General features: G+C 65.7%; 782 protein-coding genes, 15 tRNA genes, 1 other RNA gene, 4 pseudogenes and 2 riboswitches (2 of these 804 only partly in view). Of the genes and pseudogenes, 336 read left to right on the top strand and 466 right to left on the bottom strand.

Translation table 11 applies throughout. The features are described 5' to 3' along the window. Positions 1-1,924, bottom strand: partial view of an alanine--tRNA ligase gene (gene alaS / locus BLU04_RS11500; protein ID WP_093286060.1) — the 5' portion only. The gene continues 842 nt to the left of window position 1, outside the view; 1,924 of the gene's 2,766 nt are visible here — the first part of the coding sequence; its start codon is at positions 1,922-1,924; its stop codon lies beyond the left edge, outside the window. 114 nt (positions 1,925-2,038) lie between these two features. On the opposite strand from alaS, the gene BLU04_RS11495 reads away from it, so the two are divergent. After that, complete coding sequence (locus tag BLU04_RS11495) at positions 2,039-2,701, top strand: hypothetical protein (RefSeq protein WP_093286057.1); 663 nt, start codon at positions 2,039-2,041, stop codon at positions 2,699-2,701. Beyond that, positions 2,698-3,552, top strand: a complete 855-nt coding sequence (locus BLU04_RS11490; protein WP_093286055.1) for a hypothetical protein — start codon at positions 2,698-2,700, stop codon at positions 3,550-3,552. The genes BLU04_RS11495 and BLU04_RS11490 overlap by 4 nt, the downstream gene beginning before the upstream one ends. Before the next feature lie 326 nt (positions 3,553-3,878). Here the strand turns inward: BLU04_RS11490 and BLU04_RS16565 are convergent, their stop codons facing one another. Continuing rightward, on the bottom strand, positions 3,879-4,040 hold the full coding sequence (locus BLU04_RS16565) for a hypothetical protein (protein WP_157895310.1): 162 nt from the start codon (positions 4,038-4,040) through the stop codon (positions 3,879-3,881). Positions 4,041-4,343: 303 nt separating this feature from the next. Here BLU04_RS16565 and acnA point away from each other — a divergent pair, with 303 nt between their 5' ends. The 4 genes from acnA to BLU04_RS11470 all read left to right on the top strand — a co-directional run bounded on the left by acnA (position 4,344) and on the right by BLU04_RS11470 (position 9,769). Then, entirely contained in the window at positions 4,344-7,064 is a 2,721-nt protein-coding gene (gene acnA, locus BLU04_RS11485) for an aconitate hydratase AcnA (protein WP_093286052.1), read from the top strand. A 61-nt stretch (positions 7,065-7,125) separates the two neighbouring features. Then, complete coding sequence (locus BLU04_RS11480; protein WP_093286050.1) at positions 7,126-7,530, top strand: hypothetical protein; 405 nt, start codon at positions 7,126-7,128, stop codon at positions 7,528-7,530. A gap of 34 nt (positions 7,531-7,564) precedes the next feature. Further along, on the top strand, positions 7,565-7,927 hold the full coding sequence (locus BLU04_RS11475; RefSeq protein ID WP_093286047.1) for a DMT family protein: 363 nt from the start codon (positions 7,565-7,567) through the stop codon (positions 7,925-7,927). A gap of 534 nt (positions 7,928-8,461) precedes the next feature. Next, the gene (locus BLU04_RS11470; protein WP_157895309.1) at positions 8,462-9,769 is read left to right on the top strand and encodes a site-specific integrase; all 1,308 of its coding nucleotides are present in this window, start codon (positions 8,462-8,464) and stop codon (positions 9,767-9,769) included. Positions 9,770-10,186: 417 nt separating this feature from the next. Here BLU04_RS11470 and BLU04_RS11465 read toward each other — a convergent pair whose 3' ends face one another. Further along, the gene (locus BLU04_RS11465) at positions 10,187-10,393 is read right to left on the bottom strand and encodes a hypothetical protein (protein ID WP_093286043.1); all 207 of its coding nucleotides are present in this window, start codon (positions 10,391-10,393) and stop codon (positions 10,187-10,189) included. 74 nt (positions 10,394-10,467) lie between these two features. On the opposite strand from BLU04_RS11465, the gene BLU04_RS11460 reads away from it, so the two are divergent. After that, positions 10,468-10,947: a hypothetical protein gene (locus BLU04_RS11460; RefSeq protein ID WP_093286041.1), complete on the top strand. Its 480-nt coding sequence runs from the start codon at positions 10,468-10,470 to the stop codon at positions 10,945-10,947. 106 nt (positions 10,948-11,053) lie between these two features. Here BLU04_RS11460 and BLU04_RS16560 read toward each other — a convergent pair whose 3' ends face one another. Beyond that, on the bottom strand, positions 11,054-11,401 hold the full coding sequence (locus BLU04_RS16560) for a hypothetical protein (RefSeq protein WP_157895308.1): 348 nt from the start codon (positions 11,399-11,401) through the stop codon (positions 11,054-11,056). A gap of 516 nt (positions 11,402-11,917) precedes the next feature. Between BLU04_RS16560 and BLU04_RS16555 the strand changes: the two genes are divergently transcribed. The 5 genes from BLU04_RS16555 (at position 11,918) to BLU04_RS11430 (ending at position 17,480) form a co-directional block, all read left to right on the top strand. After that, positions 11,918-12,148, top strand: a complete 231-nt coding sequence (locus BLU04_RS16555; RefSeq protein WP_157895307.1) for a hypothetical protein — start codon at positions 11,918-11,920, stop codon at positions 12,146-12,148. Beyond that, positions 12,148-13,818: a hypothetical protein gene (locus tag BLU04_RS11450; protein WP_093286035.1), complete on the top strand. Its 1,671-nt coding sequence runs from the start codon at positions 12,148-12,150 to the stop codon at positions 13,816-13,818. Before BLU04_RS16555 ends, BLU04_RS11450 begins: the two co-directional genes overlap by 1 nt. 193 nt (positions 13,819-14,011) lie before the next feature. Continuing rightward, a complete protein-coding gene (locus BLU04_RS11440) occupies positions 14,012-14,974 on the top strand; it encodes a hypothetical protein (RefSeq protein ID WP_093286030.1) in 963 nt (320 codons plus the stop codon). Positions 14,975-15,304: 330 nt separating this feature from the next. Further along, on the top strand, positions 15,305-17,008 hold the full coding sequence (locus tag BLU04_RS11435; RefSeq protein WP_157895306.1) for a hypothetical protein: 1,704 nt from the start codon (positions 15,305-15,307) through the stop codon (positions 17,006-17,008). 193 nt (positions 17,009-17,201) lie between these two features. Then, positions 17,202-17,480: a hypothetical protein gene (locus tag BLU04_RS11430; RefSeq protein WP_157895305.1), complete on the top strand. Its 279-nt coding sequence runs from the start codon at positions 17,202-17,204 to the stop codon at positions 17,478-17,480. 132 nt (positions 17,481-17,612) lie between these two features. On the opposite strand, the gene BLU04_RS11425 is transcribed toward BLU04_RS11430, so the two are convergent. Further along, complete coding sequence (locus BLU04_RS11425; RefSeq protein ID WP_093286023.1) at positions 17,613-18,131, bottom strand: hypothetical protein; 519 nt, start codon at positions 18,129-18,131, stop codon at positions 17,613-17,615. A gap of 95 nt (positions 18,132-18,226) precedes the next feature. On the opposite strand from BLU04_RS11425, the gene BLU04_RS11420 reads away from it, so the two are divergent. After that, positions 18,227-18,454, top strand: a complete 228-nt coding sequence (locus BLU04_RS11420; protein WP_093286020.1) for a helix-turn-helix transcriptional regulator — start codon at positions 18,227-18,229, stop codon at positions 18,452-18,454. A gap of 69 nt (positions 18,455-18,523) precedes the next feature. On the opposite strand, the gene BLU04_RS11415 is transcribed toward BLU04_RS11420, so the two are convergent. Further along, on the bottom strand, positions 18,524-19,135 hold the full coding sequence (locus BLU04_RS11415; protein ID WP_157895304.1) for a hypothetical protein: 612 nt from the start codon (positions 19,133-19,135) through the stop codon (positions 18,524-18,526). A 218-nt stretch (positions 19,136-19,353) separates the two neighbouring features. After that, positions 19,354-19,611, bottom strand: a complete 258-nt coding sequence (locus tag BLU04_RS16550; protein WP_157895303.1) for a hypothetical protein — start codon at positions 19,609-19,611, stop codon at positions 19,354-19,356. A gap of 264 nt (positions 19,612-19,875) precedes the next feature. Here BLU04_RS16550 and BLU04_RS11410 point away from each other — a divergent pair. Continuing rightward, a tRNA-Thr gene (locus BLU04_RS11410) sits at positions 19,876-19,950 on the top strand. A gap of 14 nt (positions 19,951-19,964) precedes the next feature. Continuing rightward, a tRNA-Ala gene (locus BLU04_RS11405) sits at positions 19,965-20,040 on the top strand. A gap of 103 nt (positions 20,041-20,143) precedes the next feature. On the opposite strand, the gene BLU04_RS11400 is transcribed toward BLU04_RS11405, so the two are convergent. Beyond that, positions 20,144-21,496, bottom strand: coding sequence for an ATP-binding protein (locus tag BLU04_RS11400; RefSeq protein ID WP_093286015.1), 1,353 nt, complete (start codon positions 21,494-21,496; stop codon positions 20,144-20,146). Between the two features lie 85 nt (positions 21,497-21,581). Here BLU04_RS11400 and purH point away from each other — a divergent pair, with 85 nt between their 5' ends. The 3 genes from purH to BLU04_RS11380 all read left to right on the top strand — a co-directional run bounded on the left by purH (position 21,582) and on the right by BLU04_RS11380 (position 25,144). After that, on the top strand, positions 21,582-23,126 hold the full coding sequence (gene purH, locus BLU04_RS11395) for a bifunctional phosphoribosylaminoimidazolecarboxamide formyltransferase/IMP cyclohydrolase (RefSeq protein ID WP_093286012.1): 1,545 nt from the start codon (positions 21,582-21,584) through the stop codon (positions 23,124-23,126). Between the two features lie 146 nt (positions 23,127-23,272). Further along, positions 23,273-24,235, top strand: a complete 963-nt coding sequence (locus tag BLU04_RS11390) for a hypothetical protein (RefSeq protein WP_093286010.1) — start codon at positions 23,273-23,275, stop codon at positions 24,233-24,235. A 177-nt stretch (positions 24,236-24,412) separates the two neighbouring features. After that, complete coding sequence (locus BLU04_RS11380) at positions 24,413-25,144, top strand: tetratricopeptide repeat protein (RefSeq protein WP_093286005.1); 732 nt, start codon at positions 24,413-24,415, stop codon at positions 25,142-25,144. A 24-nt stretch (positions 25,145-25,168) separates the two neighbouring features. Here the strand turns inward: BLU04_RS11380 and BLU04_RS11375 are convergent, their stop codons facing one another. Next, positions 25,169-26,887 (bottom strand): GAF domain-containing protein, encoded by a 1,719-nt coding sequence (locus BLU04_RS11375; protein WP_093286002.1) that lies wholly within the window; start codon positions 26,885-26,887, stop codon positions 25,169-25,171. Between the two features lie 26 nt (positions 26,888-26,913). Beyond that, complete coding sequence (locus BLU04_RS11370) at positions 26,914-27,801, bottom strand: diacylglycerol kinase family protein (RefSeq protein ID WP_093286000.1); 888 nt, start codon at positions 27,799-27,801, stop codon at positions 26,914-26,916. Between the two features lie 117 nt (positions 27,802-27,918). On the opposite strand from BLU04_RS11370, the gene BLU04_RS11365 reads away from it, so the two are divergent. The 6 genes from BLU04_RS11365 to BLU04_RS11345 all read left to right on the top strand — a co-directional run bounded on the left by BLU04_RS11365 (position 27,919) and on the right by BLU04_RS11345 (position 31,987). Continuing rightward, positions 27,919-29,373: an AsmA-like C-terminal region-containing protein gene (locus BLU04_RS11365; RefSeq protein ID WP_093285998.1), complete on the top strand. Its 1,455-nt coding sequence runs from the start codon at positions 27,919-27,921 to the stop codon at positions 29,371-29,373. After that, a complete protein-coding gene (gene rsmD, locus BLU04_RS11360) occupies positions 29,370-29,969 on the top strand; it encodes a 16S rRNA (guanine(966)-N(2))-methyltransferase RsmD (protein ID WP_093285995.1) in 600 nt (199 codons plus the stop codon). The genes BLU04_RS11365 and rsmD overlap by 4 nt, the downstream gene beginning before the upstream one ends. Positions 29,970-30,035: 66 nt before the next feature. After that, positions 30,036-30,206, top strand: a complete 171-nt coding sequence (locus BLU04_RS16545; protein ID WP_157895302.1) for a hypothetical protein — start codon at positions 30,036-30,038, stop codon at positions 30,204-30,206. A 219-nt stretch (positions 30,207-30,425) separates the two neighbouring features. Further along, positions 30,426-31,241, top strand: a complete 816-nt coding sequence (locus tag BLU04_RS11355) for an RNA polymerase sigma factor RpoD/SigA (protein ID WP_231964861.1) — start codon at positions 30,426-30,428, stop codon at positions 31,239-31,241. Next, a complete protein-coding gene (locus BLU04_RS11350; protein WP_093285989.1) occupies positions 31,238-31,777 on the top strand; it encodes an adenine phosphoribosyltransferase in 540 nt (179 codons plus the stop codon). The genes BLU04_RS11355 and BLU04_RS11350 overlap by 4 nt, the downstream gene beginning before the upstream one ends. 136 nt (positions 31,778-31,913) lie before the next feature. Beyond that, positions 31,914-31,987 (top strand) — tRNA-Asp (locus BLU04_RS11345). Positions 31,988-32,094: 107 nt separating this feature from the next. Here BLU04_RS11345 and BLU04_RS11340 read toward each other — a convergent pair. From BLU04_RS11340 to BLU04_RS16835, 6 genes are all read right to left on the bottom strand, one after another. Then, on the bottom strand, positions 32,095-33,846 hold the full coding sequence (locus BLU04_RS11340) for a PQQ-dependent sugar dehydrogenase (protein WP_157895301.1): 1,752 nt from the start codon (positions 33,844-33,846) through the stop codon (positions 32,095-32,097). A 143-nt stretch (positions 33,847-33,989) separates the two neighbouring features. Next, on the bottom strand, positions 33,990-34,298 hold the full coding sequence (locus BLU04_RS11335) for a hypothetical protein (RefSeq protein WP_157895300.1): 309 nt from the start codon (positions 34,296-34,298) through the stop codon (positions 33,990-33,992). A 161-nt stretch (positions 34,299-34,459) separates the two neighbouring features. Next, a complete protein-coding gene (locus BLU04_RS11330; RefSeq protein WP_093285985.1) occupies positions 34,460-35,620 on the bottom strand; it encodes an L-dopachrome tautomerase-related protein in 1,161 nt (386 codons plus the stop codon). 44 nt (positions 35,621-35,664) lie between these two features. Next, on the bottom strand, positions 35,665-37,725 hold the full coding sequence (locus BLU04_RS11325) for a LamG-like jellyroll fold domain-containing protein (RefSeq protein WP_093285983.1): 2,061 nt from the start codon (positions 37,723-37,725) through the stop codon (positions 35,665-35,667). 92 nt (positions 37,726-37,817) lie between these two features. Then, positions 37,818-38,024, bottom strand: coding sequence for a hypothetical protein (locus BLU04_RS16840; RefSeq protein WP_231964860.1), 207 nt, complete (start codon positions 38,022-38,024; stop codon positions 37,818-37,820). 102 nt (positions 38,025-38,126) lie between these two features. Then, complete coding sequence (locus BLU04_RS16835) at positions 38,127-38,288, bottom strand: hypothetical protein (protein WP_197672942.1); 162 nt, start codon at positions 38,286-38,288, stop codon at positions 38,127-38,129. 195 nt (positions 38,289-38,483) lie between these two features. Between BLU04_RS16835 and BLU04_RS11315 the strand changes: the two genes are divergently transcribed. Both BLU04_RS11315 and BLU04_RS11310 read left to right on the top strand, forming a co-directional pair. Next, the gene (locus BLU04_RS11315) at positions 38,484-41,990 is read left to right on the top strand and encodes an MBG domain-containing protein (protein WP_093285980.1); all 3,507 of its coding nucleotides are present in this window, start codon (positions 38,484-38,486) and stop codon (positions 41,988-41,990) included. A gap of 42 nt (positions 41,991-42,032) precedes the next feature. Beyond that, positions 42,033-43,808 carry a ShlB/FhaC/HecB family hemolysin secretion/activation protein gene (locus tag BLU04_RS11310; RefSeq protein WP_093285978.1) on the top strand — a complete coding sequence of 592 codons (1,776 nt, stop codon included), beginning with the start codon at positions 42,033-42,035 and terminating at the stop codon, positions 43,806-43,808. 3 nt (positions 43,809-43,811) lie between these two features. Here BLU04_RS11310 and BLU04_RS11305 read toward each other — a convergent pair whose 3' ends face one another. From BLU04_RS11305 to BLU04_RS11275, 8 genes are all read right to left on the bottom strand, one after another. Next, positions 43,812-44,456 (bottom strand): flavin reductase family protein, encoded by a 645-nt coding sequence (locus tag BLU04_RS11305; RefSeq protein ID WP_093285975.1) that lies wholly within the window; start codon positions 44,454-44,456, stop codon positions 43,812-43,814. A 42-nt stretch (positions 44,457-44,498) separates the two neighbouring features. Next, on the bottom strand, positions 44,499-45,197 hold the full coding sequence (locus BLU04_RS11300) for an ROK family protein (RefSeq protein WP_093285973.1): 699 nt from the start codon (positions 45,195-45,197) through the stop codon (positions 44,499-44,501). 55 nt (positions 45,198-45,252) lie between these two features. Then, entirely contained in the window at positions 45,253-47,592 is a 2,340-nt protein-coding gene (locus tag BLU04_RS11295) for a glycoside hydrolase (protein WP_157895299.1), read from the bottom strand. Positions 47,593-47,717: 125 nt separating this feature from the next. Further along, a complete protein-coding gene (locus tag BLU04_RS17105; protein WP_162274679.1) occupies positions 47,718-47,840 on the bottom strand; it encodes an oxalate:formate antiporter in 123 nt (40 codons plus the stop codon). Positions 47,841-47,857: 17 nt separating this feature from the next. Next, positions 47,858-49,273 (bottom strand): OFA family MFS transporter, encoded by a 1,416-nt coding sequence (locus BLU04_RS11290; protein ID WP_162274678.1) that lies wholly within the window; start codon positions 49,271-49,273, stop codon positions 47,858-47,860. A 102-nt stretch (positions 49,274-49,375) separates the two neighbouring features. Then, positions 49,376-51,826, bottom strand: a complete 2,451-nt coding sequence (locus tag BLU04_RS11285; RefSeq protein ID WP_093285967.1) for an FdhF/YdeP family oxidoreductase — start codon at positions 51,824-51,826, stop codon at positions 49,376-49,378. After that, entirely contained in the window at positions 51,823-52,818 is a 996-nt protein-coding gene (locus tag BLU04_RS11280; RefSeq protein WP_197672941.1) for a formate dehydrogenase accessory sulfurtransferase FdhD, read from the bottom strand. The genes BLU04_RS11285 and BLU04_RS11280 overlap by 4 nt, the downstream gene beginning before the upstream one ends. Before the next feature lie 77 nt (positions 52,819-52,895). Next, a tRNA-Gln gene (locus BLU04_RS11275) sits at positions 52,896-52,966 on the bottom strand. Between the two features lie 164 nt (positions 52,967-53,130). Between BLU04_RS11275 and BLU04_RS11270 the strand changes: the two genes are divergently transcribed. After that, a tRNA-Glu gene (locus tag BLU04_RS11270) sits at positions 53,131-53,203 on the top strand. Positions 53,204-53,306: 103 nt separating this feature from the next. Here BLU04_RS11270 and BLU04_RS11265 read toward each other — a convergent pair. Together BLU04_RS11265 and BLU04_RS11260 are read right to left on the bottom strand one after the other, a co-directional pair. Next, entirely contained in the window at positions 53,307-54,575 is a 1,269-nt protein-coding gene (locus BLU04_RS11265) for a Gfo/Idh/MocA family oxidoreductase (RefSeq protein ID WP_093285962.1), read from the bottom strand. Further along, on the bottom strand, positions 54,572-54,856 hold the full coding sequence (locus BLU04_RS11260) for a hypothetical protein (protein WP_093285959.1): 285 nt from the start codon (positions 54,854-54,856) through the stop codon (positions 54,572-54,574). Before BLU04_RS11260 ends, BLU04_RS11265 begins: the two co-directional genes overlap by 4 nt. A 243-nt stretch (positions 54,857-55,099) precedes the next feature. Between BLU04_RS11260 and BLU04_RS11255 the strand changes: the two genes are divergently transcribed. The 6 genes from BLU04_RS11255 (at position 55,100) to BLU04_RS11230 (ending at position 61,650) form a co-directional block, all read left to right on the top strand. Then, positions 55,100-55,321, top strand: coding sequence for a hypothetical protein (locus BLU04_RS11255; protein ID WP_157895298.1), 222 nt, complete (start codon positions 55,100-55,102; stop codon positions 55,319-55,321). A 191-nt stretch (positions 55,322-55,512) separates the two neighbouring features. Then, positions 55,513-55,812: a YciI family protein gene (locus BLU04_RS11250; protein WP_093285954.1), complete on the top strand. Its 300-nt coding sequence runs from the start codon at positions 55,513-55,515 to the stop codon at positions 55,810-55,812. A gap of 4 nt (positions 55,813-55,816) precedes the next feature. Next, entirely contained in the window at positions 55,817-57,781 is a 1,965-nt protein-coding gene (locus BLU04_RS11245) for an ABC-F family ATP-binding cassette domain-containing protein (protein WP_093285951.1), read from the top strand. 248 nt (positions 57,782-58,029) lie between these two features. Beyond that, positions 58,030-58,746 carry an LPS export ABC transporter ATP-binding protein gene (gene lptB / locus BLU04_RS11240; protein ID WP_304440563.1) on the top strand — a complete coding sequence of 239 codons (717 nt, stop codon included), beginning with the start codon at positions 58,030-58,032 and terminating at the stop codon, positions 58,744-58,746. Between the two features lie 14 nt (positions 58,747-58,760). After that, positions 58,761-59,648 (top strand): 50S ribosomal protein L11 methyltransferase, encoded by an 888-nt coding sequence (locus BLU04_RS11235; RefSeq protein WP_093285947.1) that lies wholly within the window; start codon positions 58,761-58,763, stop codon positions 59,646-59,648. A gap of 10 nt (positions 59,649-59,658) precedes the next feature. Continuing rightward, positions 59,659-61,650, top strand: coding sequence for an ATP-dependent helicase (locus BLU04_RS11230; protein ID WP_093285944.1), 1,992 nt, complete (start codon positions 59,659-59,661; stop codon positions 61,648-61,650). 199 nt (positions 61,651-61,849) lie between these two features. On the opposite strand, the gene BLU04_RS11225 is transcribed toward BLU04_RS11230, so the two are convergent. Beyond that, positions 61,850-62,398: a ribonuclease H-like domain-containing protein gene (locus tag BLU04_RS11225; protein WP_093285941.1), complete on the bottom strand. Its 549-nt coding sequence runs from the start codon at positions 62,396-62,398 to the stop codon at positions 61,850-61,852. A gap of 88 nt (positions 62,399-62,486) precedes the next feature. On the opposite strand from BLU04_RS11225, the gene BLU04_RS11220 reads away from it, so the two are divergent. The 3 genes from BLU04_RS11220 to BLU04_RS11210 are packed head-to-tail and all read left to right on the top strand — an operon-like array spanning position 62,487 to position 66,377. Further along, complete coding sequence (locus BLU04_RS11220; protein WP_093285939.1) at positions 62,487-63,287, top strand: DUF5069 domain-containing protein; 801 nt, start codon at positions 62,487-62,489, stop codon at positions 63,285-63,287. A 44-nt stretch (positions 63,288-63,331) separates the two neighbouring features. Next, positions 63,332-63,979 carry a nitroreductase family protein gene (locus tag BLU04_RS11215; protein WP_093285936.1) on the top strand — a complete coding sequence of 216 codons (648 nt, stop codon included), beginning with the start codon at positions 63,332-63,334 and terminating at the stop codon, positions 63,977-63,979. A 10-nt stretch (positions 63,980-63,989) separates the two neighbouring features. Further along, the gene (locus BLU04_RS11210) at positions 63,990-66,377 is read left to right on the top strand and encodes a ComEC/Rec2 family competence protein (RefSeq protein ID WP_093285933.1); all 2,388 of its coding nucleotides are present in this window, start codon (positions 63,990-63,992) and stop codon (positions 66,375-66,377) included. Positions 66,378-66,908: 531 nt separating this feature from the next. On the opposite strand, the gene smpB is transcribed toward BLU04_RS11210, so the two are convergent. Both smpB and BLU04_RS11200 read right to left on the bottom strand, forming a co-directional pair. Next, positions 66,909-67,361 (bottom strand): SsrA-binding protein SmpB, encoded by a 453-nt coding sequence (smpB, locus tag BLU04_RS11205; RefSeq protein ID WP_093285931.1) that lies wholly within the window; start codon positions 67,359-67,361, stop codon positions 66,909-66,911. Positions 67,362-67,436: 75 nt separating this feature from the next. Then, the gene (locus BLU04_RS11200) at positions 67,437-67,691 is read right to left on the bottom strand and encodes a DNA-directed RNA polymerase subunit omega (RefSeq protein WP_093285928.1); all 255 of its coding nucleotides are present in this window, start codon (positions 67,689-67,691) and stop codon (positions 67,437-67,439) included. A 165-nt stretch (positions 67,692-67,856) separates the two neighbouring features. On the opposite strand from BLU04_RS11200, the gene BLU04_RS11195 reads away from it, so the two are divergent. Together BLU04_RS11195 and BLU04_RS11190 are read left to right on the top strand one after the other, a co-directional pair. Continuing rightward, positions 67,857-70,331 (top strand): glycogen/starch/alpha-glucan phosphorylase, encoded by a 2,475-nt coding sequence (locus BLU04_RS11195; protein WP_093285926.1) that lies wholly within the window; start codon positions 67,857-67,859, stop codon positions 70,329-70,331. 12 nt (positions 70,332-70,343) lie between these two features. Then, positions 70,344-70,739 carry a hypothetical protein gene (locus tag BLU04_RS11190; RefSeq protein ID WP_157895297.1) on the top strand — a complete coding sequence of 132 codons (396 nt, stop codon included), beginning with the start codon at positions 70,344-70,346 and terminating at the stop codon, positions 70,737-70,739. Between the two features lie 40 nt (positions 70,740-70,779). Here the strand turns inward: BLU04_RS11190 and BLU04_RS11185 are convergent, their stop codons facing one another. Beyond that, positions 70,780-71,907: a ribonuclease D gene (locus BLU04_RS11185; protein ID WP_093285920.1), complete on the bottom strand. Its 1,128-nt coding sequence runs from the start codon at positions 71,905-71,907 to the stop codon at positions 70,780-70,782. 57 nt (positions 71,908-71,964) lie between these two features. On the opposite strand from BLU04_RS11185, the gene moeB reads away from it, so the two are divergent. From moeB to BLU04_RS11170, 3 genes are read left to right on the top strand one after another with little or no spacing between them, the layout of a single operon-like run. Beyond that, a complete protein-coding gene (gene moeB, locus BLU04_RS11180) occupies positions 71,965-73,155 on the top strand; it encodes a molybdopterin-synthase adenylyltransferase MoeB (protein ID WP_093285917.1) in 1,191 nt (396 codons plus the stop codon). 1 nt (position 73,156) lies between these two features. Further along, a complete protein-coding gene (gene clpS / locus BLU04_RS11175) occupies positions 73,157-73,450 on the top strand; it encodes an ATP-dependent Clp protease adapter ClpS (protein WP_093285914.1) in 294 nt (97 codons plus the stop codon). Then, positions 73,447-73,989 carry a hypothetical protein gene (locus BLU04_RS11170; protein ID WP_093285912.1) on the top strand — a complete coding sequence of 181 codons (543 nt, stop codon included), beginning with the start codon at positions 73,447-73,449 and terminating at the stop codon, positions 73,987-73,989. The genes clpS and BLU04_RS11170 overlap by 4 nt, the downstream gene beginning before the upstream one ends. A 49-nt stretch (positions 73,990-74,038) precedes the next feature. On the opposite strand, the gene BLU04_RS11165 is transcribed toward BLU04_RS11170, so the two are convergent. Next, complete coding sequence (locus tag BLU04_RS11165; RefSeq protein ID WP_093285909.1) at positions 74,039-74,470, bottom strand: response regulator; 432 nt, start codon at positions 74,468-74,470, stop codon at positions 74,039-74,041. A 256-nt stretch (positions 74,471-74,726) separates the two neighbouring features. Here BLU04_RS11165 and BLU04_RS11160 point away from each other — a divergent pair, with 256 nt between their 5' ends. Together BLU04_RS11160 and BLU04_RS11155 are read left to right on the top strand one after the other, a co-directional pair. Beyond that, a complete protein-coding gene (locus BLU04_RS11160) occupies positions 74,727-75,254 on the top strand; it encodes a peptidylprolyl isomerase (protein WP_093285906.1) in 528 nt (175 codons plus the stop codon). Positions 75,255-75,832: 578 nt separating this feature from the next. Next, positions 75,833-77,419 carry a PhoH family protein gene (locus BLU04_RS11155; RefSeq protein WP_173862570.1) on the top strand — a complete coding sequence of 529 codons (1,587 nt, stop codon included), beginning with the start codon at positions 75,833-75,835 and terminating at the stop codon, positions 77,417-77,419. Between the two features lie 69 nt (positions 77,420-77,488). Here BLU04_RS11155 and BLU04_RS16540 read toward each other — a convergent pair whose 3' ends face one another. From BLU04_RS16540 to BLU04_RS11080, 16 genes are all read right to left on the bottom strand, one after another. After that, positions 77,489-77,653 carry a hypothetical protein gene (locus BLU04_RS16540; RefSeq protein ID WP_157895296.1) on the bottom strand — a complete coding sequence of 55 codons (165 nt, stop codon included), beginning with the start codon at positions 77,651-77,653 and terminating at the stop codon, positions 77,489-77,491. A gap of 115 nt (positions 77,654-77,768) precedes the next feature. Next, positions 77,769-78,110, bottom strand: coding sequence for a histidine triad nucleotide-binding protein (locus BLU04_RS11150; protein ID WP_093285905.1), 342 nt, complete (start codon positions 78,108-78,110; stop codon positions 77,769-77,771). 25 nt (positions 78,111-78,135) lie between these two features. Beyond that, positions 78,136-78,498 (bottom strand): glyoxalase superfamily protein, encoded by a 363-nt coding sequence (locus BLU04_RS11145; RefSeq protein ID WP_093285902.1) that lies wholly within the window; start codon positions 78,496-78,498, stop codon positions 78,136-78,138. A gap of 35 nt (positions 78,499-78,533) precedes the next feature. Beyond that, the gene (locus BLU04_RS11140) at positions 78,534-79,085 is read right to left on the bottom strand and encodes a hypothetical protein (protein ID WP_093285898.1); all 552 of its coding nucleotides are present in this window, start codon (positions 79,083-79,085) and stop codon (positions 78,534-78,536) included. An 18-nt stretch (positions 79,086-79,103) separates the two neighbouring features. Further along, complete coding sequence (gene nrdR / locus BLU04_RS11135; protein WP_093285895.1) at positions 79,104-79,553, bottom strand: transcriptional regulator NrdR; 450 nt, start codon at positions 79,551-79,553, stop codon at positions 79,104-79,106. Positions 79,554-79,732: 179 nt separating this feature from the next. Beyond that, positions 79,733-80,875: a 5-(carboxyamino)imidazole ribonucleotide synthase gene (locus tag BLU04_RS11130; RefSeq protein ID WP_093285892.1), complete on the bottom strand. Its 1,143-nt coding sequence runs from the start codon at positions 80,873-80,875 to the stop codon at positions 79,733-79,735. Between the two features lie 11 nt (positions 80,876-80,886). Next, complete coding sequence (gene purE, locus BLU04_RS11125) at positions 80,887-81,429, bottom strand: 5-(carboxyamino)imidazole ribonucleotide mutase (RefSeq protein ID WP_093285890.1); 543 nt, start codon at positions 81,427-81,429, stop codon at positions 80,887-80,889. 13 nt (positions 81,430-81,442) lie between these two features. Further along, positions 81,443-81,991 carry a flavoprotein gene (locus BLU04_RS11120; protein ID WP_093285887.1) on the bottom strand — a complete coding sequence of 183 codons (549 nt, stop codon included), beginning with the start codon at positions 81,989-81,991 and terminating at the stop codon, positions 81,443-81,445. Positions 81,992-81,993: 2 nt separating this feature from the next. Next, a complete protein-coding gene (gene gmk, locus BLU04_RS11115) occupies positions 81,994-82,647 on the bottom strand; it encodes a guanylate kinase (RefSeq protein WP_093285884.1) in 654 nt (217 codons plus the stop codon). Then, entirely contained in the window at positions 82,644-83,546 is a 903-nt protein-coding gene (locus BLU04_RS11110) for a YicC/YloC family endoribonuclease (RefSeq protein ID WP_093285882.1), read from the bottom strand. Before BLU04_RS11110 ends, gmk begins: the two co-directional genes overlap by 4 nt. Then, complete coding sequence (gene trpB, locus BLU04_RS11105; RefSeq protein WP_093285879.1) at positions 83,543-84,808, bottom strand: tryptophan synthase subunit beta; 1,266 nt, start codon at positions 84,806-84,808, stop codon at positions 83,543-83,545. The genes BLU04_RS11110 and trpB overlap by 4 nt, the downstream gene beginning before the upstream one ends. Beyond that, a complete protein-coding gene (locus BLU04_RS11100) occupies positions 84,781-85,443 on the bottom strand; it encodes a phosphoribosylanthranilate isomerase (RefSeq protein WP_093288625.1) in 663 nt (220 codons plus the stop codon). Before BLU04_RS11100 ends, trpB begins: the two co-directional genes overlap by 28 nt. Positions 85,444-85,473: 30 nt before the next feature. After that, positions 85,474-86,028: a hypothetical protein gene (locus tag BLU04_RS11095; protein WP_093285877.1), complete on the bottom strand. Its 555-nt coding sequence runs from the start codon at positions 86,026-86,028 to the stop codon at positions 85,474-85,476. Beyond that, a complete protein-coding gene (locus BLU04_RS11090) occupies positions 86,025-86,675 on the bottom strand; it encodes a polyphenol oxidase family protein (RefSeq protein WP_093285874.1) in 651 nt (216 codons plus the stop codon). Before BLU04_RS11090 ends, BLU04_RS11095 begins: the two co-directional genes overlap by 4 nt. 19 nt (positions 86,676-86,694) lie before the next feature. Next, positions 86,695-87,174: a MarR family transcriptional regulator gene (locus BLU04_RS11085; protein ID WP_093285871.1), complete on the bottom strand. Its 480-nt coding sequence runs from the start codon at positions 87,172-87,174 to the stop codon at positions 86,695-86,697. Positions 87,175-87,288: 114 nt separating this feature from the next. Beyond that, a complete protein-coding gene (locus tag BLU04_RS11080; protein WP_093285869.1) occupies positions 87,289-88,152 on the bottom strand; it encodes a PDZ domain-containing protein in 864 nt (287 codons plus the stop codon). A gap of 195 nt (positions 88,153-88,347) precedes the next feature. On the opposite strand from BLU04_RS11080, the gene BLU04_RS11075 reads away from it, so the two are divergent. The 4 genes from BLU04_RS11075 (at position 88,348) to BLU04_RS11060 (ending at position 94,206) form a co-directional block, all read left to right on the top strand. Beyond that, entirely contained in the window at positions 88,348-89,367 is a 1,020-nt protein-coding gene (locus BLU04_RS11075) for a DUF4931 domain-containing protein (protein ID WP_093288623.1), read from the top strand. Positions 89,368-89,397: 30 nt separating this feature from the next. Further along, complete coding sequence (locus tag BLU04_RS11070) at positions 89,398-91,572, top strand: glycoside hydrolase family 57 protein (protein WP_093285867.1); 2,175 nt, start codon at positions 89,398-89,400, stop codon at positions 91,570-91,572. 45 nt (positions 91,573-91,617) lie between these two features. Next, positions 91,618-93,726: an alpha-amylase/4-alpha-glucanotransferase domain-containing protein gene (locus BLU04_RS11065; RefSeq protein WP_162274677.1), complete on the top strand. Its 2,109-nt coding sequence runs from the start codon at positions 91,618-91,620 to the stop codon at positions 93,724-93,726. A gap of 81 nt (positions 93,727-93,807) precedes the next feature. After that, on the top strand, positions 93,808-94,206 hold the full coding sequence (locus BLU04_RS11060; protein WP_093285862.1) for a hypothetical protein: 399 nt from the start codon (positions 93,808-93,810) through the stop codon (positions 94,204-94,206). A 129-nt stretch (positions 94,207-94,335) separates the two neighbouring features. On the opposite strand, the gene BLU04_RS11055 is transcribed toward BLU04_RS11060, so the two are convergent. From BLU04_RS11055 to folK, 7 genes are read right to left on the bottom strand one after another with little or no spacing between them, the layout of a single operon-like run. Then, a complete protein-coding gene (locus tag BLU04_RS11055) occupies positions 94,336-94,998 on the bottom strand; it encodes a phosphoribosylanthranilate isomerase (protein ID WP_093285859.1) in 663 nt (220 codons plus the stop codon). A gap of 39 nt (positions 94,999-95,037) precedes the next feature. Beyond that, positions 95,038-95,877, bottom strand: coding sequence for an acyl-ACP--UDP-N-acetylglucosamine O-acyltransferase (gene lpxA, locus BLU04_RS11050; protein WP_093285856.1), 840 nt, complete (start codon positions 95,875-95,877; stop codon positions 95,038-95,040). Positions 95,878-95,930: 53 nt separating this feature from the next. Next, positions 95,931-96,626, bottom strand: coding sequence for a DNA repair protein RadC (radC, locus tag BLU04_RS11045; protein ID WP_093285854.1), 696 nt, complete (start codon positions 96,624-96,626; stop codon positions 95,931-95,933). 16 nt (positions 96,627-96,642) lie between these two features. Further along, positions 96,643-97,926 (bottom strand): GTPase HflX, encoded by a 1,284-nt coding sequence (gene hflX, locus BLU04_RS11040; RefSeq protein WP_231964859.1) that lies wholly within the window; start codon positions 97,924-97,926, stop codon positions 96,643-96,645. Next, positions 97,920-98,849 (bottom strand): tRNA (adenosine(37)-N6)-dimethylallyltransferase MiaA, encoded by a 930-nt coding sequence (gene miaA, locus BLU04_RS11035; RefSeq protein ID WP_093285851.1) that lies wholly within the window; start codon positions 98,847-98,849, stop codon positions 97,920-97,922. Before miaA ends, hflX begins: the two co-directional genes overlap by 7 nt. Then, positions 98,846-99,655, bottom strand: coding sequence for a 3-methyl-2-oxobutanoate hydroxymethyltransferase (panB, locus tag BLU04_RS11030; RefSeq protein WP_093285848.1), 810 nt, complete (start codon positions 99,653-99,655; stop codon positions 98,846-98,848). The genes miaA and panB overlap by 4 nt, the downstream gene beginning before the upstream one ends. Before the next feature lie 26 nt (positions 99,656-99,681). After that, positions 99,682-100,152, bottom strand: a complete 471-nt coding sequence (gene folK, locus BLU04_RS11025; protein ID WP_093288616.1) for a 2-amino-4-hydroxy-6-hydroxymethyldihydropteridine diphosphokinase — start codon at positions 100,150-100,152, stop codon at positions 99,682-99,684. Positions 100,153-100,273: 121 nt separating this feature from the next. Between folK and BLU04_RS11020 the strand changes: the two genes are divergently transcribed. Beyond that, complete coding sequence (locus BLU04_RS11020; protein ID WP_093285846.1) at positions 100,274-101,149, top strand: hypothetical protein; 876 nt, start codon at positions 100,274-100,276, stop codon at positions 101,147-101,149. 66 nt (positions 101,150-101,215) lie between these two features. On the opposite strand, the gene bamE is transcribed toward BLU04_RS11020, so the two are convergent. Further along, positions 101,216-101,497: an outer membrane protein assembly factor BamE gene (bamE, locus tag BLU04_RS11015; RefSeq protein ID WP_093285843.1), complete on the bottom strand. Its 282-nt coding sequence runs from the start codon at positions 101,495-101,497 to the stop codon at positions 101,216-101,218. 51 nt (positions 101,498-101,548) lie between these two features. Here bamE and BLU04_RS11010 point away from each other — a divergent pair, with 51 nt between their 5' ends. The 10 genes and pseudogenes from BLU04_RS11010 (at position 101,549) to BLU04_RS10970 (ending at position 111,616) form a co-directional block, all read left to right on the top strand. Continuing rightward, positions 101,549-102,001 (top strand): hypothetical protein, encoded by a 453-nt coding sequence (locus tag BLU04_RS11010; protein ID WP_093285841.1) that lies wholly within the window; start codon positions 101,549-101,551, stop codon positions 101,999-102,001. A gap of 72 nt (positions 102,002-102,073) precedes the next feature. Continuing rightward, positions 102,074-103,180 (top strand): histidinol-phosphate transaminase, encoded by a 1,107-nt coding sequence (hisC, locus tag BLU04_RS11005; RefSeq protein WP_093285838.1) that lies wholly within the window; start codon positions 102,074-102,076, stop codon positions 103,178-103,180. Then, positions 103,177-104,052 carry a prephenate dehydrogenase/arogenate dehydrogenase family protein gene (locus BLU04_RS11000; RefSeq protein ID WP_093285835.1) on the top strand — a complete coding sequence of 292 codons (876 nt, stop codon included), beginning with the start codon at positions 103,177-103,179 and terminating at the stop codon, positions 104,050-104,052. The genes hisC and BLU04_RS11000 overlap by 4 nt, the downstream gene beginning before the upstream one ends. Positions 104,053-104,089: 37 nt before the next feature. Further along, positions 104,090-105,367 (top strand): annotated as a pseudogene (gene aroA / locus BLU04_RS17240) (3-phosphoshikimate 1-carboxyvinyltransferase); the annotation flags it as partial. Continuing rightward, positions 105,356-106,144 carry a (d)CMP kinase gene (gene cmk, locus BLU04_RS17235; RefSeq protein WP_343124805.1) on the top strand — a complete coding sequence of 263 codons (789 nt, stop codon included), beginning with the start codon at positions 105,356-105,358 and terminating at the stop codon, positions 106,142-106,144. The pseudogene aroA and the gene cmk, both read left to right, overlap by 12 nt. 31 nt (positions 106,145-106,175) lie before the next feature. Beyond that, complete coding sequence (locus tag BLU04_RS10990) at positions 106,176-106,802, top strand: lysophospholipid acyltransferase family protein (protein ID WP_093285830.1); 627 nt, start codon at positions 106,176-106,178, stop codon at positions 106,800-106,802. 13 nt (positions 106,803-106,815) lie between these two features. Next, positions 106,816-107,253: a hypothetical protein gene (locus BLU04_RS10985; RefSeq protein ID WP_093285828.1), complete on the top strand. Its 438-nt coding sequence runs from the start codon at positions 106,816-106,818 to the stop codon at positions 107,251-107,253. A gap of 190 nt (positions 107,254-107,443) precedes the next feature. Next, the gene (gene rpsA / locus BLU04_RS10980) at positions 107,444-109,114 is read left to right on the top strand and encodes a 30S ribosomal protein S1 (RefSeq protein ID WP_093285825.1); all 1,671 of its coding nucleotides are present in this window, start codon (positions 107,444-107,446) and stop codon (positions 109,112-109,114) included. A gap of 103 nt (positions 109,115-109,217) precedes the next feature. After that, a complete protein-coding gene (tyrS, locus tag BLU04_RS10975; protein WP_093285822.1) occupies positions 109,218-110,417 on the top strand; it encodes a tyrosine--tRNA ligase in 1,200 nt (399 codons plus the stop codon). Positions 110,418-110,473: 56 nt separating this feature from the next. Further along, on the top strand, positions 110,474-111,616 hold the full coding sequence (locus tag BLU04_RS10970; RefSeq protein ID WP_093285820.1) for a Gfo/Idh/MocA family oxidoreductase: 1,143 nt from the start codon (positions 110,474-110,476) through the stop codon (positions 111,614-111,616). A 9-nt stretch (positions 111,617-111,625) separates the two neighbouring features. On the opposite strand, the gene BLU04_RS10965 is transcribed toward BLU04_RS10970, so the two are convergent. The 12 genes from BLU04_RS10965 to BLU04_RS10910 all read right to left on the bottom strand — a co-directional run bounded on the left by BLU04_RS10965 (position 111,626) and on the right by BLU04_RS10910 (position 127,349). Further along, positions 111,626-113,827, bottom strand: coding sequence for an ATP-binding protein (locus tag BLU04_RS10965; protein WP_162274676.1), 2,202 nt, complete (start codon positions 113,825-113,827; stop codon positions 111,626-111,628). 23 nt (positions 113,828-113,850) lie between these two features. Then, complete coding sequence (locus tag BLU04_RS10960; protein WP_157895295.1) at positions 113,851-114,501, bottom strand: hypothetical protein; 651 nt, start codon at positions 114,499-114,501, stop codon at positions 113,851-113,853. A 128-nt stretch (positions 114,502-114,629) separates the two neighbouring features. After that, entirely contained in the window at positions 114,630-115,916 is a 1,287-nt protein-coding gene (locus tag BLU04_RS10955; RefSeq protein ID WP_093285812.1) for a methyl-accepting chemotaxis protein, read from the bottom strand. A 196-nt stretch (positions 115,917-116,112) separates the two neighbouring features. After that, positions 116,113-116,598, bottom strand: coding sequence for a redoxin domain-containing protein (locus BLU04_RS10950; RefSeq protein ID WP_093285809.1), 486 nt, complete (start codon positions 116,596-116,598; stop codon positions 116,113-116,115). A gap of 27 nt (positions 116,599-116,625) precedes the next feature. Then, positions 116,626-118,761, bottom strand: coding sequence for a polyribonucleotide nucleotidyltransferase (locus tag BLU04_RS10945; RefSeq protein WP_093285807.1), 2,136 nt, complete (start codon positions 118,759-118,761; stop codon positions 116,626-116,628). Between the two features lie 281 nt (positions 118,762-119,042). Continuing rightward, complete coding sequence (rpsO, locus tag BLU04_RS10940) at positions 119,043-119,306, bottom strand: 30S ribosomal protein S15 (RefSeq protein WP_093285804.1); 264 nt, start codon at positions 119,304-119,306, stop codon at positions 119,043-119,045. A 114-nt stretch (positions 119,307-119,420) separates the two neighbouring features. After that, positions 119,421-120,521 carry a LacI family DNA-binding transcriptional regulator gene (locus BLU04_RS10935; protein ID WP_157895294.1) on the bottom strand — a complete coding sequence of 367 codons (1,101 nt, stop codon included), beginning with the start codon at positions 120,519-120,521 and terminating at the stop codon, positions 119,421-119,423. A 182-nt stretch (positions 120,522-120,703) separates the two neighbouring features. After that, complete coding sequence (locus tag BLU04_RS10930) at positions 120,704-122,110, bottom strand: sugar transferase (RefSeq protein ID WP_093285799.1); 1,407 nt, start codon at positions 122,108-122,110, stop codon at positions 120,704-120,706. Positions 122,111-122,182: 72 nt separating this feature from the next. Next, positions 122,183-123,151 (bottom strand): GDP-L-fucose synthase, encoded by a 969-nt coding sequence (locus BLU04_RS10925; RefSeq protein WP_093285796.1) that lies wholly within the window; start codon positions 123,149-123,151, stop codon positions 122,183-122,185. Positions 123,152-123,164: 13 nt separating this feature from the next. Beyond that, positions 123,165-124,778, bottom strand: a complete 1,614-nt coding sequence (locus BLU04_RS10920; RefSeq protein WP_093285793.1) for an NAD(P)/FAD-dependent oxidoreductase — start codon at positions 124,776-124,778, stop codon at positions 123,165-123,167. A 50-nt stretch (positions 124,779-124,828) separates the two neighbouring features. Beyond that, the gene (locus tag BLU04_RS10915) at positions 124,829-126,532 is read right to left on the bottom strand and encodes a methyl-accepting chemotaxis protein (protein WP_093285791.1); all 1,704 of its coding nucleotides are present in this window, start codon (positions 126,530-126,532) and stop codon (positions 124,829-124,831) included. 55 nt (positions 126,533-126,587) lie between these two features. After that, positions 126,588-127,349: a substrate-binding domain-containing protein gene (locus BLU04_RS10910; RefSeq protein WP_093285788.1), complete on the bottom strand. Its 762-nt coding sequence runs from the start codon at positions 127,347-127,349 to the stop codon at positions 126,588-126,590. Positions 127,350-127,557: 208 nt separating this feature from the next. Between BLU04_RS10910 and BLU04_RS10905 the strand changes: the two genes are divergently transcribed. Together BLU04_RS10905 and BLU04_RS10900 are read left to right on the top strand one after the other, a co-directional pair. After that, entirely contained in the window at positions 127,558-127,887 is a 330-nt protein-coding gene (locus tag BLU04_RS10905) for a tetratricopeptide repeat protein (protein WP_093285785.1), read from the top strand. Between the two features lie 9 nt (positions 127,888-127,896). Then, positions 127,897-128,307, top strand: coding sequence for a hypothetical protein (locus BLU04_RS10900; RefSeq protein ID WP_093285783.1), 411 nt, complete (start codon positions 127,897-127,899; stop codon positions 128,305-128,307). Positions 128,308-128,314: 7 nt separating this feature from the next. On the opposite strand, the gene BLU04_RS10895 is transcribed toward BLU04_RS10900, so the two are convergent. Next, the gene (locus BLU04_RS10895; protein WP_093288614.1) at positions 128,315-129,127 is read right to left on the bottom strand and encodes a thymidylate synthase; all 813 of its coding nucleotides are present in this window, start codon (positions 129,125-129,127) and stop codon (positions 128,315-128,317) included. Positions 129,128-129,566: 439 nt separating this feature from the next. On the opposite strand from BLU04_RS10895, the gene mutS reads away from it, so the two are divergent. Both mutS and BLU04_RS10885 read left to right on the top strand, forming a co-directional pair. Next, the gene (gene mutS, locus BLU04_RS10890; RefSeq protein WP_093285780.1) at positions 129,567-132,092 is read left to right on the top strand and encodes a DNA mismatch repair protein MutS; all 2,526 of its coding nucleotides are present in this window, start codon (positions 129,567-129,569) and stop codon (positions 132,090-132,092) included. Next, a complete protein-coding gene (locus BLU04_RS10885) occupies positions 132,089-132,631 on the top strand; it encodes a gamma carbonic anhydrase family protein (RefSeq protein WP_093285778.1) in 543 nt (180 codons plus the stop codon). The genes mutS and BLU04_RS10885 overlap by 4 nt, the downstream gene beginning before the upstream one ends. Positions 132,632-132,913: 282 nt before the next feature. Here BLU04_RS10885 and BLU04_RS10880 read toward each other — a convergent pair whose 3' ends face one another. Beyond that, positions 132,914-134,641 (bottom strand): M3 family oligoendopeptidase, encoded by a 1,728-nt coding sequence (locus BLU04_RS10880; RefSeq protein ID WP_093285775.1) that lies wholly within the window; start codon positions 134,639-134,641, stop codon positions 132,914-132,916. Positions 134,642-134,784: 143 nt separating this feature from the next. On the opposite strand from BLU04_RS10880, the gene BLU04_RS10875 reads away from it, so the two are divergent. Further along, entirely contained in the window at positions 134,785-135,927 is a 1,143-nt protein-coding gene (locus tag BLU04_RS10875; protein WP_157895293.1) for an acyltransferase, read from the top strand. A 1-nt stretch (position 135,928) separates the two neighbouring features. Here BLU04_RS10875 and BLU04_RS10870 read toward each other — a convergent pair whose 3' ends face one another. Genes BLU04_RS10870 through BLU04_RS10855 form a run of 4 tightly spaced genes read right to left on the bottom strand, consistent with a single transcriptional unit; the run spans position 135,929 to position 141,300 of the window. Next, on the bottom strand, positions 135,929-138,349 hold the full coding sequence (locus tag BLU04_RS10870; RefSeq protein WP_231964857.1) for a glycosyltransferase: 2,421 nt from the start codon (positions 138,347-138,349) through the stop codon (positions 135,929-135,931). Then, positions 138,321-139,073: a polysaccharide deacetylase family protein gene (locus BLU04_RS10865; protein ID WP_093285767.1), complete on the bottom strand. Its 753-nt coding sequence runs from the start codon at positions 139,071-139,073 to the stop codon at positions 138,321-138,323. Before BLU04_RS10865 ends, BLU04_RS10870 begins: the two co-directional genes overlap by 29 nt. Next, positions 139,070-139,834 (bottom strand): hypothetical protein, encoded by a 765-nt coding sequence (locus BLU04_RS10860; protein WP_093285764.1) that lies wholly within the window; start codon positions 139,832-139,834, stop codon positions 139,070-139,072. Before BLU04_RS10860 ends, BLU04_RS10865 begins: the two co-directional genes overlap by 4 nt. A gap of 5 nt (positions 139,835-139,839) precedes the next feature. Beyond that, the gene (locus BLU04_RS10855; protein WP_173862568.1) at positions 139,840-141,300 is read right to left on the bottom strand and encodes an amino acid permease; all 1,461 of its coding nucleotides are present in this window, start codon (positions 141,298-141,300) and stop codon (positions 139,840-139,842) included. A gap of 153 nt (positions 141,301-141,453) precedes the next feature. Here BLU04_RS10855 and BLU04_RS10850 point away from each other — a divergent pair. Beyond that, a tRNA-Thr gene (locus BLU04_RS10850) sits at positions 141,454-141,525 on the top strand. 81 nt (positions 141,526-141,606) lie between these two features. On the opposite strand, the gene BLU04_RS10845 is transcribed toward BLU04_RS10850, so the two are convergent. Together BLU04_RS10845 and BLU04_RS10840 are read right to left on the bottom strand one after the other, a co-directional pair. Beyond that, positions 141,607-143,052, bottom strand: a complete 1,446-nt coding sequence (locus BLU04_RS10845; protein ID WP_093285762.1) for a sigma-54 dependent transcriptional regulator — start codon at positions 143,050-143,052, stop codon at positions 141,607-141,609. Positions 143,053-143,213: 161 nt separating this feature from the next. Continuing rightward, on the bottom strand, positions 143,214-144,236 hold the full coding sequence (locus tag BLU04_RS10840) for an ATP-binding protein (protein WP_157895292.1): 1,023 nt from the start codon (positions 144,234-144,236) through the stop codon (positions 143,214-143,216). Positions 144,237-144,509: 273 nt separating this feature from the next. Between BLU04_RS10840 and BLU04_RS10835 the strand changes: the two genes are divergently transcribed. From BLU04_RS10835 to BLU04_RS10825, 4 genes are all read left to right on the top strand, one after another. Continuing rightward, positions 144,510-145,247, top strand: coding sequence for a glycosyltransferase (locus tag BLU04_RS10835; protein ID WP_093285756.1), 738 nt, complete (start codon positions 144,510-144,512; stop codon positions 145,245-145,247). A 219-nt stretch (positions 145,248-145,466) separates the two neighbouring features. Continuing rightward, positions 145,467-146,906 carry a tyrosine-type recombinase/integrase gene (locus BLU04_RS10830; protein ID WP_093285754.1) on the top strand — a complete coding sequence of 480 codons (1,440 nt, stop codon included), beginning with the start codon at positions 145,467-145,469 and terminating at the stop codon, positions 146,904-146,906. A gap of 299 nt (positions 146,907-147,205) precedes the next feature. Next, the gene (locus BLU04_RS16535) at positions 147,206-147,571 is read left to right on the top strand and encodes a hypothetical protein (protein WP_157895291.1); all 366 of its coding nucleotides are present in this window, start codon (positions 147,206-147,208) and stop codon (positions 147,569-147,571) included. Next, positions 147,568-149,727, top strand: a complete 2,160-nt coding sequence (locus BLU04_RS10825) for a DUF3987 domain-containing protein (protein ID WP_093285751.1) — start codon at positions 147,568-147,570, stop codon at positions 149,725-149,727. The genes BLU04_RS16535 and BLU04_RS10825 overlap by 4 nt, the downstream gene beginning before the upstream one ends. 570 nt (positions 149,728-150,297) lie before the next feature. Here BLU04_RS10825 and BLU04_RS10820 read toward each other — a convergent pair. From BLU04_RS10820 to BLU04_RS16525, 6 genes are all read right to left on the bottom strand, one after another. Further along, positions 150,298-152,487: a hypothetical protein gene (locus BLU04_RS10820; RefSeq protein WP_093285749.1), complete on the bottom strand. Its 2,190-nt coding sequence runs from the start codon at positions 152,485-152,487 to the stop codon at positions 150,298-150,300. Between the two features lie 52 nt (positions 152,488-152,539). After that, a complete protein-coding gene (locus BLU04_RS10815) occupies positions 152,540-152,848 on the bottom strand; it encodes a hypothetical protein (RefSeq protein ID WP_093285746.1) in 309 nt (102 codons plus the stop codon). 119 nt (positions 152,849-152,967) lie between these two features. Continuing rightward, positions 152,968-153,834, bottom strand: a complete 867-nt coding sequence (locus BLU04_RS10810; protein WP_093285744.1) for a trypsin-like peptidase domain-containing protein — start codon at positions 153,832-153,834, stop codon at positions 152,968-152,970. A gap of 14 nt (positions 153,835-153,848) precedes the next feature. Beyond that, a complete protein-coding gene (locus tag BLU04_RS16530; RefSeq protein WP_157895290.1) occupies positions 153,849-154,013 on the bottom strand; it encodes a ribbon-helix-helix protein, CopG family in 165 nt (54 codons plus the stop codon). A 4-nt stretch (positions 154,014-154,017) separates the two neighbouring features. Beyond that, positions 154,018-154,323: a hypothetical protein gene (locus tag BLU04_RS10805; protein WP_093285741.1), complete on the bottom strand. Its 306-nt coding sequence runs from the start codon at positions 154,321-154,323 to the stop codon at positions 154,018-154,020. Positions 154,324-154,361: 38 nt separating this feature from the next. Continuing rightward, positions 154,362-154,535 (bottom strand): hypothetical protein, encoded by a 174-nt coding sequence (locus tag BLU04_RS16525; protein ID WP_157895289.1) that lies wholly within the window; start codon positions 154,533-154,535, stop codon positions 154,362-154,364. 200 nt (positions 154,536-154,735) lie between these two features. Between BLU04_RS16525 and BLU04_RS10800 the strand changes: the two genes are divergently transcribed. Both BLU04_RS10800 and BLU04_RS10795 read left to right on the top strand, forming a co-directional pair. Next, positions 154,736-155,623, top strand: a complete 888-nt coding sequence (locus BLU04_RS10800; protein WP_157895288.1) for a hypothetical protein — start codon at positions 154,736-154,738, stop codon at positions 155,621-155,623. Continuing rightward, complete coding sequence (locus BLU04_RS10795) at positions 155,620-156,522, top strand: DUF72 domain-containing protein (RefSeq protein WP_093285735.1); 903 nt, start codon at positions 155,620-155,622, stop codon at positions 156,520-156,522. The genes BLU04_RS10800 and BLU04_RS10795 overlap by 4 nt, the downstream gene beginning before the upstream one ends. 73 nt (positions 156,523-156,595) lie before the next feature. Here the strand turns inward: BLU04_RS10795 and BLU04_RS10790 are convergent, their stop codons facing one another. From BLU04_RS10790 to BLU04_RS10770, 5 genes are all read right to left on the bottom strand, one after another. Then, entirely contained in the window at positions 156,596-157,096 is a 501-nt protein-coding gene (locus BLU04_RS10790; protein ID WP_093285733.1) for a hypothetical protein, read from the bottom strand. A gap of 61 nt (positions 157,097-157,157) precedes the next feature. Further along, a complete protein-coding gene (locus tag BLU04_RS10785) occupies positions 157,158-157,616 on the bottom strand; it encodes a phospholipase D family protein (RefSeq protein ID WP_197672940.1) in 459 nt (152 codons plus the stop codon). A gap of 70 nt (positions 157,617-157,686) precedes the next feature. After that, entirely contained in the window at positions 157,687-158,082 is a 396-nt protein-coding gene (locus tag BLU04_RS10780) for a hypothetical protein (RefSeq protein ID WP_093285728.1), read from the bottom strand. A gap of 24 nt (positions 158,083-158,106) precedes the next feature. Continuing rightward, positions 158,107-159,348 carry a Y-family DNA polymerase gene (locus BLU04_RS10775; protein WP_093285725.1) on the bottom strand — a complete coding sequence of 414 codons (1,242 nt, stop codon included), beginning with the start codon at positions 159,346-159,348 and terminating at the stop codon, positions 158,107-158,109. Beyond that, complete coding sequence (locus BLU04_RS10770) at positions 159,323-159,691, bottom strand: S24 family peptidase (RefSeq protein WP_093285722.1); 369 nt, start codon at positions 159,689-159,691, stop codon at positions 159,323-159,325. The genes BLU04_RS10775 and BLU04_RS10770 overlap by 26 nt, the downstream gene beginning before the upstream one ends. 81 nt (positions 159,692-159,772) lie before the next feature. On the opposite strand from BLU04_RS10770, the gene BLU04_RS10765 reads away from it, so the two are divergent. Next, positions 159,773-160,261: a hypothetical protein gene (locus BLU04_RS10765; RefSeq protein WP_157895287.1), complete on the top strand. Its 489-nt coding sequence runs from the start codon at positions 159,773-159,775 to the stop codon at positions 160,259-160,261. An 89-nt stretch (positions 160,262-160,350) separates the two neighbouring features. Here the strand turns inward: BLU04_RS10765 and BLU04_RS16520 are convergent, their stop codons facing one another. The 4 genes from BLU04_RS16520 to BLU04_RS10750 are packed head-to-tail and all read right to left on the bottom strand — an operon-like array spanning position 160,351 to position 161,819. After that, positions 160,351-160,575, bottom strand: coding sequence for a hypothetical protein (locus tag BLU04_RS16520; protein ID WP_157895286.1), 225 nt, complete (start codon positions 160,573-160,575; stop codon positions 160,351-160,353). Then, entirely contained in the window at positions 160,572-160,988 is a 417-nt protein-coding gene (locus BLU04_RS10760; protein WP_093285717.1) for a hypothetical protein, read from the bottom strand. The genes BLU04_RS16520 and BLU04_RS10760 overlap by 4 nt, the downstream gene beginning before the upstream one ends. Positions 160,989-160,993: 5 nt before the next feature. Continuing rightward, a complete protein-coding gene (locus tag BLU04_RS10755) occupies positions 160,994-161,173 on the bottom strand; it encodes a hypothetical protein (RefSeq protein WP_093285716.1) in 180 nt (59 codons plus the stop codon). Between the two features lie 10 nt (positions 161,174-161,183). Next, on the bottom strand, positions 161,184-161,819 hold the full coding sequence (locus BLU04_RS10750) for a hypothetical protein (protein WP_093285713.1): 636 nt from the start codon (positions 161,817-161,819) through the stop codon (positions 161,184-161,186). Positions 161,820-162,191: 372 nt separating this feature from the next. On the opposite strand from BLU04_RS10750, the gene BLU04_RS10745 reads away from it, so the two are divergent. The 4 genes from BLU04_RS10745 to BLU04_RS10730 all read left to right on the top strand — a co-directional run bounded on the left by BLU04_RS10745 (position 162,192) and on the right by BLU04_RS10730 (position 164,365). Then, entirely contained in the window at positions 162,192-162,920 is a 729-nt protein-coding gene (locus BLU04_RS10745) for a hypothetical protein (protein WP_093285710.1), read from the top strand. 62 nt (positions 162,921-162,982) lie between these two features. Next, positions 162,983-163,780, top strand: a complete 798-nt coding sequence (locus tag BLU04_RS10740) for a hypothetical protein (RefSeq protein ID WP_093285707.1) — start codon at positions 162,983-162,985, stop codon at positions 163,778-163,780. A gap of 12 nt (positions 163,781-163,792) precedes the next feature. After that, the gene (locus BLU04_RS10735; protein WP_093285705.1) at positions 163,793-164,044 is read left to right on the top strand and encodes a hypothetical protein; all 252 of its coding nucleotides are present in this window, start codon (positions 163,793-163,795) and stop codon (positions 164,042-164,044) included. Positions 164,045-164,047: 3 nt separating this feature from the next. Then, positions 164,048-164,365: a DUF6804 family protein gene (locus tag BLU04_RS10730; protein WP_093285703.1), complete on the top strand. Its 318-nt coding sequence runs from the start codon at positions 164,048-164,050 to the stop codon at positions 164,363-164,365. A gap of 12 nt (positions 164,366-164,377) precedes the next feature. Here BLU04_RS10730 and BLU04_RS10725 read toward each other — a convergent pair whose 3' ends face one another. After that, a complete protein-coding gene (locus BLU04_RS10725) occupies positions 164,378-164,671 on the bottom strand; it encodes a helix-turn-helix transcriptional regulator (RefSeq protein ID WP_197672939.1) in 294 nt (97 codons plus the stop codon). Positions 164,672-164,769: 98 nt separating this feature from the next. On the opposite strand from BLU04_RS10725, the gene BLU04_RS10720 reads away from it, so the two are divergent. Then, positions 164,770-165,258 (top strand): hypothetical protein, encoded by a 489-nt coding sequence (locus BLU04_RS10720; RefSeq protein WP_093285698.1) that lies wholly within the window; start codon positions 164,770-164,772, stop codon positions 165,256-165,258. After that, on the top strand, positions 165,251-165,640 hold the full coding sequence (locus tag BLU04_RS10715; protein ID WP_093285695.1) for a DUF4339 domain-containing protein: 390 nt from the start codon (positions 165,251-165,253) through the stop codon (positions 165,638-165,640). Before BLU04_RS10720 ends, BLU04_RS10715 begins: the two co-directional genes overlap by 8 nt. A gap of 57 nt (positions 165,641-165,697) precedes the next feature. Here BLU04_RS10715 and BLU04_RS10710 read toward each other — a convergent pair whose 3' ends face one another. From BLU04_RS10710 to BLU04_RS10625, 18 genes are all read right to left on the bottom strand, one after another. Beyond that, positions 165,698-166,021, bottom strand: a complete 324-nt coding sequence (locus BLU04_RS10710) for a hypothetical protein (RefSeq protein ID WP_093285693.1) — start codon at positions 166,019-166,021, stop codon at positions 165,698-165,700. An 84-nt stretch (positions 166,022-166,105) separates the two neighbouring features. Then, positions 166,106-166,375: a topoisomerase C-terminal repeat-containing protein gene (locus tag BLU04_RS10705; protein WP_093285690.1), complete on the bottom strand. Its 270-nt coding sequence runs from the start codon at positions 166,373-166,375 to the stop codon at positions 166,106-166,108. Further along, positions 166,372-166,689, bottom strand: a complete 318-nt coding sequence (locus BLU04_RS10700) for a hypothetical protein (protein ID WP_197672938.1) — start codon at positions 166,687-166,689, stop codon at positions 166,372-166,374. Before BLU04_RS10700 ends, BLU04_RS10705 begins: the two co-directional genes overlap by 4 nt. A gap of 287 nt (positions 166,690-166,976) precedes the next feature. Beyond that, a complete protein-coding gene (locus BLU04_RS10695; RefSeq protein ID WP_093285688.1) occupies positions 166,977-170,738 on the bottom strand; it encodes a filamentous hemagglutinin N-terminal domain-containing protein in 3,762 nt (1,253 codons plus the stop codon). 27 nt (positions 170,739-170,765) lie between these two features. After that, complete coding sequence (locus BLU04_RS10690) at positions 170,766-171,236, bottom strand: hypothetical protein (protein WP_093285685.1); 471 nt, start codon at positions 171,234-171,236, stop codon at positions 170,766-170,768. A gap of 62 nt (positions 171,237-171,298) precedes the next feature. Beyond that, positions 171,299-171,700 (bottom strand): hypothetical protein, encoded by a 402-nt coding sequence (locus BLU04_RS10685; RefSeq protein WP_093285682.1) that lies wholly within the window; start codon positions 171,698-171,700, stop codon positions 171,299-171,301. Between the two features lie 29 nt (positions 171,701-171,729). After that, an RNA gene (locus tag BLU04_RS10680) (hammerhead ribozyme type II) lies at positions 171,730-171,806 on the bottom strand. A gap of 292 nt (positions 171,807-172,098) precedes the next feature. Then, the gene (locus BLU04_RS10675; protein WP_093285680.1) at positions 172,099-172,335 is read right to left on the bottom strand and encodes a hypothetical protein; all 237 of its coding nucleotides are present in this window, start codon (positions 172,333-172,335) and stop codon (positions 172,099-172,101) included. A gap of 65 nt (positions 172,336-172,400) precedes the next feature. Continuing rightward, entirely contained in the window at positions 172,401-173,588 is a 1,188-nt protein-coding gene (locus BLU04_RS10670; RefSeq protein WP_093285677.1) for a hypothetical protein, read from the bottom strand. Between the two features lie 6 nt (positions 173,589-173,594). After that, positions 173,595-173,792: a hypothetical protein gene (locus BLU04_RS10665; protein WP_093285675.1), complete on the bottom strand. Its 198-nt coding sequence runs from the start codon at positions 173,790-173,792 to the stop codon at positions 173,595-173,597. 54 nt (positions 173,793-173,846) lie between these two features. Then, a complete protein-coding gene (locus BLU04_RS10660) occupies positions 173,847-174,821 on the bottom strand; it encodes a hypothetical protein (protein ID WP_093285672.1) in 975 nt (324 codons plus the stop codon). A gap of 31 nt (positions 174,822-174,852) precedes the next feature. Then, a complete protein-coding gene (locus BLU04_RS10655) occupies positions 174,853-175,779 on the bottom strand; it encodes a hypothetical protein (protein ID WP_093285670.1) in 927 nt (308 codons plus the stop codon). 51 nt (positions 175,780-175,830) lie between these two features. Further along, positions 175,831-177,693, bottom strand: a complete 1,863-nt coding sequence (locus BLU04_RS10650) for a hypothetical protein (RefSeq protein WP_093285667.1) — start codon at positions 177,691-177,693, stop codon at positions 175,831-175,833. Positions 177,694-177,750: 57 nt separating this feature from the next. After that, positions 177,751-178,320 (bottom strand): hypothetical protein, encoded by a 570-nt coding sequence (locus BLU04_RS10645; protein WP_157895285.1) that lies wholly within the window; start codon positions 178,318-178,320, stop codon positions 177,751-177,753. Positions 178,321-178,433: 113 nt separating this feature from the next. Then, on the bottom strand, positions 178,434-179,342 hold the full coding sequence (locus tag BLU04_RS10640) for a hypothetical protein (protein ID WP_093285662.1): 909 nt from the start codon (positions 179,340-179,342) through the stop codon (positions 178,434-178,436). Positions 179,343-179,378: 36 nt separating this feature from the next. Continuing rightward, complete coding sequence (locus tag BLU04_RS10635) at positions 179,379-179,651, bottom strand: hypothetical protein (protein WP_093285659.1); 273 nt, start codon at positions 179,649-179,651, stop codon at positions 179,379-179,381. 257 nt (positions 179,652-179,908) lie between these two features. Beyond that, the gene (locus tag BLU04_RS10630) at positions 179,909-180,277 is read right to left on the bottom strand and encodes a hypothetical protein (RefSeq protein ID WP_093285657.1); all 369 of its coding nucleotides are present in this window, start codon (positions 180,275-180,277) and stop codon (positions 179,909-179,911) included. Between the two features lie 15 nt (positions 180,278-180,292). Continuing rightward, positions 180,293-180,769, bottom strand: a complete 477-nt coding sequence (locus BLU04_RS10625) for a hypothetical protein (protein WP_093285654.1) — start codon at positions 180,767-180,769, stop codon at positions 180,293-180,295. 430 nt (positions 180,770-181,199) lie between these two features. Here BLU04_RS10625 and BLU04_RS10620 point away from each other — a divergent pair, with 430 nt between their 5' ends. From BLU04_RS10620 to BLU04_RS10595, 6 genes are all read left to right on the top strand, one after another. Then, positions 181,200-181,499 carry a hypothetical protein gene (locus BLU04_RS10620; RefSeq protein WP_093285652.1) on the top strand — a complete coding sequence of 100 codons (300 nt, stop codon included), beginning with the start codon at positions 181,200-181,202 and terminating at the stop codon, positions 181,497-181,499. A gap of 101 nt (positions 181,500-181,600) precedes the next feature. After that, positions 181,601-184,876, top strand: a complete 3,276-nt coding sequence (gene mobF / locus BLU04_RS10615) for a MobF family relaxase (protein ID WP_093285649.1) — start codon at positions 181,601-181,603, stop codon at positions 184,874-184,876. Between the two features lie 38 nt (positions 184,877-184,914). Beyond that, positions 184,915-185,400 (top strand): hypothetical protein, encoded by a 486-nt coding sequence (locus BLU04_RS10610; RefSeq protein ID WP_093285647.1) that lies wholly within the window; start codon positions 184,915-184,917, stop codon positions 185,398-185,400. A 366-nt stretch (positions 185,401-185,766) separates the two neighbouring features. Next, positions 185,767-186,297 (top strand): hypothetical protein, encoded by a 531-nt coding sequence (locus BLU04_RS10605; RefSeq protein ID WP_093285644.1) that lies wholly within the window; start codon positions 185,767-185,769, stop codon positions 186,295-186,297. Positions 186,298-186,356: 59 nt separating this feature from the next. Beyond that, positions 186,357-187,733, top strand: a complete 1,377-nt coding sequence (locus tag BLU04_RS10600; RefSeq protein WP_093285642.1) for a hypothetical protein — start codon at positions 186,357-186,359, stop codon at positions 187,731-187,733. A 634-nt stretch (positions 187,734-188,367) separates the two neighbouring features. After that, complete coding sequence (locus tag BLU04_RS10595; protein ID WP_093285639.1) at positions 188,368-188,655, top strand: hypothetical protein; 288 nt, start codon at positions 188,368-188,370, stop codon at positions 188,653-188,655. A 214-nt stretch (positions 188,656-188,869) separates the two neighbouring features. On the opposite strand, the gene BLU04_RS10590 is transcribed toward BLU04_RS10595, so the two are convergent. Further along, positions 188,870-188,941: transfer RNA gene (locus tag BLU04_RS10590), tRNA-Lys, on the bottom strand. Between the two features lie 158 nt (positions 188,942-189,099). Here BLU04_RS10590 and modA point away from each other — a divergent pair. Further along, positions 189,100-189,870, top strand: coding sequence for a molybdate ABC transporter substrate-binding protein (gene modA, locus BLU04_RS10585; RefSeq protein ID WP_093285636.1), 771 nt, complete (start codon positions 189,100-189,102; stop codon positions 189,868-189,870). A 15-nt stretch (positions 189,871-189,885) separates the two neighbouring features. Here modA and BLU04_RS10580 read toward each other — a convergent pair whose 3' ends face one another. After that, the gene (locus tag BLU04_RS10580; RefSeq protein WP_093285634.1) at positions 189,886-190,830 is read right to left on the bottom strand and encodes a transglutaminase family protein; all 945 of its coding nucleotides are present in this window, start codon (positions 190,828-190,830) and stop codon (positions 189,886-189,888) included. After that, positions 190,827-192,731, bottom strand: coding sequence for an alpha-amylase family glycosyl hydrolase (locus BLU04_RS10575; RefSeq protein ID WP_093285631.1), 1,905 nt, complete (start codon positions 192,729-192,731; stop codon positions 190,827-190,829). The genes BLU04_RS10580 and BLU04_RS10575 overlap by 4 nt, the downstream gene beginning before the upstream one ends. A gap of 296 nt (positions 192,732-193,027) precedes the next feature. Between BLU04_RS10575 and BLU04_RS10570 the strand changes: the two genes are divergently transcribed. From BLU04_RS10570 to BLU04_RS10545, 6 genes are all read left to right on the top strand, one after another. Continuing rightward, positions 193,028-193,468, top strand: coding sequence for a hypothetical protein (locus tag BLU04_RS10570; protein WP_093285629.1), 441 nt, complete (start codon positions 193,028-193,030; stop codon positions 193,466-193,468). 109 nt (positions 193,469-193,577) lie between these two features. Beyond that, the gene (locus BLU04_RS10565; RefSeq protein WP_093285626.1) at positions 193,578-195,464 is read left to right on the top strand and encodes an ATP-binding protein; all 1,887 of its coding nucleotides are present in this window, start codon (positions 193,578-193,580) and stop codon (positions 195,462-195,464) included. Positions 195,465-195,555: 91 nt separating this feature from the next. Next, complete coding sequence (locus tag BLU04_RS10560; protein ID WP_093285624.1) at positions 195,556-197,361, top strand: sensor histidine kinase; 1,806 nt, start codon at positions 195,556-195,558, stop codon at positions 197,359-197,361. A 39-nt stretch (positions 197,362-197,400) separates the two neighbouring features. Further along, positions 197,401-197,886, top strand: coding sequence for a response regulator (locus BLU04_RS10555; protein ID WP_093285622.1), 486 nt, complete (start codon positions 197,401-197,403; stop codon positions 197,884-197,886). Positions 197,887-197,891: 5 nt separating this feature from the next. After that, positions 197,892-198,338 carry a response regulator gene (locus tag BLU04_RS10550; RefSeq protein WP_093285620.1) on the top strand — a complete coding sequence of 149 codons (447 nt, stop codon included), beginning with the start codon at positions 197,892-197,894 and terminating at the stop codon, positions 198,336-198,338. Positions 198,339-198,455: 117 nt separating this feature from the next. Further along, positions 198,456-199,556, top strand: coding sequence for a DUF748 domain-containing protein (locus BLU04_RS10545; RefSeq protein WP_093285617.1), 1,101 nt, complete (start codon positions 198,456-198,458; stop codon positions 199,554-199,556). Positions 199,557-199,867: 311 nt separating this feature from the next. On the opposite strand, the gene BLU04_RS10540 is transcribed toward BLU04_RS10545, so the two are convergent. The 6 genes from BLU04_RS10540 to BLU04_RS10515 all read right to left on the bottom strand — a co-directional run bounded on the left by BLU04_RS10540 (position 199,868) and on the right by BLU04_RS10515 (position 203,706). Continuing rightward, on the bottom strand, positions 199,868-200,083 hold the full coding sequence (locus BLU04_RS10540; RefSeq protein ID WP_093285615.1) for a DUF3185 family protein: 216 nt from the start codon (positions 200,081-200,083) through the stop codon (positions 199,868-199,870). A 43-nt stretch (positions 200,084-200,126) separates the two neighbouring features. Next, positions 200,127-200,339 (bottom strand): hypothetical protein, encoded by a 213-nt coding sequence (locus BLU04_RS10535; RefSeq protein ID WP_093285612.1) that lies wholly within the window; start codon positions 200,337-200,339, stop codon positions 200,127-200,129. A gap of 41 nt (positions 200,340-200,380) precedes the next feature. Then, entirely contained in the window at positions 200,381-200,647 is a 267-nt protein-coding gene (locus BLU04_RS10530) for a hypothetical protein (RefSeq protein WP_093285609.1), read from the bottom strand. Continuing rightward, entirely contained in the window at positions 200,644-201,321 is a 678-nt protein-coding gene (locus BLU04_RS10525) for a hypothetical protein (protein WP_093285607.1), read from the bottom strand. The genes BLU04_RS10530 and BLU04_RS10525 overlap by 4 nt, the downstream gene beginning before the upstream one ends. A gap of 227 nt (positions 201,322-201,548) precedes the next feature. Further along, positions 201,549-202,058: a ferritin-like domain-containing protein gene (locus BLU04_RS10520; RefSeq protein WP_093285604.1), complete on the bottom strand. Its 510-nt coding sequence runs from the start codon at positions 202,056-202,058 to the stop codon at positions 201,549-201,551. A 286-nt stretch (positions 202,059-202,344) separates the two neighbouring features. Then, complete coding sequence (locus BLU04_RS10515) at positions 202,345-203,706, bottom strand: sigma-54 dependent transcriptional regulator (protein WP_093285602.1); 1,362 nt, start codon at positions 203,704-203,706, stop codon at positions 202,345-202,347. A gap of 365 nt (positions 203,707-204,071) precedes the next feature. On the opposite strand from BLU04_RS10515, the gene BLU04_RS16515 reads away from it, so the two are divergent. Together BLU04_RS16515 and BLU04_RS10510 are read left to right on the top strand one after the other, a co-directional pair. Continuing rightward, complete coding sequence (locus BLU04_RS16515) at positions 204,072-204,218, top strand: lmo0937 family membrane protein (RefSeq protein WP_157895284.1); 147 nt, start codon at positions 204,072-204,074, stop codon at positions 204,216-204,218. A 21-nt stretch (positions 204,219-204,239) separates the two neighbouring features. Further along, positions 204,240-204,887, top strand: coding sequence for a hypothetical protein (locus BLU04_RS10510; RefSeq protein ID WP_093285599.1), 648 nt, complete (start codon positions 204,240-204,242; stop codon positions 204,885-204,887). Between the two features lie 101 nt (positions 204,888-204,988). Here the strand turns inward: BLU04_RS10510 and BLU04_RS10505 are convergent, their stop codons facing one another. The 3 genes from BLU04_RS10505 to BLU04_RS10495 all read right to left on the bottom strand — a co-directional run bounded on the left by BLU04_RS10505 (position 204,989) and on the right by BLU04_RS10495 (position 206,457). Beyond that, entirely contained in the window at positions 204,989-205,177 is a 189-nt protein-coding gene (locus tag BLU04_RS10505; protein ID WP_093285597.1) for a hypothetical protein, read from the bottom strand. Between the two features lie 26 nt (positions 205,178-205,203). Further along, positions 205,204-205,404: a CsbD family protein gene (locus BLU04_RS10500; RefSeq protein ID WP_093285594.1), complete on the bottom strand. Its 201-nt coding sequence runs from the start codon at positions 205,402-205,404 to the stop codon at positions 205,204-205,206. A gap of 324 nt (positions 205,405-205,728) precedes the next feature. Then, positions 205,729-206,457 carry a LytTR family DNA-binding domain-containing protein gene (locus BLU04_RS10495; RefSeq protein WP_093285592.1) on the bottom strand — a complete coding sequence of 243 codons (729 nt, stop codon included), beginning with the start codon at positions 206,455-206,457 and terminating at the stop codon, positions 205,729-205,731. A 244-nt stretch (positions 206,458-206,701) separates the two neighbouring features. Between BLU04_RS10495 and BLU04_RS10490 the strand changes: the two genes are divergently transcribed. The 3 genes from BLU04_RS10490 to BLU04_RS10480 all read left to right on the top strand — a co-directional run bounded on the left by BLU04_RS10490 (position 206,702) and on the right by BLU04_RS10480 (position 211,774). Next, a complete protein-coding gene (locus BLU04_RS10490; protein ID WP_093285590.1) occupies positions 206,702-209,833 on the top strand; it encodes an ATP-binding protein in 3,132 nt (1,043 codons plus the stop codon). Beyond that, on the top strand, positions 209,830-211,011 hold the full coding sequence (locus tag BLU04_RS10485; protein ID WP_093285588.1) for a hybrid sensor histidine kinase/response regulator: 1,182 nt from the start codon (positions 209,830-209,832) through the stop codon (positions 211,009-211,011). The genes BLU04_RS10490 and BLU04_RS10485 overlap by 4 nt, the downstream gene beginning before the upstream one ends. 67 nt (positions 211,012-211,078) lie before the next feature. Further along, positions 211,079-211,774, top strand: coding sequence for an exosortase C-terminal domain/associated protein EpsI (locus tag BLU04_RS10480; protein ID WP_093285585.1), 696 nt, complete (start codon positions 211,079-211,081; stop codon positions 211,772-211,774). 18 nt (positions 211,775-211,792) lie between these two features. Here the strand turns inward: BLU04_RS10480 and BLU04_RS10475 are convergent, their stop codons facing one another. Genes BLU04_RS10475 through BLU04_RS10445 form a run of 7 tightly spaced genes read right to left on the bottom strand, consistent with a single transcriptional unit; the run spans position 211,793 to position 224,927 of the window. Continuing rightward, positions 211,793-212,602, bottom strand: coding sequence for a DUF4159 domain-containing protein (locus tag BLU04_RS10475; protein ID WP_093285583.1), 810 nt, complete (start codon positions 212,600-212,602; stop codon positions 211,793-211,795). Positions 212,603-212,653: 51 nt separating this feature from the next. Beyond that, on the bottom strand, positions 212,654-215,077 hold the full coding sequence (locus tag BLU04_RS10470) for a hypothetical protein (protein ID WP_093285581.1): 2,424 nt from the start codon (positions 215,075-215,077) through the stop codon (positions 212,654-212,656). Then, positions 215,074-218,127 carry a hypothetical protein gene (locus BLU04_RS10465; RefSeq protein WP_093285578.1) on the bottom strand — a complete coding sequence of 1,018 codons (3,054 nt, stop codon included), beginning with the start codon at positions 218,125-218,127 and terminating at the stop codon, positions 215,074-215,076. The genes BLU04_RS10470 and BLU04_RS10465 overlap by 4 nt, the downstream gene beginning before the upstream one ends. Next, positions 218,124-220,214, bottom strand: a complete 2,091-nt coding sequence (locus BLU04_RS10460) for a BatA domain-containing protein (RefSeq protein ID WP_093285577.1) — start codon at positions 220,212-220,214, stop codon at positions 218,124-218,126. Before BLU04_RS10460 ends, BLU04_RS10465 begins: the two co-directional genes overlap by 4 nt. Next, entirely contained in the window at positions 220,211-221,161 is a 951-nt protein-coding gene (locus tag BLU04_RS10455; protein ID WP_093285574.1) for a DUF58 domain-containing protein, read from the bottom strand. The genes BLU04_RS10460 and BLU04_RS10455 overlap by 4 nt, the downstream gene beginning before the upstream one ends. 32 nt (positions 221,162-221,193) lie before the next feature. Further along, positions 221,194-222,252: a MoxR family ATPase gene (locus BLU04_RS10450; RefSeq protein ID WP_093285572.1), complete on the bottom strand. Its 1,059-nt coding sequence runs from the start codon at positions 222,250-222,252 to the stop codon at positions 221,194-221,196. Between the two features lie 23 nt (positions 222,253-222,275). Further along, entirely contained in the window at positions 222,276-224,927 is a 2,652-nt protein-coding gene (locus BLU04_RS10445; RefSeq protein WP_093285569.1) for a DUF3857 domain-containing protein, read from the bottom strand. A 222-nt stretch (positions 224,928-225,149) separates the two neighbouring features. Between BLU04_RS10445 and BLU04_RS10440 the strand changes: the two genes are divergently transcribed. Beyond that, positions 225,150-226,205 (top strand): paraquat-inducible protein A, encoded by a 1,056-nt coding sequence (locus BLU04_RS10440; RefSeq protein ID WP_093285567.1) that lies wholly within the window; start codon positions 225,150-225,152, stop codon positions 226,203-226,205. Positions 226,206-226,224: 19 nt separating this feature from the next. Here BLU04_RS10440 and BLU04_RS10435 read toward each other — a convergent pair whose 3' ends face one another. Genes BLU04_RS10435 through BLU04_RS10425 form a run of 3 tightly spaced genes read right to left on the bottom strand, consistent with a single transcriptional unit; the run spans position 226,225 to position 229,690 of the window. Beyond that, entirely contained in the window at positions 226,225-227,205 is a 981-nt protein-coding gene (locus BLU04_RS10435) for a tyrosine recombinase XerC (RefSeq protein WP_197672937.1), read from the bottom strand. Next, on the bottom strand, positions 227,202-228,212 hold the full coding sequence (locus BLU04_RS10430) for an exosortase/archaeosortase family protein (RefSeq protein WP_093285564.1): 1,011 nt from the start codon (positions 228,210-228,212) through the stop codon (positions 227,202-227,204). The genes BLU04_RS10435 and BLU04_RS10430 overlap by 4 nt, the downstream gene beginning before the upstream one ends. Then, positions 228,209-229,690 (bottom strand): hypothetical protein, encoded by a 1,482-nt coding sequence (locus BLU04_RS10425; protein WP_093285561.1) that lies wholly within the window; start codon positions 229,688-229,690, stop codon positions 228,209-228,211. The genes BLU04_RS10430 and BLU04_RS10425 overlap by 4 nt, the downstream gene beginning before the upstream one ends. 336 nt (positions 229,691-230,026) lie before the next feature. On the opposite strand from BLU04_RS10425, the gene wzx reads away from it, so the two are divergent. Continuing rightward, complete coding sequence (gene wzx / locus BLU04_RS10420) at positions 230,027-231,529, top strand: O-unit flippase-like protein (protein WP_157895283.1); 1,503 nt, start codon at positions 230,027-230,029, stop codon at positions 231,527-231,529. A 42-nt stretch (positions 231,530-231,571) separates the two neighbouring features. Here wzx and BLU04_RS10415 read toward each other — a convergent pair whose 3' ends face one another. Genes BLU04_RS10415 through BLU04_RS10385 form a run of 8 tightly spaced genes read right to left on the bottom strand, consistent with a single transcriptional unit; the run spans position 231,572 to position 240,865 of the window. Next, positions 231,572-232,873, bottom strand: coding sequence for a glycosyltransferase family 9 protein (locus BLU04_RS10415; protein WP_093285556.1), 1,302 nt, complete (start codon positions 232,871-232,873; stop codon positions 231,572-231,574). Positions 232,874-232,914: 41 nt separating this feature from the next. Continuing rightward, positions 232,915-233,829, bottom strand: a complete 915-nt coding sequence (locus BLU04_RS16510) for a glycosyltransferase family 9 protein (RefSeq protein ID WP_157895282.1) — start codon at positions 233,827-233,829, stop codon at positions 232,915-232,917. 59 nt (positions 233,830-233,888) lie between these two features. Then, positions 233,889-235,001: a glycosyltransferase family 9 protein gene (locus BLU04_RS10410; RefSeq protein ID WP_093285554.1), complete on the bottom strand. Its 1,113-nt coding sequence runs from the start codon at positions 234,999-235,001 to the stop codon at positions 233,889-233,891. Next, positions 234,998-236,116, bottom strand: coding sequence for a DUF1972 domain-containing protein (locus tag BLU04_RS10405; RefSeq protein ID WP_157895281.1), 1,119 nt, complete (start codon positions 236,114-236,116; stop codon positions 234,998-235,000). Before BLU04_RS10405 ends, BLU04_RS10410 begins: the two co-directional genes overlap by 4 nt. A 10-nt stretch (positions 236,117-236,126) precedes the next feature. Then, positions 236,127-237,161 (bottom strand): NAD-dependent epimerase/dehydratase family protein, encoded by a 1,035-nt coding sequence (locus BLU04_RS10400; RefSeq protein ID WP_093285549.1) that lies wholly within the window; start codon positions 237,159-237,161, stop codon positions 236,127-236,129. A 45-nt stretch (positions 237,162-237,206) separates the two neighbouring features. Next, a complete protein-coding gene (locus BLU04_RS10395) occupies positions 237,207-238,247 on the bottom strand; it encodes a glycosyltransferase family 9 protein (protein WP_157895280.1) in 1,041 nt (346 codons plus the stop codon). A gap of 8 nt (positions 238,248-238,255) precedes the next feature. Further along, positions 238,256-239,749, bottom strand: coding sequence for a hypothetical protein (locus tag BLU04_RS10390; RefSeq protein WP_093285545.1), 1,494 nt, complete (start codon positions 239,747-239,749; stop codon positions 238,256-238,258). Between the two features lie 60 nt (positions 239,750-239,809). Continuing rightward, the gene (locus BLU04_RS10385) at positions 239,810-240,865 is read right to left on the bottom strand and encodes a glycosyltransferase family 1 protein (protein WP_162274675.1); all 1,056 of its coding nucleotides are present in this window, start codon (positions 240,863-240,865) and stop codon (positions 239,810-239,812) included. A gap of 104 nt (positions 240,866-240,969) precedes the next feature. On the opposite strand from BLU04_RS10385, the gene BLU04_RS10380 reads away from it, so the two are divergent. Genes BLU04_RS10380 through BLU04_RS10370 form a run of 3 tightly spaced genes read left to right on the top strand, consistent with a single transcriptional unit; the run spans position 240,970 to position 242,351 of the window. Further along, on the top strand, positions 240,970-241,392 hold the full coding sequence (locus BLU04_RS10380) for an Rrf2 family transcriptional regulator (RefSeq protein ID WP_093285539.1): 423 nt from the start codon (positions 240,970-240,972) through the stop codon (positions 241,390-241,392). Between the two features lie 44 nt (positions 241,393-241,436). Beyond that, entirely contained in the window at positions 241,437-241,895 is a 459-nt protein-coding gene (locus BLU04_RS10375) for a DUF5069 domain-containing protein (RefSeq protein ID WP_093285537.1), read from the top strand. 33 nt (positions 241,896-241,928) lie between these two features. Beyond that, a complete protein-coding gene (locus BLU04_RS10370) occupies positions 241,929-242,351 on the top strand; it encodes an organic hydroperoxide resistance protein (protein ID WP_093285534.1) in 423 nt (140 codons plus the stop codon). A gap of 87 nt (positions 242,352-242,438) precedes the next feature. Here BLU04_RS10370 and BLU04_RS10365 read toward each other — a convergent pair whose 3' ends face one another. The 6 genes from BLU04_RS10365 to BLU04_RS10340 form a co-directional block, all read right to left on the bottom strand. Beyond that, a complete protein-coding gene (locus BLU04_RS10365) occupies positions 242,439-243,179 on the bottom strand; it encodes a putative 4-mercaptohistidine N1-methyltransferase (RefSeq protein WP_093285532.1) in 741 nt (246 codons plus the stop codon). After that, entirely contained in the window at positions 243,180-244,325 is a 1,146-nt protein-coding gene (locus tag BLU04_RS10360; RefSeq protein WP_093285529.1) for a hypothetical protein, read from the bottom strand. It abuts the gene before it with no gap. Positions 244,326-244,373: 48 nt separating this feature from the next. Continuing rightward, positions 244,374-245,639, bottom strand: coding sequence for a GAF domain-containing sensor histidine kinase (locus tag BLU04_RS10355; RefSeq protein WP_093285527.1), 1,266 nt, complete (start codon positions 245,637-245,639; stop codon positions 244,374-244,376). 70 nt (positions 245,640-245,709) lie between these two features. Next, positions 245,710-248,892 carry a cellulase family glycosylhydrolase gene (locus BLU04_RS10350; RefSeq protein WP_093285524.1) on the bottom strand — a complete coding sequence of 1,061 codons (3,183 nt, stop codon included), beginning with the start codon at positions 248,890-248,892 and terminating at the stop codon, positions 245,710-245,712. Positions 248,893-248,907: 15 nt separating this feature from the next. Beyond that, positions 248,908-249,996, bottom strand: coding sequence for a substrate-binding domain-containing protein (locus BLU04_RS10345; RefSeq protein ID WP_093285522.1), 1,089 nt, complete (start codon positions 249,994-249,996; stop codon positions 248,908-248,910). A 186-nt stretch (positions 249,997-250,182) separates the two neighbouring features. Next, entirely contained in the window at positions 250,183-251,004 is an 822-nt protein-coding gene (locus BLU04_RS10340) for an alpha/beta hydrolase (RefSeq protein WP_093285519.1), read from the bottom strand. A 262-nt stretch (positions 251,005-251,266) separates the two neighbouring features. On the opposite strand from BLU04_RS10340, the gene BLU04_RS10335 reads away from it, so the two are divergent. The 10 genes from BLU04_RS10335 (at position 251,267) to BLU04_RS10290 (ending at position 263,531) form a co-directional block, all read left to right on the top strand. Beyond that, positions 251,267-252,430 carry a sulfotransferase gene (locus BLU04_RS10335; RefSeq protein ID WP_093285516.1) on the top strand — a complete coding sequence of 388 codons (1,164 nt, stop codon included), beginning with the start codon at positions 251,267-251,269 and terminating at the stop codon, positions 252,428-252,430. A 44-nt stretch (positions 252,431-252,474) separates the two neighbouring features. Then, a complete protein-coding gene (locus tag BLU04_RS10330; protein WP_093285514.1) occupies positions 252,475-253,350 on the top strand; it encodes an ABC transporter ATP-binding protein in 876 nt (291 codons plus the stop codon). Next, positions 253,347-254,129 carry an ABC transporter permease gene (locus BLU04_RS10325; protein ID WP_093285511.1) on the top strand — a complete coding sequence of 261 codons (783 nt, stop codon included), beginning with the start codon at positions 253,347-253,349 and terminating at the stop codon, positions 254,127-254,129. Before BLU04_RS10330 ends, BLU04_RS10325 begins: the two co-directional genes overlap by 4 nt. Positions 254,130-254,186: 57 nt before the next feature. Next, positions 254,187-255,119, top strand: coding sequence for an NrtA/SsuA/CpmA family ABC transporter substrate-binding protein (locus BLU04_RS10320; RefSeq protein WP_093285509.1), 933 nt, complete (start codon positions 254,187-254,189; stop codon positions 255,117-255,119). Positions 255,120-255,135: 16 nt separating this feature from the next. Beyond that, positions 255,136-257,496 carry a hypothetical protein gene (locus BLU04_RS10315; protein WP_093285506.1) on the top strand — a complete coding sequence of 787 codons (2,361 nt, stop codon included), beginning with the start codon at positions 255,136-255,138 and terminating at the stop codon, positions 257,494-257,496. A gap of 7 nt (positions 257,497-257,503) precedes the next feature. Next, the gene (locus BLU04_RS10310; protein WP_093285504.1) at positions 257,504-258,031 is read left to right on the top strand and encodes a rhodanese-like domain-containing protein; all 528 of its coding nucleotides are present in this window, start codon (positions 257,504-257,506) and stop codon (positions 258,029-258,031) included. Between the two features lie 197 nt (positions 258,032-258,228). Beyond that, positions 258,229-259,662 carry a family 2B encapsulin nanocompartment shell protein gene (locus BLU04_RS10305; RefSeq protein ID WP_093285501.1) on the top strand — a complete coding sequence of 478 codons (1,434 nt, stop codon included), beginning with the start codon at positions 258,229-258,231 and terminating at the stop codon, positions 259,660-259,662. Between the two features lie 9 nt (positions 259,663-259,671). After that, the gene (locus BLU04_RS10300) at positions 259,672-261,345 is read left to right on the top strand and encodes a family 2A encapsulin nanocompartment cargo protein cysteine desulfurase (protein WP_173862567.1); all 1,674 of its coding nucleotides are present in this window, start codon (positions 259,672-259,674) and stop codon (positions 261,343-261,345) included. A 58-nt stretch (positions 261,346-261,403) separates the two neighbouring features. Beyond that, on the top strand, positions 261,404-262,327 hold the full coding sequence (epsC, locus tag BLU04_RS10295; protein ID WP_093285499.1) for a serine O-acetyltransferase EpsC: 924 nt from the start codon (positions 261,404-261,406) through the stop codon (positions 262,325-262,327). A 37-nt stretch (positions 262,328-262,364) separates the two neighbouring features. After that, a complete protein-coding gene (locus BLU04_RS10290) occupies positions 262,365-263,531 on the top strand; it encodes a pyridoxal phosphate-dependent aminotransferase (RefSeq protein WP_093285496.1) in 1,167 nt (388 codons plus the stop codon). 48 nt (positions 263,532-263,579) lie between these two features. On the opposite strand, the gene BLU04_RS10285 is transcribed toward BLU04_RS10290, so the two are convergent. Further along, positions 263,580-264,863 (bottom strand): tagaturonate epimerase family protein, encoded by a 1,284-nt coding sequence (locus tag BLU04_RS10285; RefSeq protein ID WP_173862566.1) that lies wholly within the window; start codon positions 264,861-264,863, stop codon positions 263,580-263,582. A gap of 101 nt (positions 264,864-264,964) precedes the next feature. Between BLU04_RS10285 and BLU04_RS10280 the strand changes: the two genes are divergently transcribed. Then, entirely contained in the window at positions 264,965-266,113 is a 1,149-nt protein-coding gene (locus BLU04_RS10280) for a substrate-binding domain-containing protein (RefSeq protein WP_093285493.1), read from the top strand. A gap of 263 nt (positions 266,114-266,376) precedes the next feature. Here BLU04_RS10280 and BLU04_RS10275 read toward each other — a convergent pair whose 3' ends face one another. Continuing rightward, positions 266,377-266,697: a hypothetical protein gene (locus BLU04_RS10275; RefSeq protein ID WP_157895279.1), complete on the bottom strand. Its 321-nt coding sequence runs from the start codon at positions 266,695-266,697 to the stop codon at positions 266,377-266,379. 235 nt (positions 266,698-266,932) lie between these two features. Here BLU04_RS10275 and BLU04_RS10270 point away from each other — a divergent pair, with 235 nt between their 5' ends. After that, on the top strand, positions 266,933-267,085 hold the full coding sequence (locus BLU04_RS10270) for a hypothetical protein (protein WP_157895278.1): 153 nt from the start codon (positions 266,933-266,935) through the stop codon (positions 267,083-267,085). Beyond that, complete coding sequence (locus tag BLU04_RS10265; RefSeq protein ID WP_093285485.1) at positions 267,082-268,050, top strand: CorA family divalent cation transporter; 969 nt, start codon at positions 267,082-267,084, stop codon at positions 268,048-268,050. Before BLU04_RS10270 ends, BLU04_RS10265 begins: the two co-directional genes overlap by 4 nt. Before the next feature lie 30 nt (positions 268,051-268,080). On the opposite strand, the gene BLU04_RS10260 is transcribed toward BLU04_RS10265, so the two are convergent. The 3 genes from BLU04_RS10260 to BLU04_RS10250 all read right to left on the bottom strand — a co-directional run bounded on the left by BLU04_RS10260 (position 268,081) and on the right by BLU04_RS10250 (position 269,919). Continuing rightward, positions 268,081-268,878: a DUF72 domain-containing protein gene (locus BLU04_RS10260; RefSeq protein ID WP_093285483.1), complete on the bottom strand. Its 798-nt coding sequence runs from the start codon at positions 268,876-268,878 to the stop codon at positions 268,081-268,083. A gap of 12 nt (positions 268,879-268,890) precedes the next feature. Then, on the bottom strand, positions 268,891-269,181 hold the full coding sequence (locus BLU04_RS10255; RefSeq protein WP_343124797.1) for a hypothetical protein: 291 nt from the start codon (positions 269,179-269,181) through the stop codon (positions 268,891-268,893). A gap of 141 nt (positions 269,182-269,322) precedes the next feature. Further along, entirely contained in the window at positions 269,323-269,919 is a 597-nt protein-coding gene (locus BLU04_RS10250) for a hypothetical protein (RefSeq protein WP_093285480.1), read from the bottom strand. Between the two features lie 72 nt (positions 269,920-269,991). Here BLU04_RS10250 and ligD (BLU04_RS10245) point away from each other — a divergent pair, with 72 nt between their 5' ends. Beyond that, the gene (ligD, locus tag BLU04_RS10245) at positions 269,992-270,963 is read left to right on the top strand and encodes a non-homologous end-joining DNA ligase (RefSeq protein ID WP_093285478.1); all 972 of its coding nucleotides are present in this window, start codon (positions 269,992-269,994) and stop codon (positions 270,961-270,963) included. Positions 270,964-270,979: 16 nt separating this feature from the next. Here the strand turns inward: ligD (BLU04_RS10245) and BLU04_RS10240 are convergent, their stop codons facing one another. Next, entirely contained in the window at positions 270,980-271,858 is an 879-nt protein-coding gene (locus tag BLU04_RS10240) for a Ku protein (RefSeq protein WP_093285475.1), read from the bottom strand. A 68-nt stretch (positions 271,859-271,926) separates the two neighbouring features. Here BLU04_RS10240 and ligD (BLU04_RS16830) point away from each other — a divergent pair, with 68 nt between their 5' ends. Together ligD (BLU04_RS16830) and BLU04_RS16740 are read left to right on the top strand one after the other, a co-directional pair. Next, positions 271,927-273,621 (top strand): non-homologous end-joining DNA ligase, encoded by a 1,695-nt coding sequence (gene ligD, locus BLU04_RS16830; protein ID WP_093285473.1) that lies wholly within the window; start codon positions 271,927-271,929, stop codon positions 273,619-273,621. 80 nt (positions 273,622-273,701) lie between these two features. Continuing rightward, positions 273,702-274,139, top strand: coding sequence for a hypothetical protein (locus tag BLU04_RS16740; RefSeq protein WP_162274674.1), 438 nt, complete (start codon positions 273,702-273,704; stop codon positions 274,137-274,139). Between the two features lie 2 nt (positions 274,140-274,141). Here the strand turns inward: BLU04_RS16740 and BLU04_RS10225 are convergent, their stop codons facing one another. From BLU04_RS10225 to BLU04_RS10200, 6 genes are read right to left on the bottom strand one after another with little or no spacing between them, the layout of a single operon-like run. Then, positions 274,142-275,224, bottom strand: a complete 1,083-nt coding sequence (locus tag BLU04_RS10225) for a DNA topoisomerase IB (RefSeq protein ID WP_093285468.1) — start codon at positions 275,222-275,224, stop codon at positions 274,142-274,144. An 11-nt stretch (positions 275,225-275,235) separates the two neighbouring features. After that, positions 275,236-275,895, bottom strand: a complete 660-nt coding sequence (locus tag BLU04_RS10220; RefSeq protein WP_093285465.1) for a nucleotidyltransferase family protein — start codon at positions 275,893-275,895, stop codon at positions 275,236-275,238. Continuing rightward, positions 275,892-277,001, bottom strand: a complete 1,110-nt coding sequence (locus BLU04_RS10215) for an XdhC/CoxI family protein (RefSeq protein WP_093285462.1) — start codon at positions 276,999-277,001, stop codon at positions 275,892-275,894. The genes BLU04_RS10220 and BLU04_RS10215 overlap by 4 nt, the downstream gene beginning before the upstream one ends. Then, entirely contained in the window at positions 276,998-279,328 is a 2,331-nt protein-coding gene (locus BLU04_RS10210; protein ID WP_093285460.1) for a xanthine dehydrogenase family protein molybdopterin-binding subunit, read from the bottom strand. The genes BLU04_RS10215 and BLU04_RS10210 overlap by 4 nt, the downstream gene beginning before the upstream one ends. After that, complete coding sequence (locus tag BLU04_RS10205; protein ID WP_162274673.1) at positions 279,325-280,290, bottom strand: xanthine dehydrogenase family protein subunit M; 966 nt, start codon at positions 280,288-280,290, stop codon at positions 279,325-279,327. Before BLU04_RS10205 ends, BLU04_RS10210 begins: the two co-directional genes overlap by 4 nt. Beyond that, a complete protein-coding gene (locus BLU04_RS10200; RefSeq protein ID WP_093285457.1) occupies positions 280,287-280,913 on the bottom strand; it encodes a (2Fe-2S)-binding protein in 627 nt (208 codons plus the stop codon). Before BLU04_RS10200 ends, BLU04_RS10205 begins: the two co-directional genes overlap by 4 nt. Before the next feature lie 262 nt (positions 280,914-281,175). On the opposite strand from BLU04_RS10200, the gene BLU04_RS10195 reads away from it, so the two are divergent. From BLU04_RS10195 to BLU04_RS10165, 8 genes and pseudogenes are all read left to right on the top strand, one after another. Beyond that, on the top strand, positions 281,176-281,631 hold the full coding sequence (locus BLU04_RS10195; protein WP_093285455.1) for a DUF2231 domain-containing protein: 456 nt from the start codon (positions 281,176-281,178) through the stop codon (positions 281,629-281,631). 14 nt (positions 281,632-281,645) lie between these two features. After that, the gene (locus BLU04_RS10190; protein ID WP_197672936.1) at positions 281,646-283,853 is read left to right on the top strand and encodes a glycoside hydrolase family 3 N-terminal domain-containing protein; all 2,208 of its coding nucleotides are present in this window, start codon (positions 281,646-281,648) and stop codon (positions 283,851-283,853) included. Continuing rightward, a complete protein-coding gene (locus BLU04_RS16825; protein ID WP_197672935.1) occupies positions 283,829-284,038 on the top strand; it encodes a fibronectin type III-like domain-contianing protein in 210 nt (69 codons plus the stop codon). The genes BLU04_RS10190 and BLU04_RS16825 overlap by 25 nt, the downstream gene beginning before the upstream one ends. 7 nt (positions 284,039-284,045) lie before the next feature. After that, the gene (locus tag BLU04_RS10185; protein ID WP_093285452.1) at positions 284,046-285,638 is read left to right on the top strand and encodes a glucan biosynthesis protein G; all 1,593 of its coding nucleotides are present in this window, start codon (positions 284,046-284,048) and stop codon (positions 285,636-285,638) included. Then, entirely contained in the window at positions 285,638-286,195 is a 558-nt protein-coding gene (locus tag BLU04_RS10180; protein ID WP_093285450.1) for a hypothetical protein, read from the top strand. The genes BLU04_RS10185 and BLU04_RS10180 overlap by 1 nt, the downstream gene beginning before the upstream one ends. Continuing rightward, positions 286,192-288,309: a glucans biosynthesis glucosyltransferase MdoH gene (gene mdoH, locus BLU04_RS10175; protein WP_093285447.1), complete on the top strand. Its 2,118-nt coding sequence runs from the start codon at positions 286,192-286,194 to the stop codon at positions 288,307-288,309. Before BLU04_RS10180 ends, mdoH begins: the two co-directional genes overlap by 4 nt. A 230-nt stretch (positions 288,310-288,539) precedes the next feature. Continuing rightward, positions 288,540-288,940 (top strand): annotated as a pseudogene (locus BLU04_RS10170) (VOC family protein). A 2-nt stretch (positions 288,941-288,942) separates the two neighbouring features. Next, the gene (locus BLU04_RS10165) at positions 288,943-290,196 is read left to right on the top strand and encodes a hypothetical protein (protein ID WP_093285445.1); all 1,254 of its coding nucleotides are present in this window, start codon (positions 288,943-288,945) and stop codon (positions 290,194-290,196) included. Positions 290,197-290,510: 314 nt separating this feature from the next. Here BLU04_RS10165 and BLU04_RS10160 read toward each other — a convergent pair whose 3' ends face one another. From BLU04_RS10160 to BLU04_RS10095, 14 genes are all read right to left on the bottom strand, one after another. Beyond that, a complete protein-coding gene (locus BLU04_RS10160) occupies positions 290,511-293,126 on the bottom strand; it encodes a sugar-binding protein (protein ID WP_197672933.1) in 2,616 nt (871 codons plus the stop codon). 87 nt (positions 293,127-293,213) lie between these two features. After that, entirely contained in the window at positions 293,214-295,430 is a 2,217-nt protein-coding gene (locus tag BLU04_RS10155; protein WP_093285442.1) for a PEP-CTERM sorting domain-containing protein, read from the bottom strand. A 106-nt stretch (positions 295,431-295,536) separates the two neighbouring features. Then, the gene (locus BLU04_RS10150; protein ID WP_093285440.1) at positions 295,537-297,738 is read right to left on the bottom strand and encodes a PEP-CTERM sorting domain-containing protein; all 2,202 of its coding nucleotides are present in this window, start codon (positions 297,736-297,738) and stop codon (positions 295,537-295,539) included. An 85-nt stretch (positions 297,739-297,823) separates the two neighbouring features. Then, entirely contained in the window at positions 297,824-299,518 is a 1,695-nt protein-coding gene (locus BLU04_RS10145) for a cellulase family glycosylhydrolase (protein WP_157895276.1), read from the bottom strand. 76 nt (positions 299,519-299,594) lie between these two features. Continuing rightward, positions 299,595-300,752, bottom strand: coding sequence for a GntR family transcriptional regulator (locus BLU04_RS10140; protein ID WP_093285435.1), 1,158 nt, complete (start codon positions 300,750-300,752; stop codon positions 299,595-299,597). 91 nt (positions 300,753-300,843) lie between these two features. After that, a complete protein-coding gene (locus tag BLU04_RS10135; RefSeq protein WP_093285432.1) occupies positions 300,844-302,736 on the bottom strand; it encodes a heparinase II/III family protein in 1,893 nt (630 codons plus the stop codon). 113 nt (positions 302,737-302,849) lie between these two features. Continuing rightward, entirely contained in the window at positions 302,850-304,397 is a 1,548-nt protein-coding gene (locus tag BLU04_RS10130; protein ID WP_093285430.1) for a cellulase family glycosylhydrolase, read from the bottom strand. Between the two features lie 130 nt (positions 304,398-304,527). After that, positions 304,528-306,285, bottom strand: coding sequence for a beta-galactosidase family protein (locus tag BLU04_RS10125; RefSeq protein ID WP_093285427.1), 1,758 nt, complete (start codon positions 306,283-306,285; stop codon positions 304,528-304,530). A 4-nt stretch (positions 306,286-306,289) separates the two neighbouring features. Further along, positions 306,290-307,525: a hypothetical protein gene (locus tag BLU04_RS10120; RefSeq protein WP_157895275.1), complete on the bottom strand. Its 1,236-nt coding sequence runs from the start codon at positions 307,523-307,525 to the stop codon at positions 306,290-306,292. Positions 307,526-307,533: 8 nt separating this feature from the next. Further along, entirely contained in the window at positions 307,534-308,193 is a 660-nt protein-coding gene (locus BLU04_RS10115; RefSeq protein ID WP_093285422.1) for a prepilin-type N-terminal cleavage/methylation domain-containing protein, read from the bottom strand. Continuing rightward, positions 308,186-311,578 (bottom strand): hypothetical protein, encoded by a 3,393-nt coding sequence (locus BLU04_RS10110; protein ID WP_157895274.1) that lies wholly within the window; start codon positions 311,576-311,578, stop codon positions 308,186-308,188. The genes BLU04_RS10115 and BLU04_RS10110 overlap by 8 nt, the downstream gene beginning before the upstream one ends. Positions 311,579-311,773: 195 nt before the next feature. Next, on the bottom strand, positions 311,774-312,571 hold the full coding sequence (locus BLU04_RS10105) for a prepilin-type N-terminal cleavage/methylation domain-containing protein (RefSeq protein WP_093285417.1): 798 nt from the start codon (positions 312,569-312,571) through the stop codon (positions 311,774-311,776). Between the two features lies 1 nt (position 312,572). Next, positions 312,573-313,043: a hypothetical protein gene (locus BLU04_RS10100; RefSeq protein WP_093285415.1), complete on the bottom strand. Its 471-nt coding sequence runs from the start codon at positions 313,041-313,043 to the stop codon at positions 312,573-312,575. A gap of 185 nt (positions 313,044-313,228) precedes the next feature. Further along, a complete protein-coding gene (locus BLU04_RS10095; RefSeq protein ID WP_093285412.1) occupies positions 313,229-314,428 on the bottom strand; it encodes a GntR family transcriptional regulator in 1,200 nt (399 codons plus the stop codon). A 178-nt stretch (positions 314,429-314,606) separates the two neighbouring features. On the opposite strand from BLU04_RS10095, the gene BLU04_RS10090 reads away from it, so the two are divergent. Together BLU04_RS10090 and BLU04_RS10085 are read left to right on the top strand one after the other, a co-directional pair. Beyond that, positions 314,607-316,577, top strand: a complete 1,971-nt coding sequence (locus tag BLU04_RS10090) for a sodium:proline symporter (protein WP_093285410.1) — start codon at positions 314,607-314,609, stop codon at positions 316,575-316,577. 1 nt (position 316,578) lies between these two features. Next, positions 316,579-317,583 carry a hydroxyacid dehydrogenase gene (locus tag BLU04_RS10085; protein WP_093285407.1) on the top strand — a complete coding sequence of 335 codons (1,005 nt, stop codon included), beginning with the start codon at positions 316,579-316,581 and terminating at the stop codon, positions 317,581-317,583. Positions 317,584-317,604: 21 nt separating this feature from the next. Here BLU04_RS10085 and BLU04_RS10080 read toward each other — a convergent pair whose 3' ends face one another. After that, positions 317,605-319,515: a heparinase II/III family protein gene (locus tag BLU04_RS10080; RefSeq protein WP_093285405.1), complete on the bottom strand. Its 1,911-nt coding sequence runs from the start codon at positions 319,513-319,515 to the stop codon at positions 317,605-317,607. 423 nt (positions 319,516-319,938) lie between these two features. Beyond that, a complete protein-coding gene (locus BLU04_RS10075) occupies positions 319,939-320,886 on the bottom strand; it encodes a restriction endonuclease (protein ID WP_093285402.1) in 948 nt (315 codons plus the stop codon). 585 nt (positions 320,887-321,471) lie between these two features. On the opposite strand from BLU04_RS10075, the gene BLU04_RS16500 reads away from it, so the two are divergent. Together BLU04_RS16500 and BLU04_RS10070 are read left to right on the top strand one after the other, a co-directional pair. After that, complete coding sequence (locus BLU04_RS16500) at positions 321,472-321,690, top strand: hypothetical protein (protein WP_157895272.1); 219 nt, start codon at positions 321,472-321,474, stop codon at positions 321,688-321,690. Between the two features lie 391 nt (positions 321,691-322,081). Then, the gene (locus BLU04_RS10070; protein WP_093285399.1) at positions 322,082-322,984 is read left to right on the top strand and encodes a hypothetical protein; all 903 of its coding nucleotides are present in this window, start codon (positions 322,082-322,084) and stop codon (positions 322,982-322,984) included. A 943-nt stretch (positions 322,985-323,927) separates the two neighbouring features. On the opposite strand, the gene BLU04_RS10065 is transcribed toward BLU04_RS10070, so the two are convergent. The 3 genes from BLU04_RS10065 to BLU04_RS16490 all read right to left on the bottom strand — a co-directional run bounded on the left by BLU04_RS10065 (position 323,928) and on the right by BLU04_RS16490 (position 325,628). After that, a tRNA-Met gene (locus BLU04_RS10065) sits at positions 323,928-324,004 on the bottom strand. 117 nt (positions 324,005-324,121) lie between these two features. Then, positions 324,122-324,451, bottom strand: coding sequence for a thioredoxin (gene trxA / locus BLU04_RS10060; protein ID WP_093285397.1), 330 nt, complete (start codon positions 324,449-324,451; stop codon positions 324,122-324,124). 25 nt (positions 324,452-324,476) lie between these two features. Next, on the bottom strand, positions 324,477-325,628 hold the full coding sequence (locus tag BLU04_RS16490) for a hypothetical protein (RefSeq protein WP_157895269.1): 1,152 nt from the start codon (positions 325,626-325,628) through the stop codon (positions 324,477-324,479). 101 nt (positions 325,629-325,729) lie between these two features. Between BLU04_RS16490 and BLU04_RS10050 the strand changes: the two genes are divergently transcribed. Next, positions 325,730-327,001: a sodium:proton antiporter gene (locus tag BLU04_RS10050; protein WP_173862565.1), complete on the top strand. Its 1,272-nt coding sequence runs from the start codon at positions 325,730-325,732 to the stop codon at positions 326,999-327,001. Positions 327,002-327,094: 93 nt separating this feature from the next. Here BLU04_RS10050 and BLU04_RS10045 read toward each other — a convergent pair whose 3' ends face one another. Then, on the bottom strand, positions 327,095-328,624 hold the full coding sequence (locus BLU04_RS10045; protein ID WP_157895268.1) for a putative porin: 1,530 nt from the start codon (positions 328,622-328,624) through the stop codon (positions 327,095-327,097). Between the two features lie 470 nt (positions 328,625-329,094). Between BLU04_RS10045 and BLU04_RS10040 the strand changes: the two genes are divergently transcribed. Beyond that, a tRNA-Ile gene (locus BLU04_RS10040) sits at positions 329,095-329,167 on the top strand. A gap of 25 nt (positions 329,168-329,192) precedes the next feature. Here BLU04_RS10040 and BLU04_RS10035 read toward each other — a convergent pair. From BLU04_RS10035 to BLU04_RS10025, 3 genes are all read right to left on the bottom strand, one after another. Continuing rightward, positions 329,193-329,999 (bottom strand): hypothetical protein, encoded by an 807-nt coding sequence (locus tag BLU04_RS10035; protein ID WP_093285387.1) that lies wholly within the window; start codon positions 329,997-329,999, stop codon positions 329,193-329,195. A 157-nt stretch (positions 330,000-330,156) separates the two neighbouring features. Next, positions 330,157-331,749, bottom strand: coding sequence for an L-aspartate oxidase (nadB, locus tag BLU04_RS10030; RefSeq protein ID WP_093285385.1), 1,593 nt, complete (start codon positions 331,747-331,749; stop codon positions 330,157-330,159). Between the two features lie 16 nt (positions 331,750-331,765). Next, the gene (locus BLU04_RS10025; protein ID WP_093285382.1) at positions 331,766-332,089 is read right to left on the bottom strand and encodes a YkgJ family cysteine cluster protein; all 324 of its coding nucleotides are present in this window, start codon (positions 332,087-332,089) and stop codon (positions 331,766-331,768) included. A gap of 77 nt (positions 332,090-332,166) precedes the next feature. On the opposite strand from BLU04_RS10025, the gene BLU04_RS10020 reads away from it, so the two are divergent. After that, positions 332,167-332,886, top strand: coding sequence for a YggS family pyridoxal phosphate-dependent enzyme (locus BLU04_RS10020; protein WP_093285380.1), 720 nt, complete (start codon positions 332,167-332,169; stop codon positions 332,884-332,886). Then, a complete protein-coding gene (locus tag BLU04_RS10015; protein ID WP_093285377.1) occupies positions 332,867-333,781 on the top strand; it encodes a hypothetical protein in 915 nt (304 codons plus the stop codon). The genes BLU04_RS10020 and BLU04_RS10015 overlap by 20 nt, the downstream gene beginning before the upstream one ends. Positions 333,782-333,826: 45 nt before the next feature. On the opposite strand, the gene BLU04_RS10010 is transcribed toward BLU04_RS10015, so the two are convergent. From BLU04_RS10010 to BLU04_RS09990, 5 genes are all read right to left on the bottom strand, one after another. Continuing rightward, positions 333,827-334,954, bottom strand: a complete 1,128-nt coding sequence (locus tag BLU04_RS10010) for a citrate/2-methylcitrate synthase (protein ID WP_093285374.1) — start codon at positions 334,952-334,954, stop codon at positions 333,827-333,829. A gap of 27 nt (positions 334,955-334,981) precedes the next feature. Beyond that, positions 334,982-335,860, bottom strand: a complete 879-nt coding sequence (gene sucD / locus BLU04_RS10005; RefSeq protein ID WP_093285372.1) for a succinate--CoA ligase subunit alpha — start codon at positions 335,858-335,860, stop codon at positions 334,982-334,984. Between the two features lie 43 nt (positions 335,861-335,903). Then, on the bottom strand, positions 335,904-337,091 hold the full coding sequence (gene sucC / locus BLU04_RS10000) for an ADP-forming succinate--CoA ligase subunit beta (RefSeq protein ID WP_093285369.1): 1,188 nt from the start codon (positions 337,089-337,091) through the stop codon (positions 335,904-335,906). 89 nt (positions 337,092-337,180) lie between these two features. Then, a complete protein-coding gene (locus BLU04_RS09995) occupies positions 337,181-338,392 on the bottom strand; it encodes a mechanosensitive ion channel domain-containing protein (protein ID WP_093285366.1) in 1,212 nt (403 codons plus the stop codon). Positions 338,393-338,411: 19 nt separating this feature from the next. After that, positions 338,412-339,692: a hypothetical protein gene (locus tag BLU04_RS09990; RefSeq protein WP_093285363.1), complete on the bottom strand. Its 1,281-nt coding sequence runs from the start codon at positions 339,690-339,692 to the stop codon at positions 338,412-338,414. Between the two features lie 128 nt (positions 339,693-339,820). Between BLU04_RS09990 and BLU04_RS09985 the strand changes: the two genes are divergently transcribed. After that, the gene (locus tag BLU04_RS09985; protein ID WP_093285360.1) at positions 339,821-340,954 is read left to right on the top strand and encodes a glycoside hydrolase family 3 N-terminal domain-containing protein; all 1,134 of its coding nucleotides are present in this window, start codon (positions 339,821-339,823) and stop codon (positions 340,952-340,954) included. A gap of 22 nt (positions 340,955-340,976) precedes the next feature. Continuing rightward, on the top strand, positions 340,977-342,293 hold the full coding sequence (locus BLU04_RS09980) for a hypothetical protein (RefSeq protein ID WP_093285357.1): 1,317 nt from the start codon (positions 340,977-340,979) through the stop codon (positions 342,291-342,293). Here BLU04_RS09980 and BLU04_RS09975 read toward each other — a convergent pair. Next, on the bottom strand, positions 342,256-343,632 hold the full coding sequence (locus tag BLU04_RS09975) for a DUF1501 domain-containing protein (protein WP_093285354.1): 1,377 nt from the start codon (positions 343,630-343,632) through the stop codon (positions 342,256-342,258). The two genes, BLU04_RS09980 and BLU04_RS09975, sit on opposite strands and share 38 nt — an antisense overlap. A 39-nt stretch (positions 343,633-343,671) precedes the next feature. Continuing rightward, complete coding sequence (locus BLU04_RS09970; RefSeq protein WP_157895266.1) at positions 343,672-345,120, bottom strand: DUF1800 domain-containing protein; 1,449 nt, start codon at positions 345,118-345,120, stop codon at positions 343,672-343,674. Positions 345,121-345,245: 125 nt separating this feature from the next. Here BLU04_RS09970 and BLU04_RS09965 point away from each other — a divergent pair, with 125 nt between their 5' ends. From BLU04_RS09965 to BLU04_RS17000, 4 genes and pseudogenes are all read left to right on the top strand, one after another. Continuing rightward, positions 345,246-346,367 carry an AI-2E family transporter gene (locus tag BLU04_RS09965; protein ID WP_157895265.1) on the top strand — a complete coding sequence of 374 codons (1,122 nt, stop codon included), beginning with the start codon at positions 345,246-345,248 and terminating at the stop codon, positions 346,365-346,367. A gap of 40 nt (positions 346,368-346,407) precedes the next feature. Then, positions 346,408-347,550 (top strand): hypothetical protein, encoded by a 1,143-nt coding sequence (locus BLU04_RS09960; RefSeq protein WP_093285347.1) that lies wholly within the window; start codon positions 346,408-346,410, stop codon positions 347,548-347,550. 17 nt (positions 347,551-347,567) lie between these two features. Beyond that, positions 347,568-348,311, top strand: a complete 744-nt coding sequence (locus tag BLU04_RS09955) for a polysaccharide deacetylase family protein (protein ID WP_157895264.1) — start codon at positions 347,568-347,570, stop codon at positions 348,309-348,311. 13 nt (positions 348,312-348,324) lie between these two features. Beyond that, a pseudogene (locus BLU04_RS17000) lies at positions 348,325-349,029 on the top strand (pseudouridine synthase); the annotation flags it as partial. Positions 349,030-349,267: 238 nt separating this feature from the next. Here BLU04_RS17000 and BLU04_RS09945 read toward each other — a convergent pair. Beyond that, complete coding sequence (locus BLU04_RS09945; RefSeq protein WP_231964855.1) at positions 349,268-350,335, bottom strand: tRNA-dihydrouridine synthase family protein; 1,068 nt, start codon at positions 350,333-350,335, stop codon at positions 349,268-349,270. Between the two features lie 59 nt (positions 350,336-350,394). On the opposite strand from BLU04_RS09945, the gene BLU04_RS09940 reads away from it, so the two are divergent. Continuing rightward, positions 350,395-350,925 carry a YkgJ family cysteine cluster protein gene (locus BLU04_RS09940; RefSeq protein ID WP_093285339.1) on the top strand — a complete coding sequence of 177 codons (531 nt, stop codon included), beginning with the start codon at positions 350,395-350,397 and terminating at the stop codon, positions 350,923-350,925. Between the two features lie 254 nt (positions 350,926-351,179). Here BLU04_RS09940 and BLU04_RS09935 read toward each other — a convergent pair whose 3' ends face one another. The 8 genes from BLU04_RS09935 to BLU04_RS09900 form a co-directional block, all read right to left on the bottom strand. Continuing rightward, the gene (locus BLU04_RS09935) at positions 351,180-352,166 is read right to left on the bottom strand and encodes an aldo/keto reductase (protein WP_093285337.1); all 987 of its coding nucleotides are present in this window, start codon (positions 352,164-352,166) and stop codon (positions 351,180-351,182) included. 41 nt (positions 352,167-352,207) lie between these two features. Beyond that, complete coding sequence (locus BLU04_RS09930; protein ID WP_093285334.1) at positions 352,208-353,407, bottom strand: NAD(P)/FAD-dependent oxidoreductase; 1,200 nt, start codon at positions 353,405-353,407, stop codon at positions 352,208-352,210. Positions 353,408-353,475: 68 nt separating this feature from the next. Then, the gene (locus BLU04_RS09925) at positions 353,476-353,856 is read right to left on the bottom strand and encodes an RNA-binding protein (protein ID WP_093285331.1); all 381 of its coding nucleotides are present in this window, start codon (positions 353,854-353,856) and stop codon (positions 353,476-353,478) included. Between the two features lie 214 nt (positions 353,857-354,070). After that, positions 354,071-356,299: a PAS domain-containing sensor histidine kinase gene (locus BLU04_RS09920; RefSeq protein WP_093285328.1), complete on the bottom strand. Its 2,229-nt coding sequence runs from the start codon at positions 356,297-356,299 to the stop codon at positions 354,071-354,073. A 266-nt stretch (positions 356,300-356,565) separates the two neighbouring features. Continuing rightward, positions 356,566-357,378: an MBL fold metallo-hydrolase gene (locus tag BLU04_RS09915; RefSeq protein WP_093285325.1), complete on the bottom strand. Its 813-nt coding sequence runs from the start codon at positions 357,376-357,378 to the stop codon at positions 356,566-356,568. A 100-nt stretch (positions 357,379-357,478) separates the two neighbouring features. After that, positions 357,479-358,717 carry an NADP-dependent isocitrate dehydrogenase gene (gene icd, locus BLU04_RS09910; protein ID WP_093288593.1) on the bottom strand — a complete coding sequence of 413 codons (1,239 nt, stop codon included), beginning with the start codon at positions 358,715-358,717 and terminating at the stop codon, positions 357,479-357,481. Positions 358,718-359,062: 345 nt separating this feature from the next. Continuing rightward, on the bottom strand, positions 359,063-360,010 hold the full coding sequence (locus BLU04_RS09905; RefSeq protein WP_093285322.1) for a ferritin family protein: 948 nt from the start codon (positions 360,008-360,010) through the stop codon (positions 359,063-359,065). Positions 360,011-360,041: 31 nt separating this feature from the next. Further along, entirely contained in the window at positions 360,042-362,249 is a 2,208-nt protein-coding gene (locus tag BLU04_RS09900) for a TonB-dependent receptor (RefSeq protein ID WP_093285320.1), read from the bottom strand. Between the two features lie 131 nt (positions 362,250-362,380). Between BLU04_RS09900 and BLU04_RS16485 the strand changes: the two genes are divergently transcribed. The 3 genes from BLU04_RS16485 (at position 362,381) to BLU04_RS09885 (ending at position 368,077) form a co-directional block, all read left to right on the top strand. Then, positions 362,381-363,274 carry a helix-turn-helix domain-containing protein gene (locus BLU04_RS16485; RefSeq protein ID WP_157895263.1) on the top strand — a complete coding sequence of 298 codons (894 nt, stop codon included), beginning with the start codon at positions 362,381-362,383 and terminating at the stop codon, positions 363,272-363,274. Positions 363,275-363,371: 97 nt separating this feature from the next. Further along, positions 363,372-366,119, top strand: a complete 2,748-nt coding sequence (galA, locus tag BLU04_RS16735) for a beta-galactosidase GalA (protein ID WP_162274672.1) — start codon at positions 363,372-363,374, stop codon at positions 366,117-366,119. Between the two features lie 101 nt (positions 366,120-366,220). Next, positions 366,221-368,077 carry a tetratricopeptide repeat protein gene (locus BLU04_RS09885; protein ID WP_093285314.1) on the top strand — a complete coding sequence of 619 codons (1,857 nt, stop codon included), beginning with the start codon at positions 366,221-366,223 and terminating at the stop codon, positions 368,075-368,077. Positions 368,078-368,114: 37 nt separating this feature from the next. Here BLU04_RS09885 and lipA read toward each other — a convergent pair whose 3' ends face one another. Both lipA and BLU04_RS09875 read right to left on the bottom strand, forming a co-directional pair. Further along, positions 368,115-369,035: a lipoyl synthase gene (gene lipA, locus BLU04_RS09880; RefSeq protein WP_093285311.1), complete on the bottom strand. Its 921-nt coding sequence runs from the start codon at positions 369,033-369,035 to the stop codon at positions 368,115-368,117. Between the two features lie 139 nt (positions 369,036-369,174). Further along, on the bottom strand, positions 369,175-369,456 hold the full coding sequence (locus tag BLU04_RS09875; protein WP_093285308.1) for a hypothetical protein: 282 nt from the start codon (positions 369,454-369,456) through the stop codon (positions 369,175-369,177). Positions 369,457-369,783: 327 nt separating this feature from the next. On the opposite strand from BLU04_RS09875, the gene BLU04_RS09870 reads away from it, so the two are divergent. Continuing rightward, entirely contained in the window at positions 369,784-370,170 is a 387-nt protein-coding gene (locus BLU04_RS09870) for an Hsp20/alpha crystallin family protein (protein WP_093285305.1), read from the top strand. 89 nt (positions 370,171-370,259) lie between these two features. On the opposite strand, the gene BLU04_RS09865 is transcribed toward BLU04_RS09870, so the two are convergent. Beyond that, positions 370,260-372,194 (bottom strand): ShlB/FhaC/HecB family hemolysin secretion/activation protein, encoded by a 1,935-nt coding sequence (locus tag BLU04_RS09865; protein ID WP_157895260.1) that lies wholly within the window; start codon positions 372,192-372,194, stop codon positions 370,260-370,262. A gap of 236 nt (positions 372,195-372,430) precedes the next feature. On the opposite strand from BLU04_RS09865, the gene BLU04_RS09860 reads away from it, so the two are divergent. Continuing rightward, positions 372,431-374,656, top strand: a complete 2,226-nt coding sequence (locus BLU04_RS09860) for an adenylate/guanylate cyclase domain-containing protein (RefSeq protein ID WP_093285299.1) — start codon at positions 372,431-372,433, stop codon at positions 374,654-374,656. 72 nt (positions 374,657-374,728) lie between these two features. Here the strand turns inward: BLU04_RS09860 and BLU04_RS09855 are convergent, their stop codons facing one another. Then, positions 374,729-375,358: a FecR family protein gene (locus tag BLU04_RS09855; protein ID WP_157895259.1), complete on the bottom strand. Its 630-nt coding sequence runs from the start codon at positions 375,356-375,358 to the stop codon at positions 374,729-374,731. 113 nt (positions 375,359-375,471) lie between these two features. Here BLU04_RS09855 and BLU04_RS09850 point away from each other — a divergent pair, with 113 nt between their 5' ends. Next, a complete protein-coding gene (locus BLU04_RS09850; protein WP_093285293.1) occupies positions 375,472-375,813 on the top strand; it encodes a YbjQ family protein in 342 nt (113 codons plus the stop codon). Between the two features lie 87 nt (positions 375,814-375,900). Here BLU04_RS09850 and BLU04_RS09845 read toward each other — a convergent pair whose 3' ends face one another. Beyond that, positions 375,901-376,215 carry a hypothetical protein gene (locus BLU04_RS09845; RefSeq protein ID WP_157895258.1) on the bottom strand — a complete coding sequence of 105 codons (315 nt, stop codon included), beginning with the start codon at positions 376,213-376,215 and terminating at the stop codon, positions 375,901-375,903. Positions 376,216-376,413: 198 nt separating this feature from the next. Here BLU04_RS09845 and BLU04_RS09840 point away from each other — a divergent pair, with 198 nt between their 5' ends. Continuing rightward, the gene (locus BLU04_RS09840) at positions 376,414-377,499 is read left to right on the top strand and encodes a CmpA/NrtA family ABC transporter substrate-binding protein (RefSeq protein WP_157895257.1); all 1,086 of its coding nucleotides are present in this window, start codon (positions 376,414-376,416) and stop codon (positions 377,497-377,499) included. Between the two features lie 6 nt (positions 377,500-377,505). On the opposite strand, the gene BLU04_RS09835 is transcribed toward BLU04_RS09840, so the two are convergent. Beyond that, entirely contained in the window at positions 377,506-378,327 is an 822-nt protein-coding gene (locus tag BLU04_RS09835; protein WP_093285284.1) for a DUF4410 domain-containing protein, read from the bottom strand. Between the two features lie 142 nt (positions 378,328-378,469). On the opposite strand from BLU04_RS09835, the gene BLU04_RS09830 reads away from it, so the two are divergent. Then, positions 378,470-380,599, top strand: coding sequence for a glycoside hydrolase N-terminal domain-containing protein (locus BLU04_RS09830; RefSeq protein ID WP_162274671.1), 2,130 nt, complete (start codon positions 378,470-378,472; stop codon positions 380,597-380,599). 18 nt (positions 380,600-380,617) lie between these two features. On the opposite strand, the gene BLU04_RS09825 is transcribed toward BLU04_RS09830, so the two are convergent. Beyond that, positions 380,618-381,460, bottom strand: a complete 843-nt coding sequence (locus BLU04_RS09825; RefSeq protein ID WP_093285279.1) for a chlorite dismutase family protein — start codon at positions 381,458-381,460, stop codon at positions 380,618-380,620. A gap of 148 nt (positions 381,461-381,608) precedes the next feature. Between BLU04_RS09825 and BLU04_RS09820 the strand changes: the two genes are divergently transcribed. After that, a complete protein-coding gene (locus BLU04_RS09820; protein WP_093285276.1) occupies positions 381,609-383,342 on the top strand; it encodes a 4-alpha-glucanotransferase in 1,734 nt (577 codons plus the stop codon). A 7-nt stretch (positions 383,343-383,349) separates the two neighbouring features. Here the strand turns inward: BLU04_RS09820 and BLU04_RS09815 are convergent, their stop codons facing one another. Further along, positions 383,350-384,255, bottom strand: a complete 906-nt coding sequence (locus tag BLU04_RS09815) for a hypothetical protein (RefSeq protein ID WP_162274670.1) — start codon at positions 384,253-384,255, stop codon at positions 383,350-383,352. A gap of 42 nt (positions 384,256-384,297) precedes the next feature. Here BLU04_RS09815 and BLU04_RS09810 point away from each other — a divergent pair, with 42 nt between their 5' ends. The 4 genes from BLU04_RS09810 to BLU04_RS09795 are packed head-to-tail and all read left to right on the top strand — an operon-like array spanning position 384,298 to position 390,218. Next, positions 384,298-385,299: a DNA glycosylase gene (locus BLU04_RS09810; protein WP_162274669.1), complete on the top strand. Its 1,002-nt coding sequence runs from the start codon at positions 384,298-384,300 to the stop codon at positions 385,297-385,299. Between the two features lie 21 nt (positions 385,300-385,320). Then, positions 385,321-388,371, top strand: coding sequence for a DUF2723 domain-containing protein (locus tag BLU04_RS09805; protein ID WP_093285269.1), 3,051 nt, complete (start codon positions 385,321-385,323; stop codon positions 388,369-388,371). A 13-nt stretch (positions 388,372-388,384) separates the two neighbouring features. Then, positions 388,385-389,476, top strand: a complete 1,092-nt coding sequence (locus BLU04_RS09800) for an alpha-hydroxy acid oxidase (protein WP_093285267.1) — start codon at positions 388,385-388,387, stop codon at positions 389,474-389,476. Between the two features lie 43 nt (positions 389,477-389,519). Beyond that, positions 389,520-390,218: an epoxyqueuosine reductase QueH gene (locus BLU04_RS09795; RefSeq protein ID WP_093285264.1), complete on the top strand. Its 699-nt coding sequence runs from the start codon at positions 389,520-389,522 to the stop codon at positions 390,216-390,218. Between the two features lie 9 nt (positions 390,219-390,227). Here BLU04_RS09795 and BLU04_RS09790 read toward each other — a convergent pair whose 3' ends face one another. Continuing rightward, a complete protein-coding gene (locus tag BLU04_RS09790) occupies positions 390,228-390,917 on the bottom strand; it encodes a hypothetical protein (RefSeq protein ID WP_093285262.1) in 690 nt (229 codons plus the stop codon). 100 nt (positions 390,918-391,017) lie between these two features. Between BLU04_RS09790 and BLU04_RS09785 the strand changes: the two genes are divergently transcribed. From BLU04_RS09785 to BLU04_RS09765, 5 genes are read left to right on the top strand one after another with little or no spacing between them, the layout of a single operon-like run. Continuing rightward, complete coding sequence (locus tag BLU04_RS09785; RefSeq protein ID WP_093285259.1) at positions 391,018-392,094, top strand: alanine--glyoxylate aminotransferase family protein; 1,077 nt, start codon at positions 391,018-391,020, stop codon at positions 392,092-392,094. 12 nt (positions 392,095-392,106) lie between these two features. After that, positions 392,107-392,748 (top strand): hypothetical protein, encoded by a 642-nt coding sequence (locus tag BLU04_RS09780; RefSeq protein WP_093285257.1) that lies wholly within the window; start codon positions 392,107-392,109, stop codon positions 392,746-392,748. A 24-nt stretch (positions 392,749-392,772) separates the two neighbouring features. Beyond that, a complete protein-coding gene (locus tag BLU04_RS09775) occupies positions 392,773-393,888 on the top strand; it encodes a glycosyltransferase family 9 protein (protein WP_093285254.1) in 1,116 nt (371 codons plus the stop codon). An 8-nt stretch (positions 393,889-393,896) separates the two neighbouring features. Then, entirely contained in the window at positions 393,897-394,862 is a 966-nt protein-coding gene (locus tag BLU04_RS16820) for a glycosyltransferase (protein ID WP_093285252.1), read from the top strand. Then, complete coding sequence (locus BLU04_RS09765) at positions 394,859-395,665, top strand: hypothetical protein (protein ID WP_093285249.1); 807 nt, start codon at positions 394,859-394,861, stop codon at positions 395,663-395,665. Before BLU04_RS16820 ends, BLU04_RS09765 begins: the two co-directional genes overlap by 4 nt. Positions 395,666-395,667: 2 nt before the next feature. On the opposite strand, the gene BLU04_RS09760 is transcribed toward BLU04_RS09765, so the two are convergent. Then, entirely contained in the window at positions 395,668-396,333 is a 666-nt protein-coding gene (locus BLU04_RS09760) for a hypothetical protein (protein ID WP_157895255.1), read from the bottom strand. Positions 396,334-396,569: 236 nt separating this feature from the next. Between BLU04_RS09760 and BLU04_RS09755 the strand changes: the two genes are divergently transcribed. The 3 genes from BLU04_RS09755 to BLU04_RS09745 are packed head-to-tail and all read left to right on the top strand — an operon-like array spanning position 396,570 to position 399,369. Continuing rightward, positions 396,570-397,595, top strand: coding sequence for a hypothetical protein (locus BLU04_RS09755; RefSeq protein ID WP_093285244.1), 1,026 nt, complete (start codon positions 396,570-396,572; stop codon positions 397,593-397,595). A gap of 38 nt (positions 397,596-397,633) precedes the next feature. After that, on the top strand, positions 397,634-398,428 hold the full coding sequence (locus BLU04_RS09750) for a glycosyltransferase family 2 protein (protein WP_093285242.1): 795 nt from the start codon (positions 397,634-397,636) through the stop codon (positions 398,426-398,428). Then, positions 398,425-399,369 carry a glycosyltransferase family 10 gene (locus tag BLU04_RS09745; RefSeq protein ID WP_093285240.1) on the top strand — a complete coding sequence of 315 codons (945 nt, stop codon included), beginning with the start codon at positions 398,425-398,427 and terminating at the stop codon, positions 399,367-399,369. The genes BLU04_RS09750 and BLU04_RS09745 overlap by 4 nt, the downstream gene beginning before the upstream one ends. Here BLU04_RS09745 and BLU04_RS09740 read toward each other — a convergent pair. The 9 genes from BLU04_RS09740 to BLU04_RS09700 all read right to left on the bottom strand — a co-directional run bounded on the left by BLU04_RS09740 (position 399,366) and on the right by BLU04_RS09700 (position 413,724). Then, complete coding sequence (locus tag BLU04_RS09740; RefSeq protein WP_093285237.1) at positions 399,366-401,186, bottom strand: ABC transporter ATP-binding protein; 1,821 nt, start codon at positions 401,184-401,186, stop codon at positions 399,366-399,368. The genes BLU04_RS09745 and BLU04_RS09740 overlap by 4 nt on opposite strands. Positions 401,187-401,275: 89 nt before the next feature. Then, the gene (locus BLU04_RS09735; RefSeq protein ID WP_093285235.1) at positions 401,276-404,476 is read right to left on the bottom strand and encodes a hypothetical protein; all 3,201 of its coding nucleotides are present in this window, start codon (positions 404,474-404,476) and stop codon (positions 401,276-401,278) included. Positions 404,477-404,497: 21 nt separating this feature from the next. Continuing rightward, positions 404,498-407,080 (bottom strand): hypothetical protein, encoded by a 2,583-nt coding sequence (locus tag BLU04_RS09730; protein ID WP_157895254.1) that lies wholly within the window; start codon positions 407,078-407,080, stop codon positions 404,498-404,500. 75 nt (positions 407,081-407,155) lie between these two features. Further along, the gene (locus tag BLU04_RS09725; protein ID WP_093285229.1) at positions 407,156-408,175 is read right to left on the bottom strand and encodes an Amuc_1099 family pilus-like system protein; all 1,020 of its coding nucleotides are present in this window, start codon (positions 408,173-408,175) and stop codon (positions 407,156-407,158) included. Between the two features lie 33 nt (positions 408,176-408,208). Next, complete coding sequence (locus BLU04_RS09720) at positions 408,209-409,132, bottom strand: Amuc_1100 family pilus-like protein (protein WP_093285227.1); 924 nt, start codon at positions 409,130-409,132, stop codon at positions 408,209-408,211. A 9-nt stretch (positions 409,133-409,141) separates the two neighbouring features. Further along, a complete protein-coding gene (pilM, locus tag BLU04_RS09715; RefSeq protein ID WP_093285224.1) occupies positions 409,142-410,857 on the bottom strand; it encodes a type IV pilus assembly protein PilM in 1,716 nt (571 codons plus the stop codon). 24 nt (positions 410,858-410,881) lie between these two features. After that, complete coding sequence (locus BLU04_RS09710) at positions 410,882-411,526, bottom strand: hypothetical protein (RefSeq protein ID WP_157895253.1); 645 nt, start codon at positions 411,524-411,526, stop codon at positions 410,882-410,884. A gap of 158 nt (positions 411,527-411,684) precedes the next feature. After that, positions 411,685-412,764 carry an agmatine deiminase family protein gene (locus BLU04_RS09705; protein WP_231964853.1) on the bottom strand — a complete coding sequence of 360 codons (1,080 nt, stop codon included), beginning with the start codon at positions 412,762-412,764 and terminating at the stop codon, positions 411,685-411,687. A gap of 48 nt (positions 412,765-412,812) precedes the next feature. Continuing rightward, positions 412,813-413,724 carry a carbon-nitrogen hydrolase gene (locus BLU04_RS09700; RefSeq protein ID WP_093285219.1) on the bottom strand — a complete coding sequence of 304 codons (912 nt, stop codon included), beginning with the start codon at positions 413,722-413,724 and terminating at the stop codon, positions 412,813-412,815. Positions 413,725-413,840: 116 nt separating this feature from the next. On the opposite strand from BLU04_RS09700, the gene BLU04_RS09695 reads away from it, so the two are divergent. Further along, positions 413,841-413,912 (top strand) — tRNA-Val (locus BLU04_RS09695). 52 nt (positions 413,913-413,964) lie between these two features. On the opposite strand, the gene lpxD (BLU04_RS09690) is transcribed toward BLU04_RS09695, so the two are convergent. The 9 genes from lpxD (BLU04_RS09690) to BLU04_RS09650 all read right to left on the bottom strand — a co-directional run bounded on the left by lpxD (BLU04_RS09690) (position 413,965) and on the right by BLU04_RS09650 (position 422,898). Continuing rightward, positions 413,965-415,014 carry a UDP-3-O-(3-hydroxymyristoyl)glucosamine N-acyltransferase gene (gene lpxD / locus BLU04_RS09690; RefSeq protein WP_093285216.1) on the bottom strand — a complete coding sequence of 350 codons (1,050 nt, stop codon included), beginning with the start codon at positions 415,012-415,014 and terminating at the stop codon, positions 413,965-413,967. Positions 415,015-415,059: 45 nt separating this feature from the next. Next, positions 415,060-415,719: an OmpH family outer membrane protein gene (locus BLU04_RS09685; RefSeq protein WP_157895252.1), complete on the bottom strand. Its 660-nt coding sequence runs from the start codon at positions 415,717-415,719 to the stop codon at positions 415,060-415,062. A 58-nt stretch (positions 415,720-415,777) separates the two neighbouring features. Next, entirely contained in the window at positions 415,778-418,216 is a 2,439-nt protein-coding gene (gene bamA / locus BLU04_RS09680) for an outer membrane protein assembly factor BamA (RefSeq protein WP_197672931.1), read from the bottom strand. A gap of 280 nt (positions 418,217-418,496) precedes the next feature. Beyond that, positions 418,497-419,024, bottom strand: a complete 528-nt coding sequence (gene rplI, locus BLU04_RS09675; RefSeq protein ID WP_197672930.1) for a 50S ribosomal protein L9 — start codon at positions 419,022-419,024, stop codon at positions 418,497-418,499. Between the two features lie 144 nt (positions 419,025-419,168). Next, positions 419,169-419,675 (bottom strand): single-stranded DNA-binding protein, encoded by a 507-nt coding sequence (gene ssb / locus BLU04_RS09670; protein ID WP_093285208.1) that lies wholly within the window; start codon positions 419,673-419,675, stop codon positions 419,169-419,171. A gap of 50 nt (positions 419,676-419,725) precedes the next feature. After that, entirely contained in the window at positions 419,726-420,043 is a 318-nt protein-coding gene (locus tag BLU04_RS09665) for a 30S ribosomal protein S6 (protein WP_093285205.1), read from the bottom strand. Positions 420,044-420,106: 63 nt separating this feature from the next. Continuing rightward, complete coding sequence (pth, locus tag BLU04_RS09660; RefSeq protein WP_093285202.1) at positions 420,107-420,676, bottom strand: aminoacyl-tRNA hydrolase; 570 nt, start codon at positions 420,674-420,676, stop codon at positions 420,107-420,109. Between the two features lie 86 nt (positions 420,677-420,762). Further along, positions 420,763-421,461, bottom strand: coding sequence for a 50S ribosomal protein L25 (locus tag BLU04_RS09655; protein WP_093285199.1), 699 nt, complete (start codon positions 421,459-421,461; stop codon positions 420,763-420,765). Positions 421,462-421,527: 66 nt separating this feature from the next. Continuing rightward, entirely contained in the window at positions 421,528-422,898 is a 1,371-nt protein-coding gene (locus BLU04_RS09650) for a dipeptidase (protein WP_093285196.1), read from the bottom strand. A 164-nt stretch (positions 422,899-423,062) separates the two neighbouring features. Between BLU04_RS09650 and BLU04_RS09645 the strand changes: the two genes are divergently transcribed. After that, on the top strand, positions 423,063-423,512 hold the full coding sequence (locus BLU04_RS09645; protein ID WP_093285194.1) for a hypothetical protein: 450 nt from the start codon (positions 423,063-423,065) through the stop codon (positions 423,510-423,512). 95 nt (positions 423,513-423,607) lie between these two features. Here the strand turns inward: BLU04_RS09645 and BLU04_RS09640 are convergent, their stop codons facing one another. Continuing rightward, positions 423,608-425,143 (bottom strand): tannase/feruloyl esterase family alpha/beta hydrolase, encoded by a 1,536-nt coding sequence (locus BLU04_RS09640; RefSeq protein WP_157895251.1) that lies wholly within the window; start codon positions 425,141-425,143, stop codon positions 423,608-423,610. A gap of 244 nt (positions 425,144-425,387) precedes the next feature. Here BLU04_RS09640 and BLU04_RS09635 point away from each other — a divergent pair, with 244 nt between their 5' ends. Further along, entirely contained in the window at positions 425,388-426,827 is a 1,440-nt protein-coding gene (locus BLU04_RS09635; protein WP_093285188.1) for a UTP--glucose-1-phosphate uridylyltransferase, read from the top strand. Positions 426,828-427,190: 363 nt separating this feature from the next. Here the strand turns inward: BLU04_RS09635 and BLU04_RS09630 are convergent, their stop codons facing one another. Further along, entirely contained in the window at positions 427,191-427,898 is a 708-nt protein-coding gene (locus tag BLU04_RS09630) for an FKBP-type peptidyl-prolyl cis-trans isomerase (RefSeq protein WP_093285185.1), read from the bottom strand. A gap of 121 nt (positions 427,899-428,019) precedes the next feature. On the opposite strand from BLU04_RS09630, the gene BLU04_RS09625 reads away from it, so the two are divergent. Then, positions 428,020-429,159, top strand: a complete 1,140-nt coding sequence (locus tag BLU04_RS09625) for a glycosyltransferase family 9 protein (protein WP_162274668.1) — start codon at positions 428,020-428,022, stop codon at positions 429,157-429,159. Here BLU04_RS09625 and BLU04_RS09620 read toward each other — a convergent pair. After that, positions 429,119-429,835 (bottom strand): DUF502 domain-containing protein, encoded by a 717-nt coding sequence (locus BLU04_RS09620; protein ID WP_093285180.1) that lies wholly within the window; start codon positions 429,833-429,835, stop codon positions 429,119-429,121. The genes BLU04_RS09625 and BLU04_RS09620 overlap by 41 nt on opposite strands. Before the next feature lie 99 nt (positions 429,836-429,934). Here BLU04_RS09620 and BLU04_RS09615 point away from each other — a divergent pair, with 99 nt between their 5' ends. Then, entirely contained in the window at positions 429,935-430,495 is a 561-nt protein-coding gene (locus tag BLU04_RS09615) for an 8-oxo-dGTP diphosphatase (protein ID WP_093285177.1), read from the top strand. Positions 430,496-430,512: 17 nt separating this feature from the next. Further along, positions 430,513-431,514 (top strand): potassium channel family protein, encoded by a 1,002-nt coding sequence (locus BLU04_RS09610; RefSeq protein ID WP_162274667.1) that lies wholly within the window; start codon positions 430,513-430,515, stop codon positions 431,512-431,514. A 72-nt stretch (positions 431,515-431,586) separates the two neighbouring features. Here BLU04_RS09610 and BLU04_RS09605 read toward each other — a convergent pair whose 3' ends face one another. The 4 genes from BLU04_RS09605 to BLU04_RS09590 form a co-directional block, all read right to left on the bottom strand. Beyond that, positions 431,587-431,928 carry a glutaredoxin gene (locus BLU04_RS09605; protein WP_093285172.1) on the bottom strand — a complete coding sequence of 114 codons (342 nt, stop codon included), beginning with the start codon at positions 431,926-431,928 and terminating at the stop codon, positions 431,587-431,589. A 119-nt stretch (positions 431,929-432,047) separates the two neighbouring features. Next, complete coding sequence (locus tag BLU04_RS09600) at positions 432,048-432,776, bottom strand: hypothetical protein (RefSeq protein WP_093285170.1); 729 nt, start codon at positions 432,774-432,776, stop codon at positions 432,048-432,050. A gap of 4 nt (positions 432,777-432,780) precedes the next feature. Then, positions 432,781-433,662, bottom strand: a complete 882-nt coding sequence (locus BLU04_RS09595) for a deoxyribonuclease IV (protein WP_093285167.1) — start codon at positions 433,660-433,662, stop codon at positions 432,781-432,783. Between the two features lie 7 nt (positions 433,663-433,669). Then, positions 433,670-436,291, bottom strand: a complete 2,622-nt coding sequence (locus tag BLU04_RS09590) for an AsmA-like C-terminal region-containing protein (protein ID WP_093285165.1) — start codon at positions 436,289-436,291, stop codon at positions 433,670-433,672. A gap of 34 nt (positions 436,292-436,325) precedes the next feature. Here BLU04_RS09590 and BLU04_RS09585 point away from each other — a divergent pair, with 34 nt between their 5' ends. From BLU04_RS09585 to BLU04_RS09570, 4 genes are all read left to right on the top strand, one after another. Then, complete coding sequence (locus BLU04_RS09585) at positions 436,326-437,696, top strand: glycine--tRNA ligase (protein ID WP_093285162.1); 1,371 nt, start codon at positions 436,326-436,328, stop codon at positions 437,694-437,696. A gap of 10 nt (positions 437,697-437,706) precedes the next feature. Further along, positions 437,707-438,246 (top strand): NADPH-dependent FMN reductase, encoded by a 540-nt coding sequence (locus BLU04_RS09580; RefSeq protein ID WP_093285159.1) that lies wholly within the window; start codon positions 437,707-437,709, stop codon positions 438,244-438,246. After that, positions 438,243-438,785, top strand: coding sequence for an NUDIX domain-containing protein (locus BLU04_RS09575; protein WP_093285157.1), 543 nt, complete (start codon positions 438,243-438,245; stop codon positions 438,783-438,785). Before BLU04_RS09580 ends, BLU04_RS09575 begins: the two co-directional genes overlap by 4 nt. Positions 438,786-439,112: 327 nt before the next feature. Continuing rightward, positions 439,113-439,307: a hypothetical protein gene (locus BLU04_RS09570; protein ID WP_093285155.1), complete on the top strand. Its 195-nt coding sequence runs from the start codon at positions 439,113-439,115 to the stop codon at positions 439,305-439,307. Between the two features lie 5 nt (positions 439,308-439,312). Here BLU04_RS09570 and cutA read toward each other — a convergent pair whose 3' ends face one another. The 4 genes from cutA to BLU04_RS09550 are packed head-to-tail and all read right to left on the bottom strand — an operon-like array spanning position 439,313 to position 442,794. Further along, positions 439,313-439,630 (bottom strand): divalent-cation tolerance protein CutA, encoded by a 318-nt coding sequence (cutA, locus tag BLU04_RS09565; RefSeq protein ID WP_093285153.1) that lies wholly within the window; start codon positions 439,628-439,630, stop codon positions 439,313-439,315. A 25-nt stretch (positions 439,631-439,655) separates the two neighbouring features. Then, a complete protein-coding gene (mnmA, locus tag BLU04_RS09560; protein WP_231964852.1) occupies positions 439,656-440,828 on the bottom strand; it encodes a tRNA 2-thiouridine(34) synthase MnmA in 1,173 nt (390 codons plus the stop codon). Further along, positions 440,825-441,829: a uracil-DNA glycosylase gene (locus tag BLU04_RS09555; RefSeq protein ID WP_231964851.1), complete on the bottom strand. Its 1,005-nt coding sequence runs from the start codon at positions 441,827-441,829 to the stop codon at positions 440,825-440,827. Before BLU04_RS09555 ends, mnmA begins: the two co-directional genes overlap by 4 nt. Positions 441,830-441,843: 14 nt before the next feature. Beyond that, positions 441,844-442,794 (bottom strand): RluA family pseudouridine synthase, encoded by a 951-nt coding sequence (locus tag BLU04_RS09550; protein WP_093285150.1) that lies wholly within the window; start codon positions 442,792-442,794, stop codon positions 441,844-441,846. Between the two features lie 114 nt (positions 442,795-442,908). On the opposite strand from BLU04_RS09550, the gene BLU04_RS09545 reads away from it, so the two are divergent. Continuing rightward, a complete protein-coding gene (locus BLU04_RS09545) occupies positions 442,909-443,817 on the top strand; it encodes a serine/threonine-protein kinase (RefSeq protein WP_157895249.1) in 909 nt (302 codons plus the stop codon). Positions 443,818-443,921: 104 nt separating this feature from the next. On the opposite strand, the gene BLU04_RS09540 is transcribed toward BLU04_RS09545, so the two are convergent. After that, entirely contained in the window at positions 443,922-444,155 is a 234-nt protein-coding gene (locus BLU04_RS09540; protein WP_093285146.1) for a ferredoxin, read from the bottom strand. Between the two features lie 111 nt (positions 444,156-444,266). Between BLU04_RS09540 and BLU04_RS09535 the strand changes: the two genes are divergently transcribed. Then, a complete protein-coding gene (locus BLU04_RS09535; RefSeq protein ID WP_093285144.1) occupies positions 444,267-445,391 on the top strand; it encodes a hypothetical protein in 1,125 nt (374 codons plus the stop codon). Between the two features lie 15 nt (positions 445,392-445,406). Further along, on the top strand, positions 445,407-446,039 hold the full coding sequence (gene bioD / locus BLU04_RS09530; protein ID WP_093285141.1) for a dethiobiotin synthase: 633 nt from the start codon (positions 445,407-445,409) through the stop codon (positions 446,037-446,039). 3 nt (positions 446,040-446,042) lie between these two features. Here the strand turns inward: bioD and tsaD are convergent, their stop codons facing one another. The 3 genes from tsaD to BLU04_RS09515 are packed head-to-tail and all read right to left on the bottom strand — an operon-like array spanning position 446,043 to position 449,614. Beyond that, complete coding sequence (gene tsaD, locus BLU04_RS09525; RefSeq protein WP_093285139.1) at positions 446,043-447,077, bottom strand: tRNA (adenosine(37)-N6)-threonylcarbamoyltransferase complex transferase subunit TsaD; 1,035 nt, start codon at positions 447,075-447,077, stop codon at positions 446,043-446,045. Positions 447,078-447,082: 5 nt separating this feature from the next. After that, positions 447,083-448,636, bottom strand: coding sequence for a S41 family peptidase (locus BLU04_RS09520; RefSeq protein WP_093285136.1), 1,554 nt, complete (start codon positions 448,634-448,636; stop codon positions 447,083-447,085). Between the two features lie 21 nt (positions 448,637-448,657). Then, positions 448,658-449,614: a UDP-glucuronic acid decarboxylase family protein gene (locus BLU04_RS09515; protein ID WP_093285134.1), complete on the bottom strand. Its 957-nt coding sequence runs from the start codon at positions 449,612-449,614 to the stop codon at positions 448,658-448,660. A gap of 189 nt (positions 449,615-449,803) precedes the next feature. Here BLU04_RS09515 and BLU04_RS09510 point away from each other — a divergent pair. Together BLU04_RS09510 and BLU04_RS09505 are read left to right on the top strand one after the other, a co-directional pair. Further along, a tRNA-His gene (locus BLU04_RS09510) sits at positions 449,804-449,878 on the top strand. 39 nt (positions 449,879-449,917) lie between these two features. Next, complete coding sequence (locus tag BLU04_RS09505) at positions 449,918-450,883, top strand: NAD(P)/FAD-dependent oxidoreductase (RefSeq protein ID WP_157895248.1); 966 nt, start codon at positions 449,918-449,920, stop codon at positions 450,881-450,883. A 55-nt stretch (positions 450,884-450,938) separates the two neighbouring features. Here the strand turns inward: BLU04_RS09505 and BLU04_RS16455 are convergent, their stop codons facing one another. From BLU04_RS16455 to lysA, 5 genes are all read right to left on the bottom strand, one after another. After that, positions 450,939-451,106, bottom strand: a complete 168-nt coding sequence (locus BLU04_RS16455; RefSeq protein ID WP_157895247.1) for a hypothetical protein — start codon at positions 451,104-451,106, stop codon at positions 450,939-450,941. A 125-nt stretch (positions 451,107-451,231) separates the two neighbouring features. Further along, positions 451,232-451,966: a 4-hydroxy-tetrahydrodipicolinate reductase gene (gene dapB, locus BLU04_RS09500; RefSeq protein WP_093285128.1), complete on the bottom strand. Its 735-nt coding sequence runs from the start codon at positions 451,964-451,966 to the stop codon at positions 451,232-451,234. 30 nt (positions 451,967-451,996) lie between these two features. Beyond that, a complete protein-coding gene (gene dapA, locus BLU04_RS09495; RefSeq protein WP_093285126.1) occupies positions 451,997-452,899 on the bottom strand; it encodes a 4-hydroxy-tetrahydrodipicolinate synthase in 903 nt (300 codons plus the stop codon). Next, positions 452,890-453,717, bottom strand: a complete 828-nt coding sequence (gene dapF / locus BLU04_RS09490) for a diaminopimelate epimerase (RefSeq protein ID WP_093288578.1) — start codon at positions 453,715-453,717, stop codon at positions 452,890-452,892. The genes dapA and dapF overlap by 10 nt, the downstream gene beginning before the upstream one ends. 42 nt (positions 453,718-453,759) lie before the next feature. Continuing rightward, the gene (gene lysA, locus BLU04_RS09485) at positions 453,760-455,037 is read right to left on the bottom strand and encodes a diaminopimelate decarboxylase (protein ID WP_093285123.1); all 1,278 of its coding nucleotides are present in this window, start codon (positions 455,035-455,037) and stop codon (positions 453,760-453,762) included. 116 nt (positions 455,038-455,153) lie between these two features. On the opposite strand from lysA, the gene BLU04_RS09480 reads away from it, so the two are divergent. Then, positions 455,154-456,437 (top strand): N-acetylmuramoyl-L-alanine amidase, encoded by a 1,284-nt coding sequence (locus BLU04_RS09480; protein ID WP_093285121.1) that lies wholly within the window; start codon positions 455,154-455,156, stop codon positions 456,435-456,437. A gap of 15 nt (positions 456,438-456,452) precedes the next feature. Here BLU04_RS09480 and BLU04_RS09475 read toward each other — a convergent pair whose 3' ends face one another. The 5 genes from BLU04_RS09475 to BLU04_RS09455 all read right to left on the bottom strand — a co-directional run bounded on the left by BLU04_RS09475 (position 456,453) and on the right by BLU04_RS09455 (position 462,811). Next, complete coding sequence (locus BLU04_RS09475) at positions 456,453-457,859, bottom strand: hypothetical protein (RefSeq protein ID WP_093285118.1); 1,407 nt, start codon at positions 457,857-457,859, stop codon at positions 456,453-456,455. A 63-nt stretch (positions 457,860-457,922) separates the two neighbouring features. Beyond that, complete coding sequence (locus BLU04_RS09470) at positions 457,923-460,160, bottom strand: ATP-binding protein (protein WP_093285115.1); 2,238 nt, start codon at positions 460,158-460,160, stop codon at positions 457,923-457,925. 45 nt (positions 460,161-460,205) lie between these two features. Further along, positions 460,206-461,105, bottom strand: coding sequence for an HDOD domain-containing protein (locus BLU04_RS09465; RefSeq protein ID WP_093285113.1), 900 nt, complete (start codon positions 461,103-461,105; stop codon positions 460,206-460,208). A gap of 34 nt (positions 461,106-461,139) precedes the next feature. Continuing rightward, positions 461,140-461,466, bottom strand: coding sequence for a hypothetical protein (locus BLU04_RS09460; RefSeq protein WP_093285110.1), 327 nt, complete (start codon positions 461,464-461,466; stop codon positions 461,140-461,142). 115 nt (positions 461,467-461,581) lie between these two features. Further along, on the bottom strand, positions 461,582-462,811 hold the full coding sequence (locus BLU04_RS09455) for a molybdopterin molybdotransferase MoeA (RefSeq protein WP_093285108.1): 1,230 nt from the start codon (positions 462,809-462,811) through the stop codon (positions 461,582-461,584). A gap of 47 nt (positions 462,812-462,858) precedes the next feature. Next, a riboswitch (SAM riboswitch) is annotated at positions 462,859-463,016 on the top strand. Between the two features lie 151 nt (positions 463,017-463,167). Between BLU04_RS09455 and thrC the strand changes: the two genes are divergently transcribed. The 3 genes from thrC to BLU04_RS09440 are packed head-to-tail and all read left to right on the top strand — an operon-like array spanning position 463,168 to position 465,005. After that, positions 463,168-464,424, top strand: a complete 1,257-nt coding sequence (gene thrC, locus BLU04_RS09450) for a threonine synthase (protein WP_093285105.1) — start codon at positions 463,168-463,170, stop codon at positions 464,422-464,424. Between the two features lie 39 nt (positions 464,425-464,463). Next, positions 464,464-464,739, top strand: a complete 276-nt coding sequence (locus BLU04_RS09445; protein WP_093285103.1) for a ubiquitin-like small modifier protein 1 — start codon at positions 464,464-464,466, stop codon at positions 464,737-464,739. Between the two features lie 17 nt (positions 464,740-464,756). Continuing rightward, positions 464,757-465,005, top strand: a complete 249-nt coding sequence (locus BLU04_RS09440) for an NIL domain-containing protein (protein WP_093285100.1) — start codon at positions 464,757-464,759, stop codon at positions 465,003-465,005. Positions 465,006-465,772: 767 nt separating this feature from the next. On the opposite strand, the gene cysC is transcribed toward BLU04_RS09440, so the two are convergent. Together cysC and cysD are read right to left on the bottom strand one after the other, a co-directional pair. Next, positions 465,773-467,680 carry an adenylyl-sulfate kinase gene (gene cysC / locus BLU04_RS17100; protein ID WP_093285098.1) on the bottom strand — a complete coding sequence of 636 codons (1,908 nt, stop codon included), beginning with the start codon at positions 467,678-467,680 and terminating at the stop codon, positions 465,773-465,775. Positions 467,681-467,740: 60 nt separating this feature from the next. After that, positions 467,741-468,544 carry a sulfate adenylyltransferase subunit CysD gene (gene cysD, locus BLU04_RS09430; RefSeq protein WP_093285095.1) on the bottom strand — a complete coding sequence of 268 codons (804 nt, stop codon included), beginning with the start codon at positions 468,542-468,544 and terminating at the stop codon, positions 467,741-467,743. 90 nt (positions 468,545-468,634) lie between these two features. Here cysD and BLU04_RS09425 point away from each other — a divergent pair, with 90 nt between their 5' ends. From BLU04_RS09425 to BLU04_RS09415, 3 genes are read left to right on the top strand one after another with little or no spacing between them, the layout of a single operon-like run. After that, entirely contained in the window at positions 468,635-469,396 is a 762-nt protein-coding gene (locus tag BLU04_RS09425; protein ID WP_255360049.1) for a phosphoadenylyl-sulfate reductase, read from the top strand. Between the two features lie 16 nt (positions 469,397-469,412). Beyond that, positions 469,413-470,861 carry a menaquinone biosynthesis decarboxylase gene (locus tag BLU04_RS09420; protein ID WP_231964850.1) on the top strand — a complete coding sequence of 483 codons (1,449 nt, stop codon included), beginning with the start codon at positions 469,413-469,415 and terminating at the stop codon, positions 470,859-470,861. A 6-nt stretch (positions 470,862-470,867) separates the two neighbouring features. Continuing rightward, positions 470,868-471,053, top strand: a complete 186-nt coding sequence (locus BLU04_RS09415; protein ID WP_093285087.1) for a hypothetical protein — start codon at positions 470,868-470,870, stop codon at positions 471,051-471,053. A gap of 36 nt (positions 471,054-471,089) precedes the next feature. Here the strand turns inward: BLU04_RS09415 and BLU04_RS09410 are convergent, their stop codons facing one another. The 6 genes from BLU04_RS09410 to BLU04_RS09385 all read right to left on the bottom strand — a co-directional run bounded on the left by BLU04_RS09410 (position 471,090) and on the right by BLU04_RS09385 (position 478,118). Continuing rightward, positions 471,090-471,425 (bottom strand): hypothetical protein, encoded by a 336-nt coding sequence (locus BLU04_RS09410; RefSeq protein ID WP_093285084.1) that lies wholly within the window; start codon positions 471,423-471,425, stop codon positions 471,090-471,092. A 50-nt stretch (positions 471,426-471,475) separates the two neighbouring features. Then, a complete protein-coding gene (locus tag BLU04_RS09405) occupies positions 471,476-472,219 on the bottom strand; it encodes a M23 family metallopeptidase (protein WP_093285082.1) in 744 nt (247 codons plus the stop codon). Then, positions 472,216-474,318, bottom strand: a complete 2,103-nt coding sequence (locus BLU04_RS09400) for a thioredoxin family protein (protein WP_093285079.1) — start codon at positions 474,316-474,318, stop codon at positions 472,216-472,218. The genes BLU04_RS09405 and BLU04_RS09400 overlap by 4 nt, the downstream gene beginning before the upstream one ends. Positions 474,319-474,406: 88 nt before the next feature. Beyond that, positions 474,407-475,570: a pyridoxal phosphate-dependent aminotransferase gene (locus BLU04_RS09395; protein WP_093285077.1), complete on the bottom strand. Its 1,164-nt coding sequence runs from the start codon at positions 475,568-475,570 to the stop codon at positions 474,407-474,409. A 44-nt stretch (positions 475,571-475,614) separates the two neighbouring features. Further along, positions 475,615-476,790: a nucleoside-diphosphate kinase gene (locus BLU04_RS09390; RefSeq protein ID WP_093285074.1), complete on the bottom strand. Its 1,176-nt coding sequence runs from the start codon at positions 476,788-476,790 to the stop codon at positions 475,615-475,617. A 122-nt stretch (positions 476,791-476,912) separates the two neighbouring features. Then, complete coding sequence (locus BLU04_RS09385; protein ID WP_093285071.1) at positions 476,913-478,118, bottom strand: glycosyltransferase; 1,206 nt, start codon at positions 478,116-478,118, stop codon at positions 476,913-476,915. Between the two features lie 85 nt (positions 478,119-478,203). Here BLU04_RS09385 and BLU04_RS09380 point away from each other — a divergent pair, with 85 nt between their 5' ends. Then, on the top strand, positions 478,204-479,643 hold the full coding sequence (locus tag BLU04_RS09380; protein WP_093285069.1) for a glycosyltransferase family 39 protein: 1,440 nt from the start codon (positions 478,204-478,206) through the stop codon (positions 479,641-479,643). Between the two features lie 8 nt (positions 479,644-479,651). Here BLU04_RS09380 and BLU04_RS09375 read toward each other — a convergent pair whose 3' ends face one another. The 4 genes from BLU04_RS09375 to coaE all read right to left on the bottom strand — a co-directional run bounded on the left by BLU04_RS09375 (position 479,652) and on the right by coaE (position 483,934). Continuing rightward, on the bottom strand, positions 479,652-480,404 hold the full coding sequence (locus BLU04_RS09375; protein WP_093285066.1) for a sulfite exporter TauE/SafE family protein: 753 nt from the start codon (positions 480,402-480,404) through the stop codon (positions 479,652-479,654). Between the two features lie 48 nt (positions 480,405-480,452). Next, positions 480,453-481,430: a UDP-glucose 4-epimerase GalE gene (gene galE / locus BLU04_RS09370; RefSeq protein WP_093285063.1), complete on the bottom strand. Its 978-nt coding sequence runs from the start codon at positions 481,428-481,430 to the stop codon at positions 480,453-480,455. Between the two features lie 119 nt (positions 481,431-481,549). Then, on the bottom strand, positions 481,550-483,151 hold the full coding sequence (gene rho / locus BLU04_RS09365) for a transcription termination factor Rho (protein WP_343124796.1): 1,602 nt from the start codon (positions 483,149-483,151) through the stop codon (positions 481,550-481,552). Positions 483,152-483,328: 177 nt separating this feature from the next. Then, positions 483,329-483,934: a dephospho-CoA kinase gene (gene coaE, locus BLU04_RS09360; RefSeq protein WP_157895246.1), complete on the bottom strand. Its 606-nt coding sequence runs from the start codon at positions 483,932-483,934 to the stop codon at positions 483,329-483,331. A gap of 91 nt (positions 483,935-484,025) precedes the next feature. Between coaE and hpnC the strand changes: the two genes are divergently transcribed. Both hpnC and hpnE read left to right on the top strand, forming a co-directional pair. After that, entirely contained in the window at positions 484,026-484,937 is a 912-nt protein-coding gene (hpnC, locus tag BLU04_RS09355) for a squalene synthase HpnC (protein WP_093285058.1), read from the top strand. Between the two features lie 2 nt (positions 484,938-484,939). Next, entirely contained in the window at positions 484,940-487,174 is a 2,235-nt protein-coding gene (gene hpnE, locus BLU04_RS09350) for a hydroxysqualene dehydroxylase HpnE (protein WP_093285055.1), read from the top strand. Between the two features lie 28 nt (positions 487,175-487,202). Here hpnE and BLU04_RS09345 read toward each other — a convergent pair whose 3' ends face one another. Genes BLU04_RS09345 through BLU04_RS09295 form a run of 11 tightly spaced genes read right to left on the bottom strand, consistent with a single transcriptional unit; the run spans position 487,203 to position 496,732 of the window. Beyond that, positions 487,203-487,685, bottom strand: coding sequence for an LptA/OstA family protein (locus BLU04_RS09345; protein WP_093285053.1), 483 nt, complete (start codon positions 487,683-487,685; stop codon positions 487,203-487,205). Beyond that, on the bottom strand, positions 487,682-488,179 hold the full coding sequence (locus BLU04_RS09340) for a hypothetical protein (RefSeq protein ID WP_093285050.1): 498 nt from the start codon (positions 488,177-488,179) through the stop codon (positions 487,682-487,684). The genes BLU04_RS09345 and BLU04_RS09340 overlap by 4 nt, the downstream gene beginning before the upstream one ends. 22 nt (positions 488,180-488,201) lie before the next feature. Further along, a complete protein-coding gene (kdsA, locus tag BLU04_RS09335; RefSeq protein ID WP_093285048.1) occupies positions 488,202-488,999 on the bottom strand; it encodes a 3-deoxy-8-phosphooctulonate synthase in 798 nt (265 codons plus the stop codon). Between the two features lie 10 nt (positions 489,000-489,009). Next, positions 489,010-490,617, bottom strand: coding sequence for a CTP synthase (locus tag BLU04_RS09330; protein WP_093285045.1), 1,608 nt, complete (start codon positions 490,615-490,617; stop codon positions 489,010-489,012). A 39-nt stretch (positions 490,618-490,656) separates the two neighbouring features. Continuing rightward, positions 490,657-491,412 (bottom strand): 3-deoxy-manno-octulosonate cytidylyltransferase, encoded by a 756-nt coding sequence (gene kdsB / locus BLU04_RS09325; RefSeq protein WP_093285042.1) that lies wholly within the window; start codon positions 491,410-491,412, stop codon positions 490,657-490,659. A gap of 17 nt (positions 491,413-491,429) precedes the next feature. Next, a complete protein-coding gene (locus BLU04_RS09320; protein ID WP_093285040.1) occupies positions 491,430-491,990 on the bottom strand; it encodes an HAD-IIIA family hydrolase in 561 nt (186 codons plus the stop codon). After that, positions 491,987-493,003, bottom strand: coding sequence for a PfkB family carbohydrate kinase (locus tag BLU04_RS09315; RefSeq protein WP_093285037.1), 1,017 nt, complete (start codon positions 493,001-493,003; stop codon positions 491,987-491,989). The genes BLU04_RS09320 and BLU04_RS09315 overlap by 4 nt, the downstream gene beginning before the upstream one ends. Before the next feature lie 6 nt (positions 493,004-493,009). Next, positions 493,010-493,858 (bottom strand): prephenate dehydratase domain-containing protein, encoded by an 849-nt coding sequence (locus tag BLU04_RS09310; protein WP_093285035.1) that lies wholly within the window; start codon positions 493,856-493,858, stop codon positions 493,010-493,012. Between the two features lie 54 nt (positions 493,859-493,912). Next, positions 493,913-494,755 (bottom strand): M14 family metallocarboxypeptidase, encoded by an 843-nt coding sequence (locus BLU04_RS09305; RefSeq protein WP_093285032.1) that lies wholly within the window; start codon positions 494,753-494,755, stop codon positions 493,913-493,915. After that, positions 494,722-495,543, bottom strand: coding sequence for a nucleoside triphosphate pyrophosphohydrolase (mazG, locus tag BLU04_RS09300; RefSeq protein WP_093285030.1), 822 nt, complete (start codon positions 495,541-495,543; stop codon positions 494,722-494,724). The genes BLU04_RS09305 and mazG overlap by 34 nt, the downstream gene beginning before the upstream one ends. A 19-nt stretch (positions 495,544-495,562) precedes the next feature. After that, the gene (locus BLU04_RS09295) at positions 495,563-496,732 is read right to left on the bottom strand and encodes a DUF362 domain-containing protein (protein ID WP_162274666.1); all 1,170 of its coding nucleotides are present in this window, start codon (positions 496,730-496,732) and stop codon (positions 495,563-495,565) included. A gap of 115 nt (positions 496,733-496,847) precedes the next feature. Between BLU04_RS09295 and dnaG the strand changes: the two genes are divergently transcribed. The 3 genes from dnaG (at position 496,848) to BLU04_RS09280 (ending at position 502,477) form a co-directional block, all read left to right on the top strand. Then, entirely contained in the window at positions 496,848-498,758 is a 1,911-nt protein-coding gene (dnaG, locus tag BLU04_RS09290; protein WP_157895244.1) for a DNA primase, read from the top strand. Positions 498,759-498,956: 198 nt separating this feature from the next. Further along, positions 498,957-500,948, top strand: a complete 1,992-nt coding sequence (gene rpoD / locus BLU04_RS17175) for an RNA polymerase sigma factor RpoD (RefSeq protein ID WP_093285025.1) — start codon at positions 498,957-498,959, stop codon at positions 500,946-500,948. Positions 500,949-501,181: 233 nt separating this feature from the next. Beyond that, positions 501,182-502,477: an ankyrin repeat domain-containing protein gene (locus BLU04_RS09280; RefSeq protein ID WP_093285022.1), complete on the top strand. Its 1,296-nt coding sequence runs from the start codon at positions 501,182-501,184 to the stop codon at positions 502,475-502,477. 34 nt (positions 502,478-502,511) lie between these two features. On the opposite strand, the gene BLU04_RS09275 is transcribed toward BLU04_RS09280, so the two are convergent. Then, entirely contained in the window at positions 502,512-504,557 is a 2,046-nt protein-coding gene (locus BLU04_RS09275) for a carbohydrate binding domain-containing protein (RefSeq protein ID WP_093285019.1), read from the bottom strand. Between the two features lie 260 nt (positions 504,558-504,817). Between BLU04_RS09275 and BLU04_RS09270 the strand changes: the two genes are divergently transcribed. Continuing rightward, the gene (locus BLU04_RS09270; protein ID WP_157895243.1) at positions 504,818-506,167 is read left to right on the top strand and encodes an acetylxylan esterase; all 1,350 of its coding nucleotides are present in this window, start codon (positions 504,818-504,820) and stop codon (positions 506,165-506,167) included. A gap of 3 nt (positions 506,168-506,170) precedes the next feature. Here the strand turns inward: BLU04_RS09270 and BLU04_RS17170 are convergent, their stop codons facing one another. The 6 genes from BLU04_RS17170 to hemL all read right to left on the bottom strand — a co-directional run bounded on the left by BLU04_RS17170 (position 506,171) and on the right by hemL (position 515,066). Next, complete coding sequence (locus BLU04_RS17170; RefSeq protein WP_093285014.1) at positions 506,171-507,559, bottom strand: methyl-accepting chemotaxis protein; 1,389 nt, start codon at positions 507,557-507,559, stop codon at positions 506,171-506,173. Positions 507,560-507,826: 267 nt separating this feature from the next. Further along, positions 507,827-508,927, bottom strand: a complete 1,101-nt coding sequence (locus BLU04_RS09260) for a hypothetical protein (protein WP_093285011.1) — start codon at positions 508,925-508,927, stop codon at positions 507,827-507,829. A gap of 66 nt (positions 508,928-508,993) precedes the next feature. Beyond that, the gene (locus tag BLU04_RS09255; protein ID WP_093285009.1) at positions 508,994-509,680 is read right to left on the bottom strand and encodes a UDP-N-acetylglucosamine diphosphorylase; all 687 of its coding nucleotides are present in this window, start codon (positions 509,678-509,680) and stop codon (positions 508,994-508,996) included. Between the two features lie 37 nt (positions 509,681-509,717). Beyond that, entirely contained in the window at positions 509,718-511,904 is a 2,187-nt protein-coding gene (locus BLU04_RS09250) for a hypothetical protein (protein WP_093285006.1), read from the bottom strand. A gap of 21 nt (positions 511,905-511,925) precedes the next feature. Further along, positions 511,926-513,755, bottom strand: a complete 1,830-nt coding sequence (locus BLU04_RS09245) for a hypothetical protein (protein WP_093285003.1) — start codon at positions 513,753-513,755, stop codon at positions 511,926-511,928. Positions 513,756-513,761: 6 nt separating this feature from the next. Next, on the bottom strand, positions 513,762-515,066 hold the full coding sequence (hemL, locus tag BLU04_RS09240; protein ID WP_093285001.1) for a glutamate-1-semialdehyde 2,1-aminomutase: 1,305 nt from the start codon (positions 515,064-515,066) through the stop codon (positions 513,762-513,764). Positions 515,067-515,211: 145 nt separating this feature from the next. Here hemL and polX point away from each other — a divergent pair, with 145 nt between their 5' ends. Beyond that, positions 515,212-516,966: a DNA polymerase/3'-5' exonuclease PolX gene (gene polX / locus BLU04_RS09235; protein ID WP_093284999.1), complete on the top strand. Its 1,755-nt coding sequence runs from the start codon at positions 515,212-515,214 to the stop codon at positions 516,964-516,966. On the opposite strand, the gene BLU04_RS09230 is transcribed toward polX, so the two are convergent. From BLU04_RS09230 to BLU04_RS09205, 6 genes are all read right to left on the bottom strand, one after another. Next, positions 516,963-518,090 (bottom strand): universal stress protein, encoded by a 1,128-nt coding sequence (locus tag BLU04_RS09230; RefSeq protein ID WP_093284996.1) that lies wholly within the window; start codon positions 518,088-518,090, stop codon positions 516,963-516,965. The genes polX and BLU04_RS09230 overlap by 4 nt on opposite strands. A 9-nt stretch (positions 518,091-518,099) precedes the next feature. Continuing rightward, positions 518,100-518,693, bottom strand: coding sequence for a K(+)-transporting ATPase subunit C (gene kdpC / locus BLU04_RS09225; protein ID WP_093284994.1), 594 nt, complete (start codon positions 518,691-518,693; stop codon positions 518,100-518,102). Between the two features lie 6 nt (positions 518,694-518,699). Further along, positions 518,700-520,745 carry a potassium-transporting ATPase subunit KdpB gene (kdpB, locus tag BLU04_RS09220; RefSeq protein ID WP_093284991.1) on the bottom strand — a complete coding sequence of 682 codons (2,046 nt, stop codon included), beginning with the start codon at positions 520,743-520,745 and terminating at the stop codon, positions 518,700-518,702. 16 nt (positions 520,746-520,761) lie between these two features. Next, positions 520,762-522,561 (bottom strand): potassium-transporting ATPase subunit KdpA, encoded by a 1,800-nt coding sequence (kdpA, locus tag BLU04_RS09215; protein ID WP_093284989.1) that lies wholly within the window; start codon positions 522,559-522,561, stop codon positions 520,762-520,764. Between the two features lie 10 nt (positions 522,562-522,571). After that, positions 522,572-522,682 (bottom strand): potassium-transporting ATPase subunit F, encoded by a 111-nt coding sequence (locus BLU04_RS16450; RefSeq protein WP_157895242.1) that lies wholly within the window; start codon positions 522,680-522,682, stop codon positions 522,572-522,574. Between the two features lie 339 nt (positions 522,683-523,021). Beyond that, positions 523,022-523,187, bottom strand: a riboswitch (cyclic di-AMP (ydaO/yuaA leader). Between the two features lie 48 nt (positions 523,188-523,235). Further along, a complete protein-coding gene (locus BLU04_RS09205) occupies positions 523,236-524,018 on the bottom strand; it encodes an MBL fold metallo-hydrolase (RefSeq protein ID WP_093284984.1) in 783 nt (260 codons plus the stop codon). Positions 524,019-524,133: 115 nt separating this feature from the next. Here BLU04_RS09205 and rpoN point away from each other — a divergent pair, with 115 nt between their 5' ends. Genes rpoN through BLU04_RS09190 form a run of 3 tightly spaced genes read left to right on the top strand, consistent with a single transcriptional unit; the run spans position 524,134 to position 527,070 of the window. Continuing rightward, the gene (gene rpoN, locus BLU04_RS09200) at positions 524,134-525,573 is read left to right on the top strand and encodes an RNA polymerase factor sigma-54 (protein WP_093284981.1); all 1,440 of its coding nucleotides are present in this window, start codon (positions 524,134-524,136) and stop codon (positions 525,571-525,573) included. Further along, on the top strand, positions 525,570-526,229 hold the full coding sequence (locus BLU04_RS09195) for a sulfite oxidase-like oxidoreductase (RefSeq protein WP_093284978.1): 660 nt from the start codon (positions 525,570-525,572) through the stop codon (positions 526,227-526,229). Before rpoN ends, BLU04_RS09195 begins: the two co-directional genes overlap by 4 nt. Positions 526,230-526,284: 55 nt before the next feature. Next, a complete protein-coding gene (locus tag BLU04_RS09190) occupies positions 526,285-527,070 on the top strand; it encodes a tetratricopeptide repeat protein (protein ID WP_093284976.1) in 786 nt (261 codons plus the stop codon). A 69-nt stretch (positions 527,071-527,139) separates the two neighbouring features. Here BLU04_RS09190 and BLU04_RS09185 read toward each other — a convergent pair whose 3' ends face one another. Further along, positions 527,140-527,817: a C4-type zinc ribbon domain-containing protein gene (locus tag BLU04_RS09185; protein ID WP_157895241.1), complete on the bottom strand. Its 678-nt coding sequence runs from the start codon at positions 527,815-527,817 to the stop codon at positions 527,140-527,142. A 151-nt stretch (positions 527,818-527,968) separates the two neighbouring features. Between BLU04_RS09185 and BLU04_RS09180 the strand changes: the two genes are divergently transcribed. The 5 genes from BLU04_RS09180 to BLU04_RS16440 are packed head-to-tail and all read left to right on the top strand — an operon-like array spanning position 527,969 to position 537,736. Then, entirely contained in the window at positions 527,969-528,346 is a 378-nt protein-coding gene (locus BLU04_RS09180) for a GntR family transcriptional regulator (protein WP_093284971.1), read from the top strand. After that, on the top strand, positions 528,343-529,254 hold the full coding sequence (locus BLU04_RS09175) for an ABC transporter ATP-binding protein (RefSeq protein WP_093284968.1): 912 nt from the start codon (positions 528,343-528,345) through the stop codon (positions 529,252-529,254). Before BLU04_RS09180 ends, BLU04_RS09175 begins: the two co-directional genes overlap by 4 nt. A 24-nt stretch (positions 529,255-529,278) precedes the next feature. Then, on the top strand, positions 529,279-533,775 hold the full coding sequence (locus tag BLU04_RS09170; protein ID WP_093284966.1) for a hypothetical protein: 4,497 nt from the start codon (positions 529,279-529,281) through the stop codon (positions 533,773-533,775). Further along, positions 533,772-537,011, top strand: a complete 3,240-nt coding sequence (locus BLU04_RS16445; protein WP_157895240.1) for a hypothetical protein — start codon at positions 533,772-533,774, stop codon at positions 537,009-537,011. The genes BLU04_RS09170 and BLU04_RS16445 overlap by 4 nt, the downstream gene beginning before the upstream one ends. A gap of 32 nt (positions 537,012-537,043) precedes the next feature. Then, a complete protein-coding gene (locus BLU04_RS16440; RefSeq protein WP_157895239.1) occupies positions 537,044-537,736 on the top strand; it encodes a GDSL-type esterase/lipase family protein in 693 nt (230 codons plus the stop codon). A 318-nt stretch (positions 537,737-538,054) separates the two neighbouring features. Here the strand turns inward: BLU04_RS16440 and pyrE are convergent, their stop codons facing one another. From pyrE to BLU04_RS09140, 5 genes are all read right to left on the bottom strand, one after another. After that, complete coding sequence (gene pyrE / locus BLU04_RS09160) at positions 538,055-538,660, bottom strand: orotate phosphoribosyltransferase (protein ID WP_093284960.1); 606 nt, start codon at positions 538,658-538,660, stop codon at positions 538,055-538,057. Positions 538,661-538,664: 4 nt separating this feature from the next. Beyond that, entirely contained in the window at positions 538,665-539,045 is a 381-nt protein-coding gene (locus BLU04_RS09155) for a Rid family detoxifying hydrolase (RefSeq protein ID WP_093284958.1), read from the bottom strand. A gap of 39 nt (positions 539,046-539,084) precedes the next feature. Further along, positions 539,085-539,600 (bottom strand): hypothetical protein, encoded by a 516-nt coding sequence (locus BLU04_RS09150; RefSeq protein ID WP_093284955.1) that lies wholly within the window; start codon positions 539,598-539,600, stop codon positions 539,085-539,087. A 19-nt stretch (positions 539,601-539,619) separates the two neighbouring features. After that, on the bottom strand, positions 539,620-540,618 hold the full coding sequence (locus tag BLU04_RS09145; RefSeq protein WP_093284951.1) for a hypothetical protein: 999 nt from the start codon (positions 540,616-540,618) through the stop codon (positions 539,620-539,622). Between the two features lie 88 nt (positions 540,619-540,706). Next, complete coding sequence (locus BLU04_RS09140) at positions 540,707-541,210, bottom strand: hypothetical protein (RefSeq protein WP_093284948.1); 504 nt, start codon at positions 541,208-541,210, stop codon at positions 540,707-540,709. 85 nt (positions 541,211-541,295) lie between these two features. Here BLU04_RS09140 and BLU04_RS09135 point away from each other — a divergent pair, with 85 nt between their 5' ends. Further along, positions 541,296-541,877 (top strand): BsuPI-related putative proteinase inhibitor, encoded by a 582-nt coding sequence (locus tag BLU04_RS09135; RefSeq protein WP_157895238.1) that lies wholly within the window; start codon positions 541,296-541,298, stop codon positions 541,875-541,877. Positions 541,878-541,905: 28 nt separating this feature from the next. Here BLU04_RS09135 and BLU04_RS09130 read toward each other — a convergent pair whose 3' ends face one another. The 8 genes from BLU04_RS09130 to BLU04_RS09095 all read right to left on the bottom strand — a co-directional run bounded on the left by BLU04_RS09130 (position 541,906) and on the right by BLU04_RS09095 (position 553,250). After that, on the bottom strand, positions 541,906-542,595 hold the full coding sequence (locus BLU04_RS09130) for a hypothetical protein (RefSeq protein ID WP_157895237.1): 690 nt from the start codon (positions 542,593-542,595) through the stop codon (positions 541,906-541,908). A 71-nt stretch (positions 542,596-542,666) separates the two neighbouring features. Beyond that, a complete protein-coding gene (locus tag BLU04_RS09125; protein WP_093284940.1) occupies positions 542,667-543,437 on the bottom strand; it encodes an inositol monophosphatase family protein in 771 nt (256 codons plus the stop codon). Positions 543,438-543,462: 25 nt separating this feature from the next. Then, entirely contained in the window at positions 543,463-543,936 is a 474-nt protein-coding gene (locus BLU04_RS09120; RefSeq protein ID WP_093284938.1) for a hypothetical protein, read from the bottom strand. Between the two features lie 44 nt (positions 543,937-543,980). Next, positions 543,981-544,358: a response regulator gene (locus BLU04_RS09115; RefSeq protein WP_093284935.1), complete on the bottom strand. Its 378-nt coding sequence runs from the start codon at positions 544,356-544,358 to the stop codon at positions 543,981-543,983. A 68-nt stretch (positions 544,359-544,426) separates the two neighbouring features. Beyond that, positions 544,427-545,590, bottom strand: a complete 1,164-nt coding sequence (locus tag BLU04_RS09110; protein ID WP_093284933.1) for a sulfite reductase subunit alpha — start codon at positions 545,588-545,590, stop codon at positions 544,427-544,429. A 133-nt stretch (positions 545,591-545,723) separates the two neighbouring features. Continuing rightward, positions 545,724-546,617 (bottom strand): transglutaminase family protein, encoded by an 894-nt coding sequence (locus BLU04_RS09105; RefSeq protein ID WP_093284930.1) that lies wholly within the window; start codon positions 546,615-546,617, stop codon positions 545,724-545,726. Positions 546,618-546,647: 30 nt separating this feature from the next. Next, complete coding sequence (locus BLU04_RS09100) at positions 546,648-549,311, bottom strand: circularly permuted type 2 ATP-grasp protein (protein WP_093284928.1); 2,664 nt, start codon at positions 549,309-549,311, stop codon at positions 546,648-546,650. Positions 549,312-549,815: 504 nt separating this feature from the next. Next, complete coding sequence (locus tag BLU04_RS09095; protein ID WP_093284925.1) at positions 549,816-553,250, bottom strand: transglutaminase family protein; 3,435 nt, start codon at positions 553,248-553,250, stop codon at positions 549,816-549,818. 82 nt (positions 553,251-553,332) lie between these two features. On the opposite strand from BLU04_RS09095, the gene BLU04_RS09090 reads away from it, so the two are divergent. The 3 genes from BLU04_RS09090 (at position 553,333) to BLU04_RS09080 (ending at position 556,046) form a co-directional block, all read left to right on the top strand. After that, a tRNA-Leu gene (locus tag BLU04_RS09090) sits at positions 553,333-553,417 on the top strand. 145 nt (positions 553,418-553,562) lie between these two features. Beyond that, positions 553,563-553,805, top strand: coding sequence for a hypothetical protein (locus BLU04_RS09085; protein ID WP_157895236.1), 243 nt, complete (start codon positions 553,563-553,565; stop codon positions 553,803-553,805). A gap of 147 nt (positions 553,806-553,952) precedes the next feature. Then, the gene (locus tag BLU04_RS09080) at positions 553,953-556,046 is read left to right on the top strand and encodes a hybrid sensor histidine kinase/response regulator (protein ID WP_162274665.1); all 2,094 of its coding nucleotides are present in this window, start codon (positions 553,953-553,955) and stop codon (positions 556,044-556,046) included. A gap of 18 nt (positions 556,047-556,064) precedes the next feature. Here the strand turns inward: BLU04_RS09080 and BLU04_RS09075 are convergent, their stop codons facing one another. The 3 genes from BLU04_RS09075 to BLU04_RS09070 are packed head-to-tail and all read right to left on the bottom strand — an operon-like array spanning position 556,065 to position 559,036. Next, positions 556,065-557,543, bottom strand: coding sequence for a hypothetical protein (locus BLU04_RS09075; protein ID WP_093284917.1), 1,479 nt, complete (start codon positions 557,541-557,543; stop codon positions 556,065-556,067). A 31-nt stretch (positions 557,544-557,574) separates the two neighbouring features. Beyond that, entirely contained in the window at positions 557,575-557,712 is a 138-nt protein-coding gene (locus tag BLU04_RS16435) for a hypothetical protein (RefSeq protein ID WP_157895235.1), read from the bottom strand. Positions 557,713-557,731: 19 nt separating this feature from the next. After that, the gene (locus BLU04_RS09070; RefSeq protein ID WP_157895234.1) at positions 557,732-559,036 is read right to left on the bottom strand and encodes an MFS transporter; all 1,305 of its coding nucleotides are present in this window, start codon (positions 559,034-559,036) and stop codon (positions 557,732-557,734) included. Positions 559,037-559,256: 220 nt separating this feature from the next. Between BLU04_RS09070 and msrB the strand changes: the two are divergent. The 4 genes and pseudogenes from msrB to BLU04_RS09050 all read left to right on the top strand — a co-directional run. Continuing rightward, a pseudogene (msrB, locus tag BLU04_RS09065) lies at positions 559,257-559,691 on the top strand (peptide-methionine (R)-S-oxide reductase MsrB); the annotation flags it as partial. Between the two features lie 10 nt (positions 559,692-559,701). Continuing rightward, the gene (gene msrA, locus BLU04_RS09060) at positions 559,702-560,241 is read left to right on the top strand and encodes a peptide-methionine (S)-S-oxide reductase MsrA (protein ID WP_093284911.1); all 540 of its coding nucleotides are present in this window, start codon (positions 559,702-559,704) and stop codon (positions 560,239-560,241) included. A gap of 82 nt (positions 560,242-560,323) precedes the next feature. After that, positions 560,324-560,860, top strand: coding sequence for a cyclic nucleotide-binding domain-containing protein (locus BLU04_RS09055; protein ID WP_157895233.1), 537 nt, complete (start codon positions 560,324-560,326; stop codon positions 560,858-560,860). A 51-nt stretch (positions 560,861-560,911) separates the two neighbouring features. Next, complete coding sequence (locus BLU04_RS09050) at positions 560,912-561,655, top strand: L,D-transpeptidase family protein (protein WP_093284905.1); 744 nt, start codon at positions 560,912-560,914, stop codon at positions 561,653-561,655. A gap of 260 nt (positions 561,656-561,915) precedes the next feature. Here the strand turns inward: BLU04_RS09050 and BLU04_RS09045 are convergent, their stop codons facing one another. Both BLU04_RS09045 and BLU04_RS09040 read right to left on the bottom strand, forming a co-directional pair. After that, complete coding sequence (locus BLU04_RS09045; RefSeq protein ID WP_093284903.1) at positions 561,916-562,455, bottom strand: hypothetical protein; 540 nt, start codon at positions 562,453-562,455, stop codon at positions 561,916-561,918. Between the two features lie 16 nt (positions 562,456-562,471). Next, positions 562,472-563,848: an FAD-linked oxidase C-terminal domain-containing protein gene (locus BLU04_RS09040; protein WP_093284900.1), complete on the bottom strand. Its 1,377-nt coding sequence runs from the start codon at positions 563,846-563,848 to the stop codon at positions 562,472-562,474. A 75-nt stretch (positions 563,849-563,923) separates the two neighbouring features. Between BLU04_RS09040 and BLU04_RS09035 the strand changes: the two genes are divergently transcribed. The 3 genes from BLU04_RS09035 to BLU04_RS09025 are packed head-to-tail and all read left to right on the top strand — an operon-like array spanning position 563,924 to position 566,517. Further along, complete coding sequence (locus BLU04_RS09035; RefSeq protein WP_157895232.1) at positions 563,924-564,418, top strand: peroxiredoxin; 495 nt, start codon at positions 563,924-563,926, stop codon at positions 564,416-564,418. A gap of 36 nt (positions 564,419-564,454) precedes the next feature. Next, positions 564,455-565,993, top strand: coding sequence for a lipase maturation factor family protein (locus BLU04_RS09030; protein ID WP_093284895.1), 1,539 nt, complete (start codon positions 564,455-564,457; stop codon positions 565,991-565,993). After that, positions 565,990-566,517, top strand: coding sequence for a phosphoribosyltransferase family protein (locus BLU04_RS09025; protein WP_093284892.1), 528 nt, complete (start codon positions 565,990-565,992; stop codon positions 566,515-566,517). The genes BLU04_RS09030 and BLU04_RS09025 overlap by 4 nt, the downstream gene beginning before the upstream one ends. Before the next feature lie 13 nt (positions 566,518-566,530). Here the strand turns inward: BLU04_RS09025 and lnt are convergent, their stop codons facing one another. After that, entirely contained in the window at positions 566,531-568,168 is a 1,638-nt protein-coding gene (lnt, locus tag BLU04_RS09020; RefSeq protein WP_157895231.1) for an apolipoprotein N-acyltransferase, read from the bottom strand. An 81-nt stretch (positions 568,169-568,249) separates the two neighbouring features. On the opposite strand from lnt, the gene BLU04_RS16430 reads away from it, so the two are divergent. Then, the gene (locus tag BLU04_RS16430; protein WP_157895230.1) at positions 568,250-569,107 is read left to right on the top strand and encodes an NAD-dependent epimerase/dehydratase family protein; all 858 of its coding nucleotides are present in this window, start codon (positions 568,250-568,252) and stop codon (positions 569,105-569,107) included. A 12-nt stretch (positions 569,108-569,119) separates the two neighbouring features. After that, positions 569,120-570,016, top strand: coding sequence for a tetrahydrofolate dehydrogenase/cyclohydrolase catalytic domain-containing protein (locus tag BLU04_RS09010; protein ID WP_093284885.1), 897 nt, complete (start codon positions 569,120-569,122; stop codon positions 570,014-570,016). Between the two features lie 261 nt (positions 570,017-570,277). Here the strand turns inward: BLU04_RS09010 and BLU04_RS09005 are convergent, their stop codons facing one another. The 5 genes from BLU04_RS09005 to BLU04_RS08985 all read right to left on the bottom strand — a co-directional run bounded on the left by BLU04_RS09005 (position 570,278) and on the right by BLU04_RS08985 (position 575,982). Continuing rightward, on the bottom strand, positions 570,278-570,592 hold the full coding sequence (locus BLU04_RS09005) for a hypothetical protein (RefSeq protein ID WP_093284882.1): 315 nt from the start codon (positions 570,590-570,592) through the stop codon (positions 570,278-570,280). A 177-nt stretch (positions 570,593-570,769) separates the two neighbouring features. Continuing rightward, on the bottom strand, positions 570,770-572,728 hold the full coding sequence (locus BLU04_RS09000) for a DUF4340 domain-containing protein (protein ID WP_093284880.1): 1,959 nt from the start codon (positions 572,726-572,728) through the stop codon (positions 570,770-570,772). Positions 572,729-572,758: 30 nt separating this feature from the next. Then, complete coding sequence (locus tag BLU04_RS08995) at positions 572,759-574,231, bottom strand: GldG family protein (protein ID WP_093284877.1); 1,473 nt, start codon at positions 574,229-574,231, stop codon at positions 572,759-572,761. A 28-nt stretch (positions 574,232-574,259) separates the two neighbouring features. Beyond that, positions 574,260-575,018: an ABC transporter permease gene (locus BLU04_RS08990; RefSeq protein WP_093284874.1), complete on the bottom strand. Its 759-nt coding sequence runs from the start codon at positions 575,016-575,018 to the stop codon at positions 574,260-574,262. A gap of 28 nt (positions 575,019-575,046) precedes the next feature. Beyond that, on the bottom strand, positions 575,047-575,982 hold the full coding sequence (locus BLU04_RS08985) for an ATP-binding cassette domain-containing protein (protein ID WP_093284871.1): 936 nt from the start codon (positions 575,980-575,982) through the stop codon (positions 575,047-575,049). Between the two features lie 131 nt (positions 575,983-576,113). Between BLU04_RS08985 and BLU04_RS08980 the strand changes: the two genes are divergently transcribed. After that, positions 576,114-576,896: a ParA family protein gene (locus tag BLU04_RS08980; protein WP_093284869.1), complete on the top strand. Its 783-nt coding sequence runs from the start codon at positions 576,114-576,116 to the stop codon at positions 576,894-576,896. Here the strand turns inward: BLU04_RS08980 and BLU04_RS08975 are convergent. Genes BLU04_RS08975 through BLU04_RS08965 form a run of 3 tightly spaced genes read right to left on the bottom strand, consistent with a single transcriptional unit; the run spans position 576,871 to position 580,757 of the window. Further along, positions 576,871-579,198: a transglycosylase domain-containing protein gene (locus tag BLU04_RS08975; RefSeq protein WP_093284866.1), complete on the bottom strand. Its 2,328-nt coding sequence runs from the start codon at positions 579,196-579,198 to the stop codon at positions 576,871-576,873. The genes BLU04_RS08980 and BLU04_RS08975 overlap by 26 nt on opposite strands. 28 nt (positions 579,199-579,226) lie before the next feature. Continuing rightward, on the bottom strand, positions 579,227-579,646 hold the full coding sequence (locus tag BLU04_RS08970) for a hypothetical protein (RefSeq protein ID WP_093284864.1): 420 nt from the start codon (positions 579,644-579,646) through the stop codon (positions 579,227-579,229). Positions 579,647-579,698: 52 nt separating this feature from the next. Then, entirely contained in the window at positions 579,699-580,757 is a 1,059-nt protein-coding gene (locus tag BLU04_RS08965; RefSeq protein WP_093284861.1) for an A/G-specific adenine glycosylase, read from the bottom strand. A gap of 4 nt (positions 580,758-580,761) precedes the next feature. On the opposite strand from BLU04_RS08965, the gene rnhC reads away from it, so the two are divergent. Both rnhC and recG read left to right on the top strand, forming a co-directional pair. After that, a complete protein-coding gene (gene rnhC / locus BLU04_RS08960; RefSeq protein WP_231964849.1) occupies positions 580,762-581,748 on the top strand; it encodes a ribonuclease HIII in 987 nt (328 codons plus the stop codon). Between the two features lie 624 nt (positions 581,749-582,372). After that, positions 582,373-584,484, top strand: a complete 2,112-nt coding sequence (gene recG / locus BLU04_RS08955) for an ATP-dependent DNA helicase RecG (RefSeq protein WP_157895229.1) — start codon at positions 582,373-582,375, stop codon at positions 584,482-584,484. A 384-nt stretch (positions 584,485-584,868) separates the two neighbouring features. Here recG and BLU04_RS08950 read toward each other — a convergent pair whose 3' ends face one another. The 3 genes from BLU04_RS08950 to BLU04_RS08940 form a co-directional block, all read right to left on the bottom strand. Continuing rightward, positions 584,869-585,063, bottom strand: a complete 195-nt coding sequence (locus BLU04_RS08950) for a hypothetical protein (protein ID WP_093284856.1) — start codon at positions 585,061-585,063, stop codon at positions 584,869-584,871. A gap of 32 nt (positions 585,064-585,095) precedes the next feature. Beyond that, positions 585,096-585,809, bottom strand: coding sequence for a hypothetical protein (locus BLU04_RS08945; protein WP_093284853.1), 714 nt, complete (start codon positions 585,807-585,809; stop codon positions 585,096-585,098). 106 nt (positions 585,810-585,915) lie between these two features. Then, entirely contained in the window at positions 585,916-586,362 is a 447-nt protein-coding gene (locus BLU04_RS08940; protein ID WP_157895228.1) for an NYN domain-containing protein, read from the bottom strand. A gap of 284 nt (positions 586,363-586,646) precedes the next feature. Here BLU04_RS08940 and BLU04_RS17165 point away from each other — a divergent pair, with 284 nt between their 5' ends. Next, positions 586,647-588,509 carry a tetratricopeptide repeat protein gene (locus tag BLU04_RS17165; RefSeq protein ID WP_157895227.1) on the top strand — a complete coding sequence of 621 codons (1,863 nt, stop codon included), beginning with the start codon at positions 586,647-586,649 and terminating at the stop codon, positions 588,507-588,509. A gap of 108 nt (positions 588,510-588,617) precedes the next feature. Then, positions 588,618-590,882, top strand: coding sequence for an SGNH/GDSL hydrolase family protein (locus BLU04_RS08930; protein ID WP_093284847.1), 2,265 nt, complete (start codon positions 588,618-588,620; stop codon positions 590,880-590,882). Between the two features lie 4 nt (positions 590,883-590,886). On the opposite strand, the gene BLU04_RS08925 is transcribed toward BLU04_RS08930, so the two are convergent. The 7 genes from BLU04_RS08925 to pyrH all read right to left on the bottom strand — a co-directional run bounded on the left by BLU04_RS08925 (position 590,887) and on the right by pyrH (position 596,674). Further along, the gene (locus BLU04_RS08925; RefSeq protein WP_093284844.1) at positions 590,887-591,387 is read right to left on the bottom strand and encodes a cob(I)yrinic acid a,c-diamide adenosyltransferase; all 501 of its coding nucleotides are present in this window, start codon (positions 591,385-591,387) and stop codon (positions 590,887-590,889) included. Between the two features lie 18 nt (positions 591,388-591,405). Continuing rightward, positions 591,406-592,260, bottom strand: coding sequence for a CDP-diacylglycerol--serine O-phosphatidyltransferase (pssA, locus tag BLU04_RS08920; protein ID WP_093284842.1), 855 nt, complete (start codon positions 592,258-592,260; stop codon positions 591,406-591,408). 17 nt (positions 592,261-592,277) lie between these two features. Then, on the bottom strand, positions 592,278-592,955 hold the full coding sequence (locus tag BLU04_RS08915; protein WP_093284840.1) for a phosphatidylserine decarboxylase: 678 nt from the start codon (positions 592,953-592,955) through the stop codon (positions 592,278-592,280). A 335-nt stretch (positions 592,956-593,290) separates the two neighbouring features. Continuing rightward, positions 593,291-594,172, bottom strand: coding sequence for a homoserine kinase (gene thrB, locus BLU04_RS08910; protein WP_093284838.1), 882 nt, complete (start codon positions 594,170-594,172; stop codon positions 593,291-593,293). 12 nt (positions 594,173-594,184) lie between these two features. Further along, positions 594,185-594,946 (bottom strand): rhomboid family intramembrane serine protease, encoded by a 762-nt coding sequence (locus BLU04_RS08905; RefSeq protein WP_093284836.1) that lies wholly within the window; start codon positions 594,944-594,946, stop codon positions 594,185-594,187. 13 nt (positions 594,947-594,959) lie between these two features. Next, complete coding sequence (locus BLU04_RS08900; protein ID WP_093284834.1) at positions 594,960-595,898, bottom strand: nicotinate-nucleotide diphosphorylase; 939 nt, start codon at positions 595,896-595,898, stop codon at positions 594,960-594,962. A gap of 35 nt (positions 595,899-595,933) precedes the next feature. Beyond that, positions 595,934-596,674 carry a UMP kinase gene (gene pyrH / locus BLU04_RS08895; protein WP_093284831.1) on the bottom strand — a complete coding sequence of 247 codons (741 nt, stop codon included), beginning with the start codon at positions 596,672-596,674 and terminating at the stop codon, positions 595,934-595,936. A 158-nt stretch (positions 596,675-596,832) separates the two neighbouring features. Here pyrH and BLU04_RS08890 point away from each other — a divergent pair, with 158 nt between their 5' ends. The 5 genes from BLU04_RS08890 to BLU04_RS08870 all read left to right on the top strand — a co-directional run bounded on the left by BLU04_RS08890 (position 596,833) and on the right by BLU04_RS08870 (position 603,124). Continuing rightward, on the top strand, positions 596,833-597,147 hold the full coding sequence (locus tag BLU04_RS08890) for an HU family DNA-binding protein (RefSeq protein WP_093284829.1): 315 nt from the start codon (positions 596,833-596,835) through the stop codon (positions 597,145-597,147). Between the two features lie 83 nt (positions 597,148-597,230). Further along, a complete protein-coding gene (gene hisS / locus BLU04_RS08885; protein WP_093284826.1) occupies positions 597,231-598,502 on the top strand; it encodes a histidine--tRNA ligase in 1,272 nt (423 codons plus the stop codon). Between the two features lie 16 nt (positions 598,503-598,518). Next, complete coding sequence (aspS, locus tag BLU04_RS08880) at positions 598,519-600,309, top strand: aspartate--tRNA ligase (protein WP_093284824.1); 1,791 nt, start codon at positions 598,519-598,521, stop codon at positions 600,307-600,309. A gap of 505 nt (positions 600,310-600,814) precedes the next feature. Next, positions 600,815-602,221 carry a pyruvate kinase gene (gene pyk / locus BLU04_RS08875; RefSeq protein ID WP_093284821.1) on the top strand — a complete coding sequence of 469 codons (1,407 nt, stop codon included), beginning with the start codon at positions 600,815-600,817 and terminating at the stop codon, positions 602,219-602,221. A 54-nt stretch (positions 602,222-602,275) separates the two neighbouring features. After that, positions 602,276-603,124 (top strand): SDR family NAD(P)-dependent oxidoreductase, encoded by an 849-nt coding sequence (locus BLU04_RS08870; protein ID WP_093284818.1) that lies wholly within the window; start codon positions 602,276-602,278, stop codon positions 603,122-603,124. Positions 603,125-603,205: 81 nt separating this feature from the next. On the opposite strand, the gene BLU04_RS08865 is transcribed toward BLU04_RS08870, so the two are convergent. The 3 genes from BLU04_RS08865 to BLU04_RS08855 all read right to left on the bottom strand — a co-directional run bounded on the left by BLU04_RS08865 (position 603,206) and on the right by BLU04_RS08855 (position 613,501). After that, on the bottom strand, positions 603,206-609,610 hold the full coding sequence (locus tag BLU04_RS08865; protein ID WP_157895226.1) for a filamentous hemagglutinin N-terminal domain-containing protein: 6,405 nt from the start codon (positions 609,608-609,610) through the stop codon (positions 603,206-603,208). A 236-nt stretch (positions 609,611-609,846) separates the two neighbouring features. Next, positions 609,847-611,004, bottom strand: coding sequence for a LysM peptidoglycan-binding domain-containing protein (locus tag BLU04_RS08860; protein WP_093284813.1), 1,158 nt, complete (start codon positions 611,002-611,004; stop codon positions 609,847-609,849). Positions 611,005-611,137: 133 nt separating this feature from the next. Continuing rightward, positions 611,138-613,501 (bottom strand): O-antigen ligase family protein, encoded by a 2,364-nt coding sequence (locus tag BLU04_RS08855; protein WP_093284810.1) that lies wholly within the window; start codon positions 613,499-613,501, stop codon positions 611,138-611,140. 123 nt (positions 613,502-613,624) lie between these two features. On the opposite strand from BLU04_RS08855, the gene BLU04_RS08850 reads away from it, so the two are divergent. After that, on the top strand, positions 613,625-615,058 hold the full coding sequence (locus tag BLU04_RS08850; RefSeq protein WP_157895225.1) for an exopolysaccharide biosynthesis polyprenyl glycosylphosphotransferase: 1,434 nt from the start codon (positions 613,625-613,627) through the stop codon (positions 615,056-615,058). Positions 615,059-615,082: 24 nt separating this feature from the next. Here the strand turns inward: BLU04_RS08850 and BLU04_RS08845 are convergent, their stop codons facing one another. Continuing rightward, entirely contained in the window at positions 615,083-616,462 is a 1,380-nt protein-coding gene (locus BLU04_RS08845) for a carbohydrate porin (RefSeq protein ID WP_093284805.1), read from the bottom strand. Positions 616,463-616,592: 130 nt separating this feature from the next. Here BLU04_RS08845 and BLU04_RS08840 point away from each other — a divergent pair, with 130 nt between their 5' ends. From BLU04_RS08840 to BLU04_RS08815, 6 genes are all read left to right on the top strand, one after another. Then, complete coding sequence (locus BLU04_RS08840; RefSeq protein WP_093284802.1) at positions 616,593-617,840, top strand: LL-diaminopimelate aminotransferase; 1,248 nt, start codon at positions 616,593-616,595, stop codon at positions 617,838-617,840. A 14-nt stretch (positions 617,841-617,854) separates the two neighbouring features. Further along, entirely contained in the window at positions 617,855-619,900 is a 2,046-nt protein-coding gene (locus tag BLU04_RS08835; RefSeq protein ID WP_093284800.1) for a helicase C-terminal domain-containing protein, read from the top strand. Positions 619,901-620,197: 297 nt separating this feature from the next. Next, complete coding sequence (locus BLU04_RS08830) at positions 620,198-620,638, top strand: MarR family transcriptional regulator (protein WP_093284797.1); 441 nt, start codon at positions 620,198-620,200, stop codon at positions 620,636-620,638. After that, positions 620,635-621,222, top strand: a complete 588-nt coding sequence (locus tag BLU04_RS08825) for a hydrolase (RefSeq protein ID WP_093284796.1) — start codon at positions 620,635-620,637, stop codon at positions 621,220-621,222. The genes BLU04_RS08830 and BLU04_RS08825 overlap by 4 nt, the downstream gene beginning before the upstream one ends. After that, positions 621,219-622,310 (top strand): AbrB family transcriptional regulator, encoded by a 1,092-nt coding sequence (locus tag BLU04_RS08820; RefSeq protein ID WP_093284793.1) that lies wholly within the window; start codon positions 621,219-621,221, stop codon positions 622,308-622,310. The genes BLU04_RS08825 and BLU04_RS08820 overlap by 4 nt, the downstream gene beginning before the upstream one ends. Further along, positions 622,307-622,621 (top strand): hypothetical protein, encoded by a 315-nt coding sequence (locus tag BLU04_RS08815; protein WP_093284790.1) that lies wholly within the window; start codon positions 622,307-622,309, stop codon positions 622,619-622,621. The genes BLU04_RS08820 and BLU04_RS08815 overlap by 4 nt, the downstream gene beginning before the upstream one ends. Positions 622,622-622,625: 4 nt before the next feature. Here BLU04_RS08815 and BLU04_RS08810 read toward each other — a convergent pair whose 3' ends face one another. The 4 genes from BLU04_RS08810 to BLU04_RS08795 form a co-directional block, all read right to left on the bottom strand. After that, a complete protein-coding gene (locus BLU04_RS08810; RefSeq protein WP_093284788.1) occupies positions 622,626-623,246 on the bottom strand; it encodes a response regulator in 621 nt (206 codons plus the stop codon). Then, on the bottom strand, positions 623,243-625,981 hold the full coding sequence (locus tag BLU04_RS08805) for an ATP-binding protein (protein WP_093284785.1): 2,739 nt from the start codon (positions 625,979-625,981) through the stop codon (positions 623,243-623,245). Before BLU04_RS08805 ends, BLU04_RS08810 begins: the two co-directional genes overlap by 4 nt. A gap of 154 nt (positions 625,982-626,135) precedes the next feature. Then, the gene (locus BLU04_RS08800) at positions 626,136-626,843 is read right to left on the bottom strand and encodes a hypothetical protein (RefSeq protein ID WP_093284783.1); all 708 of its coding nucleotides are present in this window, start codon (positions 626,841-626,843) and stop codon (positions 626,136-626,138) included. Between the two features lie 147 nt (positions 626,844-626,990). Beyond that, positions 626,991-627,623 (bottom strand): hypothetical protein, encoded by a 633-nt coding sequence (locus tag BLU04_RS08795; RefSeq protein ID WP_093284781.1) that lies wholly within the window; start codon positions 627,621-627,623, stop codon positions 626,991-626,993. 205 nt (positions 627,624-627,828) lie between these two features. Between BLU04_RS08795 and BLU04_RS08790 the strand changes: the two genes are divergently transcribed. Genes BLU04_RS08790 through hrpB form a run of 5 tightly spaced genes read left to right on the top strand, consistent with a single transcriptional unit; the run spans position 627,829 to position 633,442 of the window. Continuing rightward, a complete protein-coding gene (locus BLU04_RS08790) occupies positions 627,829-628,671 on the top strand; it encodes an MqnA/MqnD/SBP family protein (protein WP_093284778.1) in 843 nt (280 codons plus the stop codon). Between the two features lie 54 nt (positions 628,672-628,725). After that, complete coding sequence (locus tag BLU04_RS08785; RefSeq protein ID WP_093284776.1) at positions 628,726-629,541, top strand: thiazole synthase; 816 nt, start codon at positions 628,726-628,728, stop codon at positions 629,539-629,541. A gap of 4 nt (positions 629,542-629,545) precedes the next feature. Beyond that, a complete protein-coding gene (thiH, locus tag BLU04_RS08780; protein ID WP_093284773.1) occupies positions 629,546-630,664 on the top strand; it encodes a 2-iminoacetate synthase ThiH in 1,119 nt (372 codons plus the stop codon). 2 nt (positions 630,665-630,666) lie between these two features. Next, positions 630,667-630,873, top strand: a complete 207-nt coding sequence (gene thiS / locus BLU04_RS08775; RefSeq protein ID WP_093284770.1) for a sulfur carrier protein ThiS — start codon at positions 630,667-630,669, stop codon at positions 630,871-630,873. Positions 630,874-630,880: 7 nt separating this feature from the next. Continuing rightward, on the top strand, positions 630,881-633,442 hold the full coding sequence (gene hrpB, locus BLU04_RS08770; RefSeq protein ID WP_093284768.1) for an ATP-dependent helicase HrpB: 2,562 nt from the start codon (positions 630,881-630,883) through the stop codon (positions 633,440-633,442). Here the strand turns inward: hrpB and BLU04_RS08765 are convergent. Beyond that, positions 633,396-635,282, bottom strand: a complete 1,887-nt coding sequence (locus BLU04_RS08765; RefSeq protein ID WP_093284766.1) for a hypothetical protein — start codon at positions 635,280-635,282, stop codon at positions 633,396-633,398. The genes hrpB and BLU04_RS08765 overlap by 47 nt on opposite strands. An 82-nt stretch (positions 635,283-635,364) precedes the next feature. Then, a complete protein-coding gene (locus tag BLU04_RS08760; protein ID WP_093284764.1) occupies positions 635,365-636,231 on the bottom strand; it encodes a LysR substrate-binding domain-containing protein in 867 nt (288 codons plus the stop codon). A gap of 119 nt (positions 636,232-636,350) precedes the next feature. Here BLU04_RS08760 and BLU04_RS08755 point away from each other — a divergent pair, with 119 nt between their 5' ends. The 3 genes from BLU04_RS08755 to BLU04_RS08745 all read left to right on the top strand — a co-directional run bounded on the left by BLU04_RS08755 (position 636,351) and on the right by BLU04_RS08745 (position 638,500). Next, positions 636,351-636,890: a peroxiredoxin gene (locus BLU04_RS08755; protein WP_093288563.1), complete on the top strand. Its 540-nt coding sequence runs from the start codon at positions 636,351-636,353 to the stop codon at positions 636,888-636,890. 81 nt (positions 636,891-636,971) lie between these two features. Next, positions 636,972-637,895 (top strand): thioredoxin-disulfide reductase, encoded by a 924-nt coding sequence (trxB, locus tag BLU04_RS08750; protein ID WP_093284761.1) that lies wholly within the window; start codon positions 636,972-636,974, stop codon positions 637,893-637,895. Between the two features lie 50 nt (positions 637,896-637,945). Next, positions 637,946-638,500 (top strand): hypothetical protein, encoded by a 555-nt coding sequence (locus tag BLU04_RS08745; RefSeq protein WP_093284759.1) that lies wholly within the window; start codon positions 637,946-637,948, stop codon positions 638,498-638,500. On the opposite strand, the gene rdgB is transcribed toward BLU04_RS08745, so the two are convergent. Then, positions 638,497-639,141 (bottom strand): RdgB/HAM1 family non-canonical purine NTP pyrophosphatase, encoded by a 645-nt coding sequence (rdgB, locus tag BLU04_RS08740; protein ID WP_093284756.1) that lies wholly within the window; start codon positions 639,139-639,141, stop codon positions 638,497-638,499. The two genes, BLU04_RS08745 and rdgB, sit on opposite strands and share 4 nt — an antisense overlap. A gap of 28 nt (positions 639,142-639,169) precedes the next feature. Here rdgB and leuS point away from each other — a divergent pair, with 28 nt between their 5' ends. From leuS to BLU04_RS08720, 4 genes are all read left to right on the top strand, one after another. Next, the gene (gene leuS / locus BLU04_RS08735) at positions 639,170-641,800 is read left to right on the top strand and encodes a leucine--tRNA ligase (protein WP_343124794.1); all 2,631 of its coding nucleotides are present in this window, start codon (positions 639,170-639,172) and stop codon (positions 641,798-641,800) included. Between the two features lie 210 nt (positions 641,801-642,010). Continuing rightward, complete coding sequence (locus tag BLU04_RS08730; protein ID WP_093284753.1) at positions 642,011-642,544, top strand: Minf_1886 family protein; 534 nt, start codon at positions 642,011-642,013, stop codon at positions 642,542-642,544. 590 nt (positions 642,545-643,134) lie between these two features. Further along, a complete protein-coding gene (locus tag BLU04_RS08725) occupies positions 643,135-645,741 on the top strand; it encodes a pitrilysin family protein (RefSeq protein WP_093284750.1) in 2,607 nt (868 codons plus the stop codon). A 25-nt stretch (positions 645,742-645,766) separates the two neighbouring features. Continuing rightward, a complete protein-coding gene (locus tag BLU04_RS08720; RefSeq protein WP_093284748.1) occupies positions 645,767-646,291 on the top strand; it encodes a DUF1844 domain-containing protein in 525 nt (174 codons plus the stop codon). A 113-nt stretch (positions 646,292-646,404) separates the two neighbouring features. Here the strand turns inward: BLU04_RS08720 and BLU04_RS08715 are convergent, their stop codons facing one another. Genes BLU04_RS08715 through BLU04_RS16415 form a run of 10 tightly spaced genes read right to left on the bottom strand, consistent with a single transcriptional unit; the run spans position 646,405 to position 655,411 of the window. Further along, positions 646,405-648,741, bottom strand: a complete 2,337-nt coding sequence (locus BLU04_RS08715; RefSeq protein WP_093284745.1) for a secretin N-terminal domain-containing protein — start codon at positions 648,739-648,741, stop codon at positions 646,405-646,407. After that, positions 648,738-649,382: a hypothetical protein gene (locus tag BLU04_RS16815; protein WP_093284743.1), complete on the bottom strand. Its 645-nt coding sequence runs from the start codon at positions 649,380-649,382 to the stop codon at positions 648,738-648,740. Before BLU04_RS16815 ends, BLU04_RS08715 begins: the two co-directional genes overlap by 4 nt. 8 nt (positions 649,383-649,390) lie before the next feature. Beyond that, entirely contained in the window at positions 649,391-649,945 is a 555-nt protein-coding gene (gene pilO, locus BLU04_RS08705) for a type 4a pilus biogenesis protein PilO (RefSeq protein WP_093284741.1), read from the bottom strand. Then, positions 649,926-651,236, bottom strand: coding sequence for a hypothetical protein (locus BLU04_RS08700; protein WP_093284738.1), 1,311 nt, complete (start codon positions 651,234-651,236; stop codon positions 649,926-649,928). The genes pilO and BLU04_RS08700 overlap by 20 nt, the downstream gene beginning before the upstream one ends. Further along, positions 651,221-652,207 carry a type II secretion system protein GspK gene (locus BLU04_RS08695; RefSeq protein WP_093284736.1) on the bottom strand — a complete coding sequence of 329 codons (987 nt, stop codon included), beginning with the start codon at positions 652,205-652,207 and terminating at the stop codon, positions 651,221-651,223. The genes BLU04_RS08700 and BLU04_RS08695 overlap by 16 nt, the downstream gene beginning before the upstream one ends. Continuing rightward, complete coding sequence (locus tag BLU04_RS08690; protein WP_093284733.1) at positions 652,204-653,010, bottom strand: prepilin-type N-terminal cleavage/methylation domain-containing protein; 807 nt, start codon at positions 653,008-653,010, stop codon at positions 652,204-652,206. Before BLU04_RS08690 ends, BLU04_RS08695 begins: the two co-directional genes overlap by 4 nt. Positions 653,011-653,025: 15 nt before the next feature. Further along, positions 653,026-653,430, bottom strand: a complete 405-nt coding sequence (locus tag BLU04_RS08685; RefSeq protein WP_093284731.1) for a hypothetical protein — start codon at positions 653,428-653,430, stop codon at positions 653,026-653,028. Next, a complete protein-coding gene (locus BLU04_RS08680; RefSeq protein WP_093284729.1) occupies positions 653,417-653,953 on the bottom strand; it encodes a prepilin-type N-terminal cleavage/methylation domain-containing protein in 537 nt (178 codons plus the stop codon). Before BLU04_RS08680 ends, BLU04_RS08685 begins: the two co-directional genes overlap by 14 nt. Further along, on the bottom strand, positions 653,925-654,368 hold the full coding sequence (gspG, locus tag BLU04_RS16420) for a type II secretion system major pseudopilin GspG (protein WP_157895224.1): 444 nt from the start codon (positions 654,366-654,368) through the stop codon (positions 653,925-653,927). The genes BLU04_RS08680 and gspG overlap by 29 nt, the downstream gene beginning before the upstream one ends. Before the next feature lie 35 nt (positions 654,369-654,403). After that, positions 654,404-655,411: a hypothetical protein gene (locus tag BLU04_RS16415; RefSeq protein WP_157895223.1), complete on the bottom strand. Its 1,008-nt coding sequence runs from the start codon at positions 655,409-655,411 to the stop codon at positions 654,404-654,406. A gap of 117 nt (positions 655,412-655,528) precedes the next feature. Between BLU04_RS16415 and BLU04_RS08670 the strand changes: the two genes are divergently transcribed. Together BLU04_RS08670 and BLU04_RS08665 are read left to right on the top strand one after the other, a co-directional pair. Beyond that, positions 655,529-657,301 carry a GspE/PulE family protein gene (locus BLU04_RS08670; RefSeq protein ID WP_231964848.1) on the top strand — a complete coding sequence of 591 codons (1,773 nt, stop codon included), beginning with the start codon at positions 655,529-655,531 and terminating at the stop codon, positions 657,299-657,301. 21 nt (positions 657,302-657,322) lie between these two features. Next, positions 657,323-658,585: a type II secretion system F family protein gene (locus BLU04_RS08665; protein ID WP_093284727.1), complete on the top strand. Its 1,263-nt coding sequence runs from the start codon at positions 657,323-657,325 to the stop codon at positions 658,583-658,585. 3 nt (positions 658,586-658,588) lie between these two features. Here BLU04_RS08665 and BLU04_RS08660 read toward each other — a convergent pair whose 3' ends face one another. The 6 genes from BLU04_RS08660 to BLU04_RS08635 all read right to left on the bottom strand — a co-directional run bounded on the left by BLU04_RS08660 (position 658,589) and on the right by BLU04_RS08635 (position 664,584). After that, positions 658,589-659,656, bottom strand: a complete 1,068-nt coding sequence (locus BLU04_RS08660; RefSeq protein WP_093284725.1) for a substrate-binding domain-containing protein — start codon at positions 659,654-659,656, stop codon at positions 658,589-658,591. A 4-nt stretch (positions 659,657-659,660) separates the two neighbouring features. Continuing rightward, entirely contained in the window at positions 659,661-660,056 is a 396-nt protein-coding gene (locus BLU04_RS08655; protein WP_093284723.1) for a hypothetical protein, read from the bottom strand. Positions 660,057-660,127: 71 nt separating this feature from the next. Continuing rightward, on the bottom strand, positions 660,128-661,126 hold the full coding sequence (locus BLU04_RS08650; protein ID WP_093284721.1) for an ABC transporter permease: 999 nt from the start codon (positions 661,124-661,126) through the stop codon (positions 660,128-660,130). Continuing rightward, positions 661,123-662,037 (bottom strand): ABC transporter ATP-binding protein, encoded by a 915-nt coding sequence (locus BLU04_RS08645; RefSeq protein WP_093284719.1) that lies wholly within the window; start codon positions 662,035-662,037, stop codon positions 661,123-661,125. Before BLU04_RS08645 ends, BLU04_RS08650 begins: the two co-directional genes overlap by 4 nt. Positions 662,038-662,089: 52 nt before the next feature. Next, complete coding sequence (locus tag BLU04_RS08640) at positions 662,090-662,665, bottom strand: hypothetical protein (RefSeq protein ID WP_157895222.1); 576 nt, start codon at positions 662,663-662,665, stop codon at positions 662,090-662,092. A 14-nt stretch (positions 662,666-662,679) separates the two neighbouring features. Then, entirely contained in the window at positions 662,680-664,584 is a 1,905-nt protein-coding gene (locus tag BLU04_RS08635; RefSeq protein ID WP_093284715.1) for a hypothetical protein, read from the bottom strand. 265 nt (positions 664,585-664,849) lie between these two features. Between BLU04_RS08635 and BLU04_RS08630 the strand changes: the two genes are divergently transcribed. The 8 genes from BLU04_RS08630 (at position 664,850) to BLU04_RS08595 (ending at position 671,227) form a co-directional block, all read left to right on the top strand. Continuing rightward, positions 664,850-666,271, top strand: a complete 1,422-nt coding sequence (locus BLU04_RS08630; RefSeq protein WP_093284713.1) for a hypothetical protein — start codon at positions 664,850-664,852, stop codon at positions 666,269-666,271. Positions 666,272-666,321: 50 nt separating this feature from the next. Further along, entirely contained in the window at positions 666,322-667,308 is a 987-nt protein-coding gene (locus tag BLU04_RS08625) for a type I phosphomannose isomerase catalytic subunit (protein WP_093284711.1), read from the top strand. A gap of 432 nt (positions 667,309-667,740) precedes the next feature. Then, on the top strand, positions 667,741-667,938 hold the full coding sequence (locus BLU04_RS08620) for a YezD family protein (RefSeq protein WP_093284709.1): 198 nt from the start codon (positions 667,741-667,743) through the stop codon (positions 667,936-667,938). Between the two features lie 15 nt (positions 667,939-667,953). Next, entirely contained in the window at positions 667,954-668,769 is an 816-nt protein-coding gene (locus tag BLU04_RS08615) for a hypothetical protein (protein WP_093284707.1), read from the top strand. 97 nt (positions 668,770-668,866) lie between these two features. Beyond that, positions 668,867-669,829 (top strand): cysteine synthase A, encoded by a 963-nt coding sequence (gene cysK, locus BLU04_RS08610; RefSeq protein WP_093284705.1) that lies wholly within the window; start codon positions 668,867-668,869, stop codon positions 669,827-669,829. Between the two features lie 88 nt (positions 669,830-669,917). Next, positions 669,918-670,379: an Rrf2 family transcriptional regulator gene (locus BLU04_RS08605; protein ID WP_093284703.1), complete on the top strand. Its 462-nt coding sequence runs from the start codon at positions 669,918-669,920 to the stop codon at positions 670,377-670,379. Between the two features lie 8 nt (positions 670,380-670,387). Further along, positions 670,388-670,693, top strand: coding sequence for a hypothetical protein (locus tag BLU04_RS08600; RefSeq protein WP_093284701.1), 306 nt, complete (start codon positions 670,388-670,390; stop codon positions 670,691-670,693). Positions 670,694-670,774: 81 nt separating this feature from the next. Next, positions 670,775-671,227 carry a hypothetical protein gene (locus BLU04_RS08595; RefSeq protein WP_093284699.1) on the top strand — a complete coding sequence of 151 codons (453 nt, stop codon included), beginning with the start codon at positions 670,775-670,777 and terminating at the stop codon, positions 671,225-671,227. A 3-nt stretch (positions 671,228-671,230) separates the two neighbouring features. Here BLU04_RS08595 and BLU04_RS08590 read toward each other — a convergent pair whose 3' ends face one another. The 5 genes from BLU04_RS08590 to BLU04_RS08570 all read right to left on the bottom strand — a co-directional run bounded on the left by BLU04_RS08590 (position 671,231) and on the right by BLU04_RS08570 (position 678,900). Then, positions 671,231-673,198 (bottom strand): methyl-accepting chemotaxis protein, encoded by a 1,968-nt coding sequence (locus tag BLU04_RS08590; RefSeq protein ID WP_093284697.1) that lies wholly within the window; start codon positions 673,196-673,198, stop codon positions 671,231-671,233. Between the two features lie 63 nt (positions 673,199-673,261). After that, entirely contained in the window at positions 673,262-674,755 is a 1,494-nt protein-coding gene (locus BLU04_RS08585; RefSeq protein WP_093284695.1) for an efflux transporter outer membrane subunit, read from the bottom strand. Beyond that, a complete protein-coding gene (locus tag BLU04_RS08580) occupies positions 674,756-675,625 on the bottom strand; it encodes an HlyD family secretion protein (protein ID WP_093284693.1) in 870 nt (289 codons plus the stop codon). Between the two features lie 100 nt (positions 675,626-675,725). Beyond that, positions 675,726-677,504 carry a ClcB-like voltage-gated chloride channel protein gene (locus tag BLU04_RS08575; RefSeq protein ID WP_157895221.1) on the bottom strand — a complete coding sequence of 593 codons (1,779 nt, stop codon included), beginning with the start codon at positions 677,502-677,504 and terminating at the stop codon, positions 675,726-675,728. A 31-nt stretch (positions 677,505-677,535) separates the two neighbouring features. Continuing rightward, positions 677,536-678,900 (bottom strand): Nramp family divalent metal transporter, encoded by a 1,365-nt coding sequence (locus BLU04_RS08570; RefSeq protein WP_093284690.1) that lies wholly within the window; start codon positions 678,898-678,900, stop codon positions 677,536-677,538. A 143-nt stretch (positions 678,901-679,043) separates the two neighbouring features. Between BLU04_RS08570 and BLU04_RS08565 the strand changes: the two genes are divergently transcribed. From BLU04_RS08565 to BLU04_RS08550, 4 genes are all read left to right on the top strand, one after another. Then, positions 679,044-679,538 (top strand): iron dependent repressor, metal binding and dimerization domain protein, encoded by a 495-nt coding sequence (locus tag BLU04_RS08565; RefSeq protein WP_093284688.1) that lies wholly within the window; start codon positions 679,044-679,046, stop codon positions 679,536-679,538. A gap of 388 nt (positions 679,539-679,926) precedes the next feature. Beyond that, positions 679,927-680,727 carry a tetratricopeptide repeat protein gene (locus BLU04_RS08560; RefSeq protein WP_093284686.1) on the top strand — a complete coding sequence of 267 codons (801 nt, stop codon included), beginning with the start codon at positions 679,927-679,929 and terminating at the stop codon, positions 680,725-680,727. Positions 680,728-680,761: 34 nt separating this feature from the next. Next, a complete protein-coding gene (locus tag BLU04_RS08555; protein ID WP_093284684.1) occupies positions 680,762-682,114 on the top strand; it encodes a glycosyltransferase N-terminal domain-containing protein in 1,353 nt (450 codons plus the stop codon). A 55-nt stretch (positions 682,115-682,169) separates the two neighbouring features. Then, positions 682,170-682,802, top strand: coding sequence for a tetratricopeptide repeat protein (locus tag BLU04_RS08550; RefSeq protein WP_093284682.1), 633 nt, complete (start codon positions 682,170-682,172; stop codon positions 682,800-682,802). A 21-nt stretch (positions 682,803-682,823) separates the two neighbouring features. Here the strand turns inward: BLU04_RS08550 and BLU04_RS08545 are convergent, their stop codons facing one another. Continuing rightward, a complete protein-coding gene (locus BLU04_RS08545; protein WP_093284680.1) occupies positions 682,824-683,768 on the bottom strand; it encodes an acetylxylan esterase in 945 nt (314 codons plus the stop codon). A gap of 105 nt (positions 683,769-683,873) precedes the next feature. Between BLU04_RS08545 and BLU04_RS08540 the strand changes: the two genes are divergently transcribed. Next, the gene (locus BLU04_RS08540; RefSeq protein ID WP_093284679.1) at positions 683,874-684,644 is read left to right on the top strand and encodes a sugar phosphate isomerase/epimerase; all 771 of its coding nucleotides are present in this window, start codon (positions 683,874-683,876) and stop codon (positions 684,642-684,644) included. A 398-nt stretch (positions 684,645-685,042) separates the two neighbouring features. On the opposite strand, the gene BLU04_RS08535 is transcribed toward BLU04_RS08540, so the two are convergent. After that, positions 685,043-686,203 (bottom strand): hypothetical protein, encoded by a 1,161-nt coding sequence (locus tag BLU04_RS08535; RefSeq protein ID WP_093284677.1) that lies wholly within the window; start codon positions 686,201-686,203, stop codon positions 685,043-685,045. Between the two features lie 153 nt (positions 686,204-686,356). Here BLU04_RS08535 and BLU04_RS08530 point away from each other — a divergent pair, with 153 nt between their 5' ends. Continuing rightward, positions 686,357-689,140: a sugar-binding protein gene (locus tag BLU04_RS08530; protein WP_157895220.1), complete on the top strand. Its 2,784-nt coding sequence runs from the start codon at positions 686,357-686,359 to the stop codon at positions 689,138-689,140. Positions 689,141-689,153: 13 nt separating this feature from the next. Here BLU04_RS08530 and vccD (BLU04_RS08525) read toward each other — a convergent pair whose 3' ends face one another. The 5 genes from vccD (BLU04_RS08525) to BLU04_RS08505 all read right to left on the bottom strand — a co-directional run bounded on the left by vccD (BLU04_RS08525) (position 689,154) and on the right by BLU04_RS08505 (position 696,873). Further along, positions 689,154-689,792 carry a Verru_Chthon cassette protein D gene (vccD, locus tag BLU04_RS08525; RefSeq protein ID WP_093284674.1) on the bottom strand — a complete coding sequence of 213 codons (639 nt, stop codon included), beginning with the start codon at positions 689,790-689,792 and terminating at the stop codon, positions 689,154-689,156. Further along, positions 689,789-693,571 carry a Verru_Chthon cassette protein A gene (gene vccA / locus BLU04_RS08520; RefSeq protein ID WP_093284672.1) on the bottom strand — a complete coding sequence of 1,261 codons (3,783 nt, stop codon included), beginning with the start codon at positions 693,569-693,571 and terminating at the stop codon, positions 689,789-689,791. The genes vccD (BLU04_RS08525) and vccA (BLU04_RS08520) overlap by 4 nt, the downstream gene beginning before the upstream one ends. A 4-nt stretch (positions 693,572-693,575) precedes the next feature. Continuing rightward, positions 693,576-694,508: a prepilin-type N-terminal cleavage/methylation domain-containing protein gene (locus BLU04_RS08515; RefSeq protein ID WP_093284671.1), complete on the bottom strand. Its 933-nt coding sequence runs from the start codon at positions 694,506-694,508 to the stop codon at positions 693,576-693,578. A gap of 32 nt (positions 694,509-694,540) precedes the next feature. After that, positions 694,541-694,987, bottom strand: coding sequence for a Verru_Chthon cassette protein B (vccB, locus tag BLU04_RS08510; protein WP_157895219.1), 447 nt, complete (start codon positions 694,985-694,987; stop codon positions 694,541-694,543). Between the two features lie 104 nt (positions 694,988-695,091). Beyond that, positions 695,092-696,873, bottom strand: coding sequence for an autotransporter-associated beta strand repeat-containing protein (locus BLU04_RS08505; protein WP_093284665.1), 1,782 nt, complete (start codon positions 696,871-696,873; stop codon positions 695,092-695,094). A gap of 105 nt (positions 696,874-696,978) precedes the next feature. Here BLU04_RS08505 and BLU04_RS08500 point away from each other — a divergent pair, with 105 nt between their 5' ends. Together BLU04_RS08500 and BLU04_RS08495 are read left to right on the top strand one after the other, a co-directional pair. Continuing rightward, entirely contained in the window at positions 696,979-698,019 is a 1,041-nt protein-coding gene (locus BLU04_RS08500; RefSeq protein ID WP_157895218.1) for a LacI family DNA-binding transcriptional regulator, read from the top strand. A 55-nt stretch (positions 698,020-698,074) separates the two neighbouring features. Further along, positions 698,075-699,490 carry a glycosyl hydrolase family 28 protein gene (locus BLU04_RS08495; protein ID WP_093284661.1) on the top strand — a complete coding sequence of 472 codons (1,416 nt, stop codon included), beginning with the start codon at positions 698,075-698,077 and terminating at the stop codon, positions 699,488-699,490. Here BLU04_RS08495 and BLU04_RS08490 read toward each other — a convergent pair. Then, positions 699,487-700,464 carry an SGNH/GDSL hydrolase family protein gene (locus tag BLU04_RS08490; RefSeq protein ID WP_157895217.1) on the bottom strand — a complete coding sequence of 326 codons (978 nt, stop codon included), beginning with the start codon at positions 700,462-700,464 and terminating at the stop codon, positions 699,487-699,489. The two genes, BLU04_RS08495 and BLU04_RS08490, sit on opposite strands and share 4 nt — an antisense overlap. A 161-nt stretch (positions 700,465-700,625) precedes the next feature. On the opposite strand from BLU04_RS08490, the gene BLU04_RS08485 reads away from it, so the two are divergent. From BLU04_RS08485 to BLU04_RS08470, 4 genes are read left to right on the top strand one after another with little or no spacing between them, the layout of a single operon-like run. Beyond that, a complete protein-coding gene (locus BLU04_RS08485; RefSeq protein WP_093284656.1) occupies positions 700,626-701,789 on the top strand; it encodes a glycosyl hydrolase in 1,164 nt (387 codons plus the stop codon). Between the two features lie 3 nt (positions 701,790-701,792). Then, positions 701,793-702,620 carry a polysaccharide deacetylase family protein gene (locus BLU04_RS08480; RefSeq protein WP_093284654.1) on the top strand — a complete coding sequence of 276 codons (828 nt, stop codon included), beginning with the start codon at positions 701,793-701,795 and terminating at the stop codon, positions 702,618-702,620. Position 702,621: 1 nt separating this feature from the next. Next, positions 702,622-704,907: a glycoside hydrolase family 3 N-terminal domain-containing protein gene (locus BLU04_RS08475; protein ID WP_093284652.1), complete on the top strand. Its 2,286-nt coding sequence runs from the start codon at positions 702,622-702,624 to the stop codon at positions 704,905-704,907. 1 nt (position 704,908) lies between these two features. Further along, entirely contained in the window at positions 704,909-706,873 is a 1,965-nt protein-coding gene (locus BLU04_RS08470) for a sodium:proline symporter (protein WP_093284649.1), read from the top strand. Between the two features lie 253 nt (positions 706,874-707,126). Here BLU04_RS08470 and BLU04_RS08465 read toward each other — a convergent pair whose 3' ends face one another. Beyond that, complete coding sequence (locus BLU04_RS08465; RefSeq protein ID WP_093284646.1) at positions 707,127-709,313, bottom strand: alpha-galactosidase; 2,187 nt, start codon at positions 709,311-709,313, stop codon at positions 707,127-707,129. Positions 709,314-709,541: 228 nt separating this feature from the next. Between BLU04_RS08465 and BLU04_RS08460 the strand changes: the two genes are divergently transcribed. Continuing rightward, complete coding sequence (locus BLU04_RS08460; RefSeq protein WP_162274664.1) at positions 709,542-711,632, top strand: TonB-dependent receptor plug domain-containing protein; 2,091 nt, start codon at positions 709,542-709,544, stop codon at positions 711,630-711,632. Positions 711,633-711,654: 22 nt separating this feature from the next. Here BLU04_RS08460 and BLU04_RS08455 read toward each other — a convergent pair whose 3' ends face one another. Genes BLU04_RS08455 through BLU04_RS08440 form a run of 4 tightly spaced genes read right to left on the bottom strand, consistent with a single transcriptional unit; the run spans position 711,655 to position 720,529 of the window. Next, positions 711,655-712,845, bottom strand: coding sequence for an alpha/beta hydrolase (locus BLU04_RS08455; RefSeq protein WP_093284642.1), 1,191 nt, complete (start codon positions 712,843-712,845; stop codon positions 711,655-711,657). A gap of 28 nt (positions 712,846-712,873) precedes the next feature. Further along, positions 712,874-713,311 carry a response regulator gene (locus BLU04_RS08450; protein WP_093284640.1) on the bottom strand — a complete coding sequence of 146 codons (438 nt, stop codon included), beginning with the start codon at positions 713,309-713,311 and terminating at the stop codon, positions 712,874-712,876. A gap of 42 nt (positions 713,312-713,353) precedes the next feature. Further along, positions 713,354-714,721, bottom strand: coding sequence for an ATP-binding protein (locus tag BLU04_RS08445; protein ID WP_093284638.1), 1,368 nt, complete (start codon positions 714,719-714,721; stop codon positions 713,354-713,356). A 6-nt stretch (positions 714,722-714,727) separates the two neighbouring features. Next, positions 714,728-720,529, bottom strand: coding sequence for a HAMP domain-containing protein (locus BLU04_RS08440; RefSeq protein WP_093284635.1), 5,802 nt, complete (start codon positions 720,527-720,529; stop codon positions 714,728-714,730). Between the two features lie 409 nt (positions 720,530-720,938). Here BLU04_RS08440 and BLU04_RS08435 point away from each other — a divergent pair, with 409 nt between their 5' ends. From BLU04_RS08435 to BLU04_RS08420, 4 genes are all read left to right on the top strand, one after another. Next, positions 720,939-721,532: a DUF4142 domain-containing protein gene (locus tag BLU04_RS08435; RefSeq protein ID WP_093284633.1), complete on the top strand. Its 594-nt coding sequence runs from the start codon at positions 720,939-720,941 to the stop codon at positions 721,530-721,532. Positions 721,533-721,678: 146 nt separating this feature from the next. Then, entirely contained in the window at positions 721,679-722,158 is a 480-nt protein-coding gene (locus tag BLU04_RS08430) for a DUF1003 domain-containing protein (RefSeq protein WP_343124804.1), read from the top strand. A gap of 60 nt (positions 722,159-722,218) precedes the next feature. Then, positions 722,219-723,919 carry a sodium:solute symporter family protein gene (locus BLU04_RS08425; protein WP_093284629.1) on the top strand — a complete coding sequence of 567 codons (1,701 nt, stop codon included), beginning with the start codon at positions 722,219-722,221 and terminating at the stop codon, positions 723,917-723,919. 13 nt (positions 723,920-723,932) lie between these two features. Further along, positions 723,933-724,130, top strand: coding sequence for a hypothetical protein (locus tag BLU04_RS08420; protein WP_093284626.1), 198 nt, complete (start codon positions 723,933-723,935; stop codon positions 724,128-724,130). Between the two features lie 275 nt (positions 724,131-724,405). Here BLU04_RS08420 and lpxD (BLU04_RS08415) read toward each other — a convergent pair whose 3' ends face one another. The 3 genes from lpxD (BLU04_RS08415) to BLU04_RS08405 form a co-directional block, all read right to left on the bottom strand. Further along, positions 724,406-725,449, bottom strand: a complete 1,044-nt coding sequence (lpxD, locus tag BLU04_RS08415) for a UDP-3-O-(3-hydroxymyristoyl)glucosamine N-acyltransferase (RefSeq protein WP_093284621.1) — start codon at positions 725,447-725,449, stop codon at positions 724,406-724,408. Between the two features lie 25 nt (positions 725,450-725,474). Further along, entirely contained in the window at positions 725,475-726,515 is a 1,041-nt protein-coding gene (locus BLU04_RS08410) for a fatty acid desaturase (RefSeq protein ID WP_197672924.1), read from the bottom strand. 84 nt (positions 726,516-726,599) lie between these two features. Continuing rightward, positions 726,600-728,993 (bottom strand): alpha-L-rhamnosidase, encoded by a 2,394-nt coding sequence (locus BLU04_RS08405; protein WP_157895216.1) that lies wholly within the window; start codon positions 728,991-728,993, stop codon positions 726,600-726,602. A gap of 109 nt (positions 728,994-729,102) precedes the next feature. On the opposite strand from BLU04_RS08405, the gene BLU04_RS08400 reads away from it, so the two are divergent. Together BLU04_RS08400 and BLU04_RS08395 are read left to right on the top strand one after the other, a co-directional pair. Next, entirely contained in the window at positions 729,103-731,037 is a 1,935-nt protein-coding gene (locus BLU04_RS08400; RefSeq protein WP_093284619.1) for a substrate-binding domain-containing protein, read from the top strand. Between the two features lie 141 nt (positions 731,038-731,178). Further along, the gene (locus tag BLU04_RS08395) at positions 731,179-732,582 is read left to right on the top strand and encodes a glycosyl hydrolase family 28 protein (RefSeq protein ID WP_093284617.1); all 1,404 of its coding nucleotides are present in this window, start codon (positions 731,179-731,181) and stop codon (positions 732,580-732,582) included. A gap of 140 nt (positions 732,583-732,722) precedes the next feature. Here BLU04_RS08395 and BLU04_RS08390 read toward each other — a convergent pair whose 3' ends face one another. The 11 genes from BLU04_RS08390 to BLU04_RS08340 all read right to left on the bottom strand — a co-directional run bounded on the left by BLU04_RS08390 (position 732,723) and on the right by BLU04_RS08340 (position 749,260). Continuing rightward, a complete protein-coding gene (locus BLU04_RS08390; RefSeq protein ID WP_157895215.1) occupies positions 732,723-733,748 on the bottom strand; it encodes a zinc-binding alcohol dehydrogenase in 1,026 nt (341 codons plus the stop codon). Positions 733,749-733,767: 19 nt separating this feature from the next. Beyond that, the gene (locus BLU04_RS08385; RefSeq protein WP_093284613.1) at positions 733,768-735,717 is read right to left on the bottom strand and encodes a sialate O-acetylesterase; all 1,950 of its coding nucleotides are present in this window, start codon (positions 735,715-735,717) and stop codon (positions 733,768-733,770) included. Between the two features lie 24 nt (positions 735,718-735,741). Next, positions 735,742-738,483, bottom strand: coding sequence for a hypothetical protein (locus BLU04_RS08380; RefSeq protein WP_157895214.1), 2,742 nt, complete (start codon positions 738,481-738,483; stop codon positions 735,742-735,744). A 188-nt stretch (positions 738,484-738,671) separates the two neighbouring features. Then, positions 738,672-740,030 (bottom strand): MFS transporter, encoded by a 1,359-nt coding sequence (locus BLU04_RS08375; RefSeq protein WP_093284608.1) that lies wholly within the window; start codon positions 740,028-740,030, stop codon positions 738,672-738,674. Between the two features lie 10 nt (positions 740,031-740,040). Beyond that, a complete protein-coding gene (locus BLU04_RS08370; RefSeq protein ID WP_093284605.1) occupies positions 740,041-741,021 on the bottom strand; it encodes a hypothetical protein in 981 nt (326 codons plus the stop codon). 3 nt (positions 741,022-741,024) lie between these two features. Further along, on the bottom strand, positions 741,025-741,828 hold the full coding sequence (locus BLU04_RS08365) for a GDSL-type esterase/lipase family protein (RefSeq protein WP_093284603.1): 804 nt from the start codon (positions 741,826-741,828) through the stop codon (positions 741,025-741,027). Between the two features lie 55 nt (positions 741,829-741,883). Beyond that, a complete protein-coding gene (locus tag BLU04_RS08360; protein WP_093284600.1) occupies positions 741,884-742,531 on the bottom strand; it encodes a hypothetical protein in 648 nt (215 codons plus the stop codon). A gap of 53 nt (positions 742,532-742,584) precedes the next feature. Next, a complete protein-coding gene (locus BLU04_RS08355) occupies positions 742,585-745,857 on the bottom strand; it encodes a hypothetical protein (RefSeq protein ID WP_093284597.1) in 3,273 nt (1,090 codons plus the stop codon). Next, positions 745,835-746,665, bottom strand: coding sequence for a prepilin-type N-terminal cleavage/methylation domain-containing protein (locus BLU04_RS08350; protein ID WP_093284595.1), 831 nt, complete (start codon positions 746,663-746,665; stop codon positions 745,835-745,837). The genes BLU04_RS08355 and BLU04_RS08350 overlap by 23 nt, the downstream gene beginning before the upstream one ends. Next, positions 746,649-747,125, bottom strand: coding sequence for a hypothetical protein (locus tag BLU04_RS08345; protein ID WP_093284592.1), 477 nt, complete (start codon positions 747,123-747,125; stop codon positions 746,649-746,651). Before BLU04_RS08345 ends, BLU04_RS08350 begins: the two co-directional genes overlap by 17 nt. Positions 747,126-747,211: 86 nt before the next feature. Next, positions 747,212-749,260 carry an exo-alpha-sialidase gene (locus tag BLU04_RS08340; protein ID WP_157895213.1) on the bottom strand — a complete coding sequence of 683 codons (2,049 nt, stop codon included), beginning with the start codon at positions 749,258-749,260 and terminating at the stop codon, positions 747,212-747,214. A 402-nt stretch (positions 749,261-749,662) separates the two neighbouring features. Here BLU04_RS08340 and BLU04_RS08335 point away from each other — a divergent pair, with 402 nt between their 5' ends. Together BLU04_RS08335 and BLU04_RS08330 are read left to right on the top strand one after the other, a co-directional pair. Further along, a complete protein-coding gene (locus BLU04_RS08335) occupies positions 749,663-750,757 on the top strand; it encodes a Gfo/Idh/MocA family oxidoreductase (RefSeq protein WP_093284587.1) in 1,095 nt (364 codons plus the stop codon). Between the two features lie 29 nt (positions 750,758-750,786). Beyond that, complete coding sequence (locus BLU04_RS08330; RefSeq protein ID WP_093284584.1) at positions 750,787-752,583, top strand: 4-alpha-glucanotransferase; 1,797 nt, start codon at positions 750,787-750,789, stop codon at positions 752,581-752,583. A 46-nt stretch (positions 752,584-752,629) separates the two neighbouring features. Here the strand turns inward: BLU04_RS08330 and glgX are convergent, their stop codons facing one another. Beyond that, positions 752,630-754,744: a glycogen debranching protein GlgX gene (gene glgX / locus BLU04_RS08325; protein ID WP_093284581.1), complete on the bottom strand. Its 2,115-nt coding sequence runs from the start codon at positions 754,742-754,744 to the stop codon at positions 752,630-752,632. Positions 754,745-755,006: 262 nt separating this feature from the next. On the opposite strand from glgX, the gene BLU04_RS08320 reads away from it, so the two are divergent. The 6 genes from BLU04_RS08320 (at position 755,007) to BLU04_RS08295 (ending at position 762,057) form a co-directional block, all read left to right on the top strand. Then, positions 755,007-755,546, top strand: a complete 540-nt coding sequence (locus BLU04_RS08320; protein WP_093284579.1) for a ferritin-like domain-containing protein — start codon at positions 755,007-755,009, stop codon at positions 755,544-755,546. Between the two features lie 96 nt (positions 755,547-755,642). Then, entirely contained in the window at positions 755,643-757,169 is a 1,527-nt protein-coding gene (locus BLU04_RS08315) for an FAD-dependent oxidoreductase (RefSeq protein WP_093284576.1), read from the top strand. Positions 757,170-757,191: 22 nt separating this feature from the next. Continuing rightward, complete coding sequence (locus BLU04_RS08310) at positions 757,192-758,580, top strand: mechanosensitive ion channel domain-containing protein (protein ID WP_093284574.1); 1,389 nt, start codon at positions 757,192-757,194, stop codon at positions 758,578-758,580. Continuing rightward, positions 758,577-759,530, top strand: a complete 954-nt coding sequence (locus tag BLU04_RS08305) for a YihY/virulence factor BrkB family protein (RefSeq protein ID WP_157895212.1) — start codon at positions 758,577-758,579, stop codon at positions 759,528-759,530. The genes BLU04_RS08310 and BLU04_RS08305 overlap by 4 nt, the downstream gene beginning before the upstream one ends. A 72-nt stretch (positions 759,531-759,602) precedes the next feature. Continuing rightward, positions 759,603-760,181: an SGNH/GDSL hydrolase family protein gene (locus BLU04_RS08300; RefSeq protein ID WP_093284567.1), complete on the top strand. Its 579-nt coding sequence runs from the start codon at positions 759,603-759,605 to the stop codon at positions 760,179-760,181. Positions 760,182-760,197: 16 nt separating this feature from the next. After that, complete coding sequence (locus BLU04_RS08295) at positions 760,198-762,057, top strand: FAD-dependent oxidoreductase (RefSeq protein WP_093284565.1); 1,860 nt, start codon at positions 760,198-760,200, stop codon at positions 762,055-762,057. A gap of 243 nt (positions 762,058-762,300) precedes the next feature. Here the strand turns inward: BLU04_RS08295 and BLU04_RS08290 are convergent, their stop codons facing one another. The 3 genes from BLU04_RS08290 to BLU04_RS08280 are packed head-to-tail and all read right to left on the bottom strand — an operon-like array spanning position 762,301 to position 765,210. Next, positions 762,301-763,635, bottom strand: a complete 1,335-nt coding sequence (locus BLU04_RS08290) for a class I adenylate-forming enzyme family protein (protein ID WP_162274663.1) — start codon at positions 763,633-763,635, stop codon at positions 762,301-762,303. Then, positions 763,632-764,453, bottom strand: coding sequence for a glycosyltransferase family 2 protein (locus BLU04_RS08285; protein ID WP_093284560.1), 822 nt, complete (start codon positions 764,451-764,453; stop codon positions 763,632-763,634). Before BLU04_RS08285 ends, BLU04_RS08290 begins: the two co-directional genes overlap by 4 nt. Beyond that, complete coding sequence (locus BLU04_RS08280) at positions 764,425-765,210, bottom strand: lysophospholipid acyltransferase family protein (RefSeq protein ID WP_093284557.1); 786 nt, start codon at positions 765,208-765,210, stop codon at positions 764,425-764,427. Before BLU04_RS08280 ends, BLU04_RS08285 begins: the two co-directional genes overlap by 29 nt. Before the next feature lie 172 nt (positions 765,211-765,382). On the opposite strand from BLU04_RS08280, the gene BLU04_RS08275 reads away from it, so the two are divergent. Then, a complete protein-coding gene (locus tag BLU04_RS08275; protein ID WP_093284554.1) occupies positions 765,383-766,192 on the top strand; it encodes a polysaccharide deacetylase family protein in 810 nt (269 codons plus the stop codon). 3 nt (positions 766,193-766,195) lie between these two features. Here the strand turns inward: BLU04_RS08275 and BLU04_RS08270 are convergent, their stop codons facing one another. Genes BLU04_RS08270 through BLU04_RS08260 form a run of 3 tightly spaced genes read right to left on the bottom strand, consistent with a single transcriptional unit; the run spans position 766,196 to position 769,215 of the window. Continuing rightward, the gene (locus tag BLU04_RS08270; RefSeq protein WP_093284552.1) at positions 766,196-766,900 is read right to left on the bottom strand and encodes a hypothetical protein; all 705 of its coding nucleotides are present in this window, start codon (positions 766,898-766,900) and stop codon (positions 766,196-766,198) included. Further along, positions 766,897-768,171 carry a cation:proton antiporter gene (locus BLU04_RS08265; RefSeq protein ID WP_093284549.1) on the bottom strand — a complete coding sequence of 425 codons (1,275 nt, stop codon included), beginning with the start codon at positions 768,169-768,171 and terminating at the stop codon, positions 766,897-766,899. The genes BLU04_RS08270 and BLU04_RS08265 overlap by 4 nt, the downstream gene beginning before the upstream one ends. 27 nt (positions 768,172-768,198) lie before the next feature. Then, positions 768,199-769,215: a radical SAM protein gene (locus BLU04_RS08260; protein ID WP_093284546.1), complete on the bottom strand. Its 1,017-nt coding sequence runs from the start codon at positions 769,213-769,215 to the stop codon at positions 768,199-768,201. 160 nt (positions 769,216-769,375) lie between these two features. Here BLU04_RS08260 and BLU04_RS08255 point away from each other — a divergent pair, with 160 nt between their 5' ends. From BLU04_RS08255 to BLU04_RS08230, 6 genes are all read left to right on the top strand, one after another. Beyond that, positions 769,376-770,578: a beta-ketoacyl-[acyl-carrier-protein] synthase family protein gene (locus BLU04_RS08255; RefSeq protein ID WP_162274662.1), complete on the top strand. Its 1,203-nt coding sequence runs from the start codon at positions 769,376-769,378 to the stop codon at positions 770,576-770,578. 26 nt (positions 770,579-770,604) lie between these two features. Next, positions 770,605-771,600 carry a hypothetical protein gene (locus BLU04_RS08250; protein ID WP_093284541.1) on the top strand — a complete coding sequence of 332 codons (996 nt, stop codon included), beginning with the start codon at positions 770,605-770,607 and terminating at the stop codon, positions 771,598-771,600. A gap of 68 nt (positions 771,601-771,668) precedes the next feature. Continuing rightward, the gene (locus BLU04_RS08245; RefSeq protein ID WP_093284538.1) at positions 771,669-771,935 is read left to right on the top strand and encodes an acyl carrier protein; all 267 of its coding nucleotides are present in this window, start codon (positions 771,669-771,671) and stop codon (positions 771,933-771,935) included. Next, positions 771,932-773,254 (top strand): NAD(P)/FAD-dependent oxidoreductase, encoded by a 1,323-nt coding sequence (locus tag BLU04_RS08240; RefSeq protein WP_162274661.1) that lies wholly within the window; start codon positions 771,932-771,934, stop codon positions 773,252-773,254. The genes BLU04_RS08245 and BLU04_RS08240 overlap by 4 nt, the downstream gene beginning before the upstream one ends. Further along, complete coding sequence (locus BLU04_RS08235; RefSeq protein ID WP_093284532.1) at positions 773,251-774,162, top strand: lysophospholipid acyltransferase family protein; 912 nt, start codon at positions 773,251-773,253, stop codon at positions 774,160-774,162. Before BLU04_RS08240 ends, BLU04_RS08235 begins: the two co-directional genes overlap by 4 nt. Then, positions 774,159-774,578 carry a FabA/FabZ family ACP-dehydratase gene (locus BLU04_RS08230; RefSeq protein ID WP_093284530.1) on the top strand — a complete coding sequence of 140 codons (420 nt, stop codon included), beginning with the start codon at positions 774,159-774,161 and terminating at the stop codon, positions 774,576-774,578. The genes BLU04_RS08235 and BLU04_RS08230 overlap by 4 nt, the downstream gene beginning before the upstream one ends. A gap of 46 nt (positions 774,579-774,624) precedes the next feature. Here the strand turns inward: BLU04_RS08230 and BLU04_RS08225 are convergent, their stop codons facing one another. Together BLU04_RS08225 and BLU04_RS08220 are read right to left on the bottom strand one after the other, a co-directional pair. Beyond that, complete coding sequence (locus BLU04_RS08225) at positions 774,625-774,960, bottom strand: hypothetical protein (RefSeq protein WP_093284527.1); 336 nt, start codon at positions 774,958-774,960, stop codon at positions 774,625-774,627. Continuing rightward, complete coding sequence (locus BLU04_RS08220) at positions 774,957-775,955, bottom strand: J domain-containing protein (protein WP_093284525.1); 999 nt, start codon at positions 775,953-775,955, stop codon at positions 774,957-774,959. Before BLU04_RS08220 ends, BLU04_RS08225 begins: the two co-directional genes overlap by 4 nt. 292 nt (positions 775,956-776,247) lie before the next feature. Here BLU04_RS08220 and BLU04_RS08215 point away from each other — a divergent pair, with 292 nt between their 5' ends. From BLU04_RS08215 to BLU04_RS08200, 5 genes are read left to right on the top strand one after another with little or no spacing between them, the layout of a single operon-like run. Continuing rightward, positions 776,248-776,403 carry a DUF3309 family protein gene (locus tag BLU04_RS08215; RefSeq protein ID WP_093284522.1) on the top strand — a complete coding sequence of 52 codons (156 nt, stop codon included), beginning with the start codon at positions 776,248-776,250 and terminating at the stop codon, positions 776,401-776,403. 56 nt (positions 776,404-776,459) lie between these two features. Then, positions 776,460-776,939 (top strand): DUF5069 domain-containing protein, encoded by a 480-nt coding sequence (locus BLU04_RS08210; protein WP_093284519.1) that lies wholly within the window; start codon positions 776,460-776,462, stop codon positions 776,937-776,939. Then, entirely contained in the window at positions 776,936-777,079 is a 144-nt protein-coding gene (locus BLU04_RS16410; RefSeq protein ID WP_157895211.1) for a hypothetical protein, read from the top strand. The genes BLU04_RS08210 and BLU04_RS16410 overlap by 4 nt, the downstream gene beginning before the upstream one ends. Then, a complete protein-coding gene (locus BLU04_RS08205; RefSeq protein ID WP_093284517.1) occupies positions 777,076-777,999 on the top strand; it encodes a transglutaminase family protein in 924 nt (307 codons plus the stop codon). The genes BLU04_RS16410 and BLU04_RS08205 overlap by 4 nt, the downstream gene beginning before the upstream one ends. 7 nt (positions 778,000-778,006) lie before the next feature. Next, positions 778,007-778,882, top strand: a complete 876-nt coding sequence (locus BLU04_RS08200; protein ID WP_157895210.1) for a transglutaminase family protein — start codon at positions 778,007-778,009, stop codon at positions 778,880-778,882. A 524-nt stretch (positions 778,883-779,406) separates the two neighbouring features. Here the strand turns inward: BLU04_RS08200 and BLU04_RS16405 are convergent. Then, complete coding sequence (locus BLU04_RS16405; RefSeq protein ID WP_157895209.1) at positions 779,407-780,633, bottom strand: hypothetical protein; 1,227 nt, start codon at positions 780,631-780,633, stop codon at positions 779,407-779,409. Positions 780,634-780,690: 57 nt separating this feature from the next. Continuing rightward, positions 780,691-780,897 (bottom strand): DUF2188 domain-containing protein, encoded by a 207-nt coding sequence (locus tag BLU04_RS08190; protein ID WP_093284509.1) that lies wholly within the window; start codon positions 780,895-780,897, stop codon positions 780,691-780,693. Positions 780,898-781,049: 152 nt separating this feature from the next. On the opposite strand from BLU04_RS08190, the gene BLU04_RS16400 reads away from it, so the two are divergent. Continuing rightward, complete coding sequence (locus BLU04_RS16400) at positions 781,050-781,400, top strand: hypothetical protein (RefSeq protein ID WP_157895208.1); 351 nt, start codon at positions 781,050-781,052, stop codon at positions 781,398-781,400. A gap of 240 nt (positions 781,401-781,640) precedes the next feature. Here the strand turns inward: BLU04_RS16400 and BLU04_RS08180 are convergent. Next, positions 781,641-781,727 (bottom strand) — tRNA-Ser (locus BLU04_RS08180). A 143-nt stretch (positions 781,728-781,870) separates the two neighbouring features. Here BLU04_RS08180 and BLU04_RS08175 point away from each other — a divergent pair. From BLU04_RS08175 to ispD, 7 genes are all read left to right on the top strand, one after another. Further along, a complete protein-coding gene (locus BLU04_RS08175; RefSeq protein ID WP_093284504.1) occupies positions 781,871-782,275 on the top strand; it encodes a DCC1-like thiol-disulfide oxidoreductase family protein in 405 nt (134 codons plus the stop codon). 31 nt (positions 782,276-782,306) lie between these two features. Beyond that, on the top strand, positions 782,307-782,702 hold the full coding sequence (locus BLU04_RS08170; protein ID WP_093284502.1) for a dUTPase: 396 nt from the start codon (positions 782,307-782,309) through the stop codon (positions 782,700-782,702). An 85-nt stretch (positions 782,703-782,787) separates the two neighbouring features. Continuing rightward, positions 782,788-783,432 (top strand): response regulator, encoded by a 645-nt coding sequence (locus BLU04_RS08165; protein ID WP_093284500.1) that lies wholly within the window; start codon positions 782,788-782,790, stop codon positions 783,430-783,432. Between the two features lie 71 nt (positions 783,433-783,503). Beyond that, a complete protein-coding gene (locus BLU04_RS08160) occupies positions 783,504-784,289 on the top strand; it encodes an ABC transporter permease (protein ID WP_231964847.1) in 786 nt (261 codons plus the stop codon). 7 nt (positions 784,290-784,296) lie between these two features. Beyond that, entirely contained in the window at positions 784,297-785,037 is a 741-nt protein-coding gene (locus BLU04_RS08155; RefSeq protein ID WP_093284497.1) for an ATP-binding cassette domain-containing protein, read from the top strand. 125 nt (positions 785,038-785,162) lie between these two features. Then, on the top strand, positions 785,163-785,921 hold the full coding sequence (locus BLU04_RS08150) for an MlaD family protein (protein ID WP_093284495.1): 759 nt from the start codon (positions 785,163-785,165) through the stop codon (positions 785,919-785,921). Then, positions 785,918-787,156, top strand: a complete 1,239-nt coding sequence (gene ispD / locus BLU04_RS08145; RefSeq protein ID WP_093284493.1) for a 2-C-methyl-D-erythritol 4-phosphate cytidylyltransferase — start codon at positions 785,918-785,920, stop codon at positions 787,154-787,156. Before BLU04_RS08150 ends, ispD begins: the two co-directional genes overlap by 4 nt. Positions 787,157-787,162: 6 nt before the next feature. Here ispD and BLU04_RS08140 read toward each other — a convergent pair whose 3' ends face one another. The 6 genes from BLU04_RS08140 to BLU04_RS08115 form a co-directional block, all read right to left on the bottom strand. Continuing rightward, entirely contained in the window at positions 787,163-789,115 is a 1,953-nt protein-coding gene (locus tag BLU04_RS08140; RefSeq protein WP_093284491.1) for a hypothetical protein, read from the bottom strand. Between the two features lie 15 nt (positions 789,116-789,130). Next, positions 789,131-790,597, bottom strand: a complete 1,467-nt coding sequence (locus BLU04_RS08135) for a hypothetical protein (protein WP_093284488.1) — start codon at positions 790,595-790,597, stop codon at positions 789,131-789,133. Between the two features lie 100 nt (positions 790,598-790,697). Next, positions 790,698-791,705 (bottom strand): glycosyltransferase family 9 protein, encoded by a 1,008-nt coding sequence (locus tag BLU04_RS08130; protein WP_093284486.1) that lies wholly within the window; start codon positions 791,703-791,705, stop codon positions 790,698-790,700. Positions 791,706-791,805: 100 nt separating this feature from the next. After that, on the bottom strand, positions 791,806-794,016 hold the full coding sequence (locus BLU04_RS17160) for a serine hydroxymethyltransferase (protein WP_093284483.1): 2,211 nt from the start codon (positions 794,014-794,016) through the stop codon (positions 791,806-791,808). 15 nt (positions 794,017-794,031) lie between these two features. Continuing rightward, complete coding sequence (locus BLU04_RS08120) at positions 794,032-794,652, bottom strand: hypothetical protein (RefSeq protein ID WP_093284480.1); 621 nt, start codon at positions 794,650-794,652, stop codon at positions 794,032-794,034. 59 nt (positions 794,653-794,711) lie between these two features. Then, positions 794,712-796,076: a DUF2851 family protein gene (locus BLU04_RS08115; RefSeq protein ID WP_093284477.1), complete on the bottom strand. Its 1,365-nt coding sequence runs from the start codon at positions 796,074-796,076 to the stop codon at positions 794,712-794,714. Between BLU04_RS08115 and BLU04_RS08110 the strand changes: the two genes are divergently transcribed. Both BLU04_RS08110 and BLU04_RS08105 read left to right on the top strand, forming a co-directional pair. Beyond that, the gene (locus tag BLU04_RS08110; protein ID WP_162274660.1) at positions 796,063-797,178 is read left to right on the top strand and encodes a trypsin-like peptidase domain-containing protein; all 1,116 of its coding nucleotides are present in this window, start codon (positions 796,063-796,065) and stop codon (positions 797,176-797,178) included. The two genes, BLU04_RS08115 and BLU04_RS08110, sit on opposite strands and share 14 nt — an antisense overlap. A gap of 24 nt (positions 797,179-797,202) precedes the next feature. Continuing rightward, on the top strand, positions 797,203-797,565 hold the full coding sequence (locus BLU04_RS08105; RefSeq protein ID WP_093284471.1) for a hypothetical protein: 363 nt from the start codon (positions 797,203-797,205) through the stop codon (positions 797,563-797,565). Positions 797,566-797,842: 277 nt separating this feature from the next. Here the strand turns inward: BLU04_RS08105 and BLU04_RS08100 are convergent, their stop codons facing one another. The 17 genes from BLU04_RS08100 to lexA form a co-directional block, all read right to left on the bottom strand. Then, entirely contained in the window at positions 797,843-798,433 is a 591-nt protein-coding gene (locus BLU04_RS08100; protein WP_093284469.1) for a response regulator, read from the bottom strand. Further along, the gene (locus BLU04_RS08095) at positions 798,430-799,188 is read right to left on the bottom strand and encodes a response regulator (protein ID WP_093284467.1); all 759 of its coding nucleotides are present in this window, start codon (positions 799,186-799,188) and stop codon (positions 798,430-798,432) included. Before BLU04_RS08095 ends, BLU04_RS08100 begins: the two co-directional genes overlap by 4 nt. A 39-nt stretch (positions 799,189-799,227) precedes the next feature. After that, positions 799,228-799,662, bottom strand: coding sequence for a response regulator (locus tag BLU04_RS08090; RefSeq protein ID WP_093284465.1), 435 nt, complete (start codon positions 799,660-799,662; stop codon positions 799,228-799,230). A gap of 36 nt (positions 799,663-799,698) precedes the next feature. Beyond that, a complete protein-coding gene (locus tag BLU04_RS08085) occupies positions 799,699-800,475 on the bottom strand; it encodes a M15 family metallopeptidase (RefSeq protein WP_093284463.1) in 777 nt (258 codons plus the stop codon). Positions 800,476-800,490: 15 nt separating this feature from the next. Continuing rightward, positions 800,491-800,949 (bottom strand): PTS sugar transporter subunit IIA, encoded by a 459-nt coding sequence (locus tag BLU04_RS08080; RefSeq protein WP_093284460.1) that lies wholly within the window; start codon positions 800,947-800,949, stop codon positions 800,491-800,493. Positions 800,950-801,062: 113 nt separating this feature from the next. Further along, a complete protein-coding gene (locus tag BLU04_RS08075) occupies positions 801,063-801,965 on the bottom strand; it encodes an NAD(+)/NADH kinase (protein WP_093284458.1) in 903 nt (300 codons plus the stop codon). Positions 801,966-801,981: 16 nt separating this feature from the next. Continuing rightward, positions 801,982-802,734, bottom strand: coding sequence for a TlyA family RNA methyltransferase (locus BLU04_RS08070; protein WP_093284455.1), 753 nt, complete (start codon positions 802,732-802,734; stop codon positions 801,982-801,984). A gap of 37 nt (positions 802,735-802,771) precedes the next feature. Next, positions 802,772-803,449 (bottom strand): phosphate signaling complex protein PhoU, encoded by a 678-nt coding sequence (phoU, locus tag BLU04_RS08065; RefSeq protein ID WP_093284453.1) that lies wholly within the window; start codon positions 803,447-803,449, stop codon positions 802,772-802,774. A gap of 46 nt (positions 803,450-803,495) precedes the next feature. After that, positions 803,496-804,314: a phosphate ABC transporter ATP-binding protein PstB gene (pstB, locus tag BLU04_RS08060; protein ID WP_093288544.1), complete on the bottom strand. Its 819-nt coding sequence runs from the start codon at positions 804,312-804,314 to the stop codon at positions 803,496-803,498. A gap of 311 nt (positions 804,315-804,625) precedes the next feature. Next, positions 804,626-805,672, bottom strand: a complete 1,047-nt coding sequence (gene pstA, locus BLU04_RS08055) for a phosphate ABC transporter permease PstA (protein ID WP_093284450.1) — start codon at positions 805,670-805,672, stop codon at positions 804,626-804,628. Between the two features lie 12 nt (positions 805,673-805,684). Further along, positions 805,685-807,295, bottom strand: a complete 1,611-nt coding sequence (pstC, locus tag BLU04_RS08050) for a phosphate ABC transporter permease subunit PstC (RefSeq protein ID WP_093284448.1) — start codon at positions 807,293-807,295, stop codon at positions 805,685-805,687. A gap of 156 nt (positions 807,296-807,451) precedes the next feature. Beyond that, complete coding sequence (locus BLU04_RS08045) at positions 807,452-808,264, bottom strand: phosphate ABC transporter substrate-binding protein (protein ID WP_093284444.1); 813 nt, start codon at positions 808,262-808,264, stop codon at positions 807,452-807,454. Between the two features lie 138 nt (positions 808,265-808,402). Then, on the bottom strand, positions 808,403-809,929 hold the full coding sequence (locus BLU04_RS08040) for a putative porin (RefSeq protein ID WP_093284441.1): 1,527 nt from the start codon (positions 809,927-809,929) through the stop codon (positions 808,403-808,405). 170 nt (positions 809,930-810,099) lie between these two features. Continuing rightward, positions 810,100-810,558, bottom strand: a complete 459-nt coding sequence (locus BLU04_RS08035) for a cupin domain-containing protein (protein WP_093284438.1) — start codon at positions 810,556-810,558, stop codon at positions 810,100-810,102. 93 nt (positions 810,559-810,651) lie between these two features. Then, on the bottom strand, positions 810,652-813,246 hold the full coding sequence (locus BLU04_RS08030; RefSeq protein ID WP_093284436.1) for an ATP-dependent Clp protease ATP-binding subunit: 2,595 nt from the start codon (positions 813,244-813,246) through the stop codon (positions 810,652-810,654). Continuing rightward, positions 813,243-814,388: a protein arginine kinase gene (locus BLU04_RS08025; protein ID WP_231964846.1), complete on the bottom strand. Its 1,146-nt coding sequence runs from the start codon at positions 814,386-814,388 to the stop codon at positions 813,243-813,245. The genes BLU04_RS08030 and BLU04_RS08025 overlap by 4 nt, the downstream gene beginning before the upstream one ends. A gap of 399 nt (positions 814,389-814,787) precedes the next feature. Further along, positions 814,788-815,471, bottom strand: a complete 684-nt coding sequence (gene lexA, locus BLU04_RS08020) for a transcriptional repressor LexA (protein WP_093284431.1) — start codon at positions 815,469-815,471, stop codon at positions 814,788-814,790. A 69-nt stretch (positions 815,472-815,540) separates the two neighbouring features. On the opposite strand from lexA, the gene BLU04_RS08015 reads away from it, so the two are divergent. After that, positions 815,541-816,947: an MBOAT family O-acyltransferase gene (locus BLU04_RS08015; protein WP_157895206.1), complete on the top strand. Its 1,407-nt coding sequence runs from the start codon at positions 815,541-815,543 to the stop codon at positions 816,945-816,947. Between the two features lie 4 nt (positions 816,948-816,951). Continuing rightward, positions 816,952-817,986: a hypothetical protein gene (locus BLU04_RS08010; protein WP_093284426.1), complete on the top strand. Its 1,035-nt coding sequence runs from the start codon at positions 816,952-816,954 to the stop codon at positions 817,984-817,986. Here the strand turns inward: BLU04_RS08010 and BLU04_RS08005 are convergent. The 7 genes from BLU04_RS08005 to BLU04_RS07975 all read right to left on the bottom strand — a co-directional run bounded on the left by BLU04_RS08005 (position 817,970) and on the right by BLU04_RS07975 (position 826,047). After that, positions 817,970-818,290, bottom strand: coding sequence for a multidrug efflux SMR transporter (locus BLU04_RS08005; RefSeq protein ID WP_093288541.1), 321 nt, complete (start codon positions 818,288-818,290; stop codon positions 817,970-817,972). The two genes, BLU04_RS08010 and BLU04_RS08005, sit on opposite strands and share 17 nt — an antisense overlap. 50 nt (positions 818,291-818,340) lie before the next feature. Next, the gene (locus BLU04_RS08000; protein WP_093284423.1) at positions 818,341-819,777 is read right to left on the bottom strand and encodes a methyl-accepting chemotaxis protein; all 1,437 of its coding nucleotides are present in this window, start codon (positions 819,775-819,777) and stop codon (positions 818,341-818,343) included. A 28-nt stretch (positions 819,778-819,805) separates the two neighbouring features. Then, positions 819,806-821,824: a cation acetate symporter gene (locus BLU04_RS07995; RefSeq protein WP_093284421.1), complete on the bottom strand. Its 2,019-nt coding sequence runs from the start codon at positions 821,822-821,824 to the stop codon at positions 819,806-819,808. Positions 821,825-821,888: 64 nt separating this feature from the next. Then, a complete protein-coding gene (locus tag BLU04_RS07990; protein WP_093284418.1) occupies positions 821,889-822,164 on the bottom strand; it encodes a DUF485 domain-containing protein in 276 nt (91 codons plus the stop codon). Between the two features lie 240 nt (positions 822,165-822,404). Beyond that, positions 822,405-823,292 carry a glutamate--tRNA ligase family protein gene (locus tag BLU04_RS07985; protein WP_093284415.1) on the bottom strand — a complete coding sequence of 296 codons (888 nt, stop codon included), beginning with the start codon at positions 823,290-823,292 and terminating at the stop codon, positions 822,405-822,407. Further along, positions 823,282-824,595, bottom strand: a complete 1,314-nt coding sequence (locus tag BLU04_RS07980) for a SpoIIE family protein phosphatase (protein WP_093284412.1) — start codon at positions 824,593-824,595, stop codon at positions 823,282-823,284. Before BLU04_RS07980 ends, BLU04_RS07985 begins: the two co-directional genes overlap by 11 nt. A gap of 30 nt (positions 824,596-824,625) precedes the next feature. Then, complete coding sequence (locus BLU04_RS07975; RefSeq protein WP_093284410.1) at positions 824,626-826,047, bottom strand: SpoIIE family protein phosphatase; 1,422 nt, start codon at positions 826,045-826,047, stop codon at positions 824,626-824,628. A gap of 351 nt (positions 826,048-826,398) precedes the next feature. On the opposite strand from BLU04_RS07975, the gene BLU04_RS07970 reads away from it, so the two are divergent. Next, positions 826,399-827,013, top strand: coding sequence for a superoxide dismutase (locus BLU04_RS07970; protein ID WP_093284407.1), 615 nt, complete (start codon positions 826,399-826,401; stop codon positions 827,011-827,013). A 359-nt stretch (positions 827,014-827,372) separates the two neighbouring features. Here BLU04_RS07970 and rpmG read toward each other — a convergent pair whose 3' ends face one another. From rpmG to BLU04_RS07950, 4 genes are all read right to left on the bottom strand, one after another. Then, positions 827,373-827,540 (bottom strand): 50S ribosomal protein L33, encoded by a 168-nt coding sequence (rpmG, locus tag BLU04_RS07965; RefSeq protein WP_093284405.1) that lies wholly within the window; start codon positions 827,538-827,540, stop codon positions 827,373-827,375. Between the two features lie 66 nt (positions 827,541-827,606). Next, the gene (locus BLU04_RS07960; RefSeq protein ID WP_157895205.1) at positions 827,607-828,353 is read right to left on the bottom strand and encodes a hypothetical protein; all 747 of its coding nucleotides are present in this window, start codon (positions 828,351-828,353) and stop codon (positions 827,607-827,609) included. Positions 828,354-828,424: 71 nt separating this feature from the next. Continuing rightward, on the bottom strand, positions 828,425-829,639 hold the full coding sequence (locus BLU04_RS07955) for an acetylornithine transaminase (RefSeq protein WP_093284400.1): 1,215 nt from the start codon (positions 829,637-829,639) through the stop codon (positions 828,425-828,427). Between the two features lie 46 nt (positions 829,640-829,685). After that, entirely contained in the window at positions 829,686-830,918 is a 1,233-nt protein-coding gene (locus BLU04_RS07950; protein ID WP_157895204.1) for an ABC transporter substrate-binding protein, read from the bottom strand. A 221-nt stretch (positions 830,919-831,139) separates the two neighbouring features. Here BLU04_RS07950 and BLU04_RS07945 point away from each other — a divergent pair, with 221 nt between their 5' ends. Genes BLU04_RS07945 through BLU04_RS07930 form a run of 4 tightly spaced genes read left to right on the top strand, consistent with a single transcriptional unit; the run spans position 831,140 to position 835,058 of the window. Further along, positions 831,140-832,573: an NfeD family protein gene (locus BLU04_RS07945; RefSeq protein WP_093284394.1), complete on the top strand. Its 1,434-nt coding sequence runs from the start codon at positions 831,140-831,142 to the stop codon at positions 832,571-832,573. Positions 832,574-832,620: 47 nt separating this feature from the next. Further along, on the top strand, positions 832,621-833,661 hold the full coding sequence (gene floA / locus BLU04_RS07940; RefSeq protein WP_304440556.1) for a flotillin-like protein FloA: 1,041 nt from the start codon (positions 832,621-832,623) through the stop codon (positions 833,659-833,661). Positions 833,662-833,673: 12 nt separating this feature from the next. Then, positions 833,674-834,192, top strand: coding sequence for a hypothetical protein (locus BLU04_RS07935; protein ID WP_093284391.1), 519 nt, complete (start codon positions 833,674-833,676; stop codon positions 834,190-834,192). A 29-nt stretch (positions 834,193-834,221) separates the two neighbouring features. Next, positions 834,222-835,058, top strand: a complete 837-nt coding sequence (locus tag BLU04_RS07930; RefSeq protein WP_093284388.1) for a DUF2092 domain-containing protein — start codon at positions 834,222-834,224, stop codon at positions 835,056-835,058. A gap of 72 nt (positions 835,059-835,130) precedes the next feature. On the opposite strand, the gene BLU04_RS07925 is transcribed toward BLU04_RS07930, so the two are convergent. The 5 genes from BLU04_RS07925 to groES all read right to left on the bottom strand — a co-directional run bounded on the left by BLU04_RS07925 (position 835,131) and on the right by groES (position 840,274). Then, complete coding sequence (locus BLU04_RS07925) at positions 835,131-836,564, bottom strand: DEAD/DEAH box helicase (RefSeq protein ID WP_093284386.1); 1,434 nt, start codon at positions 836,562-836,564, stop codon at positions 835,131-835,133. Between the two features lie 210 nt (positions 836,565-836,774). After that, positions 836,775-837,893, bottom strand: a complete 1,119-nt coding sequence (locus BLU04_RS07920; protein WP_093284383.1) for a serine hydrolase domain-containing protein — start codon at positions 837,891-837,893, stop codon at positions 836,775-836,777. A 92-nt stretch (positions 837,894-837,985) separates the two neighbouring features. Then, positions 837,986-838,213, bottom strand: a complete 228-nt coding sequence (locus BLU04_RS16395; RefSeq protein ID WP_157895203.1) for a hypothetical protein — start codon at positions 838,211-838,213, stop codon at positions 837,986-837,988. 99 nt (positions 838,214-838,312) lie between these two features. Further along, a complete protein-coding gene (gene groL, locus BLU04_RS07915; RefSeq protein ID WP_093284381.1) occupies positions 838,313-839,938 on the bottom strand; it encodes a chaperonin GroEL in 1,626 nt (541 codons plus the stop codon). Between the two features lie 39 nt (positions 839,939-839,977). Continuing rightward, the gene (gene groES, locus BLU04_RS07910) at positions 839,978-840,274 is read right to left on the bottom strand and encodes a co-chaperone GroES (RefSeq protein ID WP_093284378.1); all 297 of its coding nucleotides are present in this window, start codon (positions 840,272-840,274) and stop codon (positions 839,978-839,980) included. A 295-nt stretch (positions 840,275-840,569) separates the two neighbouring features. Here groES and BLU04_RS07905 point away from each other — a divergent pair, with 295 nt between their 5' ends. Then, positions 840,570-841,640, top strand: a complete 1,071-nt coding sequence (locus BLU04_RS07905) for a M48 family metallopeptidase (RefSeq protein WP_093284376.1) — start codon at positions 840,570-840,572, stop codon at positions 841,638-841,640. Positions 841,641-841,706: 66 nt separating this feature from the next. On the opposite strand, the gene lpdA is transcribed toward BLU04_RS07905, so the two are convergent. Genes lpdA through BLU04_RS07885 form a run of 4 tightly spaced genes read right to left on the bottom strand, consistent with a single transcriptional unit; the run spans position 841,707 to position 847,639 of the window. Beyond that, positions 841,707-843,101 (bottom strand): dihydrolipoyl dehydrogenase, encoded by a 1,395-nt coding sequence (gene lpdA / locus BLU04_RS07900; protein ID WP_093284372.1) that lies wholly within the window; start codon positions 843,099-843,101, stop codon positions 841,707-841,709. Positions 843,102-843,116: 15 nt separating this feature from the next. Then, a complete protein-coding gene (locus BLU04_RS07895; protein ID WP_093284369.1) occupies positions 843,117-843,506 on the bottom strand; it encodes a hypothetical protein in 390 nt (129 codons plus the stop codon). Positions 843,507-843,534: 28 nt separating this feature from the next. Continuing rightward, the gene (gene odhB / locus BLU04_RS07890; protein ID WP_093284367.1) at positions 843,535-844,746 is read right to left on the bottom strand and encodes a 2-oxoglutarate dehydrogenase complex dihydrolipoyllysine-residue succinyltransferase; all 1,212 of its coding nucleotides are present in this window, start codon (positions 844,744-844,746) and stop codon (positions 843,535-843,537) included. A 46-nt stretch (positions 844,747-844,792) separates the two neighbouring features. Beyond that, complete coding sequence (locus BLU04_RS07885; protein WP_093284364.1) at positions 844,793-847,639, bottom strand: 2-oxoglutarate dehydrogenase E1 component; 2,847 nt, start codon at positions 847,637-847,639, stop codon at positions 844,793-844,795. A gap of 134 nt (positions 847,640-847,773) precedes the next feature. Here BLU04_RS07885 and BLU04_RS07880 point away from each other — a divergent pair, with 134 nt between their 5' ends. From BLU04_RS07880 to BLU04_RS07830, 11 genes are all read left to right on the top strand, one after another. Beyond that, entirely contained in the window at positions 847,774-847,983 is a 210-nt protein-coding gene (locus BLU04_RS07880; RefSeq protein ID WP_093284361.1) for a hypothetical protein, read from the top strand. A 9-nt stretch (positions 847,984-847,992) separates the two neighbouring features. Continuing rightward, positions 847,993-848,469 (top strand): hypothetical protein, encoded by a 477-nt coding sequence (locus tag BLU04_RS07875; protein ID WP_093284359.1) that lies wholly within the window; start codon positions 847,993-847,995, stop codon positions 848,467-848,469. A 288-nt stretch (positions 848,470-848,757) separates the two neighbouring features. Then, complete coding sequence (gene alkB, locus BLU04_RS07870; RefSeq protein ID WP_093288535.1) at positions 848,758-849,408, top strand: DNA oxidative demethylase AlkB; 651 nt, start codon at positions 848,758-848,760, stop codon at positions 849,406-849,408. 28 nt (positions 849,409-849,436) lie between these two features. Next, entirely contained in the window at positions 849,437-850,516 is a 1,080-nt protein-coding gene (locus tag BLU04_RS07865) for a nitronate monooxygenase (RefSeq protein WP_093284356.1), read from the top strand. Between the two features lie 297 nt (positions 850,517-850,813). Continuing rightward, entirely contained in the window at positions 850,814-852,466 is a 1,653-nt protein-coding gene (pgi, locus tag BLU04_RS07860) for a glucose-6-phosphate isomerase (RefSeq protein WP_093284353.1), read from the top strand. Between the two features lie 214 nt (positions 852,467-852,680). Continuing rightward, positions 852,681-854,522 (top strand): TolC family protein, encoded by a 1,842-nt coding sequence (locus BLU04_RS07855; RefSeq protein ID WP_162274659.1) that lies wholly within the window; start codon positions 852,681-852,683, stop codon positions 854,520-854,522. A 389-nt stretch (positions 854,523-854,911) separates the two neighbouring features. Beyond that, positions 854,912-855,619, top strand: coding sequence for a DUF4410 domain-containing protein (locus tag BLU04_RS07850; protein ID WP_093284348.1), 708 nt, complete (start codon positions 854,912-854,914; stop codon positions 855,617-855,619). Positions 855,620-855,683: 64 nt separating this feature from the next. Beyond that, positions 855,684-856,916: an aspartate kinase gene (locus BLU04_RS07845; protein ID WP_093284346.1), complete on the top strand. Its 1,233-nt coding sequence runs from the start codon at positions 855,684-855,686 to the stop codon at positions 856,914-856,916. A gap of 14 nt (positions 856,917-856,930) precedes the next feature. Further along, positions 856,931-857,755 (top strand): FkbM family methyltransferase, encoded by an 825-nt coding sequence (locus BLU04_RS07840; protein WP_093284343.1) that lies wholly within the window; start codon positions 856,931-856,933, stop codon positions 857,753-857,755. Between the two features lie 61 nt (positions 857,756-857,816). Then, positions 857,817-858,278 carry a hypothetical protein gene (locus BLU04_RS07835; protein ID WP_093284341.1) on the top strand — a complete coding sequence of 154 codons (462 nt, stop codon included), beginning with the start codon at positions 857,817-857,819 and terminating at the stop codon, positions 858,276-858,278. Continuing rightward, on the top strand, positions 858,275-858,682 hold the full coding sequence (locus tag BLU04_RS07830; RefSeq protein ID WP_093284338.1) for a hypothetical protein: 408 nt from the start codon (positions 858,275-858,277) through the stop codon (positions 858,680-858,682). The genes BLU04_RS07835 and BLU04_RS07830 overlap by 4 nt, the downstream gene beginning before the upstream one ends. Here BLU04_RS07830 and BLU04_RS07825 read toward each other — a convergent pair. Together BLU04_RS07825 and BLU04_RS07820 are read right to left on the bottom strand one after the other, a co-directional pair. Continuing rightward, positions 858,679-859,569: an HlyD family secretion protein gene (locus BLU04_RS07825; RefSeq protein WP_093284336.1), complete on the bottom strand. Its 891-nt coding sequence runs from the start codon at positions 859,567-859,569 to the stop codon at positions 858,679-858,681. The two genes, BLU04_RS07830 and BLU04_RS07825, sit on opposite strands and share 4 nt — an antisense overlap. A 12-nt stretch (positions 859,570-859,581) precedes the next feature. Beyond that, complete coding sequence (locus BLU04_RS07820) at positions 859,582-860,151, bottom strand: TetR/AcrR family transcriptional regulator (protein WP_093284333.1); 570 nt, start codon at positions 860,149-860,151, stop codon at positions 859,582-859,584. A gap of 83 nt (positions 860,152-860,234) precedes the next feature. On the opposite strand from BLU04_RS07820, the gene BLU04_RS07815 reads away from it, so the two are divergent. Both BLU04_RS07815 and BLU04_RS07810 read left to right on the top strand, forming a co-directional pair. After that, on the top strand, positions 860,235-861,800 hold the full coding sequence (locus tag BLU04_RS07815; RefSeq protein ID WP_197672922.1) for a DHA2 family efflux MFS transporter permease subunit: 1,566 nt from the start codon (positions 860,235-860,237) through the stop codon (positions 861,798-861,800). A 200-nt stretch (positions 861,801-862,000) separates the two neighbouring features. After that, complete coding sequence (locus BLU04_RS07810) at positions 862,001-862,303, top strand: RNA-binding protein (protein WP_197672921.1); 303 nt, start codon at positions 862,001-862,003, stop codon at positions 862,301-862,303. A gap of 442 nt (positions 862,304-862,745) precedes the next feature. Here BLU04_RS07810 and BLU04_RS07805 read toward each other — a convergent pair whose 3' ends face one another. Genes BLU04_RS07805 through BLU04_RS07795 form a run of 3 tightly spaced genes read right to left on the bottom strand, consistent with a single transcriptional unit; the run spans position 862,746 to position 864,154 of the window. Further along, on the bottom strand, positions 862,746-863,288 hold the full coding sequence (locus BLU04_RS07805; protein ID WP_093284328.1) for a hypothetical protein: 543 nt from the start codon (positions 863,286-863,288) through the stop codon (positions 862,746-862,748). Between the two features lie 22 nt (positions 863,289-863,310). Continuing rightward, positions 863,311-863,547, bottom strand: a complete 237-nt coding sequence (locus BLU04_RS07800; protein ID WP_093284325.1) for a hypothetical protein — start codon at positions 863,545-863,547, stop codon at positions 863,311-863,313. Between the two features lie 19 nt (positions 863,548-863,566). Continuing rightward, positions 863,567-864,154, bottom strand: coding sequence for a sigma-70 family RNA polymerase sigma factor (locus tag BLU04_RS07795; protein WP_157895202.1), 588 nt, complete (start codon positions 864,152-864,154; stop codon positions 863,567-863,569). A gap of 215 nt (positions 864,155-864,369) precedes the next feature. Between BLU04_RS07795 and BLU04_RS07790 the strand changes: the two genes are divergently transcribed. Beyond that, positions 864,370-865,467: a hypothetical protein gene (locus BLU04_RS07790; protein WP_093284319.1), complete on the top strand. Its 1,098-nt coding sequence runs from the start codon at positions 864,370-864,372 to the stop codon at positions 865,465-865,467. A 133-nt stretch (positions 865,468-865,600) separates the two neighbouring features. Here the strand turns inward: BLU04_RS07790 and argF are convergent, their stop codons facing one another. The 6 genes from argF to rplM form a co-directional block, all read right to left on the bottom strand. After that, the gene (gene argF, locus BLU04_RS07785; RefSeq protein WP_093284316.1) at positions 865,601-866,488 is read right to left on the bottom strand and encodes an ornithine carbamoyltransferase; all 888 of its coding nucleotides are present in this window, start codon (positions 866,486-866,488) and stop codon (positions 865,601-865,603) included. Between the two features lie 72 nt (positions 866,489-866,560). After that, positions 866,561-867,430 (bottom strand): acetylglutamate kinase, encoded by an 870-nt coding sequence (argB, locus tag BLU04_RS07780; RefSeq protein WP_093284313.1) that lies wholly within the window; start codon positions 867,428-867,430, stop codon positions 866,561-866,563. Between the two features lie 20 nt (positions 867,431-867,450). Next, entirely contained in the window at positions 867,451-868,752 is a 1,302-nt protein-coding gene (gene argJ, locus BLU04_RS07775; protein WP_093284310.1) for a bifunctional glutamate N-acetyltransferase/amino-acid acetyltransferase ArgJ, read from the bottom strand. 71 nt (positions 868,753-868,823) lie between these two features. Then, positions 868,824-869,855 carry an N-acetyl-gamma-glutamyl-phosphate reductase gene (gene argC / locus BLU04_RS07770; protein WP_093284308.1) on the bottom strand — a complete coding sequence of 344 codons (1,032 nt, stop codon included), beginning with the start codon at positions 869,853-869,855 and terminating at the stop codon, positions 868,824-868,826. Positions 869,856-870,037: 182 nt separating this feature from the next. Next, positions 870,038-870,433 carry a 30S ribosomal protein S9 gene (rpsI, locus tag BLU04_RS07765; RefSeq protein ID WP_093284305.1) on the bottom strand — a complete coding sequence of 132 codons (396 nt, stop codon included), beginning with the start codon at positions 870,431-870,433 and terminating at the stop codon, positions 870,038-870,040. A 19-nt stretch (positions 870,434-870,452) separates the two neighbouring features. Beyond that, complete coding sequence (gene rplM, locus BLU04_RS07760) at positions 870,453-870,893, bottom strand: 50S ribosomal protein L13 (protein ID WP_093284303.1); 441 nt, start codon at positions 870,891-870,893, stop codon at positions 870,453-870,455. A 249-nt stretch (positions 870,894-871,142) separates the two neighbouring features. Here rplM and ilvB point away from each other — a divergent pair, with 249 nt between their 5' ends. Further along, the gene (gene ilvB, locus BLU04_RS07755; RefSeq protein WP_093288532.1) at positions 871,143-872,906 is read left to right on the top strand and encodes a biosynthetic-type acetolactate synthase large subunit; all 1,764 of its coding nucleotides are present in this window, start codon (positions 871,143-871,145) and stop codon (positions 872,904-872,906) included. A 419-nt stretch (positions 872,907-873,325) separates the two neighbouring features. Here ilvB and BLU04_RS07745 read toward each other — a convergent pair whose 3' ends face one another. From BLU04_RS07745 to BLU04_RS07735, 3 genes are read right to left on the bottom strand one after another with little or no spacing between them, the layout of a single operon-like run. After that, a complete protein-coding gene (locus BLU04_RS07745) occupies positions 873,326-875,014 on the bottom strand; it encodes a hypothetical protein (protein WP_157895201.1) in 1,689 nt (562 codons plus the stop codon). Beyond that, on the bottom strand, positions 875,011-876,804 hold the full coding sequence (locus BLU04_RS07740) for a hypothetical protein (protein WP_093284295.1): 1,794 nt from the start codon (positions 876,802-876,804) through the stop codon (positions 875,011-875,013). The genes BLU04_RS07745 and BLU04_RS07740 overlap by 4 nt, the downstream gene beginning before the upstream one ends. 51 nt (positions 876,805-876,855) lie before the next feature. Continuing rightward, positions 876,856-877,194, bottom strand: coding sequence for a P-II family nitrogen regulator (locus BLU04_RS07735; protein WP_093284292.1), 339 nt, complete (start codon positions 877,192-877,194; stop codon positions 876,856-876,858). A 154-nt stretch (positions 877,195-877,348) separates the two neighbouring features. Here BLU04_RS07735 and BLU04_RS07730 point away from each other — a divergent pair. Further along, positions 877,349-877,433: transfer RNA gene (locus tag BLU04_RS07730), tRNA-Leu, on the top strand. A gap of 186 nt (positions 877,434-877,619) precedes the next feature. Here BLU04_RS07730 and BLU04_RS07725 read toward each other — a convergent pair. Continuing rightward, entirely contained in the window at positions 877,620-879,041 is a 1,422-nt protein-coding gene (locus tag BLU04_RS07725; RefSeq protein WP_093284288.1) for a methyl-accepting chemotaxis protein, read from the bottom strand. 819 nt (positions 879,042-879,860) lie between these two features. Then, positions 879,861-880,796 (bottom strand): NAD-dependent epimerase/dehydratase, encoded by a 936-nt coding sequence (locus BLU04_RS07720; protein ID WP_093284285.1) that lies wholly within the window; start codon positions 880,794-880,796, stop codon positions 879,861-879,863. Between the two features lie 180 nt (positions 880,797-880,976). Between BLU04_RS07720 and BLU04_RS07715 the strand changes: the two genes are divergently transcribed. The 4 genes from BLU04_RS07715 (at position 880,977) to dps (ending at position 885,418) form a co-directional block, all read left to right on the top strand. Next, positions 880,977-882,047, top strand: a complete 1,071-nt coding sequence (locus tag BLU04_RS07715) for an alpha/beta hydrolase (protein ID WP_093284282.1) — start codon at positions 880,977-880,979, stop codon at positions 882,045-882,047. 28 nt (positions 882,048-882,075) lie between these two features. Beyond that, on the top strand, positions 882,076-883,527 hold the full coding sequence (locus BLU04_RS07710; RefSeq protein WP_093284279.1) for a deoxyribodipyrimidine photo-lyase: 1,452 nt from the start codon (positions 882,076-882,078) through the stop codon (positions 883,525-883,527). A 13-nt stretch (positions 883,528-883,540) separates the two neighbouring features. Next, positions 883,541-884,533, top strand: a complete 993-nt coding sequence (locus tag BLU04_RS07705) for a D-glycerate dehydrogenase (RefSeq protein ID WP_093284276.1) — start codon at positions 883,541-883,543, stop codon at positions 884,531-884,533. 390 nt (positions 884,534-884,923) lie between these two features. Further along, positions 884,924-885,418, top strand: coding sequence for a DNA starvation/stationary phase protection protein Dps (dps, locus tag BLU04_RS07700; protein ID WP_093284273.1), 495 nt, complete (start codon positions 884,924-884,926; stop codon positions 885,416-885,418). A gap of 84 nt (positions 885,419-885,502) precedes the next feature. Here the strand turns inward: dps and BLU04_RS07695 are convergent, their stop codons facing one another. The 9 genes from BLU04_RS07695 to BLU04_RS07660 form a co-directional block, all read right to left on the bottom strand. Further along, positions 885,503-885,928, bottom strand: coding sequence for a response regulator (locus BLU04_RS07695; RefSeq protein ID WP_093284271.1), 426 nt, complete (start codon positions 885,926-885,928; stop codon positions 885,503-885,505). Beyond that, a complete protein-coding gene (locus BLU04_RS07690) occupies positions 885,925-887,445 on the bottom strand; it encodes an ATP-binding protein (RefSeq protein WP_093284268.1) in 1,521 nt (506 codons plus the stop codon). The genes BLU04_RS07695 and BLU04_RS07690 overlap by 4 nt, the downstream gene beginning before the upstream one ends. Beyond that, positions 887,442-889,610 carry an ATP-binding protein gene (locus tag BLU04_RS07685; RefSeq protein WP_093284265.1) on the bottom strand — a complete coding sequence of 723 codons (2,169 nt, stop codon included), beginning with the start codon at positions 889,608-889,610 and terminating at the stop codon, positions 887,442-887,444. The genes BLU04_RS07690 and BLU04_RS07685 overlap by 4 nt, the downstream gene beginning before the upstream one ends. Positions 889,611-889,640: 30 nt before the next feature. After that, complete coding sequence (locus BLU04_RS07680) at positions 889,641-890,678, bottom strand: ATP-binding protein (protein ID WP_093284263.1); 1,038 nt, start codon at positions 890,676-890,678, stop codon at positions 889,641-889,643. Between the two features lie 10 nt (positions 890,679-890,688). Beyond that, positions 890,689-891,093, bottom strand: coding sequence for an anti-sigma regulatory factor (locus BLU04_RS07675; RefSeq protein ID WP_093284260.1), 405 nt, complete (start codon positions 891,091-891,093; stop codon positions 890,689-890,691). After that, on the bottom strand, positions 891,080-891,469 hold the full coding sequence (locus tag BLU04_RS07670) for an STAS domain-containing protein (protein ID WP_093284258.1): 390 nt from the start codon (positions 891,467-891,469) through the stop codon (positions 891,080-891,082). Before BLU04_RS07670 ends, BLU04_RS07675 begins: the two co-directional genes overlap by 14 nt. A gap of 1 nt (position 891,470) precedes the next feature. Beyond that, positions 891,471-892,334: an STAS domain-containing protein gene (locus tag BLU04_RS07665; RefSeq protein ID WP_093284255.1), complete on the bottom strand. Its 864-nt coding sequence runs from the start codon at positions 892,332-892,334 to the stop codon at positions 891,471-891,473. 410 nt (positions 892,335-892,744) lie between these two features. Next, positions 892,745-893,248, bottom strand: a complete 504-nt coding sequence (locus tag BLU04_RS16390) for a hypothetical protein (RefSeq protein ID WP_157895200.1) — start codon at positions 893,246-893,248, stop codon at positions 892,745-892,747. A 243-nt stretch (positions 893,249-893,491) separates the two neighbouring features. Next, a tRNA-Leu gene (locus BLU04_RS07660) sits at positions 893,492-893,572 on the bottom strand. Positions 893,573-893,875: 303 nt separating this feature from the next. Between BLU04_RS07660 and BLU04_RS07655 the strand changes: the two genes are divergently transcribed. Continuing rightward, on the top strand, positions 893,876-894,097 hold the full coding sequence (locus BLU04_RS07655; protein ID WP_231964911.1) for an SWIB/MDM2 domain-containing protein: 222 nt from the start codon (positions 893,876-893,878) through the stop codon (positions 894,095-894,097). 15 nt (positions 894,098-894,112) lie between these two features. On the opposite strand, the gene BLU04_RS07650 is transcribed toward BLU04_RS07655, so the two are convergent. The 3 genes from BLU04_RS07650 to BLU04_RS07640 all read right to left on the bottom strand — a co-directional run bounded on the left by BLU04_RS07650 (position 894,113) and on the right by BLU04_RS07640 (position 901,154). Continuing rightward, on the bottom strand, positions 894,113-895,843 hold the full coding sequence (locus BLU04_RS07650) for a ShlB/FhaC/HecB family hemolysin secretion/activation protein (RefSeq protein ID WP_093284250.1): 1,731 nt from the start codon (positions 895,841-895,843) through the stop codon (positions 894,113-894,115). Between the two features lie 12 nt (positions 895,844-895,855). Further along, positions 895,856-899,995 carry an MBG domain-containing protein gene (locus tag BLU04_RS07645; RefSeq protein ID WP_162274658.1) on the bottom strand — a complete coding sequence of 1,380 codons (4,140 nt, stop codon included), beginning with the start codon at positions 899,993-899,995 and terminating at the stop codon, positions 895,856-895,858. Between the two features lie 229 nt (positions 899,996-900,224). Next, positions 900,225-901,154, bottom strand: coding sequence for a LuxR family transcriptional regulator (locus tag BLU04_RS07640; protein ID WP_157895199.1), 930 nt, complete (start codon positions 901,152-901,154; stop codon positions 900,225-900,227). A gap of 493 nt (positions 901,155-901,647) precedes the next feature. Here BLU04_RS07640 and BLU04_RS07635 point away from each other — a divergent pair, with 493 nt between their 5' ends. The 7 genes from BLU04_RS07635 to BLU04_RS07605 are packed head-to-tail and all read left to right on the top strand — an operon-like array spanning position 901,648 to position 911,750. After that, a complete protein-coding gene (locus BLU04_RS07635) occupies positions 901,648-902,571 on the top strand; it encodes a LamG-like jellyroll fold domain-containing protein (RefSeq protein ID WP_157895198.1) in 924 nt (307 codons plus the stop codon). Beyond that, a complete protein-coding gene (vccB, locus tag BLU04_RS07630; RefSeq protein WP_093284239.1) occupies positions 902,568-903,017 on the top strand; it encodes a Verru_Chthon cassette protein B in 450 nt (149 codons plus the stop codon). Before BLU04_RS07635 ends, vccB (BLU04_RS07630) begins: the two co-directional genes overlap by 4 nt. A 25-nt stretch (positions 903,018-903,042) precedes the next feature. Then, the gene (gene vccC, locus BLU04_RS07625) at positions 903,043-904,020 is read left to right on the top strand and encodes a Verru_Chthon cassette protein C (protein WP_093284237.1); all 978 of its coding nucleotides are present in this window, start codon (positions 903,043-903,045) and stop codon (positions 904,018-904,020) included. A 35-nt stretch (positions 904,021-904,055) separates the two neighbouring features. Next, positions 904,056-907,637: a Verru_Chthon cassette protein A gene (gene vccA, locus BLU04_RS07620; RefSeq protein WP_157895197.1), complete on the top strand. Its 3,582-nt coding sequence runs from the start codon at positions 904,056-904,058 to the stop codon at positions 907,635-907,637. Beyond that, a complete protein-coding gene (gene vccD, locus BLU04_RS07615) occupies positions 907,634-908,254 on the top strand; it encodes a Verru_Chthon cassette protein D (RefSeq protein WP_093284232.1) in 621 nt (206 codons plus the stop codon). Before vccA (BLU04_RS07620) ends, vccD (BLU04_RS07615) begins: the two co-directional genes overlap by 4 nt. A gap of 22 nt (positions 908,255-908,276) precedes the next feature. Further along, the gene (locus tag BLU04_RS07610) at positions 908,277-911,102 is read left to right on the top strand and encodes a sugar-binding protein (protein ID WP_093284229.1); all 2,826 of its coding nucleotides are present in this window, start codon (positions 908,277-908,279) and stop codon (positions 911,100-911,102) included. 30 nt (positions 911,103-911,132) lie between these two features. Next, positions 911,133-911,750: a hypothetical protein gene (locus BLU04_RS07605; RefSeq protein WP_157895196.1), complete on the top strand. Its 618-nt coding sequence runs from the start codon at positions 911,133-911,135 to the stop codon at positions 911,748-911,750. Between the two features lie 28 nt (positions 911,751-911,778). Here BLU04_RS07605 and BLU04_RS07600 read toward each other — a convergent pair whose 3' ends face one another. Further along, a complete protein-coding gene (locus BLU04_RS07600) occupies positions 911,779-912,609 on the bottom strand; it encodes a Nif3-like dinuclear metal center hexameric protein (protein ID WP_157895195.1) in 831 nt (276 codons plus the stop codon). Positions 912,610-912,762: 153 nt separating this feature from the next. On the opposite strand from BLU04_RS07600, the gene BLU04_RS07595 reads away from it, so the two are divergent. Next, positions 912,763-913,095: the beginning of an AraC family transcriptional regulator gene (locus BLU04_RS07595; RefSeq protein ID WP_093284222.1), read on the top strand. Its footprint extends 474 nt past the window's final position; only the first 333 of its 807 coding nucleotides appear in the window; it begins with the start codon at positions 912,763-912,765; its stop codon lies beyond the right edge, outside the window.

Here is a 913,095-nt window from a genome sequence, read left to right as displayed (position 1 = left end):
CGACGATCTTGCGCTGGATCTCCATGAGCTGCTCGTCGGTGACGGGCTGCGGATGGGAGAAGTCGAAGCGGAAGCGGTCGGGCGTGACGAGGGAGCCCTTCTGCGCAACGCCGTCGCCCAGGACCTCGCGGAGGGCCCAGTGGAGGAGGTGGGTCGCCGAGTGGTGGGCGCTGATCCGGTAGCGGCGGACGGGATCGACCCGAAGGCCGACCGACGTCCCCACCTCAAGGCCCTCGACAGGCTGCGCCGCATCGCCGAGGGCGAGTTTGTGGAGGAAGATCCCCTCCCCGATCTTCGTCGTCCCCTCGACGGCGACGGGACGGTCCCCGAGATAGAGCTCGCCCGCGTCGCCGACCTGGCCGCCCATCTCGGCGTAGAACGGGGACTGGTCGACGACGACGGCGGCACCGTCGACGTGGAGGACCTTCGCCACCGTCTCGAGCGTGTCGTAGCCGAGGAAGGCGGTCGGGGGGAGGTCGAGGCCCGCCGCCTCGACCGAGATGATTTCCCGCTTCTGCGCCGCCTGGGAGCGGGACCGCTGCTCCGCCATCAGCGCCTCGAAGCCCGCCTCGTCGAGACCGAGGCCCCGTTCCCGGGCCATGAGCTGGGTAAGGTCGAGGGGGAAGCCGTAGGTGTCGTAGAGCTTGAAGGCGTCGGCGCCGGAGATCGCCTTTTCGGGCGAGTTCGCCGCCGTCGAGACGATCTCGTCGAAGAGGAGGAGGCCGCGGTCGAGGGTCTTGGAGAAGCTCTCCTCCTCGGCGCGGATCGTCCGGGCGATCGCCTCCTGCTCCCGATCGACGGAGGAGAAGACGCCGCCCATCGTCTGCGCCACGACGGGGACGAGCTCATGGAGGAACGGCTTGTGGAAGCCGAGGACCCGCCCGTAGCGGACGGCCCGGCGGAGGATGCGGCGGAGGACGTAGCCGCGCCCCTCGTTGCTCGGCGCGATGCCGTCGCCGATGGCGAAGGTCAGCGTGCGGAGGTGGTCGGCGATGACGCGGAAGGCGACGTCGATCTTCTCCGCCTCGGTGTCGCCCGTCGACCCGGCGGCGGGCAGGGTCGAGCCGTAACGCTTGCCCGACCGCTTCTCGATCTCGGAGAAGTAGGGGCGGAAGACGTCGGTCTCGTAGTTCGAGATCTTCTTCGGGTCGAACGTCTTGAAGCCGTTCGTGCACTGGATCACCGAGGCGATCCGCTCGAAGCCCATGCCGGTGTCGACGTGCTTCGCCGGGAGCGGGATGAAGGTGCCGTCGGGATTCGCGTTGTATTGGATGAAGACGAGGTTCCAGATCTCGATGCAGCGGGAGTCGCCCTTGTTCACGAGGGAGCCGGCGGTGTTCCCCGCCGGGGTGAGGTCGACGTGGATCTCGGAGCAGGGACCGCAGGGGCCGGTCTCGCCCATCATCCAGAAATTGTCCTTCTTGTTCCCGTAGACGATGTGGACCAGGGGATCGAGGCCGTGCTGGGAGAAGATCGCGCTCCAGAGGTCGTAGGAGAGCTTGTCGAACTCGGCCGGATCGCCGTCCTGCGGCTTGTAGACCGTGGCGTAGATCCGGTTCGCCGGGAGGTGCCAGCGGCCGACGAGGAGCTCCCACGCCCAGGCGATCGCCTCGGCCTTGAAGTATTCGCCGAACGACCAGTTCCCGAGCATCTCGAAGAACGTGTGATGGTACGTGTCGAGGCCGACGTCCTCGAGATCGTTGTGCTTCCCGCCCGCGCGGATGCACTTCTGCGTGTCGGCGGCCCGGGGCGGCGTGTAGGGACAGTTCGCCTTCCCGAGGAAGATCGGGACGAACTGGTTCATCCCCGCGTTCGTGAACAGCAGGTTCGGCGAATCGGGAAGGAGGCTGGAGGAGGCAACGATGGAGTGTTCCTTTTCCCGGAAGAATTCGAGGAAACTATCGCGAAGCTGGGCGGACGTCATGGGAGGGAAAACCGTAGAGGCTGGCGTCGAATTAGACAAGTTCGGCGTTCAGCCCCGAAAACCAAATTAAAGTCTGGCGTTCGACGCGCCTCGCGGGAAGAATCGGCCCCCGTCATGGAACAACGGTCACCCGACGATACCCCAGAGCCGAGAGCGGCCTTCCCGAGTTCCGAAAGCCCCCTCTCCATCGGCACCGTCTTCCCGAAGGCCCTGGAGCGGTTCCAGCAGAACCTCGTCCCCCTCTGCCTCGCCGTCATCGTCTTCATGATCGCCGGCCTCGTCGCCTCGCTGCTGAACCTCATTCCCGTCCTCGGCTTCTTCCTCTTCCAGTTCATCCAGGCCTTCCTCCTCCTCGGCCTCTGGAAGGTCGTCCTGGCCGCCATCGACGGGGAGGCCGTCTCCGTCGGCCAGCTGCTCAGCCAAAGCCGGTTCTGGTTCAAGGGCGGCCTCGCCAACCTCGCCTTCATCTTCACCGCCGGGGCGTTCAGCCTCCTTCTCTTCATCCCCGGCCTCCTGATCGTCGCCCTCTTCGGCCTCTGGTTCCCCCTCGTCGTCGACCGCGGCCTGCCTCCCTTCGCCGCCCTCGGGGAATCGTATGCCCTCGTGAAGCCCCGGCTCCTCACCTGGTTCCTCCTCGTCCTCATCGTCTGCGGGCTCTGCTTCCTCGGCATTCTCTGCCTCCTCGTCGGCGTCATCCCGGCGAGCGCCCTCGGCATGGTCCTCCTCGGGACCGCCTATCGCCAAGTCTCACCCCGGACCGGAGCCCCCCTCTCATGACCGCCACGAAGAGCAATCCCTTCTTCAAATTCTTCGCGGCCGCCTGCGTCATCTGGCTCCTCGTCATCGGGGTCGTGGTCGCCCTGTTCTTCGGCCTCGGCGGGCGTCCCCGGGACTTCTTCCTTCCGTTCCTCGATAGACAGGGCGGCACCCCCGCCGCCTCCCTCTCGGACCGGCTCTCCTCCATCGCCTACCAGCCGCTCGCCAATGCCCTCTCCAAGATGGACCCCAACCTCGTCCTGGAGCCCATTCCCGGCAAGCCCGGCACCTTCAAGCTGACCGACAAGGCGAGCGGCCAAAGCACCGTCCTCGACCTCGCCGCCCTCCGCCAGCTCGCCCAAGGCGGCGGCGATTCGGCCTCCCTTGCCAAGCTCCTCCAACCGCAGGGGACGACCGATTCAACGACCGCATCGACGCCGACGCCCGCGACACCCGCCGCCGATCCGGCAACGGTCCCTGCCGTCCCCACCGCGCCTCCGGCTGAAGCGCCCGCCGACTCCGCCGCTCCCGCCGCCACGCCGATTCCCCTCCTCCCCGATTGGTTCCCGAAGCCGGAGGGGAGCAAGCTCGCCATGCACGTCCCCACGGGCGAAGGCGGCACGACGGGAGGCTCCTTCCTCCTCACCACGTCCCAGGCGACGAACGACGTGGCGAAGTTCTATGAGGATAAATTGAAGGCGGTCGGGAGCTACGCCGTCGAACGGAGAGACCTTCCTTCCGACGGGGGGACCCCCGCCGGGAGCACGATCAGCGCGACCCAGGCCGATGCGCCGAACCGCGTCATCCAGATGACGATTACCCGCGATGGCGAGACGACGCAGATCGCGGGGATTTATAGCAGCGGGCCTTGAGGGAAGCGGGAAGAGAGCGGTGAAGCTCCTTCACGCGCGGATTACATCCACCTGGACAGGGACATGTACCCCGTCCCGAAGGGCACTCCCAACCACTTCGCGAACCCTCTCGATCCTCACCTCCCGTCGGGCGCAATCGATACGCTCCGTCGCGTGGGGCTCAGTCCTCCGCCGGGGAGACTCTCAACCGGGAGAGCTCCTCGGAGGCAGGGCGGGCGGCGCCGCAGGGGAGACATGGCTGCCGGGGATTCAGGTGGAACCCCGGCGGCCAGATCGTCTCCGCCCGGCGGGCGGCGGGATCTTGGAGAGTTTTTGGGAAGAGGGGGCTAGGCCCCGGCCTCGCTCAACCAATCGGTTTCGCGGAGGAACTGGCGGACTTTGCGCCGCTCGTAGCGGTGCTGCTGGGGCTTTTCACTGCGTCCCTCCACACCGCGGAGGGGGTTCTTCGACTTGGGACTCGACTCACTGAGCAGGACTGATGTTTTCATGCTTGGAACGATCTCCTTTCAATTTCGATAGAAGCCTGAACCGTGCCAACGGAACCAAAAAAAATCGCCCGAGATTTCAACCCCGATTCGGGACTGGAAAAAAGGACGAGGTGAGCGGCAGCGGCCTGTCGGCCGCCTTTGGAACCGTCGTGTGGAACACGGCTCATAACCGAATGCGCACCGTACGCCGAATCGTAACAAAAGGCAATCGAAAGCAATCGGGGATTGCCAAAAAAACCGTTCTCTCAGTAAACTGCAACCTTACCGCATTTTCACCGCCCAACCGCTTAAAAACAATACGACATGAGCTCCCTCCACAACCTGTTCGAGACCCTCAAGACCCTTCCCCTTCCCTCCGGCGGCACGGGCCATTACTACTCCCTCCCGGCGCTCGAAAAGGCCGGCGTCGCTCCTGTCAGCAAGCTCCCCGTCAGCATCCGCATCGTCCTCGAATCGGTCCTCCGCAACTTCGACGGGAAGCGCGTCAGCGAGAATGACGTCCGCGTCCTCTCGAACTGGAACGCGAAGTCCCCCGTGCTGGAGGAAATCCCCTTCGTCGTCGCCCGCGTCGTCCTCCAGGACTTCACCGGCGTCCCCCTCCTCGTCGACCTCGCCGCGATGCGCACCGCCGTCGCGAAGCTGAAGCGCGAGCCGAAGCTCATCGAGCCCCTCGTCCCCGTCGACCTCGTCGTCGACCACTCCGTCCAGGTCGACTACGCCGGGACTGCCACCTCCTTCACCCAGAACCTCCAGATCGAGTTCATCCGCAACCGCGAACGCTACGAGTTCCTGAAGTGGGGCCAGCAGGCCTTCGAGACCTTCAAGGTCGTCCCCCCCGGCATCGGCATCGTCCACCAGGTGAACCTTGAATACCTCGCCAAGGGCGTCTTCACCGGCAAGGGCCCGGGCAACGAGACCCTCCTCTATCCCGACACCCTCGTCGGCACCGATTCCCACACCACGATGATCAACGGCATCGGCATCGTCGGCTGGGGCGTCGGCGGCATCGAGGCCGAGGCGGGCATGCTCGGCCAGCCCGTCTACTTCCTCACCCCCGAGGTCGTCGGCGTCCACATGACCGGCGCGCTCCGCGAAGGCGTCACCGCGACCGACCTCGCCCTCCACGTCACCGAGATGCTCCGCAAGTTCAAGGTCGTCGGGAAGTTCGTCGAGTTCTACGGCCCCGGTGCCGTCTCCCTCCCCCTCACCGACCGCGCCACCATCGCCAACATGGCCCCCGAATACGGCGCGACGATGGGCTACTTCCCCATCGACGCCGAGTCGGTCAACTACCTCCGCGCCACCGGCCGCACCGACGAGCAGGTGAAGCTCTTCGAGGACTACTACAAGGCCCAGGGCCTCTTCGGCATCCCGACGAAGGCCGACGGCATCGTCTACACCTCCGACCTGGAGCTGAACCTCGCCGACGTCTCCCCGAGCGTCGCCGGGCCGAAGCGCCCGCAGGACCGCATCTCCCTCCCGAAGCTGAAGGAGACCTTCACCACCTCCTTCTCGAAGCCCGTCCCCGAAAACGGCTTCGGCAAGAAGGCCGAGGACCTCGCCTTCCGCGCCGACGTCAACTTCAACGGCAAGGACGCGAAGGTCGGCAACGGCAGCGTCCTCATCGCCGCCATCACCAGCTGCACGAACACCAGCAACCCCTCCGTCATGATCGCGGCGGGCCTCCTGGCGAAGAAAGCCGTCGAGAAGGGCCTCACCGTCAATCCCGCGGTGAAGACCTCCCTCGCCCCCGGCTCCCGCATCGTCACCGACTACTTCAACAAGGCGGGCCTCACCCCCTACCTCGACCAGCTCGGCTTCCAGACCGTCGGTTACGGCTGCACCACCTGCATCGGCAACTCCGGCCCGCTCGACCCCGCCATCGAGGATTCGATCGTGAAGAACGACCTCGTCGCCGCCTCGGTCCTCTCCGGGAACCGGAACTTCGAGGCCCGCGTCCACCAGAACATCCGCGCGAACTTCCTCATGTCGCCCCCCCTCGTCGTCGCCTTCGCGCTGGCGGGCCGCGTCGACATCAACATGGACACCGATCCGATCGGGACCGGCAAGGACGGCCAGCCCGTCTTCCTGAAGGACCTCTGGCCGACCCTCGGCGAGATCCGGGACCTCATGCAGAGCTCGATCCATCCCGAGTCGTTCCGCTCCCTCTACAAGGACTTCGCCTCGCAGAACCCCGCCTGGAACGAGATCCCCGGCAGCATCGGCGAGACCTACGCCTGGAACGAGAAGAGCACCTACATCCAGGAGCCCCCCTTCTTCACCGACTTCGGCCTCGAAGCCGGGACGATCACCGACATCATCGGCGCCCGCCCTCTCGGCATCTTCGGCGACTCGGTGACCACCGACCACATCTCCCCCGCCGGCAACATCAAGAAGAGCTCCCCCGCCGGGAAATACCTCCTCGACAACGGCGTCGCCCAGGAAGACTTCAACAGCTACGGCGCCCGCCGCGGCAACGACCGCGTCATGACCCGCGGCACCTTCGCCAACGTCCGGATCAAGAACCTCATGGTCCCCGGCACCGAAGGCGGCGTCACGAAGCACCAGCCCGACGGCGAGACCCTCGCCATCTACGACGCCTCGATCAAATACCAGGCCGCCGGCACCCCCCTCGTCATCATCGCGGGGCAGGAATACGGCACCGGCAGCTCCCGCGACTGGGCGGCGAAGGGAACCCGCCTCCTCGGCGTCAAGGCCGTCATCACCGAGAGCTTCGAGCGCATCCACCGCTCGAACCTCGTCGGCATGGGCGTCCTTCCCCTCAACTTCGAGGAAGGGACCAACGCGAAGACCCTCGGCCTCGACGGCACCGAGGTCTACTCCATCAAGGGCCTCAGCAACGACGTGAAGCCCCGCCAGAAGCTCACCCTCGAGATCACCCGCGCCAGCGGCAAGGTCGACGTCGTCCCCGTCATCTGCCGGATCGACACCGCCATCGAGGTCGATTACTTCCAGCACGGCGGCATCCTCCCCTACGTCCTCCGCCAGATCATCAAGCGGTAATTCGCTGCCATCGCCCTGGCGCGGAGTGGACAAACCCTCCGCGCCAGTCGATCCTATCCCCATGAACGTTCCCCTCCTTCGGATTCTTCCCCTGACTCTGCTGGGACTCCTGGGCGTCGCCCTCCCCCTCACCGTCCACGCCGCCGGGACCAGCGTCGCCTTCCTCGAGGACGCCGAGCCCTTCTTCAAGAACGACCCCGCCCTCCTCGACTACGTCAAGCGGACCCTCGATTACGAGCCGATCGGCTGGTCGAAAGACCCGAGCCGTTCCTTCAACAACCCCGTCGGGGAGCGCGTCCTCCCCTACGGCTTCCGCGCCAAGCCGAAAGGCGTCCCCGGCAACTACACCGTCCTCCTCCTCATCGAGCAGAACAGCACCGGCGACGGCATCATCCTGACCATCAGCCCGCTCCGTCCCCACAAGGACGCGCCTCCGGCCCCGGCGCCCGCTCCCGCCCAGCCTTGATTCCCACCCCCTCCGACCGGGTCACACGCCAGTCATGCCCAGCCCCCTCTTCCTCAAGGTCACCCTCCTGCTGACCCTCTCGAACATCGTCATGTGCTTCGCGTGGTACGGCCACCTGAAGTACCTCCACGGCTGGCGGCTCCTCCCCGTCATCCTCATCTCCTGGGGCATCGCCCTCCTCGAATACAGCCTCGCCGTCCCCGCGAACCGCTACGGCTCCGCCGCCTACTCCGGCTTCCAGCTGAAGATCCTCCAGGAAGTCATCACCCTCACCGTCTTCATCGGCTTCGCCAAAGTCGTCCTCGGCGAGACCCCCCGCTGGAACCACCTCGCCAGCTTCCTCTGCCTCATCGCCGCCGCTTGGTTCGCCTTCGGGATCAAGGAGAGCGTCAAGTAAGCGGCGGGCGCGTTTCCACACATCCCCAGTCCTCGCCTCGCCTCAGGCTCTTGCCGGAGGCCTACTCTGAGCCACAAACGAGGTTTAAGTTTAATATTGTCTTACGCCAGAATTTGTTTCACAATTTGTACGCTTTGCAGACACGTAAACAGAAAAAGGACTTCGTCCTCCGGGCCCGCGTCACCCGGCAAATGAAAGACGCTTGGAACCATCTCGTCATTGAGAGCGGTGAGAGTGAAGCCTTCCACCTCCGCGAGGCCGTCCGGGAGTACCTGGAAAAGGTCACGAAAAAATAGCCCTCTTTCAGGGGGGCTTTTTCCCACATTTTCCGGGATTTCTGCTTGCCTCGCGCGGCATCCCGCGTACACTGTCCACCCCTTCCCCGTTTCGGAGAAGGGCAAGGTAACGCCACTTTAGCTCAGGGGTAGAGCAACGCTTTCGTAAGCCGGGGCTCCAAGAGAATATCACTCTTATAATCAACAGGTTAGGTTTTACTAACTTGTACTGTTGCCAAGTTGTTGCCATGATTTAGGGATGGCAAAAGGCAAAGTGGCGAGGGTGACGGTTCGCGGAGAACTTCGGTGGTGCCTCGATCTCGGCAAGATTCAAGACCCGGACGGCGTGTTTCGCCGTCAGCGGTTATTTTTCCCAACGAGGCCCCTTGCCGAGGCCGAACGGGATTCCCGCAAGGAACTCGCCCAAAAAGACGCGGAGGCGTCGAAGGAACTCCCTCAGTCTGTTGTTAAAGATGCCCTCGCCGCATGGCGACTCCTTGGCCCTTATGGGAGGACTCTAACCGAAGCCGCCACCTTCTTACTGGCGAACGCAAGGGTCAAGCACCCCGGCACTACCGTTCTTCAAGCGGTCGAGATCTACCTAGACCGCTTCCCCGAGGTTCAGAGGAAAACGACGTACTATATGACAATTCGGGCGCGGCTCCTGCGTCTGTCGGATCAGACGAAGATCGAACACGTCCGCGCCCTTGCCTCCTATAAGGCAAAGAAGGCCAAGGGCGAGAAGCCCGCTCCGATACCTCCCCTCCCCGTTCCTTTCGCCGAGGAGTTCGGCACATTCCCTCTTGCCGAGGCTGTCTTGAAACGGGACGCCGTTAAGACGTGGCTGGAGAAGAACTACAAGCACCCCCTAACCCGCAATCTCGTCAAGGACCAGTTGAGGACTGCCTTCCGCTGGTGGCAGAAGGAGGGGTACGTGTCGAAAGAGACGGAGAACGTCTTTGCCGTTCTGGAAAGAGCCGAGGTTCCCAAAAAGTCGGTGGGAGTCTTCAAGCCGGAAGCCCTCCGCAAGCTAATCGAAACGGCAGCTTACGGGGTCGAGAACGAGGGGACGGGCGAGGTGAAAAGCTGGCCGGAACTCGTCCCATGGCTGTGCATCGGTGCCTTCTCCGGGGTGCGGCGGGAGGAGTTGGAACAACTCACCGCCGACCAAGTGCGGATGCCGGAACTCATCCATGTTCCTGTTGAGATTGCGAAGATGGGCGAGGGCCGGGACATCCCAATCAATGACACCCTCAAGGCGTGGCTGCTCGCCTTTCCCCTTCTCCCCGGCCAGAGGCTTTGGCCGACCAATGGACGGAAGAAGCTCGACGCACTGCGCCTCGCGGCTGGGGTCGAGTGGGTAGACAACGGGCTCCGCCATTCTTTCGGGAGCTACCGGTACGCCAGCGTCAAAAACAAGGAGCAAGTGGCGCAGGAGATGCGCCATGAGGACGTAGCAACGTTTGAGAAATTCTATTGCAACCGGGGGATAACCGAAGCCGCCGCGAAAGAATATTGGGCCATCCTGCCGCCCAAGATGGCTCCCATTTTGGCCCTTACCGCATAATTTTTTACCCTCCGCAACTCGTTAAGCGGACAAGGACTTGCGAGCTTTTAGGCCCTAGCACAACAAGAAACAAGCAAAAAGGCATTGCCTTTTTTGCCAAAATCAATCAGATTACGCACATCACCGGCGCTCCGGCAGCCCATAAGGGCAGGAGTCCAACCGGTGGGGCACAGTCTCCCCCCGTCCAACGGATTTGTGGGTTGCCGCGAAAGCGGTGGAGGTGACCGAGGGTGAAACCCTCGGCAATGTGGCTGCGGTCGCCCTGTAAAGGGAGCGAGAGCGGCGAGCCCTAGACCCTGTCAACACAGGGCTAGTCGACTCGCTGCTATGGCCCCACCGATTCACGAGACGGATTGCTCCCGCCTCTCAAAAGCGCATCTTGCGCCCCCTCCCCCTTCAGGGACGGAATACAACCGCCTAAACGTCGCGCACTCCGGGCTCCGTCGCCTCTACTGCCGCGAGACGATTGTTAACTACTGCTTCGACCACAAATCGAAACGGTTCGACGAAGGCACGCACCACAAATGGTTGGTCGCCGCCGTCGGCGGCGGAAAAGGAAGCACAGCCCTCTACAGCGAAGAGGCCGTCAACCGCTTTATCGACAGGCTCGAGCGAGAGGGTCATCTGCTTCCGGGTCTTCCGGCGGACGAACGTTTCAAGTCCAAAGCCCGCGCCCTGCGCCAGAGCGAAAGGGCTTCATGATCGCTGCTCTTCTAGATCAGTATCGTCCGGGAATCGTCGCGCCGGTGTCCCGCGTCTTCGCGGATTCCCGGCTCGCTGAGGCCGTCGTCGCGGACCTCGCCGCCGACCTCGAGGCAGCCCTCGAAGCAGCCGTGGAGGAGTACCGCAAAGACGAAGCCAAGGCGGCTAAGAAAGCGGCGGAACGCTTCATCGCCCGCCTCGAGGAACCGCAGGGAGTGAGGACAATCCTACGAGCCGCCGAACACGTCGCCGACGCGAAACGGACGCGCAAACCGCGTGTGGCGTCACCATCGACGGCGGCGACTAATTCCCCCCTCATCGCCGAGGTCGCCGTCGCCCAAGAGCCGGAGGTCGTTGCCGCGCCCGTCGTCGAGGCCGCGCCGGTCCTTTTGGCCGAGGTCGCCGAGGTCGTCGCCCCGGTCGTCACGGAACAACCTAAGAAGAGCGGGTGGCTCGGTCTTGGAGCCAGCCGATGAGAAAGTTCAAATGCGAGGGCTTCCGCGCCCACATCGACGCGGAGGACTATTCGGATGCGGCCTCAACCTTCGCCGCACTAGCTGTCGCTCGACACGGTCGGAACAGCTACCACCTCGGCGTACGGTCGTGCGCTTGGGGGTGGCTTATTTCGGTCGTTATCCCCATTCGTGGTTCACGAGACTCACGGCTACGGGAGGTCTTTTTGAATATCGAAGAGGTGCTGCCTCGGAGGGCAAAGTAATGGCCTTCTTTCGGAACCAAGACCCCGGCGTCCGGCTCGACGACGGGGTCGTCGAACCATCCGGCGCGGACATCGAAAAAGTGCGTCTCGCGGCTCTCCGCGATGGCGAGAAAATCACCGGGGATGAGGCTCGCCGTCGCCTCCTTGATCGTCTCGCGGGGAACCCTCCGGTCGGCGCGGTCGTCGTCCCGGACGCGGCCTTGCACCCACATGGCGCTCCTGCCGCCGGGGAGGCCGAGCTAGGCCATGCCGACGCCCACAAGGCGGAGGCAGAGGGGGATGGGGGGACATCGTCCCCCTCTGAGGGGTCAAGGGGAGAGGCGAAGCCGTCCCCTGCCAGCGGAGGCGAAGCCGACGAGCGCCAGACCACAGCACCAGAGGTGCGGGGGGCTGAGCGCGTAGCTGGCTCAAATAATAACGCGGACTTAACCCCTGCGCCGATAATTCCGGACATCACCCCCGCCCATATCAAATACGCGGACATCCCCCCCGCGTCGGAAAATAAGGATCAGGCCCCCGCAAATAACAATGCGCCGGACTCCCCCGCGCCGGAAAAGCGGAAGCGGGGTCGTCCTCCGCTTACGGCGGAGGCGAAAGCAGCGCGGGCTGGCGTGCTTGCCGCCGCCCGTAAGGCCCGTGATAAGGGCCGCCAGCGGCACGCGCCGGAGGCAGAACGCTCGACTGTCGCGGTGACATTCCGTGTTCCTCGGGCTCTCGCCAAAGACATCATGAAGCTGCCGCCGCGCCAGCGGGCGGCAGTCGTTGCAGCGTGGTATTTCTGCGACATCGTCGGCCTCGACGCTGTCGCGCTGGTCGCGGCGGTTGGGGAAATTCGCCGCGTTGGGAACCTCCTGAATCAAAGCCTTGCCGCGCTGCACTCCGGGGCTGTAGCCCCGGAGTTGGTCGAGCGCGTCGAGGCACTTGTCGACTCGATCAACGCGACGAGGGGGAATAAATAATGACGACCCTCCCCCCGCTCCCGAAAATGATCGTGCGATGCTGGAAGGGCGGCGATGCCGCCCGGAACATCGCCTACATCCTTGGAAAAAAAGGGACCAAATGCGAGGCACGCGGCGACCTCAAGGGATATGGTCAGGTGACCCCGACGCCGGACGAGAATGTCCGTGCGTTCGCCGCTTTTCGGCCCGACATCAAGGGCCGGGAAGTTCGGCATGATGGGTTGTCCCTCGAACGCTGGGACGCTTATTCCCGCCGTCTCGATGCTTGGCGAGAAGCCGAGGCAACCGCCGTTGGCCCCGACCTCGACCTGTCCGACCTCGACCCCTTCACCCGCTCGGTCGTCGAACGGGTGGAGGGGATGACGACACAGGAAGAGTACAAGGCTTTGGCCGCCGACATCCTCGCGGAAAACGATCCGCTGTTAGCGGATCAGCTTGCGCCAAACTCTCCGTGGGTTGCCGGAACGCACCTTAATACGGAGGCCCATCACAGCCACCACGCCACGTCGAATTACGACCCGGAAACGGGCAAGTGCCTCGACATCCGCCCCGAGAAACTGAAGGGCCTTCAGCGTATGAAGTGGGCCGTGGGGGTCGAACCGGGGAAGGGTGATCCTGACCGAAACGACCTAACAATCGGAAAAGAGAAAGCCCCGAAATCGAAGGGGGCTGACATCAACGACGATGGAGCCACTGTCACGCAGACGCCAATGCCGGGACCAATCAGCCCGAACAGCGGCACCCATGCGGAGAAGGTCGCCGCCGTTCGGTCGGCGGCACTCTCTCGCCACGACGACGCCCTCGTCCGGCTCGCCGAGAAGATCGACGCCGAGGGCATCGATGCCCTCAAGGCGTCGGGTCGCCTGACGATCAAGGCGACGACGAAAGCCGGAGGCTTTCGTCTCAACCCGACCCTCACTGTTGACGGCGAGCGATTCCGTTTCGACCGGCTCCGGGCGAGCGGAATCCCCTCGCTCTCGACGCCGGAGGTCTTCATGACGCCGACCGCCGGGAAGCGCCGGAGTGGGAGCGGCGGCGACGGCGGCGCATCCGAATTACGCGGCGGCGCTGATCCCCTCATTGACGACGCCAAGCCCAAAATCCATGTCTTCGGCGTGCAGGGAGACCTGCCCCGCCGACACGATCCCGAGGCGCACCGGCTCGCAGAAAAAGCGCGTAAGGATGCCGACGCCCTGGCCGAAAAGGCCAAGGCGGAGAAGGCGAAGACCGACAAGGCGACGTCCACCTCGAAGGGGCCGATGCCGATGCCAACGCTGCCTCATGGAGAGGCCGCCGCGAAAGCACGCGCTCGCAAGGTCGCCGAAGAAGATGCCGCCGCCCGCAAGGCCAAGGCTGCGTTCAAGAAGGCGCAAAAACTCAAAGCGAAGTACCAGCTGGCGAAGATGCTCCTAGATGGCAACTCCGCGAACAGCGCCATTGAAACGGTTGCTAAAACCGTTTCAAAGCAGATTGCGATGAGCGCCGCGTTGTCCATCGGGTGCCGCTTCATCCCCGGCCTCGGGTGGGCCAAGACGGCGTTCGACCTTGCGTCATGGTTGAAGGGTTCGGACTTCGACGCGGGAGCCGCGACGGAGGTTGGCGACGATGGCAAACCGAAGGTGAAAAAGACGCCGAAGATCGATCTCGGCAACAAGGAGAAGGATCTATGAATAAGGATCAAGAATGGGACGCCCTCACGCCCGATCAGGCCGCCCAAGCCTACCCCCACCTCGAGGAGGAGATGGTGGTTTGCTTTGGCCTCGTCATGACGAGGGCGGAGGCCGAGGACGCCATTCGGCTTCGTCGGTTCGCTCAGGGGCTAGGACGCGGGATTCAAGCCCGAAGAGCAAAGAAAGGGACACTATGAGCTTAATCCCGATCATCGCTGCAACGCGGGAACTGACACTCCGGCGGAAGGAGGAGATCCATACCATTCAGTGGAATCGTGTCTGCGCCTTCGACAGCCTGCCTTATGTGCCGGAGGGTTACATTCCACATGCCCCGACGCTGCCTCCCTCTCGAGGAAACATCTTCCTCATAACGGTCAAAACGAAAGAGAAGAAGATAAAGGGAGTGATAGAGACAAGCACTAAGCCAACAGTCCGGGCTGTCAACGTCGCCCGGGCTGCCGAGGTCATCCTCCGGGCTGCGCTCTTGTCGTATGATCCTCCATCTAGGGGATGGTCGATCTACATCGAGGAAAGCGACGATCTCGTCTCCATCACCGACGAGGAGGTCTACCGGATTTGCGAAGAGGCAGCTTCCTTCTGGAGCGCTCAATGCACGGACGCCCCGGTGCCGATCCAGCCGCACAAGCTCGCAGCTGAGTTCATGAAAGTCATGGCCGCGAAGTCCTGGCCGAAGAAAAAGAACGATGTAGAGGGGGCGGCATGGCTCCCAGCTCGACTAGGGCATTGGCGGGAGTTGGAGGTCGCAAGATGGACTCATTCTCCTGTGGGTGCCTTTGTCCCGTCAAAAGCCTTGGTCAACCTCTGGCGCGAGGATCACCCCAACGACCTCCGCCCGGAGAAGGCTTTGGAACCCCTCATCTCGACCGCGATGGAATCGGCGTTCTCCGGGGTAAGAGACGTTCGCAAGGTCCGCACACGCTGGAATGGGGAGCAGTTGGTCGGCTGGACGGGCGTCCGGCTCCGGCGGCAAGGACGGGAATCGAGCCATCAGGCCGTGGGTTGGGCAGACGACGGAGAAGCAGACGACGAGATCCCGGGGCACATCGATGCGGTGGCGGTCGCCATCGCCGAGCCGGAAATGCACAGCTGTGCACACCCTGTGCAGACCCCCTCTGCACAGATCGAAGTTCGATAAACACAGGGCCGGAGGCGCTATTGCAGACCTCCGGCCAAAAACTAAAGAAAGAAAATTATGATGCTAAATTTTGACGATTACTGCGCTCGCATGAAGAGGCTGGGGACGTACAGGGACGAGGAAGACGCCGCTGAATTTTACATATCCGATTTTAATCGGGAGGCAGGCGAAGCCGCGTATTTTTTAAAGTACAAAGAATACAAACGCCAACAGGAAGAGGACAAGATTCAGGCTCGTGAGGCTTGGTTGAAACGGGAGGACGAGCGGAAGGCCAAAGAGTTGAAGGCTGCGCAAGAGTACAACAGTCCGAATGCGGTCTACCTTCGATTTTTGAGATCCGGCAAACGCGCCACCCAGTCGCTCTGGCTCATCGGCCTCCTCGTCTTCGGCTTCAGCGCCGGGACCGCCTCGGCGTCATGGAACGGTGACGGCTCCGGCGTCATCTCCGCCTCCGATGGCACCGACGAGGGCGTGGCACCGGACTCGCAGATCTTCCCCCAAGCCTTCTCGTCCCTCACGCCGTCGTTCAGCGCGATCCAGTCGTGGGCGACCCCCGGCGACATCACCTCGACGCAGGTTTCATCCTCGGTCTTCGTGTTGATCGCCAGCGCCCTCCATGACTTTTCGACCGGCGCAACCGGGACCATCGGCGGACGGTGCCGCACCTCGGTTTGGGTCTTGCTCGCCGCCGTCGCCTTGGCGTCGGGCGGCGTCACCGGCTCGAGGATCGCGTCCCATAAGGCTCCGCCGCAGGAGTGGATCTCTTGGACCGCGATGGTTGCGGGTGCCGTGATCCTCCTCTTTAGTAGCGGCCTCTGGCCGAGGGTCTTCCTCTCCTCCGTGGACAGCCTGACGGGGTACACGTCGGCCCCCTCTGGGGCGGGGTCGTCGGGTTCGACGACGCAAAGCGACACGCTCGATTTCTATTGCCAGACGAGGTCGGCCACCTTGGAGGCGACCGCCGAGGGAGGCGTTCGGACGAGCGCCGCCGTCGTCGGGGCGCTGCTCAAGATGGAGGGCACAGACGTTGACTCCGCCGCTCTCTTGGCTCGTTATCAGGGCGTCTTTGATCGGGCGTTTTCGCAAGTCTCCGTGGCGGCGTCCTCCTCTTCATCGTCCTCGTTCTCCCCCTCGGAATCGACTTCGACGCCGCAGGAAACAGCAAAAGCCGTCGCCACGGCGGCGCGGGCTGCGGCGTCCGATCCGAGTGCGATGCAGCAAGCCGCTGCAACGATCTACGGTCGGCTGTATGACTACGGTTTCAGCTCTGTCAGAGAGCAGGTTCGGAGCGACATCGATATGAAATCGGCGACGGGGAGCCTTGCACCGATGATCTACACCAGCGGGTACTTAGCTCCCGACGGCCCCGGCCAAAACATGGTCCTCGAGGTCTCACAGGCAATGCGCTGGCTGCCTCAGCCGTCGATGGGCAAAGAGAATAATCTCCTGCAAATCGCTCTAAACGGGACCCTTGGATATATCGTTGTGGGGGTCTGGATGATCCCACTTAGCTGTGCCTCCGGAGCAATCTGGTTGGCGTCGGCTGGCCTCTTCGGGTCGCCCGTCACGATCATCAAGGGCATCGTCGTCGTCGTCCTGAGTCAGACGGTGGCCGCTGTGCTGGCGGTCTATTTAGCGACCGCCGCGTTGAATAGTCTGACGGCAACGGCATCCACCGGAAGCACCTCGGTCTTCTCCCTCACGTCGTGGATTGCGGGGGTCGATCAATCGCTTTACATCTGGATTTTGGCGTTGACCTCGATTCCGACGGTCGCCGCCGTCCTCGTCACTGGCGGCCTCGCCCTCGGCGATTGGTATGCGGGAAAAGCCTCCGGGGCGGGCGGCACCTCGGGGCCGTCCACGGCGGGAAGCTGGCTGACTGGAGGTCACTCCGGCGGCGGCGGCTCCACGCCGTCGAGCGGGGCCGGAGAGCATGGCCGTCGCCATTCCGACGGCTCCACCACGGGGCAGACGACGCCCTCGGCGGGGTTCAATCCGCCCCCTCGGAATCCGGCCCGCCGCCAGACCGACTAACCCAATTTCCCATCCCACACGGTGCCGTCTGGCGCTGTGGCGCGGAGGGGCTGCGTGAGAAAAAAAGAAAGGAACAACTATGAAACTAACCGATAGTCAGATTCGGAAAAATTGTAAACGTGAGATCGTATACCTATCCCTCGCAGCCATAGGGATGGTCGCATGGGGCACCCTCTCCCACCATTGGGCGGTCATGGCCTTTGGGCCTTGGTTCGCGGCGGTCTTCATCGTGATCCAACAGCCTCTTTGGCAGCGGCTCCTGACGCCTCCCGAGGCGACCGGCGGGGACAATGGAGGCGACGGAGGCACCCCGCCGACGGCCCCGTCACCGGCCCCGTCGCACGGGGCGGCGATGGAGGTGCGGGCGGCGATCCTAGCCGACCATGCCTCGGCATCGAAGCCGAAGCGGAAGACCATCTGCGGGAAGCGAGTTTCGCTCTGGCCGACCTCGCTTGAGGTCGGGCGGAACTAAATCCGCTGACACACGCCCCCGGCCGAGTGGCCGGGGGTTTTTGTTTGGGTGATCGCGGGAGCCAGAGCCCGCGAAGCCCCGGTAAGCCACCCCCCGGTAGGGGAAAGAGGGTGGCGTTAGGGGCGGTCACACCTAGTGAACGGGATTACCGTTCGCATCGTAGTAGTTGGGAGGGGGTTGCACAATAGGGAGTCCGGCATTGCCGCCGTTTCCGCCGCTCGGTGGAGCAGCCGCACGGCCAAGGCCGAGGAATTTCAACAAGAAGCCGAAGCTGACACACACACCGATGATCAGGCCAAGGATAGCGGGCAGGATAAGCAAAATGGCGAGCGCGGATTTGGCAGAAAACATCCAGTCATTCGTTTTTTTTAACGCCCACCACAGCATCGTCAACGGCATCGCCGCCACAGCGATAATTGATATGACGGGTATAGTCCAAGCTGAGTCGGGAAGACGAGCAAGGCCAGAAAGGAAGGCTAAACCGAAGAAAGTGACGACAGTCACCAGATGCAATAGCACAGCCTTCACGAGGGTGATTGGCACCCACCCGTACTTCTCCCGTCCCACCTCCCGAAGATCCTTCACCAAGACCCATTCGACGTAGGTAAGGAAAATGAAGCCGCCAATGAACAAGCCGTTTAAAAGTTCCATGCGGCACTTGGACTACCTCCCGGCAGGTACCACGTCGAGTCAAAACAGAAGCACCTGCATCTGTTCTGAAATAAGGAAATGCTCAACCTGAACAGGTGTCCACGCCCGCCGAGCGACGCCAGCAAGCAACCAAATTTGGAAGGAACCTGAAAAGGCTCCGGGCCGGTGCGGGCCTGACGCAGGAGGGCCTAGCCGAACGAGCGGACATGTCCGCTGTCTACGTCCGGCAAGTGGAACTCGGGATGCGGTTGCCCTCGGTCGCCATCGCCAAGGCTTTGCGGAAGGGGCTGGGCGTGAGTTGGGACGACTTGATGTCGTTCTAGTTGGACGCCCTGGTCGGCCAAGCTCCCGGCGGCACCCTAAGTCAGCCAATCCTTTAGGAAACGCGATAGCTACTTGGCAGGGGCGTGAGGTGTTGCCGCAGGGGGAGGAACGATGGGCGGCACCGGCGTCGACTCATTAACATTCACCGTGACAGAGGACGGCAATGCGACCTCCTTGCATTGACAATCGACCTTTTTGTCTACGGCAGCGGCATGAGGGGACATCGAGGTAAATGCTCTGTATGCCGAACCTGTTCCCAAAGCGAAGAGCGCCCAAGCGACAAGCGTTAGGGTGACAACTGCGATGGTCCGATTTCTCCCATCTCTATTAAGGCGGACCTCATCGTCCATGCGTTGAGAAATATAGATTTTTCTGGTCCGGCCCTCCAATGACTCTTCGTAGTTCTCCCCCTTGGCCTTCGCCTCCTTGATCGCATTTTCGCCTTTGGCCATCTCCTCCTTTGCCCAGTCGGCATGAGCCATGGCGTAAGTGTACTTGCCCTGTGCCCAATACGTTCCCCCTAGGCCAACAACAGCTAAGAATGCAGCAGATACGTACAGGGTAAGGGCCGTTCCAAGATCAGGAAGGGGAACGCCATCGAGAGACTTGCTGCCACAAAAGGCCAGAAGCGCGACAGCCCCACCTCCGCTGAGGAGGAACATCAGCTTTAAGGTTTCCACCCCGGCTTGCAGGGTGTGCTTGAAAGACTCCACCCGCATTGGGCTAGGGGGGAAAGGCTGGTTAGGAGAGGTAGACACGCCTTTTTGTAGCCCGCTTCGCGTGCGAAGACCAGCCGCTTTGCCATTTGGAATGATCGCCGCCACCAGCGGCGGCGAAGGCCCCGGTAAGCCACTCCCCGTTAGGGAAGGAGAGTGGCGTGAGGGACGGTCAACCCTGACTACCGTAGATGGGCGGTATAAGAAGGCTTCAAAAATTGATTTAAGCCATCATAAACAGCTTTAGCCTGATCGCTTTCATAAATGTATGGTTTTTCCCATGATGCGATCTTGATCCATATCATGTCCTTCCGTCCAATCGATGAATCGGCGGGGATGAAGGTAATGCTATTGATTGCGTCCACACGAATCATCAAGGGACCATTGCCCTCGTCACGAATTAACTCAATGAACTCCGTTTTGGGAAAATTATCACTCATTGCCCTTTTGTAGCCTATCCCGACCACAATACCAGTGGCATTCCTATTTCCGTTAGGTTTGCCTCGCGGAGTTCATCTCAAACCGCATTTTTGAATTGCATGCCCCCTGCCCCTTGAATACGCTCTTCGTCCCACCTTAAAAAAGTGGGGGTTAGACTTGTGAAGGTGATCGAAACGACGAGTTGGTTTGTTGCCAAGTTGTTGCCAAGAAAAACCTAAAACAAGTTCAAACAAGAAGGTGCAAGAACGTTGGTAATCAACGATGCCGCTTTAGCTCAGGGGTAGAGCAACGCTTTCGTAAAGCGTGGGTCGTCGGTTCAAATCCGACAAGTGGCTCCACCTTATTTTGCTTTGGGGATATAGCTCAGTTGGTAGAGCGTCTCGTTCGCAATGAGAAGGTCAGGGGTTCGAACCCCCTTATCTCCACCAAGCAAAAATCAAGGGAGGATTCTCCTCCCCTTCCCTCTTTTCGTCCCAGTCCGCCCTCCAGGCATGGTCGTGCCTTGAAAGGGAGCTAATCCCGGGAGGGGAATTAAGCCGTCGGCGGCTGCAGGGGCGAGATCGGAGAGACGGGGCTCAACGGGGAAATCGGCGAAACGGGAGAGAGCGGCGCAAGCGGGGCGACCGCTGAGACCGCCGCGATCGGGGCCACCGGGGCGGCGACCGGCTCGCCGTAGGTCTTCACCAACGGCGTCTCGGACGGAACGGCGAGGGCCTTCCCTTCCGGGATCGGCTGGACGGGAACCTGGATGTAGAAGGTCGTCCCGACGTTCGTCTCGGTCTCGAAGAAGATCTTCCCCTTGTGGGCTTCGACCACGTTCTTCACGATCGCCATGCCGAGGCCGGTGCCGTTCTTCTTGCCATGGGTCACGAACGGCTCGAAGAGACGGGCGCGGATCTGCTCCGGGATGCCGGGGCCGTTGTCGGCGATCCGGATCTGGGCCATGCCGTCGAATTCGCCCGTCACCACCTGGATCACCACCCCGGGCTTCCCCTTGAGAGCGTCGAGGGCGTTGTTCACGATGTTCTGGACCGTCCGCATCAGCTTGTGGCGGTCGGCCTCGATGAAGACCGAGGCGGAGTGGAAGGTGATCGGGATCTGTTTGTCGCGGAAGAGGTCCTTGTTGAGGAACTGGAATTCCTCGATCAGCTCGTGGAGGTCGACGACGTCCATCGTCAGCTTCGAGGTGCCGCGGGAGAACTCGAGGAGTTCCTCGGCCATCACCGCGACGCGGTTGATCTGGAGGCCGATCATCCGGCAGATGTCCTTCGTCGCGTCGTCGCCGTGCATCTCGAGCAGGAGCTCCGAGCCGAGCTGGACCGACTGGAAGGGGCCGCGGATGTCGTGGATGATCGTGTTCGCCATCTCGCCGATGAGGGACATCTTTTCCTTGCGGACGATGTCGTTCATGTACTTTGAGTTCGACTGGCGGAGGCGGTCGAAGATCGGCTGGATGAAGTTGACGACCGTCTGCCCGGAGGCGACGGCGAGGGTGTTCATCAGGAGCTCGCCGGGGATGCGGGCCAGACGGACGCCACCCGCGCCGCTCGCCTGCGCCCCGGCGCTGCGCGGGGCCTGGTCGAAGACGCCCATCTCACCGAAGGCCGCATCGGGCGACATCGTGGCCAGGGTCCGCATGGAGCCGTCGGCACCGGCCTTCACGATGTTGATTTCGCCGTCGAGGACGAGGTAGACGCCGTCGGGCGCGTCACCCTCGCTGAAAAGGAGCTGGCTCGGAGCGAGGTCGATGATGTCCGCTTCTTTACGGAGAAGGTCGATGGCCTCCTGCGGGAATCCCTTGAAAAAACGATGTTCGCCGATCTCCATGAAGCTCCGACGGTAGAGGAACCCGAGGGAGAATGTCCAGAGTAGGTTAAGCGGCATCCCAAGAATGGCCGCCCTGGGTTTTTTGAGCCGCCCGCGTCGGGTTAGGGGTTGAAATCTCCTCCGTTTTCCTCAAAGTCATCCGATGCCTCGCGCCCTCATTTCCGTTTCCGACAAAGTCGGCCTCGTCGATCTCGCCAAAGTCCTCAGCCAGGCCGGTGTCGAACTCATCTCGACCGGCGGCACCGCCAAGGCCCTGCGCGAGGCCGGGCTCGACGTGAAGGACATCTCCGAGATCACCGGCTTCCCGGAGATGATGGACGGCCGCGTGAAGACCCTCCACCCGAAGGTCCACGGCGGGCTCCTCTACGTGCGCGGCAATGCGGAGCACGAGAAGCAGGCCGCCGACGCCGGGATCGGGGCGATCGACTACGTCATCGTCAACCTCTACCCCTTCGAGGCGACCATCCGCCGCCCCGGCGTCGAGCTCCACGAGGCGATCGAGAACATCGACATCGGCGGCCCCTCCATGCTCCGCAGCGCGGCGAAGAACTACGCCAGCGTCACCGTCGTCGTCGATCCGTCCGATTACTCCCGCGTCGCTGCCCAGGTCACCGCCGAAGGGAAGACCACCCCCCTCCTCCGGGCCGAGCTCGCCGCGAAGGTCTTCACCCACACCAGCCATTACGACGGCCTCATCGCCTCCTACCTCGGCAGCCACCTCCCCGTCGGCGTCGAGCCGACCGACGAACGCTTCACCATCCCCCTGCGCAAGGCCCAGTCCCTCCGCTACGGCGAGAACCCCCACCAGAAGGCTGCCCTCTACGGCCGCTTCTTCGATTCCTTCGAGCAGCTCCACGGCAAGGAACTTTCCTATAACAACCTCCTCGACATCGACGCCTCGGCGAAGCTGATCGCCGAGTTCAACGGTTCCGCCCCCACCGTCGCCATCCTGAAGCACACGAACCCGTGCGGCGTCGGCAGCGCCGCCTCCCTCGCCGAGGCCTGGGACCGCGCCTACGCCACCGACAAGCAGGCCCCCTTCGGCGGCATCATCGTCGTCAACCGCCCGCTCGACCTCCCCGTCGCCGAGGCGATCTCCGAAATCTTCAGCGAGGTCATCGTCGCCCCCTCCTTCGAGCCCGCCGCGCTCGATCTCCTCAAGAAGAAGAAGAACCTCCGCCTCATCGTCAACCGCTGGCTCCCCCATCCCGCCCTCGCCGGGACCGACATCCGCTCCATCGTCGGCGGCTCCTTCCTCCTCCAGGAAGCCGACGACCGGCCCCAGCCCGAGGCCGACTTCAAGGTCGTCACGAAGCGGCAGCCGACCGCCGAGGAACTCGACGCCCTCCGATTCGGCTGGCACGTCGTCCGCCACGTGAAGTCGAACGCCATCGTCTACTCCGGCGCGGGCCGGACCCTCGGCATCGGGGCCGGGCAGATGTCCCGGGTCGATTCGTCGAAGATCGCCGTCTGGAAGGCGGGCGAGGCCGGGCTCTCCCTGAAGGGAAGCATCGTCGCCTCCGACGCCTTCTTCCCCTTCCCCGACGGCCTCATCGCCGCCGCCGAAGCCGGGGCCACCGCCGCCATCCAGCCCGGCGGCAGCGTCCGGGACGCCGAGGTCATCGCCGCCGCCGATGAGCGGGGCCTGGCGATGATTTTCACCGGCCGCCGCCACTTCCGGCATTAATCGAGCTTCCCTCCATCCACCGATGAAAAAGCCTTCCCCCACCTCGCCGGGAGGAAGGCAATTTTTCATTGGTGAAAATATTCCCAGGGAGTTTGACTTTTTACTTAGTTATAAGTTATAAACCCGACCAGACCTATCCGTCTCTTATGGCCAAACGCATCCTCATCGTCCTGCTGGCTCTCTTCACCTTCTTCGGCAGCTTTGAGGTTGGCCATGCGGCGACGCTGACGCCCCAGGATCAATTCCTGAAAATCTACTTCCTCCTCCAGGACGCCGACCGGATGGAGCAGAAGGGCCAATACGCGAGCTCCCGGAGCCGCTACACCGAGGTTGCCGACCAGCTTTCCGACCTGAAGAAGAATTATCCCGACTGGGAGCCGAGCATCGTCAACTTCCGCATCAAATTCGCCCGGGACAAGATCGCCCAGCTCGCCGACAAGGCCGATAGCAATCCCTCCCCCACCCTCACCCCGACGCCGAAACCGGCGGCCAATCCCCCGGTCACGGTCACGGCGGATGTGCCGCCCGCTCCCGTCGCCCCCGCTCCGGTCACTTCGGGAGGAGCCATCTCCTCGGAGACCACGGCCCTCAAGCAGCGGATCAGCTCCCTCGAAGGGGAGCTGGCCGACACGAAGAAGCAGCTCAACGACGCCCTCACCCAGGCGACCCAGCTCCGCCAGCGCCTCGACGCCGCCGAGCGCGAACTCTCCAACGTGAAGTCGTCCAACCTCGAAGAGCGGATGGCGACGATCCTCGAGGAAAACAAGTCGCTCAAGACGAAGCTCGCCGACGCCGAGGAACGGGTCAAAACCCTCCAGAGCGGCGGCGACAGCAGCAACTCCGTCCCCCTCCTCAAGGACCAGCTGAAGAAGGTCCAGGACCAGCTCTCCTACCTCCAGGCGGAGAACCAGGCCTTCCGCACCACGACGAACGACCTCAAGGCCCAGCTCGAGACCGCCCAGCAGAAGCTCACCCTCGCCGACCAGCAGGCCGGGCAGCTCGCCAACAACGACTCCAGCCGCAAGGAAAACGAGATCCTGCGCGGCATCGTCACCCGCCAACTCCAGGAACAGGCCCGCCGCGACGCCGCGAAGCGCCTCGCCGACTAGGAGATCGGCAACCTCAAGATCAAGTCGGAGATCCTCCGCCAGCAGCTCGACATCCTCGCCTCCCCCATCATCGCCCTCAACCCCGAGGAACGGGCCCTCCTCCGCATCAACACCGCCGCCGTCGTCCCCTCCCAGACCGCGGCCCCCGCTGCCGATGCCGATCCGGCGACCCCCGCGATGGGGCAGAACTTCGAGGCCCGCAAGGACCTCCCGAACACCTCGGCCGCCCCTGCCGCCCCGGCGGCCTCCTCCGCGCCCGCCGATTCCGGCACGGCGGCGGCCGCCGCCGCCGACGTCGCCGCGAAGGCCCGCGTCCCCGACGACATGCGGCCCATCGCCCAGCAGGCCTCGGACGCCTTCTCCCGCGGCCAGTTCGACGCCGCCGCCGAGGCCTACTCGAAGATCGTCCAGAAGTATCCCGACAGCCTCTACGCCTGGTCGAACCTCGGCGTCGTCCGCTTCCAGCAGCAGCGGTATCCCGAGGCCGAGCGCGCCCTCAAGGAGGCGATCCGCCTCAACCCGAACGACGCCTTCTCCCACTCGATCCTCGGCATCGTCTTCTACCAGCAGAACCGCTTCGACGAGGCGATCGACATGCTCACGAAGGCGACCACCCTCGATCCCAACGACGCCCGCACCCGGAACTACCTCGGCATTGCCTGCTCTCAGAAGGGCTGGCAGGAAGCGGCCGAGAAACAGCTCCGCAAGGCCGTCGAGATCGACCCGACCCTCGGCGACGCCCACTTCAACCTCGCCGTCATCTACGCCACGCAGAAGCCCCCCTCGCGGGAACTCGCGCGGAAGCACTACCAGAAGGCGCTCGATCTCGGCATCCCGAAGGATCCGCAGCTGGAGAAGTTCTTCTCCGACACGGCGGTCCCGGGCGATACGGCCCCGGCGGCGAAGTAACCGCCGCCTTCCTTCCCCCCAGCCCTACCCCACCGGCAACAGCAGCCGGAACCGCGTCCCGCGCTTCGGCTTCGACTCGACCTCGATCCGACCGCTGTGGTTCTCCATGATGCGGGCGACGATGGCGAGGCCGATGCCGGTGCCGTGCTGCTTCGTCGTGAGGAACGGCGCGAAGAGGTTGTCGATCTGCGTCGCCGTCATGCCGACGCCGTTGTCCCGCACGGTCAGGACGAAATAGGAAGCTCCCTCGACCTCGTCGATCGAGGTCCCGATCGAGAGCGCCCCGCCCTCCGGCATCGCGCCGACGGCGTTGAGGACCAGGTTCAGGATGGCCTGCTCGATCTGCGCCCGGTCGACCTTCGCCGGGGGGAGCGCCTCGTCGGCGTCCCGCCGGATCTCGATCCCCTGCCGGTGGAGCTTGTGGCGGACGAGGAGGATGATGTCGTCGATCATCTGGGCGAGGTCGACGGGCTCCTTGATCGGCTCGGCGGAGCGGACCAGGGAGAGGATCTGGTCGACGATCCGGTTCATGTGCCTCATCTTCTCCTCGATGATCCGGGCGTCCTCCGCCGCCGCCCCGTTCATCGGCGTCGAGGTGACGAGGCTGTGGAAGAGCATCTGCATCACCGTCAGCGGATTGCGGATCTCGTGCGCGACCTCGGCGGCCAGGAGGCCGAGGGCCGAAAGCCGCTCGCTCTGCCGGAGGCTTTCCTCGGTGTCGACGACGCGGGTCAGGAGGCGCGTCCGCCCGATCGCCACGGCGGAGAGGTCGGCCAGGGTCTGGAGGAGCTTGATTTCCTGGTTGGAAAACCGGTGGAGCTCGTCGGTGTAGACATTGAGGACGCCGATCACCTCGGCGGCGAAGATCAGCGGCACGGAGAGCATCGAGACCAGCCCTTCCTCCCGCGCCATCGCCACCTCGTGATAGCGGGGATCAGTCTCGACGTTGAAGACCACGCACGGCTTCTTCCGCTTCACCACGGCCCCGACGAGCGATTCGTCGACCCGCAGCGGGGGCCGGTTCTGGTAACGGACGCCCGCGCCGAAGGTCGCCTTCAGCCCCAGCTCCTTCTTGTCCTGGCTCAGGAGCATGAGGGAGCAGACCCGGGTCTTCATCAGCCCGGCCCCGTTCGCGACGATGCCGGAGAGGGTCTCCTCGAGCCCCGTCATCGAGACGATGGAGCGCCCCATCTGGACGAGGGCGTTCAGCTGCTGATCCTTCACCCGGAGGGCGGTCAATTCCCAGCCGTATTTCAGCCACTCGGCGGCCTCGGCGGCGAGGGCGAGCATCGCGCGCTCATGCTCCTCGGTGAAGTGGCCGAGGTGGACGCTGTCGAGGTTGAGCACCCCCAGGACCTGCCCCTGGTATTCGACCGGCACGGCGAGTTCCGACATCACCTTCGGCAGGACGGCGACATATTTCCGTTCCTGACGGACGTCGGGGATCCGCATCGCCTTCCCCGTCGTGGCGACCCATCCGGTGACGCCCTCGCCGAGGTGGAGCTTCGTCTTGCGGATGCGGAGCGGCATGCCCCGGCTCGCCTCGATGTCGAGGAGGCCGGTGTTCGGGTTGATGAGGATGAAGGAGCCGCACGTCGCCCCGCTCTTCTCGATCGCGATCCCGAGGAAGTGGCTGATCGCCCGCTTCGGATCGAGGAAGAGGCCGAGGTTCAGCCCGGAGGCCGGAGAGAGAACGGGAATGATCGAGGGGGACGGGACCGAAGGCCGGGGCTTTGTCTTCATCGAGAGGGATTCAGCCTTTCGTCCCTTCAGGGGGCCAGCACCCGCAGGGCGCGGGGCGAGACGGTGAACTCGCACGGGAGGAAGCCGAGGAGCTCCCCGTCGACCTCGACGGGGACCCGCTCCTCCGACTCGACGCGGATAGAGCGGCTCTTGAAATACCGGACATCGCGGAAGGTGGTGTGCTTCCCCGTGAGGATGCCCTGGAGGTACCAGACGAGGGCCAGCGGATTCATCTGCTCGAAGATGCAGATGTCGAGGAGGCCGTCGTCGAGCTTCGCCTCCTTGAAGATCGAGAAGGGACCGCCGTAGAAGCGCCCGTTGCCGATCAGGACGAAGGAGCCCTTGTAGGTCTTCCCTTCCTCAGTGCGGACGACGATCTTCGGCGGCTTCTCGGTGACGATCTGCGCCCCCGTCAGGACGTAGCTGAGCGGGCCGAGGCGCTTCTTCGACTTCCACTCCGTCCGCGCCACGATCTGCGCGTCGAAACCGACCCCGGCCAACTGGACGAACCGGTGGTCGTTGGCCCGGGCCAGGTCGATCAGCCGGGTCTTCCCGTTCGTGATGACCTCCCACGCCTTCTCCAGCTGGGAAGGGATGCCGAGCTCCATCGAAAAGACGTTCACCGTCCCGATCGGCAGGATACCGAGGGTCACGTCGGCGGGCTTCCCCTTCCCCTCGTTCTCGGCGAAGCCGGTCAGCCCGTTCACCACCTCATTGATCGTCCCATCTCCCCCGGCGGCGACGATCGTCGTATAGCCCTGCTCGACGGCCCGCTCGGCCTTCGCCTCGGCATCGCCGGGACCTTCGGTGTACTTGATCGTCACCCCTTCGGCCAGGGCCTCGATCTGGCTCTTCAGGCGCTTCGCCCGCTCGCTCCGGGCCGCCGGATTGAGGATGATGCAGGTCCGATTCATGAAAGGAGGGGGGATTGCCCCGTGATGCCGCCCGGACGGAAAAAGCGTTGCGATGGGATCGACATGGGGAGTTCCATTTGGATTGCGGACAGGGGGCGTCTTATGCCTTACTCGGAAATGGTTGCCGGATTATTCAAATACGCCCTGCGAATTGCCTTAGGCATCCTCGCAGTCGTAGCAATCCTGACGCTTTCCCTCAATTTTTATCTTGGCCTTTCCGGCACCCAGGCCCGCCTCCGCACCCTGGCCACCGGGGCCCTCGGCACCCCCGTCCTGTGGAAGGGGATGGAACACATCAACATCCTGCGCGGCACCACCATCCTCGATTTCCGCATCCCCGGCGAGGGCGGCCTCGCCCCCGAGGTCCGGGACCCGGGCCCCACTCCCAGCCAGCCCCCGATCCACCCCCCCCTGCTGGAGGCCCCCCGTGTCGAGGTCGCCTACTCCCCCCTCGACCTCCTCGACGGCCGCGTCGTCCTGCCGAAGCTCTCCTTCGACCACCCCGTCCTCGCCCTCCCCGAAGACGCCGAAGGCCGCCTCATCCTCCCCCTCCACACCCCGCGCCAGGCCACCCCCGCCCCCGCCTCTTCCGGGACCGAAAAGGAAAACACCCCGGAACCGGCCGCCGCCCCCCAGCCGTGGCCCCTCACCCTCTCCTCCCTCTCCATCACCGGAGGCCGCCTCCGCATCCTCGACCGCGAGGGCCGGGACGCCGTCCTCCTCGACGGCATCGAGCACGGAGGCCGGATCTCCCGCGGCGGCAACGGCGACCAGGAGCCCCGCCAGGACTCCCTGAACGCCTTCGGCCAGTTCTCCGCCACCGCCCTCCGCTTCGGGAAATTCACCTCGGCCAACCTCCAGGGCGGCTACACCTTCTCCCAGGCCACCATCAGCCTCACGAAGCTTCTCGGCACAGCCTACCACGGCCAATGGACCGGCAAGCTGGTGCTGAAGACCGACGCCCCCGGCCTCCCCTGCGATTTCGAGTTCCAAAGCACCGGCATCGAACTCAGCGAAATCCTGAAATCGGCAGGCCGCCCCGACCTCCTCTCCGGCTCCCTCTCCCTCACCCTCTCCGGGCGCGGGCCCTCGCGGGAACTCTCCCAGGTCGCCGCCTCCGCCGGCTTCACCATCCGGGACGGCCAGCTCATCCGCGTCGGCTTCGTCGAGGACCTCGCCACCGCCCTCAACCTCAAAGACCTCTCCCAGCCCGACTTCACCGACTGCCACGGCACCCTCACCCTTTCCGAGGGCCGCCTCCTCCTCTCCGACTTCTCCCTCGCCGCCGCCGCCTGGACCCTCACCGGGGCCGGGGCCGCCGGCCTCGACGGCACCCTCGCCCTCGACTGCCGCCTCCACTTCCACCCCGAAACCGTCGCCCGGCTCCCCGCCGCCGTCGCCGCGAAGCTCACCAAGGAAGAGAACGGCGACGCCTTCGTTCCCTTCACCCTCCGGGGCCGCCTCGACAATCCCGAGAGCGACCTCCTCACCCGCCTCGGCCTTCCCAAGGCCAAACCTGCCGCAGCCGCACCTGCCACGGCGGGCAGCCCGATCCCCACCCCGACGCCATGAACCTCCGCATCGTCGCCGGCAGCGCCGGGGGCCGCCGCCTCAAAGTACCGAAAGGCCGGGGCGTCGAGATCCGCCCCACCCAGGACCGGATCAAGCAGGCCATCTTCTCCGCCCTCGGCAACCGCGTCCCCGAGGCCCGCGTCCTCGACCTCTTCGCCGGGACCGGCGCCCTCGGCCTCGAAGCCCTCAGCCGCGGCGCCACCCGCGCCCTCTTCGTCGAGCAGAACCGCACCGCCTGCCAGTGCATCACCGAAAACATCGCCCTCTGCGGCTTCACCGTCGGCGTCGGTGCCGAAGACCAGGGCCGCGTCCTCTCCCAGGACGCCCTCGACTTCCTCCGCCGCACCCCGCCCACCCCCTACGACCTCGTCTTCGCCGATCCCCCCTACGACAAGACCAAGAGCGACACCGGCCTCCATCCCCTCTTCGCCGCCATCACCCCCTGGCTCGGCACCGACGGCATCCTCGTCTGGGAATACTTCAGCGGCCAATCGCTCGACCACCTGCCGCCTGGCCTCCGCATCCTCCTCCAGCGCCGCTACGGCGAGACCGGCATCTGCTTCCTGACCCCCGGCACCCCCTCCGCCTCCGAGTAAATATCCTTATATTACATTTATTGTAATATAATCTTTCCCATTCATCCTTGGGGAAACTTCCCCCCGATGACCTCCCGGAACAGCAAGAAAAAGACCGCCCCGTCCGACTCCGATCCCATCGATCCCTACCGCCTCGTCGCCCTCGTCGAGGAATACCGCAAAGCCTCCCCTGGAGAGCTTCTCATGAAGTGGCCCACGCCTCGAAAATCATTCCACAGCTGCCATCACGCCGAATAAAAGAGGCTCAATCGCCTAATCCCCTGAAATCCCCTTAAAATGAAAATATTGCCTCTACATTAAGCACCCTTTTCTATTGTCTCCCACGAAGTTTTCTGCAAACTCCGGGGTGAACTCGAGTTCATCCGAAAAATGCGGAAAAAATCGAGCCTTTCTCTTATCTGACACCCCGGCTTCGATTTTTGACGCGCCATGTTTAAGGACGATAGCGAATCTGGAATGCGGATTTACCTCCGCCAAATCAGCCAGATCCCCCTCCTCACCCGAGAAGACGAAGTCCGCCTGGCCGCCAAGATCAAAAAAGGCAACCAGGCCGCGCGGCAGCAGATGATCCAGGCCAACCTCCGCCTCGTCGTCAAGATCGCCCACGACTACGCCAACTACGGCCTCCCCCTCCTCGACCTCGTCTCCGAGGGCAACATCGGCCTCATGAAGGCCGTCGACCGCTTCGACCCCGCCAAGGGCGGCAAGCTCAGCACCTACGCCGCCTGGTGGATCAAGCAATCGATCAAGCGCGCCCTCGCCAACCAGAGCAAGACCATCCGCCTTCCCGTCCACCTCGTCGACAAGATCGCCCGCCTCCGCCGCGTCGCCATGCGCCTCTCGGAAGAATTCGGCCGCGATCCCACCGACGAGGAACTGGCCGAGGAAATGGAGCTGCCCGTCGCGAAGATCACCCACCTCCGCACCGCCTCCATCCGCCCCGCCTCCCTCGACGCCACCGTCAGCCAGGACGAGGACAGCGCCACCCTCGGCGAAATCGTCAAGGACGAGGCTGCCCTCAGCCCCTACGACCTCCTCCAGGGCAGCAACCTCCGCGAAGTCGTCCGCGAGCAGCTCCCCCTCCTCGACGAGCGCGAGCGGAAAATCCTCTCCCTCCGCTTCGGCCTCGACGGCAAAAAGGAACTGACCCTCGAGGAAATCGGGAAGAAATTCAAAGTCACCCGCGAGCGGATCCGGCAGCTCCAGAACGGCGGCCTGCGGAAAATATTGAAGGCCATCGAAACCAAGGACAAGGGAAGGAAAATAGAATGAACCTCTCGTTCCGCAGCGGCATCGGTCGGCTCAAGGAAAACATCCGCACCGTTCCCGACTTCCCCACTCCCGGCGTCACCTTCCGCGACATCAGCCCCATCCTCGCCGACGGCCAGCTCCTCCGCCTCGCCATCACCCTCTTCACCGACCGCTACCAGCGGAAAAGCATCGACAAGATCGTCGCCGTCGACGCCCGCGGCTTCATCCTCGGCGGCGCCATCGCCAACGTCCTCGGCATCGGCATGATCCCCATCCGCAAGAAAGGCAAGCTCCCCCCGCCCTACCTCGAAGCCTCCTACGACCTCGAATACGGCTCCGCCACCCTCACCCTTCTCGACGGTGCCGTCCAGCCCGGCGAACGCGTCGTCATCTTCGACGACGTCCTCGCCACCGGCGGGACCGCCGCCGCCGCCGCGAAGCTCGTCACCGAAGCCGGCGGCAACCTCATCGAGCTGGCCTTCCTCGTCGAGCTCTCCGCCCTCCACGGACGCGAGAAACTCAAGGGCCACACCATCCACAGCGCCATCATTTATTGATCGCGCCCGCTCCCTCAGGAGCGGTGCAAAAAAAACGCGGCGACGGCAGAAATCTTCTTGCCTCCGCACGCCATTTCCATATCGTCTGAACCTCCCGCGAGGCTCTGGAATCAACCCCCGAGCAGCGCGCGGCTAAGGAGCCATAGCTCAATTGGTTAGAGCGCCGCCCTGTCACGGCGGAGGTTGCGGGTTCGAGCCCCGTTGGCTCCGGTCTTTCTCGCCAGAGAAGATCGGAGCTTTTTTCTTTTCCTCATTCGAAAGCATCGCACGGCACTGTCGTGGCCGCGTTCTAAATCGGGCCCATTTTGCAGCGTCGATCAATGAGCGCCGTAGGAAACGCGCCACAGCGTGCCGTTTCCGTCCTCGGTCACGAGGAGTGCTCCGTCCCGGGCGACGGCCACCCCCACCGGACGCCCCCAGACGCTTTTCTCGTCGACGACGAAGCCGGTGAGGAAGTCATCGTACTCCCCCGTGGGAACCCCGTGGTTCAGGCGGACGCGGACGACCTTGTAACCGGTGCGCGAACTCCGGTTCCACGAGCCGTGGAGGGCCGCGAAGGCGTCTCCGCGATATGCGGCGGGGAAGGCGGCGCTCCCCTCCGTCTCCCTGCCCGCCGCCGGATAGAAGGTCATCTGCAAGGAAGCCGAGTGGGCCTGCACCAGCACGTCGGGAACGAGGACCCGGCCCGCGAGGTCGGGTCGCCGGCCTGCGTGGCGGGGGTCCTCGTGATTGCCGAGGTAATACCAGGGCCAGCCATAGAAGCCGCCTTCCTTCACCCGGGTGATGTAATCGGGAACCAGGTCGTCGCCCAGGGAATCGCGCTCGTTGACGGAGGCCCACAGGTCGCCCGTCTCCGGGTTCACGGCGATACCGACGGCGTTGCGGATGCCGGTGGCGAAGGCGCGCAGGGGGGCGCGTCCCTCGGGATCGGTCACCACGATGTCGGCGCGATTCGTCTCGCCGTCCCAGGACGCGCCGAGGCCGTGATCGGCCTCCCAGGCGCGGATCGCGTCGGCATCCTTCAGGGTCATCGATTCGGCGACGTTCGACCCGGAACCGATCGAGATGAACAGCCGCTTCCCGTCCCGGGAAAAGGCGAGATCCCGCGTGGTATGGCCGCCATTGCTCTGCGTCAGCAGCGGCACGATGATCTGGGGAGGGCCGCCCGCCTGGAGGTCCCCGTTATGGTAGGCATAGCGGACGACCTCGTTGTTGTTCGCCACGTAGAGCCACTGCGGGTCGGGACCGGGCGGATAGAAGGCGATGCCGAAGGGCCGGTCGAGGCCGGTCGCGAAGATCTGGTTTTCCGAGGGGGCATCGGCGCCGTCGGCAGCCCGCAACACGCGGAGACGCCCGGCGCCTGTCTCCGCGATGAAGATGTCCCCGTTCGGAGCGACGCGCACGATGCGGGGATTGGAGAAGCCCGAGGCGAACTGCCGGACCGTGAAGCCCGGCGGCACGGCGGGGACGGTGCCGGGAGGCGGCGTCACCACCTTCGGACCGTTCCCGGAGGAGACCGTGCTGTAGGGCGCGGGGAGATCGGCGACAGTGAGGTGGTGGGCGACGCCGGGGGCGGCATGGTGCCAGTCGTTGGGATCGCTGACAGGAGGCGCAGAGGCGGCCGGGACGGGTTTGGGCGGAGAGGAAGGAGCCGGCGGGGCCTTCAACGTGGCGAGGTAGGCGATGAGATTGCGGCGGTCGTCCGCGTTCGGAACGGAAACCGGCATGGTGGTGCCGGGAACCACCGTGGCCGGGGCGGCGAGGAAGCGATCGAGGGTGGAGAGGTCCCAACTGATGTCGGACGCCGTGAGGGCCTTCGAGTACGCGAAGCCGGAAAGGGAGCCGGCGCGCCTCCCGATCACGCCGACGAGCCCGGGGCCCAGCCGCACGACCTGCGCATCCCCGACACTGAGAGTGTCCGCGTGGCAAATCGCGCAACTCTGCTGAAAGAGCGTCTTCCCCAGGCCTGCGTCGGCGATGGGCAACGCCGCCTCTGCCGCCGCCGCCAGCTCTGCTCCGAAGCCGAGGAGAAGAAGGCCGGGAAGCCATACGCGGGCAAGGGAATGCATTGCGAAGAAAACTGTCCCAGGAGACAGCAAGGGTCAAGATCGCCCCTCTTTCCACCGACGCGAAAAGCGGCAAACCAGGCAGGCGCATGGCCCCGCTTGGGAAGCCATGCGCCTGCGGTTGGGAAGGCGGTGTTTCTAAGCGGCTAGTGCGCGCCGGGGGCGACGGAACCCTTGGCCGAGGAGGAGGCCGACTGCGAGTTCGCCGCCGAGCTCGACGTCGGCGAGGTCAGCGGGTTGGTCTCGCCGGGAGCGACGCTCCCCTTCACCGAACTTGCGCCCGAGGGGGAATTGGTCGTGTTGGTCGAGGTGTTGTAGGTGTCGGAGACCGGCGCGGGGCTGACCGACATCGGCTTGGGAGGAGGAGGATTATCGTTCCGCTGGCACCCTCCCGTGGCGAGGGAAAGAGCGAGGAGACCGACGACGGGGAGGACCCCCAGATATTGCTTTTTCATACCCTTGGAGGTGCAGAACCCGTGCCCCATCCCGGCCTCTTTTCGTAATCCCCTTGCTCTCAATGAAATACTGACACCGCAGAAAAATCGCCCGGTCTCCCCTCCCCCTGCAAAGCGCAAGGAAGAGGCCAAAATTGCAAGACCGGGAGTGCTCTCCCTCCTCACGAATGATCGTTCGGCGCAGGGCCGACGCCGATCTTCATCTTGTAGATCCAGACCGGGTACCGGATCTCGCTCTTCCCGTTGTTCAGCCCCTTGCCCAGGTTCATCTGGGTCGCGGGAATCCAGAGGAAGCCGTCGTGGTCGATCCAGAGCGCGTCGGCCCAGATCAGCCGGGGATCGGCGACCAGCGTGGTGACGGTCTTGTCCCGCGCGATCTTCAGGATGCGGCGGTGGTTCGGGTCGGTGAGGTAGATGCTCCCCTCGGCGTCGATGGCCGTCCCGCCCGCGGTCGGCGTATCGAGCCAGGGCTCGACGTAGGTGCCGATCGTCGCCGGATCGAGGGTCGAGTCGTCGAGCCATCCGGCCGCGATGCGGGACATCGGGCCGGAGGCGGGCTGGTAATAGACCTCGTGGCCGTCGGGGGCGACCTCGATCTGGTCGGCATGGATCCAGACCGGCTTCCCCTTCTCGTCCCGCAGGACCTTGCCGTCGGCCATCACGGGCCGATGGTCGGTCGTCGAGACATCGCCGTCGAGCAACCGCCGGACGACGCCCGTCCGCATGTTGAGGACGAGGAGCGCCGGTTCCCCGGCATCGGTGAGGTAGACGTTCTCTCCGTTGAAGCGGAAATCGTCGATGAAGCTCTTCGGCTTCACCCCGGCCTGGAGAGGGTAGATCTGCTCGACGGCGTTCTTCACAAGATCGAAGCGGATCAACCGCGCCCCGCCCGGTACCGCCGCCTTGCCGATGCCGGGAGCCCCGGCGTCGACGACCCAGAGTTTCCCGTCGGGCCCGATGCGGAGGGCGTTGACGTGGACGAAGGCCGCTTTGGGAGCTTGGGCTTGGTCCTGCCCAGCGATCCAGCCGTTCCAGGCCGCATCGGGATAAGGGACCGCCTTGCCGTCGGCATTGATCTCGCCCAGCTGGATCCCCGGCCCATCGCCGGGAAAGGCGACGAAGACGCGCCCGCCGCCCGTCAACGTCACGCCGTTCCAAATCCGGTCCGATTGATAAGCCGGGATCAACCGCCCGTCGACCGGCTGAGGCGGGAGCGCGGGAGCACCCGAGAGGGAGGCGCTCCCCGCTGCCAGGGCGAAGGCCAATCCGAGACCGAAACCCAATGCCGGTAAACGCCACCGCGCCGCGAAAATAGGTACCATGAGGTACCATCCTTCAGCCCGGGACGCTGTCAACCGATTCTTAGTTACCAGCTTCTTTTGGCAGAAAAGGCATAGGCAAAACTGTCTGCAGGCAGGGAATTCAATGCACCGTTCGATTTATTAATGACATCCCAAACACTTGGCCCCGAGCCTACGGTAAGTCCCAGCGCTACGGCATTGTACCATTTGGACTGGGTGTTGTATTGCGTCGCCGTTTCTGTGAAGAAATCACAAACCACATCTCCCACGCTATATCCCTGAATCGAAGTAAGGCATTTTACCTTGAAAATAGGAATGAGCTGAGAAACACCGATATGATGCGTTTTAGACATGGCTGTTCCCGGCCCAGGGAGAGGGGTGATGTAACCACTGTCATATTGTCCTTGGAAGGCATAGCTGACCACGGCAGAAACGGCACTCGTCCCTGTCGTGGCCTCTCCGACATAAAGACGATTGACCTGGGTGAACGTTGGGTTGGTTCCCGGGCTGATGGACGCCCCCAAAATGCTTTTCATCGTCATAGTCGTCAAATCGAACCAATCCGACGCATAGCCACTGGCGGTAATAAGCGATAACGAGGTCGGCACTGAATAAGTTATTCCATTCGGATGTTGGCAATAAGGCAGGAACTCAAACCCTTGCCCATTTCCAGAGAGAAACTTATTGGTTCCCCCAAAATTAACGGCTCCAAAATTAGCTACCATAACAGCACCGATTTTGCTCGTCGAAACAATGGTCAATCCGGCATCGGCAACCCCATTGATATAGGTGAAATACTTTCCTGCGATGGGATCATAGGTCAGTTCGACGAAATACCACGTACTAACCGAAAGAGCCGTTGTGCCGGTAATATTGGCAATATCCCATGAAGAACCATTGGAACTAAGTCCAACGACAAGTTTTCCTGAAGTATTGATGAAAATATTGGCACCATAACCCGAAACATTGTTTAGACCAAAAAGGCCATTATCTGCAGCAAAGGAAGTCGATTTGATCCATCCGCGTAATGACCACCCTCCATTTCCAAGTGATATGAACCCCGTTCCAGCCATTCTAGAAGAAGAGCCATTGAAAGATCCGAAATAGGTTCCCGAAATAGCAGGTGAAACATTGGAAAAAGTAACACTCGTATTTGTCCAGGAATTACCAAAATCATCTGTGCTGATATTATTTAAAGAAAGAGACGCCTGCGCAGACTGATTGTAAGCATAATCATACTGAGGAGGCGCAAGGGTCACATAGGGGGAAATCGCACCAACACCAGTGCGGGTGATCGCCAAATAGGAAAAGACATTGGCCGTAAGAGACCCCCAGTAGGTCGATTGATCGGAGACAATCTGCTCCACATAATCAACACTTCCGAAAGAACCGAACCCGGCGGCAAAAGCTAACGTTAAGGGAGTGGACCCCGCAGTGGTATTAACCCCCGGCTGCAATCCAGACCCGGTGGTGATAAAGTTCGCCTGACCGGAGGCATTTGCGACGCCCGAAAGCACTGTTTGCCTCACAGGAACCTGAACCAATGCTCCTCCAGCCCGGCCCGCCCAAGAAGCATTGGCGCTGACACCATTCGTCTGCAACACCTGCCCCGCAGATCCCGGAGTGAGAATACCCCAACCAGTAGTATCCCGCTGCAGAATGCTACCTTGCGAGGACCCAAAGGCCAGATCCATAGCATCGGAGAGAACCCCTTCGATATCCGAACCCAAAATAGATCGGGCGATTGCCGAACCGCTTCCGCTTGAGGGCGCCGCAATGAAAGTGCCAGCGCTCATGATTGGCGCTGCAATAGCCAGCGTTCCGTTGCCGGTGACTGGCGAACCCGAAACCGTACCAAGAACGGGTGCAACGGAAAGACCCACACTCGTCACAGCGGTGGCCCATGTGTCATCTCCCCTTAAGAAAGTTGTCGAAGAAGGCGAACCGCTCGCATCCAAAGCCACAATACTCACGGAACCAGGAGTGATATTACTCCCGGGAAGATTGATCAGCCCAGACCCATCGCCTGTGAAGACATGCCCATCGATATCTAAATCGACAGGCAGTTGGCTCGCATCATTAAATTGAAGAAGTTCGCCCGCGCCATTGGTCGTGATTGATCCCATTCCAATCGTTCTAACGTGCTCCAAATTGAAACACAACAGAATAGGAGCATTTTCATTTTAGTTAGAGCAAAACAAAATATTAAATTTGAAGCTTACTTTTTCTTCCATTCCTCATAGCTGATACGGGGGATGGTCAAGAAGACGTCGCGGGTCTTCACGTAGGCGCCGCGCCCGTTCATCCGGCCGATGGCGTGGAGCTTCTCGGAGAGAACGTAGGGACCGGCGGAATCGACGAACTCGTCCCGGACGTAGAAGGAGACGACTTCCCCGAGGATGATCCGGGAGCGGCCCATCTCCATCGTCGTAATCTCGCGGCATTCGAGGGCGGCCGGGGCCTCGGCGATGCGGGACCCTCACCACCGCCGAGGGAGCCGTCGTGAGGCCGGCGACCTCGAGCTCGTTCACGCCGCGAGGGAACTCGACGCGCAGAGGTTCATCGCCTCGGCAAGGGTCTCGTCGACGACATTGATCACGAACTCCCGCGTCTCGCGGATGTTCTGCGCCATGTCCTTCCCGATCACGCCCGGGCCGGGACGGTTCCCGACGCCGATGGCGACGATCATCCGACACCCCTTTTTCCTGTCAAACGACGATCGTCCCGGGAAGGACCTTAGCTCTTATTGGCAATAGGCTTATACCCTTAGATTTTATTTATTGCATTAGGTAAATCATCGATAAATTACTGAGTAATATTTGGTTAGCCTGTTCCCCCATTTCCGTTGTCTCTTTCCGCTAAACGTCCTATTCATCGTTATTGCATGAAGATTCACTCTTCGCGGACTAGGAGTTTCCAGGTCGGATTCCTCCTCACTCTTTTCACCGGCAGCACCTGGGCCAATCCCTCGGGAGGGACCGTCGCCCAGGGAGCCGCCTCGATCGCCTCCTCCGGGAACACCGTCACCGTGACCCAATCGACCGACCGGGCGGTCGTCAATTGGAACAGCTTCTCGGTCGGCGCGGGCGAGGTCACGAAGTTCATCCAGCCTTCCTCCACCAGCGCCATCCTGAACCGGGTGACGGGCGGGAGCCTCTCGCAGATCTCCGGCTCGATCCAGGCCAACGGCCAGGTCTTCCTCCTGAACCCGAACGGCATCGTCTTCAACGCCGGCAGCACGGTCAACACGGCGGGCTTCCTCGCCAGCACGCTGAACGTCTCCGACAGCGACTTCCTGGCGGGCGGGAATCTCCGCTTCTCCGGCAACAGCACCGGCAAAATCACCAACCTCGGCAACATCAGCGTCAACGGCGGGGACATCTACCTCATCGCGAAGGAAGTCGAGAACAAGGGGACCCTCGCCGCCCCCGGCGGCACCATCGGCCTCGCGGGAGCGACCGACGTCCTCCTGGCGGCGAGCGGCAACGACAAGGTCCTCATCCAGCCCGCCTCGGGCCAGGGCACCGTCACCAACACGGGGACGATCGAGGCGGCCGTCGCCACCCTGAAGGCCGTCGGCGGGAACGAATATGCCCTCGCCATCAACAACGGCGGCATCATCCGCGCCACCGGCTCCGCCACGGTCGACGGCCGGGTCCTCCTCTTCGCCGAGGGCGGGACGACGAAGAACACCGGGACGATCACCGCCCAGAACCAGGACGGCAAGGGCGGCCACATCGAGACCAGCGGCGAGAGCGTCGAACTCCTCGGCACCATCCAGACCGCCCCGGGCGGCGAATGGCTGATCGACCCGACCAACCTCACGATCGACGCCACCGCGGCGGCGACCATCGTCACCGCCCTCAACACCGGGACCAACGTCACCGAGCAGACCACGGCCACCACCACCTCCGGGTCGGGGACCACCGCCAGCGGCTCCGGCGACATCACCGTGGCCTCGGCGATCACCTGGACCGGCACCGGCAGCCTGATCCTCGACGCCTACAACAGCATCTACGTCAACGCGAACATCACCGCCTCCAGCGCCTCGGCGGGCCTGACCCTCAGCTACGGCAGCAACGGCCTGACGACCGCCGGGTATACCCTCGGCGGGGCATCCTCCATCACCCTCCCCGCCAGCACCACGGCGCTGAAGATCGGCAAGTCGGGGAGCCTCCGCACCTACACCGTCGTGACCACCGCCGCGAACCTCATCAGCGCGGTGAACACCACCCCCGGCGGCAATTACGCCCTGGGCGCGAGCGTCTCGGCCCCCACCGCCGCCTACACCGCCGATCCGATCGCCTCCCTCACCGGCTACCTCGACGGCCTCGGCCACACGATCAGCGGCCTGACCCTCACCGACGCGACCGACACGAACATCGGCTTCATCGGCGCGAACAGCGGCACCCTCTCGAACTTCGGCCTCACCTCGGAAACGGTGACCTCGACGAAGAGCGCCAGCCTCGTCGGCGGCCTCGTCGGGAAGAACACCGGGACGATCACCGCCAGCTACATCACCGGCACGGTCATCGGGAACACCGCGACGAACGTCGGCGGCCTCGTCGGATCGAATGCCGGGGGAACCATCAGCCTCTCCTTCGCCTCGGCCTCCGTCTCCGGAACCTCGGCCGCCACCGTCGGCGGCCTCGCCGGGACGAACAGCGCCGCGATCTCGAACTCCTACGCCGTCGGCAGCGAAGCCGGGGGCGTCACGACCACCATCGGCCCGATCGCCGGAACCAACACCGGCACCCTCGCCAACAGCTACGCCTACGAGTCGGTCTCCGGCACCACCACCGGCACGATCGTCAACGCCAGCGCCGCCTCCACCTCCTCCGGCCTCACCCTCGCGCAGATGGAGCTCTCCTCCAGCTTCGGCACCGGCTGGACCTTCACCCCCCTCACCGGCACCTGGGGCCTCAACGGCTATACCAGCGCGGGCCAGGTGAACGGCGGCCTCCCCTACCTCCAATGGCAGTCCCCCCTCACCCAGGCCGCCGTCATCGCCAGCGCCCAAAGCGTGACCTACGGGTCGGCCCCCAACCTCTCCACCAGCTACACCTCGGCGGGCGGCACGCTGACGACCTACATCACCGGCAGCGTCGCCCTCGCCCTGAGCGGGAGCAACGTCAACGCCGGGACGACGAACTTCATCGTCCCCACCGCGACGGTCAAGGCCGGTTCCACCGTCGAGTTCCAGAGCGCCTTGGAGACCATCACGACGGCCCCCCTGACGATCACCGCCAGCAATGCCTCGAAGACCTACGGGAGCGAGCAGACCCTCTCCGCCTTCAGCGTCACCGGATTGAAGTACAGCGACGCCGTGAACTCGGTGACCCTCGGCAGCCTCGGCACAGCCAAGACGGCCAACGTCGCCGCCTACACCCTCTCCGCCTCGGGGGCGACCGGCGTCGGCCTCTCCAACTACACCATCACCTACGTGGCGGGAACCGACACCGTGAACACGGCCTCCCTCACGATCAAGGCCTCCGACCTCACCAAGACCTACGGCACCGCCCAGACTCTGACGCAATACGCCGTCACCGGCCTGAAGAACAGCGACGCCGTGAACTCGGTGACGCTGTCGAGCTCCGGCACGGCGGCGGCGGCGAATGTCGGCAGCTACGCCATCACCGCCTCCGGGGCGGTCGGATCGGGCCTGACCAACTACACGATCACCTACCTGGCGGGCATCGACCTGATCAACCCCGCCATCCTGACCTACACCGCGAACCGGAGCACCCGCGCCTACGGCACCGCCAACCCCGCCTTCGGCGGCACCGTCACCGGCTTCGTCCTCGGGCAGACCCAGGCCACGGCGACGACCGGGACGCTGGCCTTCACCTCGACGGCGACGAAGACGACCGACAGCCTCACCGCCGCGATCAAGGGCGGCGGCCTTACGGCGAACAACGGGAACTACACCTTCACCCAGGCCTCGGGCAACGCCTCCGCGCTGACGATCACCGGAGCCCCCCTCTCCAACGGCCAGACCGTCCAGGTCCGGACCACCGCCGCCACGACGGGGGCGACCGCCAGTTCGACCGCGGCCACGGTCCAGAACCCCGCCACCGCCGCCAACGGAACCGCCACCGCGGCCAAGACGGCAAAGGCCCTCGCCAAGAAGGACGACGCGGCCGACTTCGGCGATACCTCGCCCTTCTCCTCCGACGGCGACACCGTGACCGTCGGCAAACAGGACGATTCGGCCGCCACCGCCAAAAAAGGGAGCAAGACCGCCGCCGTGATCCACGCCCCGGGCCTCCCCTCGACGATCTCCTACGCCCAGCCGCCCGCCGGGCAGACCTCCGGCAACTGGTATTCGTATCTCCCGAACCTGATCTACGGCACCTCCAGCAGCGAGGTCGCCGCCCGGGCGGGCCATTGATCGGGGACTCCCTTCCTCTTCCATTTTACTTCCCAGAAAATCATGACGCTTATCTTAAAAAAAAGCCCGAAAGGGGCCCAGACGGGTCTTTGGATCTTGGCCCTCGCCTTCCTCGGCGGCCTTTCCCCTCTCCGCGCGCAGGATTATTCGAGCATCCAGCCGAAGCTCCCCCCGATGGCGACGCTCCCCGCCTTCATGATGGAGAAGCCGCTCCCCGAGGAGAACGACAACACGAAGCTCCTCGTCGAAAAGCTCCAGGCCGTCGTCTTCGTCGACGCGGCGGGAAAGGTCGCCGCCCAGCCCGAGGCCCGGGGCGGCGTCGTCACGAACGGCATCCCGCTGCTCCAGCGGGACGATTTCGACGCCGTCGTCGCCCCCTACCTCGGGAAGCGGCTCTCGCTCGCCAGTCTCAGCGCCCTCGTGCGGGACGTCGTCGTCTGGTGCCGGGCGCAGGACCGGCCCGTCGTCGACGTCGTCGTCCCCCAGCAGGACATCACGAACGGCGTCCTCCAGCTCGTCTTCATCGAGGGCCGGGTCGGCAAGGTCGAGGCCGAGGGGACCCGCTGGTTCTCCAAGGACCTCCTCGTCTCCGGCGTCCGCCTCCGCCCCGGCGAGCCGATCAGCACGAACCGCCTCGCCTCCGACGTGAACTGGGTGAACCAGAATCCCTTCCACCAAAGCACCGCCGTCTTCAGCCCCGGCAGCGACGTCGGCACCACCGACATCACCCTCCGGACCGAGGACCGCTTCCCCTTCCGCTTCTACACCGGCTACGAGAACACCGGCAACGCCATCACGGGCGAGGACCGCTACGAGGCGGGCTTCAACTGGGGCAACGCCTTCCTCCAGAACCAGCTCCTCTCCTACCAATACACGATGAGCGGCGACGGGACCGCCTTCGTCGGCCACTCGGGCTCCTGGGTCATCCCGCTGCCGTGGCACCACACCCTCACCTTCTTCGGTGCCCTCTCCACCAGCCACGCCGTCAGTGGCCCCCTCGACATCCGGGGCGCGGGCGACCAGGTCGGCGCCCGCTACGAAATCCCCCTTCCCGAGGTGGCCGGGGTCTACCGCCACAGCGTCACGCTCGGCTACGATTGGAAGCAGTCCCAGAACTCGCTCGAATTCAGCTCGATCCCGGCGTCGAACTCGACGGTCGACGTCGGCCAGGAAGTCCTCTCCTACAGCGGGACGATCACCGATCCGCTGGGGACGACGACGGTGAATCCCCAGCTCTACTGGAGCGGCAACAGCGTCTGGGGCCACCAGAACCACGAGGCCTACAACGCGGTCCGTTCCGGGGCCTCGCCCGATTACACCTACCTCCGCCTCGCTCTCTCGCGGCAGACGAACCTCCCCTGGAATTTCTCCCTCGCCCACGACCTCCAATGGCAGGTGAGTGACGGCCCCCTCCTGCCGAGCGAGCAACTCCAGTTCGGCGGGGCGCAATCGATCCGGGGCTACAGCGAATACGATCTCTCCGGCACCGACGAGGGCTGGACGTTGCGGAACGAGCTGCGTCTCCCCCCCGTCTCCCTCACCGACCTCCTCGGCGCGAACGTCGTCCCCAAGCAGGCTCGGGACCAGCTCCAGATCCTCGGCTTCTTCGACATCGGCGAGGCCCGCTCCCACCGCGACACGCTCACCGACAACGCGGGGCGGGCCAAGAACGCCATCCCGATGGCGAGCGTCGGCCCCGGCATCCGCTACAACCTCGGGAACTACCTCTCCTTCCACGCCGATTACGGCATCCAGCTGCGGGACACGGGCGATCCCCATTCCAGCCGCTGGTCGCTCGGCATGACCCTCGCCTATTGAGCGTTACTGGCCGTTCTTTTTCTTCCAGTCGTCGTAGCTCAGGCGGGGGATGGTGAAGAAGGCGTCGCGGGTCTTCACGTAGGCGCCGCGCCCGTTCATCCGGCCGATGGCGTGGAGCTTCTCGGAGAGGACGTAGGGACCGGCGGGATCGACGAACTCGTCCCGGACGTAGAAGGAGACGACTTCCCCGAGGATGATCCGGGAGCGTCCCATCTCCATCGTCGTGATCTCGCGGCATTCGAGGGCGGCCGGGGCCTCGGCGATGCGGGGGACCCTCACCACCGCCGAGGGAGCCGTCGTGAGGCCGGCGACCTCGAGCTCGTTCACGCCGCGAGGGAACTCGACGCCGCAGAGGTTCATCGCCTCGGCGAGGGTCTCGTCGACGACGTTGATCACGAACTCCCGCGTCGCGCGGATGTTCTGCGCCGTGTCCTTCCCGATCACGCCCGGGCCGGGCCGGTTCCCGACGCCGATGGCGACGATGGGGGGCTCGGTCCCCACGTAGTTGTAGGCGCTGAACGGAGCCGCGTTGATCTTCCCCTCCAGGTCGAAGCTGGTGATCCAAGCGATGGGCCGGGGCGCGACCAGGCCGATCAACATGTTGTAGGCGAGATGGGGCGTCGAGGGGTCGGCGGGATCGAAGTTCATAAAGACGGAGGGGGATCGATTATTTAACTTCCGCGGGCCTATTCATCGACGGGTTCCCGAGAGCGAGATCCCCTTTTTCTCCCAGAGCCGGAAGCCGCCCTGGAAGGCATTCTCGTTGTCGCCCAGCCACGCGCCGGGAGGGAGGGTCTTCAGCAGCCGGGCGTTGCCGCCGCCGAGGACGACGTAATCGGCGGCCAGCGCCGCCTTGAGCTGGGTGACGACCTCGGCCACCGCCTTGCGCCACTTCTTCTTCCCCAGCCGTTCCAGGCCCGCGAGGCCGACGTATTCCTCGTAGGTCTTTCCCTTCTTGAAGGGGAGATGAGCCAGCTCCATCGGCTCGAGGACGCCGTCGCCGATCATCGCCGAGCCGAGGCCGGTGCCGAGGCCGAGGAAAAGCATCCGCTTCCCCTTCCCCTCGTAGCTGCCGAGGGCCTGCATCGCGGCATCGTTGACGATTTTCACCTTCGCGGTTCCGAAGGCCTTCTTGAAATCGAAGCGGACCCAGCCGGAGCCAAGGTTGTGGGGCTCGCTGACGATCCGCCCGTGGAGGACCGCGCCGGGATAACCGATGGTGACAGCGTCAATCTTCCACCCCGCGACCGCCTTGCGAACCGCCGCGACCATCCGGCGGGCCGTCATCCCGGGGCCCGAATCGATCTTGATCTCCTCCCGGTGGCTCGGGAGCCCCGTCGCCTTCACCTTCACATGCGTTCCGCCGACGTCGATTACGAGGATTTTCACTTGGGCTAGGATACAGGAAAAAACGAATCCCGCAAAGGTGCCGGAAAGGTTAGGGCTAATTCGCCTGATCGACCCGGAAGCCGAGGGGAGCCAGGAGGGTCCCACCCGGCGTCCGGTAGGGCTGGGAACCGAAGTTCACGGTGACGACGGTGCCGTTGGCGAAGGTTGTCTGCTGGACGTTGCGGTCGAGGGTGAGGAAGCGGTGGTTCGTCATCTCGCTGTAGCCGACGGCGCGGACCGCCGGGGCGACGTTCCGATAGCTCTGGGCAAAGCGTTCCTTGTTCTTGTCCCAGCCAGCGCGGTCGAACATGAACATGGGAGGGGTGCCGTAGAGGACGTTGAAGAGGTCGCGCTTGTCCCAGAGGGCCGGGAGCTTGTTGCTGTAATCGCCCCAATACCATTGGGCGACGACGCACTCGTGGTAGACCAGCTCCCAGAGCGGGAGGCGGTAGGCGTGGCCGACCTGGAACTTCGAGAGGTTCTCCGGCACCTCGTCCCAGACGCGCTGCATCTCCCGGCCCGCGTCGGGGACGCGATAGGGCCCGAGGCTGAGCATCCCCTCGAAGTAATCGACGAAGGGAACCGCGGCGTCGTGCCCCGTCTCGCTCCCGGTGACGAGGTGGCAATCGGCCGAGATGAACTTCAGGAGGGCCATCCGGGCCTCGCGGCATTGGGAGCGGGTCATCGGATGGAGGGGATTGTAGTCCTCGCGCCACGGGGAGGCGGTGGTGGTGTCGATGAAGCGGCAGCGGTAGGGATGGGTGGCGAGGTCGGCGAGGACCCGTTCCCGGGCATATTTCAGCGCCTGGCCATCGCTGAGGACGCCGCAGGGATAAAGCCCCCCGTCCTTCGTCTCGACGTCCCAGCCGTGGACCCAATCGCCGCCCGCGTTGCGGACCAGGTCGTCGGGCCATGCCGCCGTCGGCCAATCGGAATGGACGTAGCGGAGGCGGGGAAACTGGGCCGGGTCCATCACGTCCTGGTAGATATCGTAGCGGCTGGTGAGGACGCCGAGGTCGTTGAGGGCCTTGAGGGTTTCGGGCGACTGGGCGCTGCTCCAGAGGATGCGGTCGATGCCCGCCGCCTTCAGCTCCCGGACGAAGGGGACGGCGTTCTTGTCCCAGCACCAGACGTTGACTGCCCCGATCAGCCGGTCGACCTCGGGATTTTCCTTCCGCTTTTGCTCGAGGGTCCTGAACAGGCCGGTCTCCTTCGCGTAGGCCCGATAACGCTTCGCCATCGCCACATGGCCGCCCTGGTCGAAGAAGATGTAACGGAGACGGCGGGGGTAGCCGAACTGCCGCTTCTGCGGCTCCCATTGGGGGGCGATGTCGAGTTTTCCGTCATGGCGGTCGATCCGGATCGCGGCGTCGTCGGGCGTTTCGAGGATCGCCATCTGGCCGTGTTCCCCGTCGGTGACGCCCCAGAAGGCCATGCAGATCCCGTGGCCGCCGTAGGCGACGAGGTCCATCGGCTGGATGTCGGGGTCCTCGACCGGGTAGGAAATCCCCTCATTCATCGGGACGACGAGGTATTGCCCCGGCTTCGTGAGGAAGGGACCGGGATAATGGAGGGTGCCGGGCAACTCCCCCTGGGCGGCGAGGTCGAGGGTGAACTCGGGCCGGGCCGGGTCGAGACGGAGGGTCGCCTCGATCTTCATCCCCGTGGCGGCGTTGAGGAGGGTGAAGCGGAGCGCGAGATCGTCGGGAGCCTTTCCTGCCTCCGCGTTCAGCAGGACGACGTCGGGGGAGACCGGATTCTGGCGGAAGGTCTCCCCGGTCCGGCGGTCGACGACGGTGAAGGCTCCCGCCCCCGTATCGAGGGTCACGTCGAGGGCCGGGTTCGAGAGAGTGATCTTCGGGGGCATGTCCTTGTTTCTCAGTTCGCCGAGGCCGGGGAGCTTCACGAGGGAGAGATCATCGACCCACAGCCGTCCCACGCCGGAACCGATGAGCCGGAGCTGGACCTCGACGACGCCGGGCGGGACGAGGAAGCGGGAACGGAGCCGCCGCCACTCGCCCGCCTTGCCCTCGGCCCGATCGAACGGGAAGGCGCCGAGGTTCCATTGCTCGACCGTGCCGAAGTCGTTCCGGCTCGCCACGCAAAGCGTCAGGTGGCTGGCGTCGGAGTCGGCCTCGGAGCTTTTTGCCCAGGCCGAGATCTCGACCAGGTCGCCGGGCGCGACGGCGAGGCGGTCTTTCGCCTCGAGGCTCCAGTCCTTCGCTCCCCGATGCTCGATCCGGAGCGAGGTCGCCCCGCCGTGAAACTCCCGGCCGTCGAGGGCCACCGTCCCGGCGTCGGCTTCCCGGGTCCAGAGGGCGCTCCAACCCTGCAGCCCGGTCTCGAAGCCGGGATTGGAAAGGATCTCCCCGAAGCCCGGGACAGCCATTCCCATGGCTAGCGAGCAAAGAAGGAGGCCGCACAGGCGGCGGGATGCGGGGGAGGCCAGGGCCACCCCCACAACCAAGCAGCCCGGCGGCCCTTTTCAAGCCATTCCCGAGATTGCCTTCAATCTTCGGCTCAATGGAACAGCGCCAGCGATTTCTGGATCGTCTGGTAGACGCCCCACGCCAGCGGGATGCCGACGAAGAGCCAGGAGAGGGCGATGGCGGCGGCGGGGACGGAATGAGGGGTATCGTTCATGCTTTGCCTTTCTTGCTTTATTTTTTCGACCCCTCTTCGGAGAGGTAGTTTTTGGAATCGACCGGGCGGACCAGCCCGTTGCAGATCGCCCCGACGACCAGGAGACCGGCCATCAGGTACATCGTCGGAGCGTAACGCTCGACCCCCGTCGCCCCGGCGGCGATCTGGGATTCGCGGATCTTGTTCACGAGGAGCGGCCCGAGGACCCCGGCGACCGACCACGCCGTGAGGAGCCGCCCATGGATCGCCCCGACCTGGACCGATCCGAAGAGATCCTTAAGATAGGCCGGCACCGTCGCGAAGCCGCCGCCGTACATCGTCAGGATCAGGACGCAGAGGAGGACGAAGAACCCGACGCTTCCCGCCCGGCCCGCGACGGGGATCAGGCAGTAGAGCACCGGCCCGAGGAGGAGGTAGATGAAGTAGACCGGCTTCCGCCCGATGTAATCGGAGATCGACGACCAGAAGAACCGCCCGCCCATGTTGAAGAGGCTCAGCAGGCCGACGAACCCGGCGGCGACGGCGGCGAGCGGGGCCTTGGCGGCGGCGATCGACGCGGTGTCGGCCGGATCGATCCCCGCCGTCGCCCTCGGGACCAGGAGCATCTCCTGGATCATCGGGGAGGCCTGTTCCAGGATGCCGATGCCCGCCGTGACGTTGAAGCAGAGGACGACCCAGAGGCACCAGAACTGGGGAGTCCTCCACGCCCGGTCGACCGAGACGTTGTGCTTCGTGATCAGCCCCTTCGACTCGGCAGGCGGCACATATCCGGCGGGCGCCCAGCCCGGGGCCGGGACGCGGACCGTGAAGACGCCGAAGAGCATGAAGAGGAAATAGACGATCCCCATCACGACCATCGCGGGGGCGACGCCGTGGGTGGGCGAGGCGGAGAAGTGCTTCATCAACAGGACCGCAAGCGGACCGCCGATCATCGCCCCGCCGCCGAAGCCCATGATCGCCATCCCCGTCGCCATGCCGGGCCGGTCGGGGAACCACTTCACCAGCGTCGAGACCGGCGAGATGTAGCCGAGGCCGAGGCCGATCCCGCCGAGGACGCCGTAGCCGAGATAGATCAGGCTCAGCGAATGGATCCGCACCCCGACCGAGGCGACGAGGAAGCCGCCGCCGAAGCAGCACGCGGCGGCGAACATCGCCTTGCGCGGGCCGTTCTTCTCCATCCACTTCCCGAAGACCGCCGCCGAGAGGCCGAGGAAGACGATGGCGATGGAGAAGACCCAGGCGATCTGGGTCTGCGTCCAGTCGCCCGCGCCCGGCTTCCCGCCGGTGCCGAGGAGGGAGGCCAGCGGGAGCTTGAAGACGCTGAATCCGTAGACCTCCCCGATGCAGAGGTGGATGGCGAGGGCGGCGGGCGGCACCAACCATCGGTTGTAGCCGGGACCGGCGACGGAATGGGATCGATCGAGGAATGACATAGTGGATTTTCCTTTCTGATGTTGCTCTGCCCCGTCGCCACCCGATCCCCCCCGCCCCGCACGAACGTGCGGGACACCTCCCGATGCGGAATGCTTCTTCGGCTATCTGCCTCCGACTTCGCCCGCCACGGAGGCGACGAAGGCGGAGGAGGCCGCTTCCGCATCGGAAGAAGGCCGGATGGTGACGGGAACAAATTTGGACGTGGGCGTGTTGCTCGTCTTCACGACGCTCTCGATCGGGACGAGGACGTTCGCCTCCGGGAAGTAGGCGGCGGCGGAACGGCGCGGGATCGAGTAGGGGGCGACCATCCAGTGCGTCGCCGTCCGCTCGACCCCCTTGAAGTGGCTGGTGAGGTCGACCATCTGGCCCGCCTGGAGGCCCATCTCCCGGACGTCGTCGGGGTTGAGGAAGACGACGCGCCGCCCGGCGTAGATCCCCCGGTAACGGTCGTCGAGGCCGTAGATCGTCGTGTTGAACTGGTCGTGGCTCCGCATCGTCATGAGGGCGAACTGGCCTTCGGGAAGGCTGTTGTCCGGGAGGCCGTGGGTGCAAAAGACCGCCTTCCCCGAGGGGGTCTCGAACTTCCCTCCCCGCGCCGCGTTCGGCAGGTAGAAGGGCCCGGCGGCGATCTGCGCGTTGTAGGGCTCGAAGCCGGGGACCGCCCGCTCGATCGCCGAGCGGATCGTCCCGTAATCGGCCTGGAACGCGTCCCAGTCGATCCGGTTTTCCCGTCCACGGAGCGAGCCCTTCAGCGTCGCCTTGGCGAGGCCGCAGACGATCGCCACCTCGCTCTTGAGATTCGCCGAGGCCGGGGCGAGCGTCCCGCGCGAGGAACTGATCACCCCCATCGAATCCTCGACGGTCACGAACTGCGGCTTCCCCTCGGGATCGTCCGAACCGGGCGAGGGTTGGAGATCGACCTCGGTCCGCCCGAGGCACGGCAGGATCAGGGCGACCTCGCCGGTGACGAGGTGGGCGCGGTTCAGCTTCGTCGAGACATGGGCCGTGAGGCGGCAGTTGCGGAGGGCCCGGGCCGTGAACTCGGTGTCGGGCGTCGCCGAGAGGAAGTTGCCGCCGAGGCCGAAGAAGACCTTGAGCCGCCCGTCGTGCATCGCCTTGATCGTCTCGACGGCGTCGAAGCCGTGATGCCGGGGCGCGTGAAAACCGGCCGGGCCGAATTCCTTGTCGAGCCGCGCCAGGAACGATTCGGGCATCTGCTCCCAGATGCCGACGGTGCGGTCCCCCTGGACGTTGCTGTGGCCGCGCACGGGACAGACGCCGGCGCCGGGCCGTCCGATGTGGCCGCCCATGAGGAGGACGTTGACCATTTCCTGGATCGCCGCGACCCCCTCGGGCTGCTGGGTGATCCCCATCGCCCAGCAGATGATCATCCGTTTCGCGTTGAGGGCGATCCGGCCCGCCTCCTCGATCTGGAGGCGGGTCAACCCGCTGACGCGGCAGATCTCGTCCCACGGCGTCGCCTCGACCGCCTTCCGGTAAGCCTCGAAACCGTCGGTCTTCTGCGCGATGAAATCGGCGGCGAGGACCGAGCCCGGTTTTCGGCCCTCCTCGTCGAGGAGGAACTTCGCGATGCCCCGGAAGACGGCGAGGTCGCCGCTGAGCCGGACGGGAAGCCAGAGGTCGGAGATCTGCGCCCCCTTCCCGAGGAGCGTCGTCGCCGCCAGGATCGGATGGCCCATGTCCTTGAAATGCTGGGGATTCTTGAAGCGGAAATTGCCGACCTCGGGAAGCGGGTTGACCGAGACGATCTTCGTCCCCTTTTCATGGGCCGTCGCCAGCGAGGTCAGCATCCGGGGATGGTTCGTCCCGGGATTCTGGCCGACGAGGAAGATGGCGTCGGTGTGGTTGAAGTCGTCGAGCGTCACCGTCCCCTTCCCGACCCCGATCGATTCCCGGAGGCCGAAGCCGCTCGACTCGTGGCACATGTTCGAGCAGTCGGGGAGGTTGTTCGTCCCGTAGCTGCGGACGAAGAGCTGGTAGAGGAACGCCGCCTCGTTGCTCGCCCGGCCCGAGGTGTAGAACGTCGCCTCGTCGGGCGAGGCGAGGGAGCGGAGCTCCTCCCCGATCAGGCCGAAGGCGTCGTCCCAGGAGACCGGCGCGTAATGGGTCGCCCCCTTGCGGAGGACCATCGGCTCCGTCAACCGTCCCTGCGCGTTGAGCCAATGGTCGGTCTGCGCTGCCAGGTCGGCGACCGAGTGGGTCGCGAAAAATTCCGCCGTGATCCGCTTCTTCGTCCCCTCGTCGGCGACGGCCTTCGCCCCGTTCTCGCAGAACTCGGCGAAGGAGCGTTCCCCGTCGGGCGTCGGCCAGGCGCAGCTTTGGCAATCGAAGCCGTCCTTCTGGTTCAGCTTCAGGAGCTGCCCGATCCCCCGGATCGGCCCCATCTCCCCGACCGCGAAACGCATCGTCTGCCAGACGCCGGGGATCCCCGCCGCGACCTCGCAGCGGTCGTCCTGGCGCACCTTCTCGGCGTCGTCGGCGGTCAGGGCCGAGGGATGGGAGCGGGAAAGATCGGAAGGTTTCGAGGTCATGGCACGGAAAGGGTAGCGGGTTCGGTGAAACGGGAAAGACCCCCGGCCTCGGGAACGACGGCGATCCGTTCCCCTCCGGAGTAAATATTGAAGCCCTCGGCGCGGGTGAAGCCGACGAGGGTGAGGCCGAAGTGGCGGGCCGTCTCCGCCGCGAGGCTGGAGGGAGCACCGACCGAGACGAGCATCGGAATCCGGGCCGCGACCGCCTTCTGCACCAGCTCGAAGCTCGCCCGCCCGCTGACGACGAGGATCGCCCGGCCCGCGGGCCAGCCGCCCGGGGTCAGGAGGCGGTTGCCGACAACCTTGTCGACCGCGTTGTGCCGCCCCACGTCCTCCCGGACCACGAGAAGCGGGAGTTCCCCGATCGAGTCGAAGAGCCCCGCCGCATGGAGCCCCCCCGTCCGCTCGAAGACCGCCTGGGCCGCCCGGAGCCTCCGGGGCAGGTCGGCGACGAGGGCCGCCGGTATCGGCGCCGAAAAGGGAGCCAGGAGGGGAACGCACACCGTTCCCTCACCAGAGGAAACTCCGGCATCGGGGGAATCGACCTCGACGAGGCTTTCGTCGACGCCCCGCAGCGAGGCCTTGCCGCAGACGCCGCAGGCCGAGGTCGCATAGGAGAGACGCCCCGCGCGATCGAGGCGGTCAATAAGAGCTGGAGCAGGAGCAGGTGCGCCCTCCGCCACGGAGAGGCGAAGGCGGATCTGGCGTCCGGGATGGGGCGTCCGCCCGTCGATTTCGGCGATCTCCCCCGGAGAGCGGAGAATCCCCTCCCCGGCCAGGAATCCGGCGGCCAGCTCGGCATCGTCCCCCGGCGTCCGCATGGTGATCGTGATCGTCCGCCAGACCCCGCCCGCCTCGACCTGGATTTCGAGGGGTTCCTCGACGGCGAGGACGTCGTTCCGGGAAAGGGAAACCGGCGCGGAGGAGCCATCCTGGATCGCCGGGAGCTTGATCTTCTCCACTCGCCACGAGAGATAGCCATTCTCAGTCACGCACCCCAAGCATACACCCGTATCGGCCGGTTGCCAACGGAGAGAGTTCCTTAGGTAGAAGACCGGAGGGAGGGAAGTTGCCTGACATGGATTCGAACCATGACTAAGAGATCCAAAATCTCCTGTGCTACCTTTACACCATCAGGCAATGGGAAGGGGACATTAGTAATGTTGTCCCGTCCTTGGCAAGGCGGCTCTGAGCGGGAAGCCGATTTCTTTTCCATCGGCCGGAACATCAAAGTGGCGGCCTCCAAAGTTAGAACTTGCGCGAAAAGGGCCCTTTGGTCATATTCCACCCTCCCCGATTCGGATGGCCCCATCATCTAATTGGTTAGGATACCGCCCTCTCAAGGCGGGTGCACGGGTTCGAATCCCGTTGGGGCTACCCGGCTTTTCCCTCTCCCCGTTACGGGGCTCTCCCTTTCCTGCTTCGGACCGTGTCGTCCTACGAGGGTCCCGCTATTCGATCCCCTTCCGCGAGGAACCCCTCAAATCGGGGCGGGCCCCCGCGTCGCGGGAGGGAAGGCCAGGGCGGCGGTCCGTCCCATGCGGGCCGACTGGTAGAGCGCCTCCATGATGCGGTGATCCTGGAGACCTTCCTCGCCGGGCGTATAGGGCTTCACGTCGCGGACGATGCAGCTCGCGAAGTGATCGAGCTCGAGGGCGAAGGGATTCTGGAATTCGAGGGTCGGCTCGGTCGTGATTTCCTTCGTCCCGTCCTTCCCGTGGACGATCAGCCGGGGGCCCCGGTAGGCGAAGGCGTTCTCAAGCTCGGCCCAGCCCTGCGTCCCGTAGACGCGGAGCGATTGGGACCGGTGGAGGCTGTAGCTCGACGAGCAGTTGACCAAGGCCCCGCCGGGGAAGCGGAGGGTGAAGGCCATCGTGTCCTCGACCTCGCTGAAGCGGGGATCGTTCGGCGGGTTCCAGACGCGGGCCGAGACCTCGAACGGTTCCTCGCCCAGGACGGCCCGGGCCGAGTTGACGCAATAGAGCCCCAGATCGGGCAGGGAGCCGCCGCCGGAGAGCGCCTTCTTCAGCCGCCACTGGAGCGGATTGCCGATCGACTGGACGTTGCAGGCCTCGATCAGGCCGACCTGCCCGAGGAGGTTCTGGCGGACGAGGTCGATCAGGGCGCGATTGAAAACCTCGTATTGGCAGCGGTAGGCGACCATGAGCTTCCGGCTCGCCTGGGCGCAGGCGTCGATCATCTGCTGGGCCTCGATGGCGCTCGTCGCCATCGGCTTCTCGCAAAGGACGTGCTTTCCCGCCTTCGCCGCGAGGAAGGTGTATTGGGCGTGGAGGGAGTTCGGAACCGCAAGATAGACTGCGTCGATGTCGGGGTTCTGGGCGATCCGCTCCCACTCGTCGTATCCATAGACGCTATCCTGTTTCACTCCGTATTGACCGGCGACGGCCGAGGCCTTCTCGGGCGAGCCGCTGACCAGACCGGCGATCCGCGCCCGCTTCGAGAGGGAGAAAGCGGGAAGGAGCTGGTCGTGGGCCAGGCCACCGAGGCCGACGATCGCGAAGCCGATCCGCTTCTCGGCCGGCCACGCCGCCGGGGACGGGACGTCGGCCACATCGGCCGACGCCTTCGCCGCCACGGGAACCGGCGGCGGACCGACCGGAGTGAGGGGAACCGGGCCGATGTCGCTCGGGCCCGGGGGCGTCGCCGCCCCCAGCCTGCCCGAGAAGGCCAGCCCGGCCAAGCCTACCGCGCCCGTGAACAGGAACTGACGGCGCGGGATCGGAGTCATGATTCGTCGGACGGCTTGGAGGAACCGCGCGCGATCATGCCGACCAGGAACCCGGCCCCGGCGGCGGCGGCGGCGGTGACCAGCGGCTTTTCCTTGGCGAAGGTGACCGCCTTGTTAAGGACCTTCTTCCCGACCCGCTTCGCTGCGGCGCCCGCGATGACCTTCGTGAGGACCTTTTTGGCGGGACCGCTGGAGAGGACCGAGGTGGCGCGGCTCGCACGGGGCGCGGGCTTGGCGGCAGAGGAGGAGGACGTACGTTTTGTCGGAGTTGCCTTTTTCATACACACGAGGTGCATGGGGCATGCCAAAGGTTTTCACGGGGGTTAAGTGCCTCCCATTCAGCATCCACGCCCGAAACCTCTTTAAGAGCGGCATTGCATTATGCCTGCCGAAACCGAGTAATGCATGGCATTCAAGGAACGGCTGCGATCTCTTTTCTCCCCCCCGGAACGCTATCCGCTTGAATGGGAAAGGCCCACGTCGGGAGGCCTTCCCCCGGGCATGCGAGTTGCACCTCCGAAATCATGAAGATGAAACTCTTGGGCCTCGCCCTCCTCACCGTTTCCGTCTCCCTCGGCGGGTGCAACCGGAACAACGACAGCAGCGTCACGCCGCCCCCTCCTCCCTCCCCCGCCGTGAACTCTGAGACCAACCCGCCCCCGGTCCCCACGCCGCCCCGCCCCTCCGACGCCTCGACCCCCGCCGCCCCTGACACCAGCGCCTCCTCCGGCACGGCGAACCCCTAAAGCCCCCACCTCGGCGTCATTCCGCCCGGACGGCCTTGATTCGCCTCACGCGATCAGGGCCGTCCGGGCTTCTTTTTGCCGCCGGAAAGAGAGAGCCGCTTGCGGCTTGCCACACCTGGAGGGGTTAACCTAAGGTAACCCTTCACTGTGTTCCGTTTCCCGACGGCGCACTCAAATTTGACCCCGTCCCCATGAAGCATTTCCTTGTCGAACTCAGCTACTCCGCCACCCCAGAAACCATCGCCGCCCACCGGCCCGCCCATCGCGCCTACCTCCAGACCGGCTTCGACAAGGGAATCCTCCTCTATTCCGGCCCCCAGGTCGCCGCCGCCGGGGGCATCCTCCTCGCCCGCGCCGAGACCCTGGAGGAGCTCCAGGCCTTCTGCGCCGGGGACCCCTTCGCCGTCGAGGGCATCTCGACCCAGCGTTTCGTCGAATTCAACCCCGTCCTCCGCCAGGATTTCATGACCGGCTGGATCGAAGGAAAGTAGTCCCATGCTCACCCTTTCCGGCGTCTCGAAGTCCTACGGCTCCCGCACCCTCTTCGAGGACGTCTCCCTCCAGATCAACGTCGGCGAGCGGATCGCCATCGTCGGCCCGAACGGCGCGGGCAAGTCGACCCTCTTCTCCCTGATCCTCGGCCTGAACGAGCCCGACGACGGGACGATCGTCCGCGAGAAGGGGACCACCCTCGGCTTCCTCCCGCAGGAGACCGCCCCCGTCGGCGAGGAGACGATCCTCCAGCTCGCCACCGCGATCACCCCCGAGATCGGCCGCCTCCAGAAGGTGATCCTCGAATGGGAGACCGAAGGCAAGGGAAGCGAGGACGCCTACCACGACGCCCTCGGCCTCTTCTCCGAACTCGGCGGCCACGCCCTCGAGCCGAAGGCGAAGCGGATCCTCTCCGGCCTCGCCTTCCGCGATGCCGACTTCGACAAGCCCGCCCGGACGATGAGCGGAGGCTGGGTCATGCGCGCCCACCTGGCCCGCCTCCTCGTCATGGAGCCCGACCTCCTGATGCTCGACGAACCGACCAACCACCTCGACCTCGAGTCGGTCGGCTGGTTCCGCAACTACCTCATGGGCTATCCCGGGGCGATCCTGATGATCTCCCACGACCGAGACTTCCTCAACCAGCTCACCGAGGCCGTCGTCGCCGTCGCCCACGGGCGGCTGAAGCGGTACCGCGGCAACTATGACGACTACGTCGTCCAGAAGGCCGCCGACGAGGAACGCCAGCTCGCGGCCTACAAGAACCAGCAGAAGGAAATCGAGCGCCTCCAGGACTTCGCCGACCGCTTCCGCGCCAAGGCCAGCAAGGCCTCCCAGGCCCAGTCGAAGCTGAAGCAGATCGAGCGGATGGAGAAAATCGAGGCCCCCCTCGGCACCGAGAAGACCATCGGCTTCCGCTTCCCCCAGCCGAAGCCGAGCGGCCAGCGCGTCATCACCCTGAAGAACGTCGACCACGCCTACGGCGACCACGTCGTCTACAAGGACCTCAACTTCGAGGTCGAGAAGGAGGAGCGGATCGTCCTCGTCGGGCCGAACGGCGCGGGCAAGTCGACGATGCTGAAGCTCCTCTCCGGCGCCCTCCCCGTCCAGGCGGGCCTCCGCGAGCTGGGCCACAACACGAAGGTCGGCTACTTCTCCCAGAACCGCGTCGAGATGCTGAACTCGAAGCGGACCGTGATGGAGGAGATCCTCACCTGCGAGAAGCCGGTCTCCGAGCAGGTCGCCCGGACCGTCCTCGGCTCCTTCCTCTTCCGGGGGGACGACGCCTTCAAGCGGATCAGCGTCCTCAGCGGCGGCGAGAAGAGCCGCCTCGCCCTGGTGAAGCTCCTCCTCGACCCGCCGAACCTCCTCCTCATGGACGAGCCGACGACCCACCTCGACATGGGGAGCATCGACGCGATGATCGAGGCGCTGAAGCAGTTCTCCGGCACCCTCATCTTCATCAGCCACGACGTCTACTTCATCCGCGCCCTCGCCAAGAGCGTCGTCCACATCCACGGCGGCAAGCCGGTCCGCTACGCGGGCGACTACCAATACTACCTCGACAAGAGCGGCGCCGTCTCCGAGAAGGCCGCCCTCGTCGCCGGCGGCATCGGCGAGAACGCCCGTCCCGAGGCCCCCGCCGAGGCGAAGAAGCAGGACGGCCCCTCCGTCTTCAAGACCAAGGAACAGAAGCGCGCCGAGGCCGAGGCCCGGCAGGCCCGCTCCAAGGTCAAGAAGGAGGTCGAAGCCCGCCTCGTCGCCGTGGAGAAGGAGATCGCCTACCTCGAAGCCCAGCAGGCCGAGCTCACCGCCCTCATGGCCGACACCGCCAACTACGACGCCAACGGCGGCGGGGCCGAGATCAGCCGGAAGCTCTCCGAGACCGGCGCGACGCTCAACCAGAAGATCAGCGAGTGGGACAAGGTCACCGCCGAGATGGCCGAACTGACCGGCCACGCGGCGTAACCGGGCCGGGCTTGCCTTTTTCCGGCCCCGCCCCAACTTAGAAGCCCATGTCCTCGGAACCCGAACAGACCCCTCCCGTTCCCAAAACACCGCCTCCCGGCGCCGTCGCGCCCCAGGCGGAACCCGAGGCCCAGGTTCCGGCCGAGACTCCGCTCGAAACGCCCGCCCCGGCGATTGAAGCGGTGAATGAGCCGACGCCCGTCGCGGCTGCCAGAACCGGTGTCGAGACCGTCCACGACGCCGAGGAACTGATCCGGGGCGAATCGCTCGTGAAGGCCTACGACGGGCGGACCGTCGTCAACGGCGTCACGATCTCGGTGAGGAAGGGCGAAGTCGTCGGCCTCCTCGGCAAGAACGGCGCGGGGAAGACCACCACCTTCTACATGATCGTCGGCATCGTCCCGCCGACCGAGGGGCGCGTCTTCCTCAACGGCGAGGACGTCACGAAGATGCCGATGTACCGCCGCGCCCGCCGGGGCCTCGGCTACCTCCCGCAGGAGGAATCGATCTTCCGCAAGATGACCGTCGAGGAGAACCTCATGGCGATCCTCGAATTCCTCCCCCTCGACGAGAGCGAGCGCGAGGAACGGTGCCAGGAACTCCTCCTCGACTTCGGCCTCGAAGGGCTCCGCAACAACCTCGCCCTCACCCTCTCCGGCGGCGAGAAACGCCGCCTCGCCATCGCCCGGGCCCTCGTCACCGAGCCCTCGATCCTCCTCCTCGACGAACCCTTCAGCGGCGTCGATCCCCTCGCCGTCTTCGACCTCCAGCAGATCATCCTCTCCCTCCGCGAGCGCGGCATCGGCATCCTGATCACCGACCACAACGTCCGGGAAACCCTCTCCGTCGTCGACCGCGCCTACCTCATCTACGAGGGCAAGGTCGAGAGCCACGGCACCAGCGACTTCCTCATCAACGACCCCGTGACGCGCGACCTCTACCTCGGGCCGCGCTTCAGCATGTAAGGGAGGCGCCAGGCATGAGCAGCACCCCCCCTCCCCCCCTGCCGTCGGCCCACTGGGTCTGGACCCGGCCCGTCTCGCCGAAATGGATCGACGCCTGGCTCGAGCGCCTCGCCTTCGTCGGGGCCGACCGCCTCACCGTCGTCGAGAAGCCCGGCGGCCGCCTCGCCCGCCTCGAGGCGTGGCCGAAGACCGAGGCCGAGGGGAAGAAACTCGTCCGCCACTTCGGCGGCCGCCTGCGGAAGCTTCCCGTCGCCGCCTGGCTCGCCAAGGCGACCGAGACGAAGCCGATGAAATTCGGCAAGAACCTCGTCATCCTCCCCGAGGAAACCGACGCGAAGCCGCCCAAGGCACCCCAAGACCCGTCGGGCCCCGCCCTCCTCCGCATCCCCGCCGGGCTCGCCTTCGGCACCGGCCAGCACGCCACCACGGGGATGATCCTCCGGGAACTCGCCGCCCGCCCCCGCGACTCGTGGCAGGGCCTCCGCGTCCTCGACGCCGGGACCGGCAGCGGCATCCTCGCCCTCGCCATGCGCGTCCTCGGCGCCGTCCAGGTCGACGCCTTCGATTACGATCCCCAGGCGATCAAGACCGCCAAGGCCAACGAGCGCCGCAACTTCGCCAAGGCCGCCATCGCCTGGGCCGAGGTCGACGTCCAGCGGTGGAAACCCCCCGTCCGCTACGACGTCATCTGCGCCAACCTCTTCAGCGACCTCCTCATCACCCAGGCCCCCGTCTTCGCCCGGGCCCTGAAGCCGCAGGGGCTCCTCCTCCTGAGCGGCATCCTCAAGGACCAGGTCGCCGACGTGGAGAAGGCCTTCGCCAAGGCCGGGTTCCGCCTCGATCAAAAGAAGGCGAAGGGGAAGTGGAACATGCTCCGCTGGACCCGGGCGAAGGCGAAATAAGGGGAACCCCATGGCGCACGAATACACGCTCCACACCCCGCCCTCCCACCGCCCCGCCTCCCACCAGATCGACTACGCGAAGGAGCTGAACGCGGAGCAGTACGCCGCCGTCACCGCCACCCCCGGCCCCCTCCTCATCATCGCGGGCGCGGGCTCCGGCAAGACCCGGACCCTCACCTACCGCGTCGCCTACCTCATCGAGAACGGCGTCGAGCCGGAGAACATCCTCCTCGCCACCTTCACGAACAAGGCAGCGAAGGAAATGCTCCACCGCGTCGGCGACCTCCTCCCGCACGACATCAGCCGGATGTGGGGCGGCACCTTCCACCACATCGCGAACCGCCTCCTCCGCCGCCACGCGAACCTCCTCGGCTTCGGCCTCGACTTCACGATCATGGATCGGGACGACTCGAAGGAACTCCTCAACGCCTGCTACGGCGACGCCGGGATCGACCCGAAGGACAAGGAATTCCCCAAGGGCGACGTCGTCCTCGAGGCCTTCGGGATGGCCGCCAACACCCGGAAAAGCCTCGCCGCCTCGCTGGAGGCCCACCAGCCCTGGCTCGTCGAGCGTTACGACGCCCTCGCCTCCCTCCAGCGCCTCTTCAAGGAGCGAAAGGAAGCGGCGAACGTCATGGACTACGACGACCTCCTCGTCCTCTGCCTCCACCTCTTCCAGCTCCGCCCCGAGCTGCGGGAACGCTACCAGCAGCACTTCCACCACCTCCTCGTCGACGAGTATCAGGACACGAACAAGCTCCAGGCCGACCTCATCGACCTCCTCGCCGACGGGCACAAGCAGGTCATGGCCGTCGGCGACGACGCCCAGAGTATCTACGCCTGGCGCGGGGCCAACTTCCAGAACATCTTCTCCTTCCCCGAGCGTTATCCCGGGACCCGGACCATCTGCATCGAGACCAACTACCGGAGCACCCCGGCGATCCTCAACCTCGCCAACGCCGCCATCGCCGGGAACGTCAACCAGTTCAAGAAAAACCTCCGTTCCTCCCGCCCCGAGGAAGGAGTGAAGCCCGCCCTCGTCTGCCTCGGCGACGCCAACCAGCAGTCCCAGTTCATCTGCCAGCGGATCGTCGAGCTCCACGAGGAGGGGATCGAGCTGCGGGAGATCGCCGTCCTCTACCGCGCCCACTTCCACGCGATGGAACTCCAGATGGAGCTCACCCGCCGGAACATCCCCTTCCAGATCACCAGCGGCATCCGCTTCTTCGAGCAGGCCCACGTGAAGGACGTCTGCGCCTACATCAAGCTGGCGCTCAACCCGAAGGACGAGATCTCCTTCAAGCGGATCGCCCGGATGCTCCCCGGCCTCGGCGACAAGACCGCCGAGAAGCTCTGGTACAAGTTCGCCTCCGGCACCCCCCTCGCCGCCATCGCCCCTCCCGCCAAGGCCGTCGAAGCCTGGAAGCAATGGGCCGCCACCCACGAGCAGCTCCTCGCCCCCGAGCTGGAGAATCGGACCTCCGACATGATCAAGCTCGTCATCGAGGCGGTCTACGAGGACTACATGAAGGTCCAGTTCCCGAACTTCGAGGCCCGCCTCGAGGACCTCAGCCAGCTCCGCGCCTTCTCCGAGCAGTTCGAGAGCACGAGCGAATTCCTCGCCCAGCTCACCCTCCTCACCAACGTCGACGACGAGGCGAGCAAGAACCGCCGCCGGGACGACTTCAACGGCGACGCCATCCGACTCAGCACCGTCCACCAGGCCAAGGGCCTCGAATGGAAGGCCGTCTTCGTCATGATGCTCTGCGACGGCCTCTTCCCCTCCTCCCGCGCCTGCGAGAGCCCCGAGGGCGAGGAAGAAGAACGCCGCCTCTTCTACGTCGCCGTCACGCGGGCGAAGGATGAATTGTATCTCAGCTACCCCGTCGTCCGCGCCAGCGCCGGATACCGGGACGCCTGGCAGAGCCCCTCGCGCTTCCTCCTCGAACTCCCCCGCGAGCTGGTCAACGAGTGGAAGATCACCCGGCAGTCGGGGTTTTAGCCGCTTCGGCTCCGCCAGCACTGGGACGCGTAGTTCCTCCCAATCGGACAAGGGATCTAGCGGACGCGCTCTACCGAAAGACTTGGATGGCCGGGAGGCAAGCCCCTTTTGCGTCTTAAAACACGTGTGGGTTACATCCAGCTGTACAGGGTCATCTACCCGGTCCCGAAGGAGCATCCACCGCCCGCTTCGCAACCCCCTACTCGATCTTCCACCCGCCGACCGCAATCGCCTCGCGCCGCTTCGTCCGGTCGTTCATGTAATAGACTTGGCCGCGGCTTGCGCCGAATTCGTGGACCAGCTTCGTCGCCTTCACGTCGTAGCAGCAGTATTCGGCGATCTCCATCATCCGGCCTTCCTTCCACCACTTCAGGGCGTCGGTGCCGTGGCCGGTCTTGCCGACCCCGAGGGTCTCCGAGGCGATGGCGTCGAGGCCGAGGCGGCGGCCGAGCGATTTCTCCACGTCGACCATGAGGTCGAGGGCGGCGACGGTACCGAGGTCGAAGAGGGTGTAGGCCTCCAGTACCTGGAAGTCGAAATTGAGGATGTTGAACCCGACGACGCAGTCGGCCCGGCGGAGTTCCTTGATCAGCTCCTCGGCCTCCTCCTCGGGATAGATGCGGTAGGCCTCGGCGGCGGTGCTGTAGGTCACGCCGACCGACATCTTCATCTCGCGCTTGTTCTGCCAGCCTCCGACTTCGGCGGCGCTTCTCTGGGTTTCGAGGTCGAAGTAAACGATGTTTTTCATCGGGAAAGAACCTGTCTACCCCTTCTCCCTCTCCCCGTCTAGCCCGTTGACCTTTCCGGGCCTGGAAGGCATAATTTCCCGTTCACCCATGTCCACGAACCACAGCCCCCGTTTTCTCCAGCTTGTCGAAACCGCCCTTGCCCGCGTCCCCGAGATCGGGGTCGAGGAAGCCGCCTTTCTCTCCAAAAAAGGCGACGCCCACCTCGTCGACGTCCGCGAGGAGAGCGAATGGAACGCCCTCCACGCCTCCGGCGCGATCCACCTGAGCAAGGGGACGATCGAGCGCGACATCGAGAAGCGCCTCCCCGACACCGACACCGCCATCCTCCTCTACTGCGGCGGCGGCTACCGTTCCGCCCTCGCCGGGGAAAGCCTGATGCGGATGGGGTACAAGAACGTCCGCTCCGTTGCGGGCGGCTGGCGGGCCTGGACGGAGGCCAATCTTCCCACCACGCGCCAGCCCGAGGTCCTGCCCCGCAGCCCCTACGAGAAGCTCGGAGGCATCGTCCACCTCCCCCGCCTCATCGACAAGGCCCGCTACTATCCCGCCGGGAAGCTCCCCGGCTACAACTACCTCACCACCGGCTTCGACAAGTTCCTCCTCGACTTCCTCTGCCTCGAAGGGAAAGCCTTCGAGAAGATCGCCCAGGACGCCGGGAGCGACGAGGAAGTCCTCAGCCGCCTCCGCCAGCACGTCGGCCCCGCGTGGCCCGGCAGCCACGCCGTCGCCGAGTTCAACGAGCGCCTCTCCCGCCGCAAGCCCGACACGGCCGACAAGCAGGCGAAGTTCGACCAGACCCGCGCCAGCCTCCCCGCCACGCGCCGCCGCGTCGAAACCCACTTCGACCTGATCGACCTCGAGGAAGGCCGCTTCAAGGAACAGCTCTAAAGGAACAGCCTTAAAACGAACCTCCAAACCCAACCCTCCCCGCCATGAGCCTTCCCCTCCCGCTACCGCTCTCCGACGCCATCCACCAGCGCCGTTCCGTGAAGAGCTTCAAGCCCGACGCGATCCCCGCCGAGATCCTCGAGCAGGTCATTACCCTCACCCTCGCCGCGCCGAGCAGCTTCAACCTCCAGCCCTGGCGCATCGTCGTCGTCGACGATCCGGCCCAGAAGGAAGCCCTCGCCGAGGTCTGCTGGAAGCAGAAGCAGATCACCCAGGCCCCCGCCGTCTTCGTCTTCGCCGTCGATCTCAAGGGCTGGGAGAAGACCCTTCCCGCCACCTTCGACGAGGCCCGCCGCCTCGGCGCGTGGCCCGAGAAGGTCATCGAGTTCTTCGGCGGCGCGATCCCCGGCTTCCAGCACGGCCTGGAGGCCAACGGCCTCATCCGGGAATACACCATCAAGGACGCCCTCATCGCCGCCACCCACACCGCCCTCGCGGCGGAGAGCCTCGGCCTCGGCTCCTGCTTCATGAACGGCTGGACCGAGGATGGCGTGAAGAAAGTGATCGGCGCGGAGGGCAACCCCGACATCGCCATCGCCCTCGTCCTCCCCGTCGGCTATCCCGCCGAGGTCCCGAAGTTCAGCGGCCGCCTCCCCGCCTCCCAGACGGTCTTCAAAAACCGGTTGAGCTAAGAGCACGGCTATGGGGGACGGCGCCCATACCCAGGATCACGATCCCCACGCCTCCGTCCCCCGCTCCCCGCTCTTCCTCCCCGCCCTCGCCTTCGCCGTCGGCTCCGTCGTCGGCGGGGCCTTTCCCCTCTCCCTCCCCGCGCTCGGCCTCATCCTCGGCTGCGGGTCGGCGGGATGGCTCCTCCTGGGAACGGGCCGCATCGGCTGGCCCGCCTCGTGGCTCCGGCGGTTCTCCACCGCCCTCTTCCTCCTCCTCTGCCTCGCCGGGGCAATGTTCCACGCCCGCCTCCCCCTCGCTTGTCCTCCCCCGGACGATCTTCGCGTCCTCCCGAAAGGGAAGTTCCTCAACCCCCAATGGGAGGGCCGGATCGCCGCCGCGCCCGACTTCACCCCCTCCCCGCGCAAATCGGATGCCGCCCTCTCCTTGGGCCGCTCCCACTTCCCCTTCGCCGTCACCCGCTGGCGGGAGTCGCCCTACGCCGCGTGGCGACCGGCCTCCGGCCTCGTCGACGTCACCCTGGAGGGGACGCCGAACCGCTGGAACTCCGGCGAGACCGTCCGCCTCTCCGGCCCCCTCGAACCACCCGCCCCGCCCTCCGGCCCCGGCGTGTTCGACAGCCGCTCCTACCTCGCCGCACAGGAGATCCACTTCCGCCTGCGACTCCCCGATTCGAGCGCCCTCTTTGTCCGCGAATCAAAGGGGCTCGAAAGCGCCGCGTTGGGAGAGAAAACGCGGGCCTGGAGCGTCGCCCAATTGCAAAAGGGGATCGAGGACGACCCCGCCGTCGGCGCGATCCTCTCCGGCATGATGCTCGGCCAGAAGGAGACCGTCTCCCCCTGGGTCCTCTCGGAATTCCGCACCACCGGCACCTACCACCTCTTCGCCGTCAGCGGCGGGAACCTCGTCCTCCTCGCCGGGCTCCTCATCGGCGTCCTCCGCTTCGGGGGCCTCATCTCGTGGCGTTGGGGCTGGATGGCGATACCCCTCCTCTACCTCTACGTCGTCACCACCGGGAACCAGGCCAGCATCATCCGCGCCTTCCTCGCCGCCGTCGCCCTCTTCGTCGCGTGGCGGATCGGGCGGCCCGTCTCGCCGCTCAACTTCTGGTCCCTCACCCTCCTCGGCCTCCTCGCCCTCCGCCCTGCCGCCGCCCTCGACCTCGGGTTCCAGCTCTCCTTCGCCATCGTCCTCGCCCTCATCCTCTTCGCCGCCCCGCTCGACCGCCTCCTGCGGCGGCCCTTCGCCCTCGATCCCTTCATCCCCCTCCGCTACGCCACCCCCTGGCAGCAGGGGCGCGAACACGTCAACCGAACCGTCTGCGCCCTCCTCGCCGCCTCCCTCGTCGCCTGGCTCGGCGTCGCCGGACTCGAGCTCTTCGACTTCCACCAACTCTGCCTCGTCTCCGTCCCCGCCAATTTCATCGCCGTCCCCCTCGGCGGCCTCATCTTCACCGTCGGCTTCCTCACCCTCCTCCTCGCCCCGATCTCCTCGTGGCTCGGCATCCTGCTGAACAACGCCAATTGGCTCTTCGTCAAAGCCCTCCTCGCCTGGGTCAGCTTCATGGCCCACCTCCCCCACGCCTCCCACTACGTCGCCCCGTTGGGATCGGAACCTCAAACCCGGATCATCCTCACCCGCTCCGGCTACGGCACCGCCGCCCTGATCCAAAGCGGCGGCAAGACCTACCTCCTCAACCCCGGGAACGAAAAAGGGTACTTCTCCGGCCTCGATCCCGTCCGGAAATATTACGGCATCAACCGCCTCGACGGCCTCTTCCTCACCCAATGGACGGCCCCGCAGGGCGCGGTCCTCCCCCGCCTTCCTGAGCTCTTCGCCAACGCCCCGGCCGTCTACGCGCCGCCGCTTCCCCCCACACGGCGGAAAGCCCCCGAATGGATCGCTGTGCTCCGGGATTACCGGCCCTCTTCCCTCCTGACGTACGGAGACACTCTCGACCTCGGCGGCGGACTGAAAGTCACCGCCTTGTCTCCCATGGAAGATTCTCCGGGACGAACCGCCTCCGATCTCGGCCTCGTCCTCCTCTTCGATCACGACGGCAGTCGTCTCCTCTACGCCGGAGGCATCGGCATCGGGATGGAGCGCGACCTGCTGGCCAAAGCGGGCGAGCATCAGGACTCATTCAAAGCGTCCGTCCTCGTCCAGAGCCGGAAAGAAAAAGACTTCACCCTCGACCCCGAATGGCTCGCGGCGATCGCGCCAAACGACGTGATCCTCATTTCGGCGACGGGAAGAGAAGCCACCGCCCTCGAAGTCGCCCCGCCGCTTCGCTCATGGAACCGGACCGATGCCAACACCGGCAGCGGGACCGTGATCGTTACGCTTCCGGGAAGAGGACGCCCCGCCGAAGTGCGGGAGTGGAAAGCCCCGGAACGCTAGGGAATGAAGGCAAGGGTTCGCGAAGGGGCGGTGGGTGCTCCTTCGGGACCGGGCAGATGACCCTGTACAGCTGGAGGCGATCCGCACGGGTTTTGAGACGCAAGAGGGGCTTCGCCCCTCCTGGACCTCCCCGTCAGATAGGCCTGAACTGTTCGGAGCGGCACCGCATTAGGCTATCCGCTGCGGGTAGAAAGGGTCCGCTAGATCCCTTATCCGCTTGAGAGGAACTACGCTTCCAAAGGCTAGGAGAACCGGGGGACCACCTCCATGGAAGAGGTGTCTTCAGGAGGTGAAGCCGAGGAGATGGGACTGCTCCTTGGATGCTCCTTCCCAGGCCTCGGCCCTCATCGAGGTTAGATCCAGCGGAGTAGAGTGGGCTTATGGAAGATAGGCCTCTTGGGTTACGCCCCATCTACACCACGGCCCATCAGACAGGAGGGTCCGGAGGGGCGTGCCCCTCCGTTCGTTCAAACGCGCGGATCGCCTCCACCTGTACAGGGAGATGTACCCCGTCCCGAAGGGCTGCCGCCCCTACTTCCGATACTGCTTCATCGCGCGGTCGACCTCGCGCTTCGATTCGGCCTTCTTGATGTCCTGCCGCTTGTCGCGCGCGTCCTTGCCCGTGCCGACGCCGAGCAGGAGCTTCAGCTTGCCGTTCTTCCAGTAGAGCTTCAGCGGAACGAGGGAATGGCCCTTGATCGTCGTCGCCTCGTTCAGCTTCCGCAGTTCGGTCTTGTGGAGCAGGAGCTTCCGCACCGCCTTCGCCTCGTGATTCGTCACGGAGGCCTTCGCGTAGGGCTGGATGTCGAACTGGTAAAGGAACGCCTCCCCCTTCTCGATCCGGGCAAAGGCCGCGTCGAGATTGCCGTGGCCGAGGCGGATCGACTTCACCTCGGTCCCATGGAGCACCATCCCCGCCTCGTACGTGTCGAGGACGCGGTAATGGTGGTGGGCCTTGCGGTTTGTGATGACGTCGTCACCCATGGGGATAAGGAATAGCGGGAAGACTAAAAAAGGGCGACCCTTTAGGAGTCGCCCTTTTTAAAAAGCAAAATCGGATTAGGCGGCGGCGGCAGCGGCGGCGGCCTCGTCCGATTCGGCCTGGGCGACCTTCGGGTCGATCAGCTCGAAAGTCAGCTTGTGGTCGGCGATCTCGCGGAGGGCGACTTCCATCAACGTCCAGCGGGGATGGACCTCGACGAGCGGGCGGGCACCCTGCCCGAGCTGGCGGACGCGCCGGGAAATGACGTTAACGAGGACCTCGGGGGTTCCAACGATGTTAAGGGCTTCCTGGACAAAGGCGGCGTTGCTCATAAATTTTGGGGAAGAGTCAGATTGCCGCCCATCCCCTTCTGATGCAAGCGGTTTTTTCTTCCTTCCGCCGCCTCGGGTCCGTCAGTTGTTTGACGTTAAAAATTTTCACCTAGAAAGATCATTTTTGAAAGCCTTGCGGCTCGTATCCTGCTACCAAACCTGACCATGAGCGACACCCCTTCCCCGATCTTCGTCTCCGGCATCGACACCTCCGTCGAGGCCGTCAAACAACAGATCCTTCACCACCTGAAGTTCACCCAGGCGCGCGATACCCAGACCGCCACCCGTCGCGATTGGTGGATGGCGACCTCGAAGGCGCTCCAGGACCGGGTCGTCGAGCGGATGATCGCCACCATGGCCGCCCACCACAAGGCCAACGCCCGCCGCATCCACTATCTCTCCCTCGAATTCCTCATGGGCCGCCTGTACAGCAACAACATGTACAATACCGGCGTCGAGAAGGAAGTCGCCCAAGCCCTGACCGAGCTCGGCCAGGACCCCGCCCTCGTCCGCAGCGAGGAATACGACATGGGCCTCGGCAACGGCGGCCTCGGCCGCCTCGCCGCCTGCTTCCTCGACTCGATGGCGACCCTCGACCTCCCCGCCATCGGCTACGGCATCCATTACGAGTTCGGCCTCTTCCGCCAGGAATTCGTCAACGGCTACCAGGTCGAGCATCCCGACAACTGGATCAAGTTCGGCGCCCCGTGGGAAATCGTCCGTCCCGACCACACCCAGACCATCCGCCTCTACGGCGAGGTCGAGCGGGTCTTCGACGACCTCGGCAACTACGCCTCCCGCTGGGTGAAGGGCCGTGAAATCCTCGCCATCCCCTACGACATCCCGATCAGCGGCTACGGCACGAACACCGTCAACTTCCTCCGCCTCTGGGAATCGAAGTCGACCGAGGACTTCGACCTCAACGCCTTCAACGACGGCGGCTACGTCGAGGCCGTCCGGCAGAAGAACCTCGGCGAGACCATCTCGAAGGTCCTCTACCCGAACGACAAGACCGAGAGCGGCAAGGAGCTGCGCCTCGTCCAGCAATACTTCTTCGTCTCCGCCTCCCTGCGCGACATCATCCGCCGCTTCCTCGGCCAGGGGAACGACTGGTCGATCTTCGCCGACAAGGTCGCCGTCCAGCTCAACGACACCCATCCCACCGTCGCCATCCCCGAGCTCCAGCGCATCCTCCACGACGAAATGGGCATGAGCTGGGACGCCGCCTGGGCGATCGTCACGAAGACCTTCGGCTACACGAACCACACCCTCCTCCCCGAGGCGCTCGAAAAGTGGAGCCTCGGCCTCTTCTCGAAGGTCCTCCCCCGCCACACCGAGATCATCTTCGAGATCAACAAGCGCCACCTCGACGACGTCGAGAAGAAGTGGCCCGGCGACGACGCCAAGAAACGCGACCTCTCCATCATCGAGGAAGGCTCCCACAAGATGGTCCGCATGGCCCACCTCGCCGTCGTCGGCAGCCATTCCGTGAACGGCGTCGCCGCCCTCCACACCGAGCTGCTGAAGAAGGACCTCTTCCCCGAGTTCGACGAGCTCTTCCCCGGCCGCTTCAACAACAAGACCAACGGCATCACCCCCCGCCGCTGGCTCCTCGCCTGCAACCCCGGCCTCGCCGAGCTGATCAACGAGAAGATCGGCCATGGCTGGGCGAAGCACCTCGAGCAGCTCCGCGGCCTCGAGAAATGGGCCGACGATCCCGACTTCCAGAAGCGGTTCATGGAGATCAAGAAGGCGAACAAGGTCCACCTCGCCGGCATCATCAAGCGGGATTGCGGCATCGACGTCGATCCCAACGCCCTCTTCGACGTCCAGATCAAGCGCCTCCACGAGTACAAGCGCCAGCACCTGAACCTCCTCCACATCCTCGCCCTCTACCGTCGCCTCCTGAAGAACCCCGACTACCCCATGCAGCCGAGGGTCTTCATCTTCGGCGCGAAGGCCGCCCCCGGCTACGACCTCGCCAAGACCATCATCAAGGCGATCAACGCCGTCGGCCAGACGATCAACAACGACGCCCGCATCAAGGGCAAGCTGAAGGTCGCCTTCCTCCCGAACTACCGCGTCTCCCTCGCCCAGCGCATCGTCCCCGCCGCCGACCTCTCGGAGCAGATCTCGACCGCGGGCAAGGAGGCCTCCGGCACCGGCAACATGAAGCTCGCCCTCAACGGCGCCCTCACCATCGGCACCCTCGACGGGGCCAACGTCGAGATCGGCGAAGAGGTCGGGGCCGACAACATCTTCATCTTCGGCCTCACCGTCGACGAGGTGAAGGCCCTCCTCCGGAAAGGCTACAATCCGTGGGACTACTACAACAACGACGAGGAACTGAAGTCCATCGTCGATTGGCTCGGCTCGAACTACTTCACCCCGAACGATCCCCACGGCATCCTCAGCTCGATCCGCTACAGCCTCCTCGAAGGGGGCGATCCCTACCTCTGCCTCGCCGACTTCGCCGCCTACTCCGAGTGCCAGAAGAAGGTCGACGCCGCCTATGCCGACAAGAAGCGGTGGGCGAAGATGGCGATCCTGAACACCGCCCGCGTCGACAAGTTCTCCAGCGACCGGACCATCGCCGAATACGCGAAGGAAATCTGGAAGGTGACCCCCGTCTCCGTCTAGAGCCGCTCGTCGATGGACGATCCCACGCTCGCCCCGCCGCCTCGCCCCCCTCTTGCGGCGAGGCTGGCGGGGTGGATTACGGGCGTGACGGTCTATTCGGCGACCATGGCGGGATGGCTCGCCGGGCTGACCTACCTGAAGGAGGCGACCCGGCTCGATCTCTATCCGAAGCCGCTTTTCGACTTCATCATCTCCTGGTATTTCCCGCTCCTCGGCGCGGGGGTCTATCCCGGCGTGGCAGTCAGCCTTGGCGCCCTTTATCTGGGAGTAACGAAACGCGTCGGGCCGGGAACCGCGCTCGGCATTCCCCTGCTCCTGGGCGCGCTCTGGGGCGGGGTCGGATGGCTCCTCATCGCCGACAACATCCGCAACGTCCTCAGCGGCGAACCGTTCCACTGGCCCCATTGAGGGAGGGCGCGAAGCGACTCCGAATCCTCCGCGACCGCTTTTACCCCAGCAACGGTCGCACAATCTCCGCCTGCCATTGGCACCAGCGGTTCTCGGCCAGGAGCCGGTCGATCCCCTCGGGACCTTCCTCGGCGATCTGGAAGAGGATCGTCTTCGAGGCAATCAGCGAGGGATCGAGGCCGATCTTCGCCGCCACTTCGTCGCGGCCCTTCTTGATCGCGTCGACGCGCCGCTCGAAGTCGGGATTGCGGCGGAGGCGCGGCTCCCGGGGCGGCATGGGGAAGGGAGGATATTCGCGGCCCTTGTCGAGGGCATCGTAGAGCCGGATGAGGCGCGCACCCCGGCAGTTCGAGGGAAGGAAGTGATTCGGGACGTGGTCCTGGTCCCGATGGGTATCGACCCAGACGGTGATCTCGAGCATCCGGTCGTTGGAGAGGACCTTGAACGTCGGGAGGTCGCGCTCGCGGGCCTCGGCGTCGCGCCAATGCCAGATTTCGCGCAGGATCGGAAGGGCGGAGAGAGGGAGCTTGTTGGAACCGTTGATCCGCCAGATCTCGTCGGGATCGATCTCCTTCATCACACGGCTCGCCCGGAGGACGCGGGCCGAGGCTTCCTTGTGCCAATCGAGGCGGCCCAGGCGGATCAGCTCCGCCGTGAGGTGCTCCCGGATGCCGTCGAGGTAGGTGACGTCCTGGGCGGCATAATCGAGCATCGCCGGGGTGAGCGGGCGGGCCGACCAGTCTTCCTTCTGGCTCGCCTTGTTCAGCTTCACGCCGAAGTACTTCTCGACGAGGGCGGCATAGCCGATGCCGGGGAGGCCGCAGAGCTGGGCGCCGAGCATCGTGTCGAAGACCTCGGGCGGCTCGGGCGCGCCGATGCGGCGCATGAGACGGAGGTCGAAGTCGGCCCCCTGGAGGATCCACGGGGACGAGGCGGCGACGGCCCAGAAGGGCGCCAGCTCCTCGGCGGTGGCGAGGGAGAAGGGATCGATCAGCGCCGTCGGGTTCGGCTCCGTATGGCCGCCCTGGCGGACGGAGACGAGGCAGACGCTTTCCTTGTAGTGGTGGAGGCTGTCGGCCTCGGTGTCGATCGCCAGCCACGGCCCGTGGCGGAGGGTGGCGGTATAGGCTTCGAGGGAGGGCAGGGAGTCGACCCAAAGAGAGGACATGAAATTTTTCGTTATTCCGGTTGTCGCAACACGGAGTGGCGTTAATGTAATCCCGGTATGAGTTTCTTGTCAGCGATTAATGAGCGTTTCGGGAATATTTCTTTCTCGAATGAGGAGATCAAGCGGTACGGACGCCACCTCATCATGCCCGAATTCACGCTCGCCGGGCAGCAGAAGCTGAAGGCGGCCCGGATCCTGACGATCGGGACCGGCGGCCTCGGCTCCCCCCTCCTCGCCTACCTCACGGCGGCGGGTGTTGGCAAGATCGGCCTCGTCGACTACGACACGGTCGATTACTCCAACCTCCACCGCCAGATCATCCACAAGACCCGCAACGTCGGGAAGCCGAAGATCGCCTCGGCGATCGAGACGATGAAGGAGATCAACCCCTTCGTCCAGGTCGAGGCCTTCGAGACCTCCTTCCGCTCCGACAACGCGATGGAGATCGCGAAGGATTACGACATCGTCATCGACGGGACCGACAACTTCCCGACCCGCTACCTCGTGAACGACCTCTGCGTCCTCACCGGGAAGCCGAACGTCTACGGCAGCATCTTCCGCTTCGAGGGCCAGGCGACGGTCTTCTGGGGCGAGAAGGGGCCGTGCTACCGCTGCCTCTTCCCCGAGCCGCCCGAACCGGGCAGCGTCCCGAGCTGCGCCGAGGGCGGCGTCCTCGGCGTCCTGCCCGGCATCATCGGCGTCATCCAGGCCATCGAGGCCGTGAAGCTCATCACCGGCATCGGCGAACCCCTCATCGGCCGCCTCCTCCTCTTCGACGCGCTGAAGATGAAGTTCCGCGAGATGAAGCCGCGCAAGGATCCGGCGTGCCCCGTCTGCGGGCCGAACCGGACGATCCACGAACTGATCGACTACGAGGTCTTCTGCGGCACCGCCGCCGTCGAGGGCGGCGCGGCGATCAACCCGAACGGCATCTCCGAGATCACCGTGAAGGAGCTGAAGAGCTACCAGGAAATGAAGCGGGACTTCGACCTCATCGACGTCCGCGAGCCCCAGGAATGGGAGATCGCGAAGATCCCCGGGGCGAAGCTGATCCCCCTCGGCGAGCTTCCGAGGCGGCTCCACGAGCTCGACAGCTCTCGCGAGATCGTCCTCCATTGCAAGGTCGGCGCCCGGAGCATGAAGGCGGCGAAGCTCCTCCACGATTCCGGCTTCCGCAAGCTGAAGAACGTGGCCGGGGGCATCGATGCCTGGAGCCATGAAATCGATCCTTCCGTCCCCGTGTATTGACATGGCCGCCCCCTCCCCGGACACCGGGCAGGAGGTGGAGACGCTGATCGACTCGGCCTTCGAGAAGTGCTGGGGCGTCGTCGTCTGGAACGATCCGATCAACACGATGAGCTACGTCACCTACGTCTTCGAGAAGGTGCTGAAGATGGTCCGCGACGTGGCGGAGAAGCACATGATGGAAGTCCACACGAAGGGGAAGAGCCTCGTCGCCACCGAGACGCGGGAGCACGCGGAGCTCTTCGTCCACCAGCTCCAGTCCTTCGGCCTGAACGCCACGATGGAGCGCGTCGGGTGAAGATCGCCCTGAATCGCGACGGGACCGCAAAGGGAACCCTGACGCTGACCTTCGAGAAGGCCGAGCGGCAGGTGATGGAGGCGGTCTTCTCCGCCTCAAAGGACCTCTACGCCGTCGACATCGAGGAACTCCCCGAGGTGCTGCAGCGGCACTGGCGCGGGCGGCTCTTCTCGGGCCGTCCCGCCTCGATCCCCGGAGCCGACGCCGCCTCCGACGACCTCGCCGAGGCCCGCCTCGGCTGGCGTTCCGAGCGGCTCGTGATGCTGGAGAAATGGCTCGCCCCCGGCGCTCCCTTCGGCGAAGGCGGCAACGGCGTCCTGACGCTCCCCCCCGACGAGATCGACCTTTTCTTTTCGATCATCAACGACCGCCGCCTCTCCCTCGCCGCCCTCTACCTGGTCACCGAGGACCTGATGGAAGCCGACATCGAGGCGATCCAGCCCCAGGAATTGCAGCAGGCCGTGTGGGAGATCCATCTCCTCGCCTTCGTCATGGAGAACTGCCTCCAATGCATCCAGGAGTGGAAGGAAGAGCTGTAGGGATCGACAAAGGCGTTTACGGCTCCTTGCGCCGCTCGCGCGGCCCCCTCTACACCGCCGGCAATTCTTCGCCGAGCATCCTCGAGATGCAGGAGAGCAGCTTGTCCCGGGTAAACGGTTTACCCATGTAACACTTGTTCTCGTCGGTATTCCTGTTCAGCGCCTCTTCCTCGTCGGGACCGACGAGGCCGGTGATGAAGATGACCGGCGTCCGTTCCGTCGAGCGGTTCGCCCGGATGCGGGAGAACACCTCGCTGCCGTCGAGGTCGGGAAGGGTGATGTCGAGCAGCACCAGCACCGGCTTCAGCGTCGCCAGCCAGCCGATCGCCGTCTGCCCGTCGGGAGCCAGGTAGGGCGTGAAACCCGCCTTCGTGAGGTGCCGGACCAGCAATTGACCCACCCCCGGATTGTCTTCGACGACGAGAATCGGGCGGGCCGGTTTCGGATCGATTTCGGAAGCGGGGGAGGAGGAATGATTCATGCGCGCGCGGGATGGGAAGTGAAGGAAAACGTCGATATTTCTTGAGAGGCCCCGGATCTTCCTCTCCCCTCCCCGTCGCCTCCCCCCATCGCAGGAATCACCAACCGGACTTCTTTCCTACCGTGCTAAAAAAGTGCAACCACATCAAGCAGGATTAATCTTTCGCCAAAATAAATTTCTGTTTCATCCCGCTTGCCAATTCGGCCCCGGAAAGGCACCTTTTCGGACCACCCGAAATTTTCAAAAACCACCCATCATGAGCACCCCTACTCCGTCCGAAGCGCAGGCCGCCGTCATCAAAACCACCGCCGGGGAAATGGTCGTCGAATTCTGGTCCGACGTCGCCCCGAAGACCGTCGAGAACTTCCAGAAACTCGCCGGGGAAGGCTTCTACGACGGCACCGCCTTCCACCGCATCGTGAAGGGCTTCATGATCCAGGGCGGCGACCCCCTCAGCAAGAAGGACGATCCCGCCGTCGGCACCGGCGGCCCCGGCTACAAGATCAAGGCCGAGTTCAACGAGCGTCCCCACGTCCGCGGCGTCCTCTCGATGGCCCGCTCCCAGCACCCCGACTCCGCCGGCAGCCAGTTCTTCATCTGCCTCGCCGACGCGAAGTTCCTCGACCGCCAGTACACGGCCTTCGGCAAGGTCATCAAGGGCGACGACGTCCTCGGCGCCATCGGCGACACCCCCACGAAGACCGGCAACGGCGGCGAGAAGAGCAAGCCGACCACCCGCGTCGGCGTCGAATCGATCACCCTCGTTCCCCGCTCCTCTGTCTAAGTAGCCCAAAGATTCCAAAAGGTTTTCCCTTTTCAAACCCGCCCCGTTCACAGGGGCGGGTTTTTTTAGAACCTGCTTCACGACTGGGCGGGGCCGCGCTGAGAGGCATTTTTCTCTCCGCCTAGGCGCGAGCGGTGCGGTGTGTGGATCACACATAAGCCGCGAGCAACAACGGGGGAGAGAAAAATCCCTCCAGCCCGAAGGGTTGCTCCGCTTTTGGCCGCCTGGCTTTGTTGCCGATCCTCGACAGACCATACAGGTATGCCTTCGGATCGGCGTCGCGCCATTCAGCCAAAAGCGGAGCAACGCGGCCCTGCCCAGTCGTGAAGTAGGTTCTTAAGTATTCCCTTGCGCGATGTGAATAAGTTGTTAATAACTTGGTTTCATCAAGACCGTCCGCCACGTTCTCCTCTCTGAGGTTCGGGTTCAGGTTCGGCTTAGAGAGCGCTCCATCAGGAGCGGCCTAAGCCTCGAATCCCAGGCGACGCCACCCCCCGGTTCACCACCGCTACCGATGTAGCGGCCCTGCGATTACGGCGGCACTTCCCTTTGCAGCAGCAAAAAAACTCTTCCTAACTATGCAAATCCAATCCGAGTTCTTGTCCAAGAAGGAAACTGAAGCCGCCGCCAACGCCAAAAACGCTCCCGCCAGCAATGGAGGAGCCGACCGCATCCAGGTCGACATGACCAGCCTGAGAGTGAAGAACTACATCCTCGACACCAACGTCCTCCTTCACGACCCGAACTCCCTCTACCACTTCGCCGACAACGAAGTCTGGATCCCCGTCGAAGTCCTCGCCGAACTCGACAAGTTCAAGAACGAGCAGACCGAGCGCGGCGCCAACGCCCGCGCCGTCCACCGCCACCTCACGAAGATCTTCGCCTGCGATTCCGAGGCCGCCATCCACGGCACCCCCCTTCCCGGCGGCGGCACGATCCGCCTGGCCGTGAACGACCTCCTCGTCCGCACCTCGAAGCCCCATCCGGCGATGCAGCGCTTCCTGAAGATCTTCCCCGACCTCGACAAGATCGACCACCGCATCCTCGCCTCCTGCCTCTACGCCTACGACAAGGCCCCCCGCCCGACGGTCCTCGTGACGAAGGACCTGAACATGCAGCTGAAGGCCCTCGTCCTCGGCATCCCGGCGGAGGACTACCTCACCGACAAGGTCGAGGCGAAGGACGTCGAGAGCTACGACCTGCCCCGCATCGAGGTCGGCGCGAACGAGCTCCAGCGTTTCGCGACGAACTGGACCCTCTCCCTCGGCAATCCCCGCACCTCCTCCCTCTGCCTGAACGAGTACGTCCTCCTCGCCGTGAACGAGAACAAGACGATGCCCGCCCGCTACTACGGGGACGGCACCTTCCAGCGTCTCAACGTCCCGGAGCGGATCCACATCCCGCGCGGCATCGACATCCGGCCGATGAACCTCGGCCAGCAGTGCCTCGTCGACGCCCTCCTCGACCCGAACATCTCCCTCGTCACCTGCTACGGCCAGGCCGGCACCGGCAAGACCTTGATGTCGATCGCCGCAGGCCTCAGCAAGGTCTACGAGGAAGCCTACGACGGCATCACCATCAGCCGCCCCGTCGTCCCGATGGGCGAGTCCGTCGGCTTCCTCCCCGGCTCCCTCGAGGAAAAGATGCGCCCCTGGCTCCAGTGCATCTACGACGCCCTCGAAGTCCTCCTCCCCGCCAACGCGCCGAAGTCGGCCCCCTTCGCCGGGAAGAAGCAGGCGAAGAAGAGCAAGAGCGCCGCGCAGGAAGCCGAGCAGCGGAAGGCCGCCATCGCGAAGGCCAACGGAAACGGCATGGCCGGGCCGGCGCTGAAGCCCTACGAGCGCCTCGTCGAGCAGGGCCTCCTCGAAATCGAGGCCCTCTGCTACATCCGCGGCCGCTCGATCCCTCGCCGCTTCTTCGTCCTCGACGAAGCGCAGCAGCTCACGCCGCTCGAGGCGAAGACGATCGTCACCCGCATGTCGAAGGGCTCGAAGCTCGTCATGGTCGGCGACCCCGCCCAGATCGACAACCCCTACGTCGACAGCCGCTCCAACGGCCTCGTCTACACCCGCACCCGGCTGAAGGGGGAACCGATCACGGCCCACGTCGCGCTGAACAAGGGCGAGCGGAGCGCCCTCGCCGAGATCGGCGCGCAGCGGATGTAAGCGGCAACCCAGCGCCCAACAAAAAACCCCGCCGAGTTGGCGGGGTTTTTTGTTGTCGGAAAAGGAAGGCTAGCGGATCGAGAAGAAGCTGAGCGACTTGCCCGCTTCAATCCCGGTCGAACGGCTGGGCAGGAGGTCCTTCGCCTTGGGCGTCGTCGCCGTGGCAGGCATCCATTTGGGGGCGACGAAAAGGAAGCCGATTACCCAGAGGATCAAGAAAGTCTTTGTTTTCATTATCAACCGCTGTCGTTAACAACGGTATGCTAATGAATGGAAAAAAGCAACAGGATTGTTTTTGTTTCTTAATTTAAAATCTAAGCAAAGTACTGTAGCCGATTTAGAGCCGAGGCTAACCGGGAGGCCACGCGAGAGGACGCCCCCCCAGCAGATGGAGATGCATGTGGGGGACCGTTTCCCCGCCATCGCCCCCATTGTTCATCACCAGCCGGAAGCCGGTCTCGGCGAAACCATTTTCCTTGGCCACCTTGGCGGCCGTGAGGAGAAGGTGACCGATCAAGGCCTCGTCCTCCTCCCCCGCCTCGGCGATCCGGGCGATCGCCTTTTTCGGGATCACGAGGATGTGGTGGGGCGCCTGGGGGCTGATGTCCCGGAAGGCGAGGACGCGGTCGTCCTCATAGATGATGTTCGCGGGAATCTCCCGGGCGATGATTTTTTCAAACAGGGTCGGCATAAGGAAAAGGGGTGAAGGATCGTTCTCAGGCGCAGGCATCCGGATCGACGCGGCCGAAGCAGAGCCGGTTCCCGTCGGGGTCGAGGACGCCGAAGTCGCGCATCTTGTACGGACGGTCGCCGGGCTCCATGTCGATCCGGGCGCCCTTCTTGCGGATCTCCGCGCAATAGTCGTCGACCTCGTCGCAGAAGATGAAGGCCGAGCCGCCGCCGACGGGGCGGTTCCCGACGTGGTGGGCGCAGAGATGGAGCGCCGCCTCCCCGTGCCGCACCCCGGCGTACTCGCCGAAGCGGAAATCCTCGGTGAAGCCGAGGACGTCGACGTAATACCTCAGGGCGGCATCGAGGTCGTTCACCTGCATCACGGGGGCGACGGAATAGGTCTTCATGATCGTTCCACCTTACCCCGCCTCGGCGCGGCGGGTCAAACGATGGCGAAGTCGAACGACCGCCGGGGATCGGAGGTCATGTACGTGCGGATGTAGGTGACGATCTGCTCGCTCAACGCGTCGCACGTCGTCCGCCATCGGGGGGCCTGGTCGAGGATCTTCACGCAGGGCCGAAGGTCGCCGCAGATGAGGCCGCGGACCTCCATGTCGACGACGTCGTCGAGCTTCTCCCGCAGGCGGAGATAGAAGAGGAGCTCGTAGGGGGCCGAGTCGGCGATCTCGGCGAGGGAGATCGCGAGGCGGGGGGCGATGAGGGCCGTCTTCCCGGCGATGTCGCCGAAGCCGACCTTCTCGACCGACTGGGCCAGCATCAGGTTCACCTGGGACGGGGTGATCGTGGCGGCGCAATACTCCTCCTCCAGGTAGGAGACGATGGCCCGGGCGATGTGGGCGGAGAGATCCCAGCGATCGTGCCCGGCGGCGCGGGAACCGCTGCTGAGGGACTCGGCGAGCCAATCCTCGGAGAGCGGGAGGAGACGATCCCCCTTCCACAGAACGTAAGGGAGACGCTGGGGAAGGGCGATCATGAGAGAGTCGGTCCTTCGTTAGAGGTCGAGCGATTCGACCGTGCTGACGAATTCCTTGATGTCCCGGAATTTCCGGTAGACGGAGGCGAAGCGGACGTAGGCCACTTCGTCGATTTCCCGAAGCTGGTGCATGATCCCCTCCCCGATGGCGGTGGTGGGAATCTCGTCGTTGTACTTGCGGCGGAGGTCCTCGACGATCGTGTCGACGGCCTTCTCGATGGTCTCGCGGTTCACGGGCCGCTTCTCGCACGCCTTTTCGAGGCCGCTCATCAGCTTGCGCCGGTCAAAGGGCTCGTAGCGGCCATCGCGCTTCTGGACGCGGAGATCCTCGCCCTCGACCTCTTCATAAGTCGTAAAACGGTAGCTGCAATCGATGCACTCCCGGCGACGGCGCACGGCCGCCCCGTCCTTTAGGGGGCGCGAATCGACCACCCGGTCTTGTTGGGAGCTACATTTGGGACACTTCATACCTTCGCGAAGAGGGTATCCACAACGGGTTGGGGTGTCAATGGGAAGACTAGGGTCTATTTATACATTCCGTTGGGGCTTGCCGGAAGGGCTTCGCCTCTTCCCCTAGGCGCAAGTGAGCAAATGTAGGAGCACACATAAGGAACGAGCCCCAACGGAATGTCTAAATAGACCCTAAACTAACGACCGAGTATCTTTTGCGCGGCGGCGTCGATCTCGAGGGCTTTCTCGATGGTCGGCGCGAGGACGCAGTAATGGCCCATTTTCCGGCCCGGACGGGCTTCGGCCTTGCCGTAGAGATGGAGGCGGAGGCCGGGGAGCGCCAGGAGGCGGTCCCACGCCGGTTCCTTGCCGTCCTTCCAGACATCGCCGAGGAGGTTCCGCATGATGACGGGGGAAAGGAGATCGGTCTCGCCGAGGGGGAGGCCGCAGACGGCGCGGAGCTGCTGCTCGAACTGCCCGGTGAGGCAGGCGTCGAAGGAGTAGTGGCCCGAGTTGTGGGGGCGCGGGGCCATCTCGTTGACCAGCACCTCCCCTTCCCGCGTCAGGAAGAACTCGACGGCGAGGAGGCCGACGAGGTCGAGCTGCTGCGCGATGGCAAGGGCGACGCGCTGGGCCTCGATCACGGCGGCGACGGGGAGCGGCGCGGGGACGACGCAGAGGTCGAGGATGTGGTGGCGGTGATCGTTGCGGGAGACGGGGAAGGTCTTCGCCTTGCCGTCGAGGCCCCGGGCGACGAGGACGGAGAGCTCGGCCTCACAGGTGATCCACCCCTCGACGATGCCCGCGCCGGTCCCGTGGGCCTTCCAGAGGGCGGCCAGGTCGCTCCCCTCCCGGATCGCCTGCTGGCCCTTGCCGTCGTAGCCGAAATCGACCGTCTTCAGCACCGACGGACGCCCGATCTTCCCGACCGCGGCGACGAAGGCGGCCTCGCTCTCGACGATGGCGTGGGGGACGACGGGGAAACCGTGCTGGACGAGGAATTCCTTCTCCCGGCGTCGGCTCTGGGCGGTGTGGAGGATGTGGCGGCCGGGCCGCAGGGGGACGATCTGCTCGAGCGGTTCGAGGACCGAGACGGGGATGTTCTCGAATTCGTAGGTGAGGACGTCGACTCCCCTCGCGAACTCGGCCAGCGCGGCGGCGTCCTCGTAGGGACGGTTCACCTCGAGGTCGGCGACCTGCCCGGCGGGGGCCGAGGGCGTCGGCTCGTAGATGTGGACGCCGTAGCCGAGCTTCCGGGCGCTGAGCGCGAGCATCCGGCCCAGCTGGCCGCCGCCGAGGATGCCGATGGTCTTGCCGGGGAGGATGGGGGCCGCAGTCATCGCCGAGGGAGCTAGAGCGTCTGATTCAGGACGAGGTCGGTCTGCTTCACGCGGAAGGCCTGCCACTTCCGGGCGAGGTCCTCGTCGTGGAGGGCGAGGATCGAGACGGCGAGGAGCGCGGCGTTCTTCGCGCCGGGAACGCCGACGGCGAGGGAGCCGACGGGGACGCCGTAGGGCATCTGGGCGATGGAGAGGAGGGAGTCGAGGCCCTTCAGCGCCTTGCTCTCGACGGGGACGCCGAGGACGGGAAGGCTGGTGAAGGCCGCCGCCATGCCGGGCAGGTGGGCCGCGCCGCCCGCGCCCGCGATGATGAGGTGGAGGCCGCGGGCCGTCGCCGACCCGGCGTACTGCATGAGCTTGTCGGGGGTGCGATGGGCCGAGACGATCTCGGTCTCGAAAGGAACGCCGAACTCCTCGAGGATCTTCGCCGTCTCGCTCATGGTCGTCCAATCGGAGGTGCTCCCCATGATGATGCCGACGACGGGAATTTGATTCTTGGGGGAGCCCTTTTTCTTGGGAGCCGCCTTTGCCTTGGAGAGGGTTTTCTTTGCCATAAAATAAAGGAAGTTAGAGGAGCGCCATCGCCGCCTTGAAGATCTCGTTCACCGGCCAGAGCCGCCCGATCCCCTCGTAGCCGCAGGCGAGGAGCCCCTTGTCGGGCCCGATCCAGCGGACGCCGCGCTGCGTCAGGGTCTTCACGTTCGCCGCGACGGCGGGATGCCGCCACATCTTGCCGTTCATTGCCGGGGCGAAGAGGATGGGGGTCTTCTCCGGCAGCGCGAGGAGGGCCGAGGAAAGGAGGTCCGGGGAGAGGCCCTGGGCCAGCAGGCCGATGTGATGGGCCGTGGCGGGCGCGACGAGGGCGAGGTCGGCATCGTCGGCCAAGCCGATGTGGGTGGGACGGAAGCCGCCCTCCTCCAGGCCGTCCTCGACGTAGGCGGGGCGCTTCGTGAGGCAGGAAAAGGCGAGCGGCGTGATGAAGCGGGAGCCTTCCTTCGTCAGGATGACGTCGACCTCGACCCCCTCCTTCGTCAGGAGGCTGGCGAGGTCGACGGCGCGGTAGGCCGAGATCGAGCCCGTCACGCCGAGGAGGATGCGCTTGGCCTTGCCCTTCATCTTCAGCTCTCGTCGAGGGTCAACCGGCGGCTGAGGTAACGCTCGGCCCGCATGATGGCGCGGAACTTCGTGAGGTCCTCCTCCATCGAGCCGCTGAGGATCGTGTACTTGAACTCCGACCACCGCTGCATTTCCTCCCGCCCGTTGGCGAGGCGGCGGATGATGCTCTCCTCGGTCTCGGTGCCGCGCTTGCGGAGGCGGCGTTCGAGTTCCTCGAAGGTCGGCGGCATGATGAAGACATCGACGAGGGAGGCGGCGATCTGGGGATCGGGATTCTTGCGGATGCTCTCGGCCCCCTGGGCGTCGATGTCGAGGAGGACGTCGGTGCCGGAGGCGATGGCGTCGAGGACGGTCTGCTTCAGCGTCCCGTAGTAGTTCCCGTGGACGTGGGCGTGCTCGATGAACCCCCCGGCGGCGACCTTCTCCTCGAAGTGCTCGCGGCTCAGGAAGTGGTAGTCCTCCCCGTCGATCTCGCCCGGGCGGGGGGCGCGGGTGGTGCAGGAGACCGAGTAGATGAAGTCCTTCGACTGGCGGAGGCTGTTGCAGAGCGTGCTCTTGCCGGTCCCCGAGGCCGCCGAGACGACGAAGAGGATGCCGTGGCGGCGGAAGGTCTTTTCGACTTCCCGGGGCGATTCGTTGGGGCTTGTTCCGCTCATTCGAAATTCTGGATTTGTTCCCTCACTTTTTCAAGAGCGCTCTTCAGGGCGACGACCTGATGGGCGATTTCGACGTCGTTCGCCTTCGATCCGATCGTGTTGATCTCCCGATTCAGTTCCTGGGCGAGGAAGTCGAGGGACCGTCCCGCCGCCTCGGCACCTTCAAGGAAGGCCCGGAACTGGGCGAAATGGCTCGAAAGGCGGGTCAGCTCCTCGGTGATGTCGCACCGGTCGGCATGGAGGACGACTTCCTTCGCCAGGCGCTCGTCGTTGTCGGCGAGGGTCAGCCCGAGGGCGGCGATCCGGACGCGGAGGGCGGCGGCGTAGGCGGTGACGACGTGGGGAGCCCGTTTCGCGATCTTTTTCACGATCGCCTCCATCTCCCGGATCCGCTTCAGGAGATCGGCGGCGAGGTGGTCCCCCTCGGCGAGGCGCATCCGGTCGAACGCCGCGAGGGCCCCCTTCGTCGTCTTTTCAAGGACGGCGAGCCACGCCTTCTGCGCCGTCTCGTCGGGCAGCGCCTCGGTCTCGGCGTCGAGGAAGATGCCGGGGCCGCGCATCACGAGATCGAGCGGCACCTCGGCCTTCAGCCCCATCTTCTTCCGCAGGGCGTCGAGTTCCTTGTGCCAGAGGAGGGCCGCCGCCTTGTCGAGGACCGGGGCCGCTCCCTTCTTCTTCCCGTCGGCCGAGGCGAAGCTGACCGAGAGGGTGACGCGGCCCCGGGCGATGGCCCCGGAGACCGCCTCCCGCAGCGGGGCCTCGGCGAAGGCGAGGAAGCGGGGGAGCGAGCAGACGACCTCGATCTGCTTCCGGTTGACCGACTGGAGTTCGACGACGATCCGGCGGCCGTCCGGGGCGGGGCCGCCGACGGCGCGGCCGTGTCCCGTCATGCTCTTCATGACCGGGCCGTCTTGACGCTTTTGGCTTCGCCGCTGATGCCGAGGTGCTTCGCCGCCTGCTGCACGTCCTTGTCGCCGCGCCCGGAGAGGTTGACGATGAGGATCTTCCCGTCGCCGAGGGCTCCGGCGATCTTCCGCGCGTGGGCGACGGCGTGGCTCGATTCGAGGGCGGGGATGATCCCCTCGGTCTCGGCGAGGAACTTGAAGGCCTCGAGGGCCTCCGCATCGGTCGCGAAGCCGTAGTCGACCCGGCCCGCGTCCCGGAGGAAGGCGTGCTCCGGCCCGACGGCGGCGTAGTCGAGACCGGCGGAGACCGAGTGGGTGAGATCGATCTGGCCGTCCTCGTTCTGGAGGACGTAGGTCCGGGTTCCCTGGAGGACGCCGAGGACGCCGCCCTGGAAACGGGCCGCGTGCCGTCCGGGCAAGATCCCGTCGCCCCCCGCCTCGACGCCGACGAGGCGGACTTCCCGGTCTTCGAGGAAGGGATGGAAGATCCCGATCGCGTTGCTCCCGCCGCCGACGCAGGCGACGATCACGTCGGGCAGGCGGCCTTCCTTGTCGAGGATCTGGCGGCGGGCCTCCTCGCCGATCACCCGCTGGAAGTCGCGGACGATCATCGGATAGGGATGGGAGCCGAGGGCCGAGCCGAGGATGTAGAAGGTGGTGTTGACGTTCGTCACCCAGTCCCGCATCGCCTCGCTGACCGCCTCCTTCAGCGTCTTCTGGCCCGCCGTGACGGGGACGACCGTCGCGCCGAGGGCCCGCATGCGGATGACGTTGAGGGCCTGCCGCTCCATGTCGACCTCCCCCATGTAGACGACGCACTCGAGGCCGAAGCGGGCGCAGACCGTCGCCGTGGCGACGCCGTGCTGGCCCGCGCCGGTCTCGGCAATGATCCGCTTCTTCCCCATGCGGATCGCAAGGAGGACCTGGCCGAGGGCGTTGTTGATCTTGTGCGCCCCGGTGTGGAGGAGGTCCTCCCGCTTGAGGTAGATGCGCGGCCCCTTGCCGCCGTTCTCCCGGGCGACTTCCTCGGTGAACCGCTCGGCGAAGTAGAGCGGCGAGGGCCGCCCGACATAATCCTTCAGGAGGCCGTCGAGCTCGCGCTGGAAAGAGGGGTCCCGCTTGATCTCCTCATAGGCCCGCGCGAGGTCCTGCAGCGGGGTCATCAGGGTTTCGGGGACGAACATCCCGCCGTACGCGCCGAAGTGGCCGGAGGCATTGGGAACGGAGGTCAGGCTGGGAGAGAGGCTGTCAGACATCGGGAAATAAAGCGTTCAATCTTGATCGGGTCCTTGATTCCGGGCGCGGATTCGACCCCGCTCGAAACATCGACGGCATAGGGTCGCACACGGGTAACGGCCTCGCCAACATTATCTGCCGTCAGTCCGCCGGAGAGGATGATCGGGACGTTCGAGACGTTTTCCATCCGGAACCCCTCGACGAGATTCCAGTCGAAGGTCTTTCCCGAGCCGCCGTGTTCGACGCACGGCGTATCGAGGAGGAAGGCCCCGGCCCCCGCCGTGGCATAGGCGGCCAGCCCCCTCGCCCCGCCCTCGAAGGGAAGATGGAGGGCCTTCACGAACCGATAGGGATGGGAACCCGCCTCCCGGATCTCGGCCATCAGCGCGGGGCTCTCCGCGCCGTGGAGCTGCCATTGGCTGAAGGGGGCGATCCCGGCGATCCGGCGCACCTCCTCCGCCGAGGGATTGACGACGACGGCGACCCGCTCCACGTAGGGCGGCACCGTCGCCAGGATCTCCGCCGCCCGCTCCGGCGAGACGTAGCGGGGGCTCTTCGGATAGAGGATGAAGCCGAGCGCATGGGCCCCCGAGGCGACCGCCGCGGCGGCGTCCTCCTCCCGCGTGATGCCGCAGATTTTGATCCGGATGCCCATCCGTCTAAGGTGACTCACCGCCCCGCGCCGTCAATTTTTAAAATCGCCGGGCGTGAGGCGGACGACGCCGTTGTAGAGCGCGTCCTCGCTCTGCTCGAAGGCGTTGTAGAGCGCGACGTACTGCTCGGTCCTCCGGGCGTCGGCCCAGGGACCGGCACCGGCACCGTCGGACTTCGCCGAGGCGAGGCCCTCGACGAAACGGCGGAAGGCCGCGACCGCATTGCTCCGCGTCTCCCAAAGCTGGTCGAAGGAGGCGATCGTCCCGGGCCGCCCCTGGACCGCGACCCACGCGTGGAACCGCTCCCACCCGATCGCGTCGGCCCCGTCGAAGGAGAGATAGGTGTCGAGGGCCGCCTTGGTGAGCCTCGCCTCGTCGACGTTCGTCGGCGGGGCGACGAGGGTGAGGGCCGGGTCCCGCCGCCCCTCCCCGGCGCGATCGAGGTTGCCGACCTGCCGGGCGAGGATCGAGGGCGTGTCGTTCCCGCCGGAGCTGATCCCCCCCTGCCGCAGGTAGAGGACCGAGAGGCCGATGACGAAGAAGGCGACGATCCCGAAGCCGATGCGAAGGATGGCGCGGAGGCTCATGGCGTCTCCCGGGAGGGGGTGATCATGGCCGCGGCCCACATCCGTCCCGTCTGCCCCTTCTCCGCCCGGTAGGAGTAATAGATCCCCAGCTCGGCGGCGGTGTTCCGCGCCGAGTCGTGGTAGGAGCCGACGCCGCCCCGCGCGGCCTGCCGGGCGATCTCCGAGGCGAAATCGACCTCGTAGTGGGGAGGCCGGATGCACGGCCCGAGGAAGACGAAGAGATCGGAGGGATCGGAGCCGAAGGCCTCGGCCATCGCCCGCAGGGTCTCGCCGACGATGTTCTTCTCGGTCCCCTTCTTGCCGGAATGGGCGACGGCGACCGCCCTCAGCCGCGTGTCGTAAAACCAGACCGGCCCGCAATCGGCGGCACGGACGGCGAGGACGACGCCCGGCTCCGAGGTCATCAGAGCGTCGACGGCGGGGACGACCTTCCCGATCTCCCCCGCCCCGACGCGGGCGACGAGGTTGCCGTGGGGCTGTTCCGCCTCGACGACGCCCCTCTCCTTCCAGCCGAGGGTCGCGATGGAGGGACGGAGAAGGGAGGGAAGCTCCCCGTCGGCGTGGCCGGGGGAACGGAGGGAGAAGGCGTGCTTCAACCCGAGCCGGGAGAGGGCCGTCAACTCAGGGTAGGTTTGCCAAGACAGCATAGCGCCTCCGGCAAAGCACCTACTTCTGGTTGACGCGCGAACAGTGGGCGAGGATGGTGCGGTAGATCCGCACCCAGGTCTTCATGTCGTCCTCGGTGAAGTCCTCGGAGAGGCCGAGGACCTTCGTGACGATGTTCGACTTGATCTTCTCGACGAGCTCGCGGCCCTTGTCGGTGATCTTCACGAGAACCTGGCGGCGGTCGGTCGGGTTGCCGAAACGCTCGACCAATCCGGCGGCGACGAGGCGGTCGACGAGGCCGGTGGTGGCGGGGGAAGTGTGTTCCATCAACTCGGCCAGGCGGGACATCGTGATGCCCGAGCTCTGGCTGAGGAAGCTGAGAAGCGTGTACTGCGGGATCGAGATGTTTCCCTGGCTCACCTGCGTCGAAAGGTCGACGAGGGAAATGCGCTGCAACTGCGTGATGCATTCGGCGAGTTCTTTCGCCAAGTCGACCACGGTCGCGGAGTAGGAAGCGGAGGGAGGTTGATTACTGGTCATGAACAATTAGCATAATAGCATTGTCCTGACAGATAATCAACAAATTCCTGTGTTCATTTACATCCTATAGAAAGCCGATCAACCCTCTCTCCATACGATACTTACAAAAAACAATCACTGGTCGATCAGACTTCCTGTCAGGGAAGGAGGCGGACGGAGAGAGAACTCGACCGGAGCGGGAGCGTCACCCCGTTGAATACGAAAACGATAGGGTTTCTGCTCTCCGATCTTCAACTCGGAGCTTCTCTGGTATTCGGTGAAGAACGTCGCGAGAGTCGCCGTCTCCCCGCTCAACGCCTTGCCGTTGAAGGCGACGATCCGGTCCCCGGCCCGCAGTCCGGCGAGTTGCGAACTCGATCCCTTCACCACCGCGAGGATCGTCACGAAGCCCTCCTTCTCCGCCAGCAGCAATCCCTCTGGCATCGCGAGGCGCTCGTCGGAATAGTCCTTCGCCCCCGGGGCCATGTAGACGACGCGGAGATCGATGAGGTTGATCAGGTCGAGCGAGGCGCGGAAGGAGGCGATATTCGGCCAGACGATCGTATGGGCCGATTTCAGCGCCGCCTCGACCTCGGGCGATCCGTAGATCGCCTTGGCATCCTTGGGGAGGCCGGAGCTGCGGGTGTAGGCCTGCTCCCGCTGCTCGTCGCTCCCCATGATGCGGACCGGGGCCTCGGTCGGCACCGGCTTCACATAGAAGATGCGAACGATCGAGCCCGCGGGAACCGTCCGCGTCGACGAGAGGGCGAAGGAGTAGAGCGTCTTCACCCCCTCCTCGGTATCGGCCCACGGCAGCGCCTCGGTGAAGGGGGGGATCGTCTCGATGTTGATGCTCCGCGCCTGCACGTCGCGCTTCGGCGGGGGCGAATCGGATTGCGGGGCGGCCGGGGATTCCTGCCCCGCCGCCCGATCGGCGAGACCGACGATCGAAAAGAGGAGAAGGACGATCGCGCCGCGCTGACAAAAAGAAGAAGCCACGCTTCCTTTCTAGGGCGCACATCGGCACGCCGCAAAACTTTTCACGCTCCGCCGCATTTTGGGATAGCCGGGCGTTCTTTTTTGGACAAACCTGAAGCCCGGCGGGCGTCGATTTCCGATGGGAACGGCAACCCGATGCAGGAACGCGGGAACCTGGGAAGCAACCTCAAATATCCCTTTTGGAAAACAGACGACATGCCGGAATTAAGACGGGATCCACTGGTCGGGCGCTGGGTAGTTTTTTCGCCTGAACGGAAACAGCGTCCTCAGGACTTCCACCTCCAGAACGGCGCGCTGCCCGAACTCGGGGCCTTCACCTGGGGCAACGAGCACCTCACCCCGCCCGAAGTCTACGCCACCCGTCCCGAAGGCGCCGCCCACGGCCCCAACGGCCCCGGCTGGCAGGTCCGCGTCGTCCCGAACCGCTTCCCCGCCCTCCGCATCGAGGGGGACCTGATGCCCGAAGGCGACGGCATCTACGACCGGATGAACGGCATCGGGGCCCACGAGGTGATCATCGAGACCGCCGATGCCGCCCTCGCCCTGGAGGACCAGCCGGTCGAGGCGATCTCGGGGATCCTCAAGGCCTACCGGAGCCGCATCGTCGATCTCAGCCGGGACAGCCGCTTCCGCTCGATCCTCATCTTCAAGAACGTCGGCCCGATGGCGGGGGCCTCGCTCCGGCACGCCCACTCGCAGCTGATCGCCCTCCCCGTCGTCCCCCGCATGCTGCAGGACCGCCTCACCGCGGCGCGCGCCCACTACGCCTCGAAGGAGCGGAACCTCTTCGACGACCTCATCCGCGCCGAGCGGAAGGAAGGGAAGCGGGTCGTCCACGAGAACAACGGCTTCGTCGCGTTCTGCCCCTACGCCAGCCGGTTCCCCTTCGAGCTCTGCCTCCTCCCCCGCCGCCAGAACCCCCACTTCCACCACAGCACCGACAGCGAGCTCGACCTCGCCGCCGAATCGCTGAAGCAGATCCTCCAGCGCCTCGCCAAGGGCGTCGGGAAGCCTGATTACAACCTCATCCTCCACACCGCCCCCTTCGTCCGGGAGGCCTCCGAGGAAGCCCGGCTGGAGCTCGACTTCCGCTGGCACATCGAGGTCCTCCCCCGCCTCACCGGCATCGCCGGGTTCGAGTTCGGCACCGGCTTCTTCATCAACAGCACGCTGCCCGAGGAGGCCGCCCAGTTCCTCCGCGCGGTGAAGATCTAGTCCCCCCCTTTCAACAGGAGCCCCAAGACCATGAACGTCGTCATCCTCTGGCACATGCACCAGCCGTATTACGTGAATCCGGTGACGAAGACGGCGATGATGCCGTGGGTCCGCCTCCATTCGGTGAAGGGGTACCTCGACATGGTCGACCTCCTCGACAGCGCCCCCGGCGTGAAGGTGAACTTCAACTTCACCCCGGTCCTCGTGAAGCAGATCGAGGAGTTCGTCGAGGGAAGCGTCACCGACCTCTGGGAAGACTGGAGCCGGAAACCGGCCGCCGAGCTCAACGACGAGGAAAAGCGCCGCATCCTGGAGAACTTCTTCAAGATCAATTGGGAAAACCTCATCCATCCCTTCCCCCGCTACGCGGAGCTCCTCGCCCTCCGCGGGGCGAACTGGAACAGCCACACCCTCGACACCGCCCTCCGCGCCTACTCGACCGCCGATTACCGCGACCTCCAGACCTGGTACAACCTCGCCTGGTGCGGCTTCTCCGCCGAGAAGCGGTTCCCCCTCCTCGCCGCATTGAAGAAGCAGGGCCGCCACTTCACCGAGGAGCAGAAGAACGCCGTCCTCGACATCCACCGGGAGATCCTCGCCCTCATCCTCCCCCTCTACCGCGATGCCGCCGCGAAGGGCCGCGCCGAGATCACGACGACGCCGTTCTTCCACCCCATCATGCCGCTGGTCTACGACACGAACCTGGCCCGGCGCTGCATGCCCCACTCCCCCCTTCCCAACCAGTTCTCCGCGCCGGAGGACGTCGCCGCCCACCTCCGCCTCGCGCAGGAGCAGCACACCCGGGCCTTCGGCGCGCCCGCCCGCGGTCTCTGGCCCTCCGAGGGCTCGATCGCGCCCGAGCTGATCCCCCTCTTCCAGCAGGCCGGGATCGAATACTTCTGCACCGACGAGGGGAACCTCTTCCGCAGCCTGGAGCAGGACCCCCATTGGCGCGGCCACCGGGTCGACCACCTGGAGCTTTTCCAGGGCTGGTCGGTCGTCCACGACGGGGCCCGCTGCAACGCCCTCTTCCGCGAGCGGCCCCTCTCCGACTTCGTCGGCTTCAACGCGGCGAAGGGAAGCGCCGACCAGTCGTCCAACTACCTCCTCCATCACCTGGAGCATCTTGCCACCGTCCGCACCGCCCCCCACCACGCCGTCCTCATCGCCCTCGACGGGGAGAACGCCTGGGAATCGTTCCGCGACGGCGGCGAGGCCTTCCTGAGCCTCTTCTACCAGAAGCTCGAGAAAAGCCCCGCGCTCCGGACCGTCCGCCTCGGCGAGTACTTCGACGCCCACAAGCCCCAGGTCGAGATCAGCCGCCTCCACACCGGCTCGTGGATCGGGAGCGACTTCGACATCTGGATCGGCGACCCCGAGGAGAACAAGGGCTGGGAATGGATCGGCAAGACCCGCGCCTTCCTCGTCCAGACCCTCGCGAAATCGGGCGCCTCCTTCACGAAGGAACAGGTCGAGGCCGCGTGGTGGGCCATCTATGCCGCCGAGGGGAGCGACTGGTTCTGGTGGTACGGCCCCGACTTCACCACCGATTGCGACTTCCTCTTCGACGACCTCTTCCGCACCCACCTCCAGAACGTCTACCGCATCCTCGGCTTCGAGCCCCCGGCCTACCTCGAGGTGCCGATCTGCCTCCCGACGGCCGAGATCACCTACACCCGCCCCCGCCTCGCGATCCGTCCGGCGGTGACGGGCCGCCTGGAGACCTTCTTCGACTGGATCGGCTCCGGCCACCTCGACCTCAGCCGCCAGCAGACCGCCATGTTCCAGGCCGACCGCATCGGCCAGGCCCTCTACTACGGCTTCGACGAGAAGACCTTCACCCTCCGCCTCGATCTCCTCGCCCCGCCCCACGGCATCGAGATCCACTTCCTCCAGCCGACCGACATCCGCATCACCCTCTCCCGCCTCAGCAACGAGTGGGTCTCCACCTCCTCCCGCAGCGACGACCACATCACCTTCAATCCCCTCTCCCTTCCCACGGGGAAGACGATCGCCGCCGCGTGGGACGACTTCTTCGTCGCCTCGATCCCGACTTCGATCCTCGACTGGAAGCCCGGCACCACCGTCTCCTTCTTCGTCCACATCCTCGAAGGGGAGATGATCCGCGAACGCTATCCCGAACGGGGCCTGATCGAGTTCCCCGCCCCCGGCCCCGACTTCGCCGCCAGCCAGTGGTTCGTCTGATCGACGCACTCCCGGCTACCCTTTCCCCCTTCCATGCCTACCGCCGTGAAAAAAGTGACCCTCGCCTGGGCCGTCCATTTCCACCAGCCTCCAGGGAACTTCCGCGAGGTGCTCGAAACCTACGCCTCCCGCACCTGCACCCCCTTCCTCGCCATGCTGGCGCGGCACCCGCAGATCCGGCTCTCCCTCCACTTCTCCGGCGTCCTCCTGAAATACCTGAAGGAACACCGGCCCGACCTCATCGCCACCCTCGGCGAGCTCGTCCGCCGGAACCAGGTGGAACTCCTCGGCGGCGGCTTCTACGAGCCGATCTGGAGCCTCATCCCCCCCGCCGACGCCGTCGCCCAGCTCCGCAAGATGAGCGACTGGGTCCAGGACGAATTCGCCTGCATCCCCAAGGGGGCCTGGCTCCCCGAGTCGGTCTGGGAACCGCGCTTCGTCGAGATCCTCCATCAGGCCGGATATGAATACGCCCTCCTCGAGGACACCCTCTTCGAGGCCGTCGGCTGGAAGCGGGCCCAGCTCTTCCGGGGCTTCTCCGTCCCCCACCTGAACAACCGCACCGTCCTCTTCCCCTACCACCGCATCTGGTCCCGCCAGATCCCGACCGAGGGCGTCCGCGAGATCAAGGCCGCCTTCAACCAGCTCAGCAACCGCCCCGACGAGCAGATCGTCACCCTCGCCCAATCGGGCGACCTCTACGCCGCCGAGAGCATCCACAGCGGCGGCCACGGCCACGCCGCCCCGCGCCACCTCCCCGTCTACGGCAGCGAGGGGACGATCGGCGCGTTCGAGGAATGGCTCCTCTACCTCGAAAGCGAGCGCCACTGGATCGAGATGGCCCACTTCGGCGAGGTCGCCCGCCGCCGCTGGCCCGTCGCCGCCCCCGCCAGCGGGGCCGCCGAGGGCCTCGAGGCCTGCGTCCTGAACACCGTCGCCCGGCGGGAGTACGACGCCGCCCGCGCCGAGCTCCAGAAACGCTTCGACGGGGACCGCTTCGTCAATTACTTCCGCGGCGGGAACTGGGCGGGCTTCCTCGGCAAGTACGCCGAGGCCCGCCTCATGCTCCACCGCCTCCTCTGGCTCCGGGGCGAGGTCGACAAGCTCCCCCCCGGCCAGGTCAAGGCCCGCGCCACCGCCCTGGAAGCCCTCCTCTGCGCCGAGGAACACACCACCTTCTGGCACGCCCGCACCGGCGGCGTCTACGCGAACTACCTCCGGGACGCCGTCTACCAACGCCTCCTGGAGGCCGAGAAGGCCCTCCACAGCCAGGACCGCAAGGAGACACCGAAGGAAAACCAGGTCGACTACGACGGCGACGGCCACGACGAGGTCCTCCTGCGGAGCCGGGACGCCTCGGCCCTCGTCATCCCCCAATACGGCGGGAGCCTCTGCGAGTACGCCTTCCTCCCGACGGCCTACAACCTCGCCAACACCTTCCGGCGCCGGGTCGAGGTCTACCACGACACCACCCGCATCGAGACCCAGATCGAGGACTGGTACGAGCGCCGCCTCTTCCAGGACCACTTCGTCCCGACGAACACTGCCCCCTCCGCGTTCAAGAACAACACCTTCGTCGAGCACGGCGACTTCGTGAACCAGCCCTACGAGATCGTCCAGACCGAGAACGACCGCAACGCCAGCATGGTCGTCCTCGAGCGGCAGGGCGGCCTCTACTTCGGCCGGGAACGGCGGGCCCTTACTTGCCGGAAGGTCTTCAAGATGGAGAACCCGGGCCGACTCACCGTCGATTACACCCTGACGAACAAGGGCGACCTGCCGACCGATCTCTTCTTCGTCAGCGAGGTCAACTACACCTGCCTCTCCGGCGACTCCCCGGAGCGCCTCATCCAGGTCGGGAACCAGCCCTTCATCTGCGGGGCCGACTTCGCCATCCCGAAACCCGAGGGCTGGACCATCTCCGATACCAGCCGGAAGCTCCTCTGGAAGTGGACCGTCACCCCCGGGGCCGATCTCTGGCATCACCCCATCCACACCGCCCGCTCCCCCCTCCCCCACGCCCCGGGCGAAGGACTCCCCCGGACCGAGTGGGATTACCAGGGTTCCGCCTTCCAGATCGTCTGGCCCCTCCGGCTGAAGCAGAAAGAGGAAGCCTCCTTCCGCATCGTCTGCGAATTCCTTCCGGTCCCCTAGTCAAACGGGGAAAAGGGCGTAAATTACGGGGTTGATGACCTTGGTGAATATTGCTCTAATCCGGAACCCCAACTTTTTTTCATGAAGAAAACCACGCTGATCGCCCTCGCCCTCGCGGCACCCTCCCTCTTCCTCGCCGCCTGCGGCGACAAGACCAACGTCCAATACCAGGATCAAGGCACGACGCCGACGACCTCCGGCCAGCCCCAGCCCGGCAACGCCGCGGCCGACGCCAGCGCCCCCGCCGACAGCTCCTCCGCCAATTACAAGCCGTGGACCCCGAACAGCTCCGCCCCCGCCCCCACCGCGGCGGCGAGCGCCTCGGCCGCCAAGTATCCCGCCGGCATCCCCGTCCCGAACAAGAAGGGCTACGTCCGCAGCCCCTACGCCGAGCACGCCGGCCTCGTCGACGTCCAGGGCTTCCCCTCGGGCACGCAGGTCAAGTGCCCCTACACCGGCAAGATCTTCATCGTTCCCTAGAGAACTTCAGAGGGGGACTGCCCCCCTCCGACTCCCCCCAAGCGCGGGGGCACGTCCGGGCAATCGGACGTACAAAAAAAGAGGCGGATTACTCCGCCTCTTTTTTTGTGCCTGGATGCTTCCGGGCTCTTAGACCATCGCGTGGACGCCTCGCACGGCCTCGACGAAGGAATGGATCTTCGCGTGATCCTTGAACCCGCTTGCGTTCTTCAACCCCGTGTTCACGTCGACCCCGTAGGGCCGGACGGCGGCGATCCCGTCGGCGACGTTCTCCGGGGTCAATCCCCCGGCGAGGATGATCGGAATCGGATAGCGGGCCTTGATCCGGCTGCTGATCTCCCAATCGTGGACGAGGCCGGTACCGCCGATCTGGTTCGTCTCCGCATTGAGGCTGTCGAGGACGAAGGCATCGACGAAGGCAACGTACGGCAGGCCGTATTCGACACAGGCCTCGTCGACGACGTGGAACGACTTGATGATCTTCAGCCGGGGCCGCCACTCGCGGAGGCGGATGATCTCGGCCGGGGTGATCTCCCCGTGGAGCTGGACGGTGTCGGCCCCGGTCATCTCCAGCGTGTCGAGGACCTCGTCGGCCGTCAGGAGGTGGGTGACGAGGACCGTGTTCACCAGCGGCGGGAGCTTCGCGATGATCGACCCCGCCGCCTCGGCCGTCAGGAAATCGGGACTCGCATGGCGCTGCCCGACGAGGAAGCCGATCGAGTCGGCCCCCCAGCGAATCGCCGAGAACGCATCCTCCACACGGGTGATCCCGCAAATTTTGATCCGAGTCATTCGTCTCTCCGCGTCCCTGCTTCGATGAACAGGGGGAACCTAATCCCCATCCCCGTCGCCATGCCCGCCGGCCCCGCCGCCGCCATTGGTCCCGCTGGCCTTGCGCGCCCGGCAGATACCCCGCTGCGAATTCTGGATGAAGGTGACGAGCTTCTCGATCTCGCCGCCGTGGAGTTCCTTCTGGATCGCCTCTAGCGCCTGGCTGATGTTCATCCCGCTCCGGTAAAGGAACTTGTACGCGCGGGTCAGGTTCAGCCGCACGTCCTGCCCGAGGCCCGCCCGGCGCATCCCGATCCGGTTCAGGCCGGAGACCTCGTTCACCTCGCACCCCATGAAGTAGGGGGGCAGATCCTTCCCGAGGGCGCTCCGGCCCCGGATGATCGCCAGTTCCCCGATGCGGACGAACTGGTGGACGACGGCGCCGCCGCCGAGGAACGCCTTGTCCTCGACCTCGACGTAGCCGCCGAGGAGGACGTTGTTCACGATGATGACCTGGCTGCCGATGTGGCAATTATGGGCGACGTGGGCGCCGACCATGAGGAAATTCCCGTCGCCGAGGCGGGTCTCGGTCCCATCCTTCGTGCCGCGATGGATCGTGACGTATTCCCGGATGATGTTCTTGTCCCCGATGACGACGCGGCTCGGCTCGTTCTTGAAGGCCGTGTCCTGCGGCTCCGCGCCGATGATCGCGCCGTAGCCGATCTGGTTCCCCTTCCCGAGGACCGCCCCGCCCGTGATGACGGCATGGGCGCGGATCTCGCAATCGTCGCCGACGACGCAGCTGTCGTCGATCTGGGCGCCGGGGCCGACCCGGACGTTGTTCCCCAGCTGGGCATGGGGGGAGATGCTGGCGGTGGGATGGATGAGGGGGGAAGGCATGGCGGTCGGAAAAGCTTCACTCAATCCATACAGCCCCGAAGGAAATTAGGGAATTATAAAAGCCCCTGTTCCTGAAAACTGAAATAGAGCGTTTCGCCCCCCGGACCGGCCCCGCCGAGGATGACATGGTCGAGCAGGGGGATGCCGATCACCTGGGCCGCCTCGAAGAACTGCCTGGTAACCTGTCGGTCGGCCACCGAAGGCTTCGGATCGCCCGAGGGATGGTTGTGCACCAGGATCACCGCCGCCGCATTCCGGGCGATGGCGGCGCGGAACCCCTCGCGGGGATGCAGCAGCGACTCGTCGAGGAGTCCCTTGGAGACCTCCTCGACGGCGAGGATGCGGTGCTTCTTGTCGAGGAGGACGACGCGGATGCTCTCGTGGCCGAGGAGCCGCATCTCGTCCCCCAGCAGGGCGACGATGTCGGAGGAAGTCGCCACCGGGCGGGCCTCCACCTGGGACCGGCTGAACCGAGCCCCGAGACCGAAGGCGGCGACGAGCTGGAGCGCCTTCGCGGGGCCGACCCCCTTCACCTTCGCCAACTCGGCGACCCCGGCGCGAGCCAGGGCCTCCAGGCTCCCGAACCGCTCGATCAATTCCTCGGCCACCCGCAAGGCCGAGGCCCCTTCCCGCCCCGTCCGCAGCAGGATCGCGATCAGCTCCGCGCTCTTCAGCGCCGACGGCCCGTGCGCCTGAAGCCGCTCCCGGGGGCGATCCTCCCCCGGCATGTCGTGAATCGTGCCGCTCATAGGCTCGCGGTGGGGTTCAACCTTTCGTCAGGTAAGGCTCGATCCGCCGCTGGAGGCCCGGAGGAATCCGCGCCGTGACGGCGATCTCGTCCCCCTCGTAGGAGATCTCCTCGACGCTCCCCTCGCGGTGGAGTTCGGCGACGAGGCTCGTCTCGTTGTGCGGGACGAGAAGATGGACCCGCTGCCGCCGCGCGGCGAGGCGGTCGGAGATCGCCCGGAGGAGGCCGTCGATCCCCTCCCCGGTTTCGGCCGAGATCGCGACGCTCGAGGCGTGGAAGTCGAGGACGCGGGCGACCGTCTCCGGGGCGACCCTGTCGGTCTTGTTGAAGACGACCAGGGCCGGTTTCTCGTGCGCCCCGATCTGGCTGAGGACCTCCTGGACGGCGACGATCTGGTTGTCGTACTGCGGGTGGCTGAGGTCGACGATGTGGAGGAGGAGGTCGGCCTCGCAGACCTCCTCCAGGGTCGCCTTGAAGGCCTCGACGAGGTCGTGGGGGAGCTTCTTGATGAAGCCGACGGTGTCGGTGAAGAGCGCCCGCTGCTTCTCGGGAAGGTCGACGACGCGGGTCGTCGGGTCGAGCGTCGCGAAGAGCTTGTCCTCGGCCAGGACCTCGGCCCGGGTCAGGTGGTTGAAGAGGGTCGACTTCCCCGCGTTCGTGTAGCCGACGAGGGAGACGACCGGCCAGTTGTGCCGGGAGCGCCCCTGCCGCTGCGTCGCCCGGTGCTGGCGGACGGCCTCGAGGTCGCGGGAGATCTTGGCGATCTTCTCCTGCACGCGGCGGCGGTCGACCTCGAGCTGCGTCTCGCCCGGCCCCCGGGTCCCGATCCCGCCCGTCTGGCGGGAAAGGTGGGTCCACATGCGGGTGAGGCGCGGGAGGAGGTAGTTGAGCTGGGCCAGCTCGATCTGGAGCTTGCCCTCCTTCGTCTTCGCGCGGAAGGCGAAGATATCGAGGATGATCTGGGTCCGGTCGATGATCTTCCGTTTGACGACGTTGGAGAGATTGCGGCTCTGCGCGGGGGAGAGCTCGTCGTCGAAGATCACCGAGTGGATCTCCTCCTCCTCGCACGTCGCGGCGACCTCCTCGGCCTTCCCCTTGCCGATGTAATAGGGGGCCGTCGGGCGGGGGAGACGCTGGATGACGGAGCGGACCACGTCGCCGCCCGCCGTCCCCACGAGGGAGGCGAGCTCGTCGAGGGAATCGACCTGGTCGGCGTGGCTGTCCCCGTCCCGCTCGAGGGCGACGAGCATGCTCCGCTCCTTGCCCGCTTCCTGGGCCTTCTTGACCTTCGGGACTAGCATGAGGGAACCTGCAGGGCGGCGCGCACGCGCCAGGCCGTCTCGTCACTACTCTTGAAAGGGGGGATCATCAACGTCTCCACATTGGATTCCCGGCGGAACCATGTCAATTGGCGCTTCGCGTATTGCCGCGTCGCGTCGACGATCTCCTGCCGGACGGCGGGAAGCGCCACGGGCGATCCGCCCCGCTCCAGCCAGCCGGCGAGGAGGGAGTACCCGATGGCGGCGCAATCGGCCAGCGAGCCGGGCCCGCCCTCGTCCAGGAGCCGCCGCACCTCGTCGATCCATCCCTCTGCGACCATCTTCTCCACGCGCAGGGCGATCCGCTCCCGCAATTCGTCCCGCTCCCGCCGGAGCAGGAAGGCGCGGAACGTCCCGGGAGGCAGGAGGGGGGAAGTCGGCTTCTTTTTCTGCCATTCGCGCAGGGGCACCCCCGTCGCCACCAGCACCTCGAGCGCCCGCTGGACGCGGCGGGGATTCTGCCAATCGAAGGACGCCTCCTTCTCCTGCCCCGGATCGAGGGAACGGAGCCGCGCCGTCAGCTCGGCCAGGCGAAGGGCCGCCAGTTCGGCCCGCAGGGCCAGGGGCGCCGGAGGAGCCTCGCTCAACCCCTGCGTCAACGCGCGGAAATAGAGCCCCGTCCCGCCGACGACGTAGAGGGGGCGGCCCCTGCTCTTCTCGATGAACGCCGCCGCCGCCTCGACATACCGGGCGACGTCGGCCTGATCCCGCCAGGAAAAGAGGTCGAGGCCGCCGTGGGGGATCCGGGCCTGCTCGGCGGCGGTCGGCTTCCCGGTCCCGATGTCGAGGCCCCGGTAGACCTGCATCGAATCGAGGGAGAGGATCGCCCCCTTGTCCTCGGCGGCCAGCCGCAGGGCCACCTCGCTCTTGCCGACGCCGGTCGGCCCCAGCAGGAAAACAATCATCCGGTCGGCTCCGACCAATCGGGAGCCCCCGTCCGGCGGACGAAGCGCCGCGCCGATTCCCGCAGCACCGGGCCGAGCTCGGCCTCGGGATCGGGCCGGACGAACTTCGGGCGGAACCACGGGAAGAGGCCGAGGTAATCGTGGACGACGAGGATCTGCCCGTCGCACTGATCGCCGGAACCGATGCCGATCGTCGGCACCGGGATCGCCCGCGTGATCCGTTCCGCCACCGCAGGGACGACCAGTTCCAGCACAATCGCCGAGGCCCCGGCCACCGCCAACGCCTTCGCGTCGTCCTCGATCCGGGCCGCCTCGTCGTCGGTCTTCCCCTTCACGTGATAGCCCCCCTCCTCCTTCACCGACTGGGGGAGCATCCCGAGGTGGCCGACGAAGGGAATCCCCGCCTTGAGGATCGCCTCGATCTGGGGAAGGAAGGCCCGCCCGCCCTCCAGCTTCACCGCGTGGGCTCCCGCCGCCTGGAGGGCCTTCGCCGCCGTCACCGCATGCTCGGCCGTCTCGTAGCTCTTGTAGGGCAGGTCGGCGACCACCGTCGCGCGGCCCCGCACCGCCGCGCCGCGCGCCACGGCCCGCGTATGGTGGACCATGTCGGCCAGGGTCACCCGCGTCGTGTCCTCGTAGCCGAGGACGACCATGCCGAGGGAATCGCCGACGAGGAGGAGCCGCACGCCACCCTCGTCGAGGAGCCGCGCCGTCGGATAATCGTAGCAGGTCAGCGAGGCGATCTTCTCGCCCTTCTGCTTCGCCTCGAGGAGCCACGCCGTCTTGTTCACGCTCTTGTCGCTCATAAAGAAGAATAGGAAAAAACCAGTCTTTAATCTTTCAGGTCGCCCAGGATCTCCCCCACCGTCCGGGTCTCTCCGGGAAAGATAAGGCCGGGAACGATCGCCGCAAGCGGTTCCATCACGAAACGGCGTCCCTTCATGCGGGGATGGGGGATGACCAGCCCCGCCTCGTCGATCGTCCGGTCGCCGAAATAGAGGATATCGAGGTCGATCGCGCGGGGGGCGTTCCGTTCCTTCTCCCCTCCCTCCCTCCCTCGCCCCTCGCTCCGTTCGTGCTCATGGAGGCGGGCCAGAAGTTCCCCCGGCGACCCGGCGAAGTCGATCTCCGCCGCCGCATTGAGGAACCCCCCGGAGCCGGGAGGGCAATCGACCGGGGCCGTCTCGTAGACGGGGGAGCAGAGGCAATGCCCCGGCGAGAGGCGGGCCAGAAAGGCGAACGCCCGGGCGACGGCGGCGGCGCGATCCCCCAGGTTCGATCCAATGGCAATTCCGGCTTTCAAGGAAACGACGATGGAGGAGCCCGAAGAGGGGATCAAGAACAAGAATTTTTAATTGATGGAGAACGACTTATAAAACACCATGAAACGTTCGAGGTCATTTAGAGTCTATATTATGTAAGATATGAAACACCCTGCGCCCTCCGCGGCGTTAGTTGACTCGCGCCGCATCCCTCTCCTCACCCTCGTCGCCCTCGTCGGCGGCGGCATCCTTCTCTTCGCGCCCTTGTCGAAGGCCCACGCCGGGCTCTTCACCGACGAGACCGCAAAGGCCAAGGAAGAGATGGCCCCCGTCGCCGATTCGACCCTCACCCGGGCCTCGGCGAACCTCGACCAGATCGAGGCCGACATCACCGCCGCCGAGAAGAACCTCCGCCAGGGCGTCGCCGCCCAAAGCTCGGCCGACGTCGACATCGCCTCCTACACCTCGGCCCAAACCGGGCTCCAGAAGCGCCTCGACGACGTCTCCGCCGACCTCGCCGCCATCGACAAGAAGCAGTCCTACCTCCAGGGCAGCCACAAGCTCGACGAAAAGACCGATCTCCTCACCCAGGCCCAGCGGGAGAAAGTCGGACTCCTCCAGGGCCGACGCCAGTCCGATCTCTCCCGCCTCGGCAGCATGGAGGCGATGATCAAGATGGCCTCGACCCACAAGGACGAGCTGGCCAAGGCCGAGCGCCGCAGCGCCACCCACGCCCAGGCCCTCGCCGACGCCCAGGCGAGCCAGGCCGCCGCGACCGCCTCCGGCGCCCATACGAACCAGGCCGCCGACTACTCCTCGGCGACCGTCGCCGTCGCCGAGCCCCAGCCGGCGCCGCAGCCCGCCCCGCCGACGACCGTCATCGTCCAGGACAGCTACTCCCCGCCGGTTTACTACTACAACGGGTATAACCCCTATTATCCCCCGCCTTATTACTATTACGGGCGGCCCGGCTACTACTACGGCCCCAGCGTCGGCCTCGACTTCCGGTTCGGCGGCGGCGGCCACCATCATCATTGATCGTCCGCGTCCCGACGAAAAAGGGGAGGGCTTCGGCCCTCCCCTTTTTTCGCGTCGGGAGAACCGTTATTTGAACGACCCTTCCTTCACCATCACCCCGTCGTTCAGGAACGAGATCTTCACCTCGGCCCCGCCCGCCTTGTAATAATAAGTCGTCGCCCGGATGCCGAGCGTCTCGCTCGTCTCGATGCTCGCGGGCTTCCCCAGGAGGGCCTCCACCTCGGAGGCGCTCATTCCCGTCTTTACCTTCGTCAGGTTCTCATTCGTCAGCTTCGACGAGCAGGCGGTCAGGGAGAGCGCCACGACCAACGCGAAACCGAAAAGGGGGAGGAGGACCGTTTTTTTCATTCCTTCCATTCTTTCATACCGGGAGGAAAAGTGCAAAGATCCCAGTCCTCCATGGAAAAGCACATCCTCTTCATCTGCACCGGCAACTACTACCGCAGCCGCTTCTCCGAAGCCGTCTTCAACTTCCTCGCCTCCCGGAAGAACCTCCCCTGGCGGGCCTTTTCCCGAGGCCTCATGATCCACCTCGTCAGCGGCCCCCTCTCCTCCCACACCGTGAAAGCCCTCACCGTCCGGGGCATCAGCCCCCTCTTCACCGCCCCCGACCGCCAGGCCCTCACCCGCGCCGACCTGGAGCGGGCCGCCCTCGTCATCGCCCTGAAACGGGACGAGCACCTCGCCATGATGACGGAGCAATTCCCCGACTGGGCCGACAAGATCACCTACTGGGACATCCACGACCTCGACTTCGCCACCCCCGAGGAGGCCCTCCCCCTCATCGAGCGGAAAATCTTCGCCCTCATCGACGAGGCCGCCGCCGGGAAACTGGCCCCGTCCGAGTCCTGAACCCGGCCCAGCCGCCTCAATTCCGCATCGACAATTCGGCCCTCCCGCCCCACATTCCCCCTTCCCCCTCCTATGCTTTCCGCCACCGATCTCGCCAACCCCGAAGTCGCCAACCTCGTCCCCTACGAACCGGGCAAGCCGATCGACGACGTCGCCCGGGAACTCGGCCTCGAGCCGGGCTCCATCATCAAGCTCGCCTCGAACGAGAACCCCATCGGGCCCTCGCCCAAGGCGCTGGAGGCGATCCGCAACACCCTCCCCTCCCTCCACTTCTACCCCGACGGCGCGGGCTACCACCTCCGCAACGGCATCGCGGGCGTCTTCGGCCTCGAGCTGAAGAACGTCGTCCTCGGCAACGGCTCCAACGAGATCATCGAGCTCGCCTACCACTCCTTCACCCGCCCCGGCCAGCACGAGATCGTCACCTCGGAGAACGCCTTCGCCGTCTACGAGCTGATGGCGCAGCTCTTCGGCGTCGGCTGCACGAAGGTGAAGGAGAAGGACGGCTTCCACCAGGACCTCGACGCGATCCTCGCGGCGATCACCCCGAAGACCCGCCTCGTCTTCGTCGCCTCGCCGAACAACCCGACCGGCACCCGCATCCCGAACGACGCCCTCGACCGCTTCCTCGACGCCCTCCCCGACCACGTCGTCGCCGTCATCGACGAGGCCTACTACGAATTTTTGGATAACCCGCCCGACACCCTCCGCGCCGTCCGCGAGGGGAAGAAGGTCATCCTCATGCGGACCTTCTCGAAGATCCAGGGCCTCGCCGGCCTCCGCATCGGCTACGCCCTGACGACGACCGAGATCTCCGGCCTCCTCGAGCGGAGCCGCCAGCCCTTCAACACGAACATGCTCGCCCAGGCCGCCGCCCTCGCCGCCCTCCAGGACACCGAGCACCAGAAGAAGACGAAGGAGATGACCGACGCGGGCCGCCTCCGCCTCCAGGAAGCCTTCACCCGGATGGGCCGGAAGTTCGTCCCCTCCGAGGCCAACTTCGTCCTCGTCGAGGTCGGCGACGCCGCCAGCGTCTTCAAGAAGCTCCAGGCCAAGGGGATCATCGTCCGCTCGATGGTCAGCTACCGCCTCCCCGCCTGGATCCGCGTCAGCATCGGCACCCCCGCCCAGCTCGACCTCTTCCTCGCCGAACTCCCCGGAGCCCTCCCCACGGCATGAGCGAAACGGGGACATCTCCGTTTCACGTAGGCACCATCGCCATCATCGGCCCCGGACTGATTGGAGGTGCGATCGCTTGGGCATGCGTTCATAAGAAGCTTTGTGACTACCTCACTATTTGTGACGTGAACGAGGACGCATGGCCCATCCTTAAAAAGGCATTCGAGGGAAAAACGTCTCCCACCTTAAATTATCAAGTAGATCTCGATCATGCCGTGATGAATGCCGATCTGGTATTCCTTTGCGTCCCCATCGATCAGATGCTCAATGTAGCCACTACAATCTCGGGCAGCCTTAAGGCAGAGGCCGTTGTTACCGATGTGGGCAGCGTCAAAGGTCCTGTGGTTTCCGCCCTTACCCCTCTCCTCAAAGAACGATGGATCGGAGGCCATCCCATGGCTGGCCGGGAAAAAGGCGGTTTCGATCCCGTCGCCTCCCCTACTCTTTTTGAAGGCAAGACTATCCTTCTGACTCCCACGACAGAAACCACCCCAGAGACCATCTCTCGCGTTACCTCCTTTTGGAAATCCGTAGGAGGCATTGTAGAGAATCTCAACGCCGAAGAGCACGACCGCCGAACCGCCCAGATCAGCCATCTTCCCCATCTAGCCGCCGCCGCCCTCGCCGCCATCGTCGATGACGAGAGCCTCCACGCCGCCGGCCCCGGCTTCCGCGACACCACCCGGATCGCCGCCGGTCCCGCCGCCATGTGGCGGGAAATCCTCCTTGCCAACCGCACCGAGGTCGGCGGTATCCTCGACACCCTGATTGTCGAACTCCAGAAGGCGCGCCAAGCCCTCCAGAACGGCGACGCCGACACCCTCCAAGCCCTTTTAGAAAAAGCCAACGACACCCGCCGCAAACTCGAGTAGCCTCCCTCCCTTTTCCTAGCCCCCTTTCCCAGCCGCCATGAACCACCTCCGCATCATCCCCTCCCCGAAAATCGACGGGGAAATCACCGTCCCCGGCGACAAGAGCATCTCCCACCGCTCCGTCATCTTCGCCTCCCTCGCCTCCGGCCCGACCCGCGTCACCGGCTTCCTCCCCGGCGAGGATTGCATGTGCACCCTCCGCGCCCTCCAGGCCATGGGGGCCCAGATCGAGATCCTCGAGGACGGCACCACCCTCCTCATCGAGGGCGTCCAGGGGAAGTTCAAGGCCCCGTGGGAACCCCTCGACTGCGGCAACTCCGGCACCGGCATGCGCCTCCTCGCCGGCCTCCTCGCCGGGCAGCCCTTCCCCACCCGCCTCTTCGGCGACGCCTCCCTCTCCCGCCGCCCGATGAAGCGGATCATCGACCCCCTCACCCTCATGGGTGCGAAGCTCTCCGCCACCGGCGAGAAGGGCACGCCCCCCCTCGCCATCGAGGGAGCCGCGCTGAAGGGGATCGACTACAAGTCCCCCGTCGCCAGCGCCCAGGTGAAGTCGTGCATCCTCATCGCGGGCCTCCTCGCCCAGGGCGTCACCCGCGTCACCGATCCGATCCAGAGCCGCGACCACACGGAGCGCCTCCTCGCCCACTTCTACGCCCCCGCCCAGATCGACGGCCTCACCGTCACCGTCCGCGGCGGGACGAAGCTCCACGGGAACGACCTCCAGGTCCCGGGCGACTTCTCCTCCGCCGCCTTCTGGCTCGTCGCCGCGGCGGCCACCCCCGGCTCCCGCCTCACGATCCGCAACGTCGGCCTCAATCCCACCCGCACCGGCCTCCTCAACGTCCTCATGCGGATGGGCGCCCAGATCCGCGAGCACGTCGAGGCCCCCAGCGCCGAGCCCTTCGGCACGCTCGAAGTCATCGGGACGAAGCTCCACGGCGTCGAGATCGGCGGCGACGAGATCCCCAACATCATCGACGAGATCCCGATCATCTCCGTCGCGGCCGCCCTCGCCGAGGGCCAGACCGTGATCCGGGACGCCCATGAGCTCCGCGTCAAGGAAAGCGACCGGATCAAGGCGATGGCGACGAACCTCCGCCTCTTCGGCGTCCCCGTCGTCGAGCAGCCCGACGGCATGATCATCGACGGCAGCCACCCCATCAAGCACGCCCGGGTTGAGAGCTTCGGCGATCACCGCATCGCCATGGCCTGCGCCGTCCTCGCCCTCTCCGCCGACCATCCCAGCCGGATCGACGACACCGACTGCATCGCCACCTCCTACCCCGGCTTCGAGCGCCACCTGGAGTTCCTCACCCAGAAGTACGCCCAGAGCCTCCCGGAACGGACCTGGCACGCCCTGAAGAAGAAGATCAACCCGCCGAAGCCCCCCGCCCGGCCCGAGGAAGGGACGATCCTCAACCACGTCATCGCCATCGACGGGCCTGCCGCCTCCGGCAAGAGCACCGTCTCCCGCGAGCTGGCGAAGCGCCTCGGCTTCGCCCACGTCGGCACCGGCACCCTCTACCGCGCCCTGACCTGGAAGCTCCTCGACGAGAAGGTCGACTTCTCCAAGCCCGCCCTCGTCGCGGAACGGCTGAAGACGATGAAGATCGAGTGCGGCATCGAGGCCGACACCCTCGTCATGCGCCTCGATCACATCGACCCCCTCCCCCACGTCCGGGACGGGGAAATCAACGAGTACGTCTCCGCCGTCGCCGCCATCCCGGCGGTCCGCCAGTCCCTCCTCGAAAAGCAGCGGGAACTCCTCAACCACGGCCCCCTCGTCGTCGAGGGGCGGGACATCGGCACCGTCGTCTTCCCCCACACCCCCTTCAAGTTCTTCATCGACGCCGACCCCGAGGTCCGCGCCGCCCGCCGGGCGAAGGACGGGGAGAAGGACAGCGTCGCCTCCCGCGACGCCCAGGACGCCGCCCGCAAGGCCGCCCCGATGATGAAGGCGAAGGACGCCATCCGCATCGACACCAGCACCCTCAGCATCGACGAAGTCGTCGAGACTGTCCTCGGCTTCCTCGAGGGGAAGGGCCTCTTCGAGAACGCCGACGCGCACGCGGTGAAGGAAGCGAAATAACCGGCCCACTCCCGTCCGCCCCGCCCCTCCCATGCGCCTCTGGTACGCCTTCGCCCGCGGTCTCGCCCATCTCCTCATGGGCGCGACCTGCGGCATCACCTACGAAGGGCGGGAGAACCTGAAGGGGTACGAGAAGGGAGGCCTCCTCATCGTCTCGAACCACCTCAGCTTCCTCGATCCGCCGATGGTCGCCTGCGGCATGACGCGGGAAATCCACTTCCTCGCCCGGAAGACCCTCTTCAAGAAAAACGGCTTCGGCTGGCTCATCTCGAGCCTGAACTCGATCCCCGTCGACCAGGACAAGCCCGACATGAACGGCCTCCGCATCATCATCAAGCGGCTGAAGGAAGGCTGCGCCGTCATCCTCTTCCCCGAGGGCGCCCGCGCCCTCGACGGGCGGCTCCAGCCCGGCGCGCCCGGCGCGGGCCTCGTCGCCGCCAAGGCGGGCGTCCCCATCCTCCCCGTCCGCCTCTTCGGCTCCTACGAGGCCCTCCCCCGCGGCACCGCCGAGCGCCCCTCGAAGTTCCGCCGCCATCCCCTCCGCGTCGTCATCGGGAAGCCCTACCTTCCCGACTTCGCCGCCGCCGCCGAAAAGGGCAAGACCGGCTACGAGGATCTCTCCCGGGAAATGATGGGCAAGATCGCCGAACTCTCCTGACCCCCTACCCCGAGTGAAAGCCTTCCCCCTCCTTTCCCTCGCCCTCCTCGTCACCCTCCTCGCCGGGTGCGCCGGCGCTCCGCCCCCCGCCCCTTCCTACGAGAATCCCGGTCCCGGCTGGGTCCGGAACGACCAGGACGAGACCGTCCTCTTCCTCATCACCGACGACTCGATGGCGAAGCTCATCGACATCGTCAACCCGACCGGCTTCAACAAGACCGCCGGCGGGCAGAAGGCCATCAAGGTCACCTGCCGCCTCGGGAACCTCACCCTCCAGCCCCTCGCCATCCAGATCCGGGCCCTCTTCAAGAAGAACGACGGCTCCACCATCGATTCCTCCGCCTGGCAGAACGCCCTCCTGCCGCCCGCCCCGGCCTATGTCCCCTTCGAGGCGAGCAATGAAAGCGGCCTCGCCACGAAAGTGGTGATCGAGCTGCGGCGGAAGCCCTGAACAGGACCGACTTTATTTGGAATCCCCCAAATAAATTCTTGCCGCACAGCCCTTTCCGCATAGGCTGATCCTCCCGGTCGAGAAGGCCCGGCGCTTGGGCGATCGTTTTTTATCCTCCCCGATCACCTCGTCAGGCTCTTCTCCCGAAAGACCGGGACAAACAAATAGCTACATAGGGAGGTTTCACATTATGTTGGAACAATTGGTCAAAGCGTTGCCCATCTACACTGAGGGCAGCATCGTCAAAGGGCGCATCATCGAGAAGCGCAGCAAGGAAATCCTCGTCGACATCGGCTACAAGTCCGAAGGCGTCATCGCCCTGAACGAGTTCGAGGACGGAGACACGCTCGCCGTCGGCGACGAAGTCGAAGTCTTCCTCGAAGACCTCGAGAACGAGGACGGCGTCATCGTCCTCTCGAAGGAAAAGGCCGCCCAGAAGCAGAACTGGGACAAGATCGTCAAGACCTTCAATGAAGGCGGCGTCATCGACGGCAAGGTCAAGGCCGTCGTCAAGGGAGGTCTCATGCTCACCGTCGGCGTCGAGGCGTTCCTCCCCTCCTCGCAGATCGACGTGGCCCCCCCGAAGAATCTCCGCGAATACGAAGGCAAGACCCTCACCTGCAAGATCGTCAAGATCAACGAAGAGCGGAAGAACGTCGTTCTTTCCCGCCGTGAGATCGTCGAGGCCGAACGCGCCGAGAAGCGTTCCAAGTTCCTCTCGAGCGTCGAGAAGGGCAGCCTCGTCAAGGGCACCGTGAAGAACATCACCGAATTCGGTGCCTTCATCGACCTCGACGGCATCGACGGCCTCCTCCACATCACCGACATGAGCTGGAGCCGCCTGAACCATCCCTCGGAACTCCTCCGCATCGGCCAGGAAATCGAAGTCGTCGTCATCGACGTCGACCGCGAGAAGGAGCGTGTCTCCCTCGGCCTCAAGCAGAAGAGCGACAACCCCTGGGACAAGATCGCCGACAAGTATCCCGTCCAGACCAAGGTCAAGGGCAAGGTCACGAACCTCGCGCCCTACGGCGCGTTCGTCGAACTGGAACCCGGCATCGAAGGCCTCGTCCACGTTTCCGAGCTCTCCTGGACGAAGCGCGTCGCGCGTCCCGCCGACGTCCTCGCCTTGGGCCAGGAAATCGAGGCAATCATCCTCGACGTCAACAAGGACGAACAGAAGATCTCCCTCTCCGTCCGCGCCCTCGACGCGAATCCGTGGGACGAGGTCTCCCTCAAGTATCCCGTCAACATGACCGTCAAGGGCAAGGTCCGGAGCTTCACCGCTTACGGCGCCTTCATCGAGCTCGACGAGGGCATCGACGGCTTCATCCACGTCAACGACCTCTGCTGGACCCGGAAGATCAATCATCCCTCCGAACTTCTCAAGAAGGGCGAGGAGATCGAGGCCCGCGTCATCGAGATCGACAAGACCAACCAGCGCATCTCGCTCGGGCTCAAGCAGCTCGCCGACGATCCGTGGAAGGCCATCGAGGAGCGTTACAAGGTCGGTGAGACCGTCAGCGGCAAGGTCACCAAGGTCGCCAGCTTCGGCGCCTTCGTCCAGCTCGCCGACGACATCGACGGCCTCGTCCACATCTCGCAGATCAGCAACGAGCGCGTCGCGAAGGTCAAGGACGTCCTCAAGATCGGGCAGGACGTCACCGCCCGCATCATCCGCATCGACAAGGCGGAGCGCCGTATCGGCCTCTCCCTCAAGGCGATGGACTACAACGAGGAGCAGTTCGAGAAGGAGCGCGAGCGCCTCGACACGATCCGCCCCGGCGAAGACCTCGGCTCGTTGGCCGACGCCTTCGACACCGCGGCCCAGGAAGACTACCGCCCCGGCGACAAGAAGTAATTCTTCTCTCCAAAGCATCGTCCTCAAAGAAAGGGCGACCGGGAAACCGGTCGCCCTTTTCTTTTGCGTCGCTCCCCCTTCTTTCTTTATCCTCCCCCCTTCCATGAGCAGCCCCGCCGAAACCCTCGCCCGCCTCCTCCGGGGCGTCGAAGAAATCCACTCCCGCGCCGAACTGGAGAAGAAGCTTTCCCTCGGGCGGCCCCTCCGCGTGAAGTTCGGCGTCGATCCGACCTCCCCCGACATCCACCTCGGCCACACCGTCCCCCTCCTCACCCTCCGCGCCTTCCAGGACGAGGGCCACATCGCCGTCCTCATCATCGGCGACTTCACCGCCGGCATCGGCGACCCCACCGGCCGCGACACCACCCGGCCCGAACTCTCCCCCGCCGACATCGCCGCCAACGCGAAGACCTACCAGGACCAGGCGTTCAAGATCCTCGATCCCCAAAAGACCGAGGTCGTCTTCAACGGCGATTGGTTCGGCAAGATGAGCGCCGTCGACCTTATCCAGCTCCAACGGCGCGGCAACGCCACCCAGATGCTCCAGCGGCGGGACTTCCAGGAACGGCGCGAGGCGGGCAAGCCGATCGCCATGCATGAGTTGACCTACCCCCTCCTCCAGGGCTGGGACTCGGTCGTCCTCAAGGCCGACATCGAGCTCGGCGGCAGCGAGCAGCTCTTCAACCTCCTCGTCGGCCGCCATCTCCAGGAACAGATGGGCCAGCCCCCCCAGGTCGTCCTCACCCTGCCCCTCCTCGAGGGCCTCGACGGGACGAACAAGATGAGCAAGTCACTCGGCAACACCATCGCCGTCAACGATCCCCCCTCGGAGATGTTCGGCAAGGCGATGCGGATCAGCGACGAGCTCATGGCCCGCTGGTACCCCACCCTCTTCGCCGAGCGCCTCGATACCGCGCTCCATCCGATGGAGGCGAAGAAACAGCTCGCCGCCCGGATCGTCACCCGCTTTCACGGCGAGGCCGCCGCGAAGGAAGCCCGCGAAGGCTTCGAGCAGGTCTTCTCCAAGAAGGAGTTTCCGAAAGTAGCTATGACAATTGTCAACGAGACCTCGCTCGCTCTCATTAAACTACTTGTCGCAATTGAAGCAGCACCTAGCGGCTCTCAAGCCCGCACTTTGATTCAACAAGGGGGCGTAGCTATCGATGGTCAAAAAATAATTGATCCCAATCACGTCGTCGATTGCGAAGGATTCTATCTCAAAGTGGGAAAACGCGGTTTTTATTACGTGACCTGCTTGCCTGATACTCCCCAAAAAAATCCTCCCTCCTCGCTATTCAACTAAGAGACGCATAGTTCTCGTCGCATCCGAGAACATTCTATGGCTAAGTTTGAAATAGCATGAGCAGCACCCCCCGTCGGATTCCCATCGGCATCATCGGCTGCGGCCACGGCACCGGAGCTTTCTTCAGCAGCCTCCGCCGCTTTCCCACGATTCAGGCCGTCGCCTGCGCCGACTCCGATTTTTTCCGGGCGGAGAATCGCGCCCAGCAGTACAGCCAGGGCCAGGCGACGATGAAGGCCTGCTCGATCGACGAGCTGCTGGCAGACAAGGGGATCTCCCTCGTCGTGAACCTCGCCCCCGCCCGCTCCCGCGCCGGGATCAGCCTCCGCATCCTCGAGGCCAAGAAGCATCTCTTCTCCGACTCCCCCCTCTCCCTCGACCTCGCCGAGGCCGCCCACCTCCTCGAGGAGGCCGAGCGCCGGAACCTCCGGATCGGCTCCGCGCCCGATCTCTTCCTCGGTGCCCCCCTCCAGACGGCGCTGGCCCTCATCAACGAGGGGAGTCTCGGCATCCCCCTCTCCGCCCACGCCCATCTCTCCCTCCCGGCGCCGGAGACGTGGCATCCCGATCCCGAGTCGTTCTACCTCGCCGGGAACGGCGGCGGGCCGCTCTTCGACGCCGTCCCCCCGCTCCTCTCGGCCCTCGTGACGCTCCTCGGCCCCGTCGCCGCCGTCATTGGCTCGACCCGGACGCCGCTGACCGAACGGACCGTGACGAGCGAGAAAAAGCAGGGCGTCCGCATCCCGGTCGAGGTCCCGACCCATGTCACCGCCCTCCTCGACTTCGCCACCGGCGCGGGCGGCACCCTCACGGCCTCGTACGATGTCCTCCACCATCGCCAACCGGCGTTGGAAATCCACGGCACCGAGGGAAGCCTCTCCCTCGCCACGTTTGAGCAGGGACCCGTCTCCCTCCGCAGCAAGGACGATCCCCTCTGGCGCGAGATTCCTCCGGCCTATGCCGAACCGGCCCAGAGCCCGGGCGGCATCGGCAAGGGAATCGGCCTCGGCGACATGGCGGCGGCCCTCCTCATGGACAAGCCCCACCGGGCCTCGGCACCGCTCGCACTCCATCTCCTCGACGCGCTCCTGACTCTCGCCCGTTCTTCGGAGGAAGGGATTCGCCTCGCCGTCGGGACATCGTGCTCCCGGCCCGCGCCGCTCCCCGCCGGCATCGCGCCCGGGGAATTGGTCGTCTAGAAGCAAACTCTAGCGACCCAGAAGCTTCCCGACCGTCTCGCCGAGATCGGACATCGAATAGGGCTTCGGCAGGAAGGAGATGCCGGGCTTGGCGAGATCGAGGTCGTCGAGCGCCTCCTGGGTGTACCCGGAGGTGAAGAGGACCGGGAGTCCCGGAATCCGTTCCCGCATCATTTCCGAAAGGACCCCGCCGCCCATCTTCGGCATCACGACGTCGGTGACCAGCAGGGCGGGACGTTCCTGGGTCTTCTCGATGATCTGGAGCGCCTCGACGCCGTTCTCCGCCTCGATGACGCGGTAGCCGAGGGAGGTCAGCGCGCGGCTGCCGAGCTGCCGGACCATCGGCTCGTCCTCGACGAAGAGCAACACCTCGCCCCCGCCCTGGGAGACGGTCTTCACCGGGGCCTCGACGGGACTGAGCAATTCGCGGGTCCGGGGCAGGTAGACCCGGAAAGTCGTCCCGATACCGACCTCGCTGTAGACCGAGATCTGGCCGCCGCTCTGCCGGACGATGCCGTGGCAGGTGGCCAGGCCGAGGCCGGTCCCCTGCCCCTCCCCCTTCGTGGTGAAGAAGGGCTCGAAGATCCGCGCCTTCACCTCGGGCGTCATCCCGATGCCGCTGTCGCTGATCGAGATCATGACGTACTCGCCGGGGACCAGTTCCGACTGGGGCCCGAGGTAGGCCTTGTCGAGCTGCACGTTCGAGGTCTCGATCGTGAGGCGTCCTCCCGACGGCATCGCGTCCCGCGCGTTCACCGTGAGATTCATGATCACCTGCTGGATCTGGCCGGGATCGGCCTTCGTCAGGCCGAGGCGGGGGTCGAGCTTCGTCCGGATCTCGATGTTCTCGCCGACGAGGCGGCGGAGCATCTTGTCGAGGTCGGAGACGACCTCGTTCAGCGCGAAGACGCGGGGCTGCAGGGTCTGCTTCCGGCTGAAGGCGAGGAGCTGCCGGGTGAGGTCGGCGGCCCGTTCCGCGGCCTTGCGGATCTCGGCGGCATGGGAGGGGGTCTCGTGCGATCCCGGCTCGTCGACGATCATCTCGGTGTAGCCGAGGATCGCGGTCAGGATATTGTTGAAGTCGTGGGCGACGCCGCCCGCGAGCTGACCGATGGCCTGGACCTTCTGGGATTGGAAATAACGCTCCTCGAGGTGGCGGCGTTCGGTGATGTCCTCGACCGAGCCCTCGAAGTGGAGAAGCTTCCCCTCCTCGTTCCGGTAGGCGCGGACGCTCTCCCGGACGTGGACCAGGGAACCGTCGGCCCGCCGCCACGCCGTGTCCCGGCTCCGGATTTCCCCACGGGCGACGACCTCGTCGAAGAAGGCCTGCCGGTCGTCGCTCTCCCCGGTCTTCCGGAAGTTGACGGCATGGGCCTTCAGCTCCTCCCGCGAGGCGTAGCCGAGGATCTGGACCATGAGGCGGTTCGCCAGCAGGAGGGTTCCCTGCGGGTCGGCGTGATAGAGGCCGATGGGGGCGTCCTTGAAGAGGGTGCGGAAGCGTTCCTCGCTCTTCTGGAGGTCGGTGGTCCGCTCGGTGATGATCCGTTCCATCTCCCCGTTGACGTTCTCCAGCACGACCCGGCGGCGGGCGCCGTCCCACAGGTCCTGCCGTCCGCCCCGGATCGAGATGGCCAGGAAGGCGACCTCGAAGAGGACCCAGAAGCCGTGCTCGAGCGTCCGCCAGGGCGAGGCGGTGAAGACGCCGTAGACCGATTCCGGCCAGAACAGGCCGCGCAACAGGTGATCGAGGCAGGTCACCGCCGTGGCGGTGAGGAGGACCGGAGTTTTCCGATAGAAGGCGAGGAGGGCGAGGGAGCCGAAGATATGGAAATGGGTCTCAATCCGTCCGCCGGTGAGGTGGATGAAGAGGGAGGAGGTCAACATCTGGGCGACCGCCATGATGTGGGGGACCAGGCGGCGATCGATGGCCGTCCCTTCCCCCTTCGTCGCGCTCCGCAATCCGAGCCAGGCCGGATAGAGCGTGATCAATCCGCCGATGAAGACCGCCGCCCAGACGTGGGGATGGACCTGATAGCCGCGCCCTTCCCAGGCGAGGGGCGAGATGATCAGGGCGATCGCGATGGCAGCCACCCATTGCCCGAGGAGGAGGAAGGCGAAGAAGCGGTTGGTCCGCTCCTGGACACGATCCATGAACGAGCCGAAGACGGCCTCGACGGCCCGCTCGTCGACCGGCCCGCCTCCCAGCGTCATAACTTTTTCAGAAAGGCCCGCCGTCATAACTTTTTCTCCGTCTTCCCGGAATCATTTCCCATGCCCGCCTGCAATCCGCTCCCGACCAGGGCGCAGCCAAAGACCGGCGTGCGGAGAGCCGCCGCCGGGCGGCCCTGGACGAGCGCGATCACCGATTCGCGGCCATCGTTCGGACCCCGATGTCCCCGCGCCTCGGTGATCCCCCCGGAGAAGAGGAGCTTTCCCCGGCCGTCGAAAAGGAGCGCCACGCCCGAGACCGCCGCGCCAAGCCGGGCGGCCATCTTCCCATCGGGATCGTCGACGACGGTGACTCCCGGAATCCGGCGGGCCTCCCGTTCCAGATGGGAATCGACCCATCCGGCTTGGGATTCCCCGGCAGGGACGGTGAAGAGGACCGAGACGTGGAGTTCGTTCCGGCAGGCAGTCATGATCTCGATCAATTCGTCGAGGGTGGCTCCGGTGCAGGGGCAGCGGGGGTGGGCGACGAGGATCAGGTTTTTCCGGGAAGGATCGAGGGACAGCGCCGGGGAAAGACCCTGGGGGAAGGAGGCGACCGCCGCCCCGGAACCGGCCTTTCCTTCATAGCCTGAAAGAAAACGGAAGCCGAGGACGATGGCCGTCAGCCACGCCAGCAAAAGGAGCCAAAAAGAGAGTCGTCCCGCCCGTTTTCCCATCGGGAATAAACGAGCATCCCGAAGGAGGAAATGCAAATAGTTAAACTACTTATGCAGAACGCGAAACGTCCCCTTTTGTATCCGAAAAATTCCTCATGGCGCGCCGGACCCGATTTCGCAAGGACCGGTCAGAATTTGCCCAGATCGATTCTCGGCCTTTCGACCAGGCCGAGGAGAACGGCCTCTTCGGCCGAATAATCGGACGGACGTTCCATTTCGGCCTGGAGGGATGACTGATCTATCTCGGGAAGCCGTTCCCTCTCCGTCGAAGCGGAAGCGGGGATCTCAGCCGTCAGCTCCAGTTTCAGCCGGGCGGCGGTATGTTGAAAGGGCTCGGCCAGCCCGGCCAAGGGATGAGCCCCCCCATTACCCGCCCCGCTCGGCAGTTCCTGGACAATGACCCCGTACCAACCGAGACCGGCATAGGTCTCGTAACCGACGGTCTTGAAGAAGCCGACGACGCGGCCCTGCGCATCGGTGTAGGAGCCGGAGGTCTTCCCCTCGGCACTCAGGGAGAATTGCTCGGTCAGGACGCCCCGGCCCCCGGTCGAGGCGATCACCCGGCCTTTCGCGTCGAGGATGAGGCAGCGGGTCCGGTCCTTCTCCTCGTCGGCGATCCGGACGTTGTCGATGACGGTCTGCGATTGCTTCGCCCAATCGAAGAAGACGCCGAGGACGCCGATCACCTTCCCGTGGCTGGTACCGCCCTCGCGGATCGCCGCCGCGTAGGTGGCGACGGAGGAATGGAAGACCGGATTCATCTCGATGTCGGAGACGGCGTATTCGTCGCCGTTTTTCGTCTTCAGGGCATCGCGGAACCAGGACGTCTCCGAGACGTCGCGGCCCAGGGAGCCGGGATAACGGCTGCCCCGGCCGGTGGCGACAACCTTCCCGGAGAGATCGACGACCCAGATGTCGAGGTAGACGGTGTAGGCGCCGAGAATGACGGCGAGCCGCTGCGAGGCGTGCTCGGCGAGGCCGTGGTTTTGCCCGTGTCCCGCCCCGCCGGAGGAGAGGGCATCGACGACGGCGGCGTCGGTCGCCCACCAGCGGACGTCGCAGGAGCGTTCGTAAAGATTGCGGTCGACGATGTCGATGGTGTTCGAGGCGAGGTCGACGAGGCGCGTTCCCCGGATCGCCCGGATCAGCGTCTGGCCATGGGCGTCGAGCTCGCCGACGCGGGCGCTCAGCTCCGTTTCCAACGTCGTCGCGATCTCGGTGACCTGCTCGGAAATCTTGCCGACCTCCTCGGCGACGACGGCGAATCCCCTTCCCTTTTCCCCGATCCGGGCCGCCTCGATCATCGCGTTGATGGCGATGATGCGTGTCCGGCGGGTGACGTCGTGGATGCTCTTCAATCCCGTCCCGGTGAGACGGGAGATTTCCTTCGTGAAGGCGACGACTTTCTCAGGCATAGCAGCAATCCTCAATTGGCTAAGTTTAATGCTGTATTTCGACACCCCGAAATACGCTTAGATATATATAATTACATAAGATACTTCTGTCAACGACATTTATTACCAACGTTTTACAATAACAACAAAAAGGCGTCCTCCTTGCGGAGGACGCCTTTCTTTGGGAGGGACCGGAGTTTTACCGGAGCCGAGGAGCCTACTGAAGCTTCGCGAGCGCCGCCTTCACGGCCGCGAAGTTCGGGAGATCCTTGGGGGTCGGCGTCTGCTCGGAGTAGGCGACGACGCCGTCCTTGCCGATGACGAAGGCGGCACGGGCCGCCGTATCGCCGATGCCGAGGCCGCCGAGGTTTTCGAGGTAGACGTCGTAGGCCTTCGCAGTCCCCTTGTTGAGGTCGCTCAGGAGCGGGATCGTGATCCCGGCCTTCTGCGCCCAGGCTTCGAGGGCGAAGGGGCTGTCGACGCTAATCCCGTAGACCTCGGCCCCGAGGCTGGCGTACTCGCCGAGGCCGCCGGAGACGGAGCAGAGCTCGTCGGTGCAGACGCCGGTGAAGGCGAGCGGCACGAAGAGGAGCACGGTGTTCTTCTTCCCGAAGTTCTCGCTGAGGCGGACTTCCTTCAATCCTTCCGCCGTCTTCGTCTTGAGGGCGAAGTCGGGGGCTTTCGTTCCAATGGCCAGGGGCATGTCGTTGGTTCCTTGGGTTGGCGGCGGTTAGTTCTTCGCGGCGACTTCGCCGCGCTCGCGCATCGCGGCCTTGCGGCTCAGCTTGACGCGGCCGCGGTCGTCGGTGCCGAGGCACTTCACCCAGACCTCTTCGCCCATCTTCACGACGTCCTCGGTGCGGCGCACCGGGGTGTCGGAGAGTTCGGAGATGTGGACGAGGCCTTCGCGGCCCGGCATGACCTCGACGAAGCAGCCGAACTCCTTCACGCCGGTGACGCGGCCGCGGTAGAGCTTCCCGGCCTCGATCTCGCCGGTGAGGTCGTTGATCATCTGGCGGGCGACTTCCATCCCTTCGCCGTTGTTGCAGTAGATCATGATGGTGCCGTCGTCCTCGATGTTGATCTCGGCGCCGCTCTCGGCCTGGATGCCCTTGATGTTCTTGCCGCCGGGCCCGATGATGAGGCCGATCTTGTCGGGGTTGATCTTGATCGTCTCGATGCGGGGGGCGTACTTGGAGAGGGTCTTCGGCTGGGCGAGGACGGTGTCCATGAAGTTCAGGATGATCGTCCGGGTGCCCTTGGCGCGCGCGACGGCTTCCTTCAGGATCGAAAGGTCGACGCCGGGGAGCTTGAGGTCGAGCTGGAAGCCAGTGACGCCCGCGTGGGTGCCGCAGAGCTTGAAGTCCATGTCGCCGAAGTGATCCTCGCTGCCGATGATGTCGTCGAGGAGGAGGTACTTCGCGAGGCGGTCACCCTCGAACTCGGTGACGAGGCCGACGGAGATGCCGGCGACGGGGGCCTTCAGGGGGACGCCCGCGTCGAGGAGGGAGAGGACACCGCCGCAGACGGAGGCCATCGAGGTCGAGCCGTTGGACGACATGACCTCGGAGCTGACGCGGATGGCGTAGGGGAACTCCGACTCCGACGGGATGACGGGGAGGATGGAACGCTCCGCGAGGGCGCCGTGGCCGATCTCGCGCCGGTTCTGGCCGCCGAAACGGCCCGTCTCGCCGACACTGAAGGGCGGGAAGTTGTAGTGGAGGATGAACCGCTTGCTGGTCTCGCCGCCGGTGTATCCGTCGAGTTCCTGCGCCTCGCTGACCGAGGCCAGCGTGGCGAGGCAGAGGGCCTGGGTCTCGCCGCGGGCGAAGAGGGCCGTGCCGTGGGAGCGGGGGAGGACGCCGGTCTCGCCGGAGAGGGCGCGGATCTCGGTGGCGGTGCGGCCGTCGGCGCGCTTGCCGTTGACGAGGACGCTCTTGCGGAACGCCTTCTTCTGGAGGTAGTCGAACGCCTGGTTGATCTCGAAGTCGGTGGCGGCGGGGAACTGCTCGAGGATCTTCGCCTTCACCTCGCTGCGGATGGCCTCGACGGCCTTCTGGCGGTCGACCTTTTTTGGGGTGTAGATGGCGGCCTCGATGCGGTCGCCGGCGACGTTGTAGGCGACTTCCTGGATCGCCTCGGGAACGCTGAAGAGGGGCATGACGCGCTTGGCGCGGCCCGCGGTCGCCTTCGCGGCGAGTTCCTTCTGGAGGGTAATGACGGCCTGGATTTCCTTCTGGGCGTATTCGAGGGCGTCGTTGAACTCGGCCTCGGGGAGTTCGAGGGCGCTGCCTTCGATCATGAGGGCCTGGGTCTGGGTGCCGACGTAGACGAGGTCGAGGTCGCTCCGCTCACGCTGGGCGTGGGTCGGGTTGATGAGAAGCTTCCCGTCGACGCGGCCGACACGGACGGCCCCGATGGGACCGGCGAAGGGGATGTCGGAGACGAGGAGGGCGGCGGAGGCGCCGTTGATGCTCAGGATGTCGGGATCGTTCTCGCCGTCGGCGGAGAGAAGGGTGGTGATGATCTGGGTGTCGTAGAGGTAGCCCTTGGGGAAGAGGGGGCGGAGGGGACGATCGGTCATCCGGCAGGTGAGGATTTCCTTCTCGGAGGGGCGGCCTTCGCGGCGGAAGTAGCCGCCGGGGAAGCGGCCGACGGCGGCGGCCTTCTCGCGGTATTCGACGGTCAGGGGGAAGAAGTCCTGGCCGGGCTTGATGTTCGTCGAGGAGACGGCGGTGACGAGGACGATGGTTTCGCCGTAGGTGACGGTGACCGCGCCGTCGGCGAGGTTGGCGATTTTGCCGGTTTCGATGGTGATGGGCAGAGCCCCGTACTGCGTCGAGAGACGCGTGATGGATTCGGACATGATGTTTCCTTTTTTCTTTTTTTAAAATGGAGGCGGACGGACGGACTGCGGGAACTCGATCGACGGCGGCTCCGGGCGAACGGAAGGCCGGGCTCGGCGGGGAAAACCGGAGGGGAAAGGCCGGGACGGAGCCCCGGCGCTCCTGGAACCTTTAAAAATTCAAGGAGCCCTTCCCGCAATCGACGGGAGGGACGCCAGGCCCCAAAAAACATCAGGCCGGAAAACCGCTTTGATTCGGTTGTTCCGGCTGTGATGCTCGACCCGTCGGGTTTCCTCCTGCGTTACTTACGCAGGTTGAGCTTGGCGATGATGTTCTTGTAGCGGTCGTTCGCGGTGCGGCTCAGGTAATCGAGAAGCTTGCGGCGGCGGTTGACCATGCGGAGAAGACCACGGCGGGAGTGGTGGTCCTTCTTGAAGGACTGCAGGTGAACGGACAATTCATTGATGCGGTGAGTGAGCAATGCAACCTGAACGTCGGCGGACCCGGTGTCGGCGTCATTCAGCTTAAACTCTTTGACCACAGCGGTCTTGGCGATCTCTTCCATACTTTTTCTTTATTAGGTGAGGGGTCAAACTAGGAGAATCATCCCACCCTGGCAAGTTTTTTTCGTCGCCCTTCGCACGGGGGAAAAGAGGGGCCGAAAAACACCCTTTCTCCCTCACCCGACCGCGATACCGGGGGGGACGACCGAGGCCCGCTCCAATAGGAGGGAGGGCATGACGACGCGGACGGGCTGTTGCGGGGCCTTCAGCTCCAGGAGGAGGAGTTCCCCGGCCATCCGCCCCATCTCGAGGGCGAAGATATCGACCGTCGTGAGCGGGATCGGGGAGAGGGCGTTGATCAGGCTGTTTTCAAAACCGGCCACGCTGACGTCGCCGGGGACCTGGATGCCGAGCTTTTCGAGCTCGGAGATGAGCTCGAAGGCCTCCCGGTCACACGCGCAGACGACGGCGGTGGGCGCGTTCGACCGCCGCTGGAGCCCGAGGTAGGCCTCGGCCGCGAGGCGGGCCGAGTCGGGCGAGTGGCGGTTTTCCTGGATCAGTTCCTCGTAGGTCTCGAGCTGCGCGTCCTCCATGGCATTGCGGTAGCCGATGATCCGGTGGCGGTAGCCCTCGTGGCTGCGGGAGGCCGTCGTGTAATAGGCGATCCGCCGATGACCCATCGCCTGGAGGCGGGCGACCAGGTTTTTCATGCCGAAGAGATTGTCGCTGCAGACACAAGCGAAATCGCGCTGCTCGATCGTCGTGTTGCCGCAGAGGATGGCGGGGATTCCCGTCGCCTTGAGGGCGGCCCGGAACTGCTCGTCCGAGCGGCCGATGATGACGAAACCCGTCACGCCCGCGCGGATCAGCTCCTCCAAGGCGATGATCTTCGATTCCGCGCTGACCAGCTCATGGGCGAAGACGAGGTCGAGGCCCGCCCCGCCGAAGATCTGCCCGAGGCCGATGAGGTAGTCCTGGTAGACCTCGAAATAGCGCATGAAGATGTTCCGTTCCGTGAGGACGCCGATCCGGGTCCGCACGCCCTCGGCGACGTTGGCGGGATAGATCCGCCGGTAATGGCCGTCGGCATCGAGGGCGATGGCCTCCTCCTTGACCAGGACGACGAGGGCATCCTCGATCAGCCGCTTCGGCAGGCGCATCTGGGCGACCATCTTCTGGACCGAGGGGAGGACCGACCCGAAAAAGCCGCAGTTCAAAAGAATCCGAAAGAGCTCGGAAAGGCGCTGGGGCTGATCGACGGCAGCGGGATGACTCATGGGTTTCATTGAAAATCCGATCGTTCAATTCAGGCTGAGGACGGCCTCTTTGATGCCTCTTTCACCCCCTCCCCTTCATTGTCGGACAAGCATCAGCGGGTGGCAAGATAATTGCGCTAAAGATCATACTCGCAAACTTTCGATCCGACCGCAGGCCCGGGGAGAGCCAAAAAAAGGGGGAATCAGCGCGCGCCTTTTCCGAAGAAGACGACGGGAACGGTCCGCGCCAGGATGCGGAAATCGTTCCAGAGGGACCACGTGTCGATATACTCCAGGTCGAGGCGGACCCAGTCGGAAAAATCGGAGATGCTGTTGCGGCCCGAGATCTGCCAGAGGCAGGTGAGGCCGGGCTTCATGCTGAGGCGGCGGCGCTGGGCGAAGTCGACGAAGCGTTCCGTCTCGGTGACCGGCAGCGGGCGGGGGCCGACGAGGCTCATCTCCCCGCTGACGACGTTCCAGAGCTGGGGCAGCTCGTCGAGGCTCGTCCGGCGGAGCCAGCGGCCCAGGGGGGTGACGCGGGGATCGTTCTCCATCTTGAAGACGGGGCCCGACATCTCGTTGAAGGCGCGCAGCTCGTCCTTCTTCTGCTCCGCCGTCGTCACCATCGTGCGGAACTTGTACATGCGGAAGGGCTTCCCGTGGCGTCCGCTCCGCATCTGGGAGAAGAAGACGGGCGCCCCCTCCCCGCAGCGGATCGCCAACCCGATGGCCAGAAGGAGGGGCGAGGAGAGCACCAGGAGGAGGAACGCGCCGACGCGGTCGATGGCCGCCTTGCAGAGCAGCGGCCAGAAGGCCTCCGGGGCGGTGCGGAAGACGAGGAGGGGGCGGCCGAGGAACTGGTCGAACTTCGGCAGGGCGAGGGTGGTGGCGATGAAGTCGGCGGCGACCCAGGCCTCGATCCCCTCGTTCTCGCAGGCGCGGATCGCCTGGCTCGTTTTCTCGTGGAGGTCGGGATCGATCTCGAAAACGACGATGGCGATGCTCTCGTCGTGGAGGAGGGTGAGGAACCGCTCCGCCGAATCGACGCGGAGATCGACCTCGGCCCGGACCACCATCCGGCGGTCGACCACGGCGTCCATGCTCCAGCGCCACCGCTTCCGCTGCTCGAGGGAGCCGCAGAGCATGACGTGCTGGACGTTCTGCGCGACCTCGCCCCGGCGGTGGAGCCAGCGGCGGAACAGCTTTTCCCGCAGCGCGATGACGGCGATCCCCGTCGGGATGAAGCAGAGCAGGACGCCGCGGCTGACCTCGGCGTTCGGGATGCGGAGGAAGACGATGACGGCGAGGATCAGGAGCCAGAGATAGAAGACGCCGCGGCAGATGCGGCCGAGGACGGTCCAGCGCCGGTAGGAGGAATCGAGCCGGTAGAATCCCTGGAATTCGAGGAGGAGCGGCCCCATCGGCAGGATGATGCCGAAGAGCCAGATGTAATCGCCGAGGGAGCCGATCTCCTCCGCCACCAGGGGGAGAGGAAAGAGCGGGATGACCTCGATGCGGAGCAGATAGGCGAGGCAGAGCGCGCCTCCCAGGAGGAAGGCATCGACGATCTGCAAAACCTGGTAGGTGAACTGCTCGCGCCGATGTAGCATCGCGTTCTTTTTTCTTTTTGTTTCGGGCGGCGGAAATCGATCGACCGACCCATCGACCGCCGCCGGAAACGGCTAGACCGAGGCCGCGGCCGCGGCCACGGCCCCTTCCCGTTCGTGCCGGTGTTCCTTCCACCAGGCGACGACGGCCTTGAGGCCGTCGGGCAGGGAGGTCTTGGCGTTCCAGCCGAGGGCGCGGATCTTGGCGACGTTGACGAGCTTCCGGGGCGTCCCGTTCAGCTTCGAGGTGTCCCAGAGGGTTTCCCCCTCGTAGCCGACGATCCCGGCGATCATCGCCGCCAGCTCGCGGATGGAGAGATCCTCGCCGCAACCGATGTTGACGATCTCGGGGTCTTCGTAATTCTGAAGAAGGAAGAGGCAGGCCTCGGCGAGGTCGTCGGAGAAAAGGAATTCGCGCCGGGGCGTCCCGTCCCCCCAGAGGGTGACCGAGGGGGCTCCCGATTCCCGCGCTTCGGAGAAGCGGCGGATCATCGCGGGGAGGACGTGGGAGTTGGCGAGGTCGAAGTTGTCGCCGATGCCGTAGAGGTTCGTCGGCATCGCGGAGATGAAGCGGGCGCCGTACTGCTTCGCGTAGGCCTGGCAGAGCTTGATCCCGGCGATCTTCGCGACGGCGTAGGCCTCGTTCGACGGTTCGAGCGGGCCGGTGAGGAGGGCGTCCTCGGTGAGGGGCTGCGGGGCGAGCTTCGGGTAGATGCAGGTGCTGCCGAGGAAGAGGAGCTTCGTCACGCCGTGCTCGAAGGCCCCCCGGATCAGGTTGTTCTGGATTTCGAGGTTATGGAGGAGGAAGTCGACGGGGTAGGTCGAGTTGGCTCCGATCCCGCCGACCTTCGCGGCGGCGACGACGACGTATTCGGGCCGCGCATCGCGGTAGAAGGCGTTGACGGCGTCGGTATCGCGGAGGTCGAGCTCGGCGCGGGAACGGAGGAGCAGGTTCCGGTACCCGGCCTTGGCGAAAACCCGGGCGCAGGCGGCCCCGACGAGGCCCCGATGGCCGGCGATAAAGATGCGCGAATCGAAATTCATGGAAGCATACCCATTACAGCACGCTCTTCCCTTTGGCAATCTTGGCCCAATCGCCCAGCACGACGCCCGCCGTGTTGTAGCCGCTGGCGGCGAAGACGCCGCCGCCGGGATGGGTGCTGGCCCCGGTCAGATAGAGGCCGGGAAGCGGGGTGCGGTAGGCAGAGAGCTCCGGCAGGGGGCGGAAGAAGAACATCTGGTCGAGGCTCATCTCGACGTGCATGACGTTGGCCCGGAGCATGCCGTGGAGGCGCTCGATCTCGGGCGGGGTCTGGATGAGGCGGTCGGTCCACTTCCCCCGCATGTTCGGGGCGTGGCGGCAGAGGGTCGCGTAGATCTTGTCGGCCTCGCGCTCGGCGATGGCTTCCCACTTTTCGCCGTTCCGCAACTCGTAGGGATGGTATTGGGCCCAGGTGTAGAGGAGATGTTTCCCGGCCGGGGCGAGGGTCGGATCGAGGGCCGAGAAGGTCATCGCGACGACGGAGGGATCGCGCGGCGGCTCCCCGGCGAGGAAATCGCGGTGGGAGGCGGCGAGATTTTCGAGCGAGGGGCAAAGGAGCTGCATCGCCGAGTGATAGGGACGGACGCCGCCGCTCCCCTCCCCCTCGTATTGGGGCAACTCCTCGACGGCATGGCGGACGATCATCCCGAAGCCGTTCCCGACCCGGATATGGCCGACGCGGCGGCGGAGTTCCGCAGGGCATTCCTCCTTCAGCAGGTCGAGGAAGAGGGTCTGGACGTGGCAGGCCCCGACGACGGCCTTCGCGACGAGGGACTCCCCCTCCCCCTTCCCCTTCCCATAGGTGACGCGCCAGCCCGTCCCCTCCCGCCGCAGGGCGGTGACCGGGGCCTCGGTGAGGATCGTCCCGCCGTCCGACCGAAGCCGGGAGGCGAGGGCCTGGGTGAGCATCCCGCTTCCGCCCTTCGCCCGCTTCGCCCCGCTGCGGTGGATCATCGCGTTCCAGCCGAGCATGTCGCCGCTGGCGAGCTCCGAGGGGGGCGGCCCCGACTGGGCCGAGAGCCAGCCGAGGGCGGTCCGGACGCGGGGGTCCTCGAACCACTCCTCCAACACCTGCCCGTAGGGGGCCATCAGCTGCCGGGAAAGATCGAGGGACGACCAGAGCTTGCGCGAGCGGGGGCGGAAGAGGTTCCGTTTGAAGATCGTCCCGAAGATCTTGCCGGGCGTCGGCGGCTTCAGGAAGGTCTCGAAGATGCCCTCGTTGAGCTCGCCCCAGACCTCGCAGAACCGGCGGTAGCTCTCCGCGTCCTTTTCCGAAAAGACGGCCATGCTCCGGCAGGTCGCCTCGATGTCCCGATGGAAGGAGATGCCGCGCCCGTCGCCCGTCGGGTAGTAGGCCCACGGGTCCATCTCGAGGTATTCGAGGCCGTGGCGCTCCAGGTCGAGGTCCTTCACCACCGGGGTGAGGTGGATCATGATGTGGACCGAGGAACCGGTATCGACCTTGTAACCGGGCAGGAGATCGTCCTCGGTGCGGACGCCGCCACCGACGGTCCGGCTCCGCTCGAGGACGGCGACCTTCAGGCCCGCCTTCGCCAGATAGCAGGCGCAGGTCAGGCCGTTATGCCCTCCGCCGATGACGGCAATGTCGTAAGCGGGGGAGGCGGGCATCCCCTACTTAATCCGACGCGGGGAAAAATCTCAAGCCATGCTCCGCACGCTCAATCGGTCCCCTCGCCGCTCCACTTCCCGGCGGGAAGGGCCGAGACCGGCTTCGCCGTCGTCCGGGCGACCGCGCGAGCGACAGTGAGCGAAGCAGGGCGTTCCTCGGCCCGGCTCATGGCCTGGGCCAGGGAGGAGGAATGGGCTGCGGGATGGGAAGCCGAAGCGGAGGAGGAAGCCGATTGGGCGAGGAGCCGCGCCAGTTCCTCGGTCACCCGGGAGAGGGCGAGGGCCTGGTTCTTCATCCCCTCGCCGGCCTCGGAAACCCGCTGCGCCTCGGTGGCGCTGCTCTGGATCTGCTGGTCGAGCTGGGTGACGGCCTCGTTCACCTGGTGGATGCCCTGGCTCTGCTCCGACGAGGCGGAGGCGATGCCGCCGAGGACCTCGTCGACCTTGCGGATGTCCTGGACGACGTCGGAGAGCTGCCGCTCCACCTTCGTCGCCTGCTCGACGATCTCGACCAGGATCCGGTTCGTCGAGTCGCAGGCCTGGGTGCCCTTGCGGGTCTTGTCGAGGGAGCCCTCGATCTGGACGGTCACCTCTTTCGCCGCATCGGCGCAGCTCTGCGCCAGACGGCGGACCTCGTCGGCGACGACGGCGAAGCCCGCTCCGGCGTCGCCCGCCCGGGCGGCCTCGACGGCGGCGTTCAGCGCGAGGATGTTCGTCTGGAAGGCGATCTGGTCGATGGTCGAAAGGATCTTGGAGATGCCGTTGCTCGACTGCTCGATCTCGTCCATCGCCGTGCTGAGCGACTTCGAGGCGAGCTGGACCTCTCCCATCTTGTGCTCCATGTCCCGCATCAGCTCCATACCGGTGTCGGCCTTGCGCCGGGTCTCGGCGGCGAGGGTCTTCGCCTGCCCGGCATCGTCGGAATTCCGGCGGATCATGCTGTCGATCTCCTCCATCGAGGCGCTCGTCTCCTCGATCGCGGCGGCCTGGCTCGAGGCGATGTCGGACATGCGGCGGCTGGCGTTGAGGAGCTCCTCGGCCCCTTCCTCGGTCTCGGAGACCGCCCCGACGATCTGCTGCGTGATGCCGCGCAGCGGAGCGAGGACGCGGGTCCGGACGATCCACAGGGAAAGCGTGAAGACGACGACGATCAGGACCGTCGCCGTGACGAGGACCGAATCGGTGAGGGTCGATGCGCGGTCGAGGATCACGCCGGGTTGGCGGGAGGTCGATTCGAGGGAGGCCGCGACGAGCCGCCGCAACTCGGAGCCGATCGTCTCCCCGGCGGGAACGACCTTGTCGTGGTAGGCAGCCCCGGCGGCCTGCTGCATGAAATTGAGCCCCGCCTTGAAGGCCTCCTCGGCCCCGTCGCGGAAGCCCTTGTTGGCCTCGCCGAGGACGCGGAGGCTGTCGGGAGGGACGCCGAGACCGGCCAGCGCCTGGAGGTGCTTGTCGGCCTCGTCGGAGAGGGCCATGAAGTTCGTCCGCTCCTCGCCGATCGTCTTGAGGTTCACCTCTCCCGTCGCCAAGCCGACGATGCCGACCTGCTTCACCAGGACATCGTTGAGCGCGTAGAACTCTTTCAGCGTCGTCAGGCTGATGGCCTGCATCTTTCGGGCTTCCTGGCTCAGCGGTATCAGCTGCAAGACGGTCAGCGCCGAAACCAGCAGCAGACCGGCGATGCCGACGCCGACGACCAGGAAAATCCATTTTCCGATGGGCCACTTTGACTCACGTTGGGATGCAGTGCTCATAGGGAGAGGGTGAAGTTGAAATGGCGGAGGGGAGCGGGAACCTCGGTCCGAACGCTTATTTGAAGGCGGCCACGATGGCAGCAACCGCCTTGCCGACCTCGGGGGAGGCGGTCTTTTTTGTCACCACGAGGAGGGGGAACGCCAGGGGCTTGTCGATCGGGATGATGCGCGTCCCGGCCGCCATGGGGAGGTCGGTCGACTGGAAGGAGATCGCTCCCGGAACCTGGGCGACGACGAGGGGGATGTTCCGCAGGTCGGGGATTTCCTTGGCCGAGGCGGCATAGGTGGAGCCCTTGATCAGGGTGCTCTGGAAGAAGATGCGGAAGCCATTGGAGGGGGGCGGGAGAATGACCGAGACGGCCTGATCGGCACCGCCGACATCCTTCCAGTTCGCGATCTTGCCGGTGAGGAGGTCGGCCGCCTGCTGCGTCGTGATCGCCTTGGCCGGATTCGCGGCGTCGGTGATGAAGACGAGGCTCGTCGGCTTCAGGGGGGCGACATTGAGGGTAGCGGTATCGACCTTGCCCGGGGCCTTCCCGTTGACGTCGGCGACGACCGCTTCCCACGCGCCGCCGATCAGGGCGACATCGGCGCGGCCTTCGACGAGGTCGACGACTCCCTTGCCGGTGGTGTTCGGAATCACATCGAAGGTCGTGCCGGAGGCGGCCTCGAGTTCGGCCTTCTTCGCCGTGACCTTGGCGCAGAGGGTGACCGAACCGGCGAGCTTCACCGGGGCCGTCTGGGCGTGGAGCCCGCCGAGGGCGAGGCAGGAGAGGACGGTGGCCGTGACGAGGGATTTGAGGGGATGATGCTTCATGCGTCTTGGGTCGCCAGACGGGCTGGCGTTTTCTTGGCGTGAGTGGTTGCGATTTCCCCCCCGGGATCGTGAATTAGTTCTATTCGTTTTCGCGAAAACCCGAAAGCGTATTAATACTCACAGATCGATCATTTTGGTCTCTAAACAAACGGGCGTTGGAAAACGGGACTGGAAAAGGAGGCCTGCCGGGGATAAACAGGATGGCATCGTGTCGATTTCCAAATACCAAGCTCTGATCGAGGCCCAGCCCGACAATGAGCTCCTCCAATTCAGCCTGGGGAAGGCGCTCTTCGACGCGGAGCGTTTCGCCGAGGCCGAGGTCCATCTCCGGCTGGCGCTCGAAAAGAAGCCCGACTGGATGGTCGCCGCCATGCTCCTGGCCCAGTGCGCCATCCGCCGGGACGACATGGCCCTCGCCCGCCAATATTACGAATACGCCCTCCCCCTCGCGATCTCCCAGCGCCACGAGGGGCCGGAGGCCGAGATCCGGCAGTCGCTCTCGGTCCTGACGGGGGAAGCGGACGGTTCCTCGAATTAATCCCGCCGCATGAATCCCCTCCTGTTCGGCCTCGTCGCCCTCGTCATCCTCAGCGTCTCGCTGACCTTCCGGGAACGGAAGCTCCTCCTCTCCCTCACCCCGGAGGAACAGGGCAAGATCGTCTCGAACATCAAGCGGCGGAGCTTCGGCGATTTCGCCCCCTTCCTGATCCTTTTCTTCGCGCTGATCGTCTACGAGAAGCTCTTCCCGACGGAGAAGCTCTGGGGCGTCCTGACCTTCGCGGCGTGGTTCGTGATCTGGACGGTCATCCGCGCGCGCGGCGCGGCGCGGGACATGGAATCGGTCGGCATCCCGAAGAGCTATCAGGCGATCCGGGTCCAGGCCTCGGTGATCCGGGCGGGCAGCGTCGCCCTCTTCATCACGTGGGGGCTGCTGAAGTCGAACGGCGTGATCCGCTGAGCGCGACTCAGACCGCGACGGGCGCCTTGATCGTCGGATGGGGATCGTAGCCTTCGAGGGTGAAGTCCTCGAAGCGGAAGTCCTCGATCTCCCTCACGTCGGGATTGAGGCGCATTCTCGGCAGCGGGCGCGGCTCGCGGAGGAGCTGTTCCTTCGCCTGGTCGATGTGGTTCGAGTAGAGGTGGTAGTCACCGAGCGTGTGGATGAACTCCCCGGCCTCCAGCCCGCAGACCTGCGCCACCATCATGTTCAGGAGCGCGTAGGAGGCGATGTTGAAGGGGACGCCGAGGAAGAAGTCGGCGCTCCGCTGGTAGAGCTGGCAGTGGAGCTTCCCGCCGAGGACGGAGAACTGGAAGAAGGCGTGGCAGGGAGGAAGGGCCATCCCGTCGACCTCGCCCGGGTTCCACGCGCTGACGATGAGGCGGCGGCTGTTCGGGTTCCGGCGGATCTGGTCGACGACGTTCCGGATCTGATCGACGGTCCGGCCGTCGGCGGTCTGCCAGCTCCGCCACTGGGCACCGTAGACGCGGCCGAGATTGCCGTCGGCGTCGGCCCACTCGTCCCAGATGCGGACGCCGTTCTCCTTCAGGTAACGGATGTTCGTCTCCCCCTTGAGGAACCAGAGGAGCTCGTGGATGACCGACTTCGTGTGGACCTTCTTTGTCGTGACAAGGGGGAAGCCCTCGGAGAGGTCGAAGCGCATCTGGCCGCCGAAGAGCGTGTAGGCTCCGGTCCCCGTCCGGTCCTGGCGGTAGTTCCGGGGATCCCGGTAGATGCCCTGGCGGAGGAGCTGGTAGAGGTGGTCGTGGTAGGACGCCATCGCGTCGTTCGGGCCACCCGTGGCGGGGAAGAAGAAATCGAGCTGGCCGGCTCCGCTTTTGTCCTTGTCGGAAACCTGCGCGCGGTGCGTCGCCACGCGGGTGCGCGGGGCCAGGACATGCTTGTCCCCCGGTTTCGAGATCGGCCCGAGGTCGAGTTCCGTGAGCGGATCGTAGTCGAGCCCGGGAATGGGGCCGAGGTCGAGATCGAGATCGTTCACCGCTTTCTTTTTCACAACGTCAGAAGGTAGGGCGGACCCCATCAATATCAATTCAAATCACTCCACATCAATGTCTTGCGAGCAAAAGCACTCAATAACATCCGAGCAACCCGCCAAGAACCTGTGAATAAGTTACCCCTCTCCATTCCCCGGGGCAACTCTCCCCTTTCCCGCACGATCTTGGTTTGATCTTTACCCCCACGGAACACAACATCCCGGGATGTCCTCCGCCGAGACACCGATGATGCAGCAGTACCGGGCGCTGAAGAGCCAGATCCCGAAGGACGCCCTTCTTTTCTTCCGTCTCGGCGATTTCTACGAGCTCTTCTTCGACGACGCGAAGATCGGTTCGGAGATCCTCGACCTCACCCTCACCCAGCGGAACGGGATGCCGATGTGCGGCCTCCCCTTCCACGCCGCCGAGGCCTATATCGCCCGGATCATCAAGGCGGGCCGCCGCATCGCCATCTGCGACCAGGTGGAGGCCCCGAAGCCGGGCCAGCTCGTCCGCCGCGAGGTGACGCAGATCATCAGCCCCGGCAGCGTCCTCGACGGGAACGTCCTCGCGGCGAAGCGGAACAATTACTGCGCCGCCCTCGTCCGGGGCCTCGGCGGGAAGAAGCACGGCCTCGCCTGCCTCGATCTCAGCACGGGGGAATTCCAGGCCGGGGAGGCGGGCGGCGTCGACGACGTCCTCGACTGGCTCCTCCGCCTCGATCCCTCGGAGATCGTCATTCCTTCAGGCCAGGGCCAGGACGACGATTGGGCCGAGCTGAGGAAGGAATCGAACCGCCTCTTCGTCTCTCACGAGGGCTGGGCCTTCGAGGGGGAGACGGCGAAGGCGGCCCTCCTGGAACACCTGAAGACCCATTCCCTCGACGGCTTCGGCCTCGGTTGCGCCCCCCTCGGCGCGGCGGCGGCGGGCGGGCTGATCCATTACCTCGCCGTCGAACTGCGGCGGAACCTCGGCCACGTCCGCCGCATCACCGCCTTTCAGCGGGCCGAATACCTCGGCCTCGATCCCGTCACCCAGCGGAACCTCGACCTCGTCGAAACCTCGCGCGAGGCCTCGGGCGACGCCACCCTGCTCGGCGCGATCGACCGCACCGTCACCTCGGGCGGCGGGCGGCTCCTGCGGCGCTGGCTCCTCCATCCCCTCCGGGACCGGGACGCCCTCCGGCAACGCCTGGGGGCCGTCGGCTGGTGGAAGGAAGGCGAACCGGCCCGGGAACAGCTGCGCGGCCACCTCCGCGACATCCGCGACCTGGAGCGCCTGATCGGCCGCCTCAGCCAGGGCGGCGGCAACGCCCGCGACCTCGCCGCGCTGAAGCTTTCCCTCTCGAAGCTCCCCGCCGTCCGCGCCGCGCTGGCCGGGATCGACCTCCCCCGCGTCGCCGCCCTGCGCGACGAAATCGTCCCGCAGGACGACCTCGTCGCCCTCCTCGGCGACGCCCTCGTCGAGGAACCGCCGATCCCGATCAAGGAAGGCGGGATGATCCGTCCCGGGTACCGCGCCGACCTCGACGAACTCCTCGCCGCCGGGACCGAGGGGAAGGAATGGCTCGCCCGGCTCCAGCAGCGGGAAATCGAGCGGACCGGGATCAAGACCCTCAAGATCCGCTTCAACCAGGTCTTCGGCTACTACCTCGAGGTCAGCCACTCCCAGGCCGCCAACGTCCCCGCCGACTATCACCGGAAGCAGACGACGGCCAACGCGGAGCGTTTCATCACGCCCGAGCTGAAGGAGATGGAGGGGAAGATCCTCGGCGCCGAGGAACGGTCCCGGCAGCTCGAATACGAGATCTTCCTCTCCCTCCGGCAGGAGGCGGTCGCCCGCCTCGACGCCATCCAGCAGACGGCCCGCGCCCTGAGCGAGCTCGACATCCTCGCCGGTTGGGGGGCCCTGGCCCAGGAACGGGACTACGTCCGTCCCGAGCTGACCGACGAGGTCGAGATCGAGATCGAAGAGGGCCGCCATCCGGTCCTCGAGCAGCGGATGCTCGGCGAACGATTCATCCCGAACGACGCCACGCTGAACACCGCCGCCCAGCGCCTCACGATCCTCACCGGGCCGAACATGGCGGGCAAGAGCACCTACATCCGGCAGGTCGCCCTCATCGCCCTCATGGCCCACCTCGGCACCTACGTCCCGGCGGCGCGGGCCCGGATCGGCGCGCTCGACCGGATCTTCACCCGCGTCGGCGCGAACGACGACCTCTCCCGAGGACAGAGCACCTTCATGGTCGAGATGAACGAGACGGCGAACATCCTCCACCACGCCACCGACCGGAGCCTCGTCATCCTCGACGAGATCGGCCGGGGGACGAGCACCTTCGACGGCCTGAGCATCGCCTGGGCCGTCGCGGAGCACCTCCACGACCAGGCGAGGGCCCTCACCCTCTTCGCCACCCATTACCACGAGCTGACCGAGCTCGCCCTCAGCCGTCCCTCGATCCAGAACGCCTGCGTCGCCGTCCGGGAGTGGAACGACGAGGTGATCTTCCTCCGCAAGATCATCCCCGGCGGGGCCGACAAGAGCTACGGCATCCAGGTCGCCCGCCTCGCCGGGCTCCCCCCCTCCGTCGTCGAGCGGGCGAAGGAAGTCCTCCGCATCCTGGAGGAGGAGCAGCTCGACGAGAGCGGCAAGCCCCGCCTCAGCCAGCCGCCGAAGAACGGGAAGAATCCGTCGAAGAAGATCGTGAAGGAATGGTCCCAGTTCGACCTCTTCAAGCAGGAGGCCTCGTGACGCTCCCCGAACGGCTCGCCGCCTTCCTGGGACGCGATCCGCAGATCGATCCCACGGCCTACGTCGCCCCGGGGGCCACGGTGATCGGCGACGTCCTCCTCGGCCCCCGGACCAGCGTCTGGCCCGGCGCGGTCCTGCGCGGCGACATCAACTCGATCGTCATCGGCGAAGGATCCAACATCCAGGACGGAGCGATCGTCCATCTCTCTGACGACTTCGGCGTGGTGATCGGGAAGGACGTCACCGTCGGCCATGCCGCCGTCGTCCACGCCTGCACTGTCGGCGATTCGTGCCTCATCGGGATGCACAGCACGATCCTCGACGGCGCGGTGATCGGAAAGGAATCGATCGTCGGCGCAAACGCCCTCGTCCCCCAGGGAATGCGGGTCCCCGAGGGCTCGATGGTCCTCGGCGTCCCGGCGAAGGTCGTCCGTCCCCTCACCCCGGAAGAGCGGGCGAACACGAGCGCCTTCGCGAAGAAATACGTCGAGGTGGCGAAGGCCCATCGCGCGAAGTTCGCCGACAGCGACGTCGATTAGTCCCCCTATTTCCCTTTCAAGCCGTTTAACCCGTTGGCGGCACTCCCAAGAAGACCAGCACTCGGAGTCGCATCAGTCCTGCCTGGCTCGCCTCTGAATTGGGACTTATAAGCAGGATCCGGAACGGGATTCCCATAGCTGTCATAAACAACGCGGCCCTGAGCATCCTTCAAATAAGATGCGCTACTCCGAGGCTGGGCGGCACACCCGCCTAGCAGCCATGCGTAAATCCCTACCACCAAGAAGCCCATCCAAAGAGCTTTCATCGCTCCAGACCGAACCTCACCCCAGCTTCGCCATCTCTTCCCGCACCAGCGCGATGAGGGGCGCGATGGTCTTGTCGGTGAAGTCGAAGGCGATGCCCGCGCCCTCGAAGAGCTGCGGCAGGGGCTTCGAGCCGCCGAGGGAGAGGCCGCTGAGGTAGGCGTCGATGGCGGCCTTCCGGTCCTTGTGGGCGGCGCTCCAGACCTGGAGCGCGCCGAGCTGGGCGATGCCGTATTCGACGTAGTAGAAGGGAAGCTCGAAGATGTGGAGCTGCCGGTGCCAGAGGTAGGCGCGGGCCTCGCTCAGGTCGCCGAGGCCGGTCCAGTCCTCGATCCCGCCGAAGCGGTCCATCAGCGCGATCCATGCGGCCTTCCTCTCGGGGCGGCTGTGGCCGGGATGGGTGTACAGCCAGTGCTGGAAGCCGTCGACGATGGCCATCCAGGGGAAGAACTTCACGATCCCCTCGAGGTGGTCCCGGCGGGCCCGCTTCGATTCTTCCTCGTTATAGAATTTGCCCATGTAGGGGGCGCCGAGGAGCTCCATGCTCATCGAGGCGACCTCACAGAACTCGATGGGGATGCCATTCCGGTACCAGTTCATCGGCTGCTCCCGCGCCGCGAGGGTGTGGAAGGCGTGGCCCGCCTCGTGGAGGAGGGTCTCGACGTCGCGCTGCATGCCGACGGCGTTCATGAAGATGAAGGGGACGCGGGCTTCGGGGAGGTTCGCCTGGTAGCCGCCGGGGGCCTTCCCCTTCCGATTCTCGAGGTCGACGAGGCCGCCCTGGCGGAGGACGTCGAAGAAGCCCTTCAGCCGGGGATCGAGTTCGCCGAAGATCGCGTCGGTCTTCTCGAAGAGCTCGTCGCCGGTGGCGAAGGGCTTCAGCGGGGGGCGCGCCTCGGGATCGACGGCGAGGTCCCACGGGCGGAGGGTGTCGACGCCGAGTTTCGCCTTCCGTTCCGCCTGCATCTCGCGGACGAGGGGGACGATCTGCTTCTCGATGGCGTCGTGGAAGCGGAGGCAATCGTCGGGGGTGTAGTCGAACCGCTCCCGCGAGGCGAAGAAGTAGGCCCGCGCGTCGGCGAACCCGGCCTCCTTCGCGATCTCCTCCCGGAGGACGAGGAGCTGGTCGAAGATCTCCTCCAGCTTCTCGCTGTCGGCGAGGCGGCGGGCGGCGACGGCCTCCCAGGCGGCCTGGCGGCGGGCGCGGTCGGTCTCCTCCTGGATGCGGCCCATGCGGGGAAGGGTCTGCTCGGCCCCGTCGAAGGTGACGGTCATCGCGCCGGAGATTTTCTGGTAGCTCTGGCAGAGCTTCGCGGTCGCGGTCTCGCGGGGGATGTTCTGTTCCCGGTAAAGACGGACGGCGGTCGCGACGCTCCGGCGGAAGACGGCGTAGTAGTCGGGCAACATCTCGAAGGCGGGCTTCGCGACGAGGGTTTGCCAGAGGGCGAACTGGCGGGGCTTCAGCGCGGGGTCGAGTTCCTCGACGAAATGGAGGTAGGCCTTCTCCCGCTCGGGATCGTCGGTCTGGCAGGTCATCGCGATGTACCGCTCGGAGCGGGCCTGGTCGATGGCGCTGTCGACCTCGCCGTAGGAGGCAAGCCACGTCTCGAGCTCCGCCGCCGTCGCCGCCGCCTCGAGGTCGGCCTGAAGGCGACCGTAAAGGCCTTCGAGGGTCTTGAGATCGGTCAGGTCGATCCCGGCCGGGAGATAGGTGCGGGGGGAATAGGGAGCGGTGGAGAACTGCATCGGTCCATTAAAGCCGATTGCCCGGCGGGGGCAAGAAGGGAGCCGGTCTTTGGAGAGAGCGCAATATAACTTGTCATGGCTCCGGGACGAGATTAGACAGGCAAGACATGGCTCATCCCGATCGAGGCGCTCTCCCTGATGCCATGAGCCAGCCTCCTTCATCGTCTGGAGAAAGACCTCAGGGCTCTCCGTCCGGGAATAAACTGCTGGGACTCGAGTTGATTCGCTTTCTTTCGGCAATGGCTGTCGTCGTCTTCCATTACCGGCATTTCGCCTATATCGGGAACGATCCGATCGGTTGGGTGCGGGAGAACCAGCCCTTTTATCCCCTACTGAAGTCCCTCTACGACTTCGGGAATTATGGAGTCCCGATTTTCTGGTGCATCAGCGGTTATATTTTCTTCTGGAAATATGGCCATGCGATTCGGGAAAAAAACATTTCCGCAGGGCGATTTTTCATCCTTCGCTTTTCACGTCTTTATCCGCTTCATCTGGCAACCCTCCTCCTGGTCTGCCTGCTTCAGTGGTGCTACCTCACACGACACCACCTCTTCTTCGTCTACCGGGACACCGACACTCTCCATTTCCTCCTCCAGCTCTTCATGGCCAGCGATTGGATCAATCAGAGCCACCTCAGCTTCAATGGCCCGGTTTGGTCCATCTCGTTGGAAGTGTTGATTTATATGGTGTTCTTCTGCGTGACTTTCCGTTTCGGCGCCTCGTTCCGGGTGAGCCTGATCGTGCTCGGGATATTCGGGGTGCTGACGGCGATGCACGGACGGACCCCGCTATTCGATTGCGTCCTTTATTTCTATCTCGGAGGGACGATGACTCTGCTTGGCAGGCTTGCCTCGCCCGATTCAAAATCGAAGGATCTGCTACTGAAAGTTTTGCTGGCGGGTTTCCTGATCGCGACACCCATCATGGAAAAGCTGCTGCACTGGAACCCTCACCCGGGCACTCCCATCGAACCCCTGCTTTCCTATCTTTACATCCCCGCGCTGGTGCTCTTCTTCGCAAGGGATATTTCCATTCCCGACTCCCTGCGGAAATACGTGGAGAGCGCCGGAAACATGACCTATTCGAGTTATCTCCTCCATTTCCCGATTCAACTGGGGCTTGTCCTGATTTTCACCCGATCGGGGCAAGGCGTTCCACTCTACCACAACGCCTTCTTCCTGCTTTATATGGGAATCACTTGCGTCGCCGCATTCCTGGCGTACCGCTATTTCGAGGCCCCCGCCCAAGCCTCGATTCGTAAAAATGGGCTGAGGAAAAGGGCCTGAATTATTCGTTCCAGAATTTCTGGAACGCCCGGTCCCAGCTCCGTTCCTCGTGGATCTCGCTGGAGAGGGCCTGGCGGGAGGCCTCGGTGGGGAGGGCGGCGAGGAAGCCGGAGACGGTGTCGGCCCATTGCTTCAGGTTCCGCGCGGGGACGACGGCGCCGCGCGCAGGGGCGGTGATCAATTCCCTCGGTCCGCCGACGTCGGAGACGACGACGGGGAGGCCGCAGGCCATCGCCTCGATGACGACGTTGCCGAAGGTGTCGGTGGTGCTGGGGAAAAGGAAGAGGTCGGCGGAGGCGTAGGCGGCGGCGAGTTCCTCCCCGGTCAGGACTCCGGTGAAGATCGCGCCGGGAAGGGCCGCCGCCATCTCGTCCCGGAAGGGGCCGTCCCCGACGAGGGCGACGGTGAAGGAGGCACCCCGCTTCTCCAGCTCGCGGGCGACGTCGACGAGGAAGCCGAGTTCCTTTTCCTTCGAGACGCGGCCGACGTAGAGGAGGACGGGCGCGCCCGGCTTCGCGCCCCGGGCGGTCCAGAAATCGGGACGGCGGAACTTCGTGGCGAAGAGGGAGGTGTCGAGACCGCGCGGGAAGATCTCGAGCCGGGAGGCGGGGATGCCGCGGTCGATCCAGCACTGACGGTAGAACTCGGAGTTCGCGTAGATGCGGTGGAACTGGCCGTAGAACCACTGCATGTAGCGCCACGTGACGGTCTCCATAAAGGCGTCGTCGCTCAGGAAGCGGGCGTACTGGGGGAAGTCGGTGTGGTAGATCGAGGTGAGGCGGAGGCCGAGGAGCTTCCCCGCCGCGAGGGCGCAGAGGCCGACGGGGCCGGGGGTGCTGATGACGAGCTCGGTGAAGCCTTCCCGCTCGATGTAGTCGAGGATCTCGAGGAAGGGGGGGAAGCTCATCTTCTGGAGCTTGTACTCGGGGATCTCGAACTCGCCGACGGGGGCGAAGTTCTTCACGGGGATGTCGGTGACGAAGACCTCGGACCGGGAGGTGACGACGGTGAGGTCGGCCCCGGCGCGGAGGCCCGCCGCCGTCATGGAACAGATCGTCCGGGCGACGCCGTTGACGTCCTCGAGGGTGTCGGTGAACCAGGCCCGCTTCTCGTTGCGGAGGAAGGAGGGGACCTCGGGGAGGAATTCCCGGGCGGTCTCGCGGAGGAAGGGCCGCGCGGGGGCCTGCTGCCGGTAGGCGACGACGTAGGGAAGGACGGCCCCGGCGACGGGGACGATCCCGGTGAGGGACTGGAAGGCGTCGAGGAGGCTTCCCCGCTCGACCCGCCGCATGAATTCGAGGAAGAGGCGGTAGGAGAGCTGGTTCGTGAGGTAGGAGGCCATCGCGAAGGAGCGGCGCTCCGGCCCGGCCTCGGTGCGGATGATGGTGTCGAGATCGGTCTTCACCTTCGGATCGGTGAAGAAGGCGGCGAACTCCCGCGAGAGGGTCGTCTCGCCCGGCTTGAAGAAGTCGAAGACCTGGCCGGTCCGGACCGCCTCGACGACGAAGCCCATCTGCTCGCCGAAGGAAAAGTCGGTCGGGTTCTTGCCGGTGACGAACCGTTGCGCCACGGTGCTGAGGAGATTGGCGGCGAGCGGGGCGGTCTTCTTCATCCGGTCCTGCGCGTAGGAGAAGACGGTGTTGTAGAAGCTGCTGGAAAGATGGAGCGGCGTCCCGGCCTCCCCCTGCGGCGTGGCGAGGCCGGAGTGGAGGGCGGCGAAGAAGCCGTCGACGGTGTCGGCTGTGTTGGAATCAACCGCCGCCTCGGTCCACGTCCGCCCGGCGTAGAGGCCGCCGTGGTCGTCGGAGCCGCCGGTGAGGATCTTCCGGTGGAAATCGGCATCGACCGGGGCGAGGTGATGGCGGTCGGCCAGCTGGGCCAGCTTCTCCGGGGTGAGGGAGGCGACGATCTGGCCGAGGACCTGCTGGGCCAGCGGCTCGCGGTTGCCGTTCCGCCCCTCGAAGACGCGGAAGAGGAGGAGGAGCTTCTCGACGTGGGCGGGGGTCAGCTTCCCGTTGATGTCGGAGAGCGGATGGGCGACGCCGTGGGGGAGCTTCTGGACGCGGAGCCATCCGGCGAGGTCGTAGATGTTCTCCCGCAGGGTGGCGATCTCCCGGTGCTGGGCCTCGGTCAGGTTCCAGACGAGGAGGTGGATCTTGCAGCCGTCGGGGAAGTAGGTCGTGACCTCCTCGCTGAGGAAGACGTCGTCATGGCGGGCGGCGAGCTCCAGGGCGCCGTCGATCCGGTTGTGGTCGGTGATCGTCTTCCACCGCATCCCGGCCTGGTGGAGGCGGGCGTAGAGGGCCTCCGGCTGGCTGTAGCTCTGGGGCATCCCGAGCTGCCGCAGGATCCACTCCGAGGGGCGGTCGGAAAAGCGGGAGTGGAGATGGAGGTCAACCCGGCAGAGAGGCATAATCCGCATAGGTTACCGGCTCGAAGCCGCGATCCAATGCCGTTTTCACGACCCGCTCGATTTGTTTCCGGATTGTGACGTGGAGGAGATCGTCGGGATGGAGGCTGATCCGCAGGAGGGAATTCCCCTGGGAGCGGGAGAAAAGGTGCCGGTTCCAGAGGACCGAGACCGTCCGCCGCCACGCGGCCCGGGTGCTCCAGCAGAGGGACTGGGAAGGGACGCTTTCGCCCCGCTGGAGGGAGAGGAACTCCCGGAGCGTCGTCGTGTGGCGGAACCCGGCGGCCCGGAGGACGGGGACGACCTCGGGGCCCATGAGCCAGGCCGGGGCGATGAAGCCGACCGGGACGGGGAAACCGGCCTCGGCAAAGAGGGCGCTCCCGGCGGCAAGCCGCGCCACCGTCTCCGGGCCGGTGAGGTCGAGGAACTCGGCCTCCCGGTTCGTGTAGAGGCGGGTCCAGAAGAGAGAGCCGAGGGCGTCCTTCCGGCCTTGGCGGTCGTGGAAAAAGCCGTGGAGGACAACTTCGTCCCCCTCCCCCGCCCAGGCGCGGACGGTCGCGGCGAAGTCGGGCTCGTCGGCCTTCGGGCCGTGATGGAATTGGGGGACGACGAGGAGGCTCCGGCGGGAGACGCCCCACGCGGCCAGCGCCTCCCGCTGGGCGGCGATCGCCTTCCGGCTGCCGGGGTGGAGGTCGTGGAGGGAGACGACGAGGTGCTTTCCCGCAGTGGCACTCATGCCTTCGATGTTGGCTGGCTCTGGTGCTTGCCCTTGCCCTTACCCAGATCGCTTCCGTAGAGACTCCCGTTCGCCTTCAGGTCCTTGATGATCGTGAAGAGGAAGATGCCGCCGTCGTGGAGGTGCCGGTATTTCGTCACTTCCTTCTGGTCGATGACCTCGAAGCCGTACCGCTCGAAGGTCCGCACGGCCCGCCGCGCCTCGTAGGAGATGACCTGGGCGTAGACGCCCTTTTCCCCCTGCTCGACGAGGTACTTCAGGAAGGCGTCGATGATCGCCCGCGTCCCGGCGACGCTGCGGACCGGGGGGAGGAGGTTGATGTGGAAATGGGGGAGATCCTGCGGGGTCACCGGGTTCTCTTTCCCGGCCCGCGTCATGAGCCACCGGACGTACTGGCGCGTCTCGGCCCCGTAGGGGCGGGTGAAGTAGCGCCAGGCCCCGACGAGGAAGAGGCGGGCGTTGTCCCGGAACCGGAACCGCTTGTATTGCCCCACCCGGCGGGAACCGTTCAGGTATCCCTGGACCACGCCGCCGCTCTCGATGACGAGGGTCGATTCGGGCTCGATGTCGGTGTAATAGCGGGTGAGGTAATCGGCGAAGAGCTCGCGGTCCTCGAAGAGCGGGTCGATCGGCTTCCCGAGGAAACCGGTCTCGGCGCAGATCCGCCGGATCACGGGCCGGTCCTCGGGCCGGTAGAAGCGGACCGTGAGGACGGGCGGCTCGGCCTTGGGCTCGAGCGGGGCCGCGGGGGAGGATTCCATCCTCCCTAGATAGCGTCTTCGCTTCCTTTTTCCAGCCTGCTGTTTTTCCGCGAGAAAAGGAAGTAGACCACGAGGCCGACGGCCATCCAGACGAAGAGCCGGACCCAGGTGTCGTTCGGCAGGTAATACATCGAGAGGCCGCAGAAGAAGACGCCGAGGAGGGGGACCAGCGGAACCCACGGGGTCCGGAACGACCGGGGCAACCCGGGCTGGGTGCGGCGGAGGACCATCACGCTGACGCAGACGATGAGGAAGGCGAGGAGCGTCCCGATCGAGGTCAGCTCCCCGAGGATGCCGATGGGGAAGAGGGCCGCGATCACCGCCGTGACGCCGCCGACGAGGAGGGTGGTGACCCAGGGGGTGCCGCGCACGGCGTGGATCTTCGAGAACGATTTCGGCAGGAGGCCGTCCTCGGACATCGAGTAGAAGAGGCGGCTCTGGCCGAGGAGGAGGCCGAAGATGACCGAGGTGAGCCCGGCGATCGCCCCGAGCTGGATCAAGGGGGCGAGCCACTTCAGGGATGTCCCGACGTGCTCGATGGCGTAGGCGACCGGCGCGGGGCCCGCCATCCCGGGGTCCTTGTAGGACATGAGCCCCGTCAGCACGACGGCGACGGAGATGTAGAGGACGGTGCAGATCAGGAGGCCGCCGAGGATGCCGATCGGCATGTCCCGCTGCGGGTTCTTCGCCTCCTGGGCCGCCGTCGAGACAGCCTCGAAGCCGAGGTAGGCGAAGAAGATGACCCCCGCACCGGCGAAGATGCCGCTGAAGCCGAACTCGCCCGAGATGCCGTCGCTCGGCGGGATGAAGGGATGCCAATTTTCCGGCTTCACGTGGGGGAGGCCGAAGCCGATGAAGAGGAGGATCACCGAGACCTTGATGATGACGATGACGAGGTTGAGCCGGGCCGATTCGCGGATGCCGGAGTAGATGACCCAGGTGGCGAAGGCGGTGATGAGGACCGCCGGAAGGTTGAAGTAGGCCCCGCTGTGGATCCATTCCCCGTGCTTGTAGACCCAGGGGGAGGAAACCAGCTTCGTGGGAAGGTCGATCCCGCAATAGTGGAGGAAGCGGGTCATGTAGCCCGACCAACCGACGGCGACCGTCGCCGCGCCGAAGAGGTATTCGAGGATCAGGTCCCAGCCGATGATCCAGGCGAAGAATTCCCCGCACGTCGCATAGGCGTAGGTGTAGGCGCTCCCGGCCACGGGGATCATCGAGGCGTATTCGGCATAGCAGAGCCCGGCGAAGAGCGAGGCGAGCCCGGCGACGATGAGGGAGAGGACGAGCGCCGGGCCGGCGTGCTCCGCCGCCACGTGCCCCGTCAGGACGAAGACGCCGGTCCCGATCGCCGTGCCGACGCTGAGGCCGACCAGCTGGGGCGCGGTCAACACCCGGCGCAGCCCCCCGACGCGTTCGGCCTGTTTCTGCAAGGAGGCGAACGACTTCTTTCTTAAAAGATCCATGGAGATAGTGGGTTGGGTCCGGAGAGATTTCCCTCCGGGAACGCGTTTGGGAAGCACTTTCCGAGCCCGGAACCGATAAAAGCACGGGGGAACGACGTTCCGGGCTTTTCAGCCGGGACACGCTGCGCCATACTCCCGCACTCCGTTCCCCACGCCGCTTTAGCTCAGTGGTAGAGCAACTGTTTTGTAAACAGTCGGTCGTCGGTTCGATCCCGACAAGCGGCTCCCTTCTCTTTTAGACCCAGATCTAAAACGCAACCTGAACGCCGCGCCGAAAGAGTGGTTTTGGAGGCGGGAGAAACTCCCCTACTCTTCCTTCTCGGAAGCCTCGCGGAGGCCGAGTTCGGTGAGCTTCGTCCGGAGCGTGAGGCGGGAGATGCCGAGCCAGCGGGCGGCGAGGGATTGGTTTCCCTTCGTCAGCCGGATCGCCTGGGAGAGGAGCTCCCGCTCCGCCGCGCGGATCGCCACGGCGTAGGCGTCGGGCTCCTTTGCCGTCGAGGCCCCTTCCAGAACCTCGGCGATGAAATCGCGGAACGGACGGTCGGCCGCCCCCTTGCCCCCGCCGGTCTTGCCCTCGCGGGAGAGCATCTCCTTCACCGTTTCCAGGGAGATCGCGTAGCCGCGCGAGGCGAGGATCGCCTGGCGGAGGAACGACTGGAGCTGCCGGACGTTCCCGGGCCAGGGGAGCGAGGCGAGGTAATCGACCGTCTCCGGGGTGATCCCGGGACGCTGGGCGCCGAGATCCTTCGCGTGATGGGAGATGAAGTAGCCGATCAGTTCGGGCACGTCGCCCTGCCGCTCCCGCAGGGGCGGGAGGGAAATGGTGGCGTCGTTCAGCCGGTAATAGAGATCCTCGCGGAACTGCTTTTCCTGGATCGCCTCCTCCAGGTTCCGGTTCGTCGCCGCGATGACGCGGACGTCGACCGAGATCGCCTCGTTGCTGCCGAGGCGCTGGATCACGCGCTCCTGGAGGGCGCGGAGGAGCTTCGCCTGGGTGCCGGGGCTGAGTTCGCCGATCTCGTCGAGGAAGAGGGTGCCAGTGTGGGCCTGCTCGAAGCGGCCGATCCGCCGCGCCTGCGCCCCGGTGAAGGCCCCCTTCTCGCTGCCGAAGAGCTCGCTCTCCAGGAGGGTCTCCGGGATCGCCGCGCAATTGACGACGACGAAGGGTTTTCCCTTCCGGTTGCTGTAATGGTAGACGGCCTGGGCGACGAGTTCCTTGCCGGTCCCCGTCTCCCCGCGAATCAGGACCGTCACCGGCTTCGCGGCGATCCGGCCGATCTCCTTGAAAATCTTCTGCATCGCCGGGCAGGAGCCGACCATGTGGAGTCCCTCCCCTTCCTTTCCGGCCTCGGCGGGGGTGCCGACCCGGACCGATTGGGTCTGGATGCGGGAGTTGACGATGGCCTTCTCCACCGTCTCCATCAGCTCGTCGAGCTGGACCGGTTTCAGGAGGTAATCGTAGGCCCCCCGCTTCATCGCCTCGATGGCCGTCTCGGCCGAACCGTGGCCGGTCATCAGGATGACGGGGACGAAGGGGTTGCTGGCGCGGAGCTTCTCCAGGAGGTCGAGGCCGTCGAGGCCCGGCATCATGAAATCGCTGATGATCGCGTCATAGTTCCCCTCCTTCGCCATCTGGTAGCCGGTGTCCCCTCGGTCGGCGATGCTGACCTGATGGCCGCACGAGCTCAATGCGGAGCGGTAGAGCGCCCCCATCGCGCGATCATCTTCGATGACTAAAACGTGGCCTGACATGGTGGCTGGAACATCCTTTCCTCCCCCCCGGGAGACGCCCCGTCCGATGATCTCGGTCCGGGCCGCCTATTCTTCGATGACGAAGATTGTAATTCATCCCCTCCCTCCCTGCCACTGCTAAAGAACCCGACTATTACCTAGAACGTTCTAGGCGAGAGCGGTTACTTCTTCCCCTGCTTCCGGGGGAGGCCGATCCGCAGGTGCATGATCCCCATCTCCTCGGGCACGGTCAGGGGGAGCGTCGCCCGGCTTTCGTCGGGGATCTCGATGCGGATCGTCACCCCCTCGTCGACGCCGCCGTCGACGCGGAAGGAGGCTCCCGCCTCGCGGACCAGCCGCCGGACCGTGAGGAGGCCCTTGCCCTTGCCGTGGGAATCCCAACCGGCCGTCAACCGCACCGCCATCGACGCCTCCATTCCCTGGCCGTAGTCCCGGATGAAGAGAACGGAACGCTCCACCCCGCGGATGAAAAAGAGATCGATCCGGGTCCCCTTCGTCGTGAAGCGGCAGGCATTGCCGACCAGCTCCTCGATCACGGCCCGGAGGACCTCCATGCTGAAGGGAAGGAACCCGTTATCGATGAAACATTCGAGGTCGGAGCTCCGGCCGAACCGGAAGACGATCTCCCGGGCGAGCTCGTAAATCTGATTGGAATGGACCCGGCCTTTGCCCAGCCCTTCGCCCCCCTCGTCGTCCCAGCTCAGGGAGGCGGCGTTCGGCATCGGATCGGCCGTTTCCCAGTCGTTCAGGACCTCGGCGACCTTTTCCTCGGCCCGTTCCTCGGCGGCGCGCCATTCGTCCACCTGGGAGAGATACTTCCGGGCCAGAGCGATCAGGTCGCTGCCCGAGATATCGTCGGCGACAATCGCATCGGGGTCGCGGCCGTCGAGCGCGTCGGGGAGTTCCTCGCCGCCGCCGAGGAGGATGAAGGCCCACGCGCCGCCGCTTTCCCATTCCTCATCGAGGAGGCGGAGCAGTTCCTCGCCGCGCACCCCGGCCACCCGGTCGGCGCAGAAAATCACCTCGGGCCGAAGGAGACGGGCCAGGGAGAGACCTTCCCGGGAGTCAGCCGCTTCCTCGACGCGGAAGCCCGCCCATTCCAGAACATCCCGGCGTTCCTGCCGGACGGAGGCTTCCGCATCGATGATCAGAATCAAACCGGACTGCTTGGTGTTCGCTTTCACACAAGGAGAGTCGCTTAAGCCGTGCCAAGGTAGCGGAGGAAACCACAACCTGATCCAATAAAGCAACTTACGAAGTTAACCAGATTAACCCCACTCCATCAAAGACCCCACCTATTGGCCAATCCTTATTCAAAGGCTGATCAAAAAGTAACCATCTTGCCCCAGGGGAGAGAGAAAAACGGTCGCGCCCCATTTTCCGCGCCCCAGCCAAAGAGAGCGGCCTCCCAGTTGCCCCTTGCCAGAATCGAAAAAAACCGACTTAATCAGCCCTCCATGTCTCAGGCCGTCGCCCCCGCTCTCTCCGTCGTCATCCCGGCCTATGAGGAAGCCGAGAACCTCCGCGGCATGCTCCCGGCCCTCCACCAGACCCTGGGAGGATTGGGGATCTCCTACGAGATCGTCATCATCGACGCCCACGAAAAGCGGGACGACACCGCCGAAGTCTGCACCGCCAACGGGGCGCGGCATTATTACGGGGAAGGAAAGTCCTCCTACGGCGGGGCCATCCAGCAGGGCATCCGCCTCTCGCTGGGCGAGCGCGTCGTCATCATGGACGCCGACGGCTCCCACAATCCCTCCTTCATCGCCACCCTCTGGGCCGACCGGGACCGGGCCGACCTCCTGATCGCCTCCCGCTACGTTCCCGGCGGCCATACCGACAACCCGAAGATCCTCATCTGGATGAGCCTCTTCGTGAACATCGTCTTCCGGATCGTCCTCGGCCTCCGGGTGGCCGACGTCTCCAACAGCTTCCGCCTCTATCGCGGCGCCGACCTCCGCGCCCTCCGGCTCGAGTGCGTCCACTTCGACATCGTCGAGGAAATCCTGGTCAAGCTCTCCATCTACCATCCCGCCTATCGGATCAAGGAGATCCCCTTCTTCTTCGAGCAGCGTAACGCGGGCAAGACCAAGCGCGACCTCGTCGCCTTCGCCATCAGCTACGTCACCACGCTCCGCCAACTCTGGAAGCTGAAGCACGCCGCCTCCCGGGACCTCAAGGCGACGAAGTAAAACGGGACAGGCCTCGCGTCCGCGCAAGGCCCGTCAAAGAATCGGAACGCGGGGTGCCGTTCCGGCGATCATCCCGAAGAAATCCCACTCTAACTCTCTGAACGAGAGGAGCTTAAAAAGTGCCGCGAGTAGGACTTGAACCTACAACCAATTGATTAAGAGTCATACCTTTTACTCTGGTGTTGCAGTAGGACGTAGAATTAGCGTAAAATTACACTAATGCGCGCCCTGACCAAAAAGAAGACCCTTCGTGAGGTGTTTCTCGACGGTGATCCGTCCAACGTCGAGATCCCCAAGGGTCTTCCCCCGGGCGTCGGGCTGGGCAAGAACGAGGGAGGCAATGGCAGCGTCACGTGGCGCGTTCGTTTGGGCGAACGCTTCCTCGGAATCATCGGTAGCCGGGATGAGGCGCCGGTCCCTACGATGGAGGCGGAAGTCGTCCCCCTCCCCGGCGGCATCCTGAACTACCTCGTAGCTGCGCGGCCGGACGTTCAGATTCCCTTTTTACCAACGACCTCGCCGAACCGGGGCAACCCCGCCAATGCCCTGCCCAAGAACAAGAAGAAGAGCCGGGCGATCCTGAAGGACTTCAAACACAAGGAGGAGGCTCGTCGCTGGGCATGGGAGCAGTATTCGAAGCGGGACCAGATCACCGCGACGCGCCTCGAACCGGCCCAGCTCAACGAAGCCGCCCTCGCCTTCGGCAGGATCAAGCAGTTCCCGGGTCTTACACTCACTCAGGCGGTGGAGGACGGCATCAAGCTGGGCCGTCCCTCCAAGGGGGTGATTGGTTGGGAGGCCGCCCTCGCCCTATTCTTGGATGACCCTCGCCCAGCCCCCCTCCTCCCCAACTCGAGGAAGGACTACTCCGGGACCATCCGGAACTTCTTCACCGACCATCCGCGCGCCAAAGTCCACGAGATCCAGAAGGACGATGTTTCCGACTGGATCGACGAGGACGCTTGGACCCGGGGAAGCCAAGCTCACCATCTTCGCAACCTGAAAGCGTTCTTCGCTTGGGCAAAGCGCGACGGTTATGTCGGCGTCGACCCCGCCATCGACATTCCCCGCATCGACTACGATGCCGATTGCGCGATCCTCACCCCCGAAGAGGCAGCCGACCTCCTCACCAAGAGCGACGGACCCATCCGAACGGCGACCGCGTTGGGTCTCTTCGCCGGGCTCCGCTCCAGCGAGATCCAACAGCTCGACTGGGCGGCCGTCGGCGACAAGGAGATTCAGGTCTCAGCGCGGATCGCGAAGACCCGGAAGAACCGGATGATCGCGATTCACGCGACCCTGAAGGCTTGGCTCGATCTCGTCCCGGAAGAAGAGCGCGTTGGGCTCGTGGCGCCGACGCCCTGGCGGTCTCACTTTGAGAAGGCACGCGAGGCCGCGGGCTTCTTCACCCCAGAACAAGCGAAGGAAGCTAAGGAGAAGGACGGCACAGTGCTCAAGGTCTGGCCCCGCAATCCCATCCGGCACTCCTTCGGCACGTACTTTCTCGCAGCTACGTCCGATGAGGCGCGGACGGCGGCGATGATGGGCAATAGTCCCGACGTCATTTTGAAGCACTATCGGACAGTCGTTAAGGAGCCGGTCTGGCAGGCGTACTGGGCTATCCTTCCTGGCAAAAAGGAGAGATCGGCGGCCAAATAGGGATTGTGTCGCGACCTGTCGAGACCGTTATTGACAAGGTATTTCGTTTCGGGTAGAGTCCGCCCATCAACTGGCTTGTACTTGCCGTGTTTGCCGGGGGCTACGTCCCTCTGCTTGCTCTCGATCCACGAGGACTGAGAGCCCTACGAAACTGGGAACGTCCGTTGTAGATCTAGGTCTTAGGCAGTAGTCCCCCTCGGCGACGAGGTGTTAAATCGCAGGAATTTGCCCCTGCGACGGGCCGCGCCGGCGCTTGAACCGCCGAGACCTTCCAATCGCTAACCACGAAAGGAAGGCCCATGCCTTCGCGCAATTCAGAAGTCGACATCGAGAAGATCGTCGAAGAGGTAGTTAATCGTATCGGCGCCGAGGTCGTCCGACACCTCACCCGTCGGATGGTTCCCCGCGCCGAAGTTGTCGGTAAGATTGGGAAAGAAAAAGACCTCCGCCGCTGCGAAGAGGCAGGATGGATCACGAGAGCGTCCGGACAGGGTCCCCGGGCGAAGGCGCTCTACAGGTCGCGGGACGTCGAAGCTCTTCTAGATCGCTATGACCAAGGTCTGCGCCCCCCACCCCTCCGCTGCGAAGTCGAATACGAGCGACCGGCACCGAGAAGGCGCCGTCGCCGCGCCGATGAAAATGTCGCCCAGCAGGAGGCTGCGTGAGCGATCTCCCCGCCAAAGTGGCAGGCCCGGCCGGGGCTGCCACGTCCATCCCACTCGACCTGTGGCAGGAGGCCAAGCTCTCCCTTACAGAGGAGATCTGCGAGACGTTCGGACCGATCCTCGGGGTCGCGCCTGATACGCTCTGGCAGTTCCCTCATCTCGGCGCGCACGAGGGCAACCTCGCGCTGCCGATCGAGAAGGAAGGTAAGGTCGTGGCGCTCCACGTCCTGACCAAGGAGGGCAAGGCGTACACCTACCCGAAAACGAAGCTGACTCCCCTAGTGGTGGGGCACCTCCCGATCACTGAGGTCATCCACGTCTTCTCGTCGGCTCGCCACTACCTGCAGGTCATGGCCAAGGTTGAGGGAGTCCTTGGGTTTCCCGCCACCGTCGAGTTCCCGGCAACGGTCATCGTCGATCGTGGCGGTGTCCGGCGATCGAAGGACGCAATGCCAGACGAAGTCTCCGAGAGCGTGGACATCTTCGACATGATCCAGCCGGCGCAGCACAAAGCCGTCGTTTGGAAATCGGAAGAGCATGGCGAGTGGGCGGATGCCATCATCAAAAGGCTGGTCCAGAACGACATCTGGGTCGTCGGGTTCGTCAACGGCGGCGACCATGGGGAAGCACTCCGGAACGCACAGCAGGTTCGGACCGCACCGCTGATCGACCCGGACTACGACGCCACCTTTCCCTCTGGTGCCCTGCCGCTCCTCCTGCGGCGGATGGTCCGGGACTACGAGCGCGTCCACGTCTGCCCGCCGATCATGCCGCTCCTCGTGGCATTGAGCTGCGTCAGCGGCTCGACGTTCGCGCGGGTTCGGCTGAAGCGCGGCAAGGGTTACACTCACTCGAACATCTACTCGCTCATTATTGTACCCTCGGCAGGTGGCAAAAGCGTCGTAGGCGGGGAGATCGGCGAACCGATTCGGCGGTTCAACAGCTCCCTCATCGCGAAGCACGCTGAGCAGGTGAAGAAGGACAAGAAGGCGATGCCTGCCCTCGAGCAGGACAAGGAGATCGTGAAGCTCATGCGGCGGAAGGCGAAGATGGATGCCGGTTCCGTCGCCGCCCCAACTCCCTGCCTCGATGAGGCTCTCGCGGATGTCGAAGAAAAGATCCAGGAGATCAAGCACCGCGAGAAGTGGAAGCCGAACTTCGTCGTCACCGACTTCACCAGCGCCGGCCTCGAAAAGAAGCTGTCGGGTGCCGTGGGCGAGTCGCTCTTCGGCTTCCACACGGACGGCCGAAAAATCGTGCTCATCACGTTCAAAGGTCTGTTCTCGAAGACCTCCACCCCTGACGACTCGCTCCTCATTCAAGGTTGGAGTGGCGACCACCTCGACTCGATTCGGGCGGGGCGTGACGAGGAGAACGTCAACGAGCCGCGGCTCTCGGTTTGTTGGCTGACCCAGAGTGACCAGACTGGGAAGATCGTAAACGAGGAGTCGGTGAAGGGCGGCCTCTTGCCACGCTTCCAGTTCTGCCTCATGGATCAGGGGATCAAGCAGATGGGCCTCGAGCTCGATCCCATGATTCAGGCGAACTGGAGCGGCTTCTCGACGGATCTCCTGCGTTTCTGCCACCGGTTGGCGGAGAGGGGCGAGTACCTTGACCTCATCGGCAGCGAGGAGGTTATGGAGGTCTTCCGCACCTTCAGCACACGGATCGAGGCGGAGATCGAGAGCGAGACCAACCTCGCCGGGGCGAGCAACTTCGCGCGCCGCTGGCCGGAGAAGGCGATGCGGATTGCTCTCCTGCTCCACCTGCTGCATCAGGATTCGGGCATCATGGCGGCCTTTGCCAAGGCGGCAAAAGAGGCAGGCCCGACCGTGAGGATCTCGTGCTCGATCCCGGCCAGCATGAAGACGATGTCGGTGGAAACGGCGAAGGCGGCTGTCGAGCTGACGCTCTGGCTGGCACGGCAGGAACTGTTCCTCCTGGCCCCCTACCTCGCGGGCGAGGCGAAGGTGCGGGAGGACAAGGTCATGGAGGAACTGCAGAAGCGGGGGAGCATGACGGTGCGGGAGCTGTCGAAGTACACCCATATCGAAGGCCACGACCTGCGGGCGTCGCTGGCAGAGCTGGTCGCACGGAGACGGATCGTCAGCCGGAAGCAGGGAAAGGCCCTGCGCTACGCCACGGTGGGCCGGTAACGGTTCCTGGCAAACGAAAGCCCTCCCGGCGACGGGAGGGCTTTTTCATTCCAGCAGCCGCCGCAAGTGCCGCAAACAGGGTGCGGCACTTGGCTCAGAGTAGACATCGGGCGCTGCGGCACTTTGCGGCGCTTTAACGCATGGTCCCAACGCCCATCGCCTCTGGGGCGATCTACCTTTCGTCGTGCCGCTTACAACGCGAGGCGAAGCCTCGATGAGGCGCGAAGTGCCGCAAATGCCCTATAACACCCTCGGCTCCAAGAAATGGCTACGTCATCCCCAAAGGCCATTGGGCCAAGAGGCCCTGAACGGCTTCGCCTTCTGCTTGCTTCCCTTTTTGGCGATGGCTCTGGAAATCCTCAATTCTGCGGCACTTAGAATTGAATATATATTATAACCTCTTCTTTTATAGGTATATATAGACATTCGACACCATGCAGCGATGCGCCGCAAAGTGCCGCAACCGGTCGGATTTACTCTGACGGATGTGCCGCAAATCGCTGCGTCACTTTGCGGCACTTCACGATGACCAAAACGCCGTTCTGCCTCGGACCGTCAGGGCCGAGGTGATTAGGCTGCGGCCGCGGGATTAGGTGCTGGAGTATGGCCGGAGCGCTCCTGATTCAGCATCTTCCGGATCTTCCGATCTCGAAGGTAAACAGGAAGGCGTCCGGTCTCCTTGAGAGACTCGTCAACAGCCTTGATCACTTCCGCGGGAATGAAGCCAAGGGCAGATACCTCAATCGCCGTGGGTAGTGTGAAGGTCGTCGCTTTATTTCCGTCCCGTTGAGCTAAGGATAGGTGCCGCAGGAGGAAGTCAGGCGCCATGGTCGCCGGCCCTTTACGGCCCGCGTCCGTGAAGGTCTGATTATCGACGTTGTTCGTGGTGAAATCGCGGGTCATCCACCACCACGCCTCACCCTTCCCCGGCCGAACAATCGCATCCTTCCGAAGTATGTCGATTAAATGGATGGAGAGGGAATCGTTCGTTACCAGCGTCTCGATGTGCCTTACGTCGATGCTTTCTTTCACCTTCCGCTTATCAAAAAGGATTTTTCCAAGGTCCTCTACCTTGGAATGGTCGAGTTGCCGACGTTGGTCGGCAAAGTCGTCGAACTCAATCCCGAGAACGCTTTTAAGGAACTCCTTTAAGTCTTCGACAGGAGTGTCTTTGTCGCAAAAGCGCTCTAGGAATTTCTCGAAGCCCTCCGTCGCTCCAGCTTCAATGTACGCCTTCGCCAACTCGGAATGATCGTAAGGTGTTTTAAACCGGGCGTAGGACTGATGGATCGCATTCGCGGTATGAATCGTGGAAATCAGTTCGTTTATGGTTTCCTTGCTGGCGAACAGCTTTACTCCTACCTGTTTAGCCGCGTTAAGGAGTTGGGTCATTCGGCCAACCGTTGCATCTTCGAGCAGCCTCTCGCACATGCAAGGAACAATGATACTGGCATCGACGATCAACATCATCCCTCGGATGACGCTATTGAGGGCCTCCTGGACATCCGGCGCCTGCCGAAGCGCAAAGTAGAGGAAGTAGCTGTCCCGAACGTGCCGAAAATAATTTGTGACCTCTCCTTCGTCGCTTCTGAGCAGCCGCTCTGCGGCGAAAGGCACAATGTCCAAGACCTTCTCGGGCTCTACTGCTCGGAGTGACTTGAGAAGGTGGCCCTCATTGAGGCAGATTTTCGTGGTCAGCTCCACCAGCGAGACAATGGGATTCGCCAACGTCGGACCGGGTATCAATGCCCGCGCTGCCGCCTCGCTTTTCCGATACAGCATGGCTTCGGCCACGATTCGGGCATCATGGGCAAATGCCTCTTCATCGAGGTCGTACTCGATCTCCTTCTCCAGCACAACGTGCCGAACGCAATCCAGCGCGAAATCATCGACCCGCCTTTGCATCAGCACCAAGGCTCGAAAACTAGCCTCGTTCGCGATTCGTCCCGCGACCTCGGGAGCGAAGCCGTCCACCAGCACGCCGTTTACCTTTTCGTGATGTTTGACCTCGGATTTTGAAAAACGCCCAAGACAGCCATCGATTCGCGCCCGCAAACGCTGGGACTCTTCAGTTGTGATGAACGACCCGACCGTTCGATATATCTCCTCACGCGGGATCGGGGCGTCGGGTGTTCCATTCCGGATCGCGTATTTCACCATCGCCTCAAGGCAGACGAGATTGACGTTCTTGCCTGGACTCTTGTTTCCGACGGTAACTTCGAGGTAAGCCAGCGCCGTCCTCTTGTCTACTTCGGAAAGTAACCCTTCGTGGACGAGCGTGCTGATGCCAGCGGCCGTTCCCACCATCTTGGCAATTAACGCATGGCAGGCTCCACGCGTAATGTCGTTGCTATTGGCGTATTGGACAAACCAAGCGAGGTCCCGAATGTAAAGGGCGACCTCCTTCTTCTCTCGGAGTTCCGTCGTAAGAGTATCTGCCTTCGCCGTGATGACATGCGGACTCCCGTAAATCAGAATCTTTACGGTGCGACCGTCCTCTTCGAGGGCTTTGACGGTGCTGTTGATTTTGCCGACGAAAGCAGGCGTAACCGAGTGTTGAATGAAAACGCACGGCTGGCCCTCGGGAAAATAGACCACCCCATCCCGTGCGCCGTCTCCAATCCCACCAATCGGCACCAGCTTAGAAAACTCCGCCGAGAGTAGCTGATTGGCAAACTCCTCGAAGATGAATCCGTCTTCCCCGGAAAGCGTCCGCAGTGCCAACTTTAGAGTATCTAGAGGAACAGCGGGGATCGACATGAGGCTAGAATAGGTAAATCGCCTCGATGGTCGATTCCATTGTGGCACGACGTCAGGCAACGCCCGCCAGCGCGACGGTCAGGGCAGTAGGACGAACGAGTAGGACCTGTGGCTCCTGACTGCGGTCGAGGAAGGTGACTAGATTTTGTTCTCGGTAAAAGGTAGCAACCCGATCGCGCGAAAGCTTCACTTCGCCGAGAACCTCAATGTCCCGCAGCCTATCGACCTCATAGCCCTCGAGGACAATAGTCCTGGAGCCGGTCTGCATCCCTCCTTCCACCTCTGCCAACGGAAGGACGAGATCAACGGGCTTTGAATCAGCGGCGCACCGCTTGTTCCACTCTTCGTCCGATAGGGACATGGGACTTTCTTCCATGGTTTCCCAGCCTATCACGCTTTCCCCGTCTGACTAGGGTTTGGCCCAATTGTCCCGGCCGGGGCACAGCTCGATCACTTGCCTAGCCTCGTGCGATCGAGGAACTAGAGATTATTTTCATCGGCGATCTGCCGAATCACGTAGGTTTTTATCACCCGGCCTATCCCAAGGTACTCAGCAGGGTCGATCTCGGGACGAGCCTTTTTCTTTTTTCCCTTCTTCTTCACGTTCGCGTCCGGTTTGAACACGAACCGCCCGACGTAGATCCCGAGCAGACGATGCTCCCGGGCCTGCCCCTTCACCTGTTTGTGCACGACGACCGGAGCGCCTGACAGGCCGGGGCGCGTAACGGCGTCGACGAGGAAGAGCGGCTCCTCGTTGAAATTCAAGGTTGGCTCGGAGGCGATGTGCGCCATCTTCCAGATGGGAAGGACCTTCTGTCGATGATAGTGGGCCAGACCCTGCGGGAAGCCGATGATGTAGCAGAGCCCTGAAATTGCAGTCGGCACCGCGTTCACTCGCAGATTATCGCTCAGCAGCAGTTCGTCGTAGCAGGTCGCTCGCTCCGGAAATTCGACCGGAAGCAACGTCACATCCACAGTCGGCCCTTCGCTATGCTGATAGAATCGAGGGGAGTTGTTGTACTGGCAGTTCTCTCCCGTGTAGAGCTTTTCCACCACTGTCCCGAAGGCGCCGTCCATGACAACCAAGTTAGGACCACCGCCCTTGGAGTGCTTGTATTTGCCGGTGTCCGGTTCTTTTCCGGTGAGATTGTGGAGGGCGGTTAAAAGGTAGGCTTTTTCCCCGATCTTAACGAAACAGCCCGAGCCTATGGCTAGGATAACGCATTCACGTTCCGTTTCAAAAACCATCCGCAAGCGGACCGCTGCCAACGACAGTACGTCGACGAATTCTTGGGCGTCGCTCTCGGGTTCGAATGGACGGAGTCCCGTCTGCTCAAGAAAGTTCATTGCCGACGATTTTCTTACTTTGAGACCTTCGCCAAGTACTCCCTCACGGCTTCGCGGAGGTGATAGGCTTCGCTCTCCCCGCTCTCGATGACGAGGTGGTTCCACGCGTCCTTCATCTGCCGGGTGACGCGGGCTCGGAGGACGGATTCCTTGTTCTGCTTCTGTGCTGCTTTGGGCATAAGGTCAGGTTTTCTTGTTCTTTGCTTCGACAATCGCTTTCTGAACCATCCCCGGTGAGGAGGCAAGAGATCCGATCCCCCATCCGCCGTACTTGCTGACGACGGCCTGGACATTGGGGTTCGGGTTCTCCCAGTCCGCGAGGACGGCGTTCCAGCCCTCAGTGAAGTCGGCATCGAGCTTGGGTGCCGTCGTCATTCCCCAATTACAGGCATCGGTGATGGCTTGCTGCTCGGTTGGCGTGAGTTTGGCGGGAGCCCGTTTGCGGAGTTCGAGGAACTCGGCAACGGACATCATCGCGAAGAAAGGCATGGGTTAAATTAGGCTCCGTCCAATCGAGCATCAAGCGCCTAGGGGACTACTATCACCTTGCCTTTCGGATGGTAATAATTCTCCTCTGCCTCCTTCACCGGTTCCTCACCTTTCTCCATGTCCTTTTTCGCTCGAAGTGCGATAGGGATTCCGATAGAAAGGACGGCGATTGTTCCGAAAGCAATCAGGGTCGAGATGATGATATTTTTCATAGTCCACCCGGCTCTTTGCGGTGACCAAGCACCCCGGTCAAGATCTCCCGGCGTGCGGAAAGTGTTTACTTTGGTAAATGAGACCTCTGGACGGGCACGGTATGCTGCTGGGGATGGCTGGGCCTCTCTACCTCCTCCTCTCTGTTTCTCGCCGCTGGCACGTAAAAGCTGATGGGCTCCTCGATCATCGCGAGCATCCCATGAAGATCGCCCTAGGGGCTCTCGATCTCGCGGAGCTGGCCGCTGTCGTCCACTTCTTCGTCTGGGATCCCGAGAGCAACCGATACTATGCCGAAACCGGCTATCGTGGCCATCTGCCCAACATCCGGGCGTTTCTTAAAAGAGCTTTCTCTCCTAAAGGCTATTTTCCTAACCCCGCCGAACGGGGGTTCTTCATTCCCCGAAGCACCCTCGCCGTCTTTCCAGAGATTGCGGATTACTTTCAGTTGTGGTCGATCCCGCTCCAAAGCCCGGCCGGGGTTTTCCGGGGCGCAACCTCGGCACTCCAGAGGTGGGAAAAGCGATTCATGTGGTCGCTCGATCAGGATCTCCCCTTTCTTGACGCCGTCCCCCTCGTCTCCCCTTTGACTGGCGATTTGTGCCCCCCTAAGAAGGCTCCCATGACGCCCCCTATTCCCACTCCGGCCATCGACCAGCTGATCAAGAAGCTCAAAGCCGAAAAGTTTGATTTCACTCACTCCCTGCCTCCTCCCCTAGTGGAGGTCTCTATCACGACACAGCAGATTGCTGCCCTTGTCTCCTTGGTGAAGCAAGCCAGAGCATTGCATGGAGCGATAGGGGGAACATCTACGTCCTTCCTCCCTAAAGGAACTATTGACGCTCCTCCCAAGGATGCACCCCTTCCGACCTGCTCTCCGGTCTGCTTTTATTATGAAGTGACATTGGAGGGTAAGACCGTTCATCAATTGGTGGCTATTGTCTCTTGGAACGAAGCTCACACGCCCGGCCAGCGTGGTGCTGGACCGACACACGCCAATGGCAGGGAAGGAAAGGATTTGGTTGAGGATTATGGGTACCCCACCAGTCCCTCTCCCCAGCCCAAACCTAAGAGTAATTACGAAAAATGATGATCCGCGTTGGCTGCTCCTCATGGCTCGACCCTGAGTTCATCAAGCATTGGTATCCGAAGGAGGTGCGCGCTGAGGAGCGCCTCCGGTGGTATTCAGAGAATTTCGACTATGTCGAAGTGAACTCCAGCTTCTATGCGGTGCCTGAGCGAAGGAATGTGGCGAAGTGGGTGGAGCAGACCCCGGACGACTTCCTTTTCGACGCCAAGCTCCACAAGGCGCTCTCCCGGCATAACGCCCTGGTGGAGACGTTGCCCCCCTCGATCCGGCCCAAGGGCCACGGATTGAAGTCTCCGGTCCGTATCGACCGTGAGCTGGAGCGGGATCTCGTCCTCTGGACGAAAGAGCAGTTCGCCCCTGTCATCGAGGCAGGCAAGTTCGGGGCCTTTCTCCTTCAGCTTGCCCCCTCCTTCGTCCCCAACCGGCATCGGCTGACGGAGCTGGAGGGTTTGCTCGAGGACCTGTCTCCTCTGCCGCTCGCGGTGGAGCTGCGGAACAAGGGCTGGCTAGAGGGCGAAACCGCCCAGCACACCATCGACTTCCTCTCCGATTACCGAGCTACGCTCGTAGGGGTCGACACCCCGGACATTGAGGACGCCATCGCCATGCCCGCTCTCGACTACGTCACGAACCCCGATCTCGCCTACCTCCGTCTCCACGGCCGGAACGCCACTGGCTTCGTTCAGGGGAGGACCGTCGCCGAGCGGTTCAGCTGGCAATACGGTGAGGACGAGCTGCGGGGCATCGTCCAACGGGTCGAGAAGCTGAAGGGGAATGCGAGGCAGGTCCGTGTCGCGGCGAACAACAACGACAAGGACTATGCCCCGAAGGCCGCCAAGGAACTGCGGCGGATGCTCGGACTCCCGGAGCGCAAGCCCCGTCCCACAAGATTATTTTAACCCGTCTCTTCGTCTTCGCCCTCTACGACGACCAAGTGCCAAAAGGGAATCCCTGGATAGCTCCCGATACCGGCTAGCCCTTTCGGCGTGCGTCGTCCTGCTCAATCTGAGCCATAATTTTCTCAAACCAATATTCCGATAGACTAATCACGCCGTTTGGTCGGACAGGCCGAGAATACAGATAGTAGTCACAGCCCAGCGCGTTTTCACTGCGATTGGCAACCCCGCAACCAGTGCAAATAACGGTAAGTCCGTGCTTAAAGACCTGTATCGTCGGTTGCCCCTCGGCTTCGTAAATTGTCTCACCACCGCTCGAAATCTTCCCTTCGTAGAGATAATCATGAAGGTACTGAGGGCTGTGCCTCTCCAAGGAACTTAAAAACAAATCGAGGACGCTCAGTTCTTTATGGCAACCCTGACAAAATAGGTGATTTTTGAACCTCCACCCATGGAGCGTTTCGCTTCCCTGGAGAATATTTTGAATAATCCTAGCTTCGTGCGGCTTCACTGGATTCGTAAGCATATTTGCTTTGGAGATGAACGCCGCGGCTTGCTCTTTCGTCAGCCTTTTCATTTTTGTGCCTTCTGTTGAGTTTGTGATTCGGCCCCGTTTGTGCCCGGTTTAAACCTCAAGATCAAGGTTGGTAGGCCCGAGAAAGAGCCAATCTCTTCTCGAAGTTTTCGTTGTACTGTTTGGCAAGCGTAGGTCGTCGATGAATGACGAGGAGGTTCTCGACGTTACTGCTCTCCGCCGATTTCGTGAAATTGAAGCTGCCGGTAATGATTGTCTTCGAGTCGATTACCATGACCTTGCTATGGGCGATGTGGGGGAGGTAGTCGATCCAGACCGGAATCCCGGCGTTGGCGAGGAACTTCGCCGAGCTGTATTTCGCCGTTTCGTTGCTCTTGTCCAGAATGGCCCTTACTGCCACTCCCCGCTGTTTCGCCGCGAGGATCGCCTTGGCGATCGGAGCGGACGAAAAGCCGTAGGCTTGGATCGTCACGGTCTCCTTCGCCGCCCCCAACTCGCGAACGACGGCCTCCATCGCCCCGCCGTTCGGCGAGAAGAAGACGCTGATGGAGGCGGCCTTCAATCCCTGAAACGGGAGGAGAATAGCGACGAAGAGAAACAGGAATCGCCAACCAATCATCATCTGGATTAGTTCAAGGCCACTGAGGGGGAACCTTTCCAACAAACACGCCCCCGGAGACAAACGGCTCGACACTCATGGGCGACCGATCGGAAACATTCTCTTCAGGCTCTCCCTTCAAGTGAATAGGATTCTGCTTACGAAGGCCGAGGAACGGGGGGCGCCACACGTTGTTGTCCCATTCGAGATCCCGGTCGGCGATCTTCGACAGCTCCACCGGCACGGCGTCCTTATTGACGATCATGACGTTTTGAACATCGGGAGAGTAGCCGGTATTAAGCTCAATGCTCGAGAGCTTCGCAATAACGACGGAGAGGAGGACCGTGTTCAAAACGAGCGTCCCGATCCCGATCCAATTATTCAGGGAGATCCCATTCAAGGCTCCTTTCACTTTTTCGATATTCATCATGCTGTCCTCCTTACTTGGTTTTGGCTAAACCGACAAAAGGTCTTTCCAGTCCGTTGTAAACGACTGGCTCCGGCGTCCACGCTTCATCGTCCACCCTTTCCGTCCGGCGTCCCCGAAGTGGACCCGGCGCCCGTTCCGGTTGAGCTGGTCCATCACGGCCATGAGCGTCTTTTGCTTTTCGCTCTTCTCGATGGGCACGCCGAAGAGGTCGCGCTGGATCAGGGAGGCGGGAGAGATCGAGGTGAGGTAAACCCCGGCCTTTCGATACTCGAAGCCTTCCCGGTAGATCGCATCGAGGAGCGGCATGGCGCGGCGGATCAGAGTGGCGGTGTCGTCGGTCGGCTCGTCGAGCTCGCCTTCGGCGGCGTTGGAATACTTCGGCTTGTCGCCGTGGCGGGCCGTCAGGATATGGACCTGCACCCGGCCGGCGACGGACGCCTGGCTCCTGAGCTTCTCGGCTGCGGTCGACAGGTAGTCGCGGACCGCTTGCCGGAGTTCGTCGATGTCGGTAACGGAGCGAGAGAAGGAACGGGAAGAGACGATGCCCTTCTTGTCTTGGGCCACTTCCTCAAGCGAAAGGCAGGAGACGCCCCGGAGCTCGTAGACGATACGCAGCAGGACCACGCCGAACTCGGCGCGAATCCAGCTCTGGTTCGCCTCGTGAAGCTGCCACGCCGTCTTGATGCCTCCGGCATTCAGCCGTTCCCCCCAACGGCCGCCGACGCCCCAGACGTCTTCCACGTCGAAGCGAGAGAGGAACTCTTCGGTGGGTGCGGCCTGAAAGTGGGTCCCACCGGTCCCGGCGTTCTTTTTGGCAAAGCGGTTGGAGAGCTTGGCTAGGACCTTTGTTGTGGCAATTCCCACACATACGGGAATGCCAGTCCACTGCTTCACGGTCGCCCGGATCTCGGTAGCGTGATCGCGGAGGCGGTCCGGGGCCAAGGTGAGGCGAAGAAACGCCTCGTCGATGGAGTAGACCTCGATCTCCCCCGAGAACAAGGCAAGGGTGCCCATGACCCGGCGCGACATGTCGCTGTAGAGCTCGTAGTTGCTGGAAAAGACCTCAACGCCGTTCTTCTCAAGGCGCTCCCTCTCCTTGAAGAACGGGGCGCCCATCTCGACGCCGAGGGCCTTCGCCTCGTTGGAACGGGCAATCACGCATCCGTCGTTGTTGCTGAGGACAACGACAGCCTTCCCGTTGAGCTTTGGGGAGAAGACCCGCTCACAGGAAGCGTAGAAATTATTGCAGTCGATGAGGGCGAACATACGCGTTGGTCAGTTCCTTGAGCGTGTAGGTGACGAGGCCCCACACCTCGATCTCACCGCTCGACGGCATTTCGCGGAGACGGATCTCTCCGTCCTCGACGGCGAGGATCACCTGCCCCGGCGACGGCGTGCGGGAGCGGTCGATGACGAGGAGATCGCCCAGTTCGATCCCGCGGCTGGGGAGAGCGTGCGTATGGGCGCGAACGAAGAAGGTGGCAAGCGGGTTCCGCGTGACGAGCTGCTGAATATTAAGCGGCTCTTCCCTGTAATCATCAGCCGGGGACGGGAACCCCGCAGGGATCTGGGCGACGAGGAACGGGAGTTCAAGGAGCCCAGGTATCATTATTCGCTTGTATAATAACACCAAGGAACTCGTCAAGTTCTATCCGAATTGCCTGAGTAGAATCGGCGGGCTACAAAGCTAATGAAAATGCGTCATCCCCAAGGTTTCATCGACTGGCTCCCTCAAAAGAATAAAGCTCCAAAAAAGGTAACTTTCTACCTACCGAGTAAGGAAGGTGCCGGAGCCGAAACGATGCCTCCGGAGCGACGTCAGTCGCTCATCGACGGGGTCATGCGATACCTCTTACTCGAACTCAAGGGCGCTACTCACGTACAGGGAACTGGATACTTCGTCGATGAAGCAACGATGCACGTTCACAAAGAAGATGTGACGCTCTGCTATTCCTTCTGCCAAGACCTCTCGACGGATCGCCTCAAGGAAATCAACGAAATGGCAAACGGTCTCGCTATCGAATTCAATCAGCTCTCGATAGCGGTCGAAGTTGATAACGTGATGTATCTGTTCCAGCCGACGCAGGTTTACCGCGACGTCTATGCCGCCCAGAAGAAGAAGGGCCGACATATCGGCTGGTTGAAACACTTCTCGGCTGGCGCACTCAAAGAAGCATAACACCCGCTGTCTAAGCGGCTGGTAGAGCGGCCCTGCCAGGGTAAAGCGGTCATCGCGCCGCCCGAACGGGCGGCGCGATCCGACACGTCTCACTTCTCGCTGAAGAAGGCGGAGGAGTAGATGACGATCCACCCTCCCCCGCCCTTGTCGAGAGCCTTGAAGACGAGTTGCCCCTGGTGGGTCGCCTTGACGGTCCCGGCATCCCGGTCCTCCGTCACCAGGACGCCCGCGGCGCGGGCCTCGGCCATTTTCGTTTCAACGTCCAACCGCTTCCCCAAACGGGCGAACGTGTAGGGATTGGGTGCCACGCTCATCGGGCACTCCCATTGAAAAAGCCCTGGGCGACGAGGTTCCGGTCCCACTGGACAGCAAAGCGCCGCCACTCCGCGATCAGCTGCGGACGCATCATCTGCCGCCCCTCCTCCTCGAAATACCCCTGCGTCTCCAGCCCGAGATAATCGTTCCTGAAATAGCAGGGATGGAGCTTGGAGAGCTTCCCCTCCCGGTCGAACTCGGCGGCGAAGACGATCTCCGGGTCCCGCATCGCGTCACCGTTTTGCGTCCCATAGTGAGCCACCGACAGCAAAAGCTCCGTAGGGTGGTAATAACTATTGAAACCGATGTTCTCGACAACGAGCGGATTAAAGCCGTCGACGACAAGGCGCATGGAAACTTCCATTAGGCGAACGTCGCCGCGGCGATTAACGAAGCGAATCAGATTTTTCATGGGGGCTAGGAGTTGGTTTTGGAAAGGCGGGTTATGAGGCGTTTTGCTCCGGCAAGGGTCTTGGGCTCGTAGGGCAGGAACTTGAAACGGGGACTTTGGATCTCGATGACCTCGCTTCCCCCGCCCTTTCGGGCAGGGTGGCTGAGGTGGATGAAGAAGCCGCGATAGACGAGGGTTTGGAACATGGGGCGCTCCTTACTTCTGGTCCCGGCCGCCGCGGACGTTTTCAAGCTCGACGGCAATGTCCTGAAAGACGCAGTCCAGCGCGATAGACTGACCGGTGCAGCACCGGCCCCAGACGCTGAGCCCGTAAAGCTCGCCGACGACTTCGCCCTTCTCCGCCAGCCGCTGCTTCAACCAACGAGAGACAACCCAATGCTCGTAGACCTCGTTTTCGACGAGTTCGAGGCGGAGCTCGTCACACACCTTTTCGGCGTCGTCCGGATTCTCTCGGCAATGGTCGACGACGTAGCGCCGCGCCTCGAGGCGGCGGATGTCATCAGCGTCCCGGCCCTTGTCCTCGTCGCGGGCCTCGGCAATGCGTTCGGCACCGAGGATCGCGGTATCAACGAAGAAGCCGGATGCCTCGCGGTTGAGGAGTTCCAGCGCGTCTTCCCAGTCTTCCAGCTCCCCCGCTTCCTCGACCGTCGCAACATAATCCGGTTGCGGCATGGAGAGCGAGAGGGCCTCGTCGTAGTGTTCCCCTTCGGGCAGCTTGGCAAGGTCGGCAATGAGGCTGGAGACGTTCCCGTGAACGTCGGAGGCGACGAGGTCCCGGGCAAGGCGTTGTTTTTCGATCTGGCAATATTCAGCGTTCGGCGTGTCGGTCATGTTTTCTTTCCGAAGTGCGGCCCGCTCTTTTCTTCAATTCGGCCCCTCCCGGGGCTCAGCTCTTCAGCGAGCATTGAAGTTGGCGGGCACGCCCTTCGTCAGAAGGAGGGCGTGCTCGAACAACCCCTCCCTTTACGGCGCAAGCCGTCTGGATAGAAGGCGAAGCGAGGGCTTCCCTCGATTCGCGGGGGCGACCGGGGCTGTAGCGTGGAGGGAGTGGGAGTCAAGGTGGAGGCCGCGCAGCGGCACTACCTTGACGCCCGCGACTGAACGCTAGGGGGGCGGGGGTTCTTCGCGCCGCGATCAGGTGGACGGCGCAATCCTCTGGACGGCGATGGCCTTCGTCAGTTAAAGACCACAAAGGAGCACTCTATGGATACCGACAGCGTAATTATTTCCTGCATCGCCGGTGCGGTTGGACTGTTTTTCTTCATTTGCTACGCGCTTCGGTACCTTTTCCCGGGCGAAGCCGCCTTTATCGCACGAACGAGCTTCAGCTGGTGGTGGAAGATGCGGAACGATCCCGGCATTAGGTGGATCGTCTACACCGGAGATCAATGGGAGTACGATCGCCGCGCGCGAGCTAAAGCTGCGAGAGCCCTGACGCGCTACGAGAGGAAGCTAACCGACCGCCTGACCTTGATGAAGGCCCAGATCGAGACCGCGACCGATTACCAGAAGGAGTTTTTCGAGCCTCGGATTATTTCAACCGAGCGCCACCTCCAAATCACTAAAACCGCTCTCAGCGATATGAACCGAAATTACGATGAGAAGCTGACGTCCGAGTATGTGGAACAACGGAACCTTCAGCAGATCGAGACGCTGAAGCGGCAGCTCCAGTTCGAGAAGACCAGAGCTGACGAGTTGCAAGAAGCAAAGCGGGACAGGGAAAAAGCCGAATCGGAGCGGACGACGAAGAAGTGGTCCGTCCTCTTCGCGGCAATCAAGGCCCATGATGAGGCAGGACACCAGAGTCCCCTCCCTTGCCCTATCTGCACGCCCGGTCAATTGAGCTATGCCTACGGCGAAAATCGCGAAGGCAAACGGATGATTAAATACTTCGGCTGCACCTCTCACTGCGGCGAAGCGCGGTTTAGTTAATCCTTTCCGTAGTACGCTCAAAGTCCTTGTCGTTTTAATTGGTGGGGCTACTTCTTGCCGTAATGAAGAAAACCGGTGCCCTCATTATTGTTCTGCTTTTGATCGCCGCCGTCTGGGCCGGGAAGACGTTCTTCATGATTGCCACGAGCGAACAGGTTAGCCGATCGTCCGCCATCGAGCTTCGATTGGAACGGCTTTATCGTGGGGCGGCTCTCATCGCCGAGGTTCCGGCCAAGAGCAGCAATCCCCAAGATCTCCAGACTCAGGCGACAGAGGCCGTTCAATACCTCGAGAGCTGTAAAGCCGCCGTCGCCCGAGCAGGTAAGGATCTGGTGGACAGCGAAAAGTGCCCCGACGTCCACATGGAGAGGAATATCCTGCTCCTCGAATACCAATACGCCGCGTTGATGGGGAAATATGACGCCTCGATCTCTTTCTGGGAAAGCCTTGCCAACAATCCGGGCTTGGCCGACGGCCAGCGGGGTACCATCGCAAAACAGATCTCGACGAACGAAACAGAACTGCACGATCTTTGGCTCTCGATTCTCAAAACCAACCTCGGCATCTATAGTCTGCTTCTCGACACCGAGCGGATGACGAAGGCGAAGAACGACTTCTCCTCCATCCAACTCACAAAAGCCGACGTCGACAAGTTGAAGACGTGCCTTGTCCAGAGCTTCGGTCCTTCAGTTAAAACCACGGAGCTCACAAATGGTCAAAACGACGCTGCTCTCAGCATGGGCAAGATGGCGTATTCCTTCGTCAATCAAGGATGGCCGACCGTCGATACCAGTCCCGACCATGCGCGCCTGATCCAGTGGTGGGCGCGGTTCCAAGCCAAGTTCGACAAGAAAACCTAAAACCAAATTACCATGCGCTCTCTCCTCAGCCTCTCCGTCGCCGACCTTCGCCTCGCTATCCGGTTGAAGCGGGAACATGAGCGAATCTCCGCGCAGATCGCCAAGATCAACCGCCGCCTCGAGGCCCTCGGCACCGACGTCGGCGACAGGCTCACTTCCCCCGGCAAGGCGCGGAAACCTCGCAAGAAGCTCTCTCCTGAAGTGAAGGCGAAGATGGCTGCGGCGCAGAAAGCGCGTTGGGCAGCCAAGAAAGCAAAGGCTTAGGCCATGCGCCCGACTCCCACGCAGGTCCTGCCCCAGATCGTCGTCATCGTTTTGCTGGTGTTGGCCCTGTTCGGCCACTTCCATTACGGCTTCTACATGTTCCTACGGCTGGTGGTGTTTGGGGTCTTCGTTTTTCTGGCGTTGAAAGCGTCGAAGCTGGAAAAGCAGAACTGGGTGTGGATCTGCGGGATCACGGCTATCGTCTACAACCCCTTCATGCCTCTGCACCTGAACCGAGGGTTGTGGTCGATCATTAACCTCGCCACCATCGCCGTCGCGTTCGGCTCGATGAGCCTAATTCGGCAAGTGCCGAAGGAATAGATGCTCGGGGGCCTATGAGCCCATCATCTGGTCCCACGAGAGATTCAGGGCGCAACGGATGCTGTCGACGACCGCAATGGTCGGAACGTAGTGGCCACCCTCGAGACGTTTAACATAATCGGTGGAGATGTCGGCCAGCTCCGCAAGCGTCTCCTGTGTAAGACCCGCTTCGGCCCGGACCTTCTTCAGGCGACGACCGAACTCAGCCCCGTAGTCGGGGGCTTTTGGACGCCGGACCACCTTGCGTTTGGCGGGACGACGTTTTTGCTCGGATTTAGACACGAAGCAGATTTTGGAGAAATCCACCCACGACAACAGGGAGCATACTCCACCTAATTCACTTGCGTCGCCGTGCTCTTTTCTGTACCAGAAAGAGCTATGTCTCAATTAAACCGGGGGGTTGGATGTTTTATTTAATCCTTGCCGCCCTCGCCGCGGGCCTCGGCTGGTGGGCCAAATCCAAGTACGATCGCCTTGCAGAGATTAACCTCGTCTGCGAGGCGGCCTATGGGCATAGGCCTGCAACGATCTGGCGCGTCGCCAAGATCGTCCTCTCGTTCGTCATTATGCCGGTCGGAATCGCCATCTTTCTCTTTGGCTTTGCCTGCGGGTTTTATGCCCTATTGGTGGTTCCCGGAGGGGCACTTATCACATGGTTATCGTGGCGGATGGTCAAAGCGGTGATCCGCGACGTTATCGCTGAATGCAGCCCTGAGCTCGGAGCCATCATCCTCCCTCTCATGTTTTGGTTGGGGGTCCTTTCCGTCGCGGCGGTCCTGATCGTTCTCTATCGCGCTGCGAAGCAGGACGAAGAAAAGAAGCGTCGGTCGGATGAAATTTCCAACCTCCAAAGGTCGATTAACCGCGTAGAAAACGAGCTGAACTATGGTTGATTTTTTGATGGGCACGATGCCCTTCGGTGCTGTTTTCGTCGGCATCCTCTTCTTCCTTCACTTGCGTAAGGTGACGAAGGTCGCTGTACCCGGCGAGTGTAAGGGTGTCCGCTACCTGGAAGCCTATGATCGTCTGAAAAAAGAAGAGCAGTTGCGCCCTGCTCGCCACGCGATGGCGGTCGCGGAAGGCCGTGACCCGGAAAACGAGCCGCCTCCCCTTCCCCAAAGCGCCAACTGGTTTTACGAGGCCGACGGGAAGAAGGTCGGCCCAGTCGACCTTTCGCAGATCGAGGCCCTCGCCAACTCAGGGAAGCTCCCGAGGACGGCGCTCGTCTGGACGAAGGGGATGGCCGGGTGGCAGCCCCTGGCTTCGCTACGCTAGCCGACAACAATTTGGGGGGACTGGAGGGAGGGGGCCGTCCCCCTCCCTCTTTTCATTTCAGGCGTTCGCCAGATCGAGCGGCTTACCGTCCTTGAACAGCGGGAGGTCGAACTTCATCGCAAGGCTCTTGGCGATCTCTAGTGCCTTTTTCTCCGCCCTTCCGTATCCCCACTTGCCGGCCGGGTAGTCAAAGGTGACATCTGACGACCGGGAGAAGGTTCCGAGATAGCCTTTGTGGTTCGTTTTACGGTGGTAGCGTTCGGGGTCGATGGCGGCGACGCGGATCTCGCCGCGGGTGCGCGCCCACTCCCATCCGCCCTTCGCGAGGGAGATGTGCTGAATTTCGATGGCTTTGGTTCCGACCGGCAGTTTCGTTTTCATAATGCTTAAAGATCTTGGTTCAGGTGTTTCGCCCCTTCCTGCGGCGGCCACGCCAAAAGGAAGGGGTGAAACGCAGCCGGCGCTCTAGCCCCGTTCGTCGAAGACGAACTCGACGGTCTTCGTCTCGGGATTGAAGCGGCAAGGGGCGGAGAACGGCTTACCGGCGCGGCTGATGAAGCCTTCCAGCTCGACCGGTCTTTCCGAGGCGAGGATGGTTCTATAGTCCTCTTCGGTCATGGCGCGGCCAGCCTTCTCCTTCCAGAAGCGGACGCCCGGGTGGCTCGGGAAGGTGAAGTAGTCGGGCTTGGCCGAATCGAACGGCTCCGGAGTGGGTGAGTCCTCAAACTGAATCATGGGTTGTTCCTTTCTGTTTTGGTGGGGTCGTTGAAGTCGTACTTGATGACCCCCTTCTGGATGAGGAGGAAGCGGTTCCACGGCCGCTGTGCCGCCGCCATTTTGAACTTGTCGAGGGCGCCGTCGTAGATATAGCCGCCCTTCACCTCGTGAAACTCGGTGCGGCCGTCCGGCATCGTCACCTCGAAGTCCGGGGTGTAGGTGGTGTTGTAGGCGAGGCGCAGCTTGGTGCTCTCGAATCCGTAGGCGAGGATCTCGCCCTTGTTCTTCCTCGCCTCAAGGATTCGCTCATAGGCGCGCTCCTCCTTCGTCATTTTCCTGTCGGTGCCCGCACCCCCTCCCCCGCCTCTCGGGACCTTTTGGATGGGCGTAGCGGAGGCGGGAGCGGTTGGCGCGGGTGTGGGAGCAACCGCCCCAAGACGGCGCGCCAGCTCAGGATTACGGGACATCAACGCGCTGTTGCCGAGGAGGCCGGCTGCCGAGAAGCCTTTCACGTCAGGAGCAGGTAGGTAATCAGGCCCGCCGCGAGCGCGGTCGAGATGCCAAGGGAGGCCCAGTCGAGGGGGTTGTCAGTCGTTTTCATTGGTTTAGGTGTCGAGGCCTACCACCATCCCCCGACGAGTTTCGCAGGGTTCTGAGCGTCATCCTCGAAGCCCCGCGCGCCGTGTGGCTGGAATGGAGGCAGGGCGATAGGGACGGAGGCAGTCGGCGTTTCCGCCATCCGCATCTTCGGCATCTCGGCTTCAGTGGCGGGACTGACGGCGCCGTGGGAGATCTTGTAATTGCCTTGCCCGACCACGATCTCATCGGCGTCCGGGTTCCTGACGACGAAGCGGTGTTCAGGAGTACCGACGACGCTCGGCGTCTGAGCTTTTGCCACGGCGCGGCCGGAAGGGGTCCAGTGGGTCCCAACCAGCGTTCCCTTAGCTGGACGGAAGTCGTTGTAGATCACCTTCACGGTGTTGCCATTAACCGAGGCGATCTCCTGGGAGCCCGGACGATTGGCATAGATGACCTCATAGCCCACGTCGGTCCGGTCTAGCCGAAGGGGAATGCCTTCTTGCTGGAAGGGGATGCGCGGCACCTCAATGGTAGCTGTTGAGAGGATGGCCGGAGCGACAGGCGGAGGCGTCGGGAGCGGGGCGCTCAGCGTCAGCGTGCCGTCCAAGGAGTAGACGAGGTAGTTCCCAATGACCGTCCCCGATGCGATGTTGCTGGTAATTCCATACGTTCCAATCGGCGAGGAAGCGGTGGCCGTCGTAGTCAGGCCGCCAATGCCGAGGGCCGCGAGGGTGTCACCCGCAGTCAGACCGGTACTGGTTATCGAAACGCCGGAGAGGTCGGGAACCGTACCATAGGTGCTGCTCGAGTCGCCGACCTGGACGGTTAGGAGCTGAGACCCATTCGGAAGGATCGCCGCATAGTCCGTGGCGTTGAGATAAATCGCGGATTCCCCCCCGACAGCCATCGTCGGCGCAGTGAACGCCGAAACACCGTTCGACGAGTTGGCGAGGTCGATCTCTCCCCCGGAAGAGAGACGGACGTTTGTCCCGGCATTGATGACGAGCCGGTTCGTGCCCGAAAAGCCCGACCCGCTCGAAACACTAACGGCGCCGCTGCTCGACGTCACTGACGTCCACCGGGAGATATTGGAGTTCCAGACAAAGCCGGAGCCGGAGGAAATCGAAACACCACTGTCGCCTGACACGCCCGTCCAGACACCCATGCTGATCGTTCCGCCCGCGGTGATGTCCATGAGCCCGCCCGACGAGATGCTTGCAGGAAAAGCGCTGCCATTGGCGGTGAGCGTAACATCCCCCGCGATATTGACCGTGGCGTTACCACCGGCGCCAACATTGCCGCTTCGAACCATGAGCTGCTGCGCGTTCAGCAGCAGATCTCCGGCCGCTGAAATGCCTGAGACCAAACTGCCCGAACTGGTGATCGAAAGCGTTCCGTTGGCGACGTTGACGATTACCTGACCCAGCGGGTCGTTATTCGCGATATGGGTCGCCCGAGAGGAAGACGCGACGTCCAGTCCGTTCGGGCTGGAGATCGAAAGATTCGAGATCCAACCATAGGGAGCCCCGTCCTCGACTATAAGACTGCTTCCCGCAATGGTCAGACGATCCCCAGCCTGAATCGTCACTGAGCCGGTGACGTCAACGATCTTGTTCAGGTTGATGACCACATCTCCCCCGGCGACCACGTTAAGAACGTCATGGGCGGCACTCGAGGCGACGGACGTCACGTTTCCGGCGATGGTCACGTTTGTCCCGGCATTGAGGTAAACACTGCCCGGCGAGGTAGTGACGTTTGAGACTCGAATAGAGCCCAGGGCAGACACTGAAAGATCCCCGTCACCGATGACGTCGTGGTTGAGGGTGACGTCGGCGTTGGTGGTCGAGATGCTCGCCTTGCCGGTGTAGTCGATCTCCCCATCGATCTCGACCGGCCCGCCTGCCGCAATGGAAATGGCCGTGCCTCCCGAGGACGACGCAGTGGCGCTGACGCCTTGAAAAAGCACCGGCCCGGTGGATGTGACCGATAGAGCACCAGAAGTAGTGGTGATCTGCCCATCGACCTCAACGGAGGCACCAGACAGGTTTAGGGCGGAGACGTAGAGATCCGAATCGCTGAATACCGACGTTCCGCTGAGCCTCACGGTCCCGGAGGAGTTGATCGTCGAACCGGTGATGGTAACCGCGTCGCCTGCGATTGCTGCGAGGCTGTAATCCCCTTCCAAATCCGAGCCCTGGATCGTGATCCCACCGGTTTGGGCCGTCAGGTTAAGTGTATGGCCGCCAGTGAGTGAAGCTGTTGCTCCGTCGACAAGAATCGAGCCGGATGCCGTTACGTCTACGTCGTTGTCGGCCATCGCCGCCATGAGTGAGCCGGTGGAGATATAGGAGGTGTCGGAGGCCGTCGAGAAGTCGTAGCTGGTCGAATCCGCGTAGGAGACGGAGTCCGAGTAGGCGTCGCCAATGACGACGTCGCTCGGATCGAGGAGCCACGTTCCGCCTCCCGTAGCAACAGAGCCCTGGGCGACGAGGGTATGGCCGCTCGTCTCGACCCAGCCACCGAGACCAGCCCCCGCACCCTTGGCCGAGATCGAACCGTAGAAGCGGGTCGTTCCGTCGCTCCAGACGGCGACGGTGCCACCATTGCCTCTCACCGTGGCGTCGGCATTGATGATGGAGCCGGAACCGATGAAGGTGCTTTGGGAGTTCAGGACGTGAGGGTCCGCACCGTGGGCGCCGCCGCCGATCATGACGGTTCCACCGCCCGAGGGGCCGGAAACGTAGATCGAGCCGCCGTCGTAGAGGGCAACGTAGTTGCCCTGCATCGTCACCTTGCCGCCCTTGCCGGACGAGGCGCTAGCGTCGAGGATGCCGGAGTTGAGTGCTGTGCCTCCGCTCGCCAAGATCTTGCCGCCGCTGCCGTCTACCTTCTTGGCGATGATTGAGCCGGAGTTGGAGATCGTGGAATCGGGCGAGAGAAGATAGACATGCCCGCCGCGGCGGACGACGCCAGTGGCCTTGATCGTGCCCGTGTTGTTGATCGCGAGGGCGTATTCGTTGCCCCCCGCCGCCTGGAGGCGCGCGGAGACGGCGTCGATGGTCCCGGAGTTGATGATCTGGCCCTTCCCGGTCGCGCGGATGTATGCTCCGTCATTCTGGGTCGTGGTCAGGTAGACGTCGGTCCCGCCGCCGAGGACGACGTTCCCGCCCTTGCCGCTGGCGGTAGCAGTCGCCGAGATCGTCCCGGCATTCGTCACCCGTTCAGCCATTAGGACCACGTTGCCTCCGAGGGCTTTGATCGTTCCGTAGTTGGTGATCCCGGCGCCGCCGTTGCCGGTGAAGTGCATCGTCCCGCTGCCATTGTTGGCGAGGAAGTCCGCGTTGCTGACGTCGAGCGTGCTGGCGAGGAAGCCCGCTGTGTTGATGATGCCGGTGCTGCCGATCATTACGCCGTTGGGATTGATGAGGAACACCTTCCCGTTGGAGCTCAGCGTTCCGTAGATCTCGGATAGGTTGCTGCCTACGACACGGTTCAGAACAGAGCTGGCACTGGACGGCTGGAGGAAGTTGGTCGTCTCCCCTGCCCCGATGGAGAAGCTCCCCCAGTTGATGATCGCTCCGTTGCTGTTGACGATGTTGAGGGTGTTCCCATTGCTACTGATGGATGCCGTCCCCGAGACGACGTCGGCGCCTGTCGGGTTCGCGGCTGCCGTCGCGACGAACAGACACCACGCGAAGGCGGTGAGGAACAAGAGGAGGACCGCAGTGCAGAGCTCCTCGGCGAATTCGATGCAATCGAAGCGACCGAGGGCGGACCGGACAGACGTGAGGATGGAGATCATAATGATGAGGTGATTGAGTTGGGGGCGCTAGGACCGGTAGGCGTCGAGGAGGAGCCAGCCGATGAGCTCTTCGGCCCTGACCCACGATTGGGGGTGGATGACGGTCCCGATCGTCACCGCCTCGAGGCGGCGGGACCGAAAGGCGGAGCAAACCAGCCGGAGGACGTCCGACCGGATGTCGACCGCGTTCAGGAAGATGTGGTTGTAGTGGTCAGCCTCGATCTGCAGCTCGGCGATGCCTACCCCATGTCGGGTGCTGGTCTGCGGCAGGTAGGCTTTCCCGGCGATGATCTCTCCCTGGCCCCACTCGATCTGGATCAGCTCGACGATCTCGCCGCAGCCGACGAAGGCGAAGAGGTCGGTCGTGATCGGGCCTTCCTTGGTCTCCTTCGTGCTGCGGGTCAGCTGGTAGCATCCGGGGTCGCGCTTTGCGACGAAGCGACGGACGTTGCAGCCGAAGGCGAAGATGTTCTGGTCGATGAGGTGGTGCTTCTTCATGGGATTCTCGGAGGAGGAGGTAGTGGGGGCTCCTCAAGGAGCCCCCTTGATCCGGCTCTCGGTTATTTCATCCTCCAGACACGGGTGCCCCCGATGACTCGGCGGATGACGAACTCCATTCCGCGGGGTTCTCCGAACGAACGAGCGGCGTTACCCACGGTCCCGGGCTTGCACCCCTTCGCGAAGAAGGAGTCGCCGATCTGCAGGTCGGCAAAGGGGTATCTCGGTCCTCGCCCGGAGCGGTAGATCGGGGAGATCGGAACGCCGCTCTCGATCTTGAAGTCGCCCTCTTCGGGAGCGGCGGTCGATTCCTCTTCGGCCTTCAACTGCTCGATCTCGCGCGACGAGTAATAGGTCAGGAGGAAGTCAGCCTCCCGGTGAGTGAGACCGACAAGACCTTCGACGTGGTATTTCGCTTTGACGGTGTAGATGTCGAGGTCGGCGTTCGCTGTTTCAATGGACATATTTTGATTCCTGTTGTTTTGGACATTGGAGGGAGCTGCCTCATCAGCTGCTGGGAGCTCAGCCCGGCAGGACGGCACCTCGGGGCACGAGGAAGCCGTTTCGGCAATGGATGGAAGAGAGGAGAGCCGCAGGGCTGCGGCCGCAGAGGACGAAGACACGAAAAAGCCCCGGACCACACGAGACGTGCGGCACGGGGCTTGGGGGAGATTCGGGAGAGAGGAGGGCTTCATGCGGCAGATAACGCTTGTGCGCTATCTGCCACGGACCCCCTTGGGGGGGATCACGGCGGAAGGAGGCTTATTCCCGTTGCCGGGCCTTATACCTCTAACCATCCACCGATTGGCAGTAGTGGACCTCGGGGCGGCTCCTTTCGGACAACCACCTTTGAGGTCGACGACTATTTTCTATTCTTATTGGCGATCATACGAAGATGAAAAAGACGGACTTCGGTATGGGTTACTTTGCTGCCCGACGGAAGGATGTCCTCGACGAACATCGCTGCGATCTCCCGGTAGGATAGGCCCTTGTCGCGCCCCATTTCCACCGCGTCCTCGTACCCGGCCAGCTTATGTCCCTTCTTCTTTGGAGGGAGCCGAGCGAAGAGTTCGAGGGCCGCTTTAGGAGACTTCTTCATCTTCTAGTGTGGATCGTAGTGGGTCCTTTTGGAACGTCAAGGGTTTTGTTGGAACGGACTGGACTTTATTTAGCCAATCCGTCGCCACCCTTCTCCCTCGCGGCGAGGCGCCGCGCCGCGCCTGCCCGGAGAGCATCCACATTGGAGGTCGTCAGTCCCTCGGCGGAGGACGGCGCGAGTCCCTCGAAAGCCCGTGCGGCTTTGTCGATCGAGAACATCGGAAAGGGTACACTCTTTGCGCCTTCGGCGGCTGACGCTGCGGGCCGCTCCTCGGTCGCCGACGGTGCTGACTCGCCAACCGTTGTCAGATTGGCAGTCAGCTCCGCATCGTCCTTCACCTTCCGGACGATCTCGTCGGCGTCTATACCAAGGCGGTCCATGAGAAGCGCCTTCCCGAAGCCAACGCCACCACTCCCTTCGGGATGGTAGGTCGCCATCGAGTGGGCCTTGGGCAGAATTACGCCCAACGAGCGAACGGTGGTCACTCCTTGGGGGGCGAGGCGCTGAACGATTTCCCAGATTCTCTTCGCCGACAGGTCGAGATAGGGCAGGAGCGAGATCGCGTCCGTGTAGATTTCTCCGAGAGTGCGCCCCTCGAAGAGGAAGTCCTGGTCCTCGGGCCAGACAATCGTCGGCTCGGGCTGCAGGACGGCCGTTCGGATGATAGGAGCGACCGCAGCACAGACCTCCATCACGGCCCCCAGGATCTGCTCCCTTCCCTTCTCGTCGAGCTGCGAAAAGGCGACGGGGTCGATGGGAGGAATGCCGAAGACGTTGTCGGGTTTGTCGATGGCAATCACCAGCCTGGGGCTGAAGGTTCCATCCTCGGTTACGGTCGGCGCCATCGAAGGGCTTTCTGCGATGGCCTGGACGAACTCGACGAAGGAGGCCCAGTCGAGGATGGTCTCGGTCTCAATCCCCTCCTCCTCGATCCTCAAGGACCAGTCGGTGGCGTTGGGAACAAGGACGATGCGGTGGCCAGCCAGCATCTGCCAGAGCACCCTTCGATGCAGAGCCGGGGACAGAAACGACCTGTTCTCCGTCCGCCGCGCGACCTCCGCGCCGAGGGAACGGATCTGCGGCTCGAAGCTGAGCGCGCTCGCATCCTTGAAACCGCTCTGGGCGGCGGCAGTGAATCCGGATGCGTCGTAGATCGCGCCGACGAGATCGAAGTCGCGCAGATACCGAGCGAACCGCAGGGCGGACCCTTTCGAGCGAATGGTCGGGGGGAGGAGGATGAGGGCGGAGTTCATAGTGGTCTAGTGTTTCGGAGTGGAGGGTTCGTCGTCGTTCGGGCCTTTGAGATGCGACACGGGCGCATGGCCTTCGAGCTTGGCCCGTTCCTTCACGGTGCCGGCCGCCGCCTTGGTGGCGTTGGTCGTGACCGGGAGGGAGGTGAGCTGACGTTTGACGACGCCCTGGCCGTCGGGGGAGCGGAATTTGAAGAACGGATTCATATGCGGGAGGTGATGCGGGAGGTGTCTTCCTCCCGCATCCGGAACGGTATGGGGTTAGAGGGTCGCGGTGATCCGGGCGTGCTTCGTCTCCTTCGCCTCGTCGATGGGGATCAGCCCTTCGAGGACTTCCTTCTCGCCCGTCGCCTCCCAAACCTCGAAGCGGGTCTGGAGGTAGCGCCAGAGGCGGAAGCCAACGGAGGCCGAGGCGAGGAAGAGGAAGAGCAGGATCGTGATGACGACGGTCGATCCGAACTCGATGAAGGGCAGACGCCACCCGAGGAACATCCCTGCGAGGGGGATGAATGCGGCGATGACCGGCGTGCCAACCGCAATCCACTTCCCGGTCCGCACCGCCCATTGAGGAATCGTGAAAGCGCCCCAGAACCAAGCTTTCTCGGTCCCGTCAGCTTCCTTCTCGCCAAGGACGTGTTTGTGCTCGGCGTGACTCGCATCAGCCCATCGAACGAGTTGAAGGCCGAACACCGCAGCGGGGACGGCGAGGAAGGTGAAGCTGGCTGCAGCAACGCCTACGATGATACCGACAAGGCCACCGACGCTACTTCCGTTGGAGATGACCAAGTCAATCACCATAAGGCAGGCACCGATGAGGGAAACGACCACATAGATGATCGCAAACTTCCTCGCTTGCTTCAGATGCGACCGGATACCGGCCCGGTTCGCCCAGATGCCCCAAGCGATGAGGGACGCGCCGACGAGGAACGGGAAGGCCCAGTAGCCGCCCCACTGGCCGTGGACGTGCTGGAGATACACCTCCCGCGTCATCGCCGGATCGAACAGGCCCTTGATCGACCAGTAGAGATCCTCCACGGGCTTCGTGAGCTGGCTGATGACGAATCCCGAGGCGAGGCCGATCAAGCCGAGGCCCACCGCCATGACGGCCGCATTGCGGCAGAAGGCCAGCGAGCAGACGATCAGCAGAGTGAGAAGCTTCTCCTCCTTGGTGATCTTCTGGGATGCGTTCTGCATTGCGGCGTTGCCGAAGCCGTTGTCGTTTTGGTCTTGAGACATATATTTTTTTCTTGGGTTGGTTGGGGATTGTTTACTTGGCGGCCTCCATGATCCGGGTCAGCTGAATCAATTGGTCGACCTCGGCGTTGGTGACGCGGTCCCGGCGCCGCAGGCCATCGAGGAGTTTGTGGGTATCCGACTGGGCGTTGACCTGCCGCCACTGGACAAACGGCACGAACTGCCGACGCAACTGGATCGCCGTTCGGGGTATGATCGAAGCGAGACGGGCCTTCGCGTCGGGAGCCTGCGCCTCAACGGAGACGTCTTGCGGCATCTGGGCGGCGGCAGCCTGACTGTTTGAGGCAATGGGAGCGGCGGACGCCTGTTCGCGAACGACGGGCGGCTGGTAGGCCATTCGGGTCGGCGCGGGGTTATCGGCCGACTGGCTCCAACGCCAAAGGAGAACGGCGGCCCGGTAGGCATCCTTCCCTTCCGCCGCGTGTTTGGCGGCGTAGTGCTTGAAGGACTTCGTGGTTTCGATCACCCCTGCCACCCCGGCGGCGTAATCGGTCATGATCTTCGCCTCCCGCAGTTCGGCCCGGGTGAGGGAGCCCGCCGCGTATCGGCGATTGATGTAGGTCACGGCCGCCTGACCGACCTGACGATTCGTCATGCCCTCCGATACCCCCATTGTCGTCAGGGTATCGTCGTTAAACGGGGTGTACTGCCGAATGCCGTCGTAGCTGACGACGGCATACCAGATGTGGTTGAGCTGGTTCCCGTCCTGCTGGCTGCGGAAGCCCGCCAGCTCGTCGGCGGAGAGCTGGGGCGAGTCCCGGAACGTCCCCTCCACGCTCGGGAGCATCAACCCCAGTCCGGGGAAGACGAGCCACGCGAGCGCGAGGGTAATGGGGATGATGGAGGCGCTGAGGGCGGCGTAGCCCCAGAAGCGTTTGTCGATCTGGAACGGGCGACCCCCTCGGATCGTCGCCGTCATGATGGGAGCGTTTGCAGTCATAGTGCTGATTTTCCTTTTGTGTATGGGTTGTTGTTTTCCGAAACTGATTGGTTAGAAGTCGTCGCCACGGTTGATCGTGAACTTCATCCACGGCTTGCCGTTGGGCAGGATCTCACCGCCGTGAATCCAGATGCCGTCGGCAATGGCACCGTGAGCGTCGCTGCCGTTCCGGAGGGAGAGGATGTCCGTCTGCTTGAGGACCGGCTGCATCTGCTGGCTGCGGCTGTCCCCGACATTGACGCCCTCGAGGGCGCCGATGGCACCCTTGTCTCCATCACCGGTAAGGCCGCCGACGAGGCCGCCCAACGAGAAGCCCATGCTCTCGCCCTTCATCCAGGCGATCTCGTTGCCGAACTGCTCGTTGTAGATGCGGTAGGTCTCGCTGCAGCTGTTGGCGTGAAGGATCGTCGTTCCGCAGTTGCCGAGCAGCCCCAGCATTCGGTCGACCCCGTCCTTCCCGCCACCGAGGTGACGGCGATATTCGGGGGCGTTCTGGCTCAGGAAGCACGTCCCGACGCGGTAGGACCGCATCACGCTGAGGTACTCGCTGTCCTTCTCTGCGGCAAGGAAGTGGGCCTCGTCGGCATAGATCAGGCAGGGAAGCACCTTGTCCCGCTCCTCCTTCTTCACCGGCATCTTCCTCTGCATGGCGCCGTACTGGGTCATGACCTTCCAGATTGCGTTCGCGAGGACGTTGGTGGCTCGGTCCGCGTGGACCGGCATGTCGATGATCACGACAGCGCCATCGAAGATGTCGTTCGGCGTGACGGTGGTGGTCGTGCAGAAGAGGTCGCGAATGGGCTGCCGGTTCATCCCGTCGACGAAACCGCGGATGGTGGCGAGGCAGTCATTACGCGTCTTGGCCTCCATGCTCGGGTAGGTTTCCTGCCAGTAGCGTCGAGCTGCCAGCACCTCGCCCTCGAAGCGGCGACGGAGCTCTTCCGAGGTGCAGACGTGCTGCAGAGCCTCAACACCCCACCGATCGAGGACCGACTCCCGATTGACGACGCCAGCCTTCGTGGGCGCGGCATCGATCAACTGCATGATCTCCTCGAGCTTGATCTCGCCGTGGGGACGGTGGCGGACAATGTCGATCGCGTTCTGTAGCATCAGCCCACGTTGCTCGGCCCAGAAATCGTGCTTCGACACATCGGCGCTATTCCCCTTCGCGATCCCAATGATCGTATTGAGGACCTCGACCGTCTCGGCAGTCGTGCCCATCCGGTTCGTCAGGAAGCCATGATAGGAGGCGAAGTTGAAGCGTTCGCCATGGTCCGGCCCGAACATCCGGATGTCGTTGGGTCGTTGGTCCTCGACTTTATTGGGACGGAGCTGCCGTCCTTCGGCCAAAGCCTGCCGGAGGAGTTCTGCGGGCTCGTCCATTTTAACGGCCAGACCGAGAAGGCCGAGACCGAAGCGGCAGCAGGAGCCCCAGACGCGCCGTCCGGTACCGGAGGTCTTGCCGGAACCCGTTTTCCCCCAGGCGAAGATGTTCTCGAAGAGATGCTGAATGAGCATTGCTGTCTTGTTCGCGCCGAAGGCCAACGGCGTGCCGTCCCAGTTGAAGAGCGCCATGTCCATCGGATAGGACTCAAGGCGTTGCCCTGGAACCCGAACGGCCCCGTGGTCTTCGGCGTTGAGCATCTCGGCAGCGACGATCTTCCAGCCCTTCGGCGGCCGCCAACCGAGCGGGACGTCCTCCGGGAACTCGACTACCGAGTAACCGCTCGATCTCGTGTTCCGGAGGACACGGGTTCGCGGGAGGAGGGCCGTGCCGTCATCGGTCAACGGGAACGGGAGGTTGTCGGGATAGTCGGGGTTCTTGGCGCGCCACTCCTTCTCGGCGCGAGGGCGACCATCAAAGAGATCGAGGACGGACTGGACCAGCTTCTGGAGGAGGTGAATGAGCTTCATGGTGTTGTGTTGGTTGGCTTGAAGGTTGATTGGGACGGCAATGGTTGGTTGGGGTGATCAGTGAGTGAGGTGGCCGAGCGCGAAAGCGGCGCCGACGAGAAGGACGGTGACGACGGCCGTCTTCCACCAATCCCGTCCCGCCGCCCGGAGGCGCTTCACGTCGGCGCGGAGAGCTTTCACCTCGGCGATGAGGATGGGATCGGCGGGAGCCGCGGGCGGGCGGGTGATCGAAGCCACCTCCAAAGCGGACGCGAGCCCCTGCAGCTTGTCGGTCAACTCGTCGAAGCGAGCGTCGTGCATCGCTTTCAGGAGCTGGTTGGATGATTGCGACTGCTTCCGAACCTCGGATTGCAGCGAGATGAAGGCCTCCCGGAACTCGCTCGTCGCCCGGTTGATTTCGACGCGAAGGGCCTGGGCCGATGCGGTGTTCTGCCGAGCGGCTTCCGTGACCTCGGCGGCAAAGCTGCTGTTCGCCCCGGACGTCACCCGGCAGGCGAAAAGGAAGCGGCCGAACACGCTGTTCGGTTCGAGGTCCGCCTCGCGCCAGAGCTCCAAGACGCGGGCCTGCTGGTCGGCGGGGACGCTGCGGAGGATGAAATCCGTCCAGATGTCGGAGGATTTGCTCATGGTGGTAGGGCTCGCATGTGCGGTTTCCCGCACCGTCCCCGCCGAGGCAGGGACGGCGGTGGGCGACGCCGTCGTGCCGGACGTGGGCAGGCTGGTGATGCCGTCGATGCCCATTAGATCCGCTCCTTTTTGGCGAACTTCACGGAGCCCCGGATCTGCGAGCCGGTGCGGACCTCGGCGGGCGTGGGCTCGGCGGGGACGGCCTTCATGACCTGCTCGGCGAGGTCCGTCGGCATGAAGAAGTGGGCGTTCCGGAGGATCTGGCGACGCACCCCCAGCACGTAGTCCTCCGTGAACATCCGCGCCGTCAGCGAGAGGATCGGGTCCTCGGAGCGGATCAGCTCGTCGAAGCGCGCCGGGCGCCCCATCTCCTGGGCAGCCACGATGATCTCGTCCCGAACCTTCTGGGAGAGCTGCGGGAGGACAACGGTGGCGTCGACCAGTTCCGACTCCTCGATCCCCTGCCAGAACTCGAAGCCCTTGCTGAGATGGCCGTTCAGGACCGCCACGATCCGCACGTCCCGGTGGTCCCGGCCGCAGTGGTTGCGCCGGTAGTAGTTCACGGCGTCGGCGGCCTGGGACACCGTGTCGGCATCGCTGCCGGGGAATACGAGGATCGTGGCTGCGCCGTTGACCTTCGGCAGCCGGAGGTCGAAGACGTGCTGCCTCTCGAAGAGATCGCGGAGGAGCGCCTCGTGGTGCGCCATGGGATCGACCACGACGACGGGAGCCGTTCCCAGCGCCCCCAGCATCTGGGAGAGCTCGGTGACGGCGTCCTTGTCATTCAGGGCGGTCACGTCGATCAACCGGAAGCGGTCGTCGCGGTCCTTCGAGACCCGCGCCTTGCCGTCCGTGTCGTACCCGATGTAGGTGTCTAGGCCGATGGCGCGGAACGTCGAAGTGAGGTGGTTTGTGAATTCGGACTTCCCCACGCCGCCCTTCGGGGCGTCAGTGACGACGAGGACGTGCTCGATCGTGGAGTTGTCGGTGGAGGCTTCGTTCTGATTGCTTTCTTCGGTCATGGTTCCTTTGGGTTGAGATGAAGGCGCGAGAAAGCGTCAGGCAGGCTTGGAGGAGCCGCTGCCTTTGGTGCGTTTAGGAGGCGGTCCGTCGCGACGGAGGCGCTCGGCAAGTGCGTGGACGTCGGCGCGGTGGTAATACCCGCTGTTGCCTTTGCCGTGCCCGCCATAGGCGGGCGCGATCCAGCCAGCCGCCTTGCAGTCGACGAAGCACGTGTGGGCTCGGCCGAGGAGAAGGAGGACGGAACTGGTGGGGAGGAGGAGAGCGGGTTCGCTCTCGACGGCTTTGATTTTGTGGGACCGGGTCGTCATGGATGTCTTTCTTGCGAAAGACACCCTCAAGACCTCATGGGTCCCGGCGGTTCAGCCTCGTGGGCCGTAAGCGCAACCTGCGCTCCGCTGGTGTCACTGCTTGATTCCAATTAAGAGAGGCCCGATGAACGGCGCACACCCGGAATGGCAGCTTGAAATGGGATGTTACTATAATTTCGTCTAAGAACCTAGGGGAACCGATAAGAAATGATTTATACCTACTGAGAGGGTAAAAAAATGTTCGGGGCGATTCGGAACTAGAGGGCAGCGAAAGGCGTAGTAATGGAGCCGCTCCGAGGACCACGCGCCCCTTCGGAAATCCACTTCGTCACGACGTAATTCTGCCGTCCCCAGTCGAGGTAGTCGGTCTGCTTCTGGATCTCGATGGTATCGCTGGGGTGGATCTGAGCGAGGAGTTTCATGTCGTCGACGACGGCCTCGAACTCCTTCCCGTTGATGGAGACGGTGACGAAGCCCTTGTCCTGCTGGTATTGCTCGAGGGCGGGCCAATAGCGGACGTGCGTCACCACACCGTCGACGAGCGGCGCCTCGGCGGCAGAGGCGGTCACGTTTCCGAGCATCCCCGCCCCGAGGGCGAGGACCGACGCGAGGATGAGATTCTTCATGGGTAGTTGGAAAGGTTAGCTGAGGCGACCGTGTTTGCTGGCTTGCTTGCCGATACGGGCCTTGTCTTCGGCCGTATTGCCTTTTGGACGATCCTTGAATGCGCCCTCTATACCATCGAGCTTCAGCTTGGTCGGAGAAGCCGTTCCCTCCCCTGCCCCGGTGGTGGGGGGCGCCGCAGGGTCCGAAGGGACACCATCGAAGAGATGGGACTTAGCATTGAAGTGACGGCGAACCTCGGAAGCGTTGCACGACCACTTCACCAGCTGCTCGCGCCCGTCTTTCTTTACGACCTTCGGCTCCATGCGGGAGAAGACGTCCTCGTTCAACCGAGCCGCGATCGCCCGGTACTTCATCCTCTTCTTCCGAACCATGTAGACGATGGCCTCGGTATAGGGAGCGAGCTTCCCGACGCCGTAGTCAACGGCCTCGGCTTCGAGCTCCTGCATGAGCTGCGCTGGGCTCTTCGGCCCCTTGGGTTGCTGGTTGCTCATGCCGGGACCTTACAGGGGTCACCTATGTCGAGGCAATACAAAACTAATACGAGATAGATTTTTTTGTAATCTTCTGTTGGGTGCGAAATGATCGCCTACTGAAACGAGACCGATCTGCCTGATGTCGATATTTACTTGTTGTATTAGTTTTGGATGCACTTAGGCGGAGCACTAAGAGTCAGCCTATCTACCAATCTTTCTATAATTTTTTATTGACTTAAAAAACATTCATATTAGCATCCGAGAACAGTAAAGCGCAGAGAGTGGTGTCTTTCGGGGCATCTAATTCGGTCTCCTCTGCTTGTCGGTGAAGCCTCTCTTGGCTCCCGGCCCCCTTACTCCCTCCCTCGGTTTTCGGCCCTCGGTCCTTCGCGACCGTTGGCAGGAACTGCGGGCCGTTAAACAAAAACTTAAATCGAAAAACATCTATATGCCCCGCGTCCTCCCTGAAACCGAAGAAGAAGCCCAAGCCAAAGCCGCAGCCCAAATCCAGAAACCGTCCCCCGTAACCTACGTCCCCAGTGGCAAGATCCAGATGCCCGAATTCATCACCATCGCAGGAAAGGTCTGCCCGCTCGTCCGGCGAGACCTCGAAGGGGTCGAAGCCAAGACGACGGCGCCGACCGCCAGCAAGTACGACGAAGAGGCGGATGACTTCGATCGCTTCTGCGAGCGCGCCTACGACATCCTCGCGGCGAAGTACGGTCCGAAGGCCGCCTCGTTCGCCTGACAAGCCGGTCGTTCCAAAAGCAACACGGGCGGGGGTCGTTCAATACGGCCCTCGCCTCAACTCCCCACTCCAAAGCTCCCCGCTCCCCTCACCTCCCTCCCATGAGCGCTTACAAACCCGCCGTCTGGTTCAAGAACGTCGATGACCTGGAAGAGTACCTCGTCGATCACCTCCTTAGCGGTGACTACCACATCGAAGGCACCGTCCGAGGGCACGATCACTTGCCGACCCATGGCGTCTTCGGCGACCTCTGCCGCGAGCTCTTGGGGCCTGCGGGGCTGACGCCGGACGCCTTTCGCAAGCTCGGCCAGGGCATCCACCCGTTGACCGGGAAGCCGCTCTTCCAGCGGGCGCGCAAAGACAGAAGGGCCGCCTTCGACGTCACGTGCTCTCCGCATAAGAGCGTCTCCATTGCGTGCCGGGTGGCGGGGGACAAGCGGATCATGGAGGCTGTCCTCAAGGCTGCGAATGAGTCGCGGGAGTTCCTCATCTCGCAGGCCGCTATCCGGGTCCAAGACGGAACGTGGGGCGCGTGCCGCAAGGTGCCTGGGCAGGTCATCGGTGCTTCGTATCTTCACGCCGAGGCCCGGCCGGTGGATGGAGCCATTGATCCGAACCTTCACGTCCATAACATATTTTGGAACATGAGCCGCGACCCGGTGACGGGTGAGTGGTTTGCCCTGGAGAATGGGCTCATGTTCAAGGATGGGGCGCTCGAACGGGCAGGCGTTCACTTCAACAACGTCTTGGCCGTCGAACTTCGGAGGCTCGGCTGGGAAATCGACGTCGACACGAAGGGAGAGGTCTCGATCCGGGGTATCTCGACGGCGCTCTGCGAGGAGTTCTCAAAACGGGGGCAGCTTATCAAGGCTGAGATCGCGCGCCGAGAGGAGGAGTTGGAGCGGGAGCTCACATGGAAGGAAAAGAAGGGCATCGTCGTCGGCTCACGGGAGAGCAAGTGGGTTCGCGACGGCAAACCCTTCACGCCGGAGGAGATTCGGCAGGGGCAGCTCGAACGCCTGACGCCGGAACAGCGCGGCGATTTGGAGCGCCTCTACACAATGGCGACCACGGGCGGCCCTCTCGAACCCTACGCTCAGGTTCGTCCCCTACACGCCCTTCAACTCGGTATCGCTCACTTTACGGAACGGAATTCCGTCTTCTCGGAGCACGAGCTCGTGGCGTGGATCTTGGCGAACAGCATCGGTCGGGTCGAGGCGGACCACCTGAAGGAGGAGATCATGATCATGAAGGAGACGGGACAGCTCCTCTCCTACAAAGGGCACTCTCTCATGACGACGTTGGAGATGCTCAAGATCGAGAACTCGATGATCGCCCTGGCGCGCGAGGGCCTCGGCGCGATGCTCGCCCCTATCTCCCTCTCCACACCGATTCCGACCCGCGACGTCGGCGGCCGGTTCGATTTGACCGCGGAGCAGCGGGACGCGGTCCGGCACCTCTGGCAGTCGACGGACTTCGCCGTCGTGCTGCGGGGCTTGGCGGGCACGGGGAAGAGCTCGGCCCTGCTGACTGCGGTCGACGGCCTGACGAAGGCGGGAGTGACGGTTCACCTCTTCGCTCCCTCCGCCACCGCCGTTCAGGATCTCCGGGGCGAGTCCCTCGCTCCCGGCGATCCGTTCGCTCGGACCGGGACGATGCAGGGGCTCCTCAAGAACAAGAAGGCTCAGGAAGCCCTCGGCGAGGGCGATTACGTGATTCTCGACGAGGCGGGCCTCGTCGGGGCGCGGGACATGGAACAGCTTCTCGCACTGTGCAAGGAGAAGGGCTGTCGGATCGCCCTGGTCGGGGATATTCGGCAGCACACCTCGGTTCCGGCGGGGGACGCTCTCCGCATCCTCGAGCAGGAGTCGGGGATCAGGATCTCGGAGCTTCAGAAGATCAATCGTCAGCAGACGGAGGAGTTGCGGGAGGCGGCGCAACTCGCGGCGGCGCACCAACCGGTAAAGGCGCTCGCGATTTACAAGAAGCTCGGGCGGGTAATCGAGGAACAGAATAACGAGGCGCGATACACGGCGCTCTCGAAGCACTACGTCGACACGATCCTGACGATCAAGGAGAACGGCAAGCCCCGCTCGGCGCTTATCGTCTCGCCGACCTGGAAGGAGATCGACGAGGTCACGAGCTACGTTCGGGACGAGCTGCGGGGGCGGGGCGTCCTGTCGGGCGACGACGTGACGGTCTTGGCGGAGCGGCTCCTGCGGGATACGAAGGCGGAGCGCCTCAATTGGAATCGGATCGAGAAGGAACGCAGCCACGTCCTCACCGTGAACGGCAACGATCTCCCGCTGAAACGGGGACGCTGGCTGATCGAGGGACGCGAGGGGCAGATGCTCGACCTTCGAAACATGGTCACGGGCGAGACCCTGAAATTCGACTACGGCCTCTTCACGCTTAAGCAATCGGAGCGCATCTCGATCTCGGAGCGGCGGAAGATGAATATCGCGGTCGGGGAGCGGCTCTGGATTCGCGCGCAGGACAAGGAGCTCGGCCTGCGGAACGGTATGGTGGGCATCGTCAGTCGGGTCGAGGCGGACGGGACGATCTGGATGCGCCGCGAAGGGAAGACCAAGGAGCTGAGGATTCCCCCGACCTTCAGGACCTTCGAGCACGGCTACGCCTTTACCTCTCACGCCTCCCAGGGGCGAACCGTTGATGCGGCCTTCATGGCTTATGGCTATCGGAGCAAGGCCCTAACGCGAAACGCGTTCTACGTTTCGTCGACGCGGCACCGGACGGACGTGTGGATCTACACCCCTTCGCTGGAAGGCAAGGGCGACGAACACGGTCTCAATGACTGGGTCACGCAGACGGCGACGCGGTTGAGCGCCCGCGAGCTCATGAACGAACACCACAGGCTTCGGATGGCGGAGAAGGAGTTCAAAGCCCTCGCACCGGAGGTCGAGAAGGAGGTCGAAGCCTACAAGAAGCTCCCACCGTCGCAGAAGGCGCCGAAGCACCGTCGTCTCGTTCGGGACATCAATCGCCTGAAGATGCTGGAACGGGAGATGGACAAGAGGGAGGCGCTCGAGAAGAAGATCGCGAAGCTGCAGGCGGAGCACGCAAAGGCATCGCGCCCCGTTACGGGCAAGGGCAATCGCATCGAGAAGCTCATCAGGGGCGTCACGATGGCGGGCCGCGTCCTGTCGCTCTTCTCGGATCGGCGGCAGACGTCCCTCTCGGCGGGGCTCAAGGTGCTCGGCGAGGTCCGTGACGCGGTCATCCCTCAACCGCACCGTGGCGAGAAGGTGGATCGCGCGCCCCAGCTCGGGTTCTACCACGGCCACGCCCACGAGCGGGAGCAGCCCCTTCCTCCCCGCCCCGGCGAGATCGACCGGGATCTCGGCAGAGGCCGTTAGTTTTCGTCCCCAAACCCTAAAACAGAAAGGAAAGCAGTATGCCCAGAACCACACGCCCCTTCGACCGTTGCACCGACATCGAGTTGCACCCCCGCTTCTCGGTTCGGTTCTGCGACGGTTCGCACACCGAAAAGCACCAGCAGTACATTCACCTCGTCAACGTCCAGTACGATTGCAGCGACGCACGCGAAGGCGTCATCGCTACCTTCGTCGACCGCACCGTCACGATCCGCGGCACGAACCTCCAAACGATCGCCGACGCGCTCTCCGACCATTGCCTCGCTGCGGTGTGGGCGGTCACGGACCGGGCGGCGCTGGGTTTGACTGCAGAAGGTCCCGTGGTAGACTCCGTGTCGTCTGAGGTGCCCGTCGATCGCCTCCCCGACCTTCCGGAAGGAGCGGTGGTGACGGCGGTCGTCGAAGAGGTGGCTCCTAACCGGGCCGCCGTCGCTGCTGTAGATCCTGACCCCGACTTCAGTCCGTCGGACGAAGAGGATGAGCAGGACGAGCCGTACGCACCGTAGACAAAGCAGTAGGCCGGAGTTGGTTTCTCTTTGAAGGCAAGGTTCGAGGGTCGTGATTGATTGACCTACGCCGCGGCTCACCCCGCGGACACCCGACTTGCCGGCGGAATCCGCTCCATCTCAAACGGCCTATGGGGGTTCGCCCCGGTTTCCCAGATATTGGCCGGTTTCCGTTTCAGCTGACGCGGCACCCTCTGTGTGCCTCGAGGACCTCCCATAGGTCTAGGCGCGCACGCATTGTGCAGCCACACCGGAGCGTCAGTCCGAAGCGGTTCCTAGAACGGCAGCAGGGTCGTAAGCCTGGAATGGGTGAGAATAAGGAAGCCCAACCAGCAGTCCTGTTCGGTCGCAGGTTCCATCATCATTATGAGTTACTACAACCGCTACAACGCGAAGCTCACGTCCGCCACGGTCGGCGACCTCCGGGAGGTCGTCGGCTTCCCGAAGTCCAAGTCGCTGTCCTACGTCGGGCAGTTCGACTGTCTCAAAGTCGACAAGAACAACCCCGAGATCCAGCCGTCGATCAAGAAGAAGTGGCTGGAGAGCACGAACGACAACGTGCGGCTCGAGGCGGGGTTCTACCAACTCCAGCTGCGCGGCGACGACGGCGAGACGTTGACGGGGCCGAACGGCGAATACCTCGAAGCGCCGATCTGCAAGGTCGACGAGCGAGGGAAGGTGACGAAGAGCTCCAAGGAGGAGTACGTCCAAAGCAACCCCGACATCCTCCAGACGACGCTGAAGGTGTTCACCCCGGAGCCGAAGCAGCAGGCGGCGCCGGGCGGCCCGACGCCGTTCGCGAAGAACGTCAGCGCGGCGGTCGCGGCGCAGGCGAAGGACAAGCCGGCCTCGACCCCGGCGAAGACGGAGAAGGACAAGGACAAGATCCTCATCTAGTCGAACTGGGCGGGCCGGGGAAACCCGGCCCGCCTCTTTCGTATCAACCGAAATCATCTATGAGCGAAGAAGGACAATCGCATGCGAACGAAAGGGAGATCGCCCGGATCACCCGCACTCCGGCCGAGAAGGCGAAGGAGAACAACACGACGGCGTGGTGGGAAGAGCGGAAGGAGAAGCTGGAGAAGGAGGGCAAGGAGAAGGAGCTCGTCCGTCACACCGATCTCATCGGCATGGCGGATCGGCTGGCGGCGTCGAACGGAACGGGACGGAAGGTCGAGCTCGAGAAGCTGACCCAACCGGCCCGCGAGAAGGAAACCAAAATGGCGGAGCAAGCCTTTCACGACAAGGCCAAGGCCCTCGCCGGGTGGCACGGGACGACGCAGGAATTCGAGGAGGATCTGCTCAGGGCACAGGAGTCCGGGAACGAGAAGGAGGTCGCCCAGTTGAAGGAGAGGCTCGGTCATGCCGTGGCCCTCGCTTCGGAGGAGGGGAAGAGCGTCGCGTTCGAGCTGCGGCGGGAGGAGCTGACGTGGAAGCTCGATCGCTCGCTGGCTCATGCCTCCCTCGATTACGACGGCGCTGGCGGCAAGGGGCCGGTCAGTTCCCTCCACCTCCGAGACGCGAAGACGTACGAGGCGTTCGTCGCCCTGGCCGACCACGTCCGCGCGAGCCCCGTCGACCGGGATCGGCTGCAGATCGCGTCCCTGGACGCGATCACCCAGAAGGTCCCACTGACCGAGGCCTTGGCGAAGGTGGGCGGAATGACCCCCGCCATCGTGGAGAAGGAGGCCGAGGCGCTGCGGAAGGAGAACGTCCTCCCTCCCCTGCCGACCCTCGAACGGGAGAAGGAGCGGGCGGAGTTGTCGCCGGCCTCCCAGAGCCCGACCAAGGCGCAGCAGGTCTCTACCCCCGCCGCCGTCGTCCCGGACCAGCAGCAGGGCCAGCAGGAGCAAGCGCGGGCCTTCGCGCAGCAGCAGGCGGATGGCTTCATCCGGGAGCAGGGTGAGCGGCAGGCGTTCGAGCAGGCCCAGTCCCAGAGCCGTCTCGCGAACCAGCTGGCGTCCATCCAGCAGATCGAGTGTCTTCGGCGCCATGACGCGATCATGGCCGACTACCGGGAACAGAAGCTCGAACGGGAGCGGGAGGCGGGGGAACACAGCTACGGCATTGTCAGCGGCGGCAGGATGAGCGCCCTCGACGTCGCCGCGGCGAACGACCTCTCGGAGTTGATGGAGCGGTCGATGGGGCGCGGCGAGTCCCGGAGCCACGATCGTCCAGAGGCGGAGCGAGCGATGGGAGGGTTGGCGGCGACGAGGATTATGACGGACCTCCGAACGTCGGCCCATGCGGAGGACCTGGGCATCGTGACCCCGACCCCGGCGCAGGAGCCCCCGCCTCCGGAGCACGAGCACGGCTACTCGAGAGGCCGCTGATCGTTCCAAAACAAAAACCCCGCCTGAAGAGGCGGGGTTTTTTCGTTTCGTGTGCCTCCGTCCATTAAAAAGTGGCCACCGCTCGACGGGAATAATCCGCAAGCCACTCCCTACCAGCACGTTAACTTCCGATTCGTCATATATATGTACGTGAGGAGCAACTTTACCCCATCGGCGCCTGGGCATTTTCTCGCTCACGAAAAAATTCTCCAACGTTTTCCGGGTATTACTGGGTCGGATTTCCAAGAAAACCGAGAATGAAGATAGACGAACGAGAAATTTAGCCAAAACGGACCGCCAAACGATCTGATTACCCTAATGGACCTGTAGCCATGGACAGACCCTCCCCCATTTCCGAAGCGATGCCAGCCGCAGGGCCAAAGGAGTGCACTCTCACTGGCGGAAACTGGTGGACGAACCTGACCGAGGCTCAGGCTAAGGTCCTGGCGCCCGTGGCTTGCCTCCTCTGTGTGCTTACCTTGGCCGGTCTGGGATGGCTATTCCCGGGCTTAAGCCTGATTTTGAAGGAGTTAGGAAAACTTATTCACGGTGGAGGTGGCGAATGAGCAGTCGACGACGACGGCGGCGGGCACGGAGGCGCGGGGGCAAATCGGAAATCAGTTCTGCAGGGGATATGAAAAATTCCAAGCCGACCGCCAAGCCTCAGTCCCCCCACCGCATCCCCACCGCGAAGCCCCCGGCCCCGGTGCCTATGGAGAGTGATGTGATCCGGGCGGCGGTCATCAATCGTCAGGGCATCTGCATCGCCGCCGCGATCTCGGCCATCGGCTTGGTACTTGTCGCACTGCTCGGGCGCTCCACTCCGGCCCCGCAGTTCCATCAGGAGTTCCACTTCGAGACGCGCCTTCCCCTCGGGCAGGAGATGGAGTACGGTGAGGCTCCTAGGTTGAAGCAACTCTAACTTGAAAGAGGTCGCTTTTGAAAGTGCCGCTTTTCCGAGAAATCGAATGGAAGGCCCATTCTATCAGGGAGAGACGATTTTTCGCTGACGTAGAACGGGCGTAGAAAAAAAGCTCCTGTCGTAAGCAGTCGAAACCAGTCGAAAAGGTTTTGAGCGAAAACCCGAAAAGCCGTGGAACCCTGTATTTATCAGCTTCTCAGAGTAAAAGAAGAAGTGCCGCGAGTAGGACTTGAACCTACAACCAATTGATTAAGAGTCAACTGCTCTACCATTGAGCTATCGCGGCAATTGCGAAGGGGTGTCATTTTTATCGGGGTGTTCTTTTTCGCGCAATAAAAAAATACGGGAAGCCGGTTATTTTTTGAAAAGGAGGGATGAATAGGATGCGCCGCTCCTTTCTGAAATCGGGACGACAAACGGCTCCTTATCGCCTAATGTCCCGTTATGAAAATGTCCTTCCGGTCGCTCCCTCTCCTGACTTCGGCGCTCGTCCTTCTCGTGGCCCTTCCCTCGCTGCGGGCGGCGGAGATCACTGTCTTCGCGGCGTCGTCGCTGACGGAGAGTCTCAATGAGATTGCCTCGGCCTACCAGAAAACGTCGGGGGACAAGGTGACCTTCAATTACGGGGCGTCGGGGATTCTGGCCCGGCAGATCGAGGAGGGCGCGCCCGCCGATCTCTTCTTCTCGGCCGACGTGAAGTCCCTCGTCCAGCTGCGGACGAAGAACCTGGTCCACGAAGGCCTCTATCTACTCTCGAACACGCTCGTCGTCGTCGAGCCGAAGGGCCATGCGATTCCCCTCTCCTCGGCGGCCTCCTTGGCGACGCCGGCCTTCGGCAAGATTGCCGTCGGAGAACCGGCGACGGTCCCGGTCGGAAACTATGCGAAGGAGTACCTGACGAGGAAGAACGTCTGGGGCGCGATCTCGGGGAAGACGGTCCCCTGCGCCAATGTCCGGGCCGTCCTCGCCGCCGTCGAGACGGCGAATGTCGATGCCGGGATCGTCTACCGCACCGACGCCGCGATCTCGAAGAAGGTCGAGATCGCCTTGGAGATCCCCCTTTCCGAGGGGCCGAACATCGTCTACCCCGCCGCCGTGGTCAGCGCGGCGAAGGAGCCCGAAGCGGCCCAGAAGTTCCTGACCTACCTGGGCGGCAAGGAGGCCTCCGAGGTCTTCGTGAAACACGGCTTCCTCATCCATTCGGAGAAGAAGTAGGTTCTTCTTCCCAGATCAGAGCGGCCGGGACCCGATGACCGGAAGGGGCTTCGTCTCGACGGGGATCGGCAGGGGCGCTTCCCCGCGGCGGCTGGCGGGGGGGAGATCGTATTGGGAGACGTGGACGTCGACCTCGATGCCGAGGGCGGCCTCCTTCGGCCCGAGGTAGACGCCGTCGATCGGCATCGCCTTTTCCGGATCGCGGGAGACGGCGGTGGCGACGTATTGGCCGCCGCTGAGGATGCCGGAGGTGGGATCGAAGCCTTTCCATCCGGCGCCCGGAAGGTAGACCTCCGCCCAGGCATGGGTCGAGGCTCCCCCGGCCTCGGTGGCGTCGCACAGCATGTAACCGCTGACGAAGCGGGCGGCGAGACCCCAGCTACGGCAGGCCTCGACGAAGAGGGTGGCGAAGTCCCGGCACGAGCCGCTCCGGAGCTGAAGGGTCTGGGCCGGGGTCTGGACACCCGGCTCGTCGCGCCGCTGGTAGCGGAAGTTTTGATTGATGTCGTGGTTCAGGGCCTGGAGGAGGGCCATCGTCTCGACGGTCTCGCCCGGCTTCCAGAAGGGATCGAGGTAGACGACGAGGGCGGCGGTGTCCTTCGGATAGAGGATCTGGGTGAAGGCAGAGAGCTCGCTCTTGCTTCCGGCGGGATAGATGAAGGGGTAGGTGGCGGCGGCCCGGTCGAGCTGGAAGTCGAAGGGATTCGAGTCGTAGTGCTGGAGGACGAGCTCGCTGTAGATCATGAGGTGATCGGCCCGCTCGGTGAAATCGACCCGGGCGATGCAGTTGCCGTTCACGTCCCGGAGCCAGTGGATGTGGTGGGCCGGGGTGATTTCGAGGATCGATTTCTCGATGTGGATGTCGTGCCCTTCCCGGGGCCGCATCATGATCTGGTGCGGGCCGAAGGAGACCTCCTCGCTGTAGCGGTAGGTGGTGCGATGCTGGATGAGGATTTTCATGGGGCGCTTTCCTGGCTCATCACGAGGAGTCCGTAGGGGGGGATGGTGAAGCGCCCGCTATAGTCGAACCCGTCGTAGGAGGACTTCTCGGCGATGACGCGTCCGTCGGGGTTCCTCAGGTCTCCGAAATCGGGGCTGTAGCTTTTCCAGTCCGAATTGAACCGGGTGATCCACTCCCCTTCGTGCGGCAAGCCGATCCGGTAGTCCCCTTCGATGGCCTGATTGGAGAACGAGGCGACGACGATGACGTCGTCCTTCGGCCCTCCGTCCTGCCAACGATGGAAGGCGACAACCTTGTGCTCGTGGTTCACATGGTGGACCCGGACGTGGGGACCCGTCAAGCCGCGGGTGGTGCCGGAGAGGTTCCGACGCAGGTGGATCAGGTCGCGGTAGAGGCGGGTGATGCCCCGGAAGGAGCCGAGGCGGTTCCAATCGAGTGCGACGTCGTCCCGGAACCAGCCGTCGGTCAGGAACTCCTGCCCTTCGAAGAGCATCGGGATGCCAGGAACGGTGCAGACGAGGCCGGCGGCGAGCGCCGATTTCTTCCGGGCGAAATAATCGTCGGGATGCTCCGGCGAGATTTCCTGCGGCACGCGGGCCTTGCCGTTGGCGACCTCGTCATGGGACTCGCTGTAGATGACGCGCTGGACGGCGTCCTCGTTGTAACGGAAAGTGATCGCGCGGACGATCGCGTCCATGGATCGGTTCTCGTCGGCCGTCTGGACGACGGTCTCGCGGACGGGATGGACGAAGGCGCTGTCCCACTGGCTGGCGAATCCGGCCCCCCCCTCGCCGACGGTCTTCGTGATCCATTGCTTCTGCTGGAGATCCTCGGCGATCGTGATGCGTCCGGGGAAATGGCGCTCGACCTCCTCGTTGACCCACTGGAGGAGGGACCATCCCTCGGGAATCTCGGTCTCGGGATTCCGGTCGCCCCGGGTGTTGCGGATGAAGTTGGTCGCGTCGAAGCGGAGGCCGTCGACGTGGAAGACCTCGAGCCAGAAGAGGGCGTTGTCCCGGATGTAATGGCGGACCTCCCCCCGGCCATAGTCGGGACGGTTCTCCCCCCACGGGGTCCAGGCCCGGTGGTCGTTGTAGAAATAGATGCCGCCCTTGTCGTTCTCCGACCAGCCGTCGAACCGCCAAAGGTCGAGCTGGTCGGGGCCGAAGTGGTTGTAGACCACGTCGAGGATCACCGCGATTCCCTGTCCGTGGGCCGCGTCGATCAGTTCCTTCAACGCCTCGGGGCCGCCGTAGTCCCCCTCGACGGCGAAGGGGTTCGTGAGGTTGTAGCCCCACGACCGTTCCGAGGGGAAGGCGGCGACGGGCATCAGCTCGATCGCATTGATCCCGAGGTGGCGGAGGTAGGCCAGCCGCTTCTTCACCTGGTCGAGCCGGCCCGGGGCTCCGGCCTCCCCCGAGGTGAAGGTGCCGACGTGGATCTCGTAGATCACCCACTCGTTCCAGTTGGCGATCTTCGCCTCGGAGTGCTGCCATTGGAAATCGTCCCGGACGACGACGGAGGTCTTGTCCTTCGGGTCGATGGCCTGGGTGTAGGGATCGTTCTTCCGCAGGACCTGCTCCCCGTTGCGGATCTCGTATTGGTACCGCTGGCCGGGAGCAGCCTCGGCAATCACCGGCGAGGTCCAGATGCCGTCGTCGCCCCGCTCCAAGGGATGCTGCGAGGGATTCCACCCGTTGAACTCCCCGACGACCGACACCGCCTCGGCAAAGGGAGCCCAGACCCGGAATCGGACCCCTCCCTTTTCCTGGCAGACCGCGCCGAGGAGGCGGGGATTGTAGAGGGGCGTCGTCCCCGGGGAGGAAGCCGATTTCGGCGATTTCGGGGCCTTGGACGATTTCGGAGACTTCGATTTGGCGCGGGGGGGAAGAGGAGCCATAGGTGGGGATTTTCTTTCATTCCGCACGCCGGGTGCCACTCCCGGGCCGCCGCGGCTTCCTCTCTGTAAGAAACCCCTCGCGGAAAGGAAATCGGCCTCTCCTTCTTCTTGCATCCTGCAATCTTCCGTTTTCCCATCATGCAAAATGCGCCCATCCCTTTCCCTCTCAACCGCCTCCGAAAGGGAGCCCACCCTCATTTTACCTGAGTAAATAGGTTCAGTGGCATGCTTGGCATCGGATATGCACTCCTCTTGAAACGGCCCATTTTAAAACCATGAATTCAACACCTCATATTATGGAATGCACCCTCCCCACCCCCGCTTCCAAGGAAGCGAACGCGGCGGCACCGGTCACTCCCCTCCATGCGCTCGTCGTGAGCCGGGACCGGGAGTGCCTCACCTCCTGCTGCTACAAGCTCGGCACGATGAACGTCACCGTCCATGGAGCGCCCTCGACCGATCTCGGCTCCCGGATGTTCGAGTGGAAGCATTATGATATCCTGGTGATCGACCCGAAGGGGATCGACTGGCACCGCCTCCAGCTCCACGTCGCCCGCTGCTCCCTGCAGCATCGCAAGGCGATGCCCATCGTCGCCGTCCTCCAGCGGGACGGGAGCGTCGTCCCCCACCAGTGGGGCGAGGGCAACGATTATGACGAGGTTCTTTCCTTCCCGCTCCGCCGCGAGGAGCTCGAATCGTTCCTGGCCAGCTGCGCCTGCTATTGCCCCTATTCTTGAAAAAGAGGTGGCAAGGTCGCTGCCGGAAGGGAATATGAAGGAGAGGGCGGCTGAAAAGCCTCTCGTCTCTTTGCCTCTTGCCGCCCGCAGCCTCATTCCCATCTGATCCATGTTACGAACCCGTCTCTTTCTCGGCTTTCTTAGTCTTCTTCTCCTCCTGCTGGCGATCGGCCTCTATTCCATCGAACGCTGCAGCAGCCTCGGCCAGCGCGTCCAGCTCATCCTCCAGGACAACGACCGCAGCGTCCGCGCGGTCCAGCAGTTGAAGGTCAACTGCACGAAAATGACCTCCTCCCTCCTGGCCGCCCAGCCGGCCAAGGGACCCGCCCCCTCCGCCCCTTCCAGGCCCGATCCCCGCGCCTCCGACAGCCGGGTCGAGTTCTCCGAGGCCTGCCGCCTCTTCGAGGCCGCCCTCGAGGAAGAGGAAAAGATCAGCCGTACCGGTCCCGAACAGGCCCTCACCCACAAGCTGCGGGAGATCCACACGGCCTACCTCCGCGACGCCTGGCAGCTCCTCGACAAATCGGCCTCCGCCGCCGCGGCCAATCCCGGGGCGACGAAACCCCTCGCCTTCCGCGTCGCCACCCAGACGACGGCGATGCTCGAGCTCTCCGACCAGATCCTCGACGCCAGCCGCGCCGCGATCAACGCCCGCAACATCGAGTCGGGCAAGGACATCACCTCGACGATCCGCCTCATGATCCTGGCGATGATCATCGCCATCGTCGTCGCCATCTACACCTGCATCTGGATGAGCCGGAGCGTCCTCCGCCCGATCGACAGCCTTTCCGAATCGATCCGCCAGATCGGCGAGGGCGACCTCGACCAGATCCTCCCCTCCCATTCCCGGAACGAATTGGGACGGCTCGCCGCCCGCTTCAACACGATGGTCGCCCAGCTCCGGGGCTACCGGAACGCCAACTCGGAAAAGCTCCAGCGCCTCAACCTCACGATGGAGCGGACCCTCGCGGCCTTCCCCGACCCGATCTTCGTCCTCAACGCCGCCGGGGCCGTCGAGTTCCGCAACCCGGCCGGCGACTCCCTCGCGTTGAAGCTCCTCTTCTCGGGCGTCCGCCGCCTCCCGGAGCAGGTCGAGAAGATGGTCGAGAAGAGCCTCGCCTGGGGGGAGGACTACCTTCCCTCCCACTTCAAGGATTCGGTCATGCTCCGCTTCGACAACAGCGAGCACTACTTCATGCCCCGCATCGTCCTCCTGCGGGACGAGAACAAGTCCCCCTTCGGCGCCGCCGTCATCATGGAGGACATCACCCGGATGCGCCTCGTCGACGAGATCAAGGACAACCTCGTCACCACCGTCAGCCACGAGCTGAAGACCCCCCTCACCAGCGTCCGGATGGCCCTCTACCTCCTCCTGGAGAAGATGGTCGGCCCGCTGAACGACCAGCAGGAGGAACTCCTCGCCACGGCCCGGGAGGACTCCGACCGCCTCCTGAACATGATCAATGACCTCCTCGACCTCGCCCGCCTGGAGCAGGGGCCGCCCGAGCTCAACCTCGAATTGATCCCGCCCGCCCGCCTCTTCGAGAACGCCCGGCGCGAAACCCTCGGCCTCGCCTCCGAGGCCGGGATCTCCCTCACCCTGGAGGAGGAGAAGGATCTCCCGCAGGTCCGGGTCGATACGGAGCGGATGGCCTTCGTCGTGAACAACCTCGTCTCCAACGCCATCAAATACTCGCCCCACGGGGAGACGATCCACCTGAAGATCACCCGGCAGGAGGGGAACCTCGTCCGCCTCTCCGTCCGCGACCACGGCCCCGGGATCGCCCCGGAGCACCATTCCCGGATCTTCGAGAAATTCTACCGCGTCGCCGGATCGCGCAAGCGGGGGGCGGGCCTCGGCCTCGCCATCGCCCGGGAAATCGTCCGCGCCCACGACGGGGAGGTCGGCGTCCACAGCCGCCCCGGCGAGGGGAGCGAGTTCTACATCATCCTGCCCGCCGCCCCCGCCGCGCCCGCCCATGCCCATGTCGGTTGAGCCCCTTTTCGCCGGCCATGCCCCGGCTCTCCCTTGACGCTCCGGCCCGAAGTGCGATGATTTTATAGCGGTTTCCCCGTCCCTCCCCCCCATGCCGATCCGCATCCAAGAACGTCTCTTCCGCAAGGCCCTGACCCGGCTCCTCATCCTGCCCGGCGGCCTGATCCTGATTGCCACCTGCCTCCTCGCCCTCCTCGTCTTCAACCTGATGGGCGTCATCGAGGCCGGCCAACGCTCCTCGGTCATCCTTTCCAAGACCCGCGCGGCCGAAAAACTGATCATCGACATGGAGACCGGCCTCCGCGGCTACCTCCTGAACCGCGACGCCATCTTCCTCACGCCGTACGAGAATGCCGTCTCGAAGGTCTCCCCCCTGCTCGACAACCTCGAAAAGCTTTCCGCCGGGAATCCCACCCAGCTCCGCCATATTCGCACGATCCGCGTCAACTGGGTGACGTGGATGACTTACGGCCAGACCCAGTTCCAGCGTACCCCGGCCCAGCCGCCCAAGGATGAGGCGATGGGAGAAAAGGAAGCCATGGACACGATCCGCGCCGAGTTCGACGCCTTCGAGCGGGTCGAGGAGGGGGTCCTCACGCAGCGGACCGAGGAGGTCCGGAGGACGAAATATCGGATGATCTACGTCGGCGGCTCCATCGCCCTCGTCCTCTCCATCCTGATGACCGCGTACGCCGTCGCCGAGCTCCGCCACCTCACCTCCGACCACCGGACGGCCCTCGTCGAGGCCCACCTGCGGAACACCGAACTCCACGAGCAGAAAGAGTGGTTCCGCATCACCCTCTCGTCGATCGGCGACGCCGTGATCGTCACCGACCGGACCGGGGCCGTCACCTTCATGAATCCCGAGGCCGAACGGATGACCGGCTGGACCGCCGCCGAGGCGCTGGGCAAACCGCTCCGCTCGGTCTTCCTCCTGATCAACGAACAGACCCGCGAAAGCGTCGAGGACCCCGTCGAGATCGTGATGCGGGAAAACCGGACGACCGCCCTGGAGACCCACACCCTCCTCGTCGCCCGGAACGGGGCCGAGTGGCCGATCGAGGACAGCGCCGCCCCGATCCACGGCCAGAAGCAGGAGGTTTCCGGCGCCGTCCTCGTCTTCCACGACGTCTCGACCCAGCGGGAGGCCCACCGGAACCTGAAGGAATACACCGCCGACCTCTCCCGCAAGGTCGACGAGCGGACCCAGTCCCTCCGCCGCGCCGTCGAGGAAATGGAGGCCTTCTCCTACACCGTCTCCCACGACCTCCGTTCCCCCCTCCGCGCCATGCAGGGCTACGCCCAGGCCCTGATGGAGGATTACTCCCACAAGCTCGACGAGCAGGGGAACCTCTACCTCACCCGGATCAACAACGCCGCCCAGCGCCTCGACAAGCTCATCCAGGACATCCTCGCCTACACCCGCCTCGCCCGGGACCGGGAGGAGGTCGTCTCGGTCCCGCTCGACAAGCTCGTCCGGGATATCGTCGCCCAGTATCCCCAGTTCCATGCGCCCCGGGCCCGGATCGAGATCGAGGGGACGCTCCTCCCCGTCCTGGGCCGGGAGGCCGTCCTCACCCAGGTCTTCTCGAACCTCTTCGACAACGCGATCAAATTCGTCAGCCCCGGCCTCCATCCCCATATCCGGGTCTGGACCGAGGAGATCAACGGCAAGATCCGGATCCACGTCCGCGACAACGGCATCGGCATCGCCCGGGAAAACCAGGAGAGGATCTTCAAGATCTTCGAGCAGGTCCACAACCCGAAGCAATACGGGGGGACCGGCATCGGCCTCGCCATCGTGAAGCGGGCGGTCGAGAACCTCGGCGGAAATATGGGACTTGAATCCCAGTTGCGAGAGGGCAGCTTGTTCTGGATCGACCTGCGCAAGGGTTAAGCGAAGGTTGACCAAGACCCATCCCACAGAGTCATTCCCATGTCCCTCCCGGCCCCGACCATCCTCCTGGTGGAAGACAACGACGACGACGCGTTCATCACGCGCCGCGCGTTCTCCACGGCCAAGGCCGACCTCGCCATCGAGCGCGCCGACGACGGGCAGGCCGCCATCGATTACCTTTCCGGCACGGGCCGCTATGCCGACCGGGAGCGGCACCCCTTCCCCGACCTCGTCCTCCTCGACCTCAAGCTCCCGCTGAAGAACGGCCTCGAGGTGCTCCGCTGGATCCGCCAACACGAGACGCTGAGCCCGCTGGTCGTCCTCATCCTCACCTCCTCGTCGGAACGGGCCGACGTCGAGGAAGCCTACCGCCTCCACGTGAACGCCTACATCGTGAAGCCGACCTCGATCAACACGATGGTCGAGATCGTCGGCCACATCGAAAACTTCTGGCTCAACGCCTCGAACGTCCTCCGCCCCTCTTTCCTCTCCCCCATCATCCTCGCCGCCGGAAAGTTAACCTAAGCCCCATGCCCTCCTCCCCCTCCCAGATCCCCCCTTCCTCCCCGCAGGAAGACCCCATCCGCGTCATCGTCACCGAAGACAACGAGGACGACCGTATCCTCCTCCTCCGCCAACTGAAGAACGCCAGCATGGCCGAGATGGTGAAGTTCATCGACGACGGGGAGCAGGCCGTCCGCTTCTTCCAGAAGAACACCCCCGCGCTGGCCCAATCGCTGATGGTCCTCTTCCTCGACCTGAAGCTCCCCTCCCTCAACGGCATCGAGGTCCTCCGCCAGCTCCGGGAGATCCCCTCCCTCAATCACATTCCCGTCATCGTGATGACCTCGTCGAACGATCCGGCCGACATCGTCGCCTGCCGCGCCCTGGGGGTCACGAAGTGGATCGAAAAGCCGATCACCTTCGACTCTTTCTCCAAAGCCATCGCCGACACGTTCCATCAGCCCGGCGGCTGATCGCATTCTGCAAGACCCATCGCGGGCCCCGTCCCACCCTACGAAAGGCAAACCGTTTTGTTCAAACGGGTTGCAACTTTGGTTTCCCTATGGCATCGATCCTGCAAGCAAACAGGGATGCCCTGCCTTAATCCCTCCGTCCTGCGCGAACGATACCGCCAAGCCCCCCGCCGGACCCAGCTCTGGATCATGGGGTCCCTCATCGGCTTGGTCGTCTTCCTGATCATCCTCCGGCTCGCGGCCTCCTCCATCGTCCTCTACAGCGTGAACCGCATCCTCGGCGGCATGCCCGATTATCAGGGCCATGCGGAGAGCGTCACCCTTCACATCTGGCGCGGGGCCTACCGGATCGATAACCTGACCCTCCAGAAAAAGAGCCCGGGGAAACGGCCCGAACCGTTCATCGCCTTCCCCGCCCTCCGCTTCTCGATCGAATGGAAGGCCCTCCTCCACGGTTCCTTTGTCGGCGAGGTCGACATCGATCATCCCCGGCTGAACCTCATCGACAGCCCGGATGAACAGGAAAAGCAGCTGACGATCTCCCAGACGTGGGGCGAGAAATTCAAGCAACTCTTCCCCCTCCAGATCAACCGGCTGGCAATCCACGACGGGGAACTCCGCTTCAGCAACCCCCGCTCGACCCCGCCCGTCGACCTGCGGATGACCGAGCTCCAGGTCCTCGGCACCAACCTGACCAACGGGGCCTCGTCCAAGGAAGAGCTCTCCGGCAAGATCGACATTCGGTGCAAGGTCCTGAAGACGGCGAGCCTGAAGAGCCATATCGACCTCAACCCCATCGCCACCCTCCCCGATTTCCATCTCACCCTCGAACTGAGCGATGTCTCCTTCCCCGAGTTGAACAACTTCCTCCTGGCCTATGCCGGGATCGATGCCGAAAAGGGGAAGATGCAGGCCTACAGCGAGCTCCGGGTGAAGAATGGGAAGCTCGACGGCTACCTGAAGCCGATCATCGAGGACCCCTCGTTCGTGAAGCTCGAAGACCTGGGCGACCACCCCCTGAAGTTCCTGAAGGAAACGATCGTGAGCGCCATCCTCTTCTTCTTCACCAACCACGCCCACGACACCGTCGCGACCCGCATCCCCCTGGAAGGCTCGGTCGACAAGCCCGACACCAACTGGTTCACGTTGATCGGCGGCCTCCTCCGCAACGCCTGGATCGAGCATATGAAGCCGGGGTTGGATAAGCAGGCGAAGTAAGGGGGCGGGCGGTACTCCCTTCGGGACCGGGCAGATGGCCCTGTACAGGTGCATGTAACCCGCACGGGTTAGACGACGCAAGAGGGGCTTCGCCCCTCCCTGGACCTCCCCGTCTGATAGGCCTGAACTGGTGAGAGTGACACTGCATTTTGGCCGTTCGCTTCAGGTAGAAAGAGTCCGCTAGTTCCCTTTTCCGCTTGGGAGGAATCACGCGTCCCTGGGCTGGAGAAGCCGAGGTAATTAAGTCCTTTCAACAAAAAGCCTCATCCCTTGCGGGATGAGGCTTTTGCGAGCGACCAGATGCCTAAGGCTTAGGCGAACCGGCGGCTGCCGAAGACCAAGGCGCCGATGCCGGCGGCGACACAGACTCCGCCGACGACGGGAGGGACCCAGACGTGCTTGGTCTCCTGGTGCTGGATGGTGAGGGAGCCGATCTGGGCGTCCTTCTCCGTCTGCTTGTAGGAGAAGCCCTGATAGGCCAATGCGATGCCGCCGACGACGATCAATACGATTCCGAGGATTTTCATAGGTTTGGATTTATGGGTTGAGTTGGGGACAGGGATGGGGCGCTTAGGCGCGGCGGGGAGAGAAGACGATCAGGCCGGCACCGGCCGCCAGGCAGACGATACCGACGACGGGCGGGACCCAAACGTTCTTGGTTTCATCGTGCTGGATGCTGACAGGCCCGATCTGGGCGTCTTTCTTCGTCTGCGTGTAAGAGAAACCCTGATAGATCAGCGCAAGGGCGCCAAAGGCGATCAGGACAATACCGGCTACTTTCATCGATACTCCTTGTTGGGGTGGGGTTACTGCAAAGGGGAAACTTAATGGGAGTGGGAATGCGCATGATCGTGGTCATGCAGGTGGGCATGCCGTTCGTCGATCGTCGCGTCGGCGATGAAGACGGCCATTCCAGCGAAGAAGCAGCCTCCGCCGAAGAGGAGGGCCAGCCGGGCCAGTTCGGGCTGCTTCAGGTCGAAGAGGGCCACGGCGTCGGCCCCTCCGGCCGAGGCGAAGAGGTAGGCGCCTTCGAGGAAGAGCGCGGGGGCGATGCCGCCGACGATGAGGAAGAATACTGCGAGCTTGGTCATGATGCGTCTCCGATTTGGAAGTTCATTTGGGCGTCCCGGACTCCGGTGAAGGTCGTTCCGGCGGGCTGGTACACTTTCGATCCAGGCCCCTTGGGATCGTCTTCACCCCAGTAAAGATCGACCTGGCGGCTCTGGACGCCGCCTCCCACGTCGCTCACCTTCCACCAGCGGTTGCGGAGCGGGGCGGGAAGCGTGGCATGGGCCATCTGGACCCACACTCCGCGCTTCAGATTCGGGGAGCGAACCGAGACGGCGCACGATTGAAGCGGGATCAGCGGCTGCTGGCCGATCCCCTTGGGGCAATCGGTGTAGCCCCAGCGGCCGTTGAAGTAGATGTATTGATCGGTCCCGTGGGGCTGCTCGAGGCGGCCATGGCCCTCAACCTTGACGGCCCGGAGGAAGTCGGCGGGATAGTATTCCCCTTCGAGGCCGGGCCGCGTCTCGGGACGGAGGTCGAATCCCTGGCCGGGAGCGAAGCCCGATTCGCGGGGGGTGTAGTAGACCGTGCAATCGGCGCGGGCCCCCTCCCCCGCGACCATGGCGGGCGAGGGCGTGGCGAAAATGAGGAAGAGCGCGCCGATGATCCAGGCAACGCCGCCTGCCAGCGGCAGCAAGGCGAGAAACGACGCCACTGAGAGCAGTGAGATCGACCGGAAGAGCGGCATCGTGTTCATGCCATTAAGGTTGCTAGAGGTGTGCCAGAGAAAGCAGATCGACCAAAACAATCTGATCATCAGCTACTTAAATCAACTTCTTACATTCAACGCCGTGGCGCGGCACACCGGAGTTCTGCAACCCCTCCCCGCCTCGACCATGCAAAATGCGAGAGAACAAACCGGGAGGCCGGTACGCCAAAAAGCCCCGGGAGTCCGGGGCTTTTTGGAGAGAGGGAGCGGCGGCTTTACTTGCGGGCCGCCTCCCAATTCAACCCGCTGGTGAACCAGCCGCCGTCGGCGATGTGGGTCAGGGCCTTGTCGGCGGCCCCTTCTTCCTCGATGGTCTTCTGGAGGAGCTGCACGTGGCGGTCGAAGCCGAGGTGCTTCGCGAAGGAGCGGGCGGAACCGTAGGCGGCGATCTCGTAATGCTCGACCCGCTGGGCGCAGGCGATCAGGGCGACGTCCCGGACATCGGGATCGCCGTAGGCATGGATCATCTCCTCGGCCTCGGCGATGAGGCCCTCGGTCGCCTCGCAGACTTCGTTGCCCGGGACGACCTCGAGATCCTCGAAGATCAATTCGAGGCGGCGGAGGTGGTTATAGGTTTCGTCGAGATGGTTCTGGAAGGCGGCCTTGAGATCGGGATTGCGGGCGGCCCGGGCGAGGCGGGGCAGGGCGACGATCATCTGGGTCTCGGCGCTGTGGAGGTCGTCGAGCTCGTCGATGTAAAGAGACTTTAGGGTCACGAGTTTCATGGAATCGGTTCCTTTTCTTAAAGATTCGTTTCTGGCTGCCGCGTTGCCACGGTGCGTCTGCCTCTGGTCATGCATGGACCATGCGCGGAGGTGAAAAGAAGGGAGGGAAAAGGAAGAACTCTCGTTCCTTCCTTCTTGAAACAAAGGAGTTACGGCGATTCCAAAAACAAGGGGCGAGGCCGCCCCGCAGCCGCCGGGCTCGGGTAAATCGTGCAGAGAGCATGACCTCCCGCGGCGGCCTCCTGCACGTTGCAAGAGGCCGCCGAGATCATGGAGGGCCGGGAAATCAGGAGCTCGGCGCGGGCTCGGCGAGGAGGTGATCCATCTTCTTCCTCTTGCGGTAGAGGGTGGCCGGATCGATGCCGAGGGTGCGGGCGGCCGACTCGAGGTTCTCCGCCCGTTCGACGACGAGGCGGATGTGCTCGAACTCGAGCTCCTCCAACGTGACAGGGGAGCCGGGCATCAGCTCGCGGCGCTCCTGCTTCGCGCTGAGGTGCTCGGGGAGATCGCTCAGTTCGATGGTGGTCCCTTGGGCGAGGATGACGGCCCGCTCGATGGCGTTCCGCAATTCGCGGATGTTCCCCGGCCAGGGATAGGCGAGGATCCGTTCGAGCGCCTGGGGGCTGAATTCCTTCACCGGCCGCCGGATCTGCTTCGCGAAGAAGCGGACGAAATTCTGGCTCAACCGCTTGAGGTCGACCGCCCGGTGCCGCAGCGGCGGCGTGGTGACCGAGATGACGTTGAGGCGGTAGTAGAGATCCTCGCGGAAGGTTTTCTCCCGGACGCACTCCTCCATGTTCCGGTTGGTGGCGGCGATGACGCGGACGTCGGCGGTCCGGGTCTTGTTGTCGCCGACCCGCTCGTACTGGCGCTCCTGGAGGAGGCGGAGGAGCTTCGGCTGGATCTCGAGGGGGAGCTCGCCGATCTCGTCTAGGAAGAGGGTGCCGCCCTTCGCGGCGTCGACCTTGCCCCAGGTGTCCTTCACCGCGCCGGTGAAGGCCCCCTTCACGTGGCCGAAGAGCTCGCTCTCCAGCAGCTCGCGGGAGAGGCTGGGGCAGCTGATCGTGACGAAGGGCTTGTCCTTCAGCTCGCTGTGGTCGTGGACGTAGCGGGCGAGGACGCTCTTGCCCGTGCCGCTCTCGCCGAGGATGAGGACGGCGGCCTTGGTCCCGGCCGTCCGGTTGAGGACGTCCATCACCTTCGCCATCGCGGGGTCCTCGGAAACGTATTCGACGGTCGGCGACTGGACGGAGACCTGCTGCTCCAGGTCGCTGACGCGCTGGTTCAGCTTCCGCATCCGCTCGACCATGCCGACGATGTTGCGGAGCTGGCCGGGGGTAAAGGGCTTTTCGAGATAGTCGAACGCGCCCCGACGCATCGCCTCGACGGCGGAGGTGATCGAGGCGTGGGCGGTGAAGACGCAGGTGGGAACGTTGGGAAAGAGCTTCACGATCGAGTCGAGGACTTCGAGGCCGTCCTCCTCTCCGATCCGCAGATCGAGGAAGACGAGGTCGTAGGGCTCCTCGGCCATCTTCATGAGGGCGATCCGGCCGCTGTCGACCGCGTCAGGCTCGTGCCCCTCGCTCTGGATCGCGAGGCTGGTCGAGGTGCGGATGTTTTTCTCGTCGTCGACAATCAGGATTTTCATAGGGCGGTGTGAGGGAGGCAAGGGATCAAGGGGACGGTTTTTCTCTGTTAGAATGAGAATATTTCGTGCCACCCCCCGGGTCGCCCAGAGGTCCCTCTCTTTAAAAAATACCCCGGAGAGGAAAGGCAACCTTCCTTACCATCGCCTGCTTATTGCATTTTGCAACACCCTGTAGAAAGAAGTCTCTTATTTCTTGCCGATTGCACGGCCTCGGTCACGCTTCCTCGGACCTCTTTTCCCTCCAATTCCCTCCCTGCCATCGAGTTAAGGGGCGCTCGGTCTTCTTGGCACACATCGCGCACCTCTCCTTGCGAGAGACGACTGCGTCTCCCCCCTGTCAAACCCCGCAGAATCGAAAGGATCTTATGCTCGAAACCATCGCTATCGTACTCATCATTCTCTGGCTCCTCGGCCTGGTCAGCTCTTACACCCTGGGCGGATTCATCCACCTCCTGCTGGTGCTGGCCATCATCATGATCCTCCTGCGGGTGATCCGCGGCCGGAGACCCTAAGCCAACCGAAGCTCCCTCCCCATGATCCATAGCCTTCCGCTGATCTGCGCGGCCCGCCGGGCCGGTCAGCGGAGCGGTGCCACGGCCCTCGCCCTGTCGCTGCTCATCCTCCCGGTCGGCCTCCGGGCCGAGACCGCCCCCGGTTCCAAGCCTTCGGTCTCCACGCAGCAGGAGAAGACGCGCGGCGCCCGCTTCTTCCCCGAGAAAGAGCCCCGCGACCTGCGGGAGGGCTATGCCCTTCTTTCCTCGCTGGTCGACGACGAGTCGAACGTCGACAAGGTCTTCTTCATCAAGAGCGGCTCCCCTGCCCTGAAGGAAACGATCAAGGCGATCGCCGAGGCCGCCAAGGCCCTCCAGACCGACCTCGCCTCGTTCCGCGACGGCGGCCTCCATCCCTACGGCGCGACCGACCTCCCTCCCCTGGAAGGAGAGACCCGCAAGGCCATCGCCGACCACAAGCAGAAGCAGATCCTCGGCGGAAGCCGTCCCGTGTTTGAAAAGGAACTCCTCCTCAGCCAATACGAGGGGCTCTCCTACGGCACCTGCCTCCTGCAGACCTTGGCGGAACATGACGACAGCCCTTCCCGCAGCCGCCTCCTCCGCCACCATGCGCTCGTCTGGGCCGATCTCCGCATGCGGGTCTTCAACCAGATCCCCAATCTGCCCTGATCGGCGGACCTCTTTTTTTTGGCTCGCTGAGCCGTTGAAAAAAAAGACAAAAAGAAACCCCGCCGATTGGGCGGGGTTCTTCTTTTAGGGGCTCGGCTCCCTTAGCGCGCGGGCAGGAGCCGCGCATGATCCCGGGGAGAAGGACGCCGGAGGGGCTCCGACATTTCCGAGGCGAGGAAGATCCCGAAACAGACCTGCCCGAGGCAGGCCGCACCGATCGCCATGCCGGTCCAACCGGCGAGGGCGGAAATCACCGCAACGAGAACCAACAGGACAGCGGAACCGAGCATAAAAGACTCCTTGTTTTTCTTGGGGTTTACTTCGTCTTGCGGGCCGAGTCGTCGAAGAACTTCTCGATCTCGTCGAGGGTCCGGCCCGTGCGGCGCTGGATGCGGCCCATGAGCTCGTCTTCCTGGCCTTCCACATAGGTCAGATCGTCGTCGGTGAGGTGGGCGAAGGCCTGCTTGAGGCGGCCCTTGGTGATGTTCCAATTGCCCTTGATGGTTTGCGCGTTCATGTCGGTGATGCCTTTCGTTGTTTTGGTTGTTCCAAACAGGGCGCGTACTCCCGACTGAGGATCTGGGAACCGCGCTTCTTGTGACTAAGGGTGCGCGAACCGTGCCAGCCTCCTTCCCAAACGACAAAGATGTTGATAATGAAAATCTTATGAAAATCTCCATTGGCCTGAGGGGAAGAGGCCTCCTCGCATTTTGCATCCCGGCAAAACCCCCTCCCCGCACTTTGCGAAAGAAGGCCAAAAAACGAGGTCTAAATGCGTAAAAAGTCCTCCTCCGCAAAGAGGAGCCACTCCAAGGAGCCGCGCCTAGGTCGTGTTAACGACCTAGTTCGAGCGGAGTGCTTCGCGGAGGCGGGTCGATCCGGCGCGGCCCAACTCGAACCGTTCCTCGAGGCCGTCGACGACGACGGAGGAGAGGTTCCGGGAAAGGGAGGTCACCGCCCGCACGCAGCTGAGATTGAAGAGGGCCGTCCGGTCGGCCCGGAGGAAGGTGTGGGCCGGCAGCATCCGTTCCCACTCCCCGATCATCCGGCAGAGGAAGAGGACCTCCCCGCCCTGGAGGTAGACCCGGGTGAAGTTCCCCTCGGAGACGATCGCGACGATCTTCGCCACCGGGATGACGTGGAGGCGGCCCGATTCCCGCTGGATGATGACGTCGTCGCTCTCGGCGGGCTCGGAGGAAGGGGTTTCGACGGTCCGGCGGCGGAGGCGGGCGAGGGCCTGGTCGAGGCGCGGGATGGTGACCGGCTTGATCAGGTAATCGACCGCGTCGATCTCGAAGGCCCGGACGGCGTAGGTGATGTGGCTGGTGACGAAGATCACCTGCGGCGCGTAGGAAAGGCGGGAGAGGAGATCGAAGCCGTTCTCCTCCTTCAGGTGGATGTCGAGGAAGATGAGGTCGGGCCGGTGCCCGGCGGCAAAACGCTCCGCCTCGGCGAGCGTGGAGGCGGTGCCGATAATCTCGATTTCAGGATAGCCCTTGAGGAGAACCTTCAAGATCTTGTGGTTCATCTCTTCGTCGTCGACCAGCAGTGCTTTGAGGACCCGTTTCATCGCGGTGCGTATAACGCTGGTACGGAGGGAAAATTACAAACCAAAAAATGCTTTTTTTCCTTTTTTGTTTTGAATATCACCCGATTGATCCACTTTGAGCCCCGGTTCATCTTCTTCGCCAATCCAATCGGAACCGTGTTCCGGGGATCGACACGGAGAGAAATCGCTCTATACAGTAAAACGGCTTTCTAAGTTTAAATACTCAGGCGGCAAGTCGAGGTAAACCACGGCAACTCTTCTTCTCATGAATTCTTCACCATCTCAGGGACCCGTCCGGGCGCCGTGGGCTGTTCCGTTCCTGGGGCAATTGATGAACCGGCTGAAGTACCCGCAGAAGTTCGCCCTGATCAGCGCGTTCTTCCTCCTCCCGCTCGGCCTCCTGCTTTACTTCTTCAACGTCGAGATCTACCAGCGCATCCAGTTCGCCCGGATGGAGCTCCTCGGCACCGCCTACCTGCGGCCCCTCCAGGAATTCATCGTCCTGAACGGCGAGGCCGGGAGCGCCGCCGCCGCCTTCGCGCAGCAGCCGGAGGCCCGGCCCTCGCTGATCCGGAAGCTGGAGGAGATGCGGGCCGCCTTCGACCGGGTGAAGGAGGTGGAGAAACGCTTCGACGAGCCCCTGCAGACGGGCCATTTCTTCCATGTCCTCGAGCAGAACTGGAACTCCCTCCAGAAGGAGGCGACCACCACCCGCCTCACGCAGCCCCAGGTCCAGGTCCTCTTTGCCGACCTCTCCTCGGACGGGCGGGCCCTGCTCTCCCACGTCGGCGACAGCTCGAACCTGATCCTCGATCCCGACCTCTCCAGCTACTACCTCATGGACGCCACGGTCCTGAAATGGCCCCGCATCCAGGAGCTCCTCACCAGCACCCGCGCCCTGTGCGCCGAATTCGCCCGGGCCGGGCAGATCACCCCCTCGCAACAGGAGGCGCTGACCGTCCGGCTGGGGGTCCTCCGCTCCCTCCGCACCGACCTCGAGACGGGGATGGAGATCGCCTTCGCCAGCGACGAGACGAGGCGGCTCGAAAAGAACGTCCACCCCGTCCTCATCGACAACCTCCAGGCGTTGGAGGATTACGACGCCTATTGCCGCCGCCAATTCCTGACCTCGGAGCGGATCCAGGCGAAGCCCGCCGACGTCGACATGGAGGGACGCCGCGTCGTCCTCGCCGGGCAGCAGTTCTGGAAGCAGGCCGCCGAATGCCTCGACCACCTGCTCCAAGACCGCATCGAGGGATTCCAGAAGCGCCGCCTCCTCGTCCTCACGGTGACGGGGATCCTCCTCTTCCTCGCCGGCTCCCTCTTCACCGCCTTTTACTTCGCCGTGATGCGGACCGTCGCCAGCATCCGCGACGCCACGGGCCGGATGACGCGGGGGGATTACGACGAGGTCATCGAGATCGAGACCCGGGACGAGCTGGGCGGCGTCGTCCGCGCCTTCAATGCCGTGACCGAGCGGCTGCGCGGGGAATACGTCCAGGCCAAGGAGGAGAGCGCCCGGGCCCGGGAGGAGGAGGCGCGGCGCAAGGAGAGCGAGGCCCGCTTCCGCAACGTTTTCGAGAACGCCGTCGAGGGAATGTTCCAGACCTCGCCCGAGGGGCGCTACCTCGCCGCGAACCTCGCCCTGGCCCGCATCTACGGCTTCGAGTCGAGCGCCGCCCTGATCGAGAACATCGCCGACATCCAGGAACGGCTCTACGTCGATCCGACCCGCCGCACCGAGTTCCGCGAGCAATTGGAGAGGCACAACCAGGTGCTCGACTTCGTCTCCGAGGTCTACCACCGGGACGGGCGGAAGATCTGGATTTCCGAGAACGCCCGGGCCGTCCGCGACGCCGCCGGGAAGATCCTCTACTACGAGGGGACCGTCGTCGACGTCACCCTCCGGCACCAGATCGAGGAGACCCGCTTCCAGATCGAGTCCGAGCTCCGCCAGGCGAAGGAGCACGCCGAGAAGGCGAGCCAGGCGAAGAGCCAGTTCCTCGCGAACATGAGCCACGAGCTCCGCACCCCCCTCAACGGCATCCTCGGCTACACCCAGATCCTGAAGCGGAACCCGGAGCTGACGCCGAAGATCGGCTCGGGCCTCGCCGTCATCCACCAGTCGGCGGAACACCTGCTGACCCTCATCAACGACATCCTCGACCTCTCCAAGATCGAGGCCGACAAGGTGGAGCTCCAGCCGACCGACTTCGACCTCCGCAACTTCCTCCAGACGATCTGCAACATCGTCCGCATCCGCGCGACGGAGAAGAAGATCGCCTTCCACGAGCACCTCGCCGAGAACCTCCCCCGGACGATCCGGGCCGACGAGAAGCGGCTCCGCCAGGTGCTGATCAACCTCCTCGGCAACGCGGTGAAATTCACCGACCACGGCGGCGTCGGCTTCCACGTCACGCGCGGCGAGGGCTCCCAGATCCGGTTCTCGATCGAGGACACCGGCATCGGCATCGCCGAGGAGAAGATCGACCTCCTCTTCCAGCCCTTCAGCCAGGTCTCGAACTCCCAGCGGAACGCCGAGGGGACCGGCCTCGGCCTGGCCCTGAGCCAGCGCCTCGTCCCCCTCATGGGCGGGCGCATCGAGGTGAGGAGCCAGCTCGGCAAGGGAAGCACCTTCTCCTTCGAGATCGCCCTGCCCGAGGTCGCGGCCGACCGGCCCCCGGCGGTGGAGCAAAGCCGCGAGATCGTCGGCTACCGCGGCCCCCGCGCCCGGATCCTGATCGTCGACGACCGCCGGGAAAACCGCTCCGTCCTGGCCGAGATGCTGGGACCGCTCGGATTCACGACCGTCGAGGCGGAGAACGGGGCCGACGCCCTCCTCCGGATCGCCGAGGAGAAGCCCGACATCGTCCTCACCGACCTCGTCATGCCGGTCATGGACGGCTTCGAGATGACCCGGAAGATCCGCGCCAATCCGGCGTCGAAGGACCTCGTCATCATCACCGTCTCGGCGAGCATCTTCGAGTTCGACACCGCGAAGAGCCGCCAGGCGGGCTGCAACGACTGCGTCCCGAAGCCGGTCGACCTCCGGGTCCTCCTCGCCTGCCTCCGCACCTACCTTCCGGCCATCGACTGGATTTACGAGAACGAGGAGGTCCCCTCCCCGACGGCGACGCCGACCGCCAACGCCGCCGCCTCCCTCGCGCCCGCCGCCGTTTCCGCCGACCTCCCCCCGCTGCCGAAGGAGATCGGGGAACGGCTCCTCGACCTCGCCCGCAAGGGGGACGTGAAGCTCCTCATGAAGGCGGCGGAGGAGCACGCGGCGCAGGATCCCGCCTTTTCCCCGCTCGTCGCGAAGCTGCGCGGGCTGGCCGACACTTTCAGCATCAAACAAATGCGGCAGCTGATCGAAGGCTGCCTCCCTCCCTCCCTATGAACGACGCCCCTCCCGAAATCACCCCGGCCCCGGCCTCCATCCTGATCGTCGACGACAATCCGACGAACCGGAAGGTGCTGCACGAATACCTGGAGGGACACCACCACCACATCCTCGTCGCCGAGGACGGGGAGACGGCGATCGAGCAGGCCCAATACAGCCTCCCCGACCTGATCCTGCTCGACGTCATGATGCCGGGCATCGACGGCTTCGAGACCTGCCTCCGCCTGAAGCGGATCGAGGCGACCCGCGACATTCCCGTGATCTTCATGACGGCGCTGGCCGACACGCCCTTCATCCTCCGGGGCTTCTCGGTCGGCGCGGTCGATTACCTGACGAAGCCCCTCCAGCTGGAGGAGGTCAACGTCCGGGTCGGCACCCACATCCACATCCGCCGCCTCCAGAAGGAATTGCAGAAGGAGATCCAGGTCCGCCGCAAGGTGGAGGAGGAACTCCGCATCATCAATGCGGGGAAGGACCGCTTCTTCAGCATCATCGCCCACGACCTGAAGAATCCGATGCACGGCGCGGTCTTCTTCAGCGAAGTCCTGGTCGAGGCGATCCGCAAGCTCCCCTCGCCCGAGTCCCATGCCGAGCTCCTCGAAAACGCGAAGCTCGTCCACGAGGCGACGGGGACCGTCGGACGCCTCCTGCTCGACCTTCTCGCCTGGGCCGAGATCCAGATGCGCCGGGTCGAGATCAATCCGATCGAGATCGACCTCGGACATCTGATCAAGATGAACGTGACCCTCGCCCAGACCGTGGCGCGGCAGAAGGAGATCACCCTGGTCAATGCGACCCTCGACCAGCCTCCGATCCATATCCGGGCCGACGAGCGGATGATCGACACCGTCGTCCGCAACCTGCTGGGCAACGCCGTGAAGTTCACCCAGCCGGGCGGGCGGATCGAGATCGGCATGCGCTCCGGCGTCGGGGAGGCGACGGTCTTCATCGCCGACTCGGGCGTCGGGATTCCCGCCGAGAAGATCGGCGAACTCTTCGAGGTCGGCCACAGTTCGACCTACGGCACCCGGGGCGAGTCGGGCTCCGGCCTCGGCCTCATGCTCTGCAAGGACATGGTCGAGCGGAACGAGGGGCGCATCTGGGCCGAGTCGGAAGTGGGGAAAGGCTCCACCTTCTCCTTCACGGTGCCGCTCGCTTCCCCCGCTTCGGCTTAGGTCGATAAAATACCGCTCTCTCCCGAGTTGCGGTTTGCCTCGGTTCAGGACATGATCGTTTGATCCAATGGATCTTTCCCGGACTCTGCTGCTCCGTTCCCTGGCCGTCCTCGCCCTTTCGGGCCTTACCGTCGCCCTCTGCCTTCTCACCTCGCCGCCCAACGAGAGTTCCCACGCGGGAGTCCGCCTCCTGCTCCCCGACCAAGTCGGCCTCTGGAGCGGCCAGACGGAGCCGAGTTCCGAGGCGGAAAAAAAGATCCTCCCCCCCGACACCCAGATCGTCCGGAAGCGGTATCAGAATTTCACGGGCGAGGCGATCCTCGCCAGCATCGTCCTGGCCGGGGCGGAGAAGCGGAGCATCCATCGCCCGGAGATCTGCCTCCCCGGCCAGGGCTGGACGATCAAGGCCTCCGACATCGTCCCGATCCCCCTTGCCGACGCGGGCCCCGACCTCAAGGCGACCCGCCTCACGATCACCCGCCCTATCCGCCTGAAAGACGGCACCGAGGTCACCCTCCGGGCTTACCTTCTTTATTGGTATGTCGGCGACGGGGTGACGACGCCGCTCCACTGGCGGCGGATCTGGCTGACCAGCTGGGATCGGGTGGTCCATCACCGGAACCATCGCTGGGCCTATGTCTATGTCCTCGCCCCGATCACCGAAGGACTGGTTCCCGGCGGGAAAAATCCCGAGCAGACCCTCGACATGCTGCGGCAATTCATCGCCGGGGCGCTCCCGACGTTTCAGGATCCGCCCCGATAGGGAGGCCCCTGGGCTGATCTAGACTTGGGGCCCGGGGACACCCGGCGTCGCCTGGCCGGTCTGCGTCATCGCGTAGACGTAGATATTCGTCCCCATCTGGATCGCCTGTTGCTGCTTCTCGTGGCCGAACCAGGCGTCGCCGTTGGTCCAGGCGCAATGGTTGTCCGAGGGGGAAAGGACCGCCAGCACCCGCCCGTTCAAGGTGAGGCCGTGGAGGCCCCACGGCTTCCCCTGCATGTGGGGCATGCCGTTCTTCATGTGGTAGAAGGAGTGGAAGACGGGATGGTCGAAGGGGAGTTTCTCGAACTTCGCCTCGGGGACGATCTTCGGCAGCTCCGCCGCCATCCGCTGGAAGAAGAGATCGCCGCGATTGCCCTGGTGGCTTCGTCCCTTGCCGATGACGCAATCCTCGGCGAAGAGGAAGCCGCCCCGCAGGAGGTAATCGCGCAGGTTCTGCCGCTCGGAATCGGCGAACTCGGGGGGAAGCTCCGCATGCATGAAGAGAAAGGGAAACGGAGTCATCGTGTCGATCGAGGCAATCTCGGCGACGTTCCAATGCCGCGTGACGTTGATCCCGGCCTGATCCCGGATGCCGTCGAGGAGGTTGAGGTCGCCGTTCGGGTGGACCGACCAATCGTCGTCGTCGAGGGCCCCGCCGTTGTCGCAATTGAACTTGAGGCGGCTCCACGGAGCGACGAGGCCCCGGGGCGCGGCCGGGTCCTGAACCTGGAACGGCTGGGCCAGCGAGCGGAGCGTCGGAAGGCCGAGGAAGGAAGCGCCGCCGAAGGCCATCAGGCGGAGGAATTCTTGCCGGGAGAGGTCGGGCATAAGCGGGGGGAGTCTCTTGAGGTTAGCGTGGGGGAAAGGAGGAAGAAAGGATCAAAGGAGGCGGCGGCGCCTCCGCCAGAGAAGCTCGACGGCATAGAGGACGAGGCAGAAGGCGAGGAGCCATTGCCGGTCCCAGAGGGGGACGACCCGCTCGACGGCGGGCAGGCCGCCCAATCCCCTCCCCCCGTCGCCCGATGAAGGAGCGGTCTCGTTCGACGAGCGCAATCCCGTACCGCTTTCGAGGAGGGTCCCGCCGGTCGCCTCGGCGAGGTGGCGGAGGCCTTCGATGTCGGGCGGCTGGCCGGAGAGTTCCTGGGTCGTCGTGGCGTCGGAGACGAAGGCGTCGATGTGGGCGGCTTCGGGAGCATTTTCAGGCGCGGTTTGGGATGCGGCATCGGCTCCCGGGGCGACGGCCGATTCCGCGCGGATCTGCCAGCGGCCCGGCTCGTCGGGCTGGAAGGAGGCGGTCCACCCGCCCGCTCCCGTCTCGGCGACGGCGAGCGGGACGCGGCGGTTGGACGGAGAAAGGGCGGTGACGGAGGGCGAGGTTCCCCCTTCCAGACGAAGGGCCGCCGCCTTCCCCTGCGCAAAGGAGGAGGCCTGCTTCACGAAATGGAGGCCGACCGGCGGCGGGGCCGCGAGGGCGAGAAGGAGCTGCTGCCAGAAGGTCTCGACACGGCGGCTGTCGGGAGGGAGCGACATCTTCCAGCGCCAGAGGAGATCGGTGGCCAGGAGAGTCACGGCGCCGCGACCGAAGGTCTGCCGGGCCATGAGGACGCGCGGGGCGCCGGTCGCCCCCCGATCACTCGGATGGACGGCGAGGATCTCGGCCCCGGCCTTCGCTCCCTTCAGGCGGGTGTAATCGGTGAACATGGGACGATCGTTCGGGGTACTCCCGCCACTCCCCGCGCTACCGAGGCCGCCCAGGGTGGCGATCAGCGGGGAGAGGCGGAGCCCTTCGGGAACGGCGAAGCCGAGGAGGACCGGAAGCTTCTGCGTCTCCATCACCTCGGCGGCGAAGGCGCTTTCCTGCTTCCCGTTCGAGCCGCCGAGCGCCTTCATCTTGTCCCGGAAACGGAGCTCGGCCTCGGTCGCCGCGTCGATCGTCGGGGGCGGCTCGAAGACGGCGGGGAGCATCTGTTCCAAGGCGGTCCCGGTGAAGAGACGGCTGGAGGCGTCGTCGGGGGCGACGAAGAGGATGCCGCCGCCACCCCGGGCGTAATCGGCGAGGGCCTTCTGCTGGGCCTGGGAAATACGGTCGGCATAGACGTGGGCGAGGACGACGATGTCGTACTTCTTCAGGGGCTCGACCTGGTCGGGGAGTTCGGGCGGGACGTCGTTGCCCTCCTGACTGAAGGTGGTCCGGACGTTTTCGGCCGGGTGGAGGATGGCGTCGAGGCGGAAGCCGGGATCGTCCCTCAACGCGGAGACGAAGAAGTTATATCCCCACTGCATCGCGCCCTGATAGAAGAGGACACGGACGGCCCGCTGCTCCACGACGCGGACGTCGGCCCCGGCCCGGTCCTGGAGAATCCCGCCGCCTTCGTTCCCCGCCTGGAGATCGAGCGCCATCGTCCCGGGATCGGCGGCGGTGACGTCGAAGGAAAGCGGGATCATGTTCAGCCCGGAGCGGACGGGGACGTTGCGGGACTCCAGCACCGTCTCCCCGTTGCGGAGGGTGACCGGGCAGGTTCCCGCCTTGGCGGCGGTGACGTGGAGGAGCGCCTCGAAGTGGAAGAGGGAGCGCCGGAGGGCGACGGGCGGCACCTTGATCTCTCGCAGGAAGCAGGCCTCGCGGACCGGGGTCCGGTTACTCCCGACGACGAAGTAAAGGGGCGTTCCCGCCGGAAGGGCGGCGGCGACGACGGGAGCGACCGCCGCCGAGGTGGTGTCGAGGCCGTCGGTGAGGCAGACGATCCCGCCGTAGCCGCCCGCGGGGGCGTTCTTCAACAATTCCTGCAGGGCCGAGTAGAGATGGGTCTCGGCCCCGGCGGTCGTCGGGGCGAAGGCTTCCTCGGGACCGGAGGCGGGCGAGAGGGAGGTCCCGAAGCGGAAGTAGGCGAGGTGGCGATAGGCCTCCTCGGCTTCGGGGCGAAGCTGGTTCCAGGCCTTCGCCGCATTCTGGAGGCGGGTTTCGGAGCGGTTGTCGGCCTCCTCCATGCTCGCGGACCGGTCGATGAGGACGGCAAGGGGGCGCTGCGCGTCAAGATCGAGTCGCTTCCTCTCGACGCGGGCCGGATTGGCGAGGAAGAGGAGGAGCGCGAAGAGGAGCGTCAGACGGAGGGTGATGAGGGCGAGCCGCTGCGGCAACGGAAGGGGGCGCAGGGAACGGAAGTAGGAAAGAAACACCGCCCCCGTCCCGATAACGGCGGCCACGCCGAGGATCGTCCAGCCCCAGAGGGGCGGGAGGGTGTGGAGGAAGCCGCCGAACTGCCATTCCCACGCGGTGCCGGTGAGGGAGGGAGGGAAACTCATGGCGCGGCCGGCTTGGCTGCCGGGGTGGGGGGCGGTGCGGAGGCCCGGTCATAATCCTTCGAGAGACGCTCGAAGTAATCGGCGACGGCGTCGCGATAGGCGGCGGGGGCGCGGGCGGGATCGTCGGTCGAGAGGAGTTCCTGCCGCGTCGCCTTGGCCATCTCCGAGTGGATCCAGCGAATGAGGTCGTCGAGCGGCGGGGCGATCTTCTCGTAGGGAACGAGGACAGGCGCATAGTTGTCGCTCAGGGTCTTCTTCAGCGTCTGCATGGCGGCGGTGCCGCTCGCGGTCGTCCCCGTAGGTGAGGTGGGCGGAGGGGTCTTTCCGGCGGGAGTGACGGGCGCGGCGCTCTCCTGGTGCGGCTGAAGGAGCGCCTCGGCCTGCTGGAGCTGGCTGCGAAGCTCGGCCTGGACGGTGCGGGCGATTTCATCGCGCTGCGCCGCCGACATCGCGGCCAAGCCACGGCCTCCGGGATTCAAGCCGCCGCCGCTGCCTTTTCCATCGCCGCTGGAATTGGGACCGGAACCGCTGCCGGGGGGCGTTTCCTTTTTTTGACCGTCCTCGGCAGGGGAAGCGCCATCGCCCTGGCCCTGGCCTTGACCTTGCTGGCCTTGGCCTTTGCCTTGCTCTCCCTGGCCCTCTCCCTGCTGGCCTGGGCCGGGCTGGGTGCCTTGGCCTTTGCCGGGGTCGGTTCCCTTCCCTGCTCCGTCCTTGCCTGGGGAGGCGCCGGGGGCGGGACTCTTTCCCGTGGTGGAGGCGGAGGCCGCCGCCAGGCGGGCGAGGGTGGCGCGACTCTGTTCGAGCCCGGCGGCGAGTTGGGCGAGTTCGGCCCCTTGTGGGGCTCCGTCCTGGGCCTTGCGCGCGGCCTCGGCGGCGAGGTTCTGCAGGCGGGCCGAGACCTGCGCCGCTTTGGCCTGGAGAGCGGGGATCGCCTGGACATCGCCGGAAAGGGTCGCCGCCTTCGCCTGTTCGCCGAGGGCTTTCAATTCCTGAAGATCGCGCTTCGCCTGACTCGCCGCGACAGAGTCGGCAAGGTCGTTCAACTTCTGCGCCTGTTTGGCCGAACCGGTTTCCTGTTGCTTCGACGCCTCCTCCTGGAGGCGCTGATGGGCCTCGCTCACCTTTTCGGCGGCGGCCTGGGCCGAATCGGCCTTGGCGGGATCGCCCGCCTGCGCGGCCTTCTGGGCCGCGTCGTTGAGGAGAGACTGGGCATCGGCCAGGTCTTTCTTCGCCTGTTCCTGTCCCTCTTTGTTCATCTCGTCGAGCGCCGCCTGGAGGGCGGCGGCGGTCGCCGAGGCCGGTTCGCGGGCCCGGGCGTTGTCCCCGGCGTCGAGCTGCTTCAGCGAGGCGAGGGCCTGGAGGCGGGCCCGGTCGAGGTGGGCCGTGACGGGATCGGGAAGCTTCTTCCCGTTGAGGAGGGAGGAGATGCCCTGGCTGACCAGGGTCTGCCGTTCGGAAGGGGTACCGGTGAAGGTCTCGGCCTCGATCCCCGGCTTGATCGCGGGAGGGGGGAGGGCCGGGGCCGGTGCATTGGCCGTGGTCGGCGACGACGCAGCCGCCGTTCCGGACGACGCCGAAGTGGACGCCGAGCCCGCCGAGGGAGTCGGCTGGGGTGCCTTGCCCGACAACTCGTCGGCGAGTCGGCCTTGTTCCTTTGCCAGTTTTTCGAGCATCCCGGCGGGGGTATCCTGCCGCTTCGGCAGTTCCATTTTCTGGGCGTCCTTGAAGGGATCGGCGGCCTTGGTCTTGTCGCTCCCCTTCCCTCCCTGGGCGATCACCTTGGTGAAGTATTTCTCGACCTCGGTGATCGCGGCCAAGGCCTTGCCCTGGCCGGAGAGGGCCTCGGTGTTCTTGACGGCGAGGATCTGCTTCGAGGCGGGCGGCATGAAGTCGTGGGCCTGCTGGAGGAGGTAGACGATCTGGGCCGGGAGGCCGTCCTGGGTGAATTTCTCGACAACCTCGGCGGTCTTCCGGGCCAGCGCATCCTGCTCCGCGCCGACCCGGCTGTTTTCGTCGCGCCACGCCGGGTTCTCCCGGGCGATGTCGGCATGGGCGAGGGTGAAGTTTTCCTTGAGCACCCGGAGCTGGGCCGACTTCAGCTCGACGACGAGGTTGTAGCTGGTTCCCGCCCCCCCCTGCCCCACCCTCGCGTCGTCGTGGAAGGGCCGGATCTGGATGAACTGGACGGGGGAGACGGTGGCGGCGAGGGGCGGGACGGAGGGCTTCGGCGTCACCCGCATTCCGGCCAGGTAGTAGGAGACCATGTCGTAGGGCTGGAGCTCGAGCTCGTCGAGGTCGAGGGGGAGGGAGAGGTCGACCTTCCCTTCCTTGATCGCCGACGGGGCGAGCGGGATGGTCTTGCGCGGCTCGCCGTTGACCTCGACCTCGAGGCGGAGGGTATCGAGCCCGGTCGTCGAGGTGGCGGCGGCGCGGAGGGAGACCTCGTCGATCGGCGAGGCCTTGGTCTCCGCCGAGGGGGAGCGCCAGGCGATCTCGGCCTGGGGGGCGTTGGCCGGGCTCGCCTGCGGCTCCTTCGCATGGGGGGCGCGGAGTTCCCATACGGTGAAGGTCGCCGCATGGAAGAGGAGGAGCGCCGCCGCCGTCCCCGCGAGGCCGACGACCCAATCGAGGCCGGGGCGGAGGGCGCGGGGCGATTCCTTTTGGAGGAAGGCGGCGGTTTCCTCGCGCTGGGCCTCGGCAAGGGCGTGATCGCGTCCCGTCAGCTGGGATGCGGCCTCGAGCCGATTCTTCGCGTGGAGGGCCTCGTCGAGGGCGGCGGCGGTGCGGGCGGGCTGATGCCGACGACGACCGTAGGCGATCCCCGCCACGACGGCGACCAGCGTGAGCGCGAGGCCCTCCCCCCAGACCGCATCGACCCGGCCCGGATTGGAATGGCCGTGGGCGACCCAGACGGCGGCGAGGGTGCCGCCGAGGCCGAGCGAAAGGGCGGCGAGCGCCGGGAGCCAGCGGCCCGTGCGATGACGGCGCTTCAGCATCCGCTCGACGGGATGGGAGGGGGAATCCTGGAAGGGGAGGCGCGGCAGGCTCATGAGGCGGAGGTCCGGTTGGCGAGGGTGAGTTCCCCGAGGAGGCAGAGGGCGGCCCCGGCCATGAGCCACCACCAGAAACGCTGGCGGGCTTCCTCGGTCTCGTCGCTCAGCCGGGTGGTGGCGACGGAGGGCGCGGCGGCGGCCTCGGCCTCTTTTTTCGATTGGAGCGAGGTCAGCCTTTCGACCTCGGATTCGGGCCAGGGGGCGAGGTCCGATTCTTCGGTCGGGACGTTGACCGCAAAGATCCGGGAAGGCGTCCCGTCCCCGGCGTCATAACGATAGAGGCCGGGGACGGTGGGGCGGACCGCGTTGCCGACCCGCTGTGGCGGGACGGGGCGGGGCGTATCGAGGGCGGTCCAGAGCGAGGAGGCCGAACCCTTCCCCTCCCCCGCCCCGAGGGAAAGGGAAAGCGGGATGGTTTCGCCGATCTGCCAGGCGCGACGCCCCTCCCGGGCGGCGGCCAGCCAGCGGATGGCCTGATCGACGAAGGGGACGAATGAGGCCTTCATCGGCCAATCGGTTTCCTCCCGGCTCAAGCCGAAGCCGCAAAGCAAGATCCGCCCGCCAGCCGATGCACCCGGCCCGGCCGGGCCCGCCGCGCTCAACTCGACTACCGCCGGGCTGCCCTCGTCCCAGGCGGCGATCCGGTCGGCGGCGGCGGGGGAGACGCGGAGGGCGTAGGGGCGGCGGAACTCGGCCTGGAGGAGGGGCAGGAGGCTTTCATGGACGAAGGCCGCGAGGAGCGGATGCTCCGGGTCCCAATCGCGCAGATGCCGGGGATCGCCGGCCGAAGCCGGATCGGAGGCCGGGGGAGAGAGGGGCAGGGGCTCGATGACGACTCCCCGCGCCTTCAGCCAGCCTGCCTGGGCCGGTCCGCCGTCGGCGAAGATCCAGAGGGAGCCGCCGTTGCGGAGAAAGCGTTCCAGCTTCGCCGCCTGGGGAGGGAGGAAAGCCTCCTCTCCGCGCAGCACGGCGATCCCCCGGGGCCATTCCGCTTCCCCGCCTGGCAGGGCCTGGGCCTGCGGCGCGCCTGCCGGAAGCTTCGCGGCATGGAGGGCGTGGGCGAGATAATCGACCCCCGGGACGGCGTCGAGCGAGACCGAGAGGCCATTCTGCCCGCCGCCGCCGAGGCTGAGATAGAAACGGTCGTCGGCGGGAAGGTCATCGGGATCGAGTTCGACGCGAAGGCCCGCGGGCAGGGCGGAGGGCCCCGGCGGAAGATCGAGCGGGACGGTGAAGGAGGCCGGTTCCCTGCCGTTGAGGGAGACGGTCTTCTTTCCCACGACTTTTCCGGCGCTCCCCATCTCAAAGATCGTGATCGTCCGCTCCCGGGCTTCGCTGGCGGGTGTATAGAGGCGGATCGTGACCTCGGCCTGGAAGGCGGGAGCCTCTCCCTTGATCGTGACGCCGGTGATGGCAGCCTGGGAGGCCGGTTCGGGACGGGGGGCGGTCAGGTTCAGCTTCACGCCGGGAGGGAGCGCCTGGCCGAAATTCGTCCCGGCCCAGCCGAGGCGCTGCTCGTCCGACATCCAGAAAAGCCGCTTCTCCTTCTCGGGCTGCCGCGAGAGGACATCGCCCGCCAGCCGGAGCGCGCCCTGGCAGCGCGTCGTCTCGTAACCGGGCTGGAGGGCGCGGAGGGCGTTCCGCGCCGCCTCGGTCTGGTCCCCCATGGGGACGAGCCACTGGGAGGAGGGATTCATCAGGAGGACCCCGGCGCGGTCTCCCGGCTGGAGGCCGTCGAGGGCGGCGACGGCCTGGCTCTTCAGCGATTCCCATCGTCCCGAGGCCTGCATGCTCATCGAATTATCGACGACGACGAGGACCGCCTTCCCGCCGCCCGACGGGGTCGAAGCCCAGAAGGGGCGGGCGAAGGCTGCGGCAAGGAGGGCGATGGCGAGGCACCGGAGCAGCAGGGTGAGCCAGCGGCGGAGCCGGTTCCGTTTCGTCTCGCGCAGCGCGGTGGGGCCGAGGAAGCGGAGGGTCGGGAACGGGATCACGACGGTCGGCTTGCTCCGCAGAAAGTGGAGGGCGATGGGGAGGCCGATGGCGAGCGCCCCCGCGAGGAAGCCGGGAAGGAGCCAGCTCATCGCCTCCCCTCCCCGCCCTGCCCACCCTGTCGAATGGCGAGGTAGGCGGTGAGCGCGTCCAGGGGAGCCCGGGCGGTCGAGAGAGTCTCGAATCCCGCCCCGACGTCGCGGAACGTCGCCGCCAGCTCGGCCCGGAAGGCACCGAAGCGTTCCAGGTATCCGGCCCGCACCGCCTCGGTATCGAGGAGGAGGCGCTGGCCGCTTTCGAGGTCGACGAAGGTCCCCTGCGCGTCGAGGGCGAAATCGAGCTCGAAGGGATCGCAGATCTGGAGGCCGACGACGTCGTGCCGGTCGTGCCGCAGCCGTCGGAGGGCCCCGGCGAGGGCCTCGGTCTCGTCGTAGAAATCGCTCGCGATGACGACCAAGGAACGGCGGGGCAGGGTCTCGGCGATCTCCTCCAGCGTCGCCGCGAGGGGAACCTCGCCGCCCGTCTCGACCCCCTGGAGCCGCCCGAGGAAGGTCCGCCAATGGGGGGCCGAGGAGCGGGCGCGGAGGACCTCCAGGGGCGCGGGCCCGGCGACGGCGAGGCCGAAGGCGTCCTGCTGCCGCTTCGCCAGGAGCGCCGTGGCGGCGAGGGTGATCCGGGCGAAATCGAGCTTCGTGAGCAGCCCCTCGCGGGAGCGGTAATCCATCGAGGCGCTGGCGTCGAGGATCAGGATGACCCGAAGCTGGGTCTCCTCCTCGTAGCGCTTCACGTGGAGGCGCTCCGTCCGTCCGTAGAGCCGCCAGTCGATGCGGCGGGGATCGTCGCCGAACTGGTAGCTCCGGTATTCGGCGAACTCGACCGACGATCCCTGGCGCGGACTCCGATGCCGCCCGGCGAGGAAGCCGTCCATGACGCACCGCGCCTGGAGCTCCAGCCCGGGGAGATCGGCCAGGAGCCCCATGTCGACCTCACCCCCAGGACGCGGGGCGGAGGAGAAGACGGTGGCGGGGACGGCGGTCATGGCAGGGCGGAGGAGGCGGAGAAAGCCGGGAATCAGCCCCGGGCGAGGAGCTTCTCGATGACGGTGTCGGAGGTGACCTTGTCGGCCTCGGCGCGGTAGTTCGTGATGAGGCGGTGGCGGAGGACGAGGGGCGCGGCGGCGGCGATGTCTTCCCGCGCCACGTTGAATCGCCCGTCGAGGACGGCGAGCGCCTTCCCCGCCAGCGCGAGATACTGCGAGGCCCGGGGACCGGCCCCCCACTGGAGGTATTTCTGGACGACGTCGGGGGCTCCCGTCCCGGGCCCGGGCCGAGTGGCCTGGACGAGGTCGACGGCATATTCGGCGACCGAGGCCGGGACGGGGATGTGGCGGACGGCCTGCTGGAGGGCGGCGATGTCGGCCCCGGCCAGGACGGGGGAAAGGGGGCCGTCGCTCCCGCGCGTCGTTTCCAGGAGGATGCGGACCTCCTCGGCGCGGGAGGGATACTTCAGGACGAGGTTGAACATGAAGCGGTCGAGCTGCGCCTCGGGAAGCGGATAGGTTCCCTCCTGTTCGATGGGATTCTGGGTCGCCAGGACGAAGAAGGGCGAAGGAAGGTCGTAGGTCTTCCCGGCGACGGTGACGCGCCGTTCCTGCATCGCCTCCAGGAGGGCGGCCTGGGTCTTCGGCGGGGTCCGGTTGATTTCGTCGGCGAGGAGGAGGCTCGCGAAGATCGGGCCGGGAATGAAGCGGAACTCCCGCCGCCCGTCGCTCGTCTCCTCGATGATCTCGGTGCCGGTGATGTCGCTCGGCATGAGATCGGGGGTGAACTGAATCCGGTTGAAGCTGAGGGAGAGGGTTTCCCCGAGGCTTTTCACGAGAAGGGTCTTCGCCAGCCCGGGGACGCCGACCATGAGGACGTTCCCCTGCACGAGTAGCGCCGCGAAGAGGTCCCGGATCACCATATCCTGGCCGATGATCCGCTTCCCGAGCTCGGCCTTGAGGAGGCGATAGCGCTCGGGAACGGTGCGGAGGAGCTCGACGTCGGCGGCGGTCGGTTCGGCGTTGGCGACCGGATTCAGGCTGGAGTTCGGGGCGACGTTCGGCTCGGGAGTGAGGAGTTCGTTGGGCATGGGTGGGGTGGAGTGAGGGGAGGTCAAAGGGGTTGGAGAGCGACAGCCCAGTCCTTCAAGGCGCGGCGGATGGAGCGGTAATCGGCGGGGGCGATGCGGGTTTGCCGGAGGTCGAGGACGGCCTCGCGCTCCCAGGTCTTCGCATCGCGGAGGGTCCAGGTGACGGAGAGGGCCTCCCCGCCCGCCTGGACGGAGAACGGCGCGGGAGGAGTTCCCTCCCGGGGCTGGGCGAAGTGGTAGCGGATGACCTGGCGGAAACGGAGCGGCTGGCCGTCGTTGAGGAGCATGGGCCGCTCCCGGTCGGCCTCGGCGAAGGCGGCGAGCCAATGGCCCGCCCCGGCCGCAGGGAGATGCCCTGGAGCGGCAGACAACGTCACCGCCGCCTGAAGGACCATGGGCGTCGAGAGATCGTCGGGGTTCCCCCAGGTGAAGGTGGAGAAGTCGCCACCCGGGAAGGGCTCCGAGAAGATCGAGGCGACGACGTTCCGCCGCTGCCGGGGCGTCGCCCCGCGCAGCCCGGCCCGGCGCTCGTAATCGGTCAGGCCGGAGGGGGTCGACTTCACGGTGCCGGTCCAGCCGTCGGTGCCGTTGTCGCGGAGGTCCCATTCCTCGACGCTCCCGCTCGCCGAGGCGGCCCCGGGAGGGAGGGTCACGGTCTGGAACTTCGCCACATCCTTGTAGAAGACGAGGGCGGAGCGAGCGACATCGCCGGGGGCGGGAATCCCGAACGGAGCGATGCCGTCAGTGGCGTCGAGCCAGAGGTCGTCCGCCTGCCCGGCCTCGGCCCGCTTCGGCTTCGGGACGAAGCAGATCGCGTGATTGAACTGCCACGAGGGGAAGGTGACGTCGGTCGAGGAGCCCCGGTTGACGAGGGCCGGATAGGCCTCGATATCCATGCAGGTGAGGAGGGCGGAGAGGAGGTTCGCCTTGTCCTTGCAATCGCCGTAGCGGTTCGCGAGGACGGTGGCGGGGGTGCGGGGGCGGAAGCCCTGGACGCCGATCTCGACCGCCACGTAGCGGAGCGCGGAGACGAAGCTGTAAGCGGCCTTGATCCGGCCCGCGCGGTCGGGAGCGGAGGCGGCGAGTTCTTTCGCCTTCTTCCGGACCGTCTCGTCGATGACGTCGGAACCCTGCGCCAGCCGACGGTACCAGAGGGCGAAGTCGTCCCACGAGCGGAACGAGGTGAGGCCGAGCCAGACGGCGAACTCGCGGCGGGGCGGATCGAACGGGAGGGGGGAGAGCGGCTCGAGCGGCCCCAGGGCCCACGACGTCGTCTTCCAACCGTTTTGGGCCTCGGGATTGGAGGGCGGGCCGGGGAGGTTGTTCAGGCGGACCTGAAACGGCTGCTTCTCGGGGACGCGGACGACGAGGGTCGTCTTCAGGACGGGGGCGTTTTCCTGGAGCGGGATCTCGGCGCTGAACTCCGGGAGCGTCGCGTCGAGCAGTTCCCGGGTCTTGTACCCGATCTCGACGACGCAGCCAGCGCGGACCTGCGGGAGGTAGACGACGGTCTGCGCCCCGCAGAGGCCGGAGGAGCAATCGCTCGCCGCGGGCAGCTTGGCGGGATTGAAGACGATCGAGGAGCCGTCGGGTTCGATCACCCGGGCGACCTGGAGCTTCGTCGTCGTCGCGGGCGGGGCCTGGGGGAGGAGGTAATTCGACCAGGCCTCGACCCCTTCCTCGCGGGCGAGGTAGACGCGGTGGAAGTAGACCCGCTCCGTCGTCCGGTCGGCATCGACCGAATAGGCGAGCCGCTTCTCCAGCATCACGGCGGCGTAGCCTTCGGGATTCGGGGCCTTGGCGGCGGCGGCGATCAGATTCTTGTTCTCGGCGGTCGGGGAGTGGGTCTCCCACTCGGCGTTCGGATCGCGGATCGGGATCTCGATGTCGGAAGCGGTGATCAGCCGGGTCGGCCCGTCGGCCCCGGGCCGCGCGTCGGCCTGCGCCGACTTCGCCGTTCCGTCGACACCGAATGGAGCCTCCAGGATTTTCCCGCTCGCCGCATCGCCGAGGCGGGCGTGCTCACCCCGGGCCAGCTGGTTCTGCGCGTAGTATTGCTCGACCTTCTCCGAGGCCCGGGCGGCGATCGCGGCGGGCGGATCGCCCGGCCCCTCCAGGAGCGAGGCGACCCAGGCTTCGGGGAAGCGGGGCTGGTTCACCTCCCCTTCCCCCCGCGTGGCGGTGAGGACGGTCCGATTGGGCTGGAGGAGGAGGGAGGCGTAGCCGCCGCTCTCCTCGCTCCCGACGAAGACGAACTGCCGCGCCGGAATCGCATCGAGGGCGCCCTTCAGGTCGGCGGCGGCGAGGCGGGGGCCGGAGAGCTGGAAGAGCGGACCGCCCTCGGCGTCGCGCCCGCCATGGCCGAGGAGGACAAGCCAGAACTCGTCGCCGGGCTTCAGGGAGCGGGCCGCACCCAGGGCGGCGAGGACGGCGGCGCGGTTCGCCTTTTCCTTTTCTGATATGCCGAGGACGACGACGTTGGCATCGGCAAAACCGCGCTGGACGAGACCCTGCTTCGTCTTTTGCGCGAGGGATTGAAGGAGCTCCTGGTCGCTTCCCCCACCCGAAAGACCGGCGACGACGAGCGCCCGAGATTCGGCCCGGAGAAGGTCGGGAGCCGCCATCAGCGGCAAGAGAATCGCGAGCCCCAGGATCCGCTCAAAACGTCCTCTCATGCCCTCTCTGGGTAAAGAAAAAGCCCGAGGTTAACAAGCAAAAGCGTCGATTATTGCCTTTACGTCAAACGAATTAGGGCGGGAAGCCCGGGCGGGCCATGGCGTTTCGGCGCATCGATGGTATTTTGATCGGTGACCCGACGCCCGCTACCGCCGCGATCGATCCCCTCCTGGTTTCGCCAGAACGGGGTCATCGCTCCCCTCGCCCTTCTCTACATCGCAATGGCAACGGTCTCCGCGTGGAGCATCATCGCCCATTCCCAGGCTTCGACCCACGCCATCGAGCAGATCCTGAAGCTCCACAACCTCCAGAACGAGGGCTCGCAGGCGCTCGACCAATATACCAAGCATCATCCGATCCTGGGCACCTTCCTCGCCTCCCCGGCGCGGCACACCTTCGAGTTGCCCACCTCGGAGGAATCGTCGGCGGCGCTCAATTCAGAGGTGCCCCACCTCGTGAAGACCGTCGGGCACGAGGCTTCCGCGGCGGCCTGGTGGTCGTGCTTCTTCCTGAACGCCAGCCTGCTCTATGCCATCGCGGTGATCCTCCTGGAACGGAGCTTCACGGCCCGCTGGGTCCTCGCCTCGCTGACCGGGATCTCCGTCGTCTTCTTCATGATCGGCATCCTCGCTCCCGCCATGATCATCTGGACGGCCCCGAGCATCCCGATCGAGGCGGGCCATCTGAAGTTCGTCCTCCAGCACGAGGTGCGGGGGATCGCCGTCATCATCCGGGAGCTCTTCACCTCAGGCCACTGGGTGATCGGCGGATTCCTCTTCCTCTTCAGCATCCTGACGCCCCTCACCAAGGCAGGCCTCAGCTTCTTCGTGACCGCCTCTCCCTCGAGGGAGCTGAACCGGAAGATCGGCCACATCCTCCACTCGATCGGCAAATGGTCGATGGCCGATGTCTTCGTCGCGGGCGTCCTGCTGGCCCTTTATGCGTTGAAGTCCCAGGAAGCGACCCGCTCGATCCCCTGCATCGGCCTTGCCTACTTCATCGGATATTGCCTGCTGAGCATGACGACGGCCGAGCTGCTGACCCATTCCGAGGCCGCCGGGGGGGAGTTTCCCGAAGAAAAGAAACTGGAAAAAAAGGGGAGCCCTCGTCTCGCGATCGTCCTGGCAATCGTGGCGGTCTGCTTCGCCGCCGGATCGATCTCCTACACCTTCGCCCAGTATCCGCTGGAGAACATGGGGGGTAAGACGCAAAAGCCCGGGATCGGGCTGCCGCAGAAGCTGCGGGAAGCCGACCTCACCCGGCCCGCCTCCAAATAGGGAGATGCCGAAAGACGGGTCAGGCCCGGGGATGGGCCTTGCGGTAGGCCTTCTTCATCCGCTCCGTCGAGACGGAGGTGTAGATCTGGGTCGTCGTCGCCTGGGCATGACCGAGGAGCTCCTGGACGCTGCGCAGATCGGCGCCGTAGTCGAGGAGATGGGTGGCGAAGGTGTGGCGGAGCTTGTGCGGGGTAAGCTTCGGATCGAGTCCCGCGATCATCAGGAATTCCTTCAGGGCCAGCTGGATCGCGCGGGGAGTCAGCGCCGCGCCCCGGGCCGAGAGGAAGAGCCGGGGATGGGTCTCCTCCGCGAAGGGCCGCAGACGGAGGTAGCGGTCGATCGCCTCCGCCGCCACCTCGCCGACGGGACAGAGGCGCTCCTTCCGTCCCTTGCCGACGACCCGGACGACGCCGCTGGCCCGGTCGTAACGGACGACGTCGAGCGTCGTCAACTCGCCGATGCGGAGCCCCGCGCCGTAGAAGAGTTCCAGCCACGCCGTGTCCCGCGCCTCCTGCCATTCCTCCCAGGCCCGGCCCGGGCGCTTCCTCCCACCGGCCTCGGCCTGCTTCCGCAAGGCCACCCACTTCTCCCTCGGCGCGGCGAGGAGGCGGGCGATCTGGTCGGTCGTCAGGAAGAGCGGCAGGCGGCGCGGCAGCTTCGGAAGGGGGATGCCCTTGGCCGGATTCTCCGGGACCAGGCGCTCCCGCTGCGCCCAGGTGAAAAAGGAGCGTAGGGCCGCGAAGCGGAGACGGATCGAGGCGGGGCGATGCTTCCCCTCCCGGGTGAGCCGGTAAAGCCAGGCCCGGCAGGCATCGGGACGGACCGCGACCCAATCGGCAATCCGCATCGTCTCGCGGAACTCGCGAAGGGCGCGCCCGTAATTGCGGATCGTGTTCTCCGAGGCGTTCTTCGGATCGCGCAGGTGGGAGAGGAACCGGACGACCAGCGGGTCAGGAGGGGCATCGGAATGCGCCGGCGGACTGGGCTCCCGATCCTTCACGCCGTCGGATTCCCTTGATCGGGTGCCGGAGTCGGCGCGGGATCGGACGGCTTCCCTCCTTTTTTCCGGCGTCCCACCCGATCGAGCAATCCGGCGGAAAGAACCAGGCCTCCCAACGCCACCCCATAGACCGCCAGACCGACCCCCTCATGGAACATCGAGGGCTGCTCGAGCGTTCCGATGGCGAACGGAGCGCCGCCGATCAGGACCCCGAACACCAGGAGGACGATCCGCACCACATTCCCGATCAGGGCCAGCGGCACCGCCAGCGCCACCAACGCCCCCCGTCGCCAGCCGCCCGGCAACGTGAAATATCCATACAGGGCCGCCATCATCAACAGCGCGAAGAGCGAGCGAATCCCACTGCACGGATCGGCCACGTCGATGCTGAAGACCTCCCCCATGCCGATCCCCTGAAAAGGCTTCGGCGCCGAAAGAATCGCCGTTCCCACCTGGACATTGGCCAGCCCCATGAGCGAGAGGACCACGTGGGCGACGCTCGTCATCACCATCCGCAGCGGAAACGCCACCATGTTGTCGAGGAACGGCATCGGATAGACGAACAGGAGGAACAGCCAGGGAGAGAGCAACCGCCGGAACGCTTCCACCCCCAGGAAACCGAGAATCATCGCCCCGATGAACAGATGGAAGGAAAGATCCCCCACATAACTCACGCCGACCACATAGCCGATCCAGTAAAGCCCGAGAGAGGCCCCCAGCATCGAAAGCCAAACCGCCGACCGCGCCGGCACCGGAACAAACCCCGCCCACCCCTCACGCCTCGACCAGACCATCCAGAAAACGATCACCGGAACAAAGAAGCAATACCGCCACTCCCCCTGATCATAGACCCAAGCCCCGCTCCAGATGCTCCGGAAGACGGTATCTCGTTGGGCACTGTACCCGACGAGATAGGGAAGAAAGAAATACAGCCCTAAAAAGGCGATCGCCACCTGAAAGGCCGCCATCCACGGAGTTTTGCAAAACACTAGAAATCGATCTTTCATGCCTCCTCCTTCGCCTTGAATTCCGCCTCGTAATCCTGAAGATAGACGACCGTCGCCCCAACAACCATCAATTCATACGACGGGAAGCCACCCTGCCAATAGCAAAAGGCAACCCAATCGACGATCACAAATGTCGAGAGAAAGACCAGTGAGCGACCGAATGGCGTCCGCCCCATGATGGGAGAAAGCTCGATAATTTTCCTGATAAATCCTCCAAAAAGAACCACGTAAAAAACGAGCGTCACCAGCCCGGACGTCGCTAGAACCGTCCACAGCCCGTCCTCATAGGCCGCAGTATCCGCCGAAGAGTTCAAAGCGAGAGCAAACTGCACCTTGGGATCGGGTTCCTTGAGGGCAGTTTCATCATAAGAACGGATGCCCGTTCCGAAGAGGAAATTCGGAAGATTCGCCGTCCATCTTTCCCGACCAATTTGAGCCAGGCGATGATGCCAGTCATTCGTACTCAGATCCCCCTCCAATCCCTCCTTCGTCTGGCCGAATTCGGTTCCACGAACTCCTTCAAAATTAACGATCAGAATGGAAGCCGTGCGTTGAATTTTAGGATTCAAACCATCCATCAACTCTGGCTTCAGATTGAGAAGACAAATGATCGCGAAGATCAATACCGCCGCTCCCCAAAGCATCGATTTCCTTCGGGAAAAAAGTGCAAACAAGACCACTGCCATCAGCAATCCAACCAACGTCCCACGACCGCCTCCAAATCCAACTCCAATGAGCGCAACGATAAAAGCCAGTCGTTGGAGCATGGAAAATAGCCATCCTTTTTGATAAAAGCTCATCATCATTGCAACCATCGCGAGCCCCAATCCCGAAGCCCGGAGATCGTCGGTGCCGTTTACCCCAGAGGCAGGAAGAATCATATTCACTCCCGGCAGGTAGGTGAAATTCGGGATAAAGACGGCAACCATCCCAATGAGCAAACGAATCAAATAGGTGAATTCCAGCACATAGAACCCCACCGCGATGAACCGGCTCTTTCCGTAGTAATAAAAAACCAGGAGAAAAAAAGGAGCCCAAAACTCCTTCAGATAAATCCTAAGGATTGACCCCATATCCCGGGTGCTTCCTCCGCTGAAACGAGCACATGAAAACCCTGCTTCAAGGCAGATGAAGAACAAGAAAAGCAGCAACCCGCGGGGCAAAGAGCGATGCGCAAGCGGTTGACCCGCCCGCATCGCGATCAGGGGCAGCGCCGCCGCCAAGGAAAGAAAGAAACCAACCTCGAATGGATGGACCTTGAAACCAAAATAAAACACCCCTCCGATTCCCATTCCCGCGAACAAGGGAAGCCACCAGACGCTCCCGCCAAAAAACACCCATACCACTCCGATGCCGATTCCCAGCAAAGGGAAGAAAGAGGCCAAGCCCCCGTCGGCGATCTGGGTCGCGACATAGCAAGCCAGAACCATGCTCAGAAAGATGATGAACCAATCTCGAATTTGGCTGGGTGTAATCAAGATCTGAATCGCTTCGGATATTCAATAAGTGCTACAAATCGAGGCCCAATATCTTCGATTTAGCCTTCCTCATTCTCTCCGTTCCCTGCTCTTTGACAAGAAAGACCGCGATCCCAATGTTTTCCGTCATCACACCTCCTCTTCGCGGGATTCATGGAGGCTTGCCATTGACTTCCCCCCTAAAAAGCAACTCGTCTACGCACTGAAACAGTCCGAGCTAGGACAAGGCTCAGGAGAGAGCCATGTCCGTTTCAACGATCGACGACTCCGAACCCGTTTCGAGGAGTACGTTCCGTATGCCGCAACGTTCGAAATTGAAAATGAACAGACCTTGCCTTGAACATCCGTCGCTTCTATTTTCAAATGATCGTTATGAGCGAGCCCACTTACCCGCTCCCTCGCGGCTCCGATAATAGCAAACAGCTTTTGCATAGACTTTCCACGCGCATCGCGCAGTCAGCATCTGCATGGAGTCTTGCTGCAACGTTCTTTCGGGTAGGGGCGCTTCTATTCGTTCTTCCCTTTATCATTCGGACACTCCAGCCCGAAGTGCTTGGACTTTGGTATGTTTTCCTCTCAGTCGGATCACTGACAGGACTTCTTGATCTCGGCTTCAATCCGACGATGACGAGGGCCGTCGCCTATGTATGGGGCGGTGCCCAAGAACTTCAGCCGGAGGGACTCAAGACGATTGAGGGCGAAACCGGAAAAGATAGAGCCATGGGCTTGCCTCCGAATTTCGCGTTGCTCTCGCGACTTACTTCAACCATGTCTTTCTACTACCGCATTTTGGCCGGTATTACGCTGCTGGCAATGCTTACCTTGGGAAGTTGGTGGATCTGGCATCAGACAGAAAGCCTTCATGCCCGAACCTCTCTGAGGGGGGCATGGATTATCTTTTCCCTGTCGACGGCATTGAACATGTCCGGATCGCTTTGGCCCGCACTTCTTTCAGGCATTAACGGCGTTCGTCAGGCCCAGCAACTGTATGTCTTGTCGCTGGCAGCAAACTATGGAGTCATCGCCATCGGGCTGGCATGTCATCTAGGTCTCTGGTCCCTTGTGCTGGGCCAGCTTCTTTTAGGACTGATTCAGCGCCAAGGAGGGCGGCTTTGGTTCCGGGCCCTGACCCAGGAAGGAATGGTCGGGGTGCCTTCTTTTGCCGGGGTGGACCGCGCGTTGCTGCAAACGTTGTGGCCGATGTCGTGGCGCAACGGCTTAGTGAGCCTTGCTGGATATGCAATCCTTAATGCCAACACGCTGATCTGCAGCGCCTTCCTGGGACTGGCTCAGACAGCCTCTTACGGACTATCAATGCAGGTGTCCGCCTTCATCGCTTCCGTCAGCCTCATTGGAGTTCAAGTAAAGTTTCCCCTGATCCATCAACTCCGCGCTCAAAACCGCCTCGACGACATCGCGCGGCTTTTTTCTGGCAGGATGCGTTTGATGGTCGCTCTCTATCTAGCGGGCGCGCTATCCGCCTTGTTCCTAGGAGGGTCGATCCTCTCAGCTATCGGAACAAAGACTCCCCTACTCCCTACGCCTCTTTTGGGAACACTCCTTTTCTTTTATTTTCTCGAAATGCACTACCATCAGTATGGCACTCTGATCGTATCCGAGAACACGATGCCGATTTTGATCCCGTTTCTCTTGACCGGAATCGGCGTCGTAGCGGCCAGCCTTCTGCTTGCACCCCATTTTGGCATGTGGGGATTAATATTGGCATTCGGCATCGTCCCCCTTTGCTTCAATGATTGGTGGATTGTTCTTCGCGGAATTCGAGGGTTAAATTGGCGCGCCGCGGCGTACTTGAAACTCTTCTTTCAAATCACACGCTAAGCTTGCACGGCATCTCCAAGCCCCCGGGATCGCCGAGAGCCTTTAAGCGCCTGAAAAATCTTGGAGGCATTCGTCAACCTCTCGAATGACAGCTGAAACTTCAACCTCGGATGCAAAGAGATGGGGAAGATGTTCATGCGCCGCGAGGTAGGCTTCGGGCGAGATTGCTTCCTGCAACGAACGAGGATAGGCGAAACGGATAGTATGGCCCACCGCTGGCGGATAGGGATGGAAATGGACCAGACCAGATCTCGTGGCGATACCCACGCCGGGTCGACCTAGGGCGGCGGCCAAATGAATGCCGCCCGAATCATTGGCGATGACGATGGCAGCTCGTGAAAGCAGCACCGCAAGCTGAAGGAGAGATAGCTTGCCTGTCAAATCCAGCAGGGAGTCCTCCGAAAGGGCGATTCTCTCGGCTTTCGCGCGGTCCGCGCCTGTTCCTGTCACGACAATGGCTAGATGATAACGTTCACGCAGGTGACGGGCAACCGCGCTGAAATTCTCGACCGGCCACTCTCGAAATCGCTCGCCCGCCCCAGGCAAAAGAACGGCAAAAGGGCCCGTCGGTAAAGGAACCTCGACGGGAGCCGGCACCAGGAAGGGACGCCTGGGCAGCAGCGTTCCCGTTAACACGCTTTCAAAGAAGATTCGGTTTATTTCAAAGTCGAAGAGAGGAGACGGATTTGGAAGCAATCGAGTGTAGAAGCGATCGCCGATCGCCTGATGCCATCGCGGATTCCAAAGAATTTTACCCGTTTTCTCGCTCCATATCGGGACAGCTGGTTGAGAAGCAAAGCCGATTCGTTCATTTGCACAACTTGCACGAACAAGAGCGTCCGATCCCACAAGGCTTCTCAAGTAAACGGGGTTGAGAGTCACTGCCGCACCCAGGAGCTTCAAACGGCGGAGGGTCCGGAAGCGAGTGAACGGATTGGCCGTAAAGGCTCTGAAATCAACCCATACAAATGCGTCCACCCATTCTCTATCGAGAGCTTCTGCAAGGCTTCTGAGATGAATGTTGGCACAAAGGACGATCTTCCTTCCTTTATAAGCGGGATGATCTCGGACGCTTTTTAGAAAGTTGCGAAACAGAACGTAATCACCCAGTTCGCCCATTTTAACGAGAAGAACGGCACCCGAATCTCCCTTCCGAACAAAAACGAGAAGCAAGGCATCGACTAAAAGAAAAAGAACAAATTGGCTGGCATGCCACAGATCCACCCCAAAGCGGACGAGGAAAAAGCGAATCGGCTGGGGAAAAAAGAACAGCCAGGTAAAACGTCCTGCAGCACCCTTCGCCCCTCTTTGGGCGAAATTAGACCGCTCGGAAGAAGTATTCATTCTCTCTGCTTCTAGAGCTTTTTGAAAAGAAAGCCGCAATCTCAACCCAGGATCGATCGGGCATGGTCAAAAAGATCACGCGGGGTGATTTTCCCTGAAAAATCACAATAGCATCCGCTCCCGACACACCGACACAGATCGAGCGGCGAGACAAGGGCCGATCCATTCTCGTTTTGATTTCCCCACACCAAAGGGCTCAATCCGGGGCGGGAACAAAAGGGACTCAGCGTCGGCACTTCCAGAGCGGCTGCAATATGGAGAGGTCCCGTCGATGAGATGATCAGCAAATCCAATGAGGTGATTTCCCGGCACAAATCCTCGAGCGCTCCTCCCATGACATTTCGCACCCGAATCGAAGAGCGAAGCGTGTGTGGCCAAGTCTCCAACAATCGCTGCTCGTCCTTGGTGCCGGTAAGCACAATTTCCCAATCGGTTTCGGTCAAAATAAAAGAGGCGAGCTCGGCATAAGCTGAAGGCGCCAGATTGCAGGCGCTCCCTCCTGCTCCCAGATGGATTCCGACACGCAAAGAGCCGCCGAGGGATTTCCTTTTGTGAGTGGAGAAAATTTCGGGTTTCGCATGGCCGATCGGAATATCCAATGCTCGTGCCATATCGAGAAGAATTTCCGCATAGGGCCTGGGGGCACTTTCGATACCCGATCTTAGGCAACGATAACCGGCAAGACGCCCCCAGATGCCTCCCCACATCGCCATTCGCTTTGGAATTCCCGACAGCAATCCGGCAAGAGTCACCTGCCAAGGCGACGCGTTCGGCAAGAGTAGGAGATCGTATTTTCCTTCACGTAAGGTGGCAGCCAGACGCAACACCCGACTCCTCCAGGAAATATCGAGAGGCATTGCCTTTTCGATATGGGGATTGGATGCAAATAGATCCAAAAAGGCTGCCGGAAAAAGAATATCAACAGCATATCCACCTTGGGAAAGGGCGCGGATCAAGGGAGTGGTCAGTAAGCAGTCACCCAAATGATCGGTGCGGACGATGAGGACACGGGGTTTCACGATACTTTTCCCGCCTCCATGATCTCGCAAAGCACGCGCTCTGCATTTTCGATATCCAGGCCGGTGCCGTCGGTGCGAGTCGCATCGATCTCCGTATCGGAGTAGGCTCCGGTCTCGATTCGATGGCTCCCGAGATTCCTTAGAAATACGACAGGGATTCCGGCGGCGTTACCGAGATGACGCACACCTGAATCGGTAGCCAAAAGAGCCGAACACCCTTGCAGCAAAGCCCCTGCAGCGAGGAGCCCCAGTTCTCCTGCAGCGATGATCCCTGACAACGATTCTTTTCGCATCTGAAACTCCAATTCCTCCCGTTCCGAAGCCGAAGCCAGAAAGCAAAGAGAAATGCCGGTGCGCGCCTGCACTCGTCGCGCCACTTCGGCGAAATCGGCAAAACGTTCGCCGGCATTTTTCTGTCGGGTAAAGAAAGCGCAGGCCAAGACCCTCTTTTTTTCAGACAACCCTTTTTCCTCCCAAAAACGGGTGGCGACTGCCCTGCTCTCCATCGACGATGAAAGGCGGGGGCGAAGGTCTCGAGCCACGGAAACCTCCGCGAGTTGAGAGACCAGATCGCGGAAATAGGCTGAAAAGGCCTGTGGCCAATGGATTTGGATCGGATACGTGACCAATCCCGAGAAGCCTTTATGCGTGTAACCGACACGGGTTGGGATTCCCGCACAGGCTGCGGCCAGGAGAAACTTCCAATAGCGCCCCGTATCGTAGCATACGGCGACATCATATTTCCCCTCTCTCAACTTAGTTACCAATTGAGAAAAGCGTGTTTCTTCAACCCCATCTGGAAGCAGCACACATCGCCCATTCACTACAGGATCGGCCTCGATGATTTCGTGGGAGGGAGGACCGGCGAACCAGCTCCAGGCGCAGCCGGGGGTGGCGGCGGCGAGGGTGGGGAGCGCGGCGGTGCGGTAGAGGATGTCGCCGATGTGGTCGGCCCCGATGAGGACGCCCCGTTTCCATTCCTTCCGGGGAAGCGGGGAGCCGGCCAGGAGGCGTCCCATGGCCCAGAGCGCCGGTCGCAGGGCCTCCGATGCCAAGGCCAGAGCGTAGTTGGCCCGGCTGCGGAAGGTCTCTGGGAGGAGGCGACTCACCGGGCGATCAGGCGGGCGAAGAGGGTTTCGTACTGGGAGGTGATTTTGTCCCAGGTGAACTGGTCCCGGATCCGTTCGGGGGCCTTCGAGCAGAAGGTCTGGCGGAGGGCGGGATCGCCCTCGATTTTGCGGATCTGGGAGGCGAGATGGCCTTCGCTTTTGTTCCAGAGGAGGCCGTAGTCGCCCCCGGCGAGGACTTCGGAGTTGAAGGGAGTGTCGAGGGCGAGGACGCAGTTGCCATAGCCGAGGGCCTTCAGGAGGGAGGGATTGATGCCGCCGAATTGATGTCCGTGGATGTAGCCGAAGCTGTGGCAGTGGAGTTCCTTCACGTGGCCGGTCTCGCCGACGTGGCCGAGGAATCGGACCCGGTCGTTGGCGATGGCCTTCAGGCGGGTGAGGAAGGCCTGCTCGACGGTGTTCCCGCGATAGTCGGCCCCGCCGGCGATGGCTAGGATCTTGTCCGATCCGGAGGCGACGAATTCCCGGACGATGAGGTCGGCGTTGTTATCGGGGACGAGGCGGCTCGCGATGAGATAGTAGCCGCCCGAGGTGAGGCCGTATCGGGCGAGGACTTCGGGATGCTCGGAGGTCTCGATGTTCGCGCCGTAGGCGATGTAATCGGTGTCGATGCCGAATTCCTGAGCGTAGAGCCGGTGCATTTCCTCGGCGTCGGTGATGACGCGGTTGTAGAAGAGGCAACCGAGGCGGGCCGAGTTCTTGAAGACGAAGCGGGCGGTGGGGCTCCATTTCGGACGGAGCCACTCCATGCCGTCGACGTTCAGGACCGAGGGACACCCGAGGAGGCGGGGGATGAAGCCGAACATGCCGTTGGCGGCGTTCACCACGAGGATGACGTCGAAGCCGCGCAGGGAGGCGTCGGCGAGGCTCAGGAAGGAGTGCGAGAGGGTGCTGGTGATCTTGTGCTCGAGGCTGGCGACGTAGCGGAGGGAGATGCCCTGCCAGGTCGCCGGTTTTTCGGGGAAGAGGCTGGACCGGCAATAGACGGTGACCTCGTGCCCGCGGGCGACGAGGCGCGGGGCGAGCTCGGAGACGAAGGCCTCGTAGCCGCTATAGGTGGAGGGAAGGCCGCGGAGGCCGAGGATGGCGATTTTCACGGGACTTCGATTATTTCCGCGCCTGATTCAGGGTGAGGGCCGCCCAGCTGGGGGGCATGTTCTTCGGGACCTCGATCTTGCCGAAGGGCTGCCCCTCGCGGGAGCCCACTTTCCGCGCCCAGGCCCCCATCTTCGCCACGCCTTCCTCGAGGGTCGCCGCGCGGGCGGTCTCGGGGAAGAAGCGGCGGATTTTCTCGTGGCTGCAATAGGCGTGCTCGACCTCGTTCCGCGCCGGGAGGAACTGGATCTCGGGGGTCTTCACGCCGAAATCGGCGGCGATCACGTCGGCCAGGCGGCGGACCTCGTAGGGGGTGTCGGCGCCGACGTTGAAGACCTGGTTCCAGGCCTCGGGGCGGTGGCGGACCGAGACGATGGCGGGCGCCACGTCGTCGATGTAGGAGAAGGCCCGCGTCTGGGTTCCGTCGCCGAAGATCGTGAGCGGCTCCCCGCGCAGGATGCGGTTCATGAAGATGCCGATGACGTTGCGGTAGGGATCGCCGAGGTTCTGGTGTTCCCCGTAGACGTTGTGGGGGCGGAAGACGGCGTAGTTCAGGCCGAACATCTCGTGGCTCTCGGCGAGGTCGAGCTCGACGGCGTACTTCGCGATGCCGTAGGGGTCTTCGGGGGCGGGGACGAGTTCCTCCCGCATCGGCAGCTGGTTCCGTCCGTAGACGGCGATCGACGAGGTGAAGACGAAGAGCTTCACGCCGTGATTCACCGAGGCGTTGATCAGATTGACGCTCCCGAGGAGGTTATTGGTGTAATTGAAATGCTTGATGAAGTGGCTCAGGCCCTCGGCGGCGTAGGCGGCCAGGTGATAGACTTCCTCGAAGCGGTGGGTGGCGAAGAGGTCGTTGATCAGCGCCTCGTCATTAATCGAGCCCCGGACGAATTCGGCCTCGGGGGGGACGTGGTCGGCGAAGCCGCCCGAAAGATCGTCCAAGGCGACCACCTGGCATCCTTCCCGGATCAAGTGGCGGCAAATATGGGAACCGATAAATCCGGCTGCTCCCGTGACCAGCACTTTCACTTTCGCATCAGACATATCCTTTACAATAGTCACATCCGAGGCATGCCGGGGCAAGTGGAATCAATTGGTCGATGCGAGAGCGCGCTCGACCCCCGCCGCCACGGTTTCAAACGAAACCCCCTCCAGGCAAAGGAAAGAAGGCTGGACGCATCGATCAAAGCAGGGCCGGACCGGGCAGGCCGAAGACTCGAAGACGACTGCCCCGGGCGCGTAGGGGGCGAACCAATCGGACGAGCCGGAGCCGAAGACGGTCAAGACCCGCTTCCCCAAGGCCGCCCCGACATGGGAGGCGGCGGAATCGTTGCACAACACGAAGTCGCATCGGGAGACCAGCTGAAAAAAGGCGGCGAGCGATTCGACCGGCCAGGCCAGGCTGTTGGGGGAACTCAACGGAATCGGAGCCGCCTCGGGCGTCTCCACCACGATCAGCGGGATACCCCTCGGCTCGAAGAGTTCCCGCACCAGCCTCGCGTAATGGGGCCACCGCTTCCCCGGCTGGAACGCCCCGGGGTGGAGAACCCAGATCCCCTCCCCCGCATGATCGCGGAGGAACTGCTCCGCCGCGTCGGAAAGAGGAAGGGGCGGAAGGTCGAGCCAGGGGGCTTCGAGGCGGAGGGGGAAATCGATTTCCGCGGCGATCTGGCCCCAGTCGGCCACGTGATGCTGGGAGTAATCGGTCCGCTGCAGGCTGTCGGTCAGCAGCCGCAGGCCGCCCAGACGGCAGGCTCCCTGGAGCGCCTGCCCGATCCGGAGGCTCCGTTGCCGCCACGCCAAGTGGTTCGCGTAGTAGTTCCGCCGGTTCATGGGGAACCCGATCCGGCGCGGGATGCCGAGCAGGCGGAGCAACAGGTGATCCCTGACGTCGGCCCAGACTGAGACGCCCGCCTCGGCACCGATCCGGCGCAAGGCCCGGAACGAGTCGACCGAGCGGTCCCACGTCACGATCCGCTCCGGAGGAAGGACCGTTTCATAGACGGCACGGGCCGCCGTCGAGGAACCCGCATGGACCTCCCATCCGGCCTCCGTCGCGCCGCGTAAAAACGGGAGGCTCATCACTGCGTCCCCGAGGCGGTGATTTTCCAAAAGCAGAAGGCGCTTCATAGCCGGATCTACCGATGACGCCACACGGTGATGTCGAAGCCCTTTTCCTTATAGGTGAAATAGATGCACTTGCTCTCCCCGATTTTTTCCCACTGGGCGGGATCGACCTCCGTGTAGGGAGGATGTTCCTGGAGGCGATCGGTGAGAAGCAGGTCCCCGGGAAGGAGGTGGGCGCGCACCTCCGCTTCGTAGCGCAGACAATGGGCGGCGCTCGCATGGTAGGGCAGCGTACTCATCGCAAACTGATTCGGACGGGAGATGGCCTCCTGCCACAAGGCGGGGGGGATCAGAATCAGGTGCGCCTCGGGCAATCCGTCGACGAGAGCCGCGGCTTCCCGCCGGAAATCGGGCCAACCGGCCCGCTCCATGGAGCGCGTCCGGGCGATGTAGTAGACCGTCTGGAGGCTTCCGAGGACGACGAAGAGGACGAGCAGCACCATCGGCCTCCCCTTTCCTTCGAGAGCCATGATCCCCCAGCAGCAGAGCGCGATCGAAAAGGGCGTCGCCAACACCATGTAGAAGGCGTTCTGCGTCGACTGGGCGAAAGCGAGAAGGGCGAGGAAGAAGACCGCCGTGAGGGAAAAGGGGCTCCAGGCCTTGGGGAAGGTGCGGGAGCGGATCGCCCGTCCTGCGGCGACCGCGCAGGCGGCCAACGCCCCCAGGAAGACGAGGTTTTCCGAGAAAAAACCCGGCTCGAGCATCCGCAGCAGAAAGGTTTTTCCGAAGAAAAACCGCCCGTCCGAATGGGCGTTGGCCGGGGTCGAATGGAGATGGTCGAGCAGGCTAGCCAGCACTTCGGAACCGGGCCGATAATAGAGGAAGAAACCGCCGATCCCGAAGACGTAGGAAATCAGGCTCAGCCAGAGCACCCCGGGGACGCTCCGCAGCGTCAGCTTCTTCCTGTCCTGCCAAAAATGGAAGACGAACAGCAGGAACAACAGCACCCCTCCCGCCAACAACAGGGTCGGCTGAAGGAGCGGCAGGAGGAAAAAGGAAAGGCCGAGAACAGGGAGGGCATAAGGCGTCTTGCCCTTCTCTCCTTCCCGTGATTTCCAGAGGCCGTAAACGACGCCGAGCACCGCCAGGCAGCAGAAGAACTCGTGCCGCTCGAACCAGGCGATGTCGAAAAGATTGCGGTCGAAGAGAGCGAGGAAGAAGGCGGCGATCACGGGAAGCGTCCCCGGCGTCCGCGTCCGGACCCAGGCCGCCGTCGCGCAGGACACGGCGAACCATTCGGCGATGTGGAGAAGCGTGTAGAGGACGGGAATCTTCGGGAGGAACGGGACAAAGAGCGAGTCGATCAGGAGTCCTCCCGGCCAATTCAAGCCCCACGCGTGGCTTCCCTCAAAGGCCCCCAGAAGCGGCATGTTCAGATCGCCCGGTCCCTTCGCAAAGACGGCCGGGGCAAAGTAAGCCCACGAATCGATCGCCGAGAAGGTGAACCGGTAGAGATGGAAGAACATCGTTCCCGCCCAGAGAACGATCAGGCCCAAGAGCGCCATGAGACCAAACCAATTCTTTCGGGAAGAGGGAACGCGTTCCATAAGCGAAGGGGCCGAGGTTCAGACCGAGGCGTAGAGTTCGAGATGCTCCCGCGCGCACTTTTCCCAGGAGAAGCCCAGGCTGTGCTGATAGCCCTCCTCGACCTTGTCCTCCCTTTGATTCGGCTCGGAAAGCACCTGGCGCATCGTCTCCAGAAAGGGCTCGGGACTCAACTCGGAGTAAAAGGCCCCTTCTCCGCAGACTTCGGGCAGGCTGGCCACCCGGCCGCACAGGACGGGGCAGCGCAGGCGCATCGCCTCGGCGGGCGGAAAGCCGAAGCCCTCGTACAGGCTGGGGAAAAGGAGCCCCTCCGCCCGGGAGTATAGCCATCCGAGCGTGGCATCGGAGACATGTCCCAGGAACTTCCACGAAGCGGGAGGCGTCCCCTCGCTCATGCACCCTTCCATCCTCGCTCCGACCAGCAGGAGCGGAGGAAGAGCGATGCTCCGGCTTTCCGCCAAGAGATAGATCTCCCGCAGCAGGCGGATGTTTTTGTTCGGCTTCAGGGCGCTGACGAACAGGAAATAGGATTCGGGAATCGTCGCCCGAAAAGCGTCGGTCGGCTCTTCGACCGGCAGGGCATCGACCCCGAGGTGAATCACCTCGATTTTCGACAAGGGAATACCCAGCAAGCGGTGGGCCTCATCGGCGGTGAAATGGCTGATGCAATGAATCCGCCGCGCCTGATGGAGGTAGGAAAGGCGATTCCCCGCCATGAGGCGGTTCCAGGGGCGCATGAATTGGGGGAAGCGGAGGCGAGCGAGGTCGTGCAGGGTGATGACCTGATTCGGAAAAAGGGAGGGCGGAATGATATCGCCCTGGGAGTGGAGGAGATCGAATTTTTGAAGGCGCAGCGCGACGGGCGCGATGATCCGTCCCCAGATCCCTTCCCGGTAAGCCGTCTTCATCGCCCGCAGCGGCTGCTGGAATCCGAAATTCTCGACCGGCCACGCGACGGTTTCGATCTCCATCCCGGGCGTTCCCACCGTGGCGAAACCCTTCAGCAGGCCCCGCAGATAGCGGGCAATCCCTTCCCGGGCGATAAAGAGGTGCGAGGTATCGAGGGCAATCTTCATGCGGGACGGGAACCCCGCCAGCATACGAACCCTTTCTTTCCTCACAATCCCTAAAAACGAATCTTCCCCCTTGCTTTTTTATTTGTTACGATTATAGTTTCAATATGGCCGCCGTGAACACCCAGTTCTCCATTGCCGTCCATCTCATGAGCGGGCTGGGGTGTTCCTCCCGGAAGGACCTCACCTCGGGGACCCTTTCCAAGAGCGTCAACGCCAGTCCCAGCTTCGTCCGCCGGACGGTGGCGAAGCTCTCCAAGGCGGGCCTGATCCGCACCACCCGCGGCAAGACGGGGACCTGCGTCCTCGCCAAGCGGCCTCGGGAGATCTCGTTGCTCGACATCTACCGCGCCGTCGAGCCGCCGAAGGCCTTCGCGATCCACTCCTACCCCCCCATGAAGGGGTGCGCCGTCAGCTGCCACATCCATGCCGCCCTCCAGGGCATCCTCGACAAGGCTCAGAACGCGGTGGAGGCGAGCCTCCGTAAAACCACCCTCGCCGACGTCATCGCGACGATCCAGGCGGGATAAGCCCCCCCGGCCCCCCCCTTTCCCCAACCCCAAACCAAACCAACATGAGCACCCCCATCGCCTCCTTCGACCTCACCCAGCGCCCGCCCCGGAGCCCCCGCAGCCGTCTCGGCGGTTACGCCATCCTGCCCCGCATGCTCGACAAGGGCCGCGCCGTCCTCGCCGGAAAGAACGGCGAATATCATTACGACTGCGGCCTCGACCAGCACATCATCAAGTTCATCGGGTTCGATCCCGCCGCCCTCTCGAAGGAACTCGCCGCCGGCAAGGGCGACGGGGAGATCCTCGAATGGCTGAACGCGAACGCGAAGACCCCCCGCACCCCGTGGGAAATCGAAGCCTGGTCCACTTACCAGGACAAGCGCGGCCCCGACAGCGACGCCGAAACCCTCGGCTTCTTCGCCGAGAAGGTTGGCCAATTCACGAAAACGCGGGAAGATATCAAGACGTGGTTCGACTTCCTCGATCTCGACGATCATGTCAGCTTCGGCGGCAAGGCCTAATCACCCAACCCCCATCCCCACCCCATCCATACCATGAATATCCTCTACAAGACCCAAGCCTCCGCCACCGGCGGCCGTGAAGGCAAGGCCGCGACCGACGACGGCAAGCTCTCCGTGACCCTCTCCACCGTGAAGGAACTCGGCGGCGGCGGCGGCACGGGAACGAACCCCGAACAGCTCTTCGCGGCCGGTTATTCCGCCTGCTTCCTCGGCGCGCTGAAGTTCGTCGCCAGCCAGGCGAAAGTCGCCATTCCGGCCGAATCGACCGTCACCGGCAGCGTCGGCATCGGCAAGCGGGACGACCAGCAGGGCTTCGGCCTCGAGGTCGAGCTGACGGTCCACGTCCCCGGCGTCGAGAAATCGGTCGTCGAGGAGTTGACCGCGAAGGCCCACATCGTCTGCCCCTACTCCCACGCCACCCGCGGGAACATCCCGGTCACGCTGACGGTCGCCTAAGGTCGATCCCGATCCCGTCCAAAACAAAACAAACCGCCGTCGCCGGGTCACCCTGGCGGCGGCGGTTTATTATTTCTCCACGCGCCCTTATTCCCGGCGACGCCAGAGGGTCGCCTCGGCGATGCTCCATTGGAACTTCCGGGCGTGCTCCCGGATCAGGAACGGGAGATCGACGGCGCGGACCAGCTCGAAGGCAGGGGCGAGAAGGCGCTCCAGGCTCTCCCGGGTGCCGACCGGAACGCCGTCCCGGACGAATCCGCCGAGCCATTTGTCGCGCGGCGTGTAGTCCTCCAGCCACGTATAGGGGCTGGTCAGGACGAGCTCTCCTCCCGGTCGGACCAAGGCGGGCAGCCGGGCCAGGAACCGGGCTGGATCGGCGAGCCGATCGATCAGGTTCGCGGCGAGGACAGCATCGAACGGAGAGAGATCGGGAAGGGCGAGCGCATCGCCCCGCAGGAACGCCACCCGGGCCGGATCGACCTCGGGCCGCTTCAGGACGACACGACGGGCCAGGTCGCCCTCCTCGGCGATTTCCACGGAGATCTCTCCCTCCGTCCGCAACACCTCGGCGGCCTCGACGAATCGGGCCGAGTAATCGATCCCCAGCACGGTCCCTCCCTGCCGAGCCATCTCGAAAGTCGAGCGCCCCACGGCGCACCCGAGATCGAGGGCGCGGGCTTCCGGGCCGCGCGGCGCAAAGAGCGCCGCGCACCGCGCGGGGAAGCCGAGCGCCCCTTCGGAACCGGGCGGGACGGGGTACGTCCCCTCTCCGTAATGGAAGAGGAGGTATTCGGCGACGGCCCGGTCGCTCTCGTAGAACGAGGCCATCTAGTTCAGCAGCGCCTGGAGGTAGGGGGCGGGGCGGAAGTTCTCGATCACGACGACGGTCTTCCCGTCGCGGACCATCCGGACCTCGGGAATGACGACGCCGGGGGTCTTCTCCGGGGAGAAGAGGATGTCGTCATGGGTGGCGTTCTTCGCCACGGCGAATTTGTCCGGGGTCAGCTTGCCGCCGAGATGGTCGCTCCGGCCCGTGGCGACGTGGAGGGTGCCGAGGACCTTCTCGTCCTGGATGTCGCGGCCCGAGACGGGGAGCACCTGGGTCCCGAAGCCGAGTTCGCCGAGCTCCCCCGTGACGGGATCGGATTGGAGCTTCGCATTGTGTTCCTCGATCGTTTCCGCATTGCCCTGGATCAGGGTCGCCTTCTTGATCCGCCCGCCGCTCACGTCCATGAGGCCGAGGGTGCCGTCCTCGTAACACATCGGGAACTGGCCTTCGGCCCCCGCCGGGACGTAATAGATTTCCCCGGCGGGCAGGTTGGCGATGTCGGCCTCGGGGCCGCGGCAGAGGCCGTGGCTCTTCTGGGCTTCCTGCTTCGCCGTTTCCAGGACGAGAGTCGCCTTCCTCCCCGCGAACTCGTAATCGATCTCGAAGCGGTCGGCCTTCGTCATCCCCAGGCGGAGCTTTTCGGCCTGGCGGCTGACCTCGTTGTAATCGACGGCCAGGCCGGTCTGGAGGATGATGTCGTTGAGGCCGTGGAGCGTCGCCCCCCGGAAGCCGTACTGCTTCGCGAAGGCCGTGAGCGGGGCCGTCGCCGAGTAGGTCGAGACGCAGAGGATCAGGTCGTAATTCGGGTAGACATCCTTGGCGAGGCTGAGCTTCGCGCCGGAAGGGGCGTAAGCCTCGTCCGACATGTCGAGGTTGCTGCCGCCGGTGATCTCGTAGGCGAAGAAGTCGCCCCCCTTGAAGTTCAATTCGGCCAGGCCGCCGTTCTTCAGCCCTTCGTAGAAGACCTCATAGGCCTTCCGCTGGATCGGGAACGCCGGATCGGAGAGGAAGGCGAAGTCCCGGACGCCGCGGGGATCGGGGAGGTCGATCAGGATGGCGACCCGTTCGCCGCCCTTGGGCGCGAAGACAGTGGTCAAAAGGCGGGAAAGGCTGAACTCGGGAAACTGGGGGTAGGCGGACGACATACCTTAAAGGTTGATCAAAAAAAACGTACGTCAACCTCATTCCCCGCTTCAGCTTAAAGCAAGGGATTCCGAGGTGACGCGGGGGAGCTCGACAGTGAAGAGGCTTCCCTTTCCGAACTCGCTGGCGGCCGTGATCGTTCCCCCTTGGATCTCGACGATCTTGCGGCTCAGGGCGAGCCCCAATCCCGTTCCCTGATGCTGCCGGGACTGGTCGTCCTCCAATTGGGCGAACTCCTTGAAGAGCCGGGCGAGGTTCTCCGGCTTGATCCCGATACCGGTGTCCCGCACCGCCATCGAGAAGCGTCCCTCCCCGACCGGGGCGACGTTGAGCTCGACCCTCCCGCCCTCGGGGGTGAACTTGATCGCGTTGGAAAGAAGGTTGAAGAGGACCTGCTTGAACAGCTTCTTGTCGAGCACCACCCCCTTCACCTCGGGCGCGAGAGCGGCGGCCAGCGTGATCCCCTTCTTCTGCACGAGGGGATTGACGGCGGAGGAGACTTCGCGGATCGCCTCCGGCAGGGAGAACGCCTCGGGGAAGAGGCTCATCTTCCCCGCCTCGATCTTCGCGATGTCGAGGAGGTCGTTGATCAGTTCGAGCAGGTGGCGGCCGCTCGCCAGGATGTCGTCGAGATGGCCCTTCTGGTCGGCGCTGACCGGGCCGGCGCCCCCGTCGGAAAGGATCTCGGAAAAGCCGATGATGCAGTTGAGGGGGGTCCGCAATTCATGGGTCATGTTCGCCAGGAAGCGGTTCTTCAGGGTCGCCGCGCGCTCCAGCTCGCGGGTCTTGCCGCTGAGCACCTCGTTCAGCCGAGCCAATTCGCGCGATTGGTTCCGCATCTCCAGGTGGGTCATCACCAGGCGACTCAGGACGGTCAAGGCGCTCTTCTGCTCCGGCGTCATCCGGTGGGGCGTCCGGTCGATCACGCAGAGGGTCCCCAGGGCATGTCCCTCCGGAGTGATGAGCGGCGATCCGGCATAGAAGCGGATGCCCGGCTCCCCGGTCACGAGGGGATTGTCGGCAAAGCGGTCGTCCTGCGTCGCGTCGGGGACGATGAAAATGTCGGGCTGCTGGATCGCATGGGCGCAGAACGAGAAATCGCGCGGCGTCTCGGTCGCCTCGATGCCGAACGACGCCTTGAACCACTGCCGGTCTTCGTCAACCAGGGTGACCTGGGAGATGTCCGACCCGCAAATATAGGCCGCCAAGGTGACGACATCGTCGAGGATCTTCTCGGGCGGGGTATCGAGGATCTTGTATTCCCGGAGGACGCGGAGGCGGTCGAGCTCGCTCCCGCTGATCGGAGGCATCATCATGGCTCAAGTTACCACTAAACGCCGAGGGCTCCAGTTTTTCGTATCATCCCTCCCGGAAAACAGAAGGCGATCATTCCCCCATGAGCGCCTCCAAAAGAGGCTGCCGCCATTCCCGCGCGACGGGGTCGTACGCGCCGAAGCCGGAGCAGAACTCCCAGTAGGCGGTGGTGAAGCCGTGGGATGCGGCCGTCCGGGCGACAAACGCGGTCCAGCGGACGCGGGAAGCGAGATCGCCTTTCTCGAACGAGCCGAATTCGCCGACAAAGATCGGGCGGCGGCGTTCCTCCGCCCATCCTGCCGCGTTCCCGAACTGCCACACGATATTCTGCCTCTCCTTCTCCGTTCCGAGCCAGGGGGTGCCGAGCCACTTCTCGCTCCCCCCGACCCAGGAAGCCCCCTGATGGGTGAATTCCATCGGATAGTAGAAGTGAACGGTGACGAGGAGATTCCGGTCCCGCAGCGGGAGGACGAGGTCGGGGAGCCGGTTGATGTTGTTCCAGGCGACCGGGCCGATCACGACGGTCCGGGTCGGATTGCTGGCGCGGACGACGGCGAGCGCCTTCGCGAGGATATCGTTCCAACGGTCGGCTCCCATCTCGGGCGTCGGCTCGTTGAAAAGCTCAAAGTAGACGCTGGAAGGCTCGTCCTTGTAATGCTCGGCGATCTGCTTCCAGGTGGCGAGGTAACGGCCGGTGTTGGCGTCGGGCTGCTTGTCCAGGGCATCGTCGTTATGATAGTCGAGGACGACGGTGAGATCGTTTTTCTTCGCCTGGGCGACGACCCAGTCGACCCGCTTCAGGAAGGCCGGATCGATCGTGTAATCGGGAGCCGGGCCGAGGCGAGAAACCCAGCAGATGGGGACGCGGATCGACTTGAATCCCGCCTTCCGGATCAGCGCGAAATCGTCCTCCTGCAGCACCCGTCCGTCGGTATAGGCTCCCTCATGGGGGGCTTCGAGGAAATTGCCCAGATTGAGGCCCCGCCCCATTTGGGCCGTCACCCCGGCCTGGGTGAGCCCCTCCCCCGCCGGAGCGGCCTGCGCCGCCGCGGCGCGGGGCTTGCCGTAGGCGAAGCCGGAGCCGGAGAAACCGACGTAGACTTGGCCGAAGAGATCCTTGTCCCCGTCCATCGCGTCGATGGCGTCGAAGATGCCGACGGGATAATCGACGAGCTTGTCCCAGCTCGCCCCCTGGTCGACGGAACGGAAGAGGCCCCACTCCCCGGCGACGTTTCCCGCCACGTAAAGCGTCGGATAGCCGTCGTCGGCCTGCGCCTTGCCGAGGCCGATGTTCGCCGCCGCGCGCAGGGCGGGAAGGCGGGTCCAGGTCGCGCCGCCGTCGGTGGAGTGGAACAGGCCGGCCTCGTCGCCCGCGGCAAACCAGAGATCCCCGGCATGGCCGGGGGTCGCTTTCAGCATCGGCCCCCACTTGTTCGCAACCGGATTGCCGGCCTTTGAGAAAGAGGCTCCGCCGTCGGTCGAGCGGAAGAGGCCGGCCTGCGGCGTGTAGAGATAGAAGGTGTCGGGCGCGACGCGGTCGGCGCAGAGGGGCTTCGTCGACATCGGGTGGGAATTGAAGCCGGTCTCGGAGGGGCCTCCGAGGGTCGCCTGCTTCCAGGTCGCGCCCCGGTCGGCGGTGTAGTAGGGAAGCTTCTTCGCGGAAGGGGACCAGACGAGGTGATCGGGATCGGAGGCCGAGACGGCGATCACGCCGTATTCGAGTTCCTTCGGCGCCGTCCCGTTTTCGAGGGCGGCGAAGCGGGTCCACGTCTTCCCGCCGTCGGTCGAGAAACCGCTCGAGTTCGCCTTCGGGACGAAATCGAGGTGGCTGCGGAAAACCCCGGCGATGAACTTGGGATCCCTCGCGCACCAGTCGAGCGCCCAGGCCGACATGAAGCCGGGCTGGGAACGCCGGGCCGTGTAGAGGTCGACATCGTCGAAGTAGAAGGCCCCGACATCCCACATGGCGGCGACCGGCTTCCCCCCGGGCGGGGCGATGACGTCGTTGCCGCACACCTCCTCGATCCCCTCGCTCTCCGAGCGCCAGGCGATCTGGGCGGGCGAGAGATCGCGCGTCCACCAGACGCCGAAGCCCTCCGCATACCAGATTTTCCCCTTGTCGAAGGGATCGAAGGCCAGCTGGCCGGTGCTCAGGTAATAGTTGGCCTGCTTGCCCATCCACTCGATGTTCGGGCTTTCGAGGCGGAACAGGTGGTAGGTCCAGGTCGCGCCCTGATCGAAGGAGACGAAGGTTTTCCCCCCGTTGATCATGGCGACCACGTGGTTCGGATCGAAGGGATCGACGGAGATCGCCCCGTAGGACTTGTCCTTGCCGCCGTTCGGCGCGGGGGGCGTGATCTCGGTCCAGGCGCCGGAGGGGTTCGCGCCCGGACCGTACTTCCAGAGCGACCCGACCCCCCCCTTGACGCTGTCGTAGACGACGTAATAGGTGCCGTCGGGTCCGATCGTGGCGTCGCGCGGCTTCCCCGCATCGCCCGCCGCCCCGTCGGAAATCTTGCTCCACGTCGCCCCCGCGTCGGCGCTGCGGAAGACGCCCCCCTCCTCGACCGTCGCATAGATCGTGTTCGTCCTCGCACCCGATGCCGCCTGGGTCGTCCCGCTTTTCTTGTCGAAGAGAATCGTCGTCACCCCATGCGGGGGCTTTCCGGCGGGGACGGCAGCGACCTTGCTCCATTTCCCGCCGCCGTCCTCGGTGAACCACAGGCCGTCCTGAATCGAGGCGAAGTAGACGACGTTCTCGTTCGCCGGATCGACGGCGAGCCGTTCCCCCTCCAACCGCCCCTCCCCGTTCGGCTCGAGCTTGACCCCGGTTTCCCTGAAACGGGTCGGCTGCCAATGGTCGCCGCGATCGGTGCTCCGGAAGACCTGCCCGGCGACGAGGCCGTAGGGCTGGCCCCCGAAGGCCATGTAGGCGACCTCCGGCTTGCCGGGGGCCCCGACGAGGCTGTCGACTCCCGCATATTTGCCGTAGCCGACGTACTCGGGCGGAAGGCTCGCCGAGGTGACCAGCTGCTTCCATGATGCCGTGGGGGCATTCCAGCGGTAGGCTCCCGCGACGTCGGTACGGACATAGAGGAGGTCTTTCTCCCCGGGATTGAAACTCATCCCGACGACGAAGCCGCCGCCGCCGATCTTCATCCGGCTCCACTCATAGCTTCCGCTGAGGTCGGACGAAAACGCCGTCGCCTGGCAGAAGAAGAGGGCGAGGACCCAGGCTTGAGAGAGTTTGCCCATGACAAAGGAAGGCGCTCAGGCGCTCTCGCGGACGACGAGTTCGCCGCGCACCTGGATTTCACTCGGTTCGGGGTGGCCCGCAAGCGCCCGCTCCAGCAGCGCGAACGATTGGCGGCCGATTTCCTCGTAGGGAATCCGGTAGGTCGTGAGCCCCGCCGGGGCGGCGGCCCGGAAGTCGTCGATCCCGACGACTTTCATCGCCTGGGGAATCCGGATCTTCCTTCGCTTCGCGGCGGCGATCAGGCCGAGGGCCAGATAGTCATTCGCGCAGACGACCGCCTTCACGTCCGATTGCTCCGCGAGGTACCGTTCGGCGACTTCGGTCGGCTCCCGCAGCGGATCGTCGAACCGGGGCGTCATTTCGGCCTCCTGGCGGACCCGGGCCGAGTTCCCGTCGAGGCCGGCCTCCTCCATCGCCTTCCGGTAGCCCAGATACTTGTCGCGCGTGAGGGGCGCCCACGAGAAATTCGCCAGGAAACCGATCTTCCTCAGTCCCCGCTTGAGGAGATGGCGCGTCACCTCGTACCCGGCATGGAAGCCATCGGGCACCGCGGCGGGCCGCAGGACGCCGGGCAGGTTGATCTCCGCCAGGACGATGGGGAGGCGGCACGCGTGGAGCATCTGGACGTAATAGGTATGGTCCCGTTCCGCCTGGAACGTGGGCAGCAGCACCGCCCCCTTCACGTCGAATTCCCCCAGGCGGCCGATGATCTCGGCCCCCTTCCGGAAGTCGGTCCCCGTCGGCAGCATCAACGTCCGCCGCTGGGCCCCGAAGGCGGCCTCCTGGAACCCGCAGACCGTGCGCCAGACTCCTTCGTGCCGTTCGTTGGGATAGATGAAGGCGAGGGCGTCGAGCATCTTCCCCGCCGAGGGGGGCAGGACGCGGGTCCCGTCGCGCGTCCGGCGGCCGACCAGCCCCGCAAGGGACAAAAGCGAGAGGGCCTTGCTGACCGACGTCCGGCTGCACTGGAATTCGGAGGCGAGCTCGATCTCGGTCGGCAGGCGCTCCCCGACGCCCCAATGCCCCGAGTCGATCCGCCCCCGAAGCACGGCATAGATCGCATCGGGCTTGCTCGACCGGGTTTTCCTGGAGGGGACGGACATGTTCAATTCCTTGGGGGCGCGCCCTATCGAACCGCATTCGCCCGACACGCGCCCCGCCACCCTGCCCATATGCCCTCCCAATGTCGATCACGAGCCCCATCCGGATCGATGCCCGCCAAAGAAAAGCCCCCGGAACCCTGTTTGATCGGGTTCCGGGGGCTCTCCCCTCACCTCAACGGAATCGGGTCAGGATTGAATGAATGCGAGGAGATCCGCGTTGATCTCCCCCGCATGCGTCGTCGGCATGCCATGGGGGAATCCGGGATACGTTTTCAGCTGGCCGTACTTTAAAAGCTTCACCGATTTCGCTCCCGTCGAGGAGAAGGGACAGATTTGGTCGTCTTCCCCATGCATCACCAGCACGGGAATATCGATGATCGCCAGGTCGTCGTAGAACTCGGTTTCGGAAAGGACCCGGATGCATTCATACTGCGCGATGGCGGCCCCCATCATGCCCTGCCGCCACCAATTCTCGCGAATCCCCTCGGAAATCACGGCACCGGGACGATTGAAACCGTAGAACGGCATGGTGATGTCCTTGTAAAACTGCGACCGGTGATTCGCCGTGCCGTCGCGGATCCCGTCGACCACCGCCTTCGGCACGCCGTCCGGATTCTTTTCCGTCTGCATGAAAAGAGGCGGAATCGCGCTGACGAGGACGGCCTTGGCCACCCGCCCTTTTCCGTGGCGGGCGACGTAGCGAGTCACCTCGCCGCCGCCGGTCGAGTGACCGATGTGGACCGAATTCCTGAGATCGAGGGCCTCGACGATCGCGGCCACGTCGGCGGCGTACGTGTCCATGTCGTGCCCTCGCGACGTCTGCGTCGAACGCCCGTGCCCGCGGCGGTCATGGGCGATAACCCGATACCCCTTCGCCAGGAAGAACATCATCTGCGTATCCCAATCGTCGGCGGAAAGAGGCCAGCCGTGATGGAAAAAGAGAGGCTGCCCCGTGCCCCAATCCTTGTAGAAAATCTGCGTACCGTCCTTCACCGTGATCATGCTCATCGTCTATCACTCCTTGGTTGTTTATGTGGCGGGAACCGCGTCGGGCCGGGCGCGGCAAAGCGCATGGCAGTGGCAATCTGAATGATTCCCCCTACAAAGCGACCCCTTTTCCGGGACCGATCAGGCTCTCCTTTTGGGAGAATTTAAAGCAGCAGTCATTTCCTATGATTAAAATCACCTCATAACCAATCACTTAAGAATTAATATTATAAATCTATAGACATAATAGATTTATTGATTACTCTCCGTTCAACGCATTCTCATGAGCCAGTCCTCCCCCTCTACCGCCCCCTTCTTCATCGTCGGCAGCGAGCGTTCCGGCACCACCCTCCTGATGGCGATCCTCGGCCACCACAGCCGCCTCGCCGTCCCGGAGGTCGCGTGGTATTACCCCCGCTTCCGCGCCTACCTCCACACCTACGGCGACCTGACGAAACCGGCCCACTTCCGCACCCTCGTCTCGGAGATGATCTTCGGGCTGAAGACTCCCTTCTTCGGCCTCCCGCTCAATCCAGCCACCATCGTCGACGAGCTCGTCGCGGCGACGCAGGCCCCGACATTCGCCGAGGCCTACCGGGTGATCCTCGAACGGTACGCCGCCGCGGTGAACAAGCCCCGCTGGGGCGAGAAGACGCCCCACAACCTCTTCTATGTCCGCGAGATCCTCGCCGACTTCCCCGGGGCGAAGATCATCAACCTCGTCCGGGACGGACGGGACATCGCCGTCGAGCAGCTCCGTTCCGCCTTCGGCCCCCGCAACGCCTACGCCGCCGCCGTCGTCTGGAAGCGGACCCACGAGGTCGCCGCGCAACTGCGGAGGGAACTCCCCGCCGCAACGTGGCTCGACGTCTCCTACGAGAAGCTGGCCGCCGATCCCGAGCCGGTCCTCCGCGAGGTCGCGGCCTTCCTCGGCGAGGCCTACGAGCCGCAGATCCTCGAATTCCACCGGGGCGAGATCGCCCAACGGCGCGGCAAGACCCGGGACCACAAGCCCCTCGGCCAACCCGTCTCCTCCGATTACATCGGCCTCTACCGCCGCCACCTCAGCCTCCACGACCAGGAGATCTTCGCGGGCGTCGCGGGCGGGGCCCTGCGCGAGCTCGGCTACGCCGTCGAGGTCGAGGGTGCGGTCCCCTCCGTCCAGGACGCCGCCCTCTACCTCGAGCACGACAGCCGGATCCGCGCCGCCACCCTCGACGCCCCCGAGGGCCACGTCGTCTACGAGAGCCTCAACGACTGGCTCATAGACCAGCGCGAGGAACGCCGCCGCCGGGGCCTCTGGAAGGAAACCGCCGTCCCCGCCCCGACCCTCTCCGAAGTCCTCGATTGGGATGCCGAATTCATCTCCGGCCAGCGCGCGCCGCGCCGGTGGAAAGAGTACTTCGCCGTGAAGCGCCGCTACACCGCGACCGAACTCGTCCTCTAACCGCAAGCACCGCACCCCGCCCACGCGTCAACGCCCGGCCCGCCATGTCCCTCACCCTCGCTTCCGCCCCCCTCCCCGCCGACAAGGCCGCAACCGCCGCCGTCCCCACCGGCGCGATCCGCGTCGAGGGGGTCGCCGTCCATTTCCCCGCCCGGGGCAAACGGCCCGTCGGGACCAGCGGACGGACGGTGGCGGCCCTCGACGGCATCGACCTCGTCGTCCCTCCGGGCCAGTTCGTCGCCCTCCTCGGGCCGTCGGGCTGCGGCAAGTCGACCCTCCTCAACGTCCTCGCCGGATTCCAGCCGCCGAGCGCGGGCCGCGCCGTCGTCGACGGCGAGACCGTCCGGGAGCCGAGCGCCCGCCGCCCCGTCGTCTTCCAGAACCACTCCCTCTTCCCGTGGATGACCGTCCTGGAGAACGTCGCCTTCGGCCTCCGCAACCTCAAGCGCCCCCACCCCCTCGACACCGCCCGCCGTCACCTCGCCCTCGTCGGCCTCGGCGCCTATGCCGATCACTACCCGACCCAGCTCTCCGGCGGGATGCAGCAGCGCGTCGGCCTCGCCCGCGCCCTCGCCATCGAGCCGCCCCTCCTCCTCATGGACGAGCCCTTCGGGGCCCTCGACGCCCAGACCCGCCTCCTCATGCAGGAGCAGCTCCTCTCCCTTTGGGAATCGTGGCGGCACACCGTCGTCTTCGTCACCCACGACATCGACGAGGCGATCTACCTCGCCGACCGCGTCGTCGTACTCGGCGTGAGGCCGAACGCCGTCCGGGGCGATTTCGCCGTCCATCTCCCCCGTCCCCGCGGCTTCGCCGTCCGCCGCAGCGACGCCTACCTCGAGCTCCACGAACAACTCTTCGCCCTCATCCGGGAGGAGAGCCTGAAGAACTTCGGCCCTGCGGAAGGAAAGACGTCATGAGCGGGAAGACGCGCTCCCTCCTTTGGCGCCGCCTCGGCCCCTGGCTCCTCGGCGGGACGGGCATCCTTCTCTTCCTCGGGGGGTGGAGCGCCGTCGCCCTCGCCTTCCATAACGCCATCCTGGTCCCCTCCCCCTGGGAGGTGGCGGCGAGCGTCGGGGACCTGGTCAAGGACGGCACCCTCCTCGGCGATCTCGGCGCGAGCCTCCGCCGGGTCTTCCTCGGCTTCGGCATCGCCGCCGGGCTCTCCGTCCCCCTCGCCCTCGCCATGGGCGCGATCACCCCGCTCCGCTGGCTCCTCCTCCCCGTCGTCTCCCTCCTCCGCCCGATCCCCCCCATCGCCTGGATCCCGATGGCGATCCTCTGGTTCGGCATCGGCGACGCCTCGGGCTGCTTCATCACCGCCCTCGCCGCCTTCTTCCCCGTCTTCATCAACACCCTCGGCGCGGCCCTCTCCGTCGAGCCCCAATACCTCCGCGCCGCGAGGTGCCTCGGCGCGGGCCGCCTCACCCTCCTCACCCGGGTTTATCTCCCCTCCTCCCTGCCCGCCGTCTGGACCGGGCTGAAGATCGGCCTCGGCCAGTCGTGGATGGCCGTCGTCACCGCCGAGCTCGTCGCCGCCCAATCGGGCCTCGGCTACATGATCCAGCTGAACCGCATCCAGCTCGAAACCCCGCGCGTCTTCGTCGGCATGATCGTCATCGCGATCACCGGCACCGCCATGACCGTCGGCCTCGAACGGCTCGAGCGGGTCCTCTTTCCTTGGAGACATCTCCGCTAAGCCCAAAACCAAACCGACTCCCACCACCGCCCGAGTCACCCACCCCCCTCTCCTCCCATGAAACGCCTCCTCCCCCTCCTCCTCGCCTCCGCCCTGCTCTTCCAGGCGCAGGCCCGCGCCGAAGAGACCGCCGTCCCCGTCCGGTACGGCTACGCCACCGCCCTCCACGGCGAGATCGCCCTCGCCCTCGACAAGAGCGGCATCGCGAAGAAGCACGGCCTCGCCGTCCAGTCGACCTTCTTCCAATACGGCCCTCCCCAGGTCGAAGCCCTCGCCGCGAAGAGCATCGACCTCTCCTTTACCTCGGTCGTCCCGACGGCGAACTACGTCGCCAAGCAGCCCGACGCCGTCGAGGTCGTCGCCGTCCTCGGCACCTCGGCCCACGGCCTCGTCGTCCCCGCCGACAGCCCGCTCAGGACCCTCGCCGACTTCAAGGGAAAGAAGATCGCCGTCGCCTTCGGGACCGACTCCCACGTCGATCTCCTCTCCTCGCTGAAGGCCGCCGGGCTCGACCCCGCGAAGGACGTCACCCTCATCAACGTCCCGCCGAACGAGCAGCCCGCCGCCCTCGAGCAGAAGCTCGCCGACGGCGTCCTCCTCCGCCAGCCGCAGCTCTACAAGTTCACCCAGAAGGGCGCCCGCGAGATCGTCCGCTGGCCCCACCAGCTCTGGGTCATCGGCCGGACCGAATGGCTGAAGGAGAATCCCGACGCCGCGAAGCGTTTCGTCGCCGCCCTGAAGGAAACCGTCGTCTTCGTCGCGAAGAACCCGAAGGAAGCCTCCGCCTGGTTCGGCGAAACCCTCCGCCTCGAACCCGCCCTCGTCGAGAAGATCGCCGCCGAAAATCCCGTCTACGCCGGGGCCTCCGATCCCTCCAAGGTCGACCTCTCCGCCTCGCCCGATCTCCGCGCCTTCGTCGCGAAGCGCGCGCAGGAACTCGTCGACTTCGGCCTCAGCAAGAACCTCCCGGTCATCCGCTTCGCCGAATAAGCCGAGCGCGCCTTCCGTGACGACGCCCCTTCCCACCCGCCCCGGCGGGATCGCCCCCGCCGGATTGCCCGGATACATCGCGGGGCTTCCGTTCCTGGGACGGCTGACCTCCGCCCATCACGGGCGGCGGGTCGAGGCGGGGAGCGTCGTCGAGCTGGTCTTCGATTACGAGGTCGGCGCGGCGGCCCTCGCCGACGGCGGCTGGCTGAAGATCGCCTTCCGGTTCTATTCCGATTGGTCCCTCTTCCAGACCGCCGATCCGGCGGCGGCCGATTACCTCTCCGCCGAACTCCTTTCCCGCCCCCCCTTTCCCGGCGAAAGCCCCGCCACCGTCCGCGAGCTGAAGGTCCGCTTCGACCAGAAGGGCCACGAGCGCCCCTACCAAAAGGCGATCCTCGTCGACGTCGTCGACGGCTACCTGAAGCCGGGCGACGTCATCCGGATCCGCGCCGGGGACCGCCGCTTCGGCGGGCCCGGCACCCGCATCCAGACCTTCGTCGAGGAGGCCTTCCGCTTCCGTGCTTACGTCGACACGGCGGGAACCTCCCGCTTCGCCGCCGTCCCGGGGGACGTCGTCCTCGACATCGCGAGCGGCCCGGCCACGCGCCTCGAAGTGACGACCCCCCGCCTCGTCCGCGCCGGCGAACCCGTTCCCCTCCACGTCCGCGCCGAAGACCGCTGGGGCAATCTGGCGACGGTCGATTCCCTCGAACTCCACCTCGACGGCGGCACGTGGGGCGAGACCGCCCCCGCTCCCTCCCTTCCCGGAAGCGCGCTCCGCCGCATCGCCCTCTTCCCCGATGCCGGAACGTTCTCCCTTCGCGCCACGGCCCCGAAAGAGGGGCTCGCCTCGACCGCCCCGGTCACCGTCGAGGCCGGGCTCGCCGTCCCCCGCGCCTGGTTCGCCGATCTGCACGTCCACTCCCACGACACCGTCGGTACCAATTCGACCGAGCGGAACTTCGCCTACGCCCGGGACGCCGCCGCCCTCGACGTCCTCGGATACACCGTGAACGACTTCCAAATCCGCGAGGACCGGTGGAATGAGGCCGTCGCCCTGGCGCGGACGTTTCATCAGGAAGGGAAATTCGTCGTCTTCCCCGGCACCGAATGGTGCGGCAGTTCCGCCGCGGGCGGCGACCACAACGTCGTCTTCCTCGGCGACGAGATCCGCTTCCCCCGCGACGCGGCGGGCCGCTCCCTCCGCTCCTTCGAGTGGAACGAGGATACCACGGCGCGGGAACAGATCCCGGGCCGCTGGCCCCTCTCCGAACTCTACGCCGCCTACGCCGACCAGCCGGAGGATTTTCTCTTCATCCCCCACGTCGGCGGGCGGCGGGCGATCCTCGACTGGCACCATCCCGGGCTCGACCGCCTGATCGAGATCGCCTCCTCGTGGGGCCACTTCGACTGGTTCTACCGCGACGCCCTCTCTCGCGGCTGGCAGCTCGGTGCCAGCGCGGCGGGCGACGAGCACCGGGGACGCCCCGGGGGCGGCGCTCCCGGCGTCTCGGTCTTCGGTGCGCGGGGCGGCTTGACCGGCATCCTGTCGGAGAAACTGGAACGCGCCGACATCGCCGCCGCCCTCCGGGCCCGCCACACCTGGGCGACGACCGGAGAGCGCAACGTGGCCCTTCTCCGGAGCGGCCCCCATCGCCAGGGCGACGCCTTCGCCCATGCGGGGAGCGAGCCCCTGGAAGTCGCCTACCGCCTCCTCGGCCGAACCGGATGGGAACGGCTCGAGCTCCGCGACCACGCCGGCTCCCCCCTCATCCGCAATCTCCATGCCGAGCTCGGCTACTCCCCCCGCCGCCTCCGTGTCACCTGGGGCGGGGCGCGGATCAAGGACCGCTATCGGTGGGCCGTCTGGCGCGGGAAGATCACCGTCGAGGGTGCCACCCTGAGGCAGGTCCGCGCGTTCGGGCTCGAACACCCCGAGGAACAGGCCGCCCAGACCGGGGAGCGCGAGATCACTTTCGCCAGCGAGACCTACGGCGATGCCGACGGGGTCGAATTCGATCTCTCCGATCTCGCCGCCGCGACGATCCGCGTCGAGGTCGAGATCGACGGTTTCAACAAGACGGGGAGCCCCCTCGACCGCAACCCCTGGAAAGAGTGCCCCCGCGCCGAGATCGCGATCTCGGGCCGCGAATGGGCCGAGGGGAAGGCGTCCTCCCTCCGCCGCGATCTCCCCGGGGCCGAGCTCTTCCTCGAAATCGAGCGCATCACCGAGGCCCCCCTTCCGATCGACATCGCGGGCACGTTCACCGTCGCCCCCGGCAACGCCTCCTTCGGCTTCCTTCCCCTCCACCTCTTCGGACGGGAGCGGGACGACGCCAAGGCCTGGACCTCCCCGCTTTTCATCACCTTCACTTAGAGCCTACATGTCGACCCTCTCCCCCGCCGACCTCGCCCTCCTCCTCGAAGCCCATCCGGGCCTCCCCCTCTTCGACGTCCGCACGCCCGGCGAATTCCGAAGCGTTCACATTCCCCAGGCCCGCAACCTTCCGCTCGACCGCCTCAACCCCGACGCCGTCGCTGCGGCGGGCGTCTCCCTCGAGACCCCGATCTATCTCCTGTGCGCGAGCGGGCGGCGGGCCCGGCAGGCCGCGGAGGAATTCCGCCTCGGAGGCTTCCGCCATCCCGTCGTCATCGAAGGCGGGATCACGGCGTGGGAAAAGGCGGGCCTCCCCGTGACCCGGAGCGCGGGCGGCGTCATCAGCCTGGAACGCCAGATCCGGATCGCGGCGGGTTCCCTCGTCGTCCTCGGCGTCGTGCTGGCCTGGCTCGTCTCGCCGCTCTTCGTCCTGCTCTCCGGTTTCGTCGGCGTCGGCCTCGTCTTCGCGGGCGCCACCGATTGGTGCGGCCTCGGCCTGCTCCTCGCCCGGCTCCCGTGGAACCGCGCCTCTTGACCATTTTTCCGCTAGATTTGTATTCGATTGAAAACAAACACCTTATAAGATTTTTCCCTTGCGCCCCACGGCGCTCCTGCTAGGAAAACACGACCTGTCCACAGGCGTCCGCCCTCGATTTTCGCAACGCCGCAGTCCGATCCCACCTGGGAACGATTGCCTTAACTGTAGTCCGCAACAGAAAGGTTTTTCGTCCCATGAGTACATCGCCCGTTTCCGTCCCCCAGCTCAGCCTGAGCGCCGCCGCCGCCCGCAATCTCGCCACCGCCACGGTGACCGTCCCGCAGAACGCGGCGCGGACGCCCCGCTGGCTCCCGAAGCTCCTCCCCTGGATCAACGTCGACGGCGGCGTCTACCGCGTCAACCGCCGCAAGATCCTCGTCGGCGCTCCCGGCCACCTCCGCGTCGTCGCCGACGGGGCGAAGTCCCGCGTCGACGCCGCCAGCCTGCGCGGCATCCCCCTCTTCGCCTCCGTGAGCGACGCCGCCTTGGCCGACCTCGCCGACCTCTTCTCCGTCGAGCGCCACGCCGCCGGGCAGACCTTCGTGAAGGAGGGGGAAGCGGGCAAAAACGGCAAGCTCTACATCGTCGCCGACGGCAAGGTCGAGCTTTCCGTCGACGGCCCCCAGGGCATCCGCCTGCGGCAGAATCTCTTCGGGACCGGCAGTTTCTTCGGTGCCGACGCGCTCCTCGGCGACGTCGCCGCGCTTCCCGCCGTGAAGGCCCTCGCCGGCTCGATCCTCCTCGCGCTTGACCGTCCCAGGTTCGAGGCCCACCTCAAGAAGCACGCCTCGCTCCGCAAGGAGATCGAGGCCTCCGTCGCCGCGCGCCGCGAGGCCCTCGCCCGCTCGAACGAGCACGGCGAGAGCGTCGTCGACCTCCGCATCGTCCAGGGCGGCGAGCCGCAGCTCCCCACCACCTTCGTCGACTACGAGGAAGATCCCCGCGAATACCACCTCAGCACCATCCAGACCGTCCTCCGCACCCACACCCGGGTCACCGATCTCTACAGCAACAAGATCGACCAGCTGAAGGAGCAGGTCCGCCTCACCGTCGAGTCGGTCAACGAATGGGAGGAATGGGAACTGATCAACAACGCCGACTTCGGCCTCCTCAACACCGTCGCCCCCTCCCAGCGCATCCCGACGCGGAGCGGCCCGCCGACCCCGGACGACCTCGACGAGCTCCTCTCCAAGGTCTGGAAGAAGCCCGCGTTCTTCCTCGCCCATCCGAAGGCGATCGCCGCCTTCGGCCGCGAATGCACCCGCCGGGGCGTTCCGCCGCCGACGGTCAGCCTCTTCGGCTCGCCCTTCCTGACGTGGCGCGGCGTCCCCCTCGTCCCGAGCGACAAGCTCCTCATCGACGGGCGGACCACCCCGGACGACAACCTCGGCACCACCAGCATCCTCCTCCTCCGCGTCGGCGAGGCGGAGCAGGGCGTCGTCGGCCTCCAGAAGGCGGGCGTCCCCGGCGAGGTCGAGCCCGGCCTTTCCGTCCGCTACATGGGGACCGACGAGAACTCGATCGCCTCGCACCTCGTCACCCGGTATTTCTCCGCCTCCGTCCTCACCGACGACGCCATCGCGCGGCTCGATAACGTCGTCGTCGGCCGCTACCACGACTACGTCTAAGAGCCCGGCATGAGCACCTCCCCCGGCGAAATCGACAACGACCTCATCGCCCGCCTCGCCGCCGAGATCTTCTCGGCGGACCGGGGAGCGGCGGTGCCCTCCCCAGGCCCCGGTCTGCCGACCCCCGTCGGGATCGGCAACGCCTATCCGAGCGGCGCCTCGGAGATTTCCCCGCCGGTCCACTCCGGCGTCACCCCCGCCTCGGCTCCGGAAGCCTCCGCCCCCGCCGTCCCCTCCGGAACGGGGGGCGAGAACTTCGGCGAGCCCCAGTGCTTCCGCGACGAGCCGAACGCCTTCCCCTACGACTTCCGCTCCGGGCGTTCCGTTTCCTCGCCCTCCGGGATCTCCCCCGCCCCAGCCACGCCCGGCAAGAGCGCCGCGCCGCAATCCTCCGCGGGCGAGTTCTACTTCCTCCCCGGCGACCTCGTCCCCGCATCGTCCCTTCCGCACTCTCCCGCCGCCTTCGACGTCGAGGGCGTCCGCCGCGATTTCCCCGCCCTCCACCAGCGCGTCAATGGCAAGCCCCTCATCTGGCTCGACAACGCCGCCACCACCCACAAGCCCCAGGTCGTCCTTGACGCCATCTCCCGCTACTACGCGAACGACAACTCGAACATCCACCGCGCCGCCCACACCCTCGCCGCCCGCTCGACCGACCTCTACGAGGGAGCCCGCGAGAAAGTCCGCCGCTTCCTCGGCGCCGCCGACGCGAAGGAGATCGTCTTCGTCCGCGGCACCACCGAGGCGATCAACCTCGTCGCCCAGACCTACGGACGGCAGAACATCGGCGCGGGCGACGAGATCGTCGTCACCACGATGGAGCACCACGCCAACATCGTCCCCTGGCAGCTCCTGAGCCAGCAGACCGGGGCCGTGCTCCGCGTCGCCCCCATCAACGACCGGGGCGAGCTCCTCCTCGACCAGTTCGCCGCCCTCCTCGGGCCGCGCACCAAACTCGTCTCGATCACCCAGGTCGCCAACGCGCTGGGCACCGTCAACCCCGTCGAGCAGGTCATCGCCATCGCCCACGCCTACGGCGTCCCCGTCCTCGTCGACGGCGCTCAGTCGACCCCCCACATGCCGGTCAACGTCCAGGCGATGGGGGCCGATTTCTTCGTCTTCTCGGGCCACAAGATCTTCGGCCCGACCGGCATCGGCGTCCTCTACGGCAAGGCGGCGCTGCTGGAGCAGATGCCCCCGTGGCAGGGCGGCGGCAACATGATCGCCGACGTCACCTTCACGAAGACCGTCTACCAGGGCATCCCGAACAAGTTCGAGGCCGGCACCGGGAACATCGCCGACGTCGTCGGCCTCGGCGCCGCCATCGACTACCTCCAGGGCCTCGGCATGCCCGCCATCGCGGCCTACGAACACGACCTCCTCGTCTACGCCACCGAGGGCCTCGCTACCGTCCCCGGCCTCCGTCCCATCGGCACCGCCGCGAACAAGGCGAGCGTCCTCTCCTTCGTCTTTGAAAACGGTCGCGGCGTCTCCACCGAGGAGGTCGGCAAATACCTCGACCAGCACGGCATCGCCGTCCGCTCCGGCCACCACTGCGCCCAGCCCGCGCTGCGCCGCTTCGGCGTCGAGCAGACCGTCCGCCCTTCCCTCGCGTTCTACAACACGCGGACCGAGGTCGACACGCTGGTCCGCGCCCTCCACTCCTTCCGCCGCAAAGGCTGATTCCTCTTCGAGAACACCCCGCTTTTCAGCGCCCTAAAAACCTATCCTTCCCATAGAGATGGACGACGCATGGAAACAGGTGGTGAGCGAGGTCGTCGCCTCCTACGAGAAGCTCGGCGGTCTCAACAACCGCGACACCCACAACATGCCGTCGAAGCGGGCCGTCGGCGGCATCTGCGAGGATCTCCTCCAGATCCTCTTCCCCGGCTTCCACGACCACGACGCCGTCCACCAGCACTCGATCTTCGACCTCACCAACGAACGAATCTCGAGCGTCGTCAGCCGCCTCGAAACCCAGATCCGCAAGAGCGTCCGCATCGGCGATCCCCACCGCCCCACCGGCAAGACCAAGCCGATCCTCCTGCAATTCTGCCGCACCCTCCCCGACATCCGGCAGCTCCTCCACACCGACATCGAGACCGCCTTCGAGGGCGATCCCGCCGCCCTCAGCCGGGAGGAGATCATCCTTTCCTACCCCTGCATCGAGGCCATCGCGATCCAGCGCCTCGCCCACCGCCTCTACCGTTCCGACGTCCCCCTCATCCCCCGCATGATGACCGAGTGGGCCCACAGCCGCACCGGCATCGACATCCACCCCGGCGCCACCATCGGCACCCACTTCTTCATCGACCACGGCACCGGCCTCGTCGTCGGGGAGACCTGCCGGATCGGCAACAGGGTGAAGCTCTACCACGGCGTCACCCTCGGCGCGCGGAGCTTCGCGAAGGACGACGAGGGCAACATCGTGAAGGGAGGCAAGCGCCACCCCGACGTCGAGGACGGCGTCACCGTCTACCCGAACTCGACGATCCTCGGCGGGGAAACCGTCATCGGCGCGGGCTCCACCATCGGGGCCAACGTCTTCCTCATGCACAGCGTCCCGGCCAACTCCCTCGTCGTCCAGGAGGCCAAGCAGCTCTCGATCCTCGACAAGACCCGGGCGGCCCACAAGAAATCGGCCCCGCTCGAATGGCACATATAAGGATGACACCGATTCGTCCCGTTCGTTAAACTGCGCGATGCCCCTTCCCGCCCGCCGCCTCGAAGGCTTCACCGAATCGGTCATCCGCAAGATGACCCGCGTCGCCAAGCAGCACGGAGCCATCAACCTCGCCCAGGGATTCCCCGACTTCGATCCGCCCGAGGCGCTCGTCGAGGCCCTCGCCCGGGCCATCCGCGGCCCCCATCACCAGTATTCGATCACCTGGGGGGCCCAGAACTTCCGCGAGGCGCTCGCCCGCAAGATCACCCGCTTTACCGGTCTGCCGATCGATCCCGAACGCCATCTCGTCGCCACCTGCGGCAGCACCGAGGCGATGATGGTCGCCATGATGACGGCCTGCAATCCGGGCGACAAAGTGATCGTCTTCTCTCCCTTCTACGAGAACTACGCCGCCGACGCCATCCTCTGCGGGGCCGAGCCGATCTACGTCCCCCTCCATCCTCCCGACTTCCGCTTCGATCCCGAAGAACTGGAGAAAGCCTTCGCGCAGAAGCCCAAGGCCCTCGTCCTCTGCAACCCCTCCAACCCCTCCGGCAAGGTCTTCACCCGCGAGGAGCTCCTCCACATCGCCGCCCTCGCCGAGAAGCACGACGCCTTCGTCCTGAGCGACGAAGTCTACGAGCACATCGTCTACGCACCCCATACCCATATCCCCTTTGCGACCCTGCCCGGCATGTTCGAGCGGACGCTGACCTGCGGTTCCCTCTCGAAGACCTACGCCATCACCGGGTGGCGGCTCGGCTACGTCGCCGCCCACGAGAAGCTCATCGAGTCGGCACGGAAGGTCCACGATTTCCTCACCGTCGGCGCGGCGGCCCCGCTCCAGGAAGCCGCCGTCGCCGCCCTCGGCTTCGGCGACGACTACTACGCGGGCCTGACACGGGAATACACCGCGAAGCGGGACCTGTTCCAGGCAGCCCTCCGCTCGACCAGCCTCCCCTTCACCGAACCCGAGGGGGCCTACTACGTCCTCCTCGACATCTCCTCCTTGGGCTTCAAGGACGACACCGAAGCCGCGTTGAAGCTCGCCGAAAACGGCGGCGTCGCGGGCGTGCCAGGCTCAAGCTTTTTCCGCGAGCCGGTCCAACGCTACGTCCGCTTCCACTTCGCCAAGAAAGAAGAAACCCTCCGCGCCGGAGCCGATGCCCTCGCGGCAAGAATCGACCTGCTCAGAAAAAGATAGCTTCCGCCCACCGCCTCTCGACTTCCGAGCGACAGGGAGGCACCACTCCTATTTCCCGAAAATGGGCAGGAGATGCCGGCGGAAAAGATTGTCGGTGACATTGCGCGCGATAATCGCGCGATTCTCCGTCAGCGCGTCGAGGTACGTCGTCCCGAGCTTCGCGGCGATCTTGAAGGAGACATGGATGAACTGCCGGAAGTGCGGATTGTAACCGGGGCAGGCCGGATCGTGCCGCAGGGCGGCGACATACTGCTCGGACGTCCATCCCTCGACCTCGTCGATCGACGGCAGCGCCCCCTTGTCGATGTCGAGGACCGTGGCATAGGGCGCGACGAGTTCGTCGAAATACCCGAAGGCCTGCTTGTAGATCGTCTTCGCGAGTCCAAGACCCGCCCCGCCCGACTCGGCCAGCCCGATGACCTCCTCCAGCCACGTCGTCCCCGCCGTCTTCACGTGGAGACCCGCTCCATGCCGGTGAACGAGGCGATTGATGATCGGGTAGATCGAGAATTTGTCGCTCCCCGAATGGACACTGAGCTTGAGTGTCGCGGGAAGGCCGAATTCCCGGATCGCGAAGGCCACGACATGGAGGTCCTCGTCGAACTCCTTCTCGAACTGCGCGAGATTCCCGACGTAATCGACTCCCTTGTTGAAGCGGCCAGTGAATTTGGGGGCGATGGTCTGAACCGGAATCCCTTCCCCGGCGATCATCGCGAGGATGAGGAACAACTCGACCGGCGTCTGGGGCGAGTCGGTTTCGTCGACGGAGACCTCGGTCACGAAGGGCTCCGCCTTGCGTTCGGCGATATGGCGATAGATCCGGCCCGCCTCCTGCATCGCCCAGAGAAACTTCTTCGCCGTCGCCCGCAGGAGGGCCTCGTCGATGGCGAGCGGCGCCGCCATGCCGGGAATCGTCAGCGCGCCCAGGTAGCGGTCGTTCTCCGAGACGAAGGCTTCAATGTCGTCATCGCTCGCGGGCTTCCCGGTGTAGTCGGCCACGTCGATGGTGTAGAAATCGCTCGCCTCGATGAAGCGGTCGACGTTGCCGAGGTTGATGTGGTCGGCATCGACGTGAAAAGCGCCGTCCCATCCCAGCGCCACGACGGCCTCCCGGGCCTCGGTGCGGACGCTGCCCGGCTCGGTGCCGATCAGCGTGTGCTCGCGGTTCGATTTGTTCCAGACAGGCTCGACCTCGATTCCGGCGTTCCGGGCATTCACCACCGCCTGGAGCTGGGCTTTGCCCTGGCGTCCGAAGCGGTCCCCCATTCCGAGGGAAAAGCGGCCGATTTTCTTGATGGGGGCGACGGAAGCAAGCGGTTGGGAAGTGGGCATGGAAGGAAGCGGTTTGGATTTCATCCTGCCCCTTCACGATCGCGTTGTAATTGCCGATTTCTGCATCTATTATTGATTAAACGGCATTTTAAACCTTTTCCATGAAACAGAAAAACGTTCTCCTGGCCTTGGGCTGGTATGATCATCGCCTTCTGAAAGGCATCGCGGCCTACGCGGCACAGCACCGCTGGCATCTTGCCGCGCACAGCATCATTCACGAGAAAGTGATCCCGTGGGGATGGCAGGGGGACGGCGTCCTCGCCTGGCTGGCCGCCGGGGACGACCTCGCCGATTTCGTCGTCTCAGTGAAGAGGCCGACGGTCGACTTCAGCATGCGCCGTCCCCACCTCCCTTTCGCCCGCGTGATCCAGGATCATGCGAAGACGGGAAGCCTCGTCGCGGCGCATTTCCTATCGCGCGGCTTCCGACACTTCCTTTTCTACAGCGACCTCGAAAATTGGTCCCAGGAGCAGCGCGGAGAGGCTTTTGTAGGGGCGTTGGAAGCCGGGGGCCACACCCCCCAATGGCTGCGCTGGCACAAGGCCAGGGAAAACAAGCGCGGACGGGACGAGTGGCCCCGACGCCGCGCGTGGCTTCTGGCCCATCTTCGCCGCCTGCCGAAGCCGATCGCCGTCTTCGCCGCGAACGGCACCCTCGCCGTCGAGGTCCAGGAACTCTGCGAGGAGGCGGGCATTCCCGTCCCCGATGCCGTGGCCATTGTCGGCATCGAGGATTATCTCCTCTCCGTCGGCGGGGAGCACCGATCGATCTCCGGGGTCGACACGAACCTCGAGGAGCAAGGCTACCAGGGGGCGGCCCTGCTCGACCTGCTGATGCGGGGAGAGAGAAAAACCTCCCGCCCCCTGCGCATCGCCCCGGCCCGGGTCATCACCCGCAAGAGCAGCGACATCTTCGCCGTCGCCCATCCCGGCGTCGCCAAGGGGCTTCGTTTCATCGCGAACCGTTTCGCCGAGCCGGTCGGGGTCGGGGAAATTGCCGAGGCCGCCGGGATGTCGCTCCGCGGCCTCCATGACGCCTTCGTCGAGCACCTCGGGTCCACGCCGGGTGGAGCGCTCCGCTCTGCGCGTCTCGATTTTGCCAGGAAACGGCTGGCCGAGACCGACGACAAGATCGATTCGATCGCGCGTCAAAGCGGCTACCCCCACCTCAACACCTTCTTCATCACCTTCCGCAAGGCCGAGGACATGACCCCCACCGCCTATCGCAAGCGCTTTCGCCGCGCGCAATGAACGGCGCCTCCGCCGTATCGATCCGCAGATTGTCGAAATGGGGATTGAGTTCTTTTTCCCTCCCATTTCCTCTTATTGAATTTGAGCCCGCGATGAGGAACCTGACTGCATCGCCCATTAGTCCCAGCATGAGGAAATAGCTCTTCGGAACGCTGCGTTGCGAGAATGGGAATTCGGAAGGCCTGTAGCACTCACTAACTAAAAGCCCCGGAACCTTATTTAAAAGGTTTCCGGGGCTTTTGGTATTCCCATTTCCGAATCGACTAAACGAGGACCGCCTCTCTCTCCTCGGAGGGGGCAACGTCCTTGAGGCAGGTTTCCCGGAAGATCCTCTGCGCAAGCTTCGCCTCTTCTGGGTTCTCGGAGCGGACGGAGATCAGGATGCCACCTTCCTCGATCTTCGCCTCAAGCCGCTGGAGCTTTTCAAAGGCAAGGCCGAGGCCGCCCAGAACACTGGCGATTTCTGCGCTGTGGGAGGCGCGGACCGAGATGTCCCCAGGGAAGAAGCGATTGAGGTGCAGGCGCTGAACGATGATTTCGGCCTGAATTGCATTGTCGACAACAGCATAAACGGTTTGGGACATATACATGATGGGTTTACATGAAGATAGCTACGTCCATGCCAACGATCTTTCCCTCATCATTACCGATTGATAATCAACCAGATGAATTCATACACCTCCCTCAAACGGAGGCCACCGCGCCGTTTAATGCACGAAGGAACGTTGCCGTCATCGCTTTTGCATGATGCACCAACGTCGTGCGGAGAGCGTTGGCAGCGTCCTCTTGCAGGCCGGGGTAGCCGGGCTACCGTACCCTATGCCGAAGCCCAAAATGCGGATGAGTCTGGAAAATGAGGTGATCGCCATTTTCCTCCTCTTCTACCTCGTGCTCAGCGGGGTACTCCTCTACGTCCACTATCGCGAGGGCGCGCCGTCCGCCAATCCTCCTGCCCGCTCCTCCGCCTCATGATCCGCACGATCTTCGTCCAGGAAGGCCGCGTCGTTGTCCGGGACGGTCTGGCATTCGACGAGCAGGCCGCCGCCACGTGGCTGCAAATTCTCGACCCCACGGAGGCCGAGATCGAGTCCCTGCGCTCGACCTGCCATCTCGATCCGGTCTTTCCGATCGAGGGGATCCGGGAGGACGATCGTTACATTCATATTCCGGTGCGATTGGTCACGATGTCGGCGGGGGAGCGCCCGGGCCTGCGGCCCGTCCGCTTCGTCCTGGGCGAAAAGATCATCGCCACCGTCGACGTCGCCCCCGGTCCTCCCGCCTTCGCGAAGGCGCTGCAACGATTGGAACACAAACCCGCCCTGGGACGCAGCGCCGCCACCCTTTTCCGCCTCCTCCTCCAGGCACTCAACGAGGCGGGCGAGCAACTCATCGACCAGGTCAGCGACGACCTCACCCGGGCGAGCGAGGAAATCATCGGCGTCTCCGGCTCCCTCCAGATTCACGGCCGCGAGGCGGGGGTCACCGATCTGACCTGCCTGATCATGCGCCTCAACTCGAAGGAGGAACTTATTTCCCAATGCCTGGAGCGACAGCTTTTCCTCGCCCGGGCCGCGCGGCGGCTCGAGAACGCGGTCGATGACGAAGAGGAGCCGGTCCTTTCCCGTCTCATCAAGGAATTGATCGACGACATCGAGGGGGTCGAGGCCCATGCCGCCCACGAGCACAACCGGGTCTACTACCTTCAGGAAGCAATCAACGCCTCCCTCAACATCAAGCAGAACCAGATCGTGAAGATCTTCACCATTCTCTCCGCGATCTTCATGCCACCGACCCTCATCGCCTCGATCTACGGCATGAACTGGGCCAAAATGCCGGAGCTTTCCTGGACCGCCGGATTCCCCTTCGCCGTCACCTTCATGCTGATTTCCGCCGTATTGCCCCTGTTTTATATCAAGAAGCGCGGCTGGCTGCGCTGAGCGCGGCAGGCGGGATGGGACCAGTCCGGCCTAGGCCAAGACCTTAGCCAACGCCATGGCGGTGCGGGGAGCAAAGTCCTCGTGATGGTTGTTCGCCACGACCCGGACGTCGGCCGCCTTGACGGCGAGTCCCCGGATATGACGAGCGAGCGAGCGGATCTGGCTGGGACGATAGAGGTAAGCGTGCCGTTCATCGGCGCTTTTGGCCTCGAGGTAGTTCGGATTCCTCCCATGGAGTCGGACATAAGCGAGGTCGGGATTCGAGACCTCGTAGAGAGGCGGCAGGAGGTTCGAGCCTGCGATCCGCGGCATATCGACAGCCACCCAGACCAGCTTCCGCTCCCGGAAGAACTCGAAGGTTTCCGCCTTCCGCTTTCCCTTGACCCAGCCCGCGTGACGAAGCTCGACGGCCAGAAGGTGGGGATGCAACGCCTTTGCCAAGGCGTCCAGCTCCTCCAAGCCATGCTTCTCCGGCCCGAACCGGGGATCGAGGACGAGGAGGAAGACGCCGAGCTTCCTCGCGCGAATGAGCGGCTCTATCCCTTGCATGAGGAGCCGGACCTGCTTCCCTTCCTTCGCCGTCTTCTCCGGGCTTTGGGAAAAGGCACGATGCAGCTTGATGTCGAAGAGGAATCCGGCAGACGTCTGCTTCACCCATTTCGCCGTCGCCTCCCGGCGCGGCACCGCATAGTAGCTGGAGTTCACCTCGACGTGGTCGAAGTGCTCCGCATACCAATGCAGCCGCGCGGCCGACGGGGTTCCGGGCGGATAGAGAATCTCTCGATACGCGTCATCGCTCCAACTGCCGCAGCCGACCCGGATACCCATGAAGAGGCAGAGCTATTCCAGCTTGCGGAAAAGCGGCGCGAAGGCGGCGCGATGCTGATAGAAGACCCCCCCCCAAAGAGCGAGGGTTACGAACGCCATGGGGAGGCCCGCCGGAGCCATGGTTACATGGAACGTAAGGATGTTGACCAGGACGGGCCCCAGAAGGGTGAGGCCGAGCGCCACCCATCGGTTCGACAGGACCAGAGCCCCGCCGACGACCTGGGTTGCGAAAATGACCACGTAGTAGCCGGTGCTGAAGAGGACCCCCATAAACTCCCCTGCCGGTCCGGACGGGGCGGGCATCGGTATGAAGTGGAAAAAGTCGTTGAGGCCGAAGACGACGAACATCAACCCCAGGAGGACCCGACACAGAAGGCGCAATAATCTCATCCCAGAATCTAAGAGGAGCCGGAGAAAACGCAACTGGCCCGCGGTCTTCGGCTCTCAGATCCCGGCCTTCTCCTTTTTCCGAAGGTATCTGGAGAGCTCCTCAATCGGGGCATAATCCAACTCGTTCTCCGCCTTGGCATGCCTCAAAAGCAAAGCCCCCCGCCCCATATCCCCCAGGCCGACGAAGCGGATGGGGAAAAACAGCCGTCCTTGCAGCGCTCCCCGAAGGACGTCGACATACTTTCCCGAAGCGAGGCTTCCCAGGAAGATCACGCGGCGGTCTCCCATGGTTAGCCTCAGGCCCGCCAGATCGATTTCGAGCGGACGCCGGTATTCCTCGTTGCCGGCGTCGATATCGGCTTGGGAGAAGTCGGCCAAATCGGCGGGAGAGACCGGCGTCGACACGGGGAGAAGTCCACGCTGCGGCGTGATGACCAAGACATCCTCGGCGGCGGCGAATCGGGAGGCGTAGGCCAGCTTTCCCCGGAAATAGAGGCCGCTCACAAAGCTGAAGACCTCCCCCAGCGTCACGACCTCCCCACGATGGAGCCGCTTTCCCACCGCGCTGTTCGATTCGGGCCGCAACAACATCCGGGCCCGCTTCCCACCGGCATGGGCGGGGGAAAGGAGGAAAATCGGGAAGCCACTCATGCTTCAGAAAGCTACCCCATGGCTCCGCCCGCGGCAATTTGGCGGCAGCGACCTCGTGGCGTAAGCTAGGGCATGAAAAAACTTTCCTTCGTCGTTCCGATGAAGGCCTCGACCTCGGAGCCCCCCTCGCCTGCCGATTGCCGCTGGCTCTACGAGATGAAGTTCGACGGTTATCGGGGGATCGCCATCAAGAACGGAAAGCAGGTCGAGCTTCTCAGCCGCAATCGCAACTCGCTCGACGTCCGCTTTCCCGAGGTCGTTACCGCGATCGCGAAGCTGCCCGTCGACCGCTGCGTGATCGACGGGGAAATCTGCGCGCTCGACCCGAAGGGGCGCACCTCCTTTCAATTGATCCAGAATGCGGAAGAAGGGACCGTCCCCATCGTCTACTATGCCTTCGACCTCCTTTTCGAGGGAAGCAACGATCTCCGCACCCTTCCCCTCGTCGAGCGCAAGGAACGCCTCGACGCGCTGCTGGTCGATGCCCACGACCCCGTCCGCCCCTCGGTCTACTTCGACCGCGACGTGGCAAAAACCCTCACCCGTATGCGCAAGATCGGGGCGGAGGGAGCCATCGCCAAGGTCCGGGACTCGGCCTATGTCGCGGGAAGCCGTTCCGCCGATTGGGTGAAGATCCGGTTCTCCCTCCAGCAGGAATTCGTCATCGGCGGCTACTCGGAACCGAAGGGAAGCCGATCGGGCTTCGGCGCCCTCCTGTTGGGATATTACGACAAGGACCGCCGATTGATCTATGCCTCCAAGGTGGGAACCGGATTCAACGACAAGACCCTTGCATCGACCTTTCGCCTCCTCCAAGTCCGCGTCAGGAAGAAAAGTCCGTTTGCGCCGTTCGAGTTGAAGCGGACTCGTTGGACGCGCGGCCCTCTTTCCAAAGTCCATTGGGTCAAGCCCGACCTCGTCGCCCAGATTTCCTTCACCGAGTGGACCGACGATGGTTCGATCCGTCATCCCGTCTTCCTGGGGCTGCGAGACGACAAGCCGTCGATGCAGGTCGTGCGGGAGCCGGTCGCCCGGGCGAAATAATCGTTCCCGAGGCCAGTCAGGCCGCCTTCTTGTGCCGAGCCTTCACGTGCGATTTCTTCGGCGTGACGCTGCGGCGCTCCGATCTGCCTTTCGCCTTTCCCGTGACTTTGCCATGGCCCTTGGTATGGCTCAGGCTTTCTTGAAGGACTGACATGAGATCGATGACGTTGCTCGGCCTTTTCTCGGCCTTCGCCGAGGACCGCTTCTTGTCGGGATGCTTCACCTTCTCCTCGATCATCGCCATCAGTTGCGTCTTGTACTCGTCCTCGTACTTGTCCGGATCCCATTTCACGGTCATCCCCGCCACTAGCTTCTTGGCCATCTCGACCTCTCGGGGACGGGCCTTCGCCGCCTTGGGAAGCTTGAAGCGGTCAGCATCGACCAGCTCATCTCCGAAATGCATGACCTCCAAGATCAGGGCATCCCCCTGCGCTTTCACTCCGGCCAGGTGCTCCCGCGTACGGATGACCACTTTGGCGACCCCCATCTTGCCCGAATCCCGCAACGCCTCGCGCAGGAGCGCATAGGCCTTGTCTCCCCCCTTCTGGGGTTCCAGATAATAGGGCTTCTGGAAATACATCGGATTGATCTCCCCGACCTCGACGAAATCGATGATGTCGATCGCTCCCGCCGCCGCCTCGAGATCGACCCGCTTGAAATCCTCCTCTTTCAGGACGACGAACTTGCCCTTCTCGTATTCGTATCCTTTGACGATGTTCTCCCAGGGCACTTCCTTGCCGTCCGCTTGGGCGACCCGCTTGTAGCTCACCGGGCTCTGGTCCGTCTTCCTCAGAAGGCGGAAAGTCAGTTCCTCGCGACTCGTCGCGGGATAGAGGGCGACGGGAATGGTCACCAGGCCAAACGAAATAGATCCCTTCCACATGGAGCGTGCCATGACGTACCCTACCCGCACTCCCGGACTCCGCAAATTGCCGGAGCCGCGCTTCTGACGTAGATTTCCGGATGTCGAAGAACGCCACGCTCGAAGTCGAAGGCAGGCAGGTGCCGGTGACGAACCTCGATAAGATCTATTATCCGAAGGCGAAGTTCACCAAGGGCGAGATGCTCGCCTACTACATCAAGATCGCGCCCATTCTCCTGCCCCATCTGGAAGGACGCCCGCTGACGATGAAGCGGTATCCCAACGGGGTCGAGGCGCCGTTCTTCTATGAGAAGCAATGCCCCCGCCCCAAGCCGCCGTTCGTCGAGACCTGCAGTGTCGCCCGCCACCACAAGCCGGGCCGCATCCAGTTCTGCCTCGTCAACAACCTGCCGACCCTCGTCTGGGCCGCCAACCTGGGTGACCTGGAATTGCACACCTTTCTCTCCAAGGCGCCGAACGTCCACAAGCCGACCCAGATCGTCTTCGATCTCGATCCCGGCCCGCCCGCCAATGCGGTGCAGTGCGCCCAGGTCGCGCTCTGGCTGAGGGAGATGTTCAACCGCCTCGGATTGGAGGTCTTCATCAAATCATCCGGCTCGAAGGGCATGCAGGCGTACATTCCCCTCAACATGCCGATCACCTATGCCGAGACGACGCCGTTCGCCAAGAGCGTCGCTTTCGCGTTGGAGAAGGCCCATCCCGAGCTTGTGGTCTCCGACATGAAGAAGGAGCTGCGCCACGGCAAGGTCCTCGTCGATTGGAGTCAGAACTCCGAAACGAAAACGACGGTTTCCGTCTATTCGCTGCGGGCCAAGGACAAGCCCTTCGTCTCAATGCCCCTCGAGTGGGAGGAGGTCGAGGAGTGCCTCCGCAAAAAGGATGCCTCCCTCGTCTTCTTCGAGGCAGCGGAAGCCCTTAAGCGGGTCGAGGAGAAGGGGGACCTCTTCGCCCCCGTCCTCACCCTGAAGCAGAACCTCAAGACCGCGGTGAAGGCGGCTCGATCCGGAAAGCCGAGGAAAGTGACCAAGGCGCGCCTCAAGGGAACCGGCGACGGCTCGATCAAGGCCTACAATGCCAAACGTGACTTTACCCAGACGAAAGAACCCTCGGGCAAGAAAGGCAAAACAGCGGGGAAGAAACTCCTATTCGTCATCCAGAAACACGCTGCCTCCCACCTCCATTATGATTTCCGCCTCGAATTGGACGGCGTCCTGAAATCGTGGGCCGTCCCGAAGGGCCCCCAGACCGACATGGAGACCAAGCGGCTGGCGATGAGGGTCGAGGATCACCCCTACGACTATGCCCGGTTCGAGGGAACCATCCCGGAAGGGAACTACGGCGCGGGCACCGTCATGGTCTGGGACATCGGCACCTGGGAGAACCTCGGGCCGGAACCCCACGAAGGGCTCAAGGCCGGGAAGCTCCACTTCCGCCTCAACGGAAAAAAGCTGAAGGGCGAATGGGCCTTGGTCCAGATGCATGGCCCACGAGCGACCAAGGGAAACGAATGGTTGCTCCTCAAGCATGGAAGCGCCCAGAAGCCGGTCTCGGCGAAGGCGGACGATACCTCGGCGATTTCGCGCAAATCGATGAAACAGCTCGCCGGTCCCCGGAGCAGAAAATGGATCAGCAACCGGGAGAGCGAAGGCAATCCCAAGACCTCGAAAAAGCCGAAGAAAAAGCCTTCGTCGTTCCGCGGCCGGATCGCCGCGCTGGCCAAATCGATCCGACCCAAGAGAAAGACGCAAACGGCGAAACGGAAGCAAGATCGATGAAAACAGTCCGATTTTCCCAGGTCGTCGAAAAGAGCGGCAAGCCCGATGTCTATCTGCCGCTCTCGAAGGCCGATCCTGTTTTGAAGAAAGCCATTGCCGCCCACAAGGTGATGACGCTCCTGGGCGGAGCGCACGGGGCAAAGCAGGACTATGGGATCGTGGGATTCCAAGAGAAGGCCCATGGCCAATTCCTGATTTTCCCCAAATCGCTCAAGTCATTTGAAGGGATGCGGGTGGTCGGCATCAAGTACAGCTTGTTTCAAGAAGCGGAGCCGGAGCCGCCCAAGGCGACAAAGAAGAGCGGGAAGAAGAAATCCTTCTCCAAAAAGACCGTCGAGAATGAGGAAGGCCAACAGGATGGGGTTCACGACAAGATCATCCCCTTCCCTCGGGAAGAAGAGACAGAGGACGATGAGGTCGAGGAACTCAAGGGCTATGCCCATAAGGCCCTCCATGCGCTCGAAAAGGGAAACCCGGTGGCCGCCTACAAACTCCTCCAGAAGATCATCGAGGCCTGATCCTACTTGGCGGGAGCTTTCCCTTTTTGAAAGCCGGACCGTTTCATCCGCTGCCGCAGCCACGTGATCAGGGCGGCTTCCCGCTTCCGGAGGCTTGCATTGGAAATGAAAGCCGGAATTTCTCCCTCGAGGTAAGCCGCCATCACTTCGGGATGGATGTAACACTTGCGGCAGACAGCGGGGGTATTCCTCAACATCCCCGCAACCGATTCAACGACCACGGCAGTGCGTCGCTTCGCCTCGGCGGGGGAATCGGCGACCCCCACTTTTCCGAAGGCCATGGTCGCCAGGACGGTTCCGATCCAGGTACGGAAATCCTTGGCCGTGCATTCCTGACCTGAGGCGGCGGCAAGGTAGAGATTCACGTCGTGAGAGCCGATCACGCCGATTTTCCCCTCCCCGTCGAGATATTCGAAGAGCCGTTGCCCGGGCAGGTCCTGGCATCGGCGGATGATCCGGGCCAGTTTCGGGTCGTCGATCTGGACCTGGTGACTCTTGCCGCTTTTTCCCCGGAAGGAGAATTCGACCCGGCTTCCGCGGACTCGGGCATGGCCATTTCGGATCGTGGTCAGACCGTACGATTTGTTCTCCTCCGCATACTCGTCGTTTCCCACCCGGATCAACGTCGATTCCAAAAGGCGAACGATCGTCGCCAGGATCTTTTCCCGCGGCAGGCCAGGGAGGCGGAGATCGGCGGCAACCCGTCTCCGGAGCCGAGGCAGGGCTCGCGCGAAGTCGATCATGTGATCATATTTGTCGCCATCCCTCACGGCTCTCCAGCGGGAATGATAACGATACTGCTTCCGTCCCCGCGCGTCCCGGCCGACCGCCTGGATATGCCCGTCGGGCCGGAGACAAATCCAGACCTCGCTCCATGCCGGAGGAATCACGAGACCGGCGATCCTCTTCAAGGTCGCCACGTCACGGACACCGCCTCCCTTGGGACGACGGTAATGGAAGCGACCCGGTCTCCCTTTCCTCTCGATCCCGGGATCCCGGTCGGAGACATAGACCAGCCGGGCAACCTTGGCGGCGCGGATCGATTCGCTCGGCGGCGTCGCAGGCCTCTTGGGCGGATATTCCATTTCGGTGCGGCTCAATGCGGGGTCATCAGATCGCGGCTGTCTGTGGAAATAAACCCTTCCTCCACCCCCGACTCCCCTTTCAAATGATTGATGTAATCCCGGGGGGTGTCGATATCCCTCGCGGCTTCGGGCAAGGGAACCAAGGTGACTCTGCCCGAATGGGCCGCCAAGACGCGGCGGGCTCCGGCATCCCCGCGAAGCGCCCGAAGCTCGGGGAAAAGATCACGGGGAAACAGGGCGGGCACACCGATGACATCCCCATAGGAGGACGCCGCCAATCCGAGCGGGGAGCCGCTGTCGGCCAGGCGGAGAAGCGAATAGGCGGAAACCCCGGGCTGGTCGGCCAGCATCACCATGGCCTGCTCCACGGCGGGACGAGCCAGGAGCAACGTATCGAGGCCCAGCCGCAGAGACCCGGCCATCCCCTCCTGCCATGCCTCGTTCACGACGGAGAGGACGAAAAGATCCTCGATCTGCTCGCGGCACTTTGCGGCCTCCGATCCCAATACCACGACGATCGGCCGGAACGGGGTTTGCAACGCGATCCGGCAGGCGTGCCTCAGGAAGCTTTCGCCGCCCGAAAAGGCGAGCAACTGCTTGGGGCAACCCATGCGGGTCGAGCCTCCCGCCGCGAGGAGGATGAGGCCGATTTTATCGCGCTCCGCCCTCATAACGCCAGGGTATGAATCGGCCCTGGGCGCGATCTCAGGGCAACGGCGGAACGCCCTGCCACGACGGCCTGGATTTCGGCCAGGATCGAAAGGGCAATCTCCTCGGGGTTGTCCGACCCGATGTCGAGGCCGGCCGGAGCTCGCAGGGCTGCAAGACCTTCGGAAGAAAGCTCCATCCCCTCTCGGCTCAACTCCGTCAACATCCGGTCCGTCCGCTTCCTCGGTCCGAGCATCGCCAGGTAGGAAAGCGGACGGGAAAGAAGGAGGCCGAGCAACGCCCGGTCGGTTTCGTAATGGTGATTCATCACCACCACCGCGGAGCCCTCGCCGAGTGGCACCTTGCCGGGAACGCGATGGACGGGGAGACAGAGAACCGCATCGGCCTCGGGGAAGTGTTCGGCTTGGGCGAACTCGATCCTCCGATCGACCACCGTGACCCGATGGCCCAGTTCCTTCGCCAACCGGACGAGGGGAGGCGCATCGTGCCCCGCACCGAAGATGACCAATGAGAGGGGCGGAGCAATGCGCTCGATGAGGATTTCCGTGACACTCTCTCCGTTTCTCCAGGAGACATGGCCGGGACGCTTCGACGCCATCACGCGCTCAGCCTCCTCGCGCAAGGCTTCACCGTGGAGGAAATCGTCCCCGACGGAGCCCTCCGCACGGATGGGAAAAACCTCCCCCACCATCCCGGGACAACCATCGACCCGATAAGGCAATGCCCATGCCAGCGGCTTTCCTTCGGCCATCACCCCGGCGACCAGTTCCTCCAAGGGCCACAGGCCGGCCGGCACCGGTTGCAGGAGGATCTCGATGGTCCCCTGACAACCGAGGCTGCTCCCCAGCTCCAGGTCGTCCTGATCGTTGGTATCGTACCGGATCAAGCGAGGGCGATTCTCCATCAGCACCTCCAAGCTGCGGGAAACCACATTGCGCTCCAGGCATCCCCCGCTCACGGAGCCTGCCACCCTCCCGGCGGCCGAGACCAGCATGCGGGCGCCAGGGCGGCGGTAGCTCGATCCCTCGACCTTGACGACGGTCGCAAGAACATGGGGACGATGCGAAGAACGCGCGCGCGCTTCGACGATGGCCAGGAGTTCTTTCATGCGGGAGAAACGGCAGGGCGCTTCAACGGGGTTGCGGTCGCCTCCAAAATCTTGTCCGGCGTGATCGGCAGTTCCCGAACTCGGGCACCCGTGGCATGCCAGACGGCGTTGCCGATGGCGGCGGCCAGCCCCGTGTTGCCGATCTCCCCCACCCCCCGGGCCCCAAGCGGATTGAACTGGAAATCGGGCTCGCCGACGAAATGGACGTCGATCTCCGGAATATCGGCATGGACCGGAATGTGATAGGTCCCCAGATCCCGGGTGATCCACCGCCCGGTCGTCTCGTCGAGCAGGCTGTGCTCGGTCAGCGCCGCGCCGACCGAGAAAACCGTCCCTCCGATCACCTGGCTTCGCGCCGTCTTGAGGTTCATCGGCTTCCCGATATTCATCGCCGCCGTGATGCGGGTGACCCGGGTTTCGCAGGTCAGGCGATGGACCTTCACCTCGACGAAAAAGGCGCCGAACGACTGGTAGGCCGATTTTTTCGGCGCCAAGGGATTTTGCTCCCCTTTCTGCTTTGTTTCCGACGCCGGGTCGATCTTCTCGGTGGCATCGACCGCCCCCTGCCCGGCCCGGGCCAGGATCGCGCGAAACGACTCGCTCCGGCTGGCATCGCTTTTGGCCTGCAAATTGCCGCCGAAAGGGGAGAGAGATTCCGGATCCAGCCCGTAAAGAGGCGAGGCGGCGTCGGCCACGGCCAATGTTCCCAGCTTTTTAAGGGCTGCCCGGGCGGCCGCGTCGATCACGGGAAGAACCGAGGCCGTGGACGACGATCCTCCCGAAACCGGGGCCTCGGGAAGGTCCGAATCGCCGATCTCCACCTTGATCCGATCCAGGGGCAAACCGAGGGCCGCCGAGGATGCCTGCCCCACAATCGTCCACATGCCGGTCCCCAAATCCTGGGTGGCACACATGACCTCGGCCGTACCGTCAGCCAGCAAGCGGACCCGGGCCGAGGCGGGTTGCCGATGGGCGGGATAGGAAGCGGTCGCCATTCCCCACCCGATCTGCCATTCGCCGTCGCCCATCGATCCCGGAGCCGGGTTCCGTTTCTCCCAACCGAACGCGGCGGCACCGGTTCTATAGCATTCGTCGAGGTATTTGGCCGAGAACGGGAGGCCGCTCATCGGGTGATCGACGGCGTAATTTTTCATCCGCAAGGCGAGGGGATCGATGCCGAGGGCGACGGCCAGCTCATCCATCGCAGATTCCAAGGCGTAGATTCCCGGGGACTCGCCAGGAGCCCGCATGAACGTCCCTCCGTTGAGATCGAGAGGGAAAACCTGGTGATCGACCTCGATGTTCGGGCAGGCGTACAGGACCGGGCTCGACGCATGGGCCGCCCCCTCGACGAATTCCCCCACCTTCGATCCGCTCGACATCGCCTGATGCCGGATCGCCAGCAGTGCCCCATCCCGGGCCGCCCCCAGCTGGAGGCGCTGCCGGGTCATCGGGCGGTATCCGACCGAGGTGAACATGTTTTCCCGCTCCATCACGAACTTCACGGGACGCTTCAAGTCCCGGGCGGCGGCGGCCGTGAGCAACATATACATCCACGACGATCCCTTGCAGCCGAAGCCCCCCCCGAGATAGTGGCTGAGGACGCGCACCCGCTCCTTTGGAATGCCGAGTCCGTTGGAAAGAAAATTCCGGGTTCCGTACATCCACTGCGTCGGCGTATAGAACAGAAGCCGTCCCTCCTCCCAGCGGGCCACCACGGCATGCGGCTCCATCGGGTGGTGATGAACGAAGGCGGTCTGGTAAGTCGTGTCGATCCGCACCGGGCTCTGCCTCCAGGCATCCTCGACGGCGGAGACGCCCTTGTCCTTCCTTTCGAGATGGGGCTTGGCTCCGTTGACCTCCTTGGGAGGTTGAGGAACCGATGCCTCCCGCGAGGCCGTCGGCTTTTCCTCCGCATAGGTTGCCCGGACGAGGAGGGCTCCCTCCCGGGCCTGTTCGTAGGTTTCGGCGATGACAAAGGCGATGTCCTGGCCGTAATAATGGATCGCGTCGTCCGAGAGGGGGAGCAGCGGCTCGCTCACCATCTGTCCGGCCTTCGGATCGGGCTTGGGAAGGTAGAGGGCGGGCCGGTTCCTCGACGTGTAGACCTTGATCACCCCCGGCAGGGCCTCGGACGCCGCCGTATCGAGGGCGATCAACTTCCCCTTCGCCACGGTGCTCTTCACCAGGCAACCCCAGACCATGCCCGGCAGGCGATAATCGGAGGTATAGTCAGCACTCCCCGTCACCTTCAGACGTCCGTCGATCCGATTGATCGGCTCCCCGAGCCGGACCGGAGCAAAAGGAATAGGGCCGTCGGCGCTCATGCGATCTCCTCTTTTTGCGAAGCGGCCTGCCCCAAGGCACGAATCACAGTCCGCCGGAGCAACTCCACCTTGTAACCATTGCGCCCATGGGTCGCCGATCCGTCGCCAATGTCGGCCACCCCCTTTTGAAAGGCCTCGGCACGGGTTGGCTGCCCCCTCAAGGCGGCCTCCACCGCAGGCAGGCGCCACGGGATCGTCCCCACCCCTCCGGCGGCAACGCGCGCCTCCCGGATCGTTCCCCCCTCGATCCTCAATGCGACCGCCGCCGAGACGATCGCGAACTGGTAGGAAGCCCGGTCCCGGACCTTCACATAGGCAGAGTGACGGGCGAAGGGCAACTGCGCCTCGATGGACACAATCAACTCCCCCGGCCTCAAGGTCGTCAAAACCAAGTCGTCGCCCGGAACCTTGTAAAACTCGCCGACCTTCACCGATCTCTCCCCCCCTTCCGGCGTCTTGAGCCGGATCGAGCCATCGAGGGCTCGAAGCGCCACGGCAAAGTCCGAGGGATGGACCGCCATACTGGCCGGGGTAACGCCGAAGATCGCGTCGAACCGACTGGGGCCGTCCCGCAATGTCGGATCGGGATTGCGGTAGGAGATCGACCGGGGCCGTTGCAGCAGATTCCCCCCCAGACTCGCCATGTTCCGAATCTGCGGGGAAGCACTGAGCAGGAGGGCCTGGGAAACCACGGGGAAATGGGCCGCGACTCCGGCATGGGCCGCCGCATCGCTCATTCGCTCTCCGGCCCCCAGACGGAGGCCCGAAGGCCCGGCCTCGATGCCCCGCAAGAGCAGGCCGTTCACGTCAACGGCCGTGGCGAGACTGAAGGCCCCGAGTTTCCAGAGATCAACGAGCGTGGTGCCGCCGGAAAGATAGGCCGCCCCCGGGCGGGCTCCCGCCTCCAACGCCGCGCGGACATCCCGGGGTCGCACATAGGAAAACGAGGACGCCGTGCTCACGCCGCCGCCTTCCCCGACGCGGCCTTCAAAACCGCATCGACAATATTCGGATAGGCGCTGCAACGGCAGAGATTGCCTGACATCCACTCCCGGATCTCCTCCGCCGATCGGGCATGCCCTTCGGCGATACAGGCGGTCGCCGAGACGATCTGCCCGGGCGTACAAAAGCCGCACTGAAAACCGTCACATTCGAGGAAGGCCTGTTGCACCGGGTGAAGGTTCTCGCCATGGGCAAGCCCCTCGATCGTCGTGATCTCCGTTCCTTCGGCCGCAACGGCCAGCGTGAGGCAGGAAAGCACCCGCCGCTCTCCCACCATTACCGAGCAAGCGCCGCACGTCCCATGATCGCAGCCCTTCTTCGTTCCCGTGAAGCCAAGTCGATCGCGCAGAGCATCGAGCAATGTCACCCGGGGTTCGAGGCGCAGTGTTTCCTCTTTTCCATTGATCCGCAGACGGACCGCCACGGTCCCTTCCTCTCCCGGAGAAGGCGGCGAGGAGGGAGGAGCGGCGAACGCCTCCAACGAGGGGACGACCATCGTCGCGCCCATGAAACCGGAAGCCCGGCGAAGAAAAATCCGGCGGCTCCAGCCGGAAGAGAGGGAGGGATCGAGGTTATCGCTCATCGGGATTTCTCTTTTTCAAAAGACGTGCACGGGGCGTGCCATTCTTCCGCCGCCGGCCCTTGTCTGATTGGGAAAAACCGATCGCCCGAACGGCACTTCCCGTTTGAAGCCCTACAGCGTGCATTTCGCAAGCTCAGCCAAAACCCTCCCTCGCTTTTTCAGGCAAATTGCCATCCGCGTCGCTTCGGCCCTCGCCCTTCGCCTCTGATGCGTCTCCCTTGGCACGGGTTTTGCCGCTCCAGTTCAAGTTCCCCTTCCTTTTATGAAAAGCTCCGCCTCCATTGCCGGCCACCCGCTCCATCCCATCCTGGTTGCTTTTCCGATCGGCCTCTGGACCTTCGCCTTCGTCTGCGATCTCGCCTTCGCTTGTTTCCCGTCGCATTACGCCTGGAAGGAAGCCGCCCTCTTCTGCATCGGCGGGGGGCTGATCGGGGCCCTCGTCGCGGCCGTCCCCGGCTTCGTCGATTACGCGGGAATCACCGGCAAGGGCCGCCTGAAGAAAATCGCGATATACCACCTTGTTTTGAACCTGACCGGTTTCGCCATCTTCGGATGGAGCTTCTCGCTCCGCTGGGCCGACCTCGCAGGTCACCTCGCCCGCCCCCTTCCCGTCGTCCTTGCGGCCGGCGGCGTCCTCCTGATCACCGTGGCGGGCTGGTACGGCGGCGAAATGGTGTACAAGCACCGCATGGCCGTCTCGGAACCGGACAAGGAATAACGGAAGGAATCGGCATGGAACCGTCGTGCCGCATCCCTTCCCTCCTGATCCGCATCCCCGCCGCCCTTCTCCTGCTCGCCGCCGTGGTCGCGGCCTCGCGCTGGTATCAATGGCGGATCGACACGAAGCGGGTCGAGCAACGACTGCCGATTCCGAGCGTCGAATTGGCCGACAAAGCCTTGAACCGCCGGGTGGAAACCCTCTTGCGCACCCTGACCCTCGACGAAAAAATCGGCCAATTGACCCAATACACCGGAGGCGTTGCCACCGGCCCCGGCACGGGGCGGGAGAACTACGACAAGGAGATCGCCCGGGGCCGCGTCGGCTCCCTCTTCAACGTCGTCGGCGCCGGGGAGACGAATCGCTATCAACGGCTCGCCGTGGAGAAAAGCCCCCATCACATCCCCCTTCTCTTCGGCTACGATGTGATCCACGGCCAGCGGACGATCTTCCCCGTCCCGCTCGCGCTCGCCTCCAGCTTCGATCCCGCGTTGATCGAGGCTTTGTCCCGGATGGCGGCAGGCGAGGCGACCGACGACGGGATCCGCTGGGTCTTTTCCCCGATGGTCGATATCGCCCGGGACGCCCGCTGGGGGCGAATCACGGAGGGATCGGGCGAAGATACCTTCCTGGGATCGGTCCTGGCCGAGGCCTACGTGCGGGGCTATCAGGGCAGGCGCCTCTCCGATCCCGCCTCCGTCGCCGCCTGCGTGAAGCACTTCGCCGCCTATGGCGCGCCCAACGCCGGGCGCGAATACAACACCGTCGACATGTCGGAGCTGACCCTCCGGCAGGTCTACCTCCCCCCGTACCATGCCGGGATCAAGGCGGGGGCCGCGACCATCATGAGCGCCTTCAATCCCCTCAACGGCGTTCCGGCCACGGCGAATCCTTTCCTCCTTACCACCCTCCTGCGCAACCAGTGGCAATTCGCCGGGATCACCGTCAGCGACTACGGTGCGGTGCGGGAGCTGATGAACCATGGCATCGCCACGACTCCCGACATCGCGGCCCGCAAGGCCCTCTCCTCGGGCATCGACATGGAAATGGAGGGCGGCCTCTACGGAACGCGGCTCGCCCGCCAGGTTGCCAACGGCACGCTTCCCCGGGCCGCCGTCGATGAGGCCGTCCGCCGCGTCCTGCGCGTGAAATTCGCCCTAGGTCTGTTCGATCATCCCTACGCCGACGAAAAGAAACCGCCCTATGCCGCCACCCCGCAGAAAAGGGAAATCGTCCGCAAGGCCGCCGAGGAATCGATCGTCCTGCTCAAGAACGGCGGTCCACCCTCCGATAGCCCTCCCCTCCTTCCCCTCGCCAAGGAAACCCCCACCCTCGCGCTCATCGGCCCCCTCGCCGATGCCCCGACCGACATGCTCGGCTCCTGGCCCGCCGCAGGGAATCCGGGCGATGTCGTCACCCTGCGGGCCGCTCTCCAGGCCCGCTGCGACGCCACGAAGACCACCCTCCTTTACGCTCAGGGAACCGACACGCTCACCAGTTCGGACCAAGGCTTCGACGCCGCGGTGGCCGCCGCCCGGAAAGCCGACGTCGTCATCGTCGCCCTCGGCGAATCCGGAGCCACCATGACCGGGGAATCCTCCTCGGTGACCCGCCTCGGATTGCCCGGCAACCAGGAAGCCCTCCTCGAAACGCTCGCCGCGCAGGGGAAACCGGTCGTCCTCGTCCTCTTCAACGGCCGCCCCTTGGCCGTGACCTGGGCCGCCGCCCACGTCGCGGCCATCGTCGAGGCGTGGTATCCCGGGATCGAGGCGGGCACCGCCGTCGCCGACATTCTCTTCGGCGACGTCAATCCCAGCGCCAAGCTCCCCGTCACCTTCCCCCGCTCCGTCGGCCAGGAACCGCTATTCTACAACCAGCTCCCCACCGGCCGCCCCGCCAACGGCATCGACCTCAGCCGCCCGCCCGCGGGGCCGAACGAGAAATACCTCTCCCGCTACATCGACGAGATCAACGCCCCCCTCTTCCCCTTCGGTTTCGGCCTTTCCTACACCTCCTTCACCTACTCCAACGTGAAGGTCGATCATTCCGCCATCTCCGCCCAGGATCTTTCCCTCCGCACGGAAGGCCGTACGCTCTCCAAATCCCGGCAGGTCCACGTCACCGCCGAGGTCCGCAACGCCGGAACCCGGGAGGGAACCGAAATCGTCCAACTCTACCTCCGCACCGTGGGGGGAGCATGGAGGAGCCCGTGCGGGAATTGAAGGGCTTCCAACGCGTCACCCTCTCTCCCGGCCAATCAAAGCAGGTCGACTTCACCTTGGGCTTCGACGAACTTTCCCACTACAACCTCCAGATGGAACAGGCCGTCGAACCCTGCTCCTGCCTCGTCTGGATCGGCGGCAGCTCGGAAGCCGAGCAGGGCGCCAATTTCCAGATCACCCCCTAATCCGGCCATGAAACTCCACCTGACCCTGGCGGCCCTCACGGCCCTCCTCCTGTTCGTCTCCCTCCGCTACTCCCCGGGCCATGCCTTCAGCTTCGCGCAAGTCGAGAGGCTGGCGGCGAAGCAGGCCGAAGAAAAGTTCGTCCCCCTCCGCGACGCCCTCCCTCCCCAACTCCGGAACCTCACGCCTCAACAGGAGAACGGCATCTTCTGGAAAGATTCCTACCGCCTCTGGCGCGACAAGGGGCTCCCCTTCCAGGTCGATTTCTATCACCTCTCCCGCCAATTCCCCTCCGGCCCCCGCATCAACACCGTCGATCGGCATGGCGCCCATCCCCTCGCCTACTCTCCCGCCTTCTTCAACTTCCTCAACCTCGACCTCCGGCCGCCCCTTCCCGCCAATCTTCCCTTCGCCGGATTCTATCTCCGCTATCCCATCAACAAAGCCGACTCCCTCGACGGCTTCTTCTCCGTCCTCGGCTCCAGCTACTTCCGGGCCCTGGCCAAGGAACAGGTTTACGGCCTCACCGCCCGGGGCCTCGCCATCGACACCGCCCTCGACGGCAAGGCCGAGGAATACCCCTCCTTCACCGAGTGGTGGCTTCGCAGGCCCGCTTCCAATGCGACCGACCAAACCCTCTACGCCCTGCTCGACAGCCCCAGCGTTTCCGGGGCCTACGAGTTCAGGATCCGTCCCGGCGCATCGACCTCGGTCGACGTCCACGCCGTCCTTTATTTCCGCAAAGCGGTGGAACGGATCGGCCTCGCCCCGTTTTCGAGCATGTACCTTTATGGCGAGAACAGCGGGGACCACTTCGGCGACACGATCCACCCCGAGGTCCACGATTCGGACGGCGTTCTGGTCCACTCCGGCAACGGTGATTGGATCTGGCGCCCCCTTCAGGCCACGCCCTTCCTGCAACAGTATGACTTCGCCGAAACCGACCCGAAGGGTTTCGGACTTCTGCAACGAGACCGGGACTTCCAGCACTACCAGGATCTCGACACCAAATATAACGTCCGCCCCAGCGCCTGGGTAACGCCGCACGGAAACTGGGGCAAGGGCAGCATCGCCCTCGTCCAGCTCCCCACCAACAACACCGACACCGACAACGTCGTCCTTTCGTGGCGGCCCGAACGCGTCCCCGCCAAGGGAGATCGACTCGAGTTCAACTACACCGTCGACTTCTACATGAACGACGCCGAGCGTCCCTCCTTGGCCTATGCGATGGCCACCCACTTCAACTCCCCCGCGCCGCCCCCGCCCAATGCGGCACCCCCCCGCACTCCGGAATCGCCCAAACCGGCGACGCTCCCCTCTCCGAGCAACGGCACCGTCCCGGTCCAATTCCTCGTCGATTTCAAGGGCAACGGAATCGAAGACATTCCCCCCGACTCGCCTCCCTCCATCGATTGCGACGCCAGCCCTTCCGGCACTCTCATCACCAACGGAAAAGTCGATAAAAACGGCTACGACGGCTCGTGGAGAATCAGCTTCACCGTCACCCCACTCAGGCACAACGTCCCGACGGAACTCCGATGCCGCCTCCTGCGCGACGGCAAGCCCCTCACGGAAACTTGGACCTACACCTGGCACCAATAATGAATCCCTCCTCCCTTGAAACCCTGCAGGCCTGGAACGAGGCCCACCGGCGTCTCCTCCAGTTTCTCGGTTCCTTCGCCCTGGCCGACGAGTCCCATGTCGCGCGGCTCGCCCTCCGCATCCTCGACACCGCCCGGGAACAGCATCGCGCCGATCCCACGCGGCATCCGACCACATTGACCTTGGAACTGGCTCAACAGGAGGTCGCCGATTGGCTCTCCCAAAGCCTCGGGGCGCCTGAATCCTCTTTCGCGGGAAACACCGCTCCGGGACGTCTCGCCCTCCTGCTCAGCGACATTCCCCTGAACCATCCCGACTCCTTCCTGATCTCCCCCCTCTCCGACGAGCTAAAACAATCGATGCGCCGCCCCCTCCTCGTCGTCGGCCCCGACCTCACCCTTTCCAGCATGACGCCACGCCGCCTCGACTACGGCCCCATCCACGACCTGGCCAACCAAACCTGGCACCGTTGGAATCCGAAAGAGGGCGCAGCCGCCCTCCTCCTCTGGGCCGTCATCTACGTCCTCCTCTACCATTGGCTCTCTCGCGGATCATGAACCTTTCCCCCCTCCACTCCGTCCTCCGGCGCGTCCTCTTCATCGGACTCGTCCTTCTGCTCGCCCTCGGCTTCTCGCTCCTGATCGACAGCTATTCCGAGCAAAGCCTCTCCTGGGGAGATTACGTCGTGATGTCGCTCTTCCCCATTCTCTTCAGCCAGCTCGCCATCGGCTTCGTCCTCGCCGCCTTCGGCTTCTACGATTTCCTGCGCGGCGGCGATCCCCGCCACCTCCTACGCGGCGCGTGGCGGAAAAACGAGGAGACCATCCCGCTCGCCGCCACCGCCATCGTCATCCCCGTCTTCAACGAAGACGTCGGACGCGTCAGCCGGGGCATCGAAAACGTCTGGCGCAGCCTGGAAAAAACCGGCCAGATCGAGTACTTCGACCTCTACCTCCTCAGCGATTCAAACAGCGCCGACCATTGGATCGAGGAAGAGCGCGCCTGGTTCTCGCTCTGTCGCCGTCTTCAGGCCTTCGGCAAGCTCTTCTATCGCAAGCGCCGCCATCCCATCAACGGCAAGAGCGGGAACATCGCCGACTTCTGCCGCCGCTGGGGCCGCCGCTACCGCTACATGATCGTCCTCGACGCCGACAGCATCATGGGCGGCCCGCTCATGGTCCGCCTGGTCCGGGCGATGGAAGCCAACCCCCAGGTCGGCATCCTCCAGACCCAGCCCCAAATGGTCCTCGGCAGCTCCCTCTTCCGCCGCACCCATCAGTTCGCCGCCGCCCTTTACGGAGGCCTCTTCGTCCGCGGATGCAGCTTCTTCCAAACATCCACCGCCTCCTATTGGGGACATAACGCCATCCTCCGCCTCGCCCCCTTCATCCAACATTGCGGCCTTCCCTCCCTGCCTGTCCCGGAGCAGACCCACCGCCACATCCTGAGCCACGACACGATCGAAGCCGTCCTCATGCAGCGGGCAGGCTACGAAGTCTGGGTCATCGCCAACGAAGAAGGCAGCTACGAGGAAGGCCCCCCCAACCTCGACGACATGCTGAAACGCGATCGCCGCTGGTGCGCCGGAAACCTCCAGCACTTCTGGTTCCTCTTCGCCCGGGGCATCAGTCTCGGCAGCCGACTGCAAATCGGCATCGGCCTCATGGCCTATCTCGGCTCCCCCCTGTGGCTCCTGTTCCTCATCGCCGGTTCCATGGCCGAATACAGCCACTTCCGATTCCTCAACCTCTCCGCCGGCCCCGAATCGCTCGGGGCCGCCGACGCCTCCAGCGCCGGGATCCTCCTATCAATCACGCTCGCCTTCCTCTTCATTCCTCAATGCTTCGGTTTTCTCGCCGCCCTTCCGAAGCGAAAGCAATTCGGCGGCGCTCCCGCCCTGTTCGGAGGCATCGTCCTCCACACCGCCCTTTCGATCCTGACTGCGCCCATCCTGATGGTCTTCCACACCCTCTTCGTCATCACCTCCCTTTTCAAAGTGCCGATCCATTGGACCACCCAAAACCGGGCCGACACCGGTCTCCCCTGGAGACACTGCGTGAAAACCTATGGGGCATTGACCCTGCTCGGATTCGGCACCCTGGCGGCCGCCCTCCATTGGCTCGGCCTCCCCGGTCTCTGGCTGCTCCCCGTCTGCCTCGGCTGGATCGTCGCCCCCCTCCTGGCATGGCTCACCGCCCACAACGGCCTCGGAACATCGACCCGCACCCGGGGCCTCTTCCTCACTCCCGAAGAACTCCACCCCCCCGAGGAACTTGCCCGACTCGACAAACCCAGCGGTGACGAGGCTGAAAGCCGACAGGAATCGGAAACATGGGCCCACGCGCTCCTTTGCCCGTACACCCAAGCCATCCATCTTTCCCTGATCCGCCAACGCTCTTCCGTGAGCCGAAATAAGACCGACCACACCAAAATCAAACTCCGGAAAAAACTCCTCCAAGAGGGCCCCCACTCCCTTGATCGCAAAGAGAAACTTTCCCTCCTCTGGGATGCAGAATCGGTCGCCCGCCTCCACCGCGACCTCTGGAACACCCCCTCCGAGGCCCTCCACCCCGATTGGCAAACACTGCACTCCTCCATGAGCTCCAACCCCTCATGCCGCTCTTTATCGGCCGAACGCATCACGTCGACACCTACGGAAACCACGCCCTAATGGTTCCCCGCAAAGCGCGAATCAAGCCATAACCACAGAATGCCATGCGCCACAGCTACAGAAGCTACTTCTACGCGAAGACAAAGAATGGGAACCTGCCCGCAGCGGAGATGGGGAACAGTCCGACGATGGTGCCAGGGGCGAGGAGGTGAAGAAGGATTGGGGAATTTAGGCTGGTTTCAAAATGTAGCCGCGACTAGGCTGCCGTGGATGAGATGGATCGCCCTCCTGTGCTCGACCATGTTTTCATTACCGTGACCGATCTCAAACGGTCGATTGCCTTATACGAAACGGCTCTGAAGCCGCTGGCCATTCTTCACGAAGTCGATTATGACGGCAAAGATGGGCAGGAAGGACACTCTGACCTGAAGGGATTCGGTTGCAATAACCGCATCTTCTGGCTGCGGCAAGGGCAAGCGAACGCGAAAGCCGCACACGTGGGCTTCGTGGCTCAGAGCGAAGACGAGGTAAAGGCGTTCTACGATGCTGCAATCGCGGCAGGTGCGACAGACAACCGAAAGCCCGGACCTCGCGCTTACTACGACCCTCGCTATTACGCGGCAAATGTCTTTGACCCTGACGGCTAAGCATCGAAGCGGTCTATAAAAGTTGGCAGCACCCACAGACATAACCATGCGCCTCAAGTGGCTTTCTTTCACCTTCGGGCCTTGGACAGGTGTGGCATTAGCGATCCTCGCCCTAGTGTCTTTTCCTGAATCAGCCCACGCTGATGCAGGAACCCCACTCATCTGGGCAGGGATGCTTCACCTGACTATCGGAAATGCCCTCATCGGCGTCGTAGAAGGGCTTTTGATCGCGTGGCTCTTCAAGCTGCCGAAGAAGCGGTGCCTCCTGCTGTTGATTCCCGCCAATTACTTTTCGACGTGGGTGGGTGGATTCTTCGGCCAAAGCTGGCTCGTGGTACAGCTCCCGATCACCCTCAACAATGGGTGGACTTGGTTCTGGATTCTGGTCGGTATCACGTACTGCATGACACTGGTCTTGGAGTGGCCCTTCATCGCTTGGTGCTTCCGAGGGGATGAAAAGTGGAAGTCAAAGAGCATCAAAGCAACGCTCATCTCACAGACAGCATCGTACGTCGTCGTATTCGGATGGTACTGGATCGCCAGTGGAACAACCTTATACACACAGATGCACGTCGTCCCCTTGGCCGACATCCCATTCCCACCAGAAGTTCGTGTCTACTTCATCTCTCCTGTCGACGGGAACGTCTACGAAAAGACCTCATCAGCGGAACTCGCACAGAAAAGATGGGAACTTCATTCGCTTCATAAGGGAGATCGGTTGTTTGTTCGTCCGAATTCAAATGGAAACGGCTGGGATTTGATGGCACTTCTGAATGGCAAGGACCAGCGGGAGCTGAAAATAGGAATGCAGGTCGTCGCCGCGCCCGATCCACGTAGCCTCATCACCGATCCTCCCCAGTATCAGGCCACGAACATGAATTTCGGAGAGGTCGCCAAATTGGGCGATGCATCCAAAAGCCCGTGGCAATGCTGGATCGGCTTTTGGGCCGTCAACGGACTAGAGGCCGAAAATCGGGATACCAAGGAAAAGATCCACTTCAGCTACGAGACTCCCTTTGGGATGTGGTATATCCGCAACGGCATCCAGCTTCCGTCAGACAAGGTCTTGTTCCAACTAGGGTGGGATCAAATCCCCTCCCCGTCCACGCATGTCGGTCAGGGCGCGGCCGAACCACTCTCCCACCGCCGGTTGGCGCGAGGCGGCGCCGCCGAGGGCTTCGGGCAGCGTCACGTGGATGTCGGGTGGGTGCCCCCGCCAATCGATCCGCTGCGCGAGGCGGCAGAGCGTCTGCCGCCGCTCCATAACGTCCGGGCGCGCCGGGCTTCTCGACCGGGATGAAATCGGCGGCGTAATAGACCGTCGACGTCGCAACCTTTCCGAAATAGTGCTCAACCAAAGCGGCGTTCCGGAAAGCCCCCTTGGGGAAGGCATTCCCGTCGAAGAGCGAGGGGGCCACGACGTAGTCGAGGCTCTCGATCAGCGTTTTGCGTCCCTCGGGGGAAAGGGCCGCAGCCGGAGGAGGGGGAACCGTCGGGTCCGGAACGCTCGAAGCTTGAAGGCGGGCCGCAGCAAAGGAGAAGACGAGGAGCAGCAGGAAGGAGCGCAGGAGCTTCCTCCCCGGCGATCTCGCGGCCCTCATCGTTCCGGCCCTATCAAGGGAGCAGCTTGAGGGTTCCCAGGGTCTGGGGGTTGTTCCAGTAGGAGAAGTCCTTGAGGAACGTCAACCCGGTGTAGCGACGGTAGCCTCGGAAGGCGTCGTCGGCCATGATATTGCAGCCGAGAGTTTTTCCAGCCTGGGCCGTCACCCCGAGAGCCTCGAAGGGAATCGTCACCTCGATCACGTAGCCGCCGTCCCAGACCCGGCTGGCGATGGTGACTTTGCTCTCGAAGCCCTGGTGGGCGAACCCGCCGACCGCGGCGGCCATCACCGCGGGCGGTTCCGTGTGGAACTGGCGCGTCGGCGTCATGAGGATCAGGTAATCCTTTTCGGTCAGCCGCTTCGCGCGCTTTGCCGCGTCCTCGGTGCTGAGGAAAAGGCGGACGTTGTCGCTGTCCCGCCAGTCCCGGCTGATGAGGTCGAGGAGATTGAGCTCGTTGTCCCGGACGACGAAGGCGGCGTGGAGCGCCTTGGAGTCCCAACGGAGGGCGACGCGGGCGTACCACTCGTCGCGGCCCGGCAGGCCGGGATCGCGCAGCCGCCAGTTGCCGACCTGGTCGATGGTCACGAACTCCTCCGGCTTCCATTCGGAGAGCTCGCCGTCGGCGGTCGCCGTGGCATGGCGCGCGCCGAGGGTCTCCCGGCCAAAACCGACGACATTCTCGTCGATCACCCGGCGCGACTTGTAAGGCGGCACGTCGGCGGCAGGCGAGACGGCGTCGAGAATCGCGGTGTAGGGGAACTTCCCGTTGACCCAGATCCGCGCCTCGTAGGGGACGGCGCGGCGCGGGCCGGGCGTCTCTCCGGCAAAGGCCAGATGGTAATCGACGCCGGGCGTCGCGTCGGAGGGAACGACGACGGCGACGGGCTGGCTCACGGTCTGGCCGGGCTCGACGACGAACGGTTCGGGCAGCGTCACTTTCCAGCCGGGGAAGGTCCGCAGGAGCGAGGGATAGACTTTGAGGGGCGCGGAGGTCGAGTTGAAGGCCACGAAGGGAATCGTCAGCGTCGTCCCCGGATCGGCACTCCAACGATGGAGGGGGGAACCCCAGTTCCGCACGTCGAGCGCGTTGACCTGAAGGCCGTTGAGGGCGTAGGCCGCCGTCGCGGGGGAAAGGCCCTCGATGATGATCGGCCGTTCATTGAGCACGGTCGGCTTGGCGGGATCAAAGGCCACGCTCTTGCCGAGGATATCCCGGACGGTGTAGGCGCCGAGCGGGAGGTGGAGATCGCGCTCCGTGCCGTCACGCAGCGCCCAGGCGGCGAGGAAGACGGAGCCGTCGGGACGGCGGAAGAGCTGATACTGGACGGGTTCAGTCGCCTCGGTTCCGCCGAGGGGGGCGGCACCCTTCAATAGATTGCCGACCACTTTCAACGCCTCGTAGGCGGGGCGGGGGGTGAAATCCTCATCGACGATCCAGAAGGTCTCCCGGTCCTTCTTCCCGAAGAAATCGTACCAATAGATCCGCTCGATTCCTTTCGCCTTCGCCATCAGGAAGAGGCGGGCCAGCCCGTCGGCCTGCTGATCGAGCGAGAAACCGTCGACCTGCGTCATCTGCTGGGTGACGGGATTCACCGCACCGGGCAGCGAATACTGGAAACCGATCTCGGTGGCCCAGATTTCCTGATGGCCTCCGTATTCGTCGATGATCCGCCGGTTGTCGAGGAGCTTGGCGATGCCCGATTCGGGGACGCCGCAGTAGGGATGGAGAGCGAGCGCCTTCAGGTTCGCGCCGCCACCGAGGCGGAAGAACTCCTTTGTGTAGTTGGGAAGCGCCTCGGCGATGCCGAAGCTGGCGGGCATGTTTTCCGGGTCGGCGGCCAGGGTGCCCAACGCCATCGCATTGTTGTGGGCCAGCATGTCGGCGGCGTCGCCGAAGGTGGCCCAGCCGGAGTTCGCCTCGTTGCCGTAATGCCAGGCAATGACCCGTCCCTTGTAATGCTCGCCCATCGCCTTGGCCCAGGCGTAGGCCAGTTTCCCCTTTTCGGGCGCGGCATAGAATTCCTTCGGAAAGTAAGTGAGCGCCATCAGCGGCGCCATCCCGAAGGCCTCGCAATCCAAGACCAAAGGATCGGCCCAGGAGACCATGTAATTGCCCTGGGCGTCCGGCATCCTGAAGCCGGGTTCCAGGCGGATCGTCGTGACGCCCGCCGCCTTCATCATCTGCAGGCACTTCCATTGTTCCTCGGCGGTGAAGCGCTCCAGATGGACGTTCATGCCGACGAGCCGGTCCCCGCCCTTCCCCACGGGCCGGGGCGTGCCGCAAATGGCGGAGAACGGCGAAGCCGCCCCCCCTTCCTCGGTGATCGACGTGCGCAGGAGGTCGATCTCGCCGCGCAGGCTCTTCTCGCCTTTATAGGCCGGGAACGTCGCCGTCGCCCCGGCGGCGACCTCGTACGAGGCGGAGCTGCCCTGCTTCACCTTGCCCTCGGGCGTCTCGAGGCTCGATTCGATCGTGATCCTGGCGGGCGTGGCGGCGGGATTATGGATCTCGAAAGAAGGATAGACCTCCAGGTTCGGATCGCGGGGGACCATCTTCACCTCGACGGCGGCGAAGGACGGAAGGACGAATCCGAACAGGGAAAGGATGAGGACGAGGAGACGTTTCATAAAGGGATGAAAAAGGTTGCGGCGCCACGAGGGTAGCGCCGCGAAGGCTAACAGAAAAGGGAGGGGACGGTAAGGGGCATCGCCCGACTAGCAGAGGGCGAGCCGCCCCTTCCGCCGCAGCCATGCGGTGCCGCAGAGAGAGGCGCCCATCAGGAGGAGCATCCATTCGGACGGCTCCGGCACCGCGACTGCCGTCACCGTCAGCACGCCCGTCGCGGCATTGTAGGAGAAGGTGTCGCCCGTGAGGTTGCTGGTGATGTTGTCGAAGGTCCCCGTCACCGTCCCGGCGTTCGTCACGAGGGTGAACGTGTCGTTCTGGTTCGGGTTGTACCCGGCCAGGAAGTTCAGGTTCAACGTGCCCCCGTAGGTGATGGCGCTGGTGCCGAGGTTGAGGACGTCGGTGCTCGAGGTGCTGGCGATGTCGAAGTTCGAGACCGTCGTCGAGACCAGGGTGAGCGAACTGCCCGAGGCCATGGTCAGCGTGGCGACGGCCCCCGTCCCGCCCGCCGAGACGCCGCCCGTCGCGCCCGAGGCGAAGCTGTAGCCCGCCGTGCCGCTCAGCGTGCCCGCGCCGGTCAGGTTCGCCGCGCCGGTGAGCTGGATCGCGAACGTCTGGGCCGCGAAGGTCGAGTGCGCGTTGACCTGGAGATCGCCCGCAAGGGTCAGCGCCGAGGTGGCATTGATCTTCGAGACGCTCGTCCCGTCACCCACCTGGATGGCGCCGATGGTGCGGTTCGAGGTGACCGACGCCGTCCCGGCGCCGGTGTATTTCAGAAGGACGCCGGAGTTCAGCGCGGTCGTTCCGCTGGCGCTGCCCAGGTTGGCCGTTCCGGTCGTACCGGTGAGCCAGAAGACCGTGCCGGAACCGAACGTCGCATTGGCCGACGAGCTGGACGACAGATCGACCGCCGTCCCGCCATTCGACGTCTTGAAGATGACGCTTCCCGTCGTCGTGACCGTGGTCGCCGTCGTGCTTGCGCCCGAGAAGGCGAAAGCCTGGTTCCCGGCGTCGAACGTCACCGTCCCCGCCGTACCGTTAATGTTGATCGTTGCAGGTCCCGAACCGCCGAAGGAGAACGACCCGCCGCTCGTCGCCGACCCGACGAAGGTGATCGGTCCGCTGATGTTGTTCGTCGTCCCCGAGTTGAAGACGAAGTTCTTCGCGGTGAGCGTGCTGAGGGTCGACGAGCTGTTCTGGATGTTCCACGTCACAACCGCATTGCCGTTGCCGTCGTTTTGGAAATTGAGCGTATTGGTCGTCGGGAGGGTGAAGTTGAAGCCGTTCAGGTCCAGGGTATAACCGAGCGCCACCCCGTTACTGCTGTTCGCACCTTTTACGAACCCGTTGGTGACAGCCAGGTTGCTTCCCAGCTTCATCGTCATGTTCGTGGAGGCGGTGTAGGCGCCCAGGTAAAGATTGGCGATCGTGCCGGAGCCGGAAATGGTTTTGACGCCACCGCCCTTCACAAACTCGAGGTTATTGATGGCGGCATCAGTATTGAAAGTCTGGTTCACGGTGCCCGCATCGCTGAGGTAGACACTGAGATTGCTGCTGACTGTCGTCGTCGAGGAAATCGAATTCGTCGCCCCCAAAAGATAAAGTTGGCTATTGGCAACCCCCGTGAGCGAACCGCCGGTCGCCGAGAAATTCCCGTTGATGTGGACCCGGTCGGCGCTATTGGCGATCTGGATCGTCCCCGCCGACATACTGACGTTTCCGGTGATCGTCGGCGTGCTGGCCACGGTGCCGCTGGTGTCGTAGGAAAAGGAGAGCACCCCTCCGTTGACCGCGACATTTCCCATCATGCTCGCAACCCTGGAGGGGTCTGTGAGGAGATCGAGTGCTCCGCCGGTTTCCAGCGTGATGGTCCCGGTGCCCGTCGATCCGATTTTGAGATAGGAGGCCAGCGTCGTCGCATCGACGCGGACCATGGCCGTTCCCGTCGAGGAGCTGAGGGTGAAGTCGTTCGCGATGGTCAAGGACGGAGTCGCCGAATTGCCGGACTTCGAGATGTCGAGCATGTTCGTGAATCCCGCATTGCTCTCTCCCCACTGGAGGGTGCCCAAGGAGCCCGAGGCCGTCGCGTCGTAGACCACGGTGGTGCTCGCCCCGGCCGCGCCGCTGTAGGCCGCCGTGTCGAGCGCGCCCGGCGCGGTGCCGGAATCCCAGTTCGTGCCGGTGCCCCAGAGGCCGCCGGTCGTGCCGATGTAATTGCCGGTGACCTGGGCCGAGGCGGAACTGTTGCCGCCGAACCAAGTGGCGGCGCCGGTCGCGAGAAGGACAACGAGGGCTTTTGCTTTCATGAATGCGGGCTGTTTGGGGTTGGAAGTAGGGATCGAAAACAACGAATTCTATAAAACTTTAAATATTCAAAGTCTCAATGTCAATTCGCTTTATTGCAATGGAGATTTAGTTCGCCGCAAGGCCGGGGATCTTCCGACGAAGACCTCCCGCGACGCAGAGAAGCCCCGCGAGGAGCTCCAGGAGGGTCGCCGGTTCCGGCACGGCGATCACCGTCACCGTTCCCGTGGCGGCGTTGAAGGAGAAGGTCTCCCCGATGTTGCTCGTGATCGAGGAGAAGGTTCCCGATCCATCCTGGTTGTTCGTCACGAGGGTGAACGTGGCGTTCAAACCCGGGCGGTAGCCGCCGAGGAAGTTCAGGCGGAGGACGCTGTCGCCGTAGTTGAGGGCGCTGCCGTTCATGTCGAGGAGGTCGAAGCTGGCCAACCCGGCGATGTCGAAGGTCGAGACATTGCTCGCGTAGAGGGTCAGGGTGCTGGCGGACGACATATGGAGCGTCCCGACGGTGCCCGTCCCGTTCGGCGCGATGCCGCCCGTCCCGGCGGGATCGAAGGAGTAATTGCCGTCGAGGGTTCCGGTGCCGACGAGGTTCGCCGCCCCCACGAGGACGACGGGATTGTACCCGGCGGTGAAGGTGGAGCTCGCCTTGACGTTAAGGTCGCCTCCGAGGGTGATCCACGAGAGGGCGGCGAGCGTCGAGGCCGCCACGCCGTCGCCGACTTCGATGCCGCCGACGGTCTGCCCGGTGGTCCCCGTGGTGACCTTCCCCGAGGTGCCGGTGTAGCGGAAGAGGACGCCCGGATTGAGCGCGGAGGCGGCCCCGAGGTTGGTCGTCGCCCGGTTGCCGGTGCTCCAGAGGACCGTCCCCGTGCCGAAACTCGTCCGGGACGATCCGGGAGCCGAGAGATCGAAGGCCGTGCCGGTTGAGGCCGACTTGAAGACGACGCTCCCCGTCGTGTTGACGACGCCCGCGCCGCCGCCGCTCGCGGAGAAGGCCATGGCGTTCGTCCCCGCATCGAGGGTCACCGTCCCCGCGCTGCCGTCGAGGTTGACCGTCGCCGCCGCCGAACCGCCGAAATAGAAAGCCTGGGTCGTTCCCGCCGCGGAGAGGGTGACCGGCCCGGCGATGGCGTTCGTCGTCCCCGAGCTGAAGACGAAATTCTTCGCGGTGATCGTGCTGAGGATCGACGCGCTGTTTTTGATCGTCCACGTCGCCGCTACCGTCTGGGGATTCTGGAAGGTCAACGTGTTCGCGCCCGAGGTGGCCCAGTTGTACCCGTTCGTGTCGAGGACGAAGCTCGTGGCGGCGGTACCGCCGGAGCCCCAATTGCCGGTGCCGAAGCCGCCGCTGACGGCCAGGTTGCTGCCGAGCTTGAGCGTCAGCGTCGTCGCCGTGGTGTAGCCGCCGAGGTTGATCACGCCGATCGTGCCAGAACCGGAGAGGGTCTTGATGCCGCTGGAGGACCGGAGGTTGAGGGAGGGGATGTTCGCGTCGGTGCTGAAGCTCTGGTTCACCGCCACGCCCGAGTCGCTGAGGTGGAAGTAGACGGCGCTGGTGACGGCGACGGAAGAGGAGAGGGAGTTCGTCGCCCCGTAGAGATAGACCAGGCCCGACGTTCCCGCCGCCGAGATCGTCCCGCCCGTCGCCGTGAAATTGCCGTTCACGTGGACGCGGGAATTGACGTCGCCCACGTTGAGCGTCCCCGAGGAGATGCTCAGGTTTCCCGTGATCGTGGGGGCGGTGGACGAGGTCGAACTGGTGGAGGCGAAGTAAAGGATCCCTCCCGCCAGGGCAACGTTTCCGCCCACGCTCGCGCTCCGGAGGGTGGCGGTCGTGGCGTTGCTGAGGAGATCGAGTTCGCCCCCGGCATTGAGGGTCACGGTGCCCGTTCCGGCGGAGCCGATCTTGAGGTAGACGGCAGTCGAGGCGCTCGAGTCGAGGCGGACGAGCGCCGTGCCCGAAGAGGAGCCGAGCGTGAGGTCGCTCGCAATGGTCAGCGACGGCGTCCCGGACGAGCCTCCCTTGACGATATCGAGGAGATTGGTGAATCCCCCGTTGCTCTCCCCCCATTGCATCGTGCCGAGCGAAGAGGAGGCGGAGGAATCGTAGAGGACCGTCGTGTCGGCACTGCTCCCGGCATAGATCGCCGTGCCGGAAGATCCGGGGATGCCGTTGCTCCAGTTGCCCGCCGCGCTCCACAGGCCGCCCGAGGCGCCCGTGTAGGTGCTCGAAACCTGGGCCGAAGCGTGCGCCCCGAGCCAGCCCATGACTCCCCCCAGCAGGACGACGAGGGGGAGGCGGGATTTCATGGGAGGATCCTATTGTTTGAAATTTCAAATATTAGGAGCGAAACGAAAAGTCCTCTCCTCGAAATCAAACGGCGGAGGGAGCGGCTTAGCCCTGGGGAGCGGCGTCCTTCTTCGCGAAGAGGTATTGGGGGAAGGGCCGGAGCGTCCAGTTGTACCCCTTCTCGTCGACGACGACGTCCTGCTCGTGGCCGTCCCAATCCCGGCGCGTGTAGTTGCCCGGGGGAATCTTCAGCTTCGCCCCCTTGCCGACGCTCGCGACCGACCAGCCCGCGTAGACGACGTCGCCCGAGCCGCTGGAGTCCTCGCTGCCGAAGGCGAAGACCTTCGCGTCGGCGTCGTCGACGAGGACCTTCGTGCAGGGGCGGCTCCCGACGGTCGCGCTCATCACCGACATCGAGACGAAGGCGGGCTTCGGGGAAAAGTCCTTCCGGATCAGACCGAAGTTGTGCTCGTTGTTCCGGGGATCGACGCCGTCGTTCTGGAAATCGTACCAGAAGACGGCGGTGCAGGTGCCGACGGAGCGGGAGAGGAGGAAGGCCCGCGCGACATAAGCCCCCTGCATCTGCGCACCGTCGAAGAAGTTGATGGGGGAGCTGACCCAGCCGAATTCGCTGACCCAGAACTGGAGCTTCTTGCCGTTCGCCTTCGGATGGTTGTCGACGAACTTGCCGAGATGCTTCCAGACGACGGGGACGCTCACCGACGGGATCGGCGAGTTGGCGGCGTCGTAGCCGAACTCGGGGGTGTAGGGCGCCATATAGGGATGGACGCTGAAACCGTCCTGGTCGTTGAGGCCGCCCGCCGCGAGGATTCCGGTGATGAAGTCCCCGCCGGGGCCGCCGCCCGCGCCGCCGCCGCCGCAGGAGATGACGTTGGCGTCGGGGTCGATCTCCTTGATCTTCGCGTTGACCTTCTTCAGGAGGGCCGTGTAGACGGCCGGGCTCGGCTTCCCCCACGACTGCGGCTCGTTCCAGAGTTCCCAGTCCTTCACCTTGGAGTTGTAGAGCTTCACCGTCTCCTCGACGTAGCGGGTGAAAAGGTCGACCTTCTCGGGCGTGTCGGGGAACGAGGAATGCCCCTCCCCCTTCCCGGTGAAGAGCTGCGGGTAGGCCTTGCCGTTGCCGAAGTCGAGGACGACAAGAGGCGCGATGCCGAGGCGGTTGGCGGCGTCGATGTAATCGGTGCAGCCCTGCATCGGGACGAAGACGCCGGGCTGCCGCTCCCATCCGTCCCAGTAACACTCGTCGCGGATGCGGGAGAAGCCCGCGAGCTTCACCAGCTTCATCGTCGACTCGAAGAGCTGGGGATCATCCTTCTTCTGGGCGAAGTGGGTACAGACGCCGAAATCGGAGGGATTGGCCCCCGCATGGGTCGGCACGGCGGCGAACGAGGTGACCAGCGAGGCGAGGGCCTGCTTCGATCCGCTCTCGAGACGGAGAGTCAACTCGTAGTAGCCGATCTCCGGCACGTCGAGCGCGATCTCGATGTCGGAACCGGAGAGCGGCACTTCCGCGTGGGCGGCGATCTTTTTGTCGGAAACGGGGCCGCTACTGAAGCGGCGCAGCTCGACGACAGCCTTCGAGGCCTCGGTCGGCATCCCGTCGACATGGAAATGGAAGGTCTTGGACCCCTTATCCTCGACGATGAGCGAGGTCTCGGGCGAAACGACGGTGATCACGGCATCGGCCCTCGCGGAAAGGGGGGAGAGGGGGAACCATGCCGCAGCGATAATCAGACCGGAGGCGAACCTCGCGGCCAGGGAGGACCTGGAAGAAGTCATGAAGGTATTCGGATAAGGAAAGTTAATCGCACTACGAGGACGCGTCACGTGACAAGACCTTGGTTTTAAGTTTGTCCTAGGCTGCCAACGCCACGGCGAGCGGCGCGGTCGTCCCCGCCTCGCGGTAGGTGGGGGGAAGGAAGAGGCTCTGGCGGACACGGCTGGGGTTCTCCAGAATCTCGATGGCCGCCTCCGCATACCGCTCCAGGGGCTGGACGAGGGTGCTGATCGTCGGAAAACTGTAGCGGGTGAGGTCGGTCCCGTCGAAGCCGACGATGGAAACCGCCCCCGGAACGTCGACCCCCTGCTGTTGGAGCCAATTGAGGGCGCCCATGGCGCAGATGTCGGAGACGGCGAAGATGGCGGTCGGCCGCGAGGGCGAGTTCCATACGGAGGGCATCGCCTGCGCGACGGCCTGCGCGCCGTTCTCCCAGTTGTGCGAACCGCAGTGGAAGACGCGGGCTTCCGTCAGCCCCCGCTCCTTCGCCTGCTGCTCGAAGAGACGGCACCGGGCCTTCACCACGTCATCCTCCTCGGGCTCGCCGACCAGGAAAAGGATGCGCCGATGACCCAACTCGGTGAGACGATCGAGGCCCATCGTCATCGCGCTCGCGTTGCAGAGGGAGATCTGCGAGCCGGGATAGTTCTCGAGGTGCTTGCCGAGGCAGAGAAGGCGATACCCCCGATCGCTCATCCGCTGGTGAAGGCTCCGGATCACCGGATCGGGTGCCGCGAGGGCGACGACGGCGCCGTCGTCAGGCGAGAAGCCGAAATTCCTCTCGACGGCCTGAAGGTGGTCTGAAGGCCCGATGCGGATGATCTGGAGGGCGATCCCCAATTGCTGACAGCGGAGCTGCAACGACGAGAGGATCGCGGTAGAGAAAAGGGAACTGAATTCGGGCAGAACGACCGCCAGCTGGCGAAGGCCCGCAGTCAGGGGATGGCAGACGACAGTGCCGATCGCCCGCCGCCGCTCGAGCAGCCCCTCGGTGGCCAACTCCGTCAGCGCCCGCCGCACCGTCCCCTGGGAGAGATTCAACCGCTGGACCATCTCGAGTTCGGGCAACAGGCGCTCCCCGTTCTTCAGGGAGTGAAGAATGATGAACCGAAGCCCGTTCCGCAATTGGGAGTGGAGCGCATGGGAGCTTCCGCGATCGAGAATGATCCCCTGGAGCAGCTTGTCCCAATCCGGAGTGCCGGGCGAACTCGGATGCAGTGAAGAGAGGGAAGTCATGAAAGGAAGGCGATTTCAGGATAATATTTGATTATTTATAGAAAGTCAACAAACCGACCGTCGTCGCTTAGGAAAAGAGCCCGGTCCCTCTTTATCCCAACCGAAAGCGGGCAATGACGGTCTGCAGGGACGCCACGGCCCGCAGCATGACGATTCCCAAGGGACGTCCGTTGGGATTGCCGTCGGCGGCTCCCCAAAAGATCTCTCCCGGGGAAGCGGCACCGAATTCAACCGCCACCGTCTCTCCCTGGCTCCGCCACTCTCCGCAGAGCGGAGCGGAAAAGGGTGCCTTTTTGAGATCCCTCATCTTCCGGTAGCCGTTGTCTTCCTCCAGCACGACCGGGGTACCTTCCCGTCCCGGACATTTGAAGATTCCGTCGCCGTGGAAGATCCAGTCGATGCGCCGGGGAGCGTCCGCGACGATCTCGAAGCGATCTTCCCATCCCTTCTCCAGCAAGGTCAGCGTCCGCCGCAGCAGGACGCCGGGGTGGGCATCGACCACCTCGACGGTCAGGGCCGTTTCAGACCAGGCGACGAGCCTGCCCCGGCCTGGAGTTTGCCAGGCGCCGTCGATGACCACGATGTTGTGGGCGGCAGGCGTACGAAGCCATTCGCCGTTGAAGGCGCTGGCATAGCCCGTGGTTCCCAGATCGAGGCTTTGCCACCCGCCCGCCGTCTCGACATCGACGCCCGGACGGTCGAGGTGATCGTGCCCTCCCCCATGGGGGCCGAAACGCATCGCGAGGCGGACGTCCCGGTTTCGCAGGATCCCGATCCCGGCGTGGGGCAGGAGTGCCGATCGGGGTTCCCGGGGCGCCGCTTCCGGCAGATGGGCCGGGCCGTAAACGAGGGCGGCGACGGAACTCCGCGCGTCCTTCAACGAGGGTTCCCCTCCCTGGTCCGGGAAATGGACCCGCGTGTAGCGGCGGCAGGGAGCAGGGCGATGGTTTCGATAGACCTCGGCCAGGATCGGCGGCCAGGAAGAATCGGACATGAGCGCCGAAGCCGCCTCGTAAAGGTCGGCCGCGTCCTCGAGCCGCGGGCTGGCCCAGCAATCGTTATAGGCGGGCAGCCGCCCGTCGGCGTAGGCGAGGAGCGGCGGATTCGTGAAGGCCTTGACCAGCCGTTCGTTCAAATCGGCGCGACGGCGAAGGTATTCCGCCCCGCCCGCCTCCAGGAAGCAAAGAAGCGCGGCAAGAGCGTAATAGTGATAGCCGATGCTGCCCTCGTACCATTGCCCATCCCCGTCGAACCCCTTCTCGATCTGCTGCCCGATGCCGAACGGATTTTCCCAGCACCAATCGAGAAGCGCATCGTCTTCCAGGAAAAGCGCCGCCTCGGCAAGGGCGGCGAGGAGCCAGCAATGGATGTTATGGATCCAGGCAATCTGGGGGCGGAGGAGATCGACGACGGCGCGGACCGTCTCCCGAAGGGCTGCACGGCGACGCTCGTCCCAGCCGGACACGAGCCCGCTCCAGCGCAGGGAGCGCAGGAGGGTGATGATCCAGATGGCTTCGTCGAGCGATTGCGGCATGAGCCTCCCCATGCTGGGCGCACTGCCGTGGACTTCGTAAGAAAGGTAGGTATCGACGTAGGTGCCCGCGATGCGCTCGATTTCGGCCCCGGCGATCTCCGTCTGGACGCCGAGCCGCAAGAGGATGGCGCACCGCTCGATCTGGGCCCCGTTCGCGGCATGCATGATCAAGCGCCAAGCCCCGTCGTAGGGCTCGCCGGAATAGAGACGCCCATTTTTCGCGCAGAGATGGCGGCGGGGACTGTCCGGCTTCCAGACGAGCGGTTCGCCCGTCTCGTCGCAGAAATAATGGTGGGCCCACGCCGTCGGCTGCGAGGGCGGAGGGATGACGAGCTTTTCCCTCCAGGAAAGCATCTCCTCCTCGAGGGACCGGACCACGTCGCGAGCCCACGGCTCCTTCCGGGCTTTCCGTGCGACTTCGTCCCAATCGGGCGTGAAGGGAGGGTTCATCGGAGCGGGGGAAGTGTCGTCTTCACAAATTCACATTTCAATGCAATGGGCCGCCTTCTTCCGTCCCCGGGACGAAGGAAGGCGGCCCGTCAGACCGTGCCAAATCGCGTTTTCTAGAAGATATACGAGGGGTTGATCGAGGCCGTCATCGTGTACGTCCCGGTGCTGGTGATCGTCGTGTCGCGGCCCTGCCAATCCCGCAGCGTGTAGGTCCCGGCGGGGAGGGCGAAGGTCACCGACGTCGGGCCGGTGACGCCCCAGATCGCGTAGCGGGGCCCGTACTTGTAGACCTTGGCCGTCGAGGTGTCGATGACCGCCTGGCTGAACGCGTAGGTCCCGATCGACGCGCTGAAGACCGAGGCGGCGACATAGGCGGGCTTCGGGGAGTAGTCGGCGTTGATCAGCCCGAAGTTGCTCTCCTGGTCGGTATCGGTTCCGCCGTTCTGGAATTCGTACCAGAAGAGCCGGCTGACCGTGCCCCAGCCCTGCCGGGCGGCGAGGAGATAGGCGCGGACGAAGTAGGCGGCCTGCTCCATTTCGGTCTCGCCGTCGGGATAGACCGACCAGCCCATTTCGGTCATCCACACCTTGAGGGTGCCGGTCGCGGGATTCGGGTGGTTGTTCGCCAGGGTGGTGAGGTAGGGCCAGATCGTCGAGACGTTGAACGTCGTGATCGGCCCCCCCGTCGCCGTGTAGCCGATCTCGGGCGGATTGTCGCCGAGGTAGGGATGGGCGCTGAAGGCGTTCTGGTAGCCGATGCCGCCGCCCCCGAGGACGCCCGACTCGTATTGCCCCCCGACGTTGTGGCCCGCGCCGCCGCCGCCGCAGGAGATGACGTTCACCGCGCTGTTCTGGGTCTTCATCGCGTTGTAGACCGCCTGGAGGAGCGGCGTGTAGACCGTCGTGGGATCGTAGTCGTCGGGCTCGTTCAGGATCTCCCAGTCGAGGACGTAGGGGTACCGCTGCATGCACTTCACCGCATAGCGCCCGAAGGCGGCGTTCGTCGTCGAGTCCGGCAGGCCTCCCGTGAAGTTGTAGGCCGGGGTCGCCTTGCCGAGGATGGCCAAGACCTTCAGTCCGCGGCTCTGCGCATTGCTCACGATGTCATCCTGATGGGAGTTGAAGGTGTAGGTCCCCGCGGTCGGCTCGATGCTGTCCCACCAGTAATTGTCCCGGATCCAGCCGAAACCCGCGAGGCGGATGAGGTCGAGGACCCTCGCCGCCGGGTCGGAGATCGAGTAGCAAAGGTGGGTGCAGACGCCCATGAAGGGCGGCCCGACGTTGGCGCGGGGAGGGACGGAAGCATACCGATGGTTCGACGTCCAGACCACGCCGCCTCCGGCGTTCTTCACCTGGACGCGGAGGGAGTAGATCCCGAGCTGGCCGACGTTGATCGGCACCTGCATGACCTGGGTCGCCGTCGAGGTCGAATTCGGCACCGCCGCCGTGCCGGAGTAGAGGACCGGACCCGTGGTGCCGTAGGGATAGAGTTCGATGGTGCAGGTCGCGCCCGGCACCGCGGGGTTCGAGCCGACCTGGACCCAGATGTTCCGCGTTCCCGTTCCCGTCCCGATCAACGTGGAACTGGGCCCGTAGATCTGCACCGCCGTGGCGGCGTGGCCGTTGCCGACCATCGCCAGGCCCAGCACGGCCAAGGCCATGGCACCTCGCTTCAACCATCTTGGAAGAATCCCTTGTGTTTTCATTGGGAAGACTATTATTTGAATATTTGAATATTATCAAACAAAAAGCGCAATTGTAACCATTGTAACGCAAGAAATCCGAAAGAACCTAGATCGCGAATGTCGGCTCTTCGTCGAAACGGAGCCACGCTCCGGCCTTCTCCACCTCGAAGAGGACGAGCCGGTTCTCTCCCTGGCGCAGCAGCGGCTTCGGCACGAAGAGCGATTGGTGCGGGCCCCGGTTCCAATACCGGCCCAAATTGAAGCCATTGAGGAAAACCGAGCCCTTCGCCCACGCACTGAGGTTGAGAAAGGTGTCCTGCGGGTCGTCGATCGCGAGGGACGCCTCGTGGAAGCAGGGCCCCGCAGACCACGCCGCACCGTCGGCAGGCCGGAAGGAAAGCTCGGGAAGCGGATCGAGCGGCAGGGGATGGATCGTCCAGCCGAAGAGGTACTTCCGGTCGAGCAGGACGCCGTCGAGGATGCCCTTGCGGTCATGCATCCAGGGCCCGAAGTTCGTCCTTCCCATATTCTCGACGAGAATGTCGAGCGTCGCCCCCTTCGCGGCGCCGATCGAGAGGATCGGCACGGCATCGTCCCTTCCGATCACCCCGACAGGTTTCCCGTCAATGAAGACCCAGGCCCGATCCCGGACGCCGCGAAGCCAGAGGGAGCGATTCTCACCGCCTTCGTGGAGTCGAGTCCGGTACAGGATGAAGCCGTGGTTCTGCCCAAGGTCTTCCATCGGCACCGGCGTCGGGCTGGAGACACCCTTCCCCAGCCGGGGCAGGACCTCGAAGAGCGGAGCCGAGGCGGAGGGAGAGAAACGCTCGGTCGCAAGCCGGGGAGAGCGGGCGAAGGTCCCCTCCCCGCTTCCATGGCCGTGCTGGGCGAGCACCTTCCGGCAGGCCTTGTACTTCGGCGTAAGGTCGCCCGCTTCGCTCAACAGCGCGCCGTAGTCGTAGCTCGTGGGCCGGGGATCGAAGCCCTTCTCGTCGCAGTTCGCGCCGCTCAGGAAGCCGAAGTTGGTTCCGCCATGGAACATGTAGAAGTTGACCGAGGCGCCGAGGGCGAGCATCTCGTCGAGGACCGAGGCCAGCTCTTCCGGATCGCGCGACGGGCGTTCCTGCCCGTATTGGTCGAACCAGCCCGCCCAGAACTCCATGCAGGTGAGCGGCCCCGTCGGCTGGCTCCGCCTCAACGCGGCGAAATTCTCCGCCACACGGGCCCCGAAATTCGCCGTGCGGAAGAGCTCCGGGAGGACGTCGAGGTAGACGCCGTGGTCCGAGGTGAAGAGGAAGCTCTCGATGCCGAGGCGTCGCGTCGCGTCCCGCAGATGGGCGAGGTAGGCCCCGTCGTTCCCGTAGGCGCCGTATTCGTTCTCGATCTGGACGGCGATCACCGGGCCTCCCCGAGTCGATTGGAGCGGGGCGATCCGGGGCAGAAGCTCGCCGAAGAAACGGTCGACCGCCGCGAGGAACGGCGCGTAGGAGCACCGCACCCGCATCTGCGGATCGCGCAGGAGCCACGCGGGAAGGCCGCCGAAGTCCCATTCCGCGCAGATGTAGGGGCCGGGGCGGACGATGACCTTCAGGCCGAGGGCCGCGGCCTTTTCGATGAAAGCGACGAGATCAAGCCGCCCGGAGAAATCGAACAGGCCCGGCTCGGGCTCATGGAGATTCCAGCAGACATAGGTCTCGACGGTGTTCAGGCCGCAGGCCTTCAATTTGGCCAGGCGGTCGTCCCACTGCTCCGGCACCACCCGGAAATAGTGGATCGCCCCGGAGAGGATCCGGAACGGCTCGGAACCGAGATGGTAGGCATCGCCCACGACATGGAGCGCGGCGGAAGGGGATGAGGGAGACATCAAATCAGTTGGAGGAGGCGGGGATCAGGTATTGGGGGACGGGGCCGAGCACCCAATCGTATCCCCCGGGGCCGACCGCCACGGGACTGTCGCTTCCCCGCCAATCGCGGAGGAGGTAATTGCCGGGCGGAAGGGCCAGATGGACGGACGAAGAAAGCCCCCCCGGCTGGGCGACCCACCCTGCGACGACCGCATCGGCACCGGTCCCGAAGGCCATGACCCGCGCCGCGTCCGTCGCGACGTAGTCCTTGCTCCACGGACGCTTTCCCAGCGTGGCGGAAAGAACCGCGGCGGCGACGTAAGACGCCTTGGGCGAGAAATCGGAACGGATCAGGCCGAAGTGGGGAACCTGCTCCGCCGGATCGTTCCCATCATCGCGGAAGGCATACCAAAAAACAGGCCCGCCGGGAGAGCGGCGCGCGCCCAGATAGGTCCGGACAAGGTAGGCGGCCTGAAGCAGATCGGAGAGGCCGTAGGAGACGGGTGCCGTCGACCAGCCCCATTCGTCGATCCGCTTGGAGGGACCGTAGAGGTCGGCCTTCTCCGGTACGTCGGGAAAAGCCTCCGGGGCTTTGAAGGGGGTGGGCATCCTGGGAGCCGCCTGTCCGTCAACCGCCAGGCCCCGTTCCTGGGCCCGGGCGGCAAAGTCGATACCCTGAGGCACCGCAGCGGCGGCCTGTCCGTAAACGTCGTCCCGAACGCGGGAGAATCCCGCGAGACGGAGCCAATCGAGCGAGGCGACTGCGGCACTCCCTTTCCCCCGCGCGAGATTCGCGCGGATGCCCCAGTCGTCGGCACCGACACCGTCCCGGGACGGCACCGCGGCGAGGGAACTCTTCTGCTCGGCGAGGAGGGCGTTATCGGACCCGCGGACACGGAAGGTCACCTCGTAGAGGCCGAACGCATCGGCCCGGAGGCGGAAGGCCACCCGCTGGCGCGTTTGGCCCGCCTTCAAGGCCGCCGTCGCCGAGGGGACACCGTCCTTTCCGGCGGAGCCCTCGGCGTCGCAGCGGGTCAGGACGGCTTCCGCCTTGCCGCCGGGAATCGCCAGCGACGAATCGACGATGACCTCGACGTTTTTCTCCCCCGTCCCCGCCGAGATGAGGCCCGAGGCGGCGTCGGTCACGATATCGACCGTCGGCACCACGTCGGTCAGGAGCTTGAACGTCGTGTCATCGTCGGCCCGGAGGGGCAGGAGGCAGAGCGCGAGGGTCGCCGCCGAGGCCGTCGCGGTTCGCATGAAACCGCTCATGGACGATAGACCCACGGCTTTCCCGTGAGCGCGTTCACGCGGATCACGGTACCATTCTTCGGCATGCCGACAGGAATCATGCCGAACTCGACGTAACGGCTGAACGTGGAGCTGACGCGCGCGGTGCCGTTCGGGGCGAAGAGCAGGCCCTGGGTGTAGGTCGTGGAGCGGCCCGCGTGGACGACCGTGACCGAGACCGGCGCCAGGCCGATGAGCGACGTCTCCTGAGGCAGCGAGGAGAAGGAAAGCTCCCCCTTGTCCTTCAGTTCCACCTGCTGGAGCGAAAGCGTCTTCAGGGAGGGGCTCCAGGTCTCCCCCTCGGTCCCGATCACGTCGCCCGCCGTCGCCGGCGTCGAGTTTCCGTCCCGGCGCTCGTAAAGGACAACGGAGACTTCCCCGTCCTTCCTGGAGGGATTTGCCGGCGCGAAGAGGATCCAGACGTAGGTGTTCGCGCCGATCGCCCGCTGGCGTCCGCTCTCCAGGTAACCCGTGAGCGCACTGACGGAAGCCGTGAACTTGGCCCCCCCACGCATCCCGCCGAGGGAGGCCATCGAAACCGCCATGAGGAGCGCCCCGATGGCGATGACGACGAGAAGCTCGATGAGCGTGAAGCCCCGGCGCGAGCCCCGGGAAAACCGGCCGCCCGTCCTACTCATAAATGGGCTCCAGGTACTTGTCGACGATCTGGCCCGTGTAACGGTCGATGGCGACGTGGAGCCAATAGCGTTTCTGCCCCTCGACGACGAAGTCGTTCAGCGAGGAAGGCGACGGCTTCATCCGTCCCGACTGGGCGACGATGTCGATCATCAGGTTCCACGTCCGCGTGTTCGACGAGGCGAGCGCCCGGATGGGAGCCTCCCGGTAAGCCTTGTTCGCTTTGCCCGCGACGGAGAGCGTCGAAGCGTCGATGACCGACGCCAGACGCAGGGCCAGGTCGGCCCGGCTCTGGATGGCGCCCGCGGAGGCCGCGGGCGTGGTCGGGTTCAGGCTCGCGGCAAGACCGTTCGCGACGACGGCCGCATCGCTGTCGGTGAGGAGAGTTTGATCGGTGGGCGATTGCTGTCCGCCGGCGAAGAGCGCCTGGAGGACGGGGACCGGAGCCGCATTCGGATTCACCTGCCCGTAGACCACCTTCGACTGTTCCTGGAGGCAGAACGCGTCGAGGAGGCCGCCGTCGGCGCTGAGCGGGCTGGAGAAATCGAGCGAGCGGAAGGGAAGGTCGCGGAAGGCATACCCCATCTCGGCGATCGAGACGAAGGGACGGTTCAAGACCACGGGACGCCGGGGCAGGGAGTTCCCCGCATGAAAGAGGACCGAGCCGTCTCCCGAGCCGGTGTTCTGCCTCCAGGCGTCGCCGGGCCGGACGACGCCGTCGGGATCGGCGTAGGTGGCCGTCGATCCGGGAGTGTTCTGGACAAAGCCCGCCAATTTCGGAAGCGCGGTACTCGAGGCCCCCGGCGAGTACGTGAACGCGGTCGGCGTGGCGGTGCCGCCCGTACTGGCCGCCGCGCTGCCGGGCCAGTAGCCGACGACCTGGCTGGTCTTGGCCGAATCGGATTGGAAGGTGCTGGAACTATAGAAGGTATCGGTCTTCCCCGGCCACGTGATCTCCCCCATCGAGACGGAGAAGCGGTCAGTCCGAGGATCGACCCGGGCCAGGGCATAGTCGCCCAAGGGCGACCCGATCGACCCCGCGGGAAAGGTCTCGCTTCCCCCGGCATTCGTCATGAAAGCCGTCTGCGATGCCAACGTTCCGTCCGGCAGATAATTGGGCCGCCGCAGGCCGAAGCCCACCCCCTGGAAGCGGGAAAGGTAATTGTAGGGCCGCCAGCTGCCGTCGGCCGCCAGGTATTCGAGGACGATCGCACTCGGCGCCGTCGTCATCGCGATGTCGGTCCAGACAGTGAACGGATAGGACGGCTTCAGGCTTCCCCAGATGAGCTGGGAGGCCACCGTCAGGCTGCCGGCGTTGAACCCCACGACCTGGACCGTCTTCCCTCCCCAGGAAATCGACGAGGCCATGTAATTGGCCGCGGAGGTCTGGGCCGCGTCGAGGCTGGCGAAGAGAATCGGCTGGGGGTGGTCCCGATAGTCGTCGGCCCCGACGGAGAAATAGAGATTGTTCCCGGCCGTCACTCCGTCGTAAGTCACGGTCGACGACGTCGGCGTCGGCTTCCAGTCATTGTCGCTGGTCGAAGTCGCGGACCGCATCCATTCGGCGATCACCGTCTTCACGCTGCAATAGGGGCGGATCCGTAATTTGGTCGGCCCGGCGACGGTCGTTCCCGGAGGAGCCGCGCCGTGGGGGTTCCAGAGCTCGGGCTGCAACCAGCCGAAGACCTTCGCCGCCGTGTTCTGCCAGATCACCGAATCGATCTGGCTCAGGTAGGGGAGGTTCTTGACGCCCGTGAAGGTGTTGAAAAGGGTGTTCTCAAGGGCGTCGGGCCCCGCGTACTTGGGAAAATAGATCGAAGTCGGATAGTTGTCGTTCCGGTACTGGTCGATGATGTTGACGCCGATCTGGATGATCTGGGAGTCGCACAAGCCGCCCGTCAGGCCGTAGCGGATGTCGAAGTAGTCCCCCATCGCCCCGGCGGTCGACATCCCCCCCCTCGCGCCCGGATGCTGCCCGATCGAGCCGCTGAGGAGCGAGGCCTTCAGGAGCTCGAAGAAATCGGGGTCGCGCCCCGAGTTGGCGATCTCGTCGAGGCGGCTGATGTAGGTCCCTCCCGTCCCGTGGGCATAGGTCCACCGCTTGTTCGTCGCATCCCATTTGAGGCCGAAGTAGAGAAGGATGTTCGCGACGTCCCCCGTCGCAGGCGGGGTCGTGTTGAGCAAAGCCAGGCGGCTCAGGGGAAAACGTTGGGCGGGATAGACGTCGCCGTTGGTCTTCCGGACGTTCGCCATGTCGCGGTTGATCGTGGAGGTCTTCTCCGAGTTGTCCATGTAGGCGAAGGCGGCCGAGGTCCCGTTGGTGAGCGGACGCCACGTCGACGCATTGACGGCGCGGGAGAAGGTGGAGAGATAGGCGAGCGCCCGCTTGTCGAGGCCGTTCTGGTCGAAGTAGGCCACGAGATCGCGACGGCCGAAGAGGGGGTTGTCCCCGGCCAGCATCGAGCGAAAGCCGTTAGTCGAATAGATGCCGACCGAGTTGGTGTAGGTCCCGTATTTCGCGATGCCCCCGCCGTTGCGCCATTGGACGAGGTTCTTCAGGGCCGCCGCATTCAGGCCGGGCAGCTTGGTGAGATCGGCGTAGGAGGCATAGCCTTTGCCCGCCGTTCCCGCCACCTCGGCGGGAAGATAGCCGGCGATATTGACGTCGAGGAGGCCCGAGGTGTCGTACATGGCGAAGGCATAGCGTCCGATCACGGCATTGGTGTTCGCCATGTCGGAGTAGTTCCCCGCCTGGGCGACGTTCGAGACCGGACGGCCTCCCGAACGGGTCACGTAGACCCAATCGGGCGGGGCGGCCGCGAAGGCCGCAGGCACGGAGGTCCCGAGCAGGCCGGGCGAGCCCCAGAATGCGGCCTGGAGGCGATGGCCGTCAGCCGAATAATTGGTCGTCGAAAGCGCCGAGGCCCGGGAGGGGGGGAGCTTCGCCGTCGCATAGTAGGAAGGATAGGTGGCGCCGTAGCGGCTCACGCGATTCAGGCTGATGGGGAGCTTCGTCGTCTCGGAGACGGGATTGACGGTGTAGGCCGAGGCCGCGAAGCCGATCCGGGCGGGAACCGTCGTGAGATTCGTCGCGGGAACGAAGGCGCGGGTGCCGTTGACGGTGTAGACCGTCCCCGAGGGCGTGCCGTCCTGCAGCGATCCCGCATCCATCTCCTGCCGCAGGTCGCCCAGGATCTCCTGCAAAGCGCCCCGCCCGATCTCCTCCGCCCGGGACGACTCGACGAAGTTGTGCTGGGAGCCCTGATTCAGCTGGATCGAGGAGAAAAAGGAGACGACGAGGATGGAGAGGAGCGCCACGAGCGCCAAGGCCAGGAGAAGCGCCATGGCGCGCCCCCCTTTCGGCATGCGGCGGAACGAGGAATTCATGGGAGTGTGCGGGAGGACCCCGCCTCGGGGAAACCGCGCCGGGAAGAGTTTTCCGGGGCTTGGAAGCCTCTCGCTCGAGACGCGGGGAGGCGGCGCCCCAGAGATCCTAAAACCATTATTTCCTAAAATTAGAATGTTGCATTTAAACTTTAAATATTTGACTTATTAAAGTCAAGCCCGAGACACCGCCACCCCTCAGGTGGAGGGAATCGGGATGACGGTGGAGTAGATCCGCAGTCCCGAGAGGATCGGCTCGGCCAATCCGGCCTTCTTCAACCCGCCCGAATCGACCACCTGATTCCACACGTCGGCGTAGATCTGCGCGGGGGAGGCCGTTTCTCCCAGCGCGGCCCGGATCCGGGATTGCCAATGGTTTTGCTCGGCCAGCTTGGACGCGGCGGCGTCGAGCACCGCGAGGGAGACGACGACGCTCTTGGTCTTCGTCGCGTCGAAGACCGTCCCGATCGTCCCGTCGGCGTTGAAGAACTGGAACTTGAAAAGGACCACCCCGTCGACGATGTCTTCCAGCGTTTCCTTTCCCAAGTCGGGAAGCTTGTCGGTCGTTCCCAGGGTGGCCCCCAGCGTCCCGTAGTCGAGGGAGTGGTCGCCGCGCTGGAGACGGCCTGTCGCGTCGCTGAGCGCGTAGCTCACGAGCGAGACCGGACGGCTGCTCCCGCTTCCCGTCGCCTCGGTGTAAAAGGAACAGGAGGGGGCGCCCCCCTTGTCGACGAACGAAGCCAGGTCGGGCCGGAGCACCATCGCCTGGACGTCCTGCTTGATCAGCCAGAGGGTGACGCGGGCCTGGGCGTAGTTGTCGGCCATGGCCTGGGACTTGCGCCACGCATGGGAGACCGTGGCCGAGATCTGGATCATCGCCACCATGAGCAGGGAGAGGATCGAGACCGCGACGAGCACCTCCACCAGGGTGAAGGCCCCTCCCGCCGTGCGGCGGAAAGGGAGGCGCGGGGCCGGGGACTCGATGAGGGATTCCATGTCAATTCGCGGACGTCGCCGCGAGCGAGATCGTGGTGACCACCTCGTAGTGCCCGCGCGCCATGGCCACCGAGGCCGCGGCGGGCCAATAGACGTAGAGGTAGACCTGGCTGCTGGAGGGCGGGGTCGAGGCCGAAGAAGGCAGCACCCGGTAGAGGACCCCGAACGCCGCCGCCGCGGCGACGCCGGTCTTCACGCCCTGATCGTCGACGTAGAGGGGGGAAGAGGCATCGTTGGCGCTCCGCGTCGCCAGGTCGGAGGGCAACGGGAAATTGGGCAGCGCGTTCTTGGTCGATGCGACGGCGCGGTAGCTTTCGATAATGCGGTTGGCGGCCGTCATCGCCGCGAGAGCTTCCCGAGAATCCCGATCCTGCCGCAATCCGGCCAGGACCAGCCCGAGCAGGGCGACCAGCACGAAGCTGCAAAGGCCGAGGGCGAACACGACTTCGACGAGGCTAAAACCTCGGACCATTCCGGCGCGATGCTTCACGTCTCTCATGCCTCCGCTTCTCTTCGAGTCTAGGGTATCCCGCGCCCGGCGGTAAGGAGTGGTTTTGCCTAGGCCTCGCTTACGTTTTCCCGGTGAAAACGTAATATTTAAATATTTGATGTTTTATTTCAATCTCTTTTTTTTGCCTCCGGCCTTATTTTAGGCAATCACGCCTTTTCGACCGCCCCGCGTCCGGCCGACTTCGCCGTTTTCCGGGGGCGGGCGAGAGGCGCCGTCGTTCCGCCTTCCCGATACGCGGGGGAAAGGGAGAGGTTTTTGGAAACGGCCCGCGGATCGGAAAGGATGTCGAGGGCCCGTTCCGCGTACTCCTCGAACGGCTGGACGAGCGTGCTGATCTTCGGGTGGCTGTATCCGGTCAACTGAGTCCCATCGAAGCTGAGGAGAGAAACCTCCTCGGGAAGGCGGACGCCCTGCTGCTGCAGCCAGCTCAATGCCCCGAGGGCGCAGACGTCGGAAATGGCGAAGACCGCCGTCGGCGGTTCGCCCCCGCTCCACAGTTCGGGCATGGCCCGGACGACCGCCTCCGCGCCGTTCTCCCACGCATGGATGCCGCAATGGAAGACGCGGGCCTCGCGCAGACCCCGCTTGCGCGCCTCGGCCGTGAAAAGTCGGCACCGTTCCTGCACCGCCTCGCTCTCCTCGGGTTCCCCGACCAGGAAGGCGATGCGGCGATGCCCCAGCTTGGTCAGGCGATCCATGCCCATTTCGACCGCGCTCCGGTTGCACAGGCCGACCTGGGAACCGGCGTAGTTCTCCATGTTCCGGTCGATCACCAGGGTCCGGTAGCCGCGGTCGCCCAGGATTTGCGTCATGCTGCGGACCACGGCGTCCGGCAGAGCCAGGAAGGCGACGGCGCCCTCGTCGGGAGGAAATGCCAGATTGCGCTCGACGGTCTGGGAATCGTCGGTCGGCCCGAGCCGGAGGATGCGCAGGGTGACCCCCCGCTTTTGGCACTCCATCTGGAAATGGCCGATGATGGTCCCGGTGTAGAGGGCGTTGAAATCGGCGGCGACGAGCGCCAGATGCTTGAGACCGGCAGCGGCGGGATGCCGGACGAGGGTGCCGATCGCGCGGCGGCGCTCCAGAAGCCCCTCCCCCGCCAATTCGCTCAGCGCCCGGCGGACCGTGCCCTGGGAAAGGCCGAGGCGGCGGACGATCTCCAGCTCGGGCATGAAGAGATCCCCGTCCTTCAGCCCGCGCAGGATGATCTGGCGCAGGGCGGTGCGGAGCTGGGCATGAAGGGAGTGGGAGCTTCCCCGATCGATGGAAACCGACTGGAAGAGCTTGTCCCAGGCCGCCGCCGTTTTGGAAGCAGTGGAGGGACGGGAAGAGGAGGAGGAAGCCATAGGGAAAGTTCCACGAGATTATTTCATTGTTTACACAAAATCAACGTCTTACGGCTCCGCGAGACCGAAAAGACGTTCCCCGCAACCCCGGCAGGAAAAAAGAGCGATTGCAAAAAAGACTTTTCAATAAACATTTAATATTTAAACATTTTTACAGCCAAACGGCCCCTCTCTTTCCATGACCCCCCTCGACTGGCTCATCACGATCGCCCCCCTCCTCCTCGTCCTGGCCGTCGGCCTCTATTCCCGCCGCCATGTTCGGGGCGTGGCCGACTTCATGTCGGGAGGGCGGTCGGCGGACCGGTATCTCCTCTGCATCGCCGGGGGGGAGCTGCAGGCCGGGGCCGTCGTCTTCGTCGCCCTCTTCGAGGTCCTCTCCCATTCCGGATTCGCCCTGGGCTGGTGGGGCTGGCTAGCCGGGCCGATCGGCCTCATCGTCAGCATCTCCGGCTTCGTCGTCTACCGCTACCGCGAGACGCGGGCGATGACCCTCGCCCAGTTCTTCGAGCTCCGCTACAGCAAGCGTTTCCGCCTCTTCACGGGCTTCCTCGGCTTCTTCGCGGGGATCCTCAATTTCGGGATCATCCCCGCCGTGGGAGCCCGGTGCCTCGCCTATTTCTGGGGGTTCCCGGAACACGTCGCGATCCTCGGCGTCCCCTGCCCCACCTACGTCCTCATGATGGGACTCTTCCTTTCGATCTCCCTCTTCGTCGCCCTCTCCGGCGGCCTCGTGACCGTCATGATCGTGAACTGCCTCGAGGGCATCGTCGCCCAACTCTTCTACATCGTCATCATCGTCGCCCTCCTGACGACGTTCGACTGGTCCCAGATCGTCACCGTCCTCCAGGACCGTCCTCCCGGCCATTCCTTCCTCAATCCCTTCGACTCGAGCGGCGTGAAGGACTTCAACGTCTGGTACGTCCTCATGGGGCTCGTCATCAGCATCTACGGCACGATGGCCTGGCAGAACGCGGCCGGATACCAGGGGGCGGCGCTCAACCCGCACGAGGCTCGGATGGGCGGCCTCCTCGGCCGATGGCGGGAGATGGGCAAGAGCGCGACGGTCACCCTCCTCGGCATCTGCGCCATGACCTTCCTCGCCCACCACGACTTCTCCGCCCAGGCCGCCGCCGTCGGCGACGAGGTCGCGCGCATCTCCGATCCCAACGTCCAGAACCAGATGCGGATGCCCATCGCCGTCTCCCACCTCCTTCCCGTCGGCGTGAAGGGCGTCCTCTGCGCCATCTTCCTCATGGGCGTCTTCGGCGGGGACGCCACCCATCTCCATTCATGGGGCAGCATCTTCGTCCAGGACGTCCTCGTTCCCCTCCGCAAGAAACCGTTCGGCCCCAAACAGCACCTCTTCGTCCTCCGTTGCTCCATCGGCGGCGTCGCCCTCTTCGCCTTCCTCTTCGGAGCCCTCTACCGGCAGGTCGACTACATCGCCATGTGGTGGGCCGTCACCTGCGCCATCTACGTCGGCGGCATCGGCGCGGTCATCATCGGCGGCCTCTACTGGAAAAAAGGGACGACGGCGGGGGCCTGGGCCGCCCTCTTCGCCGGATCGACCCTCTCCGTCGGGGGCATCCTCGCCCGACAACTCCATCCCCACTTTCCGCTGAACGGAACCCAGATTTCCTTCATCGCCTGTCTCACGGCGATGACCCTCTACGTCGCCGTCTCCCTCCTGACGAGCCGCGAGGACTTCAACATGGACCGCCTCCTCCATCGCGGCGCCTATGCGCGGACCGATGAGGTCGCGAAAGCCGCGGCCTCTCCCGCCCCCGCGCCTCGCGGGGCATGGCTGGGGCGGCTCATCGGCTTCGACGAGAATTTCTCCAGGGGGGACAAATGGATCGCCGGCCTTCTCTTCGGCTGGAGTTCGCTCTTCACCCTCATCTTCCTCGTGGGCACGACGTGGTACTTCGTCTCCCCCTGGTCTGCCGCGCTCTGGCCGTCGTTCTGGCACGTCGTCTCCTTCGTCCTTCCCGTCTTCTTCGCCGTCGTCACCGGACTCTGGTTCACCTGGGGCGGCGTGCGCGGCATGCGCCGTTTCTTTGCCCGCCTGAGAAACGAGCGGGTGAACCACCTCGACGACGGCACCGTGAAGGACCATCAGAACCTCGACGAACGCGAACGGGCGGCGTGACATGATCCCCTCCCCCTGCGGCCTCCTCTTCCTTTCCACCGACCGTTACGATCAAGTCTACGGTCCCGAGGAACGGTCCGGCATCGAACGGCTGATGCGCATCGGCGGCCCGCTCTTGACGGAGAAAGGGTACCACGCCACCGCCCAGTCGTGGCCCGAGGTCGATTTCCTGTTCGCGAGCTGGGGCATCGTCCGCTTCGACGAAGCCTTCCTGCGGCGGTTCCCCAACCTGAAGGCGATCTTCTACGGGGCCGGCTCCGTCAAGGGCCTCGTCACCGAGGCCTTCTGGGAACGGAACATCGCCCTCTCCACCGCCGCCGCGGCGAACGCCGTGCCGGTCGCCGAATTCACCGTCTCCCAGATCCTCTACGCCCTGAAACAAGGCTGGCAACAGGTCCTCCGCCTCCGGCGCGAGCGGACCTTCCCCTACGAGGTCTACCGCCCCCCGGGGAACTTCGGCTCCACTGTGGCGCTCCTCTCGCTCGGGCTGACCGGCCGTCTCGTCGCAGAACGGCTCCGCCCGTTCGACCATCACGTGATCGCCTATGATCCCTTCGTCTCGGACGAGGCGGCAGCCGCCCTGAACGTCGAAAAAGTCTCGCTGGAAGAAGCCTTCGCGCGGGCCGACGTCGTCAGTTGCCACACGCCCCTGCTCAAGGAGACCGAAGGAATGATCGAAGGGCGCCATTTCGACCTGATGAAGCCGTCGGCCACCTTCATCAACACGGCGCGCGGTGCCGTCGTCCGCGAAGGGGAGATGATCGAGGTCCTGTCCCGGCGCCCCGACCTGCTCGCCCTCCTCGACGTCACCTCCCCGGAGCCGCCCGCGCCCGACTCCCCCCTCTACCAGCTCGACAACGTGATCCTCACCCCCCACCTCGCGGGCAGCTCCAACCTCGAATGCCGCCGCCTGGGCCGGGCCATGGTCGAAGAAGCGGCACGCTACCTGCGCGGTGAATCCCTTCTTTACTCAGTCGACCGAGCCCAGGTCGAACGGATGGCCTGATTCCTCGGTCGGGGAAAGTCTCTACCAATCACTCAACGGGACGACGAAGGGATGCGCGGCAGGGGCCGCCGAACCCGGCTCCACAAGGACAGCCAGACGCGTCGGCACGCCGGGCAGCGAATCGATTCGGAAGAGGATGCGGCGGAGGCCCGGATTGGGCGCGTCGTAAGGGCGGCGCGGCTCCCCCACGTCCTCGACTTCGATCCCGGCCTCGAGGGGCGCCAGGACGCGCAGACGGAGCGTCTTCCCTCCTTCCTCCAGCAGCACGCCGGAGGTTTCGATCGTCACCGCCGCCCGGGTCAGCCATTGCCAGGTGACCCTCATTCCGGAAAGGTCCGGCTTGATCGTCCACTCGTCTTGGATCATCACGCGGCGGTCGGCACGGAAAGCGATTCCCCGCCGCACCGAGGCCGCTTGCCCGTCATAAAGCGGGGTGAGATCGAGGATCGCATGGGGGCACCCTTCCGTGCCGAACCCCACGAAATCCGCCCTCCCGTCGATCCGCTGCCCCGCCCCCTCCTCGCCGAAGCGGAGGATCGAATGGGCCTCGGGGCCAAGCCGGAAGATCTTCCAGCGGTCCCCCTCCGGCGAGCCGTCCCAGAGGTTGACGCCGACGCTCTCCAGCGTGTCGTATTCCTGCATTCCGGGATCGACGGCCCAGCGGATTCCGTCGGCCTCCACGACCATGCTGCCGACGTCCATGTGGGCATGGGGATCGGAAGGAGAGCCCCCCTTGATGCCGACAAAGACCGCCTCGGGATCGTCCCAGGCCGAGCGGAAGACGGCCACCGGAACCTTACCCCGGCCAAGCCAGGCCAAGGGCCGAGCGGGAGCGTCCCCTTCTTCCGCCTCCGACGAGGGATCGTGCCAGAGGAGGGCCAGGGGGAAGAACCGGGCCTCCTCGAGGGCGATGCGGTCGCCCGCGTCATCCCGTTCGATCCGTTCGAGGAGCGCGTCGAGTCCGGCCACGTCGGCCCGGGCCAAGTCGCCCTGGCGGCGCTCCCGGGCGAACCAGAACAAGGGCGGCTGGAAGGGGCGCAGCTCCCGCGCGTCGGCGTAGTTGTAGAAAATCCCCGTCGGCGCCGTCATCTGGGCAAGGTAATCGGCGCTGGCGAGAAAGCCGGGAAATTTCTCCAGGTCGAAGGAACGCCCGAAGACGCTGCGAAGGAGATCGATCAGGACGACGTGGTAGGCCGTGCCGTAGCCCCAATAATTCGCCCCTTCGGCATAGACTCCCTCCGGCGCATAGGCCGCCTCGGCGACGGCGGGGAAGGCGGCGACGGCCCGCTCGATCACACGCCGCACCAAGGCCGGATCGATGTCATCGATGGCCAGCGCCCCGGCCGCGATGCCCGCGTGGCAGACCTGGGTCCAGTTGTTCGTCCCCCGCAGCCAGAAGCGGAAAAGCCCCGTCTCCTCCTCGGGGAAAGAAACGGCGATCCCCTTTTCGGCAATGGCCCGCTCCAATTCAGTCCGCTCTTCGGGCGTCAGGTAGTCATGAAGCCAATCGCGTCCGAGAGCCATGGCAAGGGTCATCTCGGCCGTGTCGAGGAAGTGGGACGGGTTCCAGTCGGCAAGGCGGGCCGCCGCGCGCAGCTCGACGATCGCCCGCTCCGCATAGGCCCGGGCGAACTCGGCTTCTTCCGTCAACCGCGCCGTGATCGCGAGGCAGAGCACGCGTCGAAGCACCAGCCGGGCCGGACCGAGAAGGCGATGCCCCTCCATTTTGAGCGCGACGGGAGGCTCCCCGACAATCCTCTGGGCCGCTCGAAGGACGACCGCGAAGAGCCGAGCGGAGAGGGCGTCCTCCCGTACCCGCCCCTTCAAGCCCCCCCAGCCCGCCGCATCGAGAATAAGTCGGGGATGGGATTTCCCGCCGCCCTCCTTGCCTTGCGGGATATCCGGAAAATCGGCTTGGTCGGCGGGATTCATCTATTGTTTATAGAATATCCTTCCCTTCAATACAACTCGAACATCATCCTCCTTCTGGTTCAGCAATCCCCCATAGAAAAGACCTCCCTCGCGAATGTCCCCTTTTATCGAAAAGCGGGCATTCGAAGCGTAGCTACAAAAGCGACTCGCACCTTTTGTGCAAACGTAATCGGCAGGAACAAGGCACCTGTTCTCGTACAATCTCTCTCGTGGTTACAGTCCAAGACCTCCACATTGTCGCGCGGGACACAAGTGGTTTTGACTTTCTCACTCAGGGCCCCGTCATGAAACGGCTTTCGGCGCACGTACATGGCATGGCTGACAAAGAGGTTCAGCTCGACACGTCGGCGAAACTGCAATTTATAGGAAATCCAAAAAGACTAACTAACGACCAAAGTAGCTTTGAAAGGAAGCGTCGTAGAGTTAATGATTTGAGATGTAATCTTCAGAAATCATCGCCGCACCATCGAAAACACAAAATTTATCATGAAGTTCCATTAACTTCTTCGGAGTCCATCGATCAGCGAGCTTAGCATTTGAGATTTGCAACATATCGAGAATCGTATGGTAATCATAAAGGGACAGACTCAGCTCGCCAAGACCTTGAACAGAACGGCTAGAAATGTATTCGGCCTCCTTTTTTGCATCATTTGAAAATCGCTCACGTGTAGAGATAATGATACCGTTTGGCACATCACGCGCGAGCAACGTACCTGCAACTTCACGAACAGTTGAAACGCTTTCCGCCCCCTTTCTTGTTTCGCGCCACTTAATCTGGATAATCGTTCGAATTTTATCGTTGGCCAAGATGTATGCATCGACACCACCATCCTTGCGTCCGCCTAACGCTTGCACTTCACAACCAAGATAGTCCTTCAATAGATCGACAACAAATTTCTCTGCTCGAAAGGGCGAAATTTGCGTCATTGCCTCCGGATAACGTCTTAAGTGGCTAACAAGATAGTCGGTTGATGCTTCATCAAGATCTAGAAGAGATTTGTATCGCCCTATCACACCACGCAGCGGCACCGAGTGAAGATGACTATTCCACTCACGAAATCCTCTTCCCCCCCAATACCCACAATCAGTGCAGAGCAGCAGAACCTCATCCTCAATATCTGATACCTGCGTCATCGCTTTTCTGCAGATCGCGCAAGTCTGGTACTGCGTTAAGCGATGGACTTCACGATTGGCACGTGTGTCGTCTATATAAAAATAACGCTTACCATTAGATCGACCTGACTCCTTAAAAATAGGATCACCAAGATTACGTGACCACACATCAGGATCATCCGCATCCAGCAACATTTGTTCGGTTCCTATATGAATCGGCCACCACTTATCGAAAAGTGCAATGCGTGGATTATCCATTATCTCTTCCTCTCTTTATAAACACGGTCGGTGAAGGATCACGCACAGAACACAGGCAGATTACACTCGGCAATAGATTTGGCTCATCCGAGAGTCGTTCGGATTATAGTCCGAGTGACGGGGCCCGCACTCTTCATCCAAGACCCGAATCGAAGTCATTTCGCTTAGAAGATACTGTTTCCAAGCCATGCCACGACCGCTCTTGCTATAACCCCGGACGAACCATGCAACCAATTCGACATGGTTTTTCTCATTCAGTCCTACCAAGTAGGGCTCTACTACCCTTTCTCCGTCCTTGTAGAAAAAACTAATCAGCTTTCGATCTCTGATTGCGCCACAGATAAGGGTTTGGCTCATTGCTTATAACTACGGATGTAGCCTCTAAAGAACAACCCCATTGTAGCTCAAACAATTCTCGTCCAAAACCCAAAGGCTTCGCACGCTGCTCCAAGCCCATCCCTTGCCCTCAGGTAGCCTCGCCGCTCCAAAGTCCTCTACGATGGGCATCGTAGGCTCAAGGAGGAGGCTTGAGCATCAGGGCAATGAGGGCGATATGCTGAAGCTTTGGATTTTCCCGCTATCGCGTTGAACGGCCAAGACCATCTTTCCTTTGCGAACAACAAAGCGCAGTTCATCGACCACCTTTTCGTGTTCATCGAGAATCTGAAGCCAACCGCCTCGCATTCTCCACGTGAAGACTGGACCAGCCACAGCATCACCCTTCGCCCAACGCTGGCGCTAACTACGCCGTCCTTCGCAAAGCGATACTCCTCCACGCCGATGGGATCGTCCAAAACCAATTGACGATCAATCAGCCAAGCGAGTCGCCCAATTCAGGGGACGGAGCAAACGCTTCCTGCTGACGCATAATCCGCTTTTGCTGCCACTCCATTCCTTTGACGTGATCCACGCAGATTGCGGCTAGAGAGACGAGAACAAGCCCTAGCGCACCAAAGCGAACCCACCCCTTGCAGCAAGCAATCGCAGGTAAGGGTTTGGCTCATTCTTAAGAGCTACGTGCAGTCGCATCAAAGGACAATCTATTTGTAGCTCGAAATAGCTCTCCGACTAATCCTACAGGCTGTACGATGCAAAAGCCTCTCCCCTTCCCTAGCCAGCCTCGCCTCTCAAAAGCCTCTACGATGGGCAGCGTAGGCCCAGGAAAGCCCCGTCCTCTTCCTCCAACGCATCTCTAATGAAATCCAGCCTTATCCAACCTATTCTGGCGATCCTCGCAGTCATAGCAACGTGTTTCGGCCTGGGAATGGGCCTTCGTCGCTTGTCTCCGCGAAGAAGGTGGTTGCTCACGTCGATTTTCTTCCTGCTAGTCGTCTCCAACTTCGCAGTGGAATTTAAGTATTACATCAGCACTTGGAAGGGGTACGGGATGAAAACAGTCCTCTCCCAAATACCCACGGCACTCTGCTACACGCTCGGCCCTTCCATCGTATTCTTTCTGTTCCCGTTCTTAGCTGGATGGCTGACGCTAGGATTGAAACGCTCTCCTAGCACTGAAAGACGATGGGTAAAGATCGTCCTAATCAGCGTTCTGTCAGTCCTCTCTCTGCGCTCACTCGCTGGCCTAATGATGCCGAGCGGAAACACCAACACGGTGACCCAATACGCACCCAATGGGCAGTCCTATGTTGAGTGGTTCGAACGAATCGATGAGGAAAGCAATTGGCAAATCCAATTCAAAACGACCACAAGGACCCAACCGATCTTCACTAGAAACACAGTCCACCGGCAATCGTTAGCGACATGGGACCCGACATCGACCTATTGCCTCCTCAGTGATGCCCCGGATAACGGAAACATCTATTTCTGGCTATTCACCTACGACACGGCTTCGAAACAGTGGCAGCAAACTTCGCTCGACCTGCTTTCCTCATTGGCAGCAGAACACAGCAAGTTGGACCCCGAGACCCGGCATCTCTTACGTCTGGGACTTTTGAAAATTCGATGGGTTTCACCAACCGTTGTTCAGATTTGGGTCACGACCAACGAGGGGACCTTTCTCTTGAGACTGGATGCAACCTCACCCGATCACATTCCTACGGTAGAGAAGCTTTCCCAGGCTCAACTCGACATCAAGTGACCGAAGGGCTCTCGAATGAGCTTTGCGTCCCCCTCTCTGTACTCGGAGGACACCTTGAGGACACTTCCCTCCCTACTTAGCCTCCGTTTCGTCGAAACGGGTTACGTCAGATCGCCTGGACGGATAGGCTCGCCTCAAGAAAGCGCCTCTCAGAGCAGCGTAGGAGCCTTTAGAAAGCTTAGATAGCTTCCTCCGAGCAGCTTTTGAGGAAGCACCTAACCCTCGCTGACTTGACACGCCTCGCCAGTCATGACGACAAGTTATGACTCAAACGATCCCAGACATCGCCTCGGGAAATACTACATCAACCTCAACTCGATCCAGCGCGGTCTGTTCGAAACAGATTATGTCCACGCATACTGGTTCTCGCAGACTCGCAATGGGGTACGGCGACCCAACAGAAGACCCTGGCGTATGGAAACTTGGCTGCCAGTTGCAGCGCTGCAACTCCCCCAAAAGCGGAGGACACCTTGAGGACACTTCCAGCCCTACGTGCTATGCCACTTCGCTAGTCCCAGCCAGCTAGCTATTCCCCGTAGACGATAGGCGACAATATCTTCGGAGTTGAAAGAGAGAACAGGTTCGACGCCAGTATGACCACCAACAAGCATCCCCAAAGTTGCTCCGGAACCATCGATAACGACGCCCCTAATAATCGCACCATCCCGGCATTTGAGATCCAAAATAGCGAATTTGCCCTTTAAGGGCTTTTTCAGGTTGATCCGCATACTCAAATCTCTCTCTTTGGATTAACCGTCAAGATACAGAGAGCAAGAGCTACGTCATAGCCCAAAAGCGGAGGACACCTTGAGGACACTTCCTTCCCTACCTAGCCTCGTTTTCGGCAAAACCAGCCTTCGAACGACTTACCCTACCTCAGCAAACGAAAAGCCCCCGGAACCTTGTTTTAAGAGGCTCCGAGGGCGTTTTAAACCGTCGAAATTGGTTGCGGGGCTAGGATTTGAACCTAGGACCTTCAGGTTATGAGCCTGACGAGCTACCGGGCTGCTCCACCCCGCGATCAGAAGAGTGGTTAGTGTGCGGATCGGGGTTGCGGTTGGCAACTAAAAAGAGAAAAAGAAAACGCCGTGGCCGATGGGGATCGGACACGGCGTGGGGAGAAGTCTCGCTTGCTGCTTAGGCGAGGGCCGCGAGCTTATCGAGGAGGGACTTCTTGGAGAGGCTGCCGACGTGGGCTTCCTTCTGCTGGCCGTCCTTGAAGAAGAAGAGGGTGGGGATGGACTGGATGCCGTATTTGGCGGCAAGGGCGCCTTCCTTGTCGACGTCGACTTTGAGGACCTTGAGCTTGCCGCCCTGTTCGGTGGCGACGTCGTCGAGGAGGGGGGCAATGGCCTTGCAGGGGCCGCACCATTGCGCCCAGAAATCGACGAGGACGATCTGATTGCCGCTCTGGATTTCGGCGTCGAAATCGGAGGCGGTCACGTTTTTAACATATTCGCTGGCCATGGGAGGGGGGGGTGTTGAGGGGGGGTTAGAACTGAACGATGTTCAGGTACAGTAATGCAAGACCACCGGTCGTCAATACGCTGACGACGAAAGCGGCCACGGCCAGGATGAGGGTTCCTTTCCCTTCGGACTCGACTTCGACTACTTCGACGGGGGCGGGAGCCGGAGCGGAAGAGGGGCGCGGGGCGGCGGGGGCCTGGACTCCGGGGCCTCCCGCACCGGGCGGGCGGGCGGGGGCGGAAACGCCGGGGGCGCCGGGAGGCTTGCCCGGAGCGCCGGGCTTGATGGCGGCGGGAGCGGCACCGGGGACGCCGGGGGGCTTGCCAGCTCCGGGTTTGATGGCGGCGGGGGCTGCGCCGGGAACGCCGCCGGGACGGGGGGGAACGGGAATGGCGGCGGTGGCCTGGACGCCACCTGCGGCGGCGGCAGGAGCAGGAGCGGCGGGGACGCCGGGCTTCGGCGGGAGGGGGGCTCCGGGAGCGCCCGGGGGCTTCAGGCCGCCGCTAGGAGCGACCGGAGGGCCGGGGGGGCGAGGTGCCGTCGGCATGCCGGGCACGGGGGGACGCGGAGGGCCACCGGCGGCAACGGGGGGCGCGGGAGGCTGGGGAGCGCCGGGGGGCTTCGGAAGGGAGGGTGCGACGACGACGGCAACGGGAGCCGTGGGGGCGGGAGCGCCGCTCTCCTCGTCATCGGCCGGAATGGGAGGCATGCCGGGAGGCAGGCCCGCGCCGACAGCGGGAGCCACAACGACCGCGACGGGAGCAGTGACAACGGGGACGGGCACGGCCGCAGTTCCGGCACGGGGCGGGATCGGGATGGGGGCGGTGCTGGCCCGAGGCGGAATGGGGATGGGAGCCGTGGGGGCGGGACCTTTGGCCGAGGGAGCCAAAGGGGCCAAGGCCGGCGCGGGTGGCGGCGGGAGGGAGCCCGGGAGGGGAGCCTTGCCGAGGGCCGGGGGCGGGGGAACGGGAGGGGGGACGATGCCGCCGGGGAGCGGGGGCTTCGGAAGGCCGCCGACCGGAGGTGGGGTGATGGGGGACGGGGCGACAGGCGGCTTGGCCATCGGCTTGGCCGAGGCCGGGGGAACGGGGGGCGGCGGCGCGATGGGAGAGGGAACTTTGGGAATGCCGGAGGCGGAAGGTGTCGGCGGCTTCGGTGGAACAGGGAAATCAGCCATAGGAAAGGAGGGAAGAGTAATCTAAACGCTATCCCAATAAAAGCTATAATGGCAACGGTATTTTTCTTATAAGTACGTGAAAAGAAGGTATAACCGACGACGTGGAAACGCCTCCCCTTCCCCTGTCCTTGCCCATTTGGACGTTGATTCCTTTCGCCCTCCTGCTGGGGGCGATTGCGTTGGGGCCGCTTTTGCACCGGGAGGGATGGGAACGGCATTATCCGAAGGTGGCCGTTTTGCTGGGGGCGGCAACGGCCTCGTATTTTCTGCTCTGGCTCCATCGGCCAGGGCCGCTGCTTCACGCGGTGGGAGAGTATGCGGGATTCATGGCGTTGATTGCCTCGCTCTTCGTGATTGCCGGGGGCATCCACGTGACGGTTCCCGAAGGCGGGGGGACGCCGGGGCGGAATACGGCGTTTCTGGCGCTGGGAGCGGTGCTGGCGAATTTCTTCGGAACGACGGGGGCGGCGGTGTTGCTGATCCGTCCTTGGCTGAGGATGAATGAGGGGTCGGTCACGCCGAGGCACGTGGTCTTCTTCATTTTCCTGGTCGGCAATGTGGGCGGATGCCTGACGCCGATGGGCGATCCGCCGTTGTTCCTCGGCTTTTTGAAGGGGGTGCCGTTCTTCTGGCCTTTGCTTCATTTGTGGAAGGGCTGGCTGATGGCGACCGGACTGCTGCTCGCCGTTTTCTATGTATTGGAACGCCGGGCGCGGGGAAGGAGGACAGAGCCGCTCCCGACGAGGCAAAGGCGGGGGTCGATCGCGATTCACGGGAAGATCAATGTCCTCTTCCTCGGCTTCGCCGTGGGGGCGCTCTTCCTCCCCTCCCCTTGGCGGGAGGCGGTGCTGGTGGCGATGGCAGCGGCTTCGTTCTTCGCGACGCCGGCCCATGTCCATCGGGCCAATGCGTTCTCCTTGGCCCCGTTGCGGGAAGTGGCGTGGCTTTTCGCGGGAATCTTCATCACGATGGCACCGGCCCTGGAGATCCTCCCCGCCCATGCGCCCGCGCTCGGCCTGACGACGCCGCAGGCGTTTTATTGGATGACGGGGATGCTGTCGGCGATCCTCGACAATGCGCCGACCTATGTGACGTTCCTGGCGGCCTCGATCGGCCTCCATGGCGGAGGGGGGCCGACGCCGGACGCGGTGTTGGCGGAAACGTCTCGCCACGGAATCTTCGTCGTCGCGATCTCGCTGGGGGCCGTTTTCTTCGGGGCGATGACCTACATCGGCAATGGGCCGAATTTCATGATCAAGGCGGTGGCCGAGGAGGCGGGGGTGACGATGCCGGGGTTCTTCGGCTATCTCTTCCGCTACGCCGTTCCGATCCTGTTGCCGATCCTCTTCGTGGTGGCCTGGGCGGTCCTTTGAAGGCAACGACGGCGCATCACCAATAAAAAAGCCGACCCGTTGCCGGGTCGGCTTTTCTGTCCGCTTTCTTCTAGGTCGAACTAAGAGCTGAGCTTAGAACTTCCAGAGGAGGTCGGCCTGAACGATGTCGACCTGGCCCTGGTTGAAGAACGTGCTGGCACCGTAGTTGGCGCTCGGCGTCGCGTTGATCGTGCCCGCGCCGCGGGAGTCGGCGATCGGGTTGCTGTGGTACCACGTACCCTGGACCTGCACGGCGTCGGTCAGGTTATACCCGGCCGAGACCACGAAGCCCTGCTGATTCGCACCGCCACCGGCCCAATTCGAATCGGTGAGATTCGTCGTGTAGGAAGCGGCTTCGATCCAGCGCCATTCACCCTTGAGGGACCAATCACCCTTGGCCTTGTTCTGGCCGATCTGGTAACCCGCGTTCCAGAAGGTGTTGTTGCCATGGAGGGGAGTCGGACCGGCGCCGCCGTTGCTGGCGTACATTTCGGCCAGACGGCTGTTCCCGGCGAGGTTCGCACCGTAGGTGCCGAAGATCTGCTGGGGGAGCTTCTTGCCGAAGAGGCCGAAGACGTCGCTCTTCCAGTTGAACTCGGCAGGGAGCGCGATGACCCGCAGGTTACCCTGCGAGGGGATCGAGCCCGCACCGCTGGTCGAGCCACCTTCCGCAACGCCGGTGGCGTTGTTGGTCGCCGCGAGCTGCGAGGCGCCGGCCGATTCCTGGAGGTAGAGCGGGGCGATACGAACGTTCGAGCCCTTCAGGATGCCCGTGGAGAAGGCATACTTGCCTTCGAACTGGGCGATGAAGAGGCCGCCGTCGCCGCCGTCGACGCTGGTGTTGTGGATCGGGCCGTTGGGGGCCGTGGACTGCTCGTTCGTCGTCAGGTAGCCCGCGCCGCGCAGGGCGAAGCTGAGGCCGTCGATGCCGACGTTGTCGAACGTGAACTCCTGGGTCAGGCCTTCGGGGTTGAGGTCGCCGAAGAAGAACGCGTCGCTGAGGAGGACGGTCTTCGGGGCGCGACCGATGATGGTCGTGCTGCCGATGGTGAGGCCAGGATCGTGGATGGTCTTGAAGCTCTTCCCGTCCGGAACGGTGCTGGTCGAGTCGAAGACTTCAAACTTCGTCTTGTAGGTCAGGTAGAGCTGTCCGACGGCGATCGGATCGCCGGTGCCGTTCTTCGACCAGTAGTTACCCCAGTCGCTGTTGGCCGAGTCGTTCTGGGAGCCGGTCTCGAGGCGAACCGTGGCCGACCAATGGGAATCGTAGGTGTAGTTGGCACCGACCCGGAGGCGGTAACGGTAGCGATCGTTGACAGTGTCGACGATGGCACCCGCCGGAGCGCCGGAGCGCGGCGTCTGGACATCCTGCCACTGGTAGCGCAGGCGGGCGTCGCCGAAGAGCTGCAGGTTCTTGACGAAACCGCTGATCTGGAGCTTGCCGGCGCTCGTGCTGTTGTATTCCTTCACGAGGTTGACACGGATGTCTTCCGCCTCGTTGTCGCTCAGCACACCCTTTTTGACGAGGGCGTCGAGCAACGGGCCGCTATCCTGCGCCATCGCGCTCGCGCTCAGGGCGGCAACCCCGAAGGCAAGAGCCAGGCTCTTAAATGCATTCTTCACTTTGTTTTTCTCCTTTTTGAGAGCGAACGTTCGATGCCGGACCCGGCACCAATCCATCTTGCGCAGCGAGCCCCCCGATTTCCTGAATCGGACTCGCTCCGGCTCTCTCTTGTTTTGTTTATTCCTGTTTTCGCCTAATATCTAGGTGGAATCAGGTTACTCCTGCTCGCATTGCCGCATTCCCCTGCCAGCGGTGTTGGACATCCCCTTCACTTTCTTGAATAAGCAAATATTCTTCGTTCCGCCATTGAATTGTAACATTTGCCAATGAAATGTTTCAATAGGGACGATCACCTAGGCTCATTCATCGAAAGGAAGATGCATTAAAAACGCCATCTAATGCAAGCATAATCTATAGATTTTATATAATGATTGGAGTTCTTGCCGCCTCGGCAGGGAACGATTACAACAGCGCCCCGGCTCAGTCGCTTGGAACGAGGAAATCTCGGGATTCGAGGCCGATTGCCGACGGGGGTGTAGCTCAATGGTTAGAGCAGGCGGCTCATAATCGCTTGGTTCACGGTTCGAGTCCGTGCACCCCTATGGAATTTTCCGCCCGGGCAGGGCGTCAGGTCGCCGCCAACATCATTTCCCGGGCCAGGCGGTCGATCTCTTCCAGGTTCGCCTCGGTGCGGAGGATGTACTGGTTCTGCTCGTCGGGGAAGTGATTCACGTAGTCGTGGAAGACGCCGCGATAGGCGTTCTCCAGGACCGGCATGGCGTAGTGGATGTAGAATCCACGGCTGCCCCGGAAGAGGTCGCCCAGGGTCGGGAACATCGGCTTGGTGCCGTTGTGGCGCGCCGCTTCGAAGAACTCGTCGAAGAGCCCGTGAAGCCGCTGCGGATAGGAGGGGGCGGCCATCTGGCCGAGCAGGTCGGCGGTGCCGAGGGCGCCGCCGAAGTAACGCTCGATCAGGTCGCGATAGGGAAGGGCGGCGAAATCAACATTCACCGCGGTCCACTGGATCATCCGCTGGACGCTCTCGATCCCCTCGTCGTCGAGGTTCATTTCCTTGAGCAGCGGCCCGGCCATCTGCGCTCCCCGAGCGACGTGGATCGAGGTGAACTTCGCCCCGGTCCCCTCCCCGTCTCCCCGCTCCTTCAGGTAGCCGATGTCGTGGAAGAGGGCGGCCGTCACGGCATGGCGGAAGTCGGCGGCCCGCAGGGACCACGGGTTCGGATCGCGGAGGCTCCCGTCGATCAGGCGGACCAGCGCGACGGAGACTTCGCACGTGTGCTGGAAATCATGGTAGACCGTGTCGCAGGCCTGATAGCTGGCATGCTTGCCCTCGAACAGGGCGGAGACACGGGTAAAGAGGGTCTCGATCCACGCGGTGTCATCCAACGGGAAGTGTGCCTTGAAAAGGCCCCGCATGATCTGGAGCGTTTCCGCCGGAGTTGGCTCAAACGTAACGATCGCATGAGGCTACATCGATTCTTCCGCAAGACAAGTAAGAAGACCGTCGCAAACGATACAAAGACAGTTAAAGGGGAAACCCGTTCCGCGTCCCGTCCTTCCCCGCTCTCTCAAATCAAGGGACCAAAAGGGTATCGCGGGGCGGCCCCGAGGTGTCGAGGGCGGGATAATCGGTATTGTAGTGGAGCCCGCGGCTCTCCTTCCGGGCCAGGGCGCTGTCAACGATCAGGGAGGCGACCAGCACCAGGTTTCTCAACTCCAGAAGGTCGGCCGTCACCTTGTAATTCCAGAAATATTCCCGGACCTCCTCGGATAGATTCCGGAGCCGGGTCCCGGCCCGCTGGAGCCGCTTCGTCGTCCGGACGATCGCGACGTAGTCCCACATGAGCTGCCGGATCTCGCGCCAGTTGTGGGTGACGACGATCAGCTCGTCGGGATCGGAGGCCGATCCGCTCTCCCACACCGGCAGGGTGCCGCCCCACACCGGCAGGGGATCGGCCTTGATCGCCCCGGCCGCCCGATGGGAGACGACGAGGGCTTCGAGGAGGGAGTTGCTCGCCAGCCGGTTCGCGCCATGGAGGCCGGTGCAGGCGACCTCGCCTGCCACCCAGAGGCCGGGGAGCGAGGTCCGGCCGTCGAGGTCGGAAACGACGCCGCCGCATTGGTAGTGGGCGGCGGGAACGACGGGGATCGGTTCCTTCGTGATGTCGATGCCGAGAGAGAGGCACTTCTCGTAGATGTTCGGGAAATGGTCGCGGACGAAGTCGGCCCCCTTGTGGGAGATGTCGAGGTAGACGCAGGGGGAACCGCTCCGCTTCATCTCGGCATCGATGGCGCGGGCGACGACGTCGCGGGGAGCCAGCTCGGCGCGGGGATGGACTCCCTCCATGAAGCGGTGGCCCTTTGCGTCGAGGAGGACGCCGCCTTCGCCGCGCACCGCCTCGGTGATGAGGAAGTTCCGCTCCTTCGGATGATGAAGGCAGGTGGGGTGGAACTGGATGAATTCCATGTTCGCCACCGGCACCCCGGCCCGGTAGGCCATCGCCACCCCGTCGCCGGTCGCGATGTCGGGGTTGGTGGTGTAGAGGTAGACCTTTCCGCAGCCGCCCGTGGCCAGGAAGATGTGCCGGGAGCCGAAGGTGACGACCCGGCCCTTCTCGTTGTCGAGGGCGTAGACGCCGACGCACCGGTTCCCGCCCGAGGCGAAGCCGAGCTTCTTCGTCGTGATGAAATCGATCGCCGTGTAGTTCTCGAAGACCGTGATGCGGGGCGAATTCTCGACGGCCTCGAGCAGCGCCCGCTCGATCTCCCTCCCCGTCACGTCCTTCGCATGGAGGATGCGCCGCTTCGAGTGCCCCCCCTCCTTGCCGAGGTCGAGTTCCCCGTTCGTCCCGTTCCGCCGCTCGGTGAACTGGACGCCGAGAGCGATCAGTTCCCGCACCCGTTCCGGCCCTTCCTCGACGATCTGCCGGACGATCTCCTCCCGGCAAAGGCCCGCCCCGGCCTCGAGGGTGTCCTGAATGTGGAGGCCGAAGGAATCCTCCTCCGAGGTCACGCAGGCGATCCCCCCCTGGGCATAGTTCGTGTTCGAGTCGGCGGAACCTTTCTTTGTGATGACGGCGACGGTGCCGAACTCGGCCGCCTTCAGCGCAAAGGTGAGCCCGGCAATGCCGCTGCCGAGGACGAGGGAATCGAATTGTTGGGTCATGAAAGGATAAGGAAACCTAAGCCACCTCGACGGCCTCGCAGACCTCGCGCCAACCGGGGAAGTTCCACGTGTTGGGGAAGCCCGAACATTGGAGGGGCTTCACCGACTGGAGGACGCAGTGGTTCACCCCTTCGAGGAAAACGCACGAGCCGTCGGGGCGGGACTTCAACGTCAGGTTGCTCCGGTCGGGCATCAGGTCGGTCTGCTCCGCTATGAACGTCGCCGTCTCGATGCCGAGGAAGGAGGCGATGGCCTCGACCTCCCGTTCCGTCACCCGGACAGAGCCCGGCCAGCGGCAGCAATTGCCGCAACGCTGGCACTGGTAGTAGGGAGGCTTCATTTCGAGGGTTCCAGCGTAGGGGCGCCGCGCCAAGAAATCCAGCTTCCATGACCCCGTTTTGGCACTAAGATCTCGGGATGTCCTTTTTCTCCGAGAATCTTCCGAAAGTGCAGGCCCGGATCGAGGCGGCTCTCCGCCGCTCGAACCGTCCGCCCGGTTCGGTGACCCTCATCGCCGTCACGAAGACCCACACCCCCGACGTCGTCCGGGAAGCCCTCGCGGCGGGCCTCGACCAGATCGGCGAGAACAAGGTCCAGGAAGCCCGCGCGAAGAAGCCCGAGGCGGGGGACCGCGGCGTCTGGCACCTCATCGGCCACCTCCAGCACAACAAGGTGAAGTACGTCCCGCCGCTCTTCGACTGGGTCCACTCGATCGATTCCCTCGGCCTCGCCCGCGACCTCAGCGACCGGGCGCGGGAAGACGGCCGACGCCTGAAGATCCTCCTCCAGATCAATCCCGCCGGGGAGTCGACGAAGTTCGGCGTCCCGCCCGACCAGGCCTCGGCCCTCGCCGAGCAGCTGAACAAGCTGCCGAACCTCGAGCTGCGCGGCGTGATGATGCTCGCCCCCTACTACCTCGAGGTCGAGCGGACGCGCCCCCTCTTCGCCCAGCTCCGCGAGACGCGGGACCGGGTCGAGAAGGAGACCGGCCTCGCCCTTCCCGAGCTCTCCATGGGGATGAGCCACGACTTCGAGGTCGCCATCGAGGAAGGGGCGACGATCATCCGCCTCGGCACCGTCCTCTTCGGCCCTCGCGTCCGGGCGGCGAAGGCCACCCATGATGAAGGGGCGGAGTAAATCCGGATGGGGGGCGGTCCTGCTCCTCCTCCTGCTCCCCTCCCTCCTCTTTGCGGGCGACGAGGGGGTCGCCGCCACCCTCCTCTGGACCAAGGGCCAGGAGAAACAGAAACTCTTCCTCTCCTGGAACGGGGAGACCCTGCGGATCGAGCAACCCGAGAAGCGCTTCACCGTCCTCTACCGGGAACGGGACGGCCTCGTCACCGGCCTCGAGGGCCGCGACGGGGTCTATTGGAAATTCGAGTGGCCGAAGCTCTCCATCCTTCTCAAGGAACGGAAGGCCGCCGCCGCCCGCTACGCCACGACGAGCAACGGCTACCTCGGCGGCGGTTCCGACGCCAGCCGCCCCGCGGACGCGCCGCCGCCCAAACCGGTTCCCCTCTGGCACTACCGGGCCGACGCGGAGAACCCGGCGAACGAACACCACCGGACCGATCTCCCCTTCTTCCTCGAGACCCCCCTCCCCTCGGTGGGGAACGAGGAACGGAACACGCTCCTCCTCGTCGCCCGCTGCGCCCCGAAGGAAATCCCGCCGCTCACCGCCCTTTGGGTCCGCTTCAGCCAGGCTGCCGAGATCATCCGCACCATCGCCGTCCGGGAACTCAGCCCCTCGGGTCTCGCCGATCCCATCGCCAGCCTCGCCGCCCGCCAGACGACCCCGCTCGAATTCCGGGTCGAATTCCATCAGGCCGTCTCGGAATCGATCGCCCTCGTCGCCCACTCGTGGAAGACCGGCCTCGCCCTCGAACCCGGGCGGTTCAGCGCGCCGAAGAATTACCGGGAGACGACCCTGACGCCGCTCGAAGACCTCCTCGGGACCACCCCTTCCGAGACGCCTTCCGCGCCCCAACCGAAGATGGAAATCGGGCCGGTCCAGTCGGAAAGCAGCCCATAAAAAAAGCCCCGCAGCGATGCGGGGCTTTTTTTGAATGAGGAACGACTAGCGTTGCTCGATCGGGACGACTTTCTTCGTACCTTCGTGGCCGATGTACTCGCTCTGGGGGCGGAAGAGGCGGTTGTCGGCCAGCTGCTCCAGCACGTGGCCGGTCCACCCGGCGGCGCGGGAGATGGCGAAGATCGGCGTGAAGAGGTCGGTCGGGATGCCGAGGCTGTAATAGACCGTGGCGGAATAGAAATCGACGTTCGCGTTGAGATGCTTCCGGTCGAGCATGATCTTGGCGATCCGCTCGCTCATCTCGATCCACTTCGGCTCGCCTAGCTCCTGGGTCAGGCGGATCGCCATCGCCTTGAGGTGGGGGGCGCGGGGGTCAAGGGTCTTGTAGACGCGGTGGCCGATCCCCATGATCTTCTGCTTCTGCGCGATCTTGTCCTCGACCCAGGCATCGACGCGGTCGACGCCGCCGATTTCCTGGAGCATGTGGATGACGCCCTCATTGGCGCCGCCGTGGAGCGGCCCCTTGAGGGTGCCGATCGCCGAGGTGATCGCCGAGTAGATGTCGGAAAGGGTCGAGACCGTGACGCGGGCGCTGAACGTCGAGGCGTTGAAGCCGTGGTCGGCGTGGAGGACGTAGGCGATGTCGAGGGTCTTCACCGCCTCGGGGCCCGCTTCCTTGCCGTTGATCAGGTAGAGGAAGTGGGCGGCCTCGCCGAGATCCTTCCGCACGGGCGGCAGGCTGAGGCCCTGCCGGATGCGGTGGTAGTAGGCGGCGATGACGCCGATCTTCGCAAGGATCGAGATGGCGCGCTGGCGGTTGAGTTCCATCGCGTCGACCGCGCCGCGGTCGTCGTAGATGCCGAGGGCCGAGACCGCCGTGCGGATCACGTCCATCGGGCTTGCCGTCTTCGGAAGGGTCTTGAGGTACTCGACGAGACCGGCGGGAAGCTCCCGCTCGGCGGCGAGCTTTTCCTTGAACTCCTTCAGCTGGATGACCGTCGGAAGGCGATCGTACCAGAGCAGGTAGGTGACCTCCTCGAAGGTCACTCCACCGGCCATGATTTCATCAATATTGTAACCGGCGTAGATCAGGACCCCTTCTTCCCCTCTCACGTCGCTCAACCGGGTTTCGGCTGCGACGATTCCTTCCAGACCGCGGGACACAAGAGCCATATCGATTCTCCAGAGATTACGTTGATCCTATTTCTTCAGCAGGGCGACGAGGGTCTTGCCCATGTCGGAGGGGACGGGGGAGACGGCGATGCCGGCGTCCTTGAGCGCCGCGATCTTCGCCTCGGCCGTGCCCTTGCCGCCGGAGATGATCGCACCGGCGTGGCCCATGCGGCGTCCGGGAGGCGCGCTGGCCCCGGCGATGAAGGCCGCGACGGGCTTCTTCACGTTGTGCTTGATGTATTCGGCGGCCTCTTCCTCGGCGGTACCGCCGATTTCGCCGATCATGATGATCGCCTCGGTGTCGGGGTCCTCGTTGAAGAGCTTGATCGCGTCGGTGTGGGAGGTGCCGTTGATCGGGTCGCCGCCGATCCCGATGCAGGTGCTCTGGCCGTAGCCGAGGCTGGTGGTCTGCCAGACGGCCTCGTAGGTCAGGGTGCCGCTGCGGGAGACGATGCCGATCTTGCCGGGCTTGTGGATGTAGCCGGGCATGATGCCGATCTTGCACGCGCCGGGGGTGATGATGCCAGGGCAGTTCGGCCCGATGAGGCGCTGGCCGGGGCGCTTGGCCAGGGCGGCCTTGACGCGCATCATGTCGACGACGGGGATCCCTTCGGTGATGCAGACGACGAGCTCGATGCCGGCGTCGAGGGACTCCAGGATCGCGTCGGCGGCTCCGGGGGCGGGAACGAAGATCATCGAGGCGTTGGCCCCGGTCTTCTCACGGGCTTCCTTCGCCGTGTCGTAGACGGGGACGGTGCCCTCGAACGTCTCGCCGCCGCGGCCGGGGGTGACCCCGGCGACGACGTTGGTGCCGTATTCCATCGCTCCGCGAGCGTGGAAGCCGCCCTGTTTACCGGTGATCCCCTGAACAAGGAGACGCGTGTTCTTGCCGACGAGTACTGCCATAAACTTAGTCTGTTTGCTGGTGTTGTGTGTGATCGCTTATCGCTTACTTGCCCTTGGCGGCGGCCACGGCGAGCTGGGCCGCTTCGGTCAGGTCGCTGGCGGCCTGGATGGGGAGATTCGATTCCTTGAGGAGCTTCTTGCCGGCCTCGACGTTGGTGCCTTCGAGGCGAACGACGAGGGGGACCGGGAGGTTCACCGCCTTGACGGCGTTGATGATGCCCTGGGCGATGACGTCGCACTTCATGATGCCGCCGAAGATGTTGACCAGGATGGCCTTCACGTTCTTGTCGGCGACGAGGATCTTGAAGGCCTCGGTGACCTGCTGCTCGGTCGCGCCACCCCCGACGTCGAGGAAGTTGGCCGGTTCTCCGCCGAAATACTGGATGATGTCCATCGTCGCCATCGCGAGGCCCGCGCCGTTGACGAGGCAGGCGATGTTGCCGTCGAGGCCGACGTAGTTCAGGTTGAACTTCGAGGCTTCGACTTCGCGGGGGTCTTCCTCCTCGACGTCGCGGTAGGCCTGGATGTCGGGGTGGCGGAAGAGGGCGTTGTCGTCGAAGTTGAACTTCGCGTCGAGCGCCAGGACCTCGCCCTCGGGGGTCTCGATGAGGGGGTTGATCTCCAGCAGGGAGCAGTCGCTCTGGAGGAAGAGGTTGTAGAGGGCGTGGAAGACCGAACAGGCCGCCTTGGCGGCCGGTCCCTTAAATTCAAGGATCTGGGCGAGCTTCCGGGCCTGGAAGGGCTGGAGGCCGAGGAGGGGGTCGACGACTTCGTTGAAGAGGAGTTCCGGGGTGTGCTCGGCGACTTCCTCGATGTTCATGCCGCCCTTCGTGCTGACGATGATGACGGGGCCGCTGGTGGCGCGGTCCATGACGATGGCGAAGTAGAGTTCGCGCTTGATTTCCTTCGACTCGGCGATGAGGACCTTGCGGACGAGGCGACCGGCCTCGCCGGTCTGGACGGTGACGAGGGTCTCGCCAATCATCTTCCCAGCGACTTCGCCGGCTTCCTTCGCCGACTTGACGAGGTGGACGCCACCCTTGTAGCCGTTCTTGAAGGTCCCCTTGCCGCGGCCGCCCGCGTGGATCTGGGCCTTGACGACGAGGTTCGAGCCGCCGATGGCGGCGGCGGCCGCTTCGGCCTCCGCTGCGGTGGAGGCTACTTTACCCTTCGGCGTCGCGACGCCGAACTTTTCCATCAACTCTTTGGCTTGGTACTCGTGAATATTCATGGGGAAATGAGCGGATAAGCACCCTGTCAGATGCCCTTGGATGCGTCAAAGGAAAAGGGGCGGGAAATGCGGGAAAGCGTCATAACCCCTTATGCGGCCTTCGTTTCCGGCTTCGGGGCGGTTTCGTTCTTCATATAGACCGTCGAGGTCGGGAAGGCCATTTCGAGCTTCTCTTCGTCAAACCGTTGCTTGATCGCGAGGTTGATGTCGCTGACGAGGTCGGCCCCCTCCGCGCCGGTCTTGTAATCGCCGAGAAAAGTGATGCTGAGGTCGAGGCTGCTGGGGCCGAATCCCTTGAAGCGGACCACCTTCGCCTCGCTCTTCGGGTGGGCGTCGAGGATCTCCCGGAGGACGGCCATGGCCCGTTCCATATCGGCCCGGCTGTGGGAATAGACTAGGCCGATCTCGATCGTCGTCAGGACCTTTCCCTTCTGCGTGTGATTGTGGATCTGCTGGTCGACGAAGGCCTTGTTCGGCAGGGTGATCCGTTCCCCGGTCAACGAGGTGATCTGGACGCTCCGCATCCCGACGCGGGTGACGAAGCCGTCGTAGTTCTGGAAGGAGATCCGGTCCCCCTCGTGGAAGAGGCGGTCGACCATGATCTCGAAGGAGCCGATGATGTTCTCGATCGTGCTCTTCGAGGCGAGGGCGAACCCGGCCCCGAGGAAGCTGGCCCCCGTCAGGAGCGGCAGGATGCGGTCCTTCGGGAGGATCATGAGGACCCCCATGAGGACGACGAGCACCTTGCCGAGGCCGCCGATCATCTTCGCCCACTGCTCGTCGAGGGTCTTCTCGTCCCCGGCCCACCGGCGGCGGAGGACCTCGGTGACGATATCCATGCAGCGGAAGGCGAAGACGAAACCGGCCACGAGGTAGATCACCGGGGCCAGGTCGTCGAGGCGCTTCTGGGCCGAGCGGGGAAGGCCCGAGAGCTGCTCCAGACCGAGGACGAAGAAATAGGAACAAATGAAGATCCAGAGCGGCGCCGTCATCGCCCGGGCGATCCGGTCCCCGAGAACGGGGTCCTTCTTGCCGACCCAGGACCGGAGCCGGTTCCCGAGGATCCGACGCAGGACGATCGAGAAGACCACCCCGGCGACGAGGCAGAGCGCGAAGATCACGACCTCCTCGATGCTGAAGTGATTGTTGTACCAGTTGATCAGGTCGGCGATGATCGTCTGCACGTCGCCGGTCATCGTATGGGGGCGATGGGCGTGGGGAGCGAAGACGGAGGCGGCGGAGGAAGCCGAGGTCGAGGCGGCGGAATCAACGGCGGACGAGGCGGAGGCGGAATCGGGCATAGGGTCTTGCCCGTTGTTTTTAGCCGCTTTTCCTCACCGGCACAAGGATCGCATCCCGCATCCCGTGGACGAGCTTCTTGTCGGCCGGGCAGAAGGTGACCAAGGCCCCGCCGAGCGTCGGGTAATCCCCTCCCCCCGCCGTGACGAAGTAATAGGGACAGACCCGCGCGCGCCCCTTCATCGGGACGATCTCGCCCTTTTCGTCCTCGTAGGTGTGCTCTAGCAGGGTTCCCTTCGCGAAACGCTGAAGGATGTAGGGATGTTCCCCGAAACCGGCCAACGCCTCGTCGAGCCGCTTCTGCCATTCCCCCGCCGCGAGGTCGGAGCCGACGTGGACGCCGCGCGAGCCCCAGGCCTGCGGAGAGAAGCCCGAAATCTTCAGCACCAGATCGCGCTCCTTCTGGCTGAAGGAGGCCATCTCCCCCCAGTTCTGGATGTCGAGGCCGGGGAGGACGCCGTGGACGGGGAGCGGCGTCGGATCGACGAGCCACGTGTAGGGGACGATCTCCTTCAACATCTTGACCCCCTTATCTCCCAGTTCCCGCCGCCAGAAAGGAAGGAGAGGACGGAGCCAGAAAAGGGCGAGCCAGAGCTTTTCCTCCAGGTAAGGCTTGATCGGCGGGGTCAGCTTTCCCGCCTGGGCGTCGGGATCGTAGCTCTCCCGGATCGTCGGCAGGTTGGGCCAGTCGAAGCTCTCGAAGAAACGGTAGACGGGTCGCTCGGGAGAGAGTCGGTAGCCTTCCGCCGCCTTGACCCGCTCCGGGCCGACGAGGAACTCGAACTCGGGCCGGTAGGTCGCCGCCTCCTCGGAGATCACCACGTCGCCCTCGGGAAAGATCGAGGCGAAACCCTTCCGCATCCCGTCGGGACCGCCGAGCACGTCGTCGCCGAGCGCGGCGTAGCTCTCGCCCAGCCACGCCGTCAGGCCGAGGCCGCCGGGGATCGTATCGACCTCGAAGAGGCCGAAGCCCTCCTCGGTCACGATCAGGTCGGGCCGGATCACGGCGGGAAGTTCCTGGGCGATCCCCTCGGCCCGGGAAAGGGCGACCAGCTCGGGGGGCTTGCCCCGGTCGAGGAGGTCGGCGATCCAGGCCGGTTGCTTCCCCCGGACGCTCTGGCGGTAGAGGAGGTTGCACGCCTTCGCGAAGAGGTGGAGGACGTGGCCGAGCTTCTCCAGCTTATCCAGGTGCTTCGGGGAAAGCGGAAAGGCCTCGGGGGCGACGCGCCACTCCTTCTCGGCAAAGAGACCGCCGGAAGGAATTTTACCGCGGATGGCGGCGACGCGTTCGGAGGGAGTCATCGTTAGGAAAGAGGGAAATCGGGAATACGAGCATACCTTCTGCCGTCCCGATTGCAAATAGCACGATTAGCAAAGCACGATTGGCAAATGAACTTCCCAAACCGGCCCGCCCTCCGTACTCTGATCCGATGCGTGGCGGACTAAGCAGCGGAAACGAAGCGGGCAGCGGCGGGCAGTACCTCATCATCGGCGTCCCCGGAGCCGAACTCGACGCCGAGACCCGCCACGCCATCGAGGAAATCCAACCCGGCGGCTTCATCCTCTTCGGGCGGAACATCAAGAGCCCCGTCCAGCTCCGCACCCTCATCGACGACCTCCGCGCCTCCGTCCGTCACGAGCCCGTCATCACCATCGACCAGGAAGGGGGCCGCGTCTCCCGCCTGAAGGAAATCGGGAGCGAGCCCCCCAGCGCCGTCCAGTTGCGGAATAAAGGCGACCTCGCCCTCATCACCGAGCACGGCCGCCTCACGGGCCGCCTCCTTCGCCTCTTCGGCTTCAACCTCGACCTCTGTCCCGTCCTCGACGTCTCCTTCGACGACGACGCCGACAACTCCCTCAAGAACCGGACCTACGGCCGCGACCCCGAGGAAGTCATCCGCTGCGCCGGGGCTTTCAACAAGGCCCTCCGCGCCGAGGGGATCCTCTCCTGCGGCAAGCACTTCCCCGGCTACTCCGCCGCCGCCGTCGACCCCCACCACGACCTCCCCGAGATCCCCCGCACCCGCGCCGAACTCGAGGCGTGCGAGTGGGTCCCCTACCGCCGGATGCAGGCCGAATTGGACTCCCTCATGATCGGCCACGTCCGCAACCGCCACCTCGACCCGACCGGCATCGCCTCCTCGCTCTCGCAGCCGATGGTCGGCGGGATCATCCGCAACGATTGGGCCTACGACGGCCTCGTCATGACCGACGACATGGACATGGGCGCGATCCTCAACGAATACGGCTTCGACGAAGCCATGCGCCGTTCCATCGAGGCCGGGAACGACATGATCCTCCTCTGCCACCGGGTCGAGATGGCGCGGCAGGCGGCGGCGGTCCTGGCAAAGCTCCCCGCCGAGGTCACCGCCGCGACCCGCGCCCGCCTGGCCCGCCTCCGCGCGCGGCTGAAGCAGGAAGCCGCTCCCCACCCCTTCTCCATCGAGGCCCATACGAAACTCGACGCCGAGGTCTACGCCCTCCGCGAAGCCGTCCTCGGCATCGACGGAGCCAAAGCCCGCTCCGCCGACGACGGAAAACGCTCCCCGGTCGAGACTTATTGAGCCTATTGAAATTCGGAAAACGATGACCCGCATTCGAGACCCGCACTGGGCCGCGCGCCCTTGGCCTCTCTTCGGAATCGCTCTCTTCCTCCACGTCACCCTCGTCTTCGCTCTCGGCCATTACCGCCACCCGGTCCTGTGGGAGAACGGGGGCATCGCCGACCACCTCGTCGCCGGGAAGGGATTTTCAATCGGCTTCTCCCTGCCGGACGAACCGACGAGCTGGCAATCCCCCGGTTATCCCTACCTCCTCGCAGGCCTCTGGACGTGGCTCGGGAAAGGCCCTGCGGCCCACCTTCTCCTGAGCCTAGTCCAGGCCGGAGCTGCTGCCAGCATGGTCTTTCCCCTCGGATGGCTGGCCAAGCGTTGGTTCGGAATCGAGACCGCCGTCGCCGCCCGCTGGATCGCCTGTCTAATGCCGCTCTATCTGTGGTATCCCACGCGCATCCATCAGACCGCCTTTGTGATGGCGTTCCAACCGTGGCTCCTCCAGGCATGGCTGATGCTGAAAGAGCGTCCCTCTTCCGCACGGGCGACAGCGGCAGGACTCGGCACCGGCCTGGCGGGCCTTTTCCAACCCCTCATCCTCATTCTCTTCGGCCTCCTTGCCCTCGGCATCGCCGCCGGAGCTGTTTGCCGCCGGGAAGCCCGCCGAACGGCCTTCGTCATTCTGGCCGGACTTCTCGTTCTCCTTGCCATCGTTCCCTGGACGGTCCGCAACTACGAAGCCCATCACCGCCTCGTTCTCATCAAGGATTCCTTTGGAAAAGAGTTCTGGATGGGGAACAATCCCCACGCCACCGGCACCGCCTTCGTCGAAGGCGGCGGAGAGGAAGTGACGAATGCCTTTCCCCCGAAGGCCTTTGTCCTGCGCGGTAAGGTGTCCGAGATCGAGCTCATGGATGCGATGGGCCGGGAAGGACTCGACTATTGCCGAGCCGAACCGAAGGCCTTCATCGAACGGACCCTGAAAAAGATCGGCTGGTTCTGGACCCTCACCCCGAAGCGCTATGAGCGAAGCAGCCTGGGAGGCGAGGCATTGACCTTCCGCTGGGTCCTGGCGGCCTATTGGTTCGCCATCCTGGCTTTCACCCTCGTGGCAGCCCTCTTCGTTCGGCCCTGGCCTCGGGAGTACACCGCGATCCTCCTCCTCTACTTCGTCCTCCACTCGATCCTTTACGGGCTGATCCACGTCGGCCTGGCACGATACCGGGGGGAAATCGAGTTCATCTTCCTCCCCGCCGTCGCGGCGGGATTGTTCGCGTGCGTGCGGCGCTTCCTACCGGCTTCGGGATCGGCCCCTATGCCGTCAGCACCAGCGGATCGAACGAGCCGTTGAGGATCGGGGCGCTCGGCGTCTGGAGCCAGCCTTCGAGGAGCCCGGCGTAGACGGAGCGGAAGTCGACCGTGTGGACGAGGTCGCCGTGGTCGAGCTTGGCCGGATCGAGCGACGGATAGGTTCCCGCCAGCCCGCCCTTCACCTTGCCGCCAATCAGGAACTGCGGGCAGGCGACGCCATGGTCGGTCCCCTGGCTGCCGTTCTCGTTCACCCGGCGGCCGAATTCGCTGAAGGTCATGATCGTCACCCGGTCGAAGTTCCCCTGCGCCTTCAGATCGGCGCAGAAGGCGGCGAGGGAATCGCCGAGGTCCTGCAGGAGCCGCGCCTGGGAATTGACCTGGTTCGTGTGGGTGTCGTAGCCGCCCTGCGAGGCGAAGTAGACCCGCGTGGTGAGGCCGCCGCCGATGAGGCGGGAGACCAGCTTGAGATCGTTCGCCAGGCCCGAATTGGGATAGGTGGCGAGGTTCTTCCCGTTCTTCGCGATGGCCTGGATCTTGTCGGAACTGGCCTGGGCGTCGAGGGCGGTCCGCTCGATGAAGTTGAGCGGGGAGATCGGGGCCGCTCCCTTCTGCGCCCCGGAACCGATGCTCCCGATGCTCCCGCCGGAGGCGTCGTGCCCTTCGTCGACGACCGCCGCCGTGCTCTTGTTCAGCTCGCGGTAGATCCCCTCGGTCTCGTCGGCGGCCCCCTCCATGCCGCCGCCGGGCATGAAGCGGAAGGAGCCGGGATTCTTCAGCGTCACCCCCCGGGGCTTCGGGGCCCAGAAAGCCTGGGGCGTCTCCCCGGCGATGGCAACGCCGACCGTCGGATCGGAGCCGGGACAGGCGTTGTCGAAGTAGCGGCCGAGCCAGCCGTATTTCTCGCTGCTCTCGGAGTCGCTCGCCGTCTCGAGGATCTCGGTCGCGCGGAAGTGGGAGCGGTTCGGGTTCGGATAACCGACGCCCTGGACGATCGAGAGATGGCCCTCGTCGAAGAGTCCCTTGAAGCCGGTCAGCGACGGATTGAGGGCGATCGTATCGTCGAGCTTGATCACCTTGTCGGCGGGGAGGCCGATCGTCGGGCGGGCCTTGTAGTAGAAATCGTTCGAGTAAGGGACGACGGTGTTCAACCCGTCGTTCCCCCCGGCGAGCTGGAGGATGACGAGGATCGAGGAGTCCTTCCCCGTCGCCACCTGGACGCTGCTGTCGGCGGCGTTCAGATGAAGCGTGCTGAAGGTCTCGGCCAAGAACGTCGGGACCGTCCACGTCATCGCCGCTCCGAGGAGGGTGCTGCGCAGGAAATTCCGGCGCGTGTGGAGGCAGATTTCACCGCAGGACGATCGGTTCCAGTTCGAGTTCATGTGTGGTTCCCTGTTGCTATCGGTTGACCGCTCCTGACCTTAGGTCAGTTGAAAATCGGGGGTACTCATCAGGAGGCGAATCGCCCCCCGGACCGTCTCCGGTCCCTTACTCTTATGCCCTTCGAGATAGGTGCGGAGGGCGGTGCGGCGGCCTTCGCTCAGCGGCACCGCGCTGACGCGGAGGGCGATGGCGTTCAGCAGCTTGTCGGTGTCGCCCAGCTCCTCGGCGGTGAAGAGCTTCGCCGGATCGATCCCGTCGGCGGAGCCGGAATCGGGATAGGGCTGCATCGCGGCGCGGCTGACGTCGGCCATCTCGTTCGTCTCCCCCTGGAAACGCTTCGGCATCGCCTTCTCGCTCCCCTGGACGAAGAGGGCGGCGAAATTGTAGCGGTCGAGGAGGGTGTTCGTCCCGATCCAGCTCGTCCCGGTGTCCCAGCCCTTCACGCTCGGCGGGGAGAAGAGGATCTGCCCCAGCATCCGCATCATCGGCATCAGCGCGGGGCGGGGCAGGAGGGGCCGCTCGAGGATCCGGCACGAGGAGACAAGCCACTGGACGGGCGACTTCACCTGCTGCCCGACGATGTCGGGGCCGTAGAATTCCTTCGACATGAACATCGCCTTCAGGACCGGCTTGAACTCCCCCTGCGCCTCGGCGAAGCGGGCCGCGAGGGCGTTCGTCAGCGCCTCGTTCGGCTCCTCGGTCGCGAAGTAGCGCCAGAGCCGCGCCCAGACGTATTGGCCGGAGCGGGGCGTCTCCGCGAGGATGCGGAGGATGTCCTCGCCGCTGTAGAGTCCCGTGTGGCCCAGGTAGTGCTTCACCCCGAAGTTATGCTGGAAGGGGCGGTCCTTGAAGTCGCCGGAAAAACGCTCGACGCTCCAGCCCGCGAAGGCCTTCGCCGATTCCTTGATGTCCTGCTCGGTGTAATGCCCCTCGCCAAGGGTGAAGAGCTCCATCACCTCGCGGGCGAAGTTCTCGTTCGGGGCATTCTTCCGGCTCTGCGCCCCGTCGAGCCAGATGAGCATCGCCGGCTCCTTCGCCATCGCGATGAGGATCTCGCTCCACTTCCCCGTGGCAAGCCGCCGGAACGTCTCGTTCTGCTTCCACATGAGGTAGGGATTCTGGACCTTCTGGATGCTCGTCGCGAAGAGGGCGTGCCAGAAGAGCGTCATCTTCTCCTGGAGCGGCCGCTGCGTCGTCCGCATCCGGTCCAGCCACCAGCCGTGGAGCTCGATCTCCCGCTGGCGGTAGGTCTGGCGGAAGGTTTTATCGAGCTCCTTCCGCTGGTCTTGGGGCAGGCTCGGGATCGACTGCCGCTGGGCGAGCTCGACCGGATCGGGCGTCGTCCAGACCGGGAGGCTGTAGACGTCGGGAGACGACTCGTAATCGACGAGGGAGGCGACGGCCCGTTCGAGGCCCATCCCGGCCAGCCGGTCGATCTCCGCGGGCGAGCCGCCGAAACCGGCCCGGTTCAGCAGGTGCGCCGCCATTTCCCTCGTGAACTGCCCCGATGGCAATGCTTCCAGCATATACTTAGATTGAACCACCCATCCTAAGATAAGTTACAGCAAAAAGAAACCATTGCCATTCTTGCCGTTTGAAGGACACTTTCCCGATGCCTTGGAACGGCCCCACTCCCGCTCAGGAACGTCTTCTCTGGAAGGCCCTCTCCCTGCTTTCGCTCCTTTTTCTGATCGGCGCCGGCCTCGGCATCGGCTGGGCCCTCCTCGCCATCGCCCGCCACCTGCAGGAGATCCTCATCCCCCTCGGCGTCGCCGCCGTCCTCGCCTACCTCCTCCACCCCCTCCTCGACCTGCTGGAACGGGCCGGGCTCCGCCGCGCCATCGCGGTCCCCCTCCTCTTCGGCCTCGCCGCCGTCGGCATCGCCGTCGCCGTCTACCTCCTCGGCCCGAAGCTCTGGCGGGAGGCCTCCGGCTTCGCCCAATCTCTCCCCGGCTGGCTCGACATCCTGCGGGACAAGGCCGACCACTTCCTCTCCGCCGGGACCCCCTCCTCGACCCGCGCCGCCTCCCTCCTCGACGCCGCCCGGACCCATGCGGAGAGCCTCTCCTCCCGCCTCCTCCAAGGCTCCGCCTCGGGCGTCGGCAGCCTCCTCCACCTCCTGGGCCTCGCCATCGGCTTCCTCTTCGTCCCCTTCTACCTCTTCTACTTCCTCCTCGACCAGCCCCGGATCGCCAGCTCTTGGCGGACCCTCCTCCCCCTCGGGAACAGCCGGGTGCGGACCGAGGCCATCGTCATCCTGGAGCAGATCAACGGATACCTCATCTCCTTCTTCCGGGGCCAGGTCATCGTCGCCGCCATCAACGGCCTCCTCCTCGCCCTCGGCCTCGGCATCGTCGGGGTCGATTCGGCGCTCCTCATCGGCCTCGCCGCCGCCTTCCTCACCGTCATCCCCTACCTCGGCATGGGGATCATCACTGTCACCACCCTCCTCATCGCCGGGTTCCAGTCCGACGGCGGCGGCCTCCATCTCTGCCTCTTCTCGATCCTCGTCATCGGCGCCACCCAGCTGATCGAGGGAACCCTGGTCTCCCCCCGCGTCATGGGGGAGAAAACCGGCCTCGGGCCCGTCGCGGTCGTCGTCTCGATCCTTTTTTGGTCGTCCCTGCTCGGAGGCTTGCTCGGCGCCATTTTGGCGGTACCGTTGACAGCCACCTTGAAAGTCCTCCTCGTCCGCTACGCCCTCGTCCCCCCCGCCCGGGAAAACGAAAGCTGACCCCCCTCCCTTTTCCTCCAGAGTCCCAGCCAGCCTCTCCGTGAAAGTCAGTCTCCTCGCCCAAACCCTCTCCTACATCCGGGGCGGCGGCCATTTCTGGGTCTACCTGAACTGGGCCCTCGGCCTCCGCGCCTGCGGCTGCGAGGTCCGCTGGATCGAGACCGTCGATCCGAAGACGACCGACGAGGCCCTCGACGCCCAGGTCGCCCACCTCTGCGCCTTCCTCCGGCCCTACGGCTTCGACCAAAGCATCCTCCTAGCCCCCCTCGACGGGCGGGAGATCCCCCCCTCCCTCGCCTCCGTCGCCCTCACCCCGGACCGGGCCGCCGAGTCCGACCTCCTCCTCAACTTCCGCTACGGCCTCCCCGTCGCCGTCCTCTCCCTCTTCCGCCGCACCGCCCTCATCGACATCGATCCCGGCCTCCTCCAGGTCTGGGTCGCCGGGGGACAGATGCACCTCCCCCCGCACGACCTCTACTTCACCACCGGGGAAAACCTCGGCGCGCCCGGCACCATCGCCCCCGACCTCGGCCTCCGCTGGCACTCGATCCACCCCTGCGTCGCCCTCGAACTCTGGAACGTCGCCCCCGCTGCCTCGGCCCAGACCCCCTACACCACCGTTTCCCACTGGCAGGCCCACGAATACGTGATCGAGCCGAGCGGCCATTGGTACGACAACAGCAAGCGGGCCGGCTTCCTCCCCTACCTCGACCTCCCGAAGAAAACCGCCCACCCCCTCCAGCTCGCCCTCTGCCTGAGCGACACCGACCCGAGCGACATCGCCGACCGGGCCACCCTCCTCGCCAACGGCTGGCAGCTCTCCCACTCCTACGACGTCGCCGGGACCCCCGCCGACTACCACCGCTACATCCAGGGCTCCTACGGGGAATTCAGCGCCGCGAAGCCCTCCTGCGCCCGCTTCGGCCTCGCCTGGATCAGCGACCGCAGCCTCTGCTACCTCGCCAGCGGGAAGCCCGTCGTCGTCAGCCACAGCGGCCCCAGCGCCTACCTCCCCGACAGCGGCGGCCTCTGGCGCGTCCGCGACGCCGACGAGGCCGCCCGCGCCATCGAGGCGATCGCCGCCGACTATCCCCGCCAATGCGCCCTCGCCCGGGAACTCGCCGAGACCCATTTCGACGCCCGGAAGATCGCCGCCCGCGTCCTCGAAATCGCCGCCGCATAGGCCCTCTTTTCCTCCCCATGACCGCGCCCGCGCCCGACATCGTCATCCTCGGCCACCACAAGATCGGTCCCATCCCGGAGAACGGCTGGAAGAGCTGGTACTACGTCCCCGAAGAAACCTTCGCCCTCCAGCTCCAGCTATTGAAAGACCGGGGCTACGCCTTCCTCACCCTCGAGGCCTTCCTCCACGGCCTCTCCCACCCGGAGACCTTCCCGGCCAAGGGAGTCCTCATCACCTTCGACGACGGCTACCGCTCCCTCCTCCGCCACGCCCTTCCCCCCATGCAGGCCGTCGGCGCTCCCGGCGTCGTCTTCGTCCCGACCGATTGGGTCGGGAAGAACAACGACTTCGACCTCGGCGTCGAGCCCCCCGAAGCGATCGCCACGTGGGAGGAGCTCGCCGCCATGGAGAAGGGCGGCCTCGCCGTCCAGTCCCACGGCCGCACCCATCGCGGCCTCTCGACCCTCGCCCCCGCCGACCTCCGCGAGGAGATCGAGGACTCGAAGAAGGAAATCGAGGAGCGGCTCGGGCGTCCCGTCGCCTTCTTCTCCTTCCCCTTCGGGGACAACGCCGCGGAACGGGGCCACGACTCCCCCGTCATCGAGGCCCTCCTGAGGGAATCGGGCTACCGCGCCGCCTGCGTCTACGGCGGCGATCCCGTCCCGCTCGACCTCTCCCATCCCTACCGCCTCACCCGCATCGCGATGGGGGAGGACACCGACCTGGCCAAGGCCCTCGACTCCCGCCCCATCTCCCGGTAGGCTCGGGGCCGACATGGCCTCCTACATTTTCAAAGCCGAAGCGAAACAGGCGACGACGCTGCTTCCCTTCCTCCTCGCCACCTGGCCCGACCAGGTCAACCGCACCAAGGCGAAGCGGTGGCTCCACCACAAGGCCGTCCTCGTCAACAACGTCGGCCAGTCCCAGTTCGACCACCCCGTGAAGCCGGGCGACGTCATCGCCGTCCGCGCCGGGAAATTCGCCGCCCCCGGCTCGAAGATGCCCGCCGGGATCCGCATCGTCCACGAGGACACCTCCCTCCTCGTCATCGAGAAGCCCTCCGGCCTCCTCTCCGTCGCGACCGACAAGGACGAGAAGGAAACCGTCTACTACAAGACGAGCACCTACCTCAAATATCGCGGCCAGAACGAGCGCGTCTTCATCGTCCACCGCCTCGACCGCGACACCTCGGGCATCATGGTCCTGGCGAAGACCCCCCAGACGAAGCGGCTCCTCCAGGCGAACTGGGACCACTCCGTCAACAAACGCTACATCGCCCTCGTCGAGGGCGCGCTGAAGGTGCCGCAGGGGACCCTCCGCAGCCACCTCGACGAGAGCCGCCCGGAGAAAGTCTTCGCCATGCCCGAGGCGACCGAGGAGACCCGCGAGGCGATCACCCACTACAAGACGCTGAAGGCGGGCCCCGTCTACACCCTCGTCGACGTCAGCCTGGAGACGGGCCGCCGCAACCAGATCCGCGTCCAGTTCGCCGAGCAGGGGAACCCCGTCACCGGGGACGAGAAATACGGCGCCCGCGCCAACCCCGTCCGCCGCCTCGCTCTCCACGCCAGCGAGCTGAGCTTCCCCCACCCCGTCACCGGGAAAACCCTCCACTTCAAGAGCACGCCCCCGCCGAGCTTCGCCGCCGCCGTCACGAACGTTCTCCCCCTCCCCCCGGCCCGCGAGCGGCGGAAGGCCCGCGACGAGGACGACGACTTCACCCCGAGGACGCCAACGCCTCGCTACGCGGACAGAATAGCGCTCCAGCAGGAGGCTCGTCGGGCACCGTTCCGTCCCGGTCAAGGAACCGGTCGCACACCGCAAAAAACTGCGAGGCCCGCTCCGCGCACCGAATCTCGCGAAGGAAAGCCTCCTCAGCGTCGACGCCCTGACCGATAAAGTTCAGGTACTTCTTCATCTTCGCCACGTGGAGGGTTTCCTTGAAACCCTCGTGGTTCGTCGCCTCGAAGAGCGCCTCGATATAGCCCCGCAGGTCGCGGAGCGTCGGCCGGTAGACCGCCTCCCCCGCCCACGCCTGCCGGATCTGGGTGAAGATCCACGGATTGCGGATCGCCCCCCGCCCGATCATCAGCCCCGCCGCCCCCGTCCGCGTGATCGTCTCCCGGGCCAGGCGGACCGAGAGGACGTTCCCGTTCGCGAAGACCGGCGCGTCCATCCGCCGCACCGCCTCGGCGATCCGGTCGTAGTGGACCGCCGTCCGGTACATCTCCCGCACCGTCCGCCCGTGGACCGTCAACGCGTCGATCGGATAGCGGGTAAAGACATCGAGGAGCGCGTCGAACTCCCCCGGCCCGTCGAACCCGATCCGGGTCTTCACCGTGAACGGTCCCGCCACCGCCCCGCGCAGCGCCGCGACGATCTTCTCCATCTCCGCCACGTGCCGCAGCAGCCCGCCGCCCGCCTTCTTCCGGCAGACGATCGGCGCGGGGCAGCCGAGGTTCAGGTCGATGCCGACGACCGGCTCCCGCTCCAGCGCCTGCGCCGTCCGGACCAGCGCCGGGATATCCTGCCCGATCACCTGGGCGATCACGGGCTTCCCGCCCGGGCACTCCCGGATCGAGCGGACGATCCATTTCTCCGGCTTCGAGTCGCCATGGACCCGGAAATACTCGGTGTAATAGAGGTCGGGCCCGCCGTAACGCTCCATCACCCGCATGAACGGCAGATCGGTCACATCCTGCATCGGCGCGAGGATGAGGAGGGGGCAGTTTCCCGCCTTTGCGGCCTTTTGCAGGAGATTCCCGATCTGGGGGTGGGTCGTCACCTTTCCACTATGCCGAAAGGACCAGGCAGGGTAAAGTGGCCTGTCCCACCCCGTTAAGTATGAAGCGCCCCCACGTTCCCAATCCCCTCATCGCCCTGAAGAAGACCGTCGTCGCCGAGGTCCGCCAGGTCTATGCCGATCTCGCGGAGCGGGAAAAGACCAACCTCGCCTTCGAGCGGAACTGCACCGGCATCGCCGAGTGCTGCCACTTCGTCCTGACGGGGGCGACCCCCTACCTGACCAAGGCCGAGGCCCTCGTCGCCGCGAAGGCCTGGCGCGCCTCGGGCCGGACGAAGCTTCCCGAGACCGACGGCGATGCCTGCCCCTTCCTGAGCAAGGAACGGAAATGCATGATCTATAACGACCGCCCCTTCGGCTGCCGCACCCACTTCTGCGCCGGGGCGGGCGGGGAATACGCGCGACGCGACCTCATCGACCTCATCCAGCGCCTCGAGGCGATCGACCTGAAGCTCGAAAAGGGGAAGCAGCGCGGCGGACGGCAGGGACATCACGGCCCCACCGCCCTCCCCCAGGCCGTCGGCGAAGCCCTCAACGAAGAGAGCGGGACGAAGGGTGCCCACGCCTTCTAAGGGACCGCGAAGGGAGCGGTGAACGCTCCTTCGGGACCGGGCAAAGACCCTGTACAGCTGGATGTAACCCGCACGGGTTAGACGACGCAAGAGGGGCTTCGCCCCTCCTGGACCTCCCCGTCAGATGGGCCTGAACTGTTCGGAGCGGTACCGCATTAGGCCATCCGCTTCGGGTAGAGCGCGTCCGCTAGTTCCCTTGTCCGCTTGGGAGGAACCACGCGTCCGAGTGCAGGAGGAACCGAAGCGGCTGGCCTTTAAATCAGCTTCTCGATCTTGAGCAACTCCTCCTTCGAGAAGGCGAGGTTCTTCAACGCCGCGACGTTGTCCTCGATCTGCTTCACGCTCGAGGCCCCGATCAGCGCGCTCGTCACCTCGGGATGACGCAGCACCCAGGCGAGGGCCATCTGGGCGAGGCTCTGCCCCCGTTCCTGCGCGATGGCGTTCAGGCCGCGGATCTTTTCGACGAACTCGGCATTGTTCGCCTTGTCCCGGACCCCGCCCGCCGACCACATGTCGGAGGTGGCGCGGGAGCCTTCGGGAATCCCGTTCAGATACTTGTCGGTCAGCAGGCCGCAGGCGAGGGGCGAGAACGGGATGAGCCCGAAGCCCTCCTTCTTGGCCACCGGCAGGAGGCCGTCCTCGATCCAGCGGTCGAACATGTTGTAGCGCGGCTGATGGATCGTGATCGGGGCCCAGCCCCGCTTCTGCATCAACTCCGCCGCCTCCGCGGCGCGGGGACCCTGGTAGTTCGAGATCCCGGCGTAGAGCGCCTTGCCGCTGCGGACGATGCTTTCGAGCGCGCCGAGCGATTCCTCGAGCGGGGTCTCGGGATCGGGGCGGTGATGGTAGAAGATGTCGACATAGTCGAGGCCGAGCCGCTTCAACGACTGGTCGCACGAGGCGATGATGTACTTCCGCGAGCCGAAGTCGCCATACGGTCCCGGCCACATGGTGTAACCGGCCTTGGAGGAAATGATCAGCTCGTCGCGCGGCATCTCCTTGAGGATCTTGCCCACGACCTGCTCGGCGTGGCCGGGCGGCTTGCCGTAATTGTTCGCGAGGTCGAAGTGGGTGATGCCGAGGTCGAAGGCCCGGAAGAGGCATTCCCGCGCCGTTTGCTCGCCCTTGTACCCGCCGAAGGTCTCCCACGCGCCGAGGGAAATCGCGGGAAGCTTCAGGCCCCACTTGCCGCACTTCCGATACTGCATCGAGTCATACCGCGTGGGGGAAAATTCAGCCATGGCGGAGTTCTATCGCAATCGCGATCTTATTTCAAACAGACTTAAACCGACTCTCCCGCCGCATGCCCCGAGGCCCAGGCCCACTGGAAGTTGTATCCCCCCAGCCACCCCGTGACGTCGACGACCTCGCCGATGAAGAAGAGGCCGGGCACCTCCCGCGCCTCGAAGGTCTTGGAAGAGAGCGCCCCCGTGTCGACCCCGCCGAGCGTCACCTCGGCCTTCGCATACCCCTCGGTCCCGTCGGGGCGGAACATCCAGCGGTTCAACCTCGCGCCGAGCTCGTCGAGGAAGAGCCCCTTCAGGCCGTTGATCGGCCGGTCGGCCCACTCCCCTTCCCGATCGGCCCAGGCGTCGGCCAGGCGGCGGGGGAACTTCGTCGCCAGGACATGCCGGAGCGTCGTCCCGCCCGGCTCCCGCTGGACGGCGCGGAGCCACTTCGCCGCCTCCATGCCGGGAAGGAGATCGACCTCGATCTCCTCTCCCGGCTGCCAGAAGGAGGAAATCTGCAGCACCGCGGGACCGCTGACGCCGCGATGGGTGAAAAGAAGATTCTCCTCGAACCGCCCGCCGCCGCCCTTCATCGCCACCGGCAGGGAAAGGCCGCTGAGCGCATGGAGGGTGCGGTCGGGGCTGGTGAGGGGGACGAGGCCCGGGCGCGTCGCCGTCAGCGGAACCTTGAAATGGCGGGCCACCCGGTAGCCGAAGTCCTCCGCGCCGATTTTCGGGATCGAGAGCCCCCCCGTCGCCACGACCAACGCGCCGCATCGCCACTTCCCCTTCCGGGTCTCGACGATGAAGTCGCTCCCCTCCCGCCCCACGGCGGTGGCCCGGCCGTTCAGGACGATCTCGACCCCCGCCTCGGCGCATTCGGCCTCCAGCATGTCGACGATCTCCTTCGAGCTGTGGTCGCAAAACAGCTGCCCCAGCTTCTTCTCGTGCCAGGCGATGCCTCGCCGCTCGACGAACTCGAGGAAATGGCGGGGCGTGTAGCGGGCCAGCGCCGAGCGGCAGAAGCCGGGATTCCCGGAGAGATAATTCCCCGGCCCCGCCCCGGTGTTCGTGAAATTGCAGCGCCCCCCGCCCGAAATCAGGATCTTCTTCCCGATCCGCTCGTTCCCCTCCAGGACGACGACCCGCCGCCCCCGCTGCCCCGCCGTGATCGCGCACATCAGCCCCGCCGCCCCGCCGCCGAGGACGACGACATCGGCTTCCTGCAGGGGAGCGGGCTCGGGAAAACTCATGAAGGAAGCGATGGAAACAAAAAAAGCCCCCTCTTGCGAGGGGGCTTTTTTCAAAGCGAACCGGGTGCTTAGCGCCGATCGCGGTCGCGACCGCCACCGCCGTCACGGCGAGGCCCGCGGCCACCGCCGCCGCCGCCGTATCCGCCGCCGCCACCACCGTGGCGGGGACCACCGCCGCCGCCGCCGAAGGAGGGACGATCTTCCTTCGGGCGGGCGATGTTGACCGTCAGGCGGCGGCCGCCGACGTCCTGGCCGTCGAGCTTCGCGATAGCGGCCTCGGCGGCGGCTTCGGAGTCATAGGAGACAAAGGCAAAACCGCGGGAGCGCCCCGTGAGCTTGTCGATGATCAACGTCGATTCGGTGACGTTGCCATATTGGGAGAAGATATCCCGCACTTCCTCTTCCGAGGTGTTGAAGGAGAGATTCCCGACGTAGAGTTTCGTGCTCATGATGAATAAGACTTTCTGGCTATCTAAGTATCGACCTGTTGTCCGTTTCCTCTGCCTGGCCCCGAGCCATCGGGACGCGAATCATCACTGAACATTCCTTCAACTGAAGATCTGACGGGCTTCGAATCGGCAAACCGAGTCCTAAAAAAATCAAGGTAGCGATTTTAAAGCTTTTGCAAGCTTTTCTTTCACCCCCCCCTTCCGGAGAGGGTCCCTACTTTTTCAGGCCGCTCATCGCCATGAAGCCCTTTTGCAGGGCCGGCTCCAGATCGCCGCCGCCCCGGAGCATCGCCTGGATCTTCTCGACCAGGGAGATGACGGTGTAGGGCTTCGCGATGAAATCGGTCCGCCGCCCGTCGAGGGCGTGGCCGGGGAAGGTCTCGTTCGCGTGGCCCGAGGTGAAGAGGACCCGGATGTCGGGCTCGATCCGGCGGAGCTGCGTCACCAGCTCGATCCCGCCCATCTCCGGCATGAAGACGTCGACGAAGAGGAGGTCGACCCGCTTCAGGGTGAAGAACCGCTCCATCGCCGCCTGCCCGTTCGGCTCGACGTAGACCTTGTAGCCGAGGGAAGTCAGCGCCTTCTCGACGAACGTGCGGACCATCGGCTCGTCCTCGGCCAGGAGGATCGTCTCCCCCCGCCCCTTCGGCATCCCCGTCCGCACCGGCGCGACCATCGCCGTCTCGGCCTCGCCGTTGCGGGGAAGGTAGACCCGGAACGTCGTCCCGTGGTCGGGCTCGCTGTAGACCGTGATGTGGCCGCCGCTCTGCTGGACGATGCCGTAGCAGGTCGCCAGGCCGAGGCCGGTCCCCTTCCCGACCTCCTTCGTCGTGAAGAACGGCTCGAAGATGCGCGACCGCACCTCGGGCGACATCCCGCAGCCGGTGTCGCTCACCGAGACCACCACGTAATCGCCCGGCGTGATCTCGGGGTAGAGCTGGGCCGCCGCCTCGTCGAAGGCAACGTTCGCCGTCTCCAGCCGCAGCTTCCCGCCGTCGGGCATCGCGTCCCGCGCGTTCACCGCGAGGTTCATCAGCACCTGCTGGATCTGGCCCGAATCGGCCTTCACCCGCCAAAGGTCGGCCTCGCCGTGGAACTCGAAGTCGATCCGCTCCCCGACCAGCCGCCGGATCATCTTGTCCATCCCCTCGATCACCGAGTTCACCGAGAAGACCTTCACCTGGAACTCCTGCTTCCGGCTGAAGGCGAGGAGCTGCCGCGTCATGTCGGTCGCCTGGTCGGTCGCCTGCCGGATCTCCTTCGTGTAGCCGAAGACCACGGGGCCGGGGACATCCTCCTCCAGCATCTCCGTGCAGCCGGCGATCACCGTCAGGATATTGTTGAAATCATGGGCGACGCCGCCGGCCAGCTGGCCGAGGGCCTGCACCTTCTGCGCCTGGAGGTAACGCTCCTCCAGCGCCTTCCGGTCGGTCACGTCCTCCAGGGAGCCGTCGTAGCAGACGACCTCGCCCGCGTCGTTGCGGACCACCTGGAGATTCTCCCGGACGTGGAGCACCGCCCCCTCCTTCTTTTCCCAGACCCCGTTGCGGCTCCGGACGGCGCCGCGCGGGGCCGCCGCCGCCTCGGCGAGGAGCGGGGCCGAAAGGCGGACCCCCGCCTCGGCCATCTCGCGGAACGACTCGTAGCCGAGCATCCGCACCAGCATCGGATTCGCCATCTCCAGCTTCCCCTCGGCGTCGGCCCGGTAGAGGCCGATCGGGGCGCGCTCGACGAGGTTCTTCAGCTGCCGCTTCGCCTCCCGCAGGTCGCGGGCGCGGTCCGAGGCGATGACCCCCATCTTTTCCCCCATCTCCTCGAAGAAAATCTGCCGGAGTGCCAGATCGTCGAAAAACTTGCCCATCCGTTGGACACCCCACAGGAGGAAAGCCGTCTCCACCGCGATCCAGAGCCCGTGGCTGAGAACCTCCTCCCCGATGAACCCCGCCACGTTCTCCCTCCACCCTCCGCCCGCATACTCGATCCCGAAATGCTCGATGAAGACCACCGCCGCCGCCGTCAGCAGGAGCCGCGCGTCCCAGTAGAACGCGAGGACGGCGAGCGAGATGAAGATATAGAAATGGGCCTCGGCCCGTCCGCCGCAGAGATGGATGAGGAGGGCGGCCACCCCCATCTGGGCCACGGCAAGGGCGTAATGGGTCACCTTCCGCCCCGGCCAGGTGAACCCCATCCAGGCGGGAACAAGGATGACCCCGGCCCCCAGGATCAGGGCGTCCCAGAGGCGGGACGAGAAAACGGTGAAGGAAGAGGGGGCGCTTCCGCTCGTCCAGAACAGGGCGATCCCGATGAGGACGGCCCACTGCAGGACGAGGAAACGGGTTAACAGGGAATCGAGACGGGTGCGCTCACCGGAGAGAATCTTCTCCGATTTCGCATCGACGCGGCCCGGATTGATCTCCGCCGCCATCCAGTTTTTCCAAGACATAGAGCGCCTGATCCCAATCAAACATCTTGTTTCTTCGCTCCGATCAGCGCACGTCCATGCGCCCCGGCCCCTTTGCGCCGCTCTCCAAGTCGAAAGTCTTGAAGATCAGAAGCAAACAGCGGGATAGAAGATGAATTTTCTGATTAACACAATCATTTTTTCATCTCAGGAAACACGAGTAACTCCAGCGGAAAAACTCGCATTTTGTACGAATGGACAACCCCTTATTAATCAACGCCCTAAATCATCCACCACCCTAGGTACCGCTATACGGCGTAGAATGGATTATGACGGCGTTCCTGCCCCAGCGTCGTCAGGGGACCGTGGCCGGAACAGATCACCGTCGCATCGGGCAATGTAAATAGATTCGCCCGGTTCGTCTTCAGCGCCTCGGCATAGGAGACCATCCCTCCCCCCATCGAGCCCGCGAAAAGCGCATCGCCGACGATGGCGACGGGGACCGCCAGGCCGTCGATCACGAACGTCGTACCGTCGTCGGCATGGCCCGTCGTCTGGAGGGTCGAGATCGTCAGCTTGCCGAGGGTGAACTTCGCCCCCCACTCGAAGAGCTTCACCCCCCCGATGTCGCCGTTCCGGTGGACCAGCGCCGGGGCCGTCCCCGTCTCCTTCGCCAGGGCGGGGAGCTCCGCGATGTGGTCGACGTGGGTGTGGGTGATGAAGAGGAAGCGGGGCGTGAGGCCCTGTTCCCGGATGATCTGCAACAGCGGCGTCCGGTCCATCCCGGTATCGAAGAGCGCCGCCTCCCTCGTCTCCGGGCACCAGACGACGTAGGCGTTCACCGTCCCCCCGCTGAACTCGGTCGTCGCCCGGGCGACGCCCTTCGGCATCGCCACGCGGGGATGCCAGGCCTCCTTCGCGATCGCGACCAGCCGGTCGGCATCGAGGCCGAGGACCGGGGCCGCCTTGCGGACCGCCGCCTCGTCGTACTGCCCGCCCCTCACCTTCAGCCACGCCTCCCTCCCGATCCCCACGGCGGCGGCGACGGCGCCATCGTCGAGCCCCAGTCCGCGCTGCGCTTTGCCGAGGATATCACTGTAGGCGTCTTCGAGAGGAATCATAGGAAGGGACTATACCGCGCTTCGGGACAAAAAAAAGCCCCGGCCCTGTTTCCAGGACCGGGGCTCTCCTCTTTCCTCCGGAAGGCCGGAGGACGGGCGACTACATGTGGTCGATGATGTTCTGGCCGAACTCGGAGCACTTGATCTTCGTCGCGCCTTCCATGAGGCGGGCGAAGTCATAGGTCACCTTCTTGCTGCCGATCGCGCCGTTGAGGCCCTTGATCAGGAGGTCGGCCGCCTCGCCCCAGCCGAGGTAGCGGAACATCATCTCGCCGGAGAGGATGACGGAACCGGGGTTCACGACGTCCTGGTCGGCGTACTTCGGCGCGGTGCCGTGGGTCGCCTCGAAGATCGCGTGGCCGGTGATGTAGTTGATGTTGCCGCCGGGGGCGATGCCGATGCCGCCGACCTGCGCCGCGAGGGCGTCGGAGAGGTAGTCGCCGTTGAGGTTCAGCGTCGCGATGACGTCGAAGTCCTCGGGACGGGTCAGGACCTGCTGGAGGGTGATGTCGGCGATGGCGTCCTTGATGATGATCCCGTTCGGGAGCTTGCACCAGGGGCCGCCGTCGATCTCGACCGCGCCGAACTCGGTCTTCGCCACCTCGTAGCCCCAGTCACGGAAGGCACCCTCGGTGTACTTCATGATGTTGCCCTTGTGGACGATGGTGACCGACTTCTTCTTCTGCTCGATGGCGTACTTGATCGCGGCGCGGACGAGGCGGGCCGTGCCCGACTTCGAGACCGGCTTGATGCCGACGCCGACGTTCTGGATCTCGTCGGCACCGTAGCGGACCTTCTTGAATTCCTTGGGGAAGTTCGCCTTGAGGAACTCGAGGGTCTTCAGGGCGGCCTCGCCGCCGGCCTCGAAGTCGATACCGGCGTAGATGTCCTCGGTGTTCTCGCGGAAGATGACCATGTCGACCTTCTCCGGGGCCTTCACGGGGCTGGGGACGCCGGTGAAGTACTGGACCGGGCGGAGGCAGACGTAGAGGTCGAGCATCTGGCGGAGCGCCACGTTGAGGGAGCGGATGCCGCCGCCGACGGGGGTCGTCAGCGGGCCCTTGATGCCGACGAGGTACTCGTTGAAGGCGGTGATGGTGTCATCGGGGAGCCAGTTGTCGAACTTGGTCTTGGAGGCCTCGCCCGCGAAGACCTCGAACCAGGAGATCTTCTTCTTGCCGCCGTAGGCCTTCTCCACCGCGGCGTCGAGGACGCGGACGCTGGAGGCCCAGATGTCCCGGCCGGTGCCGTCGCCCCGGATGAAGGGGATCACGGGATTATCGGGAACGGTCAGAATGCCATCCTTGATGGTGATCGTGCCGCCGGCGGGAGGGGTAATCGAGGTATATGCCATAAGTGTAGAGGGGAGAGAGTAAGGCCACTTTCCCGGCGTTGGCAAGATAGGAGTCTAGGCGTATTGGTACCGCTACCCCTTCAATACGTACCCTCGGACGCTTGGGAAGCAGCGGATATTAATCCAGTTAGGAGACGCGGCGCAGGGGGGAAACGCGTCCGCCTAGTTAAGGCCCTCAGAAGGGGAGGTCACGGAGGGGCGAAGCCCCTCTGTGGCGTTAAAGCGGATCGCCTCCAGCTGTACAGGGTTGACCGCGCAGGTCCCGAAGGGCTGCCCCACCCCCTTGCCATCCAGGGAGGCGGACCGCCTAGCAGAAAACCGCATGTCCCCCTAAAACGACCCAATCACCCACCCCACCAGAAAGACCACCGCCCCCCCGATCCCCACCTGGATCGCCGCCGAAAACAGCGACGTCTCCATGTAGCGATGACGGACCCACGAGATCACGGCCAGCTCGACGGCCACCACGCCGACGGCGATCCCCGTCGCGAGGCGGAAATCGGAAATGAGATAGGGAATCGTGTGGCCGATGCCGCCTGCCGTCGTCATGAGGCCGCAGATCGCGCCGCGCATCAACGGCTTGCCGCGCCCGCTGAGGACGCCGTCGTCGGAGAGCGCCTCGGCAAAGCCCATGCTGATCCCCGCGCCGAGCGAGGCGGCGAGGCCGACCAGGAAGGCGTCATGGCTGCTCTGCGTCGCGAAGGCCGCCGCAAAGACCGGCGCGAGGGTCGAGACCGATCCGTCCATCAACCCGGCCAGCCCGGGCTGGACGTATTGGAGGACGAAGCGCCGCTTCTCCTCCTTGTCCCCTCCCCCGGCGATCCGCTTCTCCTCGAAGGCCTCGGCGAGGTCGGCATGCTTCCCCTCCTCCTCCGCCAGCTTCACGAGGAAGGAGCGGAGGATCGGGTCGTTCGTCTTCCCGATGGCGGCGGTATAGAAATCGCAGGCATCGGCCTCCATCCGATGGACCTCGGCCCGGATCTGCGAGACGGTCAGCACCTTCGCCAGCCAGAGCGGCTTGCGGCGGATGTAGCCCTTCACGTCCTGGCGGCGGATCAGCGGGATGTGGGGACCGAACCAGCGGTGATAGGCCTCGGTCAGCCGCGCGCCGTGTTCCGCCTCCTCCTCCTGCATGTGGCGCAGGGCGGCGGCGGTCTCGGGATAATCGGCCGCGACCCGCTGGGCGAACTGGCCGTAGATCCGGCTATCCTCTTCCTCCTGGGAAATCGCGAGGGCGAGCACCTCGGCCGCCGTCAGTTCCTTGAACGCCTTAGACATGGCGCGACCCTAAACCGGGAGACGGAACGGGTCAAAACGAATAGGTGATCCCGCCGTAAAACCCGCGCCGCGCCCCGTACTGGGCCGCCCCGACGCCGATCCCGCTCCCGTCCCGGAGGAAGTAGACCTGATCGAAGAGGTTCACGATGTCGAAGCGGGCCTTGAGATTGGGCGCGCCCGCGAACCGGAAGGTCTGCTCGACGCCGATATTGACGTTGTCGTAGGCATCCAAGATGCCGCCGTTGGGAACCGCGACGCCGTTGTCGTCGACCCCGTCCTTCCGCAGGCCGCTGCCGACAACCAGCTCCGCATAGGGCCGCGTCTCGTTCATCAGGTAGGAGAGCCCCGCCGAGCCGGTCCACCGCTGGTCGTGGTCGAGGTAGACCTTGTTCGCCGCGATATAGTTGTAGGCGTCGACTCCCTCCTGGCTCGTTCCGAAGAGCGGGGCCTGGGCCGAGTTGATCCCGGTCCCCCGCGCCTGCTGGAGGGAGACGTTGCCGTAGGCGCTGAAGCCGCCCTTCGTATAGTTCTGGCTCAGCTCAACCCCGGCGATCTCCGCCCGACGGTAGTTGAACGCCGTGAGGATCGGGGCCGCGCCGAACTGCCCGTCGTCGATCAGGTTCTGGGCGATCTTGTAATAGCCGTCGAGGCCGATCTGGTATTCCTTCGTCACCTGGTGGACGATCCCGGCGTCGAAGTAATGGGACCGCTCCGCCCGGACCGGGTCGTTCGGCAGCCCAACGAGGGCGCTGGAGGAATTCGTCGTCCCGTCGAACTGGCTCACCGTTGCCGAGTTGACGTTCTCCAGTGGCGGCGGCGTGAAGTAGCTGGCATACCCGGCGTGGACCGTCGTCCGGTCGTTGAACTCGTAGGTGCTGTTCACCCGCGGGCTGATCTGGTTCTGCGAGACCTGTCCCTCGTAGAGGTCGAGGCGGCCGCCGAAGTTCACCGTCCACGCCTTCGTCACCTTCCATTCGTCCTGAAGGTAGAGGCCGTAGGAGTAGGCATTCTGGTAGGACCGGCTCGCCACGGCATAGGGATCGCCCGTCGGAGCCCCGGTCGCGTCGGTCGCGAAGACCGAGGTGACGGCCCCCTGCCGCGCCCCCTGCGCCGTGAAGAGCGCCCCGCCGCGCACCGTATGGGCCTCGGTCAGCCGGTAGCGGCTGTCGAGCTGGAAGCCGTTCGTCATGATGCTCCGGTCGAGGCTTCCCGCCACGCCGTTGAAATAGAGGTCGCCCGCCCAATCGGGCCGGAAGGAGACGTTGCTGTAGCGGTTGAAGGCGGCGGCCTGGAAGTCGAGGTCGTCGACGGTCTTCTGGTAGGCGACGATCTCGTAGTTGTTCTGCTCGATCTGCGTCTCATGGAGCGCGGAGGAGGCGTACGTGGGCGTCGCCGTCGAGGGGAAGAAGGTCGCGCCCGGGTCGTTCTCCAACCCGGCGGTGTCGGGGATGTTGAACTGGTTGTAGGCCGTCCCCGTGATCACGCTGACCCGGCTCGTGTCGTCGAGGAGGCGGGACAGATAGGCGAAGCCCCGATATTGCTCCGTGTCGTCGTGGAGCGCCGTGTGGGAGGCCGTCGGGTTCTCGATCCCCATCTCGTTCTGGAGGTAGCTGCCGGAGACATAATAGTTCGTCTTCCCCTTCCCGGCGACGCCGCCGTATTCAAAGCTGGGACGGACGGTGCCGTTGCTCCCGCCGTACATCCCGACCTCGCCGCCCGGGTCGAAGGCCCCGCTCTTCGTGTGGATGTCGACGATCCCCGTCGTCCGCAGGCCGTACTGCGCGGGCAAGGCCCCCGTGATCAGGTCGACCCGGTCGGCGAAGCGGGTGTCGAACTCGCTCCCGAAGCCGGTGATCCCCTCGGGGATCAAGACGTCGTTGATCCGGTATTGGACGTTGCCGTGTTCGTCCCGGATATGGACGGCCCCGGAGCCCGACGCATCCTGGCTCACGCCGGGGAAGCGGAGGAGGAGCTTGCCGAAGGGGACGTTGTTCCCCTGCGCCTGCCCCTCGATCTGCTCCCGCGTGATCGTGTAGACCATCGCCCCCGTGTTCGGAACGATCCGCTCCCGGGCCTCGTCGAGCTGCCCGACAACGGTGACTTCGTCGAGGACGGCGACCTCCGAAGCCCCCGACACCGCCGGAACTGGGGCCGCATGGGAACAGGCCATCGAGATGCCGAGGACCGCCGCCCAACCCCACCGTTTTCCGGCCCCACAATAAACGCAATCTATTTGCATTTAGTGGTGCTAGATATAATGCAAATTACTTGCAATACATTTCTTCACCTCCCTCCCCCTCTCCTCAGCGTCATTCTGCCGCACCCAAATTCCGTTTACTTCCTCCTCCTCCCGCTTTCATACTCGAAGGCATGAAGGTGCGCGCCAATATCATCCGCAAGCTGGCCCAGACCGAAGTCTATCAGGATTACGAGAAGACCTTCACCGAATCGACCCGCCTCCCCCTCCAGCTCCACGCCTGCGAGACCGGCCATCACGCCCTCGAAGGGAAGGCGAACGTGAACCCCTTCTGCGCCCTCGCCGGCCTCCGCGAGGGAGGGTGCGAGGGATGTGTCGAGATGCAGAAGAAGCTCGTCGCCGGGGGCCACGAGAAAAGCGTCACGCTCGAGTGCTTCGCCGGGCTCCACGACTCGATCGTCCCCCTCCGCGCCGGGGGCCGCGTCATCGGCTTCCTCCAGACGGGCCAGGTCTCCCTCTCCCCCACCGCCGACCTCCCGGAGCGGTTCCGGAAAGTCGCCCCCCGCCTGCAGGGGAACGTCGTCCCCGCCGAGGAATTCCGCAGCGCCTACCTCCGCAGCCCCGTCTTTCCCGCCTCCCAATACAAGGCGATCGTCCACCTGCTCGAACTCCTCGCGGAGCAGCTCTCCGCCATCGCCAACCGGATCGCCGTCGAGGAGGAGACGACCGAGCCCCCCATCGTCGCCGGGGCCAAGCGCCACATCCACGACCACCTCACCACCCCGCTCTCCCTCGGCGAGATGGCCGCCCGGCTCCACGTCAGCACCTTCCACCTGTGCAAGACGTTCCACAAGTCGACCGGCGTCCCGTTCAAGAAATACCTCGCCCAGGCCCGGATCGACCGCGCGCAGGAACTCCTCGCCGCCCCCGGCCTCCGGATCCAGGACATCGCCGTTCAATGCGGCTTCGGCTCCGTCGCCCACTTCAACCGGACCTTCCGGAAAATCGTCGGCCTCTCCCCCCGCATCTGGCGGGATCGGAAACGGGTGCTGTCGACGCAGAGGTAAGGGCGGGGTGCCGGGGGAGAACGTCGCGTCGCGTTCCCTCCATTCCCTTTCTCCTTTCCCAGACTCCTCCCTCCTCCTACGCTCGCAGGCGCTTCCCGTGCGCTTCCTGCTTCTCCCATTCCTTTTCCTTCTTCCCGCAGGCCCTCTCTTCCCGGCTCCGGCAGCGGAAGAGCCTCCCCCCGCCCGGGAACGGCTCCTTCTCGATACCGGCTGGAAGTTCACCTTCGGCGATCCGCCGGACGACAACGCGAGCGCGCTCCTCGCCTACCCAGAGGCCCGCGTCCTTTCCAAGAACAGCCCCGCCGACCGCGAGGCCGAGCGGCAGCTCGTCTCCGACCGGAGCGATCCCGTCTCCGGCAACCTCGGCGGGAAGCTCTCCTGGGTCGCCCCCGGCTTCAACGACGGCGCGTGGCGCGACGTCACCCTTCCCCACGACTGGGCCGTCTCCCTCCCCTACACGAGCCGCGACGACTCCCGCGAGCCGGAGACCGCCGACAAGGACCATGGACGCAAGGCGATCGCCTTCCCCAATGCCGCCGCCCGTGCCGGGACGAACGTCGGCTGGTACCGCCGCACCTTCACCCTGCCCGAGAGCGACAAGGGCCGGGCCGTCTGGGTCGAGTTCGACGGCATCTACCGGAACAGCCTCGTCTGGATCAACGGCCACTGCGTCGGCCGCAACCCGAGCGGCACCATCGGCACCCACTACAACCTCACCCCGTGGCTCCGCTACGGCATCGAGCCCGACCAGGCGAACACGATCGTCGTCCGCGCCGACGCCACGCGGGCCGAGGGCTGGTATTACGAGGGGGCCGGGATCTACCGCCACGCCTGGCTCGTGAAGGCGGGTTCCCTCCACGTCGCCCACTGGGGGACCTTCGTCTCCGCCACCGTGAAGCAGGGCGGCGGCAGCGCCCTCCTCCGCATCGAGACCACCCTCCGCAACGACGGCACCGCCCCCGCCTCCGCCACGCTCCTCTCCGCCATCTTCGCCCCTTCACCCGCGGACAAGCAGGCCGATAAGCAGGTCGCCGAGGCCGCCCCGGAAGACGTCTCCCTCCAGCCGGGGGAGGAAAAGACCGTCGTCTCGACCGTCCCCGTCGTCGAGCCCGTCCTCTGGAGCCTCGACAATCCCGCCCTCTACCGCCTCGTCTCCCGCGTCCAGGGTCTCGGGAACCAACCCGCGCAGGCCGACGCCTACGAGACCCCCTTCGGCATCCGCACCCTCGCCTTCGATCCCGAGAAGGGATTCTTCCTCAACGGCCAGCACGTCGAGATCCAGGGAACCGCGAACCACCAGGACCACGCCGGGGTCGGCACCGCCCTCCCCGACCGCCTCCAGGCCTGGCGGATCGAGCAGCTGAAGGAGATCGGAAGCAACGCCTACCGCACCGCCCACCATCCCTCCGCGCCCGAACTCCTCGACGCCTGCGACCGCCTCGGGATGCTCGTCCTCGACGAGAACCGCCGCTTCGACGACTCGGCCACCGCCACCGACGAGCTCGAGCGGATGATCCGCCGGGACCGGAACCATCCGTCGGTCTTCCTCTGGTCCCTCGGCAACGAGGAATGGCACCTCCAGGGGGACGAGGCCGTCGGCACCCGGATCTTCGTCACCCTGCGGGACCTCGCCCACCGCCTCGATCCCTCCCGCCTCACCACCTTCGGGAACAACGGCGCGCGGGCCCTTCCCCGGGGCGGCTGGGACCGGAACACCGCCTGGGGCATCGGCTTCTCCGTCCTCACCGACGTGATGGGCTTCAACTACTGCAACCTCTTCAACACCGGCCCCACCCCGGAGACGACCCGCCCGAAGGACCCCGACGTCTACCACCGGGCCTTCCCCCGCATCCCCTCCCTCGGCACCGAGGAAGCCAGCACCCTCACCACCCGCGGCGCCTACGCCCCGGAGAACCCCGCCGAGGCCGCCACCTACGCCCTCCCCGAAGCCGTGAACCGGAAGAGCCCTTCCCGGGAGAAGTGGGCCGAGCGATACCTCCCCGCCTACGACGCGAAGTACCCGAACTGGGGTTCGACCGCCGAGGCGTGGTGGAAATACTACCTCGCCCGCCCGTGGCTCGCCGGGGGCTTCGTCTGGACCGGCTTCGACTATCGCGGGGAACCGATGCCGTTCGAGAGCAACACCGGCTCCCAGTTCGGCATCCTCGACGCCTGCGGCTTCCCGAAGGACATCGCCTATTACTATCAGGCGTGGTGGAGCAGGAAGTCAGTCCTCCATCTCCTCCCCCACTGGAACTGGCCGGGACGGGAGGGGCAGCCGATTCCCGTCTGGGTCTATGCGAACTGCGAGGAGGTCGAGCTCTTCCTCAACGGCAAGAGCCTCGGCAAGAAAAGCGTCCCCCAGAACGGCCACCTCGAATGGAGCGTCCCCTACGCCCCCGGCGTCCTCAGCGCGCGCGGCTCCTATGCCCGCATCCCCCTCTCCGAGGCCCGCGTCGAGACCACCGGCACCCCCTACGCCCTCCGCCTCGTCCCCGACAGGCCGGAGATCGCGGCCGACGGCGAGGACGCCGCGATCGTCCGCGCCGAGGTCGTCGACAAGGAAGGCCGCGTCGTCCCCACGGCAGGCAACCTTCTTTCCTTCGAGATCTCGGGAGGCCGCCTCCTCGGCGTCGGCAACGGCAATCCCGCCTCGCGCGAGGCCGAACAGGAGCCGACCGACAAGGCGGCCCAACGCTCGGCCTTCAACGGCCTCGCCCAGCTCATCGTCGGCGCGCTGCGGCAGCCCGGCCCCGTCGTCGTGAAGGCGACGGCGGAAGGCCTCGCCCCCGCCACCCTGACGCTGACCGGAAAGCCCTCCACGCCCCGCCCCTTCGTTCCTTAGAGCTTGTTCCAGTCCATTTTAGTTATACTAAAGCGAACTAAAAATTGCGATTTGGCGGGACGATGCGGAGGAATTCTGGTTTCCTTTCTCCAGAGCCTGCCATGCATTTTCAACGAACCGCTCCTCTCGACCGGCTCCGCCACTCGCCCCTCCTCCCCGCCCTTCTCCTCGTCCTCGCGGGATGCCTCGCCTACGCGAACAGCTTCGGCGGCCCCTTCGTCTTCGACGACTCCCCTTCGATTAAATACAACAAGACGATCACCTCCCTCTTCGGCTCCCTCCTCCCGGTCTACAACCACACCACCGGAGGCCGCCCCTTCCTCAACTTCTCCTTCGCCCTCAATTACGCCGCCGGGGGCCTCGACGTCTTCGGCTACCATCTCCTGAACCTTGTCATCCACCTCGCCTCGGGCCTCGTCCTCTTCGATCTCCTCCGCCGCACCCTCCTCCTTCCCCGCTTCCAGGATCGCTTCCACTCTTCCGCCTCCCCCCTCGCCTTTTCCGCCGCCCTCCTGTGGCTCGTCCATCCCCTGCAGACCGAGTCGGTCACCTACCTCGTCCAGCGGGCCGAATCGCTGGCCGCAGGACTGACCCTCCTCACCCTCTACGCCTTCCTGCGGGGTGCCTCGGGACCGGCCGAAACCGCCCGGCGCTGGGAGAACGTCGCCCTGATTTCCTGCTTCCTCGCGATGGGGACGAAGGAAACCGCCGCCGCCATCCCCCTCCTCGCCTTCCTCTACGACCGCACCTTCCTCTCCGGCACCTTTTCCGCTGCCTGGAAAGAGCACAAACGATTCCATCTCAGCCTGGCCGCCACCTGGATCTTCCTCCTCCTCCTCGTCCTCTCGACCCATGCGCGCGGGGGGAGCGTCGGCCCTGTCCAGGCAGGGGTTCCCCACACCGGCCTCTATGCCGACGTCACCCCCGTCACCTATGCCTTGACCCAGGCGAAGGCGATCCTCCTCTACCTCCGCCTCGCCTTCTGGCCCTCCCCGCTGATCCTCGATTACGGGTTCGAGAAAATCCCGACTCTCGCCCTCGCGTGGCCCTATCTCCCGGGCATCGCCCTCCTCCTCGCCGGGACCGCCTGGGCCCTCGTCCGGCGGCCCGCCCTCGGCTTCCTCGGGGCGGCCTTCTTCCTCCTCCTCGCGCCGAGCTCGAGCTTCATCCCGGTCCAGACACAGACCATCGCCGAGCATCGCTTCTACCTTCCCCTCGCCGTCCTCCTCGTCGGCCTCGTCCTCGCCCTCCACGCCGCCGTGAAGGAACGGAAAACCGTTCTCCTCTGCGCCGGGCTCCTCGCCCTTCCCCTCGGGATCGTCACCTGGGAACGGAACAACGATTACAAAACCTCGGCGACCCTCTGGGCCGTCACCCTCGCCCAACGCCCCGAGAATCCCCGCACCCAGGCCAGCGTCGGGGACGAGCTCTACACGCAGGGCGACTACCTCGGGGCCGTCATCCACTTCAACGAGGCCCTCCGGCTCCGCCCCGATTTCGCCGAGGCCCACTACAAGCTCGGCGCCACGCTCTATCACATGGGCCGCCTCGCCGACGGGATCTCCGAAATGGCGACCGCCGTCGCCCTCTGCCCCATCGACGCCCAAAGCCAATCGAACTACGGCACCGCCCTCGCCGAGACCGGCCACCTCGACCAGGCGCTGGAGCACCTCGAAACCGCCGTCCTCCTGAAGCCCGACAACGCCGCGTTCCACTACGCCTTCGGCAACGGGCTGAATCAGCGCGGCAACGTCGGCGAGGCCTACAAGGAATTCCTCGCCGCGACCCGGCTCGATCCCGATTACTTCGAGGCCCACAACAACCTCGGCATCGCCTGCTACCGCCTCGGAAAAAGGGACGAGGCCCGGGCCGAATTCGAGACCGTCCTCCGGCTCAAGCCCGACTCCACCGAGGCAAAGCGCAACCTCGCCCGATTGAGGGCGATGAGCGGGGAGTGAGGGGGAAGGGCGCGGGAAAAAGCGCTCCCTTGGAACGCTACAGCGTCAGCGGAGCGGGCAGCTCAACGCTGGTCGCATACCGGTCGGACTGCTCGTCGGCATGGTAGGAGCTGCGGACCATCGGACCCGACTCGACGACGCCGAAGCCGATCTCGAGGGCAAAGCGCTTCCATGAGGCGAACTCTTGCGGCGTGACCCAGCGGTCGAGGGGAAGGTGGTCCTTCGAGGGGCGGAGGTATTGGCCGAGGGTCAGGATGTCGACCTTGATCGCCGCGAGGTCGCGGAGCGTCTCCTCGATCTCGTGGGCCTCCTCGCCGATGCCGAGCATGATGCTGCACTTCGTCGTGAAACCCGCCGTCTTCGCCCGCTGGAGGAGTTCGAGCGTCCGCTCGTACTTCGCCTGGGGACGGACGGCCGATTGGAGGCGGCGGACCGTCTCGACATTGTGGTTCAGGATGTCGGGAACGGCGGAAAGAACCGTGTAGAGATCCTCCCAATGCCCCTTGAAATCGGGGATGAGGACCTCGATCTTCGTCTGCGGGCACTTCGCGCGGACCTGGCGGATCGTCTCGGCCCAGACCCCGGCGCCGCCGTCCTTCAATTCGTCGCGGGCCACCGAGGTGATGACGGCGTGGCGGAGATTCATCAGGGCGAGGCCCTCGGCGACGCGGCGCGGCTCGTCGAGATCGAGCTCGGTGGGGCGTCCCGTCTTCACGGCGCAGAAGCCGCAGCTCCGCGTGCAGATATCGCCGAGAATCATCACCGTCGCCGTACGGCGGCCCCAGCATTCGCCGAGGTTGGGGCACTGGGCGCTCTCGCAGACGGTGTGGAGGCGGTTCTCGCTGACGATCTTGCGGACTTCCTGGTACGTCTCCCCGGCGGGCACCTTGGCCCGGAGCCACGGGGGCTTCCGGTCGAGGGGAAAGGAGGCGGCTTCAGGTGCGGCAGCGGTTTCCATGGTGAAAGGCAGACCGAACCTTGCCCCAGAACGGGGCTTTTGTCATTCCCTTTTCCCCGGCCCTCCTTGGGAAGGCCGGGGGATCAGAGAGAATCGACTTGTCCCGGGCAGGCTCCGGCTTGCCTAGGACTCTATACGCTTAGCGATGGCCGCGGCCGTCATCCCAGCGGCCATGGTTCCAGACGCGATGATCCTCACGTCCGTGCCAATACTCGGGCCGAGGCCGTCCGACGATCCAGACCGCGCCGGGGGCGGGAGGATAATCGTAGTAGCCGTCGATCAGGTACCAGCGATTCCCGCGCAGCTCGTAATGAGGCTCGATCCAGACCGCGCCCGGGCCGGGGGGCGGGTAGGCCGCGACCAGCTGCGGCGGCGGGATCGGAGGCGGAGCCCCCCCGCCGATCGAAATGGAGAACCCCACGCTGGCTTGAGCTTTCCCTTGCGGAGCCAAGACCAGGATGCCAACCAACAAAGCCAGGGGGACAAGCCCTCCGGCCACAATGCGTTTCATATCTATAGGTACAGACGCCAGCAACCGAAACTCGTTTCATCTAAATAATGGAGTCATATTGTCACAAAATGAAGTGGCATGAGAAAAAGCGACATAATGATCCATCTCTGAAATGGAAATGAGCCATTGATTTTCAATCACTTACCCGTTTCTCAAAAGCGGCACGACTTAAGCAGCTACAATGACGAGGGTAAAAGCCCTCGAAAAGAGACGAAACAACCAACCGAGGCAAACATCATGAACTTGATTCCCTATCTCTCCAACCGCATCAACCGGAACCCCGCGAATGAACTCGCCGACCTGCTCGGCTGGGCCCATCCCGCTTCCGATTCCTTCCGGTTCCATGAGGACAAAGACAACTACTACGTCGCCCTCGATCTCCCGGGCGTCCGCAAGGAAGACCTCCAAATCGAGGCCGAAGGCGAGCGCCTGACGCTCACCGCCGAACGGAAGACCGGCTTCGGCGAGCAGAAGGAAGTGGCGACCATCCGCCGCGGCCTGACCCTGCCGGAAAGCATCGCCACCGATAAGATCGTCGCCGTGCTGGTCGACGGCGTCCTGACCCTGACCCTCCCCAAGAGGGAAGAGGCCAAGCCGAAGCATGTGAAGGTCAGCGTCAGCTAACCGAAACAGGAAGCCGAGCCGCCCCCAGGGCAACAAAAAGCCGGACAGCGATGTCCGGCTTTTTTGTCGTCCTCCCTGAGAGGGAAGACCTAGTAACTGAACGTGAGGCCGAGGTGGCCGCGCGATCCGTCATGATGGCGGAAGGCATAATCGACGCCGCTGTCGATCAGCTGCCAACCGTAGTCGAAGCGGACCGAGAAGTAGGGGTTGATATTGTAGCGGAAGCCCGCACCGGCGCTCCACAGATTGACGTTCGGATTCGTCGAGGGGGTGCTACGCAGCTGGGTCGAATCGGGGCGATACTGGGAGACGCCGCCGTAGTCGGTGAAGCCGAGGAGGGTGAAGCGGTCGGCGTCATAATCCTTCACGAAGAAACGACCGATGCTCCAGCCCGGGGTCCGGACTTCCCCGGAGAAGAAGTAGCCCTCGTCGCCGTTCGCCTCGCGCATTTCGTAGCCGCGCACCGTATCGTAGCCGCCGAGGCCCATCTGCTCGCCGCCGAGGAGGCGCTCGTTCGTCGCCTGGTAGGAACCCTTGAAGATGAAGGAGAAATCCTTCGGCAGCTTCTGCGTGCGGGAGAAGGAGAGGCGGTAGTAGACGAACTTCGAGCCGCTGGCATTCGCCGCCAGGTAATCGGGAGCCTTGTCGTGATTGAGCAGGCCGCCCGGGCTGTAGAAGACGCTGTTGCTGAGCGAGGTGACGCCGCCCGCGTCGCCAATGGAGAAGTTATATCCGGCGGAGAACTCCGAGACCTGAGTCGTCGGGCTGTTCTGGGGAATGAAGGTGCTGTTCACGAGGAGCTGCGAGGAGCTTTCCTTGAAATCGTAGCCGGAGACGAATTCGTGGGTGTAAATCTGGCCGAAGGGCTTCAGATCGGGGAGCGGCACCGTGTAGCGGAAGCCGACCTGCCAGGCATCGCCGCTCGACTGGTAGGGAAGATAGGCCGGGAAGCTCGCCTTCGAGTCGGCGTAGGTCCCGACGACGTTGATCACGTGATGCCAGGGAAGGAAGTGGGTGTAGGTCGCCGAATGGGCGCGGACGAGATGGAAGTCGTCGCTCGTCGTGTACTGGTAGTTGAACTGGTCGCCGATCCCGAAGGCATTGCCCCAGTTGAAACCGGCCTCGAGGCGGCCGTCGCCGGTCAGCGTGCTGCCCGTATCCTCGTAGCCCGTATAGACGCGGAACGGCATGCGGTCCTGGGTCTTCAGCACGATGTCGGTCGTCCCGGGCTCTTCGCCTGCCTGATAGACCAGGGTGCTCTGGAGGAAGGGATTGCGGTTCAGCCAGGCGACGTCGGAATTGATCGAGTCGGAGCGGAGCGGAGCGCCCTCAGGAGTCCGGATGTAGGAGATGAGGAGATCGTTCGGGAAGTACTTGTTCCCCTCGGTCAACACCTTGCCCCGCTTCGCCTGGCGGATGACGATCTGGACGACGTCGCCCTTCATGTCCTGCTCGGGGAGGTAGGGATCGATGAGCGGGCGGTCGCCCCGGCGGTAATAGAGAATGATGTCGCGGAGGAGCTCGTTGAGCTTCTGCATCGAGACCGGCTGGCCGAGGTAGCCCTGGAGCGAATCGACGAGGCCCTTCTTGTCGGCCTCGGAGAAATTCCCGTTGAAGTAGATCGTCCCCTCCCCGGTGGAGGACGAGGTCTCCGGCGTCGCGATGGCAGCGGCCGCTTCGGCGGGCGAGGCGGCGAGGCTCTTCTTCCCCTTGCTTCCCTGCGTCGAGGCGTCGCCCGTGCCCCGGGGCGACTTCTTCTTGGCAGCCGGCGCGGGAGCGGCGAGGGAGGGCGTCAGCGGCAGGTTCACCGAAGACCCGTTGAAAGCGGAGGCGTCCGAAATCCCGTCGGCCTTCACCGAGGCCGAATCGGTGAGGAGGACGATCCCCTTCAGCGCCGGGGCGATCTCGGTGTCGTCCCCTTCGGTGACCGGCACGGGCGCGTTGGCGGGCGGGGGCGGGAGGTTCGTTTGGGGGAGCTGCTTCGGGTGAAGATGCTCGAAATCCTGGGCCACGGCGTTCTGCACGACGGCAGAAAGGGAGAGGACAAGCGAGAGGAAAACTCCCTTTTTCAGAGAGCTGATACCCCGGATCGTCTTATTTAAGTTAGTCCCTTTCATCTAATGAAACCCTAGGAGGTTCTAGCTGTACCATTAGAAGTGACAAACATTTTCCTCACGAAAAATGATTTTTCCTTACTTCCGTTAAATAAAAGAGAGCCAACGCTTGTCTCCGCAAGGGAACCGGGATATTCCGGTAGGCCATGGGAACGGAAATCACGGCAGGGAAACTGAGCCGGCTCTGGAAATCGGCGAAGGACGGCAGCTATCACCTCCTCGCCCCGCCCCTGGCGCTCCTTCTCTTCATCGGCCTCCAGCAGATTCCCTTCTTCCTGGGGATCGAGAACAAGCTGATTGATATCCGATTCCAGCTCCGCCAGAAATACGATCCCCCCGCCAGCAAAGACCTCATCCTCGTCTCGGCCGACGAGCTTTCCATCCGCAACATCGGTTTCTGGCCTTGGCCGCGCAACGTCCACGGCACGTTCGTCGAGCTTCTGAAACAGGTGGAACCCGCCGTCATCAGCTGGGATATCCTCTTCACCGAGCCGAAGGTCGAAGAGGACAAGATCTTCGCCAAAGCCATCGCAGGCATCGCCGGGAGCACTCCGGTCGTCCTCGCCGCGAACATGGACGACGACCCTCGTCCCGTCGGCTATCCTCCCGACGTCCCCGGCCTCACCCTTCCCTTCACCAAAATCACCGGCGATCTCTCCAAGGTCGATTACAAGGACCCCGCCGCGAAGTTCCCCGTCCCCGCCCTCGCCAACGTCGCCTACACCGGCTTCGCCGATGCCCATCCCGATCCCACCGACGGCATGCGGCGCAGGCTCCCCCTCGTCGTCCGCGTCGGAGACAAGCTTTACCCCAGCCTCGTCACGCAGACCGTGATGCGATACTGGAAACTGAAGCCGAGCAACGTCGTCATCAACCTCGGCAAGAACGTCGAGTTCCGCACCGCCGATCCCGACCTCGACGTCGTCCGCGTCCCCATCAACGAGGCGGGGGAAGCATGGATCAACTACCGCAGCAAAAGCTCCTTCAAGGCCATCCCCTACACCAAGGTCGTCACTTTTCTGGCCGACATGCATTCGGACGGCATCCCCTGGCCGACCAAGTACCCCGCCTTGGACGGCAAGATCCTGATGGTGGGTGCCTCCGCCGAGGGCGCGACCGACCTGGGCCCCACACCCGTTGGCGCCGACATCAAGGGCTCCGTGAACAGCCCCCTCGTCATGGTTCACATGAACCTCATCGACAATATCCTGAAACAGGACTTCCTCACCCTCGTCCCCTGGTTCTGGGTCGTCCTCGGCTGGATTCCCGTCGCCTACGGCACCCTCTTCTACACGCGCAAGGCGTCGACGACCGTCGCCGTTCTCCTGCCGCTGGCGATCGGGGCGATCTATTCCGTCGCGATCTATGTCGTCTTCTGGAAGAAGAGCATCCTCTATCCGGCGTTCTGGCCGCTGGGGGCCTTCTTCCTGATCCACTTCGGTTCCATCGTCCTCCGGTGGCTCGAAGAGCAGGCGTCGAAGGAAGCGATCAAGGGGGTCTTCGGCTCCTTCGTTTCCGACAACGTCATGCAGCAGTTGCTGAAGAGCCCGGAGAACGTGAAGCTGGGCGGCGAGAGCAAGCCGGTGACGATCTTCTTCTCCGACATCCGCAGCTTCTCCACGTTCAGCGAAAACATGGGGGTCCAGGAACTCATCAGCCAGCTCAACGAGTACTTCGTCCGGATGGTCAACCGCGTCATCGTCAACGACGGCACCCTCCACAAGTTCATCGGCGACGCCGTCATGGCGGTCTGGGGCGACGTCCTCCCGAGCGACATCAAGGCCGACGCGAAGAAGGCGGTCCGCTCCGCCGTCGAGATGCGCGAGGAACTCATCGAGCTCAACAAGCTCCGCCGGGAGCGCGGCCTCTTCGACTTCCACATCGGGATGGGGCTGAACCACGGCACCGTCGTCGTCGGGAACATCGGGGCCGAAGGCCAGAAGCTCGAATTCACCGTCATCGGCGACGCGGTGAACCTCGCCTCCCGCCTCGAAGGCGTGACGAAGCAGTTCCATACCGACCTCGTCATCGGCGAATCGGTCCACGAACTCCTCGACGGGGAGTTCCGCCTCCGCAGCATCGGCCTCCTCGTCGTGAAGGGGAAGACGAAGCCGATCCGCGCCTACGAGGTCTTCGAGGAGAAAGCCGCCCCGAACGGAAGGACCGACGCCGCCTGGGTCGACCTCTACGAGAAGGGCTTCGACCTCTACCTCGAGCGGAAATTCACCGAGGCGATCGCCTGCTTCGAGGAGTGCCTGAAAACGGTGGCCGACGATTTCTGCACGCTTCAGTACCTGGAGGATGCGCGCAAGCTGCTGATCGATCCGCCGGACGAGAAGTGGAACGGCGTCCTGAAACTGGACAGCAAGTAAGCCGCTCCGGTTCGACGCAGAAACGAAAAAGGCGGGACCTGGGTCCCGCCTTTTTCGTCATCGGACGAAGCACTAGATCGCGGGCTTCTTCTCCGGCTGCGGCACGGGCGCGGCCTGATCGGCGTTCGCCTTGTCGACCGCCGTGGCAGGCTTGCCGTCCTTCGGCTTGTCATCCTTCTTGGCGACCTTCGCCGCGACGCCGACCTTGCCTTCGGCGACTTTCACGAACGACTGGCCGTTGACGACGGAGACGCCGTAGAAGGTTCCGCGGGCGGCCGCCGATCCCTGCGGGGTCTTGACGACGAAGTCGGTGACGTCGGGGGTGCTGTGGTCGATGAGGCAGCTGACGGTCCCGTTCTGGACGTCGACGGTCGCCTTCCGCTGGGAAATGCCGTCGGAGGTCTTGGCGAACTGGAGATTGTCGATCTTGATCGTCGTGTTTTCCTCGACGCGGACGCCGGTGCCGGGCGTGGTGACCAGGATCACGGAGGCGTCGGCGCCGGTCTTGATCGTCGTGCCGGAGGGGAGCTTCTGGCCGTCGGTCACCTTGGCGAAATCACCGCCGGGAAGGGCCGCCTGAACCGAGCCGGAGGGCTTCTTCGCTACGGCATCGACCGGAGCGGCCATGAGGCCGGCCGTGGCAACGGTGCCGCAGAGGCCCAAAATCAGGAGAAGGGCGATGCCCTTAGCCGTTCGTTTCAAAATCAAGTCGTTCATATAACCTCTTTCCTTTCCTGTGGAAGTCCCTTATGGAGCGAAGGCTAACGGATGAAAAGCCGTTTGTCATCCCCCGTTTTTGAGGCATCCTTTCCCTCATGGAACACGATCTGACGACCACCGCGACCGAACTCCCCGGCTACCGGATCACCGAAAACCTCGGCGTCGTCCGGGGCGTGGTCGTCCGCTCCCGCTCGGCCTTGGGGAACATCGGGGCCTCGATCCAGATGTTCTTCGGAGGAAACATCACCCTCCTGGAGAGCCTCTGCGAAAAGGCCCGCGAGGAGGCCCTCGAAAAGGCGCTGAAACACGCCAAGGCCCTGGGGGGCAATGCGGTGATCGGCCTCCGCTACGACGCCACGGAGATCATGGACGGGGCGACCGAAGTCCTCTGCTACGGCACCGCCGTGGTCGTCGAGACGATCGAGAATCGTCCCTGAAGCCTTCCTTGAAGCCCGCTTAAGGCCGCCTTTAGCCCAACAAAAAAGCCCCGTTTCCGGGGCTTTTTTTCGTATCGGATCGAAACCTTAGTTGGTCGGGGCCGGAGCGCCGCCCTGGACGTCGATATTCGTCTTGAGGGAAGCCGGGTTTCCCCACTGGACGAGGCTGTCGTCCTTGAAATAGAGATCGTAGATGTTGCCGTTGCCGTCCATGTATTCCCAGAGGGAGATGGTCTTGCCTTCGCTGTTCGGCTTCGTCGCCTTCACGATGTAGTCGCTGCCGAGGACCTGCTTCACCTGAGCCTGGGTCATGCCCTGCTGGAGCTTCTGAGAACGCTTCGTAATCGGCGTCGAGCAGGAGGCAAAAACAACGGCGATCGCCAGAAGAAGAATAGAGTGCATCCGATGCATGGAACGATTTCATAGCAGAAGACGGAAAAAGTGGAAGTAAGAAGTTCGATGACCTTCATTTACTCTCCTTTTACTGTTTTACTCTGAATCAATTTCATTCATTGCACGGGTCGAAACAATTCATTCATCAAGACGGTGGTAAGAGCGGAAGAGTGGCATACCTGTTGCTTATCACGAAACATGGCCCCGTTGGGATTCAAACCTGTCCGCAAAACCTCGCCCCGCGTCCGCTTCCCGACGCGGGTCCAGATCGGCTTCCTGCCGATGGTCGACGCGGCCCCGGTGATCGCGGCGAAGGAGATGGGGTTCTTCCGCAAGCACGGCCTCGAGGTGAGCCTCGTCCGGGAGGACGATTGGAAGATCCTCCAACACCGGATGGCCGACAAGGAGATCGACGCCGCCCACTCCCCCGTCGGGATGGGCTTCGGCCTGAAGCTCGGCGTCGGCGGCTACCTCCCCATGTCGGTCTTCACGGCCCTGGTCACCAATATCCACGGCAACGCCATCTTCTTTTCCCGTTCCCTCGTCGAGAAGGGCATCCGCCACGGCGCCGACCTCCTCCGGGCGATCCGGGACGGCCTCTTCGAGAGCCGGGGGAAGGAGACGGGCCTGGGCAAGCCGGTCTTCGGCTACGTCTCCCCTTTTTCCGCCCACTATTACGTCCTTCGCCGCTGGCTGGCGGCATCGGGCATCGATCCCCGGGACGGGGTCGTCTGGCGGTCGCTGCTGCCGAAGGAGATTCCCGCCGCCCTCCGGGACGGGGAGATCGACGGCTTCTGCCTGAGCGAGCCGTGGGGGACGATGGTCCAGGAAGCGGGAACGGCGGAACGGATCGCCCTCGGCTCCGACTTCTCCCCCGGCCATCCCGACAAGATCCTCCTGGTGCGCGGGGAGATGGCGGGAGGCCGCCGGGAGGAGCATCTGAGCCTCGTCGCCGCCGTCCTCGAGGCGTGCCGATGGTGCGATGCCCCCGAGAACCGGACCGAGATGGCCGATATCCTTTCCGAGCGGCCCTACCTCCACATGAAGAAAGCCTTCGTCGAGCAGCTCCTCCCCCCCGCGGAATCCCTTCCCGCCGCCCTCAGCTTCCACGCCCACGACGCCAACCGCCCCAGCCAGGACAAAGGGGCGTGGGTGCTGGGGGAGATGATCGCCGCCGGCGTCCTCCCCCCCGAACTGCGACAGGGGGCGAATTACCTCATCGACTCGGTCTTCCGCTCCGACCTCTTTGCCGAGGCCGAAAAGCTCTGCCCCCGGCAGGCGGTTTTGATCTAGAGCCTGTTATTTCCTTTTCGTCCCCGAGGCCGCATGGAGCGGGGACGTTCCCGCCTGTCCCGCATCGGAGGGCGGCTGGTCCCCCTCGACGGCTCCGGAGTCCTCCGCATCGAGGCGCTTCGCTTCCTTGACCGAGGTCCACGGGATCACGCCGCGCGAGGCGAGCTGCTCCGAGACATAGGCGGCGATCATCCGGGCCGTCCGGTTCCGGTCGTCGGAGAGCCCGGCGATGCTCCCCAGCCCGGCACTGGCGGGCATCGAGATCAGGTCGATCCCGATGAGGGCCCCCTTCATCGCCCCGCTGCCGCCCGAGGTGACAAAGGTGAGGAACGGCTTCATGCTGTCGGCGGCGAGGTCGTAGACCTGGACCTCGGTCTCGAACTTCGTCCCGCCGCTGCCGAAGCCGACCAGGGCCCGCAGCGCGCGGCTCCCCTGGTTGATCCGGGTGAAGCGGCCCGTGACCCACCATGCGGCCTGCGGGGCATGGGGCGGTTTCCCGGCGACGAGGAGGTTGCAAGGGGGGGCGGCCTCGATGTCGACGAGGCGCTGCGCCACGTCGCTCGCGAAGGCGGCGGAGAGGTCGGCCTTGAATTTCTCGAGTTCATCCCCCTCGCGGTCGACGTTCAACGCGCACCGCTCGAAGGTGAAGGGGGAGACGTAGAGAATCTTCGGCTTGGGGGCATCGGCTTTCGCCTTGCTCACGTCGGCCTCGCTGACCGGGGAGACGCCGACCGAGGCGCATCCGCCCAGCACCAGCGGAACGATCCACAACGGAACCACGACCGCCCGGGCAAGACCGCTTCCCACCGTGGCACCGAAGAAACGCATGGGAGTTCTTTCTACCCTCTTTCCGCAGGTTGTACAGCCCTTCTTTCAATCCCTTCCGGCAGGCAAAAGTATTGCCACCAACACCCCGCAGGCGCAGAGTCCTACAGGAATTTCATTCGAGATTCCTTCACCTTTTCCATTCATGGGACGCACGGAACGCATGGGATATTCGGGAGGGCCGGGCCGCTTCGGCCTCGCCGCGCTGGCGCTCTTTTCCTCCCTTCTCTCCCTTTCCGCCAGCGACCTCCTCCTCCGCTACGACGCCCCGGCCCCGGAGAAAGGGCCGCCGCTCCGCGACGCGATCCCCATCGGCAATGGCCGGATCGGGGCGCTGCTCGGCTGCGGGACGGGGAAGGACCGCCTCACCCTCTCCGAGAACAGCCTCTGGTCGGGCGCCACCGACAAGGACGAGAAGACGGCGCTCCACTTCCTCGGCGACCTCGCCGTCACCTTCCCCGGCCACGAGAGCGGGGCGGCGACCGATTACCGGAGCGCCCTCGACCTCGGCGACGGCCTCGTCCGGGTCGAGTACACGGCGGGGGGCGTCCATTACACGCGGGAGTACCTCGCCAACGCCCCGGCCAACGTCCTCGCCGTCCGCTACACCGCCGACAAGAACGGCGGGGGTGCCGAGACCGCCACCGTCGCGATCGCCGACTCCCACCAGGGGACCGTCACCGCCGACGGCAACCGCCTGACCGTCGCGGGAAAGCTGCCCAACGGGCTCCAATACGAATACCAGATCGTCGTCGCGAAGGAGGGCAAGGCCGGGACCGTCGCCCCCGGAACCGACAAGGCCTCCCTCGAGATCAAGGGATGCGACGCCTTCACCCTCCTCGTCGCGGCGGGAACCGATTACGCGATCGACCCCCTCGCCACGCCGCCCTTCCGCACCACCCCGCCCCATGACCGGGTGACGGCCTTCATGAACCGCGCCGCGGGCCGCCCCTGGAACGATATCCGCAACCAGCACCTCGACGACTACCACGCCTTCTTCAACCGCGTCTCCCTCCGCCTCGGCACCTCGACGCCCGAGCAACAGGCACTCCCGTCCGACGCGCGACGGATCGCCGCCGCAAAAACCTTCGATCCCGACCTGGAAGAACTCCTGTTCCAATACGGCCGCTACCTCCTGATCGCCTCCTCCCGGCCCGGCCCCGGCCCGAATCCGACCGGCCTCCCGGTGACCGCGCAGGGGCTCTGGAGCAGCACGAACGAGACGAGCCCCTCGACCTCCCACCTGAGCGGCGAGATCGAAACGTTCTACTGGCCCGCCGAGACCACGAACCTCGCCGAATGCCAGATGCCGTTCATCGACCTCGTCCGCAGCCAGCTCCCCGCGTGGCGGAAGGCGGCAGCCGAGGCGACCGACACGGGCTGGAAGACGGGCCGGGGCTTCGCGCTCCGCGCCTCGCACGACCTCTCCGGCGGCGAGTGGGGTCCGTGGAACCCGGTGGCGAACGCCTGGTATTGCCAGCTCTTCTGGGAACACTACGCCTTCACCCGCGACCTCGATTACCTCCGCAACCTCGCCTATCCGGTGCTGAAGGAGGCCTGCGAGTTCTGGGAGGACAATCTCAAGGCCCTGCCCGACGGGAAGCTCGCCGTCCTCCCCGAGGGCGACGCCCGGACCCAGGAGGCGGTCTGGGATCTCTTCACGAACTACCTCGAGGCGGCGCGACTCACCGGCAACGACGGCGACTACCGGAAAAAGATCGACGAGCTGCGCAAGAAACTCGTCGTCCCGGGGAGCGACGGCGCGCCGATCCGCGAAGTCTTCGGCCTCTATCCCGGCCACCGCCTCCAGGCCACCGCCAAATTCGAGCCGACCTTCCCGACCGGCCCCGCCTCGGCGAGCGAACCCCCTTCGGCCCCCTGGACCGCCCTGCTCCTTGCCCGCCTCGGCGACGGAAAGCGTGCCCACGAGGCGCTCCGCCCGTTGCTCCAGCCCGTCCCGGTGGGGCTTGACCTCGGCAGGAGCCTCGGCCTGACCGCCGCCGTCGCCGAGATGCTGGTGCAGAGCCAGAACGGGGAACTCGTCCTCCTCCCCGCGCTGCCGCCCGAATGGAAGGACGGCGAGGTGAAGGGCCTCCGGGCGCGGGGCGGCTTCGAGATCGACCTCGCTTGGAAGGACGGGAAGCTCCTTTCGGCCAACCTCCGCAACGCGGCGGGGAAGTCGTGCGCCGTCCGCTACGGGAAACAGAGCGCCGCCCTCTTCGTCCCGCCCTACGGCGGCGCGACCCTCGGTCCCGATCTCTCGCTGAGGAATTAGCGCGGGACCGGCGCGGGACTAAATCCCGACCCGTTCAAAAAGCGCCGCCGGGGCGAGGACGATGCCGTTGTAGAATTCGCCAAACTCGGCGTACCGCGCGCTCACCTCGTCGAAGCGCATCTCGTAGACGATCGCCTTGATCTCGTAGGGATCGTGGGCGAAGAGCGTGACGCCCCACTCCCAGTCGTCGAGGCCGGTCGAGCCGGTGATGATCTGGAGGATGCGGCCGGAGAACTTCCGTCCCGTCGTCGCGTGGGTCTTCATCAGCTCCTTCCGCGCGCCGTGGGGGAGGCTGAACCAATTCTGGTCGACGTTCCGCCGCTTCGACATCGGATAGAAGCTGATGAATTCCCAGGCCGGGATCGTCGGGTAGAGGCGGTCCTTGGCGTATTTCTCGATGCGGACCCGGAATTCGGCGATCTTCTTTATGTAATCCTCGGAGTCCTCGGCGAGGCCCTGCCCCTTCAACTCGGCGGCGTACTCCTCCTCGGAGGAGATGTACTCGCTCCGCTCCGTCATGGAGAAGAAGGTGTAGGCCGGGATGAGGACTCCCGCGCCGAGGGCGGCGGTGATCCGCTTCTCGGTCTCCTGGAGAACGTGGAGGTCGGCACCGACGAGCATGAAGCCGAAGTCGGCTCGCGCCACCACGGCGAAGGAGGTCGCCTGGTAGCCTTCCCTCGCCTTCAGGCCGTCGAGGAGCGCCGTCAGCCGCTCCTTCCCCGCCCGCTGCTCGTCGGGGGCCAGGACGTTCCAGCCCTCGCGGTTGAGATGGTAGAAAAGATGGAGGACGAAAACCCCTTCCTTCGGGGTCATCGGTTTCAACTCGGAAGAGGGAGCGGGGGCGGTCGGCGCTTGGGACATGCCGACAGGTTATCCCGCTTCCCCCCGGGCGCAATTCTCCAATTCAATCGGGTTAATCGAAATTGCCGCAGCCGGGGTTTCCCCGGTTCCCTCATTGAAATCCCCCGATGTGGTGCCATACTCGTTAGACTCTCCTCCCCCCACCCCCATGTTTTCCAGCACCACCTCGAAATCGGCCGGCCTCCTCATCCCCGTCTTTGCCCTGAGGGAGGAGGGCGGCGGCGAAGTCGGGGAGCTGGGGATCGGCGACGCCGTCTCGATGCGCTCGGCCATCGACTTCTGCGCGGCCCAGAAATTCCGCATCCTCCAGATCCTCCCGGTGAACGAGACCGGCGGCGACAACAGCCCGTACAACGCGATCAGCTCCGTCGCCCTCGATCCGGCGCTCCTCCGCCTCTCCCCCGCCGAGGTGCCCGGCCTCCTCCCCCTCCACCTCCAGGCCGTCGCCCCCGAGGCGACCCGCTGGGAACTCGCCGGCCCCTTCGTCGACTATCCCCACGTGAAGCGGATCAAGCTCGGCCTCCTCAGCCTCGCCCACGCGGAGTTCCTCGCCAACGGCACGGCGGCGCAGAAGGCCGAGTTCGACACGTTCCGCCACGACAACGAGGCGTGGCTCGATCCCTACACCCTCTTCCGCACCCTCCTCGACCTCCATCACGGCGACGCCCGCTGGCCCCTCTGGAACGAGGGGATCCGGACCCCCGCCGCCGCGAAGGCGTGGATCGGCACCCTCTCCGCGGCGGAGAAGGCGAACGTCGCCCGGGACCGCAGCTTCCACGCCTACGTCCAGTGGATCGCCTACGCCCAGTGGGAGAAGACGAAGTTCCATGCGGACAAGGCGGGCGTCGAGCTGATGGGGGACATCCCGTTCGGCGTCAGCCGCTACAGCGCCGACGTCTGGGCCGACCAGGAGCTCTTCGACCTCGACTGGTCGGGCGGCGCCCCGCCGGAACGCTTCTTCCAGACCGACCAGTTCACCGCCCGCTGGGGCCAGAACTGGGGCATCCCCCTCTACGCGTGGGACCGCCACGAGGCGCGGGACTTCGACTGGTGGCGGCAGCGCGTCGCCCTCACCTGCCGCGTCTTCCACGCCTTCCGCATCGACCACGTCCTCGGCTTCTTCCGCATCTACTCCTTCCCCTGGGTGCCGGAGCGCAATGCCGAGTTCACCGACCTCTCCGAGGCCGAGGCGGCGGAGAAGACCGGCGGCCGCCTGCCCCAGTTCCTCCCCCGTCCCGACGCGCCCGAGGAGAACGCCCTCCTCAACGCCGAGGAGGGGTTCCACCTCCTCTCGGTGATCCTCGAGGCGGCGAAGCAGGCGAAGAACGCGCGCGTGATCGCCGAGGACCTCGGCGTCGTCCCCGACTACGTCCGCCCGCTCCTCCACAACCTCGGGATCGCCGGCTTCACCATCCCCCACTTCGAGCGGGTCTCCGACGAGGACCGCTCCCTCAAGCGCCAGTCGACCTACCCCCCGATCAACCTCGTCACCTACGCGACCCACGACCACCAGCCGCTGGCGACGCTCTACACCGACATGGTCGCCCACTGGACGGGACCGGACGGCGACGAGGGCTGGCGGGAGATCAGCCGCCTGGCCGAGTGGCTGGGGATGGACCCGATCGAGATGCCGCGCACCTTCACGCCGCAGCTCCATGCCCGCTTCATGGAGGTCCTCCTCCAGACGCCCTGCTGGCTCGCGGTCTTCATGATCACCGACCTCTTCGGCAGCCGCCAACGCTTCAACGAACCCGGCTCGAGCGGGGCGAGCAACTGGAGCCAGCGCCTCGACCGCTCCCTCTCCGCCTACCGGGACGATCCCGATTCGGGCGCCCGCATCGCCGCCTGCACCCGGCTGATCTCCGCGACGGGCCGGGGCTAAAGTTCGCTTACTCGCCCTTCTTCTTCGGCCCCGCCGTCCGGGCAGGGGCCGTCGGCGCGGCGGATGTCGCCCCGGCACTCGTCGAGGCGGGCGCGGCGGGTGTCGTTGCTGCCGCCGAGGAGGGGACGGGGACGAGGGAAAGGGCTTTCACCGGTGTCTGGACGTCGAAGGTCCGCTCCACCTGGTTGAAGATCCCCTGGACGGGTAATCCGTTCGCCCCGAGGAGCTCGACCATCAGGGTGTAGCGGCCTGCCTTCAGGTCGTTCCAGACTATCTTCTTCCCCACGGGGACCGTCGTGTCCCGGTGATTGAGGCGGTAATGGATCAGGCATTCGGAGGCCCCCTCCCCCTGGACGAGGAAATCGAGGGCCAGCTTCGCCGAGGGGAGGCCGAGTTTCCCCGCCTCCTCGGTGAAGAGCGTCCCCCCGGCGGGATCGTTCACCGTCAGCCACGGCGTCCCCGGGACGAGGGCGTTCTGGAAATCGCGGCGGTGGACGAAGAAGCGCGAGGAGGCGAAGGCCTCGCCGTTCCCGAGCATCCGTCCCTCCCCGTCGATGGCGTAGACGCGGAGGAAATGGCCCCCTTCGGTGAGGTTCGGCAGGCCGAGGGGGACCGCCGGGTCGTCGATGTCGATCGGGGCCTGGTTGTCGAGGATCACCCGCAGCGGGGCGCACCCGGCGGGGACGGGGGGCAGATGGTCGACCCCGACGCTGACGAGGGTCGCCGCCCCCTCGACCACCGCCTCGTTTTCCGGGGAAAGGATCTCGACCCGGGGCGGAAGCGCATGGGAGAGCGGCTGGCCTGAATTCAGGCTTTGGCTTTGACCGGAGGCCGGGTTTGCCGGAACGTCTTCGGCATGGGCAAGGGTAAGAGCGGTCAGACCAAGAGCGAGGGCAAGAACACCGAGCGCCAAGGCACGCGTCGCCGGGGAACTTCCTCCGCACAAAGCCAGGCGATGACGCATCACGCCGCACAGAGTGTCCCAACGAACCCCCTTCGGTCAACCCCCGCCCTGCCCGCCCTCGACGGCCTTCCCGACTGGCCCCTCGTCCTTACCCTTCCCGCCACGTTCCTCGATCCCCTCGCGACGCTCCGCTGCGGGCAGGCCTTCTGCTGGTCGGCCGTCACGGTGGGGGGAAAGCGGGTCTGGCGCGGCATGTCGGGACCCCATCCCTTCCTCCTCGTCGAGGGGGAGAAGGAGCACACCGTCCACAGCCCGACCGCCACCCCCGCCGCAGCGGCCCGCTACTTCAACCACGGCCTCGACGTCGAAGCCCTCCTCGCCTCCTTCCCCGACGATCCGTGGATGGCCCGCGCCCTCGCCTATTGCGGCGGCATGCGGATCGTCCGGCAGGAGGCGTGGGAAACCCTCGCCACCTTCATCTGCTCCGCCGTGAAGCAGGTCCCCCAGATCGAGGCGATCCACATGGACCTCCGCCGCACCTTCGGCGCCGAGGTCGCTCCCGGCTTCCACGCCTTCCCCACGCCCGCCGCCCTCGCCGCCGCCGGAGAGGAGGCGCTCCGCCGCTGCCGCCTCGGCTTCCGCGCGAAGGGGCTCCACGGCACCGCCGTCGCCGTCGCCGCCGGGAAGGTCGACCTCGCCGCGCTCGAACACCTCCCCACCGACGAGGCCCGCGCCCGATTGGTGACCCTCCCCGGCGTCGGCCCGAAGATCGCCGACTGCGTCCTCCTCTTCGGCTACGGCCGCCCCGAGGCCTTCCCCATCGACGTCTGGGTCGAGCGCATCCTCCGCCGCCTCTATTTCCGGGGGAAAAAGCTCCCGTCGAAGGAGCGGCTCCAACGCTTCGCCGAGACCCACTTCGGCCCGTGGCGCGGCCACGCCCAGCAATACCTCTTCCACTGGGTCCGCACCGCCCGCCCGCCCGAGGCGATGGACCCGCCGAAAAAGAAAGCGCCAAAAAAGAAATCGAAGCCGAAGAAAAGCCGATTACACTAAAAGCCCTCCTCGCTCCTTAGTGTGAATACCCCCCCCTTCCCGCTCCGTCTCGGTGGACGCCTCTTCCTTCTCTCCATTCCCCTCACCGCCGGGTTGATCGTCTTCCTCTCCGCCTTCGCCACCTACGTCTACACCCTCGCCCCCAGCGTCACGCTCGAGGACTCGGGGGAACTCCTCACCGCCGCCGTCACCCTCGGCGTCCCCCACTCCCCCGGCTATCCGCTCTGGACGACCCTCGCCCACCTCTTCTCCGCCCTCATCCCCTTCGGCAACGTCGCCTGGCGGGTCCATCTCTCCTCGGCCCTCTTCGGCGCGGCGGCCAGCGGGATGGTGGCGTGGCTCGTCGCCGATTCGGTGAAGTGGCTCTGCGGCGGGCGCGACGCCGAGGCGCAGCTCCCGCCCCGGCTCCTTCCCCTCGCCTCGGGCCTCGCGGCGGGCCTCACCATCGCCTTCAGCGACGTCATGTGGACCCAGTCGGTGATCGCCGAGGTCTACCCCCTCAACGCCCTCCTCCTCCTCGGCATCCTGATCTCCTTCTATCGCTGGTGCCAGGCCCCGGAGCGGACGGGCTGGCTCCTCGCCACCCTCTTCTCCTTCGCCTTCGGCCTCTCGAACCATCACGGCCTCCTGATGCTGATGTTCGTCTTCCCCCTCGCCGTCTGGCGGACCCGCCCCGGCTTCCTCCTCGATTTCCTCGTCGCCTACCTCTTCATCGGCGGAGCCGTCCTCGCCGGCCTCGCCTGGCTCTCCGCCGACCCCCTCCTCCAGAAGAGCGCCCAACGCTTCGAGTTCCTCCTCCTTGCCCTCGTCGTCGCCATCGCCCTCTGGCGCGGGGCGCTCCGGAACGAGCGGCGGAGCGTGCCGCGCCTCGTCCTCGGCGCGCTTTCCGGGGTCCTCCCCGCCGCCGTCGTCGCGTGGGGGCTGGGCGGCTGGTTCGAGCTCCAGACGACGAGCGGGGCGGTCCTCCTCGGCCTCTTCGCCCTCGTCGGCGGCGCGATCGCCCTCTCCCGGCTCGACTGGGGCTTCATCGTGAAGGCCCTCTTCCTCGTCGGCCTCGGCCTCCTTCCCTACCTCGTCATGCCCCTCTACTCCTCGACGAATCCGCCGATGAACTGGAGCTACGCGCGGGAGACCTCGGGCTTCTTCCACGCCGTCAGCCGGGGCCAGTACGCCGACAACCTGACGAACCTGATCGAGACAAGCATCGGCCCCATCGTCGGCACCGCCGCCCCCGCCGAGGTCGCCGAGACCGACGTCGCCCCGAAGGAGAGCCGCCTCTTCCTGACGGCAAAGTCGGTCGTCCCCTACTTCGAGGGCCTCGTCGACAACTTCACCCTCCCCCTCTGCCTCCTCGCCTTCCTCAGCCTCTTCCTCTTCGGCGACCTCGCCCCCGGCCCCCGGCGGTGGCTCTTCTTCCTCGGCGTCGCCTTCCTCTTCCTCTCCTTCTTCCTCACCCTCATGGCCCCGCCCCCGGCCTGGGACAAGCTGACGTGGAAGATCCGCCGGGAGTTCTACCTTCCCGCCCATTGCATCTTCGCCATCGCGATGGGCTACGGCGTCGCCGGGGGGATCCTCGCCCTGCGCCGCTATTCCCCCGACCTCCCGGTCTCCCTCTACGCGCTCGCCCCCCTCCTCGGCCTCCTGCCCTTCGGGACGAATTACGCGACCTCGACCCAGCGGGGCCACTGGTTCGGCTGGGAATACGGGACCGAGATGCTCCGCCCGCTCGAGAAGGGGGCCGTCGTCTTCGGCGGGACCGATCCGGGCCGCTTCGTCCCCACCTTCATGATCTTCTGCGAGAGCAGGGAACCCGCCCGCTGGAAGCGCGATCCCTCCTTCGACCGCTCCGACCTCTACCTCATCACCCAGAACGCCCTCGCCGACGGCTGGTACCTCCGCTACCTCGCCGACCAATACGACGTCGGCGAGCGGATCACGAAATACGACGCCTTCGAGAAATGGCTCGGCCGCGACCGCGCCTACCCCGCCGAGGGCCTCCGGATGCCGACGCTGGAAGACCTGACGAACTCGATGGACTCGGCCCTCCGCGCGAAGCGGCCGATGCAGGAACAGGCCTTCCAGACGAACTCCGACCTCTCCCGCCTCCTCTTCGAGCGGAACAAGGACCGCCACGCCTTCTACGTCGAGGAAAGCTTCCCGATCCTCTGGATGTATCCCCGCCTCGTCCCTGCCGGGCTCATCCTCAAGATCGAGAGTACCCCCCTCGCCGCGATCCCGCCCGAGGCGATCGCCCGGGACCGCGCCTATTGGAAGGCCCTCGTCGCCCGCTTCCTCGCCGATCCCGCCTTCCTCGACGACGACGACGCGCGCGTATCCTTCTCCAAGCTCCGCCTCTCCATCGGGAACGCCTACGCCTACCGCCACCTGACCGAGGAGACCCTCGAGGCCTACGACGAGGCCCTCCAGCTTTCCCCCTTCATGCCCGAGGCCGTCATCCGCAAGGTCTGCTTCCTCCTCTCCGTCGACCGCTTCGACGAGGCCGAGGCCCTGACCCGCGCCGCGATGCTCGACGACCCCCGGAGCGCCGAGTTCGAGAAACTCCCCATCCGCATCGCCGTCTTCCGCAAGCTGGCCGCGCAGGAACGGATCGACCTCGCCGCCATCGCGGCGAACCCCCGTTCCCCCGACCCGGCCCCCTACAACCGGCTCTTCTCCGCCTACATCACCCGGCAAAAGATGCCCGAGGCCGCCACCCTCCTCGGCCAGATCCTCGCCCGGGAAAGCCTTTCCCCCCAGGATCTCGCCACGTTCTCCCGTCCCTTCGTCGACTCGGGCGAGGCCTACCTCATCGAGCCGATCGTCGCCGCCCAGGCCCGCCTCCACCCCGGCGACATCTCCCTCCGCTACCAGGCCGCCGCCATCCACGCCAACGCCCAGCATCCCGAGGAAGCCTTCCGCGACCTCGCCGCCGCCCTGGCGATGAAGGGAGGCGACACGCCGATCCGCGCCGCCCTCACCGATGATCCGGCCTGGGACCCCTACCGCGAGACCCCCGCCTTCCAAAGCATCGCCCTCCCCGCCGCCCCTCCCTCCCCCCAACCCACGCGCTAAGTTCCGCCCCGCCATGTCCCTCCCCTTCCTCAACCCCATCCCGGCCCAGATCGCCGCCGTCGCCGATTACGAGCCCTTCGCCAGGGAGCGCCTCTCCGAGGGAGCCTGGGCCTATTACGCGGGCGGCGTCGCCGACGAGATCACCCTGCGGCGGAACCGCGAGGCCTTCGACACCCTCCTCCTCCAGGGCCGCGCCCTCGTCGACCTCCCCGGCATCGACACGCGGACGACCCTCTTCGGGAAGATCCACGCCGCCCCGCTCCTCCTCGCCCCCGTCGCCTACCAGAAGATGGCCCATCCCGACGGGGAACTCGCCACCGCCCTCGGGGCCGCGGCCGGCGGGGCCGGGATGATCGTCAGCACCGAGGCCAGCGTCCCCTTGGAGGAAATCGCCCGCCAGGCCGAGGCGCCCTCGCCGCTCTGGTTCCAGCTTTATTTCCGGCCCGACCGCGCCGTCACCGCCGACCTCGTCCGCCGCGCCGAGGCGGCGGGCTACCAGGCCCTCGTCGTCACCGTCGACGCCCCGGTGAACGGCCCCCGGAACCGGCAGCAGCGGGCCGGCTTCGCCCTCCCGCCCGGCGTCGGCGCGGCCAACCTGGCGGGCTATCCCCCCGCCCCCACGTTCGCCGGCGGCGGCCTGGAGGAACTCCTCGCCTTCGCCCCGACGTGGAAGGACATCGCGTGGCTCCGCTCCCTCACCCCGCTGCCGATCCTCCTGAAAGGCGTCCTCTCCCCCGACGACGCCGCCCTGGCGCTGAAGGAAGGCGTCTCCGGCCTCGTCGTCTCGAACCACGGCGGGAGGACCCTCGACACCCTCCCCGCCACCATCGAGGCCCTCCCCCCGATCGCCGACCGCGTCGCGGGGCAGATCCCCCTCCTCCTCGACGGCGGCATCCGGCGGGGCACCGACATCGTGAAGGCGCTGGCCCTCGGCGCGAACGCCGTCCTGATCGGCCGTCCCTATCTCTTTGCCCTCGCGGCGGCGGGCCCGCTCGGCGTCGCCCACGCCGTCACCATCCTCCGCACCGAGCTGGCGATGGCGATGGCCCTCACCGGCTGCGCCCGGATCGCCGATATCTCCCCGTCGGTTCTCTGGAAAAAGTAAGGACTCGTAAAGGGAGCCCAAGGGAGGTAGGTTCCTCCGTCCCATGAGTTCCGAAGCGCCCCAGCCCCCGCCCGTTCCCGACTTCGAGCGTCCCGTCCTCCACGCCCCCGGCGGGGAAAAGGACGTGCTGCTCCATTCGTGCTGCGCCCCCTGCGCCGGGGAGGTGATGGAGGCGATGCTCGCCTCGGGGATCCGCTACACCATCTACTTCTACAACCCGAACATCCACCCCCGGGAGGAATACGAGCTGCGGAAGACCGAGAACATCCGCTTCGCCGAGAAACTCGGCATCCCCTTCGTCGACGCCGACTACGACACCGACAACTGGTTCGCCCGCGTCAAGGGAATGGAATGGGCCCCCGAGAAGGGCGAACGCTGCACCGCCTGCTTCGACATGCGCTTCGAGCGGACCGCCCTCTACGCCCACGAGAACGGCTTCAAGGTCATCACCAGCTGCCTCGGCCTCTCCCGCTGGAAGGACATGAACCAGATCAACGCCAGCGGCGTTCGCGCCGCGGCCCGCTACGCCGACGTCAGCTACTGGACCCACAACTGGCGGAAGAAGGGCGGCGCCGACCGGATGCTCGACATCAGCAAGCGGGAGGAATTCTACGCCCAGCAGTACTGCGGCTGCGTCTACTCCCTCCGCGACACGAACAAATGGCGGACCAGCCAGGGCCGGGACAAGGTCGTCATCGGAAAAGACTGGTACGGAGCCGACTCCAAGGGCGAGGGCGGTTAAGACCGCGCCTCAATTCTTCCCGGCGACCGGCGCGGCCGCCTTTTCCTTGAAATCGGAAGTCGTGATCTCGTTCCGGTTGTGGAGTTCCCCCACCACGAAGCCGAGCCGGTAATCGATCAGGAACTTCGACGGCGCGGCCCCTCCCGGTACGGCGCAGCTATCATAGGAGAAATCTAGGGCCTCCATCTCGGCCAGCACCCACGCCATGTCGACGGGGGCGTCGAGGTGGGCCTTCGCCCGCAAGAGGGTGTAATCATCGGCGGCGAACCACATGAAGCCGACGAAGTGGTTGGATATCTTCTCGACCCGGTTGTTGAACGGCTGGTCGGGCTTCGGGGAGAAGGCGATCCGGTAGACCGCCCGCCCGTCCCACGTCTCCTTGCCGTCGAGCTTCACGTTGAAGCGCGGGGCCATCTTCCGCAGCGAAAATGTCATCTTGAACTTCTGGCTCAGGCGGGCCTGCTTCTGCTGCTCCTCCGTCACCTTCCCGGCCTGGCCGACCACGGTGAACTCCGACTGCGCCCCCGGGGAAACCTGCATCTCCAGGTTGGAGACCGACTCGGCCTCCCCGTTCGCCTTGATCTTGTCGAACGTCACCTTCTGGTGGTACTCGAAGCGGGAGAGGTTCTTCTCGTCAGCCTCCGATTTTTCGAGGCCCTTTGCCACGATCTGGTCGACCGTAAGGTCGGTGGCCCTCACCGCCCCGACCCCGGCAAAAAAGGTCCCACCAACGAAAAGAAACAGACAGGAGGAGCGCAGCCATTGCATTCTCATGCGAAAACTATACTCTCTTTTGGCCATGTCACATACAAAGCTCTTTATCCCCGGCCCGGTCGAAGTCTCCGCCAAGACCATGGCGGCCTTTTCCAAGCCGATGATCGGCCACCGGAGCAAGGACTTCCAGAATCTCTACGCCTCGATTCAGCCGGGCCTGCAGAAGCTCTTCATGACGCGGCAGCCCGTCTTCGTCAGCACTTCCTCCGCCTGGGGCGTGATGGAGGGGGCGATCCGCAACCTCGTCGCCAAAAAAGTGCTGACCTGCATGAACGGGGCCTTCTCCGACAAGTGGTACGACGTCGCCCTGAAGGCGGGCAAGCAGGCCGAGAAGCTCCAGGTCGAGTGGGGCCAGCCGATCCGCGGCGCCGCCATCGAGGAGAAGCTGAAGACCGGCGAATTCGACGCCGTCACCCTCATCCATAACGAGACCTCGACCGGGACCATGAGCCCCATCGAGGAGATCGCCGAGGTCGCCCGCCGTTATCCCGACGTCTCCTTCATCGTCGACGTCGTCTCCTCCCTCTCCGTCCTTCCGATCGACTTCGACGCCCTCGGCTTCGACGTCCTCCTCGCCGGAACGCAGAAGGCCCTCGCCCTTCCCTCGGGCGCCTCGGTCTTCTCCGTCTCGGAAAGGGCCTTCGCCAAGGCGGAAAAGCAGAAGGACCGCGGCTATTACATCGATTTCCTCGAGTTCAGGAAGAACCACGAGTCGTCGATGACCCCGACGACCCCCTCCATCGCCCACTTCTACGCCCTCCAGAGCAAGCTGGAGGACATGGAGGCCGAGGGCGTCGAGGCCCGCCACGCCCGCCACCTGAAGAACGCCACGATCACCCGCGCCTGGGCGAAGAACCACGGCTTCGAACTCTTCCCCGACGCGGGCTACGAGTCGATCGGCCTCACCTGCGTCCGCAACGTCCGCAATGTCGACATCGCGAAGGTCATCTCCCACCTGAAGGCCAACCACCACGCCGTCATCGACGGCGGTTACGGCAAGATCAAGGGGACGACGTTCCGCATCTCGCACATGGGCGATGAGAGCACCGCCAACATCGAGCAGCTCCTCGGCTGGCTCGACGAAGGGCTCAAGAGTCTCTAGCTCTCAGTCGTCATGCGCATCCGGGCTCCCCGTTTCTTCGAACGCTTCCGACTCTACCGCTGCTGGGTCGACCTCCGCGGCCGCCACAAGGTCGCACGCTGGGACAAGCGGGGCCGCCCCGTGCCGCCTCCCGGCGCGTTCAAGCAGCAGACCCTCCGCGAATACGGGAAAAAATACGGCGTCCGCACCCTCCTCGAAACCGGCACCCTGCACGGGGACACCCTCTTCCGCCTCCTGGGGGACTTCGACGCCCTCTATTCCATCGAGCTCTCGGAGGAACTCCACGCCAAGGCGCAGAAACGGTTCCGGCCCTTCCCCCACGTCCACCTGATCCAGGGGGATAGCGGCGCGAAGATGAAGGAAGTCCTCCCCCGCCTCGCCGGTCCCACCCTCTTCTGGCTCGACGGCCACTACTCGGCAGGCGAGACCGCCCAGGGCGACCTCAACACGCCGATCTTCATGGAACTGGAGACGATCTTCTCCCGGAGCCCCTTCGACCACGTCATCCTGATCGACGACGCCCGGGACTTCGGCGGCGTCGACAGCCACTACCCCACCCTCGACCGCCTCCAGGCTTTCATCGCCGAGAAGGGCGGGCCGAAGTGGCGCTTCGAGGTCGCCGACGACATCATCCGGGTCACCCCCGACGCTTAGTTCTGCTCGCAGGGCTTCGGCTCCATGAACCCCTCACCTCCCAGGCCGCCGCAGCGCCTCCTCCTCGTCCGCCGCCGCTACCTGGGAGACATCGTCCTCCTCGATCCCCTGCTCCGCGCCCTGCGGCACGCCCTCCCCGGACTCCAGCTCACCCTCCTCGTCGACGAGGGCTACGGCCCGATCCAGGCCCGCCATCCGGCCCTCGACCACATCGTCGAGCTTCCCCGACAGCGCCCCGCCGAATCGGTCCTCTCCTACGTCCTCCGCACGGCGGCCACCTTCTGGAAGCTCCGCCGCCACCGCTTCGACACCGCCGTCAACATCAGCCCCGGCTTCCGTGTCCGGCTCCTCCTCCGCCTCGCCCGCATCGGCCGCGTCATCGGCCTCCGCACCGAGGGCGACGCCAAGGCGGCGGGCAAGGACGGCCTCACCGATCCCGTCGTCCGCCCCGCCGCCTTCTTCCAAAGCCGCGGCATCGTCGACCTCTACCTCAGCCTCCTCGAACCCCTCGGCATCGCCCCCCTCGACGACGACGCCTGCCGCCCCTGCCGCTTCTTCTTCCTCGACGACGCCCGGGACGAGGCCGCCGAGCGTCTCCGTCGCGCCTTCCCCTGTTCCTGCCGTCCCCTCGTCCTCATCCATCCGGGGGCACGCCTTCCCTCGCGACGCTGGCCCGCCGCCGCCTTCGCCGAGGCCGCCGCACGCCTCCATGCCGAGAACCGGGCCGACCTCCTCCTCGTCTGCGGCCCCGGCGAGGAGCCGCTCCTGGAGGAAATCGCGGCCCTGCTTAAAAAACGGGGCCTCTCCCTCCCGGCGCTCCCCGCCCTGCCGCTCGAGCTCTTCGCCGCCCTCTGCGAGAAAGCCGCCGTCTACCTCGGCAACGACACCGGCTCCATGCACCTCGCCGCCGCCGCCCTCCCGCCCACGGGAAAGATCGTCGCCCTCTTCGGCTCCCAATCGACGACGCTCTGGGCCCCCGTCGGCACCGGCCACCGCCTCCTCCAGCCTCCCCTCCCTTGCGGCACGGCCTGTCTCGCGCCGGAGACCTGCCGCCCCGAGAACGATTACACCACCCGCTGCATCGCCCGGATCGGGATCGACGAAGTCGTCGCCGCCGTCTTGGCTGCCCTCCCAAGCTGAAGTCTGCCATGCGCGTCACCATCGCCATCCCGACGTACAACCGGTCCCGCTGGCTCGCGGAGACCCTCGCCTCCCTCGCGGCCCATCGGCACTCCCTCGCTGCCGATCAGCTCGAAGTCCTCGTCGTCGACAACGCCTCGACCGACGCCACGGCGGAAATCGTCCGCCCCCACCTCGACCGCCCCGGCTGGCGCTACCTCGTCGAGACCGAGCAGGGCCTCAACCACGCCCGGAACCGCGCCGTCCGCGAGGCCCGGGGAGAAATCCTCGTCTTCCTCGACGACGACGTCCTCCTCCATCGCGGCTGGCTCGACGCCCTCCTCTCCCCGTGGGATCGCCCCTCGGAGGGAGGCGAAGCCATCGGGGCCGTCGGCGGCGAGGTCATCCCCGTCTTCCCCGAGGGGTGCCCCTTCTGGCTCGAAGGATGGGCCACCCCCCTCGCCCACCGCGCCGACCCCGGCCCCCTCACCCCCCGCCAAATGCCGATGGGGGCCAACGTCGCCTTCCGCAAATCGGTCTTCGACCGCTTCGGCCTGTTCCGCCCGGAGCTCGACCGCAACGGCAAGAACGCCCTCTCCGGCGGCGAGACCGAGATGTTGAAACGGCTCCATCGGGGCGACAGCCAGGGAAGCCTGGCCGTCTGGTTCGTCCCCGCCGCCGCCGTCGACCACCAGTTCCCCGCCTCCCGGATGAATCTCGGCTACGTCTGCCGCCACGGCTACGACTCCTCCCGCTCCCGCGTCCTCGAATCCCTCGCCGACCCGGAACGGAGCCGGGGAGCGAAGCTCGCCTACGGCCTCAGCCGCCTTCTCCTCCATCTCCCGCGCGGCCTCCTGCTCCTCCTCGCCGCCCTCTTCCTGAACGGCCTCAACCGGACCGACACGGCGCGGAAGACCCTCCTGCGGGCCGCCCGTTCCGGCGGCTACGTCGCCCAGATCGTCCGTTCCCTCCCCCGACTCCTCCTGCCCTCATGACCCCCCAGACCGCCACCCCCGACTTCCGCGTCGTCGTCTCCTCGTGCGACGCCTACGCCGACCTCTGGCCCTTCTTCTTCCATCTCCTCTTCACCCATTGGCCCGGGATCCCGCAGCCCGTCTACCTCGTCTCCGACAAGCGGACCTATGCCGACCCCCGCGTCGCCACCCTCGCCCTGGGCCGGGACCGCCATTGGGCCAGCAACACCCTCGAAGCCCTCGCCCAGATCCCCGCCGAGACGGTCCTCTACCTCCAGGACGATTACTTCCTCACCGCGCCGGTCGATCCCGCCGGCATCCGCCTCCTCGCCCGCCACCACATCGCCTCCGAGGCCCTCGCCACCTCCCTCTGGAACCGGAAGGCCGTCGCCGATCCCGCCCACCCGTCGGGGACGCCCGGCCTCGTCGCCTGCGCCCCGGAAAACGAATGGGTCTTCGATTTCCAGGCCGCGTTCTGGGACAAGGAAGGGATGGCCGCCCTGATCACGCCGGGCTGGACGCCATGGCATGCCGAAGGGGTAATGAACGAGGCCGCGCGGGCCCACCCCGGAAAATTCCACACCCTCACCGAGACCGGCCCCCGCGTCCTCCCCTATCTCCAGGCGATCCGGGGTGGGCTATGGCTCCCCGAGGGGAAAGCCCTCTGCCACGCCCGCGGTCTCCGTCCGAACTTCGCCTATCGCCCCTGCGCCCCCTTCCAGGCCGGATTCCTGAATCGCTTCTGGCGCAGCTTCCTCAAGCGGCGGGGCCGGACCTACCGCAAGCGCCATCCGCTTCCCGACGTCCTGACTCCCTTGCCCTAAAGCTATCGAACCTTGATCCCGAAGAGCCGGGAAAGGGCGACCTGCATTCGGTAACGGAGCGGCGGATGCCACCGGAAGTCGGGCCACGCCCTGCGCAGCGCGGCGACGAACGCGCCCATCGCCACCTGCCCGAGATGGACCTCGTCCCGGAAAAAACACGCGCGACTCAACCCCTCCCCATCGACCAGGGCCCCGTCATAATCGACGAAGGCAAGGCCGCGCTCCCCGCACAAAGCCTGCAGGCGACGATTGAAAGCCCGCGTCACCTCGTTCCGCACCGCGCACGAGCCGAGCCGCGGATACTCCCCTTCCAGCACCTCGCCCAATCGGGTCGACGGCGGCACGGAACAAAACAGGACCGTGCGGCCCGGCCCCGCCAGATCGCGGGCGGCATCGAAATAGACCTCCGCGCACTCGGCCGCCAGCGCGGCAAAAGGCCGCCCCTGCCGCTCCGCCTGCCTCAGGATATGAAACCGGCAATCGATCTCGCCGAAGCAAAACAGCACCGCCGCGCCCGGCGGCACCGCCCGGGCGAGGACCTCCCCGACCTTCTCCCGTCCCGCCGTGCTGCTCCCCTCCCGCGCCAGGCTCCACGCCAGCACGGGCCCGACGCGGAACGTGCGGAAACAGGGAAGCCGATCGACCGAGCGCTCCGGCCAGACCGGCACGAGACGGTCCTGTCCCGAAAAGAAAGAGACATGACTGTCCCCGATGCAATAAAGCACCGTCTCAGGCTCCCCATTTTTGAATCGTCGCATCGAAGGGGGCACTGTAGAGGCTGTCATCCATTTTGGGAAGGCCGCGCCGGAGGGGCCCTCTAGGCGTGCGATGCCGCCGCGTGCCTGCATGGCATGTCAGGCAACGCGGCCTTCCCAAAATGGATGACAGGCTCTAGCTTCTCTTCATGAATTTTAAAGAGGTTAAGCAGCGCCTCGCCTATTCCCTCTGGTATCGGGGGAAATTCCGCGCCCCCGCCGCCAACCTCGCCCTGACCTACGCCAACGATCAGAAGACCGACGGCGTCGGCTCCCAGGTCCACCGCCTCTACGGCCTCCATGCCCTCTCCGGGTTCCTGCACATCCCCTACGTCCACACCCCGCTCCTCCGCGTCGACTACGGAGGCCTCGCCGCCCATGAGAACAACGAGATCGACGCCACCCTCGTCGACCGCGCCAACGCCCTCTTCGCCCCCCCGTCCGACATTTCCCTGCCGGAGCGCCACGAGACGCGCACCCTTCCGGTCCTCACCCTGAAAGGTGCCGCCGCCCTCCGCCGCGACGCGGAGCGCCTCGGTCCCGGAGGCTTCCTCCTCGCCCGCATCACCGAGCCCCACCGCATCCTCGACCTCTTCCCCGACGCCTACGCCGAGACCACCCGCATCTCCCCCTTCGTCAACGAGCCCGTCCCCCCGCTCCGCATCGCCCTCCACGTCCGCCGGGGCGACCTCGCCGCCCTCGACCCGAAGCGGATCCTGCCGAATCGCTACTACCTCGCCCTCGCCCGGAACCTCGCCGCGCTCCTCGACCGCCTCGCCATCCCCTATCGCTTCGAGCTCCACACCGAGCTCCCGACCCGCGCCTTCGTCATGGCCAACCACCACGCCGGGATGCCGCTGAAGAAAGGCCTTCCGGAAAAGCAGACCCTCCTCGATCCCGCCGCCGACCGCATCGAGGAATTCGACACCCTTCCCCGCCTCTCGAAATTCATCAACACCGATCCCCTCGAGAGCCTTCAGCGCCTCGCCACCGCCCACATCCTCATCACCAGCCATTCCTCCTTCAGCTACCTCTCCGCCGTCCTGAACCGCCGCGCCGTCATCGCCTACCACCCCTTCTGGCACAAGCCGATGAGGCACTGGCTCCCCGTCAACGACGACGGGGCCTTCGAGGCCGCCGACTTCCACGCCGCCCTCGGCCGGCTCTTGCAGTAAGGCTCCCTTTTCGGTTGGATCATCCGCACCCCTTTCCGATGGACACCCCTTCCTCCCTCCCCCTGAGCGTCGTCCTCATCGCCCGGAACGAGGCCCGGAACCTGCCGACCTGCCTCGACGCCGTCGCCGGATGGGTCCGGGAAATCGTCGTCGTCGTCAACGACTGCACCGACGGGACCGAGGAGATCGCCCGCCGCTACGGCGCCCGGGTCATCCCCCATCCGTGGGAAAACTTCCGGGAACAGAAAAACGTCGCCCTCGCCCAGGCCACCCAGCCGTGGATCCTCGCCCTCGACGCCGACGAGCGGATCACCCCCGCCCTGCGCGGGGAGATCGTCGCCTTCCTCGCCGGAGCCGACGCCGATCAAAGCCTCGCCGCCGAATCCCCCCGCCTCGTCACCTTCCTCGGGCGGGCCATCCGCCACGGCGACTGGTATCCCGACCGCGGCCTCCGCCTCGTCCGGCGCGGCCAGGCCCGCTGGACCGGCGCGCACGACCATTGCAAGCTCGTCGCCGAGGGCCGGGGCCCGATCCACCGATTCCGGAGCGATCTCGATCACGCCTCGTTCCCCGACCTCGCCAGCCTCGTGAGGAAGACCCCCTTCCATGCCGACAACTTCGTCCGCACCTGCCGGGAACGGGGCCGCCGCTGGCACCTCCTCCAGGCCGTGATCCGTCCTCCCTGGCGCTTCTTCCGGGGCTACGTCCTGAAGCGGGGCTTCCTCGACGGCTATCCCGGCCTCGTCGTCGCCGTCGCCGTCGCCTACGAAACCTTCATCCGCTACGCGCGGCTGTACGAATCCGAGCTCGCATCGAGCTCCGCCTCAGAATGAGCAAGCCCCTCCTCCGCATCGACTTCGCCGACTTCGGCAACTTCGACAAGAACGACAACCTCTTCGTCCGCTTCCTCTCGACCCGCTTCGACGTCCGCATCACCGACGAGCCCGACGTCCTGATCTACTCCGACTTCGGCCACCGGCACCGCCTCTACGCGACGAAGAAAGTCTACTACACCAACGAATCGACCCCCGCCGACTTCGCGGGCGGCCAGTGCGACTACGCGCTCACCTCGTTCCCGTCCGACGGCGAGCGGAACTTCCGCCTCCCCTACTACGCCCTCCTCGGCGACCCGGCGAAGCTCATCAAGGAACGGACGCCGGAGGAAGTCGAGCGGATCGCCGCGCGGCAGACCGAGTTCTGCGCCTTCGTCGTCAGCCAGGACCACGGGAGGAAGACCGCGAACCGGATCAACTTCTTCCACCGCCTTTCCAAGTACAAGAAAGTGAACTCGGGCGGCCGCATCCTGAACAACGTCGGCGGCCCGCTCGGTCCGACGCGGGAGGACAAGCTCTCCTTCCTGCGGAAACACAAGTTCATGATCGCCTTCGAGAACGGCAACCATCCCGGCTACGTCACCGAGAAGATCTACGACGCCATGGAGGCCCGCTGCATCCCGATCTACTGGGGGACGCCCGAGGTCGTGAAGGACTTCAACCCGGAGAGCTTCATCAACGCCTCCTCTTTCCGCACCCCCGACATGGCCGTCGCCCGAATCATCGAGGTCGACAACGACCCGGAGCTCTACCACAAGATGCTGGCCGCGCCGTTCTTCCACGGAAATGTCCCGAACGTCGCGTTTGATCCCGTCCCCCTCTGCGAGTTCTTCGAGAAGATCGTGACCGATCCGCATCCGCCGGTCTCGGCGGGAAAGAAGGGGCTGTTCGGACGCTGGACGCTGGCCAAGCGGGATAAGTACGCTCCCCGCGGGAACTAGGCCCTGATCCCCTGCTGGGCGGCCATCCGGGCGAAGGTGCCGCCCTGCGCCAGCAATGCGTCGAACGAGCCCTCCTCGATCAGCCTTCCCTGGGAAAGGACGATCACCCGGTCCATCGCCCGCAGCGTCGCGAGGCGATGGGCCACGCAGATCACCGTCCGGTTCTCGGAGAGCCGCTCCAGGGCCTTCTGCACCTCCCGTTCCGCCTCGGCGTCGAGGGCCGCCGTCGGCTCGTCGAGGATCAGGATCGGCGCGTTGCGGATGAAGGCCCGCGCGATGGCGAGCCGCGCCCGCTGCCCGCCGGAGAGGCGGACGCCCCGCTCCCCGATCTGCGTTTCATATCCCTGGGGCAATCCGAGGATGAAATCGTGGGCATGGGCCGCCCGCGCCGCCTCCTCGACCTCGGCCCGGGTCGCGGGGGAACCCGACCTCCCGCAGGCGATGTTTCCGGCGACCGTCATGTCGAAGAGGACCGCCTCCTGGCTCACCAGGCCGATCCGGGCGCGCAGGTCGCGCATCGAGGCGTCCCGCAGGTCGATCCCGTCGAGGGAGACCGCCCCCGCCGTCGGATCGTAGAAGCGGAGCAGGAGATTCAGGAGCGTGCTCTTGCCGCTCCCGCTCTCCCCGGCGATGCCGAGGCGGGTTCCCTTCGGGATCTCGAGGTCGAGGCCCTTGAGAATCTCCGCCTCGCCGTATCCGAAGCGGACCCCGCGCAAGGACAGGCCCCGGCCGAACTCGGGCAGGCGGACCGGTTCCGCCTTCTCCCGCACCGTCGGCTCCATCTGCAACACCTCCTCCAGCCGGGAGATCGCCACGCCGACCTCCTTCACGATCACGTGGAGCAGGGCGATTTTCTTGAACGAATTCTGGAACGCGACGACCCCGAAGAGGAAGGCGATGATGTTCGCCACCGGCACCTTCTCGGAGAAAATATAGAGGAGGAGGACGCCGAGCCCGAACATCGAGATCACCTCGATGATCGGATTCACCAGCTGCCGGGCCTGGACCCGCTTCAGGTTGAACCGCTTCAGCTCCGACGAATGACCGGCGAAGCGGGCTGCCTGCGTCTCCTCCAGCCCGAAGGCCTTCACGACGCGGATTGCCCCGAGCGATTCGACCAGGAGCGACGATTGGAGCACCGTCTGGCCGATCGTCCCCTGGTTCGCCCGCCGCACCTTCTTGCCCAGGATGCGGACCGGGATGATGCAGAGCGGGATCAGGACGAGGGAGATCAGGGTCAGCCGCCAATCGGCCCAGAGCAGGCCGCCGAGGACGAAGAGGATCGTGAACGGCTCCTTGATCCCGTCGGAGACGCCCCGGTCGAGGCAGTTCTGGATGGCGGCGGTATCGCCCTGCACGCGGGTCATCATGTCCCCCATCTTCGCCCGGTCGAAGTAATCGAGCGAAAGCCCCCCGAGCTTCCGCATGACGGCGACGCGGAGATCGTTCGTCACGTTCTCGCCGACCCAGCTGATGCAGTAGGAGCTCAGGTAGGAGAACAACCCCCGGATTCCGGCAAGGACGGGGAGAAAGAGAAGGACCCCGGTCGTCTGCCGCCAATCGAGCGGCGCGCCGATCTTCGGAATCCAGGCGTCGAGCCACGCCTGGGCGTGATCGAGGAAGCCCTGGCCGGAGGCGAGCGCGGGACCGGCGGAGGGGTCGGCCGAGAGATGGGCGCCGACGACCTTGATCGCGCCGATGATCAGCCCGTTGGAAAGGCCGAACAGGATCCCGAAGACAATCCCCGCCACCTGCCGCTCCCGGTAGGGAAGGAGCCAGGGTTTCAGGAAACCGAATATCCGGCGAATCTCATTCATCGTCGATCCGATTCAGGCAGATGAAACGACGCGGGGCAAGGATCGAAATCCTTGCCCCGTCATCTTCAACGCGATCGGGAAGAGAGGCGCTACCGCGCCGCCGTCGAGGTCGCCGGGGGGGCGTCGCTCTCAAGCGGATTGAGCGGCTGCCCGTCGGGCCGCACGATCCGGGCATTGACGAAGATCAGCAGGTTGCGCTTCACGCTCTGCTTCGCCTTCGACTGGAAGAACCGGCCGACGGCGGGCAGGTCGCCGAGGAACGGCACCTTGTCGTTGATCGTCTGGATATCTTCCCGGATCAGGCCGCCGAGGACGACGGTGTAGCCGTCCCGCAGCGCCACCTTCGTCTGCACATTGCGGATCGCGAAGACCGGCTGGAGCAGGACGTTGTCGGAAAGGGTCACCGGTTCTTGATTCGCGGCCGGAATCTGGATCGGAGAACCGTAATTGATGAACCCTTCAAAGTCGGTCGTCCGGATCGTATCGAAGCTCAGGTCGACCGTTCGATTGTCACCGCCGACGGTCGGCGTCACCGCCAACTCGACGCCAATTTCCCGGTGATCGAACTCGGTCGGGACATAGGGAATGACCGCCGGAGGAGGAATAAGCGTCGTGCCGCTGGCGCTGCCGCTGGGGACCGAGATCGAGAGCGCGGTCGGCGGATCATACCGGGTCGGATAGAAGAACGTCCGGCTAATCGCGATCTTCGAGACGTTACCGGTCTTCGCCCGAAGCGAGGGGCTGGAGAGAAGGTCGGTGCTCGTCTTCTGGGAGAGGGCGTTCAGCGCCGCCAGATACTTCTGCCAGCTCAGGAGGCCGCTGAAGAGAGCCTGATTGCGTACCCCTGTGGCCAATCCTGTCGAAGAGGAACTCCCGCCCGAACCGGTCCCGGCGATTTTCTCAAGGTAGTCGAGGTTGTTGGCGTTCATCCCGTTGGCTCCCCGGAACGAGGTCGCAAAGAAGGGAGAATTCAATTTCATCACCCCCGTCAGCGGGGAGAGAGACCAGTCGACGCTGAGGTCGTTGAGGTCGGTCTGGTTGATCTCGACGAACTTCGCCTCGATGTTGACCATCAGGGTCTGCTTGCTCGTCGCGTTGACGATCGCCTCGAGGAGATCGAGCTGCGAGGAGGTGTTGCGGACCCGGAGGACGCTCGCGGCGGGGAGGTAGGTGGCGTTCGCCCCTTCGGCGTTGAACTCGACTCCCTTGGCGATCAGCTGTTCCTTCACGTCCTGGGAACCGCCGCTCGCGGCGGCGGAGGCGTCGGCGGCGGCGCCGCGGCGGCGGGTCGATCCGCTATCGCCGCCTGCCGCGCTTCCGGCCGAGGCCGAGCTGAAGAAGCCGGGCGGGAGGACGAAGTCGCGGCTGAGGAGATTCTCGGTCGAGTCGGTCAGCGGGATGAAGAAGACCGCAGCCTGATCGACCTTGTATTTCACCTGCGCGTTCTGGGCGATGTAGCGGATCGCCTCGCCGAGCGGGATGTTGCGGAGGCTGAGGGTGATCGGCTTCGACTGGCGGAGGGCGTCGGGACGGGGAATGAAGTTGACCCCGATCCGCTCGGGATCGAGCTGGCGCACCTTGTCGTTGAGGAAGTCGATCGCGCTCTGGAGGCTCTGCTCGGAGAGGTCGAGCTGGGGAATCATGATCGACTTCAGCTTCTGGGTGATCTTGAAGTCGTTCGAGCGGGTGATCGGCCCCCCGTTCGCGTCGGGACCGGGCTGGTTCGTCGGGCCCTGGACGGGGACGTTCCACTTCCCCTCGACCTCGCGGAGGCGACGCTCGCGATTCGCCGAGATCGCCGTGGCGGCGTAGGCCTCTTTTTCAGCCGAAATTTTGGCAAGCCGCCCCTGGGCCGCCTCGTTCGACGGGTCGATCTGGAGGATCGCCTTGAGCTTGGTCGTCGCCAGATCGTATTGACCGGTCTTCCGAGCCTGCTCGGCCTCGGCGAAGAGCGACTCGACGCGGTCGACCTTCTCGGCGAGGGCCGGGGTGTTGGCGGTGTTGACGAAGGTCTGGGTGTCCTGAGGATCGCGTCGGGCGGCCTCGACCTTGGCCAGGGAGGCCTTCAGGCTCCGGTCGTCGGGAGCGTAGACGATGCTGTTCTGGAGGAGCATCTCGGCCGTGGCGAGATCGCCCTTGGCGAGCGCCTGGTCGATCAGTTGGGCGTTGACCCGGAGGAGCCCCTGCTCGGCCCGGTCATAGGCGGCGGCGGTCGCGGGGGCGGGCGTCAGCGAGGTCAGCGCCGTCAGATAAATCTGCCGGGCCTTGTCCCACTGACCCTGAGCCTCGAGCTGGGCTGCCTGGTCGAGGGTGGGAAGGAGCTGGCGGAGTTCCTTGTCCTTCTGGATCGCTTCGCGGGCCGCGGCGAGGCCGGCGGGGCTGCTGTCAGCGGGGGCCGTGGCCGCCGCGGTGGCGGGAGTGATCGTTGCCGTGGCCGTGGGAAGCGGAGGCTGGGCATTCGCCGCCGTGGAGCGGGCCTGGGCCTGGGCCGCCTGCACCTTGGCGAGGGCGTCCTTCAACCCGGCATCGTCCGGGGCATATTCGAGGCTGCTGCGGAGGTAGGTTTCCATCCCGGCGAGGTCGCCCCGGCTGCGGGCCTGAACGATCAGGGCCGAATTCGTCCGGAAGAGGCCGAGCTGGGCCTGCTTGTAGACGGCAGCGTTGTCTCCGCTCGGCGAACTCGTCTTGAGAATCGAGAGGTAGGCGGTGCGGGCGGCATCGGTCTGACCGGCCTTCTCGGCGTCGCTGGCCTGCGCCAGCGCCGTCGCGGCCGACGAGGCGGGCGCGGCGGCCGCCACGGCGGCGGGCGCGGCCGACTGGGTCGCCGCGTATTGCCGGGCCGCCTGGACCTTGGCGAGCGAGGCCTTGAGGCCCGCGTCGTTCGGCGCGTAGGCGAGGCTGCTCTGGAGGTAGGTCTCCATGGCGGCGAGGTCGTTCCGGTCGCGGGCCTGAAGGATCAGGCCGGAATTCGTCCGGAAAAGGCCCTGGGCCGCCTGCTTGTAGACGGGCGCGGTCGCCCCGGCGGGCTGCACGGTGCCGAGGAGGGTCAAATAGATGGCGCGGGCCTTCTCGGGAGCCTTCTGCTTCTCGAGATCGGCCGCCTGGGAGAGGGAGGCCTGATACTGGGACAGCTGGTTCTGGAGCGCGGCGGCGACATCGGCGGAAGCCGGATCGGCGGCGAACGCGGTCGAGAGGCTTCCCGGCAGAGTCAGCGTCAAGCTAAGGCTCAAGGGCAGGGCCAGAAAAGCCAGCGAGGCCGGCGCGGTGCGGAAGAGGCGGGCGAGGTTCATGGAGAGGGATGGAAGAAAGTATTAGGGAGTCGCCGTCGCCGAGACGGGGGTGGCGGCGGGGGTCGCCGCCGCGTTCATCGTCATCGTCTGCGTTTGCGCCGGGGCAGGCACGGGGGCCGCCACGATGGTTTCGGCATACTTCGGCTTGCCGGTCGACCGGACGATCCGGGCCGTGACGAAGACGATCAGGTTCTTCTTGATCTTTCGATCGACCTTGCTCTGGAAGAGGCGGCCCACCACGGGGATATCGCCGAGAACCGGCACGCTGTCGTTGATTTTCTCGGTCTCCTCGCGGATGAGGCCGCCGAGGGCGATCGTCTCACCGTCGAGGACCTGCAGCTGGGTCGTCAACGAGCGGGAGTTGAAGACCGGCTTCGGAATCTTGTAGGTCGAGAGAATATCGATGTTCGAGGTCAGAGAATCACCCTGATTGATCGTCGAGCCGTAGTTCACGAATCCCTCAAAATCGACGACCGTCAGCTTCGTAATTTCGAGATCGATCAGGCGATTGGGATAGGCCGTCGGCTTGATTTCCATCTGGATGCCGACATCGGCACCGAGATCGGCCTTCGGCGTCTTGAATTCGGAAAGGGCGGGGGGCGTTACCACGATCACTTGGGCGGTACCTTCGCTCTGATCCCAGGCTAAACCGGTGCTCGAGTAGCTCGGCTTCTCAACCCGGGTCGGATAGGTCATTTCCCGGGTGACCTCGACGCGGGCCTTGCTGCCATTCTTCGTCGTCACCTTCGGGGCGAGGAGGAGGTCGACCCCCTTGAGCTGGTCGATCATGTTCACGAGAAGCGCGACGCCCTGGCCCTGAATCGTCCCACCCAACAGGAGGGAAGCGCCCGAATTGGTCTGGCTGGCGGCATTCCCGCCGTTCGCGGCGAGGAGGCTGTCGAGCGTGCTGCCGCTCATGTCGTTGTGCCCCCGCAAGGCGGTCTGGGCAAGCACGCCGGGCTCGTTCTTGTGCAGGCTGTTATTACTGGAGGAAGTCAGCGTGGTGGGAGTGACTCCAACGCCGCTCAGCCCCTGATTGAGGGCCAAAGCCGAAGTCGGCCCCTGGAAGCTCGTCGCCCAGTTGAAGGAGAGTTCCCGCATCGCGTCGTCGGTGAACTCGGCAAACTTCGTCTCGATCTCGACCATCGGGGTCTCTTCCTTGCTCTGGGCCTGGATGAGGGCGTCGATGAGGTCGATCTGCTCGGAGGTGTTGGAGACGATGAGGCGGCTCGATTCGGCGAGGAAGGTCGCCGTCGCCCCGGCGGGGAAGTCGACGCCCTGGTCGATGAGCTGCTGCTTCACGTCGAAGGAAACCTTGCTCGCGTCGCTGCCGCCGGTGCCGGAGGCGGGCGCCCCGGCCCCGGTCGAGCGGGCCTGGAAGAAGCCGGTGGGGACGACGAAGGTGCGGGTCGACATGACGTCGGGCGCGTCCTTCTCGGGGTAGACGTTGATGGCGTACTCGTCGATCTTCCAGCGCATGTGGGCGAGCTGGGTGAGGAGGCGGAGCACCTCGGCCAGGGACGAGTTGTTCAGGGTGAAGGTGACCGGCGTCGGGGCCGCGGCGGCGGGAGCGGGAGCGGGGGCCGCCCCCTTCTTCGCGGGCGCGCCCGCATCGCCGCCCCGCGAGGCGGAGGCGACGGTGGGCTGGAGCTTCAGGACGAAGTTGAGGCCCTGCTTGTCGGGATCGGCGGCGCGGACCTTCTCGGCGAGGAGCCTGAAGGCATCGTCGACGGGGGTGTTGTTGAACGAGACGTTGTCGATGATGATCTCGTTGAGCTTCTTCTGGATGCGGACGATGTTCGTGTCCGAGACGGAAACGGGATCCTGCGCGCTGGCCTTCGACTCGGCGATCTCGCGCTCCGTCCACCGGGCGTCGACCTGGTACATCGCTTCCTTCCGGGTGGCGTCCCGCGCCGTTTCGGCGGCGTGGTAGCGGTATTTCTCGAGGCGCTCGATCTTCTGCTGGGCCGCCTTGTTGTAGGGGTCGATCGTCAGCACGTTGCGGTAGCGGACGTCGGCCTCGGCATACTGGCCGGTCTCGAAGAAGCGGTCCCCCTCGAAGAGGAGGCGCTGCACGTCGGCGACCTGCTGCTTGAACTCGGGGGTGATGACGGGGTTCTTCTCCGACTTCTCGGGGTCGCGGCGGACGATCTTGTCGTGCTGCTTCGCGTCGTCGAGGCGGGCCAGGGCGCGACGAACGGCCTTTTCGTTGGACGGATCGGCGGCCAGGGCCTTCTTGTAAAAGAGAATGGCGCCATCGAAATCGCCCTTCTTTTCGGCCTCCTGCCCTTCGAGCATGTTTACCTGGGCGATGCTGACGACGGCCCGATTATAGGCCGACTGGCCGATGGGGGAATTGCGGTCGACGTTCTTGATGACGTAGAGGTAACGATCCTCCGCCTTCGCATAATCGCCGTTCATCGCGAAGATGTCGGCGGCGTCGATCGCCTTCCGAATCTGATCCATGCGTTCGGCGCGATAGGCCTCCTCGCTCTGCTCGACCTTCGCCACGGCGGGCGTGGTCTGGGCCGAGGCAAAAGCGATTCCCGCCCCCGACGCGAGGGAGAGGAAGAAAAGAATCCGAAAACGAGAAAGAGGCCTCACAATATTTTCCATATAGGGCGAAACTATATTTTCAATTAAAAAAGTAATAATCAACTTAAATCACACCAGTCCCGCTTACTTAGCACTGAACCGCTTCAACTCATCCGGCTGCAACTGCGGGGCGACGAGCGTCTGCTTGGTTTCCGGGTTCACGAGGGAGGCGCCCGCCGTGTCGGAGGAAACAAATTGGTAGTGGAGCGTCTCCGCCGGAATCGAGGCGGAGGGGGTGACGTCCATGCTGAATTCCTGGCCCTTGGCGACATTGAAGGGCTTGTTGTAGGAATTGGGCAGGAGGACGAGGAAGGTGGCGGTGAGGTTCGGCACGTCCTTGTCCTCGCGGATGAGGAGGATGACGGTCTCGCCGGTTCCCTCCTTCTTCAGCTCCAATTCGGAGATGTCGCCGGTGACGGTCATCGTGCCGATCTTCTTGTCGCCCTCTTTCTGGCGGTAGGCGATGACCTTGAAACCCTCGAAGGAGTCGCCGATCTTCACCATGTAGGAGCTCTTCTTCCCGTCGGGGGTGTTGACCTGGTAGAGATCGTCGTCGGCGGTCGCGCCCGCGTTGCGGCTGGCGAAGGTCATGTGGAACGACTTCGAGTCGACGCCCTTCAGGCGGAGGAGCTGGGAGTAGCTGGGGTGGCTCTTCGGATCGCGCGGGTCGGTTCCGGCCTTGAACTCGGCCAGGGTATCGAAGCCGTCGCCGTCGGTGTCGAGGGTCGCGACATCGGGATCGCTCGAGTCGATCCCGTGCTGGATGAGCCACTGGAGGGGAAGGACGTTGGCGATGAGGACCGTGTCGTCGACGAGCTTCACCGCCTTCGTGTCGGCGAAGTAGATGAAGCGGCGGGCGGTGAACAGCTGGTTCTTCGCCTCGGGCAGGGTCCACGGCGTGGGGGAAACCCACTCGCCCCGGTTCGGCGCGAGCTTCTCCAGGTTGAGCGCGGGAAGCGCCTTGCCGGTGCCGCCGCCGGTGCCGAGGGTGCGGATCTCCCCGACCGAACCGGGATAATCATAGATCTCCCATCCCGCCACGCCCATCACGAGGACGAGGGAGGAGAGGAGAAAGACGCGATGCCAAGATGCTGCGGCTGCCATGTTCGATTTCGTTTAAAGGATGAAAGGGGGGGCCTATTTTTTCTTGGGGGCGGCGCCGCCGTCCCAGTCGATCAGGTCGACGCGGAGCCGGACATGGACCATCTCGCCGCCCATGGCGACGATGAAGGTGCGCCGCTTGCCCTTGTCGTTCGTCTGCTGGGAGTCGGTCTCGAGCTGGTTGAGCGCGGGGGCCGTCGCGCGGAGGCTGGAGACGGTGAGATAGCGGGGGACGAAGATCGCCCCGTTCTGGGAGAGCGCCGCGAGGGCGTCGCGCAGGGAACGCTCCGTCCCGGTGAACTCGAACTCGACAGGGTAGACGGTGTAGAGGTGGTCGTCCGAGGGGGTGATGACGCCGTGGAGCGCCTCGGGGCTCGACGAGCCGAGGGTCGAGGGATTGCCGGGCTTGTCCTCGTCCATCGTCCGTCGGACGGCGGTGATCGCCGCGATGTGGGAATCGATGAGCGCCGTCGAGATCTCGCGGATCGCGAAGAGTTGCTTGGCGAGGACCTTCGTCGCCGGAGCGCCGGAGGGCTTGCCGCTCTTGTAGGCGGCAAAGGCGAACTCGTTGGCGGCGGGCTCGATCTTCACGCCGCCCTTGGCCGCGGCCTGGCGGATCTTCTCGACCTGGGCCGCGATGACCTCCTTGAAGGCGATGGGGTCCTGCTCGGTGATCTTGGCGAGCTCGGAGTCGTCGCCCCGGAGCCGCTTCTCGGCGACGGCGACGGCCTGCTTCACCGCCTCGTTGTTGGCCTTGAGGGTAGCGATGTTCTGCTCGTTCGGGAAGGTCCGGCGGCCGACCAGGCCCTTGTACTCGGACGACTGCTGCTCCAGCGCCGCCTGGGCGTCGCCGAGCTTGCCCGAAAGGACGAAGAGCCCCGCGCCGCCGAGGAGGGCGATGCCGAGGGCGCCGCCGGCGGCGATCCATTGGAGGGGGGTAAGGGAAACTTTCGCGCTCATGGAAGAGGATTAGGGGGCGAGATCAATGGGGTTCTTGAGCTTGAGGCTCAGCACGAAGCTCCATCCGAGCTGGGTGCTCCCCTCGGTGGGATCGCCCTTCACGATGGCGTTGGAGGCCTGGTCGGGCTTCAGGTCGAAGAGGCCGGTCTCGGCGAGGGAGCGGACGAAATCGGTCAGCGTGCCGAGGGTGAGGTCCTTCTCGCAGATGCCGTTGATCTCGACCTGGGTGAGCTGGGGCCCCTTGCCGGGCTTCTTCCCCTTGGGGGCGGGAACGTCGCCGCCCTCGGCGTCGGGGGACTGGCCGTTGCTCGTCGGCGTGAACTGGGTGATCCAGACACCGACGGGGAGCTTCCCGTTCACCGTGTTCATGAAGCGGAGCCACTGGTCGCGCTGCTCGAGAACGCGGTCGGCGGCCTTGAAGCGGCGCTGGAGGTCGTCGCTCTCCTTTTCGAGGGGGATCACCGCGTCGGCGGCTTTCTTCAGGCCGGCGATCTTGCCGCCGAGGGCCTGGCCGGTCTCCTCGACGGCCCCCATCTTCAGGTAGATGGCGAGCGCCGGGACGGCGAAGAGGAGGGCGAGGGCGAAGAGCGCGGCGCCGACGACCGGCCCCTGCTTCTTGTTCTTTTCCGACTCGGAGACCGACTTCGGCTTGAGCGAGATCGCCGCCGGGGTCGGGCCGGTGCCGCGCAGGGCGAGGCCGACGACTTCGCCGAAGGCATGTCCCGCGAGGGAAAGGCCGTTCCGGTCGAGGCCGCCGCCGAGGGTGACGTTGCGGAGGGGGTTGAAGAACTCGACCGGCACGGAGAATTTCTCCGCCAGGAAATGATCGAGGTAGGGAAGGCGCGAGGTGCCGCCCGTGAGGTAGATCTGCTGCGGGGCGCTGCCGCCCTGCTGGTTCCGGTAGAAGATGATGGAGCGGTTGATCTCGGTCTGGATCTTCCCGAGGAGGGTCCGCCCGAGCTTCCAGAGGCGCGCGCTGTCCCGGTCGTCCGGCTGGGCGTAGCCGCCGCCGAGGTGGACGCCGCCGCGCTCGATCTTCAGCTTCTCCGCGACCGAAAAGGGTTCCTGGAACTCGTTGCAGATGGTCTGCGTGATCGTGTTCCCGGCGAGGGGGAGGATGCGGGTGTAGAGGCGGTCCCCCTCGATGAAGAGGAGGTTCGTCGAACGCGCGCCGATGTCGACCAGCAGGACGCAGTGGTCGGTCGGCGTATAGTTGTAGCGGTAGGCGTTGTAGAGGGCGAGCGGGCCGACGTCGACGAGGGAGGGCTGGAGTCCCGCGCCCCGGACGGCGGAGTACTCGCTCTCCAGGAGGTCGGTCTTCACGGCGACGATGATCGCCTCCTTCTCGGAGCCCGATCCCGACAGGGTGAGGAAGTCCCAGACCACCTCGCTGAGGGGGAAGGGGACGATCTGCTGCGCCTCGAAGGCGATCATCTGGTCGAGCTGCATCGCATCGACGGGCGGGAGCTTCACCCCGCGCATGAAGACGGCATGGCCCGCGAGGGAGAAGAAGGTCTGGCCGCTCTTCGTCGCCTTCCCCGTCACCTGGCGGAGGGCGGCGGTGACGGCGGCATAGCGGTTCTCGTCCTTGTTCGGATCGAGGCCGAGGGGAGCGGTCCCGAAACGGTGGAGGGTGAGCGCCCCCTCCTTCGTTGCGGTGAACTCCCCGAATTTGACCGTGTGGGAACCAATATCGAGCGCGAGAATCGGAGAAGTGGCAGCCATGGAAAACCGAACCGGGAAAAAGGATTATTCCGCCGCCGAAGCCTTCAGCTTGGCCTGGGGATAGGTGATCGTGTCGGACATCGACCAGGGGCTCTGCTCCCGGGTCAGGATCATGCCGGAAATCTTCCGCTCCGACTCGGACTGATACCAGTTCTTGTCGGCGGCGGGGACATCGAAGGCGTCCTTCGAGGCGATCTTCTGCTCACCCGCGTAAGCATCGATGTGAATGTTCTGGCGGGGCTCGAAATGGAAGTTCTTCTCGCCGCCGAAGCGATTGATCGTGTAGGGATGGACGAAGAAGGTGACATGGAGCTCCCGGCCCGAGGGGACGTTCGGGAGGTTCACGTAGGTCGCCTCGCCGGTCAGGATGGCGACCTTGTCGCCCCGGCTGTCCCGCGGTTTCTGGAGGTCATAGACCTCGACGTAAACCTTGAATTTGGCCTCCGGGAGGACCTCGTTAGGCGTGTTAACCATGTACTGCGCGTCGATTTTCAGCCATTTCCGGGAATCGATGTACCCAGTGGAACCCCCGACGGCACCGCCCGAGGGGGGATCGACGAATTCAGCCTTGAGGCCGTCGCTTCCCTCCTTGAACTTGAGCGAAACGTCGTCGCTCTGAGCCAAAAGAGAGGAAAAAGCGCCGACGCTGACCGCAAGGGTCAAAACCACGGCGCTCAGAGAGGGAATACGGCAGTTCATAGAGTTTAACGTCGATTTTGAACACGCGCCTGTGGCGAGTGTCTGGAATCTTGCAACTCTACCGTTACGTACCGTTTGCGGTCAAAACTTTTTACGGCGAAAACAGGGAATTGGCCCCTATTTTAACCTTATTTTTTCGCAACCGCCCCGGAGGGCTCCTGCTGCGTGATGCAGTGGAGGGCGCCAAGACCCCAAATCAGGTCGCTGGCGTCGAAGGGAATGACCCGGCGATCGGGGAAAAGTTCCTGCAAAATCGCGCAAGCCTTCGCGTCGGCGGGGTCGTTGAAGACGGGGACCAGGACCTTGCCGTTCGCGATATAGAAGTTCGCGTAGCTGGCCGGGAGGCGCTGGCCTTCGCAATGGAGGGGCTTCGGCATCGGCAGGTCGACGACGCGGAGGGGAAGGCCGCAGGCCGTCGTCATCGTCGCGAGCCGCTCCCGGTTCTCGCGGAGGGGGGCGTAGTTCTCGTCGTTCGGATCGTCCTCGACCACCGTGACGACGGTATCGACGCTGACGAACCGGGTGAGGTCGTCGACGTGGCCGTCGGTGTCGTCGCCGAGGATGCCGTCGCCGAGCCAGAGGACCTTTTGGATGCCGAGGTAATCGGCCAGGTATTTCTCAATGTCGGCACGGGTGAGATGGGGATTGCGGTTCGGATTGAGAAGGCACGACTCGGTGGTCAGCAGCGTCCCCGCGCCGTTCACGTCGAGGGAGCCCCCTTCCATGACGATGCCCGGCTGGTAGAGGGGAAGGCCGCGGAACTTCGCCACCTCGACGGGGACGTGGTCGTCGAGGTCGCAGGGAGGATACTTCCCGCCCCAGGCGTTGTAACCCCAATCGACGATGGCGCGCTCCCCGCCTTCCTTCGTCACGAAGATCGGGCCGTGATCGCGGCACCACGGCTCATAGGCCGGGAAGTCGTGGAGCCGGACCCGAGTCCCCTCCCCGAAGGGAACCCGGGCCGCGCGGAGGGCTTCCTCGACCGCCGCGCGGTGGCCGGCGGAGAAGACGTTGATGTGGACTTCCTCGTCCTCGGCAAGCAAGGCGGTGAGCCGCGCCCAGATCGGCGGGACGATGCCGTCGTAGCGGCCGGGGAAGCTGATCCCCTCGGGCCGGGGCCACGTCAGCCACGTGGCGGCGTGGGGCGCCCATTCGGCGGGCATCTGATAACCGGCGGCAGCCGGGGTACCGGTCTCGATACGGAACATGGGGAGCGGAGGGTCGGAGGGTGGAATCAATCGCGGATCAATCGCAAATCAATCGATGAAGCGGCGCGTGAGATCGCCGTAGGCGTCGATCCGGCGGTCGCGGAAGAAAGGCCAGTGGGTCCGCGTCTCGTCGACCTTCGCGAGGTCGATCTCGGTGACGAGAATCTCTTCCTTGTCGACCGAGGCCTTCGCGAGGATCTGGCCCGAGGTTCCGGCGACGAAGCTTTGGCCCCAGAACTCGATCCCCGCGCCGCCGACCGAGTCGATCACCTCGTGGCCGACCCGGTTCACCGAGGCGACGTAGCAGCCGTTGGCGACGGCATGGGAACGCTGGATCGTCTCCCACGCGCCGTGCTGGTTCGCGCCGTGCTCGGCCTTCTCGGAGGGATGCCAGCCGATCGCCGTCGGGTAGAAGAGGATCTGCGCGCCCTGGAGGGCGGTGAGGCGGGCCCCCTCGGGGTACCACTGGTCCCAGCAGACGAGGACGCCGATCTTACCGAAGCGGGTCTGCCACGCGCGGAAGCCGGTGTCGCCGGGGGTGAAGTAGAACTTCTCGTAGAAGAGCGGATCGTCGGGGATGTGCATCTTCCGGTAGATCCCGAGGAGGGAGCCGTCGGCGTCGATGATCACCGCCGTGTTGTGGTAGAGCCCGGCGGCGCGACGCTCGAAGAGGGAGCCGATGAGGACGATGCCGCGCTTCTTCGCCAGGGCGAGGAGGGCCTGGGTGCTGGGGCCGCCGGGGATTTCCTCGCCGAAGCCGAAGTGGGCGTGGTCTTCCGACTGGCAGAAGTACTGGGAACGGAAGAGTTCCTGGGTGCAGACGATCTGGGCGCCGGCATCGGCCGCCTTCTCGATGAGGGCGAGCTGCCGGGCGAGGTTGTCGGCGGGATCGCTCGACGCGTGGGTCTGGACGAGACCGAGCTTCACCTTGGTCTTGCTCTGCGGGGTGGATGCCGTCATAGGGGGGTAAATATTCCGCAGAACGGGGGGACACACAAGCCCGCCCTTGCAACGTCACGGAAATGTTGCTAACACGATCCTCCCGCTTCGGTTCCGCCGGAACGGCGATGGTCCTAGCGCGATTAGCTTAGTGGTAGAGCGCTCGCTTCACACGCGAGAGGTCAGTGGTTCGAACCCACTATCGCGCAGACTTCCCTCCCCTTTTTGTCCCCCCCGCGAGGCAAGCCCCCCGGAGAGCCCCTACTTCTTTTCCTCGATCGCCTTCACGCGCCCGAAGAGTTCGGGCAGGCGGCGCAGCAGCGCCTCGATCTTGAGGCTTTCCCGCAGCGGCAGCGCATGGCGTCCGGCGACGACGGTCTTCGCGGGGACGTCCTTCGCGATGCCCGACTGGGCGGCGATCGTCGCCCCGTCGCCGATATTCAGATGGCCGGCGAGGCCCGCCTGGCCGGCGAGGGTGACGTGGTTCCCCAGGATGGTGCTGCCGGAGATCCCCGCCTGGGCGACGATGATCGAGTGGGCGCCGACGACGACGTTGTGGGCGATCTGCACCAGGTTGTCGATCTTGGTCCCCTTCCCGATCCAGGTGCGGCCGAAGCGGCCCCGGTCGATCGCGGCGTTGGCCCCGATCTCGACATCGTCGTCGATCTGGACGTAGCCGGTCTGCGGAATTTTTTGATGGGCGCCGCCCTTGAACTCGTAGCCGAAGCCGTCCGAGCCGACGACAGTGCCGCTGTGGAGGACCACCCGACTGCCGAGAATCGAGCTGTCCCGGACGGTGACGCGGGGGTGGATGAAGACATCGTCGCCGAGGAGCGAGCCATGGCCGATGTAACTGCCCGCCCCGATGACGGCCCGAGCGCCGATGCGGACCCCCGCCTCGATGACCGCGTAGGGCTGGATCGAGGCCCCCTCCCCGACGACGACGCCCGGGGCGATGACGGCGGTGGGATGGATGCCGACGGGGAACCGGATCGGCTCCGGCGCGAAGAGGGCGGCGACCTGCGAGAAGGCGAGCGAGGGGGAGGCGACCACGAGGACGGCGCAGGGGAAGCCGCCGACCCGGCGGTCTTCCGGGGAGACGAGGATGACCGAGGCCTTGGTCCGCTGGGCGGCCTGGAGGTAGCGGCTATTGCCGAGGAAGGAGAGCTGCCCTTCCCGCGCCCCGGCGAGATCGGCGACGCCGAAGATCTGGAGATCGGGGAGCGAGGCCGCCGAGGCCTGATCGCCCGGCTTCGCGACGATCTCGCCGCCGACCTTGGCGGCCAGATCGCGCAGGGCAAACACACTCATCGCATCGACCCCGCCGACGTTGACGAACGAAGACCCCTGGCAACCCTAGGGCTTGGCAGCCGGGGCCGGAGCGGGAGCCGCCGTCGACGCGGCAGCCGAGGAGGAGGCGGCGGAAGCGGCGGGCTGCGTGGCGTTGAGGATCTTGATCACGTCGTCGGTGATGTCCTTCATGTCCTGGGTGAAGAGGACGACGGGGGTGCCGTTGACCGAGGGACCGGCCTTGTCGAGGATCAGATTGTATTTGTCGCGGTTGCCGACGCTGTTCACGGCACCGGTGATGTCCTTCACGATGTCCTGCTGGAGACGCATCTTCTGGTCTTCGACGGCGCGGCCCTTCGTGGTGTTGAACTCCTGCATGATCCGTTCCGCGTTGCGGACGTCCTGCACCTTCGTCTCGAAGGCCTTCTGCTTCTCGGCGCGGGCGGCGGGGGAGAGGGTGGTGTCCTGGGCGGCGTCGCGGAGCTTCGTCGTCTCGTCGACGAGCTTCTGGTAATCGCCGACCATCGCTTCCTTGTCCTTCTGGAGGCGGCCGACCACTTCCTGGAGGCGGGCGTCGGCTTCCTTCTTCTTGTAGTAGTTCTCGAAGACCTTCTGGAGGTCGACGATGGCGAGCTTCGTCTCCGCGTGGGCGGCGATGGGGAGCGCGAGGACGGAAGAGACGAGGAGGGCGACGGCCAAGCGGCGGAGCGTACGGGGGAATTTCATCTGATTAAAGATTGGGTGCTGGGGGGTTGAGGGTCCTGCGACCGGGTTCCAGACTCTGTTAGAACTGGTAGCCGACGTCAAAGGCAAACTTGCCGCTGCCGCCATTCCACTGGTCATGCTTCAGAGGGACACCGTAGTCGAAGCGAAGGGGACCGATGGGGAGATTGAGGCGGAGGCCGATGCCGACGGCGGAATTGTAGTCGCCGCCGATGTGGGTGAACTCCCCGTATTTCGCGTCGACGAACCCGGCGTCGTAGAAGACGGCGCCGCGGACGCGGTCGATGATGGGGAAGGTCAACTCGAAGTTGGCGTAGCCGTCGGTCAGACCGCCCGCGGGCTCGCCCGTGTCGTACTTCGGGCCGACCTGCTGGTTGTCGAAGCCGCGGACGCTGCGGGAACCGCCGAGGAAGAGCCGCTCGTAGATCGGCACGCGATCGGAGCCGCCGTAGCGGTTCACGACGCCCGTCCCGCCGTTCACCGAGAAGATGAGGTCGTAGGGGAGGAGGAACCACTTCGTCGCCGTGACGTTCATCGAATAGATGTTCGTCTGGCCCCAGAGCGGGCCGCCCGCGCCCATGGCGGAGAAGGAGACCTTCTCACCGTGGCGGGTCAGGAAGACGCTGTCGCGGGTGTCGTAGGTGAGGGTGCCGGTGACGCCGCTCTCCGACCGGGTGCCGCGCTCCTGGTAGAGGCCGGGCAGGTAGACGGGGACGGAGGCGTCGAAGTCGTAAAGGCTGGTCTGCTGGAGCTGATACTTGATCGAGGCCGTCCAGAAGGGGGTCAGCTGCTTCGCGAGGTAGACGGAGGCGCCGTAGTTGTCGGTGCCCCAGAGGTTGGTCTGGTAGTTGTTCGTCAGCTGGTGGGCGAAGATGTCGAAGCCGAGGGAGAGCGGCTTGTCGAGGAACCAGGGCTCGACGACGCTCATGGTGAGATCCTTGCGGGTCAAGCCATACTGGACGCGGCTCCGGAACTTCTGGCCGCCGCCGGTGAAGTTCGGGAAGTTGGCGATGTCGAAGTTGCCCTGCTGCAGCTCGACGAAGCCGAGGAGGCTGTCGACGGAGCTGAAGCCGATGCCGAAGGTGACGCTGCCGGTCTTCTTTTCGGAGACATTGATGACCATGTTCCGGCGATTCGGGACCGAGGTGTCCTCGGGGGTGATGTCGACCTTCTCGAAGTAGCCGATGTTCTCGAGGCGCTTCTTGCTGGCGTCGACGCGGACGCTGTCGTAGACCTCGCCCGGGGCGACGGCGATTTCGCGGCGGATGACCTTGTCCTTCGTCGTCGTGTTGCCCTGGATGACGATCTTGTCGACGTAGGTCTGGGCCCCTTCGGCGAGGTGGTAATTGAGGTCGATCTGGGCGCTCTCGACATTGGCGGTGCGCTCGACCTTGATCTCGGTGTCGATGTAGCCCTTCTTGCCGTAGAGGTCGCGGATCGCCTTTTCGTTGTCGTCGAGGCCCTTCGGGGAGAAGACGCCGCCCTCGCTCATGGTGAGCGCCTTGCGGACGGTCTTCTCGTCGTAGACGGTCTCGCCGTCGAGCTCGAGCTTGCCGACCTTGTATTGGATGCCCTCGAAGATCGTGATGGCGATGTGGATGTCGCCCGACTCGGGGTAGGTCACCTGGGTGTCCTTGACCTCGAAGTCGATGTAGCCGTGGTTCTGGTAGAATTCCTTGAGCTTGTCGAGGTCTTCCTTGAACTCGTCGTCCTTGTAGAGGCCCGACTTGTTGATGAAGGAGAGCCAGTTCTTCTTCTTGGTCTTCTTGAAGATCTTGCGGAGTTCCTTCTCAGTGAAGGCGGTGTTCCCCTTGAAGTCGACCTCGCGGATGAACGACTTGTCCCCTTCGTTGACGGTGAAGGTGACGACGGCGCGGTTCGCCTCCTCGTTCACGTCGATCTTGTAGGTGACCTGGATGTTATTGAAGCCCTTGGAAAGGTAGTATTCGCGGATCTTCTGCTGGTCCTCGGCGACCTGGTGCTCGCTGAGGGGCTCGCCGACCTTGGTCTTCGCTTCCTTGCGGAGGCGGCTCTGCTTCACCTTGGAGTTGCCGATGAAGACGACGTCCTTGATGAGGGGCTTCGGCTGGACGACGATGACGACCTTGACGCCGTCACCCATGGGCTCGTCGGTGATGCGGAGGTTGACGAAGAGGCCGGTGGCGTAGAGGTTCTTGACGTCTTCCTCGACGGCGGCGGGCGAGTAGGGCTGGCCGACCGTGGTCCGCATGTTGGAGAGGATGACGGTCTTGTTGACCGAGGGCTGGCCGTTGAAGTAGACGACTTCGACTTCCTTGACGGTGGGGCCGTATTCCTTCTGCTTCAGCGCGCCGGTCGAATCGACGGTTTTCTTTTCGGAATCGGAGACCTGGGGAACGTTGAGTTCCTGCTGCTGCGCGGCGGGGGCAGGCATCGCCGCGGGCGCGGGCGTCACGCCCGGAGCGGGAGCAGGCGTCTGCGCCAGCGCCCGGAACGGAGCGGCGGCCAGAAGAAGGCTCAAAGAAAGGGAGAGAAAAAGAAGCGATCCGCTTTTTACGCTAATACGCTGTAAAAGCTGCTCTTTATGCCTGATATTGTTCACGTTATCGTATCCTAGGTTTGCCCACCCGACCGGGTGTGGCTCGTGGGAGACTGCTGACCAACCTCGATTTCGTCAAGGGAAAGTACGTCGTTTCGCCGTCCTATTCCGTTAACCCGAAGTCCCCGATGGGGATGGATCAAAAAAAATCCCGGGAGGCTTTCGGGCCCCGCCGGGATTTTTCTTAGAAAAGCGTCAAAACTTACTCGGACGACTTCTTGGTCTTCCGGGCGAAGCCCTTCTTGCCCTTGCCCTCTTCCTCTTCGGAAACTTCGGCGGCGGGGACGGAAACATTGATCTTGAGCTTGGCCTGGACCTCGGAGTGGAGGGCGACGATGACTTCATGGTCGCCGGTTTCCTTGATGGCCTTCTCGAGCTTGAGGGCCTTGCGGTCGACCTCGTAGCCTTCGCTCTTGAGCTTCTCGATGATGTCGTGGGCGGTGACGGAGCCGAAGACCTTGTCCTGGCCCTGGCCGGCGGTGAGGACGAAGGCGAGCTTCAGCTTGTTCAGCTTGCCGGCGACTTCCTGGGCCGCGTTCATCTCGGCGGCCTCACGGGCGGCGCGCTTCTGGCGGAGCTGCTCGATCTGGCGCTTGGTGGCCGACGTGGCGAGGACCGCGTGCCCCTGGGGGACGAGGAAATTCCGGGCGTAACCGGGGCGGACCGACACGACGTCGGCTTCGGCACCCAATTTATCAATTTTGTTCTTCAGCAGGACTTCAACGGGCATAATATTCCTTCGTAAAAATGGAGGGGAGTTACTTTCCCAAAAATCGGGGCGTCGTCAAATCTAATCGTCAACTAATCCCAATCGGGGGATAGAAACGAAAAAACCGAACGGTTCCCCGTTCGGCTTTTCTCGATCGCTGCCGTCCTAGAACGGAACGTCGTCGTCCGGGTGCGAGTCGTGGAAGTCGTCCGCGGGATGGTGCGGGGGTTCCGACGCGGGGGGGCGGGAGGAGGAGGAAGAGGGCGCACCGCCTTCGGGACGGCGATAGCCGCCACCGGAGGAGGAAGGCGCGCCGCCGCCGCCACCCTGCCCCTCGCCCTTCGGGCGGCCGAGGAACTGGATGCGCTCGGCGCGGACGCGGAGGCGGCTCTTCTTCTCGCCTTCCTTGGTCTCCCACTGGTCGAGCTGGAGGCGTCCGTCGACGAGGATCGGGGCCCCCTTCTGGAGGAACTCCTTGCAGGTCTCGGCCTGACGGCCCCACGCGACGATGTCGACGTAGCAAACCTCGTCCTTGGTCTGCCCGTCCTGCGTCTTGTAGGTGCTGTTGATCGCGATGGCGAGGTCGCCGACGGCGGTCCCCTTCGGGGTGTAGCGGATCTCGGGATCGCGGGTCAGGTTCCCGATGAGCAGGACTTTATTGAGGTCGGCCATGGGAAGGGCGTCGTGGGGCGTTGGGAGGGAGGACTGAGGCGAATTCCAACTTAGGCGACGGCCGCTTCGGCCTTGGCCTTGAGATAGAACTGGCGGAAGACACCCTTGGTCAGCTTGAGCTTCGCCTGGAGGGAGGCGAGCTTCGCGGGGGCGAGGCTGAACTGGATGTTGACGTAGAAGCCGGAGTCGACCTTGTCGTCGGCGATGCGCTCGAAGCGGCGGCGGTCCATCTTCTGGGTGCCGAGGATCGTGCCACCGAGGGTGGTGATTTCCTTTTCGATCAGGTCAAGGGTGGCCTTGATCGGGTCGTCTTTGGCGTCTTTCTGCTGGCCATCAAGGATGTAGAGGCCGTCGTAGCGATTGCTCATCTGATTACTTCTTTCTAGTGCTGCGGTTTTTGTAAATCTTTCGGAAAAGGGCTGTATCTTATATCAGTCCGTTTTTCCGTTGAAGGAGGTCATTGCTAGCGAAATCCCCCTGCTCTGGCAATACTGAATCGCATCGGCGGCCGTCGCCGTCAATTTGGCGGTCTTTTCCCGCTCCTCGGGGGTGAACCGGGCGAGGACGAAGTCCTCGACGGCCCACCGCTCCGGCACCGGGCCGATGCCGCACCGGACGCGGGCGTATTCCCGGGTTCCTAGGACGGTCTCGATGGAGCGGAGGCCGTTGTGGCCTCCGTGGCTCCCCCGCTCCCGGAGGCGGACCTCGCCAAGGGGGAGGGCGAAGTCGTCGACGACGACGAGGAGGTCGGAGGGGCGCAGCTTCAGCCAGGAGAGCCAGGAGAGGACGGCGTTGCCGCTCAGGTTCATGTAGGTCCGGGGCTTGACGTAGCGGATCTCCCCATCCCGGGCGACGTCGGAGGGGCCCTTCGTGTCCCGGGTGAAACCGGAGACCAGGCTGTCGAGGACGGCGAAGCCGATGTTGTGGCGGGTGCCGTCGTATTCTTTCCCGGGATTGCCGAGGCCGACGACGAGGCGGTACTGGAAGGAGGATTCGGACATGGGTTGCCGGAAGGGAATCTAGCCAAAAAAAATCTCCCCGGCCAGAGGCACGGGGAGATTTCTTGAAGGAACCGGAGGGAGAAGAATTACTTCTTCTTCGCGTCCTTGGCCTTGGGGTCGGCGGCGGCCGCGGCGGGGTCGACCTTCTTTTCCTTGATGACTTCGGGTTCCTTGGCGGCGTCGGCGGTGCCTTCGGCGGCCTTGGCTTCTTCCTCGGTCTTCGGGGCGTGGACGACGACGATGATCTGGTCCTTCGGGTTCAGGACGCGGACACCGGCGGGGAGCTCGATGTCGCCGACGTGGATGGCCTGGCCGACTTCGAGCTTCGAGACGTCGACGACGATGTTCTCCGGCAGGTTCTTCGGGAGACAGGCGACGTGGAGGCGGCGGAGGACGGTGTCGAGGAGGCCGCCGGCGACGGTGACGCCGGGGGCTTCGCCGACTTCGAGGACGGGGACGTCGACGTGGAGTTCCTCATCGGCGGCGATCTCGTGGAGATCGACGTGGGTGATGACGTTCAGGAGGAAGTCGTGCTGGACTTCCTGGAGGAAGACGAACTTCGCTTCCGTCTTGCCTTCGGAGGCGAACTGGAGATCGACGAGGACGTTCTCGCTGGAGACGCCGTGGAGGGCTTCCTTGAGTTCCTTCTTGTCGATGGAAACGGGGTGGGTTCCCTTCTTGCCGTAAATGACGCCGGGGATGACGCCCGACTTGCGGAGGGATTTGATCGCGTTGCGGCCCAACTGGGTGCGCGTGCTGGCTTTCAATGAGATGGTCTTGGCCATAAGAGTTCTACCTTGTTAAAAATGAGGAGGGGCGAGCCTATCGGCTTCGGGGGAAATGGCAATACCTTATTTTATAGGGGGTTTTCCTCCCCCGATCGCCCCCAATTCGGGGAGGAGGGCCCGGTTCAGCCGGATCCCGGCCTCGAGGTTGGCGAGGGGGAAGGTTTCGTTGGGCGAATGGGCGTTGCAATCGGGAAGGCAGAGGCCGAGGAGGAGGGTATCGACGCCGAGGATGCGGCGGAAGTCGCCGACGATGGGGATGCTCCCCCCTTCCCGGGTCAGGGCGATCTCCTTTCCGGGGAAGGCGATCCGGAGGGCCGACTGGGCCGCCGCCCCCCAGCCGGTGATTGGCGAGGTGACGTAGGCCTCCCCGGCATGGCCGGGGGTGACGACGAGGCGGACGCTCCCGGGGGCCTTCGCCCGGAGGTGGGCCTCGACGGCGGCGAGGACCGAGGCGGAGTCCTGGCCGGGGACGAGGCGGAAGGTGAGCTTCGCGTGGGCCTCGGCGGGAAGGACGGTCTTCGAGCCCTCGCCCTGGTAGCCGCCGTAGAGGCCGTTGACCTCGGCGGTGGGGCGGGCCCAGAGCCGCTCGTGGACGCCGAGATGGTTCTCCCCGCCGAGGGCGGGGGCGCCGCTGGCGGCGAGGAGCTCCGCCGCGCCGAAGGGGAGCTTCGCCCACTCCTCGCGTTCCCAGGCCGCGACGGGCTCGACGCCGTCGTAGAAGCCAGGGACGGCGACGGAGCCGTCGGCCTGGTGGAGGGAGGCGACGAGGCGGGCGAGGACGGTGACGGGGTTCTCGACCGCGCCGCCGTACATGCCGGAATGGAGATCCTTGGCCGGGCCGTAGACGGAGACTTCCATGGCGGCGACGCCCCGGAGGCCGTAGGTGAGGGTCGGGACTCCGGGGGCGATCATCGGGCTGTCGGAGATGACGACGCCGTCGCAGCGGAAGGCTTCCTTATGGGCTTCGAGGAAGGGGGCGAGGTTCGGGCTCCCGATTTCCTCCTCCCCTTCGATGAGGAAGATGAGGTTCACGGGGAGTTTCCCGTTCCCTTCCTTCAGCCCTTCCTCGACGCCGAGGATGTGGGCGAGGATCTGCCCCTTGTTGTCGGCGGAGCCGCGCGCCGTCACGATGCCGTTTTCGACATGGGGCTCGAAGGGAGGGTGGTGCCAGAGCGCGAGGGGATCGACGGGCTGGACGTCGTAGTGGCCGTAGATGAGGACGGTGGGGAGGCCCGCCGCGTGGGCGTTCCGGGCGACGACGATCGGGTTGCCGGGCGTCTCGTGGATCTCGGGAACGAGGCCCGCCGCCCGGAGCCGGCCGGCCAGCCATTCGGAGCATTCCTTCACCCCTTGCCGGTAGGCCGGGGCCGAATCGGCCGAGACGCTGGGGAAGGAGAGAAACCGGAGGAAATCGTCGAGATGGGAGCCGTTCACCCCGCCAGAATGTCAAACCGCCCCCCGATCACCAGTGAAAAACAGAGGCGCGCCCACGAAAACACCCTGAAAATGAAAATTATTGTAACCGCATGCCCCTCTCGCGCATCTGGCTTGTTAACGCTCACCGAAGCACTTTGTCCAACCAACCCGAAACCCACACCATGAAATCCACACTCAAATCGATTCGCCACCTCGGCGCGGGACTGATGATCCTCGCCGTCGCCTCGTTCACCGGCTCGGCCAAGGCCGCCGACGCCGCTCCCGCAGCCGGCACCCCTCCCCCTCCCGGTGAAGGCGAGCATCATGGCGGCGGCCACATGCTCGAACGGATGCAGAAGGATCTCTCCCTCACCGACGACCAGGTCGCGAAGCTCAAGGTGATCTTCGAGGCCGAACACACCTCGGGCAAGGCGATCCGCGAGAACACCTCCCTAACCGACGAGGAAAAGAAGACCCAGATGAAGGCCCTCCGCGACGCCGATCTGCCGAAGATCCAGGCGATCCTCACCCCCGCCCAGCTCGAGAAGTTCAAGGCGATGAAGCCCCACGGCGGCCCGGGCGGCCCCGGCGGTCCTGGCGGTCCCGGCAGCGACGCCCCCGCGGCGAAGTAAGGACCTGCGCCTCCTCCTGCGCGATTCCTGATCCCTCGAAATGCCCGCCGGCCTCCCGGCGGGCATTTTGTTTTCGGGGGAAGACCCGGGCGCGCCTATTCGGCGGCGGGGGGCAGGGCCGCGTCCGAGACGCGACCGACGCCGCCGCGCGGCCCCTCCACCGGCTTGAAGCTGGCCGAGGCGGCATCCCAGGCGGCCTTCCGGGGATAGGGGTAGAGCGGCAGCTCGAGCACCGTCTTCCCCTCCTCCTGGCGGACGCCGCGGAGCGCCTCGGGCGCGGTCCCCTTCTCCCGCCATGCCCGGAGGGCCTCCAACATGTTGGGCGCTTGCTGGATTCCCGGCCCCCCGCTATGGCCCATGCCGGGGATGAGGTAGAACTTGAAGAACGACTGGACCTTCTCGAGCCCGCCGAGACGCTCGATCACCCGCTCGTAGTAATCGATCGAGACGTGATAGGGGACGCAGGCGTCGAAGGAACCGGCCATCATGACCAGCTTTCCGCCCCGCGCCTCGAATCGGCTGAGATCGGGATTCTCCGCGTTGAGATAGGGACCGAGGAGTCGGGTGTAGGTGTCGAAGTCGTGGCCGAAATCGATCTCCTCCAGCGGCTTCTTCGCGCCCAAGGCCCACTTGAAGAGGTAGAGATTCCCCGTCGCGCCCGCGAAGGAGGCGCCGATGGGAAGGCCGTCGAAGATGCGCTCCCCCGTGAGGGAATTCGTCGGCCCGGCGAAGAGCTTGCGGAGCGCCTCGGCATGGGCGGGCGTCAGGGTCGGGTCGTTCTTCAGGGCGAGGGCGATCACCGCCTCGGTGTCCTTGGCATCGCCGCGCGGATCGGAGACGAATTTCCCCGCGACGGCGGGCGCCTCCCGAGGGGCCATGTATTCGTTCCCCGCGGCGACGACGCTTTTCTCCTGCGACTCGGTGAAAGGGCATTTGTGGAGGATCTGGTAGTTCCACAGGAAGTAGGCGTGCAGCGGAGTGCGGCAATGGGCCGGGACATTGGCGACGATCCCGTCGTAGTCCTCGGGATAACGCTGCGCCTCCTGGAGCCCCTGCTGCCCGCCGGTGGAGCCGCCGACAAAATAGGAATAGGTCGGCCCCTTCCCGTAATAGGCGGCGACGATCTGCTTCGCGACGACCGTCATGAGGTGGGTGGCGCGGAAGCCGAAGTCCTTCCAGACCTCGGGGTTCCCGACGCCCGAGTCGGAGTTCGGCGCGGTCCCCATGTCGGTCGTCACCATGGCATAGCCCTGGCCCGGCCCCCAGGCGAGCGACATCGGATTGATGTTGCCCGCCGCCCCGCCGTTGCCGTTGCCGACGAGGATGCCGTTCCATTTCGCGGCGTCGGGCAGCCACAGCTCGACGTTGATATGGGAACCTGGGGCGGGGGTGAGGACGAGATTCACGATGGTCCGCGGGACCAGGTGATCGTGGATTTTCCCGTCCGGCGTCGTCATCGTCGGGGAGACGTCGTGCGTGAGCTGCGTGATCGCCCCCTCGATCTTCAGCGCCCGGATCGGGGCGAGGAGGGCCTCGTCGTCGGACGGGGCGGGGGCGGCGGAAGCATTGCCGGGGGATTCTTGGCTAAACATGGGAAGGCAGGGGAGGAAGGAGAGGGAGGCCACCAGCATGGCGCGACAGAAAGGGAGGATTCCAGAATTCATTTTCGCGCCGATCATTCCCACTTTCCCCGTAACCCGTCATTTTCAAAGCCGTTAATCGGGATTCCCCCCGATTTTAGGCCCCCGGCCCGGACGATCTCCCCTGTTAAGCATCCGATCTCCTTCTTTTGCCTTCAGCCGGGCCTGTAGTACATTTTACTTAATCACGCGTTATCCGCTCGACTTCACCTCCCCCCCTCTGTACCCCTTCCTGATGACGAGCGCCCCCGAGGGTACGGCCCCTCCCTCATTCCAGTCCTTCGCCGACAAGATGGCCGCTGCCGGGATCTCCCCGGCCGCCATCGCCGCCTTCGAGCGCTCCTTCCATCAATTGTCCTCGGGCGAGACGGGCAAGATCGCCGAAGCGTCGATCGAGGCCGTCGCCTCCCTTCCCGTCGTCGGCACCCAGGGTCCGGGGGCGAAGCGGACGAAAAAACTCCTCTCCCATACCTGCCTCCTGAAGCTCAACGGCGGCCTCGGCACCTCGATGGGGATGAACGGGGCCAAGTCGCTCCTGACCCTGAAGGACGGTCTCTCCTTCCTCGACCTCATCTGCCGCCAGGTCCTCCATCTCCGCGAGGTCCACGGCCCGATCGAGTTCCTCCTGATGGACAGCTTCACGACGAGCGAGGAGACCCGGAACCTCATCGCCCGCTGCTATCCCAGCCTCGGGACCGACGCCGATTGGGAGATGATCCAGAACAAGGTGCCGAAGGTTCTCGCCGAGACCCTCGCCCCCGCCTCGTGGCCCGCCGAGCCGGAGCTGGAATGGTGTCCCCCGGGCCACGGGGACCTCTACTCCGTCCTCGTCGGCGGCGGGAAGCTCGACGCCCTGCTGGCGCGGGAGATCCGCTATCTCTTCGTCTCGAACTCGGACAACCTCGGCGCGACCCTCGACACGGCGATCCTCGACCAGTTCTCCTCCCTCGGCTGCCCCTTCATGATGGAGGTGACCCACCGGACCCATGCCGACAAGAAGGGCGGCCACCTCTGCCGGGACAAGGAAAGCGGCCACCTCCGGCTGCGGGAGAGCGCCCAGTGCCCCGCCGAGGACATGGACACCTTCCAGAACATCGAGCGCCACCGCTACTTCAACACGAACAATCTCTGGATCAACCTCCACCAGTTGAAGAAGGAACTCGACCGGCAGAACGGGGTGATCCCGCTCCCCGCGATCTTCAACGCGAAGACCCTCGATCCCCGCGACAAGAACACGCCGAAGGTCATCCAGCTGGAGACCGCGATGGGCGCGGCGATCGAGTCGTTCCCCGGCGCGATGGCGATCGAGGTGCCGCGCACCCGCTTCCTCCCGGTGAAGACGACGAACGATCTCCTCGGCCTCCGCTCCGACGCCTACGAGGTGACCCCCGACGCGAGCCTGCGGCTCCGCGCCGATCGCAAGGAAATCTCCGGCAGCGAGGAAGGCCCGTTCATCGAGCTCGATCCCGCCCACTACCGCTTCACCGACCAGCTGACCGACCTCTTCGGGAGCCGCGCTCCGTCGCTGAAGAAGTGCCGCAGCCTCCGCGTGCAGGGGCTGCTCCGCTTTTCGCAAGGAATCGAGATCGTGGGCGACGTGACGTTCGTGAACGCGTCCGGGGAAGAGAAAACGGTCCCGCCCGGGACGTACGCGGACGGAACGATCGAGTTTTAAGGCGAGCGGGCGAGCGCGTCCGGAGGCTGGCGGAACCAAAGCGGCTCGATCTCCCAATAGGAATCTGGGCGTATTGACCCCGTCTCTCCCTATAGTTCGTACCCTCGGACGCTCCAGGAAGCAGCCGATTTTAAAACAGTTCGGAGACAAGGCGCCGCCAAAGCGCGTCCGCCTAGTTCAGGCCCTCAGAACAGGAGGTTCCAGGAGGGGCGAAGCCCCTCTTGGGCTATAAAGCGGATCGCCTCCAGCTGTACCGGGTTGACCCCGCAAGCCCCAACGGGCCGCTCCCCCCACCCAACACCCCGAAACGAAAAAAGCCGCCTCCCTTCCGGGAGACGGCTTTTTGCTGTCGCGTGATCTCGGTTACTTCACCTTGATCAGCTCGACCTGGAAGATCAGGGTCGAGTTGGGGGCGATCGGGCCGGCACCCTGCGCGCCGTAGGCCAGCGCGGCGGGGATGACGAACTCGTAGGTCGAGCCTTCGGTCATGAGCTGGACGCCTTCGGTCCAGCCGGGGATGACGCGGTTCAGGGGGAAGGTCGCGGGCTCGTTCCGCTTGTAGGAGCTGTCGAACTCGGTGCCGTCGAGGAGGGTGCCGCGGTAGTTGACCGTGACTTCGCTCGTCGCCAGGGGCTTCTTGCCGCCGGCGGGACCGGCCTTGATGACCTTGTACTGGAGGCCGCTGGCGGTGACCTTCACGCCGTCCTTCTTCGCGTTGGCGGCGAGGTAGTCTTCGCCGGCCTTGCCGTTGGAGGCACCGGCGGTCTTCGCCTTCTCTTCGCGCTGGGCCATGAGTTCCTTCTGCTTCGCCATCATCGCGGCTTCGATGTCCTTGTCCTCGAAGGCCTGCTTCTTCGTGTCGGAGAGGCCGTCACGGACGCCGTTCGCGAGGGCGTCGGGATCGACGGTGAAGCCGTCCTGTTTCGCTTTGCGGCCGAGGTCGAGGCCGATGCCGTAGCTGATTTTCTTGTCGTCGGAGTTGATGGCGTTCTTTCCCTGCTTGCAGCCGGAGAGCGTGAGCATCAAGGCGGCAATACAGATTGAGGTGATGAGGTGAATAGGCTGTTTCATTCAGCGCAGAGGGGGATCGTTACGATCCCTTTGGTTAAGGTTTGAAGGGACATACTGCATCAGGGGGCAAGTGCTAAACCAGCATAAAGTTTCAATGACGCCGCCGAGGGGCCTTGGCTTCATGGCGGTTTGGCCCTACCTTTTCCCGGTGAAGAAACCGAAGATCCTGATTGTGAAGCCCGACCACCTCGGGGACTTCGCCGTCACCCTTCCCGTGATCTGGGAAGTGGTGGAGCGCTTCGGCCGGGAGAACGTCACGATCCTCGCCTCGCGGCCGAACGGTTTCTGGGGGGAGATCCTCCCCTGGTTCCCCCGGGTGATCGAGGTGGAGCACTCCCGCTACGCCCGTCCGACGACGCCGTCCCAAAGCGTACCGGCCCCCTTCCCCCTCCCCCGCACGCCGCAGAATCCAACCCCTTTTCCCCAGCTCCCCCCGCGGAAGCCCGCCGCCTCGGGCTTCCGCACCGCCCTCGGCCTCCGGTACAGCGGCTACACGCACGGGATCGAGCTGACCTCCTCCCGCCATGATCCGTGGGGGAAGATCTGGCTCTACGCCGCCGGGTGCGACTGGCGCTCCGGCCTGCAGGGAAAATACGATTTCCTCCTGAGCGAGAAACACAGCCTCGGCGAAGGCCATCAGAAAAACCGGATGGCGCTCCGTTTCCCCCGGGAATGGGGGATCACGGGGGAGAGCGATCCCGCCCTCTTCATGCCGACGGAGCTGCATCATCATGACTCCGATATCTCGGGGGAGATCATCGTCTCCCCCTTCGCCGGGCAGACGGCAAAGGAGTGGTCCCAGCCGAAATGGCGCGACCTGATCATCCATCTCCGGCCCTCGGTGGGGAAGCGGACGGTGACGATCCTCGCGGGCTCCGACCGGAGCGGCAACGCCCTCGACCTGGCCCGGATCTGCGGCCTGCCCGACAGCGTGGTCTTCATCCCCCAGACGATCGGGGAGACGCTGACCCGCCTCGCCGGGGCGGCGGCGGTGGTGACGCTCGATACCGCCGTCGCCCATTACGCGTGGCTGACGGGGACGCCGACGGTCCAGATTTTCTCGGGGACGACCGATCCGGCCCGGTGGGCCGCCGTGGGAGCGTTGCAACGGGGGACGGTCCTGACGGTGGAGCCGCCGCCGACCTGCTCCCCCTGCCGCCTCCCGGTCTGCAACCGGGAGGGCCACCCCTGCCTGGAGGGGATCGGGGTGAAGCAGGTCCTTAGTGCGCTGGGGACGCTGACTCCTCTGATCCCGGGGTGATCAGGCCGAGGGAGAGAACCATCTTCATCGCCTGCTCGACGGTGAGGTCGGGCGCGGGGATGAGCTGATCCTGCGGGATGACGAAGAGGAGCCCCGAGAGCGGCGACGGCGCGTGGGGAACGAAGACCGAGGCCTGGACCGTGCCGTCGAGCGCGATGAACTGGCCGGTGACGAAGCCGATCAGCTTCAGCTCCCCCATGCCGGAGAGCTTCACGTAGACGACCTGCCGGAAGCGTTGTTCCTTGCCGTCCCCGCCGAACTGCTGCACGGCCTGCACCGCCTGGCGCAGGGACTGGTAGATCCCCTTCACCACGGGGATGCGGAGGAGGAGGGCCTCGACCCCGCCGAGGAACTGGCGGCCGAGGAAGTGGCCCGCGAGGATCCCGACCAGGAGGATCAGGAGGATCGTGATGACGAACCCGGCGCCGGGGATCGTCCCCCCGTGGTGGGCGAGGAAGTAATCGGAGCCCGGCAGCTTATGGGCGGCGACGAGCTGCCGGATGAAGCGGTCGGCGGGACCGTTGATCAGGTTGTAGGTGAACTGGATCAGCCACCACGTCAGGACGAGGGGGAGGATGGTGAAGAGTCCCGCCAGGAAGCGGTCCCGGAACCAGGCGAGGAGGGTGACCCTCGGTTCCTTCTGCGAAGGGACGGCGGGGGAGGAGGAAGCGGGCATGCCCGAGAAGATAGTTCCGGTTTTCTTTCTAGCAAGGCCGTTTGATGGTTGCCCCCCTTTCGGGAACCGTTATCCTGCGGCCACCCCCCCTCCCCCCGCATGGCCTCCGTCCCCCTCACCGATCCCTCGAAGGCAATCCGCTGCGTCCTCTGCTTCATCGTCGATGCCGATGCGGGGCGCATCCTTCTCATTCGGAAATTGCGCGGCCTCGGCGCCGGGAAGATCAACGGGCCGGGCGGCAAGGTCGAGCCCGGGGAGACTCCCCTCGCCGCCGCCGTCCGGGAAACCGAGGAGGAAATCGGCGTCACCCCGACCGACCTCCGGGAGATGGGCGACCTCCACTTCCGCTTCGTCAACGAGACCGGCGTCGGCGCGGGGCTCCAGCTCCATTGCACCGTCTTTCGCGCCGGGGGCTACGCCCGGAAAAACGGGGCCAGCTGCGGGGAGCCGGTCGAGACCGACGAGGCGATCCCGCTCTGGCACCCGCTCGACGATCTCCCCTTCCACGAGATGTGGGCCGACGACATCTTCTGGCTTCCCCTCCTCATCGAGGGGGACCGCTTCGAGGGCCGCTTCCGGTTCGACGGGGAGAAGATGCTCGAGCACCGGATGAAAGTCGTCCGCGGGACCGGGGAATCGGTTCCCGGCTGCTGCGAGTAACCCAGGAGAGATCCCCCGTGAAAAGCCTCACCAAACTCTACATCGGGGCCGGCCTCTTCCTCAGCGTCGTCCTCCTCGGGACCCTCGCCTACTACCACCATCACGGGTGGTCCCTTTCCGACGCCCTCTACATGGTCGTCATCACGACCTTCGGCGTCGGCTTCGAGGAAGTCCATCCCATCGACACGCTGGAACTCCGCATCACGACGATGCTGATCATCGTCATGGGGTCGGCGAGCGCCGTCTACTTCGTCGGCGCGCTCATCCAAGTCATCACCGAAGGAGAAATAGGCAAAGCCATGAAAGACCATCAAAAGAGCAAAGAAATCGGCCTCATCCACGACCACGCCATCATCTGCGGCTACGGCCGGATCGGGCAGACGCTGGCGAAGGAGCTGAAGGCGGCCCACTTCCCCTTCGTCATCATCGACAAGGAGCTGGAGCGCGTCGAGCTGGCCCGCGAGCACGGCTGGCTCGCCTTCGAGGGCGACGCGGGCGACGAAAAGACCCTCCTGGAGGCCCACGTCGAGCGCGCCGTCGTCCTCGCCACCGTGCTGCCGAGCGACATGGTCAACGTCTTCATCACCCTCACCGCCCGCAACGTCCGGCCCGACATGCGGATCATCGCCCGCGCCGAGGATCCGGCGAACGAGAAGAAGCTCCGCCAGGCCGGGGCGACCGAGGTGATCCTTCCCGCCCTGACCGGCGGCATGAAGATCGCCCACAGCATCGTCCGCCCCGTCCTCGGCGGCATCCTCAGCGAAGCCAATCCCTACCTGAAAAACGACCTCCAGGAACTCGGCGTCGACATCATCGAGCACCGCATCGAGCCGAACGGCATCGACGACCGGAAGACCGTCCAGCGCCTCCTCCAGGGGATCGAGTCCGATTGCCTCGTCCTCGCCGTGCGGCAGCCGGGCGGCACCGTGATCCAGCACCCCCCCGGCAGCCACCGCCTGGAGGGGGGCGACGTCGTCGTCCTCCTCTCCCACGGGAACGTCATGGCGAAGCGAACCTAGACCCTGGATCAAGGGACAAAAAAGCCGGACTCCCCGCAAGGGCAGTCCGGCTTTTTCGTGAGAAAAGATCGCTTAGAAGTTGATCTTCACCGCGGCGCTGGCGGGGATCATCTCGTGGGCGCAGGGCTGGTTGAGGGGGACGCCCGCGTCGGCGCTACTCTTGCCGACGAGGTTGTTGTCGACCATCCACGCTTCGAGTTCCTCGCCGCTGATGTCGGCGAGCATCTTGCCGTCGATCTCGACGCAGGGAGAGAGGGGCTGGCCGCTCTTGGCGATCATCTCGGCCCGGTTTTCGGGGTTGTTGATGATGTCCTTGTCCTCGTAGGGAAGGTGGTATTTGGAAAGGACGGCGCGGACGCCCTGGCTCCAGCCGCAGGTGGGCTTCAGGTAAGCGATGATCTTCGGGGTGCTCATGATTGGGTAAAGTAAGCTTTTTTTGGGGTTTCGCCAGCTTCAATTTCGCCCTTCCGGCCTACCGACTACTGGCTGATACCCCTCCAGGGTGCTTCCTCCCTCAGCATGACATGAACGCCCTACCGCCCCTTCCGCAGCCGCAGACTTTCCAACGCGGCATCTCTGATCGCCGGGTTGCGATCTTTCGTCAGAGGCTCCAAGTAGTACTCCGGCGTCGCGGGATTTCGCGCCAATGCCTGAAGAATGAGGATTTTCTTCGGATCGCTGTCAGGAACATCCCTCACATACATGAACAGATTGGCCGTGCCGTTGGTCAGGGCCGGATTTTCAGCCAGCGCGAGAATCAGATCCGAGTCATGCGTTGCCTTGGCTCGCCCGAGCAATCGACTCAAATCGTTTGGCTGAAGGGAGGAAGAGCGAGCCTCTTGGACCGCCGCGAGCGTGACCAAGCGTGACGCTTCCCGGTCCTTATACTCCAGGAAACGATACCCGCAGAGTAGGAGAGCCGCCGCCCCTGCGACGGCCAAAATTCCGGCCGCATGACTCCAGCGCCCGCGCCAAGGAGCGGCCAGCAATGCCTCCAGAAAAACCGCCGTCACCACCCATCCGATGATCGCTGCCGATCCCGCCCATATCGGAAGAAACGCATAGCCGACCGCAGCAGTCGACGAGGTGGATCGGATAATGGAATCACGGACTTGTCCCGCAACCCATAGACCGGAAAGAACGGAAACAAGAATCGGATAAGACAACAACCACCCGCTCCACGGCCTTTCCTTGCGCAGACGCGTCCAGCCCGTCCAAAGAAGAAGCAGAACGGCAGCGACGTAGAAAAGAGTCGAACCCATGTCTTTATTTCACAAACGGGACCAGCTTCTCCCAGTTCGCCACGTCTTCGGCCATCTCCTCTTCCTTCGGCGTTTCGAGCACCATGGGGGTCTTCTTCCAGCGGGGATCGGCGACGAGCCATTTGAAGGCGTCGAGGCCGATTTCGCCCTCGCCGAGGTTGTCGTGGCGGTCCTTGCGGGAGTTGAAGGGGACTTTGGAGTCGTTCAGGTGGAAGCAGAGGACGCGCTCGGTCCCGATCACCGTCTCGATCTCCTTCATGGTCTTGTCGTAGTCGGCGCGGGTGCGGAGGTCGTACCCGGCCGCGAAGAGGTGGGCGGTGTCGAGGCAGACGCCGAGGCGGTCGGGAACATCGATCCGGGAGAGCAGTTCCCGGAGGTGCTCGAGCCGCCAGCCGAGGTGGCCGCCCTGCCCGGCGGTGCACTCGAGGGCGACGCGGACTTTCGCCTTTTTCGTCGCCTTCAGGATTTCCTTCATCCGCGCGGTGATCCGCTCCAGCCCCGCTTCCTCGCCATCCTTGCCCGGGCTTCCCGGATGATGGACGACGAAGGGAAGACCGAGCAGCTCGGCCCGCTCGAGTTCCGCCGTGAGGGAGGCGGTCGATTTCTCGATCATCTCGTCCGCGCCGGAACCGAGGTTGATCAGGTAGCCGCTGTGGCCGCAGACGAAGAGGCCCGCTTTCTGCTGCGCGTCCTTGAACGCCTTCGCGTCCTCCGCGGCGATGGGCGGGGCCATCCACTGCTTGTTGTTTTTGACGAAGATCTGCGCGGCGGTGAAGCGGCAGGCGACGGCCCGCTCGACGGCGCGGACGAAGCCGCCCGCCGTCGAGGTGTGGGCGCCGAAAAGGCGGCCCTTGAATGCTTTTTCCCAGGATGAAGGTGAACTCATAAAATGATCATAGGTTTTTCGACTTCCAATCGAGCGACTCGAGCGTGCCGCTCCCGTGGTACTCGAAGAGCTTGCTCAGCGGGTAGCCGAGGAAGCTCATGATGCCCCGGAGGTTGACCCGCATGTCGAGGGAGACGGCGTTCTTCGCGAAGTCGACGTCGCCGGTGCCGAGGACGTTGAAGAAGGCGCTGGCGATGGAGAGGTCGTCGGTGTGGAGAACGCCGTTCGTGATCGTGAAGCTGCACTTCCCCTGGTCGGCCTTGCTGGTGCCGAAGCCGGGGATGATCGAGCTGACGAGGTTCGAGAGGCCGCCGAGGAACGGGATCGAGAGGACGTAGCCGTCGTCGACGGTGAAGGCGCCCCCGCCCTTGAAGGAGGAGATGTCGCCGAGCTTCCCGGCGAGGTTCAACTGGAGGTTGAGGCGACCCGATTCCTTGTCGCTCTTGTAGAGAGTGTACATCGCCTTGTGGAAGTCGCCGTCGGTGATGCGGAGGGCGGTGTCGAGGGCCTGCTCCTCGGTCAGGAGGATGCGGATCGTCCCGGTGAGGCCGCCGTCGAAGAGGCGGGCCGAGTCGAGCTTCAGGTCGAGGGTCCGGTCGACGATGCGGATCGTCGCCTTCGTCTTCTCGACCGGGAACGGGATCTTGTAGATCTTGTAGAAGAGCGTCGCGTCGGAATCGACGGCGATGGTGAGGTCGGTGTCGAGCTTCGGGCGGGTCTCGTTGAGGTCGACGGTGCCGGAGACCTTCAGCTTCGGCGGCTTGTCGAAGACATAGGGGGCGACGTAGCCGGTGAACTTCACGCCGAGGGCGGGGGCGACCTCCTGGATGGTCACCGTCGAGGTGATGCCGGGGATCTTCACCATGCGGTTGGCGAAGTCGTCGATCACCGCGCCGGTGGCGGTTCCTTCCTTCCGCCGGACAGTGAAGCTCTTCACGTTGATCGCCTTGTTCCGGTAGGCGAAGGCGGCGTCGAAGGAGTCGATGGCGATCTTCTTGTACTCGCACTTGCCGACCTTCAGCTGGCCGGAGACGAGCCAGTCGTTGTAATCGGCCGAGGCCCCCTCCAGCGTCGCCGCGAGGACGGGGGCGCTCTTCTGCCCGTCGAACCAGAGGCTCCCGAGGAAGGCGTCGGCGGCGGGGCCGAAGAGGCCGAAGAAGACCGTCGGATCGAGCGTCGAATCGACCTTGCCCCGGATCGAGGGAGCGACGGAAACGGCGGCGGCGGCAGCGTTGGTGCCGCCATTCGCGGCGGTATCGCCCGGCGCGGGCGGCGTGCCCCGGTTCCACAGGAGGCTGAGGGTGCCTCGGCCGCCGTTCCGCTGCTCCAGCCGGGCCTCGGGGATGAAGAAGCGTTGCCCGTCGTAGGCGAGCGGGATGACGAGGCGGTCGTAGTAGATCCCGGCGCAGGAGAAGTTCTCCCAATCGACGTCGGCCTGGACGTTGAGCGCCAGGGGGCCGTTCCACGAGGCCGAGGCCCGGCCGCTGAAGGCGGGGAGGTCGTCGAAGCGGAACTGGCCGACGACGGTCGCGACCTTCGGGGAGAGGGCCGAGGCGAGCGGGGTGAAGTCGAGGTTGCTGAAGAATTCGAGCCGCGCCGTCGCGTCCTTCAGGCTCGCCTCGCCCGAGGCGGTGAATTCCCCGCGCGCCAGCTTCACGCGGCATTCGGAAAGGGTCGCCGCGCCGTCCTGGAGGTCGGCCCCGGCCTCGACCTCGTTGATGAGGACGCCGCGCCAGCGGATGTTCTTCGTCGCGACGAGGGCGTGGACGGTGGCGTTCTCCGGCGTCGAGGTGGCGAGGGCGAAGTCGATGCGGACGGGGACGGGGCGCTGGGTGTCGAAGTCGTCGGCGACGGCGACGACCTGCCGCCAGAGGGCGTCGATCCGCTCCCGGGCCGAGGCGTCGACCGCCGACTTCCGCACGGGAAGGGGTCCGTCGATCAGGATCGAGCCCCGGACGTCGAACTCGAGGTTCAGGAGCCGGGCCTGGGCCTGCCGGATGACGATCCCCTTCCCGCCCTGGGTCCAGTCGACCCGGGCGTTGACCTGGGTGAGGTTCACGGTGCTGTCGGGCGTGAGGGGGAGGTGGACCGCCGCGTTGCGGACCGTGGCGCTCTGGAGCAGCGGCTGGCCGCGCCACCAGGAGAACCAGGCGATGCCGAGGCGGACCTGGTCGACCTGGAGGATGAGGTCCTGCCGCTCCGTGGTGCGGAAGACGGAGAGCCGCTCCGCGAGGATCGCGCCGGTAGGGTCGAGGAGGAGCTTGTCGAAGGAGACGGCGATGCCGCGCTCCTCCAGCTCCTTCAGCACGTAGGCCTTCACCTGCGGCGGGAGGCCGTAGAAGCGGAGGATGAGGACCACGACGAGGATCGCCGTGACGATGACGCCGAGGGTGGAGAGGCCGAGCCCGGCGAGGAACTTCTGGAGGCGGCTCCACGTCCGGCGGGTCGCCGCGATCGTCGCCTCCTCCGCCGCCTTCCCGGCGCGGAGCATGTGGTCGACGACCTCGTGGACTTCCTGGGAAACCGCGTTGACCGCGCCGTCGCAGCCCTGCTCCTCCTTCGCCTTTTCGGGCGTCGGCGGCCCGGGGGGCTTCGGCTGTTCCGGGGGTTCTGGTTTTGTTTCTTCCATTTTCGGGACGCGGCACTTACTCTAGCGCCTCTTTATGGCGGAAAACCAGCTTATGGAAAAGATCGTCGCGCTGTGCAAGCGTCGCGGCTTCATCTTTCAGTCGTCCGAAATCTACGGGGGCCTCAACGGCGTCTGGGACTACGGCCCCCTCGGGGCCGACCTGAAACGCAACATCAAGGACCACTGGTGGAAGGCGATGACCCGCTTCCGGGACGACATCGTCGGCCTCGACGGCTCGATCCTGATGAACCGCGCCGTCTGGCAGGCCAGCGGCCACGAGCGGGAGTTCTCCGACGACCTCGTCGACTGCAAGCAGTGCCAGTCCCGCTTCCGCGCCGACCAGATCCCCCCGAACAAGCCCGGCCAGAAACCCGGCTCCTGCCCCGAGTGCGGCGGGGAGTTCACCGCGCCCCGGGCGTTCAACCTCCTCTTCCAGACCTACGTCGGCCCCTTCACGACCGAGGAGGCGAAGACCTACCTCCGGCCCGAGACCGCCCAGGCGATCTTCGTCCAGTTCAAGAATGTCCTCGAGGTCTCCCGGAAGAAGCTCCCCTTCGGCATCGCCCAGATCGGCAAGGCCTTCCGCAACGAGATCAACCCCCGCAACTTCATCTTCCGGTCCCGCGAGTTCGAGCAGATGGAGGTCGAATACTTCTGTAAGCCCGACCAGGGCATGGCCCTCGTCGACCAGTGGCTCGAGGACCGGCTCCGCTGGTACGAGGAGATCGGCATCCCGCGCAAGAAGATCCACGTCCTCGACATTCCGGACGGCGACCGTGCCTTCTACTCGAAGAAGACCTACGACCTCGAATACGAGTTCCCCTTCGGCATCCAGGAGCTGGAAGGCATCGCCTACCGCACCGATTACGACCTGACGCAGCACCAGAACGCGAGCGGCAAGTCCCTCGACTACTTCGATGAGGAGACGAAGGAGCGCTTCATCCCCCACGTCGTCGAGCCGAGCGCCGGGGCCGACCGCTGCCTCCTGGCCGTCCTCTGCGAGGCCTACGACGAGGAAAAGACCGTCGACGAGAAGGGCGTAGAGGAAATCCGCGTCGTCATGCGCTTCTCCCCCCGGATCGCCCCGATCAAGGTCGGCATCTTCCCCCTCCTGAAGAACAAGCCCGCCCTCGTCGAGAAGGCGAAGGCCGTCACCGACCTCCTCCGCCCCCACATGGCGGTCTTCTACGACGAGAGCGGCGCCATCGGCCGCCGCTACCGCCGCATCGACGAAGTCGGCGTCCCCTTCGGCATCACGATCGACTTCGAGACCCTCGAAGGCGCGAAGGAAGGCGAATACGCGGGCCTGCCCGACACCGTCACCCTCCGCTACCGCGATTCGATGAAGCAGGAGCGGGTGAAGATCGAGGATCTCGTCGCCAAGCTCTGCGCCGCCATCGCGTAGGCCTTCCCCCATGCCCCTCCGCATCCTCGCCATTTCCGGGAGTCTGCGGAGGGGTTCCTCGAACACGATGCTCCTTCGCGCCGCCGCTTCCGTGGCCTCGACGCTGGAGGGAATCGAGATCGTCCCATACGAGGGGCTCGCCACCCTTCCCCCCTTCAATCCCGACGACGCGGAGGACGAACCTGCCCCGGTCTCCCGCTTCCGCGAGGCGATCCGGCGCGCCGACGGCCTCCTGATTTCGAGCCCCGAGTATGCCCACGGCGTCCCCGGCGTGCTGAAGAACGCCCTCGACTGGCTCGTCGCCACCACCGACCTCGAAGCCAAGCCGATCGCCCTCCTGAACACCTCCGCCCGGGCGACCCACGCCCAGGCCTCGCTGACGGAGACCCTCACCGTGATGATGGGCCGGATCGTCCCGGCAGCCTCCCCGCTGATCGCCCTCGATTGCCACAAGGGGCTCGACGCGGCGGGGATGCTCGCCGAACCGGCCATTGCCCTCCCGTTGCGGACCGCCCTGACCGCCTTCCGGGAAACCCTATCCCGTCCATGAACGAAAGCCTCCTTTCCCTCTCCGCCTCGCTCTTCCGCCATTGCCCGCGCTGCGCGGCGACGGCGGAACCTGAAACGCAGGGCAACCGCTTCGACTGTCCCGCCTGCGGCTTCGTCTACCACTTCAACCCCGCGACTGCCGCGACGGTCTTCGTCGTCGATGGGGAAGAGCGGCTCCTCCTCATTCGCCGCCAGCACGAACCGGCCAAGGGAAGCCTCGGCCTGCCGGGAGGCTTCATCGACGCGGGAGAACGGGCCGAAGCAGCGGCGAGGCGCGAGGTGCTGGAGGAAACGGGAGTCGTCTTGGAGGGCCTCCACTTCCTCGCCACCCATTCCAATCTCTATCCCTACAAGGGCATCCTCTATCCCGTCCTCGACCTCTTTTTCTTTGCGCGGGTCGCATCCTTCCAGACGGCCACTCCCCGGGACGAGGTCGATGAAATCATACTCACCCCGATCGACGAGGTGAATCCCGCCGACCTCGCCTTTGCCTCGATGCGGGCGGCGTGGGCCGATTTCCAGGCGTACCGGACAGCCTAGAGCCTGGCATGCACTTTGGAAAGCCCGCGCCGGAGGGGCTGCGCCCCTCTCCCCTAGGCGTGCGACGCCGAAGCGTGCCTGAATGGCCCGTGAGGCGGCGCAGAACGACGGGGAAGGGGCGTAGAACCCCGGCCCGAAGGGTTGCTCCTAAAACGGTCTCCCTCGGCGTTGCTCGCTCCTCGCGTGCCATTCAGGCATGCAGCGTCGCTCGCGTCTTGATGGAGGCCGTTTTAGGAGCAACGCGGGCTTTCCAAAGTGCATGACAGGCTCTAGGCCTCATTTGCATCCGGTTTTTGTGCGCCGCCCTATTCCGGGGTAGAGTAGGGGATGGATGCACGTTCTCTTTTCGTCGCCGGGGCCAAGCTGCTCGGGATCTGGTTTTTGACCGAGGCCGTCGCCGACCTGCTGCGCTTCGGCATCGGCGTCGGGCCGGGATGGCTGATCCCGCTCTTTTTCTTCCTCGTCGGATTCATCCTGACGTTCATGACGGGCGCGGTGGCCCGCTCGGTGCGGCTGAGCTGACCGGATCAATACCCCAACGCCTCGCGCCACCACGCGGCGTATTTCTTCGACACCTGCCCCGGGGGGACGGCGACGATCTCCGGACAGTCGTAGGGGTGATTCTCCCGGACGGCGGCCTGGAGGGAGGGCCAGAGTTCGTCGGCACTTTTGAGGAGGAGGAGGTGTTCCTTGGAGGTCTCGATCTTTCCCTCCCAGCGGTAGATCGAGGTGAGGCCGGGAACGACCTGGACGCAGGCCGCGAGGCGCTCCTTCACGAGCTTTTTTCCCAATTTCTTCCCCACGGCGGCGCTCGGCACCGTCACCATCACCAGAATCGGCGTCATCTCCCCTCACCTTCCCCTTGAATGTTTATCGCTCCGCAGCGGCAACGGTCTTTTCCTCGACGACGATCTCGCTCCGCTCGATCCAGCCGCCCCCGAGAACTTCGTCGAAGTCGTCCGAACCCTCCCGGCTGCGGATGTAGCAGACGGCGGCCTGCCCCGGCGAGACGGCCCGCTGGGGTTCGGCGAAAACGATGCGGGCGCGGTGGGGATGCCCTTCGATGGGCTCGACCCTCGCGCGGACGGCGGGCCAGTTGTAACGGATCTTCACCTCGATCTCGGTCGGAACCGTGAGCTTGCCGTCGGCGGTCAGCCAATTGGTGTTGTCGATGAAGCACTCGGGGCGCTCCAGTTCCTCGTAGCCGCCGACGATGACGCGCTGGCCCTTCGGATCGATGTCGAGGACGTAGAGGGGTTTCCCCTGGCCGCCGGGGAGCCCCTTCCGCTGGCCGACGGTGTAGAGTTCGATCCCCTCGTGCTCGCCGATGCGGGTGCCGTCGCGGAGGTAGATGCCGCCGGGGTGGAAGGTCTCCTCGCCGAAGTGGCCCTTGAGGAAGGCGGCGTAGTCGTTGCCGGGGACGAAGCAGATTTCCTGGCTCTCTTCCTTGTCGTAGGTCTTCAGGCCGAGTTTCTTCGCGATGGCGCGGACCTCGGGCTTTTCCAGGTGGCCGAGGGGGGAGACGGAGCGGCCCAGCTGGCCGTCGCGGAGGCTGAAGAGGAAGTACGATTGGTCTTTCTTCCGGTCCTTGGCGCGGAAAAGGCGGGAGCGGCCATTCTCGTGAACGATCTGGGCGTAATGGCCGGTGGCGACGTGGGTGGCGCCGAGGCCGAGGGCCTTGTCCTGGAGGCGGCCGAACTTGAGCTTCTCGTTGCACATGACGCACGGGTTCGGCGTCCGGCCCTGGCGGTACTCGCTGCCGAAGTAGTCGATGACGACCTTCTCGAACTCATCGGCCTCGTCGACGACGTAATGGGGGATGCCGAGGGCGTGGGCGACGGAGCGGGCGTCGGCGACGGCCTGGGGGCCGCAGCACTTGTCCTCGGCGCGGGACATGCAATCCTGCGGCCAGACCTTCATCGTGACGCCGATGACTTCCCAGCCCTCCTCCTTCAGGAGGTAGGCGGCGACGCTCGAGTCGACGCCGCCGCTCATGCCGAGGAGGACGCGGCCCTTGCTCGCGGGAGTGTTAGTCTCACTCATAGGAAGAACCCCCGCTGCTTCTCGCTGATCGGGAGGTTGAGCTTTTCCATGACGAGGAGAAGGTCTTCCCAGACCTTGCGCTTGGTCTCGTTCGTCGGGTTGTGGAGGAGGTAGGAGGGGTGGAAGGTCGGCATCAGGGGGATGCCCCGGAAATCGACGAATTTCCCGCGCAGGCGGCTGATCGGCATCTTCGCGTCGAGGAGGGCCTCGACCGAGGTCGAGCCGAGGGCGACGATCGCCTTCGGCTGGATGATCTCGATCTGGGAGACGATGTAGGGCATGCAGGTCTGCATTTCCTCGGGGGTCGGCTTCCGGTTGCCGGGGGCGCCCTTCGGCATGTCGGGACGGCACTTCAGGATGTTCCCGATGTAGATCTCTTCCCGGGTCAGGCCCATGGCCTGGATCATCTTCGTGAGCATCTGCCCGGCGCGGCCGATGAAGGGGCGGGCCTGCTCGTCCTCGTCGGCGCCGGGGGCTTCCCCGACGAACATGAGGGCGGCCTCGGGATTCCCCTCGCCGAAGACGACGTTCTGGCGGAAGGCGGCGAGGTGCTCGCACTTCCGGCAGACGGAGGCCTTCGCCTGGAGGCGGGCGAGGCGCTCGGCCTTCGTGCCGTCGGCGGAAACGGCCTCCCCCTTCACCGTCTGGGCGCTGGAAAGGGAGGTGGAGGCAGGGGCGGGAGGAGCGGGACGACGCGGCATGGGATCGGGAACTGAAGCGGAAACGGGAGCCGAAGTCGAGCCGGCAGGACGGGGGGCGGGAGCGGAAGCCGGCGCAGGAGCGGGGGCATGCTCTGCCTTGAGGTGGACGGGGGCGGAGGCGGGAGTGGACGGGGCCTGGGCCGTCGCCTTCCCCGGGGCTTCCATGTGCCGGAGGATCTCCCGGGCGCGGCGGTCGAGGGGGACGTGGGTGAGGCCCTGGGCCTTCAGGAGGCGGGCATAGCTGCCGAGGGCCTTCTTCAGTTCGCTCTGGAGGTGGGGGTCGAGGGCGGGCGTGGTCATGTCGCGAGGGAGGGTCACCCGCCGATGCGGGCGAGGAGCCGCTTGAAATCCTCCGGGAGGGGAGCCTCGAATTCAATTTCTTTCCCGGTCATCGGATGGGTGAAGGCGAGCTTCGCCGCATGGAGCATCTGGCGCGGGACCTCCTCGCCGTCCCAGAGCCGCTTCGGGCCGCCCCGGCCGTAGAGCTGGTCGCCCGCGATGGGGTAGCCGAGGTGGGTCATGTGGACGCGGATCTGGTGGGTCCGCCCGGTGTGGAGGAGGCACTCGACCCACGCGCCGGGCTTCCCCTGGAGGAGGACGCGGTAATCGGTGTGGGCTTCCTTCCCCGCCGTGCTGTTCGGGGAGACGACGGCCATCTTCTGCCGGTGGATGCGGTGGCGGGCCATCTTGTTGAGGCAGGTCCCGACGGGGCGGCGGAACTGGCCCCAGCAGAGGGCCTGGTAGGTCTTGTGGACGTCCCGGTCGGCGAACTGGGCGGCGAGGCGCTCGTGGGCGAGGTCGGTCTTGGCGACGACCATGAGGCCGCTGGTGTCCTTGTCGAGGCGGTGGACGATGCCGAGGCGGGCGTCCCCTCCCCGTCCGGCCAGGCTCCCGCCGCAGTGGTGGACGAGGGCGTTGACGAGGGTCCCGTCGGCATGGCCCGCCGCCGGGTGGACGACGAGGCCGGGGGCCTTGTCGAGGACCAGCACGGCCTCGTCCTCGAAGAGGATCGAGAGGGGGATGTCCTGACCCTCGGGGACGACGGGCGGCTCCTTGGCGACGAGGGCCTCGTCGACGACGGAGAGCTCGTCCCCGGCCCGGATCTTGTAGCTCGCCTTCAACCGCTCCGGGTTCGGCGCGAGGACGACCCGGCCCGCCTCGATCAGCTCCTGGACGAAGGAGCGGGAACGGCCCAGCTCCGCCGCGAGGAAGAGATCGACGCGGGAGTCGCGATGGGGGCGGAGATGGTCGGTGGAAAAGTGCATGTAAAAGAGGGGCCCTCTGTTTTACAGATACATTTGCCTTTTTTGAAAGAGATTCGTAAGAAAGGGTTCGTGCAGCTCCCGTGGCCCGTCTATTGCCCCCACTGCAATCATCCCATGTCGGTCGGCGATGTGCGGATCGGAAGCGACCTCGCCTGCGCCTCCTGCGGCCAGTCCTTCGCCTACCATCCGTGGGTCGGCCGCTACCAGATCGAGAAACGGATCGGCGAAGGGGCGACGGGGCGGGTCTACCTGGCCCATGACTCGGCCAACGGCGGCGCGCCGGTCTCGATCAAGCTCCTGAACCCCGACAAGGCCCGCGACGCCCTCGCCCTCTGGGCCCTCCTGCGGGAAAGCGAGGTGCTGACCTCCTTCCACCACCCGAACATCGTCGGCTTCGTCGAATTCGGCGAGATCGAGGGAATCCGCTTCCTCGCCATCGAATATGTCCCGGGCGGGACGCTGGAGGAACGGATCCGGAGCGGGAACCGGCCCGACGAGAAGGAGGCCCTCCACATCGGCATCGAGGCCGCCTCGGCGCTGCGGCAGCTGGCCCGCCACGGCCTCCTCCACCGGGACATGAAGCCGGAGCACATCCTCATCGGGGCCGCCGGGCAGATCAAGATCACCGACTTCGGCCTCTGCATCGGCATCGGGGAGCAGGACGCGGCGAACGACGTCGTCTGGGGGACCCCCTACTATATTCCGCCGGAACGGCTGAAACGGGAGACGGAGGATTTCCGGAGCGACATCTACAGCCTCGGCGCCACCCTCTACCACGCCCTCGCCGGACGCCCGCCCTACACCGAGGGCGATCCGAGCAAGATCGTCGCCTGCCACGAGGCCGGGCCGCCGCCGCCGATCGAAGAGGTCGCCCCCCACCTCCATCCCTCCGTCGCCGCCCTCATCCACCGGGCCATCGCCCTCGATCCGGCCGACCGCTTCCCCTCCTACGAGGAGCTGATGCACGCCTTCTCCTGGACGAAGCGCCACCTCGACGAGGCTCCCGTTCCGGCTCAAAGCTAGGAAAGCCCGGGAAACAGGCGCAAAAAAACCCTCCGGCACGCAGGCGCGGGAGGGTTTTTCCTGGGAACGGGCCGACGAATCGGGCCCGGACGGGGGAAAAAGACTTAGGCGGCGTCGTTGCCGATGGCCTCGACGGGGCAGCCTTCCATCGCTTCCTTGCTCTGGGCTTCTTCCTCGGGCGTCTCGGGCTGCTTGTAGACGTAGGAGTAGCCGCCGTCGTCCTGGCGGGTGAAGTTGGCCGGAGCCGTTTCGCGGCAAAGATCGCAGTCGATGCACTGGCTATCGACATAATACTTGCCGGTGACGTTTTCGCTGTAGCGGTCTGCAATGGAGGCCATAGAAATTCTTTGGTTGTCGTTGGTTGATTCTCGTTTTATTAATTCAAACCCCCCGGCGCAATGTTTTTCTGCGCCGCGTCGATTCCAAATAGAATTTACCCCCGTTTTCCCATGTCCGCCCGTTATTTTTTCCACGCCTCCGAGACCGCCATCTACGGCCCCGTTCCGATCGAAACGATCCGGCGCTGGCGCACCGAGGGCCGTCTCCGCGACGATTCCAAGCTTTGCCCCGAAGGAGAGCGCGTTTATACCACGGCGAAGGAGGTCCTCGCCGCCGCCCCGGCCTCGGCTCCCCAGGGTGAACCGGAGATCAGGGCCGAAGCCGACGCGGCGGCCGACGTTCCCGTCCCGCCCCTCTTCCGGACTCCCTCCGCCGAGGCTCCGATTCCCGTCTCCCGGCTGATCATGGAGACCCTGCCCCGCTACGGCGAGGCGGTGCGGCAACTCGCCTGGGTCGCCGCCCTGATCCAGCTCCCGGCCATCCTCCTTTCCCTCGCCCTTCCCGGCCACGTCGATCCCGACACCGGCGCGATGTCGGGCAAGTTCGGCCTCTTCCTCATGGGGATGATCCTGATCATCTTCATCGCCTTCGAGTTCGGGCTCGGCTTCATGGCGCTGACCCTTCGTCCCGGGTTGCCTCCCCTGACCGTCCCGGAACGGGGCCGCCTCCTGGGCCGGCGGGCCAAGGCGATCCTCTGGACCCTGACCCTCCGGCTGGCGCTCCTCACCTCCCTCTTCATCCTCTTCCTCTTCTGCATCGCCTCGGCCCGCTCGGTCCCGCCCTCGCCCCTCCTCCAGCTGCCGCTCCACTTCCTCGCAGCCCTCGCCGGGCTCCCGATGATGGTCCTCGCCCTCCGCTACCTGCCCTCGACGGTCATCACCCTCCTCGAGAGAAAAAAAGGGCTCGCCGCCCTGAGCCGCTCGAACGACCTCGTCCGCTTCAACCACGGCAGCGGCCTCATCTCCCAGGGCGATTTCCGGCTCTTCCTCATGGTCCTCCCCGCGGTCGCGCTCCAGATCTTCCTCGCCCTCGTCGTCTCGGCCCTCATCCCCCACCTCCATCTCTCGGCGAAAATGACGATCGCCGCCGACATCGTCCTCCCCCTCGTCGTCGCCTCGTTGACGCTCCCCCTTTACGGCCTCCTCCTGGTCTCGTTCTACGTCGATGCCCTGCCGCGCGTTCCCCGGGAGGAAGAGAAGAGCGAGCCGAAGCTCGAAACCCGGCCCAAGCCCTAGACCTTCCAGCCCCCGATGCACCTCTTCGTCACCGGGACCGGCACGGGCGTGGGAAAGACCCGCGTCACCGCGCTCTGGGTGAGGACGCAACGGCGGCGGGGCGCGGAGGCCGTCGGCCTGAAGCCGATCGCGGCGGGAGATCGCGACGACGCCCTGTTACTCCGCGAAGCGGGAGGCAACCTCCTTTCCCTCGACGAAATCAATCCCTGCCACCTCGCCGCGCCGCTCGCGCCCCAGGTCGCCGCGCGGCAGGAGGGGCGGACGATCGACTTCGCCGCGGTGAACGGGGCCGTCGCCGCCGCCCGCGCCCGGTTCTCCCATGTGGCCGTCGAAGGGGTCGGCGGCTGGCGGGTGCCGCTGGCGGCGGGAAAGACCGTCGGAGATTGGGCGCGGGAACTCGGCCTTCCCGTCCTCGTCGTCGCCTCGGCGGGGCTCGGGACGCTGAATCACACCCTCCTCACCATCGAGGCGATCCGCCGGGAGGGGCTGCCGCTTCTCGGGATCGTCCTGAACCGGCACGGCCTCGCGCCGGGGGATCGGGCGGCGGCGACGAACCGGGAGGCCCTGGAGGAGTGGACCGGCCTGCCGATCGTCGAGCTGAAGGAAGGCGGGGAGCTGCCCGAGGCGGCGTGGCTCTTCGGCGGGTAGGTTTTACACCGACGCCAACGGCAGATTCGGATCGATGTCGTCGGGGAGCGGCAGCGCCGCTCCGGCCTCTTCCTTCAAGGCGGCGACTCCCGCGATCATCGCCGCGTTATCGGTGCAGAGGACCGGAGGCGCAAGGAGAAGCCGATAGCCCGCCCGCCCGCTCTCCCGCTCCAGCGCGGCCCTCAGCGCCCCGTTGCAGGCGACGCCGCCCGCCGCGATGACCGTCCGCAGGTTCCGCGTCCGGGCCGCGTCGGAGGCCTTCCGCACCAGGACATCGACGACCGCCTTCTGGAACGAGGCGGCGACGTCGGCCACGAAGCGGGGGTCGGCGAGCTTCTCCGGGGTCTTCTCCAGGAAGTAACGGACCGAAGTCTTCAGCCCGCTGAAGCTGAAGCGGAAATCGGCCCGCTCCGGGAAGGCCCGGGGGAAATCGTGGGCGGCGGCATCGCCCTGCGCGGCGGCCTTCTCGATCTCGGGGCCGCCGGGATAGCCGAGGGAGAGCATCCGGGCGACCTTGTCGAAGACCTCCCCCGCCGCATCGTCGACGGTGCCGCCGAGACGGCGATAGTCGTTCCAGCCCCGCGCCTCGATGAGGAGGGTGTGGCCACCGCTGACGATCAGGCCGAGGAAGGGAAAAGGAACAGTCCCCTCCGCCGTCAGGAAGGGGGAGAGGAGATGGCCTTCCAGGTGGTTGACGCCCCGCACGGGGAGGCCGGTGGCGAGGCCGAGGCCCCGCGCATAGGCGTGGCCGATGAGGAGGGAGGTGGCGAGGCCCGGCCCCTGGGTCACGGCGATGCCGTCGAGGTCCCCCGTCCCCAGCCGGGCCTCGGCCAGGGCGGCCTCGGCGAGGCGGGGGAGGTTGCGCAGGTGCTCCCGGACGGCGACCTCGGGGACGACGCCGCCGAAGGGCCGGTGCCGGGCGATCTGGGAGCCGACGACCGAGGAGAGGAGGCGGAGGCCCTTGCCGCCGGCCCCGCCCACCTCGACCACGGCGACGGCGCTCTCGTCGCACGACGTTTCGATTCCGAGCCAGCGCATGCGGGTCAGGGAGTGGGAGTCGGGACGGAGGTCGCGACGGGCGGCGTTGCCTGGCCCGGAGCGGCGACAGGCGGCGCGGCCTTGTCGCCCTTCTGCCGGTCGTCCCGGAGGAGGCGGGCGCGGAGGACGTCGACGGAACGCTCCAGCTGGGTGTCGTGGAAATCCTTGAAGGCCATCTTTTCCTCGGGGGTGAGGAGGACCGGGGTGCGGAAACGGATGAGGTTCCGCTCCTCGGCGGCGGTGACGGGGGCCGGGATGTCGGGGTCGACACCCTTCTCGTGAATGACGCGGAGGTTCGGCGTGTAATACTTCGCCGTCGTCAGCCGGACGCCGACGCCGTTGCCGAGGTTGATGACGCTCTGCACGGAGCCCTTCCCGAAGGTCCGCTCCCCGACGAGGACGGCGGCGTGATAGTCCTGGAGCGCCCCGGCGACGATCTCCGAGCCGCTGGCGCTGTAGCCGTTGATGAGGAGGGCGACGGGAACGGTGACGCTCTGCTGGGTCCGGTGGCTCCGGTATTCCCGCTTCGAATCGGCCCGCCGCCCCTGCGTCGAGACGATGACCTGCCCCGGGGGGACGAAGGCCCCGGCGATCTCGACCGCCGAGTCGATCAGGCCGCCCGGATTGTTCCTCAGGTCGACGACGAGGGCCCGCATCCCGCCCTTCTTCAGCGTGGCGACGGCTTTGTCGAACTCCGAGGCGGTGTTCTCCCCGAACTGCTCGATGCGGAGGTAGCCGATCTTCTCCTCCCCCGCGATCTCGGGCGGGAGGAGCTTCGCCGCGCGGACGCTGCTGATGCGGATGATCTCCCGGGTCAGCTCGACCTCGTAGATGTTCGGATTGGAGTCGGCCTTGGGATCGGCTTTTTGATCCGCTTTTTGATCGGCCTTTGCATCGGTCTTGGAATCAATCTTGGTATCGGCCTTCTCTCCGTCCTTCGTCGAGGGGCGATAGAGGGTCAGGCGGACCTTTTCCCCCCGCTTTCCCTTCAGGGCCTTGAGGGCGGCGGCGTAGGGCATCCGCTCGGTCGAGAGGTCGTTGATCTTCAGGATGCGGTCGCCCGGCATGATTCCGGCGCGGAAGCTGGGCGTGTCCTCGTAGCTGGAGACGACGACCAGCTCGTTCGTGTTCGCCCGGGGCGAGAGGGAGAGGCCGAGACCGGCGAACTCCCCCTTCGTGTCCTTCTGCATCTCGGCGAAGGCGTCCTCGTCGAGGAATTGGCTGTGGGGATCGAGGGAGGAGAGCATCCCCTTCAGCGCGGCGAAGACCAGGTCCTTGTAGCCGGTCTTCGCCTCGTTGACGTAGTCCTCGCCGATCAGCTTGATGACCTTCGTGAAGAGGAGCGTCGCCTGATAGGCCTCGTCGCTCGGCGTCGCCCCGCTGCCGTCGTCGACCACCGCCGTCGCCGGAGCGGGGGCGGGCGGGGAAACAGGTGCGGCGGGCTGGGCCGACTGGGGCGCCTGCGGCGCGGCGGGAGCCGGGGCCCCGGTCTGGGCCAGGCCGATGCCGCCCGCCAGCACGGTCCCCAGCGCGACCAGCAGTGTGCGACGGAGCGGCATCGGCTCTCTTTCCTGTTCCGGTTAGAGGGCGTTCTCGGCCTGGAGACGGCCCTTGAAGTAGGCGATCGTCTCCTTCAGGCCCTCTTCGAGGCCGACCTTCGGTTCCCAGCCGAGGAGGCCCTTGGCGCGGGTGATGTCGGGGCGGCGCTGCTTCGGGTCGTCGGTCGGCAGCGGCTGGTTCACCAGCGTGCTGGCTGAGCCGGTGATGCGGATGATCCGCTCGGCGAATTCCTTGATCGTCAGCTCGAGCGGGTTGCCGATGTTGACCGGCTCGTGGAAGTCCGACTGGGAGAGGCGGTAGATGCCGTCGATGAGGTCGGAGACGTAGCAGAAGCTCCGCGTCTGGGTCCCCTCGCCGAAGATCGTGAGCGCCTGCCCCTGGAGGGCCTGGCTGACGAAGGCGGGGACGACGCGGCCGTCGCGCAGCCGCATGCGGGGGCCGTAGGTGTTGAAGATGCGGACGATCTTCGTGTCGACCTTGTGGTAGCGGAAGTAGGCCATCGTGACGGCCTCGGCGTAGCGTTTCGCCTCGTCGTAGACGCTGCGCGGCCCGATCGAGTTCACGTTGCCCCAATACTCCTCGGTCTGGGGATGGACGTGGGGATCGCCGTAGCATTCCGAAGTCGAGGCGACGAGGAAGCGGGAGCCCTTGATCCGGGCCAGCTCGAGGGCGTTGTGGGTGGCGTAGGAGCCGACCTTCAGCGTCTCGAACGGGAGTTCGAGGTAATCGATCGGGCTCGCGGGGGAGGCGAAGTGGAAGACGACGGCGACCTCGCCCTCGATGAGGTCGGCGAAGGGCTCGGTCACATCCTTCTGGATGAAGGAAAAGCGGCTGTCGCCCTTCAGGTGGTCGAGGTTCGCCGGATTGCCGGTGATGAAGTTATCGAGACCGATGACGCGATACCCCTCGGAAAGAAGACGGTCGGTCAAATGGCTGCCAAGGAACCCGGCGGCGCCGGTCACAACTGCGGTTTTCATGAGCGGGCATTAAAGGGACTCCGCCATCCAAATACAAGGGGACGTTGCGGCGAAGTTGGGACGAACGGCCATTTCCCCCGTTCCGGGCGGGTTTCCCCTCTATTTCCCGCAAAAAACCGCGTGCGTACCCGGAACCTTTTTGCTTTAGTGACACTTCCCCCGAGCCCGGACAAGGCCTCGGGAACTATGGCGGCCATAGCTCAATGGTAGAGCACCAGATTGTGATTCTGGACGTTGCGGGTTCGAGTCCCGTTGGTCGCCCCACTTTTTCTTGGCTTCTCCCTTCGGCTCTTCTTCGACGCCATGAACGCTCCCCTGATCCTCGGTTCCGGCCCGGCGGGGATCGCCGTCGCACTGTGCTGCCGGGAGATCGGCCTTTCCCCCCTCGTCGTCGACTCGGCGGCCGACGGGCACGGCCAGGCCCTCGGCGGGATGATCGTCCGCTCCCGCTGGCCCGCCATCTGGACCCCCTGGGCCGATGACCAAAGCGGGGAAGAGATCGGACGAGGCCTCGCCGACCGCTTCCGGCGCTCGGGCATTCCTCACCGGGTCGACGAGGCCCTTTCCCTCGACTACGCCCGCCATCGCGTCGCCCTCCGGCACGGCGGCGAAACCCCGTACGAGGCCCTCGTCATCGCGACCGGGGCCGCCTTCCGCCGGAGCGACGCGCCCGGAGCCTCCGAGGCCGAGGCCGCCGGCTGGCTGCTGCAACGGCCCCCGCTGCTTCCGGAGCCCGCCTCCCCTCCCGGCGGGACCGTCCTCATCGTCGGCGGCGGGAACAACGCCTTCTCGACCGCCGTGACCGAGGCGAAGGAGGGCCACGCGGGCCGGGTAATCATCGCCGTCCGGGGAACCCACCCGAAGGTCCGCGCCCAGATCCTGGAGGAGGCCGCCGCGCAGCCGAACATCGTCCTCCGCACCGGCTGGGAGGTCGCGGAGTTCCTTCCCGACCATGCGATCCGCTTCAACACGCCCGACGGGGAACGGATCGAGCGGTGCAACCTCGCCTATGCCAATCTCGGCTACGTCCCCCGGAGCGCCTTCGCCGCCGGGCAGGTCCACCGCACCGGGGAAGGGTATATCGAGGTCGATTCCTCCCACCGCACCTCGGCCCCCGATGTCTGGGCCGTCGGGGAAGTCGTCGGCCCGAAGGCCCCGTCGGTCCTCACCGTCATGGGGCATGCCCCGGCCGTGGCCGAGGCGATCTCGGCGGCATTGATGAAAAAGGAGGAGACGGAGCGTCTCCTCGAGAAGATGAGGAAGAGGTAGCGTCCCTCGTCGCCTCCTGAAACAGGAGAAGCGGAAGGCAGGAGCCGGGCGGGGCCTAACGGGAAGTCGTCGTCACGGCGGGCATGATCTTCGCCATCACGACCGAGAGGCGGCCATCCTGCCATGCGAAGAAGAAATGCATCGCCGTCCAAAGCACCGCCACGCCGAACACCGCCCGGAGAATCGCTGGAAAGACGTTCCGGGACAGGGGCGGCTCACCCATTTGTGCTGTTTTAACCGTAGGAGACATACTACGAGGCGACTTATTACGCTTTTAACCGTAATAAGTCAACCTTCTCTTTTCACTCCCTCGAAAGAGGGAGCGCAAAAGAGCGAAGCGAGGTCGCTCTACTTCAATCCCAGCACGTCCTGCATCGAATAGAGGCCGGGCTGGGCGGTCTGGACCCACTTCGCGGCCCGGAGCGCCCCCATCGCGAAGACGTCGCGGTTCGAGGCCTTGTGGGTCAGCTCGATCCGCTCGCCGATTCCGGCGAAGGTGACGGTGTGGTCGCCGATCACGTCACCGCCGCGCAGGGCGTGCATGCCGATCTCGTCCCGGGTCCGCTTGCCGGGCTCGCCGGAGCGGCCGTCCTGGACGAGCTCGTCGTAGGATTTCCCCTTCACCTCGCAGAGGATCTCGGCGAGGGAGCGGGCGGTCCCGCTCGGGGCGTCGAGCTTGTTCCGGTGGTGCATCTCGACGATTTCCTGGTCGTATTCGGCCCCGAGGATCTCGGCGGCCTTCCGCGTGAGGTGGAAGAGGACGTTGACGCCGACGGAGAAATTCGAGGCGAGGACGATGGCGATCTTCCCGGAGGCCTGCGCGATCCGTTCCCGCTCCTCGGGCGTGTGGCCGGTGGTCCCGATGACGAGGGGGACTTTCTCCAGCACGGCCTGGGCGAGGAGGTCGTCGGTGGCGCTATGGTGGCTGACGTCGACGACGACGTCGAAGGCGTTCAGGAGCGGGATGACCCGGCCCGCCGGGACGGTGGCGTCATCGAAGGCGTGGTCGGCCTCGGCCAGGCGGACGATGGCGCTTCCGAGGCGGCCGCGGCCGCCGATGACGGCGAGGGAGAGGAGGGACATGCGATTTCCTGTGTGAAGCTGGGGAGAGAGCTAGAGACCCAAGGCGTCGAGGGTCTTGCCGACCTTCTCCCGGCCCGCCGCGCTGAGCGGGACGAGGGGCAGGCGGACTTCCTCGGTCATCGCCCCGCGCCGGGCGAGGGCGAACTTCGTCGGCACCGGATTGGTCTCGACGAAGAGGTCGCGGAAGAGCGGGGTGAGGCGGCGGTGGAGGGCCTCGGCCTCGGCGGTCTTCCCGGAGGCGAAGAGGGAGACAAGGTCGGCCACTTCCTTCGGGACGACGTTCGAGGCGACGCTGATGACGCCGACCGCCCCGACGCTGAGGAAGGGCAGGGTGAGGCCGTCGTCGCCGGAGAGGATGGCGAAGGAGGCGGGGAGGGCCTGCCGGAGCTGGGTGACGCGGTCGACGGAGCCGCCCGCTTCCTTGATCGCGACGATGTTCGGCGCGGCGGCGGCGAGGCGGGCGACGGTCTCGACGGCGATCTCGATGCCGCAGCGGCCCGGGATGCTGTACAAGATAATGGGGATCGACACGGCCCCGGCGATCTTCAGGAAGTGCTGGTAGAGCCCTTCCTGGGTCGGCTTGTTGTAATAGGGGGCGACGAGGAGGAGGGAATCGGCCCCGAGGCGCTCGGCCTCCCGGGAGAGGTAGACGGCTTCCTTCGTGCTGTTCGAGCCGGTCCCGGCGACGACCTGGCAGCGGCCCTTGGCCACCTGGACGCTCAGTTCGATGACGCGGAGGTGCTCGTCGTAATCGAGGGTCGGCGATTCCCCGGTGGTGCCGACGGGGACGATCCCGGTGATCCCCCCGGCGATCTGGGCCTCGATGAGGGCGGTCAGCGCCACTTCATCGACCTTGTCGCCGCCCGTTTGGAAGGGGGTGACGAGGGCGGTGTAGGCCCCCTGGATGACACTGGCGGCAGGGCTTAGGGACATTCGATTTCTCCGGTGAAGACGACGAGGGCGGGGCCTTGAAGGACGATGTTCGAGATCTCGGAACCCTCTTCCCTGAAGTCGACCGTGAGGATCGACTTCCCCTGGACGAGGACGCGGACGGGCTTCGCCACACCGTGGACGAGGTGGGCGAGAACGGCGGCGGCCGAGACGCCGGTGCCGCAGGCGAGGGTCTCGTCCTCGACGCCGCGCTCGTAGGTGCGGACGCGGATCGAGTCGGGGCCGGTGATCTGGGCGAAGTTGGCGTTGGTCCCCTTCGGCTTGAAGACCTCGTTGTAGCGGACCTCGGCGCCGAGGGTGCGGATGTCGATCTTCTCGACATCGGCGACGAACTGAACGGCGTGGGGAACGCCAGTGTTGATGAAGCCGACGGTGATCTCCCCGGCGCTCCGGGTGGGGACGGCCTTGGCCCGTTCCAGGCTGTGGGGCGCGGTGAGGACGATGGCGACCTCGTTCCCGACGTAGGTGGCCGAGATGATCCCGGCGAGGGTCTCGAACTTGATCGAATCGCCGAGGGACTTCGTCGCGCCGAGGTGGCGGGCGAACTGGGCGAAGCAGCGCGCGCCGTTGCCGCACATGTCGGCCTCGCTCCCGTCGGCGTTGTAGTAACGCATGCGGAAGTCGGCGGCCTCGGGGTTGGCGGGGGGCTCCAGCAGCAGGAGGCCGTCCCCGCCGACGCCGAAGTGGCGGTCGCAGAGGAAGGCGATCTGCGAGGCCGAAAGGAACGTGGTGCAGGCGCGGTTGTCGAGCATGACGAAGTCGTTTCCGGCTCCGGTCATCTTCGTGAAGGAAAGCTTCATGGGCATGGGTCTCGAGTGGAGGGAAGTCCGCCGGGGAAGGGCCTAGGCCGTCTCCCCGCGGATGAGGTCGACGAGGGCTTCCCGCTTCCGGGCGAGCTTCACCTTCGTCCCCTCGACGAGGATCTCGGCGGCGCGGGGGCGGGTGTTGTAGTTCGAGGCCATCGTGAAGCCGTACGCCCCGGCGCTGAGGAAGGCGATGCGGTCGCCCGTCTTCAGGGGCTGGAGGGGGCGGTCCTTCGCGAAGGTGTCGCCCGACTCGCAGATCGGCCCGACGACGTCGGAGGGGATGGTCTTGCCGGTCTTGGCGCGGAGGGGGACGATCTCGTGGTAGGAGTCGTAGAAGGCGGGGCGGATGAGGTCGTTCATCGCGGCGTCGATGATGACGAAGTTCTTCTTCCCGGTCTTCTTCACGTAGAGGACCTCGCTGAGGAGGACCCCGGCGTTGCCGACCATGAAGCGGCCCGGCTCGACGAGGACCTTCAGCCCGAGGGTGCGGAGCTGCGGCACGACCGATTCCGCGTAGGCGGCGGGCGTGAGGGGGGCGCCCTTCTTCTTCCACCAATCGGGCTGGCCGCTGGCGAGGGCGTCCTCGTAGACGATGCCGATGCCGCCGCCGATGTCGAAGAACTCGAGCCGATGGCGGCGATGGAGCTCGCGGACGAGGGGGATCATCTTCTTCACCGCGGCGGCGAAGGGGGCCGCCGTGGTGATCTGGGAACCGATGTGCATCTGGACGCCGCGCAGGGTGACGTGCTTCAGCGCCGTGGCGCGCTGATAGAGGGCGGGGATCTCCTCGAAGGCGATGCCGAACTTGTTCTCGTAGGTCCCGGTGGTGATCTTCGAGTGGGTCTTCGCGTCGACGTTCGGGTTCACCCGGAGGGCGACGGGGGCGATCTTCCGGAGGCGGGTGGCGACCTCGTTGATGAAGGTCAGCTCGGCCTCGCTCTCGACCATGAAGCAGTAGATCCCGGCGCGGAGCGCCTGCTCGATCTCGGCCCGGGTCTTGCCGACCCCGGCGAAGGTGCACTTCCCGGGATCGCCCCCGGCCTGCTGGACGCGGAAGAGTTCCCCGCCGCTGACGAGGTCGAAGCCGGAGCCCTGCCGCGCGAGGAGGCGGAGGAGGGCGAGGGTCGAGTTGGCCTTCATCGCGTAGCAGATGAGGTGGTCGAGGGGCTTCAGGGCGTGGTCGAGGGCCTTGTAATGTTCCACGACGGTGTGCCCGGAATAGACGTAGAGCGGAGTTCCGTATTCTTCGGCGAGCGCGTCGAGGGAAACCCCCTCGGCGTAGAGCTTGCCACCCTTGTAGTGGAAGTGATGCATCGTATGTTTGAGAAAGAGCCCGTACTTGTATCAAACTCCCACTCTGATAGCAAATCAGATAGAGGGGGGGCATTCCCGCTTGTCATCGCCGGGGGGGATCTCCATTCTTCGCCCCCATGTCGGTTTTCCGGGTCCCCTCCCCCTTCGTCTGCCTCGTTTGCGCCGCCTTCGGCCTCCTTCTTTCGGGATGCAAGGCCCAGGCCTCCGGTCCCCTCCCCCCCGCCGCCGTCACCGATCATCCCGAGGCGTGGGCCTGGCTCCAGCGTTACGACGGGACGATGACCCGGGCCGAGTTCGAGGAGACCCTCCCCCTCTTCGACCCCTCGCGCTCCCTCCTGAAGCAGAGCACCCTCGGCGACGACGCCCTCGCCGTCTTCGCCACGCCGGAGAAAACGGGGGAGCCCGACATCCGGATCGCCTTCGCCCCCGTCGTCGGGGAGAAGAAGAAGCACGCCGATTTCCGGACCCCGGCCGAGTTCCGCGCCGGGCCGAAGCCCTCCGGCAGGCCCCTCGACGGCCTCCGCATCGCCATCGACCCCGGCCACATCGGCGGCGCGTGGGGACAGATCGAGGACCGCTCGATCGAATACGAGGGGGTCGGACGGCTCCAGGAGGGCGACCTCAACCTCATCACCGCCGCGATCCTGACCAAGGAATTGACCGCCCTCGGTGCCGTCGTCTTCCCGACCCGGACGACGCCGGAGCCGGTCACCGACGCCCGCCCGGCCGGGCTCCTCGGCGAGGCGCGGGAGACGATCCTGAAAAAGCATCCCGAGGCGACGTTCATCTCCCCCTCCCGCCTCGAATTGATGAGCCACATCCTCTTCGAGCGGAAGTACGAGTTCCTCTCCCGCGCCGAGAAGATCCGCCGGGAGTTCCCCAAGGCCGACGTCACCCTCGTCCTTTACATCAACGCGACCCCGTCCAGCGGTTCCGGCCACCTCATCGGGCCGAATCAGAACATCTTCTTCGTCGAGGGGGCCTACATGCCCGACGAGGTCGCCGATCCCGACATCCGGTTCCGGATGCTCTACAAGACCTTCGCCCGCGTCGCGCCGGTCGAGTACGACGTCGCCGCCGCCATCGCCCGGGCGTTCAAGAAGGCGACGGGACTCCCGCCCGTCCCCTACGGGAACTCGCCGACGACCCGCCTCGTCCACGAGGAGAATTACGACGTGGTGGCGCGGAACCTGGGGGCCAGCCGACAGGATGACGGCCCCGTCATCACGACCGAGCCCTACTTCATGAACAACCGGCTTTCGGCAAAGCGGTTCGTCGCCGGGGATTACGAGGGGGAACGGACCTTCGAGGGGAAGGAATACAAGAGCATCTTCCGGGAATACGCGGGATGCGTGGTCGATGGACTTCTCGAAGCGTACGGACCGGTGGCGAAGCCCTGAGGCGCTTCGGTCCCATCACTTCTCCCGCAACGCCCTCAACACTTCAAATCGGCCCATCAGCGCAAAATAGCCGCCGAATTCCCCCTGCGAGGCCTCGTCTCCCGAGCGGCGGTTCACCTCGAACCAGTTGACGTAATCAGTCATCCGCCCCGCCAGGCCGCCGAGGCGGGCCTGGGCCGTCGCCGCGTAGGAAAGCCGCGTCGGATAAGTCGCCGCCACGAGGGGATCGGGATTGATCAGCGCCATCAGCGCGTCCCGTTCGAGGGCGATCACCGGACGCCAGGCGAAATTCGCCCGCATCTCCAGGACGATCAGCTTGTCGATCCGCTCCCGCAACGTGGCGGCGAAGAGCGGGTGGCCCGCCTCCTGCGGCAGGTCGGCGAGCGGCAGCGTCATCGCCTCCCAGGCCCGATCGGTCGCCGGAGCCGATGCTGGAGCTGGAACCGCAGCCCCCTCGGGACGGCCCTGCTTCGAGGAGAGCGCGACCGCCGCCTTCGCTTCCTCCTCCCTCATTTTCTTGTCGGCCTCTTTCTTGTCGCTCGCCCCCGGCTTGGAAGGCGGCGTCCAGGCGGGGAACGAAATCGTGTTCAGCGCCTCCAGCTCGCTCTGGCTCCGATCCCAGGAGTACAGGTCCCAGGCGTAGACGAGATCGTCCCGTTTCTTTCCCAACGTCTTTTGGAATTCGACCCATTCCTTTTCGGCCGCCTTCCCCGCCTGGAGCGGGACGTCGCCGCCCGGCAGGGAGGCGAACCAGCGGTCGAGGTCGCCGCGATGGCCCGGGGCGGTCTGGTAGAAAAGATAGAGGCCCCAGCAGAACGCCCCGCGCCACGTCTCGGTCACCGGATCGGCGGGAACCTCTTCTCCGCCATTCTCCCAGCCGATCACCGTCTCGACGAGCGGGACCTTGCCGAAGAGGCGGGCGCGCCGGGAGACGGCCTTGAAGGTCTCCTCGTTCCGCCCCGTCACGGTCTGGTAGGCCCCCTCGACGATCCAGTAGGGGAGCGGCGGCGGCTCGCTCCCCTCCGCATAGCGGGCACCGAGCATCGCCGCCCGGCGATAGAGGAGCCCGCGGACGATCTCCCGCAGCCACCCCTCGACCGGCGCGGGGGAGCCGACATAGACGACGACGCGGACATCGGTTTCCCGTTTCCGGGTCAGGCAATCGATCTCGGCCTCCCTCGGGGCGTCGCCCGGGTTCTGCCGCTCCACGTGGACCGTCAGCCGGGCCGGGGGGAAGGCGGTGCCGTCGGACGGCGGGGCGGGCGAGAGGGCCGCTCCGAATTGCGAGACCACGCCGTAGAGGTCGTGGACCGGCAGGTCGATGTCCCCCTCGACGACGAGGCCGCTCTCCCGGCTCCCCTCGGAAACAATCGCCGCCCGTCCGATACCCGATATCAGGACCAGCAGAAGCCAGAAGATCAAAGGGGAGCGTGACGGCATATTCGGCGAACTTGGCGGCAAAAGCCCTGTCTCAACGTAGAGCTTCTAGAAATCGGCCGTCTCGTCGATCGGCGTGACGAAGTGGAAGGTCGAGCCCTTCCCCTCCTCCGATTCGAGCCAGATGCCGCCGCCCATCGCCTCGCTGAGGCGGCGGCAGATGGCGAGGCCGAGGCCGGTCCCGCCGTAGCGCCGCGTGGTCGAGGAATCGGCCTGGATGAAAGGCTGGAAGAGGATCTCGTGCTTCGCCTTCGGGATCCCGATGCCGGTGTCCCGGATGCTCCACTCGACGAATTTCCGCGAGCCCGAGAGGAGGCCGGGAAGGCCGGTCAGCTCGGCCAATTCCGTCGAAAGGGCGCACGGCTTCACCGTCACCTCGACCCCGCCCGATTCGGTGAACTTGATGGCGTTCCCGACGAGGTTGAGGAGGATCTGGCGGAGGCGCGTCGGATCGCCGACGAGGATCTCCGGGAGGGCCTCGTCGACGGTGAGGCGGAGGTAGAGCTTCTTCTCCCGGGCCTGCGCGGCGCAGAGGTCGAGGAACTCGTCGAGGTTCTGCCGGAGATGGAAAGCGCTGTTCTCGAGGACGAACTGGCCCGCCTCGATCTTCGAGAAGTCGAGGAGGTCGTTCAGGATCGCGAGGAGCTGGGTGCTGCTGAGGCCGACGAGCTGGACGTAATCGCGCTGCTCCCGGTTCAGCGGGGTCCCGGCGAGGAGGTTCGTGAAGCCGATGATGCCGTTCATCGGGGTCCGCAGCTCGTGGCTCATCATCGCCAGGAAATTGCTCTTCGCCCGCGTCGCCTCCTCGGCGGAGACCTTCGAGGCGCGGAGGCTCTCCTCGGCCTGGCGGCGGACGGTGGTGTCCTGGTGAAGGCCGACGACACGGAGGGGCTGACCGTCGGAATCGCGGGCGACGACGCGGCCGCGGTCGAGGACCCACTTCCAGCCGCCCGCGGCGGTCCGCATCCGGTATTCGGCCTCGTAGAGCGGGTTCCGCCCGTTGAGGTGGTCGTCCCGCAGCCGGAGGACGTGGACGAGGTCGTCGGGATGGATCAGGCTGCGCCAGGTCGACTCGCCCGGCTCGAAGGCCTCGGGGGAGTAGCCGAGCATCGTCATGTAGCAGCGGTTCCAGATCCAGCGGCCCGTCTTGATGTTCCAGTCCCAGAGGCCGTCCTCGGCGGCGTCGAGGGCGTTGCGGAGCCGCTCCTCGCTGCGGTAGAGCTCCTCCTCGGCCTCGCGCTTCTCGGTGACGTCGGAGAAGGAGATGACGACGCCGCTGTGGGTCGTCTCGCCCTCCTCCTTCAGCGGCTGGGCGTTGACCCGGAACCAGCGCCGGGTCCCCCGGTCGTCGACGAAGCCGAGGACCCGCCCGATCTTCGCCTGGCCGGTCTTCAGCGCGGCGACGAAGGGGAGGTCGGCGGTCTCGATCCGGCGTCCGTCCTCGGAACTCCAGCTCCAGCGGGTCTCGAAATGGGGGACGCCGCCCAGCTCCTCCTCGGGGAGGCCCAGGAGGCGCGCCGCGCTCGGGTTGCTCCCGACGACGCGGCCGCCCAGGTTGAGGATGACGACACCGTCGTCGAGGGCGAGGAAGACGGTCTGATAGCGCGTCTCGCTCCGCAGGAGGGCGTCCTCGGCGCGGCGGCGGTCGGCCGACTCGCGCTTCAGGTCGGCGCTCTTCCGCATCACCTCGTCGGTGCGGATCTGGACGAGTTCCTGGAGGTGCTCGTTGTAATGCTTCAGCTCCCCGAGGAGCTGGAAGTTCTCCAGCGTGTAGGTGAGGCCGAGGAAGACGATGGAGAGGATTTCCCGGGCGTTCTCGATCGTCCGCACCCGCTCCGGGGAGAGGACGCCGACGAACATGCCGAGGGTCCGCGCCCGCGTGGTGAGGGCGGCGAGGTAGAGGCTCTTCCCCGTCTCGTTGTTGGTGACGACGATCGCCCGCGTCTGCTTCAGCGCCCAGGCGAAGGTCCCCGCGGCGATCTCCCCCTTCACGATCCCCTCGATCCCCATTCCCTCGACGCCGGCGGAGAGGCGGGCGTGGCGGAGGACGAACTCGAAGGTCTCGGGATCGGCGACCCAGAAGCCGGCCTCCTCGAAGGGGACGAGGCGGAAGACGTGGTCCCCGGCGATGCGGAAGGCCTCGTCCTCGTTCAGGCATTCGCGGATCTGCCGCTGGAAGGTCTCCAGGGACGACATCTTCCCGAGGAGTTCCTCGTAGGCGTCGCGCCGCGAGGCGGACCGCCAGAACTCCCCCGGGGGGCGGACGTCGTTTTCAGTTTCAGCCATAGCGAGCCGGTCCCCCGGACAACCGATTTCCGCTTTTACCTCTTTTTACCTCTTGGAGGTATCGAGGAAAATCTTCACCACGTCGACGAACTGCCGGTCGATCTCGCGCATCGCCCCCCCGAAGATCGTCGGCTTCAGGTTGACCCGCTTCCACGCCTCGATCGAGAGGGGGGGGACGTAATCGACGCCGCTCGACCCGAGTTCCATCGCGTGGGCGAGGAGGTCGGCGAGGTGGACGAAGGAGCTTTCGAGCGGGAAGCGGAGGGCCATGCCGGGCCGGTGATGGTAGGCGGCGGCGGCGGAGAGGCTCTCCGGCAGGTCCCAGAGTTCCATGAGGGCCGCGCCGACGTCGGCGTGGTCGAAGCCGATGACCTCCCGCTCCGCGCGGTAGAGGAAGGTGCCGTTGCTGTGGGAGAGGGCGAGGGCCTGGCCCATCTTGTCCGGCATCCCGAGGCAGAGGACGAGGCGGCCGATGTCGTGGAGCAGCCCGGCGACGAAGAACCGCTCGACATTCGGCTCCCGATGGTAGGAGGCGAGGACGCGGGCCGTGATGCCGCAGCCGATGCTGTGCTTCCAGAAGGCGGTGGTGTCGAAGAGGTCGTCGGGAATCCCCTCGAACATCTCGATGACTTTCGTGCAGAGGGCGAGGTCGCGGACCTGCTTCAGGCCGATAACGGAGACGGCCTCGGAGATCGTCTCGATCCGCCGGGGGAAGCCGAAGAAGGCGCTGTTCGCGAGCTTCAGGAGGCGGGCCGTGAGACTCTGGTCCCGGCTGATCACCTCGCCGATCTGGGTGATGGAGGAGTAGGGATTGTCGACCTCGCGCTTGATCTCCATGTAGATCGCGGGCAGGGAGGGGATCTCCGTCAGCCCGTCGAGGAGGCGGCGGATCGGATCGCCGCCCGTCGGGGTCAGGAGAGGGTCTTCGGCGGGTTCGGGCGGCATAGGGAAAGGGAAGGGCGGAAAATCGGGATCGGGATCAGACGGGGATGGTGCGGGCCTTCCGCATCACGCTCTGGCGGAAAATTTCCTGCATCACCGGATCGTTCAGCGGGGCCTTGGAGAAGCGGAGCTTCAGGGAGTTCTCGGCCCAGGCATAGGCCTCGGGGCTGACGTCGATCGCCTCGCCCTTCGGCTTCTCCTCGCCGCGCACCACGACCTCGGTGACACCCCAGGAACGGATCAGCGTGAGGTGGCGTTCCTTCAGTTCCATGCCGGAACGGATCAGGACCTGGCCATGGCTGTTCTTCACGTCCTTTTCCAGCGTCATGCCGACCTGAACTTCTTCCGTGCTAATGAGAGCCATACCAATACCGTAAAAACCGAGGTTTTTTGATGATCTACAATGATCTGAAGTTTCGAGAAAACAATTGCAACCGCACTACCGTAATCACCCGAAGGACCGCCCCGGGATCGAAAATCTAAAGCCAGCGGATCAGCCGCACCCGGGAGGAATCGCGCCCCGATACCAGCATCCCGTTGGCCCCATAGAGACTGACCAGATGGCCGGAACTCGTCCAGTTCAAAACCCGTGCCTCAATTCGGCCCGAAATGATTTTCCAATGGCACGGGTGGTAGGTCTCCCGCACCCCGCCTTCGAGCGGTTCCCCGTCCCAGTCGATGAAGTCAACCTGTTCAGCCGCCTCCATCGATCCCCCTTGCAGCAAAACCAGGGCCCGCCGGACGAAGAGCTGGAAAACCACGTAATGGGAGAGCGGATTCCCCGGCAGGCAAAAGGCGACGCTCTTCCCCTTCCGGGCAAAGATCACCGGCTTCCCCGGCTTCACTGCGACCCCGGCAAAATCGACGGCAAACCCGGCCTCCTCGAGGACCCGGAGCCCGAAATCGGTCTCCCCCGCCCCGGCCCCGCCCGAGATCAGGAGGAGATCGCTTCCCCCCGCCAGCGCCTCGGCCACCTCCCGCTCCAGCACCGCCAGATCGTCCCCCACGCGGACCTGCCGGACCAACGCGCCGCCCGCACCGGCGACCAGCCCGGCGACGAGGCTCGAATTGGAATCGCGGATCTGCCCTTCCCCCGGCGTCTCTCCCGGGGGGACCAACTCCCCGCCGGTCACGAGGTGGGTCACCTTCGGCCTCGGGGAAACGCGGGGCAGGGCCACCCCGGTCATCGCCAGGACCCCCGCCTCGACCGGGCCGATCCGGCTCCCCTCCCCGATCAACCGGTCCCCGCGCCGATATTCCTCTCCCCGGCGACGGAGGAAGAGCGGGTATTCGGTGCCGAGCGCGGCGGGATTGAAGCGGACTTCCGCCCCCTCCTTCCCTGCCGCTTGCGCCTCCTCCTGCATCACCACGCGGACCGTACCTTCGGGCACTGCCGCGCCGGTGAAAATCCGCACGCAGGTCCCCTTCCCCAACGGCAGCGGCCCCGCGAAGACCTCGCCCGCCCGCACCGCGCCGACGACGCGGAAGACCTCCCCCTCGCCTGCCGCAATCGCATAGCCGTCCATCGCGGAACGGTCGAAGGGGGGGCTGTCGGCATCGGCCTCGACGCCCTGGCGGAGGACCCGGTTTTCGGCCAGGGCCCGGTCGAGCGGGATCGCCTCGGGAGGGAGCGGAAAGACCCCCCCGTCGATCCGTTTCCGGGCCTCGGAGACGGAGAGGAGGGAAGAGGGCGGCAGGGGGGACGGCATGAGGAAGACTATTGACAATCAGCCCTTCCTACGCAAGATTCACCCCAATCTTATCGAGAGCGACGGAGGGACTGGCCTTACGATGTCGCGGCAACCGGGAAGTACGATTCGGGCAAAAGCCCACTCCCTTCCGGCAGGTGCTAAACCCAGCATTGGAGAGGGACGCCCCTTAAAAACGGCGTCTCCGCCCGGTGAAGGATAAGAGGTGCGATGACCTAGACGCAGGGTTCTCACGAACCTTAACGGGACGAGTTGGAAAACTCATACCCACGGTCCTCCCCTCCCTTCCCCTTGCTTTCTCTCCACTGCCGGATTTCCCGTGCGGAGGAAGAAAACAAACAGTCATCAACAGAGCCATGGGAACGGAATTTTTCAGCAACCTCAAGTGTCGCGAGTGCGGCCGCCTCTACGAAAAGAAGGCGATCCACGTCTGCGAGTACGACTTCGGCCCCCTCGAAGCCGCCTACGACTACGACAAGATCAAGAAGAGCATCAGCCGCCAGGCCATCGCCTCGCGCCCCCAGAGCATGTGGCGCTACCGGGAGCTCCTCCCGATCGACGGCGATCCCACCGTCGGCCTCCAGGTCGGCTTCACCCCCCTCGTCAAGGCCGACCGCCTCGCCAAGGCCCTCGGCATCCGCGAGCTCTACGTGAAGAACGACACGGTCAACTACCCCACCCTCTCCTTCAAGGACCGCGTCGTCTCCGTCGCCCTCTCCCGCGCCCGCGAGCTCGGCTTCGAGATCGTCGCCTGCGCCTCGACCGGCAACCTCGCGAACAGCGTCGCCGCGAACGCCGCCGCCGCCGGGCTGAAGAGCTACGTCCTCATCCCCTACGACCTCGAGCGGAGCAAGGTGCTGAACAGCCTCGTCTACGGCACGAACGTCGTCGGCATCCGCGGCGCCTATGACCAGGTGAACCGGCTCTGCTCCGAGATCGCCGGGAAATACGGCTGGGGCTTCGTCAACGTCAACCTCCGGCCCTACTACGCCGAGGGGTCGAAGAGCATGGGCTTCGAGATCGCCGAGCAGCTCGGCTGGCAGCTCCCGCGCCACACCGTCGTCCCGATGGCCAGCGGCTCCCTCCTCACGAAGATCACCAAGGCCTACCAGGAACTGGTCAAGGTCGGCCTCCTCGACGAGGCGGGCTTCACCGTCCACGGCGCCCAGGCCAGCGGCTGCAACCCGATCACCGCCGCCTACAAGGCGGGGACCGACATCATCCGCCCCGTGCCGAAGCCCGACACCATCGCGAAGTCCCTCGCCATCGGCACCCCCGCCGACGGCTACTACGCCGTCCACGCCATCCGCGAGAACGGCGGGGCCTCCGAGGACGCCACCAACGAGGAGATCATCGAGGGGATCAAGATGCTCGCCGAATGCGAGGGGATCTTCGCCGAGACCGCGGGCGGCGTCACCGTCGCCTGCGCGAAGAAGCTGATCGCCACCGGGAAGATCCCGGCGAACGAGTCGGCCGTCCTCTGCATCACCGGCAACGGGCTGAAGACCGCCGAGGCCGTCGCCGACCACGTCGGCGCGCCCCGCATCATCAACCCCAGCATCCGCGAGTTCGACAGCCTCCTGAACGGGAGCGCGGTCGAGGCGGCCGCTTAAGACCCCTTCACTCATTTAACCGAAAGAAAGAAGAACAGCATGTCGACCCAAGTCACCATCCCCACCCCCCTGCGGAACCTCACCGGCAACCAGGAAGTCGTCGCCGTCGAGGGCGGCACCATCGAGGAAATCCTCACGAACCTCGACAAGGCCTTCCCCGGCATCGGCGAGCGCCTCGTCGACGACAAGGGCAACGTCCGCCGCTTCGTGAACATCTACGTCAACGGCGAGGACATCCGCTTCCTCCAGGAAAAGGCGACCCCCATCAAGCCGACCGACGAAATCAGCATCGTCCCCGCCATCGCCGGGGGTTGATCGCAACGGAGAAACCCATGGCCATCGAAACCCAGCGATACTGGCTGACCTACAACCCCTCCAACGTCCAGAAGCCCCTGCTCTGCACGCTGGCGCGGAAGTTCGACCTCGTCTTCAGCCTCCGCAACGCCAGCGTCACGAAGGACGTCGGCATCGTCGCCCTCGAGTTCGAGGGGGAACGGGAAGTCCTCAAATCGGCCGTCGTCTGGCTCGAGGCCGAGGGCGTCCAGGTCGAGCCCGTCGAGCTCAACACGATCGAAGGTTAGTCCTTCCTCCGTCCGGGCGAAAAAAGAGCATCCCTTCGGGGATGCTCTTTTTTTATTACCGCCCCGCAAGCGGGATTATTTCCCGTTCGGTGTCGGTTCTTTTTACTTTATGGGGTAAAAAGATGAGAGGATCAACCATCCTCCCGAAGGCGCGGATTCCCCTATTCATCAGCCTCCGAAGCCATTCGCCGAGGGGCCGCTTAGGAAATTTGCCTACACAGCCTGCCCGATTCGTTTGGGCCTTGTAGGACAAATGAGACGTCCATTTTCAGCCTCCGTCCGATACCGGAGTAACCTGGAATCGGATAAGGTCTCTTCCATGCAGTGCGAGCCCCTTCCGAGGAAGACGGCGACCACCGCAGGACAGTAAAAGCGATTTGCCCGGGTGGGCAAAGATGGACCGGGGTTCCCCCCCTCCTCGGTTCAAAAAGCGAAGCCGTCCGGCCCTGTAGGCCGGACGGCTTTTCTCATTTCAGGGCGCATCTTCGCCACCCTCTCCCTTCTCCGCTTGTAGGACAAATGAGACGTCCCTTTTCCGCCTCCGTCCGATACCGCGCCGACGGGGAATCGGTTAGGCTTTCCTTCATGCAATGAGCGGTCCCCCTCCATGGGGGAACAAACAAAGCATGCGATAGGTTACTGAAAGATTTTGCCCGGGTGGGCAAAATTTGGCCGGAGTCCCCCCCTCTCCGGTCAAAAAAGAAAAGCCGTCTGACCCTGTAGGCCAGACGGCTTTTCACTTTTCCTGGCCGGAACCCGATCCGAAACTAGATCTCTTCGCCGGGCGGGATCAGCGTCTCGCCGGGATTCGCCAGGCGGCGGACCCGTTCCAGCAGGAGCGCGATCGCCTCGTCATGGGAGATCTCGGCGGTCTTCAGCTCGATGTCGGGCTTTTCCGGGGCCTCGTAGGGGGAATCGATGCCGGTGAATTTCTTGATCTCCCCGGCCCGGGCCTTCTTGTAGAGCCCCTTCACGTCGCGCGCCTCGCAGACTTCGAGCGGGGCGTTGACGTAGACCTCGATGAAGGGGACGCCCCCCTCGCGGCAGATGTCGCGGACCCGCTTCCGGTCGGCCCGGAAGGGGGAGATGAGGGAGGTGACGACGACGAGGCCGGCCTCGGCCATCAGCTTCGCCGTCTCGCCCGCGCGACGGATGTTCTCGACGCGATCCTCGTCGGAGAAGCCGAGGTTCGCGCAGAGGCCGTGGCGGAGGTTGTCGCCATCGAGGATCGTCGCGCCGATGCCGCTCTGGAAGAGCGCCCGTTCGAGCCGTCCCGCGAGGGTCGACTTGCCCGAGCCGGAGAGGCCGGTGAACCAGACCACCGCGCCCTGATGGCCGTAATGGCGGTCGCGGAGCTCCTTCGTCACCTCGCCCTCGACCCACGTGATGTTGTCGCTCTTCACCCCCTCGGCGTCGGCGGCGTACTGGGCGTCGTAGATGACGCCGCCGCCGCCGATGCGGGAGCCCTGCTGGAGGACGAAGCGGCCGGTCTCGGTGATCCGGTCGCCGTTGTCGAAGGCGAGCGGCTTCCGCGTGCGGAGGACGATCTCGGCGACCTCGTTCTTCCGCACCTGCGTCGCCAACCCGGCCTCGGACGAGACCTCGAGGGTGCTCGAGTCGATGACCCGCTCGATCTTCGTGACCTGGGCGCTGACCGACTGGGAAGCGAGGCGGAGGGTGTAGGACTGGTTGAGGTCGAGCGGCGTGTCGTGGAGCCAGAAGAGGCGGGCCCGGATCTCGCGCCCCTCGACGGGGCCCTCGCCCTTGTGGGAGGCGATCTGGCCGCGCTCGACGAAGATCTGTTCCTCAAGCGTCACCGCCGTCGAGAACCCGGCCTCGGCCTCGGTCTTCGGCTCGGTCGCGCCCCACCATTCGATCGACTTTACCTTGCTCCGCTTCCGGTCGGGCCAGAAGACGAGTTCGTCGCCGACGCGGAGGCGGCCCGTCTCGATCCGGCCCGCGATGATCCGGCGCTCGTCGAAGCGGTAGACGTCCTGGACGGAGAACCGGAGCGGCAGCTCCGAGGAGGAGCCCGGCGAGGCGAAGGCGTCGAGGGCCTCGACGATCGAGAGCCCCTGGTGCCAGGGCAGGTTCGCGCTCGACCCGACGATGTTGTCCCCGTGGCGGGCGGCGATGGGGATGAAGTGGGAGGGGACGACGTTGAGCTTCCCGAGGAACTCGCGGTATTCCTTCTCGATGGCGGCGAATTTCGCCTGGTCGAAGTTGACGAGGTCCATCTTGTTCACGGCGACGATGACCTGCTTCACCCCGAGGAGGGAGAGGAGGAAGCCGTGGCGGCGGGACTGCTCCTGGACGCCTTCCTTCGCGTCGATCAGGAGGATGGCCGCGTCGGCGCTCGCCGCGCCGGTGATCATGTTCTTGAGGAACTCCTTGTGCCCGGGGGCGTCGATGATGACGTACTTCCGCTTCGGCGTCTGGAACTGGATCTGGGTGGTGTCGATCGTGATGTTCTGCTCCTGCTCCTCGAGGAGGGCGTCGAGGAGGAAGGAGTATTCGAAGTCCATCCCCTCGGCCTCGCAGGCCTTGCGGATCGATTCGACCTTCCCCTCGGGGAACGAGTTCGTGTCGAAGAAGAGACGACCGATGAGGGTCGATTTGCCATGGTCGACGTGGCCGACGATGACGATTTTAAGGCGTTCCAATTCGGAAGACATGGGGACGGGAGGGTACGGAATTAAGGGAAAGGAGTGGGAGGGAAAGGCCGGCGGGGCTTCTTACATGAAGCCCTTGGCGCGGAGCTTCTGCATCGCGTTGCGCTCGTGGTGGTCCTGGGCGCGGCCCGCCCGCTCGGAGGTCTTCGTGTGGCGCAGTTCCTCGATGATCTCGTCGATCGTCGCGGCGTTGCTGTCGATCGCCTTCGTGATCGGCTTGCAGCCCATGGAGCGGTACCGCTTGCCGTCCTTCGCGAAGTAGAGCTGCGGGACGGGGATGTTCTCCCGCTTGATGTAGGACCAGATGTCGATCTCGGCCCAGTCGAGGAGGGGCTGGACGCGGACGTGCTCGCCCGGCTTGATCGTGGTGGTGAACTGGTTCCAGAACTCGGGCGGCTGGTCCTTGTAGTCCCACTCGAACTCGGCGTTGCGGGGGGAGAAATAGCGTTCCTTCGCGCGGGTCGAATCCTCGTCCCGGCGGATGCCGGTGATGAGGCCGTGCCAGCCGTGCTCGGCCATCGCCTGCTGGAGGGCGACTGTCTTCAGCTCGTGGGTCACGGTGACGGGGTCGTGGGTCTCGTAGCCGATGCCGCGGGCGCGGGCCTCCTCGTTGATCTTCACGATGAGGTCGAGGTCGTACTTCTTCACCGCCCAGTCGCGGAACTCGATCATCTGCGGGAACTCGTAGGTCGTGTCGATGTGGAGGAGGGGGAAAGGGATGTGGCCGCAGAACGCCTTTTTCGCCAGGAAGATGAGGACGTTGGAGTCCTTCCCCATCGACCACGGCATGGCGAGTTTCTTGAACGCATGATAGGCCTCCCGGAAAATAAAGAGGCTCTGCGCTTCGAGTTTGTCCAAATGAGTCATTGCCGTTACCATGGGCAACCGATAATGTTTTGACAATGGCTATTTTAAATGTCTATCGGACAAGTAGACCATTCTGAAACCCCTTTTTCCGTGACCGCTTCCGCCCCCCATTCCGAAGCCCAGACCCGCTTCGCGCCGCTTCAACTCGACCTCGCCGCCGCCGAGGCCGCCCTCGCCGGGAAGACCGCCGAGGAACGGACCGCCTGGGCCATCGCGACGTTCGGGGAGCGCCTCGTCCTCAGCTCGAGCTTCGGCGCGCAGGCCGCCGTCTCCCTCCACATGGCGACGCGGATCGCCCCCGGCATCCCCGTCGTCTTCATCGACACCGGCTACCACTTCGTCGAGACCTACCAATTCGTCGACACCCTCGCCGCGCGACTGAAGCTGAACCTCAAGGTCTACAGCGCCCCGCTCTCCCCCTCGTGGATGGAGGCCCGCCACGGCCTCCTGTGGGAACAGGGCGTCGAGGGGATCACCGAGTACAACGCCCTCCGCAAGGTCGAGCCGATGCAGCGCGCCCTGGCCGAGCTGAACGCCTGGGCCTGGCTCGCCGGGCTGCGGCGGCAGCAGGCGGCGACCCGCAAGGAACTCGGCGTCCTCGCCGTCCAGAACGGCCTCCTGAAGGTCCATCCGATCATCGACTGGACCGACAAGGACATCTACACCTACCTCACGAAACACAACCTCCCCTACCATCCCCTCTGGGAACAAGGCTACGTCTCGATCGGCGACACCCACACGACGCGGAAGCTCTCCGAGGGAATGACCGAGGAGGAGACCCGCTTCTTCGGCCTCAAGCGCGAGTGCGGCCTCCACATCCCGACGCCGGAAAAAGACGGCTCGGGCATTTAATATGTCGTACGCCTCCATGTCCGCCTTCGCCCAACGGCTCGAAGCCGAGGGCGAGCTCATCCGCATCAAGGGCCCCGTCTCGGTCGACCTCGAGGTGACCGCCCTCGCCGACCGCGAGATGAAGAGCCCCGGCGGGGGCAAGGCCCTCCTCATCGAGCAGCCCCGCCTCCTCGACGGGACCCTCTCGGCCTTCCCCCTCCTGATCAACGCCTACGGCTCCCGCCGCCGGATGAGCCTCGCCCTCGGCGTCGAGAACCACCGCGAGATCGAGAAGCAGATCGGGGCGATCGTGAAGGCGAAGCCCCCGACCTCCCTCCGCGAGGCGTGGGATCTCCTGCGGAACGGCATCGATCTCATCCACACCCGCCCCTCGCGCGTCTCCTCGGGGCCGTGCAAGGAGGTGATCCTGAAGGCGGGCGAAGGCAAGGGCCTCGATCTCCTCCCCATCCTGAAGTGCTGGCCTGCCGACGGCGGCCCCTTCGTCACCCTGCCGAACGTCTATACCCGCGATCCCGACAACGGCTCCCGGAACATCGGCATGTACCGGATGCAGGTCTACGACGGGTGGACGACCGGGATGCATTGGCAGACCCACAAGGTCGCCGCCCGCCACGGGAAACGCTACTACGAGACCGGCCAGCGGATGCCCGTCGCCGTCTGCCTCGGCGGCGATCCGGCGCTGACCTTCGCGGCGACCGCCCCCCTCCCCGATGGCCTCGACGAATTGCTCCTCGCCGGGTTCCTGCGGAAGAAGGCGATCCCCCTCGTGAAGTGCGAGACCTCCGACCTCGAAGTCCCCGCCGATTCCGACTTCGTCATCGAGGGCTACGTCGACCCGACCGAGCCGCTCCGGCCCGAGGGCCCCTTCGGCGACCACACCGGCTTCTACACCCCCGTCGACGGCTACCCCACCTTCCACGTCACCTGCATCACCCACCGGAAGGACGCCCTCTACCCGGCCACCATCGTCGGGAAGCCGCCGATGGAGGACTTCTACCTCGGCACCGCCGCCGTCGATCTCTTCCTCCCGGTGTTCAAGATGAACTTCCCCGAGATCGTCGACATCGCCCTGCCCGCCGAGGGGGTCTTCCACAATCTCGTCTTCGTCAGCATCAAAAAACAGTACCCCTACCAGGCCTACAAGATCATGCACGGTCTCTGGGGGATGGGGCAGATGATGTTCACGAAGCTGATCATCGTCGTCGACGCCGACGTCGACGTGCGGAACACCTCCGACGTCCTCTTCCACCTCTGCGCGAACATCGATCCCCAGCGCGACAGCCTCTTCACGAAAGGCCCCGTCGACGCCCTCGACCACGCCGTGACGGTCGAGAACATCGGCAGCCACGCCGGGTTCGACGCCACGCGGAAGCTCCCGGGCGAGGGTTACACGCGGGGCTGGCCGGAGAAGTGCGTGTTGCCGGAGGCCGTCCTGGCCGAGGTCGAGCGGCGTTTCCCGCGCTAGCCGATTATGGCCGCCCTCCTCCGCCTCGTGACCGGCTCGGCGATTGCCGTCGGGGCGCTCTTCCTCTTTTCCCGGCTGGGGATGCGGGCGCCGATGTTGAAGAGCCGCCCGTTTGTCCTCCTCGTCCTGCTTCCCCTCGCCCTGATCGTGATCTGGGCCGTGAAGAAGGCGATGGGGGAGCGGGAGGATTAGCCTTGTCCTGATCCCGAAGGGATCAAAGAGGCTGGGCTAGGCCCCCTTTTCGATCTCGAACTTCAACCCGCCCACCCACTTGGCGACGAGGTTGTAGACCCATGCGCCGAGGGCACCGAAGATGAATCCCAGGATAGCGTAAAGCACGGGAAGGAAGAGGCACAGGGCGATGCCACCCACGCCAGCCACGGCCGCACCTTGTTGTTTCGCAAAGAGCGAGGCAATGCCGAAGAGAAGGAAGAAGGGGACAAACAGCAACGCCAAGGCCCCGTACGTCAACCCGACGACCTTGCCCGCCTGGATCGGGTTAACCCGTTTCAGGGTATACGAATTGGACGCCGGGATTTCAGTCGGGGAGAAGGGATCGCTCATGGCCTTACGTGCTACACGCCACTTCGACGGAAAGCCATCCTAATCTCGCCTCAATCGCCGCCCCACTGCTCCCACTGCGCGGGCGGGAGCCGCCGGGCCTTCGTCGCCGCCGCGGCTCCGGTGCGGTTGTCGCCGCGATGGGCGGCGACGAAATCGCTCGGCGCGAACCACGGCGCGAGGTCGTCCGAATAGGCTCCGCCGAGGCCGAGACCGAGCCGGTTCCGCACCTCCCAATGGAGGTGGGCCTGATAGACGCCGTCGGCGTTGCCGACGGTGCCGATCTGTTCCCCCCGCTTTACGAAAGTCTGGGGCTTCACGTCGATCCGCTGGAGGTGGGCGAACATCATCTCGACCGCCGCCGGCTGGAGGCCGGGGGAAAGGCGGTAATCGATGAGGACGACTTTTCCCCAGGCGCTCTGGAAATCGAGGGCGAGCGAGACCCACCCGTCGGCGGGGGAGTAGACCGGCTCCCCGAGGTCGCCGTCTCCGGCGGCCGTGTTCCAGTCTTCCCCGGCGTGGTTCCCGGCGGCGGGGCCGAAGGTCTTGCCGATCGCCGCCCCGGCTCCGTCGGGCGGGCGGAGCGGGTAGTCGAAGCGGTTCGCGATGGGCAGGGCGTGGAGGAGGTTCCGGGTGAAGAAGACATTCCAATCGAGATGGCGCGGCCCGCCCGCCTTCGCCGTGGAACGGGAGCCGGAAGGGAAGGTCCCCGCCCAGGCGAGGAATCCCCAGACGCCCGCGCACCAGAGAACGAGGAAAAGAAGGCGCAGGAGGAAAATGAATTTCGCCTGCTTCATTTAAGGGAATCTAGCACATCCAACGCATCGAGCACCGCCCGCTTCGTCAGAAGCGAAGGGAGGATCTTGGGCGGGAGGGCCGGATTCGATCCGTAGAGGAGGGAGAGCGGGACGCTGGGCCGACCGGCGGCGGCGAGGGCGGCCGTCACCTCGGGATCGTTCCGCGTCCAGTCGGCGATCAGGCGGACGACTCCCTTTTCCCTGAAACGGGCGGCCACCTCGGGCGCGTCGAGGACCTGTTTGTTCACCTGGCAGGGAAGGCACCAGTCGGCGGTGAAATCGACGAAGACCGGCTTCCCGGCCTCGCGGGCCGCCTCGAGCCGCTCATTCGTATAGGGAATCCAATCGCCTTCCCCTTGCGCGGAATCGGCGGCGGCAGAGGCGGGTTTCGGCACGCCGTGATAGACCATCGCCGCCGAGATCGCCGCCCCGGCGAGGAGGAGGGCCGCGGTGTGGACGGCGAGTCGCGAGACCATCGTCTTCCCCTCCCACTTCCCGAACAGGGCCGCCGCGCAGAGCACCGCGCCGAGGGCGAGCAGGAGGACGGCCCCGCCTCCCGTCTCCCGATGGAAGACCCAGACCAGCCAGACGACCGTCACCGCCATCGGGAGGGCGAGGAGGCGGCGGAACCAGACCATCCAGCCGCCCGACTTCGGGACGAACCGGAGCCAGGCGGGATTGGCCGCCAACGCGAGGTAGGGCGCGGCGAGGCCGAGGCCGAGGGCGGCGAAGATGAGGAGCGCCACCCCGGCCGACTGGGAGAAGGCGACCCCGAGGGCCGTCCCCATGAAGGGGGCAGTGCACGGCGTGGCGACGATGACGGCGAGGAGCCCGCCGAGGAAGGGGGCGATGACGCTCTTCTTCCGGCCCTCCAGCACCGCCCCGCCCCGGGCGGCGAGCCCCTCGCCGATCTCGAAGAGGCCGAGAAGATTGAGCGTGATCGCCCAGAAGAGGGCCGCGATGAGGACGACAAACGCGGGGGACTGGAGCTGGAATCCCCACCCGAACCGCCCGCCCGCCGCCCGCAGGGCGAGGAGGAGACCGGCGAGCGCGAGGAACGAGAGCACCACCCCGGCGGTGTAGGCGAGGCCGTGCCGCAGCCCCTCCCTGCGGGGCATCGAAACCAGGGCCAGCACCTTCAGCGAGAGGACCGGCAGGACGCACGGCATCAGATTCAGCAACAGCCCGCCGAGGAAGGCGAGGCCGAGGGCGGCGAAGGGGAAGCCGGTCCCGGAACCCGACGAGGGCGGCGCGACCGGGAGCGGCGGCAAGACCCGCGCCTTGATCTCCCAGCCCCGCCCCGCATCGACGGCGAGGAGGAGCCCCTCGACCGTCTCGGGCAAGGCATCGGCTCCCTCGGCCTTCTTCACGCGCAGCTCGATCCCCTGCGCGGAACGGACGGCGAACTGCCGCTCCCCGTTCGCGATGAGTCCCCGCGCGTAGGGGATGAAGCGGAGGGGGCCGGAGGAAGGGAGGCCGTCCGCATCGGAAAGCGAGAGCTGGAGATAGGCCCCCGCCTCCCGGAGCGTCGCCTCGCCCTTGGGCAGGGGTTTCGGGAAGACCTCGGAATCGTCGTGATAGATCTTCGTCCCGGCGGGTTCCGGCGAGGGCCGGAGGAGCGTGTGGCCGGGGAGGCACGCCTCGGGGCTGCAGACCAGCCAGACGAGCTCGGCCGAAACCTGCGCGGGATTGAGCTTGGGTTTCCTCGTTTCCAGGGCCGGGGGGCGGAGGACGGCGGTGAGGACGAGGTCCCCCTCGTAGCCGTAATCGGTCAGCGTGCCGAGGGTGTAGATCTTCGGCACGGGCCATTGGAGCGGCTCCGCCGTCCAGCCGTCGGGGAGGTGCCAGAGGACCTTGACCGCCCGGCCCGCGTCGCCCGGATTGCGCCAGTAGAGATGCCATCCCTTCTCGATATGGAAGGAAAGATCGGCGCGGACGCCCTCCCCTTCCGCCGGCCGGGGAAGCTCGTAGAGCCACGACTGGAGATAGAGCGAGGCCTGGACGTGGGGCGTCTCCGGCGGCGCGTCGGCCCGGAGGGGGGCCAGAAGCCCGAGGAAAAGCGAAAGAGAGAGCGCAAGAGAAAGGCCGGGGCGATGCACCCGGCCAATCTACCCTCTTTTGCCTTAAATCAAGCGCACAAAAAAGGGCGGAACCCTTTCGGATTCCGCCCTTCTTGAGTGGGTCGAACTAGAGGCCGGCGACGAATTCGCCGATCCGCTTCAGGCCCTTTTCGATGTTCTCGCGGCTCGTCGCATAGGAGAGGCGGACGACCTCGTCATCGCCGAAGGCGATGCCGGGGACGACGGCGACGTTCTGCTTGTCGAGGAGCTTCTCGGCGAACTGGGTCGAGGTGAGGCCGGTCTTGGCGACGTTCAGGAGGATGTAGAAGGCACCCTGGGGGCGGACGTAGGTGAGCTTCTCGATCTTCTCGACGAGGCCGATGACGAGGGCGCGGCGGGCGTCATACTCGGCGACCATCTGGGTGACGCAATCCTGCGGCCCCTTGTAGGCGGCGAGGGCGCCCTTCTGGGCGAAGGAGCAGGGGTTCGAGGTGGTCTGGCTCTGGAGGGAGTCGATCGCCTTCGCGGCCCACTCCGGGGCGGCGACGTAGCCGAGACGCCAGCCGGTCATCGCGTAGGGCTTGCTGAAGCCGTTGACGGTGAAGGTGAGGTTATAGACTTCCTTGCTGATCGTCGCGATGCTGAAGTGCTTCTGCCCGTCGAAGATGAGCTTCTCGTAGATCTCGTCGGAGAGGATGAGGATTTCCTCGGAGACGGCGATCTCGGCGAGGGCCTCGAGCTCTTCCTTCGTGTAGATGGAGCCGGTGGGGTTGCCGGGGCTGTTGATGATGATCATCCGGGTCTTCGGCGACATCGCGGCCTCGAATTCCTCGGGGGTGATCTTGTAGCCGTTCTCGGCCTTCGTCGGGACGATGATCGGGACGCCGCCGGCGATCTTCACCATCTCGGGATAGCTGAGCCAGTAGGGGGCGGGGATGATGACCTCGTCCTCGGGCTCGATGGCGGCGAGGATGGCGTTGAAGCAGGAGTGCTTCGCGCCGTTGTTCACGATGATCTGGGAAGGCTTGTAGTCGAGGCCGTTGTCGGCCTTCAGCTTCTCGGCGATCGCGGCGCGGAGCTCGGGGATGCCCGAGGAGGGCGTGTACTTCGTGAAGCCCGCGTCGAGGGAGCCCATGGCGGCCGCCTTGATGTGGTCGGGGGTGTCAAAGTCGGGTTCCCCCGCTCCGAAGTTGATGACGTCGACCCCTTCGGCCTTGAGGGCCTTCGCCTTGCTGTCGATGGCAAGGGTGAGAGAGGGGGTCAGCTTTTGAAGACGGGAGGCAGTTTCCATAATGTGAATCTGTGAATCGGTTTTCTCTTTTGGAGTTGGGAAGGCTAGCCGTTGAGCGCGGCCTGAATCAACGATTTAAAATTATTTTCCCGCATTTTGACGATCCCGATCTCCCGCTCGGCGTTTTCGGGGGAGTCGGAGGCATGGGCCGCGTTGATCATCATGGTCTGGCCGAACTCGCGCCGGATCGATCCGGGAGGGGCCTGGGAGGGATCGGTCGGCCCGAGTACCTCGCGGATCTTCTTCACGGCGTCGATCCCCTCGTAGACGAGGACGATGCATTTCTCGCTGCCGGGGGCCTTCTTCTCCGCGGCGTTCCGGCATTCGCGGGGCGATTTCCCGGCCATGAACTGGACGATGGTCTGGAACCGTTCCTCGCCCGCGACGGGGCCGAGGAGGCGGGCGATCTCGGCCTCCATCTTCTCCGAGACGGGGAGGGCGAGTGCCGACTGGATCAGTTCCTTCACCCGGGCGGCGGCGGGCGCGCCGAGCTTCTCCTTCAGCGAAGGGAGGATCGGGCCGTAGAAGGCCTCCGCCTCGGCGACCGACATGCGGTGGACCTTCATCCCGGTGATGGCGAGGCCGGCGCGGGAGAAAAGATCGATGACGTTTCCAGGGCGGCCACTTGGGAAGCGGAAGTTGTCGGGCTTGATGATGACGAGGGTCCGCTGGTGGCCGCGCTCGCCGGAGGTCGGGGCGATTCCCTCGAGGAGGCCGCCGTCCCGGCCGATGTGGCGGGCGATGATGGCGAGCTGCTTCTTTGCCGAGGCGACGGTGGGTGCCGTGAGGACGGCAGGCTCGAAGTAGCGGAGGGAGCCGTCGCGGTTGAAGATGCAATCGCCGAAGGTGTCGCGCACCGTCTCGCCGCCGACGCGGGGGCGGCGGATATGGCCGACGGCCTCGAAGGTCTTCCGCACGGCGTCGTTGCCGCGGAAGAGGAGGAGCATGGTGCGATTGCGCCGGTTCTTGTTCGCGGCGTCGGGGGCGTAGTTCGCGAGGACGTATTCGCGGATCTGTTCCTGCGTCGCGCGATGACGGGGATCGGGATCGCTGACGATGGTCTCGGCGAACTCTTCGACGAACTTCGCGCCAGGGGCCATCATGATGCCGCCGACGAGGTCGAGGGCGGTCCGCGTCAGGAGTCGGGAAATCACTCCTCCGGTACGGGATTTGTAGATGGTGTAGGGATTCACCATCACGTAGCTAAGTTCCTGCGGCATAAAATTTAAGGATATCCAAACAACCCCAAGGGGGTTTGAAACCGTAGGGAAGACCCTTTCGGGCCGTCAATCCGTTTTACCCGCTTTCACCCGCCTTTTACCGCTTAACGCAGTAAAATCAGTTAAACGGAGGGACCGGGACGGATTCCCGACCGATGGCGGGCGATCACCTCGCGGTAACGGGCCCACATTTCCCCGCAAACGACCGGCCAGGAATAACGGGCCGCCGTCCGTTCCGCCACCTGGCCGCCGAGGAGCGGCAGATCGGCTCCGGCTCCCCGTTCGATGGCCTGGGCGAGATCTTCCGCGGTGTTTTTCTGCGACCAGAGGTCGAGGCCCGCCGTGATATTCGCGTCCATGCTGCTCCCCCGGATGCCGACGAGGGGGAGGCCGCAGGCCTGGGTTTCCAACGCGACGAGGCCGAAGGTCTCGACCGTCCCCGGATGGACGAAGAGGTCGGCGGCGCGGTAATACCGGGCCAGCTCGGCGCTGCCGCTGACGAAGGAATGCCAATAGAGGGCGTGGGTCCGCTTCCGCACGGCGGGGAGAAGCCGCCGCAACGGGCCGTCGCCGAGGATCGCGAGCCAGTATTTGCGCTTCCCCTCCCCCTTCGACTCCCGCGCCTTCAGCTGCTCGAACGCGGCCAGGAGGGTCGCCACGTTTTTCTCTCCCGCGAGGCGTCCGACGTAGAGGAGGAGGAAGGCGTCGTCGGGAACGCCGATCTTCCGCCGCAGCTCCCAATCACGGGGGCCGGGCGTGAAGGCCGCCGTATCGACGCCGAGCTTCACCGGGACCGCGCCGGGGACGCCCCATTCCCGCAACAGGGCGCTGAGTTTCTCCGACGGGACGAGCGTCGCGTCGAAGCGGCTGTAGAGCTTCACGATGTAGCGCCGGGCCAGAGCCATCCCCATGTCGCGGATGCGGGAGCCGCAATACTTCAGCAGCGTCCGCAGGTAGGCGTCGGGAAAGTGGGAGTGGTAGAAGCCGATCACCGGGACGCCGAGTTCCTTCCCCGCATGGATCACGCTCCAGGCGAGGTGATAGGGATCGCCCGCCTCGATGAGATCGGGCCGGACCTTGCGGAGATAGCCGCGGACCGCCGGGGTGTTCAACAGGATGCGGTAGCGGGAGGTCCGGTCGACGCGGGGCGAGGCGACGGTGAAGGTGTGGAGGCGGCCTTCCTGTATATATTCGGTCTTGTCGCCCGGGATGATGAGGTGGTGCTCGTCGTCGGTGTGGTCGAGGACGTAGCGGCGCTTCTCCATGAGATAACGGCGCACGCCCCCGCTCTTCGGGGAATAAAACTGGGTGACGTCGCAGAGTTTCACAGGGAAAAACAATTAAACCATGCACCCCCGGGGAAGACAAAGAACATTCGCCCTCCGTCGCCGCCCCCGGTAGAGTCGCCGCCTCATGTCCCGCCTTTCCCCGGAGGCCAAGATCGGCCTCGTCTTCCTCGGCATCGTGACCCTCTTCCGGCTGGCCTTCAGCACGACGATCGACCTCGTCCCCGACGAGGCCTATTACTGGCTCTGGTCGAAGCACCTCGCCGCCAGCTATTTCAGCAAGGGTCCCGGCATCGGCTGGACCATCGCCCTCGGCACCTCGATCGCGGGGGACACTGTCCTCGGGGTCCGCTGGATCTCGGTCCTCCTCGCCGCCCTGACGGGGTGGCAGATCTTCCGCCTGGCCGACCGGTTCTACGGGCCGAAGGTCGCCCTGTGGACGATGCTCGCCACCGCCGCGATCCCGCTCTTCGCCGTCGGCGCGTTCCTCATGACGATCGATCCCCTCTCGGTCTTCTTCTGGGTCTGGGCGGGGAACCTCTTCCTCGATGCGCTCGAAGGCGGGAATCTCCGCCATTGGGCGCTCTCCGGCCTCGCCGTCGGCCTCGGCTTCCTGGCGAAGTACATCAATCTCATCGAGCTCCTCGGTTTCCTCGGCTACGGGCTCGCCACCTCGATCCCCGCGCACCGCAAGGCCGTCTTCGGACGCGGCGGCCTCCTCCTCCTCGGCGTCACCCTCCTCTGCACCCTCCCCGTCCTGTGGTGGAACCAGCAGCACGGCTGGATCACCGCCACCCACCTCCAGCACCGCGGCGACCTCGACCAAGGCTTCCACCTCCATCCGGGCGAACTGTGGAAGTTCCTCTCCACGCAGGCGCTCCTCTTCCTCCCCCCTTTCTTCCTCGCCCTGCTATGGAGCGCCGGGAAGGTCTTCGCCCCCGGCCATCGCGCGACCGAGGGGGAGAAGTTCCTCCTCGCTCTCTTCCTGCCGACCTTCCTCCTCTACGTCGCCGTCAGCCTGAACAAGGCCTCCCAGCCGAACTGGGCGGTCAGCGCCTATCCCTCCGGCCTTGTCCTCGCCGTGGCCTGGGGCCTCGCCTGGAACCGGGCGTCGACGCAGCGGACGATTCTTTTCTTCCTCGCCCTCATCGTCGTCACCCATGCGTTCCTCCTCCTCCCGCTGAAGAACGATCCGGCCCGCCGCCTCCGGGGCTGGGCCGAACTCGGCGCCTGGACCGGGGCGATGCAGCGGGAGAGCGGTGCCGCCTGCGTCATCGGAAGCAATTACGGGCTGACCGGGGAACTCGGCTTCTACACGCCGGGCCATCCCCGCGTCTACATGCCGCGCGTTCCGTTCAAGGAAAACCAGTTCTCCTTCTGGCCGAATTACCTCGAAGGGGAAAAGGCGGATGCCGTGGCCCTGTACATCACCGACGACTTTGAAGCGCCGTTGCCCGAGAACCTCCGCGCCGATTTCGCGCGACGGACGATTGTCGGGGAATTCAGTCGGCGGACGGCGAAGGGGAAGTACATCGAGCACTACCGCGCTTGGAAGCTGGAGCGGTAAGGGGTCGCCTAGGAAAACAGCGGCTTCGCCGCCAGCTGGAGGCCGAGCAGGAAGAGACAGATCAGGAACCAGCGGCGGAACGTTTCCGGGCTGACGCGATAGCGGATCTTCTGTCCCACCCACATGCCCAGCAAGGCGGGCAGGACCATCAGGGCCGAGAGGCCGAGGCCGTGCAAACGCAGCGCCCCGCCGCACGCCAGGCCGAGGGTCATCACGATGTTCGAGACGGTGAAGGTGAGGCCCAGCGCTTGCACCAGCTCTTCCTTTTCCAAGTTCAGCGAATTGAGATAGGGGACCGCCGGGATGATGCAGCTCCCCGTCCCGCCGCCGATGAGGCCGGTGAGGCCGCCCATCACGGGCGAGAGCCATTTCTCGTGCCGCCCCGGCGGCGGAGCATGGTAATGGAAGAGGCCGAGCCCGGCATAGATCATGAGGACGACGCCGAGACCGAAGGCCGTCCATTTCCCCTCCCCGTGGGTCAACGCCCCGATGCCGAGGGCCGTGCCCAGGATGAGCGCAAGCATCATCGTCCACAAACGGCGCCAGAGACCCCGGATATCGGGACCGGTGAAGAGCTGCCAGAAGTTCGTGACGTAGTTCGGGACGATCTGGAACACCACCGCATGGACTGGCGTCATGACGATGCCGAGGAGCCCCATCGCCACCGTCGGCAGGCCCATCCCCGTCACCCCCTTCACGATGCCGGCGGCGAAGAAGACGACGAAGGCGAAGAAGAGGTGAAGGGGGGAATAGCCGATCATGGCAGCAAAAAGGGGGGACGGTTAAGTCCCCCCTTGTTTTTCAACGGATCAATCGCCGTACCCGTTCGGGTGGGCCTTGTGCCAGTTCCAGGCGCTCTCGATGATCGGCTGGAGGCGGTTGAACTGGGGCTTCCACCCGAGTTCCTTCTGCGCCTTGTGGGCGCCCGCGACGAGTCGGGGCGGATCGCCGGCCCGGGCGGGCTTCGCCACGGCGGGGATCGGATGGCCGGTCACCTTGCGGGCGACGTCGACGACCTGCTGGACCGAGTAGCCCTCGCCGGTGCCGAGGTTGTAGTAGCTGCTCGTCTCCCGCTTCAGCGCCAGGATGTGGGCGGCGGCGAGGTCGATGATGTGGATGTAATCCCGGATGCAGGTGCCGTCGGGCGTGGCGTGCTTGTCGCCGAAGATGTCGACCTGCTCCTTCTGGCCGAGGGCGACCTTCAGGACATTCGGGATGAGGTGGGTCTCGATGCGGTGGTCCTCGCCGTACTTGCCCGAGGCGGAGGCGCCCGCCGCGTTGAAGTAGCGGAGGTTGACGTGGACGAGGCCGTGGATCTGGTCGTACCACTTCAGGACCTGCTCGAACATGAGCTTCGACTGGCCGTAGGGGTTGATCGGCTTCTGGGGGAGACGCTCGTCCATCGGGACCTTCTCGGGGATGCCGTAGGTGGCGCAGGTCGAGGAGAAGACGAGCTTCTTCACGTCGGCGGCGACCATGGCGTCGATCAGGTTGATGCCGTTGGCGAGGTTGTTGATGAAATACTTCGAGGGGTTCGTCATCGATTCGCCGACGAGGGCGAAGGCGGCGAAGTGCATGACGGCGTCGGGCTTCACCTTCGCCATCGTCTTGAAGATGAAGTCGCGGTCCCCCAGGTCGCCCTGGATGAAGTTCGCCCGAGGCTCGATGGCCAGCTTGTGGCCTTCGACGAGGCTGTCGAAAACGGTGACCTGATAGCCCGCGTTGAGAAGCTCCTCGACGCAGATCGAACCGATGTATCCGGCGCCGCCGGTAACGAATATGTGCATGGGTGGGAGGGGCTACTATAGAGGCAATCCCCCCCGGAACGCAAGCCGCCCGGCCTCTTTTCAGAGAACCGGGCGGTGAAAGTTTTTAACTCAAAAGAGAGAAAAAACTAATCCAAGGGCTAATCCTTCAGGTTCATCGCCATGAGGAACTCGATGTTGTTCTTCGTCTTCTTCAGGCGTTCGAGGAGGATTTCCATGCTCTCCGTGGGCGGCACGGAGCTGAGCGCGCGGCGGAGCATGTGGATGCGGGGGAGTTCGTCCGGGTGGTAGAGGAGCTCTTCCTTGCGGGTGCCCGACTTCGGGATGTTGATGGCGGGATAGACCCGCTTGTCGATGAGGGCGCGGTCGAGGTGGACCTCCATGTTGCCGGTCCCCTTGAACTCCTCGAAGATGACTTCGTCCATCTTCGAGCCGGTGTCGACGAGGGCGGTGGCGAGGATGGTGATGCTGCCTCCCTCCTCCAGGTTGCGCGCGGCGGCGAAGAAGCGCCGGGGCTTGTGCAACGCGTTCGCGTCGACGCCGCCGGAGAGGATCTTGCCGCTGTGGGGCTGGAGGGTGTTGTAGGCGCGGGCCAGGCGGGTGATCGAGTCGAGGAGGATGACGACATCGATCTTGTTCTCGGCCATCCGCTTCGCCCGCTCGATCGCCATCTCGGCGACCTGGACGTGGCGGTCGGGCGTCTCGTCGAAGGTCGAGGCGATGACCTCGGCCTTCACGGAACGCTCCATGTCGGTGACTTCCTCGGGACGCTCGTCGATCAGGAGGACGACGAGATGGGCCTCGGGATGGTTCGCCGCGATGTTGTTCGCGATCTTCTGCATCAGGACCGTCTTGCCGGTGCGGGGCGGCGCGACGATCAGGCCGCGCTGGCCGAAGCCGAGCGGGGTGATGAGGTCGACGGCCCGCATCGAGACGTCCTTATCCTTGTCCTTGCCCTCGAGGAGAATCCGGCGCGTCGGGAAGAGCGGCGTCAGGTTCTCGAAGAGGATGCGGCTGCGCGCCTTCTCGGGGTCGTCGTTCTCGACCTTGTCGACGCGGAGGAGGGAGAAGTAGCGTTCCTTGTCCTTCGGCGAGCGGATCGGGCCGGAGATGAGGTTGCCCCGCTTCAGGCCGTAACGGCGGATGAGAGAGGGGGAGACGTAGACGTCTTCCGGGCAGGGGAAGTAGTTGTAGGCCGGGGAACGGAGGAAGCCGTAGCCGTCGGGCAGGATCTCCATGACGCCTTCGCCGAAGATCGGGCCGCCGCGGTGGGCGTTCCGGCGGAGGATCTCGAAGATCAGCTCGTGCTTGCGCAGGAGGCCGGGGTTCTCGATGTGGTACTCGACGGCGCGGTTCTGGATTTCCTGGAAGCTGAGGGCCTGGAGCTCGCCGAGGGCCAGGGGGCCGGCGGGCGGGAGCGGCGGGGGCGGGACGTAGGGGATCGGCTGGCCGTCGGGACCGAGGACCGGCTCGGCGGGCGGGAGGGGATTGCCGTCCGGCCCGAGGGCGACGGGGGCGGGGCCGTCACCGTTGGAGGGGTGGGACTGGCCTTGATAGCCGTGGGAGCCTCCCTGGCCGTAGCTCGAGCCCTGGCCAGGCCGGTAATCGGCGGGCGGGATATCGTCCTCGACGTCGCGGGGAAGACCCTCGAGGTGGCCCTGATTGCCATGGCCCTGTCCTCCCTGACCTCCCTGACCGGAATATTTTCCCCCTCGGCGGGAGCGGCGGCGTTGCATTCTCATAACGTGTGGTGGTGTGTTCGTGTCGTTGAAACCGCGTCTCTCGTCCCCTCCCGTTTGTTTCAGGAGGGGGAAAGCCGCGTCTCGCTTGGATGCCCGCGTCGTCGCGGGCGGGATGCGAAGATCCCGGGTGGCCCCCCGCGCCTGCGGCGGACCGATAAAAATAAAGGTGACGGGAAATCAGGGAAGGCGGAGGCCCTGGCGTTCCAGGGCGGAAAGCGTCCCGTCGTTCCAGATGAGGAAATCGCTTCGCTTGATCTTGTCCTCCAGCGGCCATTGGCTGCGGAGGCGATGTTCGATTTGTTCTTCGTTAAGGCTTCGCCCGCGCATTCTCGCGACCTGCGAGGCTGCGCTACAGCCGATGGTGATACGGGTTGAAAATTCGCTTTCCAACCCCGCCTCATAGAGAAGCGGGATGACGATGACCAACCTTGCGGTCGCGTCCCCTGCGTGCCGGTTCAAAAAGCCTTCCCGTTCCTGTTGCCAGACCTTGCGGATGGCGGGATGGGTGAGGGAATTGAGTTTCTCCCGCAGGGCGGGCTCCCGGAAGATGGCGTCTCCCAAGGCGGCCCGATTGATCGTACGGTCGCTATTTAGGATCGTCGGACCGAAAGCGTCAACTATTTTCTGCCAGTTCTCCCCGTCGGGAAGCATCAGGCGATGGGCGATGGCGTCGCTGTCGACGACCGTCCAGCCCCGCTTTTCCAGGAGCCCCGCGAAGGTCGTCTTCCCGCAGGCGATGCCGCCGGTGAGGCCGTAGACGCGCGGGATCGCAAGCGGGGACATCCCTTTGTTTTGCACAAACGGCGTCCCGGTACAAGGGGTTAAATTAGATTGCCTCCCCCTGCCCTCCCCGACGAAACTGATGCCTTCTTTCATGAGTTCCAGCCCGACCCAAACTCCCGTCTCCCTCTCCGAGGCGTACGCCCATTGCACCGCCCTGACGAAGGCCCATTACGAGAACTTCCCCGTCGGCTGGCTCATGCCGAAGGCGAAAATCCGCCACGTCCACGCGATCTACGCCTTCGCCCGCCACACGGACGACCTCGCCGACGAGGGCTACGCCTCGGGCCACGACTTCGGCGGGGAGATCCCCCCGCAGCCGACCCCGGCGGAGCGCCTCGCCGCATTGGAAAAATGGGAGGTCGGCCTCGCCGATCCCGCCGCCGCCGAGATGGCGAACGAGCCGATCCTGATCGCCCTCCATGCGACGATCAAGGAACTCGACCTGCCGAAGAGCCTCTTCACCGACCTCCTCTCGGCCTTCCAGCAGGACGTGGTGAAGACCCGCTACGCGAACCAGGCCGAGATCCTCGACTATTGCCGCCGCAGCGCGAACCCGATCGGCCGCCTCGTCCTCCTCCTCAACGGACATCGCGACGAGGAGAAGTTCCGCCAGTCGGACGCCATCTGCACCGGCCTCCAGGTCGCCAACTTCTGGCAGGACATCTCGGTCGACCTCCTCAAGGACCGCATCTACCTCCCGCAGGACGAGATGGCCGCCCTCGGCGTCACCGTCGACGATCTCAAGGCGGGCCGTTCGACCCCCGCCTTCCGGACCCTCGTGGAGAACCAGGTGGCGAAGGCATGGGCGCTCTTCGACGAAGGCAAGGGCCTGAGCAAGACGCTCCCCATCCCGCTGAAGTGGGAGATCGCCGTGACGTGGCTCGGCGGCACGACGATCCTCAAGAAGATCGAGGCCCTCGATTACGACACCCTCCGCACGCGGCCGAAGCTCTCGAAGTTCGACATCCCCCTCCTCTTCCTCCGCACTCTCCTCACGTTCTGACCATGAGCAGCGCCACCCCGCCCCCGACCGCCGCCGCCCTCCCCTCCTCCGCGCAGATCACGGCGTCGAGCGGCTCGAACCTCGCCCTCGCCTTCGGCAGCCTCCCCGCTCATCGCCGCCGGGGGATGGCGATCTTCTACGCCTTCTGCCGCGTCGTCGACGACGCCTCCGACGAGGAGACGCTGACGCTCGAGGAGAAGCGGGTCGAGCTCGCCTTCTGGCGCGCCGAGGTCGCCCGGGCCTGCTCCGGCGGGAAGGACCAGCCCCTCTCCCCCCTCGGCAGGGAACTCGGCGAGATCGTTGGGGAATTCAAGATCCCACAGGAGCCGCTCGACGAGATCCTGAACGGCGTCGAAATGGACCTCGTGAAATCGCGCTACGCCACCTTTGCCGAGCTGGAGCAGTACTGCTACCGCGTCGCCAGCGCCGTCGGCCTCGCGAGCATCGAGATCTTCGGCTACAAGAACCCGGTCACGAAGGAATACGCCGTCGCCCTCGGGATGGCCTTCCAGCTCACGAACATCCTGCGGGACGTGAAGAAGGACTCGACGATCGACCGCGTCTACCTCCCCGCCGACGAGATGGCCGAGTTCGGCCTCTCCGAGGCCGACATCTTCCGCATGGCGGCCGGGGGGGAGCGGAACAGCCAGATGAGGAAGTTCCTCAAGTTCCAGGCCTTCCGCGCCCGCCACTATTACGCGAAGGCCCTCCGCCTGATCGATCCGCACGACCGTCCGAACCTCATCGCCGCCGAGGTGATGCGCGAGGTCTACGAGGGGATCCTCGACAAGATCGAGAAGCACGATTTCGACGTCTTCACCCACAACGTCGGCCTCACGAAGCCGGAGAAGGTCCTCGCGATCCTCCGCGCGAAGCGGCGGGAGAAAAAGGCGTCCCCCCTCCCTCCCCCGCCGAAGCACGTCCTCGTCCTCGGCGGCGGCTTCGCCGGGGTCGCCGCCGCGATCGACCTGATCCATCGCGGCCACACGGTGACCCTCCTCGAGGCGAAGCCGACTCTCGGAGGCCGCGCCAGCAGCTTCAAGGAAGCGAAGTCGGGCGACGTCCTCGACAGCGGCCAGCACGTCCTCATGGGCTGCTACGAGACGAGCCTCGCCCTCCTCGACACCCTCGACGCCCGGGGCAAGCTCCACATCCAGGACCGCCTCGACGTCCCCTTCCTCAGCCCGCGCGGGGCCTCCGCCCTCACCGCGCTGCGGCTCCCCGCGCCGTTCCACCTCCTCTCCGCGCTGGCGGGATACAAGGAACTGACGTGGGGCGACCGCCTCGCCGCGCTGCAGCTCGGCATTCAACTCCGCCTCGGCCACCAGCCCGGCAAGGACGAGACCGCCGATGCCTGGCTGCAACGGCTCGGCCAGCCGCCCCGCCTCGTCAACGCGCTCTGGGAACCGCTCTGCCTCGCCGCCCTGAACCAATCGCTCGCCGGCTCCTCGGCCCAGCTCCTCGCCACCGTCCTGACGCGGGCGCTCCTCGCCTCGGCCGACGGCTCGAAGCTCATCGTCAGCCGCGTCGGCCTCGGGGAACTCCTCTCCCCCGCCGCCGAGACCCTCCACCGCTGGTGCGGCTCGAAGGTCGTCCACGGCGCCCACGTGAAGCGCCTCCTCATCGAGGACGGAAAGATCGCCGGAGCCGAGACCCTCGACGGCACCGTCCATCGCGCCGGCCACGTCGTCAGCGCCCTGCCCTGGAACGCCCTGCGCGGCCTGCTACCGGAGGAGAGCCCCCTGCGCACCGCCTGCGCGGCGATTCCCGATTCCCCCATCGTCAGCCTCCACCTCTGGTTCGACCAACCGATCATGACCGAAGGGAAGCTCTTCGTCGGCTTCCTCGACTCGCCGATCCACTGGCTCTTCGACCGCCAGGCGATCACCGGGGAAAAATCACCGTCGGGCCTCGGCTACGCCTACGTCGTCGTCATCAGCGGGGCGACGGCCCAGCGGGAGATGAACGCCGAGGAGATGGAATCCCAGGCCATGGCTGAAATCACCCGCTTCCTCCCGTCGGCGAAAGGGGCGCGGGTCGTCCACCGCTTTATCTACAAGGGGAAGGGCGCGACCTTCGGCGCGACGCCCGCCGTCGAAAAGATCCGGCCCGGTTCCGAGACCGCGTGGGCGAATTTCCACCTCGCCGGCGATTGGACCGATACCGGCCTCCCGGGAACGATCGAAGGGGCGGCGTGGAGCGGGTTCCGCGCGGCCGAGGCAGTCGATCGCGCTTAGGTCGTGTTAACGAAGATGATCGGAGGGATCAAGGCGTCGGCTGGGCCGCCGACTTCCCAAAGTCCTGCCCGATGACGAGGCGGCTGCGGCCCTCGACTTCCATCCGGTTTGAGCCGCGATAGAGGGTGATCGTCGTCCCGGTGATGACGTCCTTCCCCTGCGTCACCTGCGGGGAGCCGGTGAGGATGAGGCGGTCGTCCTCGGCGATGTATTCGGCCTGGGCCGCCTTGGCGGCACGGCCGTCGCTCACGATGTCGACGTCGCCCCGCGCCAGCATCCGCTCGACCTTGCCGCCCGGGCTCTTCGAGAAGAAGACGGTGAGTTCCTTCGTCTTGAGGGAGAACCCCTTCGAGGTGACCGAGACGTTCGTCGTGAAGACAGCCTGCTTCTGCCCCATGTCAAAGCGGCACGAATCGGCGTTCACGGTGGTTTCCTCGGGCGCGGTCTGGCTGACGGCGGGAAGGGTCAACCCGAGGAAGAGGGCGATGAAAAGGGCGGGGATGGCTTTCATGGAGTGGGAGCGGTGGAAGGTGCGGTGGGGGCGGCAGGAGCGGAAGAAGCCGAAGAGGGGGAAGCCGCCGAGGCGGCGGGAACGCCGACGATGAACTTGCCGAGGCCGACGTGGACGTTGTTCCGCAGGAGGGCAGTCTGGGTCTTGAAGTCCCAGTCGAACGAATCGGCCCGGATCTGGAGGTCGGCCCGCTGGATGGCGACGCCGCTGGAGCCGCTCAGGCGACGCTCGAGGTTCCAGAAATCGCACTTCGGCGCGGTGATGACCGAGGCGACCTTGCCATCGCTGTAGAGATCGACGTGGAGGCCCTGGATCGCGGTGCGGCTGATGCTGACGGCCTTGGCCGTCTCGCCCGCGATGTTGGCCTCCATCTCCCCGGCGGTGTTCCGCTGGGGCATGGAGAAGCCCTTGATCTCCGAGCCGAGGGGCATCGCGCCGATCTGCTGGGCGCGGAGGGGGGAGGCCGGGGCCAGAAGGACGATTCCCCCCAGCAAGCCGATTCCAAGAGCCCCGAAGTTAAACGTGCGCCGCCTCATGAATCCGGACGAGCTTACGCAAGAGCGGCCCCATCTCGGCAAGCGGAATCATGTTCGGCCCGTCGGAGGGGGAGCTCTTCGGATCGGGATGGGTCTCGATGAAGAGGCCGTCGATGCCGACGGCGACGGCGGCCCGGGCGAGGACGGGAGCCATCGCCCCGTCTCCGCCGGTCGCCTTGCCGAGGCCGCCGGGCTGCTGGACGGAGTGGGTGGCGTCGAAGATGACCCGGTGGCCCGCCGCCTTCATCTTCGCGAGGCCCCGCATGTCGACGACGAGGTTCCGGTAGCCGAAGGTCGTCCCCCGCTCGGTGAGCCAGTAATCGTTGCATCCCGCCGCGATCAGCTTCTCGGCGATGTTGTCGGTGTCCTCGGGGGCGAGGAACTGCCCCTTCTTCACGTTGACGCTCCGGCCATGCCGCGCGGCGGCCTCGGCGGCGGCGACCAGGAGATCGGTCTGGCGGCAGAGGAAGGCCGGGATCTGGAGGATGTCGACGACCCGGGCGGCCGGCTCCATCTGCTCCCGCTCGTGGACGTCGGTGGTGACGGGGAGGCCGAGGTCGTCCTTCACCTTCTTCAGGATGCGGAGCCCCTCGACGAGGCCAGCCCCGCGCTGCGCCCCGGCGCCGGAGCGGTTCGCCTTGTCGAAGGAGGCCTTGAAGACGAGCTTCAGCCCCGCCTCGGCGGCGAGCCGCTTCAGCTCGGCCGCGATGCGGAGGGTCAGCTCCTCCGTCTCGATGACGCAGGGGCCGGAGATCAGGAGGAGGGGGGGGACGCTCACGGTCGGGAGACTAGTGCTGGGCCAGCGCCGCCTTCACGAAGCCCATGAAGAGCGGATGGGCGGCGTTCGGCTTCGACTTGAACTCGGGATGGTACTGGCAGGCGACGAACCAGGGGTGGTCCTTCAGCTCGATGACCTCGACGAGCTTCCCGTCGGGCGAGGTCCCGGCGATCGTGAGGCCGTTTTCCTCCATCCGCGCGCGATAGGCGTTGTTCACCTCGTAGCGGTGGCGGTGGCGCTCGTCGATGACCGGCTGGCCGTAGGCCTCGCGGACCTTCGTCCCCTCGACGAGGTGGCAGGGGGAGCTGCCGAGGCGCATCGTGCCGCCCTTGTCGACGACGTCGTGCTGCTCGTTCATCAGCGCGATGACGGGATGGGGGCTCTTCTCGTTGAACTCGGTGCTGTGCGCGTCCCGGAGGCCGAGGACGTTCCGGCAGAACTCGATGACGCCGATCTGCATGCCGAGGCAGAGGCCGAGGTAGGGGATCTTGTGCTCGCGGGCGAACTGGGCCGCCATGATCTTGCCCTCCGTGCCGCGGCTGCCGAAGCCGCCGGGGACGAGGATGCCGTCCATCCCCTCGAGGAACTTCGCGGCCCCCTCGGACTCGATGTCCTCGGAATCGATCTTCGTGATCTCGACGCCGGTGGCGAGGGCGCCGCCCGCGTGGACGAGGGACTCGTAGATGCTCTTGTAGGCGTCCTGGTGCTCGATGTACTTGCCGACGACGGCGAGGTTGATCCGGTGCTTCGGGGCGATGAGGTTCGCGATGAACGACTGCCAGTCGGACATGTCGCCCTTCGGGTTCTCGATGCGGAGGTGCTTGCAGACGAGGTCGTCGAGCTTCTCGCGCTCCAGCATGAGGGGGACCTCGTAGATGCTGTGGTTGACGTCCATCTCCTCGATCACGGCGTCGATCTGGACGTTGCAGAACATGGAGAGCTTCTGCCGGGTGTCGCGGTCGAGGGGGTACTCGGTGCGGCAGATGAGGATGTGCGGCTGGATGCCGATTTCGCGGAGCTTCGCGACGCTCTGCTGGGTCGGCTTGCTCTTCAGCTCGCCCGCCGCCTTGATGTAGGGGATCAGGGTGACGTGCATGAAGAGGGCGTTCTCCGGGCCGACCTCGAGGGCGAACTGCCGGATCGCCTCGAGGAAGGGGAGGCCCTCGATGTCGCCCGTCGTGCCGCCGATCTCGGTCATGATGACGTCGCACTTGCTCTCGGCGGCGACCTCGCGGATCCGCTTCTTGATCTCGTCGGTGACGTGGGGGATGACCTGGACCGTCTTGCCGAGGTAGTCGCCGCGCCGTTCCTTCATGAGGACCGTCTCGTAGACCTGGCCGGTGGTGAGGTTGTTCCGCTTGGAGAGGGGAGCCGAGGTGAAACGCTCGTAGTGGCCGAGGTCGAGGTCGGTCTCGGCACCGTCGTCGAGGACGTAGACCTCTCCGTGCTGGAAGGGGCTCATCGTTCCCGGATCGACGTTGAGGTAGGGGTCGAACTTCTGGAGGGTGACCTTCAGGCCCCGCTTTTCGAGGAGGGTGCCGAGGGAGGCGGCGGTGAGGCCTTTGCCGAGGGAGCTGACGACGCCGCCAGTGATGAAGATGTATTTGGGATGGGGCATGGAACGGGACGGTTAAGTGCGATTTGTGACGATTTCCGGCTATTTCAAGAGCTTTTGAACAAGGGCCAAGTCTGCGGGCGCATCGACGCCCTGACAACGCATTTTCGTCGGGACGACGGTGATCCGCATTCCGTTCTCCAGGGCGCGGAGCTGCTCCAGCGATTCGGCCTTTTCAAGCGTTCCGGGAGAAAGGGTTACGAATCGCCGGAGGGCCGCCGCCCGGTAGGCGTAGACGCCGATATGGCGCCAGAGGACGGGAGCCTCGGCCCCTTTTTTCGGCTTCGCTTTCCCCTGCGGGCGGTCCCGCCAGAACGGGATCGGGGAGCGGGAGAAATAGAGCGCGTCGCCGTTGGCGGCCCGGACGACCTTCACGACGTTGGGATTCGCCGCCTCGGCCTCGGTCTCGACGAGGTGGGCGAGGGTCGCCATCTCGGCCTTCGAGGCCGCCGCCGCCTCGATCAGGCGGTCGATCTCCCGGGGGACGATCAGCGGCTCGTCGCCCTGGACATTGAGGTAGAGGTCGGCCTTCCACTTCGGCTTCCGGGCGACCTCGGCGATCCGGTCGGTGCCGGAGGGATGGCCGGGCGAGGTCATCACGACGTCGCCGCCGAAGTACTCGACCGCGCGGTAGATCCGTTCGTCGTCGGTCGCCACGACGACGCCCGATGCGAGGCGGCTTTTCTTCGCCCGCTCCCAGACCCACTGGACGAGGGGCTTGTTGCGGATCAGGACGAGGGGCTTCCCGGGAAAACGGGTCGAGCCGTAGCGGGCCGGGATGACAATGACGGTCTTCATCTGCGGAAAAAACTGACTTAGGCCTGGGCCTTGATCCACGCCGCGATCTCCCCGAGGGAATCGGCGGCGAAGTCGGCGAAGCGCCCCGCCATCGGCCATTCCTTGCCGTTCTCCCCGGTATGGACGAGGGCCGTGCGGCACCCCGCGTTCCGCCCGCAGAGGATGTCGCCGAGCCGGTCGCCGATGAAGAACGACTTCTTCAGATCGATCCCGTACTCGACCGCCGCGCGGTGGACGAGGAGGGGGGACGGCTTCCGCGTCGCGAGGTCGGCGGCGGAGCTGCCGCGCAGCGTCGGGTCCCCGTAGGAATGATAGATGTGGCGGAAGGCGATCCCCTCCCCCAGCTGCCGCAGCATCTCCGCCGTGACGGCGCGGAGCTGGTCGTGGGTGACCTTCCCCCGGCCGATGCCCGACTGGTTGCTGACGACGAAGAGCTCGAACCCCGCCCCGGCGAGGAGGCGGAGCGCCTCGGGCGCGCCCGGGATCACCTTCACTCCGGCGGGATCGTTGAGATAGGGAACGTTCCAGATGATCGTGTCGTCCCGGTCGAGGAAGACGGCCTTTCTCGCGGAACTCATACGGCGGAGGAGGAAAGGAGGCTTTCGCGCAGTTCGGCCAGCGTCAGCGTGGCGGTCCCCAGCTTCCCGACGACGACGCCCGAGGCGTGGTTCGAGATCTCGGCCGCCTCGATCCCCGTCGCCCCCGCTGCGAGGGCGAGGGTGAAGAGAGCGATGGCGGTGTCGCCCGCGCCGGAGACGTCGAAGACCTTCTGCGCCTGGGTCGGCGTGTGGTAGGGGGCGGGCTTGTCCTTGTCGAAGAGGAGCATCCCCTCCTCGCCGAGGGTGATCAGGAGGTAATCGGTCTGCCACCGCTCGCGCAGGATCGCGGCAGCCTGCCGGACGACGTCGACGCCGTCGGCGGTCGGCGAATCCTCATGGAGGCCCGCGCAGGCGATCGCCTCGGGCCGGTTCGGCTTCACCGCCGTCGCGCCGTTCCAGTTGAGGGGGTTCTTCGGGTTGAGATCGACGGTGACGATCTTCCCGTGGCGGCGCGCCTCGCCGATCGTGGCGTCGACGATCTCCTGGGTGATGAGGCCCTTGCCGTAATCCTCGATGATGACGGCGTCGAACTTCGGGATCTCCCGCTTGAGGAAAGCGATGACCGTCGCCGCGTCCCGGGGGAGGAGGGGGGCGATCTTCTCCCGGTCGACCCGGACGATCTGCTGCTGCCGCCCGATGATCCGCATCTTGTGGATGGTGTGGCGATCGCCGACCTCGACGATCCCCGAGACGTCGCTCGCGTGGGTGGAGAGGAGCCCCTTCAGCGTCTCGCCGAACGTGTCCCGCCCCACCGCGCCGACGACGGCGGTGTGGGGCGTGAACTCGGCCAGGTTGCGGACGACGTTCGCCGCGCCGCCCGGATACGATTCCGAACGCTGGACCTCGACGACCGGGACCGGGGCCTCGGGCGAGATGCGGGAGACCTTGCCCCACAGGAATTCGTCGAGCATCAGGTCGCCGAGGACGAGGACCTTCAGGTGGGCGAAGCGCCCCAGGAGGGCGTCCAGACGGTCGGCAGGAAGGCGCGGCATAAGCGATTAGGAGAGATTGACGATGGGATAGGAGCCGAGGACGGAGAGGGAATCGGTCTCCCCGCGCAGGGCCCGGACGGCCTCCTCCTCGCGCCCGCCGTTCTGGAACTCGATGAAGAAGCGGTATTCGTCGAACCGGCCCGGGATCGGACGGGACTGGATCATCGTCAGGTTCAGGCCCTGGATGGCGAGGGCGTTGAGGGCGATGGCGAGGCTGCCGGGCCGGTGGGCCGCCTCGAAGACGAGGCTGGTGTGGCTGGCCGGCTGCGAGTCCGGGAAGGCCGCGCCGACGACGTAAAACTTCGTCCGGTTCGCGATCGCCTCCTGGACGTCGCGGCGGACGACGACGAGGCCGTATTCCTCGGCGACCTGCTCCCCGGCGAGGGCCGCGGTGCCGGGCTGCTCCTTCGCGAGGAGGGCGGCGTGGGAGGTGCTCTCCACCTCGACGAGCTCGGCCCCGGCGAAGGTCTCCCGCAGCCACGACCGGGCATGGGTCAGGGCGGCGCGGTGGGAGAAGATTTTCCGGTAGGGGACTCCGGACGGAACCGCGGCCTCGACCGAAAGGAGGACAAGGTGGATCGGCATCGAGAGGCACTCCCGCACGAGGTAGCGGTTCTCCTCGCCCCCCGCATGGAGGCGGATCAGCTGGTCGACGGTGTCGGTGATCGTCCCGCTCGAGGCGTTCTCGATGGGGACGACGATGGCGGCGACCTCCTGCCGGACGAGGGCATCAAACGCCTGATCGACAAGGGGATAAGCCCCGAGCGAAGCCGACGCGAAGCGGAGGCGCGCCGCCCGATGGGAGAAGCTGCCTTCCTTGCCGAAGTAACCGATCTTGGCGATTTTTTCGCTCACCCGGTTTTTTTAGCGGTCCTTTCCGCCCGCTAAAAGACCTTTCTTGAGACCTTCTTAGCGCCCCTTTTCCTCGACCAACAGCGTCAGCGCCCGGTCGACCGCCGCGCGGAGGCCGTCGGCCCGCCGCTCCACGTCGAATTCCGAGGGGGCCTCCAGCGTGTAGACGCGGGGCGCGAGGCGGGTGGCGACGAGCCAGGCCGCCTCGGGGACGCCGTAATGGGCGAGCCGCGCCCGGAGCGTCGGGCTCTCCAGGCTCCGCGCGATGAGGCCGCCCTTCGAGCGGGAGCCGTCGATGCTCGCCCGCCCGTCCGAGGGGAGGAAAGGGAGAGCCGCCGCCAGGAGGGCGTTCCCCCACGATTCGCCCGCCGTGTTGAGCTCGTAGAGATAGAGGCCGCACCCGTCGTAATCCTCGTGAAGGAGGAGGGCGAGGTCGAACGGGCCGCGCGAGCGGACGCCCGCCTTCAGGGCGTCGATCGCCGCGTGGGGCGCCGTCCAGGCGAAGCCCCGGTTCCAGTCGAGGCCGTCGGGGCCGTTCCGCGTGTTCCCCCGGATCGCGCCCGGATTGATGCACGGGACGAGGGTGAAATCGACCTGCGCGGCCCAGCGGTTCCCCTTCCCCTCCATCCAGCGGAGGATCGCCTCGACGCCCCCGGCCTCGTCCCCGTGCATCCCGGCCGAAAGATAGACGCGGGGCCGGACCTCGCCCCGGACCCCCTGCCCGACGCTCTCGTAGGCCTCGATCACCCCCTCCCCCGTCCGCGCCAGGACGCGGCGGCGGAGGCCGAGCTTCCTCGCCGCCGCCGCCGCGCGGCGGGCGATGAAGGCGGGATCATGGAGGCGGTGCCGCCAGTCGGCGGCGGCTTTCACCCGGCCTCGGTTGCTTTGTGATTTTGCCATAGTTCCTCCAGTTCCTCGATCGTGTGGGATGCCTTCGCCAGCGGCTTGCCCGCCGTCGCCGCCGCGGCCTCGACGGCGCGGAAGCGGCCCTCGAACTTCCGCGTCGCCCCGGCGAGGGCCGTCTCGGAATCGACCTTCAGGTGGCGGAGATAATTGACGACCGAGAAGAGGAGGTCGCCCGCCTCGTCGGCGATCTTGTCTTTGGAGGCACCCTCGGCAAGGGCATCGACGATCTCGCGGAGTTCCTCGGCGATCTTCTCCCGGGGGCCGTCGGCATCGGGCCAGTCGAAGCCGACCTTCGCCGCCTTCTTCTGCACCTCCTGCGCCCGCATCAGGGCGGGGAGATGGAGGGGGACGCCGTCGAGGGTCCCGGTCCGCTCGGGCTTCTCGGCCTTCTTGATCTGGTCCCAGTTGCGCAGCACCGCCGCCGTGTCGCCCGCGCTCGCGTCGCCGAAGACATGGGGATGGCGGCGGATCAGCTTCTCGACGACGTCGGAGGCGGTGTCGCGGAAGGTGAAATCGCCCCGCTCCTCGGCCAGCCGGGCGTGGAAGACGAGATGGAAAAGGAGGTCGCCCAGCTCCTCGCGGAGGTGGGAGGAATCGCCCGTCCCGCCCCAGGCGTCGATGGCGTCGATCACCTCGTAGGTCTCCTCGATCAGCCCGGGCCGGAGGGTGACGTGGGTCTGTTCCCTGTCCCACGGGCAGCCCCCGGGGCTGCGGAGGAGGGCCATGAGCTCGATCAGGCGGTCGACGGGGTCCTTCGCGGGATCGGGAACGGGGTGGGGCATCGCCCTCCACTCTGCCCCATCACGGGAGCCGGATCAAATCGATCTTCGCCGGATCGCTCGTCCCGACGCCGAGCTCGGCGGCCCCCTTGATGTGCTTCGCGAGGTCGCCGATGGGCGTCACCTTCGCCTCGACGCGCCACGGCTCGAAGCGGGCGAGGACGAGGGAATCGATGGCGACGGGATCGTTCGAGAGATAGAGGCAGCCGATGCTGTGGGTGAACTGGGGGACGAAGTCGGGCCCGCCCGCGTACTGGGCGATGAGGCCGTCCATGACGTTGAGGATCACCTTCTTCTTGAAGACCTCCTTCAGGAGGAGCTCCCCGATGAACGGATCGCCCGCGACCCCCTCCTGGGAAAAACGCCGGTTGTTGTCGACGCTCCCAAGGGCGAGGGAGCTGAGGCAGCCGCCGAGGCCGACGCCGCCGTGGTCGATCATCACGGGGACGTTGACGATCTTCGTGCAGGTCTGCGTCACCAGCTTCGCCACGTAGGAACGGGTGCTGACCTGCTCCTGGATCTCGCCCTTCGGGAGGACGGGATCGCCGCTGCTCGACGTGGAGGAGGAAGCCGAGGGCGAGGCCGGGGCGTCGTCCTTCTTCGCTCCCGCCTTCGGGTCTTCGGCGAAGGTGTCGATGTTCTTCAGGACCTGGTCCCGGCTCTTGCCGCGGAAGAGATAATCGCCCCAGATCAGGCGCCCGGCATTCTCGTTGATGACAAAAAGCTTCGGATCGAACCCGGTCTCGGGCGAGCCGGGCTCGACCGGCAGGACCGAGGCGACGCGATAGGGACGGTCGGGGCTCCAGGCGGAGCCGGTGGTCAACTTCTCGTAGGCCGTCCCGGCGAGGAACCGCGCGTCCCGGTCCCAGACGACGATCCGCTCGTAGGGAATCCCCGCCGCGTGGAGCGACTTCGCCATGGCGACGATCAACTCGGCCCGGGTCGACATGATCGCGCTGCCGTTGGCCTCGATCTTCAGCCCGACGACGTCGTTCGGGACGACGCCGAGGGCCTGCCATGCGGCGGCCTCGGTCGATTTCCCCGTGAAGGCGAGGAGCGCGTCGTGCCATTCCTGCGCCACGGCCGCCCCGTTCACCGAGAGCTTGTCGACGATCTGGGGACGCTCGACCTGGAGGACCCGGCTCTTGACCACGGGGGCGGCAGGGGTCGCGGCAGGATCCTGCGCGCTCAACTTCAAAAGAGGCAAAAGCGACAGACCAAAACAGACCCCAAAACGGGACAAAACGGAAAACCGGGTGCGGGACACAATTGCGTTTGTAGGAATCGCCACGTATGATTGCAAGCCCATGGCTTTTTCCCCTCGTTCCGCCACCCCCCAGGGAGGAGACGATTTCAAGGAAATCGTCGAGCGGGTCCGGCAGGCGAGCGACATCGTCGACGTGATCGGGAACTACGTCCCGTTGAAGCGGGCGGGGCAGCAGTTCCGGGGCCTCAGCCCCTTCAACCGGGAGAAGACCCCCTCCTTCTACGTCCATCCGGACAAGCAGCTCTTCTACTGCTACAGCAGCCAGCAGGGGGGCGACGTCTTCAAGTTCGTCAGCCTCTACGAGAACCTCGACTTCATGGGAGCCCTCCGCCGCCTCGCGGAACGCTCCGGCATCGAGATCCCCGAGAAAAACCAGTTCAAGCCCGGCGGCGGCGGCAGCGACCGCTCGACCCGCGAGCAGCTCCTCCGCCTCCACGAGGTCGTCGCCGCGTGGTGGGCCGAACTCCTCCACAAGGACAAGGCCGCCGAGGTCGCCCGGAATTACCTGAAGGGCCGCGACTTCGGCAGCGAGCTGGCGAAGCGTTTCCAGGTCGGCTACGCCCCCGACGGCTGGACCACGACGCTGGACTGGGCGCTGAAGCAGGGCTTCACGAAGGAGATCCTCGAACTCTCCGGCCTCGTGAAGGTGAACGAGGAATCGGGCCGCCGCTACGACCTCTTCCGGGGCCGCCTCATGTTCCCCATCTGCGACGAGACGGGCCGCGTCGTCGCCTTCAGCGGCCGCCTCCTCGACGCCGAGGCGAAGGCGGCCAAGTACGTCAACTCCCCCGAGACGCCGATCTTCATCAAGAGCAAGGTCCTCTTCGGCCTCGACAAGACGAAGCAGGGGATCCGCGACTCGGGCTGGGCCCTCCTCTGCGAAGGCCAGATCGACCTCATCCGCTGCTACGAGCACGAGATCCGCAACGCCGTCGCCCCGCAGGGGACCGCCTTCACCGCCCGCCACGCCGCCCTGCTGAAACGCTTCACCGACAAGGTCGTCATCTGCTTCGACGCCGACCGCGCCGGGCAGAAGGCCGCCTTCGGCAGCGCCGAGATCCTCCTCGAGACCGGGATCGACGTCCGCATCGCCACGATGCCCGCCGGGGACGATCCCGACAGCCTCCTCCGCCGCGGCGGGGCCGCCGCGCTCCGCCCGATCCTCGATTCGGCCCCCGACTACGTCCACCACACCCTCACCGTCGCCTGCCGGGAGCAGGACGTCTCGACCGCCCGGGGCCGGGGCCTCGTCGCCGAGCGGATGGCCGCCGTCGTCGCGAAGATCCCGAGCATCATCGCCCGGGAGCGGACCGCCCTCGAGGTCGCCACCCGCCTCGGCGTCACCCTCGCCGCCTTCCAGCAGGAGATCGCCCGGGCCGAGCGGGCGGTGAAGAACGCCCCCCGGCAGCCCCCCTCCCTCCTCGACGGCCCCCAGCCGATCGGCGGGGCTCCGCATCATCCCGAGGACGAGGAGCGGGACTACAACGTCGACGCCGACCACGCCGCGCCCGAGGCCCCCGCGCCGCCCTACAAGGGCGATCCGAAGGTCGAGGGCCTCCTCGCCCTCGCCCTCCACCACCCGGAACTCGTCCCCGCCATCCAGCGCGGCCTCCATCCCGCCGCCCTTTCCTTCCTCGAAGGGGGCCATCTCCTCCAGCTCCTCCTCATCCTCCACGGCGACGGCGCGTGGGAGGACGAGGCCGATTTCATGGCCACCCTCGCCGAGCCCGAGCGCAACGCCATCGCCCGTCTCCTGCTGGAGCCGCCGACCTTCGACAGCGAGGTCACCCCCGCCCAACTCTGCGAGACCGTCCTCGCCAAAATCGCCCGCGAAGCAACGGATCGCCGCATCCGCGAATTGGAGCAGGAAATCAAATCGGGGATCCTCTCCCCCGAGGAACTCCTCGCCAAATCGCGCGAGTTCATGGAACTGAAGCGCGGCGCGCGCTGAAAAGAGCCCCGGGCAGCCCCCCGGCAAGGCGCGGAAATCGGGATATAACCCGCACCCCTGGAATAAGTTACATTAAACGCAAGCACATCACTTGACTTGACAGGGCACCCCCCGTAAAGTTTCAGGCTCCACTTTTCCCCTTAAATCCCCGGCTCCGTTCTAGTTACCCTCGCTGTCGACACGCCAATCCCCTCCCCTATGCCCAAAGCTGGTAAGCCCACCAAAAAGACCTCCTCGATCCCCTCGAAAAAGGCCCCCACTCCCGCGAAAGCCAAAGCCGCCAAGCCGGCGGTGAAGACCCAGGGCAAACCTGCCGCCAAGGCCAAGGCACCCGCCAGCAAGGAAAAGCCGAAGACCCCCGTCAAGGCGCCCGCCCCGAAGGCCGCGGCCAAGCCCGCGAAGGCGTCGGCCAAGGAAACCGAAAAGGAAAAGCCGAAGCAGACCGTGCCGAAGGAAGCGCCCGCCATCGGCGGAGCCGCCGCCCGCGTCGCCGCCGGCGGAGCCCTCTCCCTCGACGACCGCGACGCCTCGGCGAAGCTCTCCGCCATCTGGGCGCAGCATCCCGAGCGCCAGGACCGCCTCCGCGAACTCGTCAAGCTCGCCAAGGAACAGGGCTACCTGACCTTCGACGACCTCAACGACGGCCTCCCCGAAGGGGTCGGCCCCGACGAGATCGACGCCGTCCTCGTCTTCCTCCGGAACCTCGAGATCAACGTCATCGACAGCTCCGAGGTCGACAACCTCAAGCAGCCCGTCGCCGCCGAGGAGGAAGCCGTCGAGGAGGACAAGGAAGCCAAGCTCGACATCCTCGACGACCCCGTCCGGATGTACCTGAAGCAGATGGGCCAGGTCCCCCTGCTCACCCGCGAGCAGGAGGTCGAGATCTCCAAGCGGATCGAGGACGCCGAGCTCATGGTCCAGAAGGGCCTGAACCGCCTCGGCTTCATCGCCCGCGAATACCTCAACCTCGCCCACAAGCTGGAGCAGGGCCGCGAGCGCTTCGACCGGATCATCCAGGACAAGAAGATCGAGGGGCGCGAGAAGTACATGCGCTCCCTGAAGGGCCTCACCCGCAGCGTCGAGACCTCCTCCGACAAGCTTGACGCCCTCTACGCGAAGCTCGCCAAGGCCGGCACCGGCCCGAAGGCCGCCGCCCTCCAGAAGGAGTACGACAAGCAGCAGGCCGCCCTCGAGCGGCTCTTCACGAAGTTCTTCTACAAGCAGAAGGTCATCGAGGACTTCGCCGCCATCAGCGACGCCCATTTCCAGCGCCTCGAGGAAGTCGAGGCCGAGAAGGCCCAGCTCGAGAAGAGCAAGTCCCGGAGCAAGGAGACCCTCTCCCGCATCGCCGACCTGAACCACCAGATCGCCGACATCGAGACCCAGTCCCGCATGTCGATCGCCCTCTATCGCAAGGAGCACCTCGAGATGAAGGAGTGGCTCCGCAAGGCCCTCCGCGCCAAGACCGAGATGGTCGAGGCCAACCTCCGCCTCGTCATCTCGATCGCGAAGAAGTACACGAACCGCGGCCTCTCCTTCCTCGACCTCATCCAGGAAGGCAACATGGGCCTCATGAAGGCGGTCGAGAAGTTCGAGTACCGCCGCGGCTACAAGTTCTCCACCTACGCCACGTGGTGGATCCGGCAGGCGATCACCCGCTCCATCGCCGACCAGGCCCGGACGATCCGCATCCCGGTCCACATGATCGAGACGATCAACAAGCTGATGCGCGTGCAGAAGCAGCTGGTCCAGGAATTCGGCCGCGAGCCGACGCCCGAGGAAATCTCCGACGAAATCCAGATGGCCGTCGAGCGCGTCCGCGCCATCCTCAAGATGGCCCAGCAGCCGATCTCCCTCCAGGCCCAGGTCGGGGACAGCGACGACACGACCTTCGGCGACTTCATCGAGGACAAGACCGCCGAGAATCCCTCCGAGATGACGGCCTACGCCCTCCTCAAGGAGAAGATCAAGCACGTCCTCCACACCCTCACGGAGCGCGAGCGCGCCGTCATCGAACAGCGCTTCGGCCTGGTCGACGGCTACTCCCGCACCCTCGAGGAAGTCGGCCGCCAGTTCCGCGTCACCCGCGAGCGGATCCGGCAGATCGAGGCCAAGGCCCTCCGCAAGATGCGCCACCCGACCCGGCTGCGCCATCTGCACGGCTTTTTGGAAGCCGAGCGCTCTTTCTAAAGAGAAAGAGCGCCGCAAAAAAGGCCGGGAGCAATCCCGGCCTTTTTTGTGCCCATTTCCGATGTTTCACCCCCGTTCGACTTCTTGTACTTTGCAAGGCCTCCCCGCCGATTCTTGCAGAATTAGGGGGGTAAGAAAGAGGACCCGATACGCAACAAAAGACACAACCCATTTATCATAAATAACTTAAAATAGAGACACCCTTCTTGGCACGACTCTGGCGGCACGATCGCATGGTGACGACTTTCTTTTCTCCCACCGCCTCCCTCGAGCTCGATGAAAGACTGGCTCGAGCTCTGCGCGAGAATCACGTCGAGAACCTCCATCTCGCCGCCCGCCACCTTCCCGGTCTCCCGAGCAACTACCGCTTCGGCGGCAACGACCTCCTCTCCCTCGCCATCCTCCATCACGCCCACCATTGCATCGCCCCGCTTCACGAGATGGGCTTTTCGATGGACCGGCTCAGCCCGAAGGACGACAAGCATCCCCTCGAGGAGGCGATGGACGCGCAGTCCCCCCGGGTCCTCGAGGCGCTCCTCGAGCATGGTGCCGACCCGAACGCCCCCCACACCCTCCACGGGACGATCATGCGCGCCGCCGCCATGACGCGGACGATCGACAGCCTGATCCCGCTCCTCTGCTCCCGGGGAGGCGATCCCAATGTGCCGAGCCCCGACAACGGTTCGAAGCCGCTCCACGCCGCCGTCTCCCAGAACGAGACCCTCAACGTCGAGCAGCTCCTCGCCCTCGGCGCCGACGTCAACGCCCTCGACCTCTACGGGCGGACCCCGATCCAGATCGCCCTCACCCGCCTGGAGGAATGCGACCGGATGGTCACCCTCCTCCTCGACCGGGGGGCCAATCCGCTGATTCCCGATTGCGGCGGCCTCAACGCCCTCGACCTCGCGAAGGTCCGCGAAGATTCGGGCCTCCTCACTCTCCTCCGGCAGCGCGTCGACTGGGAGACCCTCCTCACCCCGCCTGCGGCCACCGCGGTGCCCGGCGATGGCGCGCCCCGGCCCGGCGACATCTTCCGCAGGGCGCTCCTCTCCGCCGTCGATACCGGCGATCAGCGGATGTTCCGGGAAATCTTCCAGATCGAGGGAAGAGCCTGGCGGCCGGTCAAGACCCTCGAGGAATCGCCCCTCCTCGCCGCCCTGGCGAAGCAGCGCCTTGATCTCGCCGCGCCCCTCATCGCGCGGGGCCTCGGCATCGAGGACACCGACGCCGAGGGCCACAACGCCATTTACTACCTCCTCCTCGCGACCGACGAGGTGCCGATCCTGAGGTCGTTCCTCCGCGCCCTGCACCGCCTCGAACCGGGCCTCATCACCGCCCGGGAACAGAACGGCATCCCGCAGATCGCCGCCGCCCTCCATCGGCGGGGCATCGCCGATCCCACGGCGATCCAGGCCCTCCTCGACGATCTCCGCCGTCCGCGCCCGACGGCAACCCCCGCCCCGACGGACGCCGAACGTCGCCGTCCGGCGAGCCTGATCCGCCCGTCCTTCCAGGTCGCGATGGCCTGAGCGGCCCCCTTGGACCGCCCCTGCCCCCCCCTCCTTACCAGGCCCCCGGCGTCCAGACCGAGCCGGAATAGATCGTCCAGCCGGTGCTGCCGCTTTCAAACCCCGGATTGGTCAGCAGGTTGGGGCCGACGGCGAGACCGAGGAAGGCGTCATCGACGTGGACCGTCCCCTCGATGGTCGAAGAGTCGTTGAAGAAGAAGTTCACCGTGGTGTGGGTGCCGGAGTTGAACGGGAGGGTGTAATAGGTCCAGGCCTCCGTGGCGTAGATGAACCGGCTCGTGAAGTTCTCGTAGGTGAGGCCGTCGCGGATCAGGAGGCGGATCGTCCCGGTTCCCTTCACCCAAAGTCCCGCGACATAGTCGGTATTGGCGGCAAGGGTCTTCGTCTGAAGGCATGAGGTGTAGCTCGGGACGCCGCTGAATTCGCCCTTCGCCGATTCGGTCCCCGAGTGGACGTTGGGCGACATGCCCACGGCCTGCCTCGGGGTCCAGACGGGACCCGGATTGACGTTCCACGAGGCGAAGGTCCCGGTCTCGAACCCGGGATTCGCGAGGAGATTCGCCCCGCCGGGGAGCCCCAGGAAGGTATCGTCGACCGAGACCGTGGCGACGCTGTCGGAGTAGTCGTCGATGTAGAAGGCGACGGAAGTCAACGCGCCCGTGTTGAAGGTGACGCTGTAGTAGGTCCATTCCTCCGTCGGATAGATGAGCTGCGAGGCGAGGGCCGTGTAGGGGCTGCCCGAGTTCTTCGCCAGCAGCCGGATGCGCCCGCCGCTTCCCCTCACCCAGACGCCGGCCTCGTAGTTCGTGTTGGCGGCGACGGCGACGTTCTGGAGCATGTGGGCGCCGCTCGGCTGCCCGGTGAAGAGACCCTGCGCCGACCAGAGGCCGCCGTGGACGTAGTTCGGCTGGCCCGCGGCGTTGTTCGTCACCTCGGCGCTGTTCGGTCCCTCCAGCCCGCCGTTGAGGGCGGAAACGACGTAGTAGTAGGTCGTGCCGGGGGCGGCGGTGGTGTCGGCGTAGCAGAGGTTGTTCTTCTGGTCCTGGACGCCGACGTTCGTGGCGATGACGGCATAGGGGCCGCCGGGGACGGTCGACCGCTTGATGTTGTAGTAGGGGGCGTTGTCGGGCAGTTCCCAACCGAGGTTGACGGTGCCGGTTGAGGTGTTCGCCGCCGTCACGTCGGTCGGCGCGAGGGGGGCCGTCGGATTGCGCTGGTAGACCCGGACGTAGTCGACGTTCATCTTCGTCGTGCTGGTCGCGAGGGAGCCGTAGCCCCCGGCGGGGCGGTTGCCCGCCCAACTGTTACTCAGCACCTCGGTGCTCAGGATCAGGAACTCGCTGATGTGGGAGATCGGTCCCGTCGTCGGGTTCGGCGTGCCGGGCTGGGTCGGCGGATCGGCCTGCGGATCGTCGTTGATCGTGTATTGGTAGACGCCGTCGATGTAGAAGGTCTGCGAGGTCGGCGTCCAGAGGAGGCCGTAGGTGTGGTAGCCGGTACCGAGGCCCGCGCCGCGCAGCCCGTTGGTGGCGTTCTTCTCGTCGGCGTTGTAGTTGTCCCAGTGGAGCGCCGAATCGACGAGGTCGGAGATGTTGTTCTGGTACCCGTCGAGGGCACGATGCTCCATGATGTCGGCCTCGGTGCCGTCGGTGTGGGGATGATAGGGCGCGGCGCCGGTGCCGCCGTAGGAATCGACCCACATCCAGAACGCCGACCAGTTCCCGCCGGTGTTGACGGTGCTGATCCGCGCCTCGATATAGCCGTAGAGGGGCTGATACTTGAACCGGGTGTCGAGGATCGCCGAGTAATCCTTCCCGCTGGCGTCGGTGTAGACGGTGATCGAGAGGTTCCCGCCCCCGACGCTCACCGCGCTCGGGTCGTTGTAGGCGCTCCGGTAATAGCCGGGATGGTCGTAGTACCAATGCCCCGTGTCGAGCGCGGTGCCGTTGAACTCGTCGGCCCAGACCTGGGTGTAGCCTGCGGGCGGGGCGGCGGGGCTCGTCGAGGTGGTTGAAAGAAAGGCCAAAGCGGCCAGTGCCATGGAAGCCAGGCAGGCTCCCGCATTGAGAGGTCTATTCATAATTCAGTGCTCCTGGATCCCCTTTTGATCTCTATCCCCTGCGATTGAAGTTGAATGAAACGCCTCGGTGTTTGGCGACGACGTTTTTTCCTGGACGAAAATCACGTTACGCACAATCGAACCGCTCGCCACAAAACGTTTATACTCTCAATAGAACTCAGGCTGATTTTCTTTAGGAACCTCCGTTCTATTGAAAGCACAAACGTTGTCTTCATCTCTCCGTCCCATGAAATAGGATGTCATCGCCTTCATGGCTCTTTATGCGTTTTCGCTTCACCCCTCTCGCCGCCCTCGCCCTCGCCCTCCTCTCCGCCTTCTCCGCGCGGGCTGACGAAGCCAAGGTCAAGATCACCCTCGTCCCCGACAAGGCGACCGGGATCTACGAGCTCAACGAGAAGGTGACGTGGACGGTCGACGTCGTCGGCGACCGCGCCGGGCTGACGGCCCTCCCCTACGCCGTGAAGCAGGACGCGGCGACGGTCGTCGGCAGCGGGACGCTCGACCTCACGGCCGGGCCCGCGACGATCTCCGGCACGCGGGCCGAGGCGGGGGCGCTCCTCGTCGAGGTCATGTCGATGGACAAGGGCAAGCTCCTCCCCATCGCCATGGGCGGCGCGGTCTTCGCCCCGGAGAAGCTGGCGGCGGCGCTGCCCGCCCCCGCCGACTTCGACGCCTTCTGGCAGGAAAAGCTGAGGGAACTCGCCGAGGTCCCGCCCAATCCCAAGCTCGAGCCGATGAGCCTCGAGGGCGTCAAGGGCGCGGAAGGGATGGAAGCCTTCAAGCTGACGACCGACAATATCCGCGGCACCCACATGGAGGCCCTCCTCGCCAAACCGGCCAAGGAGCAGAAATATCCGGCGCTCCTCATCTTCAACAGCGCGGGGGTCAGCGCCCTCGACAAGGGCTCCGTGCTCGCCTACGCGAAGCCGGGATGGATCGTCCTCAACGTGAACGCCCACGACCTCCCCATCGACGAGGCTCCCGAGTTCTACAAGAAGATGAAGGAGACGGAGCTGAAGGACTACCTCTCCATCGGGAACGAGAGCCGGGAGAGCTGCTATTTCCTCAGGATGTTCCTCGGCTGCGTCCGGGGGATCGACTACGTCGCCTCGATGCCGGAGTGGGACGGCAAGACCCTCATCATCACCGGCGTCTCCCAGGGCGGGATGCAGTCGTTCGCCGCCGCCGCCCTTTCCCCGAAGGTGACGGCGATGGTGATCGACGTCCCCTCCGGCTGCGACGTCTACGGCCCCCTCGCGACGCCGCCCCGCGCGGCGGGGTGGCCGCCGTGGATCTCGAAGTACAATCCCCAGGGCAAGGACCTGGCGAAGATCAAGGAGACGGCGGGCTACTTCGACGGGATCTATTTCGCCGAGCGGATCCACTGCCCGACGATCATCGGCGTCGCCCTCCTCGACATCGCCGCCCGTCCCTCGGGCGCGATCGCCGCGTTCAACGCGATCCCCGCGCCGACCCCGAAGCAGCTGATCGTCATGCCGCTCGCCGACCACTACGGCACCGGCGGGACGCAGGGCGATTTCTTCTACACCTTCGCCCACCTGCGGGAGGCGATCCAGAAGGGGGCGGCCTGGTCGCTCCCCTACCACTAGGTTCTAACTCGCCCCGGGCTCGGCCTCTCCCGTCGAGTGGTCGAGCTCGACGATGGCGGCGTTGATCCGCTTCATGCCCGATTCCTGCCTCTCGGCGGCCCCGAGGATCTCGGCCATCGTGACGCCGACCTCCTTGATCGAGGTGAAGACCGTCTCCATCGTCGTCCCGACCGACTCGACCCGCTCCCGTCCGGCCTCGATCCGCTGGAGCGCCTCGCCGATGAGGGCCGAGATGTCCTTGGCCGAGTTCGCGCTCCGATGGGCGAGGGAACGGACCTCCTCGGCGACGACGGCGAACCCGGCCCCCGACTCGCCCGCGCGGGCCGCCTCGACGGCGGCGTTCAGCGCGAGGATATTCGTCTGGAACGCGATCCCCTCGATGATCCCGACGATCTTCCCAATCTGCTTCGAGCTGTCGGCGATCGCCGACATGTTCGTCACCGCCTCGGAGACGACGGTCTGCCCCTTCAGCGTGGTGTCCGAGGCGGTGAGGGAGACCTGGTCGGCCCGCCGGGCGTGGCCCGCGTTCTGCTGGATCACGGCGGCGAGCTGGCCGATCTCGTCCTGGAGCGTCGTCAGCGCCACGACATGGGCCGTCACGTCGGTGGCGTACTTCACCACCTTGAACGGCCGCCCGTCGGCATCGAAGATCGGATTGTAGCTGGCCTGGAGCCAGATCGGCCTCCCTCCCTTGCCGACCCGCCGGTATTGCCCCTTGACGTATTCCCCCGCCCCGAGGCGCTGCCAGAATTCACGGTAGGCCTGGCTCGCGCTTTCCTCGGGCGTGAGGAACATCCGGTGATGGTGGCCCTCGATCTCCCGCAGGGCGTAGCCGGTGGCGTGGAGGAAGTTCTCGTTCGCCGAGAGGATCGTCCCGTCGAGGTCGAACTCGATCACGGCCTGCGCCCGGTTGATCGCGGCGAGCTGCCCGGCGACGTCGGCGTTGCGGAGGACTTCGGCCGTGATGTCGGTCGCGTATTTGATGACCTTCACGGGCCGTCCCGAGCGGTCGAAGATCGGATTGTAGCTGGCCTGGAGCCAGACCTCGTCCCCGGCCTTGGTGACCCGCTTGTAGCGGCCGGAATCGTATTCGCCCCGACCGAGCTTGTCCCAGAAGCGTTGGTATGCGTCGAGGTCGGTCGTCGCCTCGTCGAGGAACATGCTGTGGTGCTGCCGGACGATTTCCTTGAGGGAATAGCCCATGGTGGCGAGGAAATTGTCGTTCGCCCAGACGATCGTCCCGTCGGGCTCGAACTCGATCACCGCCTGGGAACGATGGAGGGCCGCGATCTGCCCCTGCAGATCATTGGCGGTGCCGTGGACCGGCTCGGCATGGGAATGGTTTCCGATGTGGAGGGTGTGCCCGATTTTTTCCTGAAGATGGTCGAACATGACTGGGAGTTCTTTCTTTCATCGGCCGGTCCCGGATAAACGAGGAACCCGCCGAAGGTGAAGCTGACATCCCCCCCGGAACAGCGCACGGAACCGGGGCTTCCCGTTCCGCCTTCTTCTCTCCTGATTGAATGGAAGACGATTCGCCGCGCGATCTGAAGTTAACGCGGCAAACGGAGAGAAGAAGGAAACCCACTCTGGGACAAAAGCCACCCCATCACCAGCCCCCCGCCGGTGATTCTGATGCATGAAGGAAGATGGCCGCCCTCAGAAAAGCTTCCGCAGGGAGAACGTCGCGATCGACTCGGAGGTCTTCCATCCGACGCCGTTTTCCTGGGCGATGGAGTGGTTGACCTCGAAGCGGGCCGAAGCGGTGTCGGTGAGGAGGAGGGTCTGGCCGATGTCGAAGGTCGCGTTCTCGCCCGACCAGTAGGGGGTGCCGCCGATCGAGTCGACCTTCGTCCCGTAGGTCGCCCCCATCTGGAGGCGGAGCCGCTGGGAGAGGCTCTGGTCCCAGTTGAGGAAGAGGTTCCGGGTCGATTCCCGCGCCGCGGTCGCCGCCGTGTCCATGTCGCCCCACGAGCCGCCGAGGGAGAGGGTCCGTCCCTTCGCCGGGGCCCAGTCGAGGGAGGTCTCGTTGACTCCGCCGGTCATGGTCGAGGTCGGGTTCGTGCTGTCGGGCTTCTCGTTCCGCCAGCCGTGCCCGGCGTTCCACGTCAGGCCGCTCTTCCAGAGGGCCTGGCTGAAGCGGGCCGTCGCCGTCGTCCGCGCGTCGTAGGAGGCGTCGCTCTGGAATTTCTCCTGGGCCAAGGTCAGGGAGAGCTTCGTCGAGGGAAAGGCCTTCCACTCGGTCTTGATCTCCTGGGTGTCGCGCATCAGGGAGCTCTTCCCGGTCTCCCGGTCGCGGTTGAGGGACGATTCGCTCGTCGTCGAGAGGGAGACGGCGAGCGGGTCGAGGGGCTTCCACTTCGCCGCGAGGCGGGTCGTCCCCGAGGCCGCCGAGGAACCGGAACCGGAGAGGAGCGCCGCCTTCGGCAGGTCGCCCGTCTGGGTCGTGTTCATCGCCGACTGGCCTTCGAGGGAGATCTTGTCGTTCACCCCCTGCTGGAGGGTCACCGCCTTGCTCCCCCAAACCGTTCCGGCGGCGAGATCCTTCAGCGAAGCGGTGCCGCTGTCGTTCTTTACCTCGACGTCGGTGAGGCCGTTGCGGAAGAGGAGATTCGGATTGGCCGCGGCCTGCGGCGCGAAGGTGGCGGGAGCGCCGTCGATCGCCCCGTTATCGAGCAGCAGGCTGTCGGCCCGGCCCGGCCCCTGAGGCACCAGGAGCGAAAGCAGGAGGAGCGGAAAAAGAACCGTCCGGCGAACCATGGGGGAAACCCTATCAGAAAACGGGGCGATTTCAACCCGCCACGGCCCTCCGTCCTCTTACCTCTTTTACTTCCTCTTTAAGCGGAGCTCGTACTGGGGCCGGTGCTTCACGATCATGTTCCCGGCCAGGACGCCGCTCCAGACGACGCCGGGGTAGATCACGACCCCCTTGCCGAGGATCGATCCGGGATTAAGGACCGTCTTCGAGCCGACCTCGGCCCCGTCCCCGACGATGGCGCCGAATTTCCGCAGGCCGGTCTTGATGCTTTCGTGACCCGGGACCCGGATCGTGATCTCGTCCCCCGCCAGCTTGAAGTTGGAAAGGGTGACCCCCGCGCCGAGGTGGGCCTTGTAGCCGAGGATCGAGTCGCCGACGTAGGTGTAGTGCGGCACCTGCGCGCCGTCGAAGAGGATCGAGTTCTTGAATTCGCACGAGTTCCCGAGGACCGCGCCGTCGCCGACGATGACGTTCTCCCGGATGTAGGCCCCGGCGCGGATCTCGCAGTTCTTGCCGATCCAGGCGGGGCCCTTGATCACCGCGCCGTGCTCGACGACGGTCCCCTCCCCGATGAAGACCCTCTCCCCGATGTAGGGCGTGCCGACGCTGCGGCCATGGAGGCCGGGCTTCAGGTTGGCGTCGAGGTAGCCCTTGATCTTCGGCAATACCTCCCAGATTTCCTCCTCTTCCTTGAAGAGGGAGGCGTGGGCGGTCTTCGTGAGGTCAAGGTAAGCGGCGACATGAAAACGGGGCATAGCGATCTCCTTGGTAAGAATGACTTGAGCTACAATACTAGGGTTTCACCAAAAAGCTCGCCACATTTCCCGATTGGTCCTCGGCGCGGATGTAGAGCACTTCCCCCTCCTTCAGCTCGTAGCGGAAGCTCTGCTTCCGGGGATCGAGGGTGTTCTCGACGGGGACGAGGTCCTTGAAGTCGTTCCCGTCCTTGGAGACGGAGATGGAGGCGATGCCGCTCGCCTCGTCGGTGACGGTGAAGGCGACCGCGCGGGCGCGGCCCGATTCGACCCGGATCTCGGGGGCCGTGTTGTCGATCAGGAAGACCGAGCCGACGAGGGTGTCGGCGAGGGCGTCGGCATCGGGATTGGAGGGCTTGTCGCTCGCCGTCACCTTCAGCCGGTAGCGGCCGTCGGGCCAGCCGGTGGTGTCCCAGCTGAAGACGGGATCGTTCAGCTCCTTCGCCAGCAGACGCCACTCCTTCTCGCCCTCGGCCTTGCACGAAAGGGAATAGAGGAGAGTGTCGCCGTTCGGGTCGACGGCCCGCCAGACGGCGGTCCGGTAGCCCCGGGAGAAGACCGGCTGGTAATGGGACGGGGAGCCGGTCCGCATCCCGGAGCCGAAGACATCCTGGTAGATCTGGTCCGCCGTCTTCGCCTGGGGCGGCTGGGGGGCCGGCGGCACCGAGAGGTAGCCGACGCCCGGATCGAGGAGGGCGATGCGGGAGATCCGGGGCGGGAGGTTCTTCGGCAGGTAGGAAACCGAGACCCGCGTCACCGAGCCGTTCGCGCCGGGATCGAGCCGGTATTGGAAATAGCGGGCGGCGGGGGAGACGGAGCGGTTTTCCCGCAGGGCGGTCCACGGGTACCACGAGGCGTCGGGCTTCGGCGTGTTGCCGCTCCGGGTCTCGATCCGGAAGGTCCCCTCCCCCTCGGCGCGGACGGCCCCCCAGGTGGTGAAGGAACCGGCGTCGAGGACGCCCGACTCGTAGAACGCGGCATCGCGGCGCGGCCCGCCGACGAGCTTCAGGAAGGCGGGATGGCTGCCGCCGAGGAGATACTGGGGCTGGGAAGAGCCATCAAGCGGAGTGACCGTCGAGAGCGCCATGCCGTCGAGCTTCAGCAGCCGGGTGGCGCGGCCCCGGAGATCGATCCGGTAGAGGTAGCCCTCCCCGCCCGTCCCGGCGACGATGCCGTTCCCGTCGGGCGACGGAGAGAGGGCCAGCGCCAGGACCGGTTCCCCGACGGGGGCGACCCAGAGGGGCTGCGCCCCCGAAGCCGCGTCGAAACGCCAGACGCGCGAGCCGCCGACGCCCGCCACCACGGGGAAGCGGGAGGCCTTGGCATCGTCGCCGTCGCCGCCCGAGGCGTCACCCCGCTTCAGCGAGGGAAGGCCGCTCTTCGCGAGGAGGGAGAGGAGGGCCTCCTTCTCCTTGTCGTCGCCGCCCGACTTCGCGGCGGGGGACTTCGCCTTGCCGACGGTCGAGAACCAGACCGCCCCGTCGGCCGCGGGGACGATCTGGTTGATCTCCTGCGCCCCCGTCGAGGCGAGGGCGACGAAGCTCCCGTCCGTGGCGACGCGGTAAAGGATGCCGCTCTCGGCCGATCCGGCCAAAAGCCCGCCCTTCCCATCGAAGGCGAGGGAGCGGATGTGAACCTCGTCGGTCGAGGCGAAGACGGCGCCCTTGTTCTGCCCGGTGATCTTGTAGATCTTCCCGTTCGTCCCCGTGGCGGCGTAGAGGTTGCCGTCCTTGTCGAAGGCGAGGGCCCAGATGTATTTCTCCTTCGGCTCGAACCAGACCTCGCTCTTGCCGCCGCCGCCGACCTTATAGATCTTGCCGTCGGGGGAGGTGGCGGCGAAGACCTCGTTCTTCCCGTTCTTCGCCAGCGCGTAGACGTGGCTCTCCTTGAACGTCGCCGCCCGTTCGACCGCCCCTCCGGCGGAGACGCGGAAGAGGTCGCCCTTCGGCGCGGTGCCGACGTAGTAGGCCGAGCCGACCGGGAGGACCGCCCAGATTTGGTCGGCGTCGAACTTCGAGAGATCGACGAGGTCGCCGAGCGAGGGAGCCGACGAAAGGACCCCCTCGTCGCTCAGCGCCGTCCCCCGGTTCGTCCCGTCGGAGAAACCGGCGTAGCTGTCGTAGACGAGTTCCCGGAGGTGCTCCGCATGGAGCGCCAGCGGCGAAAGCGACAGCAACAGCAATGCAAGGGAAAGGCCGAGCGGGGCGGGCGGGCGGGTCTTCATGAAGGAGGGAGCGATATGGGATTACGGGGTGATCGTGAGGCGCAATACCTTCGTCCCGGCGACGACGCCGGGGAGGTCGGCGGAGCCCTCGGCCCAGACGGCCTGGCTCAGCGCCGCCGTCGAGGTCGAGGGACCGCCGTCGGTCCCGCCCATCACGGCGAGGACCGAGGGGGGGAGTGAGGGCATCTCGGTCCCGGAGACGGTCCGGCCCGGGGCGTCGGTCTCCAGGCGGACGTAGACGCGGTCGTTGCGGTGCTCGAGGTTCCGGCGGTTGAGGAGGGCGACGAGGCCCGCCGCATCGTTGAGGGAGGCGACGTTCCGGGAGAACGCCGCGTCGTCGATCGGATCGGCGCCCGAAACGCGGACCCGGATCTCCCCGCCCTTCAGCGCGGCGGGAAGCGGGACCTCGATGCGGCGGCGCTCCTCGATCCCCTTGTTGACCTCCCGGAGGACGACCTCGACGAAGACCCGGCGGTCGCCCGTTCCGAGGCTGACCTCAGGCGTCTCCAGCCGGGCGTCGCGGATCGTCCAGACGCGGGGGGCCTGTTCCATCTCGACGGCGAGGTCGAGGGCGGCGACCTCGGGCTTCAGCCAATTCTGGCGGTAGAGCGCCTGGAGCGGGGAGACGAAGGAGGAGAGGGCCGCCATGAGGTCGCCGTTCTCCCCGGAGTAGACGCCGCCGAGGTCGAGGGGCGGGAGGTTGCGGAACGTCACCTGCCCGCGCGCGCGGAGGTAGATCGCCCTCCCCTCCTCGTTCCCCGAGGCGACGGCGGCGGCGATCGCCGAGGTGAGGAGGAGCGGGGCGTAGTCGGGATCGGCGATGAAGGTTCCCTGGAGCGGGGAGAGCGCCTTCCCCTCCTCGGTCCGGGCAATGCGGTAGGGCGCCGTCGGCGGCATCTGCCCGATGACCCCGCCGACCGCGGAAAGGCGGTCCTGCGCGATGGTGCCGACGATGGGGCCGGTGTTGGAAAGCTTGTGAGGGTAGAGGTAGCTCGGGATCGTCGTGATGATCTCGGCGGGGGCCATCCCCCAGGCGCTCCGCCCGACGCCCATCATCGGATGGCCGAAGGCGACGATCCGGTTCCCCTCGCGCCACGTCAGCGTCCCCGTCCCGGCCATGCCGACATCGCCCGTCATCAGGACGGCGGCGACGGGGGAACCGGGCTTCAACTCGGCCTTGGCCAGCCCGGCCTCGCTCCGCGAGCCGCCGGAGACCGGCACCCAGCCCGAGGCTTCGAGGCCGAAGGTCCGCAGCAGCTTCCCGGTCAGTTCCGCCGAAAGGCCGGTGATCGAGAGGGGCACGCCGAGCGTCGCAAAACCCGAAGAGCCGTTCGATCCGCCGGAGGCCGCCCCCATCGTCCCCCGGATCAGGCCTGCGACGGCGAAGGGCGGCTCCCCGGACGCCGGGGCGGGCTTCGCCGGGCGCGAGGCGAAGGTCCCCTTGCGGTCGGGCCCCTCGATGCGGAGCATGTCCTCGATCGGGGTGAAGCCGCAGTGGCCGTCCTTCTCGAACTGGGTGAGGCGGCGGGAGAGCGCCCCGACCAGCCTCCCGTCGACGTAGAGCGGGCTCCCGCTCATCCCGTGGACGGCCTCGACGACGGCGCTCTTCGGATCGACGAGCTTCCCGATGATGAGATCGTAGCCTGGCCCGAGGCCGTTCTCGGCGACGCCGAGGATCTCCGTGTCGAGCGGGACGATCTCGCTCCCCTGGAGGACGGTGTAGGTCGTCCCGTGCATTCCGGTGCGCAGCTCCTTCACCGGCATGATCCGCGTCGGCGTCGGAACTTGCGCCTGGGCCGTCGTCAGCGAGGCCAGCCCGAATGCGGAGAGAAGGAGGAGGACTTTTTTCACGAAAATTTAGAGAGTCGGCACCACCTCGGCGACCGCCCGGAGCGTCTCCTCCACCTCGTCCGCCCCGTGGGCCAGGCTGAGGAACCCGGCCTCGAAGGGCGAGGGCGCGATGTAGACGCCCCGTTCCAGCAGGCCGAAGAAGAGCTTCCTGAAGACCTCCCGGTCGGAGGCCATCGCGTCGGCGCAGTTGCGGACCGGCTTCGCGGTGAAGAAAAGGGAGAACATCGAGCCGCGCCGATGGAGCTGCACCGATCCCGATCGGGCCGACTTCGCGAAGATCCCGCGCAGGCCCGCCTCCAGCGCCGCGCCGACCTCCTCCAGCCGGCGGAACCCGTCGAGGCGCTCCAATTCGGCCAACTGCGCCAGCCCCGCCGCCATTGCGACGGGATTCCCCGAGAGCGTCCCGGCCTGGTAGACCTTGCCGACCGGGGCGAGGCAATCCATCACCTCGGCCCGCCCGCCGAAGGCCCCGACGGGGAATCCCCCGCCGATCACCTTGCCGAACGTGGAGAGATCGGGCCGGACGCCGATCCCCTCCTGCGCCCCGCCCTTGGCGAGACGGAAGCCGGTCATCACCTCGTCGAAAATCAGGAGCGCGCCGTGCGCGTCGCAGAGCGTGCGGAGCCCTTCGTGGAAGCCGGGCTCCGGCAGGAGGAGGCCGACGTTCCCCGGGACCGGCTCGACGATCACGGCGGCGATCTGCCCCCGGTTCTGCTCGAAGGCGGCGCGGACGGCGGCGAGGTCGTTGAACGGGAGGGAAAGGGTCAGCCCCGCGATGGCGGCAGGGACGCCCGCGCTGTCGGGCTCCCCGTGGGTCAGCGCGCCGGAGCCCGCCTTCACGAGGAGGGAATCGCCGTGGCCATGGTAGCACCCCTCGAACTTGATCAGCTTGTCACGCCCGGTGAAGCCCCGCGCCAGCCGGACGGCGGCCATGCAGGCCTCGGTTCCGCTGCTCGTCATCCGCACCTTCTCGACCGAGGGAACCCAGGAGACGATCTTCCGCGCCATCTCGACCTCGCGGGCCGTCGGGATGCCGAAGCTGGTGCCGGAGGCCGCCGCCACGCCGACCGCCCGGAGGACCGCCTCCGGCGCGTGGCCGAGGATCGCGGGGCCCCACGTCCCGACGTAATCGACGTAGCTATTCCCGTCGACGTCCCAGACGCGGGCCCCGGCGGCCCGCTCGGCGAAGAACGGCTCCCCGCCGACATTGCGGAAGGCGCGGACGGGGGAATTGACCCCGCCGGGGATCAGGGTGAGGGCTTCGGCGAAAAGGGCTTTCGACCGGACAAGGGAGCGGACGGGAACAATCATGGAAAAGGCTAGAGTGTCATTCCAGCAGACAATCCGATGGCCGACAATGCCTGCGCGATAGCGCACGTCGTTTCCAGGGGAAACTAACTGGCATGGCCGGGAGGCAATCCATTGATTTTTGGCCACGCTAAGCCAAAGTACCCCGATGGACAAGTCCGCCGTTGCCGCCGTTCTCGAGGAAATCGCCCTCCTGCTCGAACTCAAAGGAGAGAACGCCTTCAAGTCCCGCGCCTACAAGACGGCGGCCCGGACCCTCGAAACACTCCCCGAAGACCTCGCCACCCTCGTCGCCGAGGACCGCCTGAAGGACGTCCCCGGCATCGGCGACGCCCTGCGGCAGAAGATCACCGAACTCGTCGAGACGGGAAAGCTCGGTTACTACGAGAAACTCCGCGCCGAATTCCCCGCCACGCTCTTCGACCTCTTCGACCTCCCCGGCCTCGGGCCGAAGAAGATCAAGATCCTCTACGAGCAGCTGAAGATCGCCGACATCCCGGCCCTCGAGGCCGCGTGCAAGGAAGGGAAGCTCGAGGCCCTCGCCGGATTCGGCGCGAAGACCGAGGCGAATATTCTCCTCTCGATCGAGCAGCGCCGGAGCTACCAGAGCCAGCACCGCCTCGGCGACGTCCTCGACATCGCCGAGGACCTCGTCGACACCCTTCGCACCCATCCCGACATCCACCGCGTCAGCGTCGCCGGGAGCCTCCGGCGCGGGAAGGAGATCGTGAAGGACATCGACCTCATCGCCTCGGCCTCCCCCGAGCACGCGAAGGGGATCATGGAGGCCTTCGTCGCCCTTCCCGAGGTGACCCGCATCCTCGGCCAAGGCGAGACCAAGGCGAGCGTCATCCTCGCCGACGGCCTCCAGTGCGACCTCCGCATCGTCCCCGACCGTGACTTCGCGACCGCCCTCCACCACTTCACCGGGAGCAAGGAACACAACGTGGCCCTCCGCCAGCGGGCCATCGCGCAGGGGAAGAAGATGAGCGAGTGGGGCCTCTTCCGTACCGGCCCCGGCGGCGAGGAGATCGAGAAGATCCCCGTCTACAGCGAGGAGCAGCTCTTCCACGAACTCGGCCTCGACCCGATCCCGCCCGAGCTCCGGGAAAACCTCGGCGAGATCGAGGCCGCCGAGAAGGGCGAGGTCCCCCGCCTCCTTGAATGGACCGAGCTGCGCGGCGCGTTCCACAACCACACCAACGCCAGCGACGGCTCGAACACCCTGGAGGAAATGGCGATCGCCGCCAGCGGGGTCGGCCTCTCCTACCTCGGCTTCGCCGACCACTCGAAGTCGTCGTTCCAGGCCAACGGCCTCGACGAGATCCGCTTCGCCGCGCAGATCGAGGCGATCGAGAAATACAACGCCACGCCCGACAAGGACCACGACATCCACCTCTTCAGCGGCGTCGAGTGCGACATCCTGAAGGACGGCAAGCTCGACTTCGACGACGCCTTCCTGAGCCGCTTCGACTACGTCGTCGCCTCCCTCCACGCCGGCTTCACCAAGGACGAGGACGAGATGACCCGCCGCCTGACGAAGGCGATGGAGAACAAGCACGTCACCATCCTCGGCCACGCCACCGGCCGCCTCCTGCTGAAGCGCGAGGCCTACCCGGTGAACCTCGACAAGATCATCGACTGCGCCGCCGAGACCGGTACCTGGATCGAGCTGAACGCGAACCCGTGGCGCCTCGACCTCGATTGGCGCTGGTGGCACAAGGCGCGGGACAAGGGTGTGAAGTGCGTCATCAACGCCGATGCCCACAAGGGCTCCGACCTCGCCTACCTCAAGATCGGCGTGAAGCTCGCCCGCAAGGGCTGGCTGCGAAAGGAAGACGTGATGAACACCCTCCCGCTGGCGAAGATCAAGACGGCACTGGGGGAGAAGCGGAAGCGTTAGCCCAGCAGGATGTCGACGCCGGGAAGGGCCGCCGCCAGCCGCTCAATCCACGACTTCCGGAAGAGTCGGGACAGGGGCTTCGCCCCCGGCTTCCCCATGACGAGGTGGGAGGCTCCCGCTTCCCGCGCGAACCCGGCCAAGGCGGCGACGACATCGGCCCCCTTCAGGACGATGACGGTGCCGCCCATCTTCTGCGCGATTTCCAGGGTCGCGGCGAGCCGCCGCTCCATTTCCAGCGACAGCCGGTTGGGATGCTCCCTCGGCGTCCGGACGTAGACGGCCTGCCAGGTCCCGTTGAGCTGGTGCGCCAGGCGCGAGGCCTTGCGGAGCAGGATCTCGGGATGGGGTCCGCCGCTGCTGACGGCGACGACGACGCGGGCGAGCGTCGGCGAGGCGGCCGAAGCCTCCGCGTCGGTTTTCCGCCGCTGCCGCCGGTCGAGGAAGTTCGCGGCTTCGGAGAGGGCCATTTCACGGAGGCGGGTCAGGTTCTCTTCGGTGAAGAAATGCTCCAGGGCACGGGCCGCCTGCTCCGGGGGATAGATTTTTCCGGCCTTCAGGCGATCGATCAGGTCCTCGGCGGGGAGGTCGACGTTGACGATCTGGTCGGCCTCGGCGATGAGGGTGTCGGGCACCCGCTCCCGCACGCGGATGCCGGTCGCCTGCTCGACGACGTTGCAGAGCGACTCGAAGTGCTGGACGTTGAGCGTGGTGATGACGTGGATGCCCGCGTCGAGCAGCGCCTCGATGTCGTCGTAGCGTTTGGCGTTCGGGCTTCCGGCGGCGTTGGTATGGGCCATCTCGTCGACCAGGGCGACGGTCGGCTTCCGTCGGAGGACGGCGTCGAGGTCCATCTCGGCGAGGGCCGGCCCGCCCCCGCCCAGCCGGACCTCCCGGGGCGGCACCCGTTCCAGGCCGCCGATTTGCGCCGTCGTCTCGGGGCGGGCGTGGGGTTCCACATAGCCGATGACCGCATCGACCCCGAGATCCCGCAGCCGCCGCCCCTCGACGAGCATCGCATAGGTCTTGCCCACCCCCGCGGCCGAACCGAGGTAGACCTTGAGCTTCCCCCGGCGCTGACGCTCGATCAGCCGGAGGAAATCCTCGGGGGAGGGCCTGACGTTCATGGGATCAGTCTACTTCGTGACGCCGTCGAGGGCGAGGTTGAGCGTCAGGACGTTGACCGGGGGCTGCTCGCCCTCGAGGAAGCGGGGAAAGGGATGATCCGTGTTCTCGGCGATGAGCGCCCGCACCTTGCCTTCGGCGAGGCCCCGCTTCGCCGCCACCCGGGGAGCCTGGAGGAGGGCGTTGCGGAGGCTGATGTGGGGGTCGAGGCCGCTGCCCGAGGAGGTGACGGCATCGGCGGGGACCTCCGCCGTTTCGGAAAGGCCGTTCTCCTGCCGGTAGGCGGCGACGGCCTGGGCCACCGCGTCGGCGAGCTTCTTCGAGGTCGGCCCGAGGTTGGTCCCGCCCGAGGCCGTGGCGTCATAGCCGGCGGGACCCGCCGCCGAAGGACGGGGGTGGAAGTAGGTTTCCCCGCCGAACGGCTGGCCGAGCAGGGCCGATCCGACGACGACGTTATGCCGGTCCGTGATCAGGCTGCCATTGGCCTGGGCCGGAAAGAGGCCCTGCCCCAACCCCCAGACGAGGAGGGGGTAGAGGCCGCAGCAGACGAGGGCGAGGATCGCGGTGAGGACGACGGAGGTCTTGAGGGAATTCACGATATTCATGGTCGGTTAGATGAGGTGGAGGTGGGTGATGAGAAGGTCGACGGCCTTGATCCCCGCGAAGGGGGCCAGCAGGCCGCCGAGCCCGTAGAGGCAGAGGTTCCGGCGCAGGAGGGCCGCCGCGCCCATCGGGCGGAAGGTGACGCCGCGCAGGGCGAGCGGGATGAGGGCGACGATGATCAGGGCGTTGAAGATCACCGCGCTGAGGATCGCGCTCTGCGGGCTCGCCAGACGCATGACGTTGAGCGGCGCGACGGCGGGGAAGGTCGCCATCAACATGGCCGGGAGGATGGCGAAGTACTTCGCCACGTCGTTCGCGACACTGAACGTCGTCAACGCCCCCCGGGTCATGAGAAGCTGCTTGCCGACCTCGACGACCTCGATGAGCTTCGTCGGGTTCGAGTCGAGATCGATCATGTTCCCGGCCTCCTTCGCCGCCTGGGTCCCGGTGTTCATCGCCACGCCGACATCGGCCTGGGCGAGGGCCGGAGCGTCGTTCGTCCCGTCGCCGGTCATCGCGACGAGGCGGCCTTCCATCTGCTCCCGGCGGAGGTAGGCGAGCTTGTCCTCGGGGGTCGCCTCGGCGAGGTAGTCGTCGACGCCCGCCTCCTTCGCGATGGCGGCGGCGGTGCGGGGATTGTCCCCGGTGATCATCACCGTGCGGATCCCCATGGCGCGGAACCGGGCGAAGCGGTCGGCGAGGCCGCCCTTCACGACGTCCTTCAGGTAGATCACGCCGATCACCTTTCCGGCCTGCTTCTCCTCGTCCAGGGGACGGGAAGCGACGACGAGGGGGGTGCCGCCGAGGTTGGCGATCTCCCCGACCCGCTTCTCGACGGACGCGGGGAACATCCCGCCGACGTAGGCCTTGATCGCATCGGCCGCGCCCTTGCGGTAGGCGAGGTTCGCTCCGGCGAGGTCGACGCCGCTCATCCGGGTCTGCGCGGTGAAGGGGACGAAGCGAATGCCCTCGCCCTGGCTGACCGAACGGGCGCGGAGGCCGTGCTGCTTCGCCAGGGTGACGATGCTCCGCCCCTCGGGCGTCTCGTCGGCGAGCGAGGCGAGCTGGGCCGCATCGGCCACCGCCGCCAGGTCGAAGCCGGGAGCGGGGAAGAACTCGACCGCCTGCCGGTTGCCGAGGGTGATCGTCCCCGTCTTGTCGAGGAGGAGGACGTCGACGTCGCCCGCCGCCTCGACGGCGCGGCCGCTCATCGCGAGGACGTTCTTCTGGACGAGGCGGTCGATCCCCGCGATGCCGATGGCGCTGAGGAGGCCGCCGATCGTCGTCGGGATGAGGCAGACGAGGAGGGCGACTAGGACAGTGATCGAGAACGCGGCGCCCGAGTAGAGGCCGAAGGGCATCAGCGTCATCACGACGAGGAGGAAGACGATCGTGAGGGCCGAGAGGAGGATCGTCAGCGCGATCTCGTTCGGCGTCTTCTGCCGTTTCGCCCCCTCGACGAGGCCGATCATCCGGTCGAGGAAGCTGTGGCCCGGCTCGGACGACACCTCGATCTCCAGCCGATCCGAAAGGACCCGCGTCCCGCCGGTGACGGAGCTGCGGTCGCCGCCCGCCTCGCGGACGACGGGGGCCGATTCTCCGGTGATCGCCGCCTCGTCGACGGTGGCCGCGCCTTTCACGATCGTCCCGTCGCAGGGGATCGTCTCCCCGGCCTCGACGACGATGAGGTCCCCGCGGCGCAGCATTTCGGCGGGAACCACCTGGCCGATGCCCAAGCCCAGCGGGACGAGCTTCCGGGCGGTCAGCGAGCGCCGCGATTGCCGCAGCGAGGCGGCCTGCGCCTTGCCGCGCCCCTCGGCCATCGCCTCGGCGAAGTTGGCGAAGAGGACGGTGAACCAGAGCCAGAGGGAGATCTGGACGGTGAAGCGCGGCGGCTCGCTCGAGAGGAAAACCTCGAGGGTCGTGAGGAGCGCACCGACGGCGGTGACGCCCATCACGGGATTCTTGAAGAGCCGGGCCGGGTGGAGCTTCCGGAACGAATCCCCGAGGGCGGGAAGGAGCATGCGGGGATCGAAGAGAGAATGCGTTTTCATGGAAGGGAAGTGGAAGTTAGAACAGCTGGCCGCCGCGCATCAGGAAGTGCTCGACGACGGGGCCGAGGGCCAGCGCGGGGACGAAGTTGAGCGCGCCGACGAGGAGGACGGTGGCGATGAGGAGGAAGACGAAGGTCGCCCCCGAGACGGGGAACGCCCCGGGGCCGTCGGGGACGCGCTTCTTCGCCGCCAGCGCCCCGGCGAGGGCCATCACCGGGACGATCATCAGGAAGCGCCCGATGAACATGGCGAGGCCGAGCGTGGTGTTGTACCACGGGGTGTTCGCGGTCAGCCCCGCGAAGGCGCTGCCGTTGTTCCCCGTCGCCGAGGTGAAGGCGTAGAGGATCTCGCTCAGGCCGTGGGGGCCCTGGTTGTTGAGGCCCGCCCTGCCCCACTCGCTCGCCGAGGCCCAGGCGCTGAAGCCGAGGATCGAGGCGGCGAGGACGAGGACGACGAGCATCGCCATCTTCACCTCGTACGCCCCGATCTTCTTGCCGAGGTATTCGGGGGTACGCCCGATCATCAGCCCGGCGATGAAGACGCCGAGGACGACGAAGACGAGCATCCCGTAGAGCCCCGCGCCGACGCCGCCGAAGACGACCTCGCCGAGCATGATGTTGAAGAGCGGGACGAGCCCGCCGAGCGGGGTGAACGAATCGTGCATCGCGTTCACCGCGCCGCACGAGGCGTCGGTCGTCACCGTGGCGAAGAGGGCCGAGTTGAAGATCCCGAAGCGGACCTCCTTCCCCTCCATGTTCCCGTCGGCGGCGGCGACGCCGAGCCCGGCGTGGATCGGATTGCCCGCCGCCTCGTAATGCCAGCAGACGAGGAAGGCCCCGACGAAGAGGAGCGCCATCGCGGCCCAGACGGCCCAGCCGTGGCCCTGGTTGCCGACCGTCCGGCCCAGCCACCACGTCAGGGCGCTCGGGATCGCGAAAATGAGGAGCATCTGGACGAGGTTCGAGAGCGGCGTCGGGTTCTCGAAGGGGTGGGCGGCGTTCGCGTTGACGTAGCCGCCGCCGTTCGTCCCGAGCATCTTGATCGCGACCTGCGAGGCGACGGGGCCCTGGACGACGGTCTGGGTGTCGACGACCTGGTCGACCAGGACGGGGTCGCCCTTCGCGTCGTTCACGGCGTTGCCCGCGTCGTCGGTCTTCGGCACCTGGATCGTCTGCTTCTCGACGAGGGGGACCGTGTCGTAGGGCTTGAAGTTCTGGACGACCCCCTGCGAGACGAGGAAGACCGCGACGACGACCGAGATGGGCAGGAGGAGGTAGTAGGTCGCCCTCACGAGATCGACCCAGAAGTTCCCGAGCGTCATCGTCGATTGCCGCGCGATGCCCCGCACCAGCGCGGCGGCGATGGCGATGCCGGTCGCCGCCGAGGTGAAGTTGTGGATCACCAGCGCGACCATCTGCGAGAGATACGACATCGTCGACTCGCCGGCGTAGCTCTGCCAGTTCGTGTTCGTCGTGAAGCTGATCGCCGTGTTGAAGGCGAGGTCGGGGCTGAGCCCCGGGAGCTTCTGCGGATTGAGCGGAAGCCAGCCCTGGCACCGCAGCAGCACGTAGGTGAGGGCCGCCCCCGTCAGGCTGAAGAGGAGGAGCGCGACGGTGTAGCGCTTCCAGTCCTGTTCCCTGCCGGGATCGACGCCGCCGAGGCGGTAGGTCCACCGCTCGACGGGCCGGAGCACCGGATCGAGCCAGGTCCGTCCGTCGGGACGGAGCACCTGGACGAGGTAGAGGCCGAGGGGTTTCGTGAGGGCGAGGAGCAGTCCGAGAAAGACCGCCAACTGAATCCAACCGTGAGAGTTCATGAGGGGAGTGTTAGAATTTTTCCGGCCAGATCATGGCCGTGAGCAGGTAGCCCAGGAGGACGAGCGCGAGGAGCGTGACGAAGAGGACCATGGGGTTTCCTTTCTTCAGAGGCGCCCGCACGCATGGGCGTAGGCAAGGGCCGCGCCGAACAGCGCGACGGTGACGACGGCGTAGAGGAGATCGCTCACAGCGGCCTCCCGATCTCGGTCGCTGATTCTCTTCTCTCTCCGGCCCTCGGGGACGAGGGCACGGCATGGCGGGGCATGGCGGACTGGGACGTTTTCACATCGCTCTCCTGTTCGTTGCCTCGGCGCAGCGACGCTCCGCCCGGCATGAAGACACGCGGGCACGACGCGACGCCGAAGCGTTTTTTCAAGGGGATGTGGAACCGCCGCGAGGCTCGATCAGGTCGAAGGCCCCGGGTGGCGCCAGGTCGCACCGGATCAGCCGGTGCGTGGCATCGCCCTTCCATGTGCCGACGAAGTTAGCTGACGGGCTGGGTCATGGAAGTGACCCGGAGTTCCGGTTACCCGGCTCCTGCGCCCCGTCCCGTGCCGATGAAAGCAAGGGAAGTGGTTCCTCCGCGCCGCGCCTTGGATAGGCGAAGCTTAGGCTGCTGCGTCGTCAGGATAACATGGCCGCCCCTTGAAAGCAAGCCCCGTCGCGCGCCCGCCTAATCCCAACAGAGCGTCGCCGCCGCGATATCGGGCGCGAGGGGATGGAGACGGATATGGCCGTGGCCCGCCTCGCGGAGGCGGTCGCCGACGACGCGGGCCGCCACGTCGGGATGATTGCAATCGGCGCTGAGGTGGCCGAGGTAGAGGTCTTCGAGCTTGTCCCCGGCGATCTGCGCGGCCAGCTCCGCCGCCGCCTCGTTCGAGAGATGGCCGTGCCGGGAAAGGATCCGCTGCTTCACCGCCCAGGGCCGCTTCGTGTCGGCGTGGAGGAGGGCGAGGTCGTAGTTCGCCTCGAGCACCAGCGCCCGCGCCCGACGGACCCGCTCGATCACCAGCCTCGTCGCGTGGCCGAGGTCGGTGAGGAAGCCGACGCTCCCGAGGTCGTGGTGGAAGATGTAGCCGACGGGGTCGTACGCGTCGTGGGAGATCGGGAATGTCTCGATCGTCAGGTTGCCGATGGAAAGGGTCTCCCCCGTCTCGAAGAGCCGCCACTTGTCGTAGCCCGGGAGGTTCGGCTGGAGGAATTCCATCGTCGCCCGGTTGCACCAGATCGGGATGCCGAGCTTCTTCGCCACGACGGCGAGGCCCGAGGTGTGGTCGCTGTGCTCGTGGGTGAGGAAGACGGCCTCGACTTCCTTCAGCGAGCGGCCGAGGGCGGCGAGGGCCTGGTCGATCCGCCGCCCGCTCACGCCCGCGTCGATCAGGAGGCGGCAGGAGGCGGTCTCGAGGTAGGCGCAGTTGCCGCTGCTGCCGCTGGCGAGGACGGTGAAACGAAGCACCCCGCCAAACTACGCTCTCTAAGTAGAAAAATGCAGCGAAAATCATGCCAATTCCCCACTTTTCGCCACTTTTCCATTTGCAACCCTGAGAAGGGATTTTAATGTAGATCCATCCATGGGCGGTTTCGGACTCCATCAAAACCTCGGGCTCGGCCAGACGCTCTCGCCGCAGATGCAGCAGTCGCTCGCGCTGCTGCAGGCCCCGGCGCTGGAGCTCCGTTCCCTCATCCAGCAGGAGATCGAGATCAACCCGGTCCTCGAGGAGATGCACGAGGAACCGGGTCCCGAGAATACCGACTCGACCGCCGACGACTGGGACGGCGAGAGCAGCGGGAGCGAATCGAGCGACCGCGACGCCGAGGCGGCCGCCGAGGCCGATGCCGACTGGCGGGAATACTTCGCCCAGTCGAAGGCCGGAAACGGCTCCTACACCGCCGAGGACGCCGAGCGCCGCCGCTATTTCTTCGATTCCCAGGCCGAGGAGGAGAGCCTCTCCGCCCACCTGACGGAGCAGCTCACCCTCGCCGCCGACGATCCGAAGATCATCGAGGCGGGCAAGGAGATCATCGGGAGCCTCGACGACGACGGCTTCCTCACCGCCACCCTCGACGAGGTCGCCGCCTCGGCGATGCTCCCCGCGGCGGTCGTCCACCAGGCACTCGCCCTCGTCCAGACCTTCGACCCCATCGGCGTCGCCGCCCGGGACCTCCGGGAGTGCCTCCTCATCCAGCTCGACCGCCTGGGCAAGGCCGAGGACATCGAGGCCGCCATCGTCTCCCACCACCTTCCCGACCTCGGCCGGAGGAAGTTCCAGGATATCGCCCGCGCCCTCCGCGTCCCGGTGGAGCGGGTGAACCAGGCCGCCCACTTCATCTCGACCCTCCAGCCCCGCCCCGGCTCGACCTACGCTCCCGACGACAAGAGGAACATCGTCCAGGCCGAGCTCGCCGTGCAGAAGCAGGGGACGCAGTGGGTCGTCGTCCTGAACGACGACGCCGTTCCCCGCCTCCGCATCAGCGACACCTACAAGGACATCCTCGCCACCGACGGCAACGACGCGAAGGTCCGCGAGTACCTGAAGGACAAGATCCGCTCCGGGAAGTTCATCATCAAGTGCCTCCACCTCCGGCAGCAGACCCTCTTCAACATCGCCACGGCGATCGTCGCGAGGCAGACCGAGTTCTTCGAGCAGGGGGCCGCGATGCTGAAGCCCCTCACGATGAGCCAGATCGCCGAGGCCGTCAGCGTCCACGAGACGACCGTCAGCCGCGCCATCGCGAACAAGTACATCCAGACCCCGTGGGGTGTCTTCGATCTGAAATACTTCTTCACCCCCGGCTACCAGACCTCCAGCGGGGAATTCCTCTCCAATACCAGCGTTAAGGAATCGATCGCCGACCTCGTCTCCCGGGAGAATCCCCAGAAGCCCCTCTCCGACCAGGAGATCGTCACCATCCTTTCCGAGCGCGGCATCCCGCTGGCCCGGCGCACCGTCGCCAAATACCGCTCCGAATTGAACATCCTCCCCTCGAACCTTCGCCGCACGGGGTCATGATCCCCCTCCACATTGAGGCCAAGGAACGGTGGGCGGCGAAGATGAAGGCCCGTCAGGCCGGCCTCCCGCCCGCGCCCCGGGATGCCGTCCGCAGCGGGGAACGCCTCCCCCCCGGCCAACACCTCACCCAGGGAGGGGCCTTCCCCGTCCTCGACCTCGGCATCCAGCCCCGGATCGACCTCCCCCGCTGGCGGCTGAAGATCGGCGGGGCCGTCGAGACCCCGATCGAATTCGGCTGGGAAGCCTTCAACGCCATCCCCCAGGTCGACGATGTCAGCGACTTCCATTGCGTCACCACCTGGAGCAAATACGACTGCCGCTGGGCCGGGGTCGCCTTCGCCACCCTGATCGACCTCGTCCGTCCTTTGCCCGAGGCCCGTTTTGTTTTCTTTACCTCCTCCGACAGCTATTCTACCAATGTTCCGATGGAATCCCTGCTGGACGACGACGTCCTGATCGCCACCCGCTTCGACGGGGAAGCTCTTTCCCGCGAGCACGGCGGTCCCGCCCGGGTCATCGTCCCGAAGCTCTACGCCTGGAAGGGGGCCAAATTCGTGAAGGAAATCGAGTTCCTTACCGAAGACCGTCCCGGCTTCTGGGAACAGCGCGGCTACTCGAACACCGCCTGCCCCTGGAAGGAAGAACGCTTCGCCTGATCCCCTTCCCCACTTTCGTCTTCATCACCCCGCCTATCCGCTTATCCCCCTCTTCATGAAACGCCTCCCCCTCCGCGCCCTTCTCTTCCTCGTCCTCGCCTCGACGGCGATCAGCCTGCAAGCCCAAACCGCCGCGCCCGCCGCCCCCGCCGGGACCGGCACAGTGATCCCCGCCGTCCCGCCCAACGCCCCCGTCCCGCCGCCCGCTTCCAACACCCCCCCGCCGCCGACGCCCGACCAGATCGCGAAGTGGCAGCAGGTGTTGACGAACTTCGGCGCGGAGAAATACGCCGACGCCCTCGCGGGGGTCGAAGACCTCATCCGCGCCCGCCCCACCGACAACCAGCTCCTCCTGGTCCGCGGCAACATCCTCCTGAAGCTCGAACGGTGGGCTCCCGCCACCGACCAGTTCAACGCCGTCCTGAAGATCACCCCGAAGGACGCCTCCGCCCGCTACGGCCTCGGCGAAGTCGCCTACTACCAGAAGAAATACGCCGACGCCCGCGCCGTCTACCAGCAGCTCAACGCCGACGATCCGAAGAACGACCTCTTCACCTATAAGATCTTCCTCACCTACCTCATGGAGGACAACCTGACCGAGGCGAAGAACCGCCTCGACAAGTTCGACTTCGCCGGGAACAGCCCCGCCTATTACTTCGCGATGGCCGCGTGGAATTACAAGGCGGGCAAGCCGACCGACGCCGAGAGCTACATCGCCTCCTCGGTCTCGATCTTCCCCCCCATCGCCAACAACCTCTTCGCCGATCCCCTCATGAGCGCGGGCTGGCTGAAGAAGAAGGTCGGCAACCTCGGGATCGCCGCCCCCTCCGGCGCGAGGTAGGCAGGCGGCCCGGCCGCTGGTGGAAGGGGAGCGGACCGAAGTCCCAACCCTTCCTCCGGCTGGCTGCGGTTATTCGGAGAAATAGAGCAACCGGCCGCAGCTCTCGCACGAGGCGATGTTCTGCTCCAGGTTCGCCCGGGCGATCTGCACCGTCTGCGCCGTCACCTTCATGTGGCAACCGCTGCAGATCCCGCCGACCAGCGCCGACACGGGATGCTTCTTCTTCGCCGCGAAGAGGCGGCGGTAACGGGATAAAAGAGTCTCCCCCTCGGGGCAGGTCAGGACCGAGGCCTCGGCCTCCTGCTGGAGCGCCCCCACCCGTCCGGCCTCGGCATCGAGGCGGGTCTTGCGGGCGGCGATCGCCTCCTTCTGCTTTACCAGGTCGGCCTCCTGGACCTTCAGCTGGGCCTCCTCGGAAACAATCTGCTGGTCGAGCTCGGACGCCCGCTCCATGCGGACCAGTTCCTCGTCCTCGACCGCGACGATCGCCTTCTCCACGTGGGCGATCTCCTTGTCGAGCGCCGCATACTCCTCGTTCTTCCGCGTCTGGAGCATCTGCGCCTTGTACTTCGCCACCTGCTCCCGCTTCGACTTCGCGTCGAGGTCGAGGGCCTTCCGCTCCACCTCGATCTGGCGGAGGGCGTTGCGGAGGTAATCGAGCCGGGCGGAGGCCGCCTTGCGCTTGTCCTCCAGCGCCTTTTCCTCCAGCGGGAGGCGGGCCAATTCCTCGCGGATCTTCGTCAGCATTTCATCGCGTTCCTGAAGGATCAGGAGATTTTGGAGAACAAGGAGCATCGCAGCCTTTTTAGGGCCAATCACCATCCAGGGCAAGGGCCCGTTGACAAAACACGGTGTCCTATGATAACTAGAACACTAAGATCACCCCCGCGATCCCGCCATGCTCCCCTTTCCCATCGAATTCAAACCCGGCGCGCCCGTCTCGGAGCAGCTCGCCTATGCGGTGCGCAAGGCGGCGATCAGCGGGCAGCTTCAGCCCGGAGACCGCTTTCCCTCCGTCCGCGCCTTGAGCCAGGAATTGCGGATCAACCCGAACACCGCCCACAAAGTCGTCGCCTCGCTCGTCGCCGAGGGCCTCCTCGAAGTCCATCCCGGCATCGGGACCGTCGTCGGCAAAGTGCCGCAATCGACGCCGCAACAGCGCGGGGAACTCCTCGGCCCCGAGGTTGAGCGCGTCGTCGTCGAGGCGAAGAAACTCCGCCTCTCCCTTTCCGAAATCCAAAACGCCATCGAAACCCACTGGAAACGCCTCTCATGAACATCATCGAGACTGAAAACCTGACCCGCCGCTACGGCAAGAACGACGCCGTCAACGGCCTCACCTTCCACGTCCCCGAAGGGGCCATCTACGCCTTCCTGGGGCCGAACGGCGCGGGCAAGACCACCACCATCCAGACCCTCCTCAACATCCAGCGCCCCACCTCCGGGATCGCCCGCGTCCTCGGCGTCCCCACGACCGCCCTCGGCCCGAAGGAACTCGCCCAGATCGGCTACGTCTCGGAAAACCAGCAGCTCCCGGAGTCGATGACCGTCGACCGCTTCCTCGCCTGGTGCAAGCCGATGTATCCCACTTGGGACGATGCTTTTGCGGATCAATTGCGTGCTCGTTTCGAGCTTCCGTTAGACAGAAAGTTGAAGAACCTCTCGCGCGGCATGAAGATGAAGGCGGCCCTCCTCGCCTCGATCGCCTACCGCCCCCGCCTCCTCGTCCTCGACGAGCCCTTCTCCGGCCTCGATCCCCTCATGCGGGACGAGTTCATCCGGGGCGTCCTCGAGCTCTCCGAGCAGGAGAAATGGACCGTCTTCCTCTCCTCCCACGACATCGACGAAGTCGAGCGCCTCGCCGACTGGGTCGGCATCCTCAACATGGGGAAGCTCCACCTCTCCGAGGCGAGCGAGTCGCTCCAGCGCCGCTTCCGCCGCGTCGAGTTCACCGTGAAGGAAGAGAACCGGAAGCTCCCCGCCTCCCTCCCCGCGTCGTGGTACGTCGCCGAGGTCGCCGGACACGGTGTCCGCTTCGTCACCGGGGAATACGTCGCGGGCGAGACCGAGAAGAAAGTCGCCGAGATCTTCCCCGACGCCTCCCCCGTCACCGTCAGCCCCATGCCCCTGCGCGAGATCTTCCTCGCCCTCGCCCGCACCTTCCGCATCAAACCGACGCTCTAGCCGCCATAGCAGCCTCCCTCCTGCATGAAGCTCTTCCTTCACCAGTTCAAAAAGGATTTCCGGGAAACCTGGGGCCTCTGGCTCGTCTGGGCTCTCCTCGTCCTCGTCCAGTTCGGCCTCGCCGCGTGGAACGTCGATCCGTGGAGCCCCGTCCGGCAGGGCTTCTACGGCCAGGTCATCGATTCCCTGCCCCTCCTCCACTCCCTCATCCTCTTCGTCCTCATCCCGGCCCTCCTTCTCCAGGAACCGGCCGTCGGCGTCTCCGCCTCGTGGCTCACCCGGCCCATGCCCCGGACCTTCGTCCTGGGGAGCAAGCTCGCCTCGCTCTTCCTCCTCGTCCTCTTCCCCCTCCTCGGCCAGTGCGCCGTCCTCGCCTCCCACCACATCGTCCCGCGCGACGTCGCCTTCGCCGGGCTCGAGATCGCGCTGAGGGAGCTGAGCTGGATCGCCACGGGGACCGCCCTCGCCGTCTTCTGCGCCAACTTCGGCCAGTTCCTCATCGCCGCCGCCATCCTCTACGCCGCGCAGATGTTCGGGGACTGGATCTGGAGCGGCATCGCCACCCTCCTCCTGAAGGTCCATCCCGTCACCCCGTCCTTCTCCCCCGCCGACCCGCTCGCCCATCCCTTCCTCTACCAAAGCCGGAGCATCGCCTCCGACCTCCTCCGCATCCTCTTCTGCCTCGGCGTCCTCCTCTTCCAATACACGACGCGCCGGACCCGCATCGCCCTCGTCTGCGCCGTCGCCGGATTCGTCCTCTCCGAAACCGCCCTCCGCTACTGGCCGTGGGACTTCGTCGACCCCCTCGTCGCCGCCCTGCCCGCGCCCACCGCCTTCGACGCCTCCGGCCTCCGCGTCCAGCCCGATGGGAATCACAACCTCAGCACCCAGGCCGACCCGAAAAAGGGACCGTTGAAGAGCCTCAGCATCAACCTGTTCCCGACTCCCTACCCCCTCGACCAAGCCCTCTCCTTCACCTCCGAGGGAGGCGAGATCGTCTACCCCGACGGCAGCCGTCTGCCGCTGCCGACAATGCGGACCATGTGGGAGTTCTCCGGCATTTTTTCCTCTGGCAGCATCGGCTACGGCGGCAACGATCAGTCCCTCCCCTTTGAAGCCGCCATCGGCCATCTGCCGCTCCTCAACAGCCACCTCTGGCTCGAGCAAACCGCGAACCTCTTCGATCTCTTCACCCTCGACGGAGAGACCTACGACAAGAACGAGAAGAAACTCGGCGCCGCCACCTTCCGCCTCAACGGTAGGGCCGCCTCCTACCGCATCACCGCCGAACTGCCGCTGAAGGCTGGAGCCGTGGCCGCGTGGGGATCGCATCGCCTCACCCTCGTCGAAGTCCACAAGCCGAAGACCGAGCCCGCGCCTCCCAGCAACGCCGCCTGGGCATCCCGCCGCGCCGATCAAGGCGAAGGCATCTCCCTCACCCTCCGGGAGCGGACCCTTTCCCTCCTCTTCCAGCCCCTCCGGCCCGATACCAGCGGCCGCCCCCCCGTCTACCTCCTCGTGAACCGAAAACGGGGCGAGGCAATCCAGACCAACGACGGCAACGGCTACAACAACTACATCGCCGACCGGGTGTCCCCCGGCCCGAGGAACGCGGCGAACCCGCTCCTCTCGAAGGTCGCCCTCGGCGGCATCCCCTTCGAGACCACCTTCCCCTCCGTCCTCACCTTCGGCACCCCCTCCCCCGATCGCAACGCCATCCTCCCCGTCCCCATCGACGACGCGTGGCTCGCCGACGCCGTCCTCGTCCGCCTCGAACCGGCTCCCGACGCCACCTTCACCCTCCCCCTCTCCCTCCCGGAGTTCGCCCTCGACGGCCATACCCTCCCCAACTACGAGGAGACCCACCCCGATTACGTCGATCCCGCCACCCTCCGCCAGATCGTCCTCCCGCCGAACCCCACCCGCGCCGAGGTCTGGAAATACATCCTCCGCGTCGCCGCCGTCTCGGGCCGCCAGAGGAACAACCAGGACAAGAGCCTCCAGGTCTCGATGCTCGCCGCCGTCAGCCCAGCCCATGCGCAGGAACTCCTCATCGCCTACGGCATCTTCGTGAACGTGAACCAGCAATACGTCCGCGAGGCCCTCGAGGCCCTCGATCTCCGGCAATCCCCGCCCGGCACCCAGGCGATGCTCTTCCGCCTCCTCCCCGCCCACACCGAACTCGTCGACCTCCTCCACCCGAACCACTGGGAAGAGGACGCCAAGCCGATCCTCCTCCGCAAGCTCGCCGAGCGGGAGCGTCACGAGAATATCGACTACCGCTGGCTCCAGGCCCTCGACTCCCTTCACGACGACAAGGAGGTGAAGGACGCCTTCCTCGCCCTCCTCCCCGACCAGGGCAACATCGGCCACTTCATCCTCGACCACCATTGGGAGGCCGAGGCGAAGCCGATCCTCCTCGACGCCATCGCCAACGCGAAGTCCGACGCCCGGTTCGACAACGACTGGATCAGGAGCCTCTCCGGCTTCGCCGCCGATCCCGCGGTGAAGGCCGCCCTCCTCCGCATCCTGCCGAACAACGCCGAAGCCATCGACGCCGTCGTCGAGAACCATTGGGAGACCGAGGCCAAGCCGATCCTCATCGCCGCCATCGCCGCGAAGAAGCCGGGCGACAACGTCGACAACCGCTGGGTCCGCGTCCTCGACGGCTTCCACGACGACAGCGCCGTAAAGGCCTCGATCCTTCGCGCCCTCCAGACGAACCAGGACCAGATCGGCATCGTCCTCGAGCGCCATTGGGAGGCCGACGCGAAGCCGATCATCCTCGCCGCCGTCTCCGAGGCGAAGCCGGAGCGGAACTTCAACGCGAAGTGGATGAAATTCCTCGCCTCCTATCCCGACGACCCCGATGCGAAGCGGGCCGTCCTCCACGTCCTGCCGTGGGAGGAGGACGCCGTCGACGCCGTCGTCGACGCCGGATGGATGGCCGACGCGAAGCCAATCCTCCTCGACGAGATCGCCCGCTCGAAGCCCGACCGGGAGTTCCCCTGGAAGTGGATGCAGTTCCTCGCCTCCTACCCCGACGATCCAGAGACGAAGGCCCTCCTCCTCCGACTCCTCCCCTCGAACCAGCGGATCATCGAGATCATCCTCCAGAACCATTGGGAGAACGAGGCTTTCCCGATCGTCCTGCAGACCCTCACCGAACGGAAACCGAACACCCGTTATAACGACAGGTGGTTCGATCTCCTCAATACCTTCGGCGACCGCCCCGGCGTGAAGGAAGCCGTCCTCCGCTCCCTTCCGGCGAACTCCCACGCCATCTCCCCCGTCGTCGACCACCATTGGGAAGCCGAGGCGAAGCCGACCCTCGTCGCCGCCATCGCCGCCGTCCGCGCGGGCCAGGGCATTGACAGGTTCTGGGTCCAGGCCCTCGCCTCCCTCCGCGCCCCCGACACCTACGACGTCCTCCTCGACTACGCCGAGCGGGTCTACTTCAACTACAACACCGTCTTCAACGACCTCCGCGCCCTCCCCGGCCCCGTCGTCGCCGCGCGGGTGGAGAAGTTCTGGAACCTCAACCGGACGACCTGGGACGAGGGCCAGGTGATCACGACCGCCGCCGAGTGGGGCCTCCCCGACGCCCTCGACCGCGCGATCGAGCTCCTCTCCGAACCTCCCGGCAAGACCAAGAAGGAGAAATACATTCGCGACACCCATCGGGACTGGGCCCTCCGCGTCCTCCGGTTCACCATTCCCGTTCCCAGCACCCTCCTCGACGAGGACATTCCCGCCTGGTACGCGGCCAACAAGGCGAAGTACGCCTTCGATCCGATCCTCGGCCGCTTCGTCCTCCATCCCCGCCTCCTCCCTCCCAACGCGCCGTGGCCCGCCTCCAACGATTACTTCAAAAATCTCGGCACGCGGGCCGCAAAAGGAGAGACCGCCGCCCTCGACGAAGTCGAAGCCGCCCTCGCCCGCGCCCGGGAGGGAGCCGATCCGAAGCTCGGCGGCAACGTCGCCGCCCGCGCCCGCGAACTCGCCTTCATCACCTTCGGCGTCCTCCGGGACGAAGCCGTCCCGAAGACCCCGCCCGAGCCGCCGAAGCCCCTCGGCTTCGCCAAGAACAACGACACCACCGACGACGCCCCTCCCGCCCCGGAGCCGCCCCCCTACGCCTTCAACCCCGACATTCTCCGCGTCCTCGACTACGCCTCGACAAAGGAAGCCCTCCGCCCCTTCGTCCCGATCGCCTTCAGCCGGGCCGCCGAACGGGGGAACGAGACCGCGCTCGATGCCCTCATCCATTACCAGAAACGGCAGCTCGCCCTCGCCGACGTCCTCTTCCACCTCGCCAACGCCACGCGGAAGGGAAACCCCGTCGCCGTCGACTTCGTCGCCGGGCTCCGCAACGACCCCAACGCCGACGAAAAAATCCTGAACGACGCCCTCGGCCAGCTCCGCGCCGCCGCGAACAACGGCAATGAAAAGGCCAAGGCCGCCTACCGCACCCTCTCCCAGAATCCCCTTCCCAACCCGACCCCCTCCACCCCCCGATGAACCTCCTCGTCCACCAGTTCAAGAAAGACTTCCGCCAGACCTGGATCCTCTGGGCCCTCTGGGCCTTCTTCACGATCCTCCAGTTCGCTCTCGCCGGAGTCGACCTCCGGCCGGGGGAGAGCCCGGCCTCCCGCACCTACGCCCAGATCGCCGCGATGGTGCCGATGCTCAACTCCCTCCTCCTCCTCGTCCTCATCCCCGCCCTCCTCCTCCAGGAGCCGACCGTCGGCGTCTCCGCCTTCTGGCTCACCCGCCCCCTCCCCCGGGCCACCGTCCTCGGGAGCAAGCTGATCGCCCTCGGCCTTCTCTTCCTCCTCCCCGTCCTCGGCCAATGCGCCGTCCTCCTCGCCCACCACGTCCTCCCGGGAGACGTGGCGCTGGCCGGTCTCCAGATCGCCCTGAGCCAGCTCCGCTGGATCACCCTCGCCGCCGTCCTCGCCGTGCTGAGCCCCAGCTTCGGCCGCTTTGTCATCGTCGCCGTCGTCTTCTTCACCCTCCAATATTTCAGCGATTGGCTCTTCGGCTGGATCACCCAGCTTCACGCAAAGCCGACCCCCGCCACCTTCGCTGACAGCGTCTCCTTCACCCTCCCCGTCTGCCGGGGCGTCGTCGGCGACCTCCTCCACATCCTCTTCGCCCTCGGCATCCTCTTCTTCCAATACCTCACCCGCCGCACCCGGATCTCCCTCGTCCTGGCCGGAGTCGGCCTCCTCGCCGCCGCCGAGATTCCCAAATTCTGGTTCTGGGACTTCCTCCGCGCCCCTGAGTCCGCCGCCGTCGATCCCGAGCTCAACCTCTCCCCCGACTCCATCCAGATCGCGCCGGGCGGGAACCATAACGTCTACGAGGGAAACGAGGGCGGCCCCAACACCCCCATGCAGAAGATCGTGAACACCACGCTGGAGGTCTCGGGCCTCAAGCCGAAGCAGGCCCTCTTCATCCAGAGCCTGGGAGGGACCCTCACCCTGGCCGACGGCTCAACGATCGCTCTTTCCTCCCTCGGCAGCCCCACCTTTTCGACCACCGCCGCCGTCCTTGAGGAGGCCCTCGGCAACATCCCCTTCCTCAACGTCACCCCCTTCTCGCCCCTCAGCCAGAGCGAGAACCTCAACGTCTCCCTCTTCTCCCTCGACCCGGCCTACTACGCCTCCCACCTGGAAACCGCCGGGAAGGCTTCCTTCACGTTCAAGTGTTCCGCCATCGGCTACCACATCGCCAACGAAGTGCCGCTGAAGAAGGGGGAAGGCTTCAGCGACGGCTCGACCCGCACCACGATCACTGAGGTCCGCTCGAACTCGAATAGCGTCGCCGTCGGCTTCGAGGTCCGGGCCGTCTACCTGCGGCTCCGCCCCTCCAGCTACACGCATGGCGCGTTCTCGACCCACTACGCCCTCGTCAACCGCAAGCGCGGGGAAGCCATGGTCCTTGAGGCCGACCGGCAGCCTTTTGATGCGCGGAGCGTCGATTCCGCTTCCGGCTTCGTCGTCGGCCTTCGCACCCTCCTGCCCGCAGGGGAACAGATCGAGAATACCAGCGCCTTTTCCCTCCTCGGCAAGCAGCTCGACGAGAACATGGGCTCGATGCGAATCAGCCTCCACTTCATCGTCCCCGTCGACGCCGCATGGCTGGCCGACGCCACCCTCGTCCGCCTCGAGAGTCAGCGGGGCAAGATCTTCGAGGAACGGATGGAGCTGCCGAACTTCGCCCTCGACGGCCATACCCTGCCCACCTGGGAAGAGGTCCGGCGCCGGAAGGCGATGAGCGACGCCCTCTCCAAGATCGCCCCCCTTCCCGAGCACCCGAGCCGGAGTGAGGCCTGGCAGTACATCCGCGCCATCGCAGGCCTCGCCACCCCCGAAAGCCTCCGCGATGATGATCCCCAGATCGCCCTCCTCCAGAAAGTCGGCCCCGCCAATGCCGACCAGCTCCTCATCGCGATGGAGCGGGGCTTCCTCGACTGGTATCCCGTCCGCGCCTTCAACCGCCTCGACTTCAAGGCCGAGCCCAACGAGGTGGCGAAGAAAATGACCTTCCGCATCCTCGCCGCCCATCCCGACCTGATCGACGCCATCCTCCACAACGGATGGGAGAAGGAGGCCGAGCCCTTCATCCTGGAGGCCCTAGGCAACGCGAAGACCGACTTCCGCAACCTGTATTCGCAGACCGCGCCCCATCACCGCTGGGTTCAGGCCGTCGCCTCCCTCCGCGATCCCGCCAGCTACGACCTCCTCTTCACCTGGACCGAAAACCGGTCGCTCGACAAAAAGCAGTTCGGCAGCTCCGACTTCGACTCCAATCTCTACCGCAACCTCCGAGCCCTCCCCGGGCCCCTCGTCGCCGGCTCGGTCGAGAAGGTGTGGAAACAGAAGCGGGGGACCGACCAGGAATCGTCCTTCCTCGGCACCGCCCTCGAATGGGGCCTCCCCGACGCCCTCGACCGCACCGTCGAGATCCTCGCCGAACCCCTCCCCGCCGACCCGAAGGAAAAGGAGAAGCAGCAGAACATCAAGAACACGGCCCGCAACCTCTTCAACAACCGGACGGCCTGCCCGGGCAACCTCCTCGACGGGGCGCTCGTCGAGTGGTATGCCGCCAACAAGGCCCGCCTCGCCTTCGACATCCGCCTCGGTCGCTTCCTCGCCACCCGCGATCCCGCCCCTCCCGGCCCCGACGAGCCGTGGCAGAAACCCGAGGATCACATGAAGGACCTCGGCATCCGCGCCGCCTGGGGCGACCTCGCCGCCGTCGATGAAATGGACGCGCTTCTGGCCCGTCTCAGCGACGGTATCGATCCCGCTGCCGATCCGAAGCGGCTGGAAAACCTGACGAATCTCGCCTGGAACGCCGCTGGTGCGATCCGCGAGGAGGCTCGGAAGACCCCGGAGACCGCCTTCCCCGTCCTCCGCCAGATGAACACGAAGGAACGGCTCCGCCGCTTCGTCCCCCAGGGGTACAAGATGGCCGCCGCCGACGGGAACGACGAGGCTGTCGAGACCCTGCTCCGCTACGAGAAGAACGGCTGGACACTCCCCGCCACGATCGACGCCCTGTGGGAAGCGGTCCAGAAGGGGAACCCGAAGGCGGTCGACTTCGTCGCCGCCGTCCTCGCCGATCCGGCGAAGAAGAAATTCTGGAACCAGGCCGGGAACTGCCTGAAGGAACTGGCCAACGCCGGGAACCCGAAGGCGAAGGCCGCCTACGAGGCGTGGCAGAAGGCGAAGTCCCCGACGGATTGACCCGCAAGGGGGAGGGAGGGCAGAGTCGGGACGTGAACGCACTCCTCCCGGCCGCCTTCCTCCTGGCTGCGCTGGCGTTCCCCCTTTCGGCCCAGCCGACGACGGCGATCCCGAGCGACGCCAACGCGAAGGCCTTCCCCCAGTGGTTCGCCGCGTCCGCCCGACGGGTCGAGGAGGCGAAGGGGAAGCAGATCGACACGATTTTCCTCGGCGACGCCCTCACCGAGGAATGGCTCCGCCCCGACGGCGGCCTGCCGCTCTGGAAGCAATCCTACGCCGACCGGGCGCTGAACTTCGGCCTCGCCGGGGACGGCACCGAGCATCTCCTCTGGCGGATGACCCAAATCGATCTCTCCCCCTTCGCTCCGCCCATCCGCAATGTCGTGATCCTCATCGGGACGAACGATACCGTCCATCCGCCCGAAGCCATCGTCGAGGGCATTCAGGCCGTCCAGGCCCGCAGCCGCCTCCTCTTCCCCCAAGCCCGCACCCTCCTCGTCGGCCTCCCCCACAACGCCCGCGCCGACAAAACGACGCAGGCCGTGAACGCGGCACTCCAAACCCTGGCCGATGGGAAGGAAACGTTCTACGTCGACCTACCCGGCAAGATGACGCCCGACCGGGAGGGGAAGACGTGGCAGGGGCTCGCCCCGGATCGATTCCATCTCTCCCCGGAAGGGTACAAGATGTGGAGTGAGGCGATGGATGGGATGCTGGGGAAATAGGGAGAGTGCTAGGGGGAACCGAAGCGGCTTGATCTGTCGCTCAGTGCTGAGAAGCGGGACAGCCCTTCGGGGCTTGCGCGGTCAACCCTGTACAGCTGGAGGCGACCCGCTTTATAGCCACAGAGGGGCTTCGCCCCTCCGTGACCTCCTGTTCGGAGGGCCTGAACTAGGCGGACGCGTTTCTGCTGCGCCTCGTCTCCTAACTGGATTAAAATCGGATGGTTCCGGTACGCCCGAGGGTACGTACTGAAGGGGTAGCGGCACCAATACGCCTAGACTCCTATTGGGAGACGGCTCGATGGAAGCGGGAACGCGTTCCTACTTCCCGCTACCCGGCTTTACGGCAGGCACACCGCGCAGGTCTTCCGGGATCGCGTCGGCCGCGAATGTCTCCACCTGGAGACGGAGCAGGCTGACGAAGGGAACGCCGAAGTCGACCTTCTCTCCCCGCTCGACGATGCAGCAGATCCCGGCGATGACGCCGCCCGCCTCGGTGACGCGGGCGATGGTCTCGCGGACCGCGCTTCCCGTCGTGACCACGTCCTCGGCGACGAGGAAACGCTGGCCGGGGGTGATCGCGAAGCGGCGGATGACGAGCTTCCCCTCGGCCTTCTCGGCGAAGATGTGGCGCGTCCGCAGGTGGCGCGCCACGTCCTGCCCGACGAGGATGCCGCCCATCGCCGGGGAGACGACGGCGTCGAAAGCCAGGTCGAGCGCCTTCACCTTCGCGGCGAGGTCGCCGCAGAGATCGGAGGCCAGCTCCGCATGCTGCAGGAGGTGAGCGCACTGGAAGAACTGGCGGCTGTGGAGGCCGGAGCGAAGGAGAAAATGGCCGTCGAGCAACGCCCCCGTCTGGCGGAAGGCCTCGAGGACCTTCGCCTGGACGAGCTCGGCGTTGATTGCCGCGTTGGGATCGACGGACATAAGCCTAGGCGCGGGCGATGACTTCGATTTCGACGCGGGCGGCCTTCGGCAGCGCGGCGACCTGGAAGGTCGAGCGGGCCGGGGGCTCGGAGGCGAAGTGCTTCGCGTAGACTTCGTTCATCGCGCCGAATTCGGCGAGGTCGGCCATGAAGACGCTCGCCTTCACGACGTTCGCGAGGGTGAGGCCTTCGGCGGCGAGGAGGGCCTTGATATTGGCGATGACCTGCTCCGTCTGCGCGGCGATCCCCTCGGGGAACTGGCCGGTGGCCGGGATCGTGGGGATCTGGCCGGCGAGGAAGACGAAGTCCCCGGTGCGGATGCCCTGGGAGTACGGGCCGACGGCCTGGGGGGCGTCGGGCGAGGAGATGACTTTCTTGGAACTCATGCCCCGATATTCGCCATCGAACGGGGGCTGAAAAGAAAATTAATGGGCGGGAGGCGGCTCTTCGGGGGTGCCGTGGCCGAGGAGCAAGTGCTGGGGCGTCTCGGCGGGGGCCTCGATGTAGAAATTGGCCCGGTATTGGTAGGGCAGCAGAAGGGAGATGAGGGCGTCCTTCCAGCTGCCGTCGACCCAGTAGGGATCGCGGCTGAAGTGGCCGTCCGCGCCGAACTCCGCCCAGAGCCAGGTGTAGCTCCCGCTCTGCGCCTCGGCGGCGAAGCCCCCCGTCTGGGCGACGACGAGGGAGAGCCGCTCCGCGCCGTGCTGCTCCGCCTGGCAGATGAGTTCCCCGCCCTCGCGCAGCTGCCAGCGGAGGTCCCAATACTGGACCTCCCCGTTGGCCCACGCGGTGCCGTGCTGCTGGAGGAGGAGGGTGAGGGCCTGGGCGAATTGACGCCATTCCTCCTCGCTCCAGACGGGGGGCTGCATGATCGCCTGGACCCGCTTGATCCGCTGCCGCCACTCGTGGAAGAGGCGCTGCAGCTCGACAAGGGAGATCATGGCCGGGACGGAGGCTGGGCTACCGCGAGGGGATCGAGTTCGGGACGCGGCCCTGGAGCTGGTCGACCTGGGTCTTCAGCGTCGAGTAGTTGCGGAACTGGTCGGCGTTGACCTTGTCGATGGCCGCGCGGAGGCGGGCAATCTGCTCCTGCTGGGCGTTGATCGTGTCGTTGAGCTTGGAGATCTGGCCCTGCGTGCGGGAGAGGTCTTCCTTCAGCCCCATGACCTCGGCGGCGTAATGGTGGTCGAGGTCGGCGAGGGAGGCCCGCTGGAGCTCGACCTTCTTGAAGAGGATGTAGCCGCCGTACCCGGCCAGGCACGAGGCAATGATGAAGGCGACGAGGATCGAGTAGGTAATCGTCGCGAGGACGTTCCCGAACGATTTCTGTTCCTTTTTCTGGCGTTCCGCGTTGCCGCGGAAATCACTGATGTGCTGGGGGGTCGGGGTGGCCATGGGGGGAATCTCCTGTGGAGGTTGAACGGACGGGATCGTCGACGGCACCGCCGGTGCCGTCTGCGCGGGAGCCGGGGTGGCGGGTTGAGGCCGGGGAGGGCCGGGAATGAAAATGATTTCCTCCTTGGGAGGGGGAACGACGGCGGCGAGTTCGGGCAGGGGCACCGGTTCGGGCTCGGGGGTCGGCTCGGGTTCCCGTTCCGGCTCGGACTCGGGGACCATGGCCGCGACAGGAGCCGATGCCGGAGCGGCCTCCGGCTCGGGCTCAACCGGGGGAACGAGAAGTTCCAATTCGGGCTCCGGCGTCGGTTCGGCCACGGGAACGGGGTCGGGAGCCGGCGCCTGGGCCTTCGGCGCTTCGGCGAAGGAGAAGAGATCGGGCTCGCTTGCCTTGGCGCTCTCCTTGGCCTTCGGTTGGACGGAGGGATGGATGCCGGTATGGGGCTGGGGCACGGCGGGGGCCTCTCCCTTCGCCTCGCGGGAACGCTTGGGCGGGGTCGGCTTCGGGATGAGGGGGTTCCCCCCGCCCTTGTCCGGGTTCGGCGGATCGGTCTTCAGTGCCATGGCGGAAAGGGACTAAAATGGGGAAGAGCGGCCCCGGGATCAAGCCCGTACCTCTGTGCCAGCGGCTTTCGGGACGATTTAGGGGATCCTAATTCCCGAAACCGTGCTTTTTGTTTTCCTTCACCATGGCCTGAAGGAGGGCCATGTCTTCCGGGGTGACGCCGCGCGGGATCAGGAGGGTCTCGTTGATCACGGTGTCGATCACCGGGCTGTAGACGATCCGGCCGTTGAGGGAGACGACGAGGATCTTGCCCGTCTTCTGGATCGTCACCGCATTGAGCAGGAGCCCGGCGTGGCGGCTGAAATGGATCACCGCCCCCGTCTCGCCGTTCTCCCCCGCATAGGGCTCCACGGCCTCCAGATCGCGCTCGGAGGCCTCGGGATCGACGTTGATGTGGATCGTCTGGTCGGGATCGGTGAGGTTCAGCGGCATCGAGCGGGAGCCGGGATCCTCGTTCTGGATGTAGACGCGGAGGACGAGCTTCGGCTTCTCCCCTCCCGCCTGGAGGGCACCCGCCGGGAGGAGGAGCCCCGCCGCGAGGACGAGCGGAAAAAGAAGTTTCCCGCCCCGGATGCAGCCTCGGAATGTCATGCGGTACCAGTTACCTTCTTTGACGCGCAGGAGCAACGCGCAAAATGCGGGTTGCATTCCCCGACGCGCCGGAGAACATATCGTGATGGTTCGCCTTCGTCTGCTCGCTTCGGTCCTGATCCTGGCCTCCCCCCTCTCCCTGCCCGCCGTCGACATCAGCCCCAGCCGGGACAATGCCCCGAACTCCCGCGACACCCCGACGGGCGCGGGCCGCTTCAGCATCTTCGATGGCGATCCGGCCCGGATCCAGAAGGCCAATTCGATCGATTTCAACGACTTCAAGCCGACCCTCGACGTCGACCCCTCGGGCCTCGCCCTGTCCTCCTACACCTCGGACGCCTCGGGCGCCCACCTGCTGAAGGTCGTCTTCAACGTGAAGAACATGGGAAAGCGGACCTACACCCTCTCCTTCCCCACCTCGCAGCGGTTTGAGCTGCTGTTCAAGAATCCCGCCGGGCAGGTCGTCTACAAGTGGTCCCTCGACAAGCGTTTCCTCGACGAGGTCGGGATGCTGATGATCAACCCGACCGATCAGGTCGGCTACACGGAAACGATCCCGCTCGACAAGCTCTACGCCCCGCTCATCGCCGGGACCTACACCGTCGACCTCCGCCTCTCGAACTATCCCGAGATCGGGGCCTCCGCCCCGTTCAAGGTCTCGCCTTGATCTAGGTCTAGGACTTCGGCGAACCCCGTCAGGGCTTCGGCTCGGCGGGTTGGGGGATCGAGAGGCTCGCTCCCTTCACGTCCTTGTTGATCAGGTCGCGGACTTCCTCCAGGGACATCGTCGGGCCGTATTTGCCGCCGTTCTTGATGAACTGCTGGGTCATCGGATCGCCGTTCGACATCCCCTCGGCGAAGGGCTTCGGGGTGAGGATGGCGTCGGCCTCGCGGCCCTTGTAATCGACCATCGCGACGCTCTTGTCGAAGCCGGGAGCCTTCTTGGCGTCGAAGTTGGAGGTCTTCTGCCCCGCCAGCGACGAGGTCGAGCCCGACATCGGGGACATCCCCTGGAACAGCCCGGTCTGCGGCACCTCGGCCTGCTTGTTGAATGAATCGAGCATCGGGGAATAGATCGTCCGTCCGCCGATCTCGGCGCGGCGGTCGGTGAGGTCGGAGCCCTTCATGGCGAAGGGGGCGCTCTTCCCGTCGAAGGCGGACCGCATCGTGTCGAAGCTGCTGACCTTGCCGCTCGTGTCGAACATCTTCGACGCCATCGAGCTCTGCTTGTCGGTGATCGGCGAGGAGGCGAAGGCGGAGCCCGAATCGACCGGCAACGCGGGATCGGCGGCCCGCACCAAGCCGGGAATGGCAAGGCAAAGCCCCAGCGCCGCGCCGCAGCGCAACGCCTTCAGAGAGCCGGAAGAAGTGCCATCCTTACCCATGGCCGCGAAGCGTATCCGAAAACGGCTAAAAAAGCAATGCGGGCGTAAAAGAAGCCTCTTCGCCCTCTTCGCTACTCCCCCCACCGCTTCGGCGGAACCTTGCCGTTGCTGGCGATCAGCGTGAACGTATGCGGCTCCGTCCCATAGGGCTCGAGCTCGATCGCCCCGCCCGCCTCGCGCACCAAGAGGACGCCGCCCGCGACGTCCCAAAGGCGGATGCTCCGCTCCAGGTAGATGTCGAGGCGTCCGGCGGCGACGTAGGCCAGGTCGAGGGCCGCGCTGCCGTTCATCCGCAGCTTCTGGGCGTTGAGCCCGTAGAAGGTGACGAGGGCGATGCTCTCGTCGACGACGTTCTTTCCCTTCGAGAAGCCGGTCGAGACCATCGCCTCCTTGAGCGTCGCCCGGTCGCTGGCGGCGAGGCGCTTCCCGTTGACGAAGGCGCCGCCGCCCTTGACGGCAGTGAAGACCTCGTCCCGGTTCGGGTCGTAGGTGACGGCGAGGACGCTCTCGCCCTTGTGCTGGAGGGCGATGGCAGCGCAGAAGTGGGGGAAGTTGTGGAAGAAGTTCACCGTCCCGTCGATCGGGTCGACGATCCACTGCCATTCGGTGACGCCGTACTCGCTCCCGCCCTCCTCGCCGAAGACGGAGTGGTCGGGGAAGGCCGCGAGGAGCATCGCGGTGATCTGCTCCTGGCATTCGCAATCGAGGCGGAGCTTCACGTCGTGATCGGTCGCGAGGTCGACGGCCTTCTCGGAGCCGAGGGCCTCCTTCTGGCGGAGACCGGCGGCGCGGGCCGCCTCGACGGCCTTTTCGAGGGCCAGGGGGGGAAGGGGGTAGCTCATGGCAAAGAAGAAAAGGGAAAGAGGGTTAGGGAAGGAAGCCCTCGTTGCGGAGGTAGGCGATGATCCGGTCCCGTTCCTGCGGGGTCAGCGGACGCTCGGGGGTTTCCTCGATGCGGATCTCCTCGCCGCCCTCGGCGGAGACGATCTCGATGTCGCGCCCCTCGACGAGCATCCGGACGGCCCCGCTCCGGGCGGGACCGGCGTCGGGAAGGGAATCGGCGTCGTTTTCCTCATCGAGGACCGCCTCGGCGAGGGCGTCGAAGGCCTCGGAGCCGGTTCCCTTCTCCCGCGTGCGGGAGGGCGCCTGCCCCTTGCCGAGGCCGGGCGCGAGCGCCGCCGCGAGGGCGACGACGGTGTCCTGGAGATCGCCGACGCGGCGGGCGAACCGCCGGAGCCAGATCCAGTAGACCAGGAGGAAGGCGACCGCGCCGCCGCCGAGCGACGTGACGAAGATCAGCGCGAGTTCCGCGGCGGTGTCCGATGGCACGGGGAGGTTCATCCCAGGAGCGAAGAAGGGGGCGGGGGGACTGGCGTCGGCCCGCCCTAGGCGGCCTTCGGCGCGAGGGGGATGAGGCTGGAGAGGGTGGCGATGAGGATGTCCTCGCCGAAGGGCTTCGTGAGGTACTTCTCGACGCCCTGCTCGAAGGCAAAGGTCTGGCTGTCGGTCGCGCTCTCCGCCGTCAGCATCACGATGGGGATGCCGGCGGTGGCGGGGTCGGCCTTGAGCTTCGTGACGGCCTCGAGGCCGGTCATCACCGGCATGGTGATGTCCATGAGGATGAGGTCGGGCTTCTCCGAGGAGGCCTTCGCGACCCCTTCCTCGCCGTTCATCGCCGAGATGTGTTCGACATCGTAATTCTTCAGGGCCTTGGCCACGACCATGTGGACCATCTTGGAGTCGTCAACGCTCAGAATTTTCATATGTCGTCCTTGTTTTCTATCTCGGCGGTTCGTGTTTGGGAATCGGGCGGAAGTCCTAGTTGCGAGGCCTAGTAGACGTCCTTCAGATAGCGCTTCTCGGTCTTGGCGAAGGTGACCTCGATGTATTCGACGGCCTTCTCGGGCGTCAGGCCGCCGTGCTGCTGGGCGATGGTGATGAGGGCCTGGTGGACGTCCTTCGCCATCCGCTTCGCGTCGCCGCAGACGTAGAAGTAGGCGCCTTCCTGGAGCCACTTCCACATTTCGGCACCGTTCTCCAGCATCCGGTTCTGGACGTAGATCTTCTCGGCCTGGTCGCGGGAGAAGGCGGTGTCGAGGCGGGTGAGGAGGCCTTCCTTCTGGTAGGCGTCGAACTCCTCCTCGTAGAGGAAGTCGCCCGCCTTGGTCTGGTCGCCGAAGAAGAGCCAGTTCTTGCCCTTCGCGCCCTTGTGCTTCCGCTCCTGGAGGAAGGCGCGGAACGGGGCGATGCCGGTGCCGGGCCCGACCATGATCACCGCGACGTCGTCCGGGGGAAGGTGGAAGTGGCGGGTCGGCTGGACGAAGACGGGGACGACGGGGGCGCCGAGGGGGCAATCGTCGGCCATGTAGCCGGAGGCGAGGCCCTTCTTGGCGCGGCCGTGGGTCTCATACCGGACGATGGCGACCGTGAGGTGGACGTGCTCGGGATGGGGGAGCGAGGAGGAGGCGATGGAGTAGAGGCGGGGGGCCGTCTTGTTGACGAGGAGGATGAATTCCTCCGAAGTCAGGTGGACGCCGGGATACTCGAGCAGGACGTCGATGTAATCGCGGGTGAAGACGAATTCGGTGAGGGCCTCCTCGTTCGCCACGATCGCAGCGAGGGAGTCCTTCTTCTCCCCGGCGGGGAGCTTCTCGGCGATGGCCTTCACGAACTTCTTGCCGACCCGGTTCAGGATGTAGCCGGTGCTGAGGGCGTGGCGGAGGGAGACTTCGCCCGTCGGGCTGGGGATGATCGCCTCGGGGTTGAGGGAGAGGAGCCTGATGATCTCGTCGACGACGGCGGGGGGATTCTGGGCGAAGACGCCGAGGGAATCGCCCGCGTGATAGACGAGGCCGCTGCCGCTGATGTCGACGATGATGTGGCGCGTGTCCTTGGTCGAGGCCCCCTTGCTCAGGAGGCGGTTCTCGGAAAGGCGAGCCGGAAAGGGATTCGTACGGGAGTAGGCGGAAGGTGCGGCGGGAGTGGGCTGAGACATAAACAAATAACGTTGTTCTAGTTAGTTAAATTCTTTTGCGGAAATGCCAATGTTTTTTGACTCATTCGCCAAAATTGTCGCCCGATCGCCGCCGATTGAAGGCATTTCGACCGAAACGGGCCAGGAAATCAGCCTAACCGCGGTTTGCGGCAACCGCTCCCTCGTCGACCGGGGAGACATCGACCGAAAGGTAGAGCGAGTGGGCTCCCCCCCCCGTCAGCGTCCCGCGGATGAGGCTGACGTCAGCATAATCGCGGCCCCACCCGATGACGACATAGTCGCTGTCGACGAGGCGGTTGTTCGTCGGGTCGATGTCGATCCAGCCGTGGCCGGGGCAGTAGAAGGAGACCCAGGCGTGGGAGGCGTCGGCCCCGAAGAGCTTCGTCTGGCCCGGCGGGGGCTCCGTGCGGATGTAGCCGCTGACGTACCGGGCGGCGAGGCCCATCGACCGGAGGCAGGCGATCTGGAAGTGGGCGAAGTCCTGGCAGACGCCCCGCCGCTTCTCGAAGACTTCGGCGATCGGGGTGCTCACCGTCGTCGCCTCGGCGTCGAAGGTGAAGTCGGAGAAGATGCGGCGGGAGAGGTCGAGGGCCCCGGCCAGGACGGGAAGCCCGGCGGGGAAGCTCCGCTCGGTCCACTCCCGGATCGCGTCGCTCCACGGGGCGTGGAGGGAGGGGTAGAGGAAGGCGCGGGGATCGGGGTCGGAGGCCTCCAGGAGAGCCTCGACGGCCTTCTCCCACGGCGCGGTGTCGGAGGCCATCGGGAGGGTCCGGGGCAGGGTCTCGACGCGGCTCACGCACTTGATCTGGAAACTCTTGTGGGCCTCCTCGACGAAGACCTCGTCGACGTGGTTGCCGAAGGCGTCGACCCGTTCCCGGACGTAGAGGGGGCGCGGCAGGAACTCGATCCGGGAGGAGAGGACCCGCTGGTGGTTCCCGGCCCGAAGCCGCATCCGCAACTGGTGCCGGGAGAGGGAGACCGACTCGGCGTAGCGGTATTCGGTCCAGTGGTAGACTTCAAAAATCATGGGAATCCTGGAGCGCCTCGGTTCGGTTGATCAAACGGCCTCGGGGAGATCGAGCGCCACGTCGCGGCCGACCGAGGCGGTGCGGAGGTGGATGAAGAAACGGCGGGAGAGCAGGCCGGAGAGCTCCCCCATCGCCGACTCGACGGCGCTCAACGCCCGGGGGCCGACCTTCTTCAACTCGATCAGGCGGACGTCGTTCAGGACGCGGAGGACGAGGCGCTCCTCCGGCAGCCGGTAGGCGTCCTCCCCGTCGCGGGGGAGGCCGAGGAGGTCGTCGAGCATCCGGGAGAGCTGCCCGACGAGGGAGCGGGGATTCCCCTCGTCGCAGAGGAGGAGCTCCAGGACGGCGTCCCGGTGGATCACCGCGTACTTCCCCCGGTAGACGATGACGGCGTCGAAGACGTCGAGGAGGGTCTCGAAGAGCGCGCCGCCCTCCCCCCGCTCGGGATTCTCCCCGATCTGGCCCCGGCTGAAGAACGACTCCGCGATGATCCGGGAGCTGTAGAGGGAACGCTCGATCCGTCGCCCGAGGTCGATGAAGCGCCAGCCGAAGTCGTGGGTCCGGTTCTCCGTCAGCACGCCGTTGAGGGCCGAGAGATGGAGGAGGATCTGGTTGAGGTTGAGGTCGGCCTCGCCGCCGTAGCCCTCGGGGGCGGAAGTCGGAGCCGACTGAAGCCGCGCCTCCATCTGCCCCTTGGCCCTGGCCGCGTCGGAGGAGAAGACGGGGACGGGGGGAAGGATATCGGGCAGCTGGCTCGCGATGCGCCAGGCGTCGTCGGTCACCTGGTCGCGGACCGAGGTGATGATGTCCCGCAGGCGCTCGACGATGTTGAGGAGGCTCCCTCCGTTCTCCCGGCTCAGCATCTGGGAGATGAGGACGGAGCGGAGTTCCTCGGGCGACGGGCACTCGACCGTCGAGGCGGGGAGCTGGCCGAAGTGGAGGAAGGTCCGCACGAGGGGCTTCAGGTCGTCGATGTCGACCCAGCCCTGCTGGTCGGACAGGCCCTCCAGGGCGGTCCGGGCGATGCGGGCGGTGAACTCGGCCCGCTCGGCGTAGCGGCCGAGCCAGAAGAGGTTGTCGGCCATGCGGCTCGTCAGCCCCGTCGTCGCCCGGCGGGGGCTCGACAGGGCCGGATTCGACTGGGCGGACGCCGCCTTCGCCGATTCGGGCCTCACGCCCGACGACTGGGATTGCGATTGGGATGGGCCCTGCCCCTGCGATTGGCCCGGGGCGGGGCCCGCAGCGGAGCGCGTCCCCTCCTCGTCGAACTCGACCCAGGTGTCCTTCGAGCCGCCGCCGCGCCGGATGAGGACGCCGTGGCTCAGGTCCTCGTCGGCGACCCGCGTCAGGCCGCCGGGCATCACGGCGTAGTCGTCCCCGCACCGGACGGCGAAGACGCGGAGGATGACGGAGCGGGGCTCCAGCCGTCCCTCGGCGAAGTCGGGGCATTGGGAGAGGCGGACGAATTCCTGCGCGGTGAACATCTCGGGCCGCTGCCGGATCGCCTTGCGGATCGCGTCGAGGCCGTCGCCTCCGGCCTTGCTGCCTGCGCGGGAGGGGAAATCGCCCGGGGTGTCGAAGGCGGGCTCGCAGACGAGGGCGGCGAGGTTGTTAAGGACATATTGCCGCTCCGCCGCCTGGCCGCACCACCACGTGGCCACGGAAGGCATGAGGAGCTTCTCCCCCAGCAGCCGCTCGGAGAGCTTCGGCAGGAAGGCCCCGAGCGCCGGGCATTGGACGAGGCCGCTGCCGAGGCTGTTCGCGAGGGCGACCGTCCCCGCCCGCACCGCGTTCAGGAGGCCGGGGACGCCGAGGAGGGAGTCGTCGCGGAGCTCGAGCGGATCGCAGTAGCTGTCGTCGACGCGGCGGACGATGACATCGACGCGGCGGAGCCCCTGCAGGGTGCGGATGTAGACGACGTCGTCCCGTACGGTGAGGTCCTGCCCCTCGACGAGGGTGAGGTCGAGGTTGCGGGCGAGGTAATCGTGCTCGAAGTAGGTTTCGTTCAGCCGTCCCGGCGTCATCAGGACGATCGTCGGCATCTCGCCCGTCCGGGGGGAGAGGGCCTCCAGGGCCTCCTTCATCTTGCGGAAATAGCCGCTGAGACGGGCGATCTTCGTCTGGCTGGAGCGGAAGATCTCCGGGAAGACGCGGGAGGAGACGACGCGGTTCTCCAGCGCGTAGCCCGCGCCCGAGGGGGCCTGGGTACGGTCGGAGAGGACCCACCACGTCCCGTCCGGGGAACGGGCGAGGTCGACGGCGTAATTCACGAGGCGCGCCCCCTTCGGCACCGGGACGCCGACGCAGGGCCGGAGCCACGCCTCGTTCCCGAGCACGAGGGCCGGGGGGATCATCCGGTCGGCGACGAGGCGTCCGCCGTTCGGGCTGTAGGCGTCCTCGAGGATCGCATTGAGGAGGCGGCCCCGCTGCCGGACGGCCGACTCGATGCGGCTCCACTCGGCCTGCGGGATGCGGAGGGGGATCGGGTTCAGCTCCCAGGACCGGAACGGCCCCTGGGTATCCCACATGCTCGCGTTGTAGGCGACGCCGTTGTCCCGGAGGATGCGGCGGGCCTTGTTCCAGCGGCGGGTGATCTCCCCTTCCCCCAGCTCGTCGAAGTAGGCGCCGACCTCCCGCCAATGGGGCCGGAGGGAGCCGTCGGGCTGGAGGAACTCGTCGTAAAGGGAGGCCAACGCGCCCTCGCGCCGCCGATATCCCAAGGGAACGGCAGACGACCCGCGGAAAGCGGAGGGAACTCGGATCGCGGAAGTCACGCTCGACACAAGGCGATCCTCCCGATTCCGAGGGCGGTACTCAAGCTCTTAGACGGTTTGGCGAAGCCGGGGCGGATGAATCGGGACGGGCAGTCCATGAAGGCCCGGACAAGGCACGGGGGGCTTCGGGTGCACTGGCATTCGGACGCACGAGGAAAGGGATCGCGGGACGGGAACTGCCCTTCGGGGCTTGCGGGGTCAACCCTGTACAGCTGGAGGCGATCCGCTTTATAGCCCAAGAGGGGCTTCGCCCCTCCTCGAACCTCCCCCTCTGAGGGCCTTAGCTAGGCGGACGCGCTTTGGCGGCGCCTCGTCTCCGAACTGGATTAAAATCGGCTGATTCCTGGAGCGCCCGAGGGTACGAGCGTTAGGGAGAGACGGGGCCAATGCGCCCTGACTCCTATGGGAGAGGCGTGCTTCTTTCTATGCTTTCACAAACCGTCGGAGATCGAGTGTCATCGGGAATTCCGGCGACACGTTGAGCGGGGGGGGATCGAACCGTCCGGGCGTGTGTCCGCCCTGGAAGAACCGGGAGAGACGGCGGCTTTCGGCCTCGTAGGAGTTGATCGGGAAGGTCGCATAGTTCCGCCCGCCCGGGTGGGCGACGTAGCAGGTGCAGCCGCCGACGGTCTTCCGGTTCCACGTATCGTAAAGGTCGATCACCAGCGGGCTGTGGACGCCGATCGTCGGATGGAGCGACTGGGGCGCGCCCCACGCGCGGTAGCGGACGCCCGCCACGTGCTCGCCGACGGTCCCGGTCCCGGTCATCGGGATCGGAAGGCCGTTGCAGAGGACCTTGTAGCGGGAGCCGATCATCCCCTTCGCCTTCACCTGGACCCGCTCGAGGGTCGAGTCGACGTACCGGACCGTTCCGGCCACCGCCCCTTCCTCGCCGAGGACGTGCCACGGCTCGAGGGCGTTGCGGATCTCGATCTCGACCTCCCGGTAGTTCGTCTTCCCGATGAAGGGGAAGCGGAACTCCTGGTGGGGGGCGAACCATTCCGGCTTGAAACCGTATCCGGCCTCCTTCAGGTCGCCGACGACGTCGTTGAAATCCTGCTCGATGAAGTGGGGCAGGAGGTAGCGGTCGTGGAGCTCCGTCCCCCACGGGACGAGGGGCTGGCGGTAGGGCCGCTCCCAGAACTCGGAGACGAGGGTGCGGAGGAGGAGCTGCTGCGTGAGGCTCATCCGGGCGTGGGGCGGCATCTCGAAGGCCCGCATCTCGAGGAGGCCCTGGCGGCCCGACGAGCCGTCGGGGGAGTAGAGCTTGTCGATGCAGAACTCCGACCGGTGGACGTTGCCGCTGACGTCGACGAGGAGGTTGCGGAAGACCCGGTCGACCAGCCACGGCGGGACGTAGCCCCGGTCGGGGATCTGGTTGAAGGCGATCTCGAGCTCGTAGAGGGCGTCGTTCCGGGCCTCGTCGATGCGCGGGCTCTGGCAGGTCGGCCCGATGAAGAGGCCGGAGAAGAGGTAGGAGAGCGACGGATGGTTGTGCCAGTAGTTGAGGAGGCTCCGCAGGACGTCGGGCCGCCGCAGGAAGGGGCTGTCGCTCGGAGTCGCGCCGCCGAGGACGATGTGGTTCCCGCCGCCGGTGCCGGTGTGGCGGCCGTCGACCATGAACTTCTCCGTCGCCAGGCGCGATTGGTGGGCGTCCTCGTAGAGGCCCTCGGTGATCTCGACCATCTCCTTCCACGAATGGGCGGGATGGGTGTTCACCTCGATGACGCCCGGATCGGGAGTCACCTTGATCACGTTGAGGCGGGGATCGCCGGGGGGCGGGTAGCCCTCGATCATCACCGGCATCTTCAGGTAATCGGCCGTCTCCTCGATCGCCGAGACGAGTTCGAGGTAATCCTCGAGGGTCTCGGTCGGCGGCATGAAGACATTGAGCTTCCCGTTCCGGGGCTCGATCGAAAGGGCGGTGCGGACGACCCACGGGGCCGACTGGCCGCGCCCGGGGGCGACGTTCGGGTCGAGGTTCGGCCAGTAGCGGAGCGCCTTCTGGTATTCCTCGGCGCGGCGGCGGTCCCTCGGGCGGTAGCCCTCGCCGGGCGCGCCCTGCGGGTTGAAGCCCCGGCCTCCGGGATTCTGGCTGAAGAAGCGGACATACTCCTCGGTGAGGCCGCCCGCGCCGCCGAAGAGTTCCCTGCGGCGCTCCGGGCGCTTCGGCAGCTCGGGCCGCTGGGCCGTCGGATCGGGCTGGTAGGTCCACGGATACTCGCTCGCCTTCACCCAGGGGAGCGAGTCGATGGGGAGGCGGAAGCCGACCGGCGAATCGCCGGGGGCGAGGAAGAGCGTCTCGGGACGGAGGAACCACGAGCCCGACATCCAGCCGGAGCCGTCCTTGCGGATCGGGAGGACGTGGCCGACGACCTTGTCGAGGCCCTGCTCGAAGATCCGCGCGAGGCGCGCCCGCTCCATCTCGTCCTTCAGCTCGGAGTCGTGCGGGTCGACGTTCGTCGGGAGCCGCCGTTCCTTCCACAGGTAATACCAGGCGTCCTCGTAGGCCGGGAGGATCTTCCGGGAATCGACCTCCAGCCGGTGCGAGAGGGCCTCGATGAAGCGCATCGAGTCGACGTCGGTCGCGCCGTAATCCTTCCGCTCGTCGGCGACGAGGTCGAAGTTCTCCCAGATCGGCGTGCCGTCCCGGCGCCAGAAGCAGCCGAAGGCCCAGCGGGGGAGCTGCTCGCCCGGATACCATTTCCCCTGCCCGAAGTGGAGGAGGGCGCCGGGGGAAAAGCGTTTCTGGAGGCGGCGGAGCAGGTCGTAGGCGAGGCCCCGCTTCATCGGCCCCATCGCGTCGAAGTTCCATTCGCCGCCTTCCATGTCGTCGACCGAGACGAAGGTCGGCTCGCCGCCCATCGTCAGCCGGACGTCGGCCCGCTTCAGGTGGCGGTCGACCTCCTCGCCGAGGGCCGTGATCTCCGCCCACTGCTCGTCGGTGTAGGGCATCGTCACCCGGGGCGACTCGTGGACGCGGTGGATCGACATCTCGAAGTCGAACTCGACCTCGCACTTCTCGGTCGCGCCCGAGATCGGGGCGGCCGTCGAGGGCTCCGGCGAGCAGGCGAGCGGGATGTGTCCCTCGCCCGCCATGAGGCCGGAGGTCGGGTCGAGGCCGACCCAGCCCGCGCCGGGCAGGTAGACCTCGGTCCAGGCGTGGAGGTCGGTGAAGTCGACCTCGGTACCCGAGGGGCCGTCGAGGGCCTTCACGTCGGGCTTCAGCTGGATGAGGTAGCCGGAGACGAAGCGGGTCGCGAGGCCGAAGCGGCGGAGGATGTTGCAGAAGAGCCAGGCCGAGTCGCGGCACGAGCCGGAGCACTTCGTCAGCGTCTCCTCGGGCGTCTGCACGCCGGGCTCCAGGCGGATGAGGTAGGAGATGTCGCTCTGGAGCATCTGGTTCACCTCGACGAGGAAGTCGATCGTCCGCCGCTTCTTCGTCGAGATCCGCTTCACGTAGGCGTCGAACTTCTTCGACGCGCCCTCGGGGACCTCGCACTTGAGGTAGGAGGCGAGGTCGTGCTTCGTCCCCTCGTCGTAGGCGAAGGGGAATTCCTCCGCGTGGGGCTCGAGGAAGAAATCGAACGGATTGTAGACCGCCATCTCGGCGACCACCTCGACGAGGACCTCGAACTCCTTCGTCTTCTCCGGGATCACGACCCGGGCGAGGTAATTGCTGAACGCGTCCTGCTGCCAGTTCACGAAACGCTCCTCCGGCTTCAGGTGAAGGGAGTAGCTGACGATCGGCGTCCGGCAATGGGGCGCGGGGCGGAGTCGGATCACCTGCGCACCCATCGAAATCGGCTTGTCGTAGCGGTACGTTGTGCGGTGCCTCAGGAGAACGTGAATCGACATGGCTTGGCCCTTACCAATGGCCCAAAAAAAAGACGAGCCAAAAAATGGGGACTGTGGGAGCCTTGCCGCCCCCACATTGCGCGCCCGCGTGGTGAAATGGCAGACACACGAGACTTAAAATCTTTTGGAGGTAATTCTCCGTGCCGGTTCGAGTCCGGCCGCGGGCACTCTCCCCCTGGCGCAACGGCCAGCGCGGCAAGGGGTTAACGGCACCCCTCCCCGGCCGTCGCCGCTTCGACGGCAAAACCGGCAAAAACAAAAAAGAGAGCCCCCTCCCCTTTCGCCCCCGTCCTTTCGCCGTTATATTAAAGGATGAGCAATTCTACCTTGTCCCCCCTCGACGGCGGCGATCGCCCCGTCCAAAGCCTCCTTGCGACGCGATCCGGCCTCCTCGCGCGGATCGCCTTCCTCCTGGCCCTCGCCCTGATCGCCCTTCCCTTCCTCACCCTCGCCACGCCTGCCCGGGCCGACGAGATCGGCATCGGAATCGGGATCGGTTCCTCGCACCATCATCATCACCACCATCACCATCGGTATTACCACCACCATCGCTAACGGGTGATGCCCGCCGGGTCCCGAAGCTGAGTGGGATTACCTTCATTTTGAAGTTGGGCACGGCGCAGGAGCGGCCTATAACGGGGGGACGGAATGGTTTGCCATTCCCCCCCCCACATCCGGCCCTCCCGAAGAAAACCGCGTCCCGTGAATGGTCATCGTCCCGCCGCCGTTTCCATCCCGGCCCCAGCCCAAGCCCAGACCCAGGCTCATGAGATCGCCTCCCTCCACCAGGCGATCCTGAGTTCAGCCAGCCTTGCGATCATCTCGACCCGCCTCGACGGCGTCGTCACGACGTTCAACCAGACCGCCGAGCGGTGGCTCGGCCACAGCGCCGCCGAGGTCGTCGGCCTCCAGACCCCCGCGCTCTGGCACGACGGCGAGGAGGTCGCCGCCCGCGCCGGAACCCTCTCCGTCGAACTCGGACGGAAGATCGAGCCCGGCTTCGAGGCCTTCGTCGCCCGGCTCGGGGGCGGCAGGACCGACGAGCAGGAGTGGACCCTCGTCCGCAAGGACGGCAGCCGCTTCCCCGCCCGCCTCGCCGCCTCGGAACTGACCAATGCCGACGGCGTCGTCGTCGGCTACCTGGGCCTCCTCTCCGACCTCTCCCAGCAGAAGGAGATGGAGCGGGAACTCGAGAAGAACCGGACCCGCATCCGGAGCATCCTCAGCAATTCCCTCGACGGCGTCGTCTCCTTCGACGCCATCCGCGACGAGGCCGGGACGATCCGGGACTTCCTCTTCACGCTGATCAACCCGGCGGCCGAACGGATCTCCCGCATCACTGCCGCGGAGATCATCGGGAAGCGGCTCCTCGAGGTCTTCCCCACGATCGTCGCCGACGGCCTCTTCGCGAAATACGTGAGCATCGTCGAGACCGGGAAGCCGCTCGAGTTCGAGTACCTCTCGCGGCGGCACGAGTCGCCCCGTTGGTATCGCGTGGCGGGGACGAAGGTCAACGACGGGTTCTCGGTGAACTACATCGACATCACCGACCGGAAGCAGTTCGAGGCCGAGATCCTGAAGCTCAACGATGCCCTGGAGACCCGCGTCGAGCACCGGACCCGGGAGTTGAGCGAGAGCGAGCGGCGCGCCCGCTTCCTCGCCGAAACGATGCCCCAGATCATCTGGACGGCGCGCGGCGACGGCGTCCACGACTATCACAACCAGCGCTGGTACGCCTACACCGGCCTGACGGAGGAGGAGACCCGGAACGGCGGCTGGGAGAGGGTCCTCCATCCCGACGACCGCCCGGAAAGCCTGGAACGCTGGACCGCCGCCCTCCGGGACGGGACCGACTACGAGGCCGAGTACCGCTTCCGGCGCGCCTCCGACGGGGCCTACCGCTGGCACCTCGGCCGGGCCTTCCCCCTCCGCGACGACCGGGGCGAGATCGCCCTCTGGATCGGCACCTGCACCGACATCGACGACCTGAAGCGGGCCGACGAGAAGGTCCGCCAGGCGAACGAGGACCTCGAGCGGCGTGTCCTCGCCCGGACCGCCGAGCTGCACGAGAAGAACATCGACCTCGAAAGCGCGGCCAAGGCGAAGAACCGCTTCCTGACGACGATGTCCCATGAGCTCCGCACGCCGCTCAACTGCATCATCGGCTTCTCCGAGCTCCTCGTCGACGGCCGCCTCGGCGGGCTGAACAAGACGCAGAAGGAATACCTCGACGACATCCTGGCGAGCGGCAACCACCTCCTCCAGCTCATCAACGACGTCCTCGACCTCGCGAAGGTCGAGGCCGGGAAGATCGAGATCGTCCCCGACACGTTCCTCCTGCGGGACGCCGTGAGCCAGGTCTGCTCCGTCATCCATTCGATCGTCCTGAAGAACCAGCTCCGGTTCACCACCCTCATCGCGCCGGAGCTCGGCGCCGCGACGCTCGATTACAAGATGTTCAAGCAGGTCCTCTACAACCTCCTCTCGAACGCCGTCAAATTCACGAAGGAAAAGGGCTCCGTCACCCTCCGCATCGATCCCGCCGGAGCCGACCGCTTCACCGTCACCGTCGAGGACACCGGCATCGGCATCCGGGAGGAGAACCTGCCCCGGCTCTTCCGGGAGTTCGAGCAGCTCGACGACAGCCTCGCCCGCCAGCACCAGGGGACGGGGCTCGGCCTCGCCCTCACCCGGCGGCTGACCGAGGCCCACGGCGGCACCATCGCCGTCGCCAGCGAGTTCGGGAAGGGAAGCACCTTCACCGTCACCCTCCCCCTCGTCTTCCGCCCGGCCTGAGGAAGGCCGGGGCCGGGATCAGCGGATCAGGAAGAGCTCGCCCTCGTTCGCGATGCCGCGCGGGAAGCGGCGGCCGAAGAAGCGGAGCGGGCGGGGACGCCGATCGTTCTCCAGCCCCTCGGCGTAGGGAATCGTCCCGGCGCAGAGAATCCAGACCGTGTCCGCCTTGCGGGCCGCCTTCTCCTCCTGCGAGGCCTTCACCCACCGGCCATACGATTCCCGGTCATGGGAAAAATCGCGGAGTTCTGCCGGGAGCCGGTAATCGTAGACATAGCGGGCCGCATAGCCGTCGACCCAGACCAGGGCGGGCGCGAGGGCGTCGACCTCTTGTTTGATTTCCCGCGCGCGTCCCTTGTCGACGGCCGGGGAGGCGGCCCACGTCAGGAACTGCCAATAGGAGACCGGCAGCAGGACACAGACGGCCAACACCGCCGGGAGCGCCACCGCCAACAGCACCTTCCGCCCCCGGAGCCAGCCGACCGCGAGGAAGACCGGCAGCACGAGGGCCGAGGTCAGGTTGAGGAGCTGAAGCCCCGTCGAGGAAACGCTGAGCATCCGAAAGAGCATGACCGAGACCGCCGCCGCCGCCGCCGTCCCGAGCCACAACCGCTGCCGCTCGACCCCCTGTGTCCGCTGCCACACCCCGGCCCAGAAGACGGCCCCGACGCCATAGGAAAGGAGCGTGAGGAGGGCCATCCGGATGAAGAGGCCGAGCGAATGGGTCCAGTTATCGAAGTAAATCGTCCCGTACATCGAGACGCTGTAGAGCGCGTTCGCATGGGCGTAGGCGAGGAACTTCCTCAACTCGAACCCGACCGACCAGAGGAACAGGAGACCGAGCGCCGCGCCGATCGCCGCCAGCCGCGGGAGCATCTCCCGGCAGGCCGCCGGAATCCCCGCCGCCAACGCCCGCTCCCCGAAGCGGTAGAACAGGAACGGCCCCGCCCAGGCCGCGATCGAGGGAAGGGTGAAGACCGAGGCGACGACGAGGGCCGTCCCCCACCCCTTCCGCCACCGGCCCTCCCCCGCCTCCAGCGCGGCCCCGACGGCGAACATCGCCATCCCGCAAAGATCGGGCCGCAATCCCTTCGAGGCGAAGCAGACGACGATGAACGCCGTCATCAACACCTCGACCCACCACGCCAGCCGCCAGCGCCGGACGAAGAACCCGATGGCGAGGGTGAGCGCCATGCCGCAGAGGGCGTAGAAGAAGAGCATGCTGGGGCTCGAGACGCCGAAGACCTTCAGCCACCCGCCGAGGAGGTAGGCGTAGAAGGGCGGATAGGTCGCGCGCCCCTCGGTATGCTCGACATAATAGGGCCCCCACGGGTCCATCGGCCCGTGGCCGTTGGCGACCTCGATCGCCGGGCCCGCGTAGCAGATATCGTCGACGTTCGGAGGGGGATAGCCCGCCCCGGCCAGCGCGAACCAGCCGAGCGCCAGCAGCGCCGTGACCACGGCGGAGGGCCGCTTCCAGAAAGAGAGGGCGGGGCGCATGGGGGAAGCGAGAATGGGGCGTCCGCTTCCGCTATTTCTTCCAGGGAATCGTCTTCAGGTTCGGCTTGAACGTCCGCTGCGCGTTCTGCCGCTCCAGCCGCTTCCGCTCGGCGAGCTCCTGCGGGGTCAATTCCTTCAGGGGCTTCAGCGGCTTTTTGGGGACCTTCATGCCGGGGAATGTACCCCACTCAGGCCGACTTGGGAAGCTCGGCCACCTTCACCTCGTGGAGCGGCCCCAGCTTGCGGAGGCCGGGGGAGAACCGCATCACCGCCGTCACCGTCGCCAGCGTCCCGATCCCGCCGAGGACGATTGCCGGGACGGTGCCGAAGAGCCGCGCCGTGAGGCCCGACTCGAAGGACCCCAGCTCGTTCGAGCAGCCGATGAAGAGGAAATTGATCGAGGTGATCCGGCCCCGCATCTCGTTCGGGGCGAGGTACTGGATCAGCGTCTGGCGGATCACGACGTTGAGGTTGTCGAAGACGCCGGTGAGGACGAGCATCGCGAACGAGAGCCAGAACGAGGTCGAGAGGCCGAAGACGATCACCGCCAGCCCGAAGCCGACGAAGGCGAGGAAGAGGACCCGCCCCGCCCGCTTCCACGGCGGCAGGTAGGCCGTGACGACGGCCATCGCCATCGCGCCGACGGAGGGGGCCGCCCGGAGCCAGCCGAAGCCCTGCGGCCCGGCGTGGAGGATATCCTTCGCCACCACGGGGAGGAGCGCCGTCACCCCGCCGAAGAGGACGGCGAAGAGATCGAGGCTGGCGGCGGCGAAGAGGAGCCGGTTCCGCACCATGAAATGGAGCCCGCCGACGATGTCGCGCCACTCGGTCGCCTTCGCCGGGGCCTCCTTCGCCTCGGCCAGCGCCGTCTCGACCCCGTGATACCGGAGGGAGCCGAAGAGGGCCATGCAGACCAGCGAGCAGGTCGTGGCGATGAAGAAGACCGGCGTCGCCGAGCCCCCCAGCGCGATGACCAACCCCGCCGCGGCGGGGCCGACGAGGCCGCTGAGCTCGAAGAGGGAACTGTTCCACGTCGTCGCATTCCCCAGCGCCTCGCGCGGGAGGACCATCGGGAGGAGCGCCCCCATCGCGGGCATCGTGAAGACCCGCCCCACCGCGAGGAAGAAGAGGAAGACGTAGATCCACCCCGGCGGCCCGTGGAAGAGCGAGAGGAGCCCCATCCCGAGCGAGCAGGTCAGGAAGATCGCCTGCCCGCAGAGGATGATCGCGCGGCGGTCGAACCGGTCGGCCAGATGCCCCGCCGGGAGGACGAAGACGAAGATCGGGACGATCTGGACGATCCCGACGTAGGCGAGCGCCATCGTCGTCCCGAACCGCTCATACAGGAGCCACCCGACCGCCGCCGTCTGCATCTGGCTGCCGAGGAGGAAGAGGAGGCGGCCGCCGAGGAAAAAGCGGTAGGCCCCGTGCCGGAACGCCGCATAGGGATCGCGGGCGGCCCGGCCCGGGTCCGGCGAGGACGAAGAAGACATCCCCCAAAGGAACCCCCTTCCGCCCCGGGGCGCAAGACCGGCCTCCCTCCCACTCTGAGGGAAATATTCCGGGGAATATTTTCCCGCCCGGCGCATCCCACATTCGATGCGCTTTTTTGTCCGGACGGGAGGGATCGTCCTGTGCGCCCTCGGCGTGTGGGGATTTTTCATTTGCGCGGGCCTCATTCCGCCGCACAGTACAGGCATGGCCGACGCCCCCCGCCCCGACGACTCCGACCTCCGCAAGCGGCTCACGCCGGAGCAATACCACGTCACCCAGGAATCGGGGACCGAGCCCCCCTTCCGCAACGCCTACTGGGACAACCACGAGGCCGGACTCTACGTCGACATCGTCACCGGGAAGCCCCTCTTCATCTCGTCCGACAAGTTCGACTCCGGCTGCGGCTGGCCCAGCTTCAGCAAGCCGATTTCCCCCGAGCTGGTGAGGGAAAAGAGCGACACCTCCTTCGGCATGCGCCGGACCGAGGTCCGCTCCGCCGAGGGCGACTCCCACCTCGGCCACGTCTTCGACGACGGCCCCGGCCCGAGCCACCTCCGCTACTGCATCAACTCGGCCTCCCTCCGCTTCATCCCCCGGGCGAAGATGGCCGAGGAAGGCTTCGCCCAATACCTCCCCCTCCTTCCCGCCAAATAATCCCCGCCCCATGTCCACCCCCCTCCAAACCGCCACCCTCGGCATGGGCTGCTTCTGGTGCACCGAGGCCTTCTACCGCCGCTTCGCCGGGGTGAAGGACGCCCTCTGCGGCTACGCCGGAGGCGCCCGGCCGAACCCGAGCTACGAGAGCGTCTGCACCGGGGCGAGCGGCCATGCCGAGGTCGCCCGGATCACCTTCGACCCCGTCGTCCTCACCTACGGGCAGATCCTCGACATCTTCTGGGAAGTCCACGACCCGACGACGCTGAACCGGCAGGGTGCCGACGCCGGGACCCAATACCGCTCCGTCATCTTCTACGAGAACGAGGAACAGCACCGGATCGCCGAGGCCTCGAAGGCCGCCGCCGCCGCGCGCTTCGAGAGCCCCATCGTCACCGAGATCTCCCCCCTCCCCCCCTTCTATCCCGCCGAGGACGAGCATCAGGATTACTTCCGCAAGCATCCCCGCGCCCCCTACTGCTCCTACGTCATCAGTCCGAAGATCGAGAAGCTCCTCGCCCATCCGCCCGTCCCGCTCGCGAAGGTCTGAGTGAAAATCTAGGGGTTTTTACCCGGGTCGCGGGCACTCTTTTCGCTTGGTTCCCGTCTCCTTTGTGGCAACCTCTGTTTCCGTGAAGTCCCGGCCCCTCCTGATCCAGAAGCTCCGCAAGAGCGACCTGCTCCGTCATTTCCCCAAGGCTCGCGTCCGCACGTTCGAGAAGGGGGACAAGATCGTCATCGAGGGCCAGGTCGCCGACTCCTGCTACTTCGTCAACAAGGGGAAGGTCAACATCCACAAGAAGGGCCGCGCCGGGCAGGTCTTCGAGCTCGGCACCATTGTGGAAGGCCATTTCTTCGGCGAGATGGCGATGCTCTCCGGCGAGAAGCGGAGCGCCACCGGCACCGCCCTCACCCCCGTCGAGGCCGTCGAGATCACCCAGGCCGAGTTCGAGCTCGTCGCGGGCAAGGGCAACGCCCTCGCCGGGAAGATCGCCCTCCAGTTCGCCATCGACCTCGCCGACCGCTCCTCCCGCACCCTGAAGCTCCTGGCCAAGCAGAGCCGCCCCCCCGCCGGCACCCCCGCCCCGAAGGGGAAGGGCAAGGCGAGCGAGGAACCGGTCGACGTCCGGCAGGTGCTCCACAAGGTCTACGCCTACTGGGCGGTCTGATCTGCGCTCTGTACGCCGCCCCCTGCGGTGTGCTAGGATAAGTCTCGATCTATGGGATATTTTCTCTCCGGGCTGATCCTTCTTCTCTCCTCCCTCCCGCTGGCGGCATCGACCCTCACCGACGGTTCCGAGCAGCTCGTCGTCGTCCTCTCCCCTTCCCAGGCCGCCTCCGACGGCACCCTCCGCCGGTTCGAGCGGGCCGGCAAGGGCCCGTGGCAGCCGGTCGGGGAGCCGGTCCCCGTCCTCCTCGGCAAAGGCGGGATGGCGTGGGGCCGCGGCCTCCACCCGGCACAACCGGGGGAGCAAAAGCGCGAGGGCGACGAAAAGACCCCCGCCGGGCTCTTCCGCCTCGGCATGGTCCTCGGCGATGCCCCGGAACCGCTCCCCGGCACCCGCTCCGACTACGTCCGCAAGACCGACCGGACCGCCTGGATCGGCCATTCCGACCTCCCCGACGGCGCGAAGTACAATCACCTCTACGTCCTCCCCGAGGGCGCAACGCCGCCGCCGTGGTGGGAAAAGGAAGTGATGAAGCCCGATACCCCCGCCCATTTCTGGATGGTCCTCATCGAGCATAATTATCCCGACTCCGTCCCCGACGCCGGAAGCGCCATCTTCTTCCACATCCAGCGGAGCCCCGTCCGCCGCTCGGCCGGTTGCACCGTCATGCCGAAGGAAGCGATCGAGGAGCTGATCCTGTGGCTCGACCCGAAGAAGAAGCCGCTCGTGGCCGAATTGCCGTTGCCCGAGTATCAGGCCAAGCACGAGGCGTGGGGGCTGCCGCCGCTGCGCTAGGGGAAAGGGCTCGCGAAGAGAGCGGTGGGTGCTCCTTCGGGACCGGGTATAGACCCTGTACAGGTGGAGGCGATCCGCACGTGTTTTAAGACGCAAGAGGGGCTTTGCCCCTCCTGGACCTCCCCGTCAGATAGGCCTGAACTGTTCGGAGCGGCACCGCATTAGGCCGTCCGCTTCGGTTAGAGTACGTCCACTGATTCCCTTGTCCGCTTGGGAGGAACTATGCGTCCGAGTGCCGGCGGAACCAAAGTGGCTGTTCTTTACTGCTGGCCACCCTCGCCGAGGAATCCCCGACGGCGCATCTCCTCCATCTGCCACGGCGCGGAGGTGTGGATGAGGTCGATCATGAACTTGAGGAGGCAGACTTCCCAGCCGTCCTCGACCCCGGCGACGACGGCCGACATGGCGTCGTCCTTCGCCTTCACCTCGTCGCGGACCCGCCCGAGGACGGTCTCCAGCGGCTCGTGGACCTCGTAGGAACGGATCTCGTTCTTCCGAAACCGGAAGCCGTGCCGCAGGAAGGCGAAGCGGTGGGCGTTCTCGCTGATGAAGGCGGCGTAGGCCTCGGCCTTCTCGCCGAAGCCCTCGACGAGGAGCTTCGAGAAATGGTGGGGGGAAAGGATCTGCGGCTTCTCCGCCTCGATCCGCCCCTCGCGGACGTGGGAGAGGGCGACATTGTCCATCCCCTCGGTGACGAGGTAGTAATTCACCATCGTCGTCCCGAAGGTCTCGAGCCGCCGCTGCGGCGGCAGGACGAGGCGGGTATTCTCGACGGCGAATTGGAAGCTGTCCTCGTTCATCAGGGGGAGATCGAAACTAAACGAACTTCCCCGGGTTGAGAAGCCCCTTCGGATCGAGGCCCGCCTTGATCCGGCGATGGATCTCGCGCACCTCCTTCGAGGTCGCCTCCTTCCACCACGGCAGCTTCGCGAGGCCAATGCCGTGCTCCCCGGTGATCGCGCCGCCCCAGGCCAGGACCTGCTTGAAGAGGGCGTCGAGCCCCTTGTCGGCCTTCTTGTGGGCGTCCTTCACCTTGGGATCGAGCATGATGTTCACATGGATGTTCCCGTCCCCGGCGTGGCCGAAGCAGGCGACCTCCATCCCGGTCTGCTTCTTCAGCTTCGCGGCGAAGCGGAAGAGGTCGACGAGGTGGCTCCGGGGGACGACGATGTCCTCGTTGAGCTTCGTGAGGCCGCTCGCCTTCAGCGAGGCCGAATACTGGCGGCGCATCTCCCACAGCCGCTCGCACCCCGCCTCGTCCTCCGCCAGGATGAGGTGCTCCGCCCCGCACGCCTGAGCGACGGCGACGACCTCGGCCAATTCCCCGTGGAGGCCCGCAGCCCGCCCGTCGATCTCGACGAGGATCTGGGCCGCGCCCGGCGGCACCTTGTCGGCGCCGATGTGTTCCCGGGCCGACTTCAGCGTGAAGGTGTCGGCCATCTCCATCGCGGAGGGGAGGAAGCCCGCCGCGAAGATCCCCTGTACCGCCGCCGCCGCCGCCTCGGGCGTCGGAAACATCGCGCTGAAGCCCGCCTTCGATTGGGGATGGGGGATCAGCCGCAGCGTGATCTCCGTCACCACGCCGAGGGTCCCCTCGGCACCGACGAAGAGGCCGACGAGGTCGAAGCCGGTCTTGTTCTTCTGCGTCCGCCCGCCGATCCGGGCGACCGTGCCGTCGGCCAGCACCACCTCGAGTCCGAGGACGTAATTGCGCGTCACGCCGTACTTCAGGCAGCGCGGCCCGCCCGCGTTCGTACTGACGTTGCCGCCGAGGGACGACTCGGCCCGGCTCGCCGGATCGGGCGGGTAGAACCACCCCTTCTCCCGCACCGCTTCCTGGAGCTTCGCCGTGATCACGCCGGGCTGGACCCGCGCCACGCCGTCGCCCGTGTTCAACTCCAGCACCTTCGTCATCCGGGCCAGCGAGAGCGCAATGCCCCCCCTCTGCGGCACGCAGCCGCCGACGTAGCCGCGCCCGGCCCCGCGCGCCGTCACCGGCACGCCCCGCTTCGAGGCGAAGGCGAGGACCTTCGAGACCTCCGCCGTCGATTGGGCGAAGACGACCGCCTCGGGCAGCCGGGCCGCGAACCACGCGTCGCCCGCGTGGGCCTGCAGCGTCGCCGCGTCGAGGGCCACGCGTCCCTTGGGAAGGAGTTTCGCCAAATCGTTCGTCCACCGGGCCGGAATCTTCATTGCATTGAATCTAAGGCCGCTTCGGCCTGCCATCAAGCCTTGCCCTTTCCCGGCACCCTCTCCATCATCGCCCCCATGTCATTCTTCAAAGCCTTCGGCTTCCGCCGGAGCCAGAACGCCCTTCAGGTGGGCTCCAAAGTCCCCCCTCTTTCGGCCCTCGACCAGGAAGGCAACAAGGTCGACCTCGCGGAGCAGACCCAGAGCGGCCTCACCTACCTCTATTTCTTCCCGAAGGCGGGAACCCCCGGCTGCACCCTCCAGGCCTGCGACCTCCGCGACAGCCACGCCCGCCTCGTCCAGGCCGGTATCCGGGTCATCGGCGTCAGCAAGGACAAGGTCGAGGCGCAGAAGGGGTTCCACACCGCGAAGAAGCTCCCCTACCTCCTCCTCTCCGATCCCGAGGGGAAGATCATCCGGGCCTTCGGCGTCGAGATCGTCTTCGGCTTCTCCCTCCGCCAGAGCTTCCTCATCCGGGACGGCATGATCGTCTGGCGGGACCTCCACTCCCGCGTCAGCCACCAGGCCGACGAACTCCTCCGGGTTCTCCCGAACCTGCCGAACCCGAAATAGGATCGGCCCCTCCATCCGGATCACGAGAAACCGTCCGTGCGCGTCGAAGTTCCCTCCATCGAGTCAAGCCCGCGCATCGGCGTCTGGATCTTCCTCCGGGGGATGGCCCTCGTCTACTTCGCCGCCTTCGCCTCGCTGATCCCGCAGATCGCCGGCCTCGTCGGCCCGCAGGGGATTCTCCCGGCGGGGGAATACCTCTCCCTCCTCGCCGGCTCCCTCGGCACGGGGCTGAACACCTTCCTCGCCGCCCCCTCGCTCTTCTGGATCGGGGCGGGGAACGGCGCCCTCCTCGCCGCCCTCGGGGTCGGGACGGGGCTCAGCCTCCTCCTCTTCCTCGACATCGCCCCCGGCCCCTGCCTCGCCCTCCTGTGGGCGCTCTACCTCTCCGTCGTCTCCGTCGGGCAGGATTTCTTCAACTTCCAATGGGATTCCCTCCTGCTGGAGACGGGGCTCCTCTCCCTCTTCCTTGCCCCGTGGCGGCTGGTTCCCCGCCTCTTCACCCTGCCGGAGCTCCCCTCCCGCTTCCCCCTCCTCCTGCTCCGCTGGCTCCTCTTCCGATTCCTCCTCCTGAACGGCCTCGCGAAGTTCGCCGGACCCGATCCCGCCTGGCACGCCCCGGCCTTCGACGCGGTCTCCTGGCACTGGGCCACGCAGCCCCTCCCCTCCCCCCTCGCCTGGCACCTGGCCCACGCGCCGATGTGGGTGAACTACCTCGCCTTCACCCTCGTCATCGTCGTCGAGCTCGTCCTCCCCTGCTTCATCTTCGGCGGGAACCGGCTCCGCCGGATCGCCTTCTGCGGCATCGCCCTTCTCCAGCTCCTCCTGATCCTCACCGGGAACTTCGCCTTCCTCAACGGCCTCACCCTCACCCTCGCCGCGCTCCTCCTCGACGACCGCTGCTTCCTCCCCCTCTCCGGCCTCTTCCCCGGCTTCCGGGAGGGGAACCTCCTCCGGCCCGTCCGCCTCGTCGCCCCCTCGGAGGGCCGCCGCCTCGTCACCTACGCCGTCGGCGGCTTCCTCCTCTTCTGGAGCGTCGTCGTCACTCTCGGCCAGATCAGCGGCGTCGAGATCTCGACCGTCCCCGTCCTCCGCGTCGCCGACACGTGGCTCACTCCCTGGCGGGTCGCGAACAACTATGGCCTCTTCTCCGTGATGACGAAGAGCCGCACCGAGATCGAGATCGAGGGAAGCCTCGACGGCACCCACTGGCGGCCCTACCGCTTCCGCTACAAGCCCGATCTCACCGACCGTGCCAAGCCCGGCTGGATCGCCCCCTTCCAGCCCCGCCTCGACTGGCAGATGTGGTTCGCCGCCCTCAGCACCGGGGACCGGACGCCGTGGTTCTCAAACCTCCTCGCCCGCCTCCTCCAGGGCTCCCCCGACGTCGTCCACCTCTTCTCCTCCTCCCCCTACGGGACGACCCCGCCCCGCTACATCCGCGCCCTCTCCTACGATTACCGCTTCACCACCCCGGCGGAACGGAAAGCCCTCCACGGCGCGATCTGGAAGAAATCGTCCCCCGCCTCCTACTTCCCCGCGACGACGCTCAACGCGCCCCCTTCCGGCAGCCCATGAAAAAGCCCTCTCCCCTCGGCAAGACCCTCCTCTCTTCCGCCGTCCTGCAAAAGCGGGTCGCCGCGCTCGCCGACGCGATCACCTCCCACTACCGGGGCAAGCCGCTCGTCATCGTCGCCCTCCTCAACGGGAGCCTCTTCTTCCTCGTCGACCTCCTGCGGCGGCTCCCGCCGGAGACCGGCGTCGAGTGCTGGCGCGTCTCCAGCTACGAGGGGACCGCGTCGAAGGGGAAACTCCACGGCCTCGACCAGTGCAAGGGCGATTTCCGGAGGAAGCAGGTCCTCCTCCTCGACGACATCCTCGACACCGGCCTGACGCTCCACGCCGTCTCCGCCCACCTGCGGAAACTCGGCGCGGAGCAGATCGAGATCTGCGTCCTGCTGAACAAGAAACGGAAGCGGACCGTCGCCATCCGTCCGAAGTGGAGCGGGTTCGGGATCGGGAACGAATTCGTCGTCGGCTACGGCCTCGATTACAACGGGCAATATCGCAGCCTGAAGTCGATCCGCCTCTTCAAGCCATAAACCAAGATCGTCCCTAAAGCCGGATCACCCGTCCCCGGCGCAGTCGCGCCGCAGCCAATCGAAGGGCGATCAGCGCGAGGGAGAGGCCGACGATCCAATCGCCGTACCGGACGTAGGGCGTCACCCCGCCGGGACGCCACGCCAGCTCCCCCGCCAGGACGCCCGCGCCGTTCCCCGCGAAGGTCGCGGCGACCCGGCCCGTCTGCTCGACCGCCGCCGTCACGCCGTTGTTCCCGCACCGGAGCAGGGGCCGGTCGAGCTCGACGGCGCGGAAGACGGCGTTGGCGAAGTGCATCGCGCTGCCGGGCGAGGTGCGGAACCAGCCGTCGTTCGTGATGTTGACCAGCACGTCGAGATCGGGATGGAGCCGCGCGACGTGCCGCCCGTAGAGCGGAAGCGAATCCTCGAAGCAGATCAGCGGGGCCAGCTTGATCGGTTCCTCGCCCGCCTCCCGCTTCCGCATCGTCACAAGCCCCGAATCCCTCCCCGGGGAGAAATCGAGGACGAAGGGAACCAGCCGACGCATGAACGGGAGCCGGTCGGCCCACGGCGCATATTCGCCGAAGGGGACGAGATGGTTCTTCCAATAAACCTGCGGGGCCTCCCCGTCGGGACGGGCGGGGGAGAAGAGCATCGCCGCGTTGTAAAGGAGGTCGTCATGGTAGTCGAGGGAGCCGATGAGGAGGGTGAACGGCATCCACGAGACGAGCCCGTCGAGGCCGCGCCGGTAGGAGGGATTGAGCCGCGCCGAGACCCCGACGGGAGCCTCCGGCCAGAGGACGAGATCGGGCTTGAAGAGGGCGGCCTGCTCGGTGAGATCGAGCTGGCGTCGGATCGCCTTTTCCGGGGGGAAGGGATCGTCCTCCGATTGCGGGATGTCGGGCTGGATCGCGGCGAACCGGAGCGTTCGCCGTTCTCCGCCTTCCCGGCCCGCATGGAGGAGGTGGCTCATCCCGGCCGAGAACAGGACCGCCACCGCCAGCATCGCGACGCCGAAGTCCCAATGGGGCCGGACCTTCTGCCGCCCCCGCGCCTCGCGGACGAAGCGAAGCGCCGAGCGGACCCCGACCACGTTGACGAACACGACGAGCCACGTCAGCAGCAGCACCCCGCCCCACCGCGCCCCCTGCATCAGCGGCAGATTGCGATGGAGCGCCACCCCCAGGTCGTTCCAGCCGAAGCCGGTGAAGAGCCACCCCCGCAGCCACTCCCCCACCGTCCAGACCGAAGCCAGCTCCGCCGCCACCGCGAGGTTCCCCGCCGAGGTCAGCTCGCCCCCCTCGGCCTCCCACCGCCACCGCGCCCAGACCAGCCACAGCGCCGGATAGAGCGCCATGTAGGCGACGAGGAGGAACGTCCCCGCCGCCGTCACCAGGCCGATCCACCAGAGCGTCCCGGCGAAAAAAAGGAACCCCATCGCATAGCCCGCCGTCCAGAGGCGGCGATCGCTCCAGACCGCCCCGGCTTCCCGCCCCGCCTTGTCCCGGCCCGAGTCAAAATGGACCCCCAGCAACACCGGCCAGAGCGCCAGCCAGGCCAGCCACGTCTGGTCCCAGGGGGGGAACAGGGCGACCATCAGCAGGCCGCTCGCCGCCGCCGAGAGCAAAAGCGGCAGCAGGGGGGGGAGAAGGGGGAGAAAAGGAAAAATCACCGCCCCGATCATGCCCTCCGCCCCTGCCAGGGCAATTCCTCCTTTTCGCTTCGGCCCCATTCCTCCATGCTGGTCCCCGGAATGAAACGCGGCCCCGTCCTCCTCATCGGCTACGGCTACATCGGCCGGGAAGTCGGCGCAGCCCTGCTCCATCGGGGCCTCCACGTCACCGCGTGGTCGAAGAGCGGCGATTTCGGGAACGGTCCCGAGCTGGCAAATCCCCATCTTTCCACCCATTCCGGCGACATCGCCGATCCCATCTCCTGGTGGGGCCTCCCCTCGAACTTCGCCACCGTCATCCACGTCGCCTCGTCGAACCGCGGCGGCGCCGACGCCTACCGCGCCGTCTTCGTCGAGGGCGTCCGCCAGATCGCCGGACGGCTCCCCCACGCCCGCCTCTGCCTCGTCTCGTCGACCTCGGTCTACGCCCAGAGCGGCGGCGAGGTCGTGACGGAGGAATCCCCCGCCCAGCCGACCACCGAGACCGGCCTCCTCCTCCGCGCCGCCGAGGACGAGGCCCTCGCCCGGTTCGGCGAAAAGGCCCTCGTCTTCCGCTCCGCCGGGATCTACGGCCCGGGGCGGGGCGTCCTCTTCCGCCGGTTCCTCGACGGGGAGGCCGTGATCGAGGGCGACGGCCTCCGCTGGATGAACCAGATCCACCGGGACGACCTCGTCAACGCGCTCCTCCACGGCCTCGATACCTCCCTCCACGGCCTCTTCAACGCCGCCGACGACCAGCCCGCCACCCACCTCGATTTCTACCGCTGGCTCGCCGAGCGGACCGGAAAGCCCCTGCCCCCCTTCGGCCCGGTGAACGTTGAAAGGAAGCGAGGCCTGACCGACAAACGGGTCTCCAACGCCCGTCTCCGCGCCACCGGCTGGACTCCCGCCTACCGGAGCTTCCGCGAAGGACTCGACGCCGAATTGAAGACCCTCTAAAAAGAAACCCTCATGCCAGACCTTCCCCAGGCCGCCCTCATCGACGGAAAGCAGATCGCCGAGACGATCCACAACGAAACCCGCGCCCGCGTCGACGCCCTGAAGGCGAAAGGCGTCGTCCCCGGCATCACCTTCGTCCGCGTCGGCGAGGACCCCGCCTCCCAGGCCTACGTCCGCATGAAGGAAAAGAAGGCCCACGACCTCGGCATCAACTCCCGGACCGTCGTCCTCCCCGCCGCGACCCCCGAGGCCGACCTCCTCGCCCTCCTGGAGAAGCTCAACGCCGATCCGACCGTCCACGGCATCCTCGTCCAAGCCCCCCTGCCCCACCCGATCTCCGAGACCCGCGTCTTCTCCACCGTCGACCCCCGCAAGGATGTCGACGGCTTCCACCCCGCCAACGTCGGCAAACTCCTCCTCGGGGACGCCACCGGCTTCCGCCCCTGCACCCCCGCCGGGGTCCACGAGCTCCTCATCCGGAGCGGCGTCGAAACGAAGGGGGCCGAGGTCGTCGTCCTCGGTCGCGGCAACATCGTCGGCAAGCCGATGGCCGCCATCCTCCTGCAGAAGGCTCCCCACGCCGACGCCACCGTCACCCTCGTCCATTCGCGGAGCCGGAACGTCGCCGAGACCTGCCGCCGCGCCGACATCATCGTCGCCGCGATGGGCCAGACCGAGTTCCTGAAGGCCGACATGGTGAAGCCCGGGGCCGTCGTCATCGACGTCGGCGTCAACCGGGTCGACGATCCGAGCGACAAGCGCGGCTACCGGCTCGTCGGCGACGTCGATTTTGAAGCCATCCGCAAAGTGGCCGGAAAGATCACGCCGAACCCCGGCGGCGTCGGCCCGATGACCATCGCCATGCTGATGAGCAATACGGTCCAGGCGGCGGAAAATCTGACGAAGTAAGGGGCCGCGAAGGGGACGGTGGATGCTCCTTCGGGACCGGGCAGATAACCCTGTACAGCTGGAGGCGATCCGCACGGGTTAGACGACGCAAGAGGGGCTTCGCCCCTCCTGGACCTCCCCGTCTGATAGGCCTGAACTGTTTTAGCCTACCGCATTAGGCCGTCTGCTTCGGGTAGAAAAGGTCCGCTAGTTCCCCTGTCCGCTTGGGAGGAACTACGCTTCCAAAGGCCGGGAAACCGAGGCATTCAAGCGCCTGCGAACCTACCGCAGCGTCGACCGCACCACCGCGTCCTGCATCGTCCCGCGGCCGCCCTTCACCCGCATCACGTGGACGCGGGTCAGGTCGCCCCGGAGCGTGGCGGCGAAGTCTTCGAGGCGCTTCGACCGCTTCGGCGGCTGGAAGGAACGGATCGGTTCCTTCGCCTGCCGGACCGACATCAGCCATTCCCCGATCGCCCGATCGCCTCCCTTGCGGAGGGTGAAGATGCTCTCCTTCCCCTCTTCCGCGACGACGCGGCAGACGGAACGGATTTCCTCGCTCAAACGATGGAACAGGGTGGGATCGGCAGAGGCCATGGGATGTCTCCTATTTTACGTACTTCTGTACCTTGGATACGTTGCAAGAGGCCCGGCCCATCCGGGCCTCCGTATGCTAAAAAGAATAACCCGCCCGCCCGGGTACGCAAATCCAGAGACCTGAATTATTTAAAAAAGTGAGACTTTTTAAGTAGTCTTACTTAAAAAGTCCTTCCCTTACTCTTTGGAAGAAGGCGTTGGAACGGTCGCAAAAGAACCGCTCAGCAACGCATAGTCGGCCTCGGAGATCAGGAAGACATCGCTTTCCCCTTCGATCTGCGCCGCCCTGCCCCCGACCGGGACCGCCGCGACGGGAGCGCCGAGGATCAGCACCTTCTTCTCCCCCTCGCCGAGGGAAAGGGTGATCCGCACCGCATCGGGAGCGAGGCCGAGGCCGTAGGCCGGGATCGGAGCGCCGATCCAATGGACGGTCGCGAGATGGGCCAGCTTCGACCAGAATTCCTTCACCTTCTCCTGCTGGAGGGTGCCGTCCCCGCCATCGCGGTCCGAGAGGAAGACTGCCCCGGCCCGCTTCACCGTCTCGGGCGGGCGGCCCGGGACGACGCGGGTCACCGAGGTGATCGCCTCCTCCTTCAGGTCGGAGCCGAGGACGAGCGGCGAGCGCCAACGCCAGGCCTCGCGGGGGAAGCGGGTGAGGAACGCGATATCGAGGCCGTAGACGAAGGGCTGGGCGGAATTGACGGCGTAAAGGACCGGCGTCTGCGGGAGCGGCGGCAGCGGCTTCTCGATCTTCCCGAGGGAAAGGACGAGATCCTCGGTGCTCTCCCCCTTCTTCACGGTGACGACCAGCCGGATCAGCGCCCGGTCCCCGTTGGCCAAGCCGTAGGGACGGAGGTCGCTCGCCGCGTCGCGGATGATCAGCGGGGCCTCCATCACGGAGAGGCCCTTCAGGAAGCCCTCCACCTGGGCGGCATCGGCTTCCTTCCCGGCGGCCCCGCCGGTCGTCGCCTCGCTGAAGACCCAACCGGTCTCGCCCTGCCGCTTCACCTCGACGATCGAGAGCGCGCCGGGGGCCGACGGCTTCGGCAGCTCGGCGCGGAAGGCGACGGCGTCGGCGGCGCGGAAGGAGAGGACCTTCCGGTCCCGCGCGGCGGGGAGATCGGCCAACAGCTTCGCGACGCTCTCCGCCGGGAGGGTGAAGACCCCGCTCTCCCCCGTCCGCTTCGCATAGACCTCGCCCGGGACGCCCGGGACCGGGATGCCGATGAGGAGGGTGTCGGGCTCCGGCTTCGGAGCGTTCTTCTCGTCCTTGGCCGGGGCGGCCTTGGAAGGCGGCGCCTGCCGCCGGATCCAGATCTGAGCGGCGGGGGCGGTGAGGCCGTAGGCGCTGAGATCGGCGGCGTCGTCGGAAATGAACTGCTTCACCCGGAGCGCGTCGAGCAGCCCGAGCCAGGCCGTCACCCGCGCCGGGGAGGCCGGGGCGCTGAGCGGCTTCTCGACCCGCCATTCGGCGGCCTCGCCCGCCCCCTTCGCCCGGCTGATCTGGAATTCGCTCGGGGCGTCGGACTGGGGCGGGGTCTTCTGGCGCAGGCCGCACTGGTCGACTTCCGCCGCCGGGGCATGGATCACCGCATGGCTGCGGATGTCGTCGAGCTTCTTGAAAAGGGCGTCCCGGCTCGCCGTCGCGATCAGGTAGGCGTCGGGGCCGGTCCCCTTGGCGTAGCAGAGCCCGTCGATGGCTGCCTTCCGGCCGATGAGCAGGGTCCCCGAGAACGCCCTGCCATTGCTGCTCCCGGCGAAATCGACCCGCCCGTTCCCCGGGGCGAGGCCCCATTCGGCGAGGCTCTTCTCCCCGTCGGGGATCTGGTTGGCGGTGATCGTCCGGCGGGGCTGCAGGAATTCCAGCTCGCCCAGGATCGAAAGGACCGCCTCGCGCTCGGCCTCGGAGGAGACCGGCTCGACGATCCGCCACGTCCCGTCCTTCTTTTCGAGCGAGACCGCGACGTCGGTCCCCTTGAGCTTCAGCGAGGTGACGTCGTCGCCGTGGAAGTCGAAGATCTTCCCCTTCGCCCGCTCCTGCTCCCCGGTCCCCTTCGCGTCGCGCGTCAGCCAGAAGAAGAGCGCCAGCCCGGCCACGGCCAGGAGGAGGAAGAGGGTCGAGCGGAACGGTTTCATGGAGGGATGGGGCCGATGACGATCCCGCCGCTACTTCCGGCGGGAAAGCCAGACGCCGATGCCACCGACGAGGGCGAGGCCGGGAACGAAGAAGAGGGCGAGCGTGATGATCGTCGACTTCTGGAGCGGGCTCACGTTGAGGCCGAATTCCTGCGGCGACTTCGGCGCGATGCCGATCGCCATCTCCTTCTTCAGCATCCAGTCGAGGAGGCCCTGGAAGAAATCGAGGCCGGTGCTGTCGAGCTTCTCGTTCGTGAGGAACGTCGTCGCGCCGATCACCGCGAACCGCGTTCCCGCCAGCTTCACGCCGTCGCCGGGGACGTCGCCCCCGTCGTAGACCATCGCCAGCGTCAGCGGCCCCTTCACGTCGACGCCCTCGTCGTACTGCGCCTTGGAGTCGTCGGGGCTCGTCTCGCCCCAGTAGGCGGCGGAGGTCCGCGCCAGGGAGGTCACCTTGCTCACGTTGAGGTTCGCCGCGTCCTTCACGAGGGCGAGGGAGCGGGCGTTGTCCATCTTCAGGTTGAAGCCCTTGATCGAGTTCACCGCCGGATGGGTCGCGTAGTCGTTCGCCACCGCCGTCCGGACGAGGAGGCTCGCGCCGCCCATCTTCATGATCGCCTGGGCGCGGTCGTCCTGGATCAGGATGCCGTAACGCTGCGCCACCGGCTCGAGGCCGGAGACGGTGCGGGGATCCTCGAGGAGGATGACCTTTCCCTTCGCGTCGAGGTAGGCCGTCACCGCCTGGACCTCGGCGGGGGAGAGGGTCACCCGGGGCCCGGCGATCACCAGCGCGTCGGCATCGTCGGGGACGACGCCCTTGTCGGAAAGGTTGAGCGGGGCGGTGAGGAGGTTGTCCCGCTTCAGGTAGACGTCGAGGCCGCCGAGGCCGCCGAGGCTCGAGACGTCGGAAAGCTCCCGCTCCCCGTGGCCGACCAGGAAATAGACCTTGGCCGACTTCCCCTCGACGAGGGAGAGGATCGCCGCCGTGAAGACCGCCTCGCCCTTGAAGTCGAGCATCCGGCCCGGCTCCTGGGTGTAGGGATTGCCCGGGGCGAAGTCGGCGAGGTCGGCCTCGGGGACGACCTTGTGGCGGTCCTTGTACTCGAAGATGACGACGTTCTCCTGCGTCGCGTCGATGCTGTACTTCGTCCGCAGTTCCTCGGCCTTCGTGAGGTTCACGGCGGCGTCGACGAACTCGAGCTTCACCTTGCCCGCGCTCCGGTACTTGTATTCCCGGAGGAGCCCCTCGACCTGGTCCCGCATCTGCGAGGTCGCCAGGGAGGTCGTGATCGAGACCGGCTCCGGGAGGCTGGAGAGGATCTGGACCGTCTTCCCGGAGAGGGAATTGTAGGAGCCCTTGGAATAGTCGTGCCGCTTGTAGTAGCGGAATGCCGCGTAGTTCACCCCCGCGCAGAGGGCCACGGCGAGGACGATGGTCAGCACGCTGTTCCAGCCGAGCTGCAGGCGGAGGGAGCGGGCCGAGGGGGGACGGGAGGGGGACATACCGTTGGGATCGAGGGAGAGTTGGGGCTTAGGCGCGGAGGCGGCGGGCTTCGAGGACGCGCTGCGTCAGGAAGAGGAAGAGGAACGTGGTGCTGAGGTAGAAGACCACGGGCCGCGTGTCGAAGACGCCGCCGGAGAACCCTTCCATGTGCTGGTAGACGGAGAAGTAGCGGATCACCTCCTGCGCCGCGTCGCTGGAGACGAGGGAGCCGAAGATGCTGATGCTGAAGATCAGGAAGACGAGGGCGAAGCCGACGATCGCCGCGATGATCTGGTTCTTCGTCATCGCCGAGGTGAAGAGGCCGATCGAGACGAAGAGCATCCCGAGCATCGAGACCATTCCGAAGGAGAGGAAGACGACGGGCCAGGTGAGGTCGAACACCTGGTCGCTGAAGGTGTAGAGCCAGACGATGTTCAGCGCCGCCGGGAGCCAGAGGACGAGGTAGAAGGAGAAGACGGCGGCGAACTTCGAGAGGACCACCTCCCACTCCCGGACGGGGGCGGTGAGGAGCATCTCGATCGTCCCCATCTTGTATTCCTCGGAGAAGGAACGCATCGAGATCAGCGGCGTCTGGATGAGGACGGTGAACCAGAAGATGTAGGAGGTCAGCGTGATGTTGAGGATCGAGAACCCGCGGGCCGTCCGGTCGAGGAGGGTGCTGAGGATCGCGGAGAACCCGGCGCCGACGATGACGGCGCAGCCGGCGAGGACGATCCAGGCGACGGGGGAGACGAAGATCCCCCGCATTTCCCGGCGGTAGAGAACCCAAAGCGTGCGAATCGACATAGTGGAGTAGTGGAAGAAAGGGATGAAATTAATCCTGCGTCAGCTCGACGAAGACGTCCTCGAGCGTCGCCCGGGTCCGGCTCATCTCGCGGAGACCCCAGCCGTTCCGCTGGATGACCGAGTAGAGGCCGTCGCGGATGTCGCCGCCCGCGCCGAGCCGGGAGTAGACCTTCGCCGTGACCCACGGGCCGTTCTCCGAGACGATCTCGACCTCGTCGACCTCGGGGATCTCCGCGAAGGCCTGCTTCAGCAGCGTCCCGTTCGGGTTGACCTCGACCATCACCGCGCCGCCGCCGCGGACGAGGCGCGTCAGGTTGCCCGGCGTGTCGGAGGCCTCGATCTTCCCGCGGTTCAGGATCAGGACGCGGTTGCAGGTCGCCTCGACCTCGCTGAGAATGTGGGTCGAGAGGAGGATCGTGTGGTGCTTCCCGAGGTCGCGGATCAACTCGCGGACGGAGCGGATCTGGTGGGGATCGAGGCCGATTGTCGGCTCGTCGAGGATGAGGAGGTCGGGATCGTGGACCATCGCGTCGGCGAGGCCGACCCGCTGGCGGTAGCCCTTCGAGAGGGTGCCGATGATCTTCCGCTGGACGTCCTTCAGGTGGCAGAGCGCCTTCACCCGCTCGACGCGGTCCTTCACCTTTTTCGACGGCACGCCCTTCAGCGCGGCGCGGAATCGGAGGAACTCGTCGACCCGCATGTCGGTGTAGAGCGGGACGTTCTCCGGCATGTAGCCGACGCGGCGGCGGACCTCGAGGGAGTCGGCGACGACGTCATACCCGGCCACCTTGATCCGCCCGTCGGTGGGGGGGAGGTATCCGGCCAGCACCTTCATCGTGGTACTCTTCCCGGCCCCGTTCGGCCCGAGGAACCCGACGATCTCCCCCTTGTTCACGTGGAAGGAGATATCCCGCACCGCCTTGAACCCGGCGTAGGTCTTGGAAAAATGGGAGACTTCAATCATGGGGCAGAGCGGGGATTTTAGGCTTTTTCGCCCAAAAGGTGGAGTGATTTATAAAAAATCATTTTGATCCGTTGTCAAGAGTCCCCCAACCTCCCCTTCCTAGTCCTCTCTTTCAAGATCGACCCGCCCACATGAAAATCTACGCCATCGCGAACCAGAAAGGCGGCGTCGGCAAGACGACGACCACCATCAACCTCGCCGCCGCGCTGGCCGAGGCCGGGCATCCGACCCTCGTCATCGACCTCGACCCCCAGTCGAACGCCACCAGCGGCCTCGGCATCGAGCCCCAGACCGGCCGGAGCCTCTACCCGGTGATGAACGGGGAATCGACCTTCGCCGCCCAGATCGTCGCCACGACGCAGGAAAACCTCTTCATCATCCCGTGCGAGACCGACCTCGCCGGGTGCGAGGTCGAGATCGCCCGCCAGGAAAGCCCCCTCGTCGTCCTCCGCGACCTCTTCAACCGCTTCCGCGAGGAGCCCGAGTCGGCCGGGTTCGACTACGTCCTCCTCGACTGTCCCCCGTCTTTGGGCATCCTGATGACGAACGCGCTCGCCGCCGCCGACGCCGTCCTCGTCCCCCTCCAGTGCGAGTACTTCGCCCTCGAAGGGCTCAGCAAGATCATCCACCTCATCGAGCAGATCCGGACGACGAACCCGGAGCTCCGCCCCGTGATCGGCGGCGTGATCCTGACGATGTACGACGCCCGGACGAACCTCAGCCAGCAGGTCGCCGACGACGTGCGGAAGCATGCGCCGGAGGTCGTCTTCCAGAGCGTGATCCCCCGCACGGTCCGCCTCGCCGAGGCGCCGAGCCACGGGAAGAACATCCTCCAGTACGATTCGTCCGGGATCGGCGCGCAGAGCTACCGCCTCCTGGCGAAGGAGTTCATCGCCCGCTGCCAGGCGGGGTAGGGGCCGCCCCCTCCTCCGGCGGGATCGGGAAGACCGGCACCGCCCTCGGCACCTTCCCCTTGTCGGGATCGGGCATCGCCGGATCGACCCCCGCGGGAATCGTCGCGTCGTCGTCGAGGATCTCCGGGGCAGGGACGGCCTTCGCCTTGCGCGCGCCGCCGAAGGCGCGGCTCATCCAGCCGAAGAACCCGCTGTCGTCGCCCGAGTCGGCCGGGCCGGCCCCGTTCCCGTTCGATTCGGGGACGCTGGCGACGTTGTTCCCGACGGCGACCGAATCGCCGATCCGTTTCAGGTAGCCGTCGCGCTGGTCGTCCCGGAGCCACGCGCCGTCGCCGCTCCCGAGGAACGAGAGGAGCCCCTCGCGGAAGAGCCCGGAGGGAGGGTTGAAGGGCTGGGGGAGGTAATGCTCGTTCGCCGCCGCCATGACGCGGCCCCAGATCGGGAGGGCGATGCGGCTGCCGTAGCCCGAGGCGGTGATGGGCTGGGGCTTGTCGAGGCCGACCCAGACGCCCGCCGTCACCTCGCTGGTGAAGCCGATGAACCAGGCGTCGCGGTAATCGTTCGTCGTCCCGGTCTTCCCCGCGATGTCGCCGACGAGGCCCATCGTCCGGAGACCGCGCCCGGTCCCCTCGTCGACGACGGCGCGCATCATGTCGGCCACCTGGAAGGCGATCTGGGGGGAGAGGATCGGCTCCCGCCGGTCCTGGTGCTCGTAGAGGACGAGGCCGTCGGCGGCGAGGATGCGGCGGATGAGGTAGGGCTCGATCCGCATCCCCTTGTTCGGGAAGATCGAGAAAGCGGAGACCATCCGCAGCGGCGTCACGTCGCACGCGCCGAGGGCCGAGGAGGGAAGGGCGGCGATCGGCGTCCCCGTCGCCCGCGTCAGGAGATGGGCGTAGCTGTCGACCCCGGAGGCGAGGACGACGCGGACCGAGGCGTAGTTGTTGCTCTGCGCGAGGGCCTGCCGGAGGGGGACGAAGTCGGGCTGGTTCCCGTAGAGCGGCGTCTTGCCCGGGGCGGCGTTGCGGAGGTCGTAGGGGCTCCAGTCGACGAGGGTCCCGGCGCTGACGTTGAGGGTGTCGAAGGCGTTCGCGTAGACGAACGGCTTCACCGTCGAGCCGACCTGGCGGCGGGAATGGATCGCCCGGTCGAAGCGGCTCTCGGCGAAGTTCCGCCCGCCGACGAGGGCGAGGATGCCGCCGTCGGCGTTCCCGATCGCGACGAAGGCCGCCTCGAGGTAGGGGATCCCCGACGGCTCCCGCTCCCCGAGGTGCTGGAGGAAGGTGTTCCGCGTGGTGTGATTGTAGCCGGGCTCCGCCTCGATCTCGGCCAGCTGCCGCTCGACCTCGATTTCGGCGGTCTGCTGGAAGGCGGCGTCGATCGCCGTTTCGATCTTCAGGCCGCCGCGCTCCACGGTCTCCTCGCCGAGGATCTTCCGCGCCTCCTCGATCGCCTCCGCCGCCGCGTAGGAGGCGGGGAGCTGCCGCAACGGGCGGAGCGCCAGGGGCTCCGCCTTCGCCTTCGCCTCGTCCTCCTTCGTGATGAAGTGCCGTTCCTCCATCCGGGAGAGGGCGCGATCCATCGCCTGCCGCGCCTTCGTCGGGCTCCGCCAGGGGGAGAACGTGTTCGGCCCCGAGATGATCCCCGCCAGCATCGCCGCCTCGGAGAGAGTCAATTCGGACGGCTTCTTGCCGAAGTAGGCGTCGGCGGCGGCCCCGATGCCGTAGCAATCCCGGCCCCAGAAGATCCGGTTGAGATAGAAGGTGAGGATCTGGTCCTTCGTGTAGACCGTCTCGATGCGGACCGCGAGGAACATCTCCTTCAGCTTCCGCCCCATCGTCCGCTCGCTCATGTCGGCGGAGTTCCGGGCCAGCTGCTGCGTGATCGTGCTGGCACCCGAGGAGATGCGGCCGCGCAGGATGTTCCCCACCGCCGCGCGGAAGATCGAGATCGGGTCGACGCCGAGGTGGGAATAGAAACGCCGGTCCTCGGTCGCCACGACGGCGTGGCGCATCACGTCGGGGATCTCCTCGGAGGGGATCCACTGGCGGTTCTCCTGGAAGACCTGCCGGAAGACCGTCCCGTTGCGGTCGTAGATCGTCGTCGTCAGCGGCATCTCCTTGATCCGCTTCATGTCGAAGGCGAGAGCCCAGCCCGCGTAATAGACGACGAAGATGCCGATCCCGATCGCGATCGCCGCGACGAACGCCGTGGCGGCATAGAGCGGGCGGCCCCGGAAGCGGACGAGGAAGCGCCGCAGGAAGAGGTCGACGGAGAGGAGGAAGGCGCGGAGACGTTTCATGCAGGGAAAAGCGATCGATTGAAAAAGATTAAAGACCCGGCGTCCTCATCTCCTCGGGAGCCTGGAGCGCCTGGATCGGGATCCGGGCCAGCAGCCCCTCCTCCGACATGACGTCGAGGGAGAACTGCCCCGGCGCGGCGAAGGGAAGCCCCTGGAGGTTCACGATGATGTTGCGGGAAAGGAAGAAGACCTCCTCGGGCAGGGGCGGGACCTCGAAGGCCGTCTGGATCTCGGGGACCGGGCAATGGCCGTCCGAATCGATGAGCCGGACCCGGAGCTGGTGCTGCCCCTCGTCGCCGGGGCGGAAGATCACCCGCAGCGCGATCGCGCAATGGGGGTGGGAAACCGGGAAGTGAAGGGAGACAAAGGTGTCGAACGCCCCGAGGACGCAGAGTTTTCCCTGATAATCCTCCGCGGCATCGCAGAGCAGGGAGGAGATGATTTCCATAAGCCGGTTTGGAGAATCTAGCCCGACTTTTCCTTTTCCCAATTCTTTTTGTCTAAGAACCGAGAAAACCCCTCATTTTCCGGTGGGCGCTCGGCATCGGCAATGCCTCCATTTCCGCCATGGAACACCAGCGTCCCCCTCCCTCCTCCCGGCGCCCCGCGGAGGCAAACGCAGCCCGCAAGCCCCTCATGTGGACGCGATACTTGGTGATCGAATAATCGAACTCGGCCACCGTCTCCCCTCCCCGCATCGTCGCCGCGTCGAAGAGCGGGAAGTGCCAGAACCCGACCAGCCTCCCCTTCTTCGGCCCGGGGACGCACCAATACCGGCCCTTTTCCTCGATCAGCGCCACCACCTCCTCCCGCCGCTCGACGAGCTTCCTCCCCTTCACCGGGAACCGCTCCGGCTCCCCCGACGCCTTGGCGACGCAGACCGAGGCCAGCGGGCAGAGGAGGCAGCCGGGATTCCGGGGCGTGCAGATCAGCGCCCCCAGCTCCATCAGGGCCGAGTTATGGACGGCGCACGCCTCCGCCTCCGGCAGCAACCCCTCGGCCAAGGCCCAGAGCCGGGCCTGCGTCTCCTTCAGCGCCACGTCCTCGCCGATCCCGAAGACCCGGGTGAAGACCCGGATCACATTCCCGTCGATCAACGCCGCCCGCCCCCCGAAGGCGAGACTCGCGATCGCCCCCGCCGTGTACGGCCCGATCCCCGGCAGGGCGCGGAGCCCTTCGACCGTCCGGGGCAGCTCCCCGTTCAGCTCCGGCAACCCGGCGACCGCCTGGGCCAGCTTCTGGAAATTCCGCGCCCGCTGGTAATAGCCGAGGCCCTCCCACGTCTTCAGAACCGCCTCGGTCGGCGCCCCGGCCAGCGCCTTCCAGTCGGGGAAGAGTCGGAGCCAACGATGGTAATAGGGAAGGACCGTCACCACCTGCGTCTGCTGGAGCATGAACTCCGAGAGGGCGATGGCATAGGGATCGCGCGTCCGCCGCCACGGCAGGTCCCGGGCCGCCCGGGCGAACCAGGCCGCGAGGGCGCGGTGGAAGGCGCGGAGAACGTTTTTTTCAATTCTCGCCTCGCCGGGGCTTTTTGATACTTTTATCCTTTTGTCCAAGACCGTGATTAAACCTCCCTCGAGCTTCACCTTCAAGCTGACCGAAGAACAAATCGAGCTCCTCCGCGTCCGCCTCACGGAACAGGGCTACGACTTCTCCGACCTCCCCTACGGCTACTACCGCGCCCGGAAGGGGAAGGGAGTCACCATGGTCGGCCTCGACGCCTACCTCTCGGGGAAGCTCGTCGTCTCCGGCAAGGGCGCGCCCGAGGTCATCGAGTTCCTCATCGAGCCGGAGATCACCGGCGTCGCCAAGCTCGGCTACGACGAGGTCCACAACCCCGAGGCCTACGAGCCCCACATCGGCATCGACGAAAGCGGCAAGGGCGACTTCTTCGGCCCCCTCGTCGTCGCCGCCGCCTACACCAACGACCTCACCGCGAAGCAGCTCCTCTCCGCCGGGGTGAAGGACAGCAAGCAGATCGGGAGCGACGCCGTCGCCCTGAAGATCGGCGACGCCATCGTCGAGATCCTCGGGCCGACCCGCTACAGCGTCCTCGCCCTCGGGCCGGAGAAGTACAACGAGCTCTACGCGAAGTTCAAGAACCTGAACCGCTTCCTCGCCTGGGGCCATGCCACCGTCCTGGAGAACCTCCTCACCCAGCATCCGGGCTGCAAGCGGGCGATTTCCGACCAGTTCGCCAACGCCGCCGTCCTCCGCTCCGCGCTGAAGGAACGGGGGAAGACCATCGAGCTCGTCCAGCGGACGAAGGCCGAGTCCGACGTCGCCGTCGCCGCCGCCTCGATCCTGGCCCGGGCCGAGTTCCTCCGCCGCATGGAGCGCCTCGGCCAGGACGCCGGCCTCGGCGGCCCGCTCCCGAAGGGAGCCTCCGGCCACGTCGCCGCGCTGGGACGGAAATACTTCGCCGCCCACGGCAGCGAGGCCCTCGCCCGCCTCTCCAAGCGCCACTTCAAGACCTTCTCCGAGATCACCGGAGAGCCGCCGATCACCCCCCCCAATCCGTTCCGGAAGTTTTCGCGACCGAAGTAGGGGTTCGCGAAGAGGACTGCATCCCCTTCGGGGCAGGGTAGAATCGCGCTACGCGCTTGCCTGTAACAGCTGGAGGCGACCCGCTTTAACGCCAAGGAGCGGGCTTCGCCCCTCCTTGAACCTCTCCCGTAAGAGGCGGTAGGAGGAACTGTTACCTCCAGCTGGAGGCTTGGCTCCTTCGGAGGGTTCTCGGCTGCTTCTAACGCGCTTGGGAGGAATCACGCGTCCTAGGGCTGGCGGAATCGAAGCGGCCATTCTTTCAAACGCTCCTCTCCCAATAGGAGTCTGGGCGTATTGGCCCTGTCTCTCCCTGCACCCGTACCCTCGGGCGCTCCAGGAAGCAGCGGATTTTAATCCAGTGAGGAGACGAGGCGCAGGGGAAGCGCGTCCGCCTAGTTAAGGCCCTCGGAACAGGAGGTCACGGAGGGGCGATAGCCCCTCTGTGGCTATAAAGCGGATTACATCCAGCTGTACAGGGTCGACCGCGCATGCCCCGAAGGGCCGTCCCCGTTCCGCGATCCCTTTCCCCGTGCGCTCCACGGACTGCCTTCCGCACTCTCCTTCCAGAATGTCTTGAACAGAACCCTGATGCGCCGTTATACATTTGACTTAATTCCCCTCTCAATGCCCCGGCCCGTTCCGATCTCCGAGATTCCCGGCATCCCTCCCCAGCGCGTCGCCCTGCTGAAAAAGATGGGATTGAACACCCGGGACGATCTCCTCTTCCACCTCCCCCGCCGCTACGAGGACCGCCTCGACCCGATCTCCCTCGCCATCGCCCCCGAGGGGGAACCGATCACCGTCGCCGCCAGGGTCATCCGCAGCAAGCTGAACCGCTGGCGCGGCGGGCGGGCCGTCTTCGAGGCGATCCTCCAGCCCCTCCACCCCGACGACCGCGCCGAGGGCCTCCGCGCCCTCTGGTTCAGCGCCTACTACCTGATGAAGTCGTTCGTCGCCGACATGGAGATCCTCCTCTACGGCAAGGCGAAGCGGGACAAGAACGGCAAGGGCTGGGTGATGACCCATCCCGAGTTCGAGATCATGGAGCACGACGGCGACGAATCGATCCACCTGAACCGCATCGTCCCCATCTACGCCCTCACCGAAGGGTTGCCCCAGCGGGCCCTCCGGCGGCTCCTCTACCGCGTCGTGAAGGAAATGCCCGTCCTCATCGACGATCCCCACCCCTTCCCCGACGACCTCCCGCCCCTCCGCGAGGCCCTTCCCCAGTCCCACTTCCCCGACTCGTGGGAAGCCCAGATCGCCGCCCGCCGCCGCCTCGTCTACGACGAGTTCTTCGTCCAGCAGTGCATCCTCTGCCGCCGCCGGATGAGCCGGGAGAAGATCTTCAAGTCCCGCGCCCAGGTCGCCGCCCCCTCCGCCAAGGGCAAAGCCGTCGTCCCCCCGCTCCACGCCGCCTTCCTCGCCACCCTCCCCTTCGCCCCCACCGGGGCGCAGGCCCGGGCGATGGCCGAGATCGACCGCGACCTCCAGCTCCCGACCCCGATGAACCGCCTCCTCCAGGGCGACGTCGGCTCCGGCAAGACCCTCGTCGCCGTCCACGCCATGCTCCGCGCCGTCGAGCGGGGCGAGGCCGCCGCCCTCATGGCGCCGACCGAGATCCTGGCCGAGCAGCACTACCTCAACCTCAAGCGGTGGCTCGACCCCCTCGGCATCTCCGTCGGCCTCCATACCGGGAGCAAGAAGAAGGGCGACCGCTCCCCGCTCGACAACGAGCCCCTCCTCCGCAGCCTCTTCGGCAACAAGGGCTCGATCACCGTCGGCACCCACGCCCTGATCCACGACGGCTTCGTCGCCGACAAGCTCGGCCTCGTCGTCATCGACGAGCAGCATAAATTCGGCGTGATGCAGCGCCTGGCGCTCTCCAGAAAGGCGAGCCATCCCGACATCCTCGTCATGACGGCGACGCCCATCCCGCGCACCCTCGCGATGTCGGTCTACGGCGACCTCGACGCCTCGATCCTCGACGAGCTGCCGCCGGGCCGGGGCAAGATCGTCACCGCCTGCCGGGGCGAGGCCGACCTTCCGAAGGTCTGGAAATTCATCCGGGACGAGACCGCCGCCGGCCGCCAGGCCTACGTCGTCTACCCCCTCATCGACGAATCGGACAAGATCGAGGCGAAGGCCGTCCAGAAGGAATACGAGCGGCTGAAGGTCGAGCTCGCCCCCGCCCGCGTCGGCCTCCTCCACGGGCGATTGAAGCCCGACGAGAAGGACGAGGTGATGACGCAATTCCGCAACAACGAGATCCAGGTCCTCGTCAGCACCCCCGTCATCGAGGTCGGCGTCGACGTCCCGAACTCGACGATCATGGTGATCGAGAACGCCGAGCGCTTCGGCCTCGCCCAGCTTCACCAGCTCCGGGGCCGGATCGGGCGGGGCGGGAACAAGTCCTACTGCGTCCTCGTCGGCCAGCCGAAGAGCGAGGAGAGCTGGCGGCGGCTGAAGGTCATGGAACAGACTACCGACGGCTTCAAGATCGCCGAGGAAGACCTCCGCATCCGCGGCCCCGGGGATATCCTCGGCACCGACCAGAGCGGCCTTCCGCCCCTCCGCTTCGGCGATCCGCTGCGCGACTTCGAGATGCTCCGCCGGGCGAAGACCGACGCGGAAGAACTCCTGCGCGTCGATCCGGAGTTGAAGAAATATCCGTCCCTGAAGGCGATCCTCGAAGGAGACGGGGCGCGACGTCAATCGCTGGCCTCAGTAAGCTGATTTCCTCCCCCAAGCACCCCTCTCCCAATAGGAGTCTAGGCGTATTGGTACTGCTACCCCTTCAGTACGTACCCTCGGGCGTACCGGAACCATCCGATTTTAATCCAGTGAGGAGATAAGGCGCAGGGGGAAACGCGTCCGCCTAGTTGAGGCCCTCAGAAGGGGACTGCCTGCGCGATAGCGCAATACCTCGTAAAGGGGAAACTAACTGGCAGGGTCGGGAGACAAGTTCCAAGAGGGGCAAAGCCCCTCTTGGGCTATAAAGCGGGTTACATCCACCTGTACAGGGTCGCCCTCGCAAGCCCCAAAGGGCCGCCCCGCTCCCATCGCATCCAACAAAAAAGCCGTTCCTTTCAGAACGGCCTTTCCACAATCGCAAAACTCCTAATGCCCCATCGCCCCGCCCAGCATCCCGCCGCCTTCCCACGACTGGGGACGGTTCCAGGGGATGCTCGAAACCTTGTTCCCGTTGCCGTCGACGTCGGAGGTCGACTGGGTGTCGTCGGGCTTCGCGCCACCGGCGCATCCCGCCAGGGCGAGGGTCGCGGCGGCGAGGAAAAGGAGGAGAAAGCGATTCATGCCTGGAACGTTAGAGAGCCAAGGCAGGGGAATCAATTCTGAACGTCGTCGCCAGGCTGCAGCTGGAGGGAGGGGTCCTTCAGCGTGTTCACCAGGATGTCGGCGACGGCGGTGTCGCCGTTGGTCGAGGTGACGCGGATGCGGCCGATGACGCTCTTGTTCCGGGAGACGATCAGCTCGCCGTTCTCGACGACGCCCTGCTTGTCGCCGATGTTGAGGACGACGAAGTTCCAGTTCCGGTTCACGCTGACGATCTTGCCGGAGATGCCGGGAGGCATGTCGCCGGTCACGCGGCGCTTCAGGATGTCGCTGAGGCGGTCGACCTCGGCCTTCTGCTTGGCGAGGGCGTCCTCGGCGACGCGCTTCGCCTTGTCGAGGTCGGCGACCTTCGCTTCGGCGGCCTTCGTCGCGTCGGACTGCTGGGAAACCTGCTTCTTCACGTCGTCGAGCTGGGACTGGGCCGCGGTCGCCTTCGACTGGGCGTCGGTCGCCTTCGTCTCGAGCTCGGTCGCCTTCGCCTGGGCGGCGGCGAGGTCGCGCTTCGTCTGCTCGACGCTCTGCTGGGCCGTGGTGAGCTGGCCCTTGGTGTCGTCGAGGCTCGACTTGGTCTGCTTCAGGTCTTCCTGGACCTTGCCGAGGGTCTTCTTCGTGGTGTCGAGCTGCTGCTCGGCGGCGGCCTTGCCGCTGAGGGCCTCGGTTTTCTGGCTATTGATCTGCCAGCCGAGGAATCCGCCGGCCAGGCTCAAAATGAGAGAAAGGATAAGTAAAATGCGAACGACCATCGTGAGAAATTAACCGAGTTACTACGTGTTTGTATAGAAAAAAACGCAACTATGGCGAAAGAGACAACCCCTATTTTTGCCACCTTTTTCGCGCCCTTTTGAACTCCTCCTCGAAATCGGCCGAGACCGCCCGCATCTCGGCCTCCAGCCAGTCCGGCGACATGCAATAGGCGCCGAGCGACTCGACCGTCGTCCGCTCCCCGCCGTCGGCGGTGATGACGGTGATGGCGCTGCGGTGCTCGGGCTTTTGCTTGGCGACGATCGCCTCGATCACGGCATCGGCGGTCTGCCCGGCGCGGGAATAACCGACGTTGATGTCGCCGGGCCGCTTCGGCTCGGGCGTCCCCTGCTTGCCGTCGAAGATGATCGTGACGTCGTAGGTCCCCATGTCGTGGAGATTCCGCATCCGGCGGATCAACTCCTCCCGCGCGTTCCGGGGCTGCCGCCGATGGAGGGCGAGGAGATCGGGCCAGCAATGGATCACGCTGTGGCCGTCGATGAGGAGGTAGCGGGACATGGCGGTCGAAAAAAGGGAGACGGCCTCCGGGCACAAAAAGAGGCGAAACCGGGAGCGCCGATTCCGCCTTCTCTGAGTCCTGAAAACTGAAAAGCCGCAGCTCTTACTTCTTCGCCTTTTCAGGCTTGGCGGCGGGGGCCGCCGTCTTCGCTGCGAGCTTCTTCCGCTTGAGGTAATTCTTGCGGCGGTTCTGTTTCTGGATCTTGTTCGTTTGCTGTCCCATCCCCTCTTGATAGGCGGAGAGTTCGAGTTGGCAAGCCCGGAAGAGAAGCTACAGTCCCCAAATGAACGCCGCCCCGGTCCGCCCCAGCCGCTGGCAGACCGGTTTTTTCCTCCTCTTCCTGGCGCTCGGCCTCCTCCTCGCCTACGGCAACAGCTTCAGCGGGATCTATGTCTTCGACGACACGGCCTCGATCTCGGACAACCCGACGATCCGCCGCCTCTTCACCTCCTTCTCGCCGCCGACCGAGAACGGCACGACCGTCGGCGGGCGGCCCCTCCTCAATGTCTCCTTCGCGCTGAACTTCGCGCTGAACCGGTGGCTCTTCGGCTCGGGCCTCGCCGTGGCGGGCTATCACCTGGTCAACCTCCTCATCCACGCCGCCGCCGCCTTCCTGCTCTACGGCCTCCTCTGGCGGACCGTGCGGCGGACTTCCTGCGCCCCCCTCGCGGTCCCCGCCGCCGCCGGGACTGCGCTGCTCTGGGCGCTCCACCCCGTCCAGACCGAATCGGTCACCTACCTCGTCCAGCGGGCCGAGTCGCTCGCCGGAACCCTCACCCTCCTCTCCCTCTACGGCTTCGCCCGCAGCGTCGAGGCCGATGAACGGCATCCCCGGCGCTGGCAGGGCCTTTCCCTCGCCGCCGCCGCCCTCGGCATGGCGTCGAAGGAAACCGTCGCCGTCCTCCCCGTCCTCGTCTGGCTCTACGACCGCGCCTTCGTTTCCCCCGACTTCCGCTTCCTCTCCCCGCTCCGCCGCCGTCCCGGCTATTACCTCGCCCTCGCCTCGACGTGGTCGATCCTCCTCCTCTGCATGTCCCTCAATCCGGGCCGGGGGAACACCGCCGGGTTCGAGATCGCGATGCCGTGGTGGAAATACGGTCTCTCCCAGTTCCACGCCCTCGCCCATTACCTCCGCCTCGTCGTCTGGCCCCACCCGCTCGTCTTCGATTACGGGACCGTCTTCGTCCCCCGGCCTCCCGTCTTCCTCGCCGTCCTTCCCTGGGCCGTCCTGATCGCTCCCCTCCTTTTCGTGGCCCTCCTGGCGGCGTGGCGGCGGCCCCGGATCGGTTATGCGGGGGTCTGGTTCTTCGTGATCCTTGCCCCCACCTCGACGATCCTCCCCCTCTACGATCCCGTCTGGGAACACCGCCTCTACCTCCCCCTCGCCGCGCCCCTGCTCCTGATCGTCCTCGGCCTCTTCCATTGGGTCGGCGTGCGGAGGCAACGACCGTTGCTGGCCCGGGCCCTCCTCGTCGTCCTCGCCTGCCTCGCCGCCGGGACGACTTTCGCGCGGAACTTCACCTGGCAGAACGAGGTCGCGTTCTGGAGCGATTCGGTCGCGAAGATCCCCGACAACCGCCGCTCGCAGAACAACCTCGGCACCGCCCTCTGCCATGCTGGGCGGCTGCAGGAGGCCGAGGCCCACCTCCGCCGGGCCTGCGCCCTTTCCCCCGACTACGCCGAGGCGTGGAACAACCTCGGCACCGTCTTCTACCTCGAAGGCCCCGCCCACCGCGCCGACGCCGAGGCGGCGATCCGCGAGGCGCTGCGGCTGAACCCGAAGTACATCGACGCCCGGAACAACCTCGGCTCCCTCCTCCTCTCGGTCGACCAGATCGGCCCCGCCTGGACCGAGTTCACGAAGGCCACCACCCTCGCCCCGACCCACCCCCTGGCCTACCTCAACATCGGCTACCTCTGCCTGAAGATCGACCGCCCCTCCGAGGCGCTCGTCTCCTTCGCCACCGTCCTCCGCCTCAACCCGGACCATCCCCGCGCCCACACGGGGATCGGCATCGCCCTCGCCCGGCTCCACCGCCCGGAGGAAGCCGCCTGGCACCTCCGCCGCGCCCTCGCCCTCAGCCCGGGGGACGAGGAAGCCCGGAACCAGCTGGAGCAGCTCCATCTCGTCGAGAAGAACCTTTGAGGGACTTTCAAGTCCCATCGGGTGCCGTCCCAGGTACCGACCCTGCTCCATTCCCCCCCTTCCCCCGTTTAAGGGCGGCGGCCGGCTTTCCCCGTACCGTCGGCGGGCATGCACCATCCCCTTCTCCGCCTGCTCCTCTTCTTTTTGCTCCTGATTCCCGGGGCGAGGCTCCCGGCCAAGACCGCCGTCCTCGATCCGACCGTTCAGGGCGCGATCCAGTCCGACGTCGACCTCGGCGGCCACACGTTGAAGAACGCCGTCATTGACGGCAGCGGCACCGTCACCCTCAACCTGCCGAAGGCGAGCTCCGGCACCCTCGGCGCCGTGAAGATCGGCAGCGGCATCGCCGTCGCCGGGGATGGCACCCTCTCCCCCTCCAGCGGCACCGGCCTCCAGAAGGGGAACGGCTCGGGCGGCTTCACCCCCGCCGCGGCGGGGACCGACTACGTCGCCCCGTCGCCCTCGCTCACCACGCAGGGCAACACCTTCAACGGCGCCTCCCAGCTCCTCCAGGCCGATGTCCGGGGCAGGCTCGCCAAGTCGGCGCTCGGCAGCGGAATCGGCGCGACCTTCCTCTTCGAGGGGGACTCGATCACCTACGGCCAATACCTCGCGACCCCCGCGACCCAGTGCTATTCGGCCCTCTTCGCCGCGCAACCCTTCGCCACCGGCTCCGCCGCGATCCGCAACGACGCCGTCTCGGGCAGTGACATCGCCGGGGCCTCCTCCCGCTACGCCGCCAACGTCTACCCCCACCGCCCGGCGGCGAGCGGCGGCGACGGCGGTCCGGCGGCCTACCTCGTCCTCATGATCGGGATCAACGACATCGCCTCGGGCAGCTCCGCCTCGGCCCTCCTCTCCGCGCTCTCCGCCTACACCGCGCAGGCCCGGACCGACGGCTTCACCGTCGTCCTCGCCACGCTCCTTCCCGCGGCCCGGAACAACACCGTCCCCCTGCGGGCCGTCTACGAGGCCTGCAACGCCGCCATCCGCACCCGGCAGGTGCCGTGCGACTACGTCTGGGACGCCGCCCTCGCCCTTCCGAATCCCAACGACACCGCCCTCTTCCCCGACAACCTCCACCCCTCGGCGGCGGGCCACCTCGCGCTGGCCAGCAGCCTGAACAGCCAGCTCCTCGCGGGCGGCCACCTCGTCGGCATCCAGCCGACCTCGCTCCCCGGCAACGTGATGAACTTCTCCCCGGTGAACACGAAGGCCCTGTCGTTCTGGTACACCACCCTCGACACGGGCGTGCAGAAGGACGCCCTCGATTTCATGTTCAACTTCACCAACGCGCAGCCCACCGCCGGGACGCCGTGGATCTTCACCAACCAATCGGACCTCTGCCTGAACTCGGCCGACAACACCCATGCCATCAGGCTCCAGGACGTGACCGGCGGCCCGATCGCGCTCGGCGGGGCGCTGAGCGGCGGGGCGGCCTCGTTCTCCGGCGTCGTCTCAGCCTCCTCCTTCTCCGGGTCGTTCTTGGGCTCCGGAAGCGGCCTGACAAACCTCCCGCTCTCCTCCCTCGCCAGCGGCAGCGCGGCGAGCGGGCAGGTCCTGACGTGGAACGGCGCGGCCTGGAGCCCCGGCACGCCCTCCACCGGCTATCTCCCGCTCGCAGGCGGGACGCTGACCGGCTCCCTCTCCGGCACCTCGGCCGCGTTCAGCGGAACCCTCTCGGCGGCCCCCTACGTCTCGGTCTCCGGGCTGATCACAAACTACGTCTCGGGCTCGGCGATGTACGGCTCGAACGGCGGCGGCGTCCTCATCGAATCGGGAGCCCCGACCAGCACCGCCTACATCAACTACTACTCGCACGCGCCCGTCGACATCGGCCACAACGGCGGGGCGGTCAGCATCGGCTCGGGCGGCCTCACCGTGGCGGGACAGCTCGACGGGCCGAACGGCGGCTTCACCACCGGAGGCGGCCTCCTCGCCACGGGGGCACAATTCGGCGTCCAATCGAGCCCCCTTTACGGATCGGCGACCGGGGGGTTCCTCATCGAGAGCAACACGTCGAACAATCCGGGATTCATCGCCCACTACGGGAGCGCCGATGTCCACATCGCCGACGGCGGCGGCGCGGTGACGATCGGAGGCGGGGGGCTGAGCATCGCCCCCGGGGCGACCCTCACCGTGAAAAGCGGGACGAACGCCCTCGCCGGGACCGTCACCCTCTCCTCCGGCACCGCGACGATCACCAGCACGGCGATCACCGCAAATACCGTCATCGTCCTCAGCCGGAAGACGGCGGGGGGAACGGCGGGAAGCTACGCGCCCCGCGTCGACGTCAGCGCCGGATCGGCGGTCGTCACCGGCCTCTCGACCGATACCGGCACCTACAACTGGATCGGCCTGAAGGTGAATTAGGCGGCTAAGGAAGATCCTTCCGGGCCAGCAGCCAGAGGAAATCGGAGAGCCGGTTCAGGTAGCGGACCGGGATCGGGCGGGCCTGGGCGAAGACCTCGCCCAGCGCCCAGACCCGGCGCTCCGCCCGGCGGCAGACCGCGCGGCCCAGTTCGACCGTCGCCGCGCCGTCGGAGAACCCCTCGACATCCCATTTCCGGAAAAGGATCCCCTCGGCCTCGAGGGCGACGATCCGGCTGTCGAGGTAGGCGAGGGCCGCGGGGCCGAGCCAGATTTTTTCCCGCGTCTCGGCGACGTCGGCCATCAGGTTGACGAGGTCCTCGCGGATCAGCGCCGCCTCGGAGCGGAGGATCGGATCGGTCGACCGGGCGATGGCGCAGGCGAGGACAGCGCTCAATTCGTCGATCTCCCCCAGCGCCTCGATCCGGGGATCGATCTTCGGGACGCGCCCGCCGCCGAGGAGCCCCGTCGACCCCCCGTCCCCCGTCCGCGTGGCGATGCTGCTCATGAGAAACCGGGGCGGAGGCTAGGCCTGGCTGGCTTCGTCTTCGTCGTCGTCATCGTCGTCCTCGATCTGCCGCCGGGTGGCCCGGGAGACGAAGGGACGGCAGAAGCCGTAGAGCAGGTAGCTGACGAAGACGACCGCCAGCATCCACTCGTAATACTTGATCGTGAGCGCGAGGACGACGACCGCGATGCCGAACTTCAGCGGGGAATGGGCCGTGCGGAAGCTGAACGACTTGAAGCTCGGATACTTGAACCCGCTGAACATCATCAGCGAGACGAAGATCAGGATCGCGACGAGGAAATACTTCCCCCAGCCCCGGTCGAGGGCGACGTCGGTCCCGTAGAAGTGGAGGATGAGGAGGGTGATCGACGAGACGAGCCCCGCCCCCGCCGGGATCGGGAAGCCGGTGAACTCGTTGCCCGGCCCCTTGTCCTTGTGCGCCACGGCGGCGAAGACGTTGAACCGGGCGAGGCGGAGCGCGCCGCAGACGAGGTAGAACCCGGCGATCAGCCAGCCGAGGCCGATGTCCTTCAGCACGATCTCGTAGACGAGGAGCGCCGGGGCGACGCCGAAGGAAACGATGTCGGCGATCGAGTCGAACTCCCGACCGAAGGGGCTCTCCGACTTCGTCGTCCGGGCGACCCGCCCGTCGAGGAGGTCGAAGATGCACGCCGCGAGGATGAAGTAGAGGCTGGAGAGATAGATCTGGATCCAGCCGGTCTCCGACATCATCCCGTTGGCCCGCTCGATGGTCCCCTGGAGGATCTTCAGGATCGCCATGAACCCGCAGAGCAGGTTGCCCGCCGTGAAGAGGTTCGGCCAAAGATAGATCTTCGTCGCGTTGTCGTCGTGGGGAGGCTGCGGCGTGCTCATGGGAAGGGACGGTTAGGCTAAGCCTGCTCCTTGAACATCTGGTCGAAGTTGGAAGGCGTCCAGCGGGCGAGCGGCGTCTCGCCGCCCTTCACCCGTTCGCCGACCTTCACCAAGACCTCGCAATGGAGCGGCATGAAGAGATCGGTGCGGGAACCGAAGCGGATCATCCCGATCCGCTCGCCGCGAACGACCTCCTGCCCCTTCTCGGCCCAGCCGACGATCCGGCGGGCGATCAGCCCGGCGATCTGGCGGAGGACGATCGGGCCGTGCTCGGTCTGGAGGTGCCAGTCCATCCGCTCGTTCTCGACGTGGCACGTCGGGTGGCGCGCATCGAGGAACTTCCCCGGGACGTGGACCCGGTCGACGATCGTCCCGCCGTAAAAGGTGCGGTTCACGTGGACGTCGAAGACGTTGAGGAAAACCGAAATCCGCTTCATCTTGCCGAGGCCGAAGGGCGACTCCTCGACGACCTCGACGTGGGTCACCACGCCGTCGGCGCTCGAAATCATCAGCGCGGGATCGTCCGGGGCCGTCCGCTCGGGATCGCGGAAGAAATTGAGGCAGAAAACGAAGAGCCCGATCAGCAGCCCGCCGACGATCCCCGCCCAAAGGCCGTGCAGGAAAAAGAGCGCGAGGAGGATCGCGATGCCGAGCGGAATGAGGATCTTGAAACTTTCAGTACGTGCGGAGGCCATGCGGGATCTTTTCTAGGGGGTGGGGTTGCGGGTGGCAAGCGGGCTTCTGGAACGCTCTGTGACAATTAGAGCCTGTCCTGCACTTTGGAAAGCCCGCGCCGGAGGGGCTGCGCCCCTCTCCCCTAGGCGTGCAATGCCGTCGCGTGCCTGAATGGCACGTAAGGCATTGCACAACAACGGGGAAGGGTCGTAGAACCCCGGCCCAAAGGGTTGCTTCTAAAAGGTTCTCCCTCGTTGCTCGCTCCTTGAGTGGCTTGCGGCCACACCGCGTCGCTCGCGCCTAGATGGAGAACCTTTTAGAAGCAACGCGGGCTTTCCAAAGTGCAGGACAGGCTCTACGCGACAGTGATCCTGCACCCGGCGTTGTCGGCCGTCGTCACGAAGGCATTCGCGGGAACCTTCGCCTTCTTCGCGGCGGCTTCCATCTTCTCCGCGACGGCCTCGGCCGCCGCCTCGCTGCCGTGGACGAGGGCCATCAGCGTCGATCCGGCGCCGCTCAGGTAGAAGCCGAGCGCCCCGGCCTTCTCCGCCGCCGCCTTCACCGGTTCCCAGCACGGGATGAGGGGGGAGCGGAACGGCTGGTGCCACCGATCCTGGAAGAGGCCGTCGAGCTTCGCATAATCCTTCTGGGCGAAGGCGACGGCGATCAGCGAGGCGTATTGGAGATTCGCGATGGCGTCGGCGAGGGCGACCTTCTTCGGCAGGACGGCGCGCGCCTTCTTCGTCTCCAGCTCGAACTCGGGGACGAGGCCGACGAACTTCAGGGAGGAGCCGACCTCGGTCCGATAGAAGCGGTCGGGCGTGCAGGTCGCGAAGCCGCCGTGGAAGGCCGAGACGGCGTTGTCCGGATGGCCTTCGAGGTCGACGACCAGGGCCAGGACCTCCTCGGGATCGAGGGGTTCCCCGGCCAGCGCGTTGAGGCCGGCGACGAGGCCGAGGCGGACCGTGACGCTGCTGCCGAGGCCCCGGGCGGGCGGCACCTGCCCGGCGATGTCCGCCTTGAAGGAAAAGGGATCGATGCCCGTCTGGTCGAAGAAGGCGATGGTCGTCTCGGCCGTCATCCCGCTCGCCGTCACCGATTCCTCGGTCCGGCGCACCGTCACCGTGTTGTAGATCTTGAGGGCGACGCCCATCGTGTCGAAGCCCGGGCCGAGGTTGGCCGAGGTCGCGGGGACGCGCACCGTGGCGCGGCTGGGGGAGGACGTTTTCTTGCTCATAAGGGAAAAAGGTTAGCGCCCTTCGGGCGGTTGGGGAGTCGAATTATAGTTGGAAAAATAGCTCTCGTCGGCGGGGATTTCCTTCTCGTCCCCGGCCTCGGCCTCCGTCTCTCGCCGCGGCGCGGCCTGGGGGCGGGGCGCTTCCCGGAAAGTCGCCCCCTGGGACGAAGACGGGGCCGCGGCCTGCTCCGGGCCGAAGACCCGCGCAAACCACCAGCCGCCGAAGGCCCCGCCCAAGTGGGCCCAATGGGCCGTCTCCGGCATCCAGCCGAAGAGAATGGAGGCGATCTCGAACCCGACCGCCACGCGGAAGAAGAAACCGACGCCGAGCCGCACGAAGCCGCGCACCCCGCCGACCTCGATGCGGGAGTAGGCCGCCATGAGGCCGAAGATCGCCCCGCTCGCCCCCATCAGGAGGCCGTCGGCTCCGGCCCCGAAGGAGCAAAGCCGCCACACCACCGCCGAGGCGAGGACCGAGGCGAGGTAGAGGCCGACGAACCGCGCCTTCCCGAACGCCGCCTCGACCGTCGGGCCGAGGAGATTCAACCACAGAAGATTCCAGACCAGGTGGAGCGGCAACCCGCCTTCGGCGTGGAGCCAGCCGTAAGTCAGCAGCGTCCACCACCGCCCCGCGCCGAGGGAGCGATCGGAGAGGCCGAAGCGGAGATCGAACGCCGAGGGAATCCCGTGCCCCGCCTGGAAGAGCTGGAGGAGGAAAACGGCGATGAGGCTCCAAATGAGGAGCCGGGTGAGCGAAATCGGTCGGGTCGCCATCGGATCCTCTTCTTTAACCGAGATCGGGAAGCGACCCCATGACCTCCAGCGAGAAGTCGATCGACGGCGCGCTGTGGGTCAGCGCCCCCACCGAGATGAAATCGACCCCCGTCTTCGCCACGCCGGGAATCCGCTCCAGCGTCATGTTCCCCGACGCCTCGAGCGGGCACCGCCCGGCGACGAGGGCAACGGCCTCCGCCATCGTCTCGTTCGTCATGTTGTCGAGGAGGATCCGGTCGACGCCGAGGTCGGCCAGGACCGCCACCTGCTCCAGCGTGTCGGCCTCGAACTCGAGGAGCGCCGCCGGGGCGTGGGCGCGGGCCGCCGCGATCGCCTCGGCCAGCTTTTCCCTCGGGAGGGAGGCGCCGTGGGCGCCGCCGCCGCTCTCGACCGTCCCGCCGCTCCACCAGACGAGGTGGTTGTCCTTCACGAGGAACTGGTCGTGGAGCCCCATCCGGTGATTGAGGCCGCCGCCGCAGGCCACGGCGTACTTCTCCAGCACGCGGAGGCCGGGCGTCGTCTTGCGGGTGTCGAGGATGCGGGCCTTGCCCCCGGCCAGGCTCACCGCGTCGGCGAAGGCGCGGGTCATCGTCGCGACGCCGGAGAGATGCTGGAGGTAATTCAGCGCGGCCCGTTCCGCCGTCAGGATCGCCCGGAGGGAGCCCTCGACGAGGAGGACCGTCGCCCCCTTCTCCAGCCGGTCCCCGTCGGCCACGTTCGTCGCCACCGCGAGGGGGGAGACCGATTCCATCGAGGCGAAGACCTGCTCCGCCACGGGGAGCCCCGCGAGGACGCACGGCTCCTTGCAGAAGATCCGGGCCGAGGCCCGGGCCGAAAGGGGGATGAAGACCGCCGAGGTGATGTCCCCCGGCCCGATGTCCTCGGTCAACGCGCGATGGACCGCCTCCCGGACGACCTCGGGCGCAGGGGCGGGAGGAGGAAAGGAGGCCATGCCCTAATATAACACCTAAAGCGGAAGCCCCGCCCTTACTTGTCGCTGACCAGCGTCCCGACCCGCTTCCCCATGACGACGTCGTGGAGGTTCTCCTCGCGGAACATGTCGAAGACGATGATCGGGACCTTGTTGTCCATGCAGAGGGAGAAAGCCGTCGAGTCCATCACCGCGAGGCGGTTCCGCAGGGCCTCGATATAGGTGATCTTGTCGTAACGCTTCGCGTCGGGGTTCTTCTTCGGGTCGGAATCGTAGATGCCGTCGACCTTCGTCGCCTTCAGGATCACCTCGGCCCCGATCTCGCTGGCGCGGAGGGCCGCCGCCGTGTCGGTGGAGAAGAAGGGATTGCCCGTCCCGGCGACGAAGATGACGACGCGCCCCTTCTCCAGGTGGCGGATCGCCCGGCCCCGGATGAAGGGCTCGGCGACGTTCTTGATCTCGATGGCGGTCTGGACGCGGGTCGAGATGCCGACGTGGCCCAGGGCGTCCTGGAGGCCGAGGCCGTTGATGATCGTGGCGAGCATCCCCATGTAATCGGCCGTCGTCCGGTCCATCCCGGCCTGGGAGGAGGTGAGGCCGCGCCAGATGTTGCCGCCCCCGATGACGATGGCGACCTCGATGCCCAAATTATGAATGGCGGCGATCTGCCGGGCGATCTGGAGGGCCACCGCCCGGTCGATCACATCCTTTTCTCCCGCAAGGACTTCTCCGCTCAGTTTCAGTAGAATGCGCTTGTAGGCGGGTGCGGCGTGAGGAGAGGAAGTCGTGGTGTCCATTAAAGGTGTAACGATCCGGGATGGGGGCTTTTTTGTCAATTCCGCGATAAAATCAGTTTGGATCGGTTGTAAATCAAGAAAACACCCCGGGGAAAACATTTATAACTTGCAATCCCCTCCCGGATCGGACTGTATAGGCGGTTCATAACCATTTGACCATGAGCAACCTGACCAAGAGAGACTTAGTAGTGCGAATCAGTGACGAGACCGGCCTCGTCCAGCAGGACGTGATGAAAGTCGTCCAGAAACTCCTCGACTCCTTCGCGGAGAGCATGGCCAAGGGTCAGACCATCGAACTCCGCAACTTCGGGGTCTTCGAGGTGAAGATGCGGAAGGCCCGCGTCGGCCGCAACCCGAACAAGCCCGAGAAGGACATCGTCATCCCCCCCCGCGCCGTGATCAAGTTCAAGCCCGGCAAGGAACTGAAGGCGATGCTCTCCAAGCTCACGGAGACCCTCGCCGCCCAGCCGTAGCGAAATGGAGGGGGGCTCGCCTCCCTCCCGACTCCCTCAAGTATAGTATACGAGGCGAGTAGACGATATTAAGGGGGGCGCTCATGCCCCCCTTATTCGTTCTCCGCCTCTTCACCCCCTCCCCTTTCCAGACCGTGCAATCGCTCCCCGGCTTTCGGGACTTCTATCCCGAGGATTACGCCTTCCGCCACCAGATCGTCTCCTCGTGGCGGCGCACGGCCCGCACCTACGGCTTCGTCGAATACGACGGCCCCCCGCTCGAATCGCTCGAGCTTTACCAGAAGAAGTCGGGCGACGAGCTCGTCGGCCAGCTTTACAACTTCGTCGACAAGGGCGACCGCCCCGTCTCCCTCCGCGCCGAGATGACCCCCACCCTGGCCCGGATGGTCGCCGCGAAGCACCAGCAGTTCCGCAAGCCGCTGAAGTGGTTCTCCGTCCCCCAGGTCTTCCGCTACGAGCGCGCCCAGAAAGGCCGCCTCCGCGAGCACTTCCAGCTCAATTGCGACCTCGTCGGCGAGGCCGGGATCGAGGCCGACATCGAGCTCATCGCCCTCCTCGTCGACCAGCTCCGCAACCTCGGCCTGACGGCGGAAGACTTCGTCGTCCGCCTCAGCGATCGCCAGTTCTGGACCCACTTCCTGAAGGAAAAGAACGTCCCCGAAGCCCAGTGGTACGAGGTCTTCCAGGCCATCGACAAATCGGAGCGCGAGCCGCGCGAGAAGATCGCCGGACGCCTCGACCCCCTTGGGTTGACCGACGCCGTCTACCAGGTCCTTGAAAACGGTGCCCCGTGGGAACGCCTCGACCTCGTCCTCGCCGGATTGAAGGCCCGGGGCCTCGACGGCTACGCCCGGGTCGATTTCCGCATCGTCCGCGGCCTCGCCTACTACACCGGCATCGTCTTCGAGGCCTTCGACCGCGCCGGGCAGCACCGCGCCATCGCGGGCGGCGGCCGGTATGACGACCTGCTGGAGAAACTCGGCAACGAATCCCTCCCCGCCGCCGGCTTCGGCATGGGCGACGTCGTCCTCGGCGACCTCCTGAAGGCGAAGGGCCTCCTCAAGACCGAGGACCTCCCCCCGGAGATCGACGCCTACGTCGTCATCCCCGACGAGGCCTACCGCGCCCGGGCGCTCGGCGTCGTCCAGACCCTCCGCGAGGCGGGCCACGCCGTCGACTATCCCCTCGTCCCGACGAAGATGAAGAAGCAGTTCGAGAACGCCGAAGGCCGCCGCGCCCGCTGGGCCGTCATCGCCGACGCGAAGCTCGAAAACAACCTCGTCGAGCTGAAGACCCTCGCCGACCGCACCCAGCGCGAAGTTTCCCTTTCCGACCTGATTTCCCAACTCTCCTAATTCCATCCCCATCGCCATGCCGAACACCGTCCCCGTCTACCGCACCCACCTCTGCCACGAACTCCGCGCCGCCGACATCGGCCAGACCGTCACCCTCTCCGGCTGGGTCAAGTCGCGCCGCGACCACGGCGGCGTCATCTTCATCGATCTCCGCGACCGCGAGGGCCTCACCCAGATCGTCTTCAACCCGGAGACGAACAAGGCCGTCGCCGACCTCGCCCACACTCTCCGCGACGAATTCGTCATCCGCGTCACCGGCAAGGTCGTCGCCCGCCTCACCGGCACCGAGAACAAGAACCTCCCGACCGGCGAGATCGAGATCGTCGCCTCCCAGCTCGACGTCCTCAACGCCTCCCTCACCCCGCCCTTCCCCCTCGACGGCAGCGTCGAGAACGAGGACCTCCTCCTCTCCCACCGCTACCTCGACCTCCGCCGCCCGGCCCTCTTCAACAACATCCGCCTCCGGCACCGGATCACGAAGGTCCTCCGCGACGGCCTCGACAAGCTCGGCTTCATCGAGGTCGAGACCCCCATCCTCTCGAAGAGCACCCCCGAGGGCGCGCGGGACTTCCTCGTCCCCAGCCGCCTCGCCCCCGGCAGCTTCTACGCCCTCCCCCAGGCCCCGCAGCAGTACAAGCAGCTGCTGATGGTCGCCGGGCTCGAGCGCTACTTCCAGATCGCCCGCTGCTTCCGCGACGAGGACCTCCGCGCCGATCGCCAGCCCGAGTTCACCCAGGTCGACCTCGAGGCCTCCTTCGTCACCACGGAGGACCTCTACGCCTGGCTCGAAGGCCTGATGCACGCCATTTTCAAGGAAGCGAAGGGGATCGACATCAAGACCCCCTTCCCCCGCATGACCTGGGCCAACGCGATGAACGCCTACGGCAGCGACAAGCCCGACGTCCGCTTCGGCCTCCGCCTCGTCGAGCTGACCGACGTCTTTGCCGAGAGCCAGTTCAAGGTCTTCCGCGCCGCCGCCGACAACGCGGCGAACGGGAGCGTCATCAAGGCGATCAACGCGAAGAAATTCGCCTCGATCACCACCGGCCAGATCGAGGACCTCACCAAGACCGCCCAGCAGTACGGCGCGAAGGGCCTCGCCTTCATCAAGGTCGAGGGCGGCGAGTGGAAGTCGCCCATCGTGAAGTTCTTCAGCGAGGCCGAGAAGAAGGCCCTCACCGAGCGCCTCGAGATCGAGGAGGGCGACCTCATCCTCTTCGGCGCCGACAAGTGGGAGACCGTCGTCGAGGTCCTCGGACGCATCCGCCTCCGCGTCGCCGAGATCCTGAAGCTCGTCGACGACATCGACGCCCTGAACTTCCTCTGGGTCGTCGACTTCCCCCTCCTCCAGTTCAACGCCGAGGAGAGCAAGTGGAACGCCGTCCACCATCCCTTCACCCGCCCGAAGGCCGAAGACCTCGCCCTTCTCGACGATCCGGCCAACTACGGCAAGATCCGCGCCGAGGCCTACGACCTCGTCCTGAACGGCGTCGAAGTCGGCGGCGGCAGCATCCGGATCCACGAGGCCGACCTCCAGTCGAAGATGTTCACCATCCTCGGCGTCGACGAGGAGACCCAGCAGAGCATGTTCGGCCACATCCTGAAGGCCTTCCGCTTCGGCGCGCCGCCCCACGGCGGCCTCGCCCTCGGCCTCGACCGCCTCGTCATGCTCGTCGCCGGGGCCGAGACCATCCGCGACGTCATCGCCTTCCCGAAGAACAACCGCGGAGCCGATCTCATGACCCAGTCCCCCGCGAAGGTCGAGGCAAGGCAGCTACGGGAACTGCATATCAACACGAAGGTTTAGCCCCCCCGCCAGCGCACCTCTCCCAATAGGAGTCTGGGCGTATTGGCCCCGTCTCCCCCCGCAATCCGTACCCTCGGGCGTACCGGAACCATCCGATTTTAATCCAGTTCGGAGACGAGGCGCCGCCAAAGCGCGTCCGCCTAGTTCAAGCCCTCAGAGGGGGACTGCCTGCGCGATAGCGCAATACCTCGTAAAGGGGAAACTAACTGGCAGGGTCGGGAGACAAGTTCCAGGAGGGGCAAAGCCCCTCTTGGGATCGCCCCCAGCTGTACAGGGTTGACCGCGCCAGTCCCGAAGGGCACTCCGGGAAGACGGCGCAAAGGACGCGCTTTTCTCCCATGCGCCCCTCTCCCATCGATCTCTTTCCCAAGCGTTTCCTTTCCCCTAATGACACCGAAAATCACTTCGGAAATGCTTGTCCGGCCTCGAAATTGCTCTAGCTATTTAAAGGTCCGTACATTCCGATTTCATATCGCTTTTCCACCCTAATTTAACGACCCCTCCCATGCGCCGCACCAAAATCATCGCCACCCTCGGCCCTGTCTCCGAATCCCCCGAACGCCTCAAGGAAATGATGCTCGCCGGGGTCAATATCTTCCGGCTGAACATGTCCCATGCGAAGCATGATTGGGTCCGCAATCTCTGCACCTCGATCCGCGCCATCAGCAAGGAACTGAACCTCCACGTCGGCCTCCTCCTCGATACCCAGGGGCCCGAGATCCGCACCGGCGACCTCCCGAACAAGCTCAACCTGAAGGCGGGCGACAAGTTCACCTTCACCGTCCGCGGCGCGAAGCGCGAGGAAGAGTATTCCGTCGACGTGAACTATAACGACATGGTCGACGACATCGCCGTCGGCGACGTCATCCTCGTCGACAGCGGCGTCATCCGCATGAAGGTCCTCGAGAAGGAGAAGAACCACCTCGTCTGCGAAGTCCTCACCGAGGGTGTCATGGGCAGCCGCCGCCACATCAATCTTCCCGGCGTGAAGGTCAACCTCCCCGCCCTCACCGAGAAGGACATCGCCGACATCCTCCTCGGCATCGAGTGCGGGATCGACTACGTCGCCCTCTCCTTCGTCCGCGAGGCGAACGACATCCGCACCCTCCGCAAGCTCCTCGCCGAGAAGAACGCCTCCCACATCAAGGCCGTCGCCAAGATCGAGGACCAGCAGGCCGTGAAGAACCTCGACGAGATCATCGCCGAGGCCGACGGCGTGATGGTCGCCCGCGGCGACCTCGGCATCGAGTGCCCCTTCGAGGATCTCCCCATCATCCAGCGCCGCATCGTCCGGACCTGCATCCGGGAGAAGACCGCCGTCATCGTCGCCACCCACATGCTCGAAAGCATGATCCAGAATCCGATCCCGACCCGCGCCGAGATCACCGACGTCGCCAACGCCGTCTTCGAGCAGGCCGACTGCATCATGCTCTCCGGCGAGACCACCGTCGGCGCCTACCCCATCGAGTCGGTCCAGACCCTCGACCGGATCGCCAAACGGATCGAGGAGAGCGGCACCTCGGAACACCAGGGGACCATCGTCCTGAAGAGCGACCGCGAGTTCGTCGTCCGCTCTGCGGTCGATCTCGCCGACCGCGCAAACGCGGCCGCCATCTGCGTCTTCACCCGGACCGGCCACTTCGCCGAGGTCACCGCCGCCCTCCGCCCGAAGAAGTCCCTCATCTACGCCTTCTCCGAAGAGGAGGCGCTCTGCACCCGGCTGACCCTGAACTACGGCGTCCGCGCCTTCGTCCTCCCCTTCCCGCAGTCGCCGAACGAGACCGTCGTCCGCGCCGAGAAGTTCCTCCGCGACAAGGGCCTCCTGAAGAGCGGCGACAAGGTCGTCTTCATCTCCGACATCCGCCTCGACGACGAACTCGTCAGCTCCGTCCTCCTCCACGACGTCCGCTAGGGCGTCGAAAGGGGGCGAAAGGGAAGGAACAGCAAAGATTTTCGAAGGCTTTTCATGATGTCCCGGCACGACTTCCGCGGCTGGACCGCCCTCGTCACCGGTGCCTCGGCAGGGCTCGGCGAGGAGTATGCGCGTCAGCTCGCCCCGCTCCTCCAGACCGCACCCGGGGACGGCGGCCGCCTCCTTCTCGTCGCCCGCCGGGAGGAGCGGCTGGCGGCCCTCGCCGCCGCGCTGACCACGGCCCATCCCGGCCTCGCCGTCGAGGTCCTCCCCGTCGATCTCTCCGATCCGGCCGCCGTCTCCGCCCTTCTCCCCCGCCTCGCCGAGGCGCGGATCGATCTCCTGCTGAACAACGCCGGGCTCGGCGATTCGGGCCTCTTTGAGCTGACCCCGGCCCGCCGCGCCGAGGAACTCCTCCGCGTGAACATCGAGGCCCTCACCCGCCTCACCCTCCACCTCCTCCCCGGCATGGTCGAACGGAAGCGGGGGGCCATCGTCAACGTCGGCTCCGTCGCCGGATTCCTTCCCCTTCCGTCCCGCGCCCTCTACGCGGCCTCGAAGGCCTTCGTGAACAGCTTCTCCGAGGCCCTCTACTGGGAGCTGCGCCCGCTCGGCATCACCGTCACGGCGATCTGCCCCGGCCCGGTGCCGACCGAGTTCTTCCATGCCGAACGGCGCGACACCAGCACCCCGCCCCGGTGCGACTGGCTCCACCGCCGCCTCCATATCAGCGCCGCCCAGGCGGTGCGGGAATCGTTGCGGACGGTCCTGGCGGGCAAGCCCCGCTTCGTCCCCGGCGGCCTGATGCGGTTCCTCTCCTTCCTCCTCCACCGCGTCCCCCTGGCCCTCCTGCGGGTCGGCTACTGCGCCCTCACGCCGGTCTATACGCGGGACCGAAAGTAAGGCTCCCCCTCCCGCTCTCCGGGCAAAAAGAAACCCGCCGAACATTCGGCGGGTTTCTTTTTGGGAGGGAAGCGTGCGGCGTCAATGGCCGAAGATCGCGTTGCTCAGGTCGTGCCGCGAGCCGGAGGAGAGGCCGCGGTCGAGCTGCGGGGGCGGCGGGACGTTGACGCCCGTCGAAATGCCGCTCGCGCCGATGACCGAGGAGGAGCCGGGACCCATGACCGTTTCCTTGCCGTCGCCGCCGCTCGACGCGGGGGTCGTGTTGTTGCCCATCGTCGCGCTCTTCTTGTCGCTCTTGCGGTCGCCGCTCGACGACTTGCCGCTGCTGTCGCCGCTGGTGCTTTCGACGCTGTCGGTCGGCTTCGTGTCGCCGGTCTTCACGTCGTTGACAGTGAGGCCGCTGTTCGTCGTGGAATTGGCCGAGTTCGACGTCACCGTCGGATCGGTCTTCTGGACAGTCGTTATCACCACCGGCGTGTTGCTCACCGGAGTCGTGGTGGTCGTCGTCGAACCGGAGTAGCCGGTGATGTTCGTCGTCCCGGTCGCCGAGATCGTCCCGAAGGAGCCGATCGACGTTCCCGAGGCCGTGAGGGTGATATCCCCGGTCACGGTCAGGGAGAGCTGCCCGGTCACGACGAGGGCCGAGCTTCCGGTGACGCTCTCGCCGAAGGTGCCAGTGAGGTTGCCGATGACCGTGCCGGTCAGGTCGGGATCGTTGACGCTGACGAGGGTGACGTTGCCGGTGACCCCGTCGAGGTTGACCTTCGAGCCGGAGATCTTGATCGTTACCGTGCCGACGTTGCCCGCGACGGTCGTCCCGTTGGCGTCGACCTGGAGGGTGCCCCCGCCGCTCAGGGACTGCATGTAGGTGTAGCCGGTGTAGGCCCCTTGAAAGACGGCCCCCGTAATCAGGCTGCTGATGTCCTGGCCGACGTTGACCGTCCCCGTCGTGCTGCCGAGGTAGACCGTCCCGCCGTCGGTCGTGAAGTTGGAGAGGGCGGTGAGATCGCTGCTGGTGATGTAGGCCTGCCCGCCGGGCGCCGTGACAGGATCGACGGCGAGGGTTCCGCCCGCCGTGTGGGTCTCGATGTGGAGGGAGCCGGAGCCATAGGACGGGACGGAGAAGCTCGCGCCGCCGATGCCGATATGGCCGTCGGACTTGAGCGTGATCGTGTCGGTCGAGAGGAGCTTCGTCGTCAGATCGGTCGAATTCGTCGTCCCGAAGATGCCGGGGCCGGAGAAGGTCAGCCCGGTGGCCCCGTCGATCGTCGTGTTCGCCGAATGGACGACCGAGAAGTTGCCCGAGATATTCTGGATCGTGATGGTCGATGCCGAGGCCAGGTTGATGCTCGTCGCGGCGGTGATCTTGCTCGCCGAGATCGCGATCGGGCCGGTGGCGCTCATGGCGGCGGTCGAGGTCGCCGCCACCGTCGAGCTAGACACCGAGATCGTCCCCCCGGAGTTGAGCGTGATATTGCTGCCCGACACCGTGGTCCCCGTGATCGTGAGCGCCGTGGCCGCCGTCATCGCGGCGCTCGAAGTCGCCGTCACCGCGCTGGAGACGACGACCGAATTGCCGGTGGAGGTCAGCGCGATATTGCCGCCGGAAAGGGCGCTGCTGACGTAGACCGCCGCCCCGTTCGTGGCGCTGAAGGTCCCGGTCGCCGCGTTGAGGATCGTCCCCCCGGCGTAGGAGTTCAGGTAGAGGTCGCGGCCGTCGCCCGTCGCGTCGAGGTAGACGTCGCCGGTGGTGGCATGGGCGGTGACGGCGAGGGAGGCGCTCGGGCTGGCTCCGGGGGCGCCGAAGACGACCTGGTTCCCGCTGGTGCCAATCGACCCGGAGGTCGCGTTGAAGTAGGCGGTGTTCCCGACATGGAGGAGGCCTTGGCCGGCGGAGATGCCGGCGATGCTCCCCTTCGTATTCACCAGGGAGAGATCCTTGGCGTAGATCGTGCCGTAATTGAGCGAGCCGCCGGTCGCGGGCGTGGCGGAACCGACCTTGATCGTCACCGTGCCGTAGTCGTTCTGGATGAGGGAAGCCCCGGTCATGGAGAAGCTGCCGCCCGCCCCCGTCGCATTGGCCGTGATGGAGAAGCCGTTCGCCTGGTCGACGTTGGTGAAGTCGATCGTGCCGTTGAGGTTCACCGATTGGTTGGCCGTGACCGAGAGGGCGTTGGTGCCGAGGTTGGAGATATCCTCGTAGATGCCGGAGCTGCCGTCGTCGGCGGAACCGTCGCTGTGGTAGCCGATGAGGACGTTGCCGCCCGCCTCGATGGTGAGCGTCCCGTCGCTGACGGCGTCGGTCGAGATCAAGGTCCCGTTCCCGACCGAACCGTGGCTGAGGTACAACGAGCCGGAGAGGGTGATGTCGCCGGTCGCATGGAGCTTCAGGTTCCCGTAGGCGCTGATAACGCTGTCCTCGATGGCGATCTTGTTCGCGTAGAGGTTGTCGTTCGCCTCGTCCATCGTGACGTGGGACTGGGAGAAGGTGAGCGTGCCCGCCGTGATCGTCGTCCCGCCGTCGAGGCTGCCGATGTTGATCGTGCCGAAGCCCGTCATCCCGTCGACCCAGAGGGTGCCGAGCGAGGCGGCGGCGTCGCCGACGCCGACGCTGGTCAGGCTTGTGGGGGCGATGCTGAGCGTCTCGGTGCCGTAGGCTCCCCGGAAGACCCCCACGTTGGACGAGTTATTCTGAAGGATCTGATCGTAGCTGATGGTCGAGCTCTCGTAGGAGGCCGTGGGGTAGAGGATGCTGTTCGCGCTCACCTTGATCGCGCCGTTGGTCGCGGAAAGGTAGGGGATGAGCGAGGGCGTGCTCAGGTCGCCCTTGCTCGCCGTCGCGACGAGGGGGGTGGAGGTCGTGAAGGCGAGGGCCTCGCCGGTGCCCGAGGAGTAGGCATTCACGTTCAGCACCGCCGAGGTCCCGGAGACCGAGGCGTAGGAGCCATCGCGGAAGGTGACGCCGTGGTTGTTCGCCCCGCCGCCGAGGGAGGTGCCGGTGATCGTGAGGGAAGTCGTTCCTTCTCCGTAGGGATTCGTGAGGCTGACGGCGGCGCCGTTGTCGATCAGGACGCCCGAGGAGCTGTCGGCGGAGGCACTCCCGGTGCCAGTGATGTGGATACCGCCCGAGGTGACCCCGGAAGCACTGACGTTCGAGGCGGAGATGAAGACGCCGTGGCTGTTGCTCACGGTATTGCTCGTCGCGCCGCTGACGCCGGTGATCGTGATCACGCCCGAGCCGCTGGTGAAGACGTTCGAGGCGGTGCCGTCGTAGGTGCCGCCAGAGACGCTGAAGTTGCTGATCTCGACGCCCATCCCGCCGTTGACGTTGGCGCTTTTGCCCTTGAGGGTGATGCTGCCGGTCCCCGCGTTGATCGTGGAGCTGAGGATGGCGACGCCACCCAAGGTAACCCCGGTGTGGCTCGAATTGTAATTGGTGGCATTCTCGACCGCGTAGCCGGTGCCGTCGCTCCCGCCGCCCATCACGACGCTGCCGCCGAGGGTGGAGATCGTGCTGTCGATGACGTAGATCGAACCGGTTCCGGTCCCGGTATTGTTGGCGTAGAAATTGAGATTGAAGGCACCCGTGATGCCGTTGCTCGATTCCCAATCGACGCCGCGAACGTAAATGTCCTGGCCTGCGGAGAAGGTCGCCGTGCCCTGGCCATACAGGCTGTAGTAGCTATCGTCGAAGACGATGTTCCCGACCGCCGTGAAGGTCGCCGTGCCGCCGCTGCCGAGGTCGAGATTGCCGGCGGAGAACTCGATGTCGTGGAGGGCAGTGAGGGTGGCGGAGCCGCCGTTCAGGGTGCCGTTATTGACCTGGAGAGTCCGCGAATCCTGAGAGTCGATATAGGCGACCCCCGTGCCCCCCACGGTGAAGTCGAGGGAGAGGGCATCGCTCGAGCCCGCGCCGTCGCCGATCAGGATGTGATTGCCCGAGGTGCCGAGGGAGCCCGAGGCCGTGAGTTGGATTTCGTAACTTGCGGTGAGTTTGCTGCTCGTGTTGAGGCCAACAATGTCGCCACCGTTGTTTTCCAACGTGATCCAACCATCGTCGCCCAGGGAGGTGATCTTGGAATAGGTGATCGTACCGGTCCCGCCATAGCCGCTGCCACCGAGGGTGATCTTGACGTGGCCCCCGCCGCCGTTGATCTCGCTCGTCGAGGACATCGTGATATCGGCGATGCTGGTCTCTTCGGTCTGGCCCGTGGTCAGGTTGATGTCCATGCCCGAAATGTAGTTGCCATTGCCGTAGTTGCGGGCCGCGCCCGCCGTCGTGATCGTTCCGTTGATCCTCATGCCGCCCCGCGCCTCCATCGAGATGGCGTACCCTTCGGGATAGTAATTCTGTTCCAGGGACTGAATCGTGACACTCGACGCCGTCAAGCCGTCGGCCCCGTAACCGATGACGATATCGCCGTCGTAAGTCATGACGTAGAGATTGGAAGCCGCATAGCCGCTCTCCGTCGAGTCGGCCAACGTGATGTTGCCGCCGAGATAGATATTGCCGTTGTTCGACACGATCTCCGTAGAACCGACGCTGGTGATGTCGACGCCGATACCGATCGTTCCGTCGGCGCTGATGTAGACCGCGTCGTCGTAGTCCTGGCTGATGCCGCTGAGGCTGCCCGACGTGAGTGTGATGGTGCTGTTGTCGGAAATCAGGGAGATCTTGCCGCCCGAAACGATCAGGCCTGCGCCGGTCGTGGCGATGGCACCGCCCGCCTCGAGTTGGAGGGAATCAGCGCCGTAATTCTGCAAGTTCGACATCGTGACGGTGAGCCCGTCGAGGGTGATGTTCCCGACCGCCGCGTAGGCCGAGTAGACGGATCCGCTGGAGTTGTAGACATCGGTGACGGCGGAGCCGGTGAGGGCGACGGTGTGGAACTCGATATTGCCGTTGTTCGAGACGAGCGAGAGGCCGTAATCGCCCGACCACGTGACGTTGGTGAGGATGACGTTGCCGTCGGCGGTGAGGGTCAGGGTGTGGAGGCCGGTGATGCCCGACTGGTGGGAGCTGGTGACGATGATGTTGCCGGAGGCCGTGACCGTGACGTCGTTGTCGGCGAGGGCGGCGAAGAGGGAAGCGGTGGAGATGTAACTGGTCGAACCGGCCGCGCTGAAGTCGTAGGAGGTGGAGTCGGAATAGGAAACCGTATCGGTGACGCTGTCGCCGATGTCGACGTCGGTCGGATCGAGGAGCCAGACGCCGCCGCCGGTGTTCACGAGGCCGACGGCATCGAGGTAGACCTTGCCGCTGGTCTCGACCCAGCCGCCGTTGCCCGCGCCGACGCCCTTGGCGCTGATGGTGCCGTAGAAGCGGGTGGTGCCGTCGGACCAGGCAACGACGGTGCCGCCCTTGCCGGAGACCGTGGCGTCGGCCTTGATCGTGGTGTTGGCCCCGATGTAGGTCGCCTTCGAGTTGTAGACGGAGGGATCGCCGGTGCCGTGGGCGCTGCCGCCGACGTAGACGGTACCGCCTCCGAGGGCACCGCTGGCATCGATGCTGCCATGATCGTAGAGGGCGACATTATCGCCGCTCAATTCGACCAGACCGCCAAGGCCGGTCGTGCTGCTGGCATCGACGACGCCGTTGACGAGGGTGGTGCCACCCGATCCGCTCTGGACTTTGATGGTGCCGCCGCTGCCGTCGGCGTTCTTGGCGACGAGGGTGCCGCTGCTGCTGAGGGTGCCGCCCGCGGCGCTGAGGTGGACGACGCCGTTCTTGGCCGTGGCTCCGGTGGCGCGGACGACGCCGGTGTTGTTGATGGCGAGGCTGTAGAGGTTGCCGGTGGCTTTGAGGTCGGCCTGGACGGCGTTGATGATGCCGCTGTTGTTGATGCCGGTGCCGGCTCCACTGCTGAGGCTGCCGCTCCCGACTCGGACGAGGCCGCCTTCGGGGACGCCGGTGGTGAGGTAGAGTTCGTCGGTGGCGTAGAGGCCGACGAGGCCGCCTTTGCCCGCGACTTCGCTGGCGTTGACGGTGCCCTGGTTGTCGATGTGTTTGGCGATGAGGTAAACATCTCCGCCGACGGCGTTGATGGTGCCGAGGTTGGTGATGGCGGCGGTGCTATTGCCGACGAAGTGCATCGCTCCGCTCCCGTTGTTGGCGATGAAGTCGGCGTTGTTGATGTCGAGGGTGCTCGCCATGAACCCGGCGGTGTTGACGATGCCGGTGGCGCCGATCATGACGCCGTTGGGGTTGATGAGGAAGACTTTGCCGTTGCTGCTCAGGGTGCCGTAGATCTGGGAAAGGTTGGTCCCGACGACGCGGTTGAGGACGGTGCTGTTGGCGTCGCTCTGGATGAATTTGGTCAATTCCCCAGCCCCGATGCTGAAGTCTTGCCAGTTGATGACGGCTCCGTTGCTGTTGACGACGGTCAATGTGTTGCCGCTGCTGCTGATGTTGGCGCTGCCACTGACGACGTCGCCCCCGGTGGGGTTCGCCCGTAGCTCCCACGGGGTGACGCTGAGGCCCACCATGATCCCCAACAAAAAGATACCGGCCAGCTGCCCTAGCTGGCTTTGCCCGTACCGGGCCCCTTTGAATCCTTTCATGTCCTGTTTCCCTTTAAATCAGTGATTTGCAATCGGTTAAGTGAATCGCGTTTCGCCGATAGGGAAGCAGGTACCGGGCCGAATGGCAATGCTCAATGTTTTTCGCCCATTTCGTTAGGCGAAAAACAATAAGTAGACAGGGAGAAAAGCCCCGAAGGGGCTTAACGCGAGGCGATCTGTACCTGGGGCTTCGGCGCGAGGGGGGCCAGGGGGCGGCCGAAGGAGACGAAGCGGCCGGAAACGTGGGTGAAGCCCAGGTTCTTGTAGTAGCCGCCGACCGAGGCGGTCGGCTTAAAGACGTAGACGTCGGGGCCGCTCCCCGAGGTGTTGAAGAAGCCGCCGCCCGATTGCGAACCGGCCATGAGCCACTGGTTCCGGTTGTTCTTGCCGAGATAGATCATGACGTGGGTGATGTTCGGGTCGCGGCGGGGCTTGTAGGTGTTCTCCCAGAAGAGGAGATCGCCGACGCGGAGATGGGTGTCGAGCCAGGCGACGTCGGGCTTGCCGTCGGCGTCGAGGGGGGCGTCCCAGGCGCGGCCCTGCTGCTGGAGGTCGTAATACTGGTCGGAGGCGGTCCGCTGCATCGAGATACCGGTGACCTTGCGGTAGAGGTAGCGGCTGGTGTTGGAGCAATCCATGTCCCAGGCCTCGTCCTCGCCGGGCGGGGTCCAATCCTGGTCGTAGCCGACGCCCTTCACGGCGAGGGCCTTCGTCTCGGCGAGAAAGCGGCTTTGGAGCTCGGCCTGGCTCGAAACGATCTTCCCCTCCCCGGTGCTGGAGACGGGGACGACCGTCGGGACGGGGGCCGAGACGGCGGGGGCAGCGGAAGGAGCGGCAGGCGTGGCGAGCGCGACGGGAACGGGCTGGGCGCGGCGGATTTCCTCCGTCGCGGGGGCGGCAGAAGCGGCGGAGAGGCTCTTCCCCTCGGAAGGAACCGTGAGGGCGGTGCCGACGGCGATCTGGTCCGAAGGGAGGTGGTTGGCCTTTTTCAGGGCCTCGACGGTGACGTTGCACTTCCGGCTGATTTTCCAAAGGGTATCCCCTTTCTGGACGGTGTAGGTCTTGGCAGGGGCGGCGGGAGCGGGGACGGCAGCCGGGACCGCCTTCGCCGTGGCGACGACGGGGAGGGCCTTCGGAGCCGCCGCTTCAGAAGCAGGGGCGGGAGCAGGAGTCGGCGCGGGCAGCGGGATCGCCGCCTCGTCGCCAAGGGGGCGGTAGATGCGGACTTCTTCGGCCCCGGCATTCCGCGGCAAGCCAGTGAGCCCCAGGGCGATCCCGAAGGCCATGACGAGGGAGAGGGAACCGGCTTTTTCGATCATGGACTCTAATTTTACTTAGAGTACGTAAAAAGTCAACTCTTTCGAGTGTACTGAGGGACTGAAGAAGGTGGGGAACTCGTTCCATCCAAGCGCCATGAAGGCGCGGACGCCATCGGGGCCCGCTCAAAAAAACTCAAGGAAGGGGATGGTACCGCTGGTACCACGACCACGCGCCCGCCCAGTCCCCGGCCCCGGCCCGGTCTTCGGCCATGTAGTAATAAAGATAGCCCGGGCAGCCGTCCAACCGGACGAGCTGCTGGAGGAGGCGGGAGGCCGAGACGCTGTCGTTGGAGTTCCGGGCGATCTGGAGGAGGTAGATCCGGGGCTTGATCGCGTTCGGGTTGAGCTTCGCGTCGAGGGAGAGCTGCTCCTTGGAATCGGTCGGGTCCATCTTCGGGAAGGGAGGGAGGGGGTCGCGCTTCCGGGCCATCTGGTAGGCCTTGCGGGGATTGCCGCTCTCGGCGTAATACTTCGCGGCGATCGTCCAGCCGGCCGCCTCCCACGAGGCCGAGGCCTCGATCCGGGCGACGAGGTCGGGGAGGTTCCCGATCGTCGCCCAACGCTGGAGGATCTGGCCGAGCTGCGCCGCGTTGATGAACCGGAGCTCGCTGTCGACGGCCATCAGCCGCTGGAGGACGATGGCGGCGTCCTCCCGCTCCGCGTGGGAGAAGTAGACGAGCTGGAGGGAGAAGTTGTCCCCCGCCATGTTGAGGAGGGCGGGGCGGAGGAAGACGTTGCTGTAGGTGTTCTCGACGATGTTGTCGTAGATTTTCGCGCGGTCGGCCCCGGGGCTCAGCTTCAGGGCCTCGGCCTCGATGGAGAGGCCGTAGAAGGGGCGGACGGGATACCAGAGCGTCGCCTCCCGCAGCCGGATGTCGCTCCGGGCGGGCTGGAGGGAGCGGGCGACGAGGAAGTCAGCCGCGGCGGCGTCGAAATCGCGCTTCCCGGCGTAGCGGGATTCCCCGCGCAGGTAGTAGAGACGCCAATCGAGGGGCCGGACGGCCAGGGCGCGCGTGGCGTCCTCGTCGCTGCGGAGGTAGTCCTTCGCATCGCGCTCCGCGATGGCCCGTTCCTTCGCCTCGGCGGCGGCGCGGGGGGGCCAGAACTTCCCGCCGCCGGGCATCACCCAGAGGGCGCCGACGACGACCAGCGCCCCGCCGAGGAGCCGCAGGAAGTACCGCGCCCCGCCCCAGAAAATGAAGTGGGGGATGACCTTCGGCCCCTTCGGGACCATCGAAGGCTTCCCCGGCGAGGCGAGGGCCGAGCCGAGCAGGAAGAGTCCCGGCAGGAGCGAGCCGAGGCGGTGCATCGGCACCTCGAAGGCCCCGTGGATGAGGAAGGAAAGCGAGGCGATGATCGCCCCGGCGTGGAGGCTGCGGGCCGAGCCCCGCCGGACGGGGAACCAGGCCCCGGCCCCGAGGATCAGCCCCGCGAGGAAGACGATGAGGCCGATGAAGCCGCACTCGCCGAGGGCCCACATCAGGTCGCTGTCGGGATGGAGGACGGTCATCCCGTTTTCCGAGAAGCGGCGGAACATGGCGAAGATCGGCTCGAAGTTCCCGATGCCGATCCCGAAGAGGGGGATGTGGCGGATCATCCAGAAGACGTCGCGGGCCATCAGCATCCGGAAGTCGGCCTCCATCACCGCGCCCGAGAGGCGCATCGAGAGGACCCGCTCCACCAGCGTCCCGCCGAAGGCGAGGAAGAGGGCGAGGAAGGCCATGATGATCGCCGTGATCCGGCCGCCGAAACGGAGGCTCCGGGACTGGATCGAGATCCAGACGAGCCACAGGAGGCCTCCGCCGAAGAAGAGAGCCATCCCGCCGCGCGAGCCGTTGCAGATCAGCGCCACGAAGATCAGCACCAGGGCGGTGTAATGGAGCGTCATCCGCAGCGGCGACTGGTGGAGCCGCTGGAGGGCGCCGACCAGGGAGCAGATGCCGCCGAGGGCGAGGAGGTTGCCGAACTCGTTCCGGTTCGGGAACGGGCCGAAGGAGGTGTGGATCGCCTGGTTCCACCAGGGGAGGAAGCCCCCGAGGAAATGCTGGACGAGCGCCAGGACGGCCATCGTGGCGCAGGCGAGGGAAAAGATGGTACTGAGCTCGAGCCGGTCCTCCTCCTCGGGCTGCTCGGCGAGGCGGACGGCGAGGAAGACCCAGCCGCAGAGGAAGAAGACGGCGGCGTCGGCGCTCATCCACGGCTGGGGCGTGACGAGGTTCCCGAGGTCGATGTGGCCGCCGCTCTCGAGCTGGCTCCGCCACGCCCCGGCCAGGAGGGAGCCGTGGGCCAGGGGGAGGAAGCTGAAGAACGGGGTGACGAGCAGCAGCCCCATCCCGAGGGCGAGCGGGCGCGAGGGCCAGCGCGCCGGGGGGAAGACGGCCATGTAGAGCCCGACGGCGGCGACGATCCAGCCCGCCTCCGCCTCGGTCCAGCCGCCGCCGAGGAAGCACGGCAGGAAGGCGAGACCGAGGAGGAGCCAGATGCGGAAGGAAAGCATGGAGGGGGGATTCAAAAAATAAGGGGTGCCGATTCGATCCGGCTATTGCCAATTCCGTTCCGTACCTTAGCGTAATTCCCGACGGCAAGGGCAGCGGCAACCTCTTCAATCAGGAAAGACATCGTGTTCACGCAACGGGCAAAAGGTTTATACGGACTCGTCCTCGCAGGCCAGATCGTTTTATCGCTCCTCCTCTTCGCCGGCTGCGCGGCGCTGACCGTCTTTTCCGACCTCGTCGACAGCCCCTTCTTCCTCCAGCAATACGGCGTCTACGCCTTCCTCGTCGTCCTCGCCCTCGTCGCCGAGGCGGCGACGCGGCCGGAGAAGGTCCACCAGATCCTCACCCCCGACCTCGTCGAGAAGGAGCGCCTCGCCCGCCGCCAGATCCTCTTCGTCCTCGGCCTCCTCGTCCTCTTCCTCGTCGGCGCGAAGGACAAGGCCGTCTCCCGAACCTTCCTCGTCGGCTACATCCCCTCCCTCTACGCCCTCCTCCTCGCCTCCCACTACTTCGTCCCGATCAAGCTCAGCCGGATCTTCTTCGACGGCTCGCGGGAGGAGCGGATCCTCCTCGTCAGCCTCGGGGACGAGCCGGTCCACCGACTCCGCCTCTTCCTCGAATGGATCCGGACGAAGTCGTCCCTCGGCCTCCGCATCGAGGGCTTCCTGAGCGCCGTCCGCCCCCCCGCCCCCGAGAACGGCGGCCATGGGGAGGAGATCCCGTGGCTCGGCGACACCTCGGAACTGGAAGCGATCCTCAAGACGCGGACGATCCAGATGGTCGTCCTCACCGAGATCCCTCCCGGCGAGGAGCAGCTGCGGGAGATCCCCCTCCTTTGCGAGCGTTACGGCGCCCGCCTCCTCATCGTCAGCAACCTCTCGGAAAAGCTCCACCATCCCCTCACCTACTTCACCGACGGCGGCTATCAGTTCATTGCCCTCCGGGAGGAGCCGCTGGAGAATCCCTTCAACCGTCTCCTGAAGCGGATCACCGACGTCGCCATCGCCTCGGTCGCGGTGGCCCTCGTCCTCCCCCCGGTCTGCCTCTTCGTCTGGATCCTCCAGCGGCGGCAGTCGCCCGGCCCCCTCTTCTTCCACCAGGAACGGACCGGCCTTCGCGGGGAGCATTTCTACATGCTGAAGTTCCGCACCATGCGGAACGACCACGAGCTGGCCACCCTCCAGACGAGCGTCGGCGATCCCCGCCTCTATCCCGCCGGGGCATGGCTCCGCCGCTACAGCCTCGACGAGGTCCCCCAGTTCTGGAACGTGCTGCGGGGGGAAATGAGCATCGTCGGGCCCCGCCCCCACTTCACCGTCCACGACGAGACCTTCGCCCCGTTCATCAACAGCTACCGGATCCGCGCGGCGATCAAGCCCGGCATCACCGGGCTCGCCCAGGTGCGCGGCCATCGCGGGGCCGTCCACACGGAGAGCGACCTGGTGAAGCGGGTCGAGAGCGATCTCTTCTACCTGGAGAATTGGTCCCTCACGCTCGACTTCGTCATCATGATGAAGACGGCGTGGCAGATGCTCTCGCCGATCCGGACGGCCTATTAGGCCTCTCCCCTTCTGTCCGTCCGATCAGAACGCCACGCTCGTCCGGAGGCCGAGGACGTCGGCGTCCTTCGCGCCGTCGATCCCGCCGGGGGTGAAGATGTGCTGGTAGTCGGGCTGGAGGGTCCACCACGGCGTCAGCTGGAAGCGGTAGGTCGCCTCGATCGTCGTCTCGGCGACGTAGGGATTCGCGGCGGCCCCGGTGGTCAGCTGATAATCGCTGTAATTCCCGCTGAAGCTCGACCGCGTGACGGCGACGCCGAAGACATCCTTCTCCCGGTCGGGGACGAACCCGGCGAAGTTGAAGCCTCCATCGACGTACCAGTCGACCGCGTTTCGGTCGGCGCTGCCGTGTCCGGCCCGGGTGTAGACCGAAATCGCGGCGTCTCCCCGGCGGTAGACCTGCTGGTCGATCACCCCGTAAAGGAGGGCGTCGACCCCGCCGCTGACCTTCGTCCCGGTCCCCGCGGCGGCGGCGGCCTGGGATTGCCACGAGTTCCAGTTGTGGGTGTGGACGAAGGAGCCGAATTTGTAGGCTCCCTGAAGGCGCTCGGCATGGTCGGCGTTGAGGAGGTAGCCCGCCTCGGTGAAGATCGCCGCGCCGCTCTCGCTGTTCAGGTGGAAGTCGGTGCCGTGCTTGTTCGCGGTCTGGCTCTCGGTGTTCCCGTCGTAGATCCCGGCCATGACGTAGACGTCGGAGCGGGGCTGGGCCCGGAGGCGGACGCCGGGGGCGGCCATCGGGTAGGAAGGCGGATTGTAGGGGTTCGTGAGGTTCGCGCTGAGGAGGGTGAAGGCCCCGAAGGTCGAGTTCAGGAAGAGCGCCCCCGTCGAGGTGGTGAAGAACTCGGCGTCGGCCGCCATCTCCCCGACCCGCAGCGAGAGCTTCTCCTCCAGGAAGGTCTGCTGGAACCAAAGCTCCTGGAGGCGGACGGTGTTGTAGGCCTGGATGTTGCTCGTGTTGCCGATGTCACCGAGGTAGGGGGGGCTGAGGCCCGGGCCGCTGGTCCAGAGGCCGTTCACGTGGAACGTCGCCCCCTTCCAGCCGTCGACCATCTTGCTGAGATCGACATCGACGGGGACGTTGAGCAGCCCGGCATAACCGAGCCCCCGCCCGACGCCGCCGCTGCTGTAGCCCGCACCGGAACCGCCGCCGAGATTCCCCATCAGTTCGGCCGTGAAGAGGGGGGTGATGACGATCCCGTGGTCGGAGAGCTTCGTACGGTAGCCGCCGAGCTCGCCGAGGAGGGTATCCCGGTGCCAGAGGTCGTCCGCCTCGGTGGAGGGGGCGGTCGAGGCTTGGGCTCCTGCCTTGGTGCTTACCACCTCCGTTCCCGCGAAGACGGGGAGGGAAAGGAGCTGGAAAGCCAGGCCGAGGACCGCCACCGCAGGGAAGGCATGCTGTTTCATCAGGTGTCGCCATTGAAGGTGAAAGAGAGGAATCGGTCTAGCGTGTTTGCCAGGTTGCCCGGGAAACCGGGTAATAATCCCCAGCTTGCCCTGCCCCCTCGATTGCCTCTAATCTCCACCCTCCATCTTTATGAGCGAATCCTACATTCAAGACCTCTTCGCCGAGCGCATCGGCGGCAACCGTTTCGGCAAGGACACGGCGATCTACAAGTTCGAGAAGATCAAGCGGGCGAAGCGCGCCGCGCTGGCCGCGAACCCCGGGACCGAACTCTTCGACCTCGGCGTCGGCGAGCCCGACGAACCGGCCTTCCCCGAAGTGATCGAGGAGCTCTACAAGGAGGCGAAGAAGGCCGACAACCGCGGCTATGCCGACAACGGCGGCTCCCCCCTGAAGGACGCGGCGGCCCGTTACCTGAAGAACGTCTGCGGCGTGTCGGTCGATCCCGAAACCCAGATCGTCCACTCGATCGGCTCGAAGGCGGCCCTCTCGATCCTCCCCGCCGCGCTGATCAACCCCGGCGACGTCGTCCTCATGACGGTCCCCGGCTATCCGGTCTTCGGCACCCATGCGAAGTACTACGGCGGCGTGGTCCACAACCTTCCGCTGCTCGCCGCGAACCACTTCCTCCCCGACCTGAAGTCGATCCCCGCCGACGTCGTGGCGAAGGCGAAGGTCCTGGTCATCAACTACCCGAACAACCCGACCGGCGCGAGCGCGACGCCCGAGTTCTTCGCCGAGGTCGTCGCCTTCGCGAAGGCGAACGGCATCGTCGTGATCCACGACTTCGCCTACGCCGCCCTCGTCTTCGAGGGGAAGCCGCTGAGCTTCCTCGCCACCCCCGGCGCCCTCGACGTCGGCATCGAGCTCCATTCCGCAAGCAAGAACTTCAACATGACCGGCTGGCGCTGCGGCTTCGTCGCGGGCAACGAGCTCCTCGTGAAAGCCTACGCCACGGTGAAGGACAACACCGACTCGGGCCAGTTCCTCGGCATCCAGAACGCCACGGCCTACTGCTTCGACCATCCCGAGATCACCCAGAAGATCGCGGCGAAGTACTCCCGCCGCATGGACCTCATCGTCCCGGTGCTGAAGCGCCTCGGCTTCGACGCGAAGAAGCCGAAGGGTTCCTTCTTCCTCTACGTCGCCGCGCCGAAGACGGCGACGGCGAAGGACGGCGGCAGGCAGTTCGCCTTCGCCTCGGGCGAGGAGTTCTCCCAGTGGATGATCACGGAGAACCTGATCTCGACCGTCCCCTGGGACGAGGCCGGGGCCTTCGTCCGCTTCAGCGTCACCTTCATCGCCCAGGGCGAGGAGGACGAGAAGCGCGCGCTGGCCGAGATCGAGAAGCGGCTCTCCCGCTTCACGTTTGCCTGGTAGGATAGACTAAGCTGATGATTGCGCCCCGCGACGGATTCTCCGACCTGGACATCCGCGTGGGGCGTTTTTTTTCGCCCGAGGGGCCTCTCGGCGAGGCCCGTAATTTCGAGCTCCGGCCGGAGCAGACCCGGATGGCCGAGGCCGTCGCCCGGGCGCTGATCGAGCGCCGCCACCTCGTCGTCGAGGCCGGGACCGGGACCGGGAAGAGCCTCGCCTACCTCGTCCCCGCGATCTATCACGCGCTGGAGGAAGGGCGGCAGGCGATCCTCTCGACCCACACGATCAACCTCCAGGAGCAGCTCTTCCTGAAGGACATCCCCCTCGTCCAGAAACTGATCCCGCAGGAGTTCACCGCCGTCCTCCTGAAGGGCCGCCAGAACTACCTCTGCCCGCGCCGCCTCGACCGGGCGATGCGGAACGCCGAGGGGCTCTTCGCCACGGCGCAGACCGAGGAGCTGAAGCGCCTCTGGGAATGGCACCAGAAGACCGAGGACGGGACCCTGGCCGACCTCGATCCCGCGCCCGACATGCTCGTCTGGTCCCAGGTCTGCTCGGAGCCCCACGTCTGCACGCCCCGCACCTGCGGCGGCGAGAACAGCCGGTGCTTCTACCAGCGCCTCCGGCTGAAGGCGCAGACGGCGCAGGTGCTGGTGGTGAACCACTCACTCTTTTTTTCCCTCCTCGCCGCCGAGGCCGAGAGCGAGAACACGCCCTCCGACGAGGAGGGGAACGGCTACCTCTTCCACAACGACTTCGTCGTCTTCGACGAGGCCCACACGATGGAGAACGTCGCCGCCCGCCACCTCGGCCTCACCGTCTCCCAGTCCCGGCTCCGCTTCCTGCTGAACCGGCTCTACAACACGAAGACCCAGAAGGGGCTCTTCCAGGTCCTCCAGCGCGGCGAGGGGGCGAAGCTGGTCGGGGAGACCCACCACGCCTCCGAGGATTTCTTCGCGAAGGTCGAGGGGGCGACCCCCTTCAACCGGGGGAACGAGGTCCGCATCTCGAAGCCCGGCCTCGTCGAGGACACCCTCTCCTATCTCCTCCTCCGCATCCACCGGACCCTCATCGAGGCCCTCGACGACCTGGAGGAAGACGGCGTCGGGGAAGGAGAATCATCGAGTGGAAAAAGCGATCTCCGCCTCGAGGTGAAGGACAGCGCCCAGCGGATCGCCTCCTTCAAGAACGGGATCTCGGAGTTCCTCACCCAATCGCGCGAGGACCACGTCTACTGGGTCGAGCGGAGCCCGAAGTACAAGGAGATCCAGCTCGTCGCCGCCCCGACCGACGTCGCCCCGCTGCTGAAACGCCTCGTCTTCCGCCCCGGCCAGACGGCGATCATGACGAGCGCCACCCTCGCCGTCGCCCGCGACCTCCACTTTTTTCAAAAACGGATCGGGGCCGACGAGCCCTCGGTCGAGTCGCTGAAGCTCGATTCCCCCTTCGATTACGCGAAGCAGATGCGGGTCTATATCCCGCGCAAGATGCCGGAACCGAACTCGGGCGAGGACTACGAGCGGGCGCTGGCGCGGTGGATCGAGCACTTCGTCCTCGAGACGGAAGGTCGCGCCTTCGTCCTCTTCACCAGCTACAAGCTCCTCCTGGCCATCGCCGACCGGATGGAGCTCTTCTTCCGCAACCACGACTTCACCCTCCTCCTCCAGGACGGGAGCCAGCCCCGGCACAAGCTGCTGCAGCGTTTCCGCACGGGAAAGAAGGCCGTCCTCTTCGGCACCGACAGCTTCTGGCAGGGCGTCGACGTCCCGGGCGACGCGCTGGGCAACGTCATCCTCACCCGCCTCCCCTTCGCCGTCCCCGACCATCCGCTGACCCAGGCGCGGCTGGAACGGATCGAGCTGGAGGGAGGCGATCCCTTCCGCGACTACTCGCTCCCCGAGGCGATCCTGAAATTCCGCCAGGGCGTCGGCCGATTGATCCGGACCAAGCAGGACACCGGCATCATCGTCATCCTCGACAACCGCGTCCTCTCGAAGACCTACGGAAAAGCATTCCTGAACATGCTCCCCAAGTGCCCCGTCGAGATCCTAGATCAGCCCTAAGGCCCCCTCTCCCAATAGGAGTCTAGGCGTATTGGCCCCTCTCTCCCTATCGCTCGCACCCTCGGACGCTCAGGGAAGCAGCCGATTTTAATCCAGTTCGGAGACACGGTGCCGCCCAAGCGCGTCCGCCTAGTTCAGGCCCTCAGAACAGGAGGTTCCAGGAGGGGCAAAGCCCCTCTTGGGCTATAAAGCGGGTCGCCTCCAGCTGTATAGGGTCGACCGCGCCAGCCCCAAAGGCCGTCTCACCTCCAAAAACCAAAATTGACAGGTATCCTTATCATCAGTATAACTGAATAAATGACCGAAATCGAGCAGACCGCCATCCGCCTCCGCATGGCCCTCCGCCCCATCCTCCGCAAAGCCCGCGCCCTCTCCCACCCCGACGGCCCGAACGAATCGCAAAAGGACATCCTCCTCCGCCTCGACGAACGGGAAAAAATGACCCCCAGCGACCTCGCCGCCGCGACCCAGCTCCGCCCCCAGACCATCGGGCAGACCCTCGACTCCCTCGACCGCCGCAAGTGGATCGTCCGCTCCCCCCACCCCACCGACCGCCGCCGCATCCTCATCTCCCTCAGCGCGGCGGGCCGCCGCGTCATCGAGAAGGGCCGCGACCGCCGCCAGGCCTGGCTCGCCTCCGAGATGGCCAAGCTCTCCCCCGCCGACTTCAAGGCGCTCCGCGCCGCCCTCCCCGCCTTCGAGCAGATTGCCGCCGCCTCCCGAATCCGCACCCCATGAAAACCACCACGCCCATCGATCCCGCCCGCACCGCCCTCGTCCTGATCGATCTCCAGAAGGGGATCCTCGCCATCCCCGCCGCGCCGCGCTCCGGCGCCGAGGTGGTGCAGAACGCCGCCCGCCTCACCGAGGCCTTCCGCAAGGCCGGGGCGACCGTCGTCCTCGTCAACGTCGGATTCTCCGCCGACGGGGCCGACCGCCTCCAGCCCGAGGTCGACGCTCCCGCCAAGATGCCTCCCCTTCCTCCCGACTGGATGGAGCTGGCCCCCGAACTGAACGCCCAGCCTTCCGACCTCCGGATCACGAAACGCCAGTGGGGCGCCTTCCACGGCACCGAACTCGATCTCCAGCTCCGCCGACGCGGCATCACGAAGATCGTCCTCGGCGGCGTCTCGACGAACATCGGCGTCGAGTCGACCGCCCGCGCCGCCTACGAGCACGGCTACACCCTCGTCCTCGCCGAGGATGCCATGGCCTCGGGCAACGGCGCGGAGGCCCACCGCTTCGCCTGCGAGACGATCTTCCCCCGGATCGCGGTCGTCCGCTCGACGGAGGAAATTCTGGCCGCCCTGGCCCCGGCATGAGGCTCTTCCTCCTCATCGTCCTCTCCGTCGCCCTGGCCCTCGTCTTCCGGGCGCTCCACCTCCCCGGCGCGTGGCTCTTCGGGCCGCTCGCCGTCTCGGCGCTCTTCGCGGTGCGGGGATGGCAAGCGGTCTCGCTCCCCCTTCCCCTCTACCTCGCGGCCCAGGCGGTGATCGGGACCTCCCTCGCGGGGAGCTTCCCGCCGGGGGTCTTTCCGGAGTGGGGGCGGCATGCGGGGCTCTTCGCCTTCGCCGTCCTCTTCATCCTGGCGGCGAGCCTCCTCAACGGCCTCCTCCTCTCCCGCCTCACGCGGCTCCCCCTCATCGTCTCCCTCCTCGGAACGATGCCGGGCGGGGCCGGGGCGATGACGGCGATGAGCGACAGCCTCGGGGCCGACACCCGCCTCGTCACCTCGATCCAGTATGTCCGCATCCTCCTCGTCCTCGGCACGCTGGCCATCGCCGCGCCGGTCCTCGCCCACCTGCCCCATCCGGCGTCGGGGCAGCCTGCGGTGGCCGCGTTGGTCAGGCCCGTCGCACCGTTCTCCGGGATAGGCCTCCTCGTGACCATCGCGCTGGCGGCGACGGGGTGGCTCGCGGCGGCGAAGACGCCGATTCCCGCCGCGGCATTCCTCGTCCCCATTTCGCTCAGCTTCGCCCTGGGCCCGCTCGGGATCGCCGTGAAGCCTTCCCCCTGGCCCTGGCCGATCCTCGCCGCCGCCTACATGGCGATGGGGTGGCGGATCGGCGGACGCTTCCACCCTTCGACGATCGCCACGCTGCGGCGCGTCCTCCCCGCCGTCTGCGGCACCACGGCGCTCCTCCTCCTCGCCTCGGCGCTCCTCGCCTGGATGATCGCCTGGCGGATGGACGTCGACCTGCCGAGCGCCTACCTCGCCGCGACGCCGGGCGGGCTCGATTCGGTCGCCGCCGTCGCCGCCGATCTCCACGGGGAGACCGCCGTCGTCCTCGCGATGCAGTTCGCCCGGCTTCTCTGCGTCCTCGCCTTCGGTCCCTGGCTGGCCCGGGGCGGGGCCCATTGGATGAGGACGCCGCCGCCGATGAAACCCAACCCCACCCCCACGCCATGAATCCCCTCCCCCACCTCGCCCCATTCTTTGCCGGAGCCTTCCTCTGCAATGCCCTGCCTCACCTCGCCGCCGGAGTGAGGGGGGAGCCGTTCCCGACCCCGTTCGCCAAGCCGCGGGGCGTCGGCGACTCGAGCCCGGTCGTGAATTTCCTCTGGGGGTTCGCGAACCTGGTCGCGGGGCTGGCGCTGCTGCGCGCCCATCCCTTCGCGCTCGGGATGCGGCTCGACGGCGCGCTGTTTTTCCTCGGGGTGTTGCTCCTCGGGACGGCGATGGCGTGGCGCTTCGGGGAGGTGAGGCGGAACCGGAAGTAGGGCCCTACTTATCCAATTCCTGCAGCGCCGACTGGAGCCGTCCGTCGAAGCACTCGGGACAGATCCCGTGGCTGAAGACCGCCTCGGTGTGGGCGGTGATGTAGTGCTCCACCTGCTGCCAGTAATCCTTGTCGTCCCGGATTTTCTTGCAGTACATGCAGATCGGAAGAAGCCCGGAAAGCTGCTTCACCTGTCCCAGCGCCACCTCCAGCTCGGCGACGCGGGCTGCGAGGTTCTGCTGGAGGAGGACCATCTTCGCGCCGATGCCGACGCGGGCGAGGAGTTCCTCCCCGTTGAAGGGCTTCGTGATGTAATCGTTCGCCCCCGCCTCGAGGCCGGCGACGATGTCGGACTTGGCGTCGCGGACGGTGAGGAGGATGAGATAGAGCTGGTCGGCGTTGGCGACCTCTCGCGCCTTGCGGCAGACGTCGATCCCCTCGAGGCCGGGCATCTGCCAGTCGATGAGGCCGACGACGGGGCCCTTCTCGGCGGCGGCGGTGAGCTTCGCGAGGGCCTCGGTGCCGTCCTTCGCCTCCTCGATGGCGTAGCCCTTCGTGGAGAGGAGGGAGACGAGGAGCTTGCGGTTCAGCTCGTGGTCGTCGGCGATCAGGATGGGGACGCTCATGGGTTCTCTCGGGCTTTCGCGGGGTCGGTGGCTTTCTTGTAGAGGCGGGGCAGGATGATCGAGAACGTCGTCCCATGGCCGTAATCGCTGGCAACCTCGACCCGTCCCCCGTGACCCTCGACGATCTTCTTGACCAGCACCAACCCGAGACCCGTTCCCGGATAATTCCGGCTCGCGCCCGAATCAAGCTGCTGGAACTCGACGAAAAGACGAGAGAAATCCTCCTTCTTGATGCCGAGGCCGGTGTCGCTGACCCGGATCTCGAAGAAGCCGGCCTCCGCCGCCTGGGCCTGGACGAAGATCCGCCCGCCGCTGTCGGTGAACTTGATCGCGTTGGAAAGGAGATTGTAGAGCGCCTGTCGGATCTTCAGGAGATCGAGGGCCACCTGGTCGTCGCCCATCGAGAACTCGGTCTCGACGATCAGCCCCTTTTCGGTCAGGAGCGGGCGGAGGACGCCGGTGACCTCCTCGACGAGGGCCTTCACGGAGAACGACTCGATGGAGAGCTCGAGCTTCCCGGCCTCGATCTTCGCCAGGTCGAGGATCTCGTTGATGAGCCGCAGCAGGTGCTTGCCGCTCGCCTCGACGTCGCGGAGGAATTCCTTCTGCTTGTCGTTGAGCGGCCCGGGAGTCTCCCCGGCGAGGAACTGGGAGAAGCCGATGATGGCGTTGAGGGGGGTCCGCAGCTCGTGGGTCATGTTCGTGAGGAACTCCCCCTTCAGCCGGTTCGCCTCCTGGGCCTTGCGGCTCTCCTCGCGGAGCTGGTCCTCGACGTTCTTCTTGTCGGTGAGGTCGTGGGTGAACTTCGTGAAGCCGAGGAGCCGCCCGTCGTCGTCGCGCAGGGCGTTGATCGTCACCACGGCCCAGAACGGCGTCCCGTCCTTGCGGATGCGCCACCCCTCGTCCTCGTAGCGGCCCGTCTCCTCGGCGATCTTCAGCCCCCGTTCGGGCTTCCCCTCGGCGATGTCGTCGGGACGGTAGAAGACGGAAATGTGCTTCCCGAGGAATTCCCCTTCGGAATAGCCCTTGATCTGGGCGACGCCTGGATTCCACGAGACGGCGTGCCCCGTCGCGTCGAGAAGGAAGATGGCGTAGTCCTTCACGTTGTTCACCATGAAGCGGTATTGCTCCTCGCTGTGGCGGAGCTGTTCCTCGATCCGCCGCCGCTCGACGATCTCGCGCTGGAGCCGCTCCCGGGCGGCGTCGGCGACGGCCGTCTTCGCCCGGGCCTGCTGGAACGCGCGGACCGAGAACGCGAGGGCCAGGGAGAATCCGAGCCCCAGGAAGAGGATCAGCCGGGGCAGGCCGCCGCCTGCCTCCTCCTCCATCGCCGTCGTCGGCGAGACGGTGAGGACCCACTGGTGCCCGCAAAAATCGAGCGTCGCCTGCGCCTGGACGCTCTCGATCGCCTCGGCGAAGCCGGTGGAGAGGTAGACCGGCTCGTCCTCCTCGCAGATGGCGACCGAATAGGCGGAGAACCCGGCCGAGGAGAAGACGCCGTGGAAGAGGTCGCCGGTCCGCAGCACGGCGACGATGAAGCCGTCGAAGCCCTTCGCCGGGAAGAGGGGGCGGTAGACGAGGAAGCCGCGCCCGCCGAGCATGAGGTCGACGGTCGGGGAAAAGACCATGCACCGGTCCCGCCGCGCCCGCTCGAGCGCCGGGGCGGCGTTCCAGAAGCCGACCTCGCCGACGACCTTGCCGCCGGCCTTCTGCGCCCCCGTCGTCGGCACCGCCCAGCGGAGCCGTCCGGCGACGTCGATCCATTCGATCGCGAGGAACGACTCGAGCGCCCCGGTGTGCCGCGTGGCGTCACTCTCCCACTCGTCGCGGGGCGTCCCGTTCCGCTCCTCCCAGCGGAGGGCGATCCGGTCGATCTCCTGGATCCGCGCGTTGACCCGCTCCACGATCTGGAGCTTCAGCGTCTCGGCGACCAGCCGCGCCTTGGCCTCCATCTGGTGGTAGTGGTCGATGCGGAGCCCCTCCCAGACCAGGATGACCGAGAGGGCCGAGGCCGCGCCCGTCAGCAGCGGCAGCCAACGGGAGTGGAGGAGTCCGGCCTCGCCCCGCCGCCCCTCCAGGTTCATCTCGACCGCGAGGATCGCGATGCCGAAGAGGACCAGCCCCCACGCGGTATGGAAGGCCATCCCGATGTAATTCCCCCAGGTGTAGAGCGAGACGAAGCCGACGAAGTAGCTCATCAGCTTCAGCAGGCAGACGAAGAGGATCACCATCGCGCCGAGCCAGACGAGGGGGGAACGGACGGCCTTCGGAACCCGGGACGATCCGGTGATCATGAAAAGCCCGCCCATGACGATCCAGCAGAAGGCGGTGACCGGGGCGGGGCGCCCGTGATAGCCGTTCGGCAACGCGGGGAGAAAATCGATCCAGCGGTTGATGGGGAAAAGGGTGCCGAGGAGGGCCTCGCTGAGGACGGCCAAACCGATCCAGCAGACGAACGCCCCGATCACCGACGCCACCCTCCGCCATTCCCCCAGCAGCGCCAGCAGCCCCATCCCCGAGAGAAGGAAGACGAGGGCCGTGAGGTACTGCATCTGCGGGTAATCGGGCCGGATCTGGACCAGCTCCTTGATCCCGAAATGCCAGCCGACCATGACGGTGATCCCGAGTAGGAGCAGGAGAAGGCCGATGCCGCCCGCGACCCAGAAGAAGATCCGCCACGCGGGGATGCGCGGGGGGCGCGGCGGAAAAACGGAGGCGGGAGCGATGGCGCTCATGCGGGTCCCCTCAGCCCCGTTGTGTCGTCAGCCAGCGGCATGGGCGGCATCAGCAACATGAAAGGGAGCCTGTCCCGAAGCGATCCCAGCGCAATAAAAAACGCCGCATTCCCGGGGAAATGCGGCGTTGGGAAAAGGAAAGGCGGAAGGGCGATCAGAACTGCGTCGTCGCGGCGGGATTGAGGTTCGGGACGACGGGGGGATTGGGGATGGTCGGCGTGGTCGAGGCGAGGGTCGCCGTGGTCGTCCCGGTGCCGTTCGACTTCGTCCCGTCGGCGTTGATCCCGGTGGCACCGGCCGTGCCGACGGCGGCGACCGAGGCGTCGGAGGGCGTCGAGGTGACGTTGGAGAGATCGACGCCGCCGGTGGTGGCGGGGCTCGTCGCCGCCGGGGTGTTGGCGACGGTCTGGCCGTTGACCTTCACGCTGCCGCCGCCGGAGGAGGTCACCGTGGTCTGGCCGTTCGAGGCGACCGTGACGTTGACGACGGAAGGGGAGGTGGCGCCGGGCGCGGGGGCGGCAACCTCGACCCGCTTGCCGTTGATCGTGAAGCTCACCGGGGCGGTCGAGCCGGGGGCGGGGGTGACGCTGAGGGAGGCATTGCCGGAAGCGTCGTTGCCGAAGGTGATCTGGATCGCACTGCCGCCGACGGTGAGGGTCTGGGCGACGGTGCCGGTCGCGACGGTCGCGACGACCTTGCCGTTGGCATCGGAGACGATCGCCTTGCCGCCCTCGATCTTGATCGAGAACTCGGCCTTCTTTTCGTCGGCCGCGAAGGCGGGCGTGAGCGAGAGCATCATCGCCACGGCGAGGACGGCCACGCCGAAACCGATCTTGGAAAACGAGAGAAGGAAGGTTTTCATATTCGGGGGGGTAATTGGGTACCAATTTCCCTCCCCGACTCTGAAAAGACAAGCCCTATTTTCCCCTAGAGCGGCATTCGGACTGATCGCGCCGGGTCTCCTTTCCTGAAGGATTTACCCGAGACCTACCTTCAGGCCATCAAGGCCTTAGAACGGAGTCGTCGCCGCCGGATTCAGGTTGATCGTCACCGTCCCCGTGGTCGGCAGGAGGGTGTAGGAGGCACCGAGGGCGTTCGGATCGTCGCCGTTCGCCTTGTAAGGAACGGGCGTCTGGGCCGAGGTATCGCCCGGAACGGTGTCGATCCCCGCCAGGTTCACCGCGTTCAGCGGGGCCGCCGAGGAGGCCGCGACGGTGGCGACCTGGCCGTCGACCTTCACGGGGGCGTCACTGCTCGAGGCCTCGATCCGGGTCTGGGTCTGCCCCGCCACGTTGGAGACGGTGATCGTGACCGCGACCGGCAGGCTGCCGATCCCCGCGCCGCGATCCATTTCCACATGATGGCCGTTCATCGAGAAGCTGAGGCCGCCGGGATTCGAGGCGCTGGGGGCGAGGACGACGGCGAGGTCGCCCACCGAGTTCCGTCCGTAGGTCAGGGTGAAAGAATAACCGCCGACGGTGACGGGCCGTCCGATCGTCTCGGGCGGGAGATTGACTACGGTCTTCCCGTTCAAGTCAATGACCAGCAAGTGATTGCGCTCCACCTTGAGCGAGAACGATTCGGGCTCTCCCTGGGCCGCGAAGCCGGGAAGCGCCGTCAGGGCCAGGACGGCGAGCGCCATCAGGAACCCCTGAAATTGAAGCCGAACCGAAGAGAGACCCTTTAAAGAAAACCCCGTTTCCATAGAACTTACCCCTTTCTTTTGGTGATTGATGTACCTGTTGCTCCCTAAGGATCGCACTGGAAACCGGCCCTGTCAAATGACCCTCCCCGCAAAAAATCCTCGCAGGGGAAAGGGGGGGGCTTTAAGAAAGACGCTCCTTCCTATGCACTTTACCCTCGGCCACTCCCCCGATCCCGATGACGCCTTCATGTTCTACGCCCTCGCGAAGGGCCTGATCGACAGCCGGGGCCACACCTTCGAGCACATCCTCCAGGATATCGAGACGCTGAACCAGCGGGCCTTCCGCGAGGAACTCGACACCACCGCCGTCTCGATCCACGCCTACGCCCACCTGACCGACAAGTACGCCCTGATGCCGTGCGGGGCGAGCATGGGGGACAACTACGGGCCCCGCCTCGTCGCGCTGAAGCCGTTCTCCAAGGAGGAGATCTCCAAGGCGAAGATCGCCGTCCCCGGACGGATGACCTCGGCCTCCCTCGCCCTCCAGCTCTACCTCGGCAAGCCGCTGGCCGAGATCGACTGGGTCGAGGTTCCCTTCGACCAGATCTTCGAGTTCGTGAAGGCGGGCAAGGCCGACGTCGGCCTCATCATCCACGAGGGGCAGCTCACCTACGCCGCCGAAGGCTTCGTCCTCTGCGAGGACCTCGGCGCGTGGTGGTTCCAGGAAACGAACGGCCTCCCCCTCCCCCTCGGCGGCAACGTCGTGAAGAAGAGCCTCGGCATCGACCTCTGCCGCACCTTGACGGCGATCATGAAGGAGAGCATCGCCTACGGCCTCGCCCACCGGAAGGAGGGCGTCGCCCACTCCCTCCCCTACGGCCGGGGCCTCGACACGCAGCTGGCCGACGACTTCATCGGGATGTACGTGAACGACCTCACCGTCGACTACGGCGAGCGGGGCCGCGCCGGAATCCGGGAATTCCTCGGCCGCGCCGCCAAGGCGAAGCTGATCCCCGCCGACATCGACCTGGTCTTTGTCGACTAGGCGGCGACTAGGGGTTGAAAGGCCGCGCCGGAAGGCGTAGTCTTTCACTCTCCCATGAGCATCCCCCAGCCTCAGCCGCAACCTTTGGTCATCGCGGGCCGTTCCTTCCGCTCCCGCCTCCTGACCGGGACGGGGAAGTTCCCCTCCCCCGAGGCGATGCGCCGGGCCCTCGAGGCGAGCGGGACCGAGATCGTCACCGTCGCCCTCCGCCGGGCCGACCTCTCCGGGGAGCGCGATCCCTTCGCCGACATCCTGACCCACATCGATCCCGAGCGTTACCTCCTCCTCCCGAACACCAGCGGGGCGAACACCGCCGCCGAGGCCGTCCGCCTCGCCCGCCTCGCCGCCAGCGCGGGGCTGCCGAAGTGGATCAAGCTGGAGATCCACCCCGATCCCCGCCACCTCCTCCCCGACCCCATCGAGACCCTCCTCGCCGCCGAGCAGCTGGTGAAGGAAGGCTTCACCGTCCTCCCCTACATCAACGCCGATCCCGTCCTGGCGAAGCGGCTCCAGGAAGTCGGCACCGCCGCCGTCATGCCCCTCGGCGCCCCCATCGGGACGAACCGGGGGCTGGAGACCCGCGCGATGCTCGAGCTCATCATCGAGCAGGCGACCGTCCCCGTCGTCGTCGACGCGGGCCTCGGCGCCCCCTCCCACGCCGCCGCCGCGCTCGAGCTCGGTGCCGACGCCGTGCTGGTGAACACGGCCATCGCCATCGCCCCCGATCCCGCCGCGATGGCCCACGCCTTCCGCCTCGCCGTCGACGCCGGACGGATCGCCTACGAGACCGGCCTCGCCGCCGCCTCCGCGAAGGCCGCGCCGACCAGCCCCCTCACCGGCTTCCTGCGGCCGAGCCCCGTCCTGAACTAGCGCCATGACCTTCTCCGAAGTCTTTCGCAATGGGCCGCCCCCGAGTCCCGCCCTGCGCCGCTTCGCCGAGCTGATCGCCCCGTGCGACGACGCCGCGCTCGAGGCCCTGGCCGCGCAGGCCGCCGCGACGACGCGCCGCCACTTCGGCAGGACGATGCGGCTCTTCGCGCCGCTCTACGTCTCCAACGAGTGCGTCAACATCTGCACCTATTGCGGCTTTTCCCGGGACAACCCGATCTTCCGCACCACCCTCTCCCTCGACCAGGTCGAGGCCGAGGCCCGGCACCTCGCCGCCGAGGGGTTCCGCTCGATCCTCGTCGTCGCCGGGGAGCACCCGAAATTCGTCGCGCCCGACTACCTCGCCGACTGCACCCGCCGCCTCCGCGCGCTCGTCCCCTCGATCTCGATCGAGGTCGCCCCGATGGAGACGCCCGAATACCAAAAGATCGTCGACGCCGGGGCCGAGGGGATCGTCGTCTTCCAGGAGACCTACGACCGCGACGCCTACGCTCCCCTCCACACGGCGGGGCCGAAGCGCGACTTCGATTGGCGGCTCGACTGCCCGGAGCGGGCCTACGCCGCCGGGTTCCGCAAGATCGGCATCGGCGCCCTCCTCGGCCTCGTCCCGTGGCGCGAGGAATCGGTCCGCCTCGCCGCCCACGCCGAGCACCTGCTGAAGCACTGCTGGAAATCGTTCCTCACGATCTCCTTCCCCCGCCTCCGTCCGGCGGCGAGCGGCTTCAAGCCCGAATACCCGCTGAGCGACCGCGACCTCGTCCAGCTCATCTGCGCCCTCCGCATCACCTTCCCCCAGATCGGCCTCCTCCTCTCGACGCGGGAACCGGCCCCGCTCCGCGACAGCCTCGCCGGACTCGGCATCACCACGATGAGCGCCGGGGCGCGGACCGAGCCGGGCGGCTACACCGGCGCGGGCCGGGAGACCCTCCACCGCACGCAGAAAGGGAAAGCCGTCGCCCTCGATCCCGCCGAGGTCGCCACCGCCTCGGCCACCGTCCAGTTCGAGATCGGCGACGAGCGGACCCCCTCCGAGGTCGTCACCCGCCTCCGCCAGCTCGGCCTCGATCCGGTGTGGAAGGACTGGGATACCGCCATCGCGCCCTAGCCATGACCCTCCACGTCCTCGTGAACGGCACCCCCGCCGAGGTCGCCCCCGGCGCGACCCTCTCCGACCTCGCCGCGCAGTTCGGCCTCGCCGTGAAGGCCGTCCTCGTCGAGTGCAACGGCGAGGCCCTCCTCCGCTCCGAATGGCCGGCGCGCCCCGTCGCCGAGGGCGACCGGATCGAGTTCATCCGCATGGTCGCCGGGGGCTGATTCCGCCATGGCCCTCCCCATCCACGACATCGCGGGCGAGATCGCGTCCGCCCTGCGCGAGTCGAACCGCCTCATCCTCCAGGCCCCGACCGGCTCGGGCAAGTCGACCCAGGTTCCCCAGATCGTCCTCGACGCGGGGCTGGCGGGGACGGGCGAAGTCGTCGTCCTCCAGCCCCGCCGCCTTCCGGCCCGGATGCTCGCCGCCCGCGTCGCCTCGGAGCGGAACGGGAAGCTCGGCGACGAGGTCGGCTACCAGATCCGCTTCGACCGCGTCTGCTCCGACCGGACCCGGATCCGCTTCGTCACCGAGGGGCTCCTCCTCCGGCAGATGCTCGGCGACCCGCGCCTCGACGGCGTCTCGGTCCTCGTCTTCGACGAATTCCACGAGCGCCATCTCTACACCGACCTGACGCTCGCCCGCGCCCTCGACATGCAGAAGCGGCTCCGACCCGATCTCAAGATCATCGTCATGTCGGCAACCCTGGAGGCCGGTTCGCTCGAAACCTACCTCGCCCCCTGCCGCTCCCTCTCCTCGGCGGGCCGCACCTTCCCCGTCACCCACGAATACCTCGACAAACCGGTCGACACCGACCGCTACGCCGTCTGGCAGCTGGCCGCCGACGAACTGACCCGCCTCCTTCCGAAGCACCCCGAGGGCGACGTCCTCATCTTCATGCCGGGCGGCTACGAGATCGACCGGACCATCGGCGCCCTCCGCGCCGCCCTGCGGGAGAGCGAATGGATCGTCCTTCCCCTCCACGGGGAACTCCCCCCCGCCGCGCAGGACGCGGCCGTCAATCGTTACGACGGGAAGCGGAAGGTCGTCGTCTCGACCAACGTCGCCGAGACCTCCCTCACGATCGACGGCGTCCGCATCGTCATCGACTCGGGGCTCGCCCGGATCGCCCGCTTCGATCCCCACCGCGGGATCAACACCCTCCTCGTCGAGAAGATCGCCCGCTCCTCCGCCGACCAGCGGGCGGGCCGCGCGGGCCGCACCGCCCCCGGCCACTGCCTCCGCCTCTGGACCGAGAAGGAGCATGGCCAGCGTGCCGTCGCCGAACTCCCCGAGATCCGCCGCATCGACCTCTCTGAGGCCGCCCTCTCGCTGAAGGCGGGCGGCATCGGCAGCCTCCGCGATTTCGCCTGGTTCGAGGCTCCCGATCCGCGCGCACTGGAGCGGGCCGAGAGCCTCCTCCACGACCTCGGCGCGTTCGATGCCGCCGGGGAACTGACCTCCGTCGGCCGCAAGATGGCCCACTTCCCGATGCATCCCCGCTACGCCCGGATGCTGCTGGAGGCGGGGGAGATCGGCTGCGTCCGTCCCATCGCTCTCATCGCCGCCCTCACCCAGGGCCGCCCGATCCTCCTGCGCGACGTCGACAAGAAGGCCGACACCCTCCGCGACGACCTCCTCGGCACCGAGGGCGAATCGGACTTCTTCCTCCAGATGCGGGCGTGGCGCTACGCCGAGAAGAGCGGCTTCTCGATGGACAAGTGCCGCTCCCTCGGCATCCACGCCCAGGCCGCCCGGCAGGTGAGCCCCATTCTCGATCACTTCCTGAAGGCGGCGAAAGGGCAGAAACTCCCGATAGAGGAAACGCCCGCCGCCTCCGAGGCGATCCGGAAGTGCCTCCTCCTCGGCTTCTCCGACCACCTCGCCTGCCGCCTCGACGGCGGGACCCTCCGCTGCGACATCGTCCACAAACGGCGCGGCACCCTCGTCCGGGACAGCGTCGTCCGGGACGCCCCCCTCTTCGTCGCCGGGGAGGTCCGCGAGGTCGATTCCCGCAACACCCGCTCCGGCAAGGACGTCGAGGTGCTGCTCAGCCAGGCGACCGCCGTCGAGGAGGAATGGCTGCGGGAATTGTTCCCCGAGGACTTCAGCACGAAAGCCGAAGTCATCTTCGACGAGAGCCTGAAACGGGTCGTCCAGAAGACGCGGACCCTCTTCCGCGACCTCGTCCTCCGCGAGTCGGGCGAGGAGACGCCCGACGAGGGTGCCGCCGCCGCCCTGCTGGCCCAGCGCGTCCTCGGCGGCCAGATGCCCCTCCACGGCTGGGACGACGCGGTCGAGCAATGGATCATCCGCCTCAACCGGCTCCGCGAGTGGATGCCCGACCTGCAGCTCCCCGCCCTCACCCCCGACGACCGCCAGGCGATCATCGAGCAGCTCTGCCTCGGCGCGACGAGCTACCGCGAGATCAAGGACCGCCCCGTCTGGCCCGCCGTGAAGGAATGGCTCTCCCACGAGCAGCAGCGGTGGCTCGACCAATACGCCCCGGAACGGATCGAGCTAAAGACCTCGAAGGGAGAGCGGAAGGCGAAGATCACCTACGCCGCCGATCCGCTGACCAGCCCCGTCCTCGCCGCCCGCATCCAGGACCTCTACGAGGTCCGCGGCGACATCCGCATCGCCTCGGGCCGCGTCCCCGTCACGATCCACATCCTCGCCCCGAACCAGCGCCCCATCCAGGTCACCTCGAGCCTCGAAAACTTCTGGAAGGAATCCTACCCGAAGATCAAGGTCGAGCTCTCCCGGAAGTATCCGAAGCACGAGTGGCGGTAAGCCCCAATTCCTCCGCCCGGTCCCGGCGCACGAAAATCAGCGTCGCCGGGACGGCGGGATCGGAGGTCATCCCCCGCACCAGCACGTAATGCTCCGCGACGAAGGCGGCCAGCTCGGGGAAAAGCGTGTGGCGGGAGCGTTCCGGCGGCGCGGGCCAGGAGGGATTCCAGGTCGCGGCGGCGGCATCGACGAAGAAGGCGGGGCGGGCGCGCCGCAGGTCGTCGAGATAATCGCGCCGATGGGCATCCCGGGCCCTTCCGGGGACGATCGAGAAATTCGTGACGACGTCCCGCGCCGCCGGGGCGATCCCCGCATGGACGTAGAGCGCGGGATCGAAGCCCCAGACCGCCATCCGGTCGCCCGGCCTCGCGAGGGAGCGGAGCTCGTCGCTGAGCGCGTTGTCGACCGGCTGCTCCCGCCGCTCCACCGCCAGGAACGTGGGCCGCCAATCGGGGAAGCCCCAAGAGGCGACGAAAAAAGTGGCCGCCGGAGCCGACGCCAAGGCGACCGCCACGACGAGCCCCCGTACCTGCCGCGAGGGATCGAGGCGGGCGAAGGCGTACCGGCTCGCCCAAGCCGCCGCCACCAGAACGGGGACGAAGACGAAAAAGAGATAGTGGATGAAATCGGTCCCGGGCTTCAACGCGGCGGCGCAGGAGACGAGGAGATACCCTCCGGCGGCCAGGAAGGCGAGTCCGCCCCCCCTCGCGCCTTTCCCCGCAAGGGAAAGCGCGAGCGCCCCGCCGCCCCACGCCGCGACCCCGGCGAGGTAGGCGGTCCCCTCGGCCCCGTTCCCGAGGAGAAGGCCGAGGTGCTGGAGGAGCGTGAAATGAATCCGCGGATCGTCCGGGGCCAAGTTGGCCGCCGGACCGTAATCGGCGGCGAAAAGGAAGTAGCGTCCCGCCATTTCCCCCAGCAATCCCGCCGCCGCCACCGGGATCACGACGATCGCCGGAACGACCAGAAAACCCGCCAGCAACCCGGCCGCCGCCGGGACGGGACGGGCACGCTCCCGACGCACGAAGAGGATGCCCCCGCCGACCGCGAGAAGGTAGAGCGCGATCGGGGCCGCCTGGATCTTCGCCCACGGGACGGCCCCCAGCACCACGCCGAGGGCGAAGGCCCGCCCCTTGCCGGGGGCCTCGTACAGACGGGCGGAGAGAGGGAGCGCCGCGGCGAGGAGGAGGAGGGAGACCTGCTCGTTCGTGTAGTGGAGGTATTCGCGTTGCTGGATGACGAGGTAGAACGTCACCAGAGGGAAAAGGGCCAGCCCTCCCTTCCCCGGGCCCACGAGCCGCTCCAGGAAGCGGAACAGGAAATAGAGGGTCCCCACCGCGCAAAGAAGCGACAGGATCCGGCCGACGATCGACGGCGGCAGGCCGAGAAGGAGCCCCGGGACGACGCTGGCGATATTGAGCGGGCCGCTCGAAATCGCGTCGGTCGAGCGCCACGGCACCGGGTCGTGAAGAAAAGCCATTCCCGAGGCGAGCACGCTCGCCTCATCGGCATAGATGATCTGATTCAAGCCGAGGACCGGCACCCGGGCGATGGCGAGCCCGCCCGCCAAAGCGAGGAGGAAAGCGGCCCGCCCGCGCAACCATCCCGGGACCCAGGCCGGTTCGACCGCCCGCGCCCAGGCCAACGCCCCGATGACCAGCCAGGCCCACGGAGCCGCCCACCGCCACAACACCAGGGAGACGTACCCCCCCGTCGGCAGCCACCCCTGCGGGATCCTGCCGAAAGCGAGCCACAAGGTCGCGCCCGCCGCGAGAAGGACCGCCCCCGCGAAGACGACGCCGGGATGCCTTCCGATCCGAAACTCGATTCCCTTCCTGAACATAACGCGATGAGGAGGCACCATGCCCTATCCGGCCATTCCAAGGCAATCCCGCGCCACGGCGTCCCCTTTCCCGTCGATCATGCTATCCCTTCAGCGCCTTCGCCAGCGCGGCGAAGAGCTTCTCCCGCGCATCGCCCTTGCGGGTGAAGAGGGAGAGGGTCCGCGAGGGGACTTCCCCGGCGAAGGGGAGGTAGCGCAGGCCGTCGGCCTTCGCCGCGACGGCGCTCCGCGGGACGAGGGTGATCCCCGCGCCGAGGCCGACCATGCTGCGGAGCGTCTCCAGGCTCGTCGCCCGGTAGCTCTCGGCCTCGTCGGCGCCGAGGCGGGAGCAGAATTCGAGCACCTGTCCGCGCAGACAATGCCCTTCCTCCAGGAGGAGGAGGTTCTCCCCGGCGAGGTCGCCCGCGCTCACCCGCTTCCGCTCCCCCAGGCGATGCCCGGGCGGGACGGCGAGGAGGAACGGCTCCCGGAACAGCTCCCGCCGCTCCAGCCCCTCCTGCTCCGGCTCGGCCATCACGGCGGCGTCGAGCCGCCCCTCGCGCAGCGCGGCGTCGAGGGCCGGGGTCTTGTCCTCGACGAGGACGAACCGGAGCTTCGCGAAGGCCCCGCGCAGACGGGGGACGATCCGGGGATACCAATAGGGGGCTAGCGTCGGGAACGCCCCGAGGCGGAACTCCCCGGCGAGGGGGTCCCGATGGCGCTCGCCGACGGCCCTCAGTTCCCGCTCCCGCGCCATGATCTCCCGCGCGATCCGGACGACCTCCTCGCCGGGCCGCGTCACGCGGAGCCGCTTCGTCGTCCGCTCGAAGACCGGGACGCCGAGGGTCTCCTCCAGCTTCTTCACCTGGATGCTGAGGGTCGACTGGCTGACGTGGCACCGCTCCGCCGCCCGCGCCATATTCCCCACCTCGGCAACGGCGACGATGTAGTGGAGGTCGCGGAGATTCATTATTCGATTTCATCAAATAAATCATTAAAAACAATCTATTTTACCTAACACCCACGCCCATGCATCCTCCGTCCCTCGGAAGCGACTTTCAACCCACCCATAACCCCCACCACACCACCATGCCCAGCGTCGGACTCAAACTCCCCGCCTTCAGCCTGAAGGCCACCGTCTCCACCGATATCAACCACGCCTTCGTCCAGATCACGGACCAGAGCTACAAGGGCAAGTGGCAGGTCCTCTTCTTCTGGCCGAAGGACTTCACCTTCGTCTGCCCGACGGAGATCGCCGCCTTCGGCGCCCTCGACAAGGAATTCGCCGAGCGCGACGCGCAGCTCCTCGGCGCAAGCACCGATTCCGAGTTCGTCCACCTCGCCTGGCGGACCCACCATCCCGAGCTGAAGGACCTCCCCTTCCCGATGCTCGCCGACATCAAGCGCGAGCTCTGCGCCGCCCTGAACATCCTCGACCCCGTCGAGGGCGTCGCCCAGCGCGCCACCTACATCATCGATCCCGAGGGGATCATCCGCTTCGTCTACATCACCGACCTCAACGTCGGCCGCGAGCCGAAGGAAGTCCTCCGCGTCCTCGACGCCCTCCAGCACGGCGGCCTCATGCCCTGCGCGTGGCGTCCCGGCCAGCAGCCGCTGACCGTCGGCTAGGCCCGGCGATCGCCGCCTCGCGGGCGGGGACGGTCCTTGCCGTTCCCGCCCTTTCCCTTTATCTTTTCTTCCCCCACTTCCATGGAAAACCTCGTCATCATCGGTTCCGGCCCCGCCGGATGGACCGCCGCCATCTACGCCGCCCGCGCCAACCTGAAGCCCCTCCTCGTCACCGGCCAGCAGCCCGGCGGCCTCCTCACGACGACGACGATCGTCGAGAACTACCCCGGCTTCCCCCAGGGCATCGACGGGAACGACCTCATGGTCGCCCTCCAGGAACAGGCGAAGCGTTTCGGGACGAACGTCCAGTACATGAGCGTCGTCGACAGCGTCGATTTCTCCTCCCGCCCCTTCAAGATCACCGTCGACGGCGACGTGATCGAGGCGAAGTCGGTCATCATCTCCGTCGGCGCGGGCCACCGCCACCTCGGCGTCCCCGGCGAGCACGAGCTGGAGAACAAGGGCGTCACCTACTGCGCCACCTGCGACGGCGCGCTCCCGATCTTCCGCAACAAGCCCCTCGTCGTCGTCGGCGGCGGCGACTCCGCCTGCGAGGAGGCGACCTACCTCACGAACTTCGCCTCCGAGGTCTACCTCGTCCATCGCCGCGACAGCCTCCGCGCCTCGCAGATCATGGCCGACCGCACCCTCGCGAACCCGAAGATCAAGCCGATCTGGAACGCCGCCGTCGAGGAAGTCCTCGGCCAGGGTGAAGGCAAAGTCACCGGCGTCCGCCTGAAGGACACCGTGACCGGCGAGACCCGCAACCTCGATTGCGCCGGCGTCTTCATCGCCATCGGCCACATCCCGAACACCGCCCTCTTCAAAGGCCAGATCGACCTCGACGAGGCGGGCTACGTCCAGCTGAAGAACGGGAGCCGGACGAACGTCGAAGGCGTCTTCGCCGCAGGCGACTGCGCCGACTCCGTCTACCGCCAGGCGATCACGGCGGCGGGGATGGGGTGTGCTGCGGCGATCGACGCGGAGCGGTTCCTGCATAGCTAGGGCCAAGACAGATATTGCCCGAATGGGGCACATCATCCTAGGCTGATCCTATGCGTTCGCCTTGGAAGTCCGTCTTCAAGTGGAGCGTTGTCGTCGCCGCGGTCGTCGGCATCGTCTATTTCGCTCACCCCTATACGTGGCCTGGCGAGCAGTACAATAAAGCCGTCGCCATGAAAGCGGTATTCAACGGCAAACAGATCGCCTTTCTGCTCCATGAAAAAGAGGGACACCGCCCGCGCTATCCGTCCGAGTTCCCTCCCGGCACCACGGCGGTGGCTTATCTCAACTACTTAGTGAAAGACGGCCTCCTGAGCGAAGAGGATCGAAAGCTCCTTTCCATCCCCGGAATTCCCGCCGTGCCGCCCGGGATCGCTCTCTCCGATCGATTCATCGGATTCACTCTGTTCCGCATTTCCCCCGACGATCCGCCCAAAACCGTCTTCCTCATCACCAAGTCGAAATTCCCTCGCTATCATGTCGCCATCATCACGAAGGACGGCGAAGCCCATTTATATGACCGCAAGGATGCATTCAACATTCTCGAGCAGGATCTCGCTGCGGGAAGAATTCCCGCCGCCATGCCCCTCGAAGCGAAGTCCCCCTAAAGCACCATCCCCCGCATCTTCCCCGCCATCAGCGCCATCGCCTTCCCGCGATGGCTGAGCGCGTGCTTCGCGTCGGAGTTCATCTCGGCGAAAGTCTTCGCCGAAAGCGCCCCACCCTCGAGCACCGGGACGAAGAGCGGATCGTAGCCGAATCCGTCGGCCCCGCGCGGCCCGTCGAGGAGCGCGCCCCGGCAAATCCCGTCGGCCGTGGCGATGATCTCCTCCCCCCGGACGAGGCAGAGGGAACAGCGGAACTGCGCCCCCCGTTTTTCCAGCGGCAGATCCTTCAACGCGCCGAGGAGCTTCTCGTTGTTCTTCCCGTCGCGGAGCTTCGGATCGCTCTCCCCGGCATAGCGGGCGGAGTAGACGCCGGGCGCGCCCTGCAACGCGTCGACCTCGAGGCCCGAGTCGTCGGCGAGCACCAATATTTCGGGGCCGAGTTGTTTTCCGATCGCGAGCGCCTTTTTCGCCGCGTTCGCCTCGAAAGTGGCCCCGTCCTCGACTCCCTCAACGAGATTCGGATGGTCCCTAAGTGTTTCTACTCTCCACGTTTGTCCAAGTAATTCAGCGAACTCGCGGGCCTTCCCGGCATTATTTGTCGCAACGAGGAGCAGGGGGGGCGTTTTAGATTGAAGAGGCATCTATTCCTGATAACTCGGTAGTCTCCCGATGCAAGTCCGCAAACAATATCCCTTCGCCGAATTTGAACCCAAATGGCAGCAGTTCTGGGAGGAACGGGCTTCCTTCCGTTCCGCCAATCCGGGGGAAGCGGGCTCCGAGCTGCCGAAGTACTACGTCCTCGACATGTTCCCCTACCCCTCGGGGGCGGGCCTCCACGTCGGCCACCTCGAGGGCTATACGGCGACCGACATCGTCGCGCGCGCGAAGCGGATGCAGGGCTTCAACGTCCTCCATCCGATGGGCTGGGACGCCTTCGGCCTTCCCGCCGAGCAGCACGCCATCCAGACCGGGACCCATCCCCGCGAGACGACGCGGAAGAACATCGACAACTTCATCCGCCAGATCAAGGCGATGGGCTTCTCCTACGACTGGAGCCGCGAGATCAACACGACCGATCCCGGCTACTTCCGGTGGACCCAGTGGATCTTCCTCCAGCTTTACAAGAAGGACCTCGCCTACGTCTCCGAGGCGCCCGTTTGGTATTGCCCCGCCCTCGGAACCGTCCTCGCCAACGAGGAGATCCTCCAGACCCCCGAGGGGCCCCGCTCCGAGCGCGGCAGCCATCCCGTGGAGCGCCGCCCCCTCCGCCAGTGGATGCTCCGCATCACGGCCTATGCCGACCGCCTCCTCGCCGACCTCGACGGCCTCGACTGGCCCGAGTCGCTGAAGGAGATGCAGCGGAACTGGATCGGCCGCAGCGAGGGGGCCGAGGTCGCGTTCAAGATCGCGAAGGTCACCCCCGCCGCGCGGGCCGCCGCCGGAGAGAGCGAATCGTTCCTCCCCACCAGCGGCACCGCCGCCCGGCTGAACCTCAAGTTCGAGGTCGGCCCCGACGGCCGCCCCATCCTCATCAGCCGGGACCAGGAAGCGCCGGGCCGGGTCAGCGCCGTCCCCTCCGATTGCGGCGGGGAGATCCGCGTCTTCACCACGCGGCCCGACACCCTCTTCGGCGCCACCTACCTCGTCCTCGCGCCGGAGCACTACCTCGTCGACACCCTCACCACCCCCGCCCAGCGCGAGGCCGTCGAGAACTACCGCCGCACCGTCTCGACGAAGAGCGACCTGGAGCGGACCGACCTCGCGAAGGAGAAGACCGGCGTCTTCACCGGCGGCCACGCCCTCCACCCCGTCACCGGAGAGCTGATCCCCGTCTGGATCGCCGACTACGTCCTCGCGGGCTACGGCACCGGCGCGATCATGGCCGTCCCCGCCCACGACGAGCGGGACCACGAGTTCGCCCGCCTCTTCCGCCTGCCGAACGTCAAGGTCGTCCTCTCCTCGGAGCACCAGGAAGTCGGCGCCTGCTTCCCGGGCGAAGGGACCGCCGTCAACTCCCACTTCCTCAACGGCCTCCCCACCGCCGAGGCGAAGAAGAAGATGATCGCGTGGCTCGAGGAAAACGGCCACGGCACCGGTCGCATCCAGTACAAGCTCCGCGACTGGCTCTTCTCCCGCCAGCGCTATTGGGGCGAGCCCTTCCCGATCAAGTGGAAGGACGGCGTCCATTCCCCCCTCGACGCCACCGACCTCCCCCTCCTCCCCCCGGAACTCGACGACTACAAGCCGAGCCCCGAGGGCCTCGCCCCCCTCACGAAGGCGAAGGAGTGGCTCGAGCTCCCCGACGGCTCGACCCGCGAGACGAACACCATGCCCCAGTGGGCCGGTTCCTGCTGGTACTACCTCCGCTTCTGCGACCCGCTGAACGGCCATGCCCCCGTCGGCCCCGACGCCGAGAAATACTGGATGGGCCAGAACGGCGTCGACCTCTACATCGGCGGGGCCGAGCACGCCGTCCTCCACCTCCTCTACGCCCGCTTCTGGCACAAGATCCTCTTCGACATCGGCGTCGTCTCGACCCCGGAGCCGTTCCACAAGCTCGTCAACCAGGGCCTCATCCTCGGCGAGGACAACCAGAAGATGTCGAAGTCGATCGGCAACGTCGTCAACCCCGAGGACATCGTCGCCGAGTACGGCGCCGACGCCGTCCGCCTCTTCGAGATGTTCATGGGGCCGCTGGAGCAGATGAAGCCGTGGTCGACCCAGGGCGTCGAGGGCCTCTACCGCTTCCTCGGCCGCGTCTGGCGCCTCGTCGCCGAGGAGAACCCGGAAGGCGAGTGGATCGCCAACGCGAAGCTCACCGACGCCGCCCCCTCCGAGGCCCTCCTCCGCCGCCTCCACGAGACGATCAAGAAAGTCACCGACGACGTCGCCCGCCTCCAGTTCAACACCGCGATCTCCCAGATGATGATCCTGGTGAACGACCTGACGAAGGAAGAGGAGCGCCCCCGCGCCGTCGTCGAGCCCCTCGTCCTCCTCCTCGCCCCCTTCGCCCCCCACACGGCGGAGGAACTCTGGAGCCGCCTCGGCCACGCCGATTCCCTCGCCCGCGCCCCGTGGCCCCGCTTCGAGGAGCGTTACCTGGAGCAGACCGACGCCTCCATCGTCGTCCAGGTCGGCGGGAAGCTGCGCGGCAAGGTCGTCCTCCCCGTCGAGGCCGGGAAGGAAGCCGTCGAGGCCGCCGCCCGCGCCGAGGAAAGCGTCCGTCCCTGGCTCGAGGGGAAGGAGACGGTGAAGGTCGTCTTCGTCCCGAAGAAGCTGATCAACTTCGTCGTCCGCTAAAGCGCCGAAGAACGCCCCATAAGAGAGGAATCCGTGAAGGGACCCGACCTCTGGCTCACCCGCCGGGAGCAGGGCTTCCTCCTCTTTCTCCTTGCGCTCCTCCTATTGGGTGGCATCGTTTACAGCGTAAGGGGGCACGGAACGGTCCCGCCCCCAGAGACGACGACCAACGCCCCCGCCAACGAGTCCGAATCCCCAAAATAAGAAGCTATGCCGAAGCGCGACTTTTCCGAAGTGGTTCAGGAAATCTTCCAAGCCGACCCGCGCTACGCCATCGAAAGCTACACCTTCATCCGCGAAGGCCTCGATTACACCCTGAAGCACCTCCGCCGGAACTCCAATTCCGGCAGCAGCGCCGGCGGCTCCTCCGCCTCGGCCCCCGCCCTCCGCGGCCACGTCAGCGGCCAGGAACTCCTCCACGGCATCCGGGACTACGCCCTCCGCGAGTTCGGCCCGATGAGCAAGACCGTCCTCAACGAATGGGGCATCAAGAAGTGCGAGGACTTCGGCGACATCGTCTTCAACCTCGTCAAATACGGCGTCCTCGGCAAGACCGACAGCGACAGCCTCAGCGACTTCAAGCAAGGCTTCAGCTTCCACGACGCCTTCGTGAAGCCCTTCCGCCCCCAAGCCGAGGAGAACGACTCCGCCGCCACCGGCGAAGCCTCCTCCCCCCGCGCCAAGGCCCCCCGCAAGACCAAGCCCGCCCCGACGAAGAAGCCCGAGAGCCAGAAGGGCCTCTAACCCTTCGCTGCTTTAAAGCCCCCGAGCCTGATCCAGGTTTCGGGGGTTTTTTATGGAGTTACATTTTTGGAAAAAGCATTCCCAGCACGCAAACGAAAACGAGAAAAGCAAGTAGAGACCATAGGGTGCGTTTTCCAAACAAGGCCAACTTAGGTTCCTTTTTGCGACAATAGAAAGTAGAGCATATCAGACCGACAAGAGAGATCGGCCACGAGACTAAGAAAATAGATACGCACACCTCCTGCGAGGTTGAACTGGGAACGGGGCCAACACCAAAGCACACGCCAATGATGAGAACTAGAGGAAGAGCTAAGGTTCCAGCAAAAGAACCAAAAAAGCCTGCTCTACGAGGACTAATCGTTAGGACCCGCCAGCCTTTGGTGCTCATAACCTTGCACTCTGCGTCGAGCCAACGACGAAGAGAGATGAAAGGCCACATTCGGCCTTGATAGCAGTTAATTCTCTAAATAGAAATCTCCCAATAGCCTCCACCTCGAATTCGACCAATTTCCGAAAATATCTCGACCCTTCCCCAACCTGATCGGCACTTGTCTCCCTCCCCTCTTCGGCGTATCGTACTGGACCCCCGCATGTCCACCACCGTCGCCCTTACTTCCGGCACCGAGGCCCTTCCGGGCCAGGCCGATCCCTCGCTCCTTTCCGATTCGTCCCTTTTCCCGGAGATCCTTTCGGAAGAGCTGCCGAACGGCCTCCAGATCCTCGCCGCGCAGGACGAGAGCGCGCCCGTGGTCTCGATCCAATATTGGTGCGCCACGGGCAGCGTCCATGAGGGGAAGTGGCTCGGCGGCGGCCTCTCCCACCTGCTGGAGCATCTCCTCTTCAAGGGGACGCCGACGCGGGGGAACTCGGCCCTCGCGCAGGAGGTCCAGGACCTCGGCGGCCACATCAACGCCTACACCTCCTTCGAGCGGACGGTCTACCACATCGACCTCCCCGCCGAGAACTGGAAGCAGGCCCTCGCGATCCTGACCGACGCGGTCCAGAACTCGTCGATCCCCGCCGAGGAATTCGAGCCGGAGAAGGAGGTCATCCGCCGCGAGTTCGCGATGGGCGACGACAATCCCGACTCGGTCCTCACGAAGCTCGCCTTCCGCACCGTCTTCACCGCCCATCCCTACCGGCAGCCGGTGATCGGCCACATCGACCTCTTCAACAAGCTGACCCGGGACGATGTCGTCGCCTACTACCGGGAACGCTACGCCCCGCAGAACCTGACCCTCGTCGTCTGCGGCGCGGTCGACGCCCGCGCCCTCGCCGACGAGGCGGCCCGCCTCTGGGCGCACGAGCCCCGGCGCTTCCTCCCCGACGTCCCCGTCCCCGAGGAACCGGCCCAACTCTCCGCCCGCCAGGCGCGCCGCCCCTTCCCCACCGAGGTCGCCCGCGTCGCCCTCCTCCACCCCGCGCCCGGCCTCCATCATCCCGACCTCCCCGCCCTCCAGATCGTCGCCACAATGCTCGGCGGCGGACGGGCCTCCCTCCTGTGGCACAAGATGGTCGAGGAGGAGGGCCTCGCCGAGGAGGTCGACGCCTTCGTCTATGCGCCGGGGAAGACCGGCCTCTTCGGCCTCGATGCCCGCTGCCACCCCGACAATCTCCCGAAGCTGATCGCCCGCCTCCGCGAGGAGCTCGCCGCCTTCCCCGCGCGCCGCACGGAGGAAGACCTCGACCGGGCGAAACGCCTCTGCCTCACCCACCAGATCCACCAGCTGAAGACGATGTCGGGGAAGGCCTCCCTCATCGGCGGCGGCTGGCTCGCCGCCCGCGATCCCCGCTTCCACCAGTCGTTCCTCGCCCGGCTCCAGGCCGTGACCCTCGCCGATTGCGACCGCGCCCTGCAGGCCCACCTCCGGCCGGAGAACGAGTCCCTCGTCGAGCTCGTCCCCGCCTCCGCGGCGGCGAAGACGGAGCCCGCGGCCCCGGCCGCCGAGGCCATCGCCGCCCTCCCCGTCCCCGCGCCGGTCCCCGCCCTCGGGCCGATCCGGGCCTATCACCTGCGGAACAACCGCCTCCCGCTCTTCACCCTGCGCGGCATCCTCCCCGGCGGCCTCCTGACCGAGCCCGAGGGGAAGACCGGCCTCAGCCGCCTCGCCAGCCAGCTCCTCCTCAAGGGGACCCACAAGCGGAACGCGAAGGCGATCGCCACCGAGATCGAGAACCTCGGCGGCGTCCTCGCCTCCGACTCGGGGAACAACAGCGCCAGCCTCCACCTGGAGCTCCTGGCGCAGGACTGGAAGCAGGGCCTCGACCTCTTCCTCGACGTCCTCACGAGCGCCGTCGTCGACGGGAAGGAACTGGAGACCGAGAGGCGGAAGCACCTCGCCGCCATCGCCCTCGACCAGGACCAGCCGATGGCCCTCGCCCGCGACCTCGTCCGCCAGACCCTCTACGCCGGGCACCCCTACGCGCGGAACCTCCTCGGCACCGCCGAGAGCGTCAACGCCATCGGCCTCGACGACGTCCGCTCCGTCTTCCAGAACGTCTTCCGGCGGCAGAGCCTCGTCCTCGCCTCGGCCGGTCCCGTCTCGCCCGAGGCCTGGCAGGACGAGGTACGGCAGCGCCTCACCTCTCCGGCCTTCGCGCCCGGCGACGCGCCGCGGACCTCCGCGCCGTTCCCCGTCCTGAAGGGCCCCGTCCGGGTCGAGCGGACGATGAGGAAGGAGCAGGCCGTCCTCCAGATCGCCTTCCCCACCGTCCCCATCGTCCACCCGGACCAGATCGCCCTCGCCGTGCTCGCCGAGGCCCTCTCCGACCTCGGCACCCGGCTCTTCGTCCGCATCCGGGAACAGATGGGCCTCGCCTACTTCGTCAGCGCCACCCGCTTCCTCGGGACCGACGCGGGCTACTTCTGCTTCTACGCCGGGACCGATCCGAAGAAGCGCCTCGCCGTCGAGGCCGCCATGCTCGACGAGATCGGGAAGATGGCGCAGGGCGGCCTCACCGCGCAGGAATTCGAGCGCGCCCGCGCGAAGATGATCAGCGAGGAAAAGATCGATTCCCAGAACCCGGGCGGGGTCGCCGCCACCGCCGCCCTCGACGCCCACCTCGGCCTCGGCTACGACTGGTCCGAGGTCCGCCGCCAGCGCGTCGCCTCGATGACCCTCGACGAGCTGAACAGCGTCGTCCGCCGCTACCTCGACCGTCAGGAATACGTTGTCGCCTCCGTCGGCCCGGAGTAAGATCACCCCAACCCCTCCCCTTCCTATGTCCGAACCCGAATCCTCCCTGGCTCCCCACGAAGTCTCGCAGATCTTCGCCCAGATGGTGATGATGCAGGCGCAGAACGCCCTCTACCTCCTGGGCCGCATCCCCGACAACAGCGGCCGCCCCATCCCGCCGCAGCTCCCCGAGGCGAAGATGCTGATCGACCAGCTCGAGGCGCTCCAGATCAAGACGAAGGGCAACCTCATCCCGCAGGAGGAAAAACTCGTCGCCAAGGTCCTCACCGAGATCCGCCTCGCCTTCGTCGAGGCGAGCGGCGGCACCCCCGCCTCGATGATGCCCGGCCACCACTCCGCCGCCTACGGCGCCGGCGACCCCTACGCCCAGATGGAGGAGGACCCCCTCCCCGGCGACGAGGCCGACGCGAGCGAGCCCCCGCCGTTCCTGGCGCGCCAGGAGGAGCCCGAAGCGGCTCCGAAGCCCGCTCCCGCGAAAGCGCCCGCTCCCGAACCCGCCGCCCCGAAGGAGCCGGAGAAGGAGAAGAAGTATTTCAAGAGCTACGGCTAGGTCTATCGGAGGGTCCTTTTCCCTCCCGATCCCCAAGGGATCGAAGCCGGTAGCCGGGGGTCGAGCGGAGCGACACCCTCGGCGACCGGCTGCCACCCCTTCGGGGTGCTTTATCAGTGCGTGATCGACTCCAGCACGGTCGCCTTCTCCGGGATCTCCTTGTTTGGGTCGGAGGTGTAGTGCTTGGCGCGGGGGCCGACGCCGGAGCTGCTGCTTTCGGCCTTTTCGAGCGCGGCCTCCTCCTCCGGGGTCTCGACGACGGTCGGCTGGAGGAGGACGACGAGCTCGTCGCGGTCCCGGGCGTTGGTGTCGCTGCGGAAGAGCGCGCCGAGGACGGGGATGTCCTTCAACAACGGCACGCCGGTCCGGTTCTTCGTCTCCTGGTTGCGGATCAGCCCGCCGAGGACGATGGTCGCCTTGTTGACGACGGTGATCGTCGTCTTCAGCGAATCGGAGGCGATGATCGGGATGGTGTTCCCGGAGATCGTGCTCGACCCGTTGAGGCTGTCGTTCTGGACGGCGATCTGGAGGGTCACCTCCTTCTCCGAGTTGATGAGCGGGATCACCTCCAAGAGGAGCGCGGCGTTCTTGTAGGTGATCGTCGACGACTGGGTCACCGAGTTGTTGCTCGTCGTGTCGAGGGTGCTGAGGGTGCTCTGCGGGATCGGCACCTGCTGGCCGGAGGAAATGTAGGCCTTCTTGTTGTTCGCCGTGTAGACGGAGGGGCGGGAGAGGATGGTGAAGCGCCCGGTGCTCTCGAGGGCCTGGACGTAATAGTTCATCGCGTTCCCGAGGCTCCCGTAGAGGGTCAGGCCGTTGAAGAAGGAGAAGGCCCCGGCGGAGTTCAGCGTGCTCGGCGTCGGGAACGAGCTGAGCGTCGAGGTCCCCGCGTTCATCGAGCTGGTGGCCAGGCCGTTGTTGCCGGAGACGTTCCGGTAGTTCTGGAGGATGTTCACGCTGATCTCGGCGTCGTTGGTCAGGTTCATCTTCCCGATGACGGTGGCGAGGTAGATCTGCTTCGGGCGGACGTCGAGCTTGTCCAGGATCCCCTTCACCTTCGTCACGCTCTCGGGCGGCCCGATGACGATGATCGAGTTGGTGCTGTTGTCGGCGATGAGGCGGGTGGTGCCGACGAGGATAGCGGCGGGGGGGATGTTCGTCGGGTCTCCCGTCAGGACCTGCGAGAGGCCGCTGGCGGAGCTGGAGGAATTCGAGGTCCCGGTCGAGTTGCCCGAGGGGCTCTTCAGGTTCGCGGCGCTGCTGGCGGAGCTGCTGGCGTCCCTCGCGTCGTCCTTCGTCTCGGAAATGAGGTTCGCGAGGGTCCAGAGGACATCGACCGCCTTGATGTAGCGGAGGGGGCGGGAGTAGGGGTCCATGACGTCGGCGGAGAGGTCGAAGCCCTCGACGAGGGCCTTCATGGGGGCGAAGTTGTAGGGCTCGGTGACGACGAGGATCCGGTTCGTCCGCACGTCGGGGACGAAGCGGGTGTTCGACGAGGCGAGCGGGTTCGCGGCGACGTTCGACGCGGCGGAGCTCTGGGCGGCGCTCATCGCCCGGGCGATCGCCTGGAAGGCCTGCTGCGGGTTGCCGCCGGGCTGGAAGCCGCCGCCCCCGCCGTTGATGTTGTTCGCCCCGGCGTTGGCCGCCGTCTTCTCGCTGTCGAGGAGCTTGTTCAGGGCGTCGGCGACCTTCTGCGCGTCGGCGCGGCGGAGGAGGACGAACTCGCTGACGATCTTCGTCGGCGGGACGTCGATGAGGACCTTCAGCTTCAGCATCTCGCGGATCGTCCCGCTGCTCTCGGTGATGACGATGGCGTGGGCCGTGGGGACGGCGACGATGGCGCCGTAGCTGTGGAGGGTGACGGAGGACTGGAAGACGGAGAGGGCGTCGTTCGTCGAGATGAACTCGAGCGGGAGGTAGAAGCTGACGACCTGGTCCCCGGCGGGAAGCTCCTCGGGCCGGGTCAGGAGGGGGACCCCCTCGGAGCGGGGATTTTTCCCGGCGATGTTGACGATCTTCATCGTGTTGTTCGCGCCGGGAATGAGGGAGTAGCCGTTGAGCAGGAGGGTGCTCTCGATGAGGCGGAGGGCCTCGATCCGGGGGATCCGCTTCGCGGTGACGAGGGTCAAGCTCGGCCCGGCGAGGGTGGCGTCGCGGATGACGGTCTTCCCGCTGAGGCTCTCGTAGGCGGCGAGGAGATCGGTCGCCGGATTGTTCGGGAACTGGAGGGCGACCTTGTCTTCCTTGTCGGCGACGGGAACGTTGCTATCGCCGCCGGGCCCCTGCCCGGGACGGCCGAAGCGGCCCCCGAAACCGCCGCCGCCGCCCCCTCCGGCGGGAGGCGTGGCGGGGGCGGGAGTCGGGGCCGCCGCAGGGGCCTCCTGCGCCGGGGAGGAGAGCGGGACGAGGCCGAGGATCGAAAGGAGGACGATGAGGAGGCGGGTGTTCATGGGGTGGGAGGGGCGGATTCGGGAGCGGGATTGGGATTGGCCGGAGCCGCCGCGGGAGCGGCGGCAGGGGCAGGAGCAGGGGCGACGGCAGGCGTCGCCGCCTCGCTGGGGTTCGGAATCTGGGTCCGGCGGAAGCGGCGGCGCCGTCCGCCGTCCTCGCCATTCGCATTCGCGTTGGCGCTGGCGTTGTCGCCGGTGGCCGCATTCGCGGCACCGGGCTCGACCTTTCCGGCGGGGGCGGGATTGTTGACGACGAGGAGGAGGGGATCGTAGCGGACGACGAGGTTCTTCGCATCGCCCGGCCCCTTCAGCTTCGCGCTGGAGCGGAGGGGGTTCGCGTCGTAGTGGACGCTCTCGACGGCATAGCCCTGGGCGTTGGGCTCCTTCGTGACGACCATTCGGTCCTTCGTGTCCTGGTTCATCAGGTAGAGGATCGGATCGGTCTCGCTCTCGGTCATCCCGACGAGGACCCACGTCGCCTTCGGCACCTCGTCGGTCGAGGCGACGCCGAAGGGCGATTTCTCCCAGACGGCGCGGTAGCGGTCGGGGGCGGCGTTCTGGGGAATGACGGCCTCGGCGGCCCGGAGACCCATCGGCAGGAGCGTCCCGAAAAGAAGGAGGAGAGGAAAAAAAGGTTTCATCGTGTTTTCTATTTCAGGGAATACCAGCGGGCCACCGTCATCTCGCACCGCATCTTCGACCCGTCGGGGCCGTCGCATTTCAGGGAGAAACGGCTGATGGCCTGGAAGAGGTCGGGCTGCTCGACCTCGGAGAGCCAGCGGCAGAGCGACTCGAGCGATCCCGTGACGGAGAGCTGGACCGAGACTTCCCGGTAGAACGGGGTGCCGCGGGGTTCCTGGAGGCTCTGCGAGACGATGGCGAGGTTGTTCTTCTTCGCCGCCTGCTGGAGCGACTCGAGGAGGCGGGCGCTCCCCTGCCCGGCGTCGCCGACCTCGCTGAGCTTCGGCTGGGTCTTGGCGAGCCACGCCTCGCGCTGGGTCCAGAGGGCGCGGTCGCCGATCCAGATCCGGGAATAGGAGAGGTCGGCGCGGAGCTTCTTGAGGTTCCGCGCGGTGTCCTGGAACTTCTCCTGCACGAGGCTGAAGGCGAAGATGTTCGCCAGCGCAAAGAGGACGATCAGGAAGACGAAGAGCTTCTGCTTCTCCCCCTTGCTGAGGCCTTTTTTATTGGGCGACGCCGACACGGGTACCCTCCAGTTGGAATTGCGCGTGGTTGTTCGGCAGCACCTTCGGCTGCGGCATGGTCCACGTCCACCGTTTCAGGAAATCGTCCTTCCGCACCTCGCGCAGGAAGGCGAAGGCCGAGGCGGCGTCCTTCCCCTCGCCGACGAGGAGGAGCTTCCCGGTGACGGGCGAGGCCTCGAACTTCGTCAGCCGCATCTCGGCGGGGAGGACCTTCACCACGGAAAGAAGGGGCTCCATCGGATAGGAGGAGGGATCGACCGCCGGGGCGAGGGCCTTCCACAGGTCGGCCGTCCGGCTGAGGGCGGCGACGGTGGGGGCATCCTGCGCGACCTGGGCGGCGAGGCGGCGTTCCTCCCACTTCATCCAGCCGAACCATCCGCCGAGCCCGGCGACGGCGAGGAGGTAGACGACGGCCGCGACCTTCAGCAAGCGGCCCCGGCGGCTCTTCTCCCGGGCGGCCCGCCGCTCGTCCCGCACCGGCGCGGGGACGAGGGAGAGGCTCCGCGCGGGAATCCGGAGGGAACGGCGGAAGCCGTCGGCGGTGACGGCGGGAGGAGCCCCGAAGAGGGCCTCGGCGACGGCGGCGTCGGCGGGGGTGAAGGAGCCCCAGAGGTGGACGGCGGGCCGTTCGGCCGCGATCCCCTCCCACGCGAGGGAGCGGGCGAGGAGGGCGACCTCGGCGGCGACGGCGTCGAGCTGCGCGGCGCCCGGGAAGAATTGGACGAGCGCCGCCTCCCCCTCGCTCCCCTTCCCGTAGGCGAGGGCGATGCCGCCCTCTTCCCGCCAGAAGACGAAGGCCTCCGGGGGGAGCGCATGGAAGCGGACCGCCGCGTCGAAGTCGGCGACGTGGGGAAGGAGAAGCGCCGGGGGGAGCTCCGGGTCGACGAGGTAGGCGGTGACGAGGGTCCGGCCGTCCTCTTCGACGAGGGGGAGGAGTTCCCACGCCGAGGTGCCGTCGCCCCGCACGAGGGCACGCCGCTCCAGCTGCGCCTGGGCGAGTTCCCGCAGGACCTCCCGCTCCGTCGTCTGGAGCCACAGGGGGACGACGAGGAGATGGCGGGCGGGGAGGCCGATCCGGGCCGAGGAGGGAAGGTCGGCGAGGTCGGCCTCGGCCCAGGCAGCCGACTCGCCGCCCTTCCCGGAAAGGGAAGAGGCGGGGACGAGACGGTACTGGCCCTCCCCCTCGCCCGGCAGGCAGAGGACGCCGGTAAAGGAGCCGCGCTTCCGCTCCCCCTTGGAGGAGGGAGCCGCAGCGGAGGCGGGAGCGGGAGCGGTTAGAATTCCTGCCATAAATAATAAGTCGGAGCCGTTCCGGTTCCGGTGGTCGAGGTGCTCGTCGTCGTCCCGGTGCTGGCGTTGCCCGAGGTGCCGACGGCCCGGGTGGCGACCACCTGAATCGTGTGGTGATGATCGCCGAGAATCCCCTCGCTCTCAATCCTCCAGATCGTGCTGGAGACCGAAAGGAGCGAGGAGACCGTCCGGACCAGCCCCTGCGGCATCCCGAGGGCCGAGCAGGCGTCGGAGACGCTCGACCATCGGACGCTGTTGACCGAGCCGACGACGCCGTCGGGATCGCGCGCGGAGACGAACGACTGGGCCATGTCGATGCCGACGTTGCAGACGGCGGCGATGAGGTCGGGCGGGGCCTCGTTGAGGTCGAGGGTGCCGTTGCTCCAGAGGGTGAAGTAATTCCGCCAATCGGGCTTCAGGGCGATGATCTTGTCGAAGCCGATCACCTGGGGCAGCTCGTCGAGGCTCTGGAAGGGGCGACCGGGAGGGAAGTCGGGGAAGCCGAGGGCGGCGTAGTCGGCCTGCTTCGCGCCGTTGAGCCGCTTCGTGTCGCCCGTCTCGATCCAGTCCTGGAGGGCGTCGTTGACCGCCTGGCCCGCGTCGGGGGAGAGGCCCCACAGCACCCAGAGCCGGAGGAGGACGTCGGTCCGCCCCTGGACGAGGAGGCGGTTCAGGTTGAGGCGGGAGCCCTCGCTCACCACCGTCACGCGGAAGCTTCCGCCGCCGAAGTCCTGCGCCAGGAGGTCGTCGTTTCGGGGCATCTGGGGATGGAGGCCGAGGGCGAGGCCGGAGAGGGCGATCGTCCGCGCCCGCGCATCCTTCGAGCGGGAGGTATCCTCGGTCAGCTGGAGGGAGACATAGGCTAGGAAGCCCATGAGCGTCACCATCATGATGCCGACGCACCACATCACCGTCAGCAGGGCGAAGCCGCGCCGCGCGGAAGAGCGGAATTGAGAAGCGGGCCGTTTCATCGTCCCCCTCCCCGGTTGCCGCCGCCGCCGCCGTTCTGGCGTCCGCCGGTTCCACCGTTCCCATTGCCATTGGCGTTCCCATTGCCGCCGTTGCGGTTCCCCTGCCCTCCGGCATTGGAGCCGCCCGCGCCGGAACGGTTCGCATTGCCGCCCCCCCCGCCGCCGCCCGCGGAAGCGGAGAAGCTCGGCTGGGCGGCGAGGGTCGGGAGCCAGAAGGTCTGGGTCCACTCGCGCGGGTCGTCGCCGTGCATCAGGGTCAGCTGGACGAGGGCGGGGCGGGTCGTCTCGGTCCACGTGTCCTCCCAGCTCTCCGCCGTGGCGTCGTAATAGTGCCACTGCATTTCCTTGAGATTCGTGAGGAGGGGAAGCCAGAGCGGGTTCGGCATGGCGAGGCCGGTGGTGGTGTCGATCCGCCGGTATTCGACGCCGAGGGTCAGGGTCCCGTCCCCCTCGGTGTGCGCCGTCATCGCGATCTCCCCATAAAAGAAGGCGCGGTCGCCGAAGATGAAGGCCGAGGAGGCGTTCTCCAGGACCAGCTCGTAGGGGAGCGGCGTCGCCCCGTCGGTGGCGGTGGAGAGGATCGTCGCCGCCGACGGGAGAGCGGCGAAGGTCCGGCGGCAGAGCTCGAAGACGCCGTAGATCCCGTTGGCGTCCCGCTGGGCCTCGCGGAGGGTCGCCGTCGCCTTCATCATCCCGCGGATCGTCCCGAAGAGGCCGCCCGCCACGACCGCGAAGACGGCAAGGGCGAGCATCACTTCGAGAAGCGTGAACCCGCGCCGGAGATGGGATGCCGTCCGTTTCATTGCATTACATTCCGCTCACGACTGCGGGTGGTAGACGGTGAGGCTCGCCTCCTCGACCTGCTCCTTGCCGTTCGCCGTCCAGCGGGCGCGGACGGTGAGGGTGTAGAGGTCGGAGAGGATGGTCTTGTCGGAGGAACTCAGCGGGAGGGACGCCCACTCCCGCTCGAAGGCGACGCCGTCGTCGGTCGTCCGCGTCGGCTGGAGGCCGACGACGAGGGGGTCGGTCATCGCCTGGGCGATCTCCCCGTCGAGGGCGAGGCGGATCGCCGTCTCCCGGTTCCCCTGCACGAGGGAATCGGCCGCGAGGGTCGCGGCCCGCGCCAGACCGAGGCAGACGAGGCAGAAGATCGCCACCGCGAGCATCACCTCGAGGAGGATGATGCCGCGGCGGGAGGCAGTGGAAGTCCTAGTGGAACGCATAGGTTTCCTCCGCCACCTCGGCGGTCAAGGGATCGAAGCGGAGCGCGATCTGCGACTCCCCCTGCGTGAAGCGGACGGTGAGCGGCTCGCAGAGGCCGTTCGGGCGGAAGATCCACCGGACCTCGGCGGGAGCGGAGAAGGTCTCCTCGGCCCACGCCTTCGTCTCGACCTTCACCCCGTCGGCGACGGGGAGGGAGAGGTCGGGGAAGGCCTGGTGTTGGTCGTCAGTGAAGTCCTCGCCCGGCTGAAGGGTGAGGACGAGCTCGGCGGGGCGGATGAGGACCGCCCAGCTCCGCTGCGTGTCGATCGCCCGGTTCCGGGCGGTGCGGGCGAGTTCTTCCATGTGGCGGGCGGGGTCGCGGAGTTTCTGCTCGCTCATCCAGCCGGAGAAGGCCGGGATCGAGAGGCCGACGAGGACGGCGATGACGGCGAGGGAGATGCAGATCTCCAGCAGGGTGAAGCCCCGGCGGCGGCGGCAGCAGCTTGGGCGGCTCCTACTGCTTCCAGTTGCCGAGATTGTCATCCCCCTCCTTCCCCTTCGGCCCGAGGGAATAGATGTCGAAGCCGTTCGGGTTGTGGACGCCGGGGTTCTTGTACTGGTAGGGGCGGTTCCAGGGGTCGACGGGGACCGACTCGAAGAGCTGGGTCCAGCGGGCCGGGATCGGATCGGAGGTCGGCTGGTGGACGAGGGCGTCGAGGCCCTGCTCGGTCGTCGGGAGGTTGAGGGCCTGCATCTCGTAGGTCTTCAGCTGCGTCGTGATCGTGCTGATGTCGGCGTCGACCCGGGTCGCCTTCGCGACGTCGAGGTTGCCGCTCAACTTGTAGATGCCCGCGCCGACCAGCACCGCGATGATCGCGAGGACGAGCATGATTTCAACCAGGGTGTAGCCGCGCCGGTTGGAGCGGGCGACAGGGGAGCGATGGAGGGGTGTTTTCATGATGGAGGAGGGTGTGGGGTGAGGATCGGAAAGGGTCAGGGGGCCGCGGTCCCGGTCGGCGCGTAGGCACATTCGAGGGAGAGGTCTTTCAAGGCGAAGGGGACGCTGCCGCCCGCGTCGGTCCCGGCGGGGACGAGCTCGATCACATTCTCCCCCGCGTGGAGGAAACGGGCCGGAAGATAGACGGCCCCGGCGCGCCAGGCGGCCAGGGTCCCGGTCCCGGGCAGGTAGCCCGGATCGTCGAGCGCCGGGGCCGGCGCGGAGAAGGTCCCGACGCGGACGCCGTTGATCCGGCATTCGAGTTCCTGCTCGGGCGGGAGGCCGAGGACCTTCCCCGAGAGCCGCGCCGCCGAGGGAAGGCGGTCGATCACCGCGTCGAACGTCGCCGGATCGTCGGTGCCGAACCGGGTCGGGCGGTCGAGGAGGGCGGTCCGGGTCATCCCGGAGGTCACCAGGGCGGCGGGCGAGAGGGAGGGGCTGCCGTCGACGTCCGAAAGGGGGAAGACGACGCTCCCCCGCAACGCGCCCGCCGCCGCATCGCCGATCTGGCCCGGGAGGGCGACCACGGGGAGGGAGCGGACATCGGCCCACTCCCACACCAGCCGCCGGATCGAGGCGACGCCGTCCCCGGCGTTCGACTGGAAGACGATCCGGGTCATCCCCGAGAACGGGATCAGGAGGGTGCGGGAACCCGCGAAGCCGGTCCTCTCGTCGAGGTTCTCCGCCAGGGTCTCGGCCCGACTCCCGTCGAGGCTCTGGGTATAGACCCGGAGGAAGCGGCCCTCGCCCGAGTCGAAGACGACGGTCAGGATGAGGTTTCCCGTCCCGGAGGGAGGGGAGACGTCGAAGCTGGTCCGGCTGACGGTGGTGTCGAGCTCGCTCGCCGTCCCCACCGGCTGGAGCCATTCGGGGAAGAACGCCGTCTTGCCCGGCTCGAAGGTGAAGGCGGGGGAAACCCCCTCGGCACGCCCCATCCCCACCCCGGCGCAAGCCAGGGCGACGAGATAAACACCGAAACGAAACTTTTCACCAAACAGGAACATACCGATCAATTGAAAGACTCGCCAAAAGAGTGTGAGTTACAAAGAAATTATCGCAATGACATTTCAATTTGAATTCGGAGGGAAACAGGGGCTATCTAGAGAGAGACCTCCCCGTCCATGTCCGCCACCCCCCTTGAAATCCCCGCCGCGTCCGCCCCGGCTCCGGCCCCCAGACGGCGGATGACGGCCAGCCTCGCCGAGATCGTCGAGATCGCCGCCGCCCTCGGCGGAGCGGGAAGCCGGGAAAAGATCGCCGAGGTCTGCCTCGACGCCGCCACCCGCCAGCACTCGGTCATCGACGCCCTCCTCGACGCGAAGATCGTCGACGAGGCCGCCTTCCTCCAGTCCCTCGCCACCCATCTCTATATCCCCTGGTGGGGCGACATCCTCCCGCCGATCCCCGCCCCGCTCCGGGAAAAGATCCCCGTCCGCCTCGCCGTCCAGCACCGCCTCTTCCCCGTCCAGGAGGACGACGGCCCGCTGAAGCTCCTGACCCACGATCCCTATAACCGGATCGCCCGGCAGAGCCTCGCCCAGGCCCTCGGGGAACCGGTCCAGTGGGTCCTCGCCTCGCGGACGAAGATCGAGGAAGGCCTCCGCCAGAGCTACGGCGTCGGGGCCGAGATCTTCGACATGATCCTCGAGGGGCGCGACATCGACGAGGCCCTCTCGAACCTCAAGCAGGAGACGACCGTCCTCGACGCCGAGGACTCCGAGGCCTCCGTCGTCCGCTTCGTCAACCAGATCATCCGCGAGGCCCTCCGCGAGCGGGCGACCGACATCCACATCGAGCCCCTGGAGGACGACCTCCGCATCCGCTACCGCGTCGACGGCGTCCTCCACGCCACCCCCGTCCCGACCCAGATCCGGCTCCTCCAGGACTCGGTCATCTCCCGGCTGAAGATCATGGCCCACCTCGACATCGCCGAGCGGCGGCTCCCCCAGGACGGGCGCATCAACCTCGAGCTCGAAGGCCGCCCGATCGACGTCCGCGTCGCCACGATCCCCTCGGTCCTCGGGGAATCGGTCAGCCTCCGCCTCCTCGGCCAGGAGCAGTTCAACTTCGAGCGCCTCCAGCTCGAGCCCGAGACCCTCGCCATCGTCGAGCGCCTGCTGAAGCAGCCCAACGGCATCGTCCTCGTCACCGGCCCCACCGGCTCCGGCAAGTCGACGACGCTCTACACCTGCCTCTCGACGATCAACACCCAGGCCCGCCGCATCGTCACCATCGAGGACCCCGTCGAGTACAAGCTCCCCGGCGTCATCCAGATCGCCGTGAAGCCCGAGATCGGCCTCACCTTCGCCACCGGCCTCCGCAGCATCCTCCGCGGCGATCCGAACGTCGTGATGATCGGCGAAATGCGCGACGTCGAGACCGCCGAGATCGCCATCCGCGCCTCCCTCACCGGCCACCTCGTCTTCAGCACCCTCCACACGAACGACTCGATCGGCGGCATCGTCCGCCTCGTCGACATGGGGATCGATCCCTACCTCGTCTCCTCCTCGGTCCGCGCCTTCCTCGCCCAGCGCCTCGTCCGCGTCCTCTGCCCCCGGTGCAAGAAACCGGCGGAGGAATCGGTCGCGAAGCTCGCCGAGATCGGCTATCCCGCCCACGCGGGCGGGACCATCTTCAAGTCGGTCGGCTGCGAGGCCTGCCGCCGCACCGGCTACCAGGGCCGGATGGCCCTCCTCGAGATCTGCGAGATCTCCCCCGCCATCCAGGACCTCATCACCCAGCGGAAATCGGCCAACGTCCTCCGCGCGAAGGCGACCGAGGAGGGGATGATCAGCCTCCGCCAATACGGCTGGAGGCAGGTCGCCGCCGGGAAGACGACCATCGAGGAAGTCCTCCGCGTCACCTCCGCCGACGCGGCGCTGGCCGACGAATAGGATGAACGGCAAGAGGAACCGATGAGCCTATTCGTCTACCAGGCCGTCGACGCGCGCGGCGCCCGCACCTCGGGCGAGATCGAGGCGAAGTCCCGGGGCGACGCCCTCCACAAGCTCGAGGCCGGACGCCTCCAGCCGATCTCCGTCCGTCCGAAGCCCCTCGGGACCGGCGCAGGCGCAGGGACCGCCGCCGACGATCCCGACCGCAATCCCGCCTCGTCCTTCGCCGAGGCCGGTTCCCTCGCGCTGAACGCCACCCAGATCGTCCACTTCACCGACGAGATCAGCGACCTCCTCGACGCCGGGCTCCAGCTCGAGCCCGCCCTCCGCCTCATGTCCCAGCGGAGCGAGCTGACGAAGCTGAAGGGCGTCGTCGCCCGGCTCCGCGAGGAGATCCGGGACGGCGTCAGCTTCTCCGTCGCCCTGCGGCGGACCTCGGCCAGCTTCGGCGAGCTCTACTGCCGCCTCGCCGAGGCGGGCGAGTTGAGCGGCGCGCTCCCGCAGATCCTCCGGCGGCAGTCGCGCTTCCTCGCCGCCATGCAGGAACTCCGCAGCCGCGTCATCCAGGCCCTCATCTATCCGGCCTTCATGACCCTCGCGGGGGCCGGGCTCATGGTCGTCTTCATGGTCGTCCTCGTCCCGAACCTCACCATGCTTTTCTCGAAGACCGGGACCGAGCAGCCGCTCCTCACCCGGCTCCTGATCCTCTCCAGCAACTTCATCGCCACGTGGTGGTGGGCCGTCGCCCTCGCCGCGGGCGGCCTCGCCTTCGGCTTCTGGAGCTATATCCAGACGACCGAGGGCCGCGCCTGGTGGGACCGCGCCCAGCTCCGCCTCCCCCTCGTCGGCGCCGTCATCTCCTCCCGCTACTACGTCCAGCTCTCCCAGACGCTGGCGACGATGGTCGGGAGCGGCATCCCCCTCCTCAATGCCCTCCGCCTCATGGAGGCGGCGACGGGGAACACCCATCTGCGCGGGCAGCTCTCCCGCGTCGTGGCGATGGTCAGCGAAGGGGGAACCCTCTCCCGGGCCTTCCAGCGCGTCGGCGAATTCCCGCCGACGCTGATCGACATGGTCGCCGTCGGGGAACAGACCGGCGATCTCTCGACCTCGCTGGAGAAAATCGGCACCCGCTACGACAAGGAATTGAACATCAAGATCCAGCGCCTCACCGCCATCATCCAGCCGACGATCGTTCTCGTGATGGCGCTCGTCGTCGGCGTCGTCGCCTTCTCGATGATCACCGGCATCTTTTCCGCCGTCTCGGGCCTCAAGGCCCACTAAGGCTTACGGATCGAGCAGGATCGGCCGCGCCGCCCGCTCTTCCTGCAGGCCGACCCCGGAAACCTCGGGATTGAGGAACTCTGCAATCTTCGGATCGGCCAGCTTGTCGGTCGTGATGATCTTCGTCGCCACATTGCGCTGGGCGGCGACGGGCTTCCCCCGCGCCCCGGCGACCGCCCCCTTCATCGCGTGGTAGCCGATGAGGTAGGGACAATCGGCGATGACCGAGTCGATCTCCCCCGCGCCGAGGGCGGCGAGGGTCTCCTTCCGGTTGCCGTAGACCATGACCACCGGCTTCGCCCCGTTCCCGCCGTTGGAGGCGGCAGCGGCGGCCTCTTTCAACGCGCGGGCGACCTCGGGCCACGCCTCGGGATCGGCGACGCAGAGGGCCGCGACCTTCCCGCCGAGCCGCTTCAGGATCGGCCCGACCTCGCTCGCCGCCACGCCGGGGATCCCCTGGGCGAGGTCGCCGGAGGTGATCGCGAGCGCGTTGGGATAGAGCCGGAGCCCCTCGATCATCCCCTTTTCAAATTGGGAGACGCCGAGGGAAGCCTTCGGATCGCCGACGATGAGGACGCCGCCGTCCCCGCCGATCCGCTTCGCCAGGAAGGCCCCGGCCTCCTGCCCCGACTGGTAGAAACCGGTCCCGACCAATCCCGCGATGTAGGGGGAGGAAAAGGGGGCGTCGACGACGATGCCGGTACAGCCGCTGCGGAAGGCCTCCTCGATCCGGCCGAGGAAATTGGGGCTCCGCGCGCCGCCGACCGGGGAGAGGATCATCCCGGCGCAACCGGCGGAAGCCCCCTTCAAAATGGCCTGCGTCTGCCCGGCCACGTCGGCCGTCGCAGGGAGGAAGACCTCGACGGTCGGAGCCTCCCCTCCCGTCCCGGCGAGGTCCTTCGCCGCCTTCTGCGCCCCGGCCAGCAGGGCGTCGGCATACTCCCCGGCATGGATGGGGACGAGGGCGACGTGGACGGGGGCGGCCCCGGCGGCGGGGAGGAAGGGGGCAGAACCGAGGAGGGCAAGGGCAAGGACGACCGCGCGGGCGAGAAGGAAACCGGGACGGGCCACGGGATTAGACCTTTCTCATGTCGGTGACCTCGATCACGCCGTCCTTGCCGATCTCGACCTTGAACTGGTAACGCTGGCCCTTCTGGAGATTGAGGTAGTTGAACTTGGCCGGGACGAAGATCGCGACGACGCCGTTGTCCCCGACGATGACCGAGATGAGGCGGCCCTTCGTCGGCGACCAGGCGAGGGAGTTCTCGACGGTCCCCTCGACCTTGTAGCTGTTCCCCCGGAGGCTGTTCGCGTTGTCGAGGTAGGCGGGGAGGTCGAGCGGGGAGATCGTCCGGTAGGGATCGCTGGTCTGCTTGAAGACGTAGGCCCCGCCGCCCATCCCGGCGGCGACGAGGATGACGACGAGGATCAGGGTGCTGACGGAAATCTTCGAGCGAGCCTTGCGTGCCATAGAAGCGGGTCTTAGGAGGGTAGTGGCGGGAAAGACCGGCCACAAGACAGAACTCGGAATCGGGCCATGATCTAGCCGTCGCTCCAGCGGCTGCGGACGCAGCCGAGCCAGGCGAAGATCTGCCCCACGGCGATGTGGCCGAGCAACATCCACCAGCAGAGCGAGGAGGAGGAGAGCGGCGTCTGGGCGACGGCCTTCACCATGTCGTAGAAGCGGGTATCCTGGATCGTCTGGAGGTAGGAGGACCAGCCCCAGTAGGAGGCGATGAAGGGGCGGACCATCGAGCCGAGCGGCTCCGGCAGCGCGAGGACGGCCCCCGAGAGCGGGAGCTGGAAGCCGACGAGGTAGATCGAGATCATCGAGGCCTGCTCCGCCGTCGGGGCCCAGCACGAGATCGCAAGGCAGACGGAGCTGATCGCCGCGTTGGTCAGGAAGAGGGAGACGAACTGGGAGAGGAGGTCGCCCGGGAACTGGCCGACGAAGTAGACGAAGATCGTCATCCAGACCGACTGGACGAAGGCGAGGGTGAAGACGAAGGTCGATTTCGCCAGCAGGTAGCTCCCCGGACGGAGCCCGGCCAGCTTCTCCTTCTCGAAGAGGAGCCGCTCCCCGGCGACTTCCCGCGCGCCGTTGTTCGAGCCCATCAGCCCCAGCAGCACCACCTGGATCATGACGAGGCCGGAGACGAGGCCGCCGATGCGGGCCGCCTCCTCGGTGTAGCCGGCGGCTTCCTTCAGCTGCGTCAGCATGTCGTTCCCCGACGTCATGCTCATGTTCTGGGTCTGGGGGAGGCCGTTCCAGACGAAGAGGACGACGAGGAGGGGGAAGGCGAGGATGAGCGCCAGCTGGAGCCAGCACTGGGACGGGACCTTGAAGAAGATCACGATCCGCCGGAGGAGGACGAAGACGAATTGGGTGACCGCATCGGGACGGCGGATCGCCGGGGCCTTGGCGGGAGCCTTGGTTTTGGCCTTGGCCGGGGCCTTCGGCGGCTTCGATTTAGGCTGGGCCACCGGTTCGGGTGCCGACTCGGGTGCCGGAGAAGATGAAGGAACGGCGTCGTCGCTCATGCGATCTCCTTCGTTTCGCCGTCGGGATTATCGGGGAGAGGCGCGTCGGCTTCGGATGCCGCGGAGACGGAGGGCGGCACCTGCTGCACCTCGCCCATCCCCTCCAGCGCCGCGGCGACCTCGGCCGCGTAACGGCGCCAGCCTTCGGCCCACTGCTCGGGCTCGTAATCGGAGAGGCGGTTGAAGACCCCCTCGTGGTGGGCGATGCCGAAGTATTCGGTCAGGAGAGTCCCCTTCCCCAGGAAGACGACCCGCCCCTGGAAGAGGACCGCGACGCCGTCGTAGAGCTCCGCCTGCCGGAGGCTGTGGGTGACGCTGAGGACGAGGCGGTCGGCCCCGCCGCCGCCGGAGCCATGGGCGAGGCCCGCGAGGAGCGCCACGATCTCGTCCTCGGAACGGGGATCGAGGCCGCTCGTCACCTCGTCGCAGAGGAGGATCGCCGGATCGCTGATCAACTCGAGGGCGAGGGCGAGGCGGCGGCGCTGCCCGCCGGAGAGGACCCGGACGGGACGGTCGGAGAAGGGGGTGAGGCCGGTCTCCCGCAACACCCGCTCCTTCCGCTGGGCGCGCTGCGCCGAGGAGAGCCCGGCGACGCGGAGGCGGATGGCGTAGGCGATGCTCTCGTCGACGGTGAGGGACTCGTGGGCGATGCTGAACTGGGGGACGTAGGCGAGCTCGCCGACGGCGAAGTCCCCCTCCTTGTCGAGGTCGCGCCCCTGCCAGAAGACGGCCCCGCCGGTGTTCTCCAGCAGCCCGGCGACGGTCTTGATGAGGGTGCTCTTCCCGCAGCCCGAGGGGCCGATCACGGCCCAGAACTCGCCGGGACGGAACTTCGCCGAGACGCTGTCGAGGAGGCGGCGCGGGCCGTCGTCCCCCTCGATCTCGATCGATACGTCGCGCAGTTCGAGCATGGAAAAAACGGGGCGGACGGGGCGCTCTTGCTTGCGGCCTATGGGCTATGGGCTACTGGATCACCAGCGGGCCCGATTCCGTGGTGTAGGTGCCGCCCTGGCCCGATTCCCACGCGCTGTCGGCGCTGCGATAGATGTCGTAGACTTCCTTCGGCTTGGAGACGCGGTATTCGACGGTGTGGGCGTGGGTCGCCTCGGGATACTTCTTCATCACCATCGTCGAGGTGAGGTCGGAGAGGGTGTCGCCGCCGCCGACCGCCGCCGCCGCGTGGTTCGCCGCCGCCTCGACCTTGTCCTGCAGCGCCCCGACGGCGGTCTTCGCCATCCCGTTGGGGCTCGACGCCTCGACGCCGTTCTCGACGGCGTAGATGCGGATCGAATTGTTCCCGTAGGTGTCGACGACGAGTTCCGTCACCCGGAAGCCCCCCTCGACGGTGTAGCGGGAGAAGCTGACCGAGATGATCCGCTGCACATGGACCTTCACCGTTCCGCCGGGAAGGTTCGCCGTCCAGAGCCAGCGCGGCGGGGCCGGGGCGATCGTCGAGTCGTCGGCGCGGACCGAGGAGGCCGGGAAGAGCGGCAGGGAGAGCGCCAGCAAGGCGGCTCGGAGGGGAAGACGATTTTTCATGCTTCAGGCCATGCTCAGGAGGAGGGAGCCCCGGAATCGACGGCGGCGGCGTCCCCGCCGTTCGCGCTCTCGGGAAGGATCTTGTGCGAGAGCCGGGCGATGCCGTCCTGGGCGAACTCGCTCGGCGGATAAAGCTTCTGCGCCTTCAGGTACCAGGCGAGGGAGGAACCGATCTGCCCCTTCTTCTCGAGGTCCTGGGCCGTCCGCACGGTGCGGACGAAGTCGGCCGCCTCGGTCGTCAGCTGCGCGCGGAACTGGTTGAGCTTCGGATCGGTCTTGTATTGCTCGGCCGTCTTCTCGACCCCCTCCCACGCGCCGACGTAGTCGCCGCGCTTCTCGACCTCGGTCGAGCGGACGATGGCCATCTCGATCGTCTGGACCTCCTCCAGCACCTTCTGGAGCTGGGGCTGCTTGTCGGGATAGAGGGCGGTGACGGCGATGTACTTCCCGCGGTCGTCGAAGATCTGGCGGTAGTTGTGCTGGCTCAGGAGCCGGTCGAGGTCGCTGAGGGCCTGCAGCTGGACGTCGGCCCCGTCGAAGATCCGCTTCGAGACCGAGGCGAGGTCGGGATTGCGCGGCCAGATCTCGGTCGCCTCCTTCAGCTCGGCCTCGACGGTCGCCCGGTCGCCGCCCGCCGCCGCCGCCTTCGCCTTCGCGAGGTGCATCCCGGCGACGGTCTTCGAGGTCTGGATCACCGCCATCGGCTTGGAGGAATCGAAGTCGGCGGCCATCGCGGTGAGGTCGTTCGTCAGCGCCTCGGCGCGGGTGAAATCCTTAACGTCGATCGCGGAGAGGAGCTCGTTCTGCTTCTGGACGAAGGTGAGGGTCTGCCGTTTCTGGTCGCGGGAGATGTTCCGGACCTCGGGCATGTACTCGCCCTCGGCGAAGACCTCGGCGAGGCGCTCCGAGGCGCTCGCCAGTTCCTTCTTCTCCAGGAGGAAGGTGAAGGCCTGGACCCCTTCCTTCACGTCGCGGATCGCCTCGCGGGCGAGGGTGTCGAGGGTCGAGACCGTCGGGGACATCCCGGAGGGGAGCCCGGAGCCCTGGGAAAATAGCGACTCGGCGTCCTTCGAGAGCTGGAGCTTCCCCTCGCCGTCCGGGAAGAGCTGGCGGTAGAAGAGGTCGCCGATGATCACGTGCTGGAAGCGGCGCTGCATGAAGAGCTGGACCAGGAGGGACTGCATCTGGACGCGGGCGACGGCCCCGCTCAGTTCCCCCTTCGCCTTGTTCAAGGTCATCTGCGCGTTGACCTCGGCGAGGCGCTGGACGTAGGGGAGGGCGAGGCGCTGGCGCTCCTCCTTCACCGCCTCCAGCTGCTCCTTGTTCCGGGCGAACTGGAAGGAACCGGCGTCGCTGAGCGTCGCGTTCGCGTTCCATTCGAGCTGCTTCCGCTGCTCCTCCAGAGCCGAGGCCGAGGCGTCGAGGCGGTCCTGCTGGTTCTGCGTCTGCCAGACGGCCTGGATCGCCGCGGCGAGGCCGTCGCAGAGGTTCGCGTCGATCGAGTAATCGGAGGCCTTGTGGAGGAGAGCCCAGGCCTTGTCCATGTTCGCCGAAGAGGCGTTCTGCGGCGACATCAGCTCGATGATCTGCTTGATGTAGCCCTGGTAGGCGGCGTATTCCTCCTGGCTCTGTTCCGGGGCGTTGAGGAACTTCTCCAGCCGGGCGCGGAATATCCGGTTGTTGTTCACGTTCCAGTGCTGGCCGTTCCAGGCCATCACATCGCTCCCGGGATCGAACATCGGGATGTCGCTGTTCGACTGCTTGCTGTTATTGTTGGAACCCGAATTCGAGTTCCCGCCGCCCTGATTCGAGTTGGAGCTCGTCGCGAAGGGCTGGGGCTGCGGAGCGGGCTGGGGATTGGCTCCCATGCCGCCGCCGCTGCCGGGATTCCAGGTCGACTGGGCCTGGGCCGAGCTCAAACCCGCCGTGAACCCCGGGAACAAACCGGAGACGCAGCAGGCAACCAAAACCGTTAAAACCCGCGAAGGCGTCTTTGCAGCCATTACATTCTACGATGTCCCGCCCGCCAGCGGGAGTCAACCTTCTAAGCAGCCTCCGAGGCGGAAAGATAAGAGTAAAGCATAACGAAAAGGCGATTCTTTCCTTTTCCCCCGCCTTGTGGAAAATAGGGCCTTCGTCCTTTCCCATCCTGGTCTATATTTCCCCACTCCCCCCATTTTTTCTATGAAGCTCGGCAAGTCCGCTAAATGGCTCCTCATCGGCGTCGTCCTCGTCATGGTCCTCTTCGTCGGCGTCGGCATCACCGGCTATGTCTGGCTGAACCGCTACCTGGCGGGGGAGGAATTCCGGACGAAGGTCTCCCAGGGAGTCTCCGACGCCCTCGGCGTGAAGGGCCAGTTCGAGCCCTTCCGCTGGCAGGGCCTCTCCGTCTACACCCCCGGCTTCACCGCCACCGGCCCGGCCGCCTCCTCGGTCGACCGCCTCTCCCTGCGCGAGATCCATGCGGACATCGGCTTCTCCGCCGCCCTCCACGGGAAGCTCGAGATCCCGATGCTCGAAATCGGCCAGGTCCTCCTCAGCCTGAAGGAAGTCCCCGCCTCGGTCCCCTCCGCCGCCGTCCCCGACGCCCCCCTCGCCGCGGCCGCGCCCACTCCCGCCGCGGCTTCCAAGACCGCGGACGCCTCCTCCGGCCAGGTCCGTCTCGGCACGATCAAGGTCGCCACCCTCAACATGACGTGGCCGAAGGAACTGGGCGGCGGCGGCAGCCTCTCCGACCTCCAGGTCATCCTGAAGAGCGGAGACAACCAGACGAACACGAACTGGAACGTCGACGCGAAGGGCGGCACCCTCGGCATCGCCCTCCTACCCCAGCTGAAGGTCACCGAGTTCACCCTCCGCATCAACTCGGGCCGCCTCTACATCACCCGGTCGGAGTTCCGCAACGGGAGCAACGGCGTGAAGGGGGCCGTCACCGCCTCGGGCGAGGTCGGCCTCGGGGACTATCCCGACCTCGACCTCCAGTTCAACGTCGCCGCCTTCCCCCTCACCCCCCTCCTCCCCGAGGATTGGAAGCCGAAGCTGGTCGGCGACCTCGACAGCGCCTTCCGCCTCACCCGCGCCGCGACGCCGAACGCCCCGTGGAAGATCGAGGGCAAGGCGAGCCTCGCCGGGGCCTCCCTCCAGGGCCTTCCCGCCCAGACCTACATCGCGATGGGAACCCAGGACGCCCGCTACAAGAACCTGAAATTCCAGACCGTCTCCCTCGACTTCACCCTCACCCCGGCCCGGCGCGAGGCGCGGAACATCATCATCGAATCGCAGGGCTGCATCCGCGTCGAGGACGGCCAGATCGGCGACGACGTCCTCGGCCCGCCGACCGACGCCCTCTCCGGCACGCTGAAGCTCGGCGTCCCCCCGGGGAACCTTTCCCTCATCCCCGGCGCCCGCACCCAGGTCTTCACCGAGGAGCGCGGGGACTACGTCTGGACCGTCGTCCAGATCGGCGGCACCGTCTCCGACGTGAAGGAAGACCTGACCCCGCGCCTCACCGGGGCCGCCTTCAACTCGGTCCAGGAAACCGTCCAGAAAAACGCCGGGACCGTCATCGACGGAGCCCAGAAAGTCCTGAACAACCTCTTCAAGTAAGGCGCTTCCTCCGACTTGCCCTGCGCGACATTTCCGCCTAGCAAGACGGGATGACGATTTACACCTTCGGCCCGATCTACCAGGAACGGATCTGGGGCGGCTCCGCCCTCGCCAGCCTCTACGGACGGACCCTCCCCGCGCCCGACCGCATCGGCGAGAGCTGGGAAGTCGTCGACCGGCCCGAGGCCGTCAGCCCCCTCTTCGCGCTCACCGAGAACCCCGATCAGGCTCCCGAGGCGAAGGGGACCCTTCACGACCTCTGGACCTCGTCCCGCGCCGAGGTCTTCGGCGAGCGCGCTCCGAAGGCCGAGCGTTTCCCGATCCTCATCAAGCTCCTCGACTGCCGCGAGACCCTCAGCATCCAGGTCCATCCCCCCGCCGCGATCGCCCCCCAGCTCAAGGGCGAGCCGAAGACCGAGATGTGGTACTTCCTCCACACGGAACCGGGCGCGAAGATCTACGCCGGGCTGAAGAAGGGCGTCACCGCCGATGCCTTCAAGGCCGCCATCGGCACCCCCGGCCTCGCCGCCCTCCTCCACGAGCTGCCGACCGAGCCGGGCGAGGCGATGTTCCTCCCCTCCGGACGCGTCCACGCCATCGGCGCGGGAAACCTCATCCTCGAAATCCAGCAGAACTCCGACACCACCTACCGCGTCGACGACTGGGGCCGGATCGACAAGGACGGCAAGCCCCGCGCCCTCCACATCGAGGAGTCGAAGCTCTCGATCGACTACGGCGACTTCGAGCCCCTCTTCGCGCAGCCCCACGGGGAGCGGGTCGTCGAATCGGCCTACTTCGCCACCCACCGCGTCTTCCTCTATCCGGGCGAGTTCCGCACCTACAACCCGAACAAGCAGAGCTTCAACTACCACTTCGTCGCCCGCGGGACGGTGAAGATCGGAGAGCGGAGCTTCAAGCCGGGGGATGGGTTCCTCCTTCCTGCCTCGGCACCGCAGTACGACGTCGTCGCGCAGGCGGGGAAGGGGGGGGATCAGGAGGAGATGGTGGAGTTGGTGACGGTTTCGTTTCCGAGGTAGGGGGGTGGTCCTCTTTGGATGTCGGGGGGCGGAGCGCCCTTCGGGGCTTGCGCGGTCGACCCTGTACAGCTGGAGGCGATCCGCTTTATAGCCCAAGAGGGGCTTCGCCCCTCCTCGAACCTCCCCCTCTGAGGGCCTTAGCTAGGCGGACGCGCTTTGGCGGCGCCTCGTCTCCTAACTGTTTTAAAATCCGCTGCTTCCTGGAGCGCCCGAGGGTACGAGCGATAGGGAGAGACAGGGCCAATACGCCTAGACTCCTATCGGGAGAGGAACGCTTGGGAGGAAGCACGCGTCCTGGCGCTGGCGGCGCCGAAGCGGGTTGGGGCTCTTCGGTTTGTTTTCTTTTTTTGAAACAAAGCCTTGCTCTTTTCATAAAATATACTAATCCTATAGGACAATATCCAATCTTTAACCCTTACCGGAAGCACCACCATGTCCGAAACCCTTTCTCATCCCGAACCGACTGTTCCGGCCTCTGTCTCCTCGGAATTGTTGCTCCAAATCCAACGCTCTCTCGCGGGGATCGATTATGGCTCGGTCGAGATCGTCATCCACGATTCCCGCGTCGTCCAGATCGAGCGGAACCGGAAGACCCGTTTCCGTCATCCGCTCGAAATCCCCCCCTCGTAACCTTCCCGGCCCGCCATGACTACCCCCCTCGCCCGCACCGCTCCCGCCTTCCGTCCGAAGGCGTTCGATACCTCCCTCCGCGTCTTCTCCTCGCAGATCGACGCCCTGTGGCGGGAATATCCGCCCGAGGTCGCCATCATCCTCGACCGGCTCCTCCGACAGGAGGGGGAACCGGTCTTCACCTCCTTCGGCTGCCAGGAGGCCGTCTTCCCCCGCCTCTCCCTCGGCGGCGAAGGGAAAGACCTCCTCCGCGTCGGCATCTTCGGCGGCTTCGACCTCGAACCGGCCGGGACCCTCACCCGCCTCGGGAACCTCCCCGACATCCTCCGGGCCGAATACCCGCTCCTCCTGAAGGAACTCTCCCTCCGCCTCTATCCCATCGCCAATCCCCTCGCCTTCACCGGCTCCTGGCAATCGCTGCCCGGCCAGACCCTCCGCCGCCGCCTCTGGCGGGCCGAGGAACGGGCCGACACCTACTACCTGAAGCGCGAACTCGGCGTGCAACGCTTCCAGCTCCTCTTCCTCCTCTCGGCCAACCCCGCCGAACCGGCCTCGATTTCGGCCTCCAGCCGTGTCATCACCGAGGAGGTGCTCCAGCCCGTGCTGGAGCGGCTGAGCGGCCAGGAAATCGCCCTCACCGGCTGGAAGGAAGGCGATTCCTTCCTTCAAAACGCCGCCGGGGCCGACATCGGGACCGTATTGACCCCGTTTCCCTCCGAAATCCGGATCAACTACCCCCTCCCGGCCGACCCGGGCCGGAACCTTGCCCGCCTCCTCGGGGCCTTGCTGCGGGAATACCGGACCTTCCTTTCCTTCCGGGAAAACTTGTAAAAGAGCCGATTCCGTCGTAGCCTTTTTATTCCCCTATCGGATATGTAGTTCTTACCCGATTCCTCCTTTTACCCAACACACCACCACAGACCAACCCATGCCGATCCATCAGAACATCGTCAGCACCGTCGGGCACACGCCCCTCATCAAACTCAACCGCATCACCGAAGGCCTCGACGCGACCATCGCCGTGAAGGGCGAGTTCTTCAATCCCCTGGGCAGCGTGAAGGACCGGATCGGCAACGCCATGGTCGCCGCCGCCGAGAAGGAAGGGATCCTCACCCCCGGTACCACGATCATCGAGCCGACCTCCGGCAACACCGGCATCGCGCTGGCCTTCGTCGCCGCCGCCAAGGGCTACAAGCTGATCCTCACCATGCCCGAGAGCATGAGCCTCGAGCGCCGCACCCTCCTCGCCCTCCTCGGCGCGCAGCTCGTCCTCACCCCCGCCGCCGAGGGGATGAAGGGCGCGATCGCCAAGGCCGAGGCCCTGAACAAGGAAATCCCGAACTCGTGGATCCCCCAGCAGTTCAACAACCCCGCCAATCCCGCCATCCACCGCGCCACCACCGCCGAGGAAATCTGGACCGACACCGACGGCAAGATCGACATCTTCGTCTCCGCCGTCGGCACCGGCGGCACCATCACCGGCGTCTCCGAAGTCATCAAGGAACGGAAGAAGGGCTTCCAGGCCGTCGCCGTCGAGCCGAAGGACTCCCCCGTCATCACCCAGACCCGCTCCGGCCAGCCCGTGAAGCCCGGCCCCCACAAGATCCAGGGCACCGGCGCCGGCTTCGTCCCGAAGAACCTCAACCTCGCCATCGTCGACGACGTCGTCACCGTCAGCAACGAGGACGCCATCCACACCGCCCAGCGCCTCGCCAAGGAGGAAGGGATCCTCGTCGGCATCTCGACCGGAGCCAACGTCTGGGCCGCGATCCAGCTCGCCAAGAAGCCCGAGAACAAGGGCAAGCTGATCGTCACCGTCGGCTGCAGCACCGGGGAGCGTTACCTCTCCACCGCCCTCGCGGAAGAAGCCAAGAAGGCCGTCGGCGCCTAGTCGCAACGGGAAGGGGTGCCTGCCATGCCGCAGGCACCCCTTTCTTATTGTCGTATCGTACCCTTCGTAGGATCATTCCCCACCGACTATGTTGACTAAACGTGGTAAATACGCCCTCCGGGCCGTCCTCTACCTCGGCCGCCACCGCGACCGCGGCCCCATCCTCATCCAGGAAATCGCCGAGCAGGAACAGATCCCGAAGAAGTTCCTCGAGGCGATCCTCCGCGACCTCCGCAACGAGGGGATCCTCCAGAGCAAGATGGGCAAGGGCGGCGGCTACCTCCTCGCCCAGCCGACCACCCGCATCTCCCTCGGCGACGTCATCCGCACCATCGACGGCCCCCTCGCCCCGATCCCCTGCGCCAGCCAGACGGCCTACGCGCCGTGCTCCGACTGCCCCACCGTCGACACCTGCATGATCCGCATCGTCATGCGCGACGTCCGCGACGCCAGCTCGAAGATCCTCGACGGCACCAGCCTCCAGGACGCCCTCGACCGCTCCACCGCCCTCGACGCCGAGACGAAGAAGACGCTTCACTTCGATATTTGAGCCCTGCCATGAAACGGGCCCATCTCATCCTGGTTTTCGCGCTGGCCCTGATGGCTACATATGACCCCGCCATGGCCCAGGCTGATCTTCCAACGCTCTCCATCACCCGCGAAGACGTCACCAAGGTGGTCATCGAAATCGATCCGAAACAGCCGGAGGGAATCCTCACGATGACACTGACCCCCGCCAAGCAAGCCGACCTCGCCAAGATCACCCGCGAAAACAGCGGAAAACGAATCCGCTTCATCATCGACGGAAAAGTGGCCTCGGAACCGACGGTCAACAGCCCGATCACGGGCAAACGCTCACGTTGAGTCAGCCCGCCGATCTGATCCTCTCCATCGCCCACGATTTTTTCGGCAGCAAAAAATAACCGGGAACGGCGGAAATCTGGAATGAAGCTTCATTGGCTCCTGGCCCTGGTCGTCCTCTCCCTCGTCGTCGCACGCGCCGACGACACCGAACCGCCCACGGTCTTTTTCGCGCAGATCGTCAAGGATCACGGCACCGTCTCGATCTCCGACGGGGCTTCGCTCTTCACCTTCTCCAAGGACGGGACGTTCAAGCAGCGGCCGTTGGGGATATCGGGCCGCACCGTGGAAGGCCGCTGGGTCGAAGCCGATCAATCGTGGGGCAACGCGTCGTTCATCATCACCGGCAATTGGAGCTGGGTGAACGGCATATCGCCCCCCTCCGACCCCCGCAGGATGGTCATGGCGATCTATCCTTTCGGGAAGTTCGGAACCCTCGAGCAGTTCGGAAAAGAGATTCCGGTCTACAAAACCTATTTCGTCATCGAAGAACTGGTGAAGACCCCGGCCGCCCCGCCGACGCCGCAAGGCCCCTAGGGCCTACTTCAGCCGAGGCACCACCGCCTTCGGCTTCCTCGCCGTCGCGGTTCCGCCCTTCAAGGCCATCCGGTCGACCCGTTCCGATTTCAACGTCGTCCGCTGGGGCAATCCCGCGGGGGATTCCTTCCCCCCGATGATGTGGAGGAGGTCGGAGATGACGGCGTGGAGCTGGCCCGCCTCTTCCTGGAGGTTCTGCGAGACACGGGCGGTTTCCTGGGAGTTGGCGACGTTCGACTGGGTCAGCTTCGACATTTCGAGGACGCCGGTGCTGACCTGCTGGAGGCCGATGTTCTGCTCGCGGGTGGCGGTGCCGACTTCCTGCATGAGGGCGTCGGTCTCGTTCATCTTCCCGACGATCTCCTGGAGGCGGCGGTCGACGGCGCCCGCCTGGTTGATGACCTTCTCCAGCTGCTCGGCGACGCGGCTGCTGATGCGGCTCCCGTTGGCGCTCTTCGCGATCGAGTCCTCGATGAGGCGGGCCGTCTCCTGGGAGGCGTCGGCGCTCCGCTGGGCGAGGTTCCGGACCTCGTCGGCAACGACGGCGAACCCGGCCCCGGCCTCGCCCGCGCGGGCGGCCTCGACGGCGGCGTTCAACGCGAGGATGTTCGTCTGGAAGGCGATCTCGTCGATGGTCCGCATGATCTTCGAGATCGAGGCGCTCGACTGCCGGATCGCCTCCATCGCGCCGATCATCTCGCTGCCCGAGTTCTGGATGACCTTCACCTCGTCGCGCATGTGGCGCATCTCGTCGACGCCGGTCTCGGCGAGGAGGCGGGTGTCGGAGGAATGGCGCTGGGCGGCCTCCATCCGGCTGCTGTTGCTCGCGGAGATCGAGGACATCTCCTCGATCGAGGCGCTGCTCTGCTCCAGGGCGGCGGCTTCCTGGACGGCGGTGGCGGCGACCGACTCGCTCGCCCCGGCGACCTGGACGGCGGTCTCGTTGAGGGTGTCGGAGGAATGGTGGAGCTGCGCGCCGATCCGCTTCAGGCCGCTGGTGAGGGAGTGGGACTCCGCGTAGAAGAGGGCGAGGATGCCGAGGATGAGGAGGATGCCGACGGCGATGACGCCGAAGACCTTCAGGGAGAGGCCGACGGCCTGGGCGCGGGCGTCCTGCAGGTTGACGCCGGAGACGATCTCGTAGTTCCAGGCGGGGAAGCGATCCCGGACGATGTTCCAGCCCGCCTTCTCACCCGCGCCGGGCTGGAGGAGGCTCTCGACCTGGGCCGCCTCGATGTGGCTCGACTGCATGATGACTTTCCCCTTGTTGTCGATGAGGGCGATGAAGCCGTGGTTGAGGATGCGGGCGCCCGCGATCAGCTCGCGGAGCTTCGTCATCGTCGTGAGCGGGTAGCCGACGTAGAGCGCGCCGGTCACGACGTTCTCCGCGTTGCGCTGCGGCTCGTAGCCGGTGAGGTAGGGCTGGCCGAGGATGTTGACGAGGCCGTAGTAGGCCTTGCCCTGGCTCAGCGCGGCGTAGGCGGCCCCGTTCGGATCGAGGGGGGTGCCGACGGCCCGGGTCCCGTCGGGCTTCAGGACGTTCGTGCTGACGCGGGTGAAGGTCTCGCCGCTCTTCGCGAAGAGGGTGGCGGTGCTGCCGGTCAGGGCCTTCACCTGATCGACGACGGCGTAGGGATCGGCTTCCTTGGCCGGGGCGGGGACGGGAGCAGGAACGCCCGGCTTGGCCGCCACGGCGGGAGCCGGGAGCAGCGCGGGAGCGGGGACGGCGGCGGCCTCGACCTTCTCCTGCAGGACCTTCATCGCCGACAGGACGAGCTGGGAGTAGACCGTGTCGTTCGTCTCGAGCTGGAAGGCGATGTTTTGGCGGATCTTGTCGGCGCTCTCGAACGACTCCTTTTCGGCCTGATGGTAGAGGACGCGGAGACCGACGAGGCTGGCCACGCACAACCCCAGCGTGGCGACGATCCCGGCCAAAAGAACTTTATGATGGAGCTGAAAGCGGGTGGTCATGCGAAAGTGATAACGGGTTTCTCCCGATTATCAACCTGTTAACCCTCCCCTGCGGCAAAGAGCCTAGCGGGCGGCGACCGAATCCTCGCCCCAACCGCCGCCGAGGGCCTTGATCAGGGTGACGGCGGCCTGGAGCCGCAACGCGCTCACTTCGGCGACGCCCCGCTTCGCGCCCAACGCGGTGCGCTGGGCCTCGATGACGTCGAAGTAGGAGACCTCGCCGCTCTTGTAGCGGGCCTCGGTGAGGCGGAGCGCCTCGTCGGCCTGGGCCGCCGCGCGGGCGACGGCGTCGATCCGGTCGCCGAGGTAGCGACGCGCGACGAGGGCGTTCTCGACGTCGCGGACGGCCCCGAGGACGGCGCCCCGGTAGGTCGCCGTCGCCTCCTCCCAGGCGGCCTTGGCGTCGCGGAGGTTCGCCGCGTTCCGGCCCCCGGCGAAGAGCGGGAGGGAAAGCGAGGGGCCGATCGACCAGATCTGGCTCGGCGAGGTGAAGAGGTTGTTCGTCGAGTAGCTGAGGTAGCCGCCCTGGCCGGTGAGGGAGAGGGCGGGGAAGAAGGCGGCCTTGGCGACGCCGATCTCGGCGTTCTTCGCCATGACGAGGCGCTCGGCCCGGGCGACGTCGGGCCGCCGCTCGAGGAGCGAGGAGGGAAGGCCGACCGGGACCTCGGGCGGGGCGGGGAGGGCCGGATTCTCGGCCAGGGCGAAGTCGGTCGCCGGCTTGCCGCTGAGGTAGGCGATCGCGTTCTGGTTCTGGGCGCGGGACTGGAGGACCTCGGCGAGGTCGGCCTCGGCGTTGGCCTCCTCGGTCTTCGCCTGGGCGACGTCGAGGGCGGTGACGCGGCCCGCCTGGAGGCGGGTCGCGGCGATCTGGACCCCCCGCTTGCGGAGGTCGAGGGTCTCCCGGAGGAGCTTCGCCGAGGCGTCGTCCCGCCGCAGGGCGAAGTAATCGAGGGCGGCCTCGGTCGTCACGGAAAGGAGGACGTTCTGCGCGTCGGCCTGGGAGGCCTGGGCCTGGGCCCGCGCCGACTCGAAGCTGCGGCGGACGCGGCCCCAGAGGTCGACCTCGTAGCTGAGGTCGAGGGTCATCGTGAAGGAATTGAGCGTGGCCGACGGCACCGTCACGCCGGGGAAGGAGAACTGGCGGAGCTGCGGCGTGTTCGCGCCGAGGCGCTCGCGCTCGGCCTTGCCGTTCGCGTCGACCTCGGGGAGGAAGGCCGCCCCCTTCATCCGGGCCGTCGCCCGGGCCTGGTCGACGCGGGCGAGGGCGGCGCGGAGGTCCTGGTTCCGGGCGACGACCTCGGCCTCGATCCGGTCGAGCTCGGGGTCGTTGAAGCGGGTCCACCACGGCCCGCGCGAGGCCTCGTCGGCGGGGGCGGCGGTCCGCCACTCCTGGCCGTTCGCGTCGGTGAAGGCGGAAGGCGTGGAGGGCGAGGAAGAGGGCGCGGCGGGAAGCTGCGCGGCCAGGTCGGGCTGCCTGTAATCGGGGCCGACGGCGCACCCGGCCAGAGCCAGGGCCGAGGCGAGAGCGGGGAGTAGGAGAAACCGCGCTGCTTTCATTTATTTCGTCAGGTCGACGACCGGGATCGCGGAGAGGCCGGGGAGGACGCGATCCTCGACGCCCCGGATCGACTCGGGCTCGAGGACGATCTTCACGGGGACGCGCTGGACGACCTTCGTGAAGTTCCCCGTCGCGTTGTCGGGCGGGAGGAGGGCGAAGGTCGAACCGGTGCCGGGGGCGAAGCTCTCGATGTGGCCCCGGAAGGTCCGCCCGGGGATGCCGTCGATCTTGAGCGAGACGGGCTGGCCGACGCGCATCCGGCCGATCTGCGTCTCCTTGAAATTGGCGACGACCCACGCCCCGTCGACGACGGCCATGAGGCTGCTGCCGGGGGCGACGCGGTTCCCCGCCTCGACCTGCTTCCGGCCGACGCGGCCGTCGGTCGGCGCGCGGAGGGTGCACCAGTCGAGCTGATTCTTCGCGTCCTGGAGTTGGGCGGCGGCGACCTTCACCTTTTCCTTCGAGGTGTCGGAATCCTGCTGGGAGATCGCCTCGTTGCCCTGGAGCGGGAGGAGGCGGTCGTAATCGGACTTCGCCCGGTCGTAGGTCGCCTGGGCCTGGTCGACCTTCACCTGGTATTCGGCGGTGTCGAGGCGGACCAGGGGCTGCCCGGCGGCGACCTTCTCGTTGTCCTGGACGAGGACCTCGGCGACGGTCCCGGCGACGCGGGGGGAAATCGAATGAATGTGGCCGACGACGTTCGCGTCGTCGGTCTCCTCATGGGCCCACGATTGGTAGAGCCACGCGCCGATCACGAGGACGGCGAGGACGGCGAGGGCGAGCTTGACCCGCCTGTCGGCGAATTTCCCCTGCGCCCAGCCCTTGAGATGGAGGAGGCGGGCTTTGGGAGTGGCGGGAGCGTCGTGCATAGGCGGGACAAAAAGATGAGGAGCCACGCTAAGCGCAGAGTCCTTTTTTGTCCAATCACTTAATGCGACATATAGTTAACTCAAAGAAAATAAATCAATCCTACTTCGCATAGTCGGCCATCGCCAGGAGGAGGTCCCGCTTCGAGAGCGATCCGAGCAGGACCGGATCGTCGACCGCGAAGACCACCGGCAGTCGCTCCCCGTCATGGCGGCCGAAGTGCTCCATCGCCTCGCTCAGCGTGTGGGCGGGCGTCAGGAGGGGGAATTCCTCCTGCATCACGTCGAGGGCCAGGGCGAGTTCGGCAACCTCGGCGTCGTGGAGGAACGGCTTCATGTCGTGGAGGGAGATCGCGCCGCGGAAGCGGTTCGTCCCGTCGGTGACGTAGAGGTAGTTGAAGCGGTTGCTGACGAAGAAACGGGCGGCGTCGCCGAAGTGGGAGCGTTCCCCGATGTGGGGCGGGTTCGGCTTCATCAGGTCGCCGACGCGGAGGGTGGCGAGGCGGGGATCGGGGGCGAGGGCCTTCTTCCGCCGCATCGCCTCGGCATAGATCGACTCCCCGCCGGTCCCCTGCGCGACGTAGAAGGCGGCGACGCAGGCGAGCATCAGCGGGAGGACGATGGCGTAGTCGAGGGTCATCTCGAAGAGCATGAGGATCGCCATGATCGGGGCCCGCGTCGTCGCCGCGAGAAAGCACCCCATCCCGACGAGGGCGTAGGCGTCGGCCGAGGCCGTCGTCGCCGGCCAGAGGAGGTGGACCGGATAGCCGAAGAGGTAGCCGATGGCCGCGCCGACGCAGATCGTCGGCGTGAAGATCCCGCCGACCGCCCCGGACCCCGCCGTCGCCGCCGTCGCGACGACCTTCAGCACGAGGAGGAGGAAGACCCCCTGCCAGAGCGCCGAGGGGGGCAGCAGGGCGCTCTCCAGCGGCTCCCGATGGAGGATCGCGCTGACGACGTCGTACCCGTTCCCCCACACCGCCGGGGCGGCGAGGGAGAGGAGGCCGACGATGAAACCGCCGACCGCCATGCGGAGCGGGATGTTCCCGCCGAGCGTGGCGAAGAGCCGCTCCCCGGTCTTCAGGATCGAGAGGAAGACCGGCCCGAGCAGCCCCGTGGCGACGCCGAGGAGGAGGTAGGGCGCGAGCTCCCAGATGGAGACGAGCTGGTAGCCCGGGATCGCGTAGGCGGGCGCGCCGTTCCACAGTTCCCGGACCGTCACCGTCGCGATGACCGAGGCGAAGACGAGGGGGCCGAAGCTCTCCATCGCGATGGTGCCGAGGACGATCTCGGCGACGAAGAGCGCCCCGGCGATGGGGGCGTTGTAGGTCGAGGCGATCCCCGCCGCCGCCCCGCAGGCGACGAGGAGGCGGAGGCGCGGCACGGGAAGGCCGAAGCGCCGCCCCGTCACCGAGGCGAGCATCGCGGAGAGCTGCACCATCGGGCCCTCCCGCCCGATGGCCCCGCCGGAGGCGATGGTGAAGAGGGAGGAGAGGCTCTTGATCAACGTCGCCCGGACGCGGACGACGCCGTTGCCGAGGGAGATCGCCTCCATGTAATCGGTGGAGCTTTTGTAATTCAGCAGCCGGAGGCCGTAATGGAGGACGCACCCCGCCAGGACCCCGCCGACGACGGGAATCGCCAGCCGCATCTGCCAGGAGAGCCCCGCGGCGGCGACGACGAGGTTCCCCCCCTCGCCGACGAGGTGGAGCTGGAAGAACTCGATCGCCCGGCGGAAGAGGATCGAGGAGAGCCCGCCGAGGAGGCCGACGAAACCGGCCCCGAAGAGGGTGGCGTGGACCTCGCTCCCGCCGGTCTTCTCCTGGAGCCAGAGGCGGAACGCCAGGAGCCGCCGCCAGCCCGCCCCGAAGGAGGGGCGCATGGGAGGGGGCGACGACGTCATTGCGGCGAGTCTAACCGAAGAACGCGTCGAAAACCAACTTCACATTCAGGAAGACGATCAGGGCGGCGAAAAACCAGGCGAGGCACCGGAGCCAGGGGGCGTTGGCGAATTCCCCCATCTTCTTCCGGCACGAGGTGAAGGCGACGAGGGGAACGACGGCGAAGCCGAGCTGGAGGCTGAGGACGACCTGGCTGCCGACGAGGAGCCGCGTCGTCTCCCCTTCCCCGTAGAGGCCGATGACGACGACGGCGGGAACGATGGCGATGCCCCGCGTGATGAGGCGGCGGAGCCAGGGCCGGAGGCGGAGGTTGAGAAACCCCTCCATCACGATCTGCCCGGCGAGGGTCCCCGTGACGGTCGAGTTCTGCCCCGAGGCGAGGAGGGCGACGGCGAAGAGCGCCCCGGCGAAGCCGACGCCGAGGAGGGGGCTGAGGAGCTGGTAGGCGTCCTGGATGTTGGCGACGTCGCGATGGCCCGAGGTGTGGAAGGCCGTCGCCGCGAGGATGAGGATCGCGCCGTTGACGAAGGTCGCGCCGAAGAGGGCGACGGTCGAGTCGATGGTGGCGAAGCGGATCGCCTCGCGCGTCGCCTGGGGCGTCGGCTCGATCCGCCGCGTCTGGGCGATCGAGGAATGGAGGTAGAGGTTGTGGGGCATCACCGTCGCCCCGATGATCCCGATGCTGATGTAGAGCATCTCCCGGTTGCGGAGGATCTCGGGGCTCGGCGCGAACCCGGCGAGGACGCCGACGAGGCTCGGCTTCGCCAGCCAGAGCTCGATGGCGAAGCAGAGGCCGATCGTCCCGATCAGGGCCATGATGAAGGCCTCCAGGTAGCGGAAGCCCTTGTTCTGGAGGTAGAGGACCATCATCACGTCGAGGCAGGTGATGAGGCAGCCCCAGACGAGGGGGATGCCGAAGAGGAGCTGGAGGCCGATGGCCATGCCGACGACCTCGGCCAGGTCGCACGCGGCGATGGCAACCTCGCACAGGAGCCAGAGGAAGATGGCGACCGGCTTCGAGTAATGGTCCCGGCAGGCCTGCGCGAGATCGCGCCCGGTGACGATGCCGAGCTTCGCCGCGAGGTGCTGGAGGAACATCGCCATGACGCTCGAGAGGAGGATCACCGAGAGGAGGGTGTAGCCGTAGGAGGCGCCCCCTTGCAGGTCGGTCGCCCAATTGCCCGGGTCCATGTAGCCGACGGCGACGACGAAGCCGGGGCCGACGAAGGCGAGCAGCTTCTTCCAGAAGGAGCGGGTCTGCGGCACCGGGACGGTGCCGTGGACCTCGGGGAGGGAGAGCGCCGTCCGGGGATGATTCCACCCCGCCCCGGCGGGTGCGCCGACGCCGCGGGGAAGGGAGGACGAGGAATCGTGCATCGGCTCCGTACTTCGCCCCAAAGGAGGGCGCGAGTCAACTTTAAATTTGTCATGACAAACTTTGATTGTCCAAAGCCACTTTATTTGACGGCATTGCTTTTTGGGGTCGCTTCCCAGCCGAAAAAGGGTTACCGTCCCCCCTGATGCCTCCGAAGACGCCGTCCTCCCGGAAGAAAGCGACCCCCGCCAAGGGGAAGGCGAAAGCTCCCGCCGGGACGGAGGGGAGCCGCGCGAAGCGGAGCGCCCACCACCGCGGCGGGCTCACCGAGAGCGCCGAGGATTACCTGGAGTGCATCTCCAATCTCCTGATCCGGCACGGCTACGTCTCGGCCTCCGACGTCGCCGACGCCCTCGGCCTGATCCGCCCCAGCGTCTCCCTGATGATCAAGCGGCTGGCCGACCAGGGCTACCTGGAGCGGCAGCCCTACCGGGGATTCGTGCTGACGCCGAAAGGCCAGAAAGTCGCCTCCTCCATCCGGGAGCGCCACGCCGTCCTCACCGATATCTTCCAGCAGCTGGGCCTCGACCCCGAAGCCTTCCAGGCCGACATCGAGGGATTGGAACACCACATCAGCGACGCCGCATTCCTCCGGTTCAAGCAACTGGTAGCCCATCTTCAGCAGCACCCCCTCCCATAGGAGTCAGGGCGTATTGGCCCCATCTCTCCCTACAGTCCGTACCCTCGGACGCCCAGGGAAGCAGCGGATTTTAATCCAGTTAGGAGACGAGGCGCCGCCAAAGCGCGTCCGCCTAGTTCAGGCCCTCCGAAGGGGACTGCCTGCGCGATAGCGCAATACCTCGTAAAGGGGAAACTAACTTGCAGGGTCGGGAGACAAGTTCCAGGAGGGGCAAAGCCCCTCTTGGGCTATAAAGCGGATTACATCCACCTGTACAGGGTTGACCGCGCATGCCCCGAAGGGCCGCCCCGCCCCCAAAGCATCCCGGAAAAACCCTCCTCCAGGCTCCATTCAACCCCGCTAAATGTACTCGCAACGCCCCCCGCCTCCCTCTTTACTCAGGCTTCCGATGAAGCCTTTCCTTCTTCTTCTCGTTGCGGCCCTCACTTTGGCCGCCCTCCCTGCCCACGCCCAGACGACCGACCCGGCCAAGGTCGCGGCCCTTCACGAGAAATTCATGCAGGGCCTGAAACTGGCCGAGCAGGCGAAGCCCGAGGAGGCCCTCGCGATCTTCGACAGCATCATCAAGGACGAGCCGAAGGCGAAAGGCTCCCTCTACTACGCGGGCCTCATCGCGATCCAGCTGAACCAGCCCGAGAAGGCGATCGACTATCTCAACCGCTTCCACGCCATCGATCCCGACGACTACAAGCACCTCGTCCTCCTCATCCAGGCGAACCAGATGCTCGGCCGGGACATCCGGGTCGAGGAATACCGGAAGTCCCTCTACGCCCTCCACAACTCGGGCAAGCCGATCCCCGGCCTCACCGACGACAAGGCCTTCCCCCGCGAGAAGGTCTTCGACAAGGGGGCCGGCGAGACCGACCTCAACGAATACTTCGACCCGAAGGCCGACCCCCAGATCGCCTGGGAGCTGATCCAGCGCGACGACCAGGGCCGGATGACCCGCCACATCCTCCTCGCCTACAACAAGGAGGCGACCGACGCCCTGCGGAAGAGCGACCCGAAGCTCGCCACCGCCGAGGTCTGGCTCTTCGGCGAGACGGTGATCAAGGACGGCAAGCTCGTCCAATACAACCTCTACCGCCAGGAGGTCGCCCTCCCCTCCTATTCCGACTTCCGCAAGTGGGCCCTCGATGCCCTGAAGAATCCCCCGAAGCCGATCGCCGTACATCCGATGGGTGCCTGATCGGGTTCCTCCTTCCTCCCCCCACCGCCCCGCGATGTCCTTCCTCCGGCAAGTCGCCTACAATGTCCTCTTCATCGCCGCCTTCGCGGTGACGTGGCCCTACTTCGCCTGGCGGCTGCGGAAGCGCGGCCACGTCTGGCGCGACTTCTGGCACCGCCTCGGCCTCTACGGGAAATCGCTCCGCGACGGCTTCGGCCCCCAGGGCGTCGACCTCTGGATCCACGCCGTCAGCGTCGGCGAGGTCATGCTCGCCTCGGTCCTCCTGCGGCAGATGCGCGAGACCCGGCCCGAGCTCCGCGTCGCCCTCAGCACCACCACCCAGACCGGCTACCGCCTCGCGAAGCGGATGTCGGACGAGCGGACGTTTGTCTTCTACAACCCGACCGACTTCCTCTGGAGCGTCGCCCTCGCCTTCGACACCATCCGGCCGAAGATGCTGATCCTCGTCGAGTCGGAGATCTGGCCGAACTACCTCTGGTGCGCGAAGCGGCGCGGCATCCCCGTCTGCCTCCTCAACGCCCGCCTCTCCCCCCGCACCGAGGCCCGCTACCGCGCCCTCCGCTACTTCACCCGCCCCGTCCTGAGCCTCGTCGATCTCGTCTTCGCCCAGCACCCGAGCGAGATCGAGCGCCTCGTCTCCGCCGGGTTCCCCTCCGAGGCGATCTTCCCCGTCGGCAGCCTGAAGTACGAGGTCGCCGACCTCCCCGACGACAGCGACCCCGCCTCCCAGTGGTGGCCGAAGATCGGCTGGGGCGAGGAGAACCTCATCCTCCTCGGGGGGAGCACCCACGCCGGGGAGGAGGCCATCCTCGCCCGGATCTACAAGAAGCTCCTGGAGGAATTCCCCCACCTCCGCCTCGTCATCGCCCCGCGCCATGCGGAGCGGGGGGCCTCGATCCGGGACCTCTGCGAGAACCTCGGCCTCACCGCCCGCCTCCGCAGCGAGCTCGGCGAGGAAGGTGGCGAGGAGAAGGGCCGGGAAGCGACCTTCATCTTCCCCCCCCAGGTCCTCATCCTGAACACCACCGGGGAACTCCGCTCCGCCTACCGCCAGGCCGACATCGTCTTCATCGGAAAAAGCCTCCGCGCGAAGGGCGGCCAGAACTTCATCGAGGCGGCCCGCGTCGGCGTCCCCGTCATCGTCGGGCCGAACATGCAGAACTTCTCCTTCCTCGCCGTCGAGTTCCTCTCCAAGGGCGGCCTCATCCAGGTCCTCGACGAATTCGCCCTCGCCCAGCGCCTCCGGGAACTCGCCGGCTCCTCCGAGCGCCGGGCCGAGCTGGGCCGCCGCGCCCAGGAGATCTTCTCCACCAACCTCGGCGCCGGGAAGGCCTCCGCCCGGATCATCGACGGCTACCTGGAGAAACTGACCCCGCTTGCCAAATAGGCATTCCCCCTTCATTGTAGCCCCCACCTTTTCAACCGTCCACCCACCCCCTCTTATGTCGTCCCGCATCCCCGCCCCCGGCTCCCCCGCTCCCGATCACGACGCGCCCGTCCTCTTCGCCGAGGAGGCGCAATGGAATCCGGCCGTCGTCCTCTGGACGATCGTCGCCCTGATCGTCCTCGGCGGCGTCGCCGTCGTCGGGTGGCGCTGGTCCGAAGCCCGGACGGCGGCCAAGACCGAGGCCTTCCTCGGCACCTATGTCCAGACGAAGGACAACGTCACCCGGCTCGGCCTGCTCGAGGCGAACGGATCCCTCCCCGCCGTCGTCGGCGAGGCCCTCCCCCTCGGCGCCACCCTCCTCCAGACCGGGGAGCCGGTCGCCGCCGCGAAGGCCTACCTCCTCGCCGCCGAGCACGCGAAGGGCCCCCTCCTCGGCACCGCCCTCCTCGGGGCCGCCCAGGCCCTCGCCGAACAGGGCAAGCCCGACGAGGCCGTCGCCCTCCTCCGCCGCCTCGTCACCGAGAAGGGGACCGAGGGGAGCCGTCCCCTCGCCCTCCTCCTCACCAGCCGCTTCCTGAAAGTGAAGGGCGACGCAGCCGGATCGAAGCAGGCCCTTCAGGAATTGAAGGCGAAGTACGGCACCAGCCCCTTCGCCTCCGAAGCCGACGAGCTGCTGAAGAAGAGCTAAGCTCCGGGAGGGACCGAGCCCTCACCGCTTCCAAAGACGGCTGAGCCTCCCGGCCAGCCGCGCCTCCTCGGCGGCGAAGCCGGGATGGTCGTAATGGCCCGCCTCGCGGACGAAGACCTCCCCCACCTCCGCCGGGACCGCATTGGCGACCGCGAACTGGCCGGGAGGCGGCACCGCCGGATCGAAGCACGCCGCCGAGACGACCGTCGGGACCGCGATTCTCTTCGCCGCCGTCGCCGCATCGAAGTAACCGAGCACGTCGAGCACCGCCGGATCCTGCTTCCACCGGGCGCGCACCGCCAGGCCGCTCCCCTCGCAGTGGAGGGTCACGCGGAGGGGATGATTGCCGAAGGTCGGGACGTCGAGGTGGGCGCGGCTCCAGCGCGGTTCCCACGGCAGGGCGAGCGCCCCGAGACCGCCGCCGAAACTCGAACCGTCGTAATCGATCCGTCCCTTCAGCCTGGGAAAGAGCGCCTCCAAGACCGAGGCCCCCGCCCAGAGGTCGGCGACGCAGCCGCGCAGCACGTAGCCCTCCCGCGTCTCGATCCCGTGGAGGACGTGGCGCATCGCCTCCCCCGGGATCGCCCCGCTCCGCGAGAGGCCGAAGCCCCGGACGCAGACCGCGAGGGCGATCGCGGCGGGCCGGAACGCGGGCTCGTCCCGTCCGCCATAGCCGTGGCCGACGACGGCGGCCCGCTCGATCGGCACCGCCCTCGGCACCGAGAGCCACGCCCCGATCCGCACCCCGCCGAGGGAATCGAAATGGACCTCCTCGACGGCGTAAGCGGGATCGGGACTCGCCACCGCCCGCCGCTCGATCCGCAGCGGCACCGCCAGCGCCTCCTCCCGCGTCGCCCGCCAGAACGGGTCGAAATCGCCCGGCCCCTCGGGGGCGGGAACGCGTCGCAGGGCCGCCTCGTCGTAACCGTAGGCCGGGTCGAAGGAAAAGGAGTGGGTGAAAGGCATGGGAAAGGAAGGATGGATGGATGCGCCAAAACTACCATTTAACGCCTAAAGAATGCCTATAAGAAAGCCCGGAAAAATGGCATCCTGAGGCATCTTCCCAACCCTATGAAACTTTCCCAGGTCGCCGTCCAGCTCTACACGCTCCGCGATTTCCTCAAGACCCCCGCCGACATCGCCGAGACCCTGCGGAAAGTCGCCGCCATCGGCTACCAAGCCGTCCAGGTCAGCGGCATGGGACCGATCGCCGAGGAGGAATTGAACGCGCTGCTGGAGAAAAACGGCCTCGTCTGCTGCGCCACTCACGAGAACGGCGACCTCATCCGGGCCGAGCCCGCGAAGATCGTCGATCGACTCCGCAAGCTGAACTGCAAATACACCGCCTATCCCTTTCCGGCAGGGGTCGACTGGACGCAGCCCGATCACCTCGACCGCCTGGCGGCCGACCTCGACCGGGCCGGGGCCGCCCTCCGCGCCGCGGGCCAGGTGCTGACCTACCACAATCACGCCATCGAGCTGATCCCCTTTGCGGGGAAGACCGCCCTCGACTACCTCTACGCGCAGACCGACCCGCAAAACCTTCTCGCCGAGATCGACACCTATTGGATCCAGTACGGCGGCGGCAATCCCGCCGCATGGTGCCGGAAGCTGAAGGGCCGCCTCCCCCTCCTCCACATGAAGGACTACGCCTTCACGACCGCGGACAAGCCGGTCTTCGCCGAGATCGGCAAGGGCAACCTGAACTGGCCCGAGATCGTCGCCGCCGCCGAGGCCTCCGGCTGCGAGTGGTTCATCGTCGAGCAGGACAGCTGCGCGGGCGATCCGTTTGATTCGATCCGGCTCAGCTTCCAGTATATTAAGGCGAACTTGGTGGGATAGCCCGGCTCTTAAAGCCTTTGGAAGCGTCGTTCCTCCCCGAAGCGGACAGCCTAATGCGGTACGGCTAGAACAGTTCAGCCCCATCTGACGGGGAGGTCCAGGAGGGGCGAAGCCCCTCTTGCGTCGTCTAACACGTGCAGATTACATCCACCTGTACAGGGTCTGTACCCAGTTCAAATTGGATATCGAAATTCAGTATTTATCAACCTTTAAAATCAAGGGAACTGGCGGAGACTGGCTTCCTTATAGATGGCCGAAGAGGACTTGACGACTGGGTCTGAACGCTATTCCTGAAGCTTCTCACCGCTTAACCAAGCAGTTCCTCCTCGAGCAAACGTTCTCAAGTATACCAGAGCTTTCGCGGCCGCAGCGAAACTTCTCCTTTCCCTTCCTTCAGATCAAGACTTGCCGTGGGTGGCGAGGGCCTCGGCCATGGTCTTGACGAACTCTCTCCATGCGATTTCAGCCTTCGGTTTTTTGCCATCGGTGAACAGCCAGGCGCCATCACTCGGATTGAGGTTCCAGATGATGATGTATTCGATCGCAATGCCGTCGGCGACGGCGGCGGAGAGGCGTTTGCCGAGATAGGCGGGAAAGGCGTCGTCGTCGATGGGACCTTTGTTCTTGTCGTCGCCGCCCGTGCCGGTCTCGGATAGGGCGAAGGGCTTTTTGTGTTCCTTGCAGAAGGCGAGGGCGGCAGGGAGGCCCCATCCGGAGGTCGGCTTCCATTGGGTGCCGGAAGGATAGTCCCAGTAGTGCTCCCGGTTGGCGGGATTCGCGGCCCAGGCTGCGATGCTGGGAGAAGGAGAGTGATTCGTCCAGTCGTAGGGCTGGGCGCACCATACGGGGCTGTACATGTCGGGTCCGACGACGTCGACCGAGTCGTCGCCGGCGTAGGTGCTCGTCGGATCGACGCCGTTCCATTGGAGGAAACAGGGGCACCAGACCGTTTTGATGGTGATGCCTGCGGCGTGGTGGGCCAAAGAGGCGACGCGCTGGAAAGCATGAACGTAGGCGGCCGCCGAGGCGGCGTTGCCCGTGGCGTACCAGGGTTCCCAGCCGCCATTCATTTCCCAGCCGATCCTGAAGTACATGGAGGTGTAGCCGCGCTTCTTGAAGGCTTCGATGATGCTGTTGTAGACGTCGTCGTATTGGCCGTCTCCGATGGCGTTCATCATGGCGGTGGCACGGTCTCCGTTCCGCTTCCCGTGATCGTAAACGGAGGAATCGGCCAGGCCGATGCTGACGACGGGAATGAGGTTGGCCTGGGCCGAGCCTTTCATCACGCCGGACCCCCATCCGGCGTTGCCGGGCCAGGCGGCAATGGGCTGGGTGTAATCGACGAAGACGTCGGTGTAGCGGGGCTCCTGCCCCATCGATTGGATGAAGGTGGTGTAGCGGGCATCGAATCCTGCCTGGGCGGCGGGATTGGCCGGATTGGGGTTGCCGACGAAGACGCCGAGCTGCTCGAAGACGGCAGCCGAGGAAAGGGCGAGGGAAGCCGTCCATGCCGCAAGGGCAAGGACGAGGGGAAGCTTGTTCATGTGCTCGAAAATCATAAGATGGCGGAAGGAAGGCGGCAATCGCAGCCCTATCTACCAGTTAACCCTGCCTGACAACGCGCCGGTCAACTGCTCAACGACAAAGGCGTCGCCGAATCCTTTCCCGCCCCGATGATGGAACGCGACATGCCCTGCCTTCGTTCTTTCCCTTTGCCCTTTCGTCGCGCGCGACGGTTGATTCTCTCCCTCCTGCTCTGCGCCGCTCCCGGCCTTGGTTTCGTCGCGCAGACGATCACGCCCCAAGATCAGGGCGTGCTCGTCGACGGCGGCGGGACGCTGCAGTTCCGCCTCGATTATCCGAAGCTTTGCGACGGTGCCGGAAAGGAAATCCGCAAGCTCCTCGAAACGGCCCCTTCGGGAGGCGAGGCGCTCCTCAAGTACGAGGGAGGCATCACGCTCCAGATCTCCGTCACCCCCGAACACACCCTCCGCTACGCCTTCTCGAACCTTCCCGCCGAGGTAAAGCAGGCCTCCGTCCTGAGTCTCGTCAGCTTCAATTTCACCAACGGCGGAACGTGGCGATTCGACGACGCCTCCGCGGCGCCCTTCCCTCCGGAACAGGGCGAGAAGCCCCATCTTTACCAGGGCCAGGCCGGTTCCTTCACCCTCCGTCAGGGCGATGGGATCGGCCTCACGCTCTCCTTCTCCTCTTCGGCCTACAACCAGCTGACCGACAACCGGGCCTGGGGATGGAAGGTCTTCGCGTGGCGTTGGAATTTCTTCCCGAATCCCAACACCCCCCTGACCGTCACCGTCCGGCCCGCCGACGGTCCCGGAGCGGCGAAGCCCACCGCCCCGGCGAAGCAGGTCGACGCGTTCGGCCAGAACACCCGCTTCGACTGGCCCGGGAAGCTGAAGTCGGAGGACGAGCTCAAGGCCGACATCGCCGCCGACGAGGCTTATTATGCCTCCTTCAAGCCTCCCGCCCTCGACCGCTTCGGGGGCCTGCCCGGCAGCCAGGAGAAGTTCGGTCTGAAGAAGACCGGCTTCTTCCACGTGGAGCAGAAGAACGGGAAATGGTTCCTCGCCGATCCCGACGGCAACGCCTTCTTCCACCTCGGCGTCTGCAGCTTCCTGCCGCACGATTACACCTACGTCGGGGGCCGCCGCGAGATCTACGAATGGCTTCCGCCGCTCCAAGGTCCCTACCAGAGCGCTTTCCACAACGGCAACGAGGTCGACAACTTCTCCTTCCATTCGGCCAATCTGATCCGCAAATACGGGAAGCCGGTCGAGGACGCCGACTTCGCGCGGCGTATGATCGGGCGCGTCCGCCAGTTCGGCTTCAACTCGGGCGGCGCGTTCAGCCCCTTCACTCCGGCCCATGCGGAGCTTTCCTTCCCCTATGTTTCGGGCCTGCCGAACAAGGGGCTGCGGAGCATTCCGGGCACGGCCCATATCCCCGACCCCTTCGACGAGGAGACCCGCGCCAAGTTCGACAAGCTCTGCGCCGAGGCCCTTCCGGCGAAGGCCGCCGATCCGCTCCTCATCGGCTACTACCTGGAGAACGAACCCCTTTACGAGGACCTGCCCCGGGTGATCCCGACCCTCAAGGGAAGCCAGAACGCCTGCAAGCGGCGCCTCGTCGAGATGCTTCGCACGAAATACGGGACGGTCGAGGCTTTCTCCGCCGCCTGGAACCTCCCCGCGAAGACGTTCGACGAGCTGGCCGACCAGGCTCTCGCCGTCTCGACCCCCCAGGCGAACGCCGACATGAAGGCCTACATGGAGCTCTACTTCGACGCCTACTTCGGCTGGATGAGCTCCACCGCCCGCCAGTACGATCCGAACCACATGCTCATCGGGAATCGTCTCCAGCATGGGACGATCAACAACGAGGTTCTCTGCCGCGCCATGGGCAAGTACCTCGACGTCATCTCCTTCAACTATTATACCTACGTCCTCGACACCGATTTCCTCAACCAGATCGACAAATGGGCCGGAGGGAAGCCGATGTTCCTGAGCGAATTCCATTGGGACTCGCCGAAGGACTCCGGCCTGCCGGGCGGCGCGAAGGACGTGGGAAGCCAGGTCGAGCGCGGCCTCGCCTACCGCAACTACGTCGAGCAGGCCGCCGCCACCGGCTACATCGTCGGCATCGAGTGGTTCTCCCTCGTCGACCAGCCCCTCACGGGGCGCTGGTTCTCGAAGTACAACGGGGAGAATGGCAACATCGGACTCTTCTCCGTCGCCGACCGCCCGTGGAAGGAGATGATCGCCGAGATGGCGAAGACGAACCACGAGATCTACCCGGTCCTCCTCGGGGAGCGGAAGCCGTTCGTCTACGACAATCCCCGGTTCCAGATGGCGAAGGGCGGCAACAAGATCGTCAAGGTTCCCCGCGCCCTCGGCCCGATCAAGCTCGACGGCGGCGCGGAGAACTGGCCCGGCACGCCGGCGGAAGGCCTCGGGCGGCGTCTCGTCCAGGGGGCCGACGACGGCGGCGTCGATGCCACGTTCAAGGTCTGCTGGGACGACGCCAACCTCTACCTCCTGGTGAACGTCGTCGATCCGACGCCGATGAAGGCCCAGAAGGACGTCGCCCGCTTCTGGCAGGGAGATTGCGTCGAGCTCTTCCTCGGTCCCACGCAGCTCAACGAGCCGGGCGCGCCCCTGGCCTCCGATCGGCAGTTCCTCCTCGCCGCCAATACGGACGGCACCCAGCCCCGCTCCCTGGCCCCCGGGCGCGATCCGCAGCCCGCGATACCCATGACCGTCCTGCCCAACGTGAACGGCCAGGGCTACATCCTCGAGGCCGCGATTCCCTTTTCCGTCCTCGGTTTCACGCCGAAGCAGGGTGACGAGGCCCTGTTCGACCTGGGCATCGACGACTCGGAGGACGGCAAGACGCGGAAGCGCCAGTTCATGTGGAACGGCACGGACAAGAACTCGGCCGAGCGGAAAGGGTGGGGCCGGGCGGTCTTCAACCAGTAAGACAACTCCACGCCTAGGGCCGATAGATCCGCGTCCGGCCCGTGATCGGATCGAGGTGGATCATGGCGTAATCGCCTCCGCCGGAGAGCGTGCGATCGCCGCCGAGGACCAGCGTGACGAAGGAATTCGCGATCGTGAGGGTCTCCTCGTCGTCCGAGGTGGCGGCGTAGCCGTTCGGACGGAACTGGAAGGAGATATAGCGGTAATGGAGGCCGAGGTTTCCCAACTTCGGGGCGCCCGTGGGAGGATCTTTTTCCTTCAGCCGCAGCAGCCCCGATTCCTCCTCCTGCGAGGAGCAGACAACGGGGGCGGAGAAGTAGCAGGGCGGCGCGATGGGGACGTCCCCGGAATCATCGATCACGAAAGCCTGGAGCGCGCGAAAGACCCGGGGCTCGATCTCCCCCCTCCCGGCGTCGTAGGCGGGGAGCTTGTAGATCCGGACCTCCACCGGCCGGTTCCGCGCGACGGCAGTCTGGCGAGCCTGGTTGAACTGATCGGCTACCATTTCGCCCGCGGCGGTGAGGCCGACGCTCCGCGCGCTGGAATGGACGGCGATCATCGGCAGCGAGATCAGAACGGAGATGATGGCGAGGGCAAGAAGCAGCTCGATGAGGCTGAACGCTCGACGCCCATAAGGATGCGCCGCCTTCATGGAGAGAACGACTTCGGGTTGTAGAGCCGGATCTTGTAGAACCGGCTCAAGGGGGTGTTCGTTGAGGTGTCGGCGAAGTCGGGCAGACTCGAGTCGTTCGGGTCGACATAGCGCTCGACGACTGTCGATCCCCGGTACTCGTCGGTGACGAGATCGGTCCCCTCGCGCCAGACCGTCGGGTCGGAGTTCCCCGCCTTCTTCAGCGCCTGGACGCGGACGTAGACGGTGAAGGTGTTCGATTTCGTCGTGAGGAGCGGATAGAGGTTCGCGTAGGGCCGCTCTCGCGAGTTGTCCCCGGTGAGAGCGCGAGCCGACCAATAGGCGTCCATCGAGGCGCGGGTCGGGTTCGAGGGGCCATCGCTCGGGACGAGGTCGACGGAGCAGATCTCCGAGGCCGAGCGGAAGAGGTCCCCGGCACCGAAGCGGGCCAGGAACTGGAGCAGGGTCGCGTCGGCGTTGAGGGTCATCCGATACTGGCTGGCATTCGTCGGTCCGCCCCCGCCCATCACGCCGGGATACTTGTAGGTCTGTGCCGCGGTGCTCGGGATCGCGAGGAGCTTCTGCGCCTTCAGCGCGGCGCGCACCGCCGTGTCCCGGTTCACGTAAGTGAAGGGAACGATCTGGTAGTTCATGTTAACCCGGCCCGCCGTCGAGAGATGGTCGCTGATCGGGTAGGGCTCGACGACCGGCATCGTGAAGAGATCGAGGAGGAGATGGTCCGGTGGAACCGTGTAGGGAGGTCCGGCGACGGGCACGCCCAGGCCGGGATGGTTCGCCGGACCCGGGCGGAAGAGAAGCGTCTGCCAGGCCTTCCCGCCGAAGACACCCGTCGGGAGGGAGCCGAACATCGCGGCCGAGGGGACGATCCGGTTCGGGGAGAAATAGGTGCTGCCCGGCAGGGTCCAGGTACCGGTGTAATCGAGCTGAAAATAGGGCTTGTAGGTGGTGTTGCCCACGTCCCCTTCGTCGGGCTTGTTGATGTAGGGACCGTCGGAGAGGTTCGCCAGGCCATTGTCCCAGTCGGCGGCGACGCCGCCCGTCTGGGTCACCGAGGCCTGGGAGAGGACCTGCGGGTCCTTCGGGATGATGAAGTAGAGACCGCCGGTGGCGGTAATGGCGGGATCGTTCTGCTTGTAATAGGTGCCGGCGAAGGCCGTCGTCCCGGGATAGCTCACGCTGGAGACCAGCCCGCCCATCGACGAGCCGTAGAAGGGGTAGCCGATGCCAGCCCGCGCGTTGAAGGCGAACGGCATGGTCTTGTCGGAGTAGCTCGCGAAGGACGTGAAGAGCGACGCGGGGGCCTTCTTCATCGCCGCGATCAGGCGGGGATCCCCCGCCGCCGGAACAACGCTCCGGACGACGTCGGTCTTCGAGACCGGCAGGAGCGGCGAGTCGGCGGAGAAGCGTCCCTTGGTGGTCGCGCTGCCGCTCACGACGTCGTAAAAGGAACGAAAATCGTAGGCCGTCGTGCTTCCGGTCGGCGTGATCGAGGAGGGGGCCACGGCGCTGGGCAGGGGAAAGGTGGCCGCGGGAAAATTCATCGTCACGGTCTGGACCGTCGAGGAGTTGCCGGAGGCGTCGAGGGAGTAGACCTCGACCGTCACGTCGCCGCCCTGGAAGGGGAACGACCCGGTGGAGATCGGAAGATCGATCGTGCCGCTGACGAGGGGGTACTGCGTCGCCGTGGCCGCGCCCCGGCCATAGAAGAAGATCCGGGGGTCGACGGCACCGCCGTAGTAGGCCAGGGAGCTCAGCGACGCGTTGGTGTGCATCGGATACCCAACGTCGCCCGCGGCAGGGAAGCCCATCGCGTTCCCGTTCCACTGGAACGAGCCGAGTCCGCTGACCTTCACCCCGAACCACGGCCGGTTCGTCGGCACGCCCTGCGAGGGGTCGAACATCTGGAGGAAGAACCCCGCCTGGATCCGGAGGTTCCCGGCGGCGACGGCGGGTGTGACCCCCGTCGTGGCGCTGTTCGCCACGCCGATGAACTGGAGGTAGGCGCCCGCCACCGTCGGGAAGCGACCAAAGCCGCGCGTTCCCGTCGTCGTGTCTTCGATCGGCACCACCTGCCCGAGGCCCGCCAGCCGGGAGTAATTCAGCGTGTCGGTTGATGGGACGATGATCTGGCTGTAGGCCCCCGTCCAATTCGTCGCCGCCGCGCCGGAGGTTCCCGTCCAGAGGGTGCTGTCCCGCAGGTTTGTGCATCGAATATAATCGAAGATCTCGGTGAGGATCTGGTCCCGCTCGATGCCCCCGCCGCCGGAGGGGTTCGAGGCCACATATTTCGCCGCGAAGCTCCCGCCGAAGCCGGGGATCTGCGCCGAGGTGAGGCGGCGCAGGTATTCGAGGAGCATCCGGTTCCGGCCCAGCCCCCCGGTCGACGACGCGGTCGGGAGGTCGACGTTGGGATCGTTCGCGTTCTGCCGCTCGAAGTAGTAGCGGTAGGGGACCTTGAGGTCGGTCCGCATCGTCGCGGCAAAGGCGGCCCGGACGTCGAACGGCGTCACGGTCGGCGTCCCGGAAGCATTCAGGGTGACGGGCCAGATCGAGACCCGCGGCAGGTTGAAGAGGTTCACGTCGGGGGCGCGGCTGACCGCGGTGACGAAGAAGCGGCTGCGCGCCAGCGCCGCAGGGGCCCACTGCGCCGCCGCCTTCCCTTGCAAAAGCGCGGCATTCGTCGCCCGTGTCCCGCCGCTGAGGGAGGGCTGGAACATCAGGTCCTCGGGCGTGGCGTAGAGGCGGGAGGTCCGCGTCGAAAGGGAGGCGCTCGGGGCGACGGTCCCCCCCTTCGATCCTCCGGCGGCGACGCGCGGCGTGACGGGATAGAAATCCTCGGGAAATTTCGGATCGGAGGAGAGACCGGTGAAGACCGAACTGAGCGCCACCCCGGCCGGATGGCCGGGATAGCGCTGGAATTCGTTCCGGGCGGGCTGGTAGAGGGCGAGGTTGAAGTCCTCCTTCGTCGCCACGCGCGGAGAGTCCCAAGACGATCCCTCGGAGGCCGTGTTCACATTCACCTTGCAGGTCTCGTCGTCGGTCCAGAAGGCGATCCGCCCGACGACGGGGTTCGCCGCCGTCGCCCCCGGTATCGTCGCCAGCGAGGACGAGGTCCCTTTGGGCGAGACGAGGGTGCCGTCGGCCAGGACGTAGAGCCACCGGACAGGCATCGGGACGGGGTTGCTCCCCGAGCCCGTCGCCGTCGGCGTGGCCGCGCTCACGTAGAATCCCGAGACCGCAGCCTGCCCGCTGCCGTCGTCGTAGGTGAGGCCCTTCGTACCGTCGACGCCGGTCGCCTTCAACGTCAGGCTGTTCCCGTCGAGGATCGGATAGCGGCTCGCGCCGTTGATCTGGACGGGCTGGTTGAGGTCAGTCCAGAGCGCCGGCTGCTGGTACCATTTCGCGGGGACGGCGTCGCCCGAGGGATCGAAGGCACCGTCTCCCGCGAGCGAAGCGGAGGAGTAGAGCTTGAAATACTGCCTCGGTGCCCCCGCCGCGTCGTACGTCCGAATCATCCCGGGCTGGGAGGCCCAGGCCAGCGTCCCGCCGTCCGGGGCGACGCCCTTCGTCCCCGCCGTGATCTGGCTGACGACGACATTGAGGGCCGACTGGGCGAGGAGCCGGGAATAGCTCCCCTGTGCATAGGTCTTCGAGGCGTGAAGTTCCGTCGTCACCCGGCCCAGGAAAACCACCACGAGCCCGGCCATCAGGATCAGGCTGCCGAGGACGATAACGAGGGAGAAACCCCGGCGGCGGCGCAAATGTATCGGCGTCCTCATGGGGTCACAGGCTCCACTTCGCCCCCGGCAGCGAGAGGGTCGTCCGGAAGACGCGGTAGGTGAGATGGCGTTCCGCGAGCCGCAGCCCCAAGACGCGAAGATCGTCCTCCAGCCGCGAGGCCGAGACAAAGAGCCCCGCGAGGCCGACGTCCGGAGCCTCCTTCGTGTCGCCGAGCTGCTGGGCGCTCGTCTCGTCGAGGGCGACGAGGACAATCTCCACGAGGGGGGGGAGCTGGTGAGCGGTGACCGGCTGGGGACGGACCGCCGCCCCCGCGCGGGAATCGTATTCGTAGTCGGAGACCAGAGGGGCGGCGCTCTGGTCGCGGGGAAGGATCACCAACGCGATGATGTCGTCGGCGATCTCGTGGCTGTTCGCCGCGAGCGCGGAGGAGAACCACGAGGTGTTCCCCGCCGCCGATGCGTCGTAGAGGGCGAAGTTCTCCGTCGGCTGGAGGAACTGCATGAGGCGGAAGCGGCGGGCGACGACCGGTCGCGTTGCGCCAAGGCGCTCCAGGAAGGAGGGGCGGGAGGGGTCCGGGCCGTACTGGATGAAGAAACCGCACGCGTTGAGCGCCCCGCCGAGAAGGGCGTAGGAGGATTGGCTGGAGTAGCCGAGCGGGGCCTGGAAAAAGACGGCGTGGGTGACCTGGCTCGGGACGAGAGTTTTGCCGGAAATGAACTGGAGGTCGGAAGAGCGGATGTGGGCCGTGGGGGCGGCGGCGTTGTCGTAGGCCAGCGTCGTGTTGAGCGTCGCCTGGCCGAGGGTCTGCGCGAGGATGTCGAAGGCGGCGCGTGCCCGTTGGAAGGAGCCGATCTTCGCGCCGGTGCTCCGCTGGGCGTTCGCCGCCTGGATGGTGACGCCGAGGACGACGGCCATCACGAGGAGGGCGATCGTGGCGGCGCAAAGAATCTCGACGAGCGTAAAGCCACGGCGCAAAGAGAGCGGAAGGCGGGATGACAGAGGCATGGTCAGCGGACCGCCGAAGGGACGATCGCGAAGTAGCTGTTGGTCTCCGTGGCCGTCCGCCCCACGACCGAGACGATGACCTGGCTCGCGTTCGTCGTCAGGAGGCCGCCGGACACCTTCGACGCGCTGACCAGGACCGTGAAGGCCCTCTGCGGATCGCCCGCCGAGGCGACGGGAAGGCCTTCGTCGGTGAAGTAATAGGTCCGGGCGACGAGGTTCGTGGCATCGGCGGCGAGGACCCGGCTGACGACGTCCCGTACCACCTCGGCCTCGGTCGACGTCGCCGCCGCCGACCGGAACGTCTTCAGGCCGATCGGGATGACGCCGAGGAGGGAGACCATCGCGAGGGAGACGATGCCGATCGCGATCACCGCCTCGATCAGGCTGAAGGCCGTCGCGTGAGCGACGCGAGAACAAGGGGAGACGAATTTGCCTGGCCTGGGAGGCAAGGCAAGGTCTCCTTTCCCCACGTCCCTCGTTTGGCGGCAGATGAGCGTCATAGAATGGCCGGCACTCTCCTTCCCAGGCTATCACCGCCGGGAAGAAGTGTCCCCTACAGAATGGCTCCCGCGTCCGGGCGTCCTTTCCGCCGGAAAAGGCGGCGCCGGAGCAGGCCGCCCGCCCCCCAGACCGTCCCGAACGCGCCGAGGAGAGCGGCGACCGGCGGCTCCGGCACGGCGACGACCGTCACGCTGAGGTTTCCGGCGCTGTAGCTGAACTGGGCGCTGTACCCGTTGTCGTCGGAGGTCAGCGTCCAGCCCGATTCGCCGGGATCGGAGGCGAGTCCGGTGATGATGTTCGAGTAGGTCCCGGCCTGGATGTTCAGGAGATCGATGTACAACGTCGAGGCGAGGGAGGCCGTTCCCCCCAGCGTCAGGGTCGAGGAGGTGTTGCCGGAGCCGAGGACGAAGGCGAGCGTCGAGCCCGAGGCCATCGTCAGGCCATTGGCGAGGGTGAGCGAGGTGCCTGTCGCCGTCCCCGCCGCCAGCGTGCCGCCGGAGGCCACTGTCGTCGCCCCGGCGATCGTCCCGGTGCCGGTCAGCGTCGCCCCGGAGGCGACGGAGACGGCGGTGTTCGCGAGGCTCCCCGTCACGGAGAGGGTGCCCGCGCTGACGGAGGTCGCCCCGGTGTAGGTGTTCGCCCCGGCGAGGGTGAGCGTTCCGGAGCCGATCTTCGAGACCGGGGTCGTCCCCGAGACGACGCCGCCGATGGTGAGGTTGTAGGCCTGCGTGTCGAAGGTGTGTCCCGCGCTCGAGAGGACGATGTTGCGTTTCGCGTTGAGGGTGAACGAGCCCGTCGCCTGGAGGACCGTCGTGCCGGTGCCCGCGAAGGTGAGGTTCGTCGAGGCCGAGGCGGGGACGGCACCGAAAGCCGAGTCGGCCGAGACGGCGACGGTGAAGGACTTCCCCGACGACCCCGCCGTGACGAGAGTGCCGCCGCTGTAGGTGTTGTTCCCCGTGATGGAGAGGACATTGTTCACCGTCCCCCCGTAGTACTCCAGGGACTGCGAGCCACCGCTCTCCCCGATGTTTCCGGAAATGGTGCCGGTCAGCACGTCGATCCGGATCCGGGAGGCGTTCCCCGTCAGCGTGACGGTCCCGGCGACGCCGCTGCCGTTTCCATAGAGATCGATCAAGCCGCGCCCGCCGTCGCCGGTCCCTCCCGCGAGGCTGATCGTCTGGGCCGATGAGGTAATGAAACTCCCGTTGAGGCGGAGGGTGGCGTTCGGGTTGATCGTCACCGCCCCCGTTCCGAGAGCCGCTTGGCTGTTCGCAGTCAAGAGGATCAGGTTCGTCCCGTCTCCGAGCGTGAGACCTCCGGAGAAGGTGTTGGTTCCCGAAAAAGTAAGCGAGGAATTGAGCGTTGCCGATCCGCCGACGAGGCTCAGCCCACCGCTGTTCGCCAGGTTGGCGCTGATCACCGGCGCGATGGCCGTGCTCGTCCCCGAGGTGGCGGTGATCGTCGCGGCTCCGGTCCCGCCCGCCCCGCCCAACGTGATCGTGTACGTCGATCCGGCAATCGTGTAGTTGTTCGCCCCGCTGTAGCTGAAGGCGAGGTTCCCCACCGTCACGTTCCCTCCGAGTGTGACCGTATAGGCCGCCGCCAGCGATGTGGCGGAACCGAAGGTCACCGTGTCCGAGGTGCCTGCCGTCACGTCGGCGCTCCCGTTCCAGAAGGCGGTGGAACTGCTGCTCCACGCCCCCGTGCCGTCCTGAGCGCCGGTGGTGCCGGAGGTCGCATCCCACGTCACCGTCGCCGCGCGCAGGCCGGGCACTGCCGAGGTGAGGGAAACCAGAACGAGCGCCAAGACGGGCCAGCGAAGGAGGATTTTCATAAAATTCAATCTGCTTGGGCCAGACTAAGTTGAAACCCCGCCGTCCTCCAACAGGCCAATCGGTTAACAGTTGACGCCCTTCCCTCGTTGCCTTACGAGTGGACGATGGCCTCGATCACCACCCGCCAGCTGGCCGCGATGGCCGGATGTTCCCATGCGACCGTCTCGCTGGCGCTGCGGAACCATCCGCGCATCTCCGAGGCGACGCGGAAGAAGATCGTCGACCTCGCCTCGGCATCCGGGTACAGCCGCGATCCTCTCGTCTCGACGCTGATGACCCAGCTCCGGACCACCCGCCGCAATCGCGCCACGGAGAAGCTCGCCTTCCTCACCCTGTGGGATACGCGGGACGGCTGGAGGAAAGGGCACCAGGACACCAGTGCGTTTCAACGCGCCTGCGTCCGGGCGGAAGAGCTGGGCTACGAGATCGAGGAATTCTGGGCGAAGGAGCCGGGGCTCAACGCGAAACGGCTGACCAAGATCCTCTATACCCGCGGCATCCGGGGACTGCTCCTGAGCACCCTTCCCCGCCCCTCGGGCCATTTCTCCCTCGATTGGTCCCACTTCGCCACCGTCACCACCGGCAGCACTCTCCTGAAGCCCGACCTTCACCGCGTCGTCCACTCCCAGTTCCAGGGCATGTCCCAGCTCCTCCACGAGCTACGCCATCTCGGCTACCGGAAGATCGGCTTCACCAGCCTGGTCGACCAAAGCGAGCGGAGCAACCAGGGCTGGCTCGCCCGCTTCCTGCTCCACAACCAGCGCCAGCCCGCCGCGCTCCGCGTCCCGCCGCTCATCGTTCCGAAATGGAGCCCGACGAAGGCCCTGCAATGGATCGAGAAACACGAGCCCGACGTGATCGTCAGCAACATCGAGGACCCCCTCCACCTGCTCCGGGACGCCGGCTTCCGGGTTCCGAAGGAAATCGGCTACGCCTCGCTCGACCGCATCCTTCCCGGCGATCCTTACGCGGGGATCGACCAGCTCCGCGGGGAGATGGGGGCCGTCGCCGTCGAGCTACTGATCTCCCTTCTCGAAGGGAACCAGTACGGCTTGCCCACCCATCCGCGCATGGTCCACGTCACCTCGGAGTGGAAGCCGGGCCCCACGGTCCGGCGGATACGGTCGGACGTGACGGGGAGTTAACTGTCATGCAACCAAGCTCTGGCCTTCGTGAGAGGCCAAGAGTTACTTCTGGGGCATGCTGGCCCCCCTCGACAAACCCGATTCCGAACGTTCCGCGACCCTCCCCGCGCCGCCCTGTGCTTCCGGAGTCCGCATCGTCCCCGCCTCCACCGACCCCGCCCATACGCGCGCGATCCAGGCGGCGATCGACGCCTGCGCCGCGCAAGGCGAAGGCAAGGTCGTCCTCGAGCCGGGACTCCATCGCTCGGGAACGATTGTCCTGAGGAGCGGCGTCACGCTCCATCTCGAGAAAGACGCCATCCTCTCGGGCAGCACCGACGTGAAGGACTACCTCCGGCGCGAAGGACACCTCGGCGCCCGAATCAACGGAGGCGAGGCCACTGCTCTGATCTTTGCGGAGAAGGCCGAAAGAATCGCTCTGACGGGGGAAGGGACCATCGACGGGAGCGGCCAGGCGTTCTGGCGGAAATGCACTCCGGCGCCCGACTGGGCCGAGGCCCGCAAGCCCCTCTCGCTCTGGATCCCAGGATTCGAGTATCAGGCGCTCCCGCGTCCCCGCGCCCTCGTGCTTTTTGCCGATTGCAGGGAAGTCCGTATCGAGGGCGTCCATCTCCGCAATTCCCCCGCTTGGACGGTCCACCTCCTGGCCTGCGACTCCGTCGAGATCCGGGACATCGTCCTGCGCGGCGAGCTCCACGGCAGCAATACGGACGGCATCGACCTCGACGCCTGCCGGGACGTCCTGGTCGAGAACTGCGACATCTTCACCGGAGACGACGCCATCGCCCTCAAGAATACCAACACCTGGGGCCTGCGGCGTCCCTCCCGCAACATCACCGTGCGCGGCTGCCGCCTGCGTTCGACCACCCATGGTTTCACCGTCGGCACCGAGACGAAGGACGACTTCGAGAACATCGTCCTCGCCGATTCGTCGATCGAGCAGGCCGGAAAATGGTGGACCCTGACGGGGATCGGCCTGAGCATCGTCGACGGCGGCACGCTCCGCAATGTCCTGATCCGGGACGTCGTCATCTCCGATTCCCTCGGCCCGATCCAGGTCCGGCTGGCCAATGCGGGGCGGGAGCAGGAGACGAAGACACCGGGCAGGATCGAGGACATCGTCTTCGAGAATGTCCGCGTCGAACGCGCCCACGGCAACTGCCTCCTCATGGGCCTGAAAGAGCGGCCCCTCAAAAACGTCGTCCTGAAGAACGTCGATATCCAGATGCACGAGACCGTCGATTCCTCCGCCATTCTCGCCGAGCTGCCCGAAATGGAAACGGAATTCCCCCCGAGCGCCGTATGGAGACAGCTTCCTTCCTACGGCCTCTACTGCCGACACATCGAAGGGTTGGCGTTCTCGCGCGTCTCGATTCTTCCCGCCGAGGGGGAAAAGCGGCCCGCCTTCCTCCTCAAGAACGTCTCCCCGTTCGATTGCACCGGATTGAACGCCGCCGAACCTTCCTCCTAGGCGGGAGGCAGGTCCGCGATTTTCCGAAGCAGCCGTTCCCGGGTCTCCTGGTCGATCTTCGCCGCGTCGAGCGAGGGCTCTTTGGCATGCTCCTGCAGGACTTCGCCGAGGCTTTGGAGCCAGAGTGTTCCCTCTGTCTGCATCACGTCCTCGCTCCGGCCTAGCGCCAACTTCTCCAGCGCGCGGAACTGCGCGAGGGTGAGGTCGGCCTCCTGCCGGAGGGCGATCTTGGCGGCGAATGAGGCCGTCTCCGGCTGGTTCAGCCACGCCTGCTCGATCTTCTCTGTCTCCTCGGCCGGAAGGCCCATCGCACGGAGGCAGCCCTTGGCCATGATCACGTTCCCCTCCGCGTTCATGTGGACGCCGTCGACGGTCAGATAGCGGGAGGAGGCCCGCTCCGGGAACTTCCCGAGGGCTTCGCGGAAATCACGGTTCTGATCGGCGAGCGGCAGATTGCGGTCCTTCGCCAACTGGCGGAGGAAGTCGTTGTAGGCCGTCAGCTTCTCGTTGTTCGGATTCGCGTCCTCGCCGATCGGAGTTGCGGTGAAGAGGATCACCTTGATCCCGGCCGCCTGGGCCTGATCGATGATCGAGACGATGTTTTGCTGGTAGGCGGGCAGCTCGACGCCCTTGGCCCCGTGCCAGACGTCGTTCACGCCGCAGCTCACCGTCAGCCAGTCGGGCTTCGCCTGGAGGACATCCTTCGTGAGCCGGGCCAACATGTCCCGTGATGTGTTGCCGCTCACTCCCGCCGGGACCGGCGTGACGGTGATTCCCTCCTTCTGCAATCCGTCGACGACGAGCCGCACGTAACCCCCCTTCGTCGCCCAACCGTTCGCCGTGATCGAGTCGCCGAGAAAGGCGACCTTCTGCCCGTTCTTGATCAGCGGCCCGCCTTCGGCGAAGGCGACCGTCCCGCAGCACCACAGAGCGAGCGCGGCGCATGCCGTCCTCGCCCCGGACCCCTCCGTCAACCAACCCAGTCTCGTATTCTTTTTCACAATGATAACGCCATCCTTAAGGCGCGGGACTCCTTCCCGGCAAGGGGAAACCGGGTTTCCAGTTTACTGTCGGTTAACTGGAAATCGATCGCCCTGTAGCGGACTCCGGGACGATCACCTTACGCTCCATTGCGATGAATCCCGCCGTCTCTCTTTTCCTTCGTTCCGCTCTTCTCCTCTCCGGGGCCGGTCTCCCTCTCTTCGGACAGGTCCCGAGCGAGGTTCCCGATCCGGCCCCTCTCCCGCTCACGCACAATACCGCCCCTCCCTACACCGTGGTCGAGGCGGGCGTCGCCAAGATGCAGGCCGGGTACATGGACTTCTACAGCGACTGGATCAAACGCCCCCTTATCTGGGGCGAAGACTTCATGCCGACCGACAACTGGGACAACATCCAGGGCAACACCTGGTTCCTCGCCCCTTGGGCCAAATGGGTGAAGGGCAAGGAAGGGCGCCGGCTGATCCTCTCCGCACCGATGCTCGTCGGAAACTGGAAGCGCGAAGGCCCTAAAACCGGCCCCGACGCAGGCAAGCCTGTCTCCCACGAGATCGGCGCGACGGGAGCCTATAACGTCTATTACAAGACCCTCGCGGAGCGCCTCGTCGCCAACGGCCTCGGAGACACGATCATCCGGCTCGGTTGGGAATTCAACGGGGGCTGGTATGTGTGGCGCGTCGACAAGAATCCCGACGCCTTTATCCAATACTGGAGGCAGATCGTCACGACGATGCGCGCCGTTCCGGGCGCGGAAAAACTCAAGTTCTGCTGGAACCCCACGATCGGCCTCTACGAAAGCAAGGCTTACGAGGCGTGGCCGGGCGACGAGTACGTCGACATCCTCGGCCTCGATATCTACGACCAGACCTGGTACCCGGAAATCTATCCGCTGCCCGAGAAAGCCACCCCCGAGGAAATCGAGAAGCGGCGGCGCCTGAGCTGGGACGGGAACCTGAACTTCGACGGCAAGCGGCGTGACGGCATCCCGTTCTGGACCAAGTTCGCCCAGGAGCATGGGAACAAGCCCATCGCCGTCTGCGAGTGGGGCCTGGTCGCCGGGAAGCACGGCGGCGGTGACAATGTCTATTTCATCGAGCAGATGTACAAGTTCATCACCGATCCGAAGAACAACGTCTACTTCCACTGCTACTTCGACGTGAACGCTCCCGACGGCGGCCACCTCCTGGCCCCATGGAAGGGCGTCCAGAGCGTTTTCCCCAACGCCGTCGCCAAGTACCAGGAGCTCTTCGGCGCGAAAGAGCCCTACGTCGAGAAAAAGGACGAGACGGCGAACCGGTAACCCATGGAACCCCGCATCGAGATCCCCGCCTTCCCGCAGGGGAAGCGGATCGCCGTCACGCTGAGCTTCGACGACGGGCACACTTTCGACCGCAAGGTCGTCGCGGCCCTGAACCGACTCGGACTCAAAGCCACCTTCAACCTGAATTCGGGCAAGCTCGGCCGCACCGGCGAGATCCTGCCCGACGGCTATCGAAACTACCTCGACGCCTCCGAGGTGGCCGACCTCTACCGAGGGCACGAAGTGGCGATCCACACCGTCACCCATCCTTTCCTCGACCGGCTCGATGTCTCGCAGCTCGCCTACGAGGTGCTCGACGACCGCCGTAACCTCGAGGGCCTCGTCGGCTATCCCGTCCGCGGCATGGCTTATCCTTTCGGGGTGTACGACCAAAAAATAGCCGATCTGCTGCGCGGCCTCGGCGTCGCCTACTCCCGGACCACGCGCACCGAGGAAAAATGCTTTCCGCCGGAAGATCCTCTGAAGTGGGCGACGACGGCCCACCAATTCGCGAGTGAACCGACCGTCCCGCAGCGTTTCGAGAAGCTCTATGCTCAACCGCGCTATTCCGTCTTCTTCGTGTGGGGCCACGGCTTCGAGTTCCACGACCGCAACGACTGGGACGCGCTCGACCGACTCTTCGCGCCGCTCTCAGGGAAGCCCGATGTCTGGTATTGCACCAATATCGAGCTCTTCGACTACGAAGCGGCCCGCTCCCGGCTCGTCATCGCGGCGAACCTCCGGAGCGTGCTGAATCCCAGCGCCCTCCCCGTGACCCTCGCGGTGGACGGAAAGCTCCGGGAGGTCCCTCCCGGCCTCACCCTTCTTTGACATGAAGCACCGAAACGCCGCCCTGCCGATCGAAGATCGGATCGATTCCCTTTTGTCCGAGATGACCCTCGAGGAAAAGCTCGCCCAGATGAACCAAAACATGGCGGGCTGGCGCAGCTACAAAAGAGAGAGCAACCGCCGTCTCTCGCTTTCGGAGGAGTTTTTGGACAAATCCCGAAACGGCATCGGAACGCTTTCGGCCGTGCAGCGTGCCGACCCTTGGAGCGGCGTGACCCGCGAGGAAGGTTTGAACCCCAGAGAAGCCGCCGAGGTGTCGAACCAGATCCAAAGGCATCTGGTCGAAAGCACTCGCCTGGGTATTCCGGCCATCATCGCGGTCAACTGTCCCCACGGCCTGGCGGGCCTCCATACGACGGTGTTTCCGGCCGCCATCGGCCTTTCCTCTTCATGGAACCGCGAGCTGCTCCACCGCGTCGGCCGCGTGATCGGCACCGAGCTCCGCGCGGAGGGTGCCCACATGTCCTATTCGCCCGTGCTCGACATCGCGGGCGATCCCCGATGGTCGCGGGTCGAGGAGACCTTCGGCGAAGACACCCACCTCGCGGGAGAACTCGGCGAACAGATCGTCCGGGGCCAACATAACGGCGACTTCAAGGCCGACTCCTCCGCCATGGCCACGCTGAAGCACTTCACGACCTTCGGCTGTAGCGAGGGAGGCCAACATAATGGCCCCGTCCATTGCGGCCGCCACGAGCTTCACGAGAGATTCCTGCCCCAGTTCAAGAAGGCCATCGACGCGGGCGCCATGTCGGTCATGGCTTCCTACACCGAAATCGACGGCATCCCGGTCCATCGCAATCGCTATCTGCTGACCGATATCCTCAAGGAACAGTGGGGCTTCCAGGGCTACCTCGTCTCCGACGGATGCGGGTTGGACCAGTTATACAACTATCACTTCACGGCGCATGACCCGACCGAGGCGGCCGCACAGGGCGTCCATGCCGGTGTGGACCAAAGCCTCCGGGACAACGTCTATAACTATCTGGGCGATGCCGTGGAGCGGGGCCTCGTCACGGTGAAGCAGATCGACCGGGCCGTCCGCCGGATTCTTCGCGTGAAATTCATGCTCGGGCTGTTTGAGAACCCTTACGTCGATCCGGAGAACAGCTCGCGCGTCCTTTCGCCGGAACACCGGGAGATCAATCTGCAAACCGCGCGGGAAAGCATCATCCTGCTCAAGAACGACGGCGTGCTGCCGCTCAATGACGGCAAAATCAAAAGGATCGCCGTCATAGGACCGAACGCACACAACATCTACAACCAGATTGGCGACTACGTCTGCTATCAGAACCCCTCCGAGGTCACCACCCTTCTTCAGGGAATCGAGGTCGCCGCCCGGACCGCCGGCATCGCCGTCGACCACGCACGCGGGTGCGGTGTGACCGATCCCTCCGACGAGGGCTTTGCCGATGCGCTCGCCGCAGCCTCTCTTGCGGACGTCATCGTGGCTTGCGTCGGAGGTTCCAGTGCCCGTCCGTTCGATACGAACTACACAGCCGGAGGACAGGCGATCGTCGACGACGGACGGCTCGATGACATCGATTGCGGCGAGGGGATCGACCGAGGCAACATCGATCTGGGTGGGGCTCAACAAAAACTCCTGGCGCTGTTGAGCGGCCTCGGCAAACCTTTGATCACCGTCCTGGTCCAGGGTCGTCCGCATACCATCGAAAAAATCGCCGCCGACAGCAATGCCCTGCTGTGCGCCTGGTATCCGGGGCAGGAAGGCGGCACCGCTCTCGCCGAGATCCTCTTCGGCATCGTGTGTCCCTCCGCAAAAACGACCGTCAGCTTCCCGCGCGTGGCCGAGGAGCTGCCCGTGTATTACAACCACAAGCCTAGCGCCCGTAAAAAATATCATCAGAGTCCTTCCAAGCTCCTGTTCCCCTTCGGATTCGGGCTGAGCTTCACGACCTTCAAATATTCGGACCTCACGCTTTCCGAATCTCAAATCAGACCTGACGGCGCGACGACGCTTTCCGTTACGGTAAGCAACGTCGGCGACTGGGATGCGATGGAAGTGGTGCAGCTCTATGTCCGGGACAAGGTCAGCACCGTGACCCGGCCGGTCAAGGAGCTCAAGGGATTCCAAAAGATCGGGATACGGGCCGGCAGCGCCACAAGGGTCTCTTTCGACCTTAACCCAAGCACGTTAGGCTATCACAACGAGGATCTCGATTTCGTCGTCGAACCCGGAGAGTTTGAAATCATGGTAGGGACAAGTTCCGAAGACCTTTTATCCACTGTCCTTAAAGTTGGCCGATAAAATGAGTCGTCTCGACTGGGTCATCGCCCTTACTCCCCTCGTTCTCGTCTTTCTCGTCGGCCTCTATTCGAAGAGATACGTCCGGGGAGTTGCCGATTTCATGTCGGGCGGTCGGGTCGCCGATCGCTATCTCCTTTCAATCGCGGGAGGAGAGTTGCAGGCAGGGGCCGTCGTTTTCGTCGCAATGTTCGAAGTCATTTCCCGTTCGGGCTTCTCCCTGACCTGGTGGGGATGGCTCTCCGGCCCGATCGGCCTCGTCGTCGGCATTTCGGGCTTCGTCGTCTACCGCTATCGGGAAACGCGCTCGATGACCCTCGCCCAGTTCTTCGAGCTTCGTTACAGCAAGTCGTTCCGCCTTTTTACCGGCTTCCTCGGCTTCTTCGCGGGCATCCTGAACTTCGGCATCATCCCCGCCGTCGGCGCGCGGTGCCTTGCCTACTTCTGGGGCTTCCCCGAACACGTTGAGGTCCTGGGCCGGATTTTCCCTACCTACGTTCTCCTGATGGCGGGCTTCCTCTCGATCTCCCTCTTCGTCGCCCTCTCCGGCGGGTTGATCACCGTGATGATCATCAATTGCCTCGAGGGAATCGTAGCCCAGATCTTCTATATCGTCATCATCGTCGCCCTGCTGTTGATGTTCAACTGGCATGAAATCGCTACCGTCCTCCAGGCCCAACCCGCCGGACACTCCTTCCTCAACCCCTTCGACTCAGGCGCCGTGAAGGACTTCAACGTCTGGTACGTCCTCATGGCGATCATCACCGGCATCTACGGAACGATGGCGTGGCAGAACGCTGTCGGCTACCAGGGCGCGGCGCTGACACCTCATGAAGCCCGCATGGGAAACGTGTTGAGCCGCTGGCGGGAAATGGGGAAGGGCGCCGTCGTCGTCCTCCTCGGGATCTGCGCGATGACCTATCTGAACCACTCCGATTTCGCCTCCCAGGCTGCCTCGGTCGGGGTCGAGGTCGGGAAAATCTCCGACCCCAAAGTGCAGTCTCAGATGACAATGCCGATCGCCGTGTCCCATCTCCTTCCGATCGGAATCAAGGGAGTCCTCTGCGCGATCTTCCTCATGGGCGTCTTCGGCGGCGACGCGACCCATCTCCACTCCTGGGGCAGCATCTTCGTCCAGGATATCCTCGTGCCGCTCCGCAAAAAACCATTCGGACCGAGGCAGCATCTCCTCGCCCTCCGCTGCTCGATCGTCGGCGTCGCCTTCTTCGCCTTCCTCTTCGGCGCGCTTTACCGGCAGGTCGACTACATTGTGATGTGGTGGCTGGTGACGACGGCGATCTACGTCGGCGGCGTCGGCGCGGCGATCATCGGAGGCCTCTATTGGAAGAAAGGGACGACTGCCGGGGCCTGGGCCGCCCTCTTCGCCGGCTCGACACTCTCGGTCTCCGGAATCATCGCCCGGCAGATAAGCCCCCATTTTCCGCTCAATCCCCAAGAGATCGGTTTCGGCGCGTGCCTGATCGCGATGACGCTGTACATCGTCGTCTCGCTCCTGACGAATCGGGAGAACTTTAACATGGACCGTCTCCTCCATCGAGGGGCCTATGCGATGACAGTCTCGGAACCTAAGGAGACCGCGTCGGCTGCCGCCCCCGGCCGTTTCGTCTGGCTGGGACGTCTGATCGGGATCGACTCCCACTTCTCTCTCGGCGACAAGTGGATCGCCGGGACGATCTTCGCCTGGAGCATCCTCCTTTCCAGCATCTTCCTCCTCGGGATGGCATGGAATTACCTTTCGAGTTGGCCCACGTGGTTCTGGCCCGGTTTCTGGCACGTGGTCGGGATCGGCTTCCCGATCTTCTTCGCCGTGGTCACCGGCCTCTGGTTCACCTGGGGTGGCATCCGGGGCATCGTCCGTTTCTTCGCTCGTCTCCGCGACGAACGAGTCAACCACCTCGACGACGGCACGGTGAAGGATCATCAGAACCTAGCGGAGCAATCTCACTAAGACCCCTGCCTTTGGGCGGGCCAAGCAGGCCGCTTCGGCATAAAACGCATACCGGGGTTTAGCCGCACTAGCCCTTCACATCTGGTCCCAAGAAATATCGAACGCCTCACGGATGGCGTTCGCAACACCGATGGTGGGGAGGCATACCGCGCTCGATCTCCTGGCGAATCCCAAGCGCCCGCCTCGGCCCGAGGACGATACCGTTTCTCTTACCCCGAAGGGCATTCACCGCCCCCTTCGCGCCCCCTTTCCTCTACACCGCCTTCAACTCCCAAACCGTGCTCTGGAAGTCGTGCTTCTGCAGGGGCACGAGGAGCCCGACGTTCCTCAGCAGGTCGCCGCCGAAGGTATGCTTCGTCCCGACCACGCGATAGGTCCGTTTCGGATCGAGCCCGGCGACGCGGAGGCGGCGATGCCCGGGATTGGCCGGATGGAGGACGTCGATGTTCCAGACCAGCGCCTCCCCGCCGTCGGGGCTGACGACGGCCCAGGCGGTGCTGTTCCCCTCGAAGGGGCTGGCGAGGCGGTGGAAGCGGCCGAACTGGATCAGCTTCCGGTGGCGCTTGTAGAAGGCGACCTGCGCGGCGACCTCCTTCTTCTCCTCGGCGCTGAGGTTGCCGAAGTCGAGCTCGTAGCCGAAGTTCCCCGCCATGGCGACGTCGCCCCGGGTCTTCAGCGGGGTGAGGCGATGGACCTGGTGGTTCGGCACCGCCGAGACGTGGGCCGTCATCGAGCTCACGGGGTAGACGAGGGTCGTGCCGTACTGGATGCGGAGGCGGGAGATCGCGTCGCTGTTGTCGCTGGCCCAGGTCTGCGGCAGGTAGTGGAGGATGCCGGGATCGAAGCGGCCGCCGCCGCCGGAGCAGCCCTCGAAGAGGACCTTCGGGAACTTCCTCGTCAGCCGTTCCATGACGCCGTAAACGCCGAGGATGTGGCGGTGGGCCGTCTCCTTCTGCCGGTCGGCGGGGAGCGTGGCGGAGCCGATCTCGGTGAGGTGGCGGTTCATGTCCCACTTCACGTAATCGATCTTCGCCTCGGAGAGGACGGCGCCCATCGTCTTCACGATCCAGTCGCAGATCTCGGGGCGGGAATAGTCGAGGACCAGCTGGTTGCGGCCTGTCGTCCGGCTCCGGCCCGGCGCGTGGAGGCACCAGTCGGGATGGGCGCGGTAGAGGTCGCTGTCGGGGGAGATCATCTCGGGCTCGAACCAGAGGCCGAACTTGAGGCCGATCTTGTGGATGCGGGCGGAGAGGTCGGCGAGGCCCTTCGGGAGCTTCTTCCGGTCGACGACCCAGTCGCCGAGGGAGGTGGTGTCGTCGTTCCGCTTGCCGAACCAGCCGTCGTCGAGGACGAGGAGCTCGACGCCGAGCTTCTTCGACTCGCGGGCCAGTGCCTCGAGCTTCGTCGCGGTGAAGTCGAAGTAGGTCGCCTCCCAGTTGTTGACGAGGACGGGCCGTTCCTTGTCCCGCCACGCGCCGCGGGCCAGCCGCTCCCGGTAGAGGCTGTGGTAGGTCTGGGACATCCCGTCGAGGCCCTCGGCGGAATAGACCAGGACCGTCTCCGGGGCCTGGAAGGAGGCGCCGGGCTCGATCTTCCAGGAGAAGTCGAACGGGTTGATGCCGATCTGGACGCGCGTCGTCCCCATCTGGTCGACCTCGGCCTGGGCGAGGAAGTTCCCGCTGTAGACGAGGCTGAGACCGTAGACCTCCCCCTGCCGCTCGTCGGCCTTCGGGTCGAGGAGGGCGATGAAGGGATTCTGCTGGTGGCTGCTCGCCCCGCGCCGGCTCTCGACCGACTGGATGCCCGAGCGGAGCGGCTGGCGGATCACGTCGCGCTCCCGCGCCCACGCGCCGGAGAGCTGGAGGAAATCGAGGTTCGCGTGGGGGAAGTCGACGCTCGCGCTGAAGACCCGGTCGAGGACGAGGCTTTCCTTCCCGCCGTTGCGGAACGAGACCGAGCGGGTGAGGGCGTCCCGCTTCTCGTAGACAGTGTAGGAGAGAGTGGCGACGAGGCCGCTCTTCGCGTCGAGGAGGTCGATCTCGAGGGTCGAGGCCTCGGCGGAGCGCTCCACGTAGGTCGCGGGGAGGCCCTTCAGCTTCGGCTTGCCGGAGGTGATGCGGTGGGTCTTGTAAAAGAGATCGAAGACGCGGCTGCCGTCGGGGAAGACCGCGGTGGCGGCGGGGGAACGGAAATCGCTGCGGCCGTAGACCGGATATTCGGCGGGAAGGAGGTCGAAGGAATAGGTCCGGTCCTTCGGCTCGAAGTTCGGGCAGAAGGCGGCCTCCCAGCGGGGCGTCGCCGCCCAGAGATTCCCCTCGCCGATCCGGGCTCCCCAATGGAGGTGGATGAGGCTTTTCTGCGGCCCGATGCCCAGCGCATAGGTCGTGCGGGGGGTGTGGAGGAAGAAGATCTTGTGATGGGAATCGTAAACGATGGGCATGGGGAAGGGACGGTGGTGTGGGGGTGAAGGGAGGCCTGATAAGCCCGGGCAGCCTCCCACTACACCCCGGCCCTCCCCGTCGGGCAAATGGGATTTTGTGATCTCGATAGGGGTCTTTTGTGATATTCCCCCGGAAAACAGGCAGGCAAGATCGTGCGCTTTTCGGGATTGATCTGAGCCTCGGTCCTCATACCCTCAATGTCGTTTAACGTCTTCTCGAAAGAGTTCATGATCTCATTACCGACTCCCCTGCGCGCTCGATGGATCGGCGGAACGCTGCTCTCTTTCCTTTCCTTTGCCGACTGCGATCTCGGCCGGGCCGAGGACCACGTTTCGAGCGTCGAGCCGGTCATCGTCACCGCGCAGGCCCCGGCGGCCGGCGAATCGACCGACGCGGGGGCCCACGCCACGCCCCTCTCCGACACCCGCCTCGACCGCCGGGAGTTCGACACCTTCCAGATCCGCTCCCTCACCGACCTCGACGCCATCGCCCCGAACCTCGTCACCCACAGCGGCGGCAACCGGGAGCTGAACAGCATCTCCGGCATGCGCGGGATGATGAACTCCCTCTCCTTCACCGATCCGGCCATCGTCTACTACGTCGACGACGTCCCCGCCTCGACCCCGATCTTCAACACCCTCGACCCCTACTCGCTCCAGTCCCTCCGGCTCCGGCCCGGCTCGCAGGCGGGCTTCTACGGGCAGAACTCCCCCGGCGGCGTGATCGAGATGACGCAGAGCCAGCCGAAGCCGGTCTTCAGCTCGCGCTTCTCGACCGAATACGGCACCTACGGCAGCCGCGCCGCCTTCGGCGAATTCACTGAGGGAATCAAGGGGACCGACCTCTCCCTCCTCGTCTCCGGCCACTACACCTCACAGGAAGGCTACCTCACGAACCCCGTCCTCAACACCCATCCCGACAAGCGGGAGGAATTCAGCGGGCGCATCGCCCTCCGCTGGACCCCGACGAAGGAATGGACCGTCGACCTCAACGTCACCCAGGCCGACGACAACGACGGCATCCAGCGTTTCACCCCCCTCAGCGCCCCCCACGACCTGATCCCCGACCGGGTCGACGGCCATACCGACCTCCAAAAGGGCCTCCAATCGGTGCGGAGCCGCTACGACGGGGACGACGTCGTCGTCACCTTCGTCAGCAGCCACCGCTCCGCCGACCTCGACCCGAGCTTCCTCGACCTCGGCTTCGGCGGGTCGAGCACCCTCTCCACCGCCCGCACCCACGAGCAGCAATACACCCAGGAACTCCGCATCGCCTCGAAGGACGCCGACAAGGAGCCGTTCTCCTGGTCGGGCGGCCTCTTCACCCAGCACATCGACTTCGCCGCCTCCGCCGACACCGTCACCTCGACGACGACGGCCCACACCCTCATCCACGCCGACTACGACACCTACGCCGCCTTCGGCGCCGTCACCGTCCGCCCTTCGGAGCCCTTCTCCCTCACCTTCTCCAACCGCTTCCAGGGCGACGACAAGGGAGGCGACCGCGCCGACGCCCTTTACTTCGGGACGACGCCCCTCTCGGCCTCGACCGACCGGGAACGGCACATGTGGCTGAACGTCGCGCCGAAGCTCGAGGGCGAGTACAAGGTCGACGACCAGACCACCGTTTTCTCCTCCACCGCCCTCGCCTTCCGCCCCGGCGGCTACGCCCCCTTCCCCTCCCAGGCGAACATGAAGCCCTACGCCAGCGAACGGACGTGGGCGAACGAGATCGGGGCGCGCTACGAGGGCTGGGGCCACCGCCTGAAGACCCGCGCCACCCTCTTCTGGAACGAGACCTACGCCTACCAGCTGGAGCGGAACAACTACCCGAACAGCGACGTCGACAACGCCCCCGAAGTCGCCTCGCGCGGGGCCGAGTACGACCTCTCCGTCGAGCCGGTCGACGGCCTCGTCTTCCACGGCAGCGCCGGATACACTCTCTCCACCTTCGTCCACAACCGCGACAGCGCCACCGGGATCGACATCAGCGGATACAACGTCCCCTACGTCCCCCGCACCACCTACCTCCTGGAGGGAACCTACCGCCACCCCTGCGGCTGGATGACCCATGCCGATGTCCGGGGCCTCGGCCAGACCGATTACAGCGCCCTGAACCAGCTCCAATACCGCCAGAACGCCTACGGCATCGTCGGGACGAAACTCGGCTACGAGTCCCCCTCCGACTGCTGGTCGGTCTACGTCTACGGGGAGAACCTCGCCAACGCCCGGTACAGCGTCCTGATCGACTCCGGGCTCAACGCGCAGATCTCCGGCGCGCCCCGCACCTACGGCGTCGCGGCGAACGTGAAGTGGTAGGCGCCAAGCCGCCTCGGCTTCGCTAGCGTCTCGTCACAGCCGCCAGGAAATGGCAGACCGCATAAGCCGCAATCTGCCCTCCCGGCGTCCGGCGGTCGTAGTCGAACGCATGGGTCGCCCAGGGCAGGTCGAGAAAGGCATGCGGCACCCCCGCCCGGCGCAGCTTCGCCGCCCAACGCTCGCTCTGGAGGAACCAGACGAGGGGGTCGTGCCGCCCGTGGAGGAGGAGCATCGGAGGCGTCCCCGGCCGGGCCCGCGAGGAGGCGTCGTCATACCGCTCCGGCACCGCCTCGGGCGTGCCGCCGAGGTAATCGATCAGCAGCCGCGGCGAGTCGAGGATGTCCCCCGGCTTCGCATACCGGTAGGAGAAGTGCATGTCGGAGGGCGCGTAGAGCGCGATGCAGCCCCGGATCGCGGGATCGTCGGCGACGCACGCCGTGACCTCGGCGACCTGCCCCCCGGCCGAACGGCCGAAGAGGACGAGGCGGCCGGGATCGATCCCCAGTTCGGCCGCATGTCCCTTCAGCCAGCGGAGCGCCTCCAGGAGATCGTCGCGGGAGGCGGGCCAGATCGCGCCGGGGGCGAGGCGATACTCAACCGAAGCAACGGCATAACCGCGCCGGGCCAGGAAGCGGTTGAACTCGGCCCCCTCCTCCGGGGAGCCGCTGCTCCACCCGCCGCCGTGGACCTGGACGACGCACGGCACCGCGCCGCCGTCGGCCGACGACGCCCGATAAAAAACCAGGCGGAGGGTCTTCTCCCCGCGCGCCGCATAAGAAAAGACCTCGGCCTTCCCCTGCGGCGTCCGCCGCCCGAAGGCGAGGACCCGCCAGGAAAAGGGCGCGGGGAGCGCCGCGCCGTCAAAGGGTAAACCAAAGGCCTCCGCCATCTCCGAAGGCAAGCGGGCGGCGACGCGCCGGGCCTGCCGCAGCGGCACTAGGAAAAGAAAGAGCGCCGCTCCCGCCAGGGCGAGGCCGATCCCGGCGCTGAATCCAAAGCCGCCCGCCAGGAGGAACCCCCCGGCGATCACCAACCCCGCCGTCGGCAGCGCGAGCCAATGGCCGTACTCGGTCGTCGCCACGCTGATCCGCCACAGCCACAGCCGTTGCAGCATCAGGACGTTGAGCGAGGCGAGGCCGAGGAAGGCGGCGCAGGCGGCCGGATAGACATCGCCCGCCGAGAAAACGGCGCGGCTTCCCGCTTCGGCAATCATGAGGGGCGTGAGGAGGAGCCGAAGGCGCTCAACCCGTCGAGATCCGCTTCCGGCTCAGGGCGATCCCGACCTTCTCGATCAGCTGGGCCTGGTCTTCCTTCTCGGCGCTCTTGCGATGATAGGCGGCGGCGCCCAGCGCCAGGCTGGCGGCGATGTCCTCCGGGAGGGAGGAGCCCGAGACGATGATGACGCCGATCCCCTCGATGCCGTTCGCGGTCAGCCACCGGAGCACCTCGTGGCCGGTCTTGCACGGCATCTTGAGATCGAGGATCAGGAGATCGGGAAGGGGATGGAGCTGCCGGTCGGAAAAGGGGGGGAGGCCGCTCAGGTAGGAGATGACCTCGTCGCCGCTCTGCGCCTCTTTCACCACGGCAATCTCGGGGATGCGACGAAGGATGCGCCGCATGAAGAGACGGTCGTCCTCGGAATCGTCCCCTAGCAGGACGGTGTAGCGTTCGGTTTCCACGGGAATCCTCTTTCAGGAGGTATCCCTCATGATGCCTGAAACCTACCGTTTTGGAAGCTCTTGTTTGTCGGGTAACTTCTCGTTGCCGAGGGTGAAATAGAAAGTCGCCCCCCGGTCGATCTCGCTCTCGGCCCAGATCCGCCCCCCGTGCCGCCGGATGATCCGGGCGACGAGGGCGAGGCCGACGCCGGTCCCCTCGAAGTTCTGCGAGGAATGGAGGCGCTGGAAGACCCCGAAGAGGCGGTCGGCCAGCTTCATGTCGAAGCCGACCCCGTTGTCCCGGATGAAGATGACCTCCTCCCCGTCCCGCCGCGTCACCCCGGTCTCGATCCGGGCGGGATCGCGGGGGCGGCTGTATTTGATCGCGTTGGAGAGGAGGTTGACGAAGACCTGCCGCATCAGGGTCGCGCCGACCGAGGCCGGAGGGAGGGCCGTCCCCGTCCACTCGATCCGCCGCCCCTCGGTCTCCGGCTGCAGGGCGTTGCGGGCCTCCTGGAGCAGGGTCTCCAGGGAGATTTCCTTCCGCTCGAATTCCTGCTTGGAGATGAGGGAGAGCTTCAGCAGGTCGTCGACCATCTGGCCCATGTCCCGCCCGCGCTGGCTGATCCGGTGGAGGTAGTGGAGCCCCTCGGGGGAGAGGCTTTCGGCGCAATCCTCCTCCAGGATCTGGGCGTAGCCGTGGATCTGGCGCAGGGGGGCGCGGAGGTCGTGGGCGATCGAGTAGGTGAAGGTCTCCAGCTCGCCGTTGGCGGCGACGAGTTCGGCCGTCCGCTCCCGGATGCGGTCCTCCAGCTCGCCGTTCAGCTTCCGCACCTCGCCCTCGGCCCGGTGGCGCTCGGCGATCTCGCTGCGGAGGGAATCGTTCGCCACGCCGAGCTCGGCGGTCCGCTGCCGGACGCGGACCTCGAGGTCGTCCCGGGCGATGCGGAGGTATTCGGCCTGGCGGCGGATCTGCTGGGTCGCCTTGAAGAGCTCGACGAAGACCGAGACCTTGGCCCGGAGCACCTCGGGGACGACGGGGGTCAGGATGTAGTCGACGGCGCCGAGGGAATAGCCCCGGGAGACGTGGTTCTCCGTGTCGCTGATCCCGGTGACGAAGATGATCGGGACGTTCTCCAGCCGCTTCCGCTGCCGGATGAGGAAGGCGGTCTCGAAGCCGTCCATCCCCGGCATGTTCACGTCGAGGAGGATGACGGCGAAGTCCTGCTGGAGGAGGCACCGGAGCGCGTCCCGTCCCGAGATCGCCTGGACCACGTTCTGCCCCAGCTCGGCCACCACCGTCGAGATCGCGAGGCGCTTGTCCTCGCGGTCGTCGACGATCAGGATGCTCGCCTTCTCCTCCGGGAAATCCCCGGACGGGAAGGAGGCCTCACCCGTCCGGGCGGCCGGGATGTCGGGGTTCTCGATCATCGGTTCCTAGCGGTGCAGCCAGAGGCGGAGCATGGAGAGGAGCTCGGAGCTGTCGACCGGCTTCGCGAGGTAGTCGGAGGCCCCGGCGTCGATGCACTTCTCGCGGTCCCCCTTCATCGCCTTCGCCGTCACCGCGATGAGCGGCAGCGTCCGGAAGCGGCCGAACTTGCGGATCGCCCGCATCGTGTCGTAGCCGTCCATGTCGGGCATCATGATGTCCATGAGGACGGCGTCGACTTCGCTCAGCTCGTGGAGCCGCTCCAGCGCGATGCGGCCCGTCTCGGCGGAGAAGGTCTCGATGTGGTAGCGCTCCAGCAGGCTCGTCATCGCGAAGATGTTCCGGATGTCGTCGTCGACGATCAGGATCTTCTTCCCCTGCAGCACCTCCTCGGCCTCGTGGAGGCGCTGGATGGCGGAGCGGTGGGGCTCCGGCAGGTCGGCGACGGGCCGGTGGAGCGTCAGCAGGACGGCGTCGAGGAGCCGCTCCGGGGAGTGGATCTCCTTCAGGTTCATCGTCCGGCCGAGCCGCTTGAAGTGGTTGTCGTCCTTCTTCGAGGCCGAGGCGGGCATCGAGGCGATCACCGGGATCTCATCGAGCGAGGGGTCCCGCTTGATCAGTTCGAGGAGCTCGAGGCCGCTCTGGTCGGCCAGCTCCGGGGCGACGACGACCGCCGCGAAGGCGTCGTCCCGCAACCGCTGCAGCGCCTCGTTCCCGTCAGCCAGCGCGGCCGTCTCGACGCCGACCGCCGCGAGCAGGGCCGCCGTCTCGGCGGAACGCTCCGCGTTGCCGTCGACGAGGAGGACCCGCTGGACCCGCCCCTCGCCCGCGTCGGCGGCGGCCGAGTTCTCGAGCCGGTCGAAGACCTCGGTGAGGGAATCCTTCGACTGGAGGGGCTTCAGGAGGACGCCCGCCGCGCCCATGCGAAGGCCGCGCAGGCGCTCCTCCTCCGTCGTGATGATGTGGACGGGAATGTGCCGCGTGGCGACGTCGTTCTTGATCCGGGCCAGGACGCGCCAGCCGTCGATGTCGTTCAGGTGGATGTCGAGGGTGACGGCGCTGATCTTCCGCTGCTGGAGGGCGGCGGAGACGTGGGTGCCGTGGGGGCAGATGATCCCCTTGAAGCCCCGCTCCCGCGCGGCGTCGAGGAGGAGCTGGGCGAAGGGGAGATCGTTCTCGACGATGAGGAGTACGCGGTCCTCGGGATGGATGTCGAGGGAGTCGTCGTGGAACTCGAGCTCGGGGATCGCGTCGGGCTCGACCTCGACGACCGACTCGAGTTCCCCGCCCGGCAGGCCGTTCGCGTGGGAGGACGATACCGGGGGCGGTTCCTGGATCACCGCCTGCCGCTTGGCCGGGCGGATCGGGATGTAATTCTGCGGCAGGTAGAGGGTGAAGAGGCTCCCCTCGCCCGGCGTGCTCGCCAGCCGGATCTCGCCGCCGAGGAGGCGGGCGATTTCGCGGCTGATCGCGAGGCCGAGGCCGGTGCCGCCGTACTTGCGGCTGGTGCTGCCGTCGGCCTGCTGGAAGGCCTCGAAGATGATCTGCTGCTTGTCGACCGGGATGCCGATGCCGGTGTCGCGGACCGAGAAGGCGAGGACCGCCTTCGCCCGGTTCAGCGTCTCGTTCTCCGGGCTCCACCCGTCGAGCGCGAGGTCGACGGCGAGGGAGACCTTGCCGTGCTCGGTGAACTTGAACGCGTTCGAGAGGAGGTTCTTGATGATCTGCTGGAGCCGCTTCGAGTCGGTCTGGATCGTCTTCGGCAGCTCGATCGAGCGGCGGATGTCGAAGTCGAGCTTCCGGGCGTCGGCGACGTGGCGGAAGGTCCGCTCGACGTAGTCGTGGAGGTCGTGGACGGCGACCTCGCCGACGTCGACCATGACGGTGCCCGACTCGATCTTGGAAAGGTCGAGAATGTCGTTGATGAGCGCCAGGAGGTCGTTGCCCGAGGCGTGGATCGTCTTCGAGAACTCGATCTGCTTGTCGGAAAGGTTCTTGTCCTTGTTCCGCGAGAGCTCGTCCGAGAGGATGAGGAGGCTGTTCAGCGGCGTCCGCAACTCGTGCGACATGTTCGCGAGGAACTCCGACTTGTACTTCGAGGTGAGGGCGAGCTGCTTCGCCTTCTCTTCGAGTGCCTGGCGTGCCTGCTCGACCTCCCGGTTCTTCCGCTCGACCTCGACGTTCTGGTCGGCGAGGAGCTTCGCCTTTTCGCCGAGCTGCTGGTTGGTCTGCTGGAGTTCCTGCTGCTGGCTCTGGAGCTCCTTCGCGAGGGACTGGGACTGCTTGAGCAGGTCTTCCGTGCGGGTATTGGCCTCGATCGTGTTCATGACGATGCCGATCGATTCCATGAGCTGGTCGAGGAAGGCCTGGTGGGTCGGGCTGAAGCGGTCGAACGAGGCGAGTTCCATGACGGCCTTCACCTGCCCCTCGAAGATGACGGGGAGGACGAGGATGTTGACCGGCTTCGCCTCGCCGAGGCCGGAGCCGATCGTCATGTAGTCGTCCGGGGTGTTCGTGAGGAGGATCTTCTCCCGCTCGAGGGCGCACTGGCCGACGAGGCTCTCGCCGAGCTTGAAGCGGTTCCCGGAGTTCTTCCGGTCGCGGTAGGCGTAGCTGGCGAGGAGCTTCAGGTAGAGGTCGCCCCCTTCCTTCTCCGAATCCATGGTGTAGAAGACCGCCTGCTGCGCCGAGACGACGGGCGCGAGCTCGGAGAGGATGAGCTTGCCGACGGTGAGGAGGTCCTTCTGCCCCTGGAGCATGCGGGAGAACTTCGCGAGGTTGGTCTTCAGCCAGTCCTGCTCGGAGTTCTTCAGCGTGGTGTCCTTGAGGTTGCGGATCATCTCGTTGATGTTGTCCTTCAGCGCGGCGACCTCGGCGCGCGCCTCGACGGTGATCGACCGGGTCAAGTCGCCCTTGGTCACCGCGGTCGCGACCTCGGCGATGGCTCGCACCTGCGTGGTGAGATTCGCGGCGAGCTGGTTCACGTTGTCGGTGAGATCCTTCCACGTTCCGGCGGCGCCGGGGACGCTCGCCTGGCCGCCGAGCTGGCCTTCGACGCCGACCTCGCGGGCGACGGTGGTAACCTGGTCGGCGAAGATCGCGAGCGTGTCGGTCATGCTGTTGATGGTCTCGGCGAGCGCCGCGATCTCGCCCTTCGCCTCGACGGTCAGCTTCCGCTTCAAGTCGCCGTTGGCGACGGCGGTGACGACGACGGCGATACCGCGCACTTGGTTGGTCAAATTACCGGCCATCAGGTTCACGTTGTCGGTGAGATCCTTCCACGTTCCGGCGACGCCCTTCACGTCGGCCTGGCCGCCGAGCTTCCCTTCGGTGCCGACCTCGCGGGCCACGCGGGTCACTTCCGAGGCGAAGGAACGGAGCTGGTCGACCATCGTGTTGATGGTATCCTTCAGCTCGAGGATTTCCCCCTTCACGTCGACAGTGATCTTCTTCGACAAGTCGCCGTTCGCCACCGCGGTCGTCACCGCCGCGATGTTACGCACCTGCGAGGTGAGGTTGCCGGCCATCGAATTCACGTTGTCGGTCAAATCTTTCCACGTGCCGCCGACGCCCTTCACTTCGGCCTGACCACCGAGTTTCCCCTCGGTGCCAACCTCGCGGGCGACGCGGGTCACTTCCGAGGCGAACGAATTGAGCTGGTCGACCATCGTGTTGATGGTGTCTTTCAGTTCGAGAATTTCGCCTTTGACGTCGACGGTGATCTTCTTCGACAAGTCGCCGTTTGCCACGGCGGTCGTCACCGCCGCGATGTTGCGGACCTGGCCGGTCAAGTTACCGGCCATGAAGTTCACGTTGTCGGTCAAATCCTTCCACGTGCCGCCGACGCCCTTCACCTCGGCCTGACCGCCGAGTTTTCCTTCGGTGCCGACCTCGCGGGCCACGCGCGTCACTTCGGAGGCGAACGAGCTGAGCTGGTCGACCATCGTGTTGATGGTGTTCTTCAGCTCCAAGATTTCGCCTTTCACGTCGACGGTGATCTTCTTCGACAAGTCGCCCTTCGCGACGGCAGTCGTCACCGCCGCGATGTTACGGACCTGCGAGGTGAGGTTACCGGCCATCGAGTTGACCGAGTCGGTGAGATCCTTCCACGTTCCGGCGACGCCTCGCACTTCGGCCTGACCGCCGAGTTTTCCTTCGGTGCCGACCTCGCGGGCGACGCGCGTTACTTCGGAGGCGAACGAGCTGAGCTGGTCGACCATCGTGTTGATGGTGTCCTTCAGCTCGAGGATTTCGCCCTTAACGTCGACGGTGATCTTCTTCGACAAGTCGCCGTTCGCCACCGCGGTCGTCACCGCCGCGATGTTACGCACCTGGCCGGTCAGGTTGCCGGCCATCAGGTTCACGTTGTCGGTCAAATCCTTCCACGTGCCGGCGACCCCTCGCACGTCGGCCTGGCCGCCGAGCTTCCCTTCGGTGCCGACCTCGCGCGCCACGCGGGTCACCTCGGAGGCGAAGGAACGGAGCTGGTCGACCATCGTGTTGATGGTGTCCTTCAGTTCGAGAATTTCGCCTTTGACGTCGACGGTGATCTTCTTCGACAAGTCGCCGTTCGCCACGGCGGTCGTCACCGCCGCGATGTTGCGGACCTGGCCGGTCAAGTTACCGGCCATGAAGTTCACGTTGTCGGTCAAATCCTTCCACGTGCCGCCGACGCCCTTCACCTCGGCCTGACCGCCGAGTTTTCCTTCGGTGCCGACCTCGCGGGCGACGCGCGTCACTTCGGAGGCGAACGAGCTGAGCTGGTCGACCATCGTGTTGATGGTGTTCTTCAACTCCAAGATTTCGCCTTTCACGTCGACGGTGATCTTCTTCGACAAGTCGCCCTTCGCGACGGCGGTCGTCACCGCCGCGATGTTGCGGACCTGGCCGGTGAGGTTTCGCGCCATCGAATTCACGTTGTCGGTGAGATCCTTCCACGTTCCGGCGACGCCCTTCACCTCGGCCTGGCCGCCGAGCTTTCCTTCGGTGCCGACCTCGCGCGCCACGCGCGTCACTTCGGAGGCGAACGAGCGGAGCTGGTCGACCATCGTGTTGATAGTGTCCTTTAGCTCGAGGATTTCCCCCTTCACGTCGACCGTGATCTTCTTCGACAAGTCGCCCTTCGCGACGGCGGTCGTCACCGCCGCGATGTTGCGGACCTGCGAGGTGAGGTTACCGGCCATCGAGTTGACCGAGTCGGTGAGATCCTTCCACGTTCCGGCGACGCCCTTCACCTTCGCCTGGCCGCCGAGCTTTCCTTCGGTGCCGACTTCGCGCGCCACGCGGGTCACTTCCGAGGTGAACGAGCTGAGCTGGTCGACCATCGTGTTGACGGTCTTCGCCGTACGGAGGAACTCGCCCTGGAGGGGGCGTCCCTCGATGTCGAGGGCCATCGCCTGGGTGAGGTCGCCCTTCGCGACGGCGCCGATGACGCGGGCCGTTTCGCTGGTCGGATGGACGAGGTCGCTGATGAGGGTGTTGACCGAGGCGACCGACGCGGCCCAGGCCCCGCCGACCTCGCCGATCGAGGCGCGCTGGCCGATCTTCCCCTCCTTGCCGACGACCCGGCTGATCCGCTCCAGCTCGCGCGACATCTTCTCGTTCTGCTCGATGACGTCATTGAAGGCGTCGGCGATCTTCCCCGCCGTGCCGTTCCAATCGAGGGGGAGCCGGGCGGAGAAATCGCCCTTCTTCAGCGCCGTGAGGGCGCCGAGCAATTGCCGGGCATCGAGTTCCCCGTCGGTGACGGGAAGCGGACGGGGGGCGGAGGATCGCTTGGGAAGAACTGAGAGGGCTCCGTTTTTTTTCATCGTGCAGGATCAGTGGGGGGTGGGGGGTGAAGCGGGAAAAGGGAGCCTATTATATAGGGGCGTCGGGAGAGAGAATCGGCGAGGCCTGAAACGGGATGGGGGAGCCTCCCGACGAGGCAGGATTCCCCGGAAAACAGCGTTGCGGCAGGGAGAGGCGGCCACATCCCCTCGACGCCGGTGTATGAGTATATCTCTCCACTGTGCCTAGCTAGTGTCCCCTAGATTACTCTGGCCCGCGCCATTGTCAAAAAGAGGGACCGACTTTCTGCCCCAAACACCCCCCTCCGCGTTGCAATACGCCCCCTGGTTTTTCGGGAAGGTTTCCGGGGAAATCCCTTTTATGAATATGATGTCGAACAACTTAGAATAAAAAAGGCCGGATTGGCATGGCGGATGCAAATTCAGATTCATGCAGAACATCCTCTACTTCTACAACGGCGCTCGCCTCGGGAAGGTCGCTTTCGCCCTTCTCCTGTCGACGGTTTTCTCCATCTTTGGAACGGCGACGGCGATTTGCCAGACCTCCTCCAATAACCCGGCCTCCGCAGCCCAATCGACCTCCCTCTCCAAGGCCGACATCTCCTTCCTGAAGGAGGCCTACCAGGGCGGTCTCTATGAGGTCGAAGTCGGCAAATATGCCGCCGCCAACGGAAAGGCTTCCGTGGTCCGGGACTTCGGGCAACAAATGGCGACCGACCACACGGCGTTGAACGACAAGCTCGCCGCCGTGGCGAGTAAAAACGGCGTCACCCTCGATACCGAGCCAACAGCCCTGACAACGACCAAGATCAAGACGGCAACCGTCCTCTCCGGCACCCCCTTCGACAAGACCTACGCCCGGATGGCGGTCCACGACCATAAGAGCGACATCAAGGCCTTCGAGAAGATCGCCGCCGAAACCTCGAATCCCGAGCTGAAGGCCGCCGTGAAGGACGCCCTCCCGACCCTCCGCCACCACCTGATGATGGCAAAGAGCGCCAAGGCGACCCTCGCCGCCTCGTAAAATCCGAACCTCTCCCTCAAACCCCTGTTCTCCCTGCTCCCCCGCCCTTCTCCGGCGGGGGAGACCCTTTCCCCGGGACCCTCCCCCTTATGACTCCCCCCGCCCCCGCCGACCTGCCCCAGCAGAACATCGACCTCATCGCCCGGATGGAGCGGGAATCAAGCCGCATCCGCACCCCCGGCCAGCGGATCGCCGACGCCATCGCCTCGGGGGTCGGCAGTTGGCCCTTCATCCTGATCCAGAGCGGCCTCTACGCGGTCTACATCGTCCTGAACGTCGTCGGTTACATGCGGCATTGGGACCCCTATCCGTTCGTCCTCCTGAACCTCTTCCTCAGCTTCCAGGCCGCCTACACCGGGCCGATCCTGATGATGAGCCAGAACCGCCAGTCCCGCCTCGCCGAACGCCGGAACCACCTCGATCTCCAGATCAACATGATGGCCGAGCGCGAATCGACCGAGACCCTCCGCCTCCTCCGGCAGCTCTGCCAGAAGCACGGCATCGACCCCGGAGACTCCGATGAATGCTCCCTCCTCGAGCAAAAGATCGAGCCCGAGAAAATGCTCCGCCAGATCGAGCAGGCCGAACAGGCCCAGCCGCCCGAGCCCCGCCGCTCCCAGAGCTAGCCGTTCCCCTTTACGCCGGAGGGCGGAATCAGTACCGTTCCGGGGAGACTTTCGCTCCCCATGCCTCCCCTCCCCCCTTCCGCCGCGATCTTCCATCTCGGCCTCGTCGATTACTCGATCCTCGCCGTCTACATCGCCGTCGTGATCGGCGTCGGCTTCGCCCTCCACGGGAAGATCCGGAACGCGGGGGACTTCCTCCTCTCGGGCCGGTCGGTCCCCGTCTGGGTCACCGGCCTCGCCTTCCTCTCGGCGAACCTCGGCGCGCAGGAGGTGATCGGCATGGCCGCCTCGGGGGCCAAGTACGGGATCATGACGAGCCACTTCTACTGGGTCGGCGCGATCCCGGCGATGGTCTTCCTCGCCGTCTTCATGATGCCCTTCTACTACGGCTCGAAGGCCCGCTCGGTCCCGGAGTACCTGAAGCTCCGCTTCGACGAGCGGACCCGGGCGCTGAACTCCTTCACCTTCGCCCTGATGACGGTGATCTCCTCCGGCGTCTCCCTCCACGCCCTCGCCTCGCTCCTCCGCCTCCTCCTCGGCTGGAACTACGACGTCTCGATCGCCCTCTCCTCCGTCGTCGTCCTCCTCTACGTCCTGAAGGGGGGCCTCACGAGCGCCATCTACACCGAGGTGATGCAGTTCTTCCTCATCGTCCTCGGCTTCGCGCCCCTGGTCTACCTCGGCCTCCGCGACCTCGGCGGCTGGGAGGGGATGGCGGCGCGGCTCCCGGAGGCCTTCACCCATTCCTGGCGGCAGATGGGGACGACGGAGAACCCCATGGGCGTCGAGTGGTTCACGATGGTCTTCGGCCTCGGCTTCGTCCTCTCGTTCGGCTACTGGTGCACCGACTTCCTCGTCGTCCAGCGGGCGATGGCGGCGCACTCGATGTCGGCGGCCCGCCGCACGCCCCTCGTCGGCGCGGTCCCGAAGATGCTCTTCCCCTTCCTCGTCATCGTCCCCGGGATGATCGCCGTGGCGCTGGCGACGAACGCGGCCTCCGGCTACGCGATCCCCCTCAACCCCGAGGGCCGTCCCGACTACAACATGGTGATCCCCTCCCTCCTCCTCCGCTACTGCCCCGAGGGGCTCCTCGGCCTCGGCCTCACGGCGCTGCTCGCCTCCTTCATGTCGGGGATGGCGGGGAACGTCACCGCCTTCAACACCGTCTGGACCTACGACATCTACCAATCCCGCTTCGGCCAGGGGAAGGACGACGCCCACTTCCTGCGGGTCGGCAAGGCGGCGACCCTCTTCGGCATCCTCGCCTCGATCGGCTTCGCCTACCTCGCCCGTTCCTTCAACAACATCATGGACGCGCTCCAGCTCGTCTTCGCCTTCGTCAACGCGCCGCTCTTCGCCACCTTCCTGCTCGGGATGTTCTGGAAGCGGACGACCGGGGCGGGAGCGTTCTACGGCCTCCTCTCCGGGACGGTGGCGGCGGCGGTCTTCCACGGCCTCTCCCTCTCCGCAGGCGGGCTGCCCGGCATCCGGGGCGCGTGGATCGCGCAGGCCTTCTCCTTCCCGTCGGAAATGGCGCAGAACTTCTGGGTCGCCATCGTCGCCTGGTGCGCCTGCTTCACCGTCACCCTCGGGGTCTCCCTCGCCACGCCGAGGACGAAGAGCGACGCCGAACTCGCCGGCCTCGTCTATTCCCTGACGCCGAAGGCCTACGACACCGAGACCTGCTGGCACAAGAAGCCTGCCGTCCTCGGCATCCTGATCCTCCTCGCCGCCCTCGTCCTCAACCTGATCTTTGCCTAAAGAACGCGACCCCATGAACCTCGATCTCCGCCTCCCCATCGGCATCCTCTTCACGACGCTGGGGCTGATCCTCTCCGGCTACGGCTGGGCAACCCACGGAAACGCCATGTACGCGCGCTCCCTCGGGATCAACATCAATATCGAATGGGGAGCCGTGCTGATCGGCTTCGGAGGACTGATGCTCTTCCTGGCACTAAGGAAAAAGAGCTAACCCGAAGCAACACCTCTCAATAGGAGTCTAGGCGCATTGGCCCCGTCTCTCCCTATAGTTCATACGCTCGGGCGCTGGGGAAGCAGCGGATTTTAATCCAGTTAGGAGACAAGGCGCCGCCAAAGCGCGTCCGCCTAGTTCAGGCCCTCAGAACAGGAGGTTCCAGGAGGGGCAAAGCCCCTCTTGGGCTATAAAGCGGATCGCCTCCAGCTGTACAGGGTCGACCGCGCCAGCCCCAACGGGCGCTCAAAGAAGCAGCGTCCTAAGGACGCTCTCTACTCCCCAGCCGGGGAATCCCCCTCCCCCACCCTCTTCTCCAACGCCTTCACCCGCCGCACCGTCTCCGGAAGCTGCGCCGTCGCGACCCACTGCCGTTTCGCCTGGATATCGCTGACCGCCGGATGGCCGAGGACCCGCCCCCCGTCCGGAATGTCCCGCATGACGCCCGACTTCGCGCCGACGAGCGCCTGGTTGCCGATCTTCAGGTGGCCCGAGATCCCCGACTGCGAGGCGATGACGACGTAGTCCCCCATCTTCGTGCTCCCGGCGATGCCGACCTGGCCGAGGAGGAGGCAATGCTTCCCGACGACGACGTTGTGGGCGAGGTGGACGAGGTTGTCGATCTTGGTCCCCTGGCCGATGACGGTGGCGCCGAGCGCCCCCCGGTCGAGGGCGGCGTTCGCCCCGATCTCGACGTCGTCCTCGATCACGATGGTCCCGATCTGCGGGACCTTGCGGTGCTTCCCCTGGTCGAGGACGTAGCCGTAGCCGTCGGAGCCGATCGCCGTTCCTGCATGGATGGCGACGCGGTTCCCGATGCGCGAGCCGGGATAGACGACGACGTTGGGATGAAGGACCGTATCGTCGCCGATCCGGCTCCCCGCCCCGATGTGGTTGCCGCCCATCAGGACGGCCCGCGCGCCGATGCGGACCCCGGCGCCGATGACGCAATGGGGGCCGACGTGGGCGCTCGGATCGATCTCCGAGGTGGTGTCGAAGAAGACGCCGGGGGCGACGCCCGGAGGATAGGCGGGCGGGGGGAAGAAGAGCGCGAGGGCCCGGGCGACGGCGATCCGGGCGTCCTTGACCCGGATGAGGGTCTTTCCCCTCCCTTCGGTCCCGGGCGCGAGCGCGGCGGGAACGAGGATCGCCGAGGCCTCACCGGCAAGGGCGGCGGCGAGGTAGCTTTCCTGGTCGGCGAAGGTGAGATCGCCCCCCTTCGCGCTGTCGGCGGGGGCGATGCCGGCGAGGACGAGGTCCCCGTCTCCGACGACCTCCCCGCTGAGTTCCTTCGCGATCTGGGAGACGGTGTAGCTCATCGGGGGACGGGGGTGGGGTGGAAAATCAAAGGGCGACCATCTGCTGCGTCTCGACGTCCCAGACCTTCAGGCGAAGGCAGCGGAAGATGTCGCCCGGGCTCAGCGAGGTGACCTTCGCCTCCTGGAGTTCGGGGATCTTCCGCCAGACCTCGGGGAGGCGGTAGAAGGGGACCCGGGCGTTGAGATGGTGGATGTGGTGGTAGCCGATGTTCGCGGTGAACCAGGCCATCACCAGGCCGGTCTTCATGTAGCTCGACGATTCGAGGGCGGCCTTCTCGTAGGTCCAGCCGTCCTTGTCGAAGAATGAGACGCCGGGGAAGTTGTGCTGCGCGTAGAAGAGGTAGGTCCCGATGGCGTAGGCGATGAAGTGGGGGATGACCTGGGCGCAGAGCCACGCCCCCCAGCCGAAGCCGAGGACCCAGCCCGCGCCGATCCCGACGTGGACGAGGAGGGCGATCAGGCAGTCGCTGTTTTCCCGGGGCTTGTTCTGGAAGGGGCGGAGGCACATGCCGATCAGGAAGACGAAGAGATAGCCGAAGAGGATCGTCACCGGATGGCGCATGAAGAGATAGAGGCGCTGCGTCTTCTTCGACGCCTTCTGGAAGTGGGCCTTCGTCATGATCGGGAACGAGCCGATCTGGGAACCGCGCATCTTCGAGTTGTGCTTGTGGTGGTGGTCGTGGGAGCTCTTCCAGATGCTGCTCGGGCTGAGGAGGAGGATGCCGACGATCCGCATCAGGAGCGCCGCCGCCTTCGAGCGGGGGAGGATCGCGTGGTGCTGCTGATCGTGGTAAATGACGAAGAGGCGGAGGATGAACAAGCCGCACAGCACGCTGCACCCCGCCTGGATCGCCAAGCCCAAACCGAGGCCGACGTCAAACAGGCCGAGCGCCCCGGCGGTCGCCCCGATCCAGAGCGCCAAGGTGGAAAGAACGACCCACCAACTCCGCACGGCCTGGTCGCGGGCGAACGGTTTCGTCGCGAGGATCAGTTCCTTGCCGACGCGGATCTTGGGGACTTCAATCGGATGCCCTTGCGCGCGATTGTGAAGGGATTGGGTGGGCATCTCGTGGGGGTATCGATTCGGGATGCCCCAGAGCGTAGCAGAAGGATTCCCCCCTAGAAGAGGAATCGGAGATAAAAGAAGGCCCTACCACACGAGGTGCTGTTTTCCGGCCCGGAGCGGTTTTTCGACCCCTTTTGCCCGGAAAAGGCCCTTTAAACCGTTTGGAAGGACGATTTCGGCCCTAAAACCTCCTTTTCGGCGGGTGATCCGGACCGAGATCGGGCCGAGGGGGTGGGCCAGTTCGCCCGAGGCCTCGGGCAGGGAGCCGAGTTGCGGGGCGATCACGACCGTCTCGAAGCCGAATTTCCCCGCTCCCGGCCGGATGCCGAGGACGCCGGTAAGGTAGTGGTAGAGCGGATGGGCGCTCCACGCATGGCAATCGGAACGGGTGGTGCCGAAGTTCTCCGGCGTCGTCCGGAACCCGGCGCGGAGTCCCTCCCGCCATGTCTCCAGACGGGCGGCGAAGAGATCGGCCCGGCCCGCGTCGAGGCAGGCTTCGAGATAGTAATGGGCGAAGTAGCAACTCGACCGGACGAGATCGGTCCCCTCCTCCAGCCCCTTCCAGACGCGGGCCTTTTTGCGCGCGTGGCCGTCGAAGATTCCGGCGAGCAGGGCGAGGCATTGCGCCTGCTCCGACCACGCCGTATGGGCGGCATCGTCGGCGAGGAGGCCCCGCTCCTCGTCCCAGAAGGTCTTCCACAGGGCCGTCACCGCCGCCCGGCGCCACCGCCGGTACCGGGCCGCCAACTCGGGCTCCCCGGCGTACTCCTCCAGCTCGACGGCCATCCCGAGCACCAGAATCCAGTGGGCCTGGAGGACGGCGGAGGAGCCTCCGGGGACACACCCCTTCGGGATCCCGCCCGGGCGATATTCCGAGTCGTAGAAATTCCAACCGGCGAGGCCCCTCACGAGCCCTTCTCCGTCCCCCTCGACGCCGGCCTCCCGGCGGAAGAGATCGAGGACGGCGCGGACGCCCGGGAGCCGCGCCGCGATGTAATCGGGATGTCCCCGCCACCGGGCGAAGTCGTGGACCATGGCGATCCACCAGAGCGCGAAGGGGGGGATGAGCTGGCCGCCCCCGCTGGGGTAGGAGGCCGTGACGAGGCCGGTCGGGTTCGCCCGGGAGGCGTCGAAGAGCTCGAGCGCCTTCCGCTGGGGCCGTTCCTCCCGGCCCAGCGCATAGGTGAGGAGGCACTGGAGCCGGGTGTCGCCGACGTACATCATCTGCTCGTAGTAGGGGCAATCGGTGTAGGTCTCGTGGAGGCACGCCTCCAGCGTCCGCCGGTTGACGGCGAAGAGGCGGGCCAGCTCGGGATCGGGCGTCGTCCAGCGGCTCTCGACCCGCAGCGGATAGCCGGTCTCGAAAAACGTCATGCCCTCGAGCGTCAACGGCTCCCCGCCGACCTCGACCCGCAGCTCGACGTAGCAGCCGCAGCGCCACCACAGGGGCCGCCACCGGCGTCCCGCGCCGCCGTCGGCGATCACCTCGTCGGCGGGGCCGACGAAGCGGCTGTCGAGCGGCACCGCCGCCCGCCGCTTCTCCCCCGTCTCGGGATCGCGCAGGGCCTCGGCCCAGCCGAGGGAGATCCGGCTCCCCGCGCCGCCGCTCCAGCGGAGCTCGGGATAGGCGCAGAGATAATCGTCCAGGTCGACGAGGAGGACGGCCCTCGTCCGGGCGGGGAGTGTCACCGGTTTTCCCTCTTTCAACAGCGCGAGGCCGTCGCCGGGCGCGATCGATTCCGCGCGGAAGATCCGGAATCGCTTCCAGGGGCGGCTCCGCTGTGGGGGAAGCGAAGCGGGACGGAGCCAATGGGTCGGCGTCGTCGATTGGGGGCGCTCTCCGTGATAGCCGCCCTCGCCGAGGCGGACCGAAGCCCATCCCGTCCCCTTCCCCTCCTCCCAGCCCCAGGGAGTGAGGCGGGTATCGATCCGCTCGCTCGGCCCCGCGCCCATGGCCGTTCCCGCCGCCTCGTCCATGCTCTCGAAGACGCGGTCCCGCAAAGGAAGGATCTCCCACGGCCCGAGGCCGGTCGCCAAACGGGGGATCAGCGCCTCGCTTTCGGGGCAGCAGAAGAAGCCGGGGGCGATCGAGACCTGGGCCCACGGCGCGAACCGGCCCAACGCCCAGACGCAGGCGACGAGGCAATGGTCCCCCGGCGCGAGATCAAGGGCGTATGACTCGTAGTGCCACCGCCCCCGGTCCCCGCGCTCCGCGCCGCGGCCGATCCATTTCCCGTCGAGGTAGAGTTCGTAGCGCTCGTCGGCGGTCACGTGGATCCGCTCGCGGCGGCGTCCCCCCCGTTTCGCGGGCTCCGCGGTGAAGGCGCACCGGAAGGCCGCCACCCACGGCTTCTCCCACTCCCTCCCCTCCGGCGGGAGCACCCACGAGGCGGGCCACTGGGAAACCGTCTTCCACGGTTCGGCGACCGAATAACCAAGGCTTGCTCGGAACGGCGGGGAAATCAGCGCGATACGCATGTGGGGGTCCTTCTCCCATTGGAGGGGACGTCGTCGATTTGTAAAGGCGGACCGGCCGGAACCGAACTTTCCCTTGTCGAACCTTACCTGAATGTTTAAATGATTTTCCATGGCCTTCGGCACGCTCGTCCACGAGGCGGAAACCCTGCTCCGCAATTGGTTGAAGGAGGCGAAGATCGGCGACGGGGACCGCCTCCCCTCCGAACGCGCGCTGGCGAAGACCCTCGGCATCCGGCATTACGCGCTGAATCGCGCCATGGCCCGCCTCGTCGCGGAGGGCCTCGTCTCCCGCCAGGGCTACCGGCTCTTCGGCGCCTCGCAGCGGCCCCCGGCGGGCGCGGCCCCCTTCACGTGCCACCTGGTGCTCGCCCACCGCTCCATCTACCTCCGCAGCTACCGCAAGACGGCGAAGGACCTCGGCATCGACCTCGAGGTCCACAGCTGGGAGACGCAGGAGGAGGCCGTCGCCCTCCTCCACCGGCTCGACGACGGGAAGACGCAGGGCGTCGTCTTCGATCCCCCATTCGGCTACGGCATCCGCTACTGGGAGGAGGCGATGGCGCGGCTGGTCGGCAACGGCATCCCGGCCGTCTGCGTCGGCAATCCGGTCGACGTCTGCCCGTCGATCCTCGGGGACTATCCCCGCGCCGTCGAACTCGCCTTCGAGCACCTCCTGGAGCAGGGCCACCGGGAATTCGCCCTCATGTGCCCCCCGCCCTGGACCGCCTCCCTCACGGAGATCGTCACCGCCTGGAAGAACCTCTGCGCCCAGCACGGCTGCGCCGCATCGGCCGGGCGGATCCAGCTTCCGAACAACTCCCTCCCCCTCCGCGAGGACATCGCCGACCTCGTCGACCGCCTCGCCGGGGAATGGAACGAGGTGACCGCGCTGATCGACTACACCGAGAACGACTCGAACATCCCCTTCCTCGTCGAGAAACTGAACGCGCGCAAGAAGCACCTGCCCCGCGACCTCTCCCTCGTCTCCCTGCGGGACGCCCAGATCCTCCGCACCCTCACCCCGCCGATCACCGTCATCGAGGCCAACTTCAACCTCATCCAGGAGACCGCCTTCCGGATGGTGCAGCGGCTCGCCCGGAAGCGGAACGATCCCGGCCTGCCCCAGGGCCCCTTCAGCATCCGCATCCAGCCGGAGCTGATCCTGCGCGGCTCCACCGGCCCCAGCCGGACGGCCCCGCCCCCGTCGGCCCGGGACCTCCCCCGCCTGAAGAAAGCTCCCGGCGCCACGCCCGCCTTCCTCCGCTCGGTCCAGGGGCCGAAGGACAAGGCCCCCCGCCTCGAACCGTGCCCCGATCCGAACCTGGAGACGGCGCTCCTCCGGCCCTACGAGAAGATCGCGCGGGTCGACGCCTCGCGCTTCCTGGAGCTCGACCTCGCCCCCCACATGAACCGGCCGCTCAACTTCCGGCGCGGCTGGCTCGGAGACCTTCCGCTCAAGAACATGGCCCCCGGCGTCCGCTCGATCCACGGGGTCCCCTTCCGCATCCTCGGCGGGCCGCGTCGCGTCGATTGCGGGGCCGTCGTCTTCCAGTCGAGCGTCAACACGAAGGGAAACGCGCAGGAACTCCCCACCCGCCTCCGCGTCCCGATCGGGGCGAAGGTCGAGGCCGTCTACTTCCTTCACGGGTGCGGCTACGCCCGGTTCCTGAAACCGTTCGCCACGTACAGTTTCCTTCGCGGGAAGAAGCCCGTCGCCGAGATCGCCCTCGTCCCCCTCGGCCAGCCCCCCGCCGATCACCCGACCGGCCCGGTCTCGCCCGAGTTCCTGCGGGCGAACATCCAGGACTGGTGGCCCGACCTTCCCCACTTCGACTTCCCCGAGGCCCGCATGGCCCCGGTCAACCAAAGCGAAGCGGGGGAAGCGGTCGAGCGGCACGCCTATCTCTACACCCTCGAATGGATCAACCCGGAACCGGGCAAGCCGATCGACTACCTCGACATCGCGGTCAATCCGGCCCAATCGACGACGCTCGGCCTCCTCGCCGTCTCGGCCCTCCGGACCTCCGTCCTTAAAAGCCGCTGAGCGGCTCTTCCTCCCGTTTTCCGCGCCTCATTGGGCACACCGCCGGAAGGCCGTCGGGATGTTGAAACATTTCAATGTGAATCGCCTCCCGCCGGGCAGTTAGGTTTTTCCAAGCGGCTCCCCGCGCGGGACCATCGGAGCATGACCAGTCGCACCTGCGAACCCCCGGTTCCCTCCCTCTCCGGGACCGTCGCCAAGGCCTCCCCGGCCCCGAAGCCCCATCTCTATCCGTCCTCCCTCCGGCGCTCCGCCGTCTTCCGCGTGCGGGTCGGCGGCATCCCCCTCGACGTCCTCCATCACGAGGCGGCCCACCACGCCTCCTTCGAGTGCGGCGGCCCCGTCGAAGTCGAAATCGAGATCGAGATGACCGGCTCCCCCCAGCCCGGCACCTTCTTCATCCGCCCCCTCGTCCTCGGGATCGAGACGACACTCTCCGAGCGCCGCCTCCACTTCACCCTTCCCGAACCCCGGAACCTCCAGATCGAGGTCGCCGGACAGCCCCTCCTCTATCTCTACGCCCGTCCCTTCGCCCCCGCGACGCCGACCGGGCCCGACGTCCGCGTCTTCGAGACGGGCCGCGTCCACGAGGCGGGGCTCATCCACCTCCGCGAGGGGGAGACTTGCTGGATCGAGCCCGGGGCCGTCGTCCGGGGAAGCATCCGGGCCTACCACGTCGACGGCGTCCGCATCGGCGGCTACGGCATCCTCGACGGCGGCTATTGGGTCGAGCGCGGCGACGGCGAGCGCCGCAAGGGCATCGTCCTCGACCATTGCACCAACGCCCGCGTCGACGACATCCTCATGCTCGGCCCCTGCCAATGGATGCTCGTCCTCGGGGCCTGCACCGACGTCTCCGTCCACGGCCTCCGGCAGATCGCCAGCGAGATGAGCTCCGACGGGATCGACATCGTCGGCTCCCGGAAGATCCGCATCTCCGGCTGCTGCCTCCACAACGGCGACGACAACATCGCCGTGAAGTCGCTCTCCAACACCTCGCGCCCCGACGAGCGCCTCCCCCTCAGCCCCGCCATCAAGCCCTGGACCGGGACGGTGGAGGACGTGGTCGTCTCCGACTCGGTCTTCTACAACATCAACGGTGGCTCCGCGATGGAGATCGGCTACGAGACGACGACCGAGGTGATCCGCGACATCCACTTCCGGAACATCGACGTCCTCGCCGTCCACGAGTTCGGCTCGGTCTTCGGCATCCACAACGGCGACCGCGCCTGCGTCGAGAACGTGACCTGGGACACGATCCGCATCGAGCACCACTTCGACACCCTGATCGACATCCGCACCCTGAAGTCGCGCTGGAACACCGATCCCGTCCGCGGCCACGTCCGCAACGTCGCCATCCGCAACGTCCGGGCGCTGAAGAGCCAGCACAACGACGGCTACACCGTGAGCATCATCTGCGGCCACGACGCGGCCCATCCCGTCACCGGGGTCGTCTTCGAGAACTTCGAGCTCGGCGGCCGGCACGTCGCCAACGCCGACGACCTCGACCTCGTCACCCGCCACGCCCACGACATCGTCTTCCGCTGATTTACGCCGGCGCGCCCACGAGGTAAGGCGGCCATCCTCCGCATCGAGGATAAGGCGGGAACAGGATATTCCCGCCGCCCTCCGTCCCTTGCGGGAGGCTTGGAAGGTTGGCGGCGGGAGGGACCACCCTGTTTAGGGAATCACTTCCACTTCAGCACCACCCCGACGTAATCCTCTTTCTGGTTCAGCAACCCCTCGTAGGCCGCCTTGATCTCCTGCGGGGGAAGGAGATGGGTCAGGAGCGGGGCGATGCGGAGGCGTCCGTCGGCGATCCAGGAATAGATCGCCGCCAGCTTCTTCTGCTGCGTGTACAGGTGGTCGAGAGGCGATTCGGTCGGCGCGTACCATTCGAGCGCCCCCTTGATCGTGATCCACCGGATGTGGGCGGTGCGGAAGACCTCGGTGAGGTTCCCGGCGAATTCGGTGCGGGGGCTGCCGAGGACGACGACTTCCCCGCCCTGCGCCGTGAGGCGGAGGGCCTGGAGGGAGACGGCGCTGTGACCGACGGCGTCGACGGTGACCTCGGCGAGCTTGCCGCCGGTCAGTTCGGCGACCCCGGCGGCGACTTCTTCCTCGGTCCCCGAGAGGACGTGGGGGATGCCGCAATCCTGGGCGACCTGCCGCCGCCGCGCGCTCGGGTCGACGCCGATGACGTGGGCGCCGGTGAGGCGGAAGAACTGGGCCGCGAGGTTGCCGACCATCCCGAGGCCGATGACGACGACCCACCGGGCGTATCCGGGCTTCGCGTTGTCGAGGCCCGACATGGCCACCATCGCCATCCGGGCGGCGACGGCGTCCTCGAGGGAAATCCCCTCCGGCACCGACGCGATGATCCGGTAGATGGGATCGAGCGTGTAGCGGAAGACGGAGGCGTGGGGGCCGTTCGTGTAGACCCGCTTCCCGATCCAGGCGGAGAGACCGTTCCCCGCGTCGAGGACGCGGCCGACGTTGCCGTAGCCCGACTTCCACGGGTAGGCGCACCAGGCCCCTTCCTTGTAGACGTCGGCATCGGTGGCGGTATACCCGGCCAGCTCGGTCCCGGCGCTGATGAAGCTCCGCTCCGATTCGATGAGGACTTCGTTGGGTGCGAGGTTGCCTTCTTCCAGCGTCAAGGACTGGAGAGAGACCTCGCGCTTGCCGGTAATAACGACTTGGTTGATTTGCATGGGGAAAGAGGAAGGGGAGTTACTCCGCGTCGGTGCGGAAGGGAACGGCGGGGAGGTCGGCGGCATTGACGAGGTTGCAGCCTTCCGGGTTGTCGGCCCAGGCGTAGCGGAGGGCCCGGGGGACGGCGATCTCCGGGTGCCAGGCGACGAGGCTCTCGCCCTCGATCGCGGCCTCGGCCCAGACGAAGATCCCGTCGCCGCCGCAGAGGGCGACGTGTCGGGGCGCGCCGCCGTCCCGCGTCCGCAGCCCCGCCGCATGGCGGAAGCGGACCCGCAGCCGGGCGGGCTCCCCGGTGGCGCGGGATTCGACGGCGTGATCGGCGTAGATCGGGCCGGAGGGGAGGCCGCCCCGTCCGTAGGTCTCGGCCAAGGCCCACGCGGCCAGCCGGAGGCCGACGGTCCGCTTGTCGAGCGGGTGGATGTCGCCCGCGTCGCCGACGTCGATCGCCACGGCGAGGCCGGTGCGCGGCTCGGCGAGGGCCATCGCCTGGGCCTCGCGCAGCTCGGCCCACTCGCTCGCGAGCGGCTCGGCGGCGGCGGGCATGTAATTGGCCAGCTGCACCTGGAGGAACGGGAAATCACCCTGCCCCCACGCGCGGCGCCAGTCGCCGATCAGCGTCCGCATCAGGCGGCGGTAGGCCCTCGCCTCCGAGGCGTTCGATTCCCCCTGGTACCAGAGGACGCCGCGCAGCGCGAAGGGGAGGAGCGGCGCGACCCGGCTGGCGAAGAGAATGGCGGGGGAGTTCTGGTCCTCCGCCCCCCACGCCGTCGTCGGCGGGATGACGAGGCCCCAATCCTGCTCGACGGTGTAGCGCCACTCCCCGACGAGGGAGAGGCGGTCGGTGGCGTCGGTCTCCTCGTCGGGGAGCGGAAGAGTCAAGCCGAGGCTCATGCCCGGCTTCTCCCCCCCTCCGATGATCCCGCCGTGATAGACGTGGGAACGGACCCGGACCGCGATGGCGACGCTCCCGTCGGCGGCGACGAGGCGGGCGGGAACGGGATAGACGCGGGGCGTCGCCCACGTCATCGGGCCGTCGGCCCAGGAGAGGCCGCCGACCCGCTCGCCGTTCACCCAGGTGTCGTCGTGCTTGTCGACCATCCCGAGGCGGAGCGTGAGATCGCGTCCGCGCCAGGCGGGCGGGACGACGACGGTGCGGCGGAACCAGAAGACGCCGCTCCCGGGATGGCCGTGGCTCTGCCAGCGGGAAGGGAGGGGCATGGTCTGCCACGATCCGTCGGCGAAGCCGGGGGCGGCCCAGCCCTCGGCGAGGCCCCGGTTCCCGGCGTCCTGCGGCGCGCCCCGCTTCTCCCAATCGGCGTAATCCGCGTAGGTCTCCTTCTGCGGCAGCGTCGGATCGAAGACCTCGCCCTCGAACTTGGCGATCTCGTCGAGGCCGAGGAGGTCCTGCATGAGGGCCTCGCGGCTGATCCAGGCCTGGATACGGGTCCCGCCCCACGCCGTGCAGATGAGGCCGACGGGGACGCCGAGCTCCGCATGGATCCGCCGTCCGAACCAGCAGCCGACCGCCGAGAAGGCGGCGAGGGCCTCGGGGGTCGCGACCTCCCAGCGTCCCACGACCTCGGCCTGACGGACCAGGCGGGCGGGATTCTGGACCGTCAGCAGGCGGACTTCGGGCATCGGCGCCGTCGCAACCTCGTCGAACGGCTTCGACCGGTTCAGCGTCCACTCCATGTTCGACTGGCCGGAGCAGAGCCAGACCTCGCCGACGAGGAGGTCGCGGACGACGACGCGGCCCGAGGCCGACTCCGCCGCGAGCTCGAAGGGACCGCCCGCCGGACGCGCCCGGAAGCGGACGAGCCAGCGGCCGTCATCGGCGGCGGCGACCCGGGCCGTCTCCCCGGCGAGGGTGACGGTGACCCGCTCGCCGGGAGCGGCGCTGCCCCAGACGGGGATCGGGAGATCGCGCTGGAGGACGGCGTGATCCTGGAAGAGGGAGGCGAGGCGCATGGCGGGGAGCACTGGGAAGAAGCGTCAGTTGGAAGGGGCGACCAACGGCTGCTTCAGCTTGTAGATGCCGACGCCGCCCGCCCAGAGCTCGCGGGTCTCCGGATTGAAGCGGAGGACCATCGGCTTCACGTAGGGGATGTTCCCGGTGATGAGGTCCCAGGTCGCGCCGCCGTCGACGGTCTTGTAGACGCCCCCGGTGGAGCCGCCGTCCCAGGTGCCGCGGGAGAGCCACATCGTCTTCGGATTCTGCGGATCGATGTCGAAGCCCATCCCGGCCCAGTTCTCCGGGAAGTTCGTGATCTTCTTCCAGTTCTCCCCGTGGTCGACGCTCCGCCAGACGTTCGTGTCGAGGGCGTAGATCGCGCCGTCGGGGCCGACGTGGATGTTGAAGCACCATTGGTTGTTCGGCAGGACGTTCTTCCAGCTCTCGCCGCCGTCCTCGCTCCGGTAGACGCCGCCCTTCATCCCCATGCCCGACCAATAGATCCGCTTCGATTCGGTCGGGTCGACGGCCAGGCCGTAGAACATGCGGCGGCTGCCCGGCTGGTTCGCCAGCTGCTTCCACGTGAGGCCGCCGTCGAGCGACTTGAAGACGCCGCCCCCGCTCTTGGTCGACGTCGCGTCGCCGTCGATGCCGAGGTAGACGATCATCGGGTTCTTCGGATCGACGGCCAGCGCCCGGGCATAGCCGGTCCCCCACATGACGTTCTCGTGCGGGAGGTAATTGGGCAGTCCCTCGGTCGTCACCCTGAAGGTGCCGCCGCCGTCCTCGCTGACGACGACGCGGTTCGGATACCGCCCGTCCCACGGGGTGACGGTGCTGATGATCCGGTCGACGCCGTTGACCGAGGTGACGTTCAGACGCCAGTCGTGGCCGCTGAGGTCGGCGGTGAACTTGAGCGGCCAGAGCTGCCGCCAGGTCTCGCCTCCGTTCTCGGTGACGAGGGTCCCCTCGTCCATCGCGCTGACGTAGGTCTTCTTTCCGTTCGATCCGAAGCGGATGTCGGCGACGCAGGTGATGTCGGCCCCCCGGTCGCGCTCGTGCCACGTCATGCCGCCGTCGTCGCTCCAGCAGGGCCACCAGTTGGCGCTCATGTAGAGTTCCGAGGGCTTGGCCGGGTTGATCGTGAGGTTCGTCGGCGCGCTGAGGGCCGTGGTCATCTTCGGCGACGAGCTGAAGACCCGCTGCATCGTCGGATCGGCGTCGATGTCGACGTGGAGCTCCGAGATCCTTTTCCAGGTCGCCCCGTTGTCGTTCGAGACGTAGAGGCCGCCCGCCCACGCCTTGTCGCCGATGGCGTAGAGGTCGGAGAAGGTCGCCGGAAGGGGAGCGGGGGCCTTGCCGTTGGCCGGGGCGGAAGGGGTCGGATGGGCCGAGGCGGGCAGGGGCGGACCGACGACGACCTCGTGGAAGTTGAAGTCGGCGGCGACCCCCTCGGTCAGCTTCGTCCAGCTCTTGCCCAGGTCGGTCGAGCGCCAGATGCCGTCGCCGAAGAAGGCCCCGTAGAGCGTGTTCGGATCGGACGGATCGAAGGTCACCCCGGAGGCCTTCTTCGGCGTGTCGAGTTCCTTCCACGTCGTCCCGCCGTCCTGGCTGAGGACGAGGCCGACGTCGGCGCTCGCGGCGGCGACCAGCAAGGGATTCTTCGGCGAGACGGCGACGGTGAAGACCGGGCCGCCCGTCGCCTCGCCGAGGCGGAAGTTCGCGTAGGTCTTGATGTCCTTGTCGACGGTGAAGTCCTTGATCGGCGTCTGCCCGGCGGGGGTGACGTAGAAGAAGGTGCTGAAGCCCCCGGCGTAGGCCTCCTGGTCGAGGGCGCCGGAACAGGCAAAGTCGAGGCGGTTCACCGTCGCCCAATCGGGCTTCGGGGGGAGCGTGGCGGCCTTCGCCGGGTTCTTCGCGACGTAATCGGGATCGAGGGCGAAGTCGGCGGTGTTCAGGATGACGGTCTGGGGCTCGGCGCTGCCGAAGATCTCGGGGAGGTTCTTGCTCCGGTAGGAGACCCCGGCGGAGGTCTGGACGATGACGAGGCAGGTGCGGGGCAGCGTCACCGCCTTGTTCGGCTGGGCCTGGAAGCGGAAGCCGATCCCGGTGCACTCGGCGGCGTTGGCCCCGTCGGGATACTTCATCTGGAACCAGAACCCGCCGTAGGCGCCGCCGCTCGCCTTGCCGAACTGGCCCCGGAGGGTGCCGGGCGGGGCGGCGGCGACGGGGACGGTGTAGGCGACGTTCCAGCTCTGGCCGCCGTCGGCGCTCTTGTAGACCTTGCCGAGGGGCGTCCCCGCATAGACGTTGTTCCCGTTCGTCGGATCGACGGCGACGCTGCGGAAGCTCTTTCCCTTCTCGCCGGTGATGTGGAGATCCTTCTTTCCCGTCTGGGGAAGGAGCTGCCAATGCTCCCCCTGGTCGACGCTCTTGCAGAGGCCGCCCTCGGTCGCGGCATAGACGGTGTCGGGATTCGTCCGGTCGACGGCGAGGGAGAAGACCCCGTGGTCGATGAGCCCGTTGTTGATGATCTTCCAGTGGAGGCCGTGGTCGTCGGTCCGGTAGGTGCCATTGACGTCGCCGCCCATGTAGATCACGCCGTCGCGCGTCGGATGGAAGACGGCCGAATAGAAGAAGCCGCCGCCGCCCCAGCCGCACGGCTGCCAGTCCGCCTGGGCCGCCTGGGCATCGTCGGCCCGCGCCGCGCCGGGGAGCCCCGACCCCAGGGCGAGAGTGAGACCGAAGGCGACGATTTTCACGGAACGGGGGAGAGATTTCACAATGAGGAGTTACAGTGCGGAGGAGGGAAAAAAGGCCAAGATCGAACGCGAAGGAAATTCTGCGGGTCTCTGTATTGGTTGTAAGAATCGGCCGCGACGAAGCCAATGCAATAGGCCCCGCCGCCCGACTTTCTTAATATTTTGTCCAAACATTTTGTCCAAACATTCTCCGAGATCTCCCGTCCCGCTCAGACGACGGGCGGGAGCGGCGCGACGTAGTGATCGGGGCCGCCGTAACGTTTCCAATCCCGGATGACGAGCCACATCGGATAGGCGGCAAGGGTGAAGAGGACGGCACTCCAGACATAGGTCATCCGGTAGTTGCTATGGACCAGGTCCATGAAGCGGCCCATGAGGAAATTGCCGACGATGAGGGCGCCGCAACCGAAGACGTTGAGGCCCGAGGAGAGCTGCCCGAAGCGTTCCGAGGGGAAGAGCTTCATCGTCGCCGCGAAGGAGCCGATGCCCCAGGCCGCCGAGGGGAGGGCGTTGACGAGGCTGAAGACCAGGTAGCTCGTCTTGCCCTGCACGAGGAAGTAGCCCGCCACGCACCCGATCGCCATCCCGAAGAAGCCGACGAGGGTGACGCGGAGCGGCGAGAAGCGGTCGCAGAACCACCCGATGATGACGAAGGCGATCGGCCCCGCCGCCGTCCCCCAGGTGAAGAGCTTCCCCATGTCGTGCATCGTGATGTGGAGGGTATCCCGGGTGAAGAGGGCGCCGAAAGGCCCGGCGCAGTTCGTCGCGATCGAGGCGAGGAGGTAGGCGATGAAGAAGTTCCGGTAGATCGGGACACTCATGCAGTCCCGGAAGTAGAGGAGAAACGCCTCGACCATGCCGGGGCGCTCGTCGACGGCGGGGGGCGGGGGATACTCTCCTTCCTTCACCCAGAAACACATGAGGAGGAAGGCGGCGAGATAGAAAAGCGCGACGCCGATGAAGACCTCCCGGCGGCGCTCCATCAGGTGGGGGAAGACGTACCAGAGGAAGACCATCGAGCTGAGCGCCCCGACGACACGGAACCACGCGAGGAACCGGGAGATGGTCTCCTGCGGCACCACGTCCCGCAACAGCCAGTTGTAGAGGTTCACCAGCATCATGTTGAAGAAGTGGTAGCTGACGACGAGGAAGCAGAGCAGCCCGATGATGATCGTCCCGACGGCGACGGAGGGGGCGACGCGGGAAAGGAAATGGAGGTGGATCCACGCGGCGATCTCGGGCGCGAAGCCGACACCGACCAGCGAGAGGGCGGTGACCGGCGCGACGACGTAGAGGAAGGGAATCCGCCGTCCGAGGCGGCTCCGGTATTGGTCGCTCCATCGGCTGAAGTTCGGCAGGAAGAGGATGTTGACCGCCCCGGCGATGCTCCCCGTCATGACGCTGATCAGCGTGTTCGAGGCGTTGAGATCCTTCAGGTAGAAGGGGAGGAAGCGGCCGAAGATGCTCTCGAAAAAGGTGAAGGCGAAGTCGCCCCAGAGGAGCCAGAAGAAAAGGAAGGCGAGCCCCCTCGCGGTGTAGTTGAGCGTGCCGGCCTGGTAGGTTTTCATGAAATGGGGGTTATTTTGAAGGGACGAAGCCGTCCGCCGTGGCGTTCAAAAAGGCGGCCTTGGCGGCCTCGTCCTTCGCGTCGGCCGGGAAATCGAGGAGGGTCCAGCGGACCTTCCACTCCCTCGCCTCGCCCGTACGGAGGAACCAGGAGGGGCTCTGGGTCTCCAGCTCGTAGGTCGGGGCCTTCGGGTCGAGGAAGGTCTGGAGGTTGGTGGCGTCGAGGTAGGGGAGGGCCGCGTCGTAATCGATCGCCTGCCGGAAGGCCGACGGGCCGCTGGCCAGGGCGATCCAATGGCCGAAGGTGCCGAGCTTCAACAGCTCGCCCGGCCAGGGGACCTTGAGGAACCGGCTCTTCCCCAGGAGCGCCACCCCGGCGGTGACGGCGACGGGGGAGAGATCGGGCCACGTGCGGAAGGCCTTCCATCCGGGATGGAGCATCGGGAGCGATTCCATGACGACGTAATCGCCCGCGCGGACCGTGGTGATCGTCCAGGCATGGACGGGGAACGGGCTCTCTCGGACCCGCTCGAAGCGGAAGGTGTGGACGGCCTCGGTCGAGCCCGGCAGGAGCTCGATCCGCCGCGTGACCCGGAGGCCGAGCTGCGGGCTGACGCCGCTTTGCATCTCGATGCGGATCGGCGACTTCGAGACGACCGTCCACGGCTCGCCGTCGATGATATCGTCGGCGCCGGTCGTGCCGTAGATCTGGGGGCTCAGGAACTGGGGGGCGGGGATGAGGCGATCTCCTCCCCAGGGGTTCCAATGCCAGTTCGGCTTCGGCGGCGTGTCGGAGATCGCCAGCCAGTTCCCCTCCCCCTTCCGGTGATAGGAGACGATGCGCCCCGTCTTCGGCGTCACCTGGAGGGTGACGACGCCGTTGTCGAGGGTCTCGACCGGCCCCAACACCTCGAACTTCCCCTCCGCCCGGAGGGGGCAGAGGGAAAGGGAGAGGAGGACGGCAAGCCGCAGGGCGAGGAGGGACGGCCGCATCGACTACTTCAGCAGGTCGGTGAGGACGGGGTCCATCGTGTCATGCCACACCTGGTAGCCCGCGGCGTTCAGATGGGTGCCGTCGGGGATGTAGAGTTCGGCGATCGGCTTCTTCCCGTCCTCGGCGGCGAACTTGTCGAACATGTCGAAGTAGCGGACCTGGCCGCCGTCGAGCTTCGCGGTCATCGCGTTCGTCGCCTTCACGCGGCCGCAGAAGTAGCTGTTCTGGCAGGGCAGCATGCCGAGGAGGAGGATCTTCGTGTTCGGGAGCTTTTCCTCGATCTTCTCGACGACCGTCTTGATTCCCGCGGCGATCTCGGTGTTTGTCCCCTTGTTGTTGTCACCCCACATGTTGTTGATCCCGATCATGAGGACGACGACCTTCGGCGTGATCCCGTCGAGCGTGCCGTGGTCGATCCGCCACAGGACCTGGCGGGTGCTGTCGCCGCCGATGCCGAAGTCTTCCGCATGGAGCGGGGCGTAATACTTGTCCCAGATCTCCTTGCCCCCCGGCTTGAGCCAGCCCGCGGTGATCGAGTCCCCGAGGAAGAGGATCTCGATGTCGCCCTTCTTCGCCCGCTCGACGAAGATGTTGTGAGTCTGCTCCCACGCCGCCTTGAAGCCCGGCCAATAGCCCCAGGCGGCCTCCGACGGGCTGCTGGCCGGAGCCGGACCCGTGCCGATGGTCGGCGCAGGCGCGGCCGCGGGGGCATCCTGGGCGGCGGCGGTGAGGGGGGAGAGACTCCAAGCCGCGAGCACGAGGGACGAGGACCAGAGGAGGAGGGTGGATTGGAGCGGGCGATTCATGGGATGGGATGTGGGTGGGTGGGAAAAGAAGGGGGAAAAAAGAAGGCGGGAAGGATTACTTCCCCTCCTTGATGACGCAGTCGGAGATGTAGTAGGAACCGGGCGAGGGCTTGCCGACGTTCTGGAGGCTGATCCCGGAGATGCTGGCGGGGCTGGCGGAGGAGGGATCGTTGATCGCCTTCGGAAGCGGGATCGTCACGGTGGTCCAGCCCGCTTCAGACGCGGTCGTCGAGGTGACCGATTCGAGGGTCGTGATGACGTTGGCCGCGCTGTTCGATTCCTTGCCGTCGGCCTTGAAGAAGGTGACGATGAACTGGAGGTTCTGGGGATCGGGGGAGGCCCCGGTCGCCGTCGCCTTCGTCTTCAGGTAGACGACGATCGATCCGTCGGCGCGGAGCTTCTCGGTGATGGGGACCGCATGGGCGGCGTCGCTGAAGAGGCGGACGCCCGCGTAATCCTTCGCATCGTCCCCGGCGACGACTTCGAGGGCCATCTCGCCGCCCCCCTCGACGCGCTTCGCCTTCGAGGTGAGGACGGTGAGGCCGCTCCACGAGGGGGAATTCCAGCCCGGGGAGAGGCCGCTCTTGCTGGAGAAGATGACGGAGTCATCGGCCTGCGCGGCTGGGGCGGCGAGGAAGAGGGTGAGGCTGAGGGCAAGGCTGAGGGCAAGGGCCTCGAACAGGGAGCGGCGGGTGGTTTTCATGGTTTTTATGATTTTACGGGGTGCGTTTGGGTGGGGTTTGAAAAGAAAGCGGGTTATTCCGAAGGGGTCTCGATCGACTTGGAGAGGATCGCCCCGGTGTAGCGGTCGATGGCGAGGTGCATCCAGTAGCGGCGCTCCCCCTCGACGACGAAGTCCTTCAGGGCCGTCGCCGTCGGCGGGTACTTCCCGGTCTGCTCGACGACGTCGATCAGGAGGTTCCACGTGCGGGCCGAGGTCGAGCTGGCGAGGGCGCGCGCGACGGCCTCGTGCTCCAGCTTGCTCGTCGTCGGGAGCGTCGCCGTCACCCCGGCGAGGCGGGGGGCCAGCTCGCTCGAGTCGAGCATCGGGGTCGTGGAGGTCAGCGCGACGAGGGCCTTCGAGATCCGGTCGGCATCGGTCGAGGTCAGCGTCGAGGGCGTCGCGACCGAGGCCGTCGCCTCCAGGGTCCGCGTCCCGTTCAGCAGGGCCTTGAGGACGGTGGCGTTCCTCGTGTTGAGGTTGACCCGGCCCGAGGTGACCGTCGTGTCCTCGACGCTGAAGGCGTCCATGAGGGCGGCGTCGGCACTCGAGGCGGAGAAGAAATCGAGGGTCTTCCACGGCACGTCCCGGAAGGCGTAGCCGAGTTCCCCCACGGAGCGGAAGGGCCGGTTCAGGATGATGGGCCGGGTGTTGGTCGCCCCCCCCGCCGCGCCGTTGAGGTAGGTGAGCATCGGCTGGTTGCTCGGGCTGAGGTAAGAGTCCCCGGGACGGATCGCCGCGTCGGCATCGGCATAGGCCGTGTAGTTGTATCCGGCTCCGGCCACTTGCCCGGCGACGTTCTGGCTCATCATGTCCCAGCGATAGGTGGCACCCGCCGACATGGGCCAGGGCGAATGACCGGAATCACCTCCACCGAGGTATTTGATGATTCCCGAAGCGGTGTCCTTGACGATGAGGTTGTTTCCTCCCGCCACCGGCGCGGGGAACTGCGTAGGGAGTGGTGGAGGGAACACCCCAGGGGTCGTTGTAGCCGCAGGATTGGCTCCCACATTGACCCCCATGCGCGTGGTGCGCGGATCGGCCTTGCTCATGTACCAGCCGTCGAGCGTATCGGCGCGGAACATCGGCAGATTCGCCGTGGGTGGGCTGTTAAGAAGCGCCGTCTGCATCAACTGGAGCCAGTAGCCGGTGTTACCGAACCCTCCGGTCGCCGACGAACCCGATTCCTCCAGCCCGCCACTGGTCGCATAGGTCTGCCAATTCTGGTTCGCGTCTTTGTATTGGAAAGAGAAGAGCGCATTCACATATCCGATGCCGACGAACCAGCTCGCGTTGTGATTGGCCGCGAGCAACGCTAAATTTGAAGCAGGGATCGTCGTTCCATTTAACATGTAGCCGAGGGCCGGCGTCGTGAGGTTCGTGGGGAAGTCGAGGATCGTCGCGTCACCGTTGGACGTCGCCGCGTCCTGGAAGACGACCGTCGGCTCGCGATAGGAATTGTAGAGGGCGTTGAATTTCACGTACTGGCCCAGGGGAAACGTCGTCTTGACCACCGGAGGAGGGGCGGTAGGACCGGAGCCAGGCTGCATCTGGAACGCGCTGCCCAGATAAGGGACGATACGAAATTCGGTCGGCCCCACTGCGGGAGTCGTGGCGAGTTGCTGGTGGGGATTCCACATCTCGAAGAAGACCCGGGGATTCAAGGTGGAGAACCAATTGACGTTTCCGGCGGCGGACGGATTCTGATAGGGCGAGCTGGTGATGATCTTCATCAGCACCTTGTTCGGATAAGGGATGTCCTCGATCCCCTCGAACTTGATCCCGTTGAATTTCAGGATCGTCGGGTAGTTGTCGGCGTCGGCCTGGTCGATGATGTTCGCCCCGATCCGCATGATCTGGTAGGTGGTGATCTGGTCGATGAGCTTGGTGGAGATATACGAGTTGTTCGGGGGGAACTGCCCCACGGAGCCGCTCAGGATGCAGGCCTGGAGGAGCTCGAAGAAATTCGGCTCCCGCTTCTCGTCGGCGGCCTGCTGGAGGGTCTTGATCGTGGTGGCGGGGGTGCCGTCGATATTGCAATAGACCCAGGGAGAACTCGAATCGGCGCGCTGGAGGCCGAAGTACTTGAAGACGTCGGAACCGGTCCCTCCCGTCCCGTTGTAGGAGACGAGGGCGAGGCGGCTCAGCGGGAAGCGCCGGTTGAGCAGCGGCTCGCCCGCGTGGGCCGTCGTCCCGTCGCGGCGGGTGAATTCCTTCCCCGTGGCGACCCGGACCCGGGGAAGGGCCCGGTTGATGGCGGCGGCGGTGTTGGCGTTGTCCTTGTAGGCGTACCCGGTCAGGTTGGCCGTCGGCCCCCAACTCGGGACGTTGGAATCCTTGGAGAAGACCGTGAGGTAAGGAAGGGCGTTCGTGCTTAGGATCGAAGGATTGTCCCGGGCGTAGCGGATGAGGTCGCTCCGGCTCAGGAATTGGGTGTCGCCGGGATAGGTCGTCTGGAAGCCGTTCGTCGCCACCCCCTTCGTGACGTAGGTCGAGTAATCGTTGCGGCTCGCCGCGTTGCGCCATTTGACGAGGTTATCGACGCTGCCGACGCCGGGGATCAGGGAGAGGTCGGCCCAGGCGGCGCTTCCCTTCATCTGGGCCGAGGCGGCCTCGCTGGCGGGGTACCCGGCGACGTTGATGTTGAGCAATCCGCCGACGTCGTAGACGGCGTAGGCGAAGCGGCTGAGGATGTAGTTCTTGTTCGAGGGAGCCGGATTGTTCGCCGTGTTTCCGGTCGCGCCGAAGGGAAGGCCGACGGCGTTGGTCGGGCCGTCGCGGGTCATCATCACCCAGTAGGGGGCGCTGGCATTGTTCGGGAACGTCCCGAGGTAGGGCATGTTCCAGCGGGAGAGGCTGACGTAGTGGCCGTTCTGCGAGGCCGCCGTCGAGCTGAGGGTCGAGGCGAGCAGGGTCCCCTTGGCCCGGCTGCCGGTGTAGGAGGGGGCGTTCGTGCTGATCTTGACGAGGTTCGTCATGAGCGTCTGGTTGACGCCGATGGGGGTGGGGAGGAGGTTCGCCGCGGTGACGTTCGTGTAGAGGGCGTTGGTCGGGTAGGTGAGGTCGGGAAGCTGATCCTTCGCCATTTCCTTCTGGAGCTCGTTGGCGACGAGCTGGAGGCAGCCGACGCCCATCTGCTCCGCCTTGAGGGACTGGCTGTAGTTCTGCGTGGCGGAGCGGTCGGTCCGCGTCACGGTGACGAAGGAGACGAGGCAGAGGGCGACGATGGAGAGCGTCGCCAGGACGAAGATCAGCGCCGCGCCCCGATCCCGGGCGAAGCGGGAGTCAGAGTGTGGGAAGGGTGACATAGCGTTCAAATATTTTGAGGTTGGCCTTCACCCCCATGGGGTACCCGTTCAGCGCGCCGCTCTTGATCATCTTCTCCCAATCCCCCTTCACGCTGGTGGTGCCGTGGGCCCCCTCCTCCAGAAGGCTCCGCAGGCCGAGGAATTGGGCGCTGTTGAGCTGGAGGAGAGTCTGGTCGTCGATGACGGCGAGGGTGAGGCCGACGCCGCAGAGGGGATTGGCGGAGGAGGTGCCGGAACTGCTGACGGGGCTCGACGTGCCCGCGCTGTAGGTCGAGGACAGGGTGCCGTCGGCGTAGAGGAAGACGGCCTTGTAGGCGATGACCCCGGCGGCGGTGTCGCGGGGATGGACGGCGTTGGCCCCGAAGCCGGCGGTGTTGCCGAAGGCGATGGAGGCGGCGTCGGAACTCCAGAGGATGCCGGTGTCGCCGCGCTGGAGGGTGCTGAGGCTGGCGAGGGTGCTGCGGTCGGTGCTGTAGGAGTAGGTGACGAGGGAGACGGCGCGGACCGAGCCGCCCTGGGAGCTGACGCCCTGGGAGTTCGTGTAGAGGGAGAGCTGCCCGCCGGGGAAGGCGGCGAGGTCGGAGCGGAAGACGCCGCCCCGGATGTCGCGGGCGAACATCTCCAGCATGACGCGGGCCTTCGTGAAGTTGTTCGCCTTCCGCTGCCCGCCGACCCACGCCTGGGTCACGGAGCCGAGGATCTGGCTGAGCATGACCATGATGAAGACGAGGATCGCCATGGCGCACATCACCTCGACGAGGGTGAAGGCCGCGCGGGGGCGGCGGGAGGCTTTAGCGGATCGGCACATAGACGAGCAGTTCGTAATGTTTGACCATCGCGCTGGTGAGGGCGGCCTGCGGGGGCCAGCTGAGCATGAGATAGATCTGGGAAAGGGAGCTGCCGGTCGCCGCGTTGGTCCCGGTACGGCAGGTGACCTGGTAGGCGGCGTTGGCGAGGCTGGTGAGCTTCCCGTCGACGCCGATGTAGGTCCCCTCGGTGTAGAGATCGCCGTAGGGGCGGGAGATGGCGTTGGCCGGGAGGACGAAGTTCGCGATCGTCCCCGTCGGCGAGGCCATCCGGGTCGAGACGATGAGGGAGGCGAGGTTCGCCGCCTGGATCTGGTCCTCGGAATCGCGGCTGCTCTGCAGGCCGGTCCCGAACAGGCCGAACATGGCGATGAGCGCGAAGGAGCAGATCCCCAGGGAAAAGGCGACCTCGATCAGGCTGAAGGCCCGGGTGCCGATGCGGTGGAAGGAATGCGTCTTCATCGTGCTCTGGCCCCGGTTCCCCTCCTCTCTCTCGAAAGGGTCCCGGGGCGTTTCGTCTTGTTGCCTTGGCTGCTCTTGCTCCCCGGCTATTGCTTGGTTTTGAAGAGCCCCACGAAGCCCGTCCAGAGTTCGCCCGTGGCGGCGTTGTAGCGGAGGACGAGGGGTTTCCGGTAAGGGATGTCGCCCGTGATCTCGGACCAGGTCGCGCCGCCGTCGGTGGTCTTGTAGATGCCGCCGCCGGCGTCGCTCCCCCAGGTGACGCGGGAGATCCAGATCGTGTTGGGGCTGCCGGGCTTCGTCTCGAGGCCCATGATCGCCTGGCTGGCGTCGAAGTTGGAGATCTTCTTCCAGGTCGTGCCGTGGTCGGCGCTGGCCCACAGGTTCTTCCCCGCGGCGTAGACGATCCCCTCGGCCGAGACATGGAGGTTGAAGATCCATCCCTCGTCCTTGAAGACGTAGCTCCACGAATTGCCGCCGTCCTCGCTCCGGTAGAGGCCGCCGCCGTTGCCGCAGGTCCCCCAGAAGATCCGCTTGGAGTTCGTCGGGTCGACGGCGAGGCCGTAATACATCCGGCGGCTGCCGGGCTGGACGGGGAGCTGCTTCCAGGTGTAGCCGCCGTCCTCCGACTTGAAGACGCCGCCGCCCGTCTTGTCGCCCTCGGGATCGCCGTCGATCCCGGCGTAGAAGACCTTCGCGTCGTTGGGGTCGGCGGCCAGCGCCCGGAGGTAGCCGTGGTCCCACATCGTGTTCGCCTTCGGGAGGTAGTCGGGGAGACCGGCGTCAATGACGGCGGGAGGCGTCGCGCCGCCGTCCTCGCTGAGCAGGATGACGTTCTTCCGGGGGACGTTGTTCCAGGGGCTCGCCGCGGCGACGATCCGGTCGCCGGCGCTCCCCTCGGAAATCGCGACCCGCCAGACGTCGCCGGAAACCTTCGGCTGGTAGGAGAGGGGCCAGATGGCCTTCCAGTTCGCCCCGTTGTTCTCGCTCATCAGGACGCCCTCGTCCATGTTCGCGGCGTAGGTGCGGTTCTTGAAGAAGCGGATGTCGGTGACGCAGGAGATGTCGGCACCGCGCGCCCGCTCCGCCCACGTCTTCCCGCCGTCCTCGCTGTAGGCGCTCCGCCAGTTGGCCGAGATGAAGAGGTCGTTCGGGAAATTCGGCGAGAGGGCGAGGTTGGTCACCGAGCTCATCGGGCCGGTGCCGGTCTTCAGGAAGTCGGGATCCTTCGGGTTGGTCGGATCGTTTTCGAGATCGGGCTTCATCCGGTTGTTCCGCGTCCAGGTCGCCCCGGCGTCGTGGCTGGTGTAGACGGCGCCGGCCCAGGCGGAGTGGTCGGCGGCGAGGCAGTAGACGGTGTTCGCGTCCTGGGGATTGACGACGACCTCGATGGCGTTGTTCTTCGCGTTCGCCTCCATCGCGGTCTTCGTCCACGTCTTGCCGCCGTCGGCCGACTTGTAGACGCCCTGGTCGAAGAACGCGCCGTAGAGGACCCCGTCGGAGGGGGAAACGGTGATGTGGGCCGCCTTCTTCGGGGTGGCGAGTTCCTTCCAGGTGACGCCGCGGTCGTCGCTCTCGACGATCCCCGCCGTCGCCGTCGCGCCGAAGACCTGGGTCGGCTGGCGCGGATTGATCACGACGCTGAAGACGGTGCCCGCCTGGGCCAGGGCGTAGACTTCCTTCCACGTCTTCGCGCCGTCCTCGCTCTTGAAGATCTTCCCCTTCGGGCTGCCGACGTAGACCAGGTCGGCATCGACCGGATCGGCGGCGATGGCCCGGATGCTCTTGTACTTCTGGCAGACGATTTCCTTCTGGACGGGGTTCGCCGTCCAATGTTCGCCGCCGTCGAGGCTTCGGGCAGGGCCGTTCACAGTGAGGGCGTAAATGCTCTCCGGGCTTGCCGGAGTGACGGCCAAAGAAAAGACTCCATAACTGGGCAGGCCGTTGTTGATCAGGCGCCACTGTTTCCCGGAATCGTCGGTCTTGTAGATCCCGAGGACGTCGCCGCCCATGTAGAGGACCCCTTTTTTGGTCGGATGGAAGACCGCCGACCAAAAGAATCCGCCACCGCCCCAACCGCTGCTTTCCCAATGAACCGCCTCCTCCCCAGCTTCGGCGCTCAGGGGGAGGCAAAGCAAGGCAGTAAGCGTGATTGCGTAAATATACTTACAAGCATACTGGAGCTTTTTAAAGGGATTCAAAAGAGAGGAATCGGGAAGCAGGGGGGTCGCGATGGAGGTCATGATGCGGGGGGGGTGGGAAGCTGAAAGGAGCGGAAGAGAGCGGGAAAACGCCTTTAGTTCCGATCGTAACAATCACCCCCGGAAAGCACTAATGGATTCAGGCAAACGCCCTAACTTTTCAGATAAATGTTAAAACAATCTCCCCTTCGCCTTCCTGAAAAATGCAGGGAATCCCCCCCGCCGGGGCATGCATTGTACCCGCTCCGCCGCGCCCGGTTACCGGGCTGAAAATCGATTCTCCAGATGGGGAGCGGCCCGTTCGGGGAAAATGGCACGCTCTGTGCAAATCCCCAGGGGATGCCCACGTCTCGTTTGAAATCGCCGGTGAAAAAGAAGGCCAAGAAAATCCGCTACGCCGTGATGGGGCTCGGCTGGATCGCGCGGGACGCCGTCCTCCCGGCCTTCGTCCATGCCGGGCGGAACTCGGAACTCGTCACCCTGTTCTACCATCATCCCTCCCAGGCGGCCTTCGGGACGCAGTACGGCCTGGAAAAGGTCTATTCCTACAAGGACTTCGAGCGCGGGCTCCGGGAGCAGCGGGTCGACGCGATCTACCTCGCGCTGCCGAATCATCTCCACCGGGAATACACCCTCCGCGCCGCGAAGCTCGGCGTCCATGTCCTCTCGGAGAAGCCCCTCGCCGTCACCTCCGCCGACTGCCGGGCGATGATCGCCGGATGCCGGAAGCACGGCGTGAAGCTGATGACGGCCTATCGCCTTCACTTGGAGCGGGGGAACCTGACGGCGATCCGCTGGGCCTCCTCGGGAAAGCTCGGCCAGATCCGCTTCTTCAACTCCTACTTCACCATGCAGGTGAAGCCGGGCGATATCCGGACGAAGAAGGAGTGGGGCGGCGGGACCCTCTACGACATCGGCATCTATTGCATCAACACGATCCGTTCCCTCTTCCGCGCCGAGCCGACCGAGGTCTTCGCCGCCAGCGTCGAGGGATCGGGCCGCCGCTTCGGCGACGTGGACGAGCTCTCGTCGTGCGTCCTCCGTTTTCCCGGGAACCGGATCGCGACCTTCACCACCAGCTTCAGCAGCGATCCCGAGAACGCCTACGAGCTCTTCGGGACGAAGGGCCACCTGCGCGTCGACAACGGCTATGCCTTCCCCGGTCCCTCGACCCACCGCGTCACGATCGGAGGGAAGACGGCGACCCGGACCTTCGGCGCGCACGACCAGTTCGGCCCCGAACTCCTCTATTTCTCCGACTGCATCCTCCACGACAGGACCCCGGAGCCGTCCGGCGAGGAAGGCCTCATCGATATCGAGATCATCGAGGCGCTTCTCCGTTCCGCCCGGCTCGGCAGGCCGGTGAAGCTCAAGACGACGGTGAAGCGGACCCGCCCCGACCTCCGCCAGCTGATCGAAAGCCCCGCCCTCTAACTCCTCCAACCCCCATCCCTCCCACCGCCATGAAACTCGATCCCAACCGGAAACACACCGCCCTCCTCGCCCCCGTCTTCGCCCTCCGCCGCGCCAGCGACGAGGGGATCGGCGACACCCAGGCCATGCGCGAAGCCGTCGACTTCTGCGTGAAGATGGGCTTCTCCGTCCTCCAGACGCTCCCGATCCACGAGGTCGTCGGCGACTACAGCCCCTACAACCCGATCAGTTCCTGCGCCCTCTCGCCCGCTCTCCTCACCCTCTCCCCGGAGGAGGTCCCCGGCTTCCCCGACCGGGAGACGATGGAGAAGGCCGCGCCCGCCTCGTGGCTCTCCCAGCTCCGGCAGGGAGCGGTGAAATACAACTCGGTCCAATCCCTCAAGATCCATCTCCTCCTCGCCAGCCATCGCCGCTTCCTGGCCCAGGCGCAGGCGGGAGGGCTCCACGACGAGTTCGCGAAGTTCAAGAAGGAGAACGCCGAGTGGCTCGACGCCTACACCCTCTTCCGCCTCCTGATCCGCGAGTACGAGGGGAACACGAACTGGACCGAATGGCAGCCCGTCCACCAGAACCGCGCCTCGGCCGAGGCCTGGTTCGCCCACGTTCCCCAGCACAACGCGCTGGAGCAGGTGCGGGACGGCTTCGCCTTCATCCAGTGGGTCGCCGCCCGGCAATGGGCCTCGGTCCGCTCCTATGCCGAGGCCCGCGACGTCCTCCTCATGGGGGAGATGTCGTTCGGCGTCAGCCGCGCCAGCGTCGACACCTGGGAACGCCCCGAGCTCTTCGACCTCGACTGGAGCATGGGGGCCCAGTCCCTCGGCGCCTTCGACGCCAGCAAGGATTCGGAGCGGTGGGGCCAGAACTGGGGCTTCCCGCCCTATCGCTGGGAGAACCATCGCTCCGAGGGTTTCGCCTGGCTCCGCCGCCGCATCCGGCGGGAATCGCTGACGTTCCACCTCTGCCGCGTCGACCACCTCCGCGGGTACTTCCGCGCCTACATGATGCCGTGGGGCGGCGGACCGCAGCACACCGATTTCTCCCGCCTCGACCTGGAACAGATCAAGCAGCGGACCGGCGGCCGCATCCCCCGCTTCGTCCCCGGCCCCGATTCCGACCCGATGATGGCGAAGCTGAACGACCTCCAGGGCCGCGAGGTGATCTCCGTCCTGAAGGAAGCCGCCGGGTCGATGGCCCTCGTCGCCGAACTGATGGCCGACATGACGCCCTACATGCGCCAGGCCCTCGAAGACCTCGCCGTGCCGAGCCTCAGCCTCCCGACCCTCGACCGGAATCCCGACCACACGCTCCTTCCGATCGCCTCCTTCCGGCCCCTGAGCCTCGCGACCTACGCCACCCACGATCACGCGCCGCTCGCCGTCCAGTACGCGAACCTCGTCCTCGGCGCTCAGGCCGCCCATCACGCCTCGGCGGTCGAGCTGGAGAGCTTCCTCCACCTCGTCGGGTGGAAGGGAACCCGGCCCGACGAGATGAACGACGCCCTTCTCGAGGCGAGCCAGCGGACCCTCCTCGGCAGCCCCTGCGTCCTCGCCGCCTTCCTTACCAGCGACATGCTCGGCATCCGCCAACGCTACAACCTTCCGGGGAGCTACGGCGCGGGGACCTGGGCCGAGCGGCTCGAGTGTTCCCTGGAGGAATGCCTCCGCCACGCCACCTACGGCCCGCGCCTGAAGAAGCTGAAGGAAGTCATCGCGAAGAGCGGTCGCATCCGCCCCTCGCTTCCCGTTGCCGTCCCCGCACCCGCCCCGCAGGCAGAGCCCGGGGCCGAGGCCGCCCAAGCCAACATCGAGCCCGCCCACGCGAAGTAGGGGGAGAGGGGCTTGCGGGAAGGGGTGCCCGACGCGGGCCTCCTTCCTACACCTTCCTGAGCAACGAGAGCGAAAACGGATCGAGATCGATCACGCCCTCCCCGTCGAACCGGCGGGGCGCGGCATGGAAGCCCTCTTCCTCCGAGGTGTCGACGACCTCTTCCCAAACCGTCCCCGCCGGTCCCGGAAGAACCTGCCTCCGCAGTTCCTTCCCGTTATGGACGCAGAGCAGCCAAGTCTCGCCCCCGCCCTCGCCCCCCTCCCATAAAATCGCGCCGCCCAGCCCCTCTGCCTCCGGCACGGGGAGGAGCCGGGCCTCGGTCGAGCCGATCGCGGCAGTCGCGGCGATCCAGGTCCGCCGCACCTCCGCCAACCGCGCGACGTACCGCTCCAGCCGCCGGGCGACCTCGTCGCCCCCCCAATCGAGCCAGGCTCCGGGATTGTCGAGGCAATAGGCGTTGTTGTTCCCGCGCTGGGTCCGGTTCCGCTCGTCCCCGGAGGCGAGCATCGGGATGCCCCGGGAGAGGAAGAGGGTCGCGAGGAAGTTGCGCTGCTGGCGGCGGCGGAGGGCGAGGATCGCCTTCTTCGTCGTCTCGCCCTCGACGCCGCAGTTCCAGGCGTGGTTCGAGTTGTCGCCGTCGGTGTTCTGGTTCCCGTTCTCCTCGTTGTGCTTCTCCTCGTAGGAGACGAGATCGCGGAGGGTGAAGCCGTCGTGGGAAGTGACGAAATTGACGCTCGCCTCCTCGGTCCGCCCGGCGGCGGCGTAGAGGTCGGGGCTCCCCGTGAGGCGGCGGGCGAATTCCTCGAAGGTCCACGCCTCCCCGCGCCAGAAGCGGCGGACGCCGTCCCGGTACTTGCCGTTCCACTCCGACCACCGCTCCGGGAAGCCCCCGACCTGGTAGCCGCCGTCAGCGCAGTCCCACGGCTCGGCAATCAGCTTCACGCGGGCGAGGACGGGGTCCTGGGCGACGGCGTTCAGGAAGGCCGAGCGGCCCCGGAAGGCGTGGTCGTCCCCCTCGCGGGCGAGGGCCGAGGCGAGGTCGAAGCGGAAGCCGTCGACCTGCATTTCCGAGGTCCAATAGCGGAGGCTGTCGAGGATCAGCCGGAGGACGTAGGGATGGGTCGAGTCGGGGGTGTTCCCGCAGCCGGAGAAATCGCGGTAGCGGCTCCGCTTCTCCCGGTCGAGGCGGTAGTAGGAGGCGTTGTCGATCCCCCGGAAGGAGAGGGTGGGGCCGAAGTGGTTCCCCTCCGCCGTGTGGTTGTAGACGACGTCGAGGATCACCTCGATCCCGGCGCGGTGGAGCCGCTTCACCATTTCCTTGAACTCCCGCACCTGCTCCTGCGGGTCGGAGGCGGCCGCGTAGGCGGGATGGGGGGCGAGGAAGCCGAGGCTGTTGTAGCCCCAGTAATTCGTCAACCCCCGGTCGATCAGGTAGCCCTCGGAGGCGAAGAAGTGGACGGGGAGGAACTCGACCGCCGTGACGCCGAGCTGCCGGAAGTAGGCGAGCGCCGCGTCGGAGCCGACGGCGCGGTAGGTGCCCCGGTCGGCCTCGGGAATCGCCGTCCAGCCCTTGGAAAAGCCGCGGACATTCATCTCGTAGATCACCGTCTCCCCCGCCGGACGGACGGGAGGGACGACGCCCTCCCAGTCGAAGGCGTCGTCGACCACGACGCCCTTCGGAATGAACGGCGCGCTGTCCCGCTCGTCACGGACCCATTCCCCCGCGGCGGCGGGTTCCCCGCTCGCCTTCGGTTCCGGGTTCGGACGGAAATCGTTCAGCGCCTCGTTCGGGACGACGAGGCCGGTGACGGCCTTCGCGTAGGGGTCGAGGAGGAGCTTCGCCGGATTGGAGCGATGGCCCCCTTCCGGATCGTAGACGCCGTCGACCCGGTAGCCGTAGCGTTGGCCCGGCTCGAGCCCGGGGACGAAGCCGTGCCAGACGCGGTGGGTGAACGCCGGGAGCGGGATCCGGTCGGTCTCATTTCCCGCGGCGTCGAACAGGCAGAGGTCGACCCTCCGGGCGTGGGCCGAGAACAGGGCGAACTGGACCCCCTTTCCCGTCCAGGTGGCGCCGAGGGGATAGGGTTGCCCGGCTTCGATGTCGCGCCGTCCCGAAGTGGGAAGCGGGGTGGGGGAGTTCTGCGTCTGGATCGGAGTCATGGAATAAGAAAGAGATGGGAAAGGTAACCCGCAATTTCCATGCCGCGCCACTCTTCCCTCTCGCCTCTTTTTAAAAAGGGGGTTTCCCCGAAGGAAGGGCAAACGATGCGCCTGCAAAATGCGGGACCGCCCCCCTCACCTTTGCATTTTGCAGGAAACCGGGAAGCCCAACCCCTCCCTGGCCTCGTCACGCAACCCCCTCGCCTGCAAGGAGAACCAATCACACCCACTGCGCTGGCATAGCGTTTGCGCTTCTCCTCTCATGAAGACCCTCAACTTATTTCATCTCGGCCAAGGCAAGATCCACACGCTCCACGAGTTGTTCCTCGAACAGCTCCGCGATCTCTACGACGCCGAGAACCAGCTCCTCGAAGCCCTTCCCGCGATGGCCGACGCGGCCCACGACGCCAGCCTGAAGAATGCCTTCCTCGCCCACTTCGAGGAAACCGAGGGCCACGTCGCCCGGCTCCACCAGATTTTCGACATCCTCGAGGAAGACCCCGAAGGGAAGACCTGCCAGGCCATGAAGGGGCTGATCAAGGAAGGGAAGGAGACGATCAACGAGGACGCGACCCAGAACGTGAAGGACGCCGCCCTGATCGCCGCCGCCCAGCGCGTCGAGCATTACGAGATGGCCGGCTACGGCACCGTCCGGACCTACGCCGAACTGATGAACCACATGGCCGTCGGGACGCTCCTCCAGAAGACCCTCGACGAGGAAGGCTCCGCCGACAAGAAGCTGACGGTGATCTCCAAGATCATCAACGGGAAGATCCCCCTCGGCCACTGCAGCGAGGACTAAGCCCTGCCTCGATCCGCGAACGCATCGTTCCCACCGAACTTCCACCCCGGCGGACGCCTTCCTTCCGAGGGCGTCCGCCTTTCTCTTTCCGCCCCCATGACCACCTCCCCCTGGCCTTCCTCTTCGCTCGGCGAAAACCAGCTCCTCGACCGCGACCTGGAAGCCGACATCGTGATCGTCGGCGCCGGGATCGGCGGGTTGACGACGGCCTACGTCCTGGCGAAAAAAGGGCTCCGGCCGATCGTGATCGATGCCGTGGGACCGGCGGGAGGAGAATCCCACGCCACCACGGCCCACCTGGCCTCGGTGATCGACGACCGCTTCGCGAACCTCGAATCGTGGATCGGCGAGGAGCTGACCCAGGTCGCCTGCCAAAGCCACATGGCGGCGATCGACTTCATCGAGGAAATCGTCGAGCGGCACCGCATCCCGTGCGACTTCAAGCGGCTCGACGGCTACCTCTTCGCCGCCTCGGACGCCTGCGTCCCCGCCCTCCGGGAGGAGCTGGAGGCGGCCCGCCGCGCCGGCCATGCGAAGGCCGAGTGGCTGGAGGAGACCCCCCTCCCCGGCCTGAAGGGGCATCCCGCGATCCGCTTCCCGAACCAGGCGACGTTCAACCCCGGCCTTTACCTCAACGGCCTCCTCAACGCCGTGCGGAGCCTCGGCGTCCCGATCTACACCCACACCCGGGTGACCTCGTGGCAGCGGGACCGGAAGGTGACCCTGAAGACGGAGCGGGGCTTCGAGGTCACCTGCCAGGACGTCGTCTTCGCCTGCAACGATCCCTTCATCCGCTTCCGCTATTTCGCGGTCGAGTGCGCCTACCGGAGCTACGCCGTCGCCTTCGAGGTGGAGGAGGGCGGGAAGAAGGGGATCGATGAAAAGACCGACGGCCTCTATTGGGACACCGAGGACCCGTACCATTACATCCGCTTCGCCGCCCATCCCGACGGGGCCGGGCGGATGCTCATCGTCGGCGGCGAGGATCACAAGACGGGCCAGTGCGACGCGCCGGAGAAAGCGTGGCAGGAGCTCGAGAACTGGAGCCGCCTCCGCTTCCCGTTCGCGGGGAAGGTCCTCCGCCGGTGGTCGGGCCAGATCCTCGAGACGCAGGACGGCCTGGCCCTGATCGGCGCCGATCCGAAGGAAGCCAACCAGGTCTTCCTCCTCTCGGGCGATTCGGGGATGGGGCTGACCCACGGCACCCTCGGCGCCCTCCTGATCGGCGACCTGATCGAGGGCCGCCCGAACGCCTGGGCCTCGGTCTACGATCCGGGCCGCATCTGCTGGAAACGGCTCCCCCATCTCCTCAAGGACAACACCGCGACCCTCGCCCAATACAGCCGCCATTTCCCCCATCCGGCGCTCCCGGAGAACCCGCCGCCGGGCAAGCACGGCCTCGTCTACCAGAACAGCCACGGCAAGGTCGGCCGCTCCGTCTCGCCCGAGGGAGCGGTCTGCGAGGTCCACGCCGTCTGCCCCCACCTGGGCGGCGTGGTGACGTGGAACGAGGCCGAGGGGACGTGGGATTGCCCGTGCCACGGCTCGCGCTTCGAGGCCAACGGCAAGGTCGTCAACGGCCCGGCGACCCACCCCCTTCCTCCCCATCAGCCCTCTCCTTAGTCAATTCCAGCAAGGCACCCACATGAACTGGCAGGACCCCGAACTCTCCCGCGGCGCGTGGCTCGTGGGCGGGACCTTCCTGATCTCGATCGGCCTCGGGTTGATCGGGCGGCGGAACCGGACCGCGGCGGCCTCGGCGGAAGCGGCGGAGCCCGCCACGCCGGCGGAAAGGAAGCCCCGGCTGATTCCCGACCTCCTCCACGCCGTCGCCCCGCCCCTCCAGTTCGCCGCCTGGTATTATTGCCTCTACTTCGCCGCGCCGCTCTTCCTCCACTTCGTCCATCCGCCCTCGGCCGATTGGTTGACGGCCCATCGGGCGATGTTCTGGCACCTCGGCCTCGTCGTCGCAGTCTTCGGCTTCCTCTTCCGCGCCGTCACGATCCTCGACGACTTCCTGGCGGGCCCCCTGCGGCACACGCCGAGCCTCTTCGACGATTACCTCCTGCGGATCGGCCTCTTCGCGCTGCGGATGACGATCCCCCTCGTCGGCATCGTGATCCTCATCCATCTGCTGGCCGTCCCCCAGCTCTATCTCGACCGGATCGATCCCTTCCTGAAGGCCGCCTTCATCGTCGCCGCCGCTGTCATCCTCTACCGGGCGATCCTGGAGGGGGAGAAGACCGCCCTCCAGGGCCTCGCGAAGAACCTGAAGGCCGCCGACAACTCGGCGGCACGGGGCGTCCAGACCCGGGTCCGCATCCTCCGGAAATTCGCCGTCGTCTTCAACGGCCTGCTGGCGACGGCGGCCCTCCTGACGCTGATCCCCGGGGTCCGCGCCGTCGGGGCCTCCCTCCTCGCCTCGGCGGGGATCGTCGGGATCGTCCTTGGCTTCGCCGCGCAGAAGACCCTCGGCACCCTCTTCGCCGGGCTCCAGATCGCCCTCACCCAGCCGATCCGGCTGGGGGACCAGGTGATCGTCCTGGGGGAGAGCGGGAACATCGAGGAAATCTCCCTCACCCTCGTCGTCGTCCGCACCTGGGACGGGCGCCGCCTCATCCTCCCGATCACCTATTTCATCGAGCAACCGTTCCAGAACTGGACCCTCCTGCCGACGGCGATGACCGCCACCGTGAAGCTGCGGGTCGATTTCTCCCTCCCCCTCGCCCCCGTCCGGGAGGAGATGAAGCGGTGGATCGAGGCCCACCCGAGCTGGAACCGCCAGACCTACGCCTTCCAGGTGACCGACGCCGACGGGGCGACGATGGAGATCCGCCTCATCGCCGGGGTGCCGAACAGCAGCGCCTCCTTCGGCATGCAATGCGACCTCCGCGAGAAGCTGATCACGTACATCGAGGAACATCATCCCGGCTGCCTCCCGCGCAATCGCCAGGAGGCGATTCCCTCGTTCCTCCCCGATCCGTTCCAGGCTCCCCAACCCCAGAAACCGCCACAACAGGCCCCCCAGCCATGAGCAACCACCTCATCCAGTCGATCACCTCGCCGAGGCATCCCGGACGGGGCTACGTCTTCGGGGACGGCACCCGCTACCTCCTCCGGCAGACGTTCTATTTCTTCGACCTCCTGAAGGAGAGCGCCGTCAGCTGGCAGGATCACAAGACCCCCCGGATGGGGGCCGCCCTCTCCTACTACACCGCCTTCTCCCTCGCCCCCCTGATCACGCTGACCCTCTCGATCGGCTCCCTCGCCGTGAAGCGGGCCGACGCCGCCCGGGGGCTGGTCGAGCAGTTCAGCAGCCTCGTCGGGGTCGAGGGCGGGAAGGTGGTCGAAGAGATCGTCACCCATGCGGGGACGATGAAGGCGCTTTCGTGGAGCGCCGTCCTCAGTTTCATCCTCCTCCTCGTCAGCGCCTCCGGGGCGTTCGGCGAATTGCAGGACTCCCTCAACGAGATCTGGGACACCCCGTCCCGCAAGAAGAATCCATGGCTCACGATCGTCAAGGAGCGGCTCCTCTCCTTCTCGATGGTCTTCATCCTCGGCTTCTTCATGCTCACCTCCCTCATCATCTCGGCGGTCTCGACGGCGATCAGCCGCCACATCGTCGGGAGCCTCCACATCTGGACCCTGGAGGGGATCAACACCGTCGCCTCCCTCGTCATCATCACCACCCTCTTCGCCACCCTCTTCCGCATGCTCCCCGCCGTCGCCCTTTCCTGGCGGGATGTCTTCCCGGGGGCCCTCTTCAGCGCCGTCCTCTTCCTCGTCGGGAAATACCTCCTCGGCCTCTACATCGCCCGCAGCGCCTTCGCCAGCAGCTACGGCGTCGCCGGATCGTTCATCGTCCTCCTCGTCTGGGTCTTCTACTCGGCCCAGATCCTCTACTTCGGCGCCGAGTTCACCCGCGCCTACACCCGGAAACGGACCGATCCGCCCGAAAAGAAGCCGGACCCGGAAAAAGCATAAAAACACAAAAAACGGTCCTCCCAATCCATTCCTGAAAGAGTCTTTTCCTGTTAGCGTGGGAAGCACGCCAACATGAGCAAGAGTACGATCCTTTTCTTCGGGGACTCGATCACCGTCGGGCAAGAGTTGGCCGCCCCCGGCATCGAACGGTGGAGCAGCCGCGTCGCCACCGCCTTCGACGCCGTCGAGATCAACGAAGGGCGCGGAGGGCGGCCCGCCAGCGCCCTCGACGAATTCCGCGCCATCCTTGCCGGGGCGAAGGAAGGGATCACCCACCTCGTCATCGCCCTCGGCTCGAACGACGCCCGGGAGAATGTCCCCGCCATCGCCGCCGAGGTCGCGGCCAACGTCGCCACCCAGATCGGCCTCGCCCGCGCCGCCTTTCCCGCCTGGAAGATCGTCGTCTGCGGCCCCTACGACATCCACGCCGCCTACCTCGAGCGCCAGGACATCGCCGCCTACCGGGGCCGGAACCTGGAGGCCATCGGTTCCGCCCTCCGCGCGATGGCCGCCGCCGAGGGCGTTCCCTTCGTCGACTTCGCCGGAGTCCTCCCGCCCCGTTCCCTGACCCACGACGGGGTCCATCCCGACGCCTCGGGCCATGCCGCCCTCGCCTCCGCCTTCCTCGCCCAGCTTCCCTCCCTTCCCTAATCCCCAACCCTCCCCCATGAAAACCCGCTCCGTCTCCACCGACCGCTCGATCCCCGTCCGCCCCCTGACCGCCGACTTCGTCGTCGTCGGCGGCGGCATGGCCGGCGTCTGCGCCGCCGTCTCCGCCGCCCGCAACGGCCTCCGCGTCGTCCTCGTCCAGGACCGCTCCGTCCTCGGCGGCAACGCCTCGAGCGAGGTGAAGATGCACATCGTCGGCGCCGACTGCCACGGCGCCCGGCCCGGCGCCCGCGAGGCCGGGCTGATCGAGGAGTTCAAGCTGGAGGACGCCGTCCGGAATCCCTACCGCAGCTACGCCCAGTGGGACCTCCTCCTCTACGAGAAGGTGAAGCTGGAGCCGAACATCACCCTCCTCCTCGACACCGCCTGCATCGGGGCGACGACCGATCCGGCGACCGGGGCGATCCGTTCCGTCACCGCGCTCCGGAACTCGACCGAGGAGATCTTCGAGATCTCGGCCGCCTTCTTCGCCGACTGCTCCGGCGACAGCCGCCTGGGCCGCGAGGCCGGGGCCGACGCCCGGATGGGGCGGGAAAACCGCCAGGAACACGGGGAGAGCCTCGCCGAGGAGACGAGCGACGACTGGACCCTCGGCAGCTCGATCCTCCTGACGGGGAAGAAGCACGCGACGCCCCAGCCGTTCCGTGCCCCCTCGTGGATCCGCAAGTTCACCAAGGCCGACCTCAACCACCGCCCGATCCACAGCTTCGAGTACGGCTACTGGTGGTTCGAGTGGGGCGGCCACCTCGACACGATCACCGACAACGAGACGATCCGCCACGAGCTCCTCCGCATCGTCCTCGGCATCTGGGACTACGTGAAGAACTCCGGCGACCATCCCGACGCGGCGAACTGGAGCCTCGACTGGGTCGGCCCGATGCCCGCCAAGCGCGAGTCCCGCCGCCTCCTCGGCGACCACATCCTGACCCAGTCCGACCTCCAGTCCGGGCGGTTCTTCCCCGACGCCGTCGCCTACGGCGGCTGGGCGATCGACCTCCATCCCCCGCGCGGCATCGACGAGAAGGACGAGCCCCCCTTCACGCCGACCTACCTCGACGGCCTCTACACGATCCCGCTCCGCTCCCTCTTCTCGCGGAACGTGCCGAACCTCCTCTTCGCCGGGCGGAACATCAGCGCCAGCCACGTCGCCTTCGCCAGCACCCGCGTGATGGCGACCTGCGCCGTCATGGGGCAGGCGATCGGGACCGCCGCCGCCGTGGCGCTCGAAAAGAAGGTCTCCCTGAAGACCCTCGCCGGAAGCGAGGCCGTGAAGGACCTCCAGCAACGGCTCCTCAAGGACGACGCCTTCATCCCGATGGCGCGCAACGAGGACCCCGCCGACCTGGCGCAGGGGAAGAACGTCGCCGTCTCGGCCTCCTCCGAGGCTCCGAAGCACGGGGCGGCCCGCGTCCTCGACGGGATCGGCCGCGACCTCGTCCAGGCCGAGGGCTGGAACGGCCACGGCCTCGGGCCGTGGATCGACCACCAGCCCCACCACTGGCAATCGAGCGGGCTTCCCGCCTCGCTCGACCTCGCGTTCCCCGAAGCCGTCGAGATCGGCGCCATCCACCTCACCTTCGACAGCGGCTTCGGCCGGGAACTCCTCCTCACCCCCAGCGACTACATGACCTCGAAGGTCGTCCGCGGCCCCCAGCCCGAGACCGTGAAGAGCTACCGGATCCACGCCGACGGCGTCGTGATCGTCGAGGAGCCCGACAACTACCTCCGCAAACGGGTCCACACCCTCGCGAAGCCGGTCCGGGCGAAGTCGATCCGGGTCGAGGTGCTCACCACTCACGGCGCGGCCGAGGCGCGGCTCTTCGAGATCCGGGTGTACGCTCCCGCGAAAAAGGTCTAGCTAAAGCCCCTTCGGCTCCGCCCGCACTCGGACGCGTGATTCCTCCCAAGCGGACAAGAGATCTAGCAGACGTTCTCTACCCGAAGCAGACAGCCTAATGCGGTGCGGCTAAAAACAGTTCAGGCCTATCTGACGGGGAGGTCCAGGAGGGGCAAAGCCCCTCTTGCGTCTTAAAACACGTGCGGATGGCCTCCACCTGTACAGGGTCATCTGCCCGGTCCCGAAGGAGCGTTCACCGCCTCCTTAAATCCCCAGTTCCTTCTTCAGAACCGCCCCGTCCACTTTTCCCCGTTCCGTCCTCGGAAGAGACGGGAGGCACTTGAAAAGACGCGGCACCTTCCACGGCGGCAGGACGGTCGCGAGCCGCTGCCGCAAGGTCCGCTCATCCATTTCCGTCTCGACGACGGCGGCGAGGAAGTCGGCCCCCGAGCGGGTTCCGATCCCGACCCAGGCGTCCCGGACGTCGGCGACGCCCCGGAGCGCCGTCTCGATCTCCGAGGCGCGGAGCTTCCGCCCGCCGAGGTTCGCCACCTGGCTGGCGCGGCCCAGGAGGCGGATCGTCCCCAGGGCGGTCCACTCCCCGAGGTCGGTCAGAAGGAAGGAGCCGGAGGGGGTCGCCACCGCCGGGCTCTCGACCCGGAGGCGTCCGTTGCGGAGGATCCGGACCGTCACGCCGCGCAGCGGCTTCCCCAGCGCGCCCCCCTCGAGGGAATCGGCTCCCGTCTCGTCGAAGCAGATGCCGCCCGTTTCCGAGGAGCCGTAGAAGTTGTGGGCCCGGATGCCGAACTTTTCCGCGAACTGGGTCGCGATCTGCGGGGAGAGCGGCGCTCCCGCCGAGATCGCCATGCGGAGGGGCTCGAGCGAGACCTCGCCGGGCAGCTGGGCCAGCATCTTCAGCACCGGCGGGACGGTGGGGAAAAGGGTGACGCCATGCTCCGCGATCCACGCGGGGATCTGGCCGGGAAGGAAGGCCGCGGCGAAGACGATCGACGTCCCCTGGAGGATCAGCGGCAGGACGAGGTTCCCGAGGCCGTAGGAATGGGCGAAGGGGATCAGGCCGAGGTTCCGGTCGTCGGCCTTGATCCCCATCGTCGCCGTCACCTGCCGCCCGTCGGCGAGGAGGTGCTCCGCGCGGCACCGGATCTTCTTCGGCATGCCGGTCGAGCCCGAGGTGAGCTTCACGCACGCCTCCGCCGCGCTCCGCCGCATCCGCAGCTTCACGAGGCCGAGGTCCCGGCTGTCGAGCCAGTCGGCCCCGGCCTTCGCGGCGGCCGATTCGAGGGCCTGCTCCGGGATGCCTGCGTCGAGGGGAATGGCCGAGGCCCCCGCCTTCTGGATCGCGAGGAAGGAGGCGACCCAGGCGGCCGAATTCGGATGGCAGAGGGCGACCCGCCGTCCCCGCACGTCGGCGAGGCGTCCGGCGGAAAGCTCGAGCGCGAGGCGATGGAGCTCGCGCCGCGTCCACGTCTCCCCCGTCGCCGCGTCGATCATCGCCACGCGGGTCGGCCCGGCGGCGACGACTTTTTCCCACGTCGTCCAGAGGGCGGAGGGGGTCTGGTCGGATCCGTTCGCGTTCATGCGGAGGGAGGAGCGGGGACGGGATTCGGGCGGAAGAGCCGCCATTTCAGGAGCCTCGGGAACCGCCGCAGCATGCCGAAGAAGAGCCGCGCGTGGGTGCGGACGAGGAGGAGGTTGTCCCGCAGGTAATGGAAGTAGGAGACGCCGCCCTCTTCCCGCGAGGGGTAGAGGACGGGGACGGCGATGTTGATCGTGCGGAACCCCTCCCAATAGAGCCGCACGGCGACCTCGGTGTCGAAGTCGTACCGTCGCGCCGTCTTGATCCGGTCCATCACCGCGACGGTCTCGGCGACGGGATAGACGCGGAAGCCGAAGAGGGAATCGCGGATGCCGCCCCAGAGGGTCGCGATCTCGGTGAAGGTGTTCCCGCCCAGCCGCCCGTAGACGCGGGCCTTCGGGGCGTCGGGGCCGAAGGCCGGGACGCCGAGGATCAGCGTCCGCTCGTGGGCGTGGGCGAGGTTCATGAACTCGACGATCCGGTCGGCGGGATGCTGGCCGTCGGCATCCATGACGAGGGCGTGGCGGAACCCCTCTTTCCCGGCCTCCCGCAACCCGTCGAGGACGGCCGCCCCCTTCCCGCCGTTCACCCCGCGGACGAAGACGCGGAGGGCGGGCTCCTTCGCCGCCCACTCGAGGAGCGGGGCCTCGCTCCCGTCGGTGCTGGCGTCGACCACGACCCAGACCGGCTTCCACACGGCCAGGGCGGCCTCGACGGTGGAAAGGAGCTTCCGCCCGCTGTTGTAACTGGGGAGAAGGATCAGGCCCGTCTTGCTCGTGTCGAAATCAGAATCAGGCGGGGGAGTCGGCGGGCAGGTCATGGGAGGAAAGGGAAAGGCGGAAGTGGGACTCGATCCGGTCGCGGAAGGCGTTCAGCGATTCGTCCGGGGCGCGGACGAAGTCGGGGCCGACGACGAAACGATAACGGAGCGGAAGGGAGACGGGAAACGAAAAGAGCGGCGACCCCTTGCGGAGGAAGGAGCCGTTGAACGCCTCGACGGTCACCGCGACGACGGGAACCGAGGCCCCGTCGGCCATGAAGACGAAGCCCCGCTTCAGCTCGCCGACGGGGGGGACGGTGGTCCGGGTTCCCTCGGGGAAGACGAGGAGGACCTCCCCCCGGCGGAGCCGGTCGACGCAGTTGCGGATCAGGATCGTCGAATCGACGTTGCTCTCGTAGCCCGCCCCCCGGGCGATGGGGGCGATGAGGGGGTTGCAGAAGAGGCTCTCCTTCGCGATGCAGAAGGCGGGGGGAAGGCGGGAGAGCGCCAGGAGGGCGTCGATGAAGGTGGGATGGTTCATCGCCACGATCACGCCGGAACGGCGCGCCAGCTCGGGCAGCGTACCGAAGTCGATCACCGCCACCCCGCTCCAGAGGAGGTAGGCGACGAAGCCCCGGCAGAGGCGTCCGACGACGCGGCGCAATCCCCGCTCGCGGACCGAGGCGGGCAGGCAGAGCGAGACGAGGCTCGCGAGGAAGCAGAGCACGCAGCCGAGGAGGCCGCACAGGCAGGCGGAGAGAAAGGCCGCCCGCTGGGCGACGCTCCGGCCGGTTTGAGAAAAGCGGATTGATGACACGAAAAAGAAACCCCACGCACTCGATTCGACCCTTGCCCCACGCGGGGAAAACGGTCAGGGGGGATATTGAGCAAACCGGCGCGAACGTCAACGCCGGGGGAAGCGGCCCCTTCCCCTCCCCCGGGATCGACTTCCCCGCCGCCTTCCGGCAGGCTCCCTTCCCGGAATCCCCATGCCCCTCCCCCCTCCCCGCGCCCGCCGCCTCCTTTCCTTCGCCCTCGCCGGGGGCCTCGGCTCCCGGGCCGTGGGGGAGCTGCTCTCCCCCTCGGGATCGCTCCTGATCGCCCACAATTGGACGCTGGCGGCGGCGGCGGCTCTCCTGGTCCCCACGCTGGTCCGGAATGCGGGATGGTTCGGCCCGGTCGTCACCCGCTTCCCGACGCTCCGGCGCGAGGTCTGGCTGACGATCGACGACGGCCCCGACCCGGTCGAGACCCCGGCAATTCTCGACGTCCTAGCGCGGCACGGGGCGCAGGCGACCTTCTTCACGATCGGGGAGAAAGTCGACCGGTGGCCCGACCTCGCCCGGGCCGTCGTCGCTGCCGGGCATCGGGTGGAGAACCACACCTTTCGCCACCGGGCCGCCTCCTACTGGGCGGCCCTCCCGCCGCACGCGGGGCGGGAGATCGAGCGGGGCAGCGCCGCGATCGCCCGGGCCGTCGGGACGGCTCCCACCTCCTTCCGCGCCCCGGCGGGGCTCGCCAACCCCTTTGTCCACGCCGCGTGCGAGCGAGCGGGACTGCGGATGATCGGCTGGTCGGCGAGCGGCAACGACGGCATCGCCCACGATCCCGAGCGGGTCGTCGCGAAGATCCTCCGCGCCGTCCGCCCCGGCGCGATCATCCTCCTCCATGAGGGGCCGCTAAAGGGCCTCGCGCCGGGGACCCGGGCGCGGACCTTGGAGGCCGTCCTTCTCGGCCTCGCCGCCCAGGGCTACCGGACAGTGATTCCGACTCTTCCCAACGACGACCGGCAGGGATAAGGCCTAGCGCGCCTTCCGGTAGTCCTTCATCACCCGGATATGCCGCTCGTGGATCTCGGAGAGGGGAATCTGGACGCGAAACCGGTATTGGATGAGGGCCGGTCCCCATTCGCCGTTCGGCAGCGGCGCGGCCTTGAAGAGGAAATCGACCTCCCGCAGGGTGGCGAAGAACCAGGCGACCGAGACTGGCTGGAGGAGCTTCCCCTCGTTGCGGATCAGCGTGTAGTCGCTCTTCGCGAACCAGAGATACCCGGCGAGCCCGTTCGCGACCTTCTCCTCGCGGTTGCGGAAGGGCTGGTCCTTCTTCGGGGAGAACCGGACCTTGTAGCAGGGGACCCCGTCGATCACCTCGTCGCCTTCGAGGGTGTACTGGTAATGGTCGACGATCTTCAGGATGCTGAACGGCTCCTCGTGGGCCGCCTGCTCGGCCCCGGCCTCGATCTCCATCTTCTTCGCCGTGCCGTGATCGGACGATTCGGTCCCCCGCAGCGTGACGGTCTCGACGCTCGAATCGACGACCTTCCCCTCGCCGTCGAGCTTCTGGCGCGTCTCCTTCACCGTGTAGAAATAGGCGGCCCGGTGCCGCTCCAGCTCCTTGTCCCGTTCCACCATCTTGTGGACGAGGACCTCGGCCTTTTCATCGGCCCGGAGGGGGAGGACCACGACGAAGGCGAGGGCTAAACCGAGGAAGGCGAGGGAACGATTCATTGAGGTTGGGGTTCTCCGGGACGGGTTGCGGGCAGCCACGCCCGCAGGCAGGGCGTGGTGAGGAAGGTGCTGGCGAGGGCCATGAGGACGAGCATCGTGAAGAGAGTCTGCGGGATGATCCCCAGCTGGTAGCCGACGGCGGCGACGACGAGTTCGAGGAGGCCCCGCGTGTTCATGAGGATCGCGAGGCAGCGGGCCTCGGCCGGGGGAAGGCCCGCCACCCGTCCCGCCGCCCAGCAGCCGCCGAATTTCCCGACGACGGCGACGACGAGGAGGAGGGCGCACCACCCCCACAGCGAGGCCGCCGTCAGTCCGTTCACGTCGGTGTGGAGGCCGGTGTAGGTGAAGAAGATCGGGAGGAAGAAGACCCCGACGAGGAGCGAGGCCCTCTCCCGCCACCAGGCGACGAAGGCGAGCTCCTCGTGAAGCAGGACGCCGCACCAGAAGCCGCCGAAGATGACGTGGATGCCGATCTCCTGGGTGGCCCAGCCGAAGACGAAAAGCGCCGCGAGAAGGAGGCCGACCGCCGCCGCCCCGTCGGTCGAGACCGCCCGCCGCGCGAGCCGCCGCAGGAGGGGGCGGACCGCGAACCACGTCCCGGCGACGAAGAGCGCGACCGCCCCGAAGCGGAGCGCCAGGAAACCGCCGTCGAGCCGGGCCTGGGCGAGGGCGGTCACCGCCGCCAGCATCAGCCAGCCGGCGACGTCACCGACCGCCGCGCAGGTGATCGCGAGGACGCCGACCCGGCTCCGCCCGATGCCGAGCTCGAGGAGGATCCGTCCGAGCACCGGCATCGCCGTGATGCAGAGGGCGACGGCCATGAAGGAAACATAGGTCGGCCCCGGCACCCGGGGGGCGAACGTCCCGCGGGAGAGCCAGCCGAAGCCCGCCCCGAGCAGGGCCGGGAAGACGATGCCGACCGCCGCGACCCACCGGACCGCCCGGCGGTTGCCCCCTTCCCGGAGGTGGCCGAAGTCGAACTCGAGGCCGATCTGGAAGAGGATGAGGATCAGCCCGATCTGGCTGAGGATCGAGAGCGGCAGGGGCGAAGCCGTTTCAAAAAGAGCATGGAATGTCCCCGGCATCAGGCTTCCGAAGCAGGTCGGCCCCAGCAGGATCCCCGCGACCATCTCCCCCACGACCTGGGGCTGGCCGACGAGGCGGGCCGCCTTGCCCGCCGCCCGCGCCACCACGAGGATCAGGCTCAGCTGGAGGAGGAAATGGGACAAGGCCGCGTCGGCGGATTCTGGGGCGGCGGCCAGGAAGGACATCGGCGGAGGGGGCGATGCGCCGCCCGCCTAGGGGGCGACCGCCGCCGGGGCTTCGGCTGCGGCGGCGATGGCGACGCTTAGGATGCCCTTCCGGCTCGGCTCGAGCCCGGCGGCGGCGATGGCGGAGAGGACCCGCTGCTCGCTCATGATGACGCGGTCTTTCGTGTAGAGCCGGTAGCGGTCGCGCGAGGCGTCGGGGGTGAGGTTGATCGTCGCCAGGTTGGCCCCGGCGCGGAGGGCCCGCTCGTATCCCCGCGCCTCGAGGATGCCCATGGCGCTGACCGCCGGGATGATCCGCCGGGGGCTCATGAGGCGCATCGCGGTGACGAGGTTCAGCGTCTCCTCCAGGTCGGCGGCGGGATGGCCGCCCGTCGGCGTCTCGGCCCCGGGGATGAAGGGGCTGACGCTGTTCCCGACGAGGGGGAGGTCGGCGAGCCGCCGCAGGGTCTCGCCGAGCCGTTCCCGCGTCTGGCCTGGGAGGCCGTGGATGAAGCCGGAGGAGACCCGCCAGCCCCCGGCCGCGAGCCGCTCGATCGCGTCGAGGCGCGATTGGAAGGTCCCGGGGGCCTGGACCTCGCGGTAATGGGCCTCGTTCCCGGTCTCCAGCTTGATGATGTAGAAGCGGGCGCCCGCGTCGTAGAGCTCGCGGTAGAGCTTCTCCTCGAGGATGCCGAGGCAGACGCTGATCCCGAGGGTCGTCGTCCGGCGGACCTCGTCGATCAGCGGGATCAGGATCTCGCGGACGGCGACGGGATCCTCGCCGGTCTGGAAATTGATGTCGGTGACGCTCGCGGGGAGGCCGTCGAAGATCACCTCGCGCAGGGTTTCCCGCTCCATCCGGTAGCGGGAGAGTTCCCGGTTGTCCCGGCGCATGCCGCAGTAGGAGCAGTTCTGGCGGCAATAATTGGAGATCTCGACGACGGCGCGGACGAAGACCTCCCGGCCGAAGACCTCGTCCCGGAGGGCCGCGCCGCGGGCATGCCACGCGGCCTGGGCCTCGCCCCGGGCGTCGATCCTCCGCAGCATTTCGGGCGTCTCATCCATGGTAGTCTTGTCTCAAAAGCGTGGCCTAAGTTCCCGCAGGAACCGCCGGGCCGCCAGCCGATATTTACCGGACCGGCGTTCCTCCCCGAAACATGGGTCGCAAATTCGAGAAATCGAGCCTTTCTTTTTCGGCCTTTCGGCATCTACCTTCGGACCCAGAATGAAAAAGGTGGTCGTCACGGGCATGGGGATGGTGAGCCCGCTCGGTCCCGACACGGAAACCACCTGGCGGGCGATCCTTTCCGGGGCCTCCGCGCGGGGGCCCGTCGACCTCTTCGAGACCGAGGGGTGCCGTTGCCGGGAGGCCGCCCAGGTCCCGCTCTCACTCCCCCCGCCTGCGCCGGGCAGCAAAAAGGAGCAGCGCCTCAGCCGCGCCTCCCGCCTCGCCCTCCTCGCGGCGGGAGAGGCGCTCCGCCACGCCGCCCTTCCCGCGCCGGTCGCCGCCGCCATACCCCTCTCCCTGAGCACCACCGGCGGGGCGATGGAGTGGGGGGAACACTTCCTCCGCCGGGCGCTCGCCGGGAGCCGGACCCGGAAGCTCGCCCAACTCGCCCGCTACCAGCCCCAGCAGCAGGTCCTCGACCTCCGGCAGGCCTTCGGCCTCGGCGGCCCCTCGACCCTCATGGCCAACGCCTGCGCGAGCGGGGCGAACGCCATCGGCCACGGCTTCGACCTGATCCAGTGCGGCATGGCCGAGTGCGTCCTCGTCGGCGGCTACGAGGCGCTGGCGGAGCTCATCTTCGTCGGCTTCGATTGCCTCCAGTCCCTCAGCGGCACCCGCTGCCGCCCCTTCGACCTGAACCGGGACGGCCTCATGCTCGGCGAGGGGGCGGCCTTCCTCGTCCTGGAGAGCGAGGCCCACGCGCTGGCCCGGGGGGCGGCCCGGATCGGCTCGATTCTCGGTTACGGTCAGGCGCTCGACCTCCATCACCTGACCCAGCCCGCCCCCGCCGGGACGGCGCTGATCGCGGCGATGCGGTCCGCCCTCAAAGGGGCCTCGCTCCCGCCCGAAGCGATCAGCTACGTCAACGCCCACGGCACCGGGACGCCGATGAACGACGGCTCCGAGGCCGCCGCCTACGCCGAGGTCTTCGGCCCCGCGTTGGCCCGGATCGCCGTCAGCTCGACCAAGGCCGCCATCGGCCACACCCTCGGCGCGGCGGGCTCGATCGAGGCGTGCCTCGCCCTGCTCACCGCCCGGGACGGGACGCCCCCGCCCCAGCTTTTCAACGAGACCCCCCTCCCCGAAATGGCGGCCTCCCTCGCCCTCACCCACGCCTCCGCCCCGCTGAAGCCGGGACCGGTGATGAGCGTCAACCTCGGCTTCGGCGGCTCCAACGCCGCCCTGGTCCTCGGCCCCTGATCGGCAAAAAAGCAAAGCAAGACGAGATGAGCGCGAACACGTCCCCCGACCACCTCCTCGAAGTCATCGGCACCGGCGCCGTCGGCCCCGCCGGATGCGGCGTCGCCTTTCTCGACGCCCCGCCCCCGGCCCCCACCCTCGAGCCGCTCCTCTCCCGGACCGAGCCGACGATCCCCGTCCGCCGCGTCAACATGAAGGAGGAGGCCCTCCTCCGCTGGCAGAAGGAGCCCCGCCTCCGCCGCGCCAGCCCCCTCTCCTACTTCCTCGTCGAGGCGGCGGCCCAAGCCCTCGCCGGGACCGACCTCCCCCGGGAGCGGATCGGCCTCGTCTGCGCGGTGAGCACCGGCAGCGTCGTCTACAGCCGGAAGTTCTTCGCCGACACCCTGCGCCAAGGCCGCCGCCTCGCCAGCCCGGCCCTCTTCCCCGAAACGGTCTACAACTCCCCCGTCAGCCACGTCGCCGCCGTCCACCGCCTCTGCGGGGCCTGCTCGACCCTCGTCGGCGACGAGACGGCGTGGGTCGACGCCCTCCGCGTCGCCCAGGTGTGGCTCGCGCGGGAGACCGCCGACGCCGTCCTCGTGATCGGCGGGGAGGAACTCGACGCCCTCGCGCTGGAGGGGTTCCATTGCACCGGCTGGGTCCGCCGCGGCGTGGTGGCGACCGAGGGGGCCGGAGCGATCCTGGTGCGCCGCCCCTCTTCCAAGGAGGCCCCGGCGATCCATCCCCACCCGATCTCCCCCGCCTTCCGCACGAAGCCCGAGCGGCAGGCGGCGTGGCAGACCCTGCTGGCCTCCCTCGATCCCGCCCTCCCCCTCCGTTCCACGGCGGCCCTCACCCCTCGGAACGGCCCGGAGGGAACCGGGGCGGTCCTCCTCCCCCCCGCTCCCGGCCTCGCCTTCACCGCCTCGACAGCCTGGAGTTTCCTTCAGGCCCTGAAGGAACGCGGAGAACCCGGGCACGGCCCCTTCCACCTCCTCGTCCCGGGAACGAATACCGCCGTCAGCGCTGTTTCCTTCCTCTAGTTCGTCCACCTGACCTCAGCTTGATTTGCTTCCTCCGGGATGCTTGCTAGACTGTTCCCATTCCGCCCATGCAACCCGTCAGCCTTGAACAGATCCGCACCATGCTCGTCGAAAACTGCATGTTGAAAGTCGACCCCTCCACCATCGAGGAGGACACCCCCCTCCTCGGGCCCGACGGCCTGGGGCTCGACTCCCTCGACGCCCTCCAGCTGACCGTCGCCATCGAGGCCGCCTTCCAGACGCCGATCAAGGACCCCGCCCTCGCGAAGCAGATCCTCCAGACGCCGGGCACCATCCGGCATTGGGTCGAGCGGCAACAGGCCCTCTCCTCGTGAGTTCCGCTTCCGCCGCCCCCTCGCCAGCCCCCGCCCACTGGGACCTCGTCGTCATCGGCGGCGGCCCCGCCGGGAGCACCGCCGCGGCCCTCCTCGCAGCGGCGGGGAAGAAAGTCCTCGTCCTGGAGCGGGAAGCCTTCCCCCGGTTCCACATCGGCGAATCGCTCCTCCCCTACGGGAACGACGTCCTGAAGGAACTCGGCCTCTGGGAAAAACTCCATGCCGGGGGCTTCATGCCAAAGTACGGGGCCGAGTTCACCCTCGGCAACGCGGCGGGCATCCAGCGTTTCCTCTTCCGCCGGAACCTCGCCCCCGAATACGGCCAGACCTTCCAGGTGGAACGGGCGAAGTTCGACCACCTCCTCCTCCAAAACGCCGAGGAAAAGGGAGCCGTCGTCCTCCAGCAGTCGAAGGTCACCTCCCTCGCCACGACCGAGTCCGGGGCCACCGTCACCTACGAGCGGGAGGGAGCCTCCGCCACCGTCACCGCCTCCTGGCTCCTCGACGCCAGCGGACGGACCGCCCTCCTCGGCAACGCGCTGAAGCTCCCGAAGGACGACCTCGGCATGCGGAAGAAGATCGCCGTCTTCTCCCACTTCAAGGGCGTCTACCGCAACGAGGGCGAGGCCGCGGGCCACATCACCATCGTCCGCCTCGAGGACGCCTGGTGCTGGTTCATTCCCCTCGACGCGGAGAAAACCTCGGTCGGCCTCGTCCAATACCTCGACGCCTTCAAGGCCGCGGGCCGGACGCCCGAGGAGAGCTTCCATCACGCCGTCTCCGCCCACACCGAACTCCGCTTCCGGCTGAAGGACGCCGCGCGGCTCCGCGACTTCCATACCGAGGGGGAATACACCTTCCGCTTCGACCGCGCCGCCGGGCCCCGCTGGCTCCTGGCGGGCGACGCGGCGGGATTCATCGACCCGATCTTCTCCTCCGGCGTCATGGTCGCCCTCCGCTCCAGCCAGCTCGCCGCCAAGGCGATCCTGAAAGCCGATGCCGATGCCGTCCCGCGCGGGCTCACCGGCGGCGAGCAGCGCCGCTACACCCGCGAGGTGAAGAAGATGACCACCACCTTCCTGAACATGATCCGCATGTTCTACGACCGCTCCTCCTTCGAGGTCTTCATGGCCCCCCGCGCCCCCGCCGGGCTCCTCCGCGCCGTCCTCCACCTCGTCGCCGGGGACACGAACCTCTCGTGGCCGATCCGCTGGCGCGTCCGGGCCTTCTACGCCCTCTGCCGCCTCCAGCGGCACCGGGCCATCGCCCCGCGCCTCACCCTACTCGACGGCCGCGCCGCGGAAAAAGAGGGCGCATGAGCTCCCACCGGATGGAGTTCACCTACAACACCGGCTGGTTCCGGCTGGCGAACACGGTCTCCCGCCTCTTCCCCCGCCGCCTCCTCCGGCCCCTCGCCGCCCTCTGGGGCCTCCTCTTCGCCTGGAGCCACCCGAAGAAGGCCGCCCTCCTCCAGCGGAACCTCGACCTCCTCGGCGCCACCCCCCGGCCCAACCCGACGCGGACCTACATGGAATTCGCCCGCGTCATGGTCGATTACTTCTATGCCGGGGCCCATCCCCTGCCGCAGGCCATCGGGCTGGTCGAGGAGCGCCTCGGGATCGAGCACCTCCGGGCCGTCCATGCCAGCGGCCGGGGCGCCCTCCTCCTCACCCCCCACTTCAGCTTCTTCGAGCTCGGCGGCCTCATCATGCGGGACCTCGGCTACCCCATGACCGCCCTCACCCTGCCCGAGCCCTCGCCCGAGTTCACCGCCTGGCGCGCCGCCTACCGCCGCCGCTGGGGCGTGGAAACCCTCGTCGTCAGCGCCGACCCCTTCCAGTTCATCGAGATCAAGAAACAGATCGAGGCCGGGCAATTCGTCGCCGCCCTCTTCGACCGCCCCCACCCCACGCAGAGCTTCGCCGCGCAGCTCCCGGGCGGGGCCCTCCCCTGCTCCAGCGGCATCCTCCTCCTCGCCCTGCTCGCGAAGTGCCCCGTCATCCCCGTCACCGTCGTCGCGAAGCCGAACGGCCGCTACCGCCTCGAAGCTCATCCCCCCATCATCGTCGAGCGGCGGGGCTCCTCCGCCGAGACCCTCCGCCACTACACCCAGGTCCTCGCCGACGCCCTCCTCCCCACCCTCTCGCGGCATCCCGAGCAGTGGTTCCAATTCGCCTCCCTCGAAGCCGTTTCCCCCGCCGCGCCGACCGACGAAGCCACCCCATGAACCTCCCCCCCCTCACCCCCCACGGCCCCGACTTCTCCTTCATCGACGCCGTCGAGCAGATCGAGAACGACGGGGAGACGCGCCGCATCCGGGCGAAGAAATGGCTCGACCCGCAGCTCCCCTTCTTCGCCGACCACTTCCCCGGCGCCCCCCTCATGCCCGGCGTCCTCCTCATCGAGAGCGGAGCCCAGGCGGCGGGCATCCTGTGGGGCGACCTCCTCGCCCTGGAGAGCCAGGCCCGCTTCAGCCTCGCCCAGGTCGTCAGCTTCAAGATCCAGCGCCCCGTCCTCCCCGGCCAGACGATCCTCGTCCACGCCCGCCTCGAACGGGACTTCGGCCCCCTCGCCCAGTTCGCCGTCGAGATCGCGGAAGGCGATGCCGTCGTCGCCTCGGGGAAGATCATCCTCGCCCGCTAAAGAATAAGAAGAAGCGGAAGTTGGCGACCCCCAGGGGAGGCAGGACCTATTGCCTGCGCAGGAGGCGGAGCTCGCCTTGCAGGCGATCCAACTCCCGCCACAAGCCGCAGATCATCCGCAAGGTCCTCCGACTCACGCCGTGATGGAGGCGGTAATGCTCGAAGCGGCGCAACTCGTAGAGCGCGTCATCGTCGAAGACCGGCTCCGCCCCGGTTCCCTTCCAGCGGTCGCCGAAGAGGCCGAGCCGACAATAGTGCCGCAACATCTCGGGATGCACGCCCCCGAGGCGGGCGGCGGTTTCGAGCGAGTAGGAGGCGGGCTGCGCCTCCCCCACCCAGACCAGGGCGAGGGAATGGCTTTCGCGGGATGTCGGCTGATTCATATTTTTCCTTCGGGTTGGGTGCGGGGGATTTCCGCCTTCGTCCGTAATTGCTCCCAGAGAATCCGTTCCTCGGGCGAAACCGTCTCCGGCATGCGGATCCGCGCGACCGCATAGAGGTCGCCACGAAGGCCTCCCTCCTTGGGCAGCCCGATTCCCCGCAGCCGTAACCGACTTCCCGGGGCGGTCCCCGGGGGGACGCGGAGCGAGGTCGCGCCATCGAGCGTCGGAATCGTCGCCTGCACGCCTAGAACCGCATCCCACGGCGCGAGGTCGAGATCGCATTGGAGATCGGCCCCGCCCTCCTCCCCTGCTCCGTTCATCCGAAAATCGGGATGCCGCGCCAGGCGGACCCGGAGAAAAAGATCGCCCGCAGGACCCGCGCCACTGCCGCCTCCCCCTTGCCCGGCCAGGCGGATTCGCTGGCCTTCGCGCACCCCGGAAGGGATCCGCACCTGATAGCTGTCGACCCGATCGGCCACGCCCGGGCTTCCCGGTCGGCGCAGCGTCACCTGGCGCACCGATCCTCGCAAGACTTCCTCGAGCGTGACCAGGAGATCGGCCTCGACGTCGTGGCCCCGAGCAGCCATCCCGGCCCCTCCGCCAGGGCCGTACGCCGTCGAGTGCCGGGGGGTGCCGTAGCCGTCGCGCCCGCCGCCGAACATCGACTCGAAGAAATCGCTGAATCCCGTCCCGCCGAATTCGAAATCCGACGCCGCGGCCGAACCGCGCGCTCCCCCACGGGACGAGGGCTCCGGTCCCGCCTCCGCCTGCCCATTCTCGCCCAACTCATCGTAACGACGCCGCTTCTCGGGATCGCCCAGGACTTCATATGCCTCGTTGATTTCCTTGAACCTGGCCTCGCCCGCGGCCTTGTTCTTGGCGACATCGGGGTGGTGAATGCGGGCCAGCTTGCGGAACGCCTTCTTGATTTCCTCCGCCGAAGCCGAGCGTGGCACCTCCAGCTTCTCGTAGTAGTTTTGGAATTGGATGGCCATGCGATTACTTCCTCCCGAGCGCCGTTCGACCCTCGACCCCGATGGGCCGGGCCATTTCGGATCGAGGGTGTCCTCCGATCCTTCTACGGAAGCAGTATGGGAACCCCTTCCGGGGAAACCATGGGGTCTTCACCCCACGCCCGACGCCAGTAGGGTAAGACCCCATAGCCGCTTCCCGTCCGGCCCCTTACTCTTCCTCCATGAATTTCAGAGTCGTCGGCCCGATGGCCCAACCGGCTCGATTCGCGCCCCATCGGCGGACGGCGCCCGCCCCTTTGAAAGGATCATCATTATGTTAGGCACCGTTCTGCTCGTCGTTCTCATCCTCATGCTGCTCGGCGCCCTGCCGACCTGGCCGCACAGCCGCAGCTGGGGCTACTACCCGAGCGGCGGACTCGGCCTGATCGTCGTGATCCTGCTCCTCCTGTTCCTCCTCGGAAAAATCTGACCATCGAATCTTCAGACCTTCGTCCAACCCCGCCTCCCGCCCTTCAAACCCATCCCATGACCACGCCTCCCGCCCCCCTCGATCTTTCCAAAACCGCCCCCCGCAGCCCGCGCGTCCGCATCGCCGGATTCGCCCTCGCCCTCCGCTCCGCCGACAAGTGCCGCTCCGCCCTCGCCGGAACCCCGGGCGAATACCATTACGACTGCCCCCTCGACAAGATGCTCTTCGCCTTCAAGGGGATCACCGGCGACCAGTTCAAGGCCGCCGTCCACGCCCCGCGGAACGACGAGGAGATCGGCCTCTGGCTGACCACCAACGGGATCTCCAAGACGCCCCTGGAAACCGCGGCCTGGTCCGATTCGATGGAAAACGCCCGCCCGATCGAGAACCCCGAGCGGCGGGCCGACTTCATCGCGAACTGCGGCAAGGTCGGGATCAACCCCGAGACGAGCACCCTCTTCGACTGGCTCGAGGCCGATGACATCGCCACCTTCCGCCCCAAGGCCGAACACACCCGCCTGATCTTCAATCCGTGAACAGCGACACCGCCGCCCCGCCCTCCCCGCAGGAAGCCTCCCGCGAGGCACGCTTCCTGGCGCTCCAGAAGGCCTCCGAAGAAAACAGGAACGCCCGGCAGAAGACCGTCTCCCGGGCACAATCGACCGTCTCCGCTTGAGCACCCGCCGCCCCAAGGCCTCCGACGCCGCGCCGCCCGACATGACGGTGCGCGTCGGATGCCGCCTCGTTTACGAAGCGCCGCTGCCGACGCCCATCCTCCTCCTCATCCGCCCCCGCCTCGAGCGCCCCCACCGCATCCTTCGGGAAAAGCTGTCGATCCCCTCCGTCCGAAAATCGGACGCCGCCCGCGATGCGAACGGGAACATCACCCATCGCTGGACGCTGCCGCCAGGCCGGACCACCATCGTCCATGACGCCCTGGTCGAGATCTCCTCCCGGCCCGATAATTTCGAGCCGAAGACCCATTCGGTTCCCGTCGCGGAGCTCTCGCTCGACATCCTGCGCTACACCCTGCCGAGCCGCTACTGCGACTCCGACAAGATGCTCCGCTTCGCCGCCACCCAGTTCGGCCACCTCATCAACGGGATCGACCGGGTCATCGCCATCTGCAACTGGACCCACCGGAACATCCGCTACGTCACCTGCTCCGGCCGCCCCGATCTTTCGGCCTCCGAGGTGATGGCCCGCGGCTACGGCGTGTGCCGGGATTTCGCCCACGTGGCCATCGCCCTCTGCCGGGCCGTGAACCTGCCCGCCCGCTACGTCTCGGGACACATGCCCGACATCGGCTTTCGCGATGCCGGAGGAGCCATGGATTTCCACGCCTATTTCGAGGTCTACCTCGAACACCAATGGCGGCCCTTCGACGCCCGCTTCAACATCCCCCGCATCGGGCGGATCAAGATCTCCCACGGCCTCGACGCCGTCGACGGCTCCTTCGCGACCACCTACGGGGAAGCCCAGCTCACCTTCTTCGAGGTCTGGGCCTACCAGGTCAAGCCGGGGACCGTTTCCCTCGGCGACCCGATCGATCTCTCCAAGCGGCTCGACGGCACCCCCCGGATCCGTTTCCGCTAGAGCCCCCATGCAACTGCACATCCATCATCGGACGACCTACCAGTACGCCTCCCCGGTCGCCTTCGGCCCCCACAGGCTCCTGGTGCGGCCCCGGGAAAGCCACGGCCTCCGCATCGTGAAGAGCTCCATCCGCCTCTCCCCCTCCCACCGCTTCCGATGGATGCGCGACCCCCAGGAGAACAACGTCGGCCTCGTCGACTTCACCCAATCCTCGACCGAGCTGGTGGTCGACAGCGAATGCACCGTCGATTCCGCCGACCGGAATCCCTTCGACTTCGTCATCCCGCCCGAGGCCGTCGAATACCCCTTCTCCTACGAGCCCGAACTCCTCGCGGAACTCCTCCCGCTCTCCCTCAACCTCTACGCGCGGGACGGGAATCGGATCGGACGATGGCTTCATCCCTTCTGGCACCCCGGAAAAAGAACGGAGACCCTCCCCCTCCTCCAGCGGATCAACACGGCCATCTTCACCACCTTCACCTACCGGCGGCGGATGGAGAAAGGAGTCCAATCCCCGGCGGAGACCATCGAAAACAACAGCGGATCGTGCCGCGATTTCGCCACCCTCTTCGTCGAGACCTGCCGCTTCCTCGGCCTGGCCGCCCGGTTCGTCAGCGGCTACATGCACTCCGCCGAAATCGAGGGCCGGATGTCGATGCACGGATGGGCCGAGGTCTACCTTCCCGGCGCGGGATGGATCGGCTTCGACCCCAGCTGGGGCCTCCTCGCCTCGGCCCAATACGTCCCCGTCGCCGTCTCCCGGCATCCCGAGCACGTCCCGCCCATCTCCGGCACCTACTTCGGAACCCAGCGCGATTTCGTGAGATCGACCGTCGACCTCTACGTCACCGAAATCGCCTCCCCCTCCCCGCTCTCTTTTTGAAGGTGCGGTCATCGTCCGCCAGCGACAGGAAGAGGGACCGCGAAAGATCGCGGCGGCTGATTAATCTGCAATCGCCTAGTCTTGCGAGAGGAAACTTATTCGTTGCGATAAGGAAGCGGAGGATCGCTCTAGAATAGACAGGGAGGGACTGCCTGCGCGTTAGCGCAACTCTTCGTAAAGGGGAGAATATCTTCTTCGATGGGTGGATTGGGGGACAAAGGAAGAGGTTCAAGAATGGGTCTCAAAATTTCTCGTTACTCCCGAGAATGCACTCACCTTTATTCGATGCTTTGCTGGTAGAGTAAGATGGGCAGACGGTCGCGAGGAGCCGTTGCTTTTCGGCGAATCTATTGATGGCTTCTATCCTATCGAGACCATTGACTCTCTTCTCTCTCAAGTTCCCGACTCTGACCTGACCGATTGGGATCGAAGCCAAAAGAAACTTCTAGCTTTTGCAGTCTCCCAGAAATCCGCGGGACTTCCCTATTCTCAGATTCAGCTACGAGACTTAGATCGCCCTTAACTTACTCCGTCCGCGGAATATCGAAGGCGAGGATGGTGACATGCAACGTCTTCGACGGGTCGTCCTTGTGCCGGAGCCGATAGCGAAACCGTGTGCTCCCTTGTTTCCCTTCATTCTTCACAAAATTGGGGTGTGCCTCGACCACTCCCTCAATACTCGCCAGCACCTTGCTAAAGTCTTTGTTCCGGTTAAAGAGAAGGATTGCCGCCTTTGAATCCCGCCAAACCAAATAGCCGAGAAGCTGGTCGATGGTCTCGGTCAACTGCTGTGGGCCACCCCAGAACTTGCACTCCGCAATGAAGACATTTCTGTCGTTCTCCCTGATCAAAATGTCGGTCTTTCCCGCGCCGTTGAATGTTTCACCAGAAGCACGCCCCTCATAATGGCTATTGAGAGCAACCAGAAAGTGACTTCTCAACGTCTCCTCCCCGATATTTTGAAAATCACGCGGACTCCGTTCCATCACATGCACCATGCTTTCGATGACCCCGAGAATGTGCTGGTAGATATTTTCGTCGATGGCGGGTTCGGGCTTGAAGGCGGCACTAGAAGACGGAGGCAGAGTGGGAGCGATCTTCTTTTTCACCGCGGGAACAGTGTAAGTCGGTGTGGCTCCTTGTCTCGGCTTCATTGGGAGACCTAGGCTTGCTGCGACATTCTGGGCCGCGAGTAATTTCTTTCTTCGTCTCTCGATGATTTCCCGGGCAATGCCTTCAATCTGAGCAGCGTATTCTTTGAAGTTATCAGCCAAAATCGCGAGATTCTGACGCACAGAAGCGATCCAGTTTTGGTATTCGCTTCTTACCTCTTCGGGTCGCAAACCGACTCCTTCTCTGTAGAAGAAAATAATGCCGTCCTTCACTGCTCCATGTGGAGGATTGAAGGAAAAAGGATTGGGCCGAATATTGAATACGCTAGAGTCTCCTGTGAAGGGAACCTCGATAGTGAAGGAGTCGCCCATTACACGGGTATTCCCTCGAAACGAAAAGCGATGATCTCCTGAGAGATCTACCCTCACTTCTTGAGGCTCGTGAACCTGAACCGCAGCTTCGTTCAGCACGGGTACATCGACCGAAAAACGATCGACAAAGTATTTTACCAACGCCTCGACATCGGTATTCAGTAGTCGATTGCCCTCAATCTGATCTACTTCCGTCTGAATAGCATCACGAAGATTAGGGATGCCCCCATGTTGGATCGTGAAAAGCGCCCTCGTACTGATACTCATGCGTCTGTGTAGTGGGTCGTTCCCCGTTGAATTTCCTCAACGGAAACTCTGCCATGATTAAGGAGTGCGCCACTTGTCCCGGCCACCCGCCTTCGTATCGCGCACCCGCTCGACGTGGATCGCGGCACCCGGATTAAGCTGGCCCGCTTTCGCGATTGCCGCGGCCTGGGTCGGAGCAACGGCACTCGCCCGTTCCGAGTTCGGTTTTCTCACTGCATAGTCGCCCTGAGGGCGCCTCTCAACATACAAGGGTTTATCGGCCATAATAGGCCACAGAATATCACAACCAGTGGTATAGTCAAATCAACTTAAGCACAACATTTGGTATGTAGACTTTTAGAAAATGTTGGTAGTCTTCTGGTATGCAGCCTCTGTGGCCAGATTCTCTCTCCCTTGTCTCTCTGGCTGTACAGGGGATGGAGGAAGCCTACTCGCTCAGAAAGCAGGATATCTGCTCCATTGTTCGTTCTGACTGCATTCTCGTTCTCGATACCCACCGACCTGAAGCTCCCTCTGGGCGGGAACGATGGCAGGTTGTTCTCGCCTTCCCTTCCCCCGACCTTGCCCTGGCTGCCGAAGCTGTTCTACATGCCAGCCAGGAGCCTGAAATCGATCTTCTGTGGATTCAGGGAATGGTCTCGCTGGTTGAAAACGAGGTTGAGGCATGGGGTGAAGCGGATGCCCTCTTTGAGCATATCGTCGGATCGCGTCCCAAGGAACGTCTGAGCAAGCCAGGATCTACTCCGGCGCTCTTCTATCTTCTTTAGATTCCTGCTGTCGCCTTTACGTTGTAAGAGCAACAGCACGGCGATTTTCGCATGGAATCAGCGACACGGAGCTTCGGCGAATTTGTCTAAACGGCTGAAGTTCAGCGGCCTGTCGCTGAATCGATTTAAGCAAACCGGGTGTTTGTCGCCGGTTCCGATGCAAAAGCTGTCGCTGGATCAGCGATCGCCAACACCCCGGCTTTTTGGGACGCCCTGTCCTGGCGGGACGGAGTCCCGCTGCGGACAGGGAGGGATTCGAACCCCCGGTCCCCGTGAAGGGACGCCTGATTTCGAGTCAGGTACAATCGACCACTCTGCCACCTGTCCTGGGCTTGCGGGAGGGCAAGGATAGAACAAAGAAGGGACGGGGAGGAAGTCTTTTCCTTCACTCTTTTTCGGCTCCCCCCGCTCCGCTTGCTCCTTTGGGGCGTTGCCGCTAGGTTTTCCCTGTGACCGATCATCCCGAACCCATGGTGGTTTATTTCGACGGCGTTTGCTCTCTCTGCAATGCCTTCGTCGATTTCGCCATCCGGCGGGACACGGGGCGGCGCCTCCGTTACGCCTCGCAGCAGGGGCAGGCCTTCGCGGCCCTGAAGGCCCGCCATCCGGGGCTCACGGCGGGGACGGAGACGGTGGTGGCGGCGGAGCCCCGGCCCGACGGGACGGAGCGCCTTTACCTCGAGTCGGACGCGACCTTCGCGGTCCTGGCCCGGCTGCCGGGGGGGTGGGGGTGGCTCCGCTATGGGCGGCTCGTTCCCCGGCCGATCCGCAACTTCTTCTACCGCCTGATCGCCCGCCACCGTTACCGCCTGTTCGGGAAACGGGAGACGTGCCGCCTCCCCTCCCCGGAGGAACGGGCGCTTTTTCTCGACTAGTCACCAGGGTACCGCTTAGAAGGGGGGCGTTATGTCCAATTCCCCCGCCCCGTCTGTCGATAAGCTCCAGGAAATCTTCCGCCTCCAGGAGGCGCTGAACAAGCGGATCGGCGTCGACACGACCGCGATGAGCGAGGAGGAGAAGACGAAGTGGATCCTGAATTACACCCGCGCGATGAGCCAGGAGATGGCGGAGCTGATCGACAGCGTCCCGTGGAAGTGGTGGGCGAAGTACCAGAAGTTCGACGAACAGAATGCCCGGGTCGAGATCGTCGACCTCTTCCACTTCCTCGTCTCGATGGCGCAGGTGCTGGGGATGACGGCCGACGATATCTTCGCCGCCTACCAGCAGAAGCACGAGGTGAACCTGAAGCGCCAGGAATCGGGCTACGCGGTGAAGGATCACAACGACTCGAAGCACATCTGAGCGATTTCCCCAAAGAGGCCTGAAAAAGAGGCTTAAAAGTGTCCTCTTTGCTTTTCCGGGCTTTCCTGTAATACCAATAGCCGTCATGGATACTCACTCCTTTCTCCTGATCCTCGGCGCGCTCCTCGGGGCGGGGGCCGTGGTCCTCGTGGGGCTGGTCCTGCGGAAGCTGGAGAAGATCCGGGAGGAGGTCACCTCGGCCCGGACCCGCTCGATCCCACTGCTCCAGCAGACGGTGACGCTGAACCAGACGCTGATCGCCGAGATCCGCTCCCTGCGGATGGAGATGCAGCAGGACTGGGCGCAGTCCCTCCCGGACGATTCGGTCTCGACCCGCACCTCGGTCGGCGAGTTCAAGGAGAGGAAGATCCTGATCCTCGACGACGATCCCTCCACCTGCAGCATGCTCTCGACGATGCTGCAGCGGCTGGGCCACCGCGCGGTGGTCACCCGCCGGGGGAACGACGCGGTGACGGCCTGGCGGCGGGCCGTCGAGACGGGCGACCCCTTCGACATCGCGATCTTCGACCTCATCATCCCCGGCAGCATCGGCGGCCGGGACGTCTGGCAGCAGTTGCGGATCGCCGGGGAACGGCACCTGAAGGTCGTCGCCTGCAGCGGCTACATCGACGACACGATCCACGCGGAACTCATCGCCGAGGGCTTCTCCCACATCCTCTCGAAGCCCTTCCAGCTCCAGAGCCTCGGCGAGATGATCCGGCAGCTTTGAGAGAATGCTGCCCTAGAAAGCTGTTAAAGCTGTTTGCCCCGGCCCGGTCGGCGCGTTAATCTTTCCCCGCCTTGAACGTTTTCGTCTTCCATCTCGGTGCCATGGTCCTCGGGCTGATCCGTGCCACGGGGGAGATCTGCTTCCTCCTGGCCGACCTCGTGAAGACCCTCTTCACCCGGCCCCTCCGGTGGCGGCAGTTCCTCCGGCAGATGTATTTCACCGGCCTCCGCTCGCAGACGATCATCCTCGTCACGGGCGGCTTCAGCGGGGCGGTCTTCACGGCCCAGATCCTCTTCCGCTTCCGGGAGATGGGGATGTCGACGGCCACCGGCCCCGTCGTCGCCGTGGCGATGTGCCGGGAACTCGGCCCCGTCCTCTGCGCCCTGATGCTGGCGGGCCGCGTCGGCTCCTCCATCGCGGCGGAGCTCTCCACCATGCGCCTCACGGAGCAGCTCGACGCCCTCCGCGCCCTCGCCGTCCCGCCGACGGAATACCTCCTCATCCCCCGCTTCCTCGCCGTCACCCTCTCCACCCCGATCCTCGTCGGCCTCTCGATGGCCGTCGGCATCGCGGCCAGCTGGGTCGTCGCCGTCATGATCATGGACATCGACGGGGCCTACTACATCGCCCACATGACGCAGTACATGGAGCCGAAGGACGTTGCCATCGGCCTGATCAAGGCCTGCTTCTTCGGCCTCATCATCGCCCTGGTCGGCATCTACAAGGGCCTCAACGCGGGCCACGGCGCCGAGGGCGTCGGCCAGGCGACGACGAACGCCGCCGTCCACGCCTCGCTGATCGTCCTGGTCTCGAACTTCTTCTTCAGCTTCCTCCTCAACGCGATCTTCCCCGCCTAAATCGCCGATGATCCAGGTCAAACAACTCCGCAAAAGCATCTCCGGCCAGGAGATCCTCAAGGGCGTCGACCTCGAGATCCGGACCGGGGAGATCCTCGTCGTCATCGGCCGGAGCGGCGGCGGGAAGAGCGTCCTCCTGAAGCACCTCCTCGGCCTCATGCTCCCCGACGCGGGCGAGGTCTGGTACGACGGGACGAACCTCACCGAGCTCGACGAGCCGGAGCTCCTCCCCCTCCGCCGCGAGATGGGGATGGTCTTCCAGAACGGCGCCCTCTTCGACTCGATGACCGTCGGGGAGAACATCGCCTTCCCCCTCGTCGAGCGGGAACACCTCACCCAGGCCGAGCTCCAATGCCGGGTCGACCGGGCGCTGGAACTCGTCGGCCTCGCCGGCCACGGGGACAAGATGCCCTCCGACCTCAGCGGCGGCATGCGGAAGCGGGCCGCCCTCGCCCGCGCCGCCATCGGGAAGCCGAAGATCATGTTCTACGACGAGCCGACCGCCGGCCTCGACCCGATCCTCTCCGACAGCATCAGCAAGCTCATCTCCCGCCTCTCCCGCGACCTCTCGATGACGGCCATCGTCGTCACCCACGACATGGCGAGCGCCTGCCAGATCGCCGACCGGATCGCCATGCTCCACGAGGGGAAGATCTACGCCCTCGTCACCCCCGCCGAGCTCCAGGCTTCGACCGATCCCGTCCTCCACGACTTCCTCCACGGCATCTCCAAGGGGGATATCCTCTGATCTCCCGCCCCGTTCCCCTTAAAGTTTTCCAAAATCCCTCCTCCTGCCCCTTTCGGAAACGTCTCCACGCCAGCGAAAAACGCATTGACCTCCGCGAAACGCCCCTGCCTACTTGATATCGTCCCATGGCCTCCACCGCCTCCAGCCTCCGCCGCGACACCAACCTTGAGACCAAGGTCGGCCTCTTCGTCCTCATCGGCCTCGTCCTGATCGCCGCCCTGATGATCTTCTTCGGGCGCGTCGGCGAGAAATGGGCGAATACCTACGGCGTGACCGTCAACTTCCCCAACGCCAGCGGCCTCATCAAGGGCGCCTCGGTCAACTTCGCCGGGGCCCCCGTCGGCCGCGTCAGCTCCGCCCCGCAGGCCCTCGACGACGGCAGCGGCGTCCAGGTGCAGCTCCGCCTCCTCAGCAAGGCGAAGGTCCGCTCCGACGCCACCTTCCGCATCGCCGAGGTCGGCCTGATGGGGGACCGCAACGTCGCCATCGAGCCGGTCTACGACTCGAAGGCCCCCTTCCTCAACGACGGCGACACCGTCCAGGGCAAGACCACCTCCGACCTCTCCAACCTCGCCTCCGCCGCCCAGCCGATCCTGGCCCAGATGCAGCAGATCACCGACAAGTTCAACCGCGAGGTGATGACCCCGGAGACCACTGCCGACCTCCGCGCCTCGATCAAGCAGCTCCGCTCCGTCCTCACCCGGACCGACGCCCTCCTCGCCGAGGCCCAGAACGGCAAGGGGACCCTCGGCGTCATGCTGAAGGACCCGAAGACCGCCAACGACTTCAAGGCCTTCGTCACCAACCTCCGCAAAAAGGGGATCCTCTTCTACTCCGACGTCGCCGCGAAGGACGACGACGGGCAACGGGATAAAAACCGATGAGCGCCACGCTGGGAGTCGTCCTCGCCGCCGCCGGATCGAGCCGCCGCCTCGGCTTCGACAAGCTCTTCACCCCTGTCCTGGGCAAGACGGTCTTCCAGTTCACCCTCGACGGCCTCCTCGCCTCCCCCGACGTCGCCCACATCGTCATCGCCACCTCGGAGGGGAACGTCTCCGTCGTCCAGGGGCTCCTCCCCGCCTCGGCCGCGAAGCCGATCTCCGTCGTCGTCGGCGGGGCCGAGCGGCAGGACTCGGTCATGGAAGGGCTGAAGGCCCTCGATCCCGCCCTGGAATATGTCCTGATCCAGGACGCGGCCCGTCCCTTCGTCTCCCCCGGGATCATCTCCGCCGTCCTCGCCGCCGCGCGGGAACACGGGGCCGCCGTCTGCGGCCATCCGTCGAACGACACCCTGAAGGTCATCGGCGAGGGGAGCACCGGGGCCGACCTCGAGATCGCGGCCGTCGAGCACACCGTCGACCGGAGCCGCGTCTGGGCCGTCCAGACGCCGCAGATCTTCCGCCGCACCCTCCTCGTCGAGGCCTACGCCCATGTCGCCGCCCAGGGCGGCCTCGTGACCGACGACACCGCCGCCGTCGAGGCGCTGGGGCAGCCCGTCGTCATCGTCAAGACCGACGCCTTCAACGGCAAGATCACCCGCCGCGCCGATTGGGAGATCGCCATCCGCAAGCTCTTCCCCTTCTCCGACGACGTCCAGGTCGGCTCCGACATGCGGAAGCTGATCCACGACTTCAACAACCAGCTCACCTCCCTCATGGGCTTCGCCTACCTGCTCGATTGCGACTGCCCCGAGGACTCCCCGATGAAGAGCAGCATCACCGCCATCAACGAGGCGGTGACGAAGTGCCACGAGATCTCGATCGCCCTCCAGAAGAAAGTCCGTGATTTCCACAACCAGAAGGTCGCCTTCAATCAGGTGATGGACGATCCGCAGCCGCCTGCTCCGGTTGTCCCTCCGGCCTCTTCCGTGGCCCCGGTCTCCCCGCTTTCTCCCCTCGGCGGCGGCGCGGCGGCGGCTTCTCCCATGTCCCCGGTCAGCCCCGCTCCGGCGATTTCTCCCCTCGGCTCGCCGATTTCCCCGGTCGCCGCCGTCTCCCCCCTTGCTCCGGCCTCGCCGGTGAATCCCGTCCCCCCCGCCAGCCCCATCGATCCGGCGGTCCCGGGAGCGTCGCCTTCGCCAATCTCCCCGCTGATCCAGCCGCCGCCCCCCGCGGCCTGATCATCGTCAGGGCTTGCGTTCGCTGAGAACGTAAAGCCGCATGCCGCGCTCCTCCCCCGCGAAGCGGTAGTGCGCCTCCACATGGCGGGCCAGTTCGGGAAAGGAACCGATGCCTTCGCTCTCCCGGTCGAAGAAGAACGGGGAATCGTCGCCGATCGCCTCGACGAAGAACCGGGGCCGGTTCTCCCGGAGTCCCGCCAGGAAACGGGCGCGGTACCATTCCCTCATCGGGTTCGGCTTGATCGCCATGTCGGTCGCCGGCTCGCAGGTGCCGAGGGGGAGCCCGGCCTCGACCGCGATTTCGGGCGACCAGCCCCAGATCGCCACCCGGTCCCCGCTCCGCGCCAGCTCCCGCACTTGCCGGGCCAACGGCGGCGGCGGCAGCTCCCGGTCCCCGGCCATCCGTCCGAGATACTCCGTGTGATAGCGGGAGAAAAAGGCGAGCGGCAACACCACGCCGAGGCAGAGCGCCTGCCGCCATTCCAAGCCGCCGCCGCCCAAGGCCACGAGCGCCGCCAGGATTCCGGCCAAGATCAGGAAATGGGAAAAGTGGGGCAGCCCGATCACCACCCCGGCATAAAGCCCCAGCCCGATCGACGCCAACGTCCCCCTGCGCCGCCAGCCCCAGGCCCATGCCCCGGCCACGGCGAGCAACACGCCGCAACCGAGCGCCGTCGAAGACCCGCTCGTCGCCCCCACTTCATCCCCTCCCGTCCGGGCGAGGGAGAACGCCATCGCGATCCCCCAGGCGATCCAGCCGCATGCCGCCCACCGCCCGATGTCCGACAGCCGCGCCCCCTTCTCCACCCCCCGGCAGACCGCCGCCCAGGCGAGGCCGATGGCGGGGAAAAGGAGGAGCGCGTAATGAAAATAAGGCCGTCCCGACATCGCCACCGCCAGGAAGGAAAAACCGAGGAACCCTCCCAGCCACGCCAGCCAACCCCAGCGGTTCTCCCCCATCCGCTTCCACGTCGGGACGAGCGCGCACGAAAAGAGGACGCCGACGAAGACCGAAAGGAGGGGAAGCGGCAGCTTCGGATTGAAAAAGAAGAGGAGGCCCGTCCGCAGCCGCCCGGCCCAGTCCTGCCGTTCCCCGACATAGGCATAGGCCCAGACGACGTACTCCCGCCAGAACGTCCCCACCCGGCCGCACGCCCACAGCGGAATGAGGAAGAGGAGCAACGGCACGCACGAGGCGGCGGCGAGGGAGAGCGCCCGCTTCCAGCCGCCGCCCCTCCACGCCAAGACCACTCCCGTCCCGCCCAGGAAGAGGGCGACGGGGACCCCCTGGAGCTTCACGAACGGGACCGCGCCGAGCACCACCCCGAGCCCGACCGTCGCGATCCCCGCCACCTTCTCCCCCCCGCGCCAGAGGATCGCCAGGAGCCACAGCGCCATCCCGAAGAGGGGAAGGAAGAGATGCTCGCTCGAGTAAAAGGCGAAGAAGATCCGGGAGTTGAGCGCGAAGAGGGCGAGGAACGGGAGGACCGCGACGCCCGCCGTCCGCGCCCCGAAGAGACGGCGCGACGCCAGCCACAGGCAGAGAATGAACATCCCCGCGTCGAAAAGCGCCGTCACCCGGGCCGTCGCGTAATTCAACGGGAAAAGCGGCTTCCCCAGCGGGGCGGTCCAGAGGAGCTGCAAGGGGATCAGCGGCCCGCCGGAGTAACCGTCGATCTCCCGCCACGGCACCGCGTGGGGCACGTCCCGATAGGTCAGCGCCTCGGCGAGGAAGACCGCCTCGTCGGTGTTGATCGGCTTCGGGTAAAGGACGGTCGGATACTGGAATGCGGCGAGGGTGAGGAAGAGAAAGAGGACGAACAGGACCGGCTCCACCTGTCCCTCTTTCCTCGAAGAAAAGAACGGGCGGAGGGCCAGCGCCGAGGCTGCCCCCATCGCGATCAGTCCGAGCGCCCAATGGAGCCAGAGATGGCGGTCGAGGAAAAGAAGGAGCGTCATGGTCTCATGCCCGTCCTAGGGCCTGTTCTTTTCGTAAATGGCGTAGTTATAGCCCCCGGCGGTGTTTCCGACGGGGATGCCGCAGAATCGGGGACGGACCGGGGAGAAGTTCTCGTAGACGAGGGTGTAGCCCTCGATCTCAGGCGGGCGGCGCAGGCCCCGGACGACCTGCTGGAGGACGTAGGTCTGGGCGGTCAGGGGAGCGAGATCGTGGACCGTGACGTGGTCGTAGCGGACGAAGAGCGAGTAGAGGTCGGGAGAGATCTCGATGCCGGTGGAACGGTCGGCGAGGGCCTGGAGCTCGGCGGCGGCGCGGTCGTAGCGGAGGCCCGAGGCGAGGTAGGCGCGGAAGAGGAGCGCCTGCCGCGAAAGATCGACCGCGCAGGCGAGACATGCGACGGCGCACAAGCCGGGAAGGAGCCAGCGGTTCCAGCGCGGGCGGGAGGTCTGGAAAAACCGGGAAGCGAGCGCGAAGGCGAACAGGGGAATGAGCGGACGGGCGTTGTAGCATTTCGCGCCGATGCGGACGGCGTAGTGCCAAAAGAGGACGAGGAACAGCAATCCGACGAAGGCCACGCCCGCCTTCTTCCACCCCGCCGCCCCGCCCCAGCGCGAGCCGACGAAATGGAGGCACGCGCCGAACCCGGCCAGAACGAAGAAACCGAAGCCCATCGCCCCCGGGCTGGCGAACCACGGCTTGAGGATCCCCGATTCGCTATCGAAGGCCTCGGCGGTCTCGGCGTGGAGGCGCATCCCCTCGAGCCACAGGGCGCGATGGGGATAGAAGAGCAGGAGGAAGGCGAGGACGAGGACGGCGAGGCCCCCCAACAGGGCCGTCCGCCCCAGGGCGGCGCGGAAGGTCGGGGCCTGGAGGAAGACCCAGCCGACGGCCAGCAGGGCGGCGAGGAGGGAGGGAATGGGATCGGCGGCGGCGAGGCCTCCGAGGGTGGCCCCGAGGATCGCGGCGGAAGCCGCGCCCGAAGGAGCGAGCGAGACGGCGAGCAGTCCCGCCGCGACGAGGGCGGTGGCGAGGAGCTCGGGCCGTCCGAGGTCGCCCAGGTAGCCGACCGCCAGGAGCAGCAGGGCGACGCCGACGGCACCGGCGCGGGGGTCGATTTCCGGCAGCCCGTGCCCGGCGCGGTGGAGGAGGAAGGCGAGGCAGAGCGCGTAGGCGAGCATCACGATGCCGAGGGCGAACCGGATGCCGTGGTAATCGGGCCACGGGCTGAGCAGGGCGAGGACCAGCGGGGAAAGGAAGCCGTGGTAGGTGTAGAGGTCGGGGCGCGAGGCGTCGACGACGTGGGGCGGGCGGAAGGCGGGATTCTCCCAGCGGTGGTCGCGCTTCAATTCGACGGCGGCGGGAAGGAAAGTCCGGCTGTCCCCGGCGAAGACGGGGAAATCGGAGAGCATGCAGACGAGGCGGAAGCCGATGAAAAGCAGGGCGGCGGAAAGAAGGACCAGCAGGAGGGAGTGGCGCGGCATAATTCCGAGGGACCGAGGGATCGGCTGGGGCTCATGTCTATCGGAAGTCCCCTGTGAACTCCAGAGGGAACTCGGCCCCGCCGGGGTTCGTCAACACGACCTAAGCCCCGAGCACCTGCGCCAGCAATGCCGCCACTTCCTCCGGAAGGATCGCCTCCATGCAGGGGCGGCCCGGGACGGGGCAGACCTCGTGGCGGCACGGGGAGCAGGGCACGGGGTTGTAGAGCGCCGTCGCTTCCCGTTCGGCGGTGCGGGCGATCCATCGGTCGATCCCGGTCGCGCCCGAAAAGATCTCGACCAGCGGCGTTCCCGTCAGCGAGGCGAAGTGGGCCGCGCCGGTGTCGACCGAGACGACGGCCCGCGAGGCGGCCAGCTTTTCGAGCGCCCTCCCGATCGTCCCCGGGACGAAGACCGCCTCGGACGACAACCCGGCGCGGGCGGCCAACGCCCAGCCCTCCTCGACCCGCTCCGGCCCGGCGAGGAGGGAGACCGGCTCCTCCGGCCAGCGCCGCCCGATCTCGGCGACGAGGACCGCCCAGGCCGCGTCGGTCCATTCCTTGATCGGCTTCCCCGAATAGGGGACGAGGACGATCCCCTGTCCTTTTCCTCTCCCCGGGTGCCGCAGGGCGGGGGGCATGAAGAGGGCGGGATCGCTCTCCCCGGTGATTCCCCACTCCGCGGGGAACAGCTCGGCCATCCGCCGCGTCTCATGGGTCCGCCGTCCGGGGAGCGGGTGGCTCAGGAGGAAATCCCACTGGCCGGAGAGGCCGGTCCGCTGCTTCGCCTTGGCGAGGACGAGCCACATCTTCCCCAGCCCGTCGTGCCGGTTCGCGCTCAGCTCGAAGCCGTGGTCGATGCCGCGGGCCGCGAGCGCATCGGCGGCGACGAACGACTCGTCGAGGGTCCCGCTCGATCCCCGGGCGAAGATCGGATGGAAGACCGGGTGGAGGGGGGGAAGCCACGGGAGGAGGGTGCCCCACTCGACGTTCGGCGGGTAGACGAGGACATCGATGTTCTCCTTCCCGAAACGGCCGGCCAGCTCCCACAGGACGGGGAGCGTCAGGGCGAAGTCGCCGAGGTGGTCGGGTTTGACGAGGAGGATTTTCATCTCAGTTCCAATTCCAACACGCAAAAAAGCGGGGCGTCCCCATGACTCATAGGGACGCCCCGCCTCCGTGCGAGTTACCGCTTTTTATTCCGCGCTTGGCTTAGTAGGGAAGCGGGAAGCGGGCGGTGAGTTCGTGGACCCGCTTGGCGATCGCGGCGAGCTTCGCCTCGTCGGTCCGGTTCTTCAGCGCCTCGTCGATCCAGTTCGCGATGTCGAACATCTCGTCGGGACCCATGCCGCGCGTCGTCACAGCGGGGGTGCCGAGGCGGATGCCGCCGCCCTTGAAGGGGGAGACGGTATCGAAGGGGATCGAGTTCTTGTTGATCGTGATGGCAGCCTTGTCGAGGGTCTCCTGCGCCTCCTTGCCGGTGATCTCCGTGGGGCGGAGGTCGACGAGCATGAGGTGGTTGTCGGTGCCGCCGGAGAGGATCTTGTAGCCGTTCTTCTTCAGCCCCTCGGAGAGGGCCTTCGCGTTGCGGACGACCTGCTCCTGGTAGGCCTTGAAGCCGGGCTTCAGCGCCTCGCCGAAGCAGACGGCCTTCGCCGCGATGACGTGCATCAGCGGGCCGCCTTGGATGCCGGGGAAGACGTGGGAGTCGAGGTCCTTGCCGTATTGGGCCTTCGCCATGATGAGGCCGCCGCGGGGGCCGCGGAGGGTCTTGTGGGTGGTCGTGGTGACGAAGTCGGCATGGGGGATCGGCGAGGGATGGACCCCGGCGGCGACGAGGCCGGCGATGTGGGCCATGTCGATGAAGAGGAGGGCGCCGACCGACTTCGCGATCTCGCTCATCCGGGCGAAGTCGATGATCCGGGGGTAGGCCGAGGCCCCCGCCGTGATCAGCTTCGGCTTCGTCTCGGCGGCCTGCTCCGCGAGGGCGTCGTAATCGATGTAGCCGGTCTCCTGGGAGACGCCGTAGTGGACGACGTTGTAGAAGCGGCCGGAGAAGTTCATCTTGTTCCCGTGGGTCAGGTGGCCGCCGTGGGAGAGGTCCATCGTGAGGATGGTGTCGCCCGGCTTGATGAAGGCGAAGTAGACGGCCATGTTCGCCTGGGAGCCGGAGTGGGGCTGGACGTTGACGTATTCGGCACCGAAGAGCTCCTTCGCCCGGTCGATGGCGATCTGCTCGATCTCGTCCACGTACTCGCACCCGCCGTACCAGCGGCGGCCGGGGTAGCCCTCGGCGTACTTGTTCGTCAGGCAGGAGCCCTGGGCCTCCATGACGGCGCGGCTCGTGAAGTTCTCCGAGGCGATCAGCTCGATCCCCTCGAACTGGCGGCCCGCCTCCTTCGCGATGAGGGCGGCGATGGCGGGATCGCTCTCCTTGAGGGAGGGGGGCGGATTGAAGGAGGGGGCGGGATTCGTCACGATGTCGGCTTCCATAAGAGTGGGTTTCTCGTCCTCGTTTTCCGCGTTGGCGGCGTTGAGCCAGGCGGTGAGGATCTCCAAGGCACGTTGGGGCTTAACCTCTTTTGCGGCAAGACAAAGTACGTTCGCCTCCCGGTCGAGGACGGCCGAAACGGCCGATTTGGCGTCGCCGACCGCCACGGCCCGGACGCCGCCGACGCGGTTCGCCAGGTCGACGAGCTTCGCGGGGGCCTCCCCGATCAGGATGCCGAGGCGGGCCTCCCCCTGGGCCACCGCGAGGGCGACGCGACGGACCCGGTCGATGAAGCCGGAAGCGGCCCCTTCCGCGCCCTTGCCAGGGCGGGGGGTGCAGTCCTCGAACGGGACGCCCTGCCGGAGGAGCCACCCGTAGAGGGCCTCCCGGATGGGGGGGGAAAAGGGGCTCCGGTCGGCGACGAGGAAGACCTTCCGCGCCAGGCCGCCCGAGTCCCCGTCTCCCCCCGGGGCGGGGGACGAGAGGACGAAATCGAGGACGCTGGGAAGGGCGCGGGCGATCTGGTCCCGGCAGCGGCGGTAGACCTCGCGGGAGCAGCCGATCGGATCGGAGATCTCCCGGGAGGAGGCCGAGAGGCCGTTCTCGAACTCGCGGACGAGGTAGATCTTCTCCGCCGCGTGGGGGAAGAGGAGGAGCATCGAGTCGAGATGCCCGTAGGTCATGCAGAAAATGAAGTCGGCCTTGCGGACGATGTCCCCGGTGATGGAGCGGCTGCGGATCGAGCCGATGTCGACCCCGATCTCGGAGACGGCGTCGACGGAGTAGCTGCTGGGGGGCTGCCCGTTCACCGCGCCGATCCCGCCGGAGCTGACGACGATGTCCTTCTTCCCCTTCACCAGATCGCGGAAGAGCCCTTCCGCCATCGGGCTGCGGCAGATATTGCCGGTGCAGACAAAGAGGACGTTTTTCATCGACGGGAAAGCGGGCTATTTCCTGGCCTTGGAACCGCCGGAGGGGACGGCGCTTTTTTGCGGGGCGGCCTCGACCGGGGCGGAGGCCGAAAGGGGAAGCAGCGACCCGTCCTTTTTCCCGAACCGGGAGACCAGGGCGCGGACCGTCGCCGCCGGTCCGGTGATCCGGAGGTAAAGGGGGCCGCCGGGGAACTCGACCGCGATGCCAATGAGCCCCCAATCGGGCTTCGGCAACGCGGGGATGCCGGAACGGAGGGGATCGCCCAGGTAGATCCCGTAACTGGCGAAGGAGCTGACGCGCCAGGTCGGCGCACTCGCGCCCGCCCTCGCCTTCTCTTCGTTGAGCACTGGGGCGGGGCCGCCCGTCGCGGTCGTCATCATCTTGGCGAGCGCGCTGAGGTTCGCCTGGACGTCGCCCCCTTTTCCCTCGCCGAAATAGAAGGCGACGGCCTCGCCGCCCTGCGGGAGGCTCCATTGGGCGATGCGCGCGGCCGAGGCGGGCTCGGGCGGGACCGGAACCCAGTCCGCGGGAGCCGCGATGCGGGTTCCCCCGATCTCGAATCCCCCGTCGAGGGCGTGGGCGGAGAGGAGGGAAAGGAAAAGCGAAGCGAGGAGGGCCGGAATGCGGGGCGTCATGAAGCGGGGGTGTCTTTCCAAAGGAAGACGTAACGACTTTCGCAGGGATTCGGCGAAGTTCAAGCCGCGGAAAGCAGCCTCCCCGCCATCCCGGCCAGGCCGCCGGGCGGGCGGAACGGCGTCGGCCCCTCCAGATCGCGCCCGACCTGGAGGATCCCCTGCTGGACGAGGGCGCTCCGGCAGGCCTTCGGAGGGAGGCCCCAGGCCGCCGCCCGGTCCCGGACGGCCCGGTTGCTCCCGCCCGGCATCGCGGCGAGGGCGGCCAGCGCCTCGGCGGGGCCGTGGGGCTCCCGGAGGGAGACGAGGGGCCAGAAGAGATTGAGGATCAGGTCGTCGGCCCGGTCGTCGCCGACGAGGCGGGAAGGCTTCGCCGAGGTTTTCCCGGTCCACGCGGCGTGACGGCTCCAGAACGGGTCGTGGCACTCGGCGCAGATCCGCCCGACGATCGCCGGATCGCGCCGTTCGACCGCCCGGACCAGCCGGGGAATCTGCGGGACGAGCCGGGAGAGGGCGGCCAGACGGCGCTCCGGCCGGTTCGCCGGGCGGATGCGGAACCGGCTCCACGCCTCGGCGGGAAGGACCGCGTAATCGAGCCCCGCCCGCATCGGCCACCATGCCTCCCAGAGCGGCTTCAACGCCTCGCGGGCGGGAGGGGGAAGCTTCCCCACGTCGCCGTCGGGGAGGAATCCCGCGACGCCGAAGAGGAGCGCCTCCCGCTCCCCCTCGCTCAACGCGGTCAGGTAGGCGAGCGGAAGCCGCCGGGCCAGATGGCGGAACGGGACCTGGTTCCCGCCGTAGCCCAGCGCCTCGGCGACTCCCTCCCAGACCGCCTGTTCCACCCCCACCGCCGCGATGCGCCAGGCCAGCCGCCGGGCCCGCCGCCGCAGGCGATAGGCCCCCGCCGCTTCCAGCAGCGGCAGCAGCGCGTCGGCAGGCATGGCTTCGGCCCCGGGCGCGTCCGTCCGGTTTTCCTCCTCGTTTTCCACGTCCATCAGGGGATCGATCAAATCGCCGACCTCGGCCCACGGGGCGAGGAGGTTGTCCTCCAGCGCGATCTGGGGCACATCCCCCGCCTTCCCCCGCCAGACGATCCGGGCCAGCGGGGTCTCCCCCTCCTCTTGCACTGCCCCCACCGTCACCGCCCCCCGGAGGCCCGGGCCGCCGTCGAATGCGAGGACCGCCTCGATCAGGCGGAGCGAGCCCGGTTTTTCGGGCAGGCCCGGCTGGAGCACCGCCACCGCCCTCCCCTCCGCCGTCCGCAGCGGGGCGCGGAAAAAGCCGTCGAGCCAGAGCGCCGCCAGCCAGCCCGCGCCCGGTTCCTCCGGCGGGCGGGTGCCGCGCGCCCCGGCATAGCGGTCGCGACCGGAGGAAGGCTGGTCTTTTGAAAGGGGTTCTGCTTCGATGGGCGACATGAGCTTCGGCATCGTACGTGGTCTCCTCCTTCTCATCACCCTCTTTTTCCTCGCCCCCCTCCCCGTCCGCGCCATCACCCCGGCCGACGAGCCCCTGGTGAAGGTCGTCGAGAAAGTCCGCCCCTCCGTCGTCAACATCAACACGGAGAAAGTCGTCCAGCAGGTCGTCACCGATCCCTTCAACGTCTTCTTCAACAACTACCGCGTCCAGAACGCGAAGCAGACCAGCCTCGGCACCGGCGTCCTGATCCATGCCGACGGCTACATCGTCACCTGCGCCCACGTGGTCGGCCGCGCCGCCGACCAGACGACGATCCAGGTGACCCTCGCCGACGGCTCCGACTTCCCGGCGAAGCTCCTCTACGCCGACGAGGAGGCCGACCTCGCCCTCCTGAAGATCGAGCGAAAGGAGAAATTCCCCGCCCTCAGCCTCGCCATCGAGGACCTCTCCCCGAACCTCCTCGGCGAGACCGTCGCCGCCCTCGGCAACCCCCAGGGCTACCAGAACAGCGTCAGCGCCGGCATCCTCAGCGCCCGCGACCGCAAGGTGAAGACGAACGAGGGGACGACCACCGGCCTCCTCCAGACGAACGCCGCGATCAACCCCGGCAACAGCGGCGGCGCCCTCGTCGACATCGAGGGGAAGCTCGTCGGCATCTGCAACGCGAAGCTCGCGGGCCAGGCCGTCGAGGGGATCGGCTTCGCCATCCCGGCGGCGAAGGTCTCCGCGTGGGTCGCCGATGCCATCGCCATCGCGAAGGGGGACAAGAAGCCGCCGACCCCCGCCTCGATCCCCGACCTCCTCGACGAGAAATTCGGCCTCCGCCTCCAGAACATCACTCCCGACCTCGCCCAGGCCTTCGGCCTCCCCTCGACCAGCGGCCTCATCATCTCCGGCGTCGCCAAGGGGAGCCCCGCCGAGGCGGCGAAGATGCGCGAGGGGATGGTCATCGTCGGCATCGGCAACGTCCCGATCCTCAACGAGGATTCCCTCCCCCACCAGCTCCGCCGCGTCCAGAAGGGCGACCCCGTCAGCTTCACCGTCGCCGTCTTCCAGCAGCAGGGCGCCTTCAGCGTCCGGCGCAGCCAGGCCGTGACCTTGCAGGCCCGCTGAGTTTCGGCTACATTGCCCTTCCCTATGAGCTTCAAACCCGGAGAGCGCGTCGCCTGCGTCAACGACTGCTTCGACGAAGTCGTCGAGAAGATCTATGCCGCCCTCCCGAAGGAAGGGACGGTCTACACGATCCGCGAGGTCTTTCCCGGACGGATGGAATTCGTCGGCGGCAACCCGGCCGACTCGGTCGACGCCGTCCTCCTGCGCGAGCTCAAGAACCCGAAGGACCCCCGCCACGTCTACGGACGGGAACTCGGCTTCGCCGCCTGGCGCTTCCGCCGCCTGGAGGAATTGACCGACGTCCAGAAGGAACGGTACGGCCTCGGGCAGGAAGCCGAAGCGGAAGAGACGAACACGGCATACGTCGGGTCTTACAACGACGTTTGAGGCAAGGGGCCGTCCTTCCACGGAGATAGCACCCCGATTCTCCTAGCCTTTGGAAGCGTCGTTCCTCCCAAGCGGACAAGGGATCTAGTGGACGTTCTCTACCCGAAGAGGATGGCCTAATGCAGTGCCGCTCAAAACAGTTCAGGCTCATCTGACGGGGAGGTCCAGGAGGGGCGGAGCCCCTCTTGCGTCTTAAAACACGTGCGGATTGCCTCCAGCTGCACAGGGTCTCTGCCCGGTCCCGAAGGAGCGTTCACCGCCCCCTTCGCGCCCCCCCTCACGCATCCGGAAACAAATCCCCCGTCCGCACCCGATCGATCTCCGGCAACACCACGGCGTCATAGCAGGTCGGGCAGACGCCGTGGGAGAAGGTCGATCCGGTCTGCTGGGCGAGGTAGGTCTCGATCTGGTTCCAGTAGTTCGCGTCGTCGCGGATCTTCTTGCAATACATGCAGATGGGGAGGAGCTGCTTCACCTCGCGGAGTTCGGTGAAGGAACGGATGATCCGTTCGGCGACGAGAATGCGCGCGGGGATCTGCTCCCGGTCGAGCGGCTTCGGCAGGAAATCGTCTACCCCCCGGGCAACGGCGGCGCCGTAGCTGGAGGCGGTGATCGAGCCGGAGCTGACGAGGATGAAATAGACGTACCGCGAGATGCGGAAGGCGCGGATCGCCTCGCACAATTCGATCCCGTCGATCCCGCCCGGCAGCTGCCACGCGCTGATGACGAGGTCGACGGGGTGGTCCTGGAAGAGGCGGAGCGCCTCGCTCCCGTCCTTCGCGGCGACCACCTGGTGGCCCGCCGCGCTCAGGATTCCCTTCAGCACATGCTGGACGATCGGATCGTCCTCGACGGTCAAGACCCTCATTCCGTTTCTCCTTCCTTCCACTGTTTCAACATGACCGCGAGCTCGCCTAGTTCCTCCCCGGCCAGCCGGTGGCAATCCCGGGCCAGCGCGGCGTTCCCCTCGGCGCAGGCGTCGTCGCCGACCTCACAGATGCGGTTGAGCTCGACAGCCCCGAAGGAGCTGGCGCTCCCCTTCATCTTGTGGAAGAGGCGTCCCGCGACGGGGAGGTTCCCCGTCGCCAGCATCCCGCCAATCTCGGCGAGCCGCTCCGGCCCCTCCCGGGCGAGGATCTCGATCAGGTCGAAGACGAATTTCTTCCCGGCCATGTCGCGGAGCCCCTCGAGGGTCTGGAGCAGGACGGGATCGCAGGTCCGCCCCGCCGCGGCGGCGCCCGGCTTCAGCGCGAGGGCGGTCTCCAACCCGGGTAGCGTCAACGGCCTCAGGAGGAATTCCCGGATTCCCGCGAGGCGGCAGAGGACCCGCGTCCGGGGGGAGCCGCCGTCGGCGAGGGCGACGAGCCGGGGGAGCGGATAGCCCGCCTCGTCGACCTGCTTCCGCAGCCGCCGCGCCATCTCCATCCCGCTCTGGTCGGGAAGGGTGAGCTCGATCAGGACCGCGTCCCACTTCTCGCGGACGACGGCCTGCAGCGCCTCGGCCCCGGAGGGAACGAGGCCGCAGCGGCAGCCGAGCTGGAGGAGGAACTGTTCCGCGAGGCGGCGGTTCAGGGCGTTGCCGTCGACGATCAGGATCGCCGGGCGGGGAGAGGGAGTGGGCATGGGGAAAATTCGGAGGAAGGAAAAAGGGGGAAGGGAAAATCACTCCGCGGGAACGACCCTGGGGAGGGCATCGAGGAGGGCCTGGAGGCGTTCGATCTTCAGCGGCTTGCCGAGGCACTCGTCGAAGCCCGCCCGATGGTATTCCCGGAGCTTGGTTTCGCAGAGGTCGCCAGTCAACGCGACGACGCGGGGCCGTTTCCCTCCGGCGGGCGGATGGGCATCGAAGTGGGCCTTCACGGCCTGGGCGGCCTCGATGCCGTCCATCTCGGGCATCTCGATGTCGAGGAGGAGGAGGTCGTAGGTTCCGGACGGGCAGACCTTGGTCGCCTCAAGGGCTTCAAGGGCCTCCCGCCCGTTCCCCACCTGGGTACAGGTGCAGCCCAGCGTTTCCGCCATTCTCCCCACGACCATCCGGCTGATGGTATCGTCCTCCGCAAGCAACACGCGCACGGGAGGAAGGGAAGCGGGATTCATGCCTGGAAGGGGAAGAAAGGAATCGGGAAGACCGGGTTATTTTGCCGCCTTTTCGGGCGCTTTGGCAATCCCGGCTCCCTTCTCGAAGGTCGAGAGCGGGAGGTCGAGGACGCTGTAGTCCTTCGCCCCGTTCAGGGCGTAGTGCCACCACTCCCCCTCGTAGGGGTGGAAGCCGTGCCGCGTCATCGTCGCCAACAGCCGCGCCCGGTTCGCCGCCTCGGCGTCGGAGAGCCTCGCGGCAGGCCAGGCGTGGGCCGCCTTCGGGGTGAAGGCGTCGAAATCGGTCGGCATGGGGAGCCGTTTCGCCGACTTCAGGTCGACCAGCCCGACGTCGACGGCGACCCCCCGGTTATGGTCCGACCCGAGCGAAGGCGGGGAGAGGTAGAGGGCATAGCGGGCCGACTGCTCCTGCCACATCCGGCGGGTGACGGCGTAGGGGCGGTAGGCGTCGTAAATCACCAGCCCGAGGCCCTCGCCCCGCAGATCGTCCTCGACCTCCCGCAGGCGGGCGGCGGCGGGGGCGCGCAGGAGGGGGCGATCCGCGTCGTAAAGGATGGCGTGGAGGAAGTTACGCTCGGTGGCGTAGCGGAGGTCGACGGCGAGGCCGGGGATCGCCTCACGAAGGTCGACGAGCCGCCGGGAGGGATCGGCCCGGACCTCGGCCCGGTAATCGGCGGGATCGGAAAGGATGTGGAGCCTCGGCTTCAGTTCGGCACCCGGCGCGGAAAGCGGAAGAAAAAAACCGACGACGAGGAGGAGGAAGGCGGAGACGGCGGAAAGGCCCGGGAAGGAAAGCGGACGGAGGGCGGGCACGTCCGGGAGGCTTCCTTAGACTTTCTTCTCGGCGGCGGCGATGATCGCGACGAACTCGGAAGTCTGGGTCGCGCTCATCAGGGCTTCGCGGAGCTTCGGGTCCTTCAGGATGCGGGCGAGGCCGCCGACGACGCTGAGGTAGTCGGTCGCCATCCGTTTGGGGGTCCCGATGGTGAAGAGGAGGTGGACGATCTGATTGCAGCTCTTGAAGTGGATCCCTTCGACGCTGCGGCCGACCGCGAGGACCATCGTCTTGATGTGGTCGGTCCGCGCGTGGGGGAAGGCGATGCCGTTGCCGAGGCAGGTGGTCTCGACCCGTTCGCGGGCCTCCAGCTCCTCGTAAAACCCGTCGAAAGAGGTGACGGCGGGATTGTCCCGGAGAAGTTCGGCGACTTCCTTAATCGCACCCGTCCCATCGGTGCTTTTCAACTGAAGGTTGACCTGCCCTGTTTTTAGTAGGTCACTAATCAACATAGAGTAGGGAAAGCCAAGTCATCCCTGACGAACGGCGGCTTTCCAGTGGGTGGTCACTCATACAATGAATGGAAGAGTCCAATTCTCGCGGTTCCGGGTTCGTTGTCAATGCGTCAAACGGCAGAGAGGGCGGCTCCGCTCCAGCGCAATTTCTCCCGCAGAATGTGGAAGAAATCGCGTTCCCGGAGGAAGGCAAAGTTAACCGGGTTTTCCGCCGTCCGCAACTCGACCACGTCGCCCGACCGGATCGCCCCCCCGGCGGTGCCGTCGTAATGGAGCGTAAGATGTTGGTTCTGATTGGGAACCGTCACCTTCACGGCGGCCTTCCCCGAGAGGAGGAGGCCGCGGTTGCTCAAGGTGTGGGGGCAGATCGGGTTGACGAAGATCCCCTCGGCCTCGGGGGTCAGGATCGGCCCTCCGGCGGCGAGGGAATAGGCGGTGGAGCCGGTCGCCGTCGCCAGGATGAGGCCGTCGGCGATGTATTCGTTCACGAACGCCCCGTCGGCCTCGACCCGGATCAGGGCCATCCGGGAGCCGCCCCGGCTCAGGACGATTTCGTTCAACGCGCACGGGATCTCCCGCCGCGTCTTTCCCGACCGGATGCGGACGTGGAGCGGAAGGCGGGGCGAGATCCGGAGGCGCTGCTCCAGGAGGGCGGAGAAAACGGTGTCGAGCTCGTCCCGCCGCAGGGCGGTAAGGAAGCCGAGGCGGCCCAGGTTGATGCCGAGGAGCGGGACGGGCGAGGGATAGATCTCGTGGACGACGCGAAGAAGGGAGCCGTCCCCGCCGATGACGAGGAGGAGGTCGACCTTCCGGGCGAGCGCCGGGAGGGGGAAGCCCTTCACCGGCTTGGCCTTCACCTTGGTCCTGGCCTTCCCCAGCTTCCCGTTCAACAGGCGCGCCGTCTCGGCGTCGTAGAAGAAGGCGAGACCGTGCTCGGCGGCGCGGGCGTGGAGTTCGACGACGACGGCGGCCGCTCCGGGCTTCGTCTGGTTGGCAACGACTCCGATTTTCATGCGATGGAGGAAAAGGCTACCGGTTTTTCCCGGTCTCTAAAGCCCAAAGATATTCCTGGTTCCCGTCGGTCCCCTTCAGCTGGGAGGGGACGACGCCCCGGTCGACAACGCCGGGAAAGGTCTCCGCCGCCCAGGCCCGGAGGCCGGTGACGACCCGCTCCCGGACGGCGTCGTCCCGGACGATCCCCCCCTTCCCCACCTCGCCCCGGCCCGCCTCGAACTGGGGCTTGATCAGGAAACAGGCGAGGCCACCGGGACGGAGGAGCGGAAGCACGGCGGGAAGGATCAGCCGCAGGGAGATGAAGGAGAGATCGCCAACGGCGAGGTCGAAGGGGAAATCGCCGGGAAAATCGGCGGGGGTCAGTCCCCGAGCGTTGACCCCTTCCCGCGCCTCGACCCGCGCGTCGTCGCGAATCTTCCAGTGGAGCTGATTGGTCCCGACATCGATGGTGACGACGCGGACCGCGCCGTGCTGGAGGAGGCAATCGGTGAACCCCCCGGTCGAGGCGCCGACGTCGAGGCACCGGGCCCCCTCGGTCGGGATCGAGAAATGGGCGAGGGCCCCTTCGAGCTTGTGGCCGCCCCGCCCGACGTAGCGGTCCCGGCCCCTGACCTCGACGACGGCGTCGGGAGGGACGGTCTGGGAGGCCTTCAGGCCGCGATGGCAGCCGATCCAGACTTCGCCGGCCAGGATCGCCCGCTGGGCCTTTTCGCGGGATTCGCAGAGCCCCCGCTCCACGAGGAATTGATCGAGGCGGACCTTCTTCACCCGGCGATCCTATCGCCGGGGAGGAGGTTGGAAATCGTTATTTGACGGCCTCGCCCTTGCCCTGATGGCTGTGGCGGATGTCGTCGGCGCGGTAGAGGTAGTAGACCTCTTCGGCGATGTTCTTCGCGTGGTCGGCGATCCGCTCGATGTTCCGGGCGACGAGGCTCAGGTTCATCGCGCGGGTGATGGTGGAGGGATCTTCGAGCATGAAGCTCGTCATCTCGCGCTGGAGCTGGCGGTTGATCTCGTCGATCTGCTTGTCGCGCTTCACGATGTCGCGGGCGAGGTCGGGCTTCTCCTCGACGAAGGCGGTGATGGCGTCGCGCAGCATCTCGGTGGCGAGGGTCGCCATCCGGGGAATGTCGATGAGGGGCTTCAGGAGGGGCTGGGCGCTGAGCTCGCGGGAGCGGCGGGCGATCCCGACGGCCTGGTCGGCGATCCGCTCGAGGTTCGTCCCGATCTTCGAGGCGACGAGGATGAAGCGGCAATCCTTGGCCACGGGGGCCTGGGTCGCCATGAAGGCGATGACCTGCTCGTCGATCGAGATCTCGAGCTGGTCGATCTCGTCGTCGGTCGACTCGACGGTGTCGGCGAGCTTCTCCTCCCGCTGCACGAGGGCGCGCATGGCGAGGCCGAGGTTGCGGTCGGTCAGGCTCGCCATCATGAGGAGGGTTTCGCGCAGCTTCGTGATATTGGTCTCGAAATTCGGGGTCATGGGAAAGGGGGCAGAGGGTTGGCGAGAACGGGCGGACGGTCAAGGATCAACCGAAACGGCCGGTGATGTAGTCTTCCGTCTGCTTCTGCGTCGGATTGGTGAAGAGCTTCTCGGTCCGGTCGTATTCGATGAGCTTGCCGAGGTAGAAGAAGGCCGTCCGGTCGGAGCAGCGGCCCGCCTGCTGCATGTTGTGGGTGACGATGACGATGGTGAACTGCTTCTTCAGCTCGTGGATCAGTTCCTCGACCTTGATCGTCGCGATCGGATCGAGGGCGGAGCAGGGCTCGTCCATGAGGATGATCTCGGGGTTCACCGCGATGGTGCGGGCGATGCAGAGGCGCTGCATCTGGCCGCCGGAGAGGCCGAGGGCGCTGGCGTGGAGCCGGTCCTTCACTTCGTCCCAGAGGGCGGCGCCGCGCAGGCTCTTCTCGACGGTCTCGTCGAAGAGGCGCTTGTCGTTGATCCCCTGGATGCGGAGGCCGTAGATGACGTTCTCGTAGATCGATTTCGGGAAGGGATTCGACTTCTGGAAGACCATGCCGACCCGCTTGCGGAGCTCGATCACGTCGACGTCGGCGGCGTTGATGTTCGTCCCGTCGATCCGGATCTCGCCCTTGGAGACGCGGGTGCCGTCGATGAGGTCGTTCATCCGGTTGAGGCAGCGGAGGAGGGTCGACTTGCCGCAGCCCGACGGCCCGATGAAGGCGGTGACCTGCTTCTCCGGGATGTTCAGGCTGATCTCGTGCAGGGTCTCGTTCGAGCCGTAGCAGAAGCTGACGCCGTCGACCTCGATGATCGGCCGCGCGGGCGCGGGATCGATGCCGAGGCTGCTGAGGGAGGGTGCGGGGGTGAGGTTGGGGCTCATCGCGTTGGTGGGGGTGGGGGTGAAAGAGGGCATAGCAGAGAACCTGGTTTATGAATAGCAAAGCCCGCGTTGCGTCGATTTTGGCTGGATGGCGCGACGCCGAATCGAAGGCATACCCGCAGTGGTCTGTCGAGATTCGGCAACAAAGCCAGCCGGCCAAAAGCGCCGCAACCCGCAGGGCCGGAGGGATTTTTCACTCCCCCGTTGTTGCTCGCTGGCTGATGTGTAGGCACACACGGCGCCGCTCGCGCCTAGGTGGAGGGAAAAATTCCTCTCGGCGCGGGCTTGGCTATTCATAAACCAGGTTCTCATTACCATTTAAAGCGATTCCGCATTTTGATCCGCAGCCAGACGGCGCTCATCGCGATGCCGACGACGACCACGAGGAAGACGAAAGCCGTGCCGTATTGGACCTTCTCCGTGTAGGCGTTCTGGGGAACCTTCGAGCTGACGACGTAGATGTGGTAGGGGAGGGCCATGACGCCCTGGAAGAAGAAATCGATCGCCCGGTCGACCTGCCAGGGAAGCTTGTCCCGCATGATGAAGGCGGCGGTGAACATGATCGGGGCGGTCTCCCCGGCGACGCGGGAGATGCCGAGGATCGAGGAGGTGAGGATGCCGGGCAGGGCGTAGGGGAGGACGTTGTTCCAGATCGTCTGCCACTGGGTCGCGCCGAGGGCGAGGGAGCCTTCGCGGAAGCCCTTAGGCACGGCCTGGAGCGATTCCTCGCTCGCCGTGATGACGACGGGGAGGACCATGAAGGCGAGGGTGAACCACCCCGCCATCAGCGAGGTGTGCCAGCCGAAGGTGATGCAGAAGAGGCTGTACCCGAAGAGGCCGAAGACGATGGAAGGGACGCCGGAGAGGTTCAGGATCGCGAGCCGGATGGCGGCGATGATCGGCCCCCGCTTGCTGTACTCGCTCAGGAAGATCGCCGAGCTGACGCCGAGGAAGAGGGCGATGGTCATCGAGCCGACGACGAGGAGGACGGTGCCGACGATGCAGGGGAAGATGCCGCCCGCGGCGTAGACGTAGTTCGCCTCCTCGGGGGGGAGCTGCTCGCCCTTGTCGAGGCGGGCGCGGTATTCAGTGTCGCCGAGTTCGAGCTTCGTCCCGTCGGCCATCGGGATGACGTGGAGGGTCTCCGGCTTCTCGGTGAGGAAGGCGACGTTGACGAAGGGGAAGTGGGTCTTGAAGATGACCGGCGCGCCCTTCACGACGATGGTGCCGAAGATGCCGAGGGCGCAGAAGAGGACGAGGTAGGTGACGAAACGGAACATCCCGAACCAGGCGGCCTCGATGCGGGTCGAGAACGTGGGGCGATGCTGGAACTTGTGGGGGGGGGGCATGGCGCTCATGGGAGGATTCCTTTAGTTCGAGACGATCTTGAAACGCCGCGCGATGAGCTGGGCCATGCCGTTGATGACGAGGGAGAGGAGGAAGAGGAGGATGCCGACCATGAAGAGGGCCTGGTAATGGAGGCTGCCCTGGACGACCTCGCCCATTTCCTGGGCGATGATGCCGGTCATCGTATGGCCGGGCTCGAAGAACGCGCCGAGGCCGTGGTGGATGAAGTCGGGGATCTCGGTCCGCCCGCCGACGCAGAGGAGGACGACCATCGTCTCCCCGACGACGCGGCCGAAGCCGAGCAGGACTGCCGAGATGATGCCGGAGAGGGCGGCGGGGACCATGATCCGGGTGATCGTCTGGAGGCGGGTCGCGCCGAGGGCGACGGAGGCCTCGACGAACGACTTCGGGACGTTGTTCAGCGCGTCCTCGGCGAGGGTGAAGATCGTCGGGACCGCCATGAGGGCGAGGAGGCAGCCGGCGGTGAAGATGTTGAGCCGCTCCGCCATCGGGAAGCCCGGGACCCAGGAGAGCCAGGGCAGGGTCGAGAACTCCCGCAGCGCGGTGCCGAGGATCGCGATGCCGAAGAAGCCGAGGACGACGGAGGGGATCGCCGCGATGAACTCGATGCACGGCTTGATGAACGATTGTTCCTTCGCCGTCGCGATCTGGTTGATGTAGACTGCCGCGCCGAGGGAGAGGGGAACCGCGATGACGAGGGCGACGAGGGAGACCGAGATCGAGCCGATGACGAGGGGAAGCGCCCCGTACCAATCCTGCCAGAAGCTGGCGGTGACCCAGCGGGTGCCGCCGACGAACTCCCCGACGCTGCGCCACCAGGAGATCGGGGCGTCGGGATTCCACTGTTCCATCTTCCGTTCGGTCTCGGGCAGGGCGGAGAGATCGGCGAAGACCCGGGCCTTGAACTTCGCGAAGACGGCGCGGTCCTCGGGAAGTGGGAGGGCGGGTTCCTCCTTCAGGAGGTCGCCGAGAGAGGCGACGAGGGAGGCGTTGAGTTCCTTGTAATGGGGGAAGGCGGCCCGGAGGGGATCGGTCGTCGCGCGGAAGTCGATGACGGGGATCTTGATCGCCGCGGCCTCTTCCTTCAGGCCGCCCTTCTCGAACTGCTCCTTCTTGTCGCGCTTCTCCTCGGCGATGTGGGCGAGGTCCTTTGTCGAGGTCGCGGCGTCGGTGAAGTCGGAAAGCATCGCCTGGTGGGCCGCGATGGCGTCGGCGTAGCGGGCGGAGTAGGCGTCGAAGGGGGCGAGGTCGGCGTTGATCTGGTCGAGGGTCCGGCCCTGGTTCAGGAGGACCGTGGTTTCCCGGGTGCGGATCGACTGGAGGACCTGGCCGGTGGAGTCATGACGGTCGATCTGCTCCCGGAGGTAATCGACGTATTCGAGGCCCGCCTTGCGGTAGATCGTGAGGTTGAAGGCGTTGCCGGGGACGAAGCCGATCCCTTCCTTCACCAGGAGGGCCATGATGAGGAAGAGGATGAGGATCGAGATGGTCGCGCTGCTGCCGAAGAAGGTGGCGATCCATTCGTCGACGGTCCGGCCCATGATGCGCTTTTGCGTGCGGCGGGAAATCGCCTCGCGGAAGGAAAGGGGGGAGACCTTGGAAGCGTCGCTCATGGGAGAGGATGAAAAAGGGGGGAAAGAAAAAACGGAAACCTAGGGCGTCGACTCGTCGGGCTGAAGGGAATCCGTGGTGAAAAGCGACCGAAGGGGGAAGACCGGCCCCCGATCCCCAGCAAAGCCGGGAATCGGAGGCCGTTCAACCTCAAACGACTACTTGTTGATCGGGACGAAGCCGACCTTGACGCCGATCGCCTGGCCAGCGGAGCTGGTGGTGAAATCGACGAATTCCTTCACCACACCCTTGGGGGCGCCGTTGGTGTAGTAGAAGGTGGGGCGCCAGTAGGGCCAGCTGTGGTTCTGGACCGAGGCGGGGGTCAGGGGAGCGCCGTTGACGGCGACGGCCTTGATGCCGGGGGCGCCGATGTAGGCGATGCCGACGTAGCCGATGCCGTTGGCGTTCTTGCCGACTTCGGAGGCGATCTGCTCGTTACCGGCGAGCTTCTGCGAGGACGGGGCGTAGTCCTTCTTGCTCATCGCCATTTCCTTGAACTCGCTGTAGGTGCCCGAGGAGGTGTTCCGGGTGTAGATCGAGATCTTGCCGGGCTTGCCGCCGACGGCGGCCCAATCGGTGATCGCGCCGGTGAAGATCTGCTCGACCTGCGCCTTGCTGAGGTTCGCGACGGGGTTGCCCGCGTTGATGACGACGCCGATGCCGTCGAGGGCGACGATCACGGGCTTCATCTCGACGCCGTTGAGCTGGCCGGCGGACATTTCGGTGTCCTTGGCGCGGCGGCTGGCCATGCCGATGTCGGCGGTGCCGTCGATGATCGCGGAGATGCCGGTGGTCGAGCCTTCGGCGGCGATTTCAAAGGAGACGCCAGGGTGCGAGGCCTTGAAGGCTTCGGCGAGCTGGGGGACGAACTTGGCGCCGAGGGTATCGGAGCCCTTGATGACGATCTTCTGGGCGTGGGCGCCGACGGCGAACGCCGAGACGGCCAGCATGGAGAGGAGGAGACGCTTCATGGTATGTTTTATAAGGGTAGGTTAATGGGAGAGCCGAAAAAAGGGGGAGAGAGAGGAGGGATGCCCGGGATTCTTGTTTTAAAGAATCCCGGGCCCCTGTTGCAATCTTAACTAACTGCTACGAAGACAGCGAACCGCTTAGAACTTCCAGCTGATGTCGGCCTGGAGGATGTCCTGCGTGCCGGCATTGGTCGTCACACCGGTGTAGTTGGCGCTGACGGTGTTGTTCGCATTGTACCCGCCGCGGCCGGCCTGGATCGGGGTCGAGTGGAACCAGGTGGTCTTCAGCGTGATCGCGTCGGTCAGGTTGTACCCGGCCGAGACGACGCTGCCGGTGACGTTGAGCGCGTTGTTCGCCCAATCGGAATCGGAGAGCGCACCCGTGTAGGACGCGGCCTCGATCCAGCGCCATTCGGCGCCGAACATCCAGTCACCCTGCTTCTTCAGCTTGCCGAGCTCGTAACCGACGTTCCAGAAGGTGTTCTGGCCGTGGTTGCCAGTGAAGCCGGCGATGCCAGGGGCATACATCTCGTGGAGACGGTTGTTGGAGTCGAGGTTGACGCCGTAGGTGCCGTAGACCTTGTGGCTCTGCTTCCAGAGCGAGAAGTTCACTTCGGCAGGAACCGCGATGACCTTGAGGTTGCCCTGACCCAGGGGGGTGCCGTTGGCATTGCCAGCGACGCCCTGGGCGGAGCTGCCGTTGCCGATGGTCGCGGCCGCGCCGAAACCGTTGCTGTCGCCGCCCGTTTCCTGGAGGTAAAGGGGAGCGATGCGGACCTCGGTGCCCTTGAAGTAACCGCCGGTGACCTTATAGGCACCTTCGATCTGGGCGATGAGGAGGCCGCCGTCGTCGTCGACGATCTGGTTGTGGTCGGCAGCGATCTGGCCAGCGGCAACGTTGTCGTTGTCGGTGACGTAGGCCGCGCCGCGGGCCGCGAAGCTGAGGCCGTCGAAGCCGACGTTGTTGAACGTCAACTCGGTGGCGATACCTTCGGGGTTCAGATCGCTATCCCAGAACGCCTCGGTGAGGTAGATCTGCTTCGGACCGCGACCGACACGGACGTTGAGGCCCACGTCGACACCGGGATCGGTGACGGTCGTGAAGCTCTTGCCGCTCGGAACCGTGCTGCTGCTGTCGAAGACCGAGAACTTGGTCTTGTAGTCGAGGAAGACCTGGCCGACCGAGAGGACGCCGGTACCGTCGGTGCCGCGCTTGTCCCAGTAGTTGCCGAAGTCGGCGTTCGTCGAGTCATTGGGCGCGGCCGTCTCGAGACGGACCGTGGCCGACCAATGGGAATCGTACGTGTAGGTCGCACCGGCCCGGAGGCGGTAGCGGTAGCGGTTGTTGATGGTGTCGACCATCTGGCCGCCGCCGTTGATCGCCGCGCCGCCGCGGGGGCTCTGCAGATCCTGGTACTGGTAACGAAGGCGGGCGTCTCCGAAGAGCTGGAGCTTCTTGACGAAGCTGGCGATCTGGAGCTTGCCGGCGCTCGTGGTGTTGTATTCCTTGACGAGGTTGACACGGATGTCTTCCGCCTCGTTGTCGCTCAGCACACCCTTTTTGACGAGGGCGTCGAGCAACGGGCCGCTATCCTGCGCCATCGCGCTCGCGCTCAGGGCGGCAACCCCGAAGGCAAGAGCCAGGCTCTTAAAGATATTCTTCACGTTTGTTTTCTCCTTTTGACCCGCCGCTGCGCCGAGGATGCTCGGACACTCGCAACGGATCGTATTGTGTTGTTACCCGGGTGCGTTGGCACCTGGACGGGGAGAGCGTGGCGACCGATTGTGACAATCGGATGACACTCCCGTAACGTTTGGGAGCAACGAAAAGTTATTTACCCGAGGGAGGGGTGCCAACCGGGGGGAGCCATCCTAAACCCCTCGTAATGAAAGGCGGGCGCGACCACACAGCTAACCAGGGACCACGTCCCGAGGCTCCTAGCGCTCTGCCAGGCCCCCTCCGGGACGATGGCCTGAAAGGCAAAAGCGGCGCCTCCCAATTCATGAACCGCCGGCTCCCCGCCCGCGGCGGGAGCGATGGAAAGGGCGAGCGGGGCGCCCGCGTGCCAGAGCCAGATTTCGGCGGCGTCGATCGTGTGCCAATGCGACACCTCCCCTTCCCGGAGGAGGAAATAGATGAGGGAGGCATGGGGACGGCCTCCCGGGGTCTCCCCGGCTTTCCTCGGTCCGCGCCAGATCTCGATGAAATGGCCCCCTTCGGGATGGGGAGCCATCCCGAGCCGCGCGATCACCTCGTCAGCCGAAAGAGCTGAAGCGAATGGGAGGCCCTGCATCGCCGTCCTTGTGCCAGTCCCCGACGACGATGTACACCACAAAAAAAGCCCGCCCCGGAAATCGGGGCGGGCTTTTCCTGATTCATCAATCGCTCAGGACGAGGAAGGCGTCGTCGGCGTTTCCGTCGAGGCCGGGGCCGGATCGTCGATCGGATGGAAGACCAACTCGCCTTCCTTCGCGTCCTTCTCGCGGGCGTCGCGGCGCTGCACCGCCTCGGCGGCGATTTCCTTCGGCTTGAAGGAGACCTCGACGGTCTGCGATTCCTTGATGTTCCCACGGAGGAGTTCCTCGGCGAGGGGGTCTTCGAGGTAACGCTCGACGGCGCGGCGCAGGGGCCGGGCGCCGTAGGCGGGATCGTAGCCCTTCTCGATGAGGAAGTCGGTCGCCTCCTGGGTGAGCTTCAGCTTGAGCTGGCGGCTCTCCAGGCGGGTCGAGACCTTGCCGACCTCGAGCTCGACGATCTTGACCATGTCGGCCTTGTTCAGCGAGCGGAAGACGATGAGGTCGTCGAGGCGGTTGAGGAACTCGGGCTTGAAGGTCTTCTTCATCTGCTCGAGCATCCGCTCCTTCATCTGGTCATACGTGGCCTCGTCCTTGCTGGCGGTGAAGCCGAGGGAACCCTTGTTGAAGCCGGTGTCGGCCCCGACGTTCGAGGTCATGATGATGATCGTGTTCCGGAAATCGATCTTCCGGCCGAGACTGTCGGTCACGATGCCGTCCTCGAGGATCTGGAGCAGGATGTTCCAGACGTCGGGATGGCCCTTCTCGATCTCGTCGAAGAGGACGACGCTGTAGGGACGGCGGCGGACCCGTTCCGTCAGCTGGCCGCCTTCCTCGTAGCCGACGTAGCCGGGAGGCGAGCCGATGAGGCGGGAGACGTTGAACTTCTCCATGTATTCCGACATGTCGATCTGGATCAGGGCGTCCGAACTGCCGAACATGTGCTCGGCGAGAGTCTTCACCAGCATCGTCTTGCCGACGCCGGTCGGCCCGAGGAAGACGAAGGAGCCGATGGGACGCTTCGGGTCCTTGAGGTCGGCGCGGGAACGGCGCAGGGCCTTGCCGAGGGCGGCGACGGCCTCGTCCTGGCCGATGACCTTGCCCTTGAGCTCGTCGGCGACCTGGAGGAGCTTCTCGCGGTCCTTCTGGGTGACGCGGGAGATCGGGACGCCGGTCCACTTCGAGACGATGTGCATGATGTCGTCCTCGGTGACGGAGACTTCCTGCTCGTCCCGCTTCAGGCGCCATTCGGCGAGGATCGCCTCGAGCTTCTCCTTGGCCTCCTTCTCCTTGTCGCGGAGGGCGGCGGCCTTCTCGAAGTCCTGGGCCTTGATGCTGGCATCCTTCCGGTTGCGGATCTCGCCGAGCTCGGTCTCGATGTCCTTCACGTCGGGCGGGCGCATCGTGGCGGCGATCCGGGCGCGGGAACCGGCCTCGTCCATGACGTCGATCGCCTTGTCGGGGAGGAAGCGGCCCGTGAGGTAGCGGTCGGAGAGCTTCGCGGCGGCGGTGATCGCGTCGTCGGTGTACTTGGCCTTATGGTGGGCCTCATACTTGACCTTCAGCCCCTGGAGGATGAGGACGGTGTCGGCGACGCTGGGAGCCTCGACGGTGACGGTCTGGAAGCGGCGCTCGAGGGCCGAGTCCTTCTCGATGTATTTCCGGTATTCGGTGAGGGTCGTCGCGCCGATGCACTGGAGCTCGCCGCGGGAGAGGGCGGGCTTGATGATGTTCGACGCGTCCATCGCGCCCTCGGCCGAGCCGGCGCCGACGATGGTGTGGAGCTCGTCGATGAAGAGGAGGACGTTCTTCGCCTTGCGGATCTCCTCCATGACGGCCTTGATCCGTTCCTCGAACTGGCCGCGATACTTCGTTCCCGCGACCATCAGGGCGAGGTCGAGGGTGATGACCTTCTTCTCGCGAAGGAGCTCGGGGACGTTCCCGGCGGCGATTTCCTGGGCCAGGCCCTCGACGATGGCGGTCTTGCCGACGCCGGCCTCGCCGATGAGGACGGGGTTGTTCTTCGTGCGGCGGCAGAGGATCTGGATGACCCGCTCGATCTCGCTCGACCGCCCGATGACGGGGTCGAGCTCGCCCTTGCGGGCGACCTCGGTGAGGTCGCGACCGAACGACTTCAGCGCGGGAGTCTTGACCTCCTTCTTGCCGCCCGTCTCGGGGCCGCCCGCCGTGGCGCCCTCGCCCGGCTCCTCCTCGCCGCCGCCCTGGCCCGCGCCCGACTCGGGGGCGGTGAAGTTCGGGTCGAGTTCCTTCAGGATCTCGTTGCGGGCGCGCTCGAGGTCGATCTCGAGGCTCTTGAGGACGCGGGCGGCGACGCCCTCCCCCTCGCGCAGGAGGCCGAGGAGGATGTGCTCCGTGCCGACGTAGCTGTGGTTGAGCGCCTTCGCTTCCTTGCCCGCGAGGGCGAGGACCTTCTTCACGCGGGGCGTGTAGGGGATGTTCCCGGAGACCTTCGATTCGGGGCCGGTGCCGACCTGCTTTTCCACCTCGTTGCGGACGGTGTCGAGGTCGACGCCCATCTTCTGGAGGACGTTGACGGCGACACCCTGGCCGAGCTTGATGAGGCCGAGGAGGAGGTGCTCCGTCCCCACGTAGTTGTGGTTGAAACGGTCGGCCTCCTTCCGGGCGAGGGAAAGGACCTGCTGGGCGCGGGGGGTGAAGTTATTCATGATTGGCTTTCTTCGGTGGAAGGGGGGGTGGAGGTGCCGAGCTTGGCGCAGTCGGGCGCCGGGACGTCCTTCAAATGCTCGCGGAGGAAATCGGAACGGATGCCGTCGCGCTCCTCGGTGGTCAGCTTCCGGTCGTAATCGAGCTGGAGGTGGGCGGGCTGCGTCTTGATGAAGCACTCGTCGATCGCCATGCGGCACGACTCGGGGAACATCCCGAGGTCGGCCCCGAAGCGGAGGAGGGAGAGGAGGTTCAACGCCTCCTTCGACGACATGGCGTAGGAATGGCGCATGATCCCGTAGGCGCGGCCGACCTGGTCGGCGACGACGCGGGCCTTTTCCTGCAGCAGCGTGACGCGGGCGTTCTCCTCGTGGTCGATGATCTGCGAGATCACCTTCTGGAGGCGCTCGATGATCGCCGTCTCGCTCTCGCCGAGGGTCATCTGGTTCGAGACCTGGAAGAGGTTGCCGAGGGCCTCGGTCCCCTCCCCGTAGAGGCCGCGGACGGCGAGGCCGATGCGGTTCACCGCCTTGATGATCTGGCCGATCTGCTCCTTCAGCACGAGGGCCGGGAGGTGCATCATGACCGAGGCGCGCATCCCGGTGCCGACGTTCGTCGGGCAGGCGGTGAGATAGCCGATCTGGGGGGAGAAGGCGAAGTCGAGCCGCTCGTCGAGCTCGCCGTCGATCTTGTCGGCCATCTTCCAGAGGCCCTTCAGCTGGAGCCCGGCGCGGAAGACCTGGAGGCGGAGGTGGTCTTCCTCGTTGATCATGACGGAAAGGGTGCGGGGCTTGTTCACCGCGAGGCCGCTGCCGGCGCTCTTCGCGGCGTGCTCGCGGCTGATGAGGTGCTGCTCGACGAGGACCTGCTTTTCGAGCGGGGAGAAATGGTCCATCGAATCGCAGACGATCGCCTGGCCCATCTCGGGGAGGGAGAGGACGGCGGGTTGGATGATGGAGAGGATCCGCTCGCGCTCCGCCTTCTTCGCCCAGCCGGGAAACGGGTGGTGGTTGAGATTGCGGGCGAGCCGGACACGGGTGCAAAGCACTACCTTGTTCCCGGCGCCACCGCTATCCCCATGCAACCACTCGCTGCTGGTCTGGAGTAAATTGGCGATCTTCACTACCCCCGTACGGTAAGACATTTCCGGCCCTTGGCAATGGGCAATTCCACCTTGTCCCGTCGGGACAAGGCGGCGTCAAGGCCGGAGGCGATTCTTGAATGGAGGGCGGGAGGAGGGGCCTCATTTCCATGGCGCGACGGATGCGGGCGATGCTGGTTACGCCGCGTTCGCGGATGTTTGGTGGGCGGGGCGGCCCGTCGGGGCTGGCGCGGTCAACCCTGTACAGCTGGAGGCGATCCGCTTTATAGCCCAAGAGGGGCTTTGCCCCTCCTGGAACCTCCTGCTCTAAGGGCCTGAACTAGGCGGACGCGCTTTGGCGGCGTCTCGTCTCTTAACTGGATAAAATCCGCTGCTTCCTGGAGCGCCCGAGGGTACGTGCTATAAGACGGGGCCAATACGCCCTGACTCCTATTGGGAAAATCACGCTGCGTTCGCGTAGCGTCGCAGGACGCCGACGACGACGCCTTGGACGCTGAGTTCTTCGACCGGCTCGAGATCGGGATAGGCGGGGTTCTCCGCCTGAAGGTAATAGGCCCCCCGGCGCTGGTGGAGGCGCTTCAGGGTGCACTCGCCGTCGATCAAGGCAGCGACGATATCGCCGGGGGCGGCAGGCTTCCGCTCGAGGACGACGACGTCGCCGTCGAAGATCCCCGCGCCGATCATGCTCTCCCCCTTCACCTTCACCGCGAAGGCGCGGGCGGGATCGGAGACGCCGAGGGTGCTGGGGATGAAGGAAAGGGAGGCGGGGGCCTCGACCTCGCTCCCGCCCTCGATCGGATCGGCGAAACCGGCGGGAATCGAATCGAAGAGCGGGAGCTGGAACGCCTCGGGGGAACCCTGGGCGCGGACCGTCGGGCGGCGGGTCGAGAAAAGGCCCCGGGAGCGGGCTTCCCGGAGGAGGACCTGGGCCGCCTCGAGCTTCTCCACGATGTAGGAGACGGCGCGGGGGCTGGCGAAGCCGCAATGGCGCTGGATTTCCCGGATCGTCGGCGGGCGATGGTTGGTCTCGCTGTACTTCTCGATGAATTCGAGAACCTTCTGCTGGGACCCGGTGAGGGTGAAGACCGGCGCAGGCATCGACGACGACTCGGGATTAAAGACCATGATACGAGTGTATAATAACCTTTGCGGTTGTCAATCAAGCTCTTTTGGGATTCCCTCGTCTCTCCGCCCATGCTCTACACCGACATCGGATTCCTCTACCTGTTCGCGGCGGTCTGCGGGGTGACGTTCCTCCTCCGTCCGTGGCCTGCGTTGAAGGAATGGTTCCTGATCGTCTTCAGCCTCCTGGTGATCGCGACGTGGGGATGGTACGATCTCGCCCTTTTCCTCGGGGTGTTGGCGGTGAACTTCGTCTCGGCCCGCCTCCTGCCCCGGCTCTCCCCTCCGGCGGCGAAGCGGCTGCTGATCGGGACGATCGGCCTCGACCTCGCGACGCTCGCCCTTTTCAAATATGCCAACTTCCTCGGCACCACGCTGGCGGCGATCTCGCCGCTCGAATTCCCTTCCTTCCCGCTCGGCATCCCGCTCGCGATCTCCTTCTACGTCTTTCACCTCATCAGCTACCTCGTCGATATCCATGCGGGACGGGTCCGGGTGGCGACGTTCCGGCAATATCTCTTTTACCTCAGCTTCTTCCCTCACGTCATCGCCGGGCCGATCGTCCGGGCCTGGCAGCTCGTCCCCCAGATCGGCGTCACCCGCCGCGTCCGGAACGATCTCTTCATGGGGTTCCATTTCGTCGTCGTCGGGGTCTTCCTGAAATGTGTCGGGGCGAACAATATCGCCCAGGCGATCGATCCCTACTGGGCCGACGGGGGGACGCCTCCTCCGTTCGACCTGACTTGCCTGGAACACTGGCTGGTCGCCTTCCTCTATTATTGCCAAATCTACGGCGACTTCGCCGGATACAGCCTCATGGCCCTCGGCATGGCACGGATGCTCGGCTACCGCCTGCCGCCGAATTTCCGGACGCCGATGCTCGCCGCCAGCCTGCGGGAATTCTGGCAGCGGTGGCACATCACCCTCTCCCGCTGGATCCGCGATTATCTCTACATCCCCCTCGGCGGAAACCGCTGCTCCGCACCCCGGGCCGCCTTCAATCTCCTCTTCGCCTTCTTTCTCTGCGGCCTCTGGCATGGGGCCGGATGGGGCTTCGCCCTCTGGGGGCTGATGCACGGGGCGGGGTTGGTCGCGGAACGGTTCTTCCACCGGGACGGGATGGCCGCCTCGCCCTCCTTCCGCTGGGGCGGATGGGCGGCGGCGCAGCTTTGGGTGGTTTTCGCCTGGGTCTTCTTCCGCTGCCCTTCCCTCGCGCAAGCGTGGGATTTCGCCCGTCCGATGCTTACCCTCGCACCCGCGTTCCATCCCCCGCACCCGTTCTGGTTTGTCCGCAACCGACCCCTCCTCGCCCTTCTCCCGGCCCTCGCCATCGTGGCCCACCACGGCGCGCCGTTCTTCCTGAAGCGGGTCGGGCGACGCCGCCTCGGCCTCGCGCTCGGCATTGTCACCGGCGTCCTGTTCGTCCTGAACTGCATCGTCTATTCTCCGGCGAAGGGATTCATCTATTTCCTCTTCTGACGCCATGGACCCGCGACCCTCCCCTCCTGAGCCGACCGCCTTCCGCCTCCCCTTCGTCGCGGCGTTCCTCGGGACGGCGGCGGTCCTCTTCCTCGCCTTCGCCCTGGCCCGGCCCGCGCTCACTCCGCTCCCTCCCCTTCCCGTTCCCGGGCAGGCCTACGTCTCCGAGTATGCCGGAGGAGCGAGCCGTCATTCCGCCGCCTTCTACCTCCTCCACTCGGGCCTCCTCGGTTTCGGAAAGAAGATCGATGCGGCCGACCTCCTCCTCGTCGGCACCTCGCACCCCGCCTTCGGGCTCTCGGCCCGGGAACTGGGCCAAGAGCTCTCCGCCTCCGCGGGTGCGCCCGTCCGGTGCTTCAATGCCTCGATGACGGGGGATGACGTAAGCTTCAACCGCAACTTCCTCGACTCCCATGCGGCGGGAAAGACGGTGATCCTTGATCTCTTCGGGTGGAACATTCATCCCCAGCCGGAACCCGCTTCGTCCTCGATCTCCCTTCTGGAAGCCTGCTGGAGCGTGGAAAACGTCTGGCTCAGCTTCTATCAGGATTATTTCTTCGACCGCTTCCTCCCCCGCCTTTATCTGAAACAGACGGGTAAGCTGACCGCTCCGCCCTACTTCTTTTACCGCCGCCATTTCCTCCTCGCCGCCCAGTCCCGGAACTGGGAAACAAACGACATGGAATGGGCGTGGGCGCGGGAGACGCTGCTCTATTCCCTGTCGGGAGAGGGCCATCCGGCGCAGAGCGAGCCCTGCTTCGGCAACGAGCCGAATTACCACGTCGCCCAACGCGTCGCAGTCCCCGCCGAGTCTTTCCCCCAGGCCCGGTTCTTCTACATCCTCCTCCCGTTCCCCGGGGCCGAGCTGGCCCGCCTGCCCGCCGATGCCGTTCCGTTTCTCTCGATCGCCCCGGAGGGGCTCCTCTACTTCGACGCCCACCACCTCACGGCCGGGAGCCGGAGCGTGGCCACGGAGCGGCTGGCCGAGGGGCTGAGGGAATCCCTGAAGAAAGCGCCCGTCCCTACTTCGCCCCGCTGAGGCGGAGGGCGACGACGCCGACGATGATCGCGACGAGGCCGAAGAGCTTCATCGCGTTGAAGCTCTCCTTGAAGAAGAAGATGCCGATGCAGGAGAGGAGGGCGACGCCGACGCCGCTCCAGATGGCATAGGCAAGGCTGACCTCCATCCGCTTCACGGTGAACGTGAGGAAGATGAAGCAGCCCGAGTAGAAGAGGGCCATGAGGGCCGCCCATTTCAGGTTGCTGAAGCCGTCGGAGAGCTTCATGCAGGTGGTGCCGGCGATTTCAAACCCGATCGCCAAGGCGAGATAGACCCATTTCATCCCGATACTCTCGCCCAAGACGGCGCGATATCAAGGATCAAGGCCCGGACCTATTCCGCCCGGTATCCCATGCGGAGGCCGCCCCAGTGGCGTCCCCGGACGGTGATCGGCGCGGAGACGTCGTTCATGAGGACGAACTGGCCGCCGCCCATGTCGCGGCGATAGTGCTGGAGGAGGAAGGAGCGGACGTTGCGCCCGGAGGCGAGGCCGACGCGATCGTTGAAGAGGCGGCGGTTGCGGCAATGGGCGGCGTTCCAGGCCGGGTCGGCCCCCTGGGGCTGGGAGAACTTCGCGTTGTGCGTCGGGAGGAAGCCGTTCCGGTCGACGGCGGCGCAGAAGGCGATCCGCTCGTGGGTCGCCGCGATCTTTTCCTGGAGGGCCGGGAGGAGGCGGTCGGTGAGGGTGACGTAGGGGGTGAGGAACTGCGCGGGGTTCGTCCGGGGGATCGGCTCGTAGCGGTCGCTGAAAAGGTCGGCCTCGGCGATCTCCCCGTGGGCGAGCGCCTCTTCGAAGAGGTGGCCGATCTTCCGCGCGCCGTCCTGAACGAGGCGGATGAAAGGGGTGTCCCGCGTCTCGACGCCGCTGTCGACGATGGTCGAGACGAGGCGCTCCGAAAAGCCGACGACGTCGCGGAGCCGGTCGCGGGCCTGCTCGAGGCTCTCGCTCTCCTCCCCGATGCGGGCGGAGAGGCCGTCGACCATCCCGATGTGGTGGCGGATGTTCTGCTCGACGGTCTCGGCGACGTCGGCGATGCGGCGGGTCCGCCCGCCGACGCCCGAAAGGGCCTCGCCGACCGCGGTGACGGTCTGGCGGAGTTCCGCGGTCTCCCGGCTCGCCGTCTCGGCGCGGGCGATGCCCTGGGAGGCGCTCTCCAGGAGGCGGTGCACCTCCTCGGTCAGCGTGGAGAGGGTCCGGCTCATGAGGACAGCGGCCTCGGAGCTCCGGAGGGCGAGGGTCCGGACCTCGTCGGCGACGACGGCGAAGCCCCTCCCCGCCGCGCCCGCGCGGGCCGCCTCGACCGAGGCGTTGAGGGCGAGGAGGCGGGTCTGGAGGGCGATCCCCTCGATGCTGGCGGCGGTCTTGCCGACGTTCTGGAGGGCGGCGCCGAGGTGGTCGGCCCCGGCCCGGACGCCCTCGATCGATTCCATCAGCCCGGCGATCGAGGTGACGGCCCCGTCGAGGACGGCGCGGGACTCGTTCATCCGGGACTCGGAGGCGGTCGCCACCGTGCGGGCCTCGGTGGCCGCCTCGGTGATCTCCCGCGTCGCCTCGGCCATCCGGGTGTTCTCGGCCTTCAGCTGGGTGAAGGCGGCGGCCTGCTCGACGGCGGCGGCGCTGATCGTCTCGACGGCCCCGGTGATGTCGGCGAGCTGGAGGCCGAGGTTCCCCGCGAGGTCGGCGACGGTCTTGCCGAGGGACTCGGAATCCCCCTCCCCGGCTCCATTGCGGGAGCCGAGGCCGAGGGTGAGATGTCGTGTCAGCCGCATGGGGCGGTCCCGGGGGAGGCCGGGGCGGTTAGTCGAGGTCGGCCTTCGCCTTCGGCTGGGTGAGGAGCGAGACGACGATCAGGATGAGGAAGCCGAGGGGGACGGTGACGAGGGCCGGGTAGTTCATCGGCAGGTTGGAGAAGGGGTCCATCTTGTAGACTTCCTTCACGACCTTGTCCGAGATCAGGATCCAGCCGACCGAGGTCAGCGTGCCGACGGTGACGGCGGCGGTGATGCCCTGCTTCGTCGTCTTCTTCCAGAAGAGGAGCATCAGGAGCGAGGGGAGGTTGGCCGAGGCGGCGATGTTGAAGGCCCAGGCGACCATGAGGGAGACGTTGATCTGCTTGAACGCGATGCCGAGGACCATGGCGATGATGCCGAGGACGATGGCGGCCATCTTCCCCGCGAAGACCTTCTGGTGGTCGCTCATCGGGATCTTCAGGACGTTCTCGATCAGGTCGTGCGCCACGGCGCCGGAACCGGCCAGGATGAGGCCGGAGACGGTCCCCAGCACGGTGGTGAAGGCGATCGCCGAGATGAAGGCGAAGAGGAGCGGGGAGAACGACTTCGCCAGGAGCGGCGCCGCCTTGTTGCCGCCCGCGTCGGAGAGGTCGAGGACGCCGTAGCTCAGCGCGGCGAGGCCGAGGAAGAGCGTGAGGACGTAGAAGATGCCGATCGCGCCGATGCCGACGACGGTCGACTTCCGCGCCGCCGCCGCGTCCTTCACCGTGTAGTAGCGGATGAGGATGTGGGGGAGCGAGGCCGTCCCGGCGAAGAGGGCGAGCATGAAGGAGATGAAGTCGAGCTTGTCGGCGAGCTTCTGGGAGTGGATGCCCTTGAAGTTCGGGTGGGTGCCGGGCTGGAGGAGCTTCTCGCCCGAGTTGAGCTTCGGGAAGAAGACGGTGGTCTCCTCGCTCGCGTTCGGGAAGTCCTTGATCACTTCCTTGCCCGACTGGATGAGGATCGACTTCTGGAGGGTGGTGAGGAAGCCGAAGGGGCTGACGCCGCCGGTCTCCTTCTGGCCGTCGGGGAGGGAGTAGATGCCGTTGATCGGGTGGAGGGGCTTGCCGCCGCCGAGGACGTTCGGGAGGGGCTTCTTGTCCTTTTCCTTCGGGAAGGCGGTCGAGGTCTGGACCTCGACGAGGGCCTTGCCCTTGCCGGGGAGGTCGATCACGCGGTAGAGGGTGACGAGCTTCTCGCCGTCGTAGAGCCCGTAGTAGGGCTTCCCGGCGAGGGGGCCGGCAGTGATCGCCTTGGGAACCTCGACGGCGGGCGCGGCCGGCTCGGGGGGGGCGATCGGGACGCTCGAGTCGACGACGGGCGTCGGTTCGAGCGCGGCGGAGGAAGCGGCGGGAGCCGAGGCCTCGGCCGGGGCGGCGGCGGGAGCGGCAGGCGCGGCGACCTCGGCGGGAACGGGGATCGGGATCGTGGCGAGCTCGCGGACGCTGAGACCCCGGGCCAGGATGAGGCCGACGAGGATGAGGCAGAAGAAGACGAGGAGGGAGCCCTTGATGAACTGGACCCAGGTCGTCGAGACCATCCCGGCGGTGGTGACGATGATCGTGACGAGGAGGCCGACGATGATGATGCCGTAGTTGTCGTCGATGCCGAGGAGGGGCTTGATCAGCGCCCCGGCGCCGACCATCTGGGGGATGAGGTAGGCGATCGAGATGACGAGGGTGCCGATGGCGACGGAGAGCTTGATGCCGCGGGAGTTGAACTTCGAGTCGAGCGCGTCGGCGAAGGTGAACTTGCCGAGCCGCTTGATCGGCTCCGCGATCAGGAAGATCGCGACGACCCAGCCGGCGAGGAAGCCGATCGAGTAGAGGAACCCGTCGTAACCGAAGAGGGCGATCATGCCGCAGATGCCGAGGAACGAGGCGGCGGAGAGGTAATCGCCCGCGAAGGCGATGCCGTTGACGAACCAATGGATCTCGCCGTGGGCGGCGTAGTAGCCCTTGGCCGACTTCGCCTTCCTGCCGAGGTAGAAGGAGAGGAGGAGGACGGTGGTGACGAAGATCGAGAAGATGATGACAGGCGTATTCATTGAGCTTGGGATCGGGGTGGGGGCGGGGGGAACGATTTTAGGATGGGGGGAGTCTTCTCCGGTCTTACTTCGACTCGGACGCCGGGCGGTTCAGGAAGGCGTAGAGCGAGGCGAGGACGATCGCCGCGAAGATCAGCACCATGCCGTAGACGATCGCCAGGTTGAGGCCGCCGATGGGGGTATTCCAGGCGAGGGCGTCGGGATCGAAGGCGCTCAGGCCGACGAAGCCGAGGTAGAGGGCGAGGTAGATGAAGAAGAAGAGGAAGGCATGGCGGCCATTCTTGATTTCACCAGGGTCCTGATCGTGGATTTCGGCGGAGGGGGAGACGGAGTCGCTCATAAGATTTGGAAGGGGGTTCCTTGGGGATTTCGACCGAGGCCCGGCGCTCTCAAGACGTGCTCAGGAAAGCTCCGTCTTTTTCGGCAAGTGCCAGGCGTTACTGCCGAAATATCCTCAAAATAGCTGTTTATTGCAATAGAAATAAGTGACTTCCACTAGGATAAAAGAGGGTCACTCCCGAGTCAATCGAGCCCGCCGGGCTCCCTTCCTCTCTAGGGAACCGTTTCCCGAGGGAAAGGACTAAGGCGTTTGCCCGGGTAACGGGCCGTTCCGGTCGATCTGCTCCCAGATCGTCTCCGGGGTGGCCCCGGCCTCGCGCATGGCGCGGAGGGCGAGGGCGGCGTCGCGCTTCGCCAGGCGGCGGCCCGAGGCGTCCCGGATCAGCGGCGTGTGGCGGAAGGCGGGGATCGCCCCGCCGAGGCCGAGGGCGCGGTAGAGCAGGAGCTGCCGGGAGGTCGAAAGAAGGAGGTCGGCCCCCCGGACGACCTCGGTGATCCCGTCGCCCGCGTCGTCTACGACGACGGCGAGCTCGTAGGCCGGGACGTCGTCGCGGTTCCAGACGAGGAAGTCGCCGAAATCGGTCCCGGCCCGGGGAGAGAGGGCTCCGAGGAGGCCGTCGTCGAAGGCGACTATCTCCCCGTCGGGGACGCGGAAGCGCCAATTCACCCCCGCCGGGGTTTCCCACGCGCGGGCGGCCTCGACGGGGGTCCGCCAGGCGGCGGGGAAGAGCGGTTCCTCCTGATCGAAGGCGCCGACGGTCAACGGGGCCGCCTCGGCCACTTCCTTCCGGGAGCGGGTGCAGGGATAGATCCAGCCGCCGTCGCGGAGTTGCCGCCAGGCGGCGAGGTACCGCTCCCGTCTCCGGCTCTGCCAGAGGGGTTCCCCGTCCCAGTGGAGGCCCAGCCAGCGGAGGTCCTCCATCGCCGCCTCGGCGTAGAGGGGAAGGCAGCGGCGGGGGTCGATATCCTCGAGCCGGAGGACGATCTCCCCTCCGGCGGCGCGGGCCCGCGCGTGGGCCGCGCCGAAGGTCGCCGCGTGGCCGAGGTGGAGGAAACCGGTCGGCGTCGGGGCGATCCGCCCGCGATAGGGTACGGAGGGGGGCGCGACGGGCGCTTCCTTACAATCCATAGGGACCGCTCGAGAGAATCGCCTCGGCCCCGGGCGCCGGGCGGAGGCGGCCGCGGAAGGCGACTTCGACGAGGCAGACGTCGTCGAGGAAGGTGTCGACCTTGGCGCTCTCCTTCGCTGCCGCGAGGACGGCGTCGAGGAAGCCGGGCCCCGCCGGACATTTCTCGACGAGGGAGAGGAACATCGCGTCGTTGAGGCCGATCTCGGCCTCGTCGCCGAGGTCGCGGAGGCCGTCGGTGTAGAAGAGGAGGCGGTCGCCCGGCTCGATGGTGTCCTCGATCACGACGTAGGAGGAATCGTCGATGAAGCCGAGGGGGACGGAGGAAGGGACCTTGCGCGGGCAGCCGAGGAGGCGGACGCCGCCGTCCTTCGAGAGGACGAGGGGGGCCGGATGGGAGGCCGAGGCGAAGCGGACGCGGCCCGTCTCCGAATCGATCGTCGCGTAGAGGCCGGTGACGTAGATCGGGGTCCGCATCCGGTCGAAGAAGGGATGGAGGCGGCGGTTCGCCTCGGAGAGGAAAGCGCCGGGATCGGAGGCGACGGGGAGGAGGTCATCGACGAGGGTCCGCTGCATCGCGGTGATGAGGGCCGCGTGGACGCCGTGGCCCATCACGTCGCAGATGAAGACGCCCGCCTGCCGCGAGCCGATCGGGATGACGGTGAAGAAATCACCGCCGACCTTCCCCATCGGCTGATACCGGTAGGAGAAGCCGAGGGCGCTCCCCTCCTCCGTCGCCGTCGGCGGGAAAAGCGGGTAGCGGCTGGGGAGGAGGGCCCGCTGGACCTGCCGCGCGAGTTCGAGTTCCCCCTCCATCTGGCTCTGCTTCTCGGCGAGGGCCTCGGCGTACTCCTGCAGCCGCTCCGCCTGCTCGTGGGCGGCAGTCACGTCGCGGGAGATGCCGCAGATGCCGATGATCTCCCCCAGGTGGTCGCGCAGCGGGGCCTTCGTCGTCGAGGCCCAGCTCATCCGCCCGTCGGGGAAAGTCTTCTGCTCGACGTCGCCGACCATCGGCTCCCCGCTCTCCATGGTGCGGAGGTCGTCGTTGCGGGTCTTCTGCGCGGCGTCGTGCTGGAGGATATCGAACGTCGTCTTGCCGAGAAGCTGCGAGGCCATCTCCATGCCGAAGTATTGGAGGAGGGCCTTGTTCGCCGCGATGAAGCGGCTTTCCCGGTCCTTGAAATAGATCCGTTCCGGGATGATCTCCATCAGCGCCATGAGGAGCTGGTGGTTGATGTCGGCCAGCGGGGAGACGTCCCCCGTGAGGGGGGGGCGGACGGCGGGAGAAAGGGGGGCGGGCGGCATGGTCGAACGCTTCAGCTTCCCTTCAGTTCCTTACAAGCCGTAAGGCCCGGTGGAGAGCGCCGCGATGTTCTCCGCCTCGGAATGGAGATGGCCCCGGAAGAGGACTTCGACGAGGCAGACGTCGTCGAGGAACGACTCGACCCCGGCGCTTTCCTTCGCCGCTGCCAGGACGGCGTCGAGGAAGGCGGGGCCGCCCTTGGAGGGAACCGGAGCCGAAGTCGAAGCAGGGCCGGAAGCGGCATCGACGGCGCATTTTTCGACGAGGGAGAGGAACATCGCGTCATTGAGGCCGATCTCGGCCTCGTCGCCGAGGTCGCGGAGTCCGTCGGTATAGAAAAAGAGGCGCTCACCCGGCTCGACGGCGTCCTCGAGGACGCCGTAGGTCGATTCCCCCATGAAGCCGAGCGGGACCGAGGAAGGCACCCGCTTCGGCGCGCCGAGGAGGCGGACCTTGCCGTCCTTCGCGATGACGAGGGGGGCGGCGTGGGAGGCGGCGGAGAAGCGGACGCGGCCCGTCTCGACGTCGATAACGGCGTAGAGGCCGGTGACGTAGAGGGGGGTCTTCATCCGCTCGAAGAAGGGATAGAGAAGGCGATTCGCCTCGGCGAGGAAGGCCCCGGGATTCGACGCCACGGGGAGGAGGTCGTCGACGAGGGTCCGCTGCATCGCGGTGATGAGGGCCGCGTGGACGCCGTGGCCCATCACGTCGCAGATGAAGACGCCCGCCTGCCGCGAGCCGATCGGGATGACGGTGAAGAAATCGCCGCCGACCTTCCCCATCGGCTGATACCGGTAGGAAAAGCCGAGGGCGCTTTCCTCCTCCGTGGCCATGGGAGGGAAGACGGGATAGCGGCTGGGAAGGAGGGCGCGCTGGACCTGCCGGGCGAGTTCGAGCTCCCCCTCCATCTGCGCCTGCTTCTCGGCCAGGGTCTCGGCGTATTCCTTCAGCTTCTCGGCCCGCTCATGCTCCTCGGTCACGTCGCGGGTGATACCGCAGACGCCGATGATCTCGCCGAGGTGGTCGCGCAGCGGTGCCTTCGTCGTCGTGGCGTAGCGGACTCGGCCGTCGGGGAAGACCTCCTTCTCGACGTAGCCGACCAGCGCCTCGCCGGTCTGCATCACCTTCAACTCGTCGGCCCGCGCCTGCAAGGCGTGTTCCGGGAGGAAGATGTCGGCATCGGTCTTGCCGAGGATCTCCCCCGCCGTGTTGGCGCGGAAGAATTCGAGGACGGCCTTGTTCACCGCGACGAAGCGGCTCTCGCGGTCTTTGAAATAGATGCGGTCGGGGATGATCTCCATCAGCGCCATGAGGAGCTGGTGGTTGATATCGGCCAAGGGAACCTCGGCGCGATCCGCGCCCTTGGCTCCCTTCCGCGGGGGGACGGAGGGCGTCGCTCCCGGGACGGGAGCGGGGGTGGGGATGGGAGCAGAGGCCTTGGAAGAGGTACTCATATGGAAAGGTCGGGGATTCCGTTCTCGTGGCTAATATAGAACGAAATGGGTCCCGACCCAAAAACCGGCCTGCCGCAGGAAGCCCCGAGGGCTGCCAGATCGATTTTCGATTCGATCTCCAATTGGATCTCGGAAACTACTCTGGTCTCGGGTTGGTTTCGCACTCATGAAATCGGGCCGAAGCCCAAATCGCTGACGCTCCATTAAAACGTTCCGGCCCCCAGGCAACAAGGTAAAAACTTCGTCCCGTACGGAGGGGATCGGGCCCTTTTTTCAAAGCCACTTGATTAAACGGGATTTGTCCGTAAATTTACCTACGCTTTATCCAACCCCCAATTAGGAATACCCACCATGCCCTTTGAACTCGCCCCCCTTCCCTACGCGAAGGACGCCCTCGAACCCCACATCGACAAGCTGACCGTCGAGATCCACTACGGCAAGCATCACCAGACCTACGTCACGAATCTGAACAAGGCCATCGCGGGCAAGCCCGAGCTGGAGAGCCAGTCGCTTGAGTCGCTCCTGAAGAACCTCGCCACCCTCCCCGCCGACGTGCAGGGCCCGATCCGCAACAACGGCGGCGGCCATGCGAACCACACGCTCTACTGGAACATCCTCGCCCCGAACGCGGGCGGCGCGCCGACCGGTGCCCTGGCCGACGCGATCAACAGCACCTTCGGCAGCTTCGACGCGTTCAAGGAAAAGATCGAAGCGGGCGGCCTCGGCCGTTTCGGCAGCGGCTGGGTCTGGCTCGTCGTCTCCGGCGGCAAGCTCGAGATCGTCACCACCCCGAACCAGGACAGCCCCATCACCGACGGCAAGACCCCGATCTTCGGCGTCGACGTCTGGGAACACGCCTACTACCTGAACTACCAGAACCGCCGCCCCGATTACCTCAAGGCCTTCTGGAACCTCGTGAACTGGAGCGAAGTCTCCAAGTACTACGAGGCCGCCCTCAAGGCGTAGTCCTTCGGACTTAAAAAAGGCGCTCCGGAAACCGGAGCGCCTTTTTCATGCCCATAGGAGTCGAGGCGCATGGGTCCCGTCTTCCCCCGCAATCCGTACCCTCGGGCGTACCGGAACCATCCGATTTTAATCCAGTTCGGAGACAAGGCGCCGCCAAAGCGCGTCCGCCTAGTTCAGGCCCTCCGAAGGGGAGGTTCCAGGAGGGGCAAAGCCCCTCTTGGGCTATAAAGCGGATTACATCCACCTGTACAGGGTTGACCCCGCAAGCCCCGAAGGGCCGCCCCGCTCTCAGAACGCACAAAAAAAGCGCCATGGAAAACCATGGCGCTTTTTGAAAAGGAATACTCCTAAAAGGAACCTTACTTCCGTTCCTTGTGAAGAGTGTGGCGGCGAAGGAAGGGATTGTACTTCATCAGTTCAATCTTTTCCGTCGTCAGCTTCTTGTTCTTCGTCGAGAAATAGCGGGAAGCGGGCTTACCTTCGGCTTTGGCCTCAGTGCATTCCAGGGTGATGTGTTCGCGCGGCATTCGAGGGAAAGTAGAGAGTAATCGTTCAGAGGCAAGTACTTTTCACGGGGACGTACGGACCCCGCTTCATTCCACCGAGGCCGCCGCCGCCCGCCGAAGGAGGTGATCGTAGAGAACGGCCCCGGCAAAACAGAAGAAAGCCGAGCCCAGATAGCCGAGTCCATGGAGCCAGATTGACCCGCTCTGCTTGGCCCAGATCGAAAGAGGGACCAAGAGGGCGAGCAGGAGCGCCATATAGACCGTGATCGTCCCCCGCGCCCCGCGCGTCAACTCCGCCGAGTGATGAAGGGAGGCGAACACGCCGAGATCCTGATCGACCAGGAGATAAAAGGATTGTCCCCAGACGACGAGGGGGACGAGAACAACTCCTGCCAGAAGAAGGAAGCTGAACCCTTTCAGAACCAGCGGCGACCAATGGAACAGGTTTCGCAATACGCCGACCACGACCCCTCCGAAACCGCAAAGCAGAAGAAAGACCGCCAAGAGGGCCAAGAGCCCGCAGAACCGAGCGAGCTTGTCCCACTGCCTGAACGTGAGAATCCACCGGTTTTCTCCCCTGCGGATCAGGGGGAGAAGGGAGGCGATGATCGCGATGCCCATCACGAAACTGAGGGCACCGAAAACGAGCGCCTGCAGACCGTCGAGGAGGGGTTTCCCCGTATGCCACGATAAATCGACCATGCCCTCGGCCAACAGCGTCAGCAGGAGTACCTGCGGGGCCGTGCGGAAGGAGGAACCGACGACGCGGAAGCTCTCCGCAAAGACGGCCTTCAAGGAGAGCGGAGGGAGGGCCTCCTCGGGCGGGGTCAACATATCCATCCTGCCTTGTAGCACGACCCGCCCCGAGGGGAAGAGCCATTTCCGCAGCCCCCCCTCCTACGCCCCTACAGTCCCTTCAGCGCCGTTTCGGTCCGCTCCAGCGCCTCGCCGACCTCGGCGCGGGTGACGATGTAGGGGGGGAGGTACCGCACCGTCTTCGATCCTGCGGGGGCGAGGAGCAGCCCCGCCTCGTGGAACTTCGGCATCGCCACGGCGGGCTCGACGGCGAGTTCCAGGCCGATCATCGCGCCGAGTCCCCGGACGGCGGTAATGACGGGATACCGCGCCTGCAAGGCCTTCAATCCACCGACGAGGTCGGCTTCCCGATCCCGGATGTTCTGGACCAGGTTGTCTTTCTCGATGGTGGCGAGGATCGTCCCGATCACGGCGGTGCCAAGGGGGGAGCCGCCGTAGGTCGTGTTATGGGAGCCGACGGCGAAGAGCCCCGCGAAGGCGTCGGAAACCCAGAACGCGCCGATCGGGAAACCGCCGCCGAGCGACTTCGCCATCGAGATCGCGTCGGGCCGGAAGGCCTTCGCCTCGGCGCTCTCGTCGCCCGCCTCCTCGAAGATCCGCTCGAAGCTCTGGAAGGCGCCGGTCCGGAAGAAACCGCACTGGACGGCGTCCATGAGGAGAAGGACGCCCGCCTCCTTCGTGATCCGCCGCAGTTCCTTCAGGTAGCCGGGATCGGCGGGGAAGACGCCGCCTTCGCCCTGGACGCCCTCGATGAGGACGGCGGCGGTCTTCGGCCCGATGGCGGCCCGCATCGCCTCGATGTCGTTGAAGGGGACGTGGACCGCGCCGGGGAGGAGCGGCTCGAAGCCGTGGTAGATCTTCTCCTGCCCGGTGGCGGTGATCGTCGCCATGGTCCGGCCGTGGAAGGAATTCGTCGTCGAGACGATCTCGTACGCGCCACCCCGGTTGGCGTGGCCGTGGAGCCGCGCGAGCTTGATGAGGCCCTCGTTGGCCTCGGCCCCGCTGTTCGCGAAGAAGATCTTCCCCGGACCGGCGAGGGAGACGAGCTTCTCGGCCACCGGCCCGGCGTTCTCGTTGTAGTAAAGGTTGGAGCAGTGGATCAGCTTGGAGGGCTGCGTGGCGTAGGTCTCGACGAGGGCCGGATGGGCGTGGCCGAGGCTGTTCACGGCGACGCCGGTGCCGAAGTCGATCAGTTCCCGCCCCGCGTCGTCCCAGACGCGGACGCCCTGGCCCCGCACGAGGGTGAAGGACCGCTTGGCCGTGTTGAGGATGTACTGATCGTAGAGGTCGGTCGTCCGGGACATAGGCCGGCCAATATCGCGCAGTCGAAATCGGGGCGCGATAAAAAATTTAATGCCCTGCGGCGGCGACCCGGTCGGGGATGGTGCGGGTCTCGATTTCCTTCCACTTCCCGTTGTCGAGGGAGATCAGGTGGACGGTCGACAGGCCCTCGTGGTCGTTCGGCCCGTAGGCCATCTCGAGGCCGGGCTCGATCTGGTTGTCGCGGATGGTCTCGATGGCGTCGATGAGCGATTCATGGGTCGGATGCTTTCCGGCCCGCTGCAGCCCCTCGATCACCACCCGGGCGTTGAGGTACCCCTCGAAGGAGGGGAAGGAGGGAGCCCGGCCCCGGAGGGCGGCGAGGTAGGCGGCGACGATCGGCTGCTTCGTGTCGGTGTAGAGCGGGAGCACCTCGCTGACGACGACGTGATCGCCCCCAGAGCCGAGCGCCCCGGCCAGAGCCTCGGGACCGACGAAGGAGACGGTGTAGAAGATCGTCTTGGAGAGGCCCTTCCCCTTCGCCAGGTCGATCGCCCGCGCCAGGGGGGCGTAGGTCCCCGCCAGGACGACGACGTCGGGGGCGGCGGCGGCGATGCGGTCGACCGCCTCCTCGACGTGGAGCGTATTGCGGACGAAGGTGCCGGAGGCGACCGGCGCGAGGCCCCGTTCCCGGAGGGCCTTTTCGGTCGCCGTCTTCACAGCGTCGCCGAAGGAATCGTCCTGGTAGAGGATGGCGAAGGTCTTCGCCTGGAACTTCCCGGCGAAGACATCGACGGCGGCCTTCGTCTCCTGCTCGTAGGAGGGGCGGATATGGATGTTGTAGCGGTTGAACGGCTCCCGCAACACCCGCGCCCCGGTGTAGAAGCCGACGACGGGGACCTTCGCCCCCTGCCAGACGGGGGCCGCCTTCAGCGAGGTCGGCGTGCCGACGTAGGAGCAGAGGGCGAGGACCTTGTTCGTCTCGATGAGCTGCAGGGTGTTCTGGACGCAGAGCAGGGGATCGTAGCCGTCGCCGAGCGTCACGAGGTTGAGGTGGGCGCCGAAGATGCCGCCTTTTTCGTTCGCGACCCGGAAGGCCGCCTCCATCCCCGCCTTCGTCTCCTGCCCGACGGCGGAGAACGCCCCGCCGAGGGGGAGCGAACTGCCGATGTAAATTTCCGAACTGCTGTCGCCGCCGTTCGCATTGGCATTGTCATTGGCATTCGCCTGCGCCCGCTCGGGCGGGACGACGAGAGTGAAGCTCGAAAGAATGAGGGCCGCCCCGCCGAAGAAGGCGACGAAGGAGTAAATGGGAACTCGCATGGTTCCATCGTACCCTCCCACCCGGCCTCTCCGGTATCGGCCTTTCCCTGATTCGGACGTAGGCCTTTGCCTACAGCGAGGCGGAGCGATATTCAGGAAGGGGTCGCGAAGAGGCGGGGGATGCCCTTCGGGACTGGGGACAGGCCCTGTACAGGTGGAGGGCATCACCGATCCGTTTCCGCTTGGGATCGCCCCGGTTCCTGCTACGATGGGCTACCCTTATGCGTCTGCCTCCTCGCCGTCGCCTTTCCCTTCCCCATTTCTCTTGGCTGGGGACTGCCCTCCTCTCCCTCCTCGCGCTCGCGCAGATCGCCGCCGCGCCGCTCGTCTATGTCATCCCGATCGAGGATGAGATCGAGCCCTCCCTCTCCGCCCTCGTCCGGCGCGGCGTCCGGGAGGCCGTCCGCCTCCAGGCCGATTACCTCCTCCTCCGCATCGACACCCCCGGAGGCCGCACCGACGCGATGGAGGAGATCGTCCGCGCCGTCGAGTCGTTCCCCAACCAGGAGAACACCGCCTCCTACATCGACAAGAAAGCCGCCTCCGCCGGGGCCTTCATCGCCTCCTCGACCCGCCGCATCTACATGGCCCCCGGCTCGGTGATCGGCGCGGCGACCCCCGTCATGATCGGCTCCGGCGGCAGCCCGGAGAAGCTCCCGGAGAGCTACGAGAAGAAGCTCATCTCCTTCTTCGACGCCACGGGCCGCGCCACGGCGGAGCGCCACGGCCACAATCCCGAGGTCTTCGCCGCCATGGTGAACAGCGAGCGGGGCCTCGTCGTCGACGGCGCGACCCTCGTCCCGAAGGGCCGCATCGTCACCCTCACGAACCTCGAGGCCGAGCGCCGCTACGGCACGCCGCCGAGGAACCTCCTCTCCGAAGGGACCGTCCCGACCCTCGGCGAACTCGCCCGGAAACTCGCCGGGCCCGACGTCCGCATCGAGACGCTGAAGCCGACCGGGTTCGAGACCCTCGCCCGCTTCCTCGTCCGGATCGCCCCCCTCCTCCTCACCCTCGGGATGATCCTCGGCTACCTCGAATTCAAGGCCCCCGGCACCTGGTTCTTCGGCATCGCGGCGGGGCTCTGCTTTCTCCTGTTCTTCCTCGGCAGCTACGTCGCGGGGCTGAGCGGGTACGAGCCCCTCATCCTCTTCCTCCTCGGCCTCGTCCTGATCGCCGTCGAGATCTTCTTCCTCCCCGGCTTCATCGTCCCCGTCGCCACGGGCCTCCTCCTGCTCCTCCTCGCCTTCGTCTGGGCGATGGCCGGGCAGACCGCGGGACCGGGCCAGGGCTTCCCCTCGCTTCACGACCTCCGGGGAGCGCTCCTCCGCCTCGCCTTCGCCACGATCATGGCGGGGGCCGCCGTGGCCCTCCTCACCCGCTACGTCCTGAAGAGCGGCATCGCCACCCGGACCCTGGAGGCTGCGACCGGCCACGGCCCCGCCCTCCCCGCCGGCTCCTACGTCGCCCTCGTCCGCGTCGGCGACACCGGGCGGACCGCCACCGCCCTCCGCCCCTCCGGCGCCGCCCTCTTCCAGCAGGAGGACGGCCCCCACCGCATCGACGTCGTCTCCGACGGCGGCTTCCTCCCCGAGGGCGCCCGCGTCCGGGTCACCCGGATCGAGGGCATCCGTGTCGTCGTCCAACCCGCCTAACCCTTTCTCTTTCTCTTTCCTTCCCCAACCCACCAACCCACCCCTCCATGAACAGCAGCACTATCGATCCCGGCAACTTCCTGATGATCATCCTCGGCATCGTCCTGGTCGTCGTCGCTCTCTTCGTCGCCTTCATCCTCGTGAACTTCGTCGGCATCTACGTCCGCGCCTGGATCTCCGGCGCCCACGTCTCGCTGATGAACCTCGTCGGGATGCGGCTGCGGAGCATCCCGCCCTCCCTCGTCGTGAACCAGCGGATCACCGCGATCCGCTCCGGCCTCGAGATCACGACGGCCCAGCTCGAGACCCACTACCTCTCCGGCGGCAACATCGAGGCCGTCGTCCGCGCCCTCATCGCCGCCGCGAAGGCCGGGATCCCCCTCGACTTCGACCGCTGCTGCGCCATCGACCTCGCCACCCTCGGCTCCGGCAAGAGCGTCTTCGAGGCCGTCCGCACCAGCGTCAACCCCCGCGTCATCGACTGCCCGAACGCCGCCTCCGGCCTCTCCGCCATCGCCGGCGTCGCGAAGGACGGCATCGCCGTCAACGTCCGCGCCCGCGTCACCGTCCGGACGAACCTCGACCGCTTCGTCGGCGGCGCGACCGAGGAGACGATCATCGCCCGCGTCGGCGAAGGGATCGTCGCCACCATCGGCGCGTCCGAATCGTACAAGCAGGTCCTCGAATTCCCCGACCTGATCTCCAAGACCGTTCTGGCGAAGGGCCTCGACTCGGGCAGCGCCTTCGAGATCCTCTCGATCGACATCGCCGACGTCAGCGTCGCCGACAACATCGGCGCGAAGCTCCAGGCCGAGCAGGCCGAGGCCGACAAGCGCGTCGCCCAGGCCCGCGCCGAAGTCCGCCGCGCCGCCGCCGTCGCCCTCGAGCAGGAACAGCGCGCCAGCGTCCAGGAGATGCGGGCGAAGGTCGTCGAGGCCGAAGCCCAGGTCCCCCTCGCGATGGCCGAGGCCTTCCGCGCCGGGAACCTCGGCGTCATGGATTATTACAAGATGAAGAACGTCCAGGCCGACACTCAGATGCGAACCAGCATCGCCGGGGAGGAACGCCCCGCCGATCCCGCCTCCTAACCTCCCCGATCCATGCCCATCGAACGCGCCGAATTCAGCCTCGTCGGCATCCTCTTCATCGTCGTGGCGATCATCGCCCAGGTGATGAACTCGATGCGGAAGGGGGAGCCGCCGACCGCGCCGCCCCCCCGGCCTCCGAGGCCGGAAAAGTCGGAAAGGCCGATGCCGCGTCCCCAGCCCGAGCCGGTCTGGAGGCCCGAGCCCGTCGTCGTGGCCCGACCCGAGCCGACTCCCTACCGGGAAGTCCCGGCCCCGGCTCCGGTTGCCGTCTCAACCCCCGATCCCGACGCCGCCGAACTGCACAACCTCCTCGCCCGCCTCCGCCAGGCCGACCAGCTCCGGGCCGATGAAGACCGCACGGAATCGAGGGCGCGCAGCAATTCCATCACGGTCGATACCGCCGTCACCATCCAGGCCGCCACGGCGAATACGCTCCGACTGCAAAGCGTGCTGCGAAACCGAACCGAAGCGCGGCGGGCGATCCTCCTCGCCGAGGTGTTGCAGCCGCCGCTCGCCCTCCGAAACGCTTGAACAAATAAACAGCGAGACCCCGTCCCAAAATGAAATCCTCGCCCCTCATCTTCGGTCTGGCCCTCTCCTGCTGCCTCTGCTTCCGAGCCCTCGGCGACGAGAGTTCCGGCCTCGATGCGAAGAGCACGGAAATCCTTGGTGCCGCGAGCGCCTTTTATGCCGGGCTCAAGACCTTCCAGGTCGAGGAGCACGTGGTCCTCAAGAACAGCATCACGGCGCTGCAGACGAAGACGGAAACCGGTGCCGATTTCCATCTCGCCCTCTCCCGCCCCGGCTGCTTCGCCTCGACGAATCAGGGAGGCATCATGGGGGGCATGCTCCTTTCCGACGGCAAGACGGCGACCGCCTACTTCGCCTTCCCCTTCCCCGCCCCGGGCAAGAAGGAATACATCGCCTCCCCCGCGCCCGCTGATGTCGGCGACCTCTTCACGATGTCGACGAAATTGAAATATGGCCGGGTGGTGCTCTACACCCCGCTCATCGAGTCCCTGCTCGCGAAATACCCCTTCGCCCCCCTGGTAGTAGCCGGCCACACCTCGGGAGCCTACGTCGGGAGCGAGAAGATCGGCGAAACGCCGTGCGATCACCTGCGCCTCACGACCAAGGTCGGGGAAAATGAGACCATCACCGACCTCTGGTTCACCTCGGGAGCCGCGCCGCTCCTGCAGCAGGCCGAGACTTCCTCGATGATGCCCGGGAGGACGTTCAGCTACACCTTCGCCTTCTCGGGCTGGAAGACGAATGAGCCGGTACCGCCGGAGCAATTCACCTTCACGCCGCCGGAGGGCGCGGTCCCGGTGAGTGAATTCTCGATGCCCGAGCGGAAGAGCGAAACCCCACCGTGGGTGAAGAAGGACGGGCCTTAGGAAACAGAAAAACGCTCGGCCCCAATAAAAAAGGACACCCTCATCGGGTGTCCTTTTTTGTGCCATTCAAGCCTACCGCCCGCGCGCGCCGCCGGGGCTGCGGTGCTGGCCGCCGCCGCCGCTGCTGGAGCGGGGGGAGAAGCTGCGGGGGCCGGAGTGGCCCTGGCCGCCGCCCGAGGGACGGCCGCCGGAGCTGCTGCGGCCACCGCCGCCACCACCACCGAAGGAGCGACCGCCGCCACGGTTACCGCCACCGCCACCCCCGCGACGGCCACCGCCGCCGCCCCCTCGGGGCGCGTCGGGGACGTGGAGGGCAGCCGCGGCTTCGGCGGCGGTCGGCGCGAAGGGGTGTTCCTTGCGGAGGGGGATCGGCTGGCGGATGGTCCGCTCGATGTCGCGCAGGAGGCCGCGCTCGTCGGGGGCGCAGAAGGCGATGGCGACGCCCTCTTTACCCGCGCGGGCGGTGCGGCCGATGCGGTGGACGTAGGACTCGGGCTCCTCGGGGAGGTCGTAGTTCACGACGAGGGTGATTCCCTTCACGTCGATGCCGCGGGCGGCGATGTCGGTCGCCACGAGGACGCGGACCTTGCCGTCGCGGAAGTTCTCGAGGGCGCGCTGGCGGGCTCCCTGCGACTTGTTCCCGTGGATGGCGTCGGCCTTGATGCCGTCGATGGCGAGGCGGTCGACGAGGCGGTTCGCGCCGTGCTTCATCCGGACGAAGACGAGGACGAGGCCCTCGGTGTGTTCCTTCTGGAGGAGGTGGACGAGGAGGCGGGGCTTGTTGTCCTTGGAGACCTGGCAGAGGTGCTGGTCGATCCGTTCCGCGGTGGTGGCGACGGGGGTCACCTCGACGCGGGCGGGGTTGTGGAGGAGCTTCGCGGCGATTTCCTGGATGGTGTCGGGCATCGTCGCGGAGAAGAGGAGGGACTGCCGTTTCCCGTTGGCGGGGAGGATGGCGAGGATCTTGCGGATGTCGTGGATGAAGCCCATGTCGAGCATCCGGTCGGCCTCGTCGAGGACGAAGACCTCGACCTGGGAGAGGTCGGCGTGGCGCTGCTGGACGAGGTCGAGGAGGCGGCCGGGCGTCGCGATGACGACGTCGAGGCCCCGGCGGAGGGCGGTGACCTGCGGCCCCTGGCCGACGCCGCCGAAGATGACGGCCTTCGAGAGGCGGAGGTGCTTCCCGTAGGAGACGAAGCTCTGGCCGATCTGGGTGGCGAGCTCGCGCGTCGGCGTGAGGATCAGGACGCGCATCTGGCGCGGTCCGGCGACCTTCGGGTTCGCGGCGAGGCGGTGGAGGATCGGCAGCGCGAAGGCGGCGGTCTTCCCGGTCCCGGTCTGGGCGATGCCGACGAGGTCGCGGCCTTCGAGGAGGTGGGGGATCGCCCCGGCCTGGATCGGCGAGGGGTGGATGTAGTTCTTTTCGGCGAGCGCCTGCTGGAGGGGCTCGCAAAGCTTGAGGGAGGCAAACGTCACATCGGTGACGGGTACGAGAGGGGTGGTCATGGGAACAGTGTGGGGTAAACCCGCACTCCATTTCGCTGTGATACCCAGCGTCGTCGCCCGTGTGAAACGGGCCGAGGAGACGCGCAGGGCGAATAGTGCGGCGGGTCAGAGTCGCACGATTCGCCGGTTCTGCAAGAAGGAAAATGTCGTACGGGAATCGTCAATGCCGCGAAGCGGACCCTCGCGCCGCCCCCTGCCTCTCTTAAATCATCACGGGCGCGCGACGATCTGCGCCCCCACGGGAGCCCAGGAGGTCGCCGCCGCCGGACCGTCTGAAACGGGATAGAGGCGGCGCGCCTCGGCATCGAGGGCGGGGCCGATCTCGGGATCGGGCGGGGCCTCGGCCTGCTGGACCATGTAGACGCGGACCTGGCCGTGATCGACGCCCATCACGGTGCGATAGGCCCCGCCGTGGCCGAAGCCCTTCCCGTCGAGCGACGGCGCGCCGATGGCGAAGCCGTAGGCGTTCGGCACGAGGGTCGGCGTCTGCTTCACCGTCATCTGGCGGACCGCCTCGGGGCTGAGGTAGGTCTTTCCCTCGAAGGTGCCGCCGTTGGCGAGCATCTGGCAGAAGCGGGCCATGTCCCGCGCCGTCGAGAAGAGGCCGCCGCCGGGGGCGGGATAGCGGTCGGGCCGGTCGAGGGGGTGGCTGAGGTAATGGATCGGTTTCTCGGTCAGGACGCCCTCGACGGAGCTGTAGGTCTTGGCGAGGCGGGCGAGCTGGGCGGCGTCGGGGAAGAACGTCGTGTCGGGCATGCCGAGGGGGGTGAAGAGCCGTTCCTGGAGGAAGGTCTCGTAGGGTATCCCCGAGACGATCTCGATGATCCGGCCCGCGGTGTCGGTCCCCTCGTTGGAATAGAGGTAGGTCGTCCCCGGCTCGGCCACCAGCGGCTCGAGGAGGTTGTGCTCGATCGAGGTCTTCAGCGGGACCGAATCGATGAGGTGGTTGTCCTTCGTGTTGAGGAAGCGGAGGCCGCTGGTGTGGCAGAGGAGATCACGGACGAGGATCGGGCGGCGCGGGGCGGCGAGGGTGCCGTCGGCGTGGAGGACCTGGAGACGGGCGAACTCGGGGATGTAGAGGGAGACGGGATCGTCGACCTGGACCTTGCCCTCGTCGACGAGGATCATGAAGGCGGCCCCGGTGACCGGCTTCGTCATCGAGGCGACCCAGAAGAGGGTCTCCTCGGCCATCGGCCTGCCGGTCGCGATGTCGGCGAGGCCGACCGTCACGACTTCGAGCACCCGCTCCCGGTCGGCGACGAGGTAGACGGCACCGGAGAAAAGGCCCGAATCGACCCGGGACTGGAGGAGCGTGGCGAAGGAACTCATCCGCTCATCTTTCCCTAACGTCGGGAGCGGAAAAGAAAAAACGCCGGAGCGCGTGGGCGCATCCGGCGTTTGGGAAATGGGAGGGTGACGGTTTAGTAAACCTTCACGAACTTGCTGCCTTCCTTCCGTTTCTTTCCGGCCGATTCCCAGCGGATTCCCTCGTAGTTCGAGAGGAATTTCTTGCTGATATTGCGGGGGCCGGAGCCTTTGCCGTTCTGGATGGAGGGAGCCGATTTGGTGGTCTTCTCGCCGCTCGGTTTCACAGTGGAGGAGATTTTGGGACCGCAGCCGCAGCCAGAACCGCAGGAATGTTCGCTCATCGGGATGGAGGGATGTGGAGGGGGGTTGGTTTTCTTATCTTTAGCATGGGGCGCCCCGGTATGCAAACCGGGACGCCCTGTGCGGGAACTAGCTAATGCTTAGTAGTCCATGCCGCCGCCATGGGGGGCGGGGGCGGCGGGCTTGTCCTTCTCGGGGGCGTCGGTGATGACGGCTTCCGTGGTGAGGAGCAGGCCGGCGATCGAGGCCGCGTTCTGCAGGGCGGAGCGGGTGACCTTCGTCGGGTCGACGACGCCGGCCTTCAGGAGGTCGACGTATTCGCCGGTCGCGACGTTGTACCCTTCGGAGCCCTTGCGGTTGCGAACCTCGTTCACGACCACGTTGCCTTCGCCACCGCCGTTCGTGACGAGCGTGCGGAGCGGGGCCTCGACGGCGCGGCGGATGATGGCGACGCCGATGGCCTCGTCACCGTTCGCCTCGACCTTGTCGAGGGCCTTCTGGGCGCGGATGAGGGCGACACCGCCGCCGGGGACGATCCCTTCCTCGACCGCCGCGCGGGTGGCGTGGAGGGCGTCTTCGACGCGGGCCTTCTTTTCCTTCAGCTCGGTCTCGGTGGCCGCGCCGATGTTGATGACGGCGACGCCGCCGGCGAGCTTCGCGAGGCGCTCCTGGAGCTTTTCCTTGTCGTAGTCGCTGGTGGTGTCCTCGATCTGGCGGCGGATCTGGGAGACGCGGCCCGCGATGTCGGAGGCCTTGCCGGCGCCTTCGATGATCGTGGTGTTTTCCTTGTCGATGACGAGGCGCTTCGCGCGGCCGAGGTCTTCAAGGCCGACGGTCTCGAGCTTGATGCCGAGGTCTTCGGTGATGAGCTTGCCGCCCGTGAGGATGGCGATGTCTTCCATGATCGCCTTGCGACGATCGCCGAAGCCGGGGGCCTTCACCGCCGCGACCTGCAGCGTGCCGCGGAGCTTGTTGACGACGAGGGCCGCGAGGGCCTCGCCTTCGACGTCTTCCGCCACGATGACGAAAGGCTTGCCGCTCTTGGCGACCTTCTCGAGGAGGGGAAGGAGGTCCTTCAGGCTGGAGATCTTCTTCTCGTGAAGGAGGATGTAGGCCCCGTCGAACACGGCTTCCAGGGAGTCCTGGTTCGTGACGAAGTAGGGGGAGAGGTAGCCCTTGTCGAACTGCATCCCCTCGACGACTTCGAGGGTCGTCTCGATGCCCTTGGCCTCCTCGACGGTCACGGTGCCGTCCTTGCCGACCTTGTCGAGCGCGTCGGCGATGATCTCGCCGATCGTCGTGTCCCAGTTGGCGGAGACGGTGGCGACCTGCTGGATCTCGCTCTTGTCCTTCACCTTCTTCGAGATGCGGGAGAGCTCGGCGACGATGGCCTCGACGGCCTTGTCGATGCCGCGCTTGATCGACGTCGGGTTCGACCCGGCGGCGACGTTCTTCAGGCCTTCCTTGTAGATGGCCTCGGCGAGGACGGTCGCCGTGGTGGTGCCGTCACCGGCGATGTCGCTGGTCTTCGAGGCGACTTCGCGGACGAGCTGCGCGCCGATGTTCTCGTAGGGGTCTTCGAGGTCGATCTCCTTGGCGACGGTGACGCCGTCCTTGGTGATGATGGGCGATCCGAATTTCTTCGCGATCACGACGTTGCGACCGCGCGGCCCGAGGGTCGCCTTCACGGCGCGGGCGAGGAGCTCGACGCCGCGGAGGATCGACGTGCGGGCCTTTTCGTCAAAGAGGAGCTGTTTGGCTGCCATAGTATTTTGAGTGGTGGGTGGGTTGTGTTTTGAAAAGCGTTAGGCGAGGACGGCCAGGATGTCGTCTTCGCGGAGGATCTGGTAGGTGTCCCCGTCGATCTTCACTTCGGTGCCGCCGTATTTGCTGATGAGGACCTTCTCGCCGACCTTCACGTCGACGGGGAGGCGCTTGCCCGCTTCGTCGAGCTTGCCGGGTCCGACCGCGATGACCTTCGCCTCCTGGGGCTTTTCCTTCGCGCTGTCGGGGATGATGATGCCGCCCTTGCGGACTTCGCCTTCCTCGACGAGTTTGACGAGGATGCGGTCGCTGAGGGGCTTGATGCTGGGTTGTGCCATAATGTGTGGACTCCTTGGTGTTGTTTTCTAGATCGCGTAAATGGCCGCCGCGCCCGATTCGGAACGCCGCAGCCGGTTCTAAAAGTACGTTCTCTTCGCAGAATCCGTTCCGCGCCCCGTACTTTATCTCAACCTGTTGATTATCAAAATAAGTTCGCTCTTTTTGTTTTTCTCCGTCCTTCCCAAAAAGGGACAGATTGACCCAATCCGGAGCGGAGGAGCGCCACTGTTTCGCAATCGCGCCCCCCTCTTTTTTGTAGGGACAAGGCTTTCCCGTCGTGCTCCAATCCGGCCCATGCCGATTTCCCTGACCCCCGAGACCCTGACGTTGCCGAAGGAAAAGACCTACTTCCAATTCGCCCTGGCCATATCGATCCTCGCCTGGATCGCGGTGGCGATCACGATCATCGGCATCCCCTACGCCATCGGGGCCGCCATCGCCCTCTTCATGGCGAACGGCCTCCTCATCGCGAAGCTCCGCTCCGAGTCGGTCGAGGTGACTCCGGAACAGCTCCCCCAGCTCCATGCCACCCACCTCGAAGTCTGCCGCACCCTCGGCCTGACCGACACCCTTCCCTCCCTCTACGTCCTCCAGTCGGGCGGCATCCTGAACGCCTTCGCGACGCGCCACAGCGGGCGGAACTTCGTCGTCGTCAACTCGAGCTTCCTCGAGGCCCTCGGCGAGGCGACGCCGGAGATGAAGTTCCTCCTCGGCCACGAGATCGGCCACCTCAAGCGGAACCACCTCTTCAAGCGGGCCCTCCTCCTGCCCGCCCACATCGTCCCCCTCCTCGGCCACGCCTATTCCCGCGCCTGCGAGGCGACGTGCGACCGGCACGGCGCCCTCGCCGCCGGGGAAGCGGCCCCCTCGACCCGCGCCCTCCTCGTCCTCGCCGCGGGCAAGGACGCCGCCCCGAAGGCCAATCCCCCGATGTTCGCCGGGCAGCACCATCGCCATCGCGGCTTCTTCATCTCGTGGCACGAGCTCAACTCGGGCTACCCGACCCTCTCCCAGCGCGTCTCGAACATTCTCGCGCTCGAAGACCCGCAGTTCCTCCGTCCGGTGAAGCGGAACCCCCTCGCCTACTTCTTCTCCGCCTTCGTCTCGGTCCAGATGGGGGTCTTCCTCTACATCGCCATCCTCGCGGCCATCGCCTTCCCCGCGTTCCAGAAGGCCCAACAGCAGGCCCTCGGGATGAAGGCGAAGCAGGCCCACCGCCGCGCCTCCGACGGCCCCGTCTACACGCCGACGGAACCGGTCATCATCCCCGCCCTCCCCTCCGCGCCCCCGCCTCAGCCGCCGCCGCCCGCCCCGGCCTCCGACGCGCCCCCGGAACCGGTGGCCAAGGCCAACCCCGCCAACTGAGCGTTCCTGACGCAAAAAAGCCCGCTCTCCGAAGAGAGCGGGCTTTTTGTTGGGCGGTGGCCGGACTTACCCGTGGATCGGGTGCCCGCCGACGGCGTGGGCGGCTTCGCGGACGACTTCGGACATCGTCGGGTGGGCGTGGCAGGTGCGGGCGATGTCTTCGGCGGACCCGCCGAATTCAATCACCGAGACGGCCTGGGCAATCAGCTCCGAGGCGGCGCTGGAGACGATGTGGACGCCGAGGACCCGGTCGGTCTTCGCGTCGGCGAGGATCTTGACGAAACCTTCGGTCGCGTCGTTCGCCAGGGCGCGGCCGTTCGGGCCGAAGGGGGCGCTGCCGCTCTTGTAGGCGACGCCCTTTTCCTTCAGCTGTTCCTCGGTGAGGCCGACGGAGGCCCCTTCGGGGTTCGTGTAGATGACGCCGGGGATGGCGTCGAAGTTGACCTGGCCGGGCTTGCCCGCCATCCGCTCGACGGCGGCGATGCCCTCGTCGGAGGCCTTGTGGGCGAGCATCGGCCCGTCGACGATGTCGCCGATGGCCGAGATGTGGGGGACGCTGGTCTTCCAATGGGCGTCGATCTTCACGCGGCCGCGGTCGGTGAGGGCGACGCCGGCCTTCTCGAGGCCGAGGCCTTCGACATAGGGGCGGCGGCCGACGGCGACGAGGACTTTCTCGGCCTCGAGCTTCGTCGTCTTCCCTTCGGCGGAGACGGTGAGGGCGATGCCGCCCTTCGTGACTTCGCCCGACTCGACCTTCGTGCCGGTGTGGATCGTGATGCCCTGCTTGATGAGGCTCTTGCGGAGGGTCTCGGCGACCTGGCCGTCGAAGCCGGTGGCGATGCGGGGGAGGAACTCGACGACCGTGACCTCGGCGCCGAGGCGGCGCCAGACGGAGCCGAGTTCGAGGCCGATGGCGCCGCCGCCGATGACGAGGAGCGACTTCGGGACTTCGGTGAGGGCGATGGCGTGATCGCTGGAGAGAACGGTCTTCCCGTCGAACTTCAGGAAGGGCAACTCGACCGGGACGCTCCCGGTGGCGAGGACGAACTTCTCCGCCGTGACGGTGGTCTTCGTCCCGGCGTTGTCGATCTCGACGGTGTTCGCGTCGAGGAAGGTCGCCTTGCCGGTCAGCTTCTCAATCTTGTTTTTCTTCATCAGGAAGTCGACGCCGCCGGTGAGCTTCGTGACGATCTGGTCCTTCCGCTTCATCATCGCGCCGAGGTCGACGGAGAGTTTTTCCGCCACGATGCCGTGGGCGGCGAACCGCTCCTGGGCGAAGTGATAATGCTCCGTCGAGGCGAGGAGGGCCTTGCTGGGGATGCAGCCGACGTTGAGGCAGGTGCCGCCGAGGGTCTTCCCCTTTTCGACGATGGCGGTCTTGAAGCCGAGCTGGGCGGCACGGATCGCGGCGACGTAGCCGCCGGGACCGGCACCGATGACGAGGACTTGGTATTGGGGCATAAGAGAAATTAAAAATTAAAATTTTGCAGATTCGATCTGCGCTCCGAGTTTCCGGCTTCTAAATATGTAAAAAACACCAAAGGCAAAAAGGGCCACCCCAAAAGCAAGACTCACGAAATCCCTGCTGTGCCAATAGATGAAACACAAAATACCGCCGAACAGCAGAAAGAAACAAGCGACCACAAAGGTGGCGCGCGCTGAACCCTTTGCCATTGTTTTCATCATTCCACTCTTGCGGAGTTGAATATTGCCATCCTCCGCCTCAATCAGGTCTCCAGTCTTTTCCTCGCACCTCCCCTTACAGGCAAGACCGCGAGGCAATTCAGTAAGATGGGCCAACGAAAGCCCCCGCCCGCAGGCCTTGCACAGGCCGACGGCGTCGTTCCCGGAGTAGAAGCACTTCATGGGAAGCGGGAGCGGTCCGAAGGGATTTTTACAAATCGAGGAGGCCGAGGCCGGGGTTCTCGATGTATTCCTTCACGCGGACGAGGAAGGTGACGGCTTCCTTGCCGTCGACGACGCGGTGATCGTAGGTCAGGGCGATGTACATCATCGGGCGGATGACGACGGCGCCGTTGATCGCCATCGGGCGGTCCTGGATCGAGTGCATGCCGAGGATGCCGCTCTGGGGGGCGTTGACGATCGGCGTCGAGAGGAGGGAGCCGAAGGTCCCGCCGTTGGTGATGGTGAAGACGCCGCCTTCGAGGTCGGCGAAGCCGATCTTCCCGGCGCGGCCCTTCTTGGCGTAGTCGGCGATCGCTTTCTCGACCCCGGCGTAGCCGAGGGCGTCGGCGTCCCGGAGGACGGGGACCATGAGGCCCTTCTCGGTCGAGATGGCGACACCGATGTCGTAGTAGTGGTTCTGGACGATCTCGTTCCCCTCGATGCGGGCGTTGATCGACGGGACCGACTGGAGGGCGTAGACGACGGCCTTCACGAAGAACGACATGAAGCCGAGCTTGATCTCGTTCTTGGCGACGAAGCGGTCCTGGAACTTCGCGCGGGTCGCCATGACGTTGGTCATGTCGACTTCGTTGAAGGTGGTGAGGAGGGCGGCTTCCTGCTGGGCGCTGACGAGGCGGGCGGCGATCTTCTGACGGATCTGGCTCATCGGCTTCCGCGTGGAGCGGGGACCGGCGGCGGCAGGCGCGGAGGGAGCGCCCCCGGCGGGGGCGGCGAGGACGTCGCCCTTGGTGACGCGGCCTCCGGGACCGGTTCCGGCGAGCTTCGAGGCGTCGATCCCCTTTTCCTCGGCGTTGTAGCGGACGGCGGGGGAGAGGGCGGCAGCGCCACTGTCGCGGGCGGGAGCGGGGGCGGCAGCCGCCGGGGCGGGCGCGGCGGCCTTCTTTTCCTCGGCCTTGGGCGCGGGAGCGGGAGCGGCAGCCGGGGCGGCGGCGGCAGGCGCGGGGGCCTTCTCGTCGATGCTGGCGACGACCTGGCCGACGTCGACCGTCGCGCCGGTCTCGGCGAGGATCTTCAGGACGCCGCCGACTTCGGCGTGGACCTCGGAGGTGACCTTCTCGGTCTCGATCTCGAAGAGGACTTCCTGGGCTTTGACGTAGTCGCCGTTTTTCTTGTGCCACGTGCCGATGGTGCCGGACGTGATCGATTCGCCCACGGAGGGGACTTTGACTTCGATGGCCATGTGTTGGGGAGGATTAAGGGGTTGGAGGGGGGTGCTGGGCGAGGCTTTAGGCGGTCACGCTGTAAGCCTGGTGGACGACGTCCTTCTGCTCGAGCTTGTGGATCGAGAGGGCCCCGACGGCGGGGCTGGAGGAGGCGTCGCGCCCGGCGTAGGCGATCTCGCGGCCGAAGAGCTTGCGGAGGCGGGGCTCGATGAAGTGCCACGCGCCCATGTTCTGCGACTCTTCCTGGCACCAGACGATCTGGTCGTATTGCTTCGGGTCGCCGACGATCGAGAGGAGCTTCTGCTCGTGGAGCGGGTAGATCTGCTCGATGCGGACGAGGGTGGTGTTCGTGTCGTTGGCGGCCTTCCGCTGGTCGTCGAGGTCGTAGTAGATCTTCCCGGTCGAGAGGACGAGGCGTTTCGGGGCCTTCGGACGGGCGAGGTCGGGGAGGATCTCCTCGAAGCGGCCCGCGCTGAGGTCGGCCAGGGCCGAGACGCACCGCTTGTCGCGCAGGAGGCCCTTCGGGGTCATGACGACGAGGGGCTTCCGGATCGGGTTCAACGCCTGCCGCCGGAGGAGGTGGAAGAAGTTGGCCGGGGTGGTGATGTTCGCCACGATGATGTTGTCCTCGGCGCAGGCCTGGAGGAAGCGTTCGAGGCGGGCGCTGGAGTGTTCCGGCCCCTGGCCGTCGTAGCCGTGGGGGAGGAGCATGACGATGTTCGACGTGATGCCCCACTTCGCCTCGGCGCTGACCAGATACTGGTCGATCATGATCTGGGCGCCGTTGGCGAAGTCGCCGAACTGCGCTTCCCAGAGGACGAGGACCTTCGGGTAGTCGAGGCTGTAGCCGTAGTCGAAGCCGAGGACGGCGTATTCCGAGAGCGGGCTGTTGTAGACGCAGAACGTCGCCTGGTTCTCGGAGATGTGCTTCAGCGGGATGTAGCGTTCGCGGGTCTCGACGTCGTAGACGGTCGAGTGGCGGTGGCTGAACGTGCCGCGGCGGCTGTCCTGGCCGGAGAGGCGGACGGGGTGGTTCTGGTCGACGAGGGTGCCGAAGGCGAGGGCCTCCGCCATCGCCCAGTCGAGGGGCTGCTTCCCCTCGATCATGGCGCGGCGGCCGTCGAGGACCTTCTGGATCTTCGCGTTGACCTTGTGGGTCGCCGGGATGGTGACGAGGGCGGTGCCGACGCGGGTGATCGTCGCCTCGGGGACCGAGGTCTCGACGGTGTTCGTGAGGAGCTCCGGGGTGCTGAGGGGCTTGCGGATCGCGGGGACGATGTCCTTCACGGTCAGCTTCGACTCGGTGAGGGCGGCGGAGAGCCGGTCCTCGAACTTCTTGATGTAGTCCTGGGCCTCGGCCTCGGTGATGTCGCCGCTCTTGATCAGCTCCTTCAGGTAGATGGCGCTGATGAGGTCGTGGCGCTGGATTTCCCCGTAGAGGGTCGGCTGGGTGAAGTTCGGCTCGTCGCCCTCGTTGTGGCCGTGGCGGCGGTAGCAGACGAGGTCGATGACGACGTCGCGCTGGAAACGCTGGCGGTATTCGAGGGCGAGCTCGGTGACGAAGACGGCGGAGAGCGGGTCGTCGCCGTTCACGTGGAAGACGGGGATGCCGAGGCCCTTCGCCATCGAGGTGCAGTACACCGTGGAACGGGAGTCCTGCGGGAGGGTGGTGAAGCCGATCTGGTTGTTGATGACGATGTGGAGGGTGCCGCCGGTGCGGTAGCCTTCCAGCTGGGACATGTTCAGCGTCTCGTAGACGACGCCCTGGCCTGCGAAGGCGGCGTCGCCGTGGATGAGGATCGGGAGGACCTTGCGGCGCTCGGTGGTGTCGTTCAGCAAGCGCTGGTAGGCGCGGGCCTTGCCCTGGACGACGGGGTCGACGGTCTCGAGGTGGCTCGGGTTCGGCGCGAGGGAGATGCCGACCTGCTCGCCCGAGGAGGTGGTCTGGACCGAGTCGAAGCCGAGGTGGTACTTCACGTCGCCGTCGCCCTGGACCTGCTGGGGGACGTAGTTGTCGGCGAAGGCGTCGAGGAGGAACTTGTAGTCCTTGCCGAGGATGTTGCAGAGGACGCTGAGGCGGCCGCGGTGGGCCATGCCCATGACGACCTGGGAGACGCCGTGCTGGGGGGAGGCCTCGATGATCGCGTCGAGCATCGGGATGAGGGTCTCGCCGCCCTCGAGGGAGAAGCGTTTCTGGCCGACGAAGCGGGTGTGGAGGAACGACTCGAAGCCCTCGGCGCGGAGGAGGTTGTTGAGGATGCGCTTCTTCTTGGCGTTGCCGTAGCTCGGCTTGCAATGGGTCGTCTCGAGGCGGTCCCGGAGCCAGCGGCGCTCGGGGAAGATCTGCATGTGCATGTACTCGACGCCGACGTTGCCGCAATAGGTCTCCTTCAGGAGGGCGAGGATCTCGCGGAGGGTCCGCTCGCCGCCGCCCGCGAGGGAGCCGGAGTCGAAGACGGTGTCGAGGTCGGCCTCGGTGAAGCGGAAGTTCTCGATGTCGAGGTCGGGGAAGGTCGTCTTGTTGAAGCCGAGCGGATCGAGGTTCGCGATGCGGTGACCGAGGATGCGGTAGGCGAAGAAGAGGTTGTAGACGCGGGCCTGCTTCAGGCGGGAGGCGGTGTCGCCCTCGGGGACGACGGGCTTGCCGGTGGAGGAGGCGGCGGGGGCGGCACCCTTGGCGCTCTTGGAGGGAAGGGTCTGGACGCCGAGCTCGAAGCCCTCGAAGAAGGAGCGCCACATGGGATCGACCAATTCGGGATCGATCTTCCACTGCTCGTAATATTCTTCGAGGAGGGCGGTGTGCTCGGGATTGCCGATATGGCCCCGGGCGTGGGCACCGTTGGTGCCATTCTTATTCAGGGAGCGCTCGAGGACAGGGGGGAGCGCCGCGGAGGAGGAGGTCTCACTCATATATAGTTAGGGGGGGCCAACCTATCCGTTTCCCTCTTATTTTCAAGCGTTTTCGCGTTTTCACTCATTAATGCTTAAGGAGATGAGCGATAAATAGGCTTTTAAAGTCCATATGATCTCCTATTAAGGAGATCATGACCTACATCGGCGTCGCCGACCTCAAGCAGTCGAAGAAGTTTTGGGAGACTCTGGCCCATGAAAAGGAGATCGTATTGACCCGGGACGGACGGCCCGGCGCGTTGATCCTCGAAATCCACCCCGAGAGCCTCGAGGCGACCCTGGCCGCCGTCCGCCGCGCCTTCTTCTCCGACGCCGTCGCCACGGCCCGGACGCGCCGGAGCTAACTCCCTCCCATGATCCCGACCGCCCATAAGGCGACGTTCCGCCGGATCGTCCCCCTCGTCCTCGACCTGCCCCTCCTCCTTTCGGGAATCGGCGTCGGACTGCCCGGCTGGCCGGGGGAGCCGCTCGCCCGGCGCATCGTCGATCTCCTGAGGGCGGGCCATATCCGCCTCGTCGCCGACGATCGGGTCCTGGCCCGCTACCGGTCGGGGCTGGCGCAGAGCGAGTTGCTGCCGCTGGAGAAGGAGCGGATCCTCCACTTCATCCTTCAAGACACCCTCCGGTGCGTCTCGACCGCGCAGGTGCCGACCCCCTCGACCGACGACGCGTGCTTCGCCGAAGTGGCGCTGACGACGGGGCATCCCCTGGTGGCGGCGGACTTCAGACGCTTCCCGGCAGAACGGTGCGGGGCGACGCCGGTCCTCTCGGCGATCCGATTCCTGGAGGAGTTCCACCGCCCGGCGAGCGGCGTGCGGAGCCAGCCGTAGGGGGAACGCGAAGGGAGCGGTGAACGCTCCTTCGGGACCGGGTACACACCCTGTACAGCTGGAGGCGATCCGCACGGGTTAGACGACGCAAGAGGGGCTTCGCCCCTCCTGGACCTCCCCATCTGATAGGCCTGAACTGTTCGGAGCGGTACTGCATTAGGCTGTCCGTTTCGGGTAGAGCATGTCCGCTAGTTCCCCTGTCCGCTTGAGAGGAACCACGCGTCCGAGTGCGGGCGGAGCCGGACGCAATATGCTAGACTAACGCAAATGAGCGACAGCCAGTCCGAGATGGACACCCTCCTAGGCGAAGCCCGAAAGCCCGAACCGGAAACCGAACCGCTGGCCGACGGGGCCGTCCTCTTCCGGGGCGGCGCACGCGCCGAGGCCCCCGCCCTCTTCGCCGCCGTCCAGGCCATCGCGGAGGCCGCCCCCTTCCGCCACATGACGACCCCGGGCGGGTTCGTCATGTCGATCGCGATCACGAATTGCGGCGACTTCGGCTGGACGAGCGACCGGCGCGGCTACCGCTACGCCCCCTGCGATCCCGGGACGGGGAAGCCGTGGCCCGCGATGCCCCCTTTCTTCCGCGCCCTCGCCGTCGGGGCCGCCGCGCGGGCGGGCTTCCCCGGCTTCGCGCCCGACTCGTGCCTCATCAACCGCTACGAGCCGGGCGCCCGCCTCTCCCTCCATCAGGACAAGGACGAGAAGCGGCTCGCCGCCCCCATCGTCTCGGTCTCCCTCGGCCTCCCCGCCCGGTTCCTCTTCGGCGGCCTGACGCGGCAGGAGAAGCCCCGCCGCTTCCGGTTGGAGAACGGCGACGTCGTCGTCTGGGGCGGCCCCGCCCGGATGGCGTTCCACGGCGTCGATCCGCTCGCCGGGGGGAATCACCCCTTGACGGGCCGGTGCCGGGTCAACCTCACCTTCCGGCAAGCTTCCTGACCCCGCGAGCCTGTGCTAAAATGGGATCATGAATCCCGCCCTCGCCCGCTCCCGGGCCTTCTGCGACTCCCTCGGCCTCCGCCTCCCCGTCTTCCTCGGCCCGATGGCCGGGGCCTGCCCTCCGGCGCTCTCCGTCGCCGTCGCCGAGGCCGGGGGCCTCGGCTCGTGCGGGGCGCTGCCGATGACGCCCGCGCAGATGAAGGAGTGGGCCTCCGCCGTACGCGCCGGGACGGACCAGCCGTTCCAGATCAATCTCTGGGTCCCCGATCCCGCGCCCCGGCGCGATCCGGCGCAGGAGGCCCGCGTCCGCCACTTCCTCTCCGCCAGCTGGAGCCCCGAGGTCCCGCCCGAGGCCGGGGACGCCCTCCCCCATCCCTTCGAGCCCCAGTGCGAGGCGATCCTCGACATCGCCCCCGCCGCCGCCTCGTCGGTGATGGGGCTCTTTCCCGAGTCCTTCGTCGCCCAGCTCAAGGCGAAGAAGATCCCGTGGATCGCCACCGTCTCGACCGTCGCCGAAGCGCGGCAGGCGGCGGCGGCGGGGGCCGACGCCCTCATCGTCCAGGGGGCCGAGGCGGGCGGCCACCGCGCCTCGTTCGACCCCGCGCCGCCCCGGGCCGAACGGGAACTCGTCGGCCTCTTCGCCCTCCTCCCCGCCGTCGCCGACGCGGTAAGGCTCCCCCTCGTCGCGGCGGGCGGGATCGCCGACGGGCGGGGCATCGCCGCCGCCCTGACGCTGGGGGCGAGCGCCGTCCAGATCGGGACCGGATTCCTCCGCAGCCCCGAGGCCGGGATCATTTCGAGCTGGGCCGACGCCCTCGCCCTCACGCCGCCCGAGGGAACCGTCGTCAGCCGCGTCTTCAGCGGACGGGCGGGCCGGAGCCTCGTCACCGATTACGTGAAGGCGGCGATCTCCGACCTCGGCCCGACGCCCGCCCCCTACCCCGTCCAGCGCGCCCTCACGGCGGCGATGCGGAAGACCGGAGAAGCCGCGAACGATTTTCATCGCGTCCAAGCGTGGGCCGGGCAGTCGGCGGCGCTGGCGCAGGCGGAACCGGCGGGGCAGATCGTCCGCCGTATCTGGGGCGAAGCAGAAACGCTGTTAAGCTAAATCGACTTCGGCTCCCCCCAGCCTGCGGATGCGTGATTCCTCCCAAGCGGACAGGGGAACTAGCGGACGATAGCTTCATCACGTTGTATCGCCTTAAGAGAAACAGTTTTCCAGTTCAGGCCTTATCAGAGGGGGAGGTGCAGGAGGGGGCCAACCCCTCTTGGATCTCGAAACGCCCGTCCGGCCTCCACCTGTTACAGGGTCTGTACCCCGTCCCGAAGGGCGCAACACACAACCTCGCGCCCCCTTCCTTCAGCTTGCCCCCCGAAGTGAAAGCGCTCTACCCTCCCTCCTACCATGAGCGCCCTCACCCAAAGCCCCGCCTGGAAAGCCCTGGCGTCCCACCACGCCACGATCGACAAGACCTCCATCCGCGACCTCTTCGCCGCCGATCCGGCCCGCTTCACGAAATTCTCCCGCCAGTTCGAGGAGATCCTCGTCGACTTCTCCAAGAACCGGATCACCGAGGAGACGCTCTCCCTCCTCGTCGCCCTGGCCGAGCAGGCCGACGTCCCGGCCTGGATCGGGAAGATGTTCTCCGGTGAAAAAATCAACGTCACCGAGGACCGCGCCGTCCTCCACATCGCCCTCCGCAACCGGAGCAAGACCCCGATCCTCGTCGACGGGAAGGACGTCGTCCCCGATGTCGAGGCCGTCCTCGCCCACATGGGCGAGTTCTCCGACGCCGTCCGCTCGGGCGCGTGGAAGGGCCACACCGGCAAGGCGATCACCGACGTCGTCAACATCGGCATCGGCGGCTCCGACCTCGGTCCCGTCATGGTCACCGAGGCGCTGAAGCCCTACTCGAAGCGCGACCTCAACGTCCACTTCGTCTCGAACGTCGACGGCACCCACATCGCCGAGACCCTCCGCAAGCTGAACCCCGAGACGGCGCTCTTCATCGTCGCCTCGAAGACCTTCACCACCCAGGAGACGTTGACCAACGCCCAGAGCGCGAAGGATTGGCTCCTCGCCAGCGCCGCCATCGGCGGGAACACCGCCGCCGTGGCGAAGCACTTCGTCGCCCTCTCGACGAACGAGAAGGAGGTGACGAAGTTCGGCATCGACGCGAAGAACATGTTCGGCTTCTGGGACTGGGTCGGCGGACGCTACTCGCTCTGGTCGGCGATCGGCCTCCCGATCTCGCTCTCCATCGGCCACGCGAACTTCCTCGACCTCCTCGCCGGGGCCCACGCCGTCGACAAGCACTTCCAGACCGCCCCGCTGAAGGAGAACATCCCGGCCCTCCTGGCGCTGATCGGCATCTGGTACAATAACTTCCACGGCGCGGAGACCCACGCGATCCTCCCCTACGACCAATACATGCACCGCTTCGCCGCCTACTTCCAGCAGGGCGACATGGAGAGCGACGGCAAGTCGGTCGACCGCCAGGGCCACCGCGTCGATTACTCGACCGGTCCCGTCCTCTGGGGCGAGCCGGGGACGAACGGCCAGCACGCCTTCTACCAGCTGATCCACCAGGGGACGAAGCTCGTCCCGTGCGACTTCATCGCCCCGATCGAGACCCACAACCCCCTCGGCGACCACCACCCGATCCTTCTCTCGAACTTCTTCGCCCAGACCGAGGCGCTGATGAAGGGGAAGACCGAGGCCGAGGTCCGCGCCGAGCTGGTGAAGGACGGTCTCTCGGGCGAGAAGCTCGAGGCCCTCATCCCCCACAAGGTCTTCACCGGGAACCGCCCGACGAACTCGATCCTGATCCAGAAGATCACCCCCCGCTCCCTCGGCAGCCTCATCGCCCTCTACGAGCACAAGATCTTCGTCCAGGGCATCGTCTGGAACATCAACTCCTACGACCAGTGGGGCGTCGAGCTCGGCAAGCAGCTCGCCAAGGCGATCCTTCCCGAACTGGCCGGATCGGCCCCCGTCACGAGCCACGACTCCTCGACGAACGGCCTGATCAACCATTACAAGGCGAAGCGGAAGTAAGCGCCCCCCCGTCCAAGCCCAGCCAAGCCAGCCCCGCCCTTCTCTCTTATGGGAAGGCGCGGGGTTTTTGCCTTGGCCGGTAACCTTTCCCCCCTTCCCGCGTCTTTCCGCCACTCGAATGAACGGAAAGCCGACCGAAAAAATGAAAGGAATAGGGCAAGGAAAGCCCGGCAAAGGGGTTTACGCCGCTTCCTTCCCCTCCTATAGTCCCCCGATGCCCCTTTCCCGCCGGAACTGCCGGAATACCCTGGCTTTCGTTTTCCTCCTGGCAGGCGCCCTGACCTCGTCCAGCCCCGCCGCCGACAGCGGGTCGCCTTCCGTGTCGGCTTCGACTTCGACTTCGACCTCGGCGGCCGCCGACACCGCGTCGGCCTCGGTCACCTCCGCTTCCCCGGCCAATGCCTCGGCCTCCCCTTCCGGCTCGACCGACGGCGTCAGCACCAGCGGAAGCACCTCCCTCGGCGAGAGCCAGCCGGCGCAATCGGCTTCGGGTTCGGGCTCCAGCGCAGCCGCCTCGGGTTCCGGTTCCGGTTCCGCCGGGCGCAGGAGCCACCGGGAATGGGCCACCAGCGACGTCGATACGAACACGGCGACGGCCAAGGCCGCCCTCCTCCCGGTCAACGGCCCCTCCCCCGCCACGCGGCAGGAGACGAAGTCGAGCGACGTCGCCGACCCGGTCCCCCCGCCCCCGGCGACCGACACCTTCGCCCCCGCCACACAGGCGGCGGCCACCGCCTCCCCCGTCGCCCAGGGCGGGCCGACTCCCCTCGCCCCCGGGGAGAAGCCGCTGACCCTCGCCGAGTGCTTCCGCCTCGCCGCGATCCGGAGCGACACGCTGAAGATCACCGCCCAGGACGTCCTCATCGCGAAGACCCAGTGGTCCCAGGCCGCCGCCGGGCTCTTCCCGACGGTGAGCCTCGTCAACAGCGAGTCGTTCCAGAACCAGGTGCGCAACGGGACCGCCGCCCGCCTCAGCGTCAGCGGGGCCGCGGGCCGCGACTACGGCTCCAGCACCGGAATCGGCGCCACGCAGACGATCTTCAACGGCGCCCAGAACTACAACGCCGTCGGCGCGGCGAGCCAGACCATCGAGGCGAAGCGGCAGACCCTCCGCTACGGCTACCAGACCCTCTACCAGGACACCGCCACCGCCTTCTACCAGATGCTGATCGACGCCGGGCAGGTCTCGATCCTCACCGACCTCGTCCACGACTTCGAGTCCCGCGTCACCGAGCTCCAGCGCCGCGTCCGCCTCGGCCGCTCCCGCCCCGCCGATCTCCTCCTCGCCCAGGCCGACCTCGCCTCGGGCCGCGTCTCCCTGGAGCAGGAGAAGGCCCTCCTCAACGTCGACCGTGAAATGATGGCCTTCCTCATCGGCATCCCCGCCGGGAAGATCTTCCTCCGGGACGAGGCCGCCCTCCCCACCGCCGCGAACATCGAGGCCTACCTCCGGGACATCAACTTCCGGCCCGACCTTCTTTCCCAGCTCGCCACGATCCGCGCGACGGAGCGGGACCTCTCCTCGGCGAAGGGCGCCCTCTGGCCGACGATCACCGGCGACTTCAACTGGACCCCCCTCAACGACCCGAAGAACACCCAGCAGTGGACGGCGACCTTCAACGTCAGCCTCCCCATCTTCGACGGCGGCCTCATCATCGGCCGGATCAACGAGCAGCGGGAACTCCTCCGCCAGAGCCAGTTCAGCCTGGAAAGCCTCCAGCGGACGGGCGACCAGCAGGTCCGCTCCGCCTACGCGAACTTCAACGGGAGCGCGGCGCAATACCTCCAGAACCGGCAATACGCCGAGCTCAGCGCGATGAACTACAACGCCCAGCTCGATGACTACCGCCACGGCGTCTCGGCGAACCTCGACGTCCTCACCGCCCTGCAGAGCTACCACTCGGCCCGGCAACAGCTCCACGTCGCCGACATGAACACGCGGCTGAACTTCATCAAGCTCCACGTCGCCGCCGGGAACGCCCCGACGGGAAGCGACGCCGTCACGACGGTGACCTCGGCCCCGATTCCCTCGGCGGGGAAGACGATGGCTCCGTAGGGCTGAGGGGGGGGACACGAAGGGGGCTGTGGGTGCCCTTCGGGACTGGGTACAGACCCTGTACAGGTGGATGTAATCCGCACGTGTTAGACGACGCAAGAGGGGCTTGCCTCCCGGCCATGCCAGTTAGTCTCCCCTGAGAACGAGTGTCGCTACCGCGACGGCATTCTGCCCCTCCTGGACCTCCCCGTCTGATAGGCCTGAACTGTTTTATCCGTACCGCATTAGGCCGTCCGCTTCGGGGAAAGAACGTCCGCTAGTTCCCCTGGCCGCTTGGGAGGAATCACGCGTCCGAGTGCGGGAGGAACAGCGGGTTTGAATAACAGGCCCTGGAAATCATTTCCTCCGGCTCCGGTATTTGTGTGGTAGCTTGGATACTTCCCTCCTCCATGAAACGTCTTTCCCTTTTCCGCACCGTCGTCCCCGCAGCATTCGCGCTCGCCCTCGCCACCCTCTTCTCCTCGTGCGCCTCGGTCAGCGTCGATACCCATACCTCCCATGAGACCGACCGGATGCCGAAGAAGGTCTACGTCGCGCTCTTCGAGACCGACGGGGCCGACTTCCGCGTCGACCGGGACAAGATCGAGCTCGCCGAATTCAAGCGGGAGCTTCAGGTGATGCTGCAGAAGGGGATCACCACCGACCTCTCCCGCCGCCTGATCCCCGCCGTCGCCGCCGGGAAGGACCAGTCGTTCGCGACCTCCGAGAACGCCTGGCTGATCCGGGGCAAGTTCACCCGCATCCACCAGGGCAGCCGCGCCCTCCGCGGCACGATCGGCTTCGGCCTGGGCCGGACCCGGTACGAGACCCGCGTCTCCGTCTACGACCTCAGCAAGGGGACCGCGACCCCCTTCCTCACCTTCTCCACCATAGGCGGCAGCGGCGCGGAGCCCGGCGCCGTCACCGCCATCGCGACCGATCCCCTCACCATCGTCATCGAGGCGGCCGCGGGCGGCGCGGGCGGCATCGCCCACGGGTTGACCGAGGACACCGCCCGCACCGCGCGGGAGATCACCGCCGAGCTCTCCGACTACATGTACCAGAACCGCTGGATCTCCGAGGACAAGTGGATCGAGCCGAAGGCGCTGCGGAAGTAGGCCCCGTCCCCCTCAACGCCGGGATTGCCATGCGCGGGTCTTTTTCCCTATAAAGACCCTTCCCATGTCCCTGATCGTCCAAAAATATGGCGGCACCTCCGTCGGCAACGCCGAGCGGATCAAGAACGTCGCCGCCCGCGTCGCCCGTTGGCACCGGGACGGCCACCAGATCGTCGTCGTCGTCTCCGCCATGTCGGGCGTCACCGACGGGCTGCTGAAGCTGGCCCGCGAGGTCGCCCCCGAGCCCGCCGAGCGCGAGATCGACATGCTCCTCTCGACCGGGGAGCAGACCACCATCGCCCTCACCGCCATGGCCCTCCACGCGGCGGGCGTCCCCGCCGTCTCCCTCACGGGAGCCCAGGCCGGGATCGTCACCGACGGCCTCCACACGAAGGCGAAGATCGCCAACATCACCCCGAAGAAGGTCCGCCAGCACCTCGACGCCGGGGCGGTCGTCATCGTCGCCGGCTTCCAGGGGCAGAACGAGGAGGGGAGCATCACCACCCTCGGCCGCGGCGGTTCCGACCTCACCGCCATCGCCCTCGCCGCCGCGCTGAAGGCCGACCTCTGCCAGATCTACACCGACGTCGACGGCGTCTACACCGCCGACCCCCGCCTCGTCCCGAACGCGCGCAAGATCGACGTCCTCTCCTACGACGAGATGCTCGAGATGGCCGCCCTCGGCTCGAAGGTCATGCAGGCCCGCTCGGTCGAGTTCGCGAAGAAATTCAACGTCCCCTTCGAAGTCCGCTCCAGCTTCAGCGAGATCGGCAGCAACGTCCCCGGCACCCTCATCAAGGAAGAAATGAAATCCATGGAACAAGTCGTCGTCCGCGGCGTCAGCCTCGAAAAGAACCAAGCCAAGGTCACCGTCTCCGGCGTCCCCGACCAGCCCGGCGTCGCCGCGAAGCTCTTCACCGCCCTCGCCGAGGGCCACGTGAACATCGACGTCATCGTCCAGAACGTCTCCAACCAGGGCGCGACCGACATCACCTTCACCCTCCACAAGGACGACCTCCCGAAGGCCCGCAAGGTGGCCGAGCCCCTCGTCGCCGCCCTCGGCGCGAAGAACTTCACCGCGCAGGAAGGGATCAGCAAGCTCTCCATCGTCGGCATCGGGATGCGCTCCCACAGCGGCGTCGCGGCGTCGCTCTTCCGCGCCCTCTCCGGCGCGGGGGTCAACGTCCAGATGATCTCGACCAGCGAGATCAAGATCTCCGTCGTCATCGACGAGGCGGGCGGCCCCGCGGCGGCCCAGGCCGTCCACGACGCCTTCGAGCTCGGCGCGGTGAAGTAGTCGAGGGATTTCCCGTGAACGAGAAAGCCAGCCCCTATGGCTCGTGGGTCGGCTTTCTCGACCACTCGCGGGCCGTCCGCGCCCTCTCCCGACTCCTCTCGCTTCGCGCGGTCGTCGATGCCCTCCTCGGGGCGACCGCCCGGGAACGGCGTTCCCCCCGCAGGGGACTTCGCTATCGCATTTCCGACTGGAACGGGTGGCTCGCCCACGAGGAATGGAAGGCCGGGGCGAAGCTCCAGCGCCTCGCCGGCGAGACTGAAATCGAGACCCTCGTCGATCTCGGGGCCAACGCCGGGTTCTTCTCCCTCGCCGTCCTCGACACCCTCGCGCCCCGCCTTTCGCACGCCCTTCTCGTCGAGGCCAACCGCGCGCTGATCCCCCGGCTGGAACGCCTCGTCGAAGCGAACAGCCTGAACCAGGTCCGCGTCGTCTGGGGCGCCGTCGGGACGGGCCTCCCCGCCGGATCGCCAGTCGCATTCGCCGTCGAGCCCGCCCACCTCGGTTCCCACCTCGAGGCCGTCGCCTCGTCGACCGTGGGGGCCGCTCCCGAACGCCGCATCGAAGTCCCGGCCGTCAGCGCCCTCGAAGCCTGGACCGCCCTCGCCGGGGACCGCGCCATCGATCTCCTGAAGATCGACATCGAAGGGGCCGAATACACCCTGTTGAAGACCGAAAACACCTTGTTGCGCCAGGCCCGGCGCATCCTCATCGAATGGCATCACGCCGTCGCGCCCCGCGCCGAGGGGGAGAAAGTCCTCGCGGCGGAAGGCTTCGAGCTTCGGGAACTTTTTTTCGACCGGCCCCTGATCTCCCAGGCGCTCTACGTGAAGCGTCCCTGACGCGCCCTCCCTTCCCCCCGTCGACGACGCGGGCGCGGCCCCCTGCCATCGTCGCGGGGTCATGATCCTTCGCTGGCCCACCTCGAGCACCGCCGGAAGCTGCGGCACCTGCTGCCTCGCCGCGCCGTGCCTGATGACGTTGAAGTACGACGACGTGAACCGTTGCGAGGACGACGCCTTCAACGTCTACCTGAAGTGGAAGGACGAGAGCGGCGATTCCCAGCAGCGTTTCATCGCCCTCCTCGACATGGTCTCGAGCCCCGCCGGGTGCTGCGGCACCGACGCGTCGGGCAATCCCTGCCCGGAGACGATCCGGGAGATCCCCCTCACCGTCGCCCTCGCCGAGGTCGGCCCCTGCTGCGAGATCGAGCTGAGCCTCGAATTCGACCACGCCAACTGCTGCAACACCTACGCCGTCTTCACCCTCACCGGTCCCGGCGGCGAGGTCACCTCGAACGCCTTCGACAGCGGCGGCCTCGACCAGACCTTCGACATCCGGGACATCTGCAACCCCGCCCCATGATCGCCATCCCGCTCTCGTCCATCCATTCGCGCGCCGCGAAACGTCCCCCCGGCTATGTGGCCGACCTCCTCGCCCACGGCACCGTGCAGGGGGACGATGTGGTTTTCGACGACGAGGTCTACGCGACCCTCGCGGCCAAGTATCGCACGAGCCCGGGCCTCGCCCAGACCGCGCTGAATGCGGTGAAGGCCTCGGCCCGCTTCGCGGCCTCCGGTTTCCAGAAGGCCAGCCAGCCGACCTACCTCGCGAGGCAGGCCCTCTGCCGCGCCTGCCCCGAGTGGGACGACACAGGCCACGCGGGGCTGGGGCGCTGCCGGAAATGCGGGTGCAGCGGGATCAAGCTGACCTGGGCGTCGGAGCGGTGCCCGCTGGGGAAGTGGGAGAAGGAAGCGGGACCGGCCTAGTCCCGGAGGTCGACATCGGTCTCGACGGAGAGGCCGGGGACGAGGCGCTTCTCGTAGCCGCGGATCGAGTCGGGATCGAAGACGATCTTCACCGGGACGCGCTGGACGATCTTGGTGAAGTTGCCCGTCGCGTTCTCGGGCGGGAGGAGGGCGAAGGTCGAGCCCGAGCCGGGCGAAAGGCTGTCGATCCGGCCGGTGAAGACGTGGCCGGGAACGGCGTCGATCTTGATGGCGACCCGCTGCCCCTCGCGGAGGCGGCCGACCTGGGTCTCCTTGTAATTGGCGACGATCCAGACGTCCTGCACCACCGACATGAGGACGGTCCCCGCCGCGATCCGGTTCCCGATCTGGACGGTCTTGTTCCCGACGATCCCCGCCGTCGGCGCGGCGAGGGTGCAGTAGCCGAGCTGATTGTTCATGTCGTCGAGGGTCGCCTTCGCGACGAGCATCGCCGCCTTCGTCTGGTCGTACTCCTGGACGGAGAGGGCGCCGGTTCCCTTGAGCTGCTCGACGCGGGCGAAGTCGGCATTGGCCTTCTCGAAGTCGGCCTTCGCCTTGTCGACGCCGACCTGGAAATCGCGCGGGTCGAGGCGGACGAGGGTCTGGCCGTCCTTCACCGCGTCGTTGTCGTCGACGGCGACCTCGGCGACCGTCCCGGGAACGCGGGCGCTGATCGCGTGGACGTGGCCGGTCGTGTAGGCGTCGTCGGTCACCTCGTGGCGGCCGGCGTGGATCAGATAGAGAACGAGGCCCGCCGCGAGGAGGAGGCCCCCGCCTCCGAGGAGGAGGTGCTTCCGGGTCGGCTTCCGCGAGACGGGCGTCTCGGCAGGAATGCGGGGAGGAACGGCGTGCCCGTTCAGGGGGACGGTGGGGGCGAGGGTGGACATAAGATAGGGGGGTTAGGAGTTCACTTGGCTCAGCGCGGCATCGATGCCCGCCTCGAGGATCGCGTCGGAGGCCTTCGGATCGGTCTCGGTCCGGGCCAGCTGGAGGGCGCCGACCAGGGTGGCGACGATTCCCGTCGCCTTCTTCTTCCGCGCCGCTGGGGAAAGGGCGGAAGGCAGGACCTCCTCGATGAGGCCGATCATCCGTCCGATCCGCGTGGCGAAGTCCTCGCGGTTCGCCTTCGGGCGGCGGGCGAAATCGCCGACGAGGGCGGCCATCGCGCACCCCCCGTCGAGCCGGTCCCGGTGCTCGGGCCGGAGGTAGCTGCGGATCAGTTCCTCGACACTCTTCCCCTCCTCCCGCCCCTTGCGGAGGCGGCTTTGGGAAAAAGCGGAGGCGACGGCCTCCTTCACCAATTCCTCCTTCGACTTGAAGTGGCTGTAGAAGCCGCCGTGGGTCAGCCCGGCCCGCTTCATCACGTCGGCGACGCCGATGCCGTCGATCCCCTCGCGGCGAAAGGCGGCGGAGGCGACCTCGACGATCTTCTTCCGCGTCTCTTCCTTGTGTCCTTTGTCGTAGCGCATAATTTTATTGAATTATGATCATCATATTATATGTTGGTCATCATGCAATCTCTTTTTTCGGAAAAAAGAAACGGGAGCGCGAGGTGAGCGCCGCCCCTTCTTCGGTGATCGCCTCCATGTCGGACCGGAGGAAGCTGACCCTCTTCGCCCTCATGGCGATCGGGCAGTTCATGGCCCTCCTCGACACCCAGATCGTCGCCGCCTCGATCTCCGACATCCAGGCGGGCCTCGCCGCCGCCCCGGACGAGAGTTCCTGGATCCAGACGGCCTACCTCATCGGGGAGATCGTCATGATCCCCCTCTCCGGCTGGCTCTCCCGCGCCTTCTCGACCCGCTGGCTCTTCACCGCCTCGGCGGCGGCCTTCACCCTCTCCAGCGTGCTGTGCGGCTTCGCCTGGAGCATCCACTCGATGATCGCCGCCCGGGCCCTCCAGGGCTTCGTCGGCGGGGCGATGATTCCGACGGTCTTCGCCACCGGCTTCGCCCTCTTCGAGGGGAAGAAGCGGGCCCTCATCCCCGCGACCCTCGGCCTCCTCAGCAGCCTCGCCCCGACCCTCGGGCCGACCCTCGGCGGCTGGATCACCGACACCCTCTCCTGGCGCTGGCTCTTCTTCGTGAACATCGTCCCCGGCCTCGTCATCACCTTCACCATCCCCTTCTTCGAGGCGATCGACGAGCCGGAACCCTCCCTCCTGAAGAAGTTCGACCTCATCGGCCTCCTCCTCCTCGCCCTCTTCCTCGGCAGCCTCCAATACGTACTGGAGGAGGGTTACCGCTGGAACTGGCTCGACGACGGGACGATCCGGGCCTGGGCCGCCGTCTCCCTCGTCTCCGGCGTCGCCTTCGTCTGGCGGTCCCTCCGCCACCCCAGCCCGATCGTCGATTTCCGGGCGCTGAAAAGCCGGACCTTCGCCGTCGCTTCCCTCTTCATCTTCGTCACCGGGTTCGGCCTCTTCGGCGGCATCTATGTCCTTCCCCTCTTCCTCGCCCGCGTCGCCGGGTTCGATGCCCGGCAGATCGGCGAGGCCGTCTTCGTCGCCGGGCTCTCCCAGATCCTCATCGCCCCCCTCGTCGCCCGGCTCTCCCAAAGGGCCGACCCCCGGGCGATGCTCGCCGCCGGCTTCCTCCTCTTCGCCCTCGGCCTCTGGATGACCACCTACGTCACCCCCCAATGGCAGAGCGGGGAATTCTTCTGGCCCCAGATCGTCCGGGGGCTCGCCATCCTCCTCTGCATCGTCCCGGCGACGAACATGGCCCTCGGCTCCCTCGCGCCCGCCCACCTGAAGATGGGGAGCGCCCTCTTCAACACCATGCGGAACCTCGGCGGAGCGATCGGCATCGCCTGCATCAACACCTGGATCAACGACCGGACGAACCTCCACTGGCACCGCCTCGCCGAGAACCTCCGCGCCGGGGACCCCAAAGTCCAGACCTCCCTCCAGGGTATCGCCGACCGGATCGGCACCACTCCGGGCGATCCCCACACCCTCGCCATCCTCGCCCGGACCGTCCGCCAGCAGGCCGTCACGATGGCCTTCGCCGACGTATTCTGGCTCATCGCCGTCCTCTTTTTCGGGGCCCTGATCCTGATTCCTCTCTTGAAACGGACCCAGGCCCCCTCGGCGGAGGCCGCGAAGGAAGCCCATTAAAAACACCTTTTCACACCGGTGCCGTAAGATTTCCGTTGCTTTCCCCCAAAAGCGTGCAAATGTTCCTCCATCCGATCCATCGCTTCGTTCTGAAGCCAAGTAGTGGTGTCCCAGGTTTTCCCTGCTCGCTTCCAAAGGTATTCTGCGTTTTACACGCTCTTCAATCGATGTGAGGTCGTAACCTCTAAAATAAAAGCAGTATGAAATTATACGTAGGAAACCTTTCCTTCCAGACCAGCGAACACGACTTGAAGGAACTCTTCTCGCAGTACGGCAACGTCAACGATGTCCATCTCATCATGGATCGTGAGACGCAGCGCTCCCGCGGCTTCGGGTTCGTCACCCTCGGCAGCGCCCAGGAGGGCCAGGCCGCCATCGACGCCCTCCACGGCAAGTCGATCGACGGTCGCAACCTGACCGTCAACGAAGCCAAGCCCATGGAACCGCGTCGCGATTCCCGTGGTGGTGGCGGCGGCGGCGGCGGTGGCCGCGGTCGTTACTAAGGATTCGCTAATTCTTTAGCGTCTTCCCAAAACCCCCGGAGGTGACTCCGGGGGTTTTTCGTTTTCGGGGGGGCACGGAGGAAAGGGGTAGCGAAGGGGGGCGGTGAATGCTCCTTCGGGACCGGGCAGAGACCCTGTACAGCTGGAGGCGATCCGCACGTGTTAGACGACGCAAGAGGGGCTTCGCCCCTCCTGGACTTACCTCCTGGCCCTGCAAGTTAGTTTCCCCTGACGAACGAGTGTCGCTAACGCGACGGCAGTCCCCGTCTGATAGGCCTGAACTATTCTAGCCGTACCGCATTAGGCCGTCCGCTTCGGGTAGAAAGGGTCCGCTAGTTCCCTTGTCCGCTTGGGAGGAACGACGGCTTCCAAAAGCTCTTAGAGAGAGAGAGAGAGAGAGAGAGAGAGAGATCCCCTGCCCCGAAGGGCTTCCCTTTCCTCTCTACGGCAAGGTCTCGGCCATCGGCGGCGGCCGTTGCTGCAGGAATGAGGGCAGGGGCTCACTGTCGACGAGGCGGAGCACCTCGATCCGCCGCGCTTCGAGGATTGCGGAGACTTTCGTCCGCTGGAGGGTGTCGAGCTTTAGTTCCGTGGCCAGCAGCTCGAGCACGGGGCGGTAGACGACCATGCTGAGGACGGCGAACTCCGGCGGCGGGCCGAGGCGGCAGGCGTCAGGATTGCCGTTGGGGCCGAAGGGGGCCTGACGGATCGCCTCGATCGCCCGCGCCTGGCTGGCCTCGAAGGCTTTCTTCTGGTCGGCGCTCAGGAGGGCGACGATCTGCCCGTGGTACTTCGCCCGGATCGTCTCGACCTTTTTCTGATAGGCCTCGATCTCCTCGATCTCGGCCCGGGTGGGGGCGAATTCGTGGAAGAAGGGAAACGGGGCCGGAGGCGGGGCGTTCCGGTGCTCGTTCCACAGGATCAGCGAAAGGCCGAGGGCGAGGAAGGCCGCCGCCCCGGAGAGGATGCCGAAGTATTCTTTCATGATCTCGCTCCCTCGCCCCGCCCTAGAGGGTCCGCAGGGCGATCCACTGCCCCTGCTGGTATTGGAGCCAGAGGGCTTCCCGTTTGTGGCCGGTCTCGATCCGCGCCAAAGCGAGGAGGCCGTAGGCGACGCAGAGCATCACCGCGACGCCGCCGAAGGCCATGTTCCGCACCTGCCGCTGCCGCCGCTCGCGGGCCGCCGCGCGGATCACCCCCGCGGCGAAGTCGGGCGGGAGCGCTTCCGCGGCCCGCGCCCTCAAATCGTTCCAAACATCGTGTCTAGGTTCCGAAGCGAAATCCATTTTGCCTCCATGCTTTCAATTGTTCCCGCGCCCTGAAGAGACGCGACTTCACCGAACTGACGCTGGCGCCGGTGATCCGGGCCATCTCTTCATAACTCATCTCACGATCCTGCAGCATTGCCAACAACTCCCGCTGCCCCATGGGCAGGGAGGCCATGGCCCGCTGCAGCCACAGGAGGCGGGCCTCCGCCTCCTCCCGGTCCTCCGTCGTCGCCTCGGGCGGGGGCGCGGGGGGATCGTAATCGTCCCCGACATCGTCGAAGGCGACGAACCGCCCCAGCCAGCGCCGCCGCCGGATGTGGGAGAGGCAGACGTTCCGCGCCAGGCGGAAGAGCCATGCCTCGAACCGAATCGCTTCCTTCAAGCTGGGCAATCCGTGCACCATCTTGACGAAAATCTGCTGGGAAAGATCCTCGACGTGTCCCGTTTCCCCCGTCATCGCGTAGACGAAACCGGCGATCCGCTGCTGGTAGAGCCGGATCAGGGCTTCCTGGGCCGGAGCGTCGCCGACGCGGGCCGCCTCGACCCACGGGGCATGGGACAGGTCGGCGTCGTTCTTCTCCATGCGGCGGGCTTCGTCAAACTTGGTCTGGGGGTCACGAGATGCGTTTCTCTTTCTCCCTCCAGATAGACGCAAACCCGGGGGGAAAGTTGCGGCCAAATCGCCGCGGGGACCTTTTTTCCTGAAAAAGCAAATGTCGCGCAACTTTCGCCGGGAACCGCCGTCGTACGACACAGTTCGCATTAAAACCTTCCCCAACCCGCAAGGAGAGACCCCCTATGTCCATCAGTTCCCTCGGCTCCACGACGCCCTACGACGCCTACCTGAGCTCGCTCACCGCGAGCAGCTCCGTCTCCGTCTCGACCTCGACCTCGCTCGGCTCCTCGGAAATCTCGTCGATCCTCGGCAGCCAGAACACCTGGCCCCAGGACACCTTCCAGAGCGGCTCGGTTTCGGGCGCGGACAGCGGCAGCTCGGGGATCTCCCCGCAGGAGGCCCGCTCCTCCCGGCAGGCGTCGGACCTGCTCGATTCCCTCGGCCAGTCGAGCAGCCTCTATGCCTCGTCGATCTCGGGCTCGGGCGATTCCGGCAGCACGGCCTCGACCGACACCTTCGCCCAGAAGCTCCAGAGCCTGATCGCCGACCTCCAGAAGGATCTCGCCGCCGTCGGCGGGGGCGACTCGGGGTCGTCGAGTTCGGTCGGGACGACGACCTCCTCGATCAGCAGCGCCGCCGTCGATGCCTTCCTCGGCGACCTCCAGGCGCTCGGGAATCTCTTCCTCTCGCAGGGCCAGGCCTCGTCCTCCGGCACTTCCTCGGGCTCCTACTCCGATTCCTCGGCCTCGTCGGCGGCCTCCCTCGGCATCGGGGGCGTCGGCGGGGGCGGCCACCATGGGCATCATGGCGGTGGGGGCGGCGGCGGCCTCGGAGCCATCGGCGCGCTCGACGGCGACGACACGACGAGCACCGTCGCCTCGTCGATCTCGCTCAGCCTCCTCTCGATCACCTCGTCGCTCGACCTCTTTACCTCGTCGTTGATCGCCGCCTCCTCGACGAGTTCCGGCGCGTTCGATTCGTTCCCGAGCTTCGGCCCGCCCCCGCCGCCCCCCGGCGCGGGCAATCCGTCGGCCTCGTCGGTCGGCGCGGCCACCTCGCTGAGCCTCGATTCGAGTTCGCTGACCTCCTCGACCTCCCTCACCTCGGGCGAGGCCCAGCAGTTCCTGAAAACCCTCCAGACCCTCGGGGAAAACCTCGCCTCGTCGATCCAGCAGAATCTGCCGGTCTACCAGCAGCAGGACCGCCTCTGGCAGGCCTACACGCAGAGCGGAGGCCAGGGCCCCGGCGGCCCCGGCAGCGCGGGCGAGACCGATACTTGATTTGGAGACCCTTTTGCGGGGCTGCTGGCCTGCAGACCCGCAAAAACCAACAAGGCGGAAGGGGATCAGCGCCCTTCCGCCTTGTTTCGTTTTTGGGATTCGGGATTGGGGATCGGGGAGGCGGGGCGGGCCCTTACCCCACCAGCCAGTCGAGGACGCCCTTCTGGACGTGGAGCCGGTTCTCGGCCTGGTCGAAGATATCCTGCGCGCGCGCTTCCATCACCTCTTCGGTGATCTCCTTCCCCCGGTAGGCGGGGAGGCAGTGGAGGACGAGCGCGTCGGGCTTGGCCCGGGCGAGGAGGGCGGCGTTGATCTGGTAGGGGGCCATGTCGGCGAGGCGCTGGGCCGATTCGGCCTCCTTCCCCATGGAGACCCAGACGTCGGTGTAGAGGAGGTCGGCCCCGGCGGCGGCTTCGGCGCACGAGGTGGTCTGGAAGACGTTCGGCCCGGAGACGGGGCACTCGTAGCCCTTCGGCGCGGCGAAGACGATGTCGAAGCCGAAGATCCCGGCAGCGTAGGCCCAGGAGCGGCCCATGTTGCAGGCGGCGTCGCCGATGAAGGCGACCTTCTTCCCGGCGATCGAGCCGCGCTTTTCCTCGAAGGTGAAGACGTCGGTGAGGACCTGGCAGGGATGTTCCTCGTCGGTGAGGGCGTTGACGGTCGGGATCTTGCCGAAGGAGGCGAACTCGGCGACGTCGCTCTGGGCGAAGGTGCGGATCACGGCGCCGTGGGTCATCCGCCCGAGGACGCGGGCGGTGTCGCGGATCGGCTCGCCCCGGCCCAGCTGGATGTCGTTCGACGAAAGGAAGAGCGACTCGCCGCCGAGTTCCCGGATGCCGACCTCGAAGGAGACGCGGGTGCGGGTCGACGACTTCGTGAAGATGAGGGCCCAGGTCTGCCCGGAGAGGGGCTTCGCGTGGCCGGTCCGGGTGTCGCGGTCCCGCTTGAAGGCGGCGGCCCGCTCAAGGATGTCCCGGGAATCGGCCAGGCCGAAGCCTTCGAGGGCGAGGAAATGCTTCATGGGAAAAGAGGCAAAAGAAAAGGAAAGGGGAAGAACGGACGGGAGTCAATGACAGTCGGGACGGGAGGACGGTCAGTCGTTGCGGATCTCGGTGCCGATCCCCGCCGTGGTGAAGATTTCGAGGAGGAGGGCGTGGGGAATCCGGCCGTCGAGGAAGTGGATCTGGCCGACGCCGCTCTGGAGGGCCTCGACCGCCGAGTCGACCTTCGGGATCATGCCCCCGGCGATGACGCCCTTGTCCTTGAGGTCGGCGATGGTGGCCGGGGTGAGGGTCGGGATCGTCGAGGAGGGGATCGCCGGATCGAGGAGGACGCCGTTGACGTCGGTGAGGTAGATGAGCTTCCGCGCCTTCAGCGCCTTCGCCACCTCGCCCGCGGCGATGTCGGCATTGATGTTGTAGACCTCGCCGCCGGTCCCGCGCGCGAGGGGGGAGATGACGGGGATGACCTCGCGATCGAGGAGAGCCTGGATGGGCGGGAGGACGACGTCGTTGACGTCGCCGACGAAGCCGAGGTCGACGTCCTCGCCCTTCGACGTCCGGTAGCGCATCTTCACGGCCTTGAGGACTTCCTTGCCGGAGATCGCCTCGGCGTGGCCGCCGAAGGCCTCGATCTGCCGGACGATGCCGGGGGCGATCTCGGCGGCGAGGGTCCGGTCGATCAGCTCGATCTGGGCCTCGTCGGTGACGCGGAGGCCGTCGACGAAGCGGGCGTCGACGCCCGCCGCCTTCATCGCGCGGGTGATCGCCTTCCCCCCGCCGTGGACGAGGACGGGGTTGATGCCGGCGGCCTCGAGGAAGACGACGTCGCGGAGGACCCGTCCGACGAGCTCCTCGTTCTCCATCGCCGAGCCGCCGTACTTGATCACGAAGGTTTCCCCGCGGAATTTCTGCAGGTAGGGCAGGGCCTCGGCGAGGACGGCGGCGCGGTCGTTGGGGGTCATGGCGTGGGGTTGGGGAGAGCTTACTCTCCCTTGTTCAGGGTCACGTATTCCTCGGTGAGGTCGGCGGTGAGGAAGGTGTATTCCCCGTGGCCGAGGTGGAGGTGGATGGTGATGGTGAATTCGGGCCGGGCGACGATCTTGCGGATGCGGGTCTCGGGGACGAGGCTCCGCTGGCCGTTCACGACGGCCTGGAGCCCGTCGTAGAAGATCTCGACGAGTTCTTCCTGCATCCGGGCCTTGGAGTAGCCGAGGGCGTCCATGATGCGGCCCCAGTTCGGGTCGTTGCCGCACCAGGAGCACTTCACGAGGGTCGACTTGCCGACGGCCTCGGCGGCCAGCTTCGCCTCGCGGGCGGAGGCGGCCCCCTTCACGGTGACCTCGACGACCTTGCTGATCCCCTCGCCGTCCCGGACGATCATCCGGGCGAGTTCCTTCATCACGCGGCGGAGCGCGGAGCGGAAGAGGGGGAGCTGGGGGTGCTTCGCGGTCAGCTTCGGGTTCTTCGCCTGGCCGTTGGCGAGGACGATGACGGTGTCGTTCGTCGAGGTGTCGCCGTCGACGGAGATCGAGTTGAAGGAGCGGGCGACGCCCTCGTCGACGCAGCGGCGGAGGGTGGTCCGGTCGATGGCGGCGTCGGTGGTGACGAAGCAGAGCATCGTCGCCATGTCGGGATGGATCATCCCGGCGCCCTTGGCGATGCCGCCGATGATGACGGGCTTCCCGTCGATGACGATGCGGACGGCGACGTGCTTCGCGAAGGTGTCGGTCGTCATGATCGCCTCGGCGGCGTGGTGGCCGTCGGAGGCGAGGGCGGCGGTCGCCGCCTTCACCCCGCGCCGGACGGCGGGCATCGGGAGGAGGATGCCGATCCGGCCCGTGGAGCAGACGAGGACCTCGGAGCCCTTCGCCGGGAGCCCGGCCTCGGTGAGGGAGGCGGCGACGAGCTCGGTCGTCTCCTTCGCGTCCCGGATGCCGTCGACGCCGGTGCAGGCGTTGGCGCAACCGGCGTTGGCGACGACGGCGCGGATCTTCCCCTGCTTCGCGTGCTCGATCGAGACGCGGACGGGGGCGGCCTTCACCTGGTTGACGGTGAAGACGGCGGCGACCTCGGCGGGGACGGTCGAGACGACGAGGGCGAGGTCGCGCGCGCCCTTCTTTTTCTTGATCCCGGCGGCGACGCCGGAGGAGAGGAAGCCGGAGGGCGAGGTGACGCCGCCGTTCTTCAGCAGCGTGATCCGCCCCTCGTCCGGGGCCGAGGCGGCCTTGACGACCTTGCCCCTGCCCTTGCTCTTGCCTTTGCCTTTACCGATTACAGTCGCCATGGATTCCCCTTTTGATTCAACTTTCAAAAATTAGATGCCGCAGAAAATGATGAGACGGAACGAAGACCAAACTACAGAAGTCCCTCGTCCTCGGGCCATCCCAAACGGAGGTTGATCGCCTGGACGGCCTGCCCGGCAGTCCCCTTCACGAGGTTGTCGATGGCCGAGATGACGATCAGCCGCCCGGTCCGGGGATCGACCCGCAGGGCGATCTCGGCGACGTTCGTCCGGGCGACGTTCTTCACCTCGGGGAGGGGCGCGTCGGCGGCGAGGACCCGGACGAAGGGGGCATTCCGGTAGGCTTCCTCGTAGAGGGCCTGGATCGCGGCGATGACGGCGATCTCCGGCGGCTGGACGAGCTGCGCGGTGATGGTGGTGAGGATGCCCCGGTTGATCGGGATAAGGTGGGGGACGAAGCTGACGCGGACCGGCTTCCCGGCCAGGAGGGCGAGTTCCTGCTCGATCTCGCTCAGGTGCCGGTGCTTCGGGATGCCGTAGGCCTTCGCGCTCTCGCCGATCTCGCCGTGGAGGAGGGGGATCTCGGCCTTCTTCCCCGCGCCGGTGACGCCGCTGAGGGAGGTGATGGAAATCGTGGCGAGGTCGATCAGCCCTTCCTGCACGGCGGGGGCGAGGGCGAGGAGGATGCTGGTGGGATAGCAGCCGGGGGAGGCGATGAGGTCGGCCTTGCGGATGGCGTCGGCGTGGAGCTCGGGGAGGGCGTAGACCGATTCCTTGAGGAGCTCGGGCGAGGGATGGGGATGGCCGTAGAATTCCTCGTAGACCGCCGGGTCGTGGAGCCGGAAGTCGGCACTGAGATCGACGACGAGTTTCCCGGCCTTCCGCAGGGGGACGGCGTACTCCGAGGCGACGCCGTGGGGGACCGCGAGGACGAAGAGGTCGGCCCGCTCCGCGACCTGCTCCGGGGAGAGGTCCTCGAAGAGGATATCCCGGTTCCGGGTGAGGCCGCCGACGACCGCCCCGAGGGTCTTCCCCTTGAACTGCCGGGAGGTCACCGCCGTGATCTTCAGCCGGGGATGCCGGGAGAGGATCCGCACGGTCTCCTCGCCCGCATAGCCGGACGCTCCGATGATGGCGGTATTCATGTTGTGGAACGGTCTAGGATTCTGGAACCAAGTGGATGGATGGCAAAACAGCGGCGAAAACGCAACGAAACAAAGAAGGAAACACCCCTGAAAACACCGAAGCGGGACAACCGGGCCGAAATGAATCGAATCCAATTGCCCCGCTCTGGGAGACGCATCCTCCGGGAGGATGAAAAGAAAGACTAACGCTTGGAGAACTGGAAGCGCTTGCGGGCGCCGGGCTGGCCGGACTTCTTGCGCTCCTTCATGCGGGGATCGCGGCGGAGGAAGCCGCCCTTCTTGAGGGCGGGGCGGAGTTCCGCGTCGTGCTCGATGAGGGCGCGGGCGATGGCGAGGCTGAGGGCGCCGGCCTGGCCGGTGGTGCCGCCGCCGATGGCCTTGCAGACGAAGTCGAACTTCTTGCCGCCCTCGATCGCGTTGAGGGGCTTGACGGCCTCGATGCGGGAGGTGGTGGTGGTGAAGTAGTCGTTCACGTCGCGGCCGTTGACCGTGACGATGCCGGTGCCGGGGCTGAGCTTGACAGTGACGATCGCCGTCTTGCGGCGGCCCGTGGTCTGGATCGGGGAAGCGGTGGGCATGGGATCTCTTTTTCTAAGATTAGTTGGTCACCTCGACGGCGACGGGCTGCTGCGCGGCGTGGGGATGCTCCGCACCGGCGTAGACGTTGAGCTTGCGGTAGATCTGGCGGCCGAGGCGGTTGTGGGGGATCATCCCCTTCACGGCGGTCTCGATCAGCAGTTCGGGCTTCCGGATGCGGCGGCGGGCCGGGGTCTCGGACTTGTGGCCGCCCATGAAGCCGGAGAAGCTCCGGTATTCCTTCTGGGTCTCCTTCTTGCCGGTGAAGATCGCCTTGGAGGCGTTGATCACGACGACGAAGTCGCCCGAGTCGACATGGGGGGTATAAAGGGTTTTGTGCTTGCCGCGGAGGAGGACTGCGGCTTTTTCGGCCACGTGGCCCACCACCTTATTGGCGGCGTCGATGACGAACCACTTGCGTTCGATTTCGGAGGCCTTGGCGCTGATCGTCGTTTTGCTCATAACAGTAGGAGTTGAGGGAGGGGTGAAAATAGGTACGATCGGGAGGAGTGTCAATTATTTTGTACATGCCCCTGAAATTTCGGCCCCGGTAAGGGTATTTCGATATCGCCAAAAGAGAGGGGGTATGGTTTAGTGACTCCCTCCCGTTTTTACAACCCCGTTATTATTATGAGCAAAGAGAACAAATCGAAGGGCAAAGCGGCCAAGACGACGAAAACGTCGAAGGCCCCCGCCAAACTCTCCCCCCCCATGACCGGCGCCGACGTCCTCGTCGCCGCCCTGGAGCGGGAAGGGGTCGACGTTCTCTTCGCCTACCCGGGCGGGGCGAGCATGCTCCTCCACCAGTCCCTCACCCGGTCGAAGAAGATCCGGACGATCCTCCCCCGGCACGAGCAGGGCGGCGGCTTCATGGCGGGCGGCTACGCCCGGGCGACGGGCAAGGTCGGCGTTTGCATGGCAACCTCGGGCCCCGGCGCGACGAACCTCATCACCTGCATCGCCGACGCCTTCATGGATTCGGTCCCCCTGGTGGCCATCACCGGCCAGGTGAAGCGGGACATGATCGGCCGCGGCGCCTTCCAGGAGACCGACGTCTTCGGGATGAGCCTCCCCGTGGTGAAGCACAACTACCTCATCATGGATGTGAACGACATCCCGCGCGTGGTGAAGGAAGCCTTCCACATCGCCCGCTCGGGCCGTCCCGGCCCCGTCCTCATCGACATGCCGAAGGACATCCAGCAGATGCCCTGCCAGCCGATCTTCCCGGACAAGGTGAACCTCCGCGGCTTCAACCCGCCCCCGAAGGCCGACGACCTCGCCCTCCAGGAGATCCTCGGCCTCGTCGAGCAGGCGGAGCGGCCCGTCCTCTACGTCGGCGGCGGCATCATCAGCGCCGAGGCCTCGGCCGAGCTGAGGAAATTCGCCGAGACCCTCCACATCCCCGTGACGACGACCCTGATGGGCATCGGCTGCTTCCCGGAGAACCATCCCCTCTCGCTGAAGTGGCTCGGCATGCACGGCACCGTCTACGCGAACTACGCCGTCGACGAGGCCGACCTCGTCCTCGCCTTCGGCGTCCGCTTCGACGACCGGGTGACCGGCAACGTGAAGGAATTCGCCCGCAAGGCGACGATCGTCCACATCGACGTCGACAACTCCGAGATCAACAAGAACAAGGACGTCCACCTCCCGATCCTCAGCGACATCGGCTACGCCCTGACGCGCCTCAACAAGATCATCGCCGCCCAGACCGCCCAGGGCCGCCGGTGGAAGAAATTCCCCGAGTGGCAGAAGCGGATCGACGGCTGGAAGAAGGAATTCCCCCTCCGCTACAAGGGCCAGCACACCCCCGTCGACGTCATCATGCCCCAGCGCGTGATCGAGGAGCTCTGCGAGATCACGAAGGGCGAGGCGATCATCACCACCGGCGTCGGCCAGCACCAGATGTGGGCCGCGCAGTATTACAAGTTCACCCACCCGCGCAGCTTCCTCACCTCGGCGGGCCTCGGGACAATGGGCTTCGGCCATCCCGCGGCGCTCGGCGCGAAGGTCGCCCACCCGCACCGGCAGGTCATCGACATCGACGGCGACGGCAGCTTCATCATGAACGTCCAGGAATTGGCGACGGCCGTGGCGGAGAACATCCCCGCGAAGGTCATCATCCTGAACAACCAATACCTCGGCATGGTGGTGCAGTGGGAAGACCGCTTCTTCAAGAGCAACCGCGGCCACACCTTCCTCGGCAACCCGAACGACCTCAAGGCGATCTATCCCGATTACCCGACGATCTGCGCCGGATTCGGCGTGAAGTCGGAACGGATCACGAAGCCCGAGGAACTCCGTCCCGCGCTGAAGCGCCTCGTCGAGTCGAAGGAAGCCTACGTCCTCGACGTGATGGTCCCCTACACCGAACACGTCCTCCCCATGATCCCCGCCGGCGCCACCGCGCGGGACATCATCATCGAGCCGATGGAAGGGGACAAGGGCGCGCTCGAAGGGGATATTCCGGGCTAGGGCTTGGCTTTCCAAAAGGGGTCAAGAGCCCGAGAGAGAATCGCCTCTGGATGATGCTTCCATGCGGTCCGCTCCCCTGGACGCCATGGGAGCGGGGCGGCCCTTCGGGACCTGCGCGGTCGACCCTGTACAGCTGGAGGCGATCCGCTTTATAGCCACAGAGGGGCTCCGCCCCTCCGTGACTTGTCTCCCGACCCTGCAAGTTAGTTTCCCCTTTACGAGGTATTGCGCTATCGCGCAGGCAGTCCTGTTCTGAGGGCTTGAACTAGGCGGACGCGCTTTGGCGGCGCCCCGTCTCCGAACTGGATTAAAATCGGATGGTTTCGGTACGCCCGAGGGTACGTACTGAAGGGATTGCAGTACCAATACGCCCTGACTCCTATCGGGAGAATCACGCGTCCGTAGGCCGGGCTGCCCCCTTACTGCAGCAGTCCCGGATCGACCTGGATGAAGCGCCATGAGCCAAGCCTCTCCTCATGCCCCCCCCGGGACGCCCATTCCCGCAGGAACGGGAAGAGTGCCAACGCCGTGTCGTCGCCGTCCTGGACGGCGATCCAGCGCACTCCCGCCGCCTTCAGCATCGCCTTTGCCCGGGCGTCGAAAGCCTCGCGCCGCCGGTCGCCCGCCTTGGGGAACGTGAGTCCCTCATGATACCAGGCGGCGGGAAAGGGATTCACCTGGCCGCAAAGGGCGTAGGGGAGCGTGTTCCGCCCCGCGAGGAGGAACGGCTTCCCGCTCGTCCGCAGGAAATCGATCCCCTGCCAGAACGTCGCCGGCGATTCCCCGGGGGAGGACTCGACCCAGATCAGCGGCCGCAGTTCGCGCCCGGCGCGGGGATAGGCCTCGACGGCCGATCCCTTCGGGAACTGCCCGAGCAGCGTCACCTGCCGTTCCCGGATCTTCCACGAGGAGCCCCACTCCAGCAGCCCCATCCGCACCGCCAGGAGCGCGAGGATCGCGACATAGAGCACCCGCCACCGCCTCCCCCGGGCCAGCCGTTCCCCGCCCAGCCGCCCGGCCGCCACGAGGCCCGCCGTCAACCCCGCCCCGAGGCCGAGGGGGGCGAAGGCCTGGTAATTGATATTCCCCTGCGAGGAAAGGAGCTGGGCCAAGACGTCGATCCCCGGCGCACAGCAGGCGATCCACGCCAGCAGCCGGATGCGCCGCCTTTCCTCGTCCGCCTCCCACTCCGGCTGCAACGTCAGCACCGTCGCCAGGGCCGCGACGGGAAGCGCGAAGTAAAAGACCCGGAAGTGGGAAAAATACCAGCCCAGCTGATGAAGGACGGTCTCCTCCGATAGCCAGTCCTGCCGCCCCTTCCCCATCTCCAGCGGCAGCCGGACCAACGACTCCCACGCCCTCCCCGCCGTGATCCCGAGCCCCCAGCCGAGCAGCGCCAGCCCCGCCGCCGTCGCCGCCGCCGAGACCGCGAGGCAGCGCCACGTCGTCCCGCGTTCCCCTTCCCGATCGCCCAGCCAGAGCGCCACCGGGATCGTCGCCACGATGTAGGCCCCCGGCGTCAGCTTCGAGAGCGCCGTGAGCGCGACCAGCGGCGGGACGAGCGCCAGAAACCGCCGCCGCCACACTCCCGCCTCCGTCACCCCGAGCACCGCCGCCGCGAGGGCGAGGAAGCCGAAGAGATAGGAATATTGATCGTAGTAGGGAATCCCCTTCGGCGTATTGAAAAGCCACCCCTCCAGCACCCCCGCGCCGAGGGCGACCGCCCGGGGCGAGCCGAGCCGCGAGAGGAAGAGCGTCACCCCGACGGCGAAGACCGCGCTGCTGAGCCCGGCATGGGCGAGGTAGCCCCACCAGTTGACCCCGCAGAGAGCGAAGACGCCCGCCTGGAAGAGCGCCGGGATCACATCGCCCGGGGTGTTGAAATCGCGGAGCGGCACCTGCCCGCGGAGAATCCGCCAGCCGCCGTCCCACGTGATCGGGGAATCGAGCGGCATGAAGCCGATCCGCCCGTAATAGAACGTCGCGCCGAACGCCCACAGCGCGAGCGCCGCGAGGGCGAGCAACGGCAGGGGCGCGAGCCACGCCGCCCGGAAATCGCCCCGCCCCCCGGTCCCGGGGAAAAGCCACGGCACCGCAGGCGTCTTCATGGCGCGGCGGGCGGGACCGCGTCAGACGGCGGTGCGGGCGTCGGCGTCGCTTCCGCAGGCAGGCCGAGGAGCGCCACGTCGACGGGGATCAGCCGCCACGAGGCGATCCTCACCTCGGGCCCCGTCGCCCGGTCGGCCCAGGCCTGGAGGAACGGGAGGTCGCCGAGCCAGTTGCCCCACGTCGAGTCGACCGCCATCCAGCGGATACCCGCCGCCTTCAGCCGCTCGATCGCCCAGGCGTCGAACGCCGGGCGGCGCGGGTCCTCGGGCTTCGGGAACGTCAGCCCGCGATGGAGCCACGCGATGGGGAACGGATTCACCCGGCCGCAGAAGGCGTAGGGGAGCGTGTTCTGGCCCGCGATCAAAAAGGGCTCGTTCTTCTCCTTCAGGAAATCGACCACCCGCCAGAACTCCTCCGCCGAGTACTGGCCGTTCGAGTTGATCCAGATCATCGGCGCCAGCTCCCGGCCCGCCGGGGGGAACTCGGAAAGCTTCGTCGACTCGGGGAGGCCGAAGTCGTTCACATTCCGCAGCACCATCTTCCAGGCCGTCCCGAGCTCGACCCGGACCGTCACCGCCACCATGAGGCAAAACGCCGCGACGTAAACCGTCCGCGCCGCCACTCCGCGCCCCGCCGCGAGGCCGAAGGCCGTCAGCCCCGTCCCCAGCGCGAGCACCCCGTAGGCGAGGTAATTCAGCGCCTGCTGGTCGGCGGAGAGGAACGTCACCAGATCGACCCAGGGCGCGGCCAGCGTGATCCAGATCAGCGCCCGGATGCGATCCCGCCGGAGATCGTTCTCCGGCTTCACATAGCGGCTCCCCGCCATCCCCCGCTCCCGCCGGACGAGGAGCGCCACCGCCGCCGCCAGCCCCGCCGGGAGCGCGATCCAGAGCCCCGCCAGCCGTCCCATCCGCCACTCCGCCTGCAGCCGCCAATCCTCCCAGCGGACCGCCGCCCACCGCTCGTGCCCGATGCCCGAGGGAAGACCGAAGAACGACTCCCACACCCGGTCCGGGGCAACCCCGCCGTACCAGCAGAGCAGGCCGAGGCCGAGGACTGTCAGGATCGACGAGGCGACCAGCACCCCGATCGCGTCCCAACGCTCCCCCCTGCGGCAGGAGACGACGAAGATCCCCGGCAGCAGCGCCAGCGCGTAGAGCCCCGGGGAGACCTTGGAGAGGATCGTCGCCACGCAGAGGGGCGGAACCAGGAGGAGGAAGATCCCCCGCAGCATCAGGTTCCGGTCGAGGACCCCGAGCGTGAACGCCGCGAGGGCGAAGAACGCGAAGAAATAGGAATACTGGTCGTAATAGGGAATCCCGATCGGCGTGTTGAAATGCCACCCCTCCATCGCCCCGACGAAGAGGGAGAGGAGCACCGGCGCCCCCATCCGGGAGAGGAAGAGCATCACCCCGAGGGCGAAGGCCGCGTTGCAGAGTCCCGCGTGGACCAGGTAGCCCCACCAGTTGACCCCGCAGACCTTGAAGAAAACGATCTGGATCAGGGCGGGGAGGACATCGCCCGGCGTGTTGAAATCGCGGCACGGCCACTGGCCGTTCATCATCCGCCAGGCCGCGTCCCACGTGATCGGCATGTCGAGCGACATGAACCCGATCCGGCCCAGCCGGAACGTCGCCCAGAAGGCCCCGGCGAGCACCGCCAGCAGGCAGAGGAGCGGAAGCGGCTTCCGCCAATCGGCGCCAAGGAGGTTCCTGCCCCCCCGGCGGCCCCGCCCCCCCTTCCCCTCGCCCGCATCAGCCGTTGCCTCGGGGAAAAGCCACGTGGCCATGGAGCGCGGGAAGGAAGCGGGGGCTGGGGGAAAAAAGAACCCGGAACGGCCTTAGATGGCCTTCTCGTCCCGCTCGTCGGTGCGGATGCGGATCGCCTGCTCGACGGGGAGGACGAAGACCTTGCCGTCGCCGATCTTGCCCGTCTTGGCCGAGGCCAGGATCGCCTTCACCACGGCGTCGACCTTCGACTCGGGCGTCACCAGCTCGATCTTCACCTTTGGGAGGAAGTCGACCGTGTACTCGCTGCCGCGATAGATCTCCGTGTGGCCCTTCTGGCGGCCGAAGCCCTTGACCTCGGAAACCGTCAACCCCTCGATGCCGATCTCGGCCAGCGCCGTCTTGACCTCTTCCAACTTGAACGGCTTGATGACTGCTTCGATTTTTTTCATGGTGCGGGTATTCCTGTAAGGGTTTTCCCCATTGAATCAAATCCCCCGGGAGGCGGAAAGAAGGCAATCGCTTCTGGGCAAAGAAAAAAGAGCGCCGCCGCACAAGAAAGAGTGGACAGCCAAAGCGTTTCCCGCTTTATTCTCCCCTCCTCTTGCACTCGTGGCGAAATTGGTAGACGCGCACGCTTGAGGTGCGTGTGGAGAAATCCATGGGAGTTCGAGTCTCCCCGAGTGCACCATCTTCCTTCGGAAGGTGTTTTTCAGGTCAAATCTTCCCCCATGGGGGGAAACGACTTGCTTACCGCATCGTGACGACAGGCAACGCCTGTTCGCGCCACCTCCAACCGACAAAGACGGCCAAAAGCACGGCCACGGAAAGCCTTGGGCGGATCGGCTGCCGCGCGGTCGATGACCCGCCCTCAGCCTTATCCCGGGAGAAGCTGCGAGGCCTTCGTTCCATTGACGAGAGAGTAAAGCGTCTCCACCTCCCCGCGCAAATCGCTCGAATGGTGGCTGAGCTCGACGGCGATGCTCGCCGTCTCCTCCGATCCGGCGGCGTTGGCCTGCGTCGCCTTGTCCATGCGGGACATCGCCGAGCCGATCTGTTGGAGCCCTGACGACTGCTCCTTCGAGGCATCGGCGATTTCGGCAATCAGCGTGTCGACTTGGCGGACTTTTTCCACGATGTCGTCGAGACTCCCTCGCACCCCGGTCGATTTCTCGACAATCGCGCTGATCCGCTCGACTACCCGCTTATTGACCTCGACCCCCCGGTTGCTCTGGCCGATCGAGGTTTCAATCAACAGGGACGTTTCCTTGGCCGCCTGGGCGCTCCTCTGCGCAAGACCCCGGACCTCCTCGGCGACGACGGCGAATCCCGCCCCCGCCTCGCCGGCCCGCGCGGCCTCGACGGCGGCATTCAGCGCGAGGATATTCGTCTGGAAGGCGATCTCGTCGATCGTCTTGATGATCTTGGAGACATTGTCGCTCGACGCCTTGATATCCCCCATCGCCTGATTCATCTCTCCGCTGGCCTGCTGGATGGCCTCCATTTCGGCCTGCATCTCCCGGGTGCGGACAAGGCCGGTCTCGGCGGTGTTCCGGGTCGCGCTGGAAAGATTGCGCACGCTCACCGCATTATCGGCATTGCGCCTCGTCATGCCGGAGAGTTCCTCGGTCGATGCGCTCGTCTCTTCGAGGGAGGCCGCCTGTTGGCTGGAGCCGTCGGCCAACGCCTGGCTCGCCTCGGCCAGCGCCTGCGACGTCACCGTCAGACTCTGGGAAGCTCTCTCCAATCCGGCGAGCGCGCTCCGGGAGCCGATCACATAGCGCTGGAAGGTAAGGGCGAAGAGACAGGCCGGAATCGTGTCGAGGATCACGAACAGCGCGTGCACCAGGACGACGGCGAAGGCGGCGTCATAATTGAAGAGGCTGTGGGGAAGAAAAAAGAAAAAGGCGACGTGATGGACGGCGATCGTCGCCGCCGACGCCAGGATCGGCCAGAGGTCGGCGTAGAGGGCCAGGAAAGGAATCATGATGAAGACCAGGAAGTGGGCCTCGATCCGCCCCTGCGTCAAATGGATGAGCAGCGCGGCAAGGCATTCGGAGGCGATGCCGAGGGCGACGCCGGCCAGGCGGCTTTCCTTGTTCAGGAAAAACAGAAGAGTCGGCCCCGCCATGATGGCCAGCCCGACCATTGCCGCCAGCCCCATCCCCGTATCGAAATAAGCGGCGACGCCGACCATCGCCGGGACTTGGGCCCAGAGCAAAACAAGGAAGAGGAAGTTTGTCTTAGCCCGATGCTCGGCACGGATGCTGTCCTGAACGGTGGTGGCGACGGTATTCATGAGTTTTAGAAAGTTGGAGAAGATTGCGATAATGCGGAAACCGGACGACTAACGACCTGCTTCGAGGAACTTCGAGCCGACGATGCACCCGAAAGGGCCAAAGGGAACAACACGCTCTCCCCGGCGCAACCGGGCGAGGACGGCAAGATCCTCAAAGGAATCCCGATCCCCGGAAATCGGTTTCCCCTCGTAACCGCCGCTATAGCGAGTCCCGCCGTTTGGATCGAAAATCATCAGCCAGGGTCCGCCCCGGACGCCGTATCCTTCCGGGCTTCCCGGATGGACGGTGGAGACCTTCCATCCCGCCCCCCTCAAACGGGCCGAGAGAACCGGGGCATCGTCCAGCAAAAGCACCTCTTCGAGAGTCCCCTCTGCCGTCACAGGGCCGCGACGGGCCAGATAGCCGGCGACCCCATCGGAACAGGCACAGCCCGGAACCAGAAAGTGGACCAGCCGCCACGAAGACGAGGCAGACACGGGAACCGAAGCCTGGAGGGAGGGAAGCGGAAGCGGAGTCTGGTGCTGACGACTCAAAAAAAGGATCAAAACCAGGACGCCACACGCCCACACGACGAAAACACTCTTGGATCTCATTGACGGCAAAGCAAGGCAGGGAATGCAGGAACCAATGGTAACCCTACCGGGAAAGCGCAACCATAGGATATCTTCCGTAAGGCATGTAGGATTTTCCCCTACAGCCTCCGCAATCGCCCGATCCCTCGCTTTCAAAAAGCTGCCGCCGAAGCCGAGACAGCACACTCGACGGCCCTCCCGCCCCCCAATGTGCTGGGGATCGAGAGGCCGAAGAGGCGATAGCAACTAGACGTTGCTGTAGATCGTGTTCTTGATGATCTGATAGCCCTTGATCAGCTCGACGATGCCGCGGTCGAGGCTCCACTGGGGGGTGAAGCCGGTGGCGAGGATGCGCTGGTTGGAGACGATGTAGTCCCGCTTGTCGGGGTCCTCGCCGATGGCGGCCTCGACGTAGGTGAACTGGGGGAGATGCTCCTTGATCTTCGCGCAGAGCTCGAGCTTCGAGAGGTTCGCGTCCTCGAGGCCGACGTTGTAGGGCTTGCCCTGCATCGCCTCGAAGTTGTCGATGGCGTGGATGAAGGCCCCGGCGACGTCGCGGACGTGGATGTAGTTCCGCTTGAAGTGGCCCTCGAAGATGAGCGCCGCCCGGTCGTTGAGCGCGCGGTAGACGAAGTCGTTCACCAGGAGGTCGACGCGCATGCGGGGGGACATCCCGAAGACGGTCGCGAGGCGGAAGGTGAGGGAATTGCCCCGCGCCAGCACGGCCTCCTCGGCCTTGGTCTTCGTGATGCCGTAGAGGGAGATGGGGGAGAGGGGGGTTTCCTCGGTGCAGAACTTGTCGCCGGTGGCGACGCCGTAGCCGCTGTTCGTGTTCGGGTAGATCATCCGCTGCTCGGGCCGGAGGATGCGGCAGAGGAGCTCGACGGCGCCCTGGTTGATCGTCGTCGCGCCGACCTCGTCCCGGGCGCACATGGGGGCGCCGACGAGGGCCGCGAGCGGGATGACGTAATCGACGTCGGCCGTGAGCTTGCGGAGGAGTTTCTCGTCCCGGGCGTCGCCGCGGACGACCTGGAAGGTCTCGTAGGCGCAGGCATCGGCCAGGGTGTGCTGGCGGAAGATGAAGGTGTCGAGGACGGTGACGCTGTGGCCCCGCTGCAGGAGTTGGGGAACCAGGACCGAGCCAATATAACCGGCGCCGCCGGTCACCAGGATTTTACTCATTTTTCAAAGCCGCTTTTTACAGGATTATTAGGGTAACGCCTCCCGGTTTTCCCTGATTTTACGGGGGAAGGAGGAGCTTGAGTGGATAGCCGAAGTTATTTTCCAAGTCCATAGCCGATTTCCCTCTCCGGCTTTCCAAGCGTCGCGGGTGCGGTATAATGGGGAGACCCGCCGCACGCCATGATTTCCCGCCTCCACCTTCCCGCTCTCCTCCTCCTGGCCGTGGCGGCCGTCCTCCCCGTCCCGGCCTCGGCGGGATTGTTCGGCGCCCCGGCCTCCCACGGTCCCTCCAGTTCCCATTACGCCCCGGTGACCCTCGAGCTGGAGGCCTATCCCTACCCCTATCCGGTCCGCTTCCTCCCGGTGAAGGCCGAGGGGCAGGACCTGACGTTGCGGATGGCCTACATGGACATCGCGCCGCAGCCCGGCGTCCGCTCCAACGGCCAGACGGTCCTCCTCCTTCACGGGAAGAACTTCGCGGGATACAGCCCCTACTGGGACAACCTGGTCGAGGCGCTGACCCGCGCCGGGTACCGCGTCGTCGCCCCGGACCAGATCGGCTGGGGCAAGTCGTCGAAGCCCGACATGCCTTACCGTTTCTCCTGGCTCGCTCAGAACACCGTCGCGCTGCTCGACAGCCTCGGCATCGCCGGTCCCGTCGTCGTCCTCGGGCATTCGACGGGCGGGATGCTGGCGGCCCACTTCGCGATCCTCTACCCGGAGCGGGTCGCGAAGCTGATCCTGGAAGACCCCATCGGCCTCGAGGATTACAGCCTGAAGGTCCCCGCCCAATCGGACGAGGCCCTCTACCAGGCCGAACTGAAGAACAACGATCCCGAGAAGATCACCGCCTTCTTCAACCACTACTTCGCCTTTCCCCGGCCCGAGCTCGTCGCGAAGATGACCGAGGTCCCCATCGGCGCGGCGATCGGGCCCGACAACATGCGCTGGGCGAAGGCCTCCGCCCGCGCCTACCAGATGATCTACACCCAGCCCGTCCGCGCCCAATACCCGAAGATCGCCGCGCCGACCCTCCTCGTCGTCGGCGACCGGGACCGCACCGCGCCGCTGAGCAACTTCGCCGCGCCCGAGGTGCGGAAGACGATGGGCCAATTCGTCGAGATGGCCCAGGCGGCCGTCCGGGAGATCCCCCGTGCGCGCCTCGTCGTCATCCCCGATTGCGGCCACATCCCCCACCTGGAACACCCCGAACTCTTCCAGCAGGAACTCTTCGGCTTCCTGCGGGAGTAAAGGCAGAAGGGTCCGCCGCCGTCCTCGCATGCCCTCCCCCGCCCTCGTCTGGTTTCGCGCCGACCTCCGCCTCGCCGACAATCCCGCCCTCCAGGCCGCGCTGGCCCGGGGCGGCCCGGTCATTCCCGTCTACATCGATGCGCGCGGCGAGGAGGAGGCGTGGGCGCCCGGCGGAGCCTCGCGCTGGTGGCTCCATCATTCATTGCAGGCGCTCGGCGACTCGCTCCGCGAGCGGGGCAGCCGCCTCGTGATCCGCGAGGGGGCGAGCCTCGGGACGCTCCAGGCCCTCCTGAAGGAGACCGGGGCCGAGGCCCTTTTCTGGAACCGCCGTTACGAGCCCGCGCTCATCGCCCGCGATACGCGGATCAAGGAGACGCTCCGCAAGGCGGGCCACGCCGTCGAGACCTTCAACGCCGCCCTCCTCCACGAGCCGTGGACCATCGCCAACCAAAGCGGGAAGCCGTTCCAGGTCTTCACTCCGTTCTGGAAGCACGCCCTCGGCAAGGCCGATCCCGCCGCCCCCCTCCCCGCGCCCGACCGTCTCCCCGCGCCGAAGGCGTGGCCGGAATCGATTCCCCTGGCCGCGCTGGAACTTGAGCCGACGATCCCCTGGCACCACGGCCTCGCCGCCGCCTGGCATCCGGGCGAGGCCGGGGCGGCCGAGCGGGTCGAGAGCTTCCTCCTCGCCGCCTCGGAAAACTATGCGGGGGACCGCGACCGGCCCGATCTCCCAGGGACCTCGCGCCTCTCCCCCCATCTCCACTTCGGCGAGATCGGCCCGCGCCAGATCTGGCACGCCTACCGCCGCCACGCCGCCCGCATCGCCCCCGCCTCCCCGCTCTGGCGCGGCTCCCGCTACCTCACCGAGATCGGCTGGCGGGAGTTCTCCCACCACCTCCTCTACCACTTCCCCCACACCGCCGAGGAGCCGCTCCGGGAACCCTTCGCCGCCTTCCCCTGGGTGAAAGACAAAGCCCGCCTCCGCGCCTGGCAGAAGGGCCTCACCGGTTACCCCGTCGTCGACGCCGGGATGCGGGAACTCTGGGCGACCGGGTGGATGCACAACCGGGTGCGGATGATCGCCGCCTCGTTCCTCGTGAAGGATCTCCTCATTTCGTGGCGGGAGGGGGCCGCATGGTTCTGGGAGACGCTAGTCGATGCCGATCTCGCCCAGAACACCCTCGGCTGGCAGTGGAGCGCCGGGTGCGGGGCCGACGCCTCGCCCTACTTCCGCATCTTCAACCCGGTCACGCAGGGCGAGAAATTCGATCCCCTGGGGCGCTACGTCCGCCGGTGGTGTCCTGAGCTGGCGGGGCTGCCCGGCGCATGGCTTCATCGCCCCTGGGAGGCCCCGGGCGATCTCCTCGCCCGCGCCGGGATCGTCCTCGGGCGAGACTATCCGAAGCCGATCGTCGACCACGCCGTCGCGCGGAAGAACGCCCTCGCCGCCCTCAGTTCCATCCGCACCCTCGAAACCTGATCTTCCTCCCACCATGAAAAAACATGTCCTGGCCTTCGGCACCGAATTCACCCCCGACCAGCTCGCCACGCTGCGCGGTTCCTTCGAGGTCACCTGGATCGCGAAGCCCGACGAGGAAAAGGAGGCCTTCGCCGCCGCCCTCCTCCGGGCCCACGGGATCATCGGCGGACGGCGCGTCATGGAGCGGATCCCGCTCGATCCCGCCACCACGCCCCGCCTCGAGGCCCTCGCCACCCTCTCCGTCGGCCACGACCGTTTCGATTTCGCCACCCTCAAGACCCGGGGCATCGTCCTCACGAACACCTCGACCGCCGCCGCGGAGAGCACCGCCGACCTCGGCTTCGCCCTCCTCATGGCCGCGGCCCGGCGCATCGCCGAGCTCGACGCCTGGGTCCGGCGCGGGGAATGGAAGAAGAGCGTCGGGGAAGCCCACTTCGGCACCAGCCTCCACGGGAAGCGCCTCGGGCTCGTCGGCTTCGGGCAGATCGGGCAGGCCATCGGGCGACGTGGCCGCCACGGTTTCGGCATGGAGATCCTCTACCACAGCCGCCGCCCGAACCAGGCGGCGGCCCGCCCCCTCGACGCCGCGTGGGTCCCCCTCGACACCCTCCTCGCCGAGGCCGATTTCCTCTGCGTCGCCCTCGCCCTCACCCCGGAGACGCGCCATTTCCTGGGCCGCCGGGAATTCTCCCTCGTCCGGCCCGGGGCGATCCTCGTGAACATCTCGCGCGGCGAGACCCTCGACGAAGCGGCGCTCATCGACGCCCTGCGGGAAAATCGCCTGCGGGCGGCCGCCCTCGACGTCTACGAGACCGAACCGCTCCCTGCCGACTCCCCGCTCATGACGATGGCGAACGTCGTCCTCTCCCCCCACATGGGAACCTCGACCCATGAGACGCGGCGGGCGATGGCCGACGAAGGCATCGTCGAGCTCACCGCCGCCCTCTCCGGACGCCGCCCCTCGCGTCTCGTCAACGCCGAGGTGTGGGAAGCGCGCAAGACCTGACCCGCCGCTTACGAGCAGCCGCGGAAGAGGAAGATGATGACGAGGATCGGGATCGGCACGCCGACCAGCCAAAGAAGAATGAGGGGAATCCGGCCGCTGATCGATTTGTGTTGAGGCTTCATGGAAGGAGAGACGCACGGGCGATGCCAGCGCGTGGCCCCGTCCTTCCGGACGTCCTTAGATCCTCCACGCAAATCGGTTCCGTCTTTTCCGGTTTTTCCGGCTCCTTTTTCCGATCGTGCCAATTGCCTGCTCTCCGGGTGCAGTCCTGCATTTTGCGACCCTTCGCCGTTCCGCGCTCCCTCCCGGCCCTTTCTTAAAATCATTTCCCCGCCAAAGAGTTGCAACGGAAGCACGGGACGGCGGCATCGGCCTAGCTCCCAGGAAAGCATGACTCAACTCATCACCTCCCACGTCAATCTCAAGGAAAGCGTCCGTCGAAAGGTCGTCAACCTGATCAACCAGTCCCTGGCCGACACCCTCGACCTCCAGCTCCAGATCAAGCAGGCCCATTGGAACGTCCGCGGCCATGACTTCATCGCCGTCCACGAGCTCCTCGACAAGATCGAGGAAGACGTCGAGAACGGCGCCGACCTCCTCGCCGAACGGATCGCGCAGCTCGGCGGCACCGCCGAGGGGACGATCCAGCACATCCAGGCGAAGACCCGCCTCGCCGAGTATCCCGTGGGCATCCACGACTCGACCCGCCACCTCAAGGCCCTGACGAACGCCCTGGCCACCTTCGCGAACGCCGCCCGCAAGGCGATCGACGAAACGGACGAGCTGGGCGACAAGGACGCCGCCGACATCTTCACCGAGGTCTCCCGCGCCGCCGACAAGAACCTCTGGTTCATCGAGGCGCATCTTTACAAAAAGAGCGAGTAACCCGCCGGTGAAGAGTGCGGGGCGGGTGTTCCGGGGGGTCACCCGTCCCGCCAACTCTTTTTCTTTTTCCCTTCCCCCCAAAGCCTAGGCGAGGAAGCGGAGCGCCTCAGCGACCATTTCGGGCGTCGGCGGCTTGACCAGGTAGGAGACGCCGAACTCGGCGGCCCTTCCCCGATCCCGATCCTCGACCGAGGAGGTGAGGATCGCGACGGGAATCCCGTTCAGATGGGGCTGGTCCCGGATCCAGGCGAGGATCTCGAAGCCCTGCAGGTAGGGAAATTTCAAGTCGAGGAACAGGAATCCGGGCAGCGGATGGCGGCTGCGGTCGCGATAGGGGCCGGTGCCGGAGAGATACTCCAATGCCTGCTTCCCGTCGGTGACGACCTGAAGGGGCACCTCGATGGCCTCCTTCTTGAAAAGACGCCGCATGAGGAAGATATCGTCCTCGTTGTCCTCCACGAGGAGAACCGTTTTGGCGTTCGCGTGGGAAGCGGAAGGAGCCTCGCTCATGCGCCTCCCCCGTTCTTTTCCCCTTTCCGGTTTTCGATCCCCGCGGCCAGCTCGATCCAGAACCGGCTGCCGTGCTCGCCGTCCGATTCCATGCCGACTTTCCCTCCCATCCGCTCGATGACCTTGCGGGTGATGGCGAGGCCGACGCCGGTCCCCTCGTAATGGGCTTTCGGGAGGACCCGCTCGAACATCCCGAAGAGCCGCACCTGGTAGGGGGGGGCGATGCCGATGCCGTTGTCGTCGATCGAGAGCCGGATCATCTCGCCGTGCCGCTCGGAATGGACCCGGATGCGGGGCGTCACGCCGGGCGCGACGAACTTCGCGGCGTTGCCCAGCAGGTTGGAGAGGGCCTGGACCAGCCCCGATTCGTTGGCCTGTACGAGGTGCCCGGCGTCGACCACGACCTCGACGTGGGCCTGCGGCGGCTTCAGTCCGGGATAGTGCTCGAGGACGTCCTGCACCGTCCGCAGGAGGGAGACCTCGGTCAGGATCGGCGATTCGCGCGAGATCCGGGTGAAGGTCAGGACGTCGATGATCATCTTGTCGAGGCGGGCGGCGTTGCTCGCGATCTTTTCGAGATGATGCCGGGCCTCCTCGTTCAGCTCCCCGGCATAATCCTCCAGCAGGGCGCTGCTGTACCCCTGCATCGCGCGGAGAGGGGCGCGGAGATCGTGGGAGACGGTGTAGGAAAACTGCTCCATCTGGTGGATCGCCTCGCGGAGGGAGGCGGTCCGCTCCGCCACGCGGGCCTCGAGGTCCTGGTTCGCGTTCTGGAGCTTGATCTCGGCCTCCCGGATCGAATGGATGTCGGAGAAGACGCAGACGCTTCCGATCCGCTCCTCCTCGTCGTCGAGGACGGCGTTGACGGTCAGCCGGTGCCACCGGTTCCGGATGAGGATTTCCTCGGGCCACCGAGCGGGCCAGTCGAGCGTGGGCGGCTCCGTCGCCAGCTTGCCGACGAGGAGGTCGAACGAGGTTCCCGGCCGGAGGAGCGCGCCGAGGCCCGAGAAGAGGGCGGCGAAGGAGGCGTTGTATTTCTCCACCTCGTCGTCGGCGTCGAGGATGCAGACGCCGTCGCTGATCGCGTCGAAGGTCGTCTGCCACTGGGCGGCCAGCGCCTTCGCAGCGAGCTCGGCCGTGCGGATGCGGAGGAGGGAACGGACGGTGGCGACGAGCTCGTGGGAATCGATCGGCTGGATCAGGTAGCCGTCGGCCCCACCCTCCAGGCCGTAGGTGCGGTCGCCGCTCTCGGTGAAGGTCGCCGAGGTGTGGAGGATCGGGATCGAGGCGGTGGCGGGGTCGGCCTTCAGGGCCCGGCAGAGCTCGTATCCCGTGATGTCGGGGAGCTGGATGTCGAGCATGATGAGCGACGGACGCCGCTGCGCCAGGGCGCGCCCCTCCTCGCCGGTCTGGGCGGTCCAGACCTGGAAGCCGCTGCCCTTCAGGTAACGGCTGAAGGCGTAACGGTTCTCCTCGTTGTCGTCGATGATGAGGATGGGATTGCCGGGGAAGCTCATGGAAGGGAGGGTTCGGCGGAGGATGAGGAGGCGGCGCCGACCTTCGCTTCGATCCTGGCCTTGATCTCGCCCATCAGCGTCATGAGTTTCGCCTGGGCGACCTCGCGGGACGAGAGATCCTTCGAGAGGATGCCGACGACGCCCTCGAACTCCTCGAGCTTGTCGTCGGCCTGGAGGTTGGCCGTGTAGAAGACGATCGGGATGTGCCGGGTGCGGGAATCCTCCTGGAGTTTCCGCCGGGTCTCGAAGCCGTTCATCCCCGGCATGTCGAGGTCGAGGAAGATGACGTCGGGCCGCTCCTCCAGCGCCGTCTCGATCCCCTCGCGGCCGCCCACGGCCTCGATCATCTGGAACGGGGTGGCCGAGAGGAGGCTCCGGAAGAGGTAGCGGGAGACCTCGTCGTCGTCGATCAGAAGGAGGCGCTGGGGCCGGACGCGGGAATGGAGCTGGGAGAGGAGCCACTCCCGGTCGATCGGCTTCAGGTGGAAGGCATCGGCCCCCTCCTGCCGCGCCTTGGCCTCGTTCTCGACGACGGTGACGACGCAGACCGGGATCTCCCGTGTCCGCTTGTCCCGCTTCAATTCGGCGAGGAAGGCCCACGAGCTCTCGTGGCCGAGGAGGACGTCGAGGAAGATCGCGATCGGGCGGACCGCCTCCAGCGCCTCGCGCGCCGCCCGGATCGAGCGGACGGGGATCGCCTGGAAGGGGGTGTTCTTGAGGTAGCTCTCGTAGATGAAGAGGGTCTCGGGATTGTCGTCGACGACGAGGACGGGGGTCCGGTGCGGGTCGAGCTGGCGCTGGAACCCGGAAAGGTAGGCCGCATCGACCTCCCCGCCGTATTGGAGGGGAAGGGTGACGGAGAAGGTCGAGCCGACGCCGAGCTCGCTCTCCACGCTGACGGAGCCGCCGAGGACCTCGGCCAGCTTCTTCGAGAGGGAGAGGCCGAGGCCGGTTCCCTTGAACTTCTTCTGGTGGGGGCCTTCGATCTGGGTGAACTCCTCGAAGATCGTGAGGAGGTCGCCGTTCGCGATGCCGATGCCGGTGTCCCGGACGGAAAGGTGGATCGTGTTGTCGGGCCGGAGGGCGGCGCTGATGCGGACTTCCCCCTTTTCGGTGAACTTGATCGCGTTGGAGATGAAGTTGCGGAGGATCTGGGAGACCTTGCTCTCGTCGGTGAAGAGGGGCGGGAAGCCCTCGGCCTCGTCGAAGACGAGGCTGATCGACGAGTTGTGCGCCAGCAGGGGCCGGAGCATGCCGCGCAGGGCGCCGAACATGTCCTTGATCTCGAACTCGGAGGGGCGGATGACGATCTTCCCCGCCTCGACCTTGGAGAGGTCGAGGAGGTCGTTGACGAGCTCGGAGAGGTCGGAGGCGGCGCGGCGGATGAAGAAGACCTGCTTTTCCTGGTCGAAGGTCAGCTCGCCGTCGGTCCGGTCGAGGAGCATCCGGGAAAGGCCGAGGATCGAGTTCAGGGGAGTCCGGAACTCGTGGGTCATGTTCGAGAGGAAGCGGGACTTGATCTCCGAGGCCCGGCGCAGGTAATCGGCCTTCTCGTCGAGCTCGGCGTAGAGCGCCATGACGCCGCGGTTCGTGTCCTCGAGTTCGCGGTTGAGCTGGTTCAGTTCGGACTGCTGCTTCTGCAGTTCCTCCATCGTCGCGAGGAGCTCCTGGTTCTGCCGCTGGATTTCCTGGAAGGGGTCCTCGGTCTTGTTCGTCGCCAGCTCGGAGACGATCTCCTCGACCCTCTTCGGCGTCAGGGGGACCCCCCGGCCGGGGGACTTCGAGATGGTGATCGTCGTCCCCTTGCCGACGGCGGTCTCGATGTGGAACTCGTCCATCAGCCGCTTGGCTCCGGCGAGGCCGACGCCCATGCCGGTCTCGGAGACATATTCCCCCCGCAGGATCTCCTTCAGGTTGGCGATCCCCGGCCCCTGGTCGGAGATGACGACCTCCATCGCGCCGGTCCCGGTGTCGCAGGCGAACTCGATCTTCCCACGCTTCGCGTACTGGAAGACGTTGCGGGCCAGCTCGGAGATGGTCGTGGCGATGCGGACCCGGTCCTGGTGCTCGAAGCCGAGCAGGCCCGCGAGCTGCCGGGCGCGCTGGCGGGAGAGGACGACGTCCCGTTCGTAATGGATCTGGACGGTGAGAAGCGGGATCTTCACGACGGTAAAATTTCCTGAAATCTCGGGCTTCTAGATTTCCCTGGCGACCAGGACGGTAACATCATCCCGGCCCCGCGTAAAATCGCGATAGAGGACCCCGGCGACGACGCTCGGATGGCGCATCTGGAGGCCGGGATAGCTGTCGAGCTTCCATTTCGTCTGGAGGCCGTCGGTGTGCATGACCAGCAGGCCGGCCTTGTCCCACTCGTAGAAAAATTCCTGGAAGCGGGAGGCGACGTGGCCGACGGTGCCGTTCAGGGAGACGACGCTCCGGCTCGCCGAGCCGATGACGACGCTGGCCGAGACGTTGCCGATGCCGCAGCAGTTGATCTTGCCGACGCGGAGGTCGGCCTGAAGGATCAGGACGGCGGCGCCCCGGGTGGAGCGGAGCCCCCCGTGGAGGCGCCGGAGAAGGAACTGCGGGGAAGGCGATTCGCCGCTCTGGCTCCCCTCGGCCTGGCTTTCCTCGAAGAGGGCGACGGCCTGGTCGGCCGCCTCGGCGGCATAGACCCCGTGCCCGAGGCCGTCGGCGACGAGGAGCGTCTGCAGGGCCCCGGCGTTGGTCGAGGTCCAGGCGTCCCCGGAGGCGGTCTCCCCGGCGCACGGGAGGCAGACGGCCCCGACCTCCAGGCGGCGCCGGGGCGCGTCCGGGCGGCCCTTGCCCCACAATTGCGAGACGATCACCGTCCCCTGGGCGCAGGAATGGAGGTCGAAGACCGAGGAGAGCCGCCGGATCGAGCCGAGCCCGTTCCCGGTCGTCCCGGTGGTCGAGAACCCGTCGGCCATGCAGCGGGCGACCTCCCCCATGCCCGGCCCCCGGTCGACGGAGAGGACCTCGATCCCGCCGCCGTCCGCATCCTCGGCGGAGGCGGAGCCGAGCCGGCGGATGACGATCTCCCCCCGGGCGGCATGCTTGTACAGGTTCGTCCCCAGCTCGGTGACGATGATGCCGAGGGTGCCCAGGGCCGCCTCGCCGAGGCCCGCCTGCTGGGCCAGGCCGTGGGCGCGCCGCCGCGCCTCCCCGACCTGGCTCGATTCCGTGACGGGGATGGAGAGGGACGTGTTCATGGCTCTGACCCTATTTCCAACGCCGGATCATCACCGTCGTCCCCTCGCCCACCTTGGAGACGATGTCGAATTCGTTGGAGAGCCGCTTGGCCCCGCTCAATCCGAGGCCGAGGCCGGAGCCCGTCGTGTAGCCGTCCTGGAGCGCCAGCTTCATGTCGGCGATGCCCGGGCCCTGGTCGGCGAAGACCAGCTCGAGCCCCTTGCGCGCCCCGTTCTCGAGGGAAGTGATGCGCATCTCCCCGCCCTTGCCGTAGACGATGGTGTTCCGCGCCAGCTCGCTGGCCGCCGTCACGATCTTCGTCTGGTCGACGAGGCTGAAGGCGAGTTCGGCCGCCCATTTCCGCACCAGATGGCGGGCCTGGACGATATCGACCTCGGTCCGCAGCGGATGCGTGGCGGTCTTAATCGCCGGCACTGTCCTCTCCCGACGACCAGCTCTCCGACGAGCCGCGAAGAAGCATCATCCCCTTCTCGACGTTGAGGGCGGTCTTCACCCCGGCCAGGGACATGCCGAGCTCGACGAGGGTGATCGCCACGGCGGGCTGCATCCCGACGACGACGGTCTGGGCGTCGAGGACGCGGGACATCGAGGAGATGTTGGCCAGCATGCGCCCGATGAAGGAGTCGACCATCTCCAGGGAGGAAATGTCGATCAGCACCCCGCGCGCCGAGGTCTTGCTGATCAGGCTCGTCAGGTCGTCCTGGAGAGTCATCGCCAGCTGGTCGTACATATCCACCTGGATCGTGACCAGGAGGAAGTCTCCCATCCGCAGAATGGGGATCCGTTCCATCTCAGGCCTTGATCGAGGATTTCTTCACCACCACGAGGCCGGAGCGGTCGATCGCGACCTTCAGGGCCTCGGCGAGGCTCGCCTTCGTGATGACGTCGCCGAGGTTGATCCCGAGGTGGACGATCGTCTGGGCGATCTGCGGGCGGATGCCGCTGAGGATGCACTCGGCCCCCATCAGGCGGGCCGCCGTGACGGTCTTCAGGAGGTGCTGGGCCACGAGGGTGTCGACCGTCGGGACGCCGGTGATGTCGATGATCGCCACGTCGGCCGAGGTCTCGACGATCTTCTGGAGCAGGGACTCCATCACCACCTGGGTCCGGGCGCTGTCGAGGGTCCCGATGAGGGGGAGCGCCAGGACGCCGTCCCAGAGCTTCACGACGGGGGTCGAGAGTTCGAGGAGCTCCTGGTTCTGCCGGAGGATCACCTCCTCGCGGGTCTTCTGGAAGACCTCGGTCGAATAGAGGCCGACCTGGTCGAGCAGCGTCGAGATCGAGAGCGTTTCCTCGACCAGCGCCTCGGGGCTGCCGGTCAGGTTCGTCTGGAGTAGGGCGAAGAGCGGCTTCTTGAGGGAGAAGATGAAGAGGGCCGTCTCCGTCGGGGAAAAGCCTTGAAGCGCCCGGGAACGGGAAATCGAGGCGACGCCTTCCTTCACGTCGTCGAAGGTGGCGCTGTCGAAGCCGCCGTCCTTCCCCTTCTTCAGACTGGCAATCAGGCTCGTCAGGAACTCGGCGCATTGGTCGCGCAGTTCCTCGGGCCGGAGGACGCCCTGCTTCGAAATGGCCTTGAGCTGTTCAGCCACCCAGCCCTCGAGCAAGGTTTTCTGGTGTTTACCGATCAGTTCAACAAGACGATTGGAAGAGGGCATATTTAGGCTAGAAGGCTAGTCCACCCCGGCCCCGTGTCAAGGGACCCGGCCCGCCCAATACAACGACCCGGGGTCATTTGAAACACGAGGGCCTATATTTTGCCATGCCGCACGCTTTTCCGACACATTTGGCGCCCGAAGGGGGCACGGCCGCTTGCCGTAACTCTTTGATTGAAAGAGGAGAGTGCGATCGGCCGGACTCGAACCGATGTGGATTGCCCCACTAGTGTCTGAATAGCTACTGCCCCCCCCAATCACCACTCATCCCTCTCCTCAGGAATTTGCATAGCGATCATCATAGAAAGACTCAAAACTCTTGCCCGTACGGAAGCACACCCCGGAATCGCACTTCACAACGCTCAGCCCGATACCGACTATCGCGGAGCTAAAGTCTTAAATACTTCCTAAGACTAAAACCTACTCCGATCATGCCCAGGAAATCTCAATTCAAAATAAGCGTCAAAGTAATGATCCACACCTCCTTGCGGCAATAGTTCGCCATATAACTCGGCCATTTTTTTCAGGCCAGCAGGGTCGTCTTTACCATATCCTTGAATGATTTTTTCCTTTCGATCTTGAAAGGATTTTGATTTTAATTTTTCCAACAAAGGTTTCGTCACACTTAAAAGGCCCGAATTACTCGGGGCGGACATAAATTCCGTCACCTTTCCCTCATCTCCCTTCACTATTGCAAGCAACCCACCGGTTCGGCGATTTTCAGGCGAATTTATCGGATCCCCAGGCTTCGCTTCAGCAACCATTAATGAAAGCGTGTATATAGTAGATAAAAATCTAAATACTGGGTCTTTCCGATAAGAATCCGCGAAATCCGCTTTTGAAACGCTGTCGTCAGCAAAGGTATGAGCAACTAGTCCCATGCTCATCAAAACCATCCAGCAAATGATTTTTTTCATGATCAAAATCAACCTCAGACCAATGATTTAAGGTGGTTCCACTATAGACGTTGACGGTGTGCGCCCGTCCGTGAAACCTTTGCCGCTCCCAAGTTGATCTCCGCTCTGGGATCAACGATGTGAACGCGTCAGCGTCGTTCGGCAGGGCTTGTCAACTTTCTGTCATGCAGCCCTGCATTCGTCCGCTTCAGCGCGCTCGAACCGTTACGGCTCATGCCGCAAATGCCTGACGGAGAAAAAGAGTGCGATCGGCCGGACTCGAACCGGCATGCCTTTCGGCACTAGTACCTGAAACTAGCGCGTCTGCCATTTCGCCACGATCGCAATAACTCAACCAACGACTTACAGACGGGAACCCTCATTTTGTCACGGTCTCGTTCTACGGCTGATCCATGGTCGATGGAAAAAACAGCAAAGAGACGGGGCAAAACAAAAGTTCGGGGACTTCTGCCTCGTCGCGGAGGGGGATATTACTCCCGCTTTTTCGTATCGGGCAAGGAAAAATGGGGATCGCGCGACGGGGAGCGGTTTTGTCCCTCTTGCGTTGTTGGGCGACTCACTTAAGCTTTGTCGATGGCAACCAAGACCACCAAGCCCGCTAAAACCAACGCTGCTTTCCTCAAACCCGTGACTCCCGATGAGGCCCTGGCCGCCGTCGTCGGCGCGAAGCCCCTGCCCCGCACGGAGTTGACCAAGAAGCTGTGGGAATACATCAAGAAGAACAATCTTCAGGACCCGAAGAAGAAGACCAACATCAACGCCGACGAGGCACTCAAGAAGGTCTTCAACGGCAAGAAGACGGTGACCATGTTCGAGATGACCAAACTCGTCTCCGGACACGTCAAGTAGTCCGTCTGCAGGCTCTCAATAGCTGATCGTCACCGAAAGCTCTCCGCGGGAAGCCTCGGGGTCCCGGAGGCCGGTGTCGGTGAGTTGCCAGCCGTAGTCGAGCTTCGCGGTGACGTATTTGCCGAGCGTGTAGCGGAAGCCAGGGCCCACGCTCCAGAGGTAGATGTTCGGATCCTCGCCGGGGAGGAGGTCGACGTTGCGCGTCCAACCGTAGTCGCTAAAGACGAGGAACTGCAATGGGTCGTTGGCGATGTTCGTCCCGAACTTCGGCGCGAAGAACTGGCTCAAACTAAACGGGGGCAGCCGCAGCTCCGTGCTGGCGAGCCAACCCTGGTCGCCGTTGGCTTCGCGCTCCTGGTAGCCGCGTACGGTGCCGTCGCCGCCGAGGCCGAACTGCTCGCTGCCGAGGAGGTTTCCGCTCGATGCCTGATAGGCTCCCTTCACGACCCAGGAGAAGTTCCACGGGAGCTTCGTGACGCGGTTGAGGTTCACCTGGCCGTAGATGTATTCGCTGTCGGCCTTGCTCCGGGTCGCCGTGAAAGCCCGGTTCGTGTTGTTATCGGTCATGTCGCCGGGGCTCAGGTAGGCGGTGAGGCCGAGGCTGGTGGTGCCCCAGTCGTCGCCGTACCCGGCGTTGTAGCCGACGACGAACTGGGAGACATCGGTGGTGGTGTTGAAAACGGAGAGGCCGCCGAATTCGAGGTTGTTGTTCGATTGCTTGAAGTCGTAGCCCCCGGTGAGGCTTTGAGTGAATTCGCCGAGGGTGGGAAGCCCGGCGGTGTACCTTCCGCTCGCCTGCCAACTGGTGCCGTTCAGGGTGGTGCCGGAGGGATGCCCTAAGGTCGTGATATAGCCGCCGAAGAAGGTGACGGTGTGGTGCCAGGGGAGCGGGATGACGTAGCTTCCGGCATGGGCGTTGAAGCGAGTCCAGTCGCTGCTGGTAGTGTACTGATAGTTCAACTGCTGGTCTAATCCGAGGAAGTTTCCGTAGTTGAAGCCGTAGTTCCAGCGGTCTTGCCCTGTGGTGTAGTTGCCGCTGTTGTCGTAGCCCGCGTAGAACCGGGCAGGAAAGCGGTCTTGTGTCTTGAGAATAAGGTCGGTGGTGCCGACTTCGGGGCCGCGCGCAAATTGGGCGCTGATGTCGCGAAAGGGATTTTGGTTCATCCAATTGAGGCGGGAGACGAGGACGCTCTGGGGGATGGAGTCGCCCCGGCGCATGCCGAGTTCGTTGACGAGGACCTCGCTCCCGAACCAGTTGTTCCCCTTGGCGCGAACTTCGTGGATGCGTCCCTCGATAACCGTGACCTGAATGATGCCATTGCCGATGTTTTGCTCCGGGACGGCGGCATCGACGACGGGATGGTCGTTGGCGACGTACTGCGCGACGACGGCGCGGGTAATTTGGTTGAGAGTGTCGGCGGTGAGGGGTCGTCCGAGGAAGGCTTCAGCCTTCAACCGGAAGGCGGGGGCGTCGAGGTAGGGCAACCCTGGGCCAACGCGGACGCCGTCGAAGGCGGGGAGGCCGTCTTTCCTGATCTGCGCCTCTCTGGAGACGAAGACCAAGGCGCGGACTTTTTCGATGATCTTTTCCCTGCCGCCAGGGCCTTCAGGGATTTCGGGGGTTTCCGGGGCCTGGGCGGGCGGGTTCGCAGGCAACTGTTTCGGGAGGATTTTTTCGAGATCTTGGGCGGGGAGGGCGGCGATTCCGAGAAGGAGGAAGAGGAAAAAACGAAGGAGAAAAAGCATCGATGATGGAGGTTATTGGTCGATGTAGGCCACACCACTGGAGGAAGCCCTCGCCCCCATACGACCGACCGAAGAGACGCCGCCGCCGAAGGGAGAGAACACTCCCCCACGGGCACCGACGCCCGCGAAAGAAGCCGTGTTCGGGATCGATATCTTCGGGCTGAAGGCCGCGCTGGGGATCGTGACGGTCTCCCCGTTCGGAAGCTGGGCGCTGGGACCGGAGCCTAGCTCCACCACGGGGGAGTTCACCGTGAGGAAGCCGTCGACAAAGGTGATGAGGTAATCGGAAGCCGTTCCGTTCCCCGGGATGATGGCATACTTGCCCGCCGAAGCGCCGGTTCCCGAAGTGGTCACCGTCAATCCGCTCACCACCGCGGAAGTGTCGCCGTTGACGAGGCCGCCGTAGCTCACGCCGAGGGCGGGAAGCGAGCTTCCCGTAGTGAGGGTGATGTTGCCCGCCGTGATGGTAAGCGGCGCGGCGGTCACCGTCCACGTCCCGGCGTTGCCGGTGGCGTAGATGTAGTTGTAGTTGGAATTGCCCGCCGAGGTGGTGAAGGAGTAGGTGCCGACATGGGTCGATGCGGTGACCGAGGTCGTCGTCACGAAACCGAGGTCGGCCACGGTTTCGCCGTTGACGAGGCCGGACGCTCCGATCTGGATGTTCGAGATACCCGGCGCGCTTCCGTACGTGCTGGTCGCGTTCCCCACGGTCAGCATCACCGTGGCCGGGTTAACCGTATCGACTCCGTCGACATAGGTGATCTGATAGTTGCCGAGACCCGATCCGGTCGCGTTGCTCGCCGTAACCGCGTAGGCCCCGACGCTCGCCGTCGCCGCCGTTCCACCGCTGGAGAGCGTCACGGAGGAAAGGGTGTCCCCATTGTAGAGGGACCCGCTTGTGATTCCGTACCCGCTCAAGGTCTGGGCCGTGCCGTAGGTCTTGGTCGCGCTTCCCGCCTCGATCGTCAAGGGGGCGGGATTCACGGTGTCGACTCCGTCGACGTAGGCGATCTGATAGTTGCCGAGGCCCGATCCGGTCGCGGCGCCCGCCGTGATCGCGTAGGTTCCGGCGTTCGCCGTCGCGGACGATCCTGCGCTGGAGAGCGTCACGGCAGTGAGGCTGTCTCCATTGTAAAGCTGCCCGTAGAGGTTGTACCCGGAGAGCGTCTGCGCCGTTCCGTACGTTTTCGAGCCGTTGCCCGCCACGACGACCAACGAGGCGGGGGTCACCGTATCGACGCCGTCGATGTAGGTGATCTGGTAATTGCCCAATCCGTAGCCGAGCGGATTCCCCGCCGTGATCGCATAGGTGCCGACGTTCGCCGTCGCCGTCGCCCCGCTGCTGGAGAGGCTGATGTTGATGAGGGAATCGCTGTTGTAAAGCTGCCCGGCGGTGATGGTGTAATCGGTTCCATTCAGCGCCTGGTTGGTTCCGTACGTCTTGCTCTGGGAGGAGACCGTGATTTCGAGGGGGGCCGGGCTGAAGCTTTGCGTTCCGGCGACATACTCGACGGCGTGGCCCGCCGTCGGCGTGCCGGCGATCGTCAGGACGTTCGTCGTACCGACGGTGCTATTGCTGCCGACCTTGGAAAGCGTGGGGGTGCCGGAGAGGTAATCGGAGAGGTTCGCGGTGCCGAGCCCCGCGACAGTATACGTCGTCCCCAAGACCGCTGAGAGGTTTGCGGACTGGGACTGGCCGTAGACCGCGGTCTGGTTCGACGCCGTGAGGGCGATCGTCGGATACTGCCATTGGAAGTAGGGAAGGCCGCCGTTGATCAACCCCGTATCGGTGTACCCTTTGACCCCCCAGACGCCCGTGCCGGCGGTGAAATCCCAGTTTCCGCTGAGCGGCTGGAAATTGGCGGCGTCGGTCAATTGGGCCAGGGTCAGGCCGGAGGAATCGTTCACGAAGCCCGATGTCGTCCAGAACCCGTTCGGGCTCCCCGTGTCGGTGGCCCAATAGCTGTTCGCAATCCCAACATATCCCTGGCACAAGAATTCGGCATTCCAGCCCGAAGAGGAAGTCACCACGCCCGTGGCGTAGCTGCCTTGGATTGCGCCTCCCTGCGCCACCGCCACCAAGCCTCCCGCGTTGTAGTAAGAGTCGACGGCCCCCGTCGCATAGCACCCGTCGATCAAGGCGCCCGCATAGATCTCCCCCACCAGACCGCCGGCGCTGGAGAAGCCGTAGACCGCCCCCGTCGCATAACTATATTGGACCAGGCCCCCGGCATCGAGATAACCGACCAGACCACCGGCCAGCGTGCTCGTGGCGCGGACGTACCCCGTCGCGTAACTCCGCCGGATCGTTCCGGTGTCCCACCCGGCAAGGCCGCCGATCTGGAGCGTTCCCGTCGCGTTTCCGGTGGCGTAGGAGAGGTCGATGAGGTTGGCGTTATACCCCGCCAAGCCGCCCACATTCTGGTAGCCACCCACGCTGGCATCGGAGTGGCTGTTCGTGATCGTGCCGGTGTTGTACCCGACGAGGCCGCCGACATAGAGCACGCCCGATATCACCCCCGTGGTGTAGCTGCCCGTCACCGTCCCCCCATTGGCCCCCACCAATCCGCCCACGTAACCGTTTCCGTTGATCACAACGTTGGTCAGCCCGACATTCTCAATGACCCCAAGGGAAAGGCCGAAGAGGGCGACATCGTTCGTGCCGGTCCTCTGAATGGTCAGCCCGTCGACGATGTGGCCGGCCCCGTTGAAGGTCCCGCCGTATCCGGGATAGCTCGATCCGATCGGAGCGAACCCGGAACCGCCGTTCCAGGCCGTCGTCCCGCTCGCGTCGATGTCGTTGGCAAGGGTGAAGTCCGAGGAGAGGAACCCTTTCACTCCCTGCAACCCGTAGACGTCGCCCAAGAGATAGGGCGTGGAGGAAGAGCCGTCGCCGCCGAGGACGCGGAGAAAGGTGCCGCCACTGAGCGTGAAGTCGCGCGCGTAGAAGGAAGGGAGCGAGGAGCCGTTCTGCACCCAGTTCCCGGAAGTGAGGGTGAACTTCCCGACGCTGATCGCAGCCGAGGCGGTGATCGTGCCCGCCGCAGTGAGAGTCAATCCGCCGCTCCCGGCGGTGATCGCGCCGTTGAGGTCGATGGTGCCGCTTTGGAGGGTCAACGTCCCGGTGCCCGACCAGGAGAGGCTCTCGTTGAGGGTGATCGAGGAAGTCGCCTGTTCCTGCACATCGCCCGATTCGAGCTGGCCCTGGAGGGTGGCGACGGCGATGTCGGTGCTATTGTCGAGGGTAAGCGGGTCGATCAGCCATTGGCCGCCCGCACCCGTCTGGACCATGCCCGCGACCGAGACGACATCGCCGCTGGTCTCGATTTTCCCGCCCCGGCCGTCGGCGTTCTTTGCCGTAATCGTGCCGGTGTTCTTCACCGTGCCGCCATGGCCGAGGAGCCAGACTTGGCCGCCCACGTTGCCGCTGCCGGTGGCTCGGATGATTCCGCCGTTGTTGACGGCGAGACTGTAGATGTTCCCGTTGGCGACCAACTCGGCCTTCACTGCGTCGATGGTTCCCTGATTGTCCACTCCGGTGCTGTTGCGGGCGACGGTGGCGCTGTCGAGGGCGACGGAGAGGCGCTGGTTGCCCGTCCCGCCGGCTTGGATCGTGACATCGGTTCCGGCGGCAAGGCCGACAGTGCCGTTGCGGGCGGTGAGGCTCCCGCCGTTGCTGACGTGCTGGGCTATCAGGAAGATGTCGCCCCCGTTGGCGGTGATCTGCCCCAAGTTGACGACGCTGGCGGTGCTGGTGCCGGTGAAGTGCTGGACCCCGTTCAAGAAGTCGCTGTTCGAGAGGTCGAGGGTGGAGGCGGTGAAGCTCTGGGTGTTGACCACGCCGCCCGCGCCGATGAGGACGCCGTTCGGGTTGATGAGGATAACGTTGCCGTTGGAGTTCAGCGTGCCGTAGATGGCAGAGACGTTGCCGCCGATGACGCGGTTCAGCGTGGTGCTACCGCTGTTCGGCTGGTTGATGTTGGTGATTTCCCCGGCGTCGATCCCGAAGTGGCTCCAGTCGATGATCGTCTGGCTGCTCCCCGTGTTGACGTTGAGCGTATTGCCGTTCGTCGCGATCGTAGCCGAGCCGGAGACAACCGTTCCGCCGGTGGGGTTCGCCAGCAGGGCGACAGGCCAGAGGCCCAGCAGCAAGGCGGGCGCGAGGCCACGCAGTACGGCGTTTTGAAACGAAACTTTCCCCCGGCGACGGCCCATTGCTTTCATGAATCCCCTTTTTGTTACGCGACAACTTCAGTCGCGAAAGGATCGTAGCGAGCGGCGGAAAAGAGGGGAATGACGCTAAATAGAGGCACCGGATGGCAAGACTTCCCGGGGCGTTGAAAGAAGTCCACAAGACCCCATAGGATAGCCTAAAGAAACGCTAACGACCCAACCACATCGCCATCAGTCCTGCCCGGCTCTGGACGCCGAAGCGGGCGTAGAGAGAGGTGACGTACTTGTGCAGCGTCCGGGGTTGCTGACCCATTTCCCGGGCCAGTTCCTTCTCCGTCATCTTCGTCAGGAGCCCCCGAAGAACCCGCTGTTGCAGCAGCGTCAGGGGAACCTCCCCCATAAGGAGACCGCGTTCAAGGAACAGACGCCGATGGAGTTCGCGAACGCCCCGCAGCACCATCTCGACAAGTGCCTTCTCCCGATCGGTGAAGGCTTTGCGGGAGACGCGTCCGGCCTTGTATCGATCAATCATAAAGATCGATTCCGCGTCGACATTGAGAGGGAAGCCCGCATGCATCCGATCGGCAATCCCCTGTCGGCGATAATAGACGTCGTAGTGCTCGGTCTTTGCAAAGGCAGCGTAATCGATCCAGCCGTCCCGCAACCGATGAACCCGAAAGTGACCTGCCTGAGCAAACATCGTGCGGCCCGTCATGCCGCTATGGAGGAGGGCCCTGACCCGGCTCCGGCCTTCAATCCGGGAGCCTCCTCCTTTCCTGTAATGCTCGATATCGTAGTAGGAGGCGATGAGCTTCCGATATTCGGGATTATCCGGATGCATCGTCTGCCGGGTCCGCAAACGCCATCCCCCGAAGGGATCGTCCTTCGCCGCCGCACCGCGCAAGAGCCGCACCGCACCGATCCAGATGACGTTATCGGCCCCAATCCCTTTCGCCAGCCAGTCAAAGAGATGACTCAAAGCCGCATCGGACTCCCCCGCCGGAAACGCCCCGAGCTCGTCCCACAAGACATAGACCGCCTGCATCGACTTCCCGTCCAATGAAAAACCTTCCCCCATGGACTCTCGATAGCGAGTTCCCAAGAAAAAGCCGAACGCAAACCGCTCGCCGCCTTCCACGCTGCGCCGACAACGGGACACCGCGCCAGAACCACAAATGACCCCGATCTTTCAGATCCTCAGATTAAAATCGATCTCCTTAAGGAGTACGAAGCAGGCCATAAAACTATTCTTATTCCGTTACCCCTTCGAGTTGCCGATCGACGATTTCCCCACTGTAGCGATCAATCGCCAAATGGAACCAATAGCGGCGCTCCCCTTCGACGACGCAATTCTCCGCCGCCGTAGTCCCCGGCGAGTAGTGTTCCGATCGAGCAACGATATCGACGAGCAGGTTCCACGTCCTCGTCTTAGCCGATTCGACAAGCGAACGAACAACGTCCTCCCTTTCGATTTTAAATAGGCAAAAAGATATATCCGACCCCTTCTACACTGATAAGGAATGCGGAAGGATGTGATCGAAAAAGATAAATAGGCGATCGGCAGGGCTATAGCCGTGTCGACCGCAAGGAGGTTGAATATTTGCATGACGACAACGCGACTGATGAATAATATGACTTCACCGGTTCGGCTCCTCGGCATGATGGGGATGGGAGTGCTCTGGCTCACCATGAATGCGACCCAGGCTGCGCCGACCGCCTACGAGGCGGCATTGGCGGCGAACAATCCCTACGCGCTCTATCATTTCACTGACAGCGGCTCGATCCTTACCGATTCGTCGGGCAACGCACACAACGGGGCCTACTTCGGCTCGCCGACACTCGGTACGACCGGTTACGGCGGCGGCAGCGACACGGCGACCTATTTCAACGCCAACAGCCAATACGCGAGTCTTACGGGAGCGAACAGTTTTGGGTCGTCGCTGGGGTCGTCGACGATCGCGTTCCTTCTGAGTACAAACAGCAGCGCCTTGGGGGTTCTGCTCGGCGAGACGCAGAATGCGACCAACGATGCCTTTTCGATCACCTTGAACAGCAATTCGAGCGGCACGCTCTCGGCGGGGACGACCCGTATTTTCATCCGGGCCGACACTCTGGCCGACACCTTCTCGGCCACGTTCACGAACGCCGCCCTTTACAGCGGCAACTTCGTCGACCTGACCTTCACGTTCGATCTCACCTCTTCCACCCCCGTCACGGTCTACGTCAACGGCGTCGCCCAAACGCTGGGCAGCGTGACGAACAAGCTCACTTCGGCCGACACCTTCTCGGCCCTCGGAAATTCCTTCTTCGTCGCCGCGGCCGACGTCCGCGGCAGCACCACGGCGGCCAACCTCGCCGCCTCCGCCGTCACCATCGACGAACTGGCACTCTATTCGACCGTGCTCACTGCCACCCAGGTGCAGGCCAACGTCGCAACCCTCAGCGCCGTTCCCGAACCTTCGCCCCTCGCGCTGGCCGGGTTCGGCGTCCTTGCCTTCGCCTGCGCGGCGGCGGCCCGCCGCTCCGCCCGGCCCCGGCACCAGGAGATCGCATGAGGCGCGGCAGGCGTGTGAAGGCCGTCGAGCACAAAGGAGTCGATGGCAGGCGGCGGGGGGGATTCACTCTGATCGAAACAGCGTTGGCGCTTGGCGTGGTCAGCTTCGCGCTGGTCGGCGTCCTCGGGATGATCCCGATGGGGCTGACGACTCTGCGCGACACGATCAACATCACGGTCCAGACCCAGATCGCCCAGGGACTCATCAACGACCTCGTCCAGTCGGACTACACCGCCCTCGCCGCCTCGACCCATTACTACGACGAGCAGGGGACCGAGGTCGCCGCCTCCGATCCCGTCCGACAGTTCACCGCCCAGATTGAGACCCGCTCCGCCAGCGTCGCCGACCTTGCCTCCGACGCGGGGACGACCGTCGCCATCACCATCCAGAGCCGCAAGCTTTCCGCTGCGCCCGCCCGCTACTCGATCCTGATCCCCCGGCAGTGACGCGCAAGATCCGGAACCGATCCCGATGAAAGACGCGCGCCGCGCCGCTGCCGCCTTTACGATCCTCGAGCTTCTCGCCGCCGTGGTGATCCTCTCGGTGATCCTCGTCCTTGTCCTCCAAATCAGTTCCCTGATCTCGACGACGTGGAAGCATTCCACATCGAAGATCGAGGGATTCCAGGCTGCCCGCGCCGCCTTCGACACGATCTCCTCCCAGCTCGGCCAGGCGACGCTCAACGCGTATTACGACTACGACAGCGCCACAGCTCCGACTCGGTACCTCAGGAAATCGGATCTCCACTTCATCTCCGGAAAGGCGCTCGTTCCCGGCCAAATCACTCACGCGGTTTTCTTCCAGGTGCCACTCGGCTCGACCGACAAGACCGCCTATCAAAACCTCGGCGGCCTTCTCAACGGGTGCGGCTACTACGTCCAATACGGGGCCGACCCGGAGCGCCCCTCCTTCCTCGCCTCGCTGCCGAACACCGCACCGCCGCTTCGGCGGTTCCGGCTGATGCAATTCCTCCAGCCCGCGCAACAGCTCGCCATTTACGATCCCGCGCTGGGGGCGGGCCGCCTCTGGTTCACCACTCCGCTCGCATCGTCCTCGCCGCCTTCACATCCGCTTGCTGAGAACGTGATCGCCCTCGTGATTCTCCCCCGCGCCGCCTCGACCGATACCGGCGGCATCGTCCTCGCCCCCGACTACGAATACGATTCCCGAGCGACCTCGGCCACTGCGGCCAACTCGACCCAGAAACCGAACGAAAACCAGTTGCCGCCGCTGGTCGACCTCATCCTTGTCGCCATCGACGAGACCTCGGCCCTCCACCTCGGGAACACCGAAGGCGCTCCCGACCTCGGCACGGCCAATCTGTTCAAGACTGCCTCCCTCCTCGAAAACGACCTGAAGCAGATCGGGGCGACGCTCTCCGGGCGGCATCTCTCCTACCGCGTCTACCGCACCACGGTGGTCATGAAAGGAGCCAAGTGGGGGCTTTAATCCCGGCTCCGGAGAGGGTCCGGCCGCGGCGCGGCGTGGCGCTCCTCCTCGTCCTCTCGTGTTTGGTGCTGACGGCCTCCCTCGCCATCGCCTTCCTCGCCAGCATCTCGAGCGAGAGGAACTCGTCGAAACGGTACGCCGACGGTGGCGCGGCGGGGCTCCTCGCTCAGTCGGCTTTCAACCTCGCCATCGCCCAGATCACCGCCGCGACGAAGGGAGTCGACACCGCCGGGAAGGCCGTGGCTTGGGCCTCCCAACCCGGGATGATCCGAACCTATTCGGCGACCGGCGCGGCAGGCCAGTACTTCAAGCTCTACTCGTGGGACAAGATGATCGGGACAGGGGCCTTCGTTCCCACGGCGACCGCCGAGGCCGTGCCGCTCGACTGGAGCGCGAGGACGGCCCTCTTCACCGACCTCAACGCCCCGATGAAAATCGGGGGGAAAACGCTCTATCCGATCATCGACGGCAACGGCCTGACGGCGGCCGGCGGGGGATCGCTCGCCTACCAGAGCCCGACAGTGAAGGGGTTCTCGGTCACCGGGGCGCCGACGGCCTCGGGTGCTTCGGCCAACGTGGCGCCGATGCCGGTGAAGTGGCTCTACGTCCTCGCCGACGGCACCATCGCCGCCCCCGCCACGGGAAGCGGGGGAACTCAGGCAAAGATATCCGGGGCATCGTCATCGAATCCGATCGTCGGCCGCGTCGCTTTCTGGACCGACGACGAGAGCTGCAAGGTGAACATCAACACCGCCGCCTCGGGGACCTACTGGGACACGCCTACGACGAGCAGCCTCGAGGACGGCAACCTTGGGAAATACCAACCCGCCCAGCATGAGTATCAGCGCTATCCTGGACATCCTGCAACGACATCGCTCCGGACCGTCTTCCCGACCCTGAGCCAGGAGGAGATCTACGCGCTGGCCCCTCGAGTGAAGGGCGGAACCGGGACTTCGATGGAAGGGACGACGACGGCGAGCGCCACGATCACTCCCGATTTCGACCGCCTCTACGCCGACGTCGACGAGCTCCTCTTCAAGCCCGCCGTGACAGGCGGGGAGAGGGGGACCAACAACAGCACCGTCCTCAACCAGGACACCCTCCCGCGCTTCCGCTTTTTCCTCACCGCCTCGAGTCGGTCGCCCGAAGTCAACCTCTTCAACCTTCCCCGGGTCTCGATCTGGCCCGAATACCTAAATCTCGACGCCACACACACCTCGGCTTTCGATCGCCTCATCGCCTTCTGCTCGACGATCGGGGGCAACCTCTTCTATTTCCAGCGGAGCAACCCCCAGAGCCCGACGTCCGACCTTCCTGCCGCAAAGGCGAGCACGGGCCTCGGACGGAACCGGGCTCTCCTCGAATACCTGCGGGGGCTGACCTCGCGGGAGATCCCCGGCTTCGGCGGGAACTTCGAGACGAAGTACGGGACCAAGGACCGCAACCAGATCCTCACCGAGATCTTCGACTACATCCGATCGACCAACCTCCTCGACCCGACGGCGGCGATCCCCTTCGCGCCGTCGCTCGTCGGCGGGGCGAACAAGGCCGGGCAAGGGCAAGTCGTCCCGATCGAGGACACCCAGACAGCGACGCGGGGGTTCGGCCGCTTCCCCACCCTGCAGGGGGCGACGATCGTCTTCGTCGGCGCGCGCGACACCGACGCGACGAAGACCGGACAGACCGCCGTCCCGCCCCGGAGCGACCAGATCGCCGTGCGGGCCTTCCTTATCCCGCAGTTCTACGATCCCTCGCTCGGCCACCCCTACCTCTGCCCGAACTTCTCGTACAGGATCTCGGGCCTCGACACCTTCCGCTGGACGGGGGTCGACTCGACCGGCGCGGCAACACCACCCGTGGGGATGTTCACGCAAACGAACACCGGGAAGATCGATATGAAGCCGAGCAACGGTTACACGATCTGGGGCGACAACGGCTACGGCGGATCGGTCGGGGCGATGGAGGCCGCTTACGGACAATACACGCCGACCTTCCTGAGCAACGCGATCAACATGCTCCACCCGCGTCCGCCCGGTGCCAGCGCCGACATCGCGCCCGCTCCCACCTTTGTCTTTTCGGGCGGGACGGTCACCGTCGAAATCCTCGCGCCCGACGGGACCACCGTCTGTCAGTCGCTGCAGCTCGCCTTCCCCTCCGGGACGCTCCCCGTCCCCCACCTGGCGGGGGAGAACGGCACGATCATCTACCGGAACCTCTCCTCGAGCACCTCGCGCTTCCAGGGCACCGGGAACGCCGTCTTGGTCTCGTGGATCACCAGCGCCGATGTCGTCCGTTCCATTGTTCCGGCGGTCGGCGACCTCCGCCTCGTCTCGCCGAGGAAGACACTCCTGGCGAGCGACGCCGATTATTCAAAACTGTTCGCGCCGCACAGCGCGTATGCCGACTCTACGACTGCCTACGCCCATAACCTGCGCAACGGCAACAACACGCCCTATTACCACGCGACCGGGGGGCGCCTCCTTCCCCTCTCCTACGCCAGCTATGCGGCAGTCTATCTCAGCGGCTACGAGCTGAATCCCGCCATCGGCAACAATCCGGGAATGAACAGCGCCTTCCCCCGCGATTCCTCGACCGTTCCCGACAACTTCACCTCGGGCGTCGCCCTCGGCAAGAACGGGGCCGCCACTGCGGCCGACCTCCAGGCCGACTGGGACAACGGCGTCGCCTACCGTGCCGACGGCCCCTACATCAACCGGCCCGACGAGGGAGACAGCTCCTCCCCCCCCTATTACGTGACGGGCAACGTCAACGTCAACACGACCCTCTTCTCCCCCAATCGGATGATGCCTTCCGCGGTCATGTTCGGCTCCCTGCCGACGGGCGTCTGGGCGGGCCTGCCGTGGCAGACCCTCGAATTCCGGCCCGGCCCGCTCGGCCATCCCGGCCTCGCCGCTCCGAAGGATCACCTCCTCCTCGACCTCTTCACGATGCCCGTCGTCGAGCCCTACGCAATCAGCGAGCCCTTCTCGGCGGCGGGCCGCATCAACATGAATTACCAGATCGTTCCCTTCACCTACCTGCGGCGGGATACCGGCGTCCGCGCGGTGCTGGAGGGGGAGAAGGTGATCGCGATCTCCGATGGCAACGTCTCCCAATACAAGCTCCAGGGGAACGGGTCCCAGAACGTCACCGTCCGCTACGACGTGGATCCCGACGAGACGCTCAAGGGGTTCGAGCAACGCTTCGCGGCGAACGACCTCTTTAGGTCCGCGAGCGAGATCTGCGACATCCAGATTGTCCCGCAGGGAGGGCGTTACGACACGATGGAAACCTACTGGAAGAGCCACCGCCTCACCGGGGACAACAGCCGGGAGCGGCCCTACGCGACGATCTATCCCCGTCTCACGACGAAGTCGAACACCTACACCGTCCACGCCCGGGTCCAAGTTCTGCAGAAACGGACGGGGAGCGATCCCACGACATGGAGCGACGGGCGAGACCTCGTCGTCGGGGAATATCGCGGGAGTGAAACGGTGGAACGCTATGTCGATCCCGCGACCAAGGCCCTTCCCGATTATGCCGACCTGACGGTGACCACCCCGCTCAGCCAGTTCTACAAGACGCGCGTCGTCGCGGTGAAGAAATTCGCGCCATGATCGCCGCCGCTTCCCATCGCCGCGCCGGAGGCTTCACCCTCGTCGAGATCCTCGTCGTCCTCGTCATCATGGGGCTGCTCGCCGGAATGTCGCTCCCCTCCTTCCTTCGGATGGTTCGGGTCTCGAAATTCAACGCCGCCGGACGCCAGGTCATCGACCAGTGCAACCTCGCCCGCCAGACAAGCCAGACCCGGGGTCTTCCCGTCGAGGTCCGTTTCTACAAGCTCCCCGAGTACGGCACGAAGCCGACCGACGGGCCTGCCGTCTTCCGCGCCTTCCGCCTCTTCGTCATCGAAGAAAGCGACGCCGTCCCCCTCGGCAAGCTGGTCGCCTTCGACGAGCCCGCCGTCTTCGCCACGTCCGCTCCCGAAGGAGGGCTCCTCGTCTCCCGCGCCGCCTCCCCGCCGGGGGCGACCGACACGGCCCTCCCCTACTACGGAATGAACTACCGGCAGGTCGCCTTCCAGTTCCTTCCCGGCGGCGGCACCGACCTCGCCTCGGCGGAAAGCTTCGTCACCCTCGTCATGGAGCGAGACAAGCCGCTCCACGACGGCGGGAACTACGCAACCATTCAGATCGTCCCCGGCAACGGGACTATCCGGCTCTTTCACCCCTGATTCTCGCATTGCCACTCCACCTATGAAAACCCGCCTCGCCATCGCCCTCCTCGCCGCCTTCATTCCCTCTGTCCCCCTCCTCGCCGATCCGGTCACCGTCGGCGTCAACGACCAGGGCATCCTCGTCGACGCGGGGAGCGCGGGCCAGTTCACCCTCGGTGCTCCAGGCCTGCTGAAGAAAGAGGGGCCGAACGAGCAACCCTCCTTCGCCCCCTCGGGCGATGGCGGCCGGGCGACCTATGCCTCGGGAGTCCTCCTTGACATGAAGGTCGACAAGGCGACGGGCAAGATCACCTTCCACTACACGCAGGGGGCACCCTCAAAGGCCTTCAAATTCAACCTAAAGATCCCGTTGAAGTTCAACCAGGGCGGAACCTACTCTTTCAACGGCGCCCCGCTCAAGCCGATCCCCGCCGAGCAGGGCGCCCAGTTCGTCGAGAGTGGCAACGCCAATTCCTTCCGCCTCGCCGATCCCCTCGGAAACGGCTTCGCCGTCGAGATGCCGGGCGGTTATTCGGGGCTGCAGGACAACCGGATTTTCAGCTCGCAATCGTACGTCTTCATCTGCCAGGTCGACACCGGCGGGAAGGCCGAGGGCTACTTCGCCTTCTCGGTCCGGACCCTCGACGCGGGGGCCGCGCCCGCCGCTGCCGCTGCTGCGTCGCCCTCTCCCGCCGTCCCCGCCGGGCCGCGCGTCTTCCTCGTCGACCGGTTCGGCCAATCGGCCCGCAAGGACTACCCGGGCAAGGTGAAGGACGAGCAGGAATTGAAGGACGATGTCGAGAAGCAGAAGGCGGCTCTTCCCGCCCCGGGCGGCCCCCCGCGCGACGTCTTCGGCGGCCTGGCCGGAAGCGGGGTCGAGTTCCATTTGACGAAGACCGGCTTCTTCCACGTCGGCACCGCCGGGGAGCGGCAATTCCTCGTCGACCCCGACGGCAACGCCTTCTACCAGCTCGGCGTCTGCGGCATCGCGAACACCGACGACTTCACGACGGTCCGGGGCCGCGAGAAGATCTACGAGTGGGTCCCCGAGGCGGGCGGCGACTTCGCCACGGCCTGGCGCCCCGGCACGCCCGGCGCGTTCTCCTTCTTCATCGCGAACTGGATCCGGAAGTTCGGCCGCCCCTACACCTTCGAGGAGTGGACGGGCCAGGTCGTCGAACGGCTCCGCGCCTGGGGCTTCAACTCGGCCGGCGCCTTCTCCCTCCAGTCGGCGAAGATGAAGGAACTCCAGTTCCCCTACACAGGGAGCCTTCCCGTGAACGGCAATGCGATCAAGTCGCTCCCCGACCGCCTCGGCGCGAGCTTCGTCATGGACCCCTTCGCGCCGGGAAACGAGGAGGCGCTCGACAAGGCCTTCACGGCGAAGGTCGATCCCTTCGTCACCGATCCACTCCTCATCGGCTACTCCTTCGGTAACGAGCAGCACTTCGAGAACATCCCGAAGCTCGTGCCGACCTACAAGAGCGGCGTCGCGGCGAAGGTGAAGCTCGTCGCGATGCTGCAGGCGAAGTACGGCGACATCGGGAAGTTCAACGCGGCCTGGAATCCCGCGACCTCCTTCGCCTCGTGGGACGATCTACCCGACGCCCCGCTCTTCATCCGGACCGACGCCGCCGAGGTTGACATGCGGGACTACCTCAAGGTCTACCTCGACACCTACTACGAAATGATCTCGCGGACGTTCCGCAAGCACGACCCGAACCACCTTCTCCTCGGTAGCCGCTGGACGCCGGGAACGGCGGGCAACGAGCTGGTGGTCCGTACCGCCTCGAAGTACTTCGACGTCGTCACCGTCAATTATTATACCTACGGCATCGAGTCCTACTTCCTGAAGCGGGTCCACGAATGGAGCGGCGACAAGCCGATCATCCTCAGCGAGTGGTACTACGGCTCGAGCGAGATGGGCCTGAACGGCGGCAAGGAGGTGGCGAATCAAAAGGATCGCGGCCTCGCCTACCGGAACTACATCGAGCAATCGGCCTCGCTTCCCTTCGTCGTCGGCTCCCAGTGGTTCATCTACGGCGACCAGTCGATCACCGGCCGCTTCTTCGAGGGATTCAACGGCGAGGGGAACAACAGCGGCCTCGTCGACGTGACCGATCGGCCCTATGCCGACTTCATCCCTCAGGTGAAGGAGACCAACGACCGGATCTACCCCGTGATGCTGGGCAGGGAAAAGCCGTTCGCCTTCGACGACCCGCGCTTCGCCGCCGGGAAGCCGGGCGGATCGGGCAAGGTCGCGACGATCCCGAAGGCGCTTCCGGGCCTCGAGCTCGACGGGACGACCAGCCATTGGCCGGGCCGTCCGGCCGAGCCTCTTACCCCGAAGAACCAGGTGAACGGCCCCCCCAATCCCGACCTCCGCGCCGACTTCCGCCTCTGCTGGGACGAGAAGAACCTCTACTTCCTCGCCGAGGTGAAGGACGCCACCCCGCTGAAGAACGAGCGCGAGGCGAAGGCTCTCTACAACGGCGACGGCTTCGAGCTCTTCGTCGGGTCGAAGAGCCCCGACCAGGGAGGTAGCATGATCTTCAGCGACCGCCAAGTCCTCCTCGGCGCGGCGGCCACGCCGAAGGCGTGGGTCGTCGACAACCCGGAACTCGGCGCGGCCATCCGGATGCTAACCGTCAAGAGCGTGACCGGCGACGGTTACACCCTTGAGGCGGCGATCCCGTGGAGCGTCCTCGGCGTCGAGCCGAAGGCGGGTACCGAATTTCTCTTCGACATCGGCCTGGACAACAGCGACGACGGCCTCGCCCGCCGGCATCAACTGATGTGGAACGGAAACGCGAAGAACTCGAGCGACCGCGGCGCCTGGGGCCGGGCCCGCATCATTGAAAACTGAATAACAAACACCAAATCCAAATCATCCGCCATGAAAACATCCCGATTGACTCATCTCTCCCTGATTCCCCTCCTTCTCGTCTGCCTGGCGGGAAAGCTCGCCGCTGGACCGGTCCTCGTCCCGAAGGGGATCGAGTTCGACGCCGGCACTGCCGGCAAGTTCGTCATTTCGGCCCCCGCGCTCCAGCTCGACAAGGGGAACGAGCAGCCCGCCTTCGACGTCGCCAACGATATCGGGACGGCAGTCTACCCGTCGGGGGCGAAGGTCGAATGCAAGGTGCAGGGGGATGAGGTGATCTTCGTCTTCTCGAACCTCCCGGCGAACGCGCGCGGCTTCAAGTTCCAACTCGGCGTCCCGCTCTCCTTCAACAACGGGGGCAAGTACGCCTTCGGCGCCAACCCGCCGAAGGATTTCCCCGTCGACAAGGGGAGCCAGTTCATCGAGCAGGGTTCGGCGATCTCGAAGTTTTCCGTCACCGCGCCGACGAAGGACGGCTGGATCATCGAGGTGCCGACGAACTGGTACGGCCTCCAGGACAACCGCCTCTTCAACAGCAACTCCTACAGCTTCCAATTCTTATACGACCTCAAGGCCCACCCGAACGACACCCAGTTCCCGATCAAAATCACGATCGTCCCCGCCTCCTAACGGAGGACGGGCCCTTTTCCGGACGGAGCTAGACCGTCCGGAAAGGGTCGCCCGCGGGGAGATGAAAGACTGGAAGCGAGGCCGGAAGGAGGGCGCGCATCCACTCAACGGTCCGTTCCATGCCGGGCTCCTCGCTGTTCGCGTGGCCGAGGACGATCAGTCCCTTCGCCCGTTCCGCCGCCGGAGCGTCCCGGACGTATTCGCAAGTTTCCCACTCGGGACTCTCCCCGCAGAGGACGACATCGACATCGTCGCGGCGAAGGAAAGCGATCTGCTTCCGTCCGCCCCACGCGCCGGGAAGGAGGGCGACGCGGCGGCACAGCATCTCCAATTCCCCCGCGACGCGGATCGGTCCGCAGCGGAGAATCTGGCGGCACGTGGCGGCGAGAGCCCTGAGGGAGCGGGGCGGGATATCGCAGACGAAGTCCTCCCCGGCGGCGAGTGTCCACCCGAACCGGCGCGACATCCCCTCCACGATCAGGTCAGGACGGCGAAGGTGGGGGCCGTCGTGACAGCGCCAGAGGATCAACTCGTGTTCCCGGAGGAAGGAGGCCTTGCTCCGGTAGACCGGATCGTCCCCGATCCATTCGGTCTCGTCGTGATGATTGTAAAAGGTCGGCTCGTGGGTGATGACGAGGTTCGCGCCGAGTGCGACTGCTCTTTCAAGCACGGCGCGAGTCGCCATGAAGGTGACCGCGACCCCGGTCACGAGCCACGCGGGATCGCCCGCCTGGAAGCGGTCGCAGGTGGCAGAGGGAAGAGGGGGGAGCTCCCGCAGGATTGCCTCGACGACGTCGCGGGCGCGGAGGGAGGAGGGGAGAGGAGAGGGGATGCCGGCGTGAAGCAGGGAATCGTGCATGGTCCGAGGAGGAGAGGGCCCCTTCATCCTATCATTCCCCGTCCTCTCTCTCCCATCGCCCGGGCGATCACTTATTTACCCATATCGATCATTGGATCGACGGAACCGCCTATTTTGCGGTATCGTTGATTCGCTAAATCTATCACTAATAGAATGCTCACCTACCTTGCCTCCGGAGAACGGAGTTACGATCGCGCCCCCCAGAAACCGTGGCCCAGGGAATCGTGGGAATTGATGTCGGTGACCAGCGGCAAGATCCGCCTCTCCCTCGACAACAAGATCGAAACCGCGCGCGGGCGGACCCTCTGGGTGATCCCTCCCGGCTTGCGCCATTCCTGGCTCGGGGACAAGGGACGGAGCGCCGAGATCGTCGTCTTCCACCTCGACCACCTGGCGGCCCCGATCGGCGATTGGGTGAAGCGGCACGGCTGGATCGCCCTCGACCTTACCTCGGAAAACTGCGCCCGCCTCCAGGAGCTCCACCGG

This window comes from Verrucomicrobium sp. GAS474 (assembly GCF_900105685.1).
Lineage (GTDB): Bacteria > Verrucomicrobiota > Verrucomicrobiia > Methylacidiphilales > GAS474 > GAS474.
This window is presented reverse-complemented; position numbering and strand designations above follow the sequence as displayed.

What these genes read in the sequence shown, in the direction of transcription:
- BLU04_RS08970 (WP_093284864.1), bottom strand. Translation starts at nt 579,646, where the DNA reads ATGGAAATCATCTCCTCCCTGCTCTGCGATGCCGCGGAGGATTATCAG.
- alkB (WP_093288535.1), top strand. Translation starts at nt 848,758, where the DNA reads ATGGACACCCTCCTAGGCGAAGCCCGAAAGCCCGAACCGGAAACCGAA.
- BLU04_RS08565 (WP_093284688.1), top strand. Translation starts at nt 679,044, where the DNA reads ATGCCTCCGAAGACGCCGTCCTCCCGGAAGAAAGCGACCCCCGCCAAG.
- BLU04_RS10305 (WP_093285501.1), top strand. Translation starts at nt 258,229, where the DNA reads ATGAGTACATCGCCCGTTTCCGTCCCCCAGCTCAGCCTGAGCGCCGCC.
- BLU04_RS10080 (WP_093285405.1), bottom strand. Translation starts at nt 319,515, where the DNA reads ATGAATCCCGCCGACCAAGCCGATTTTCCGGATATCCCGCAAGGCAAG.
- BLU04_RS08855 (WP_093284810.1), bottom strand. Translation starts at nt 613,501, where the DNA reads ATGCTTTCCTTCCGCATCTGGCTCCTCCTCGGTCTCGCCTTCCTGCCG.
- BLU04_RS09420 (WP_231964850.1), top strand. Translation starts at nt 469,413, where the DNA reads ATGTCCGCCTTCGCCCAACGGCTCGAAGCCGAGGGCGAGCTCATCCGC.
- BLU04_RS10290 (WP_093285496.1), top strand. Translation starts at nt 262,365, where the DNA reads ATGCCCCTTCCCGCCCGCCGCCTCGAAGGCTTCACCGAATCGGTCATC.
- BLU04_RS07600 (WP_157895195.1), bottom strand. Translation starts at nt 912,609, where the DNA reads ATGCACGATTCCCTGCTTCACGCCGGCATCCCCTCTCCTCTCCCCTCC.
- BLU04_RS08470 (WP_093284649.1), top strand. Translation starts at nt 704,909, where the DNA reads ATGAGTCGTCTCGACTGGGTCATCGCCCTTACTCCCCTCGTTCTCGTC.
- BLU04_RS08700 (WP_093284738.1), bottom strand. Translation starts at nt 651,236, where the DNA reads ATGGCAGGAATTCTAACCGCTCCCGCTCCCGCCTCCGCTGCGGCTCCC.
- BLU04_RS11210 (WP_093285933.1), top strand. Translation starts at nt 63,990, where the DNA reads ATGGGGGACGGCGCCCATACCCAGGATCACGATCCCCACGCCTCCGTC.
- BLU04_RS09870 (WP_093285305.1), top strand. Translation starts at nt 369,784, where the DNA reads ATGAACTTGATTCCCTATCTCTCCAACCGCATCAACCGGAACCCCGCG.
- BLU04_RS08815 (WP_093284790.1), top strand. Translation starts at nt 622,307, where the DNA reads ATGAATCCCCTCCCCCACCTCGCCCCATTCTTTGCCGGAGCCTTCCTC.
- mdoH (WP_093285447.1), top strand. Translation starts at nt 286,192, where the DNA reads ATGAACCTTTCCCCCCTCCACTCCGTCCTCCGGCGCGTCCTCTTCATC.
- BLU04_RS11250 (WP_093285954.1), top strand. Translation starts at nt 55,513, where the DNA reads ATGAAGCATTTCCTTGTCGAACTCAGCTACTCCGCCACCCCAGAAACC.
- BLU04_RS11100 (WP_093288625.1), bottom strand. Translation starts at nt 85,443, where the DNA reads ATGGGCATCCGGATCAAAATCTGCGGCATCACGCGGGAGGAGGACGCC.
- BLU04_RS16540 (WP_157895296.1), bottom strand. Translation starts at nt 77,653, where the DNA reads ATGAAAACAAAGACTTTCTTGATCCTCTGGGTAATCGGCTTCCTTTTC.
- groES (WP_093284378.1), bottom strand. Translation starts at nt 840,274, where the DNA reads ATGGCACAACCCAGCATCAAGCCCCTCAGCGACCGCATCCTCGTCAAA.
- BLU04_RS08315 (WP_093284576.1), top strand. Translation starts at nt 755,643, where the DNA reads ATGACCACCTCCCCCTGGCCTTCCTCTTCGCTCGGCGAAAACCAGCTC.
- thrB (WP_093284838.1), bottom strand. Translation starts at nt 594,172, where the DNA reads ATGAGCAAGAAAACGTCCTCCCCCAGCCGCGCCACGGTGCGCGTCCCC.
- BLU04_RS07950 (WP_157895204.1), bottom strand. Translation starts at nt 830,918, where the DNA reads ATGCGAGTTCCCATTTACTCCTTCGTCGCCTTCTTCGGCGGGGCGGCC.
- BLU04_RS10195 (WP_093285455.1), top strand. Translation starts at nt 281,176, where the DNA reads ATGAAAAGCTCCGCCTCCATTGCCGGCCACCCGCTCCATCCCATCCTG.
- BLU04_RS08845 (WP_093284805.1), bottom strand. Translation starts at nt 616,462, where the DNA reads ATGAAACAGCATGCCTTCCCTGCGGTGGCGGTCCTCGGCCTGGCTTTC.
- BLU04_RS09465 (WP_093285113.1), bottom strand. Translation starts at nt 461,105, where the DNA reads ATGCCGCCCGAACCCGCCGAAGACCCTCTCCTGACCCCGACGGGCGGC.
- BLU04_RS11255 (WP_157895298.1), top strand. Translation starts at nt 55,100, where the DNA reads ATGAAGATGAAACTCTTGGGCCTCGCCCTCCTCACCGTTTCCGTCTCC.
- kdpA (WP_093284989.1), bottom strand. Translation starts at nt 522,561, where the DNA reads ATGAACTCTCACGGTTGGATTCAGTTGGCGGTCTTTCTCGGACTGCTC.
- BLU04_RS09255 (WP_093285009.1), bottom strand. Translation starts at nt 509,680, where the DNA reads ATGCCCCGTTTTCATGTCGCCGCTTACCTTGACCTCACGAAGACCGCC.
- BLU04_RS10650 (WP_093285667.1), bottom strand. Translation starts at nt 177,693, where the DNA reads ATGAAGCTCATTCACCTCCTCCAGAAGCTGGTCCAGTCCGTCCTCGAT.
- BLU04_RS10745 (WP_093285710.1), top strand. Translation starts at nt 162,192, where the DNA reads ATGGATACCGACAGCGTAATTATTTCCTGCATCGCCGGTGCGGTTGGA.
- BLU04_RS08285 (WP_093284560.1), bottom strand. Translation starts at nt 764,453, where the DNA reads ATGACCTGCCCGCCGACTCCCCCGCCTGATTCTGATTTCGACACGAGC.
- BLU04_RS11185 (WP_093285920.1), bottom strand. Translation starts at nt 71,907, where the DNA reads ATGTCCTCTCTTTGGGTCGACTCCCTGCCCTCCCTCGAAGCCTATACC.
- BLU04_RS08990 (WP_093284874.1), bottom strand. Translation starts at nt 575,018, where the DNA reads ATGTCGATTCGCACGCTTTGGGTTCTCTACCGCCGGGAAATGCGGGGG.
- BLU04_RS10400 (WP_093285549.1), bottom strand. Translation starts at nt 237,161, where the DNA reads ATGTCTGATGCGAAAGTGAAAGTGCTGGTCACGGGAGCAGCCGGATTT.
- vccC (WP_093284237.1), top strand. Translation starts at nt 903,043, where the DNA reads ATGAAAGACGCGCGCCGCGCCGCTGCCGCCTTTACGATCCTCGAGCTT.
- BLU04_RS10255 (WP_343124797.1), bottom strand. Translation starts at nt 269,181, where the DNA reads ATGCCCGCCCCGTCCGGACCGGCAGGGGAGTTTATGGGGGTCCTCTTC.
- BLU04_RS09735 (WP_093285235.1), bottom strand. Translation starts at nt 404,476, where the DNA reads ATGAACCTCGCCCGCCTCTTCCGCACCGCGCCGGCCTCGCTGGCTTTT.
- recG (WP_157895229.1), top strand. Translation starts at nt 582,373, where the DNA reads ATGCCCCGGCCCGTTCCGATCTCCGAGATTCCCGGCATCCCTCCCCAG.
- BLU04_RS10225 (WP_093285468.1), bottom strand. Translation starts at nt 275,224, where the DNA reads ATGGAATATCCGCCCAAGAGGCCTGCGACGCCGCCGAGCGAATCGATC.
- BLU04_RS09605 (WP_093285172.1), bottom strand. Translation starts at nt 431,928, where the DNA reads ATGAGCACCCCGAAGATCATCGCTTACCTGAAGCCCACCTGCGGCTGG.
- BLU04_RS08620 (WP_093284709.1), top strand. Translation starts at nt 667,741, where the DNA reads ATGTCCGAAACCCTTTCTCATCCCGAACCGACTGTTCCGGCCTCTGTC.
- BLU04_RS10515 (WP_093285602.1), bottom strand. Translation starts at nt 203,706, where the DNA reads ATGAAAATCCTGATTGTCGACGACGAGAAAAACATCCGCACCTCGACC.
- hrpB (WP_093284768.1), top strand. Translation starts at nt 630,881, where the DNA reads ATGGCCCTCCCCATCCACGACATCGCGGGCGAGATCGCGTCCGCCCTG.
- BLU04_RS08090 (WP_093284465.1), bottom strand. Translation starts at nt 799,662, where the DNA reads ATGAATCCCGCTTCCCTTCCTCCCGTGCGCGTGTTGCTTGCGGAGGAC.
- BLU04_RS08820 (WP_093284793.1), top strand. Translation starts at nt 621,219, where the DNA reads ATGAGGCTCTTCCTCCTCATCGTCCTCTCCGTCGCCCTGGCCCTCGTC.
- BLU04_RS08685 (WP_093284731.1), bottom strand. Translation starts at nt 653,430, where the DNA reads ATGCGTTCCACTAGGACTTCCACTGCCTCCCGCCGCGGCATCATCCTC.
- BLU04_RS08035 (WP_093284438.1), bottom strand. Translation starts at nt 810,558, where the DNA reads ATGCAGGGCCTCCCATTCGCTTCAGCTCTTTCGGCTGACGAGGTGATC.
- BLU04_RS08375 (WP_093284608.1), bottom strand. Translation starts at nt 740,030, where the DNA reads ATGAAAACCTACCAGGCCGGCACGCTCAACTACACCGCGAGGGGGCTC.
- trpB (WP_093285879.1), bottom strand. Translation starts at nt 84,808, where the DNA reads ATGTCTGACAGCCTCTCTCCCAGCCTGACCTCCGTTCCCAATGCCTCC.
- BLU04_RS09415 (WP_093285087.1), top strand. Translation starts at nt 470,868, where the DNA reads ATGGCCGCCCTCCTCCGCCTCGTGACCGGCTCGGCGATTGCCGTCGGG.
- BLU04_RS10025 (WP_093285382.1), bottom strand. Translation starts at nt 332,089, where the DNA reads ATGAAGCCTCCCTACTACCAGTGCCAGCGTTGCGGCAATTGCTGCCGC.
- BLU04_RS09955 (WP_157895264.1), top strand. Translation starts at nt 347,568, where the DNA reads ATGACCGCGCCCGCGCCCGACATCGTCATCCTCGGCCACCACAAGATC.
- BLU04_RS09620 (WP_093285180.1), bottom strand. Translation starts at nt 429,835, where the DNA reads ATGCCCGCTTCCTCCTCCCCCGCCGTCCCTTCGCAGAAGGAACCGAGG.
- BLU04_RS09250 (WP_093285006.1), bottom strand. Translation starts at nt 511,904, where the DNA reads ATGAAGACCCGCCCGCCCGCCCCGCTCGGCCTTTCCCTTGCATTGCTG.
- BLU04_RS11470 (WP_157895309.1), top strand. Translation starts at nt 8,462, where the DNA reads ATGGCAAAAGGCAAAGTGGCGAGGGTGACGGTTCGCGGAGAACTTCGG.
- hpnC (WP_093285058.1), top strand. Translation starts at nt 484,026, where the DNA reads ATGAGTTCCAGCCCGACCCAAACTCCCGTCTCCCTCTCCGAGGCGTAC.
- rpoN (WP_093284981.1), top strand. Translation starts at nt 524,134, where the DNA reads ATGGGCGGTTTCGGACTCCATCAAAACCTCGGGCTCGGCCAGACGCTC.
- BLU04_RS08680 (WP_093284729.1), bottom strand. Translation starts at nt 653,953, where the DNA reads ATGACAATCTCGGCAACTGGAAGCAGTAGGAGCCGCCCAAGCTGCTGC.
- BLU04_RS11150 (WP_093285905.1), bottom strand. Translation starts at nt 78,110, where the DNA reads ATGCCGACCCTGTTTGAAAAAATCATCGCCCGGGAGATTCCCGCGAAC.
- BLU04_RS11130 (WP_093285892.1), bottom strand. Translation starts at nt 80,875, where the DNA reads ATGACTGCGGCCCCCATCCTCCCCGGCAAGACCATCGGCATCCTCGGC.
- BLU04_RS16430 (WP_157895230.1), top strand. Translation starts at nt 568,250, where the DNA reads ATGAAACGCGGCCCCGTCCTCCTCATCGGCTACGGCTACATCGGCCGG.
- BLU04_RS08440 (WP_093284635.1), bottom strand. Translation starts at nt 720,529, where the DNA reads ATGAAAAAAAACGGAGCCCTCTCAGTTCTTCCCAAGCGATCCTCCGCC.
- BLU04_RS11160 (WP_093285906.1), top strand. Translation starts at nt 74,727, where the DNA reads ATGAGCACCCCTACTCCGTCCGAAGCGCAGGCCGCCGTCATCAAAACC.
- BLU04_RS10310 (WP_093285504.1), top strand. Translation starts at nt 257,504, where the DNA reads ATGTCGACCCTCTCCCCCGCCGACCTCGCCCTCCTCCTCGAAGCCCAT.
- BLU04_RS09635 (WP_093285188.1), top strand. Translation starts at nt 425,388, where the DNA reads ATGACGAGCGCCCCCGAGGGTACGGCCCCTCCCTCATTCCAGTCCTTC.
- BLU04_RS11120 (WP_093285887.1), bottom strand. Translation starts at nt 81,991, where the DNA reads ATGAAGGGCAAGGCCAAGCGCATCCTCCTCGGCGTGACGGGCTCGATC.
- BLU04_RS09585 (WP_093285162.1), top strand. Translation starts at nt 436,326, where the DNA reads ATGGCGGAAAACCAGCTTATGGAAAAGATCGTCGCGCTGTGCAAGCGT.
- BLU04_RS08810 (WP_093284788.1), bottom strand. Translation starts at nt 623,246, where the DNA reads ATGAGCGTCCCCATCCTGATCGCCGACGACCACGAGCTGAACCGCAAG.
- BLU04_RS08370 (WP_093284605.1), bottom strand. Translation starts at nt 741,021, where the DNA reads ATGCGGCCGTCCCTCCTCGCCCTGCGGCTTGCCGTCCTCCTCTCCCTT.
- BLU04_RS09545 (WP_157895249.1), top strand. Translation starts at nt 442,909, where the DNA reads ATGTCGGTCGGCGATGTGCGGATCGGAAGCGACCTCGCCTGCGCCTCC.
- BLU04_RS09130 (WP_157895237.1), bottom strand. Translation starts at nt 542,595, where the DNA reads ATGGGTAAGGATGGCACTTCTTCCGGCTCTCTGAAGGCGTTGCGCTGC.
- rpmG (WP_093284405.1), bottom strand. Translation starts at nt 827,540, where the DNA reads ATGCCGCGCGAACACATCACCCTGGAATGCACTGAGGCCAAAGCCGAA.
- sucD (WP_093285372.1), bottom strand. Translation starts at nt 335,860, where the DNA reads ATGGCAGTACTCGTCGGCAAGAACACGCGTCTCCTTGTTCAGGGGATC.
- BLU04_RS08825 (WP_093284796.1), top strand. Translation starts at nt 620,635, where the DNA reads ATGAAAACCACCACGCCCATCGATCCCGCCCGCACCGCCCTCGTCCTG.
- BLU04_RS11000 (WP_093285835.1), top strand. Translation starts at nt 103,177, where the DNA reads ATGAGCGAAACGGGGACATCTCCGTTTCACGTAGGCACCATCGCCATC.
- BLU04_RS08555 (WP_093284684.1), top strand. Translation starts at nt 680,762, where the DNA reads ATGTCCTTCCTCCGGCAAGTCGCCTACAATGTCCTCTTCATCGCCGCC.
- BLU04_RS08890 (WP_093284829.1), top strand. Translation starts at nt 596,833, where the DNA reads ATGAGCAACCTGACCAAGAGAGACTTAGTAGTGCGAATCAGTGACGAG.
- BLU04_RS07985 (WP_093284415.1), bottom strand. Translation starts at nt 823,292, where the DNA reads ATGGATTGTAAGGAAGCGCCCGTCGCGCCCCCCTCCGTACCCTATCGC.
- BLU04_RS08715 (WP_093284745.1), bottom strand. Translation starts at nt 648,741, where the DNA reads ATGAACACCCGCCTCCTCATCGTCCTCCTTTCGATCCTCGGCCTCGTC.
- BLU04_RS10845 (WP_093285762.1), bottom strand. Translation starts at nt 143,052, where the DNA reads ATGTCAGGCCACGTTTTAGTCATCGAAGATGATCGCGCGATGGGGGCG.
- BLU04_RS11400 (WP_093286015.1), bottom strand. Translation starts at nt 21,496, where the DNA reads ATGCCGCTTAACCTACTCTGGACATTCTCCCTCGGGTTCCTCTACCGT.
- BLU04_RS10375 (WP_093285537.1), top strand. Translation starts at nt 241,437, where the DNA reads ATGAGCACCCCCATCGCCTCCTTCGACCTCACCCAGCGCCCGCCCCGG.
- BLU04_RS08250 (WP_093284541.1), top strand. Translation starts at nt 770,605, where the DNA reads ATGAGCGCGAACACGTCCCCCGACCACCTCCTCGAAGTCATCGGCACC.
- BLU04_RS07825 (WP_093284336.1), bottom strand. Translation starts at nt 859,569, where the DNA reads ATGTCCACCCTCGCCCCCACCGTCCCCCTGAACGGGCACGCCGTTCCT.
- thrC (WP_093285105.1), top strand. Translation starts at nt 463,168, where the DNA reads ATGGGAACGGAATTTTTCAGCAACCTCAAGTGTCGCGAGTGCGGCCGC.
- BLU04_RS10930 (WP_093285799.1), bottom strand. Translation starts at nt 122,110, where the DNA reads ATGCTACATCGGCGCGAGCAGTTCACCTACCAGGTTTTGCAGATCGTC.
- BLU04_RS11375 (WP_093286002.1), bottom strand. Translation starts at nt 26,887, where the DNA reads ATGAAGACAAAGCCCCGGCCTTCGGTCCCGTCCCCCTCGATCATTCCC.
- BLU04_RS10185 (WP_093285452.1), top strand. Translation starts at nt 284,046, where the DNA reads ATGAAACTCCACCTGACCCTGGCGGCCCTCACGGCCCTCCTCCTGTTC.
- BLU04_RS07735 (WP_093284292.1), bottom strand. Translation starts at nt 877,194, where the DNA reads ATGAAAAAAATCGAAGCAGTCATCAAGCCGTTCAAGTTGGAAGAGGTC.
- rplI (WP_197672930.1), bottom strand. Translation starts at nt 419,024, where the DNA reads ATGCCCGTTGAAGTCCTGCTGAAGAACAAAATTGATAAATTGGGTGCC.
- BLU04_RS08215 (WP_093284522.1), top strand. Translation starts at nt 776,248, where the DNA reads ATGTTAGGCACCGTTCTGCTCGTCGTTCTCATCCTCATGCTGCTCGGC.
- BLU04_RS10325 (WP_093285511.1), top strand. Translation starts at nt 253,347, where the DNA reads ATGAGCGGGAAGACGCGCTCCCTCCTTTGGCGCCGCCTCGGCCCCTGG.
- BLU04_RS10365 (WP_093285532.1), bottom strand. Translation starts at nt 243,179, where the DNA reads ATGGCCTCGTTCTACGAGAGCGACCGGGCCGTCGCCGAATACCTCCTC.
- BLU04_RS08310 (WP_093284574.1), top strand. Translation starts at nt 757,192, where the DNA reads ATGAACTGGCAGGACCCCGAACTCTCCCGCGGCGCGTGGCTCGTGGGC.
- BLU04_RS08765 (WP_093284766.1), bottom strand. Translation starts at nt 635,282, where the DNA reads ATGTTCAGGAAGGGAATCGAGTTTCGGATCGGAAGGCATCCCGGCGTC.
- BLU04_RS09395 (WP_093285077.1), bottom strand. Translation starts at nt 475,570, where the DNA reads ATGGAAACTGCCTCCCGTCTTCAAAAGCTGACCCCCTCTCTCACCCTT.
- vccD (WP_093284232.1), top strand. Translation starts at nt 907,634, where the DNA reads ATGATCGCCGCCGCTTCCCATCGCCGCGCCGGAGGCTTCACCCTCGTC.
- BLU04_RS09120 (WP_093284938.1), bottom strand. Translation starts at nt 543,936, where the DNA reads ATGAACCTCCCCGTGCCATCGGACACCGCCGCGGAACTCGCGCTGATC.
- BLU04_RS07745 (WP_157895201.1), bottom strand. Translation starts at nt 875,014, where the DNA reads ATGAAGACGCCTGCGGTGCCGTGGCTTTTCCCCGGGACCGGGGGGCGG.
- BLU04_RS16815 (WP_093284743.1), bottom strand. Translation starts at nt 649,382, where the DNA reads ATGAAACCTTTTTTTCCTCTCCTCCTTCTTTTCGGGACGCTCCTGCCG.
- BLU04_RS10100 (WP_093285415.1), bottom strand. Translation starts at nt 313,043, where the DNA reads ATGGTCCGAGGTTTTAGCCTCGTCGAAGTCGTGTTCGCCCTCGGCCTT.
- BLU04_RS09835 (WP_093285284.1), bottom strand. Translation starts at nt 378,327, where the DNA reads ATGCGTTTCTTCGGTGCCACGGTGGGAAGCGGTCTTGCCCGGGCGGTC.
- pstA (WP_093284450.1), bottom strand. Translation starts at nt 805,672, where the DNA reads ATGAGCGCCATGCCCCCCCCCCACAAGTTCCAGCATCGCCCCACGTTC.
- BLU04_RS08805 (WP_093284785.1), bottom strand. Translation starts at nt 625,981, where the DNA reads ATGAGCGCCATCGCTCCCGCCTCCGTTTTTCCGCCGCGCCCCCCGCGC.
- BLU04_RS10130 (WP_093285430.1), bottom strand. Translation starts at nt 304,397, where the DNA reads ATGGCCTTGGCCGTGCTGGGCCTGGCGATGGTCGGCAACGGCCACGCC.
- BLU04_RS08695 (WP_093284736.1), bottom strand. Translation starts at nt 652,207, where the DNA reads ATGAAACGGCCCGCTTCTCAATTCCGCTCTTCCGCGCGGCGCGGCTTC.
- BLU04_RS08135 (WP_093284488.1), bottom strand. Translation starts at nt 790,597, where the DNA reads ATGCCGCGCCACTCCCTCCTGCTGGTCCTTCTTTCCGCCGCCCTGCTT.
- BLU04_RS08550 (WP_093284682.1), top strand. Translation starts at nt 682,170, where the DNA reads ATGTCGTCCCGCATCCCCGCCCCCGGCTCCCCCGCTCCCGATCACGAC.
- BLU04_RS07990 (WP_093284418.1), bottom strand. Translation starts at nt 822,164, where the DNA reads ATGAGCGACTCCGTCTCCCCCTCCGCCGAAATCCACGATCAGGACCCT.
- BLU04_RS09905 (WP_093285322.1), bottom strand. Translation starts at nt 360,010, where the DNA reads ATGTCTAAGGCGTTCAAGGAACTGACGGCGGCCGAGGTGCTCGCCCTC.
- BLU04_RS09985 (WP_093285360.1), top strand. Translation starts at nt 339,821, where the DNA reads ATGCGTGGCGGACTAAGCAGCGGAAACGAAGCGGGCAGCGGCGGGCAG.
- BLU04_RS10430 (WP_093285564.1), bottom strand. Translation starts at nt 228,212, where the DNA reads ATGAAAGATCGATTTCTAGTGTTTTGCAAAACTCCGTGGATGGCGGCC.
- kdsB (WP_093285042.1), bottom strand. Translation starts at nt 491,412, where the DNA reads ATGAAGACCGTCATTGTCATCCCGGCCCGCTACGGCTCGACCCGTTTT.
- BLU04_RS09390 (WP_093285074.1), bottom strand. Translation starts at nt 476,790, where the DNA reads ATGCCGCAGGAACTTAGCTACGTGATGGTGAATCCCTACACCATCTAC.
- BLU04_RS09940 (WP_093285339.1), top strand. Translation starts at nt 350,395, where the DNA reads ATGAAGCGCCCCCACGTTCCCAATCCCCTCATCGCCCTGAAGAAGACC.
- BLU04_RS10760 (WP_093285717.1), bottom strand. Translation starts at nt 160,988, where the DNA reads ATGAAAAATCTGATTCGCTTCGTTAATCGCCGCGGCGACGTTCGCCTA.
- BLU04_RS09175 (WP_093284968.1), top strand. Translation starts at nt 528,343, where the DNA reads ATGAACATCATCGAGACTGAAAACCTGACCCGCCGCTACGGCAAGAAC.
- BLU04_RS16445 (WP_157895240.1), top strand. Translation starts at nt 533,772, where the DNA reads ATGAACCTCCTCGTCCACCAGTTCAAGAAAGACTTCCGCCAGACCTGG.
- BLU04_RS08485 (WP_093284656.1), top strand. Translation starts at nt 700,626, where the DNA reads ATGAATCCCGCCGTCTCTCTTTTCCTTCGTTCCGCTCTTCTCCTCTCC.
- BLU04_RS09135 (WP_157895238.1), top strand. Translation starts at nt 541,296, where the DNA reads ATGGTTCGCCTTCGTCTGCTCGCTTCGGTCCTGATCCTGGCCTCCCCC.
- BLU04_RS10775 (WP_093285725.1), bottom strand. Translation starts at nt 159,348, where the DNA reads ATGTTCGCCCTCATCGACTGCAATAATTTCTACGCTTCCTGTGAGCGG.
- BLU04_RS09850 (WP_093285293.1), top strand. Translation starts at nt 375,472, where the DNA reads ATGGAACACGATCTGACGACCACCGCGACCGAACTCCCCGGCTACCGG.
- BLU04_RS07980 (WP_093284412.1), bottom strand. Translation starts at nt 824,595, where the DNA reads ATGCCGCCCGCCCCCCTTTCTCCCGCCGTCCGCCCCCCCCTCACGGGG.
- BLU04_RS09440 (WP_093285100.1), top strand. Translation starts at nt 464,757, where the DNA reads ATGGCCATCGAAACCCAGCGATACTGGCTGACCTACAACCCCTCCAAC.
- glgX (WP_093284581.1), bottom strand. Translation starts at nt 754,744, where the DNA reads ATGACTCCGATCCAGACGCAGAACTCCCCCACCCCGCTTCCCACTTCG.
- nadB (WP_093285385.1), bottom strand. Translation starts at nt 331,749, where the DNA reads ATGACCCAACAATTCGATTCCCTCGTCCTCGGCAGCGGCATTGCCGGG.
- cysD (WP_093285095.1), bottom strand. Translation starts at nt 468,544, where the DNA reads ATGACTCATTTGGACAAACTCGAAGCGCAGAGCCTCTTTATTTTCCGG.
- BLU04_RS07925 (WP_093284386.1), bottom strand. Translation starts at nt 836,564, where the DNA reads ATGACCACCCCTCTCGTACCCGTCACCGATGTGACGTTTGCCTCCCTC.
- BLU04_RS08045 (WP_093284444.1), bottom strand. Translation starts at nt 808,264, where the DNA reads ATGAAGCGTCTCCTCCTCTCCATGCTGGCCGTCTCGGCGTTCGCCGTC.
- BLU04_RS07665 (WP_093284255.1), bottom strand. Translation starts at nt 892,334, where the DNA reads ATGCCCTCTTCCAATCGTCTTGTTGAACTGATCGGTAAACACCAGAAA.
- polX (WP_093284999.1), top strand. Translation starts at nt 515,212, where the DNA reads ATGGACAAGTCCGCCGTTGCCGCCGTTCTCGAGGAAATCGCCCTCCTG.
- BLU04_RS10020 (WP_093285380.1), top strand. Translation starts at nt 332,167, where the DNA reads ATGTCCTTTTTCTCCGAGAATCTTCCGAAAGTGCAGGCCCGGATCGAG.
- BLU04_RS10345 (WP_093285522.1), bottom strand. Translation starts at nt 249,996, where the DNA reads ATGTCCGTCCCCTCCAGGAAAACCCGGTCGAGCAAGCCCGATGCGATC.
- BLU04_RS10440 (WP_093285567.1), top strand. Translation starts at nt 225,150, where the DNA reads ATGGCAACGGTCTCCGCGTGGAGCATCATCGCCCATTCCCAGGCTTCG.
- BLU04_RS08435 (WP_093284633.1), top strand. Translation starts at nt 720,939, where the DNA reads ATGCAGAACATCCTCTACTTCTACAACGGCGCTCGCCTCGGGAAGGTC.
- BLU04_RS09630 (WP_093285185.1), bottom strand. Translation starts at nt 427,898, where the DNA reads ATGAAACAGCCTATTCACCTCATCACCTCAATCTGTATTGCCGCCTTG.
- BLU04_RS09825 (WP_093285279.1), bottom strand. Translation starts at nt 381,460, where the DNA reads ATGTCCCAAGCGCCGACCGCCCCCGCTCCCTCTTCCGAGTTGAAACCG.
- BLU04_RS10560 (WP_093285624.1), top strand. Translation starts at nt 195,556, where the DNA reads ATGCCGATCCGCATCCAAGAACGTCTCTTCCGCAAGGCCCTGACCCGG.
- BLU04_RS09515 (WP_093285134.1), bottom strand. Translation starts at nt 449,614, where the DNA reads ATGAAAACCGCAGTTGTGACCGGCGCCGCCGGGTTCCTTGGCAGCCAT.
- BLU04_RS10110 (WP_157895274.1), bottom strand. Translation starts at nt 311,578, where the DNA reads ATGAATTCCTCGTTCCGCCGCATGCCGAAAGGGGGGCGCGCCATGGCG.
- BLU04_RS11465 (WP_093286043.1), bottom strand. Translation starts at nt 10,393, where the DNA reads ATGACCCTCTCGCTCGAGCCTGTCGATAAAGCGGTTGACGGCCTCTTC.
- BLU04_RS08640 (WP_157895222.1), bottom strand. Translation starts at nt 662,665, where the DNA reads ATGAAAAATCGTCTTCCCCTCCGAGCCGCCTTGCTGGCGCTCTCCCTG.
- BLU04_RS08835 (WP_093284800.1), top strand. Translation starts at nt 617,855, where the DNA reads ATGATTGCGCCCCGCGACGGATTCTCCGACCTGGACATCCGCGTGGGG.
- BLU04_RS11190 (WP_157895297.1), top strand. Translation starts at nt 70,344, where the DNA reads ATGGACGATCCCACGCTCGCCCCGCCGCCTCGCCCCCCTCTTGCGGCG.
- BLU04_RS08030 (WP_093284436.1), bottom strand. Translation starts at nt 813,246, where the DNA reads ATGAATAACTTCACCCCCCGCGCCCAGCAGGTCCTTTCCCTCGCCCGG.
- BLU04_RS10465 (WP_093285578.1), bottom strand. Translation starts at nt 218,127, where the DNA reads ATGAGCCTGCCGCGCCTCCCCTTCCAGGATTCCCCCTCCCATCCCGTC.
- BLU04_RS07845 (WP_093284346.1), top strand. Translation starts at nt 855,684, where the DNA reads ATGTCCCTGATCGTCCAAAAATATGGCGGCACCTCCGTCGGCAACGCC.
- BLU04_RS09570 (WP_093285155.1), top strand. Translation starts at nt 439,113, where the DNA reads ATGGATGCACGTTCTCTTTTCGTCGCCGGGGCCAAGCTGCTCGGGATC.
- BLU04_RS09145 (WP_093284951.1), bottom strand. Translation starts at nt 540,618, where the DNA reads ATGGCACTGAAGACCGATCCGCCGAACCCGGACAAGGGCGGGGGGAAC.
- BLU04_RS08980 (WP_093284869.1), top strand. Translation starts at nt 576,114, where the DNA reads ATGAAAATCTACGCCATCGCGAACCAGAAAGGCGGCGTCGGCAAGACG.
- floA (WP_304440556.1), top strand. Translation starts at nt 832,621, where the DNA reads ATGAACAGCAGCACTATCGATCCCGGCAACTTCCTGATGATCATCCTC.
- BLU04_RS08905 (WP_093284836.1), bottom strand. Translation starts at nt 594,946, where the DNA reads ATGGCGACCCGACCGATTTCGCTCACCCGGCTCCTCATTTGGAGCCTC.
- BLU04_RS09050 (WP_093284905.1), top strand. Translation starts at nt 560,912, where the DNA reads ATGGGATATTTTCTCTCCGGGCTGATCCTTCTTCTCTCCTCCCTCCCG.
- BLU04_RS10705 (WP_093285690.1), bottom strand. Translation starts at nt 166,375, where the DNA reads ATGATTCAGTTTGAGGACTCACCCACTCCGGAGCCGTTCGATTCGGCC.
- BLU04_RS10695 (WP_093285688.1), bottom strand. Translation starts at nt 170,738, where the DNA reads ATGATCTCCATCCTCACGTCTGTCCGGTCCGCCCTCGGTCGCTTCGAT.
- BLU04_RS10085 (WP_093285407.1), top strand. Translation starts at nt 316,579, where the DNA reads ATGATCCCCTCCCCCTGCGGCCTCCTCTTCCTTTCCACCGACCGTTAC.
- BLU04_RS08995 (WP_093284877.1), bottom strand. Translation starts at nt 574,231, where the DNA reads ATGTCCCCCTCCCGTCCCCCCTCGGCCCGCTCCCTCCGCCTGCAGCTC.
- galE (WP_093285063.1), bottom strand. Translation starts at nt 481,430, where the DNA reads ATGCACATATTCGTTACCGGCGGCGCCGGATACATCGGTTCGATCTGC.
- BLU04_RS10140 (WP_093285435.1), bottom strand. Translation starts at nt 300,752, where the DNA reads ATGACTTCCCTCTCTTCACTGCATCCGAGTTCGCCCGGCACTCCGGAT.
- BLU04_RS10700 (WP_197672938.1), bottom strand. Translation starts at nt 166,689, where the DNA reads ATGACGAAGGAGGAGCGCGCCTATGAGCGAATCCTTGAGGCGAGGAAG.
- BLU04_RS11020 (WP_093285846.1), top strand. Translation starts at nt 100,274, where the DNA reads ATGAAACACCCTGCGCCCTCCGCGGCGTTAGTTGACTCGCGCCGCATC.
- BLU04_RS09765 (WP_093285249.1), top strand. Translation starts at nt 394,859, where the DNA reads ATGACCCCCCAGACCGCCACCCCCGACTTCCGCGTCGTCGTCTCCTCG.
- BLU04_RS10915 (WP_093285791.1), bottom strand. Translation starts at nt 126,532, where the DNA reads ATGAGCACTGCATCCCAACGTGAGTCAAAGTGGCCCATCGGAAAATGG.
- BLU04_RS16405 (WP_157895209.1), bottom strand. Translation starts at nt 780,633, where the DNA reads ATGAGTATCAGTACGAGGGCGCTTTTCACGATCCAACATGGGGGCATC.
- pgi (WP_093284353.1), top strand. Translation starts at nt 850,814, where the DNA reads ATGAGCGCCCTCACCCAAAGCCCCGCCTGGAAAGCCCTGGCGTCCCAC.
- BLU04_RS07705 (WP_093284276.1), top strand. Translation starts at nt 883,541, where the DNA reads ATGAAAAAACATGTCCTGGCCTTCGGCACCGAATTCACCCCCGACCAG.
- BLU04_RS08095 (WP_093284467.1), bottom strand. Translation starts at nt 799,188, where the DNA reads ATGCCCACTCCCTCTCCCCGCCCGGCGATCCTGATCGTCGACGGCAAC.
- BLU04_RS08465 (WP_093284646.1), bottom strand. Translation starts at nt 709,313, where the DNA reads ATGCCCATCGTTTACGATTCCCATCACAAGATCTTCTTCCTCCACACC.
- BLU04_RS08570 (WP_093284690.1), bottom strand. Translation starts at nt 678,900, where the DNA reads ATGCACGATTCCTCGTCCTCCCTTCCCCGCGGCGTCGGCGCACCCGCC.
- BLU04_RS09480 (WP_093285121.1), top strand. Translation starts at nt 455,154, where the DNA reads ATGTCGGTTTTCCGGGTCCCCTCCCCCTTCGTCTGCCTCGTTTGCGCC.
- tyrS (WP_093285822.1), top strand. Translation starts at nt 109,218, where the DNA reads ATGAGCAGCCCCGCCGAAACCCTCGCCCGCCTCCTCCGGGGCGTCGAA.
- BLU04_RS10075 (WP_093285402.1), bottom strand. Translation starts at nt 320,886, where the DNA reads ATGGATAATCCACGCATTGCACTTTTCGATAAGTGGTGGCCGATTCAT.
- BLU04_RS11365 (WP_093285998.1), top strand. Translation starts at nt 27,919, where the DNA reads ATGGTTGCCGGATTATTCAAATACGCCCTGCGAATTGCCTTAGGCATC.
- BLU04_RS09800 (WP_093285267.1), top strand. Translation starts at nt 388,385, where the DNA reads ATGTCCCTCCCCTTCCTCAACCCCATCCCGGCCCAGATCGCCGCCGTC.
- BLU04_RS07680 (WP_093284263.1), bottom strand. Translation starts at nt 890,678, where the DNA reads ATGAACACGTCCCTCTCCATCCCCGTCACGGAATCGAGCCAGGTCGGG.
- BLU04_RS09685 (WP_157895252.1), bottom strand. Translation starts at nt 415,719, where the DNA reads ATGAAATTCCCCCGTACGCTCCGCCGCTTGGCCGTCGCCCTCCTCGTC.
- BLU04_RS10015 (WP_093285377.1), top strand. Translation starts at nt 332,867, where the DNA reads ATGATGAAGGGGCGGAGTAAATCCGGATGGGGGGCGGTCCTGCTCCTC.
- BLU04_RS10455 (WP_093285574.1), bottom strand. Translation starts at nt 221,161, where the DNA reads ATGACCGCCGTCCCCGCCACCGTCTTCTCCTCCGCCCCGCGTCCTGGG.
- BLU04_RS08445 (WP_093284638.1), bottom strand. Translation starts at nt 714,721, where the DNA reads ATGATCGAGAACCCCGACATCCCGGCCGCCCGGACGGGTGAGGCCTCC.
- BLU04_RS08265 (WP_093284549.1), bottom strand. Translation starts at nt 768,171, where the DNA reads ATGTCCTTCCTGGCCGCCGCCCCAGAATCCGCCGACGCGGCCTTGTCC.
- BLU04_RS07720 (WP_093284285.1), bottom strand. Translation starts at nt 880,796, where the DNA reads ATGAGTAAAATCCTGGTGACCGGCGGCGCCGGTTATATTGGCTCGGTC.
- BLU04_RS16485 (WP_157895263.1), top strand. Translation starts at nt 362,381, where the DNA reads ATGAAGGTGCGCGCCAATATCATCCGCAAGCTGGCCCAGACCGAAGTC.
- BLU04_RS11140 (WP_093285898.1), bottom strand. Translation starts at nt 79,085, where the DNA reads ATGATCGCCCTTCCCCAGCGTCTCCCTTACGTTCTGTGGAAGGGGGAT.
- BLU04_RS09185 (WP_157895241.1), bottom strand. Translation starts at nt 527,817, where the DNA reads ATGCTGACGAAGATCCGCGAGGAATTGGCCCGCCTCCCGCTGGAGGAA.
- BLU04_RS09405 (WP_093285082.1), bottom strand. Translation starts at nt 472,219, where the DNA reads ATGAAGCAGGCGAAATTCATTTTCCTCCTGCGCCTTCTTTTCCTCGTT.
- BLU04_RS08505 (WP_093284665.1), bottom strand. Translation starts at nt 696,873, where the DNA reads ATGAAAATCCTCCTTCGCTGGCCCGTCTTGGCGCTCGTTCTGGTTTCC.
- hisC (WP_093285838.1), top strand. Translation starts at nt 102,074, where the DNA reads ATGCTTTCCGCCACCGATCTCGCCAACCCCGAAGTCGCCAACCTCGTC.
- BLU04_RS11335 (WP_157895300.1), bottom strand. Translation starts at nt 34,298, where the DNA reads ATGAAAAAGCAATATCTGGGGGTCCTCCCCGTCGTCGGTCTCCTCGCT.
- BLU04_RS10675 (WP_093285680.1), bottom strand. Translation starts at nt 172,335, where the DNA reads ATGAAGAAGTCTCCTAAAGCGGCCCTCGAACTCTTCGCTCGGCTCCCT.
- lipA (WP_093285311.1), bottom strand. Translation starts at nt 369,035, where the DNA reads ATGGAAACCGCTGCCGCACCTGAAGCCGCCTCCTTTCCCCTCGACCGG.
- BLU04_RS09845 (WP_157895258.1), bottom strand. Translation starts at nt 376,215, where the DNA reads ATGCACTCTATTCTTCTTCTGGCGATCGCCGTTGTTTTTGCCTCCTGC.
- BLU04_RS08930 (WP_093284847.1), top strand. Translation starts at nt 588,618, where the DNA reads ATGCACCATCCCCTTCTCCGCCTGCTCCTCTTCTTTTTGCTCCTGATT.
- BLU04_RS09725 (WP_093285229.1), bottom strand. Translation starts at nt 408,175, where the DNA reads ATGGCAGCCGCAGCATCTTGGCATCGCGTCTTTCTCCTCTCCTCCCTC.
- BLU04_RS09555 (WP_231964851.1), bottom strand. Translation starts at nt 441,829, where the DNA reads ATGACCACGCCCGCCCTCGACCCCCACCTCCAGAGCGAACTGAAGAAG.
- BLU04_RS08395 (WP_093284617.1), top strand. Translation starts at nt 731,179, where the DNA reads ATGACCAGTCGCACCTGCGAACCCCCGGTTCCCTCCCTCTCCGGGACC.
- argJ (WP_093284310.1), bottom strand. Translation starts at nt 868,752, where the DNA reads ATGGCGACTGTAATCGGTAAAGGCAAAGGCAAGAGCAAGGGCAGGGGC.
- BLU04_RS10300 (WP_173862567.1), top strand. Translation starts at nt 259,672, where the DNA reads ATGAGCACCTCCCCCGGCGAAATCGACAACGACCTCATCGCCCGCCTC.
- BLU04_RS07880 (WP_093284361.1), top strand. Translation starts at nt 847,774, where the DNA reads ATGACCTACATCGGCGTCGCCGACCTCAAGCAGTCGAAGAAGTTTTGG.
- BLU04_RS11145 (WP_093285902.1), bottom strand. Translation starts at nt 78,498, where the DNA reads ATGAAGACCTATTCCGTCGCCCCCGTGATGCAGGTGAACGACCTCGAT.
- epsC (WP_093285499.1), top strand. Translation starts at nt 261,404, where the DNA reads ATGGACGACGCATGGAAACAGGTGGTGAGCGAGGTCGTCGCCTCCTAC.
- BLU04_RS07790 (WP_093284319.1), top strand. Translation starts at nt 864,370, where the DNA reads ATGTCCATCAGTTCCCTCGGCTCCACGACGCCCTACGACGCCTACCTG.
- BLU04_RS11060 (WP_093285862.1), top strand. Translation starts at nt 93,808, where the DNA reads ATGAAGAAAACCACGCTGATCGCCCTCGCCCTCGCGGCACCCTCCCTC.
- BLU04_RS07830 (WP_093284338.1), top strand. Translation starts at nt 858,275, where the DNA reads ATGATCGCCATCCCGCTCTCGTCCATCCATTCGCGCGCCGCGAAACGT.
- BLU04_RS11355 (WP_231964861.1), top strand. Translation starts at nt 30,426, where the DNA reads ATGCGGATTTACCTCCGCCAAATCAGCCAGATCCCCCTCCTCACCCGA.
- BLU04_RS11305 (WP_093285975.1), bottom strand. Translation starts at nt 44,456, where the DNA reads ATGAACTTCGATCCCGCCGACCCCTCGACGCCCCATCTCGCCTACAAC.
- BLU04_RS09980 (WP_093285357.1), top strand. Translation starts at nt 340,977, where the DNA reads ATGACCCGCATTCGAGACCCGCACTGGGCCGCGCGCCCTTGGCCTCTC.
- BLU04_RS09780 (WP_093285257.1), top strand. Translation starts at nt 392,107, where the DNA reads ATGCGCATCCGGGCTCCCCGTTTCTTCGAACGCTTCCGACTCTACCGC.
- BLU04_RS08585 (WP_093284695.1), bottom strand. Translation starts at nt 674,755, where the DNA reads ATGAAAGCAGCGCGGTTTCTCCTACTCCCCGCTCTCGCCTCGGCCCTG.
- BLU04_RS10165 (WP_093285445.1), top strand. Translation starts at nt 288,943, where the DNA reads ATGCGCCTCAAGTGGCTTTCTTTCACCTTCGGGCCTTGGACAGGTGTG.
- BLU04_RS07820 (WP_093284333.1), bottom strand. Translation starts at nt 860,151, where the DNA reads ATGCGCTACGACAAAGGACACAAGGAAGAGACGCGGAAGAAGATCGTC.
- BLU04_RS11200 (WP_093285928.1), bottom strand. Translation starts at nt 67,691, where the DNA reads ATGAGCAACGCCGCCTTTGTCCAGGAAGCCCTTAACATCGTTGGAACC.
- BLU04_RS17165 (WP_157895227.1), top strand. Translation starts at nt 586,647, where the DNA reads ATGAACGCCGCCCCGGTCCGCCCCAGCCGCTGGCAGACCGGTTTTTTC.
- BLU04_RS10200 (WP_093285457.1), bottom strand. Translation starts at nt 280,913, where the DNA reads ATGAGCGATAACCTCGATCCCTCCCTCTCTTCCGGCTGGAGCCGCCGG.
- ilvB (WP_093288532.1), top strand. Translation starts at nt 871,143, where the DNA reads ATGACCGGCGCCGACGTCCTCGTCGCCGCCCTGGAGCGGGAAGGGGTC.
- BLU04_RS09795 (WP_093285264.1), top strand. Translation starts at nt 389,520, where the DNA reads ATGAGTTCCGAAGCGCCCCAGCCCCCGCCCGTTCCCGACTTCGAGCGT.
- BLU04_RS10970 (WP_093285820.1), top strand. Translation starts at nt 110,474, where the DNA reads ATGAGCAGCACCCCCCGTCGGATTCCCATCGGCATCATCGGCTGCGGC.
- BLU04_RS10730 (WP_093285703.1), top strand. Translation starts at nt 164,048, where the DNA reads ATGCGCCCGACTCCCACGCAGGTCCTGCCCCAGATCGTCGTCATCGTT.
- BLU04_RS09085 (WP_157895236.1), top strand. Translation starts at nt 553,563, where the DNA reads ATGAGCAATTCTACCTTGTCCCCCCTCGACGGCGGCGATCGCCCCGTC.
- BLU04_RS10900 (WP_093285783.1), top strand. Translation starts at nt 127,897, where the DNA reads ATGAATCCCCTCCTGTTCGGCCTCGTCGCCCTCGTCATCCTCAGCGTC.
- BLU04_RS09140 (WP_093284948.1), bottom strand. Translation starts at nt 541,210, where the DNA reads ATGACATTCCGAGGCTGCATCCGGGGCGGGAAACTTCTTTTTCCGCTC.
- BLU04_RS08865 (WP_157895226.1), bottom strand. Translation starts at nt 609,610, where the DNA reads ATGGTGGGCCTCAGCGTCACCCCGTGGGAGCTACGGGCGAACCCCACC.
- rho (WP_343124796.1), bottom strand. Translation starts at nt 483,151, where the DNA reads ATGAGAATGCAACGCCGCCGCTCCCGCCGAGGGGGAAAATATTCCGGT.
- BLU04_RS08940 (WP_157895228.1), bottom strand. Translation starts at nt 586,362, where the DNA reads ATGTCCCGCTACCTCCTCATCGACGGCCACAGCGTGATCCATTGCTGG.
- BLU04_RS08840 (WP_093284802.1), top strand. Translation starts at nt 616,593, where the DNA reads ATGAGCGAATCCTACATTCAAGACCTCTTCGCCGAGCGCATCGGCGGC.
- BLU04_RS08350 (WP_093284595.1), bottom strand. Translation starts at nt 746,665, where the DNA reads ATGTGCCGATCCGCTAAAGCCTCCCGCCGCCCCCGCGCGGCCTTCACC.
- BLU04_RS08190 (WP_093284509.1), bottom strand. Translation starts at nt 780,897, where the DNA reads ATGGCCGATAAACCCTTGTATGTTGAGAGGCGCCCTCAGGGCGACTAT.
- mnmA (WP_231964852.1), bottom strand. Translation starts at nt 440,828, where the DNA reads ATGAGTGAGACTAACACTCCCGCGAGCAAGGGCCGCGTCCTCCTCGGC.
- BLU04_RS08005 (WP_093288541.1), bottom strand. Translation starts at nt 818,290, where the DNA reads ATGAAATGGGTCTATCTCGCCTTGGCGATCGGGTTTGAAATCGCCGGC.
- BLU04_RS09410 (WP_093285084.1), bottom strand. Translation starts at nt 471,425, where the DNA reads ATGAGCGATCCCTTCTCCCCGACTGAAATCCCGGCGTCCAATTCGTAT.
- BLU04_RS08365 (WP_093284603.1), bottom strand. Translation starts at nt 741,828, where the DNA reads ATGAATCGCCCGCTCCAATCCACCCTCCTCCTCTGGTCCTCGTCCCTC.
- BLU04_RS10665 (WP_093285675.1), bottom strand. Translation starts at nt 173,792, where the DNA reads ATGAATCCGTTCTTCAAATTCCGCTCCCCCGACGGCCAGGGCGTCGTC.
- BLU04_RS10835 (WP_093285756.1), top strand. Translation starts at nt 144,510, where the DNA reads ATGTCTCAGGCCGTCGCCCCCGCTCTCTCCGTCGTCATCCCGGCCTAT.
- purE (WP_093285890.1), bottom strand. Translation starts at nt 81,429, where the DNA reads ATGGCAAAGAAAACCCTCTCCAAGGCAAAGGCGGCTCCCAAGAAAAAG.
- lysA (WP_093285123.1), bottom strand. Translation starts at nt 455,037, where the DNA reads ATGCATCACTTCCACTACAAGGGTGGCAAGCTCTACGCCGAGGGGGTT.
- BLU04_RS10500 (WP_093285594.1), bottom strand. Translation starts at nt 205,404, where the DNA reads ATGAACGCGCAAACCATCAAGGGCAATTGGAACATCACCAAGGGCCGC.
- BLU04_RS11260 (WP_093285959.1), bottom strand. Translation starts at nt 54,856, where the DNA reads ATGAAAAAGGCAACTCCGACAAAACGTACGTCCTCCTCCTCTGCCGCC.
- lpxD (WP_093284621.1), bottom strand. Translation starts at nt 725,449, where the DNA reads ATGAGCTACACCGTCTCCCAGATCGCGAAGGAACTCAGCGGGGAGGTC.
- BLU04_RS09975 (WP_093285354.1), bottom strand. Translation starts at nt 343,632, where the DNA reads ATGAACTCGAACTGGAACCGATCGTCCTGCGGTGAAATCTGCCTCCAC.
- BLU04_RS08475 (WP_093284652.1), top strand. Translation starts at nt 702,622, where the DNA reads ATGAAGCACCGAAACGCCGCCCTGCCGATCGAAGATCGGATCGATTCC.
- miaA (WP_093285851.1), bottom strand. Translation starts at nt 98,849, where the DNA reads ATGATTGTTTTCCTGCTGGGGCCGACCGGCGTCGGCAAGAGCGAGGTG.
- BLU04_RS08175 (WP_093284504.1), top strand. Translation starts at nt 781,871, where the DNA reads ATGGTGGTTTATTTCGACGGCGTTTGCTCTCTCTGCAATGCCTTCGTC.
- BLU04_RS10805 (WP_093285741.1), bottom strand. Translation starts at nt 154,323, where the DNA reads ATGCCTTTCTTCGCGATGATGTCCGTTGCCGAGTTCCTCGAACTCCGC.
- BLU04_RS10765 (WP_157895287.1), top strand. Translation starts at nt 159,773, where the DNA reads ATGAAAATGCGTCATCCCCAAGGTTTCATCGACTGGCTCCCTCAAAAG.
- mobF (WP_093285649.1), top strand. Translation starts at nt 181,601, where the DNA reads ATGAGCGCTTACAAACCCGCCGTCTGGTTCAAGAACGTCGATGACCTG.
- BLU04_RS16840 (WP_231964860.1), bottom strand. Translation starts at nt 38,024, where the DNA reads ATGGAGATGGGCCGCTCCCGGATCATCCTCGGGGAAGTCGTCTCCTTC.
- BLU04_RS11095 (WP_093285877.1), bottom strand. Translation starts at nt 86,028, where the DNA reads ATGAGCCTCCGCGCCATCCTTCGCATCGGCTTCGGGATCGTCGCCTTC.
- argC (WP_093284308.1), bottom strand. Translation starts at nt 869,855, where the DNA reads ATGAATACCGCCATCATCGGAGCGTCCGGCTATGCGGGCGAGGAGACC.
- BLU04_RS10390 (WP_093285545.1), bottom strand. Translation starts at nt 239,749, where the DNA reads ATGGCGCTCTTGGGCCTGATCGTTCTCTGGGCGGGAACGATGTTCTTC.
- BLU04_RS10280 (WP_093285493.1), top strand. Translation starts at nt 264,965, where the DNA reads ATGAAACAGAAAAACGTTCTCCTGGCCTTGGGCTGGTATGATCATCGC.
- BLU04_RS09580 (WP_093285159.1), top strand. Translation starts at nt 437,707, where the DNA reads ATGCCCCTCCGCATCCTCGCCATTTCCGGGAGTCTGCGGAGGGGTTCC.
- BLU04_RS09315 (WP_093285037.1), bottom strand. Translation starts at nt 493,003, where the DNA reads ATGCCGCGCCTTCCTGCCGACCGTCTGGACGCCCTCCTGGGGCGCTTC.
- BLU04_RS16400 (WP_157895208.1), top strand. Translation starts at nt 781,050, where the DNA reads ATGGAGGAAGCCTACTCGCTCAGAAAGCAGGATATCTGCTCCATTGTT.
- BLU04_RS08010 (WP_093284426.1), top strand. Translation starts at nt 816,952, where the DNA reads ATGGACCCGCGACCCTCCCCTCCTGAGCCGACCGCCTTCCGCCTCCCC.
- BLU04_RS08720 (WP_093284748.1), top strand. Translation starts at nt 645,767, where the DNA reads ATGTCCGAACCCGAATCCTCCCTGGCTCCCCACGAAGTCTCGCAGATC.
- BLU04_RS08220 (WP_093284525.1), bottom strand. Translation starts at nt 775,955, where the DNA reads ATGGCCATCCAATTCCAAAACTACTACGAGAAGCTGGAGGTGCCACGC.
- BLU04_RS10090 (WP_093285410.1), top strand. Translation starts at nt 314,607, where the DNA reads ATGACCCCCCTCGACTGGCTCATCACGATCGCCCCCCTCCTCCTCGTC.
- gspG (WP_157895224.1), bottom strand. Translation starts at nt 654,368, where the DNA reads ATGAAAACACCCCTCCATCGCTCCCCTGTCGCCCGCTCCAACCGGCGC.
- BLU04_RS10790 (WP_093285733.1), bottom strand. Translation starts at nt 157,096, where the DNA reads ATGAAAAGGCTGACGAAAGAGCAAGCCGCGGCGTTCATCTCCAAAGCA.
- BLU04_RS11225 (WP_093285941.1), bottom strand. Translation starts at nt 62,398, where the DNA reads ATGAAAAACATCGTTTACTTCGACCTCGAAACCCAGAGAAGCGCCGCC.
- BLU04_RS11235 (WP_093285947.1), top strand. Translation starts at nt 58,761, where the DNA reads ATGAGCAGCACCCCCCCTCCCCCCCTGCCGTCGGCCCACTGGGTCTGG.
- hemL (WP_093285001.1), bottom strand. Translation starts at nt 515,066, where the DNA reads ATGATTGTTCCCGTCCGCTCCCTTGTCCGGTCGAAAGCCCTTTTCGCC.
- hflX (WP_231964859.1), bottom strand. Translation starts at nt 97,926, where the DNA reads ATGCTAGTCCCGAAGGTCAAGAAGGCCCAGGAAGCGGGCAAGGAGCGG.
- BLU04_RS07855 (WP_162274659.1), top strand. Translation starts at nt 852,681, where the DNA reads ATGCCCCTTTCCCGCCGGAACTGCCGGAATACCCTGGCTTTCGTTTTC.
- BLU04_RS08800 (WP_093284783.1), bottom strand. Translation starts at nt 626,843, where the DNA reads ATGAAAACCTTCCTTCTCTCGTTTTCCAAGATCGGTTTCGGCGTGGCC.
- BLU04_RS09720 (WP_093285227.1), bottom strand. Translation starts at nt 409,132, where the DNA reads ATGAGCGCGAAAGTTTCCCTTACCCCCCTCCAATGGATCGCCGCCGGC.
- BLU04_RS08665 (WP_093284727.1), top strand. Translation starts at nt 657,323, where the DNA reads ATGAGCCTATTCGTCTACCAGGCCGTCGACGCGCGCGGCGCCCGCACC.
- pth (WP_093285202.1), bottom strand. Translation starts at nt 420,676, where the DNA reads ATGTCCGAATCCTCCTTCCAGTACCGCCTCGTCGTCGGCCTCGGCAAT.
- BLU04_RS11295 (WP_157895299.1), bottom strand. Translation starts at nt 47,592, where the DNA reads ATGGGAATGGCTGTCCCGGGCTTCGGGGAGATCCTTTCCAATCCCGGC.
- bioD (WP_093285141.1), top strand. Translation starts at nt 445,407, where the DNA reads ATGCACCTCTTCGTCACCGGGACCGGCACGGGCGTGGGAAAGACCCGC.
- BLU04_RS08255 (WP_162274662.1), top strand. Translation starts at nt 769,376, where the DNA reads ATGAAAAAGGTGGTCGTCACGGGCATGGGGATGGTGAGCCCGCTCGGT.
- purH (WP_093286012.1), top strand. Translation starts at nt 21,582, where the DNA reads ATGCCTCGCGCCCTCATTTCCGTTTCCGACAAAGTCGGCCTCGTCGAT.
- BLU04_RS11430 (WP_157895305.1), top strand. Translation starts at nt 17,202, where the DNA reads ATGGCCTTTGGGCCTTGGTTCGCGGCGGTCTTCATCGTGATCCAACAG.
- BLU04_RS08105 (WP_093284471.1), top strand. Translation starts at nt 797,203, where the DNA reads ATGAGCTTCAAACCCGGAGAGCGCGTCGCCTGCGTCAACGACTGCTTC.
- BLU04_RS10810 (WP_093285744.1), bottom strand. Translation starts at nt 153,834, where the DNA reads ATGAACTTTCTTGAGCAGACGGGACTCCGTCCATTCGAACCCGAGAGC.
- BLU04_RS11070 (WP_093285867.1), top strand. Translation starts at nt 89,398, where the DNA reads ATGAACGTCGTCATCCTCTGGCACATGCACCAGCCGTATTACGTGAAT.
- BLU04_RS11340 (WP_157895301.1), bottom strand. Translation starts at nt 33,846, where the DNA reads ATGCATTCCCTTGCCCGCGTATGGCTTCCCGGCCTTCTTCTCCTCGGC.
- dapB (WP_093285128.1), bottom strand. Translation starts at nt 451,966, where the DNA reads ATGTCCCTCCTCTCCCTCGCCGTCATCGGCGGCCGCGGCCGCCTCGGA.
- pstC (WP_093284448.1), bottom strand. Translation starts at nt 807,295, where the DNA reads ATGAGCGACGCTTCCAAGGTCTCCCCCCTTTCCTTCCGCGAGGCGATT.
- BLU04_RS08330 (WP_093284584.1), top strand. Translation starts at nt 750,787, where the DNA reads ATGAAACTCGATCCCAACCGGAAACACACCGCCCTCCTCGCCCCCGTC.
- BLU04_RS10550 (WP_093285620.1), top strand. Translation starts at nt 197,892, where the DNA reads ATGCCCTCCTCCCCCTCCCAGATCCCCCCTTCCTCCCCGCAGGAAGAC.
- BLU04_RS08915 (WP_093284840.1), bottom strand. Translation starts at nt 592,955, where the DNA reads ATGGCCTCCGCACGTACTGAAAGTTTCAAGATCCTCATTCCGCTCGGC.
- BLU04_RS09830 (WP_162274671.1), top strand. Translation starts at nt 378,470, where the DNA reads ATGGGACGCACGGAACGCATGGGATATTCGGGAGGGCCGGGCCGCTTC.
- rpsA (WP_093285825.1), top strand. Translation starts at nt 107,444, where the DNA reads ATGTTGGAACAATTGGTCAAAGCGTTGCCCATCTACACTGAGGGCAGC.
- pstB (WP_093288544.1), bottom strand. Translation starts at nt 804,314, where the DNA reads ATGAGCCCCAACCTCACCCCCGCACCCTCCCTCAGCAGCCTCGGCATC.
- BLU04_RS08290 (WP_162274663.1), bottom strand. Translation starts at nt 763,635, where the DNA reads ATGAACGCGAACGGATCCGACCAGACCCCCTCCGCCCTCTGGACGACG.
- vccA (WP_093284672.1), bottom strand. Translation starts at nt 693,571, where the DNA reads ATGAGGACGCCGATACATTTGCGCCGCCGCCGGGGTTTCTCCCTCGTT.
- lpdA (WP_093284372.1), bottom strand. Translation starts at nt 843,101, where the DNA reads ATGCCCCAATACCAAGTCCTCGTCATCGGTGCCGGTCCCGGCGGCTAC.
- BLU04_RS17160 (WP_093284483.1), bottom strand. Translation starts at nt 794,016, where the DNA reads ATGAAAAACGTCCTCTTTGTCTGCACCGGCAATATCTGCCGCAGCCCG.
- BLU04_RS10485 (WP_093285588.1), top strand. Translation starts at nt 209,830, where the DNA reads ATGAACGACGCCCCTCCCGAAATCACCCCGGCCCCGGCCTCCATCCTG.
- BLU04_RS16535 (WP_157895291.1), top strand. Translation starts at nt 147,206, where the DNA reads ATGCCTTCGCGCAATTCAGAAGTCGACATCGAGAAGATCGTCGAAGAG.
- BLU04_RS10865 (WP_093285767.1), bottom strand. Translation starts at nt 139,073, where the DNA reads ATGAGTGCCACTGCGGGAAAGCACCTCGTCGTCTCCCTCCACGACCTC.
- BLU04_RS10335 (WP_093285516.1), top strand. Translation starts at nt 251,267, where the DNA reads ATGAGCCAGTCCTCCCCCTCTACCGCCCCCTTCTTCATCGTCGGCAGC.
- BLU04_RS08405 (WP_157895216.1), bottom strand. Translation starts at nt 728,993, where the DNA reads ATGCGTATCGCGCTGATTTCCCCGCCGTTCCGAGCAAGCCTTGGTTAT.
- BLU04_RS16835 (WP_197672942.1), bottom strand. Translation starts at nt 38,288, where the DNA reads ATGATCGTCGCCATCGGCGTCGGGAACCGTCCCGGCCCGGGCGTGATC.
- BLU04_RS08275 (WP_093284554.1), top strand. Translation starts at nt 765,383, where the DNA reads ATGCCCCTCCCCCCTCCCCGCGCCCGCCGCCTCCTTTCCTTCGCCCTC.
- BLU04_RS10750 (WP_093285713.1), bottom strand. Translation starts at nt 161,819, where the DNA reads ATGACCGACACGCCGAACGCTGAATATTGCCAGATCGAAAAACAACGC.
- BLU04_RS09625 (WP_162274668.1), top strand. Translation starts at nt 428,020, where the DNA reads ATGGCGGTTTGGCCCTACCTTTTCCCGGTGAAGAAACCGAAGATCCTG.
- BLU04_RS09505 (WP_157895248.1), top strand. Translation starts at nt 449,918, where the DNA reads ATGAACGCTCCCCTGATCCTCGGTTCCGGCCCGGCGGGGATCGCCGTC.
- BLU04_RS08410 (WP_197672924.1), bottom strand. Translation starts at nt 726,515, where the DNA reads ATGCCCACCCAATCCCTTCACAATCGCGCGCAAGGGCATCCGATTGAA.
- BLU04_RS10330 (WP_093285514.1), top strand. Translation starts at nt 252,475, where the DNA reads ATGTCCCTCACCCTCGCTTCCGCCCCCCTCCCCGCCGACAAGGCCGCA.
- BLU04_RS08595 (WP_093284699.1), top strand. Translation starts at nt 670,775, where the DNA reads ATGAAGCTTCATTGGCTCCTGGCCCTGGTCGTCCTCTCCCTCGTCGTC.
- BLU04_RS16820 (WP_093285252.1), top strand. Translation starts at nt 393,897, where the DNA reads ATGCGCGTCACCATCGCCATCCCGACGTACAACCGGTCCCGCTGGCTC.
- BLU04_RS08385 (WP_093284613.1), bottom strand. Translation starts at nt 735,717, where the DNA reads ATGCGCCTCGCCTCCCTCTTCCAGGATCACGCCGTCCTCCAGCGCGAT.
- BLU04_RS08985 (WP_093284871.1), bottom strand. Translation starts at nt 575,982, where the DNA reads ATGATTGAAGTCTCCCATTTTTCCAAGACCTACGCCGGGTTCAAGGCG.
- BLU04_RS08725 (WP_093284750.1), top strand. Translation starts at nt 643,135, where the DNA reads ATGTCCACCACCGTCGCCCTTACTTCCGGCACCGAGGCCCTTCCGGGC.
- BLU04_RS11075 (WP_093288623.1), top strand. Translation starts at nt 88,348, where the DNA reads ATGCCGGAATTAAGACGGGATCCACTGGTCGGGCGCTGGGTAGTTTTT.
- BLU04_RS08335 (WP_093284587.1), top strand. Translation starts at nt 749,663, where the DNA reads ATGCCCACGTCTCGTTTGAAATCGCCGGTGAAAAAGAAGGCCAAGAAA.
- BLU04_RS09280 (WP_093285022.1), top strand. Translation starts at nt 501,182, where the DNA reads ATGGTGACGACTTTCTTTTCTCCCACCGCCTCCCTCGAGCTCGATGAA.
- kdpB (WP_093284991.1), bottom strand. Translation starts at nt 520,745, where the DNA reads ATGAAAACGCATTCTCTCTTCGATCCCCGCATGCTCCTTCCCGCCCTC.
- BLU04_RS10155 (WP_093285442.1), bottom strand. Translation starts at nt 295,430, where the DNA reads ATGAAAGCAAAAGCCCTCGTTGTCCTTCTCGCGACCGGCGCCGCCACT.
- BLU04_RS09820 (WP_093285276.1), top strand. Translation starts at nt 381,609, where the DNA reads ATGTTTTCCAGCACCACCTCGAAATCGGCCGGCCTCCTCATCCCCGTC.
- BLU04_RS10380 (WP_093285539.1), top strand. Translation starts at nt 240,970, where the DNA reads ATGGCCGCCGTGAACACCCAGTTCTCCATTGCCGTCCATCTCATGAGC.
- BLU04_RS08795 (WP_093284781.1), bottom strand. Translation starts at nt 627,623, where the DNA reads ATGGCGCTCGCCGTCCTGGCCCTGACGGCGCTTCCCGGCTTCGCGGCC.
- BLU04_RS08455 (WP_093284642.1), bottom strand. Translation starts at nt 712,845, where the DNA reads ATGATTGCCGAAGCGGGAAGCCGCGCCGTTTTCTCGGCGGGCGATGTC.
- BLU04_RS08355 (WP_093284597.1), bottom strand. Translation starts at nt 745,857, where the DNA reads ATGTCACCCTTCCCACACTCTGACTCCCGCTTCGCCCGGGATCGGGGC.
- BLU04_RS09925 (WP_093285331.1), bottom strand. Translation starts at nt 353,856, where the DNA reads ATGAGCACGAAACTCTACGTCGGGAATCTCTCCTTCAACACCTCGGAA.
- rpoD (WP_093285025.1), top strand. Translation starts at nt 498,957, where the DNA reads ATGCCCAAAGCTGGTAAGCCCACCAAAAAGACCTCCTCGATCCCCTCG.
- BLU04_RS08545 (WP_093284680.1), bottom strand. Translation starts at nt 683,768, where the DNA reads ATGCCTTTCACCCACTCCTTTTCCTTCGACCCGGCCTACGGTTACGAC.
- BLU04_RS09655 (WP_093285199.1), bottom strand. Translation starts at nt 421,461, where the DNA reads ATGGCCAAGACCATCTCATTGAAAGCCAGCACGCGCACCCAGTTGGGC.
- smpB (WP_093285931.1), bottom strand. Translation starts at nt 67,361, where the DNA reads ATGGGTGACGACGTCATCACAAACCGCAAGGCCCACCACCATTACCGC.
- BLU04_RS08575 (WP_157895221.1), bottom strand. Translation starts at nt 677,504, where the DNA reads ATGCGCCCCTCCTTCGGGGCGGGCTGGCGGCGGCTCCTGGCGTTCCGC.
- lexA (WP_093284431.1), bottom strand. Translation starts at nt 815,471, where the DNA reads ATGGTCTTTAATCCCGAGTCGTCGTCGATGCCTGCGCCGGTCTTCACC.
- BLU04_RS07635 (WP_157895198.1), top strand. Translation starts at nt 901,648, where the DNA reads ATGACTTCACCGGTTCGGCTCCTCGGCATGATGGGGATGGGAGTGCTC.
- BLU04_RS10395 (WP_157895280.1), bottom strand. Translation starts at nt 238,247, where the DNA reads ATGAAGCGCCTTCTGCTTTTGGAAAATCACCGCCTCGGGGACGCAGTG.
- BLU04_RS10575 (WP_093285631.1), bottom strand. Translation starts at nt 192,731, where the DNA reads ATGGCTCCTCTTCCCCCCCGCGCCAAATCGAAGTCTCCGAAATCGTCC.
- BLU04_RS07715 (WP_093284282.1), top strand. Translation starts at nt 880,977, where the DNA reads ATGATTTCCCGCCTCCACCTTCCCGCTCTCCTCCTCCTGGCCGTGGCG.
- BLU04_RS09540 (WP_093285146.1), bottom strand. Translation starts at nt 444,155, where the DNA reads ATGGCCTCCATTGCAGACCGCTACAGCGAAAACGTCACCGGCAAGTAT.
- BLU04_RS11195 (WP_093285926.1), top strand. Translation starts at nt 67,857, where the DNA reads ATGAGCGACACCCCTTCCCCGATCTTCGTCTCCGGCATCGACACCTCC.
- BLU04_RS10320 (WP_093285509.1), top strand. Translation starts at nt 254,187, where the DNA reads ATGAAACGCCTCCTCCCCCTCCTCCTCGCCTCCGCCCTGCTCTTCCAG.
- BLU04_RS07605 (WP_157895196.1), top strand. Translation starts at nt 911,133, where the DNA reads ATGAAAACATCCCGATTGACTCATCTCTCCCTGATTCCCCTCCTTCTC.
- BLU04_RS09470 (WP_093285115.1), bottom strand. Translation starts at nt 460,160, where the DNA reads ATGGCTGAAACTGAAAACGACGTCCGCCCCCCGGGGGAGTTCTGGCGG.
- BLU04_RS08320 (WP_093284579.1), top strand. Translation starts at nt 755,007, where the DNA reads ATGAAGACCCTCAACTTATTTCATCTCGGCCAAGGCAAGATCCACACG.
- BLU04_RS08075 (WP_093284458.1), bottom strand. Translation starts at nt 801,965, where the DNA reads ATGAAAATCGGAGTCGTTGCCAACCAGACGAAGCCCGGAGCGGCCGCC.
- BLU04_RS16490 (WP_157895269.1), bottom strand. Translation starts at nt 325,628, where the DNA reads ATGGCTGATTTCCCTGTTCCACCGAAGCCGCCGACACCTTCCGCCTCC.
- BLU04_RS09970 (WP_157895266.1), bottom strand. Translation starts at nt 345,120, where the DNA reads ATGGCGGCGCACCTGCTGAACCGGGCCGGTTTCGGCGGCTCGCCCGCG.
- BLU04_RS10115 (WP_093285422.1), bottom strand. Translation starts at nt 308,193, where the DNA reads ATGAGTAGGACGGGCGGCCGGTTTTCCCGGGGCTCGCGCCGGGGCTTC.
- trxB (WP_093284761.1), top strand. Translation starts at nt 636,972, where the DNA reads ATGGAAAACCTCGTCATCATCGGTTCCGGCCCCGCCGGATGGACCGCC.
- BLU04_RS07995 (WP_093284421.1), bottom strand. Translation starts at nt 821,824, where the DNA reads ATGAATACGCCTGTCATCATCTTCTCGATCTTCGTCACCACCGTCCTC.
- BLU04_RS10875 (WP_157895293.1), top strand. Translation starts at nt 134,785, where the DNA reads ATGAGCCAGCCTCCTTCATCGTCTGGAGAAAGACCTCAGGGCTCTCCG.
- BLU04_RS11440 (WP_093286030.1), top strand. Translation starts at nt 14,012, where the DNA reads ATGAGCTTAATCCCGATCATCGCTGCAACGCGGGAACTGACACTCCGG.
- BLU04_RS16455 (WP_157895247.1), bottom strand. Translation starts at nt 451,106, where the DNA reads ATGGGTGAGCCGCCCCTGTCCCGGAACGTCTTTCCAGCGATTCTCCGG.
- BLU04_RS11370 (WP_093286000.1), bottom strand. Translation starts at nt 27,801, where the DNA reads ATGAATCGGACCTGCATCATCCTCAATCCGGCGGCCCGGAGCGAGCGG.
- BLU04_RS10685 (WP_093285682.1), bottom strand. Translation starts at nt 171,700, where the DNA reads ATGTCCATTGAAACAGCGAACGCCGACCTCGACATCTACACCGTCAAA.
- BLU04_RS10595 (WP_093285639.1), top strand. Translation starts at nt 188,368, where the DNA reads ATGAAAAATTCCAAGCCGACCGCCAAGCCTCAGTCCCCCCACCGCATC.
- BLU04_RS08400 (WP_093284619.1), top strand. Translation starts at nt 729,103, where the DNA reads ATGGCCTTCGGCACGCTCGTCCACGAGGCGGAAACCCTGCTCCGCAAT.
- BLU04_RS16550 (WP_157895303.1), bottom strand. Translation starts at nt 19,611, where the DNA reads ATGAGTGATAATTTTCCCAAAACGGAGTTCATTGAGTTAATTCGTGAC.
- vccD (WP_093284674.1), bottom strand. Translation starts at nt 689,792, where the DNA reads ATGAAGGCGGCGCATCCTTATGGGCGTCGAGCGTTCAGCCTCATCGAG.
- BLU04_RS09915 (WP_093285325.1), bottom strand. Translation starts at nt 357,378, where the DNA reads ATGATTCCTCTCGAAGACGCCTACAGTGATATCCTCGGCAAAGCGCAG.
- BLU04_RS10535 (WP_093285612.1), bottom strand. Translation starts at nt 200,339, where the DNA reads ATGAAAGTAGCCGGTATTGTCCTGATCGCCTTTGGCGCCCTTGCGCTG.
- BLU04_RS10605 (WP_093285644.1), top strand. Translation starts at nt 185,767, where the DNA reads ATGAGTTACTACAACCGCTACAACGCGAAGCTCACGTCCGCCACGGTC.
- BLU04_RS08130 (WP_093284486.1), bottom strand. Translation starts at nt 791,705, where the DNA reads ATGAAAATCCTCCTCGTCAAACCCGACCACCTCGGCGACTTCGCCCTG.
- BLU04_RS08230 (WP_093284530.1), top strand. Translation starts at nt 774,159, where the DNA reads ATGAACCTCCCCCCCCTCACCCCCCACGGCCCCGACTTCTCCTTCATC.
- BLU04_RS11285 (WP_093285967.1), bottom strand. Translation starts at nt 51,826, where the DNA reads ATGACCTCGAAACCTTCCGATCTTTCCCGCTCCCATCCCTCGGCCCTG.
- BLU04_RS07695 (WP_093284271.1), bottom strand. Translation starts at nt 885,928, where the DNA reads ATGAGCGAGGCTCCTTCCGCTTCCCACGCGAACGCCAAAACGGTTCTC.
- BLU04_RS10010 (WP_093285374.1), bottom strand. Translation starts at nt 334,954, where the DNA reads ATGGCTCTTGTGTCCCGCGGTCTGGAAGGAATCGTCGCAGCCGAAACC.
- BLU04_RS08605 (WP_093284703.1), top strand. Translation starts at nt 669,918, where the DNA reads ATGTTGACTAAACGTGGTAAATACGCCCTCCGGGCCGTCCTCTACCTC.
- BLU04_RS10690 (WP_093285685.1), bottom strand. Translation starts at nt 171,236, where the DNA reads ATGAAGAAGCACCACCTCATCGACCAGAACATCTTCGCCTTCGGCTGC.
- BLU04_RS08745 (WP_093284759.1), top strand. Translation starts at nt 637,946, where the DNA reads ATGCGTTCGCCTTGGAAGTCCGTCTTCAAGTGGAGCGTTGTCGTCGCC.
- BLU04_RS07975 (WP_093284410.1), bottom strand. Translation starts at nt 826,047, where the DNA reads ATGAGTACCTCTTCCAAGGCCTCTGCTCCCATCCCCACCCCCGCTCCC.
- dapA (WP_093285126.1), bottom strand. Translation starts at nt 452,899, where the DNA reads ATGTCCCTAAGCCCTGCCGCCAGTGTCATCCAGGGGGCCTACACCGCC.
- BLU04_RS10460 (WP_093285577.1), bottom strand. Translation starts at nt 220,214, where the DNA reads ATGAGCTGGCTCCTTCCCGGCTTCCTCGCGGGGGCGCTCGCCATCGGC.
- BLU04_RS10510 (WP_093285599.1), top strand. Translation starts at nt 204,240, where the DNA reads ATGATCCATAGCCTTCCGCTGATCTGCGCGGCCCGCCGGGCCGGTCAG.
- BLU04_RS17170 (WP_093285014.1), bottom strand. Translation starts at nt 507,559, where the DNA reads ATGTTCGACCATCTTCAGGAAAAAATCGGGCACACCCTCCACATCGGA.
- BLU04_RS08170 (WP_093284502.1), top strand. Translation starts at nt 782,307, where the DNA reads ATGTCCAATTCCCCCGCCCCGTCTGTCGATAAGCTCCAGGAAATCTTC.
- BLU04_RS11265 (WP_093285962.1), bottom strand. Translation starts at nt 54,575, where the DNA reads ATGACTCCGATCCCGCGCCGTCAGTTCCTGTTCACGGGCGCGGTAGGC.
- BLU04_RS09260 (WP_093285011.1), bottom strand. Translation starts at nt 508,927, where the DNA reads ATGGTTCGCCGGACGGTTCTTTTTCCGCTCCTCCTGCTTTCGCTCCTG.
- BLU04_RS09810 (WP_162274669.1), top strand. Translation starts at nt 384,298, where the DNA reads ATGACGCATCACGCCGCACAGAGTGTCCCAACGAACCCCCTTCGGTCA.
- BLU04_RS08245 (WP_093284538.1), top strand. Translation starts at nt 771,669, where the DNA reads ATGCAACCCGTCAGCCTTGAACAGATCCGCACCATGCTCGTCGAAAAC.
- BLU04_RS11110 (WP_093285882.1), bottom strand. Translation starts at nt 83,546, where the DNA reads ATGAAGAGCATGACGGGACACGGCCGCGCCGTCGGCGGCCCCGCCCCG.
- BLU04_RS10505 (WP_093285597.1), bottom strand. Translation starts at nt 205,177, where the DNA reads ATGCTCGGTTCCGCTGTCCTGTTGGTTCTCGTTGCGGTGATTTCCGCC.
- BLU04_RS10570 (WP_093285629.1), top strand. Translation starts at nt 193,028, where the DNA reads ATGGAATGCACCCTCCCCACCCCCGCTTCCAAGGAAGCGAACGCGGCG.
- BLU04_RS10210 (WP_093285460.1), bottom strand. Translation starts at nt 279,328, where the DNA reads ATGAGCGCCGACGGCCCTATTCCTTTTGCTCCGGTCCGGCTCGGGGAG.
- BLU04_RS07670 (WP_093284258.1), bottom strand. Translation starts at nt 891,469, where the DNA reads ATGGAACGGATCCCCATTCTGCGGATGGGAGACTTCCTCCTGGTCACG.
- BLU04_RS10800 (WP_157895288.1), top strand. Translation starts at nt 154,736, where the DNA reads ATGAAGATCGCCCTAGGGGCTCTCGATCTCGCGGAGCTGGCCGCTGTC.
- BLU04_RS07960 (WP_157895205.1), bottom strand. Translation starts at nt 828,353, where the DNA reads ATGTTGACCCCGCCCGAGGAGGCCCTCCCTCCGCTCTCCTTGAAGGCC.
- cysK (WP_093284705.1), top strand. Translation starts at nt 668,867, where the DNA reads ATGCCGATCCATCAGAACATCGTCAGCACCGTCGGGCACACGCCCCTC.
- BLU04_RS10450 (WP_093285572.1), bottom strand. Translation starts at nt 222,252, where the DNA reads ATGCCCAACGAACTCCTCACTCCCGAGCCGAACGTCGCCCCGAACTCC.
- BLU04_RS07935 (WP_093284391.1), top strand. Translation starts at nt 833,674, where the DNA reads ATGCCCATCGAACGCGCCGAATTCAGCCTCGTCGGCATCCTCTTCATC.
- BLU04_RS11165 (WP_093285909.1), bottom strand. Translation starts at nt 74,470, where the DNA reads ATGAATCATTCCTCCTCCCCCGCTTCCGAAATCGATCCGAAACCGGCC.
- BLU04_RS08110 (WP_162274660.1), top strand. Translation starts at nt 796,063, where the DNA reads ATGAGCTTCGGCATCGTACGTGGTCTCCTCCTTCTCATCACCCTCTTT.
- BLU04_RS11495 (WP_093286057.1), top strand. Translation starts at nt 2,039, where the DNA reads ATGGAACAACGGTCACCCGACGATACCCCAGAGCCGAGAGCGGCCTTC.
- BLU04_RS09990 (WP_093285363.1), bottom strand. Translation starts at nt 339,692, where the DNA reads ATGACTCCCTCCGAACGCGTCGCCGCCATCCGCGGTAAAATTCCTTCC.
- BLU04_RS07650 (WP_093284250.1), bottom strand. Translation starts at nt 895,843, where the DNA reads ATGCTTTTTCTCCTTCGTTTTTTCCTCTTCCTCCTTCTCGGAATCGCC.
- BLU04_RS10755 (WP_093285716.1), bottom strand. Translation starts at nt 161,173, where the DNA reads ATGTTCCAAACCCTCGTCTATCGCGGCTTCTTCATCCACCTCAGCCAC.
- BLU04_RS11085 (WP_093285871.1), bottom strand. Translation starts at nt 87,174, where the DNA reads ATGACCAGTAATCAACCTCCCTCCGCTTCCTACTCCGCGACCGTGGTC.
- BLU04_RS09595 (WP_093285167.1), bottom strand. Translation starts at nt 433,662, where the DNA reads ATGAGTTCACCTTCATCCTGGGAAAAAGCATTCAAGGGCCGCCTTTTC.
- BLU04_RS07905 (WP_093284376.1), top strand. Translation starts at nt 840,570, where the DNA reads ATGCCGATTTCCCTGACCCCCGAGACCCTGACGTTGCCGAAGGAAAAG.
- BLU04_RS10120 (WP_157895275.1), bottom strand. Translation starts at nt 307,525, where the DNA reads ATGCGAACCGCGACGGCCTCGGCGGCGACCCTCGCGCTCTGCCTCCTG.
- BLU04_RS08270 (WP_093284552.1), bottom strand. Translation starts at nt 766,900, where the DNA reads ATGAATCGTTCCCTCGCCTTCCTCGGTTTAGCCCTCGCCTTCGTCGTG.
- BLU04_RS10720 (WP_093285698.1), top strand. Translation starts at nt 164,770, where the DNA reads ATGTTTTATTTAATCCTTGCCGCCCTCGCCGCGGGCCTCGGCTGGTGG.
- BLU04_RS10415 (WP_093285556.1), bottom strand. Translation starts at nt 232,873, where the DNA reads ATGAATACTTCTTCCGAGCGGTCTAATTTCGCCCAAAGAGGGGCGAAG.
- BLU04_RS09645 (WP_093285194.1), top strand. Translation starts at nt 423,063, where the DNA reads ATGAAATCCACACTCAAATCGATTCGCCACCTCGGCGCGGGACTGATG.
- BLU04_RS10795 (WP_093285735.1), top strand. Translation starts at nt 155,620, where the DNA reads ATGATGATCCGCGTTGGCTGCTCCTCATGGCTCGACCCTGAGTTCATC.
- BLU04_RS09125 (WP_093284940.1), bottom strand. Translation starts at nt 543,437, where the DNA reads ATGAGCTACCCCCTTCCCCCCCTGGCCCTCGAAAAGGCCGTCGAGGCG.
- BLU04_RS08495 (WP_093284661.1), top strand. Translation starts at nt 698,075, where the DNA reads ATGCTGGCCCCCCTCGACAAACCCGATTCCGAACGTTCCGCGACCCTC.
- BLU04_RS08925 (WP_093284844.1), bottom strand. Translation starts at nt 591,387, where the DNA reads ATGAGCAGCATCGCCACGCGGACGGGGGACGGGGGGTCGACGGGGCTC.
- BLU04_RS10220 (WP_093285465.1), bottom strand. Translation starts at nt 275,895, where the DNA reads ATGAGGGCGGAGCGCGATAAAATCGGCCTCATCCTCCTCGCGGCGGGA.
- BLU04_RS07955 (WP_093284400.1), bottom strand. Translation starts at nt 829,639, where the DNA reads ATGTCCCGGACGACCGACCTCTACGATCAGTACATCCTCAACACGGCC.
- BLU04_RS10770 (WP_093285722.1), bottom strand. Translation starts at nt 159,691, where the DNA reads ATGATACCTGGGCTCCTTGAACTCCCGTTCCTCGTCGCCCAGATCCCT.
- aspS (WP_093284824.1), top strand. Translation starts at nt 598,519, where the DNA reads ATGCCGAACACCGTCCCCGTCTACCGCACCCACCTCTGCCACGAACTC.
- BLU04_RS16395 (WP_157895203.1), bottom strand. Translation starts at nt 838,213, where the DNA reads ATGAGCGAACATTCCTGCGGTTCTGGCTGCGGCTGCGGTCCCAAAATC.
- BLU04_RS08360 (WP_093284600.1), bottom strand. Translation starts at nt 742,531, where the DNA reads ATGAAAACCACCCGCCGCTCCCTGTTCGAGGCCCTTGCCCTCAGCCTT.
- BLU04_RS10285 (WP_173862566.1), bottom strand. Translation starts at nt 264,863, where the DNA reads ATGCCCACTTCCCAACCGCTTGCTTCCGTCGCCCCCATCAAGAAAATC.
- pilM (WP_093285224.1), bottom strand. Translation starts at nt 410,857, where the DNA reads ATGGCTGCCACTTCTCCGATTCTCGCGCTCGATATTGGTTCCCACACG.
- BLU04_RS17105 (WP_162274679.1), bottom strand. Translation starts at nt 47,840, where the DNA reads ATGAACGATACCCCTCATTCCGTCCCCGCCGCCGCCATCGCCCTCTCC.
- BLU04_RS08165 (WP_093284500.1), top strand. Translation starts at nt 782,788, where the DNA reads ATGGATACTCACTCCTTTCTCCTGATCCTCGGCGCGCTCCTCGGGGCG.
- BLU04_RS07875 (WP_093284359.1), top strand. Translation starts at nt 847,993, where the DNA reads ATGATCCCGACCGCCCATAAGGCGACGTTCCGCCGGATCGTCCCCCTC.
- BLU04_RS11390 (WP_093286010.1), top strand. Translation starts at nt 23,273, where the DNA reads ATGGCCAAACGCATCCTCATCGTCCTGCTGGCTCTCTTCACCTTCTTC.
- BLU04_RS09010 (WP_093284885.1), top strand. Translation starts at nt 569,120, where the DNA reads ATGCCAGACCTTCCCCAGGCCGCCCTCATCGACGGAAAGCAGATCGCC.
- BLU04_RS08730 (WP_093284753.1), top strand. Translation starts at nt 642,011, where the DNA reads ATGCCGAAGCGCGACTTTTCCGAAGTGGTTCAGGAAATCTTCCAAGCC.
- BLU04_RS07930 (WP_093284388.1), top strand. Translation starts at nt 834,222, where the DNA reads ATGAAATCCTCGCCCCTCATCTTCGGTCTGGCCCTCTCCTGCTGCCTC.
- BLU04_RS09275 (WP_093285019.1), bottom strand. Translation starts at nt 504,557, where the DNA reads ATGAATAGACCTCTCAATGCGGGAGCCTGCCTGGCTTCCATGGCACTG.
- BLU04_RS11290 (WP_162274678.1), bottom strand. Translation starts at nt 49,273, where the DNA reads ATGTCATTCCTCGATCGATCCCATTCCGTCGCCGGTCCCGGCTACAAC.
- BLU04_RS09785 (WP_093285259.1), top strand. Translation starts at nt 391,018, where the DNA reads ATGTCACATACAAAGCTCTTTATCCCCGGCCCGGTCGAAGTCTCCGCC.
- BLU04_RS09000 (WP_093284880.1), bottom strand. Translation starts at nt 572,728, where the DNA reads ATGAAACCGTTCCGCTCGACCCTCTTCCTCCTCCTGGCCGTGGCCGGG.
- BLU04_RS07725 (WP_093284288.1), bottom strand. Translation starts at nt 879,041, where the DNA reads ATGAATACCGTCGCCACCACCGTTCAGGACAGCATCCGTGCCGAGCAT.
- BLU04_RS10520 (WP_093285604.1), bottom strand. Translation starts at nt 202,058, where the DNA reads ATGAAACTCGTGACCCTAAAGTCTCTTTACATCGACGAGCTCGACGAC.
- bamE (WP_093285843.1), bottom strand. Translation starts at nt 101,497, where the DNA reads ATGAAAAAAACGGTCCTCCTCCCCCTTTTCGGTTTCGCGTTGGTCGTG.
- BLU04_RS16435 (WP_157895235.1), bottom strand. Translation starts at nt 557,712, where the DNA reads ATGAAGGTCCCCAAAAAGCCGCTGAAGCCCCTGAAGGAATTGACCCCG.
- BLU04_RS10275 (WP_157895279.1), bottom strand. Translation starts at nt 266,697, where the DNA reads ATGTCCCAAACCGTTTATGCTGTTGTCGACAATGCAATTCAGGCCGAA.
- vccB (WP_093284239.1), top strand. Translation starts at nt 902,568, where the DNA reads ATGAGGCGCGGCAGGCGTGTGAAGGCCGTCGAGCACAAAGGAGTCGAT.
- BLU04_RS09740 (WP_093285237.1), bottom strand. Translation starts at nt 401,186, where the DNA reads ATGAATGAGATTCGCCGGATATTCGGTTTCCTGAAACCCTGGCTCCTT.
- BLU04_RS08540 (WP_093284679.1), top strand. Translation starts at nt 683,874, where the DNA reads ATGAAACTTTCCCAGGTCGCCGTCCAGCTCTACACGCTCCGCGATTTC.
- BLU04_RS10820 (WP_093285749.1), bottom strand. Translation starts at nt 152,487, where the DNA reads ATGTCGATCCCCGCTGTTCCTCTAGATACTCTAAAGTTGGCACTGCGG.
- BLU04_RS10190 (WP_197672936.1), top strand. Translation starts at nt 281,646, where the DNA reads ATGGAACCGTCGTGCCGCATCCCTTCCCTCCTGATCCGCATCCCCGCC.
- BLU04_RS09270 (WP_157895243.1), top strand. Translation starts at nt 504,818, where the DNA reads ATGCGTTTTCGCTTCACCCCTCTCGCCGCCCTCGCCCTCGCCCTCCTC.
- BLU04_RS10870 (WP_231964857.1), bottom strand. Translation starts at nt 138,349, where the DNA reads ATGCGGATTATGCCTCTCTGCCGGGTTGACCTCCATCTCCACTCCCGC.
- hisS (WP_093284826.1), top strand. Translation starts at nt 597,231, where the DNA reads ATGCCCCCCTTATTCGTTCTCCGCCTCTTCACCCCCTCCCCTTTCCAG.
- BLU04_RS08295 (WP_093284565.1), top strand. Translation starts at nt 760,198, where the DNA reads ATGAAAACCCGCTCCGTCTCCACCGACCGCTCGATCCCCGTCCGCCCC.
- BLU04_RS08100 (WP_093284469.1), bottom strand. Translation starts at nt 798,433, where the DNA reads ATGAGGGTCTTGACCGTCGAGGACGATCCGATCGTCCAGCATGTGCTG.
- BLU04_RS09305 (WP_093285032.1), bottom strand. Translation starts at nt 494,755, where the DNA reads ATGGCAAAATCACAAAGCAACCGAGGCCGGGTGAAAGCCGCCGCCGAC.
- tsaD (WP_093285139.1), bottom strand. Translation starts at nt 447,077, where the DNA reads ATGCGCTGGCTCGGAATCGAAACGTCGTGCGACGAGAGCGCCGTCGCC.
- lpxD (WP_093285216.1), bottom strand. Translation starts at nt 415,014, where the DNA reads ATGAGTGTGTTTGCCCTGCGCGATCTGGCCGCCAAGGTCGGCGGCGAG.
- BLU04_RS10910 (WP_093285788.1), bottom strand. Translation starts at nt 127,349, where the DNA reads ATGAAGCATCATCCCCTCAAATCCCTCGTCACGGCCACCGTCCTCTCC.
- BLU04_RS10925 (WP_093285796.1), bottom strand. Translation starts at nt 123,151, where the DNA reads ATGAATTTCGATTCGCGCATCTTTATCGCCGGCCATCGGGGCCTCGTC.
- BLU04_RS10555 (WP_093285622.1), top strand. Translation starts at nt 197,401, where the DNA reads ATGTCCCTCCCGGCCCCGACCATCCTCCTGGTGGAAGACAACGACGAC.
- BLU04_RS09520 (WP_093285136.1), bottom strand. Translation starts at nt 448,636, where the DNA reads ATGCCGCTCCGTCGCACACTGCTGGTCGCGCTGGGGACCGTGCTGGCG.
- BLU04_RS07885 (WP_093284364.1), bottom strand. Translation starts at nt 847,639, where the DNA reads ATGAGTGAGACCTCCTCCTCCGCGGCGCTCCCCCCTGTCCTCGAGCGC.
- BLU04_RS09375 (WP_093285066.1), bottom strand. Translation starts at nt 480,404, where the DNA reads ATGATCGGCTATTCCCCCCTTCACCTCTTCTTCGCCTTCGTCGTCTTC.
- moeB (WP_093285917.1), top strand. Translation starts at nt 71,965, where the DNA reads ATGAGTTTCTTGTCAGCGATTAATGAGCGTTTCGGGAATATTTCTTTC.
- BLU04_RS08025 (WP_231964846.1), bottom strand. Translation starts at nt 814,388, where the DNA reads ATGTCTTACCGTACGGGGGTAGTGAAGATCGCCAATTTACTCCAGACC.
- BLU04_RS10880 (WP_093285775.1), bottom strand. Translation starts at nt 134,641, where the DNA reads ATGCAGTTCTCCACCGCTCCCTATTCCCCCCGCACCTATCTCCCGGCC.
- ssb (WP_093285208.1), bottom strand. Translation starts at nt 419,675, where the DNA reads ATGGCCGACCTCAATAAAGTCCTGCTCATCGGGAACCTGACCCGCGAT.
- pyrH (WP_093284831.1), bottom strand. Translation starts at nt 596,674, where the DNA reads ATGGACACCACGACTTCCTCTCCTCACGCCGCACCCGCCTACAAGCGC.
- BLU04_RS08155 (WP_093284497.1), top strand. Translation starts at nt 784,297, where the DNA reads ATGATCCAGGTCAAACAACTCCGCAAAAGCATCTCCGGCCAGGAGATC.
- BLU04_RS09885 (WP_093285314.1), top strand. Translation starts at nt 366,221, where the DNA reads ATGCATTTTCAACGAACCGCTCCTCTCGACCGGCTCCGCCACTCGCCC.
- BLU04_RS10635 (WP_093285659.1), bottom strand. Translation starts at nt 179,651, where the DNA reads ATGACGACCCGGTCCCACAAAATCAAAGCCGTCGAGAGCGAACCCGCT.
- BLU04_RS10340 (WP_093285519.1), bottom strand. Translation starts at nt 251,004, where the DNA reads ATGAGCATGATCACGGTGAAGGACGGTACGCAGATTTTCTACAAGGAT.
- BLU04_RS08500 (WP_157895218.1), top strand. Translation starts at nt 696,979, where the DNA reads ATGGCCTCGATCACCACCCGCCAGCTGGCCGCGATGGCCGGATGTTCC.
- BLU04_RS16565 (WP_157895310.1), bottom strand. Translation starts at nt 4,040, where the DNA reads ATGAAAACATCAGTCCTGCTCAGTGAGTCGAGTCCCAAGTCGAAGAAC.
- BLU04_RS10945 (WP_093285807.1), bottom strand. Translation starts at nt 118,761, where the DNA reads ATGTCCGAATCCATCACGCGTCTCTCGACGCAGTACGGGGCTCTGCCC.
- BLU04_RS11425 (WP_093286023.1), bottom strand. Translation starts at nt 18,131, where the DNA reads ATGGAACTTTTAAACGGCTTGTTCATTGGCGGCTTCATTTTCCTTACC.
- BLU04_RS16415 (WP_157895223.1), bottom strand. Translation starts at nt 655,411, where the DNA reads ATGTTCCTGTTTGGTGAAAAGTTTCGTTTCGGTGTTTATCTCGTCGCC.
- BLU04_RS11325 (WP_093285983.1), bottom strand. Translation starts at nt 37,725, where the DNA reads ATGGGATCAATCACGACCAATGGCGCGGGCGAACTTCTTCAATTTAAT.
- BLU04_RS07865 (WP_093284356.1), top strand. Translation starts at nt 849,437, where the DNA reads ATGAATCCCGCCCTCGCCCGCTCCCGGGCCTTCTGCGACTCCCTCGGC.
- BLU04_RS10490 (WP_093285590.1), top strand. Translation starts at nt 206,702, where the DNA reads ATGAATTCTTCACCATCTCAGGGACCCGTCCGGGCGCCGTGGGCTGTT.
- BLU04_RS10530 (WP_093285609.1), bottom strand. Translation starts at nt 200,647, where the DNA reads ATGACCAAGCTCGCAGTATTCTTCCTCATCGTCGGCGGCATCGCCCCC.
- BLU04_RS09380 (WP_093285069.1), top strand. Translation starts at nt 478,204, where the DNA reads ATGTCCCGCCTTTCCCCGGAGGCCAAGATCGGCCTCGTCTTCCTCGGC.
- BLU04_RS08760 (WP_093284764.1), bottom strand. Translation starts at nt 636,231, where the DNA reads ATGAATCTCCGCGACCTCCACTACATCGTCGCCGTTGCCGAGGTGGGG.
- BLU04_RS08600 (WP_093284701.1), top strand. Translation starts at nt 670,388, where the DNA reads ATGAAACGGGCCCATCTCATCCTGGTTTTCGCGCTGGCCCTGATGGCT.
- BLU04_RS07970 (WP_093284407.1), top strand. Translation starts at nt 826,399, where the DNA reads ATGCCCTTTGAACTCGCCCCCCTTCCCTACGCGAAGGACGCCCTCGAA.
- pssA (WP_093284842.1), bottom strand. Translation starts at nt 592,260, where the DNA reads ATGAGCACGCCGCAGCCTCCCCACGACGACAACGCGACGAAGATCTAT.
- BLU04_RS09070 (WP_157895234.1), bottom strand. Translation starts at nt 559,036, where the DNA reads ATGTCTTCTTCGTCCTCGCCGGACCCGGGCCGGGCCGCCCGCGATCCC.
- ligD (WP_093285478.1), top strand. Translation starts at nt 269,992, where the DNA reads ATGAAAAAACTTTCCTTCGTCGTTCCGATGAAGGCCTCGACCTCGGAG.
- BLU04_RS10990 (WP_093285830.1), top strand. Translation starts at nt 106,176, where the DNA reads ATGCGCCTCTGGTACGCCTTCGCCCGCGGTCTCGCCCATCTCCTCATG.
- BLU04_RS11475 (WP_093286047.1), top strand. Translation starts at nt 7,565, where the DNA reads ATGCCCAGCCCCCTCTTCCTCAAGGTCACCCTCCTGCTGACCCTCTCG.
- BLU04_RS08200 (WP_157895210.1), top strand. Translation starts at nt 778,007, where the DNA reads ATGCAACTGCACATCCATCATCGGACGACCTACCAGTACGCCTCCCCG.
- BLU04_RS08120 (WP_093284480.1), bottom strand. Translation starts at nt 794,652, where the DNA reads ATGACGCCCCGCATTCCGGCCCTCCTCGCTTCGCTTTTCCTTTCCCTC.
- BLU04_RS08345 (WP_093284592.1), bottom strand. Translation starts at nt 747,125, where the DNA reads ATGAAGACGCATTCCTTCCACCGCATCGGCACCCGGGCCTTCAGCCTG.
- coaE (WP_157895246.1), bottom strand. Translation starts at nt 483,934, where the DNA reads ATGTCCCCGCTTGCGATCCCGCGCGTCTACGGCCTCACCGGCGGCATC.
- BLU04_RS09170 (WP_093284966.1), top strand. Translation starts at nt 529,279, where the DNA reads ATGAAGCTCTTCCTTCACCAGTTCAAAAAGGATTTCCGGGAAACCTGG.
- rpsO (WP_093285804.1), bottom strand. Translation starts at nt 119,306, where the DNA reads ATGGAAGAGATCGCCAAGACCGCTGTGGTCAAAGAGTTTAAGCTGAAT.
- BLU04_RS09640 (WP_157895251.1), bottom strand. Translation starts at nt 425,143, where the DNA reads ATGCTGGTGGCCTCCCTCTCCTTCCTCCCCTGCCTTCCCATGTTTAGC.
- BLU04_RS10565 (WP_093285626.1), top strand. Translation starts at nt 193,578, where the DNA reads ATGTTACGAACCCGTCTCTTTCTCGGCTTTCTTAGTCTTCTTCTCCTC.
- BLU04_RS08535 (WP_093284677.1), bottom strand. Translation starts at nt 686,203, where the DNA reads ATGATTTTCGAGCACATGAACAAGCTTCCCCTCGTCCTTGCCCTTGCG.
- BLU04_RS11315 (WP_093285980.1), top strand. Translation starts at nt 38,484, where the DNA reads ATGAAGATTCACTCTTCGCGGACTAGGAGTTTCCAGGTCGGATTCCTC.
- BLU04_RS08140 (WP_093284491.1), bottom strand. Translation starts at nt 789,115, where the DNA reads ATGACGCTCCTTCTTTTCCTCGACCGCCATCTCTGGCTCCATTGGGCG.
- BLU04_RS11460 (WP_093286041.1), top strand. Translation starts at nt 10,468, where the DNA reads ATGATCGCTGCTCTTCTAGATCAGTATCGTCCGGGAATCGTCGCGCCG.
- BLU04_RS09320 (WP_093285040.1), bottom strand. Translation starts at nt 491,990, where the DNA reads ATGAGTTCCGCGAGAAAGGCCGTCTTCCTCGACCGGGACGACACGATC.
- BLU04_RS09005 (WP_093284882.1), bottom strand. Translation starts at nt 570,592, where the DNA reads ATGGCCTCTGCCGATCCCACCCTGTTCCATCGTTTGAGCGAGGAAATC.
- BLU04_RS10180 (WP_093285450.1), top strand. Translation starts at nt 285,638, where the DNA reads ATGAATCCCTCCTCCCTTGAAACCCTGCAGGCCTGGAACGAGGCCCAC.
- BLU04_RS11090 (WP_093285874.1), bottom strand. Translation starts at nt 86,675, where the DNA reads ATGCTGTCTTGGCAAACCTACCCTGAGTTGACGGCCCTCTCCCGGCTC.
- BLU04_RS07610 (WP_093284229.1), top strand. Translation starts at nt 908,277, where the DNA reads ATGAAAACCCGCCTCGCCATCGCCCTCCTCGCCGCCTTCATTCCCTCT.
- BLU04_RS16390 (WP_157895200.1), bottom strand. Translation starts at nt 893,248, where the DNA reads ATGAAAAAAATCATTTGCTGGATGGTTTTGATGAGCATGGGACTAGTT.
- BLU04_RS10260 (WP_093285483.1), bottom strand. Translation starts at nt 268,878, where the DNA reads ATGGGTATCCGGGTCGGCTGCGGCAGTTGGAGCGATGACGCGTATCGA.
- BLU04_RS08000 (WP_093284423.1), bottom strand. Translation starts at nt 819,777, where the DNA reads ATGCGGCTGACACGACATCTCACCCTCGGCCTCGGCTCCCGCAATGGA.
- BLU04_RS08830 (WP_093284797.1), top strand. Translation starts at nt 620,198, where the DNA reads ATGACCGAAATCGAGCAGACCGCCATCCGCCTCCGCATGGCCCTCCGC.
- BLU04_RS08975 (WP_093284866.1), bottom strand. Translation starts at nt 579,198, where the DNA reads ATGAAACGTCTCCGCGCCTTCCTCCTCTCCGTCGACCTCTTCCTGCGG.
- BLU04_RS16560 (WP_157895308.1), bottom strand. Translation starts at nt 11,401, where the DNA reads ATGTGGGTGCAAGGCCGCGTCCGGGACGACGACCGCGCCGACCGGAGG.
- BLU04_RS08630 (WP_093284713.1), top strand. Translation starts at nt 664,850, where the DNA reads ATGAAGCTCGGCAAGTCCGCTAAATGGCTCCTCATCGGCGTCGTCCTC.
- BLU04_RS10735 (WP_093285705.1), top strand. Translation starts at nt 163,793, where the DNA reads ATGCGCTCTCTCCTCAGCCTCTCCGTCGCCGACCTTCGCCTCGCTATC.
- thiS (WP_093284770.1), top strand. Translation starts at nt 630,667, where the DNA reads ATGACCCTCCACGTCCTCGTGAACGGCACCCCCGCCGAGGTCGCCCCC.
- BLU04_RS10385 (WP_162274675.1), bottom strand. Translation starts at nt 240,865, where the DNA reads ATGAAGATTGCCCTCGATACCTCGCACCTCTTTATCGCCCGGGAAGGG.
- panB (WP_093285848.1), bottom strand. Translation starts at nt 99,655, where the DNA reads ATGAGCGACAAGAGCGTGAACAAGACGGCGTGGCTCCTCGAGGCGAAG.
- BLU04_RS09150 (WP_093284955.1), bottom strand. Translation starts at nt 539,600, where the DNA reads ATGATCTCCCTTGTCGAGCTGCAGCGCCTCTTCCACGAGTGGCGGCAG.
- BLU04_RS11245 (WP_093285951.1), top strand. Translation starts at nt 55,817, where the DNA reads ATGCTCACCCTTTCCGGCGTCTCGAAGTCCTACGGCTCCCGCACCCTC.
- BLU04_RS08460 (WP_162274664.1), top strand. Translation starts at nt 709,542, where the DNA reads ATGATCTCATTACCGACTCCCCTGCGCGCTCGATGGATCGGCGGAACG.
- BLU04_RS09095 (WP_093284925.1), bottom strand. Translation starts at nt 553,250, where the DNA reads ATGTCGATTCACGTTCTCCTGAGGCACCGCACAACGTACCGCTACGAC.
- BLU04_RS09190 (WP_093284976.1), top strand. Translation starts at nt 526,285, where the DNA reads ATGAAACGCCTCCCCCTCCGCGCCCTTCTCTTCCTCGTCCTCGCCTCG.
- pyk (WP_093284821.1), top strand. Translation starts at nt 600,815, where the DNA reads ATGCGCCGCACCAAAATCATCGCCACCCTCGGCCCTGTCTCCGAATCC.
- BLU04_RS08625 (WP_093284711.1), top strand. Translation starts at nt 666,322, where the DNA reads ATGACGATTTACACCTTCGGCCCGATCTACCAGGAACGGATCTGGGGC.
- BLU04_RS09600 (WP_093285170.1), bottom strand. Translation starts at nt 432,776, where the DNA reads ATGGGTTCGACTCTTTTCTACGTCGCTGCCGTTCTGCTTCTTCTTTGG.
- BLU04_RS10265 (WP_093285485.1), top strand. Translation starts at nt 267,082, where the DNA reads ATGATCCGCACGATCTTCGTCCAGGAAGGCCGCGTCGTTGTCCGGGAC.
- BLU04_RS08235 (WP_093284532.1), top strand. Translation starts at nt 773,251, where the DNA reads ATGAGCTCCCACCGGATGGAGTTCACCTACAACACCGGCTGGTTCCGG.
- BLU04_RS10355 (WP_093285527.1), bottom strand. Translation starts at nt 245,639, where the DNA reads ATGATGATGCCTCCGATCAGCGGGAGCGAGCTCGACCGCCTCCGCGTC.
- odhB (WP_093284367.1), bottom strand. Translation starts at nt 844,746, where the DNA reads ATGGCCATCGAAGTCAAAGTCCCCTCCGTGGGCGAATCGATCACGTCC.
- BLU04_RS11380 (WP_093286005.1), top strand. Translation starts at nt 24,413, where the DNA reads ATGGGGCAGAACTTCGAGGCCCGCAAGGACCTCCCGAACACCTCGGCC.
- BLU04_RS16825 (WP_197672935.1), top strand. Translation starts at nt 283,829, where the DNA reads ATGGAGGAGCCCGTGCGGGAATTGAAGGGCTTCCAACGCGTCACCCTC.
- BLU04_RS07920 (WP_093284383.1), bottom strand. Translation starts at nt 837,893, where the DNA reads ATGAGTTCCTTCGCCACGCTCCTCCAGTCCCGGGTCGATTCGGGCCTT.
- BLU04_RS10240 (WP_093285475.1), bottom strand. Translation starts at nt 271,858, where the DNA reads ATGGCACGCTCCATGTGGAAGGGATCTATTTCGTTTGGCCTGGTGACC.
- BLU04_RS08860 (WP_093284813.1), bottom strand. Translation starts at nt 611,004, where the DNA reads ATGATCGAAAAAGCCGGTTCCCTCTCCCTCGTCATGGCCTTCGGGATC.
- BLU04_RS10965 (WP_162274676.1), bottom strand. Translation starts at nt 113,827, where the DNA reads ATGACGCTGGGAGGCGGGCCGGTCGACGAGCGGGCCGTCGAGGCCGTC.
- BLU04_RS07895 (WP_093284369.1), bottom strand. Translation starts at nt 843,506, where the DNA reads ATGAAGTGCTTCTACTCCGGGAACGACGCCGTCGGCCTGTGCAAGGCC.
- BLU04_RS11220 (WP_093285939.1), top strand. Translation starts at nt 62,487, where the DNA reads ATGTCCACGAACCACAGCCCCCGTTTTCTCCAGCTTGTCGAAACCGCC.
- BLU04_RS09995 (WP_093285366.1), bottom strand. Translation starts at nt 338,392, where the DNA reads ATGCCCGATTCCGCCTCCGCCTCGTCCGCCGTTGATTCCGCCGCCTCG.
- BLU04_RS07850 (WP_093284348.1), top strand. Translation starts at nt 854,912, where the DNA reads ATGAAACGTCTTTCCCTTTTCCGCACCGTCGTCCCCGCAGCATTCGCG.
- BLU04_RS09935 (WP_093285337.1), bottom strand. Translation starts at nt 352,166, where the DNA reads ATGGCTGAATTTTCCCCCACGCGGTATGACTCGATGCAGTATCGGAAG.
- BLU04_RS10445 (WP_093285569.1), bottom strand. Translation starts at nt 224,927, where the DNA reads ATGAGAGGACGTTTTGAGCGGATCCTGGGGCTCGCGATTCTCTTGCCG.
- BLU04_RS10935 (WP_157895294.1), bottom strand. Translation starts at nt 120,521, where the DNA reads ATGAGTCATCCCGCTGCCGTCGATCAGCCCCAGCGCCTTTCCGAGCTC.
- BLU04_RS11490 (WP_093286055.1), top strand. Translation starts at nt 2,698, where the DNA reads ATGACCGCCACGAAGAGCAATCCCTTCTTCAAATTCTTCGCGGCCGCC.
- BLU04_RS11215 (WP_093285936.1), top strand. Translation starts at nt 63,332, where the DNA reads ATGAGCCTTCCCCTCCCGCTACCGCTCTCCGACGCCATCCACCAGCGC.
- BLU04_RS08305 (WP_157895212.1), top strand. Translation starts at nt 758,577, where the DNA reads ATGAGCAACCACCTCATCCAGTCGATCACCTCGCCGAGGCATCCCGGA.
- BLU04_RS10640 (WP_093285662.1), bottom strand. Translation starts at nt 179,342, where the DNA reads ATGACCGAAGAAAGCAATCAGAACGAAGCCTCCACCGACAACTCCACG.
- BLU04_RS08225 (WP_093284527.1), bottom strand. Translation starts at nt 774,960, where the DNA reads ATGAATCAGCCGACATCCCGCGAAAGCCATTCCCTCGCCCTGGTCTGG.
- BLU04_RS10035 (WP_093285387.1), bottom strand. Translation starts at nt 329,999, where the DNA reads ATGCGGGGCCTTTTCAAGGCACACTTCCCGTTGGATGACACCGCGTGG.
- BLU04_RS08950 (WP_093284856.1), bottom strand. Translation starts at nt 585,063, where the DNA reads ATGAATCGCTTTCTCCTCCTTTTCCTCGCCGCCGCGACCCTCGCCCTG.
- BLU04_RS09860 (WP_093285299.1), top strand. Translation starts at nt 372,431, where the DNA reads ATGGGAACGGAAATCACGGCAGGGAAACTGAGCCGGCTCTGGAAATCG.
- gmk (WP_093285884.1), bottom strand. Translation starts at nt 82,647, where the DNA reads ATGAGCGGAACAAGCCCCAACGAATCGCCCCGGGAAGTCGAAAAGACC.
- BLU04_RS10160 (WP_197672933.1), bottom strand. Translation starts at nt 293,126, where the DNA reads ATGAAACGTCTCCTCGTCCTCATCCTTTCCCTGTTCGGATTCGTCCTT.
- BLU04_RS08430 (WP_343124804.1), top strand. Translation starts at nt 721,679, where the DNA reads ATGGAGCGGGAATCAAGCCGCATCCGCACCCCCGGCCAGCGGATCGCC.
- argF (WP_093284316.1), bottom strand. Translation starts at nt 866,488, where the DNA reads ATGAAGCATTTCCTCGCCCTCGAAGGCTTCGGCCTGGCCGATTCCCGG.
- BLU04_RS08210 (WP_093284519.1), top strand. Translation starts at nt 776,460, where the DNA reads ATGACCACGCCTCCCGCCCCCCTCGATCTTTCCAAAACCGCCCCCCGC.
- BLU04_RS10780 (WP_093285728.1), bottom strand. Translation starts at nt 158,082, where the DNA reads ATGATGAATATCGAAAAAGTGAAAGGAGCCTTGAATGGGATCTCCCTG.
- BLU04_RS07740 (WP_093284295.1), bottom strand. Translation starts at nt 876,804, where the DNA reads ATGGCCACGTGGCTTTTCCCCGAGGCAACGGCTGATGCGGGCGAGGGG.
- BLU04_RS08150 (WP_093284495.1), top strand. Translation starts at nt 785,163, where the DNA reads ATGGCCTCCACCGCCTCCAGCCTCCGCCGCGACACCAACCTTGAGACC.
- BLU04_RS08655 (WP_093284723.1), bottom strand. Translation starts at nt 660,056, where the DNA reads ATGGCACGCAAGGCTCGCTCGAAGATTTCCGTCAGCACCCTGATCCTC.
- BLU04_RS09035 (WP_157895232.1), top strand. Translation starts at nt 563,924, where the DNA reads ATGTCATTCTTCAAAGCCTTCGGCTTCCGCCGGAGCCAGAACGCCCTT.
- BLU04_RS10495 (WP_093285592.1), bottom strand. Translation starts at nt 206,457, where the DNA reads ATGAAACGGGTCCTCAAAGCACTGCTGGTCGACGACGAAGAGATGAAC.
- mutS (WP_093285780.1), top strand. Translation starts at nt 129,567, where the DNA reads ATGTCCTCCGCCGAGACACCGATGATGCAGCAGTACCGGGCGCTGAAG.
- BLU04_RS09615 (WP_093285177.1), top strand. Translation starts at nt 429,935, where the DNA reads ATGGCCTCCGTCCCCCTCACCGATCCCTCGAAGGCAATCCGCTGCGTC.
- hpnE (WP_093285055.1), top strand. Translation starts at nt 484,940, where the DNA reads ATGAGCAGCGCCACCCCGCCCCCGACCGCCGCCGCCCTCCCCTCCTCC.
- BLU04_RS08670 (WP_231964848.1), top strand. Translation starts at nt 655,529, where the DNA reads ATGTCCGCCACCCCCCTTGAAATCCCCGCCGCGTCCGCCCCGGCTCCG.
- BLU04_RS10815 (WP_093285746.1), bottom strand. Translation starts at nt 152,848, where the DNA reads ATGTCCCTATCGGACGAAGAGTGGAACAAGCGGTGCGCCGCTGATTCA.
- BLU04_RS10540 (WP_093285615.1), bottom strand. Translation starts at nt 200,083, where the DNA reads ATGAAAATCCTCGGAATCGTATTGATCGTCGTCGGCGGCATCGCATTG.
- BLU04_RS10095 (WP_093285412.1), bottom strand. Translation starts at nt 314,428, where the DNA reads ATGGCTTCCTCCTCCTCTTCCCGTCCCTCCACTGCTTCCAAAACGGCG.
- ligD (WP_093285473.1), top strand. Translation starts at nt 271,927, where the DNA reads ATGTCGAAGAACGCCACGCTCGAAGTCGAAGGCAGGCAGGTGCCGGTG.
- BLU04_RS09575 (WP_093285157.1), top strand. Translation starts at nt 438,243, where the DNA reads ATGAACGAAAGCCTCCTTTCCCTCTCCGCCTCGCTCTTCCGCCATTGC.
- BLU04_RS08560 (WP_093284686.1), top strand. Translation starts at nt 679,927, where the DNA reads ATGAAGCCTTTCCTTCTTCTTCTCGTTGCGGCCCTCACTTTGGCCGCC.
- BLU04_RS09920 (WP_093285328.1), bottom strand. Translation starts at nt 356,299, where the DNA reads ATGTCTTGGAAAAACTGGATGGCGGCGGAGATCAATCCGGGCCGCGTC.
- BLU04_RS10895 (WP_093288614.1), bottom strand. Translation starts at nt 129,127, where the DNA reads ATGGCGTCCTACCACGACCACCTCTACCAGCTCCTCCGCCAGGGCATC.
- BLU04_RS09755 (WP_093285244.1), top strand. Translation starts at nt 396,570, where the DNA reads ATGAATTTTAAAGAGGTTAAGCAGCGCCTCGCCTATTCCCTCTGGTAT.
- BLU04_RS09115 (WP_093284935.1), bottom strand. Translation starts at nt 544,358, where the DNA reads ATGAAAATTCTGAGCGTTGACGACTCCAAGATGGTCCACATGGTCGTG.
- thiH (WP_093284773.1), top strand. Translation starts at nt 629,546, where the DNA reads ATGACCTTCTCCGAAGTCTTTCGCAATGGGCCGCCCCCGAGTCCCGCC.
- rdgB (WP_093284756.1), bottom strand. Translation starts at nt 639,141, where the DNA reads ATGCCTCTTCAATCTAAAACGCCCCCCCTGCTCCTCGTTGCGACAAAT.
- BLU04_RS09110 (WP_093284933.1), bottom strand. Translation starts at nt 545,590, where the DNA reads ATGTCTCAGCCCACTCCCGCCGCACCTTCCGCCTACTCCCGTACGAAT.
- BLU04_RS11450 (WP_093286035.1), top strand. Translation starts at nt 12,148, where the DNA reads ATGACGACCCTCCCCCCGCTCCCGAAAATGATCGTGCGATGCTGGAAG.
- phoU (WP_093284453.1), bottom strand. Translation starts at nt 803,449, where the DNA reads ATGACCCCGAATTTCGAGACCAATATCACGAAGCTGCGCGAAACCCTC.
- BLU04_RS10715 (WP_093285695.1), top strand. Translation starts at nt 165,251, where the DNA reads ATGGTTGATTTTTTGATGGGCACGATGCCCTTCGGTGCTGTTTTCGTC.
- BLU04_RS10645 (WP_157895285.1), bottom strand. Translation starts at nt 178,320, where the DNA reads ATGAGCAAATCCTCCGACATCTGGACGGATTTCATCCTCCGCAGCGTC.
- BLU04_RS09775 (WP_093285254.1), top strand. Translation starts at nt 392,773, where the DNA reads ATGAACCCCTCACCTCCCAGGCCGCCGCAGCGCCTCCTCCTCGTCCGC.
- sucC (WP_093285369.1), bottom strand. Translation starts at nt 337,091, where the DNA reads ATGAATATTCACGAGTACCAAGCCAAAGAGTTGATGGAAAAGTTCGGC.
- BLU04_RS16515 (WP_157895284.1), top strand. Translation starts at nt 204,072, where the DNA reads ATGCTCGAAACCATCGCTATCGTACTCATCATTCTCTGGCTCCTCGGC.
- BLU04_RS08390 (WP_157895215.1), bottom strand. Translation starts at nt 733,748, where the DNA reads ATGCAAATCAACCAAGTCGTTATTACCGGCAAGCGCGAGGTCTCTCTC.
- BLU04_RS11055 (WP_093285859.1), bottom strand. Translation starts at nt 94,998, where the DNA reads ATGACTCGGATCAAAATTTGCGGGATCACCCGTGTGGAGGATGCGTTC.
- BLU04_RS10860 (WP_093285764.1), bottom strand. Translation starts at nt 139,834, where the DNA reads ATGGAATCCTCCCCCGCGGCCCCGCTCGAGCCCAAGGCCGAGCCGCCC.
- BLU04_RS10250 (WP_093285480.1), bottom strand. Translation starts at nt 269,919, where the DNA reads ATGAGTGGCTTCCCGATTTTCCTCCTTTCCCCCGCCCATGCCGGTGGG.
- BLU04_RS09045 (WP_093284903.1), bottom strand. Translation starts at nt 562,455, where the DNA reads ATGAACGAGGACAGCTTCCAATTCGCCGTCGAGAATACCCGCCTCGTC.
- BLU04_RS10955 (WP_093285812.1), bottom strand. Translation starts at nt 115,916, where the DNA reads ATGCCTGAGAAAGTCGTCGCCTTCACGAAGGAAATCTCCCGTCTCACC.
- BLU04_RS09330 (WP_093285045.1), bottom strand. Translation starts at nt 490,617, where the DNA reads ATGCCCCATCCCAAATACATCTTCATCACTGGCGGCGTCGTCAGCTCC.
- acnA (WP_093286052.1), top strand. Translation starts at nt 4,344, where the DNA reads ATGAGCTCCCTCCACAACCTGTTCGAGACCCTCAAGACCCTTCCCCTT.
- BLU04_RS10830 (WP_093285754.1), top strand. Translation starts at nt 145,467, where the DNA reads ATGCGCGCCCTGACCAAAAAGAAGACCCTTCGTGAGGTGTTTCTCGAC.
- BLU04_RS09930 (WP_093285334.1), bottom strand. Translation starts at nt 353,407, where the DNA reads ATGAGTTTTCCCGAGCCCGCTCCCCTGCAGGAAGCCGATGTCGTCGTC.
- BLU04_RS09965 (WP_157895265.1), top strand. Translation starts at nt 345,246, where the DNA reads ATGCCTTGGAACGGCCCCACTCCCGCTCAGGAACGTCTTCTCTGGAAG.
- modA (WP_093285636.1), top strand. Translation starts at nt 189,100, where the DNA reads ATGAAAATGTCCTTCCGGTCGCTCCCTCTCCTGACTTCGGCGCTCGTC.
- BLU04_RS10670 (WP_093285677.1), bottom strand. Translation starts at nt 173,588, where the DNA reads ATGAACTCCGCCCTCATCCTCCTCCCCCCGACCATTCGCTCGAAAGGG.
- BLU04_RS16555 (WP_157895307.1), top strand. Translation starts at nt 11,918, where the DNA reads ATGAAGCTGCCGCCGCGCCAGCGGGCGGCAGTCGTTGCAGCGTGGTAT.
- trxA (WP_093285397.1), bottom strand. Translation starts at nt 324,451, where the DNA reads ATGGCCAGCGAATATGTTAAAAACGTGACCGCCTCCGATTTCGACGCC.
- BLU04_RS09535 (WP_093285144.1), top strand. Translation starts at nt 444,267, where the DNA reads ATGTCCGCCCGTTATTTTTTCCACGCCTCCGAGACCGCCATCTACGGC.
- BLU04_RS10135 (WP_093285432.1), bottom strand. Translation starts at nt 302,736, where the DNA reads ATGAACCCTCCCTTCACGCCCGATTGGGACGAAGTCGCACGGAAAGCC.
- BLU04_RS10370 (WP_093285534.1), top strand. Translation starts at nt 241,929, where the DNA reads ATGAATATCCTCTACAAGACCCAAGCCTCCGCCACCGGCGGCCGTGAA.
- BLU04_RS09900 (WP_093285320.1), bottom strand. Translation starts at nt 362,249, where the DNA reads ATGCAAATAGATTGCGTTTATTGTGGGGCCGGAAAACGGTGGGGTTGG.
- leuS (WP_343124794.1), top strand. Translation starts at nt 639,170, where the DNA reads ATGCAAGTCCGCAAACAATATCCCTTCGCCGAATTTGAACCCAAATGG.
- BLU04_RS10475 (WP_093285583.1), bottom strand. Translation starts at nt 212,602, where the DNA reads ATGCCCGACCTCTCCCGGCAAGAATTCCTCCGCCTGATGGCCTTCGGC.
- BLU04_RS10150 (WP_093285440.1), bottom strand. Translation starts at nt 297,738, where the DNA reads ATGAAATCCCGCCTCCCCCTCGTCGTCCTGCTGGGGGGAGTCATGGGC.
- BLU04_RS09345 (WP_093285053.1), bottom strand. Translation starts at nt 487,685, where the DNA reads ATGAAAGCCATCCCCGCCCTTTTCATCGCCCTCTTCCTCGGGTTGACC.
- BLU04_RS07690 (WP_093284268.1), bottom strand. Translation starts at nt 887,445, where the DNA reads ATGAGCTTCCCCGGCAATCCCATCCTCATCATCGACGACAACGAGGAG.
- BLU04_RS08650 (WP_093284721.1), bottom strand. Translation starts at nt 661,126, where the DNA reads ATGAGCGACGACGCCGTTCCTTCATCTTCTCCGGCACCCGAGTCGGCA.
- msrA (WP_093284911.1), top strand. Translation starts at nt 559,702, where the DNA reads ATGTCCACCCCCCTCCAAACCGCCACCCTCGGCATGGGCTGCTTCTGG.
- BLU04_RS08900 (WP_093284834.1), bottom strand. Translation starts at nt 595,898, where the DNA reads ATGGCCTCCTTTCCTCCTCCCGCCCCTGCGCCCGAGGTCGTCCGGGAG.
- BLU04_RS10920 (WP_093285793.1), bottom strand. Translation starts at nt 124,778, where the DNA reads ATGCCCGCCTCCCCCGCTTACGACATTGCCGTCATCGGCGGAGGGCAT.
- BLU04_RS10660 (WP_093285672.1), bottom strand. Translation starts at nt 174,821, where the DNA reads ATGTCTCAAGACCAAAACGACAACGGCTTCGGCAACGCCGCAATGCAG.
- radC (WP_093285854.1), bottom strand. Translation starts at nt 96,626, where the DNA reads ATGAGCGGCACGATTCACGACATGCCGGGGGAGGATCGCCCCCGGGAG.
- BLU04_RS10545 (WP_093285617.1), top strand. Translation starts at nt 198,456, where the DNA reads ATGCCCTGCCTTAATCCCTCCGTCCTGCGCGAACGATACCGCCAAGCC.
- argB (WP_093284313.1), bottom strand. Translation starts at nt 867,430, where the DNA reads ATGACCCCCAACGACCGCGCCGCCGTCCTCGCCGAGGCCCTGCCCTAC.
- ispD (WP_093284493.1), top strand. Translation starts at nt 785,918, where the DNA reads ATGAGCGCCACGCTGGGAGTCGTCCTCGCCGCCGCCGGATCGAGCCGC.
- BLU04_RS09745 (WP_093285240.1), top strand. Translation starts at nt 398,425, where the DNA reads ATGAGCAAGCCCCTCCTCCGCATCGACTTCGCCGACTTCGGCAACTTC.
- BLU04_RS11310 (WP_093285978.1), top strand. Translation starts at nt 42,033, where the DNA reads ATGACGCTTATCTTAAAAAAAAGCCCGAAAGGGGCCCAGACGGGTCTT.
- BLU04_RS10630 (WP_093285657.1), bottom strand. Translation starts at nt 180,277, where the DNA reads ATGAAGAATCTCATCCTCGCGTCGGTCCTCGCCCTCGGGGCGGGGATG.
- cutA (WP_093285153.1), bottom strand. Translation starts at nt 439,630, where the DNA reads ATGACGCCGATTCTGGTGATGGTGACGGTGCCGAGCGCCGCCGTGGGG.
- BLU04_RS11230 (WP_093285944.1), top strand. Translation starts at nt 59,659, where the DNA reads ATGGCGCACGAATACACGCTCCACACCCCGCCCTCCCACCGCCCCGCC.
- BLU04_RS08690 (WP_093284733.1), bottom strand. Translation starts at nt 653,010, where the DNA reads ATGAAACGGACGGCATCCCATCTCCGGCGCGGGTTCACGCTTCTCGAA.
- dapF (WP_093288578.1), bottom strand. Translation starts at nt 453,717, where the DNA reads ATGAAGCTTTCCTTCACGAAGATGACCGGAGCCGGAAACGACTTCGTC.
- pyrE (WP_093284960.1), bottom strand. Translation starts at nt 538,660, where the DNA reads ATGTCCGTCGATCCCAACGCGGCAATCAACGCCGAGCTCGTCCAGGCG.
- groL (WP_093284381.1), bottom strand. Translation starts at nt 839,938, where the DNA reads ATGGCAGCCAAACAGCTCCTCTTTGACGAAAAGGCCCGCACGTCGATC.
- BLU04_RS10625 (WP_093285654.1), bottom strand. Translation starts at nt 180,769, where the DNA reads ATGAGCAACCAGCAACCCAAGGGGCCGAAGAGCCCAGCGCAGCTCATG.
- BLU04_RS10855 (WP_173862568.1), bottom strand. Translation starts at nt 141,300, where the DNA reads ATGGATCTTTTAAGAAAGAAGTCGTTCGCCTCCTTGCAGAAACAGGCC.
- BLU04_RS10145 (WP_157895276.1), bottom strand. Translation starts at nt 299,518, where the DNA reads ATGACTTCTTCCAGGTCCTCCCTGGCCGCGAGGTTCGCCTCCGGTCTG.
- BLU04_RS09750 (WP_093285242.1), top strand. Translation starts at nt 397,634, where the DNA reads ATGGACACCCCTTCCTCCCTCCCCCTGAGCGTCGTCCTCATCGCCCGG.
- BLU04_RS11350 (WP_093285989.1), top strand. Translation starts at nt 31,238, where the DNA reads ATGAACCTCTCGTTCCGCAGCGGCATCGGTCGGCTCAAGGAAAACATC.
- BLU04_RS10655 (WP_093285670.1), bottom strand. Translation starts at nt 175,779, where the DNA reads ATGACTGCAAACGCTCCCATCATGACGGCGACGATCCGAGGGGGTCGC.
- BLU04_RS10960 (WP_157895295.1), bottom strand. Translation starts at nt 114,501, where the DNA reads ATGGGAAAACGGGCGGGACGACTCTCTTTTTGGCTCCTTTTGCTGGCG.
- BLU04_RS10125 (WP_093285427.1), bottom strand. Translation starts at nt 306,285, where the DNA reads ATGTCTCCCTCATCCCCTTCCGCCGCGCTCCATGTCGTGGGCGATGCC.
- BLU04_RS08645 (WP_093284719.1), bottom strand. Translation starts at nt 662,037, where the DNA reads ATGCTCGAACTGCGCGACGTATCGATCGAGATCGAGGGGGACGACGGC.
- clpS (WP_093285914.1), top strand. Translation starts at nt 73,157, where the DNA reads ATGGCCGCCCCCTCCCCGGACACCGGGCAGGAGGTGGAGACGCTGATC.
- BLU04_RS10620 (WP_093285652.1), top strand. Translation starts at nt 181,200, where the DNA reads ATGCCCCGCGTCCTCCCTGAAACCGAAGAAGAAGCCCAAGCCAAAGCC.
- BLU04_RS10215 (WP_093285462.1), bottom strand. Translation starts at nt 277,001, where the DNA reads ATGAAAGAACTCCTGGCCATCGTCGAAGCGCGCGCGCGTTCTTCGCAT.
- BLU04_RS09155 (WP_093284958.1), bottom strand. Translation starts at nt 539,045, where the DNA reads ATGAGTTCCAAGAAAGTCATCTCCTCGCCCGACGCCCCCCAGGCCGTC.
- BLU04_RS10480 (WP_093285585.1), top strand. Translation starts at nt 211,079, where the DNA reads ATGGATCTTTCCCGGACTCTGCTGCTCCGTTCCCTGGCCGTCCTCGCC.
- BLU04_RS10360 (WP_093285529.1), bottom strand. Translation starts at nt 244,325, where the DNA reads ATGTCGTCCGCCTACCCCCAGTTTCCCGAGTTCAGCCTTTCCCGCCTT.
- BLU04_RS10525 (WP_093285607.1), bottom strand. Translation starts at nt 201,321, where the DNA reads ATGAACACGATGCCGCTCTTCCGGTCGATCTCACTGCTCTCAGTGGCG.
- BLU04_RS09195 (WP_093284978.1), top strand. Translation starts at nt 525,570, where the DNA reads ATGATCCCCCTCCACATTGAGGCCAAGGAACGGTGGGCGGCGAAGATG.
- BLU04_RS09105 (WP_093284930.1), bottom strand. Translation starts at nt 546,617, where the DNA reads ATGATTTTTGAAGTCTACCACTGGACCGAATACCGCTACGCCGAGTCG.
- BLU04_RS09590 (WP_093285165.1), bottom strand. Translation starts at nt 436,291, where the DNA reads ATGGAAGAAACAAAACCAGAACCCCCGGAACAGCCGAAGCCCCCCGGG.
- BLU04_RS08480 (WP_093284654.1), top strand. Translation starts at nt 701,793, where the DNA reads ATGGAACCCCGCATCGAGATCCCCGCCTTCCCGCAGGGGAAGCGGATC.
- BLU04_RS09075 (WP_093284917.1), bottom strand. Translation starts at nt 557,543, where the DNA reads ATGCGCCCCGCCCTCTCTTTCTGGAAGCGGCCCTCCGCCGTGGTCACG.
- lpxA (WP_093285856.1), bottom strand. Translation starts at nt 95,877, where the DNA reads ATGCCTTCCCCCCTCATCCATCCCACCGCCAGCATCTCCCCCCATGCC.
- BLU04_RS11480 (WP_093286050.1), top strand. Translation starts at nt 7,126, where the DNA reads ATGAACGTTCCCCTCCTTCGGATTCTTCCCCTGACTCTGCTGGGACTC.
- BLU04_RS07805 (WP_093284328.1), bottom strand. Translation starts at nt 863,288, where the DNA reads ATGAAAGAATACTTCGGCATCCTCTCCGGGGCGGCGGCCTTCCTCGCC.
- BLU04_RS16545 (WP_157895302.1), top strand. Translation starts at nt 30,036, where the DNA reads ATGACCTCCCGGAACAGCAAGAAAAAGACCGCCCCGTCCGACTCCGAT.
- BLU04_RS09460 (WP_093285110.1), bottom strand. Translation starts at nt 461,466, where the DNA reads ATGGCTCTCATTAGCACGGAAGAAGTTCAGGTCGGCATGACGCTGGAA.
- BLU04_RS11330 (WP_093285985.1), bottom strand. Translation starts at nt 35,620, where the DNA reads ATGGTACCTATTTTCGCGGCGCGGTGGCGTTTACCGGCATTGGGTTTC.
- BLU04_RS09040 (WP_093284900.1), bottom strand. Translation starts at nt 563,848, where the DNA reads ATGAAGATTCCGGCCCGGTGGACGAACGATTTGGCGAAACTCCTTCCC.
- BLU04_RS07810 (WP_197672921.1), top strand. Translation starts at nt 862,001, where the DNA reads ATGAAATTATACGTAGGAAACCTTTCCTTCCAGACCAGCGAACACGAC.
- BLU04_RS11155 (WP_173862570.1), top strand. Translation starts at nt 75,833, where the DNA reads ATGCAAATCCAATCCGAGTTCTTGTCCAAGAAGGAAACTGAAGCCGCC.
- BLU04_RS08790 (WP_093284778.1), top strand. Translation starts at nt 627,829, where the DNA reads ATGCACTTTACCCTCGGCCACTCCCCCGATCCCGATGACGCCTTCATG.
- BLU04_RS10600 (WP_093285642.1), top strand. Translation starts at nt 186,357, where the DNA reads ATGAGCGAAGAAGGACAATCGCATGCGAACGAAAGGGAGATCGCCCGG.
- rsmD (WP_093285995.1), top strand. Translation starts at nt 29,370, where the DNA reads ATGAACCTCCGCATCGTCGCCGGCAGCGCCGGGGGCCGCCGCCTCAAA.
- BLU04_RS08615 (WP_093284707.1), top strand. Translation starts at nt 667,954, where the DNA reads ATGACTACCCCCCTCGCCCGCACCGCTCCCGCCTTCCGTCCGAAGGCG.
- dps (WP_093284273.1), top strand. Translation starts at nt 884,924, where the DNA reads ATGACTCAACTCATCACCTCCCACGTCAATCTCAAGGAAAGCGTCCGT.
- BLU04_RS08300 (WP_093284567.1), top strand. Translation starts at nt 759,603, where the DNA reads ATGAGCAAGAGTACGATCCTTTTCTTCGGGGACTCGATCACCGTCGGG.
- BLU04_RS09445 (WP_093285103.1), top strand. Translation starts at nt 464,464, where the DNA reads ATGTCGACCCAAGTCACCATCCCCACCCCCCTGCGGAACCTCACCGGC.
- BLU04_RS10740 (WP_093285707.1), top strand. Translation starts at nt 162,983, where the DNA reads ATGAAGAAAACCGGTGCCCTCATTATTGTTCTGCTTTTGATCGCCGCC.
- kdpC (WP_093284994.1), bottom strand. Translation starts at nt 518,693, where the DNA reads ATGAATATCGTGAATTCCCTCAAGACCTCCGTCGTCCTCACCGCGATC.
- BLU04_RS07710 (WP_093284279.1), top strand. Translation starts at nt 882,076, where the DNA reads ATGCCCTCCCCCGCCCTCGTCTGGTTTCGCGCCGACCTCCGCCTCGCC.
- BLU04_RS07835 (WP_093284341.1), top strand. Translation starts at nt 857,817, where the DNA reads ATGATCCTTCGCTGGCCCACCTCGAGCACCGCCGGAAGCTGCGGCACC.
- cysC (WP_093285098.1), bottom strand. Translation starts at nt 467,680, where the DNA reads ATGTCTTCCGAATTGGAACGCCTTAAAATCGTCATCGTCGGCCACGTC.
- BLU04_RS08080 (WP_093284460.1), bottom strand. Translation starts at nt 800,949, where the DNA reads ATGTTGATTAGTGACCTACTAAAAACAGGGCAGGTCAACCTTCAGTTG.
- BLU04_RS07945 (WP_093284394.1), top strand. Translation starts at nt 831,140, where the DNA reads ATGCGTCTGCCTCCTCGCCGTCGCCTTTCCCTTCCCCATTTCTCTTGG.
- BLU04_RS09230 (WP_093284996.1), bottom strand. Translation starts at nt 518,090, where the DNA reads ATGAACGTCAGGCCCTCCCCCGAGGATTTCCTCCGGCTGATCGAGCGT.
- BLU04_RS09025 (WP_093284892.1), top strand. Translation starts at nt 565,990, where the DNA reads ATGAAAAAGCCCTCTCCCCTCGGCAAGACCCTCCTCTCTTCCGCCGTC.
- BLU04_RS10270 (WP_157895278.1), top strand. Translation starts at nt 266,933, where the DNA reads ATGCCGAAGCCCAAAATGCGGATGAGTCTGGAAAATGAGGTGATCGCC.
- BLU04_RS10610 (WP_093285647.1), top strand. Translation starts at nt 184,915, where the DNA reads ATGCCCAGAACCACACGCCCCTTCGACCGTTGCACCGACATCGAGTTG.
- BLU04_RS16530 (WP_157895290.1), bottom strand. Translation starts at nt 154,013, where the DNA reads ATGCCCAAAGCAGCACAGAAGCAGAACAAGGAATCCGTCCTCCGAGCC.
- BLU04_RS08870 (WP_093284818.1), top strand. Translation starts at nt 602,276, where the DNA reads ATGATGTCCCGGCACGACTTCCGCGGCTGGACCGCCCTCGTCACCGGT.
- BLU04_RS08755 (WP_093288563.1), top strand. Translation starts at nt 636,351, where the DNA reads ATGCCCAGCGTCGGACTCAAACTCCCCGCCTTCAGCCTGAAGGCCACC.
- BLU04_RS09455 (WP_093285108.1), bottom strand. Translation starts at nt 462,811, where the DNA reads ATGCCGTCCCCCCTGCCGCCCTCTTCCCTCCTCTCCGTCTCCGAGGCC.
- BLU04_RS09705 (WP_231964853.1), bottom strand. Translation starts at nt 412,764, where the DNA reads ATGTTCCGTATCGAGACCGGTACCCCGGCTGCCGCCGGTTATCAGATG.
- BLU04_RS08785 (WP_093284776.1), top strand. Translation starts at nt 628,726, where the DNA reads ATGAGCATCCCCCAGCCTCAGCCGCAACCTTTGGTCATCGCGGGCCGT.
- BLU04_RS08425 (WP_093284629.1), top strand. Translation starts at nt 722,219, where the DNA reads ATGCCTCCCCTCCCCCCTTCCGCCGCGATCTTCCATCTCGGCCTCGTC.
- BLU04_RS16520 (WP_157895286.1), bottom strand. Translation starts at nt 160,575, where the DNA reads ATGAGCGTGGCACCCAATCCCTACACGTTCGCCCGTTTGGGGAAGCGG.
- BLU04_RS09665 (WP_093285205.1), bottom strand. Translation starts at nt 420,043, where the DNA reads ATGAGCAATCGCTACGACGGCCTCTACATCCTTGATGGCCAGCAGAAA.
- BLU04_RS08015 (WP_157895206.1), top strand. Translation starts at nt 815,541, where the DNA reads ATGCTCTACACCGACATCGGATTCCTCTACCTGTTCGCGGCGGTCTGC.
- BLU04_RS10105 (WP_093285417.1), bottom strand. Translation starts at nt 312,571, where the DNA reads ATGGAATCCCTCATCGAGTCCCCGGCCCCGCGCCTCCCTTTCCGCCGC.
- BLU04_RS09700 (WP_093285219.1), bottom strand. Translation starts at nt 413,724, where the DNA reads ATGACGGCATCCACCCCGCAGAGCAAGACCAAGGTGAAGCTCGGTCTC.
- rplM (WP_093284303.1), bottom strand. Translation starts at nt 870,893, where the DNA reads ATGAGCAAAACGACGATCAGCGCCAAGGCCTCCGAAATCGAACGCAAG.
- BLU04_RS08580 (WP_093284693.1), bottom strand. Translation starts at nt 675,625, where the DNA reads ATGCACGACGCTCCCGCCACTCCCAAAGCCCGCCTCCTCCATCTCAAG.
- BLU04_RS09180 (WP_093284971.1), top strand. Translation starts at nt 527,969, where the DNA reads ATGCTCCCCTTTCCCATCGAATTCAAACCCGGCGCGCCCGTCTCGGAG.
- BLU04_RS10070 (WP_093285399.1), top strand. Translation starts at nt 322,082, where the DNA reads ATGAAATCCAGCCTTATCCAACCTATTCTGGCGATCCTCGCAGTCATA.
- BLU04_RS16525 (WP_157895289.1), bottom strand. Translation starts at nt 154,535, where the DNA reads ATGAAAAATATCATCATCTCGACCCTGATTGCTTTCGGAACAATCGCC.
- mazG (WP_093285030.1), bottom strand. Translation starts at nt 495,543, where the DNA reads ATGCCCCACCCCGTTCCCGATCCCGCGAAGGACCCCGTCGACCGCCTG.
- BLU04_RS10950 (WP_093285809.1), bottom strand. Translation starts at nt 116,598, where the DNA reads ATGCCCCTGGCCATTGGAACGAAAGCCCCCGACTTCGCCCTCAAGACG.
- BLU04_RS08590 (WP_093284697.1), bottom strand. Translation starts at nt 673,198, where the DNA reads ATGACCACCCGCTTTCAGCTCCATCATAAAGTTCTTTTGGCCGGGATC.
- BLU04_RS10580 (WP_093285634.1), bottom strand. Translation starts at nt 190,830, where the DNA reads ATGAAAATCCTCATCCAGCATCGCACCACCTACCGCTACAGCGAGGAG.
- BLU04_RS10470 (WP_093285581.1), bottom strand. Translation starts at nt 215,077, where the DNA reads ATGAGTTTCCCTCCCTCCCTCACCGGCACCGCGTGGGAATGGCAGTTC.
- BLU04_RS08420 (WP_093284626.1), top strand. Translation starts at nt 723,933, where the DNA reads ATGAACCTCGATCTCCGCCTCCCCATCGGCATCCTCTTCACGACGCTG.
- rpsI (WP_093284305.1), bottom strand. Translation starts at nt 870,433, where the DNA reads ATGCCCACCGCTTCCCCGATCCAGACCACGGGCCGCCGCAAGACGGCG.
- BLU04_RS08115 (WP_093284477.1), bottom strand. Translation starts at nt 796,076, where the DNA reads ATGCCGAAGCTCATGTCGCCCATCGAAGCAGAACCCCTTTCAAAAGAC.
- nrdR (WP_093285895.1), bottom strand. Translation starts at nt 79,553, where the DNA reads ATGAAGTGTCCCAAATGTAGCTCCCAACAAGACCGGGTGGTCGATTCG.
- BLU04_RS10710 (WP_093285693.1), bottom strand. Translation starts at nt 166,021, where the DNA reads ATGAAAACGAAACTGCCGGTCGGAACCAAAGCCATCGAAATTCAGCAC.
- BLU04_RS07795 (WP_157895202.1), bottom strand. Translation starts at nt 864,154, where the DNA reads ATGGAGAAGAACGACGCCGACCTGTCCCATGCCCCGTGGGTCGAGGCG.
- BLU04_RS08260 (WP_093284546.1), bottom strand. Translation starts at nt 769,215, where the DNA reads ATGGATGAGACGCCCGAAATGCTGCGGAGGATCGACGCCCGGGGCGAG.
- BLU04_RS11010 (WP_093285841.1), top strand. Translation starts at nt 101,549, where the DNA reads ATGGAAAAGCACATCCTCTTCATCTGCACCGGCAACTACTACCGCAGC.
- dnaG (WP_157895244.1), top strand. Translation starts at nt 496,848, where the DNA reads ATGGCTTTTTCCCCTCGTTCCGCCACCCCCCAGGGAGGAGACGATTTC.
- BLU04_RS09550 (WP_093285150.1), bottom strand. Translation starts at nt 442,794, where the DNA reads ATGCACTTTTCCACCGACCATCTCCGCCCCCATCGCGACTCCCGCGTC.
- BLU04_RS10350 (WP_093285524.1), bottom strand. Translation starts at nt 248,892, where the DNA reads ATGGGCAAACTCTCTCAAGCCTGGGTCCTCGCCCTCTTCTTCTGCCAG.